Source organism: Cycloclasticus zancles 78-ME (assembly GCF_000442595.1).
Classification (GTDB): Bacteria; Pseudomonadota; Gammaproteobacteria; order Methylococcales; family Cycloclasticaceae; genus Cycloclasticus; species Cycloclasticus pugetii.
Genome location: NC_021917.1, coordinates 1,960,055 through 2,613,078, shown reverse-complemented (window position 1 = coordinate 2,613,078; position 653,024 = coordinate 1,960,055). Strand labels below are relative to the sequence as shown.

612 protein-coding genes, 7 tRNA genes, 3 rRNA genes, 1 other RNA gene, 3 pseudogenes and 1 CRISPR repeat array (1 of these 627 cut by a window edge) are annotated in these 653,024 nt (G+C 42.2%); of the genes and pseudogenes, 387 read left to right on the top strand and 239 right to left on the bottom strand.

All coding sequences use genetic code 11. The features are described 5' to 3' along the window. The first annotated feature begins 236 nt into the window (after positions 1 to 236). Genes rpmH through mnmE form a run of 5 tightly spaced genes read left to right on the top strand, consistent with a single transcriptional unit; the run spans position 237 to position 3,940 of the window. On the top strand, positions 237 to 371 hold the full coding sequence (gene rpmH / locus CYCME_RS12535) for a 50S ribosomal protein L34 (RefSeq protein WP_015007058.1): 135 nt from the start codon (positions 237 to 239) through the stop codon (positions 369 to 371). After that, a complete protein-coding gene (gene rnpA / locus CYCME_RS12530) occupies positions 362 to 727 on the top strand; it encodes a ribonuclease P protein component (RefSeq protein ID WP_330216881.1) in 366 nt (121 codons plus the stop codon). The genes rpmH and rnpA overlap by 10 nt, the downstream gene beginning before the upstream one ends. Continuing rightward, on the top strand, positions 720 to 950 hold the full coding sequence (gene yidD / locus CYCME_RS13010) for a membrane protein insertion efficiency factor YidD (RefSeq protein ID WP_073024183.1): 231 nt from the start codon (positions 720 to 722) through the stop codon (positions 948 to 950). Before rnpA ends, yidD begins: the two co-directional genes overlap by 8 nt. Beyond that, the gene (gene yidC / locus CYCME_RS12525) at positions 943 to 2,580 is read left to right on the top strand and encodes a membrane protein insertase YidC (RefSeq protein WP_020933233.1); all 1,638 of its coding nucleotides are present in this window, start codon (positions 943 to 945) and stop codon (positions 2,578 to 2,580) included. Before yidD ends, yidC begins: the two co-directional genes overlap by 8 nt. Positions 2,581 to 2,587: 7 nt before the next feature. Beyond that, entirely contained in the window at positions 2,588 to 3,940 is a 1,353-nt protein-coding gene (gene mnmE / locus CYCME_RS12520; protein ID WP_020933232.1) for a tRNA uridine-5-carboxymethylaminomethyl(34) synthesis GTPase MnmE, read from the top strand. Positions 3,941 to 4,015: 75 nt separating this feature from the next. Here mnmE and CYCME_RS12515 read toward each other — a convergent pair whose 3' ends face one another. Next, the gene (locus CYCME_RS12515; protein WP_041932977.1) at positions 4,016 to 5,263 is read right to left on the bottom strand and encodes an OmpP1/FadL family transporter; all 1,248 of its coding nucleotides are present in this window, start codon (positions 5,261 to 5,263) and stop codon (positions 4,016 to 4,018) included. A gap of 373 nt (positions 5,264 to 5,636) precedes the next feature. Here CYCME_RS12515 and CYCME_RS12510 point away from each other — a divergent pair, with 373 nt between their 5' ends. Further along, positions 5,637 to 6,293 carry a nitroreductase family protein gene (locus CYCME_RS12510; protein ID WP_015007051.1) on the top strand — a complete coding sequence of 219 codons (657 nt, stop codon included), beginning with the start codon at positions 5,637 to 5,639 and terminating at the stop codon, positions 6,291 to 6,293. Between the two features lie 132 nt (positions 6,294 to 6,425). Here CYCME_RS12510 and CYCME_RS12505 read toward each other — a convergent pair whose 3' ends face one another. The 3 genes from CYCME_RS12505 to CYCME_RS12495 form a co-directional block, all read right to left on the bottom strand. Continuing rightward, positions 6,426 to 8,360 (bottom strand): transglutaminase TgpA family protein, encoded by a 1,935-nt coding sequence (locus CYCME_RS12505; RefSeq protein WP_020933230.1) that lies wholly within the window; start codon positions 8,358 to 8,360, stop codon positions 6,426 to 6,428. Between the two features lie 6 nt (positions 8,361 to 8,366). Then, a complete protein-coding gene (locus tag CYCME_RS12500) occupies positions 8,367 to 9,362 on the bottom strand; it encodes a DUF58 domain-containing protein (RefSeq protein WP_020933229.1) in 996 nt (331 codons plus the stop codon). Positions 9,363 to 9,430: 68 nt separating this feature from the next. After that, positions 9,431 to 10,039 (bottom strand): glutathione S-transferase family protein, encoded by a 609-nt coding sequence (locus CYCME_RS12495; RefSeq protein ID WP_020933228.1) that lies wholly within the window; start codon positions 10,037 to 10,039, stop codon positions 9,431 to 9,433. A gap of 86 nt (positions 10,040 to 10,125) precedes the next feature. On the opposite strand from CYCME_RS12495, the gene CYCME_RS12490 reads away from it, so the two are divergent. From CYCME_RS12490 to CYCME_RS12475, 4 genes are all read left to right on the top strand, one after another. Beyond that, positions 10,126 to 10,908 carry a 1,6-dihydroxycyclohexa-2,4-diene-1-carboxylate dehydrogenase gene (locus CYCME_RS12490; protein ID WP_020933227.1) on the top strand — a complete coding sequence of 261 codons (783 nt, stop codon included), beginning with the start codon at positions 10,126 to 10,128 and terminating at the stop codon, positions 10,906 to 10,908. Positions 10,909 to 11,138: 230 nt separating this feature from the next. Then, positions 11,139 to 12,470, top strand: a complete 1,332-nt coding sequence (locus CYCME_RS12485) for an aromatic ring-hydroxylating oxygenase subunit alpha (RefSeq protein WP_020933226.1) — start codon at positions 11,139 to 11,141, stop codon at positions 12,468 to 12,470. Positions 12,471 to 12,482: 12 nt separating this feature from the next. Beyond that, positions 12,483 to 13,016 carry a 3-phenylpropionate/cinnamic acid dioxygenase subunit beta gene (locus CYCME_RS12480; RefSeq protein ID WP_020933225.1) on the top strand — a complete coding sequence of 178 codons (534 nt, stop codon included), beginning with the start codon at positions 12,483 to 12,485 and terminating at the stop codon, positions 13,014 to 13,016. A gap of 90 nt (positions 13,017 to 13,106) precedes the next feature. Next, positions 13,107 to 14,015 carry a DMT family transporter gene (locus tag CYCME_RS12475; protein WP_015007044.1) on the top strand — a complete coding sequence of 303 codons (909 nt, stop codon included), beginning with the start codon at positions 13,107 to 13,109 and terminating at the stop codon, positions 14,013 to 14,015. On the opposite strand, the gene CYCME_RS12470 is transcribed toward CYCME_RS12475, so the two are convergent. After that, positions 14,004 to 14,981, bottom strand: coding sequence for a quinone oxidoreductase family protein (locus CYCME_RS12470; RefSeq protein WP_020933224.1), 978 nt, complete (start codon positions 14,979 to 14,981; stop codon positions 14,004 to 14,006). The genes CYCME_RS12475 and CYCME_RS12470 overlap by 12 nt on opposite strands. 294 nt (positions 14,982 to 15,275) lie before the next feature. On the opposite strand from CYCME_RS12470, the gene CYCME_RS12465 reads away from it, so the two are divergent. From CYCME_RS12465 to hcaB, 6 genes are all read left to right on the top strand, one after another. Next, positions 15,276 to 16,547, top strand: coding sequence for a WD40/YVTN/BNR-like repeat-containing protein (locus CYCME_RS12465; protein WP_051184152.1), 1,272 nt, complete (start codon positions 15,276 to 15,278; stop codon positions 16,545 to 16,547). Further along, complete coding sequence (locus CYCME_RS12460; RefSeq protein ID WP_020933222.1) at positions 16,547 to 18,877, top strand: efflux RND transporter permease subunit; 2,331 nt, start codon at positions 16,547 to 16,549, stop codon at positions 18,875 to 18,877. The genes CYCME_RS12465 and CYCME_RS12460 overlap by 1 nt, the downstream gene beginning before the upstream one ends. 110 nt (positions 18,878 to 18,987) lie before the next feature. After that, positions 18,988 to 20,919 (top strand): hypothetical protein, encoded by a 1,932-nt coding sequence (locus CYCME_RS12455; protein WP_020933221.1) that lies wholly within the window; start codon positions 18,988 to 18,990, stop codon positions 20,917 to 20,919. 98 nt (positions 20,920 to 21,017) lie between these two features. After that, positions 21,018 to 22,448, top strand: a complete 1,431-nt coding sequence (locus CYCME_RS12450) for an outer membrane lipoprotein-sorting protein (RefSeq protein WP_020933220.1) — start codon at positions 21,018 to 21,020, stop codon at positions 22,446 to 22,448. Positions 22,449 to 22,596: 148 nt separating this feature from the next. Further along, positions 22,597 to 24,624, top strand: coding sequence for a PQQ-dependent dehydrogenase, methanol/ethanol family (locus CYCME_RS12445; protein WP_041932976.1), 2,028 nt, complete (start codon positions 22,597 to 22,599; stop codon positions 24,622 to 24,624). 339 nt (positions 24,625 to 24,963) lie between these two features. Then, on the top strand, positions 24,964 to 25,755 hold the full coding sequence (gene hcaB / locus CYCME_RS12440; protein ID WP_020933218.1) for a 3-(cis-5,6-dihydroxycyclohexa-1,3-dien-1-yl)propanoate dehydrogenase: 792 nt from the start codon (positions 24,964 to 24,966) through the stop codon (positions 25,753 to 25,755). A gap of 61 nt (positions 25,756 to 25,816) precedes the next feature. On the opposite strand, the gene CYCME_RS12435 is transcribed toward hcaB, so the two are convergent. The 6 genes from CYCME_RS12435 to CYCME_RS12410 all read right to left on the bottom strand — a co-directional run bounded on the left by CYCME_RS12435 (position 25,817) and on the right by CYCME_RS12410 (position 30,717). Beyond that, the gene (locus tag CYCME_RS12435; RefSeq protein WP_015007036.1) at positions 25,817 to 26,302 is read right to left on the bottom strand and encodes an aromatic-ring-hydroxylating dioxygenase subunit beta; all 486 of its coding nucleotides are present in this window, start codon (positions 26,300 to 26,302) and stop codon (positions 25,817 to 25,819) included. Beyond that, positions 26,299 to 27,489, bottom strand: coding sequence for an aromatic ring-hydroxylating oxygenase subunit alpha (locus CYCME_RS12430; RefSeq protein WP_020933217.1), 1,191 nt, complete (start codon positions 27,487 to 27,489; stop codon positions 26,299 to 26,301). The genes CYCME_RS12435 and CYCME_RS12430 overlap by 4 nt, the downstream gene beginning before the upstream one ends. Before the next feature lie 99 nt (positions 27,490 to 27,588). Beyond that, a complete protein-coding gene (locus CYCME_RS12425) occupies positions 27,589 to 28,305 on the bottom strand; it encodes a Crp/Fnr family transcriptional regulator (protein WP_041932975.1) in 717 nt (238 codons plus the stop codon). Between the two features lie 133 nt (positions 28,306 to 28,438). Continuing rightward, on the bottom strand, positions 28,439 to 29,692 hold the full coding sequence (locus tag CYCME_RS12420) for an aromatic ring-hydroxylating dioxygenase subunit alpha (protein ID WP_020933215.1): 1,254 nt from the start codon (positions 29,690 to 29,692) through the stop codon (positions 28,439 to 28,441). A gap of 11 nt (positions 29,693 to 29,703) precedes the next feature. Next, positions 29,704 to 30,189 carry an aromatic-ring-hydroxylating dioxygenase subunit beta gene (locus CYCME_RS12415; RefSeq protein ID WP_015007032.1) on the bottom strand — a complete coding sequence of 162 codons (486 nt, stop codon included), beginning with the start codon at positions 30,187 to 30,189 and terminating at the stop codon, positions 29,704 to 29,706. Between the two features lie 141 nt (positions 30,190 to 30,330). Next, positions 30,331 to 30,717 (bottom strand): hypothetical protein, encoded by a 387-nt coding sequence (locus tag CYCME_RS12410; RefSeq protein ID WP_020162776.1) that lies wholly within the window; start codon positions 30,715 to 30,717, stop codon positions 30,331 to 30,333. Between the two features lie 257 nt (positions 30,718 to 30,974). Here CYCME_RS12410 and CYCME_RS12405 point away from each other — a divergent pair, with 257 nt between their 5' ends. The 5 genes from CYCME_RS12405 (at position 30,975) to bphC (ending at position 36,245) form a co-directional block, all read left to right on the top strand. After that, positions 30,975 to 31,952, top strand: a complete 978-nt coding sequence (locus CYCME_RS12405; RefSeq protein ID WP_020933214.1) for a PdxA family dehydrogenase — start codon at positions 30,975 to 30,977, stop codon at positions 31,950 to 31,952. A 158-nt stretch (positions 31,953 to 32,110) separates the two neighbouring features. Then, entirely contained in the window at positions 32,111 to 33,364 is a 1,254-nt protein-coding gene (locus CYCME_RS12400) for an aromatic ring-hydroxylating dioxygenase subunit alpha (RefSeq protein ID WP_016391027.1), read from the top strand. A 21-nt stretch (positions 33,365 to 33,385) separates the two neighbouring features. Beyond that, positions 33,386 to 34,768 carry an SRPBCC family protein gene (locus CYCME_RS12395; protein WP_015007028.1) on the top strand — a complete coding sequence of 461 codons (1,383 nt, stop codon included), beginning with the start codon at positions 33,386 to 33,388 and terminating at the stop codon, positions 34,766 to 34,768. A 1-nt stretch (position 34,769) separates the two neighbouring features. Further along, a complete protein-coding gene (locus tag CYCME_RS12390) occupies positions 34,770 to 35,303 on the top strand; it encodes a 3-phenylpropionate/cinnamic acid dioxygenase subunit beta (RefSeq protein ID WP_020933213.1) in 534 nt (177 codons plus the stop codon). A gap of 45 nt (positions 35,304 to 35,348) precedes the next feature. Continuing rightward, entirely contained in the window at positions 35,349 to 36,245 is an 897-nt protein-coding gene (gene bphC, locus CYCME_RS12385) for a biphenyl-2,3-diol 1,2-dioxygenase (RefSeq protein WP_015007026.1), read from the top strand. Positions 36,246 to 36,342: 97 nt separating this feature from the next. Here bphC and CYCME_RS12380 read toward each other — a convergent pair whose 3' ends face one another. Beyond that, a complete protein-coding gene (locus CYCME_RS12380) occupies positions 36,343 to 36,750 on the bottom strand; it encodes a group II truncated hemoglobin (protein ID WP_020933212.1) in 408 nt (135 codons plus the stop codon). Between the two features lie 193 nt (positions 36,751 to 36,943). On the opposite strand from CYCME_RS12380, the gene trpB reads away from it, so the two are divergent. Continuing rightward, on the top strand, positions 36,944 to 38,122 hold the full coding sequence (gene trpB / locus CYCME_RS12375; RefSeq protein WP_020933211.1) for a tryptophan synthase subunit beta: 1,179 nt from the start codon (positions 36,944 to 36,946) through the stop codon (positions 38,120 to 38,122). A gap of 146 nt (positions 38,123 to 38,268) precedes the next feature. Here the strand turns inward: trpB and CYCME_RS12370 are convergent, their stop codons facing one another. Beyond that, positions 38,269 to 38,955, bottom strand: a complete 687-nt coding sequence (locus CYCME_RS12370; protein ID WP_015007023.1) for a DUF2461 domain-containing protein — start codon at positions 38,953 to 38,955, stop codon at positions 38,269 to 38,271. Positions 38,956 to 39,056: 101 nt separating this feature from the next. Between CYCME_RS12370 and CYCME_RS12365 the strand changes: the two genes are divergently transcribed. The 3 genes from CYCME_RS12365 (at position 39,057) to CYCME_RS12355 (ending at position 41,100) form a co-directional block, all read left to right on the top strand. Then, positions 39,057 to 40,079, top strand: coding sequence for a 2Fe-2S iron-sulfur cluster-binding protein (locus CYCME_RS12365; protein WP_015007022.1), 1,023 nt, complete (start codon positions 39,057 to 39,059; stop codon positions 40,077 to 40,079). Between the two features lie 95 nt (positions 40,080 to 40,174). Next, on the top strand, positions 40,175 to 40,489 hold the full coding sequence (locus tag CYCME_RS12360; RefSeq protein ID WP_015007021.1) for a non-heme iron oxygenase ferredoxin subunit: 315 nt from the start codon (positions 40,175 to 40,177) through the stop codon (positions 40,487 to 40,489). A 14-nt stretch (positions 40,490 to 40,503) separates the two neighbouring features. Then, the gene (locus CYCME_RS12355) at positions 40,504 to 41,100 is read left to right on the top strand and encodes a 2-hydroxychromene-2-carboxylate isomerase (protein ID WP_015007020.1); all 597 of its coding nucleotides are present in this window, start codon (positions 40,504 to 40,506) and stop codon (positions 41,098 to 41,100) included. On the opposite strand, the gene CYCME_RS12350 is transcribed toward CYCME_RS12355, so the two are convergent. Together CYCME_RS12350 and CYCME_RS12345 are read right to left on the bottom strand one after the other, a co-directional pair. Then, positions 41,097 to 41,516, bottom strand: coding sequence for a GNAT family N-acetyltransferase (locus CYCME_RS12350; protein ID WP_015007019.1), 420 nt, complete (start codon positions 41,514 to 41,516; stop codon positions 41,097 to 41,099). The genes CYCME_RS12355 and CYCME_RS12350 overlap by 4 nt on opposite strands. A gap of 8 nt (positions 41,517 to 41,524) precedes the next feature. Continuing rightward, positions 41,525 to 42,436: an AAA family ATPase gene (locus CYCME_RS12345; RefSeq protein ID WP_015007018.1), complete on the bottom strand. Its 912-nt coding sequence runs from the start codon at positions 42,434 to 42,436 to the stop codon at positions 41,525 to 41,527. A 136-nt stretch (positions 42,437 to 42,572) separates the two neighbouring features. Between CYCME_RS12345 and mnmG the strand changes: the two genes are divergently transcribed. The 17 genes from mnmG (at position 42,573) to CYCME_RS12260 (ending at position 58,859) form a co-directional block, all read left to right on the top strand. Continuing rightward, on the top strand, positions 42,573 to 44,447 hold the full coding sequence (gene mnmG / locus CYCME_RS12340) for a tRNA uridine-5-carboxymethylaminomethyl(34) synthesis enzyme MnmG (RefSeq protein WP_015007017.1): 1,875 nt from the start codon (positions 42,573 to 42,575) through the stop codon (positions 44,445 to 44,447). Between the two features lie 5 nt (positions 44,448 to 44,452). Continuing rightward, positions 44,453 to 45,076: a 16S rRNA (guanine(527)-N(7))-methyltransferase RsmG gene (rsmG, locus tag CYCME_RS12335; RefSeq protein ID WP_015007016.1), complete on the top strand. Its 624-nt coding sequence runs from the start codon at positions 44,453 to 44,455 to the stop codon at positions 45,074 to 45,076. 33 nt (positions 45,077 to 45,109) lie between these two features. After that, the gene (locus tag CYCME_RS12330; protein ID WP_015007015.1) at positions 45,110 to 45,874 is read left to right on the top strand and encodes a ParA family protein; all 765 of its coding nucleotides are present in this window, start codon (positions 45,110 to 45,112) and stop codon (positions 45,872 to 45,874) included. 9 nt (positions 45,875 to 45,883) lie between these two features. Then, complete coding sequence (locus CYCME_RS12325) at positions 45,884 to 46,732, top strand: ParB/RepB/Spo0J family partition protein (protein ID WP_015007014.1); 849 nt, start codon at positions 45,884 to 45,886, stop codon at positions 46,730 to 46,732. Between the two features lie 61 nt (positions 46,733 to 46,793). Next, on the top strand, positions 46,794 to 47,156 hold the full coding sequence (locus tag CYCME_RS12320) for an ATP synthase subunit I (RefSeq protein WP_015007013.1): 363 nt from the start codon (positions 46,794 to 46,796) through the stop codon (positions 47,154 to 47,156). Between the two features lie 10 nt (positions 47,157 to 47,166). Next, positions 47,167 to 47,991: a F0F1 ATP synthase subunit A gene (gene atpB / locus CYCME_RS12315; RefSeq protein ID WP_015007012.1), complete on the top strand. Its 825-nt coding sequence runs from the start codon at positions 47,167 to 47,169 to the stop codon at positions 47,989 to 47,991. Between the two features lie 38 nt (positions 47,992 to 48,029). Then, positions 48,030 to 48,266, top strand: a complete 237-nt coding sequence (gene atpE, locus CYCME_RS12310) for a F0F1 ATP synthase subunit C (RefSeq protein WP_015007011.1) — start codon at positions 48,030 to 48,032, stop codon at positions 48,264 to 48,266. A 36-nt stretch (positions 48,267 to 48,302) separates the two neighbouring features. After that, positions 48,303 to 48,782: a F0F1 ATP synthase subunit B gene (locus tag CYCME_RS12305; protein ID WP_015007010.1), complete on the top strand. Its 480-nt coding sequence runs from the start codon at positions 48,303 to 48,305 to the stop codon at positions 48,780 to 48,782. Beyond that, entirely contained in the window at positions 48,782 to 49,315 is a 534-nt protein-coding gene (locus CYCME_RS12300) for a F0F1 ATP synthase subunit delta (protein WP_020933210.1), read from the top strand. The genes CYCME_RS12305 and CYCME_RS12300 overlap by 1 nt, the downstream gene beginning before the upstream one ends. A 14-nt stretch (positions 49,316 to 49,329) precedes the next feature. Beyond that, positions 49,330 to 50,871 carry a F0F1 ATP synthase subunit alpha gene (atpA, locus tag CYCME_RS12295; protein WP_015007008.1) on the top strand — a complete coding sequence of 514 codons (1,542 nt, stop codon included), beginning with the start codon at positions 49,330 to 49,332 and terminating at the stop codon, positions 50,869 to 50,871. A gap of 12 nt (positions 50,872 to 50,883) precedes the next feature. Continuing rightward, on the top strand, positions 50,884 to 51,747 hold the full coding sequence (gene atpG, locus CYCME_RS12290; protein ID WP_015007007.1) for a F0F1 ATP synthase subunit gamma: 864 nt from the start codon (positions 50,884 to 50,886) through the stop codon (positions 51,745 to 51,747). Between the two features lie 33 nt (positions 51,748 to 51,780). Next, positions 51,781 to 53,163, top strand: coding sequence for a F0F1 ATP synthase subunit beta (atpD, locus tag CYCME_RS12285; RefSeq protein ID WP_015007006.1), 1,383 nt, complete (start codon positions 51,781 to 51,783; stop codon positions 53,161 to 53,163). A gap of 14 nt (positions 53,164 to 53,177) precedes the next feature. Continuing rightward, positions 53,178 to 53,594, top strand: a complete 417-nt coding sequence (locus tag CYCME_RS12280) for a F0F1 ATP synthase subunit epsilon (RefSeq protein WP_015007005.1) — start codon at positions 53,178 to 53,180, stop codon at positions 53,592 to 53,594. A 133-nt stretch (positions 53,595 to 53,727) separates the two neighbouring features. Further along, the gene (glmU, locus tag CYCME_RS12275) at positions 53,728 to 55,086 is read left to right on the top strand and encodes a bifunctional UDP-N-acetylglucosamine diphosphorylase/glucosamine-1-phosphate N-acetyltransferase GlmU (protein WP_020933209.1); all 1,359 of its coding nucleotides are present in this window, start codon (positions 53,728 to 53,730) and stop codon (positions 55,084 to 55,086) included. A 10-nt stretch (positions 55,087 to 55,096) separates the two neighbouring features. Beyond that, positions 55,097 to 56,926 (top strand): glutamine--fructose-6-phosphate transaminase (isomerizing), encoded by a 1,830-nt coding sequence (gene glmS, locus CYCME_RS12270; protein WP_020933208.1) that lies wholly within the window; start codon positions 55,097 to 55,099, stop codon positions 56,924 to 56,926. 209 nt (positions 56,927 to 57,135) lie between these two features. Then, positions 57,136 to 57,414 carry a hypothetical protein gene (locus tag CYCME_RS12265; protein WP_020931862.1) on the top strand — a complete coding sequence of 93 codons (279 nt, stop codon included), beginning with the start codon at positions 57,136 to 57,138 and terminating at the stop codon, positions 57,412 to 57,414. Positions 57,415 to 57,902: 488 nt separating this feature from the next. Further along, positions 57,903 to 58,859, top strand: coding sequence for an IS1595 family transposase (locus CYCME_RS12260; protein ID WP_020931863.1), 957 nt, complete (start codon positions 57,903 to 57,905; stop codon positions 58,857 to 58,859). A gap of 97 nt (positions 58,860 to 58,956) precedes the next feature. Here CYCME_RS12260 and CYCME_RS12255 read toward each other — a convergent pair whose 3' ends face one another. The 10 genes from CYCME_RS12255 to CYCME_RS12210 all read right to left on the bottom strand — a co-directional run bounded on the left by CYCME_RS12255 (position 58,957) and on the right by CYCME_RS12210 (position 65,703). After that, the gene (locus CYCME_RS12255; RefSeq protein WP_020931864.1) at positions 58,957 to 60,252 is read right to left on the bottom strand and encodes a Glu/Leu/Phe/Val family dehydrogenase; all 1,296 of its coding nucleotides are present in this window, start codon (positions 60,250 to 60,252) and stop codon (positions 58,957 to 58,959) included. Positions 60,253 to 60,290: 38 nt separating this feature from the next. Further along, on the bottom strand, positions 60,291 to 60,749 hold the full coding sequence (locus CYCME_RS12250) for a putative iron-sulfur cluster-binding metallochaperone (RefSeq protein WP_020931865.1): 459 nt from the start codon (positions 60,747 to 60,749) through the stop codon (positions 60,291 to 60,293). A gap of 132 nt (positions 60,750 to 60,881) precedes the next feature. Beyond that, complete coding sequence (locus tag CYCME_RS12245) at positions 60,882 to 61,361, bottom strand: MerR family transcriptional regulator (protein ID WP_020931866.1); 480 nt, start codon at positions 61,359 to 61,361, stop codon at positions 60,882 to 60,884. A gap of 279 nt (positions 61,362 to 61,640) precedes the next feature. After that, complete coding sequence (gene merB, locus CYCME_RS12240; RefSeq protein ID WP_020931868.1) at positions 61,641 to 62,267, bottom strand: organomercurial lyase MerB; 627 nt, start codon at positions 62,265 to 62,267, stop codon at positions 61,641 to 61,643. A 12-nt stretch (positions 62,268 to 62,279) separates the two neighbouring features. Then, positions 62,280 to 63,728 carry a mercury(II) reductase gene (gene merA / locus CYCME_RS12235; protein WP_020931869.1) on the bottom strand — a complete coding sequence of 483 codons (1,449 nt, stop codon included), beginning with the start codon at positions 63,726 to 63,728 and terminating at the stop codon, positions 62,280 to 62,282. Positions 63,729 to 63,779: 51 nt separating this feature from the next. After that, positions 63,780 to 64,199 (bottom strand): organomercurial transporter MerC, encoded by a 420-nt coding sequence (gene merC / locus CYCME_RS12230; protein WP_020931870.1) that lies wholly within the window; start codon positions 64,197 to 64,199, stop codon positions 63,780 to 63,782. Positions 64,200 to 64,209: 10 nt separating this feature from the next. Next, positions 64,210 to 64,482: a mercury resistance system periplasmic binding protein MerP gene (gene merP / locus CYCME_RS12225; protein WP_020931871.1), complete on the bottom strand. Its 273-nt coding sequence runs from the start codon at positions 64,480 to 64,482 to the stop codon at positions 64,210 to 64,212. 42 nt (positions 64,483 to 64,524) lie between these two features. Further along, positions 64,525 to 64,872 carry a mercuric transporter MerT family protein gene (locus tag CYCME_RS12220; protein ID WP_020931872.1) on the bottom strand — a complete coding sequence of 116 codons (348 nt, stop codon included), beginning with the start codon at positions 64,870 to 64,872 and terminating at the stop codon, positions 64,525 to 64,527. An 82-nt stretch (positions 64,873 to 64,954) separates the two neighbouring features. Next, positions 64,955 to 65,341 (bottom strand): Hg(II)-responsive transcriptional regulator, encoded by a 387-nt coding sequence (gene merR, locus CYCME_RS12215; RefSeq protein WP_020931873.1) that lies wholly within the window; start codon positions 65,339 to 65,341, stop codon positions 64,955 to 64,957. A gap of 35 nt (positions 65,342 to 65,376) precedes the next feature. Continuing rightward, on the bottom strand, positions 65,377 to 65,703 hold the full coding sequence (locus CYCME_RS12210; protein WP_020931874.1) for a YnfA family protein: 327 nt from the start codon (positions 65,701 to 65,703) through the stop codon (positions 65,377 to 65,379). Positions 65,704 to 65,732: 29 nt separating this feature from the next. On the opposite strand from CYCME_RS12210, the gene CYCME_RS12205 reads away from it, so the two are divergent. The 7 genes and pseudogenes from CYCME_RS12205 to CYCME_RS13005 form a co-directional block, all read left to right on the top strand. After that, the gene (locus CYCME_RS12205; RefSeq protein WP_020931875.1) at positions 65,733 to 66,131 is read left to right on the top strand and encodes a Transcriptional regulator with HTH domain and aminotransferase domain-containing protein (MocR family); all 399 of its coding nucleotides are present in this window, start codon (positions 65,733 to 65,735) and stop codon (positions 66,129 to 66,131) included. Positions 66,132 to 66,355: 224 nt separating this feature from the next. Beyond that, on the top strand, positions 66,356 to 67,180 hold the full coding sequence (locus tag CYCME_RS12200; protein WP_020931876.1) for a heteromeric transposase endonuclease subunit TnsA: 825 nt from the start codon (positions 66,356 to 66,358) through the stop codon (positions 67,178 to 67,180). Next, positions 67,167 to 69,239 carry a Mu transposase C-terminal domain-containing protein gene (locus tag CYCME_RS12195; protein ID WP_020931877.1) on the top strand — a complete coding sequence of 691 codons (2,073 nt, stop codon included), beginning with the start codon at positions 67,167 to 67,169 and terminating at the stop codon, positions 69,237 to 69,239. The genes CYCME_RS12200 and CYCME_RS12195 overlap by 14 nt, the downstream gene beginning before the upstream one ends. Further along, positions 69,239 to 70,897, top strand: a complete 1,659-nt coding sequence (locus CYCME_RS12190; RefSeq protein ID WP_020931878.1) for an AAA family ATPase — start codon at positions 69,239 to 69,241, stop codon at positions 70,895 to 70,897. The genes CYCME_RS12195 and CYCME_RS12190 overlap by 1 nt, the downstream gene beginning before the upstream one ends. Continuing rightward, positions 70,897 to 72,405, top strand: a complete 1,509-nt coding sequence (locus CYCME_RS12185; RefSeq protein WP_020931879.1) for a TnsD family Tn7-like transposition protein — start codon at positions 70,897 to 70,899, stop codon at positions 72,403 to 72,405. The genes CYCME_RS12190 and CYCME_RS12185 overlap by 1 nt, the downstream gene beginning before the upstream one ends. Beyond that, positions 72,392 to 73,990, top strand: coding sequence for a Tn7-like element transposition protein TnsE (locus CYCME_RS12180; RefSeq protein ID WP_020931880.1), 1,599 nt, complete (start codon positions 72,392 to 72,394; stop codon positions 73,988 to 73,990). Before CYCME_RS12185 ends, CYCME_RS12180 begins: the two co-directional genes overlap by 14 nt. A gap of 26 nt (positions 73,991 to 74,016) precedes the next feature. Then, positions 74,017 to 74,208: pseudogene (locus tag CYCME_RS13005) on the top strand (integrase core domain-containing protein); the annotation flags it as partial. A gap of 580 nt (positions 74,209 to 74,788) precedes the next feature. Here CYCME_RS13005 and ovoA read toward each other — a convergent pair. The 6 genes from ovoA to CYCME_RS12145 all read right to left on the bottom strand — a co-directional run bounded on the left by ovoA (position 74,789) and on the right by CYCME_RS12145 (position 81,238). Continuing rightward, entirely contained in the window at positions 74,789 to 76,933 is a 2,145-nt protein-coding gene (ovoA, locus tag CYCME_RS12175; protein ID WP_020933207.1) for a 5-histidylcysteine sulfoxide synthase, read from the bottom strand. Positions 76,934 to 77,027: 94 nt separating this feature from the next. Next, positions 77,028 to 78,404 (bottom strand): TRAP transporter large permease, encoded by a 1,377-nt coding sequence (locus CYCME_RS12170; protein WP_020161686.1) that lies wholly within the window; start codon positions 78,402 to 78,404, stop codon positions 77,028 to 77,030. Further along, the gene (locus tag CYCME_RS12165) at positions 78,394 to 78,816 is read right to left on the bottom strand and encodes a TRAP transporter small permease subunit (protein ID WP_223253198.1); all 423 of its coding nucleotides are present in this window, start codon (positions 78,814 to 78,816) and stop codon (positions 78,394 to 78,396) included. Before CYCME_RS12165 ends, CYCME_RS12170 begins: the two co-directional genes overlap by 11 nt. Before the next feature lie 354 nt (positions 78,817 to 79,170). Further along, positions 79,171 to 80,115, bottom strand: a complete 945-nt coding sequence (locus CYCME_RS12155; RefSeq protein ID WP_016390391.1) for a homoserine kinase — start codon at positions 80,113 to 80,115, stop codon at positions 79,171 to 79,173. Positions 80,116 to 80,137: 22 nt separating this feature from the next. Further along, the gene (locus CYCME_RS12150) at positions 80,138 to 80,479 is read right to left on the bottom strand and encodes a DUF2782 domain-containing protein (protein ID WP_015005009.1); all 342 of its coding nucleotides are present in this window, start codon (positions 80,477 to 80,479) and stop codon (positions 80,138 to 80,140) included. An 81-nt stretch (positions 80,480 to 80,560) separates the two neighbouring features. Beyond that, a complete protein-coding gene (locus CYCME_RS12145; RefSeq protein WP_016390392.1) occupies positions 80,561 to 81,238 on the bottom strand; it encodes a TIGR00730 family Rossman fold protein in 678 nt (225 codons plus the stop codon). Positions 81,239 to 81,383: 145 nt separating this feature from the next. Between CYCME_RS12145 and polA the strand changes: the two genes are divergently transcribed. Further along, positions 81,384 to 84,101 (top strand): DNA polymerase I, encoded by a 2,718-nt coding sequence (gene polA, locus CYCME_RS12140; RefSeq protein ID WP_020933205.1) that lies wholly within the window; start codon positions 81,384 to 81,386, stop codon positions 84,099 to 84,101. 228 nt (positions 84,102 to 84,329) lie between these two features. Here the strand turns inward: polA and yihA are convergent, their stop codons facing one another. Beyond that, positions 84,330 to 84,932, bottom strand: coding sequence for a ribosome biogenesis GTP-binding protein YihA/YsxC (gene yihA, locus CYCME_RS12135; protein WP_015005012.1), 603 nt, complete (start codon positions 84,930 to 84,932; stop codon positions 84,330 to 84,332). A gap of 157 nt (positions 84,933 to 85,089) precedes the next feature. Between yihA and CYCME_RS12130 the strand changes: the two genes are divergently transcribed. The 5 genes from CYCME_RS12130 to CYCME_RS12110 all read left to right on the top strand — a co-directional run bounded on the left by CYCME_RS12130 (position 85,090) and on the right by CYCME_RS12110 (position 89,935). Continuing rightward, positions 85,090 to 85,392 carry a c-type cytochrome gene (locus CYCME_RS12130; protein ID WP_015005013.1) on the top strand — a complete coding sequence of 101 codons (303 nt, stop codon included), beginning with the start codon at positions 85,090 to 85,092 and terminating at the stop codon, positions 85,390 to 85,392. A gap of 15 nt (positions 85,393 to 85,407) precedes the next feature. Beyond that, complete coding sequence (locus CYCME_RS12125; RefSeq protein ID WP_015005014.1) at positions 85,408 to 86,019, top strand: c-type cytochrome; 612 nt, start codon at positions 85,408 to 85,410, stop codon at positions 86,017 to 86,019. 88 nt (positions 86,020 to 86,107) lie between these two features. Next, positions 86,108 to 88,096: a cytochrome c biogenesis protein ResB gene (locus CYCME_RS12120; RefSeq protein ID WP_026362539.1), complete on the top strand. Its 1,989-nt coding sequence runs from the start codon at positions 86,108 to 86,110 to the stop codon at positions 88,094 to 88,096. 9 nt (positions 88,097 to 88,105) lie between these two features. Continuing rightward, entirely contained in the window at positions 88,106 to 89,281 is a 1,176-nt protein-coding gene (gene ccsB / locus CYCME_RS12115) for a c-type cytochrome biogenesis protein CcsB (protein WP_015005016.1), read from the top strand. Between the two features lie 24 nt (positions 89,282 to 89,305). Further along, positions 89,306 to 89,935, top strand: a complete 630-nt coding sequence (locus CYCME_RS12110) for a thiol:disulfide interchange protein DsbA/DsbL (RefSeq protein ID WP_015005017.1) — start codon at positions 89,306 to 89,308, stop codon at positions 89,933 to 89,935. A gap of 17 nt (positions 89,936 to 89,952) precedes the next feature. Here the strand turns inward: CYCME_RS12110 and CYCME_RS12105 are convergent, their stop codons facing one another. Further along, positions 89,953 to 90,402 carry a DUF4124 domain-containing protein gene (locus tag CYCME_RS12105; RefSeq protein ID WP_020933203.1) on the bottom strand — a complete coding sequence of 150 codons (450 nt, stop codon included), beginning with the start codon at positions 90,400 to 90,402 and terminating at the stop codon, positions 89,953 to 89,955. 178 nt (positions 90,403 to 90,580) lie between these two features. Here CYCME_RS12105 and CYCME_RS12100 point away from each other — a divergent pair, with 178 nt between their 5' ends. The 7 genes from CYCME_RS12100 (at position 90,581) to CYCME_RS12070 (ending at position 97,513) form a co-directional block, all read left to right on the top strand. Then, a complete protein-coding gene (locus tag CYCME_RS12100) occupies positions 90,581 to 92,311 on the top strand; it encodes an acetolactate synthase 3 large subunit (RefSeq protein ID WP_015005019.1) in 1,731 nt (576 codons plus the stop codon). Next, positions 92,308 to 92,802 carry an acetolactate synthase small subunit gene (ilvN, locus tag CYCME_RS12095; protein ID WP_016390397.1) on the top strand — a complete coding sequence of 165 codons (495 nt, stop codon included), beginning with the start codon at positions 92,308 to 92,310 and terminating at the stop codon, positions 92,800 to 92,802. Before CYCME_RS12100 ends, ilvN begins: the two co-directional genes overlap by 4 nt. A 63-nt stretch (positions 92,803 to 92,865) precedes the next feature. Next, the gene (gene ilvC / locus CYCME_RS12090) at positions 92,866 to 93,882 is read left to right on the top strand and encodes a ketol-acid reductoisomerase (protein WP_016390398.1); all 1,017 of its coding nucleotides are present in this window, start codon (positions 92,866 to 92,868) and stop codon (positions 93,880 to 93,882) included. Positions 93,883 to 93,993: 111 nt separating this feature from the next. Further along, positions 93,994 to 94,728, top strand: a complete 735-nt coding sequence (pssA, locus tag CYCME_RS12085) for a CDP-diacylglycerol--serine O-phosphatidyltransferase (protein WP_015005022.1) — start codon at positions 93,994 to 93,996, stop codon at positions 94,726 to 94,728. Next, positions 94,725 to 95,393 (top strand): uracil-DNA glycosylase, encoded by a 669-nt coding sequence (locus CYCME_RS12080; RefSeq protein ID WP_020933202.1) that lies wholly within the window; start codon positions 94,725 to 94,727, stop codon positions 95,391 to 95,393. Before pssA ends, CYCME_RS12080 begins: the two co-directional genes overlap by 4 nt. Beyond that, a complete protein-coding gene (gene rimI, locus CYCME_RS12075) occupies positions 95,393 to 95,893 on the top strand; it encodes a ribosomal protein S18-alanine N-acetyltransferase (RefSeq protein WP_051184146.1) in 501 nt (166 codons plus the stop codon). The genes CYCME_RS12080 and rimI overlap by 1 nt, the downstream gene beginning before the upstream one ends. A gap of 348 nt (positions 95,894 to 96,241) precedes the next feature. Further along, positions 96,242 to 97,513 carry a tyrosine-type recombinase/integrase gene (locus CYCME_RS12070; protein WP_020933200.1) on the top strand — a complete coding sequence of 424 codons (1,272 nt, stop codon included), beginning with the start codon at positions 96,242 to 96,244 and terminating at the stop codon, positions 97,511 to 97,513. A gap of 9 nt (positions 97,514 to 97,522) precedes the next feature. Here CYCME_RS12070 and CYCME_RS12065 read toward each other — a convergent pair whose 3' ends face one another. From CYCME_RS12065 to CYCME_RS12045, 5 genes are all read right to left on the bottom strand, one after another. Continuing rightward, complete coding sequence (locus CYCME_RS12065; RefSeq protein ID WP_020933199.1) at positions 97,523 to 98,026, bottom strand: DUF1643 domain-containing protein; 504 nt, start codon at positions 98,024 to 98,026, stop codon at positions 97,523 to 97,525. A gap of 110 nt (positions 98,027 to 98,136) precedes the next feature. Next, positions 98,137 to 98,388 carry a hypothetical protein gene (locus CYCME_RS12060; protein ID WP_020933198.1) on the bottom strand — a complete coding sequence of 84 codons (252 nt, stop codon included), beginning with the start codon at positions 98,386 to 98,388 and terminating at the stop codon, positions 98,137 to 98,139. 12 nt (positions 98,389 to 98,400) lie between these two features. Further along, a complete protein-coding gene (locus tag CYCME_RS12055) occupies positions 98,401 to 98,796 on the bottom strand; it encodes a hypothetical protein (protein WP_020933197.1) in 396 nt (131 codons plus the stop codon). Between the two features lie 4 nt (positions 98,797 to 98,800). Beyond that, on the bottom strand, positions 98,801 to 99,232 hold the full coding sequence (locus tag CYCME_RS12050; protein WP_020933196.1) for a hypothetical protein: 432 nt from the start codon (positions 99,230 to 99,232) through the stop codon (positions 98,801 to 98,803). Between the two features lie 182 nt (positions 99,233 to 99,414). Then, positions 99,415 to 101,100, bottom strand: coding sequence for a type IV secretory system conjugative DNA transfer family protein (locus CYCME_RS12045; RefSeq protein WP_020933195.1), 1,686 nt, complete (start codon positions 101,098 to 101,100; stop codon positions 99,415 to 99,417). 195 nt (positions 101,101 to 101,295) lie between these two features. Here CYCME_RS12045 and CYCME_RS12040 point away from each other — a divergent pair, with 195 nt between their 5' ends. Then, complete coding sequence (locus tag CYCME_RS12040; RefSeq protein ID WP_020933194.1) at positions 101,296 to 102,018, top strand: hypothetical protein; 723 nt, start codon at positions 101,296 to 101,298, stop codon at positions 102,016 to 102,018. 67 nt (positions 102,019 to 102,085) lie between these two features. Continuing rightward, entirely contained in the window at positions 102,086 to 102,541 is a 456-nt protein-coding gene (locus tag CYCME_RS12035) for a hypothetical protein (RefSeq protein ID WP_020933193.1), read from the top strand. A gap of 1 nt (position 102,542) precedes the next feature. Here the strand turns inward: CYCME_RS12035 and CYCME_RS12030 are convergent, their stop codons facing one another. Together CYCME_RS12030 and CYCME_RS12025 are read right to left on the bottom strand one after the other, a co-directional pair. After that, positions 102,543 to 103,832, bottom strand: coding sequence for a DUF6538 domain-containing protein (locus CYCME_RS12030; RefSeq protein ID WP_020933192.1), 1,290 nt, complete (start codon positions 103,830 to 103,832; stop codon positions 102,543 to 102,545). A 349-nt stretch (positions 103,833 to 104,181) separates the two neighbouring features. Beyond that, the gene (locus CYCME_RS12025) at positions 104,182 to 104,367 is read right to left on the bottom strand and encodes a hypothetical protein (protein ID WP_016390411.1); all 186 of its coding nucleotides are present in this window, start codon (positions 104,365 to 104,367) and stop codon (positions 104,182 to 104,184) included. A 643-nt stretch (positions 104,368 to 105,010) separates the two neighbouring features. Between CYCME_RS12025 and CYCME_RS12020 the strand changes: the two genes are divergently transcribed. The 11 genes from CYCME_RS12020 (at position 105,011) to CYCME_RS11970 (ending at position 120,906) form a co-directional block, all read left to right on the top strand. Continuing rightward, entirely contained in the window at positions 105,011 to 105,529 is a 519-nt protein-coding gene (locus tag CYCME_RS12020) for a plasmid mobilization protein (protein WP_020933191.1), read from the top strand. After that, a complete protein-coding gene (locus CYCME_RS12015) occupies positions 105,474 to 106,871 on the top strand; it encodes a relaxase/mobilization nuclease domain-containing protein (protein ID WP_144276115.1) in 1,398 nt (465 codons plus the stop codon). Before CYCME_RS12020 ends, CYCME_RS12015 begins: the two co-directional genes overlap by 56 nt. 122 nt (positions 106,872 to 106,993) lie before the next feature. Beyond that, complete coding sequence (gene mads1 / locus CYCME_RS12010) at positions 106,994 to 107,173, top strand: methylation-associated defense system helix-turn-helix domain-containing protein MAD1 (protein ID WP_020933189.1); 180 nt, start codon at positions 106,994 to 106,996, stop codon at positions 107,171 to 107,173. Further along, positions 107,173 to 109,596 (top strand): type I restriction-modification system subunit M, encoded by a 2,424-nt coding sequence (locus tag CYCME_RS12005; protein ID WP_020933188.1) that lies wholly within the window; start codon positions 107,173 to 107,175, stop codon positions 109,594 to 109,596. Before mads1 ends, CYCME_RS12005 begins: the two co-directional genes overlap by 1 nt. Next, positions 109,593 to 110,981: a restriction endonuclease subunit S gene (locus CYCME_RS12000; RefSeq protein WP_223253197.1), complete on the top strand. Its 1,389-nt coding sequence runs from the start codon at positions 109,593 to 109,595 to the stop codon at positions 110,979 to 110,981. The genes CYCME_RS12005 and CYCME_RS12000 overlap by 4 nt, the downstream gene beginning before the upstream one ends. Positions 110,982 to 110,993: 12 nt before the next feature. Then, positions 110,994 to 112,145, top strand: a complete 1,152-nt coding sequence (locus tag CYCME_RS11995; protein ID WP_020933186.1) for a DUF4268 domain-containing protein — start codon at positions 110,994 to 110,996, stop codon at positions 112,143 to 112,145. Between the two features lie 13 nt (positions 112,146 to 112,158). Beyond that, positions 112,159 to 113,154, top strand: a complete 996-nt coding sequence (gene rhuM / locus CYCME_RS11990; RefSeq protein ID WP_020933185.1) for a virulence protein RhuM/Fic/DOC family protein — start codon at positions 112,159 to 112,161, stop codon at positions 113,152 to 113,154. Between the two features lie 11 nt (positions 113,155 to 113,165). After that, the gene (locus CYCME_RS11985; RefSeq protein WP_020933184.1) at positions 113,166 to 116,192 is read left to right on the top strand and encodes a type I restriction endonuclease subunit R; all 3,027 of its coding nucleotides are present in this window, start codon (positions 113,166 to 113,168) and stop codon (positions 116,190 to 116,192) included. Between the two features lie 193 nt (positions 116,193 to 116,385). Continuing rightward, a complete protein-coding gene (locus CYCME_RS11980) occupies positions 116,386 to 117,810 on the top strand; it encodes a Shedu immune nuclease family protein (RefSeq protein WP_020933183.1) in 1,425 nt (474 codons plus the stop codon). Continuing rightward, entirely contained in the window at positions 117,794 to 119,500 is a 1,707-nt protein-coding gene (locus CYCME_RS11975; RefSeq protein WP_020933182.1) for an ATP-dependent nuclease, read from the top strand. Before CYCME_RS11980 ends, CYCME_RS11975 begins: the two co-directional genes overlap by 17 nt. Continuing rightward, entirely contained in the window at positions 119,500 to 120,906 is a 1,407-nt protein-coding gene (locus tag CYCME_RS11970; RefSeq protein ID WP_020933181.1) for a UvrD-helicase domain-containing protein, read from the top strand. The genes CYCME_RS11975 and CYCME_RS11970 overlap by 1 nt, the downstream gene beginning before the upstream one ends. Before the next feature lie 45 nt (positions 120,907 to 120,951). Here the strand turns inward: CYCME_RS11970 and CYCME_RS11965 are convergent, their stop codons facing one another. After that, positions 120,952 to 121,131: a hypothetical protein gene (locus tag CYCME_RS11965; RefSeq protein WP_020933180.1), complete on the bottom strand. Its 180-nt coding sequence runs from the start codon at positions 121,129 to 121,131 to the stop codon at positions 120,952 to 120,954. A 528-nt stretch (positions 121,132 to 121,659) separates the two neighbouring features. On the opposite strand from CYCME_RS11965, the gene CYCME_RS11960 reads away from it, so the two are divergent. The 6 genes from CYCME_RS11960 (at position 121,660) to CYCME_RS11935 (ending at position 126,950) form a co-directional block, all read left to right on the top strand. Then, on the top strand, positions 121,660 to 122,175 hold the full coding sequence (locus CYCME_RS11960) for an antirestriction protein ArdA (protein ID WP_020933179.1): 516 nt from the start codon (positions 121,660 to 121,662) through the stop codon (positions 122,173 to 122,175). A gap of 354 nt (positions 122,176 to 122,529) precedes the next feature. Then, entirely contained in the window at positions 122,530 to 123,369 is an 840-nt protein-coding gene (locus CYCME_RS11955) for a type IV toxin-antitoxin system AbiEi family antitoxin (RefSeq protein ID WP_020933177.1), read from the top strand. 2 nt (positions 123,370 to 123,371) lie between these two features. Continuing rightward, on the top strand, positions 123,372 to 124,286 hold the full coding sequence (locus CYCME_RS11950; RefSeq protein WP_020933176.1) for a nucleotidyl transferase AbiEii/AbiGii toxin family protein: 915 nt from the start codon (positions 123,372 to 123,374) through the stop codon (positions 124,284 to 124,286). 163 nt (positions 124,287 to 124,449) lie between these two features. After that, positions 124,450 to 126,036, top strand: coding sequence for a peptide chain release factor 3 (locus CYCME_RS11945; RefSeq protein WP_020933175.1), 1,587 nt, complete (start codon positions 124,450 to 124,452; stop codon positions 126,034 to 126,036). A 23-nt stretch (positions 126,037 to 126,059) separates the two neighbouring features. Continuing rightward, complete coding sequence (locus CYCME_RS11940) at positions 126,060 to 126,764, top strand: MBL fold metallo-hydrolase (RefSeq protein ID WP_020933174.1); 705 nt, start codon at positions 126,060 to 126,062, stop codon at positions 126,762 to 126,764. Beyond that, positions 126,765 to 126,950 (top strand): (2Fe-2S)-binding protein, encoded by a 186-nt coding sequence (locus tag CYCME_RS11935; RefSeq protein WP_015005034.1) that lies wholly within the window; start codon positions 126,765 to 126,767, stop codon positions 126,948 to 126,950. 4 nt (positions 126,951 to 126,954) lie between these two features. Here CYCME_RS11935 and CYCME_RS11930 read toward each other — a convergent pair whose 3' ends face one another. The 3 genes from CYCME_RS11930 to CYCME_RS11920 all read right to left on the bottom strand — a co-directional run bounded on the left by CYCME_RS11930 (position 126,955) and on the right by CYCME_RS11920 (position 130,376). Next, positions 126,955 to 127,611: a thiopurine S-methyltransferase gene (locus CYCME_RS11930; RefSeq protein ID WP_020933173.1), complete on the bottom strand. Its 657-nt coding sequence runs from the start codon at positions 127,609 to 127,611 to the stop codon at positions 126,955 to 126,957. Positions 127,612 to 127,621: 10 nt separating this feature from the next. Beyond that, positions 127,622 to 129,334 (bottom strand): proline--tRNA ligase, encoded by a 1,713-nt coding sequence (locus tag CYCME_RS11925; protein ID WP_020933172.1) that lies wholly within the window; start codon positions 129,332 to 129,334, stop codon positions 127,622 to 127,624. Positions 129,335 to 129,425: 91 nt separating this feature from the next. Continuing rightward, entirely contained in the window at positions 129,426 to 130,376 is a 951-nt protein-coding gene (locus CYCME_RS11920; RefSeq protein ID WP_020933171.1) for a sigma-54 interaction domain-containing protein, read from the bottom strand. Positions 130,377 to 130,583: 207 nt separating this feature from the next. Between CYCME_RS11920 and CYCME_RS11915 the strand changes: the two genes are divergently transcribed. Both CYCME_RS11915 and CYCME_RS11910 read left to right on the top strand, forming a co-directional pair. Continuing rightward, a complete protein-coding gene (locus CYCME_RS11915) occupies positions 130,584 to 131,942 on the top strand; it encodes an OprO/OprP family phosphate-selective porin (RefSeq protein WP_015005038.1) in 1,359 nt (452 codons plus the stop codon). 71 nt (positions 131,943 to 132,013) lie between these two features. Then, positions 132,014 to 132,826 (top strand): substrate-binding domain-containing protein, encoded by an 813-nt coding sequence (locus CYCME_RS11910; RefSeq protein WP_015005039.1) that lies wholly within the window; start codon positions 132,014 to 132,016, stop codon positions 132,824 to 132,826. A 68-nt stretch (positions 132,827 to 132,894) separates the two neighbouring features. Here the strand turns inward: CYCME_RS11910 and CYCME_RS11905 are convergent, their stop codons facing one another. Together CYCME_RS11905 and uvrA are read right to left on the bottom strand one after the other, a co-directional pair. Further along, positions 132,895 to 133,800: a bile acid:sodium symporter family protein gene (locus CYCME_RS11905; RefSeq protein ID WP_020933170.1), complete on the bottom strand. Its 906-nt coding sequence runs from the start codon at positions 133,798 to 133,800 to the stop codon at positions 132,895 to 132,897. A gap of 11 nt (positions 133,801 to 133,811) precedes the next feature. Then, a complete protein-coding gene (gene uvrA / locus CYCME_RS11900; RefSeq protein WP_020933169.1) occupies positions 133,812 to 136,652 on the bottom strand; it encodes an excinuclease ABC subunit UvrA in 2,841 nt (946 codons plus the stop codon). Positions 136,653 to 136,720: 68 nt separating this feature from the next. On the opposite strand from uvrA, the gene CYCME_RS11895 reads away from it, so the two are divergent. After that, positions 136,721 to 138,118 carry an MFS transporter gene (locus CYCME_RS11895; protein ID WP_015005042.1) on the top strand — a complete coding sequence of 466 codons (1,398 nt, stop codon included), beginning with the start codon at positions 136,721 to 136,723 and terminating at the stop codon, positions 138,116 to 138,118. A gap of 50 nt (positions 138,119 to 138,168) precedes the next feature. Next, entirely contained in the window at positions 138,169 to 138,633 is a 465-nt protein-coding gene (gene ssb, locus CYCME_RS11890; RefSeq protein ID WP_015005043.1) for a single-stranded DNA-binding protein, read from the top strand. Between the two features lie 191 nt (positions 138,634 to 138,824). Here the strand turns inward: ssb and CYCME_RS11885 are convergent, their stop codons facing one another. Both CYCME_RS11885 and CYCME_RS11880 read right to left on the bottom strand, forming a co-directional pair. After that, entirely contained in the window at positions 138,825 to 139,628 is an 804-nt protein-coding gene (locus tag CYCME_RS11885; RefSeq protein WP_015005044.1) for an SDR family oxidoreductase, read from the bottom strand. Positions 139,629 to 140,008: 380 nt separating this feature from the next. After that, positions 140,009 to 140,425 (bottom strand): hypothetical protein, encoded by a 417-nt coding sequence (locus CYCME_RS11880; RefSeq protein WP_015005045.1) that lies wholly within the window; start codon positions 140,423 to 140,425, stop codon positions 140,009 to 140,011. A 151-nt stretch (positions 140,426 to 140,576) separates the two neighbouring features. Between CYCME_RS11880 and CYCME_RS11875 the strand changes: the two genes are divergently transcribed. From CYCME_RS11875 to CYCME_RS11865, 3 genes are read left to right on the top strand one after another with little or no spacing between them, the layout of a single operon-like run. Beyond that, on the top strand, positions 140,577 to 141,065 hold the full coding sequence (locus tag CYCME_RS11875; RefSeq protein ID WP_015005046.1) for a hypothetical protein: 489 nt from the start codon (positions 140,577 to 140,579) through the stop codon (positions 141,063 to 141,065). Between the two features lie 10 nt (positions 141,066 to 141,075). Beyond that, entirely contained in the window at positions 141,076 to 141,663 is a 588-nt protein-coding gene (locus CYCME_RS11870; protein WP_016390437.1) for a lytic transglycosylase, read from the top strand. A gap of 50 nt (positions 141,664 to 141,713) precedes the next feature. Continuing rightward, on the top strand, positions 141,714 to 143,693 hold the full coding sequence (locus CYCME_RS11865; protein ID WP_020933168.1) for a LysM peptidoglycan-binding domain-containing protein: 1,980 nt from the start codon (positions 141,714 to 141,716) through the stop codon (positions 143,691 to 143,693). Positions 143,694 to 143,699: 6 nt separating this feature from the next. Here CYCME_RS11865 and rnd read toward each other — a convergent pair whose 3' ends face one another. Continuing rightward, positions 143,700 to 144,851 (bottom strand): ribonuclease D, encoded by a 1,152-nt coding sequence (gene rnd / locus CYCME_RS11860; RefSeq protein ID WP_020933167.1) that lies wholly within the window; start codon positions 144,849 to 144,851, stop codon positions 143,700 to 143,702. A 38-nt stretch (positions 144,852 to 144,889) separates the two neighbouring features. Here rnd and CYCME_RS11855 point away from each other — a divergent pair, with 38 nt between their 5' ends. The 4 genes from CYCME_RS11855 to CYCME_RS11840 all read left to right on the top strand — a co-directional run bounded on the left by CYCME_RS11855 (position 144,890) and on the right by CYCME_RS11840 (position 146,786). Next, a complete protein-coding gene (locus CYCME_RS11855; RefSeq protein ID WP_015005050.1) occupies positions 144,890 to 145,210 on the top strand; it encodes a DUF2007 domain-containing protein in 321 nt (106 codons plus the stop codon). Positions 145,211 to 145,222: 12 nt separating this feature from the next. Next, positions 145,223 to 145,408: a hypothetical protein gene (locus CYCME_RS11850; protein ID WP_015005051.1), complete on the top strand. Its 186-nt coding sequence runs from the start codon at positions 145,223 to 145,225 to the stop codon at positions 145,406 to 145,408. 215 nt (positions 145,409 to 145,623) lie between these two features. Beyond that, on the top strand, positions 145,624 to 146,130 hold the full coding sequence (yjgA, locus tag CYCME_RS11845; RefSeq protein WP_020933166.1) for a ribosome biogenesis factor YjgA: 507 nt from the start codon (positions 145,624 to 145,626) through the stop codon (positions 146,128 to 146,130). 59 nt (positions 146,131 to 146,189) lie between these two features. Then, positions 146,190 to 146,786 (top strand): hypothetical protein, encoded by a 597-nt coding sequence (locus CYCME_RS11840; RefSeq protein WP_020933165.1) that lies wholly within the window; start codon positions 146,190 to 146,192, stop codon positions 146,784 to 146,786. A 26-nt stretch (positions 146,787 to 146,812) separates the two neighbouring features. On the opposite strand, the gene CYCME_RS11835 is transcribed toward CYCME_RS11840, so the two are convergent. After that, complete coding sequence (locus CYCME_RS11835) at positions 146,813 to 148,591, bottom strand: SLC13 family permease (RefSeq protein ID WP_015005054.1); 1,779 nt, start codon at positions 148,589 to 148,591, stop codon at positions 146,813 to 146,815. Continuing rightward, positions 148,581 to 149,069: a DnaJ domain-containing protein gene (locus tag CYCME_RS11830; RefSeq protein WP_020933164.1), complete on the bottom strand. Its 489-nt coding sequence runs from the start codon at positions 149,067 to 149,069 to the stop codon at positions 148,581 to 148,583. The genes CYCME_RS11835 and CYCME_RS11830 overlap by 11 nt, the downstream gene beginning before the upstream one ends. Positions 149,070 to 149,144: 75 nt before the next feature. Between CYCME_RS11830 and CYCME_RS11825 the strand changes: the two genes are divergently transcribed. After that, positions 149,145 to 149,648, top strand: a complete 504-nt coding sequence (locus tag CYCME_RS11825) for a DUF5063 domain-containing protein (RefSeq protein WP_015005056.1) — start codon at positions 149,145 to 149,147, stop codon at positions 149,646 to 149,648. 41 nt (positions 149,649 to 149,689) lie between these two features. Here CYCME_RS11825 and CYCME_RS11820 read toward each other — a convergent pair whose 3' ends face one another. From CYCME_RS11820 to CYCME_RS11810, 3 genes are read right to left on the bottom strand one after another with little or no spacing between them, the layout of a single operon-like run. Continuing rightward, positions 149,690 to 150,457 carry a PepSY-associated TM helix domain-containing protein gene (locus tag CYCME_RS11820; RefSeq protein ID WP_020933163.1) on the bottom strand — a complete coding sequence of 256 codons (768 nt, stop codon included), beginning with the start codon at positions 150,455 to 150,457 and terminating at the stop codon, positions 149,690 to 149,692. A gap of 3 nt (positions 150,458 to 150,460) precedes the next feature. Further along, entirely contained in the window at positions 150,461 to 150,964 is a 504-nt protein-coding gene (locus CYCME_RS11815; protein ID WP_015005058.1) for an FMN-binding protein, read from the bottom strand. 19 nt (positions 150,965 to 150,983) lie between these two features. After that, positions 150,984 to 152,228, bottom strand: coding sequence for a porin (locus tag CYCME_RS11810; RefSeq protein ID WP_020933162.1), 1,245 nt, complete (start codon positions 152,226 to 152,228; stop codon positions 150,984 to 150,986). 165 nt (positions 152,229 to 152,393) lie between these two features. Here CYCME_RS11810 and CYCME_RS11805 point away from each other — a divergent pair, with 165 nt between their 5' ends. Continuing rightward, positions 152,394 to 152,783 (top strand): HesB/IscA family protein, encoded by a 390-nt coding sequence (locus tag CYCME_RS11805; protein ID WP_020933161.1) that lies wholly within the window; start codon positions 152,394 to 152,396, stop codon positions 152,781 to 152,783. 272 nt (positions 152,784 to 153,055) lie between these two features. On the opposite strand, the gene CYCME_RS11800 is transcribed toward CYCME_RS11805, so the two are convergent. From CYCME_RS11800 to CYCME_RS11785, 4 genes are read right to left on the bottom strand one after another with little or no spacing between them, the layout of a single operon-like run. Next, positions 153,056 to 153,349, bottom strand: a complete 294-nt coding sequence (locus CYCME_RS11800) for an oxidative damage protection protein (RefSeq protein ID WP_015005061.1) — start codon at positions 153,347 to 153,349, stop codon at positions 153,056 to 153,058. A 60-nt stretch (positions 153,350 to 153,409) separates the two neighbouring features. Beyond that, entirely contained in the window at positions 153,410 to 153,832 is a 423-nt protein-coding gene (hemJ, locus tag CYCME_RS11795) for a protoporphyrinogen oxidase HemJ (RefSeq protein ID WP_016390441.1), read from the bottom strand. Further along, entirely contained in the window at positions 153,832 to 154,338 is a 507-nt protein-coding gene (locus CYCME_RS11790) for a TlpA family protein disulfide reductase (protein WP_020933160.1), read from the bottom strand. The genes hemJ and CYCME_RS11790 overlap by 1 nt, the downstream gene beginning before the upstream one ends. After that, positions 154,325 to 155,617, bottom strand: a complete 1,293-nt coding sequence (locus tag CYCME_RS11785) for a chloride channel protein (protein ID WP_015005064.1) — start codon at positions 155,615 to 155,617, stop codon at positions 154,325 to 154,327. The genes CYCME_RS11790 and CYCME_RS11785 overlap by 14 nt, the downstream gene beginning before the upstream one ends. A 72-nt stretch (positions 155,618 to 155,689) precedes the next feature. Here CYCME_RS11785 and argC point away from each other — a divergent pair, with 72 nt between their 5' ends. The 4 genes from argC to erpA all read left to right on the top strand — a co-directional run bounded on the left by argC (position 155,690) and on the right by erpA (position 158,377). Continuing rightward, entirely contained in the window at positions 155,690 to 156,721 is a 1,032-nt protein-coding gene (argC, locus tag CYCME_RS11780; RefSeq protein ID WP_015005065.1) for an N-acetyl-gamma-glutamyl-phosphate reductase, read from the top strand. Between the two features lie 19 nt (positions 156,722 to 156,740). Further along, positions 156,741 to 157,460, top strand: coding sequence for a DUF6776 family protein (locus tag CYCME_RS11775; RefSeq protein ID WP_020933159.1), 720 nt, complete (start codon positions 156,741 to 156,743; stop codon positions 157,458 to 157,460). A gap of 80 nt (positions 157,461 to 157,540) precedes the next feature. Then, complete coding sequence (locus CYCME_RS11770) at positions 157,541 to 157,975, top strand: bactofilin family protein (RefSeq protein ID WP_020933158.1); 435 nt, start codon at positions 157,541 to 157,543, stop codon at positions 157,973 to 157,975. A 54-nt stretch (positions 157,976 to 158,029) separates the two neighbouring features. Then, on the top strand, positions 158,030 to 158,377 hold the full coding sequence (gene erpA / locus CYCME_RS11765; protein WP_015005068.1) for an iron-sulfur cluster insertion protein ErpA: 348 nt from the start codon (positions 158,030 to 158,032) through the stop codon (positions 158,375 to 158,377). 36 nt (positions 158,378 to 158,413) lie between these two features. On the opposite strand, the gene CYCME_RS11760 is transcribed toward erpA, so the two are convergent. Continuing rightward, positions 158,414 to 159,514: an anhydro-N-acetylmuramic acid kinase gene (locus CYCME_RS11760; RefSeq protein WP_081651254.1), complete on the bottom strand. Its 1,101-nt coding sequence runs from the start codon at positions 159,512 to 159,514 to the stop codon at positions 158,414 to 158,416. A gap of 6 nt (positions 159,515 to 159,520) precedes the next feature. After that, positions 159,521 to 160,939, bottom strand: a complete 1,419-nt coding sequence (locus tag CYCME_RS11755; RefSeq protein ID WP_015005070.1) for an OapA family protein — start codon at positions 160,937 to 160,939, stop codon at positions 159,521 to 159,523. Positions 160,940 to 161,184: 245 nt separating this feature from the next. On the opposite strand from CYCME_RS11755, the gene tyrS reads away from it, so the two are divergent. The 6 genes from tyrS (at position 161,185) to rrf (ending at position 167,842) form a co-directional block, all read left to right on the top strand. Continuing rightward, positions 161,185 to 162,387, top strand: a complete 1,203-nt coding sequence (gene tyrS, locus CYCME_RS11750; RefSeq protein ID WP_015005071.1) for a tyrosine--tRNA ligase — start codon at positions 161,185 to 161,187, stop codon at positions 162,385 to 162,387. 380 nt (positions 162,388 to 162,767) lie between these two features. Beyond that, positions 162,768 to 164,305 (top strand): 16S ribosomal RNA (locus CYCME_RS11745). Between the two features lie 58 nt (positions 164,306 to 164,363). Next, positions 164,364 to 164,440, top strand: a tRNA-Ile gene (locus tag CYCME_RS11740). Between the two features lie 17 nt (positions 164,441 to 164,457). Continuing rightward, a tRNA-Ala gene (locus tag CYCME_RS11735) sits at positions 164,458 to 164,533 on the top strand. 208 nt (positions 164,534 to 164,741) lie between these two features. After that, positions 164,742 to 167,631 (top strand): 23S ribosomal RNA (locus CYCME_RS11730). A 96-nt stretch (positions 167,632 to 167,727) separates the two neighbouring features. After that, positions 167,728 to 167,842, top strand: a 5S ribosomal RNA gene (gene rrf / locus CYCME_RS11725). Together the 16S, 23S and 5S rRNA genes with 2 tRNA genes alongside form the textbook arrangement of a ribosomal RNA operon. A gap of 464 nt (positions 167,843 to 168,306) precedes the next feature. On the opposite strand, the gene prpF is transcribed toward rrf, so the two are convergent. From prpF to CYCME_RS11695, 6 genes are all read right to left on the bottom strand, one after another. Next, complete coding sequence (gene prpF, locus CYCME_RS11720; RefSeq protein WP_020161706.1) at positions 168,307 to 169,485, bottom strand: 2-methylaconitate cis-trans isomerase PrpF; 1,179 nt, start codon at positions 169,483 to 169,485, stop codon at positions 168,307 to 168,309. Between the two features lie 13 nt (positions 169,486 to 169,498). Continuing rightward, positions 169,499 to 172,093, bottom strand: a complete 2,595-nt coding sequence (gene acnD / locus CYCME_RS11715) for a Fe/S-dependent 2-methylisocitrate dehydratase AcnD (protein ID WP_020933156.1) — start codon at positions 172,091 to 172,093, stop codon at positions 169,499 to 169,501. 75 nt (positions 172,094 to 172,168) lie between these two features. Next, a complete protein-coding gene (gene prpC / locus CYCME_RS11710; protein WP_015005074.1) occupies positions 172,169 to 173,296 on the bottom strand; it encodes a bifunctional 2-methylcitrate synthase/citrate synthase in 1,128 nt (375 codons plus the stop codon). After that, positions 173,296 to 174,180, bottom strand: a complete 885-nt coding sequence (gene prpB / locus CYCME_RS11705) for a methylisocitrate lyase (RefSeq protein WP_015005075.1) — start codon at positions 174,178 to 174,180, stop codon at positions 173,296 to 173,298. Before prpB ends, prpC begins: the two co-directional genes overlap by 1 nt. Before the next feature lie 30 nt (positions 174,181 to 174,210). Continuing rightward, positions 174,211 to 176,109, bottom strand: a complete 1,899-nt coding sequence (locus CYCME_RS11700; RefSeq protein WP_020933155.1) for a propionyl-CoA synthetase — start codon at positions 176,107 to 176,109, stop codon at positions 174,211 to 174,213. A gap of 78 nt (positions 176,110 to 176,187) precedes the next feature. Then, positions 176,188 to 177,129 carry an MBL fold metallo-hydrolase gene (locus tag CYCME_RS11695; RefSeq protein WP_020933154.1) on the bottom strand — a complete coding sequence of 314 codons (942 nt, stop codon included), beginning with the start codon at positions 177,127 to 177,129 and terminating at the stop codon, positions 176,188 to 176,190. A gap of 296 nt (positions 177,130 to 177,425) precedes the next feature. Between CYCME_RS11695 and CYCME_RS11690 the strand changes: the two genes are divergently transcribed. The 5 genes from CYCME_RS11690 to CYCME_RS11670 all read left to right on the top strand — a co-directional run bounded on the left by CYCME_RS11690 (position 177,426) and on the right by CYCME_RS11670 (position 183,020). Then, positions 177,426 to 179,195: an acyl-CoA dehydrogenase C-terminal domain-containing protein gene (locus CYCME_RS11690; protein ID WP_041933070.1), complete on the top strand. Its 1,770-nt coding sequence runs from the start codon at positions 177,426 to 177,428 to the stop codon at positions 179,193 to 179,195. A 111-nt stretch (positions 179,196 to 179,306) separates the two neighbouring features. Then, a complete protein-coding gene (locus CYCME_RS11685; protein ID WP_020933152.1) occupies positions 179,307 to 180,932 on the top strand; it encodes an acyl-CoA synthetase in 1,626 nt (541 codons plus the stop codon). Between the two features lie 109 nt (positions 180,933 to 181,041). Then, complete coding sequence (locus tag CYCME_RS11680; RefSeq protein WP_041932974.1) at positions 181,042 to 181,227, top strand: hypothetical protein; 186 nt, start codon at positions 181,042 to 181,044, stop codon at positions 181,225 to 181,227. Between the two features lie 84 nt (positions 181,228 to 181,311). Next, a complete protein-coding gene (locus CYCME_RS11675) occupies positions 181,312 to 182,076 on the top strand; it encodes an OmpA family protein (protein ID WP_020933151.1) in 765 nt (254 codons plus the stop codon). 188 nt (positions 182,077 to 182,264) lie between these two features. Then, positions 182,265 to 183,020: an OmpA family protein gene (locus tag CYCME_RS11670; protein ID WP_020933150.1), complete on the top strand. Its 756-nt coding sequence runs from the start codon at positions 182,265 to 182,267 to the stop codon at positions 183,018 to 183,020. Between the two features lie 308 nt (positions 183,021 to 183,328). On the opposite strand, the gene CYCME_RS11665 is transcribed toward CYCME_RS11670, so the two are convergent. The 5 genes from CYCME_RS11665 to CYCME_RS11645 are packed head-to-tail and all read right to left on the bottom strand — an operon-like array spanning position 183,329 to position 187,830. Then, positions 183,329 to 184,300 (bottom strand): WD40 repeat domain-containing protein, encoded by a 972-nt coding sequence (locus CYCME_RS11665; RefSeq protein ID WP_020933148.1) that lies wholly within the window; start codon positions 184,298 to 184,300, stop codon positions 183,329 to 183,331. Between the two features lie 19 nt (positions 184,301 to 184,319). After that, positions 184,320 to 185,219, bottom strand: a complete 900-nt coding sequence (locus CYCME_RS11660) for an alpha/beta fold hydrolase (protein ID WP_020933147.1) — start codon at positions 185,217 to 185,219, stop codon at positions 184,320 to 184,322. A 4-nt stretch (positions 185,220 to 185,223) separates the two neighbouring features. After that, a complete protein-coding gene (cysG, locus tag CYCME_RS11655) occupies positions 185,224 to 186,603 on the bottom strand; it encodes a siroheme synthase CysG (RefSeq protein WP_015005085.1) in 1,380 nt (459 codons plus the stop codon). Between the two features lie 3 nt (positions 186,604 to 186,606). Beyond that, positions 186,607 to 187,173: a DNA-3-methyladenine glycosylase I gene (locus tag CYCME_RS11650; RefSeq protein WP_015005086.1), complete on the bottom strand. Its 567-nt coding sequence runs from the start codon at positions 187,171 to 187,173 to the stop codon at positions 186,607 to 186,609. A gap of 3 nt (positions 187,174 to 187,176) precedes the next feature. Beyond that, on the bottom strand, positions 187,177 to 187,830 hold the full coding sequence (locus CYCME_RS11645) for an HAD family hydrolase (protein WP_015005087.1): 654 nt from the start codon (positions 187,828 to 187,830) through the stop codon (positions 187,177 to 187,179). A gap of 194 nt (positions 187,831 to 188,024) precedes the next feature. Here CYCME_RS11645 and CYCME_RS11640 point away from each other — a divergent pair, with 194 nt between their 5' ends. Further along, positions 188,025 to 188,525 carry an RNA pyrophosphohydrolase gene (locus tag CYCME_RS11640; protein ID WP_015005088.1) on the top strand — a complete coding sequence of 167 codons (501 nt, stop codon included), beginning with the start codon at positions 188,025 to 188,027 and terminating at the stop codon, positions 188,523 to 188,525. Here CYCME_RS11640 and CYCME_RS11635 read toward each other — a convergent pair whose 3' ends face one another. From CYCME_RS11635 to CYCME_RS11605, 7 genes are all read right to left on the bottom strand, one after another. Continuing rightward, complete coding sequence (locus CYCME_RS11635) at positions 188,526 to 189,284, bottom strand: metallophosphoesterase (RefSeq protein WP_015005089.1); 759 nt, start codon at positions 189,282 to 189,284, stop codon at positions 188,526 to 188,528. Positions 189,285 to 189,432: 148 nt separating this feature from the next. Then, positions 189,433 to 190,986, bottom strand: a complete 1,554-nt coding sequence (argA, locus tag CYCME_RS11630; RefSeq protein WP_020933145.1) for an amino-acid N-acetyltransferase — start codon at positions 190,984 to 190,986, stop codon at positions 189,433 to 189,435. A 62-nt stretch (positions 190,987 to 191,048) separates the two neighbouring features. Beyond that, positions 191,049 to 192,194: an acetylornithine deacetylase gene (argE, locus tag CYCME_RS11625; protein ID WP_020933144.1), complete on the bottom strand. Its 1,146-nt coding sequence runs from the start codon at positions 192,192 to 192,194 to the stop codon at positions 191,049 to 191,051. A gap of 59 nt (positions 192,195 to 192,253) precedes the next feature. After that, a complete protein-coding gene (gene ilvD, locus CYCME_RS11620; protein ID WP_015005092.1) occupies positions 192,254 to 193,948 on the bottom strand; it encodes a dihydroxy-acid dehydratase in 1,695 nt (564 codons plus the stop codon). Positions 193,949 to 193,973: 25 nt separating this feature from the next. After that, positions 193,974 to 194,639: a TIGR04211 family SH3 domain-containing protein gene (locus CYCME_RS11615; protein WP_223253196.1), complete on the bottom strand. Its 666-nt coding sequence runs from the start codon at positions 194,637 to 194,639 to the stop codon at positions 193,974 to 193,976. Between the two features lie 32 nt (positions 194,640 to 194,671). After that, positions 194,672 to 195,577: an ornithine carbamoyltransferase gene (gene argF / locus CYCME_RS11610; protein ID WP_015005094.1), complete on the bottom strand. Its 906-nt coding sequence runs from the start codon at positions 195,575 to 195,577 to the stop codon at positions 194,672 to 194,674. Between the two features lie 26 nt (positions 195,578 to 195,603). After that, positions 195,604 to 196,770, bottom strand: coding sequence for an aspartate aminotransferase family protein (locus tag CYCME_RS11605; RefSeq protein ID WP_015005095.1), 1,167 nt, complete (start codon positions 196,768 to 196,770; stop codon positions 195,604 to 195,606). Between the two features lie 115 nt (positions 196,771 to 196,885). Between CYCME_RS11605 and CYCME_RS11600 the strand changes: the two genes are divergently transcribed. After that, positions 196,886 to 198,415: a hydantoinase B/oxoprolinase family protein gene (locus CYCME_RS11600; RefSeq protein ID WP_020933142.1), complete on the top strand. Its 1,530-nt coding sequence runs from the start codon at positions 196,886 to 196,888 to the stop codon at positions 198,413 to 198,415. Positions 198,416 to 198,471: 56 nt separating this feature from the next. Then, positions 198,472 to 198,789 (top strand): Grx4 family monothiol glutaredoxin, encoded by a 318-nt coding sequence (gene grxD, locus CYCME_RS11595; RefSeq protein ID WP_015005097.1) that lies wholly within the window; start codon positions 198,472 to 198,474, stop codon positions 198,787 to 198,789. On the opposite strand, the gene rnt is transcribed toward grxD, so the two are convergent. Beyond that, the gene (gene rnt, locus CYCME_RS11590) at positions 198,776 to 199,399 is read right to left on the bottom strand and encodes a ribonuclease T (protein WP_015005098.1); all 624 of its coding nucleotides are present in this window, start codon (positions 199,397 to 199,399) and stop codon (positions 198,776 to 198,778) included. The two genes, grxD and rnt, sit on opposite strands and share 14 nt — an antisense overlap. Positions 199,400 to 199,500: 101 nt before the next feature. Here rnt and CYCME_RS11585 point away from each other — a divergent pair, with 101 nt between their 5' ends. Continuing rightward, a complete protein-coding gene (locus tag CYCME_RS11585) occupies positions 199,501 to 200,235 on the top strand; it encodes a VacJ family lipoprotein (RefSeq protein WP_020933141.1) in 735 nt (244 codons plus the stop codon). Between the two features lie 67 nt (positions 200,236 to 200,302). Here CYCME_RS11585 and pyrC read toward each other — a convergent pair whose 3' ends face one another. Beyond that, positions 200,303 to 201,334, bottom strand: coding sequence for a dihydroorotase (gene pyrC / locus CYCME_RS11580; RefSeq protein WP_020933140.1), 1,032 nt, complete (start codon positions 201,332 to 201,334; stop codon positions 200,303 to 200,305). 151 nt (positions 201,335 to 201,485) lie between these two features. Between pyrC and CYCME_RS11575 the strand changes: the two genes are divergently transcribed. From CYCME_RS11575 to nadA, 3 genes are all read left to right on the top strand, one after another. Then, positions 201,486 to 201,722, top strand: coding sequence for an FmdB family zinc ribbon protein (locus CYCME_RS11575; RefSeq protein ID WP_015005101.1), 237 nt, complete (start codon positions 201,486 to 201,488; stop codon positions 201,720 to 201,722). A gap of 82 nt (positions 201,723 to 201,804) precedes the next feature. Beyond that, the gene (aspS, locus tag CYCME_RS11570; protein ID WP_020933139.1) at positions 201,805 to 203,592 is read left to right on the top strand and encodes an aspartate--tRNA ligase; all 1,788 of its coding nucleotides are present in this window, start codon (positions 201,805 to 201,807) and stop codon (positions 203,590 to 203,592) included. Between the two features lie 9 nt (positions 203,593 to 203,601). Then, entirely contained in the window at positions 203,602 to 204,690 is a 1,089-nt protein-coding gene (gene nadA / locus CYCME_RS11565) for a quinolinate synthase NadA (protein WP_020933138.1), read from the top strand. A gap of 177 nt (positions 204,691 to 204,867) precedes the next feature. Here nadA and CYCME_RS11560 read toward each other — a convergent pair whose 3' ends face one another. The 4 genes from CYCME_RS11560 to CYCME_RS11545 form a co-directional block, all read right to left on the bottom strand. Then, the gene (locus CYCME_RS11560) at positions 204,868 to 206,799 is read right to left on the bottom strand and encodes a tetratricopeptide repeat protein (protein ID WP_020933137.1); all 1,932 of its coding nucleotides are present in this window, start codon (positions 206,797 to 206,799) and stop codon (positions 204,868 to 204,870) included. Between the two features lie 70 nt (positions 206,800 to 206,869). Next, complete coding sequence (locus CYCME_RS13275; protein ID WP_041933069.1) at positions 206,870 to 207,319, bottom strand: pilin; 450 nt, start codon at positions 207,317 to 207,319, stop codon at positions 206,870 to 206,872. Positions 207,320 to 207,528: 209 nt separating this feature from the next. Next, positions 207,529 to 208,899 (bottom strand): sigma-54-dependent transcriptional regulator, encoded by a 1,371-nt coding sequence (locus CYCME_RS11550; RefSeq protein WP_020933135.1) that lies wholly within the window; start codon positions 208,897 to 208,899, stop codon positions 207,529 to 207,531. A gap of 6 nt (positions 208,900 to 208,905) precedes the next feature. Then, the gene (locus tag CYCME_RS11545) at positions 208,906 to 210,537 is read right to left on the bottom strand and encodes a sensor histidine kinase (RefSeq protein WP_020933134.1); all 1,632 of its coding nucleotides are present in this window, start codon (positions 210,535 to 210,537) and stop codon (positions 208,906 to 208,908) included. A 95-nt stretch (positions 210,538 to 210,632) separates the two neighbouring features. On the opposite strand from CYCME_RS11545, the gene sucC reads away from it, so the two are divergent. The 3 genes from sucC (at position 210,633) to CYCME_RS11530 (ending at position 214,391) form a co-directional block, all read left to right on the top strand. After that, the gene (sucC, locus tag CYCME_RS11540; RefSeq protein WP_020933133.1) at positions 210,633 to 211,793 is read left to right on the top strand and encodes an ADP-forming succinate--CoA ligase subunit beta; all 1,161 of its coding nucleotides are present in this window, start codon (positions 210,633 to 210,635) and stop codon (positions 211,791 to 211,793) included. A gap of 14 nt (positions 211,794 to 211,807) precedes the next feature. After that, entirely contained in the window at positions 211,808 to 212,680 is an 873-nt protein-coding gene (gene sucD / locus CYCME_RS11535) for a succinate--CoA ligase subunit alpha (protein ID WP_020933132.1), read from the top strand. 88 nt (positions 212,681 to 212,768) lie between these two features. Next, a complete protein-coding gene (locus tag CYCME_RS11530; RefSeq protein WP_020933131.1) occupies positions 212,769 to 214,391 on the top strand; it encodes an NAD+ synthase in 1,623 nt (540 codons plus the stop codon). 24 nt (positions 214,392 to 214,415) lie between these two features. Here CYCME_RS11530 and CYCME_RS11525 read toward each other — a convergent pair whose 3' ends face one another. Continuing rightward, a complete protein-coding gene (locus CYCME_RS11525) occupies positions 214,416 to 215,192 on the bottom strand; it encodes an outer membrane protein assembly factor BamD (protein WP_041932973.1) in 777 nt (258 codons plus the stop codon). A gap of 116 nt (positions 215,193 to 215,308) precedes the next feature. Here CYCME_RS11525 and rluD point away from each other — a divergent pair, with 116 nt between their 5' ends. From rluD to clpB, 4 genes are all read left to right on the top strand, one after another. After that, positions 215,309 to 216,301 carry a 23S rRNA pseudouridine(1911/1915/1917) synthase RluD gene (rluD, locus tag CYCME_RS11520; RefSeq protein ID WP_015005112.1) on the top strand — a complete coding sequence of 331 codons (993 nt, stop codon included), beginning with the start codon at positions 215,309 to 215,311 and terminating at the stop codon, positions 216,299 to 216,301. A 9-nt stretch (positions 216,302 to 216,310) separates the two neighbouring features. Continuing rightward, on the top strand, positions 216,311 to 217,045 hold the full coding sequence (gene pgeF, locus CYCME_RS11515) for a peptidoglycan editing factor PgeF (RefSeq protein ID WP_020933129.1): 735 nt from the start codon (positions 216,311 to 216,313) through the stop codon (positions 217,043 to 217,045). Positions 217,046 to 217,055: 10 nt separating this feature from the next. Further along, a complete protein-coding gene (locus CYCME_RS11510) occupies positions 217,056 to 217,835 on the top strand; it encodes a ZIP family metal transporter (RefSeq protein WP_015005114.1) in 780 nt (259 codons plus the stop codon). Positions 217,836 to 217,925: 90 nt separating this feature from the next. Continuing rightward, positions 217,926 to 220,505, top strand: a complete 2,580-nt coding sequence (gene clpB / locus CYCME_RS11505; protein WP_020933128.1) for an ATP-dependent chaperone ClpB — start codon at positions 217,926 to 217,928, stop codon at positions 220,503 to 220,505. 165 nt (positions 220,506 to 220,670) lie between these two features. Here the strand turns inward: clpB and CYCME_RS11500 are convergent, their stop codons facing one another. Then, on the bottom strand, positions 220,671 to 222,458 hold the full coding sequence (locus tag CYCME_RS11500) for a GGDEF domain-containing protein (protein ID WP_020933127.1): 1,788 nt from the start codon (positions 222,456 to 222,458) through the stop codon (positions 220,671 to 220,673). A gap of 238 nt (positions 222,459 to 222,696) precedes the next feature. On the opposite strand from CYCME_RS11500, the gene phoB reads away from it, so the two are divergent. The 18 genes from phoB (at position 222,697) to CYCME_RS11410 (ending at position 238,639) form a co-directional block, all read left to right on the top strand. Beyond that, positions 222,697 to 223,392, top strand: a complete 696-nt coding sequence (phoB, locus tag CYCME_RS11495; protein ID WP_020933126.1) for a phosphate regulon transcriptional regulator PhoB — start codon at positions 222,697 to 222,699, stop codon at positions 223,390 to 223,392. After that, positions 223,389 to 224,693, top strand: coding sequence for a phosphate regulon sensor histidine kinase PhoR (phoR, locus tag CYCME_RS11490; protein WP_015005118.1), 1,305 nt, complete (start codon positions 223,389 to 223,391; stop codon positions 224,691 to 224,693). Before phoB ends, phoR begins: the two co-directional genes overlap by 4 nt. Before the next feature lie 113 nt (positions 224,694 to 224,806). Further along, the gene (pstS, locus tag CYCME_RS11485; RefSeq protein WP_015005119.1) at positions 224,807 to 225,805 is read left to right on the top strand and encodes a phosphate ABC transporter substrate-binding protein PstS; all 999 of its coding nucleotides are present in this window, start codon (positions 224,807 to 224,809) and stop codon (positions 225,803 to 225,805) included. An 80-nt stretch (positions 225,806 to 225,885) separates the two neighbouring features. Next, complete coding sequence (gene pstC / locus CYCME_RS11480; protein ID WP_015005120.1) at positions 225,886 to 226,884, top strand: phosphate ABC transporter permease subunit PstC; 999 nt, start codon at positions 225,886 to 225,888, stop codon at positions 226,882 to 226,884. Next, a complete protein-coding gene (pstA, locus tag CYCME_RS11475) occupies positions 226,884 to 227,696 on the top strand; it encodes a phosphate ABC transporter permease PstA (RefSeq protein ID WP_015005121.1) in 813 nt (270 codons plus the stop codon). Before pstC ends, pstA begins: the two co-directional genes overlap by 1 nt. Continuing rightward, entirely contained in the window at positions 227,696 to 228,481 is a 786-nt protein-coding gene (pstB, locus tag CYCME_RS11470) for a phosphate ABC transporter ATP-binding protein PstB (protein WP_015005122.1), read from the top strand. Before pstA ends, pstB begins: the two co-directional genes overlap by 1 nt. A 9-nt stretch (positions 228,482 to 228,490) precedes the next feature. Beyond that, positions 228,491 to 229,189, top strand: a complete 699-nt coding sequence (phoU, locus tag CYCME_RS11465; RefSeq protein ID WP_020933125.1) for a phosphate signaling complex protein PhoU — start codon at positions 228,491 to 228,493, stop codon at positions 229,187 to 229,189. Positions 229,190 to 229,357: 168 nt separating this feature from the next. Continuing rightward, positions 229,358 to 230,656: an OprO/OprP family phosphate-selective porin gene (locus tag CYCME_RS11460; protein ID WP_020933124.1), complete on the top strand. Its 1,299-nt coding sequence runs from the start codon at positions 229,358 to 229,360 to the stop codon at positions 230,654 to 230,656. Positions 230,657 to 230,845: 189 nt separating this feature from the next. Further along, positions 230,846 to 231,466 carry a putative porin gene (locus CYCME_RS13215; RefSeq protein ID WP_020933123.1) on the top strand — a complete coding sequence of 207 codons (621 nt, stop codon included), beginning with the start codon at positions 230,846 to 230,848 and terminating at the stop codon, positions 231,464 to 231,466. Positions 231,467 to 231,554: 88 nt separating this feature from the next. Further along, entirely contained in the window at positions 231,555 to 232,316 is a 762-nt protein-coding gene (locus CYCME_RS11450) for a TIGR00153 family protein (RefSeq protein ID WP_223253195.1), read from the top strand. Between the two features lie 12 nt (positions 232,317 to 232,328). Beyond that, positions 232,329 to 233,579, top strand: a complete 1,251-nt coding sequence (locus tag CYCME_RS11445; protein WP_020933121.1) for an inorganic phosphate transporter — start codon at positions 232,329 to 232,331, stop codon at positions 233,577 to 233,579. 202 nt (positions 233,580 to 233,781) lie between these two features. Continuing rightward, positions 233,782 to 234,555 (top strand): flagellar motor protein PomA, encoded by a 774-nt coding sequence (pomA, locus tag CYCME_RS11440; protein WP_015005127.1) that lies wholly within the window; start codon positions 233,782 to 233,784, stop codon positions 234,553 to 234,555. 21 nt (positions 234,556 to 234,576) lie between these two features. Beyond that, the gene (locus CYCME_RS11435) at positions 234,577 to 235,503 is read left to right on the top strand and encodes a MotB family protein (RefSeq protein ID WP_015005128.1); all 927 of its coding nucleotides are present in this window, start codon (positions 234,577 to 234,579) and stop codon (positions 235,501 to 235,503) included. After that, the gene (locus tag CYCME_RS11430) at positions 235,503 to 236,072 is read left to right on the top strand and encodes a PilZ domain-containing protein (RefSeq protein ID WP_020933120.1); all 570 of its coding nucleotides are present in this window, start codon (positions 235,503 to 235,505) and stop codon (positions 236,070 to 236,072) included. Before CYCME_RS11435 ends, CYCME_RS11430 begins: the two co-directional genes overlap by 1 nt. Positions 236,073 to 236,132: 60 nt before the next feature. After that, positions 236,133 to 237,125: a bifunctional biotin--[acetyl-CoA-carboxylase] ligase/biotin operon repressor BirA gene (birA, locus tag CYCME_RS11425; protein WP_041932972.1), complete on the top strand. Its 993-nt coding sequence runs from the start codon at positions 236,133 to 236,135 to the stop codon at positions 237,123 to 237,125. A 3-nt stretch (positions 237,126 to 237,128) separates the two neighbouring features. Beyond that, complete coding sequence (locus CYCME_RS11420) at positions 237,129 to 237,866, top strand: type III pantothenate kinase (RefSeq protein ID WP_020933118.1); 738 nt, start codon at positions 237,129 to 237,131, stop codon at positions 237,864 to 237,866. A gap of 59 nt (positions 237,867 to 237,925) precedes the next feature. Beyond that, complete coding sequence (locus CYCME_RS11415) at positions 237,926 to 238,519, top strand: hypothetical protein (protein ID WP_020933117.1); 594 nt, start codon at positions 237,926 to 237,928, stop codon at positions 238,517 to 238,519. 44 nt (positions 238,520 to 238,563) lie between these two features. Next, a tRNA-Thr gene (locus CYCME_RS11410) sits at positions 238,564 to 238,639 on the top strand. Positions 238,640 to 238,998: 359 nt separating this feature from the next. Here CYCME_RS11410 and CYCME_RS11405 read toward each other — a convergent pair. The 4 genes from CYCME_RS11405 to CYCME_RS11390 form a co-directional block, all read right to left on the bottom strand. Next, the gene (locus CYCME_RS11405; protein WP_020933116.1) at positions 238,999 to 239,988 is read right to left on the bottom strand and encodes a YeiH family protein; all 990 of its coding nucleotides are present in this window, start codon (positions 239,986 to 239,988) and stop codon (positions 238,999 to 239,001) included. Between the two features lie 148 nt (positions 239,989 to 240,136). Next, entirely contained in the window at positions 240,137 to 240,946 is an 810-nt protein-coding gene (locus CYCME_RS11400) for an alpha/beta fold hydrolase (protein ID WP_051184144.1), read from the bottom strand. A gap of 136 nt (positions 240,947 to 241,082) precedes the next feature. Next, positions 241,083 to 242,642, bottom strand: coding sequence for a class I adenylate-forming enzyme family protein (locus tag CYCME_RS11395; RefSeq protein ID WP_020933114.1), 1,560 nt, complete (start codon positions 242,640 to 242,642; stop codon positions 241,083 to 241,085). Between the two features lie 51 nt (positions 242,643 to 242,693). Further along, entirely contained in the window at positions 242,694 to 243,491 is a 798-nt protein-coding gene (locus CYCME_RS11390; protein ID WP_220386944.1) for an enoyl-CoA hydratase/isomerase family protein, read from the bottom strand. Between the two features lie 652 nt (positions 243,492 to 244,143). On the opposite strand from CYCME_RS11390, the gene CYCME_RS11380 reads away from it, so the two are divergent. From CYCME_RS11380 to CYCME_RS11350, 7 genes are all read left to right on the top strand, one after another. Continuing rightward, a complete protein-coding gene (locus tag CYCME_RS11380) occupies positions 244,144 to 245,109 on the top strand; it encodes a Phenylacetic acid catabolic protein (protein WP_020933111.1) in 966 nt (321 codons plus the stop codon). Continuing rightward, positions 245,103 to 245,417 (top strand): metal-sulfur cluster assembly factor, encoded by a 315-nt coding sequence (locus CYCME_RS11375; protein WP_041932970.1) that lies wholly within the window; start codon positions 245,103 to 245,105, stop codon positions 245,415 to 245,417. The genes CYCME_RS11380 and CYCME_RS11375 overlap by 7 nt, the downstream gene beginning before the upstream one ends. Before the next feature lie 19 nt (positions 245,418 to 245,436). Then, entirely contained in the window at positions 245,437 to 245,700 is a 264-nt protein-coding gene (locus tag CYCME_RS11370; protein ID WP_020933109.1) for a hypothetical protein, read from the top strand. Positions 245,701 to 245,702: 2 nt separating this feature from the next. Further along, a complete protein-coding gene (locus tag CYCME_RS11365; RefSeq protein ID WP_020933108.1) occupies positions 245,703 to 246,476 on the top strand; it encodes a Phenylacetic acid catabolic protein in 774 nt (257 codons plus the stop codon). After that, positions 246,477 to 246,695 carry a hypothetical protein gene (locus tag CYCME_RS13330; protein WP_020933107.1) on the top strand — a complete coding sequence of 73 codons (219 nt, stop codon included), beginning with the start codon at positions 246,477 to 246,479 and terminating at the stop codon, positions 246,693 to 246,695. A 94-nt stretch (positions 246,696 to 246,789) separates the two neighbouring features. Next, complete coding sequence (locus tag CYCME_RS11355; protein ID WP_020933106.1) at positions 246,790 to 248,412, top strand: class I adenylate-forming enzyme family protein; 1,623 nt, start codon at positions 246,790 to 246,792, stop codon at positions 248,410 to 248,412. 72 nt (positions 248,413 to 248,484) lie between these two features. After that, complete coding sequence (locus CYCME_RS11350) at positions 248,485 to 249,147, top strand: transglutaminase-like domain-containing protein (protein WP_020933105.1); 663 nt, start codon at positions 248,485 to 248,487, stop codon at positions 249,145 to 249,147. Between the two features lie 121 nt (positions 249,148 to 249,268). On the opposite strand, the gene CYCME_RS11345 is transcribed toward CYCME_RS11350, so the two are convergent. Continuing rightward, complete coding sequence (locus CYCME_RS11345; RefSeq protein WP_223253194.1) at positions 249,269 to 249,565, bottom strand: putative quinol monooxygenase; 297 nt, start codon at positions 249,563 to 249,565, stop codon at positions 249,269 to 249,271. A gap of 209 nt (positions 249,566 to 249,774) precedes the next feature. Then, on the bottom strand, positions 249,775 to 250,662 hold the full coding sequence (locus tag CYCME_RS11340; protein ID WP_020933103.1) for a LysR family transcriptional regulator: 888 nt from the start codon (positions 250,660 to 250,662) through the stop codon (positions 249,775 to 249,777). A 154-nt stretch (positions 250,663 to 250,816) separates the two neighbouring features. Between CYCME_RS11340 and CYCME_RS11335 the strand changes: the two genes are divergently transcribed. The 4 genes from CYCME_RS11335 (at position 250,817) to CYCME_RS11325 (ending at position 254,320) form a co-directional block, all read left to right on the top strand. Then, the gene (locus tag CYCME_RS11335) at positions 250,817 to 252,082 is read left to right on the top strand and encodes an OmpP1/FadL family transporter (RefSeq protein WP_020933102.1); all 1,266 of its coding nucleotides are present in this window, start codon (positions 250,817 to 250,819) and stop codon (positions 252,080 to 252,082) included. A gap of 69 nt (positions 252,083 to 252,151) precedes the next feature. Next, on the top strand, positions 252,152 to 252,472 hold the full coding sequence (locus CYCME_RS13210; protein WP_223253193.1) for a hypothetical protein: 321 nt from the start codon (positions 252,152 to 252,154) through the stop codon (positions 252,470 to 252,472). After that, a complete protein-coding gene (locus CYCME_RS11330) occupies positions 252,399 to 253,526 on the top strand; it encodes a porin (RefSeq protein ID WP_020933101.1) in 1,128 nt (375 codons plus the stop codon). Before CYCME_RS13210 ends, CYCME_RS11330 begins: the two co-directional genes overlap by 74 nt. 20 nt (positions 253,527 to 253,546) lie before the next feature. Beyond that, a complete protein-coding gene (locus CYCME_RS11325) occupies positions 253,547 to 254,320 on the top strand; it encodes an alpha/beta fold hydrolase (RefSeq protein WP_020933100.1) in 774 nt (257 codons plus the stop codon). Between the two features lie 333 nt (positions 254,321 to 254,653). Here CYCME_RS11325 and CYCME_RS11320 read toward each other — a convergent pair whose 3' ends face one another. Further along, positions 254,654 to 255,502: an alpha/beta fold hydrolase gene (locus CYCME_RS11320; protein WP_016390979.1), complete on the bottom strand. Its 849-nt coding sequence runs from the start codon at positions 255,500 to 255,502 to the stop codon at positions 254,654 to 254,656. Positions 255,503 to 255,840: 338 nt separating this feature from the next. Between CYCME_RS11320 and leuC the strand changes: the two genes are divergently transcribed. From leuC to CYCME_RS11305, 3 genes are read left to right on the top strand one after another with little or no spacing between them, the layout of a single operon-like run. Beyond that, positions 255,841 to 257,271 (top strand): 3-isopropylmalate dehydratase large subunit, encoded by a 1,431-nt coding sequence (leuC, locus tag CYCME_RS11315; protein WP_015005143.1) that lies wholly within the window; start codon positions 255,841 to 255,843, stop codon positions 257,269 to 257,271. Between the two features lie 4 nt (positions 257,272 to 257,275). Continuing rightward, positions 257,276 to 257,890 (top strand): 3-isopropylmalate dehydratase small subunit, encoded by a 615-nt coding sequence (gene leuD / locus CYCME_RS11310; protein ID WP_015005144.1) that lies wholly within the window; start codon positions 257,276 to 257,278, stop codon positions 257,888 to 257,890. 31 nt (positions 257,891 to 257,921) lie between these two features. Continuing rightward, positions 257,922 to 259,448 carry an alpha-isopropylmalate synthase regulatory domain-containing protein gene (locus CYCME_RS11305; protein WP_016390976.1) on the top strand — a complete coding sequence of 509 codons (1,527 nt, stop codon included), beginning with the start codon at positions 257,922 to 257,924 and terminating at the stop codon, positions 259,446 to 259,448. A gap of 69 nt (positions 259,449 to 259,517) precedes the next feature. Here CYCME_RS11305 and leuB read toward each other — a convergent pair whose 3' ends face one another. Beyond that, the gene (gene leuB / locus CYCME_RS11300) at positions 259,518 to 260,624 is read right to left on the bottom strand and encodes a 3-isopropylmalate dehydrogenase (RefSeq protein ID WP_016390975.1); all 1,107 of its coding nucleotides are present in this window, start codon (positions 260,622 to 260,624) and stop codon (positions 259,518 to 259,520) included. 145 nt (positions 260,625 to 260,769) lie between these two features. Here leuB and ychF point away from each other — a divergent pair, with 145 nt between their 5' ends. Together ychF and CYCME_RS11290 are read left to right on the top strand one after the other, a co-directional pair. Beyond that, positions 260,770 to 261,861: a redox-regulated ATPase YchF gene (gene ychF / locus CYCME_RS11295; protein WP_016390974.1), complete on the top strand. Its 1,092-nt coding sequence runs from the start codon at positions 260,770 to 260,772 to the stop codon at positions 261,859 to 261,861. A gap of 74 nt (positions 261,862 to 261,935) precedes the next feature. After that, positions 261,936 to 262,012, top strand: a tRNA-Met gene (locus CYCME_RS11290). A gap of 42 nt (positions 262,013 to 262,054) precedes the next feature. On the opposite strand, the gene CYCME_RS13105 is transcribed toward CYCME_RS11290, so the two are convergent. The 20 genes from CYCME_RS13105 to CYCME_RS11190 all read right to left on the bottom strand — a co-directional run bounded on the left by CYCME_RS13105 (position 262,055) and on the right by CYCME_RS11190 (position 277,241). Next, positions 262,055 to 262,198, bottom strand: coding sequence for a hypothetical protein (locus CYCME_RS13105; protein ID WP_020933099.1), 144 nt, complete (start codon positions 262,196 to 262,198; stop codon positions 262,055 to 262,057). A gap of 107 nt (positions 262,199 to 262,305) precedes the next feature. After that, complete coding sequence (locus CYCME_RS11280) at positions 262,306 to 263,082, bottom strand: NERD domain-containing protein (RefSeq protein WP_020933098.1); 777 nt, start codon at positions 263,080 to 263,082, stop codon at positions 262,306 to 262,308. A 279-nt stretch (positions 263,083 to 263,361) separates the two neighbouring features. Next, positions 263,362 to 263,574, bottom strand: a complete 213-nt coding sequence (locus CYCME_RS11275) for a phosphoribosylformylglycinamidine synthase subunit PurS (protein WP_144276114.1) — start codon at positions 263,572 to 263,574, stop codon at positions 263,362 to 263,364. A gap of 100 nt (positions 263,575 to 263,674) precedes the next feature. Then, a complete protein-coding gene (locus CYCME_RS11270) occupies positions 263,675 to 264,409 on the bottom strand; it encodes a hypothetical protein (protein WP_020933096.1) in 735 nt (244 codons plus the stop codon). Positions 264,410 to 264,795: 386 nt separating this feature from the next. Then, a complete protein-coding gene (locus CYCME_RS11265; protein ID WP_020933094.1) occupies positions 264,796 to 265,305 on the bottom strand; it encodes a hypothetical protein in 510 nt (169 codons plus the stop codon). An 84-nt stretch (positions 265,306 to 265,389) separates the two neighbouring features. Next, complete coding sequence (locus CYCME_RS11260) at positions 265,390 to 265,980, bottom strand: HupE/UreJ family protein (protein ID WP_020933093.1); 591 nt, start codon at positions 265,978 to 265,980, stop codon at positions 265,390 to 265,392. A gap of 118 nt (positions 265,981 to 266,098) precedes the next feature. Beyond that, entirely contained in the window at positions 266,099 to 266,440 is a 342-nt protein-coding gene (locus tag CYCME_RS11255) for a DUF4405 domain-containing protein (protein ID WP_020933092.1), read from the bottom strand. 102 nt (positions 266,441 to 266,542) lie between these two features. After that, complete coding sequence (locus CYCME_RS11250; RefSeq protein ID WP_020933091.1) at positions 266,543 to 267,847, bottom strand: DUF2130 domain-containing protein; 1,305 nt, start codon at positions 267,845 to 267,847, stop codon at positions 266,543 to 266,545. Positions 267,848 to 267,954: 107 nt separating this feature from the next. Next, positions 267,955 to 268,350: a VOC family protein gene (locus CYCME_RS11245; protein ID WP_020933090.1), complete on the bottom strand. Its 396-nt coding sequence runs from the start codon at positions 268,348 to 268,350 to the stop codon at positions 267,955 to 267,957. A gap of 68 nt (positions 268,351 to 268,418) precedes the next feature. Further along, positions 268,419 to 268,715, bottom strand: coding sequence for a 4a-hydroxytetrahydrobiopterin dehydratase (locus CYCME_RS11240; protein ID WP_020933089.1), 297 nt, complete (start codon positions 268,713 to 268,715; stop codon positions 268,419 to 268,421). A 182-nt stretch (positions 268,716 to 268,897) separates the two neighbouring features. After that, positions 268,898 to 269,086, bottom strand: a complete 189-nt coding sequence (locus CYCME_RS12990) for an SEC-C metal-binding domain-containing protein (RefSeq protein ID WP_081651252.1) — start codon at positions 269,084 to 269,086, stop codon at positions 268,898 to 268,900. A 143-nt stretch (positions 269,087 to 269,229) separates the two neighbouring features. Next, positions 269,230 to 269,862, bottom strand: coding sequence for a DUF1294 domain-containing protein (locus CYCME_RS11230; RefSeq protein ID WP_020933087.1), 633 nt, complete (start codon positions 269,860 to 269,862; stop codon positions 269,230 to 269,232). Positions 269,863 to 269,935: 73 nt separating this feature from the next. Then, a complete protein-coding gene (locus tag CYCME_RS11225; protein ID WP_015005155.1) occupies positions 269,936 to 270,334 on the bottom strand; it encodes a hypothetical protein in 399 nt (132 codons plus the stop codon). Positions 270,335 to 270,661: 327 nt separating this feature from the next. Beyond that, positions 270,662 to 271,342 carry a Fe2+-dependent dioxygenase gene (locus tag CYCME_RS11220; RefSeq protein ID WP_020161752.1) on the bottom strand — a complete coding sequence of 227 codons (681 nt, stop codon included), beginning with the start codon at positions 271,340 to 271,342 and terminating at the stop codon, positions 270,662 to 270,664. A gap of 20 nt (positions 271,343 to 271,362) precedes the next feature. Next, entirely contained in the window at positions 271,363 to 272,484 is a 1,122-nt protein-coding gene (locus CYCME_RS11215; protein WP_020933085.1) for an alpha-hydroxy acid oxidase, read from the bottom strand. Between the two features lie 94 nt (positions 272,485 to 272,578). Continuing rightward, positions 272,579 to 274,933: a TonB-dependent receptor gene (locus CYCME_RS11210; protein ID WP_020933084.1), complete on the bottom strand. Its 2,355-nt coding sequence runs from the start codon at positions 274,931 to 274,933 to the stop codon at positions 272,579 to 272,581. A 10-nt stretch (positions 274,934 to 274,943) separates the two neighbouring features. Further along, the gene (locus CYCME_RS11205) at positions 274,944 to 275,771 is read right to left on the bottom strand and encodes an energy transducer TonB (RefSeq protein ID WP_020933083.1); all 828 of its coding nucleotides are present in this window, start codon (positions 275,769 to 275,771) and stop codon (positions 274,944 to 274,946) included. Further along, positions 275,772 to 276,131 (bottom strand): ExbD/TolR family protein, encoded by a 360-nt coding sequence (locus tag CYCME_RS11200; RefSeq protein WP_223253192.1) that lies wholly within the window; start codon positions 276,129 to 276,131, stop codon positions 275,772 to 275,774. A gap of 46 nt (positions 276,132 to 276,177) precedes the next feature. After that, positions 276,178 to 276,591 carry an ExbD/TolR family protein gene (locus CYCME_RS11195; protein ID WP_015005161.1) on the bottom strand — a complete coding sequence of 138 codons (414 nt, stop codon included), beginning with the start codon at positions 276,589 to 276,591 and terminating at the stop codon, positions 276,178 to 276,180. Further along, positions 276,591 to 277,241 carry a MotA/TolQ/ExbB proton channel family protein gene (locus CYCME_RS11190; RefSeq protein ID WP_015005162.1) on the bottom strand — a complete coding sequence of 217 codons (651 nt, stop codon included), beginning with the start codon at positions 277,239 to 277,241 and terminating at the stop codon, positions 276,591 to 276,593. Before CYCME_RS11190 ends, CYCME_RS11195 begins: the two co-directional genes overlap by 1 nt. Positions 277,242 to 277,550: 309 nt before the next feature. Here CYCME_RS11190 and CYCME_RS11185 point away from each other — a divergent pair, with 309 nt between their 5' ends. The 3 genes from CYCME_RS11185 to CYCME_RS11175 are packed head-to-tail and all read left to right on the top strand — an operon-like array spanning position 277,551 to position 280,546. After that, a complete protein-coding gene (locus CYCME_RS11185; RefSeq protein ID WP_015005163.1) occupies positions 277,551 to 278,963 on the top strand; it encodes a cytochrome ubiquinol oxidase subunit I in 1,413 nt (470 codons plus the stop codon). Beyond that, positions 278,956 to 279,975, top strand: coding sequence for a cytochrome d ubiquinol oxidase subunit II (gene cydB, locus CYCME_RS11180; protein ID WP_015005164.1), 1,020 nt, complete (start codon positions 278,956 to 278,958; stop codon positions 279,973 to 279,975). The genes CYCME_RS11185 and cydB overlap by 8 nt, the downstream gene beginning before the upstream one ends. Next, positions 279,956 to 280,546 carry a Tll0287-like domain-containing protein gene (locus tag CYCME_RS11175; RefSeq protein WP_015005165.1) on the top strand — a complete coding sequence of 197 codons (591 nt, stop codon included), beginning with the start codon at positions 279,956 to 279,958 and terminating at the stop codon, positions 280,544 to 280,546. The genes cydB and CYCME_RS11175 overlap by 20 nt, the downstream gene beginning before the upstream one ends. 136 nt (positions 280,547 to 280,682) lie before the next feature. Here the strand turns inward: CYCME_RS11175 and CYCME_RS11170 are convergent, their stop codons facing one another. Beyond that, positions 280,683 to 281,900 carry a DUF711 family protein gene (locus tag CYCME_RS11170; RefSeq protein WP_015005167.1) on the bottom strand — a complete coding sequence of 406 codons (1,218 nt, stop codon included), beginning with the start codon at positions 281,898 to 281,900 and terminating at the stop codon, positions 280,683 to 280,685. 588 nt (positions 281,901 to 282,488) lie between these two features. On the opposite strand from CYCME_RS11170, the gene mraZ reads away from it, so the two are divergent. The 17 genes from mraZ (at position 282,489) to lpxC (ending at position 301,155) form a co-directional block, all read left to right on the top strand. After that, positions 282,489 to 282,944 carry a division/cell wall cluster transcriptional repressor MraZ gene (mraZ, locus tag CYCME_RS11165; RefSeq protein WP_015005168.1) on the top strand — a complete coding sequence of 152 codons (456 nt, stop codon included), beginning with the start codon at positions 282,489 to 282,491 and terminating at the stop codon, positions 282,942 to 282,944. Continuing rightward, positions 282,944 to 283,879 (top strand): 16S rRNA (cytosine(1402)-N(4))-methyltransferase RsmH, encoded by a 936-nt coding sequence (gene rsmH / locus CYCME_RS11160; protein ID WP_015005169.1) that lies wholly within the window; start codon positions 282,944 to 282,946, stop codon positions 283,877 to 283,879. Before mraZ ends, rsmH begins: the two co-directional genes overlap by 1 nt. Further along, positions 283,879 to 284,157 carry a cell division protein FtsL gene (gene ftsL, locus CYCME_RS11155; RefSeq protein ID WP_015005170.1) on the top strand — a complete coding sequence of 93 codons (279 nt, stop codon included), beginning with the start codon at positions 283,879 to 283,881 and terminating at the stop codon, positions 284,155 to 284,157. The genes rsmH and ftsL overlap by 1 nt, the downstream gene beginning before the upstream one ends. Further along, complete coding sequence (locus CYCME_RS11150) at positions 284,154 to 285,893, top strand: peptidoglycan D,D-transpeptidase FtsI family protein (protein WP_015005171.1); 1,740 nt, start codon at positions 284,154 to 284,156, stop codon at positions 285,891 to 285,893. The genes ftsL and CYCME_RS11150 overlap by 4 nt, the downstream gene beginning before the upstream one ends. Further along, a complete protein-coding gene (locus tag CYCME_RS11145) occupies positions 285,890 to 287,443 on the top strand; it encodes a UDP-N-acetylmuramoyl-L-alanyl-D-glutamate--2,6-diaminopimelate ligase (protein ID WP_020933079.1) in 1,554 nt (517 codons plus the stop codon). Before CYCME_RS11150 ends, CYCME_RS11145 begins: the two co-directional genes overlap by 4 nt. Next, positions 287,431 to 288,831 (top strand): UDP-N-acetylmuramoyl-tripeptide--D-alanyl-D-alanine ligase, encoded by a 1,401-nt coding sequence (locus tag CYCME_RS11140; RefSeq protein ID WP_020933078.1) that lies wholly within the window; start codon positions 287,431 to 287,433, stop codon positions 288,829 to 288,831. Before CYCME_RS11145 ends, CYCME_RS11140 begins: the two co-directional genes overlap by 13 nt. After that, positions 288,822 to 289,904 (top strand): phospho-N-acetylmuramoyl-pentapeptide-transferase, encoded by a 1,083-nt coding sequence (gene mraY, locus CYCME_RS11135; RefSeq protein ID WP_015005174.1) that lies wholly within the window; start codon positions 288,822 to 288,824, stop codon positions 289,902 to 289,904. Before CYCME_RS11140 ends, mraY begins: the two co-directional genes overlap by 10 nt. A gap of 11 nt (positions 289,905 to 289,915) precedes the next feature. Beyond that, a complete protein-coding gene (gene murD, locus CYCME_RS11130) occupies positions 289,916 to 291,301 on the top strand; it encodes a UDP-N-acetylmuramoyl-L-alanine--D-glutamate ligase (RefSeq protein ID WP_020933077.1) in 1,386 nt (461 codons plus the stop codon). Continuing rightward, on the top strand, positions 291,298 to 292,494 hold the full coding sequence (gene ftsW, locus CYCME_RS11125; protein ID WP_015005176.1) for a putative lipid II flippase FtsW: 1,197 nt from the start codon (positions 291,298 to 291,300) through the stop codon (positions 292,492 to 292,494). The genes murD and ftsW overlap by 4 nt, the downstream gene beginning before the upstream one ends. Next, the gene (gene murG / locus CYCME_RS11120; RefSeq protein ID WP_020933076.1) at positions 292,479 to 293,540 is read left to right on the top strand and encodes an undecaprenyldiphospho-muramoylpentapeptide beta-N-acetylglucosaminyltransferase; all 1,062 of its coding nucleotides are present in this window, start codon (positions 292,479 to 292,481) and stop codon (positions 293,538 to 293,540) included. Before ftsW ends, murG begins: the two co-directional genes overlap by 16 nt. After that, complete coding sequence (gene murC / locus CYCME_RS11115) at positions 293,537 to 294,991, top strand: UDP-N-acetylmuramate--L-alanine ligase (RefSeq protein ID WP_015005178.1); 1,455 nt, start codon at positions 293,537 to 293,539, stop codon at positions 294,989 to 294,991. The genes murG and murC overlap by 4 nt, the downstream gene beginning before the upstream one ends. A gap of 12 nt (positions 294,992 to 295,003) precedes the next feature. After that, positions 295,004 to 295,906, top strand: coding sequence for a UDP-N-acetylmuramate dehydrogenase (gene murB, locus CYCME_RS11110; RefSeq protein ID WP_015005179.1), 903 nt, complete (start codon positions 295,004 to 295,006; stop codon positions 295,904 to 295,906). Continuing rightward, positions 295,903 to 296,841 (top strand): D-alanine--D-alanine ligase, encoded by a 939-nt coding sequence (locus CYCME_RS11105; protein WP_015005180.1) that lies wholly within the window; start codon positions 295,903 to 295,905, stop codon positions 296,839 to 296,841. The genes murB and CYCME_RS11105 overlap by 4 nt, the downstream gene beginning before the upstream one ends. Next, positions 296,838 to 297,629 carry a cell division protein FtsQ/DivIB gene (locus CYCME_RS11100; RefSeq protein WP_015005181.1) on the top strand — a complete coding sequence of 264 codons (792 nt, stop codon included), beginning with the start codon at positions 296,838 to 296,840 and terminating at the stop codon, positions 297,627 to 297,629. Before CYCME_RS11105 ends, CYCME_RS11100 begins: the two co-directional genes overlap by 4 nt. 5 nt (positions 297,630 to 297,634) lie before the next feature. Continuing rightward, positions 297,635 to 298,864, top strand: a complete 1,230-nt coding sequence (gene ftsA / locus CYCME_RS11095; protein WP_020933074.1) for a cell division protein FtsA — start codon at positions 297,635 to 297,637, stop codon at positions 298,862 to 298,864. A 49-nt stretch (positions 298,865 to 298,913) separates the two neighbouring features. Continuing rightward, the gene (gene ftsZ, locus CYCME_RS11090; protein ID WP_015005183.1) at positions 298,914 to 300,080 is read left to right on the top strand and encodes a cell division protein FtsZ; all 1,167 of its coding nucleotides are present in this window, start codon (positions 298,914 to 298,916) and stop codon (positions 300,078 to 300,080) included. Between the two features lie 160 nt (positions 300,081 to 300,240). Then, positions 300,241 to 301,155 carry a UDP-3-O-acyl-N-acetylglucosamine deacetylase gene (lpxC, locus tag CYCME_RS11085; RefSeq protein ID WP_016390939.1) on the top strand — a complete coding sequence of 305 codons (915 nt, stop codon included), beginning with the start codon at positions 300,241 to 300,243 and terminating at the stop codon, positions 301,153 to 301,155. Position 301,156: 1 nt separating this feature from the next. Here the strand turns inward: lpxC and CYCME_RS11080 are convergent, their stop codons facing one another. After that, positions 301,157 to 301,561 carry a DciA family protein gene (locus CYCME_RS11080; protein ID WP_015005185.1) on the bottom strand — a complete coding sequence of 135 codons (405 nt, stop codon included), beginning with the start codon at positions 301,559 to 301,561 and terminating at the stop codon, positions 301,157 to 301,159. 63 nt (positions 301,562 to 301,624) lie between these two features. Between CYCME_RS11080 and CYCME_RS11075 the strand changes: the two genes are divergently transcribed. The 4 genes from CYCME_RS11075 to CYCME_RS11060 all read left to right on the top strand — a co-directional run bounded on the left by CYCME_RS11075 (position 301,625) and on the right by CYCME_RS11060 (position 307,607). Then, positions 301,625 to 302,536 carry a M23 family metallopeptidase gene (locus CYCME_RS11075; RefSeq protein WP_020933072.1) on the top strand — a complete coding sequence of 304 codons (912 nt, stop codon included), beginning with the start codon at positions 301,625 to 301,627 and terminating at the stop codon, positions 302,534 to 302,536. Positions 302,537 to 302,675: 139 nt separating this feature from the next. Continuing rightward, positions 302,676 to 305,330 carry a preprotein translocase subunit SecA gene (secA, locus tag CYCME_RS11070; RefSeq protein ID WP_020933071.1) on the top strand — a complete coding sequence of 885 codons (2,655 nt, stop codon included), beginning with the start codon at positions 302,676 to 302,678 and terminating at the stop codon, positions 305,328 to 305,330. 93 nt (positions 305,331 to 305,423) lie between these two features. Continuing rightward, positions 305,424 to 306,644: a bifunctional glutamate N-acetyltransferase/amino-acid acetyltransferase ArgJ gene (argJ, locus tag CYCME_RS11065; RefSeq protein ID WP_020161771.1), complete on the top strand. Its 1,221-nt coding sequence runs from the start codon at positions 305,424 to 305,426 to the stop codon at positions 306,642 to 306,644. Positions 306,645 to 306,671: 27 nt separating this feature from the next. Then, positions 306,672 to 307,607, top strand: a complete 936-nt coding sequence (locus tag CYCME_RS11060; RefSeq protein WP_020933070.1) for a Nudix family hydrolase — start codon at positions 306,672 to 306,674, stop codon at positions 307,605 to 307,607. A gap of 10 nt (positions 307,608 to 307,617) precedes the next feature. Here the strand turns inward: CYCME_RS11060 and yacG are convergent, their stop codons facing one another. From yacG to pilB, 6 genes are read right to left on the bottom strand one after another with little or no spacing between them, the layout of a single operon-like run. Continuing rightward, positions 307,618 to 307,806: a DNA gyrase inhibitor YacG gene (gene yacG / locus CYCME_RS11055; RefSeq protein ID WP_020933069.1), complete on the bottom strand. Its 189-nt coding sequence runs from the start codon at positions 307,804 to 307,806 to the stop codon at positions 307,618 to 307,620. A gap of 1 nt (position 307,807) precedes the next feature. Then, entirely contained in the window at positions 307,808 to 308,575 is a 768-nt protein-coding gene (zapD, locus tag CYCME_RS11050) for a cell division protein ZapD (RefSeq protein ID WP_020933068.1), read from the bottom strand. A 40-nt stretch (positions 308,576 to 308,615) separates the two neighbouring features. Then, positions 308,616 to 309,221: a dephospho-CoA kinase gene (coaE, locus tag CYCME_RS11045; RefSeq protein ID WP_020933067.1), complete on the bottom strand. Its 606-nt coding sequence runs from the start codon at positions 309,219 to 309,221 to the stop codon at positions 308,616 to 308,618. A gap of 6 nt (positions 309,222 to 309,227) precedes the next feature. Beyond that, on the bottom strand, positions 309,228 to 310,103 hold the full coding sequence (locus CYCME_RS11040; protein ID WP_020933066.1) for a prepilin peptidase: 876 nt from the start codon (positions 310,101 to 310,103) through the stop codon (positions 309,228 to 309,230). 29 nt (positions 310,104 to 310,132) lie between these two features. Beyond that, entirely contained in the window at positions 310,133 to 311,353 is a 1,221-nt protein-coding gene (locus CYCME_RS11035; RefSeq protein WP_015005194.1) for a type II secretion system F family protein, read from the bottom strand. A gap of 5 nt (positions 311,354 to 311,358) precedes the next feature. Beyond that, positions 311,359 to 313,068 carry a type IV-A pilus assembly ATPase PilB gene (gene pilB / locus CYCME_RS11030; RefSeq protein ID WP_020933065.1) on the bottom strand — a complete coding sequence of 570 codons (1,710 nt, stop codon included), beginning with the start codon at positions 313,066 to 313,068 and terminating at the stop codon, positions 311,359 to 311,361. A gap of 297 nt (positions 313,069 to 313,365) precedes the next feature. On the opposite strand from pilB, the gene CYCME_RS11025 reads away from it, so the two are divergent. The 11 genes from CYCME_RS11025 to CYCME_RS10975 are packed head-to-tail and all read left to right on the top strand — an operon-like array spanning position 313,366 to position 323,630. Beyond that, a complete protein-coding gene (locus tag CYCME_RS11025) occupies positions 313,366 to 314,139 on the top strand; it encodes a glycosyltransferase family 2 protein (protein WP_020933064.1) in 774 nt (257 codons plus the stop codon). Beyond that, positions 314,139 to 315,305 (top strand): nucleotide sugar dehydrogenase, encoded by a 1,167-nt coding sequence (locus CYCME_RS11020; RefSeq protein WP_020933063.1) that lies wholly within the window; start codon positions 314,139 to 314,141, stop codon positions 315,303 to 315,305. Before CYCME_RS11025 ends, CYCME_RS11020 begins: the two co-directional genes overlap by 1 nt. A gap of 20 nt (positions 315,306 to 315,325) precedes the next feature. Continuing rightward, entirely contained in the window at positions 315,326 to 316,657 is a 1,332-nt protein-coding gene (locus tag CYCME_RS11015; protein WP_020933062.1) for a flippase, read from the top strand. Positions 316,658 to 316,660: 3 nt separating this feature from the next. Continuing rightward, positions 316,661 to 316,897: a hypothetical protein gene (locus CYCME_RS11010; protein ID WP_020933061.1), complete on the top strand. Its 237-nt coding sequence runs from the start codon at positions 316,661 to 316,663 to the stop codon at positions 316,895 to 316,897. Then, on the top strand, positions 316,897 to 317,823 hold the full coding sequence (locus CYCME_RS11005; protein ID WP_020933060.1) for a glycosyltransferase: 927 nt from the start codon (positions 316,897 to 316,899) through the stop codon (positions 317,821 to 317,823). The genes CYCME_RS11010 and CYCME_RS11005 overlap by 1 nt, the downstream gene beginning before the upstream one ends. Then, complete coding sequence (locus CYCME_RS11000) at positions 317,823 to 318,641, top strand: class I SAM-dependent methyltransferase (RefSeq protein ID WP_020933059.1); 819 nt, start codon at positions 317,823 to 317,825, stop codon at positions 318,639 to 318,641. Before CYCME_RS11005 ends, CYCME_RS11000 begins: the two co-directional genes overlap by 1 nt. Beyond that, positions 318,638 to 319,888, top strand: a complete 1,251-nt coding sequence (locus tag CYCME_RS10995) for a glycosyltransferase family 4 protein (RefSeq protein WP_020933058.1) — start codon at positions 318,638 to 318,640, stop codon at positions 319,886 to 319,888. The genes CYCME_RS11000 and CYCME_RS10995 overlap by 4 nt, the downstream gene beginning before the upstream one ends. Then, positions 319,881 to 320,996, top strand: coding sequence for a GDP-mannose 4,6-dehydratase (gene gmd / locus CYCME_RS10990; RefSeq protein ID WP_020933057.1), 1,116 nt, complete (start codon positions 319,881 to 319,883; stop codon positions 320,994 to 320,996). Before CYCME_RS10995 ends, gmd begins: the two co-directional genes overlap by 8 nt. Positions 320,997 to 320,999: 3 nt before the next feature. Further along, positions 321,000 to 321,953: a GDP-L-fucose synthase family protein gene (locus CYCME_RS10985; protein ID WP_020933056.1), complete on the top strand. Its 954-nt coding sequence runs from the start codon at positions 321,000 to 321,002 to the stop codon at positions 321,951 to 321,953. Next, positions 321,954 to 322,916 (top strand): glycosyltransferase family 2 protein, encoded by a 963-nt coding sequence (locus CYCME_RS10980; protein WP_020933055.1) that lies wholly within the window; start codon positions 321,954 to 321,956, stop codon positions 322,914 to 322,916. It abuts the gene before it with no gap. 3 nt (positions 322,917 to 322,919) lie between these two features. Further along, positions 322,920 to 323,630, top strand: a complete 711-nt coding sequence (locus tag CYCME_RS10975; protein ID WP_020933054.1) for a class I SAM-dependent methyltransferase — start codon at positions 322,920 to 322,922, stop codon at positions 323,628 to 323,630. A 16-nt stretch (positions 323,631 to 323,646) separates the two neighbouring features. Here the strand turns inward: CYCME_RS10975 and CYCME_RS10970 are convergent, their stop codons facing one another. Together CYCME_RS10970 and CYCME_RS10965 are read right to left on the bottom strand one after the other, a co-directional pair. Further along, the gene (locus tag CYCME_RS10970; protein ID WP_020933053.1) at positions 323,647 to 324,720 is read right to left on the bottom strand and encodes a glycosyltransferase family 4 protein; all 1,074 of its coding nucleotides are present in this window, start codon (positions 324,718 to 324,720) and stop codon (positions 323,647 to 323,649) included. Between the two features lie 21 nt (positions 324,721 to 324,741). Next, positions 324,742 to 325,620, bottom strand: a complete 879-nt coding sequence (locus CYCME_RS10965) for a glycosyltransferase family 2 protein (protein ID WP_020933052.1) — start codon at positions 325,618 to 325,620, stop codon at positions 324,742 to 324,744. Between the two features lie 229 nt (positions 325,621 to 325,849). Between CYCME_RS10965 and CYCME_RS10960 the strand changes: the two genes are divergently transcribed. Then, the gene (locus CYCME_RS10960; RefSeq protein WP_020933051.1) at positions 325,850 to 326,056 is read left to right on the top strand and encodes a DUF2970 domain-containing protein; all 207 of its coding nucleotides are present in this window, start codon (positions 325,850 to 325,852) and stop codon (positions 326,054 to 326,056) included. A gap of 40 nt (positions 326,057 to 326,096) precedes the next feature. Here CYCME_RS10960 and CYCME_RS10955 read toward each other — a convergent pair whose 3' ends face one another. The 3 genes from CYCME_RS10955 to CYCME_RS10945 all read right to left on the bottom strand — a co-directional run bounded on the left by CYCME_RS10955 (position 326,097) and on the right by CYCME_RS10945 (position 331,401). Next, complete coding sequence (locus tag CYCME_RS10955; RefSeq protein ID WP_020933050.1) at positions 326,097 to 328,862, bottom strand: valine--tRNA ligase; 2,766 nt, start codon at positions 328,860 to 328,862, stop codon at positions 326,097 to 326,099. 613 nt (positions 328,863 to 329,475) lie between these two features. Then, positions 329,476 to 329,898 carry a DNA polymerase III subunit chi gene (locus CYCME_RS10950; RefSeq protein ID WP_020161792.1) on the bottom strand — a complete coding sequence of 141 codons (423 nt, stop codon included), beginning with the start codon at positions 329,896 to 329,898 and terminating at the stop codon, positions 329,476 to 329,478. Between the two features lie 15 nt (positions 329,899 to 329,913). Then, positions 329,914 to 331,401 carry a leucyl aminopeptidase gene (locus tag CYCME_RS10945; RefSeq protein WP_020933048.1) on the bottom strand — a complete coding sequence of 496 codons (1,488 nt, stop codon included), beginning with the start codon at positions 331,399 to 331,401 and terminating at the stop codon, positions 329,914 to 329,916. A 109-nt stretch (positions 331,402 to 331,510) separates the two neighbouring features. Here CYCME_RS10945 and lptF point away from each other — a divergent pair, with 109 nt between their 5' ends. Together lptF and lptG are read left to right on the top strand one after the other, a co-directional pair. Continuing rightward, positions 331,511 to 332,617, top strand: a complete 1,107-nt coding sequence (gene lptF, locus CYCME_RS10940) for an LPS export ABC transporter permease LptF (RefSeq protein ID WP_016390915.1) — start codon at positions 331,511 to 331,513, stop codon at positions 332,615 to 332,617. A gap of 29 nt (positions 332,618 to 332,646) precedes the next feature. Continuing rightward, a complete protein-coding gene (gene lptG, locus CYCME_RS10935) occupies positions 332,647 to 333,678 on the top strand; it encodes an LPS export ABC transporter permease LptG (RefSeq protein ID WP_020933047.1) in 1,032 nt (343 codons plus the stop codon). Here lptG and CYCME_RS10930 read toward each other — a convergent pair. After that, on the bottom strand, positions 333,649 to 334,104 hold the full coding sequence (locus CYCME_RS10930) for an RDD family protein (RefSeq protein ID WP_020933046.1): 456 nt from the start codon (positions 334,102 to 334,104) through the stop codon (positions 333,649 to 333,651). The two genes, lptG and CYCME_RS10930, sit on opposite strands and share 30 nt — an antisense overlap. A 19-nt stretch (positions 334,105 to 334,123) precedes the next feature. Beyond that, the gene (locus tag CYCME_RS10925; RefSeq protein WP_223253190.1) at positions 334,124 to 335,620 is read right to left on the bottom strand and encodes a M48 family metalloprotease; all 1,497 of its coding nucleotides are present in this window, start codon (positions 335,618 to 335,620) and stop codon (positions 334,124 to 334,126) included. A gap of 38 nt (positions 335,621 to 335,658) precedes the next feature. On the opposite strand from CYCME_RS10925, the gene tusD reads away from it, so the two are divergent. Genes tusD through CYCME_RS10905 form a run of 4 tightly spaced genes read left to right on the top strand, consistent with a single transcriptional unit; the run spans position 335,659 to position 337,016 of the window. Beyond that, positions 335,659 to 336,051: a sulfurtransferase complex subunit TusD gene (gene tusD / locus CYCME_RS10920; RefSeq protein WP_015005215.1), complete on the top strand. Its 393-nt coding sequence runs from the start codon at positions 335,659 to 335,661 to the stop codon at positions 336,049 to 336,051. A gap of 1 nt (position 336,052) precedes the next feature. After that, positions 336,053 to 336,409: a sulfurtransferase complex subunit TusC gene (tusC, locus tag CYCME_RS10915; RefSeq protein WP_223253189.1), complete on the top strand. Its 357-nt coding sequence runs from the start codon at positions 336,053 to 336,055 to the stop codon at positions 336,407 to 336,409. Next, positions 336,409 to 336,699 carry a sulfurtransferase complex subunit TusB gene (tusB, locus tag CYCME_RS10910; protein ID WP_015005217.1) on the top strand — a complete coding sequence of 97 codons (291 nt, stop codon included), beginning with the start codon at positions 336,409 to 336,411 and terminating at the stop codon, positions 336,697 to 336,699. The genes tusC and tusB overlap by 1 nt, the downstream gene beginning before the upstream one ends. Next, complete coding sequence (locus CYCME_RS10905; protein WP_015005218.1) at positions 336,699 to 337,016, top strand: TusE/DsrC/DsvC family sulfur relay protein; 318 nt, start codon at positions 336,699 to 336,701, stop codon at positions 337,014 to 337,016. The genes tusB and CYCME_RS10905 overlap by 1 nt, the downstream gene beginning before the upstream one ends. A 10-nt stretch (positions 337,017 to 337,026) precedes the next feature. Here CYCME_RS10905 and CYCME_RS10900 read toward each other — a convergent pair whose 3' ends face one another. Next, positions 337,027 to 337,419, bottom strand: a complete 393-nt coding sequence (locus CYCME_RS10900) for an RNA-binding S4 domain-containing protein (protein ID WP_020933045.1) — start codon at positions 337,417 to 337,419, stop codon at positions 337,027 to 337,029. Between the two features lie 7 nt (positions 337,420 to 337,426). Beyond that, on the bottom strand, positions 337,427 to 337,678 hold the full coding sequence (grxC, locus tag CYCME_RS10895; RefSeq protein WP_020933044.1) for a glutaredoxin 3: 252 nt from the start codon (positions 337,676 to 337,678) through the stop codon (positions 337,427 to 337,429). Positions 337,679 to 337,833: 155 nt separating this feature from the next. Here grxC and CYCME_RS10890 point away from each other — a divergent pair, with 155 nt between their 5' ends. The 7 genes from CYCME_RS10890 to CYCME_RS10860 all read left to right on the top strand — a co-directional run bounded on the left by CYCME_RS10890 (position 337,834) and on the right by CYCME_RS10860 (position 343,308). Next, entirely contained in the window at positions 337,834 to 338,151 is a 318-nt protein-coding gene (locus CYCME_RS10890; RefSeq protein ID WP_015005221.1) for a c-type cytochrome, read from the top strand. A 30-nt stretch (positions 338,152 to 338,181) separates the two neighbouring features. Then, positions 338,182 to 338,511 (top strand): c-type cytochrome, encoded by a 330-nt coding sequence (locus tag CYCME_RS10885; RefSeq protein WP_015005222.1) that lies wholly within the window; start codon positions 338,182 to 338,184, stop codon positions 338,509 to 338,511. Positions 338,512 to 338,591: 80 nt separating this feature from the next. Further along, the gene (locus tag CYCME_RS10880; protein WP_015005223.1) at positions 338,592 to 338,957 is read left to right on the top strand and encodes a toxin-antitoxin system YwqK family antitoxin; all 366 of its coding nucleotides are present in this window, start codon (positions 338,592 to 338,594) and stop codon (positions 338,955 to 338,957) included. A 93-nt stretch (positions 338,958 to 339,050) separates the two neighbouring features. Next, entirely contained in the window at positions 339,051 to 340,775 is a 1,725-nt protein-coding gene (locus tag CYCME_RS10875; protein WP_015005224.1) for a PHA/PHB synthase family protein, read from the top strand. 113 nt (positions 340,776 to 340,888) lie between these two features. Continuing rightward, positions 340,889 to 341,083, top strand: coding sequence for a DUF1289 domain-containing protein (locus tag CYCME_RS10870; protein ID WP_223253188.1), 195 nt, complete (start codon positions 340,889 to 340,891; stop codon positions 341,081 to 341,083). A 97-nt stretch (positions 341,084 to 341,180) separates the two neighbouring features. After that, a complete protein-coding gene (locus CYCME_RS10865; RefSeq protein WP_015005226.1) occupies positions 341,181 to 341,564 on the top strand; it encodes a DUF6394 family protein in 384 nt (127 codons plus the stop codon). 10 nt (positions 341,565 to 341,574) lie between these two features. Next, positions 341,575 to 343,308 (top strand): potassium channel family protein, encoded by a 1,734-nt coding sequence (locus tag CYCME_RS10860; RefSeq protein WP_020933042.1) that lies wholly within the window; start codon positions 341,575 to 341,577, stop codon positions 343,306 to 343,308. Positions 343,309 to 343,395: 87 nt separating this feature from the next. Here CYCME_RS10860 and CYCME_RS10855 read toward each other — a convergent pair whose 3' ends face one another. Continuing rightward, entirely contained in the window at positions 343,396 to 344,262 is an 867-nt protein-coding gene (locus CYCME_RS10855) for an alpha/beta fold hydrolase (RefSeq protein ID WP_020933041.1), read from the bottom strand. An 82-nt stretch (positions 344,263 to 344,344) separates the two neighbouring features. Between CYCME_RS10855 and bktB the strand changes: the two genes are divergently transcribed. Further along, positions 344,345 to 345,532, top strand: coding sequence for a beta-ketothiolase BktB (gene bktB / locus CYCME_RS10850; RefSeq protein ID WP_020933040.1), 1,188 nt, complete (start codon positions 344,345 to 344,347; stop codon positions 345,530 to 345,532). Between the two features lie 64 nt (positions 345,533 to 345,596). Here bktB and ispH read toward each other — a convergent pair whose 3' ends face one another. Genes ispH through rraA form a run of 3 tightly spaced genes read right to left on the bottom strand, consistent with a single transcriptional unit; the run spans position 345,597 to position 347,585 of the window. Then, positions 345,597 to 346,535, bottom strand: a complete 939-nt coding sequence (ispH, locus tag CYCME_RS10845; protein WP_020933039.1) for a 4-hydroxy-3-methylbut-2-enyl diphosphate reductase — start codon at positions 346,533 to 346,535, stop codon at positions 345,597 to 345,599. Next, positions 346,536 to 347,102: a cob(I)yrinic acid a,c-diamide adenosyltransferase gene (locus tag CYCME_RS10840; protein ID WP_020933038.1), complete on the bottom strand. Its 567-nt coding sequence runs from the start codon at positions 347,100 to 347,102 to the stop codon at positions 346,536 to 346,538. It lies immediately after the preceding gene. Between the two features lie 3 nt (positions 347,103 to 347,105). After that, the gene (gene rraA, locus CYCME_RS10835) at positions 347,106 to 347,585 is read right to left on the bottom strand and encodes a ribonuclease E activity regulator RraA (protein WP_020933037.1); all 480 of its coding nucleotides are present in this window, start codon (positions 347,583 to 347,585) and stop codon (positions 347,106 to 347,108) included. Positions 347,586 to 348,670: 1,085 nt separating this feature from the next. Between rraA and CYCME_RS10825 the strand changes: the two genes are divergently transcribed. Both CYCME_RS10825 and CYCME_RS10820 read left to right on the top strand, forming a co-directional pair. Continuing rightward, positions 348,671 to 349,432, top strand: a complete 762-nt coding sequence (locus CYCME_RS10825) for a hypothetical protein (RefSeq protein WP_020933035.1) — start codon at positions 348,671 to 348,673, stop codon at positions 349,430 to 349,432. Positions 349,433 to 349,504: 72 nt separating this feature from the next. Further along, on the top strand, positions 349,505 to 350,548 hold the full coding sequence (locus CYCME_RS10820) for an MBL fold metallo-hydrolase (protein ID WP_016389896.1): 1,044 nt from the start codon (positions 349,505 to 349,507) through the stop codon (positions 350,546 to 350,548). Between the two features lie 116 nt (positions 350,549 to 350,664). Here the strand turns inward: CYCME_RS10820 and panD are convergent, their stop codons facing one another. From panD to CYCME_RS10780, 8 genes are all read right to left on the bottom strand, one after another. Then, positions 350,665 to 351,045: an aspartate 1-decarboxylase gene (gene panD, locus CYCME_RS10815; RefSeq protein WP_015005236.1), complete on the bottom strand. Its 381-nt coding sequence runs from the start codon at positions 351,043 to 351,045 to the stop codon at positions 350,665 to 350,667. 123 nt (positions 351,046 to 351,168) lie between these two features. Beyond that, positions 351,169 to 352,917: a mechanosensitive ion channel family protein gene (locus tag CYCME_RS10810; protein WP_020933034.1), complete on the bottom strand. Its 1,749-nt coding sequence runs from the start codon at positions 352,915 to 352,917 to the stop codon at positions 351,169 to 351,171. Positions 352,918 to 352,929: 12 nt separating this feature from the next. After that, on the bottom strand, positions 352,930 to 353,781 hold the full coding sequence (gene panC, locus CYCME_RS10805) for a pantoate--beta-alanine ligase (protein ID WP_020933033.1): 852 nt from the start codon (positions 353,779 to 353,781) through the stop codon (positions 352,930 to 352,932). Positions 353,782 to 353,783: 2 nt separating this feature from the next. Further along, positions 353,784 to 354,596, bottom strand: coding sequence for a 3-methyl-2-oxobutanoate hydroxymethyltransferase (gene panB, locus CYCME_RS10800; RefSeq protein WP_041932966.1), 813 nt, complete (start codon positions 354,594 to 354,596; stop codon positions 353,784 to 353,786). 18 nt (positions 354,597 to 354,614) lie between these two features. Next, positions 354,615 to 355,280 carry a deoxynucleoside kinase gene (locus CYCME_RS10795; RefSeq protein ID WP_015005240.1) on the bottom strand — a complete coding sequence of 222 codons (666 nt, stop codon included), beginning with the start codon at positions 355,278 to 355,280 and terminating at the stop codon, positions 354,615 to 354,617. 70 nt (positions 355,281 to 355,350) lie between these two features. Further along, positions 355,351 to 355,854, bottom strand: coding sequence for a 2-amino-4-hydroxy-6-hydroxymethyldihydropteridine diphosphokinase (gene folK, locus CYCME_RS10790; RefSeq protein WP_020933031.1), 504 nt, complete (start codon positions 355,852 to 355,854; stop codon positions 355,351 to 355,353). A gap of 1 nt (position 355,855) precedes the next feature. Further along, positions 355,856 to 357,160 carry a polynucleotide adenylyltransferase PcnB gene (gene pcnB / locus CYCME_RS10785; protein ID WP_015005242.1) on the bottom strand — a complete coding sequence of 435 codons (1,305 nt, stop codon included), beginning with the start codon at positions 357,158 to 357,160 and terminating at the stop codon, positions 355,856 to 355,858. Positions 357,161 to 357,314: 154 nt separating this feature from the next. Then, on the bottom strand, positions 357,315 to 357,746 hold the full coding sequence (locus CYCME_RS10780; protein WP_020933030.1) for an acyl-CoA thioesterase: 432 nt from the start codon (positions 357,744 to 357,746) through the stop codon (positions 357,315 to 357,317). A gap of 85 nt (positions 357,747 to 357,831) precedes the next feature. Here CYCME_RS10780 and CYCME_RS10775 point away from each other — a divergent pair, with 85 nt between their 5' ends. Further along, the gene (locus CYCME_RS10775; RefSeq protein ID WP_015005244.1) at positions 357,832 to 358,716 is read left to right on the top strand and encodes a DMT family transporter; all 885 of its coding nucleotides are present in this window, start codon (positions 357,832 to 357,834) and stop codon (positions 358,714 to 358,716) included. 2 nt (positions 358,717 to 358,718) lie between these two features. On the opposite strand, the gene CYCME_RS10770 is transcribed toward CYCME_RS10775, so the two are convergent. Then, entirely contained in the window at positions 358,719 to 359,651 is a 933-nt protein-coding gene (locus CYCME_RS10770; RefSeq protein WP_020161810.1) for a cation diffusion facilitator family transporter, read from the bottom strand. Between the two features lie 330 nt (positions 359,652 to 359,981). Between CYCME_RS10770 and CYCME_RS10765 the strand changes: the two genes are divergently transcribed. Continuing rightward, the gene (locus CYCME_RS10765; RefSeq protein WP_015005246.1) at positions 359,982 to 361,052 is read left to right on the top strand and encodes an AI-2E family transporter; all 1,071 of its coding nucleotides are present in this window, start codon (positions 359,982 to 359,984) and stop codon (positions 361,050 to 361,052) included. Between the two features lie 22 nt (positions 361,053 to 361,074). Continuing rightward, complete coding sequence (locus CYCME_RS10760; RefSeq protein ID WP_015005247.1) at positions 361,075 to 361,773, top strand: BON domain-containing protein; 699 nt, start codon at positions 361,075 to 361,077, stop codon at positions 361,771 to 361,773. Here the strand turns inward: CYCME_RS10760 and CYCME_RS10755 are convergent. Then, positions 361,770 to 362,243 carry a peroxiredoxin gene (locus tag CYCME_RS10755; protein WP_015005248.1) on the bottom strand — a complete coding sequence of 158 codons (474 nt, stop codon included), beginning with the start codon at positions 362,241 to 362,243 and terminating at the stop codon, positions 361,770 to 361,772. The genes CYCME_RS10760 and CYCME_RS10755 overlap by 4 nt on opposite strands. Positions 362,244 to 362,403: 160 nt before the next feature. Between CYCME_RS10755 and dapA the strand changes: the two genes are divergently transcribed. Genes dapA through purL form a run of 4 tightly spaced genes read left to right on the top strand, consistent with a single transcriptional unit; the run spans position 362,404 to position 368,552 of the window. Further along, positions 362,404 to 363,273 (top strand): 4-hydroxy-tetrahydrodipicolinate synthase, encoded by an 870-nt coding sequence (dapA, locus tag CYCME_RS10750; protein ID WP_015005249.1) that lies wholly within the window; start codon positions 362,404 to 362,406, stop codon positions 363,271 to 363,273. Between the two features lie 35 nt (positions 363,274 to 363,308). Continuing rightward, positions 363,309 to 363,917: an outer membrane protein assembly factor BamC gene (gene bamC / locus CYCME_RS10745; RefSeq protein WP_020933026.1), complete on the top strand. Its 609-nt coding sequence runs from the start codon at positions 363,309 to 363,311 to the stop codon at positions 363,915 to 363,917. After that, the gene (locus tag CYCME_RS10740) at positions 363,914 to 364,702 is read left to right on the top strand and encodes an MBL fold metallo-hydrolase (RefSeq protein WP_081651250.1); all 789 of its coding nucleotides are present in this window, start codon (positions 363,914 to 363,916) and stop codon (positions 364,700 to 364,702) included. Before bamC ends, CYCME_RS10740 begins: the two co-directional genes overlap by 4 nt. Beyond that, a complete protein-coding gene (gene purL, locus CYCME_RS10735) occupies positions 364,695 to 368,552 on the top strand; it encodes a phosphoribosylformylglycinamidine synthase (RefSeq protein WP_020933024.1) in 3,858 nt (1,285 codons plus the stop codon). Before CYCME_RS10740 ends, purL begins: the two co-directional genes overlap by 8 nt. Positions 368,553 to 368,568: 16 nt before the next feature. Here the strand turns inward: purL and CYCME_RS10730 are convergent, their stop codons facing one another. The 4 genes from CYCME_RS10730 to greB all read right to left on the bottom strand — a co-directional run bounded on the left by CYCME_RS10730 (position 368,569) and on the right by greB (position 371,004). Then, positions 368,569 to 368,775, bottom strand: a complete 207-nt coding sequence (locus CYCME_RS10730) for an SHOCT domain-containing protein (protein ID WP_016389882.1) — start codon at positions 368,773 to 368,775, stop codon at positions 368,569 to 368,571. Positions 368,776 to 368,981: 206 nt separating this feature from the next. Beyond that, the gene (locus tag CYCME_RS10720; protein WP_020933023.1) at positions 368,982 to 369,965 is read right to left on the bottom strand and encodes a sensor domain-containing diguanylate cyclase; all 984 of its coding nucleotides are present in this window, start codon (positions 369,963 to 369,965) and stop codon (positions 368,982 to 368,984) included. A gap of 69 nt (positions 369,966 to 370,034) precedes the next feature. Continuing rightward, the gene (locus CYCME_RS10715) at positions 370,035 to 370,517 is read right to left on the bottom strand and encodes a YchJ family protein (RefSeq protein ID WP_016389880.1); all 483 of its coding nucleotides are present in this window, start codon (positions 370,515 to 370,517) and stop codon (positions 370,035 to 370,037) included. After that, positions 370,510 to 371,004, bottom strand: a complete 495-nt coding sequence (gene greB / locus CYCME_RS10710) for a transcription elongation factor GreB (protein WP_015005257.1) — start codon at positions 371,002 to 371,004, stop codon at positions 370,510 to 370,512. Before greB ends, CYCME_RS10715 begins: the two co-directional genes overlap by 8 nt. Positions 371,005 to 371,052: 48 nt before the next feature. On the opposite strand from greB, the gene CYCME_RS10705 reads away from it, so the two are divergent. From CYCME_RS10705 to CYCME_RS10675, 7 genes are all read left to right on the top strand, one after another. Continuing rightward, complete coding sequence (locus CYCME_RS10705; RefSeq protein ID WP_015005258.1) at positions 371,053 to 371,529, top strand: luciferase family protein; 477 nt, start codon at positions 371,053 to 371,055, stop codon at positions 371,527 to 371,529. Beyond that, on the top strand, positions 371,526 to 372,854 hold the full coding sequence (locus CYCME_RS10700) for an MFS transporter (protein WP_015005259.1): 1,329 nt from the start codon (positions 371,526 to 371,528) through the stop codon (positions 372,852 to 372,854). The genes CYCME_RS10705 and CYCME_RS10700 overlap by 4 nt, the downstream gene beginning before the upstream one ends. Positions 372,855 to 372,912: 58 nt before the next feature. Beyond that, the gene (locus tag CYCME_RS10695; protein WP_015005260.1) at positions 372,913 to 373,350 is read left to right on the top strand and encodes an Hsp20/alpha crystallin family protein; all 438 of its coding nucleotides are present in this window, start codon (positions 372,913 to 372,915) and stop codon (positions 373,348 to 373,350) included. 107 nt (positions 373,351 to 373,457) lie between these two features. After that, entirely contained in the window at positions 373,458 to 374,426 is a 969-nt protein-coding gene (gene msrP, locus CYCME_RS10690) for a protein-methionine-sulfoxide reductase catalytic subunit MsrP (RefSeq protein WP_020161817.1), read from the top strand. 16 nt (positions 374,427 to 374,442) lie between these two features. After that, on the top strand, positions 374,443 to 375,051 hold the full coding sequence (locus tag CYCME_RS10685; RefSeq protein ID WP_015005262.1) for a sulfite oxidase heme-binding subunit YedZ: 609 nt from the start codon (positions 374,443 to 374,445) through the stop codon (positions 375,049 to 375,051). Between the two features lie 474 nt (positions 375,052 to 375,525). After that, positions 375,526 to 378,285: an ATP-binding protein gene (locus CYCME_RS10680; protein ID WP_020933022.1), complete on the top strand. Its 2,760-nt coding sequence runs from the start codon at positions 375,526 to 375,528 to the stop codon at positions 378,283 to 378,285. Positions 378,286 to 378,671: 386 nt separating this feature from the next. Continuing rightward, positions 378,672 to 379,736 (top strand): HD domain-containing phosphohydrolase, encoded by a 1,065-nt coding sequence (locus CYCME_RS10675; protein ID WP_016389874.1) that lies wholly within the window; start codon positions 378,672 to 378,674, stop codon positions 379,734 to 379,736. 91 nt (positions 379,737 to 379,827) lie between these two features. On the opposite strand, the gene CYCME_RS10670 is transcribed toward CYCME_RS10675, so the two are convergent. The 3 genes from CYCME_RS10670 to CYCME_RS10660 all read right to left on the bottom strand — a co-directional run bounded on the left by CYCME_RS10670 (position 379,828) and on the right by CYCME_RS10660 (position 381,502). After that, positions 379,828 to 379,903, bottom strand: a tRNA-Thr gene (locus tag CYCME_RS10670). Positions 379,904 to 379,951: 48 nt separating this feature from the next. Then, positions 379,952 to 380,365 carry a Fur family transcriptional regulator gene (locus CYCME_RS10665; RefSeq protein WP_015005265.1) on the bottom strand — a complete coding sequence of 138 codons (414 nt, stop codon included), beginning with the start codon at positions 380,363 to 380,365 and terminating at the stop codon, positions 379,952 to 379,954. Between the two features lie 54 nt (positions 380,366 to 380,419). Further along, complete coding sequence (locus tag CYCME_RS10660; RefSeq protein WP_020933020.1) at positions 380,420 to 381,502, bottom strand: NAD(P)/FAD-dependent oxidoreductase; 1,083 nt, start codon at positions 381,500 to 381,502, stop codon at positions 380,420 to 380,422. Between the two features lie 91 nt (positions 381,503 to 381,593). Between CYCME_RS10660 and pip the strand changes: the two genes are divergently transcribed. Continuing rightward, a complete protein-coding gene (gene pip, locus CYCME_RS10655) occupies positions 381,594 to 382,541 on the top strand; it encodes a prolyl aminopeptidase (protein WP_081651249.1) in 948 nt (315 codons plus the stop codon). 22 nt (positions 382,542 to 382,563) lie between these two features. Here the strand turns inward: pip and CYCME_RS10650 are convergent, their stop codons facing one another. From CYCME_RS10650 to pqqB, 5 genes are read right to left on the bottom strand one after another with little or no spacing between them, the layout of a single operon-like run. Further along, entirely contained in the window at positions 382,564 to 383,673 is a 1,110-nt protein-coding gene (locus tag CYCME_RS10650) for an S-(hydroxymethyl)glutathione dehydrogenase/class III alcohol dehydrogenase (protein ID WP_015005268.1), read from the bottom strand. Positions 383,674 to 383,693: 20 nt separating this feature from the next. Then, complete coding sequence (gene pqqE / locus CYCME_RS10645) at positions 383,694 to 384,809, bottom strand: pyrroloquinoline quinone biosynthesis protein PqqE (RefSeq protein WP_020933018.1); 1,116 nt, start codon at positions 384,807 to 384,809, stop codon at positions 383,694 to 383,696. Further along, entirely contained in the window at positions 384,784 to 385,059 is a 276-nt protein-coding gene (pqqD, locus tag CYCME_RS10640) for a pyrroloquinoline quinone biosynthesis peptide chaperone PqqD (protein WP_015005270.1), read from the bottom strand. The genes pqqE and pqqD overlap by 26 nt, the downstream gene beginning before the upstream one ends. Then, complete coding sequence (gene pqqC, locus CYCME_RS10635; protein ID WP_020933017.1) at positions 385,056 to 385,781, bottom strand: pyrroloquinoline-quinone synthase PqqC; 726 nt, start codon at positions 385,779 to 385,781, stop codon at positions 385,056 to 385,058. The genes pqqD and pqqC overlap by 4 nt, the downstream gene beginning before the upstream one ends. A 1-nt stretch (position 385,782) precedes the next feature. Next, the gene (pqqB, locus tag CYCME_RS10630; RefSeq protein WP_020933016.1) at positions 385,783 to 386,691 is read right to left on the bottom strand and encodes a pyrroloquinoline quinone biosynthesis protein PqqB; all 909 of its coding nucleotides are present in this window, start codon (positions 386,689 to 386,691) and stop codon (positions 385,783 to 385,785) included. Between the two features lie 581 nt (positions 386,692 to 387,272). Here pqqB and CYCME_RS10625 point away from each other — a divergent pair. The 5 genes from CYCME_RS10625 to CYCME_RS10605 are packed head-to-tail and all read left to right on the top strand — an operon-like array spanning position 387,273 to position 393,329. Next, on the top strand, positions 387,273 to 388,169 hold the full coding sequence (locus tag CYCME_RS10625) for a hypothetical protein (protein ID WP_020933015.1): 897 nt from the start codon (positions 387,273 to 387,275) through the stop codon (positions 388,167 to 388,169). 18 nt (positions 388,170 to 388,187) lie between these two features. Further along, positions 388,188 to 390,683 (top strand): CsgG/HfaB family protein, encoded by a 2,496-nt coding sequence (locus CYCME_RS10620; RefSeq protein ID WP_020933014.1) that lies wholly within the window; start codon positions 388,188 to 388,190, stop codon positions 390,681 to 390,683. 23 nt (positions 390,684 to 390,706) lie between these two features. Further along, positions 390,707 to 392,290, top strand: coding sequence for a COG3014 family protein (locus CYCME_RS10615; RefSeq protein WP_020933013.1), 1,584 nt, complete (start codon positions 390,707 to 390,709; stop codon positions 392,288 to 392,290). Next, positions 392,287 to 392,745, top strand: a complete 459-nt coding sequence (locus CYCME_RS10610) for a YcfL family protein (protein ID WP_020933012.1) — start codon at positions 392,287 to 392,289, stop codon at positions 392,743 to 392,745. Before CYCME_RS10615 ends, CYCME_RS10610 begins: the two co-directional genes overlap by 4 nt. Positions 392,746 to 392,795: 50 nt before the next feature. Then, on the top strand, positions 392,796 to 393,329 hold the full coding sequence (locus tag CYCME_RS10605; protein WP_020933011.1) for a hypothetical protein: 534 nt from the start codon (positions 392,796 to 392,798) through the stop codon (positions 393,327 to 393,329). Positions 393,330 to 393,390: 61 nt separating this feature from the next. On the opposite strand, the gene pqqA is transcribed toward CYCME_RS10605, so the two are convergent. Both pqqA and CYCME_RS10600 read right to left on the bottom strand, forming a co-directional pair. After that, a complete protein-coding gene (gene pqqA / locus CYCME_RS12985) occupies positions 393,391 to 393,465 on the bottom strand; it encodes a pyrroloquinoline quinone precursor peptide PqqA (RefSeq protein WP_016389867.1) in 75 nt (24 codons plus the stop codon). A gap of 94 nt (positions 393,466 to 393,559) precedes the next feature. Beyond that, positions 393,560 to 394,276, bottom strand: coding sequence for a HesA/MoeB/ThiF family protein (locus tag CYCME_RS10600; RefSeq protein ID WP_236886358.1), 717 nt, complete (start codon positions 394,274 to 394,276; stop codon positions 393,560 to 393,562). 319 nt (positions 394,277 to 394,595) lie between these two features. Between CYCME_RS10600 and groES the strand changes: the two genes are divergently transcribed. Further along, a complete protein-coding gene (gene groES / locus CYCME_RS10595; RefSeq protein ID WP_015005275.1) occupies positions 394,596 to 394,883 on the top strand; it encodes a co-chaperone GroES in 288 nt (95 codons plus the stop codon). A gap of 32 nt (positions 394,884 to 394,915) precedes the next feature. Continuing rightward, a complete protein-coding gene (gene groL, locus CYCME_RS10590) occupies positions 394,916 to 396,568 on the top strand; it encodes a chaperonin GroEL (protein ID WP_020933009.1) in 1,653 nt (550 codons plus the stop codon). 216 nt (positions 396,569 to 396,784) lie between these two features. Here the strand turns inward: groL and CYCME_RS10585 are convergent, their stop codons facing one another. Then, positions 396,785 to 397,846 (bottom strand): alkene reductase, encoded by a 1,062-nt coding sequence (locus CYCME_RS10585; protein ID WP_015005277.1) that lies wholly within the window; start codon positions 397,844 to 397,846, stop codon positions 396,785 to 396,787. A gap of 354 nt (positions 397,847 to 398,200) precedes the next feature. On the opposite strand from CYCME_RS10585, the gene CYCME_RS10580 reads away from it, so the two are divergent. From CYCME_RS10580 to cas2e, 24 genes are all read left to right on the top strand, one after another. Then, positions 398,201 to 398,947 carry a YebC/PmpR family DNA-binding transcriptional regulator gene (locus CYCME_RS10580; protein ID WP_015005278.1) on the top strand — a complete coding sequence of 249 codons (747 nt, stop codon included), beginning with the start codon at positions 398,201 to 398,203 and terminating at the stop codon, positions 398,945 to 398,947. 10 nt (positions 398,948 to 398,957) lie between these two features. Beyond that, entirely contained in the window at positions 398,958 to 399,452 is a 495-nt protein-coding gene (gene ruvC, locus CYCME_RS10575; RefSeq protein ID WP_015005279.1) for a crossover junction endodeoxyribonuclease RuvC, read from the top strand. Beyond that, positions 399,449 to 400,048 (top strand): Holliday junction branch migration protein RuvA, encoded by a 600-nt coding sequence (gene ruvA / locus CYCME_RS10570; RefSeq protein WP_015005280.1) that lies wholly within the window; start codon positions 399,449 to 399,451, stop codon positions 400,046 to 400,048. The genes ruvC and ruvA overlap by 4 nt, the downstream gene beginning before the upstream one ends. An 11-nt stretch (positions 400,049 to 400,059) precedes the next feature. After that, the gene (ruvB, locus tag CYCME_RS10565; RefSeq protein ID WP_015005281.1) at positions 400,060 to 401,106 is read left to right on the top strand and encodes a Holliday junction branch migration DNA helicase RuvB; all 1,047 of its coding nucleotides are present in this window, start codon (positions 400,060 to 400,062) and stop codon (positions 401,104 to 401,106) included. Between the two features lie 24 nt (positions 401,107 to 401,130). Further along, positions 401,131 to 401,541 carry a tol-pal system-associated acyl-CoA thioesterase gene (gene ybgC / locus CYCME_RS10560; RefSeq protein WP_015005282.1) on the top strand — a complete coding sequence of 137 codons (411 nt, stop codon included), beginning with the start codon at positions 401,131 to 401,133 and terminating at the stop codon, positions 401,539 to 401,541. After that, positions 401,538 to 402,239 (top strand): protein TolQ, encoded by a 702-nt coding sequence (gene tolQ, locus CYCME_RS10555; RefSeq protein WP_015005283.1) that lies wholly within the window; start codon positions 401,538 to 401,540, stop codon positions 402,237 to 402,239. Before ybgC ends, tolQ begins: the two co-directional genes overlap by 4 nt. Beyond that, positions 402,217 to 402,648 (top strand): protein TolR, encoded by a 432-nt coding sequence (gene tolR / locus CYCME_RS10550; RefSeq protein ID WP_016389859.1) that lies wholly within the window; start codon positions 402,217 to 402,219, stop codon positions 402,646 to 402,648. Before tolQ ends, tolR begins: the two co-directional genes overlap by 23 nt. 11 nt (positions 402,649 to 402,659) lie before the next feature. Next, the gene (gene tolA / locus CYCME_RS10545; protein WP_223253187.1) at positions 402,660 to 403,661 is read left to right on the top strand and encodes a cell envelope integrity protein TolA; all 1,002 of its coding nucleotides are present in this window, start codon (positions 402,660 to 402,662) and stop codon (positions 403,659 to 403,661) included. 6 nt (positions 403,662 to 403,667) lie between these two features. Then, on the top strand, positions 403,668 to 404,966 hold the full coding sequence (gene tolB, locus CYCME_RS10540) for a Tol-Pal system beta propeller repeat protein TolB (RefSeq protein WP_020933007.1): 1,299 nt from the start codon (positions 403,668 to 403,670) through the stop codon (positions 404,964 to 404,966). A gap of 16 nt (positions 404,967 to 404,982) precedes the next feature. Continuing rightward, positions 404,983 to 405,516, top strand: a complete 534-nt coding sequence (locus CYCME_RS10535) for a peptidoglycan-associated lipoprotein (RefSeq protein WP_016389856.1) — start codon at positions 404,983 to 404,985, stop codon at positions 405,514 to 405,516. Further along, on the top strand, positions 405,513 to 406,307 hold the full coding sequence (ybgF, locus tag CYCME_RS10530) for a tol-pal system protein YbgF (RefSeq protein WP_020933006.1): 795 nt from the start codon (positions 405,513 to 405,515) through the stop codon (positions 406,305 to 406,307). The genes CYCME_RS10535 and ybgF overlap by 4 nt, the downstream gene beginning before the upstream one ends. A 30-nt stretch (positions 406,308 to 406,337) precedes the next feature. Beyond that, a complete protein-coding gene (queE, locus tag CYCME_RS10525; RefSeq protein WP_020933005.1) occupies positions 406,338 to 406,985 on the top strand; it encodes a 7-carboxy-7-deazaguanine synthase QueE in 648 nt (215 codons plus the stop codon). Positions 406,986 to 407,005: 20 nt separating this feature from the next. After that, the gene (gene queC / locus CYCME_RS10520; RefSeq protein WP_015005290.1) at positions 407,006 to 407,680 is read left to right on the top strand and encodes a 7-cyano-7-deazaguanine synthase QueC; all 675 of its coding nucleotides are present in this window, start codon (positions 407,006 to 407,008) and stop codon (positions 407,678 to 407,680) included. An 88-nt stretch (positions 407,681 to 407,768) separates the two neighbouring features. Next, a tRNA-Lys gene (locus CYCME_RS10515) sits at positions 407,769 to 407,844 on the top strand. A gap of 391 nt (positions 407,845 to 408,235) precedes the next feature. Further along, entirely contained in the window at positions 408,236 to 408,511 is a 276-nt protein-coding gene (locus tag CYCME_RS10510) for a helix-turn-helix transcriptional regulator (protein ID WP_020933004.1), read from the top strand. Then, the gene (locus CYCME_RS10505) at positions 408,508 to 409,761 is read left to right on the top strand and encodes a type II toxin-antitoxin system HipA family toxin (RefSeq protein WP_020933003.1); all 1,254 of its coding nucleotides are present in this window, start codon (positions 408,508 to 408,510) and stop codon (positions 409,759 to 409,761) included. Before CYCME_RS10510 ends, CYCME_RS10505 begins: the two co-directional genes overlap by 4 nt. A gap of 257 nt (positions 409,762 to 410,018) precedes the next feature. After that, the gene (gene cas3 / locus CYCME_RS10500; protein ID WP_020933002.1) at positions 410,019 to 412,742 is read left to right on the top strand and encodes a CRISPR-associated helicase/endonuclease Cas3; all 2,724 of its coding nucleotides are present in this window, start codon (positions 410,019 to 410,021) and stop codon (positions 412,740 to 412,742) included. Continuing rightward, positions 412,739 to 414,250, top strand: coding sequence for a type I-E CRISPR-associated protein Cse1/CasA (casA, locus tag CYCME_RS10495; protein ID WP_020933001.1), 1,512 nt, complete (start codon positions 412,739 to 412,741; stop codon positions 414,248 to 414,250). The genes cas3 and casA overlap by 4 nt, the downstream gene beginning before the upstream one ends. Further along, a complete protein-coding gene (gene casB / locus CYCME_RS10490; RefSeq protein WP_020933000.1) occupies positions 414,243 to 414,704 on the top strand; it encodes a type I-E CRISPR-associated protein Cse2/CasB in 462 nt (153 codons plus the stop codon). The genes casA and casB overlap by 8 nt, the downstream gene beginning before the upstream one ends. A 16-nt stretch (positions 414,705 to 414,720) precedes the next feature. After that, positions 414,721 to 415,818, top strand: a complete 1,098-nt coding sequence (gene cas7e / locus CYCME_RS10485; RefSeq protein WP_020932999.1) for a type I-E CRISPR-associated protein Cas7/Cse4/CasC — start codon at positions 414,721 to 414,723, stop codon at positions 415,816 to 415,818. A gap of 18 nt (positions 415,819 to 415,836) precedes the next feature. After that, on the top strand, positions 415,837 to 416,490 hold the full coding sequence (cas5e, locus tag CYCME_RS10480) for a type I-E CRISPR-associated protein Cas5/CasD (RefSeq protein ID WP_020932998.1): 654 nt from the start codon (positions 415,837 to 415,839) through the stop codon (positions 416,488 to 416,490). Next, the gene (cas6e, locus tag CYCME_RS10475) at positions 416,477 to 417,094 is read left to right on the top strand and encodes a type I-E CRISPR-associated protein Cas6/Cse3/CasE (protein WP_020932997.1); all 618 of its coding nucleotides are present in this window, start codon (positions 416,477 to 416,479) and stop codon (positions 417,092 to 417,094) included. The genes cas5e and cas6e overlap by 14 nt, the downstream gene beginning before the upstream one ends. Before the next feature lie 75 nt (positions 417,095 to 417,169). Further along, positions 417,170 to 418,057 (top strand): type I-E CRISPR-associated endonuclease Cas1e, encoded by an 888-nt coding sequence (gene cas1e, locus CYCME_RS10470; protein WP_020932996.1) that lies wholly within the window; start codon positions 417,170 to 417,172, stop codon positions 418,055 to 418,057. Positions 418,058 to 418,060: 3 nt separating this feature from the next. After that, the gene (gene cas2e, locus CYCME_RS10465; RefSeq protein ID WP_020932995.1) at positions 418,061 to 418,363 is read left to right on the top strand and encodes a type I-E CRISPR-associated endoribonuclease Cas2e; all 303 of its coding nucleotides are present in this window, start codon (positions 418,061 to 418,063) and stop codon (positions 418,361 to 418,363) included. Between the two features lie 84 nt (positions 418,364 to 418,447). Beyond that, positions 418,448 to 425,565: direct repeats of the CRISPR family, unit length 29 nt; unit sequence GTGTTCCCCACAAGCGTGGGGATGAACCG. Positions 425,566 to 425,724: 159 nt separating this feature from the next. Here the strand turns inward: cas2e and CYCME_RS10460 are convergent. Together CYCME_RS10460 and CYCME_RS10455 are read right to left on the bottom strand one after the other, a co-directional pair. Next, positions 425,725 to 426,348 carry a DUF47 domain-containing protein gene (locus CYCME_RS10460; RefSeq protein WP_020932994.1) on the bottom strand — a complete coding sequence of 208 codons (624 nt, stop codon included), beginning with the start codon at positions 426,346 to 426,348 and terminating at the stop codon, positions 425,725 to 425,727. Next, positions 426,349 to 427,344 carry an inorganic phosphate transporter gene (locus CYCME_RS10455; RefSeq protein WP_020932993.1) on the bottom strand — a complete coding sequence of 332 codons (996 nt, stop codon included), beginning with the start codon at positions 427,342 to 427,344 and terminating at the stop codon, positions 426,349 to 426,351. Positions 427,345 to 427,767: 423 nt separating this feature from the next. Between CYCME_RS10455 and CYCME_RS10450 the strand changes: the two genes are divergently transcribed. The 3 genes from CYCME_RS10450 (at position 427,768) to CYCME_RS10440 (ending at position 431,844) form a co-directional block, all read left to right on the top strand. After that, the gene (locus CYCME_RS10450) at positions 427,768 to 429,519 is read left to right on the top strand and encodes a PHA/PHB synthase family protein (protein ID WP_020932992.1); all 1,752 of its coding nucleotides are present in this window, start codon (positions 427,768 to 427,770) and stop codon (positions 429,517 to 429,519) included. 342 nt (positions 429,520 to 429,861) lie between these two features. Continuing rightward, the gene (locus CYCME_RS13325; RefSeq protein WP_016389851.1) at positions 429,862 to 430,149 is read left to right on the top strand and encodes a Na+/H+ antiporter NhaA; all 288 of its coding nucleotides are present in this window, start codon (positions 429,862 to 429,864) and stop codon (positions 430,147 to 430,149) included. A 12-nt stretch (positions 430,150 to 430,161) separates the two neighbouring features. Then, entirely contained in the window at positions 430,162 to 431,844 is a 1,683-nt protein-coding gene (locus CYCME_RS10440) for a monovalent cation:proton antiporter-2 (CPA2) family protein (RefSeq protein ID WP_020932991.1), read from the top strand. Between the two features lie 115 nt (positions 431,845 to 431,959). On the opposite strand, the gene CYCME_RS10435 is transcribed toward CYCME_RS10440, so the two are convergent. The 17 genes from CYCME_RS10435 to CYCME_RS10360 form a co-directional block, all read right to left on the bottom strand. After that, positions 431,960 to 432,922: a sensor domain-containing diguanylate cyclase gene (locus CYCME_RS10435; protein WP_020932990.1), complete on the bottom strand. Its 963-nt coding sequence runs from the start codon at positions 432,920 to 432,922 to the stop codon at positions 431,960 to 431,962. 49 nt (positions 432,923 to 432,971) lie between these two features. Then, complete coding sequence (locus tag CYCME_RS10430) at positions 432,972 to 436,007, bottom strand: EAL domain-containing protein (RefSeq protein ID WP_020932989.1); 3,036 nt, start codon at positions 436,005 to 436,007, stop codon at positions 432,972 to 432,974. Then, complete coding sequence (locus CYCME_RS10425; protein WP_015005294.1) at positions 436,001 to 436,369, bottom strand: response regulator; 369 nt, start codon at positions 436,367 to 436,369, stop codon at positions 436,001 to 436,003. Before CYCME_RS10425 ends, CYCME_RS10430 begins: the two co-directional genes overlap by 7 nt. After that, the gene (locus tag CYCME_RS10420) at positions 436,366 to 437,715 is read right to left on the bottom strand and encodes an ATP-binding protein (protein WP_015005295.1); all 1,350 of its coding nucleotides are present in this window, start codon (positions 437,713 to 437,715) and stop codon (positions 436,366 to 436,368) included. The genes CYCME_RS10425 and CYCME_RS10420 overlap by 4 nt, the downstream gene beginning before the upstream one ends. Positions 437,716 to 437,726: 11 nt before the next feature. Next, on the bottom strand, positions 437,727 to 438,110 hold the full coding sequence (locus tag CYCME_RS10415; protein WP_015005296.1) for a response regulator: 384 nt from the start codon (positions 438,108 to 438,110) through the stop codon (positions 437,727 to 437,729). Between the two features lie 25 nt (positions 438,111 to 438,135). Further along, positions 438,136 to 440,094 (bottom strand): response regulator, encoded by a 1,959-nt coding sequence (locus CYCME_RS10410; RefSeq protein ID WP_223253186.1) that lies wholly within the window; start codon positions 440,092 to 440,094, stop codon positions 438,136 to 438,138. Positions 440,095 to 440,101: 7 nt separating this feature from the next. After that, on the bottom strand, positions 440,102 to 440,530 hold the full coding sequence (locus CYCME_RS13205; protein ID WP_020932986.1) for a GAF domain-containing protein: 429 nt from the start codon (positions 440,528 to 440,530) through the stop codon (positions 440,102 to 440,104). Between the two features lie 147 nt (positions 440,531 to 440,677). Continuing rightward, positions 440,678 to 441,028, bottom strand: a complete 351-nt coding sequence (locus CYCME_RS10405; RefSeq protein ID WP_016389842.1) for a rhodanese-like domain-containing protein — start codon at positions 441,026 to 441,028, stop codon at positions 440,678 to 440,680. A 97-nt stretch (positions 441,029 to 441,125) separates the two neighbouring features. Then, the gene (locus CYCME_RS10400) at positions 441,126 to 442,571 is read right to left on the bottom strand and encodes an aldehyde dehydrogenase family protein (protein ID WP_020932985.1); all 1,446 of its coding nucleotides are present in this window, start codon (positions 442,569 to 442,571) and stop codon (positions 441,126 to 441,128) included. 58 nt (positions 442,572 to 442,629) lie between these two features. Further along, positions 442,630 to 444,075 (bottom strand): aldehyde dehydrogenase family protein, encoded by a 1,446-nt coding sequence (locus tag CYCME_RS10395; RefSeq protein WP_015005300.1) that lies wholly within the window; start codon positions 444,073 to 444,075, stop codon positions 442,630 to 442,632. Positions 444,076 to 444,216: 141 nt separating this feature from the next. Beyond that, a complete protein-coding gene (locus CYCME_RS10390; RefSeq protein ID WP_020932984.1) occupies positions 444,217 to 445,653 on the bottom strand; it encodes an FAD-binding oxidoreductase in 1,437 nt (478 codons plus the stop codon). Positions 445,654 to 445,663: 10 nt separating this feature from the next. After that, positions 445,664 to 445,897 carry a non-oxidative hydroxyarylic acid decarboxylases subunit D gene (locus CYCME_RS10385; protein WP_015005302.1) on the bottom strand — a complete coding sequence of 78 codons (234 nt, stop codon included), beginning with the start codon at positions 445,895 to 445,897 and terminating at the stop codon, positions 445,664 to 445,666. Continuing rightward, the gene (locus tag CYCME_RS10380; RefSeq protein ID WP_016389838.1) at positions 445,894 to 447,375 is read right to left on the bottom strand and encodes a non-oxidative hydroxyarylic acid decarboxylases subunit C; all 1,482 of its coding nucleotides are present in this window, start codon (positions 447,373 to 447,375) and stop codon (positions 445,894 to 445,896) included. Before CYCME_RS10380 ends, CYCME_RS10385 begins: the two co-directional genes overlap by 4 nt. After that, entirely contained in the window at positions 447,375 to 447,818 is a 444-nt protein-coding gene (locus CYCME_RS10375; protein WP_020161842.1) for a c-type cytochrome, read from the bottom strand. Before CYCME_RS10375 ends, CYCME_RS10380 begins: the two co-directional genes overlap by 1 nt. Further along, complete coding sequence (locus CYCME_RS10370; RefSeq protein WP_020932983.1) at positions 447,815 to 449,383, bottom strand: FAD-binding oxidoreductase; 1,569 nt, start codon at positions 449,381 to 449,383, stop codon at positions 447,815 to 447,817. Before CYCME_RS10370 ends, CYCME_RS10375 begins: the two co-directional genes overlap by 4 nt. A gap of 14 nt (positions 449,384 to 449,397) precedes the next feature. Continuing rightward, complete coding sequence (locus CYCME_RS10365; protein WP_020932982.1) at positions 449,398 to 449,982, bottom strand: hypothetical protein; 585 nt, start codon at positions 449,980 to 449,982, stop codon at positions 449,398 to 449,400. A gap of 41 nt (positions 449,983 to 450,023) precedes the next feature. Beyond that, positions 450,024 to 450,596 (bottom strand): UbiX family flavin prenyltransferase, encoded by a 573-nt coding sequence (locus tag CYCME_RS10360; RefSeq protein ID WP_020932981.1) that lies wholly within the window; start codon positions 450,594 to 450,596, stop codon positions 450,024 to 450,026. A gap of 73 nt (positions 450,597 to 450,669) precedes the next feature. Here CYCME_RS10360 and CYCME_RS10355 point away from each other — a divergent pair, with 73 nt between their 5' ends. Together CYCME_RS10355 and CYCME_RS10350 are read left to right on the top strand one after the other, a co-directional pair. Further along, positions 450,670 to 450,903, top strand: a complete 234-nt coding sequence (locus tag CYCME_RS10355) for a hypothetical protein (protein ID WP_020932980.1) — start codon at positions 450,670 to 450,672, stop codon at positions 450,901 to 450,903. Between the two features lie 100 nt (positions 450,904 to 451,003). Next, positions 451,004 to 452,668, top strand: a complete 1,665-nt coding sequence (locus tag CYCME_RS10350; protein WP_223253185.1) for a sigma-54-dependent Fis family transcriptional regulator — start codon at positions 451,004 to 451,006, stop codon at positions 452,666 to 452,668. Between the two features lie 6 nt (positions 452,669 to 452,674). Here CYCME_RS10350 and CYCME_RS10345 read toward each other — a convergent pair whose 3' ends face one another. Next, entirely contained in the window at positions 452,675 to 453,697 is a 1,023-nt protein-coding gene (locus tag CYCME_RS10345; protein ID WP_020932978.1) for an AraC family transcriptional regulator, read from the bottom strand. Between the two features lie 151 nt (positions 453,698 to 453,848). Between CYCME_RS10345 and CYCME_RS10340 the strand changes: the two genes are divergently transcribed. Continuing rightward, positions 453,849 to 454,760, top strand: coding sequence for a fatty acid desaturase (locus CYCME_RS10340; RefSeq protein ID WP_020932977.1), 912 nt, complete (start codon positions 453,849 to 453,851; stop codon positions 454,758 to 454,760). Positions 454,761 to 454,829: 69 nt separating this feature from the next. Here CYCME_RS10340 and CYCME_RS10335 read toward each other — a convergent pair whose 3' ends face one another. Next, entirely contained in the window at positions 454,830 to 455,891 is a 1,062-nt protein-coding gene (locus tag CYCME_RS10335) for an alcohol dehydrogenase (protein ID WP_020932976.1), read from the bottom strand. A gap of 279 nt (positions 455,892 to 456,170) precedes the next feature. On the opposite strand from CYCME_RS10335, the gene CYCME_RS10330 reads away from it, so the two are divergent. From CYCME_RS10330 to CYCME_RS10305, 6 genes are all read left to right on the top strand, one after another. Then, the gene (locus CYCME_RS10330) at positions 456,171 to 457,160 is read left to right on the top strand and encodes a WD40/YVTN/BNR-like repeat-containing protein (protein ID WP_041932964.1); all 990 of its coding nucleotides are present in this window, start codon (positions 456,171 to 456,173) and stop codon (positions 457,158 to 457,160) included. A 2-nt stretch (positions 457,161 to 457,162) separates the two neighbouring features. Then, on the top strand, positions 457,163 to 459,502 hold the full coding sequence (locus tag CYCME_RS10325; RefSeq protein ID WP_020932974.1) for an efflux RND transporter permease subunit: 2,340 nt from the start codon (positions 457,163 to 457,165) through the stop codon (positions 459,500 to 459,502). 162 nt (positions 459,503 to 459,664) lie between these two features. Beyond that, on the top strand, positions 459,665 to 461,632 hold the full coding sequence (locus CYCME_RS10320; protein ID WP_041932963.1) for a DUF1302 family protein: 1,968 nt from the start codon (positions 459,665 to 459,667) through the stop codon (positions 461,630 to 461,632). Positions 461,633 to 461,714: 82 nt separating this feature from the next. Then, a complete protein-coding gene (locus CYCME_RS10315) occupies positions 461,715 to 463,025 on the top strand; it encodes a DUF1329 domain-containing protein (protein WP_020932972.1) in 1,311 nt (436 codons plus the stop codon). Between the two features lie 283 nt (positions 463,026 to 463,308). After that, complete coding sequence (locus CYCME_RS10310) at positions 463,309 to 464,667, top strand: aromatic ring-hydroxylating oxygenase subunit alpha (protein WP_020932971.1); 1,359 nt, start codon at positions 463,309 to 463,311, stop codon at positions 464,665 to 464,667. Position 464,668: 1 nt separating this feature from the next. Beyond that, positions 464,669 to 465,160 carry an aromatic-ring-hydroxylating dioxygenase subunit beta gene (locus tag CYCME_RS10305; RefSeq protein ID WP_020932970.1) on the top strand — a complete coding sequence of 164 codons (492 nt, stop codon included), beginning with the start codon at positions 464,669 to 464,671 and terminating at the stop codon, positions 465,158 to 465,160. A 109-nt stretch (positions 465,161 to 465,269) separates the two neighbouring features. Here the strand turns inward: CYCME_RS10305 and CYCME_RS10300 are convergent, their stop codons facing one another. Beyond that, the gene (locus CYCME_RS10300; RefSeq protein ID WP_020932969.1) at positions 465,270 to 466,820 is read right to left on the bottom strand and encodes a 4-hydroxyphenylacetate 3-hydroxylase N-terminal domain-containing protein; all 1,551 of its coding nucleotides are present in this window, start codon (positions 466,818 to 466,820) and stop codon (positions 465,270 to 465,272) included. A 197-nt stretch (positions 466,821 to 467,017) separates the two neighbouring features. Between CYCME_RS10300 and CYCME_RS10295 the strand changes: the two genes are divergently transcribed. The 29 genes from CYCME_RS10295 (at position 467,018) to fabB (ending at position 492,304) form a co-directional block, all read left to right on the top strand. Continuing rightward, a complete protein-coding gene (locus tag CYCME_RS10295; RefSeq protein ID WP_020932968.1) occupies positions 467,018 to 468,187 on the top strand; it encodes an acyl-CoA dehydrogenase in 1,170 nt (389 codons plus the stop codon). Between the two features lie 83 nt (positions 468,188 to 468,270). Next, positions 468,271 to 468,990: an FAD-binding oxidoreductase gene (locus CYCME_RS10290; protein WP_020932967.1), complete on the top strand. Its 720-nt coding sequence runs from the start codon at positions 468,271 to 468,273 to the stop codon at positions 468,988 to 468,990. A 12-nt stretch (positions 468,991 to 469,002) separates the two neighbouring features. After that, complete coding sequence (locus CYCME_RS10285; RefSeq protein WP_041932962.1) at positions 469,003 to 469,368, top strand: 2Fe-2S iron-sulfur cluster-binding protein; 366 nt, start codon at positions 469,003 to 469,005, stop codon at positions 469,366 to 469,368. Positions 469,369 to 469,514: 146 nt separating this feature from the next. Beyond that, entirely contained in the window at positions 469,515 to 470,459 is a 945-nt protein-coding gene (locus tag CYCME_RS10280) for a catechol 2,3-dioxygenase (protein ID WP_020161849.1), read from the top strand. A gap of 242 nt (positions 470,460 to 470,701) precedes the next feature. Beyond that, the gene (locus tag CYCME_RS10275; protein ID WP_020932965.1) at positions 470,702 to 470,968 is read left to right on the top strand and encodes a Phenol hydrolase assembly protein; all 267 of its coding nucleotides are present in this window, start codon (positions 470,702 to 470,704) and stop codon (positions 470,966 to 470,968) included. A 71-nt stretch (positions 470,969 to 471,039) separates the two neighbouring features. Then, positions 471,040 to 472,038 (top strand): aromatic/alkene monooxygenase hydroxylase subunit beta, encoded by a 999-nt coding sequence (locus CYCME_RS10270; RefSeq protein WP_020932964.1) that lies wholly within the window; start codon positions 471,040 to 471,042, stop codon positions 472,036 to 472,038. Between the two features lie 16 nt (positions 472,039 to 472,054). Further along, on the top strand, positions 472,055 to 472,333 hold the full coding sequence (locus CYCME_RS10265; RefSeq protein ID WP_020932963.1) for an MmoB/DmpM family protein: 279 nt from the start codon (positions 472,055 to 472,057) through the stop codon (positions 472,331 to 472,333). Between the two features lie 25 nt (positions 472,334 to 472,358). Then, complete coding sequence (locus CYCME_RS10260) at positions 472,359 to 473,891, top strand: aromatic/alkene/methane monooxygenase hydroxylase/oxygenase subunit alpha (RefSeq protein ID WP_020932962.1); 1,533 nt, start codon at positions 472,359 to 472,361, stop codon at positions 473,889 to 473,891. A 19-nt stretch (positions 473,892 to 473,910) separates the two neighbouring features. Continuing rightward, positions 473,911 to 474,270, top strand: coding sequence for a phenol hydroxylase subunit P4 (locus CYCME_RS10255; protein ID WP_020932961.1), 360 nt, complete (start codon positions 473,911 to 473,913; stop codon positions 474,268 to 474,270). A 3-nt stretch (positions 474,271 to 474,273) separates the two neighbouring features. After that, positions 474,274 to 475,338 carry an NADH:ubiquinone reductase (Na(+)-transporting) subunit F gene (locus tag CYCME_RS10250; protein WP_020932960.1) on the top strand — a complete coding sequence of 355 codons (1,065 nt, stop codon included), beginning with the start codon at positions 474,274 to 474,276 and terminating at the stop codon, positions 475,336 to 475,338. A gap of 326 nt (positions 475,339 to 475,664) precedes the next feature. Beyond that, positions 475,665 to 476,585, top strand: coding sequence for a catechol 2,3-dioxygenase (locus CYCME_RS10245; protein WP_020932959.1), 921 nt, complete (start codon positions 475,665 to 475,667; stop codon positions 476,583 to 476,585). A 4-nt stretch (positions 476,586 to 476,589) separates the two neighbouring features. After that, the gene (locus tag CYCME_RS10240) at positions 476,590 to 477,021 is read left to right on the top strand and encodes a GlcG/HbpS family heme-binding protein (RefSeq protein WP_015005316.1); all 432 of its coding nucleotides are present in this window, start codon (positions 476,590 to 476,592) and stop codon (positions 477,019 to 477,021) included. 34 nt (positions 477,022 to 477,055) lie between these two features. Further along, entirely contained in the window at positions 477,056 to 478,507 is a 1,452-nt protein-coding gene (locus CYCME_RS10235; protein WP_016389827.1) for a 2-hydroxymuconic semialdehyde dehydrogenase, read from the top strand. Between the two features lie 9 nt (positions 478,508 to 478,516). After that, the gene (gene dmpE, locus CYCME_RS10230) at positions 478,517 to 479,302 is read left to right on the top strand and encodes a 2-oxopent-4-enoate hydratase (protein ID WP_015005318.1); all 786 of its coding nucleotides are present in this window, start codon (positions 478,517 to 478,519) and stop codon (positions 479,300 to 479,302) included. 25 nt (positions 479,303 to 479,327) lie between these two features. Further along, entirely contained in the window at positions 479,328 to 480,233 is a 906-nt protein-coding gene (locus CYCME_RS10225) for an acetaldehyde dehydrogenase (acetylating) (protein ID WP_016389826.1), read from the top strand. Positions 480,234 to 480,243: 10 nt separating this feature from the next. Further along, a complete protein-coding gene (gene dmpG, locus CYCME_RS10220) occupies positions 480,244 to 481,266 on the top strand; it encodes a 4-hydroxy-2-oxovalerate aldolase (RefSeq protein ID WP_016389825.1) in 1,023 nt (340 codons plus the stop codon). Positions 481,267 to 481,277: 11 nt separating this feature from the next. Then, a complete protein-coding gene (gene dmpH, locus CYCME_RS10215) occupies positions 481,278 to 482,069 on the top strand; it encodes a 2-oxo-3-hexenedioate decarboxylase (protein ID WP_015005321.1) in 792 nt (263 codons plus the stop codon). Between the two features lie 13 nt (positions 482,070 to 482,082). Then, positions 482,083 to 482,274 (top strand): 2-hydroxymuconate tautomerase, encoded by a 192-nt coding sequence (locus CYCME_RS10210; RefSeq protein WP_015005322.1) that lies wholly within the window; start codon positions 482,083 to 482,085, stop codon positions 482,272 to 482,274. A gap of 317 nt (positions 482,275 to 482,591) precedes the next feature. After that, the gene (locus CYCME_RS10205; protein WP_020932958.1) at positions 482,592 to 484,088 is read left to right on the top strand and encodes a YHS domain-containing protein; all 1,497 of its coding nucleotides are present in this window, start codon (positions 482,592 to 482,594) and stop codon (positions 484,086 to 484,088) included. Positions 484,089 to 484,191: 103 nt separating this feature from the next. Then, entirely contained in the window at positions 484,192 to 484,452 is a 261-nt protein-coding gene (locus CYCME_RS10200; RefSeq protein WP_041932961.1) for a toluene-4-monooxygenase system B family protein, read from the top strand. Positions 484,453 to 484,470: 18 nt separating this feature from the next. Beyond that, complete coding sequence (locus CYCME_RS10195) at positions 484,471 to 484,809, top strand: Rieske 2Fe-2S domain-containing protein (RefSeq protein ID WP_020932956.1); 339 nt, start codon at positions 484,471 to 484,473, stop codon at positions 484,807 to 484,809. A 44-nt stretch (positions 484,810 to 484,853) separates the two neighbouring features. Then, positions 484,854 to 485,162 (top strand): MmoB/DmpM family protein, encoded by a 309-nt coding sequence (locus CYCME_RS10190; protein ID WP_020932955.1) that lies wholly within the window; start codon positions 484,854 to 484,856, stop codon positions 485,160 to 485,162. Positions 485,163 to 485,180: 18 nt separating this feature from the next. Beyond that, a complete protein-coding gene (locus CYCME_RS10185; RefSeq protein WP_020932954.1) occupies positions 485,181 to 486,173 on the top strand; it encodes an aromatic/alkene monooxygenase hydroxylase subunit beta in 993 nt (330 codons plus the stop codon). Positions 486,174 to 486,306: 133 nt separating this feature from the next. After that, positions 486,307 to 487,338, top strand: a complete 1,032-nt coding sequence (locus tag CYCME_RS10180) for an LLM class flavin-dependent oxidoreductase (protein ID WP_016389824.1) — start codon at positions 486,307 to 486,309, stop codon at positions 487,336 to 487,338. Between the two features lie 9 nt (positions 487,339 to 487,347). Beyond that, the gene (locus tag CYCME_RS10175; protein WP_020161852.1) at positions 487,348 to 488,178 is read left to right on the top strand and encodes an alpha/beta fold hydrolase; all 831 of its coding nucleotides are present in this window, start codon (positions 487,348 to 487,350) and stop codon (positions 488,176 to 488,178) included. A gap of 19 nt (positions 488,179 to 488,197) precedes the next feature. Further along, a complete protein-coding gene (locus CYCME_RS10170) occupies positions 488,198 to 489,157 on the top strand; it encodes a ketopantoate reductase family protein (protein WP_020932953.1) in 960 nt (319 codons plus the stop codon). Positions 489,158 to 489,163: 6 nt separating this feature from the next. Further along, positions 489,164 to 490,465: a hypothetical protein gene (locus tag CYCME_RS10165; protein WP_020932952.1), complete on the top strand. Its 1,302-nt coding sequence runs from the start codon at positions 489,164 to 489,166 to the stop codon at positions 490,463 to 490,465. Between the two features lie 93 nt (positions 490,466 to 490,558). Continuing rightward, positions 490,559 to 491,074, top strand: a complete 516-nt coding sequence (gene fabA / locus CYCME_RS10160; protein WP_026362564.1) for a 3-hydroxyacyl-[acyl-carrier-protein] dehydratase FabA — start codon at positions 490,559 to 490,561, stop codon at positions 491,072 to 491,074. Between the two features lie 12 nt (positions 491,075 to 491,086). Beyond that, the gene (fabB, locus tag CYCME_RS10155; RefSeq protein ID WP_020932951.1) at positions 491,087 to 492,304 is read left to right on the top strand and encodes a beta-ketoacyl-ACP synthase I; all 1,218 of its coding nucleotides are present in this window, start codon (positions 491,087 to 491,089) and stop codon (positions 492,302 to 492,304) included. Positions 492,305 to 492,369: 65 nt separating this feature from the next. On the opposite strand, the gene CYCME_RS10150 is transcribed toward fabB, so the two are convergent. From CYCME_RS10150 to CYCME_RS10140, 3 genes are all read right to left on the bottom strand, one after another. Further along, positions 492,370 to 492,972 (bottom strand): FKBP-type peptidyl-prolyl cis-trans isomerase, encoded by a 603-nt coding sequence (locus tag CYCME_RS10150; RefSeq protein ID WP_020932950.1) that lies wholly within the window; start codon positions 492,970 to 492,972, stop codon positions 492,370 to 492,372. Positions 492,973 to 493,090: 118 nt separating this feature from the next. Continuing rightward, on the bottom strand, positions 493,091 to 493,330 hold the full coding sequence (locus CYCME_RS10145; RefSeq protein WP_015005331.1) for a hypothetical protein: 240 nt from the start codon (positions 493,328 to 493,330) through the stop codon (positions 493,091 to 493,093). A gap of 96 nt (positions 493,331 to 493,426) precedes the next feature. Beyond that, positions 493,427 to 495,694, bottom strand: a complete 2,268-nt coding sequence (locus CYCME_RS10140) for an NADP-dependent malic enzyme (RefSeq protein ID WP_020932949.1) — start codon at positions 495,692 to 495,694, stop codon at positions 493,427 to 493,429. 122 nt (positions 495,695 to 495,816) lie between these two features. Between CYCME_RS10140 and CYCME_RS10135 the strand changes: the two genes are divergently transcribed. From CYCME_RS10135 to CYCME_RS10075, 13 genes are all read left to right on the top strand, one after another. Then, positions 495,817 to 496,743 (top strand): ABC transporter ATP-binding protein, encoded by a 927-nt coding sequence (locus tag CYCME_RS10135; RefSeq protein WP_041933058.1) that lies wholly within the window; start codon positions 495,817 to 495,819, stop codon positions 496,741 to 496,743. Continuing rightward, positions 496,736 to 497,509 (top strand): ABC transporter permease, encoded by a 774-nt coding sequence (locus CYCME_RS10130; RefSeq protein ID WP_015005334.1) that lies wholly within the window; start codon positions 496,736 to 496,738, stop codon positions 497,507 to 497,509. Before CYCME_RS10135 ends, CYCME_RS10130 begins: the two co-directional genes overlap by 8 nt. A 166-nt stretch (positions 497,510 to 497,675) precedes the next feature. Next, the gene (locus tag CYCME_RS10125; protein WP_020932947.1) at positions 497,676 to 499,019 is read left to right on the top strand and encodes a Na(+)-translocating NADH-quinone reductase subunit A; all 1,344 of its coding nucleotides are present in this window, start codon (positions 497,676 to 497,678) and stop codon (positions 499,017 to 499,019) included. Continuing rightward, a complete protein-coding gene (locus CYCME_RS10120) occupies positions 499,019 to 500,224 on the top strand; it encodes an NADH:ubiquinone reductase (Na(+)-transporting) subunit B (RefSeq protein ID WP_015005336.1) in 1,206 nt (401 codons plus the stop codon). The genes CYCME_RS10125 and CYCME_RS10120 overlap by 1 nt, the downstream gene beginning before the upstream one ends. Beyond that, positions 500,217 to 501,038, top strand: a complete 822-nt coding sequence (locus tag CYCME_RS10115) for a Na(+)-translocating NADH-quinone reductase subunit C (RefSeq protein ID WP_015005337.1) — start codon at positions 500,217 to 500,219, stop codon at positions 501,036 to 501,038. The genes CYCME_RS10120 and CYCME_RS10115 overlap by 8 nt, the downstream gene beginning before the upstream one ends. A gap of 2 nt (positions 501,039 to 501,040) precedes the next feature. Beyond that, the gene (locus tag CYCME_RS10110) at positions 501,041 to 501,703 is read left to right on the top strand and encodes an NADH:ubiquinone reductase (Na(+)-transporting) subunit D (protein WP_015005338.1); all 663 of its coding nucleotides are present in this window, start codon (positions 501,041 to 501,043) and stop codon (positions 501,701 to 501,703) included. Beyond that, on the top strand, positions 501,703 to 502,311 hold the full coding sequence (gene nqrE, locus CYCME_RS10105) for an NADH:ubiquinone reductase (Na(+)-transporting) subunit E (protein ID WP_015005339.1): 609 nt from the start codon (positions 501,703 to 501,705) through the stop codon (positions 502,309 to 502,311). The genes CYCME_RS10110 and nqrE overlap by 1 nt, the downstream gene beginning before the upstream one ends. A 13-nt stretch (positions 502,312 to 502,324) precedes the next feature. Further along, complete coding sequence (gene nqrF / locus CYCME_RS10100) at positions 502,325 to 503,548, top strand: NADH:ubiquinone reductase (Na(+)-transporting) subunit F (RefSeq protein WP_015005340.1); 1,224 nt, start codon at positions 502,325 to 502,327, stop codon at positions 503,546 to 503,548. Then, positions 503,549 to 504,601: an FAD:protein FMN transferase gene (locus CYCME_RS10095; RefSeq protein ID WP_041932960.1), complete on the top strand. Its 1,053-nt coding sequence runs from the start codon at positions 503,549 to 503,551 to the stop codon at positions 504,599 to 504,601. Beyond that, positions 504,598 to 504,795 carry a (Na+)-NQR maturation NqrM gene (gene nqrM, locus CYCME_RS10090; protein WP_016389819.1) on the top strand — a complete coding sequence of 66 codons (198 nt, stop codon included), beginning with the start codon at positions 504,598 to 504,600 and terminating at the stop codon, positions 504,793 to 504,795. The genes CYCME_RS10095 and nqrM overlap by 4 nt, the downstream gene beginning before the upstream one ends. Before the next feature lie 39 nt (positions 504,796 to 504,834). Continuing rightward, positions 504,835 to 505,236 carry a CBS domain-containing protein gene (locus CYCME_RS10085; RefSeq protein ID WP_015005343.1) on the top strand — a complete coding sequence of 134 codons (402 nt, stop codon included), beginning with the start codon at positions 504,835 to 504,837 and terminating at the stop codon, positions 505,234 to 505,236. 3 nt (positions 505,237 to 505,239) lie between these two features. After that, positions 505,240 to 506,685 (top strand): exodeoxyribonuclease I, encoded by a 1,446-nt coding sequence (sbcB, locus tag CYCME_RS10080; RefSeq protein ID WP_020932945.1) that lies wholly within the window; start codon positions 505,240 to 505,242, stop codon positions 506,683 to 506,685. A 171-nt stretch (positions 506,686 to 506,856) separates the two neighbouring features. Further along, a complete protein-coding gene (locus CYCME_RS10075; protein WP_015005345.1) occupies positions 506,857 to 507,141 on the top strand; it encodes a hypothetical protein in 285 nt (94 codons plus the stop codon). Between the two features lie 158 nt (positions 507,142 to 507,299). On the opposite strand, the gene CYCME_RS10070 is transcribed toward CYCME_RS10075, so the two are convergent. After that, positions 507,300 to 509,045, bottom strand: a complete 1,746-nt coding sequence (locus tag CYCME_RS10070) for an ABC transporter ATP-binding protein (protein ID WP_051184141.1) — start codon at positions 509,043 to 509,045, stop codon at positions 507,300 to 507,302. A 257-nt stretch (positions 509,046 to 509,302) separates the two neighbouring features. Between CYCME_RS10070 and CYCME_RS10065 the strand changes: the two genes are divergently transcribed. From CYCME_RS10065 to trxC, 7 genes are all read left to right on the top strand, one after another. Then, the gene (locus CYCME_RS10065) at positions 509,303 to 509,821 is read left to right on the top strand and encodes a YhcB family protein (RefSeq protein WP_020932943.1); all 519 of its coding nucleotides are present in this window, start codon (positions 509,303 to 509,305) and stop codon (positions 509,819 to 509,821) included. Positions 509,822 to 509,899: 78 nt separating this feature from the next. Beyond that, positions 509,900 to 510,835 (top strand): DMT family transporter, encoded by a 936-nt coding sequence (locus tag CYCME_RS10060; protein ID WP_020932942.1) that lies wholly within the window; start codon positions 509,900 to 509,902, stop codon positions 510,833 to 510,835. Between the two features lie 153 nt (positions 510,836 to 510,988). Continuing rightward, positions 510,989 to 512,188, top strand: coding sequence for an enoyl-ACP reductase FabV (gene fabV / locus CYCME_RS10055; RefSeq protein WP_041933057.1), 1,200 nt, complete (start codon positions 510,989 to 510,991; stop codon positions 512,186 to 512,188). A gap of 39 nt (positions 512,189 to 512,227) precedes the next feature. Further along, a complete protein-coding gene (locus tag CYCME_RS10050) occupies positions 512,228 to 513,022 on the top strand; it encodes a division plane positioning ATPase MipZ (protein ID WP_020932940.1) in 795 nt (264 codons plus the stop codon). After that, on the top strand, positions 513,019 to 513,531 hold the full coding sequence (locus CYCME_RS10045) for a SprT-like domain-containing protein (protein ID WP_015005351.1): 513 nt from the start codon (positions 513,019 to 513,021) through the stop codon (positions 513,529 to 513,531). Before CYCME_RS10050 ends, CYCME_RS10045 begins: the two co-directional genes overlap by 4 nt. Then, positions 513,528 to 513,770, top strand: a complete 243-nt coding sequence (locus CYCME_RS10040; protein WP_020932939.1) for a GIY-YIG nuclease family protein — start codon at positions 513,528 to 513,530, stop codon at positions 513,768 to 513,770. Before CYCME_RS10045 ends, CYCME_RS10040 begins: the two co-directional genes overlap by 4 nt. Before the next feature lie 59 nt (positions 513,771 to 513,829). Continuing rightward, positions 513,830 to 514,267 (top strand): thioredoxin TrxC, encoded by a 438-nt coding sequence (trxC, locus tag CYCME_RS10035; protein WP_020932938.1) that lies wholly within the window; start codon positions 513,830 to 513,832, stop codon positions 514,265 to 514,267. Positions 514,268 to 514,356: 89 nt separating this feature from the next. On the opposite strand, the gene hslO is transcribed toward trxC, so the two are convergent. Beyond that, positions 514,357 to 515,229 (bottom strand): Hsp33 family molecular chaperone HslO, encoded by an 873-nt coding sequence (gene hslO / locus CYCME_RS10030; RefSeq protein WP_020932937.1) that lies wholly within the window; start codon positions 515,227 to 515,229, stop codon positions 514,357 to 514,359. 119 nt (positions 515,230 to 515,348) lie between these two features. Between hslO and msrA the strand changes: the two genes are divergently transcribed. Then, positions 515,349 to 515,975 (top strand): peptide-methionine (S)-S-oxide reductase MsrA, encoded by a 627-nt coding sequence (msrA, locus tag CYCME_RS10025; protein ID WP_015005355.1) that lies wholly within the window; start codon positions 515,349 to 515,351, stop codon positions 515,973 to 515,975. Positions 515,976 to 515,985: 10 nt separating this feature from the next. On the opposite strand, the gene CYCME_RS10020 is transcribed toward msrA, so the two are convergent. The 3 genes from CYCME_RS10020 to CYCME_RS10010 all read right to left on the bottom strand — a co-directional run bounded on the left by CYCME_RS10020 (position 515,986) and on the right by CYCME_RS10010 (position 519,188). Then, on the bottom strand, positions 515,986 to 517,323 hold the full coding sequence (locus CYCME_RS10020; RefSeq protein WP_020932936.1) for a sensor domain-containing diguanylate cyclase: 1,338 nt from the start codon (positions 517,321 to 517,323) through the stop codon (positions 515,986 to 515,988). Positions 517,324 to 517,441: 118 nt separating this feature from the next. Beyond that, complete coding sequence (ung, locus tag CYCME_RS10015; protein ID WP_015005357.1) at positions 517,442 to 518,137, bottom strand: uracil-DNA glycosylase; 696 nt, start codon at positions 518,135 to 518,137, stop codon at positions 517,442 to 517,444. A gap of 4 nt (positions 518,138 to 518,141) precedes the next feature. Further along, positions 518,142 to 519,188 carry an ADP-ribosylglycohydrolase family protein gene (locus CYCME_RS10010; protein WP_020932935.1) on the bottom strand — a complete coding sequence of 349 codons (1,047 nt, stop codon included), beginning with the start codon at positions 519,186 to 519,188 and terminating at the stop codon, positions 518,142 to 518,144. 96 nt (positions 519,189 to 519,284) lie between these two features. Here CYCME_RS10010 and ttcA point away from each other — a divergent pair, with 96 nt between their 5' ends. Together ttcA and plsB are read left to right on the top strand one after the other, a co-directional pair. Beyond that, complete coding sequence (gene ttcA / locus CYCME_RS10005) at positions 519,285 to 520,148, top strand: tRNA 2-thiocytidine(32) synthetase TtcA (protein WP_020932934.1); 864 nt, start codon at positions 519,285 to 519,287, stop codon at positions 520,146 to 520,148. Continuing rightward, positions 520,148 to 522,547: a glycerol-3-phosphate 1-O-acyltransferase PlsB gene (gene plsB / locus CYCME_RS10000; RefSeq protein WP_020932933.1), complete on the top strand. Its 2,400-nt coding sequence runs from the start codon at positions 520,148 to 520,150 to the stop codon at positions 522,545 to 522,547. Before ttcA ends, plsB begins: the two co-directional genes overlap by 1 nt. 6 nt (positions 522,548 to 522,553) lie before the next feature. On the opposite strand, the gene CYCME_RS09995 is transcribed toward plsB, so the two are convergent. The 3 genes from CYCME_RS09995 to CYCME_RS09985 are packed head-to-tail and all read right to left on the bottom strand — an operon-like array spanning position 522,554 to position 525,226. After that, positions 522,554 to 523,744, bottom strand: a complete 1,191-nt coding sequence (locus CYCME_RS09995) for a TraB/GumN family protein (RefSeq protein ID WP_020932932.1) — start codon at positions 523,742 to 523,744, stop codon at positions 522,554 to 522,556. Between the two features lie 23 nt (positions 523,745 to 523,767). Then, positions 523,768 to 524,709 (bottom strand): DUF1853 family protein, encoded by a 942-nt coding sequence (locus CYCME_RS09990; protein WP_020932931.1) that lies wholly within the window; start codon positions 524,707 to 524,709, stop codon positions 523,768 to 523,770. Positions 524,710 to 524,716: 7 nt separating this feature from the next. Further along, complete coding sequence (locus CYCME_RS09985) at positions 524,717 to 525,226, bottom strand: YecA family protein (RefSeq protein ID WP_020932930.1); 510 nt, start codon at positions 525,224 to 525,226, stop codon at positions 524,717 to 524,719. Between the two features lie 409 nt (positions 525,227 to 525,635). On the opposite strand from CYCME_RS09985, the gene CYCME_RS09980 reads away from it, so the two are divergent. After that, on the top strand, positions 525,636 to 526,967 hold the full coding sequence (locus CYCME_RS09980) for an alanine/glycine:cation symporter family protein (RefSeq protein ID WP_015005364.1): 1,332 nt from the start codon (positions 525,636 to 525,638) through the stop codon (positions 526,965 to 526,967). Between the two features lie 8 nt (positions 526,968 to 526,975). Here CYCME_RS09980 and CYCME_RS09975 read toward each other — a convergent pair whose 3' ends face one another. From CYCME_RS09975 to CYCME_RS09965, 3 genes are read right to left on the bottom strand one after another with little or no spacing between them, the layout of a single operon-like run. After that, positions 526,976 to 527,392, bottom strand: a complete 417-nt coding sequence (locus CYCME_RS09975; protein ID WP_015005365.1) for a DUF1249 domain-containing protein — start codon at positions 527,390 to 527,392, stop codon at positions 526,976 to 526,978. Continuing rightward, positions 527,392 to 527,796 carry a 6-carboxytetrahydropterin synthase QueD gene (queD, locus tag CYCME_RS09970; protein ID WP_015005366.1) on the bottom strand — a complete coding sequence of 135 codons (405 nt, stop codon included), beginning with the start codon at positions 527,794 to 527,796 and terminating at the stop codon, positions 527,392 to 527,394. The genes CYCME_RS09975 and queD overlap by 1 nt, the downstream gene beginning before the upstream one ends. A gap of 23 nt (positions 527,797 to 527,819) precedes the next feature. After that, entirely contained in the window at positions 527,820 to 528,119 is a 300-nt protein-coding gene (locus tag CYCME_RS09965; protein WP_016389797.1) for a PilZ domain-containing protein, read from the bottom strand. Between the two features lie 291 nt (positions 528,120 to 528,410). Between CYCME_RS09965 and phbB the strand changes: the two genes are divergently transcribed. Both phbB and acs read left to right on the top strand, forming a co-directional pair. After that, on the top strand, positions 528,411 to 529,148 hold the full coding sequence (phbB, locus tag CYCME_RS09960) for an acetoacetyl-CoA reductase (protein WP_015005368.1): 738 nt from the start codon (positions 528,411 to 528,413) through the stop codon (positions 529,146 to 529,148). Positions 529,149 to 529,215: 67 nt separating this feature from the next. After that, positions 529,216 to 531,156 carry an acetate--CoA ligase gene (acs, locus tag CYCME_RS09955; protein ID WP_020932928.1) on the top strand — a complete coding sequence of 647 codons (1,941 nt, stop codon included), beginning with the start codon at positions 529,216 to 529,218 and terminating at the stop codon, positions 531,154 to 531,156. A 73-nt stretch (positions 531,157 to 531,229) separates the two neighbouring features. Here acs and CYCME_RS09950 read toward each other — a convergent pair whose 3' ends face one another. Both CYCME_RS09950 and ispB read right to left on the bottom strand, forming a co-directional pair. Further along, the gene (locus CYCME_RS09950; protein WP_020932927.1) at positions 531,230 to 532,675 is read right to left on the bottom strand and encodes a glyceraldehyde-3-phosphate dehydrogenase; all 1,446 of its coding nucleotides are present in this window, start codon (positions 532,673 to 532,675) and stop codon (positions 531,230 to 531,232) included. 130 nt (positions 532,676 to 532,805) lie between these two features. After that, complete coding sequence (gene ispB, locus CYCME_RS09945) at positions 532,806 to 533,810, bottom strand: octaprenyl diphosphate synthase (RefSeq protein ID WP_020932926.1); 1,005 nt, start codon at positions 533,808 to 533,810, stop codon at positions 532,806 to 532,808. Between the two features lie 176 nt (positions 533,811 to 533,986). On the opposite strand from ispB, the gene rplU reads away from it, so the two are divergent. The 4 genes from rplU to proB all read left to right on the top strand — a co-directional run bounded on the left by rplU (position 533,987) and on the right by proB (position 536,895). After that, entirely contained in the window at positions 533,987 to 534,298 is a 312-nt protein-coding gene (gene rplU, locus CYCME_RS09940; protein ID WP_015005372.1) for a 50S ribosomal protein L21, read from the top strand. A 19-nt stretch (positions 534,299 to 534,317) separates the two neighbouring features. Then, positions 534,318 to 534,575, top strand: a complete 258-nt coding sequence (gene rpmA, locus CYCME_RS09935) for a 50S ribosomal protein L27 (protein WP_015005373.1) — start codon at positions 534,318 to 534,320, stop codon at positions 534,573 to 534,575. 130 nt (positions 534,576 to 534,705) lie between these two features. Continuing rightward, positions 534,706 to 535,761: an Obg family GTPase CgtA gene (cgtA, locus tag CYCME_RS09930; protein WP_015005374.1), complete on the top strand. Its 1,056-nt coding sequence runs from the start codon at positions 534,706 to 534,708 to the stop codon at positions 535,759 to 535,761. 9 nt (positions 535,762 to 535,770) lie between these two features. Beyond that, positions 535,771 to 536,895 carry a glutamate 5-kinase gene (proB, locus tag CYCME_RS09925; RefSeq protein WP_020932925.1) on the top strand — a complete coding sequence of 375 codons (1,125 nt, stop codon included), beginning with the start codon at positions 535,771 to 535,773 and terminating at the stop codon, positions 536,893 to 536,895. 69 nt (positions 536,896 to 536,964) lie between these two features. On the opposite strand, the gene rpsT is transcribed toward proB, so the two are convergent. Further along, a complete protein-coding gene (gene rpsT, locus CYCME_RS09920; RefSeq protein ID WP_020932924.1) occupies positions 536,965 to 537,234 on the bottom strand; it encodes a 30S ribosomal protein S20 in 270 nt (89 codons plus the stop codon). A gap of 138 nt (positions 537,235 to 537,372) precedes the next feature. Beyond that, complete coding sequence (locus CYCME_RS09915; protein WP_020932923.1) at positions 537,373 to 539,760, bottom strand: DUF748 domain-containing protein; 2,388 nt, start codon at positions 539,758 to 539,760, stop codon at positions 537,373 to 537,375. A 241-nt stretch (positions 539,761 to 540,001) separates the two neighbouring features. Between CYCME_RS09915 and murJ the strand changes: the two genes are divergently transcribed. The 4 genes from murJ to lspA are packed head-to-tail and all read left to right on the top strand — an operon-like array spanning position 540,002 to position 545,745. Further along, the gene (gene murJ, locus CYCME_RS09910; protein WP_041933055.1) at positions 540,002 to 541,498 is read left to right on the top strand and encodes a murein biosynthesis integral membrane protein MurJ; all 1,497 of its coding nucleotides are present in this window, start codon (positions 540,002 to 540,004) and stop codon (positions 541,496 to 541,498) included. Between the two features lie 3 nt (positions 541,499 to 541,501). Continuing rightward, on the top strand, positions 541,502 to 542,440 hold the full coding sequence (ribF, locus tag CYCME_RS09905) for a bifunctional riboflavin kinase/FAD synthetase (protein ID WP_020932921.1): 939 nt from the start codon (positions 541,502 to 541,504) through the stop codon (positions 542,438 to 542,440). A gap of 7 nt (positions 542,441 to 542,447) precedes the next feature. Further along, complete coding sequence (gene ileS / locus CYCME_RS09900; RefSeq protein WP_020932920.1) at positions 542,448 to 545,261, top strand: isoleucine--tRNA ligase; 2,814 nt, start codon at positions 542,448 to 542,450, stop codon at positions 545,259 to 545,261. 10 nt (positions 545,262 to 545,271) lie between these two features. After that, entirely contained in the window at positions 545,272 to 545,745 is a 474-nt protein-coding gene (gene lspA / locus CYCME_RS09895; protein ID WP_016389788.1) for a signal peptidase II, read from the top strand. On the opposite strand, the gene ampD is transcribed toward lspA, so the two are convergent. Further along, positions 545,728 to 546,291: a 1,6-anhydro-N-acetylmuramyl-L-alanine amidase AmpD gene (gene ampD, locus CYCME_RS09890; protein ID WP_015005381.1), complete on the bottom strand. Its 564-nt coding sequence runs from the start codon at positions 546,289 to 546,291 to the stop codon at positions 545,728 to 545,730. The two genes, lspA and ampD, sit on opposite strands and share 18 nt — an antisense overlap. Positions 546,292 to 546,450: 159 nt before the next feature. Between ampD and CYCME_RS09885 the strand changes: the two genes are divergently transcribed. After that, positions 546,451 to 548,700 carry a DUF1631 family protein gene (locus CYCME_RS09885; protein WP_020932919.1) on the top strand — a complete coding sequence of 750 codons (2,250 nt, stop codon included), beginning with the start codon at positions 546,451 to 546,453 and terminating at the stop codon, positions 548,698 to 548,700. Between the two features lie 83 nt (positions 548,701 to 548,783). Continuing rightward, the gene (gene nadC, locus CYCME_RS09880) at positions 548,784 to 549,620 is read left to right on the top strand and encodes a carboxylating nicotinate-nucleotide diphosphorylase (protein WP_020932918.1); all 837 of its coding nucleotides are present in this window, start codon (positions 548,784 to 548,786) and stop codon (positions 549,618 to 549,620) included. 1 nt (position 549,621) lies between these two features. On the opposite strand, the gene CYCME_RS09875 is transcribed toward nadC, so the two are convergent. The 6 genes from CYCME_RS09875 to CYCME_RS09850 all read right to left on the bottom strand — a co-directional run bounded on the left by CYCME_RS09875 (position 549,622) and on the right by CYCME_RS09850 (position 555,006). Beyond that, positions 549,622 to 550,068 (bottom strand): universal stress protein, encoded by a 447-nt coding sequence (locus CYCME_RS09875; protein WP_015005384.1) that lies wholly within the window; start codon positions 550,066 to 550,068, stop codon positions 549,622 to 549,624. A 68-nt stretch (positions 550,069 to 550,136) separates the two neighbouring features. Next, positions 550,137 to 551,519 (bottom strand): FAD-binding oxidoreductase, encoded by a 1,383-nt coding sequence (locus CYCME_RS09870; RefSeq protein WP_020932917.1) that lies wholly within the window; start codon positions 551,517 to 551,519, stop codon positions 550,137 to 550,139. Next, a complete protein-coding gene (locus tag CYCME_RS09865) occupies positions 551,519 to 552,106 on the bottom strand; it encodes a BON domain-containing protein (RefSeq protein WP_020161877.1) in 588 nt (195 codons plus the stop codon). The genes CYCME_RS09870 and CYCME_RS09865 overlap by 1 nt, the downstream gene beginning before the upstream one ends. Positions 552,107 to 552,111: 5 nt before the next feature. Further along, a complete protein-coding gene (locus CYCME_RS09860; protein WP_015005387.1) occupies positions 552,112 to 552,702 on the bottom strand; it encodes a phosphoheptose isomerase in 591 nt (196 codons plus the stop codon). Between the two features lies 1 nt (position 552,703). Further along, positions 552,704 to 553,063: a YraN family protein gene (locus CYCME_RS09855; protein WP_020932916.1), complete on the bottom strand. Its 360-nt coding sequence runs from the start codon at positions 553,061 to 553,063 to the stop codon at positions 552,704 to 552,706. Then, the gene (locus CYCME_RS09850; protein ID WP_020932915.1) at positions 553,063 to 555,006 is read right to left on the bottom strand and encodes a penicillin-binding protein activator; all 1,944 of its coding nucleotides are present in this window, start codon (positions 555,004 to 555,006) and stop codon (positions 553,063 to 553,065) included. Before CYCME_RS09850 ends, CYCME_RS09855 begins: the two co-directional genes overlap by 1 nt. A 70-nt stretch (positions 555,007 to 555,076) precedes the next feature. Between CYCME_RS09850 and rsmI the strand changes: the two genes are divergently transcribed. Then, positions 555,077 to 555,934 carry a 16S rRNA (cytidine(1402)-2'-O)-methyltransferase gene (gene rsmI / locus CYCME_RS09845; protein WP_020932914.1) on the top strand — a complete coding sequence of 286 codons (858 nt, stop codon included), beginning with the start codon at positions 555,077 to 555,079 and terminating at the stop codon, positions 555,932 to 555,934. 55 nt (positions 555,935 to 555,989) lie between these two features. Here rsmI and CYCME_RS09840 read toward each other — a convergent pair whose 3' ends face one another. After that, the gene (locus CYCME_RS09840; RefSeq protein WP_020932913.1) at positions 555,990 to 557,228 is read right to left on the bottom strand and encodes a DUF1329 domain-containing protein; all 1,239 of its coding nucleotides are present in this window, start codon (positions 557,226 to 557,228) and stop codon (positions 555,990 to 555,992) included. Between the two features lie 248 nt (positions 557,229 to 557,476). Here CYCME_RS09840 and rnpB point away from each other — a divergent pair. The 6 genes from rnpB to CYCME_RS09815 all read left to right on the top strand — a co-directional run bounded on the left by rnpB (position 557,477) and on the right by CYCME_RS09815 (position 564,675). After that, an RNA gene (rnpB, locus tag CYCME_RS12835) (RNase P RNA component class A) lies at positions 557,477 to 557,838 on the top strand. A gap of 141 nt (positions 557,839 to 557,979) precedes the next feature. Beyond that, entirely contained in the window at positions 557,980 to 558,612 is a 633-nt protein-coding gene (locus CYCME_RS09835) for a TetR/AcrR family transcriptional regulator (protein ID WP_015005392.1), read from the top strand. After that, complete coding sequence (locus CYCME_RS09830; protein WP_015005393.1) at positions 558,609 to 559,697, top strand: efflux RND transporter periplasmic adaptor subunit; 1,089 nt, start codon at positions 558,609 to 558,611, stop codon at positions 559,695 to 559,697. The genes CYCME_RS09835 and CYCME_RS09830 overlap by 4 nt, the downstream gene beginning before the upstream one ends. Beyond that, entirely contained in the window at positions 559,690 to 562,965 is a 3,276-nt protein-coding gene (locus CYCME_RS09825) for an efflux RND transporter permease subunit (protein ID WP_020932910.1), read from the top strand. Before CYCME_RS09830 ends, CYCME_RS09825 begins: the two co-directional genes overlap by 8 nt. Then, positions 562,965 to 564,254: a TolC family protein gene (locus tag CYCME_RS09820; protein WP_020932909.1), complete on the top strand. Its 1,290-nt coding sequence runs from the start codon at positions 562,965 to 562,967 to the stop codon at positions 564,252 to 564,254. The genes CYCME_RS09825 and CYCME_RS09820 overlap by 1 nt, the downstream gene beginning before the upstream one ends. Before the next feature lie 37 nt (positions 564,255 to 564,291). Beyond that, positions 564,292 to 564,675, top strand: a complete 384-nt coding sequence (locus tag CYCME_RS09815) for a DUF2721 domain-containing protein (protein ID WP_015005396.1) — start codon at positions 564,292 to 564,294, stop codon at positions 564,673 to 564,675. 29 nt (positions 564,676 to 564,704) lie between these two features. Here CYCME_RS09815 and can read toward each other — a convergent pair whose 3' ends face one another. Then, a complete protein-coding gene (gene can / locus CYCME_RS09810; protein ID WP_015005397.1) occupies positions 564,705 to 565,307 on the bottom strand; it encodes a carbonate dehydratase in 603 nt (200 codons plus the stop codon). A gap of 159 nt (positions 565,308 to 565,466) precedes the next feature. Here can and CYCME_RS09805 point away from each other — a divergent pair, with 159 nt between their 5' ends. From CYCME_RS09805 to CYCME_RS09790, 4 genes are read left to right on the top strand one after another with little or no spacing between them, the layout of a single operon-like run. After that, positions 565,467 to 565,676: a dodecin gene (locus CYCME_RS09805; protein WP_015005398.1), complete on the top strand. Its 210-nt coding sequence runs from the start codon at positions 565,467 to 565,469 to the stop codon at positions 565,674 to 565,676. A gap of 20 nt (positions 565,677 to 565,696) precedes the next feature. Then, positions 565,697 to 566,644 carry a DnaJ C-terminal domain-containing protein gene (locus tag CYCME_RS09800; protein ID WP_020932908.1) on the top strand — a complete coding sequence of 316 codons (948 nt, stop codon included), beginning with the start codon at positions 565,697 to 565,699 and terminating at the stop codon, positions 566,642 to 566,644. Positions 566,645 to 566,649: 5 nt separating this feature from the next. Next, positions 566,650 to 566,964: a chaperone modulator CbpM gene (locus CYCME_RS09795; protein ID WP_020932907.1), complete on the top strand. Its 315-nt coding sequence runs from the start codon at positions 566,650 to 566,652 to the stop codon at positions 566,962 to 566,964. Beyond that, on the top strand, positions 566,961 to 567,344 hold the full coding sequence (locus CYCME_RS09790; protein ID WP_020161885.1) for a thiol-disulfide oxidoreductase DCC family protein: 384 nt from the start codon (positions 566,961 to 566,963) through the stop codon (positions 567,342 to 567,344). Before CYCME_RS09795 ends, CYCME_RS09790 begins: the two co-directional genes overlap by 4 nt. Positions 567,345 to 567,409: 65 nt before the next feature. Here the strand turns inward: CYCME_RS09790 and CYCME_RS09785 are convergent, their stop codons facing one another. After that, positions 567,410 to 567,883, bottom strand: a complete 474-nt coding sequence (locus tag CYCME_RS09785; RefSeq protein WP_020932906.1) for an NYN domain-containing protein — start codon at positions 567,881 to 567,883, stop codon at positions 567,410 to 567,412. A 300-nt stretch (positions 567,884 to 568,183) separates the two neighbouring features. Between CYCME_RS09785 and CYCME_RS09780 the strand changes: the two genes are divergently transcribed. Further along, the gene (locus tag CYCME_RS09780) at positions 568,184 to 570,148 is read left to right on the top strand and encodes a DUF2075 domain-containing protein (protein WP_020932905.1); all 1,965 of its coding nucleotides are present in this window, start codon (positions 568,184 to 568,186) and stop codon (positions 570,146 to 570,148) included. Between the two features lie 53 nt (positions 570,149 to 570,201). On the opposite strand, the gene CYCME_RS09775 is transcribed toward CYCME_RS09780, so the two are convergent. The 3 genes from CYCME_RS09775 to CYCME_RS09765 form a co-directional block, all read right to left on the bottom strand. Further along, positions 570,202 to 570,795 (bottom strand): AAA family ATPase, encoded by a 594-nt coding sequence (locus CYCME_RS09775; RefSeq protein ID WP_081651247.1) that lies wholly within the window; start codon positions 570,793 to 570,795, stop codon positions 570,202 to 570,204. 2 nt (positions 570,796 to 570,797) lie between these two features. Next, a complete protein-coding gene (locus CYCME_RS09770) occupies positions 570,798 to 571,199 on the bottom strand; it encodes a TA system antitoxin ParD family protein (protein ID WP_016389762.1) in 402 nt (133 codons plus the stop codon). Between the two features lie 109 nt (positions 571,200 to 571,308). Beyond that, on the bottom strand, positions 571,309 to 571,917 hold the full coding sequence (locus CYCME_RS09765) for an arylesterase (RefSeq protein ID WP_026362573.1): 609 nt from the start codon (positions 571,915 to 571,917) through the stop codon (positions 571,309 to 571,311). Between CYCME_RS09765 and CYCME_RS09760 the strand changes: the two genes are divergently transcribed. From CYCME_RS09760 to CYCME_RS09745, 4 genes are read left to right on the top strand one after another with little or no spacing between them, the layout of a single operon-like run. Beyond that, on the top strand, positions 571,916 to 572,593 hold the full coding sequence (locus CYCME_RS09760; RefSeq protein ID WP_016389760.1) for an ABC transporter ATP-binding protein: 678 nt from the start codon (positions 571,916 to 571,918) through the stop codon (positions 572,591 to 572,593). The genes CYCME_RS09765 and CYCME_RS09760 overlap by 2 nt on opposite strands. Next, complete coding sequence (locus CYCME_RS09755; RefSeq protein ID WP_020932903.1) at positions 572,590 to 575,070, top strand: ABC transporter permease; 2,481 nt, start codon at positions 572,590 to 572,592, stop codon at positions 575,068 to 575,070. The genes CYCME_RS09760 and CYCME_RS09755 overlap by 4 nt, the downstream gene beginning before the upstream one ends. 46 nt (positions 575,071 to 575,116) lie before the next feature. Beyond that, positions 575,117 to 575,656 carry a DUF2058 domain-containing protein gene (locus CYCME_RS09750; RefSeq protein WP_015005406.1) on the top strand — a complete coding sequence of 180 codons (540 nt, stop codon included), beginning with the start codon at positions 575,117 to 575,119 and terminating at the stop codon, positions 575,654 to 575,656. Next, complete coding sequence (locus tag CYCME_RS09745) at positions 575,650 to 576,204, top strand: DUF1415 domain-containing protein (protein ID WP_041932958.1); 555 nt, start codon at positions 575,650 to 575,652, stop codon at positions 576,202 to 576,204. Before CYCME_RS09750 ends, CYCME_RS09745 begins: the two co-directional genes overlap by 7 nt. A 54-nt stretch (positions 576,205 to 576,258) precedes the next feature. On the opposite strand, the gene CYCME_RS09740 is transcribed toward CYCME_RS09745, so the two are convergent. Both CYCME_RS09740 and CYCME_RS09735 read right to left on the bottom strand, forming a co-directional pair. Continuing rightward, positions 576,259 to 577,869: an ABC-F family ATPase gene (locus tag CYCME_RS09740; protein ID WP_020932901.1), complete on the bottom strand. Its 1,611-nt coding sequence runs from the start codon at positions 577,867 to 577,869 to the stop codon at positions 576,259 to 576,261. A gap of 39 nt (positions 577,870 to 577,908) precedes the next feature. After that, positions 577,909 to 579,237 (bottom strand): DEAD/DEAH box helicase, encoded by a 1,329-nt coding sequence (locus tag CYCME_RS09735; RefSeq protein ID WP_020932900.1) that lies wholly within the window; start codon positions 579,235 to 579,237, stop codon positions 577,909 to 577,911. Between the two features lie 334 nt (positions 579,238 to 579,571). Here CYCME_RS09735 and cspE point away from each other — a divergent pair, with 334 nt between their 5' ends. Beyond that, positions 579,572 to 579,772 (top strand): cold-shock protein, encoded by a 201-nt coding sequence (gene cspE, locus CYCME_RS09730; RefSeq protein ID WP_015005410.1) that lies wholly within the window; start codon positions 579,572 to 579,574, stop codon positions 579,770 to 579,772. Positions 579,773 to 579,886: 114 nt separating this feature from the next. Further along, a complete protein-coding gene (locus CYCME_RS09725; RefSeq protein WP_020161889.1) occupies positions 579,887 to 580,837 on the top strand; it encodes an AEC family transporter in 951 nt (316 codons plus the stop codon). Here CYCME_RS09725 and tatB read toward each other — a convergent pair. Further along, on the bottom strand, positions 580,796 to 581,134 hold the full coding sequence (tatB, locus tag CYCME_RS09720) for a Sec-independent protein translocase protein TatB (protein WP_015005412.1): 339 nt from the start codon (positions 581,132 to 581,134) through the stop codon (positions 580,796 to 580,798). The two genes, CYCME_RS09725 and tatB, sit on opposite strands and share 42 nt — an antisense overlap. Before the next feature lie 290 nt (positions 581,135 to 581,424). On the opposite strand from tatB, the gene iscA reads away from it, so the two are divergent. The 8 genes from iscA (at position 581,425) to der (ending at position 588,840) form a co-directional block, all read left to right on the top strand. Further along, the gene (gene iscA, locus CYCME_RS09715) at positions 581,425 to 581,754 is read left to right on the top strand and encodes an iron-sulfur cluster assembly protein IscA (RefSeq protein WP_015005413.1); all 330 of its coding nucleotides are present in this window, start codon (positions 581,425 to 581,427) and stop codon (positions 581,752 to 581,754) included. Positions 581,755 to 581,931: 177 nt separating this feature from the next. Then, positions 581,932 to 582,363, top strand: a complete 432-nt coding sequence (gene ndk / locus CYCME_RS09710) for a nucleoside-diphosphate kinase (RefSeq protein WP_015005414.1) — start codon at positions 581,932 to 581,934, stop codon at positions 582,361 to 582,363. Positions 582,364 to 582,369: 6 nt separating this feature from the next. After that, positions 582,370 to 583,449, top strand: coding sequence for a 23S rRNA (adenine(2503)-C(2))-methyltransferase RlmN (rlmN, locus tag CYCME_RS09705; protein WP_016389751.1), 1,080 nt, complete (start codon positions 582,370 to 582,372; stop codon positions 583,447 to 583,449). Next, entirely contained in the window at positions 583,446 to 584,225 is a 780-nt protein-coding gene (pilW, locus tag CYCME_RS09700) for a type IV pilus biogenesis/stability protein PilW (RefSeq protein ID WP_041932957.1), read from the top strand. The genes rlmN and pilW overlap by 4 nt, the downstream gene beginning before the upstream one ends. A gap of 16 nt (positions 584,226 to 584,241) precedes the next feature. Beyond that, entirely contained in the window at positions 584,242 to 585,507 is a 1,266-nt protein-coding gene (gene hisS, locus CYCME_RS09695; protein WP_020932898.1) for a histidine--tRNA ligase, read from the top strand. A 10-nt stretch (positions 585,508 to 585,517) separates the two neighbouring features. Next, on the top strand, positions 585,518 to 586,207 hold the full coding sequence (locus CYCME_RS09690; RefSeq protein ID WP_223253184.1) for a YfgM family protein: 690 nt from the start codon (positions 585,518 to 585,520) through the stop codon (positions 586,205 to 586,207). Then, positions 586,204 to 587,430: an outer membrane protein assembly factor BamB gene (gene bamB, locus CYCME_RS09685; protein ID WP_015005419.1), complete on the top strand. Its 1,227-nt coding sequence runs from the start codon at positions 586,204 to 586,206 to the stop codon at positions 587,428 to 587,430. The genes CYCME_RS09690 and bamB overlap by 4 nt, the downstream gene beginning before the upstream one ends. 3 nt (positions 587,431 to 587,433) lie before the next feature. Continuing rightward, positions 587,434 to 588,840 carry a ribosome biogenesis GTPase Der gene (gene der, locus CYCME_RS09680; RefSeq protein WP_015005420.1) on the top strand — a complete coding sequence of 469 codons (1,407 nt, stop codon included), beginning with the start codon at positions 587,434 to 587,436 and terminating at the stop codon, positions 588,838 to 588,840. A gap of 280 nt (positions 588,841 to 589,120) precedes the next feature. On the opposite strand, the gene CYCME_RS09670 is transcribed toward der, so the two are convergent. Both CYCME_RS09670 and xseA read right to left on the bottom strand, forming a co-directional pair. After that, on the bottom strand, positions 589,121 to 589,963 hold the full coding sequence (locus tag CYCME_RS09670; RefSeq protein ID WP_020932896.1) for a peptidoglycan DD-metalloendopeptidase family protein: 843 nt from the start codon (positions 589,961 to 589,963) through the stop codon (positions 589,121 to 589,123). Continuing rightward, positions 589,950 to 591,296, bottom strand: a complete 1,347-nt coding sequence (gene xseA, locus CYCME_RS09665; protein WP_015005423.1) for an exodeoxyribonuclease VII large subunit — start codon at positions 591,294 to 591,296, stop codon at positions 589,950 to 589,952. The genes CYCME_RS09670 and xseA overlap by 14 nt, the downstream gene beginning before the upstream one ends. 85 nt (positions 591,297 to 591,381) lie before the next feature. On the opposite strand from xseA, the gene guaB reads away from it, so the two are divergent. The 8 genes from guaB (at position 591,382) to CYCME_RS09625 (ending at position 602,856) form a co-directional block, all read left to right on the top strand. Beyond that, complete coding sequence (gene guaB, locus CYCME_RS09660; protein ID WP_015005424.1) at positions 591,382 to 592,848, top strand: IMP dehydrogenase; 1,467 nt, start codon at positions 591,382 to 591,384, stop codon at positions 592,846 to 592,848. A gap of 14 nt (positions 592,849 to 592,862) precedes the next feature. Then, positions 592,863 to 594,452, top strand: coding sequence for a glutamine-hydrolyzing GMP synthase (guaA, locus tag CYCME_RS09655; RefSeq protein WP_020932895.1), 1,590 nt, complete (start codon positions 592,863 to 592,865; stop codon positions 594,450 to 594,452). A gap of 371 nt (positions 594,453 to 594,823) precedes the next feature. Then, entirely contained in the window at positions 594,824 to 595,927 is a 1,104-nt protein-coding gene (locus CYCME_RS09650; RefSeq protein ID WP_016389743.1) for an HlyD family secretion protein, read from the top strand. Next, on the top strand, positions 595,924 to 598,713 hold the full coding sequence (rbbA, locus tag CYCME_RS09645) for a ribosome-associated ATPase/putative transporter RbbA (RefSeq protein WP_020932894.1): 2,790 nt from the start codon (positions 595,924 to 595,926) through the stop codon (positions 598,711 to 598,713). Before CYCME_RS09650 ends, rbbA begins: the two co-directional genes overlap by 4 nt. Positions 598,714 to 598,716: 3 nt before the next feature. Beyond that, a complete protein-coding gene (locus CYCME_RS09640) occupies positions 598,717 to 599,838 on the top strand; it encodes an ABC transporter permease (RefSeq protein ID WP_020161895.1) in 1,122 nt (373 codons plus the stop codon). A gap of 111 nt (positions 599,839 to 599,949) precedes the next feature. Next, positions 599,950 to 601,461: a diguanylate cyclase domain-containing protein gene (locus CYCME_RS09635; RefSeq protein WP_020161896.1), complete on the top strand. Its 1,512-nt coding sequence runs from the start codon at positions 599,950 to 599,952 to the stop codon at positions 601,459 to 601,461. Between the two features lie 3 nt (positions 601,462 to 601,464). Then, complete coding sequence (gene tadA / locus CYCME_RS09630) at positions 601,465 to 601,920, top strand: tRNA adenosine(34) deaminase TadA (RefSeq protein ID WP_015005430.1); 456 nt, start codon at positions 601,465 to 601,467, stop codon at positions 601,918 to 601,920. A gap of 93 nt (positions 601,921 to 602,013) precedes the next feature. Further along, complete coding sequence (locus tag CYCME_RS09625; protein ID WP_020932892.1) at positions 602,014 to 602,856, top strand: alpha/beta hydrolase; 843 nt, start codon at positions 602,014 to 602,016, stop codon at positions 602,854 to 602,856. Here the strand turns inward: CYCME_RS09625 and mltF are convergent. The 5 genes from mltF to pyrF form a co-directional block, all read right to left on the bottom strand. Then, the gene (mltF, locus tag CYCME_RS09620; RefSeq protein ID WP_020932891.1) at positions 602,842 to 604,263 is read right to left on the bottom strand and encodes a membrane-bound lytic murein transglycosylase MltF; all 1,422 of its coding nucleotides are present in this window, start codon (positions 604,261 to 604,263) and stop codon (positions 602,842 to 602,844) included. The two genes, CYCME_RS09625 and mltF, sit on opposite strands and share 15 nt — an antisense overlap. 282 nt (positions 604,264 to 604,545) lie before the next feature. Then, positions 604,546 to 605,610, bottom strand: coding sequence for a class II fructose-bisphosphate aldolase (gene fba, locus CYCME_RS09615; RefSeq protein ID WP_015005433.1), 1,065 nt, complete (start codon positions 605,608 to 605,610; stop codon positions 604,546 to 604,548). Between the two features lie 166 nt (positions 605,611 to 605,776). Continuing rightward, positions 605,777 to 606,100: a phasin family protein gene (locus CYCME_RS09610; RefSeq protein WP_016389738.1), complete on the bottom strand. Its 324-nt coding sequence runs from the start codon at positions 606,098 to 606,100 to the stop codon at positions 605,777 to 605,779. Positions 606,101 to 606,264: 164 nt separating this feature from the next. Continuing rightward, positions 606,265 to 606,609, bottom strand: coding sequence for a phasin family protein (locus CYCME_RS09605; protein WP_015005434.1), 345 nt, complete (start codon positions 606,607 to 606,609; stop codon positions 606,265 to 606,267). After that, positions 606,602 to 607,348: an orotidine-5'-phosphate decarboxylase gene (pyrF, locus tag CYCME_RS09600; protein WP_020932890.1), complete on the bottom strand. Its 747-nt coding sequence runs from the start codon at positions 607,346 to 607,348 to the stop codon at positions 606,602 to 606,604. Before pyrF ends, CYCME_RS09605 begins: the two co-directional genes overlap by 8 nt. A gap of 213 nt (positions 607,349 to 607,561) precedes the next feature. On the opposite strand from pyrF, the gene CYCME_RS09595 reads away from it, so the two are divergent. From CYCME_RS09595 to CYCME_RS09570, 6 genes are all read left to right on the top strand, one after another. After that, entirely contained in the window at positions 607,562 to 611,989 is a 4,428-nt protein-coding gene (locus tag CYCME_RS09595; RefSeq protein ID WP_020932889.1) for an EAL domain-containing protein, read from the top strand. 22 nt (positions 611,990 to 612,011) lie between these two features. Then, complete coding sequence (locus CYCME_RS09590; RefSeq protein WP_041932956.1) at positions 612,012 to 612,641, top strand: YqiA/YcfP family alpha/beta fold hydrolase; 630 nt, start codon at positions 612,012 to 612,014, stop codon at positions 612,639 to 612,641. 84 nt (positions 612,642 to 612,725) lie between these two features. Then, positions 612,726 to 613,544: a DUF2797 domain-containing protein gene (locus CYCME_RS09585; RefSeq protein ID WP_015005438.1), complete on the top strand. Its 819-nt coding sequence runs from the start codon at positions 612,726 to 612,728 to the stop codon at positions 613,542 to 613,544. Further along, complete coding sequence (locus tag CYCME_RS09580; protein ID WP_020932887.1) at positions 613,537 to 614,748, top strand: competence/damage-inducible protein A; 1,212 nt, start codon at positions 613,537 to 613,539, stop codon at positions 614,746 to 614,748. The genes CYCME_RS09585 and CYCME_RS09580 overlap by 8 nt, the downstream gene beginning before the upstream one ends. A 1-nt stretch (position 614,749) precedes the next feature. Next, positions 614,750 to 616,621 carry an ATP-binding cassette domain-containing protein gene (locus CYCME_RS09575; protein ID WP_020161901.1) on the top strand — a complete coding sequence of 624 codons (1,872 nt, stop codon included), beginning with the start codon at positions 614,750 to 614,752 and terminating at the stop codon, positions 616,619 to 616,621. Between the two features lie 74 nt (positions 616,622 to 616,695). Next, positions 616,696 to 616,783 (top strand) — tRNA-Ser (locus CYCME_RS09570). A gap of 111 nt (positions 616,784 to 616,894) precedes the next feature. Here CYCME_RS09570 and CYCME_RS09565 read toward each other — a convergent pair. The 7 genes from CYCME_RS09565 to CYCME_RS09535 form a co-directional block, all read right to left on the bottom strand. Further along, positions 616,895 to 617,704: an HlyD family secretion protein gene (locus CYCME_RS09565; RefSeq protein ID WP_223253183.1), complete on the bottom strand. Its 810-nt coding sequence runs from the start codon at positions 617,702 to 617,704 to the stop codon at positions 616,895 to 616,897. 75 nt (positions 617,705 to 617,779) lie between these two features. Then, positions 617,780 to 617,989, bottom strand: coding sequence for a DUF1656 domain-containing protein (locus CYCME_RS09560; RefSeq protein ID WP_016389731.1), 210 nt, complete (start codon positions 617,987 to 617,989; stop codon positions 617,780 to 617,782). Continuing rightward, complete coding sequence (locus tag CYCME_RS09555; protein WP_020932886.1) at positions 617,986 to 619,962, bottom strand: FUSC family protein; 1,977 nt, start codon at positions 619,960 to 619,962, stop codon at positions 617,986 to 617,988. Before CYCME_RS09555 ends, CYCME_RS09560 begins: the two co-directional genes overlap by 4 nt. Next, positions 619,959 to 620,360 carry a MarR family winged helix-turn-helix transcriptional regulator gene (locus CYCME_RS09550; RefSeq protein ID WP_020161904.1) on the bottom strand — a complete coding sequence of 134 codons (402 nt, stop codon included), beginning with the start codon at positions 620,358 to 620,360 and terminating at the stop codon, positions 619,959 to 619,961. The genes CYCME_RS09555 and CYCME_RS09550 overlap by 4 nt, the downstream gene beginning before the upstream one ends. A 440-nt stretch (positions 620,361 to 620,800) precedes the next feature. Further along, complete coding sequence (locus tag CYCME_RS09545) at positions 620,801 to 623,410, bottom strand: M14 family metallopeptidase (protein WP_020161905.1); 2,610 nt, start codon at positions 623,408 to 623,410, stop codon at positions 620,801 to 620,803. A gap of 195 nt (positions 623,411 to 623,605) precedes the next feature. Beyond that, complete coding sequence (locus CYCME_RS09540) at positions 623,606 to 625,225, bottom strand: DUF1643 domain-containing protein (protein ID WP_020932885.1); 1,620 nt, start codon at positions 625,223 to 625,225, stop codon at positions 623,606 to 623,608. Continuing rightward, positions 625,222 to 626,136: an ATP-grasp domain-containing protein gene (locus tag CYCME_RS09535; RefSeq protein WP_020932884.1), complete on the bottom strand. Its 915-nt coding sequence runs from the start codon at positions 626,134 to 626,136 to the stop codon at positions 625,222 to 625,224. Before CYCME_RS09535 ends, CYCME_RS09540 begins: the two co-directional genes overlap by 4 nt. Positions 626,137 to 626,468: 332 nt before the next feature. Between CYCME_RS09535 and CYCME_RS09530 the strand changes: the two genes are divergently transcribed. The 3 genes from CYCME_RS09530 to CYCME_RS09515 all read left to right on the top strand — a co-directional run bounded on the left by CYCME_RS09530 (position 626,469) and on the right by CYCME_RS09515 (position 629,624). Further along, positions 626,469 to 627,569 carry a M20 family metallopeptidase gene (locus CYCME_RS09530; RefSeq protein WP_041933052.1) on the top strand — a complete coding sequence of 367 codons (1,101 nt, stop codon included), beginning with the start codon at positions 626,469 to 626,471 and terminating at the stop codon, positions 627,567 to 627,569. Positions 627,570 to 627,940: 371 nt separating this feature from the next. Then, positions 627,941 to 628,753, top strand: coding sequence for a hypothetical protein (locus tag CYCME_RS09520; RefSeq protein ID WP_020932882.1), 813 nt, complete (start codon positions 627,941 to 627,943; stop codon positions 628,751 to 628,753). 25 nt (positions 628,754 to 628,778) lie between these two features. Continuing rightward, positions 628,779 to 629,624 carry a mechanosensitive ion channel family protein gene (locus CYCME_RS09515; RefSeq protein WP_020932881.1) on the top strand — a complete coding sequence of 282 codons (846 nt, stop codon included), beginning with the start codon at positions 628,779 to 628,781 and terminating at the stop codon, positions 629,622 to 629,624. 101 nt (positions 629,625 to 629,725) lie between these two features. Here CYCME_RS09515 and CYCME_RS09510 read toward each other — a convergent pair whose 3' ends face one another. Beyond that, positions 629,726 to 630,166: a phosphate-starvation-inducible PsiE family protein gene (locus tag CYCME_RS09510; protein ID WP_020932880.1), complete on the bottom strand. Its 441-nt coding sequence runs from the start codon at positions 630,164 to 630,166 to the stop codon at positions 629,726 to 629,728. A 272-nt stretch (positions 630,167 to 630,438) separates the two neighbouring features. On the opposite strand from CYCME_RS09510, the gene mgtE reads away from it, so the two are divergent. The 5 genes from mgtE (at position 630,439) to CYCME_RS09485 (ending at position 641,045) form a co-directional block, all read left to right on the top strand. Beyond that, positions 630,439 to 631,776: a magnesium transporter gene (gene mgtE, locus CYCME_RS09505; RefSeq protein WP_020932879.1), complete on the top strand. Its 1,338-nt coding sequence runs from the start codon at positions 630,439 to 630,441 to the stop codon at positions 631,774 to 631,776. 151 nt (positions 631,777 to 631,927) lie between these two features. After that, entirely contained in the window at positions 631,928 to 633,622 is a 1,695-nt protein-coding gene (locus CYCME_RS09500) for an autotransporter assembly complex protein TamA (RefSeq protein ID WP_020932878.1), read from the top strand. After that, complete coding sequence (locus CYCME_RS09495) at positions 633,619 to 637,650, top strand: translocation/assembly module TamB domain-containing protein (protein ID WP_020932877.1); 4,032 nt, start codon at positions 633,619 to 633,621, stop codon at positions 637,648 to 637,650. The genes CYCME_RS09500 and CYCME_RS09495 overlap by 4 nt, the downstream gene beginning before the upstream one ends. Before the next feature lie 154 nt (positions 637,651 to 637,804). After that, positions 637,805 to 640,081, top strand: coding sequence for a mechanosensitive ion channel domain-containing protein (locus tag CYCME_RS09490; RefSeq protein WP_020932876.1), 2,277 nt, complete (start codon positions 637,805 to 637,807; stop codon positions 640,079 to 640,081). Then, the gene (locus CYCME_RS09485) at positions 640,071 to 641,045 is read left to right on the top strand and encodes a zinc transporter ZntB (protein WP_020932875.1); all 975 of its coding nucleotides are present in this window, start codon (positions 640,071 to 640,073) and stop codon (positions 641,043 to 641,045) included. Before CYCME_RS09490 ends, CYCME_RS09485 begins: the two co-directional genes overlap by 11 nt. Positions 641,046 to 641,270: 225 nt before the next feature. Here the strand turns inward: CYCME_RS09485 and rimK (CYCME_RS13200) are convergent, their stop codons facing one another. From rimK (CYCME_RS13200) to CYCME_RS09455, 8 genes and pseudogenes are all read right to left on the bottom strand, one after another. Further along, the gene (gene rimK, locus CYCME_RS13200; protein ID WP_232228647.1) at positions 641,271 to 642,143 is read right to left on the bottom strand and encodes a 30S ribosomal protein S6--L-glutamate ligase; all 873 of its coding nucleotides are present in this window, start codon (positions 642,141 to 642,143) and stop codon (positions 641,271 to 641,273) included. 177 nt (positions 642,144 to 642,320) lie between these two features. Then, positions 642,321 to 642,680: pseudogene (locus tag CYCME_RS13195) on the bottom strand (ATP-dependent zinc protease); the annotation flags it as partial. A 37-nt stretch (positions 642,681 to 642,717) separates the two neighbouring features. Continuing rightward, positions 642,718 to 643,779: a succinylglutamate desuccinylase/aspartoacylase family protein gene (locus CYCME_RS09475; RefSeq protein ID WP_015005459.1), complete on the bottom strand. Its 1,062-nt coding sequence runs from the start codon at positions 643,777 to 643,779 to the stop codon at positions 642,718 to 642,720. A gap of 82 nt (positions 643,780 to 643,861) precedes the next feature. Next, positions 643,862 to 644,095 (bottom strand): hypothetical protein, encoded by a 234-nt coding sequence (locus CYCME_RS13250; protein WP_232228648.1) that lies wholly within the window; start codon positions 644,093 to 644,095, stop codon positions 643,862 to 643,864. Positions 644,096 to 644,155: 60 nt separating this feature from the next. Beyond that, positions 644,156 to 645,079: pseudogene (gene rimK, locus CYCME_RS09470) on the bottom strand (30S ribosomal protein S6--L-glutamate ligase); the annotation flags it as partial. 117 nt (positions 645,080 to 645,196) lie between these two features. After that, entirely contained in the window at positions 645,197 to 645,700 is a 504-nt protein-coding gene (locus CYCME_RS09465) for a chalcone isomerase family protein (protein WP_020932874.1), read from the bottom strand. Positions 645,701 to 645,755: 55 nt separating this feature from the next. After that, on the bottom strand, positions 645,756 to 646,457 hold the full coding sequence (locus tag CYCME_RS09460; protein WP_020161915.1) for a ChrR family anti-sigma-E factor: 702 nt from the start codon (positions 646,455 to 646,457) through the stop codon (positions 645,756 to 645,758). Further along, positions 646,454 to 647,032, bottom strand: a complete 579-nt coding sequence (locus CYCME_RS09455) for an RNA polymerase sigma factor (protein ID WP_223253182.1) — start codon at positions 647,030 to 647,032, stop codon at positions 646,454 to 646,456. Before CYCME_RS09455 ends, CYCME_RS09460 begins: the two co-directional genes overlap by 4 nt. Before the next feature lie 229 nt (positions 647,033 to 647,261). Between CYCME_RS09455 and CYCME_RS09450 the strand changes: the two genes are divergently transcribed. The 7 genes in view from CYCME_RS09450 to CYCME_RS09420 are tightly spaced (at most 45 nt apart) and all read left to right on the top strand, a layout consistent with a single transcriptional unit that may run on beyond the window. Further along, positions 647,262 to 647,858 (top strand): DUF3833 domain-containing protein, encoded by a 597-nt coding sequence (locus CYCME_RS09450; RefSeq protein WP_020932872.1) that lies wholly within the window; start codon positions 647,262 to 647,264, stop codon positions 647,856 to 647,858. Continuing rightward, positions 647,859 to 648,791 (top strand): acyl-CoA desaturase, encoded by a 933-nt coding sequence (locus CYCME_RS09445; RefSeq protein ID WP_020932871.1) that lies wholly within the window; start codon positions 647,859 to 647,861, stop codon positions 648,789 to 648,791. It abuts the gene before it with no gap. Between the two features lie 2 nt (positions 648,792 to 648,793). Next, positions 648,794 to 649,210 (top strand): nuclear transport factor 2 family protein, encoded by a 417-nt coding sequence (locus CYCME_RS09440; protein ID WP_020932870.1) that lies wholly within the window; start codon positions 648,794 to 648,796, stop codon positions 649,208 to 649,210. Next, positions 649,210 to 649,974 carry an SDR family NAD(P)-dependent oxidoreductase gene (locus CYCME_RS09435; RefSeq protein WP_020932869.1) on the top strand — a complete coding sequence of 255 codons (765 nt, stop codon included), beginning with the start codon at positions 649,210 to 649,212 and terminating at the stop codon, positions 649,972 to 649,974. Before CYCME_RS09440 ends, CYCME_RS09435 begins: the two co-directional genes overlap by 1 nt. Continuing rightward, positions 649,974 to 651,230 carry an NAD(P)/FAD-dependent oxidoreductase gene (locus tag CYCME_RS09430; RefSeq protein ID WP_020932868.1) on the top strand — a complete coding sequence of 419 codons (1,257 nt, stop codon included), beginning with the start codon at positions 649,974 to 649,976 and terminating at the stop codon, positions 651,228 to 651,230. Before CYCME_RS09435 ends, CYCME_RS09430 begins: the two co-directional genes overlap by 1 nt. After that, positions 651,220 to 651,990, top strand: a complete 771-nt coding sequence (locus CYCME_RS09425; protein WP_015005469.1) for a DUF1365 domain-containing protein — start codon at positions 651,220 to 651,222, stop codon at positions 651,988 to 651,990. Before CYCME_RS09430 ends, CYCME_RS09425 begins: the two co-directional genes overlap by 11 nt. Positions 651,991 to 652,035: 45 nt before the next feature. Next, positions 652,036 to 653,024 carry the 5' portion of an SAM-dependent methyltransferase gene (locus CYCME_RS09420; protein ID WP_041932952.1) on the top strand. Its footprint extends 307 nt past the window's final position, so 989 of the gene's 1,296 nt are visible here — the first part of the coding sequence; the start codon lies at positions 652,036 to 652,038; the stop codon falls past the right edge of the window.

Genomic DNA, 653,024 nt, shown 5'->3' with positions numbered 1-653,024 from the left:
ATTAATCCTTGATAAAATTGAAACGAATGGCTTATAAGAATACCCCTTAAAGGGAAAGTTATCCACAGTAAAAAAGATTCATTAGAGAACGACACTACGGCGGGAATCTTTATTTAAACATTGACTTTTTAGAGAAATAAAACTAACCTTCCCAGTCTTTTTCTCGAAAGAAAATCAAGCTCCAAAAAGCTATCTTTCGTCATATTATTAATTAGTCATTCATAGGACATTTCAACATGAAAAGAACGTTTCAACCAAGCAACTTAAAAAGAGCGAGAACACACGGTTTTAGAGCAAGAATGGCAACTAAATCAGGCCGTAAAATTATCAATGCTAGACGTGCGAAAGGTCGAGCTCGTTTATCAGCGTAATAAAAGAAAAAAAGCACGCGTTTACAAAAACACACAAGCTGAACAGCCCGTCGGAATACGCTAACGTTTTTAAGGGAGCTGAAAGAAGCACGGATGACTTGCTGACTGTCTTAGCGCGAAAAAAAAACTTATCTGGAGCAAGGCTTGGCCTCGCAATCGCTAAGAAAAATGTTAAAAGAGCTGTAAAAAGAAACGCTATTAAACGAGTAGTTAGAGAGTCGTTTAGACAGCAAAAAGAACACTTATCTGGCTACGACTTTGTTATTTTATGTCGCCACAAGGCTGCTTCGGCAAGTAAAAAAGAATTGGCAACATCCATTAATAGACATTGGATTAGGTTTATGAAAAGTGAATAAACTCTTTATTTATTTGATTAAATTTTATCGATATTTTGTTAGCCCAGTGCTAGGTAGTCGTTGCCGTTTCTACCCTACATGCTCACAGTACGCGCTTGAAGCTTTTCAACAATACAGAACAATAAAAGCAATAAGCCTTACACTAAAAAGGCTTTTACGTTGCCAGCCTTTTTGTAAGGGTGGTGTAGACCCGTTACCAACGTCAGATAAAACTCATGGATAATCAAAGAACATTACTTTTTGCAGCGCTAGCATTTATAGCGGTGCTTATTTGGCAAGCTTGGCAAAAAGACTATGTCTTACCACAACAAATACAACAGCAAGTGCAAAGTGAGGGCGTTAATTCATCAGCGGATGTACCTAATGTTGCTAAAAGTGAGCCGTTACCAACCGGTGTTAATCAAGAGACAGAACCAAAGGATTTGGCACTTAAAGGCGGTGTTATAGAGGTTATTACAGACGTATATGAGCTGAAAATTGATAAAGTTGGTGGCAATATAGTTAACCTTTATTTAACTCAGTATCCGGATACGAAAGGTTTAGAAGAAACAGTTCAACTGTTAAATAACACACCGTCCAAAACATTCGTTGTTGAGTCTGGCTTAATTGTCCAAAATGGTGAAAGCCCTAATCATCACGCGCTTTGGAGTGCATCTGACAGTCAATATGTAATGACAGATGATGAGTTGCGGGTGCCGTTAACTTGGAAAAATGAAAGCGGTATAGAAGTTACTAAAACCTATGTGTTTAGCAAAGGTAGCTATAAAGTTGATGTTGAAACAAGTATAGAAAATAACGGCTCTAATAGCTGGTCTGCTAGAGAGTATTTGCAAATAAAGCGTAATGATTATGCTGATAAGAAAGCAAACTCAATGATCTATACGTATACTGGTGGTGTTTTGTATACAGATGAGGACAAGTATCAAAAAATTGATTTTGATGATATGGAGGATGAAAACCTTAGCCAAGAAGCCACAGGTGGCTGGGCAGGGATGATTCAACATTACTTCGGCGTTGCTTGGGTGCCGGAAAAAGAGAATAACTACACATACTATACAAAAGCATTAAGTGCTGGAAAGTATGTAATTGGCGCTTATTCACCGATGACTGTTGTCGAGCCAGGACAGAGAAAAACAATTAATTCGGTATTATTTGCAGGGCCAAAATTACAAGAGCAGCTTAAGGAAATTGCACCGGGCCTAGAGTTAATGGTTGATTACGGTAAGCTTACGATTATTGCAGAACCGATTTTTTGGCTGTTAAGTTTCTTCTATGATTTTGTAGGAAACTGGGGTGTTGCTATCATTATGGTAACGTTTACCATCAAAGCACTGTTCTTTAAGCTATCTGAAAAAAGCTATAAATCAATGGCGCATATGAAATTGGTGCAGCCAAGAATCGTTGCATTAAAAGAACGGTATGGGGACGATAAACAGCAGCTGAATAAAGCGATGATGGAGCTGTATAAAACAGAAAAAATAAACCCATTGAGTGGTTGTTTACCGATTCTGATTCAAATTCCTGTTTTTATCGCTTTGTATTGGACCTTACTAGAAAGTGTTGAGCTAAGACAGGCTCCTTTTGCACTGTGGATTGATAACTTATCTGCTGCCGACCCGTACTTTATTTTACCGGTTATTTATGGGATCACTATGTTCTTCCAGCAGCGTTTAAACCCTGCTCCGGTCGATCCTATGCAAAAGAAAGTGATGCAAATGCTACCGATTATGTTTACTGGTTTTTTTGCCTTTTTCCCAGCAGGCTTAGTGCTGTACTGGATTGTAAATAATCTACTAACGATTGCTCAACAGACAGTAATTATGAAACGTATAGAGTCAGGAAAAGAAAAGTAATTTATTGATGGCTAATAACGACACTATTGCTGCTGTTGCCACAGCCAGTGGTCGTGGTGGAATTGGCATTATTAGGATTAGCGGTACAAACACAAAACAAATTAGCCAGCAGCTACTGGGCAGTGAAATACCCGCCAGACAAGCTTGCTTCAAGTTATTTAAAGCAAACGATAATAGCACTATTGATAGTGGGCTTGCGTTGTACTTTAAGTCTCCAGCCTCTTATACAGGTGAAGATACTTTAGAGCTTCAAGGGCATGGTGGCCCAGTTGTTTTAGATATGCTTTTAAAAAGAGTGTTAGCCCTAGGTGCACGCCTTGCTGAACCGGGTGAATTCACCCAAAGGGCATTTTTAAATAATAAATTAGACCTAGCTCAAGCTGAGGCAGTTGCTGATATTATTGATGCAGGGACAGCGGCAGCAGCCTCATCAGCGCAACGATCGTTGCAAGGGGCTTTTTCAGAGCGAATTAATGATCTACAAAGGCAATTAACACACTTGCGTTTATATGTAGAGTCGGCGATTGACTTTAGTGATGAAGATATTGATTTTTTAGCTGGTGAAGAGCTACAAAAAATAATCTCAAACCTACAACAAGCCTTTAAAACGATTACAGAAACGGCAAAGCAAGGAAGTTTATTGCGTGATGGGATGACCGTGGTATTGGCTGGTAAACCGAATGCTGGTAAATCAAGTTTATTAAATGCACTTTCACAACGTGATACGGCGATTGTGACAGCAGTCGCTGGAACGACTCGTGACGTGCTCAAAGAGCAAATTCAATTAGATGGTATGCCAGTACATATTATTGATACGGCAGGTCTACGTGAAACCAGCGATATTATTGAACAAGAAGGCGTTAAAAGAGCAAAACATGCCATTTCACAAGCAGATCAAGTGTTGTTAGTGATGGATGATCAAGAATCAAGCGCTGATGATTATTTGTCTTTATTAAATGATATACCCGCCTCAGTTCCAGTAACGATAGTTTTTAATAAAGTGGATATTACCGGTACGCAGGTAGGTGAAACAACGTCGAAAGATGGGCGAACGATAATAAGGCTTTCAGCAAAACATAAAGATGGGTTAAATCTTTTAACTCAACACCTGAAAGAAAGAATGGGGTTTAATTCAGAAGAAAAAAATGTATTTTTAGCTCGTCGTAGGCATTTAGATGCATTGACTCGATCTCATGCTTTTTTAAATGATGGTATTGTCCAGTTACTTCATTATCAAGCTGGGGAGATGTTTGCAGAAGACTTGCGATTGGCACAAAATGCGTTATCTGAAATTACTGGAAAAATGACACCGGATGATCTTTTAGGGGAGATTTTCTCTTCATTCTGTATAGGAAAATAAAGAAATCTGGGTGAGTTAACTATCGACGTAGTTAGTCTACTTTATACGTTTTATTTAGGGGTAAATATAGACTCTTTAGAGCATACGCATAAAGCTAATACCAAAGTCATAACAACGGTGGTCAACACCATACCCAGTGCCGCCCCACATAGTACCCACTAAGACGTCGACTTTCCAGGTGTCGTATTGAAATCCCATCCCTACGTTAGCGATTTGTATATCACCTAGGGTAATGGTTGCAGGGTTCTCAAACTCAGAAGGAACACCTGAAGACTCATTGGTATAACCAGCTCGTAAAGTTATCTTGTTATTTAGAAGGTACTCGGTACCAACACTATAACCATGGGCACGATTCCAGCCAGGGTCACCATCAACATTTTGTAAGAATTTTCCGGGTTCATCAAAGGTAGCATTAGAGCCAGGCCAGTTGAAATCACTCCAGTCATTTTCTCGATAATCATAAGTAAAGGTAAGTTTTTTTGTAGGTTTATATGCAACACCTACACCCCATGAAGCACCGTATTCAAAATCAGTATGCCCATCACTTTTTTCATTGGTTTTAAATGGGTCAATGTTGCTGCCGCCTTTAAGCCTAATCTTTGTATCACCTTCTAGTTTTATGTCACTGCCAGTGCGATATATTGCGCCTACACTCCACTGCTCATTAAACTTATAAAGCACACCAATGTTTCCTTGAAAACCATAACCCCATTTACGTATTTTTGCATCGTAGTTATAGTTCCAGTCGGAGCCAGAGGCAGAGATATAATCTTTCTTAACATCGCCACGCCAAACATTAATAAGCATATCAACGCCAAAACCGACACTTAACTTCTGCGTTACTTGATAACCGATAGAGCCGTTGATACTCATCAAGCCAAGAACGGCAAAAACATCGGCTTCGATTTCTGCATCATTAGCAGGATCAAATATTTTATCGTTGTAACTTGAATATGCCCCGCCTACACCAAAGGCACCACCGGCCAGTGTATAGCGACCAAAATTTTTAAATATAAGAAACGATGGCATGGTAGCAGCACCTAACCAAAGCTCTTCATCATCATCAAAGTTAGTCGGTTCGGATGGGTAAAAGCCAGGAAATAAATCGCCCTTATTGGGGTCGTAATCACCACCAGGGAGTGAGTTATTTGAAACACCGTTTTTAGCATCAACGTCAGCTGTCATTGAGTACACGCCAAAAGTATAACCAGCACCTTTTAATTGACTTAAACCAGCAGGGTTCCAAAAGACAGCAGAAGCATCATCTGCCAAACCAATAAATGCGCTACCCATGCTCATGGCACGAATGCCTAGGCCTTCCATATTTACGCCACTAGCGTAAGTTTTTGTTGCTGGAACTGAGGACAGTGAGATTAATGCGAGGCTGAGAAAAATACTGCTAAACCAGGTTTTTTTTGAAAGAGGCTCTTCCGTTGAGAGAGTGAATTCATTATAGTAACCGTTTCCCTTAATTTTATTTTTTATAATCAACGCATTATATCAGAGAATATTAGTATTAGATGATATCGGTGAAACAAATGATATAACGCGAAGGCGTGAATGAAGGGCGTTTAAACAGGACTCTGTTTTAGATAAAACCAAATCAAAGGCACTTTGTTCATTCATACTTTGGTATATTGATGGTTTGCCCTAAAAGGGAAAAGAAATTTATTCTAATAATGGTATAAGTAAAAAGATGACCCACCCAATAATTGAAAGCCTGTTGTGGAGGCATACCACTAAAAAGTACGATGCTTCAAAAAAAATACCCGAAGAGGAATTAAAGGTGCTTTTTGAAGCAATGCGCTTATCACCCTCCTCTATTAATTCACAGCCTTGGCGGTTTGTTGTTATTGAGAGCGATGAAGCAAGACAACGTATGAGTCGGACATTTGCTCATAAATATCAGTTTAACCAAGCGCATGTTTTCGATAGCTCTCAAATTATTCTGTTTGCTCACAAACCACGTTACACTCGTGATGATTTTGCAAAAGTGGTTGATAGAGGGATTGCAGATAAACGTATAAAGCAAGAAGACCGTGACAAAGCCTTTGCTATTTTTGGATTTGCTGAAAGCAATACCGATGAAACAGGGGATACTAGCAACTGGACAAAAGCACAGACCTACCTTGCTTTAGGGAATACTTTACATACATTGGCCCGCCTTAAGATTGACTCTACGGCTTTGGAAGGTATTGATGCGGATTTGGTAAACGAAGAATTTAAAAAAGAGTTGGGCGACTACCGTTGTGAAGTGGCGCTAGCGATTGGTTACCATCACCCTGATGAAGACTATAATGCAAAACTTCCAAAATCACGACACAGCTTAAACAGTGTTTTAGTGCGCATATAAGATGATAAGTACAGGTTTAAAACAACATTAAACAGGCGAATTTTTAGTTTCTATTTTAAATAGTGTGTTGATCGATCTTTGCTTTTGGGGCATAACGAAATAATCAGTACGGTGATGAAAAGGCTGAGCAAGTTAAAAGTGAAAGTGTTTTACCTGTTGAATAAAAGAATGTTCGGCTTCTTTTCCATAACGAGTGTTTAGATACAGTGTTTTTAATGTCGTTAGGTCACCTGCCCTTTGTGGGTATTGTTTAATGGCCCGGTTAAAGTAGTCAGTTGTGGTTTCGTGTGGTTGGCGCTGCCCTATTCTTTTTGCTAATGACTTACACAGTACTAAATATGCGGTTTGAACGGCATCATGAGATTTTTTTTGCAGTAATAGCACAGCACCAATTGAGCCAATGAGCACTAGCCCGCTTAGCACCGCTAACCACTTCACCATGCCTCTCCAGTCAAAAATACCAAGATTAGAGAGAAAATTGAGTTGTTTTTCTGGACCATAGGCGAGAACAGCGTTTTGCCAATAATAATCTAAACTATTGAGAGCCCATTTAAGCTGTTGAGCCCATTGCTGGAAGCCCTCTGGGGGCGTTATAAGAAAATTAATATCGCTATTAGCTTGTTGTGATGAAGGATCAATGCTGTGTTCAATACGGTTAGGTGCGATGGCGGCAGTAGGGTCAATTCGAACCCAGCCCGCTTCTTCTAACCAAACCTCAACCCAAACATGGGCATCTGCTTGGCGGATGTTATAAAAGTCTCCAACTTTGTTATAAACGCCACCTTGATAACCGGCAACAAGCCGAGAAGGAATACCTGCTGCGCGCATTAAGGTGGCAAAACTGGTGGCAAAGTGGCCACAAAAACCGCGTTTAGTATCAAATAAAAACTCTGAAACAGGGTCTTGGCCTAATGAAGGCGGTTTAAGTGTGTAATAAAACTCTTTATTATAAAATTCAAGCGCTTGCTTAATAACGCCTTGATTATCTGCATTGGCTTTAAGCCATTTATTTGCCAAGTCGAAGACCCTCGGGTCTGTGTTATCGGGTATGTGGAGTGCTCGATTCAGGTCGTTGTCAGACGGCTTTGCCTGGATTTTTTGCGAGGTTGAACGGATATTGAACGAAATATTTCGACTGAGTTTTTTATTTAATATTAATTGGTGGTCATGCGTTAAGCGGGCGTTTTTTGGTGCTGCTGCAGGGATATCAAGTGCAAAAAGCCAATATTGATGATGAGGTTCCATCATCAAGGTGTATTGAATATCTAAACCTTCATTATTGATAGTTTTTGCACGTTTAAATGAGTCTGATTTAGGTGGCGTTAGTGTCCAAGAACGTCCATCGGTTTCCCAAAAAACAGGGCCACGCCAATATAAGTCTTTTTGTTTGGGTGCTGTACCATCAAAACGTACCCTAAAAGCTGTTTTATCAGAGAGGGCTAAGTTTGAAACATTGCCAGGGTTAATCGTGTCGCTTAAACCACTAATTGCAGACTGTTGATTTGGCATGGCCCAAAGAGGCCCAATCATACGAGGGAAAAAAATGAAAAATATAAGCATTAACGGAACGGATAAAAAAAGGATGGCAGCCGAGATGCGTAATAAGCCTGGGTTTTTTAAACGATGACATTGAGTATTGTTGATGGTCAGTGAAAATAAAAGCAAGAAAAATACACAGAAGGCATATGTAGCAATTTCAATGTATTGTTCGAATAAAAAAGGAGTAATGAGTATAAAAAAATTCAAATAAATCACTGCTTGCGTGTCCCTGCTAGAGCGGCTTTCGAGAAGTTTTAATCCCATCAGTATAATTAATAAAGAACTACTGGCATCGCGACCTAGAGACATGCCGTATGTTTTTAATACAAAAAAAGCTAGGCCGATTGAAAGCGGTAATAACAACCATTTACTCGGTAAAGTATTAGGAAACCAGAGAGTTAGTGCTCGCCACCCTAGCAGACTAAAACCGATCACTATAAAGGGGAGAGGAAGTTCACCAATATGTGGAATGATTAGCAGTACACCAATGCTGATGAGTAGTTTGATAATGGTGGGCTGAAGGGGCATGGTTATTTATGAATGTCCGTATAAGGCTAGCGCTTTTAAACATGTATGCAGGTGTGCATGGCCATGGTTTGGCGGCTGCTCAACACCGGGTAGGCGTAAACCATACTCAAGGCCTTGGGCTTCGCAGTCTAATAGCCAGAAGCACAGCTGAGATAGTTTTGCTTCGGTGTCTAATGGCTGGCAAAAATGCCAATCTAGCCAGACAGAAATGGACTCTTCAGCACTAAATTGATTACTGTAAAAACCCTTTTCAGCGGCAAAGGCTTTCCAGTTTACTTGTCGATAACTTTGCCCTTGTTGATAGGGTTTTAAGCCAATAAATTCATCGGTACCAACTTGGTTGCTGGCAGCTTTGTTTTGTTCGTCGCCGGGTTGGTTAATTTCTAGCGATAAGCCACTATCAATTGGTTGGGGGTAAACTAAGATGGCTTGGTTAAAAAGTAGTGGTGACCAAGCTCGAAAAAACCCAAAAGGGAAAGTAGTAGACAGTGTAATGGTATCGAGTGTGTGCCATCCGCGTTGCTTAAACTTGATCGGTAATGTAACTAATAAAGTTTGATTTTTTTGAACATCAAAAAAAGTTTGTTGGTGCAAATAAGAAGCTTTAATGGCCCAACGTTCAACCCCTTTTGTTTCCTTAATAAGCACTTTCATTTGGCCGCTAGAGCCAGCATAATAAGGGGGAGTTTTGCTCGGTGAAATAATCAACCCATATAGATTTTTAACGCTATAAAACGTAGACATTTGTGCACTAGCAGCCAATAGAAAGCTAAAGACAAATCCCATACTATTATTGTAATTAATGGAGGCGATCAGCATTAATAAAATAACGACGAGCAGTGATAAGCCGCCTTTATTCGGTAGGATGAAGATACGCCGGTAATTTAATTGAATAGAAGAGTGCTGAGGGGCTTCGCCTTTGGTGAAGCGTCTTAAAGACATGCGTTTTGAAAGAGTAAGGGCCATACGAAGTACGATGCTTAAGTCACTTAACTGTAACACGTGTTTGTGCTGTATAAAGATGAAAAAAGCCGCTATTGCGGCTTTTTATTGTTAGCTTAAAACGTGTCTTAAAGTGTAGGAGCGGATTCTTTTACGCTTGATTTTTCTTCCATGCGAGTCATCCATGCGCTTACTCCTGAGTAATCTGCTAATAAAGAGCCCTCAGGTATCATGCCAAAAAAAGCTAAAATAGGATAAAGAAAATAATCGGCTAAAGAAGCTTGAGAGCCGGTGAGGTAATTGTTGGTGGAAAGCGTTTTATCCAATAGAGCTAGATGTGCCTTCGCCTTAGGGATTGCAGCATCAAGAACGGACTGGTCTAAAGGAATAATTTCAAATCTAAATAAGGCAATTTCATGAATTAGTTCCTGAAAAACATAAGCGTTAATGTAACTAGTCCATTGGTTCATGATTGCGCGCTCTTTAGCATCAGCAGGTTGAAGTGCTGGGCCATCAAAGGCCTGATCAATGTATTTGGTGATCGCTAATGTTTCATATAAAACAAAGTCCTCGTGTTTAAAAGCAGGCACTTTGCCTGTCGGGTTAACAGCGATCATTTCTTCAGTATTGGGTTCAAAAGGTAATAGTTCATAAGCAACACCTTTCTCAGCTAAGGCAATGCGGGCTGTTCTTACGTATGTACTGATTGGAAAGCCATATAAAGTAATGTCGCTCATTTCATTTGTCCTATTATTTTGATTAAATGGAAAGTCAATAGTAAGTAATTGTCGTTAGACTGTAAATATCAATATAGGGGAGAAAAATGAGCCAACGCTTCGAAAATAAAGTTGTTGTGGTAACCGGTGCGGCCCAAGGTATAGGTAAAGCCTGTGCTTTACGGTTTGCACGTGAAGGTGGTCAGGTAATGATTGCCGACCGTGTGGAAGATCAAGCTTTGTTAGTGCAGCAACAAATACAACAGGAAGGGGGTATTGCTGAAATATGTATGGCAGACCTAGAGACCAGTGAAGGTGCCAAGCACGTTATGCAAACAACCATAGAAAAGTTTGGTCGTATTGATGTGTCTGTTCACAATGTTGGTGGCACTATTTGGGCAAAGCCATTTTGGGAGTACCCAGATGATCAAATTGAAAAAGAAATTAATCGATCACTATGGCCTACTCTATGGTGTTGCCGTGCGGTTATTCCTTTTATGATGGAGCAGCAGTCAGGCGCTATTGTTAATATTGGTTCTGTAGCAACGCGTGGGATTAACCGAGTACCCTACTCCGCAGCAAAAGGCGGTGTTCAAGCAGCGACCATTTGTATGGCAATGGAGTTGGCAGAGCACAACATTCGCGTTAATTGTGTAAACCCGGGTGGAATTGATCAAGGAGAGCGAGCTATTCCAAGAAATACCGATGCGCTAACCGAGTTAGATAAAGCCGGTATGCAAGGCGTTTATGATCAAACGATTAGAGACACCCCAATGAAGCGTTTTGGAACGCCCGAAGAAGAAGCAGCAGCGATTTGCTTTTTAGCGGCTGATGAGGCGTCGTATATAACAGGGGAAGTGATGAATGTAGCGGGCGGTGGAATTGGTTAGCAATTGACCCCAAAAGTAAATGTAAAAAAAACTTTTTCAATGTAATTTTGATTTAAATTAAATTTTAATTGCCATTGTATTGCTGTATCATTGTGATCTGATGAGTCAAAGACCATTTTGAATAAGGCGTTTTAATGGGGTTAGTTAGAGAAATAAAAGATGTGTAGCACCCTTTAGCTGGCCTTTAAATAACGATAAAAATGTGTGTAAGTTAGTGAGGAGATATAGGTATGAGCAATAGAAGACTTGAGAATGATTACAGCCGCTATATGGATTTAAAGGAAGGCTGGGTTGATCGTCGTATTTTTTGGGAGCAAGAGATTTATGAACAAGAGTTAGAGCAGATATTTGCTAAGGCTTGGCAGTTTATTGCGCATGACTCGATGATGCCGAATCCTAATGATTTTTATACCACCTATATGGGTGAAGATGGTGTTATTGCTGCCCGTCAAAAAGATGGAAGTGTGAAAGTGTTTCTTAACTCCTGTACACACAGAGGTAATAAAATTTGCTATGCCGATGATGGAAACACTCGAAACTTCACGTGTAATTATCATGGTTGGGCGTTTGGAACCGATGGTGAATTAAAAGGTCTATCAAATGAGCACGTGTACGATGAAGGTGACATCGATAAAAGTAAATGGGGCTTAAAACAAGCTCGGGTAGATAGCTACAAAGGTTTAATCTTTGCTACATTTGATGAAGAGGCTCCCTCACTTGAAGAGTTCTTAGGTGACTTTAGATGGTATTTGGATATCATGCTTGACCAAGATGACGGCGGTACAGAGTTTATCGGTGGTGGTATCAAAAACTATATTAATGCTAACTGGAAATTCGGTGTTGAGAATTTCGTAGGGGATGCCTATCACGCCCTATGGACGCATGACTCAGGCTTTAAGGCGATGAATAACAATGAAGGCTTTCCACCAGCTGATCCAACAGATAGCTACCACGCCAGTATGAATGGTCATGGTTGGGAATTTGGCACCGAAGGGCTGGCCGATATTGCGATTTTAGGTCAACCTAAAGTGCTTGAATATTATGAAAAAATGCGCCCAAAAATGGCAGAGCGCTTGGGTGAAATGAGATCAAAAATATTCGGTTCCTTGGCATCGGTATCGCTATTTCCTAACTGTTCATTTTTACCAGGTATTCAAACATTCCGTGTTTGGTTACCAAGAGGTCCACATAAATTTGAAATGCGGATGTGGACTATCGTGAATAAAAATATGCCAGATGAAATTAAACAAGCCATTAATATTGGTTGTATGCAAACGTTTAACCCAGCTGGTGTGCTGGAAATGGACGATGGTGAAAACTGGGAAGGTAATACATCCGTTAACAAAGGTGTAGTAACACGAAGAGGAAAGCTGCATTACGGTTGTGGAATAAACCGTAGAATTGAACATGAAGAACTGCCAGGTATTGTTTATGCTAGTCAATTTAATGATGCTAACCAACGTCAATTTTATGAGCGTTGGGCTGACTTGATGAACGCGAAAAGTTGGGATCAAGTGCCTACCCGCTACACGCCGCGCTATGCAGGCAAGAAAACAGTCTAGGGGGAGCTGAAGATGACAAACGAAACAACAAGTAATAATAAGGTCGCTTCTTTAGAGTTGATTAATGAAGTACAGCAGTTTTTGTACCGTGAAGCACGGCATCATGATAATGAAGAGTTCAGAGAATGGTTAACGATGTTAACCGAAGATATTCATTATTGGATGCCATATCGTTATCAACGTTATCGTAAAAATGAGAAAGAGCCGACGATTTACGACACGGCTTATTACAACGATGATATGGAATGTTTGGTAAAACGCATCATACGTACCGAAACAGGTACGTGTTGGTCCGAAGACCCAGCAACTCGAAGTGCCCATGTGGTAACGAATATCGAGGTTGAGCTAACCGATAATCCAAATGAGTTTAGGGTTTATTCTTTAGTGACTGTACATAGAAATATTAATGAAGACGAAGAACACACGATGTTAGGTCACCGGACTGATCTGATAAGGCGTGTGGACGGTGTGTTGAAGTTAGCTAAACGTAAAATTATTCTCGATCAAAATATCTTCAAAAATAAAAGTCTGAACGTTTACCTTTAAAATAAATAGATTAATAAAGCACCGTTAGTGCTCTATTAATACCGTATATTAGACCCTGCGAGAGCAGGGTTTTTTAATGGAGTTAAATCAGTGAAAAATGAAACACTTAAAGCCGTGGTGCTGTTAAATATTGCGGGGTTGCTATGGGGCGGGAATATGATTTTGGGTCGGTATTTGGCCGATTTTTTAGGCCCCTGGTCGATTGTTAGTACACGCTTGGTGATTGGGGGCTTTATTTTTATATTACTGCTGATACAAACAGGGGAGCTTAAAAAAATTAAGCATATTACAAACTGGTGGACGTTTATCGCGTTAGCAATTTTCGGCGTTATATTTTTTCAGTCCCTGCTCTACTATGGCTTAAGGCTGACAACTTCAACCAATGCCGGCTTGATTAACTCCTTAACACCACTGCTGACTGCATTTATGGCGGCGGCTTTCTTAAAAGAAAAATTAAATTATCATCATTGGGTTGCAGCGGCCGTCACTATTTTTGGCTTGTTGTTTATACTGGGCGAAGGGGATTTAACCAATTTATTGCTGCTTAATTTTAATGTTGGTGATTTATTAGTATTAGGTGCTGTTATCAGTTGGGTGATTTATAGTCTTATTGCTAAAAACGCGATGATAGGCATGTCTCCCCTACTCCTGACGGCTTTAGGTGTGCTGCTCTCTCTTGTTGTGGTGATCCCATTAGGAATATATGAGGCAAAGGTCATACAAACACCTCATTTAACAGTTAATGCATTCTGGGCCTTAATGTTTATTAGTGTAGGGCCAACGGTGTTGTCATTGTTATTTTGGAATAAGGGTATGAAGGTTATCGGCCCATCGCGGGCTTCATTGTTTTTAAATACGGTGCCTGTTTATATTATTATTATCAATGCCGTGTTTTTGGAAGAAATGCCTTATCAATACCAAATAATTGGGATGGTTTTAATTTTTATGGGCAGTTTTTATGCGGGTTTAAAAGCGCATAAACCAAAGCTAAGGGATTAACACAGGGCTGCCAATTCTATTGCGTTGAACTAGATAGTCGTGAGCCTTGGCCACATCAGACAAGGCAAAGCTCTCCCCTACTTGAATATTGATGTGGCCTTTTTCAAGCATTGCTAAATAGCGGGCCGCACTGTCAAGTATCTCTTGTCGGTTTCTAGTGTAATGATATAAAGTTGGGCGAGTTAAATAAAGCGAGCCTTTTTTTGAAAGCTCTAGGACATCAAATGGGTCGGGCTTACCTGATGCATTTCCAAAACTAACCATCAGTCCTCGCACACGCAAACAATCAAGTGATTGGGTAAAGGTGTCTTTACCGACGCCATCATAAACAACATCTACTTTTTGACCGTTGGTAATTTCATCCACAGCCTTAACGAAATTCTGTTCAGTATAATTAATAACAAAATCACAACCATTACGTTTCGCTATACGGGCTTTTTCAGCAGAACTAACAGTGCCAATAACGGTTGCTCCAACAGCTCGGGCCCATTGACAGGCAATTTGGCCAACACCGCCCGCGGCAGCATGAATGAGGATGACATCGCTCGGTTTTAATTCATGTAGTCTGCAAAATAAGTATTCAACCGTCATACCACGTAGCAAGCTGGTGGCGACCGATTTATCATCAATATTATCGGGGATAGGAACCAGTTCATTAATATCAATGACCCTATATTGTGTGTAGGCACCCTTAGCGGCAGAATAAGCCACACGTTGACCAACTGAAAACTCGGTAACGCCCTCTCCCACTTGTTCAATGACCCCAACGGCTTCATCGCCTAAGGTGGCGGGTAAATCAATTGGGTAGAGACCAGAGCGGAAATAGGTGTCTATATAATTAACGCCAATTGCAGTTTGTTTAAGCAGTACTTGCTGTGCTTTAGGCTCTTCGATAAGGCTCGTGTCGAGTTTGAAAACACTGGAATCACCAGTTTGATAAATATTGGCAGACAAGTTTGTATGCATATAAGTTCCAAGAGGTTAATGGTTTGCAGAAATTAGCAAAGTATAGTTTGCAAGTAAAATCGAAATTTAAAAACTTTGTTTAATGAAAAAAGTTGATGCAAACATGAGTAAAGCAACTATATACTGTATAGAAATAAGCGAAATATGGCTAATGTAAAAATTGGCGCGGCTTTTATTAGCCTAATTCTAGTTAAAAATCATTGACAAATATATCTGGATTATTATAGTTTTGAACGCTTGTTTGATTGGTAGTGAAGTTAAATAATTAATAGATTCAGCTGATGAGGGGACATAGTGAAATCGATAAATCTTAAAAGAATAAAAGGCGCACGCCTTTTGTGTGTGCTTGCCTTGGCATTTCTGGTGACAGGAATTGCAACGGCAGAAAACGGAACGTCAAGTGAACAAGGTGAGTTTCAACGATTTTGGCCGGATAACCTTTATGCGGTTGAGTTTGTAAACGAGAATATTGGTTTTATAGCGGGATATTCGGGTTCTGTCTTTAAAACAGAAGACGGTGGTGAAACATGGTCTGCTATTTATATCGGTGTCAATGAGTTAATTCGTCACTTATCTTTTGTAGATGCTAACAATGGATGGGCGGTAGGCCATCGAGGCTCCATTCTACACACAGCAGATGGTGGCTTTACATGGGTTGTTCAGAAACAAGACGAAGGAAATTATTTAAGAGATATTTCATTTGCAGACGTAAATAATGGCTGGGCTGTTGGACATGGCGCGGCTATTTGGCATACCTCAGATGGCGGTAAAAACTGGGAAAAGCAAACTTTAACAGGCTTTGATGGTAGAGACTTACCAAGGTTACATGGTGTTGTGGCTAAAGATGCAGATAGTGCCATTTTAGTTGGTGAGTTTGGCATGATTGCCCATACTGAAAATAAAGGTGAGCTATGGTTGGTTAGCTATAACCCAAGTAGAGCTACATTGCTTTCAGTAGCATCACATGGTGATGGGGCAATTGCAGTAGGTCTAGATGGGGGTGTGGTTAGTATTGCTTTGGCAACAGATGAACAATGGGCTGAAGTAGAAGCGATTGAGCAAGCGCTGCAAGCAAAAAAAGAAGAAAAAGCAAGAAAGAAAGCAGCCCGTAAAAAAAGAGAGTATGTACCTGAGCATGTAGAGCCATTACCAAAAGTGGATACCAACTACTACATAACAAAAATAGACAGTGGTCTTACCAATCATTTATATGATGTATCAGCAACAGCGAACAATGAAGTTGTTGTGGTAGGTGCTTCGGTTATGTTTAAAGTCTCAGAAGCTGAAAAGGAAATTGCAGCTGCAATAGAAAGCGATGATGCTACGGTAGAAGTCGTTACAGAGCCTACATATACAGTAACAAACTTGATGCCTGAAGAAGGCTTCCCACTGCCTTATACTTGGATTGGCGGTGTGGATGTGACTGAGTCGGGCACAATCTGGGCTGCGGGTTTACGTGGAATGATCGTAAAAGGTAATTTGAATGATATGTCCTTTGGACAAAAACTAAATATAGCTGAGTCAGAGAACGTAAAGCTGATATCTAGTCGTTGGGGAGAAAAATAATGATTAATAAGTTGTCTAGCTTTATCGCAAGAAGGCCGGTGCTAGTTGCATCAATATTGACGGTGCTAACTATTATTCCTGGCTATTATGCGTATAAGGGTTTGTCACTTAATGTGATCCTTGAAGAAATGCTACCCGCAAACTCTAATAATGTAGAATTATTTTTACGGTTTGGTGAACAGTTTGGTGGTGCAAATACAACCTTAATTGAAGTAAAAAATAAAAAAGGGAATATTTATAACCTAGATTATTTAACGAAGTACAAACAAATAGCCGAAGACGTTTATTACAATAAACATACTTACCGTCACTTAAGTCAGTCTTTAGTATTAAGGAAAACCAAAGCCATTTCTGGTGGTGGGGGTCGTGTGGGCGTGGATGCGCTTCTATGGCCAGACTTACCTAAAACTGAACAAGAAATGACGAGGATGCGTCAGTTTGTTAATAAGCAATATCGTGGCCTTCAAGTATCTAACGATGAGACTTCGGCGATAGTTATTGCAGACTTTAGAGACGAAGCTGATAAGTTAGAGATTTTGAACTTTTTCCTAGATTTGCGCGAGCAGTATGAAGGGGAAGACTTAGAAATCAACTTTGTTGGTCGTCCAATTCTTCTTGGGTATATTTATCAGTCACTTGACTCAGTTTTCAATATTTTGGCAGCATCACTATTGATTATTGCAGTAATTTTGTTCATGTATTTTAGAACGTGGGTTGGGGTGTTTATCCCAATGTTTACTGCAACAGTTGCTACCATCTGGGGATTAGGTGCAATGGGTGCGGTTTCTTATAATTTAGATCCGTTGCTTATCCTACTTCCAGCATTTATTTTCGCTATTGTATTGTCGCATGGGGTACAGTTTACAACGCGTATTTTAGACAATATTGCTGCTTGTGAAGAGCGTCCTTCACATTGTCGCGAGGTTACTAGAGACGGCTTGGCATTGTTATTGGTACCAAGTACCGCTGCGATTATTACAGATGCAGCTGGTTTTGGTGTGTTGGGCTTGGTAGCAATACCTAGTATTGAGTCGCTAGCGGTTATTTGTGGCCTTTGGTTACTTTCAGTTGTTCCAGCGCTGATATTCGCTGCTTCTGTGATGTGTTTGATTAAACCACCTAAATCACATAAAACAGGTTCAATTCTTCTCAATAAACTTTGGGGAGCGGTTATCAATATGGAAGACCATGCCTGGACGATGGTTGGTGCTACTGCTTTATTGTTAGTAATGGGTGGTTGGTACTCACAAAATCTAACTGTAGGTGATACAAAAGGTAGTGCAATTCTGTGGCCTGAAGCTCGTTTTAATAAAGATGTAGAGTCAATTAATACAAGGTTTTCCTTCTTAGGTACCGATATTATGCAGGTGTATGTAGAGGGTGAAAAAGACACCATGCTTGACCCATCTGTTTATCATCAAACAGAAGCGTTAGATCGTTATGTGTATGAGCATATGTCAGAAGTACGTCCTGCTATTAGCTTGGTACCAATCATTAAATTGATTAACTCTGTTCTTTTTGAAGGGGATCCTTCATACGCGATCATACCGGACACGGCAGAAGAAGTTGGTTTTGATATTTATATGTTCCGTTCAAGAGGTGAGCCTGGAGACTTTGCGGCCTATACAAATAAAGAGTGGGAAATAGGTAACATCTCCTTTTTCTTAGAAGACCATAGTCGTCCAACAATCCAAAAGCTAAGAGATAATCTGGATGCTTTCTTTGCTAATGAGAAAGAAGTTGTTAGTGATGCAAAGTTCCTTTATATGGGTGGACAAGTTGGTATTGTTGAGGCACTCAATGAAGAAATTGTTAATTCAAATGTGAAGACGATGGTTGCAATTGCATTTGTAATTTTCTTTTGTATTGTCTTGTACTATCGTTCTGTAACAACGGGTTTAATTCTATTGTTTAGTTTGGCTACTGCTAACTCATTGACATACGCTTTTATGGCTTGGAAAGAAGTGGGCTTAAACGTTAGTACATTACCACTTGCTGCACTCGGTGTAGGTTTAGGTGTGGACTACGGTATTTATATGATTGATAGAATTAAAGAAGAATATAAAAACCTAGGGATAAAAGATGTTCATGAAGCAATACATCAGGCTTTCTTAACATCGGGTAACGCGATATTTATTACAGCGGTTACCATGATTGCGCCATTAATTCCTTGGGCTGTTGCATCACCATTAAGGTTCCAGGCAGAAATGGGTATGTTGCTAGCACTTGTATTATTTATGAACATGTTAGGTTCGTTACTATTCGTACCCGCAGCCATTGCCGCTTTCCATCCTAAAGCATTGTTTAAAATAAAAGAAAATGCTGCGTAGCAATAAAACAACGTTGTTGTAAAAATGACAAAAAACGTTGTTTATCTGTGTGAAATGACGTATAAAATAAGTGTTAGAAATGTATTACTGTAAATAATAAAGGGGAAAAGATGAAGAAAATAACAAAAATAAGTCTAGCGGCTATACTGGGTGTCTCCATGGTGGCACCTGCTATGGCGATAGATACAGGCATTAAAGGCCTAACCCAAAGTGGTCGAATTAAGTTGGGAGCGTCTGTACTATACGATCTACCAGATCAAGGCAATAAAGCAGGGCCAGCAAACTGGATTATAGAATCTAAAACAACGTACCGCCCGAATAGACAGTGGAGTTTCATTGGGAATTTCTGGCTACGTGGTGATTTGTCTTCACAGTTCACCAGCTATGACTCACCAAATGGTGGTTTACCCGATCAAGTCAATGGTGCAATCGTGCCAGGTACTGGCGCTTTTACGCAAAATGCTAACTTCAATCTAAACTCAAGTAATTGCTCAGGCAACGCATATTGTGCTGAGATGGACGATGAATTAGAAGTATTAAAAGATTGGGAAGATATTGTTCGTGAATTATCCGTTAAGTACCGAGACAGAAAAGGCCGTTTTTCAGTAAAAGCAGGTCGTTTCCAACGTGGCTGGGGTCAATCAGATGGTTTACGATTAATGGATGTATTGCATGCTCAAGACTTGCGTCAACGTTTTGCATTTACAGACTCTGATGAGCTTCGCTTACCAGCTTTAATGGTGTCAGCTGATTTTAACTTCAGAAAGCTTGGTATAGACGGGCCGTTTAAAGCCATTGGTATGAAAAACCCATCTTTGGAAATTAACTTTGTACCAGAAGTTCAAACATCTAACTTTATCATTAACAACCCAACACCAGGCGATGAGACATCGGGCGGTATTTTTGGTTTAGATTGGGCTGATGTGAATGACACAACAGAAAATGGACCAGGCTTAGTTGGACTAGGTTTTAATTTATATGACAATAAACCAAATCGTCTCAGCTTAACGGATGCAGAATGGTCTATGCGCTTAAAGTTCGGAGCACTGGGTGGCTCAGCAACCATTAATGCGTTTTACGGACAACAAGACTTACCTGTTTCAAAACTGTTAGGGTCTACATTAATTATTGGCGATGGCACAAATAATCCAAATGCAGCAGGAGCAATTACACTTCCTACTTTTGACGCAGCAACAACTGAAGCAATTGTACATGGACAAGGTGGATATCTTGATTGGTTAAGATCTGCAGACAATACTGTTAAAACTGGAGCAGCACCTACTGTAGTAAGCCCATTGGCAGCATTTGGGTGTGCGGATCCTTTTAGCGGTATAGCCGGTGCGGCTTGTTCAATTAACGGTGAGGTTGAGTTAGATTATGACTATCGCCAGTTAATGTTAGGTTTTACTTTCGCACGTGATTTAAGTGACTTTATCAGAATTGGACGCAAAAGCTCTGCACCAACTGTACGTTTAGAAATGTCACATGAGTTTGATCGTCCATTTAATCGTTCTAGAGTTAATCCAGGCGCAACATTCGGACCATTTGATGGTAGTTTTGCGGGTGAAGTAACTGGTTCAGGTGTACTAGCTGTAGAAGCTAGCCGTAATATTGTGAAAGAAGATATTACTTCAACCATGATCGGCTTCGATTTCCCATTATGGGTACCGGGTTGGGAATCACAAGCTAAATCTATCTTCACTAGCTTACAATTATTTGATATCTACACTCATAATTCAGATCAAGGCCTATTGCAACAATCACCCTATGCCTTTACTGAAATACAAGATCATCAAAACTTTGTAACATTTGCTTGGAATGCACCATTAGATAACCAACGTTTAGTACTAGATGGTTTATATATACGTGATTTTCAAGGTTCAGGGGATTACTACCGTCAACGTATTGATTTTAACTACTTTGGCGATTCATGGCGTCCACGTGTAGAAATCGCTCATTTCTCTGGCAACAAAGAAAGCGCACCAATTGGTACTTTTAATAATTCAGATTATGTTGAAGTATCTTTAACGTACCAGTTCTAAGTAATTAGAATAACTACCTATCACTTATTGAAAAGTGGTAGGTAGTTATTAATAATGTAAGTGAATTAAATTAAGAAATAAGGGTAATGGAGATATAAATGAAAAATAAAAGATTACAAATAAAACTGGCAGCTGCCGGCATAGCGCTTGGGCTTGGCATGTCAACTGCACCTGCAATGGCAGAAACCAATCGTGCATTAGAAGCTTGGAAAGCTTTTGCATCAGAACAAAATAATGCTGATTATAATAAATGGGTTGAATTAATCTCAGACCCTAAAGCAATTAAACTAGCAAAAGAATGGAAAGACTTACGTGGTTATGATGCATATGACCTAATGGATAAAGAAACATTTCCAGAAGATTTAAAGCCAGGACTAGTAATTACAGGCGAAAATAAGGCTGATTACCCTTGGCTAGCTAAATACTTAACTAAAGAGCTTTATGATGCTATTGGCGGATCATGGGGCGGCATTAAGAAAATGAAAATCGTGCCAACAAATACCTATTATATGCATAATGGATATTTACAAAATACTAAAGCACTTAAAGAACAAAACATAAACATTAAATTTGATGAAGATGGTCAAATGGTTTATGACGATGGGTCTTATGCTTTATTGTCTGGCCCAGGTGCTTCAGCAATCCCATTTATTAATCCTAAAAATGGTTTAGAACTAAACTGGAATTTAGTTGCAAATTCTGTGGGTATTGAAACACTGGAGTTTAGTCCTGTTTATTTATATTCATGTACGGCTGAAGGTGAGCCTGATAGAGAATATAAGGCAGATCTTTGGTGGTGGCATTTTCATAACAGAACAGAAATCGAGCCTTTAGGAGACATTCCAGGTAAAGAAGAAATGGTTGAAGGTGGTGCTATATTTTTCTTTGAACCAAATGATGTACGTGGTTTAGCAGGTGTACGCCAACGTTATGCTTCAGGCAGTAAAGAAGATGACTTTAAAGTATTCATTCCTACCTTACGTAGAACTCGTTTGTTAACAGGTTCAGATTCAGAAGATCCATTAGCATCAGGTCTAGAATTATCTTGGGATGATTGGCGTTCATATTGGGTAAAAACTGATATTAAGAAATTTGACTATAACCTTATAGGTGAAGAATTTGTATTAACTCCAGTTTCGACTGTACATGTATACGATTCAATGGTTCTAACAGAAGATAAATGTGGCATTGAATACATGGAAGTTGAACTTCGTCCAACATGGAAACTTGAAATTATTGATAAGTCAGGTAAATATCAATACTCTAAGCGTCATGCGTGGATTGATAAAGAGTTTTACAACACACGTCGACACATCACATGGGATCCACGTGGCAATATATTCAAAAGTTATGATGAAAAACGTGACTGGAAACCTTCTACAGGAGAAGGCAACTGGGGCGGTATTATAATTAGAAATAATGTTACTCATCGTGTAACGACTATGAATATGACTGCAACATGGGAAGACCTAGATGTGGTTGTAGATGAGTCAATGTTTGATGTAGACCAATTAAGAGATTATCAGTAATAGAATCACTTAATATTAAGCATTAATAATCAAAGCAGTGGAACGAAAGTTTCACTGCTTTTTTTATGCCTTATGTCATTAAGACATGAAATATAACTAGGCGATAAGATACGAATTAAATAGTATATTTACAAAAAAAGGGAGAGGAATGAATACAATAATTAAAAATTTACTGTTCTGTTTTATGTTATTGATCTTAAGTGCTTGCGATGAACAAAATAAAAAGACCAATAAAGAAGAATTAGTACCAAAAAGCCCTATTGAACAAATAAACAGACAAATAAGTGAAGTACCAGAAGATGTCGGTGTTCACTATTATGGTCTTGAACAAAATTTACAGCGTTATTCACCTCTAACACAAATTAATGATGGCAATGTGCATCAATTGAAACCATCTTGGGTGTTATCCCTTGGTGATAATAGAGGGCAGCAAACACAACCGCTAGTTATTAATGGGGTTATGTATATTACAAGCCACAACGCGACATATGCAGTCGATGCAAGATCTGGTCGTCAAATATGGAAAAGCATCATTCAATACCCTGCAGAAACACTAACTTGCTGTGGTGTTACGAACAGAGGGGCAACTTGGTATAACGATGTGTTGTATCGCGCCACGCCGGATAATAGGTTGCTAGCCCTTAATCCAAAAAATGGAAAAACCATTTGGGAAAAACGAACAGCAGAGATTGAGTTTGGTTATTCAATGACCAGTGCCCCGCTTGTTGCCAATAACGTAGTGATTACTGGCGTGGCAGGAGGAGAATTTGGTGCTAGGGGGTTTTTAGATGGCTGGGATCCAAAAACAGGTGAACATTTATGGCGCTTCCATACTATACCCAAGCCGGGAGAAAAGGGGAGTGAGAGTTGGCAAGGTGATGAGTGGGAGCATGGTGGAGGGCCGACATGGTTGATAGGCTCGTATGATAAAGAACTAGACCTTGTGTATTGGGGAGTGGGTAATAAGTCGCCTTGGAATATGAGAGAAGGAGCAAAAGATAATTTATATACGCAAAGTATGTTGGCTATTAGACCTAAAACGGGTGAGTTGATCTGGCATTATCAATTTACCCCAAATGATGGCTTTGATTATGACGCTGTTAATGACCCAATACTTACCGAGATAGAGGTTGATGGAAAACAACGGAAGGTCTTGATACAAGCCAATAGGAATGGGTTCTTTTATGTGCTTGACCGTAGCAATGGTAAGTTATTAAGGGCGAATAAGTTTGTTGATAAAGTGACATGGGCTGATGGAATTGATATGGAGACAGGGCGACCAATCATATCTGAGCGCGTTAAAAACATGATTAAGACGGGAGAAACAACCGAAATATGGCCCTCGGCCTTTGGTGGTAAAAACTTAGCGCCGATGTCTTATAGCCCAACAACAGGGTTAGCATATGCTAATACCTTTAATATCGGCTGGAAATATACCCCCGTTGAGCAGCCCTATAAAAAAGGTGTTTTTTATATTGGAGCACGGTTTGAATGGGCTTTTCCAGAAGGGCCCAAGGGGTATTTAAGGGCGATTGATCCATTAACGGGTAAAGCAAAATGGCAATTCCCAACAGCCACTCCTATGAATGGTGGGACCTTAGTCACGGAAGGTAACCTTGTTTTTTCGGGTGCACAAACTGGAGAATTATATGCATTAAATGCACAGACTGGAGAAAAACTGTGGGAGTTCCGTACAGGGTCTGGGATTATCGCACCGCCAATTACTTATCAATTAGAAGGTAAGCAATATATTGCTATTGCCAGTGGTATTGGTGGTGTTTACAACAGCTTATCAAATGATATAAACCTAAAAAACATTAACCCAGGTGGATCTGTTTGGGTCTTTGAATTAGGAAATGGTGGGGATACGAGTACAGTCCATGCTGAAACGATTCAGCCACCCAAAGCCCCTGATGCACAGGCAGTAAGTAAAAAGCTAAAGTCATGGTCAAGCACGGTTAAAAAAGGCGCTGAGCTATACGAGCAAGCCTGCTCTCATTGTCATGGTGTGGAAATGAAAACGTCGGGAACGACATTTGACCTTCGTACATTTCCGAAGAATGATAAGGCAAGGTTTATTAATTCAGTGATTAATGGCAAGGGTTCTATGCCAGCCTGGGGCAATAAGCTATCAAAGGAAGAAATTGAGGCAATACACGAATATGTTATTAATTAATGTGAATATTGCATGAACTCAGTAGGATCTAAGAGTTAGGCCGCACAGTAAAAAACAATTGTTGGTTAAGATCTTAGGTGTATGTGTTGATATATTGCTAGTAAGATAGAAGTAGTCGGTCGACTATAAATAAGTATCGTTAAGGTTGGAGTGGGTTTAACCTCACAATTTGATTCCTTCTCGATTTTGTAGATAAAAGCATTTTACTGTTAGGTATAAAGTTATTTAGGTAAAATTAAAAAAGGCGATCGAGAGCTTGAGTGCTTAATGACGAACGGTAGTCGTGTTGTACTCGATGATAATATGAATTTCTTTAATTTTAATAAAAAGGTATAAGCAATGGGATGGTTAGATAATAAAGTAGTATTGATTACAGGGGGAGCCTCAGGCATAGGTTTGGCAATAGTTGAACGATTTGTTGAAGAAGGTGCAAAATTATGTGTGATGGATCGATCACAGGAAGGTATTGATGCACTAGAAAAAACATACGCTGGTTCTGTTGTGGGTATAGTCGGAGATGTCCGGTCATTAGCGTCAAACAAAGTAGCAGTTGAAAAAGCAGTTTCTACTTTCGGAAAATTGGATGTATTTGTTGGTAATGCAGGCATTTGGGATTATATGGTACCCCTAGAAGCACAACCTGAAGATAAGGTTGAAGAAATTGCCGATGAAATTTTTTCGGTTAACGTTAAGGGATATTTATTAGGTGCAAAAGCGGCGTTACCTGAGCTTAGAAAAACAAAAGGTAATATGATCTTTACAGCATCCACATCAAGCTATTATACCGGTGGTGGCGGACCAATCTATGTTGCCTCTAAACATGCTGTTATTGGCATGATAAAGCAACTTGCCTATGAAGTGGCACCAGATATTAGAGTTAATGGTGTTGCGCCAGGTGGTACGGTAACAAACTTAGGTGGTAGTAATGCAGCAGGTCAGGCAGAGAATAAGCTAAACGAAGTACCGGGCATTGATAAAATCATTGCTGATATGACGCCGATGGGTTTCATAGCTGAACCCGAGGATCATGTAGGGGCTTATTTATTATTAGCATCAGAGCAATCTAAATATATTACCGCAACGGTCATTAATTCTGATGGCGGTGTTGGTGTTGGGAAACGACCAGAGTAAAAAGCAGAAAAAAAAGCCTCAATATTTAAAATATTGAGGCTTTTTTTGTGCTCGTTATATTTTAGATAGGGTAAGGAACATAACGAGGTAATACGTTAGTATCAACAACGGCTTTACGTTGAATAAAGCTGGCGCCATTTTCAACTAATACGATATCTTCATATCGGCCAACACATAAAAGTTCACTTTTCTCAACAAGATTTTGGGTGTAGAAAATAGAAAAATTATAGTTAGCTTGGTAACGATTATTGCCTAAATCTTTAATAGAAGTCAGCTGAGTCATGTGTCTCATTTGATAATGTTCAGTTGAATCATTTTGAATGACCGTGACCTGTGTGACTCTGTCTTGCAGACGTTCATATTTATCATCGAGCATAAAGGCAATAGGAAAACCCTTAGATTCATTTTCATTTGAAATCAAAGTATAGCTGCCTTGTTTATTAAAACAGGCTAACCATTTTTCCATATCTAAATTGTCGAGCGCACAAATATAGTCTCTATTTAAGTTCTCAATACTAAAAATTACGTTAGGTTCAATCTCGCTCATGCTTCTGCCCTCTTAAAGCCCATTAATTTTCTATAGTGTTCCCAACGTGGTAGGTTTCCAGATTCATCATTTTGCCCAACCTGAAGTTCAAGTTGGTATTCGTCTTTAACACCTTTCTGGAATATTGCCATGCCAGGTGTTTTATTACCCTTATCAATGCGGGAAAAAACAGAGGCATCTTCCATGCTGATTAAACCACTAGGGCCAAGCAAGTTACTAGATTGGCGAATTCTATGCGCAATCATTTCATCGTCATCATCTTCATGAGTGAAATATGCGTAATGGACTTCAATGCCTTTAGGGCCTTTAGGAAAAGCATAACGAATATTTAGCATATCCATATGTTTGGAATAAACAGTAAGAGGGAATTGCATTTGTACAATGGAGCCTGTACTGGTTTCGGTGCCTTTAAAATCTAATATAGAGGCGTCTTTTAAGGCCGTAATGTCATCAGGGATTTTAAGTTCAGATTCAAAGGATAAATGACCATTTTCAGATACATTTTGAACACCTTTGCCACCTTGCCAGTTAAGCATTTTAAAAGCTAGGTGAAGGAGTGGAGCGTGATAACCATCGTTATCGCAGTATGCTTTCCAGTTACAGTCATAATGAACTTTTTGATAGCCAATGAACTTTAAACGCCCGTCACCACCAAGGATTCGACTAAGAGGTTCGTAGAAGTTTTCACCGAGATATTCCTTAAGAGGAGCAACTGTCTCGCTCATAGTAATAAAATATAAGCCACAGAATTCTTCTGTTCGGAAGGTGGGTAAACTAAAGTTTTTCTTGTCAAAATCGGGTGTAAATTCACGGCTATTTGGGCAACCGACTAACTCACCTTCAGGGCTGAATAGCCAACGATGGTAAGGGCATTCAAATTCTGTTTTGTTGCCTAAACTTTCGGTAACAAGGGTTGTGCCTCGATGAGTACAGGCGTTTTGAAAGATACGAATCTTATTGTCTTCACCGCGCACAGCGAAAACAGGGATTTCACCCAAATCAGCAGCCTTATAATCGCCGATATTTGGGATTTCACTTTGATGAACGATTGGGTGCCATTCGGCACCATAAAAGATATTTTCAAGTTCTTTTGGCCATAAATCAGCCCGTTCGAAAACCTCTTTAGGTACTTCATTATATTTAGCCGGCCATTCTAGTGTGGCACTGTTATTAGGTATTTGCGACATGTTCTCTCCTATTGGTTAATCGTAAAAAGAATATATATAGTTTTTTAAAAGTGACCTATTGTTTTTGTCTTTGAATTTGATATATGTCACTAAGGCCTCTTAGCGGGCAGATGAGTTTGCAAGTTGCTCCAATTTTTTAAGTTCTAAAATTTGAATTTTGCGTCCATCCTTATTAATGCAGCCGGTATCAATGAGTTTGGAAAAAGACCGGCTGACTGTCTCAACAGCCAGTCCAAGGTGGCTGGCAATATCTTGGCGAGTCATCGGTAGTTGAAATGAGGATGACTGTAAATTAGAAGATGAAATACGACTATGATATAAAATCAAAAAGGCTGCTAATCGAGACGAGGCGGACTGTAGGGATATGATATTTTGCACGCGACTCATAGAAGCTAATGCGGTGCTATACAGCTTCACTGAGAAGTCAGACAAGGTTGGAAACTCCTTACGCAACATACGCAGCGAGGGGTAGTCTATTTTACAAGCTAAACTGGCTGCAAGGGCATCAGCACTGTTTAGTGTCATTCCAAGCCCTACACTGTCCAGACCGATGACTTCACCGGGCAGAAAAAAGTTGTGTACATGTTCGGTGCCATGAGGTGAAATCATTTTTGTTTTAAATGAACCTGTCTTAACAACATATAAAAAGCTTGTTTCAGTGTGCTGTTGAAATAATGCCTCGCCCATTTTGTATGGGATATTAGTTTGGACTATATTTTCAAAGCGAAATAGCTTGTTGGCCGGCATTCCAGAAGGGACGCATTGTTTTGCGAGCACACATTCGACACAGTTGGAAGCGGCTTTGTTTTTTTGCATAGCAGGCAACGCCGTTTTTATTATAAGCCCTACTGTAAACTATAATTAGATAGATTCAAAACTTTTTAAAGCGATGAAAAAAAGCCCCTAATGCAAGGCACTAGAGGCTTTTGTTTTACTGCGAGAGTAGGGTTTAGAAGTCCATTATTTCTCGGTAACCTTTCCATAAGCCCCGGATCAAACCTTCAGTAACAAGGTGGTCGTCTCCCTTCGCTTCATCACCAGCCATACGGATAACGTTTGTAAACTCACCATCCCTGATAATGGCATTTTGGCACAATTCTGTTGACTCGCCATCTTCCATTGAGATAAGTCCAGCAGGTCCAATAAGGTTAAATTGCTTTAAACGAATATTTCTAAGCTCTTCGGTGTCGTCTTTATAACCAAAGTAAGTCCAAACTAACTCAAATTCATCCTTACCTTTCGGTAAGATCTGCCGAAAAGCGAGGGTATTTTGAATTTGCTGTACAACTAATGAAGGAAAAAGTGACAAGATAACTAACGTCACGCCATCTTCGAATTCTTGTTTGCCAGCTAATATAGAGGCATCTTTAAGCTCGTATTCGCCAGTTTGAAGCGTTCTAAGCTTATCTTTCTTCATGTCATCAAGAGCAGTTTCATCTTCCGTGCCACCACTTGCCCATAGGACCGAGTGATAGTCGTTGTTGGCGATGGACTCACCTTTTTGTGAAGATCTATATAGCCCAAAGGTTGCATGGAAGAGATGCAATAAACTTGCATGATAAGGGTCTTTGGTGTTTTCTGAGTAGAACTTCCAATTCCCTTTAATATATTGCCGAGTTGTACCGAGTATTTCTATCGGCTTATTTAGCAGTCGACGCATATGGTAGCTAACATCATCGCCCATATATTCTTCAATATCCGGCGTATCATCACTAAAGGTACCAAAAATCGCACCATGGTAATTAACCACACGGACCTTACGTAGACCGTGCTTTTTCTTATCAAAGTCTTTTGGCATGCCACCTTTGCCAGCGAGTCCACGCTGGAAGGGGACCCCATGAAGGTCACCCTTCGCATCATAAGCCCATTGGTGATATACACATGTGTAAGCACCATCTTCAGACTTACCGTGACGCTCTCGACAAATCTCAGCGCCACGGTGAGCACAACGGTTAACCCAAGCATAGATTTCATCATCTTGACCACGGGTAACGACAACAGGGGTATCACCAATATAGGTTGATTTGAAGCTACCTTTTTCTGGCAGTTCTGCATCAGCGGCTAAAAAATTCCACGTTGGGCCATTGTAGATTCTGGCTTGCTCCAGATCGTAGACTTCCTGATCATTAAAAACGGAATACGGTACTGAAGTGTGGCTTTCGTCAGCAGACCATTTTAAATGTGGAGGTGTTATTGCATTCATTTTTTTTCTCCTTAAACAGGGATGACCAATAGGGTAGTGATTCGATGAGTGTCGTAAATAGCGCTTCGTTTTTTAAATTTAAGAACGCCTTTATCGCGGACAATCTCATCAACATAACGGCCAACGTTATAAACAGTACTTTCTCCGTCATTACAGGTTTTGAATACTGCATAATTTGACTGTACGTGAAATGTTTCGCCGTCATCAGTTGTAATAACAGGGTTGCTAATAATATGGCGATACCATTGAACTTGATAGACATTAGCATGACGTAACGCGGTAATGCGGTCCTCTAGCATGCCGCGGCTATCACACCACATCACAGCAGTTGGTAAGCCTATTTCATGGTTTTCTCTTGGAATGATTTGATATAAGCACTGGTCAGTAAAAAAATTTGGCCAGTTTTCTAAATCATCATCATCGATGCATTGAACATAGCTGTTAAGTAGGTCTTCTATTTCGCTTTTTAGTTCAAGGGTTATAGCATTGTTTGGCATATGGCCTCCTCTTTTTGTTTTTTTTGGATAAATTTAACCGTTGAGTATACGGGGGTCTTTTTATAAGAAAATGACTATGATCAAAAAAAGCCTCTTTATCAACTAAAGAGGCTTTTTGGCATGATAATAGTTAATGAGTTTTTAGGAGTTATCTATTAAATTCATTTTAGCAATAAGTTTTTGGATATCGACGTTAACATCATTATCAATTAATGCAGCTACACGATTAATGGTGCAGACAACTGACCCTCGCATGCTATGTACATAATAAGAATCTAATGGGTAAACAACGGAAGGGTCGTGTGATGCGCGTAGGTGACTAAGTTGGCTAATGCCCATAATGGCAAGGCCAGCTGCTTCAGCGTGAGCCATAAGTCGTTCAGCGCGATCCTCGGTAATGTTGCCGATATACTCTGTTAAAAAAGGAGGAGTGACGGCGCCTTTCCCTGCAACAGTTTCACGCCAGCGCACAGCGCCAACAATGCCTTCAATATCTAATAGGGACTCAAAAGGAACGGGTGTAGACATAAAATTCTCCTAAGGTTTTTCTATATTGATTATCTGTATTTTTATAGTAATGTTGCTACAGAGGTTAGCGCAGGAGTTAGGAGAATGGCAACTTATTATTCTGTTTTTATTGCATAATTTATAATGGGGTTGAAATGGAATTGATGTAGATCAATAACAACATATGTTTTTTAAAAAATAATGTTATGCTAATATTTACTAAATTTTTTATAAAAATAATTATTAGCGTTAATGTTTTAACTAGGAGAGCCTAAATAATGAACAAAAAGCCAATTGTAGCAACAATGATAGGCGATCCAGCGGGTATAGGACCAGAGGTCGTTGCTAAGGCATGGGCCAGCGGTGAAATTCATCAATACTGTGAACCTGTTTTAGTGGGTAGTGCAGGCGTGATGCAAGATGTTGTTGATGAGAATCAATTGTCATTAACGATTAATATGATTCAATCGGTTGATGAGAAGACAAATGATCCTGCTGTTATAGATATTTTGGATTCAGGGAAATTTGACATGGGAAGTTACACCAAGGGGCAAGATAACGTGTCTTGTGGTCAAATTAGCGCTGATTGGCTTGAAGAAATGGATCAGCTAGCGTTGTCTGGAGCAGTAGATGCAACGGTTATGGCGCCAATTAGCTCAGTATCAATGAAAATGGCCAATGTGCTTGATAAGATTATTGAAATTGAGCCAGGACATAGTTATTTATTTCTAATTAGCGGCCCCTTAAGAGTGATGCATTTAACGGACCATATTCCTTTGCGTGATGTATGTGAACTGATTAGTAAAGACCTTGTGGCGGGTGCTATTGAAAAACTCAATGACTCGCTAATAGAGTGGGGTATTAGTGATCCGCGAATAGTTGTGGCAGGACTTAATCCGCATGCGAGTGGTGCAGAAGAAGACAATGAAATTAGACCAGGTGTTGAGCAAGCAAAAGCATTGGGTATCAACGTCGAAGGGCCGATGCCACCAGACTCCGTTTTCAGACAATGTATAGAAGATAAATATGATGTTGTGTTGGCAATGTTTCATGACCAAGGGCACATTGCAATTAAAACATGGGGGTTTTCAGGTAATTGCGCCTTGATCATGGGGCCTCCATACCTTCATATGTCTGTGGCACATGGTACGGCTTATGACCTCGTTGGAACAGGTAAGGCAGACCATACAATGATGCTAGAAGCGATTAAGTTGACGGGTAATTTAGCTGCAGGTAACGGCTTTTTTAGCGAATAAAGTTGTAGGGTTGCTGGAACAGTATGCTCTGTCTATTGTCTTATGTAGACATGCTCGATAGATAGGTATTTTAAAGCAACTAATCTTAAGGCTACTCCTAAATTGAAGGGTATATTCAATGGGAGGGCTTCTTGACTTAATAATAGGAGAACAGTTATATGAATGCGCAAGAAATAATCAATAAAATCGATGTTAATGGTAATCATTCCCCTTTCGCAACTTATTTAGATGAAGATGTCTTTAAGTTGGAACAAGAAAATTTATACCGTGGAAAGGTTTGGTCATATATAGGTCTAGATGTTGAGGTGCCTCAACCAGGCGATTACAAAACAACTTTTGTGGGCGATACACCCATCGTGTTGACGAGAGGCGAAGACGGTAGTCTTAATGCGTGGGTTAATCGTTGTGCGCATAAAGGTGCGGTTATTTGTCGTGAACGCCATGGGCATTCTGATGATGGTGCTTTTACCTGTGTTTATCATCAGTGGGCATATGATGCCAAAGGTGATTTAAAAGGTGTACCTTTTAGGCGGGGTATGAAAGGGCAAGGCGGTTATGCAAAAGACTTTGATATGAAAAATCATGGTCTAGAAACATTACGTGTTCAGACGGTAGCACAAATGATTTTTGCAACCTTTGACCCAGAAACACCTGATTTAGAAGAGTTTCTTGGCGAAAAAATGTGTGAAAACATTAGGCGTATTATGCATAAGCCGCTTAAGTTAATTGGGCATACTCGCCAGTTTATGAAAGGCAATTGGAAGGCCTATGCTGAAAACAGTCGAGACAGCTACCATGGTGCCTTATTGCATTTATTTTACCCAACATTTGGTATTTATCGTCAGGGGCAAATTAGTGAAGGGATAACCGATAAAGTGGGTTGTCATAACTATTTTAATGTTTCAGCGCCGCCTAAAGAGGATCTTGATTATAAAGATTATGCGGACGAGGCGAATAGAGAAATGCAAGGCCCACATCAGTTACAGGACACACGGGTTTTAAACTTTATTCCTGAGCGGGATGATAATGTTGCCTTAAGTATTCAGTCGCTTTTTCCAAGTGTCGTCCTGCAGCAAATTCAAAATACATTAGCAGCTCGTCAAGTGCTGCCTAAAAGTACAAATGAAACAGAACTAGTTTGGACATTTTTTGGTTATGAGGATGATGATGCGGCTATGGATGAGCATCGGTTGCGTAATATCAATCTAGTTGGGCCTGCTGGTTTAATATCAATGGAAGATGGCGAGGCTGTCGAATTGGTTCAAAACGGCGTCCACCGTGATGGAGAATTGCGTTCATTTATTGAAATGGGTGGTAATGATGTTGAAGATTACACCAGCCCAATGGGCATGGATGAAAATGCTGTGCGAGGGTTTTGGAAAGGTTATCGAGCAGTAATGGCTAGAGACTAAATTTAAGTAAGGGGGTATGAAATGGTAGATATTAATAAACTGGTTGATACGAAGGCATCGACACAGTCAAAAGAAGTTTTTTGGGATCAAGAGGTTTATGATCGGGAAATAAAAAATATTTTTGGGCGGAGTTGGTTGTTCCTAACGCATGAATGTATGCTGGAAAAGAAGGGTGACTTTATTACCACCAAAATGGCTGAAGATTCAGTGATCGTTACTCGCCATACTGATGGTTCATTAAAGGCATTTGTTAACTCATGTACGCATAGAGGTAATAGCATTTGTTCGGCAGACAGTGGTAATACCAAGTCATTTGTATGTAACTATCATGGCTGGGTGTTTTCGACCGATGGAAAGTTGGTGGATGTGCCATTAAGAGAAAAATGCTACCACGATGAGTTGGATAGAGAGTCGTTAAGCTTAAAAACCATCAGAGTTGAGAGCTATCGAGGTTTTGTTTTTGGCTGTTTTGATGAAACAGCACCTAGCTTAGAAGACTTTTTAGGCGACTGGGGTTGGTACTTAGATACATGGATGGTAGGTGCTGGCGAAGGGGCTGAATTGGTTGGTCCGCCGATGAAATCTATTCTCAAATGTAACTGGAAAGTACCAACTGAAAACTTTGTGGGTGATGGCTACCATGTTGGGTGGACACATGCATCTGCTCTACATGTATTGGGTGGAGAGTTGGGTGGACTAGCTGGAAACCAAGCTGAGATGCCATTTGATGAGTTAGGGATTCAAGTCACAACGCGCCATGGGCATGGTTTTGGTGTTATTGATAATGCAGCCATCGCTATTCATGCGAAAAGAGATGAGTATGCTAAATATATGGAAGAGACCATACCCAAGGTGGCAGAGAACCTTGGAGAGCCAAGAGCAAAGTTATTTAATGGCCATTGGAACTGCTCAACCTTCCCAAATTGTTCTTTTTTATATGGAACCAATATCTTTAAGGTATGGCACCCACGTGGGCCACATGAAATTGAAGTATGGTCTTGGGTCATTGTGCACAAAGATATGAGTGACGAAGGCAAAAGAGAAGTTGTTAAACAAGCAGTTAGAAGTTTCGGTACGGCGGGTACATTGGAAAGTGATGACGGTGATAATATGGTGCAATCAACGCACGTTAATAGAGGCAATTATACGCGTGAGGGTACGATGAACTCAACGATGGGGCAAGGGTATGAAGGTGAGCACCCAGATTACCCGGGTATTGTGGGTTCAAGTTTTATTGGAGAAACATCGTATCGAGGGTTTTATCGCTTTTATCAAGAAATGATGTCGGCTGATAGCTGGGATGATATACGTGCAAACGATGAGCATTGGGCTGATTGTTTCCCAAATAAAAATTATTGGAAAGACCGAATAGCGGCTAAGGCGGCAGAGGCAGAGGGCGAATAAGATGCATAATACTGAAGCGAAAGAACGTGTATCTTCAGAGCTACATTACGAGTTATCTCAACATTATTATCAAGAAGCGACGTTGCTTCAAAATGGAGAGTTTAATACATGGATTGAGACCTTTGTTGCCAAAGATTTGCATTACTGGATGCCAGTGACAGAGCGCCGTTACTCTAAAGATAAGCGCCCTGAACCTACGCCATATGACATGGCAATATATAATGACGATTATGATGAAGTAAAGGATCGAGTGGCGCGGTTGCTGACAGGGGCGGTGTGGATGGAAGATCCACGCTCAACGGTTCGTTATCTTATTACCAATATTGAGGCGTTTCATACTGATAAAGACGATGAGTTTGTTGTGCGCAGTAATTTTGTCGTGTATCGTCATAGAGGACAGTTAGAACACTCCGAGCATGTAGGCTGCCGTCAAGATTTAATACGAAAAGTGGGTAATGGCTTTCAGTTAGCACGGCGTAAGGTGTCTCTAGATGCTAGAGTAACGGAAGATAAAAATTTATATATATTCTTCTGATCGATAAGCGGTAAGTTTTAAAACTAAAATAAGAGGATTTAACAAATGGTAAAAGTAATAGAGTTAGGCTATATGGGGTTTAACGTCACAGATATGGACGCATGGCGTGAGTACGCAACGAAATGTGTTGGTTTGGAAATTGAAGAAGGTGATCGCGATGATCGCTTTTACCTAAGAATGGATGGTCAGCATCACCGCTTTACAGTTCATCAATCAGATGAAGACGATTTGGCATATGCAGGTTGGAGAGTAAAAGGCTTTGAAGAATTCAAAGCGATGCAGCAACACTTAACAGCTAATGGCGTTGATTTTCGTGTAGCGTCTGAAGAAGAATGTGAAGAGCGTTTCGTTTTAGGCCTGCTTAAATTAGAGGACCCATCAGGCAACCCGACAGAAATTTTTTACAGCCCTCAAATGGATGTAATGAAGCCTTTTCACCCGGGTCGACCAATGTATGGCAAGTTTCTAACTGGTAACCAAGGTATTGGGCATTTCATTATTCGTTCACTAGATGATGATGCCACATATGCGTTTTATTCAATGTTAGGCCTTGAAGGATCTGTTGAATATAAAATTAAGTTGCCTAATGGCATGATTGCAAAACCTGTTTTTATGCACTGTAACGATCGTCAGCACTCATTGGCATTTGGACTTGGCCCGATGGAAAAAAGAATCAATCATTTAATGTTAGAGTACACAGAGCTGGATGATTTGGGCATAGCCCACGATACAGCGCGTAGAGAAGGTATTGATGTGGCGATGCAGCTTGGAAAGCATTCGAATGACCAAGCCTATACGTTCTACTTTGCTACACCATCTGGATGGTTGTTAGAATTAGGCCATGGCGCACGTGAAGCAGTGAGAGAGCAAGAGCATTACACTGGTGATATTTTTGGTCACAAGCCAGAAGCTACCGGTTATGGAATGAATGTTGATATTTAAGTAATATTTAGTATCAAAAAAAGGGCGCCTTTGGCGCCCTTTTTATTGTGCAGATAGCAATCAATGACATGATTAGCTAGAGCAAGATGATTGAGTGTTAATGATGATTCATTAGGGTATCGCAAATGCGCTGAAAAGCAGGTGTTAACATGTCACGATATTTTTCATCAATATCAACATCTTTCATGGCTTGTTGCATGCAGTGCATCCAAGCATTGGATGCTTGCTGATCAATCTTAAAGGGCTTATGTTGTTTAGTAATGCAGGGGCTGCCATGTTTCGCAACATATAGCGGTGGGCCACCTAACCAACCAGAAAGGTACTCAAATAAACCATCTCGAATATTGGTTAAGTCATCTTTATGCATGGCTCGAATAGTTTTTGCCTCTTCGTCCGACTCCATAATGTCGTAAAACCGATTAACTAGCTTACGGACGCCTTCTTCGCCGCCAATCCAGTCATACATTGTTGTTTGTTGTTCGCTTGCTTGGTTTGCTTCGCTCATGGTCTATCCTGCATTAATTTTAGCGTAAATGTTTACTGTCGCATGATGCAGAAATATCAACCATGATCCAAATCAAATTACAGTAATTTTTCAAGTCCGCTGAGCGTATTGTCAAGTAAGGTGATTAATACTAAAGTAGCTTAGATATCAACCTTAATAAAAGGAACAGCGCTTGAAGCATAATACAATTCCCATGCCGGACGAGAAGGGTTACTTTGGTGAGTACGGTGGACAGGTTATACCGCCTGATCTTGTTGCCATCATGAATGACATTAACAGAGCTTACCAAGAAATTTCAAAGACACCGTCTTTTAAAGATGAGTTAAATGATTTGTACACCCATTATGTGGGACGTCCAAGTCCTATTTTTTATGCGAAACGATTAACGGAAAAGTTAGGTGGTGCTAAAATTTTTCTAAAAAGAGAGGATCTAAACCATACGGGTGCGCATAAGATAAATCATTGCCTTGGCGAGGCATTATTAGCACGACACATGGGTAAAACTAAGGTGATCGCTGAAACAGGAGCGGGTCAGCATGGGGTGGCGTTAGCAACGGCTTGTGCCTTAGTGGGTATCGATTGCGAAATTCACATGGGTGAGGTGGATATTGAAAAAGAACGCCCTAATGTGACGAAGATGAAAATATTGGGTTGTACTTTAGTACCGGTCAGTCGTGGGACGAGAACATTGAAGGACGCTGTAGATAGTGCGTTTGAAGAATACTTAAAAGACCCAGTTAATTTTATTTATGCGATTGGCTCGGTTGTTGGGCCGCACCCTTTCCCCATGATGGTAAGAGACTTCCAAAGCATTATAGGTAAAGAAGCGCGCGCGCAGTTTCTTGAGGAGCAGGGGCGTTTGCCTGATGTTATTACTGCATGTGTTGGTGGTGGTTCAAATGCAATAGGACTATTTACAGCTTTTTTGGACGACGAATTGGTTGATATTGTTGGGGTGGAGCCAGCAGGGAGAGGCTTAGAAACAGGTGAGCATGCGGCAACCATGAGTAAAGGGGTTAAAGGAGCTTTGCATGGATTTGAGTGCTACAACTTACAAGATCAATCAGGTGAGCCGCTACCTGTCTATTCGATTGCATCAGGGTTGGATTATCCAGGGGTTGGACCTCAGCACTGTTTGTTAAAAGATTTGGGTCGAGCGAAATATGTTGCTATAGATGATGAAGAGTGTATTGATGCCTTTATGACCTTATCAAGGGTAGAGGGCATTATCCCAGCACTAGAAAGCGCACATGCTGTGGCGTACGCGATGAAAATAGCAAAAAAAATGAGCTCAAATGAGACGATTTTAGTCAATCTATCTGGTCGTGGTGATAAGGATGCTTACTTTATAGCAGATAAGTTAGGGTTGTAGGCGGCCCGTTGTCTGGAGAAAAGCAGCGCAATTGTTAAGGCCTCGACGAGCTTAAACTAGTTAATCAACTTAGAGTCTTTGATGGGTTATTGAAAAGAAGATAATTGGCACGACCTTAGCAACAAAAAAGACTGGGCAGGTTAAATTTAGTAGGGCAGTTCCAGCGCATTGCACAGGTAGTCCATCAAATCGCTGGCGACTTTAAAGCGGTGATGGATTGTTTTAGTTACATTAGGGCTTAAAATTTCTTCATGAGTTAAAGGGTGGATAGCAATAAAGTCCTTACGTTTTAAATCATTAATCATAGGGTGATCTTTTGCGTAACCTCGCGGGTAGGTTTTTAATGAGTCACCTGACAATGTATAATATCGTTTGAAAGTATTGTGGCGTGTAATGTTTTTCCAAGCATTAGGGCTGTCACTAATCATCTCTCTAATATTGCTTAACGCTTTACTGTTGGGCCGCCAAATACCGGCACCAACAAAGCAAGTGTCAGGTGAGATATGTAGATAGAACCCAGGGGCGTGGACATCCTTGCCAGCAGTATGTCTAAACTGGATGCCTATATTTGTTTTATACGGTGTTTTATCGTTACTGAAACGCGCATCTCGATAAATGCGCATTAATGAGCCACCTGTTTTTTTGGCCACTGCAGTAAAATTAGGAGAGAGTGATTTTATACTAGGCTCCATGGCCTCAATAAAAGCTAAAGACGGTTCACGGACACTTTGTTCATAAAGCGATTTTCTTTCATTAAACCAAGGGCGATTATTGTTATTTGATAATTGTTGAAGGAAAGAAAGTGTTTGATGGTTGAAAAAGGAAGTATTCATTGGATTAGTCGATCTAAAGTTGATTTAAAACACGGCTTGTTTGTTTAGTGTGAATATAATATTCTTTATAGGTTAACAATGTTTGAATTAAGAGGAGAGGCATGACAAGTTATAACGTAAAAATCAGCGGACAGGAACTGGAGTTTGCTTGTGAGGAAGGAGATACTATTTTGCGTGCAGCACTACGCGCAGGTGTAGGCATGCCTTACGAATGTAATTCAGGTGGTTGTGGTGCCTGTAAAGTTGAAGTGTTAAACGGTGAAGTGGAGAATATTTGGGAAGATGCGCCGGGCCTGTCACCTCGTGATATTAAAAAAGGTCGCAAATTGAGCTGTCAATGTATTCCAACTGAAGACCTTGAGATTAAGGTTCGCTTAAACCCCGAAGCGATGCCGTTACATAAGCCAATTAAGGGTAAGGCCGTTTTATTTGAAATAAATAAACTAACAGAAGATATGGCAGAGTTTTGCTTTAAAACGGAGCATCCTGCTCATTTTAAAGCAGGGCAATTTGCCTTATTAGATTTCCCGGGCATTACAGGCTCACGTGGTTATTCAATGTGTAACCTGCCAAATGAGGAAGGTGAGTGGCGTTTTATTATTAAGAAAATGCCAGACGGTAGTGCCACCACAACTTTATTTGAAGATTATGAAGTGGGTGCGGAGATTGTAATCGACGGGCCTTATGGTTTGGCATATTTGAAACCAGAAATTCCAAGAGATATCGTTTGTGTGGGTGGTGGTTCAGGCTTGTCACCCGAGATGTCGATCATTAAGGCAGCTGCCAGAGATCCTCAGCTAAGTGATAGAAATATTTATTTGTTCTACGGAGGTCGTACACCAAGTGATATTTGTCCGCCTAAGCTTATTGAAGCAGATGATGATTTACGTGGCCGAGTGAAGAATTTCAATGCCGTATCAGACGTTGAAGCAGCCGAAGCAGCAGGGTGGAATGGTGATGTTGGGTTTATCCATGAGTTGTTAGGAAAAACATTGGGAGAAAAACTTCCAGAGCACGAATTTTATTTCTGTGGCCCTCCTCCTATGACAGATGCTTTAACACGTATGCTGATGACTGAATACAAAGTGCCATTTGATCAAATTCATTACGATCGTTTTTATTAAAATAATATTAAAGGGTCTGCGAATTTCTACTGGTATTCGGTATGATAGCCAGAAATTGTAAGAAAAACTAATAACACTAACAAAGAGCTAAAATTATGAGCAATATAGTATTATGTAAAACAGATGAGGTTAAAGACGAAGCGCCTGTTGCTGTAACGCCTGAAGGTTTTCCAGCATTAGCCGTCTATGTATTTGAAGGTGAATACTATGTTACGGACAATTTGTGTACGCATGGAATGGCGATGCTGACAGATGGTTATCAAGACGGTGATGAAGTTGAATGCCCATTCCATGGCGGCGCGTTCTCCATTAAGACAGGTGATCCAACTTCATTCCCTTGCCAGATACCGATTAAAACGTACCCTGTTACAGTTGAAGATGGCAATATTTGTATTCCAGCCGCTGAATAAGGTTAGCTAAGATTATGCAAGAATCAATAGACTTTTATTTTGACATGATGAGCCCATTTAGTTATTTGGCTCATACTCAGTTACCCGATTTGGCGAGAAAGTATGGTTTAACCGTTAAGTATTTGCCGATGAGTATCCCAGTAGCAAAAATTGCTGCGGGTAATTACGGGCCTTCAAATAGAGAGGTGCCTGCCAAAATTAAAGTGATGTTGCAAGACATTAAACGCTGGGCAGCACATTATGATGTGCCGTTTACGTTTCCTAAAAATCTTGAAATAGAGCCTTGGAATATTGGTGTTTTATATGCCAATGATAAAGATCAAGCAGAAGCCTATGTCAATGCAGCTTATGCAAAGATCTGGGCAGATGGTTGTGACCCAACAGACATGGCCGAGCTATCGCAAGTAGCAGATCAACTGGGTTGGAATGCGGATGAGTTTATTGCCTATGTGCAGTCAAATGAAGGGCAGACTCGTTTTCGTAAAGCTTGTGTAGAGGCACATAAAGAGGGTGTCTTTGGTGCCCCTATTATGATGTTAGATGACCAAGCCTGGTGGGGTAATGATCGCTTCATGTTTATGGAAGAGTATCTTAAAGATCGGAAAAATTAAGTTAAGCTCTTCAGCATTTTAATATGTGTGAACCTAGCTTCTTGAAATGGCTTCCCTGTAATATGGAAGCCATTTTTTTTATAAAAACCAACAGCGCTTTGTTGTGCGTGGCAAGTTAATTGTTGGAGTCCTTGAAGTCTTGCTTGCTTAGTGATCTGCTTTAGTAATTGATTGCCCAGTCCTTGTGTGCGGTAACTCTTTAGAACGGCCATTCTTCCAAACTGACCATTATCAGCAAGTCGAGCTGTGGCGATAGGTGTATTGTCGCCATTAAAAATAACAACATGTAAAAAGTGATTATCTTGTTTATCTAGTTCTAGTTGCTGGGGAATCCCTTGTTCTTCAACAAATACAGATAACCGAACAGTCCGACAATAGGGTTCTAAATCAGACCAAGAGCCTGTTCTAATAAGCATGCTCAATATTAAGGTATAGCTACTTCTGTGAGCAGTGCTGTAGAGGCGGCCTTGCTTGAGGTGCTGTTATCTTGAAGTGCTAGCCGATGCTCGATGATTGATGGTGTAATGGCTTGAATATCTTCGGGGTATACGTTATCGCGATTATCAATCAGCGCCCATGATTTTGCTGCTTGAATTAACGCGATGCCGGCCCTTGGGGATAGGCCTTGGCTAAACAAAGGAGAGGTTCGAGAAAAGGCCAATAAGGCTTGAACGTAAGCGATCAACGGTTCGGCAACATGGACGGTTTGGACCTGTTGTTGAAGCGCAATCAGCTGGTCAGCGCTAATAATAGGCTGACACGACTCGAGTTTTAAACGAGTGCTGGTGCCAGTGAGCAGCTGTTTTTCGGATGCTGAGTCCGGGTATCCAATAGATAGTCGCATTAAGAACCGGTCTAGCTGAGACTCAGGTAAAGCAAAGGTGCCAATTTGATGTCCAGGATTCTGAGTGGCAACTACAATAAAAGGGTTGCTCATTGGGTAAGTCTTTTTTTCAATAGTGATCTGGCGTTCTTCCATGGCCTCAAGCAGAGCGCTTTGTGTTTTTGGGGTAGCACGGTTAATTTCATCGGCCAAAATAAAGTTGGAAAAAATAGGCCCAGGGTGAAATTCAAAATTACTATTGTCACGGTCAAAAATACTTGAGCCAATAATATCGGCAGGTAATAAATCGCTGGTAAATTGAATACGTTGAAAATTTAATCCAAGTAAGATGGCAAAGCTATGAGCCAGGGTGGTTTTGCCAACGCCGGGAATATCTTCTATCAACAGATGCCCTTTTGCCAAAATACAGGCTAACGCTAATTTAATTGTTTTATCTTTACCTAAAATGATTGAATTTGTTTGCTCTAAAAAAGCTTGAATAAGTTGGTTCATAAGGCGTTGGCAAGGGTGCTGGTTAACGTTGTATAGGTTTATTCTAGCAAATAGAATCTTTATGTGTTTTTAACGAGACCACTAAATGAGTTGAATGATGTTAAAATCAACAGCTTATACCCACATAGTTAGAGTTATGTTACATCCAAATAGATTTGACGTTATCGTTATTGGCGGTGGTCACGCCGGCACAGAAGCAGCATTGGCAGCCGCACGTACAGGTGCAAAAACATTGTTGCTAACACAGAATATCGAGACTCTGGGGCAGATGAGTTGTAACCCAGCGATTGGTGGCATCGGTAAGGGGCACTTGGTTAAAGAAGTGGATGCGCTTGGCGGTGTGATGGCAAAAGCAACGGATAAAGCAGGGATTCAGTTTCGCACATTGAATTCAAGTAAAGGCCCTGCGGTACGCGCAACACGGGCACAAGCAGACCGTTTGTTATATAAAAATGCCGTTAGAGAGACCCTAGAAAATCAAGAAAACTTGAGCTTGTTTCAGCAAACGGTGTCGGACCTTATTGTTGAGAATGACCGTGTGCAAGGCGTTGTAACGCAAATGGGACTAAAATTTAAAGCGGCAACCGTGGTGTTAACGGCGGGTACATTTTTGGGTGGTAGAATTCATATTGGTTTAGAGAATTATGAAGGTGGTCGTGCTGGTGATGCGCCATCAAATGCGTTGTCCAAACGATTACGCGCCTTGCCCTTTAATGTTGATCGATTAAAAACAGGTACGCCACCAAGGATAGATGGCCGAAGTATTGATTTTAGTGTTATGCAGGAGCAGCCGGGTGATACACCATTGCCAGTCTTTTCATTTATGGGGTCGGTAAAAGATCACCCGAAACAAATATCTTGTTATATCACCAGGACGAATGAGAAAGGTCACGATATTATCCGTTCAGGACTGGACCGGTCACCGATGTACACAGGGGTAATTGAGGGTGTTGGGCCAAGGTATTGCCCTTCAATCGAAGATAAGGTGATGCGTTTTGCAGATAAAGATTCACACCAGATATTTGTTGAGCCGGAAGGTTTAACTACAACAGAAGTGTACCCTAATGGTATTTCAACTAGTTTGCCATTTGATATTCAAGAGGCATTTATTAAAACGATTGCAGGGTTTGAGAATGCGCATATTGTGCGCCCCGGGTATGCGATTGAATATGATTTTTTTGACCCAAGGGATCTTAAATCATCGCTTGAAACAAAGCATATGCCAGGCTTGTTTTTTGCGGGACAAATTAATGGTACAACGGGTTATGAAGAAGCGGCAGCTCAAGGGTTGATTGCTGGTTTAAACGCAGCGCGCCAAGCAAGAGGGTTGGCACCTTGGTGTCCTCGTCGAGATGAGGCTTATATCGGCGTGATGATTGATGATTTGGTCACCAATGGCACGCTTGAGCCTTATCGTATGTTTACTAGCCGAGCAGAATACAGGCTGTTGCTACGTGAGGATAATGCCGATTTAAGGCTAACCGAATTAGGTTATCAGATGGGCTTGGTTAGTGAGGCGCAGTGGCAGAAATTTAATGTTAAAAGAGAGGCAATTGAGTTGGAGCAGGCGCGTTTAAAGGCGACTTGGGTTCAGCCGAACACTGCGGCATCTAAAGATGCAAACGAATTCTTGAAAACGCCATTGCAACGCGAGGCTAACTTATTGGATTTGCTTCGTAGACCAGAGGTAAAGTATGAGAATATCGCTAATCTGCCGGATATCGAGAGCACTGTGGCTGATGACTCAGTTCGCAACCAAGTAGAAATACAAGCCAAGTACGCAGGTTATATAGACCGTCAGCAAACAGAAATTGCGCGGACGTTACGTTATGAGGAGCTTATTTTATCAGCGGAGGCTGACTATCGACAGGTTCCCGGGTTATCGTCTGAGGTCGTTGAAAAGCTCGATCGGCACAGGCCAGAGACATTGGGTCAAGCGAGTCGAATACAAGGGGTAACGCCGGCAGCTATTTCGTTGTTGTTGGTGCACTTGAAGAAGAAAAGTGGGTAACGTAGATGTTTAATGAAGCGCATAGGCTCCAATTAGAAAAAGGGCTTGCAGAAATGAAGATAGAGTTACCTTCGCAAAGCATTGCTAAAATGATTGATTTTCTCCGTATGATGGTGAAGTGGAATAAGGTATATAACCTATCTGCAATTAGAGAGCCCGAGCAAATGGTGAATATGCATTTATTGGATAGTTTAGCAGTGTTACCTTTCTTACACGGAAAACGTTGTATTGATGTAGGCACTGGGGCTGGATTACCTGGTATCCCGCTAGCGATTGCAAGGCCAGATATGCAGTTTGCACTACTTGATAGCAACTCAAAGAAAACGCGTTTTATTCAGCAAGCATGTATTGAGTTAGGGTTGGATCATGTGTCGGTTCTAAACGAGCGTATTGAAGAGTATCAGCCAGAACAAAAATTTGATACGGTAACCGCACGGGCATTTACCTCAATGCCAAATTTATTAGTAAAGACACGTCATCTATTAGCGCTAGGGGGTAGATTGCTAGCGATGAAATCAAAAGAAACGAAGGCGGTAGATAGTAAAGGGTTTCAGTTCAGTTGTGTAGAATCTCTAGTAATACCTGAACTCGAAGTGACGCGAAATCTTGTTATTTATACAGCTGTATAGTGGTATCAATATGATAAAGAAAGGTGTCTATTAGTGGCAAGAATAATAGCGGTTGCTAATCAAAAAGGTGGTGTGGGCAAAACAACGACAAGCATTAACTTGGCTGCATCTATGGCAGAACTTGGTCGGCGTGTTTTATTAGTTGATATGGATCCGCAAGGTAATGCGACTATGGGCAGTGGTGTTGATAAGCAAGATATCGAGCTGTCTTGTTATGATGTGCTATTGGAGGATTGCGATCCATTCCAAGCAGTAGTCAGTTCGCAAACAATTAAACATCAGGTGCTACCGAGCAATATGGACCTTGCAGGCGCCGAAGTTCATTTATTAGAGGCGGTTGACCGTGATCGCCGTTTAAAAAAAGCCATTGGTATATTAGCCGATAACTACGATTATATTTTTATTGACTGTCCTCCCTCGATGAACATGCTGACTATTAATGCGTTGGTTGCGGCTGATAGCGTATTGGTGCCTATGCAGTGTGAGTATTTTGCACTAGAAGGCTTGTCATCTTTAATGGATACATTAAAACAGGTGCAGGAAACCGTTAACAAAAATTTAAGTCTAGAAGGGCTTTTAAGGACGATGTTTGATGGGCGTAGCCGCCTGACTCGTGAAGTCAGTGAGCAGCTAACAGCGCACTTTTCAGATAGGTTATTTGAAACGATTGTGCCAAGAAATGTACGACTTGCCGAAGCGCCAAGTTTTGGCTTGCCCGCTATTCTTTACGATAAAAGTTCCCGCGGGGCGCAGGCTTATATGGATCTGGCGCGTGAACTAGACGAAAAACACTACTAGGATTTAAGAATGTCTACAAAGAAAAGAGGGTTGGGCCGCGGGTTAGATGCATTGTTGAGTCATCCAAAGGTAGGTGGTCATGCAAAGGAAACTAAAAAACTTCCAATAGATTTATTACAGCGTGGTAAATACCAACCAAGAACAGAGTTTGATCCGGTTCAACTGCAAGAGTTAGCCGATTCAATCAGTGCGCAAGGCATTATTCAGCCAATTGTTGTGCGGCCTATTAGTGGTAATAATTATGAAATTTTGGCCGGCGAACGACGCTGGCGTGCTGCGCAATTAGCCGGTCTGCAAGATGTTGAGGTAGTTATTAATGATGTAGATGATCGTGCTGCAATAGCCATTTCATTGATTGAAAATATTCAACGAGAAAATTTAAATATTCTGGATGAGTCAGAGGCTTTGCAGCGACTAATCAATGAGTTTGAGATGACGCATCAGCAGGCAGCGGATGCAGTAGGAAGATCAAGGGCAGCGGTCAGTAATTTATTGCGTTTATTAGAATTAGGCCAGGAGGCAAAAGAAAGCCTTCGAGCTGGAAAAATCGAAATGGGGCACGGAAGAGCGTTATTAGCATTAAATGAATCGCAACAATCAACCATGGTTAATAAAGTAGTGGTTGGTGGCTTGTCGGTGCGCGCAACAGAAGCAATGGTAAAGCGAGCGCTAAAAAGCGGCGAAGAAAAGAAAAATACTCTAGTGAAAGACCCTGACGTTGAAAGGCTGGAGCAAGATATATCAGAAAAACTAGGCGCTAAGGTGAAGATTAGTCACTCTAGTAAAGGGGATGGGAAGATAATAATTCAATTTTCATCATTGGATGAATTAGAGGGTGTGTTAGGTCATTTTAAATAAACTTGACTGTGAGGTGCAGCAAAAATTATAATGGGCGGCTGAATGCGATGGGCATTATAAAATGAAAGCTCAGTCTAAAATTGTTGTTTACCAGTTAGCTTTGATTTTCGTGGTTGCAATTACAGGGTATGCCTTGTATTCAGAACAGTTTGATTTAAAAGCAGTGTTGTACGGTGGATTTATATCGGTAACGGCATCTATAGTGATGGCGGTTAGGTTAAGTCAAGCAGTAAAAAGTGCGCAAAAAGGCAGTAAGCGCGGCGGATTTTATGTTTATTTAGGCGTGATAGAGCGATTATTGATTGCCATCGCGCTTTTTGGTGCGGGGCTTATGTGGTTTGAAATGAGTCCTGTTTATACAATGGTAGGGCTGGTTGTGGGTCAAGTAGGGTTTATACTTGGCGGATTTAGAGTGAAAGAATAAGAGAGAAACTATGGCAGGCGAAAACCTTACGTCATCAGAATATATTAAGCATCACTTAACCAATTTAACATATGGGCAGCACCCAGATGGGACTTGGGGTATAGCATCTGGACAAGAAGCAGCGAAAGAGATGGGCTTTTGGGCGGTCAATATAGATACGCTAGGTGTCTCTGTGATTTTAGGTTGTTTGTTTCTTTTTCTCTTTAGAAAAGCAGCTTCTGCACCAACAACAGGCGTGCCAACTGGCTGGCAAAACTTTGTTGAGATGGTATTAGAGTTTATTGATGGTAGCGTAAAAGATAGTTTTAACGGTAGAAATCCCGTTATTGCGCCACTTGCATTAACGATTTTTGTATGGATTGTGCTAATGAATACGATGGATCTAGTGCCTGTTGACTATATCCCACATTTAGGACAGCTTGTCGGTATTCCTTACCTTAAAGTGGTACCAACAACCGACCCGAATTTAACTTTCTCATTAGCGTTAGCTGTATTTTTTCTTACAATTTACTACAGCATCAAAGTTAAAGGCCCTGGTGGGTTCTTTGCTGAGTTGGCCTTCCACCCATTCCCTAAATATATGATGCCATTTAATTTGCTTTTAGAATTGATCGCATTGATTTCAAAGCCAATTTCACTAGCACTGCGTTTATTTGGAAATATGTATGCAGGTGAGATGATCTTTATTCTTATTGCTTTATTACCACTGGGTGTACAGTGGACGCTGTCATTGCCGTGGGCAATATTTCATATTTTAGTTGTTATATTACAAGCGTTTATATTTATGACGCTTACAATCGTGTACCTGAGTATGGCTCACGAAGAAAGTCATTAGTTTTTTATTAATTTTAGTAAACTCAATAGGAGAGAAAAATGGAAGATGTAGGTTTGATTTATTTAGCAGGTGCGTTATTAATGGGTATGGGTGCGATCGGCGCTGCAATTGGTATCAGCATGTTGGGTGGTCGTTTTATAGATGGTGCGGCTCGCCAACCTGAATTGATTCCTTTATTACGTACGCAGTTCTTTATTGTTGTAGGTCTAATTGATGCGGTTCCAATGATTGCTGTTGGTATTTCTATGTACATTCTGTTTGCGGTCGTTGGTTAAATTAAACGAAGATTAACCCTAAACTAAGGTTTAATAATGAATATTAATGCAACCCTAATAGGCCAAACGATAGCATTTTTTATGTTCGTTTGGTTCTGCATGAAATTTGTATGGCCGCCTTTAATGGCAGCTATGGAAGAGCGGAAAAGCAAAATTGCTGAAGGCCTAGCGGCGGGCGAACGTGGAAAAAAGGAACATGAATTAGCTGAAAAACGAGCTAAAGAAGTGTTGCAAGAAGCGCGCGCTGAAGCGTCAGATATCATTAATTTAGCAAATGTACGTGCTGGAGAAATGGTTGAAGAGGCAAAAAGCAAAGCAGTTGAAGAAGCCGTAAAAGTAAAAAAAGGCGCGGAAGCTGAGATTGAGCAAGAAATTGCTAGTGCACGTGAAGCACTTCGCCAGCAGGTATCTGTTTTAGCCGTATCAGCAGCAGAGAAAATTATTAAAAGCGAAATCGATGCGTCCAAGCACCAAGCTATCATTGACGATATCAGTGGCAAATTAGGTGCGGTTTAATGGCTGAGTTAGCAGCGCTTGCGAGACCTTATGCTGAAGCTGTGTTCTTAATGGCTGATGAAAAAGGTGAGCTTGACCAGTGGTCAAAAATGTTAGGTTTTTTAAATCTAGTCATGAGCGACGAACAAGTCAAGAAGCTAATAGATAACCCAAAATTATCCAAAAATGATCTAGAAAATGCCATGACGGGTATTTGTGAAGGTCAAATGGATGCTAGAGGGCTCAATTTCGTTAAGCTACTGACTAAAAACAATCGCTTGTCATTAACCAGCGAAATTACCAGCCAGTACGAAATTAAAAAAGCTGAAAAATGCGGAGAGCTTGGTGTAAAAGTAATATCAGCCTTTCCTATGACTGACGAAGATAAGGCTAAGTTAAGTGTGTCTTTATCGGACTCGTTCGGCAAAAAAGTAACGATTAACGTTGAAGAGGATTCAAGCTTAATAGGCGGCATGATAATTCGTGCTGGTGATAAAGTGATTGACGGCTCTTTAAATAGTCAGATTAAACAATTGGCTAATAAGCTAAAATAGCAAAGGTAAAAACGATGCAATTAAATCCATCCGAGATAAGTGATCTTATCAAGAAAAAAATCGAAAACTTCGATACAGACGTAGAAGCTAAAACAGAAGGCACAATCGTTTCTTTAACAGACGGCATTGCTCGAGTACATGGCTTATCAGATGCTATGCAAGGTGAGATGTTAGAGTTTCCTGGCAATACATTTGGTATGGCACTTAACCTTGAAAGAGACTCTGTAGGGGTTGTTATCATGGGCTCATACCTGCACCTTTCAGAGGGTGACAGTGTAAAATGTACTGGTCGAATTTTAGAAGTTCCAACTGGTGAGGCAATGCTAGGTCGTGTAGTTGATGCATTAGGTAGCCCAATTGACGGTAAAGGAGCCATTAATGCTGAGTCATCATCACCAGTAGAGCGAATTGCACCAGGTGTGATTGCACGTCAATCAGTGGACGAACCAGTGCAAACAGGTTTGAAATCAATTGATGCAATGATTCCATTAGGTCGTGGCCAACGTGAATTAATTATCGGCGACAGACAAACTGGAAAAACAGCCATCGCTATTGATGCAATTATCAATCAAAAAGGCACAGGTATTAAGTGTATCTATGTTGCGATTGGTCAAAAACAGTCTTCAATTGCAAATGTTGTTAGAAAACTTGAAGAGCATGGCGCGATGGATCACACAATTGTGGTCAATGCGGGTGCAGCTGATTCGCCAGCACTACAATTTATTGCACCATACGCTGGTTGTGCAATGGGCGAGTATTTCCGTGATAAGGGCGAAGATGCGTTAATCATTTATGATGATTTAACAAAACAAGCATGGGCGTATCGTCAAATTTCATTATTACTTCGTCGTCCACCAGGACGTGAAGCATACCCAGGAGATGTCTTTTATCTTCACTCTAGACTATTAGAGCGTGCAGCTAGAATTAATGTTGAAGAAGTTGAGAGACTAACAGATGGTAAAGTTAAAGGTAAAACAGGCTCATTAACCGCCTTACCTATTATTGAAACTCAAGCAGGTGACGTTTCTGCATTTGTTCCTACCAACGTTATTTCTATTACTGATGGTCAAATTTTCTTAGAAACAGATTTATTTAATGCGGGTATTAGACCAGCGGTTAATGCTGGCTTGTCTGTCTCTCGTGTGGGCGGCGCAGCGCAAACTAAATCAGTTAAGAAGCTAGGCGGTGGTACACGTCTTGATTTGGCTCAGTATCGTGAATTGGCAGCCTTTGCACAGTTTGCATCAGATCTTGATGCGGCGACTAAAGCGCAAATTGATCGTGGAATTCGTGTGACTGAATTGATGAAACAAAATCAGTATGCGCCATTAAGTGTGCCGCAAATGTCGATTTCATTGTTTGCAGCTAATGAAGGTTTTATTGACGCAGTTGATGTTGATAAAGTACTAGATTTTGAAGCAGCTCTTCATGGTTTTATGGAAAGAGAAAAGGCTGATCTTGTTGCAGCAATTGGTGATGAAGGTCACTATAACGATGAGATTATTGCTGACTTGAAGTCTTCTATCGAAGAGTTTGTAAACACACAAACCTGGTAAGCGAGAAAAGCGATGGCAGTTGGAAAAGAAATTAAGACCAAGATTGCGAGTGTTCAAAGTACACAAAAAATAACACGCGCAATGGAAATGGTCGCCGCAAGTAAAATGCGTAAAACACAAGAGCGTGTTTTTGCGGCTCGTCCATATGCTAAAAAAATAGGGCAGGTTATACGTCATTTGGCTCAGGCTAGAACCGAATATAAGCACCCTTATTTGGCAGATAGAGAATGTAAGCGCGTTGGCATCATATTAATCAGCAGTGATCGTGGATTATGTGGTGGTTTGAACTCAAATTTATTTCGTAAGTTTGTAGGTCAGCTGAAAACCTGGGATGAAGAAGGTGTTGATGTTGTTATGGCATCAATCGGCTCTAAAGGCGAAGGGTTTTTAGGCCGGTTAGGTGGTAACGTTCTTGGCTCTGTGACTCATATCGGTGAGACACCATCGTTAGAAGACATCATTGGTGTTGTTAAAAGCATGTTAGATGAATATGACGAAGGTAATATTGATCGTTTTTATATAGCGCATAATGACTATGTAAACACAATGACTCAAACACCAGAAATCACTCAGCTACTGCCTGTATACACAGAAGAGTTAGATGATGAACTTACACATCATTGGGACTATATCTATGAACCAGATGCAAAAGAAGTATTGGATCAATTATTGGTTAGATACATCGAATCGTTGGTATACCAAGGGCTATTAGAAAATAATGCTTGTGAACAAGCAGCTCGAATGGTTGCTATGAAAAGTGCATCCGACAACGCAGGTACATTAATTGATGAATTGCAGCTGATTTATAACAAAGCAAGGCAAGCAGCAATTACACAAGAACTATCGGAAATCGTTGCTGGTGCAGCAGCGGTATAGAAAATTTTAAATTAAGAATATTGAGGAACTGATATGAGCTCAGGTGTTATCGTTCAAATTATTGGCGCGGTTGTTGACGTGGAATTTCCACGTGATGCTATACCGAAAGTATATGACGCACTCCTTGTAAAGGAAGTGGGTTTAACACTAGAAGTACAACAGCAGATTGGCGACGGTGTTGTTCGTACCATTGCTATGGGTACAACAGACGGTGTTAAAAGGGGCTTAGATGTAACGAATACTGGTGAAGCAATTCAAGTACCAGTAGGAACTAAAACATTAGGTCGTATTATGAATGTTCTAGGTGAACCGATTGATGAAAAAGGACCAATTGGTGAAGAAGAACGCTGGGGTATTCACCGTACAGCGCCTTCTTATGAAGAACAGGCAGCATCAAATGATATTTTAGAAACAGGTATTAAAGTTATTGACTTAGTTTGCCCGTTTGCAAAAGGTGGTAAAGTTGGTTTGTTTGGTGGTGCTGGTGTTGGTAAAACCGTTAATATGATGGAGTTGATCCGTAACATCGCGATTGAACATAGCGGCTATTCAGTATTTGCTGGTGTGGGTGAACGTACTCGTGAAGGAAACGATTTCTATCATGAAATGACCGATTCAAACGTTATTGATAAAGTATCGTTAGTTTACGGACAGATGAATGAGCCCCCAGGAAACAGATTACGTGTTGCTTTAACAGGCTTAACGATGGCTGAGAAATTTCGTGCAGACGGCAGTGATGTTTTATTGTTTATTGATAACATTTATCGTTACACATTAGCTGGAACAGAAGTGTCTGCGCTATTGGGACGTATGCCTTCAGCGGTGGGTTATCAACCTAACCTTGCCGAAGAAATGGGTGTATTCCAAGAACGTATTACATCAACTCGTGAAGGTTCAATTACCTCCATTCAAGCGGTTTATGTTCCTGCGGATGATTTAACAGATCCATCACCTGCAACGACATTTGCTCACTTGGATGCGACTGTTGTGTTATCACGTCAAATTGCTGAACTAGGTATTTACCCTGCTATTGACCCATTAGATTCTACAAGTCGTCAGTTAGACCCACTAGTGATTGGTGAAGAGCATTATCAAGTGGCTCGTGATGTTCAAGGTACGCTGCAACGTTATAAAGAATTAAGAGATATTATTGCTATTCTGGGTATGGATGAATTATCAGAAGAAGATAAATTATCGGTTGCTCGTGCACGTAAAATTCAACGTTTCTTATCACAACCATTCTTTGTGGCTGAGGTGTTTACAGGTTCACCTGGTAAATACGTTTCACTTAAAGATACTATTGCAGGTTTTAAAGGTATTATTGCAGGTGATTACGATCATATTCCTGAGCAAGCATTCTATATGTCAGGAACGATTGACGAAGTGATTGAAAAACACGCTAAGCAGGCAGCTTAAATTAAGGGGCTAAAATGAGCATGACAATTCATGTCGACATTGTAAGTGCAGAAGCTTCCATTTTTTCTGGATTGGCTGAAATGGTTTTCGCTCCAGGTGAACTGGGTGAACTGGGTATTGCGCCACGGCATGCACCACTTGTTACTCGACTTAAACCGGGTGAGGTTCGTGTGAATACTGGTAAAGTTGAGTTGGATTTCTTTATTTCAGGTGGTATTCTCGAGATTCAACCTCATCTAGTGACGGTTCTTGCTGATACTGCTGTTAGAGCGGATGACTTAGATGAAGCAAAAGCGTTGGCAGCTAAGAAACAAGCTGAAGAGGTATTAGCAAATAAAACATCTGATATCGATTTTGCTAAGGCTCAAGCAGAGTTAGCTGAAGCTGCAGCGCAGTTACAGGCGATAAGCCGGTTAAGGAAAACACGTTAAGCTTGGTTTAAATGAGTTTCTAAGCGAAGTTGCCGTTTGTGTAATAGATCGTTGGATATAAAAATAAAACCCGTCCATAGGCGGGTTTTTTTATACCTGTTAAACTAGGGCTTGATCTGGAAATATTATTAACATGAATATAAAAACCATCGTATTAGCCGCGGGCAAAGGCACGCGGATGAAGTCGAATAAAGCAAAAGTGTTGCATCAAATTGGTGGAAAACCAATGTTACAGCACGTTATTGAATCAGCTAGACCATTGAGCAGTGAGGTTGTTGTTGTTTATGGTCATGATGGCGAAGAGGTTAAAAAGAAACATTCGCAGTTTGATATTAATTGGGTTGAACAAACCGAACAATTGGGAACAGGCCATGCAGTCAAGCAGGCATCAAATAACATAGCTGAAGACGATATTGTATTAATTTTATATGGTGATGTGCCATTAATTAACAGCTCTACACTGCATAAGTTGATTACACACGTTGATACTAAGTCTATGTCTTTATTAACGGTAACACTTGAAAACCCAATGGGTTACGGGCGAATCGTTAGAGAGGGTAATAAGGTTTGTAAGATAGTTGAGCAGAAAGATGCGACTGATATTCAATTACAAATTACTGAGGTCAACACCGGCATTATGGCGGTTCATGGGAAGCATTTAGTAAACTGGTTGGAGCAATTAAATAATAGTAATGCTCAGGGAGAATATTACTTAACAGATATTATTGAAATGGCGGTTAATGAAGAGGTTAGCGTTAATACGGTACATGCTGTGAATGAATTTGAAGTACAAGGTGTTAATTCAAAAATACAACTCAATGAACTTGAGAGATATTATCAACTGTATCAGGCAGAAGAGTTAATGAACTTAGGTGCTACACTTGCAGATAAGTCGAGGATCGATGTCCGAGGTGAGTTGGCGTTAACTGGTAATGACGTTTATATAGATATCAATAATGTATTTATAGGGGAGATTAGCTTAGGTAGTAATGTACATATTGGACCAAATTGCGTGATTGAAAATGCAATTATTGCTGATGGTGTTGTCATAAAAGCTAATTCTGTATTAGAAAATTGTGTTGTCGGTGAAAATAGTACAATCGGCCCCTTTGCTCGACTTCGTCCTGGTGCAGAGCTGGCAAAAGGTGTGCATATCGGCAACTTTGTTGAAGTGAAAAAAGCAACTATTGATGAGGGATCAAAGGTAAACCACTTAAGTTATATTGGTGATGCTGAAATTGGTAAATTCGTTAATGTTGGCGCCGGTACCATTACATGTAATTACGACGGAGTTAATAAACATAAAACCGCTATCAAAGATGGTGCATTTATTGGCTCTGGCACACAACTAGTTGCCCCGGTTACAGTAGAGGAAGGGGCTACGTTAGGTGCCGGGACAACTCTGTCAAAAGATGCTCCCGCTAATGCCCTAACAGTGACTCGTACAAAACAAATAACATTAAATGGCTGGAAGAAGCCGATGAAGGATTAAAAGGGCTTGTATGTGTGGAATAGTAGGTGCGGTATCACAACGAGATATCACAAATATTTTAGTAAAAGGCCTTCAAAGGCTGGAGTACCGTGGCTATGACTCGGCGGGCGTTTGTATCGTTACGGATAATGATGAACTCGAAAGGCGCCGCACCGTAGGCAAGGTAAAAAACCTTGAAAAGTTAATTGAGGCTCAGCCTTTATCGGGCTTTTGCGGTATTGCTCATACCCGCTGGGCAACGCATGGTGTTCCTTCAGAAACTAATGCACACCCGCATATGTGTGGTGACGTTGCACTGGTGCATAATGGCATTATTGAAAATTATGAAGTATTACGTAAGCAGCAATTAGAAACAGGCCACCAATTTGATTCAGACACTGATACAGAAGTGATTGTTCATGCTGTGTCTGATGCATATAAAAAAACCAATGATTTGCTGACTTCAGTTCAAAAAACAGTTGAGTCATTAGAGGGCGCCTATGCATTGGGCGTCGTTGAAAAAGGTAATAATGATCATTTAATAGCAGTAAGAAAAGGCAGTCCCTTGGTGATTGGTATTGGCAATAACGAACATCTTATTGCCTCTGATGTTTTTGCTTTGCTGGGAGAAGCAGAGCACTTTATTTATTTAGAAGATGGTGATGTGGCAGACATTACTCATAAGGGTGTGACGATATACGATGCCAAGGGCCGGCAGGTTAAGCGCAAAATTAATAAAACAAAATTACAAGTTAATGATGCTGGTATAGGGGAGTATGACCACTACATGCAAAAAGAAATTTTTGAGCAGGCAGCGGTACTTAAACAAACCCTTGAAGGACGTATCGCCAATGGGCGATTATTATCAGATTGTTTTGGCAAAGGTGCTGAGGAGGCGTTCAGAAGCATTGAAGAAGTCCAAATTGTGGCCTGTGGAACTAGTTTTCATGCAGGGCTGGTAGCAAAGTACTGGTTTGAATCAGTGGCTGGTCTACCTTGTCATATCGAAGTGGCGAGTGAGTTTAGATACAGGCCGCATATTGTTATTAGGAAAACATTGTTTGTCACGATTTCACAGTCAGGAGAAACAGCGGATACTCTGGCTGCTCTCCAAGCCTCCTCAGACATTGGTTATGCACATACATTAACGATTTGTAATGTTCCTGAAAGTTCATTAGTGAGAGAATCGGAATGGGCATTGATGACGAAAGCAGGGCCAGAAATAGGTGTGGCATCAACAAAAGCATTTACCACACAATTAACAGCCCTACTGCTGCTGGTGATTGCCTTAGGTAAGCACCATAAAATTGATGATAAAAAAGAGATAGAAATCGTCAGGCAATTAGAAGTATTACCAGAACAAGTGGCGGAAGTACTTCGTCTTGAGCCAGACATTATTGAGTTTGCAAAGCAGTTTAGTAATAAACACCATGCATTATTTTTGGGTCGTGGCGAGCAATACCCCGTTGCAATGGAAGGTGCCTTGAAGCTTAAAGAGATTTCTTATATCCATGCAGAAGCTTACCCAGCAGGTGAGTTAAAGCATGGGCCTTTAGCACTTGTTGATGACCAAATGCCGGTAGTTGCTGTGGCGCCAAACAATGATTTATTAGAAAAGCTGAAGTCCAACCTGCAAGAAGTGCAGGCTAGAGGGGGCGAGTTGTTTGTTTTTGCTGATACACATGCAATATTTGAAGAGGTAAAGGGGTTAAAAATTATTCGAGTATCAGAGATTAATGAAATAGTTGCTCCCATTATTTATACGGTACCGCTGCAATTATTGGCCTACCATGTCGCGGTTATTAAAGGAACCGATGTCGACCAACCGCGTAACCTTGCCAAATCAGTAACGGTTGAATAAGGAGTAAATAAAATCATGTAGTTGTTGGCGAACAATAAAGTTGTTAACTAGACAATAAAGTTGTTAACTGAACAATAATGTTGTTAATTTTGCCATTTGAGTATTTCCTTCGAATAAAGTCGTAGATTTGCTATCTAAATTTTGATTAGTATTTTGTTACAGGTTCAAAGATAAGTAATCTGAAACCTATAAAGTTGCGATAGCTGAACATGAATAAGTTAAAGCGTGAATGGAATAAAAAGCCTAATCGAATGAGCGCGCGAATAGAAAAAGAACGCAAACCAAATAAATGCCCTAACTGTAGTGCATCACCCGTAGCAAGCATTTTGTATGGTTACGTCGGCATGGATTCAGTACTCGAGCAAAAAATAGAAGAAGGACGAGTTTCGCTTGGAGGTTGCTGTGAAGGAATGGGCGGCCCTGTTTGGGAGTGTACTCACTGCGGACTCAAAATTTATCAGAAGTTGATTGTTAAGAAGCTATCATAACTAGAAGGTAGTTTAGGATAGAAAATATTAGGACTGTTAATCATTCATAATAGAACCCCCGTCACGGATACTAATTTTCATATTAAGCATACAAATCAATTGGCTCAAAGGCGCTGAAAACTCTTTAATTATTACTCCAAATAATCATGATTATTTGGAGCTTGTCATAGAATCATAGAGTGGCCAGCGATTGAAAACATATGTTAAATTTTCCATCGTAGAATTGCTCGCAATAGGTTCGGAAACCAAAATTTTGGCTCAACCCATAATGGAAATCCCTTTATTTTCTTCAGCTTAGGGAAGTCATATTGGCCTGCCAAAGGTGCTGTTAATCATTGGGTCACTGGTTCGAGTTCAGTCGGAGGAGCCATATATCAAAGCCTTAGCTACCCTTGCGGTGCTGGGGTTTTTTATGGCTATGTCCGATGAGCCTGCTGCAAAGCGACGACTCTAAATTAAATGAGTATGGTTATTGAGAGGTTACCGTCATGAATGAACATGATTTTAGTGGATTATTACAGCAGCTTCCCGAGCTATCTCCCAGTCAGCATCAACGTCTTCATCGATACTTAAAAGCACATGACATCACCGCTTTTGACTTATTGGCTACTCAAGCAGCACCTGAACATTGTCCTTATTGTTACACCGATCACTTCAATCCTTGGGGTTCAAGTCATGGGCTGCCCCGTTATCGTTGCACAGATTGTTCAAGAACATTTAACGCGCTCACCGGAACGCCGTTAGCCAAACTGCATAAGCGCGAGCACTGGGTGGCTTATCTTAATACGCTGATAGAAGGGCTTTCTCTCAGGGCCGCCGCTCAACAATGCGGGATCAACAAAGATACGGCCTTGTTGTGGCGACATCGCTTTCTTCATATGATCAGTCAGCATCAAGCCACGCATGAACACGGGATTGTCGAAGCGGATGAAACGTTCTTTTTAGAATCTTTTAAAGGCCAAAGGCAACTAGACAGGCCGTCTCGAAAACGAGGCGGTGTCGGTAAAACACGCGGTACGGGAGCTGATCAGGTACCCGTGCTGATTGTCAGAGACCGTCATAAAGCCACCGCCAACTTTATTCTGACGCGTGTCGATGCTGTCACCATTCGCCAAGCACTTCAACCGCTTATTGATAAAGAGGCCATGCTTTGTACAGACGGTGCGGCGGTGTATTCTGCCTTTGCTAAAAACACCGGAATAGCACATGAAGTTATCCATACCAAAGGCCCAAGAGCTCGAGGTGTATTTCATGTTCAAAATGTGAATGCCTACGGCAGTCGCCTTAAAACGTGGATGCGTCGCTTTCATGGTGTAGCGACCAAATATTTAGGGCATTATTTAGGATGGCGGTTGCTGCTGGAGCGTTATCAATCAGTGATTACACCTGAATTATGTTTGCTTGAAGCGGTTGGGAGAGTTCCACAACAGCTCTCTTGGACATAGCCCGAAAAAAGCTGCTAAAAATATGCTAGCGCTTTGTTCAAAAGAAATATTTAGCTTCGGTTATCTAATTGTAAGAAGCTCAACATCCTGTGAGCTATCAAGTTTCTGTGTGTTGCTGGAAATACTCGCGTGTACCGTGTTCGATCATGGCCCCTGAAATCCGCTCAATACCGTGCAGATAGGCAGCGGTGCGCAGGTTGATCTGCTTATCGTCTGCGAGTTCGAAGATGTAGCGGGCTTCGCGGTCCATGATCGTCTTCAATCGACCGTTCACCTCGTCTTCATCCCAGTAAAAACCAGCGCGGTTCTGTACCCACTCAAAGTAACTCACTGTCACACCGCCAGCATTCACCATTACATCGGGCAGCACCGGGATGCCGCGCTCGCTGAGTATTGCATCCGCACGCGAATCGACGGGGCCATTGGCAATCTCCAGCAGCTGACGGGCCTGGATTTGAGCTGCGTTTTGTTCGGTGATCTGGTTTTCCAGCGCCGCAAGCACCAGCACGTCCACATCCAGCTCCAGCAGGTCGGCATTTGAAAGGGTGTCATAACGGGCTTCCTCGCAAACCGAGCTATCGCAATACAGTATGGCCTTGAGTTCGCGACGTGTACGCTTGTGCTGCATGATCAGCTCCGGTTCCAGCCCGGCAGCTGAATAGATGCCGCCTTGAGAATCCGAAAGGGCGACGATACGGAATCCGGCTAAATGGGCCAGACGCGCAAAGTGGTAACCAGCGTTACCAAACCCCTGTACCGCGACAGTGGTCTGTCCTGGATCGAGTTGGTTACGGGCCACCCATTGTTGCAACGCATACAAGGCCCCTTGACCCGTGGCGGCCTCACGTCCCAGTGAGCCACCAAGATGGACGGGCTTACCGGTGATAACACCGGGTAATTGCTCACGCATGATCTGAGCATACTCATTGGCCATCCAGCCCATGATAGTGGCATTGGTGTAGACATCGGGCGCTGGAATATCCCGTTTCGGACCAATGACGTCGGCGATTGCCCGGATATAACCGCGCGACAGGCGCTCCAGTTCCAGACGCGAAAGTTCCTTTGGGTTGACCACAATACCGCCCTTGGCACCACCGAACGGTAATCCCATTACGGCACATTTGATCGTCATCCAGAAACTCAAAGAGGTGACTTCATCCAGAGTGACCGACGGGTGATAGCGAATACCGCCTTTAGTTGGCCCGCGTGTATCGTCGAACTGTACACGATAACCAGTAAAAACACGCAGATCGCCGTCGTCCATGCGCACCGGAATACTGACGGTAAGTGCCAGCTTGGGTTGTTGCATGCGCAGCAGGATATCATCGGATAAGTTGATGTGTTCCAGGACTTTAGTTAAGTGTGACAGGGCATCGTCAAAAAGTGATTTCATTTGTTGGTCTCCTTCCAAAAAAATACTGGGCCACTACTTCAAATGCCATTCTTCATCGCTTTTTTTAGCAGCAATGAGAAGTCTGCCAGACAGCATTGGCCCGAGGGGTTTTGTGTTTCACAAGCGCACAGTTTTGCTTTGGTTTGTGCTGTAACAAAAGATTTACTGGCACTGTGTCCGGTATGTTCCAGTTCATCCAAGACATGTCGTTCCGTCACATCAAAACAATAACAAATTGTCCGCTCAGTTGAGGTTTGTTTTTGCCCAATAGCCCCCCTGACTTGATCTTGGCGATAAAGGCAACCACAATCACTGAAATACACGGTCTCACAATCAGCGTTAGCGCAAAAATAAAAATGGCTTTCTGGAATAGATCGATTGACAGGACTGATAACATGGTGGAGGAGCGTCTGACGCGTGGTTGCTTTTTGCACTTGACGGCAATCAGGGCACTCAGCTTTACGAGGTGGTCTTTTTGAACTGCAACAATCACTCATGGAAAATCCTTCATATTACGTCTAATAGGTGTATGGGGTAAAATTAAAAACTCCGCAACATCATACGAAGTCAATTGGTTCTGTTTGTTGCTCATGATTTCCATGCCATCTTGGGATTACCATTCGAAGACATTAAACACTCCTTTTTTTCGTTAAGGGTTTGTCGAGTTGCTCCAAGTGACACAACTGTTTGTCTAGTGAGTGCAGATAGGTCTGCTTTTCTGCAATTTTTGTGCGCAAGAGTCGGACGGCCTCATCACAAGCCTTCCGGTCTTCAGCATTAATTGCTTGTAGTAGTGGTTTGATCTCAAGGATCAAGAGGCCAGCGGCTCGTGCGGCTCGAATTAAACGCAGTCGAGTTAACGCACATTGGTCGTATAGACCATACCCACTCTTAGTTTTCTCGCTACAGTTAAGTAGCCCCTCAGCGACATAATTTCTTACCGTATGAACAGTGGTTTGTGCCGTTTTAGCCAACTGCGAAATACTCAGTGGAAAGGTTAGTAATTGATCGTCAGTCTCTATGAACTTATAGAAGTCGGGGATGACATCAAAGTAACTGGGTTGTCTACGAACTTTAGCTTTGCTGGGTGAAATATTTGTTTTAGTCATTGGTAATTTCCTCATGCCTTGTGCTATCGCGTTTTCATCTAACCATAGCATTTCAGCCTGGTTGACTTTATTGGGTATGATCAATCAAAAGCCCGGTCATACATCACACCCCTACTGTTCAAGGAAGTGTTGCTGGTGTTATATTCCTACTCCTTCTCAGCACTATTCGCTCACATTCGCACTCACTGGTGAAAAGAAACACGCCCTCGCCTTCATCGTATGACGCGATTAAACGGGCGAAATGTCCGGTCCTTCGATACAGAGTCGCCCATCCTCCATCTAGTTGAACAAATTTTCTGCCAATGAAGCTCCCAACTCGTATGCTTCGGAGATTGGTAGAATCTTGGCGTTAGGATGTTGCGCTAACCAATTAGACGCACAACGATCGGATTGGAAAAAATGCACGTTACAGCAAAAGCTACTGCGAATATCGTTCTTGTTAGAAGAGGTAACAATAGATACAACAGCAGATGGTGGCTCTACTTTTTCTATACCATCCGGCGTGATAACAACCCTAACTGGCTGGTCAGTACCTTTACAAGGTGATTCAATCGTAGCCGTTTTCCCCAGTAACTTAGGGAACATCAGCGCATCCAAGGCGCACCAGGTATACAGCGTCTGCTCTTCAAGTTTAAAGCTGTGTGGAGTTGGTTTGAGCGTTAACCCCAGACCGACCAAATTTCCCGCATCGTCTAATTCCACATTTGGGAGTTTGGGCAATAACACGGCAATTTTTTCGCGAGGCCGCCCAGTGACTTCTGCAATTTCTTTCGGTGTTACAGGGCGACCATGCGCCAGTTGCGACAGAATCGGTTTAAATAGGTCGGCATACTGCTCTCCTCTTACAGACTCCTCACGGAAGGAACGAGAAAAATCTTGGGTAAGTTGATCCAGTATAGTAGTCATGAAAGCCTCCTTTTATCCAGCGCAGCAGGACAGTTCTTTCACATCCTTGTTGAAAGTTTGTGCACAGAGTTTCAAACCTTCCACCATGGTTAAGTAGGGAAACAGTTGATCGCCCAGGTCGATGACAGTCATGCGATTACGGATCGCTAAGACTGCGCTTTGAATGAGCTCACCGCCTTCGTGAGCCAAAATCTGCGCGCCGATCAAGCGTCCGGTTGCCATTTCAACGACGAGCTTGATAAAGCCGTCAGTTTCAAAGTTGGCCAGCGCTCGCGGCACGTTTTCCATATCCAATACGCGACTGTCGGTGTCAATACCCTGCGCGTTGGCCTGCTTTTCGGTCAGTCCGACTGTGGCCACCTGAGGATCCGTAAAGATCACCGCTGGCATGGTGGATAGATCCAGTTTGGCATCCCCTCCCGTCATATTGACCCCGGCACGACTACCCGCTGCTGCCGCGACATAGACAAATTGCGGCATATTAGAGCAATCACCCGCCGCATAAATACCGGGGACGCTGGTTTCCATGCGCTCATTGACGATGATCTCACCGTTTTTCTCGGTGTTGACACCGACCGTATCCAGATTCAGTTGGGCCGTATTGGCATGACGCCCGGTGCTGATCAACAATTGGTCACAAATCAAGGTGCCTGCGTTGGATTCAAGAGTGAACCGCTGACCGTCGTAGGAAACGCTGGACGCTCGAGTATCGCTGAGAATGCGCATCCCTTCTTTTTCAAAGCATTCAGCCAGTTTTTCACCGAGTAGCGGGTCTTCCCGATAGAGCAAGGTGTGACGTGCCAATACCGTCACTTCACTGCCCAAACGACGGTAAGCCTGGGCAATTTCCAGTGCGACAACAGACGAACCGATCACCATCAGGTGTTGTGGCAGGTTCTTGGCAAACAGCGCTTCGGTGGATGTCCAATAAGGAGTATCCACGAGACCATCAATCGGTGGAATAGTCGGTGTTGAACCGGTGGCAATCAAAATCTTATCAGCGTGAATATCTTGTTCAGAACCATCGGCCTTGCTGACGATTAAGGTATTTGCGTCTTTAAATTTCGCATAACCTTTGACCAAACTCAATGCCGGGTTAGAATCGAGAATATTTTGGTATTTGGCGGCCCGCAATTCTTCTACACGCGCCGTTTGTTGTTGCGCCAGCAGAGCACGACTTAATTCGGGCGTGTGATTTGCCAGACCGGCAAAGGGGTTATGGCGTTGTTGCTGCGCCAATTGCGCCGCCCGGATTAAAATTTTAGAAGGCACACAACCAACATTGACACAGCAGCCGCCAATCACGTCAGCCCCTTCGATGATGGTAACCTTGGCACCGCCTTCCGCTGCCTTGATGGCACAGGCAAACGCCCCAGAACCACTGCCAACAATGGCAACATGCAATGATTCCTTGTTGCCGGTACAACAGGATGATTGTTCGTTATTTTCTTGATTAGTCATTTTATCCTCTTAGAGAGTTCATCATCTTTTCCGTTGCCACCCTTGGGTTCTTCATGTGGCGCAGGTTTCATCGTCACAGCGTTTATTAGCCGGTGAAAAAATATCCCATAACGACACCACAACCATCAGGGCGAGCGCCAAATAGGTAACATAGCTACTCCAACCGTATTGGAAAAACGGGTAAAGAGATAACAGCAATAACACGGGGCCGAGCATCCCCAATAAACTGCGATGCCATTGCTTGTGGCTGAACCAGCCAAGCCCATTGATCACCAGAGCGACCCAAGCAAACAGCGGCAACAGCGTGTTGATAAACAGACCTTCCCACTGGCTGAGAAAGCCTAATCCAACGGCGGCCCCAAGGCTGGCAAGGGCCGGAAAACACATAGCGCAGCCCATCGCCGATACGAGCGCACCTAACGATCCGGCTTTATCGCCAATTCGGGTCAAGAGATTGAATAGGTTGGTCATGCTGTTTACCTCATTTGATGGTAGACGGATAGCCTACATTCTTGGTTGCTTCAGTCAGGGTGTTAACGGTGGTTTTTTCGTCGTCAAACGTCACCACGGCAAGCTTGGTCTCAAAGGTCACTTCGGCTTTACTGACGCCCTCGACGTTTTGTAAGGCTTTCTTCACGGTAAAGGGACACGTCACACAGTTCATGGTGGGTACTACCAGGGTCACGGTTTGCTGTTTCGCAAAGGCGGTCAGGCTTGTCAGTGCAAGTAATGTCAATAAAGCAATTTTTTTCATCATTTTCTCCAAAAGATTAAGGTGTATTTTTCAATTCGGCGATCAGGCAAACCAGACAATCCAGTAATTACTAGTGACTAAAACCAGTGCCGTAAGCGCGGTTAACCAAAAAACCACCTGCCGACGTTTGCGTACTTGAGATAGGACACATACCGTGCCTGACTCACAGTCCTCTATAGGGCGATAGACTTTCAATCCTGCAAAGCCAAATAAGGCTATAACCACGAGGATAAAAATGGGCCTGTACGGCTCTAACAGCGTCAGGTTACCAATCCAGGAACCGCTGACGCCAAGTAGCAATAGGACGAACGGCCCCGCACAACACAGGCCCGCGCCTACGGCGGCAATAATCCCACCAATAATGGGTAGATTGGAATCTTTCTCTGACACGCCTTACTCTCCTATATATTTAAGTGATGGGGAAAGTATAAATGCCGTACCCAGGTACGGAGTCAAGCGATTTTAAGGCTAGCTAAGGTTGCAGGGAATCAATGATAGGACAATGGCTATCATCCTCATTACTTTGACATTGGGCTAAGAGTGCGTTGAGCGCTTTTTCCAGGCGACGCAAATCCACCATTTTATCTTTGACGGCGGCGAGTTTGTGCTCGGCCAATTCCTGAACCTGGCCGCAGGGGCTATCATTCAGATTCAGTAAATTGGCTATCTCATTCAGGGTGAACCCCAACTCCTGGGAGCGCTTAATAAAGCGAATTCGGTTAATCGTATCATTGGGGTAATGACGGTACCCAACCTCCGGTTTTGCTGGCTGCTCTATTAATCCACGACGCTCATAGAAACGTATCGTCTCAACATTGATAGCCAGTGTTTTTGCCACTTTGCTGATAGTTTGTGCCATCGCTACTCCTCAGTGCATCCAGCTGGAATGCTTGTTTATGCCTTCAGCGTCTCGCTGAAAAAAATGAAAGCCGCACCCGCGAAACAGAATGCGACGCCTAGTATATCGTAGCCATTGGGTAGCTGTCTTTCCACAGCAGCCCCCCATAATAGTGACGCAGCAATATACACACCACCATAGGCCGCATAGGCACGACCAGCGTAAGAGGCTTCTACTTGTGCCAAAACCCAGGCGAAGGCCACCAGAGAAATGATTCCTGGAACAAGCCAAAGCGGGCTTTTATCCAGTTTCCACCATGCCCAAAAGGCATAGCAGCCAGCAATTTCAAAAAATGCCGCAAGAAAGAAGTACCCAAACGTCACACCATTAACCACCTAAGTTTTAAAACAGTGTGAACACACATAATGCGGGTAATGTTTCAGGGCTCACCCAAAATTCAGTCCTTACCTTTATGCAAGAAGGTCATTTTTCTAGGCACATTCAACGCATGAGGATGCTTTATACGGAACGTCGAAAATTAGTCGCTCAAGTATTCACTCAAGTCTTAGGCGACAAAGTTTCAATTGAGCACCAACTTGGCGGCATGCATATGATCGTAAAACTTAAAAACCAAAATGCCGATGATGTTGCACTATCGAACAGAATGATGAAATCAGGCCTCTACTCTCAAGCACTATCGGAATGGTCAACACGCCCTGTTCATCCAAGTTTAATTTTAAGTTTTACGAATATTCAGACAAAAGCAGAGTGTTACGAATTAGCCCACCGGTTAAAAGAACTAATGATTTGATATTGGGTCACTGGTTCGAGTCCAGTCGGAGGAGCGACCTATTCCAAAGACTGAAACTTCATATAAGGAAAGAGTTAACATAAAGTTTTTTACGAGATTATAAAGATGGATTATTTTGTGTTAAGTTTAAAACGTTCGTGGTTATTGACTATACTATTTACGACATTCTTCAGAAGAAATATTGAGCTACTTTAGAAATAAGTCAGTTCAGGTGGCAATTTACTATGGGCAAGAAGCAATATTGGAACTCAGAAGCCAAAAACCGGCGTTGGATCAAAGATGGTCGTGGTCAAGGCACAGGATCAAACTATAAACCTTGGTTAACTGTTCGAGATGTGGCTTCCGAAGGCCGTTCACATCGAGTCTTTGGGCACATAAGTCAGCGTACTCACCACCTACTCTCCGATCTCGAACTTGCAACATTTCTTCTGCTTCAATGGCGCTCCACTACCACAGATATTCGAGAACAATTCCCACTAGATCGTGAAGTGACGCGGGAGATAAGTGAACGATTAGGAATCGAACATCCAAATCATCACGGAGTTGACCAATACATGAGCAGTGACTTTGTTGTTGATTCTCGAGAAAAAGATAGGCCGCGATTTACTATTCAGGTCAAAACATCGGAAGCTTATAGTAACCCTAGGACAATAGAAAAACTTGAGATTGAACGCCTTTACTGGCGTGAGAAAGGAGTACCAATTTTTTGGGTCACTGAGAATCAGATATCGCCAATTGTATTTGAGAATATTAACCTTCTTTATAACCATATTGACGATGACACCGATCACGATGATCTCTTAGTTCAATTTGAAATTTTTAGTAAACATATACGAGCGAGTGAAAATCTGAGGGTTAAAGAATTATGTATGAAACTCGACGCTTCATATGATAACTCACCAGGTGAGGCTCTATACCAAGTTAAAAGATTGCTTGCGCAACGCTATTGTCATTTTGACATAACTAAACCGTTTACAGAGTTACGATGTTCCGACATTACAGTTGAAACTTTCGATGCTCTGCAGGAGAGTTGGTGTGTTTCAAGTTAATGAGGTGATCCAGTTAGAAGATAAGCTTTACAGAGTGCTTGTAACGACAAATATCCATGTTGTATGGATTTCTATCGATGACCAAAAAGCCTTTCCAGATATTATTGAGCTTTCACAACTCGAATCCCTCTTATTAGAAGAAAAGGTAATTCGCGTTGATGATCCATTTGGGTATGTAATAAACCTACTGCCTGAGCCAGGCTCCAAAGAATCAATGATTCGAGATAGAAACTATCAAATTATTAAGCCGCTAATCGAAGATGCTAATTTTTATATAAAAAAGATTCGAGCAAAACATGTCGTGAATATTCTCGATGCTGGTGACGTTTCAAGGCCATATGTCTATAAGTTGATTCGTCGTTATTGGCAAAGAGGACAGGTGCCAAATGCCTTGCTTCCTGATTACAAAAACTCAGGAGCGAAAGGTCAGAAACGGATTGCTAATGACAAAAAACTCGGCCGCCCAAGAAAAATCATGGAAGGAACAGGTGCGATAGTAGATGAGCAAACTGAAAAACTATTCCGAATAATTATTGATAAATACATTTTCAAGAAGCAATTCTCTATTGCACGAGCGCACCGTAAATTCAAAGGGCTTTATGACAACATATTCCCTGGTGTGCCTGAATCAGAAAAACCAACGAAGCGCCAACTAAGTTACTTCTTAGACCGCGAATATAAGAATGTGGATAAAATTAAGGCGGGTGTATCAGATATCATTTATAAAAAAGATGTCCGCCCGTTGCATAGTACCGCAACTATTCAAGCTTTAGGGCCTGGGTCGCGTTATGAGATAGATGCCACGATTGCCGACGTAATATTAGTATCAGACCATGACCGAAATCAGCCTGTCGGGCGACCTACTGTTTATATTGTAATAGATGTTTTTTCGAGACTAATTGTTGGCTGGTACATCGGTTTTGAAAACCCGTCTTATGTTGCGGCAATACAATCACTTCATTTGGCGTTAAACGACAAGAGCCAATTATTCAAAGATTTAGAGATTGAAACTGATAGTTTTTCTTGGCCTGATCCTGGTTTGCCAGAAGCAATACTTGCTGATCGAGGAGAGCTTATCGGTCATCAGATTGAAGGTTTAGAATCAAGTTATAGAGTTAGGATCGAAAATACACCCCCTTATCGAGGAGATGCGAAAGGAATCGTCGAACAAAGGTTTCGGACGCTCCAAGCAGAATTCAAGAAATTTACTCCAGGAGAAGTGGTTGGCCCAACCATAAGAAAGAGAGGCGGTAAAAACTATTGGCTTGACGGCAAATTAACTATCTCGGAGTTTACCGAAATCATAGTTTCATCAATCGTTATGAGGAATTTTGTAGATCCAATGACGAAGTATGACCGAGCGAAGGACATGCCTGCAGATTTACCATCAATACCAATTCATCTTTGGAATTGGGGGCTTCAAAATCGAACTGGTCGCCTACGTAAAGCTAATGCAAAATCGATCCGTATTGCGCTACTGCCGAGAGAGCAAGCTAGTGTATCAGCACAAGGTATATGTCTATTTGGTGTTTATTACTCTGCCTCAGAAATTGTCGAACTTGGCTGGATGCATCGCTCGGACAAATCAAATAGGCCTAAAAAAGTTGAGGTCGCTTTTGATCCAAATTTTGCCGATGAGATTTATTTATTTCATACCGGAGGAAGTCGAGCCCATTGGGTATGCCGCATTACTGATTTATCGAGGGAGTTTAGGGGTGTAACGTTTTGGGAAGTTTGGCGTAAACAGAGACAGATCAAAGTGCAAGGTGCGCAAGATAATCTGCAAGCTGATAAACTTCGCAAGCATCATGAAGATCGTGTTGAAGACATCATTTCGTCGGCAATTAAACAAACACCGAAGACAAGCGCTACAAATGTTGAGCGAATGAAAGGAGTCAGTCATGCACGGTCTGAACAGCTTGCGAAAGAACGGGGTCAGCGTCGACCAAAAAGGTCTGAGCGCGAGCAACTTGCAAAGGTAGTTCATCTAACTCCGCCTGAAGATAGTGATGACTACCCGGATTTTGAAGACGAATTGTTTGATGATGGAGACAATTAATGGAACAGCCTAATCATTTTGTTACAGCGTCTTACCAGTCAACAGGTATAAAACGTTACGATGGTAACCCCTTTATTGAAGCACTCCCTCCCATCTTGTCCGTTGCTCAAGCAGGCAAGAGCATCAAGGGGCAGGTAGGTTTTCATCCCTCTGATCGGCTGGCGGATCCTAAATCCAGAATGCACATGGTCGTTTCGCTGTTGGATGATTATTTTCAGCCTCTCTCGCAACATGTTCAGTTGCAAGAGAAAATCGACATGATGCTTCGCATGGGGTACGTCGGCAGAAACATCAGTGACGGTTCACTAAACAGAAAGCTGCAAGAAGGCTACGAGCTGATCAAGTCTGGAGGGGAAGTCACAGCAAATTTCGCTGTTGAAAAAACCACAGCGAGAAGCATGTCTTTAGTGGGTATCTCAGGAAGTGGCAAAACCAGCTCTTTAGAACGGGTGCTGGAAACTTATCCGCAAGTGATCTACCACGAGCAGCAAAATTTCTTTCAGGTGACTTACTTGAAGATCGAATGCCCGAGTAATGGCGACCTTGAAAGCCTGTGTCTTAACTTCTTTAGTGCTGTTGATAGCGTGCTGGGTTCGGATTACGAACGCCGTTATGCAAAACAACGCCTGTCTGTTCCAAAAATGCTGGCTTTGATGCGGCAAACGGCAAATAATCGCGCGATAGGAATTTTGGTCATCGACGAGATACAGCGATTAAGCCAGGTGCGTTCAGGTGGCAAGGAACAAATGTTAGAATTTTTTGTTGAACTCGTAAATACAGTAGGCATTCCGATCGTGTTAGTGGGTACGCCAAAGGCTCGCCCAATTTTTGAACTAGAATTACAATCTGGGAGACGAAGTGCCGGTCTTGGCTCCATTTATTGGGAGACTATTCCACAATATGTTTCTAAAGGCTACGGAAAGGAGTCAAACCTTAATTGGATTAGGTTGTCAGACAGCCTCTGGAAGTATCAGTGGCTGAAACACGGAGATGACCCTCTCACTGATGAGATTAGAGATTGTTGGTATGACTTATCCCAAGGTGTCCTAGATATTGTTGTAAAGTTGTTTGTATTAGCTCAGCTTCGTGCCATAGCAAATAAGAAAGAACGAATTACTGTGGGCATTCTACAGTCGGTATACAAGCAGGAGCTTAAGCCCGTTCACCCTATGCTGGATGCATTAAGGTCGGGTGATGCCGACAAAATTACAAAGTACTCAGATATGCGTGTCGTAGATCTAGATAAACGGATTATTCAGCTGGGCGCGGAAATCTTGAATGTCGTTCAAAAGCAAGAGGAAAGGTTGTTTGGTGGTAACCAGGACGCTCTGCGATTATACAATGTGATATTGCAGATCGAGGAAACCTTTGATGAGCAGGGCGTAGCCAAACTTGTTGAACGGGTTTTCAAAGAGCATCCAGACTATAGCCTTCATGAAATGATTCCCATTTTGGTGAGGTGGTACAAATCGAATGAAGGTCAAATAAGGGAAGTTAAGTCCATAACGAAAGTTAAGGAAAAAAATTGGCTTGATTTAGACGTCAAAGATCTAAGGTATCAATACGCTTATTGCAAAGAAGAAAAACTTTCACTGGTAGAGCAGCTTGAGCAAAACGGTCAGATGTTCGACCTAGATGGTTGGGCTGAAGGTTATTAATGCTCGGGTACCCGCCCCCTTATCCTGAGGAGCTGCTGTATAGTACGACAGCAAGAGCAGGTGTTCATGATGGCGAAACATCGCCTAAGCAGTTGTTGGATAAGGTATTCAATAATCGCAAAGTAGTTGCGACAGTGGATTTACCTAACCATGTATTGGCCCTAGCTGAGCAGTATCCTCTAGCACTCGGATTAGTTACTAAAACTCTAATATCTCGTCATACACTCTGGCCCATTTATGCATCATTCCTGCCACGCGAGCGAAATAAAAAGTTAAAAAAATGGATGAGTGGCAGCTCCCGAGGCGCTGTACATTTGGCCAGTGGTATAGCCGCCTCAAAAGTGAAAGCTAAACAACGACTTTTTGTTTGCTTAGAGTGCTTGAAAGTCCAGAAACAAAAATATGGGGAGTGCTTTTGGAATAGACTTTGGCAGGTTCCCCTACTAAAGGTATGCCCAGCGCACGGCCCATTGCATACCACAAGCGTTGAGCTTGACGGAGAGCATCGGCACTCATATCTGCCTGTTGAGGAGGCAGAAATATTGGAACCAGTTAAAGCTGCGGCTGTTGACAGCATTTTTTCCCATCAAACAGCTAACTTATTGCAGGTGCAAAATGAAGGAATTAGTTTTTCTCAATGGACGGCATTTTATAAGTGGTTCGCGTCGAGCCAAGGGTGTTTTTATGGGCGAAGGGTTGACCATAGTAAGATTCACGAAACTGTAATCCAATTCTGGGGCAAACGTTGGCTTGCAAACGCCGGTATTCTTCCATCAGAGACGGAAACTTCTTGGCTGAGGGGTCTGTTCAGAAAACATAGGAAAAGCTTTAGTTTTGCTGAGCATATTGTGGTTATATCTGCCCTTTCCAATGGCGCGATAAGTATTGGTGATGCCATTGATAAAGCATCAAGGATGGTAATAAACAGCGAAAAAGTCATCCAAGAAAAAGAGCCGGAGCTAATTACTGAAAACCAATTGAGCCAAGACCAAATCAAGTGGAAACAGCTCCTTGAACAAATGCCACCAAAGGCATCTCGTCAGCAAAATTCAGCACTCTATGCACGGCTTTATCGAAACCACTACGACTGGTTGATATACATCGACAGTGTATATCATGCAGATTATATAACAGTTAACAAACGTGTCGACTGGCCACAACGAGACAAACAAGTGACTAAAGAGCTGCGCCACGCTTATGAAAATCTATCTGAAGACTTAAGCGCTCCCCGACTAAGCAGAACATTCCTGATTCACCAGCTTGAACACCGAGCAACAGTCGAAAAAAACCTTCATCGTTTACCTCGTTCTTCAACATTGCTTTCCATTTACACAGAGAGTATCACTGAGTATCAGGCTCGAAGGCTTACCCGTGCTTATTTCTCGATGCAAGAGCGTGGGCAGGAAATTAAGCGCTGGTCTTTGCTTCGGCAAGCTGGTTTAAGTGATGAGCGAATGACAGCCATTGTTGCAGAGCTTTTAAAGGAGATGTTGAGTGAGTCTACATGAGGCAAGGTTTAAAAAGCTTAATGATGATTCCAGAGTACTAGGCATCGGTTCTCTTTTTCGTGGCAAAGATAGAAAAACTTGGGCGATCAACGTTGACTTTAATGGTGGGACTTCGCAGAGTATGCAATTCAGCAATATACCAGTACTTGCCAGAAAGCGTGTTTTAAACCCGACGATACAGCATGAATTTGCTGGCTTTCCAGTTGATTTCTTAATTGAAAATGCCCAGAAGTGGGAAGTGGCCAAGGCGTCTGATTGCCCTGCGTATCAGGCACATAGACATGGTAAAGACGGCAACCAACTTTGTTTTGTTGTGCAGGTTGGAAGCACTCGGGTGTTTATCCCGCAATTAGAGTTGGCTCGCGCGCTTTTTTATCATGACCCGTTTCTTGCTCGCCTAAGTCTTCAGCATAATGCTCTGGCTGAAGACTTCATCCTCGGCAAAAGAGATGACGGTCAGCCCATGATTATCGTTCGAGAAGGAGCTGAATATCCAGTATCTTACTTTAACCGAGATGATAACCGCCGTTTTCTCAGTTGGGTGCTGCTTGATCGCGCGGCCAGAGCCTCCTTTGAAAGTATCGGTATTCACCTAATAAAAAACCAGTACCAGCAAAAAAATTATCTGCATTGGAGCTTCCAGTTCACACCACCGCCCCTGTCGGACTTGGAACTTGGGGCTAGCGGATGGGGAGACAGAAACTCGAATAGCTTCTTTGTTTGGGAAGTAACCAAACTCTACAGCTTGCCCTCGGACATAAAAGGCGAGATTGATTTCTATCACCCAGGTTATGAGCGAAAAGTTGGTGGAAAACCAACCAAAGGCGATGGAAAGCAAGGGGAAGCTCCTGATCAGTACGAACTGGATGATGACGAGCTTTCGGATGTGGATAAGGCTACGATAGTGCTTATGTCAAAGCGAGTAGCTGTGTCGTTTAGAACGCCTCATATCACAAACAGAATCGCGAGTAAGACTAAAGCTGTAAACCATTTTATTGGCGATGGTGACAAAGAAGTTTTGGATAAATGCCTAAGTCAAAATGAAAAAGAAGAGTCCGGTAATCTACCTGGAGGCTCATGGAATAACCTAGATGATCAAACGGACGATGCCCATCTGTATATTGGAAAGTTTCAGTCATTCTTCAAAATGGTCGACAGTCTAGTTGCAAAACATGGCTGTATATTAGTCAGAAAAGAGATAACAAAACTTCCGAAGGTGGGTGACGGAAAGAAACATTGGTTAGCCGACATGCAAAATCCTCGTTGTATGGCTATTGTTGAGTTGGAGTTCAGCAACCAGTTTTATACTTTATTGGAAGTAGATACCTCGGATGGTGCAGCGAAACTATCGACCATACTGCTTACGTCTTCGCTAGGGTGGGCAAAAGCAAACGAGAAAGCGATTCTGTATCGAATTATGAAGAAGTCTCTGGGCTGGCCAAGTGACTACTTTAAAGAACGATTAGGCGAAAAGACATACAAAGGGATACCGCATCCGAAATCTAAGCATTCCACAGATCTTCCACCAGAGGTCATAGAGCCTTGGGCGCAGAGAGTTGTTCATTGGATTTTGCGTACGGTATAAATTACCTAGAGGTACTTAACTGAACGCCCACACAAAATGCCTATATCGAACGATTTAATCGTACTTATAGGAATGAGGTACTAGATTGTTATTTGTTTAATTCACTCAGTGAAGTGAGAGAAATAACCGATGACTGGGTGATTGATTACAATTTTGAACGACCGCATGAGTCGTTTAATGATTTACCACCAAAGGTGTATGAACAACAATTAGCTTGAGAATACTCTATTCAAATGTGTTCTAAATTTGGGAGGGTTACACCCTTATGGCGAACTCGCGCACGGTGAACAAGGCTTGGTCGATGATTACGGAGAAATGCTCGGCCTTACTGGAAAGCGAGCTGTTTTACGTGCCTTGCGAGCTCTTGGCAAACGTAAGAGGGAAGCTAATAAATTGCCTTGCCCATGCAGTTGTGGCCTGAGATTGGGGCGTTGTGATTATCGCTTTGCATTGAACGGATTTCAAAACATTGAGCGTCGGCGCTGGTTCAGGTGTCACCTTAGTGATTCTTTCACCCCTGTAGAGAAACCAAGGCGTAAAAATAAAAAGATCATAAGTTCCAAGTAAAAAAATTATTAAGGCTGTGCTACAGCTTTAATCTGAAAGCAAGCTCAAGCTCGATATTCGGCAGAGAAGCCAAAGAGCTCGAGCATAAGTTTAGAGTTTGTTAACAACTTTATTGGTGATACTTTTCTTTTTTGGAAATCACAGAACGTTGAAAGTTAACAACTTTATTTTTATTTACAAAATAACCACTATAATAAAGTCAATAGGTTAGGAGGTCATTTGTTAACAACTTTATTGTCCGCCAACAGTACGTTGCCAAATACTCAGCTGACTAAAGCTGTGCTGAAATTTTCGACTGGTATCGCGAATAACAAAGGGCACATCGGTGGGGTCGTTAACTAATTTAAAATGCTCACCTAAGTGATCTTTTAAGCCTTCTAAGGTGGAATATGGCTCGCCATCCTTACGAATGCCGCCTAACCAGTTTTCTTTAGGCGTGAACTCTTCCAGCCATGTGTAAGGTGAAGCAATGGCCAATAGGCCGCCGACGTTAATTCTGTGGCGAATATCATTTAGGAAAACGGCGGGTGTGCGTAAACGGTCAATAAGGTTAATGGCCAGTACTAAGTCATAATTGGTAAATTGTGGTTTTAGGTTGGTAGCATCACCTTGAAAAAACTCAATATTGTCGCGATTGTTGCTAAGGCCAATGTGCTCTAAAGTTTGTTCATGATAGGAGACTATTTCACCTTCTTCGATTAGCTCATAATGAATTTTGCCTTTTTGCTGCATTTGATGAGCAATGCGGATAAAGCGCGCAGAAAAGTCGATGCCAGTGACCGCATCAAAATGTTGTGCCAGTTCAAAAGAAGCCCTGCCAACGGCGCAACCTAAATCAAGTGCGCGAGTGGTGGGTTTATCTTGCAGTTGTTCCAAACATAATTGAACACAATGAGCAGAAAGGTCTTTTACATCAAAGTAAGTCGGGCCGTAATGAAAGTGGCAATACTGAGAGACAGCGGTATCGGTTTCGTACATAGCAGATGGTTTTTCCATAGGTTGTGTTGATTCTACATAGCGGAATCCCGCATGTTGATAAAAGTGGCGCCTAAAGGCATAGCGTGCGTGTTTGGTGGCCTCGTTGCCGGTTGAAATCCAACAGCCGCCTTTAATTAAATTATGTTGTGTGTCAAAGGTGGGGGTGGAAAAATCGTCATATAACGGGTGAACTTCAAAGCCATCAAAGCCACTGATGGGTGTTTCTGTCCATTGCCATGCGTTGCCGATTAAGTCGTGAAATTCGCCAAAGGCAAAGTGATCAACTGGGCAGGCAGATGCCCAATGTTCCAGATTAATGTTGCCGGGTGCTTGTTCCCACTCTGGTTGGTCAGGAATATTGTGAAGCTGGTGTAAGTGTTGCCATTGCTCCTCGGTGGGTAGGCGAATAGGTTTTCCTTTCTTTTCGCTAAGCCAGTTACAAAACGCTTTTGCTTCTAAGTAATTGACCTCTGCTGGCCAGTTCCAAGGCATTTCTTGCTCCTCTAATAAGGTGCGAAGAAGGTAGCGATCATCTTTTTGTATCCAAAAAAGCGGGTGTTCGGGTTTTTTATATTGCACCCAGTTCCAGCCTTCTTCGGTCCAAAATCTTTTTTGGTGATAGCCGTTGTCTTTTATGAAGCTGAGAAACTCAGCATTAGAAACAAGGTACTTACTGGCGGAAAACTCTTCAATATCGACAACTTTTTCACCGTATTCGTTATCCCAGCCATAGGTTTTGTGGTTTTTATCTTTACCAAGTTTAATGCGCCCACTTTCAACATTAAGCAGTTCATTACTAGGGGCTTCTCCTACATGAGGGCAAACATTCCAAGTGCTATGTTGCTGCAAATGTTCAAGCGGCATTTGGCGAATAATAGCGGAAGAGGTTTCAATATGGATACGTTGGTGCTCAATGCCCATAAGAATAGGCCAAAACGGGCTTTCCCAAGTAATCGGAAGTTCGAGCGGTAGGGTGCTTATAAGTGAATCAATCAGTGTTAAGACGGTTTGTCGGTACGTCTGTACCTCGCTGATGATAGGCCAATCGTAATTGGCCTCATTCAAGTCATCCCACGACATTTCATCCACACCGACGGCGAAGATTGATTCAAAGCGCGGGTTAACACGCCGTTGGATCAGCGAGGCAAGGCTGAGTTTATTGATGAAAAAAGTAGCAGTATGGCCGTAATAAAAAACAAGGGGGTGACGGAGAGATTCAGGCCTTAAATAAAAAGCCTCATCATGTTTTAGTGTGCTGTATAACTGTTCTTCTAGCTGAAATGTTTTGTGTAGGTAGTCGCGAATTTCTTCTCTTTTTTGTTCAACGGACCCTGTGTTCAGCAAAATTGTTTTAGTTATTTTTACGTCATGATTAATTTCTTCTGCTACGGATGACATGTTTCCCCTCGTTGGTTACATTCCTTTTAGTCTATTACTGGCTTTGAAAAAAGCAAAGGTATTACACATAAGATTTGTTAATAGGTGATTAAAGTCAATTATTGTAAATGATGCTGGGTAGCCAGGTCGTTAGCGCTGGCCAAACAGCCAATAAGGCTAATAGGACTAGTTGTATTAATATAAATGGTAGAACGCCTCGGTATATTTGACTGGTTTTAATAGCCGCCGGTGCAACACCGCGTAAGTAAAATAATGCAAATCCAAAAGGTGGTGTAAGGAACGAAGTTTGTAGGTTTAACGCAATCATAATACCCAGCCAAACTGGGTTGATATCCATTGCTAATAAAATAGGTGCAACAATGGGTACGACAACAAAGGTTATTTCAATAAAATCTAACACGAAGCCTAAAAAAAACATAACCAGCATGACCACCAGCATAGCGCCGAATACCCCACCTGGTAAGTCAGACAGTAATTCTTCTATCAGTTCATCTCCGCCAAAACCTCTAAAAACTAACGAAAATAGCGAAGCGCCAATCAATATAAAAAACACCATACTGGTAACCTGAGTGGTGTCCTGTGTTACAGCTTTTAATTGGGCAAGGCTAAGTTGTTTTTTTAAATAAGCGAGAAAAGTTGCGCCTACCGCGCCAACAGAAGCGGCCTCGGTTGGTGTTGCGATGCCGGCAATAATAGAACCCAAGACGGCGATAATTAAAACCAAGGGCGGCATTAGGCCGGTTATTAAGCCTAAATAAAGTGATTTATCGACCTGTTGGCGGGGTAAAGCCGGGCAGCTGGATGGTTTAAAAAAAGCCAGGCCAGCTAAGTATATTAAATACAAAGCCACTAATAAAATACCTGGAATTAGGGCGCCAGCAAACAGGTCACCAACGGAAACAGTGTCTGGCGAAAAAATGCCCATATCGAGTTGAGCTTGCTGATAGGCAGATGAAATAACATCGCCAAGTAGCACTAATACAATGGAAGGGGGGATAATTTGACCCAGTGTGCCAGAGGCACAAATGGTGCCGCAAGCCAGCGCCGGGTCATATTGACGTTTTAGCATGGTCGGTAAAGACAATAACCCCATGGTTACAACGGTGGCCCCGACAATACCGGTGCTTGCAGCCATTAACATACCAACTAATACAACCGAGAAACCTAAACCGCCCGGTAGGGTGCCAAATAGCTTAGACATGTTTTCAAGCAGGCTTTCGGCAATTTTAGCCTTTTCTAGCATCACGCCCATAAATACAAATAAGGGAACGGCAATTAATGTGTCGTTTTCTATAATGCCAAATAATCGATTCGGTAAGGCGGCTAAAAAAGCAGTGTCAAAGGTGCCAAAGTAATCACCGGCAAAGGCAAAAATTAAAGCGGTTCCTGCCAAACTAATGGCAACGGGGTAGCCCATTAGTAAAACAAGAAAGACAACGGCAAACATCCATAAGGCAATACTACCGTCCATGATTAGCCTCGCGTAAGGTGCAAATTGATTTAATGATTTCCGATAAGCCTTGCAAGAACAATAAAAAAGCCATCAGTGGAATTAACGATTTAAGTAAGAAGACGCCGTCTAGTCCACCTGCTTCTCTAGAGCCTTCAAAGTAAGCCCACGAAGTAGATACGTAGTCCCAGCTGGCATGTGCGATAAAGATACTTACGGGGAGCAATAAAAACACTGAGCCCAGCAAATTGACGATAGCGCGACCTTTCGGCCCTAGGCGTTGATAGAAAATATCTACACGTACATGACCATTTATTTTAAGTGTATGTGCAATGGCCAACATAAATACTAAGCCATGCAGGTAGGTTATGGACTCTTGTGCGGCGATCGAGCCGATGTTGAAGCCGTAACGTAAGGTCACAATGCCAAACATAACGACAACCATCAAAGCAACGAACCAAGAAACGGTATTAAAAATAACCCTGTTAATAGAGTCTATAAGACAGATCAGCGTATTGAACATGTGGTTTGAGTTTCATAACGAAGAGGCTATATTACAATGTGTTGTCAACTGAATACAGGCTTATGCGTTAAATTAGGTTGGACAATAAAGGATGAGGGTTTAGCGAGGCTTTTGCAGAAGACGGCCAAGCTGGATAAGTTTCTAGCAGGCTTAAAAAAGAAAAAATATGGTCATGTAGAGTTTGCAAAGAAACAAATGAGGAGTGTTAGGCCTTGTTCAAAAAATAAGGTTGCTTGTTTACTTAGCGTCAGGTCGGATTAATAATTATTCTAAACAGTAGTTGTTAGGAAGCTCCCGACGGGCTAATAAAATTTGTTTCATGGCATCAGGGTCCTTTAGGTGAGTCATTTCGCCTTCTTTTGGAAAGTGCACGTCTCTTAAGCGCGATAACCAAAATCTAAAAGCAGCTGCACGTATTACAATAGGCCAGTGTCTAACTTCGTCTTCTGTCAGCGGTCTAATAGCTTGGTAAGCAGACATAAAGGCTTTAAAGCGAGTGTTGTCTAAGGAGCCATTAGTGTTGATGCACCAGTCATTTACAGCAACGGCTATATCGTAAGTAAAATAGTCATTACAGGCATAATAAAAGTCAATAATGCCGGATAGCTGGTCGCCAGAAAATAAGGCGTTGTCTCTAAACAAATCGGCATGGATAACGCTTTTAGGTAGACCTAATGTGTCATAGGGGGCCTGAAAAGCCAATTCGCTGTTGATAAGTTCAGCGGAATCTTGGTCAACTAATGGTAACAGTAATTCTGCCGCTTGTTGTCGCCAGTGAGCGCCTCGACTATTGTCGCGATAAATGTCTAGTTCTAAGCTGGCTAAGTGTAAATTTGCCATTGCCTGACCAATAACGGCGCATTGAGTCGAATTGGGGCTGTCAACATCAGTGCCGGCTAACTTTTCTACCATGGCTGCCGGTTTACCATTTAAGGTAGATAGGTAATTGCCTGCTTTATTGAGGATCGGTTGTGCACTAGGGACATCCTTGGCTGAGACAAAAGCCATGATCGTTAAAAAGTAGGGTAACTCTTCTGCTTTTAATTCCTCAAACAGCGTTAATACATATTGGCCGCGGGTGGTTGTTACAAAATAGTTGGTGTTTTCAATACCGGAACTAATACCTTGAAAGCTAACAAGGTGGCCCAAATCGTAATGTTTTAAATGAGCGACCAGCTGGGCGCGCTCAACGACCGTATAGACAGACATAACTTAGAAAACCGCTTTGGAACTACCAGCTAAACAGTAACCATTGGGGAATGTTCATGCCTTTTTCTAAGTCTGAACGGCGCGTTTCCAAATTGCCATCACCGTCGGTATCCACCATATAATAAGCCGGTGCGTTTTTAGGTGAAATTTTTACCATGTAAACATTGCCGTTAACACTGTACTCAGTAATCGTTTCTTTCTCTTTACGGGTGATTGTAATGTCAGGTGACATATTCTCACCGCTGACAATTTGTGAAGGCAGTTCGGGCGGCTCAGGAACAACAGTCGGTCTTGCATCTTCTGCCGTAGCGTTTGATAAATACATCAGTAGTAGGGCTAGAATAATGGGTAAGCAGCGGCGCATGATTTTCCTTTGGAATAAAGTGTTTCTCCAATTATGACACTAACTGGTGAGTTTTTACAATTTGGCTTTGTTTTAGCGGTTTTAAAGCTCTAGCAGTATTTCTTCTTCTTCGGCAGAAGGCGCAAATCCACGCTGCTCGTAGAAGTCAAAAATAGCTGTTAGCACCTCCTCGGGTGTTTCACAAAGCTGAAATAGATCGAGGTCTTCTTTTTTAAGGGTTCCTGTTGCCACTAAGGTGTTTGAAAACCAATCAATTAGGCCGTTCCAGAATTCTTTATTAACGAGAATAATGGGTATCTTTCGAGTCTTGCCTGTTTGAACCAAGGTTAAAATTTCAGCCAGTTCGTCTAAGGTGCCGTAGCCACCCGGTAAGACAACGTAAGCGGTGGCGTATTTGACAAACATGACTTTACGGGCAAAAAAATGTCTGAAATTTAAGCTGACGTCTTGGTAAGGGTTGGACTGTTGTTCATGTGGTAACAGAATATTAAGCCCTATACTTGAAGACGGGCCTTTAAAGGCGCCTTTATTGGCAGCTTCCATAATGCCAGGGCCGCCACCGCTAATAACAGAAAAGCCGGCGTTGGATAAGGCAAGGGAAATGGCTTCGGCGCGTTGGTAATCAGGGTGATCTTCATTGAGCCGTGCAGAACCGTAGACACTGACGGCAGGCTTAATGTGTGAGAGCTGTTCAAAACCATCGACGAATTCGGCAATAATTTGAAAAATTTTCCATGCTTCGCGTTTTTGATCGCTCATCTGCTGCTCCTGTTTTTTATAACATGGTAATCGGTTTGCGCAGTATAAGGCTAAATTAAAGGATCGATGTTGCTTGAGTGAAACTTATGTTCTTTGCTCGATACCCTTGGGTATAATCTTGCGTATATAAATATTGGATAGGTTCATGGCTGAAAAAACATTGGTATTGGTAGATGGCTCTTCTTACTTATTTCGTGCCTATCATGCACTGCCATTATTAACAAACTCAAAAGGTGAATACACCAACGCCATTTTAGGCGTAACAAACATGCTTAAAAAACTGGTTGAGACGTACCCAGAGGCATATTTTGGAGTCATATTTGATGCCCCAGGAAAGACGTTTCGTAATGATATGTATCCTGAGTATAAAGCCAACAGGGCGTCAATGCCTGACGAGTTGCGAGAGCAAATTAAGCCATTACATCAGTTAATAAAAGCAATGGGGCTACCTTTAGTTATGGAGCCAGGTGTTGAGGCGGATGATGTGATTGGTACATTGGCTAAGCAGGCCGAAGAGGAAGATCTTAATGTTGTTATTTCAACAGGCGATAAAGACATTGCGCAGCTGGTCACCAATAAAACGTCATTAATTAACACAATGAATAACCAATGGCTGGACGAAGAAGGCGTGAAGGAAAAGTTTGGTGTGCCGCCTAACATGATTATTGATTATTTAGCCTTGATGGGCGATACCTCCGACAATATTCCGGGTGTGCCTAAAGTGGGACCAAAAACGGCTGCAAAGTGGCTCAATGCATACGGTTCACTGGATGAAATTATCGCAAGGGCTGATGAAGTAAAAGGCAAAGTGGGTGAGAGTTTGCGTGATCACCTTGATGCGATTCCGTTATCAAAAGAGCTCGTAACGATTAAATGTGATGTACCGTTAGATAAGGCTCCGGCGGATTTAATAAGAACGCAGCCGGATACAGAAACCTTAAAGGAGATGGTAAGCCATTATGAGTTTAATTCATGGTTAAAACAGTTGGGTGGAACAAAGGCGTCGACCGTTGCCAGCGAACAGGTGGATGAGAAACCGTTACCGGCAAAAACTGAATTAACCGTAGAAACGATTCTAGATGAAGCAACATTTAACCAATGGTTGGCAAAGCTGACAGAGGCAGAGTTGTTTGCCTTTGATACCGAAACAACACATTTAAACTATACAAAAGCGTTGGTCGTGGGTGTTTCATTTGCTATTGAAGCAGGTCATGCGGCCTATGTTCCGTTGGCTCATAGCTATCCCGGTGCGCCACAACAACTGTCTAGGCAATGGGTGTTGGATCAATTAAAACCCTTATTAGAGTCAGAAAGTGCTCGTAAGGTCGGTCAAAATCTTAAATATGATGCGAACGTGCTTGCTAATCACGGTATTAGCTTGGCGGGAATTTATCACGATACTATGCTTCAGTCTTACGTTTTAAATAGCACTGCATCGCGGCACAATATGGATGCTTTGGCTGAAAAATACTTGGGGCAAGAAACTATTCATTACGAAGATGTGGCGGGTAAAGGCGCAAAACAAATATGTTTTGATCAAGTGTCTATTGAGCTGGCAGCACCTTACGCAGCGGAAGATGCTGATATTACGTTACGTTTACATCAGCATATTTTTCCTCAGTTAAAGCAAATAGACAGTTTGGCAACGGTCTATGAAACGATAGAAATGCCACTGGTGCCTGTGTTAGCCAGAATGGAGCAAACAGGGGTGTTGGTTGATGAGCAAATGTTAAGTCAGCAAAGTGGCGAATTAACCGCCAGCATTAAAGCCTTGGAAACGCAGGCCCATGAGGCTGCGGGCCAACCATTTAATCTGGGGTCGCCAAAGCAAATCCAAGAGATTCTGTACGATAAATTAGGCTTGCCAGTCCTAAAGAAAACACCCAAGGGTCAACCTTCGACGGCAGAGAGCGTTTTGCAAGATTTAGCCGTTGACTTTCCCTTGCCGCGCTTGATTCTTGAGCACCGTAGTTTGAGTAAGTTACGCTCAACCTATACCGATAAATTACCAAAACAAATTAACCCAGTAACTGGGCGTGTGCATACTTCCTATCACCAAGCGGTTGCGGCAACGGGACGATTATCTTCATCTGATCCGAATTTACAGAATATTCCGGTACGCAGTGAAGAAGGTCGAAGGATTCGCCAAGCATTTATTGCAGAGGAAGGCTTTACTGTCATGGCAGCTGATTATTCACAAATTGAGTTGCGGATTATGGCGCATTTATCGCAGGACACGGGTCTTTTGCAAGCCTTTAAAGAGGGTTTAGATGTGCATAAGGCAACAGCAGCAGAAGTGTTTGGTGTGCCCGTTGATCAAGTTGAGACTCATCAGCGCCGTTCGGCTAAGGCGATTAATTTCGGCTTAATTTATGGCATGTCTGCGTTTGGTTTAGCGAAACAGTTAGATATTGATCGCGGCGCTGCTCAAGGCTATATCAATTTGTATTTTGAAAGGTATCCAGGCGTAAAACAATATATGGACGAAACACGTGAGCTGGCGCGTGAGCAAGGGTATATTGAAACGTTATTCGGTCGACGTTTATACCTGCCTGATATTCTGGCTAAGAATGGACAACGTAGGCAGTATGCCGAAAGAACAGCTATTAATGCGCCCATGCAAGGAACAGCGGCAGATATTATTAAGTTAGCCATGTTGTCGGTGGATAATTGGTTGCAAGTTGATAAACCTGCTGTGCGAATGGTGATGCAGGTGCATGATGAATTAGTGTTTGAAGTCGAAAACAGTTATTTAGATCAGGCCGCGAGCATTATTCAACAAAAAATGAGTGGGGCAGCATCTTTGGATGTGCCATTAGTCGTGGATGTTGGTATGGGTAAGAACTGGGATGAAGCGCATTGATCGGTGATATGTTTGCTGTAACTGAACAGAGTTTTGAAGGAGAGGCGCGTGTTGAAAAAATACTTAATGTTGAACTTTTTTTAAAACGCGCAGTCTATTCAGTTGTATCTGTAAAGATATACTTGCTCATAAACTTCCCCTCCCCTTGAGCAAGTTTCCGGTTAGCAATAACCGGGTTTTTATAAGGCTCTAGGCTATTTGTATGGTTCTAGAGCTTTTTTTTGCCTATTATTTTTGTACATTAAGGTGCTCATCCAACCAGTTATGTAGTTGTTCGACACCTTCTTTTTTTAGCGAAGAAAATAGCTCAACTTGTACATTTCCAGGTGAATCTTTAAGTTGTTTTTGAACGGCAAATAAAGTGTTTTTAGCGTTATTTCGATTAAGTTTGTCGGCCTTGGTTAGGGCTACAAAGACGTCCAAATTTAGATGAGTAGCATAGTCAATCATTTGCCTATCGTACTCACCTAAAGAGCGGCGGATATCGACGAGTAAAACCAGACCGTGCAGTGCCTGCCTTTTTTCTAGGTAGCGCTCAAGCTCAGTTTGCCACTGTTGCTGAATTTTAGGCGGGACTTTAGCGAAGCCATAGCCGGGTAAATCAACAAGACAGCGCTGATCATCAAGCTTAAAATAGACAAGTTGTTGAGTTCTGCCGGGCGTTTTGCTGGTTCTGGCGAGGCTTTTTTGGTTGGTCAATGTGTTGATGGCGCTGGATTTTCCAGCATTAGATCTACCAGCAAAGGCCACCTCATATTCAACCCCTTTAGGAGTTGTTTTGAGGTTGGGAGCGTTTAGTAAGTATTCTGCGCGGTGATAAAGAGGGTTCATGTTACAAGCCAAGCGATAAATTTGTTTATTGTACCGGAGCAAGCAATTTGCAGTGGGGATAACAACAAATCACTTAGAAAAATACTAAATTCAATTAAATTTATTGTAAAATTACGCGCTAGTCTAGCGTTAAGCTAAATATATTGGAGAAATAAAGATGAATAAGGTGTTACTGGCGATAGCCGTTTTACTGCTATCAATTACTGGTCAATCATGGGCGGGTGATGCGGCAGCAGGTAAAGCAAAATCAGCGCAATGTGCGGCTTGCCATGGTGTGGCTGGCATTAGTCCTATGGGTATTTACCCTAATTTAGCGGGTCAAAAAGAACAGTACTTGGTAAAGCAAATAAACAACTTTCGTTCAGGCGTGCGCAAAGACCCTTCAATGCAGGCGATGGTTAGTGCTTTAACTGACGATGACGTGGCGAATCTTGCGGCATATTATGCTGGAATTAAATAAATAAGTAGGCTTGGAATGATGATGAAATTGAACATATTATTGGTTTGTTTTTTTACTGCCTTAGTATCAACGAATGCTTTTGCCGTTGGTGATATTGAAGCCGGCAAGGCGAGTGCAGCAGTTTGCGCGGCTTGCCACGGTCAAAATGGCATCAGCTCCAATCCGATGTGGCCAAAGTTAGCGGGGCAGCATGCTTATTATATTGAAAAAGAACTGCACGACTTTCGAAGTAAAAAACGAAATGACCCAACAATGGCGCCAATGGTTGCCGGTTTGACAGATGTTGATATTGAAAATTTAGCGGCTTACTTTGCCAGCGTGCCGTCAACGGTTGAGGCGGCTAGCGCAGATAAAATTAAGCTGGGCGAAAAGATATACCGTGCTGGAAAGGTTGATAATGGTTTACCGGCTTGTATTGCATGTCATGGCCCTAATGGGGCAGGTAGTGCGCCAGCGCGTTTCCCACGTATTGGCGGTCAGCACGCAGCTTATTTATCTAAAGCGCTGAAGGATTTCAAAGCAGAAACACGAAATAACGATCATCAAGCAATGATGCGTGACATTGCTGGTCGGATGAACAATAAAGAAATTGAAGCAGTTTCATCATATATTTCTGGTTTGCACTAAACGAACGTTTTTTCTGCAAAAAGGGGCAGTTTGCTGCCCCTTTTTGCTATTAGCTTAGTGCTTGCGCAAGCGCGGCCTAAAATTTCTTATGAAAAATCCACAACCAGCGACAAGTACTTCGTCAGTTAGAACCTCAGCCTTGTTGTTGAAGTTTATGGGGTCGATGAACTTGGCGATAACCCTTTTAGTGGCGCTATCTATAGCGGCCATTATTGGGACGGTTTTACAGCAAAACCAGTCATACACAGACTATATAATAAAATTTGGACCCTTTTGGTTTGATGTGTTTAATCAACTTGGGCTCTATGATGTTTATTCATCCAGTTGGTTTTTATTTATTTTGCTTTTTCTGGTGCTCTCTACCAGTACTTGTATTTATAAAAACGCGCCAAATATGTTGCGCGAAATGCGTGAATATAGGCAAAATGTCCAACTTAAAACCTTGGAGAATTATTCAAACACCTATAGTTGGACGTTACCTCAACCGATGGCTGATGTGCAGCATGTTACGCAAAAGATATTCTCACATAATGGCTATAGTGCTCGGCTGAAAGAGGGTGAGTCTTATACCTTGATTGCTGGTATGAAAGGTGGGGCTAGCAGACTGGGCTATATTTTAACGCACGTAGCTATTGTGCTTATCTGTATTGGCGGCTTGATAGATGGTAATGCAGTCTTGAAAGCACGAGAAATGTTGGGTCAAATCATACCTGAAACTCAAAACATTGTAGCCAATGAGGTGCCTGAGGTCAGTCGCTTAGGTATTAATAATCAGTCTTTTAGAGGCAGTGTTTCGATACCAGAAGGTCGTCAAACAGATGTCTTGTTTCTTAACTATAAAGACGGTTACTTGGTGCAAGAGCTGCCTTTCACGGTGGAAGTTAAAGATTTTAGAATAGAGCATTATGAAAGCGGTCAGCCGAAATCATTTGAAAGTGATTTGGTGATTTATGACGAGCGCTTGGATCAACCCTTAGAGCAAACTATTTCCGTTAATCATCCGTTAATCTACGATGGGTATTCTATTTATCAGGCCAGTTTTTCTGATGGTGGCTCTAAACTAGAAATGCTTGCTTGGCCACTAAACGGCGAAAGTAATGTAGGTAAAAAGGTGGATACTAAGGTTGGTGCGGAAGTACCAATAAATTTATCTGGTGAGAGGTGGATTCTAGAACCATCTGATTTTCGATTATTTAATATCAATCCATCGGCTGAGGCGGATAAAAAGTTTGAAAATGCAGGCCCTAGCGTACAGTTTAAAATGCGTGACAAAACGGGCGAAGCGAAAGAGTATTTAAACTATATGGTGCCAGTAGAAAAAGAAGGTGCATATTATTATTTAAGTGGGGTGCGTAGTTCACCGGCTGAGGAGTTTAGGTATTTGTATATTCCCGCAGACGATAAAGGCAGTATAAAACGGTTTATGAATTATCTGCATGCGCTTGGTAATGAAGAGTTGTTGCGTAGAATAGTAACAGAGCAAAATTTTGCCGGTTCGACCTTACCGTCTACTGATGCTGCGCAATTAAACGAAGCGATGATTAAATTGGTAGGGCTATTTATTGAAAATGGAATGGATGGCGTGATCGATAATGTTGAGAAAAATGTACCAGCTGATAAACGTGAAGAAGTCACCAAACTTTACGTTAGGGTGCTTCAACAAATGTTGGGCGCAGTATATGTTGATGTATTGTTGAATGAAGGCGTAGATGTCAGCTTAGGTATAGATGAAAAAAAGGCTGAGTTTTTTGATGCTGCCTCGGCTGCAATGAGTGCAATTGGCCGTTATGGCTCACCAGTCTATTTTCAACTTGCTAGCTTTGTCCATTTGCAAGCGAGTGGCTTGCAAATTGCGAAGGCACCAGGGAAGAACTTAGTTTACCCGGGCTGTGCGATGCTGATATTAGGGGTGTTCTTAATGTTTTATGCCCCTCAGCAGCGGTTATGGGCACGACTGGAAGAAAAAGATGGCGGGCTAAGGTTTGTTTTGGCCGGTCATGCGATTAGAAATAAATTAGACTTTTCGAAACAATATAAACAGATCCAAGCACAGTTTGATCGTGTTTTAACAGGTTAAGGTAACGATATGAACAGTACACATGCAGCGTTGCAACAAGAATTAGATCAGCAATCTTTTTGGAAAGGGCTCGGTATAGTTGATTGGGTGTGGGCGATTATGGTGTTGCTTGGCAGCGGATATGCCTATGCGAGCTATGCCTCGTTAATGGATGTATATGAGCAGGTTATTTTATTTTCAACCGGTATCAGTTTAGTTGCCTTAGGTTGGCATTGGAAAGAAATTAGGGGGCTGTCACTGGCAGTTTTTTTACTCAGTATTTTTGGCATTAGTCGCTACACAAACGGGCTGACTGATGTGGAGACGGATTTCTTTTTGCGGTTTTTGGTATCAAGTCAATCAGCTATTATGTGGATGAGCGCACTGTATGTGCTTGCAACGGTTACTTACTTTATTGCGTTTTTTGCACGTTCAGACTTTATAGGGAAAGTTGCCAGCGCGATGACCTGGTCGGCAACAACAATGGGTTTGGTTGGGTTAATGGTTCGTTGGAGAGAGTCATACCTTATCGGCTTAGATGTTGGGCATATCCCAGTGAGCAATTTGTATGAAGTGTTTATTTTATTTTCAATTATTACGGCCTTGTTGTATTTGTTTTACGAGCGTCGTTATCAGACACGCATGTTAGGCGGGTTTGTACTGCTAATTATTAGTGCAGCGGTTGCCTTTTTGCTTTGGTATGCGTTTGATAGAGATGCCGCCGATATTCAACCATTAGTGCCGGCCTTACAGAGCTATTGGATGAAAATTCATGTGCCAGCCAACTTCGTTGGTTACGGTGCGTTTGCCTTAGCTGCTATGGTAGCAACTGCCTATTTAATTCGTGTCAGAGCGGAACGACTTAACTCGAATAGTATTGCAATGGCCTTGCCTGCGTTAGATATTCTTGATGACCTTATGTATAAATCCATTGCTCTAGGGTTTGCATTTTTTACCTTGGCGACCATTTTAGGCGCGTTATGGGCGGCTGAAGCATGGGGTGGTTATTGGTCTTGGGACCCTAAAGAAACTTGGGCCTTAATTGTTTGGTTGAATTATGCAGCTTGGTTACATATGAGGTTAACAAAAGGTTGGCGTGGAAAACCGATGGCTGCATGGGCCATTGTTGGTCTGTTTGTTACCTTGTTTGCCTTTTTGGGTGTCAATATGTTCTTGTCTGGTTTGCATTCATACGGCGAACTTTAGCGTTATCAATTTTAGGAGAGAATAATGAATAAACTATTGGTCTTATTGAGTATTTTTTTTATATCAGCAGGTTCTTCTTTTGCCGCAGACGTTGAGTTTAAAGAAGGTGTTGATTATCAGCTGATTAAACCTGCTCAACCCACAGATGATTCAAGCCGCCTCGAAGTATTGGAAATCTTTTGGTATGGCTGTCCGCATTGTTACCACTTTGAACCTACATTAGATCCTTGGGTAGCAAGCCTTCCTGCCGACGTAAATTTTGCTCGCTTGCCTGCGGTTTTCAATGAACAGTGGGAGCGACATGCACGAGCCTACTTCGCAGCCGATATCTTAGGCGTATTAGATGAGTCACATGGTGCGTTATTTCATGCTATGCATGCAGAAAAGGCAGTCATTAATACAGTCAATCAACTGGCTAACTTTTATACGAAGTATGGAATAGATGAGGCGTTATTTAAAAAGACCTACCATTCCTTTATTGTAAATACAAAAGTAGCAAGAGCGAAGGATATGGTTGACCGTTATGGCGTAACAGGCGTACCGGCTATAGTGGTTGAAGGTAAATACCTTATCACAGGGTCAATGGCGAAGAGTTACCAGAACATGTTGAAGATTATGGATTACCTGTTGGCTAAGGAAAGAAAAACAAAATAAATTCACAGTGCGGTGATTTAGCGACAGTTCTTGTTGATAAAGTCGTTAAGTTGTTCGCGCTGGTTGTTTCTATCTTCGTCAGTTAAGCGAGAATAGTTCCCCTCAGCGTCTTTGTATAGACGATTACCGCCGTAATCTAGCTCAGCAAGTTTCTTTTTACTGGCATCGCAGTTTTCATTACGGCGCCTGTTTTCATCAGCCTGTTGCTGTAGTTTGTCGCGGGCCGCTTTACGTTCAGCATTAGATTCAGCTATTTTGTTAGCACTGTCTTGAATTGATTGTTGTTGCTGAGTAGGGTCAACAGAACTGTTTGTTGATACAGCGATTTTTTGCACATTAATGGACTTATCCAGCGGGGGTTGTTGCCCGTAGTGCGTTTGGCCTTGGTGGTCAACCCAATAATAAATTGCAGTGTGGGCAAATTGGGTAAAAAGCAAGCAAAAACAAAACATCAAAGCGCGATACATAGGTAAGTCCTTATGATTATGTAGGATTAGTGTCTTTTGGTTAAGTATATAGCACTGTGTGACTAATGAAAGAGCTTGACCAAATGCACAAAAGTTAGTATTTTGTCCAGTTCGATTTCATGTTGTAATCGAATTTATTTTAGATCGAATCAAATCAGTTGAATTTTGGAGAATCATTGTGGAGCTAAGTGGCGGTGAAATCGTCATCCAATCCTTAAAAGATGAGGGTGTGGAATACGTGTTTGGGTACCCTGGTGGGTGCGTATTACATATATATGATGCTATTTTTAAGCAAGAAGATGTGAAACACGTGTTGGTCCGTCATGAGCAAGGTGCTACTCATGCGGCCGATGGTTATGCGCGCTCGTCAGGTAAGCCTGGTGTGGTACTTGTTACCTCTGGCCCCGGTGCGACAAATGCAGTAACCGGCATTGCTACAGCCTATATGGACTCAATTCCTCTGGTGGTGATCACTGGGCAAGTGCCTCGAGCAGTTATTGGTACCGATGCTTTTCAAGAAGTTGATACAGTCGGTATTACTCGCCCGTGCGTAAAACATAATTTCTTGGTAAAGGATGTTGCCGATATTGCTGAAACGATGAAAAAGGCGTTTTATTTGGCTATGTCAGGTCGCCCAGGCCCTGTTGTGGTTGATATCCCTAAAGATATAACAGACCCTGATATTAAGGTGCCTTACCAATATCCTGAAGAAGTAGTCATGCGTTCTTATAAACCAATAATTAGTGGCAATATTGGTCAAACAAGAAAAGCAATTGAACTGATTAAAGCAGCTAAACGCCCTGTAATATACAGTGGTGGTGGCGTTATTTTAGGTGAAGCTAGCGAAGAATTTAGACGGCTTTGTAAAACGTTGAATTTCCCTGTTACTCAGACCTTAATGGGCTTAGGGGCTTTTCCAGGCACAGACCCGCAGTCTATAGGAATGCTGGGTATGCATGGTACTTACGAAGCGAATATGGCAATGCATGATAGTGATTTAATTATTGCTATCGGCGCTCGGTTTGACGATCGGGTAACAGGTAAAATTGCCGAGTTTTGCCCAAATGCCAAAATCATTCATATTGATGTGGATCCGGCCTCTATTTCTAAAACCATTACGGTTGATGTGCCTATTGTTGGACAGGTAAAACCTGTTGTATTAGACATGCTTGCACAAATAGAGAGTTTAGGTGAAACCTTTGATCGTGAGCGTATTGCTGATTGGTGGCGACAAATAGACGAATGGCGTGCAGTAGATTGCATGGCATACGATAAGAACAGCGGCACTATCAAACCACAATATGTTATCGAGCAACTGTACAAGGTAACGAACGGTGAAGCCTTTGTAACATCGGACGTGGGCCAGCACCAAATGTTTGCCGCACAATTTTACCCGTTTGATAAACCTCGTCGTTGGATCAATTCTGGTGGCTTAGGAACAATGGGTTTTGGTTTGCCGGCGGCGATGGGTGTAAAGTTTGCTAACCCAGAGGCTGATGTTGCTTGTGTAACCGGCGAAGGAAGCATACAAATGTGCCTGCAAGAGTTATCGACTATGTTGCAATACGATACCCCCGTGAAAGTGATTAACTTAAACAATGGTTATCTAGGCATGGTGCGTCAATGGCAAGAGTTCACTTATAAAAGTCGTTATTCGCATTCTTACCTTGAGGCATTACCAGACTTTAAAAAGTTAGCAGAAGCGTATGGTCATGTGGGTATTCAAGTGACTAAAAAAGAAGATGTAGAGCCGGCGCTAAGGGAAGCCTTTGCGATGAAAGATCGTACGGTTTTTCTAGACTTTTTAACAGATACAGAAGAAAACGTATATCCAATGATTGAGGCAGGTAAAGCTCATAACGATATGGTAATGGCGCCAAACTCAAAGTATAAAAGGATATTGGCATGAGTCGTCAGCATATTATTTCAGTCTTATTGGAAAATGAAGCCGGTGCCTTGTCGCGTGTTTCAGGCTTGTTTTCTGCTAGAGCTTACAACATTGAGTCCTTAACGGTTGCACCGACTCAAGACCCTACCTTGTCTCGACTAACATTGGTAACCGTTGGCAATGATGAGACAATTGAGCAAATTAAAAAGCAACTGAATAAATTAATTGATGTGGTGAAGTTAATTGATTTATCAGAGTCCTTTTCATTAGAACGCGAGCTAGTTTTGCTGAAGGTGAAAAAGAATGATGCCATGTTGCAAAAAATTGACAGTTTAGGCACCGATTCATCAGCCCGTATTACCGATGAAACGGATGGCTATTTGATTGTTGAATTATCAGGCGAAAAAGCTTGGTTGGATGATTTCTTGTCTTCATTGGAAAATGAAGTTATTGATGTTGTTCGGACCGGTGTCATCGGTTTGTCTCGTGGTGAGAGATCGTTAACGCTGTAACAAGTTAAGTGCGGCGTCTTGCGCAGGCAGGACGGTTAAATTTTAATAAAATTAAGGAAAAAGATGAATATTTACTACGATAAAGACGCGGACCTTTCAATCATTAAAGGAATGACAGTAGCTGTTATTGGTTATGGTTCACAAGGCCATGCGCATGCAAATAACCTAAAAGATTCTGGCGTTAATGTTGTTGTTGGTTTAAGAGCTAGCTCAAGTTCAGTGGCTAAAGCACAAGAAGCTGGCTTAGCGGTTAAAGAAGTGGCTGAAGCGGTAGCATCTGCTGACTTAGTAATGATTTTGACTCCGGACGAATTTCAATCTCAGTTATATAAAGAAGAAATTGAGCCAAATATTAAGCAAGGTGCTGCATTAGCATTTGCACACGGTTTTGCTATTCATTATAACCAAGTGGTACCACGTGCTGACTTAGATGTGATTATGATTGCACCTAAAGCGCCTGGACATACCGTACGTAACGAATTTAAAAACGGTGGTGGTATTCCCGATTTGATTGCTGTTTTCCAAGATGCATCTGGCAAAGCTAAAAATATCGCCTTGTCATACGCATCAGCAATTGGCGGCGGTCGTACAGGTATTATCGAAACAACCTTTAAAGATGAAACAGAAACTGACCTATTCGGTGAGCAAGCTGTTTTATGTGGTGGTACGGTTGAACTTGTTAAAATGGGTTTTGAAACATTGGTTGAAGCCGGCTATGCACCAGAAATGGCGTACTTTGAATGTTTGCATGAGTTAAAACTTATTGTGGATTTAATGTACGAAGGTGGCATTGCAAACATGAACTACTCGATCTCAAACAATGCTGAGTATGGTGAGTATGTAACCGGTAAGAAAGTGATCAATGACGAATCTCGTGAAGCAATGCGTGAAACGTTAAGAAACATTCAAAATGGTGAGTATGCTAAACAGTTTATTGTTGAAGGGGCGACTAACTACCCATCAATGACAGCAAACCGCAGAAATAATGCGGCACACCAAATTGAGCAAGTTGGCGGAAAATTACGTGAAATGATGCCATGGATTACTGCCAATGCTTTAGTTGATAAAACTAAAAACTAGGTCGTTTTTTTAAAGACTACAAAAGCGGCCGTTTTAACGGCCGCTTTTTTTTGTCATTATATAGATGATGCTAGGCTATACTAAAAATACAACCAACGGAGTTAGTACTTGATGAAACAAACACCCCCTCCATCCAAAGGGCTGTATTTACTGCCAAACCTATTTACAACCAGCGCCTTGTTTGCTGGCTTTTATGCGATTACAGGCGCAGTTAATGGCCATTTTGAAATAGCTGTTATTGCTATTTTTATTGCCATGGTGCTGGATGGCCTTGATGGCCGTGTTGCACGCATGACCAATACTCAAAGCGAGTTTGGTGCACAATACGATAGCTTGGCTGACTTGGTTTCATTTGGTGTGGCACCTGCAGCAGTTGCTTATTCGTGGGGGCTGTCGTCCTTAGGCAAGTTTGGTTGGATGGTAGCCTTTGTATATGCAACGTGTGGTGCATTACGTTTAGCACGCTTTAATGTTCAGCATAACATTGCTGATAAACGCTACTTTCAAGGGTTAGCCAGCCCAGCTGCCGCTGCCCTAGTGGCCGGCTATGTGTGGTTAATGGAAGACTACCAATTAACAGGCACCGCGGCGACGGCAGGCTTACTAACAGTCACCTTATGTGCGGGTTTATTAATGGTTAGTAACATTCGTTACCATAGTTTCAAAGAGCTTAATTTTACGGGCAAGGTGCCTTTTGTCGTTGCCGTGATTGTTATGCTGGTTTTAGCCTTAATCTATGCTGCGCCTCCGTTAATATTATTTATTATGTGTTTAGTGTATGCCTTATCTGGACTAGTACTAACGATGCGCTTATTGCGCCGAACACAACGCGATAAAACTGAATGACAACATCCAATAGGCAGCTAGCCTACTTGGATCTGATGGGCGTTCAAGTTTGGCAAGAGAGGAGCAGGCAAGAACAAGTAATCGCCGAAGAAGTCAGTGACGACGTTACAGCAAACACCCTTCAAGAGCTTTACGAAATAGCGTCAAACTGCCAACGTTGTGAGGCTTCAGCTGTTAGGAACCAGCTAGTGTTTAGCGATGGCCCAATGCACGCCGACTGGCTCATCGTTGGTGACTTTCCAACACAACAAGATGATAGAGAAGGGCGGCCATTAACTGGTGACGTGGCTCACTTATTATCAGAAATGTTATTGGCGGTCGGGGTTAAAAAATCGACAGTTCATTTAACAAACAGTGTTAAGTGTCGTTCAGCTAATGTTGAAGCGGAAAAGGTCGAGTTATTATCGTGCCGAGCTTACTTGATTCGTCAAATAGAATTGGTAAAACCACAGCTTGTCTTTGTATTGGGTGAAAAGGCAGCACAAAGCTTACTAAAATCAAACGAATCGTTAAGCCACCTAACAGGAACAGTGCATAAGGTTGATGATGTGCCCACACCAATAGTGGTCAGTTGTCACCCACGCGATTTATTAAAAACACCTTCAGCCAAAAGGCAAGCTTGGGACGATATACAACTGGCAAGAACGCTGGTTAGCAAGGCTTGATGTTAACTAAATTAAAATCGTTGCTGAGTTTAACTGGCCCTCAAGTGGATTATTTACGCCCATTAAAAACACACGATATTCCCAAAGTTCTGACAATTGAGCGGCAAATGTATAGCTACCCTTGGAGTGAAGGCATCTTCAAAGACTGTTTAAAAATTGGCTATTCAAATTGGGCCTTTATTAAAGACGGTCAGTTCGTAGGCTATGTTATTTTATCAGTCGCAGTTGGCGAAGCGCATATCTTAAATATATGCTTGGACCCTGCCTACCAAGGCAAAGGATTAGGTCGACAATTTCTAAAAGAAGTGCTGATTATCGCGAAGAAAAAAAATGCAAACAGTGTTTTCTTAGAAGTAAGACCCTCCAATACAGCAGCCGTTCAACTCTATAAAACCGCCGGTTTTAAAAAAATTGGCAAACGTAAAAATTATTACCCAGCAGCCGATGGTAAAGAAGATGCTTTGGTCTTATCGTTGGATTTAACATCAGATTCTGCGTAAAAAGCTCCTTTGGCATTATTAGCTAACAATCGCTTGCCGTATAATGCCAAATCATTATTTTAAGTAGTTAATCAGCATGTCTAGCGAATTTAAAAAACGGCGAACGTTTGCCATTATCTCCCACCCGAATAAAGTTACCTAAGCCAAGTTAAGACAACAAAAGACATATTTTTCATTAAAAACAAAATGTTATAACGCGTCTTTGGTTGTCCTATCACCATCTCAAGACAGTCTGTGTCATCCTCAGTCAGAAGAAATTTGTACAAATTCTCGTACAAATTTCGTTGTACAAACCTTCCTTAAAAAATTTGTACAAACAGATCCGCAAAGCGGGCTAAGGACTGAAAGGTGGCACTGACTGAAACATGGCTAAAAGCCAACAATAGAAAACTGAGAGACAAAGCCGCAGAGAAAACAGATCGTGATGGTCTGAGCGCTAGGTTGTCTCCGAAAGGTAAAATTACCTATACGTTGCGTTACCAGTATTTTGGTAAAGCTGGCCGTGTAGATCTAGGCTCATACCCACTGATGAGTTTAAAGGAAGCGAGAACAGAAGCGCAGCGCCTTAAAAAACAGCTTGAGCAGGGACATGACCCCAAAGTGGTGCGCTTGCTTGAGAAGCAAGCCATTATCGCCGCTGAATCGCTCACAGGGCTTTTTGATTTATGGTATGAGGCATATTGCATTCATAACAAAAAAGGCCACACAGAAATCAAGCGCAGCTTTGAAATTCATGTGTTTCCAAAGCTCGGCAAATTGCCAGCCGAGAAAATCACATTACATGCATGGCTGGAAATCTTAGAAGCACTCGCTAAAACCAAACCTGCAATCTCTGAGCGTATTTTGGTGAATGCTAAACAGCTTTATAAATTCGCGATGAAACGCAAACTGGTGCCAATCAACCCGCTGTCTGACATCTACGCTAAAGAAGATTTACAAATCCAGAAACGCTCTACCGATCGTGTCCTGAATGATGATGAAATCAAAATGCTTTGGTTGGCGGTCAATAATTCCCGTATCACGCCAAAGAACAAACTATTTGTAAAGCTCTGCCTAATCTATGGTTGCCGCAATGGCGAACTGCGACAGGCCGAAAAACAGCATTTTGATTTTAAAGCGGGGATCTGGACGATCCCACCTGAAAATCACAAGCTCGGTATGAAAAGCGGCAAGCCGTTATTACGGCCAATTACGCCATCTATCGCAGTCTATTTAAAACAAGCTTTTGCACTGAGCCCTGATAGCCAATATGCCTTTACCAATGATGGTTCAGACGAGGTTATGGGCATTCGTGCGCCATTGGCGCTGCCATATAACATCATGCAGCACCTACGCCGTAATGAAAGCTATGAAATGGCACATTTCTCAATGCACGACCTGCGCCGCACTGCACGTTCACGCTTTTCGACGCTCACCAGCTTCCACGTGGCCGAAGTCATGCTCGGCCATGCTGTGGGTAGTCAGGTGGCGCGGGTTTATGATCATTATGATTATTTGGCAGAACAAGCCGAAGCTTATGAAGCGTGGTGTGAAAAGCTATTTGCGCTAGTGGATGATAGACCGCGAAGCCCTGTGTACGAGCCTGATAAGATTGTGGCGTTCAGGAAAAGAGCTTTTTAGTTTTTTATCTTAATACAGGTTTGGGTCAAAATTTTGGAAGCTCCATGAGTAGGACAATCGTGAAGGATGACGAGGATGGCCGCCTTTTAGGAGCTCTCCATAATTGACCCATGTCCCGTTTAACTCACGAACAAGAGCATCGATCTGATGGAAGGCCGCTGTCAGATATTCTCTTGTGACAATGTTTCCACCCCATGCTGCCCAGAATACGGGAGAGCTATCTAGACTTGCTTGTTTTCTAATTTCTTCAATATTTCTTTTAATCAGGCCTTTATCAACTGAAATAGGAAGGTTGCTTGGGTCTGTCGATCTATGAGGGTATAGATTTGCCATGACAAATCCATCAAAGCTATTTAGCTTTGCAACTTTCTCCACTTTTGCGACGGTTGTGTCTGATTTTTCTTTGTTTGCTGTACTCGGATTCAAGCCAATAACAAATAGCTTACGCTTACCTTCCTTGCCTAAAATAAAACGCGCAGTATCTTGATCATTTGATACATATAAATTGTACATGAAATACCCTTTTTCTCTTTAGAGTATCTAAATTCAATTAATTCATCATTAACTTTAAGGCCTAGTTAAAAAAACGGGTGCTGTAATTGCACCCGTTTTTTTGAGCTATTTTAATGCCAGCGTCGAACTGGCGTTGGTGGGCTGGCGTTAATGCCGCCCCAGCGGCTATTCTCGGATCGTTCTATTTCAAGCGCTTCCCATTCTGTCACAGCATCCGCGCACCATAGGTTAAAGCTGCCTGCTTGCCTGATAAGCGGTTGCGGGAATGGGTTTTCTTCGCGCGTCATGCGCCGAAAAATGGTGCGTGACGAACAGCGAAAGCGCTGGCATAGATCCTTAGTTGATAAATATTCTCTAACCATGATTATTCCCCTTTAGTCTTCAGGGCTGATCACATCAGCCCTGTCATTCGTTTTAAAAATAACCGTATCCAGCGCGTTTCTGGCTGCCGATAATGTCGGCATCCAGCCAATGGCCGCTAAGTCATTGGTGTAAGCTCTGGATGTCACATTTAAGGTCGCGATAAACCAGCCGATTAAAGGCAGCAATATAAAGCCAGCCATACAAAACCAGCGCTCATGCACATAGAGGTAGCTTTGAAAGTTACTGAGTAACGCAAAGCTACCAAGCGCTATGGGCAGTGAAAACCAAAGCAGAGGCCGCTTGATGGCGATTTTTTCAATATCGCTTATGCGATAGGTGCGGCGCGCTGTTTTAAACAGCGCTGTGCTCACAATAATGTCGTCTTTGCTATAAATTATTTTTTGCATGATGTTATTTCCCCGTTAGTAGTTTGCGCCAGAATTTAATTTTTTCAGTTACATTCTTAATAGTGTTGATTGCTTCAGCCTCGCTACGCTTTTTCTCTAGTGCTTTGCGTCTTGCGTAGCTCACGCCGCAGGTTTCATCCAAAGCTACATAGGCATTGGCTAAAACGTCTTGATATGGCTCTGCCAAATGTTTCAGGGTTGCGGTGTATAAAGCCGCTTCCATTAATCCAGTTTGCAATACTTGTCGCCCTAAACGTTCGCGCAAACAGTTGTTTACTTGGTTTGGCAGTGAACTGTCCTGCACGTAGAAACGTTTGCTATCAATAGTGATAATGCGCGGCGTTAATGCAAAATAGTGCACGCTATACCACACAAGGCAGCCGCCAATGATGGGTAGTAGCCAATCTGCACATTTTTCGAGTAATACGTTAAACATGGTTGTTCTCCTTTATGTCTGCTAAGTGCTGCACTGATACAGCAGGTAAATAAAAATGCTCGGTATAACGGTCACTCTGAGCGCCCATATCCAAAGCAGCAGCTTCAATATCGATCCCAAAAACCACGAGAGCGAAAATCGGTAGCGCTTTTTCTTACGAAAGCGCACAGTCAGTTTTTGCATTAGTGCACCTCCTTGTAGCGAATATTCATTTGCGTATTAGGGGGAAGCTTTCCACCTTCAAGCGGATTTTCATCAAGCGCGGCATGCCATGACTTCACTAGGTTGTATGGCAGCCGTTCTGCGTATATTGGCGCTACGCCACTGACCAAAATGATTTGATCGGTATTGGGCATGCGCAGCACTTCTTCTGGTCGCATTAAGGCGCGGGTCGTTTCAGCAATAGAGTCTTTTAGATCTGCATCAGGACTGGTTGCCGACGTACCAAAGCTATGGGTTTTAATAGTGTGGTTGCCCAGCATGTCTGATATTTCTTTTGCTTCTTCAAGCGATGAAACACCAAAAAATTGCTTGAGATCAGTTTGAGAATAAAAGGTCTGGGTCGCTTCCTTACCATAGATGCGTGACACTTCACTTTTTGCCTGACAGATAAACTGGCAGCGCAAGCCGTAGCCGCGTAAAGCGGTTAAGTCATTAGCAAGACCAGGCAATGGAATGTTCGTTGCTTCATCCAACAGGAAATGCACAGGCACATTGCCTTCAGTGCGGATCAATGACTTGATGGCCGCTTTAGTGACAAGGCCAATCCATGGCGCATAGGCTGCGCGGCGGTCATAGCGTGACATAATGTATACGCTGGTTTTTTCCTGTTTTAGCGCCTCAAAGGTAAAGTCACTTTTACTCACTGACTGCGCCAGCGGTGTAGAAGGGCTAAACGGCATAAGCACCTGCAATGCACCTGTTAGAAAATCAGCAAAGTAATCTTCTTCTGCATCCAGCAGGCCAGAGGCAAGCAACGCAATATCACCGGATAAAGCCGTTGAATTTGCAGCTTCTTCAAGCAGCTCTTTTAAACGCTTGGCGCTACTGACAATGCGAAACAATTCAGGCAAGGTACAGCACGCTGGATTTTCAGCCGCCAGAAACAGCATGGCGGTTAAAATCATATTGCGAGAACCGCTACGAAAGAACTTGTTCTTATCGCCTTCAGCAGGCTCAGGCAAAAGCTGATGCACTAACTCTTGCGCGTCTGCTAAGGCGTTTTGATTCATTGGCGGATACGCCATATCATCAATCACCATTTGCAGCGGGTTAAAGCAGCTATTAGGAAAGCCAAATAGCTGATCTGGATTGAGGTAAAACACTTTGTGTTTATGCTGCGCCTCACTCATTCGCGCAGTCATCGCGGCAATCTCACCTTTAATGTCAGTAACAACTACCGAGACCGCCTCGCTGTTGCCTTTCTCATCGCTTACACGATAACCGTGGAGCTTTGACGGCAAAGCAATTGAAATCGACTTGCCTGAGCCAGCAGGCGCTACGCATAAGGCATGGGTAAATTGGTAAAACATCGGTCGACCATTGAAGCAGCCAATAGGTACGCCATTATTCGGATCAAACAAACCAGCAGATTCGATGTCTTTTTCGCTAGCAAAGCCAGCTTTACCAAATTTTTCAGACGGTGTTTCCGCCGCTTTTAAAAGTAGATACTGATAATGGCCATGCAGCCATAAAGGCCATGATTCTGAAATGTTCTTCCAGCTACGATAGGCGCAAAATGCGGCTGTTAGTTCGGCAAGTATTGGCAGCTCAGCGCGGTGATAAACACAAGCGCTGGCTGATAAGCCCCAAAACACTGCCCAACTGACAGGTTTTAGGATTTTGGACAGATCTTCTCTACGGATCATATAAGCCTCCATGCCCCTGATGTCTCAGGAGCTAACTGGTTAAAATAATTTTTGAAGGCTTTGCAAAGCTAAGACGATAATAACCAAGCGGTGACAGCATGCCAGCGCTTCGCCGAAGCTTGCCAAGCAAATTGCCCCGCTTGTAAATTCAGGTATGATCTAGGGCTTTTTAAATAAAGTTTTGAGAGCGGGAATATGGTCAGGCGATATAAAAAGAAGCCGTTTTATGAAGCGTCAAAAATCCCGCAAGCGACGGTCTTTAAAGTGGTTGCCGGATACACAATGGGCATGAGTGCTCAAAAATGCGCTGATCAAGTTGGCATTTCACGCCAATCCGTACAAAAAATATTTACCGATATCGGTGAACGTGTTGTTTGGCTATTAGATGGCCACTTTCCAACCAGCAATAATAAAATGGGCGACTTCATCACCAAGTTCGGAGATGTCGCAGTGTTTAATCAAATGCTGGAATTGCTGAAAGAGAAATCAGGTGGAATATTAGGCCAGTATGGCTCAGAAATAACCTATGAAGATTTTAAGAATTACAGAGATACGGGGGCAATCACTGTAAATGGCCAGCAAGGTCAGGAAAAAACGGCAACCCATCATTTTTTTCGTTATCGTATTTTAAATTTACTGATCCGGTTGTCTGAGAAAAACTATGGTATTCGCGAAGCGCAATACCCAAGGCATTATGCGTTTTGTAAGCTTTATTATCTGGTGTTAACGGTGATGATGTCGCAGACGATTCATGAAAGTAATGCAACAGGCGTTACTCACGCACAAATGCATGAAAAAATGCTATCGCAAGTCGATGAAGATAAACGTAACAAGCTAGAGTCAATGATATTCGAAGCGAAGTGCAATATGGTGTTGTGTATGCTGCTTATTTTTTCACTGTATGAAGAAGCTATATAAGCGCTATTGAGTCTTTTTTCTGAGTCCCGTTATACTTTTAATTAAATAGGTTTTGTGGACTACAAAAATGAGAGCGATTTGTTCTGGGTGTGGTGAAAGTTTTTCTGACGAAAACTTAGATAACTGTGAATGTGGGCGCACTGCGTGTTATCGCTGCCTTGCCCTGCATAAGCAAGAAACAGGACATTCAAGCACCAGTGACTTAGGACGGTTCCGCGTCCAGCTTAATGAGCAATTTACCAGAGCGTTCTTGAAGGATCTTGAAAGTGAATTACTCACTTATCCTGAAGTTGACCGCTGTTTCAATCTAGCCTTGCCCCAAGTTGTTAGCACATCGGTCTGGTTGACGCATAAGGAACACGGTGAAAAGCATTTTGATTTTAAGATGACGCGAAAACAATACGAGCAGTTACTGAATACCTTCGATAACAATAGCCAGAATGTGCTTAACTTTTATGTTGATCGGGTGACAACATACCTCCAGTTGGTTATTGAAGAACTAAATAAGACATCTGTCGGCTGACCTAAGTTACTTCAAAAGCAATCCTCTCCAGCCATTCATGCTTTTTTTCTAACAGATGACCACGGCCATATTTCGGGCCACGGCTTTTATGCCCCATTAGTTCATCAATCACTTCTTCTGGCGCACCAATATCGCGCAAGCGGTCTTTGAAGGTGTGCCGCAGTGAATAAAGTGTTTGTTTCGGCGTTGGCCGTAATTCGTTCTCACGTAGATATTTGTTAATCGCTGTGGATGCAGTATCTGAGTTGCTATAGCGGTGAAAGCCATGTGGCTGCTTTTGGAACGCATGCAGAGATGCACCGACAAGCGGGATCTTGCGATCAGAATGTGGTGTTTTTAATGCATGGCCTTCATAAGGCTGAATCCAAATGAACGGAATTTCTCCAGTAAGGATAATATCCTCTTTGCGCAGCCCAATCAGCTCTGATTCGCGCGCGCCTGTGTCGCTCATCGCGAATATCAGCATTCTCGCTTCATCATTTAGCCCAGCAAGAGCATCGCCCTTAAGCAAAGTATTCTGAACATAGCTGGCCTCAAAAGGCTGACGCGAATTTTTATCCATTTTAAATTTAAGCTCCTCAAAGAGGCGACGAAAATTTATATCTATTTCATTATCTAGGGCAATAGTGGCGAGAATGTCTTTCACATAGCCAAGGTTCTTATTGGCCGTATTGGCCAATATTTCCCGCTTGGCAATGCGGTCTCTCAATGCCGTGTGGAATTTAAGAATGTCAGAACGCTGTAAGTCCTGTACCGCTTTATCTTTACCAAGTACATCAATAAAAAACATAAAACCAGCTTGTCTGGGATTGCGCCATTTTCTGATTTGATTAGAGGATTTGTTAACCAGCCGAATTTTTGTGATTTCCCAATACTGTTTTAAACAGTCTTTAAGCAAGATATTGGGTTTGTCGATGCCGCCAAGTACGGCTTTTACCGTGTCGGTGCTGTCTAATTCTTTGCTTATATGGGTAATGCGCTCAACGATGCGATCAATGGGCGCTTCGCTGATTTCAACAGCGCTTCGGTAGTTTAGGTTAAAGGTTCTTGCGCGTTTTACTGCAAGCTTATAGTCGATTTTAGGGCTGGGCTCGCCATGCTGAATAACGAGGCTGCGCCAGTATTCTTCAATAAAATCATTGTGAATCATTGCTTTGCGCATTGCCTCGCGGCGATCTCGCGTTTGAAGCGAGCTGCGCACAAATTTTCTAGGGTCAAAATGTGCCACATATTCTGGCACTCTGCGGCGGTAATAGTACACGCCATTTCTTTGCATCAAGTAATCGGTCATCGTCCATGTATCCCAATTTGTATCCCAAAATGTAACTCAAATCGGGGATGCAACAGACGGAGCACTGCTTAGTAAAAAGCAAAATCGTGCCTATACAATATGTTACCGGATAATTATTTAAAATATTGTTAAGGGAAATGGCGGACACGGTGTCTGCCTATGTGGCAAGTGTGAAATTGGTTTTATTAGCAATTTCAATGCCTTAGTGTTTAACCCTTAAGTGATACTTTAAAATGTATCCCGTTTTATGCCTGTTTTAGTATCCCAGCGATTTTGAGTTACAAGTAAAGATCATGACCGATTAAGTCAATGAAAAACCGTCAAGCGAGAAACTCGCCTTTGGGTAAGTTTAGATGCTCACATTTTCAGCAACGGCTTGCGCGCGTGCCAACGCTTTCTTAGTTTGCATTCTGGCTTCGTATTCACGCTCTAATCGTTCAAAAATAGGCAGGTAGGTTTCGCCATGAATAGCGACAACTTTAGCCGCAACCTCATAAGCTTTTTTCAGTTCTTCGTCAGAAACACGTTGTGACATGGTATTACTCCTTTTCTTGTTAGCCACTCGATTTAACCGCTTAAAGCTTTGTTAAATCTTCCTGTGATAGAGTAATAAATGAAGGTGTAATAAGGGGCATGTCAAGCCTGAAGCAGACATCCCCCTCGTGTTGCACCCCCGATTACTAAAAGCAGCCTGACTTGGGGTATAAACCCCTGTAAAGTCGGGCTACTGCAACATGTCTATTAGATCATATTTTGGTTAAAAAACGCTTAACTATAGGTTGTTCTGCATATTCTTATGCCGCAATCATTTGAAATTCATACAGCCTGAATACTTATTCTGAAAATTATTTTTAACGTACCGTCTGGGCTTGTCTTGGCCTGTCATTGCTGTTTAAAATTACTTGCTTCTCAGCTATTTACGCACCCCTTTATTACTTTATAGGATGTCCTTAACTTAATTTTGGGATGCAATTTTTACGGGTAGTTTTTACCTTTAAGTGCAGGGCTTAGTCTGTATAACCCGATTGGTTAGCGTTAACGGAATGGTAAGGAATTTGCCATAAACTTGAAGTTACCGATTACGCCAGATGTGTGTGGTAGTACCACACGGTCTGGGCAAGGGGTTGTATTACATAACCCCCGTTGCATCCCCATCGTAAATAGCGGAGGGGAAATCCATGAAAAACGAATTCAACAATTTAGGCGGCAATAGCAATTTTCCACCTGATAACTTGTCCGGCATTTTCAATGCGGCAAGTGATCCCAATCATCTCATTCTTGCAAAAAATGGCGAGGCACCAACTCCCAAGAAAAAGCGGCAGGCACCGTTTTCTTTGCGGCTCAGTTTTAACGAACGTCAAGAACTAGAGCAGCGTTCTGAAGATGCTGGCATCTCCATGGGGAGTTATTGCAAGTATGCCATTTTTGATATTCCTCCTCCGCGTCGCGCAAAGCGACCTGTGCGCGATAAGGCTGAGCTGGCGAAACTTCTGGGCTCTGTGGGTAAGATTGGTAACAACCTTAACCAAATCGCACGCCAGCTCAATGTACACGGCTCAATAGAAGTGCCAGAGCTCCAGCAGGCGCTGGAAGACCTGACACTGATCCGTGAGTCTGTCATGAAGGCGCTAGGATATGCAGATGATGACTCTACGCCGCTTTATCCTGACAGTGGAATGCAACGGAATGATCATTAAAGCCTCGCAACGTAGTGGTGCCAGAAATCTGGCTAACCACCTTGCGAACACTCAAGACAATGATCATGTCACGTTACATGAAATACGAGGGCTGGCTGGCCAGTCTTTAAATGCGGCCTTATTAGAGATCGATGCGGTCTCTAAGGGCACGCAATGCCAGCAGCCTTTGTTTTCTGTGTCCTTTAATCCACCGCAGGATGCGGATGTGAAACAAGGCCAGTTTGATGCCGCCTTTGCCAAGCTTGAACAAAAGCTTGGGCTCACGGATCAGCCACGTGTCGTGGTGTTCCATGAGAAAGAGGGACGGCGGCACTGCCATGTGGTTTGGTCACGCATAGATGTAGACAACATGCGTGCAATCAACATGTCGCATTTCAAAAATAAATGTACAGAAATAAGCCGCGAGCTTTATTTAGATAACGGCTGGGCAATGCCCCAAGGTTTACAAAACAAAGCTGAGCGCGATGCATTTCAGCTTGCCAACAGCGAATGGCAAAAGCTTAAACGTCACGGTATTGATCCCAAAGAGATTAAATCACTAATCCAGAAAGCGTGGCAAAGCTCAGATAATAGTGAAAGATTTAAACAGGCTTTGAAAGATTCTGGCTTGTTTCTCGCAAGGGGCGACAAGCGCGGCTTTGTGGTGATTGACCATACCGAGAAAGTCTATTCGCTTTCCCGCCATGGTGGTATTAAAGCCAAAGAACTTAAAACGCGCTTAGGTTCGCCCGACGATTTGCCATCTATCGCCCTCACAAATGTGCGTATTCGCAATATCTACACCAAAGAAATGCTGGGCAAGGTAAACTCACTGAAAAACCAGCACAAGGCGCAAATGCGACCTTATGAAGATCAGAAAGCTGCGTTAATAAAGAAGCAGCGCCAAGAGCGGCGCGAGCAGCAAGAACAGCATAACTTAAAGCGCAAAGCGACAATGCAAACAGTGCGTAGTCGTTTTAGAAAAGGCGTAATGGGCTTTTTCGACAAAGTAACAGGTAAAGCCGAGCGATTGCGCCTGATTGGCCGCAAAGAACTCAATGCCGTAAAAGCTGAGCATGCAGAATCTCGCCATAAAATGATATTCGAACACAACCGCGAACGCGCTGAGTTGCAAAAGCAAATGCGCCAGAACAAAGAACGCCAGCTCGAAGAACGCAGACAACTGGCTAAAACCATACAGCAAATTCGTGCAGAGCAACGCGCTGAGCAGAAACACGACAAATTACGCCAAGGCTTTGAGGATTCAACGCTTGATAAAGGCCAAGACAAGCCAAAACAAGATAAAGACGGGCAAGCTATCAATAGAGCCCGCAAGAACCGTAGAGAACGTGATCTGGATTGATCACGTTATATGTTTAGACGATTGCAATCTAGTGTATAAAACTAACCCTAAGTATCAGCTTTACCTTGCTCATTCCCCGATTTTCTCATATTCTCCCTTATAGTCTCATGGGTGGATAAACTATGAATGATGAAATTCTGACCTTGAAAGAGGTGGCTGACTATCTCAAGTTGGCAGAGAAAACCGCGTATCGACTAGCCGCAGAGGGTAAATTGCCCGGATTTAAGGTAGGTGGCAGTTGGCGGTTTAAGCGAGAAGATGTCCTTAAATGGATCGAAGAACAAAAAAACAAGGCTAAATAATGGATCATTCTGTACACAATAAACTCGTATCTTTCATTTGGAATATCGCGGACGACTGTCTTCGCGATGTTTATGTGCGTGGTAAATACCGTGATGTAATTTTGCCTATGGTGGTACTTCGTCGCTTGGATACATTGCTTGAGCCAAGCAAACAGGCCGTATTGGACGAAGTTAAGTTTCAGAAAGAAGATATGAATGCCACAGAACTTGATGATGAGCCGCTCAAGGCGGCATCAGGTCAGGTGTTTTACAATGTTTCTAAATGGACGTTAAAAAGCCTATTCAGCACAGCGACTAACAATCAGCAAATCTTGCTAGCTAACTTTGAGGAATACCTCAATGGCTTCAGTGATAACGTAAAAGAGATTATTGAGCGTTTTGAGCTGCTATCAAAAATTCGCCATATGGCAGGTAAAGATGTGCTGCTTGATGTGCTTGAGAAATTTGTTTCGCCGCATATCAACCTCACTCCTAACCAAGTAGAAGATCCAGACGGTAACAAGTTACCAGCCCTAACAAATTTGGGTATGGGTTATGTATTTGAAGAGCTTATTCGTAAATTCAACGAAGAAAATAACGAAGAAGCTGGTGAGCACTTTACGCCGCGTGAAGTAATCGAGTTAATGACGCATCTTGTTTTTGATCCTATCAAAGATGATTTACCGCTAACAATGTCTGTTTATGACCCTGCTTGCGGTAGCGGTGGGATGTTGACTGAATCTCAGAACTTCATTGAAGAGAAGTATCCAGCCAGCGCTTCATCTCAAGTGCAGCGTGATATTTACCTGTACGGTAAAGAAATCAACGATGAGACCTACGCTATCTGTAAGTCGGACATGATGATCAAGGGTAATAACCCTGAAAACATCAAAGTAGGCTCAACGCTCTCAACGGATGAATTTGCGTCTGACCGATTTGACTTCATGTTGTCAAACCCGCCATACGGAAAAAGCTGGGCTTCAGAGCAAAAGAATATCAAAGACGGCGGCGAAGTTATTGATCCGCGATTCAAGGTCGAACTAACGGACTATTGGGGCAATAAAGAAACCGCTGATGCAACACCGCGTTCTAGTGATGGGCAGCTTCTGTTTCTTATGGAGATGGTGAGCAAGATGAAATCACCATCCACAAGTCCAATGGGGACGCGAATAGCTTCAGTTCATAACGGCTCTAGCTTGTTTACAGGTGATGCTGGTGGTGGTGAAAGTAATATCCGCCGCTTTATCATCGAAAACGATATGCTCGATGCCATTGTGCAGCTACCTAATAACCTGTTTTACAACACAGGTATTACAACCTATATCTGGCTATTGAATAACAACAAGCCAGAAGCGCGTAGAGGCAAAATTCAGCTTATTGATGCTAGTTTGCTATTCCGAAAGCTACGCAAAAACCTAGGCAATAAGAACTGTGAATTTGCGCCAGAACATATTGCTGAAATTACACAAGCTTACCTTGATTGTGCTGATATAGAACGGACATTAGATGCTAATAACGATGCTGTTGGCATAGCCAGCCAAGTATTTAAGAACGAAGATTTCGGTTATCACAAAGTCAATATCGAACGCCCTGATCGCAGAAAAGCCAAGTTCACACCAGAAGCCATTGCGCCGCTACGCTTTGATAAGTCATTGTTAGAAGTGATGGAGCACTTGTTTGAAGAGCATGACGATAAAGTCTACGACCAAGGCTTTTTAAAAGGCATAAGCAAAGACATTTTAGAATGGTGCGAAGACAACGATATTAGTGTTAACGCCAAAGCCAAATCAAAACTACTGGATGAGAAATACTGGCAGAAGCTGCGTGCTATTCTTGAAGCCGCTAATCTGCTCATGCAAGAAATTGGCAGTGATGAATTTAAAGACTTTAATCTATTTAAAGTCAAAGTTGATGCTGTACTCAAAGAACAAAAAATCAAGCTGTCTGCACCAGAGAAAAATGCGATATTAAATGCTGTTAGTTGGTATGACGAGCATGCAGAAAAGGTCGTTAAGAAAGTCGTGAAGCTTTCAGACACCAAGTTGGAAGAGCTGTTAAACCATTTAGGATGTTCTCAAAATCAATTAGCAGACTTTGGTTATTACTCTACAAGCGCCTGCGGCGACGATAAAAATAGTGCAGGCGAATATATTATTTACGAGCCAAATTCAGATCTACGCGACTCAGAATCTGTTCCCCTCGCTCAAGAAATTCATGACTATTTCTTAGAAGAAGTGAAGCCGCATGTTGAAGAAGCGTGGATCAATTTAGATAGTACTAAGATTGGTTACGAGATCAGCTTTAATAAATACTTTTATCGCCATAAACCACTTCGAGAACTGAGTGAAGTGGCAAACGATATTATTGACTTAGAGCAGAAAGCCGAAGGCTTAATTGCGCAAATACTGGGTGTAGATGTTGCTGAAATTCAAGGAGAAGCATGATGACAAATTTGTCGGGAGCAAATTTGAACAACGGCTCAGCCGTTGGCTCGCAGAGTGAGGGCAGGGATAGCCCGAGTAATGCTTTAGCAGCAATACCAAAATATCAAGCATATAAAGATTCAGGTGTTGCGTGGCTTGGTGAGTTACCACGCCAGTGGGACGCTATTAAAATGAAGTATCTTTACCGAGATACATCAGTGAAAAATAAAGCTAGCGAAACTTTACTCTCCGTTACGCAAACTCAAGGAGTTGTTCCCAGAGAGTGGGTTGAAAACAGGATGGTAATGCCCTCAGGGAATCTGGCAAGTTTTAAATTTATTAAGAAGGGAGACTTTGCCATCAGTCTGAGGTCGTTTGAAGGTGGGCTTGAGTATTGCCACCATGATGGAATCATAAGTCCCGCTTATACGGTTTTAAAAGCTAAACACTCACTTTTATGCAGTGGTTATTATAAGTACTTGTTCAAAAGTCAGGCTTTCATTTCGGAGTTACAAACATCGGTCGTTGGTATACGAGAAGGGAAAAACATAAGCTATGAGGAGCTTAGATATTCTTTGCTGCCAATCCCGAAACCGCAAGAACAGTTTAGTATTGCCAATTTTCTAGACCAAAAGACAGCACAAATCGACGAAGCGATTGCTATCAAAGAAAAGCAAATCGCACTGCTTAAAGAGCGGAAGCAAATCATTATTCAAAAAGCTGTCACTCAAGGGCTTAATCCAAATGTGCCAATGAAAGGTTCAGGTGTGGATTGGATGGGGAAAGTCCCCAAGCACTGGAAGGTAAAAAAGCTAAGATATTTAGGTAATACTCAAAATGGTATAAGTGCCGGAGCCGAGTATTTTGGTGAAGGCTTTCCCTTTGTTAGCTATGGGGATGTATATAAAAATCGTGTATTACCTTCATATGTTAAGGGCTTGGCTAAATCCTCAAGTGGCGATCAGAAACTCTATTCTGTTCTGTCTGGAGACGTTTTTTTTACTAGAACTTCGGAAACGGTTGATGAAATAGGGTTTGCTTCTATTTGCTTCGAAGCGATAGACAGAGCAACCTTTGCAGGTTTTCTTATTCGATTTCGCACATTAAGTACTGAGTTAACCAAAGAATTTTCAAAGTATTATTTTAATGCTCCTATGATGAGGGAGTATTTTGTTACTGAGATGAATTTGGTTATTCGCGCTTCTTTAAGCCAAGAACTTTTGAAGAACCTATTGGTTGCGCTTCCTCCAGTGAAAGAGCAAATGAAAATATTCGAATACTTAGAGGATATATCAGAAAAGATTGATGCCTCGATTAGTCTTCAAATAGAGCAAATCGGAAAGCTTAAAGAGTATAAGTCCTCTCTGATTAACAGCGCAGTAACTGGCAAAATCAAAGTGGCTTAGCAAGGAAGTGAAATGTTTACAGTCAATTATCAAAGCAATCGTATAAAGGCAGTAAAAACCAAGACATTCAGTGAGCTTGGTTTTACTGAGCGCAAGCACCTTCAAGAATGGCTTGCATATGAGCCTTCTGCCTTGGGCGAAGAGCTGCTCATTATCCAAAAGGAATTTGATGGCTTTGATGATACCCGCGAACGCCTTGACCTTTTGGCGCTTGATAAAGACGGGAACTTGGTCATTATCGAGAACAAGCTCGATGACAGTGGCCGTGATGTGGTTTGGCAGTCGCTAAAATATGCGTCCTATTGCGCCAGCTTAACCAAACTGCAAATCGTTGAGATATTCCAGCAGTATCTCAACCGATACGACAAGCAGTCTTCTGACGAAGTTGTTACGGATGCTTCAACGCAAATCTGCGAATTCCTCGATGCGCCTGATCTTGATGAGGTAAAGCTCAATCTTGGTAATAGCCAACGCATCATGATGGTGGCTGCTAACTTCCGCAAAGAAGTGACCAGCACCGCACTGTGGCTATTAGGTCAAAGTATTAATATCCAATGTTTTAAAGTAACGCCGCATTCTCTTGGTGAGCAGCTCTTTATCAATATTGATCAAATTATTCCCACGCCTGAAGCGAAGGAGTTGATGATCGGTATTAACGCAAAAGAAGCAGAAGAGAAGAGCACTGAAATTGTTCGAAAGCATCGCCATACAGTAAGGCATGATTACTGGGAACTGTTACTGGAAGCGTTCCGAAATAGCTCATGCACTTTATACAATAGTGTCAGTCCAAGCAAAAAAGATCACTGGCTAAATGCTGGTTCGGGTGTAACTGGCTGCCCCTTTAGTTTGATTTTTAATCAAAAAGAAATACGTGTTGAATTATGGCTGAGTCGAGCCAATCAAGAGGACAACTCTTTTCTATTTGAGCAATTAAGCAAGCAGCGTGAAAAGATTGATGCTGCCTTTGGTGATCACTTAGAGTGGCTCCCACTAGAGAATAAAAAATCCTGCCGTATCCAGTATACAAAGCCTGCCGATGGATTTAATCGTGAATTATGGGGTGACTGGGTGCGGTGGCATCTTACCCACATGACCAAGCTGGAAAAGGCGTTAAAAACACCGCTACAGAAAGCCTCTGAAGTACTGAAACTCAATAAAAATTAGCAAGGAGGCTAGTATGACCAATCCAATAGAAATTTACACCAGTGATGACGGGCAAGTTCAGCTTGCTATCGAGTTACAGGAGGAGACACTCTGGTTAACCCAATTGCAAATGGGGGACTTATTCGACACCACGCCAGAGAACGTGCAGATGCACTTGAAAAATGTCTTTATTAACAAGGAGCTAGACGAGTCGGCAACTACCAAGGATTTCTTGGTAGTTCGCCAAGAGGGTAAACGGCAGGTAAAACGTAAGCTCAAGCACTACAACCTAGACGCCATTATATCGGTAGGCTACCGGGTTAGCTCTTCACGCGCCACCCAGTTCCGTATTTGGGCTACACGCACTTTAAAACAGCACTTGGTCGAAGGCTATACCCTAAATCAGCAGCGTTTGGCACAACGCGGTATTGAAATGGAGCAGGCGTTGAGCCTGTTATCGTCCACTTTGCAAAATCAGCAAATGATTAACGAATCGGGCGAAGCGGTATTGGCAGTGATTAGTGATTACGCCCGTAGTTGGAGTTTATTGCAAGCCTATGATGAGCAATCGCTCACTGATAGCCAGCAACAACAATCGAAAATGTATGCATTCAAATTGGAATCTGTGCTGAAAGCCGTTACTGAGTTAAAGAAGGGTTTAATAGCCAAAGGCGAAGCAACCGAGCTGTTTGGCCAGTTACGCGGTGAGGGCTTGGCCTCTGCCATTGCCACCATTGAGCAGGGTTTTGGCGACGAGCTGTTTTACCCCAATGTGGCCTGTCGTGCGGCAAATTTGTTGTATCTGGTGATTAAAAACCACCCCTTTGCCGATGGCAATAAACGCACGGGTTCCTTTTTGTTCCTGTGGTATTTGCGCTTGCATCAGCACTTATTGGCAAAGCCTGTAGAGCAAATAATTAACGATAACACCTTGGTGGCTCTGGCTTTATTGGTTGCAGAGAGCAAGCCAGAACATAAAGAATTGATGATTCGATTGGTCGAGCATTTTATTTTACTGAAACAAGATTAAGGAAATCGCGCATGGTTAGCCAAACAAACGAACAGGCGCTGGAGGCCGCAATCGAGACAGCCTTGGTGGGTAGCTGTTTGGAAGAGCGCAAAAACCAAGTAAAAGAAGTGATCCCCGACTATGGTAATAAATATTACCAGCCGGGTAGCCCTATCGACTTTAATAAGCAGTATGCGCTCGATGAGCGTTTCTTCTGGGCGTTTTTAGAAAAAACGCAGGAAGATGAGCTTGAAAAGATCAAACGCAATAACCCTAACGACTGGCAACGCAAAATATACGAGCGCTTTGACCGGCTCATCAAAAAACACGGTATTTTACATCTGCTCAAGAAAGGCTTGAGCGTTGACGATGCTCACTTCAATTTAATGTATCCAGCACCGCTGGCTAGCAGTAGTGAGAAGGTTAAACAGAACTTTTCTGAAAACCTGTTTAGCTGTACCCGCCAATTACGTTATTCGCAGGCTAATCCGCTGCAAGAAATTGATATGGTTTTGTTTATCAATGGTATTCCATTGATTACCCTAGAATTGAAGAACGCTTGGACAAATCAAACTGCCCGATACCACGGGCAAAAACAATACCGTGAAGATCGAGATACGAATCAACCACTTCTGAATTTTGGTCGCTGTCTGGTGCATATGGCGGTAGATACCGATGAAGTCTATATGACGACCAAGTTGGCAGGTAAGGCGACGTTCTTCTTGCCGTTCAACAAAGGGCATAACCTCGGTCAAGGCAATCCACCAAACCAAACAGGGCATAAAACGGCTTATTTATGGGAAGAGGTTTTCACCAAAGAAAGCTTAGCCAATATTATTCAGCACTTTGTAAGACTGGACGGTAGCAGCAAAGACCCACTTAACAAGCGCACTTTGTTTTTCCCGCGTTATCATCAAATGGATGTGGTACGAAAGTTGGTTAACGATGCTTCTGAGAATGGCGTTGGCCAAACATACTTAATTCAGCATTCGGCGGGTTCTGGTAAGTCTAATTCAATCACTTGGGCTGCGTATCAGCTTATTGAAACTTACCCTGCTAACGAGGGTGTTCAAGGTAGCCGAGGTTTAGATCAGCCATTATTTGATTCAGTGATTGTTGTGACTGACAGACGCTTACTCGATAAGCAGCTTCGCGATAACATCAAAGACTTCTCGGAAGTGAAGAACATTGTTGCGCCAGCCCATAAATCGTCGGAGCTTAAGTCTGCACTTGAGAATGGTAAGAAGATTATCATCACCACTATTCAGAAATTCCCATTCATTATTGATGGTATTGCCGATCTTAGCGATAAGCGCTTTGCTGTCATTATTGATGAGGCGCACAGTTCGCAGTCAGGTTCAGCCCACGACAACATGAACCGTGCAATGGGTAAATCTGAGGTGGAAGGGGCGGAAGACGCTCAAGACAAGATTCTACAGGCGATGAAATCACGCAAGATGCGTGGCAATGCCTCATATTTAGCGTTTACCGCTACACCTAAAAATACCACCCTAGAAAAGTTTGGACAACAACAGCCTGATGGCAGCTTTGAGCCATTCCATTTGTACACTATGAAGCAGGCGATTGAAGAAGGTTTCATTCTTGATGTGCTGGCTAATTACACGACTTACAAAAGCTATTACGAAATCGAAAAGTCGATTCAAGACAACCCTGAATTTGATACCAAGAAAGCGCAAAAAAAACTCAGGGCTTACGTTGAGAGCAGCCAACATACGATAGATACCAAAGCTGAGATTATGCTGGAGCATTTTGTGCCGCATGTCGTCAACGCCAAGAAGCTTAAAGGCAAAGGTAAAGGTATGGTAGTGACACAGAATATTGAAACGGCTATTCGCTATTACAAAGCCATAACACGATTCCTTGAGGAACAGGGCAACCCCTTTAAGGCCGTGATTGCTTTCTCGGGCGAGAAGGAAGTAGATGGTATCAAATACACTGAAGCTGAAATGAATGGCTTTGCTGAGAATGAAACCAAGGATAAATTCGATAAAGACGAATATCGCCTTCTCGTAGTGGCAAATAAGTATCTCACAGGCTTTGATCAACCTAAGCTCTGCGCGATGTATGTAGATAAGAAGCTGGCGAGTGTTTTGTGTGTGCAGGCGCTATCGCGTTTAAACAGGTCAGCTCCTAAGCTAGGCAAGAAAACGGAAGATCTTTTCGTGCTAGATTTTTTCAATTCTATTGAAGAAATTAAAACGGCATTTGATCCATTCTATACAGCAACCTCACTGTCTGAAGCGACTGATGTCAATGTACTCCATGAATTAAAAGATGAAATGGATGATGTAGGTGTTTATGAATGGACGGAAGTTGAAGAGTTTGTAAAACGGTATTTTGACAATGAAGATGCACAACGTCTAAGCCCCATAATCGATATTGCCGCAGCCCGATTCAATATTGAATTGGAGCTAGAAAATGAAGCCAAAATCGACTTCAAAATCAAAGCCAAGCAGTTTGTTAAAATCTACGGCCAGATGGCTTCAATTATGTCCTATGAAATAGCTGTATGGGAAAAACTATTCTGGTTCTTAAAGTTCCTGATCCCCAAGCTTAAAGTTCAAGATCCTGATGCTGAATTATTAGATGAATTATTGGATTCAGTTGATCTGAGCTCATACGGTCTTCAAAGAGTTAAGCTAAGCCACACTATTGGTTTGGACGGAGAAGAAACAGAGTTAGATCCACAAAACCCTAACCCAAGAGGGGCGCACGGTGGCGACAAAGAAACCAACCCATTGGATGACATCATATACACGTTCAATGAACGCTGGTTCCAAGGTTGGAGTGCAACACCCGAAGAGCAACGTATTAAGTTTGTAAACATAGCAGATAGCGTAAAAGCGCACCCAGATTATGAAGACAAATATAAAAACAACGCCGATCCACATAACCGTGAATTGGCATTCGAAAAAATATTAAAAGAAATAATGCTTCAGCGCCGCAAAGACGAGCTAGAGCTATACAAGTTGTTTGCTGGTGATGATGCCTTTAAGTCGTCTTGGAAGCAGAGTATTCAGCGCATTGTGGATATGTAGAAAAACTTGCTGCTAACGGTTTACTGGACGCTAATGAAATGTGCATTCCTCAATTATGAGTGGTTTTTTATGTAGTTAAAGGGATGTCGGTAGAGTAGCGTATATTATAGAAATGAGTGCTTTCGACCTAAAGCGAACATTGATTGTTCTCGTGAGTTAAATTATTAAAGAGTGAACTGTTGAAGGAGTGTTAATGGCAAATCCAATAATTCCAGATAAGCCCAGAGGAATTTTACTTGAGGATGAGCAGCATCCAGGGTTTTATAGTTTTAGCTTCGTTCCCCCTAAGGAAAAGTTAAGGGATGCTGGATTAAATGAAGATAACCCGATGTCTTACATCGTGCCTATACTCGACGTAAATGCGCAAGACAATTACATACAGATTTTTCCAATAAATACCTTTGCCACACACCCTGAATTCTTAAAATACAAGTACCCAAAACTGAAGAGCATAACCCTTTCAAACTTTGATTTTGGACTGGCTACAAATCAAGGGGAAGTTGAGGAAATGCTAGATATATTGCCATCTGGCTTTGTAAAGGATTTTAACTATGGGCTTGGGTTTTTAAAGGATTTTAAATTTATTGTAGATACACTCGAAGAACTAGATTTTGAGCATTTAGTAATTGATAAAGATGGTGAAACTTCATTAGATGAAGAGAATAAAATAATAACGCTAAAATATTCAGATTATGACGAGATAAGAAAGGGAATTAATCGGGTTTCATATGCAACGCAGAAGACTGCTAGAAAAGTTAAAAGAGCATCGACCTATAACACATTATGCTTTTTTATAGATGATAAAAAATTCCCGCAAAAACCACTAGACATAAAAGACACCTATATTGAGAGATCAATAGCAAAGGCTTCGGATATAAGAGATATAAACATCTCCGAAAGTGAAAGAAAACATATCATAAAAACGGTCTCTAAAAATGCCAGAAAAATATTAGGTGATGATAGCCATTCTCTCGTAAAACTAAAGAATGAAATTGAACTTGTATCTCTAGAAGACCTTATGTCAAATTTTTCGGAGATGATAGGAAAGAAGCTCGCTGAAGATAAATGGCAGGATTTGTTTCAAGAAAATCCATTCATACTAAACCTTCTATTTGGATACCCGATTATTAAAATTCAGGATCAGGCCTCTGTTGGTGGAAGAAAGCTTTCTGGAAAAGGCGATAAAATAACTGACTTTCTAAGCAAGAATGTTAAAACGAATAATACGGCTATCGTTGAAATTAAAAATCCACACGCAAAACTTCTAAATGCAAGGGAATATAGAGAAGGCGTGTTTTCACCCTCAGGTGAACTGTCAGGATCATTAAATCAAACACTTGATCAAAGATATAAGCTGCAAAAAGAAATAGCTACAATAAAAGAAAATACGAGAAATTATGATATTGAAACATTTTCGGTTCATTGCGTGCTCGTTATAGGCACGACACCTGAAGGGCATGATGAGAGAAAGTCTTTTGAAATATTTAGAAGAAATTCTAAGGATGTAGATGTAATTACATTCGATGAAGTACTTGAAAAATTGAAGCAGCTACACGAATTTTTAACCAGCGAAAACCTAGAAAACAAGGAAGACAGCTCTCATGAGCAAAATAATTGAAATAGATATCAAAAACTATCGTGGAATTAAGTCTTTCTCACAAAAGTTTTCTAGCAATGTTGTTTGTTTAATCGGGAGGGGGGACAGCAGTAAGACAACTGTACTGGAAGCAATCAAAGCAATCCTTTCTCCAAGGTGGAATCATGCATTCTACGATACTGACTTCTACCAATTAGATACATCTGATCCGATTGAAATTGTAATTTCGCTAACCGATATACCTGACGCTCTAAAAACTGAAGGAAAATTCGGCTTGTATCTTCGAGCTGTTGATGCAGAGGGAAATATAGCTGATGATCTTGGCGATGAAGATAGCGCGGTTTTAACGATTAAACTTACTGTTGATCATACTTTGGAACCAACATGGCACGTCATTACAGGACGAGACCAGGAGCCAAAAGAAATAAAACAAGGTGATCGTGGCAAATTAAATTGCTTTATGATTTCAGACTATCTGGATAGTCATTTTTCATGGGGACAAGGAAATCCTTTATATTCTCTTCTTAATACGGGCGAATTTGACGGAGAAAGAAATAAGCATGTTTTAGAGGCTATGAGAGAAGCCAAGGTTAAACTTGATGACGAGAGCTTCACATACCTTGCAATCATTACAGATAAGATCAAATCTCAAGCTGCGGGATTTGGGCTTGGATTGGATAATATAAATAGCACTATCGATTTTAAAGATATTTCTATTAGTGAAGGCAAAGTAAGCCTCCATGATGGCAAAGTACCATTCAGGCTCATGGGAAAGGGCTCGCGAAGAATAGCCTCTATAGCAATTCAGACTGCTGTCGCCGAAGGTGGTGGAATTGCACTGATTGATGAATTAGAGCAAGGCTTAGAGCCAGACCGTGTTAGACAGATTGTCAGAAACTTAAAAGATAACGGTTCAGGTCAAGTCATTATCACAACCCATTCGCGTGAAGTCATAACGGAATTAAGTAGCAAGGACTTGGTACTTTTGGTTGCAAATAAAGTATCTGGTGAAATCGTATCAAAGAATCTGAAAATACAGGACGATATATTGCAGGGAGTAATCAGGGCTTGTCCTGAGGCGTTTTTCGCGAAAAAGGTCATTGTATGTGAGGGCGCAACTGAAGTCGGAATATGCCGTGCGTTAGATAAATTCAGGCGCGAGATGGGAAATGACCAACTATCGCTTAAAGATTGTGCTTACGTTGATGGAGCTGGACATTCGTTTACAGAAAGAGCTAATAATATCAAAGATGCAGGGATAGATACCGCTGCATTCTGTGACTCTGATCGAGATGAGGAGCTAAACCCCTCAAAGGATGTTCTAAAGAATAATGCTATAGAAATCTATGATTGCGATGACAAAAATAAAATCGAACAACAAGTATTTAAAGACCTGCCCTGGGAGGCTGTTTTAGAGCTTATTGAATATGCCAAAGAGGCTCGTAATTTATCAGATGATCAATTAAGAGAATCTGTTAACGCTAAATACCTTAAGGGAACGCTCACGGTTGATTGGATTGATAATATTGGCGATACACCAGAATTAAGAGAGGCCTTGGCAGGTGCATCGTCTTTGAAAAAAAGGGAATGGTTTAAGAGGATTGATCATGGACAAAAATTAGGTCAGATCATTTTTAAATACTTTGATCAAATAGATGGAAAGAAATTGAGGCAAACACTCCAAGGAATTAGTGACTGGGTTGACAGCTAATGGACTATGAAGAGTTTCTGTCGCATCAAAAATCAAAAATAATTGCACCAGCAGGATACGGGAAAACACATTCGTTAGCCCAATGCGTTAAGCATGTGCAGGATAAAGCATTAATCCTTACCCACACCCATGCGGGCGTAGCTGCGATTAAAGACAAATTGAAGGCTCAATTAGTCGCGCCTGAAAAATATCATGTAGAAACAATAAGTAGCTTTTCTCAAAAATATACCAATTCATATTATATAGGTGGTGATATTCCTGAGCAGGATACCTCTAATGAATTCCATAGCTTTATGCTTGAGAAATCTAGAGAGATTTGCGCGACCAAAATTATTCAAGATGTTCTCAAAAATTCTTATGAAAGAATATTCGTAGATGAATATCAGGACTGTACACAAGAGCAACACGCTTTACTTCAAGAGTTATCAAAAGGTATCCCGATCCATATTTTTGGTGATCCGATGCAAGGTATATTTGGTTTTAGGGAACAACAATTAGTCGATTTCGATAACGACCTAGATGAATTTTATGAAGCACCATCGCTATCAATTCCCTTCAGATGGAACAATGCTGGGAGTAACGGGCTTGCTCAGGATTTACACAGTATGCGTATTGCCTTGGAGCAAGGGGAAGATTTAGATTTAAACAATTATTTGAACGTAGAAATCGTGCAGGCACAAGAGGCCGAGCAATACAGGCACGGAACTGATTATCAAAGAACGATTCATAATTTAAGAACGCTGGATAGCTTATTAGTAATCCACCCTGACCCGACAAGGAAGCAACAAAGGGTGGACTTTTCTAAAAGGTTTAGAGGTATCAATACAATAGAAAGTATAGATGACAAAGATTTTTATAGAATTGCAAAGCTTTGTGATAATGTTGACTTAACAAACAAGATATTATCAGTAAGAAATATCAGTTATGAACTATTTGATAAGACAGGTTTAGACATCTGGTTTAATAAAAACGGGTTGAAAAATAAACGAGTAGAGGCCGATAAAGAAATCTCTGGCTTAGTTTCAACAAACATTGATGCTATAACATCTGAATATGATCTAGCCCGTGCAATTGAACAAGTCAAAAATATGCCTGAGGTGCGCTGTACTCGTATAGAAATATATAAATCTATTATTTCAGCTATTACTATTGCTAGAGAAGATGGCTCGTCGATTTATGAAGCCATGAAGAAACAAAGAAACATCGTAAGAAGGCAAGGTCGGAAAATATATGGCAACCATATTGGCACTACACTTCTTACGAAAGGTCTAGAATTCGATACGGTACTAATTTTAGATGCCCACAAAATTAAATGCCCTAAAAATCTCTATGTGGCACTAACTAGGTGCTGTAGTCGACTTATCGTTATAACTGAAAACAGACAGCTCCATCCTTATCCAATGTGAGTCCTATTTGACTGATTGCGAATTTCCTTTGGCCATTAGGCGATTTCAAGGGTGTAAAACCCTTGATACAAGTTCATTTTCGATATTTTGCAGTGAAGCCAAAGCATTGGTGCGCTGTAGCGTACGTGCATTGCTTTTTATCAGCTCGATGAAAGCTTCTTTATGTAAGCCGTGAAGCTGATATGTGCTTTTGGCTGCTAATTCAAATTTTGTTACTAATCTCATTGTAACCTCCTATATTTGGAGGCCGTGACAACCACGGCCTTTGTAAAGCCGCGTGGTCGAGAATATGTGGTTGCCTGCACCTGTGGTCGCAATGCAATGGAGAAGCATTTTATGCTTGCAGGAATAAACCGCTATTCACGTTAATGTGGATGCTAAAAAGGCCGCGTGGGTTCACGCGTTTTCAAATTTGGTGGTAAAGATTGATTGGTTATTTGGATCAGCACTAAAGCGCTGCTGCTTTTGTTTATAAAGAGTTTCGCTGCGCTGAAAAAAGGCAGAACACGTTCGTGTTCGCATCTAGTGTTCTAGTTTCTCCTTTTGGGTAGACGTAAAAATATCACATAACTTGTCTTCATCAAGACATCCCCCAACCTTCCGCACCTTCTCAAGTTCAGGTTTGTGCAGGCTGGGTGGTTCCCCCTGTCTGGATTGCGCCAAAACATGTGATCTTCGCTCGCCAGCTCGCTTCTTTTTCTGGGGTTTTCAACCCCAAAAGGGGATGTGTTTTTAAGATTAAGGAGCAAAACAATGAGCGAAGAAATTAAAATTTATGTTGCAGACCTTGCCGCATACAACAACGGTAAGTTACACGGTGTTTGGATTGATGCCACGCAAGCGCTGGACGACATTCAAGAACAAATTAATGAGTTATTAGCCAACAGTCCAGAAGACGATGCCGAAGAATATGCTATTCATGACTATGAAGGCTTTGCAGGTTATTCAGTGTCTGAGTATGAAGGAATTGAGCGTGCGCACGAAGTAGCTTGTTTTATTGAGGAACATGGCGAGATTGCAGGCGAGTTATTATCTCACTTTGGCGATAGTATCGACGATGCGCAAAAAGCCATTGAAGATAATTATTGTGGTTGTTATGCCTCACTAGCTGATTATGCCGAAGAGCTGACCGAAGAAACCACACAGATCCCAGAACATTTAGCTTTTTATATCGACTATGAAAAAATGGGTCGTGATATGGAGCTAGGCGGCGATGTATTCACCATTGAAACGGGCTATCAAGAAGTACATATTTTCTGGAACCATTAAACAGGCGAGCTCTTGACCTTTCTTGTTGAAGGGGCGGGAGCTTACTTTTAGCCGCGCACTTTTGGGGCTCAGAGGCCTTGCAGCCTATATCGCTCATACTTCGCTTGTCTTGCCTCCGCTGTCGTCAAGCTGAGCCCCAAAAGTTTAAATAATGCTGGCTATCGGTATTATTAATATCGATAGCGCCTTTGTTTTAAACCGTTCCGGTTTATATTTTGTGTATTTCGCGGCGCTTACCGCCGTGAAACTTAATGGTGGTAAACCATGATTGATTATGTTAGTTTATAGATATTGTTTTTTACGGCGTTTATCGCCGCAAATAAAGCTAATGGTAAACTAAAAAGGGTTTTACGCTTGGTTAACAGCACTACTTCACATGATGATGTAGCAAAAGGGGCTTATAAACAGTCACTTAAAGCGCTTCTACCTTATGGTATGCTGGCGACTAAAAAGTGGCTGGCAGAACAAGGCTTAAGTGCCCATGCCATCGATAACGCAGTAAAAACAGAAACTTTGTTATTACTGGCTACTGGCGTATATAGCCAGTATTCCCGCTCATTGAGCTGGGAAGGGGTTGTTGCCTCTATGCAGCGTATGGATGTGAACAACTCGGATAATCTGCCTTCGGTCATCGTTGGCGGGTTGTCAGCATTGTCCTTGTCGGGATTGTCGCAGTATCTGTCGTTAGGCAGTACGCCACATATTCATTTATATGCACAAGGTAAGTTGCCATCATGGTTGGGGCGTTTGTCGCTGCCCGTTGAATGTGATGGGCATAGTACTAATACCTTATGGCCTGAATGGCTGATAAAAGACAAAAGCTTTATCAGGCAGCATGAATGGGAGGCGGATCTGCCCCCTGTGTATTTTTCATGTCCTGAAAAAGCGTTGTTGGAGTTACTGGTAGATTTGCCAGACGCGGTTAGCTTTGAGCATGCCGACGAGTTAATGCAAGGACTCGTGAATTTATCACCCAGAAAACTCGATACACTTTTAAAAGCCTGTAAAAGTGTGAAGGTGAAACGATTGTTTTTCTGGCTGGCTAAACGTCAAGCTTACCCTTGGTTTAACAAGCTGAATGTCGATGATTACGATTTAGGCTCTGGCAAGCGTGTTGTGGCTAAAGGCGGTAAATTGGATACGGATTATTTGATCACTGTGCCGTCACATATGGCAATGGAAAGCGAAAGTTAGCGATGGATAGAAACAGTATTTTTTACAAGCAAGTGCAGTTATTGATGCAGGTTTTGCCCTTTGTCGCCAAGCAAGAATGCTTTGCGCTTAAAGGTGGTACGGCGATCAATCTCTTTGTCAGAGAGTTTCCGCGCTTGTCGGTTGATATTGATTTAGTTTATCTGCCAATGAAAGGCCGTGATGCGGCATTGCAGGAAATCAGCGATGCATTAGATGCAATAAGCGCAGATTTAAAAGCCGCGTTTAAAGATGTTGAGCTAACCGAAGCATACAAGTCAAAGCGCGATGCGCTCAGACTAATCGTTGGCCGTAATGGCGTACAGATTAAAGTAGAGTTATCTCCCGTATTACGTGGCACGGTTTACGAGCCGAAGATGATGGAAGTATGCGCAGCTGTAGAAGATGAATTTGGTTATGCAGAAGTACCTGTGGTGGCCTTGGCCGATCTTTATGCTGGCAAAATATGCGCGGCATTAGATAGGCAGCACCCAAGAGACTTATTCGATGTGAAGTGGCTCTTGGAAAATGAAGGCCTAACGGATGAGATACGAAAAGCATTAATAATCTATCTCTCAAGTCACAATCGGCCTATGGCCGAATTGTTGAGGCCGCAATTTAAAGATATAGCGGCCATTTATGCAGGTGAATTTGCAAATATGGCCGAGACGGACGTACCGCTTGAAGAGCTGGTGGCCGTGAGAAAGCATTTGGTAGAGCTTATTCACCAAGGGCTGACCGATAGTGAGAAAAGCTTTTTACTGTCGTTTAAAAACCGTGAGCCGGATTGGGCTTTACTTGAGCTTGATGCTGTTAGTGAGCTTCCGGCCATTAAATGGAAACAGATTAATTTGGCAAAAATGCCAGATGACAAACATAAGCTGGCGTTAGACAAGCTAAAAGAAGTACTGAGTGTTTGATTTATAGTACTTAGTTATTTTGCTAGAATAGCGCTCAAATTTTTCAATGCTTTGATGGGAGGTTTTGCTGGCTGTAGGCCGTGGCAATCTGCTTGAAGATCAGGGCTTAGAGTTAACTTTATTTTTTTGTACAAATAGTTGTACAAAACGGGAATTTAGATACATGGCAAACGCCGATTTTCTTAATGAAATCAATAAGCGAAGAACTTTCGCTATCATCTCGCACCCCGATGCGGGTAAAACAACGCTGACCGAAAAACTGTTGTTGTTCGGGGGCGCGATTCAGGTTGCGGGGTCAGTTAAAGGGCGAAAAGCTTCACGACACGCAACATCTGACTGGATGGAAATGGAGCAAGAGCGGGGTATTTCGATTACTACCTCGGTGATGCAGTTTGAACATAATGAAAAATTATTGAACTTGCTCGATACCCCTGGGCATGAGGATTTTTCTGAAGATACCTATCGAACATTAACAGCGGTTGATTCTGCGTTGATGGTCATCGATTGTGCGAAAGGGGTGGAAGCCAGAACCATTAAATTAATGGAAGTGTGTCGTTTGCGTGATACGCCCATTATTAGTTTTATTAATAAGTTGGACAGGGAAGGCAGGGATCCTTTAGAGCTTATTGATGAAGTTGAATCGGTGTTGAAAATTCAATGTGCGCCAATGACATGGCCAATAGGCATGGGCAAGCGCTTTAAAGGTGTTTACCACATCTATAAAGATGAAGTGCATGTGTTTAGCCCAACGCATGGCGGTAAAATTGCCACTGGCGAAATATTTAAAGGGCTAGATAACCCTGGGCTCAAGGAGTTGATGGGCCATGATTTTGAAGACTTTTTTGAGGAGTTAGAACTGGTTCGAGAAGCCAGTACGCCTTTCGATATAGACGCTTATTTAGCGGGTAAACAAACGCCGGTATTTTTTGGCTCGGCGGTGAATAATTTTGGTGTGGGTGAATTGCTTGACGCGTTTGCAGAATATGCACCGGCCCCTCAACCACGACAAGCGGTTGAACGTGAAGTGCTGCCAGAAGAAGATAAGTTTTCGGGTTTTGTATTTAAGGTTCAAGCCAATATGGATCCAGCGCATCGTGATCGAATAGCCTTTATGCGTATTTGTTCCGGTGAGTATTCACAGGGTATGAAAATAAACCATGTGCGTATTAAGAAGAATATTCAGGTTGGTAATGCCATTACGTTTCAGGCGGATAGCCGGAAAAACGTAGAACAGGCTTTTGCAGGTGATATTATTGGGCTGCATAACCATGGCACCATTCAAGTGGGTGATACGTTTACACAAGGTGAGGCTTTAAAATTTGGTGGTATTCCTTATTTTGCCCCAGAGCTTTTTCGTAAAGCCGTTTTGAAAGACCCGCTACGTATGAAGGCTTTACAAAAAGGCCTGACGCAATTAACCGAAGAAGGTGCGACGCAGTTATTTAAACCGCTACGGAATAATGACTTAATTTTAGGTGCAGTGGGTGTGCTTCAGTTTGAAGTGACAGCGCAACGCCTTAAAAGTGAGTATAACGTAGAGTGTGTGTATGATAATGCACCTATTACAACGGCTCGTTGGGTGAGCTGTGATGACCCGAAAAAATTTGAAGAGTTTAAAAAGAAAGCGCACGATAGTTTGGCAGAAGATGGCGGTGGCTATTTGGTATATTTAGCGAAAAGCCGAGTTAACCTATCGTTAACACAAGAGCGCTGGCCAGAGATAACCTTTAGTGCGACACGCGAGCTGTAAAACATAAATGATAGGAGTGAGTGATGACTGAAAAAAACTATTCAATAGAAGCATTAGAACTAGGCCCTGCAGAAAACTTTATTTATCTGATTCACGATCACAAAACTAACCGAGCAGCGGTGGTAGATCCTGCTTGGGATGTGCCTAAGGTAATAGAGTTGGCTAAGCAAAAAGGAGTCGAGATTACCGATATCCTGCTAACGCATAGTCACCATGACCATATTAACGGTATTGGTGATGTGCTGGATAAGTACGATGCGCAGGTGCATTTGTTAAAGCAGGAAGCTGACTTTTGGGGTGATCACCCGGCCTCGCCAAGCATTCATTATGGTGGTGATGAAATTATGTTGGGCGAGAGCAGTATTAAAGTGTTACATACGCCGGGGCATACGCCCGGTTCAGCGTGTTATCAAATAGGCGATGATTTGTTAACGGGCGATACGATGTTTGTTTTTGGTTGTGGGCGTTGTGATTTCACAGGCGGCGACCCAGAAGTAATGTATAAAACCTTGAATAAAATTCGTACAGAATTACCAAGTTCTACGACGATTCTGCCGGGGCATAATTATGCGGTTAAAAAGACATCAACCATCGCAGAGCAAATAAAAGGTAACCCGTTTTTGCATCAGCATAGCCTGCAAGATTTTGTGCAATACCGAATGAATACGCCAAAACGCAAGAGCCCTTATGAGGCAGAGCCAGAATCGGGCTGTGGGCACGATCACTAAGTGGCGTATGAATTTAAAGATGATGATGTGATTTGCAGTTGCACGGGCGTCACCAAAAAGCACTTTTTAACAAGGATAAAGGCCGACAATATCGAGACACTTGAGCAGGCAAGGGAAAAAACACGCGTTAATGTTGCCTGCGGCATGTGTGTTTATATTGTGGAAAAACTGCTCGATGTAGACTAAAAGGTTATTTTTCTGTGAGCAAAAAAACGTGTTCAAGCATGCGCGATACGCCTTTGGCCTTGAAGCGTTTTGATTGCTCTAAAATATCCTCAGACGCTAAGCACTGAATCTCATAACGCGCAGAGAAATGTTGCTGTACTTCGTCAGGTGTTACCGAAAAGGGAGGGCCGCTCATTTCATGTTGGGGGTAGTCAACAGTAACGAGTAGGCGCTGCGTTTTATTAGGTAAAAGTTCATTTAGTTTTTCGACATAGCGGGCGCGCATATCCGCTGGAAAAGCAATCAAGGACGCACGATCGTAAACAAGCTGGTAAGCAGCTACGTCGTTGGCTGTTAGTTCGAATAAATCACCGCAAAAAATGGTCAGGTTTTCATAACGATAGGTTGAAAAACGCTCACCCTGAGTAATACTAGGCGTGAGTTTATTTTCTTTGAAAAAGTCCTCCACGGCTTTTTTGCTTAACTCAATGCCAATCACTTTTTCGGTATGTTCAGCTAACCAGATAAGGTCTTTGCTTTTGCCGCACAAAGGCACAAAAACAGCGGCGTTTGCTTTTGGTTTGAGTGCAGCAAAGTGCTCGATAAGATACGGGTTAACGTCATTTAAGTGAAAACCAATTTCACTTTTTGCCCAACGTTCATGCCAAAAGTTAGTGTCCATAATGTTTAGTTTATTGTTGAGTGACCGTTTTTAGGTGCGCGATAATTTGATCTAAGGGTATGTCTTGGTTGTCGCTGTCTGTTCTAGCACGATATTCAACCATGCCATTGTCTAAGCCTTTATCGCCCAGCACGATACGGTGAGGAATGCCAATAAGCTCCATATCTGAGAACATAAAGCCGGGGCGTACTTTTCTATCATCAAATAAAACATCAAACCCAGCTTCTTTTAGCTCTAGGTATAGTTTTTCAGTCGCTGCTTTTAAGCGTTCTGACTTGTGCATATTCATCGGTAATAAAGCAACTTGGAAAGGAGCTAATGCAGCGGGCCAAATAATACCTTTATTATCATGGTTTTGTTCAATAGCGGCAGCAATGACGCGGGTAATACCAATACCATAACAACCCATGGTCATCACTTGGTTTTTGCCGTTTTCGTTTAGCACAGACGCATTCATCGCTTCGCTGTATTTAGTGCCTAACTGAAAAATATGCCCAACCTCAATGCCGCGAGCAATAGTCAGGGTGCCTTGTCCATCTGGGCTAGCATCCCCTTCGACGACTTGACGAATATCTTCAATGCGAGTGGGTTCTGCTAAATCGCGGCCCCAGTTTACCCCTGTGTAGTGCATGTCATTTTCGTTAGCGCCACAAATGAAATTTGCCATAGTCGCTGCGCTACGATCAACAATCATGGGTACATTTAAATTGATGGGGCCGATATAGCCTGCATCACAGCCAGCAGCTTGTGAAATCTCAGCATCGCTAGCCATCGTTAGGGGTGATGCTACGCCGTCTAGCTTTTCGGCTTTAATATCGTTCAGTGAGTGGTGGCCGCATAATAAAAGCGCCACAACAGTATCGTCATCACCTTTTACCAATAAAGTTTTTAAACACTGTGCGCTGCTCACGTTTAAGAAACTGCTAATTTCTTCAATGCTGCGTTGGCCTGGGGTAGGTACTTTTTCTAACTGTTCAGTGGCCTCGGCGTGCGGCTCTGTGGGTGCTAATGCCTCGGCTTTTTCTACATTAGCGGCGTATTGGCTTTCAGTAGAAAAGGCAATCGCGTCTTCACCAGAATCAGCCAGTACGTGAAACTCATGCGAGGCGTTGCCACCAATAGAGCCGGTGTCTGCCAATACAGGGCGGAAATTTAGGCCAAGGCGTGTAAAAATATTATGGTAGGCCTTAAACATGCGGTCATAGGTTTCTTGCAAAGACTCGTCATCCATATGAAACGAGTAGGCATCTTTCATAATAAATTCGCGTGAACGCATAATGCCAAAACGAGGCCGAATCTCATCGCGAAATTTAGTTTGTATTTGGTAGTAATTAACCGGTAATTGCTTGTAACTCTTTATTTCGTTACGGGCCAGTTCGGTAATAATTTCTTCATGTGTTGGGCCTAAGCAAAATTCACGGCCATGTCGGTCATTTAAGCGAGCTAGTTCAGGGCCGTATTGTTCCCAACGCCCCGATTCTTGCCAAAGTTCAGACGGCTGTACAACCGGCATTAAGACTTCTAACGCACCAGCATTGTTCATTTCTTCGCGAACAATATGCTGTGCTTTTTGCAGAATGCGAACACCAAGGGGGAGCCAATTGTATAAACCAGCTGCTAGCTTGCGAACAAGCCCCGCGCGAATCATTAATTGATGACTGACGATTTCGGCATCTGAAGGGGTTTCTTTAACGGTATTGAGTGGGAATTGGCTAGTACGCATAGTTATTTTCTTCGGTTAATGAGGTTCACATGAAGCGAGACATTTTACGCTGAAAAAGGACCACTACCTAGTGGCGATAGAAAAGATATTGTTAGGCAGCTTTTTGATCCCAGCGTTTAAGTTTTCTATCAAGCGTGCGGCGAGAGATGCCTAGGCTTTTTGCGGCTTGAGATTTGTTGCCTTTACTCTCATTAATGGCTTTAAGAATATGCTCTTTTTCAAGTGATTTTAAGCAGTGCTTGTTTGTAGTCGCTGAGTTAGTGTCAGCCGCCGGTAATGTTTCATGTAATGGGATGCTTAGCAGTAACGAGCGTTCAATATGGTTGCGTAGCTCACGAATATTACCGGGCCAGTCATAAGCTTGTAAGGCATTGATTGACTCAGTTGAAATGTGAGGGCTGGTTAATTCGTGTTCTTCACACAATTGGCAAACAAAGGTGCTGGTGAGCGCTTCAATATCATCTGGGCGGTCACGCAGTGGCGGCGCAGTAAAAGGAACGACACTTAAACGGTAATATAAGTCAGCCCTAAATAAGCCTTGCTTAACCAGGTCTTTAAGGCGTTTATTTGTGGCGGCAACGATACGGACAGAGGTGTCATATTCTTTGTCGGAGCCAACGGGGCGAATGGTTTTTTCTTCTAAAAGGTGTAAAAGCTTGGGTTGCGAATCTAGCGGCAGCTCGCCAATTTCATCTAAAAATAATGTGCCATTTTGTGCAGTGGCGACCAGCCCTTTTCGTGCATCTTTGGCACCTGTAAAGGCGCCTTTTGCGTGACCAAATAGTTCGGTTTCTAACAAGTGTTGGCTAAAGGTTGCGCAGTTAATAGACACAAAGGGACCTTTGCGTTGGCTAAGGTCATGAATTTTTCTAGCTAATAGGCTTTTACCAGTACCCGTTTCGCCGTCCAATAAAATAGGTGTGTTTTTAGTGGCGACACGATCAATGTCGTCCAACAGTTTAACGACAAGTGGGTTATTACCAAAAAATGAGTGGCGGTCACGAATGGCTTTACGAAGTGCCGATGATTTGTGGGTAGTCATAGAAAATAGCGTCGTGAGACATTCTGTCAAAAGTCTCTTTATATTGAGACAAAGTGTCGCATAAGTCTAGTGCGTTGTTATGCTTGTTTCAGTGATAATTTTTAAAGTTATTTATTAATCAATGAGTTGATGGTATGCCAAACCCGCTGGCATTAGTTTTGCTTTATGCCATCGGGTATTTTGATAATCAATAATAAGGAAAAATCAATGAAAATAAATAAATTAGCGTTAGCTGCCGCTGTTTTTATGGGGGGCTCAGTATCGGCTCATGCAGGCTCTGAACTGACAACGCTACTTATGTTGCTGCATGAAAATGGCACGATATCAGATGCGCAATACCAACGCGTATTAGCTGAGGCGAAAGCAACAGAGCAAAAAACGATCGCGCAAACTGAAGATATTCAAGAAAGGCTCGATAAGGCAACCAATGTTGAAGTGAATGTTAATAAAGGTGGCTTAGCTGTTAAATCTCGTGATGGTAACTTCACAACGCAAATTGGTGGTCGCATGCAGTTAGACTCCGCTTGGTATGGAGAAGATGATTCGGCAGCGGGGAGTACATTAGGTGATGGCACAAAAGTACGTCGAGCAAGGCTATATATTAAAGGTACTGTAAATAAAGATTGGTTCTATAAGTTTGAGTATGACTTTGCGGGTACAGGTGATACACGAAAAGGGATTACGGATATTTGGGTTGGTTACAATGGGTTTGACTTTGAAGGGCTAAGCGTTAAGGCCGGCCATTTTAGAGACCCATTTATGTTGCAAGATCAAATCAGCGACAATAATACGCAGTTTACCGAAAGAGCCTCAATTGATGCCTTTACGGCGAGCAGACATATTGGCGTTATGGGTAGCATTGATCGTAAACATTGGACAACAGCGCTCGGTGTGTTTGGTGATAAAGCCAATACAAATGGTGGCTCAGACGATGAGGGATGGGGTTTAGGCGGGCGCTCTACTTGGATGCCAGTTAATGAAAAAGGTTCGTTGGTTCATTTAGGTTTGGCCGCAAATTACCGCAGCACACGAGGAGGCGAGGTTCAGTTCAAACAACAGCCTGAAACTAACATCTCAGGAGTGGACTTTGTGGATACAGGTAAGTTGCTAGATGTGGATAGCTATTTAACATTAGGTGCCGAAGTAGCTCTTGTTAAAAATAGGTTTTCTGGCCAAGCCGAATATATTCGTACTCAGCTTGAACGCGATACAACTAGTGACCTAACATTTGATGGTTGGTATGCACAAACAGGCTGGTTCCTTACACAAGATACACGCCCATATACGCATAAAGGTGCAAAATTCAAAGCAGTTAAGCCTAATAGCCCGTTTGGTAATGGTGGTATAGGTGCATGGGAGTTAGCGTTACGATATAGCACCATTGATTTAATGGATGGCGCTATAAACGGTGGTGAAATGGACAACGTGACTTTGGGCCTTAATTGGTTCCCAGTAGCGGGCTTACGTTTTTCTGCTAACTATATTAAAGTGCTAGAGGTAGAAGGTGGGGCGCACGATAATGAAGAAGCAGATATTATGCAGCTTCGTGGCCAATGGGCGTTTTAACGCGGTAGGCCATCAAAGGGGCGCATTTGTCGCCCCTTGTTTTTTATAACGGGATAAGTAACGGGTAAATAATGAAAAAAATTGTAAAAATACTTTGGCTGATGGGTGTTGGCGCGCTGATGATGTTTGCGTCAAACAGTTCGGCATTGGATGTTCTTAGAATGTCGACCACAACCAGCACAGAAAACTCGGGGCTTTTAGCGGTGCTAAACCCTGTCTTTGAAACCCAGCACAATGTTAAGCTTGAAGTGATTGCTGTAGGCACTGGTAAAGCATTGGCAATGGGGGCGCAAGGTGATGTTGATGTTGTGTTTGCTCATGCACCAGCGGCAGAATTGAACTACGTCAAGTCGGGTGATTTCATTGATCGCTCGGCGGTCATGCATAATGACTTTGTTATAGTAGGCCCGACCAGTGACCCTGCAAATATAGCAGCCTCTAAAACAATTGAAGAGGCCTTGCGTAGTATTGCTGAAATAGAAGCTAGCTTTATTTCCAGAGGTGATGACTCGGGCACACATAAGAAAGAAAAACTGTTGTGGAAGAAAGCCGGTGTTGCGCCCAGTGGGGACTGGTATGTCGATGTCGGCCAAGGCATGGGCGCGGTGCTTAATATAGCGAATGAAAAACTAGCTTACGCTTTAACAGACCGGGGTACGCAAATTGCTTTTGCCGATAAGATCTCCCTCAAGGTGTTGTTTGAAGGCGATGTTAATTTATTCAACCCATACCATGTGATGGCGGTTAATCCAAAAAAACACCCGGGCTCAAGGTATGACTTAGCGATTAAATATATTCAGTTTGTTACGAGTAAAAGAGGCCAAGAGATTATTGCAGATTTTCGTAAAGGTGGGCAGCAGCTATTTTATCCAGATGCTGAGTAAGTAACGACGACCATTAAAATCTCGATAAACGCCCTTTATAAAAATAGAGGGCGTTTTTTTATACCTGATTACTTAGCGCGAGACCAATAAGAGGCAAGTAGGGATCCAGTTAAATTATGCCATAAGGAAAACAGCGCGCCGGGCAGTGCCGCAAGCGGAGAAAAGTATTTAACAGCCAGCGCCGCTGCAAGACCGGAGTTTTGCATACCAACTTCAATGGCTAGGGTTTTGCAGGTTTGTCGATCCATACCAAGCGCTCGGGGTAGCCAGTAGCCGGTGAAGAGGCCCAGTGCGTTATGCAGAGCAACAGCGCCCACTAATAACAGCCCAATAGAGCCTAAACGAGGTTGGTTGAGTGCAACGATAATGGCGATAATAAGCACGATAGCAAAAACAGATATCAATGGGAAAACCTGCTTGGTTGAGCTTAAAAAACGACCAAAAAGTTGGTTGACTATGATGCCAGCTGTGACCGGTAAAATAATAATCTTTACAATATCCATAAGCATTTTCATGGCCGGTACATCAACCTGTTTACCAAGGTAGAGCAGGCTTAAGGCAGGCATTGCAATCACCGCCAGTAGGGTTGAAAAAGTGGTGATCGTGATCGATAGGGCAACATTTCCTTTTGCTAAGTAACAAATAACATTGGAGGCGGTGCCGCCTGGGCTTGCGCCGACCAGTATCATGCCGCTGGCAAGCGCTAAGGGTAATTGCAACCAAGTGGATATACCCCAAGCAAAAAAAGGCATGCAGAGAAACTGCAATAATAAGCCGAAGATAATAGGCTTAGGCGATTTAAGAATACGTAAAAAATCATGTGCTCTTAAGCTAATACCCATGCCAAACATTACCAAACCTAATAAGAAAAAGAGACTAGGTTTAAGGGGTATAAATAAGCTAGGGATTGCGTAGGCGACAATTGATAAAAGTATTGCCCAAACGGGGAAAAGCTTAGTGGCTTTGTTAATCAAGGTAATTCCTTCTAAGCCGATAGGCTATCGTTAGTCTTGTTTAGGAAATCTTTTAGGTAGTACCCTGTATGAGACTCATTACATTGAGTGACCGCTTCAGGTGTGCCTTGTGCAATCACTTGTCCGCCACCATCTCCCCCTTCAGGGCCGATATCAATAATCCAATCGGCTGTTTTTATAACATCTAGATTGTGTTCGATAACCACAAGGGTATTGCCGTGATCACGAAGCGTATGCAAAACGCTAAGTAACTGCTGTATATCAGCAAAGTGCAAACCGGTAGTCGGTTCGTCAAGAATGTAGAGAGTTTTTCCGGTATCACGTTTTGATAGTTCACGTGATAGTTTGACGCGTTGAGCCTCACCACCCGATAAAGTGACAGCGTTTTGCCCCAAGGTAATATAGCCAAGCCCGACATCCATCAACGTGCGGAGTTTTTTTGATACAACTGGAATCGCATCAAAAAAGGCGCAGGCATCTTCCACCGTCATTGAGAGCACCTCATGGATTGTTTTACCCTTGTAGCGTATTTCAAGCGTTTCTCGACCGTATCGCTGACCTTTACAGCTCTCACAATTGACGTAAACATCCGCAAGAAAGTGCATTTCTACTTTAATAACGCCATCGCCTTTGCAGGTCTCGCAGCGCCCACCTTTTACGTTAAAGCTAAATCGTCCAGGCGTATAGCCGCGTGACCGCGCCTCTGGGGTTGCTGCAAACAGTTCACGAATGGGGGTGAAGAGCCCAGTATAGGTAGCGGGGTTTGAACGTGGTGTTCGCCCTATAGGGCTTTGATCGATATCAACGACCTTATCAATATGTTCTAGGCCATCAACACCGTCATTAGCGGCGATAGGTAAGGATGATTTATTCAGTACTTTTGCAACCGTTGGGTACAAGGTTTCGTTAATAAGCGTTGACTTACCCGAACCAGATACGCCAGTAACACAGGTAAATAAACCGATGGGAATATCAACACTGATGTTTTTTAGGTTATTAGCGCGTGCATTATTAATGCGCAGTGTTTTACTGGCATCCACGGGGTGACGTTGTTGGGGCACAGCGATATATTGCGCGCCTGATAAATATTGTCCGGTGATGGAAAGAGGGTCGTTGATGATTTCCTCAGGCGTGCCTTGAGCGATAACGTTACCACCATGAATGCCTGCTTTAGGACCAATATCAACCACATGATCAGCTGCCAAAACGGCGTCTTCATCATGTTCAACTACAATCACGGTATTGCCTATATCACGCAAGTGAAACAGGGTGTTAATGAGACGTTGATTATCACGCTGGTGCAAACCAATGGATGGTTCGTCTAATACATACATAACGCCAACAAGCCCAGCACCAATTTGACTGGCTAGGCGTATTCGTTGGGCTTCACCACCCGATAAGGTGTCTGCGCTTCGGTCTAATGATAAGTAATCTAAACCGACATTAATTAAGAAATCGAGACGCGCCTTAATTTCTTTGACGATTTTTTTAGCAATTTCGCCACGGTGTCCAGCCAATTCTAAAGAGGAAAATAAGGCGCTAGATTGGCGAATAGACAGGTTTGTGATTGATGGTAAAGTGTGGGTGTCTACAAAAACATGGCGAGCGGCTTTATTTAAACGTTGGCCCTGACAGTCTGGGCAAGCCTTGCTTGATAAGTATTTGGCCAGTTCATCGCGTACGGTGTTTGAATCGGTTTCACGATAGCGTCGCTCCATACTATGAATGACCCCTTCGAAAGGGTGTGTGCGTTTAATGGATTCGCCTCGGCTGTTCAACGTTGTAAAGTTGATAGGCTCATCGCCACTGCCAAATAAAATGGCATGTTGGGTTTCTTCTGGGTATGAATTAAAGGGCTCTTCTGGATCAAATTGGTAATGCTTGGCTAGCGACATAACCATTTGATAGTAATACATATTGCGCTTGTCCCAGCCACGGATGGCGCCACCGGCAAGGCTAATATGAGGGCTATGTAACACTTGTTGAGCATCAATATATTGCGTAATACCTAAACCATCACAGCTTGAACAAGCCCCCTTTGGACTGTTAAAGGAAAAAGAGCGAGGCTCTAATTCACTAATGCTGTAGCCACAAGTTGGGCAGGCAAAACGCGATGAAAATAAAATTTCTTCATCGTCATCCATGCTGCTGATGACGGCGATACCTTCGGTGAGCTTTAACGCCGTTTCAAAAGATTCTGCCAATCTAACGGACAAATCATCGCGAATTTTAAAGCGGTCAATGATGACCTCAATGGTGTGCTTTTTCTTAAGCTCTAAAGGTGGGGCATCGTCTAATTCAACAATTTCACCATCAATTCTTGCGCGAATAAAACCTTGGTTACGTAGATCATTTAAGGTATTAAAGTGCTCACCCTTACGTTCCTGTACCACCGGTGCTAATAGCATCCAGCGTTTTTCTGGGTCTAAGGCGAGTACAGCATCGACCATTTGCGTGGTGGTTTGCGCTTCTAGTGATGTACCGTGATCGGGACATTGTGGAATACCTGTTCTAGCGAACAATAAGCGCAGGTAATCGTAAATTTCTGTAATGGTGCCGACTGTTGAACGTGGGTTGTGGGAGGTAGATTTTTGTTCAATAGAAATAGCTGGCGATAAGCCTTCAATATGGTCGACATCAGGTTTTTCCATTACCGATAAAAATTGTCGAGCATAAGCGGATAGCGATTCGACGTAACGACGTTGTCCCTCTGCATAAATCGTGTCAAAGGCTAAAGAAGACTTGCCAGAACCAGATAAACCTGTAATAACAATCAGCTTGTCTCGGGGCAGGTCGAGATCAATATCTTTTAAGTTGTGGGTTCTTGCGCCACGAATTTGAATGGTGTCCATTTACGTATCTAATTAAATTACCAAACCTGTTAATATACCCGTCTTTTTAAAGGCTAGGCAAAGTAATTATGGCTGATTCTTCAAGCCAACCATCAGTAATGAGTGAACAAGAGAAAAGAGCAAGCTTAGGATTGGCGGGCATTTTTTCAATGCGCATGCTCGGCTTGTTTATGATTTTACCTGTAATGTCCCTGTATACCGAGCACCTTAATGGAATAACACCGGTGCTATTGGGCTTGTCGATTAGTATTTATGGTTTAACGCAGGCGTTATTGCAAATTCCATTTGGCTTGATGTCTGACCGCTTTGGGCGTAAAAAAATTATTACGATTGGCTTATTACTGTTTGTAGCTGGTAGCGTTGTCGCTGCCTTATCAACAACGATATACGGCATTATTCTTGGCCGGGCTTTGCAGGGAAGTGGCGCTGTTGCTGCGGCAATTATGGCGTTGGCGGCCGATTTAACGTTGGAGCAAAATCGGACAAAAATAATGGCAACGATAGGCATCAGCATTGGTATCTCATTTGGTATTGCGATGGTACTGGGGCCATTGTTAGCATCGGTTGTTGGCTTGCAGGGTATTTTCTGGTTTACAGCGATTTTGGCCACGGTGGGTATATTTATCCTGCATAACGTTGTGCCAGACGCGAAAAAATTATCGGTGCATAAAGATGCAGAGCCTATTCCTGCTTTGATGGGTAAGGTGTTAAAAGATACGCAGCTATTACGTCTTGATTTTGGTATTTTTTGCTTACATTTAGTGATGACCGCTATGTTTGTTGTGCTTCCACTGGTTTTACGAGGGAAGCTGGGCATCGCTGCGGATCACCACTGGATGGTTTACTTGCCTGTGTTGGGGTTATCGGTAGTGGCAATGCTACCCTTTATTATCCTCGCAGAAAAAAAGCGTAAGATGAAAGTCGTTTTCGTTAGCGCTGTAGCGGCCTTGTCATTGGCTAGCCTCGGGTTGTATTTGTTCAGTGGTCATCTTTGGGGCATGCTGGGTTCTTTATTTGTATTTTTCACAGCATTTAATTTGTTAGAGGCGAGTTTGCCGTCATTGATTTCTAAAATAGCGTTTGCTGGCGGAAAAGGAACCGCGATGGGCGTTTATTCCAGCTCGCAATTTTTTGGCGCTTTTTGTGGTGGTTTAATGGGCGGGCTAGTATGGAATAATTATGGTTTAGCCTCCGTGTTTTTAGCCTGTGGCGGTATTTTATTTATTTGGTTTATAGTGGCGCTAAGCATGAAGGCCCCACGTCATATGAGTAGTTTGTTGAAACACGTGGAGATCGAAACGAGCGAGCAGGCACGGCAAATAACTGATAAGCTATTAGCGGTAAAAGGGGTGCTAGATGTTGGTATTTCAGTTGATGATTCAACGGCTTATTTAAAGGTCGATAATGAATTATTAGATGAGCTGGCACTAGAAGCAATCATCCCAACTAATCAAGCAACAGGCTGAGATTAAACTTTAAACCCGCCCCATTGAGGGCAAGAATAACGGAGCACAACATGGCAAGCAGAGGCGTAAATAAAGTAATTTTGGTGGGTAACTTGGGTAAAGACCCTGAGATTCGTTATATGCCGAGTGGTGGTGCGGTAGCCAATGTTACCGTGGCAACATCAGAATCATGGAAAGATAAAAATACAGGTGAACAAAAAGAACAAACAGAGTGGCATAGAGTAGTGTTTTTTAATCGTTTAGCTGAGGTGGTTGGTGAGTACCTTAAGAAGGGCTCAAAAATTTATGTAGAAGGTGCTTTGCAAACACGTAAATGGCAAGATCAAAGCGGACAAGACCGTTACACTACAGAAATTAAAGCCAGCACAATGCAAATGTTGGACAGCCGAGGCGGTGGTTCGGCTGAATTTTCGCCAGCAGGTGCAGCGCCGGCCTCGAAACCGAGTAATTTTGCATCAGCACCGGCACAACCTACAGCACCGATGGATGATTTTGATGATGACATTCCATTTTAGAGACCATCGAAGACTGCTTTGTACATAATAAATAAAAAAGCCCATAGTTAATGGGCTTTTTTATTGGGTGTTGTAAACAGCGGATTCGTTACTACAACATATACAATGGTTTTATGTTGTAGGTTTGAGCCTTGTCTGTTGTTACCGCGCTTTAGGTGAAAAATACCTAAAGCTAAGGGGAGCTGGAAAACTTAGCCCTTGTCGTTATCCGCTTGGGGTAAACAATCCATAATGGCTTGATGTTGCCCAGCAAGTGCCTTATCAATTAATCCAGGGAATAACCCATTCAAGCGGCCAAATAAGCGTTCTTGCCAACCCACAAAATGCCTAGCCTTACTGCTTTGTAGAAAGTCGGCAAACTCTGTTGCTACTTTTTCAGGTGTATCTATATTTGCCTTGATAGCCACATTAAGCGCTTGGGTGTTCTCGTCGTTGAACGGTGTATCAGTTCCGCGTGGTGCGAAATAGCGCACATCAACCGTGCCACCGTGAAGTTCTCGTCGGAGGGCTTCGGTAAAACCTTTTAGGCCGTATTTGCTGGCGCTGTATACAGTAAAGCCTGCAAAGGCCAAACTAGCAAAAGCAGAGCCGATATTAACAATTTGCGCAGACGGTTTAGCTTTTAATAACGGCAATAGCTGCTGTGTTAATAAAATAGTGCTGGTTAAGTTAATATGAATAACAGAAGAAATTTTTTCTTCGCTCATGGTTTCAAAGCCTGTAAATGCACTGATACCAGCATTATTAATCAGTATGTCAATACCACCTGCTCGTTGCTCACAATGTTCTTTAATGGCCTGTCGGCCTTCAGAAGATGAAATGTCAGCCGCCAAGACATCGTGTTGGCCTGATAGATTTTGTTTGACGGTTTCAAGCTTATCTTGATTTCGGCCTACTAAAATAAGTTGTGCGCCTAATTCGGATAATTCTTTGGCGATTGCTGCACCAATACCACTGCCAGCACCGGTTAATAAAATGACTTTATTGTTGTACACTTAGTTCTCCTTTTGTTCGGTTTTTAACGCAACGAAAAGATAATAAAAATTATTACGCCGTTAAGTAAGTATACCTTGATTTTTAAGGTGTGGTTGAACTGAGCAAGTCAAAATAGATAGACTTTGGAAGTAAGATGTCTGAGTGTTTTAAGTTGCTTTGTGCTATTTTGGAAATTAGCAATTATCGTGTGATAGAGGCGTTTTGCCGCTGATGCCAAAAACTCAGTAAGCGTAGACAGGGGGAAGTGTTAATTAAAAAGTGGAGTATTTGCTTGTTGTCTTTTATTTTCATAACAATAAAAAAGCCCCTATTAAGGGGCTTTTTTAATTAGCTAGGCCGTTATTAAGCCAGCTAATTTAGCTTTTCCAAGAAGGTTTGCTTATTCTTCAGCTGCGGCATCCGTCTTAGTTGCTTCATTTGCTTGAGACATTGCATCATTTGCCATTTCTTTAGCAGCGTCTACAGCATCAGTTGTTGTTTCTTTAACAGCATCAAGCATATCAGCGCCTGCTTCCTTCGTTGCATCCATTGCGTTTTCGGCACCTTCAGTTACATCAGTAGCTACTTCTTTTGCACTTTCCATTGCGCTAGATGTGGTCTCTTTAGTTGCATCAATGGCTGAGCCAGCGGCCTCTGATGTAGCATCTGCCGCATCTTTTGCCATATCACCTGCAGACTCAACGGCACTACTAGCGGCATCTTTTGCGCTGGAGGCGGCTTTTTCGGCTTCTTCACAACCGGTTAAGAATAAAAGGCTTGAAATCAGTGCGGCGATCAGTAAAGTTGAGTGTTTCATTGTTGTTCCTTCAGTTTGTTGAGGTAGTTAATGTCGTTCGACTAGATTATATAGTAACCAGTCAGTCATAATAAAGCTAGCAAGTGAGACAAACAGAGCGAAAAGCTTGTGTTTAAGAGCAGCAATAATTTAAAGGCGTTGAGTAAAGTATATGAATAAGAAACAGCCAGAGTGGCTAAGTCCAGAAGAGTATCAAATGATTGTCGGCCCCTCATTGAAGGTGGCGGCAGAGTTGGCAGCTAGTAGAGGCGATCCAACGCTTTTTAAAGATTTACCTTGTATGCTGGGTTTAATGCATTTGGTCAACCAGTTAAAAAATTACTATATAGATGAATGGGCTGTGTTGAGCGGGGTGTCGAGTGAAACGTCCTTGCAAAAGGCCCCAGAAGCTGCTTGTATGATGGTGTTAACAGAAGGCAATGTTGCAAAGGCTGAATTGAATATGATGATCAGCTCGCTTAATAGGGCGTACCAACAAGTGCTAGATGCGCAAATAATGGAGCAGGCAGATATGGATATAAAGCGGGCTTGGGAAGCGATAAAAACCAGTCAGCATGAGCAGTTTTTGGCCTTATTGGAACAAGCAGCAAAGAAATTTGTTATCGCACTAGATAGCTGGGAAAAAGTGAGGCGTGGTTAAACCGTTCTTAATGCTACTGCTGCCACTGGTGCTGTTTGGTTGTGCCTCTACACCACCTAAGAACCAAGCAAACCTGTGTGCTATTTTCTATGAAAAAGATGATTGGTACCCGGCAACCTTAGCGGCACAAAAAAAATGGGGCACACCAATAGCTGTGCAAATGGCGATTATTCATCAAGAGTCTCGCTTTCAATCGAATGTTAAGCCTCCAAGAGATTGGTTTTTGGGTGTTGTTCCTTTACCTCGTTCATCCAGTGCGTATGGTTATGGTCAGGCGCAGGATTCAACTTGGGAGTGGTATATGAAGTCGACAGATAGTTACGGTGCAGACCGTGACGACTTTGCCGATGTCGCCGATTTTATTGGCTGGTACACCAATGTGTCGCAACGAAAGTTGGGGATATCAAAATGGGATGCCGAAAAACAATACCTTGCTTACCATGAAGGTCACGGCGGATACAGTCGTGGCACATATTTAGCAAAGGGGTGGTTGCGACGTGTTGCGAAAAAAGTGGGTGCTCAGGCGAAACGTTATTCAGCACAGTTAAAAGGCTGTGAGTCGACATTAGATTCTGGTTGGTCAATATGGCCGTTTTAAACATATCGAAAAGCCAAAGGGTGCGTCGCCTACTCATAGTCGTATGTCTTATGGCGGCGATACTATCTAATACATCATTGGCAAGAGACCAAGAGGCATTTCCATTGCCGCATGTGCTAAAGCCAGATGTTAATTTTTGGTTAAAAGTTTACACAGAAGTGACGACTGACGAAGGCTTTATACATGATAATCAGCGGTTGAATATCATTTATGAACGCTTATCTTTTACACCGGGCACAAGCTATAAAGAACGTCAACAATCCATTAAACAAAAGAAAAAGTACTACCAAGACATTTTACTCTACCTTGCGGCTAACCCAAGTAAACGACTAGATCAGGCGCGATATAGGCATATTAAAGCCTTGTGGCCAACAGGTACTACCGGCGAAGAGTTTAAAGAAGCGGCAAACCGGTTACGCTTTCAACTCGGGCAAGCAGATCGGTTTAAGCAGGGGTTGGTGAGGGCAGGGCGTTGGCAGCCGTTTATTAAGGAAGAATTTCAAAAGCTTGATTTGCCGGATGAGTTGGCCGCTTTGCCGCATGTTGAGTCATCATTTCGTTCTGATGCTAGATCGCATGCTGGAGCTGCTGGTTTGTGGCAATTTACGCGTTCTACGGGGCGTCGGTTTATGCGTATTGATCACGTCGTTGATGAACGATTAGACCCCTTTCTGGCAACAAGGGCAGCGGGCTTGTTGTTAAAAGATAACCATAAAATTACGGGAACCTGGCCGCTAGCATTAACCGCTTATAACCACGGCGCTGCGGGTATGAGGCGCGCAGTGTCAGCGACGGGGGGAACTGATATTGCCAAAATAGTGCGTGAATATAAGGGCCGTACGTTTGGGTTTGCCTCACGAAATTTTTATAATGCGTTTGTCGCTGCACACGATATTGACCAGCAACCGTCAAAATATTTTGGGCAAGTGCAACGAGACCCCCCGATGGTGATTCAAGAGGTTAAGTTGCCATCCTATTACTCGGCGCAAGGCTTAATGACGGCATTTGGGATTAACAATAATATTTTTAAATCGTTGAACCCAGCGTTACAACCGACCGTTTGGTCAAACAATAAATATATTCCAAAGGGCTACAAGCTTCGGGTGCCGGTAGAGACGGGTGCTGCGTCGATTAAAGGGTTAATGGCCAGAATTCCTCCTGACGAGCAATCAATGAAACAAAAACCTGATGTTTCGTATCGGGTGAAACGAGGTGATTCGCTCTCTAAAATTGCTGAACGCTTTAAGGTAAAAACCAGTCAGTTAGTGGCGATAAACGGGCTAAAGAGTCAACATAAGATTCGTGTTGGTCAGCTACTAAAGTTACCTAATATAGTGAAAAACCAATTAAAGGGCGCACACCCAGTAGCGCAGGATGCTATTTTTTATACCGTCAGAAAGGGTGATCGTTTATCAGCTATTGCAAGTAGGGTAGGCGTGTCTGAGGCGAATATTGCGTCTTTAAATAAATTAAAAAATAAGCATTATTTATATGTAGGACAAAAACTGCGGATACGAGCAACCCCAGATGTATTGTCAGTCGCTGCGAGTGCAAAGGCCCTTAACCCTAAAAACAATGTAGAAGAAAACAGTTTAAAAGCGGACCCGAGTAATTATCGAGTGGCCGATGATGGGTCTGTCGAAGTTCAAAGTAATGAGACGCTTGGGCATTTTTCCGAATGGTTGTCGTTAAAAACGGCGGTCTTGAGAAAGCTTAATAAGATGAGTGCTCAATCTCGGCTAAGGATGGGCGATCGACTCAAGCTTGATTTCTCGCATGTAGACAGGCGTCAATTAGAAAGCAAGCGCTTGGCTTTTCATAAAAAAATACAGGATGATTTTTTTAAGCGGTTTAGCGTTGTTGAAACAGAAACATTACGGCTCAAAAATGGCAGTTCTATTTGGTTATTAGCGCAACAACAAAATGTGCCGTTATGGTTGTTAAGGCAATACAATACGAAGGTCGACCTTAATCGTGTTAGCACTGGGACACGATTAACCATTCCTAAGGTTAAGAAAAAGCCAAAATAGTAGACCTTATGTTGAAGGTGAAATAACGAGTTCACCTGAAGTGACACTAAAGTTGTTATCGCCTTCCAGCGTAGCAAGGAGATCTTGGCCAACCATCTCATTGCGCCAATCACTCAATAACTTAAGATCGCGTTGACCATGGATCAACTGTAATAATTCTTTACGATTGGTAAGAGATGTGGCGTTGACGTTCGCGGCGGCGGCTTTCAATCTTACTTGAGCCATTAATAGATCGGCTAAGGCTTCTTGTTTTTCGGTGACTTTCTTAGGTTTTTGTTGAGCCGCAGTAGAGGCTGGTTTTTTGTCAATGGCATTGGCAATAATGTCGATAATTGCGCGCCCAAATTTATCGGTGAATTTGTCTGAAATGCCGCGAATAGACGATAGAGTGTGGAGATTGGTTGGCTTGAGTTTGGCCACCTCTATTAAAATATCATCTTTAATTATCCAGCCACGAGGGATGTCTTTTTGTTGTGCAAGGCCTTCACGCCATTCGGCTAATTTTTGTAACGCAGATAAGGCGCCACCTTTTAAACGTTTGGCTGCTCGGATCCTTTTCCATGCAAGTTCTGGTGGGTTGGAATACAGTGAAGGTTTGCATAAATCGGCAAAGGCTGGAGCCAACCAATTAAGTCGGTCTTTTTCCTTTAGTTGGTTTTCTAATAACGGGTATAGCTTGGCTAGATAAATCACATCGTCAGCTGCATAGGTGATTTGTTCTTCGCTTAACGGTCTACGTAGCCAGTCTGTACGTGAATGAGCTTTGCTTAATTGCACACCCAAAATATCATCCACTAATCGTGCATAGCCGGCTTGTTCTGGGTGGCCTAAAATGGGCGCGGCAATTTGAGTATCAAAAACAGGCGCTAATGGCTTGCCGCGTAAATCGTAGAAAATTTCTTGATCTTGACGTGCGGCATGGAAGACTTTGAGTATATTTTGGTTGTATAAAATATCCAATAAGGGCTTGATGTCACAGGCTATTGGGTCGATGATAGCGACTATATCGGCAGTGGCAATTTGAATTAACGCCAGTATTGAACGGTAGGTTTTTTCCCGTTGAAACTCAGTATCTATCGCCAACCAAGGTTCGTTTTTTATCGTGTTACAAAACTCAGAAAGCTGTTCATTGGTGTCGATATAGTGAGGTTTCGTCATAACAGTAAAGCGTGTAAAAAGAAGAGGCAGTGTAAACGATGATTAAAGTTTTTACAGCGCAAAATTTTATCGAGGTTGCTTTTTGGAGAAACTACCTCGAACAACACGGGATTGCCTGCCAAATCAAAAATGAGTTTTTAGGGGCCGCTGCCGGAGAGTTACCACCGACAGAGTGTTGGCCAGAGCTTTGGATAAATGATGAACGTGACGAACAATTAGCGCAAAAGTATTTGGCCAGTGATCCACTGGGTGAGCAAGATTTACCTGCATGGAGATGTTCGTTTTGTGGAGAAGAAAGTGACGGACAGTTTTCACATTGTTGGAATTGTGAGAAAGAAAAACCTATCGAGACAAATTAAGGCGGTTAAAAGATGAATATGGCATTGTGGGAGCAATTAGCGTTGGGCGCGGTAGCGTTATTGGTTATTTTTTGGTTTAGACCGGGTATTAAAGCGGCGCTTAAACAAAGTGAAGAGGCGGAAAAGGACTGGGCTGGTATTTTGTTACCCATAGCGGCTGTTATTTTATTTGTTATTTTTTTAGTGCTGACCAGCTAAGGGTGAAAATGTTCGATGTTTGATCGAGTAGTTAGCCGTTATTAGGTCTGTTAAGGGACATGCAGATGGCTTTGTATATAACAAGGCATAAGTAGATGCCTCAAATAAGAATAGGTTTTTATGCTTGGCTTGAACACAATAAAACCGAGTGTATTAAACCAATAGACGGTTAATTTGTTAGCATGTCGTTATTATTAGATCAGGTTATATAGTTAATGAATCAAGAAGAAGCAAGAGCAGCAGAACTCATCAGTAAAACTCAAATTAAACGAGAAGCGGATGATTTGGTGGCGCTAGGGAAAAGGATTGCGGATTTGTCGCAAGATCAATTCGATGGCATGCCATTAACGGATGACTTAAGACAAGCCATTGTTGTGGCCAGAAAATTATCTAAAGGCGGGGCGATAAAACGGCAATTTAAGTATATTGGAAAATTGTTACGCAGTACTGATGTTGAAGGGATTAACCAAGCCATTGAACGACAGCTCGATAAAGACAGGGCAGCGACAGCTCGCTTACATATGATAGAGCAATGGCGAGATAAGTTAGTCGAGCAAGGAGATGCAGCATTGAGCGAATTCTTAGTGAATTACCCACAGGCGGATCGCCAACACATTAGGCAGCTTCAACGAAAAGCGAATCAAGAATTGGAAAAACAAAAGCCGCCAGCTGCTGCACGGAAAATATTTCAGTATATAAAGGAACTGTCGGTTAATGATTAAGAAGCTGTTCAGTTAAGTTCGCTTATAGTGTCCAGATGTTTATAAATAAGGAGAGGGTTATGTTAGCTAAAAGATCAACAATGGGTGTTTTGGTGTTGCTTTTTTTATTCTCGATTACAGCCGTGCATGCGGCTAAACCAGAGGGCGAGTTTGTAGGCAAGGCCGAACACAGTGAATCCTTTTGGGAGCGCTGGTTTGGTCGCTCTGAGAAGCTGGATAAAAAGGAGCTCGACGACACGCTAGGCAGTAAAAAAGAAAAACAGAAGCAAAATAAAGATAAAGAAAAAACGAAACATTATTTTACTGAGTCAGAACGTTCTTATATAAAAGATTATTATCGCCGTGATGGTGATGATAAAGCCGATAAAAAGTATAAAAAAAATAAGGACAAACAGGTACCTTATGGTTTGCAAAAGAAATTAGATCGTGGTGGTCAGTTGCCTCCAGGTTGGGAGGCAAAAGTAGCCCGCGGAGAAGTGTTGGATAGCGATATTTTACGATACTCAGAACGTATCCCGCATGAGTTGGCCAGACGACTGCCTACGATACGTGATGGTGAAGAAGTCCGTCGAGTAGGTAATAAAGTGGTACGGGTTTTAGAAGGAAACGGTACAGTTATTGACGTGATTGATCTAGCAGACGTTCTGCTTCGTTAATAAATATTTCTAGTGTCTGGTCGTTATTACAACGGCCAGACGATTAGAATAAGGGGGACAGAGATCAGCGTGATAATAATTTCCAAGGGTAGTCCCATTCGCCAATAATCCCCAAATTGATAACCGCCGGGCCCCATTACAAGTGTATTGGATTGATGCCCAATAGGTGTTAAAAAAGCGCAAGAGGCACCAATGGCAACGGCCATTAGAAAGGGGTCTATATTCACGCCAAGTTGATTTGCAATGCCAACAGAAATAGGGGCCATTACTAGCGCAGTGGCAGCATTGTTGATAATGTCGGATAAAAACATTGTGGTTACTAGAATCAGCGTTAAAACCATGTAGATGGGTAACCCTTCAGTGATACTAACGATGCTACTGGCAACCAGCTCGGTAGCGCCTGTGCTTTCTAAGGCGCGACCAACCGGAATCATGCCACCAAGTAAAATAATAATTGGCCAATCGACATCGCGATAAACGTCTTTGCCAGGCAAAAACCCCATGATGGAATATACAAGAATGGCTAAGATAAAGGCTCCTGCCATTGGCAAAATATTGATTGCACCGAGAATAATCGCGCCAATAAATATTGCCAAAGCTATCAAAACCCGGCGGTGTTGCCCAATTTGAATGCCACGTTCGGCGAGCGGTAATAGATTGAGCCCTGTGAGCATGTCGTTAATTAAACCTTTTTGGTATTGTAGCAATAGGACGTCACCGGCCTGAAAGGTATTGTTGCGTAGGCGTTTGCGAACCACAGATCCTTCTTGAGCAAGGCCGATAACAGCAACTGAATTAGCGGTTCGGCGACGTAAATAAGAAACATCTCGGCCAACCAGCGGAGAAGTGGCGGTAATAACACACTCGGTCAGTGCGAGGTCGCCCTCGGTTAAATTATCAAATGTTTTTCCGGTTGCTGTTTGAAATTCTAAGTGTGAATCAGCAAATTTGCTCTGCAAGGTTAACGGGTCGCCTCGAAGGATTAAGATATCGTTTTCTTTAAGCTTATAATTTGGGTTCGTATTAAGCGCAAAATAGTGACCACGAGCAACGCCAACAATGCCAATATCGTTAATTTGAAGGTCTTCAACTTCATTAACAGCAAGGCCAATTAAGGGGCTTTCTGGCATCACCTTCGCTTCGGTTAAGTAACTACTGACTTCAAATAGCTTTTCGGGCTGATTTTCTTCAAATCGTTTTTTTGGTATTAACCGCCAGCCAATTAAGGTAATAAAGGTGACGCCAATGACAGCGATAACGGAGCCAATCGGTGAGAAATCAAACATACTAAAAGCGGTTCCAGTAATGTCAGCACGATAATTTGCAATGATAATATTGGGTGGCGTACCAATCATCGTACTCATGCCGCCTAAAATACTACCAAACGCCAAGGGCATTAAAACCATCGCGGGTGATCGGCCGTGCTCTTTAGCGGTGGCAATGGCAACTGGTAGTAATAAAGCAAGCGCGCCAACATTATTCATAAAGGCAGAAAAAAAGGTGACAAGAGCCGTTAATAAGGCAATATGAATGATGGCGTTACCAGTGTGGGGTAATAAGTAGGAGGCCACAACATCAACAACGCCGGCATTCTTGAGTGCTTGGCTGATAATCAACACAGCGGCAACGGTAATAACAGCTGTGTGCCCAAAGCCTGCAAACGCCTCATTAGGGGTAACAAGGCCAAATAATAGAACAGCAGTCATGGCTGTTAACGCAACAATGTCATATCGCCATCGTCCCCAAGCGAATAAAGCAAGGGTTACCGTTAAGATGGCGAATATTATGCTTTGATCATGGTTCATATTCTTTTAAAAGTAAGTTTTTGGCTTGGTTGATTTGACTCGCTAAGGTTTCGGAACCGCCTTTGTCGGGGTGTACTTTCTGCATGAGTCGTTTATGTGCTGCAATAATGTCTTTTCTTGAAGCGCCGGGCTTTAAGCCCAGCATAGTGAGGGCTTGTTGTTGATTCATTGCTTGCGCTGAAGGCGGTGGGGTGTTGCCCTGAGCTTTGCTTTTAGTGGATTTTATTAATTTAGCCACACCAAGCAGGCGTAAAATATTGGGCAACTGCTTTGCAATAAGTGGAATGGCGGAGCCAATAAAGGCAAAGATAATATTTAGTTTGCCGGTGACAGCAAGAAAGATAAGCCCGAGACCTAACAACAACCAAAGTGATTTTCGAATAGTGGCAGCAACGGTTTCAGCGGGGGTGTTGAGGAACCATCGGACGAGATAGATGGCACCTAAAGCAACGGCAATAACTAAGAGCAGGCGAATCATACGAGCGGTAAATTTATTTGTAGCATTATTTTATTAATTCACGGTATTTCTTCTAATTTTGTCTAAGCTTACTGTGTGCGAAACGAAAATAGAAATAAAATCTCAAAACAAATCCAAGAACTGCCGGAGGATGCAAGACGGTTTTGTTTTCTAATTGAAAATATAGATGAGTTTGAGGCGCAGAACTGGCTGACTCAAATTAGTTTGGTTTTGCCAAGAATTCACGCCGTTATGGAAGTAATCGATCATGCAAATAATAGGGCGGAATGCTTTTTTGCATTATCTGATATTGATGAGCGCTTCGAGCTTTTCTGCCACCTTAAAAAATCATTAGGCGAGAAAGACGGTTATGAAGTAGGTGAGGAGTTAATCCATAACGAACTGTATGGAAGCCTGTCTGAAGATTTGGCCGACCTTTACTTCGAGATTAAACGGGGCTTAGATATTATTAATTGCGGCCAAGAGAACTTATCTGTTGCTTTGAACCTATGGCGTGATGGGTTCTTTCTTCATTGGGGGCAGCATTTGATCGATGCTGAGCGACATTTGTATCATTTACGCGTCCACCATCAAATATAAAGCTGTTGGATGGGTTAGTTGTAGTAAGTGCTTGCTTACTTTTAGTCACGTTGGCGGTGTTTGAGAGATTGTCGTATCCAAATAATAACCCCGGTAAAAGCTAAAAATATAAGAATAACTGCGATTAAATCAAACAATAAAACCCCGTAGGCTCCAAAAAAACGGCCACTATGTATGTCTAGCATAAAGGTTTCCAGTGAAATAATGTTTGATTTATAGCGTTGGTTGATGGCCTTAAGTGCAGTCTTTGATAAAGGTTCTTGGCTGGCCCAGTGTAGCTGTTCGTCAACGGTAGTTTTTTGAAAACTCAATGCCTCAGTGAGTCGATAAATTTGATCGTTTGCAAGCAAGTGTATTTGCTGATCACTAGTAGACCCTATGCGATTAATATTAGCGGGGACTCCGTTGAGAGTGCCCAATGTTTCAACGAGCTGGTTGTCTGCGTCAATCAGCAGTACCGTATTGGTTAATGCAATAAGTAAAAAATCATTAAATTCAATGGCACCAGCTAACATGCTGTCTATTGCCATAGCCTCATTCGAATTGATGAATAATAAATCATCGGCCTGTGTGACGGTATATTGCTTTGTTTTGAATTGTCGGGTCCAAGTAGGCGCTTGGATGTTGTAACTGTCTAATAGAAAATTAGAGCTAAGGTGTTTTTTTTTTAGCGCCAAATCATCGGTGTGGTTTAACGCAATACCGCTGAGGCTAATAAAGATGACAAACACAGCAGCTAAGAGCCCCGTGTAGCGATGCCAAAGGTATAAGGAACTAAATTTTTTTCGGCGATACCTTTTGTTGCCCATGATTTAAAGTTGTTGTTCGAGGTAAAGGGCTATTCTAGCGACTTTTTTTAGGGCTCGTACGGATAAAGTGGCACCAGAGATGCCATCGATATGTTTATCAAGTTGTTGATCTTGGTTGATGCCAACATTATCGAATTGGCGAGTAAAGAACGTGTGTTTAACTTCCCAGCCTCGTGATTCTCTAAAGGTTAATACTTTGAGTTGTTGTATTTTTCCACTCTCAATGACGACACCGATAGTAATGGGTTTTTCTTTGCCAACTTCGTCAAGTATCCACGCTGTTTTTTCGCCATCTTGCCAATATTTTACGCGGATAAACGAAGGCTTATGTTGCAAAAACTGAGTGATGACTTCTTTCTTATCTTTCGTTAGCCAAACCGATGATAAAGGGGGGGTGTTGCCTTCAAACACTTGATTGAGGAAAGCCTCAGGGGTCTGATAGACCCCTTTGGCGATGGCTGCTTGAAAGAAAAAAGCAGCGGCAAATAATAAGGCAATCCTTTTCATGGGTTTTTAAGTAGACCGATTAAAACTGATAGCCGATGCCGAGGTTAAGTCCATTTTGCTCTTTACCATCATCATTATTTTGGTATTGATAGTCGGCTTTAATGACAACATCTTCATGTGGCCAGTAGTTTATACCAACGTCCCATTGTTCCTTTTCAGTATCTTTAGCGGTGCCAGAGTTGCTACCTGCATAATTATCCCATTGGTTGAATCGAGCAAATATACCAAATTTTTCAGATAAACGGAGAGATGGCTCAACGTAGAAACCTTCTTGTTTGTCAGCGCCGACTGCTTCAACAGCGTAACCATCAATATCCCAAGCAGCATATAGAGCCTTGACAGTGAAGGGGCCAGTAGACCAAATAGCATGGGTTTCAATTAAGTTACCGCTTTCTAGGCCTGCTACTAAGCCTTGACCCATGTTTTGTTGGTGTTGAGCTGATACTGCAAGTTCAAGACCTGGGATGCCAGTGTACTTAATACGTGCGGTAGCAGCCGGATCATTCGCTTTTGCTTTGCTAACTTTTTGACGACCGCTGCGGATACTGAAACCATTATCAACATTAAGGCCAGAATGGATATAAGCGTCATAGCTAAAGCCTGCGCCTAGTTCACCATGAGCACCTGCACCTGCTGCCCACCAAGTTGCTGGGATAATGTTTTTTTCGATGGGGTTACGTTCTGTGCCGTAAAAAGTAGGTGGCTCATGAGTTTCGTTGATAATACCGACAGGTAGTAAAAATGAACCGGCACGTGCGGTGTGGTTATCATTGAGGTCGAAGTCTATATACGCTTGTTCTAGTTGAACTTGACCGTCTTTGCCGTCTCCTGAAAGGCTATATTCAAGCTCTAATTCTGAGAAAAAACGAATATCATCGGTAAACTCATGGCCAAAAAATAGAACAAAACGGTGGAAGTCAATTTCATCTTTATCACTAGCACCACCTTTGCCTGAAAGGTTGTTGTAATGTAATTCACCATAACCGCCAATGCTGGTTTTGTCTGCCCAATCAGCTAGTTTTTGGATACCACTGGCACTGTCAGCAATAGATTCTGTCGCGATAACAGCAGCTTCTACCTTGTCGTTGGTTGTGGCAACAGCATCTCGCAATTGGGAGTTTTCTTGTTCTAATTGTTTATTTTTTGCTTCCAGTGCATCGAGCCTCTTAGCAAGGTCTTCAAGCGTTAATGCCGATGCCTGTGGGGCAGCAAGAACCCCCAACAAAAGCGCTAAGCTACCTGACTTTTTAATACTGTTTTTCATGATAATCTTTTCTCTTAGAAAGTTAAAAATTAGGGTGAGAGGGAATCTTAATACGAATCATTCTCATTAGCAACCAAATAATTCTCTGCTTTAATAATTAACAGGCGGTTTGATGTCATTTCTCGTATAATGATGGGGTATAAATATATTTATAAGGAGTTAACGATGGGTGCAGCAGGTTCATTTAATTCAGTTTTATCGGCAGCGGATATCAATATTAGCGAGGCAGCTGGTGAAAAGCTTTCCGAGTTATTCGCAGAGGTGGGTGATGAAATGGATGCCATTCGTATTTTCGTATCAGGTGGTGGTTGTAGTGGCATGTCATATGGCATGACATTTTCTGATGAAAAAACACCTTATGATAGCGTATTAGATTCGGGTGATTATAAGGTGTATGTGGATTCAGTGGCCTTGAATTATATGCGTGGCGTTGAGATTGATTTTATTGATAAAGGCATGGGCGAAGCGAGTTTTGTTTTCAACAATGTGTTTGCGGCAACAGGCGGTTCAGGCGGCTGTGGTTCATGCGGCTCTTCTAGTGGCGGTTGCAGATAAAAAACAGTCGGTCGTTTAAAGCTTAGAGGTGCCGCTTAGTTTTTAACGTTGTATCTGTTTTTTTATAAAGCGGCGCTGATTCTTATTAAAAAACCTAAAGCTAGGCTTTAGGTTTTTTTTATGTTGGCTTCGAACTCGCTGCAACTTGTACGTTGGGCGGCTGGTTTTTACTGAGGGGTATCAAGGCTATAGGTTGTTTAATGCAGCCTATAGAAAGTTAGATAACGATATAAAAAATAGCCATTTCTCAGTCTCGGGGTTAAGAGTGAATCTTATGAGTTTTTAGGCGGTGTCGTAGCCTCATGAAAACCAGCTGGAACATGCCCCATTTCACCTTCATTGAAGAAAAAGCCTTTCATGTGTTTCTCAATCACTTGAATGCTTTCCACATCCGCGGTACTTAAACCATTTTCATTGATAATCATTGATAAGCGCTCGAGCCATAATGCCCAGCCTTCTTTGGATACGTTTGCCAGAATGCGTTCACCTAGCTCACCTGGATGGGGAGCACTGTCTAAGGCTTCGGATTCGGTTTTAAGGACGACACATTGAACGGTGTTAGTCATAAATAGGCTCTGGAGTTAATTTGAAAAAGATTATACAAGGCTTAATACGGAAGTGCAGGTCTAAAAAGGTTTAACTGTCGCCAAAATTACAATGCCAACCAAAAATAACACGGGTAATTCATTCATCCAACGAAAGTACACGTGGCCATGTTTATTACGATCGTGCTTAAAATCAAGTAGCCACTTGCCACAATAAACATGGTAAATACACAGTAATGCAATTAATGTTAATTTTACATGCAGCCAACCCGATTGGCCAAACGCAGCCCAGGCATAGTCTGTCAGCATTAAGATGCCAAAAAGGAGGGTAAGGACCAGCCCCGGTGTCATGATGCCAAAGTATAATTTTCGTTCCATCAGTTTGAAACGCTTGTTGCTGGTCTCATCATCGCTCATGGCGTGATAGACAAATAAGCGAGGCAGGTAGAATAGGCCAGCAAACCAGGTGACCATGAATATCATATGTAGCGCTTTGTACCACATTAGCTTTTAGCCAATAATTTATCGAGCTGTTTTCGCATCTTTTCCTCATCGAACAGCCCAAGCTTGTGTAAGGCGATAGTTGAATCGGGTGCGACTAAAAAGGTAGTCGGTGTTAAACGAACATTACCAAAAGCTTTCGCGACATCGCCTTTCGGGTCTAAAGCAATAGTGTATGGAAGAGACTTCGCCTGTGTCATCGCGATAACATGCTCTGGGCGATCATGCTTCATAGCAATAGCGATAATAGACACACCTTTATCAGCATAATCTGCATGGATCGCTTTTAAATGAGGTATTTCTTTAATACAGCTAGGGCAATCGGTGGCCCAAAACGTGATTAAAGCAGGTTTGCCATGGAGTGAGGTGGTGGCAATTTCTTCTCCGTTTATGGTGCTTATTGAAATGTCAGGAACCTGATTGATGGCGCCGCTATTGAAATACACCAAACCGGCAAAACCAATCAGTAACATGGCTAATATAAATTGGAAGGATTTATTTTTGTTCATTGGGTTTTGCACTAAGGTAGTTTTGAGTTAACCCTTGATATAAGGCTATAGGGCAAATTAGTTTAGATGTTCCGTTGGCAATAAAAGCTGTAGCCATCATTGGCAATAATAAATCATGTGAGTTAGTCATCTCCATAATAATGACAAAGGATGTTAACGGTGCTTGTAACATGCCTGAAAAATAACCTGTCATGCCTAAAAGAATGACAACTGAGACAGGGGCAATTGGCAGCCACTCAGCTAGGTTGGCTCCAATGCCTGCGCCAACCGAAAGGGATGGTACAAAAATACCAGCAGGAATGCCAATAAAAAAGGTGGCTATACTGGCGAGCATTCGCATCAAAGGGTATTCAGATGACATGCTTTGCGCATTGAATAGATAGTTTTTAGTTTCTTGGTAGCCCGTCCCTGCAGTTGCACCCTCAGACAGGTAGTTAAGAATAGAAATAATGATGCCGCAAATAAAGGCAATTTTAAGGGGTGATAAGTAGTTTATAGATTTTAAAAAAGGCCCGCCTTTAAGAAGGATTAAACTAAAAAGGCCGCCCATAAACCCAGTAGCAATACCGCAGACAGGAATGATGAGCCAAGCTTTTCCCCAAGGAAAGGATGTTGGATAGTTGTCCAAAAACACATATTGCCCATGGAGAATTAAGGCCGTAGCACCGGCAAAAATAACGGCAGTGATAATGAGCCCACTGGTTTTCTCCTCAAGTGAGCGCCCCATTTCTTCGATGGCAAATACAATGCCAGCCAATGGGACACTAAAAAGTGCTGCAAAACCGGCGGAGCTGCCAGCTAAAATGAGTCCGCGTTCTAAATAATGAGGTCCAAAGTTAGCAAACCGCCCAAAGTAAGTCATCAAGGCGGCGCCAATGTGTATAGCTGGCCCACCTAAACCAACAGAAGCGCCGGCAAAAATACCGCCAATACTAAGGAATAGTTTACCAACAAGGATTCGAAAGCTAAGTAGTGGTTTGTTAAGGCCGGCTTCTGAAGGTTCAAGCGCTGCTTTAACTTGCGGGACACCGCTACGTTCTGAGCCAGGAAAAAAAGTAAAGGTGACCCAAGCAAGAAAAGTAAGGAGGATAGGTGTAAATAAAAAGCTGTAGATCAAGTATTTTTGATGCAGCTCTCTAAATAATGTGCTGACCAATTCACTTCCGAAAGTTAAAGCGACCGATGACAAGCCTACAAAAATAGCGCCTAACCAGAAAACAAGGTGAGTTTTCCAAGCAGAGAAAAGCGTAAAAATTTGCTGAACGTTGGGGTTTGCCATTCGACTAAGTATATCAGACGATGCTAGTGTAAAATGTGCTGATAATAAGGATTAATATAAAGAGGCAGAAGTGTGATAAAAGCAGGTATTGTAGGTGGAACGGGTTATACCGGTGTGGAGTTGCTCCGGTTGCTAGCGATGCATCCACAGGTGGATGTCCAGGTAGTAACATCGCGGGCCGAAAAGGGTTTGCGTGTTGATGCTGTGTACCCAAATTTACGCGGGTTTAATGATTTATGCTTTGTTGCCCCGGTTGTTGAAAATTTAACAGCATGCGATGTTGTGTTTTTTGCAACACCTAATGCGACAGCTATGACGATGGCGAAAGAGTTATTGGCTGCTGATGTCAAACTAATAGATTTATCAGCTGATTTTAGGTTGAAAGATGTTACGGTTTGGGAAAAGTGGTATGGCGCTAAACATGCTTGCCCAGAACTACTTGAGCAGGCAGTGTATGGCTTGCCTGAAACAAATCGAGAGTTGATTAAACATGCAGATTTGGTAGCTAACCCTGGCTGCTATCCAACGGCTACGCAGTTAGGTTTTTTACCGCTTCTTAAGGCAAATGTTATTGAAAGCTCAATGTTGATTGCCGATGCGAAATCAGGCGTGAGTGGAGCTGGTCGTTCTGCCAGTGTTGTCGGTTTAATGAGTGAAAGTGGTGAAAGTTTTAAAGCATACGGTGTTCCGGGGCACCGACATTTACCTGAAATTTCTCAAGAATTGAGTCAGCTGTCTGCATCACCGGTTTCGCTAACATTTACACCTCATTTAGTGCCAATGATTCGAGGGATACATGCCACGTTGTATGCGCCGCTAAAAGAAACGGGGATTAACTTGCAAGATTTGTTTGAGACGTTTTATGCTGATGAGCCCTTTGTCGATGTATTACCTAGTGGTGCGCATCCGGATACAGGTGATGTCCGTGGCACAAACCGTTGTCAAATCGCTGTACATCAGCCTCAAGGTGGGCAGGTTGTTACCGTATTGTCGGTGATTGATAATTTAGTGAAAGGGGCTTCAGGGCAAGCTGTTCATAATATGAACATTATGTTTGGCTTGGATGAAAAAACGGGCCTAGATCAAGTAGGTTTATACCCCTAATATAGTATAGGTGCTTTTAATGGTTCGTCACCAATGTCCACACCCGTATCATCAAACGCAGCGCAGGCGGTTAATCGAAAAAACGGCGTTGTTTATTGTTATTGTGCTGCTGGTATTGTTTTTTGTTTTAGGGCGACTATCGGTTAAAGATGTTAAACAATATCAAGCCGATAATGCTCGATTAAAAGAATCTGTTGTTAAGTTAACGAAGGCAAACAAAGCTCTTGTGAAACGGCTCGACTTTATTGAAAGCTCGAAGGTAATCGATGCGCAGTCTCAAAAAGATGCAAGAAAATCATTGGTTAAGCTGCACGAAGAATTAAGCGATACAAAGGAGCAGTTGGCTTTTTATCAGCGGGTTGTCGCACCAGAAACGTTAATTAAGGGGCTATATATTGATAGTTTTGATATCAGGCCGCTCGATGAAAAAGGTGGTTATGACTATGAACTAGTGTTGGCCCAAGGCACGAGCCAGAAACAAGTGATTAAAGGCCAATATACGTTTTCAATAGTAGGTGACTGGCAGGGGGAAGAAAAGGAGTTCCTGCTAGAGGATTTGTCTATAGAAGGATTGAAGTCTGGTAATTTTTCTTTTAGGTATTATGAGTTGCTAACAGGTGAAATTAAGTTACCGATTGGATTTATACCTAAGACAGTAAGCATGATTATTAACCGCTCGAAAAAAGGCTCCAAGCCAATGCAGGAGCAGTGGCTTTGGCGAGAGGTCGTTAGTGGCTAAAGGTTGAGAATTAGGAGCTAACGCCTATCTGGGATAGACTAGTATGCTAAATTAAAGAAATAAAGTTAGAGGTTGAAAGAATGTTTTCTTCAAATACAAAAAAACTGAAAGAGATTAATACCACTAATGTATCCACTATTATTGGGGAGGGTACGGTTGTTCAAGGAGATATTATTTACACTGGTGGGCTGCATATTGATGGTCGCGTTGTCGGAAATGTATCGGCGGAAAACGGTTCAACTGCAACGCTTACGTTGAGTAAGCTGGGTGCTATACATGGGAATGTTAATGTTCCTATAGTCGTTCTTGATGGAGAGGTTCAAGGTGATGTGATAGCGTCCGAAAGGGTGCAAATGATTGCTAATTCTCGAGTGACAGGCAATGTTCAATATAACTTAATTGAAATGGAAGTAGGGGCAGAGGTGAATGGTCAACTCGTGCGCCAGCAAGATGCGGCTTCCAATATAACAGCTATCGGTTTGCAAGAAGAACCTGTGCAAGACGAACTTTCTTAATAGAAAGTGTACTAACCGTATAGTGAATAAATTTTAAATAAAGAGGCTCTAAATATGACAACATTTGTTGCAGAAGCGGATATTAATTTCACAGACAGTGCGGCACAAAAAGTGGCTGAGCTGATTAAAGAAGAAGGTAACCCCGAGTTGAAACTTCGGGTATATATTTCTGGTGGTGGTTGCTCGGGTTTTCAATACGGTTTCACCTTTGATGAAACCATGGCTGAAGATGACTTTGGCATAGAAAAAGATGGTGTCGTTGTAGTGATAGACCCAATGAGTTACCAGTACCTTGAAAAAGCAGAAGTTGATTATAAAGAAGACCTACAAGGTTCGCAGTTTGTTATTCGTAACCCAAATGCAACAACAACTTGTGGTTGCGGCTCATCATTTGCAGCATAGAAACCAGTTGCTTTATTAGTTACTAAGTTATTCAGTTTAAGCGGGGTAAATAGAGCCCAAAATAACGGCTTTATCGGCCCCGGTAACCGATGGCAGGTTACCAGTTTTCCCCTCAAGCGCCCGTTTAGCAAGCCATGCAAAGGCACTGGCCTCTACCCAATCAGGGTGAAGGCCGTGAGCCTCCGTTGAATCAATAGGTAGCTCAATTAAATGGCGAAGCCTTGTCATTAAATAGTCATTATGTACGCCGCCGCCGCAAACTAAGACGTTATCAACGCCTGGGAGTTGCGTTAGGCTTTTTGCAATACACTGGGCCGTTAATTCGCATAAGGACGTCAGCGTGTCGATCGTACTGCCGGGGTGTCGCTCTATGTGTGAAGCCAGCCAGTTAAGGTTGAAATATTCAGGCCCTGTGCTTTTAGGGTAAGGTCTTGCGAAGTATGGATCGTCCATCATGCTGTTGAGAAGGGGGGTATTAATACGCCCAGTTTTGGATAACTGTCCGCAATGGTCATAGGGTCTTTCAAAGTGCTGCTGACACCATTGGTTCATTAGTGTGTTTCCAGGGCCGCAATCAAATCCAATAATAATGTTAGTTTGGTCTTTATTAAGATAGCTGACGTTCGAAATACCACCAATATTGATAATCGCTTGATTATCGTGCGCTGATTGAAAAATAGCTTGGTGAAAAGTAGGCACTAGCGGAGCGCCCTGACCACCTGCTGCAATATCGCGTCGTCTAAAGTCTGCCACAACAGTAATTCCGGTTTCTTCAGCAATACGGTTGGCATCACCAATTTGCAGAGTAAAAGGCGGGGTGCTATTAGGGCTATGGTGTATCGTCTGTCCGTGTGAGCCAATAGCAACGATGTCGTGAGGGCTTAGGCTTGTATTGTGTAGCGTGTCTTGCACGCATTGAGCGTAGAATTTGCCAAGCTGGGCATCTAATGTCCCGAGTGCCTCATAAGAGATGTGAGTTTGCCCGCAGGCGGCTGTTATATCGGCTAATAATACAGCTGGGTATGGCTTATAGTAACTTGAGAAAAGACTTAGCTTGTCATTGCTAAAATCAACAATAGCAATGTCGACACCATCTAAACTGGTGCCTGACATGATGCCGATATACAGTTGTTTCACGCTGTTTTATTTAAGTGCTAACTGAGTCTTTTTTGCGAGCGCTAATTGCGCTAAAAGAGGAGATGTCTGATTTTTGAATTCAGCCAGCAAGTTTTTATTGATTGGTTCAGCCGCGGGGAATTTAGTAGTTAAAGGATTCCGGTGAACGCCATTAACTCTAAGCTCATAATGCAGGTGTGGTCCGGTTACTAACCCTGACATTCCAACATAACCGACGATTTGCCCTTGTTTGATGTGTGAGCCTTTTTTGTAACGACCATATTTAGACATATGTGCATAAAGTGAGCTGTATTTTTGTCCATGTTGAACGATTACGACGCGGCCATAACCGCCCTTTATACCACGGAAGATGATTTTGCCGTCCCCAGTAGAACGGATAGGTGTGCCTGTGGAGGCCGCGTAGTCAACACCCTTATGTGCGCGAATCCTATTCAAAACGGGGTGTTTTCTACGCAAATTGAAATGTGAGCTAACTCTTGCAAAATCGATAGGGTTGCGCAAAAAGGTTTTACGCATGCTCTTTCCGTCAGGAGAAAAATATTCAGTATTGCCGTCTTTATCAGTAAAGCGAACAGCTTGATATTTGTTACCGCGGTTTATAAATTCAGCGGCTAAGATAGGGCCATTTTCAATACGCTTCCCATTGATGGATTTGGATTCATACAGCAGGCTGAATGAATCCCCCTGTCTTAAGCCTTGAGTGAAATCAATGTCCCAGCCGAAAATATTAGCAAGCTCCATGATTGTTTTATCAGACACCCCAACTTGTTTGGCATCATAAAAAAGTGAGTTATTGATATCTGCGGATGCTACAGCGTGAGAAACTTCCACTGGTTTTTCAATAACCGTTGCAGCAAAGTCATTATCAATGGTTTCAATGCGAAGGGTTTTTATTTGGTCGAGGTCGTATTCCAAAGAAACGCACTCGCCATCTGCATTTTGTGCGAAACGTAGTGTTTGCCCCGGTCGAATCTTTTTTAAAGCCTGTGTTTGTTCGCCAAGCTGAATAATATTATGTAGAGTGGTGGCTGAGTAATTCAGGTGGTTAAATATTTTAGCCAAACTGTCGCCGGGCTTAATGGTGTACTCTTTCCATGAGATTTTTTCTGAAGAGCCTGTAATTTTGGCAGTGTTTGTTGGAGCAGTTAACGGCGCGGTTTTATGCTTAACAATTGATAAAGTAGGCGCAGAAAAATCGTCTGATGATCTCTCTGGTAAATCAATAGAGACTACATGTTGATTGTTAGTTGGCTTGGTAGATAAGCTGGCCTGATTGGGATCAGTAGCATTTTTGAAATAAAGCGCAATGCCCAGCATAACTATTGTAGTCAGCAGCATGGTGATAAGACGTGCTTTTTTGCTGTTATAGCGACGAGGGCTTATCGGTGTTTTAAAATCACGATTTATTAAGCTAGATTTCATCATAAAAAGGTTAGTGTTAAGGGTTATGTAAAAACAAAAAAAGCTATAAAAAGCGTAAGCTTAGACATTGTATAGCAAGTAAAGTGAAAAGTATAAAGCCCAATTGTGACACGAGTAACCCTTTCATTGAAAGTAATGAAATTGTGACCGGAAAGAACGTCCTACAGAGTCAGTCTGGGTGAGAAAAAGTTGATTTATATTTGATATGCAGTATCTTGCGCCTTTTATACTATATATAGGGAAGATGTGTGAGTGAAGCTATAAAATTGCAATTAGCGCAGCTAAAGCGCGGATCTGATGAAATATTGGTAGAGTCAGATTTTGATAAAAAAGTAGCCTCGGGCAAAAAGTTAAGAATAAAAGCTGGTTTTGACCCTACGGCCCCAGACCTGCATTTGGGCCACACGGTACTTATTAATAAGCTAAAACAGTTTCAAGATGCTGGGCATCATATATTGTTTCTTATTGGCGATTTTACTGGCATGATTGGCGACCCAACGGGGAAGTCAGCAACGCGGCCGCCGTTGACCAAAGAAGAAGTCATACAAAATGCGGCTTCCTATACCGAGCAAGTTTTCAAGATTCTAGATCCTGACAAAACCGAGGTAGTGTTTAACTCAACATGGATGTCAGAATTTAATGCAGTAGATTTAATTCAATTAGCAGCCAAGCATACTGTCGCGAGAATGCTAGAGCGAGATGATTTTAATAAACGCTATACCGGTGGTAAGCCTATTGCTATACACGAATTTATATACCCATTAATACAAGGGTATGACTCAGTAGCATTAAAATCGGATGTTGAACTCGGTGGAACAGACCAAAAATTTAACTTATTAGTGGGTCGCCAGCTGCAAGAAACATATGGTCAATCGCCACAAGTGGTGATGACAATGCCAATCTTAGAAGGATTGGACGGCGTACAAAAGATGTCAAAATCACTGGGTAACTATATAGGCATCAATGAGGCGCCGAACGATATGTTCGGCAAGATCATGTCCATTTCTGACAGTTTGATGTGGCGTTATTTCGAATTGCTTAGTTTTAGGGAGATGGATGAAATTAATGAATGGAAAGCCCAGTGCGAAGCGGGTAAAGAAAATCCAAAAAACATAAAAGTTAAATTGGCGTTAGAAATAGTTGAGCGTTTTAACGATGAATCATTAGCAAAAAGCGCACAACAAGAGTTTGAATCTCGATTTAAACATGGCCAGCTTCCAGAAGACATAGAAAGGATAACTATAACAAGTGCAGGCGAGCTATTATTGGCTAATGTTATGAAGGATGCAGGGCTAACAAAAAGCACATCGGAGTCCTACCGCATGATAAAGCAGGGGGCAGTAAGAGTTAACGAGCAGAAGATTAATGATAAAGGTACGATGCTTGGGTTGGGAGAGGAGCACTTAGTGCAGGTAGGGAAAAGGAAATTCGCAAAGATAACAATAGCTTAGTAAATAAAGTTGAAATAAGCGTTGACCAATGAAATTAGGTCCCTATAATACGCAGCTCTTCTAGCAAAGCAGCCGAATCATTAAGCTGAAAAGCAAAGAAGAACAGTAAAAAGATCCAGATATTTATTAACGAAAAAAGTTAACAAATAATTTGCAAAACGAAAGCAAATGGATATAATAGCTGGCCCGGTTCAGACCAAGTTTGAATCAGCTCTTTAAAAATTTATCAAGTAATTTGTGTGGACACTTGTGTTGATTGTTTAAGTTATTTAAAAAATAATCAATATAGGTTGAACACACTTAAGTTTTAAAATTTAAGTAATACGTTTAATTCTATATTGAGCAAGATCTAGACCTCCTTTTAAGAGGTCGAAAAATATAAACTGAAGAGTTTGATCATGGCTCAGATTGAACGCTGGCGGCATGCCTAACACATGCAAGTCGAACGGAAACGATGCTAGCTTGCTAGCAGGCGTCGAGTGGCGGACGGGTGAGTAATGCATAGGAATCTACCTAATAGTGGGGGACAACCTGGTGAAAACCAGGCTAATACCGCATAATCCCTACGGGGCAAAGCAGGGGACCTTCGGGCCTTGCGCTAATAGATGAGCCTATGTCGGATTAGCTAGTTGGTGAGGTAATGGCTCACCAAGGCAACGATCCGTAGCTGGTTTGAGAGGATGATCAGCCACACTGGGACTGAGACACGGCCCAGACTCCTACGGGAGGCAGCAGTGGGGAATATTGCACAATGGAGGAAACTCTGATGCAGCAATGCCGCGTGTGTGAAGAAGGCCTTAGGGTTGTAAAGCACTTTCAGTAGGGAGGAAAAGTTTAAGGTTAATAACCTTAGGCCCTGACGTTACCTACAGAAGAAGCACCGGCTAACTCCGTGCCAGCAGCCGCGGTAATACGGAGGGTGCAAGCGTTAATCGGAATTACTGGGCGTAAAGCGCGCGTAGGCGGTTAAACAAGTCAGATGTGAAAGCCCCGGGCTCAACCTGGGAACTGCATTTGAAACTGTTTAGCTAGAGTGTGGTAGAGGAGAGTGGAATTTCAGGTGTAGCGGTGAAATGCGTAGATATCTGAAGGAACACCAGTGGCGAAGGCGGCTCTCTGGACCAACACTGACGCTGAGGTGCGAAAGCGTGGGTAGCAAACGGGATTAGATACCCCGGTAGTCCACGCCGTAAACGATGTCAACTAACTGTTGGGCGGGTTTCCGCTTAGTGGTGCAGCTAACGCAATAAGTTGACCGCCTGGGGAGTACGGCCGCAAGGCTAAAACTCAAATGAATTGACGGGGGCCCGCACAAGCGGTGGAGCATGTGGTTTAATTCGATGCAACGCGAAGAACCTTACCTACCCTTGACATACAGAGAACTTTCTAGAGATAGATTGGTGCCTTCGGGAACTCTGATACAGGTGCTGCATGGCTGTCGTCAGCTCGTGTCGTGAGATGTTGGGTTAAGTCCCGTAACGAGCGCAACCCTTATCCTTAGTTGCTACCATTTAGTTGGGCACTCTAAGGAGACTGCCGGTGATAAACCGGAGGAAGGTGGGGACGACGTCAAGTCATCATGGCCCTTATGGGTAGGGCTACACACGTGCTACAATGGCCGGTACAGAGGGCCGCAAACTCGCGAGAGTAAGCTAATCCCTTAAAGCCGGTCCTAGTCCGGATTGCAGTCTGCAACTCGACTGCATGAAGCTGGAATCGCTAGTAATCGCGGATCAGAATGCCGCGGTGAATTCGTTCCCGGGCCTTGTACACACCGCCCGTCACACCATGGGAGTGGGTTGCAAAAGAAGTGGGTAGGCTAACCTTCGGGAGGCCGCTCACCACTTTGTGATTCATGACTGGGGTGAAGTCGTAACAAGGTAGCCCTAGGGGAACCTGGGGCTGGATCACCTCCTTTCTATAACATGAACGTTGCATAAGTGTTCACACAAATTACTTGATATACACCCGAGCTAGGGTCTGTAGCTCAGTTGGTTAGAGCGCACCCCTGATAAGGGTGAGGTCGGTGGTTCAAATCCACCCAGACCCACCACGCTCATAATACTATTTGGGGCCATAGCTCAGCTGGGAGAGCACCTGCTTTGCAAGCAGGGGGTCGACGGTTCGATCCCGTCTGGCTCCACCAATTCAATAAGCCTTCAAAGAGGGTTTATTGAATTGGCATTAGTGTTGATAGCTCTTTAACAATTTAGAAAGTTGTACATGTATTTTTTAGCCCCTAGTTGGCTAGAAAATATATAAGAAGTATAAAACGTGATATCGCATGTTTTATACTGCTTAAGTAATTCATAATGAACGTTATTTACAGATATATAGCCTTTTTGGGGTTATATGGTCAAGTGAATAAGTGCATACGGTGGATGCCTAGGCGACAAGAGGCGATGAAGGACGTTGTAGCTTGCGATAAGCTTCGGGGAGGTAGCAAACAACCTTTGATCCGAAGATTTCCGAATGGGGAAACCCGGCCATTTTTAATGGTCACCTTATACTGAATACATAGGTATAAGGAGCGAACCTGGGGAACTGAAACATCTAAGTACCCAGAGGAAAAGAAATCAACCGAGATTCCCTTAGTAGCGGCGAGCGAACGGGGACCAGCCCTTAAGCTCTATTTGTGTTAGTGGAACATACTGGAAAGTTTGGCCATAGTGGGTGATAGCCCCGTACACGAAAATGCATTTAGAGTGAAATCGAGTAGATCGGGACACGTGATATCCTGATTGAACATGGGGGGACCATCCTCCAAGGCTAAATACTACTTGTCGACCGATAGTGAACCAGTACCGTGAGGGAAAGGCGAAAAGAACCCCTGTTAGGGGAGTGAAATAGATCCTGAAACCGTATGCATACAAGCAGTGGGAGCACCTTCGTGGTGTGACTGCGTACCTTTTGTATAATGGGTCAGCGACTTACTTTCAGTGGCAAGCTTAACCGTTAGGGGAGGCGTAGGGAAACCGAGTCTTAATAGGGCGTCATAGTCGCTGGGAGTAGACCCGAAACCGGGCGATCTATCCATGGCCAGGGTGAAGGTGAGGTAAAACTTACTGGAGGCCCGAACCCACTTATGTTGAAAAATGAGGGGATGAGCTGTGGATCGGAGTGAAAGGCTAAACAAGCCCGGAGATAGCTGGTTCTCCTCGAAATCTATTTAGGTAGAGCCTCGCATATCACTGTTGGGGGTAGAGCACTGTTACGGCTAGGGGGTCATCCCGACTTACCAACCCGTTGCAAACTCCGAATACCAACAAGTGCAATTGCGGGAGACACACGGCGGGTGATAAGGTCCGTTGTGGAAAGGGAAACAGCCCAGACCGTCAGCTAAGGTCCCAAAATGATACTCAGTGGAAAACGATGTGAAAAGGCACAGACAGCCAGGAGGTTGGCTTAGAAGCAGCCATCCTTTAAAGAAAGCGTAATAGCTCACTGGTCAAGTCGGTTTGCGCGGAAGATTTATCGGGGCTTAAGTATCATACCGAAGCTACGGATGCGTGTTTACACGCATGGTAGAGGAGCGTTCTGTACGCCTGTGAAGGTGAATCGAGAGGTTTGCTGGAGGTATCAGAAGTGCGAATGCTGACATGAGTAACGATAATGGGGGTGAAAAACCCCCACGCCGAAAACCCAAGGTTTCCTGCGCAATGCTAATCAGCGCAGGGTTAGTCGGAACCTAAGGCGAGGCCGAAAGGCGTAGTCGATGGACAACAGGTTAATATTCCTGTACCGCGTATAACTGCGATGGGGAGACGGAGAAGGCTAGATCAGCATACTGTTGGATATGTATGTTTAAGCATGTAGGGCGAGTTCTTAGGTAAATCCGGGAACTCATTAAACCTGAGATGTGATGTCGAGGACTCTACGGAGTCCGGAGTGATTGATGCCATGCTTCCAAGAAAATCCTCTAAGCTTCAGGTTATAGGCGTCCGTACCCCAAACCGACACAGGTGGGTGGGATGAGAATTCTAAGGCGCTTGAGAGAACTCTGGTGAAGGAACTAGGCAAAATGGTACCGTAACTTCGGGAGAAGGTACGCCCTCTAGGTGACGCGACTTGCTCGTTGAGCTCAAGAGGGTTGCAATAAAATGGTGGCTGCGACTGTTTACTAAAAACATAGCACTCTGCAAACTCGTAAGAGGAAGTATAGGGTGTGACGCCTGCCCGGTGCCGGAAGGTTAATTGATGGGGTTATCTTCGGAGAAGCTCTTGATCGAAGCCCCGGTAAACGGCGGCCGTAACTATAACGGTCCTAAGGTAGCGAAATTCCTTGTCGGGTAAGTTCCGACCTGCACGAATGGCGTAACGACGGCCACACTGTCTCCACCAGAGACTCAGTGAAATTGAAATAGCTGTTAAGATGCAGTTTACCCGCGGCTAGACGGAAAGACCCCGTGAACCTTTACTATAGCTTTGCACTGAACTTTGAACCTATTTGTGTAGGATAGGTGGGAGACTTTGAAGCAGGAACGCCAGTTCTTGTGGAGTCATCCTTGAAATACCACCCTGGTATGTTTGGAGTTCTAACCCAGGTCCGTTATCCGGATCGGGGACAGTGTATGGTGGGTAGTTTGACTGGGGCGGTCTCCTCCCAAAGAGTAACGGAGGAGCACGAAGGTACCCTAAGGACGGTCGGAAATCGTCCGCTTAGTGCAATGGCATAAGGGTGCTTGACTGCGAGATAGACACATCGAGCAGGTACGAAAGTAGGTCATAGTGATCCGGTGGTTCTGTATGGAAGGGCCATCGCTCAACGGATAAAAGGTACTCCGGGGATAACAGGCTGATACCGCCCAAGAGTTCATATCGACGGCGGTGTTTGGCACCTCGATGTCGGCTCATCACATCCTGGGGCTGTAGCCGGTCCCAAGGGTATGGCTGTTCGCCATTTAAAGTGGTACGCGAGCTGGGTTTAGAACGTCGTGAGACAGTTCGGTCCCTATCTGCCGTGGGCGTTTGAGAATTGAGGAAAGCTGCTTCTAGTACGAGAGGACCGAAGTGGACGAACCTCTGGTGTTCCGGTTGTCACGCCAGTGGCATTGCCGGGTAGCTACGTTCGGACGGGATAAGCGCTGAAAGCATCTAAGCGCGAAGCCTCTTCCAAGATTAATTCTCACTGATTCTTTAAGAATCCTGAAGGGCCCTTGAAGACTACAAGGTTGATAGGCATGGTGTGGAAGCGCAGTAATGTGTGAAGCTAACATGTACTAATTGCCCGTGAGGCTTGACCATATAACACCCAAAAGGGTTGTTATTTAAATAACTAACATTATGAATTGATGTGCAACTTTCTAAATTATTGCAGAGAATATCTCTGATGCCGATTTGCCTGGTGGCAATAGCGAGCGTGTACCACCCGATCCCATTCCGACCTCGGAAGTGAAACCGCTTAGCGCCGATGATAGTGTGGCAGTAGCCATGTGAAAGTAGGGAACTGCCAGGCTTTTACACAAAAACCCGCCTCTTGGCGGGTTTTTTTTGCTCTATGGTTTTTGCTTTTTTCAGGGGGTAAATCTATACGTTGGCTCTAAAGATGTAGCTACTTATCAGTTTTGTACGTCAATATGCGGCACCCTAGTTAGCTAATGATGGATGAGTTAGCATTTGTGGTTTGGTGCCTTGTTTATTTGTTTGTTGGGCTTCTGTCGGACGCTATAGCTCTAACGAATACTGTTACAACGATACCTATTTTTAGCATTAGTACCGATAAGATTTGTATGTTTCAATTTTGTTTTGTTTGATTTCTGATCGTTAGTTTATAGAGTTGCTATTGACAGAAATACAGGCATAAAAAAAGCGGATAATTTATATCCGCTTTTTTTATAAACCGTATGTTATTAGTTACTTTGATTTAAACAATTGAGTGTTCAAAGCACTCCCTTTTTAGAGGTTACTATTTTGTTGTGGTTAAAAACAATCGCCAGGTATGCTAACGGTGCCTTCCATTAATACTCGTGCACTTCGGCTCATGGTTACTTTATTGACGCTCCACTGTCCATTGATATTACTTACTTCTGCACCAACCTTCAATGTACCTGAGGGGTGCCCAAAGGTAACAATGTTTTTTTCACCACCTCCTGCTGCAAGGTTGACTAATGTTCCGGGTATGGCAGATGCAGTGCCAATGGCAACCGCTGCTGTCCCCATCATCGCATGATGAAGTTTACCCATTGATAATGCACGTACATTTAGGTCTATACTTTGAGCATCAATATTTTTCCCACTTGAAGATACATAGGATTCTGGTTCGGAGACAAAGGCTACCTTTGGTGTGTGTTGGCGGGCAGCCGCTTCTGAAATATCGTTAATCAGGCCCATTTTAATAGCGCCGTACGCTCGTATCGTTTCAAAGCGCTCTAAGGCGTCAGCATTACTATTAATAGCTTCTTGTAACTCAGTGCCTGTATAACCTATATCTTTAGCATTTAAGAATACCGTTGGTATTCCCGCATTAATCATGCTGGCTTTGAAAGTGCCTATGCCAGGTACACTAAGGTCATCAACTACATTGCCTGTTGGAAACATTGCTTCTGAAGGATCGACAGGGCTGACAAAATCAACTTTAACTTCAGCAGCTGGGAAAGTGACCCCATCGAGTTCAAAGTTACCTGTTTCTTGTACTTGACCGTTTGTTATGGGGATATGTGCGATGATCGTCTTGTTGATATTTTTTTGCCAAATTCGTACTACAGCTATGCCATTATCTGGCACACGTTTTTTATCAACGAGGCCACATGTGATTGCAAATGAACCTACTGCTGCAGTTAAATTACCGCAGTTACCGCTCCAATCGACAAAAGGTTTATCAATAGCGACCTGTCCAAATAAATAATCGACGTCATGATCGGCTTGATCACTTTTGGCCAAAATAACTGTTTTGCTGGTGCTGGATGTTGCACCTCCCATTCCATCCGTTTGTTTGCCGTATGGGTCTGGGCTACCTATGACGCGTAATAATATGTTATCACGTGCCTCGCCGGCTACTTGGGCCTCTTTGGGCAGGTCAGTTAAGTTAAAGAACACACCTTTGCTTGTGCCGCCACGCATGTAGGTGGCGGGAATTTTTATTTGTGGCACGTATGTCATTCTAAATCCTGTATTAAGCAGCTGATGATGACTCTAAGAAGTCTTGGGCAAAGCGTTGTAATACACCGCCGGCTTCATAGACGAGAACTTCATCTGCGGTGTCTAGGCGACATGTTACGGGGACATCAATGGTCTCGCCGTTTTTACGTGTAATTGTCAATGTAAGGGTGGCACGTGGTGTTATATCGCCTGTTACCGTATATGTTTCTGTACCGTCTATGTTGTAAGTATGACGATTTTCACCGGCTTTAAATTCAACTGGTAATACACCCATGCCAACTAAGTTAGTACGGTGAATACGTTCAAAGCCTTCGGCTACGATTACTTCAACACCAGCAAGCCTTACGCCTTTTGCCGCCCAGTCACGTGATGATCCTTGGCCGTAATCGGCGCCCGCTATAATAATAAGTGGTTGTTTACGGTCCATGTATGTTTCGATTGCTTCCCACATGCGGCTGATGGTTCCTTCTGGCTCAATTCTAGCTAGCGAACCTTGTTTGACTTCGCCGTTTTCTTTAACCATTTCATTTAATAGTTTTGGGTTTGCAAATGTCGCACGCTGGGCCGTTAAATGGTCACCACGGTGTGTTGCATATGAATTGAAATCAACTTCAGGTAGGCCCATTTTATGCAGGTATGCGCCAGCAGCGCTATCTAACATAATCGCATTAGAGGGTGACAAGTGATCGGTTGTGATGTTATCACCTAGTACAGCTAGTGGACGTAAATTTTTAAGCGTACGTTCACCGGCTAAAGCACCTTCCCAATAAGGAGGGCGACGAATATACGTTGTTTGTGGACGCCAATCATATAGGGGGCTGACTTGTTCTTGTTGAATATCTGATTCAGGGAACATCGGGATGTAAATTTCGCGGAATTGTTCGGGCTTAACATACTGCTTAACAATTTCGTCAATCTCTTCATCGCTGGGCCAGATATCTTTTAAGGTGACTGGATTGCCTTCTTGATCATTACCTAGGATGTCTTTTTCAATATCAAAACGAATAGTACCTGCAATCGCATAAGCAACAACTAATGGTGGTGACGCCAAGAAAGCTTGTTTTGCATATGGGTGAATTCGTCCATCGAAGTTGCGGTTGCCAGATAATACAGCAGTGGTATATAGGTCTCGCTCAACCACTTCTTTCTGAATAACGGGATCCAGTGCGCCGCTCATCCCATTACAGGTTGTGCAAGCAAAGCCGACGATACCAAAACCCATTTCTTCGAGTTCAGGTAATAGGTTTGCTTCTTCTAAGTAAAGCTGTGCTACTTTTGAACCTGGTGCGAAGGATGATTTTACCCACGGTTTGCGGGTTAGGCCTAGTTCGTTAGCTTTCTTAGCGACAAGGCCAGCAGCAATAACATTACGTGGATTACTAGTGTTAGTACAGCTAGTGATGGCGGCAATGATAACTGCACCGTCGGGCATTAAGCCTTCTTCGTTTTCTACGGTGCCTGAAATACCACGTTCAGCTAATTCTGATGTTGGTACACGGCGGTGAGGGTTTGATGGGCCAGCAATATTACGTACGACGGTTGATAAGTCGAATGTTAATACGCGTTCGTATTCAGCTGTTTTAAGATCATCGGCCCATAGGCCTGTTTCTTTGGCGTAGTTTTCTACCAATTTAACTTGTTCGGCATCTCTGCCGGTTAGTTTTAGATATTCGATGGTTTGCTCATCAATAAAAAATAAGCCTGCGGACGCACCAAATTCAGGTGTCATATTTGAAATGGTGGCACGGTCACCGAGTGTTAACTCGGCAGCGCCTTCGCCAAAGAACTCAAGGTAGGAAGAGACAACTTTAGCATTACGCAGGAATTCGGTAATAGCCAGTACGATATCAGTGGCTGTAATACCAGGTTGTCGTTTGCCAGTGAGTTCAACACCAATGATATTAGGTAAGCGCATGTATGACGGGCGACCCAACATGACTGTTTCTGCTTCTAGGCCACCAACGCCAATTGCAATAACTCCTAAGGCATCAACATGTGGTGTATGGCTATCTGTTCCGACGAGTGTATCAGGGAATGCAACGCCGTCACGAGCATGTATAACCGGAGACATTTTTTCTAAGTTGATTTGATGCATGATGCCATTACCAGGCTGAATCACATCTACGTTTTTAAAGGCTTTTTTAGTCCAATTAATGAAGTGAAAGCGATCATCATTACGACGGTCTTCAATTTCACGGTTCTTTTCAAAAGCGTCTTTTTCAAAACCAGCATGTTCTACGGCCAGCGAGTGATCCACGATCAATTGTGTAGGGACAACTGGGTTTACTTTAGACGGGTCGCCACCTTTTTCTGCAATAGCATCACGTAAGCCAGCTAGGTCGACAAGTGCTGTTTGACCAAGAATGTCATGACATACAACACGTGCTGGGTACCATGGAAAGTCTAGGTCTTGTTTGCGTTCTATTAATTGTTTGAGAGAGTCAGTTAATGAAGCTGGATCACAGCGTCGAACTAAGTTTTCTGCGTGTACGCGAGAGGTGTACGGTAGCTTTGCATAAGCGCCTGGTTCTATTGCGTCAACAGCGGCACGTGTGTCGTAATAGTCTAAGTCAGTGCCTGGTAGTTTTTTGCGGTAATCTGTATTCATTTTTTTACTCATATATATTTAGATAAAAAAGCCAGCCGTGAAATGCAGGCTGGCTTATATGTTATCACGCTGTGTTTAGTCGCGATCTTCTATCGGTGGTACTGGACGTGGGTCTGGGCCTACGTAGTCCGCATTCGGTCTAATAATGCGGTTGTTTGAGCGTTGTTCCATAATATGCGCCGTCCAACCAGTGACCCGAGACATAACAAAGATCGGGGTAAATAACTTGGTTGGGATGCCCATGAAATGATAAGCAGAAGCATGGAAGAAATCAGCATTACAGAATAATTTCTTTTCACGCCACATGACTTCTTCACAGCGTACAGACACTGGGTAAAGTGTTGTGTCGCCAACATCAGCTGCTAACTTTTCAGACCATTTTTTAATGACAGCGTTACGCGGATCACTGACCGTATAGACAGCGTGTCCAAAGCCCATGATCTTTTCTTTGCGTTTTAGCATTTCCATCATTTTTTCTTCAGCTTCATCAGGTGATTTCCAATCTTGAATCATCTCCATTGCAGCTTCATTAGCGCCGCCGTGTAAGGGGCCACGTAATGTGCCAATTGCGCCGGTCACACATGAGTGGATGTCTGATAATGTAGAAGCACAAACACGTGCAGCAAATGTAGAGGCGTTGAACTCATGCTCTGCGTAAAGAATAAGAGAGGCGCTCATAACAGCAGTATGTACGTCGTTTGGTTTTTCGCCACGTAACATGTGTAAAAAGTGTCCGCCAACAGAATCATCATCGGTTGCTGTTTCAATGCGAACACCTTCATGACTGAATTTGTACCAGTAGCAAATGATGGATGGGAAGACAGCAACCATACGATCGATTTTATCTGTTTGTTCAGAGAAATCTTTCTCTTCTTCAAGGTTTCCCAGCATAGAGCAACCTGTGCGAATTACATCCATTGGATGAGCATCTGCAGGAATATTTTCCAGAACCGTTTTTAATGCGTCTGGTAAGCCTCGTAGAGACTTAATTTTAGCAATGTACTGATCTAGCTCTGCTTGGTTTGGTAGTTTGTTGTAAGCTAATAAATAGGCTACCTCTTCAAATTTTGCGTTTTCCGCAAGTTCGGTCATGTCATAACCGCGATAAGTTAAACCTGTGCCGGATTTACCAACGGTACATAAGGCGGTTTCGCCTGCTGATTGTCCGCGAAGCCCAGCTCCGCCTACTTTCTTTTCAGCCATTATTTTTTCTCCTTTGAAAATAGAGCATCTAATTTTTGTTCATATTCGTGGTAGCCCAATACATCGTATAGTTCCATACGTGTTTGCATGGTATCGATAACATTAACTTGAGTACCTTCTTTGCGAATGGTTTCGTAGACGTTCAATGCTGCATTGCTCATTGCACGAAATGCTGACAATGGGTAGAGCACCATGCTCGCACCAGCTTCGCCAAGTTCTGTGGTAGTGAAGTAGGGTGTTTTGCCGAACTCTGTAATATTTGCTAAAACAGGTACGTCTACTGCCGCAGTAAAGGCACGGTAATCGTCTAGTTCGTAAACAGCTTCTGCAAAAATCATGTCCGCGCCAGCTTCAACGTAGGCACATGCACGGTCGATAGCAGCTTGTTGGCCTTCGCTGTTATAGGCATCTGTACGTGCCATTAAGACAAAGTCAGGGTCTGTTTTTGCGTCAGCAGCGGCTTTAACGCGATCAACCATTTCTTCTTTGGTGACAAGTTCTTTGTTTGGGCGATGTCCGCAACGTTTTGCAGCCACCTGGTCTTCAATATGAACCGCAGCAACACCGGCACGTTCAAATTCTTTGATAGTACGTGCAATGCTAAACGCGCTGCCCCAGCCTGTGTCGATATCAACCAATAAAGGGACGTCGGTTGCTGCCGTAATTCGGCTGGCATCTGTTAGAACGTCATTTAAGGTGGTAACACCAAGGTCTGGAAGTCCAAATGATGTGTTGGCAACACCGCCACCTGAAAGATAAATAGCTTTATAGCCTGTTTTTTCGGCCAATAAAGCGGCATAAGCATTGATGGTGCCCATTATTTGTAATGGTTTTTCCTGTGCCATGGCTTCACGGAAGCGTCGGCCTGCTGATTGAATGGTCATCTAAAATAAATCTCCTTAACTAAGTGTTATTTAAACGCTTTTTGGATAACCAAGCGTTTTAAGGTTGTCGGCAATTTCGCCTAAAGATGCGGGGTCGTCAATGGTGGCTGGTACCTTATGTTCTTGGCCATCGGCCATGCTTCGCATAGTGCCGCGTAATATTTTACCAGAGCGTGTTTTTGGTAATCGTTTAACGATTGTAGCCATTTTAAATGCTGCGACAGGACCAATTTTTTCACGAATTAAGGCAATTAGCTCTTCTCTAACCTCTTCTTCGTTACGGTTGGCACCTGATTGTAAAACAGCAAAACCCATTGGCGATTGTCCTTTGATGTTATCAGCGACACCAATGACGGCGCATTCAGCCACGTCTGGGTGCGATGCAAGGACTTCTTCCATTGCGCCGGTTGATAAACGATGCCCTGCTACGTTTATGACATCATCGGTACGGCCCATGATGTAGACATAACCCTCTTCATCTTGATAGCCAGCATCGCCTGTTTCGTAATAGCCCGGGAAGGTTTCCAAATATGAGCTAAAGAATCGCTCTTCATTTTGCCATAGTGTTGTAAAGGTGCCTGGCGGTAGTGGTAGTTTAATGGCAATGGCGCCCATTTCACCGTTTGCAACAGCTTGCCCCGATTCATCTAAGAACTGGACATCATAGCCGGGGACGGGTTTGGTTGGTGATCCTGCTTTAACGGGAAATGCTTCAAGGCCTAAACAATTTGCAGCAATAGCCCAGCCTGTTTCTGTTTGCCACCAGTGGTCAATAACAGGGACGTGAATTTTATTTTCTGCCCATGTTAGTGTATCTGGGTCGCAACGTTCGCCAGCAAGAAATAAAGCCCGCATACATGAGATATTGTACTTTTTAAGGTAATCGCACTGAGGGTCTTCTTTTCTAATAGCCCGTAATGCAGTAGGAGCGGTAAATAATGACGCTACTTTGTATTCAGAAATAACACGCCAAAAAGCCCCCGGGTCAGGTGTGCCAATGGGTTTTCCTTCAAACATAACCGTGGTAGAGCCATTTAATAAAGGCCCATAACAAATATAAGAATGACCAACTACCCAACCAATATCTGAGGCTGCCCAGAAGACTTCGCCGGGTTTGATGTTATAAAGGTGCTCCATGGTCCACATCATGGCGACTGCGTGGCCTCCATTGTCGCGAACGACACCTTTCGGCTGGCCAGTGGTGCCAGAGGTGTAAAGAATATAAAGTGGGTCAGTTGCTTCTAGCGAAACACAATCGACAGGTGATGCACTATTAATAGCGCTGGCCCAATCAATATCTCGGCCTTCTTTCATAGAGGCAGTTGCTTGCGGGCGTTGTAAAATAACCGTGTTAGCAGGCTTGTGCTCGGATACGTTAATCGCTTCATCGAGCAACGGCTTATATTCAATAATGCGACTGCCTTCAATGCCACAAGATGTTGATAAAATAACGCTGGGTTTTGCGTCGTTAATACGCGTGGCGAGCTCGTTTGAGGCAAAGCCGCCAAACACAACGGAGTGAACTGCGCCGATCCTAGCGCAGGCTAGCATTGACATCACGCCTTCTGGAATCATCGGCATGTAGATCAGCACGCGGTCTCCTTTTGTGACACCAAGGTTGGTTAAAACGCCGGCTAACCTTGATACTTCATCAAGAAGCTCTTGGTAACTGTAAGTTTTTTTAGTGTTTGTAACGGGGCTGTCGTAAATTAGTGCGGCTTGTTTTGCAAGACCATTTGAGACATGGCGATCGAGAGCGTTGTAGCAGGTGTTTAACTTGGCGCCGGCAAACCATCGATAATAAGGGGCTTTTGAGTCATCCAGTACGCGATCCCATTTTTGGTCCCAATCAATCGTCTTCGCAGCGTTTGCCCAAAAAGCTTCGGGCTGTTCAAGGGATTGCCTATATTGATCTAAATACTGCCCCATCTTTTTCTCCAAGAAGTGAATGCTAGTGACTATTTTTTTATTTGTTACGCTTTATAGTTTGAACAGCCGGTCATAATACTATTTTGAGGTGTTTTTTTCAACCCAAACCCTTAAGCCTTGGATGATTAGACTTATATCTAACATTAGAATTTTAAACAGGTTTTCTTGGCTGATTTGGCAGCCTGTCGCACGAATTTCTTCCACAAAATAGTTTTTTATTTTATCACCCAAGTCCTTGTCAGATGTTGTCTGCAAGGCAAGGTCGGCAAATATTTTTATGCGTTGACGAAGTGATTCTGCGAGTGGGTTTAAGTTATCTACCATGCAAAAGTGCGTAAGGTAGGCACGATCACACTGGGTGTTCATAAGTTTATCAATAGATTCTAGCCAGTCAGCAGGGTCAAAATCTACCGGTGAAGATGGCGGGAATATAAACGGTTGACCGTTAACAGTCAGTTCTGGATAGGCGACACCAAAGGTATCTCCAGTAAACATGCCGTTGCTGGTTTTGTCGATAATACATACGTGGTGCTTTGCGTGGCCTGGTGTATCAATAAATTCAAGTAGCCTATTTTGAAAGTTTAACCTAAGCCCATCATTAGCTTCTGTGACGCGTAGTTGATCGATTGGGACCAAATTGCCGTATTGTTTTTTGAATTCTGCCTCACCATATACAGACGAAGCGCTTGCTTGGAGCCTGCTTGGGTCGATCATGTGTCGAGCGCCTCGTGGGTGAATAATAAGTTGAGCATTAGGGCATTGTTGCATGAGGCTGCCGGCACCACCTGCATGATCTAGGTGAACATGTGTGGGGATAATGAAATCAACATTATCAACAGGAATGTTTTTGATTTTAAGAAGTTCTAGTAATAGAGGGGTTGTGAAATTGGTGCCAGTATCAATAAACGCAGCATGATTGTTTTGCTCAATGAGGTAGCAACTGGCTAAACCAGGCCGAATATACTGCGTGTCGATGCAGCTAATGCCATGCCCTAACGATTTATAGGTTGGTTTTTCCATGTGTTTGCCTGTTGGGTTTGTTTTTAGTTAAGTAAGGGGCTGATATTTCAAACTAAAGACTACTGTATTGGAGCGTGTAAGCAAACTTTTTATATGAGGCTAGTGCCGAGAAAATACTAATGTTAAACGGTAGTTTGAACTGTTGGGTTAAGACGTTACGGCAGGGGGGGTATGTTTTGTAACAGTAAATATAGTGAGTTTATGTAAAAAGGCGAGGCCTTATTTCCCATGCTTAGAGGGAGTATAAAGTTTGATATACTGAATCTATAATTTTAATGAAAAATAAAGGAGCGAGCGTGGCAACGTATAAATCCCCAGTGCAAGATATGGAGTTTGTTTTAAATGAAATTATCAATGTTGGTTCTTTAACCGAGATTGAAAAGTTTGAAGATGCAACGGAAGACATCATTACGGGTGTACTTGATGAGGCCGCTAAGCAAATTGATAATACTATTGGCGTTCTAAACGAGTCTGGTGATGCCGAGGGTGCTTCGTTAAACAACGGTGAGGTAACCACCCCTGAGGGATTTAAAGAAGCCTATGCATCTTATGCAGAAAGTGGCTGGATTGGGCTAGATAAAGACATTGAATTCGATGGCCAAGGGCTACCTTATGTTCTAGCGACAGCGGTTACCGATATGCTATCAGGAGCGAACGCTGCATTTTCTTTATACCCAGGCCTAAGCAATGGGGCGTATGAGGCATTAAAAGCGCACGGAACACAAGCACAAAAAGAAACCTATATGAGCCATTTAAGCCTCGGTGATTGGAGTGGCACAATGTGTCTGACAGAGCCCGGTGCTGGTAGTGACCTTGGGCAAGTGCGAACAAAAGCTGTGCCACAAGAAGATGGCAGTTATTTGATTGAAGGTAATAAAATTTTTATTACAGCAGGTGAGCATGATCTAACCGACAATATTATTCACTTGGTATTAGCAAGAACACCCGATGCACCGGAAGGTATTCGTGGTATCAGTATGTTTGTTGTGCCTAAATTTTTGATTAATGAGGATGGCTCATTAGGTGAACGGAACGCAGCAGAGTGCGCCAATATTGAAGAGAAAATGGGTATTCATGGCTCCAGCACTTGTGTGATGAATTTTACTGATGCAAAAGGTTATTTAGTGGGTGAGCTCAATAAAGGCATTCAAAATATGTTTGTGATGATGAATGCAGCTCGCTTAATGGTCGGTTTGCAGGGGCTTGGCGTTGCTGAGCGTGCAACACAAAATGCGATAACGTATGCAAAAGAACGTAAACAAGGGCGTCCACTGACCCGTAAGGCCGAGTCTTCATTTGATAGTGATACTATTATTGTTCACCCGGATGTGCGCCGTATGTTGTTCACCATGAAAGCATTAACAGAAGGCTGCAGAATGATGGCGTACGACACCGCTAAACATGTTGATTTATCCGAAAACCACCCTGATGAGGCAGTACGAAATGCTTCAAAGGCTCGGGTAGATTTGATGACGCCGGTGTGTAAGGCGTTTATTACTGACGTGGGTGTGGAAGTGTCAGGCCTAGGTGTGCAAGTGTATGGTGGTCATGGTTATATCAAAGAACATGGTATGGAGCAGAATATGCGTGACAGTAAGATATTCTGTATTTATGAAGGGACGAATGGAATTCAAGCGATGGACTTGGTTGGCCGCAAGCTTTCAATGAATGATGGTCAGTTACCGATTGATTTTTTTGCTGAGGTAAAAAGCGAGCTCGCCTCGGCGAGTGCTGAGATGGCATTTGTTACGCAGCCATTAACATCTGCCCTAAGTGCCCTAGAAGAAGTGACGGCTTGGTTGATTAAATCGAAAGAAGAGGATCTAAATGATTCCGCGGCAGCGGCGGTAGATTATCTACAGATGTTTGGCTTAGTTTCATTAGGGTATTATTGGCTACGAGCCGCTAAGGTTGCCAGTGGAAAAGAAGGCGTGTTCTACCAAGGCAAGTTAGCGACAGCTAATTTCTTTGCAACAAAGCTTTTGCCGCGTGTTCATGGTTTGGCTCCTGTGGTTATGTCGGGAAGCCGCTGTGTTATGGAGCCAAGTGAAGAGTTGATCGTTTAGCTTTAAACGATTTAAATTAAAAAGATAAGGCCCAGCTGTCTTCACGGGGTTTGTTTTTTCGAAGACAGTTCACAGGTTATTATTTATAAATAAAAAAAACAGGTTTCTTGTATGAATCTTTTTGATATGTCGTTGGATAAAAATCCAGCCAATTATGTCTCACTTTCGCCACTTACTTTTTTAAAGAGGGCGGCAGATGTTTATCCAAATAAAATAGCATGTATCCATGGTGAGCAGAAAATAACTTGGGCTGAGACGTATCTTCGTTGCGTTAAGTTAGCCTCGGCGCTTGCGAGCAGAGGGGTAAAAAAAGGAGATACCGTTTCAGCGATGTTGCCAAATATTCCAGCGATGTTTGAATTACACTTTGCTGTGCCAATGTTGGGCGCAGTATTACACTCAATTAATACACGTTTAGATGTTAAATCAGTTGCTTTTCAGTTGGACCATGCTGAAAGCAAAGCGGTCTTTATTGATGCTGAGTTTGCTGATGTTATGGCGACGGCAGTAAAGGAAGCCGAGGTATCCCCGCTAGTAATTGATGTGGAAGATGCAACATTTGGCTCGAGGCAGGCCATTGGCGAGGTTGAATATGAAATGCTCGTTGCTGAAGGTAATGAGACATTTCAATGGAGTTTGCCAGAAGATGAGTGGCAGTCGATTACATTGAACTATACCTCTGGAACCACGGGTAATCCAAAGGGAATTGTTTATCATCATCGCGGGGCTTACCTAAACGCACTTAATAATATAGTGACCTGGGATATGGGCAATCACCCTATTTATCTTTGGACGCTTCCAATGTTTCATTGTAATGGCTGGTGTTTCCCTTGGAGTCTTGCTGCTTCTGCGGGCACAAATGTTTGTTTGCGTAGTGTGTTACCGAAAACGATTTTTAAGCTTATTAAGTCTGAAAAAATAGATCATTTTTGTGGTGCACCGACGGTTCTCACCATGCTGATCAATACGCCAGAGAAGCATCAAAAAGGCATTGAGCACGAAGTGAAAGTTATGACCGCTGGCGCTGCGCCGCCGGCAGCGGTTATTCAGAAAATGGAAGAAATGAGTTTTAGTGTGACACATGTTTATGGGTTAACTGAAACTTATGGCCCTTGTACAGTATGTGCTTGGCATGATGAATGGGATGAGTTGCCGTCTGATGAACAAGCAGCGCTTCGAGCTCGACAAGGGGTTAGGAGCGCAATGCTGGAAGATTTAATGGTGGCGGATCCAGAAACGCTCGAACCGATGCCTAAAGATGGCGTGAGTATGGGCGAGGTATTTATGCGTGGGAATAATGTGATGAAGGGATATTTAAAAAACCCGTCAGCATCTGACGAAGCATTTAAAGGCGGTTGGTTTCACTCGGGGGATTTAGCTGTGTGGCATGAAGATGGGTATATAGACATCAAAGACCGATCAAAAGACATCATTATTTCAGGGGGTGAAAACATATCCACATTAGAAGTTGAATCTGTTTTGTACCGTCATCCAGCTATTTTAGAGGCAGCTGTTGTTGCTAAATATGATGATGTATGGGGTGAGAAGCCATGTGCTTTTGTGACCTTGAAAGAAGGTGAAAACGTCACAGAAAAAGAAATCATATCGTTTTGTAGAAAAAACTTGGCGCATTATAAAGCGCCGAAATATGTTGTATTTGGTGGCTTGCCAAAAACATCGACTGGGAAAATTCAGAAATTCACATTAAGAAAACAGGCAAACGAGATAAAGCACTAATTCGCTACCATGTTTGGAGTAATGATCAATACCAGAGAGCCCTTTAGTCTTTGGGTGCTCAAGTAAGGTTGGTATGAAAATAACCTCGAGCGGCCAATAAATTACAACCATGGCGAAAATAATACCATTTAAGAAGAAAACGCTGTCTGAAAAGCATAAAGGGGGGACGCTATGTCGAAATGGCCATCATGCATGGGCGATCGATAAAGACCAGCAATTTGATGTTAAACAAGGTAAATTGATGACTTTATACCGTTGTCGGCGGTGTAAGGTAAGTAAACAAAAGCTGATTTAACGCAGTTCTATGCTCGTTTTTTTGTGCGGTATCTGGAAAATGGGCTACAATGGCTGTGAAGTATTTACTAATATGGAGTAAGAAATGAAGATATTCAAAAACTTAGCGGCTGTTTTGGTCGTCGCATTATTTGTATCGGGCTGTGCCTCAGTTAAGACTGACAAGTGGCAAAATTGTGCTATGGCAGGTGCTGCAATTGGTGGCGCAGCAGGCGGTTTAGGTGATGATCATGATAGGTCTGATTTAATCGTTAGTGCGATAGGTGGTGCTGTCATTGGTGGGACTATTTGTGCATTAATGGCAGAAGAAGTCGCGGCTCCGGCTCCAGAAAAAGACACTGATGGTGATGGTGTTGTGGATAGCTTGGACCAATGCCCTAATACGCCAGCGGGTGCAAAAGTAGACAGCAAAGGTTGCGCATTAGATAGTGATGGCGACGGTGTTCCTGATTATAAAGATGAATGTCCAGATTCAGCTCCAGGTGCTGTAGTTAATGAACTTGGTTGCGCTATACCTCTAGTGCTTAAAGGTGTTAACTTCCATTTTGATTCAGCCGTGTTGACGGACGAAGCAAAGCAGGTTTTAGTGCAAGTTGCTGATAACTATAAAGCATATCATTCACATGTGGCTTTGCTAATTGGTGGACATACTGATTCTAAAGGACCAGCAGAATATAACTTAAACTTGTCTCAACGTCGTGCTGAAGCAGTTCGTGCGTTTTTGATTGCTGAAGGTTGCGATGAAAGTAAATTAACAGCAGCAGGTTATGGGGAAGAAAAACCATTTGCTGATAATGCAACAAAAGAAGGACGTGCACTTAACCGCCGAGTTGAGTTAACAGTAAAGTAAAACAACTTTAAGGTTGTGATAAAAACGGGGCTTTTGCCCCGTTTTTTGTGCATAAGAATAAGTCATAGAGTAGAGTGCCGATTTGGGATGTTGATCTTTGCTTCGTTTAGGTTAGAATCAACGTCTTTCGTTTAGGTTAGAATCAACGTCTAGGGATAAATTAATTGTAAAATTAAATGGAGAGAATAATGGGAATTTACAAAAAACTGACAGCATTATTTGCATCAGTAGTGTTAGTCAGTGGCTGTGCAACTGTTGAAACAGAAAGTTGGCAGAATTGTGCCATAGGCGGAGCATTATTAGGCGGTGCGGCTGGCGCATTTGTTGAAGGTGCGACAGAGGTAGGCGTTGGGGCCGTAGTGGGTGGTTCCTTAGGTAGTTTAATTTGTGGGGACGAGGCTGAAGCCGTGCCAGATGCCGAGCCTGACACAGACGCTGATGGCGTCGTTGACAGTCGTGATGAATGCGTGGGTACGCCAGCAGGGGCAGCTGTTGATAGTAAAGGTTGTAGTACAGATAGTGATAATGATGGGGTTGCTGATTATAAAGATAAGTGCCCCAACTCTGCACCTGGTGCGAAAGTAAATGCATTAGGTTGTGTGGATGCTTTAGTTTTGGAAGGCGTTAACTTTCATACGGCCTCGGCTGAGTTGACTGATTCTGCGAAAGCTATTTTACTACCCATTGCAATGGCTCATCGTAAGCATTATGCGGATGTAAACTTGTTGATAGCTGGTCATACTGACTCACAAGGTACAGATGCGTATAACCAGGATTTATCTGAAAGGCGTGCAGCATCAGTTCGTGCTTTTATGATTACACATGGTTGTGATGAAAACATGCTCTCAACAATCGGATATGGTGAAAGCAAGCCTATTGGAGATAATGCTACCTCTGAAGGGCGTGCTAAGAATCGTCGTGTGGAGATGAGCGAAAAGGAATAGTTACTTAATAAATGAAAAAACGGGGCTTTTGCCCCGTTTTTTTGTAAAAAATAAATCAATTAGTAAGGCTAGGCGTAATCTTAAAACTCAAAGGTGGCGTTACTGCCAATGAGCTCTATGCCAACGAAGTTAGGTTTATGTGCTTTTCTATGAGCTTGTCTTTGACAGGCTGGGCAAGATTAGTGTTAGCAGATACACCAAATGAGTTTATTCTGGCGGGAGTCGCTGATATTTTTATTATTTTTTCCGGTTAGGGTTGGGATTGCTTGGCTAATAAAGAACTGCGAGCTGTATGGTCGACAGAAAAATTATTTATTCGTTATTTTCCATTTTTGCGCGATGCCGCTGGACGTTTCGTTATAAATATATTGCCCATCAGATGAGAAAGCCAAGGCAATAATAGCGGCGGCCTCATTGCCCCATATAACGTCTTTTTTTGGCATCCATGTGTTAAGCAGACTGCCTGTTTTAACATCCCATAAGTCAATTCGTTGATTGGGCCTACCTGTAAGTAGGTGCTGGGAGTCGGCTGAGAACTGGCTAGCGGAAACAGTCATATACCTCATAGGAAGCTGGCTTAGTTTATCGCCAGTTTCAGTATCCCATAGTTTGGTTTTTCCTAGGGAAGCATTACTCATCGCATAACGACCATCATCAGATAAAGCGACATTAAATATTTTAAAGTTTTGGCGCCATTGTTGGGTCAATTCTCCAGTTTTAAGGTCCCAGAGCTTTGCGTATTGATCATTAGCTCCTGTAATAGCGTAACGTCCGTTGTGTGATAGAGCGACAGTATTAACAAAACCATTGTGCTTGAAGCTGTAAATGATTTTTCCATAATAAAGATCGAAGTAATAGGCTTTGTTCGATTCCATACCGATAAGAGCATGTTGACCATTGCTTGAAATAGCGATATCTGTAATATTAGGAAAGTCCCAATAGCCAATAATTTTGCCACTTTTGACCTCCCATAAAGCAAGGGAGTTACTCTCAGCGGTAATAGCAAACTTATTATTAGCAGATATTGCAGTGGCGATAATGCCTTTATTGTTATCGGTATGTTGCCAGCGGTGTAGTACGGTGTTGGTAGCTACTTCAATGAGTTGTGCTACACCATTTGTTATAGAGACAAGAGCTAGTGAACCGTCTTTAGATAGGCTTGCATTGAGTAAGCCCGCTTTATCATGCACCCATTGTTGCTCGACATCGGTCTGATATTGACACGCTTGGAGAAAAAAAATAAGGCTAATAAGATAAATGTTTTTTAAAAAAGGACTCATCTTAATAAGGGGCGTCGGGTTATTTGAAAATACGTTTTAGTTTTAATTTTAATTGAGCGAACAAGCTGAGTGGTTTTTTGAAGGACTCCTCCGTTATCGGCTCAATCTTGTGGCCTTCCATAAAGGCTGTTAGTACCTTATTAAAAGCCTTTGGTTGTTCTAATTGTGGGCTATGACCAACGCCATGAAAGGTATGAAATCGGCAATTATCAATATGCTGTTGCATATTTTTTAGTGGTTGTAGGGGGATAACGCTATCTAAATCACCATGCATAATTAAAACAGGGAATTTAAAGTGCTTTAGTAAATGTGTGCCATTCCATTTTTTTAACGTGGACAAAAAACCATTAAATGCTTTTATATCCATTTTAAGAGCATCTTCAACGATCAGGTTGAGATAGAATTTATTGTAGTTGAGCCTCGGCATGGCTTTTTTAAAGGTGGTCATTAACAGTTTTCGTTTTAAACCAATAGTGCCTAGGAAGTGAAAGATATGTTCGGGTGAAAAAAAAGAGCTCTGGTTGGAAATATTTTTTAATGATGCCATGCCTTCAGCAGGGGCAGGAGCAACCAAGGTTAAGGTAATAATTCGATCAGCATTAGTGCCTGCTAACTGTTGGGCGACAGCACCGCCTAATGAATGACCAACAAGGTGAAATTTATCTAGCTTTAGTTGGTCGGCAAACTGCAGAATGTCTTCGCTGAGCGTTTCTATATCGTAGCCACTGCTAGTGACTTCACTGTCACCACAACCCCTGAAATCGGGTGCGTACCCTTGGAAGCCATTAGGCAACTGTTGTAAAAAAGGTTGCCAATAATGCCAACTGCCAAAATTGCCATGTAGCAGGATAATGGGTATATCGCCGTTTGATTGGTGCTCGTAATGGACGTTAAGGTGTTCAAGTTGAATAAAAGGCATAGTGTTAGTGAACCCAGTTCAATTTATTGTGTAAGGAAACAACGGAGCCAATAATAATTAAAGTAGGTGGTTTTGGTTTAAGCTGGTCCACTTTATCGGCGATATGTAATAAATCAGAAATGATGACGCGGTGATCTGCTGTTGTGCCTTTTTGAATGAGGGCGACAGGGGTGCTGCCTGATAATTGTCGTTCAATAAGTTTTTCACTAATTTGCCGAAGTCCAATTAGCCCCATATAAATCACAATAGTTTGGTTGGGTTTGGCCAGTTGGTCCCAGTCTAAATTGACCGTATTGTCTTTTAAATGCCCCGTGACAAACATGCATGATTGCGCGTGATCTCGATGAGTGAGTGGGATGCCTGAGTAACTGGCGCACCCAGATGCAGCTGTGATACCGGGAACCACTTCAAAAGCGATGCCTTCATCGATAAGCGTTTCAATTTCTTCACCACCGCGACCGAACATAAACGGGTCGCCACCCTTTAGTCGTACAACACGGTTGCCTTCTTTGGCCATTTTTATTAATAAGGCGTTTATGCCTTCTTGCGGCACACTATGTTTGCTGCGTTGTTTACCGACGTATATACGCTCAGCATCGCGACGGGATAAGTTTAGGACTTCGTTAGATACAAGACGGTCGTAGATAATGATATCTGCCAATTGAAGTAACCTTAACGCCTTTAATGTCAATAATTCAGGGTCGCCTGGGCCTCCGCCTACAAGATAAACCTTGCCGTTGGTAGCGACATCAGGTGCTTTATGTAGAGCCTGCAGCAAGCCTTTTTTAGCCTCTTCATGCTGCCCTTGGTAACTGAGTTCGGCGACAGGGCCATTGAAAATAGTTTCCCAGAAAATGCGTCGTTGCTTGATGTTGGAGAAATGATCTTTCACAGCCTGACGGCATTCGGCAGCAAGGCTTGCTAATTTCCCTAAAGATTGTGGGAGCAGCGTTTCAAGCTTTGCACGCATTAAGCGAGACAAGACAGGCGCAACACCGCCACTTGAGATGGCGATGGTCATCGGAGAGCGGTCAACAATGGCAGGAAAAATGAAGCTACATAATTGAGGTTGATCTACAACGTTAACGGGAATGTTGTTTGCCCATGCTTCAGAGGAGACTTGAGCATTTGTTTGTTCGTCATTGACGGCGCAGATAACTAGATGAAAGTCGAGGGTGTCAGTTGGTTTAAAAGCTCGGTTAATATGGTGTATTTGCTGATCAGTAGCCAACTGAGATAATTCGTCTGATAGCGTTGGAGCAATAACAGTGACATTGGCGCGAGCCTCTAATAACAGGCGAGCTTTTCGAGTAGCCACTGAGCCCCCGCCAACTAGTAGACAGTTTTGTTTATCAAGTTTATGAAAAAGCGGAAGGTAATCCATGGTCTATTTTAACTCTGAATGTCGAAAACAGGTAGTTAGGTGATCATTAACAAGGCCAGTAGCCTGCATGAGCGAGTAACAAATAGTTGGGCCAACAAAACTAAAGCCCCTTTTTTTTAAATCACGACTTAGTCGACTGGACATGTCTGTTTCGTTCGGCACTTGTTCGGGTCGCTCCCATTGGTTGATAAGTGGCTGATGGTTTACATACTGCCATAAGTAATTAGAAAAGCTACCAAACTCTTTTTGTGTCTTTATAAAAGCAATAGCATTTTTGACACTGGCTTTTATTTTAAGTTTATTACGTATGAGTCGTTCGTCTTGTAGTAGGTGATTTACTTTTTTGTCGCTATACTTCGCGACGATAGCTGGGTCAAAATGATCATACAGCTCACGGTAAGCTTCACGTCGTTGTAGCACTGTTGACCAACTAAGGCCTGCTTGAGCGCCTTCAAGAATCAGGTATTCAAATAATTTGTGTTCGTCTGTTAAGGGTACGCCCCATTCTTGATCGTGATACAGAATATCGAGTGGTTTTTGGGCCCAAGGGCAACGTGTCTTATCACCCATGGGTTATCGCAAGGTAATAATTGGCCAATCGTTTTTAATGGCGTGATGCTTCAGTTGTTCATCTGGGTCAACAGCCACGGGGTGGGTGACTTTTTCCAATAGGGGAATGTCATTATGTGAATCGCTGTAAAAAGTGCTATTACTGAGGTCGGCCTGATTATCAGCAAGCCATTGTGTTAACCGGGATACTTTCCCATCTTGATAGCAAGGAGTGTCAACATATTCTCCAGTATATCGACCATCAACGAACTCGGGCTCTGTTGCCAATACTGTTGGGATGCCGAAAAGCTTCACAATAGGTTCGGTAACAAAACGATTGGTGGCGGTAATTACCATTAAGGTATCGCCTTTATTACGGTGTTCTTCAACTAGGTCCTGCGCTGCGGTTAGTATCAAAGGGCGAATTTTTTCATCAATAAACTGCTCGCGCCACTGATGCAGCTTTTCAACGGGGTGATCGGCAAGAAATGATAATGCAAAACTCAGGTACTCATCGATATCCAGCTTACCTTGACAGTAATCGTTGTAGAACTGGGTGTTTGCTTTTGCGTAATCATCGCCATCGACGAGTTTTTTCTCAACAAGAAACTCGCCCCAAAGGTGGTCACTGTCGTCACTAATTAAGGTATTGTCGAGGTCAAAGATGGCAAGGCTCATGGGCGTATTATGTTTACAAGTAGGTTATGAGGGGTACATCAATGTTGCTAGAGGCGCTAGCCCCCATTAATGTGATTTAACTGTAAGTCTGACATAAATATTGGTGATTCCCAATCATTTTGTTATGGATGGTCGCACTGTGTCTAAACGTGGCTATAATAATCAATATTAAATTTTAGTTTAACAAATGAATCATGATTGATGACGATGGCTACCGACATAATGTTGGCATCATTTTATGTAGCCAACACAATAAATTGTTTTGGGCACGGCGTGCGAATCAAAGTGGTTGGCAATTTCCTCAAGGCGGCATGAATGAGGGTGAAACTCATGAAGAGGCGATGTATCGTGAGTTGTATGAGGAGATTGGTTTAAAACCCGAGCATGTTGAAGTTGTTGGAAAAACAAGAGAGTGGGTTTATTACGACTTACCTAAACGTTATGTTCGTAGGGATCGTTCACCAGTGTGTAGAGGTCAAAAGCAGATTTGGTTTATGTTAAGGCTGGTGGGTGAAGAAAAACATATTACATTTGATAAAACGGAGACACCAGAATTTGATAGCTGGCGCTGGGCTGATTATTGGGAGCCGGCTTTCGATGTTGTGTATTTCAAGCGTAATGTGTATTTAAGTGCATTAACCGAAATGTGGTCTTTTTTATTCCCGGGGATTACGCCTAATATTTTTAAAAAATAACTAATACCCAGCAGAGTTTTGATCGAGGTTATTGGGGGTGGTTGCTAGTCTGATAACATCCGTGTGTATCCCGCCACTGGTTGTTAAGCTCAGCCAACGATAACCAGGTGCTATATTGTCTATAGCAAACTCTTGGCTAAAAGGCTTAAATTGGAAGCAGGTCGATGGTGTTGAGTAGACGGGACTACCCGCAATGGTACTGCTGAACGATTGGTGGACGTGCCCATGAATAATGCCTTGCACGCTTGGGTTGTTCTCGATTAAATAAAGAAGAGACGCTGGGTTTGCAACGCACATACTATCTAGCCATTGGCTGCCGACAGGCTTTAATTGATGATGCAAACAGATGAGCACATGCTTAGCGGGATGAGCATCGATTTCTTGCTGGAGGTTGGCTACCTCCTGCTCGTCTAGAGTCCCGCCTTCTTCACCGGGTGTTTCAGAGTTGAGAAATGCAAAGAGCCATTGTTTATGATGTAAAAAAGGCTGGTACATCACGGGTGGTGTTGAAAACAGGCTGGTTAAGGTGCTGGAAGTGTCATGATTACCAGGAAGCACGTAACACGGGATGCCGAGCTTTTTTAAATGCTCAATCAGGCGTTGGTAAGACTGAATGGAGCCGTCTTGGCTTAGGTCGCCAGTGAGAAAAATAAGGTCGGGTGGCCAGCTTTGTTGTTGTGCTAGGCTTAAAATGGACAGAAAGCTCTCTTCAGTGTTAACTCCTACCAATTGATCATCAACAGACGCCATCAGGTGCATATCAGTCAGTTGGAGAACTTTTATGCTCGAAGGTTCGCAATGAGCAGGTGAGAAAACGTTAGCTTTTTTCAAGAATCTTTTGGAACAATTTAAAGTTTCTCTAAGTATAGCCGCTGATTTTAAAATTGCGCTGAGAAAGAATAGATCCTTAAGCGATTTTTTTAATCATCACCATTGAGCGGCGAGTTTGGTTGTAACGGAGGCGTTTCTCAGCTGGTAAATCATTCAGGGTGGCGGGAGAAAACCCTTTTTCTGCGAACCAATGGCTGCTTTGTGTTGTGAGAACAAACAAGTGGGTTAACCCATGGCTGCGAGCTTTATTCTCTATCATGCTCAATAAATATTCGCCCCGTTCCCCAGTGCGGTAATCGGGGTGAACAGCTACGCAAGCTAACTCGCCCATCAGCTCATCGGGGTATTCGTACAGGGCTGCGCAAGTTGTTATTAAGCCATCTTGTTCAATCACATGAAATTTATTAATATCCATTTCAATGGCTTCACTAGGGCGGTAGGCAAGAAGGCCTTTTTCTTCTAAGGGCCGAATAAGTTCGATAATGCCATGGAGGTCATTAATGGTAGCGGGGCGTGCGTCTTCAAAGGGCTGAATGCTGATCAGTGTGCCTGAGCCTTGCCGAGTAAACAGTTCTAATTGCAGCCCACCATTAATATTTCGGTCAATTAGGTGAATTCGCTTTACACCTAACTGGCTGGCGCGAATGGCTTCTTGCAAGTGCAAGTAAGCATCGTCTTGTTGATTGTCAGAAGACTTTAAGAGGGCTTGTGCTTGCTCGGTAGTTAATTGACGAATGAGTTTGTTTTTCTTGGTGAGAATCTCCGCTCGCTCGGTCATTATGATGAGTTTATCGGCCTTTATTTCGGTCGCTATTTCGGTTGCTATTTCTTCACTACGTAAATTAAAGACCTCACCAGCGGGTGAATACGCCAAGGGCGAAATAAGAACAATTTGGCCTGCATCCAGCGTTTTAGAAATGGTTTCGTTATTAACGCGGCGCACAGCCCCTGTAAACTGGTAGTCAACCCCATTAATAATACCGAGTGGTTTTGCAACGATAAAATTTCCAGAAGCAATATTAATGGTCGAGCCAGAAGAGGCGAGATTGGCTAGACGAGTTGATAGCTTAGCTTCAATATTAGTATGTGTTGTTCCTGCGGCCTCTTTTGCTAATTCAAGGGTTAGCTTATCTGTGACTCTAAGGTGTTGAAAAACACGGCTAGGGTGCTGGTGTTCATGTAGTTTCTTCTCTAGCTGGGTGCGGATACCGTGAACTAGGATAAGACGAATACCTAAGCTATGAAGCAACGCGATATCCTCCATTAGTGTTGAGAATAATGTGTCATCGATAGCATCACCGCTAAAGTTTATGACAAATGTTTTCCCCCGATGGGCATGAATATAAGGGGCCGTATTCCTAAACCAATTAATAAATTGATGAGGGGCTATCGGCTCACCTTTGCCAAACCGAGGGAGGGGATTATGTTTACCTTGCTCGAGGGGTATATTCAGTTCGTTGGCTGCGTCGATAATGCTCTTCATGGCAGAAGAGGGCACTCGCCCATCGGTACCATGCTTGCTTTTTGGGTAAGTCCAACGGTAAATAGTGGCGGGGTCTTTATTAATGGCCTTAGCTAGCTGCTTTACGCCCCCAAATTGCCGAATAATAAAATTTGCATCATCTTCCATGCGGGAATATTATATTTTTATTGCATTAATTGCAAAAATATTAATTTTTTGCAATTAAAAGCCTATTTTATGCAAATATTAGAGATTAATTTTTGCATAAAGTTGCAATAAGGCGTTATTTGATCCGCAGGAATGTATTCATTGGCTTGGTGAGCCTGGTCAATGTTCCCTGGTCCGACGACGAGGGTCTCAAGGCCAAGTCTATTAAGAAAAGGTGCTTCTGTGCCAAAGGCAACTGCTTCGGCTTTTTTGCCAGTCAGAGACTCGACCATTTGAGTCAGTTTTGCATTAGCGGCTGTTTCAAAGGCCGGTACGCCAGCAAAAATAGGGCGATGAGCTAGCGTCAGTTTACTGTCGATAGAAAGTATGTTGTTGAGACGTTTTTGCAGGTCGGCCCTTAACGTGTCGATATCCATGCCCGGTAGTGGTCTGATATCTATTTGAGTTTCGCAGTGCGAGCAAATTCTGTTGGGGTTGTCGCCACCATGTATAGATCCGATATTCATCGTTGGTGAGGTTATAGCAAAACTTGGGTTTTGGTGTTTGCGTTGTAAGTCATCACGCCATTTTAATAACTCGTTGATGACTTTATGCATCCCTTCGGTGGCGCTAGCGCCTAAATTAGGGTTGCTAGAGTGGCCAGCTTGCCCGGTAACAACAAGAGACTCCATCATCACACCTTTATGCATGCGAATGGGTGTTAACCCAGTGGGTTCGCCAATAATGGCATACTTAGCATGATGGAACTGTTTTTTGGTGAGTGCTTGAGCCCCAGTCATTGCGCTTTCTTCGTCTGCAGTGGCCAGTATTGTCAGTGGTCGTTTGAAATCCTTAAGATTAAAGCGCGAAGCAACATCGATAGCCAGCGCGAAAAAAGACTTCATGTCAGTACTGCCTAAGCCATAGAAATGGTTGTTTTTCTCGGTAAGTTTAAAGGGGTCTTGTTGCCAGTGATGTTCATCATAAGGCACTGTATCGGTATGCCCGGAAAGGACCAGGCCATCTGCGCCTTTGTGGCTAGGGCCGATGGTGGCGATGAGATTGGCTTTTCCGGGGTGGTTTGAAAGCGGTTCAACTGAGACAGTGAAGCCAAGGTTTTCTAACCAATCGGCCAGTAAGTGAATAACTGGAAGGTTGCTCTGGTCGAGCGACTGATTAGTGCTGCTGACTGATGGCGTGCCAATTAAGGCACGCATCATGTCAAGCATATTAAGTGGTGTGATCAAGGCTTATGAGTACAAGCCAAAAAGGAGTGGGATCATCCTAATTAGCTGGTTTTATCAGTCACAGCGCCTTCTGAAGCTGAACTGACCAATTTTGCATATTTGGAAAGAACGCCACGTGTGTAACGCGGTTTAGGTTGTTTCCAATTTGCAAGACGTTGTTGAATGACTTCATCGTCTAGGTGCAGACGTAACTCATTTTTTACGCTATCAATCGTAATCGTGTCGCCATCTTCAACAATAGCGATAGCCCCACCTTGAAACGCCTCGGGAGTGATATGGCCCACAACAAAACCATGTGTTCCACCAGAAAAACGGCCATCAGTGATAAAGGCAACTTTATCGCCCAGTCCTCTGCCCATAATGGCTGATGTTGGCGCTAACATTTCTCTCATGCCAGGGCCGCCTTTAGGCCCTTCGTAGCGAATAACCAAAACATCACCTTCCTTGATGGATCCACTAAGGATGCTGGCCATCGAATCTTCTTCAGAGTCGAAGACGCGAGCGGTTCCTGTAAAACCAAGACCTTCTTTGCCGGTAATTTTAGCGACAGCGCCTTCGGAGGCAAGGTTACCGTGAAGGACAACGAGGTGACTGTCTTTCTTGATGGCATTGTCTAGCGAATGAATAACATCTTGATCATCTGGGTAAGGCGCAACATCAGCTAAGTTTTCAGCTAGCGTTTTACCGGTAACGGTTAAACAATCACCATGCAATAAACCAGCATCTAAGAGTATTTTCATTAATGGTTGAATGCCACCAATTTCAATTAGTTCACCCATGGAATATTTTCCACTGGGTTTTAAGTCGGCGACCATTGGCACGCGTTTACCGATTTCGGTAAAGTCGTTTAATTTAAGGTCAACGTTGGCGCTATGTGCCATTGCTAATAGGTGAAGAACAGCATTGGTTGATCCGCCTAGGGCAATCACAACGGTAATAGCGTTTTCAAAGGCTTTACGGGTCATGATATCGCGAGGCTTGATGTCGAGCTCTAGTAATTTTAAAACAGCTTTACCGGCATCTTCACAATCTTTTTTCTTGTCCGTTGAAATAGCTGCTTGAGCAGAACTGTTCGGCAAGCTCATGCCCATCGCTTCAATAGCAGAGGCCATGGTGTTTGCGGTGTACATGCCTCCGCATGAGCCAGCACCAGGAATCGCTTTTGATTCGATGGCGTGCAATTCGTCGTCATCAATCAGGTTATTTGCACGAGCGCCTACGGCCTCAAAAACTGAGATGACATCTAATTTACGTTGTTTATGGCAGCCCGATAAAATAGTACCGCCGTAAACAAAAATAGCTGGGCGATTTAGACGCGCTAATGCAATCATGCAACCGGGCATGTTTTTATCACAACCACCAATAGCAACAACACCATCAAAACCTTGACAGCCAACTACAGTTTCAATCGAATCGGCGATCACTTCACGAGACGTCAGCGAGTACTTCATGCCTTCGGTGCCCATTGAAATACCATCAGAAATGGTGATGGTGTTAAAAATAACCCCTTTACCACCGGCTGCATTAACGCCTTTGGCTGCGTCATCGGCTAGGCCATTAATGTGCATATTACACGGGGTCACCATTGCCCATGTGGAGGCGACGCCGACTTGTGGTTTTTTGAAATCTTCATCATTAAAGCCAACCGCATGAAGCATTGCACGACTCGGTGCGCGTTCCATACCATCCACTACTTGGGAGGAAAATTTTCTGCTATCGTTCTTTTTGTCTGACATATTGTGCTCGTATAAGTTGGGTTAATTAGAATGAAGATTGCCAAGATGATTTTTTACGCCAACTAACTTTTGGAAGTATAAAACCAAGGATAATACCAAGTAGTAAGACGCCGGAGCCGACTAGGAACCAATCTAACGCGTCACTATTTATCAGCATATCATTTTCTCTTTTCAGGCTTTCTAGTTCGCGTTCAATCGTTACGACGCGTTGTTGAAGCTGGTTACGTTCTTCAAGAATTTGCACGGCATTACTGGAGGTTTCCTTTAATTGTGCTAATTCACGTGATAATGCAGTGTTGATTTCTTTTAACTCAGATGTTTCGGTATCTAGGCTGCCTTTTTCTGAGCTCAGCTGAGTCAATTGTTGGCTGGTATCGCTGAACTTGGTTTTAAGCGCTGCCAGCTCGGCTTCAGCCTTGGCTAAACGAGATTTGGCTGAAGGGGTTTTGTTTAATAACCGTGATAAAACCCAGCCTTCGCGCGAGTTACCTAGTTTGATTTTTGAATAACCGGATGGTCGGTCAGTCTCGATCACGTTGACCATTTTGCCGCTTTTTAGTGTGGCGATAATACGGTGCTTAGAGCTTTTGCCAGAGCGAACCATGATTTCGAGCTCATCTGAGACATAAGCGGGTTGCGCCATGATGGCAGTACTTGTTAAAAGAGTGAGGATCAATAGTATTTTTTTCACAAAACGACCTTTATAAGTAAGGATTGGATTCATTATTCCATTAAAAATTCTAGTAGTGCTTTTTGAGCATGCAAGCGATTTTCAGCTTCGTCCCAAACAACACTTTGTTTTCCGTCAAGCACTTCTGGGCTAACCTCTTCGCCACGGTGAGCAGGTAAACAATGCATAAATAAAGCATCAGGCTTGGCAACAGACATCAGTGCTGAATTAACTTGATACTCTTTGAAGGCTTGCTCGCGTACTTTTTGCTCTTCTTCTTGCCCCATGCTGGCCCAAACATCGGTGACAACAAGGTCAGCGTCACGGGCGGCTAGTTTAGCATCTTGAAAAAGTTCTACATGACTAGCCGTGGCGGAAAGTAAGGCTTGCTCTGGTTCGTAACCGACCGGGCAGGCAATAGTGAGTTGGAAGTCGAGTAATTTTGCCGCATTCATATATGATTGGCACATATTGTTTCCATCACCAACCCAGCACACACGTTTCCCTTTGATATCGCCACGTAATTCAAACCAGGTTTGTAAATCGGCCAATAACTGACAAGGGTGGAAACGATCGGTTAAGCCATTGATCACAGGCACTTTGGAGTTGCTTGCAAATGTAGTCACGGTTTCGTGGTTGTTGGTACGTAACATGATACCGTCTACCATGCGGGAAATTACACGCGCAGAATCTGCAATGGGTTCGCCTCGTCCTAGTTGCGTGTCGCGAGGGGACAAAAATAATGCGCTACCACCGAACTGCGTCATGCCGGTTTCAAATGAGATGCGAGTGCGGGTTGATGATTTTTCAAAAATCATCGCGAGAACTTTATTCTTTAAGGGCTCATGAATAATGCCATCAACACGCATTTTTTTTAATTCGATAGCGCGCTGGATGATTGAGCGTAACTCGTCGGCGCTTAAATCGTTCAGGGTAATAAAATGACGTGGTTTCACCATAATAGATACTTTACAGAAAGAATGGGTTAGTGGGCAATAATCAAGTCGCTAACCAATGTGGTTATTTGTGCGGCTTCATCATCGCTAATAGTGAGCGGCGGCAGTAATCGCACCGTATTGCCGGCGGCTACATTAATGAGTAACTTCTTTTCAAGCGCTTTATTGACCAAGTCCAAACAGGGGGTTGATAGCTCAATGCCAATCATTAGCCCTTTTTGCCTAATCTCTACAACGTGCTCGCAGTGTTTTAGGTTTAACTTAAATGCTTCAGCCATTTGAGTGCCTAGCTGGGTGGCGCGGCTGGCGAGTTGATCACGTTCTACAATTTCAATAACTTTTAAAGCAGCAGCGCAGGCGAGTGGGTTGCCACCAAATGTTGAGCCATGGCTGCCAGCAGTGAGCAAGCCGGTGGCTTTTTTAGACGTCAGGCACGCACCAATAGGTACGCCATTTCCTAAGGCCTTGGCCATTGTAACAACGTCGGCTTGGATGCCATTTTGTTGGCTGGCTAAGAAGCTGCCGGTGCGGCCAACACCAGTTTGCACTTCATCCAGCATAAGTAGCCAGTCATTCTTTTCGCACAAGTCACTTAATTTATTAAGGTAGTCTGCGCTAGGAATGTTAACCCCACTTTCACCTTGGATGGGTTCAACAAGCACAGCGACGATATTGGGCAACTGTTTTGAAAGCGTGTCGAGAGCGTTGATGTCGTTGTATGGGGCATGATAAAAGCCCTCTGGAAGCGGCGAGAAGCCCTCTTTTATTGCCAAATTACCAGTTGCTGTTAGGGTCGCTAATGTACGGCCGTGAAAGCTTTTATCCATAGTAACGATAATAGGGTTTTGGATATTTTTGCTGTGAGCAAAGCGACGGGCTATTTTAATAGCGGCTTCATTAGCTTCTGCACCTGAATTAGCAAAAAAAACATCATTCATGCCAGTGAGCTCGCAAAGCTTGTCAGCCAGTTTTTCTTGTTTATCAATATAATAAAGGTTCGAGGTGTGCATTAGCGTATGGGCTTGATCACTGATGGCACTAGCGACCTCTGGGTGAGCATGACCTAAACCACAAACAGCAATGCCTGATAGAGCATCAAGGTATTTATTGCCGTTTTCGTCCCACAGCCAAGCTCCTTCGCCTTTGAGAAAGCGAACCGGCATTGAAGCGTAAGTTGGCATAATATGGTGGTGCATAACGAACCTTATCAAGTTGTATTATGGTACAAAAACAAAGGCAGCCAAATCTGGCTGCCTATTTTGTTGATCTATCATTATAATTCTCTATATGAAAATCAGCAACTAATCAACTATGGATGCCATTGAGTTAAGTATCTTTTCAAGTCGAATTGAGTCTATTTGCGATGAAATGGGGGCCGTTTTACAGAGGGCAGCCTTTTCGCCAAACATAAAAGATCGTTTGGATTTTTCATGCGCTATTTTTGATGCGCAAGGTCAATTGTGTGCGCAAGCTGCCCATATTCCCGTTCATTTAGGCAGTATGGCGTACGCAATGCAAGATATTGTTGAGCAGGTAGATTGGCAACCTGGCGATATGCTGGCACTTAATGACCCTTACTTAGGTGGAACGCATTTGCCTGACGTGACGCTGGTATGCCCTGTATATATGAATGGGAGGCGAGTTGGTTTTGTTGCTAATCGTGCACATCATGCCGATATAGGTGCCGAGTCGCCAGGTTCTATGCCATTGGCAACGCATTTAGATGAAGAGGGGTTGGTTATTTCACCGACAAAGATCATGCGAGGTAACCAAGTATCTGCGGAGTTTGAACAAATAAAGCAGGCATTACGTCATACGATTGAATCCACTGGAGACTTTAATGCGCAAATCAGTGCAAACCAGCGAGGGGCGCAAAGATTATTGTCTGTTGTGGAGGACATGGGTGCTGAGAAATATGAGCGGGCATTAACACACCTTAATGAGTATGGTGATCGTTTGATGTTGCAATTATTACAGCGTATTCCAGTCGGAGTTTATCATTTTGAGGATGTCATGGATGATGATGGTCTAGGTGCTAAAGATATCAAGATCAAACTCAGTTTAACAATCAATAATAGCGAGGTTATTGCTAATTTTGCGGGTACGACCAGCCAGGTGGCAGGTAATATCAATTGCCCTTTATCAGTAGTGGCGGCGGCTGTTTACTACGTCTTCAGATGCTTAATGCCAGTTAATACTCCGGCGTGCTTTGGTGTTTATCGTCGAATTAAAATAATAGCGGAACACGGTTCGCTCATTAATGCGATAAAGCCTGCTGCCGTGGCAGCTGGGAATGTGGAAACCAGCACGCGATTGGTGGATGTGGTGATCGGCGCGTTAGCGCAGGCTGTTCCAGAAGAGCTTCCGGCCGCTAGCCACGGCAGCATGAATAATGTGGCAATGGGCGCTAAAACTGAGGGTGTTAGTTGGAATTACTATGAAACGATTGGTGGTGGAATGGGCGGGGGCGCCCTGTTTGATGGTTTGTCGGCGGTGCAAACACACATGACCAATACCCTAAACACGCCTATTGAGTCTTTAGAGATGCATTACCCTCTTAGGGTTAAGCGTTATCAGGTCCGCAGTGGGTCGGGTGGAGAAGGAAAAACTAAAGGCGGCGATGGGTTGATTAGAGAAATAGAGTTCTTGAAACCGGCGCATATTACTTTGTTAACAGAACGAAGGAGGCATAAACCATGGGGGGTATTAGGTGGGCAGGCAGGAAAGTGTGGTGAAAACTGGCTAAATGAAACGCGTTTAGCCGCAAAAGTTAGCGTGGATGTTAGTGTGGGTGACTGCTTGGCAATTAAAACACCGGGCGGTGGAGGCTATGGAGTTTAGACTTATTCTAAATATTCAGGGTATAATTCAAGAAATTGTTTTTAAAAGGTGTCGATATGTCTGTAAATGAACGAATAGAAGATCAACTAAAAAATCACGCCGTTTTATTGTATATGAAAGGCACGCCGTATTTCCCACAGTGTGGCTTTTCGAGTAAGGCGGTGCAAATTTTACAAGCATGTGAAGTCGAATTTGCTTACGTTAATATTTTTGATGATGACGAAATACGCGAAGGCCTGAAAGAATATTCAAGCTGGCCAACATTCCCTCAGCTTTATGTGAACGGCGAATTAGTCGGAGGTGCTGATATTATGATTGAAATGTTTGAAAGCGGAGAGCTGAAAACTATGCTGGATAAAATTAAGGCTGCTTAGCAAAGGCATCCCATTGATTAACGATCTTACAAAATAAAATAGCGGTTTGCTCGGCGTCATATAGCGCCGAGTGGGCTTGCTCACTATCCCAGTCCATGCCAGCGGCTTTGGCGGCCTTAGCTAATACCGTTTGGCCGTATGCGAGCCCACCTAAAGTAGCCGTATCAAATGTGCTAAAAGGGTGAAAAGGATTTCGTTTGATTTGTGTGCGTTCTACCGCGGCATTCATAAAACCAATATCAAAAGCAGGGTTGTGCCCAACCAAAATAGCACGGGTGCATTGTTGTGCTTTTACAGCTGCCCTTACGGGGGCAAATAACTTCCTAAGAGCTTCTTTTTCATCAATTGCTAGGCGGAAAGGGTGATACGGGTCAATACCGTTGAACTTTAATGCAGCAGGGTCAAGGTTAGCGCCTTCAAAGGGGATGATGTGCTCACGATGAGATGATTCAATAATAAGCTGCCCCGATTCGTCCATAGCGGGAATGACAACTGCCATTTCAAGCAAAGCATCTGTTGTGGCATTAAATCCGGCGGTTTCAAGGTCAACGATGACTGGTAGATAACTACGAAAACGATTGGCCATCGTGTTTACATCAGAATTTAGCATTTTCTCTAGACTAACAATTTAGGAATATTTCGCTATAATAAGTCAAGCAGCCTTTGGCGGCTTTATAAAGTTGCATTAAAAATTACTAAGAAAGAGTTCTCATGAGATTATCGGTGTGTTTTAGAAAAGGAATTGTGTGTATGTTTGTTGCCATGGCGGCTTTATTGTCCGGCTGTGCATCGCTAACCTCACAAGAAGAAAATGACCCTTTAGAGTTTGTGAATAGGGGGGTGTACAAGTTTAATCAAAAAGCAGATGAATATGTTCTTGAGCCTGTTGCAAAAGGTTACCAGTATGTAACACCTGATATTGTCGACCAAAGCATTACGAACTTCTTTAGTAATTTAGATGACGTGGTGGTATTTGTTAATGACATTCTACAGCTTAAGTTTAATCAAGCCTTGTCGGATGGTGGTCGTGTGCTAGTTAACACAACGGTGGGTGTGCTTGGTTTTGTTGATATGGCTACTGACATGGGGATGCCAAAAAACAATGAAGATTTTGGGCAAACATTAGGGGCTTACGGCGTAGGTACAGGGCCATATGTTGTGCTGCCTATTTTAGGGTCAAGTACGTTGCGTGACACGCTAGGTATTTATGCAGATACGTTTGTTGACCCTATTCAGCAAATTGATGATTCTGATGCAAGGTGGGCGACGATGGTGCTCAAAGGTGTAGATACCCGCGCTGATTTGATTAGAGCAAAGAAAATTGCAGACCAAGCTGCGTTAGACCCATATGAGTTTGAAAGGAGTGCGCACTTCCAGCGTCGTAATTATTTAATTTACGATGGAAATCCTCCGTTGGATGATGAAGATATTTTCGATGACGAATAATTAGAGTACACAAAAAAGCCCCGTTTAAACGGGGCTTTTTTTTATTGCTTTAGCTACAGCCTAAAGGTTATTTTATTTTCCACTGTAAAGGGGTTTCTTGACGAAAAGGCGTTAACGTTTGTGTGCCAAAAGAATAGCTAGGCGGTGCTTGCCAGCTTTCTTTGCTGAGTGTCAACGTCTGTTTGTTTCTTGGTAAGCGATAAAAATCGGGCCCATAAAAACTACTGAACCCCTCCAGCTTATTTAGAGCGCCTTCTTTCTCAAAGGCCTCTGCATAAAGCTCAATAGCGGCATAAGCAGTAAAGCAACCTGCGCAGCCGCACTGGTTTTCTTTAGCCGTTGTTGCGTGGGGGGCGCTGTCGGTGCCTAAAAAGAATTTCGGGTTGCCACTGGTGGCCGCTTTAATCAATGCTTGCCTATGTGTTTCACGTTTTAAGATGGGTAGGCAGTAATTGTGTGGACGGATGCCGCCCGCTAATAAGTCGTTACGGTTGAAAAGGAGGTGTTGTGGTGTCAACGTGGCGGCGGTGTAGTTGTTTTCAAGTACAAAATCAACGGACTGCTGCGTTGTGGCATGTTCTAAAACAATGCGTAGCTCAGGAAATGTCTTTCTGATAGAGGTAAGGTATTTATCGATAAAGGCTTTTTCCCGGTCAAAAATATCAATATCTGTATCGGTGACCTCTGCATGGACCAATAACGGGAGATCATGTTTTTGCATTTCTTCTAACACAGGAAAGAGTGCGGATACATCTGCGACACCGTTAGATGAGTTAGTGGTGGCGCCTGCGGGGTATAGTTTTGCTGCAAAAATATAGTCACTTTGGCTGGCCTGTTTGATGTCTTCGATCGAGGTGTCGTTGGTGAGGTAGATCGTCATCAATGGTTGAAAGCTGCTTTTTTCTGGTAAAGCGTCTAAAATTCGTTGTCGATAAGCACTGGCTCGTTCAGCATTAACAATAGGTTGTGCCAAATTAGGCATCACAATGGCACGTTGAAACTGCCGGGCACTAAAAGCAACCGTTGTGTTGAGGGCGGGGCCGTCGCGTAAATGTAAATGCCAATCGTCTGGTTTAGTAATGGTCAGTTGAGTCGTCATATTTGTATCAATCGCATGATGAAGCTATAAAAGTGCGTTTATTTTACATACATTGCTTGCTATAGACCTCGTAAATCATTGAAAATACCCAGTTGTGTTTAGTGCAAGCGTATAACAAGAACAACCGATCAGTATTTGGAGTGAAAGAAATATGCCTATATATGAATACCAATGCGATGCATGTAAGCATCGTTGTGAAGCATTGCGTAAAATAAGTGATGCGCCATTAACAAAGTGCCCTGAATGTGGGGAAGATGCATTGAGCAAGCTTATGTCAGCCTCAGGCTTTCGTTTAAAAGGCGACGGCTGGTATGAAACAGACTTTAAAAGTGGAAAAAAGAAGAATTTAGCAGAAGGCTCATCAAAAAAGTCGAGCGAGACTAAATAATTACAGGCCTTTTCTGAAAAAGGTATATCTAGCGTGATAACTGTCAGGCTACTCAAAAAAACATAACGGTAAGGAAATAAAGATGATGCGTAGTCATTATTGTGGTGACATTAACGAAAACCACTTAGGGCAGGAAGTTGAGATTTGTGGTTGGGTACATAGACGGCGCGACCATGGTGGCGTCATTTTTATCGATTTACGCGACCGTGAAGGTATTGTACAAGTGGTGTTTGATCCAGATCGCGCTGATTCTTTTGCCATTGCCGAAAGCGTGCGTGGTGAGTATGTATTAAAACTAAAAGGCCGTGTTCGCCCGCGACCAGAAGGTACTATTAACCCTAAAATGAAAACCGGTAAGGTTGAGTTATTAGGGTTAGAGCTAGAAATTCTTAATCGTTCAGAAACCACGCCAATTCAAGTTGATGGCGATATTGAAGTGAACGAAGAAACGCGTTTACGTTACCGTTATATAGATTTGCGTCGCCCAGAAATGCTAGAAAAAATTCGCTTGCGACGCGATGTAACGCTTAATTTACGTCGCTTTTTAGAAGATGAGGGTTTCTACGAAATTGAAACGCCTTTCTTAACAAAGGCAACGCCGGAAGGCGCGCGTGATTACTTGGTGCCGAGCCGTACGCATGAGAATAGTTTTTTTGCCCTGCCTCAATCGCCACAGTTGTTTAAACAGCTGCTTATGATTGCTGGTATGGATCGCTACTATCAAGTTGTACGTTGCTTTCGTGATGAAGACCTTAGAGCGGATCGACAGCCAGAATTTACCCAGCTAGATATCGAAACTTCTTTTATGGATGAAGGCGAGATAATGGGCTTAATGGAAGGCATGGTTAGGCGTTTATTTAACGAGGTTATCAATGTGAAATTGCCAGAGCAATTTCCGCAGATGACGTACGAAAAAGCTATGGATGTGTATGGCACTGACCGTCCTGACTTGCGTAACCCCTTAGTGTTAACAGATGTGGGTGATTTAATGGCAGCGGTTGAATTTAAAGTATTTTCTGGCCCGGCAAATAGTGATGATGGCCGTGTGGCGGCGCTTCGTGTGCCAGGAGCGAGTAGCCTGAGCCGTAAGGATATCGATGGTTACACTAAATTTGTTAGCATTTATGGCGCAAAGGGTTTGGCGTATATCAAAGTTAATGACCGTGCGGCTGGTATTGAAGGGCTGCAATCGCCTATTTTAAAATTCCTACCTGATGATGTAGTTGAAAATATCATGGACAGAACTGGCGCACAAACAGGGGACATTGTTTTCTTTGGAGCCGATAAAACTAAGGTTGTTAATGAAGCATTGGGCGCTTTACGTGACAAAATTGGTCAAGATCAAGGTCTATTGGAAGGTGATTGGAAACCTGTTTGGGTGGTTGATTTCCCAATGTTCGACTGGGATGAAAAATCAAGTCGTTGGAATGCTATTCATCACCCATTTACTGCACCTTCTTGTGATGCTGATGAGCTTAAAGCGAATACAGGTAAGGCCTTATCTAGAGCGTACGATTTAGTGCTTAACGGTACTGAAGTAGGTGGTGGTTCCATCCGTATTCATAAAACTGATATGCAGCAAGTGGTATTTGACTTGCTAGGAATGGATGCAGAAGAATCACAAGAAAAATTTGGCTTCTTATTAGATGCGTTGAAATACGGCTGTCCTCCACATGGTGGAATGGCGTTTGGCTTGGATCGCCTGGTTATGTTGATGTCAGGGGCTTCAACCATCCGTGATGTGATGGCATTCCCGAAAACACAAACAGCTGCCTGCCCATTAACGTCAGCACCTGCAATGGTTAGTGATGCGCAGTTAAAAGAACTCGGCATACGGTTAAGGAAACCACCCGTGCTTGAGGCAGAATAAGGAACGATTATGGCATTTGCGATACAAGATTATTCACTATTAAGCGATGAAGAATGCGATCAGCGTATTCAAGCGGCAAAAGAAAAACTGGCTGAGCGTTGTGTTATTTTAGGTCACCATTATCAGCGTAATGAAGTATTTAAACATGCAGATGTCAGTGGCGATTCGTTAAAGCTTTCTAGCTATGCAGCTAATTCTGAAGCCGAATATATTGTCTTTTGTGGTGTTCACTTTATGGCAGAAGTGTCAGATATTTTGTCACGTCCTGAACAAATAACCATTTTGCCGGATTTAGCAGCCGGTTGCTCAATGGCCGATATGGCTAACAGAGTTAATGTGGAGCGTAGCTGGAATGAACTTAACAGCATTATAAATGCGGATGAGCAAGTAACGCCCGTTACCTATATTAATTCAGCAGCTGATTTAAAGGCATTTTGTGGCCGCCATGATGGTATTGTGTGTACCTCATCGAATGCGAAACAAGTACTGGATTGGTGTTTTGAAAAACGTGAGAAGATCCTGTTTTTCCCTGATGAACACCTGGGTCGAAATACCGGTTATCGTATGGGAATCCCACTTGAAGAAATGGTTGTTTGGGATTTTAACCAACCGATGGGCGGCTTAACTAAAGAGCAAATTCAAAATGCAAAAATGATTCTGTGGAAAGGTTTTTGTTCGGTGCATCAGATGTTTCAATCAAAACAAATTGATGACTTTAAAAAGAAACACCCAGAAACGATTATTATCGCCCACCCAGAAGCTAACTTTGAAGTTTGTGAGCAAGCCGATTATGTAGGCTCAACCGAAATGATTTTAAAAACGGTAAGAGAAGCAAAACCGAATACGCGCTGGCTCGTTGCAACAGAGCTTAATTTGGTCAATCGCTTAAAAGAAGAAGTAAAAGGTCAGGGTAAGCAGGTTCATTTTATGTCGCCGACGGTTGCGATGTGTTCAACCATGTTTAGAACCGATCCGCAGCACTTAGCTTGGGTGTTGGAGAACTTGGTTGAAGGCACAGTCGTTAATCAAATACAGGTAAATGATGACGATAAGCAGATGGCTAAAAAAGCATTAGAGAATATGCTGTCACTTTTTTAGAGCCGTTTGTTAGCCCAGACTGGCAAGTTAATAAGTTGAAAGAAGGTTAGCGCTGAGTTTACAAAGCGTTACAGCATTAAAACTCCATTATGCCTGTTTTCTGTTAATGAAGTTTATAAGAAAACTATCGAATAAAGCGCATGGGGTTTATTTGAGTGGGCTGAAGCGCTAAAGGTATTACTGACTCTTTTCAATTTTTTGAATGGCTTCTTTCAGCTCTTGTATATGCAGGCTGTAATCGCGTTTTAGCCTTGGGTTTTTATTCGCCTGCTCAATCTGATTTAATACAATGCTTGCCGCTACCGGTTGCTTAAGCGCTAAGAAAATATTTCCCATTTCAAATAATGGATTTATAAACGCCTTATTTAAATTAAATGCTTGTTGGTGTGCGTTGATGGCGCCCAATGTGTTGCCTGTTGTCAAATAGGCTTTGGCTAAAAAGTAGTGATAAGTGGATGCTTGTTGAGTCGGACCTAGTTTTTTTAAGATAACCGTTAGCCACTCAATGAAATAAGGTTGCAATGGTTTGAAAGCCTCATTAGTTAAGTGGGTGCTAATATGTGCTAAAGCAATTTGTGTTGAGGCGGAAAAAGGATTGTCCTTTAGCTTACTTTTAATTTCATTGTTTAGCTCATCACTTAACGTTTTTTTTAATAAAGCTGCCAATACCATGCTGTTGATGGCATAAGAGCTTTCAGTAGGGGCTAGTTTTCGAGCGGTATTAATGGCGTCTTCTGCCACTTTATAATGTTGGGTTTTATAGGCGGTGTTACTTAGTAGAGCTTGTGTGGCAGGTGATATAGGGTGGTGGGAAGCTTCGTATTGGGCTAGGTGAAAATTATCCTTCCACTCATAACTACGAAGCGTTGTTGTTAGCGCAAATATAATAAAAAAACCTCCACAGACTAGAGCATATCTTTTTTTATTAAACGGCTGGCTATGAATAAGTAGCCCTGTTAACGCAATAATAATCCCGATTGAGGCAAAATGGTTGCGGTGTTCATGAGCGATTTCAAGGCCAAAAATGGTCGATTCCATTAAATGGGCGGTAAAAAAAAGTAATATACCAAAGGCAAATAAGGGTTTTTTCTCTCTTGCCTGAATGGCAACAATGATGAGGCTAGCGATAAAAATAAGCGCGACGAGGGTTGCCCAAGGGTCAATAATCGAGTTAGAAAGAACAATATCATCATGAAAAAGCCCAAGAGCATTAATGCGAGGTAAAACAATGAGCGAGATATAAAAGCACAGGACTCTGGCTTCTGTGAGTACTCGTTCAGTTAAAGTAAAGGCTCTATTGTCATAGCCATTGTTGGCATAATTTAAAACATAAAGCCCTAACGCAATGATTATTAGGCTTAGGCTTAAGCCAATGGCCCGTTTGTTTCGTTGGGATAAACTGTTAACCAATGTCCAAGGTGATTTTTGGTAAAAAAATACCCATTCAATTAGTAAGCAATAAAGCGGGATTAACAGAGCATTCTCTTTGCTGAAAATAGCGAGTAGAAAACTGATAAAGCTTGCTGAAAAAAAAATGATGTTTTTAAACGCGCCAGGTTGACTGTTGCACCGTGCTTTAAGATAAAAAATAAGTGTCGCTAAGGTGAATAAAGTGCTCAACGACGTCATTCTTTGCACGATATACAGCACGCTGGTTAGGTTAATGGGGTGGACGGCCCACAACAAAGCGATTGAAAAAGCAATAAAAGGCAGTGTTTGCTTTTTAATGGTGGTGCTTTTTTGAATGCTGGCTAGTTGAATGATTTGTAGGTAAAAAATAAAGAGTAGCCAGGCGCAAAAAACTTGAATAATAACGTTGGTTATTTTGAACGAAAAGTAATGATAGCCTTCAGCAAAATAATAGTTAAGCGCAAAGCTTAGCATTGCTATCGGTCGTTTTAAGGGCCCTGCTCTGCCCGACATGGCCGCTTCAACAAGGTTAGATGTATTGAGCTCGGTGACTCTTATTTGCGTGTTTTCTTGTATATTCCCATGGTCATCAAATATGAAAGCTCCAAACAAACCTTGTTGGTAAACAAGAACTGTTATTGCAGCTATTGTAAAAAAGAAAAAAACTAGGAGAGTTTTTGATGAAGGTGGAGAGGTCATGCTAATTATTTATAGTTAATAGGAATAAAAAAAGGCGGCCAGAAGGCCGCCTTAAATTTAGTAACTATCTTTATGATTTAGGTAGGTACTTTGGAGGGAACCCGCTTACTGGGTCAATTGTCCACTGCAAGGCAGAGCCATTTGAGGTTGGGGTCATTGTAAAAGCTTGGCCTGCTGCAGTACCAAGCCCTAGGCTGCTGCTGGTATCATTTCTAAACAGTACTGTGATCACGCCATTTGGACCCACTGTGACTGTTGATACATATTTAGCGCTATACTCATCAGGCTGCGAAATACTAAGTGTAGATGGGCCAGTTGCACCATTTAGTGTGCCTTTCTCACTAAAGTAAATATCAACGGCTGTTTTTGCTGCGCCTGACATTGCGGCACCTTCACTAACTCTTGATTTGATTGTATAGTCCGAATAAGCAGGAATCGCAATTGCCGCCAAAATGCCAATAATCGCCACTACGATCATCAGTTCAATTAGGGTAAAACCCTTTTGAGCACTATGTTTCATTGTTTGTAAGTTTTTCATTGTTTATTTCCTTATTAAAATATTGTTAGTTTTCTTGCACGGTATTTAAAGCATTAAGTGTGCCGAGTAGCCTCTTAATGCAATATTTTTTTAATGCATTGTTTTTTATAGATAAAATAAAATTTCATTTTGTTTCGTTAGTATGCTCAGGCAAAGAAAGGTCATAAAGTGACGCTATGGGTCACTTTATGTCAATCGTTCAGGCCTAATTTTTTTAAGCGATAACGCAACGCACGAAAGCTGATGCCAAGTTCTTTGGCGGCGGCTGTTTTATTCCAGCGTGTTTTTTCTAAGGCATTGGTAATGGCTTCTTTCTCTAAGCTGTCAAGATAGTCTTCTAGCGGTGCTTCTTGAGTTGGGAGGCTTGTTTTTTGTGTTGGGTTTTTAATACCGCTAGTCTGCGCGGCGGCGTCTTTAGTATTATTGGGCAGTTGTAAGTCTGTTTGATGAATAATACCGTTTTCACAAAGAGTGAAGGCGCGTTCCAGTATATTTTCTAATTCGCGCACATTACCGGGGAAAGTGTATTGAGCGAGTGCTTTTAACGCAGTGTCGGTGAGCTTGGTTGGGCTATTATTCTCGGCGTTTAGTTTTTGTAAAATGTGCTTGGCCAGCTGTGTAATATCTTCTGCACGCTCGCGTAGAGGAGGTAGCGGTAGTTCGATAACATTAATTCTATAATATAAGTCTTGCCGAAAATTGCCTTGCTCAACTAACTCAGGAAGGTTTTTATGGGTGGCGCTTAATATTCTTACGTCAATGGGTTGTTCTGTATCGCTGCCAATGGGGCGAATGCTTTTTTCTTGAATTGCACGTAATAATTTGACTTGCATATGCAGTGGTAAATCGGCAACTTCATCTAAAAATAAGGTGCCGCCACTGGCCGTTTGAAAAAGACCGGGTTTGTCGGCAATGGCACCGGTGAAACTGCCTTTTTTGTGACCAAAAAACTCACTCTCCATGAGTTCCTGCGGAATAGCGCCACAGTTTATTGGCACAAAAGGTTGATGCGATCGTGGGCCTTTTTCATGAATTAGCTTGGCGACCAACTCTTTACCGGTTCCAGACTCGCCGCTGATGTAGATCGGTGCTTGGCTGCGAGCCAGTTTGGCAATTTTTGCGCGTACGTTTGCCATCATAACGGAGTCGCCTAATAGTTGGTCACGACTACGCCTATCAACGGGTTCTGTGGTGTCGTTAATTTTAATAGCGGAGCTAACGAGGCTTTTTAAGCTTTTCAGGTCGACAGGCTTGGAAACGAAATCAAAAGCGCCAAGCTTTAGTGCTTTGACTGCAGTGTCCATACTACCAAAAGCGGTAATAACGGCAATGGGTAGATTGGGAGTGTTTTTTTGAATATGCTTAACAAGCTCAAGGCCATTTCCGTCAGGCAGCTGAAGATCGGTTAAGCAAATGTCAAAGTGGTGTGTTTTTAGTAATCTTTTTGCTTCGGCTAAGTCTTGCGCGGGTTTGCTCGAAATATTCATGCGAGACAGGGTGATATCAAGTAACTCGAGAATGTCAGGTTCGTCGTCAACAATAAGGGCAAGCGCTTGAGTCATAGTGAATTAAGTTTTATTGATTAATAAGGTGAATGTACTGCCGCCGCTGGCGTTTACTGAGTAGATTAATTTAGCATGATTTAGTTCGGCGAGTTGATTAGAAATATACAGACCTAATCCAGTGCCAGACTTTGAGGTGGTAAAGAAAGGCTCAAAAATTTGTAAAGCGACGCTCTCTTCGATACCAGCGCCCTTGTCAGTGATGTTAATAAAGTGACGCTGTGTAGTTTTATGTGTGCCGCAACGGATTTCAATAAAGGGTTGGGAGAGGTTGCGCTGCCCATACTTTAATGCATTGCTACAGAGGTTATCGATAATCTGTTTTAAGTGATTTTTATCAAATTGAATGTGGTTTATCTGATGGCTAATTTTAATCACTAAAGGAGATTCGGTTAAGCCAAACTGCTCCTTGAATTGCTCATCAAACTCCGTAAACCAATTTGATAGGTGGATGTTTTCTATATGGCTATCTTCTTGCTTTGAAAGCTGAAGAATGCTTTTTACAATACTATTAACACGACCTGTATGGTTATGAATAATGTCGAGTAGGCGTTGGTCTTCTTTTTCAATGGAGGGTGATTCGGATAATAGCTCACCTGCGTGACTTATCGCGCCGAGAGGGTTGCGAATTTCATGTGCAATGCTCGCGGTGAGTCGACCCAGCGAAGCGAGTTTTTCTTGTTGCACCTGTAGCTCAATGGTTGAAAGATCATCCAAAAAAATGATGTAGGCGTTGTCAGCAAGGTTGTGTAATTGGCTGAAGCGCAGCTTAGTTCGAGGTGAGTGGGCGCTTGCGGCAATATCGGCACTGCTTTGGTTAGGGTCTCTTAACCAGCGAGTAAATAATTGCCAACACTCAGGCGATATGTCTGACAAGGCTGCGCCAATAGTAATGGGGTGCTCAATGAGAGTCTTGGCAGCATCATTAGCAAGGCGTACTTTATTGTGGTGGTCAACAACGATGATGCCAGATTGAAGGTGTTTAATAATGTAATCATTTAAATGAATAAGTTCATCAATTTCTCGGCTTTGTAACTGGGCTATTTGCTCTGATTTTTCAACGCGCTTTGCAAGTACTAACGCAAGGATTGAAATAGTGAAAAAAGAGGCGCTTAGCACGCCGCCATAGGTATAAGCGGTTTTTGCAAAAATACCGGTGAGGTCAGCATACAATTGCTCGCCAAGCACAGCGAAAGTGGCCATCGCAGCAAAAACTAAGGTGCATTGCCCGCCAGCCAATAAACCGCCAGCGGCAACGCTGACGGCGAGCAGAACCCCTAAGCCACTGGTAATGCCGCCACTAGCATGCATCAGAAAGGTTAAGAAGATAATATCGGCAATAATTTTAAACTGTACCTGTCGCGTGTATGCAATATACGGTTTGCGAATAAAGACAGTGCTAAATAGGGTGAGTGCAAAATAAGTCAGGCTAACTGCTTGAAAGAGCCCCGGGTTGCTTTGGCCAAAAATCGAAGGCCCAGTGTGACTGGCAAATAAAGTAAAAAATGCACTAGACAATACTAATTGGTAGGCATGGAACACTTTAAGCGTTCGCCAGGCTTGTTCAGCAGGCAGGTAAAAACCGCTCCCAAATGGACATGTTTTGACGAATTCGCTTTGTTTCGGTGCAGAATGCATGGCGTAAATTTAAGTGTCTGGCTGAATTAAATTGTGAAATCTATTAGAATGGACTGGTTAAGTGACTAACAAAAATTAATCATAGAGGAATTTGAATGAATTTACATGAATACCAAGCAAAACAGGTGTTTGCTGAGTTTGGTGTACCCGTACCAGTTGGTAAGCCAGCACGTTCAGTTAAAGAAGCTGTCAATGTTGCAAAAGAGTTAGGCGGTGAGTGTTGGGTAGTAAAAGCCCAAGTTCACGCAGGTGGTCGTGGTAAAGCGGGTGGCGTTAAATTGTGTAAAGGGATAGACGAAGTAGAAGCGTTTAGCAAAAAACTATTGGGCTCTCGCTTGGTGACGCCGCAAACCGATGAAGAAGGTTTGCCTATCGAAATGCTTATTGTCGAGGAAGTTAAGCCTATCGATCGCGAGCTTTATATTAGCGCTGTGGTTGATCGTGGCACTAAACGAATTATGTTTATGGCGTCTGAAGCAGGCGGTATGGATATTGAAGAAGTGGCGGAAGAAACACCAGAGAAAATTTTATTAGCAGCCGTTGATCCTGTTGCTGGCTTACAGCCGTATCAAGCGCGCGATATAGCTTTTAAAATGGGGCTTAAAGGCAAACAAGTTGGGCAGCTGTTTAAAGTCATGTCTGGCATTTTAGCCGTTTTTTGGGCAAAAGATGCGAGCCAAGTTGAAATCAATCCACTGATTGTTAATGGTGATGGTGACTTAGTCGCACTAGATGCAAAAGTTAATTTAGATGATAACGCCGCTTATCGTAACGCCGATATGGTTGCCATGCGTGATCCGTCGCAAGAAGATGAAAAAGAGCATGCAGCACAACAACATGAGTTGAACTATATTACGTTGAACGGCAGCATTGGTTGCATGGTGAATGGTGCAGGTTTAGCGATGGCGACTATGGACTTAGTTAAATTGGAAGGTGGTTTCCCCGCTAACTTCTTAGATGTAGGTGGTGGCGCAACAGCTGAACGTGTGGCTGAAGCGTTTAAACTTATTTTGTCTGATGACAAAGTAAAAGTAGTGTTAGTGAATATTTTTGGCGGCATCGTTCGTTGTAACTTAATTGCTGAAGGTATTATTGAAGCGGTTAAAGAGGTAGGTGTTAGCGTACCGGTAGTGGTTCGTTTAGAAGGCACTAATGCCGATCAAGGCCGTCAAATTTTGAAAGATTCCGGCCTTGATATTATTGCAGCAGACGATTTAACCTTGGCTGCTAAAGCCGCTGTTAAAGCAGCATCTTAATTTAGAGGTATACGATGAGTATTTTAATTAATAAAGACACAAAAGTAATTTGCCAAGGTTTTACAGGTAAACAGGGGACATTCCACTCCGAGCAAGCAATTGCTTATGGAACAAAAGTTGTCGGTGGGGTTACGCCAGGTCGTGGTGGCGAAAAACATTTAAATTTACCTGTTTTTAACACCGTTGCTGATGCGGTTAAGGAAACCGGTGCAACTGCAACCATGATTTACGTGCCACCTCCGTTCGCTGCGGATGCTATTTTAGAAGCTGCAGCTGCAGGTATTGAAGTGATCGTGTGTATCACGGAAGGTATTCCTGTATTGGATATGTTGAAAGTGAAGGCATCGCTTGAGCAATATGAAAACGTAGTGCTAATTGGCCCTAACTGCCCAGGTGTTATTACTCCAGGTGAGTGTAAGATTGGCATTATGCCTGGCTTTATTCATCAAGCCGGTAGTATCGGTGTGGTGTCACGTTCAGGTACGCTTACTTATGAAGCCGTTCATCAAACAACCTCTGCTGGCTTAGGTCAAAGTACTTGTGTAGGTATTGGTGGTGACCCGATTCATGGGATGAACTTTATTGACGTTATTTCACGTTTCGAAGCCGATGAGAATACCAAGGGTATTATCATGGTGGGTGAAATTGGCGGAACGGCGGAAGAAGAAGCTGCAGAATACATCAAAAACAATGTAACGAAACCAGTTGTTGGTTATATTGCTGGTGTTACAGCGCCTCCGGGTAAACGCATGGGCCATGCTGGTGCGATTGTTTCTGGTGGTCAAGGTACCGCTGAAGCGAAGTTTGCGGCTTTAGAAGAAGCGGGTGTTCACATTGTGAAATCACCCACTGAGATGGGCGCAAAAATGAAGGAAATTTTAGGCTAACTGAGCGTTAAAATTTAAAGTAGTGCAAAAAGGGCTGTAAACTATACAGCCCTTTTTTATGCTAGTAAGAAACTAGGAATAAGCTGTTATGAAATTAGCCTTAGTACAATTTAACCCTATTGTTGGCGATTTAGTGGGCAATGCCAATCGTATCCTTGAATTTTGCCAGCAAGCGGTGAGCGAGCAGGCCCTTGCAATCGTTTTTCCTGAGTTAGCGATAACCGGTTATCCACCAGAAGACTTGCTGCTTCGAAATGACTTTCTTAACGGTGTTGAAAAACAGCTTGAACGGATATCGTCGGAGTGTCCTTTATTAACCATTGTTATTGGCTACCCAGAAAAAGGCGAAGGCGTATTATTTAACAGTGTTGCTGTTTTGCAAGCCGGTGAGTTAGTGGCCAATTACCGAAAGCAGCAATTGCCGAATTATGGTGTGTTTGACGAAAAACGTTATTTTCAGGCAGGGGCACAAGCATGTACATTTAAGTTAGGCTCAGAGGTAATTGGGCTTAGTGTGTGCGAGGACATCTGGTCATCAAGCGTCTGTGATCAGTTACGCCAGTCTGATGCAACGCTTATTCTTAATTTGAATGCGTCGCCTTTTGAGATTAATAAAGCTGAAAAACGTGAACGTACAGTATGTTCACGAGTGAAGGAAACCGGTTTGCCTATTATTTATCTGAACCAAGTGGGTGGGCAGGATGAGTTGGTGTTTGACGGTTCGTCTTTTGTAATGAATGCAGCAGGCAAGGTTGTGCAGCGCTCAGCAGCTTTTGTTGAGTCAATAAACTATATTGATTTGGACTCATTACGCAACTCAACTTTGGAGGCGAAGCAAGATGCGCAATTGCCTGAACTGGAATCCATTTATCAAGCGCTGGTTTTGGGTGTGCGTGATTACGTAACAAAAAATGGCTTTAAAGGAGCGGTATTGGGTCTGTCTGGCGGTATAGATTCTGCTTTAGTATTGGCTGTTGCGGCTGATGCATTAGGTGGTGATAGTGTCGAAGTGGTCCTCATGCCATCAAAATATACGGCCGATATGAGCAATGAAGATGCGATTAAACAAGCAGAAGCTTTGGGCGTTAAGCACCAAACTATTTCTATTGAACCTGCGGTCAACGCTTTTTCAGCAATGTTAGAACCGGCGTTTGAAGGCCTAAATTCTGACGTGACTGAAGAAAATATTCAGGCACGTAGCCGTGGTGTCGTGTTGATGGCGATTTCAAACAAGAAGCGAAAAATTCTGCTTACAACAGGCAATAAAAGCGAGATGAGTGTTGGTTATGCAACGCTTTACGGTGATATGGCCGGTGGTTTTGCGCCGATAAAGGATGTGCCCAAAATGATGGTATATGCCTTGGCTAAATATCGAAATGAACAATCGCCAGTAATTCCTGACAGAGTGATTGAGCGGCCACCCTCAGCTGAGTTGGCGCCGGATCAAAAAGATGAAGATAGCCTGCCACCTTACCCCGTGTTGGATGATATTCTTGAACGTTATGTTGAACGTGACCAGTCGAGGCGAGAGATATTGGATGCAGGTTATGAACCAGCAATTGTTGATAGAGTACTTCGGCTGGTAGAGCAAAATGAATATAAGCGGCGCCAAGCGCCGCCGGGTGTTAAAATCACCTCACGTGCATTTGGTCGCGAGCGCCGATTCCCAATGACCTCGGGCTTTAATAAGGTGCTTTTTTCTGACGATTAACGCACCTTCGGTTCAGTAGCCAGCTTATTTGTCTAACTCTAAAAACTCCCAGATTTTTTCAGAGGTTGTTTTTTCGTGCGCGTACTTAGGGTTTTCTAAAGGTGGAGTGCCGTTTGGATAGTTCAGGTCGTAAACACGTTGGGCATCAGCGGCTAGGTCGTTCATATTAATGTGCTGGTAGGCGTCGACCATTAATAATAAAGCACGAGGTACGGCTGTGGTGTTTTGGTATTGTTCAATGATATTTTTAGCGCGATTAATGGAGGCAACATAGGCTTTGCGCTTCATATAATAATTGGCGACATTTAATTCATGTAACGCTAGGTTTGATTTAAGTGCAATGATACGTTGCTTTGAATCTGCAACATATTGGCTATTGGGGAAGCGCCTAATCAATGTTGCAAAATCATCTAGCGACTCAATGGCTGCGCCAGGGTCACGTTGAGATTTATCAGTGGGTAAGTAGCGCTCTAGAAAACCGATACCTCGATTAAAATTAATTAGGCCTTTAAGGTAGTACAGGTAATCCACGTTTTTATGGCGAGGGTGAATGCGAATGAAACGGTTAGCTGTTGCAATCGCCGACTCTGGTTCGTCATTTTTGTAATAAGCGAAGGCTAAGTCAATTTGTGCTTGTTGGGCATATTGGCCAAAGGGGTAGCGAGACTCAAGCCCTTCATATAGCTCAATGGCGTTAATGTAGTTTTCATCATCCAAAGATTTTTTGGCTTCGTCATAAAAGTCCGCTGCGGACCAATTGGCCGTCTTATCGGGAGTATCTATAGGGGTAACAAGATCCATAGTGGAGCATGCGGACAAGGAGGCCAGCATAAGAATAAGGAAAGCTTTTTTAATCGATAGACGATTCATTAGAGTCATGAGTGAAATAACAAGTTATAAGGAGCTAAACGGTTATAATGCCGGAGCACATCAATTATTACAATCCTATTGGCTTGAAAACTGAACAACAAATAGAATTAATCGTCCCACCTGAAATGGCAGGGCTTCGGCTCGATCAGGCATTAGCTGAGTTATGCCCAGAGTATTCTCGCAGTCGCTTGAAAAGCTGGGTGAACAGCGGCAATATACTGATCGATAATAAAACACTGCGCCCTCGAGACAAGGTTAATGGTGGGGAGGCGGTTATTATTACGCCCATTGCCGATACGTCATTAAATATCAAAGCGGAACCGATCGCGCTTAATATTGTTTATGAGGATGAATCGATGCTGGTGGTAAATAAACCGGCCGGTTTAGTCGTGCATCCTGCAGCGGGTAACTGGGATGGCACATTACAAAATGCTCTATTACATCATGACCCTGCGCTAGAGGGTTTGCCACGAGCGGGCTTGGTGCATCGAATTGATAAAGAAACCAGCGGGTTGCTAATGGTAGCGCGCACCTTAACGGCACATAAGCTATTGGTCGACCAGTTGCAGGCACGTGCTTTTGAGCGTGAATACTTAACGGTGGTGAGGGGGTATATGACGGCCGGTGGCACAGTGGACGCACCCTTAGCGCGACACCCGACTGATCGTAAAAAGTATGCGGTTAGAGAGGGGGGCAAAGAGGCCATCACTCACTATCGAGTTGCGCAACGCTTTGCAAAACATACCTTATTAAAAGTGAACCTTGAAACAGGGCGTACTCACCAAATTCGAGTTCATATGAGTCATATAAACCACGCTATCGTTGGTGACCAAGTATATGGTGGACGTTTTAAACCCTTGGCTAATGCAAGTGAACTATTGAGTGATACTTTACGTGGGTTTAAGCGCCAAGCATTACATGCTGCCAGGTTAGGGGTGGTTCATCCGGTCACTGGTGAGCCGATTTCTTGGGAATGCGAGATGCCTGCGGATATGGCCCATTTGGTTGAAGTATTGGCGAAAGAAACCCCGGTTAAATAGGCAGTACACATGCGCTTTATTGAACCGAGTTGGCCAGCGCCAAAAAATGTCAGAGCGTTAACAACGTGTCGTTCTGGCGGCGTTAGCCAAACACCTTATTCAACATTTAATCTAGCCACTCATGTGGGTGATGATGCGCAAGCGGTGATTGATAATCGAGCCTTGTTAAGTGACGAGCTTAACTTGCAAGCTAAGCCTGTCTGGTTATCACAAGTGCATGGCACAACTATCGTCGAGTTGGATCAACTCCAAAAGGGACCTTGTATTGAAGCAGATGGTTCAATTTGTAGGAGTGATGCGTTTGTTTGCACGGTGATGACAGCGGATTGCCTGCCAGTCTTATTGTGTACGGAAGACGGCTCAGCCGTTGCAGCAGTACATGCTGGGTGGCGAGGCTTATTGGCCGGCATCATAGAGCAGGCAGTTGCGCAACTTGCAGCAGCAGAAAAAATAATGGCTTGGTTAGGTCCAGCCATTGGGCCGGCTTGTTTTGAAGTGGGTAGCGAGGTTAAAAACGCTTTCGTTAACAAAAGCTTGGTGATGCAGCAGGGGTTTAGGCAGCTGAATGCTGATCATCATCTTGCTGACTTATATGCTTTGGCAAGAATGAGCTTATTGCAATGTGGTGTAAAAAGAATTTATGGTGGTGAATATTGTACGTATAATCAGCCCGATAAATTTTTTTCATACCGGCGTGAGCCGACAACGGGCCGAATGGCTTCGTTAATTTGGCTTCAATATTAACTTATTACCCATGACTGTATTTACTTGGATTATTTTGTTTACCATTCTTGGCGGAATGCTAAGTGTGTTAGGTGCGTCGCTGGTTCTTTTTTTACCTAAAAAGATAATCACTAGAATGTTGCCATTTAGTGTGAGTTTTGCAACGGGTGCATTGTTGAGTGTCTCTTTTGTCGGCTTAATTCCACACGCCTTAGAAGAAGTGGGGCATGAAAATTTTCACACCCTATCGATTACCATTTTGGGCGGCCTGATGTTTTTTTTCGCGTTGGAAAAAATGGTGTTGTGGCGGCATTGTCACCATGATGATTGTGAAACGCACGTGGATGTTCATGCGCACGGTCATCAGTCAGCCGGCAGTTTGATTCTTGTAGGTGATAGTGTTCACAATTTTGTTGATGGGGTGTTGATTGCAGCGGCCTTTTTGACAGATATTCATTTAGGTGTTGTGACGGCATTAGCGGTAACGACTCATGAGATTCCACAAGAAATAGGTGATTTTGCTATTTTGCTACAAAGTGGCTTTACCCGTAAAAAAGCTATTTTGTACAATGTTATCTCTAGCTTCGCAACGCTAATAGGTGGCTTGCTGGCCTATTTCTGGCTAGCAGATTTTGAACACCTTTTACCATATGTTTTAGCGTTTGCTGCGGCTAGCTTTATCTATATCGCAGTGGCAGATTTGATTCCAACGCTGCATAAACGAATTAACCTAGCAGCAGGCGTAGAGCAAATTTTACTGATGCTGTTTGGTATTGGTTTAATTGGTTGGTTACACAGCTTTATTCACTAAAGCTAAGGCTGGCACTATTGGGCTAGCTTGAAAACACTCATTTCATCCCCCATTAATTAGTTATCAAATTAAATTAATGAGGGTTGAAATATGCGAATGGATAAACTCACCAGTCAGTTTCAAGTTGCGCTTTCTGACGCACAAAGTTTAGCACTGGGTAAGGATCATCAGTTTATAGAACCGGCACACGTCTTGGTCGCTATGCTGGACCAGCAAGGTGCTAGCGTGCGTCATTTACTACAACTGGCAGGCGTCAATGTAAATCAACTACGCTCATCTTTAGGTGAAACAATTGATCGGATAGCAACGGTTGAAGGTGCAGCCGGTGACATGCAAATGTCTAATGATCTAGGGCGTTTGCTTAATATTACCGATCAGTTGGCACAAAAACGTCAGGATGCCTACATTTCAAGTGAGTTATTTGTTTTAGCGGCACTTGAAGACAAAGGGCCAGCAGGCAAAGCGCTACAACAAGCGGGAGCGACTAAAAGTGTTTTAGAAAAAGCGATAGATGATATACGCGGTGGTGAAGCGGTGAATGATCAAAATGCAGAAGAGAACCGCCAGGCGCTGGAAAAATACAGTATTGACCTGACGGAACGTGCAGAGCAAGGAAAATTGGATCCTGTGATTGGCCGCGACGAAGAAATTCGACGCACTATTCAAGTGTTGCAACGTCGGACAAAAAATAACCCTGTGCTGATAGGTGAGCCAGGAGTAGGTAAAACCGCTATTGTAGAAGGGCTAGCGCAACGTATTGTTAATGGCGAGGTGCCTGAAAATTTGAAATCTAAGCGTTTGTTGTCGTTAGATATGGCCGCCCTTATCGCAGGTGCAAAATTCCGTGGTGAATTTGAAGAGCGTCTAAAAGCAGTGCTTAACGATGTGTCAAAACAAGAAGGGCAAGTGATCTTGTTTATCGATGAGTTGCATACGATGGTTGGTGCTGGGAAAGGTGACGGTGCGATGGATGCCGGGAATATGCTTAAACCAGCGTTAGCACGCGGTGATTTACATTGTGTAGGGGCGACAACTTTAGATGAATACCGTCAATATATTGAAAAAGATGCCGCATTAGAGCGACGGTTTCAAAAAGTATTGGTTGATGAGCCCAGTGTAGAAGATACCATCGCTATTTTGCGAGGTTTAAAAGAACGATATGAAGTACACCATAGCGTAGATATAACCGACCCAGCTATTGTTTCAGCGGCGGTATTGTCTCACCGTTATATAACTGATCGACAATTACCTGATAAGGCGATTGACCTAATTGATGAGTCAGCGAGTCGTATTCGTATGGAAATGGACTCCAAGCCTGAATCAATGGACCGGTTAGAGCGGCGTTTAATTCAGTTGAAAATTGAACGCGAAGCGTTAAAAAAAGAAACCGATGATGCATCTATAAAACGATTACAGTTACTTGAAACTGAAATTAACCAGTTGGATAAAGAGTATGCTGATTTGGAAGAAGTCTGGAAGTCTGAGAAGGCTGCTATGCAAGGCAGTGCCCAGCATAAAGAAGAGCTCGAAAAGGTAAAACTTGAAATGGAAACGGCTCGGCGTGCCGGTGATTTAACACGTATGTCAGAGTTGCAATATGGCGAAATTCCACGATTAGAAAAAGCAATTCAAGAGGCTGAGGAAGGCAGTGGTGAACAGGACTTTACCTTATTGAGAAACAAAGTCACCGAAGAAGAAATTGCTGAGGTTGTGTCTAAGTGGACGGGTATTCCCGTTTCCAAAATGCTTGAAGGCGAGCGTGAAAAACTATTGCAAATGGAAGTTGGTTTAAGTGATCGCGTTATTGGTCAAGAAGAAGCAGTTAAAGCAGTCAGCGATGCAATTCGTCGTTCACGAGCAGGCCTGTCAGACCCTAATCGCCCTAATGGTTCGTTTTTATTTTTAGGCCCAACAGGGGTTGGTAAAACAGAGTTATGCAAGGCATTAGCTGAGTTTTTATTTGATACTGAAGAAGCAATCGTACGAATTGATATGTCTGAATTTATGGAAAAACATTCGGTTGCAAGATTAATTGGTGCGCCTCCAGGGTATGTAGGTTATGAAGAAGGGGGCTATTTAACCGAAGCGGTTCGACGTAAACCCTACAGTGTTATCTTGATGGACGAAGTTGAAAAAGCACATGCGGATGTCTTTAATATTTTGTTACAAGTCTTGGATGATGGCCGTTTAACAGACGGGCAAGGCCGCACGGTTGATTTTCGAAATACAGTCATCGTGATGACCTCGAACTTAGGTTCAGATCGTATCCAAGAGCTAGCGGGTGAGGCTAATTATAATGAGATGAAAAGTGCGGTGATGGAAGTGGTCGGGCAGCACTTTAGACCGGAATTTATTAACCGTATTGATGAGTCTGTGGTGTTTCACCCCTTGGGTCGCACACAAATTCGTGCTATTACCACTCTTCAAGTAGATATTTTACGTCAGCGTTTACAAGATAGGGACATAGAGTTGGTTGTTTCAGAAGCTGCGTTGGATAAATTAGGTGAAGCCGGTTTTGACCCTGTTTATGGTGCTAGACCCTTAAAACGTGCGATACAACAACGCTTAGAAAATGAACTGGCACAAGATTTATTGGCGGGTAAGTTTGTGCCTGGTGATGAGGTTGATATAGATGTGCAAGACGATGCTTTGGTGTTTAAGAAACGCTAAGAGGTTTTGAGATGTTGTTTAGTGGTGGTTAAAAAGGCCACTAAATCATAGTCTAACTGGCGGCACCTGTTTGATCGGTGTTCGCCAGTTGGTCAACAGTTTCAAGATTGGGTGTTTTTGTCGCCAAGCATAATGTGGCTACCTGTCATAGAACATTTTCATGATTTAGGCGGACATGTTGCTTAATTGTTTTGAAGGCTTGATTTGATAAAGGCTATTGCCGGGTATCTTTTTAGCTGCAGATTTTGCGTTGCTAGCAATAGAGACGAGATCATTTTCTGACCTAAAAAAGCCGAAATCATGCGGCCTTAATGCTCCAATAGAGATTGATAAAAGTGGATAAAACACCGGCTCAGAATTTCTATCTAACGCAGAGATTCCTCCGTTAAGAAGGTGTTCTTGAGAGTAGAACTCTGACGTTAGGGCGCTAAAGTTATTTAAAGTGGTGTTGCATCGATGCTGCCAGTCGCTGCTTTGAAAAATGATGATGAAGTCATCGCCGCCAACATGCCCTACAAAGTCAATGTCTGTATCTGCAGAATCTGTCAGCAGCTTAGCAGTTTTTCGGAGCACTTTATCGCCCTCGCCAAACCCATAGGTATCGTTATACGGCTTAAAATTATCTAGGTCAAAATAACAAATAACGATATCTTGTTGAGTTTCAATGGAGTGATTAATTCGTTGGCTGATAGGAACATTGCCAGGTAGGTTGCTAAGAGGGTTCATGTGGCGGGCAAAGGTAATTTGCATCTCGGTTATTTCTTTCAATAAATGAAGCAGTTTACCCATGCCTTTGTAGCGGTTAGATGAGGTAATGATGAAATCATCATGTTGTGCGAGGTTGTTTTGACTGGTGATGTGCTGACTAATTTTATTGAGTGATAAAGTAATATCTACCTTTAGCGCCTTAATGTCTAAAAAAGATAAAGCATTTTTTTTACTGTTTAATTCTTTTCCATAGCGGCTAGCATAAATAGTTAAAAATTCAGTCCGCCATATGATGCCTGCGATAGAAGCGTCGTCATTTAGGACTGGAAGTGCTGTTAGCTCGGGCGAGGATTGAAAGCGCTCACCAATGTCGTAAAATTTAGTATGAACATATATGGGCTTAACATAAAAAAGTAATTTTGCAGCGGTATTGTTTTTCCGTTCTATATTAAATTTAGGTTTGAAGTTATTTTTTCTGCTTGAAAATAACGAGCAATCCAATAACTCAGTTGGTTTGGAATTGGGGCGGGCAAAGTAAAAACCTTGTGCATAATCAATATTCATCGTATTAGCCTGTAGGTACTCACCGCGTAGCTCGATACCTTCACCTATCACTTTACAGTCAACACCTTTTGCAATATCTACAATAGACTGTACAAATTTTTGCTTGTTGATATCGTTATGAATGTCATTTAAAAAGTGACGGTCAATTTTTACGAAGTCGGGTTTAATTTCAGACCAGGTTCTTAAGCCTGAATAGCCTGCACCTAAATCGTCGATGGCGATGGAAAACCCCATATCTTGATAGTATTTGGTTGCACTAGCCATCAGGTCATAATCTTCAATAGGGTATTGCTCAGTCAGTTCAATAACCACTTGGCTAGCATCTAAATTAGAGTCTTTTATATACTTTAATGTGTGGCCATGCTGATAATCTTTTTGTAAGAGAATTTCAGGAATGGTGTTAATAAATAATCGGGCATTTAAATTAAGTTCGCCAAACCGTTGAATGCTTACTTTTCGACAAAGTAAATCTAATTCGGCAAGCCGATCATATTTAGCCGCAGCGTTAAAAAGGTTGATGGGGGAGTGTAACGGACCATCAGAGGGGCCACGAATTAAGCCTTCGTAACCATAAATTTTATTGTCTTTCATCGAAATGATTGGCTGAAAGAGTGGAGTCAGTGAGTCTGTTGCTAATATATCTAAAAGCGATTGATAGTGTAGTTTTTCATCATGTGTCATAGGTGGGGAGTATCAATCAATAATATGACAGTTGTATGACGTTCATATAACGGGGCATTATAAAAAGTTTACTGGTCGAGAAACCGCAGGCGCCTTAAGGTGGTTCAGTGCGTTACTGTTATTTTTAATAATTAGAGACAGGGTTTTCTCCGAAGCAAGTTAGAAGTAGTTTGTAAATTGTCACCGTGTTGTCATAAATATTAGGTATTCTGTAAACACTTACTTAAATGGCTTTTTTATGGAAACAATGAATGTATTGATGGTTGAAGACGATGAGGATATTGGCGAAATGCTACAACTTTCTCTTCAAACGAATAATATTGAAGTAACGTGGTGTAAAGATGTAATGAGAGCGCAAGAGTCTTTGCGAGATACGACGCCCGATATTATCTTGTTAGATTGGATGTTACCCGGAATTAGTGGGCCAGATTGGATCAAGTTTTTAAAGAATCAAGAAGAAAACAAACGTATCCCGATTATCCTGTTGACGGCACGCAGCGCGGAAGAAGATAAAGTATCGGGCTTGGAAACAGGCGCAGACGATTATGTAACCAAGCCTTTTTCTGTGCAAGAGCTCATTGCCAGAATGAAAGCGGTCTTACGACGAAGCAGTACAGAAAATGAAACAGGGGTGATATCAATTGGTCCGTTGTTTATTGACCCATCGAGTCATCGAGTCACTATCAATAAGGTGGACCTGATGATGAGCCCGACAGAGTATAAATTGCTGTCTTTCTTTGCTACAAACCCCAATAAAGTGTTCTCTCGCAATCAGCTGCTTGATAATGTATGGGGCGATAATGTCTACGTAGAAGATCGTACCGTTGATGTACACATTAGGCGTTTAAGACGGATATTAGATGCTCAGGGTTGTGCAGACTTGGTTCAAACGGTAAGAGGGTTTGGTTATAAATTGGTGAACTTAAGCGCGTGAATATAAATCATAACTATGAGCGAAACACCTTTCTGTTGTGGTTTTTAACAGTCGGTGTTTTGGGTGTGTTAGTCGGTTACCCCGTCGAGGTGTTGGCACTTTTTTTATTGGCTTACATTGTCTTTCAATATCGTCGGTTACAACGTTTATATAGGTGGTCTAAGAAGTCTGGTGATCATGACCTGCCGTTTGAAGATGGCTTGTTTGGTCAAATTTCGGAAGACATCTATCAATCTAAGATGCAGGGGCTGGCACAAAAAGACAGTGTTAAATACCAACTGGAACGGTTTAAAAAGTTAATTTCTGTTTTTCCAGATGGTGTGGTTATTCTTTCATTGTCTAATGAGATTAAGTGGTTCAATAAGCAAGCCTCCCAGCTACTTATTTTAAAAAAAGAAGATACCGGGCAACTGATTAATCATTTAGTAAGGCATCCTCGGTTTACGCACTTTCTTAAAAATCTCAAGAGCGATGACGCCATTGTGATCGAGGCGCCTGTAATAGACACCAGCTGGTCGGCAGAAAAGATTGAAATAAGGGTATTGCCATATGGTGACGATGAACGTTTATTGTTGATACGAGATGTCACTAAGGTTGAGCGCACGAATCAAGTGCGAAAAGACTTTGTGTCGAATGCATCGCATGAGTTAAGAACGCCGCTAACGGTCATGAAGGGCTATGTTGAAATGTTGTTGGCTTCAACCGCTGAGGATAATGTGCAAGTGGGTGCTTCGCTACGTAAAGTTGATCAGCAAGTGATTAAAATGCAAACCATGATCGAAGAGCTATTAGCGCTAAGTCGGCTAGAAGAGGGTAAAGTCGAGGCAGCCAATAGCTTGGTTAATGTGCGCAGTGTATGTGAACAAATTAAGTCCGAATTTAAGTCAGCGGCAAATGAGCATCAGCAATCATTGGTGTTTGATGTTCCATCGAGTCTTAATTTAAAGGGCAGTAAAGGTTCCTTATTAACCGTGTTGAGAAACTTGGTTGGTAATGCCATCAATTACTCTGATGAAAATGGTGAGATTCGTGTTGGCTGGGCAATCAATGAGCAAGGTCAGGGGCAGCTTTTTGTTAAAGATACAGGTCAAGGAATAGGCGCCAGACACTTATCTCGATTAACAGAGCGTTTCTACCGGGTAGCTGAAAATAATATAAAAAATAAAACTGGGACAGGCCTAGGGTTAGCCATTGTAAAACATGAGTTAGAAAGGCATGAGGCGCATCTGGTTATCGATAGTCAAGAAGGGGAAGGCAGTTGTTTTCAGTGTGTATTTCCCGCTGAAAGAATAGACCCATAAGGCTGTCATCAAACTGTCACATTGCGTTCATTATAATGCCACATACCAAACCTAAAATGATGCACAGAGTAGAGCAAACGCTTTGCCAAATATTCAACTAAATTGGAAAAAATATGAAAATGAAAAAGATAGTGGCACTAGGACTGCTTAGCCTAACGATTGGGACAGCGGCTCACGCAGCTAAAATTGAAGGCACGGGCTCAAGTTTTGCTTACCCTGCGTATACAACGTGGAGTAAAGTTTATTACGGTGAAACAAAAAACCAAGTCAATTACACACCAACAGGCAGTGGTTCGGGTATTAAAGAAGTTAGTGCTCGTCACGTTGATTTTGGTGGCTCAGACAAGCCTTTAAAATCAAGTTCTTTAGCAAAAGCAAGTTTGATTCAATTCCCAACAGCTATTGGTGCGGTGACTTTTGCATATAATGTTGAGGGCGTCAGCGGTATGAAACTAAGCGAAGCCGCTATTTCTGGCATTATGTTAGGCAAAATTACAAAGTGGAATGATCCTATCATAGCGGCTGATAATTCAGGTATTGCTTTACCAAATGAAGATATTTTGTTTGTTCACCGTAGTGATAAATCAGGTACAACCTTTGCCTTTACCTACTACTTGAGCAAAATGAACCAAGAATGGCGCGAAACAATGGGTGCTAAGAAAGTAGTGTCATGGCCGACTAAAAACCGGATTGCTGGCAAAGGTAACTTTGGAGTTGCAACGGCGATTAAAAATAATGGGTTTTCTATCGGTTATGTGGATTACGCGGATGCTAAAAAGAATGGTTTAGATATGGCTATTATTGAAAATCGCGAAGGTATATTTGTTAAGCCAGAGCCAGCAACATTCGAAGCTGCGGCAGTGTATGCAGACTTAGATCCTAAAAAGGACTTTTATGCCAATATTGCATACCCACCAAAAGGCTATCCAGTCGTGACAGCAACGTTTGCATTAGTTCCTCAAAATGGTGAAAATGCAAAAGAAGTGATCAAGTTCTTTGATTATGCATTAACCAAAAAGAACAAGCTCATTGAGTCGGTCGGTTACGTTTCCCTTCCAGATGCAGTGATTAAAAAAATCCAAGGCTACTGGGTGGAAAAAGGCTTAAAATAAGCGCAATCTTTAACACAAGTTAACTTAAAAGCCTTCTCAAGAGGTTGTTGAGAAGGTTTTTGTTTGTCCCAGAGGGCGTAATGGAATTATTTTTTAGAAAAATTGCTCAATTAAGCGCTAGCTTAGTTTTTGTTATCTTAGCGGCTACAACGCTGGTTCTTTATTTATCAGCGAAACCGGCGATAGAAGAGTTTGGGGTTAAGTTTTTGTTTGAATCTCGTTGGGGCGAAGAAGAAAAGCTTGAGTTGTCGCCTGCCCAATTAGCCGAGTTAGAGTCATTAAAGGCGGACAAAGAGCAACCTTTAGAAGATGACTTTATTGAAGATGAAGAGGATTTTATCTTCGACGATGAAGATTTTATTACCGATGACGATATGGACTCTGAAGACAAGACCTCGAGAGAGGTTTATGGTGCATTAGTCCCTATTGTTGGTACGGTTTTCTCAACGCTTATCGCAATGTTGTTTTCAGTGCCTATAGCAATGGGCATTGCTGTTTTTCTATCTGAAATCGCGCCTGCTGCAGTCGCCAAGCCTGTTGGCATAGCGATTGAGTTGTTGGCTTCTATCCCCAGTATCATTTATGGCATGTGGGGGCTGTTCTACTTTGGCCCATTCATCGCGGCTCTGTTTGGTGGAAATACAGTGTCATTGTTGGTTGCGGGGCTGGTACTTGGAATTATGGTTATACCTTTTATGGCGGCTTTAAGTCGAGATGCGATAACGACCGTGCCTGATATGCTGAAAGAGTCAGCGTATGCGATGGGGGCGACTAAATTAGAGGTTATAAAAGATGTTGTTTTTCCTTATGCGCGGTCGGGCATTATAGGCTCCATAATATTGTCATTTGGCCGAGCGTTGGGCGAAACGATGGCAGTAGCCTTTGTTATTGGGGGCGTGTATCAATTTGCCAAAAAAGTAACCGACCCGACAAACTCAATCCCAGTGGTGCTGGCAAATAGCTTTGCAGAATCAAGTGGGTTGAGCTTATCTGTCTTATTTTATTTGGCGCTTATATTATTTGTCCTAAGCTTTATTGTGATAGCGAGCGCTAAATTTTACTTCTTGAGGAAAAAATAATGCGTTTAATGATGAATCGCGTGTTTATTGTCTTCTCCAGCTTGGCCGCAGTAGTAGGGTTACTTTTTTTAGGCTGGATTTTGTTCACCTTGTGCTCAAAAGGTTTGCAAGGACTCAGCTGGGATGTGTTTACAAAAGACCTGATTGAGGGAGGGTTACGTAATGTAATCGTCGGCCAAATAATGATGTCTGGTATAGCGACACTGATCGGTATTCCAGTGGGTATTCTCGCGGGTATTTACTTGCAAGAGTATGGTGGTAATTCAAAAAGTACAGAGTTTTTACGTGACCTCAGCGATGTCATGATGTCGGCGCCTTCGATTGTTGTGGGTACATTTGTTTATGCAATTGTTGTTGTGCCTACGGGGCATACCAGTGGTTGGGCCGGTGTTTTAGCGCTGTTTATCTTAATGGTACCTATTATTGTTAGGACAACAGACGATATGTTAAACCTTGTGCCGACAGAACTTCGCGAAGCAGGTATCGCCATTGGCGCATCTAAGTACCATGTGACGATGAACATTGTCGTGCGTTATGCCAAGGCCGGTATTTTAACGGGGATTTTGTTAGCTTTTGCTCGGGTAGTGGGGGAAACGGCGCCTTTGATTTATACCAGTGGTTCGAGTGAATTTTGGTCAACAGACTTAACGAGCACATTCCCGTCGTTAACAGTGTCTATCTATAACCTTGCAACAATGCCAGACGATAAAATGATTCAGTTAGGCTGGACAGGGGCCTTTTTGTTAACGGCAATGGTATTAATAATTAATTTGCTTGGCCGTTATGCTAGCAATAAAAAGAGAGCAAACTAATGAAGAATATGATGGAAGTTAAAGACTTAACGTTTACTTATAGTGGTGCAAGTGAACCATCGCTAAAAGCTATTTCGTTGCCAATTGAAAAGAATAAAGTAACCGCGTTAATCGGCCCTAGCGGCTGTGGCAAATCGACTTTGCTACGTGGTATGAACCGTATTCATGATTTATACCCTGGTCATCGCTATGACGGTGTTATTAACCTTTTGAATGGAGATAGCAAAACGTACACAAATATTTTAGACCTGAAAAAAGAAGCAGAATTGATTCGGTTACGCCAACGAGTCGGTATGATTTTTCAAAAACCAACACCGTTTCCAATGACGATTTTTGAGAATATTGCTTATGGTTTAAGACTTTCTGGCGTTAAAAAACGCGCCGAGCTTCAAGAGGTGGTGGAGCAGTCTTTACGTGATGCGGCCTTATGGGATGAGGCGAAAAACCGATTGGGCCATGATGCACGTGGTCTGAGTGGTGGTCAGCAGCAACGCTTATGTATTGCACGGGCGATTGCATTAAAACCAGAGGTTATTTTGTTTGATGAGCCCACCAGTGCGTTAGACCCTATTTCAACCTTAGCGATTGAGGAAATGATTTCTGTTCTTCGTGAGCAATATAGTATCTGCATCGTGACACATAATATGCAGCAGGCGGCGCGCATTTCAGATTACACAGGGTTTATGTATTTGGGTGAAATGATTGAGTACGATGAAACAAAAACCATTTTTATGAAACCATCACAAAAGCAAACTGAAGACTACATTAGTGGTCGATTTGGCTAAGGGGGCAATATGACTACAGGGGAACATATTTCACATAAGTTCGATGAAGACGTTGAAGAGGTGACGACCAGTGTGCTGAACATGGGTGGTTTAGTGGTTCAGCAAATTGAAAAGTCGGTTAAGGCGCTATTGGCGGGCGATAAAGAAATGGCGGAAGAGGTCATCGAGGATGACTTGAAGGTGAACACGTTTGATGTTGACATTGATGAAATGTGCAACAGTATTATCGTAATGAGGCAGCCTACGGCAACGGACTTGCGTTTGATAATGGCTATTATCAAAACAACCAGTGATCTAGAAAGAATGGGCGATGAGGCAAAGCGTATTGCTAGGCAAGCGATTGATATTTCTAAACGGGGCGCCTTCCCTGAACAGTTTGATAGCATCGAGCAGATGTCGACCCGTGTGATAGGCATGCTGAACAAGGCATTAGACGCGTTCGCACGTCGAGATGTTGATGAGTCGTTTAATGTCATTCAAGTCGATAAAAAAGTGGATAAGGATTATGAAAATTTGGTCCGCCAACAAATCACTTATATGATGGAAGATCCGAGAAAAATTCCGGTAGCAATTGATCTATTATGGTCATCACGAGCTCTAGAGCGCATTGGTGATCGTGCTTGTAATATTTGTGAATACGTTATTTACCTCGTAAAGGGGAAGGACGTAAGGCATGTTGAAATTAAAGAACTAAAAAAACACCTGTAATTATTGCTCTTCCAACTTGTCAGTAAAAAGCCCGCTTAGTTGCGGGTTTTTTGTTGCATAAAGCCAAAAAACAACAATTGTCATATAGCTGTCACATAACTGTCATTTTACCGATCTAAAATTCTCCTGTGTTAAGAACGTATTTATTTAAATAACAAAGGATGAAAGATGAAACAAACAAAATTATCAGTTGCCATTAAGGCAACATTATTAGGTACTGCTATAGCATCAGCACCAGCTGCTTTTGCATCTGAAAAAGACATCTTAGATACATTGAAGGCAAACGGCACTATTTCGCAAGCTCAATATGATGAGTTATATGAGAAGGCCTCTGATAGCGTAACTGTTAGCACTAAAGGTGGGCATTTAAAATTTAAGTCAGGTGATGCTAAGTTCCAATTAGGTGGGCGTCTAATGGCCGATTATGCCGCTATTTCTGATGATCGAAACCTTGATGGGGACGGATCTGAATTTCGCCGTGCACGTTTATTTGTAAAAGGTCAAATATTTAACGACTGGGGCTTTAAAGCGCAGTACGACTTTGCTGAAAATGACGTTGTCGCTAAAGACCTTTATATTGCCTACGATGGGTTTGATTCAACCTCTATTAAAGTGGGTAATCATTTTATGCCTAGTGGTTTAGAAGCTCAAACTAGCTCTAAATACATTACCTTCATGGAAAGGTCAACGATTCAAGACGTGTTTGCTGTTGGCCGTAAAAATGGTGTTTCAGTTGCTACTCACGGTGATAATTGGACTTTACATGGTGGCTTGCATATGCAAGATGTTAGCAATGATAATGATGGCCGAGATGAAGACTATGGTTATGGCGTTCGTGCGACCTTTGCACCCATAACAGGCAAAACACAGGCGGTGCATTTAGGGGCGTCTTATAGCCACCAAGAATTTGATGATAATGGCACTGAGCGTTTTAGAGCTCGCCCTGAAATTCATACTATTAACACCAGACCTTTTGATACAAAAATTGACGGCGTTGAATCAACCGATAACTATGGCCTTGAAGCGGCTGCAGTAATGGGACCATTCTCTTTACAGACAGAATACTTTGCTAAAGAAGTTGAAACAGCCAATGGCGATTTTGATTTAGATGGTTGGTATGCTTACGGTAGTTACTTTCTAACAGGTGAATCGCGTTCTTATAAAGGAAGTAAAGGCGTATTTGGCCGTGTAAAACCTAAAAGTGTTGTCGGTAAAGGCGGTATCGGTGCATGGGAGCTAGGCGTTCGCTACTCTAGTATTGACCTTTACGATGGTCTGGCTACAGTACCGGGCATAAATACTGCTGGTGAAGAAGGTGAGGTACTGACAATCGGCGTTAACTGGTATGCGACACCCACTATTCGTTTTATGGCGAACTACGTTCAAAGTACCGTTGAACACACCGGTACATTGCTGGCAGATGAAGATATTGATGCGTTCCAAGTACGCGCTCAAATCGACTTCTAAATATAAGAAATACGTCGCTTCGACGTAGTAAGAAGTAAAAAGCCCGATGTTGCATCGGGCTTTTTTTTGCGCCTCATTAATTAGCCAACAGTTCTAGGCTCTCTATTTAATGAGTTCTTCAAGTAACTGTAACAACACTGTCACCTAAGATTGAGATTATATGCTCAGTAATTATATGGAGACGTCTAGATGACTTTATGTTCAATAAATAGAAATACCGGTGAGTCAGTGTACCGTCAAATTTGCCGTATTTTAGAGCAGGAAATCAAATCGGCTTATGAGGCGGGGGATTACTTGCCAGTTGAGGTTGAGCTGGCGGCTCGTTTTTCTGTTAATCGCCATACCTTGCGGCGAGCTATAGATGAGTTGGTGTCGATGGGTTTGGTTGAGCGCCAGCATGGCCGAGGTAACCTTATTTTAGGTGAGGCGCTGGAGTATAAGGTGGGTGAAAAAACATTTGATTTAGGTTTGCCTATCAAGCTTTATGGCCATTATGCGACTAATAACGATGCAAATGGTGTCAATGATGGTGAAGATACCGCATGGTTGTTAGGTGTTGAAACTAAAATGGGTCGCTGGAAAGCCAGTTATGATTATCGTGAAACAGAGTTAAACGCTGTAAACGGCGCTTTTAATGATTCTAACTTCGCGGGTGGACGTACCGACTCTGAAGGTAATCGCTGGAAGTTATCGTACAAGATTGATAAAAATTTCAGTGTTGGAACAACCTATATAGACTCTGAAGTTGGCCAATTAAACGGTGATTTAGATTCAGATATATGGCAAATTGACCTAAAAGCTAAATTCTAGCGTTATGCTTTGATCAGCAGTGCCATAATGGCATTTGCGCAATAGTTTTATAAGCCCAGGCATTCATGTCTGGGCTTTTTTTTGTGATGTGGAAACAATAGTTTTGGCAATACTGGTCAGATTGATGCAAAATGCCGACATTCTTTCTAAATTAAATATTAATAAAAATATGGCTTCTAAAAACTATATTACCGGCCTGTTTGGTACTTCTCCAGTGGCGCCAATACAGGAACATATGGCACTTGTTGACGAATGTGTTTCTAAATTAGTCGATTTGTTTGAATTCATGAGCAAAGGGGATACAGAATCGGTAGAAAAAGTGTATCACCAAATTGCTGAGTTAGAGCAAGACGCCGATGATAAGAAGCACTTTCTTCGTGAGCATTTGCCGACGGGCTTATTTATGCCTATTGCACGTCAAGACTTGTTGGATGCATTGCGTGTGCAAGACTTATTAGCAAACCGTGCCAGAGATATAGCCGGTATTGTTGTTGGTCGCCAGCTTAAGTTTCCAGAGCAAGCAAGTAAACGCGCTATTGAGCTGGTGAGAGCGACAGTCGAAACGTGTCATCAAGCATTGAAAGTGGTCAATGAGCTAGATGAGTTGGTAGAAACGGGTTTTAGAGGCCACGCGGTGCATGTGGTTGAGGATATGTTGACCGAGTTAGATAATTTGGAGTCGGCTACGGATCGGATTCAGGTTGATTTGCGTGCTGATTTGTTTGCGGTCGAAAAAGAGTTATATGCGGTAGATGTTATGTTTATGTATCGGATTATAGAATCTATTGCCGATATTGCCGATGATGCTGAGCGTGTCGGTCGTCGCTTTCAATTGATGTTGGCTAAATAAGGGGAAGGGACAATGGATTACGGAACTACTTATTTGGTATTAGCGATTGTTTTCGGCCTATTTATGGCGTGGGGCATTGGTGCGAATGATGTGGCGAATGCGATGGCAACATCGGTTGGCTCTAAAGCGATTACTATTAAACAGGCTGTTATTATTGCAGCCATTTTTGAATTTTCAGGGGCTATTTTAGCGGGTGGGCAGGTTACCTCTACGATTCGAAAAGGAATTGTCGATGTTAGCGATTTGGGTGCGACCCCCGAGATTTTGATTTTTGGTATGCTCGCAGCGCTACTGGCAGCGGGAACTTGGTTACTGGTTGCTTCATTTAAAGGTTGGCCAGTTTCAACAACGCATTCGATTGTTGGCTCTATTGTCGGCTTTGCGATTGTAGGTATGAGTATGGATGCGGTGTACTGGGGTAAGCTCGGTACAATTGTGATGAGCTGGGTCACCTCTCCATTATTGGCGGGCGCTATTTCATATATGTTATTTAGGTCTGTTCAAACGATTATTCTAGATACAGAAAAACCGTTCGAAAACGCTAAGCGTTATGTTCCTTATTATGTCTTTTTGGTTGGCTTTATGCTCACATTGGTCACCATTATGAAGGGCTTAAAACATGTGGGACTAGATTTATCCATGACAGACTCGATTGCGGTAGCACTGGGTTTTGGTGTGCTAACAACGATATTAGGTAAGTATTTAGTGAGTCGTGTAAAGTTTGATGAGAGCGCGGACCGTGATTTCCATTATGCAAACGTCGAAAAAATATTCGGCTCCTTGATGGTTATTACCGCTTGTGCAATGGCCTTTGCACATGGCTCAAATGATGTGGCAAATGCTATCGGCCCATTAGCGGCAATTAATAGTATTATTGATACCGGTGAGTTATCACAGAAATCGGCCTTACCAATGTGGATACTCTTAGTCGGAGGTGTTGGTATTGTATTGGGTCTGGCAATGTATGGCCGTAAGGTTATTGAAACAGTTGGCTCGAAGATTACCGAATTAACACCAAGCCGTGGGTTTTGTTGTACTATCTCAGCGGCTTCAACAGTTGTGTTAGCCTCAGGTATGGGTTTGCCTATCTCAACAACACACACAATGGTGGGGGCGGTTTTAGGTGTTGGTATGGCGCGCGGTATTTCGTCACTTAATATGAGTGTCGTTCGTGGTATTTTTATGTCTTGGATTATTACCTTGCCGGTTGGCGGCGTGCTGGCAATTGTTTTCTTTTTCATACTCAAAGGGATTTTTGCTTAGGAGCTTGCTTTCTTTATGAAGGAGAAAAGTTTTAGCAGATAGGGCAAACAGGCACGGATGAATAGATAATAAGCGTGTTTTTGCGTAGAGCACGCTTGTTTTATGGGAGAGCTTCGCCATAAACGTATTTTATCTGCTAAAGTTTCATTGTTACCTTGCCGATTATTGACGGTATAAATGAGAATTAAATAAGGGAAGAGTTTTGGATTTAGCGACGTTAATAGGTTTTGTGGGTGGTTTGGGCATTATTATTGCCGCCATTGCAACAGGCGGAGATATCATGATGTTTGTTGATGTGCCGTCTGTTTTGATCGTAGTAGTTGGCACCTTCATGGTGACTTTGATGCAGTTGTCGATCTCGGAATTTTTGAGTTCGTTTAAAGTGGCTATTAAAGCCTTCATGAATAAAAATGATAACCCTGTTGATCTCATCAAGCAGGCAGTGGAGCTGTCTGATGTGGCCCGTAAAAATGGACTGTTGGCGTTAGAAGATCAAGAGGTGGATAACGAATTCCTCAAACGAGGCTTGAGTCTTTGTGTAGATGGTCATGACGCAGCGATGGTGCAAAAGTTATTAGGTCGAGATATGGACTTAGCGATTGGTCGCCATGAAGTTGGTCAGAATATGTGGAAGGCGGTCGGTGATATGGCGCCAGCGATGGGGATGATTGGAACCTTGGTTGGCTTGGTGCAAATGCTCGCAAACATGTCTGATCCAGCGGCAATTGGTCCGGCAATGGCCGTGGCCTTACTAACCACTTTGTATGGTGCGGTTATCGCTAATGCGTTTGCATTGCCGATGTCGGCTAAATTGGCGGGTATTAGCCATAATGAGCGACTCAATAAAGTATTAATTTTAGAAACCATTCAAAGTATTCAAGAAGGTATGAACCCACGTGTTTTAGAAACGTTGCTCAAAACGTATTTACCTGAAAGTCAACGATCGTCAGTGGGTGAGCCTGAAGAGGTCGAATAATAATGCAGACAGTGATTCAACATGAGTGATGATAATTGTCCAAAATGTGAAGAAGGGCTTCCAGCATGGATGGGGACCTTTGCCGACTTAATGTCATTATTGATGTGCTTTTTCGTATTGTTATTATCAATGGCAACCATGGATGCAAACCGCTTTAAGAAAATGGCAGACTCTTTAAATGATGCGTTTGGGGTGCAAAGACAGGTGGTTGCTTATGAAATAGTTAAAGGGACCAGTGTGGTTGCACAGCACTTTAGCCCGGCGGCGGGTGACCCAACCATTTTAGATGAGGTGCGGCAGCAAACTACCGACTCGGAAAGAGAGTTTTTAGGCAAAGACTCAGAGTCTGACTCAGACACAACGAAAAAAGAGGATGCTAAAAAACAAGAAGAGGTTGAGGCAAAAGCGAAAATCGTGACGGAGTATGTTGAAGCCACTGAGCAAAAAATTAAGGATGCTGAAAAATTAGCCGAAGAAATTAGAGAGTTTATGGTCGAAGAAATTGACCAAAATATGGTGAGTGTGGAAACCGACCTTGACCGGGTAGTTATTAGAATTCATGAAAATGGTTCGTTCTCCTCAGGTAGTGCGGAATTTAACCCAGAGTTTTTACCCATAATGGATAAAATTACAGCGGTTGTTAATGGTAGTGTTGGTACAGTGACTGTTGCAGGCCATACGGATAATATTCCCATTAAGGCGGGCTTGTATCGGTCTAATTGGGAACTGTCTGCGGCACGTGCCGTAACTGTCGCGCAAACACTACTAACCGATGGAACGGTGGATGAAAAAAGACTGATCATTGAAGGTCATGCAGATACAGTGCCGCTATCTGATAACGAGACCCCTGAGGGTAGAGCGCTAAATAGGCGTGTCGAAATTATTTTAATTCAAGGTGAAATGCCCCAAGATTTAAGTAATCCCATACTAGACGTGGTGAAACAATAATGAGCCAAGATGCCGGACAAGAGCGTAGACGTTTTTTTAGAATAGACGATGAAGTGGCGATAAGTTATCGCGTTATTTCTAACGACGAAATGACTAAAGCCGATGGTCTTAAAAGGAATGAGGTTGAGCCAGCCTCTTTAGCTAATGAATTGGAGAAAATGAATGAAATATCCCGGATACATTTTCGCCATGTAGAAAAAGAGTCGCCTGAAGTGGCGCGTTATTTTTCTTTTATAGAGTCTAAAATTGATTTATTAGCACACCATATAATTATGGGTACTGATGAGCTATTTGTAAAAACGATTCAGCCGGTTAATATCAGTGCCTCGGGTGTTTCTTTTTCGGTAAATAATGCGCTTAATGCTGGAGATACTGTTGAAATTAAATTTATTTTAACGCCCTCTTTAACCAGTATAAAAACGTTATCAAGGGTGATTTCTTGTGAACCAGAAGGTGACCAGTTCAAGGTTGCTGTTGAATATAGTCAGTTGAGCGATGAAGATAGAGATTTGTTAATTCGTCATATCGTTAAAAAGCAGATGAATGATATGCGTGAGCAAAGCGACTAACGTAGACTATATTTTTTAAATCTATCTTCAGTAAATTGCACGAAGCTGTAATCCTTTTTAATGGAACTACTTGAAATTCATAAAGCGATAATAAAACGCATGGCAGATGGTCAGTTTTTTTCTGGGCAGCAGCTAGCCGATGAGTTAAATGTTAGTCGTGCTTCCATTTGGAACTACCTTAAAACACTCGAAACAGCAGGTTTTGACTTCCATGCTGTCAAAGGAAAAGGCACGCGCTTAAAATTAGCAATAGAGTTGTTGGATAAACAACGTATTCTCACCTGCTTATCTAGTGAACACAGAGCCTTGTTGAAGCAGCTCGATGTATTAGATGTGTGCGCATCGACTAACCAAGCCATCGTTGAGAAACACCAACTAACGCCTTTACCCAATGGGTCAGTTTGTATGGCTGAAATGCAGACAATGGGCCGAGGGCGATTAGGTAGAACATGGGTGTCTCCATATGGGCAAAACCTATACATTTCTTTTTTGTGGAGCTTTAAGGGCGGGATATCGGCCTTATCGGGGCTGAGTTTGGCGTGCGGGGTTGCTGTTTGTCGTGCGCTCAAAAGCCTCGGTTTAAGTGGCCATGGCCTGAAATGGCCAAATGATATTCTATGGGAAGGTAAAAAACTGGGTGGAATTTTAGTAGAAATTCAAGGGGAAAGCCAAGGTGGTTATACTGCCATTATCGGCATCGGGCTCAATTATCAAATGAATGAATTGTCGTCTGGCGAAATTGGCCAGCCTTGGGTTGATGTGTGTCATGCGTATGGCGAGAAAATGGGGCGAAATAAATTGGCTGCCCATGTGCTGGCTGAGGTTTTAAGTATACTGCATGGCTACGAAGAGACTGGTTTACTGCCACATGTTGAGCAATGGAATAACTACGATTGTTATCGAGATAAAACGGTTCGAATTTTATCTGGTGAGCAATACGAGGAAGGCGTTGCGAGTGGTATCTCAAAGACAGGAGAGCTCTTATTGTTAACCCCCGATGGCCGAACGAAAAAAATCATGTCAGGTGAGGTTAGCCTGAGGTTAAGCGAGTAATTAATGTCTGAACTTTATATAGACCGTGGTAATACAGCGCTTAAATGGCAGTTGGTTGAAAGAGGGAGTTTGTTAAATCAAGGCGTGTTTAGTAACGAAATTACGTTGAGGGAAGGTTTTTCAACGTTAAAAGAGAGTCGCCTCGCAAATATTTATGTGTCTAGTGTGGCTGCTGAAGCATTTTGTCGTGACTTGCAGGTTTGGGCTAAAGAACGTCTTTACCCTACGCCTACGTTTGTAGAAAGTACCCGTAAAGCTTGCGGGGTTGTTAATGGCTATCAAGATGCCACGCAATTAGGTGTGGACCGTTGGCTAGCAATGATTGCGGCACACCATAAATATACCGGTATGCTATGTGTTGTAGATACAGGGACCGCACTGACCATGGACTTTCTATTAGAGAGCGGCCAACATTTGGGTGGTTTTATAGTTCCAGGCGCTGAATTAATGAGGAAAAGCCTGTTAAGCAACACACATAAAATCAATATAGATGATACGCCTTATTCTAGTCAGCTTGGAACAAACACAAGTGAAGCGGTTACGTATGGTGTTGAACAGATGTTGGTGCTGTTTGTACGAGAAAAAGTTGTTGATGTAGGGGAAAAGCATCAGCAACCGATAACAACTATTTTAACGGGTGGCCATGCAACTGTTTTAGCGGAAGGCTTAAGGCAGGACGTTCGATTGGAAAAAGACCTTGTGTTACAGGGTTTACAGCTAGTGACTAAATCATACCAGTGAAACGTTTATTATTATTGTTGGTTTTTTTAAATGTAGTTTACTTTTTCTGGGGAACCACCGTGGTGGAAACCAAACGGCTGGAGCAACACCAAGCACCCTTGTATAAAGAAAGTGAGCTTGAAACGCTGGTGTTGGTTAGAGATGAAGAAGTGGCTGCAATGCTTGAGAAACAAATTTTGTTGGATAATAGCGCGAAGCAGTCAGCCACGGAATGCTACTTAGTGGGTGACTTTGCTAATGAAGATGATGCGAAGAAGCTATCAAAAGTGTTAAGTCGTTATGTGTGGGATGTGCCCGTTATTGCATCAGAGGTTCTTAGGGATTTTTGGGTTGTTTATTCTTCTAATGGTGATTGGAATCAATCAGTGCGTAATATGGAGACATTAAGGGCTAAAGGCGTTAACGATTTATGGTTAGTGCCTAGTGGCTCTAGCAAAGGGGTTATCTCATTAGGCTTGTTTGCAACAGCCGACGGAGCCGAAAAGAGACTGAAGGCCTTGTCGGAAAAATCGATTGAAGCCGAACTTATTAGACGCAAAAAGTATCGTTATGGCGTAAAACTTATAAGAAGTGATGGTCTATCACCGATACCGGACAATTTAGATGGCTTTAAAGTAGGCGAAAACATTAGTATTCGTAAAATTGCATGTTAATCATTGCCCGACGTTTTTATTTGGATTAGAATACCGCCCCTAACGCTGGTGTAGCTCAGTCGGTAGAGCAGCTGATTTGTAATCAGCCGGTCGGTGGTTCGAATCCTCTCACCAGCTCCATTTTAGGTATTAAAGCTCCTTATATTTAAGGGGCTTTTTTATTGCTCGACGATTCTACCGACTTTATTCCGCTGCCAAGATCAGGCTGGCGGCTAATACTATCAAGCGATTGCATTGGGGTATCAGCATGCCTTGTTTGAATAATCAGATGATATTCGTAAATACTGTAAGTTGCTGATGAGCATTTTGACAAAGCCGTCAGATAAGCCAAAGCTATCCACTCGGTAGAGTCGTTAAAAAAGTACTTTCTTAGCGGTACAAGATGCACCTAAGGTCTGGACGATAGTAATTAGCAGGCCATCGTTTTCGACCTTAAAGGGCCGAGTTAATTGAATCTTAAAGGCTAATCTAGGACTTCATTATTTAAAGAAAATAAGGATTAAACTAGAGCTCATTATTATCTGAAACCCAAAAATAACACTTGCTATAAGCAATGCTTTTTTGCCATTTTTAATAATTCCATCAAAGGCAATTTTTAACCCAATGCCTGACATGGCGACAATAAGGGCGTAGTGGCTCATTGTGCTGACTAGCTCAACTTGTTCTTGTTTCAGTAAGCCAAAGGTTTGGATAACTGAGAAACCAAAAAAACCAACGACAAAGAGAGGAATTCTATAGGCGACTTTGAGGTCTTCATTCGTTTTCATGTTTACTCGAGAAAACATGAAGATCAGAATCAGGATTACTGGGGCAAGTAACAAAATTCTGACCATTTTAACGATGGTTGCCGCTTCCCCCGTTGCTTGACTTACTGAAAACCCGGCAGCTAAAACTTGCCCTACAGCTTGTAATGTGTTGCCGATCAATACACCTGCATTAAGCTCATATAAATTTAATAGGTAGTGGCTAATAAAAGGTAGGAGGAAAATGCCAAGGGTGCCTAAAAAATTCACAATGGCAATGGAGAGGCCAACTTGCTCTTCATTCGCACCGACTATATCCTTGGTCGCTGCAATTGCAGAACTGCCACAAATGCCATTCCCTAAACCAAGTAATAACGCACAGCGTTTATCAAACCCAAACCATTTTGCATATATCAACGATGAAAAAATAGTAACGCCCATCGTAAACACGATCATTAAAATGGTCGCATAGCCTAATTCACTTAGAATTGAAAAATTTAGCTGAACACCTAAAAGGGCAATAGCAATGGAGAGTAAATATTTCTCGCTATAGTTAATACCAGATTTGAATTGATCATTAATACGTAAACTGTTGCCAACAATAAGGCCAAGTATAATGGCTAAGGTAACAGCACCTACCGGAACATAGGCGGCTAACAATATTGCTAAGAAACCCATTCCGCAGCAAAGAGCAACGCCCGGTATAACATAAATAATTTTTTTCATGAGTCTTAATATCGTTGATTAGATTAAGTCATATTGACTAGGTGTTTTGTTGCAGTTAACCCATGCAAATAATCGTAACATGACGGTGCATTAAGCCTGTCTAATAGTTAAAACTTGGTCGAGGTAATCCGACAGGTCAGCGGTTTATTTATACAGCTAAACGTTTAAGGAAGTCTGTGCTTCGCTTGAGAACTATATCAGGCTGTTCAACATGTGGAACATGCCCGCAGTTTTCTATCATAACGGCTTCAAACTCACCTTTTATTTGTGTTTGAATCCGGTTGACTTGTTCGCTGGTGCCAAATTCGTCATTGTCACCTTGAAATAGCAAGGTTGGCACGTTAACGTTTTTTACATAGCCTTCAATATTCCAATTTTTTGCATAAACAGGGTTTAGCCAAGTATCTACAAAGCCATAAAAAGCGCAATCAAGGTTATCGCCATGATATTTTGATAATGCTTTCTTCAGATGGCTGTTCTGGTAATTTTTTGCCACCTGAGTGATTGAGTCGACGGTTTTTTTCTCTATAAAAACATGGGGAGCTTCAAGAATAATGGCTTGCACTGAAGAGTTTGGATGTGCCCCGGTATTAATTAATGCTATTGAACCGCCATCACTATGACCAAATAAAACGGACTTTTGTATTCCAAGCGCGCTTAATAGCTTAGGCAAAACATCTATGCCCTCATCTTGCATGTAGTTTTGATTGCGTGGTAACTGGATAGAGCTGGATAGCCCATAGCCAGCTCGACTATAAGTTAGGGCTGCGAGTCCTGTTTGTTGCGCCAGTTTCTTTGGGAAGCCTTTCCACATATCCTTACAACCAAGGCCTTCGTGTAAGAAGACGATAACGCCTTGGTCTTGCTTCGGTTCAATAACCCACTGATACTCAATGTTTTTTCCATCTATATTTAAATATTTAGTCTCATCGACTAAGTCAAAATCTTGCTTCATCATTTAATCTCTTATCTTTTATTGCACAAAAAACGCTACAACTCACCTCATCATTAGGTTTTGATAGGTAGCGAATTTGCTTGTAATAGTGCTAGGTAGATAGCCATTAGTTTTTACGTAAGGCCAACATAGGCAACGTTTATTTATCTAGCAGGTCTTTAATCTCTTTTTTCTGAACTTTTCCAAAAGAATTTTTGGGTAATTGCTCTACAAAATAAATTTCCCTTGGGTGTTTAAAATTAGCTAGGTTGTGACACTGTAGTAAAATACCCTGTTCGCTAATCAATGCGCCTTTTTTTCGAACGACGACAGCAACGACTTTTTCGCCCCATTTCTTGTCAGGCATTCCAACCACTGCTATTTCATTGACCTCTGGATGAGCAGCAATGGCAGATTCAACCTCAACACAGTAAATATTTTCACCCCCTGAAATAATCATATCTTTGCTACGGTCTAAAAGATGGACATAGCCTTCGGCATCACGAAAACCAATATCACCGGTTTGATACCAGAGCTTTCCATCGGCTTCAAATGTAACGTCTTCAAAGGCTTCTTGGTTATTTAAGTATGTTCTCAAGGTAGTGGGGCCATGAGTGACTAGTTCCCCTGGGGTATCATCGAGAATAAAACTTTTATCTGCTGTTATCACACGAACACTCATCCCCGGAGGGGGGAGGCCAACTCTAGTTGGGCTAGCTATCAGCGCATCGCCTAGGCACGTAGCATTTAAGAGTGACTCGGTTATTCCATAGCAATTAGTTAGAACCTGTGGTGCAAGTTTAAATACTTGCCTAATCTCGGATGCCAAATCTTCCCGTAATGGTGCTGATGCTGACATCCAGCACTGCAAGGAAGACAGGTCAAATTGATCTGCATTTGGAACATCCAACATCATCCTGGCCATTGTTGGAACGATAAATGCGTGAGTAATTTTATCTCGTTGGATTCTTTCTAACACATCAAGAGGGTTAAACTTATGAACCATATAATGAACACCCCCCGTTAATGTGACCGCAAGGTGCATATCTTCCATTGCACCTCGATGAAAAAGAGGTGCCGCAGAGAGTAATCGCGTTTTATTATTAATACCTAATGAAAGAGCCGTTGACGTGGCGCTCCAGACCGATGAGGCATGTTGAACAATCGCGCCTTTAGGTTTACCTGTAGTTCCTGATGTAAACCAGATCCCACTATCATCATCTTCGTTGATATCACTTTCAGCCCAAGTATTGTCAGGTAAAGGTTTTTCTATAATGTTTGTTATGGTTTCATTTGCTAGGTCATTAGTAACGTCGCCGTCTGAGCCGACAAAGTGTTCAAGTGTTGCGCAAAGCTCAGTCAATGTCCCTGCAATTTCTTTAAGGCTTTCATCGTAGAGCAAAATTTTTGAACGGGTTTCATCTATTTGGTATTGCATTTCAACAGGTGTTAACCGGTGATTAATAGCGACACCAATAGCCCCTATCCGAGTAATTGCATGATAGATAGCCAGCGTTTCCCATTGGTTGAAGAATAAGTATGCAACAGACTCTTTAGGCTTTATTCCTTGTTCAACTAAATAGGCAGAAAGCTTATCCACTCGGTCATCAAACTCCTGATAATTGATGATTTCGCCATCATGTACAATGGCCGGATTTTTAGGGTACGCATTTGCGGTTGCCCTCAGTAGCGCGCTGAGGGTTAGTGCTGTTTTAGACATAAATAACCCATTTCTCTGGATAGGGACCTTTTTTAGCTAGGCTTGACGTATTTATTTCTTAAACACGGGCTTGCGTCCTTCGTTAAATGCGGCGACGCCTTCACGGTGTTCATCACTTTGATTGGACAAACCTTCTAAGGAAATGGATGCGTCAATATTAGCGGAGACCAACTGGCGGAGTGTCGTATTGACAGCAACCTTAGTGCCTTGGATTGCTCTAATCGGGCCATTGGCTAGTCTATCTGCAAATGCGGCTACTCGTTCGTCAAGTTCATCATGTGGTACACAATGGTTGATGAGCCCCATTGTTGCAGCTTCCGCAGCAGGTATTAAATCCCCCGTCATTAAGTATTCTTTAGCCCGTGGGTAGCCAATAAGTTGTGGCCAAATTGCAGAACCGCCGTCACCCGCGACAAAACCAACGCATACATGTGGGTCTCCAATTTTTGCGCGATCGGATGCAAAAATAATGTCGCAATATAGTGCAATCGTGGCTCCAAGCCCTGCTGTTGCACCATTCAGTTTAGCTATAATGGGTTTTTCGCAATCAATGATGCCAAATACTATACGCTTCGCCTCTGTGACAGTGCGGCGCCAAAGGGACTGGTCATCAATCATGTTTTGTAGCCAAGGAAGGTCGCCTCCAGCGCTGAACGCTTTACCTTCACCAGTTAAAATCACTACGTCAACATCATCGTCGCTGCCCGCGTCATTAAAAATAGTTGATAGTTCCGTATGAAGGGCCAAATTGATAGCATTCGCCTTGTCAGGCCTATTCATCGTTACCGTTAATATGTTTTTATTTAATTCAACTTTAAGTTCTTTATAGTGTTGGTATTTAGACATCATTTTTCTCCTGATTTAATATTAAAATTGTTACAAAGGGCATTTCCTAAAACATGTGATAGGGCAAAATAAAAGTGGGTTGCTAATGTTCTAAATAGGGTGCCTATAGCGGTTATACGGGGTCGCAATTGGCGATTAACCAGAAGGTTTGCTAGCGTACAAATCCCTAGTGAAGAAAACGTGACACCTATCAGTTGATAGGTGGATAGAGTAAGAGCGCTTTGTTCTACTGTGCTTAACCATAAAGCAAATGAAGTAAAGACGGAAAGCGTAAGAAAAAAACGTAGATATAAGTGTGTTTCAGTTGACCAAGTTATCGCTATATCGTTGTGCGTATAGTCGGTGGGCGTATTAATATTCACAATAAGAAGCGCTATAAACGCAGTCAGTCCGAGCCAAGTATGGCTCTCACCCAGTATCAAACTTGCGATACACGATATACCAATTAATGATCCTAGGTAATATTTTAGATGGTTCATTACCACGCCTTTTTAGTAATAAGTCGCGACAGTATCTATAAAAAAATAAAGCTCGTCAACGCGACTAACTGTTCTAATATTGATAACAATACGTTCGTTTAAACAGTGTTGATTTATACCAAACAGCTGTTAGCATGTGGAATTAAAATTCGAATAAAAACACAGGTGACTACGTCATGAATACACTCGCAAATGCAGCCCCAAGCCAAGCAGCATCGTCAGATGAAGCTGAGTTGGCTTTACAAGTTCGCATAAAGGCCGGACATATTATTGAAGATCAATCTGAGATGACAACTCGGTATCGCAAAGTACTAGAAGAAACGATGCTGATAGCGGCCGACCTTGAATTGTCAACACTAGCGCTATATTACAAAGCCTTGCAAACGGCGCCCACTCTTGAGGATAAAATCTCTGTAGCGTCTGCCATGCAAGATGAGTTAGGCCATGCCCAAGTAATGTACCGATTGCTTAAAGGCTTTGGCTACGATACGGAAAAACTTGTTTTTGAAAGAGACCCGAGTGAGTTCAAGACATTTTATTTGGTTCAGCATCAGCCCCAAGACTATGTGGCCTGCGTAGTCTATATGTTATTGGGCGATAGAGCCGGTTACACAACAACTCGTGATCTTGAAGAATCGTGCTCATATGGACCGTATGCACGTTCCTTAAGAAAGGTTAACTTTGAGGAACAGTTCCATGTTGCACATGGCGAAAAATGGACACGTTTCTTCTGGGATATGTCGTCAGAAACAAGAGCTCGGGTACAAGAGGCGATTGATCATGCATTCCCTATGTCGGTCATGTGGTTTGGAACACCCGATCATATGAAAAAGCGAACAGACCAAATAGCCTATAGCATCCGTGGTCAGAGCAATGATGAGTTGCGCCAACGTTGGCTTAATGAAGTTGTGCCTTACTGTGAATCGGTTGGTATTAAGGTGCCTGCACACTTTGATAAAGAATTGGGTCAATACGTTTTACATTACGAAATGCCTATTTTGTTAGATGAGGAAACAGGTAAGTGGGATTACACGACTGTCTCATGGGAAGAAAAATTTGCTCAGTGGAAGAAAGGTGGACCAACCAAATTGAGTTGTTTCCAACGTATTCAAAATGATGTTTGGGGCAGCGATTTGTGGTAACAAAAGAAGATATATTTGAGGCCCTAGAGCAGGTAAACGACCCCCATGTCCCTGTTAGTCTTAATAGCATGGGTATGTTAAGAGATGCTGAAGTTAGCTCTGATGGAAAAGCAAAAATTCAACTGTGTATTCCCTGTTTAGGCTGCCCTGGAGTCACCATGCTACATGACAATATTAAAGCGGCCTTACTGCCACTGGATGGTATTAACGAGGTAATTATTGAAGATGGCTGGCATCTATCTTGGTCACGTGACTTAGTGAGTGATGATGTGAAAAATCTAATGCGTGAAAATGGAATACAAATTTAAATAACTAACGGTATAAAAAATGAGTATAACTGCAAAAAAAATAAATAGAGACGCTGAAGTTGGCAAAGGAGAGATGAAATACTATGAAGTTTTTGCTCGAAAAACATCAAAAGACCGGCTTGGCCATGTCGGTAGTATAGAAGCACCAAATGATGAGTTGGCTCAAGTTAGAGCGTGGTTTGTCTATGATGAACATTCATGGATAGAAATGTGTATTGCCCCCATCGACTCTATCATCTCAGTTACCGGTAAAGGTAAGCGCGCAGAAATTAAGGAGGCATAACAATGAATGACTTTTCTTTAGAATCCCTTGAGCCAAACGTCTTAGAAACATTAAAAAATGAGCTACTTGCTGTCGCTGACACAAAATTAGTGCTGGGCAATTGGTACGTGGAATGCACTCATAACGGTCGTTCTGTACCTGATTTTGCAGGTCTACTTGGCATGGCTACAACGACTTATGGGCAGGTACGTTCTCTTTACCTGTATCTAATGAACTTTGGTTGTAAATACGAAACCTTAGAGCGTGGTCGGCAAGCAGATGAGATTAGCTCAATGGATTTGTTGGATTCACCGCCCGAATCGTGGGAAGATTTTATCGCCACAAGTTTCTTAGCCGAACAGGCGACTTGGATGATGTTATCTGGCTTCCTTGATCACCCTGATCGAGCATTATCTGGTCTTGCAAATAAAATCGGGCAAGAAATATATTTTCACTTAAAGTTTTATAAAGGCTGGATGGATATTTTTGTAGAAAGTGGAAATCCTGCTTTTTTGGATTGCCTAAACGCTCGTTACCCTATTGCTTTGCGTTGGTTTGGCAATCAACTCAATCAAGACCTTCTGAGTGAAAATGGCCTTAGGAACGTCCCGCTAGCCGACATAAAAAATGCATTCACGGCTGAAGTCACTAAGGTATATGAGGCTTTTGATGCAAACAGCCTATCTGACGATGTGGATTATGCAGCGGGCTGGAATGAGACTAAACGCAGAACCGGGAATCTTCCGGATAGTTTGTATGAAATTATTCGATTTAAAGACCCATCCGGGGCGCACTAAATGAGCAAAGACAGGGATTTTGAAGGTGTTGTATGCCCTCATTGTCAAAGTGATAATAATGAGGTTCTCTCGCTTTTTGGAGGGAGTTCTTCAGAAGTTCTTTTTAAATGTAGTGACTGCGACACGTGCTTTAACTGGCTAAAGTGGCGCGGTGCTCTACCAACATCAGCTCTTGATTATGCCAAAGAGAATTCTGATGCTCAGGGCCCTACATCATGAAACCTGTTTCATAGATTACAGCTTTAACGAGTGTGAGTTTGCATAATATTTTAAACCTATAAATAGAGATACTAACGAGTAAACGAGACTGCTTATGCTAAATGACAACCCTGAGCGCCGCCTTGGCGGTTTGGACTTTATATTATCCAGATGTGCCGAAACGTATCCTAACCGTATCGCCTTAGATGACAGGCTGAATAAAATTGAACTGACATATGCTCAACTGCGTGAGCGGTCAATACGGTTGGCTAGAGCTTTAATGAGCCTTGGGGTCAAGAAAGGTGACCGAGTTGGTTATGCGTTTTATAACGAACACCCATCAATAGAAACTCTTTTTGCTTGTGCTACTTTAGGTGCTGTTGCGGTGCCTCTTAATAATCGCCTATCACCTGTTGAAACGGTACGGCACCTTGATGCGCAACAGTGCCATGTGTTTATTTCTCGTGAAGAGCTCACCTCACTTGGGGATGGCGCAAAAGTTGAACATCATATCGTGCGAGGAAAGCTGAATAACAGTGAAGCACTTGATTATGAAGCTTTACTAACTGAGCAATCAGGCACGCCTCTTTCGCCAGCAGCTCGATGGGAAGATCCCTACATGATTGCAATGACTGGGGGTACCACAGGTGGGTCTAAAGGTGCTGTTTGGACGCATGGGGGAGCCATTATGGATATCTTGGCCCTACTGGCGCCATTAGGTTTAAGGCGTGGGGATAATACTATTTGTTTTGCGCCTTTGTATCATGCGGCAGGGCTCGGTTATGGCTTCTTCCCTACATTTTGGTTGGGTGGTAAAGTCATTTTTCCTGATACGCCCTCGTTTTCACCACAGTTCTTACATAACGTAATCAAAAGTGAAACTATCCATTGCATGTTTATCGTGCCGGCTATGATAAACCCTATTTATAAAACATGGGATGGTGAGCCTATAACAAGCATGGTGTCCTTAAGTGTCGCCTCAGCTCCAACCCCAAAAGTTCTTCGACTAAAGCTCAAGGAGATGTTCCCTGAGACGCAACTTATGGTTGCGTATGGTATGACGGAAAGTATTTCTGGCTCAATGCAATTAGCGGACGATTTTCTTGTTCATGCTGATGGTGTGGGTGAGCCCTTATTGGGTTCTAGGATAAGGATAGTAGATGATGAAGGTCGTATTCTTCCTCATGGACAAGTTGGTCAGATTGTTATGCGGACATTGGCAATGGCTTTATATTACAACAATGAGCCAGAGAGTACGAAAAACACCTTTATGAAATGCCAAGATGATCCCGAAGGTTTGGAGTGGATTTATACAGGCGACATAGGCATGATGGATGAAGCTGGGCGAGTAACTATTCTTGATCGGAGTAAAGATATTATTATTACTGGGGGTGAAAATGTTGCCTCTGTAGAAGTTGAAAATATGATATTGCACCACCCCAATGTCTATGAATGTGCGGTCATCGGGCTTCCAGACGATCAGTGGGGTGAGCTTGTTTGCGGCATCATCGTTAAAGCAGATCAAAGCATATCCGACTTGCAAATGATTGAAGAAATTATAGCGTTGTGCAAAGAAAAGTTAGGTGCCTACAAGGTGCCGAAAAAATTTACTTTCACAGATGCTTTACCACGGACTCCGTTTGGAAAAGTGTTAAAACGAGAATTAAGAAATATGGACGTTACTAAGGCTATCAGTGCAACGGATGTAAACCAACTTGATAGTAAGTTGATTGTGTAGGCTTTATTCTCAATGTAATCTGGCTTTTGCTGTGTTGTAAGAGAAGTCTCCAAATAAAAACAAGGGCATCAAATGAAAGGAACAACCGATTTATCTGAATTTCTGACACCTACAAAATTTATTGATAGTGACTCAGATAGTATTAAAGCGTTTGCAAACCAAGCTATTGCTGGTGCCAAAACGGATAAAGAAAAGGCGATTAAGCTTTATTATGCAGTGCGTGATGCTATCCGCTACGATCCTTATAAGTTACAACCAGGAGAAGAGCATTTTATAGCTAGCAATATACTGGTTAGCGAATCGAATTATTGTATTCCAAAAGCCGTACTTCTAACAGCATGCGCTCGAAGTGTTGGCATTCCAGCTCAGCTTGGTTTCTCCGATGTAAGAAACCATTTAAGCACACAAAAATTATTGGATTTATTGGAAACTGATGTTTTTATGTGGCACGGATATAGTGTGCTTTACCTTGAGGGGAAGTGGGTTAAAGCAACGCCTGCTTTTAATATCGAAATGTGTACACGGTTTGGTGTTAAGCCATTGGAGTTCAATGGCGTAGATGATTCATTTATGCACGAATTTAATGAACAAGATAAAAAGCATATGGAATATCTTACCGATTATGGTTTTTTTGCTGACTTACCACATGAACGCATCATCACGTCATTAAAATCAAGCTACCCTAAGTTCTTTGCGCTTGTTGAAAATAATAAGTCTATAAAAGATAGCTTCTAGGGTGTCGGAAAATTAAATAGCGTATTTTTCGACTAAGGAAAGATTGCTACTACTTCGATGCGTCTTTCTTGCAAAAAGTATGGGGCTACTAAGTAGCCCCATACGGTGTATTAATAAGGACTTATATTGTTGTCGGTGTAAGGTATTTAGTCGTTGGTGGTGCGGTTAATAACGTACCTAGTTTTTCTAAATCTCCGCGCTCTGAGCGCCAAGCCATATAACTTTTGTGGTCTTCGCGCGAGTCCCATTTTTCTAACACCACAATATTTAAAGGGTCATCATCATTACTAGTAACGACAATCTCTTGGCAACCTTTAAAAGCGCGTGTATCCGGTAATATAGCCTCGAATGTATTTAATAGTTTTTCACGGTTTTCTGTACTAACTTGTAAATCTAATATTACATTTATAGACATCATTATTTCCTCTTTTAGTTTTCATTATTTTTTGGTTTTAATAACCAAAAATTAAAATCGCCTAGTATCACCTATCATGGGAAAAGTGATTCTAGACTTGTAAAGTGGCCTAAATATCCAGTCGCTCAGGCGTGTTTATGCCACTTTATAAATCAATTCAATATCGTATCCTTGGTGTGAGATATTGCTAACTATGCATTTCATTTTTATTATCAGTCCAATTTTAAATTTTTCTTAATAAAGTCATTAAATAACTGTATTTTTAACTGCTTATATTGCTTCTCTTGATACACTAAATAAATGCCTGCAGACCCTAAGTCATAATTAGGCAGCAACTCAACCAAGCGTCCTTCTCGTAAATCTTCAGCCACTATAAAGTGAGACAAGACAGATGCGCCCGCACCTTGTAACAGTAAAGCTTTAACAGCGCCTGCATTGTTAGTTTTTATAATGGCACCGACCGACACGGTTTCTTGTTGCTTTTTTTGGGTAAATGTCCATTTAGTCGGGTTAGGCAATAAGGAAAAAATGACGCAGGCATGTTTTTCAAGGTCTTTGGGTGTGACTATTGGCCCGTACTGCTTCAAATAGCTAGGGCTTGCTGTTAATACCAAGCGTGAATCAGCCACTTTTGTTGCGACAAGGTCAGAGTTTTGTAACCAGCCCACTCGAACACACACGTCTATATTTTCTTCAACCATGTCGATCACTTGGTCTTGTAGCATTAGTTCAATGTTTAATTTGGGGTATAAACGCATAAACTCGACAATTAACGGCGTAATATATTGAATCCCTAAGCTATTAGTTGTGGCAATTTTTAATGAGCCAACGGGTTGGTTTTGCAACACACTGATTTCATTTTGCATGTACTGCGTCTCTTCTACGATTTTCTTGCAGCTTTGAAAGTAGATTCGCCCAACCTCAGTTAGGTTTAGTTGACGAGTTGTTCGATTTAACAACCTTGCACCAACTTGTTTTTCCAAGAGGGTGACGTGTCGACTAACCGCCGATTTTGCCATTTTCAACACTTTAGCGGCCTCAGTAAAACTGCCCAAGTCAACGACATGGTAGAAAATCATCATTCGATTGAGGTTTTCCATAAGATAATTGTTCTTAAAAAGAGAATAGTCTAGTATATTATCGCCTGCACTATTTCATTATATGAAATTAATGGCGTGGTAACAATTCAATTAACCCGGCACTCCTAGGGGAATGTTATGACATACAAAGTTAAGATTTCAGTAGGGGGTTCTTTTGCTCTCCTTTAGCCATTTTGCATCTGCAATCAATGGCTATTTTGCGATTGCTTACGGTGCCAAAATGACGGGCATGGCCGGAGCCGCGATTGCCTTTCCTGAAGACACTTTAACAGGCGCTGTTAACCCTGCGGGCATGTCTCAAGTAGAAGGTTTAGATATTGGCGCTCGTTTTCTCTATTTACCCCGTGACGCCGAATTTGATTGCCGGGGTATTGGTGATTGTGATGAGCTAGTACGGGATGATAGTCAGCGCGATTATTGGATTGTTCCGAACTTTGGCTGGAATAAACGATTAAATGATAAAAGCACACTGGGTGTTACTGTTTACGGTAATGGTGGGATTAATACGGCATATAGAAAACGCTTGTTTACAGAAACAGCCGAACGTGTTTTAGGGGCTCCAAGCATAACGACAGACGGGCATCTAGGGGTGGATTTTGCGCAGCTTATTATCGCCACCACCTACACGTATGAAATGTCTCCAAATAACTATATTGGGGTATCTCCTTTATTTGGTATTCAGAAATTTAGTGCGCAAGGTTTAGACTTCTTTCAAGGCGTATCGTCAGACGCAGGCAGTCTAACGAACAGAGGGGACGAGGTGTCCTACGGACTGGGTATTAAATTAGGGTGGTTTTATAAATCTAACGATACTTACCAGTTTGGCGCCTACTATGCACCAAAAATGCAAATGACTAAGATGAAAAAATATTCTGGTCTGCTTGCTAACAATGGTGAGTTTGATATTCCTTCAAATTACGGTGTGGGCTTGGCCATTAATTTTTCAAAACAACTGTCTATTGCTTTTGATGTGACACGCATTAACTACAAAGACATTGAGGCGTTGTCAAACCCTGTGCCCACGGCTTCGGAGCTGAACCCTATGATCGGTTTCTCCGCAGATAGGCTACTCGGTGCAAAAAACAGCGTTGGGTTTGGTTGGAAAAGTATTACGGCGTATTCATTAGGTGTTCGTTACATTTTTGATGACAAAATAACGCTTCGGGCTGGTGCAAACGTGGGTGAAGAACAGATTCCTAGACGATCTGGGTTACTAAACCCCATTACCCCCGCCATGCCAGCTAAACATTTAACGGCTGGGTTTAGCTATAAAAACAGTGAGCATTCAGAATGGTCATTGGCTGTTATGCACGTCTTTCGTAATGAATTAACCGCCGAGAACACAGCATTTTTAGGGACGGATGTTAAGTTTGGCATTGCTGAGACGACCTTAGATATTAGCTACAGTTACAGTTACTAAAAGTCGTGTAACATACTACCTCGGTTTGGGTAAACCGATCACTCATAATAAGAAAAACTATAAACGATTATGTTAAAAAAATTATCAATCCTTTTGCTGGCGCTTGTTAGCCTTCCTGCTTTAGCTGATTCTTCTCATGCCTATGCAAATGCGGTTCTTGAAGCCCTTCAAAAAAAAGGCTTACTAAGCGAACATGATGTGGCGGACATTAAGCAACATGCTCAACAAGCCGCATTGCAAGCGAGTAAACCCTCCGTGGCTAAAAAAACCAGTGTTAAGTCGGCTGTTAATAATTTAGTCGTAGCGACTAAAAAAAATGTTAACAAGGCGAGTCCTAATATTAAATTTTTGGGGGTTAGCGCAGCCACGCTACACCTTTGTCCCCTCTAAAAATGGCCGTCAAGGAACAAATAGTTTTACATTAAGACGGGCGCGTCTAGGTTTTACGGGTTTTGCAAGTGACAATGTGGCTTTTCGCTTCCAGTATGATGCATCTAACGAAGTGGTAGGCTTATCAAACGCGCAAAAACTACTGGATGCTTGGGTGAGTCTGAAGCACTTTGATGACAGCCTTGGTAGTATCACAGTGGGGCAGCAATTTGCACTCGGTTATACAAGGCGACCACATAAATCGGCTAGCGTGGAACGCAAATTTACCGAGGTGTTATCACCCGGGGCTGTCGGTCGAGCGCGTGGGTTAACAATTAGAAAAGGCAATATGGGGCTGCCTGAAACTAACTCAAAGGGGTATTTTGGTAACCGTGTACATTATGCGCTTGGCTTATTTAATAGCCCTGACTTATCGCTAAATAATGATAATAACGATTTGTTGTTTTCAGCCGCCTTTGCGCTCCGTCCAAACGGTATTTCCCCCAGTGATGATGAATATCAATTTAAAGACAGGCCGCTAGCGTACAGCGTTGGTGCTGCCTACAGTACATCATTAGATTCTGTCACGTTGGATACAAAATTTCAGCCTAACGGGGTTGAGTTAGATAATGAGTGGCTTAGCGTATTTGCAGACGTTCAAGCGCACCATTGGTGGCTATGGGCGTCATGGGCAGAATTTAAATCTGATGCCACAGGTGGTTTAGCAGTTAATACACAAGGTGATAATACAAATGCGCTGAGTTCTAGTGCTTTAACTTTAGGCCTTAGCCGTGCCTATTTGCTGAACTCTGAAGACATGGGCTGGGCATGGGCATTACAGTATCAGCATGTCGATAATGAGCACCCCTCTAGAACAGCTTTCTTTAGACCGTTAACAGGGAAATCGACTGATGAAATAGCTCGCGGTATGAACCAAGGTAGTGTTTACCAAGCTATATTCACTTGGCAGTTTGATGAAAACTTAAGGCTTATTAATGAGCTGGCGTACTATGACCCCACAGACGGTAAATTTAATTATCCATCGTTTATTAGTCAATTACAGCTTTCCTTCTAATTCAATAAAACGTGTAGCCTATGAAACAAGAACACTTTATTCAAGCAGCTAACCGACGCCTTCGTGTGCAACAAATAGGTCATATACAGGCTAACGCACCTACATTAGTTTTTTTGCATGGTGGTATAGACTCTATTGAAATGTGGCGTGATTTCCCCGAACAAGTGCATCAAGCTACTGGTTTATGCGTTATTGTTTATGAACGCTGGGGGCACGGGCAGTCTGAGCCGCTAACTGAGTTTCGAGAGTATGACACGCGTGCAGAGGAGGCGGGTGAGCCGTTGCTTGATCTTTTTAAGCACTTTGGCTTAACTGACGTCATTCTAGTGGGGCATAGTTATGGCGGTGTTATATCTCTTGTTGCAGCAAGCCTGCACAAAGAGGTTGTATGTGCTGTCGTATCGATTGTTCCGCAAATGCTTATTCATGATCAATGTTTAGCCGGTGCACAAGAAGCTAAGGAAGCGTTTGAAAATGGCGACCTTCGAAAAAAGCTCTTTAAATTCCATGGCGAAGGGCTCGATATTTTGTTCTATGATTGGATAAATAGAGTGAATAGTGAGGCTTACCAAGCTGAGGATTGCACGCAGTATTTGCAACAAATAAGCTGTCCGGTCTTACAGATTTTTGGCAAAGAGGATGGTTTTGGGTATTTGCCAAACCTTGATCTGTCAAAAAAACATATACCCAGCCAGCTATCAGTCAAGGTTGTGCCCGATGCAGGGCATTATGTTCACTTAGATGCTAAAGAAACCGTCATTAATGAGGTAAAAGAGTTTTTCCTAACGCTGTAATGCCAAAGTGAGTGTGGTGCGCCTTAGCGCTTTATATTAAAAAGCTAGGGATGTTTTTTTATCTATAAGAGTAACAAGGTTTATCCCTAGTTCTGCGGGGCAATTATCAGCGTCTGTCTATTCCCAACTGTACTTGAGTTGCGAAAACGCTCATCGCTACTAGCAAAAGGCAGATCGGTTTGTTGTGTTGTCTGACCTGTCGAGTGGGGAATAGTCCTGCTTTATCCGATCGTTTTTCTTCTAGCGTATAGCATTGAACAGCACTAGCCTAATGCAGGTTTCAAGCTGGCGGTTGATCGCCTGCATTATGACTAGCGGTTCAATATTTCTGCTTTAGCGAGCTAAAAAATCTAATGTTAATGAGTTGAATTTTTCTGCATGTTCCCACTGCGCCCAATGGCCGCACTTGCTAAGGATGTGCAAGTCTGCATTAGGAATACCCCATAAAAATTTAAGTCCATGATCAAGAGGGCAGAATCGGTCATCACGACCCCAAATGATAAATGTTTCAGCTGCTATTTTGCCGAGGTTGGGTGTAAAGTCACTGACAATAATATTAGAACTGGCAAAGCTTTTCATAAAGTTTTCAAGGTGTTCAGGCTTTCTCATCATATTCTCAAAGCGGCCTTCAATTAGTTCGTCGCTCATTAATGAAGGATCGTAAACAAAAACTTCAATCATTCGTTTTAACGCTTCAAGGGATGGGTTTTGGTATAAAGCGACCAATAATTTAATACCCTCTAATGGCATTGGTGAGAACATGCTTTGGCCACCACCACCAGCACCCATCAATACCATTTTGTCTAGGCGCTCTGGAAACTCAAGAGAAAAGCTAAGTGCGCTGGCACCGCCCATTGAGTTGCCAATTAAGTGTGCTTTTTCAATACCTAACTCATCCATCAGGCCTTTAATAGCACGTGCGTTTAGTACATCGCGTGCTAGGTCTGTAATAACAGCGTCAGATTTATTAAAACCAGGGCAATCTAATAAAATAGTGCGATACTTTTCTGCAAAAGCATCAATATTTCGAGAAAAGTTACTCCAGCCTGCTGCACCAGGTCCACCACCGTGAAGCATGATGACGGTTTCGTCTCCATTGCCTGCTTCGTTATAGTGTAGGTTCATGTCGAGATTTTTAATGTGGATGTTTTTGCTGGTGTTTTGTTCTGTAAGAGTCGTCATGTATTTGCCTATAGTTTTTATTATGTTTGATTAAAGAAGGTCTTAACGTGTAAAGAGTTAACTCAATGCAATTCTTGTTGTTACATTCAATTAGATTTTACTGATGTAAGTAAGTGGTGACTAGAAAAAGTTGATAGGTTTGGTTGCCTATATGGTTTTATGGTAATAAAAAAGTGGCCCGAAGAGTATCTAAGTGCATTAAGTGGGGCTTGAAAACAAGGTATTTAGGTAAAAGTTTGTGCTATCTGCTTAATCCAATTGCAAAAAACCACTAAATTAGCGAAAATACACGGTTCATTTGGCGTGCTGCCTCTCATTTTCTTCTCGTTGTCGAATAGATGCTTGAAGAACTAGCCTTGGAAAGAATTATGAAAAAAACGATGTATGAAAAAATTTGGGAAAGCCACTTTGTTCACCAAGAACCAGGTCAGGCTCCTTTGTTATATGTAGACAGGCACTTAATGCACGAGGTTACTAGCCCTCAAGCATTTGAAGGCCTTCGCATGGCAAATAGGCCAGTGCGTAACCCACATAGCATTTTGGCGACAATGGATCATTGTGTGCCGACTAAAGATCGTGATCTTCCTATTGCTGACCCAATTGCTAAAAAGCAAATTGAAACGATGGCAGAGAACTGTGAAGAAAATGGCCTAAATTTGTACGATATGGAAAGCCCAGATAATGGTGTGATTCATGTTGTTGTGCCAGAGCATGGTTTTGTTCATCCTGGAATGGTCGTAGTGTGTGGTGATAGCCATACAGCAACGCATGGTGCGTTTGGCGCATTGGCGTTTGGTATTGGCACATCAGAAGTAGAACATGTGATGGCGACGCAAACCTTGCCACAGCAAAAATCTAAAACCATGTTGGTTCAAGTGGACGGTAAGTTGTCTAAACACTGTACTGCAAAAGATATTGCCTTAGCGATTATTGGCGTAACAGGCACAGCGGGTGGTACCGGTTACGTCATAGAATATGCCGGTGAAGCGATTGAAGCGCTAACGATGGAAGGCCGTATGACTGTTTGTAATATGGCTATTGAAGCAGGCGCCCGTGCAGGCATGGTGGCGCCGGATCAAAAAACATTTGATTTCTTAGAAGGTAAAGAGTTTGCACCTAAGGGAGAGCAGTGGGAGCAAGCATTAACGTATTGGAAATCACTGGTAACTGATGAAGGTGCAGAATATGACAAAGTTATCACCCTTAATGCATCAGATATCTCTCCTCAAGTCACTTGGGGTACATCGCCTGAACAAGTTATTGGCGTAAACGGTGCAGTACCGACGCCTGAAAGCTTTGATGATAAGGGCAAGCGTTTAGCCTGCGAAAGTGCACTTAAATATATGGGGTTGGCAGCAGAAACCAAAATGACCGATATCAACATTGATTACGTGTTTATTGGTTCATGTACTAATGGCCGTATCGAAGATTTTCGTGATGCCGCTGAAATGGCAAAAGGCACAACCGTGGCAGAGGGCGTAACAGCGATAGCCGTGCCAGGGTCTTTCCACGTGAAAGTACAAGCTGAAAAAGAAGGCATTGATAAAATATTTAAAGAGGCAGGTTGGGAATGGCGCGAGCCAGGCTGTTCAATGTGTTTGGCTATGAATGGCGATGAGCTTAAAGACGGCCAACGTTGTGCGTCAACATCAAATCGTAACTTTGAAGGGCGTCAAGGCAAAGGTGGACGTACTCACCTTGTGTCACCCGCAATGGCAGCGGCCGCAGCGGCCGCCGGTCACTTTGTCGATATCAGTAAATTAGGTTAAGGCTATGGAAAAATATACAAAACACGAAAGCGTTGCGGCATTAATGAACCGTAATAATGTTGATACCGATCAAATTATTCCAAAGCAGTTTCTAAAAAAAGTAGAGCGTAGCGGATTTGGCGTACATCTATTTCATGATTGGCGTTATTTGAATGATGGTGTAACACCTAACCCAGAATTTGAGCTCAATAAGCCTGAGTTTGAAGGGGCAAAGATACTAGTAACAGGCGATAACTTTGGTTGTGGTTCGTCACGTGAACATGCGCCATGGGCGATTGCAGATTATGGTTTTAATACCATTATCTCAACAAGCTATGCTGATATTTTTTACAATAACTGTTTTAAAAACGGCATCTTAGCGATTGTTGTGCAGCCTGATCAATTGGATGCGTTAATGGCAGAAATTAGCGCAAACGAAGGGGTTAGTTTTACTGTAGATTTAGAAAATCAAACCGTTACAACACCGGGTGGCAATGGGTTCTCGTTTGAGATTGATCCGTTTCGTAAAGAAAACATGTTAAGTGGCTTGGATGATATTGGGCTAACACTTAAGCATGTAGATAAAATCAGCGCCTTTGAAGAACAGCATAAGCAGCGTCTTCCTTGGCTTTGGGCGTAAAAGCTAATAAGCGGTTAAGTTAAGCGGAAAAATGAGCTCTCGGTATATTCAAATTATGGACACCACCTTGCGTGATGGTGAGCAAACGCAGGGGGTGTCCTTTTCGCCTGCTGAAAAAGTAAGCATTGCGAAGGCGTTATTAGAGTCGCTGCGGGTAGACCGCATCGAAGTTGCGTCTGCTGGTGTGTCCGAGGGCGAGCAAGAAGCAGTTCGTAATATTAATGAGTGGGCGCAAGCTGAAGGCTTTGATGGAAAAGTAGAAGTCTTGGGTTTTGCCGACCATAAGCGTAGTGTCGATTGGATTGTTAATGCCAATGGTAAGGTGATCAACCTTCTTACGAAGGGTAGCGAAAAGCATTGCCGAGAACAGTTAGGTAAAACCTTAGACGAGCACGTTGAACAAGTGCTTAATACGGTTAATTATGCCTTGCAGCAAGGCTTAAAAGTTAATGTGTACCTAGAAGACTGGTCAAACGGCTATGCAGACAGTCCGGAGTATGTGTTTGCATTTATGGAGGCCATAAAAGATGCAGGTATTGATCACTTTATGTTGCCTGACACGCTAGGTGTTATGTCACCTGATGAGGTGCGAACAGCGTTAACAGATATGTGTACACGATTTCCTGACGTGCAATTCGATTTTCACCCGCACAATGATTACGGCCTAGGCACAGCTAATATTATGGCCGCTGTAGAAGCAGGTGTAAGCGCCATACATTGCACAGTAAATTGCTTGGGTGAACGTGCAGGCAATGCATCTGTGTCAGAAGTTTCCGTTGTTTTGCGCGATAAAATGGGCATGGAGTTGTCCATCGATGAAAGTAACATCGTGCGTTTAAGCAATATGGTTGAAAACTTTTCAGGCAAGTGGGTAGCGGCTAATGCGCCTATTATTGGTGATGATGTGTTTACACAAACCGCCGGTATTCATGCTGATGGCGATAAGAAAGGCGGTTTGTATGAAAGCAAGCTAAGCCCTGAGCGCTTTTCTAGAATACGCAGCTATGCCTTAGGTAAAATGAGCGGTAAAGCATCACTCAGTAAGAACCTTGAGCGTTTGGGTATTGAGCTGTCGGAAGAAAACCAAAAGAAAGTGCTTGAACGTATTGTTCGTTTGGGGGATTCAAAACAGACGATCACCACTGAAGACCTTCCGTTTATTATTGCCGATGTATTAGAGAGTGAAAGCTACAAGCATATCCGTTTGCTCGACTGTTCTATCACCAGTCGTTTAGATCAATCGTCTATTGCCGATATCGCTGTGAATATAAAAGGTGCTGAATATCAATCAAGTGGCACAGGCAATGGTGGTTTTGATGCTTTTATTGATGCCATTAATAAGCTATTGGTTGAATACGATGCGGTATTGCCCGAGCTAGAAGATTACGAAGTAAGAATACCTAAGGGCGGGCATACTAACGCACTAACAGAGTGTGTTATTACGTGGGCGAATGAACGAAAAATGCGTAAAACAAGGGGTGTACATTCTAACCAAGTGTTTGCCTCGATTCTTGCGGCGCTTCGAATGATTAATATTCAGTTGCACGAAAAATCGTAAACGATTAATAATCGAGCAATAAAAAAGGCTTACATCTGTAAGCCTTTTTTATTGGGTGTTAAATAAGATTTAAACCGTTGGCATAGCCTTGAGTTTTTCAACCACTTTGTCACCGAATGCATCTGTGCTAATCATCTTAACGCCACTACCTGGCTTAGATAAGTCTGCCGTTGAGAAACCATCAGCAAAAACGCCTTGCATAGCAGCCCAAACATTTTTCGCTTCTTCTACCATGCCAAAACTATATTCAAGCATCATAGCAACAGAGCCAATCATAGAATACGGGTTGGCAATGTTTTTACCAGCAATATCCGGCGCAGAACCATGAGAAGGTTCGTAGTAAGCTTTCTCGTCTCCTAGGCAAGCAGAAGGCATTAGGCCTAATGAACCAAGAATACCACCACCTTGATCACTTAAAATGTCGCCAAACATGTTTTCCATTACCATCACATCAAACTGCGTTGGGTTTAAGCAAAGCAAAGTTGCGGCAGCATCAACTAAAATATTGATGACCTTAACATCTGGGTACTCTGTAGCAACTTCTTCCATCACCTCATTCCATAAAACGGATGATTTAAGAACATTACTTTTATGTATATTGTGAAGTACTTTTTTACGACCACTGGCTAATTTGAATGCGTGGTGCATAATTTGGCGAATTTGGTTTTCGTCGTACTCCAACGTTTCTTTAACATAACGTAAACCGTCATCATTAACGCCAACTTCCTTGTTACCAAAATATAAGCCGCCGACCAGTTCGCGAACCATGATGAGGTCAATGCCATCACCAATAATTTCAGGTTTTAGCGGAGAAAAGTGAGCCAAACTTTGTGGAAGAGAAACGGGGCGGTAATTTGCGTAAGTTTTGTAGCGACGACGCATAGGTAACAACGCACCACGTTCAGGTTGTTTGTCGATAGGGATTTTTTTTGATTCTTCGTGGCTTAAACCGATAGGGCCTTTAATAATGGCATCGGCTTGATCGCAAATGTCTTTGGTTTCTTGTGGGAAAGCATCACCTTTTTCAAAATATCCACAAGCACCAAATAAAGCGGGCATTAATTCAAATGTTACATCATTGCGTTCTTCAACGAGTTTTAAAACCTTAACGGCTTCTTGCATAATTTCTGGGCCAATACCGTCACCCGCCATAATGGCAATTTTGTAATTTTTCATGAGTTTACCTGTCGATTTAATAAATATAAGAGAGGGATTTTACGCGACTAGAGGCGTGTGTGCCATTATCACTTAGATTGTTTTTCAGTCTGTAGGCGCTTAACGTATAATAGCGGCCTGTATAGAACTTCAAAGAGATGACCTTATGGCTTTAAATTGTGGAATTGTTGGCTTACCAAATGTTGGTAAATCAACACTTTTTAATGCGTTGACGAAAGCAACCATTGCAGCAGAAAACTATCCATTTTGTACGATTGAGCCAAACACGGGTATCGTACCTGTGCCTGATTTGCGCTTGGATAAACTGGCACAAATCGTCAAGCCAGAGCGGGTAATACCGACAACATTCGAGTTTGTGGATATTGCTGGGCTAGTGGCTGGTGCCTCTAAAGGGGAAGGTTTGGGGAATCAGTTTTTAGCCAATATTCGTGAATCAGATGCTATAGCACATGTAGTGCGTTGTTTTGAAGACGATGACGTGATTCATGTGGCAGGAAAAATTGATCCTTTAGCCGATATTGAAGTGATACAAACTGAATTAGCCTTAGCAGATATGGCATCGTTAGACAAAGCGTTGACCAAAGCAACCAAGGCATCGAAGTCTGGCAACAAAGATGAATTAAAACGTAAGGCCTTAATTGAGCAAGCGCTGGCGCATTTGGATTCAGATATTACTTTAAGAACATTAGGCTTAAGTGAAGACGAGTTAAAGTCATTTTCAGACCTGCAATTGCTGACATTAAAACCCATGCTATATATAGCCAACGTTCAAGAAGATGGGTTTGTGAATAATCCACATTTGGATGCTGTGACAGCATTAGCGCAAAAACAAGGCGCCGAAATTGTTGCCGTTTGTGCAGCCATGGAAGCTGAAATTATTCAGTTAGATGAAGATGAGCGTGCAGAATTTTTAGAAGAGATGGGTCTAGAAGAGCCTGGGCTTAACCGAGTGATCAGAGCGGGTTATCACTTGCTGGGCTTGCAAACATACTTCACTGCCGGAGTAAAAGAAGTAAGAGCATGGACCATTAAACAAGGTGCAACTGCGCCACAAGCTGCGGGTGTTATTCATACCGATTTTGAAAAAGGCTTTATCCGTGCAGAAATTACCGCCTACGAAGATTTTGTTCAATACAATGGCGAGCAGGGCGCAAAAGAGGCGGGTAAATTGGGTGTTCAAGGTAAAGATTACATTATGCAAGACGGAGATGTAACGCACTTTAGGTTTAATGTGTAAAACTTCGCAGGTATCTGCCTGTTTGGCTTGACAAAATAAGCCGAAACTACGAAAATTCACAGCCTTCAAAGTATGGTCATGTAGCTCAGCTGGTTAGAGCACGGCATTCATAATGCCGGGGTCGGTGGTTCAAGTCCACCCATGACCACCATTTCAAGCCCTCTCATTTCAAATTACGCGACTTTTACGCGACTTATGCCACACGTAAAATACGGTGTTGTTTACGATCGGGAACAATCTTCTCAACTACTACTATTAAGTTATCAATTTCAGCCTTTGAGTAATGTGCCGTAATACGATGTGATTTATAACCTAATAAATCCTCACGGTCTTGCAAACTAATACCTGCCGCTCTAATTCTTTTGCCAAACGTATGAGGTGATTCGTGTGCTCGGCATTGAAATAGGTTGGCTTTCTTTCCAGCAGTCTTCCAAGCTGTTCCTGTTATGTAACATTTATAACACCCCTACATTTTGGAAACTTAGAACAACCCCAAAACTTATTACCCTTCTTTTGCCCTTTTTTTACTTCTCGTAAAATCATATCGCCACCACATTTGGGGCAATGATGAGCTTTTTCTTTTTCAGCTACAATTGATTGAACATGCTTCACATGTTCTCTGTTTGTTTTAAATGAAGGTGTTAGCCGACCTGCTTTTATTTTTTCAGTTACATCTTTCACTTCGCTATCGGATAAAACAGGTATCTTTTTTGATTTTATGAAGCGTATATAACCTTGGCCATAGGTTACATTTTCTGGCATATCTGTTTTAAATGTACTGTCGCCAACGAAAACAATAACTGAGAATAACTGGGTGTCAGTTAACCCTAATAAGGATTGCAGGATTTTGCTGTGTTTGTAGTTTTGGTGTAGGGGGTTTTGAAATTTGCTTGAATGCTTATAGATTTTTTGAGTCCATGTTTTTTGATTAGGGCTGCCAAAAATCCAACCTTTCATGTTTTTAGTTTCAACAACGAAGACACCAAACTTTGACACGATTATATGGTCAATTTGCGTGCTTCCATCTTCAGTTGGCAAAGTGACATTCTTAATAAGATGATATTCCTCTTTATTAAGAAAAATTTTGGCCCCAACATTAACTATAAACTCACCCGCAACGCCTTTAAACCAAGGTGTTTTTATTACCGATGTAAATATTGCGATGGGAATTAAGTACCAGAGCATACTGACCGCTTGATTAATGATGGGTGTGAAGTCCATTTTCCTACCTTTGATTTATTACATAATGCCGCCAGAAGTGGCCGGATGAAACGAAGTCCAACCCATGCGTATCTTTGCATAGGCGAGGCTGGCTGGCCTTGTTATGTGATTATTGCCCTTAAAGTTTGATTTCCCACCGAACTTAGTTGAAACCAAAATACCTTAAACGAGCTATCATGATGAATTTTTAATTACTTTCTGCTAATTATTGTAAACCTAATCTGCGTGAGTGTTTGAGAGCAAGTACACAGGCTGGCAGTAATGTGAATTATGGCTCCGCTAATCTAACACTTTGTATGTGGTGTTCCAGAAATCACAAATTTCTTGAACCTGATTAAGAGCTTGATTCTTAGAATCATGTTTTAACGTTAAGTATAAATATGTTCCTTTACCAACAACGCTATCATAACCAGGCAAAGAGTATAGGCGTGAAAAAAAGATATTTTCATCTTCTTCACATTTAAAAAAAGGGCCTGAAATTTCAATCTTCATTCGCATTTTCTATTGCACATAACGTTGGAAATAAGGGGCTAGGCGGGCTGTATCGCCTAGTCCCAGCCCACGCATTTTGTGGGCGAACCTGATTGATTTGTTAGGCATTTTCTTCAACTTCCTTTGCAATTTCATTACTCTTTTTAATTCTCTGTTTCCATAAACGTTCTATATTTGAGTGCTTGAATGCTACTCTTTCAATAAATTCATCTGATATATGTAATGCAGCCCACGCCTCATCCTGATGAACAACGGCAATAAGCCAAGGTTGTGTTTGGTCAAGGATGAAAGAGAAAGGAGTTAAATATGACTGAGCCTCAAATATTTTGCTTTCTTTTTTTAGTTTCTCCCAGTGCTGATTATCTGAGATAGCTAATTCACATTCACCAACTTTAAAAAGTAATTCTCTTAATTTTGCCCTCCAATCATGGAATGATTTTATATCCTCCCTGTTTTCTTTTATGAAATCGAATATGTAACCATCCTTACTCATGTCATGTACTTGAATCTTTGTGACAAGTAAAAACATGAAAGGTAGATATTCTAGCCATGCTTCACAAAATTGATAGATTAGACGTTTATGCTTCGCTTTTTTACTCGTATGAGTAATTAGCCATACGAGAAAAACCATAAGTATAAAGACTAAGGCTATATTGAACGGAGTTATAACAAGTGGAGTATTTCCTAACTTTAATAATTCAGTAGAGCTGAATTTTGAAATTAATAATGGTGGAGCGCCTATAACAAGAATAAAAAGCGTAAACCGAACCCATTTTGGCCAGTTTTTAAGCGCCTCAAATATTTCAGGAAAGAATGTTTTAGCTGGACTAAGCATAGGTTATATTTTTGCCTAACAGTGTTAATAAGCGGAAGTATTGTTCCACGTATTAAATGGATATAGGTGTATAGTACTTCCATGTACTTTAATATTAAGAGCTAAACATGGATAGGTTGTTGGCTAGTAATACATTTATTTATCACAGTTGAATATAGCATAACTTTTTAAGGCTGGCGTTACGCAGTTTTACGCGTTTAGTAATGGTTTGTTATGCTTGGTGAGGTGGCGCAAGTAAGTATTTAGTTTAAATTAAAAAAACAATACTTTACGATTAAAAAATGGGCTTTCATAATACCTATGATCAGCCTAATACCCTTGTAATAGCAGCGACTCCAAGGTTTTTATATATAAGATTAAGAGATAAAGAAACCTGCCCTGCCCATTTAGTTGTTTTTTGATTGTTGTTTAAGGTTCTGGTACTTAGCGCAGGAACTTTCTTTTTTCTTTTGGGTTTTAGAATTATGATTTCCCATTAACTCTGCAGTAGCGATATTGCATTCAGTCCTAGCTAATTGGAGAGGAGTTTTTACAGAGGCCCGTCGTATATTTGCTATTGTTGGTTTAAATGTCATGGAGGCATTGCAATACATATTCTTCATTTTTGTATATTTCCAATGTTCTTTTTCGCCTTTTTGTAAATATAAGCAAGTTTCATTAAATAGTGATTTAGCTGCCAATGTGCATCTAGAAAATTCCTCGATGTTCAGGTTGTATGTGTTACAAACAGATTTAGGCACAATACGCCATAATTGATATGAATAAGGGACTTGAATATTTTGGTGTTCTACAACAACGCTTTGGATTTCTGTACCTAATAAGTCGGTCATTTTATTGGTAACATTAAATGAAACTAGTTCGAGGTACGATGCGAAAATTACTGATATTGGATCCATTCCTTTACATCCTTATTTTGGTTTTAAACTTAACAGCTGAGACGGCACGCCTACCTTCATTCGGCAGAGCTTATAAGCGTGGTTTCAATAGAATGTCGCTTGGCTGGCTAAATACACCCCGCAAAGCGCTATTGTGCCGCCAGCAAACCGGCTAAAGAATTGTGCCTTTGTTTTTTTCATCAGTACGGCTAAGGCTATGCCGCTTAAATGCAGTACGGCGGTAGCCAGCGCAAAACCAAGTGCATACGATACAGCGCTCATTGAGGTGGGTATTTCTGAACCATGGGCATAGCCATGAAAAATAGCAAATACGCCAACCACTAAGCAGCTATACATCAGTGGGAGCTTAAAGGCGCCCGTAATTAAGATGCCTAAAACTAAAATAGAAAGCAAAATGCCTTCTTCAACAAATGGTAGTGGAATATTTGTAAGCCCCAGCAAGCCGCCTAAAAGCATAACAGCGACAAAGGTGCCAGTAACACGCCATAAGGCTTGGCCGCCTATTTGGGTAGCCCAAATTCCCACTGCTAGCATAGCCAATAGATGATCTGCCCCGCCGATGGGGTGCGCTAATCCGTATAGAAACCCCGCTGTTTGATCAATGCCCGTATGAGCGAAGGCAATACTGGGCAAAAAAAGGAATAAAACTAATAATGTGGGTAGTTTTTGTTGCATTGCGTTTCTCCTAGAGTAAATAAAAGGCGCGAACGTGAGTTGTTCAGTTCACGCTTTTAGATTTTTGCAGGGTCTTTTTCATTACTGTGTTAGCGCAGCGACCTGTGAGGCTACTTAATCACTCGTGTGACTCGGCTTCGGCGGCCAACTCGTCCATAGGTATTGCGATTTCTGGTGGCACTTCGTTATAAATAACTACGCCATATAACCCGATTAATAAAATAATCATGAAACCGCCAAACAGGGCTACTGATTTATTTTTGATGTAGTGGAGGATCGATTTAAAATTGAAACTTAGATGCGCTAGAACTGCCAGTATCATGATTAGGCCAAATAGTTTATGTACCGGATGCATTTGAATCGTGAAAGATGGCTTCTCAATAACAAACATCAAAAGCCCCGAGGTGGACATGGCGATAAACGAGACAAAAAGGGCTACGGCGACAATTTTCCTGAACATATTAACTCTCCAATTTTTAGTGTGTGACTGATCACGTTTGAACTGAGTTGACCATACTACAGCGTGCATCTAAACGAAACGATATAATGCGGGCCATGTTGGCTAATCCTTCCTAAGCGCTTCAAACTTAGCGGCCATTGTGGGATTCTTTTTTGTTAACTTTTTAACGGTTAGGTCGTCTGCTTTGTTGTTGGCTAAGCGCAGGTTGTTTTCTGAGCCAAGAAGGGCGTCCTTAGTTTTCTGAAGGTGGTCGATTGTTTTATCAATTTCGGTAATGGCGGTTTTAAACTTTTTAGATGCTAAATCGTAATTTCGCGCAAAGCCTGTTTTAAATGCATCAAGTTCTTCTTCAAAATGAGTAATATCAACATTTTGGGCTTTTACAATGGCCAGTTCTTGTTTGTATTTCAGTGAGTTTTGAGCCGCATTGCGTAGCAACGTTATTATTGGAATAAAGAACTGCGGCCTAATAACGTACATTTTTTTGTAGCGATGTGAGACATCAACAATGCCCGAGTTATACAGTTCACTATCGGGTTCTAAAAGGGACACAAGAACAGCGTACTCACAATTTTTTTCATGTCTGTCTTTATCGAGTTCTTTGAGAAAATCTTCGTTCTTTTTCTTAGTCGCCGTTTCGTCACTTTCATTCTTCATCTCAAACATGATGGAGACAGTTTCAATGTCATTCTCATCTTTATCGCGGAAAATATAGTCGCCTTTGCTGCCAGTGCGAGCATCATTGTCTTTTTCAAAGTAGGATTTTGGGAAAGCAGTCGGCCGGATACGGTTAAACTCTGTTTCACAATGTTGTTCAAGCGTTTCGCCAACCATTTTGGTAGACAGGCGGGCTTTCATGTCTTTAAGGCGTTCAATCGTGTCCTCAAGGTCATTAATACGTGTTTCGTATTTATCCTTTAAGGATATTTCTGACATTGTTTTTTCACTTTCTTTCGCGCTAAGTAAGGCTTTAAGGTGTTGAATCTCTTTGTCTTTCTCCGCAGATGTTTTTTGTAGCTGATTGGAGTGATTTGCCGCTGCCAGCTCTGACGCGGCTTTTTTTTCTAGCTCGGCTTGCCTTAATCTATTGGCTAAATCATCGCGTTCCTTTTCTACTGCTTTAACCGCCTCAGAAACAGCCAGCTGCTTTGACGTATCACCTGCCTCTAACCTTGCTTTCAGGTCTTGTATTTCTGCATCTTTGGCGGCCGATTTTTTTTGCGCATCGTTCGTTGCTTGTTGTTTAGCCAGCTCGACGGCATTAATTTTTTCTTTTTCAGCAATGTCTAAGCGCTCATTTAGCTGCTGTGTAAATTCGCTATCACGAACCTGCTTCACGATATCCGCGTACCCAGCTTCATCAATTTTGAATGCTTTTTTACATTCAGGGCAATGTATATCTTGCATGGTATTTGTTCCTTTGTTGGTGCCTTTTGGTAGTGGCTACTGTATTGTTCTGTCGCATTTTTAGCTTGATTTTAGCCCAGCTGATAACTGTTCAAAATAGCGATTTGTTAACGGTTTGACGGTTGATGAAACTCAATAACATTTTTATCAGGGTCTCTAATAAAAAAGAACTGTGCGTCTTCAAACTCAACTTCTTCAGTAATGGTAATGCCCAGTGCTTTTATAGTCTTTCGTGCAGATTCGATATTCGTTACCTGTAAGGCTACATGAGTGTAACCCGTATTTTTTGCGGTAATATCCATCAGTACATTTTCTGTGCAATCAGAATCTGCGTTGAGAATAAAGTTTATATTAATACCAGATGGGTGCTCCATAATGGCAACAGGTTCCGGCCCGATAGGGCCAGCGATAAATTCAAACCCCAGTTGATGGTAGAACTGTCTAGAGGCATTCAGGTTTTTAACTCGTAACCCAATATGATTAATTCGGGTAATTTCTTTCACCGTGTATTTTCCTTATTTATTTAGGTTTTTGTTTACCGCCTGCTTCAAGAATAATTTGGAGTGTTTTTTTATAGATTAGTGAGTAGTTTATTCATCTTTCCCGCTAGCTCAAAATCCAGTTCGCTTAAACCGCCAACATCATGGGGCGTCAGGCTGATATTAACTTTGTTATAAACGTTAAACCATTCAGGGTGGTGGTTCATTGCTTCAGCTGTTATTGCGGCAGAGGCCATAAAACCAAAAGCCAGAGAAAAATTAGGAAACGTACACTCTCGGTAAAGCTTGCCTTCTTTTAAGCCCCAGCCTTTTATTTCGCCATTTTTCAAACGAGATTCGGCTTCCGTTAATGAGATTAGTTTTTTCATGGGAATCACTACGTCTCTTAAGTTATCAATCGGTTTTGGTTAGTGGGGAACGGCTGCCTATTTTTCGGTGTTAAAAAATAAGCAGCACATCAATGCTTCCAACATATTGTAACCTAAGCCTTTCATCCCCCGGTTATGTTGCGCCTTGTTGTGCTGTTTGGTGTAACAAAAATTAAAATGATTTATGCGTTTTTACCGCAACACTTCTTATATTTACGGCCATTACCGCAAATGCAAGGGTCATTACGGCCAATTTTTGGTGTCGTTCTGGTTATAGGTGTTTGTGGTGGCGGGCAGCAACTGGTGTCATTGCAGCTAGATTCTTTTGGCGCTTCAGATGGGGTTGATAAATTATGGCTACTTTCATTCATATGGGTTATTCACTGTTTTCTGAAAATAAAATACGGACTGTAATTATAAACCTATAGCCAGCCTATACGGCGTGCGTCTATTTTGAAATGCTTGAGCACTTTATTGTCTATATTTCTCTAGAATATGCTGCCTTGCTTGCACATTAGCCATTAAATAGTGGATAAATCACATTGTTGATGACGTTTCTTCCTTTCTCCGTGTGGATCCAAAACAAACCACTTAAATTTAAAATAATAGTGACCCAATAAACACGTTTAAACTCTTTTTTGATCGACTTGTGGCGCAATTTCTTTTGAGCAAAAAAAGCACCCGGCCAGCCTCCAATGAGTGAAAGTAGATGCAGCGTGCTTTCTTGTATTCTCCAATGGTTTTTTTGAGCTGCAGATTTATCAATTGCGTATGTGGCAAAAGCAATAAGGCTCATCACAATATAAATGCTGGTGATAATTAGAGGTAGCTTGCCAAAATAAGTTGAGGTTAATAGCACAGCGCAAAAAAGCGCTATAAAGACCTCACCCAAATGACTGCCTTTTTTTGCGTGGCTTCTTTTCTTTAAATCTCTAGCATCACGAGCAAATTGAATATTTTCAGCTTTATAACGGTTATTATTGTCTTGAATTAATTCGTACAAAATAACTTCGCCATTAACAGGTCGACGTGAGCGAGGTTTAAAGGCTTTAATATGCACGAAAGCGCGTTTTCCTCCACCATTTGGCTCGACAAAACCAAAACCCTTCTCATCATTCCAGTTTAAAACTTTACCTTGAAATTTCATGTTCTTGCTTTAATTTGGCTAGCGTTTTATATAAGACGCGCGCACATTTTGCGCGTCGTGCTTGATATTTTTGTTAAGTATTAAAATATGCAGCAATTGAAAAACTTAACGCAATAATTGACAAAAAAAGGGGAATGGTAAAGCGTAAATAAGATTGTTCATGCTCTGCCAATACTGCTGATAGTAGAGGGAATTGTACGACATGGCGATCAGAACCTATTTGTTTCGCAAATAAAGCAATCAGAGTCCCATCCTCTTGTTTGTACCCATGTTTTTGGTTTAGGTGATAGTAAAGACGACCAAAGACAATTTCTGGGTCTAAATTTAAATTTCTCGCAATCAACTCGCAGTCAATCGGCACATATATTTTTGTATCACGAGATGGTTTCTCTTTGTCAAAGTTACAAAAATCTGAATAGTATATTTTGTACACCTCTTTGAGAATAACTCTGTCTGTTACATTCTTACTCATGCCTCTTCCTTGTTACTTAACACTGTTAATAAGCGGAAGCAAAGTTCTACGTATCAAGTAGACATAAGTGGTTAATACTTCCATGTATTTTTATATTAGCAGCTAAACGTAAATTAGCAGCTAAACGTAAATAGGTTGTTAGCGAGTAATATAGTGAGTTGTTATAGCTGAATATAACACAACTATTTTTATCGCCTAAGGCTACGTAGTTTTTAGGCCGTTGAATGAAGATCGGTTGGGGTTTATTTAGCTTGCGTACTAAGCATTTAATTTTAAATGATGAAGTATTTATACAAGTACAGGTGACCGTTTTGTCGCTAATAAAGGCTAGCTGCTTGCCCATAGGCGGATAAGGTTGTGATAGATGCCGGTTAAGTGGCGCACTTCGTTGTCGTCGGCTCCTCTTTCTATGGTTAGTGTTTGAATGCTTTGGTCAAGGGTGTACAACATTTCTCGCTGCTGATTGTCGCGTACCATGCTTTCTAACCAGAAAAAGGAACAGACTCTCGCTCCTTTAGTAACTTTTAGAACCTGATGTAAGCTGGTTGATGGGTATAAAATTAAATCTCCAGCCGCAAGTTTTACTTGTTGAGCGCCATAAGTTGTTTCAATAACCAGTTCACCCCCGTCGTACTCTTTGGGATCAGATAGGAATAAGGTGCAAGAAAGGTCTGTGCGCATTATTTGGTGGTCGGGCAGGTGCATAATGGCGTTGTCAACATGGGGCCCATAATGGTCGGCGTTGTTATAACGATTAAATTTGGGTGGGAAGATTTTTTTGGGTAACGCGGCGGATAAAAACTGTGGGTGTCGCCCTAAGACTTTTAAAATATGATTGCCTAATTCAATAGCAAGGTCTGACTGATCTTGAATTTGCTGATTAACCTTAACTTGTTTTGCTTGACCTCCGGCGGTTATTTTGCCATCTTCCCAGGTTGTTTTATCTAGGGCTGTGCGAAACTGTTCAACGGTTTTTTTATCTAGTACATTATTGATAGGAAGTAGCATAAAACTGTATGTTGTAAACGTTATTGAGGCTGGGTAAAGGTGCACTCTGTATTAATTTCTTGCAGAGTTGAACAGCCAGTTAAGGCCATTGTTACTTCTAGTTCTTCTCTTAACAAGCGCAACATATGGGCAACCCCTAAGGCCCCAGCAACCGCTAAGGCATACATTTGTGGGCGACCAATCAGTACGGCATTTGCGCCGTATGCAATGGCTTTAAAAATATCTGCTCCACGGCGCACACCACTGTCTAGCAAAATAGGAAACTCTGCGCCAACACGGTGGCGAATAAAGGGTAGGGCGGTGATGCTGGCGGGGACACCATCAAGCGCTCTGCCGCCATGATTAGAAACAACAAGCCCTGCAAATCCCATTTCTTTTACACGGGCTGCATCAGCCGGGTGCAAAATACCTTTGATAATAATGGGTAAGTTGGTTTGTTGTTGTAACCACTCTAAGTCTTGCCAAGTAGGTGCATCTTTCATTATGCCTTGGAAAATAATACTTTGTGTGCGGTTTAATTGTCGTTGCGTAGGGGAGGGTTTGCCCTCAAGGTTTGCTTCGCGGACCTCTTGCGGCAACGTGAAATTTGCCCGTTGTGCGCGGTTTCTTAAGCCATTGATTGGTACATCAAGGGTAACAACAAGGGCGCTATAGCCGGCTTTTTCAGCGCGTTTAATTAGCGAGAGGGTGAACGCTTTAGTGTCTTGAAAATACAGTTGAAACCACTTTCTATAACGCGTTGTGTTGGCAATTTGCTCTAGTGTGGTAGATGAAAGCGTGCTGGCTATAAAACCGGCTTCCATTGCCTCGGCAGCTGCTGCGCTGGCAAGTTCTCCATCTGGGTGAGCTAATTGTTGATGTGCCACCGGCGCTAAGAAAATAGGGTGGCGATACTGCTCGCCAAATAGCGTTAATTCGGTTGAACCTTGAGATACATCTTGTAAAACTCGGTTATAAAGGCCGATATCATCAAACGCTTTTTGATTGTTTTTTAAGGTAATTTCGTTAGCCGACCCACCAGCAATATATTCAAAATGTGGGTGAGATATAAAGTGCTTTGCTAGCTTTTCATAATCATTAACGGCTGCAATATCAGGCGGTATTTGTGTCAGTTTTTCTCGTCGGGTTGGTTTTTCTTTCATGGGGCGCCTAGCCGTTGGTGGTCAAAATATAATACTTGGGGCCTAAGTTGCCTTAGGCCCCAGCAACCAAATTATTACGCTTTAATTGTTATGTCTAAAACTCATACGCTAAGGTGAGTTGGGCATTACGAGCATCGCCAATATAGGTGAAGCCACCATTTCGATAACCGGCTAAATAGTAGTCTTCGTCTGTAATATTGCTTATGTTCAAGCTCGCTTTAAGTTTTTTGTTAATGTCATAACTGGCAAAAATGTCATACACAGTATAGCTCGGTATTTCATAATCATCAGCTGGGCTATCGGGTTGCCCAACAAACATATTGCTGGAATACGTTGCAATACTACCAAAGGCAAACTTAGGTGTTGCTTGGTAACGCAACTGCAAGTAAACGCTATCATCTGCAAAGTTACTCAAGGGCTTGTTCTTATAATCGACAAGGTCGCCACCTCGGCCTATGGCCGAAGATTTTAAAATTTCAGACTCCATCATGGTTGCGCCAAACTGCACACTTAATGCCTTGGTAATATTACCTACGGCTGAAACTTCAATGCCTTCCACTTGGTTTTTACCCGTGTTTAAGGTGCCTATAGATGAGTATGCGTCGCCAACACTTTCCATTACATCATCTTTTACAGTTCGGAAAATAGCGGCAGTTAACAAGAGCTTGTTATTTAAAACGTTCCATTTTGTGCCCAGTTCAACACTTTTTGTTTTTTCTGGTTTGCTGTTTTCAACTTGCAGGTTGTCACTTCCGCAAAGCCCGCCATAACCACAATTACCGCCTAGATCAGATTCGCCACCGTTAATATTGCTAGAGGTACTGTAGGTTAGGTAAACATTGCCTTGCTTATTGATATTGTAAACAGTGCCAATATGTCCATTCCACAGGGTATCGGAATAAGAAAATTTAGTTGGAACAGTCGCGCCATAGCTCAGTACCGAGTTATCGTAATCAAAGCGGTCGGCTCGTATACCTAAAAACAGCGACCAATGATCATTAAAAGTAATGGTATCCATTGCCGATAATGATATGGTTTTTATGGAGTAATCGGAGTCTTTAGCTGCTTTGGTGATGTCACGCTCCAGTAAGCCATTAAGGTTATTGATCTCTTTGCCATTACCGTCCAAGATGCAATAATTTGGAGAACCGCCTCCTTGGCTTGCGACGATACAATTGGTTGCGCCATTATTAGTAACGTTATAAGTTCCATTAATGACGCCAATATCAGAGTATTCCGCACCAAAAACAAATTGATGCTTATTGCCCGCCAGTTCCCTATCCACAAACAGGTTAAATTGGTTTGCAAAATAGGTGACATCTTGCCAACCTTGGTGCGCTCTGCTTTCAATAGTAATGGTGGCTGCGCCCGGGGCAACGGGGTCACTAATATCCCTTGTTGCGCCAAAAGCGCCTGTTGTTACATAACCATTTTCGGTCGTGCCGTAACGGGTTGAGTTTTCTATTCTTAAGGCATCGTTAATTTCATAATTAAGACGGAAGGTTCCCACGTTAACGGTTGATTCTAGAAAGTCTTCGTCTTGTACGTACGATGGAATGTTATTGGCCACTTTAGAGTCGGTAATGTGGTAACTACCTAGGTCGGGTGAGTCTTCTGCATTTAAGTAGTAATAATCAGCCGTCAGTTTTAATTTATCAGTGGCCTGGTGGCTACCGGATAAGGCAAGACCTGTGCGCTCTTGGTCTGCAGGGTCGCGATCTGGAACATCTTTTTCGCTATATAATAGGTTAAGCCTTACTGCCGTATCATCATTAATTTTATGGTTGCTATCTAAGGTCAGCTCTCCAAAATTGTCTGTCCCTAAACCAGCTGATATTTTATTGAAGTCGTACTCTGTGCTGGCCTGTTTGGTTACCCCATTAATGGCGCCGCCTGTTGAGCCTCGGCCTGCAAAGGTGGAGCTGGGTCCTTTGGTAATTTCAACTTGTTCTAAGGCAAAGCTTTCACGAGTTGTCATTCCTGGGTCACGTAAACCATCCACAAAAACATCACTACGCGCTTCATGTCCTCGAATAATATAACGGTCACCAAAGGCATTGCCATTTTCACCAGTTCCTAAGGTAATACCGGGCTGGGCAGCTAAAATATCCCGTAAACCTGTTTTCCCCGAGTCTTGAATGGCTGTTTGTGTAATCACGCTGATTGTTTGAGGCGTATCGGCCAACTCTTTTACATGCCGACTATCGGCTGAAATTTTTGCTTTATACGGTGCAGATTTTTCTGTGTAAGGGTTGGTATCAATTGTTCGCTCTTCAATTTGTAATGCATCTAAAACAATAGCATCGCTTTCTTGTGCAATGGCGTTGTTTGCTGTGGCACCTAGCAGTACCGTTTGTACACAAATTGCTAGCGCTGTTTTGCGAAATGGAAATGCCGTTTTATTTCGCAACTTGAGTTTGGCCGATCTACTGCTTGCGGGGGATGTCATTATTTGCTCCTTAATAAGTTGAGTTGGTAATAAGTGAATATTCAAGGGGAATGATCAGGGTTAATTGATCACGTGGTATTGAATTTGGGATGGCGGGCATTGGGCTTGCCTTGTCTAGGATGTCTAAGGCTGCTTTATCCAGTAAGGGGTAGCCAGAGCTTTTATGAACACTAGCGGATAACAGCTGACCTTTTTTATTTATAGTGAATTTCAGCGTGACGACGCCTTCTTGTTTTTTCTTTTTTAAGGCGGCAGGGTAATTTTTATATTGGTTTAGCCAAGCGATTAAGCTTGAGAAATAATCCTTTTTACCTAAGCGGTTCCCTGAGTTTGCTTCTGCCCCTTTTCCGCTTGCGCGAACCAGTGCTTCGGACTTTGATTGCTCCTTGGTATTGCTCCTTGGTATTGCTAGTTTGTTCTTCTGGTTTTCTGTTACTTCAGAGTCTTCTGGTTCTGCTGTCTGTTTCAGCTGGGCTGGCTTTTTTTGTTCAGAGTGCTGTACTAATACGGCATTCTTTGTTGGCTTTTTTGTGGTTACGGCAGCCACAGTAGGCGCCAGTTTTTTAACCGGCTTATTGGTTTTTTTTGGTGCTTTAGTGACCGGTTTGCTTATAACCTTTTTTTCTGGCTTAGTTTTTTTCTCGGGTTTTGGCTTTTTTTCCTTTTCAACTTGATCTATATAAGAGCCTTGCATGCCCAAGCCAATTTGAATGCCGTTTTCGCCTAAGTCGCTAGCTCCACTTGGTTCTGGGGCAGGGCTTAACATATAGCCAGCTGCCGCCGCTAGATGCAGGGCAATGGAAACAAAAAAGGCTAAAGACCATTCTGAAATACGCATTTATTTGGCCGAAGAAGCTTGCGCATAAAGGGTTATTTTAAAAATACCTTTTTTGCGCAAAATGCTAAGTGTTTTATCAAGGTCAACGGCTTGAACACGTCTATCAGCTTCAAGCGCTAACAGCGTATTGGCTTCTATGAGAGAGTCTAAATGTAGGTCTAGCTTTTCAAGAGAGGTTTTAACGCCATTAAGGTAAAGCTCATTTTTATCAGTGAGTTGTAGAGTCACCGTTTTCTCGACAGCTTGAGCACCGTTTTCTGAAACAGGCAATTCAATACCTTGGTCTTGGATATCCCGCATATGCCCTGCAATCATAAAAAACACGAGCAGTAGAAAAACCATATTGATCATAGGGATCATATTGCTATCACCCTGTTGGCTACTTTTAGCTGATATTAGGCGCTGGTTAACCATTTTTATTTGCCGTTTGCTTAAGTGACTGACCGAGGGATAATGTCTGGAAGCCCAGTCTATTGAGTCGCTCCATTGCCGAAACTATTGATTGAACCTGTGTTTTGGCGTTAGGTAAGATGACCGTTGGTTTGTGAATATTGAGTGATTCTAAGAGGGCGGAATCTGTTAGTTGGAACGTTGATTCTTTACCAAGCAATGTTAGTGAACCATCTTCATGCAGCTCAATTAATTGAGGCTTTTCCAACGTAGTCTCGTGACTTGCAACGGGTGATTGCAAATCAAAACCATTATTTTTACTAAAGGATGAAGTCAACATAAAGAAAAACAATAAAATGAAAACCACATCAACTAGCGCTGTCAAACTGACCTGTTTCTTTGGCCGCGGGTTAATTAATAAGGGGTTCATTAAGCTTGGGCCACTTCACGTAACGGTTTAACCGATTTTCTTTCGGCTTGGATTGTAAAAACCCTATCCAAATCATCCTGAATGAGTATCGCCTGAACTTCGATTTTGCGCTCAAACCAGCTATGAATAATTGAAGTCGGAATAGCAACGGCAACACCCATTGCGGTGGTCATTAGAGCCATCCAGATGCCGCCAGAAAGGATGGCTGGGTTAACTTGGCTTCCCGCCGCTTCCATTGCTTTAAATGCTTCAACCATGCCTAAAACAGTGCCTAGCAGCCCTAATAAGGGAGCCAGTGAGGCAATAACTTCTAGAACGCGGAGGTACTTAGCAAGGTCGGCCAATACAAAGCGAGCCTTTCTTAAAATTTCGTTTTTTGCTTCTTCTGTAGACAGGACGCCGCTATCTAATAATTGAAGTGCTTGGGCAACCAGCGCTGACCTTAAATGACGCTGGCCATTAACCAGCACAATTGCTTGGGCAACTTTATTTTGTTTAAAGTTTGAGAGCGCTTCCCCAATAGAAGATTTTGCAGTATCCCTCAATTGCCAAAACTGCCAAATTTTTAACAGGGTGACCGTTAGCGAGACAACAGAAAAGACAATAAGTAACCAAACAACGGGACCGCTAGTTATTAATAAATGAGACATGAAAACACCTTAACCATAATGAATTTAAGTAATGATAATGTTAATGATAATCATTCTCATTACTTATTGTCAATAAGTCTGACAACTAAGTGCTTAAATTTGAACGAGCTGATCTATAGCAGCCTTGTTGCTATATGAAAGGTGATACGATAAGGCCGCAAACGTAAACGCTCATAACAATGAGGTAGCCGCATAAAGTTTTTAATGGCAGTAGAATGGGAACGACGTTGAAAAGCTTGGGGGTATTCTATAAATGTTGTTCAGCGTTTATTGCAACTGGTGACCGTGGAAAAATAGAGGATAAATATTATGTTAGCACTTGAGCTTGACCCTGTATTACTGGCGCGTATTCAATTCGCCTTCACGATTAGTTTTCACATTGTTTTTCCGGCATTCACGATTGGCTTGGCAAGTTGGCTTGCTGTTGTTGAGGGGCTGTATCTGAAAACAGGCAAAAATGTTTATAGAGAAATCTACAAAATGTGGATTAAGATTTTTGCGGTGTGCTTTGGGATGGGTGTTGTCTCGGGTGTTGTGATGTCCTATCAGTTTGGTACTAACTGGTCTGTTTTTTCCGATAAAGTTGGCAATGTTATTGGGCCGCTTCTAGGCTACGAAGTGCTAACAGCGTTCTTTTTGGAAGCATCTTTTCTTGGCATTATGCTTTTTGGTTGGGGCCGTGTGAGCAAGAAAATGCATTTTGTTTCCACCTTAATTGTAGCTTTTGGCACGCTTGTTTCCGCGTTTTGGATTTTGTCAGCCAATAGTTGGATGCAAACCCCTCAGGGTTTTGAAGTAAGGGCCGATGGTTTGCTGTATGCCACAAATTGGATGGAAGTTATTTTTAACCCATCTTTCCCTGTGCGTTTTCTTCATATGGTAACAGCAGCCTATCTGACAACCGCTTTTGTTGTAGGCGGGGTTGGAGCCTATTATTTATGGCGAAAAATCCATGTTGAACACGCTAAAGTGATGTTTTCTATGGCGATGCTGATGGCGGTGTTTGTTGCGCCAACCCAGTTGCTTATAGGCCATGCACATGGTGAAAACACAATGGAATATCAGCCTATCAAGGTGGCTGCGATGGAGGGAAACTGGGAGCGTGGCAGCAATAAACCGCTGTACCTTTTTGGCATACCGAATGAAGAAACCGAAAGTACAGATTATGGTATTACTATTCCTAACGGCGCTAGTTTGATCCTAACAGGTTCTGCAGAGGGGGTTGTGCCTGGGTTGAAAGAGGTCGCAAAAGAAGATCGCCCTCCGGTGGCTATTGTGTTTTGGTCTTTCCGCGTTATGGTTGGCTTGGGTGTGGCAATGATACTAACGGGTATTTTGGCTGCCATTTTATATTTCAGAAAACGCTTGTTTGATGTTAAGTCCTTTCAATTATGGTGCATGGCAATGATGCCAAGCGGGTTTATAGCATTGTTAGCTGGTTGGTTTGTAACGGAGGTAGGACGCCAACCCTTTACCGTATATGGTGTTGTGAGAACGGCGGAGAGTATTTCTCCAGTTATCGCAGAACAACTGGCCTTGAGCTTAGGTATTTTTGTTGTGGCTTATACGCTGATTTTTGGCACGGGTAGTTATTATATTTTGAAATTAATTGGCAAGGGGCCCAACCAAGATAAGTCGGGTAATGGCTATTATGAACACGGGCAAGAGGCGGTTGCACCTAATCTAGCCAGCAACATTGGAAAGGAGGGTAAAAATGTTTGATTTATCACCATGGCTAGACCTACCTTTAATATGGGGCGCTTTAATCGCAACAGCTGTTTTTATATATGTCTTGTTGGATGGCTTTGATTTGGGCTGTGGCATATTATTTCCATTTGCGCCTAGCGATAAATGCCGTAGCAAAATAATGAATTCGATCGCGCCGTTTTGGGATGGTAACGAAACGTGGCTTGTTCTTGGTGGGGGCGGTCTTTTTGCGGCTTTTCCAGTTGCGTATGCGATAGTGATGCCGGCACTTTATTTACCCGTTATTTTAATGCTGATAGGGCTCATTTTTCGTGGTGTCGCCTTTGAATTTCGTTTTAAAACGGAGGGAAGAGACCGCAAACTATGGGATGTGTCTTTCCACGTTGGCTCGTTATTGGCTGCGTTTATGCAGGGCGTAATTTTGGGTAATTTTGTACAAGGCTTTGAGGTTGTTGAGCGAGGTTTTGCCGGCGGTCCGCTTGACTGGGCTAATGGGTTTGCAGTAATAACAGGTATTTCGCTAGTGTTTGGCTATGCGCTGATTGGCGCAACATGGCTCATATGGAAATGTGAGGATGATACCCAGCGCTGGGCACGTGCTGTGGCGCGATATGTTATCGGCTTTGTAGCATTGGCAATGGGCTTGGTTAGTTTGTGTATGCCTTTTATTGACGAGCGCATTCTGGAATTGTGGTTTTCTGTGCCGAATCTGTTTTTTCTGGCACCGATTCCTATTATTACGCTTTGTGCGTTTGTAATGCTTTGGAAAGACTTACATAGCGAGCGCGAGGTTCGTCCATTTTTGCTCACCATGCTTATTTTCTTACTCGGTTATGTGGGGCTAGGCATCAGCTTGTTTCCATGGATTGTTCCGTTTAGTTTTACCCTTTGGGATGCGGCCGCTGCCTCAACATCGCAATCATTCTTATTAGTTGGAACCGCGGTGTTTTTGCCCATTATTTTAGTGTATACGGGATATAGTTATTACATATTTAGGGGTAAAGCTGATGATAAAGCCATGTATTAAAAGCGGGCTAATTGTTGCGTGTTTATTGTGTTATGCAGTCAGTTTTGCACAAGAGCCTGTCTTTTCTTATGTTGAGGAAGCAAGAGGCATTACCCAGCAATTTCAACAAACATTAAAGCAGGAATTACAGGCGGCGATTAAAACAGGTGGTTTAAAAAAAGCCGTCGATGTGTGTAGTCTTCGCGCACCTGAAATTGCAGAAAAAATGGCAGGCGAAACAGGCTGGACAATAGGGCGTACCTCTTTAAAAACACGTCATCAAAACAATAGGCCCACAGCGCAAGAAAAGGCGGTTTTAGACGAGTTTGTAAGCAGGAAAAGTGCGGGTGAAGACCTTGCAGAAATGGAATGGTGGCAACAGCAGGGCACAAGCATAATGTATATGAAGGCAATTCCAATGCAGGGCTTGTGTTTAAGTTGCCATGGCATAACGGTAGAGACCTCACTTAAAAACCATATCAAGGAGCTCTACCCTCGCGATACCGCGATGGGCTTTAAAATAGGTGAGATTCGCGGAGCATTTAGCTTGCAAAAATATATAGAGTTAGCTAATGGACAAATTGTTAAGTAAATATTTATCGCCTAAACAAAAACAATGGGCATGGTTTGTGATTCTTTGGTGCTTTGGTTTGTTCTGCGTTGTGAGTATGGGCGCGGTGATCAAATTTATTATGAACATTTAGTGTTATTTCATAACTTCAACATGTTTATAGGTCAAAAATACGTGTTGAAGAAAAGTAATCAAAGTTGAACTGAGTCAATTCACCTGCTTGTTGCCCAGGCACGGGTAATAAACGGACGGTTAAAGGTTTATTTAAGGACAGAGACAACATCGCTGTGTCTCGCATTAATCCCTCAATTTTTTTCTGAGGTGTATTGCCACTAACAGGGATGACATCCAAGCCGGTACCGCCAACAGCTGCGCAAGCCAATAGCGTTGCGATATTAAAATTCTCACTGATAGCGTTTTGTGCGAGCACTGCATCTTCTAGTGGCAAAAGCATGACCGCACAGTAGCCGGCGCGATTAAAGTTAGCGGCATCCAAGCTTTGTTTGATTAAACCAATGGCTGCCATTGTGCCGGGGCCACCAAAAGGTTCGTTTGTGAGCAGTTCCACAATACGACCAAAAGAACGAGGAATGCTTGGGTAGGGTGATGGCGTCATATCAATGCCGCGGTAGGGTATATTAGTGAGCGCGGCAGCTTCGGTTCCCAGCTTATCAAGCGTTGCTCCGAGGCGGTTAAACGTGGCTGTTAAGGACGGCTCTGCTAACCAGCGCTGTTCAGTATTATCAAAGGTTTCTAATAAGTCGACAAGGATATCTGCGGATTCGATAGCCATTGAAAAGGCGGTTGAGCTGTTTCCATCGTGCCAAGCGGCAGGAAAAAACGGGCTAAATGCTGGCATATTGGCGACCATGCAATAGCGTAAATTACCAAAACCGTCTTCTTTGATGGTTGAGTTATCCACCACGACTTGCGCTGCAGGTGGCAGGCAGTCTGTTTTGAGTCCATTTGCCTGATCGGCCAATTGTACGGAGGTAAATACCCAATCAGTTGCCTCAATGATGGCAGGGATTCCAGCCATAAGTTGTTTGAGTAAGCTGTTTTCAGTGCTTGCCTCGTCAGTGCTTAAGCTTGCTCCAAGTGTCCCTAGGGCTACATGTTTAAAGCCTGCTTGATTGGCAACTTGTTCGTACTGGCTGGCAAACAAGGCTAAATGCTCAGCGCTGGCGCCTTCGGGGAAAATTTTTTCGAGTGGTTGGCTGGCTAGGCGTAAACTTTGCACGGCAAAACCTGCGTCAGTAAATAACTTTTTAACCTGCAAGGCTTGTTTGCCGAGAGGTGCAATTTGTTGCTCCATCTGTTGTTTGTCGGTATTGATTGGCAGTTCAGTGAAAAAGGTAAGGGCGCGAATTTCCATCTGGTCTCCTGAGTAAAGCGTTGTGCAGCGATTAAATGTGTATTGGGAATCTTAATAGGTTGATAGTTAATATATCAGAACCGGTGAGTGCCAGTGCATAGCTAAAAAGAAACCCCTTCAGATGGTTTAGCAAATTTGTGTGTTTGCTGGCTGTTTTTAAGAGCGATGGGCTTGCAACGTGATGGTATCAATGGGTTTTAAAATGAAGGGGCTTTTTTTGTGAATGAGAACATGCGTTTTTGAAATTAAAACCAAACAATAATGTCATTATTATTCAATAGGTTACGTTTTTATGGCACTGCTTGCCGATCATCTGCTTGTTCCGCAATATTTCTTTATCAGAAGGGTTTAACAAAAGAATTTCTAGTATTTTCTTTAATAAAGCGATGCAAGCCAATGATTTTTATTGCCTTTATTGTTTATTTAAATGTGTTTTCCAATGGCCTCTATAAACCCTAGCTAAGTGTTTGTTCGTAAAGAAAGTATTTATGGAATGGGAAACTTGACAGAGTGGTATTTTCATCCTTATAGTGCAAAAAAGTGGGGTAAAGTGGTAGAAAAGGGAATAAATCAAATAAGGGGCCGGTTTTGTTTAGAGGGGTTAATAACGTGACGTTGGATGCAAAGGGGCGATTGTCTATCCCTACGCGTTATCGTGCGCAGTTGAAAACCTCTTGTGATGGGCAAATGATGATGACGGTTGATCGTGAACATAGTCTCTTATTATATCCCTTGCCGGTTTGGGAGGATATAGAACGAAAATTGATTAAATTGCCTACCCTAAATAAGCAAGCCAGACGTTTGCAGCGTTTATTAATTGGGCACGCAACCGAATGCGAATTGGATGGGCAGGGCCGAGTGCTTGTGTCGCCACCCCTACGAGAATTTGCTGGACTGGATAAGAAAACAGTCATGATAGGACAGGGAAACAAGTTCGAAATTTGGAATGAGCAGACATGGGTCACTAAGCGTGACATATGGTTTGAAGAGGAGAGTGCAGAAGACGGTGAGCTTTCACCTGAACTGGGAACCTTGTCGCTTTGATGTCTACTGGTGAATTACATAAGCCGGTTTTATTGGATGAAGCGATAGAGGGGCTGATACGACAAACTGATGGGGTTTATATCGATGGAACCTTTGGTCGTGGTGGTCATAGCGGGTCAATATTGCAGGTCTTGTCGCCTCAGGGGCGCTTATTGGCCATTGATAAGGATATGGATGCTGTGAACTCCCCCCAAGCACAAGCCTTATTAAAAGACGAACGATTTGAATTAGCGCACAGTAGTTTTGCACAGATGGAGCAATTGGCACAAGAACGGCATTGGGATGGCGCGGTTGATGGTATTTTGCTAGACCTTGGTGTGTCGTCCCCCCAGTTAGATGTTGCAGAACGTGGCTTTAGCTTTATGAAAGATGGGCCTTTAGATATGAGAATGGATTCAACGCAGGGCGAGTCAGCAGCGCAATGGCTTTCTCATGTTGAAGAAGGCGAGCTGGTCAAAGTGCTAAGGGTGTATGGTGAGGAAAAGTTTGCTCGTAAAATTGCAGCAGAAATTGTTCTTCAGCGCAAGGAAACGGCGATTGAAACAACGGCTCAATTAGCGGCATTAATTGCAAATGTTGTGAAAAGGCGAGAACCCGGCAAACATCCTGCAACAAGAAGCTTTCAAGCCATTCGAATTAAAATTAACAAAGAACTCGATGACCTTGAGCAGGCCTTGGCAAGCTCATTGAGTATGTTGAAACAAGGCGGCCGCTTAGCCGTTATTAGCTTTCATTCGTTAGAAGACAGAATTGTGAAACGGTTTATACGTGAGCAGTCGCGTGGAGAGATCGTTCCTCGCCATCTTCCAATGCCGTTAGATGCTAAAAAGCCGGTGTTAAAAGTGGTGGGTAAGGCAATTAAAGCGTCTGCGAATGAAGTAGCGGGTAATGTTCGAAGTCGCAGCGCTGTATTACGTATTGCAGAGAAATTGTAATGGCAGATCAAAGTCTAGCAGGTATTACAGTTATTTTATTGGTGTTGGTGATGGTGTCGGCATTGGCCGTTGTGTACGTGAAATATGATGCGCGTTTAATGTTTAATCAGCTACAAAAAGAATTACGAGAACAGGATAGGTTGGGCGTTGAATGGAATCGTTTGCAGTTAGAGCAAAACACTTGGTCATCAAATAACCGAATAGAAAAACTAGCTCGTACAAAGTTAAATTTACAGGCGCCTACGTCGGCACAAATTGTTTACGTAAAAGTTAAATGAAGTATTCACATCAACAATCTAATAACACTGTGCAGAAGGTTATTGTGCCTGAGTTGGCGGGGCGTCGCCGATTTATTCTGGCGTGTTTTATGTTGATGATGTGCGTGCTGATTTATCGGGCAATTGATTTACAAGTATTAAATAATAGTTATTTGCAAAAGCGCGGAGAAGCGGTTCATTTGCGTGACATCAAATTACCTGCTTATCGTGGAAAAATTACAGATGTAGGTGGGCACGCGTTGGCCATTAGTGCACCAGTGAGTTCTGTTTGGGTGAACCCGCAAGAGTTGGAGCTGGGCACTAAAAAGAAAGAGTTTGCAAAGCTGCTTGGTTTGAAGGTTAGCGCACTTGATAAGAAGCTTAAAAAAGTAGCCTCGAGGCGGTTTGTGTATTTGCGTCGCCATATGGATCCACAGGTGACGGCAATGATTGATCAGTTGCAATTACCAGGGGTGTATTTACAAAAGGAATATAGGCGCTATTACCCTGATGGCGAGGTGGCAGCACATCTTGTTGGCTTTACAAATATTGATGATGAAGGGCAAGAGGGCCTTGAATTAGCCTGGGATGAATCATTAAAAGGCTCAGCAGGTGCCGAGCGTGTGCTTCGTGATGGCAAACGCAGAATGGTAAAGCATGTTGATAACATACGCGCGCCTATTCCCGGTCAAGATATTCGGCTAACGATAGACCGGCGTTTGCAATATTTAGCATACCGAGAGTTAAAGGCGGCCGTCGCGCAGCAAAAGGCCACGTCTGGTTCATTAGTGTTGCTGAATGCTGAAACTGGCCAGTTGTTAGCAGTGGCAAACCAGCCTGCCTTTAATCCAAACGATCGTTCTAAGATTAAAGCGAGTCATGTTCGTAACAGAGCCTTTGTTGATTTGTTCGAACCCGGTTCAACAATGAAGCCCTTTACCGTTGCGGCAGGCATGGAATCGGGTGTCTTTGATGCTTCTACCGTGATTGATACCAACCCCGGTTATATGCGAGTGGGACGTAGTCAAGTGCGGGATCACCGTAATTACGGTGAAATAGATTTAGCAACGCTACTACTTAAGTCAAGTAATGTGGCGTCAGCCAAAATTGCCTTGGGCATTCCTGGCGAAAAGTTATGGGGTATGTTGAATAGTTTAGGGTTTGGTCAGTCAGCAGGTCTTGGTTTTCCGGGAGAAGCTCGTGGCAAACTAGTTGGCTATGAGCAGTGGCGGCCGATTGAAACGGCGACCTTGTCATTTGGTTATGGTTTGTCTACCTCAGCATTGCAATTAGCACGTGCTTATTCGGTTATTGCGAATGAAGGTGTTTTAGAGCCGATTTCGTTAGTGGTTGATGAAGCGGCTGCTGAAAGTGTACGGGTGATGAGTCCAACAGTTGCTAACAGTGTGCGGAATATGATGCGCGGTGTGGTTACTAAAGCGGGTACAGCGCCCAGAGCAAAGGTGTACGGTTACTCGGTTGCCGGTAAAACAGGCACTGTAAAAAAAGCGATCGCCGGTGGCTACGCAGAAGATAAATACTTAGGTGTGTTTGCAGGCATGGCGCCAGCTAGCGACCCAAAATTAGTAATGGTTGTGGTGATAGATGAGCCAAAAGCAGGCGATTACTATGGTGGTTTAGTGGCCGCACCAGTATTTTCCAGAGTGATGTCTGGGGCGTTACGCTTAATGAATATTGCACCGGACAACCTCGATAAGGCAACCGTGTTTGCATCACTTGAAAGAGGTATTCAATGATGCCAGCTAAGCAAAATTCTTCGTTGCTGCCTTTGCAAACCGTGTTGGACGGCTTGTTGGAGGTTGACTCAGACTTACGTATTGCAAATTTGAGTGTAGATGCGCGCAATATTCAAAAAGATGACGTATTTATAGCAGTCGCTGGTTCACAACAGCATGGCCTTATGTACGCAGAACAAGCGATACAAGCTGGCGCAGTTGCGATTATTTATGACCCTGAAGCAGGGGGTGAATTTTTAGCCGAGAAAGTAAAAAAAGCACATAGCATTTCCCTCTTTAAGCTTGCCAACCTTGGTGAGCATATCAGCATCATGGCTGCGCGTTTATATCAATTTCCATCGAAGGAGTTATCTGTGGTCGGGATTACTGGCACCAATGGTAAAACCTCGGTGAGCCACTTTATTGCTCAGGCATTAAATGTACAGACAAATTCATCCGCTATCATCGGTACCTTAGGCTGGGGACAGGTTGATGATTTAAAGAAAACGATCAATACCACTCCAGATGCAGTGAGTGTTCAGCGGCAACTGGCGACTTTACGCGACGAAGGCATTGCAACCGTTGCGATGGAAGTTTCTTCGCATGGTTTAGATCAAGGGCGGGTTAAGGCGGTTGCGTTTAAGGGCGCTGTGTTCACAAATTTAACACATGACCATTTGGATTATCATCAAACCCTTGAGGCTTATGGTGATGCTAAATTAACCTTATTCAAATGTCCTTCATTAAGCTTTGTTGTTCTAAATCGGGATGATGCCTTTAGTGAGCGGATTAAAAACGCACTGTCATCAAGCGTTAAAGTGTATTCATTCTCAAGGTCGAGCTGCTATTCAACAGTTGAAAACTGTTTGTTTATCTCTAATGAACGATTGCTAGCAACGGGTTTATCATTCGAGTTGTCTTTTAATGGGTGTACTGTTCAAGTTCACTCTGAACTGTTTGGTGCTTTCAATATTGATAACCTTGTTGCAAGCACTGCTGTGTTAATAGCAATGGGTGATGAATTGAGTGTCGCCGTTGCTAAGGTTGAAAAGGTGAAGGCCGTTGAAGGGCGTATGCAACGGGTTTTAGTTGAAGGGGCTAAGCCCGAAGTGGTGGTTGATTATGCGCATACACCAGATGCCTTAAGGCTTGCTTTGCAAAGCTTGCGTCAGCACTGCAAAGGAACCTTAAGATTGGTTTTTGGCTGTGGCGGTAATCGGGATGAAGCAAAGCGTCCACTAATGGGGGCCATAGCGGATGAGTTAGCCGATAGTATTGTTATTACAAATGACAACCCACGTTTTGAATCAGCTGAAGCGATCGCTGAGCAGATTAAAGCAGGCATTAGTCATGTGGCTAAGCTGACCGTTACGCTTGATCGTGGGCAGGCAATACAGCAAACCATTGCAAGTGCCGCTAAAAACGACATTATTTTAGTGGCCGGTAAAGGGCACGAAGAATACCAACAGATACAGAATGAAAAAATAGCTTTTAGCGATGTTGCACAGGTAAAAGATGCATTAAATGCAAGCGTGTTGAGCGAAGAGGGAGGTCACGGATGCAAACCATGAGCCTTCAGCAAGCAGCGGTTATCACTAAAGGGCACCTTGTGGGTGAAAACGTGAGCTTTAATGCCATTAGTACAGACACAAGAAAGATCCAACAGGGTGATCTTTTTGTTGCCTTACAAGGTGAAAATTTTGACGCAAATGATTTTGTAGAACAGGCCAATAAGAACGGTGCAGTGGCGGCGATTGTTAGTGCTGAGATAAGTGTTGATATGCCATATGTGAGAGTAGATGACACTTTATTAGCTTTAACGCAGATCGCAAAAGAACAACGTAAGGCGCTGGATATCCCCTTGGTCGCTATTACGGGCAGTAATGGCAAAACCAGTGTAAAAGAAATGTTAGCAAGCATTTTAAGCGGTTCGAATAAAGTGCTAGCAACAGAAGGTAATCTGAATAATCAAATAGGCGTGCCGCTTACTTTATTAAGGCTAACCGACGAACATGATGTTGCAGTGATTGAAATGGGCGCAAGTCATTCAGGTGATATTGCGCATCTATGTGATATTGCAGCACCAACCGTGGCGATTTTAAATAATGTTGGCTCAGCGCACTTAGAGGGGTTTGGCAGTATTCAGGGTGTTGCCAACGCGAAAGGTGAAATTGTTTCAGGAGTTAGTGAAACAGGGACGGCGATTCTTAATCAAGAAGAGCCTTGGTTAGACCAATGGCTGGCGTTACTTGGAAATAGACGTGTTATTCGTTTCGGCTGGTCTGATAATGCCGATGTGTGGGCAGATATTGAATCGGTACAAACGGGTATTTTTAACGGTCAATTTAAAACGACTTTTGTTCTGCATTATCAGCAAGAACAGGTCGAAATTCAGCTGAACCTTATCGGTACGCATAATGTTCTAAATGCACTTGCGGCGGCCAGTGCAGCCATCAGTTTAGGCGAGTCGCTCACTGATATTAAAGAAGGGTTAGAACGACTGATGGTGGTAAAAGGTCGGATGCAATCATTAAAAGGCGTTAATAACAGTGTTGTTATTAATGATTGCTACAACGCAAACCCTAAGTCATTTGAAGCAGCCATGGCCTGTTTAAAAAATATACAGCAACCTGTGTGGTTAGTGCTGGGTGATTTTGCAGAGCTTGGGACTGAGAGTATGCAGATTCATCGGCAGTTAGGTGCAGACATTGAAACCAGTCATATAGAGCGTTTTTATGCTGTCGGCGAGCAGATGAAAGTGGCGGTGAATGAGTTTAATAAGCACAGTAAGTCGCCAAATCGGCAGGCGGTTCACTTTTCTACTAAAGACGCGTTGGCAGTGCACTTAGAGCATGAGCTGAGTGCGGATACAGTGATTTTGCTAAAAGGCTCTCGTTCACAGGGTTTAGAAACTATTGTTGAAAAAATAACACTTAAAGAGGACAGCGTATGTTGTTAATGATTGCAGACTGGCTGTCTGAATACCACAGTGGTTTTAGAGTGTTTCACTATCTGACGATGCGTTCGATTTTAGGCACGTTAACGGCGTTGTTTATCGCCTTTCTTGTTGGACCAACCATGATTCGTAGGTTGACGTTTCATAAGATAGGTCAGGCGGTACGTGATGATGGTCCGGAAACACATTTTAAAAAAGCGGGCACGCCAACAATGGGCGGGACGTTAATTTTAGTAGCCGTTGGTTTGAGTACCTTGTTGTGGGCTGATCTTTCCAATCGATATGTTTGGGTCGTGTTGCTGGTTACCCTGTTAACAGGGGTAATAGGCTTTATTGATGATTATAAAAAAGTAGCCTTGCAAGACCCCAAAGGCTTGTCGGCGGGTAAGAAATATTTAGGTCAGTCAGTGATTGCCTTATCGGCGGCGTTATTTTTGTATTACACAGCGGTATCGCCCATTGAAACGACACTGTTCGTACCATTTTTTAAAGATGTAAGCCTTCAACTAGGCTGGTTCTTTGTTCCGTTGACTTATTTTGTGATCGTTGGCACCAGTAATGCGGTTAATTTAACCGATGGTTTGGATGGCCTAGCGATCATGCCGACAGTCTTAGTCGCAGGTGCGTTGGGTATTTTTGCGTATTTATCTGGGAATGCACAATTTGCTCAATATTTGGCGATTCCTAGCTTACAAGGAACGGGTGAGCTGGTTGTGTTCTGTGGGGCGATAGTGGGTGCAGGTATGGGCTTCCTATGGTTTAACGCTTACCCCGCAATGGTTTTTATGGGAGATGTGGGTGCGCTGGCGTTAGGGGCTGCCTTGGGGGTTTTAGCTGTCTTAGTACGCCAAGAATTGGTGTTAATCATCATGGGCGGTGTGTTTGTGATGGAAACGGTTTCGGTCATCTTGCAAGTGGCCTCGTTTAAATTAACCGGTAAGCGCATTTTTAGAATGGCGCCTATCCATCATCATTTCGAGTTAAAAGGCTGGCCAGAGCCAAGAATTATTGTTCGTTTTTGGATTATCACCGTTATTTTGGTGTTAATCGGGTTGTCTACGTTAAAACTAAGATAATGGAAGCACTGATGCAAAATGATTTTCACTATCAACGTTTAGGTTTAGCCCGTTTGGGCTTGGATCAAGATGGCGTGCGTGTACTTGTTGTGGGTCTGGGCGTGACCGGTTTATCGGTGATTAGATTCCTGCAACAAAATCATATTGAAGTGGCTGTGGTTGATAGCCGTGAAACTCCGCCTGGTTTAGATGTGGTTGAAGAATCATTTCGAGATATTGCTGTGTTTACTGGCGGTTTTGATCATGATTTTTTTGAAGCAGCGACGCATATTATTGTGAGTCCTGGGGTGACGTTGGAGGAGCAAGAAATTCAAGCAGCATCAGAACGTGGTGTGCCTGTGTTTGGTGATATAGACCTTTTCGCGGTGTGTGTAGATGCGCCTGTTGTAGGTATTACTGGTTCAAATGGAAAAAGTACCGTGACAACCTTATTGGGCCAGATGGCTGAAAAAGCTCAATGGGATGTTCGAGTCGGTGGAAACCTAGGGACACCGGCTTTAGATTTGTTAACCGAGAAAACGGCCGACTTGTATGTTTTAGAACTATCTAGTTTTCAGCTTGAAAGAACCTCTCAGCTTAAAGCTGATGTGGCGGCGCTGCTGAACATTAGTGATGACCATATGGATCGTTATCGCAGCGTGGTTGCTTATTGTGATGCGAAACAACGAATCTTTTTTGGTGAGGGCGTAGCGGTTTTTAACCGTCAAGACGAGATGGTTAACGCATTGGCATTACCATCGGAACGTCAAGGTGTTTCATTTGGCTTGGATCAGCCTAATGGTGATCATTATGGTCTGCTATCGGTGGACGGCGGAGAATGGTTGTCAAAAGGTAGTGAGCCTATTTTGCAAGTTGCTGAGTTAAAAATTAAAGGCACACATAATATTCAAAATGCTCTAGCTGCGATGGCGATGGCCGATGCGCTAAAGATTCCAGTAGCGGCTCAACAAATAGCATTAAGAGAGTTTTCAGGCCTTAGTCATCGAACGCAATGGGTGACTGAGTTAAAGGGTGTTACATGGATAAATGATTCTAAAGCCACCAACCCAGGAGCCTGTTTAGCGGCGCTAAATGGTTTGCCTGCTCCAATTATTCTAATTGCTGGCGGTGATGGAAAAGGCGCTGACTTTAGTTTGTTGAAGCAGAGTATTCAGTCAAATGTTTCATTGGTTATATTGCTTGGGCGTGATGCTAAAAGGTTTCAGCAAGAAGCGGTTGGGTCAATACCTTGTGAATTGGTTGCTAATATCGAAAAAGCCGTTCAACTAGCCGCTGAGCATGCAGTATCTGGAGACACAGTATTATTGTCGCCTGCTTGTGCATCGCTGGACCAATTTGCAAGTTATCAGCAACGTGGTGAGCATTTTATGACGGCTGTGGAGGCGTTAGAACGATGAGTGCTGCGATGTTAAGCGTAGGAGATTCTTCACGAGTGGCAAGACGCGGCCGTTACTATTTAGATGGCTGGATGTTATTTGCGGCGATAAGTTTGCTTTGCATTGGTTATGTGATGGTGGTGTCGGCTTCATTACACATTGGCGAAAGAGTGTTCGACAATATTTGGCATTACCCTGCACGTCAGGCGGCACATATTGTTGTGGGTTTGATCTTGGCGTTTGTCATGGCTAATGTTCCATTATCGGCATGGGAGCAAAGTGGGCCTAACCTAATTTTGGTAGCGATCGCCCTACTGGTCTTGGTGTTTATTCCGGGTATCGGCGTGAAGGTAAATGGTAGTTACCGCTGGATTAATTTGGGCGTAGCTCGGCTTCAAGTCTCAGAAATTGTAAAGCTTGTTTGTATTGTTTATATGGCAGGTTTTTTAACGCGTCATGTTCATGTTGTCCGCGAGTCTATCAAAGGGGTAATACGCCCTATGCTACCGCTAGGTGTGGTGTTCGGTTTGTTGTTGGCTGAGCCTGATTTTGGTGCAACTTTTGTTATTGGCTTTAGTGTGATGTGCATGATGTTTTTAGGGGGTGCACGTCTTATAGAGTTTTTGACCCTTGTGTTGATGGGAGTTGTATTAGGTGTACTAGCGATTGCTTCTTCAACTTACAGAATGGAACGAGTGACAGCTTTCATGGATCCTTGGGCAGATCACCTAGGTTCGGGGTTTCAGCTGGTTCAATCGCTTATTGCAATGGGCCGTGGTGAATGGTTTGGGGTAGGGCTAGGTAGTAGTATCCAAAAGTTGTTTTATTTACCAGAAGCGCATACCGATTTTATTTTTGCGGTTCTCAGTGAAGAATTGGGTTTTATAGGGTCTAGTGTAGTGATTTTGTTATTTGGTTTATTGCTATGGCGTGCTTTTCAAATAGGTAAGGCCGCAGAGCGATTAAACCTAAGATTTTATTCATTATTAGCTTACGGTTTAGGTGTCTGGATTGGCCTGCAATCGTTTGTAAATATTGCTGTAAATATGGGTGTGTTACCGACGAAAGGGTTAACCTTGCCTTTAATGAGCTATGGTGGAAGTAGCATGATTGTAATGTGCATGGTCGTGGGTTTGTTGTGCCGTATTTACCATGAAACGCAACAACAGTACATGTCTCAATTGAAAGGAGGCGCGGCATGGCATTACGCATAATGATTATGGCGGGTGGCACAGGTGGGCACGTCTTTCCAGCCTTGGCTGTGGCAGATTACTTACAGAATGCTGGACACATGGTTAGCTGGTTAGGCACCAAAAAGGGCATTGAAGCAACAGTAGTGCCGGAAGCCGGTATTGAAATTGACTGGTTAAGCGTATCCGGTTTGCGAGGCAAAGGTCTGCTGAGCTTATTGCTAGCGCCAATAATGTTGTTAAAAGCCTGCTATCAGGCCGCTAACATCATTCGTCGTCGTCAACCCGATGTGATATTAGGGCTGGGTGGTTTTGCCTCAGGCCCTGGTGGTTTGATGGCTTGGTTACACAAAACGCCGCTGGTTATACATGAACAAAACCGGGTGCCAGGTACAACAAATCGTTTGTTAAAAAAGTTGGCTAAGCGGGTATTAGAAGCCTTTCCAAATAGTTTTGATGAACAGACAGGCGCTATCTTTACAGGTAACCCAGTTAGAAAAGAGTTGTTAGGCGGCTCGGTGGGTGAGCCAAAGAAAAACACAAATATTTTAGTCGTTGGTGGCAGCTTGGGTGCATCGGTATTGAATGAGGTGGTGCCTGAGGCATTACAAAGCCTACAGGCTAGTTTAAGCGTTAACGTTATTCATCAGGCAGGCAAAGCGACCATACAGATTGCTAGAGAAAAATATAGTGAGGCGGGTGTTGCAGCAGATATTCGAGAGTTTATTGCGGATATGAAGCAAGTATATCAATGGGCTGATATTGTGATTTGTAGGGCAGGAGCAATGACCATTTCTGAGTTAGCAATAATGGGCTTACCTTCCATTCTTGTGCCACTGCCGCATGCCATAGATGATCATCAAACTAAAAATGCAGCCTACTTAGCAGATGCAGAGGCGGCTGTGTTGATGCCGCAGGCGACACTGACATCACAGAACCTGTCAGAAACATTAAAGGCCTTGCTTACTAATGAAAATCAATTATCAGATATGCGTAAAAAAGCACGGTCGTTAGCAAAACCAGAGGCAACAGAATTAGTTGCTAATGCTTGTTTGGAGGTGGCTTTATGATGCCCAATACGCATAAACATTATTCAGCGCACTTAGGTTTTGGCAAACTTAAGCGTATTCATTTTATCGGCATTGGTGGTGCGGGAATGAGTGGCATAGCCGAAGTGTTGATCAACCTTGGCTATGAGGTATCAGGGTCAGATATTCGTAATAGTAAAGTAACTGAGCGATTAGCGAACCAAGGTGCGACCATTTACATCGGGCACATGGCCGAGAATGTAGACGATTGCGATGTAGTGGTAACCTCAACAGCGGTTCAAAAAGACAATGCAGAAGTTGTTGCTGCGAAAGAGCAACGTGTGCCGGTTATTCCGCGCGCTGAAATGCTTGCGGAATTGATGCGGTTTAGGTTTGGTATTGCAATTGCCGGTACGCATGGAAAAACCACAACAACTAGTCTATTGGCAGTGCTGATGACAGAGGGGCAACTGGACCCTACCTTTGTGATTGGTGGTTTGTTAAACAGTGCAGGGTCAAATGCAAAACTGGGTGAAAGCCATTACTTGGTTGCAGAAGCAGATGAAAGTGATGCGTCATTTTTACACCTTCAACCCATGATTGCAGTGGTCACCAATATTGATGAAGACCATATGAGTACATACGGTGGCGATTTTCAGCAAGTGAAAGATGCCTTTCAGTCGTTTTTACATCAATTGCCATTTTATGGTTTAGCGGTGATGTGTGTTGATGATGAGAATATACGCGAATTGGCGCCATCGATTGGCAAACCTATTTTGAGTTATGGCATTGATCAAGCGGCAGATTTTCAGGCGTTGAATGTAAAACAAGAAGGCTTTCGAACACATTTTAATTTAAAGCGTTTGGGTAATAAGGGGCAGTTACCGTTAACCTTGAATATGCCGGGTAAACATAATGTTTTAAATGCTCTGGCGGCAATTGCAGTGGCCAGTGAGTTGGGCGTATCTGATGAGGCGATTGCATCTGGCCTGAATCACTTTAAGGGTGTTGGACGACGCTTCCAAGTGAATGGCGAAATAAAGCGAGAAGGTGGTTCAGCTTTATTGGTTGATGACTATGGGCATCACCCTCGTGAAGTTATCGCCACCATTAAAGCTGTGCGTGAAGGCTGGTCAGACAAGCGCTTGGTTTTGGTTTTTCAACCACACCGTTACTCTAGAACACACGATATGTTTGAAGATTTTGTCGATGTGTTAAATGAGGTGGATGTATTGGTATTACTTGACGTGTTTGCTGCTGGTGAAAAACCAATTGCTGGTTCTGATGGGGCAGCCTTGAGTAAGGCCATTCGGCAACGAGGAAAAATTATTCCTGTATTCGTCAAGGATATTCAGCAACTCCCCGATGTTTTAGATGGCGTTTTATTAGCCAATGACATTGTGGTGACTTCTGGGGCCGGAGATATTGGTGCCGCATCTGCAAAGTTAGAAAAACAGTTAAATACTCTAAGCGACCTTGGGCAAACGACCTAGGGGCTTATGCATATGATGATGAAAAATACTCACCAATTAACAGGATGCTTGATGGAGAAGGAGCCCTTGGCTCGTTATACATCATGGCGTGTGGGTGGTATTGCAGATCGGTTATATAAACCAGCAGGTATAGAGGACGCACAACAATATTTGAAGTCGCTACCAGCTGGCGAGCCAGTACTTTGGTTGGGTTTGGGTAGTAATGTATTAATTCGTGATGGTGGCGTGCGCGGCTCAGTCATTTATACACGAGGTTGTTTAAAACAGATGGAACAATTGGCTGACGGAATGCTTAAAGTTGAAGCAGGTGTGCCGTGTGCTTTGGTGGCTAAACTAGCTGCAGAAAAAGGCTTGTCTGGGGCGGAGTTTTTAGCCGGTATTCCCGGCACAATGGGTGGTGCGTTAGCTATGAATGCTGGTGCATTTGGTGGTGAAACATGGGCGTTAGTTAGTAAGGTTGTTTTGTTGAATCGGCACGGGGATTTAATAGTACGCGATGCGGATGATTTTGACGTGGGCTATCGCTCAGTATCACTGGCTGATGATGAGTGGTTTGTAGCGTGTTATTTAGATATTCCTCAAGGTGGCAATAAAGAAAGTCGTGAAAAAATACGTCAGTTATTGGCTAAACGTTCACAAACACAACCTACAAATGTTCCTAGCGGTGGATCTGTTTTCAAAAACCCTGAAGGAGACCATGCGGCGCATTTAGTTGAAATAACAGGCTTGAAAGGTTATCGAATTGGCGGTGCGCAAGTATCAGAGAAACATTCGAACTTTATATTAAATACAGGTCATGCCACGGCTAAGGACATTGAACGTCTCATTGAATATGTCAAAGGTCAGGTGCATAAAAATCAGGGTGTTTTGCTTGAAACAGAAGTTCGTATTATCGGTGAGGAAAAGGCGCAATGAGCACTATTCAATCCGCTAAATCTTTTGGCAAGGTTGCTGTGGCAATGGGTGGGCATGCTGCTGAGCGTGACATTTCATTATTAAGTGGTGAGGCCGTTTTGTCGGCCCTTAAATCACAGGGGGTTGATGCGATTAAGTTTGATACGGCAGCCTCTGACATCATGGAGTTAAAAGAAAAAGGTATAGACCGTGTTTTTAATATTATGCACGGGCGTGGTGGAGAAGATGGCCAATTGCAAGGTGCTTTAGAACTAATTGGCATTCCCTACACAGGGAGTGGTGTATTGGGGTCTGCATTGGGCATGGATAAGTTAAGAACAAAAAACTGTTGGCTGGGTGCTGGGCTTCCAACACCAAAATGGATGGTGCTAGAAAAAGAATCCGATATAGATGCATGCGTAGTTGCGCTAGGTTTTCCAGTCATGGTTAAACCAGCGCTAGAAGGCTCTAGTTTGGGGATGGCAAAAGCAAATACCATAGAGCAGCTTCGTGAAGCGTATAAAAAAGCAATGAAATTTACCTGTGATGTTATGGCAGAGCAGTGGGTTGAAGGAGCAGAGTACACCGTGGCTGTACTAGCAGATAAAGCGTTGCCAGTGATTAGATTGGAAACCCCTAATGAGTTTTATGATTACGAAGCGAAATATCAGGCAGAAACAACTCAATACCATTGCCCCTGTGGGCTAACTGCTGAACAAGAACAAGCCTTACAACACTTATCGATTAAAGCCTTTAAGTTGTTGGCTGGTGAAGGTTGGGGGCGCGTTGATTTAATGTTAGATGCACAAGGTAAGCCGCAGTTATTAGAAATAAATACGGTACCTGGAATGACCGACCACAGCTTAGTCCCAATGGCCGCAAAACAGGCAGGTATTGATTTTAATACATTAGTTTGGCAGATATTGGAAACCAGCTTTGCGAAGGAGGGGGCATGAAGAGTGTGATGATTGATTTGCTTCAGCAAAATGAAGTGTTGGTTAAAAAGAGCGTTCTTTCTCTAATAGTAGCGATTGTTGTATGGCAGTTCGTTAGCTGGTTAATGCAACCAAGCACGATGCCCATTAAACAGGTGCGTATCGGTGGTGAATTAAATTATGTGACAGCTGAGGATATTTCAACATCGTTATCAGCATTAGTTGATACCGGGTATTTCGCGATGAATAGCAGTGAAATTGTTAAACACGCGACGGCCTTACCCTGGGTGAATAAAGCAACAATTAGGCGTGTGTGGCCAGATACTATTGTACTGACCTTGGTGGAACAAAAGCCTGCTGCGATTTGGAATAAAACGGCCTTGCTGAATACACAGGGCGAGGTATTTAAACCGGTATTTGATAAAAGCTTAGAAACATTGCCAAGTTTATCAGGCGTGGAGACGAGTAGTCAGGCGATACTTGAAGAATATAGAAAAGTTAATAACGCAATAAAAAGCACGGGTATTCAAGTCAGCAAATTGAGTTTAGCAGAGCACGGTAGTTGGTCGGCAGTAATGAGCAATGGCATAAAAGTAAGTGTGGGTCATCAGTCGCCTGAACAGGCAATTGGTAAATCATTAAGGTTATTGGCATCGCTGGAAGGCAGTTTGATAGATCAGCTTGCGAAGGTGGATTTGCGTTACCCAAATGGGGTGTCCGTACAGTGGAAAGACGGTTATAAATTTGCTGACCGGGTTGAGCAAATAGCCGCATTTAAATTGAAAAAGGATCAGCCAGTTAAAGGCTAAGAACAATGAAGAAAAACAGTGATAAGAATTTAATTGTTGGTTTAGATATAGGTACATCTAAAGTGGCGGCCATTGTGGGGGAAATAACCCCAGATGGAACGATTGATGTCATCGGTATCGGAACCAATAGTTCGCGAGGTTTGAAAAAAGGCGTGGTGGTTAACCTCGAGTCTACAGTACATTCAATTCAACGCGCTGTAGAAGAGGCTGAGTTGATGGCGGGGTGTCAAATTCACTCAGTATTTGTGGGGATAGCAGGCAGTCACATCAGTAGCTTGAACTCCAGTGGTGTGGTGGGTATTAAAGAAAGCGAAGTGATTCCATCAGACATAGAGAGAGTGATTGATGCGGCAAGGGCAGTGGTTATTCCTGCGGATCAAAAGATTCTTCACATCATGCCACAAGAATTCATTATCGATGGACAAGAGGGCATTAAAGAGCCTGTTGGAATGGCGGGCATCAGGCTGGAAGCAAAAGTACATATTGTGACCGGCGCAGTGAGTGCAGCGCAGAATATTATTAAATGTGTAAGGCGTTGTGGTTTAGAAGTAGGCGATATCATTTTAGAGCAGCTTGCATCGAGCAGTTCGGTGCTCACGGATGATGAAAAAGAACTGGGCGTTTGTTTGGTTGATATTGGTGGTGGCACGACGGATATTGCAGTTTTTTGTGATGGCTTTATTCGCCACACCGCGGTTATTCCAATTGCCGGAGACCAAGTTACTAATGATATCGCTGTTGCATTACGGACGCCTACCCAGCACGCCGATGAAATTAAGTTGAAATATGCATGTGCGCTGACTCAATTAGTTCAAGAGGACGAAATGATTGATGTGCCAAGCATAGGCGATCGGCCGGCACGAAAAATTTCACGTGGAAATTTGGCTGAAATTATTGAGCCTCGCTATGAGGAATTAATGATGCTTGTACAGGCTGAGCTGAGGCGTTCGGGCTACGAGGACATTGTTGCCGCAGGGATTGTGCTAACGGGCGGCAGTGCAAAGGTAGAGGGATTGGTTGAATTGGCAGAAGAAGTATTCCACATGCCCGTTCGCTTGGGTTATCCGCAGTATGTGTCTGGTTTAAGCGAGGTGGTTCGTAATCCGATATATGCAACCAGTGTTGGGTTGTTGTTGTTTGGGCAGCAAAATAGTGTGGCAAATGGTGGAGAGGTGAAAAATGGTTTTGAAGCTATGTGGGAAAAGATGAAGAGCTGGTTTCAAGGTAATTTTTAACGATAAATAGAGACTTTAGTATTTAGATTAACAAGATAGGGGAATTGATATGTTTGAATTAATGGATGCACATACACAAAATGCAGTAATTAAAGTCATTGGTGTTGGCGGTGGCGGTGGCAATGCCGTGAATCACATGGTTAATAGTGCAATAGATGGTGTGGAATTTATTTGCGCCAACACAGATGCGCAAGCACTAAAAGACACACCAGCTAAAACGGTATTGCAGTTAGGTAATAATAGTACAAAAGGCTTGGGTGCAGGCGCGAACCCTGAAGTGGGCCGTCAAGCAGCGATTGAGGATAGAGAGCGAATTCAAGAAGTAATCGTCGGTTCTGATATGGTCTTTATCACAGCAGGAATGGGTGGTGGAACAGGAACAGGTGCTGCGCCAATAGTGGCCGAAATAGCAAAAGAAATGGGTATCTTAACAGTAGCTGTAGTGACTAAGCCTTTCCCATTTGAAGGCAAAAAAAGAATGTTATTGGCAGAACAAGGGATAGAGGAATTAGCACTTCACGTTGATTCATTAATTACTATTCCGAATGAAAAGTTATTGCACGTACTGGGCAAAGAAATGAGTCTGCTAAATGCCTTTAAAGCGGCGAATGATGTTTTGCTAGGCGCGGTACAAGGGATTGCAGAATTAATAACCTGCCCTGGCTTGATTAATGTCGACTTTGCTGACGTTAGAACTGTTATGTCAGAAATGGGTGATGCGATGATGGGAACAGGTAATGCAAAAGGAGAATCTAGAGCACGCGAAGCTGCAGAAGCGGCCATTCACAGCCCCTTGTTAGAAGATATCAATGTACAAGGCGCTCGCGGTATTTTAGTGAATATCACGGCTGGGTTAGATATGTCTATAGGTGAATTTGAAGAGGTCGGTCAAGCGATTAGAGATTTTGCATCGGATGATGCGAATGTCGTTGTCGGTACGGTTATTGATCCTGATTTGTCAGACGAAATGCGAGTAACCGTTGTTGCAACTGGTTTAGGTGGCAAGGCAAAAGTGGCTGAAGAACCAACGCCGATTGTTCAAGTGAAAAGAGAAGCCATTAAAACGGCTGACCTGAAGGAAGAGGATTTTGATATTCCAACAATCATGCGTGATGGAAAAGCGGAAATGGCGGATCAAAAAACCAGTGGTATAGATAATACCTTAGACCCTGCTTATTTGGATATACCTGCGTTTTTAAGAAGGCAAGCCGATTAGTTGAGACCGTGAACCGCCCTTGGATATTGAAATGTGTTGAGGGCGGTAAAATAACTGAGTACGTGGCAATGCATGGCTTATTGTTAAATTGCAAAATGTGTTAATATCCCGCAATAATGACAATAAAAATAAATTGAATTTATCTGCTTGGGAGTTTTAAATGATTAAACAACGAACGCTGAAAAACGTGATTCGTGCTACGGGTGTTGGTTTACACAGTGGCGAAAAGGTTTATTTAACGTTGCGCCCTGCAGGCGTCAATGCCGGTATTGTTTTTCGCAGAATAGATTTTGACGAAGCAGTCGTTATTCCAGCAAAAGCAGAAAATGTAGGTGACACACAATTATCAACCACCTTGATACAAGGTGACGTACGAGTCTCTACTGTTGAACACTTGTTGTCGGCCATTGCTGGATTGGGTATTGATAATATTTACATTGATTTAAGTGCTGCTGAGGTGCCGATCATGGATGGCAGTGCAGGCCCGTTTGTCTTTTTACTACAATCGGCTGGTATAGAAGAACAAAACGCAGCGAAACGCTATATTCGCATCAAAAAAGAAGTCCGAGTAGAGGATGGCGATAAGTGGGCGAGCTTTGTCCCTTTTGAAGGCTTTAAGGTCGGGTTTAGTATTGAGTTTGATCACCCAGTATTTAAATCGCGTACACAAGAGGCGATTATTGATTTTTCTTCAACTTCATTCGTTAAAGAGATAAGCCGTGCACGTACCTTTGGTTTTATGAAGGATATTGAAATGTTACGTCAACGCAACTTAGCGTTGGGTGGAAGCATGGATAATGCCATTGTCGTCGATGATTTTAGAGTCTTAAATGAAGATGGCTTGCGTTACGAAGATGAATTTGTGAAACACAAAATTTTGGACGCTATCGGTGACCTATACTTACTAGGGCATAGCTTGATTGGTGAGTTTCATGGCCATAAATCGGGGCACGAGCTTAATAATAAGTTATTAAGAGAGTTGTTGGTTCAAGAGGATGCTTGGGAAGAAGTAACGTTTGAAGAAGATGACCAATTCCCTATTTCATATATAGAACCACTACCTGCGGGTGTTTAAACTAAGATAGCTTGTTTTTTTGTAGTGTCTTGATGAGTTTATTCATGGAATGGGTTAACGAGTCTGCCTGTTCTGAATCGTTGGCTTCTGTAAGACACTTCAATGTATGACTGGATGGCGATTTAGGCAAAAGCGGTGTTTTTGCTGTGTGCTTAGATAGCACTTTAACCTTTAAAGTACGAACCCGTTCACCAAAGTAATTTGATAAGGCGTTTAGAATAGGTTGGCGTAGATACAGTAGTTTTGAAGCCCAGACAGAAGAGTCGGTGAATAAGATTACCGTGTTTTTACTGGCGGTGACATGCAAACAATGAGCTGCCAAATCTTCAGTTATTGATCGTTGAACAAGACGCAGAAGTGTTTTTTGTTGATGCAAGCTTTGCTGAATATGCTGTAAACCATTCAAGGATGACCTGTTGTTTTTGAAAGGTTGTTTAAACATATGTTGTTAAGATAAAAAATAAATAATATGCAAATTATACTGTTAACAAAAGGTAAAAAGAAAACCATCAACTTTTCTGCGATCCAGCAAAAAGTTATCTATGGGTTACTTGGTAGCTTTGTTTTATTACTAGCAGTTTATTGGTATATGCCATCGGTGACCGAAGTTAGGTTAACCGAACAATCAGGGAAGGTATCTCAAGAGTTATTAACCCAGCGAATAGAGCTGGAAAGAGTGCGCGAGAAAACTCAAAATACGCTGGATAACCTTGCCTTACGAGTTGGGCAAATGCAAGCACAATTGACGAGGCTGAATGCGGTTGGTGAACACCTTGTTAAGAAGGCTAATTTAACGGCGTCAGAATTTAATTTTGACGAATTACCAGCCATCGGCAGTGCAGGTTTGCCGGACTCAGCAGAAAGTTTTACAGAAAACCAATTACTGCATGATATTCAAGTACTCGATAAACAGTTATCTTTACGCGAAAAACAATTAACGTTATTGGGTGTTTTTTCGGCAAATAAAGAGTTGTCTAAAGAGGTTCGCCCAGCAGGGTTACCAGTCGCAAAAGGATGGTTGTCATCGTATTACGGTTACCGAGCAGATCCATTTACTGGCAAGAAAAAATTTCACCATGGTGTCGATATTGCAGGCAAGACAGGGACCAGTGTTTTAGCCGCTGCATCTGGCTTGGTGACCTACGCGGGGAAAAAAGGCGGTTATGGTTATTTAATTGAAATTGACCATGGCTCAGGGTACGTCACCCGCTATGGGCATAATAAGGAAATAGTGGTCAAATTAGGCGATGTTGTTAAACAAAATGATGTTATCGCTAAAATGGGGTCAACGGGTCATTCTACCGGGCCACATGTTCACTTTGAAGTAATGCGCAACGGTAAGAAGGTGAATCCCCGTAAATACCTGTATTCTTCAAGCTAAGGCAGTACTTACTCCTACGTCCTTTTACATTCTAATTTAAAGCGTTATGAATAGGGCTTGAATGGGCCTAAAAAGCAGGTTTCAGTGAACCATATGCGGTATCATTTGGTTTTTCGTTTCACACTAAAGTTTATTTGTAATGATTTCAAATATCGTAAAGAAAGTTTTTGGTAGTCGTAATGATCGGTTGGTAAAAGCAAAACAAAAAACCGTTAAAAAAATTAATGAGATTGAAGCATCAATCAGTGCCTTAAGTGACACTGAGTTGAAAGCGAAAACGGATGAATTTCGTGCTCGACTTGAACAAGGTGAAACACTCGACTCATTAATCGTTGAAGCGTTTGCAGTGGTTAGAGAAGCTGGTGTTCGCGCCTTAGGCATGCGTCATTTTGATGTGCAGCTAATTGGCGGGATGGTGCTTCATGATGGACGCATCGCCGAAATGAAAACCGGTGAAGGTAAAACACTGGTTGCCACGTTATCAGCCTATTTGAATGCATTGCCCGGTAAGGGCGTTCATATGGTGACAGTGAATGATTACTTGGCTGAACGTGATTCACAATGGATGGGGCAGTTGTTCGCCTTCTTAGGCATGACAACGGGGGTGATCGTCAATTCGATGAGCCCTGAACAGCGACGCGAAGCCTATGCAGCAGATATTACATACGGGACTAATAATGAGTTTGGCTTTGATTACCTTCGAGACAATATGGCATTTGGTGTCGAAGACAAGGTTCAACGTGAGCTGCATTACGCGATCGTTGATGAGGTTGATTCAATCTTAATTGATGAAGCAAGAACACCATTGATTATTTCAGGCCCAACAGATGATAAAAGTGATTTATATATCAAGCTTAACGAGTTGGTAAAAGACCTTACAGAAGAGGTTGAGTCGCAAGAGGGTGGTGAGTACACCGTTGATGAGAAGTCGAAACAAGTCTTTTTGACAGAGTTAGGCCATGAAAAAATTGAAGAACTACTGACCAGTAGCGGCCTATTAAGTGAAAATGAAAGCCTATACGATGCCACTAATATTGGGTTGATGCATCATGTATATGCTGCATTACGAGCTAGTGCGCTGTATCACAAAGATGTCGATTACATTATTCAAAATGGTCAAGTGGTTATTGTTGATGAGTTTACTGGAAGAACAATGCCGGGCCGGCGCTGGGGCGAGGGGCTTCATCAAGCAGTAGAGGCAAAAGAAGGCGTTAAAATTCAAAGTGAAAACCAAACGATGGCGTCTATTACATTCCAAAATTATTTCAGGATGTATGACAAATTATCGGGAATGACCGGTACTGCAGACACCGAAGCATTTGAGTTTCAACAAATTTATGGTTTGGAAGTTATTGTTATTCCAACACACCGTGGGATGGCGCGTGAAGACGCCGGGGATCTTATTTATTTAACAGCGAAAGAAAAATACGAAGCGGTTATTGAGGATATCGAAGATTGCTACCAACGAAAGCAGCCAGTATTAGTGGGTACAACCTCTATTGAAGTTTCTGAATATATATCGTCCAGCCTAACCAAGAAGAAGGTGCCTCATGAGGTGCTTAATGCTAAACAGCATGAACGTGAAGCACAAATTATTGCCAATGCCGGTGCTTTAGGGGCGGTCACTATTGCGACTAATATGGCCGGACGGGGGACCGATATTGTTTTGGGTGGCAAGAGCGAAGACGAGTCATCTGAAGTATGGCAAAAAAAGCATCAGGCAGTACTAGATGCCGGTGGTCTCCGTGTGATTGGTACAGAAAGGCATGAATCGCGCCGGATAGATAATCAGCTAAGGGGCCGGTCAGGGCGTCAAGGTGACCCTGGTGCAAGTCGTTTTTACTTATCGTTAGAAGACAGCTTAATGCGAATTTTTGCCTCAGAACGTGTATCTGGTTTGATGCAAAAACTGGGTTTAGAAAAAGGTGAGTCGATTGAGCACCCTTGGGTGAGTAAAGCGATTGAAAATGCTCAACGTAAAGTAGAAGGGCATAACTTCGATATTCGTAAGCAACTTCTTCAATACGATGATGTGGCGAATGATCAACGTCGAGTGATTTATGATCAACGTAATGAAATTATGGAGGCATCAGATATTGCCGATACTATTGTTTCTATACGTGAAGATGTCGTTAACCAATTAATTGATGTGTATATTCCAGCACAATCAATCGAAGAGCAATGGGATATTGCAGGCTTACAGGCTGCTCTTGAGGATGAGTTCTCCTGCAAGCTTAATATTCAAGAGCTATTAGATACAGATGATAGCTTGCATGAAGACAGTCTGCGCGAGCTAATCCTAAAAACAATCAGCGATGACTATGCAAAAAAAGAAATATTAGCAGGTGCAGAGGTGCTTCGGCACTTTGAAAAATCGGTGATGCTGCAAACATTAGATTCGTTGTGGAGGGATCACTTAGGTGCGATGGAACATTTAAGACAGGGTATTCATCTACGTGGTTATGCACAAAAAGATCCGAAACAGGAATATAGACGCGAGGCCTTTGAGCTCTTCACATCGCTATTAGATACATTAAAAAGAGATGTTGTTCAGTTGGTAACAAAGGTCCAAGTTCGTGCAGAAGAAGATGTTCAAGCCGTTGATGAGCAACGTCGTATTCATCAAACCATGGAATACAAGCATGATGATGCAAATGCCTTAGGTGAAGAAAAGAACGATGAGCAAGCCGACAAGGCACAGCCTTTTAAACGTTCGGATAAAAAAATTGGCCGGAATGACCCTTGCCCATGCGGTTCTGGCAAGAAATTTAAACAGTGCCACGGCAAGCTGTGAGGCTACGTTAAGCGCTCGTTTGAGTAAGGTGGCTTTTTATAGTCTAAGGGCTACTTAACTTTATATCTATAACTGTTTATTAGGAGCTTAATCATGCCTGTAGGCGGAACTGTCCCTTTAGAATTAAAAGCAATATCAGGTGTTCGCATTGGCACCGCATCAGCGGGTATTTCACAAACTGTACGTGACGACCTAACGCTATTTGAACTGACTGCGCAAACACAGGTTGCGGCTGTTTTTACAAAAAATAAATTTTGTGCAGCGCCCGTTACAGTGGCTAAAAAACATTTAGCCGAAGACTCTCCACGTTATCTACTGATTAATTCAGGCAATGCAAATGCTGGTTTGGGCGGCGCAGGTTTGTTGACAGCGCAAACATGCTGTGCAGAACTTGCAAGCAAGGTGAATGCTAAAGAAACACAGGTATTACCGTTTTCAACAGGAGTGATTGGTGAACCGTTACCAGTAGACAAGCTTGTAGGTGGTTTGCAAACGGCAGTAGATACCTTAAGCGAACAGCATTGGCAAAAAGCGGCTGTAGCCATTATGACAACCGATACCTGTGAAAAAGGCTGCTCTCGTACATTGCAGTTGGATGGCACAGAGGTCACCATAACGGGCATTGCAAAAGGCTCAGGCATGATAAGGCCAGATATGGCGACGATGCTATCTTATGTTGCGACTGACATGCCGATTGGCAGAAAAATCCTCGAGGTTATGCTGAAGGAGGCTGTGGATGTGTCTTTTAACAGTATTTCGGTAGATGGTGATACGTCAACAAACGATGCTGTCGTATTAATGGCAACCGCAGCGGCTGATATAGAGCCGATTGAGACGCAAAGTGATAAACGGTACCCAGTGTTTTTAGCAGCATTAAAACAGCTGTGTAGTTATTTGGCCGAAGCAATTGTAAGAGATGGAGAGGGCGCTACAAAACTAATAAACGTTCAGGTTGAACAAGCTTATACAGCAAGTGATGCAAAGGAAGTGGCTTATACGGTTGCGCATTCACCATTAGTGAAAACCGCCTTTTTTGCCTCAGACCCTAATTGGGGGAGGATTCTAGCCGCCGTAGGTAGAGCGAACATAGCAACAATAAATGTCGATGCGGTTTCAATTTACTTAAATGATATTTGTATTGTTAAGGCCGGTAAGCGTTCAGCTGACTATACTGAAGAGCAGGGCCAAAAGGTTATGAATCAAGAAGAAATTTGTGTTCGTATTTGTCTGGCTCAAGGAGACTGTTCATCCCGTGTATTAACTTGCGATTTATCTTACGATTACGTCAAAATAAATGCTGAGTACCGCTCATAAAGTATTAGACATAGCATTGATATACAGATGTTAAAGGTAGCGGTCGGGGTTATAAAAAATCAATACAATGAGGTGCTTATTAGTAAGCGCTCTAAGAAGGCGCATCAAGGTGGCTTGTGGGAATTTCCGGGTGGTAAAGTCGAAGAAGGCGAAAAGACTGAAGACGCGTTAAAAAGGGAGCTACTAGAAGAGTTAAATATAGAGGTGTTAACGGCAGTTCCCTTTATACAGGTGAAGCACGATTATAACGATATAGGTGTGTTGCTTGAGGTGTACCTGGTTGAAAGCTTTCAAGGCAAGGCATGTGGAATGGAAGGTCAACCGATTAAATGGCTTGCGATCGATTCGTTAGAAAAAAGCTCATTTCCTGCAGCAAACAAGGCGATCATCGATGCGTTGAATTTACCTCGGTATTATCCAATTGTTGATGAGTCAATAGGCGCAGAAGAAGAGATGTTAAGGCATTTAAAGACCTTAATATCAGGCGGGTATACGATGATTCAATGGCGAGCAAAGTCGCTTAATAAGAGTGGCTTTAAACACTTAGCTGAGCAAGCGATGGCTCTTTGTAAACGTAACAATGTTCGTTTATTTATTAATAGCAGTATGACTGATGCATTAGAGATGAATGCTGAGGCGATACACTTAAGTGCTAACGAGGTGCTAGCTATGAAAAATAAAGCTAGTTCACTGGAAGGTGTTTTGCTGGCCGCCTCTTGCCATAATGAACAAGAACTAAAGGCAGCAAAGGAACTGGGCGTATTATTTGCCGTGTTATCACCTGTATGTGCAACACAAACGCATATAGGCATGAAGCCTTTAGGCTGGCCGCAGTTTAAGTCGTTAAGTGAGGCCGTGCCGCTACCTGTTTTTGCTCTAGGGGGCGTAGGGCCAGAAACGCTAGATAAAGCGCTGTCAAATGGTGCTTATGGTGTGGCTGGTATAAGAGCATTTGGCAGGTAACAGTCAAAGCTTAATGTTCGAACAGTTGGTCGTCCTCAGCTGGGTGTGCTTTTTCTCCAGCAATTGCATGTTTTTCTGAAGCCCATTCTCCTAGATCAATTAATTTACAGCGCTCACTGCAAAAAGGTTTAAAGGTTGAGGTTTCATTCCAAGGCACGGCTTTGCGGCAAGTAGGGCAGTTAACGGTTTGTGTTTTCATTTTAGAGTTGGCAGATACTTAATGTAAAACGAATGTCTTCATCTATTTGACTGGGTCTTTCTGTTTCAAGGGGCAACATAAAGCGGACTGTAAAGCGGTGCTTACCACCACTGATTTCAGCAAAATACTCAGAGGAAAGGTTTAAAGAAACCCGAAGTAAATGAACCGGATGGTTAGTATCTAAGCTTTGTTGGTAATAACCAGCACGTGCAATTTTTTCGGTCGGCATGGCGCTATAGCGAATAAATTGCAGTAATAGCGAGATGGATTGCCGAATTGGTGTGAGATGAGCGGTCCAGTTTTGTATCTGCTCGCGACGAACGCTTAATGGCTTATTAAGCCAAAAATGGTAAGCCGGCAGATCAAAATCGCAGGTACCACCAGGGATACTGTTGCGCTGTGATAAGCACTTTAATAAGTCAACCTGCCCTAGGACCTGATCAATTCTTCCGTTAGATGTTAAAAGCTGGCGGTTTAATGAATTGAGTTGGTCAATGCTTTGCTCTAGTTTTTCGCGGTCTACTTTTGGGTTTTTAGCAAAAATGACAAGGCACTTTGTGTGTCGTTCAATTTCTTTTGTAATTTCATTTCTTAGGTCTGTTCTGCTTGAGATGGCAAGAATATCAAGTAAACAACTCAGCTCAGCTCTGTTTTGCCATTCTCCGTCATGTTGAGAAAAGTGTAACATTTGCTCGAATAAATCCTCTAGCCGCAAAAAGGTGCGGATACGTTCACTAAGAGGTAGTTCGTAAGTGATCTGTTCAGACACAAGTAATAGATAAATCCTAAAACGGTTATTTTGCAGGATATTATTTGGTTTTTCCAGCGCTCATTTCTAAGTAGAAGTTATGTAGCTGCTCTACTTTTTTTTCTAAACTATTTAATGACCCAACATTGGTGATAATATCATCAGCCTGACTGAGGCGGAATGCGCGGGTACATTGAGCGTTCATAATTGAGCTAATCATAGAATCACTCAGTTGATCGCGTGCTTTAACGCGTTTAATTTGGGTGGCTTCTGGGCAATCAATGACCAAGATGCGGTCAATGTTTGATTGGTGCTTGGTTTCTAGTAGAAGAGGAATACTTAAAATACCATAAGGATAGTCAAAGCTAGCCAAGGTTTGGTACATGGTTTTGTAAATAATGGGGTGGAGTATGGACTCTAAGGTTTCTTTTTTGCTGGGGTTGTTAAAAATTAAATCACGTAAGTAGTCCCTATTTAGTGCACCACTCGGTAAAAGAATGGAATCCCCAAAGGCTTGTTGCAGCTGGAGGAGGGCGGGTTGTCCTGATTGTACAATGGTGTGGGAGATAATATCTGCATCCACCACGGGGACGTTTCTTTTTTCGAACAATTGGGTGACAGTCGATTTGCCACAGCCAATACCCCCCGTTAAACCAATGGTTAACATACGATCTTATAAGCCGAAAAACTGGAGGTAAGTTAGGTTAATTTTTTCGCCCCAGATCAACGCAATAAACGCGGCAATAGATAAATAGGGGCCAAATGGTATGGGTATGTTCTTATCTCGTCCGTGAATAATGATGAGTGTTATTCCAATGATTGCACCAGCTAAAGCAGATAACATAATGACCAGAGGTAACATTTTCCAGCCCAATAAAGCGCCAATAGCGGCAAGTAGCTTAAAGTCACCGTAGCCCATCCCTTCTTTACCGGTGATTAATTTAAATAACCAAAAAACTGACCAAAGGCTAAGGTAACCGGCAAGTGCGCCGATGAGTGCGGTTTTAGGTGTTATGAAAATTTCAAATAGGCTGATGGATAAGGCAAACCATAAAAGTGGAAGGGTGATAGAGTCGGGCAATAGTTGAGTGTCAAGGTCTATCAATGTTAGGGAAATTAATGCCCAGGTAAATAATAAAGCGACGCACATTTGTAACGACACGCCAAACTGTACGGCAATGAGAAGCGACAAAAGAGCAGTGATTAACTCGACGGCGGGGTATCTAATTGAGATAGCTTGTTGGCAGTTTTTACATCGCCCTTGTAGAAATAAGTAGCTCAAAACGGGAATGTTTTCGAGTGCGCTAATAGGGTGTTGGCAAGAAGGGCAGCGTGAACGCGGTTGCGATAAATTAAAGGCCGCTGGTGAAGGATTATTTGTATCTTCTTGCTCAAGAAAGGCGAGGCATTCTTGGCGCCAAGCATTTTGTAACATAATGGGTAGCCGATAGGCGACAACATTAAGAAAGCTACCAACCAGAAGCCCTAGTAAGCAAACGGTTAAATAGAATAAAAAGGGGCTTTGTTCAAGCGCTTGGATAATGCTCATGTAAGACGGTTAAGCCGTTGGGTGTATTATTAAAAAACAGACCCTAACATAAAGATAGGCAGGTACATGGCAACAATTAAACCACCCACTAAGATACCGAGAATAGCCATAATTAAGGGTTCAATAAGGCTAGATAAGGAATCCACAGCGTTGTCGACCTCTTCTTCATAAAAATCAGCCACTTTACCAAGCATGCTTTCGACCGAGCCTGCTTCTTCGCCAATAGCGACCATTTGCACAACCATATGAGGGAAAAGGCCTACATTTTTCATGGCTTGTTGTAATTGGATGCCGGTCGCCACTTGTTCTCTCATTTGTAAAACGGCTTCAGAGTAAACAATGTTTCCGGTTGCCCCTGAAACAGACTCTAGTGCTTCTACTAAGGGTACGCCAGCAGCAGACATGGTGGACAACGTTCTAGCATAACGAGCAATGGCTGCTTTGTTCATGATGTCGCCAATAATTGGCATTTTCAGTATCATTCTATCGAGCAGGTGGTTAAATTTACGTGAACGTTTTTTAACTTGCATTAGAACAAATACAACACCGCCTATTATGCCAAAGACAGCCCACCACCACTCTTGCATAAAACGAGACAGTTCGACGACCATTTGTGTAAACGCAGGTAAATCTGCACCAAAGCCGCTAAATAAGCTTTCAAACTGAGGCACAACAAAAATCAATAAGATTGCGGTAACAACAACGGCCACTACTAATACTGAAATAGGATAGGTAAGGGCTTTTTTGATTTTAGCTTTTAAGCTTTCTGTTTTTTCTTTATATTCAGCAATTTTGACTAGTAAATCTTCGAGAATACCGGCATGTTCGCCAGCTTCTACTAAATTACAAAATAGCTCATCGAATTGAAAAGGGTATTTTCCTAAACTTTCAGCGAGTGTTGACCCGCCCTCAATGTCTGATTTAATGTTGGCAAGCATATCTTGCATGGCAGGCTTTTCGTGTCCTTTGCCAATAATATCAAAAGATTGTACTAATGGAATGCCGGACGCCATCATGGTTGCTAATTGACGGCTGAAAACCGCGATATCTTTAGGAACAATTGGTTTTTGACCCATGCTACCAAAAAGTGCTTGAGGCTTTTTCTTAACCTTAAGAGGGCGAATCCCTTGACGCCTCAGTTCTGCTTTAACAAGGGCATCACTTCGGGCATTTATTTCCCCTTTGCTGCGGTTGCCTTTATTGTCGGTTCCTTCCCAAATATAGGTAATTTTTGATGCACTAGATGCCATAATGTTTAATCTTTAGTGATTCGGTTTATTTCTTCTATGCTGGTAATACCAGCGATGACCTTTTTAAAGCCAGACTCCCTGAGTGTTAAAACGCCCTCTTGTGCAGCTTGTTCTTCAAGTTCAGTTGTTAAACCACCTTTAATGATAAGGTTTTCCATGGCTTCAGAAACAGGCATTACCTGGAAAATGCCAATACGCCCTTTATAGCCGTTAGTGCAATGATCACAGCCTACAGCCTTGTAAGTTGTTAATCCTTCAGCTTCTTCAGGGCTAAAGCCTTCTTTGATTAATAACTCTGTTGGTAATGTCTCTTCTTTTTTACATTTATCGCATAGTTTTCTTGCTAAACGTTGCGCCATAATTAATAACACAGATGCCGCAATATTGTAGGGTGGAACGCCCATTTGGTTTAAACGGTTTAATGTTTGTGGGGCATCGTTTGTGTGTAATGTAGATAGAACAAGGTGACCGGTTTGTGCGGCTTTAACAGAAATTTCAGCGGTTTCAAGGTCTCGAATCTCACCGACCATGATTATATCCGGGTCTTGGCGTAAAAAAGCTCGAAGCGCTTCAGCAAAGGTTAAGCCAGTTTTTGGGTTTACGTTGACTTGGTTAATACCCGATACAGTAATTTCAACCGGGTCTTCAGCTGTTGAAATATTGATGTTTGGGTCGTTTAATAAGTTAAGCGCGGTATAAAGGCTAACGGTCTTACCACTACCGGTAGGTCCTGTCACCAAAATCATGCCGTATGGCTTTTTGATAGCGGTTAGGAAAGCTTCCTTTTGAGTTTCATCAAACCCAAGTTGCTCAATACCGACTTGTGCGCTGGTTGGGTCTAAAATACGCAGCACGATTTTTTCACCATATAGAGTTGGGCAAGTATTAACACGGAAGTCGATGGCTCTTTTTTTCGATAAAGCCATTTTAATACGACCGTCCTGTGGAATACGGCGTTCTGAAATATTCATCCGTGACATCACCTTAATGCGTGAGGTTAACTTATTTGAGATGTTCATCGGAGGGGAGGCTACTTCTTTTAAGATGCCATCTTGTCGTGTTCGGATCCTAAAGTTTTTCTCATACGGCTCAAAATGAATATCCGACGCACCTTTTTTAATAGCATCTAATAATATTTTGTTAACAAACCTTACAACGGGGGCATCATCAATTTCACTGTCAATATCATCGATGGGATCGGCATCAGGATCATCGAAATCGATATTATCTAGGTCGCCGTCTAATAAATCACTCATGGATGTGTCTTCATCATCCATCGCAGTGTCAATAACGCGAGCTAATTTATCTTCTTCAACAAGAATGGCTTCAGTGCTCATTCTCGTTTGAAATTTTATTTCATCGAGGGCTTGTAGATTGGTTGGGTCGGAAACAGCAACAAATAACTTATTACCACGTTTAAATATTGGTAATGCATGGTGTTTACGAATTAGCTTTTCGTCAACGACACCTTTGGGTATAACCTCTTTGCTGAGGGCGGTAATATCAAACAATGGAACGCCAAACTCCTCAGAAGCAGAGAGAGCTATGGTTTGGCTGTCTATAACTTTTTGATCTACAAGATAGCTTACGAAAGGCCTTTTCTTTTTAAAAGCCTCCTCAGAATATTTGAGTGCAACGTCTTCAGTAATTAGACCGTCTAAGACCAACCGTCTTGCTAAGCCACCTAAATAAAATTTTTCGTCGGATACAGCCATGTTAAATCGATTAATTTCCTATAGTTAGTACATAATAAACGATACTTTATCAATAATAGTAGAAAATATGGGTTTGTGTAGTAAATATAAAATGAACTCGTTTGGATTGTAAGACCTTCTTTGGCAGTTTTTAGCCATTGTTCTTTGTAAAACTTTTTGAATACTTACGAAGTACCAGCCTTTAAGTGTGCTTAGGGGGCGTGAGCTATTAATTTTAGTTGAATAAATATTGAGATTACCGTTTTTGAATAACTGCCCTATACTTAGCGCATTAATGAGTACTTAGATTGAGAGTTAATGCCAAAAATATCTATTATCACCGTTTGTTTCAATGCCGAAAAATATATAGAGCAAACCTTAAAAAGTGTTTTAGATCAGAAGAACGGTGATATCGAGTATATCGTTATAGATGGAGCGTCTACAGATAAAACATTAAATATTATTAGGCAATATGAACCTAAAATAACGAAATGGATTTCAGAGCCAGATAATGGAATTGCCGATGCTATGAATAAAGGCATTAAGTTAGCAACGGGGGAGTATTTGTTGTTCTTACATGCAGATGACTACTTGGCTGATTGTAACGTTATTTCTAATGTGCTTTGTTATATGGAAAGCGACGCTGATATTTATGCGTTTGATGTTATTTATCAAACAAAAGATGACAATATTAGGAAAGCAACCATACCCTTCGGAGTAAGAACTTACTTTAAAACGCCAGTGATGCATCAAGGTGCTTTTTGTAAAAAAGAACTTTTTGATCAATTAGGTGGGTTTAATGAAAGTTTTAAAATCGCTATGGATTATGACTTTTTTTTTAGAGCCTTCCAACAAAATGCGACGATGGAAATACAACATCAAGTCCTATCTGTAATGAGAGATACAGGCGTTAGCTCTCGGCAAGACTGGTTGAGCTTAAAACAACGCTTTGCAGAGGAGAAAATGGTGCATTTAGAAAACACTTCATCACCTTTTATGGGCGCACTTTATAGGGTTTATTGGACGTTATATTTGCCATATAGAAAAGTACGTTCGGGTGTGAAAGCTCTATTAACCAACGGTTATAAGTAATGAAAATAACAGTGGTGGGGGCAGGCTATGTAGGTTTATCAAATGCCATATTGCTGGCTCAGTATAACCGGGTCGTTTTATATGACATAGATGAGGAAAAGCTGAATTTAATAAGTCATAGGCAATCACCAATTGTTGATACGGAAATTACACATTTTTTACAAAATAAAACGCTTAAATTAAGTTGTACAAATGATAAAGACACCGCCTATGAGGGGGCAGACTTTATTATTATCGCAACCCCAACAGACTATGACCCTATTGAAAATTACTTTGATACTCAGTCTGTAGAAAGCGTAGCCAGTGAAGCTCTCAAAATAAGCCCAACTGCAACACTGGTTATAAGGTCTACCGTACCAGTAGGGTTTACTGAAGAGCTTAGCCAACGCTTGAAAAATGGAAATATTCTTTTTTCTCCAGAATTTTTAAGGGAAGGCTCAGCTTTGCACGATAACTTATACCCCTCGCGAATTATTGTGGGGGGTGAGCTAGAAAAAGCTGAGCAGTTCGCGAGTTTATTGGAAAAAGCCGCCTATAAAAAAAATATAAGCGTGTTGCACACAGAGCTAACTGAGGCAGAAGCCATTAAGTTATTTTCAAATACTTATCTTGCCATGCGTATTGCTTACTTTAATGAGCTTGATAGTTACGCCGAAACACACGCGCTAAATAGCCAAAAAATAATTGAAGGTGTGGGTTTAGACTCTCGTATAGGTGATCACTACAACAACCCGTCATTCGGTTATGGTGGCTATTGCTTACCTAAAGATACCAAGCAATTAAAAGCCAACTACCAAAATGTACCTAATAATTTGATAAGCGCTATAGTCGAAGCGAATAGCACGCGAAAAGACTTTATTGCGAATGCAATTCTAAAGCAAAAACCCAAAGTGGTCGGTATTTACCGGTTAGTGATGAAAAGTGGGTCTGATAACGTCCGCTCATCCGCCATCCAAGGCATCATGAAGCGGATAAAAGCCAAAGGTGTTGAAGTGATCGTGTACGAGCCGGTTCTGAAAGAACCTGAGTTTTTCCATTCAAAAGTGATTTATGATTTAGAAGACTTTAAGCAGCGAGCTGATGTCATTGTTGCTAACCGTTTGTCAGGTGAAATAAGTGATGTGCGGCGCAAGGTCTACACACGAGATTTATTTGCTAATGATTAAGCGCATGTCAAGAAGCGTTCATGTTTAATTTAAAAACCAAAATAGATCAACTGGCCAGCATGCAGGGATTTATGCGGTATTTTAAAAATACCTCATGGCTAATGGGTGAAAGAATCCTACGGATGGCCGTCGGTTTATTTGTAGGAATATGGGTGGCGCGTTATTTAGGGCCAGAGCAGTTCGGTTTATTTAGCTATGCGCAATCTTTTGTAGGGCTTTTTGTTGCCATTGCTGGTTTGGGGCTAGACAGTATTGTTATCCGTGAAATGGTGAAAGAGCCCTGTAAGCAGGCGGCCCTTTTAGGTACAGCTTTTAGGTTAAAGTTAGTCGGTGCAATTGTAGTGCTAACTATATTAGCCATAGCAGTTCAGTTAAGCCAGCAAGACGACCTTGTAAGACTAATGATTTTTATCATTGCTTCGTCAACGGTGTTTCAAAGTTTTAACGTGATTGATTTGTTTTTTCAAGCAAATGTACTTAGTAAGTATGTGGTTTATAGCAATATCATTAGTTTGCTTGTATCTAGTTTTATAAAAGTCATCTTGATAGTCAATGAAGCGCCTTTGATTGCATTTGCAATGGTTATCCTTTTTGACAGCCTTATTCTAATGACGGGGTTTGTTTATTTCTTTAACAGGCATTCAACATTAGTATTCAGTAAATTACCCTTTCAAAAAGAACTGGCTATTAACTTGTTAAAAGACAGTTGGCCTCTAATACTCAGCGGTTTGGTTATATCAATTTATATGAAAATTGATCAAATCATGATAAAGGAAATGTTGAATGCGGAAGCGGTAGGGCATTATGCAGCAGCAGTTAAGATTAGTGAGGCATGGTATTTTATTCCTATGGTAATAGCTTCATCATTATTTCCTGCGATTGTAGAAGCTAAAAAATATAGCAAAGAGTTGTACTATGGGCGGTTACAAAAGTTATATGACCTAATGGTTTGGTTGGCAATAGCAATAGCGCTGCCGATGACGTTCTTATCAGATTGGGTGGTGAGGTTATTATATGGAGAGCAATATAGTCAGTCTGGAAGCGTTTTAATGGTACATATTTGGGCTGGGGTGTTTGTGTTTTTAGGGGTAGCGTTTTCTAAATATTTAACGAATGAAAATTTAACGATAAAATCATTTTTTCGCACTTTCCTCGGAGCAATAATGAATGTAGCTTTAAATCTTCTCTTAATACCTGAATACGGAATTAAAGGAGCAGCTATTGCAACGCTGTGTAGTCAGTTTTCAGCTAATTATCTGTATGATTTTTTTGACAGAAATTTATATCGGCAATTAAAAATGAAAACAAAAAGCTTCTTACCAATTCATTATCTATTTAAAGCATCACCTTAAAAAATGGAAAAACGAATTTTAATTACAGGCGGTGCAGATTTTCTAGGTTCAAATTTTTGTGAACGTCTATTCAAAGAGTGTAACGATATTATTTCACAGGTGGTTTTTTTAAGAGCGTTAAAGATAATTTCTCAGACCTTATTGATACCTCCTAATTTGGGTTATGGTTATATAAATTATGGGTTGATAGTCGTAAACGTTTGTTTTATTTTGAATGTAGTAGATGGGGCAGTGATTTAATGCACAGCAATATTTGTTCTCCAATAGTTCTTTTCGTCTATAACCGCCCTTGGCACACGAAGCAAACAATTAAATCCTTACAAAGAAACGAATTAGCAAGTGAAAGTGAGCTATTTATTTATAGTGACGCAGCTAAAACCCATAAAGATGCGGCTAGTGTCAAAGAGGTTCGTGACTATATTCACGTTGTGACGGGTTTTAAAAGAATTCAAATTATAGAGCGCGATAAAAACTGGGGCCTTGCAGACTCAATCATTGATGGGGTGACACGTATTGTTAATGAGTACGGAAAAATTATTGTCTTGGAAGATGATTTGGTGACAAGCCCTTACTTTTTAAAATTCATGAATGATGCTTTAAATGTGTATGAAAATGAAGAACGAGTAATGCATATCAGTGGTTGGAACTATCCCCTACAACAAGAAGGGTATGATGAAACGCTATTTATTAGAGGAACTTCTTGCTGGGGCTGGGCAACATGGGCAGACTCATGGGCTTGTTTTGAGAAAAATACACAAAAACTTTTCGGCACGTTTTCAGCTAATGATAGGTATCGACTAGATTACGATGGAGTAGCCGATATGTGGAGGCAAGTAGAGCTGAACCACGTAAAAAAGATCAATACATGGGCTATTTTTTGGTATACGTCCGTATTTAAACGAAATGGGTTATGCTTACACCCCACAAAAACGCTTGTGTGTAATATTGGTCACGATGGCTCTGGTGAGCATTGTGGTGTCTCAAAGATGTATGAGTACGACTTATCAAATGAACAAGTACAGATTTTTTCAGATGAGATTGTTGAAAATAAAAATGCAATGCTTGAAATAAAAGGTTTTTTAAACAAAAATAAAAGAAGCTTTCCAGCTAAATGTTTTGCTATTTTGAAACGTGTTATTGGGAAATTTAGTGCCGAGAGACTATAGTGTGGGGTTATGAACTAAATTTTGACGATCTTAATGATGCTGAGGCCAATTATATTAATGGTTTGCCGCAGGCCGTGCCAGATGTTGAGTGGGTCTGGAGTGAAATGGATCGAATATGGGATGAGTTTGGTTTAGATAATAAGCGGCCACTTACAGGACAGCCAATAGCAGATTTCTATAAGCACCCCGTTTGGCTTATGAATGGAATTTTTACGGCCATTGACCCTGATTCAATAAGGCATAGATGTGCGATGGCTGAGTTTATAAAGAATCAATCAAGTGCATATGTAGCGGATTATGGCGGTGGGTCAGGAGAGTTGGCGATCAGAATAGCTGAAGGAATTAAGGTTACAGAAGTGGATATAATTGAGCCTTTCCCATCTGGGTTATCCGAGGACAAAGTACAAAGTGAAAAAAAAATTAACTTTGTTAACCTGCTTGGTAAGAATAAGTACGATGTGATTGTCGCCCAAGATGTTTTAGAGCATGTTGAAAACCCTATTGCCTTAGTTATTGGCATGACTAAAGCAGTGAAACCAGAAGGGCTTATTATTTTTGCTAATTGTTTTTACCCTGTAATTAAATGTCATCTACCAAAAACATTTCATTTAAGACATACTTTTACAATACTAATGAAAATTTTTGGTTTGCAGTTTATTTGTCAAATTCCAGGTGCTGAGCATGCGTTGGTATTTAAGAAAACAACAGGGCTGCACACGAAAAGGCTTAGGTTATTTGAAGGGATATCAAAGTTTATAGGGCCTAGTGTCAATATGCTCTTGCTATTACTAGTAAGACTGCGCCGAGTATTTAGGTGAGAGTTTTAACTGTTAACGCCTCGGACTATCAAGGAGGAGCAGCCCGTGCAGCGAATCGATTACATCAGGCCTTGTTAAGTTTAGGCATTGACTCACAGGTGCTAGTTGATAGCAAATTGAGTGATGATTATAGAGTAACAGGGCAAGCGTCCAATATTGTTAAAGGCGTTTCTTTAATACGCCGCATTTTAGATCGTCTACTTGTAAATAAATACAAGCACCGTTCGGCAACTTACTTTTCCCCAAGTGTAATACCCTTTTCCGGTTTAGTTAAACGAATTAATGCGCTTAACCCAGATATTGTTCATTTGCAATGGGTTAATAAAGCGATGCTGTCTATATCTGATATTGCGGCGATTAAAGCGCCTATTGTATGGAGTTTGCATGATATGTGGGCATTCACAGGTGGGTGTCATTATGATGAAGAATGTAGGGCCTTTGAAAAGGTTTGTGGGAAGTGCAAAGTACTGGGCTCAAATAAACCAGATGACTTAAGCCGCAAGGTTTTAAAGAAGAAGTTGGCTACTTATGCTAAACATAAAAACTTAACTGTGGTGGGTTTAAGTCGTTGGCTTGCTGGTTGCGCCTCTAAAAGCACATTATTTAAAAACTGTCAGGTAGTTTGCTTACCTAATCCAATTGATACATCTGTTTACTCACCGTTAGATAAGCGTGCTGCACGTGATTTATTAGGGTTGCCAATGGATAAGAAATTAATTTTATTTGGTGCGATGAATGCAACAACGGACCCTAGGAAAGGGTATCGTGAGCTCTGTGACGCGTTGTTGCAGTTAAAAGGTGGAGGAGTTGAGTTGGTTGTTTTTGGTAGTGGTAAACCTGAAATACAGCACGACTTTGAACTCAAGGCACATTATTTGGGGCAATTACGTGATGATGTAACATTAAGGGCGCTCTATAGTGCTGCTGATGTAATGGTCGTGCCTAGCTTGCAGGAGAATTTATCAAACGCGGTGATGGAAAGTTTAGCGTGTGGCACACCAGTTGTAAGCTTTGATATTGGAGGTAATGGCGATATGGTTGAGCATCAACGAAATGGTTATTTAGCGAAACCTTACGATACATCCGATTTAGCAACTGGTATTGAATGGATTTTGAATGCTAAAAATTATCAAGAGTTGTCGACTAATGCACGGGGAAAGGTATTGAGTGAATTTGACAGTGATGTTGTTGCAAAACAATATATACAGCTTTATGAGTCGGTGTTAGAAAAACAAGATTATGACTAAGAAAAAAGCACTAATCACCGGTATAACAGGCCAGGATGGTTCTTACCTTGCTGAGATATTATTAGATAAAGGTTATGAAGTACACGGGATTAAGCGGCGAGCTTCGTCTTTTAATACCGACAGGATTGATAGGTTGTATCAAGATCCTCACGTAGATAATAGGAATTTAATATTACATTATGGTGACTTAAGCGACAGCTCTAATTTAACCGGTATTTTGCAAGAGGTTCAGCCGGATGAAGTCTATAATCTAGCCGCGCAATCGCACGTGGCGGTTAGTTTTGAGTTACCTGAGTATACGGCAGATGTTGATGCGCTTGGAGCCCTTCGTTTGCTGGAGGCTATTCGTTTACTGGGCTTGGAAAAGACAACTCGGTTCTATCAGGCATCTACTTCTGAATTATATGGGCTGGTTCAAGAAACGCCCCAAACAGAAACTACGCCTTTTCACCCGCGTTCGCCCTACGCGGTTGCCAAAATGTATGCGTACTGGATAACAGTTAACTATCGTGAAGCATATGGTATGTATGCCTGCAACGGCATCTTGTTTAACCATGAGTCACCTAGGCGAGGCGAGACCTTTGTTACCCGTAAGATTACTCGGGGTTTAGCTAATATTTATGAAGGGCTGGATGATTGTCTTTATTTAGGTAATTTAGATGCTAAACGTGATTGGGGGCATGCTAAAGATTATGTAGAAATGCAATGGTTGATGTTGCAGCAAGACAATCCCGAAGATTATGTGATTGCAACAGGTAAACAATATTCGGTACGTGACTTTATAGAATGTGCGCTCGAAGAGCTGGGTTTGGGGATAAAGTGGCAAGGTAAGGGGTTAGATGAAATAGGTGTATTAGAATCAGTACCGAAAAATTGTAAGAGAAAAGTGGGTGATGTGATTATTCGTATTGATGCACGCTACTTTAGGCCGGCAGAGGTTGAAACTTTATTAGGCGATGCATCTAAAGCTAAAAAACAATTGGGCTGGTCGCCTAAAATTACCTTTAAAGAGCTTGTTTGTGAAATGGTACGCAGTGATCTTGAGCATGCACGGCGAGATACATTATTGATTAACACAGGCTTCGACGTTGTAACGACCCAAGAATAAGACATGGATAAGTCGGCAAAAATTTATGTTGCAGGTCACCGTGGAATGGTGGGTTCAGCCATTATTCGAGAGCTAAATAAAAAAGGTTTTCGAAATATTATTAAAAAAACACGTGGTGAGCTGGATTTGTTAAACCAGCAGGCAGTAGCCGAGTTTTTTGTGCAGGCAAAGCCTGATTACGTGGTGTTGGCAGCAGCCAAAGTAGGTGGGATTTTTGCCAATAATGAATACCCAGCAGATTTTATTTATGAAAACTTGATGGTGCAAACTAACGTGATTCATCAAGCGTATAAAACGCAGGTAAAGCAGTTGTTGTTTTTAGGAAGTTCATGCATTTATCCTAAATTAGCTGAACAGCCGATGCAGGAATCCGCATTGTTAACAGGTGAGCTTGAGCCGACGAATGAGCCGTATGCGATTGCTAAAATTGCTGGTATTAAACTATGTGAATCGTATAACCGTCAATATGGCACGGATTTTCGTGCAGTGATGCCGACGAATTTATATGGGCCAAACGATAATTATGATTTGCAAAACAGTCATGTTATTCCTGGGTTAATTAGGCGTATTCATCAGGCAAAGACGAATAACGATAAGGCGTTGAAAATATGGGGGACGGGGAGTGCGATGCGAGAGTTCTTATACGTTGATGATTTAGCTGAAGCGTGCGTTATGCTGATGAGTCTTGGAAAGATGGAGTATAAGCAGTCTTTACCAGCGCGAAATAGCCAAGTTAATATCGGTACTGGGTCTGATATTTCTATAAACGAGTTGGTAGCTATTTTAGTTGATATTATCGGTTATAAAGGCAAAATAAAATGGGATACGTCAAAGCCCGATGGAACACCGCGTAAGTTGTTGGATGTAAGTCGTATGACTTCATTAGGTTGGAATGCTTCAACAACACTGATTGATGGCCTTCGTTTAACATATCGACGTTACTTAGAAACCCGGTAGATGGCTATTGATTCAAAATGTAATCATTCAAAAAAAGTACTTGATATTGTGATACCTGTTTACAATGATAACCCGTATTTGTTAGGAACATTAACGTCAATTTTTAAGCAACAATTACCTAATGACTGGTGTTTTCATGTTTATATTGTTGATGATGGTTCAGAGGTACCGGTTAGTTTAGATATACCTAAAGAAAACACTTCGACTGTTAGTTTGGTCAGGCTTGAAAAAAATAGTGGCTGTAGTGTGGCGAGGAATCAAGGTGCCATTGCAGGTAATGGTGAAGTGATTTTGTTTTTAGATGCTGATTGTTCATTAGCGAAAGCAAGTGCTCTTGCCTTATTATTGAAAGAGTATGAGAAAGGTTACGATGTGTGCTTTGGACAAATTTATGCGCCGCAGGGTGATTTTTGGGCGAAGTATCAAAATGAAGTAGCGCGAGATCGAGCAGATAGATTTTATGAAGGTGAGCACTCAAGCATGACGACTCAAGTTTTTATGGTAAGAAGAAATAAGTTTAAATCGGTTGGTGGTTTTGATGAGAGCTACCACTTCGGCTTTGAAGATAGGGATTTATTTCTTTCGCTAATAAAGATCGGCGCTAAAATTTCTTTAGCAGAGAAGGTTGTGGTGAACCATAATGATCAACTTTCATTGTCATCTGTGGTGAAGAAGTTGTATGGAGCTGGTAAAAACTCTTCCACGCGATTTATTGAAAAATATCCGGATGAATACTCCAAGTTGGCTTACATAAAAGCCGATGTTAGATACTCTCCATATTTACTTAAATCGTTAGTGATATTAATTAAACCAATGTTGCCTGCATTGGTTGGTATGTTAGAGCGATGCATTACTAGAACTATACTTCCTTATTCAATATCTAAAGTGTTGGTTAAGTATGTTTCGGGTCTTTATTATCTTCAAGGCACTTATGAGACCAAAAAGGGTTTTAATAAAGGTTAAAAAATGAAGCAAAGACAAGAAGAACATGAGATTAAAGAGTTTTATGATAATGTTTATTACGAAAAAATAGAACATAGCGTTAAAACATCTCCTCACCAGTTGCGTCTTGCAAAAAAACTAGGAATTACTCCAAATGATAATGTGCTTGATATAGCTTGCGGTACAGGTGAGTTTTTGCGAGCTTGTAATACTTTTGGAGCTAAGGTTAGTGGTGTGGACCTGTCTGATAAAGCGGTTAATGCTTGTAAGACTATTTTGCCACAGGGAGAGTTTCACGCTTGTTCAGCGGAGAGGTTACCATTTGATAGTGATAGTTTTGATGTGGTTACTTGTCTAGGTTCACTTGAGCACTTTATAAATCCAGTTGACTCTTTAAAAGAGATGGTTCGTGTTGCAAAACCAACAGCAAAATTTGTTATTTTAGTTCCGAATAAAGATTTTCTAACCCGTAAGTTGAGGTTGTTTAGTGGTACGTATCAAGTAGATGCTAAAGAGGAGGTTAGGACGCTTGGTGAATGGAATGATTTGTTTAATTCAGCGGGGCTTGTTGTTAATCATCGTTGGAAGGATTTGCATGTGGTTACGTTTTCTTGGGTTTTGCTAAATGGTTGGAAGTATATGTTGCCTCGTTTTTTTCAGGCGTTAGCCCTATGTGTATGGCCTTTAAAATGGCAGTACCAAGTTTTTCACTTAGCATCTGTTAAGAAGTTTTAGGGTAAAACTAGGCTGCTTAACGAGTAGGGTTAATATTAGTAATTTTTTCTCTATAACGCATAGCAATTCGTGGCCACTCGAAATTTTCAAAGCAGTATTCAGCGACGCGATTGCTGATTATTTGTGGCTCTTTTTTTAGTAACGCTTTTTTTTCTAAAATATGGCTTATAAATGCTTCTGCATTTAATGGCTCAACTAACCAGCCATTTTTGTTTTCTTGTATTGCGTCTTTAATACCTTCTAAGTTAGATGATATGGAAGGTAAGCCGCAAAGACCGGCCTCTAATTGGGTGATGCCAAAGCCTTCAACATCGTTTTTTATTGGAATGTTTGCTTGTATAAATAAATCGCTGTGGGTGAAGAGGGTTTCTTTTAATTGATTATCGACTTCTCCCAATAAATAGACGTTGTTTTCTAAGTGTAATTTTTTTATTAAGGAGTTGATTTTATCTTTATTAGGTCCATCACCAGCAATAAGATAAATAATATCTTTTGGTAAGTGAACCATAACGTTCTTTATGAACCAGTGAACGCCTTTTCTTTCTACTAAACGACCTAATGAAAGTAATGTAAATTTATTGTCTAAATTTATTTGCAGGCGCTGTTGTAGTTTTCTTTTTGATAACGGAATGAGGGCAGACTTTTCTACACCATTAGGGATGACTGATATTTTTTCAGCAGGAATGCCCGCACTTATAGCGATATCTTTTGTGGAATGGCTGACAGCGATAAAATAATCTATTTTCTTGAAAAAAAAGCAGATCCAAAATTTTTGATAAACAGAGTTATTCCAAGTAATGTCTAGCCCATGCAAAATGCAACTGACTGGTTTATTAGAAAACGACTTAAGAAACCAACCCACAATAGCTGCGACACCGTCACCAAGCAAAACTTGATCTGCATTTTTAATTTTAATTAAGCCGGTAATGACGGCCCAAGGAATAAATAAAGGAAGCGCTTTTTTGCCGTGTCGATTAATAATCGTCTGACATCTTACCAAGCTAGAAAGGTGACGAACTAAGGCTTCGTTTTGGTTTTCAATACCACCAATGGTTGGTGGGTGAGCCCTAGATATAAATAGAACATTCATTACAAATAAATAGAAAGGCTATTAGCTATCTACGTTTTCAGAGTTTCTATAGTGTAATGATGATATTTGCTCAGACAATATTCCCATTAAGAAAATAAATACGGAAGCAACGTACAAAAATAAACTACCATTGCTGAATGTGCCTGAAGATAGATAGCTATCAATGTGATTGATGACACCGAAAAGAAAACAGACGACGCTTGCGGGTAAAAACAAACGCATGGGTGAGAAAAGCGCGCCAATTTTTAAGATAATAATAAAAAAGCGCAAGCCGTCTTTGAGTAATTTTATTTTGCTTTTGCCTTCACGCTTACCTGCCTTTATAGGAATGTAGGCAACTGGTAGGGCTGAACGAAAAAAAGCCATGGTGGAAGTGGTGGGGTATGAGAACCCATTTGGTAATAAATATAAGAACTTTTTAAAGTGTTGTGCTCTAACTGCCCTAAAACCAGAGGTAAGGTCTTCTATTTTCTGGCCTGTCATAAAAGAAGCCAACTTATTAAATATAGCATTGCCTAGCTTTCTTTTTGTTGAAGCGTGGGAGCTTGATTGTCTCGCTCCAACCACCATGTCGTACCCTTCAGCTAATTTATAAAGTAAGCGCTCAATATCATCAGGATCATGTTGCCCATCAGCGTCCATAAATACAATAATATCGCCAGTTGCGTTGCGTGCGCCTGTTTTAATTGATGCTCCGTTGCCTAATGAATGCGGGTGGGAGATAACTTTTATGCCATGCTGTTCGCAGATGGCTTTAGATGCATCTGTTGAGCCATCATCAATCACTAAAATGTCTGCGTTTGGTTGGGCTGAGATGAGTTGCGGAAGTAATGTTTTAAGATTCTCTGCTTCATTTAAGCAGGGCATAACAATGCTGAGGGAGGGTTTGTTTTTGGCCATGTTTGAACCACTGGACTTTAATTAATTAACTGTTGAATTAATTGTCTCATATTTTTTATTAGGACGTGCTTTGTCTAAATAGGCAGAAGATTTATGCTTGCTTAGCAAGAGTTCTATTTGACGCTAATTTAATGCCCCTATTCTGATGTCTTTAATCGTAAGGACTTTAGTAATAAGGTATTAGGGGGTGTTAAAATGTGTTTAATTTATTTGACCTTAGGAGTATAAAATGAAGCAAGATGATGGATTAGCACCTTCTTTTTGGCAAATGGTAGGCAGTACAATGTTGTCATTTTTGGGGGTTTCTAAAGAGTCACGAAGAAGGCGAGATTTTCAATATGGAAACCCTAAGGTGTTTATTGTGACTGGGTTTATCTTGGCCTTGTTGTTTATTTTTGCTGTGTTAGGCGTTGTTAGAATGGTATTGCCTAGCTAGACCGATGAAGAATGGCCGGCCTAGCTAGTTAATAAGACAGTTATAGGGTGGCGATTTTCTCTTTTTGATCGTTTAAATTGCTAAGTTTTGAGGTAATATCAAGCTGTTTTGCTCTTTCTTTTTCTATAACGGCAGCGGGTGCTTTGTCGATAAAAGAAGCGTTTGATAATTTACCGCTGATGCGTGATGCCTCTTTTTCAAACTTTTCAATTTCTTTATTTAAGCGTTCTAGCTCGGCATTTTTATCAATTAGCCCAGCCATTGGTATTAGCACTTGCATATCACCGACTAGAGCAATAGCAGATTGTGGTGCTTCATCTGCTGCGTTTAATGTGGTGATGGATTCTATACGTGCTAGTTTTTCCAATAATAAACGATTATCTGTAAGACGCTGTTGGTCTTGTTCTGAACAGTGGTTTAACAGTACAGGTAATGGCTTACTAGGGGGGATATTCATTTCACCGCGAATTTGACGAATGCCCATAACGAAATCCATTACCCATTGCATATCACTTTCAGCAGCGGCAGATATTTTGCTGTCATCGGGTGTTGGGTAGGCCTGTAGCATAATGGTATTGCCGGTTTTGCCTGCCAGTGGTGCTATTTGCTGCCAAATTTCTTCAGTAATAAAGGGCATCAGCGGGTGCAGCAAGCGCAGTACGGCTTCAAGTACGCGAATTAAGGTTTGGCGAGTTCCGCGTTTTTGTTCGGCTGAGCTATTGTCATCAAGCAAAATAGGTTTTGATAACTCTAAGTACCAATCACAGTATTCATTCCAAAGGAACTCATATAGCGACTGTGCGGCTAAGTCGAAGCGGTATTTTTCAATAGAGGTAATAACGCTGGCTTCGGTTTTTTGCAGGCGTGACACAATCCATTGATCGGGTAAGCTGTATACACATAACTCAGCACCAAGGCCTGTATCTTCGCCTTCGGTGTTCATCAGTACATAGCGGGTGGCGTTCCATAATTTGTTACAGAAATTACGATTGCCTTCAATTCTATTTAAGTCAAATCGAATGTCGCGCCCAGTTGAGGCGAGTGAGGCAAAGGTAAAACGTAGCGCATCGGTACCAAAAGAGGGGATGCCATCGGGGAAATGCTTACGCGTATCTTTCTCGATTTTAGCGGCCATTTTTGGCTGCATAAGCCCTTTTGTACGCTTTTCAAGCAAGTCATCTAGCGTAATGCCGTCGATTAAATCAATCGGGTCGAGTACGTTGCCTTTGGACTTGGACATTTTTTGTCCTTCTGCATCGCGCACTAAACCATGAATGTATATTTCTTTAAACGGTACATCATCCATAAATTTTAAGCCCATCATAATCATTCTGGCGACCCAGAAAAAGATGATGTCGAAACCGGTGACTAACACGCTAGTGGGGTAGAACGTATCCAGTTCGGGTGTTTTGTCAGGCCAGCCTAAGGTTGAAAAAGGCCATAATGCGGATGAGAACCAGGTGTCTAATACATCTTCATCTTGTGATAATGCAAGGCTATCGGCTAGATTATTTTGCTCACGGACTTCGGCCTCATTGCGGCCAACATAAATGTTGCCACTTTCATCGTACCAAGCGGGAATTCTATGGCCCCACCAAATTTGGCGAGAAATGCACCAGTCCTGAATATCGTTCATCCAGTTGTAATAGGTTTTATCCCAGTTTTCGGGTACAAACTTAATTTTGCCGCTTTTAACCGCTTCAATGGCGGGTTCTGCTAAGGGTTTGGCTTTTACAAACCACTGATCTGTTAATAAAGGTTCAATGATAACGCCTGATCGGTCACCACGTGGAATCATTAACCTATGGTCTTCAACTTTAACCAATAAATCCAAGTCATCTAAGTCTTGTACGACTTGCTTACGCGCAGTAACTCGGTCCATTCCACGGTATTTCTCAGGACAATCATCATTAAGGCAGGCATCAACGGTGAAAATATTAATAAGCGGCATATCGTGGCGCTGACCAACATCGTAATCATTAAAGTCGTGCGCGGGGGTAATTTTTACACAGCCCGTGCCAAACTCAGGATCGACGTAATCGTCGGCAATAATAGGGATTTCACGGTCACATAGGGGTAAATGGACGGTTCTACCAATTAAATGTTGATAACGTTCATCACTAGGATGAACCGCAACACAGGCGTCACCCAGCATGGTTTCTGGCCGTGTGGTGGCAACAATCATCTCACCACTGCCATCACTGAGAGGGTAGCGCATGTGCCACATATGGCCTTGTTCTTCTTGCGAAATAACTTCAAGGTCCGATACGGCAGTGTGTAACTTAGGGTCCCAGTTAACCAGGCGTTTGCCACGATAAATAAGCCCTTCTTCATGTAATTTCACAAACACTTCATTAACCGCTTTTGATAAGCCCTCATCCATGGTGAAGCGCTCACGAGACCAGTCTAAGGAAGTACCCATGCGGCGTAATTGTTTGGTAATGGTGTTGCCAGACAGCTCTTTCCAGTCCCAAATACGCTCTACAAATTCTTCGCGACCTAAATCGTGGCGAGTTTTGCCTTCGGCATTTAATTGGCGTTCAACCACCATTTGGGTGGCAATACCCGCGTGATCACTACCGGCTTGCCATAAGGTGTTATGGCCTTTCATTCGGTGGTAACGTGCGAGCGAATCCATGATGGTGTCTTGAAAAGCATGCCCCATGTGCAAACTACCGGTTACATTGGGTGGCGGAATCATAATGCAATAAGCACTGTCGCCTCCTTTAGGTTCAAAGTAACCTTGTTCTTCCCATTGGCGATACCAGCGAGATTCTATGTCATGCGGGGTGTATGTCTTATCCATCGTGTGTGTTCGGTGTTGATTTTTAAAGGCGGTATTATAACTTTGTTGGGGAGGGTAGGGTTATTGGTAAGCAAGTTTTTAGCTTAATGATATTTTACAAGAAGAAGGTTTGTTAGTTTTCCTTAATACGTAATGTTTATAGTTTTTCGCTGTCGCGAGGACGTTCATTTCTTTTGTTCACCCAAAAGTAACGAACCAAAGAAAAGGGTGCCCTAATATCAGTAAATTAACAGTTTTCGGGCTCGCAGGTAAACTCGCTACGCTCAGACAACCTGCTTACTTATCCGAAAACAGCTAATTTACTTGCGAGATAAAGGGACGGTAAATCTAGAGCCATATCTGAACCGGTCTTGATTTTAATATCCCCTTTTGCTCTCACTGAAAAACTAAGCATTAAAGTAGAGCGTTCTAATGTGGCTGTTTGAGCCTGTTTTGTAGGCGAGTTCCACAGTAGTTATTTTAGGGATTGGTTTTGAAGGAACCCTTCAGGGTGAAAGCATTTGGGTGGCATTTTTCTGGTTATTCTTTTGTTGCTACTGATAAAAGAGTAACTCGGCCTTCAGGGCGAAACCTTAACTAGAAATGAACACTCTAGCGACAGCGATAATAAGAATCAAATTTTATGCGTCTGCAGTCGATACCCTCTGCTCTTATAAAACTTAAACCGCTCCCGTCCTGCTTGTTTAATTGATTCATTTTGATTAACAAGCTCAGCAAATCGTTCAAACCGAGCAAAACAATCGGGTGTTTTCTCAGTAAGGTTAATTAGCACGTCGTGAATATCTAACGGGTCACCAGTGTGGTTAATGTACACTGGGTGGTTGGCGCACTTTGTTGGGTCCATAGTATGTGGTACAAAACTGGTGGGCGAGAAGGACCAAAGCAAGTCATCCACTGTCTTGGATTGTTGTTCTGAATCGGTATGAATATACACGCGATGACCCTGTTTGCTAGCTTTTTGAGCTAGCCGACAGGCAAAAAGGTGCTGTGCATCAGGGGTGTCATCTGGCAGTACATAAAAGTCGATTCTGGTCATTTTGTAATGGCTTGTTTAACAGCGATCCAATATAAATTGGCTTAGCATGTGAACAGGGCGACCAGTTGCGCCTTTATCCGTACCCGATTTCCAGGCAGTGCCGGCAATGTCTAAATGAGCCCATTTATAATCTTCGGTAAAGTGTGACAAGAAGCAGGCTGCGGTAATAGTGCCACCAGCAGGGCCACCAATATTAGCGAGATCGGCGAAGTTACTTTTTAGCTGGGGTTTGTATTCATCCCACAGTGGTAATTGCCATGCTTTGTCATTGGCTTTAATGCCAGCGTCTAGCAATTCGTTAGCCAATTTATCGTTATTGCCTAGTAAGCCGGTGGCATGTTTTCCTAACGCGACTACACAAGCGCCAGTTAAGGTAGCAATATCAATGACTACTTCAGGTTTAAATTTAGCAGAGTAGGTGAGTGCGTCACATAAAATTAAACGTCCTTCTGCATCAGTGTTTAAAATTTCAATGGTTAGACCGGCCATGCTGGTAACGATATCACCAGGTTTGTTGGCATCACCATCGGGCAGGTTTTCTGATGATGGAACAACGCCAACTACATTGATGGGTAAATTTAATTCGGCGCACATTTGAATCACGCCGAAGACACTTGCACCACCGCACATATCGTATTTCATTTCATCCATACCGGATGAGGGTTTTATGGAAATTCCACCGGCATCAAAAGTGAGGCCCTTACCAACCAGAACGATGGGTTTTTGAGAACTTGGGCCAGCTTTATGTTCCATAGTAATGAGCTTCGCCGGTTGGCGAGAACCCCTAGAAACAGATAATAATGAGCCCATTCCTAGTGCTTCCATTTTGGCTTCATCTAAAATGGTTACTTTGAGCGATGCGTGGTGTTTGCCAAGTTCTTTTGCTGTCTCAGCTAAGTAGCTTGGGGTGCAAATATTACCGGGTAAATTGGCTAATTTTTTTGCGCTGTCAATGCCATTAGCGATACTCGAGGCGGTGTCTGCAGCACTGTTGATCATTTTTGCAGTGTAATCATCGGTATGCCATAGTTGGCATTTTTCTAATATGTTGGCATCGGGCGCGGAGGTTGTGAGCGTATCGGTGTATTGGTAAAGTGCTTCACGAGACTTCAATACTAACTGACGAACTTTCCAGTCGATATCTTTACCGCTAACTTCAACAGCTAATAATGTAGAGCAAACAGCCTTAATCGGTAAGTTTTTAAGCGAGTTGATGCTTTCGCTGATGGCCTTTGTGTAATCTTCCGCTGAGGTGTTGCCTTGCTCGCCAAAACCGACAAGAAGCACACGCTTTATTTTGCTGCTGGCAGGCATTTGAAGTAACAGTGTATTGCCCGCTTTGCCAGAAGCGTCACCTTGTTTTAAAACGGCAGCTATTTGTCCATCATGGGCTTGGTCGAAGTGGGTGGTTATTTCAAGCTGTTTACCTTTACTGAAAACGGGCAAAAGAAGGCAAGGAGTTGAAAGTTTATCGATTGACCCTGTTTTTGAAACGAATTGCATGCGGATACCTCTGAATGATAAGTAATGTTTTTGTTTGGCTTTTCCGTTAGGATACGACACCATAACTCTATGGATTTATGAGCCTAACTATAAGCCAAATACACTGTTGATGTCTGCGTTTAAATTAAAAATTATTGATCGATTGCTAGTGACTCAAATTAGCAAAATGATGTTAGGGGTCATGACGGTGTTGACGGTTATCTTATTAAGTCAGCGATTGGTTCGTTTGTTTTCTAAGGTTACAGCCGGTGAGTTGTCCGCTGATGTTGTGTTGTCATTGGTTGGCTTTAACCTGTTGCTATTGATGATTAAAATTCTACCGGTGGCTTTGTTGTTGTCGATATTACTAGTGTTAGGCCGGATGTATCGAGACCATGAAATGACGGCACTGTTCTCGTCAGGTATAGGCTTAACTCAGATCTATCGTGGAATATTTATTTTTGTTGTCCCCTTATTCGCTTTAACGATATACCTCTCATTAGTAACAGCCCCAACATTAATGCAAGCGATTGAGCGAGTGAAGACAAGCGATCAAGCTAACCTAGATATTCGCGGCATTACGGATGGGCGCTTTAATGAATACAGCCGTGGCGACTTGGTTTTTTATGTTGAAAAAATAACCAGCGACGACAAGATGTTGAACGTATTTATACAAAATCGTCAGCATGGCAAGTTGGGGATTACCTCGTCGAAAAGTGGCGAAATAAAGGTGGACCCTGTCACAGGCGATCGTTTTATTATTCTAAAAGACGGTAACCGTTATGAAGGCGTGCCGGGCCAAGCAGATTATAAAATTACCAATTTTAAGGAATACGGTGTTGTAGTGGCGGAAAAGTCGTCAGCACAGGTGTCATTTGGTACCAAAGAAACCTCTACTATTCAGTTGATGGCGATGAAGTCGCCTAGAGCAATCAGTGAACTGCAAAAGCGTTGGTCTGTGCCGTTGGCCTTAATAACATTTGCCTTATTAGCAGTACCCATTAGCCGTGTATCGCCACGTGCAGGAATGTATGGGAATTTATTAACGGCTTTGCTGATCTATATTGTGTTTGAAAACTTCATGAGTTTATCGCACTCGTGGTTAGTAAAAGGGGTAACGGCACCTTGGTTTGGCATATGGTGGGTGCATCTACTGCTAATAGGTGTTACAGCAATTATGGTGGTTAATATGCACGGTGTTAGCTATGTTAAAAAGAAAGTGATGTTTAAAAGATGAAGGTCGTTAATAAATACATAGCCGTAGAAATGTTAAAAAGCACGGCGGTGGCGGTGCTTTTTTTGTTATCACTGGTATTGGTCATTACGTTTGCCGATGAGCTAGACGATATGGGCAAAGGTCAATATGGTTTAGTTGAGATTTTTAAGTACTTGGCATTAATTGCACCGCGTAATTTTTATGAATTACTGCCTTCGGCGGCTCTGTTGGGCGCTTTGATTACCTTAGGTGGAATGGCCAATAATTATGAATTAACCGCTATGCGAGCGGCAGGGATTAGTCGTTGGCAAATTATTTTTTCTGCATTGCGTGTCGGCATGATATTGATGGTAGTTTCTTTACTGGTTAGCGAAGGGGTGGCACCGGTATCTGAACAAGCGGCTCAAATGCTAAAGTTTACGGCTAAAAATGAACAAGTAGCGTTGAGAACGAAATATGGCTTTTGGACGCGAGATGGTGATACGTATTTAAATATCCGTGAAATTTTAAACTCAGCTGAACTCAAAGACGTCAGTATTTATGAAATGACGGATATGAACGAGCTAAAGTATGCAACGCATGCAAAGGCCGCTAGTTTTATTGATAATAAGTGGGAGTTAAGCGGCGTTGAGCAAACCACCATTAATGATGCCGGTGTAAAAGTTGCCTTGTCTGATTCGGCAAAATTAGACTCGTTATTAGACCCTGGTTTGCTTGATGTTATTGTTGTTAAACCAGAGCGTTTATCTATCATGGGCTTAGCCAGTTATATCAACTTTTTAGACAATAACGGGCAAGATGCTACGCATTTTATTGTTGCGATGACCAGTAAATTAATTCGGCCTTTTGTAATTCTGGTTATGCTCTTGATTGCCATCCCGATGGTGTTAGGGGTAAAGCGAGCAGGTAGTACTGGCACGCGAATTTTAATCGGTGCGTTAATTGGAATAGGGTTTAATTTGGTTGATAGACTGTTTGGAAATATTGGGGTGTTGTACGGTTTAAACCCAGTTATCGCTGCATCGCTGCCGTTTTTCTTGGCATTATGTATATCAGCCTTCACCATCCGGCGAATGGGCTGAAGGCTCCTTTTCTACCCAAATTAAACGACTATTTGAGGCGATGTCATGCCAGCTCAGCCGATCTTTATTGACGAGTATCCACAAAACACCAAGGCCAAGAACCCCCCAAGACAGAATGGCCATTGTGAAACGTATCAAGGCTTGTCGCCAGCTAATATTTTGGCCTTTGTTATTAGCTATTTTTAACTTCCAGGCGAGCAATCCCAGCGTTTGACCACTTTTAGTCCAAAACCAGCCATAAAATAAGAAGCTGACCGACAAGAGGTACAGCGAATATAGCCATGAGTTTGGTTGAAATAAATGACTATCTTGAAAGGGAAGCAATACTAATGTCGCTAAAAATAAGATGGCAATCAGTAATAGCGCATCATAAGTGATGATCGCTAACCGTCTTAGCAGACCAGGTGGCTTTGTTAAATCAGGCATGGGGTGTTATATAGATTGGTTACAGTAGTTTGGGGGCCCTAAGTTCGGCTTGAAGTTGATTAATACGGTTTTCAATTTGGCTGCTTAAGTAAAAATTATTATTAGCGGCTCGTAAGGCTTGTTCAAGCTGGATAATAGCGTCTTTGGTTAACCCAAGCGAGTAAAAGTACTCAGCCTTATATTGGAAACCTCGTACTGGGTTGTTAACCTGGCCGTATGCGATGGAAAGGAGGTCGTACACATTGGGTGTCGGTTCGTAATTTTGTAGGTCCTCATTGAGGTTCGTTAAGGCCTGTTGCGGTTTACCATTGTGTAATAGAACCATGGCATATAATAAATTAACCGCGCGGCTTTGAGGGAATCGTTGTTTGCCCTGATCAAGTAATGCCAAGGATTGCTGCGGCTTATTGTCACGGTATTCATTCAGAGCGAGGGCAGTTAAATAATGGAGTTGGGTGGGGTTTTGCTCTGTCAGCGTAGAGAGAATGTCGCGTGCTTTTTCAAATTGCCTATCCTTCATTAAGGCGAGTGCAAGTCCATAACGAGCCGCCTCTTTAATTTTTGTAATGCCTTGTGAGGATTCATCCTTTAAGGCGTTTATTAACTCGCCGGTTAAGTTTTGTGGGTGTTTGTTAACGCGAATTTTCATTCGAATTAAACGAAAATCTTGGGAGTCCTCAACTTGTTTATAAGGGAATTTTTCCGCACGTGCAGCGGTGTCCGAGATACGCGAAGCGGGCGCTGGGTGAGTGAGCAGAATTTCAGGAATTTTTTGACCGTATTGGGTGGTTGCCGTTTGAAGTCGACCAAAGAAAATCGGCATGCTTCTAGGGTCAAAGCCAGCAGCGGCAAGGTTTTGTACACCTACTCGGTCGGCTTCAGCTTCATGACTTCGCGTAAAATTAATTTGTTGTTGCACTTGCCCAGCTTGTACCGCCAAAACAGCGGCTGGGCCAACACCTGGAACAGTTACGCCTAAAACGACGGCGGCAAGCATAGCCGCTGCGCTGGGCATCGACATTTGACTGGCTGATTCAATAGCGCGTTGTAAATGCTGTTGGGTAACGTGGCCAATTTCATGAGCAACGACTGACGCTAATTCGCTTTCAGATTCAGCCGCTAAAATAAGTCCAGTGTTTAGTCCGATATTAGCATCGGGGCCTGCAAACGCATTGATTCGATCATCTTGCACGACAAAGAAATTAAATTGTCGGTCAGGTTGTTCGCTGAATTTAGCGACCCTGTCACCAAGTTGTTGTGCGTAGTCATTAATTTCTTGGTCGTTACTGAGTGGAACCCTTAGTCGAATGCTCCTAAGGAATGCTTTACCAAGTTTCTTTTCAAGTTCACCTGAAATGATGATATTTGATGTATTACCAATGTCGGGTAATTTAATTCGCTCATTAGCTTGGCTATTTTTAGACCAAACAAAGGCGCTACTCGCAATAATGCATGTAAAACTTGAGGCGATTAGTACGGTAAGAAAACGACGCATGATATTATGATATTTGTTCATAAGCCGTTTTAGTGTAATTGAGTTTAAATGCAAGTTAAATGAAAATCTCTATTCAGATCAATGCAAGCCCCTACCAATATCAAGCAGCGGATACGGCGTGGCACTTTATTGAAGCGGCGATTGCCAGTGGGCATGACATATACCGGGTGTTTTTTTACCATGATGGCATTTTTAATGCCTGCCGTGATTCACGCCCACCGGGTGATGAAAGGGATATTGTAAAAAGGTGGACGGCCTTACAAGCAGAAAAAGGTGTGGATTTAGTGGTGTGCGTTTCATCAGCGCAGCGAAGAGGTTTGCTTGAAAAAACTGTCGCTCACAAAGTATCGGGTTACGAAAATGCCTTGGCGGATGGGTTTCGAATCGCAGGGTTAGGTTTGTTAATGGAGGCGGTTATTGAGTCGGACCGTCATGTTACTTTTGGGGCTTGAAGTGAAAACGCTATTTTTTATTTTTAATAAAGGGTTTCATGGAAATGTGCGAGGTCATGAGTTTTTAGATATGGCATTAATGGCGGCGGCTTTTGACCAAAAGGTTGTTATCTTGTTTGAAGGTGAAGCTGTGAATGCCTTAGTTAAAAACCAGCAGCCTGAAAATATTGCCTTAAAAAACATGACACCTATATTAAAGGCCTTGCCGTTATATGATATTAATGACGTGTTTGTTGAAAAAGAGTCAATGGATCAATGGGGCTTAGTGAAGGAACAGCTGACCATTGAAACTACGTTGGTTTCTCGTCATGAGATGGTTGAACAACTTAATGCAGCACACCATGTATTCAGTATCTGATGTTATATATTGTTAATAAAAGAACCGAGGCCCTAGACAGTTGCATTGAAAGAGTGATGTCAAATGATGTTGTCTTATTAATTGAAGAAGCTGTTTTAGCTACGGTCATTACAAAGCCACCGTCCATTTTATCTAAACCTATCGATCAGGTTCAGATCTATGCGTTAAGCCCTGATATGAAAGCGAGAGGCATTGATGTTAACCGCTGCTATGAGCATATTCGGTATGTTGATTATGCAGGCTTTGTTGAGTTAGTAGAAAATAATAATCCTGTTAGGTCTTGCTGTTGATGTTAGTGCAGTTAAAACGCGATGAATATGGCTTTTTGCAGAATAGAAGCGACTGGAGCGAGGCCGTGGCTGAGGCAATGGCGAAAGAAGATGAGCTATTACTGACGCCATTGCATTGGGAAATTATTCATTTTGCGCAAGCATACTACGATGAATTTAATCACCAACCCAATGCGCGATTATTTGGCCAAGCGATCAAGAAGAGATTGGGCGCTGAAAAAGGGTCGTCTATTTATTTATATAAATTATTTCCAAACGGACCATTAAAATACGCCAATAAATATGCGGGGTTACCTATTCCACCTTCATGCATATAAAGACGCTGTATTAATCCGTTTGTTTAAATCGGTGAATTTGCCGTCGCTGTTTTTTATTAGGCCGTTCAGAGCGGGGCATAGAGGCGTTCATGTCTTTATTGAGTGCTTTCAGCGCGTGACGTTGTTGAAGGCTTTCATCGCTTTCTTTGTACAAAAGGACGGCTTCTTTGGCGGGGCGACGTTGAGGGTTTAAGCCGACAATCTTAACCGTCCATTGATAACCAGCCTTATGGATTTGCAGGCTATCATCAATGCGAACTTCTTTACTGGGTTTGCTTCGTTGACCGTTGAGGTGGATTTTTCCACCTGAAATCGCTTCGGTGGCGAGCCGTCGTGTCTTAAAAAAACGAGCAGCCCATAACCAAGTATCTAAACGCTGTTTTGTTAGAACGTTTTCAGTCACTAGATAATTAAGCGAGTAACTCGTCTAGTTTTCCGCGACTTTCTAAATCGTAAATTTCTGTGCAATCACCAACGTGTTTGTCACCATTAAAAATTTGCGGAACGGTAGAGCGCTGACTTTTTTGTATCATTTCAGCTCTTTTGTTTGGGTCATTTGCAATGGAAATTTCAGTAAATGGAATGTTTTTATTATTTAACAAACGTTTAGCCTGAGTGCAATAAGGACATAAAGAAGAAGTGTATATAGTGATCTTGGACATAGGAGGTCGATAGCGTTAAATTAATTTCAGTTAATTTTAACAGATTTGGAAGGGAAATCTGTTGGATTAACGGGTTTATGCTAGCGCTATGGGCCTGTTTTCAGTAGAATCACGGCATGTTGAAGAATTAATAAAATCATAGAGAGAAAGAGTCAATGAAGCGATTATTAGTAAGTTTATTGGTGTTGGGAATGGCGTTTTCTGTAACGGCAAACGCAGCGGGTGATGTTGCCGCTGGAACAATTAAAGGGCAAACCTGCCTTGGTTGTCACGGTGTGGAAAATTACAACAATGCGTATCCAACCTATCATGTGCCAAGATTGGGTGGTCAGCATGCTGGCTATCTGGTAACTGCCATGAAAGCCTATAAAAACGGTACACGCACCCATGCCACCATGCATGGTAATGTGGCTGATTTATCAGAGCAAGATATGCAAGATATTGCGGCATATTTTGAGCAAGACGGAAAATAAACGTTAATATTAAAGATCACGAGGAAGAAAATGAAACAATTAAATAAGATGATTTTTACCGTATTGCTTACTGTGGTATCTGTCAGTGCTATAGCAGCGGGTGATATTCAAGCAGGCAAAGAAAAGTCAACAGCCTGTGCAGCATGCCACGGTGTAAGTGGGGTGAGTGCTAGCCCGATGTTTCCTACTATTGCTGGGCAACATGCAGATTATATGGTTCATACGTTAAAAGGATATCAATCGGGGCTACGTAATGACCCTATTATGCGAGCTTCAGTTGCGGCGCTGACTGAAGAGGATATCGTTGATTTAGCAGCTTATTTTGCCAGTCAAGAAGGCTTGAAAACACTGAAAAAATAAGACTTAAATTTAAAATTAGTAGATACAAAAAACGCGCATTCTTGCGCGTTTTTTGTATCTATAAAATATAAGGATGGACAATGAGTCAAGACGTTAGCGTGAAACTTAAGCACAATAATGATGGGAAGCTCATAGAGGAGTGTGAATACCTCGGTGAGGTTATGCATGGAAAGCGAACAATTTGGCACCCCTCTGGCGTGAAAATTTCTGAAACAGATTTTATTCAAGGTGTTATGCAAGGCCATCATACATCATGGTATTTAACAGGGCATATTGCACTAACCGCAACTGTTGCACAGGGTAATTATCATGGCCTCTTTACTGCGTATTGGCCAAACGGCGAAATGCGTGAACAAGGTCATTTTGATAAGGGGGAGCGAACGGGTGTATTTAAATCTTGGTCTGATAATGGTGAACTATTAGCTGAAAAAAACTATGATCAATAAAATTCCGTTGTAGCCATTTTCTGGTAAAGGGCGAAAAAAAAGCATACAATGATGCAACGCAATAAAATGATTAATTAAATTGGAGGCGGGCAAATGGATGATAAATCCCCACAAGAAATATTTGAGAAAATGGCGGAAAAAGGCCATAACATGTTTAAAGATTTTTCAGCGGCGGAATCAAAAGAAATGTTGTCTCAGTTTGGGAATGCATGGAATACAATTGTTACACGTGCCATGGAGAGTCCTGAAGAGTGGGTGAAAACGATGTCTGGTTTTTACCAAGATCAATTTAACCTCTGGATTAATATGTTTAATCCAGCGAGTCAATCTACAGTTCATCCAGAGCGCGGCGACCGTCGTTTCTCAGGTGATGAATGGGAAGAAAGCCCCGTTCATAATTACTTGAAGCAGTCCTATTTATTATCGAGCCGTTGGCTAACAGGCTTGGTTGAAAACTCAACGCTGGATGAGAAAACTAAGCAAAAGTGCGATTTTTACACGCGCCAATTTATTGATGCGATGTCGCCATCTAATTTTGCCTTAACGAACCCAGAAGTGTTGAAAGAAACCATAGAGTCTAATGGTCAGAATTTGGTTGCAGGGCTTGAAAACCTAATGTCTGATATAGATAAAGGGCGTATCAGCATGACCGATGAGTCAAAGTTTACATTAGGTGAAAACTTGGCGACTACACCCGGCTCGGTGGTGTTTGAAAACAAGCTGATTCAATTGGTTCACTTTAAGCCGATGACTGAGAAAGTGAATGAGCGTCCTATTTTAATTATTCCGCCATGCATTAATAAATATTATATTCTTGATTTGTCTGAACATAATTCATATGTTCGTTACTGTTTAGAACAAGGCAATGATGTTTATATTATCTCTTGGAGAAACCCAGATGAGTCCTTGGGTGATGTTACTTGGGATGAATATATTTCTGTTGGGACAATACCTGCTATTGATGCAGTGAAAGAAATTTCTGGTGCGAAGAAAATCAATGCGGTTTCTTGGTGTATAGGTGGCACGATGTTAGCGACAACAATGTCTGTGTTGGCTTCAAAACGCAAAAAGCCAATAGCAACAGCAACATTTTTTACAACCTTATTAGATTTTTCTGACCCGGGCGAATTGGGTGTATTTATCGATGAGTCTCAGGTTCAACAACATGAACACAAACTAAAAGAAGGCGGTGTCATGCCGGGTAAGCAACTGGCATCAACCTTTGCAATGCTACGTGCGAATGACCTTGTATGGAGTTATGTTGTTAATAACTACCTAAAAGGGAAAACGCCACCTCCATTCGATATTTTATTTTGGAATGGTGATTCAACTAATATGACATCTGCGATGTACACATGGTATTTGCGCAATATGTATTTAGAAAATAATTTGGCAAAACCGGGTGGTGTTGAACTTTGTGGTGTTAAGGTTGATTTAGGGAAGATTGATTGTCCTGTGTATTTCTTGTCGGCTATTGAAGATCATATTGCTCCGTGGAAAACTACGTTTATTGGTACAGAGTTGGTTAAATCTGAGTCGATAGAATTTGTTTTGGCGGCAAGTGGTCATGTGGCGGGTGTTATTAACCCTGCGAGTAAAAACAAACGTCATTTCTGGAAAGACGGTGAGCTGGGTAAAGGGCCTGAGCATTGGTTAGAGTCAGCGGAGGAAGTGCCAGGAAGCTGGTGGCCACATTGGGATGCGTGGTTGAAAGCTAATGGTAATAAAACAGTAGATGCCCCCTCTCAATTAGGGACAGATAAATACCCAGAGTTAGAACCTGCACCGGGGTCATTTGTTATGGCGAAAGCCAGTTAGCGTTAAGTTTTATTGAAGCTTCACCTGACAACTTAGCTTAGCTATGTGATTATAGAAGCCACCGTTTATACGGTGGCTTTTTCATGTGTAAAAAAGAAACGGTTGGAGTGGTTATGAAATCCCCTTGTGTCAGGCAGTGTACGTTAAATGAAAACGACATGTGTCTTGGTTGTGGGCGAATGCTTGGTGAAATCACATCATGGGTATCTTTTTCGGAGCAAAAACGTGCTGAGGTTATGACGCAGTGTCAAAATCGTTTGCAGGCATTAAAAACATGGAAGCCAGGTTTAGTCGATCAAAAGAAGTGAGGTGGCTGGTAAATGAATTAACCCTCAATAGGCCCTTGATTACCTAAACCTTAGGGGTAAACTAATTGACTTATATAATATAGATTGGAGGGTTTGCATGAATGCCGAAAAAGTTGTTTTCAGTTTCTTTATTGTTTTAGCACTGACACTGAATTTTGGTTTTTTTCTGGGTAAGTTGGGCAACCCAACAGACCATAATATCTATGTGCTATTCGCTACAATTTTCGTTAACCTTGTTGCGATGGGCTTGAAACTGGGAGATCGTTCGCAAGTGGGTGCTGTTTTATTGTCGACAAGTATAGTCGCTAATTTACAATTACTTGCAGGGGCCTTCGTGTGGGGTTATGTAACACAAATTTCAGAGACTGGATTGACGGCAGACAATACCTCAGTGATTGTTTCATTATCAGGTGGTGCATTGGTTGCTAACATTGTTTCTGTGGTGATGTTAGTGTCAGAAACACTTATGTCACGACGTTAAAAGTACGACTATGTCAGGCTCATCACTGGGTAGAGTATCGTTCATCGTGCTGCGCCATATGCGCACACCGATTATTATTTTTATATCTGTGTATGCTTTGTGCATTTTAGGGATGGTGTTAGTGCCCGGTCTGCCGGATGCAAATGGTCAAACGACGTATATGTCGTTTTTCCATGCGTATTATTTCCTTGCGTATACCGCTACAACAACAGGGTTTGGGGAATTACCTAGGCCCTTTAGTGATGCACAAAGAATATGGGCAATTTGCTGCTTATATATTAGTGTCATTACTTGGCTGTATACGGTCGGGAAAATAATTTCTTTATTAAAGAATCCCTATTTATATTCGGCTTTTGCTGAAGAGAAGTTTATACGAGCGGTTAGAAAAAAAAGCAGAGATTATTATTTGGTGTGTGGCTTTGGAGATACAGGCAGTCTCTTATTGCGTGGTTTGACCAATGCAGGCTTTTCCGCGGTTGTTTTAGAGTTGGACAATGAACGTATTAAAGCGCTCGATTTGCGTAACTATAAATCCAAGGTATTGGGGCTTTGCGCAGACGCAACGGTACCGCGCTATTTGCTAGATGCTGGTATTGAAAGGGATAAGTGTATCGGTGTCTTAATTTTGTCCAATGATGAAGAAGCTAATCTAAAAGTAGCTGTGTCGGCGAGAATATTAAGGCCTGATATTAAAATTATTTGTCGTTCAACCTCAGCAGAAAATGAGAGTGAAATTTTAGCCATTGGTGGGGACACGCATGTTGTTGATCCATTTCGTGTTTTTGCAAGTTACCTCAGCTTAATCATTTATAACCCCACCGTACATACATTGAATGAATGGATGTCAGGAGAGCCAGGGGCAACATTGGATCGCAATATTTGCCCACTGAAAGCAGGTCGGTGGATTTTGTGTGGGCATGGTCGGATGGGACAAATTGTTTATAAGAAACTCTGTGAAAAAGGGATTGATCTGACGGTAGTTGAACCACTGGTTGAAAATGTTGAGGAGATTGCCGATCACGCTGTCTTAGGAAGAGCAAACTTAGAAAACTTAAATAAAGCAGGGTTGAAGGGCTGTGTGGGTTTAGTCGCCGGTACAGACAACGATACGTTCAACTTAAGCATGGTACATCAAGCGAATAGGGAAAACCCATCGCTGTTTTCTATCGTCAGGCAAAACAGACATGTTAACGAAGTGCTGTTTAAAAAAGCAGATGTAGACTATATTTTGCAACCCAGTTTAGTCATCGCTCGAATGGTTTTATTTATGCTGATGGCGCCATTATTGAAATCCTTTTTTGCACACCTTAGGTTATTGTATGAGAATGACCCCTCAAAACTTGCAGATATAACCAATAGACTCGCAATAGAGGTAGGCGGCAATTTTCCAGCCATCAGGACGTATATTCTTGACAAGAAAACAGCCCCTGCAGTGTGTGCCAAGCTATCAAATAATGGCGAGGTTAGTTTAGGCGATATTTACAAAAAACCATCGAACAGAGAAAACGCGTTAAAAATGGTTCCGTTAGTTCTTCGTCGGGGGAAGGTGATTAAAGTATTACCTGCCAATGATTTGCAGTTAAGAGTGAATGATGAAATATTATTTTGTATGCAGCCAAAAGAAAAAATATTTCTAGAGTCTAACTTGTCCAATAGATATACCCTAGAGTACTTGTTAACAGGGAAAGATCCAGCGCGAGGCCATTTGTTTAAATGGCTGGAAAGAAAAAACATAGTGAGTTAACCGTGTTTAGAGTATAAAGATAGTAGCCCTGCTCAAACGATAAAGCTGTTTGGTTCGGCTTTATACCCAAAGGGGCATAAGTCTCTCTCAAACGATAAAGCTGTTTGGTTCGGCTTTATCAAGCCATTGTTCAATTGAGTGAATATCAGCATTATTCATGAGTGCTGGAGAGTGGGCTGTATTCGGTATTTCTAAAAACTCAGCATTAGGGTGTTGTTCAAGCATTTGTTCAGTTGTTGAGCGTGCTAACAGGTCAGAGTTTTCGCCGCGAATAATCAAGGCTCGCTGCTGAATATTATTCCATATAGGCCATAAATCGATATCCTCAATGGGTTGATGGTTAAAGGCGAGAGAAATATTGGGGTCATAATTAAGCGTTATTTGCCCATTATCTAATTTCTTTTGCCCATAACGTAACAAATGTTTCCATTGTTCATCGCTTAGGTCTCCAAAGCCAGCGTAGGTGGTTCGCATATAGTTCTCAAGCTCTTGGGCTGTATCATAATAAGGTAGTTTGCCAACATAGTTAGCGATACGAATTAAGGCGGCCTTAGGGATAAACGGGCCAACATCATTGAGGATTAACGATTTAATGGGTGAGTTTTCCAACGAGGCGAGCATCATGCCTAATAGGCCACCCATTGAGGTGCCTAGCCAATCAATTTTGTTGGCACCTGTTCGAGCAATAATCATTAAAGCATCTACGATATATTGTTTGTAATCATAGGCTGATTTATCGTTTAACCAATCACTTTCACCACGGCCGGGTAAATCAAAACAGATGACTCTACGTTCAGTAGATAGTTTATTAGCCAGTGCATCAAAATCATGCTTGTTACGTGTTAAACCATGCGAACAAACAAGAATATTGGGGTTATCTTTGCTACCCCAATCGGTGTAAGCAAGGTGGTGTAAGCCTTCAGTGGAACAGCTAGTAAGGTATTGAGTTTTCATGTTATTTGATGATTTATTGCTGCGATGCATCTATAATCGAACTGTTGTTTTATAAAGCATAACCTAAAATTTGGAGAGAAGCATGAGTGAAGTAAGAGAGGTTGTCGTACTAAGCGCTGTCAGAACTGCGATTGGTGATTTTGGTGGAAGTTTAAAAACCGTAGAGCCGAGCACCTTAGCGGCCATTACGCTCAAGGAAAGTGTTGCCAGATCAGGTATTGAACCTGCAGAGGTTGGTATGGTGGTGATGGGTACGGTTGTTCCTGAAGAAGAGAGGGCGCCTTATACTGCTCGTATTGCACAAATTGAAGCGGGTATTCCTTGTGAAACATCTTGTGTTGCGGTCAACAGGCTCTGTGGCAGTGGTATGCAAGCTATTGTGGATGCTGCGCAAGGGATTATGCTAGGTGATTATGACGTTGCCATTGGTGCCGGTGTTGAATCAATGAGTAACTCCTTGTACGCCTTACCTGGCGCTCGTTGGGGGCAAAAAATGGGTGCTGGTCAAATGATTGATTTAATGATCTCCGCATTAACTGATCCATTTGGAACAGGTCATATGGGGATGACGGCTGAAAACTTAGCAGATAAATACAATATTTCTCGAGAAGACCAAGACGCATTAGCCGTAATGAGTCATCAAAATGCAGCGCGTGCACAAGCAGAAGGTCGTTTTGATAGTCAAATTGTTCCAGTAGAAATTAAAACGCGTAAGGGTGTGACGGTCTTTGATAAAGACGAGCATGTTCGTCCTGATATCAGCGTTGAGAAGTTATCTGGTATGCGCCCAGCCTTTAAGAAAGACGGTAGCATCACAGCGGGTAATGCATCGGGCATTAACGATGCGTCGTCTGCAATGGTATTGATGGCTAAAGAGGCAGCAGAAGCGCGTGGTTTAAAACCGATGGCAAAATTAGTGGCTTACTCCCATGCTGGTGTTGAACCAGAAATTATGGGGATTGGTCCTGTACCTGCTGTTGAGAAAATTTTATCGGCAACAGGTTTGACGATTGGCGATATTGATGTGTTTGAGGTGAATGAAGCGTTTGCTGCCCAGGCGTTAAGCGTTTGTCGAGAACTTGACCTTCCAATGGATAAGGTGAATGTTAACGGAAGTGGGATTTCATTAGGTCACCCAATTGGGGCATCTGCAAATATTATTGTTGTAAAAGCACTGCATGAATTAGAGCGTGTTCAAGGCAAATACGCATTGGCTACTTTGTGTATTGGTGGTGGGCAAGGTATTGCGACTCTTTGGGAACGCATGTAGTTTAATAGCGCTAGGCATAAAAAAACGGGCTCTAAGCCCGTTTTTTTATGCTCTAAAAAGAACATTATTTTTGTAGAGCTTTAGGTAAGGAAAACGTTACCTTTTCTTGAATACCAGGGGTTTCAAGAGCTGTTTCACCACCCCAGCATTTAAGTTGATCGATGACTCGTTGAACGAGTTCTTCAGGTGCGGAGGCTCCCGCTGTTACGCCGATACTGTGTACGCCTTCTAGCCAACGCTTATCAATATCCTCTGAGCCATCAATCAGGTAAGCAGGTTTGCCAAGTTTTTCAGCAATTTCGCGAAGCCTGTTTGAGTTTGAACTATTCGGTGAGCCAACGACTAATACTAAATCTGATTTTTCGGAGAGTTCTTTGACGGCATCTTGGCGGTTTTGTGTGGCATAACAAATATCGCTTTTTTTAGGACCAGTAATATGTGGGAATTTATCACGTAAAGCATCAATAATTGAACTGGTATCATCCATTGAAAGGGTTGTCTGTGTTACATAAGAAAGCCCTGCATCTGCTGGTATTTCTAATGACTCTACATCCTCAGGGGATTCTACGAGCATAATTCGAACATCTGGGTTTTGTTGTTCATAGCGCCCCATTGTGCCTTCTACTTCTGGATGGCCTTTGTGTCCAATGAGGATAACGCAACGGCCTTTTTTTGCATTACTAACAACTTCCATATGGACTTTAGTTACCAAAGGGCAGGTCGCATCAAAAACATTTAATTGACGGCGCTTTGCTTCGTCTTCTACTGCTTTAGAGACGCCGTGAGCGCTAAAGATAACAGTAGAGTGATTAGGGACTTCGTTGAGCTCATCAACAAAAATAGCACCTCTTTTCTTGAGGTTTTCTACCACAAAACGGTTATGTACGACTTCGTGTCGAACGTATATAGGTGAACCGAGTAATTCAAGTGCGCGTTCGACGATTTCAATGGCTCGATCAACACCGGCGCAGAAACCACGAGGGTTAGCTAAAAATATTTGCATTTATTTGTGACCTTCTGTCGGTTGGCGATTTTTATCCCAGAGGGTTTCTGATTGGCCATCTTGGCGGACCAATACTCGGGATAAAACGAATAATAAATCGGATAGTCTGTTGAGGTATTTTATAACGGGTGGATTGATTTTTTCTTCTCGCATTAGGCGCACAACAATTCGCTCAGATCGCCTGCATACGGTTCTTGCAATATGGCAGCTTGCTGCTGCGAGATTACCACCGGGTAAAATAAACTCTTTTAATGCGGGTAGTGTTGCATTGTGTTCGTCTAGAACTTTTTCGAGCAAATCCGTGTGGCTGTCGTTGATAGCGCTATAGCCTGGTACGCATAATTCACTGCCTAGGTCAAAAAGATCGTGTTGTATGTCCAGCAGTTGATCGGCTATCTTTTTTTCTATGCCGAAGGCAATCACTAGGCTAATTTGACTGTTCAATTCGTCAACAGTGCCATATGCCTCAACACGTAGTGAGTCTTTGTCTACCCGAGTACCATCTCCTAAGCCAGTGGTGCCAGCATCACCAGTTCGGGTGTAAATTTTAGAAAGCCGATGTCCCATAAATTAAAGTAGAGCCTTTTTTGAAAGAATAATGCCATCCTCGTCTGCATAAAGGTAGTGGCCAGGGTTAAAAGTGACGCCAGCAAAGGTGAGAGGAATGTTTTTATCTCCCCAGCCCTTTTTAATACTTTTTAGAGGGTTGGTTTGTAATGCACGTACTCCAATAGGCATTTTATTTATATCAACGGAATCTCGAATGCACCCATAGATAATGACACCACTCCAGCCATTTTGGTGCCCCATTTCAGCAAGCATGTCGCCAAGCAGAGCGCAACGTAAAGAACCTCCACCATCTACGACTAAAACATCGCCGTTTACTTTTTGGGATAGCATTTCACGAACGAATACATTGTCTTCGAAGACTTTTACCGTTTGAATAGTGCCATTAAAGGTTTTATGACCACCAAAAGACTGAAACATGGGGGTCGCAATCTGCAGGTTATCTGAATAGTCATCACATAGGTCTGCTGTTTTAAAAGTCATGATTTTTAACTCGTAGAGTACACTTTTATGCATTATAAACTAGTTTTTTTTGTAAACAGTGCCACTTTTCCCTAGTTGAGATAAATGAGAGCCTTTTGTTTTTAAAATATAAATCAGGTGTAGATGTGATGACATTTCTGTTATCTAGTATTTAGGTGCTGATGATAGAATCATATTGTCTTTTAGCGTTGATACGGGTATTTAAATTATAGAAGTAAAAAGATAATCATAAAATCAAAGCTATTAATATAGCTTTGATGATTCCTTAAGACGTTTCAATGCTGGAAAGTGGTTATTAATTTAAAGATTCCTGAGGTCAAAATATGCTTGATGATACATAAAGTATATTTTGAATGAAAAGAACGTTAACTCAAACGACCAGAAATTTACAAATGTTGTTTGGTGTACTAATGACGTTGTCATTTTTAATTTGTGAAGAAGTATAATCAGATGTTAAAGGGTTCTATTGTTATAAGCAGGAAGAGAAGTTAAATTGGTGTTTTTCAAAGCTTAAAAAACTTAACTGGGTAATTAACACATTTAGGCTGCTTTAAAATAAGCTTATCGTCTACGTTGTACCCAACCCCAGTTATTAGATCGACGGTCTATATTTGATCGTCGATCTGATATTTCTTCAAACCTGATCATGTTTCTTCGGTCAGTTTTTTTGCGTCGTTGATAAAGAAGCTTCCTCTTTTGGATTAAACCAACATGTTTGCAAGGGCACCTATTTTTTGAGCAATTGTCTAGTGGTAATTCGGGAACGCAATTAATAGGAAGTGGTTTTTTAAGAAGCTTTAGGGCGGCCTCACAACAGTTTATTTCAGTAGCACAATCAATATAAAAACCCCAGTATCGTTTAGAATTAATCATAGTTTGAATTCGTTGTTGCTGAAGTTTTATGGGGGAGTTGGATGCGCGAAGTTTTTTTTTATTTTTATAGTAAAAAAGTGCTGATGCTACTAATAAGAGAAGAATAAAAGCTATAAACATGAGAATGTCTCGCCAATCAGATAACTGTAATTATATGATCTTTAATGAATACCGCAAATTTAGTCAGTTTTTTAAATACTTTGCATAGTAATATGAAATTACTCAGGATTATATTGTTATTACTGATCCTTGTTTTTGTCGCTTTTTATAGCAAATTGCAACGTCTTGATACCATGGCTTGGATTAAACCATTAGAGGTATCTATTTACCCTATTAATGCTGGCGGGGACGTATTAACAGGTCAATATGTTAATGCCTTAACGGCTCAAGACTTTCTCAGTCTAAATCAGTTTTTCAAGGTGCAATGGGCGACATATAGGGAATTTGATGCGGACCCTATCGTTATTACACTAAAGCCAGAAATCATGCAGCAACCACCCTTTCCACCAACAGATGGTAATATATTAAATGTGATTTTCTGGAGTCTACGCTTACGGTTTTGGTCATACCAACAGGCTGTCGATAGTCATAGAAACACAGTGAATATTTTTGTGCGTTATCATCCAGTCAATGCTAATCAGCCGTTAGCACATTCGTTGGGTTTGCAAAAAGGTTTGATTGGCGTGGTCAATGCGTATGCTTCAGCTGAGTATGATGAGCAGAATAATTTGGTTATTGCACATGAGTTATTGCATACAGTGGGCGCGTCGGATAAATATAGTTTAACAACGGGGCAGCCGAGTTACCCAAGTGGTTTTGCATCACCTAATCTGCGCTATCGTCAGTCAAAGGCCGAGATAATGGCGGGTAAGATTCCAATCAATGAAGACGAGTCAATTATGCCAGAGTCGTTAAAACAATCTGTGATAGGTGTAGAAACAGCGAGAGAGATAGGATGGATTAACGCTAATTGATGAGATAAATCATGGATTGATATAAGTCATTAATATAAGGTAATAGACAATTAGAATAAAAGGGGTTGTATTATGTTTTTTCAAGAATTAAATAATATCAACTGTAAGACATATTTAATAGCGGACTTAGATGCTGGGCAGGCCGCTATCATTGACCCGGTTGATAGCTATATAGATCGCTACCTTGCGATATTAGCCTATCACCGCCTTACATTAAAATTTGTCGCAGATACGCATACGCATGCCGACCATCGTTCAGCCTGTACAGCCCTTAGGCGATTAACGAACTGCCTTGTGATGATGCATGAGCTATCACCACAACCAACAGTAGATAAGCGCTATATTGATGGTGATGAGTTAACGGTTGGTAATATACATATTAAAGTGCTGCATACCCCCGGGCATACTCCAGATAGCGTTAGTTTCTATGTTAATGATGACAGGGTTTTAACGGGCGATGTTATTTTGATCCAAGGCACAGGGCGGTCAGATTTTGCTGGTGGAAATGCTGGTGATCAATATGACTCTATTACGGATAAAATTTTTACTCTGCCTGATAAAACCTTGTTATTCCCTGCGCATGATTACCGTGGCAATACAGAAACAACGGTTGGTTTAGAGAAGGCAACAAATCCGCGAATAGCGGGGAAAACGCGCGAGGAATATATCGAGATTATGGATAATTTGAACCTGCCACTTCCTGAAAAAATTCAAGAAGTTTTACAGATCAACCAAAGCGAGGTCGATGATGACCTTATTAAATTTCCAATGATTGCAGAGTTAAATCAAGTATTACAAATGGAACCCGCCGCGGTAAAAAATCGACTCGAAGAAACCACCGATAACTGCGTAATTATTGATGTAAGAGAGGACTCTGAGTTCACTGGTGAGCTTGGGCATATAGCCGGTAGTCGTTTAATTCCAATGCGCTCATTACCTAAAGTAATAGAAGATTTGGAGCCACTTAAAAAGAAAGAAGTTATCCTAGTGTGTCGGTCAGGCGCTAGAAGTACGACTGCAGCCGCCATTTTAAAAGGGCTGGGGTTTCATAATGTTAAGAATATGAAAGGTGGCATGCTGGCGTGGAATAAGCTTGCGTTTCCAGTTGAGCGATAACCGTTAAAGAACCTATTAAAAAGCAAATTGGTCGCTTATAGGCTTAAGTACAAGTTGTTTATTAGGCATAAAAAAACCCGGTGAACTCTCACCGGGTTTTGATTAATATGTTTGAACTATGCTGCCTGCACAGGAATGGCGTTTTTTGTTTCTTTAACGCCATTATTATCGTCAAGGTATACCAGGCAAGGTTTAAAGGTAGCCAGTTCTGCTTCGCTGTATTCTGAATAAGCGCAAATAATTAAAATATCGCCTTCTGTTGCGCGACGTGCAGCCGCACCATTAACAGAAATAATACCGCTGTTATCTTCTGCTCTAATAGCATATGTAGTGAAGCGTTCGCCATTATTAACATTATAAATGTCAATTTGTTGGTACTCACGAATACCTGAAAGATCGAGTAGGCTTCCATCAATAGCACAGGATCCTTCATAATGAAGTTCGCTGTGAGTTACAGTAGCTCTATGTAACTTTGTTTGTAACATCGTAGAACGCATAAAAATAAGCTAGATTGACTAAATAGGAGGGGAATTATGCCTCATATGTCGTTTTTCATCAACAATAATGTGCATATGCAATAATTCTTTATAAATCATAGGGCTATAAAATTTAAATATTCGTTAGAACTTTACTGGCGGGGGTTTATTGTCTGGGTCTATCGATTGAGAAACAATGTCTTTTGCAGAGCGTTTGAATTGTTCTGACAGTGTATTTATAGAAGAGTCAGAAGGGACTGTCGTGCTTTCTTTGCTATTGTCAGCTACATCGTTTGGCGTTAATAAATGTAAGGTTTGTGTTGGGAATGCAATGTCAACATGCTGTGCTTTTGCCAGACGTAATATATCTAATAGAAAACGCTGACGCTCTCGTAATTCGGTACTCCAATCAGGTGTTTCCCAAAAGACATAAACAAGAACATCTAGCGAAGAGGCGCCCAGTGAATTGAGGTAAACATGAAAATAATCTTTTCTCATGTATGGGTGCAGTCTAATAATTTCTCTTACACCCTCGCAGAAGGCTTCAATTTTATCGGGAGGTGTATCGTACGTTAAAGCTACGTTACAGCTAAGTCGGCGATAGCGGCGCTGCCCCATATTGTCGACCTTTGCATTGATAAAAATAGCATTAGGCAACGTAATAAGGGAATCATAAAAGGTGCGTATTTTGGTGCTTCGTAACCCCACTTCTTCGACACTGCCCTCGATATCGTTAACGACGATCCAATCGCCATTATGGAAGGTTTGATCGAGAATAACCGTGATCGAGCCGAATAAGTTTTGTACGACGTCTTTTGCAGCCAGAGCAAATGCTAAACCGCCAAGGCCTAAACTGGCCAGTAGGCTTGAAACGTTCAAATTTAAATTAGAAGCAATAAAGGTAATGCCTATGACAGTGACGAAAACTTTTAAAGTTTTTCTAATAAGAGGAACAAGAACATCATCTACTTTATTGTCAGTTTTGCTGGCTTGGTAATGTAAATAGAGAGTGACGAAATCAACCAGTCTATAAGCACCCCAAACACCCGCAATGCCTGCGAGAACTTTAACGGCAACCAATAAAATAACCATTGCCTGTTCTGGCAGTGCAAGGAGGTTTAAACCAGCCCACCAAATAGCAGCCATGGCGAGCATCGCCAACGGCCTAAGCATATCTTCAGGTGCTTCTTTGAAGGCCGGCGTCTTAGTTTTTCTGCGGAAATTTAACACCATTAATTGCAGTGAGAAAGCGGCAACTTTGTCAGCGATAACGCCGAGCGCGATAGACAATAAAACCCCTAACCATTTCCAATTTTCAAGCAAGAAAGAGCGCGTTTTAAGGGTGTCGGGTAATTGCCGACGAAATTGAATATGCCAAGGAATAAACTGTGCGTTTTGATCCTCAACTTTTAGGGTTTTTTTAGACGCTAGTTGGTCAATAATGTTGGGGAGCGATGAAAGCGTTTCTTGGCTAAACAACCAACGATCATTGTATGATTTAACAATACTGATAGTGTCATTTTTGTATTGAGCAAAGACGTAGGGAGCGCCTGATTTATTATCTGGAATGTTCTCAAGCTTTACGATGCGGGTTTTATCAATGGCTTCAAGTAACATCCATGCTAGGTCACGGCCTTTTTCATCTCGAACCAGTGGGTTGATAGCTGATAAATCTAGTGTGCTGATGGCCTTATTAATTTTTTCTGGCTGACCACGTTTAATATCATTCATGCTGTGCAAGAATGTTGCAAAAGTATCCCTTGGCGAACTAAGGCCTAATGCTTCTGCGCTGACCACCTGATGGTCATTGTCATGCTCTGTAGAGTCAGCATTTTCTGCAAAGCAAAGGCTGGTGTTGAGAAGAAGTATAAGGGTCAGTAACGTATATTTCATGGTTAATAATGCTTATGAACGGTTAACGTATATGTTGTCGATTAGCCTTGTTGAACCCAGAAAAGCTGCTGCAAGAATAATAATTTCTTTATCGTTTTCAGTGGCGGGCCTAAGTTCGTTGCGCTGATAAATTTGTAGGTAGTCGGGTTTAAAACCAGCTTCGATTAAGTCTGTTATGGCATGACTTTCTAGGCTTTTTAAATCATGGTTTCCTTCAATAATTTCTTGTTTAATGGTCTGTAAAAGTTGATGAAGACGAGGGGCTATTCGTCGCTCTTTTTCAGATAAGTAACCATTACGAGAACTCATGGCTAATCCATCAGGTTCTCTAACGATTGGTTTTCCGATAATCTTGATGGGGATATTTAAGTCATTCACCATACGACGAATAACGGCCAATTGCTGATAATCTTTCTCACCAAATATAGCAATGTCAGCACGGGTAATGTTAAACAATTTGGACACAATGGTGGTCACCCCATCAAAATGCCCGGGTCGTGAAGCGCCACATAAAACTTGGGTCATATTGGGAACGTGTACGTGGGTTGTTTGATCGCCACCTAACGGGTACATTTCATCAATGTTGGGTGCAAAAAGAATGCTTGTATTGAGCGCATCAAGCTTGTCGCAGTCATCTTGAAAGGTACGCGGGTAGCTATCTAAGTCTTCGTTGGCACCAAATTGTGTAGGGTTAACGAATAAGGTTACCACAACGATATCAGCGTGTTGTTGAGCAGTTTTAACCAACGCAAGGTGCCCTTCGTGTAAGTTCCCCATGGTGGGTACGACAGCAATTTTTTTATTTGCTTGCCGGTGTTTATAGAGGGCGTTTTGTAATTCTTTAATGGTTGCTACAACAAGCATAGTTAAAACGAGTGTTCTTCTGCAGGGAATGTTTTATTTTTTACAGCTTCAACATAGGCGTTAACGGCGGCTGAAACATTACCTGCCTCAAGCATAAAATCTTTACTAAAGTTGGGGCGTTTACCAGCAGTAATATCCAACATATCATAGCTGACCAAGACTTGCCCGTCGCACTCAACACCTGCGCCAATACCGATAATAGGGATACTAACAGAGGCGGTAATTCTTTTAGCTAAGGATGAAGGAATGCACTCAACAACAATTGCACTGGCACCGGCTTGTTCAAGACACTTAGCGTCTTCAATCATTATGTTTGCCTGTGTGTCATCCTTACCTTGGACGCGATACCCGCCTAATTGGTTGACCGACTGTGGTAATAACCCAAGGTGTCCGCAGACGGGAATGCCCTGATCGACAATATGTTGAACACTGTCGAGAATTTTTTGGCCACCTTCAAGCTTAACCATATTGGCGTAGCCTTGCTGCATTAAAATAGCTGCATTATCAACCGCTGTATGAGGATCGGGGTAACTCATAAACGGTAGGTCAGTGACCAACAGAGCGCGTTCTAAGCCGCGTGAAACAATTTTTGAGTGATAAGCCATTTCTTCTACTGTAACAGGAACGGTGCTTGACTGGCCCTGGACAACCATGCCGAGTGAGTCTCCAACCAGTACCATTTCAACGCCCGTTTTATCAAGAATATGCGCAAAACTGGCATCATAAGCGGTAAGGCTGACAATTTTTTCGCCACGTTTTTTCATGGTGAGTAAGTCGGTATTGGTGATTTTTTTATGGCTTGAATGTTGGCTCATGTCGATCTCAAAAAGGGGTTATAAAATGGGTAAGGGGTTTAAATAGTGGCGACCTGCGCGTGTAGAGCAGATGTGTTTTAGCAGTTGCTCGTAGTCCTCATCGTTATCAACAGGGTTGATGTCGCTTGCGTTGACGATAAGTAAGGGCCCTGAATCATAATGATGGAAAAATTCAGTGTAAGCATTGGAGAGTTTTTGTAGGTACTCTCCGCTGATATTCTTTTCGTGCTTAATGCCGCGTTTTCTTATTCTAGATTGTAAAGTATTAACGGGGGCTTGTAAGTAGACGACCAAGTCGGCTTTTGTTGTTTGTATGGCAAGTGATTGATACATTTGATCATATAATTTGTACTCTTCATCCGTTAGGGTGAGCTTCGCAAATAAACGATCTTTTTCGAGCATAAAATCAGCCACAACACCTGTTGAGAAAAGCTCATTTTGGCTTAATTCGTTCCATTGTTTTGCTCGTTCCGTTAAAAAATGCAGTTGAACGGGTAATGCGGATTGGTTGGTGTGCGTATAGAAATGTTCTAAAAAGGGGTTTTCATCGGCTTTTTCCAGCGCGAGGTCGCACGAAAAACTTGCTGCAAGTTTTTTCGCTAAGCTGCTTTTGCCGACGCCAATAGGGCCTTCAACAGCAATGAACTTGGGTGGGTGAGCGGTTTCTAAAGTGTGATTATCCAAGGTTTAATGCTTTCTATGAGAGAGGAGAGAACTTTGCACGATACGACGATATGTTTCAAGCCATCATCGGTTAAATTTTGGCTGAATCGAGACGTGTGGGTGCGCTGTCATTCAACTTGTCTATTAAGGTTTGAACAGGGCCTAAGGTAGGGATGTTGAGATCTTTGTTTAGTTCAATTAATGGGTATAAAACAAAAGCTCTAGAAGCGATCCCAGGGTGAGGGAGTGTCAGTTCTGGGTCTTGAGAAACCAGTGCATCATAAAGCAATATATCTAAATCTAATGTTCTTGCGCCCCAACGCCCCGAGTCCCGTGTTCTACCGTGTTGATTTTCGATGGCTTGTAATGAATTTAATAGCTCATAGGGCGTAAGCGAGGTACTGATTTTAGCCACAGCATTAGTGTAGTCAGGCTGATCTTGAGGCCCCATCGGGGGCGTTTGGTACAAGCTGGAGACCAACTCAAGCGAGCAGTTTTTTAGTTGCTTAATGCGCTCAATAGCCGTTAGTACTTGCTGCGTAGGGTTTGATAAATTGCTACCCAATCCAATATAGGCGGAAACAGAGTGTTGCACGTTAAAGCTCAGTGTTGTTTGGTTTAGGGGGCTTCTTGCGTGATTTTCTTTTATGTTTGAACTGATTGGGCCGTGTCATTAGCTTTTGTTCAGTAGGGTCTAGTGTTTGGATATGAGTCCACCAATCGGCAATTTTTTCATCCACCTCTCCGTACTGCGCCCTTAATAGCATAAAATCATAAGCCGCACGAAAGCGCGGATGTTCTAAAAAGCGCAAACATCGCACGCCAATTTGCTTATGAAAGCGTGGTTGCAAAGCCCAAACCTCACGCATGGGTGTGGTCATCCGCTTTGGGATAGCTAGTCGGCTAACCTGGTGTGCAATGACTTCATTGGCTGCTGCATGAATGGCCTGCGTATCATTACTGAATGATGACCTGTTTTGTTCAATAAGCCGGCGGACAGGTTCCCAGAGCAAGGTGGCCAATAAAAAATAAGGGGTGACGTGTTGCTGATTCTTTAAGCGGGTTTCTGTGTTGCTCATGGCTTGTTTAAGAAGCCCAAGTGGTTTATCAGAAGTAGCTTTTTTAAGACATAAGTCGGTCTGCGGGAAAAGCGCTTCAAATAGACCATATTGACGGAGTGCGTCGAAAATTTGATTTGCGTCTGTATTGAGGAAAAGTTTGAGTGTTTCATCATACAAACGAGCAGAAGGAATATCTTTTAGCAACGGTGCCATTTCGAGCATAGGTGCGGCGGTGTCGTTTTCTATTTGAAAGTTTAACTTTGCTTGAAACCGAACAGCGCGAAGGAGCCTTACCGGGTCTTCTTTAAAGCGGGTGACAGGGTCGCCCATTAGCCGTAAGACTCTATTTTGATGGTCTTTAATGCCGCCAACGTAATCAATAACGGTCTTTTTCTTAGGGTCTAAATACAGCGCGTTAACGGTAAAATCACGGCGCCAAGCATCTTCTTCTAAGGTTCCATAAACATTATCACGCAATAGGCGGCCATCTCGATGAGCATGGCTGTCATTTTTATCGTGTTTAACGTGAGGCCCGCGAAAAGTCGCTACTTCAATAATATGGCGACCAAAATGAATATGTGCGAGCCGAAAACGGCGGCCAATTAATCGGCAGTTTTTGAATAGCGCTTGGACTTCTTCAGGTTCGGCATTGGTGGAAACATCGAAGTCTTTAGGGTGTAGTCCTAATAATAAGTCGCGAACACAACCGCCAACTAAATAAGCTTCAAAGCCTGCTTTAACCAAGCGGTCAGTAATTGAAACAGCGTGGCGGTCAAGTTTATCGGCAGATAAACCGAGTTCATGTAATGTGTAAGTGGTTGGTTTATGTTGAGTTAACAAATTAGTTTTTAATGTAGTCAGTAGTCAATGATTAGGTTCTTGATGAACAATTGTATTGTAACGTATATTAGCAATAGGGTTGTTTTGCGTTATTTTTGCCATTTCTAAGCGTTTTGGACGTGCTAAAGAATGCCTGTATAACGGGTATGTGTTTTTATAAGTCCGGGTCGATGAGCTGTTTAAACTCCTTAGGCATGGCGCTTATTTTTTTCTTATGGTAATCCATAAACAGTAAGCCTGTCTTCGCAGTGGCAATAATGGTTTCCCCGTTATTCTTACTGACTTGATAGAGCATATTGAAGCCGCAACGGCTTGGGTCTTCTATGGCAATGTTGATGTTTAGCTGGTCAGGGTGAAAAGCTTCAGCTTGGTAGCAGATAGATAAATCGGCCATGATGATGCCCAAGCCAGCAATGTTTGACTCTTGCATGCCAACGTGGATAAAAAATTGGGCGCGAGCTTCATGCAGCATTGAAATGAGCTTGTCGTGTGCTAGATGCTGGCCGTAATTAATATCGCCGATGCGAACAGGTAACGTACAACTGAATAAGGTGTGTTCTGGGTACGTGATAGATAATCTGGTCATGTCGCCCTCAATATTGATTGGTGATTCACATTATAGAGGAGCATTATGTAATGCTATATTGTATTTTTCTAAATGGGCCAAGAATGTGAATAAATTATTATCTTCTGCATGGGTTTTATTGATCTTAATAGTGATTATTTGGGGGGTAAATTGGCCGATTATAAAAATTGGTTTAAGGTCGATAGATCCCCTTTGGTTCGCGGCTGCACGATTGGGTATAGCGCTGGTTACTATTTCGGTTTTACTTTTATTCTTGGGACGTTTAAAACGGCCGCATCGGCAGGATGTTCCTATTGTTTTAGGTGTCGGGGTGATGCAGTTTGCTGTCTTTGTAACCTTAATAAATATGGGCTTAACTGAGGTGAATGCTGGAAGGGCCGCGTTACTGGCTTATACCACGCCATTGTGGGTGACGCCTGGCGCCTATTTTGTTTTAAAAGAACCGGTCTCGCGAATAAAGTTGGTCGGGGCAGCTGTTGGAATTTGCGGTCTATTAATTCTGTTTAACCCATTAGGTTTTGATTGGAATGATGCCTCGGTGGTTAAGGGCAATATATTATTGTTAGTGGCGGCGATGGTTTGGGCAATATCTATTTTGCATATTAGACAACATAAATGGAAAGGCAGTGTGCTGGAGTTAACGCCCTGGCAAATTATGGTGGCTTTACTGATCGTGGTGCCCTACGCTTGGTTTTCTAATACACAAGCTGTTGTTTGGAGTGCTGAGTTGGTGCTTATTTTGTTATATAACGGCATGCTGGCGACGGCGCTGGCTCAATGGGCATCCATAAGGGCAACGCAAATTTTACCGGCGATGACTGTTTCGCTAGGCTTGCTAATGGTGCCATTAATGGGGATATTATCGTCAACCATATGGCTTGGTGAGCCGTTTACCATGACTTTAGGGCTAGGAGCGGCGCTTATTGTCGGGGGGTTGCTGTTGCAAATTAATTTTAGGAAGCAGCGATAAACTTAACGCTGCGGGGTTTTGGTTACTGATGAGCTGATGGTGTGTGCTTCAATAAACACGCGTTTAACAGGCGGATATTTTTGTTTGATCTGCAAATCCATGTTGGCAATGGTTTGTTCTAGTTGGCCAGTTGATAGGTCGTCTTTAAAGTTGACGTTTAGCGTCGCTATAATGAAGTCTGGCCCCATATGCATGGTGAGTAATTCATGAATCGACTCAACAGTGTCATAATGACTAACAATACGTCGAATATCACTGACTAACTCTGGATTAGCACTTTCACCGATCAATAAACTTTTAGTTTCGTAAGCAAGCCAAATGGCAGTTCCTGCTAGAATTAAGCCAATAATGACAGAGGCGATACCATCGAATAATGGGTTGCCAGTGTAATAAGAGGCAGCTATGCCTAGAAAGGCAATCAACAGGCCGAGCATGGCAGCAGAGTCTTCAAATAATACAACAAACATAGACGGGTCTTTGCCACGCTGTACGGCTTCAAGGTATCCCCATTTGCCCTTGCTGCGAGTGAATTCATTTAAGGCAAAAAACCATGCGACACCTTCAAAAACGAAGGCTAGGCCTAAGACCCAAAAGCTTAGCGTTGGGTCGCCCATTGGTGTGGGGGCAATAATATGGTGAATACCTTCATATATAGAAACACCCGCGCCAACCGCAAAAATAAGGATGGCGACGACAAAGCTCCAAAAATATATTTCTTTGCCGTAACCGAAAGGGAATTGTTTGTCAGCAGGTTGTTTGGCCTTTTTTAAACCGTGTAACAGTAGCACTTGGTTGCCCGTGTCGACCAGCGAATGAATACCTTCAGAGAGCATAGCAGAGCTACCCGAGTAGAAAGCAGCAATAAATTTAGTAATGGAGATGAGGCTGTTGCCAATGAGCGCCGCGTAGATAACTTTCTTAGAAGATGAGGACATGGGCCAAATAAGGTGATAATAATGCAGCAAGTGTCACCATATTTTGTTTGCTTGTAAAGCCTTATGCAATTTGCAAGGACAGCAATAAAAGCGCTATTGGGTATAAGGAGAATAAAACAGAAAGAAAACTGCGTAAATAATCGTAACGGCGGTATCTTCTAGCATTTATGTGCTGCTGGCGATGAGATGGCTAAAAACAGGTTATGATATAAGGGGTCGGCATCAGTCGGTAGTCAACGAATAAATCCATTTGGTTTATGTTGATCAATTGTGTGGGATGATCAGTAGGATGTCTGGGGTTGTTGGGTGTAACTAAATTTTTGATGCGATATGGAAAATATAAAACAGTGGTTTAATCGAGTGCTGACAAATCCCGAAGCTTTGGCTTTGTTAGGAACTTTATTATTTGGGTTGTTAGCCATTCTCTGGGTGGGTGAATTGTTATCACCAGTGTTGGCCAGTATAGTGATAGCTTACCTACTGGAAGGGGTTGTTGCTAAATTCCAATTTTTGGGCTTGTCCAGAAAGCTAGCGGTTATCAGTTCGTTTAGCTTATTTATGGCGCTGTTGTCTTATATGATATTTGGGCTGATTCCTTTGTTATCCATACAAACAGTTCAATTGGCTCAACAGTTACCCAATATGTTAAATCAGGGGGTTCACTTATTTACGGCCTTGCCTGAAAAGTACCCAAACTTTATTACCGAAGCTCAGGTTAAATTAATTTTTGATCAAGTCAGTACAGAAGCGGTTAAATACGGGCAAAATTTATTGTCGTTTTCAGCCGCCTCGGTCTTAAATGTTGTGGCGTTAATTGTTTATCTGCTTTTAGTGCCGATGATGGTGTTCTTTTTCTTAATGGACAAGGCAGAAATTTCACAATGGTTTGCCAGCTTTTTGCCCACCAATCGACGTTTAACAATAGAAGTTTGGTCAACAGTGAATGAGCAAATTGCTAATTATGTTAGAGGCAAGGTTTGGGAAATTTTAATTGTTTGGGCGGTCTGTTTTATCGCGTTTAATTTAGTGGGCTTGCACTATGCAATGCTTCTAAGCTTTTTAGTCGGGTTATCTGTATTGGTGCCGTATGTCGGTGCTACCGTCGTGACGATCCCTGTGGTGCTAGTTGCGTATGTTCAATGGAAATGGGGAAATGAATTTATTTACCTGACAAGTATTTTTCTAATTATTCAAGCGCTAGACGGCTATGTTCTTGTGCCGCTGTTATTCTCCGAGGTTGTTAACCTTCACCCTGTTGCCATTATTGTGGCCATTTTATTTTTTGGTGGAATATGGGGCTTTTGGGGCGTTTTCTTTGCAATTCCGTTGGCTACATTAGTTCAAGCAGTTTTAGTGGCGTGGCCCACTCGTTATAATGTGCTTGATAGCCCAATCAAATAATTTAATTTTAAAAAGGATCCTCATGAAATTGCTCCAACTTACTTTTTGCACATTATTATTTGCTGCCACAACGGTGCATGCATTTGAATTATCAGATATTTCTGACCGTCTTTTTGAAGATAATGCGACAGGAATAGAGGGTCAATTAAAGGATGCTGCGTTTGAATTTAAAGTAGATTCGGCATTATTACGTAATAAAACTTTGCGTGAAGGAGCGCATATTGTTGTGTCACGTAATCGAAATTCGGTATTAATTGCCGGTCAAGCAGCGACAGAAGAAATAAAAAATAAGGTGTTGAGCGTGGTGTTGTCCGAGGCACATTTACAATGGACACAAGGCGATGTTAACCATGTGGAACCTTCGAATGCCCAAGTATGTGGCGAGAAAGCATCTAAAATGGCCGCGAACGATCGTCGTCGTTTTAATTTAAAAATGGCAGAAGAGTGTAGTACGGTGAATCGTTTCTATAATGAGGTGAGGGTGTCCACGCCAATTAGCGAAGTGGCTCGAAGTGACGATGATCTACTTCGCGCCAGCATTGTTAATAAGCTTTTGCATGCATCGATTATTGATAAAGCAGAAACAATTAAAGTGGTGGTGTCCGATGGCTATGTATACCTATTAGGTGACCAGTTAAGTCAATCAACCGCGCAGCAAGCAACGCGGTTTGTGAATGACATGGCTGGAGTAGAAAAAGTCGTTCCGTTGTTTCGGTTTTAAGTATTTAAAGCCTTCACAGCGGCTAAGACCTCGGTGACATGTTCTTTGACTTTAACTTTACGCCACTCGTGGGTGAGTACGCCGTCGGCATTAATGATGAACGTGCTGCGTTCGATACCCATGTGCTCTTTGCCGTATAATTTTTTTAGCTTAATTACGTCAAATAATTTGCATAAAGACTCATCAGGGTCGCTGATCAACTCGAATGGAAAATTGTGTTTTGTTTTAAAGCCGGTATGAACGCGAACGGAATCGCGTGAAACACCAAAAATTTCGGTGTTGGCCGCTTGAAACTCTTCGTAGTGATCACGAAAATCTTGCCCTTCTTGTGTGCAGCCAGGTGTGTTGTCTTTAGGGTAAAAATAAATGACGATGTTTTTACCTGCCAAGCTGCTCAACGTTAATGATTCGTCAGCTGTTGTGGTGCAAGAAAATTCAGGAACGGTTTGATTAAGTGTTACGGTGTCCATGATTAATAACCTTATAAAAATTTATTGAAATTGGAAGTATTTTAGCAGACTGTTTTTTAGTTGTAGCATTGATGTATGTATAATATCCTGCTGATCGAGACTATCTTAAAGAAAGGTCTTTAAGATAGTCGTTAAATTTCCGTTTAAATTGGATTCAACTATGTTTCAAGGCAGTATTGTTGCACTCGTCACCCCCATGCATGCAGATGGGTCGCTTGACGAAGAGAGTTTAAATAAATTGGTTGAATTTCACATCGAACAGGGTAGCGATGCCCTTGTGGCGATGGGTACAACCGGTGAATCAGCGACCTTGAATGAAAAAGAGCATTGTCACTTTATTCGTCAGGTTGTCCGTATTGCAGCCGGTCGTATTCCTGTTATTGCTGGCACCGGTGCAAATTCAACAACCGAAGCGATCGACTTGACACGTTGCGCCGCGCAGGCAGGGGCGGACGCCTGTTTATTAGTAACGCCTTATTATAATAAGCCAACACAAGAGGGCTTGGTGTTGCATTTTAAAGCGATTGCAGAAGCAGTAGATATTCCACAAATTTTATATAATGTACCGGGCAGAACTGCCTGTGATATGTTGCCTGAAACGGTGGCTAAATTAAAAAATATCCCCAATATAATAGGGGTTAAGGACGCTACGGGTGACATGGCCATTGGGCAAGCATTAATTGATTTAAGTGATGAAAATTTTGCAGTTTATTCTGGCGACGATGCGACCTCATGTGAGTTAATTTTAATGGGCGCAAAGGGTTCTATTACAGTTACAGGTAATGTCGCACCAGCAAAAAACCACCAAATGTGTATGAAAGCATTAGCCGGTGATGCCGAGGCTGCAAAAGCAATAGATGCCACGCTTCAACCCTTACATCGTGATTTATTTGTTCAGTCGAGCCCGATCCCAGTGAAGTGGGCTGTGAGTGAAATGGGCCTTATCAAAAAAGGTATCCGTTTGCCGATGACTTGGTTAAGTCCAGAATGTGAAGAGGTTGTTAAAAAAGCGATGCTGGCTGCTCAATAAACGTATTAAAAATTAAAATAATGAAGATAAACGTAATGGTTAAATTGATTTTAATAGCAATGTTAATGGCTGTTTTAAGTGCATGCGGCATGATGCCTTCAGTCGATGAAGTGTTTGTTGATCAACGAGAAGCGTATAAGCGAGCGCACGAACTGCCTTCGCTTGAAGTGCCGCCTGACTTATCGGGCAGCGTGATTAAGGATGAATATGATGGTGGTGTAAACAATAATAATGTTAGTCCCTCAGCGTATAGCAATGTTGTTCAAACAACGCCGCTAAACGAGAGTCAACCCAGCGCTGAATTAATACAAGATGGGGTGGATAGTCATTTACTTGTGCGCGATAGTTTACGAAATGCTTGGCGTAAAACGATCTCTGCGTTAGAAGAGAAAAACTACGACATAGAAGACAAGAATCGCCAAACGAGTTTGGTCTATTTGAATATTGCAAAAAATAGTGGTTCGAGCAGTATGTTGTCTAGTCTTTCTTTTTGGAAGAAAGCAGAGACTGATGTGTATGTGGTTGAGTTACAACGAGCCGAAAATGGCATCACAGTGCGTGTTTTAGATGAAGAAAAAAATCGTATTGATAACGCTACCTCTCAAACACTATTGACTGATTTATTAGCCCAGTTAGCACCGTGAGGTTTGCCTCCCTAGGCAGCGGCAGCCGAGGGAATTCAACGCTCGTCCAGTTTGACGAGACCTTGTTGATGATTGATAACGGGTTTTCTATCAAGGAAACTGATAAAAGGATGCAACGCTTAGGCGTTGCTGGTAGTGATGTTAGCGCTATTCTTGTAACGCATGAACACGGCGATCACGTGGGTGGTGTTGCTCGATACGCTCGTCGTTACAATATCCCTGTTTGGGCCAGTTATGGCACCGCGGCGATGATGAAAAATTTTGACTCAGTACAGTGCTTTAATAGTCATAAACCCTTTGAATTAGGGGATATTTCAGTCGAACCTATTTTAGTGCCGCACGATGCACGCGAGCCGACACAATTTGTTTTTAAATCGAATCATTTGAAACTCGGTGTTATGACCGATACGGGGTCGATAACCCAGCATATGGTTGATGTGTTGAATGACTGCGACGCCTTGATACTTGAATGTAATTATGACCGAGAGATGCTGTTGAATGGTGTCTACCCAGAGTCGCTAAAACAACGGGTGATGGGTGATTGGGGGCATTTGGATAATCAACAAGCGATTGAATTATTACAGCACCTGAATACAGCGACATTACAACATTTAGTACTGGCTCACGTCAGTGAAAAGAACAATAGCCATGATCTCGTTTTAGATAGCGTGAGCAAGGCGATACAATGCGACCGAGCTTGGTTAGAAGTGATTGATCAAGAGATGGGTATGGCTTGGCGCAACCTAACAACAAACATTAAAAGTAACGAGACTCTACATGCTTGAACTTATTGGCAGCACAGCACTATCTGCTTTTCGTAAACAACGACTCTTAACAAAAATCAGACAATCTGTTCCACACATCACTGATATTAGTGCGGAATTTATTCATTTTGTTGATATTGAACAGACACTATCGAATAGTGAGCTAGAAACGTTAACGCGTGTTTTAACATACGGACCCAAGAGTGACGGGGTTGAACACGTGGGTGAACGTTTATTAGTTGTGCCACGCGCGAATACGTTATCACCATGGTCTAGTAAGGCCACCGATATTGCACAACATTGTGGATTGGATCAAGTCAAGAGACTTGAGCGAGGTGTTGCGTATTATGTGCAAGGTGACCTTAACGAGCAGCAACTCGCTCAAGTCGCTGAGCAACTTCATGACAGGATGACAGAGCGGGTTTTAAAACAAGGGGAGCGGGCAGATGATATGTTTGCTCATGCAGAACCCGGCACCTTGGCATCGGTTGATATCTTGTCAGAAGGTAAGCAGGCCTTAGTAGCGGCTAACAAAACAATGGGGTTGGCTTTATCAAGCGATGAAATTGATTATTTGGTTGACAATTTCACGGCCCTAGGTCGAAACCCTAATGACATTGAATTGATGATGTTTGCTCAGGCAAACTCGGAGCACTGTCGACATAAAATTTTCAATGCAGATTGGACGATAGATGGTGATGAACAAGAAGAAACCTTGTTCGGTATGATAAAAAATACGGCCAAGCACAGCCCAAAAGGCATTATTTCTAAATACAGCGATAATGCTGCAGTAGCAGAGGGTAGTGACGCAGATGTGATGATTCGTGACCCTGAAAGTCGTTCATATCAGTTTGTTGAAGAGCATGTGCCGTATCTCATGAAAGTAGAAACGCATAATCACCCAACAGCCATTTCGCCTTACCCTGGTGCGGCAACAGGTTCTGGCGGTGAAATTCGTGACGAAGGGGCGACTGGGCGAGGCTCACGCACTAAAGCGGGTCTAACGGGTTTTACCGTATCACACCTAAATATTCCTGAGTTTTCACAACCATGGGAGCAAAGCATTGGCAAGCCAGAGAGGATTGCTTCAGCGCTTGATATTATGTTGGAAGGCCCACTCGGCGGGGCGGCGTTTAATAATGAATTTGGACGTCCAAATTTAACCGGTTATTTCCGTACCTTTGAACAAAATGTGCCAAATGAAAACAGCCTAAAAGCGCGTGGTTATCACAAACCAATTATGCTTGCAGGTGGTGTTGGTTCAGTCCGTCCGATGCATGCTTTAAAGCAAAAAATAGAACCGGGCTCACCGATTATAGTATTGGGTGGTCCATCGATGTTGATTGGTTTGGGAGGCGGTGCGGCGTCATCACAAACCTCCAGCGAAGGTTCTGAGGCCTTAGACTTTGCATCCGTGCAACGAGAAAACCCAGAAATGCAGCGCCGTTGCCAAGAGGTGATAGAAGCGTGTAATGCGATGGGCGAAAAAACCCCCATTATTTCTATTCATGATGTAGGTGCGGGCGGTTTATCTAACGCGGTACCAGAAATCATTCATGATTGTGATTTGGGTGGTCGCTTTGAATTGCGTGATATCTTATGTGCAGATAGCAGTTTATCGCCGATGCAAATTTGGTGTAATGAATCACAAGAACGTTATGTTATTGCGCTAAAGGCAGATCGGTTAGAAGAATTTAAAGCATTATGTGCACGAGAACGTTGTTTGTACGCGCACATTGGTGAAGCAACTCAAGAAGAGCAATTAGTTCTTAATGATCGCTTGTTTAATAACCGAGCAATTGATTTGCCGATGTCATTATTATTTGGCAAACCGCCCAAAATGGAACGCTCGGTTGAGCATATTCAATGTAATGTGCCGGCTTATGATGCAAGCACAATTGACCTAAAAACGGCGGCATATCAAGTTTTACGCTTTCCGGCGGTTGCTGATAAATCATTCCTTATTCATATTGGAGACCGTTCAGTAACGGGGCTGGTTGCGCGTGATCAAATGGTCGGGCCGTGGCAAATTCCAGTGGCTGATGTGGCGGTCACAACGAGTGGATTTAATCATTACACGGGCGAAGCTATGGCGTTAGGCGAACGAACTCCGTTGGCCGTTATCGATGGGCCTGCATCGGGGCGCATGGCCATTGGTGAAGCCTTAACTAACCTTGCAGCCTCAAATATTCGTGGTTTAGATGAAGTTTGTTTGTCAGCCAATTGGATGGCTGCTTGTGGTGAAGCAGGTGAAGATGCAGCATTATTTGATACGGTAAAAAGCGTTGGTATGGAACTGTGCCCAGCCTTGGGTTTAGCCATTCCAGTGGGTAAAGATTCAATGTCGATGAAAATGGCATGGAAAGAAGATGCGGCAGAAAAAGTCGTCAGCTCACCACTATCGTTAATTATTACGGCTTTTTCACCAGTAAACGATGTACGTAAAACACTGACCCCTGAGTTAAAAACAGATATTGATAACAGTTTAATTTTGATTGATTTGGGTGCAGGTAAAAACCGTATGGGTGGCTCGGTGTTAGCGCAAACCCAGCAGATGATGGGTGAATCGGTGCCCGATTTAGATGATGCTAAAGCATTTAAAGCCTTCTTCAATACGGTTCAGCAACTTAATGAAAAGGGTCAGCTGATGGCCTACCATGATCGTTCGGATGGTGGTGTATGGGCAACCTTATGTGAAATGACATTTGCTGGTCGCTGTGGGGCTATTATTGATATTGAAGGCGATCTACTTAGCAGCCTGTTTAATGAAGAGCTTGGCGCTGTTATTCAAGTATCCAAAACAGATGAAGCTTCAGTAATAGACGCCTTTAATAAACAAGGATTGGCAGATTGCGTCAGTGTTATTGGTACGGCGTATACATTTCAACGTATCATTGTTACGCAAAACGGGGAGACCGTTTTTGAAGAGTCGCGGGCGAAGTTGCAACAGGCATGGTCAGAAACATCCTATAAACTTCAGGCATTAAGGGATAACCCAAGCTGTGCTCAACAAGAGTTTGAGCGAATTGCCAATAATGCGGATAAGGGCTTATTTAGTGAATTAAGTTTTGATCCAAGAGAAAACATCGTTGCCGAGTTAACAGCAACTAAGGCTCGACCAAAAGTGGCTATACTACGAGAACAAGGCGTGAATGGTCATGTTGAAATGGCGGCTGCCTTTGATAAAGCTGGTTTTGAATCTGTTGATGTTCACATGAGTGAATTGATTTTGGGTCAACGTGACCTTGCAGAGTTTGTAGGGTTGGCAGCGTGTGGTGGGTTTTCTTATGGTGATGTTTTAGGTGCTGGGGAAGGCTGGGCTAAATCTATTTTATTTAACGAGCATGCACGTCAAACCTTCAGTGACTTCTTTAACCGTAGCGATACGTTTGGCTTAGGTGTGTGTAATGGCTGTCAAATGTTGTCGAATTTGCGTGAATTGATTCCCGGTGCGCAAGCATGGCCACATTTTGTTAGAAATGAGTCTGAGCAATTTGAAGCGCGAGTAGCGATGGTAGAAATTCAACCATCACCTTCTGTTTTATTATCGGGTATGGAAGGTTCACAAATGCCTGTAGCCGTGGCGCATGGTGAAGGTCGGGTAGAATATACTAAGGCTGATGAGCAAGGCCATGTGGCGTTGCGTTACATTGATCATGATGGTGACGTGACAGAGCAGTTCCCCTTTAACCCAAATGGGTCAGTGCAAGGCATTACCGGGCTAACAACAGATGATGGCCGTTTTACAATTATGATGCCGCATCCAGAACGTTGCTTTAGAACCGTACAAAATAGCTGGTCACCAGAAGAGTGGGGTGAGGATGGCGCGTGGTTAAGAATGTTTAGAAATGCGAGAAAGTGGGTAGGGTAAAAACCGCTTTAAACGCTCATAATTCATTGATTCGCCGTTGATGTTCTTCTGCAGTTATTTCACCTTCAGCTAGCCGCTTGTCGAGTGATTTAATCATCACATCACGTGGGGCGGGGCTTTTTTTGCCTTTCTTGCTGGCCCATTGAATAGCTAAAAATATACCGCCAATGGCGCTACCCCAAAAGGCCAGCATAGCCCATAAGCCAAAGTCGTCAGCATTCATTGTTAGTCAGTTTCATTATTAATGGGTTTAGGGGCGAGTGATAGTTAGTTGATAAAAGGGCTAAGCGTTTGGTGCTCAGAGAGTGCTGTATAACATAACGTTTAATTGCGGTTTCAGTTTTAAAGTTTTCTTTTGTTTGCGCTGTTTCAACATAGCATAAAACGATGTGTTTAATCATAGCGACGTAGAGTAATGAGGTGAGTTGCTTATTTGGCAATAACAACTTGATTTTTACCATTTTCTTTAGCTTGATACATAGCCTTGTCTGCTCGTTTAATAAAACTGTTAGCGCCCTCTTTTGTTAGGTAGGTAGCAACGCCTGCACTTACCGTGATGTTAACGGTTTTGCCCTCGTCAGTTACAAAGTTTTTCTGTGCTTGCTGAGCGCGAATTTTTTTAACGGCAATCGCTGCTTTATTTGAAATAACAAAGGGGAATAAAATAACAAACTCCTCACCACCATAACGAAAGGCTACATCGACGTGACGAATGTTTTCTTTGATGATGTCTGCAAAGCCTGTTAGCACAGTATTGCCAAACTGGTGACCATAGGTATCATTAACCTGTTTGAAGTCGTCTAAATCTAACATGCAGATGGATAAAACCTGTCGATACCTATCGCAACGACTGACCTCGCTGTTAAATTCTGAAAAGAAATGTCGTGCGTTATACAGTTGAGTTAAATCGTCCAGCGTGCTGAGTTCTCGGTATTTTTGTTGGTTATCGAAAAGTCTTTTTTCACTGTGTTTTTGCTCACTAATATTAATCAGTGTTTCAACGGCTCCAATAATATCGTGGTTGGCATTTAAGATGGGCGCCGCAGAAAAAAGTAACCATTCACCGGAGCCTATGGTTGGAAAAAAATCTTCAGCTTCAAAAGCATTGTCTAACACGTTAGACCGATGATATTTATTGGTATAGAAACGCTCAACGGACTCATCCTTTGCGCCTTCAATAATAAGGTCTGACAATGTTGGCCGAGGGTTTGGGTAAAACGGTTTCCATTGTTTTTTAGTGCCAATCATATCGACAGCTAGAAAGCCGGTGGCTTTCTCAAGTGCTTTATTCCAGTGTGTTATTTCGTGCTGGGTGTTAATGGCAAAAGTGGGAATAGTAATACTATCGAGCAGATGGAACGTAAATAAGTTCTCATGGCTCGTTGTTAAGCCTTTGTCAGGATGAGTACTCATTATTCATGGTAGTAAACATATATGCTGATTATGCGCTGATTGACTGAAGAATCAAGAGAAATGAATTTTTTATAATGCGTGACAGTGTTTAAATTTTTTGCCACTTTGACACCAACATAGATCATTTCTTTTTAGCTTAAGGTTGGTGCGGTAAATGTTGGGCTCTCCATCAAGGTAATACCACTGGTCTTGTTCTCTAATAAATCGTGACTTTTCGCGTAACTCAAAAAATTCATTGTTTTCGTTAAAAAAAGCAGAAAATTCAACTTGGCCCGTTTGGTGTTGCTTATCACCGTGTTTTACTTGATGGATGATTAACTTAATCCAATGGCTTGTTTCTTGGCTGTTTTGTAAGCTTGTTAATTCATTGGCTTCGCGTTGGCTTGGATGATGCGTATTGACTAAATATGGGTGTTCGTTGAAATAGAAAGCAGTAAACCTTGAACGCATCAATTGTTCAGCTGTTTCAGGCATTAATGATGCGGTTATAAAAAGTGCGCAGCACTGTGAGTACAATCGACCCGAACCGCAAGGGCATAAAGAATTATTCATAATCGATGCTAGTAATCATGTAGGTTATTTTGCCAGCAGGTGTGGTAACGGTCACTTCATCATCGAGTTGTTTCTTGAATAAAGCCTTGGCAACTGGGGAGTCCATACTGATGTAGTGGGGTTGGTGATCCAGTTCGTCTGGGCCTACAATGCGATAAGTTTTTTCTTCGCCATCAAGGTCTTCTAGGGTAACAATACTGGAAAAAAATACGCTGTCTAAGTTGCTTGGTTTTTCATGAATAACGTTAAGAATGGGCAGGCGTTTTTGTAAATATCGGATACGTCGGTCGATTTCACGCAGTTCTTTTTTGCGGTAAATATATTCAGCATTTTCAGAGCGATCACCCTCGGCGGCTGCGGCTGATAAAGCTGCGACAACGCTGCGACGCTTTAGCCACAAATCCTTTTCTTCGGCTTGTAAGCGTTCAAAGCCTTTTTTGGTAATATAGGCAGATTTCGGTGGTGAAGGAGGTCGATAACGACTCATATATTAGTGTAAGCTAGTTAGTTTTTGAATTAGATTATAAGGCAAAATATGTTGCAGATATCAACCCGTGAGGGCGAACGCCCTGAAACGACTAATACTAATCCGCATGAGCAATTAACGCAAAACCCAAGTGTTGAATGCCATCAATTATTTAAAGAGAAATTATTTCATTTTGATAAGGTGAGTCGTCGTCCGAGTATTATTTCTGTGCCCGGTGCTGAAGCGCTATGGCTAGAAGAAGGTGAGCCATGTAATTGTACGAATGGGTTTATGATCGAGCGAGAATTTGCACATATTCATCCGGCGTATGATGGTAGTCTACATATGGCGCTATCCGAAGAAGATTTTAAAACAGTGATTGATAAACAATGGGGTGAACGACACCCATTAGCAGGTAAGGGGCCTATTCCAGAAACCATAGCGCTCGTTTATGCGCCAAGAGATATAGAAGAAATAGATACCGTCATGAAGATCGTAAATGCGTCATTGAAGAACGCTAAAACAACAAAGGGGACAGCATTATGAATCAAAAACCATTAGATATGAGCGCTATTATCGAAGAAAACCCGCTAGGTAAATTTCAGCAATTAGTGATGCTTTTTTGTGCCTTGATCATTATTTTTGATGGTTTTGACGTGTTAGCCATCGCGTTTGCTGCGCCAGACCTTAGTAAGGCGTTAGAGATAGCTAACAGCGACTTGGGTTATGTCTTTGCGGCAGGGTTGTTTGGTATGATGTTGGGGGCATTAATATTAGGCCCGGTTGGTGATAAGTTTGGCCGTCGTAATGCGGTTATTTCCAGCGTTTGTATGTTTGGTTTGTGTACCTTGTTGACGGGTTTTATAGAAACCTATAACGAACTTGTATTGTTGCGTTTCCTCACCGGTCTTGGGCTTGGTGGTGCTTTGCCAAATGCTATGGCATTGATGACTGAATATGTATCAACACGGTATAGAAACATTGCCATAGCAGTGATATTTCTGGGTATGCCGATTGGTGGTATAAGCGGCGGAATAATTGCTTCAGAAATTATTCCGGCTTATGGTTGGGCGTCATTGTTCTACGTAGGTGGAGTTTTGCCCCTGCTATTGGTGCCCGTGTTAATTCTATATTTACCTGAGTCACCTCGGTTTTTAGTGGAGCATGATAACGATAATGATAAGTTGCTTTGTAAGATTGCCCAAAAAATAGAGAGTAGGCGAGAGGTTCCATCTAACAGCGTGTTTTATCATCACCCAGTGGAAAAGCACTTTCCTGTTAAGGCGTTATTTATGGAAAGAAGGCAGGCAGACACCTTGTTAATATGGGTGGTCTTTTTCTTTAATTTACTGGTGGCTTATTTCCTATATAGCTGGATTCCAACGCTACTGGTTGAGGCGGGCTATCAGCTAAGTGAAGCTACAAAAACAGTCATTGTTTTAAATATTGGCGGTGCCATCTCGCCTTTTATTTTAGCTAAATTTATATCTTACTGGGGCTCTAAGAGGGTCTTGGTGGTTTGTTTTGTATTGGCTGGGTTCAGTATGATGGCTGTAGGCCAATTTGGTTCATCGATTAATATGGTGATGATTTTGTCCTTCTTTGCTGGCTTTTTTGTTGTGGGTGGGCAGGTCAGTTTGAATGCACTGAGCAGCTATATGTACCCAACACATATTCGTTCTACTGGGGTAGGTTGGGCCTTAGGCATTGGACGGATCGGGTCTATTGTCGGTCCGTTATTAGCGGGTGCTTTAGTCGCCGCATCGTTTGGTTTAGATGTGAACTTTATTGTGTTTGGTTCGTTCTGTTTTGTCACGGCAACAGCACTTTTCTTTATTAAAAACCACGAAAAAGTGCAAGATAAGTCTTGAAAAAATGTTCATGCCTCCCTATTTAAATACTGTAAACAACTTAAATAGGAGAATTGATATGGCAATTGCAAGATATGAACCATGGAACCTTTTAGGGCGTTATGGAAACGATTTAAGTCGCAGGTTTTCAGATGATGAAGACAGTGTTTCTTCAACATCAACTTGGACACCAGCAGTAGATATTAAAGAAGAAGATGATCGCTTTGTTCTTCACGCTGATGTGCCGGGTGTAGACCCACACGAGATTGATGTGACAATGGAGGATGGCATTTTAACTGTACGAGGTGAACGTTCTAGTGAATCAAAAGAAGAGAAAGATGGCTATAAACGTGTAGAGCGTTTCAATGGTACTTTTTATCGACGCTTTGTATTACCCGATACAACCGATGAAAATAAAGTGAGCGCAAATTATGAAAAAGGTGTTCTTGAATTAATAATTCCAAAGAAGCCGGCGGTATTGCCAAAACGTATAAAGGTTAATGATAAAGATAATTAAATGACATAGTCTTATGTTAACAACGGGGCCTTGGCCCCGTTTTTTTGTCTGAAAGGTTTTACGGTACGATAGGGTCTATAGTGTTGAGGTATAAGAAAAGGACTCTCATGGGTATTAAAAAATTGACATCTCTTACCGATAATGATGTTACTCCGAAGGCTGATTTTGATAAAAGTCGTGCACTCATATCCGCTTCTCGACGACAATTTCTAACGCGTAGTTCAGGATTTATGGTAGCGGGTGCTTTAGCGCCTGATGCCTTATGGGCTGGTAATAAAATTGAAAATTATGTGACTAGCCAGTTTTCATTGAAAGAAAAACTAACACCCTATGAATATGTGACCGGCTACAATAATTTTTATGAATTTGGGACAGCAAAGAGCGACCCAGCATTAAGAGCACATCTATTGAAAACAAAACCTTGGAGCTTAACAATTGAAGGCGAGGTGGCTAAACCAGGAGTTTACAATTTAGAAGATATTCTTAAGCAGCAACAACTCGAAGAGCGTATTTATCGCCTACGATGTGTAGAGGCATGGTCAATGGTGGTGCCATGGATTGGCTTTTCATTAGCTGAATTGATTAGGCAGATGGAACCCACGTCAAAAGCGAAATATGTTGAATTTACAACGCTGTATGATCCTAAGCAAATGCCAGGGCAAAAAAGCCGTATTCTAAAATGGCCATATGTAGAAGGGTTACGAATGGACGAAGCAATGAACCCGCTTTCACTGATGGCCACCGGTTTGTATGGTGAAGAAATGCCCAATCAAAACGGTGCACCGTTGCGCTTAATAGTGCCTTGGAAATATGGTTTTAAGAGTATTAAATCGATCGTCAAAATTAAATTTACAGAACAGATGCCCAAAACATCATGGAATGAATCAGCAAAAAATGAATATGGCTTTTACGCTAATGTTAACCCGGATGTTCCTCATCCAAGATGGAGTCAACGTAGAGAAAGGGTGATTGGCGCGTCATTGTTTACGCCCAAGCGTGATACCGAACTATTCAATGGTTATGGTGAGCACGTGGCTTATTTGTATAAAGGGATGAACCTTCGCCAGTTTTTTTAAAAAAACTATAATTAAAATGCTAAGAAAGAAAGCTTCAAAACAGCAGATAAGGCTATTAAAAACGATAGTTTTTAATACCTGCTTAATTCCATTTTTATTGATTATATGGGATGGGTTTAATGATTTATTAGGCGCTGATCCAATCAAGACCTTGCATGTTAGAACAGGAGATTGGGCGTTAAGGTTTTTATTAATTACCTTGCTAATGTCACCACTACAACGGGCATTTAACGTTTCTTTGCCAATACGTTTTCGACGAATGTTTGGTTTATTTGCGTTCTTTTATGCCAGTTTGCACCTGGCTGTTTGGCTGGTTTTAGATCAATCATTAAGGGTTGAGCATATGCTAGAGGATATACCAGAAAGCCCGTACATTATGCTGGGCTTGTTGGCCTACTTAATGCTAATACCACTTGCGATAACCTCCACCAAAGGCATGATGCGTCGGTTGGGTAAGCGCTGGGTTGAGTTACATAGAAGCCTTTATTTGATAGCGGTAATGGGTGTTGTACATTTCTTTTGGTTAACAAAACTAGATGATACAGAACCATTTATTTACGCTGTCTTGTTAGCAGTCTTATTATTATTTCGTTACTTAACGAATAAAAAAATTAATAAGCTTTAAGCGGCAATAGCTTCGTAGAGATTACTGACTTTAGCATTAAGGTGCTTGGGTACTTTGTGGTATTAAAAACGTCGTTTATTTATTTTAGGCACTTTAATTTGTATAGAAGGTTGCAATATTTGTGGGCGTAACGCTTTATGCTTAGGTAATAAAAAGACATGTATTGATACGGTTTTCTGTCTATGATTTATCTGGAGGCGCCTCGATAATCAGTTTACGTAGAGCTAGATTAGCGTTATCTTGAAAATGGCCAATTCATCTAATCAAGTCGCTGGCGAGTATTCAAATTCATGGTTAAACAATAAATTTAAACGGTGTAATAAAACTAAAATATTTTTTTGATTAATTAGTATTCAAAATTCAGCATCGTTCAAGAAGGGGTCTCAAATTAAAAAAAAGAACTTGAAAAAACCAATCATCAAGTCGCTGAGCTTTAGTCTTAATGCGAAAGTCATGTTTAGTGTGGCGGCTTTGATGAGCCTTTCCTTGTTATTAATGGGGGGGAGTATTTATTTTAGTAGTATGCATTTAGCGGAAAAACAAGCCCTTGGTTTATTGTTGGAGCAACAAGAGGACTATTCAGATGAAATTACAAGCGTATTAAAAAATTCGAAATCAAATTTATTAACGTTTGCCGAAATACCTGCCGTTGAAGCTACTTTAAGAACAAATCAAGACGGTGGTATTGAACCTGTATCAACGGAAGGAGCAAAGGTTTGCGCGAGTGGGTTAAATCAAGTGGTTCGGGCTTTTCTTGCGAATTATCCTAATTACCTTAGTCTTACGTTGTTAAATGCTGAAGGGAAGGTGTTGGCGGGTGCGCTGCACTTAGCGGCTGATCAAGAAGTTATGAGGTTAGCTGATAAGGCTGTTTATTATTCAGATATTAAGCATCAACAGGCCGATGGCTTGCCTATATTAACGGTATCAACACCTATTTATATCAATGGGCAAGTGGAGGGTGTCGCCGTGGCAGAAATTTCAGCTTTGCCGTTGCTTAATTCTGCGATTGAAAAAAGAAAGGGAATTGATACTTATATTATTGATAATAAAGGTAAGTTTTGGGTTGGGCCTAATGAAATTACTGATTTTAGTGCTTACTTTTTAGCCAATGAACGACAACAAAACGAGTATGTTCTCATCAACGATAAAAGGAACAGTGTCTTAGCTGTCCACAAAATTTTATTTGATGAACAAAATCCTCAACGCTATTGGGGGGTCATTCATGAATTGCCTAAAAGTGTTGTTTTTAAGCATCTAGATCAAGCACGCGACTCGATGATTATTACCGGCTTAATGATTGTATTGCTGGCCGTTTTTTTTGCATCAATGCTTGTATCAAGAATTATTATTAATCCTATTGTTCGATTGGTAGAGGGCTGTCGTGCCGTAGGCGATAGGAACTTTTCAGTTCGGCTTGATGAAACAAGTGTTGATGATGAGTTTAAGGAATTATTTCAGGCATTTAATGAATATACCGAGCAGTCTGAGGTAATACTAAAAGAAATGAAGAAACAGGCCGATTCCAGCGCCAAGTCGTTAGAAAATGTTGTTGTTCATATGGAAGACGCGTTAATAATGATGGATGAGTTTGGAACGATTAAGTCTTGTAACCCAGCGGTGATTGATTTGTTTGGCTATGACGAAAAGGAGATGGTCGGTAACAATATCAATCTGTTGATACCAGAGCTGTTTAAGGAAGAGCATGAGAAATCTGATGCTGATTATAAGGGCACAGGCGCGTCAAAAGGAATAGAACATAATGGGGAAGTGGTTGGCCGACGAAAAAGTGGTTCAGTTTTCCCGATGGGCTTATCTATAAACGAGTATAGGGTTAATGAAGAACAGCATTTTATAGGTATCTTTCGTGACATAACGGTTAGGAAAGCGATGGAGCTGGAAATTCAGCAGACCGATGAACGTTTAAAGAAGCAATACAATAGCTATTTATCACTCAGTGATTTTGTTAGAAGGGCTTCGACCAATTTTGAGGAAGCATGTAATAAAATTTTACAAGAGTGTGCTGAAGTACTTCAGGCAGACTGGGTGGGACTTTGGTTATTTAATAATAAGAGGGATGCGCTGTTATGTCAGAATTATTACAGCGGCAGAGAAAAATCGTATTTTACATTACCCTCATTGTTGGTGTCAGAGCATGAATATTATTTTTCTGAACTCTTAATGGAAGGCGGGTTGCTGTCTAATGAGACAACACCCTTATTATCTCATTTTCCTGAGCAAGCTCATTCTCCAGTATCTACCCTCCAGCTCCCTGTTACAAAATATAAAAGCATCGCAGGGGTGTTTAATGTTGTGAACCAAGATGAAGCACGAGTATTAAGGTCTGATGAAGCGCAATATGTTAAGTCACTATCAATGTTAGTGGAGGTCTTGCTTGAAGAAGAGAGTAGAAGGCGTGTTCAAGAGCAATTAAAAGAGACAAATAAAGAACTAGCATTGGCGAGTCAGATGAAATCGCAATTTTTGTCAAATATGAGCCATGAGCTAAGAACACCTTTGAATGCTATTATCGGTTTTTCAGAGCTCTTAAAAGGTGGTGTGCTTGGCCCATTAACGGAGGAACAGAGCCAATATTCAAAAGAAATATTTGATAGTGGTTCGCACCTATTGGACTTAATAAACGGTATTTTAGATTTATCAAAAATAGAAGCTGGGAAAGAGCAATTGGCATTAGATGAAGTCTCTATTCAGTCATTATTGCAGAGCACTGTTTATATGCTCAGGGATAAAGCGAATGCGCGTGGTATTAGTATTACAGAGGAAGTAGAGGAAAAAGTGACGGTTTGTTTGTTGGACGAGCGGAAAACAAAGCAAATTGTAATTAATCTTTTGTCCAATGCCGTTAAGTTTACTCCAAAAGGTGGCTCCATTGTTATATCGGCAACAATAGATAAGGTGCTTCATCCTGATTTTAGATTAGACGATAGCGAGTTGGCTCAGTGCGAAACTCCTTATTTAAAGTTATCTGTTAGTGATACAGGAATTGGTATATCTGAAGAGAATATTGGTAAGTTATTTCGCCGGTTCGAACAGATTGATGGCTCCTTAGCAAGGGAGTTTGAGGGAACGGGGCTAGGACTAAGTTTGGTCAAAGCAATGACTGAGCTTCATGGTGGTTTTGCCACGGTTGTATCAACACTTGGCGAAGGTTCTACCTTTAGCGTTTATTTACCATACAAAAAAGTAGACTTAGAGACTGATTATTTAGTTTAGATTGTCGGTTATTTGTTGATGTTACTGAACTTAGTTAACGCGTTTTTGAGTGATGGACGTATTGATAAAAATTGATTTGCAAGAGCTATTTAGCAATTGAGAGCTACTTCACACATATGACCACCCGCATTAAAAAAGCTTAGTTGTAACAGATAATATGGTTAGCATGCCTTTAGTAATAGTTTTTAATTACTAAAGGTGGGTGGTTGAAGAGAGGTAACCACGCTGAGGTTTAAAACGCTTAACAATCATCATCTTTATTTTAACTACAAACACTATGGGGCGGAGCTAGCGGCTGCTTGTAATGGTTCCATGATAAAACTAATAAGCCCTAAAGTGTTTATAGAAAAGATTGATGAGCTGTTAAAAATGATTCGTGAGACGTGATGATTGATACAAAAGGTTCCAAAATACTCATCGTAGATGATGAAAAAAGAAACAGGGTGTTACTCAGGAAACTGATGGAAGAAGAAGGGTATCAGGTTGAAGAAGCCTCTAGTGGCAGCTTGGCGTTAGCGCAAACCAGTATGTTTTCGCCAGATTTGGTTTTATTAGATGCCATGATGCCAGAAATGGATGGTTTCGAAGTTGCGACGCAACTTAAAAGTAATGATAAAACAGAGGGTATTCCGGTGATTATGGTCACCGCTCTTGATGATCAGGCCTCTCGTGAGAAAGGGCTTTCAAGAGGGATTGAAGAGTTTATTACCAAGCCAATTAAAGCCAATGAAATTCAAATTAGAGTTCGCAATCTGCTAAGGCTGAAAATTGCGAATGATATTTTGAAGAACCATAATCATCTTCTGGACGAGAAAGTAAAAGCACGCACTCAACGGCTAAAGGCGTCATTTGAAGAGAGCATATTTTTATTAATGCGTGCCTCAGAATATAGAGATGATGAAACCGGTGCGCATGTTAAACGCATTAGTCACTATTGTAGGCGTTTAGCGGAAATGCTTGGAATGAATAAAATTTTTTGTGACACCTTGTTTTTAGCCAGTTCGATGCATGATATTGGAAAAATAGGTATACCCGATAGTGTTCTTTTAAAACCGGGCGGGTTTGAGCCTGGTGAATGGGAAATAATGAAAAGTCATACCACCATTGGCGCTGAGATTTTGAAAACAAGTGAGCATAGTTCGAGCTATATCAAAATGGGTAAAAAAGTGGCCTTATGTCATCATGAGAAGTGGGATGGAAGTGGTTACCCAAATGGTTTAAAAGGTAAGGAGATTCCACTGTCTGCTCGTATTATGGGCCTGTGTGATGTATATGATGCGTTACGAAGTGAACGGCCTTATAAAAAGGCGTTTGATCATAAAAAAGCGGTAGGTATTATAGAACATGGCGATGAGAAAATTAAGTCAGGCCATTTCGATCCGGCAGTTAAAGAAAAATTTGTGGCTAATCACGAAGTATTTAATGAAATATTCGAAACCTATAAAAGCTAAGACGAAAGCGGTTTACTTTATATTGCTGGGCCAAGGCCTAGTATTTTTGAATATTCCCTAATGGGCAGGTTACTTTAAAAAGTCATTAAAATGGAGCCAATGAGCGGATTCGAACCGCTGACCTACTCATTACGAATGAGCCGCTCTACCACCTGAGCTACATCGGCTTTATGGGCGAGAAAGTATAGGGAATTGTTGAAGGTGAGACAAGACGTTTACTGGTTGTTAACTTTAATAATAACTTCAACAGAGTGAAAATCAGTACCTTTGGGTAATGCGGGAAGGTTTTGAATGGTGATCTCGCCATCGTTAACATCAGTGAGTGTGTTGGTGTCTGTATTGTAGAAATGGTGATGGTGTTTGGTATTAGTATCGTAGAAGACTTTGTTAGGGTCAATAATCACCTCACGTAATAAGCCTTTATTAGCAAACAAGCCGAGGGTGTTGTAAACGGTTGCTTTTGAAACGGGTTGTTGCCCTTGATTAATGGTTGATAAAATTTGGTCGGCGCTCACGTGCTGTTGTTTCTTAAACAGAAAATTAGCGATTTTAATGCGTTGTTGAGTGGGCGTAATGCCATGCGCATTAAGTAAGTATTTAACGTGTTGTTCGCCTGTTTTTTCAGCCATTATCATCACCTTGATCTCTTGGTCTCAGTATAGCACAAGGTTTTTAGTGGGTAGTTAACGCTGTAATTGGTAGGGTGTTGGGTCTATTTTACAGCGTCTATTTAACAAAATATCGCTCATTAATTCGGCACTTGCCGGTGCTGTAACAATACCATTTCGATAATGCCCAGCATTGAGACTTAGGTTGCTGAGAGGGGCAACTCTACAAATATAAGGGATGCTGTTGGGTGAAGCAGGTCGAAGCCCAGCCCAGTGTGCATCAGGTTCAATGCTTGCTAAATCGGGGTATAACTGTTGGGCAAAATGCTTAAGTTCGTCGAAAGCGGCCTGTGTGGTACTGGCATCGAATTGAGTGTATTCGCGTGTGCTGCCAACGACAATTCGCTTATCTTTCCTAGGAATAATATAACGGTTGTCATCCATGACCATGCATAGGTTGGTGATATCTGTTGGTGGGAAACAGATCATTTGACCTTTAACAGGCTTGATATCTGGTTGCGGGCAAAGCTTGGGTACTAATTGTGTACTCCAAGCGCCGCCACAAAGGATGTATTCATTAGCGCTAAGAGTAGTTTTTCCAATCTCGGCACCTGTAACGGCATAATCTGTATGCTGTAATTTTGTTACTTCTTGGTCGTTATAAAATGAGACACCGTTAAGCGTTAAATACTGGGTTAACGCAGCTGACAGTTTGTGGGGCCGGATGGTGGCAACGTCTGGCCGGTAAATGGCAGATTCTGTAAAGGGCGCTAAGTGCTCGAATTGGCTGTTGAGCTCTTCGACAGATAACACTTCAACGGGTGAATTATTTTGTTCGCACCATTGGATAGCCTGAGGCAGTTCATTATCCTCAAGTACTAACATGCCAGATAATAACCATTCTGGATCTATTCCTGTTTGATCACGAAGCTCGATGGAAAGTTGCTGATAGACCGACTGGCTAAGTGAGCTGATTGCATTAACAGGTTCGGAATATAACCAAGGCCGCATCGGGGATAAAATGCCACCGGCTGCCCAAGTAGCTTGTTGGCCGCGACTGTTTTTATCAACCACCGCAACCTTTGCCCCCGCTTGCTGTAGTTCCTTAGCTGTTAATAAACCAAGTAGGCCGCCGCCAATAATAAGAAAATCGAACATAATGAAGTGGGGTTTTAAAAAGCCGTAGTATAGCGTAGTCTAACTCGATATTTGCTGAGCCTGATCAGCTTTTAAGTGATGAAAACGAAGGATGTTAATATTGAAAACGTTGTACCCTGAGATTGAACCCTTTGCCCATGAGTGGCTTGATATGGGGGATGGGCATGAAGTGTATCTTGAGCAAGTAGGTAACCCTAAAGGGGTGCCGGTTATTTTTTTGCACGGTGGGCCGGGTTCAAGTTGTAAGGCGCATCATCGCTGCTTTTTTAACCCTGATAAATACCATATTATTTTGATGGATCAGCGCGGTGCTGGCCGTTCGAGACCCTTGGGGCGGTTGAAAAACAATACAACGAATCATTTATTACAAGATATGGAGTTGATTCGTAAAAAACTGGCCATTGAAAAATGGTTGCTGTTTGGTGGCTCTTGGGGCGCAACATTAAGCTTGTTGTATGCCCAACAATATGCAAATAATGTATTGGGGTTGGTTTTACGAGGTACATTTTTAGCACGTTCTAAAGATGCAGATTGGTTTCTTAAAGAGGGTGTAAACAGGTTATACCCTGAAGCGTGGCAGCGTTTTACGGGCCATATTTCAAGCAATGAACGTAAAGATGTGTTGAAGGCATATTATCATCGTTTAAGTATTGATGATGAGCAGGTCCTTCAAGAAACAACCCGTGAGTGGGATGCATGGGGTGGTGCGGTGGTGTTAGGTGATGATTTTAAGGCAGAAGCGTTGGATGGAGCGGTGCCTGAAAAAGCCATCGCGCAAGCACGTATCGAAACGCACTACGCGATGAATAACTACTATATTCGAGAAAATCAAATTTTGGATAATGCTATTCGCATACAAGAGATACCCTGCACTATTATCCACGGCCAAAAAGATTTTATGTGTCCGATTGAGTCGTCATTTTCGTTGGCGCAAGCACTTCCTCTTGCACAGTTTATCCGTTTGCCAAATTCAACGCATTTAGCGCATGGTGATGAAATGATTGATGCGTTGGTGTCGGCAACTGATCAATTTGTATGATCCTGTCAGACAAAACTGCGTATTAATAGATAATCACCGAGCGAATACTTTTTCCTTGATGCATTAAATCAAAGGCACGGTTAATGTCGTTTAAGGGCATGGTATAGGTGACCATTTCATCTATTTTAATTTCCCCGCGAAGGTATTTTTCAACATAATCGGGTAGTTCGCTGCGACCTTTAACGCCTCCAAAAGCCGTACCGCGCCAAACCCTGCCTGTGACCAGCTGGAATGGGCGAGTGGATATTTCTTGTCCTGCACCCGCTACGCCAACAATAACAGACTCACCCCAGCCTTTATGGCAACACTCTAGCGCAGAGCGCATGGTGTTAACATTGCCGATACATTCAAATGAGTAATCAACACCGCCATCGGTCATGTCGACAAGAACATCTTGAATAGGCTGATCAAAATGCTTCGGGTTAATACAATCTGTTGCACCGAGTTGTTTGGCAAATTCGAACTTATCTTCATTGATATCAATAGCGATAATCCGTTCAGCATTCGCAATAACAGCACCTTGAATAGCACTTAGACCAATACCACCTAAGCCAAAAATAGCGACAGTACTACCCGGTTCTACTTTGGCGGTGTTGAGCACAGCGCCGATACCCGTAGTGACACCGCAACCTAATAAACAAACCTTGTCTAACGGCGCTGCTTTGTTTATTTTAGCGAGTGATATTTCTGGTAAAACCGTGTATTCGGCAAAAGAGGAGGTGCCCATGTAATGGTATATTGCTTGTCCATTTTTGGAAAAGCGAGAGGTGCCATCAGGCATTAATCCTTTGCCCTGAGTGACTCGAATGGCTTGGCACAAATTGGTTTTGCCCGATAAGCAAAATTTGCATTGCCCACATTCTGGTGTGTACAACGGAATAACGTGGTCACCTACTTGTACTGAGGTGACGCCTGGGCCAATTTCTTCAACGATGGCGCCAGCCTCATGGCCTAATACGGCAGGGAAAATGCCCTCAGGGTCATCGCCGGATAAGGTAAACGCATCGGTATGACAAACACCCGCGGCGACGTTTCGAATTAACACTTCTCCATGTTTTGGTCCGTCTAAGTTAATGTCTTCTATGGATAATGGTTGACCTGCTTTCCAGGCAACAGCAGCGGTTACTTTCATGGGTGTTCCTTGGGTAGGGGTTAGTGATTAAATTGTTTAGAGTTTTTGCTGTTTCTAAATAATAGTGGCTGCTCAGTTAGTTGAGTAGCTTGTTTAATAGCATCGGTTACTAGGTAGTGTTGTGTTGATAAATCACAAACAGGGTCTGCGTTTGTTGCATCACCGGTTAATAATAAGGCTTGGCAATGACAGCCGCCAAAGTCTTTATCTTTTTCAGAACAACTTCTACACGGTTCTTTCATCCAGTCATCGCCACGAAAGTAGTTGAAGGCTACAGAGTGATTCCAAATGTCACTTATTGAGAAGTCTTTAACATTTGGGCAATCAAAGTTAGGCAGTTGACGAGCAGAATGACAAGGTAATGCCGCACCATCTGGCGCAATGGTTAAAAAGGTGGTTCCCCAGCCGTTCATGCAAGCTTTTGGGCGGTTTTCGTAGTAATCAGGTATGACGTAATAAATTTTCATCTTGCCTTGTTGAGAGCGTTGGTATTCGTTAGCAATTTTTTCAGCGTCTTGAAGTTGTTCTTGCGTTGGCATTAGTTGATCGCGGTTGTGATGCGCCCAACCATAATACTGTGTGTTTGCTAGTTCTACAAAGTCGGCGCCCAAGTCAATCGCCATCTCTAGAATATCCCTCATTTGATGAATGTTTTCGCGGTGTAATACAACGCATAACACCATTGGGTAACCATGTTTCTTAACTAATTTAGCCACGGATTTTTTATCGTCAAAGCTTTCTGTGCCAGCAATAAAGTCATTTAATTCTTTTGAGCTGGCTTGAATGCTGATTTGAATGTGGTCTAAACCAGCGTCTTTTAACTCGGTAATTTTAGCCTCATCCATCTTGTAGCCGGAGGTGATGAGGTTGGTGTAATAACCGAGTTGGTGTGAATAGTTAACCAGTTCTGCTAGGTCTTTCCTAACCAGCGGCTCGCCGCCTGAAAAGCCCAGCTGTACGGCACCCATTTCGCGAGACTGCTTCAGCACACGTTTCCATTCATTGGTCGATAATTCAGCTGAGAAATTTTTGTAATCCAAGGGGTTAGAACAGTATGGACACTGTAATGGGCAAGCGTAAGTTAGCTCTGCAAGCAACCAGCGAGGTGGGCTAGGTGTTTTGGGTAATCCAGCCATTATTGAGCGCGGTAGTTAAGAAATGGGTAATATCGTTTTTAATACCCGTTGTTGAAAATTTTACTTCAAGTACTGAAACAATATCGTCAAGTGTGTGCTGGCCATCGCAGAGGCTTAAAATTTCAGCAGAGCTTTGGTTTAGCTCAATAAGCCCTTCAGGGTAGAGCAACACAAACATATTTTGTGCTTCTTCCCATTGCAAGCGGTAGCTTGTTAACAACTGAAAGGGCTCAGTGAGTTGCAGGCTCATGATTCAACAGTAAAGTAAGGTGGCATTTCATGAACATAAGCCATGTGCATTGCATCAGCCATGGTCCATAGAATATCCAGTTTGAATTTTAAAATACGAATCATTTTTTCTTGTTGTTCACGGGTTTTATACCAGCTTAGGGTGATGCGTAGGCCATGCTCAACATCACGGCGGGCTTCGCTTAAACGTTTTTGAAAGTAGCTCAGCCCTTTTGGGTCAATCCAAGGGTAATGCGCTGGCCAATTATCTAACCGTTGTTGGTGAATTTTGGGTGCAAAAAGTTCGGTTAACGATGAGCTAGCCGCTTCGTGCCAATCGGCCCGACGAGCAAAGTTAACGTAGGCATCTACGGCAAAGCGAACGCCGGGAAGCACATGTTCTTCAGATAGCACTTCTTCACGCGTTAAACCCACCGCTTCGCCCAGCTGTAACCATGCCTCAATGCCACCCGTTTCACCCGGTGCGCCATCGTGGTCAATAATACGTTGGATCCACTGAGCACGGGTGTCCCTATTGGGGCAATTCGCCATAATGGCAGCATCTTTTAACGGAATATTAATCTGGTAATAAAAGCGGTTAGCCACCCAGCCGCGTATTTGCTCTTTGTTAAGTGTGCCTTCGTGCATCATCACGTGATACGGGTGGTTAATATGATAAAAACGCTCCATATCGCGGATGCGTGTTTCAAATTCTTGCAGTGACCAAGGCGTTTTTTCTGTCATCTTAGAGCTCGATATTCATATTGTCATACGACACCTCAATGCCGTGTTGGGTCAGTATATCGCGTTCTTCAGATTCCTCATCTAGAATTGGGTTGGTATTGTTGATATGAATCAAAATTTTGCGCGGTTTATCGAGCGTGTCTAAAAACTCAATCATTCCGCCTTCTCCGAATTGCGGTAAATGCCCAATTTTTCTTGCAAGTAACGGTCGCCCTACAGAAGCGAGTTCGTCATCCGTCCAAAAGGTGCCATCTACTAACACGCAATCAGCCTCTGTCATTGCTTGTTCAACGTGTGGCTCAATCACGCCTAGGCCCGGTGCGTAGAAAGTTGTTTTGCCGGTGGATATTTGGTGAATAATCATGCCAATGTTATCACCTTCGTGCGGATCGTTGCGGTGGGGTGAATACGGTGGCGCTTTGCTTTTTAACGGTAAAGCAGTGAACTCCAAATCATCAATGTTAGGAATTGTAAACGCATCGCCGTTCAATGGGATTGGATGGTCTTCAACGCCACAGAAATGCTCCAAAATATTAAAAATAGGGAAGCCCGCGGTTAAATCTTGTTTCACCATGTCCGTGCAATAGATGGTGAGTGGATCGCCTTCACGCAAAATCAGCAAACCCGTCGCGTGATCAATTTGGGAATCAAATATCACAATGGCTTCAATGCCCGTGCCGCGTACTTTGTTTTTAGGGTGAATCTCGGGAAAGTTTTCTAGTTGCGCACGTACGTCAGGCGATGCGTTAAATAATGCCCAATGTTCACCGTCGGACGACACAGCAATGGATGATTGGTTGCGGGTGGAGGCTTTAATGGTTCCTGCTCGTACAGCTTTGCAATTTGGGCAGCTACAATTCCACTGAGGGAAGCCACCACCAGCACCTGAGCCTAAAACACGAATTTGCATAAAAGCGACCTGATTATTTGATAAATTTCGTGTCATTTTAATGCAGATACTGATAGCTAAGTGATTATATTTTAATATTAAAGTCAAGAAACCAATGAGTTAAAAAAGCTTATGGAGATAGGGCTATCAGTCAGAATATAAAGAAAGCAAGGTTTAAAGTAATAAGTGAGACTTTAAATGTTTTATTGGTGACGGTATTACTTAAGCGCAAATGTAAACTAAGCTTTTGTTGACAACATTGGCATGACGATGGCAATGAATATCTTGTATAAACGGGGTTTTTATTCTTCAAAAAAATAAATTTATTTTATTTAGCTTCATTTTAAAAAAAATGGCTCTAGGTCACTATAAATCCTCTATTTGTTGTAAATTTCGTTCTGTCATTGTAGAGAGTTGACAGTGCTTTTTTTTGTGGTATCTTTTACACCTCATGGATGAAAATTATAGCTCTTTGAATTTGGTATCAGAGCGCTTTAAATGCAGCGTTAAGCCCCATTTTTACTAGGGTAAGACGCAATTAATCTTTGGCTATTCGTCCATTATTTTGTTATTTATAACTCTAATGTTGTGGGGATAGTTCGTTGATTAAAAAAGCGTGTTCGTCATCTGTTGTTTGTCTAGCCTTAGTGGCGGTTCTTTTTACACAAAACCTTTGGGCAGCGGAACAACCTGCTGTGGCGATTAAAGAGCCTAAAGTGGGTGAGAAAGTCAGTAAATATTCTCGAAAACACCTGAACCTAGAATTGCTCTGGGCAGAGTTGGAAAGCTCGTTTCGTAATACCCGTAAATTTCGAGTTGTGAGTCGCAATAAAGAAGTTATCGCTGATATTAGAGAAGAGCAGCAGTTTGCCGAATCTGACTTAGCCAAAGGCGATGCAGCGGCAACAGGAGTAATGTCTAATGCACACTATCTTATTTTGCCGAAGGTGCAAAACTTCAAGTTTTATCGTTCTCATAAAGCACTGCCAAATTTTGATGATAAGTACAAACGACAAGACTCTGGTTTAATTCACCTGACAGCTCAGATGGTCGATACGGCATCGGGACAGGTGGTATCAACTTTCGACCTTAAAAGTTCTTTTGCGACAAAATCCGCGATTGTGAATGGCAAGGGTGGGGTGCCTAATAATACGAACTTTACAAAAATGGCAAAAGAGGTGTCGGCGAATCTAGCCGATCAATTTGTTGATGCTGTTTACCCCATGAAAGTCGTCAAGCGAACACGTAAAAATCAAATCATTATTAATCGCGGTAAAGATGGTGGCCTGAAAAAGGGTCAAAAATATAAGGTGTTTTTTGCGGGTGAAGAATTATTTGATCCTGATACAGGCGAGTCTCTTGGTTCTGGCGAGGAGTTAGTTGGAACAATAGAAATTGTTCGAATTAACCCTAAAGCAAGCTATGGCAAGATTCTTTCTGAGGAAGACCCTGAATATGGCCCTATCGGGGTCGGCGACATTGTTCGTAAACCGCAATAGCTTAATAAGGGAATAGTTATGAATGGATTCAATAAAAGCATATTTTTTTCAATATCAATGTTGGCCATATTGTTAGTTAGTCAGCTGTCATTGGCAGCACCTGCTACCTTAAAGCAACAGAAAAACAAGGTGAAAATTGCTGTTATGGGGCAAGGAGACTTTCACCCTGATCGTACAGTTCAAGGCAATATTCGTACTTTGCCCGATGGTTTAGCAGCGCGTTTAATTGAGCAGTTATCAGCAACTAAACGTTTTGATGTGGTGGAACGTAGTGCGTTGCGCCACGTTATTCGTGAGCAACAATTTGGTGCAGATATAAAAGAAACGGACTTAGATAAGGTCATTGAGGAAACTGTAGACGATTTAGCTGATGTGAATGGCTGGACAGTGGCGGCTGCAAGTTCTGCTGCAGATCATAATGATCGTCTAAAAGAATTTAAGAATTTGGGGACGGCTATTGGTGCAGACTATATTGTTTATGCTGTACTAGAAAAACAAAGAGGGTCACAAAAAAAGACAGCGGTCCCTTTTAGTGATAGTCAGCGCGTGATGGTTAAAAACCAAGTGGATGCGCGTTTGCGGTTACGGGTAATTGATGCTGTTACAGGCCGTATTATTGGCGCAGATAGTCTTCGTACTAAAATTTCTGACACTGCGTTTACGGGTAAAGAGGCTACGCAGGATGAGTATTCAATGTTTGATCACTTGGGCTTGCAAGCAGCGATCAGTGTTTTGGATATGATTTTCCCTGCACAAGTAATCAGCGCTGATCCTTGGGTTGTGAACCGAGGTAGCAATGAGCAAGTCTCTGTTGGTGATCTCTATGAGATTTCTCGTGAGGGAAAAGATATTAAAGATGCTTCAGGCATTTCAATTGGCAAGTTACGTAAAGATATTGGCCTAGCTAAAGTAAACCAAGTTCAGAAAACGTTCTCGGTTCTTTCCGTTATTGAAGGTAATTTAAAGATCAATGATCTTGCCATCGCTCAGAAAAAAGAAAGTGGTTTATCAGTTGGAAAAACAGCGCCTTCGTTACATAAAAGCTCAGATATAGGCGGCCAACCCGCTCAACGACCTCGTTTAGCAGTTGGGCTTGTGAAAGCTCATTCAACAGCGACGACGGGTATTGATGCTAATTTGCATATTCCAGCTTTTACCGACACCTTAATTTCTCGTTTAGCACAAACCAAACGTTTTCAATTAATTGATCGTCAGGAAACCGATCAACTGATTGATGAGCAGTTGGCGCAGGCGATGGCAGAGAACCGAGATATGGTGTCGGCGATGGGCCAGTTAAAAGGTGCAGATTATGTTGCTATTGGCAGTGTTGCTAGTTTTACGATAGAAGAGCGAACAGTGCGTTTACCGGGTTCTTCTCGTACCTTTGTCTCGCAGGCAGGGCATATTGAAGGCAATATGCGTATTGTTAATGCACGCACCGGCGATATTATGGAGTCACGTAAGATTTCTGTGAGTCAATCGGTAGAAAAAACGGGTTCTGAGACTAGGATTATTTCTGAACTTGCAGATGCATTTGCTGATCAGGTTACCGTTAACTTAATGAATGCCATTTACCCTATCAAGGTGGCGGCTATTGTGTCAGGTGTTGCTTACATCAATAGAGGTTCCGATGGTGGTTTATCTGTTGGTGAAAAGCTCCGTGCCGTTCGTCCAGGCGAAGCGATCATTGATCCAGATACAGGTGTTCAATTGGGTGTGGCAGAAGAGGAGCTGGGCACTGTTGAATTAAATGAGGTGGAGGATGCTCGTTCAAAAGCAGCGACAAATGGAGTCGCGTTGTTAACGGGTGATATTTTAAAGCGACTGGATCATTCTAAAGGGCGGCTTAGTCAGCAAGGGTTGGCGTCAATAACTCCAAAACGTACAGGTGGTGATGCGACAAAAAATGACGGAAAGGTGCTGACGCTAGCGGTAGGAAAAATTAAAATAAATCCACGTGGAAATAACCAGCAATTAGTGGGGATTAATGATGCGCGTATCACCAATGATTTGATGATTAAATTATCACAATTTCCAGAGTTCGACATTATGGAGCGTAAGGAGATTGACCAGATATTGGATGAAAAAGCGTTTACTTCGATTGCAGCGGGTTCAGCACCTGACACTACGCTAAGTGAGTTGAAGGGAGCTGACTACCTTATTCATGCTGCTATAGATGATTTTAGCGTTCGTGCAGAGAGAAAAAAAGTGCCTTACACCAATGAGATTCAAATACGTTATTTTGGTACGGTCGAGGCTGGCGTTCGATTAATTGATGTCCATTCTGGCCGTTTAACCAGCGCTATCAAGGTGAGGGTTAATGAAAGAATTAAGCAAGTAGAGAGTCAGGCGCTTGCAGTTAATGATTTGTTGGATCTATTAACAACTGAAATAGCGACTCAAATCAGCGATGATTTATCGGCCCGTCAAAAAGGTGAGCTAGTCCCCATAGGGCGTCGAGCTAAGCAAGCTGAAAGTAAGCCTGCTCCCGCCGTTAGACGGCCAAACTTTTAATTTTAGAGAGCAAGCAAATCGTTATGAATTCTAATAAATTAATAATTTGTATTTCTATTATCTGCTTGGCTTGCTTATCTACAAGCTTGTTCGCTTTTGATGCGTTATCGTCATTTTCAAAAGCGGTGAGTGCAGTAGGTGGCGCTGCGGTTAAAAATACAGCAGAAAAAACTGTTGCGACAAAACCCGCTTCATTGAAGGCAGGGGTAAGCTCCAATAGAAAGGTTGTTTACGAAGGCTATACAAAAGATATGTTAGCCATTAAAAAAATGATTTCATCTGGAGAGGTGGGGCAAGCGATTAAGTTACGCCAAAAAGGTATTACGGATCCAAATAAACTTGATTTATTGGCTAATTTAGAATTAGGGCTGATGGCGCTGGATGCGGAAGATGTGACATTGGCCCAAGCCAGTTTTTCCAGTGCAGAAAGATCTCAAGTGGCTAAAAAAGAGAGAGGTACCGTTTCAAGCTTCTTATCAGGTTTAGGATCTGCGGGTGTCTCAACAATTAGTGGTAATGAAGAGCTGGGTGAGTATCCAGGTGTTGGGTTTGAGCGTGTTTTGATGCTGAATTATAAATCGATAGCCTATCTGCTAGAAGGTGACCGTAATGCCTATAACGTGACAAGGCGAGCGATTGATTTACAAAACATGGAGAAAGAAGCATTTGATGAGAGAATTCGTGAAGCGAAAAAAGAAATAGCCAAAGAAGAAAAAGAGCAAAAAGAAAAAGGAGCCGAGCTGGCAAATGTTGGCTTTGGTTCAATAATAAAAAACCAGTACAAAGGCTCTAATAAGGAAGCATCTAAAGTAGCCAGCGCATTTGTTAACCCATTCGGTTTTTATGTTGCAGGTGTAGTACAAGAGCTCGATAGCTATGAAGATAGATCACTTAGAGATAATGCTCGTATATCCTATAAAAAGGCGCTTGAGCTTAACCCTAAAAGTGATGTTATCAAACAAGCTATTAAAGACATTAAAAAGCCCGCGCCTACGGGGCGTCGTTTGGTTCATGTTATCGCAGGCGATGGTTTTGCTCCCGAGAAAAAACTTCTGAAATTTGATCTAAGTTTAGGGTTTGGGCCGCCAACACTTATTGAGTTACCTATTTATGAGGCAGTAGACTCACAGGTTTACCGTATTGAAGCACAAACATCGACAGGTAAACGCTGGGCAAGGCTTTCTGAAGTGGCCGATATTACGGCTTTAGCATTGCGTCATCAAAAAGAAGCGGGGCCTTTAGAGCAACTACGTATGATGACGACGGTTATACGTAATGTTATCGAAGGGCATGCCTGGAATCAAGCTGCGCAAAGTGCTGGGGTTTTTGGTTCGTTGGTTAATTCGGTTAAATCTGAGCGAGATAAAATGGTTCACCCTGATACACGTTCGTGGACAACGTTACCATCAAAATTAATGGCAGCACGCTTTTACGTTCCAAAGTCTGTTTCGCAAATTAAAATCAGCACTTATAACCGACAGGGTAAAAGGCTGAATAGCAAGCTCGTGAAAATTGATAAGGGGAGTCATAATATCGTTTATGCAAGATCGCTAAACAAAACGTTATATACGGCTAGTAGTGACAAAATGTGGGTGAAAATGAGATGAAAACTTTATATATATTAATGGCCTGTGTTTCCTTAACGGCATGTAATACGGTGAATAGCATAGGGCAGCAACCGACGGTTAGGAATCACCAGCAAAATACAGTGAGTACCGCGCATGCGCGTGCTCGATTAATTGCTGGCTCAAAAAATTTGGTTGGAAAGATAGATCTAGTTGATGTTCGTTTTGGTTCAGTGGGCCAACTTCAGCGCGCAGAAGTGTCGGTACAAAATTTATCTAATAAACGTTACTCATTGGAATACATGTATTCTTGGGAGGATCAACAAGGGTTCAAAATAAATCAAAATACAGTTTGGAAGCGTTTTAGCTTAGGCCCTAGGGAAATCAAAAGCTTTCAAACACTTGGAGTGACACCTCAGGCATACAACTTAACGATGACTGTTAGATTGCCTGATGACTTCTTTATTCACCAAGAAAAAAGCAACCCTGATCGATAAAGTGATGCTTAATTTTGACCAAAACTTCACACTAAATAAATAGGATATTTATGAAAACTCTAAAAATTTCAACCTTATTAGCGGTAGCGGCTGTTCTGTCTGCTTGTCAGACAAATCCCCTTATTACTGGTGGGCAGTCAAATGTGTCTATCGTGGGGTCAGGTGAAAGAGGGCATCTATCTGCTGAACTAACTATGGCTGATTATACTGAGCTGGCAGAAACGGTCACTAATAAAATGTTATCTTCAGGCTTAGTACAAACATGGGGCAATAAAAGGCCTCGACTGATTTTGGCTAAACTAAGAAATAATACAGATAATGAAAGTATAAGGATGCAAGATATTTATGATCGTATTACTGAAACATTACTGAACTCTGGTTTATTAAGGTTGGTTGATACATCGGCGACAAGTTTCGACTATGTTGTGCGTTCTGAATTATCGTCTAATCGCCAATTTGGTTCTAATGGACAACAGCTTGTAGGTTATAAATTAGAATTAAAAATGATGACCTTAGATGGTGAAATGAAGGGGCAGTGGTCTGGTTTGCTGACGTTGGCAAAGGGTAAAAGGAGCTTTCTATAACTGAGAACAGCTGGATTTAATATAAAAAAAGGTTCCAATAGGAACCTTTTTTTATATTAAATTATCGGTTGTAGATATACATTGTTACTTCAAAGCCGAAACGTAAGTCTTTATATGTTGGTGTTTCCCATTTCATCTCTCTTCTCCTCGATATTCTTTTGTTTTTTCCGTTCGACATTAATTCTAACATAAGTTAGAGCGAATGTTTTTCAATAACGAGATCAAGTGCTTTATTCAGTAGTTGTGTTTGAGCAGGTTGGGCAATTAGGGTTTCGCGGTAGCTTCATGCTTTGCCAATCCATTGAAAGGCCATCGAGTAATAGCACGCGACCTTGTAGAGATTTACCGGCGCCGGTGAGAACTTTAATTGCTTCGAGTGCTTGCATGCTACCGATGATGCCGGTGATAGGTGCTATCACGCCATTGTCTGAACAGCTTTGATCTACTGCTCCGTCGCGTGGGTAGAGGCAGTTATAGCAAGGGCAGGTGTTATCGCGTGAGTCAAACACAGAAATTTGTCCCTCAAAGCGAATGGCCGCGCCAGAGACTAAAGGCGTTTTAGCGGCGACACAGGCATCGTTAATGGCAAAGCGGGTTTCAAAATTGTCACAGCAATCGACAACAATATCAGCGAGTTTAACTTGTGCTAATAACTCATCGCCTTCTAACTTTTTATTGATGGCGGTGATTTCAATCATGGGATTGATTTGGTGAAAGGACTGTTTTGCTGACTCAACCTTTGGTTGACCAATGTGCTTAGTAGTGTGGGCGATTTGGCGTTGTAAATTAGATAGGTCTACTTCGTCAAAGTCACTAATGACCATGTGACCGATGCCAGCGGCAGCAAGGTAAAGCCCAACTGGGCTACCGAGACCGCCCATGCCGATGATAAGGACTCGTGCATCCAATAAAGCTTGTTGCCCTTCAATATCAATTGAAGGCAGCATGATTTGTCGGCTGTATCTAAGAAGTTGTTCGTCATTCATGGTCAGTTGTGTAGGTTATTGTTGCCAATAATTATGGTAACTGAGTTTTATGATTATTAAGCATAAGTTTCGTAGAAGATAAGCAAAAGACGCTTATTTGTTGGTTCAGCAGGTAGGCTGAGGCGACAGTAGTTAAGCATTTTTATGCTGCAGTCTTCAAACTTTTAAAAAAGCCATAAAATTTTTCATATTATGGGGTTGATTTAGTTGAACATCACCCCATATCTATGGGGCTAGCCATAATGGCTATATCAATATTAAACAATAGGAGATTCAATAAATGAACTTACGTCCATTAGGTGATCGCGTCATTATTAAACGCGTTGAAGAAGAAGCGGTTAGTGCAGGCGGTATCGTGCTTCCAGATTCGGCAAAAGAAAAACCAAGTCAAGGCAACATTGTTGCTGTGGGTAATGGTGCTATCAATAGTAAAGGTGATGTTCAGCCGATGTCTGTAAAGGTTGGCGATAACGTGATGTTTGGCAAATATTCCGGTACTGAAGTTGAAGTAGGCGGTGAAGAATTATTGGTGATGAGCGAAGGCGACATCATTGCAGTTGTTGAATAATTTAAAGTTTATTTAGAGAAAGGAAAAGAAACATGGCAAAGCAAGTTAAATTTGGTGATGATGCACGCAGCCTAATGGTTGAAGGTGTAAACACACTAGCAAAAGCAGTTAAAGTAACATTAGGACCTAAAGGCCGTAATGTTGTGTTAGACAAAGGCTTCGGCGGCCCAACTATCACTAAAGATGGTGTGTCAGTTGCAAAAGAAATCGAATTAAAAGACAAGTTCCAAAACATGGGCGCGCAAATGGTAAAAGATGTTGCCGCTAAAACATCTGATGTTGCCGGTGATGGAACAACAACTGCAACAGTGTTGGCTCAAGCTATTCTTACTGAAGGCTTGAAATCTGTCGCAGCGGGTATGAACCCAATGGATTTAAAGCGTGGTATTGATAAGGCGGTTGTTGCTGCAGTTAATGCAATTAAAGACTTATCAGTGCCTTGTGCTGATACCAAAGCAATTGCTCAAGTAGGCACAATTTCTGCTAACTCTGATGAGTCCGTCGGTAAAATCATTGCTGAAGCAATGGACAAAGTGGGTAAAGAAGGCGTTATTACTGTCGAAGAAGGGTCTGGTTTAGAAAACGAATTAGACGTCGTTGAAGGTATGGAATTTGATCGTGGTTACTTGTCACCTTACTTCATCAACAATCAAGAAAGCATGAGTGTTGATATGGAAGACCCTTTCATTTTATTACACGATAAAAAAATCTCAAATATCCGTGATTTGCTTCCAACTCTAGAGGCCGTTGCAAAAGCAGGTCGTCCATTATTAATTATCGCAGAAGACATTGAAGGCGAAGCATTAGCAACCTTAGTTGTTAATAATATGCGCGGTATCGTAAAAGTAGCGGCTGTTAAAGCACCTGGCTTTGGCGATCGTCGTAAAGCAATGTTAGAAGACATTGCGATTTTAACAGGCGGTACTGTTATTGCTGAAGAAGTTGGTTTAACACTTGAAAAAGCAACGTTAGAAGACTTGGGTTCTGCAAAACGTGTAACGATTACTAAAGACAGTACAGTTGTTGTTGACGGTGCAGGTCAAGCGGCAGACATTGAAGCACGTGTAGCACAAATTCGCTCACAAGCTGAAGAAGCAAGTTCTGATTATGACAAAGAAAAACTTCAAGAGCGTATGGCTAAACTAGCTGGTGGTGTTGCTGTTATTAAAGTAGGCGCAACAACAGAAGTTGAAATGAAAGAGAAAAAAGCGCGTGTAGAAGACGCATTACATTCAACACGTGCTGCGGTTGAAGAAGGTGTTGTACCGGGTGGTGGTACTGCATTAATTCGTGTTTTAGAGGCTGCAAGCAAAGCTGAAGGTCTGAACCATGATCAAGATATCGGTATTAAAATTGCGTTACGCGCAATGGAAGCACCATTACGTCAAATTGTAACCAATGCTGGTGAAGAAGCATCCGTTGTACTTCAAGCGGTTAAGCAAGGCACTGGAAACGAAGGATACAATGCGGCCACTGGTGAATATGGCGATATGATTGAAATGGGTATTCTTGACCCTGCAAAAGTAACGAGAACAGCGCTTCAAAATGCTGCGTCTATTGCGGGCTTGATGATTACGACAGAAGCTATGATTACCGATGAGCCTGAAGAAGCCGGTGCTGGCGCAGGTGCAATGCCAGATATGGGCGGCATGGGCGGCATGGGTGGAATGGGCGGCATGATGTAAATCATCCGCATATTTCGCTAATACTGGTTCGTAGCGTTTTTAAAAGCCTGAAAGTGGTTCACTTTCAGGCTTTTTTTATGCTTAAGCGGTTAAAAAAGTGCTGTGAGTAGACGTAGAAGCCTTTAGAGCCTAGGTCTAAAGCTTTTTAAAATTGTCTGGCTCTTCCTGCTTTAATTTTTTCTTGATTCTTCAGTTTACCGAAAACAAGCCTGTGTTTTAGCTTACCTGTGAAACCAACGGATAATCGGTATAACCTTTGCTGCTTGAGGCATAAAAGGTTGTTGGGTCAGGTGTGTTGAGAGGTGCATTGTCTCGAAACCTTTCTACCAGATCTGGGTTCGCAATATAGAGTTGGCCAAAGGCGACTGCATCTGCTTGATTTGAGTTTAATACAGCACTGGCGCTTTCTTTTGTGAACCCTTGGTTGGCAATGTAAACGCCGCCAAAAGCTTTTTTTAATGTAGGGCCGAACCAATCATCACTGTAGGCCTCGCGCGAGCAGATAAAGGCAATTTTTCGTTTACCCAGCTCTTTTGCAACATAGCTAAAGGTGCCTAGTAAGTTGGAATCGCCCATGTCGTGTGCATCCCCTTTTGGAGCCAAGTGCATCCCCACTTTGTCTGCACCCCAGACGGAAATAACAGCATCGGTCACGTCCAACATAAATCGAGCACGATTTTCTATACTGCCACCGTATATATCTGTTCTATGGTTGGTGCTGTCCTGAAGAAACTGGTCCAGTAGGTAACCATTCGCACCATGAATTTCTACGCCATCAAAGCCTGCCTTTTTAGCGTTTTCAGCCCCAGTGCGAAACTGCTCTACGATGTCTTGGATCTCATTTAGTTCCAACGCATGTGGTGTGACAAAAGGTTTTTCTGGGCGAATTAAACTAACGTGGCCTTTGGGTTGAATGGCGCTAGGGGCCAGCGGTAATTGACCATCGAGGAACATCGGGTCAGAGATTCGCCCAACATGCCATAATTGCATAATGATTCTTCCACCTGCTGAATGTACCGAGTCGGTAACTTTTTTCCAAGCTTCAACCTGTTCATCGGACCAAATGCCGGGTGTGTCTGCGTAGCCAACGCCCATGGGTGAGACGGCTGTCGCTTCGCTGATAATTAAACCAGCTGAGCTGCGTTGTACATAATACTCAATCATCAATTCGTTAGGAATACGGCTGCTTCCTGAACGTGAGCGGGTAAGGGGGGACATGATAATACGGTTTGGTAGCTCAAGCGCACCAACCTTTATGGGGTCAAATAAATCAGCCATCTGTTTCTCCTGATAAGGTGAGTAATCGGTTTTAAAAGATTTTAGCATAGTTCAAAGCGATTAAATAAAACTTACAGCACGCTTTGCTAGATTGTTTGTTAGCATTAATGCTGTTTTTGAGGGCTACCAAGGTTGATTTAACAGTCGGTTATTTAAATCGACAAGGCGTTATTTTCAATGAAAAAATGAGGAGCGGCAATTTCTTGTAGAAAGCAGTTCTCAAAGATATCAGGCTTTCGTTGATTCAGGCCATACTGCTTTATAGGTCAAGCTAATAGAGAGTGGTTTCGCTTAAGCAAAACCCAAGGGAGTGATACACTTCGCTTGTTGAATATTACTTGGAGAGGTAGATGTATGGCGGGTCATAGTAAGTGGGCGAATATTCGTTTTCGTAAAGGCGCACAAGATGCGAAACGAGGCAAATTATTTACTAAGCTTATTCGTGAAATCACCGTTGCAACCAAAGCAGCAGGCCCTGACCCAGATAATAACCCTCGATTAAGAGCCGCTGTAGACAAAGGCCTATCTAATAATATGAAGCGGGACACTATCGAGACGGCGATTAAAAAAGGCAGTGGTACAACTGATTCAGAGAATTTCGATGAGATCCGTTATGAAGGGTATGGTCCTGCAGGAATAGCGATTATCGTCGATTGTTTAACCGATAATAAGAATAGAACGGTTGCTGAAGTGCGTCACGCCTTTAGTAAAGCAGGTGGTAACTTAGGGACCAGTGGATCGGTTGATTACATGTTTCAAAAACTTGGCGCGATTAGCTTGTCGAGTCAGTTAGATGAAGATCGTTTGATGGATGCCGCTATAGAGGCGGGTGCGGATGACGTTATTACACATGATGACGGATCGTTTGAGGTGTTGACGCCAGCAGAAGATTTTATGATGGTTCGTGATGCCTTGGTTGAATCGGGTTTTCCGTATGAGCATGCCGAGGTAACGTTGCGGGCAGATAATTTATCGCCGGTGAATGAAAAAGATGCCGAAAAGGTATTACGATTGTTAGATGTGTTGGAAGATTTGGACGATGTGCAAAACGTTTATTCAAATGCAGATTATCCAGATGAAATAATGAACAGCGCTGAGTAAGTATAGTTAGATGCGAATACTAGGTATTGATCCGGGCTCTAGAACCACAGGTTATGGTGTTATAGATGTGTCTGGGCGAGAAGTTAAATACGTCGATAGTGGGTGTATACGAACCGGTGGTGGTGCGCTACCTGACAGGTTAAAAAAAATATACCTTGGTGTTCGTGAAATAATGCAGCATTATCAACCCCAAGAAATGGCGGTAGAGCAAGTTTTTATGGGGCGTAATGCCGATTCGGCGTTGAAGTTAGGGCAAGCTAGAGCCTCAGCAATTTGTGCGGTATTTGATCATGATATTAAAGTGTTTGAATACGCAGCACGTCAGATCAAACAAGCACTGGTTGGTAAAGGCAGTGCCGATAAAACACAGGTTCAACACATGGTTAAAATTTTATTAAAGCTACAAGGCGACCCGCAAATGGATGCCAGTGATGCGTTAGCAGTGGCGTTGTGTCATTTCCATACGGATCAAACAAATCAAGCAACTTCGAAGGTGTTTGCATGATTGGTTTTTTACGTGGCACGGTAGACGAAAAGCAAGCGCCACATGTTGTGATAGATGTAAATGGGGTGGGTTACGATGTTGAAACACCTATGTCGAGCTTTTTTAACCTACCAGCATTAGGCGAGACAGTATCTCTCCGGACTCATCTTGTCGTTCGAGAGGATGCCCATGTATTGTATGGTTTTTTAACGGAGCAAGAACGGGCGTTATTTAGAAGCCTGATTAAAGTAAATGGAGTGGGTCCTAAAGTTGCCTTGGGTATTTTATCAGGCGTGAGCGTTAGTGATTTTTGTTTGTGGGTGAGTGATAGCAATGTAGCCGCTCTAGTGCGTTTGCCCGGCATAGGCAAAAAAACGGCGGAACGATTAGTGATTGATATGCGTGATCGTTTACCAGAGGGAACAGTTACGACCACGCCACCACCGTTGGGCGTGTTGACGCAAAAAACATCAGCTGTTGAAGAAGCGATTAGCGCTTTAGTGGCGTTAGGCTATAAACCGCAAGATGCTGAAAAGCGTGCACGAGCCGTAGCCAGTGATGATGCTAGCAGTGAACAAATTATTCGTTCTGCCTTACAATCAGCCGCAAAGAAATAAAAGTAACCGACATGATAGAAAGCGATCGACTCATTAGTTCTGACAACTTGCTGGATGATGAAGCAATAGACCGAGCTATTAGACCTAAAACCTTAACGGATTATATTGGTCAGCCGGCAATCCGTGAGCAGATGGAAATTTTCATGTCAGCTGCTAGGTCACGTTCAGAAGCGCTAGACCATGTACTGATTTTTGGCCCACCGGGCTTAGGTAAAACCACCTTGTCACACATCATCGCCAATGAAATGGGGGTGAATTTACGTCAAACATCTGGCCCCGTGTTGGAAAAGGCCGGTGATTTGGCTGCGCTACTAACTAATCTTGAAGAAGGCGATGTATTATTTATTGATGAAATTCATCGCCTAAGCCCTGTGGTAGAAGAAATCTTGTACCCAGCGATGGAAGATTATCAGCTAGATATTATGATAGGTGAAGGTCCAGCAGCGCGTTCAATTAAGCTGGATTTGCCTCAGTTTACGCTAGTGGGAGCGACTACTAGAGCTGGATTGTTAACCTCACCATTACGTGATCGGTTTGGTATTACGCAGCGTTTAGAGTTTTATAATGATGCCGATTTATCACACATTGTTCAGCGTTCAATGGATATATTGGCCTTGCGGTCAGACGCTGAGGGGGCTAGAGAAATTGCCGTAAGATCACGAGGAACACCGCGCATTGCAAACCGCCTGTTAAGACGTGTTAGGGACTATGCGGATGTCAAAGGTGATGGTGTGATTACGGCGGATATAGCAAATAAAGCGTTGTCGATGTTAGAGGTGGATAAAAGCGGATTTGATAAATTAGATCGCCGCTTATTAAATACCTTAGTGGATACGTTTGATGGTGGTCCAGTGGGTGTAGATAGTTTGGCCGCTGCATTAAGTGAAGAACGAGGCACGGTTGAAGATGTGTTAGAGCCCTACCTTATTCAAAAAGGTTATATTATGCGAACGCCTCGTGGTCGAATGGCAACACGTCATGCCTATGAACACTTGGGCTTAAAGGCACCGAATAAATTGAACATAGATGAAGACGATACAGTGTCTGAGGCAGAGTAGGGTCAGCTGATCCAATAGCAATATATGATGCACGATAATCATCAATGGCCAATACGTATTTATTACGAAGATACGGATATGCAAGGGATTGTGTATTACGCTAATTACTTGAAATACTTGGAACGAGCACGAACGGAGTTTTTGCGTAGCAATGGCGTTGAACAAGATGTATTGATAAGCGAACAAAATGTCGCATTTGCAGTAAGGGCGGTTCAAATGGATTACTTGAAGCCAGCAAAGTTTAATGATAATTTGCTGGTGCTTACACAAATAGCAACATTAAAACGTGCCTCATTAGTTTTTCAGCAAGCAATTGTGCGGGCAGACAATAACCGTGAAATAATAAACAAAGCCGTTATAAAGGTGGCTTGCCTTGATGCGCAAAGTATGAAAGTCAAAGCCATTCCACAACAAATGATTGAGCAATTAACATGACAAATGATTTATCCATCGTTCACCTGATAACACAAGCGGGGCCCATCGTAAAACTGGTGATGTTGATGTTAGTTGTGGCCTCCATTATTTCGTGGACCTTTATTTTTGCAAAATACAAAGAATTTCAATCTGCATTTAAGGTAACCAATACATTTGAAAAGCGGTTTTGGTCTGGGATTGATCTTAATGAATTATCACGCCAAATAGGTTCGGCTCACCATAGCCGATGTGGTATGGAGAGCATTTTTCATATGGGCTTTCAAGAGTATAAGCGTCTGAAAGAACAATCTGGCATGGAGCCGATGCATGTTGTTGAAGGTGCACGCCGTGCAATGCAGGCTCAGTACACACGAGAAATGGATGTGCTAGATAACCATCTACCTTTTTTAGCGACAGTCGGTTCAACAAGTCCATACGTTGGTTTGTTTGGTACGGTATGGGGCATTATGAGCTCATTTCAAGCATTAGGTAATATGAAGCAAGCAACATTGGCTTTAGTGGCACCAGGTATTTCAGAAGCACTGGTGGCGACGGCAATGGGTTTGTTTGCGGCCATTCCAGCGGTTGTTGCATATAATCGGTTTTCAAACAATGCTGACCGCTTGGCCACACGTTACGAAACATTTATGGACGATTTTACAACCGTGTTGCAACGCCAGGCACATGTCAGCATGAATGAGAAAAGCAGTGGCTCGTAGCACAAAACGTCGGCCGATGGCTGAAATTAATGTGGTGCCTTATATCGACGTTATGTTGGTATTACTGATTATTTTTATGATTACCGCGCCACTTATTCAACAAGGTGTAGAAATTGATTTGCCGCAAGCCGATGCTGAGCAGGTTGACGATGATAATATTCAACCATTAGTCGTAACAGTAGATCAGCAAGGGCAATATTATTTAGACGTAGGTGAAAAGACGGATGAGCCAATTTCAACAGACACCTTACAAATTAAAGTAGCAGCTGTCTTACGTAATAAACCTAAAACGCCGGTGATGATACGGGGTGATAAAGGCGTGCTATATGGTGAAGTGGTACGAGCAATGACTAGCTTGCAAGCTGCAGGTGTACCAAGCATTGGTCTGCTAACGGACCCAAATCAATAACAACAATAACGATGATGGATTTATTTAAAAAATATCCAGTTGCGGTCATATTGTCTGTTGTTTTTCATTTGCTGCTAGTGGCATTCTTTATGTTTAGTGCTGACATTTTTAGTGAGAAAAAAATTAATCCAAAACCAACAGTTAATGTTGTAAAAGCAACCGTTATTGATGAGTCTAAGATTAAAGCCGAGGCGGAAAAGCTTAAAAATATAGAAAACAAAAAGCGTTTACAAGAGCAGGCACGTTTAAATGAGATTAAAAAGAAAAGGTTAGCGGAAGAAAAAAGAATAGCTGATTTGAAAAAACAGCAAGAACTACAAAAACAGAAGCTCGCTAAACAAAAAGCCGACGAAGCCGCCAGACAAGCGAAGTTGAAAGAGAAAAACCTATTAGCAAAGAAAAAAGCTGAAGCCGCAGAAAAAAAGAAACAGGCGGATGAAAAAAAGAAGAGAGAGCGTCTGGCTCGTGAAAAAGCCGAAAAATTAAAAGCAGCAAAAGAGAAAGCAGCAAAAGAGAAAGCAGCAAAAGAGAAAGCAGCAAAAGAGAAAGCGGCAAAAGAGAAAGCAGCAAAAGAGAAAGCAGCAAAAGAGAAAGCAGCAAAAGAGCAGGCTCAAAGAGAGCAGGCTCAAAGAGAGCAGGCTCAAAGAGAGCAGGCTCAAAGAGAGCAGGCTCAAAGAGAGCAAGCATTGCGCGAGTTGGCAGCTCTAGAAGAGCAGGAGATTAGAGCGCAAGAAGCCGTTGCGAGCTATACTGATTTGATTAGGCAGAAAGTAGAACGAAACTGGATTCAACCGCCTGGAGATATTACCGGCTTAGATTGCGTGGTTCGTGTTCGCTTAATTCCAGGTGGGGATGTGATTGATGCGCAGGTGATAAAATCCAGTGGTAACGCACTTTTTGATCGTTCGGTTGAGCGAGCAACAAGAAAAGCCGCGCCTTTACCATTGCCCAATGACCCTAAGATGTTCAATTTTTTTAGAACGCTTGAGTTTTACTTTAGGCCAGGAGATTAATAAAGAATGCAAAAAATGATTAAAACGGTTTTATTTTTAAGTGCTTTTGTAACTTTTTCAGCGATGAGCGAAGCCTTAAGAATTGAAATAACGCAAGGTGTTTCATCTGCCCAGCCGATTGTGATTGTGCCTTTTTCAAGTGAACAAGTCATCGGAGGTTTGCCGGTTGATATTGCTCAAATAGTTAGTGATGATTTAGCGCGCAGCGGTCGATTTAAACCCCTGCCTCGGACAGATATGTTGAATAAACCATCATCAGCAGAGCAGGTTAATTTTCGTAATTGGCAATCGCTGGGGCAAGACAATTTAGTAATTGGTAGGGTGACACCTACCGCAAATGGCATGTTGACGGTGCAGTTTCAGCTATTTGACGTATATAAAGGCGAGCAATTAACGGGGTTTAGTATTCCTGCTAACACAGCTAATTTACGTGGTGTCGCGCACCGTATCAGTGATTTGATTTACGAAAATTTAACTGGTCAACAAGGTGCCTTTAGTACACGTATGGCATATGTCACATCAATGATGGGGGCTAATGGAAAGCAGGAGTATAAAATTCAAGTCGCGGATGCAGACGGATACGGTGCAAAGACCATTGTTACTTCAACTGAACCGTTAATGTCGCCTTCTTGGTCACCAAGAGGAGATAAAATTTCTTATGTGTCGTATGAGGGACTGCGGTCCTCTATTTATACGCAAACATTACGAACCGGTCAGCGTGAAAAACTGCGCTCGTTCAAAGGGATTAATGGCGCCCCTTCTTGGTCGCCAGACGGCAGCCAATTAGCGTTAACTCTTTCGAAAGATGGCAGCGCTGATATTTATATTTATAATGTGATTACTCGCTCATTTCGTCGTTTAACCAGAAGTTATGCAATTGATACTGAGCCTGATTGGTCACCTGATGGGCGGCACATTATTTTTACCTCTGACCGAGGTGGGAAGCCGCAAATTTATCGCATATCGGCTAGTGGTGGCCAAGCCGCTCGCGTAACATTCGAGGGGTCGTATAATGCTAGAGCCAGTTATTCGCCAGATGGAAAATATATCGTCATGGTACATCGGGTTAATGGCCAGTACCGCATAGCAACGCTGGATTTAAAATCAGGTTTTACCAATATTCTTACTAATGGAAGCTTAGATGAATCACCCAGTTATGCGCCTAATGGTAGTATGATTCTATATTCAACGAATGATGGCTTGAAATCGATATTGGCTGCGGTATCATCTGACGGTAAAGTACGACAAAAACTTCGCCTGCAAGAGGGTGAAGTTAGAGAGCCAGCCTGGTCACCTTTTAAATAGTAAATTGAGGAATAAAATGAAAATGTATAAAAATGTAGTAATGGGTCTTTTGCTTTCAACAGCGTTGGCAGGATGTAGCATGTTTGGTGGCGATGATGTTGCTACGGGAACTAGCGATGGAGTTAATGGTGTATCAACTGGCGGTGCAAGTACTTCGGGCGTAAGTGATGGAAGTAGCTTTTCAGGCCATCCGCTTGATAACCCAGCAAGTCCTTTGTCAACAAAGGTTATTTATTTCGCATTCGATAGCAGTGCAGTAGAACCACAATATGAAGCTGTTTTGGCCGCTCATGGTGCTTATTTAGCCGCTAATGCAGGCGTGTCAGTGATTGTTGAAGGACATGCTGATGAGCGTGGTACACGCGAATACAATGTTGCGCTTAGTGAAAAACGTGCAAAAACAGTACAAAACTTATTGTCACTCCAAGGTGCTGGCGAAAACCAAACAGAAGCAGTAGCACTTGGAGAAGAAAAACCAGTTGCTATCGGGCATGATGAATCGGCTTGGCGTTTAAATCGTCGCGTTGAACTTATTTACCCAGCGCATTGATCAGTAAAAAAACATTAGGGCAGTTTGCTGCTCTTCTAGTTGTCAGTGGGGCTGCTTCGGCAGCCCTACCGCCAGTTGTTGATGGAAGTGGTCGCGTAATAGCATCTCCTGCACAGCAAGCATCCGCTTCAAGTATGCTGGGAATGTATAACCGATTGGAACAATTGCAACGTGAAGTTCAGCAAATGCGTGGTCAGATTGAAGAACAAAATTACCTGATCGAAACATTAAAGAAGCGACAGCGTGATTTATATTTGGATATAGATGGTCGAATCGCACAATTAGAATCGGGTAATTCATCAGCCTCAATCAAAGCATCATTGGGTTCGCTAGCACAGGCAGCAAATAGTGGTATATCGGCTCAAAGCAGCCCTTCAGCACCTTCGCAAACGAAAGTAAGCGGTGGGCAAGATAAGGTTGCATACGACGAAGCGTTTTCAAGTTTGAAATCAGGCGATTATCAGCAATCAATTGCTGATTTTTCTCAGTTTGTTACCACGTTTCCAACCAGTGTTTATATACCCAATGCTTTGTATTGGTTGGGTGAAGCTAGCTACGTTAGCCGAAACTTTAAGCGCGCACTAGACGAGTTTACTAAAGTTGTTTCGCAATACCCAGCTCACTCAAAAGCTAAAGACGCGATGTTAAAAATAGGCTTTATTCAATATGAGAATAAACAGTGGCAGCAAGCCCGTGAAACACTAGGAAAGGTCATCGCTTCTTATCCTGATACAACGGTTTCAAGCCTTGCACAGAAAAGACTTGAACGTATGCGTCAAGAAAAGCATTAAACAACTTCTTAATTTCTAGTTTTAATCGCTATGCCCAAAGATACTCTTCGGATTACTGAAATTTTCTACTCACTTCAAGGCGAAGGGAAAACAGTAGGCCTGCCGACAACCTTTATTCGTTTAACAGGTTGTCCCTTACGGTGTGGCTATTGTGATACAGAGTATGCTTTTTATGGTGGGGAAACGCGGAGTATTGATGAGATTGTGCAACAAGTGAAGGAACTGGGTGCGCACTATATTAATGTTACTGGTGGCGAACCGTTGGCTCAGAAAAGGGTACATGAGCTGATGAAAACGCTGTGCGATGCTGGTTATCATGTTTCGCTGGAAACCAGCGGTGCCTTAGATGTGTCCGGCGTTGATCCGCGGGTTATTAAAGTGTTAGATGTGAAAACACCGGCATCTGGTGAAATGGCTAAAAATCGCCATGAAAATTACGATTGTTTAACAAAACAAGATCAAGTGAAATATGCCATTTGTGATAGAGACGATTTTCAATGGTCGAAACAACACCTGCAAGAATATGCCTTAAGTGATAAATGTGAGGTACTGTTTTCACCGGTGCAGGGTGAGCTGAAAGCAAGCGACCTTGCTAACTGGGTATTAACTGATAAATTACCAGTCAGATTTCAAATTCAATTACATAAATACCTATGGGGCGATGAGCCCGGTAAGTAGACAGTTATATACGGTTCAGAATGTTAAAAAAAGCAGTTATATTAGTGTCAGGAGGTCTTGATTCGGCTACTGTATTGGCTATTGCCAAGTCGCAAGGCTATGAGTGTTATGCGCTTAGTTTTGACTATGGGCAACGCCATGACTCAGAATTAGAAGCGGCTAGTCGACTCGCCAAAATTTATGATGTGCAAGAGCATAAAATCATTGAATTAGGGATGGGAGAGTTTGGTGGTTCTGCGTTAACAGACGATGAAATAAACGTTCCAACCGAAAAAGCAACGGGAATTCCTGTCACTTACGTGCCAGCTAGAAACACTGTATTTTTGTCAATTGCACTAGGGTGGGCCGAAGTTCTTTCGGCATGGGATATTTTTATAGGTGTTAATGCGGTGGATTATTCAGGTTACCCCGATTGTCGACAGGAGTTTATTAACGCATTTGAAAACTTAGCCAATTTAGCGACTAAGGCAGGTGTGGAAGAAGGTGGCTTTAAAATACATACACCGCTCATTAACCTTAGCAAAGCACAAATAATCCAAAAGGGTGAAGCCTTAAACGTTGATTACAGTGAAACAGTCTCATGTTATCAGGCTAATACTAAAGGTGAAGCATGCGGAGAATGTGAGTCTTGCCGCTTACGTCAACAAGGCTTTGAAAAAGCAAAAGTACAAGACCCGACACGATATCAGCACTAAATATTAATATTAGTCTTAAAAGTAACATTTAAACTCTACATTCGACTTGCCTTTTTGCGTCAATCCGGTATCATTCTCGCCTCTTGGAGGGTCGTTAGCTCAGCCGGTAGAGCACCGCACTTTTAATGCGATGGTCGCGCGTTCGAATCGCGCACGACCCACCATCCCAATCAAAAAAAGCCGACAGTTATGTCGGCTTTTTTGTGCCCGTAGATTGGGCTATGTCGCTTAAACACAACACTCCAACCAGACACAGTGCGCTCCAGCACTCTTTTACTGAACCTCCTAAATTTTAGATGCAATACGAGGTTTTTACGAAACCAAAAAATGCCGCTGGCCGCCAATAGCGCAACCATACAAGTTGATAAATGGTTGCCGGGGGAAAAAGAGTTGAATATATAATCATTTAAGAAAATCAATAGCTCAGCATCACGTTTAAAACAATAAAAGTATTAGATTGAATATTCCCTAACGGGAGTATTAGTGTTGTATCCGGCCCGCTTGTTATGTATATTTCCCGAACGGGAGTATTTATTGGCAAGGGGCATATAAAAAATGACAACATTACCGAGCGGGAAAATATTAAGCGCGCAAGCATTGGGTGATATCGTGCGACAGCAACGGAAGCGACAGGGTGCAACACAAGTTGAATTAGCGTCGTTATGTGGTGTGGGAGTGCGATTTATATCTGATTTGGAAAATGGGAAACAAACAATTGAACTGGGTAAGGTCTTACAAGTGCTGAATAGCTTAGGCCTAGAGTTGGCAATTCAGCCTAGAGGCTGGACACACTCAAGCTTCACGGTTGATGCGCCAGGTGGGCCATCATGAGCCAAGTGCTTGACGTGTACCTATCAGCAGAACGTGTAGGCAAATTACACTTAGATGATGAACGACGCTTTGTATTTGAATACTATCCTGAGTGGGTTGAAAATCATGAGTCACAGCCAATTTCGCTAAGCTTACCGGTACGAACTGAACCTTATCATCATGCACGTGCCCAACCGTTTTTCTCTAATTTACTACCTGAAGCAGAAATAAGGTATTTAGTCGCAAAAAGTTTGGGCTTATCTGAAAACAATGATTTTTCCCTATTAGAAGCCATTGGGGGAGAGTGTGCCGGTGCTGTGAGCTTGATCCCGGAAGGAACAGGCATCCCAATACAAGGTGATTATAAAAAACTTAATGATAATGCGTTAAATCAATTAATCGCAAAGTTGCCAACACAGCCGATGCTGACCGGTGAACAGGATATTAGATTATCGCTAGCTGGCGCACAAAACAAGCTACCCGTTTTTTATAATGGTAAAGAAATAAGCATACCAAGGGGAGCAGCGGCGAGTAGCCATATTTTAAAACTGCCCATAAAGGATTACCCTAATACCGTTGAAAATGAATATTTCTGTATGCAGTTGGCTAAAAGGATAGGCCTAAACGTTCCCGAAACAAAAATTCTTCATAAAGTAGCCCCGCTATATCTCATCACACGTTATGATCGTATTCTTAATGAGCAAGGTGAGTTAATACGGTTGCCTCAAGAAGATTTTTGCCAGGCAATGGCCATTCCCCCTATTAACAAGTATGAAAAAGAAGGTGGCCCAAGCCTAAAGTCATGTTTTGACTTAGTACGCAACCATGGTATTCAGCCAGTCAAAGATTTAAACGAACTTCTCAATTGGGTGATTTTCAATGTATTAATTGGCAATGCCGATGCTCACGGCAAAAATATTTCGCTTATGCTAACCTCGGCAGGGCCGCTATTAGCCCCCTTTTATGACCTGATGAGCACAGCCATCTACCCTAATTTAGCTCAAAAAATGGCCATGAAAATAGGTGGGGAAGACAGGCCCGATTGGATTATTGAGAGGCGTTGGGAACAGTTCTCAAAAGACACCGGTATCAAATTTAAGCTCGTTAGGAAAAGGTGTATAGACATGGCGAATACACTATCGACAATATCAGTTGAATTGGCAGCTGAGTGCCAGCAACAACATGGCGAGAATGTTCAAATTAAAAAAATAGTCGCGTTAATTGAGCAGCGTAAAAGCAAGATAAATGCAATTTTCAGCTCAATTAATTAATGCGTGAATTTTGGGTCAAGTAAATCAAAACTTATGGGTGCTGAAAGAGACGAAACGCAATACAAAGAGATGGCATATTCATGTGAAAAGTAGGAGAAAGTACTGATTACGAGTATTTGGTATATTACTTAGAGTTACTACTGCCTAAGTAAAGAGCATTAAATCTTGGGTACTTATGAAAAAAATACCCCAACACTCATAATTTGAGATATAACAGGGGCACTAAGTTAGACCATTGCAAACAAGGACTGTTAAAAATGAGAGGCCAAAGGGCTCTTTATTATCAATATTGGGGTAAGGCAAAAGTAAATGATAGCGGGGAGGTAGCCTATCACTTGTTGCCATATCATTGTTTGGATGTGGTGGCCGTGGCGGATATTTGGTGGCAAAGCAGCCCCAGCATTAGACATAGTTTTAAAGTATCAACACGCCTACCCGAAGAGCAGGCGCGCGGATGGTTGATGTTTTTTATTGCCTTACATGACTATGGAAAGTTTGACTTTCGTTTTCAATGCAAAGCACCGGAAGCTTGGAGGCAAGTGAATTCTGAGTTAAGCAGTGTAAATAGATTGCTTAGTATCGACCAGGTAAGAAATTATTATCATGGTTCAGCAGGGCTTTACTGGTTTTATCAGGATAACAATGAGCGATTTGGTCAGGATGACGATGATTTTTGTTTTGATGATAATGATGAATGGGAATCTTGGTTAAGTTGGCTAGCTCCTGTCGCGGGACATCACGGCGTTATTCCTGATGACTATGAAAAAGGTAGCGAAGACTACCTGCTGCCTCGTGCGGTATCAGAGCCTCTACGCGAACAACTCAAACAGGCACGTTTACAATGGCTAAAGTGTTTGGCTGATTTGTTTTTAAGTCCTGCTGGTCTTTGCTTAGATCATTCACCCCCTCTTTTTGACACAACAAAAAACGGACAAAGTGCAGCAACGATGCTGGCGGGATTTTGTTCGGTTTGTGACTGGCTGGGTTCATCAGATTTTTTTAATTACGATAATCAGCCTTGCGCAAATTTAGAAAAACTCAAACTATGGTATCAGCAGCGATTATTGATTGCTGAAACTGCCTTAAAAGCAGCGGGCGTTATTGGAGAAATTAAGCCTTATCAAAATATTGATATTTTATTAAAAAAAGGAAACTCTCCGCGCCAAGTACAGTGTTTAGTTAATAATTTACATCAAGGGCAAAATTTAACTTTAATTGAAGCTTCGACGGGTTCAGGAAAAACAGAAGCGGCACTGGCTTATGCTTGGCAGTTATTGGCATTAGGGCAAGCGGAAAGTATTGTTTTTGCACTGCCGACACAGGCAACGGCTAATGCCATGTTAAAACGACTGGAAGAAGCTGCCCCTTTATTATTTGCTCAAGAAATGAATGTGGTTTTGGCACATGGTCGAGCTGGTTATCAACAGACGTTTATTGATTTAAAACAAGCTTGTGAATCTAAACCCGCTCAAGGTAAGGAAGAGGCATGGGTGCAATGTGGCTTATGGTTATCGCAAAGCCGTAAACGGGTGTTTTTAGGGCAGATAGGCGTTTGTACAGTAGATCAAGTGCTGGTTTCAGTGCTGCCTGTTAAACATAAATTTGTCCGTGGTTTTGGTATCGGTCGTAGTGTGTTAATTATTGATGAAGTTCATGCCTATGATAGTTATATGTATGGTTTATTAGAGGCGGTATTAACACAACAACGCTTGGCTGGCGGCAGTGCGATTTTATTATCCGCGACCTTACCCTTTCATCAAAAACAGCAACTGGCTAGAGCCTGGGGGAATTCTTTAGATGATGATAACACAGCCTATCCATTAATCACCCAATGCCATGCAAATGAGGCGGAATATTTTGATTTAAATAAATCACCTGAGCAACAGCCTACAAAATTAGAAATTCAGCTAGACTTATTAAAACTGCCTCATTTATTACCCGACCACATTCTTTTAAAGCGTTTATTGCAAGCTGTCGTAGACGGCGCTCAAGTCTGCCTTGTTTGCAATCTTGTGGCTGATGCACAAGCTATTTATCAAACATTATTAGAGCAGGTGCAAAGCGCTGAGAATTTAACGGCAGATCAAATACTACTATTTCATTCACGTTTTACCTTTAAGGATAGACAGCAAAAAGAACAAGCGGTACTGAATTTATTTGGCGCAGAACCTCAGCCTAAAGAGGTCAGAAACAAAGGACATTTGTTAGTGGCGACACAAGTAGTCGAGCAATCATTGGATTTAGATTTTGACTGGCTAGTGACTCAGCTTTGTCCGGTTGATTTATTGTTTCAGCGTATGGGACGCTTGCATCGACATAAACGCAATCGCCCAAACCGTTATCAAAGCCCTTGCTGTACGGTGTTACTACCAAAATCCGATGATTACGAACTGCATGAGTTAATTTACGGCAATAGCCGAGTGTTATGGCGAACACAGCAGCTTTTACAAAAGGCAAAAAATATTGTTTGTTTTCCTAAAGCGTATCGAGATTGGATAGAACCTGTTTATAAAATTGAAGAATGGCAAGATGAGCCAGAAACCATTATTAAAAGTTTTGAAAAGTTTGAACAAGAAAGTGAAGCCAGTCGTTATAACGCATTACGAATTGTCAGAGATAACCCAGGGCTAGATGATAGTGATGGCAATGTAATGGCACTGACCCGGGATGGTGAAATGAGCTTGAGCATATTACCTTGTTATCGCAATCAACAAGGTTATAAATGCTTATTAAATGAAGATGTTATAGAAACACTAGAAGAAGCCAAATATTTTGAAACACTGAATCTTAATAGTGTTGCTGTGCCTGCGAGTTGGGGGAAATACGAGCGATTAGACAAGCCTGATAAAGAGGGTGTTATTTGGCTGGAAATGGAGCAAATAGCAATAGAACACTTCCTAGGGGTTGTTGGCGATTATGAGTTTACTTATCAGCCAGAGACTGGCTTGAGTCGAAGAGAAATATCAGAGGAAAATGTATGAATTTATTAACAGCTGCCTGGGTACCCATTCAGGATAAAGGCCTTTATGAAAAAATCACCGTGCAACAACTGCTTTGTGGGGAAAAGGAGAGGGATATTTGTTTGCCCCGTGATGATATGGAGTTAGCTTGTTTGCAGTTATTAAGCGCAATCACGCAAACCTTATTTACCCCCGAAAATAAAAAATCCTTGGGAAAATATGTCACCCAGCCTTTAACGCCAGAAGTTTATCTGGCGGCTATTCAGGATAAACTGAACTGGTTCGATCTTGATCACCCTGATACGCCGTTTATGCAGTTTCGCGGTGTGAAGTCCACCAGTGCAACCCCGATGAATAAGCTGATGGCTGGAGTGGCTGATGGCACCAATAAAACCTTTGTTAATCCACAAGGTTTAATCGAAGGTTTATGTCATGGCTGTGTGGCGATTGCCCTTTTTAATGCGGCAAACAACTGTCCCAGTATGGGCGGTGGCTTTAAAGGTAGTTTGCGGGGCAGTACACCCATTACCTTATTGATTAAAGGAAAAACGGTCAGAGAAACTATTTGGCTGAATGTTCTAACAGAAGAAACAATCAATCAAATGATGCCTTGGTATGAAGCAACCAAAGATCAAGTACCCAATTATTTAACCCCGATTAATAAGGGGGGCACTATACAATCTTCAGCCATAGGGTTATTAAGAGGTTTGTTGTGGCAACCTGCGCATTTTGAATTATTGCCTGCCACTTCCGAGCAACAAATATGCAGTTGTTGTGGTTGCAATGAACAGGTTTATACCGGTTTTAATAAAGAAAAATTTAGCTACACTATTGAAGGCGTATGGCCGCATCCTTTATCGTCCCGCATCTTTACCATTAAAGCTGGTAATAAAAAAGAAAAATTCCCTTCCTTCACTACAAGAGCACCGACCTGGACGCATATGAGCCGATTGGTAGTCGATCAGCAAACCGAGAAAGGTGGTCAGCAAGCTGCCCCTGTGATACAGCAGGCGAGACAATTTATTGCTTCAGAAAAAATGCAATTAATCGTCGGTGGTTATCGGAATAATCAGGCAACCATTCTGGAACGCCGTCATGATTTATTTAGTCTGAAGCAAGGCTGGACTGAACATGGTGAAGTGATTCACAGGTTGATTGAAACAGGATTAAGTTATAAACAATGTCTCATAAACTCATTAATTGCGTTCAAAAACGGAAGAAAAAAGTCTAAGCAATATGAGGAAATAAAAGGTGCTGGTATTAATTTAGTTCAAAATGCTGAGGAAAATTATTACCAGCAAACTGAGAACTTAATGCAGCAAGGTCTGGCACAGGTGCACTTTGAAGCGCCTGAAGATGATCTTGACGCATTACAGCAACAACTAAAAAGCATTGTTAAAGATTTATTTAACCAAGCCACAGCCCCATATCGACAAGAGCCCAAAATGCTAAAAGCCCTAGCGATGGCTAGACGTTCGCTACATAAATATTTAAAAAACTTAGAGCCACAAGGAGAAAAAAATGAGTGATGGAGAAAACAAACTGCCGGATTTTCTGGCGATTTATCAACGTTATCAAAACCTAAAGCCTGGCCCTAAAGCCGAGTTAAAAAGAGCGGTTAAGCCTAGTGATTTAATTGAAATACCTGCTTTCTATCATACTTTGCAAGGTGAAAAGGGCAATCAACAGCTACAACGCTTGTTATTTTGTTTGCCCATGATTAGCCATACAGAAAATGGCGACTCTTTAGGCAAAGCCCTAGCGAAAGCCAATATTAATGAAAAACGCCTGTTTATGGTAATTCGTTCTGAAGAACCTAATGATCTTATTCAATTACGACGATTACTAAAGCAGGTAAATCCTACTGTCGATTGGCTGAACACGGCTAAAATGCTGTATTACTGGAACGATGTAGCTAAACGCAATCTGCTAGAAGATTTTTTCTACTACCAAACGAACGCTAAACCCAAAGCAACCGCCTAAACAAGGAATAATAACCATGAACGAGAACTTTATTAATTTTCACATCTTAATTTCACACAGCCCCTCATGTTTAAATCGTGATGATATGAATATGCAGAAATCAGCAGTTTTTGGGGGAAAACGCCGCGTTAGAGTATCTAGTCAAAGTTTAAAGCGGACGATGAGACATAGTGATTATTATCGTCAGCATCTGGGTCAGCCCAGTATTCGCACTAAACATTTAGCGGACTTTCAAAATCATGTGCTGGCAGCGTTAGCTGATCGTTATGATGAGGCACTGATTAAACAAGCGATTGAATACGTTTCAGGCAAAGACAATATTGTAGAAGATGCGCAAAGTGATGCTGTTGCGCCTTGGGTTACAGAAGAAATTGCTTACTTTTGTGAGCAAATTAAAGCCTTAGAAGCTGATGGCGTTGATAAGAAAAAATTACAGAAACAAGTGGAAAAAGACAGCATTGCATTTCGACAAGCTTTAGCAAGTGGATTAGATATTGCTTTATCAGGGCGTATGGCAACTTCTGGCTTGATGAGTGAAATAGGTCAAATTGATGGCGCATTAGCTGTGGCTCATGCCATTACTACACATGCTGTTGATGCCGATATAGACTGGTTTACCGCTGTAGATGATTTACAAGAGCTTGGCTCAGGGCATTTAGACACGCAAGAATTTTCTTCGGGCGTGTTTTACCGTTACGCCAGTTTGAATCTCAGACAATTACAACAAAATTTAGGAGATGCTACGCGTGAACAAGCGTTAGATATTGCCGCCCATGTTTTGCATATGTTGGCAACGGAAGTCCCCAGTGCAAAACAACAAAGTTTTGCCGCGCATAATTTAGCGGATGTTGCATTAGTCAGTTTTTCAGACCAGCCTATTTCTTTGGCAAATGCCTTTGAAAAACCAATAAAAGTAGATCGTAGCGGTGGTTTTCGTGATCCCTCGGCTAAAGAATTAAATGCTTATTGGGATAAAGTACATCGTGGATATGGTTTGACTGAACGTTGTGCAGAATTTTCTTTGGAAGCTATTAATTTGCCAGAGGATATAAAACAACAACCCTCTTTACCAGAGTTAGAAAGCTGGATACGTGCTAATGGTCAAAATACTTAAATGTAGCGAGGAAATATCATGCGTGAATTTCTAATATTAAAGCTACAAGGTCCGCTGCAGGCATGGGGGAAAGAAACCTTTGAAGGCTTACGGCCTTCTGAGTTATTTCCCGGACGCAGTGCCTTATTGGGCTTGTTGGGCGCTTGTTTGGGCGTAGACCGAACAGATAAGGCAGGGCTGCAAGCCTTGGCAAGTAGTGTGGCATTTGCGGTGCGAGTTGATCGGCAAGGTCAAAAAATGACCGATTACCATACGGTTAAAAATGCGCGGGTTTATTATCAGGGTTTAAAAAGTCATGAGACCATTCAAACATGGCGCGAATATTGGCAAGATGCTTGTTATACAGTAGCTATTTGGTCGCAGAAAGAAGCTGTTATTTCATTATCAGATATTGAACGCGCTATAAAACAACCTGTTTATACGCCTTTTTTAGGTAGACGAAGTTGCCCTATTACTCGCCCGTTATTTGAAAAAAAAATACAGGCTCAAACCGCTTTGATGGCTCTCGCCCACAATAACGAAAAAATAATGACTATTTATAGTGAAGAAGACAGCGATGGCGCAATAGAGTTGAAAAAACGCGATGTACCGATTATTCACCAGCCACGGCAGTTTGCCAGCCGTAAAGTGTTTATGACGGCAACAAAAGGAGAGGCCAATGCATCTGAGTAAAATTCATATTCCTTGGACGCTGGCTAAAAACAGCTATGAACTGCATCAAGCCTTATGGCGCTTATTTCCGGAGCGTAACCATGAAAATAGGGACTTTCTGTTTCGTGTGGAAAGTTTAGAAAAAGGCGTAGGTTCTAAAATATTATTGCAATCTGCAACAAAGCCACATTTATCTGAGAACAGTCCGATTATTCTGGATATGAGAGACTATTGTCCCGCTTTCTCAAAAGGTCAGAGATTACGTTTTCGACTACGGACTAATCCAATAAAAACGATTAAAGATAGTACTAAAGGGACAGTAGAAAAAAAGGGTAAGGTATACACTAAAACAGTTCGTGTTCCTTTATTGCATGAAGAGCAGAAACAGGAATGGTTGGAGCGTAAATTAAAGGGTCTTGCAGAACTTGAAACTTTGATCATCCAACCAGAACCTGCTCTATATTTTCGTAAAGTGAAAGAAAAGCGTAGCGGTAAAATCCAACCGGTTTTATTTGAGGGGGTATTAACGATTTCAGAGCCTGAGTTATTCTTTGAGTTATTGCAGAAAGGAATCGGCCCTGCGAAAGCATTTGGCTGCGGGCTGTTGTCGATTGCAAGTATTTAGGAAAAGCTTGAAAGTAAATGCTTAGGGGAGTCTAAAAAAAATACTATGACCTACACCCCATTAAAACCAATACCTATGAAAGATCGCATATCAATGATATTTCTTCAATACGGCCAGGTGGATGTGAAAGATGGTGCGTTTGTTTTAATTGATAAAACAGGCGTTCGAACCCATATTCCAGTAGGTAGTATCGCCTGCATTATGCTTGAGCCAGGCACAAGGGTCTCTCATGCAGCAGTTAGGTTAGCTGCACAAGTTGGCACTCTTTTGGTATGGGTTGGCGAGGCGGGTGTTCGTTTATATGCCTCAGGTCAACCGGGTGGCGCGAGGTCTGATCGACTATTATATCAAGCCAAACTAGCCTTGGACGATAGTTTAAGATTGAAAGTAGTTCGTAAAATGTATGCGTTACGATTTGGAGAGGAACCACCACAACGTAGAAGTGTAGATCAGCTGCGTGGTATTGAAGGGGCTCGTGTGCGCAGCACTTATAAAATATTAGCTAAGCAATATGGTGTGCATTGGCATGGTAGGCGTTATGACCCGAAAGATTGGGAGGCTGGGGATGTGATTAATCAATGCATCAGTGCAGCTACATCATGTCTTTATGGCATAACTGAAGCAGCGGTGTTGGCTGCAGGTTACGCGCCTGCTGTTGGGTTTATACACACCGGAAAACCACTGTCATTTGTCTATGATATAGCGGATATTTACAAATTTGATTCCGTTATTCCATTAGCCTTTCAAATAGCATCAAAAAATCCTTATGCAGCGGATAAGCAAGTAAGGCTTGCTTGTCGTGATGTGTTTCGAGAGCAAAAAATACTAAAAAAAATTATCCCGCTGATTGAAGAAGTTCTTTCAGCAGGTGAAATATCCCCGCCCAAACCACCTAAAGAATCTGTGCCGCCAGCAATTCCATTAGCTGAAAGTATTGCTGATGCGGGGCATCGAAGTGATTAAATTATGGCCATGACGGTTGTAGTGACAGAAGCAATACCACCTAGATTGAGAGGCCGACTTGCGATTTGGCTGTTACAAATTCGAGCGGGTGTTTATGTCGGTGACTTATCGCAGCGAGTGAGAGAAATGATCTGGCAGCAATGTCAGCAGCAACAAGAAGACGGGAATATTGTCATGGCATGGGCAACCAATACAGAGTCAGGTTTTGACTTTCAAACATTAGGTGAAAATAGACGAATTCCTGTCGATTTGGATGGTTTAAGAATGGTTTCGTTCATACCGATAGATGATGAAAGTGATCTTTAACAAAATAGTATAAATTTACCCTTATTGCTTGGTAGCAAGTAACAGTTTGAAAATTACTTGGTAAATCAATTATGTATAATAAGAGTGTTCCCCACAAGCGTGGGGATGAACCGTATTGCTGGGTGTGGGATAAGAAGAAAGCGGGGGTGTTCCCCACAAGCGTGGGGATGAACCGCGATTTAATGCTTTCAGATTCGGCCAGCAATGGTGTTCCCCACAAGCGTGGGGATGAACCGTTTTATTTCTTCGCTTATTGCGCTGTTATGCCGTGTTCCCCACAAGCGTGGGGATGAACCGGGATAGTGAATGGGTCCCTAACGACTGGACAAGTGTTCCCCACAAGCGTGGGGATGAACCAGTAGACTTTGTAGTATTGTCTTATTTATCATTTGTGTTCCCCACAAGCGTGGGGATGAACCGGCTAATTGGGCCGGTAGAGTGTATGTCGAGATGTGTTCCCCACAAGCGTGGGGATGAACCGCCGTCATAGTTAGCACTTGCGTCACGTTCACCGTGTTCCCCACAAGCGTGGGGATGAACCGGTTAATATTATGGAAATGCTAAAAATAACACAGTGTTCCCCACAAGCGTGGGGATGAACCGGCCTATTGCCAGTTTCAATATCATCAATATGAGTGTTCCCCACAAGCGTGGGGATGAACCGGTGACGCTTTCGGCATGACGGTCTTAATGAAAGTGTTCCCCACAAGCGTGGGGATGAACCGCAAGCAGCATTACCACCTCCAACGCATGATGTGTGTTCCCCACAAGCGTGGGGATGAACCGACAATTCACCAACCATCACGACAGGACATCAGGTGTTCCCCACAAGCGTGGGGATGAACCGACCATTTATGCGTGATGCTTTTTAAATGCCAGGTGTTCCCCACAAGCGTGGGGATGAACCGATATTCAACGAGGCTGCTAGCAGAATCCCAATGTGTTCCCCACAAGCGTGGGGATGAACCGAGCTGTGTCATTGTTGTTTTTCTCGCTTACGTGTGTTCCCCACAAGCGTGGGGATGAACCGTCTTGCTTTTAGTAGCTGATCGTTTAATGATTGTGTTCCCCACAAGCGTGGGGATGAACCGTATTAAAAGCAACCGCTACATTAGGTCTAACGGTGTTCCCCACAAGCGTGGGGATGAACCGGCCTTGCTGATGCAAAAAAACAGCAGGTTGATGTGTTCCCCACAAGCGTGGGGATGAACCGGTTAATTCATCACTACTATCGTAACTCCAAAAGTGTTCCCCACAAGCGTGGGGATGAACCGCGCACCAGCATAGTAACCGTTACGCGCACAGGGTGTTCCCCACAAGCGTGGGGATGAACCGGTTTTACCGGAGCTGATGTTTACGGGGCATGGGTGTTCCCCACAAGCGTGGGGATGAACCGGAATCAGCATAGAGCCACAACCGCGTGGCAAAGTGTTCCCCACAAGCGTGGGGATGAACCGTGGAGCGTCCGCTATCGTCCAGCTAGTATCTGGTGTTCCCCACAAGCGTGGGGATGAACCGTGGGCTAGTAATACTTAGCTGCTTAATACATAGTGTTCCCCACAAGCGTGGGGATGAACCGTCAGCTATCGGTATTGCTATTGGTCTTGATATGTGTTCCCCACAAGCGTGGGGATGAACCGGAAACTGGCGGACTAAAACGAATATGTGTATGGTGTTCCCCACAAGCGTGGGGATGAACCGTCAACAGAGGTTGTTGTGGATAGTTGCGAGCTGTGTTCCCCACAAGCGTGGGGATGAACCGATAATAATGATTCATAGATAGTAGGGTACAAGGTGTTCCCCACAAGCGTGGGGATGAACCGACGGGTGTATTTAATCACAGCGCCAAGAGTGAGTGTTCCCCACAAGCGTGGGGATGAACCGTTAGCAATTTGCTAATTGAGCGGCGCGACACAGTGTTCCCCACAAGCGTGGGGATGAACCGCCTTTGGATTGGGGCGAAACAAAACACAGGTAGTGTTCCCCACAAGCGTGGGGATGAACCGGCTCGGTCATTGTCAACCCCACGTTTCAAGTGGTGTTCCCCACAAGCGTGGGGATGAACCGCCTACACTCAACACTGGACGGCTACGCTAATAGTGTTCCCCACAAGCGTGGGGATGAACCGCGGAATGCCCGATGCGGCGATTTGCACTGCGTGTGTTCCCCACAAGCGTGGGGATGAACCGCCGCTGCAATGTATCACCACGATAGTTAACATCGTGTTCCCCACAAGCGTGGGGATGAACCGAATCAGAACTGGTTGCAGCCCGTATTGCAGCCGTGTTCCCCACAAGCGTGGGGATGAACCGGCTTTAGGGACTCAATGGTACGCATGTTAGCCGTGTTCCCCACAAGCGTGGGGATGAACCGCCCGCTAATTCAGCGGGTTTTTTAATGGAGCGGTGTTCCCCACAAGCGTGGGGATGAACCGTCCAATGGATGAATATAAACCTGTCTCATCTAGTGTTCCCCACAAGCGTGGGGATGAACCGGCAATGTAACCATTGATGAAGCGGCCTTTCATGTGTTCCCCACAAGCGTGGGGATGAACCGCGTCTGTTGTGTCGTTTGGCGATGGTAAAGCGGTGTTCCCCACAAGCGTGGGGATGAACCGCCCTACCGAAGCAGGGCTTTTTAGTGACGTCTGTGTTCCCCACAAGCGTGGGGATGAACCGTAGGAACGGTCGACAGCAACAGACCATCCGCAGTGTTCCCCACAAGCGTGGGGATGAACCGAGCCGAGACGTCGTTTAACTGTTATCAACCAAGTGTTCCCCACAAGCGTGGGGATGAACCGCATTATTACTATCGTTAACCACTGCATTAACAGTGTTCCCCACAAGCGTGGGGATGAACCGACAACCTAGAGATGATGCTGTACGGCACTCAAGTGTTCCCCACAAGCGTGGGGATGAACCGCTCACTGAAGGCTATGACGTTTGATGGTAGTAGTGTTCCCCACAAGCGTGGGGATGAACCGCGCAGACTTAATAGCACAGCGTATGCAGTAGGGTGTTCCCCACAAGCGTGGGGATGAACCGGGCGTTAATAATGACTTGGTTAACTCGGCCCCGTGTTCCCCACAAGCGTGGGGATGAACCGGCATGTCCAAAATGTGGCGAGCCAGCACCAAAGTGTTCCCCACAAGCGTGGGGATGAACCGCATGGGCGCATCGGCAATAAATGTGCCAGTACGTGTTCCCCACAAGCGTGGGGATGAACCGGCCGTTCCACGTTTCAACTTGTTTCAGCGCGGCGTGTTCCCCACAAGCGTGGGGATGAACCGATGCGCTAGATAGCGCCGCCGATGGCTACTTAGTGTTCCCCACAAGCGTGGGGATGAACCGGTTAGCTCGTATTGTTTGGCGCTATTGGTTAGGTGTTCCCCACAAGCGTGGGGATGAACCGCGTAAGCAAGCGAGAGAAGTACGTCGAGCAATGTGTTCCCCACAAGCGTGGGGATGAACCGGCTAATGCTTGGCTAGTGTGCTCGTCGTGATTGTGTTCCCCACAAGCGTGGGGATGAACCGGTCACCATCGCCCAGGGCATTAATAAACGCATGTGTTCCCCACAAGCGTGGGGATGAACCGAAAACCGCCAACGACCCAATCCTCATCGAACACGTGTTCCCCACAAGCGTGGGGATGAACCGGCAGCGTGTCATAAATACATTAGAGAGCGAGAGTGTTCCCCACAAGCGTGGGGATGAACCGTTTCTAGCGGAGTTGATGTGCGTGATGACACGGTGTTCCCCACAAGCGTGGGGATGAACCGAACGAGGCGAGCGGTAATGCAATTGATTTAGGGTGTTCCCCACAAGCGTGGGGATGAACCGCGCTAATCAGCAAACTAGCAGTAATGACAGGGCGTGTTCCCCACAAGCGTGGGGATGAACCGTCTGCGCAGTTAGGGGCGCTTTCCGGTGTGGGGTGTTCCCCACAAGCGTGGGGATGAACCGATGATGAATTTAGACGTGTTTGCATAGAGCAAGTGTTCCCCACAAGCGTGGGGATGAACCGGGCGCTGAGTCATTAGAAGAGCTAGCTGTGATGTGTTCCCCACAAGCGTGGGGATGAACCGGCTGGAACTTTCACAGGCAACCGGGAGGAGTTGTGTTCCCCACAAGCGTGGGGATGAACCGCAGCCAACGGCAAACCATGGGCCTATTGAATAGTGTTCCCCACAAGCGTGGGGATGAACCGTTAATTTCTTGTATGTTGTCAACTGGTGTAGGGGTGTTCCCCACAAGCGTGGGGATGAACCGTCGCCTAGATTAAGTATGATTGCAGTATGTGAGTGTTCCCCACAAGCGTGGGGATGAACCGCGTGTTATTCCTGTGCGCTGGCATGTAACGCCGTGTTCCCCACAAGCGTGGGGATGAACCGACTCGACCAGTATCAGGGTCCCCGTCGTTAGTGTGTTCCCCACAAGCGTGGGGATGAACCGATATGCTTAGAACTCAAGGCGCGAGCTTCGGTGTGTTCCCCACAAGCGTGGGGATGAACCGTAAGCATCGGCGCTGCGTTGAATTTCGTTACAGTGTTCCCCACAAGCGTGGGGATGAACCGTTATTGATAATCTAAACCCAGCGTTGCATTTAGTGTTCCCCACAAGCGTGGGGATGAACCGCCTTCTTTTTCGCCATCGGGTATGGTTTTATTGTGTTCCCCACAAGCGTGGGGATGAACCGGGACTGTCTGAATTACCGTAAGTCACCCCTCCAGTGTTCCCCACAAGCGTGGGGATGAACCGAGCAGAAACAGATAAAAGACTGGTCACTGGGTGTGTTCCCCACAAGCGTGGGGATGAACCGCCGATTGATGTTTAACGCAGACCCAATCCTCAGTGTTCCCCACAAGCGTGGGGATGAACCGGCTTCGGATAATTTAAACCCTGTTAATGCAGTGTGTTCCCCACAAGCGTGGGGATGAACCGCGTGTCCTGTGTTGGCGAGTTATCTCTAAATGGTGTTCCCCACAAGCGTGGGGATGAACCGCGCGTATTCAATTGGCACGCTGGCTAGAGTAAGTGTTCCCCACAAGCGTGGGGATGAACCGATTCGTGTAATCAATGCAGGGCCAGATGCTTCGTGTTCCCCACAAGCGTGGGGATGAACCGGCTGGTTTGGTGGTGAAATCGGTATTCCTGATGTGTTCCCCACAAGCGTGGGGATGAACCGGCCATTAAATGCGCTTAGGTCATCATTAATAAGTGTTCCCCACAAGCGTGGGGATGAACCGCGAGTTAGCTAACTATCCTTACACTCACGCTAGTGTTCCCCACAAGCGTGGGGATGAACCGGATTCCTCGCCGCTAGATGCTACGTTAACCGAGTGTTCCCCACAAGCGTGGGGATGAACCGGGAAACATCAGCTGATGTTTTACAAAAGTTAGCGTGTTCCCCACAAGCGTGGGGATGAACCGGTGAGCTGGTTAGCACACTGGATGACTATAATGTGTTCCCCACAAGCGTGGGGATGAACCGCGGTATTAAAGCGCATGACAATCTCTAATGTAGTGTTCCCCACAAGCGTGGGGATGAACCGCGGGGCCCCCACTATGGGATTGTCGTCAGGGCGTGTTCCCCACAAGCGTGGGGATGAACCAGCAGGGTCTATTACATTGATAATTCGTGTGCCGTGTGTTCCCCACAAGCGTGGGGATGAACCGGCCATCAAACACGGTATTAGCACAGGTTGGGCAGTGTTCCCCACAAGCGTGGGGATGAACCGGATCATCAAATGACTACGGAGATCGTGAAATAGTGTTCCCCACAAGCGTGGGGATGAACCGTCTAATCTGTGCGTTGGTGGCTCTAACCCTCCGTGTTCCCCACAAGCGTGGGGATGAACCGCAATGGCAACAAGCAAGGCGGGTGGTCGATCAGTGTTCCCCACAAGCGTGGGGATGAACCGCAGGTGGCACGACTACAGACGGTGGCGTAACAGTGTTCCCCACAAGCGTGGGGATGAACCGTTGGCGATACTGTTCCCTTTCTTGGTGATGTTGTGTTCCCCACAAGCGTGGGGATGAACCGCGTTATATGGCCTTTCGCAATCTTCTAAGTAAGTGTTCCCCACAAGCGTGGGGATGAACCGCACGCCTTTGATTACTTCTACACAATTAAACAGTGTTCCCCACAAGCGTGGGGATGAACCGAAACTGTGAAGAACGCGACAATCGCAAAATAAGTGTTCCCCACAAGCGTGGGGATGAACCGAATATCAAAACGAATAGAGCGCGACGAACCCGTGTGTTCCCCACAAGCGTGGGGATGAACCGACAGTATTTGCATTTTCTTTTGTTAGCCAATTGTGTTCCCCACAAGCGTGGGGATGAACCGCATCGTGAATTAGCCGAGAAGCTGGATAAATAGTGTTCCCCACAAGCGTGGGGATGAACCGCTTTCGAGGCTGAGGGTGCAGGGCTGGTCAATGTGTTCCCCACAAGCGTGGGGATGAACCGCATCTGTTCTCTGCTTTGCTTGATCTACTATGGTGTTCCCCACAAGCGTGGGGATGAACCGTCTTTAATGTCTGGTATATCTTCTTTCTTAGCGTGTTCCCCACAAGCGTGGGGATGAACCGCTACCGATTTTTACGTACGTGCAAGTGAATTAGTGTTCCCCACAAGCGTGGGGATGAACCGTACGCGAAACGCTTAATAGGGGGTGTGAAGCAGTGTTCCCCACAAGCGTGGGGATGAACCGGTCTATTGCCAGTTTCAATATCATCAATATGAGTGTTCCCCACAAGCGTGGGGATGAACCGCATCTTGAAATGAATTAAGAACGCTTGTTAATGTGTTCCCCACAAGCGTGGGGATGAACCGATTCGTTTGCCGAGTTTTTGTTTGACCCGTTTGTGTTCCCCACAAGCGTGGGGATGAACCGATTTAGAGCTTATTTTGAGAGGGCCGGGCTTGGTGTTCCCCACAAGCGTGGGGATGAACCGGGCTGTATTTAAACGGTTCAATAACTGATGGTGTGTTCCCCACAAGCGTGGGGATGAACCGAATTTTGCTAGTTCTTTATCTTTTTTGAATCCGTGTTCCCCACAAGCGTGGGGATGAACCGAAACCTGTTATTTCTAATGCTTGCTCTATATCGTGTTCCCCACAAGCGTGGGGATGAACCGCGCGTTATTCTCGCGTAGTGGCTAACGTTGGCGTGTTCCCCACAAGCGTGGGGATGAACCGCCCAGTGAGAGGAACAGATAATGTATTTACCTGTAATGAAGTAAGGGTGTAGTATGTCTACGTCGTTGTTTTTCTATAATGGATCGGTTTGTTTGGTTAAGTACGACTAGTGCATCGTCACCATTTTGGTATCTTCGGAAAGCCCTACCTCGGATTGAACTAAACAACCTTAATAGCCATGTCTTCTAATGTATTGGCTACGACATGTATTCTCTTAGCAATCTCTTTAAGTTGCAAAATAACATCCTTACCGCGAATGATTGTAACCAAATCATTGTGTTGTAGTAATTCGGCGCTTGCTTTTGCACACGTAGAGATTACCTGGTCATATAGCTCAACTATTTGATCAATATTACTGTTAATTAAAGTTAGATTTTGTGCCGGCAGTTGGCCGATGCCATTTTCCAGTAGGTTAGACATGTCTAATAATTTTTCGGCAATAGTTTGGTAGTCTTCAAGTGATTGAAGTTTGTATTCAACTATTTCTAGATGAAAGTGCTTAACACTAAGTGCTATCCAGTCCAGTTGGGTGATGATTCTAAAAATGGACTCCTTATCGTAGGGTGTAATAAGTACATCAAGCAATTGTTTCATGTTTTGAGTCTTTAGCTCGCGTGCGAATGCTACCTCTTCGGTAATAAGGTCTAAAGTTGAAATGTCATTTTTAGAACAAGCTTTTTGGATATATGAAACGATTTTTCTGGTAACGCTTGCTTGCTTCAAAATCACGGCATTAAAATCAACCTCTTTTGGAAGAATATATTTATGTATAAAGTTAATCATTTAGCTCCAAAGTAAATTGAAAAGAAAACAAAATAACCACCCTAATATAATCGTGGTGGGAATATTAACCCACCAGCCTGAAAGAATCCCCAGCGCAGTTTGCCATTTAACATGTAGCGGTTTTTTTGCCGCACCGTTACCGAGTAATGTGGCTGTTACAACTTGAGTTGTAGACGTGGGCGCACCAAGGCTTGTCGCTAGGGTGTTAACAAGTGCGGCGCCAATTTGGTTGGCGACCGAGTGTGCGGGGGTGACTCTGAAAAGCCTGTAACCCAAGGTTTTTATTATTCTCCAGCCACCAAACAGTGTGCCTAAAGTAATGGCAGATGCACACCAAAAAATAGCCCATATGGGGATGTTGAATAGCTGATTATTTCCAGAGGCTAGCAACATCATACCGATAATAGCCATGCCTTTCTGTGCGTCATTTGCACCATGTGAGAAGCCGAGCCAAGCAATGCTGAGATATTGTGAGTACTTTAGCCAAGTGTTTGCTTTAATGGTTAAACGCTTCAGTAGCCTCATGACTACTTTCATAACAAAAAAAACAATCACAAAGCCCATAATTGGGGAGGCAAATAAACCAACGACGACCTTCATTAAACCGTCTAAATGGCCACCGCTCAGTGCGTCAATACCCCAATTTATTTTTTCGGCGCCGACAGCATAGAGCCCTGCATCAACAAGCCCACCAGCCAGAGAATTAGAGGATGACGATGGATAACCCAGCCACCAAGTGGCTAGGTTAAAACAGATAGCCGCCAACAAAGCACCAATAACAACACTTTGAGCAGTATGCTGAGAAGTACCTCGAATATTAATAAAAGTTCCCACGGTGTCGGCAACAGTTAAACCAACAACAAAGGGCGCAATAAAGGTAAAAATGCTGACAATGGATATTGCCATAGCTGGGCTCATTAAGTGTGATGCAATAGCCGTTGCGACCATATCTGCGGCATCATGGAAGCCATTGGTAAAGTCAAAGAGCCCCACCATTAAAATAACAAGGAGGATTTAGAGATTTAATGTATCCATTTAAAAAGGGCTGTTAATATTAAGGCGCTACTTAACTGGGAACCTCCTACGTCATGATATATTATTTAAAAAATCAAGTGCAGCTAAGATGAGAAAAAAAGTTATTACTGGCGTTTCTTTATTGCTATTACTGATGATTGTCGTAGAAAGCCCCTCATTGTGCGCATCAAACTGTTGAATGACTTACTCGCGATTTAGTTTCTCAGACATAACGTGTTCCATTGCTGAAAGTTTTTGAAAACGACACGACATTTTCCTATTAATTAATTGTTACGCTAAAGGCTAGTGATGAATTTATTCAATATACCATTATCAAATGGTTATATTATCTTTACATTAGTGTGGAAATGGATATTTAATTGATTATAAAGGCAAGGAGTCATTATGGAACATAGAGACCCTAGTAAAAGTGTTAACACGTTAGACCGTATTATTCACGCTGCTGAAGGAAAAATAACGGCGGGGATTTCACCAACATCAATGATGTTAGCTTATATCGATTGGGCTATACATTTGGCTAATTCGCCTGGGAAACAAGGCGAGCTGATTAAAAAAGCGATGAAAAAAAATAGCCGCTTTTTGAGTTATGTTGTTAAGTGTTTGACTCACCTTGGAAATGATGTGGACAACCAGCGTTGTATAGAGCCGTTGCCACAAGATAAGCGCTTTGAATCAGATGCATGGAAGAGATTACCGTTTTCACTTTATGCTCAGTCATTTTTATTGACTCAGCAGTGGTGGCACAACGCGATAACGGGTGTTAATGGTGTTTCTAAGCATCATGAGAATGTTGTTTCGTTTACGACACGCCAGTTGCTGGATGTGATCTCTCCCTCAAATTTTTTGCTGACAAACCCGGATTTATTAAAGGTCACCGAACAAGAAGGGGGGCAAAACTTAGTAAGGGGAATGCAAAACCTCTTGGAAGATTGGGGACGAAGTAGCAGGGGTGAAGGCCCTGTCGGTATTGAAGCATTCAAAATAGGGGAAAACCTAGCCACAACGCCAGGGAAGGTTGTGTATAGCAATCACTTGATTGAATTGATTCAATATAGCCCGACGACTGACAAGGTTTATGCGGAGCCGATTCTTTTTGTGCCAGCTTGGATTATGAAGTACTACATCATGGATTTATCTGAACATAATTCAATGGTTAAGTTCTTGGTCGATAATGGGTATACGGTTTTTATGATTTCTTGGAAGAACCCAACAGAGGAAGATCGTGATTTAACACTAGAAAATTATATAGACTTGGGTGTAGGGCATGCATTAGAGCAAGTTTCATCAGTGATACCGAATAAAAAAATTCATACAGTTGGTTATTGTTTAGGAGGGACCTTATTAACATTGGTTGCCGCAGCATTGGCTAAAGAAGATAACAGCATTATTGGTTCAATTACGTTATTTGCTGCACAGACTGATTTCTCTGAGGCTGGAGAGTTAATGCTTTTTATTGACCACAGTCAGGTTGCTTACTTAGAGGATATGATGTGGGAACAAGGTTACCTAGATACAAAACAGATGAAGGGAGCATTCCAGTTATTGCGCTCCAATGATTTAATCTGGTCAAGGGTATTACATGATTATTTGTTGGGGCAACGCGCACCAATGAATGACTTAATGGCTTGGAATAGCGATGCAACAAGAATGCCTTACAAAATGCACTCTGAGTATCTTGAACAGCTTTTCATGAATAATGATTTTTCAGAACATCGTTACAAGGTCCATGGTAAACCTGTTTCTTTAGGGGATATTGATTGTCCGCTCTTTGTTGTAGGAGCGGAGAAGGACCATGTGGCACCATGGAAATCAGTCTACAAAATCAAACACTTAACGCGTACAGAAGTGACCTTTTTACTGACTAGTGGTGGACATAATGCAGGGATCATTAGTCAGCCTGGTCACCCAAACCGTCATTACCGTGTTTCATTAAAGAAAAGAAGTGATAAGTACCTTTCACCTGATAAATGGTTGGAGTCAACAGGTGTTAAAGAAGGTTCATGGTGGTTGGAATGGGAGCGCTGGTTGGTCAGTAAAAATGAGGCGGAAAAGGTCGCACCACCAAAAATGGGTATAAAGGGTAGCGTGGCTAAAAGCTTGATAGATGCCCCAGGACATTATGTTTTAGAACATTAAGTGTTTGATCAGATCAAATAAAAATACTCACTAGGCTTGAAGAGAACTTAAGGTCAAACAAAGATTGTTATGTAGATGGGCTGGCTATTAACACGGAGGTGTTGGAAGCAGAGAACTTGCGGATACTAAGTGTATATCATCATTTAAGTGAAGCTAAAACAATATTAAAAGCCGATGTTAGTAAAGTTAATGTAGCTTTATATACGATAACTGCCAAAGAGGTGGTTTCGAGGTTATTGGCGCGGTTGGTGGGGTGGTTTTTCTCATCTTACCTTTATTTGCATTTTTTAATGCGGGTGATATATCTCTAAACCAAAGGCTGGCTCAGTAACTGTTGGCATCATGCTGGGTTTGTTTTTAGGTAAGCAATTAGTTTTTTTTGGTTTTAGTTGGTTAGCCATTAAGTTAAAATTAGAGGCACTATCTAGTGGAAGTAATTGGATGCAATTATATGGAGTCTCTATTCTGACTGGTATAGGTTTCATGATGAGCTTGTTTATTGTCTCTCTAACCTCCACCGATGCCAGCTTGTTTCAATATACTGATAAACTAGCTATCTTGTTGGGTTCTTTTGCATCGGGAGTTTTTGGTTACTGGATCCTTAATTGTTGCAGAAAACAGTCTACTTAGAAGGGTAGAGATATGTCATCGGGTTATCTTGAAGATTTAATTATTCTACTGGTGGCTGCCGTAGCGGTGGTGCCGATATGCCAAACGTTAAAACTGGGTGCTGTTCCTGGCTTTTTGATTGCAGGTTTAGCTGTTGGTCCATCCGGCCTAGGGCTCATTCATAATCTATCTGAAATCCGTCACTTTGCTGAAATAGGCATAGCCTTTCTTTTATTTGTGATTGGGATTGAGCTTAAGCCGTCGCGACTCTGGCAGATGAAACGAATGGTTTTTGGTTTAGGTACGCTCCAAGTGCTGATAACAGGCTTGGTCCTTGTTGCAGTGAGTTACTATGTTTTTGAAGTTCCATTACAAGCAGCAGCTATTATTGGTCCGGCATTAGCGCTGTCATCAACAGCTTTTGTTTTGCAACTTTTAAGTGAGCAACGTTTGTTGAAATCAACATACGGTAGAACATCATTTTCGATTCTCCTTCTTCAGGATTTGGCCGTTGTGCCGTTACTGGCATTGGTCAGTCTTTTAGGCGCGTCAGAAATAAGTATGGGGGATGATATTGGTTTAGCGCTGGCAGAATCTGTATTTACTCTGGTGATGGTGATTTTATTTGGACGTTATTTTTTACACCCTGTTCTTCATCGGATTGCGTTAACAAAAATTCCAGAAGTGTTTACGGCGTCAGCTATATTAGTTGTTCTTGGTGTGTCGTTGATTGCCGAGAAGGTTGGCTTATCAATGGCGATGGGCGCGTTTATAGTTGGTATGCTGATGTCTGATTCCTCCTATAAACATCAGGTTATTTCTGAAATTAAACCGTTTAGAGGGCTGCTATTGGGGTTGTTTTTTATGACAATGGGGATGTCATTAAACCTTGGCTTGCTGATTGATCAGCCGTTGCTTTCAATGGGGCTAGTTGCGTTATTGATTGGTATTAAAATACTGATTTTATTCCCATTAACTTATATGTTTGGTTTAAGTAAGGGGAAAAGCTTAGCGGTTTCATTGGTTTTGGCTCAAAGTGGTGAATTTGCATTGGTGCTGTTTTCCTTATCACTAGACTCAGGCATTTTAGCGCCGGCCCTTCATCAACAACTGTTATTAGTGATCTTAATTAGTTTATTAGTCACGCCAATATTGGCCGAATGTGCAAGAAAGGTGGTGACGAAGAAGAAATTGATAGGAATAAACCCTTCCGAAGTGCCTAAATCATCGCCAATAATACTAGCGGGTTTTGGTCGTGTTGGGCATCGGATAGGAGATATTCTAAAGTTAGCGGGAAAGCCCTTTGTTGCTATTGATATCGACCCTAATATTGTTCGAAAATCTCAAGCGAATAATCTTCCTGTCTATTATGGAGATGTTTGTAATAAAGGATTGCTTGATTCAGTTGGTGTCGGAGATTCGCGCATAGTCATTGTGACGGTTAATGATATGGAAACATCAAAATTAATTGTTGGGTCTTTACGGCAAACTTACCCAGATTTAGCGATTTACGTTAGGGGTGGCAATTCATTAGAGTGTACCCAGTTATTAGAAGTAGGGGCCTCAGCAGCTGTATCAGACACCATAGAAGCGAGCATTGAATTGGCTGGGATGGGGTTAACTTCCTTAAAGGTAGCGGAAAAAGAAAAGAAAAGTATTCTGACCAACTACGCTAAACATTATTATGAGCAAATAAAACTAGCGAAGAAAAACTAGCTTGGTTTGTTTAGATTGAACAGCGCTATCAATCACCTAAAATAAAACTTTTGTGAGAATAAAAAAGTTTTATTTTCAGTAGCGGTACTTCTATGGTTTATTTTTTTTAGTTTAGTTATTTACGGGACGTATTTTTTTGTTGGTACATTAATGAGTCGGCTTGGTTTAATAAAGACTCTATTGATGGGGTTTGTTCTAGATCAATGGGGATAATACCTTCACTGAATTCAATGTTATAACCACGATTGGCTGTTTTATTGTATAGCCTTAGAGCACGACGAAAACGGGCCATTGTTTTTTCGGCAGGTTGAGCGAGGGTGTCAGTTAATAAAATAGCGAATTCATCACCTCCTATCCGTGCAAACACGTCAGACTTCCTGAATGATTTTTTCATTAATTCAGCAAAGGCAATTAGCGCAGTGTCTCCTTCAGCATGTCCAAATGTATCATTAATGGGTTTAAAACTATTGAGGTCTAGAAAAGCAATCGAAACAGGAATATTTTGGCGGGTGCATATTGTTAGACTATGTTCAGCTAATTTAATAAAGCCTCTTCGGTTAGATATTTTTGTGAGTTCATCAAGCGTTGCTAGTTCGATAGCCATCAGTTCGCGTGATGCAAGGTCAGCAAGATCATTCAAGATATCTAAGTCTTCTTGACTAATATCCCTGGGCTCTTGATCAATAATACATAACGTGCCCAACATACTGCCGTCTAAGTGCCTTAGTGGGCAACCAGCATAGAAACGAATGAACGGGTCATTTAGCACGAGTGGGTTATCTGCAAAACGTGGGTCAACCAGTGTGTCAGGGACGATGAAAATGTCATTACCCAAAATAGTATGCCCACAAAACGAAATATCTCGGGGTGTTTCACAGACACTAAGGCCAACACAAGATTTGAACCATTGACGGTTTTCATCTACAAGGCTGACCAGAGCAATGGGAACATTAAACATGCGTTTAGCTAGGCGTGTTAAACGGTCAAACCGCTCTTCTGGCGGCGTGTCTAAGACATTGAGTGAATGAAGTGCTTTGAGACGGCTTTGCTCATTATCCGGAATGATTGGTTTTTCCATTAAACCCTCTTTAGTTTAAGGTATCTTTAAAGAGTATAGGTGTTAGTGTCTAATTTACTAGACCATTTTTTAGGATTTGTTCAAACTTTTTAACGGGCACAGGTTTAGAGTAAAGGTAGCCTTGACCATAGTCACAGCCCATTTCACTTAATAAGTCTTGTTGTGCTAATGTTTCAATACCTTCTGCGACAACTTCTATACCGAGGGCGTGAGCCATAACAATAATGGCATTACATAACTCACGTTTGTCACTGTTTTCAACAATTTCTTGGGTAAAGGATTTGTCTATTTTTAAGAAGTCAAAGCCAAACTTATTTAAATAGGACAGTGATGAGTAACCGGTTCCAAAGTCATCTAGGGACAGTTTTACGCCGTTATGCTGCATTTGTTTAAATTGCAACATTATGTTTGGGTCTTCTTGGAGTAATAGACTTTCGGTGATTTCAACGACTAAGCCAGGTTCTGGGTAGTTTGATTCTCGACTTAGGGTGTCCATCCAATCGGCGTGTTGACTGAGTGATTTAAACTGCACAGGCGATTTGTTAATACTCACTTGGAAGTCAGCTTGAAAATGTTGACGCCAATGCTTTAGTTGGGCTAACGCCTGTTGAAACACCCAATCGCCAATATCTATGATTAGGCCAGACTCTTCTGCAATAGGGATAAACTGTAGCGGACTAATAATGTCTCTTTGTGGGTGATTCCAGCGTAATAAGGCTTCTGCTTTTATAACAGTGTTAGTTCTTAGCGAGATAATGGGCTGATAATAGAGTTCTAACTGATTTGACGGTAATGCGGTACGTAGGTCATTTAAAATAGAGGCCCGATAATTTGCATTTTCTTGCATGGTTTTGGTGAAGTAACAAAAACGACCTTTCCCCTGAGCTTTTGCGTAATACATTGCTTGGTCTGCATGCCTTAATAAATCAACGATGCTGTCTCCATCATCAGGGTAAAAGGCAATGCCTATGCTAGCGGACACATAAGCAATTTCTGTATCGAGCTTAAACGGCCGGCTTAATGATTCAATAATAGCATTAGCGACGCGCTCTACACTGTGCGGGTTGTTTAAGTCCGTCATAACGATGGTAAACTCATCGCCGCCTAGTCTAGCGAGCAAGTCGGTTTCGCGGACACACTCAGAAATACGTTTTGCCGCGTCAATCAATAATAAATCACCGAGATCATGTCCTAATGAGTCATTAACTTCTTTAAAATGATCTAAATCTGCAAAAAGTACGGCAAACGGAATTTTAGTTCGATGATATTTGGTTATTTCTTCACTAATGCGTGTTTTTAACAGATTGCGGTTTGGCAATTTTGTTAGGCTGTCATGATTGGCCTGTTTAATAAGCAGCTCATCCATTTTTTTCTTTTCGGTAATGTCTGAAAATAATGCCGCACGCTGAAGTACCTCGCCGTTATCATCGTAAATAGTTGTTATTGTTAGCCATTCTGTGTAATGTTCGCCATTTTTCCGTTTATGCCAGACTTCCCCTTGCCATTGGCCAGTATCAGCCAATGATTTCCACATCTTGTCGTAAAATTTTTCATCGTGCCGACCTGATCTTAAAATATGAGGGGTTTTACCAATTACTTCTTCAACAGAGTATCCCGTCACGGTAGTAAAAGAGGGGTTAGCGGTAATAATTTTATAGTCTTTATCAATTAACAACATGGCTTCAACAGAATGTTGGAAAATGGCATTGGCTAGGTTTAGTTGTTTATTAGCTTCGTATCGTTGAATAGCGATTTCAATTAATTTGACATAAAAAGAAAATAACTCAATATTTTGAGTCGTCATAGGCATTGCTTTGTCGCGAAAATGTATAGCAATAACGCAAGTGTCGTCTGATGAGAGGTCGATGGGTTCTAACCAGCAGGCATTAAACCCTGTTTCGGACATTATTTTATAGTCAGTTGGCTGCTGGCTACTGGTGGGAGTACGCTCTATGATTTTTCGGCCTTGCTGTATTGCTTGCTTATATAAGCAGTTGCTGGACTCTGTAAAGCTTTGGCTAATAGCTTGTTGGTAACTATCTGGCATTGAAGGGGCCGCTATTAGAGATAATTGGTTCTGAGCGTCAGCTAATAAAATGCTACATCGGGTATGCGGTATTTCATGTTCTAATCCGGTAGCAATTTTTTCTAGTACGGTAGCTAGGTTACGAGAGTCTAATAATTGCCTAAGCACTTCTTTGTGGAGCTGCTCTTGTTGCTCTTTTCGTTTACGCTGGCTTATGTCATGAACGGTAGCCTGGATCAGTAACTGGTTATCTATTACCATCGAGCTGAGTTCTACGGATGCAGGAAATAGCTCGCCATTAAGTTTTTTTAAGTTCCATTCGAAAGACTGTTTTTGTTCCCTAAGAGCCAAAGTAATATATCGTGCGGCAGTTAAGGTTGATTTAGAGCCGTTTGGTTGAGTGGTGGCAGACCAATCGGTTATCTTGGTACCAATAAATTGGTCTCGATGATGGCAGCCAAGCAGTTTTAAACAAGTTGTATTGCAATCAATGAGTTTTTCACTATCACAGATGATGATTGCGGATTGAGCTGTTTCAAATAAAGCTTTGTATTTAATCTCAGACGCTTTAAGGTCTATGGCCTGAATTGCAAGCTTGGTTGAGAGACTTTGGTTGTATTGCTTCGTTAAATTAGTTTCATTTGTATGTGAAACAGGGGCATCTATTGGAGTTTTTTTCTCAACGGGCGAAAGTATATTTTTAATTTGAATGATAAATTGCTCAGGGTCTGTTGGTTTGGCGATGAATAAATCGGCGCCAACTTCTTTTGCTAAAGCTTCATCAACATCTTCAGTAAAGGTTGCTGAATAAAAAACAAAAGGAATCTTTTGATAGCGTTCATCAGACTTAGTAGACAGGCAAAAGCGGTACCCGTCCATTTCTGGCATTAAGATATCGCTGATAATCAGGTCAAATTTTTGTTTAGCCAATTTATCCATCGCATCTTGACCATTTTCTGCACCAACGGTTTTGTAGCCATGCCCTTTTAAAAGGGTCATCAGCATCAACCGATCATCTTCGATATCTTCTGCAATTAAAATGGTGTTTATAGCTAACATGACGCTAATGCTTGGTGGATTTGATCGATGATAGTGTCTGGGTTAATGGGTTTTTCGATATAACCAGAACACCCTGCTTTGAGGGCTTTATCCTTATCGCCATCTAGAGCATAAGACGTTAATGCAACGACGGGAATGTGGCGATGGGGTGTGGATTGTTTAATTTGTTGTGTCGCTTCTAAACCACTCATATCAGGTAGCTGTATATCCATTAAGATTAAGTCAGGTTGCTCATCCAGCGCTTTGTTAACCGCCTGTGTACCATTAACAGCTTCAATGGTTAGAAAGGCATTGTTTTTTAGGATGTAGGTAATAAGGTAACGGTTATCAGGATTATCATCGACAATTAAAATAGTTTTCATTTGCTGGCTCCTCCAATGGGTAGTGTTAAAGAGAAGTTGCTACCTTTATTAGGTTCGCTGGTCATGGTTATTTGTCCACCAAGTTTGTTAGCTAATCGTTGTGAAAGATAAAGCCCTAAGCCAGTGCCTTTACCTCGTGGATTGTTGGCTTGAGTTGGGTTGAGTTTGCTAAACGGTAAAAAAAGTTTGTTGGCATCATCGTCGCTGATTCCGATACCAGTGTCAGAGAAAGTCACGGTAAAAAACGATTCTCTTTGAGTGAGTGAGATGATGATTTCTCCCTCATTGGAGAATTTAATGGCGTTATCCAGTAGGTTAATTAGGATTTGTTTAATACGGCGCTTATCACTAAAACAAGAAAAGCTTTCAGGTAGGTTTGATCGAATAGTTAACTGCTTGTCTAAACAGGCTTTTGAGAGTATTTGGATAACGTCTTTTATTAACTCGATTAGATCAAAATTATGGTTAGTAATTGACACAACACCTGACTCTATTTTACTGACATCTATCACATCATTAATCAGGGTTAATAAGTGAGACGCGCTCTTTTTGACAATGCCGAGTTGTTTAGCTTGTTCATCGGTGATCTCGCCGCTCATGCCTTGCAACATAATGCCGGTGAAACCAATGATTGAGTTTAAGGGGGTTCTTAGCTCATGACTCATAGAGGCAATGAACATGCTTTTTATTTGGTCCATTTCCAGTAGTTTTTGATTGGCGCTGAGCAGGTCTTTGGTTCGTGATGCAACACGGCGTTCTAAATCAGCGTTCAGTAATTCAATATGCTGTTTAAGTTGTAATTGCTTGGCCATTTCTTCTTCTAAATCGGTGTTTTTTTGTTCGAGTTCAAGCAGTTTATCTTCTAGTTTATGGACTAATCGGCTGCTGTATTGCCGTAAATACTGCTGTTCAGATTCTATCAGCGGGCTTTTAGCATCGGGTGTGATGTTGTTCTTTTCAACTTTAAACGGTTTGGCTAACTCTTCTTTGATGATGTTTAATAAGTCTTGTGTTTTTTGAGGTTTGATGAGAAAGCGATTTGCGCCAAGTTTTAATCCAAACTCTTTATCTTTTTCATCGGTATACGTGGCCGTATAGAAAATGAAGGGGATGGAGCAAAAACGGTCATTTTGCTGAACTTGTCTGCAAAACTCGTAACCGTCCATAATGGGCATTAAAATATCGCTGATAATTAAATCAATATGGTTAGACGTAGTGAGTTGTGCTAAGGCATCTTCACCATTGACAGCGCTGAGGACCTTATACCCCTCTCGTTGTAAAATGCGTGACAATAACTCCAAGTTTTCTGAAAGATCATCGACGACTAGAATAGTTTGCATGGTCATACTCTTAAGCCTTATGGCTGAGTTTCATCACAACTTTTCTCAGCGTTTTTTGATTGATACATGGCATGTAAAAGCTCTATTTTTTCAATCAGTTGGTCTAAGTTAATGGGTTTGGGTTCATAGTGGTCGCAACCCGCATTAATGGCTTTTTCTTGATCTGATGTCATAGCATGAGAGGTGACGGCGATAATAGGCGTATGCTTGCCTAGCGGCTTTTCATGTTTACGAATGGTTTTAGTTGCCTGCCAACCATCAATGATCGGTAAATTCATATCCATTAAAATGACATCAGGCGATACTGACAGGGCTAACTCAATGCCTTGTTGACCATCTTCAGCAAGGATCATGTGGTAGCCTTTTCTATATAAGCGTCTACTTAACATATCACGGTTCATTTCATTATCCTCCACCAGTAAAATTTTAAGTGTCATAGGCTTTTAGAGCACTAGTTTGGATGCGGTTAATAATTTGCAGAATGACATCATCGGTATTCATGAGTAGTGATGTTTTGGTAATGATTTGTTGAGTCGAGGTCTTTAAGAGGTCTTTTTCAACGGGGGATAGGTCTTTGGCTGTCATAACGATGATGGGAATTTCTTTGGTATTGGGTAGTTGGTGTAGTTTTTCTAAGAATGTAAAGCCATCCATTTCAGGCATCATCAGGTCTAACAGAATCAAGTCGGGGAAGTGGTTTCTTATTTTATTAACGCCTTCTTTACTGTTGAGTGCTTTTGTTATGGTGCAACCAAAATTTTCGAGGGCTTGTTCCAGTTTAGCTATGGTGCTTACTTCATCTTCGATAATTAATATCTCAGGCATTTTGTTGTTGCTAATAGCTTTACTGACGACACGTAATAAATTGTTTTTATTAACAGGTTTGTTAAGGTAGTCAATTGCGCCCAATTCAAAAGCTTTTTTCTTTTCATCTAAAAAGGTGCTCATGACAACAGGGATATGTGCGGTACGTTGATCAGATTTTAAAATTTGTAAAACTGTCCAGCCGTTCATTTCGGGCATCATGATGTCTAATATGATGACTGAGGGGGCGTGCTCACGGGCTTTTTTAACACCAGCTTTGCCATCTTGAGCGGTAATGATCTTAAATGGCATTTTATTAAGGTGTCGGCTCAATAATGTGTGTACTTGGGGGTCATCATCAATGATTAAGATGGAGCCTTTAGGGCTACTTTCAGGCGAAGTGTTTTCTTTTGGTTGTTCTGCTAAATAGGTTTTTATTTTAACGAGGGTTGATATATCAATGGGTAACGTTACCGTAAATGTTGATCCGCTCCCTTTGGCGCTATTGACCTTAATTTCACCACCCATTAGTTGGCAGATTTCCTCGCTTATCGGTAGACCTAGCCCAGTACCACCATATTGTCGAGTCGTACCACTATCTGCTTGAACAAAGGGGATGAAAACTTTATCTAATTGGCCGGGTGTCATACCAATACCGGTATCTTCTACGCTAAAAATGAGTTGTGAGTTTTCCTTTTGTACAGACAATGTTACTTGCCCCTGTTCTGTGAATTTGCTTGCGTTTGACAATAAATTAAGGAGAACTTGGCATACCTTTACAGTGTCAGTAATGCAATCACCAAGATCGTCTGGGCATATAACATTGAAGGTGTTTCCATTTTCTTCAATTTGCTTTTGTGCGACTGTCACGACCTGATTAATAAGTCTTGAAATAGCAATTTTTTCTGGCATCAATTCAACTCGGCCAGCTTCAATTTTAGCTAAATCGAGCACATCGTTGATTAGGCTCAGTAGGTGATTGCCTGCCGTGTGAATTTTTTCTAAGTCTGCTACTTGTTGTGTAAGACCAACGTCTTGGGCATCTTCAGTTAATAATTCGCTATAACCAATAATAGCGTTTAACGGTGTTCGTAGTTCATGTGACATATTGGCAAGAAACTCAGACTTCATTTGGTTAGCTACCTCTGCGGACTGTTTCGCTAATAAGAGTTCTTTCTCGATCGCTTGACGCTCGGTAATGTCACGCATAATACCGGTATAAAAATGCCGGTCAGCAACAACAGTTTCGCTGACAGAGAGGTCCATTGGGAAGGTGCTGCCATCTTTACGAAGGCCTGTTACTTCACGACCAGTGCCGATATGCTCATTGTGATATAGCTCAGGTATTAATATAGTGATGTTTTTGCCAATGACTTCTTCTGGCTGGTATTGGAAAATACGTGTGGCGGCGGCATTGAAGCTTTCAAGTGTGCCTTTGGAGTCTAAGGTGATAATGCCATCTACCACGGTGTTTAAAATGGCATTTAAACGTGCTTCACTTTCTCGAATAATAGTGCTGGCCGCCATGGCTTCGTTATGAGCCAGTTCATCTTGCACCCAGTTTGCTAAATCGTTTAGCACTTTTTTTTCAGTGGATGAGAGTTTTTTTGGGTTGTGAATCAATCAAGCATAATGTGCCGATAGCATAACCACTATTTGTTTGGAGGGGAGTGCCTGCATAAAACCGAATATTAGGTGCTGCAGTGACTAAAGGGTTGTCTTTAAATCGTGGATCTAAGAGGGTGTCTTGAACTTCAAATACATCGGATTGTAAAATAGTGTGGCCGCAGAAAGAAATTTCTCGGGATGTTTCACACACAGAAAGGCCTTGTTTGGATTTAAACCACTGGCGATCTTCATCCACTAAGCTAATTAACGCAATGGGCACGTTAAAAAACTGCTGAGCAATGTTTGTTATGCGGTCAAAGCGCTCTTCATCAGGTGTGTCAAGAATGTTGAGCTTTTTTAGAGCCTCAAGACGTTGAGTTTCATTGCTGGGTTGTTTGGGAGCATCCATCCATGAGTCCTATTCAGCATACCTATGAATTAACTGTAACTCGATAGTATTATTTTGTACATATATTTCCCCCTCACTTTTAAGATGTTTGAAATAAAATAAAGTCTTCAAATTAGGTTGATTAGTGTTTTATTTGTGTTGCCCTAGTTAGTCAAAAACTTTTTTGATATCGGTAAATTTTTCGGTAATGGCATGGACATTACGATAGCCCATTTCATGTAGTCTGGCTGCGGCTAAAGATGCACGGCCACCACCTGCGCAATGGATAAGAATCAGAGTATCAGGGTCGGTGCAATGGTTTTGTACTTTCATTTCTAATAGGCCGCGAGGAATGTTGATGGCCTGTTCAAGCTTTGATTCGGTGGTCTCATGTGGTTCTCGAACATCCAAAATAATCAGGTTATTTGACTGCCCGGCAAGTTCTTTAGCTGCAACGGCATCAAGGCAATTGCATATTTTTTGGGCTTCTTTAATAAAATCACTGGCGGGTTTGATCATGAGATTATCCTTTTGAGTAGAAGTTTAATAATAAATTTTTGACACAAAAAAAGCAGCCGGGAAGGGCTGCTTTTTAATGTTACTTAAACATAAATTCTTAGTGTCCAGCGCTTGCGTCAGGGAGTTGAATGGTAATCCATTTCCACTCCGTTAGTGCATCAACGTCGACCTCGATTCCTTCTCTGCCAAAGCCACTGTCGCCTGTACCGCCAAAAGGTACGTGAGGTTCGTCATACAAAGTAGGGGCATTGATATGAACCATGCCAGAGTCAATGTTCTCGGCAAAATCTAAGGCCTTATTTAAGTCGTTAGTAATAATAGCCGAGCTGAGTCCATAGGGCGTATCATTTGCCATCTCGAGAGCGGCCTCATAATTTTTAACCGAATAGACCGAGGTTACAGGACCAAAAGTTTCTTCGTAGCAAACATCCATCTCTTCTGTGATTCCGGTTAGGATCGTTGGCTCACATTTATTACCCTGCCAGTTACCGCCGGTTTCGATGGTAGCACCTTTTTCTACTGCATTGTCTATATGGCGGCGTACACGGTCACGCTGGCGTTGAGAGATAATAGGGCCAAGGATGGTGGACATTTCACGTAAGTCGCCCATAGACAGTTGGCTTGCCGCTTGTTTATAGGCTGCGATGAATTGATCATAAATACCTTCTTCAACAATGATTCTGCTGGAGGCCATACAGGCTTGGCCTTGGTATAAGAACATACCAAAAATAGCCGTTTTGACTGCTAATCCAAGGTCAGCATCTGCCAAGATAACGAGTGGGCTTTTTCCGCCAAGCTCAAGCACGGCGTGTTTCATTTGTTTACCGCAAATTTCACCAATATGTTTACCTACTCGGCTAGAACCAGTAAACATCACTGTTTTAACCAGTGGGTGGCTGTTTAAGGTATCACCTACGTCAACACCAAAGCCAGAGACAACATTAACAGAACCCGCAGGGAAGCCGGCTTCATGCAGTAGTTGAGCAAAACGGAAAGACAGTGTTGGTGCTTCTTCTGAGGACAGTAGTACAACGGTGTTGCCCGTTGCCAAAGGTGAGGCGACTAACTTTGCTGCTTTAATCAACGGTACGTTAAACGGTGTGATGGCAGCAACAACGCCTAAAGGTTTACGTACGCTCATGCTGAGCCGGCCCGGTGTGTCAGATGGCATGGTTTGCCCGGTAACACGGCGAGCAACGCCTGCAGCAGCACGTAAATGAGTAATAGCATAGGCAATTTCAAAATTGGCTTTGTTTATTGGTGAGCCGATTTCGTCAATTAGAATGTCCGTAAACTCAGCACGATCTCTTTCCATTAAATCAGCTGCTTTACATAGCATTGCTTCGATATCTTTTGCTAATGTTTTGCTATAAGTTTGAAAGCAATGATGTGCTGCTTCTACTGCTTTGTTAATGTCTGCATCATTTGACTCAGCGGCTTGGCAGTAGAGTGAATCGTCTAACGGGTTTAGAACGTCAAAATATTTTCCACTGTCAGGTTGGGTGTGCTCACCGTTTATCCATAGTTCATGTTTGGTAGTCATGTTTGTCCTTTAATATTTAAAGTCTTTAAGTTAATGTTTTAATTGGAAAAGCTTGGTATTAGTGGGCTTGATCGTAGCCAGGCATTTGAATCGTAATCCATTTCCATTGTGTTAACGCATCAATATCAACATCAACACCTTCACGACCGAAGCCACTGTCGCCAATACCGCCAAAAGGTACATGTGGTTCATCGTAAACACTTGGCGCATTGATATGTATCATGCCTGTTTCTACTTCATGTGCTAACGATAGCGCTTTGTTAAGGTCGTTGGTGTGAATAGCACCGCTGAGCCCATAATGTGTATCATTTGCGAGTGCTAATGCCTCTTCGGCATTGTCAACAGAGTAAATGGAGGTCACCGGGCCAAACGTTTCTTGGCGACAGACAATCATGTCCTCGGTGACATTGGTAAGAATAGTCGGCTGACAACGGTTGCCTTCCCACTCACCACCAGTAATAAGAGTGGCTCCTTTTGATACGGCATCTTCAATATGTGTGCGTACTCGGTTGCGTTGGCGTGGTGAAATAATGGGCCCCAAGATGGTCGACATCTCATGTAAGTCTCCCATTGATAATTGCTTGGCCGCAGCGCTATACATTTCAACAAATTGATCGTACACAGCTGCTTCTACAATAATACGGCTGGATGCAATGCAAGCTTGGCCTTGATAAAAGAACATACCGATAATGGCATTTTGTACCGCTAATCCAAGGTCGGCATCAGCTAAAACAATATAGGGGCTTTTACCACCGAGTTCTAGAACACAGGGTTTCATGTTACGGCCACAAATTTCGCTGATGTGTTTACCGACTACACTGGAACCGGTGAACATAACGGCTTTTACTAGAGGGTGGTCGGTCAAAAAGTCACCAACATCCACACCGAAACCAGATACGACATTTAAGCTGCCGGCAGGAAAGCCTGCTTCTTCTATCAGTTTGGCAAAACGGAAAGAGACCGCAGGTGCTTCTTCGGAGGTTAATAATACAACAGTATTACCAGTCGCTAACGGCGAGGCGACTAATTTTGCAGCTTTTAATAAGGGAACATTAAACGGAGTAATAGCAGCAACAACGCCCAATGGCTTACGCACACTCATGCTTAAACGGCCCGGTGTGTCAGACGGCATGGTTTGACCTGTGATACGACGTGCGCTACCGGCAGCAGCGCGGAGTTGGCCAATTGTTTGAGTGACTTCAAATTGTGCTTTGTTGATTGGAGAGCCGACTTCATCAATTAGGATTTCAAGGAATTCTTCACGGTCTCTTTCGAGCAGGTCAGCGGCTTTTGTAAGCATTGCTTCACGGTCTTTAGCTAAGCATTTTCGATAGCTGGAGAAGCAAGCATGAGCAGCATCTACTGCTTTGTTGATATCTGTTTGATTAGACTCGGCGGCTTTGCAATAAAGGCTGTCATCTAGCGGGTTAAGGACATCAAAATATTTTCCAGAAGCTGGTTTTGTGTGCTCTCCATTAATCCAAAGGTCATAGGTTTTAATCATAATAAGTATCTACTGTTAGTAAGGTTTGAAGAATAAGTTAATTAAAATAACTCGGCGTATTGTTACAACTCAATTATGCTGAGTCGTGCATTAAATAAAATGCTTAGTGACACGACTCAGCAATAATAATATGGAGTAGTTTTAACCAAAAACAGACTGCGGATCGAGTGCTTTTTTAACACGGTTTTTAAGTGTTTTGAGTCCATCTAGACTGACGGCATCAACGGCTTCTTGCATGTCCGCATCCACTAGGCAAGTAGGGTATCCTTGAGCTGAAAAGTCGTCAATAAGCTGCTTAGTGAGTTGACGTGCTTGTGCTAGTTTTTCAGCATCACCTGTAGGGTAGAGCACTTGAAGCTGCGTCATCATGGTACGCCATGTCAGCGCAAACTGACCGATGATGTTAAGCTCCGCTGGGTTGCTAACGCTTTCTAGCAGCGTTTGCATCTTAACTGCATCGTCACCATCAATTGGGCTAGCAAAGTGTACATTGATGGATGAGTAGCCTGATAAGTTTGGATTAATTGTATTGAATTTTCCATCCATCTTCATTTCACGCTGAGCCCAGATAGGGTTATTGGCTGTTTCCTCAGGCATTAAAAATTTAGCCCCTTCAATTTGGCTGAAGGCGCCATTAATAGCTTGCCATAAGAAATCAACGTTGGCTGGCATGTTATACAAAGCACCGTACATGTTCCAAGAACCCAATTGGTGTTTTGTCGCCGCTTCATCGTTGTTGCCAATGTCTTCCAGCGCTTCAGTAGAGAATTGCAAGGCGTCAGACTTTGCGGAAGCGACAGTTACCGTATTTGGAACCAGCATATTAATTTTCATGTCGCGCATAATCTCAACGGCTTGATTCATGGCTGCTTCGTTTGGCAGTTGAATGGCAAACGGTCTATAAGCTGGTGCCTTGGGCATTAGCCAGATACCTACTTTGGTAATAATGCCTAAGCTTGATTGGGTAAAGGTGCCGTCAATATAGGGACCAAAACCATATTTAAATAATTGCCACGAGTCGCTGTTTGGCATCGCCCCCATACCTGTACGTATTAAACGACCATTCGCAAGCATCACTTCCATACCACATTGCATCATGAGGTGGTCACCATACGGCGTGTAGCCATAACTTCTATTGCTGATCCCACCTGAAACCGATTGAGTTGAGTTTTTATCAAAATCAACGATAAAAGGAATGTTATTGGTTTCTAAGTATTCATTGAGTTGAGCATAGCTAACGCCAGGCTCGATCAGTGCATAAGCAGCTTGAGTGTTAACTTCGATAATACTATTAAGCTTTTTAAGATCAATAACTACGATGGCACCTTTTGCGGGAATAGGCGCGGTGTTTATTTCTCCAGGGCTTAATAGATTGAACAAGGAATAGCTTTCATCTGTGGAAGAGACCAGTAGATTTTTTAATTCATCTAGATTGCTAGGCGTTACCACGGCGATGACTTCACGCTCAGCATTATTGATGCGGTCTGTTAGAAATTGATATTCTGTAGGTTGATCTGAAGCGCTAATGACGTTGTCAGCACCTAATAAGCCGTTAAGGTTTTCTATAATATTTTTCATGCTGATAAACCTATTTATATTGAGCCGGAGGCATAATTATTGGATATGGTTTTTCAGGATCAACCCTGAAAAATGCTTCCCGTTCCTCGTAATCTATGGAAGTAGCAGGCTCACTATCTCGCCATGTAAACTCACAGGCGCTACAATGAAAGATTGTCCAAACGAGTTCACCTTGAGCATTGAGACCTTTATGCTCAACTCGGATTTTTTCTTCGGCGGCTTGGCAGCGTGGGCATAAACTCATGATTGACCTCCATTTTGTAATGATTGAATAACCTTAGCTAATTCATCAATATTTGCCCCCGATGGTGGGGTAACAATTTTTGAGTCGGAACCCAATTTATCGGGTGGCATAAAGCTTGTTGCATCAATAATTAAGCGATGACCTTTGCCCGCAACTTCTGCTGCCGGATCAATCGGAATCAATGGCATATTGGGGATAACAATCGTGTCATCAGCCCGGGTACGTGTTGATAAGGCCCACATCACTTCGTTTAGGTCGAAAGGGTCAACATCATCATCAACCATGATTAAGTTTTTAAGGTACATGGTGCCATGTGGCGTGCCAAGTGCTCGCATGGCCACTGATTTTGCGAAGCCAGCAAACCGATTCTTAACCGATATTACGCCGGTAAGGCCATGCTGATACAAGGCGTTAACAGCAACAACTTCAGGAAAGTCTTTTTTAAGTTGTGCGTAGATTGGTGCTGATGTGTTTAGGCCAATTAAGGTGTCGTGCTCTGTCCAGCCGCGACCAATGTAAATATTTTCAAAAATAGGGTCGTTGCGGTGTGAAATAGCCGTTACTTTAAAGCGAGGTATTTTTCTAACGCCACTATAACTGCCAGGGAACTCACCAAAAGGTCCTTCAAAGCTACGTACACCATTCATTAGTTCTGCTTCGATAACCATTTCTGAATCAGCCAAAATATCCATGCCGTTGCCTGATTTTGTTAGTCGTAGCGGACTACCCATCATTTGAGATGCATAAGCAAACTCAGACTCTTCATAACCAACAGGTGTTGCTGCAAACATACACATAGCTGGGTGGTTGCCGAGCATGACGGATATTTTTAATGGTACATTTTCTTGTTCAGCAGCGACAATGTGACGACCCATATCATGTGCAGGAACTGACAGCAGGGTAAACTCACCCGGTGCTTGCACTTGAATACGGTAAATCCCGACGTTTTGTTTACCAAAGTTTTCGGGGTCTCGTGGGTCACGGCTGACAACGTTGGCTTTACCTATATAAAAGCCACCGTCATATTCATTAATACGATAAAGCGGTAATAAATCATAAAGGTTGAAGTTGTCAGTCAGGCGATTTTCGTTGACTGGAGCAGCTTCTGGTTCAATAAAATCGAGTAGTGGTTTATCGTCACCCCAACGAGAAATAATGTCGTAAAACAATTCTTTTATAGTGGTGCCTTTAGGGTGCCCCAACAATAGTGCTAGATTGGTGAAACTACCATGTACGCCTAGGACGAGTTTTTTGCCTGGGTAGCCAGCGATATTATTAAATATAACAGCTGGGCCATTCATTGAATCACGACCAGCAGCAACAGCTATATTGCGAATATCTGGTTCAGGCATGACTTCATCAGTCCAAGTAATACATTGGCCATTTTCTTCTAAAAATTCTAGAAAATCACGTAAGCTGCCAATACGTTCGCCAACAGCTTTGGCTTCAGCGGATAACGGTTTTTTGTCGGTACTCATTATTTGCTTTCCTTATTTGCGTGTGCTTTAGCACTGTCAACGATATATGCTGCTAAGTTATCTAGTTCCTTATCATTAATGTCTGTTGGGCGGAAAGGAGGCATCTCTAGCAGCCCGTCTCTAACAATATATTTAATATAGTCAGGAACTAAGTCTGTACGTTCTCTAATAACGGCTAGATCCTTGCCACGAACTAGAGCAAGTTGTTTGGTGGCCGCATACGCATTACCAGAATCGTGACAACCAGCGCAGTGTAGGTCAAAAATTACCTTTCCTGAGCGGTTGCTAGGCTCATAGTTTGAAGTAGGCTCTGCCACAGTTTCAGGAATTACGGCAGTTTCTTTTTGAGTGCTTGGTTCTGGGTTTGTTGCAGAATCTGTTGTTTGTTGATCGCAAGCAGTCAAAAACAGAAGACTTGTAATAATTAAAAAATATTTACTCATGACTCACCCCTTAAATTTTTTGGCCAAATCCCCTGTTTTCCTGGAGAAAGGATTCCATTTGGGTCTAATTCATCTTTTAGGGCGTGATGGGTGTCCCAAAGTGCGTTGTCGTTCCATGAAAATGTGCCAGCGATTTGGTCCATAAAGGATAAGTGAGTACGGTATTCGCCGTATCCTAAGGCGGCTGCCTCATCAACTAAAATGGCGAATAGATCGTGAGCGCGCTTTTTCTCTTCTGGGCTCATGCGGTTAAACATCAGCATAAAGATATGGTGTTGATCTCGCCAGCCAATTAAGAATTCGCCAATGTAGTCAAAGCCGTATTCGTGTGCACGTTTTTCAATCATCTTGTATTGATTCATAGATGATTTGCCATCAGCGGCTGAAATAGGCGAAAAGTTAATATGACCACCGCCACCAACCCAATTCAGTAGGCTGAACTCAGTCATATTAGGAACACCTTTCATTAGTTTGACTCGGTAATCCCAACCGGGGTCACCTTTTCTGGTGTCGTCATAATGAAATTTTGCGCCTGGAATACTACCAAATGTATCTCTGATAACATCCATATTGTTTTTCATCATCGGGCCTGGGCCGTATACAGCACCGTAGTAATTCCAGATACCCAAATCGAGGTCCTTAGCCATTTTTTTACGATGACTGTCTGGCATTGGGCCTTTGCCCGTATAGTATTGACTACGGCTAACAGACATGGCTGCTTCCCATAGTAAATCAACAGTCATTGGTGCATTATGAATGACTTGATTAACCCGAAGTGGTAACGAGAGGTCGGTTACTGTTTCAAGGTCATGCTCATTTTCCAGAGTAATCATAAAAGGTGTATAGCCCGGAGGTTCTGGCATTAACCAGATGCCCATACGGGTAATGACACCAAAGTTTGATTGGGTGAATAATCCATCAATCGCAGCGCCTTGACCGTACTTGTAGAGGCCGCCTGTTTTACTGTTTGCAGTAGTATCCATGCCGGTTTCAACGACAGTACCATCAGCAAGCACGACTTGCATACCACATTGCATTAATAGATGATCGCCATAAGGTGTGTAGCCAGCGCCGTGCTCAGAGGTGTTACCGACAATTCCGCCCCAGGCGGGTGCGGCACAATCAATCCAAAGCTTTGAGCCTCTTTCTTGAAGGTAGTTATATAAGTCATAATAGCTCACACCAGGCTCAACGATTGCGTAACCATGTTTCTCGTTAACCTCAAGAATTCTATTCATGAGCTTTAAATCCAGAACAATATAGCCGGGCTTACGAGGAGCGGGGCCACCGTAGGCAAAGTTTTTACCGGTGGAAATTGTCCAAACAGGTATTTTGTAATTATTAACGATGGCAAGAATTTTTTGGATTTGCTCAACATTATGAGGTGCAACAGCAGCGGATGGAGCAAAGTCAGCATCATTGGTGGTGTTATAAGGGTCGCGATAGCTGCGAAGTTCTTTTATGTCATCCAAGTAAACATATTCTTTGCCGACGACTTTTTCGATCTCGGCAATCGCCGCATTAAGCTGGCCTAAAGTGATGCCTTGTGGGAGTGGTTTAGTCATGGTTGTTCCAATTGTTATTTGTTTTTATTTGGGCTTAAAGACCAAGAGACTAAGAAGTCATGTTGATCGGTATTGGCTAGGCTGATCTGTGTTTTTTGCGTCACGAGCTGGGCATTTCCTCTCGGTAAAACTCGCATATGATTTGCAAGCCATTGCGGCCATTGTTCTTTTGCGTTTTTTAGTGATGAGGTAATCAGTTCAGCAGAGTCTTTCGAACTAGAGACTTCGTGCGTCAACATGTTTCCGGAATAATGATGTGTGGCTGAATATTGGGTGTAAAAACCAAAGTCCTTTGCGATTTGTTCAAGGGCAAAAAAATCGGAATCTCTGGTTAAGCCTGAAATTTGGCCCATAGGGGACTCTTTGCAAAACTCTCTGAGCAGGTCAAAGTGTTGGCCAATATCTAAATCGATATTAGACTTGCGCTCGGCAACATTGGAGATAAAATGTTTTGAGTGAGCTGAGTGCTCATCTGCAAAGACCAGTAATGGGATTTCTTCAGAGCCGGTTAAAACCTGTTGAAGCGCTTGAGATGGCCTGGCTAATAAGGCGACATTAGTGGCCAGTGCGGATTTAATAAAAGTGCGTCTGCTTAACATAAGCTCCTCTTCGAGTGTAATTATTTAAAGGTGGATGATTATTATTTTGAAAGACCTTGCCACCGGGCTACATAATCTACATTAGAAATGTCTAATGTGTCTAGTATTCTTCCAACTGAATGATTAACTATGTCGTCGATAGACTTTGGCTGAATATAAAAGGCCGGTACGGGCGGTGCAATGACGGCGCCCATCTCGGAGAGGGTCGTCATGTTTCTTAAGTGAACAAGGTTTAAGGGCGTTTCACGAACCATTAAAATAAGTTTTCGGCGTTCTTTTAGTATCACGTCTGCAGCTCTAGAGACTAGGTTATCAGCTATACCATTGGCAATGGAGCCGAGTGTTTTCATAGAGCATGGCGCAATAACCATACCGTCGGTGATAAATGAGCCGCTTGAAATTGATGCGCCAATATCTTTTGGGTGATGCGTTACGTCGGCCAGCGACATAAGCTCTTGTTTATCCATATTTAATTCATATTGAGCAGTTAGTGCACCCGCATTGGAAAGAATTAAATGTGTTTCAACGTCATCGACAGTTTGCAGAATTTCAAGTAAACGGGTACCGTAAATAGACCCGGTAGCCCCAGTTATAGCGATAATTATTTTTCTCATGGAATCTTTTTGTTGTTAGATTAAATGACTCTATCGCCTAACAAAAGCAGCGTCAATATTAAGTGAGAATAAAATGAGCCAAAAACCTCTTCCGTTAGATATTCAAAAAAAAATTGTTATTGATTTTCTTAAACAGTGTAATGATTACAGTGAATTGATGCTTAACAAGTATCAACAGCAACTGTCAGATCAAAATTTAAAGGATTCCGCCAGTCAAAAAATCCATGACTGGAATACCTATAAAGATTTTAATGAGTACGCTATTAATGAACTTGATGGTGATGAATTAGATGACTGGTTTAAATAACCCCTGGGTTAAATGACTTCATGGGCTCTATGCTAAGCTGTCGGTCCAACTTTATTCTTAACCCGTTTTGACTATGGTACATGTAAAGGATGATAGATTAATGCCAAGTGATGATTTGAAGGACCGCATACGGTTTTCCTTTGAGTCAGGGCATATTTGGTTAGGCGAACAACGCATGTTGTTGATGCATAGTGCAGCATCTGGGTCTATGCGTAAGGAGTTAGTGGAAACTCTGGGTGTCGAACATGCTAAAGGCATTATGATGCGTACTGGGTTTCAAGCAGGTGTGGCAGACGCAAGGCTAGCAAAAAAGTTACGACCAGAGGCATCTGAGCTAGACCAATTTATGGTAGGCCCCGAACTTCATCAGTTAGAAGGTTTGGTAAGCGTTAAAGTCAACCAAATTGAAATTGATGTGCTGAAAAAACGATTTTATATGGAGCTTGTCTGGAAAGACTCCTATGAAAGTGAGGCACATAAAAAAGCATATGGCATTGCCACAGACCCTGTTTGTTGGATGGAGGTTGGTTATGCCAGTGGTTATAGTTCGGAGTTTACTGGGCAATCTATTTTATTTGTTGAGCAAGCTTGCAATGGGTGTGGTGCTGATGATTGTGTAGTGATTGGAAAGCCAGTTGACGAGTGGGAAAATTCAGAAGAGTGGACGAAATATTATGAGTCAGAAAGTATTGTCGATAAAATTCTTAATCTACGTGATGAGGTGGTCAATTTAAGATCTTCAATAAAAAATATTAATAATGAACAGCAAGACATCGTTGGCGAGTCTAAATCATTTCATAGTGCCCTTGCTTTATTACAAAAAGCAACACAAGGGCCTGTTACGGTTCTCTTGTTAGGTGAAACAGGGGTTGGAAAGGAGTTGTTTGCTCGTTCACTTCATCGAAAGAGCGCTAGGAGCGAAAAAAATTTCATCGCTATAAATTGTGCGGCGATTCCAGAAGATTTATTAGAATCTGAATTATTTGGTGTTGAGAAGGGGGCTTACACAGGAGCACATGAGTCGCGCAAAGGCCGTTTTGAACGTGCAGATGGTGGAACGTTATTCCTAGATGAAATAGGAGATCTAACTTATTCAGCGCAGGCAAAACTTCTGCGAGTATTACAAGAAGGTGAGTTAGAGCGAATTGGTGGCACCAAAGTTATTTCTGTCGACGTACGTGTTGTGGCGGCTACACATACTAATCTAATGGACAAGGTTGAAGCAGGTGATTTTAGGCGTGATTTGTTTTACCGCTTAAATGTCTACCCTATCGTTATCCCACCTCTTAGGGAGCGGCGTGGTGATATTGCTATGTTGGTTGAGAATTTTGTTGACCAATATAAAGTGAAATACGAAAAAGATATCAAAGGCGTTACAGAACACGCATTGCTTCAACTGGAACGATACGAATGGCCAGGTAATATCCGTGAGCTTGAAAACGTAATTGAGCGTGGGGTTTTACTCTGTGAAAATGGTGGATTTATTGAACTAGAACACCTCTTTGCAATGATCGGTGTTGATGAGAAATCTGATGGAATAATCAATGAAAATGGTAAGTTGAAAACATTAAAAAAGGGAGAACATAATCAGTTTGTTGAGATGTTTTTTGACGCTAAAAACAACTTATTTGACATTGAAGAGGCGATCTTAAAAGAAGCGGTTAAAAGATCTAATGGTAACTTATCAGGTGCTGCTAGGCAGTTAGGTATGTCTCGGCCACAGCTGGCATATAGGCTTGGAAAAATAGAAGAAGGTAATCAATAGTTGTACCTAGTGTCGTTTCAAAATTTCAGTTTGTTGTTCACGGTACTGTTGGGGGCTCATACCAAACCATCGTTTAAAGCTACGTCTAAAGTTTGCAGGATCAGTGTAGCCAAAAATAACAGACAAAGTGTCTATAGCTATAACGCTTCTCCGTAAATAGCCGCTGGCCTGAAATGCGTAAACTTCATCTTTTATTTTTTGGAAAGAGGTTTGTTGGTCTTTAAGCCGCCTGATGAGAGTGCGAGGTGTAAGGCCAAAATGTATGGCGGTATACTCAAGTGTTGGAGAGCAACTTAAATTTGCAGATATATAGTCGTATATTTCGGTGCTGATATTTATATCGCGCCGCAGCTGGTGATGGGCTTCTTGGCACTGTTCCAGCGCAATTTGGTACATGTGTTTATCGGCATTAGGGTTTGCTGTGTTCTTCATAGCAATGGGAAGGCGAATTTCGAGGTGGCCAGAATTAAAATGAACGGGACAATGAAAATATTGTCCATAGCTATCAGCGTAACTTGGTTTGAAGCTATTCATGTATAAGTTAGCCTCAGTCATGGGTCTACCAAGAATAAACTCAATAATATGCTGTAATAACATGAGCATGGCCTCAATAAAAATAAGGTGGGCGGCTTTTAGGCTATCTGTCAGCGTTAAGCGAATGATGTAATCTTCACCATGGGTGAGCGTTGTATATAAAATAAAAGGTGTTCGAATTTGGCTGTACCGCTGAAAAATATTGATGGCATCCGATAACGTAGGACTATTGATGGCTGCCCAGCCAACAGGGCCGTGAGTTGAAGGGTGTAGGAACGAACCCAGTAATAGACCAATAGCTGGATTGTTACTTAGTTTCCTTGTATTAAGGATAACCTTAATAAATTGATCTAATGTGACATAACCATCTTTTTGTATGGAATGACAGGACAATTTAGTGCCTTCAAAGATTTGCTCAGGGGTAATACCCTTGTTTGACAATTCTCGAATAGCTATTTGTATGTAGCTAACGGGGAGTATAATTGACTGAGCCATAAGTTCCTCTATGAAAGCAAGGGTTACCAAGCGTTGTCGTGTAATTGTCACAAAATGACATGCTGGTGTCAAATAAAGACACTTATAAAGTTTTGTAACTTTTGTTAGTATGATCAGTCTAAGAAGTATAAGTTAATTTGAAGGAGACATTATGAGTACACAAGACACATCTGCAAGTGATGCATATTTTGAATCACTTAGAAAAGCACCCACACTAGCAATTCCTACTGTATTGTTATTTATAGGCATTATGGCTGGCTTGGGACTAGTTTGGTACTACGCGTTAGAGGGATCTCTACCCATGTGGCAAGGAGCCATTATCAACGGTCTTTTAACGTATGGCTTATTTAGTGTGATTCATGATGCATCACATCACTCCCTATCGAGTATTAAACCTGTCAATGAAACAATAGGTGCGATTGGGTTATTTTTCTTATTTCCATATGCACCCATGGTGGCCTTAAGATGGGTGCACAATCAACATCATATCTATACCAATGGGCCAAAAGATCCCGACCTTTTCGAGCACGAATCTCCCTGGTGGCAGGTGCCGTTTAGATGGTCATTTTTTGATGCGTGGTATATTTACTATTTCTTAAAACATGGGGGTAAAGTAATTCAACGCCATATGGTACAGTTGATTACTTATTATTCATCATTGGCGCTACTATTTGTTGCTGCGTTGTATTTTGGATTTGGTTACGAGTTGTTTATGTTGTGGTTTATCCCTTCGCGTATTACCTTGCTATTGATCGCGATTGTATTTGTTATATTGCCTCATTACCCTGCAACGGTTAGTCAAACAGAAGACAAATACATGGCGACAACCATGCGTATGGGGTGGGAATGGTTGTTGACACCCTTATTGGTTTATCAAAACTATCATTTAATCCATCATTTGTGGCCAGAAATACCATTTTATAAAATGCATAAAGCATGGTACATAAAATATGATGAGTTAAATACACAAAACTTAAGTAAGCAAACAGCATTTGGTTTAGTGCCTGAAAATATTGAATCTCATAAAAACTTTGATCATTCAAAGTATGAGCCTCAAGTGTAGAGTTAGACGTTAATTATAAAAAAGCCCCTTTTGAAGGGGCTTTTTTTATGTGTGTTTAAGTGTGCTTAGTTAAGGTTTAATAAGCATTTTAAGTGCATGGTCTGATTTTTCATAAAACGTGCTGAACGCCTGATCGATATGGTCGAGTGTATAGGTGTGAGAAAAATATTCAGATGGGTTAATGACACCTCGTTCCATTAAACGTATGCCTTCCCACATGTAAGGTTGCACATTAGCAAAACCATTCATGTGCAGGCTTATATCTCGTAAAAACACATCAGCCAATACTAAATTAAACTCTTGATCGCAGAAAACTCCAATAGCCGCAATGGTCCCGCCTGGTCGAATGATATCCAGGCACATTTGAAGTGTTTCCGGGTAACCGACTACCTCAATAACCTTATCAAACCCCCGGCTATTTGTTAGAGATAGAGCTTCATCTTTCCAGCCTTGTTTTGTTGAATTGATAGTTGTTGCGCCTTTTTTTGCAGCTATGGCAAGGCGATAATCGAGTTGATCAATACAAACAACTTGCCCAGCAGATTTGCCCAAGGCAATATCCATAGTTAATAGCCCCGTTGGGCCACAACCAATAATAGCAACGTTCTCCCCGGGCTGAATATCGGCCAGTTTGTTGGCAATAATGGCAGAAGGTAGGTTGCATGACAATGTGAGTGCGGAGGCATCATCAATAGCATCGGGTACTTTTATAACATGCCCTTCAGCATGCGGTAAAATAAGAGCCTCAGTATGCGTGCCGTTTAAGTCGCCAAATGGAATACCAAAACCATAAACCGCTTTTTCGGTGGTTTCACAATGCGCTGTTTGCCCAACTTCACACATATAGCATTCGCCACATGAGCATGAGTAAGCCATGGTTACGCGATCACCAACTTTGAATTTACTAACATTACTGCCTACTTCGCTAACACGAGCTATTAATTCGTGACCTATTTGTGAATGCCCGCGTTCCATCATCGAATCAATCTCGCCGCGATACAAATGTAAGTCTGAACCGCAGATAGAGGTCGCGCTTACTTCCACTAGAATCTGATGAGGCTGATCAATTTTAGGGTCGTTTTTTTCACCACATCGAATATCTTGAGGACCGTAATAGATGGAAGTTTTCATAATATTTTCCTGTTTTTGTAAATGTAAATTTAAATATAGTGCCTCTTAAGTAGTGATATGAATCACTATTTGGTTAAATAATCGTTTAATGATTTACTAAATAATCATTTAATAAACTGCGTTCGTTTCGCTTAATCAGGTCGGTAAGGTCCGGGCATGATTAATTAATGCGGTACGGATGTAAATAGCAGAGAAAGCATTTACTGTACCAACCTGGAAGTTTTAGGTTGGCACGGCAAATGCTTTCTGAATTAGAATTATTTTTAACCGAGGATGGACATGAGGTGTAAAGTATTACTAGGAGTGTTGACCTACCTAACGATAGCTGGTTGTGAGGCACCGTTAGTGTTGGATGATGTTGAGCAAGCTAGGAAGCAAGCTATTCATAGGACAGATCGGATTCAAGCAGCAGCAAGCTTGGGTGATAAAGTTCTATTGGCAGGTATTGGCTTTATTTTAAATTCTAATGATAGGGCTAGTACTTGGAAAAGAACGCAACCAGTACAGATGCCATCTTTTATCGGTGCGGCTATCTGCCCAAATGGTCTTCAAGCGGCCGTATCTGCAGAAAAACAAGTGTGGATTTCAATTGATAATGGTGAGGCATGGCAGATTAATGACTTGAATACTGATGAAGCGCCGCAGTTTATCAGCTGTGGGCCAAATAATAAGTTATGGGTAGCGGCTAGTTTTAGTACGTTGTTCAGTAGTGAAGACGGCGGGAAAAAATGGAAGGAAAAGACGTTTGATGAAGATTTGATTTTTACTTATATAAAGTTTTTTGATCAACAAAATGGCGTTATTGTCGGCGAGTTTGGTAGTGTTTATACGACGGAAGATGGCGGTGAGACGTGGATGCTAAAAGAGCAACGCGTCCCTAATGAGTTTTTTCCATTAGCGGTTAGCTATTTAGATCGACAACACGGATGGATAGGTGGTTCGAACGGTGTGATTTTTCATACAGATGATGGTGGCAACACTTGGGAGAAAGAACAAACGGGGAGTATGGCGCCAATTTACGGATTATCAGCCAGCGCCTTGGGTGTTTATGCGGTTGGTGATTTTGGGACATTTCTAGAAAGACGTTCGGTAAATAATGAGGTTGCAAAATGGGGCCGTTCAACATTATTTGAAACACGTTCTTATTTAAGGGCACTTGCTCCTTTAGGTAATGATGGGATTGTTTTAGCTGGTGGTGCAGGTACGCTTCAAGTATTAAGGAAGGATAGTTCAGGGAAGTTAGTCGTTGTTAATAAGGGAGAGAAGTGATTATGGCTACGATTAAAAATCAACTAAAAAAAATTGATCGCGTGGTATTTGCTCATCCAAAAATTACGGCATTTATCATTCTAGCTATTAGTGCTTTTTTTGCAATGCAAGTTCCTGGGGTCAAAATGGTCTCAAACTTCGCCGATTTATTACCGCAAGGGCACGAGTATATCCAAACGCATAATAAGTTGACCGAAACATTTGGTGGTGCGAATACGGTAATTGTATCCATTAAGGTTGATAAGGGTACTATTTTCACTAATGACACATTAGCTAGAATCAAGCGATTAACAGACAAAGTAGATGCATTGCCTGCCGTCAATCATAACTTGGTTAATAGTTTAACGCACAGGAATACGCGCCGGGTGTGGCTAAATGAATATGGCTCGATGAAGTCCGCTCCATATTACGACCCACTTAAGGAGCATTACTCTGAGGAAGAGTTAAACACAATGCAAAACCAAGTGGCTTCAAATCCACGTGTTTATGGCTTGTTAGTGTCGCCTGACTTAAAGTCAGCCTTAATTAAGGGCACACTGAATGAAGGAGACTTGGATTACGAACAGGTTTTTGATGCAGTTGAAAAACTTCGTGACGAAGAGAAAGCGGAGGGTGTGACCATTTATGCCACAGGGCAGCCGGTTTTGGTTGGTTGGGTTACGTCTTATGTTAGCGAAGTTATTCAAATTTTTGGTTATACACTGGCAATTTTGTTAATTTTATTGGTTGCTTACTTTCGTAAATTTTACGGATTATTATTACCGCTGATTGGGATTGCTCTAACCACAACATGGGGGTTGGGCATGTTGTCCTTATTGGGTTATAACTTAGATCCCCTGATGCTCGTCGTACCATTTCTTGTATCGGCAAGAGCGATGTCACACGGTGTGCAAATTGTAGAGCGCTTCTATGCCGAATTAGGCGCATGTGGAAATAAACAGGAGGCGGCAAGAAATACGTTTGAAGGTTTATTTAGGCCGGGTTCTTTAGGCGTTATTTCTGATGCAATTGGTTTGTTGCTTATTTCATTAGGGTCGGTCCCTATTAACGATAAATTAGCTATTTATGCTTCATTGTGGGCGGGTAGCGTGATTGTTACGGTATTGATTTTTTTACCTGTCATGTTGGAGATTCTTCCGAAAAGAGGAGCAAAATCCACACCGCATCCATTGTTAGAAAAGCTGTTTCCAGTCGTGTCAAAAATTTCTTGTACACGCCAAGGGGCTTTATACACGCTATTTGTTTCACTGGGCTTGGTAATTGCTGGGGGCTATTTAAGTTCAAAAGTGCAAATTGGCCAATCTGAATCGGGTTCACCCTTATTGTATGAAGACCATGATTATAATATTTCGTCCAAAGCGATTAATGAAGCATTTCCGGGTTCTGAAGAAATGTTTGTTTTGGCGCATTCAACTAAGCCTCATGGTTTAAAAGACCCTAAGGCAGTAAAGGCTCTGGCTGATTTTCAAAATCATATGATGACGGATCCAAGTTTAGGTGGCACGAAAGGTTTGCCGGACTTAGTGACACAGGCTAGTCGAATTATACGTAATGATGATCCACGTTGGTTGGTCTTTCCAAAAGATGAAATGGAAATGGGTGGGTTGATGTTCGCCTATATGATGTCGAGTCCTATTCCTGGGGCATTGCTTGAGTTTATTGACCCCGATGAACAAAACGCGAATATTGTTTTTTACTATAAAGACCATAAAGGAGAGACCATTCGACGAGCTATTTATATGGCTAAAGAATGGAGCAAAAGTGCTTCGGCTCAAATTGAGGGCTTAGAGCTGCATTTGGCCGGTGGTCTTATTGGTGTAACAGCAGCTGTTAATGAGGCTTCATACCAAACTAATATAGTTGTTATTCCACTGGTATTTCTTTTGATACTTGCTTTTGTGACTGCATTTTATTGGTCTGTTCATGCAGGCTGGCTCATGTTATTGGCAATGGGGTTTGCTACAACCTTAACGTACGCTTATATGGGTATTGTTGGTTTAGGTATTAATGTGAATACGGTGCCTATTTTGGCAGCAGGTATTGGTATTGGGGTGGATTACTCAATTTACATCATGGACAGAATTAAAGAAGAGTACGGCAAAATGGGTAGTTTTGAAGCAGCAATTAAACAAGCCATTAATACTACCGGTGTGGCCATTGGTTTTACCGCATTCTCGTTAATTGCGGGGGTCATTATGTGGGTTTTATTATCGACTATGCGTTTCCAAGCAGATGCGGCAATGTTATTGATTGTTATGTTGTTACTGAATGCATTAGCGGCAATGTTCTTAGTTCCCGCGTGGGTGATGACATTTAAACCAAAATTTATTCAGGAAAAATGAAAAACTGATGCAAGAAAGTTAAGCAATTTAGGCCTTCATTTTAGGGAGGTAAAATTTGCCTGAAATCTGTTGCTAGTTTCCGGCAGAGTAGTAAGAAAGCAACATTAGATAAGCTTATGTAAATTTAAAGGATATAAAAAATAAAATAAAGGGTAGGGGGAAATGATGAATAATAAATGGAATATCAAGCCATTAGCTGTCGCTTTTGCACTCACTGGGTTGGTTGGTCTGTCGATACCACAACAAGCTGCTGCAGCAATTGATACAGGTGATGATACGCTTGAAATTAGTGGTTTTGTTGAAAATGCGACTTACTTTCGTAACAAAGTGGGTTTGTCAAAATTTCGTAATACGCTTCAGTTAGAAGGTACGAAATTACTGGGTAATTTAGGAGCATTTAGTGAGGTCAGTATTAATGGGACATTTCGTGCTACTTACGATGGTGTATATGATCTAAATTCTGATGAATATGGAGATGGAGCAGGGGGGGCGATTGCTTTGACGCCAGTTATACCAGCGACCCCAGCTGGATTTAACGTGCCGCCCGGTGGTGGTATTCCATTAGGTAACTTAACGGCTCGTGGACTAGATAACTCTGGCTTGGAAGTTCTTGGGCAAAGACGCCATACGGTTAAAGGGCATGGTGTTGAACTAGCTGTGCCTGTACGTCCGTGTGATAAGGATTCACGTGGTTGCATAGGTGGTTATATGGATGATAGTTTGAACGAGTTGCGTTATTCGGATTTTAATGACCGGTGGGATTTTATCCGTGAGCTATATGCAAATGCGACTATTGATATGGAGAGCGGCACCACATTTAACTTAAGTGTAGGTAAAAAACAAGAAGTGTGGGGCCGTACTGATTTGTTTCGAGTATTAGATATAATTAATCCGATTGATTATTCTAGAAATAATATTTACGACGAATTTGAAGATACACGAATCCCATTATGGATGGCAACGGCTGAATGGCAGTTTGGTGCGAACAATTTGTTAGATGATATGAATCTTCAATTTGTTTGGGTGTTTGATAAATTTCGTCCCAATAAGTTAGGCCAATCTGGTACCCCAAATCAAATATTGGGTGCGGGAGAGCTTTTTCGTTCATTAAACCTTTGTTGGGAAGAAGGGTGTACAACCTCCGTGTTTGCAGGTGCTGGGCCTGACGATGCTTCAATAGCAACAAACTTTGGCCCTGGGGTGTTGGGGATCCGCGAAGCTCATATGCCAGAATGGTCACTTGCAAATTCACAGTTGGGTGTCAAATTTGAGGGTGTTTATAAGGATGTAGGTTTCTCATTGAATGCTTTTTATACGCGCTCACAACTGCCTTCTTTAAGGGCTGGGATTCCTTCGGATAACCCATTTACGGGGTCTGTATTAACGGGCGGAACGTATGGTGACAATATTGAATCTCAATACTATAGTCACTTGATTTCATTTGATATTCATTTCCCACGTGTATTCTTAGTGGGTGGGTCATTGGACTACTATTCAGAAGCGTTAGATACAGCGATCAGAGTCGAGGGAGCGTGGACTAAAGGTGAAGAATTTGCCGACTCAACGCAAGAACGATTGTTTTCTGAGTCTGAGGTAGCACGTTGGGTTATTGGTGCGGATCGCAACTTCTTTATTCGCTCAATCAATAAGAATAAAGCGTTCTTATTGTCTTTCCAAACATTTGGGCAACATATTCTTCAGCATAATCGCGTACAACGTGCATTTGGTGAGGCGGGTATGCCTGATAGAGAAAATAACTACATTTCAACGTTATTGCTACAAGGTTGGTGGAAGCAAGATCGTTTAAGTTTTAAGGTCATTCAAGCTTATGACTGGGGTGCGGAAGCTTATGTGGTTTCACCTTCTATGGATTGGTTGATTGATGATAATTGGCGCTTCCAGTTGGGTGCAAACATTAAGTTTGATAGAGGCCCAGCTGAGTGGGCTGACTGCACTAAATGTAACCCATTTGACCCATTTACTGCTAGCACTGCGCCAATTCATGCAGGTGGCGCATCAGGTGAAGCTGGTTTAGGAGGTATCGAGCCACTAGGTCGTTTTATTGATGGGCCAATTGGTACAGCACGAAATGAAGACGAAATTCAAATGACCATTCGTTATCGCTTCTAGGAGTGTTGACAAGGGCGCTAAGTTGGGCGCCCTTGTTTATTCCTAAATACATAGATTAAAAGTTTTAAGGAGATTTAAAAAAATGAAAAAAATTACAAAAACGTTACTTGGAGCTGCTTTATTAAGTATTGCTGCAAGCGCGTCAGCCGTTACTGATGCAGACATTGAGAACACGTTTCACCCTTATAAAAATGGTTTTCCATCTGTGGATGGGGTTAACCCAGGCGATGTGATTACTAAAGACAACGTGGATCAATATGCCAGTGTATTAGATGAGGGCATGATTAAACATATTAAGGATGGTTGGGTAGAAATTACGGTTGGTGAGCCATTAGATTTTGTGCTAAACCAAGGTTATATAGACGCGACTAAAGCAGGTGCTAAAAATGTATCATTGGGCGAAAAAGTTGGGCAAATAGAAGGTTATGTTGCTGGACGTGCATTTCCACAGGAGCCTAGTTTAGATGATCCGCGTGCAGGTGAAAAATTAGCATGGAACTACCAGTATGGTTATAACTGGGGTGATGGTGCAGCTATTTCTCCGTTCTATTGGAAATACCGTAATATGAATACGGGAAAAATAGAACGGACCATGAAATTCAATTTTTATTTCTTAAATTTCGCTCACCGTGTGAATCATGAACCTTTGCCAGAAATCACGCCCAATCCAAGCAAACTATTTCGTGCTATTTACTTAAATGTAGAAGAACCGTTTGATGTTAAAAATACACAATTATTGATCCACCGTTCACAGAACGATTTGAAGCGTGATAATACGTGGTTATACCTTGGGTTCCAACGCCGTGTTCGTCGCTTAGCAACAGGTCAAACAACTGACTCCTTCTTAGGTGCTGATATAATGATTGAAGACTTTGAGGGTTACAATGGTCGTATTTCTGATATGAAATGGACTTACAAAGGCACTAAAACGATGTTATTGCCAATGTATGATTCTTCAAAACAGCAACGTACGGATGAGTTTAAAGAGTCTGATGGCTATACCTATACGACGTACCATGGGCAAGGCAATTGTTTTCCTAACGTAACGTATTCTTTAAGGGATGTGTATGTTGTTGAATCGCAACCTGTAGACCCAAATCATCCGGTAGGCAAACGCATACACTATATGGATAAGCAAACCTTCACGCTACCGCGTACAGTGGTTCATGACCGCCAAGGAAAGTACTGGAAATCTTGGATGATTGGTCAGGCGCACCCTGATAGTCATTTGCCTATCAATAAAGGAACAGGTGTTTCAATTGATGATGCGTTTGGCATGATGGATGTGCAAGCCATGCATTGTACAACTGGCCAATTTAAAGGTATTGTTGATCCGAAACTGGTTAAGAAAAAACAATTTAGTGTTCAGTATATGCGCTCATTTGGTAAGTGATTTTTATTTTAAGATTATTTGAGCAAAGACCAGCTTTTAAGCTGGTCTTTTTTTGAAGAAGGATATAAAAAAACCAGGGTTTTGGTGAGGAATATAAACGCCAAGGCTAAAGGCTTTAAAAATGATTAAAGGGTAATATTTGGAAATTTATCAAGGAAGTGATGTAAGTCATGGCTGGAAAAGTTTATATTGATATAGTCCACTTACTCATGCAATATAGTTAGTTGAGAATAACATTAATGATGCAGCCGAGTTAACAGGCTGAGAAAAGGAGAATAATAGAATGGGTAAACAAAATAATATCGATTTTGCAAGCTATCTAATGGACGATAAAGAGAAAGGTATTTATCGAGCAGATAGAAAGATTTTCACAGATCCAGAGCTTTATGAATTAGAAATGAAGAGTATCTTTGAAAAAAACTGGATGTATTTATGCCATGAAAGCCAGATAAAAGAAAACGGTGACTTCTTTACGACTTATATGGGGCGTCAACCGGTCATCATTACTCGGGATAGAAAGGGTGAAATTCACGGCTTTATTAATGCTTGTACTCACCGAGGCGCACAACTGGTAAATACGGCTGGTGGTAATAAAAGAGCCTTCACATGCCCTTTCCATATGTGGTCTTTTAATTTGGACGGTACCTTAATGGATTGCGGTGAAAGTAAAGGTAATGTGGGTTACAGCGATGATTTCAGTAAAGACGATCTAGGTCTTCAGAAAATTGGAAATATTGAAAGCTACCGTGGTTTTGTGTTTGGTGTGTTAGACGATAATGCCTGTACATTGGCAGAATATTTACGTGATGCTAAGCAGATGATTGATCTATTAGTTGACCAGTCAGAAGAAGGCTTAGAAATTTTACCGGGCGCAACAACTTATACTTATGACGGTAACTGGAAATTACAAGCTGAGAATGGCGTGGACGGTTACCATCTTGAAGCTATTCATGGTAACTATGTAATGACCATTGCGAACCGTGCAAAGTTAAAAGGGGATGCTGATAAAGTAAAGCCTGTCGCAGTGGGTGATTTAGCAGGTGGAACGACAGAAATGCCAGCAGGGTATTTCGCCTATGGGAACGGTCATGTAACGCTATTTGGAGAATTGCCTAACCCTCAAGACAGGCCACTTCATGTCGGGGGTAGAATGTCTGAGATTATTGAGAAGTTCGGTAAAGATAGGGGCAGCTTTATGGGCAGTTATTTGCGTAATACATGTCTCTATCCAAATGTCTTTATTATGGATCAGATGAGTACCCAAATCCGTCACTTCCGCCCAATTTCAGTGGATAAAACAGAAGTAACGACTTACTGTATTGCACCTATTGGTGAGAGCGATGTGGCGCGTGAGCGTCGTATTCGTCAGTACGAAGATTTCTTTAACGCGACAGGTATGGCAACGCCTGATGACTTAACGGCTTTTAAGAATAGCCAATTAGGTTTTATGGGTGAAAAAGCTAAGTGGAGCGATATGTCGCGTGGTGCTAAAAATGTTGTTGAGGGTGCCAGTGACTTTGCTAAAAAGGTTGGCGTTAATCCAGACGAGTGTGGCATTAACCTTGAAGATGAAGGCTTAATGATTGCGCAGCACAGACAATGGGCCGAAATGATGACAAAAGCACAAGCGGAGGAGAAATAAAATGGATGCTTCTACAAAAGAACAAGCAATCGATGTCATTATCAATGAAGCGGCTGCTCTAGATCATAGACAGTGGGATGAATGGATTAACTTATACACAGAAGATGCAACCTACTGGATGCCAGCATGGATCGATGAGCATAATTTAACGAATGATCCAGCACGTGAAATTTCACTGATCTATTACAGTGATCGTTCAGGTCTTGAGGATAGAATTTTTAGAATTCGTACGGAATTATCTTTTGCGACAACGCCTTTACCAAGAACGTGTCACATTAATACAAATTTTAGAGTGTCAGAAAATGATGCTGGTGAAATTGTTGTTCATTCTTCATGGGTTACGCATTGTTATAGCTTAAAAACATCGAGAGAGGCTTTTGGTGTTCAAGAGCATCGTTTACGCAAAACAGACGATGGTCTGAAAATTTGTTATAGAAAAATTACTTTGCATAATGACATGGTTGATACGGTATTGGACGTATATAATCTGTAGGGCTGAAGGAAGTAAAAATACCGGACAAAATAAACCCCGCAAATGCGGGGTTTATTTTGTCCGGTATTTTTACGTTACCTTATTATGTGTTATTTTTAATACACTTTGTTTAGTGTTTATTTTTCAAAATACTAATATCATCTGAGTTAATTAAATCAGGAGCTGTCCAACCATTCAGGTCGTATTCCCCTAAACATTTGTCTGCAAAGCCTGTTAATTGCTCGGCTAAGCCAGACATTTTTGCACCACCTAATAGTTGTAAACGAATATCTTCATGGTTGCCCGCGTAGTTGCGCTCGTATAATTCATGGCGTCCACCAAATTCACTGCCAATTGAATCCCATAGTAGTTTTAAAACTTTTACTCGTTCTTCAGCGCTAATGCCATTTGAACCTCGAACAAAACGGTCTAAGAAAGGTTTGATTTCAGGGTTTTTAAAGTCGGCTGCATGAGATGGTAAATATATAAGCGCTGCTCCTAAGTCTTTTTGAATCAAATCTTTAATCATCGGGTATGCCATCGGGGCAAATACTCGATAAGCGCTAGCTGCTTCAGTATTAACTTGCAGAGCCCCATTCTCACCCCAGGGTGAAGGGTTTCTCGCCATCGCATCGGTTAGGCTCCAAAATAAATTTCGCCAAGCGAGGACTTCCCCAATTCGACCTTGAACACCTCTGAATTGATCGGCACCGGTTGTTTCAACAGCTTTCATTAGTAGGCCGGTTATAAAATCGAGTTTAACCGCAAGGCGAGTGCAACCATGGAACAATGCACGCATCATAAACCCAGACCCAAATATAAAGCGGTTAACCACCTCAATATCACGATAAGCAAAGACGTTTTCCCAAGGGACTAATACTTTGTCTAACACAAGAATCGAATCGTTTTCATCCATGCGGCTAGATAATGGGTAGTCGTAAGGAGATCCCATTGCACCAGCAGCATATTCATATGAGGTTCGGCATATGATTTTTAACCCGGGAGAGTTCATGGGTAAGGTGAAAATTACTGCGTAATTGGGGTCTTTAACCGGCACACCGTATAAACCAACAAAATTTTGATGAGTTAAGGCAGAGTTAGTAGCGACTACTTTTGCACCTGAAACAATAATACCTTCGTCGGTTTCTTTTTCTACATGGATGCAGACATCTTCAATTTCAGCGGCACCCTTGTGACGATCGATTGGTGGGTTAACGATAGCGTGGTTCCAGTAAAGCAAATTTTCTTGAGTTTCTTTATACCAGCGACGCGCATTACCTTCGTATTCACCAAAAAACTCTGGCATGGCGCCCATAGAAGCAATAAAACTAGCTTTGTAATCAGGAGCGCGTCCCATCCAGCCGTAACCAATACGTTGCCATTCGGCAATCGCATCGCGTGAAGCGACTAAGTCATCAACAGACTTTGGTGCTTTGAAGAATGGTTGTGTATAGCCACCGCTACCAGTATCGGTGGGTGTTCTTAAAACGCTAGCTTTAGATTCATCGTGCATAGCGTCGTACATACGAGCTGTCATTCTTGCAGAGTTTCTAAAGGCGGGGTGTGTCGTTACATTTTTAACACGTTCTCCAAAGATATAAACCTCCCTACCATCATTTAGGCTTTCGAGGTATTCATCCCCAGTCATGGGTTTTTTTACAGATTTTTTTTGCTTGTTCAACGTCTTCTCCTCTGATTAAATTTTTTTTTTAATACGTTATAAAGCTTGGAATACTATAGCTATAGTAATATAGTTTTATGTCATTAATTAAAGTTATTTGGGTGTCAAGCATTGAGAGTGCTGGTGCTTTTTAAAGCACCAGCTTAAAGAGTATTGTTTGTTATCATCAATAAAAATAAAAAGAGAGGGGAGGAGCGATGGCTGTTGTTTCGCATGATGAATGGATTAGAAGGGCTACCTTAATTGGCAAAAAAGCTGAACCGATGGTGGCAGAGGCTGAAAAAACGGGCTGTTTTTCGCAAGAGTTAAGAAACTATGTGCATCAGAACGAAATGCATAAAGTGCTACGGCCATTGCAATATGGTGGCTCAGGCATGGGTGCCTTTACGTTCTCAGAAATTGTAAGAACGGTTGCTAATTACAATGCATCAGCTGCATGGCTTGTGTACTTTGTTATTTTGCATGAGCAATGGGTTGCCTACTTAGATGAAAAAGGGCGTCAAGAGGTGTATGACAGCAACGGTCTAGTGGGGGATATTTTTATGCCATTAGGTCAAGTTGAATACGTGGATGGCGGTGTGCGTTTAACTGGCCAGTGGTCATTTGGTAGTGGTGTTTTATGGGATGAATGGATGGGTTTGGGTGCTATTGTTGAAGTGCCTGGCGAGGACCCTCAACCCTGTTTGGTGAATGTTAACAAGAAAGATTTTCAGGTAATTGAAGATTGGAACCCGCTGGGTCTTCGTGGTACGGGTAGCCATAGTGTAAAAGTGGACGATGTGTTTGTACCTTGGCATCACGTGTTGCCAGTGTTAAAAGTGAAAAATAAGGCGGAACCAGTAGGTGGGCATTATTCAAACGAGCCGATTTTTAAAGCGCCTTTTATGGCCTTCTTTTGCCTAGGTTTTCCGGCTATATCAACGGGTATTGCACAACGCGTAACTAAAGATTTAAAAACACGCATGAAGGCAAGGCAACGTATTCTGTATAATATGAAAGAGTCTGAATCACCAATTGCACAACGTAATCTTGCTGAAGTGATGGTTAAGCTGGATGCGATTGAAGCGATGAATAAAAAGTATATTGATCAGCTAGAAGAATGGATAGCTGCGGGTACACCTTTGGTTAATGAGGAAGAAAAGAATAAAATGGGGGCATGGCGTTCGCATATAGGAAAAGAGGCCTCAGAGTTAGCCTTCCATGCTATTAATTTATTGGGCGCTTCTGCAACGGGAAGTGGTGACCCTCTTGAAACGGCGGCTCGAGATGCGTTTATGGTGTATATCCACCTAGGGCAAATCTATGAGGATAATATGATGGCTTATGGTCGCACTCAATTTGGTTTGTCAGGGCATCCACTACTGTAGTTAATAATTTTTTTACATTATTGGATGTATAGACCTCACAAACACCGTATTCGATGTTTTAATTATTAAAAAGAGAGTTTTGGATGGAAGTAACGCATAAGGGACAAGTCGTTTATTCTGGCTTTGTCAGCAAGGGTATTATTTTACTTAGAATTGAACTGCTTGAACCTAAGTCGCTCGAATTTAAAGCCGGTCAATATTTGGCGGTCTTATTACCAAATTTGGATAAGGCGTCATATTATTCAATTGCCTCTTCACCGAATAAAAAAGGTGAGGTGGAGCTGTTAGTGAAAGAAGATAAGTTGGGAACAGGTGCAGCTTATTTATATTCACTAAAAGCCGGTGATGTTGTTCAATTACACATGCCAATGGGTGACGCTTATTTACGAGAAGACAGTAAGCGGAATTTGATCTTTGTGGCGGGGGCATCTGGTGCAAGCTATATTCGTTCGATGATTCATTATTTGGATGAAACCGATCAATTAGCTAATCGTGAAGTGCATTATTTTCTAGGTTGTCGTGAAGAGAGTGAATTACTAGAGTCTGATTTTATGCATGCTTTAGCAAAGAAATATAGCGGCTTCCATTATCACCCGGCTTTATCGCACCAAGAAGATTGGGAGGGGCATACGGGCTTAATTACAGAGGTGGTTGATCGACTAACGCCTAATGATTTGTCTGAGTGGCAAGCCTATAGTGCTGGTTCACCTGCAATGGTGAAAGCAGTGGCAGACGAACTGATTGCAAATAAGAATTTAAAGCCGTCAGCATTCTTTTCAGACTTATATACTCCAGAAGTTTAACGACTTGTATTAATGCTTATGACTGATGCAGTGCGTGATGAAGCTCAAAATTTTGTTATCACAATAGAAAACACAGGGGAAAGCTTTAAGTGCCAACCAGATCGACATCTTTTATCTGCAATGTCGAGAATGGGTAAAAAAGGTATCCCGTCGGGTTGTCAGGGAGGGGGTTGTGGTGTTTGTAAAATACAAATAAATTCTGGAGTGTATGACACTAAAAAAATGAGCAGGGCGCATGTATCTGCCGATGAGGAAGCATCTGGCAGTGTCTTGGCGTGTAGAGTGTTCCCCCGCAGCGACCTGAGTTTGAGCGTTATTGGTAAGTTACAAAAAAACATTGTAAAGAAAAGTACTAAAACACCCTGGTCCACATCTTAATGACCTAAAACCGCAATAAATAACCTTGTATAGAAAAGCCCTTATAGATAAGGGCTTTTCTGATTTAAATCAATGCAATATGAGGTATATCTTGCCACCATCAGGTCGGTAATTATTTGCGATTTAAATCAAGAAGAGGAGATATTATGGGTGTCATGAGAATAAGCCATATCAATATCCGTGTTTTGGATATGGAGGCGTCTGTAAAACATTACGTAAATGTAATTGGTATGAAAGTAGTACATACAGATACGGCAGGCAATGTTTATTTGAAATGTTGGGATGAGTGGGATAAATATTCCGTGATTTTGACCGAGGCTGATATAGCAGGAGTGATAAACCTGGGCTATAAAGTAGAAAGCAATGCGGATTTGGATGAGTTTAAAAGGCGCATTACTCAGTACGGTGTTGTGGTAGAGGATATTGCGGAAGGGGGGCTGCCATTTGTTGGCCGCGTATTGAAATTTAATATACCTAGTGGGCATGAAATGTATCTATATGCCGAGAAAGAATATGTTGGTACTGAGGTAGGTGCGGTTAACCCAGAACCCTGGCCGGATGGTTTGCAAGGAGCCGGCGTACATTGGCTAGATCACGCCTTGCTAATGAGTGAGTTCGACCTTGGTAACGGGGTTAATAAGGTTGAAGAAAATACGAGATTCATGATCGATGTTTTAGATTTTTATCTGGTAGAGCAAATCTTGGTTGGGCCTGAAGGCAATGAGCAATTGGCAACATGGTTATCGGTTAGTAATACACCGCATGATATTGCCTTTGTTGGTGGGCCTATTAATGGTTTACATCATCTCGCCTTCTATATGGATAGTTGGGATGATGTGTTAAAGGCCGCCGATGTTATGGGTAAGAATAAAGTGAAAATTGATGTGACGCCACAACGGCATGGGGTAACAAGAGGCTACACAATTTATTTCTTTGATCCATCAGGAAATAGAAACGAAACCTTCGGAGGCTTAGGCTACTTGGCGCAACGCGATAGACCAGTGACGACTTGGACCGAAGACCAGATCGGCAGTGGTATTTTCTACCATACGGGTGTTTTGAATGAAACCTTCACAACAGTATATACATAAGCAAAAACGATATGTGAATCGTTGATTTGTTATATATCTAAAAAAGCCATGCAAGTATCTTGCGTGGCTTTTTTTTATCAATTGAGTAAGTAAAAGTATCATAAATTAAGTGGATGAGAATTCATCATTTGATAAAAAATTCAGCTAATGATGATTAAAAGCAATGCCTAATTTTGCCAAAAAAGTGAAGAAACGTTGTATTTAAGTAGCTGGCATAAAGCTTGCTCTAACAAGATATTAAGGTGATAAAAAAAATAAACAATATATCTGGAATAGAAGGTCAACGATACGTTCGCGTGACTAAAGTGGTTAATGAGAAGTACGTTGAGTTTGAGTTTGCTATTGATGATCCAACGATCAACGTTGAGCTGGTTTTACCGTTCGAGCATTTTAAAACGTTTTGTGAAATGAATGCAGCGACTCATCTTACGCCTGAGCAAGAGGCGGCAGTCGAATACGATAAGCTCAAATGGCGATTTGGCGTGCCGGGGTTTGAGGATGGCATATGAGAAGAGAACGGTCAGCAGAATGTTTTTCTGCTTGAGTCAATAAGGTAAATATAAATTTAGGAGGCGCATGAATGAGTATTGAAATATCAGCAAAATCCATACAGCCTATACGGCTGGCTTATGGGAATTTGCAAGAACGGTTTGGTAATAAAAAACCAGCTTCACGTTATCAAGAAGCAGTTTATGACGTTCAGCCAACGACCAATTTTCAATTCCGTCCTCTTTGGGATAAGAACCACAATATCTATGATAAAAATCGTACGGCTATTGTTATGGAAGATTGGTATAGCTTTGCTGATCCGCGCCAATATTATTACGGTACATATACTATAACTCGGGCTAAACAACAAGAAGTAGCAGAGCATAACTTTGCGTTTGTTGACAAGCGTGATTTGTTTGATTCAGTACCAGAAGCGATTAAGCAACAAGTGCGCGATATTTTAATACCGCTTCGTCATGTTGAATGGGCTGCAAACATGAACAATTGTCAAATTACGGATGAATGTTTTGGTTCTAATTTCAGTTCTGTGGCTATGTTTAACGCGATGGATCGTTTGGGAATGGCGCAATATGTCACCCGCATCGGGCTGTTAATAGATAAAAATGAAGAGACCAGTATTGATACAGCAAAAGTTGCGTGGATGGAGGCGCCTCAATGGCAAGGGTTGCGTCACGCGATAGAAGATATGTTTGTTTTAGATGATTGGTTTGAATTAATGGTTGCGCAAAACGTTGTATTGGATGGCTTGGTTTTCCCGCTTATTTACAATCGTTTTGAGAAAAAAATAACCAGTGAAGGTGGCGCAACTGTTGCGATGCTAACTGAATTTATGGACGATTGGTACGCTGAAACCGTACGTTGGACGAATGTGCTAGCTAAGATAACGGTTAAAGAATCAGATGCTAATAAAGCCCTAATTTCTAAATGGGTTGATAAATGGGCAACACGATTAACAACGGCTATTGAACCTATTGCTATAGAGGCTTTTGGTGCTGAGGGAGTTAGCGAATTATCAGAGGTTAAGCAAGAACTATTAACACGGCTTGGTAAACAAGGCGTGATGGTCTAAGTGGGAGATGATGGAGATGTCAGATAAAAAAAACACAGTGTTTTTAATTCTTCAAGATAATGAAGATGCGCGCCCAATTATTGAGGCGGTCGAATTAGATAACCCTAAGGCGAATATCCAGCATCAACCAGGTATGGTTCGAATGGAAGGTGCTGGGAAACTCGTTGTTAATCGAGAGACAGTTGAGGAGCAAATAGGGCGTGACTGGGATGTTCAAGAGCTACATTTAAACCTTGTTTCATTAGCAGGCAATGTTGATGAAGATGAGGATAAATTTGAATTGAGCTGGCACTAATCGCCAATTAAAAGAGGAGGCTAATATGCCGTCAAAAAAACTAAATTTGCGCAAACGTTACGAATTATTAACACGAGGTATGGGGTGGGAAACAACGCATCAAAAAATGGATGACGTGTTTCCGTATGACACGTTTGAGGGGATTAAAATTACTGATTGGGATAAGTGGGAAGACCCCTTCCGTTTAACGATGGATGCATACTGGAAATTTCAAGCGGAAAAAGAAAAAAAACTTTATGCCGTCATTGATAGTTTTGCACAAAATAATGGTCAAACTAATTTAGCCGATGCCAGTTATTTAAGCGCGATTAAATTATTTATTACTGGTGTGACGCCGATAGAGTATGCAGCGCATAGAGGGTTTGCTCACTTAGGCCGTCATTTCCGTGGTGATGGTGCGCGTATTGCCTGTCAGATGCAGGCGATTGATGAATTACGGCATCAGCAAACACAAGTGCATACCATCAGTCATTATAATAAGCATTTTGATGGGTTACACGACCCGTTTCACCAATTTGATAGAGTGTGGTATTTATCTGTACCTAAGGCTTTTTCAGAAGACGCGTTAAGTGCTGGGCCTTTTGAATTTATTACGTCGATTTCCTTCGCATTTGAATACGTATTGACCAACTTGTTATTCGTGCCATTTATGTCCGGTGCTGCCTATAACGGAGATATGGCGACAGTGACATTTGGTTTTTCAGCGCAGTCAGATGAATCTCGTCATATGACGCTTGGATTAGAAATTATTAAATTTATGCTTGAGCAGCATGAAGATAACTTGCCGATTGTTCAACGATGGATGGATAAGCATTTTTGGCGCGCATATCGCTTATTAGCGCTGGTGGCAGCTATGCAAGACTATATGTTAACGAATAGCCCGATGTCTTGGAAAGAAGCGTGGGATGTGTATTTTGTTGAAAATGGTGGCGCTTTATTTGAAGATTTATCGCGTTATGGATTAAGAATGCCTAAATACCATGAGTTGGCTACGGCAGAAGCAGAGCATATTAGCCATCAAGTATGGTCAGTCTTTTGTTCGTTAGGTAATGCAACAGGTTTTCATACTTTTTTACCAACTGCAGAGAAGATGGCTTGGTTATCTGAAAAGTACCCCGATACGTTTGATAAATATTATCGACCACGATTTGAATACTGGGCTAAACAACAAGCTGAAGGTACATTTGAGTTTCAAAAAGGCTTGCCGCAGTTATGCCAAGTATGCCAAGTGCCTATGGTTTTTACCGAGGTTCAAACAGACCCTATGCAAATTAGTTATCGTGTTACCGAACATGGTGGCGATAAATATCATTTCTGCTCAGATGGCTGTAAAGATATTTTTGAGTATGAACCTGAGAAATATGTGCAAGCTTGGTTACCAGTACATCAAATTTATCAAGGCAATTGCGGTGGAGCAACAATTCCTGAAGTATTGCAGTGGTATAAGTTTACACCAGAAGATGTGGGGAACTATATTGGTTCAAGGGATCATGCGCGTTGGCAAGAATGGAAGGGTGGGAGCGAGGCTATGGTAAATAAAACTGGGTCTGGCGCTTAAAAAAAATTGGGAGAGTAAAATGGCTGTATTAGCAAAAGACGGTTATGTCGATATAGTAAGAGATAAAATTGAGAACTTTCATGGCAACCAGTTAGTGTATGTTGGTTGGGATGACCATTTGCTGTTTTCAGCAGCTCAAGCTTTTTCAGTACCCCCTGAACTGACTTTCAACGCGTTAATGTCTGAAGTGATGTTATCAGTATTTAATGATCACCCAGACTTTGAAAAAATTGATTGGTCAACTGTTAAGTGGGTGTTAGATGGAGCCGTTTTTATACCGAATATTGAAAAATCCTTGAAAGAAAACGGCGTGGGCCATAAGTCTTTGATTAGGTTTAAAACACCAGGGCTGATGGGTGTCAATGGAACAAGGTTATAAACGATGACTTACGAAGTGACCATTGAGCCTTTAGGCGTTACGGTTGAGGTTGATGAGGATCAGACTATTTTAGACGCGGCGCTTAGGCAAGGTGTTTATTTGCCTCATGCTTGTGGTCATGGTTTATGCGGCACGTGTAAAGTGGATGTGTTGGAAGGTGACGTTGAGATTGGGGATGAGGCATCACCATTCGCATTGATGGATTTTGAACGCGATGATAAGTGTCTAACGTGCTGTTCAAGGCCAGAATCAGATTTGGTGATAGAGGCCGATGTAGAAGAAGAGCCGGATGCGGCTAATATTCCGGTTCGTGACTTTGCTGGTAAGGTTGTCAAACTTGAAAAATTGACGCCAAGAATTATGGGTGTTTTTATAGAAATTGAAGACGATGAGCTGGTGTTCCAATCAGGTCAATATGCAAATTTGTATATTCCGGGTTTGAATACGCCTCGACCGTTTTCTATGGCGCAATCACCCAACGAAAAAACAATACTAGAATTTGATGTGGCTTTAATTCCTGGTGGAGAAGGTACAACGTGGATACATAATGAAATGCAGGTGGGCGACACATTGAGATTGTCTGCTCCGTATGGGCACTTCTTCTTAAGGAAGTCTGATGACAAACCAACGGTGTTTTTTGGTGGAGGCTCTGGTTTAGCGAGTCCAAAATCAATGGTGCTTGATTTGTTGGAGTCTGGGGATACACGTAAAATTATCTTATATCAAGGGGCCAGAAACCTTGAGGAATTATATTATAAAGGTTTGTTTGAGGAGCTCGATACTAAACATGATAATTTTACCTATGTTCCAGGCTTGTCAGGGCCGGGTATTGAACCTGAGTGGGATGGCCCAACCGGTTTTATTCATGAGGTTGCTAGAGAACATATGGGAGGGAAGTTTGAAGGGTATCGTGCTTATATGTGTGGCCCCCCGTTGATGATTGATGCATGTATTACCATGTTAATGCGTGCTCGTTTGTTTGAAAAAGATATGTTTATGGAAAAATTCTATAACGCGGCAGATGCTGGTGCCGATAACAAAAAAAGCCCCTTGTTCAAGAACATTTAAGTAAAAATATAAGTACCTTTATTTGCTAAGGTACGCCACCGAGGTTTGATCTAGTAGTTAAGTCAGTTGTATTTGCTGAAAGGTGTGCTTAGGGGAAAGCTCATAACAAGCTGGGGATGCAAATTCTGAGAATCAAGAGAGCAGTTCTTTTGCACAATAACGGGTAGCTAGCCATGTGCAGATAGTATTAGAAGTTTTCAACAATATTATATTAAATGTAATTGGGCTTTTACAAAAAAATTGTATCGCGTTAAAGTGTGCCAATAGCATTTATAGTATAGTGCAACGCAATTTTTAAAAATTAAATATAGAAAGGAGAGCTAACCATGGCAATGACCGGTATTTTACGTCCAGGACATACCCAGCTAAGAGTGTTGGATATGGAAGAATCACTAAACCATTATTGTGAAAATATTGGTTTGATAGAAACTGACCGAGATGATCAGGGTCGTGTCTATCTTAAATGTTGGGATGAGCAAGATAAGTTTTCGCTAGTATTGGAGCCTTCAGATCGCTCAGGTATGGACCACATGGCGTTTAAAGTCGCAACAGAGCAAGATTTGTGGCGTTATGAGTCTAATGTTAAAAGCTTTGGTATTGAAACAAAAAGAATTCCTGCTGGCGAATTAAAGGGCTGTGGTGAACGGGTTCGCTTTGTCGCGCCTGCTGGTCATACCTTTGATTTATATGCTGAAAAAGAACAAGTGGGTAACGGTCTTCCAACCACTAACCCTGCTCCTTGGCCAAGAGGTTTGAAAGGAATGGAGCCCATTCGTTTTGATCATTGTTTATTGTATGGTAATAATTTTGAAGAAAACTTTAAATTTTTTACCGAAGCATTAGATTTTCAATTAACCGAGCAAATAGTTGATGGTGAAACTCAACTGGCAGCATTTTTAACGTGTAGCACTAAGGCGCATGATGTTGCCTTTATCCGTTCTGAAAAATCAGGTCAATTACATCATGCTTCATTTTTACTAAGTTCTTGGGAAGGCGTATTAAAAGCAGGTGATATTATTTCGATGGAAGATATTCCATTGGAAACTGGCCCAACACGACATGGTTTAACTCGAGGACAAACGATCTATTTCTTTGATCCATCGGGTAACCGTAACGAAGTATTCGCTGAAGATAGCTACGTGTATCCCGATAGCCCTGTCTTAACATGGACAGCAGATAATATTGGTCAGGCTATTTTCTATCACTCTCGTCAATTGGTTGAGAGTTTTATGGGCGTTACGTCTTAGTGTTATGTCTAGCAGTATTGTAACTAAAAATATTTCCACCGAAGCAGCTTTTACTGCGGTGCAAGCTGCAGTCGAAAAAGCAAAAGAAATTGGCATTAACATTTGTGTGTCGGTTGTGGATCGCGGGGCGTCAGAAATGGCATTTTTGCGTATGAATAAGTCGTTTCTACCCTCCATGACAATTGCTAAGGATAAAGCGTACACAGCTGCAGGCTTTGGGTTTCCTACAATGCAGTGGGGTGAAGTGCTTCAAGGTAAGACCCAGTTGCAAGCGGGCATAGCTGGGCGACCGAATGTAGTGACTTTTGGTGGCGGTTTGCCAATTTTTGAAGGTGAAGACGTTATAGGTGCGATTGGTGTCTCAGGTGGTTCAGAAGAAGAAGATATTCTTTGCGCGCAAGCTGGCGTAGATGCGATTGATTATGTCTTGGTTTAATTACATTATTATTTAGTAAAGGTTCTAAAAAAATATGAGAGAAATAAAAGGGTTTATTAATGGTGAGTTTGTTGGTTCTGGTGGTTTTGGTGAAATATATTCACCAGCAACAGGAGAACTGGTCTGCCAATATCACAAAACTAGCATAGAGCAAGTTGGCGAAGCAGTAGATGCTGCCCGCATAGCATTAAAAGGGCCTTGGGCTGGTTACTCTATCCAAGATCGTGTGGATATTTTATATAAAATTGCCGACGGTATTAATGCGCGCTTTGATGAATTTTTAGAGGCTGAGTGTTTAGATACGGGTAAGCCTTATTCCTTAGCGAGTCATATTGATATTCCCCGAGGCGCTGCTAATTTTAAAATTTTTGCAGATACGATTAAAAATGTTGGGGATGAAGCTTTTCACATGCCGACACCAGACGGTACAGGCGCGCTAAACTATACAGTTCATAAGCCTAAAGGTGTGATTGGTGTTATTGGTCCTTGGAACTTACCTTTGTTATTGATGACATGGAAAATTGCTCCCGCGTTAGCATGTGGTAATACAGTCATTGTAAAGCCTTCTGAAGAAACACAATTAACATCCACTTTATTGGGTGAGGTAATGAACGAGGCAGGGGTGCCAAAAGGCGTTTATAACGTTATTCTAGGCAAAGGTCGTGAAGTGGGTGAAGCCTTGATTACGAACCCAGGCCTAGATGCGATTACTTTCACAGGCTCAACAGCAACGGGTGAGCGCATTGCGGCTGCGGCTTCGGTAGGTGTTCGCGATTCATCGCTAGAACTCGGTGGAAAAAATGCGGGCATTGTTTTTGCTGACTGTGACATGGATAAAGCGATTGAAGGAACGTTACGCTCGGCATTTGCTAACTGTGGGCAGGTTTGCCTCGGAACAGAGCGAGTATATGTTGAACGACCAATTTTTGACGAGTTTGTACAACGTTTAAAAGAAGGCGCTGAAGCGCTTAAATTAGGTCGACCTGAAGACCCCGAAACCAATATGGGGCCATTAATTAGTAAATCACACCGTGAAAAAGTATTGAGCTACTATCAAGCGGCAGTGGATGAAGGCGCAACAGTCGTAACAGGTGGTGGTATTCCTGACATGCCTGAAGACTTAGCTGGTGGTTATTGGATAGAGCCAACTATCTGGACAGGGTTGCCAGAAACAGCTAAGGTTGTGCAAGAAGAAATCTTCGGCCCGTGCACACACATCACACCATTTGATACAGAAGCAGAAGCCATCGAGTTAGCAAACGATACTCCTTATGGTCTAGCTTCATCTGTTTGGACAGAAAATGTTACTCGCGCACACCGAGTTGCCGCTCAAATGGAAACGGGTATTTGCTGGGTTAATAGCTGGTTCCTAAGAGATTTACGTACACCTTTCGGTGGTGCAAAGCAATCTGGAACAGGCCGTGAAGGTGGTCATTATTCATTGGAGTTCTATTCAGAGCTGACCAATATTTGTGTAAAACTATAAGGAATAAAAATGGATCAAGATAAAATAATTCAATACGGCGATGAGCTGTATGAGGCGCTTATTACGCAACAAACAATTGCGCCGATTACCGAGCGTTCACCAGAGGTGACGATTGAAGATGCCTATAAAATTCAACATCAAATGATTCAACGTCGTCTTGACGCGGGTGAAAAAGTTGTCGGTAAAAAAGTAGGTTGTACCAGCAAAGTTGTGATGGATATGCTTGGTGTAAACCAGCCTGATTTTGGTTACCTATTGAGTGACATGGTGATGTCAGAAGGACAGGATATTCCTATCTCTGAAAAAATGATTCAACCGAAAGCAGAAGGCGAGATAGCGTTCGTTCTAAAAAAAGACTTGTGTGGACCAGGCTTAACCAATGCAGATATTTTGGCGGCGACAGAAGCAGTAATGCCTTGTTTCGAAATTGTTGACTCACGAATCACGGATTGGAAAATTAAAATTCAAGATACAGTAGCTGACAATGCATCATGTGGTTATCTTGTATTAGGTGGAACGGCCGTTGACCCACGCAAAGTAGATTTAAGCGTATGTGGTTTAACACTCGAAAAAAATGGCGAATTAATGCACACAGGTGCAGGAGCAGCAGCACTTGGTTCACCTGTTAATGCAATGACTTGGTTAGCTAATACGATGGGTGCCTTAGGCGTAACATTAAAAGCCGGTGAAGTTATTTTATCAGGCGCATTATGCATGATGGTTGATGCTAAAGCAGGCGATTCTATGCGAGTTAGTGTAGGCGGCATTGGTTCAGCATCTGTTCGCTTTGTTTAAGCGTAAAATTTTAGGAGATTAGTAAATGGCAATAAATTGCGCAATGATTGGTTCCGGTAATATCGGCACCGACCTAATGGCTAAGCTACAACGTAGTCCAAATTTAAACCCGCTGTGGATGGTAGGTATTGATCCTGACTCAGAGGGCTTATTAAAAGCTCGAGAAGCAGGCCTAAAAACCACGCATGAAGGTGTAGATGGCTTAATTCCACATATTGAAGAAGATAATATACAAATTGCATTTGATGCAACGTCTGCATATGTGCATGGAGAAAATAACCGTAAATTGCAAGAAAAAGGCGTGTTAGTGATTGATTTAACGCCGGCAGCTATTGGCCCATTTTGTGTTCCACCTGTTAACTTGAAAGAGCACGTGGGTGAGCAAGAAATGAACGTTAATATGGTGACCTGTGGTGGCCAAGCAACGATACCGATGGTGGCTGCTGTGAGTCAAGTTCAGGCAGTAGAGTACGGTGAGATTGTTGCAACAGTTGCATCAAAATCAGCAGGCCCGGGCACACGGAAAAATATTGATGAATTCACAAGGACGACAGCCCGAGCCGTTGAAGAAATTGGTGGTGCTAAGAAAGGCAAAGCGATTATTATTTTAAACCCTGCAGAGCCACCTTTAATTATGAGGGATACTGTTCATTGCTTAACTGAAGAAGAACCAGATCAAAAAGCAATTACAGAATCAGTTCACGCAATGATTAAAGAAGTGCAAAAATATGTGCCAGGCTATAAGTTAAAAAATGGACCAATTTTTGATGGACATAGAGTTAGTATATTTCTAGAGGTTGAAGGGCTAGGAGATTACCTTCCAAAGTATGCCGGTAATTTGGATATTATGACGGCTGCTGGGACAAGAACAGCAGAAATGTTTGCCGAAGAGATTGAAAACGGCACACTGACATTAACCAAATTAGCTTAGGGGGTTGGTGATGAATTTAAAAGGTAAAAAAATTAAGTTACACGATAATGCGTTACGTGATGGTATGCACTCAGTCAGCCATCAGTTCTCATTAGACGATATGGTTAGGATGGCTGTTGCGTTGGATGAAGCTGGAATGCCATTAATCGAAGTAACACATGGAGATGGCTTAGGCGGCTCTTCAGTAAACTACGGTTTTGGAAAACATTCGAACCGTGAATATCTTGAAGCAGTTGTACCAAAAATGAAGAATGCCAAAATATCAGCATTGTTACTGCCTGGTTTAGGTACGGTCGATGATCTTGCGATGGCAGCTGACTGTGGTATTTCAACAATCCGTGTGGCCACACACTGTACAGAAGCTGATGTTTCTGAGCAGCACATCCAAAAAGGACGTGAATATGGCTTAGATACGGTTGGTTTTTTGATGATGGCGCATATGACATCACCTGAGGCATTGTTAGAGCAAGCTAAAAAAATGGTTGATTACGGTGCAAATTGCATTTATGCAACCGACTCAGCGGGTTACCTGTTGCCAGATGATGTAACCGATCGAATTGCCGCATTAAGAGCGGAATTTAGCGATGATATCGAAATCGGTTTTCATGGTCATCACAACATGGCAATGGGTATTTCAAACTCACTAGCGGCAATTGAAGCAGGGGCTACTCGTATTGATGGTTCTGTTGCAGGCTTTGGAGCAGGTGCAGGTAATACACCACTTGAAGTGATGGTCGCGGTTTGTAATCGAATGGGCATTGAAACTGGTGTTGATGTCGATAAGCTTATGGACGTCGCTGAAGATATTGCGCTTCCGTTAATGCCAACACCAACTCGTATTGACAGAGACTCTTTAACGTTAGGCTATGCAGGCGTCTATTCATCATTTTTGCTTCATGCAAAAAGAGCAGAGAAAAACCATGGCGTGCCAGCACGAGAAATCTTAATGGCATTAGGTGAAATGGGTGCAGTAGGCGGTCAAGAAGACATGATCGAAGATGTTGCCTTAGAGATTAAAAAGAAATCAGCGTAAGAGGAACTATTATGGCTTTAGATAAAGCAACAATTGAACAGTTAGCAGAGCACCTAGAAAATGCTGAGCTTAACTGCACAGAAGTAACAAAAATAACAAATGATTATCCAGAAATCACCTGGGATGAAGCACTCGATGTACAGTGGGAGATTCGTCGTCGAAAAGAAGCACGAGGTAACAAGATTGTTGGTCTAAAAATGGGCTTAACATCGATGGCAAAAATGCGCCAGATGGGAGTAGAAACACCCTGTTATGGTTTTTTGGCTGATTATTTTAGTATTCCTGATGGTGGTGAAGTTAAGATCTCTGAGTTAATTCACCCAAAAGTAGAAGCAGAAGTTGCGTTTGTAACAAAAAAAGAATTAAGTGGACCAGGTTGTCACATTGGTGATGTTTTGTCAGCAACAGATTTTATTGTTCCAGCTGTGGAAATTATTGACTCACGTTATAAAGACTTTAAATTTGACCTTAAGAGTGTGATTGCTGATAACTCTTCTTCATCACGCTTTGTAACAGGGGGTCGTATGCTACCGGTTGAAGATTTGGATCTTAAAACAATCGGTGTGGTCATGGAGATCAATGGTGAAGTAGTAGAGTTAGGTGCTGGTGCAGCTATTCTAGGTCACCCTGCAGCAAGTGTTGCAATGCTGGCTAATCTGTTGGCGGAACGTGGAGAGGTTATTCCTGCTGGTACGTTTATTATGGCTGGGGCTATTACCCCTGCTATTGCAGTTAAAGCAGGTGATAATGTTTCAGTGCGCTATCAAGATCTAGGTACTGTGACAATGCGATTTGTTGATTAACGGGAGAAAGTAAATGCCAATAGCACATATTCATATGATGGAAGGTCGAACTGATGAGCAAAAAGCTGCGGTTATTGAAAAGGTAACCGATGCGCTTTGTGAAGCAGTCGATGCGCCACGTCAAAACGTTCGCGTATTAATTCAAGAAGTACCTAATACACAGTTTGGAATTGGTGGTAAAACTGCAAAATCGTTAGGTCGTTAAGCGACGACACGTTTTAAGTTATCGGTTTTATTGAAAACATTTAAAAGCCCTAGCAATGAAGATTGCTAGGGCTTTTTTTTGCCCATTTAATAATAAATATTATGTAGCGATGAATAGAATGAGTATTTAATCAAATCATAAAATGAGTATTTTTTTTTGATCAATAAATAAGGGGTTAAATGGATAAAGCGTTTTTCTTACTAGGTTTTTTTTGGCATGTAATATGCTTTATTCTTATGTAATAAAACGTTTACTAGCGAAATAATAAAAAATATGAGTGTTTAATCGAAGCGCTCATAATGAAATAGGAGAATAGGATGTATCAAATACCTAGAGCTGAGTGGTACGACTTAACACGTGCTACTAACTGGACCTATAGTTATGTAACTGAAGATGAAGTGTTTCCAGAAGAAATGAGTGGTGCTAGTGGTATCTCAATTGAAGCTTGGGAAACGTATGATGAACCTTATAAAGTGTCGTATCCTGAGTATGTTGCTATTCAACGAGAAAAGGATGCGGGTGCTTATTCAGTCAAAGCAGCGTTGGAACGTGATGCATATGTAGACCGTGCGGACCCCGGCTGGATCTCGACTATGATTGCACATTACGGCGCGATTGCTGTTAACGAATATGCCGCGAGCTTAGCAGAAGCTCGTATGGCACGTTTTTCTAAAGCACCAGGTAATCGTAATATGGCAACTTTTGGGATGCTCGATGAAAATCGTCATGGGCAAATTCAATTGTATTTCCCACATGCAAATATAAAACGTAACCACCAGTGGAATTGGGCGCATAAAGCGATGCATACTAACGAATGGGCATCAATCGCCGCTAGATCGTTTTTTGATGACATTATGTTATGCCGTGATGCTATTGCTGTTTCAATTATGCTGACATTTGGGTTTGAAACAGGGTTTACAAATATGCAGTTCTTAGGGTTAGCAGCCGATGCCTCAGAAGCCGGCGATCATACGTTTGCTAGCTTAATATCAAGTGTTCAAACTGATGAGGCGCGTCATGCGCAACAAGGTGGGCCATCGTTAAAAATATTAATCGAAAATGGGCATAAAGAAAAAGCTCAGCAACTTGTAGATATTTCTATATGGCGTGCATGGAAGCTTTTTTCTGTGTTAACTGGACCTATTATGGATTATTACACACCGTTAGAGCATAGAAGCCAATCCTTTAAAGAATTCATGGTGGAGTGGATTATCATTCAATTTGAACGTCAGTTAGCTGATTTAGGCTTAGACGCTCCATGGTTCTGGGAAAATTTAACAAAAGATTTAGATGTTACACACCATGGTATGCATTTAGGTGTTTGGTATTGGCGCCCTACTGTATGGTGGAACCCAGCTGCAGGTGCGTCAGTCAAAGATCGTGAATGGCTAGAAGAAAAATACCCTGGTTGGAACAGCACATGGGGTAAATGTTGGGATGTTATTACCGATAACCTAAATAATGGCCGTGAGAGTTTAACATTCCCTGAAACACTTCCATATGTTTGTAATATGTGTCAATTACCAATTGTTGGTACGCCAGGTGATGGGTGGGATGTTAAAGACTTTTCACTTGAATACGAGGGGCGTTTATATCACTTTGGTTCAGAAGCTGACCGTTGGTGCTTTGAACAAGACCCAGAGCGTTATAAAGAACATAAAAATATTATTGACCGCTTTTTAGCAGGAGATATACAACCGGCAGATATCCCAGGTGCATTGATGTATATGAATTTAGGTCCCAGTGAAATGGGTAAGGATGCACATGATTATGCATGGGCAGCAGCGTTTAAAAAACAGGCTGATGTGGCTTGAAAATAGTTAAGTTGTAGGGTTTAAGGCCATTTCAAATGGTCTTTAACCCCTACTTTGTTAAAAACTTTCCCTATATATCATGGGGGGCAATAAAGGAGAAAAAATGGCAGCATTTCCTATTAGTTCAAATTTTGAGGGGGACTTTGTATTGCAGTTAGTCTCGGTTGATACTAAAGATACGATGGATCAGGTCGCTGAAAAGTGTGCTTACCACTCTGTAGGTCGACGTGTTACACCGCAACCCGATAAGGTTATGCGAGTAAGGTTGCATCAATCGACTGAATGTTTTCCTAGGGAAATGAGGGTATCAGAAGCCGGTTGGAGACCAACCGAAACGCTAGACATTATTTTTGCGGATCAATAAGGATATAGGGGAGCGGGAATGGCATTTGAGAAGGTTTGTACATTAGATGATGTGTGGGAAGGGGATATGGATTCTTTCGACACTGTAAACGGGGTATCAGTTTTAGTATTAGGTTTAGAAGGTGGGAATTTGAAAGCATTTCAAGCGATTTGCCCACATCAGGAAATTGAATTGGTAGATGGTGAATTTGATGGCAAAGTGCTGACTTGTAAAGCACATTTATGGCAGTTTGACCTTAACAGTGGTAAAGGGTTGAACCCTACTGATTGCCAAATTGCAGAATACCCACTGAAGGTTGAAGGCGAAGATGTTTTAGTGGATATAGAAGGTGTCGAGCCGTTTACTGCTCATTCGTAACCAAAGGTTTAGACGCTTCAGAATAAATTATAAAGAGAGTTGCTATGACAAACTTAAAAGATGCATTTAAACAAAATAAGGTAGGGCCAATTTTTAATGGTGGAGATGTTGCTCAAGCGGCAATAGAAGCGGCTGAATGGGATAACCCAGACAAAGAGGTTACAGTTGACGATAAAGGTGCATATATTCGTATTTCAGCTGAACAAGAGCTTGTCATCACGCGTGAGTCAATGGAAGAAGCTTTGGGTCGTGAGTTTCAAATGAATGAAATTGAAATTCATTTAGGTTCAATGGCGGGCCAAATTGAAGTAACACCTGAGCAAATTCGGTTTTTCTTTGAAAAAAAACTATAACGTTAAAAGGGAAAAGCAATGAGCGATTCAACGCAAACAATAAAACCGTTAAAAACGTGGTCACACCTTTCTAAGCAAAGAAAAAGACCTAGTGAATATGAAATTGTTACAACCAATTTACATTTTCATACTAACAATAAAGAAAGACCATTTGAAGTAGGGCAAGATGCAAAAATGAACGATTGGTACTTAACGTACCGAAATAATAGTCCTTTGAAACATGATGATTGGGATGCCTTTAGAGATCCTGAACAGCTTGTTTATAGAACCTATAACATTCTTCAAGAAGGTCAAGAAGCTTATGTGACGGGTTTGCTTAACCAATTTAGTGAACGTGGCAACGATCAAATGATTACAAAACAGTGGGCTACAGACTTGGCACGCTTATATACACCATCACGTTACTTGTACCATGCGTTACAAATGTTGGCATCTTATCTACATCAAATGTCTCCTGCGAGTACTATTTCCAATCTGGCGACTTATCAATCGGCAGATCATTTGCGCTGGTTAACGCATAGTGCATACCGGACCTGTGAGCTGGCAAAAACATGGGATAATATTGGATTGGGTGATAAAGAACGTGAATATTGGGAAAAGGATCCTGCTTGGCAAGGTTTTAGGGAGCTCGCTGAAAAAGCTCTTGTAACTTGGGATTGGGCAGAGGCCACTGTCGTTTTAGACGTAGTATTGAAACCTGCAGTGTCTGCTGCAGTACAAAAACAATTAGGTTTAGCCGGTGCTGAAAATGGTGACACTTTATTATCATTGCTTAATGATGCTCAAATGCGAGATGCAGAGAGACATCAGCGTCAAACACAGTCTTTAATGGAGTTTGCCATGGGCAATGAAGATAATGCAGGTATTATTCAAGGTTGGGTTGATAAGTGGCAGCCGTTAGCTGATAGAGCAATAGAAGCTTATTGCGCAGAGTTAACCGACTTGCCCGATGCTATTGAAAATGCGAAAGCATATGTTACTTCTGCACGCAAATCATTTGGATTGAAATAGAAAGCTGAATAATATATTTTTAGCCGCATGATCATATTATTGTGCGGTTTTTTTATGTTTTTTGATAACTGTCATCGACGAGAGAATACAAATCCATTTAATATAAATGCCTTTTTAAATTTCCCCTTAAATAATGAAAAACATAAAACTAAGCGTTCTTGATCAATCTCCTGTCCATGATAATCAGCCAGAATCTAGCGGATTATTTTCTACCATTGAATTGGCAAAAGCATGCGATGAGGTAGGTTATCACCGGTATTGGGTCGCAGAGCATCATGCAACCCCGGGTTATGCAAGCCCTTGTCCTGAAATGATGGTGAATAATGTCGCTCATGCTACAAAACGCATTAGAGTGGGCAGCGGTGGAGTCATGTTGCCGCATTACAGTGCGTTTAAGGTGGCTGAAACATTTAAAATGTTGGAGGCATTTCATCCGGGCCGTATTGATTTAGGAGTAGGGCGTGCGCCAGGTGGACACCCAATTTCATCGGCTGCTATTTCAGCGCCAAGGCAAACGGTTCCCTCCGAATACTACCCTAGTCAAACGCAAGATTTGATAGGGTATTTAAGTAACAATCTGCCTGAGGATCATCCTTATAGTCAAGCCGTTGTGGTACCAACCGATGTGGGCGCACCACCAGTTTGGATGTTAGGTTCGAGTGATGGCAGTGCTGAGATGGCGGGTGTGTTAGGCGCAGGTTTTGTGTTGGCGCTATTTATTGGAACACATGATAGACCCCCAGAGATCATACAACGCTATCGCAAGGCATTTAAACAAGGTGGTAGTCTAGACAAAGCAGAAGCAATTATTGCAGTCGCGTCTATTTGTGCAGACTCTAAAGAAGAGGCGGAGCTCATTGCAAGTAGCCATACATATTGGAAAGTTCAGGCCTTTCGTCATGGCAAGATTGACAGTTTTTTCTCGCCTGAAGAGGTGATGGATAAAAAGAAACAGTTATCCCTCTCTGATCAAGCGTACTACGATGAAACATTAGCAACGATGGTTACCGGAACACCTGAGCAATGTCAGTCACGTTTAGAGCAAATTGCAGAGTTATACGATGTTGAAGAATTAATGATTGTTAATGTGACTCATTCCTTTAAACCTCGCATAGCCTCCTATAAAATGTTGGCTCAACAATTCGGTTTATTAAATAACATCTAGGAGACAATCATGAGTTCCAATCCAGAAATTGCCAACAGCATTCAAACGGGTGCCTTTAAAACTAATTACCACGATGAAGGTGAAGGGTATCCAGTATTTATGATTCATGGATCTGGACCTGGTGTAACGGCTTGGGCTAATTGGCGTTTAGTTATTCCTGTATTGGCTGAGCACTATCGTGTGATTGCCCCTGATATGGCGGGTTTTGGTTTTACCGAACGTTTAGAAAACTATGAATATACAATGGATAATTGGGTTCAACATGCTGTTGACCTAATGGATGCATTGGGTATTGAGAAAGCACATTTAGTTGGTAATTCATTTGGCGGCGGCCTAGCGATAGCACTTGCAATTAAGCACCCTGAGCGAGTTAATCGTCTTGTTTTAATGGGCGCGGCCGGCGTTGAATTTGAATTAACAGCAGGCTTGGATGAGGTTTGGGGTTATGAGCCATCAGTGGCAAATATGCGTAAAATGATGGATTTATTTGCTTATGATCGAAGCTTAGTGACCGATGAGTTAGCTGAACTTCGTTATAAGGCAAGCATTCAGCCAGGGTTCCAAGAGTCATTTAGTAAAATGTTCCCTGCACCTCGTCAACGTTGGGTTGAGGCGCTTGCTAGTGACCCTGAAGATATTAAGAAGATTCAACACGAAACATTGATGGTTCATGGGCGTGAAGATGTTGTGGTTCCACCTATTACATCAAAGACCTTTTTTGAATTATTGCCAAACTCGCAACTGCATATGTTTGGAAAATGTGGACATTGGACTCAAATAGAACAAAATGCACGGTTTAACAAGTTGGTATTAGATTTCTTTGCAGAAGCGGATCAATAGACCTAGGTAAGAAAATTAAGTGAACTTTGCAATTATAGGTGCTGGCGGTATAGGTTGTTACTATGCCGCCAGGCTAATTCAGGCTGGTGAGAGTGTTACGTTGGTCGCTCGAGGCGCTCACCTACAGGCTATGCAAGGGCAGGGTCTAGAAGTTAAACACGCCGAGTTAGTGTTTAACCAACAGGTTAGTGCCGTTAGTCTTGATAAATGGTTTGAAACAACACGACCAGAACAGCTTGATGTTATTGTTGTGTGCTTGAAAAGTATGCAAACAGCGGGCTTTGCGCGTCAACTTGATGCTTGGTTAAAGAAGCATCCAAAAAGTGAATTGCCCTATGTTTTATCTTTGCAAAATGGTGTCGATAATGAACAGCAGCTTAGTTCAGTATTGCCAGCTGGTTTGGTTTTGGGTGGTATTGCTCGCCGGATAGGTGCGCATATTGTTAAACCAGGTGTGGTTGAGTCAATTGGCCCTGCGCAGGTCATTTTAGGTTTGTGGCCCAATCATCAAAAAATCAGTACTAAAACCGAGCAAAGAATAAACGAGATAGCTCGTTGCTTTAACTCTGCAGAAATTCCAACAGAGGTCTCTAAAGATATTAATAAAGAACTATGGCGTAAGTTAATTATTAATAATGGTCTTAACCCAATATGTACCTTGTTAGAAAAAGAGACCGGGCAGGTAACACCTGATGTGCGTCTATTACCACTCATACGTGGTGCAATGGAAGAATCAGTGCTGGCAGCAAAAGCTAACGGGGTTGAGTTATCTCAAGAAGATCTCGAGGATATGCTTGAATTGATTTCAACGTTTGATTCTATAAAGCCTTCCATGCTGGTTGACCGTGAAAAGGGTCGCCCGTTAGAAATTGAAGAGATTTGTGGCGTTGTCATTAAAGGCTGTGAAAGGATGGGAAAAGATGCGCCATATAACCGAACTATCGCCACGTTATTACGCCTTGCTGTAGAAACTTCTTAGACTTTAATGTCTTATCTTATAAAGGCTGCAGGGCCGTTATTAATACTTAGTTTTGTGTTAACAGTTTTTAATGCTTGGGTTCCAAATAATATTGAAGGACTTCAGGGCGTGTTTACATGGCTTGCCGGCATTATTTTATTTTTTGATTTGGCGGTTAAGCAAAAAAAGATCATCCTGACCATTGCGACTTTTGCCATCATGAGCTGGTTGGTGGCATGGCAAACTGGTGAAATAGCTCATATTGATAAAGCATTTTCAGCAAATCAGTTAATGATTGTAATGCTGATTGGGGTGCAGTTTTTACAATTAGTGGCCTTGCCCGTTGATAAGAAAGCAAAGGCTTTACCGACAGGCGTCAAAGCCTTTGTTAGAACTTACCTAGGTGTTCACTTCTTTGGCTCGGTCATCAATCTATCAGCGGTATTATTGGTGGCAGATAGAATGGTAAAAGAGGCGCAGCTATCAATGAATCAACTGAAGTTGTTGACGAGAGCGTTTACATCGGGCGCCCATTGGTCGCCATTTTTTGCTGCTTTTGCAGCGGCGTTAGTTTTTACGCCCGAAGCTTCGCTGCCCATAGTGATGGGTGTTGGTTTTGGATTGGCCGTGCTTGCATTTTTGATTACATTTTTCGAAGCTAAGGCAAATAAACAGGAGGGTATCGAAGAGTTTATTGGTTACCCAGTACGGTTTGAAGCATTGTGGCTGCCAGTTGGCTTGGTTATATTAGTAGCATTGGCTCATTATGCTTTTCCTGCGGTTAGTGTGCTTATATTAATAGCAATGTGTTCCTTGCTATTAAGCCTGGTGGTTGTGCTGTTAAGGCAGGGGTTAAGCAAAGGGGGTATGGGTTTCATTCATTATGGAGTGAACAGGCTTCCGCAAATGAAAAATGAGCTGCTTCTATTTCTTATTGCAGGTGTGTTTGGCTCAGGATTGGCGGCAGCCCTTGATGGCTTGTCGATAGCTATTCCGTTTCAGCACTTCGATGGTTTTGTGGCATCCGTTATTTTGCTATGGATGTTTGTATTAGCTATTTTGGGCGTTCATCCGGTTATCAGTATCGCTGTTATTGGGCATTGGATTATAAGTATTGAGCCAAATCAAACGTTACTGGCGATTACGTTTTTAATGGCTTGGGCGATTGGGGTGTCGGCAAGCCCAATATCTGGAATTAATCTTGCGCTACATGGGCGCTACGGTGCGTCAGGGCAGCAAATTTTCAAATGGAATATAGCGTATGCGTCAAAGTTATATTTATTTGATTGCGTTATTTTAATGGCGGCTGGTTACTTACTTGGTGTTTAAGATGCTCGCTCAATTGCTTGATAACAAGTATCATATAACATTGTAAATCCATCATGGGCCATAACACTTTAAGGAAGCAGTATTTTGACAGAGATTAAGAAACAGAATTCATTTAATAAAGAAGAATTATTGAGCTGTGGAAGAGGGGAGCTATTTGGCCCTGGGAATGCACAGCTTCCTATGCCAAATATGTTAATGGTCGATAGAGTTATATCCATTACAGAAGATGGCGGTTCAAATGGTAAAGGGCAAATTATTGCGGAGTTAGATATTACTCCCGACCTGTGGTTTTTTGAATGCCACTTTCCGGGTGACCCCGTCATGCCTGGTTGCCTTGGCTTAGATGCAATGTGGCAATTAGTTGGCTTTTATTTAGGCTGGAAAGGTGGCTTAGGACGAGGACGAGCGTTAGGAGTGGGTGAGTTAAAATTTACGGGGCAAGTACTACCAACGGCCAAGAAAGTGACTTATAAAATTGATTTAAAACGAGTTATTATGCGTAAATTAGTGATGGGTATTGCTGATGCGGTGATGGAAGTGGACGGAAAAGTAATTTATGAAGCAAAGGATTTGCGTGTAGGGTTATTTACTTCAACTGAAAATTTCTAAAAAAGGTTAAATATGAGACGGGTTGTTATTACAGGCATGGGTATTGTTTCATCACTAGGTAGTGATGTAGATACTGTTGCAGATTCGCTTAAAACTGGGAAATCAGGTATTAGCTATAGGGAAGCGTACAAAGAAAAAGGTTTTCGAAGCCATGTCGCTGGTGTGCCAGATATAAATCTAGACGAATTAATAGACCGTAAGGCTCGACGCTTTATGGGAGACGCTGCTGCTTATGCCTATGTGTCAATGCAGCAAGCGATTGATGATGCAGGTTTGACAGAAGAGGAAGTATCAAACCCTAAAACTGGGCTTATCATGGGCTCTGGTGGAGCGTCTACAAAGAATGTTGATGAAGCTATTAACTTATTGAATACGAAAGGTATTCGTCGAGTTGGGCCTTATATGGTACCAAGAACGATGAGCAGCACAGTATCAGCAGGACTGTCTACACCCTACAAGATTAAAGGCGTTAACTATTCGATAACTTCTGCTTGCGCGACCAGTTCACATTGTATTGGTAATGCTATGGAGCTTATTCAATTAGGTAAACAAGATCGTGTTTTTGCTGGTGGCGGCGAAGAGGAGCATTGGTCATTAACAATGATGTTTGATGCGATGGGCGCCTTATCAACAAAAAGAAATGATACTCCCGACACTGCTTCACGAGCCTATGATGCAGACCGTGATGGTTTTGTAATAGCTGGTGGTGGTGGTGTAGTAGTGGTAGAAGCTCTGGATGTTGCGTTGGCTAGAGGTGCGAAAATATATGCTGAATTAGTTGGTTACGGCGCTACTTCAGATGGTTACGATATGGTGGCTCCGTCGGGTGAGGGTGCAACGCGTTGTATGCAAATGGCCTTAGAGAATGTCGATACACCTGTCGATTATATTAATGCGCATGGCACCAGTACACCGGTAGGTGACATGGCTGAGCTTAAAGCAGTAAAAGCCGCTTTTGGTGATAAGGTGCCACCGATCAGTTCTACGAAGTCATTATCGGGTCATTCTTTAGGAGCAGCGGGTGTGCAAGAGGCCATCTACTGTTTATTGATGATGAAGGATAACTTTATAACAGCCTCAGCAAATATTGATCAATTAGATGAGGCAGCTGAAGCGGCTAATATTGTTATGGAAACTCAGACAGGTGTTGAGTTGAGTACAGTAATGTCAAACAGCTTTGGTTTTGGTGGAACAAATGCGACCCTAGTGCTAAAGCGTTACGAAGACTAACATTAAGGTTATAAAAGCAAAAAAAACCGGTCAATGACCGGTTTTTTTTGCTTTGAAACTTAGTGTTATTTAATCGCTAACAATTCCATTTCAAAAATCAGTGTTTCATTTGGTCCAATCGCACCACCTGCACCTTGTTCACCGTAAGCCAATTCAGAAGGAATAAACACTTTCCATTTTGTGCCAACTTCCATCAGTTGTAGTGCTTCTTGCCAACCCTGGATAACGCCATTTACTGGGAATGTAGCTGGCTCGCCACGCTTAATAGAGCTGTCAAACACAGTGCCATTGATAAGGGTGCCTTCATAATGCACTTCAACAGTATCTGTTGCTTGAGGTTTTTCGCCTGTGCCTTGATTGATAACAATGTATTGCAGGCCGCTTTCTAGAACTTGTACCCCTTCAGTTGCAAGGTTGTCTTTTAAGAACTGAATGCTTTTATCAGCGTTGTTGTTTTTTGCTTCGTTAGCTTTTTCCTGCATTTCTTTTTGGAATGCTTCAATAACTGCTTGCATTTCTGCAGGGTTTAAAAGGCTAGGGTCGCCATTTAAGCTGTGTGTAAGACCTAAAACGAGGGATTCGGTTTCAACATCTAGTTTATCTTGACGGATACCGCCACCAATTTGTTGGCCCATTGTGTAGCTAAGCTTTTGCTTTTCTGTTTCCAAAATACAGTCCTATTAAGTAAAGTTAAACGACCATTCTACAATAAATAGACGCAAAACTATAGCAGATGGGAATTCACCTTAATTAATGCTGAGCTTTAGTTGTGTTTTGAAGGGAGGGTTAGGCTCTAATATCTATTATGCTGCCAATAACATCGCCAGCTGTTTGTGCGACTCGGGTTGATACTTGAACTTGCTGTTGTGCTTGTTGTAACGCGAGGAGCTCTTTGGCTGTCTCTTGACTAGATTGCTCGCCGCTTAACTGCTCATTACTGGCCAGTTTCTGGCTTGCATTGCTTGCCTGATTAAGACCGTTGTTAATGCCTAAGAGGGCGTTTTGGTTGATAGAGCTAACGTTCATATCAGTATTTTAGAGTAATTTACGTAATAATTATAGTTAACAAACCAGCACCCGTAATGTGAAAGAAATCACATTACGGGTATTTTATCGCTTAAATTAGCTAACCTCACCTTGTTCTGCAGAGCATAAAGCGGTCATGTTCAGGATTCGCCTGACAGAGGCAAAAGGCTTTAGAACGTGTACGGGTTTTTCTAAGCCCAATAAAATAGGGCCAATGGTTACCCCGTCACTTAAGATGCGAACCATGTTAAATGAAATGTTGGCGGCGTCTAAATTAGGGAAGATAAATAAATTAGCTTCACCGTTAAGTTTGGAGTCGTTTATCACGCCTTTTCTTAAATTTTCAAGCAACGCAGCATCGGCTTGAATTTCGCCTTCAACTTCAAGTTGAGGATGTTTTTCATGAAGAATGCTAACAGCGTTGGACATTTTTTTTGCATCATCATCATTAGCGCTGCCAAAATTAGAATGTGATAGTAAGGCGGCTTTAGGGGTGATGCCAAATCGTTTAACATGGTTAGCAGACTGCAATGTCATGGCAACTAGCTCATCAGTAGTTGGGTTGTTGTTTACCATTGTGTCGCAAAAGAAGAAAACGCCTTTTTGTAATGAAATGGCGCTCAGTGCCGCTACATTTTTTACCCCGTCTGCTTTATCTAAAATATCGGTAATATGACCAAGGTGTCGGTGATAATTGCCAACCATGCCGCAAATCATAGCGTCAGCTTTGCCAAGCTTGACAAGTAAGGAGGCTAAGACGGTTGTTTTTGTCCGCACATAATTTTGCGCTAAGGTTAATGAAACACCTTTTCGCCCTTTTGCTTTATGGTATTCGGCAACACATTCGCGAAAGTAAGGGTTGTTGTCTGGTTCAATAATTTCAACTTGATCTAGTATTGATGTTTCAAGGCCTAATCGATCAAGTTGTTCAATAATGACCTTTTTACGACCTATAAGAATGGGCGAGGCTAACTGCGAGTTAACGATCTCTTGTACGGCGCGGAGTACTCTTCCATTCTCCCCTTCGGCATAAACGACACGCTTTGGTGTGAGTTTGGCTTGCTCGAAAATAGGCTTCATGACCATACCTGAACGATAAACGTAGCGTTCAAGCGAGGCTCTGTAATGATTAAAGTCTTTAATTGGTTTGGTAGCAACACCACTTTCCATAGCGGCTTTGGCAACAGCTAATGGTATTTCAATAATAAGATTAGGATCGAAAGGACGAGGAATTAAGTATTCGGGTCCAAAAACAGGGGTCTTTCCAACATAACTATCACTGTCGTCATTTACTGCTTTTTGTGCCAACTTGGATAGTGCGCGGATACACGCAAGTTTCATTTCTTCGTTAATGGTAGTTGCGCCAACATCAAGTGCGCCCCTAAAGATATAAGGGAAACATAGCACATTATTCACTTGATTTGGATAGTCAGAGCGACCAGTTGCAATAATAGCGTCATCCCTTACTTCTTTAATCTCTTCGGGTAGTATTTCGGGTGTGGGGTTAGCAAGTGCGAAGATGATAGGTGATTTGGCCATTTGTTTGACCATGTCTTTAGTCATCATGCCGGCCCGTGATACGCCTAGGAAAATATCTGCTCCGACAGTGGCTTCGTCTAAGGTTCTGATGTCAGTTTTAGTCGCGTAGCGTTGTTTGCGATCATCCATTCCTTCAGTTCTGCCGTCATGGATAATCCCTTTACTGTCGCTGACGAGAATGTTTTCTCGTTTGAGGCCCATTTCAACAAGCATATCTAGGCATGCAATACCGGCCGCACCTGCTCCAGATGCAACAAGTCGAACCGTTGAAATGTCTTTATTGGCTACTTTTAAGCCGTTAAGGATAGCAGCGGCTGTGATAATGGCGGTGCCATGTTGGTCATCGTGGAAAACAGGGATGTCAATTTTTTCACGAAGCTTTTTTTCGATGAAGAAACATTCGGGTGCTTTAATATCTTCAAGGTTAATGCCGCCAAAGGTGGGTGCTAGGCTGGCCACAATATCAACAAATTTATCGGGGTCTTTTTCATTGATTTCAATGTCAAAGACATCTACGCCGCCAAACTTCTTAAACAGGACGCCTTTGCCTTCCATAACTGGTTTTGAGGCCAGTGGGCCTATATCCCCTAAGCCAAGGACGGCAGTACCATTGGTAATTACCGCCACTAGGTTGCTTCGAGCCGTATAAAGTGCGGCAGAAGAGGGGTCTTTGGCTATTTCTAAACAGGGTTCTGCCACGCCGGGGCTGTAGGCCAAAGCAAGGTCGGTTTGGTTACTCAGTGCTTTAGTTGGTGTAACTTCAATCTTTCCAGGCTTCGGATGTTGGTGATAATACAGCGCGTTCTTTATAGGCTTGTCAGACATAATTTAAGTAATAGTTTGGTTGATGTCGAAATAATAGTGTCATTATACGTTAAACTAGGCGGTTAATTGCTAACTTGGCTTACGAGTTAGATGTTTTATTTTTACAAATACAAGTTTTAAATATGAATGCACTTGAAATAAATCAGCTATACAAGCGTTACGATAACGACTTTCTTGCGGTTAAAGGTATAAATTTAGAGGTCAAGCAGGGAGATTTTTTTGCACTATTAGGTGCAAATGGCGCAGGTAAGTCCACCACAATAGGCATTGTGGCCTCGTTGGTTAATAAGACATCAGGTACTGTTAAAGTCTACGGGCATGATTTGGATACTGACCCGGAAGGGGTGAAGCGCTGTCTTGGTTTGGTGCCACAAGAGTTTAATTTTAATCAGTTTGAAAATGTCTTTGATATCGTCGTGTCTCAGGCCGGCTATTACGGTATTCCTCGAAAAAAAGCGCTGGAAAGAGCTGAGATTTGTCTAAAACAGCTAGAGCTTTGGGGTAAGCGTAATGAGGCAGCAAGGGAGCTGTCAGGCGGTATGAAACGGCGGTTGATGATTGCGCGAGCATTGGTGCATGAGCCGAAATTACTAATACTCGACGAACCTACAGCTGGTGTTGATATTGAAATACGTCGGTCAATGTGGCGCTTTTTTAAGGAAATAAATGCTGCTGGAACGACGATAATTCTAACCACCCATTATCTAGAGGAAGCAGAAAGCCTGTGTAAGCATATTGCCATTATCAATAAAGGTAATGTGATTGAGAATATGGATATGAAGGGTTTGCTGGAAAAAGCAGATGAAGAAGTTTTTGTATTGAGCCTTGAGCGACCGGAAAAAGAGCTGCCAGTAATAACGGGTTGTAGAATAGAGCGTTTGGATGAAACGACATGGCAGGTTAGCGTGCGCAAGGAGTCGGGAATACACGCCTTATTTGATGAGTTAACTCAATTGGGTATAAAAGTATCGGGTATTCGTAATGAATCAAACAGGCTAGAACAGCTGTTTCTTAAGTTATTAGTAAAGAAGGGTAAGGATAATGTTTAATAAAGAATACTGTGTTGCGCTAGAAACAATAACGTATAAGGAAGTTAGACGTTTTCTACGTATTTGGGTGCAAACTTTATTGCCATCGGTGATTACCACAACGCTTTATTTTCTTATTTTTGGCACTTTAATTGGCTCAAGAATTGGGACGATGAATGGCTATGATTATATGGACTTTATTGTCCCTGGGCTTATTTTAATGGCGGTTATTAGTAATGCCTATTCAAATGTAGTTTCTTCTTTCTACAGTTCAAAATTCCAGCATAATATTGAAGAAATGTTGGTTGCACCTATTCCCGGTTGGATCATTTTGACAGGGTATATTTCTGGTGGGGTGCTGAGAGGGCTGATCGTGGGGGTTTTGGTGACGATTGTGTCCTTGTTTTTTACAGACTTAAATATTGCGCACCCGGTGATGATGGTGGTTGTATTCTTGTTAACAGGGGTGTTGTTTTCAGCGGCGGGCTTTATTAATGCAGCCTATGCAAAAAGCTTTGATGATATTTCAATTGTGCCAACGTTTGTTTTGACGCCTTTGATATATTTGGGAGGGGTGTTTTATTCGATTGACTTATTGCCAGAGTTTTGGCAAAACGTATCATTACTCAATCCAGTACTTTACATGATCGATGTATTTCGGTTTAGTATATTAGGGGAGTCTGATATACCGCTGTTATACGGCTTTATCGTTATTGCGACATTTATTGTTTTTATGTTGGGGGTCAGTTTAAGGCTGCTTTCTAAGGGAATTGGGATAAGGAATTAGTTAACGAGATTGAATGATGCGGTGCGATAGGATAGAATTCGAAAAGTTTTATAAGTAATTTTTCTAGAAGTATTGACGGCAGGTCAGCGGGTTATAGTCGCTACTCGACATTAAACGTGCAGTCTGCTTAAACAAACAAACTTAAATCAATTAAGAAGCCTAATCAATGAACTACTTTAAGATCAAAGAAGGCTTGGACCTGCCAATTAAAGGCGCGCCAAGTCAAGTTATTTCAGAGGGTAATCAGGTTTCCAGTGTTGCCGTTTTTGGCGAAGACTACATAGATATGAAGCCTACCATGCTGGTTAAAGAAGGTGATCGTGTCAAGCTGGGGCAGATTTTATTTACCGATAAAAAAACCGAAGGTGTTAGTTTTACATCGCCTGGTTGCGGGGTTGTCAAAAGCATTAACCGAGGTGCGAAACGTGTGTTACGCACGGTTGTTATTGAATTAGACGGTGACGATCAGGTTGAGTTTACCAAATACTCGTCTGAAAAATTAGCGAGCCTTGATGCGGTAGATGTTGTTAAGAACCTAACAGAATCAGGTTTATGGACAGCTTTTAGAACGCGTCCATTCAGTAAAGTACCTGCGCCAGCTACTCGACCTGTAGCGATTCATGTGTCCGTTATGGATACTAATCCATTAGCGGCAGATCCAAGTGTTGTTATTGCCGAAGATGCAGATGCATTTAAAGATGGTTTAACAGTGATCTCTCGCCTGACAGAAGGAAAGGTGTATGTGAGTAAGGCTGTCGACGCAGACATAGCAGTTCCCGGCATGGTCGAAGTCGCTGAGTTTTCTGGACCACATCCAGCAGGTCTTTCTGGTACGCATATACATTTTATTGACCCTGTTCATTCGAAAAAAATTGCGTGGACCATTGGCTATCAAGATGTGATTGCCATTGGTAAATTATTTACATCGGGTCTTTTAAACGTTGAACGGGTCATTTCGTTAGCCGGCCCCAAAGTTCTTAAGCCGCGTCTTATTAAAACTAGACTGGGTGCAAATACAGAAGAGTTGGTTAGAAAAGAAATTGAGACGGGTAATGTGCGAATTATTTCGGGCTCTGTTTTGTCAGGTAGAAAAGCGAATAACTGGGCATCTTATTTAGGTCGTTACCATGTTCAGTTGTCAGTACTTCAAGAAGGAAGAGAGCGTCAGCTGCTAGGGTGGCTAAACCCGGCAGGCGAGAAATTCTCTTTTACAAATGCTCTGCTATCTAGTTTTAACCGTAAGAAAAAAATGGCAATGGATACATCAGCACACGGTAGCCCACGTGCCATGGTTCCTATTGGGGTATATGAAGGCGTGATGCCGTTGGATATTTTGCCAACACAATTACTTCGAGCCTTAGTTGTTATGGATGTTGATGCAGCTGAATCACTCGGTGCATTAGAACTAGACGAAGAAGATTTAGCGTTATGCTCATTTGTAGATTCAGGAAAGCATGATTTTGGTAAGGCGCTACGCGCTAATTTGGCACACATTGAGAAGGAGGGTTAATGTCTCGTTTAAGGAATTATTTAGATTCAATACACCCGAAGTTCGCTAAAGGCGGATCACTAGAGAAGTATTATGCGATTTATGAAATGGTGGATACCTTTTTATATACGCCTAAAGATGTTACCGCAGGCACAACGCATGTAAGAGATGCTATTGATTTAAAGCGTATCATGACGTATGTATTCATCGCGGCGTTACCTTGTGTGTTGATGGCAATGTGGAATACCGGCCATATGGCGAACATGGCGATGGCTGAGTTAAACATGACATCGCTAGATTCATGGCGTGGTTTTGTAACAAATGCGGTCGGCTATAACCCAGACAGTCTTGTGGCAAATATGGTACATGGTGCCATGTACTATATACCCATTTATGTTGTTACCGTATTAGTAGGCGGTATTTGGGAAGTCTTATTTGCAATTGTGCGAGGGCATGAGGTTAACGAAGGGTTTTTCGTTACATCAATGCTGTTTTCGCTGATTTTGCCGGCCACAATTCCTCTTTGGCAGGTAGCTATTGGTATTTCATTTGGTGTTGTTGTTGGTAAGGAAGTGTTTGGTGGTACAGGTAAAAACTTCTTGAACCCCGCGTTAACAGCACGTGCGTTTTTGTTTTTTGCTTATCCAGCTCAAATGTCAGGTGATGCTATTTGGACGGCTGTTGATGGGTTTAGCGGTGCGACGGCTTTAGGCATGGCTGCTGCGGGTGGTATTACAGCAGTAACGACATCAGGAATTACTTGGATGGATGCGTTCTTAGGAACGGTGCAAGGCTCAATGGGTGAAACCTCAACACTTGCGTGTTTAATTGGGGCGAGCTTTTTGTTATATACCCGAATTGCTTCGTATCGCATTATGTTAGGCGTCTTAGCTGGCATGATAGTCACCAGTACTATGCTTAATTTAATTGGTAGTGACACAAACCCTATGTTTGCAACACCTTGGTACTGGCATGCTGTATTAGGTGGTTTTGCATTTGGTGCCATCTATATGGCAACGGACCCTGTGAGTGCGGCGATGACAAACACGGGTCGATGGGTGTATGGTCTATTAATTGGTCTGATGGTGGTTTTAATTCGTGTGGTAAACCCTGCTTTCCCAGAGGGAATGATGTTGGCCATATTGTTTGCCAATATGTTTGCACCATTGATTGATTATTTTGTTGTTCAGTCAAACATCAAAAGAAGGGAGAAAAGAAATGCCTAATGAAAATGAAGCGAAGCCAGTAGGCAAAATGAACTTCCTCGCGTTATCAAACGATAGTACGCTTAAAACGTTCATCATGGCGACTTTAGTGTGCCTAGTATGTGCAGTTTTTGTGTCAATTTCAGCTGTTGCACTTAAACCACTACAAGAACTTAATAAAGAGCTAGATAAGAAGAAAAATATTCTTCAAGTAGCGGGTTTGTATGAGCAAGGCGATGATATCGAAGCGGCTTTTTCAAAAATTGATATTAAGCTTGTTGATTTATCAACGGGTGAGTATGTCACCGATATGGATCCGGCAACATACGATGTAAGACGAGCAGCTAAAGACCCAAACTTGAATGTAACAATACCTAAGTCAGATGACCTTGCTAATATCAGGATGCGACCGAAATATATGCCGGTTTATCAAGTGAAAGAAGGTGATGCTGTGAAGCAGCTAATTCTTCCAATCAATGGTTATGGTTTATGGTCAACCTTGTACGGTTTCCTTGCGGTAGAAAATGATGGCCAGACCATTGTTGGTTTAAGCTACTACGAACACGCAGAAACCCCAGGTTTAGGTGGGGAAGTAGATAACCCAAAATGGAAAAAAATATGGGATGGAAAGAAAATCTACGGACCAGAGGGTGATGTTGCAATTAAAGTCATTAAGGGAACGGTTGTTCCGAGTGCACCTAAAGCGGAATATCAAGTTGATGGTTTAGCAGGAGCAACATTAACAAGTCGTGGTGTGAGTAATATGCTGAAATATTGGATGGGCGCTGAAGGGTATCAACAATACCTGAATAAAGTTCAAGAGAATGGAGCGTAACGATGAATAAAGAAACTCAAAAAATTATATTAGACCCATTAGTTGATAATAACCCTATCGGCTTACAGGTTTTAGGGGTTTGTTCAGCGCTAGCTGTAACAACAAACCTGGGGACGGCACTCGTTATGTCATTAGCCCTGACATCAGTGACAGCGTTTTCGAATCTATCAATTAGTATGATTCGTAATCATGTTCCTAGTGCAATCCGTATTATTGTTCAAATGACGATTATTGCATCGCTGGTTATTGTTGTTGACCAAGTGTTGAAAGCCTATGTTTATGATTTAAGTAAGCAGCTGTCTGTATTTGTTGGGTTGATTATTACTAACTGTATTGTGATGGGACGTGCAGAAGCATTTGCAATGAAAAACCCACCAGGACTTAGTTTTTTAGATGGTATAGGAAATGGCCTGGGTTATTCGCTTGTTCTAATGTTTGTAGGTACATTTCGTGAGCTCTTGGGCTCAGGAAAATTGTTTGGTATAGAAATCCTATCAACTGTAAATGATGGGGGTTGGTACGTACCTAATGGTTTAATGTTATTACCACCGAGTGCATTTTTTATCATAGGTTTAATGATCTGGGGTGTTCGCTCATTACGTCCTGCACAAGTTGAAAAGGCAGAATTTAAAATCAAAGAAGTTAACGGAACGGAGGTTGCGTAATGGAAGCTTATATAAGTTTATTTGTTAAAGCGGTTTTCGTAGAAAACTTAGCGTTATCTTTCTTCCTTGGGATGTGTACGTTCTTAGCTGTTTCTAAGAAGGTTTCTACCGCCATGGGTTTAGGTGTTGCCGTAATTTTGGTGCAAACGTTAACAATGCCACTGAATAACATTTTATACCAAGGTTTACTTAAAGAAGGTGCGCTTGAGTGGTTAGGGCTACCAGAAGTTGATTTAAACTTTTTAGGATTAATTGTTTATATTGGCGTTATTGCGGCGGTCGTTCAAATTCTTGAAATGGCGATGGATAAGTTTGCACCAGCACTCTATAACGCACTGGGTGTGTTTTTGCCGTTAATTACCGTGAACTGTGCGATTCTAGGTGGTTCATTGTTTATGGTAGAGCGAGATTATAATTTAGGCGAAAGTTTAGTCTTTGGCTTTGGCAGTGGCTTAGGCTGGGCACTAGCGATTACAGCCATTGCAGGAATAAGAGAAAAGCTAAAATATTCAGATGTACCTGATGGCTTACGTGGATTAGGGATTACCTTTATCACAGCAGGCTTAATGGCGATGGGCTTTATGGCATTCTCTGGTATTCAACTGTAATTAGGAACTCAGTATGTTAGAAATTGGTTTAGGTATAACGTTTTTTACCGGTATTGTCTTAATCCTGGTGATGATTATTTTGGCGGCAAAGTCAAAATTAGTAGCGCATGGTAATGTCAAAATATTAATTAACGGTGAAAAAGAAGTAGAGGCACCTGTGGGTGGCAAATTGCTAGGCGCATTAGCAGATGCTCAATTATTCGTTCCTTCAGCGTGTGGAGGCGGGGGCACTTGTGGCCAATGTAAGGTGCGTGTTCAAGAAGGTGGTGGCTCAATGTTACCAACCGAAGGTGCTCACATTAATAAAGGTCAGCAACGTGATGGTGAGCGCTTATCGTGTCAGTTAACGGTTAAACATGACATGAAAATTACAGTGCCAGAAGAAGTGTTTGGTGTTAAGAAGTGGAAATGTAAAGTTAAATCAAACCATAACGTAGCGACATTCATTAAAGAACTGGTTCTTGAATTGCCTGAAGGTGAAGATGTTGGCTTCCGTGCGGGTGGTTATATTCAAATTGAATGTCCACCGCATGTTGTAGATTATAAAGACTTTGACGTTGAAGAAGAATATAGAGCTGATTGGGATCACTTTAATATTTGGCGTTATAAATCTGAAGTTGATGAAGAAGTATTAAGAGCATATTCAATGGCTAATTATCCTGAAGAAGAAGGGATAATAATGTTAAATGTTCGTATCGCTTCACCAGCACCTAATGCGCCAGAAGGCACCCCACCTGGGAAAATGTCTTCTTATATCTTTAACCTTAAACCGGGCGATGAAGTTACGATATCTGGCCCTTATGGTGAGTTTTTCGCCAAAGAGACAAAGTCTGAAATGGTCTTCATAGGTGGTGGTGCAGGTATGGCGCCGATGAGGTCGCATATTTTTGATCAACTACGTCGGATTAAAACAGATCGAAAAATATCATTCTGGTATGGTTCTCGAAGCCTAAAAGAAATGTTCTATGTGGAAGATTTCGATATGCTGGCGAAAGAAAACGATAATTTTGAGTGGCACGTTGCTTTATCAGATCCACAGCCTGAAGATAATTGGGATGGTTTGACAGGTTTTATTCATGAAGTTTTATTTGAAGAATACTTAAAAAATCATCCAGCACCTGAAGATTGTGAGTTTTACATGTGTGGGCCACCAATGATGAACGCAGCGGTGATTAAAATGCTTCAAGACCTTGGTGTTGAAGATGAAAATATCATGCTCGATGACTTTGGTGGATAATTGAGTTTACTTAAGCACCCCGCTAAAAATGTAATATTTTTAGCGGGTTTTTTAATATTTCTCAGCTTACTTAATGGTTGCGATTCGCAGCATAAATCAGCGTTTACATTAAGTGGCGAAACGATGGGTACGACCTATCACATAACTATTGCAGCAGATCAATTAAATGAAACGCAAGAGTCATTAAAAAAAACAATAGACTTACGCTTAGTTGAAATTAATCAGTCATTCTCGACGTATATTGGTTCCTCGGAAGTGTCTGTCTTTAACGACTCTAAGGACCAGCAGTGGCACAAAAAATCTAAAGAGTTTATAAATGTTTTAGCACACGCTCAAAATATAAGTGATATTACTGAGGGTGCATATGATATTACTGTCGGACCTTTAGTGAACCTATGGGGGTTTGGCCCGACATTTAATGTCGATGAGATGCCAACTGAAGTTCAGATCAAGGAAGTCCTAGCTAGTGTGGGCTATCAAAATATTGCTTATAACCTAGACACGCTCGAGATTAAAAAGTTAAACGATAAGGTGTATATCGACTTTTCGTCTATTGCTAAAGGCTATGCTGTCGATGAAATTGCAGAACTTATTGAGTCAAGAGGCTATAGCAACTATATGGTCGAGATTGGCGGAGAAATGCGATTACGCGGTAAAAACGCACAAAATACCTTATGGCGTATAGCAATTGAAAAGCCAGACTCAAAAAATCGTTCAATCCATCGCGTACTTAAGGTAAGCGATACGGCTATTGCTACCTCAGGTGATTATAGGAATTTTTTCGAGAAAGATGGTGTTCGTTTTTCTCACACTATTAATCCCACAAATGGCCAACCCGTTCAGCATAAATTGGCCTCAGTTACTGTGCTGGCAGAAAATAGTATGAAAGCAGATGCTTGGGCAACAGCTTTTATGGTATTGGGTCATAAAAAGGGGTACGATTTGGCTGTGTACAATAGATTAGCTGTATTATTTCTGGTGAAGGATGGTGATAGCATTAGAGAAATAGCAACACCAGAATTTACCTTAATGACCCAGGGGTTATCATCATGAATATATTTTTAGTAACGTTTTTAGTTTTCATGCTAGTAGTGATATTCATGTCTGTTGGTGTGATCTTTAGCAATCGCAAAATCAAAGGCAGTTGTGGTGGTCTTAATAACATTGATGGGCTAGAAGGTGATTGCGCTCTTTGTAGTAAAAAAACCTGTGATAAAAAGAAAAAGATGGAAAAGTTAAACGCTTAGTCATTCTTACAATAAGTTTATAGGATATAAGGGGAGTAGATGTTTAAGTCAGTATTAATAAAAGACTACATGGCCACTAATTTAACGACCTTCACGCCAGGACTGGAAATTTCCCAGGCGATTAAGTATTTAAATACGCATAAAATATCTGGCGCACCGGTGGTGGATGAGCGTGGCACACTAGTAGGAATGTTGTCCGAAAAGGACTGTCTTCAAGTGGCATTACAGTCAACCTACTATGAAGACTGGGTGGGTGGTGTCGTGTCAGAATATATGACTGAAGAATTAGAGACAGTGCCAGATACGGCCAGTATTGTAGACGTTGCTGAGAAATTTTTAAAATCATCATTTAAACGTTACCCAGTACTCGATGAAGACGGCGAATTGGTTGGTCAAATTAGCCGGAGTGATGTACTTAGAGCACTGGATGAACTTTGGTAAGCTTTGTCTGAAACATACTACTGGTACGATTACGAAACAACGGGCATTGATCCTGCTAGAGATCGTGTGGTCCAGTTTGCGGGTATACGTACGGATTTAAACTTTAATCCAGTTGCAAACCCCGATGTTTTTTATTGCAAATTGCATGATGATATCTTGCCTCACCCAGAAGCGTGCCTAATTACTGGAATTACACCACAACATGCAATCAGCGAAGGTTTATTAGAAAGCGAATTTATTAAGCGAGTGCACTGTGAGTTTAGTACGCCTCAAACATGTGTCGTTGGATACAACAGTATTCGATTTGATGATGAATTTACAAGGCACCTTTTATATAGAAATTTTTTCGACCCTTATGCCCGTGAATGGAAGTCTGGCAACTCACGTTGGGATTTAATAGACCTAGTTCGATTGACACATGCTCTTAGACCAGATGGAATTAATTGGCCACAACGTGAAGATGGCGCGGCTAGTTTTAAATTAGAAGAGCTGACTAAAGCGAATGGTATCTTGCATGAGGCTGCACATGATGCCTTATCAGATGTATATGCCACTATTGAATTAGCAAAGCTTATTAAGCAACAACAACCTAGAATTTATAGTTGGGGCTTATCACTGCGAAATAAGAAAAAAGCCGCGGAAAACCTTGACCTGATACACAATACCGCTGTTATACATGTGTCGAGTAAATACCCTGCCGCACAAGATTGTTTAGCAGTCGTTGTCCCCATTGCTGCTCACCCAGTGAATAAAAATGGAGTGCTGGTTTTTGATCTATCTGCTGACCCAACAGAGCTTATTGACTTAACAGCTGAAGAAATCCACCAGCGATTATACACACCTACGGCTGAATTAAATGAAGGACAGAAGCGCCTGCCTCTTAAGACCGTTCATATTAATAAATCACCAATGTTGGCACCCTTAAGTACCCTGACTACAGAGGTCAAAAATAAATTAAATATTGATTTACTGCGGTGCGAAGAAAATAGGCAAAAAATACTCGGTGCGGGTATTGAAAAAAAACTAGCAGAAGTTTTCTCTATTAATACATTCGAAAGTGCTACAGACCCTGATTTAATGCTATATAGTGGCGGTTTTTTTAGCCCTATAGATGTGCAAAATATGACGCAAATACGTGCTTGTCCAATAGATAAATTGGCAGAGTTATCGTTGCCATTTGAGGATGAGCGTTTAGAAGAAATGTTGTTTCGTTATAGAGCAAGAAATTACCCGGAAACTCTTAACGAGGTGGAAAAAACGCAATGGCAAGCATATCGCCACGACTGTTTTATTAAAGAACATAATGATGGACGTTTAACCTTAAAAGCATATTTTGAAAGGCTTGATGAGTTAGTGGTTGAGGGTGATTGGAGTGAGGAACAGCAAGTGCTACTAGAAGAATTAATTGATTACGGTGAAGCAGTTGCCGACAGTTTGGTATCAGACTAAATTTTTATTCATTGGCTTTAATCGCTAACAAACCTGGCCGGACTGCAAACAACTTGAAGGTATCATGAAAAAAGATTAAAGGTGTTGGTAGAATGTCTCCGATAAACCTTATCCCAAGCGTTAAATCATAATTGGTTTAGCGTTAACGATTAACAAAGCGCAGGAAATAGCATGGCAGAAACAGTAGAAGAGCTAACCGTTAGTTATACAGATGGCGGTATTGAAACAGTAAAAGAACTTGATAAAGTCGTTCTTTCAAAGGGTGCATGGGCGACCGTTATATACAAGCATCAAGATTGGAATCGTACAAAAGAAGAGTATGGCCCTGATAAATATACCATTCGTCGTTATCAAAAGCGTAATGGTGAGTACCAGCAGAAATCAAAGTTCAATATATCGAGTGCTGCCCAAGCGGAAGGTATTATTGCGGCATTACAAGGTTGGATAAAAGAATAAGCAAGTCCTGTTAGTAGCAAGGGGATTTGAAAGCTTGTTAATAATCAAAGCCAGATAAATACCATTGAGTGCTTATCTGGCTTTTTTGTTATATCACACTGTATTGTTTTTCATGTTTAAAGAAAAATAGGACGAGCAAATACTTAGTGAGAGTTAGTTTAATGCTGCTTTTCACCGTAAAGCTTAGCGTATAAGCCCTGTTGTTCAATAAGTTTGTTGTGATGGCCTTGTTCGCTAATAATGCCGTCTTCAAAAACATACACATGTTGGGCCTGTTTTATGGCACTTAAGCGATGGGCAATAATGATTGTGGTGCGGTCCTTTAAGAAAGACCGCATTGATTTATGTAATTGAAACTCAGTTTCGCTATCCAGCGCTGAGGTTGCTTCATCCAGAATAACGACCTTAGGTTGGCTAAGGATCATTCGAGCAATGGCTAGCCGCTGACGCTGTCCACCGGATAAACGTACGCCTTGTTGACCGATCAATGTGTCCAGTTGCTGAGGTAATTGTTGTATGGTTTGTTGGAGTTGTGCAATAGACAGTGCGTGCCACAGCTCATTATCATTTAAAGAACGCCCCATTGTTAAGTTGTCACGTATAGAAGCATTAAATAATACGGGGTGCTGAAGTACGGTTGATACATTGTCACGAATGGTATCAAAACCTATCTGAGTGACCGGAATATTATCAAAATAAATCATCCCGTCACTGATAGGGTATAAACCAAGTAGAGCCTGCACTAATGTAGATTTGCCGCCACCGCTAGCGCCAACCAAAGCAATTTGATCGCCTGACTTAATATCCAGTGTGATGCCATTGAGAATGTTTTTGTGACGACCATACGAAAAATGAATGTTTTTCATTTGAATAGACACAGAGTGTTTATTTTTAAAGGGGTTAACTTTATGTGGATAACGAGGCTCATCTTTTAAAGTAATGAGGGAGTTTATCCGCTCGAGGGCGGCGTTTGCGGAGAAGAAACTTAATTGAACGTGCAGTATTTCTTGGACTGGACCCATCATAAACCACAGGTAGCCAAAAACGGCGAGCATCTGGCCAATACTTAGGTCGGCGTAGACGACCATGAACATTGCAAGAGCTCGAAAGATATCAAAACCGAATAAAAACACCATAAAACCTAGTCGGTTTGCAGTGTCACTCTTCCAAGAATAACTACTGGCGCGAGTTCTAATAGTGTTAGCTTTACCAATCAATAGGGTTGTGTAATGTTTGCTTCGGTTATGAGCGCGAATTTCTCTTATCGCATTTAAGGTTTCAATAAGGGATTGTTGGAAGTCTTCAAAAGCCAAGTTTTCGTTAGCTTTTAAATGTTTAACCCGTTTGGCAAAAATGGTGGTGAAATAGATGACTGCAGGGTTGAGAAAAAGAATAAAGAGGGCAAGCTGCCAGTGCATCCAAAGCAGAACAATCGAGGTTCCAAGAACAGTAAGAATGGCCACTAACAGCTTACTTGTTGTACTGCCAATAAACTGGTCAACGGTTTCAATGTCAGTAATAAAATGACTGCTAATGGTTCCACTTCCAACGGTTTCAAACTCGGTCATTGAGATAAAAGGTAAACGTTGTAATAAATGCCGACGAATTTGAAAAGTGATTTCTTTAGCGGTCAGAGTAAATAGACGGCTTTGTAAAACGTTAAAAAAAAGTGAGATAGCCCTTAATAAAAGTGTTAATAGTAATAAGGCGAGAATATATAAGACAGGCCCGTGCCAAACAGTAGGTGTTATTTGTTGGATTGTTTGTACGGCAACACCGGGCTGTTTAAGTAAAACCTCATCGACTAATAATGGCATTAGAAGGGGCACAGGAACACTCGCTAAAACAGCGATCATGGCCATAATATTTGCTTTTATTAAAGAGGCTCGATGCTTTTTTGCCATGCTCAGCAAAGTTTGCCATCGGTAAGTATTATGGAAATGAAAATCTTCGTTTAGGTTAGTCAAAGTGAGCCTTATATCAAAGTATTTAACGGTTAAATGAATATTCTAATGGATAGGCCAATTGATGTTGAGCCAATTGCTTAGTCGTTAAATAAGCGCTTAAGTTATTAGCCCACCTATAGGCGTTGTGAGATAGAATAAAAATTGTAATGAAGGTCTTTTAAGTGAAGTGGAATATTTGCCAGGAGTTAAGTTAAATGAGTATTGAGTTATTGTTGGGCGTTGTAATAGGTACAGTTTTTGGTTTTTTCTTATCCTTGCTATTTAAAAAAGGAAAAGATGGCAGTTCAAAAATTAAAGCGCTAGAAGCTGAACACGAAGCATATCGTAAACAAGTCGATAATCATTTTGTTAATACAGCTGTCTTGTTTAAAGGCTTAACAGACCAATATCGAGATGTTTATCGACATATAGCGAACGGAGCAGGTGAGTTATGTTCTGATGAAGCAAAAGCACTTCAGGTCGATCTAGAAGAAACAGCTTTGCTTGCTATCCCAAATGAAGAGCTTGAAGTAGCACAGAAAGAAGGGCCGGTTATATCAAAAACAACGACGAGAAAAGAAGAGCCTCTTGAAGAAGACAGTGAGAAAGTAACTGAGATGGATGCACCTGAAAGTAACCCAACAGATGAGGATGATATTCCGCTGGCTAGCGAGGTGGAAATGTCTGCTGACATTGTTGAAGAAATTAAAAATCAGGCCAATAAAAAAAGCTAATGATGCCTGTCTTGTTGGTGCTGTAGCTCACCTAGATGTTAATCGGTTGTTAAGGGTGAAAGAAAAAGGTTATTTGCTTTGTCCAATGCTATAAAAGCCGACATTTTGTTGGTGCTGGTAACAATATTAGCGGCTATCAGTTGGATTTTTTCAAAAGAGGCCGTTTTGTTAATGCCTCCTCTTTTATTTATATGTTCGCGCTTTTTATTAGCTGGTTTGTTATTGCTGATAGTGGGTTTTAAGCAATTGAGTGTCTTAAGTTGGAATCAGTACCGACAAGCTATTATCGTCGGGTTTATCTTTGCTTTAGGAATGTGTTTTTGGGTATTGGGGCTTCATTCAGGTGTTAGTTTGAGCGTAGCGAGCTTTATCACAAGTTCGGCGGTTATTTTTTCACCTATTATTTCAAAAATATTTTTTGCTGAGAAAGTGCCTTCTACTACATGGTATGCAATCCCCTTTGCCTTAGTGGGCCTAGCTTTCTTGTCCCTATCTGGAGAATTTGAGATACAAAAAGGGCAATTACTCTTTATTGTATCGGCGCTTTTTGTGGCCCTGTTTTTTGTATTGAATTCTCGAGCAGCTAATCATCGTGAAATAGTTGTATTAGGTGAGGTCACCCGGGTTAGTAAAAGAGTCCCAGCATTGCCATTAACGGCGATAGCCTTGGTAACTGTTGGTGTGTTAGTGGGTATGCTGTCCTTTATCACGGAGGGTTGGCTAGAGGCGGCAGAAGGGTTTTCAAGCACATTGCTGGCTTGGGTATTGGCAAGCGCATTTATTGGCACGGCGCTACGTTTTTTTATGCAGACCCATGCGCAAAGCCTGTCAAGCAACAGTCATGGCGTGGTTATCATGATTGTGGAACCAATTTGGACAGCGCTTATGGCAGCCGCTTGGTTTGGAGAAAGCCTGTCAGAAAAAGAGTTGATCGGTTGTGTATTAGTTTTTATCTCCATCATTATTATTCGTTGGACATTGATACAGAGATTGTTGAAACGTGCGTCAGCGTGAATAAGCTAGGTTCTGTTTCTGCTAAGCCGTTCTTTAGTCGTAGAAGGAATATAAAGTAGCTGATAGCAATATGAAGATGATTCATTGAGAGCTATAAAATATTACGTTATCCCTTTAAAATAGCGGCTTTATTTTAATTAAATGGACAAGGGTATGATCATTAAACCAAAAACTCGTGGCTTTATCTGTACAACAGCACACCCTGTTGGTTGCGCTGAGAATGTCAACGCGCAAATTAAGCTGACACAACAACAAGGTCCGGTCAAAGATGGGCCTAAAAAAGTGCTGGTTATCGGGTCTTCAAGTGGTTATGGTCTGGCCTCTAGAATTACGGCAGCTTTTGGCTCGGGTGCTGCAACTATCGGTGTTTTTTTTGAAAAACCCGGTAGTGAGAAAAAGCCCGGCTCTGCAGGCTGGTATAACACGGCTGCATTTGATGTTGAAGCAAAAAAAGCAGGTTTGTATGCGAAGCATATTAATGGCGATGCTTTTTCAAATGAAGCGAAGCAAAAAACCATTGAGCTGATTAAAGAAGATTTAGGTGAGATAGACTTAGTTGTTTATTCACTGGCTTCTCCTGTCCGTAAAGTTCCGGGTGCCGACCAGCTGACGCGGTCATGCTTAAAACCCATTGGTGAAACATATCGGTCAACCGCGATTGATACAAATAAAGATACTATCATTGAGGCAGAAGTTGAGCCTGCAACTGAGCAAGAAATCAAAGACACTGTGACTGTCATGGGTGGGGAAGACTGGGAGCTGTGGATGGATGCGCTGAGTCAAGCTGGCGTGCTAGCAAAAGGCTGTCAGTCGGTTGCTTATAGCTATATTGGGACTGCCATTACGTGGCCCATTTATTGGGACGGAGCATTAGGTAAAGCTAAAATGGATTTGGACCGTGCAGCAAAAGCAATTGATGAGAAACTTAAACAGCTTAATGGTAGTGCGCATGTCGCCGTATTGAAATCGGTGGTAACGCAAGCCAGTTCTGCTATTCCAGTGATGCCGTTGTATATTTCAATGGTGTTTAAGGTGATGAAGGAAGCAGGTATTCATGAAGGTTGTATCGAACAAATAAACCGCCTTTTTAGAACGCAACTGTTTAATTCCGGAGCAGAAAAGAATTTAGATGATGCTAATCGCTTACGTTTAGATGATTGGGAGCTACGTGACGACATTCAACAACAATGTGTTGATATTTGGCCAACGGTAACAACAGAAAATTTATTTGAATTAACAGATTATGCGAGTTACAAAAAAGAATTTCTTAATCTATTTGGTTTTGAATTAGCAGCAGTTAATTACGATGAAGATGTCAATCCGCTAGTAGAGTTTGAATTAGAAACACTCTAGTTGTTGTCTTACAGGATGCTTTGATTAGGCAAAAATTTTATGGATAAAAAAGACGCGCACATCATTGTAGTCGGTAATGAAAAAGGGGGGACAGGTAAGTCCACCCTTGCCATGCACATCATTGTTGGTTTACTCGATAAGGCTAAAAAAGTAGCGGTTATCGATTTAGATGCACGGCAAAAAAGTGTAGCGAGATATTTGCAAAACAGGCAAACGTTTATGGCAAATGGTGGAACCAAAGTTGCTATGCCAGCGTTTAAAGTAGTTGGTCAATCGACGGCTAGTTTAGTTAAAGACAGGGAAGTCGAAGATCAACAGAGTTTGCAAGAGGGGCTTGATGAATTCAAACGTGATGTCGATTTTATTGTTATTGATTGCCCAGGAAATGACACCTACTTGTCACGTTTGGCGCATGCCTTGGCAGACACCTTAGTTACGCCTTTGAATGATAGCTTTATAGACTTGGATTTATTGGGTGAGGTATCGGCGGATTCCTTTCAAGTTAAAAAACTTAGTTTTTATACGGAAATGGTTTGGGATAGCCGAAAGTTTCGCTCAGCGAGTGGTAAACCGCCGATGGATTGGGTGGTGGTTCGAACGAGACTGGCATCGCTAGATTCAAGAAATAACAAACGTGTACACAGTGCCTTGGAATCATTACAAAAGCGAATTATGTTTCGTTATGTGCCCGGTTTATATGAACGCGTTATTTATAAGGAACTGTTTCCAAGTGGTCTGACGGTATTGGATCTCGAAAAGGTTAATAGTTTATCTCATGTCGCGGCAAGGCAAGAAGTTCGTTCGTTAGTTGATAGTCTTAACGTGGTGGAATGATCGCTCAGCTGACTGCAGAACAGGAGCAGCTGGTTATTGATGAAACCGCTCGATATATACAATTGGCGAACAGCTTATTGAGTACGGATTATCAAGTTATTCCAGTTAAATTTGATCTGACTGGTCACACGATTGGCATGTATAAAAGATCTCGTGAGCAAATATTAATCCGTTATAACGCGCTTATATTTTCAAAATATTTCAAACAAAATCTTCAGCAAACTGTGCCACATGAGGTTGCGCACTATATTATTGATAAACAGTTTAGTAAGAAAAAAGTGTTACCACATGGGCCAGAGTGGCGAGCTATGATGCAACAGTTTGGCGCTAAAGCGAGCCGAACAGCGCAATATGATTTGAGTGATATCCCTAAGCGACGATATTCAACAGTCCCTTATCGCTGCGATTGCCAAACGCATCAATTAGGTGTTCGTCGGCATAATAAAGTTGTTCAGCGCAAAACCAACTATTTTTGTCGTCAGTGTGGCGAGCTTCTTAAGGCTGTATGAGCTGGTTTGTCTACATTATTGAAGCCAGTGATAGTAGCTTGTATACAGGAATAACAACGGATTTAGACCGTCGTTTTCAGCAGCATGCGAAGGGGCAAGGTGCGAAATATTTTAAAGGTCGCCGACCTGTTAAATTTGTCTATAGCGAGAAGGTGGATAATAGAAGCAGGGCTAGTATTCGAGAGGCAAGCATTAAAAAATTAACGAGGCTGCAAAAACTGCAATTAATCAGGCCTTGAATGATGCTGAGTTTGGCCCCATATTTTATTCTATTAAAAACTTTATTAACGCTTAGCCTATGACTGATTCAATAAAAGTAGTTTGCACATCCTGTGATGTGGTTAATAAGCTGCCGAGTGATAAATTAACTGCTGGTGGGCGTTGTGGTCAGTGTAAGAAAAAGTTATTTGCTGGCAAATATGTCACCCTAAAAGCTTCCAATGCGCAACGCCATTTTGAACAAAATGATCTTCCAGTTGTAGTAGATTGCTGGGCAGGGTGGTGTGGCCCATGTCGGTCTTTTGCGCCGACATTTGATCAGGCAATAAAAAAGCTAGAACCCAAAGCGAGATTTGCTAAGTTGGATACAGAGCATGAGCAACGGTTAGCCGCTCGTTTTAATATTCGAAGTATTCCGACCTTATTAGTGATGAAAAATGGAAAAGAGCTTGCTAGGCAAGCAGGCGTCATGAATTTATCACAATTTGAGCAGTGGCTGAAACCTTATATTTCTTAGCGCGAGACTGGTAATTTATAGGGCGATTGAGCTCTTTTAGGGGGGGGGCTTTGTTTGCTGTATTAGTTTAGCTCAGCTGAGTGCCAATGTTAATGGAGCACCGTTGGCCCACTGGTTTTGCCGGTGGAAAATAGCTGTTCGATATCAATGGCGTCAAAATGATAATGCTGATTGCAAAAATCACAGTGTGTGTCGACAGCACCTTTTTCTTCAAGTAATGAGACTAACTCTGCATGCCCGACAGTTAATAAGCCCGCTTCAATCTTTTCTCTAGAGCAACTGCATTTAAACTGTATCGCTTGTGGCTCGTAAAGTGTGACGCTTTCTTCGTGGAAAAGGCGGTGAATAATGTCCTCAGCTGTTAACTCAAGCAACTCATTGCTTGTGATGGTGTCTGCTAACATTTCTACGCGCTCCCAATCAACTTGTTCGCCGTTATGTGCGGGCAACTCTTGTAGCAAAAAGCCAACGGCTTTGTCGCCATTTACGGCAAACCATAGGCGTGTTTTAAGCTGCTCAGATTGCTTAAAGTAAGACTCTAGTGCATCGGATAGGGCGTTGCCTTCCAAATTAACAATTCCCTGATAAGGTTTGCCCATAGTTGGTTTAAGCGTAAGAACTAGTCGAGCATCAGCAAATAAGTCTGCCAGGTTTCCGGGCTTCACATCGCCATCCCAATGGGCTAAGCCGCGCACGTTTTGACGGTCACTTGCTTGAGCCACCAGCATGCTAATCGGTCCGTTCCCTTGAATCTGCAGAATTAATGAACCATCAAATTTCAATGTAGCAGATAAGAGCAGCGAGGCGGCAAGCGCTTGCCCTAATTGTTCAGCAACACTGGTAGGGTAGTTGTGTAAGGCTAATGCAGCTTGGAAACTGGTATCTAACGAGACAATTTCACCCCGTACGCCTAGTTCTTTAAAAAGAAATCGAAAGAGTTGGTCTTTATTTTCGTTTGACATAGTAGAGCTGCTCGCCTGTGCTGTTTTATCTAAAAATAGAGCCAACATTATATGACGGAATGCCCAATAACAGCGGCCAAGGCGTTATTTTCTTTATTGTATGAGGTAAGATATAAAACATGTTTGATAAAAAACTTATATTGCCTACAAAAGATCAAGCCTTGCCGGGTCGTACCGAATCGATGCCTGTGCCAAGGGAGCATTTTGTTTATTCTGGTCATGTTTTGGTCCCGCCTTTCCCTGATGGCCATAAAACAGCCTTGTTTGGTTTAGGCTGCTTTTGGGGCGCAGAACGTAAATTCTGGCAATTGGAGGGGGTATATTCAACAGCAGTCGGTTATGCAGGGGGCTACACCGCTAACCCAACATATGAAGAAGTATGTTCTGGGCAAACCGGCCATAATGAAGTTGTGTTAGTTGTGTATGACCCAACAGTTATTTCCTATGACAGTTTGCTAAAAGTATTTTGGCAGTCGCATGATCCGACGCAGGGGATGCGTCAAGGAAACGATAGAGGTACGCAATACCGCTCAGGTATTTATTATGCGACAAACGCAGAAGCGACATTGGCCAAGCAATCTAAAGAGTTATTTGAGCAGAAACTTAAAGCTGCTGGGTTAGGTGATATTACAACGGAAATTTTGCCAGAGCCTAGCTTTTATTATGCTGAGCATTATCATCAACAATATTTAGCGAAGAACCCGGGCGGTTACTGTGGCTTAGGTGGAACAGGCGTTACATTTTAAAATACATGCCTTAATAAATTCGATTTCTGCCTTGTTCCTTTGCTTTGTATACAGATTCGTCCGCCATTTTAATGAGGGTGTCGACTGTTTGCCCTGTGCTGGGAATGCAAGTACCTATGCCGATGCTAATGGTGACATAATCAGCGGCAGTGTTACCAGAATGCTCCCAATGTAAATCAAAAACGGCTTTGCGAACACGTTCGGCTATGACTTGAGCACCATTTTTGTCAGTGTTGGGCAAAATGATGGTGAATTCTTCACCGCCATAACGAGCAGATAGGTCAGAAGGGCGAAAACATTGGCCAGAAATAACCGAAGCGACGGCTTTTAAACAATTGTCTCCTGTTTGGTGACCATAGATATCATTAAATTGCTTGAAGCAGTCAATGTCTATAAACAATAGTGATATAGGTGTTTGATTTCGTTCTGCTAAATTCCAATCGCCTTGAAGCCTTTGATCAAATGATCGTCTATTGGCGAGCCCTGTTAGTCCATCATATTGAGCAAGGCGTTCGAGCTTTTCTTGTGCTAATTTTGCTTCTGTCATATTTCGAAGTGATTCAACGACAGCGACTAAATCGCCAGCCTCGTTGTATATTGGCGCTGCATCAATTGCTAGATAAAAATGCCCAGGGACTTTGGGTATCTGACACCAATTTTCAACTCTAAGCCGGTGTTCGTTAACCGCATCGTCGATTTGTAGAGAATAAAGCTCCGCGATTTTATCTGTATCATTCTTTAATAATAAGTCGGCTAAGCAATCTCGTTTTTCATCATAAAAAGCCTGCCAATGATTCTTTGTGCCGATCATGTTTTCAGCCTTACAATTAGTGAGTTGTTCGCAGGCTCTATTCCAAATTAAAACCTCTCCATCTGCATCTAAGGCAAAAGTAGGGGTGACATGATCTTGCATGAGTCGATTAAGGTTTTCTTGCGCAAGCTTTTGTTCGGTGATGTCTCTGATGGTCTCAACAACAGCAATCAGTTTGCCTTTTTCATTATAGATAGCGCCAGCATCAACGGCTAAATAGAAGTGGCCAGGAACATTAGGTATTTGACACCAATTCTGAGCATGGACGCCGAAGTGGTTGTTGTCTGAGTGATAAGAGTATAGGGCTTTGAGTTTATCGACGTTACCGTTGACCAGCAAGTCAGCTAAACAGTCTCTTTTATGATCATAAAAAGCTTGCCAATGGCGGTTAGTGCCGAGCACTTGGTCGGCTTTAACATTGGTTAAACGTTCACAGGCTTTATTCCATATCAGCACTTTGCCATTAGCGTCGAGTACAAACGCGGGGGTTACCAATTGACTCATCAGTGGTTCAAGTAGCTGATCTTTGTTTAACATTTTTAATGCCTTATTGTTTTTCTTGAAAGTTAGAGAAGCATTAGCATTTTAAAAAATAAATACGCTTTTATAAATGCTAGCAGATAATGTTTTTTTGTTGATGGTTTGTGGATTGGTATTAACTAACAGGTGCCGCTAGTTTTGGCAATTCCCAATGAATAGGGGGGATATTATGTTGTTGGAGGTAATGGTTGGTTTGACTAAAGTGCCGACAACCTAAAAAACCACGGTGGGCTGATAATGGTGACGGGTGTGGGGCTTTTAAAACAAGGTGCTGCTGCTCATCGATGAAAGCCCCTTTTTTTTGTGCGTAATTGCCCCAAAGTAGAAACACAACGTGTTCGTTTTGTTCAGCAACCGTATGAATGATTTTGTCTGTAAATGTTTCCCAGCCTTTTCCTTGGTGAGCGTTAGGCTTGTCGTACTCAACGGTGAGGACACTATTTAGTAATAAAACACCTTGTTTTGCCCAGCTCTCTAAACAGCCATGTAAGGCATAAGGAATACCTAAGTCGGCGTGTAATTCCTTATAAATATTTAACAGTGACGGTGGTATTTTGACGTCTGGCTGAACCGAAAAGCACAGACCGTGCGCTTGGTGCGGCTGATGATAGGGGTCTTGGCCCAAGATAACAACTTTTACGTCGTTTAAAGGGCAGGCCTCCAATGCGTGAAACCAGTTGGCAGAATGAGGGTAGATAGTTTTGCCATCGTTTTTTTCTATGCGCAGAAACTCCTTAAGGACTAGCATATACGGTTGGTTTAGCTCGTCATCTAAAAAAGGTTTCCAGCTGGGTGCATTAGTAAGTGCCATCGGTTTAGTGTATTAGGGCCGCTAATTTTTCTGCTCTATTAAGCAATTTGTTTGAGTCTTCCAGCCCATCAATAAAGCGTTTTGGAATGTTTTGAATGCCTACCTGTGCCCCAACAAGGGCACCGGTTAACATGGCTCGCGCCATATTTTGCCCACCACCGTTTATGGCGTGTAAGACGGCATTTTCAAAATCATCTGAATAACGCGCAGCTAAGTAATAACAGGCTGGGAATTGATGGTAAACAGCACATGGCATACCATAGACAATAGAGACTTTCCATGCAGGTTGAATTAGGTTTTCGTGCGCAGCGCGAGCAATACTCGATGGGGTTAGTAAAGCATCTGGCGATGCAAACGTGCCAGCCCCCGACGGTTTGCTCCCCGGTATGCTCATCGCGTGAAAGGGAAGCTGGTGATCGGCAACTAATTGCATTAATTTACTAGATAAATTTTCATCTAGTGGGTGCCCTTGGACTAACATACCAAGGACAGCAGAATAAGCAACGGTCATGGCATTAATGGTTTCGTCACACTGGGTGAGCAGTGTATTGCTTGATACGTTACGAGCTAATTCTTGTGGTTTTGTTGCATAACGTACCGCTAAGGCCAAGACCCTTTCAGCGGCTTCAGTGTTATCGGTGAAGCCAGCTACTTCACCCCAAGGCTTATTATGTTGCGTGCGCAATACCCAAGCTTCACGGATGGATTGGCTAGTAAAACCACCGGGGCCGACATTGGCGGTTCCATCAAGTTGCGGAAACAATTCAGTATCTAGGCGTCGACAAAAATCTTCTTCGTTGTACCCTCCATTAGTGAGTATAGAGTCAATCTGCATATTCAAGATCAGCCCCGACTGTGATTGCTGGCCAGCTTTCATGCCGGCGTGATAACGGTCTGGTTGAGGATCTGTGTAGTCGTTGATCCAGTCGCCATAGAGTCGATATTGCTCATTAAGATCATAAAACCAATGCGGACCTAGACCTAAGGCATCGCCGATATATGCGCCCATAATGGCGCCCATCGCACGATCTTGAAGATTAATAGTAGACATATATAAGACCTGTTGTTGTTTTTTATTGTTATAGCACTTTGCAAGCAGACATGCATCTACTTAAAGCGTGTGGATATTCTCTGTTAAAATGCGCAAATGAGCACACTAGATAAAACTAAAACACGCTATAACAAACTTCAAAAACGTTTGAGACGCGAAATGGGGCAAGCGATTGCCGATTATAATATGGTGGAAGACGGTGACCGGATTATGGTCTGTTTGTCCGGCGGTAAAGACTCTTATACGATGCTGGATATTCTGCTTAATTTGCGTAATAGTGCACCCATTAATTTTGAAATTTTGGCGGTTAATCTAGATCAAAAACAACCCGGTTTCCCCGAGCATGTTTTGCCTGAGTATTTACAATCGATAGGCGTGCCATACCATGTGATTGAACAAGATACGTATAGCGTTGTAACCCGTGTTATTCCCGAAGGTAAAACGACTTGTGGCTTATGTTCAAGAATGCGTAGAGGGGCCTTGTATGCGTACGCGGAAGATAATGGTTTTAATAAAATTGCCTTGGGACATCACCGTGATGACATTATTGAAACGTTTTTTCTGAATATGTTTTATGGTGGTCAATTAAAGGCAATGCCCGCAAAACTTAAAAGTGATAATGCTAAGCATATTGTTATTCGCCCCTTAGCTTACTCAAGAGAGAAGGATATCGCTGAGTTTGCCGGGCTTAAGGGCTACCCGATTATTCCGTGTAACTTATGTGGTTCACAAGAAAATTTACAGCGCGTACAAATGAAGAATATGTTGACTCAATGGGATAAAGATTTTCCTGGTAGAGTGGAAACTATTTTCAATAGTATGAAAAATATAAAGCCTTCACAACTGCTGGATAGGCAGTTGTTTGACTTTGAAACCTTGTCGCAAACCACAGAAGCTAAAGTAACAAATGAGTTTCAACCGGTTATTTTCCCAGCCATGTCAGCAAGTAAACAATCGTGATGGGTCCTTTTTTGCTGCGTTGGTTGTTATCTTTTTGGGTTAAAGCAACAGTATTGCCGAAAGGTGAAAAATGGCTGGCATCACTTAAAAATCAAAAGGTTTGTTATGTCACCTTCAGTGATGCTTGTTCAAAACAAATTGTGCTGGAACAAACTTGTAAGAATCTGGGCCTGCCGCTGCCTTCCAATGGCATAGAAGTAGAGTCAGCGGTCGAGTCTGAGGCGCTATTTTCATTAGAAAGCCTAAAAGAACGTAAAGCAGATCCTGCACCAGCACGCTTGGCTAGATTAATCGATGTAGCACAATCCTCCAATGACGATATTTTAATCGTTCCGGTTTCCATTTTTTGGGGCCGTGGTCCTCGAAAATCAGATGGTTTTTGGAGCAGTTTATTTACCGATGAGGGGGTTAAATCTAATCTTCTTTCACGAGCGCTTTCAATATTATTCAATGGGCGTACTACGCTATTACGGTTTGGCGACCCGGTTTCGTTAAAGCAGCTTAATGCGGGGAAACCAAGTGTACCCTATACCACTAGAAAACTAACACGTGTGTTGCGGGTGCACTTTGCTAGAACGCGTCTAATCACGATTGGCCCTGACCAACTATCACCCAAGAAAATAGCGGAAGATTTACTGAAAACCCAAATTGTTCAGCAAGCTATACAGCGGGAAATAAAGCGCAAGAAGTTATCGAAAAATGAGGCAGAAAAACAAGCGAAAGCGTATGCCATTGAAATTGCTGCGGTGATTAATATTCGGGCGGCTATGGTGCTTGAAAAGGTACTAGGTTGGCTGTGGAATAAACTGTACGATGGTATTGTTTTGCACCATTTTGCCCGTGTTGAGCGATTGTCACGTAAACATCAGATCATTTACGTACCAAGCCATCAAAGTCATATGGATTATTTGGTCTTATCTTATACCTTGTATACCCGTGGTTTGGCCGTACCACATGTCGCGGCAGGTATTAACTTGAATATACCAATTGCTGGGCCATGGATTAGGCGTTGTGGTGCTTTTTTCTTGCGTAGAACGTTCAAAGGAAATGTTTTATATGGCTCGGTATTTGAGGCGTATATGGGGTATTTAGCTAACCGTGGTACGGCGGTTGAGTATTTTGTCGAAGGGGGACGCAGCCGAACGGGGCGTAAACTCAAAGCAAAACCAGGCTTGTTAGCGATGAGTGTTCGAAGTTACCTTAGAGATCATAAACGGTCGGTTGTCTTTATTCCGGTTAATTTTGCGTATGAAAAACTGGTTGAAGGTGAAACATATGTTAATGAATTAAGCGGCAAGCCGAAAAAGTCTGAATCAGTTATGGGGGTATTACGTTCATTTAAAGCCTTAAAAGATCACTTTGGCCAAGTACATGTAAATTTTGGTTCGCCTATTTATTTAGATAAATTAATTGAAGCGGAACGGCCGCAGTGGCGTCGAGAGGATTGTGCTGATAATAAAGAACTGGTTAATGCAGTTGTCAGTAAATTAGGTACACAGATTATGTCTGGTATTAATGAAGCAACGCATGTTAATTGCGTAGGCTTATTGGCGATGGCCTTGTTAAACACGCCAGAGCAGTCGATGAGTGAAGCGGACTTAATGACACAATTGGATTTATACTTGGCTTTACTTGACGCAGCGCCCTATTCAAAAGACGTCACACGTATTGAATTAAACGCCAAAGAAATTATTGCCTATGGTGAAGAGTTTGGCATTGTTAAAAGAGGTGTTGGCGAGTCAGGTGAACGCTTGTATGTAGAAGGTAGCGATGCTGTTTTGATGACATATTTTAGAAACAATATCGTGCACTTATTTGTTCTACCTTCCTTTGTTGCTTGTTGCTTCTTAAGCCATCAGTCGTTAAAAAAGAAACAAGTTGTTCATTGGTTTAGGTTGGTGTATCCCTTCTTGAAAGATGAGCTTTCTATGCATTGGACTAATAGACAAATTACGTACACAGCAAATAAGGTGATTGCTTGTTTGGTTGACCAAGGCTTAATCAACCAATCGGCGGACACATTTTCGGTGAATAAAAGTCATCACCAAACAATCGGCTTTTTATCACGTGGGGTGCTATTGAGTTTGGAGCGTTTCTATTTAACGGTGTTATTGTTGAAGAAGAATGGGGTAGGCCACTTTACGCGTTTTGAGCTTGAAAAAACCTGTGGCGAAACAGCACAAAGGCTTTCTGAACTTAATGGCCTAAATTCCCCAGAGTTTTTCGATAAAGTGTTATTTAAAGGCTTTATTGAAATGCTTTATAACCAAGGTATTATTTGGCTGAACGATAACCGAAAGTTAATGTACGGTGAGGTGCTTGACTCAATTGTTGACGATGCCGGTTTGGTAATGAGTCAGCAAGTGCGTAAAAATGTTCACGGTTTAGTCGAAGCATAATTTAACTTAACTGAGCTGCTCGAAAATTCTGAACCCCGCAATATAGGTGCCCGCTGCAGAGCCAATGGTGCTGAATAAAAACACTAGCAGGGTACGAGAAACACGGTTTTTCCACCAACCACGAATAGTCACTGTATCTGACTTTAGCGTAGAGAAATCTCCAACACGAGGTTTTCTTAGCCAGGCTTCGGTGGCAGCCGTTACCATGCCAGCCCCAACGGTCGGATTAAGTGATGTGAGTGGCGCCGCCAAAAAAGCGGTGATAATAGTGATAGGGTGTGCACCCGCTAATATGACTCCAAGGGCGGACAAGCCACCATTAATAACAACCCATTCGATAACTAGTTGCCAACCAAGCTCGGGTGCTCGATTAAAGCCGATACCAAAACCAATAAAAATTAAAGCAACAATTAGCCAAGGAATCAACTTAGGCCAGCGGCTAGTAGCAGGAATACTTTCAAGCTCTTCAATGTTTTTGGTGTTTTGGAGTTGAGACTCAAGGTAGCCTTTGATGCCCTTTAAATGCCCAGCACCAATAACGGCGAGAATAGTTTTATATTGACCAGAATGGGCATCATTGAATAAACGATGGGCCATGTATTGGTCACGTTCATTAACCAGTGGCATATAAATTTCGTTTGATGATTCGGCAAATTGTGAAAAGGTTGCCTCTAAAACATCCCCTTCTTTCAATTTTTCTATGTCTTCCTCGCTGACTTTTTCTGAAAACATAAGGCTTGCAAAGAGACCAGAAAACAGCTCCATGCGTTTCCACCAAGGGACATTTCGATAGACGCGTTTTAAGGTGATGCCAACGTCACGATCAATTAGTAAAACAGGTTTGTGTGATTGTTGTGCCAGTTCAGCGGCCATTTTCATTTCAGCACCAGGTTCAATACCCATCTCATCAGCCATTTTTTGCTGGAAAGCACCTAATGCCAAGCTGGCAGCGACCATTGCAGCTTTACCACTTTTGATCACATTAAATAAATCCATCTGAGCCAGGTTGTCAGGGTCAATCAGCGCATTGTAGCGACTAGGGCAAAGCTCTATTGCAACAGCCTCATAATGGTCTGATGAAAGTAGGCTGTGTACTGCGTCAGCACTGGCTTTAGATACATGAGCGGTGCCGAGCAACGTGACTTCACAGCCGTTAATATTAATTGTTTCTATCGGTTGGTCTGAGAGGTTATTCAAAGAAAGTCTCTGTTGATTTAAAGTTAATAAGAATTTGTATTATCGTTGAAATTGGATTCTTTCGCCCAGTCTTTTGCGACTAAAAAAATACGTTTAATTTCATGCCCTTTTGATGTCTCGGGTAAAAAACCAGCCAAGCATAATGGTGATGCTTGTGAGCGATCTAAAAAATACTGAGCGATGCTGTCCGTGTCGAGGTAGCTATTATCAGGGCAGTACAATTGAGAGGCCATCCATTGGTCTTTCTTTAAGACTTGCCATTGATATCTAGATGATTGGAAGTGCTTTACAAAGTGCTCTAAACGTGCCCATTGTGCGTGTTGATGGTCGCTTGCAACAAGTGAAGGGGGTGCGGGCTCAGTAGATTGTATGGGGTGAAACAAGCGTCCCTTCATTAGGCCAATATGTTCGTCTATGGTAAGGCCTAGTTGCTGAAGTTGTTGCTTTGCTGCGGGATGTTCAGATAATTTGCTTTGTCGTGATTGCATGGAGTCGTACTTGAGGTCTAAACGGTCTTTTAACATAGGCCCCACCCATGATTGAGTAAAAGCGGTATCGTTTATACCCAGGTAAAATTTACACGCGACTTCCCAGTGTTGGACTTTATCTCTTGCATGATCCTTGATTATGAAATCAAACTCGCCAATGGTTTTGTTGGTATCTTGTATTTGAAGGTTCTGGGCTAATATTTCGTAGCGATGGCTATGATTAAACCAGTAAGTCAACAATGTTTCAAAACGGTGGCCTAATCGATAGTCCTTTTGCTTGGCTAATAACTCAACCAGTTCGGCGGGGTTTGCATCCAATTGTTTAAGCGGGGCTTTAAAGGCCTGATAGGCTTGCTGCCAATCGCTTGACTCGGTCCAATACTGGTGCTGCTTGAGTCCTTGAATAATAGGCGGATTGACGATGACCCAAGCGAGGTCTCTTACCAGTGCATGTTGTAAAAAAGTATCAGTGTGCAAAGTCGCGTTATGTACCTTCTGGGCTATTAAATAAAAGGTATAAATCAATCACACAATCAGGGATTTTTTCAGCCATATCGTCGAGTAGGTCGTCATTTTGGGTGATCTCATCTATTTCATCATCGAGTAACTCAGAGCACGCTAGAATCGGTAGCGTGAGTTCGGCAACGTCTTCTGGCTGAGAGTTAAACCACAGATCTTCATGCATAAAGACACCCTGCATAAAACCAGACGACCATAGGGTGAGAAAGTCTTCATCAGGTTCTTCAGACTCGCCAATCATCGTTGGGAACTCACCATTTAATAAGGCTTGTTCAATATTTTGTTGTAAATCAAAAATGGCTTTTTCAATAGAGGCGTCGGCGTCATTATCTGCCAATATTTCGGATAGAATTTGTTGCTGTGACAAGCTGCCAGGTTGTACAACTAGGCTGGTTAAAAAACCATGCATTTCAAAGAAGTACATGGCTTCGTCACTCAGTTTTTCAGAGTTAAAGAATGTGTTTAAAAGGTCCATAGCGACTAATAATGATAATTTGAGAAAATTCTATTTTTTTATAATGTGCCAGCACAGAGGTGTATCTCGTAGAGCTGTCAACAGCCGCAAATAACGAGAGGCTAGTTTTTCTGTTTTGCAAATTTAAGACGTATACTAGCGGTTTTCTGTGTTAACGATCACATTATGCTACATATTGAGTGCTAGCGCATGGGCAGATATGAGTATCTTCATTCTGTAGAGCGTTGACTAAGTGAAGGGCGTTTGAAAGGGTGCAAGGCCATTAAGATAAGTTGAGCTGAATAAATGAGGCTGACCGAGCTTTAATACGCACTGGCTACTTTAAATGCAGTTAAACTTAAGCTAGTCGAGTGTTTATACTTAATTGGCTGTTAGTTCAAATAACACAACTAATTCTAAAATAAAACGTATGGAAACATTAACGCAGTTACTGAGCTCAATGAGTAGTTTTGTCTGGGGACCGGTGATTTTAGCTTTATTGCTAGGAACGGGGCTTTATTTAATGCTGGGCTTGCTCTTTTTGCCGATTCGCCAATTGCCGGCTGCTTTTTCATTACTGTGGCGAGGCCGTGTTAGTAATCAGTCTGAAGCAGGAGAGATCAGCCCGTTTAATGCCTTGATGACCTCATTAGCGGCCACTATTGGAACTGGAAATATTGCTGGGGTGGCAACAGCGATTTTTTTAGGTGGTCCAGGCGCAGTTTTTTGGATGTGGTTAACAGCTTTGGTAGGAATGGCGACTAAATACGCTGAAGCTGTACTTGCGGTTAAATACCGGGAAGTGGATGAGCGCGGTGCCTATGTTGGTGGTCCGATGTATTACATCAAGAATGGTTTGGCTGAACAATGGCACTGGTTAGGCTTTCTGTTCTCTTTATTGGGTGCCGTGGCTGCGTTTGGCATTGGTAATACTATTCAAGCAAACTCAGTAGCCGATGCATTAAGTAGTACATTAGGGGTGCCGGCTTGGCAAACTGGTTTGGTGATGGGGGTTGTTGTTTATATTGTTTTGGTTGGCGGCATTAAACGTATTGGTCATGTGGCCTCTAAACTGGTGCCGATGATGGGCATCGCTTATCTAACGGCTGCGGGTATTATTATTATTCAACACCTTGACGCAGTGCCAAAAGCACTTCAGTTGATCGTTAATGATGCTTTTACAGGCACGGCAGCCGTGGGTGGCTTTGCAGGTGCGGGGCTAATGGCAGCTATTAGGTTTGGTGTTGCAAGGGGTGTTTTTTCCAATGAAGCTGGCCTTGGAACAGCACCTATTGCTCATGCGGCAGCACAAACTAATAACCCGGTACGGCAAGGCAAAATTGCTATGCTGGGTACCTTTATTGATACCATTATTATTTGCACAATGACCGCCCTAGTGATTATTTTAACGGGTAGTTGGAGTAGTGGTGAAACCGGCGCATCGTTGTCTGCCTATGCATTTAAAATGGGGCTTCCCGGCTATGGAGAGTATGTTGTGAGTTTTGGTTTAGCCGTTTTTGCTCTGACAACCCTGTTAGGGTGGAGCTATTACGGTGAACGATGTGCGGAATATATTTTAGGTGTGGCTGTTATTCCTTGGTATAGAATTGCATGGGTGTTGGCGATACCACTTGGTGCAGTAATGGAGTTAGATTTTCTTTGGTTGCTGGCCGATGTGTTAAACGGCTTGATGGCTATTCCAAACTTAATAGCTTTATTGCTGTTGAGCCCGGTTGTATTTAAGCTTAGCAGGAAACCCTAGCGGTTTGTTTACGCGTTAATGGTTTGTTGGCGGGAGTGTTCGTCAGCAAAGGATAATAAAAACGTTAGCCATTTTTCAAAGAAATAATTTATAGCCCATTTGTTATTTAATATCTCTTTTGGTGACAGGTTTTGTTGTTGACCAGAGCTTACGTGTTCATCGATATGAATGACTTCGACTGATTTTGTGTCTAAATAAACACGGCATTTAAACCGCGATTTAGTTGCTTCCTTACTTGTGTGGGCATGCTGAAAATACACAGTATAAGTAAAGGGGCCGGTTGCGATCACCTGTGAATCAACAGCGATACTGTTGAAATCACCTTCGGTTATTTTGGGTATTAAGCGTGATAATCGGGTGTAATTTTCTTCACAAAGGACTTGTAAACAAAAAGACTTATTAATCGGCCGAACAAGGTTTAGCATTAAGCTGGTGAGTAGCTGGCACTGGAACTATCGGTTTCCCAAACAGATACCTTGGTGACTGGAAATCCGCCTTTAGAAACGTAGTTATAGATAAGTTTTGCAAGAAACTCTGCTGTAGGGTGCTCATCTACTACCATTAATCTTTCTCCTGCTTCTTGAAGAAGAGGCAGAACAGGGTCATTTTTATGCAAAAGCATATTGTGATCCAGCGTTTCATTAATCCATTGGCCGGCGAATTGTTTGATGTCGGCGAAATCACAAACCATGCCTTGCTCATTGAGCTGTTCTGACTCGAGTGTAATCTCTACACGCGCAGAGTGACCATGTAAGTGGCGACACTTGCCTGGGTGGTTCATCAATCGATGGCCATAACAGAAACTTAAATTTTTGGTAATACGGTACACATTTAATCCTGTGGAGTTGACTATTAAACGCCTTTAATGCCTTCGATGGTGGCCGCTATCTCATAGAGGTTATCCTCAATCGGCGTAACACGATTGATTTCAACGATAGCATTTAATGGGGGGGTGTTTGGGTTAACAGATTGGACCGAAATCTCAAGGGAGCAACCTTGGGTTAACTTTTCATGGGTTTTAAACAGAATGCCGGCAGCACTTAAGTTGAGACTGATGGCAGTGCCCTTAGCTCCGGTGCTGGGGTGAGTAAATACCATATTGCACTCGGTGGTTGAGCGGCTGAATTTTCGATGATCAGTTGATTCGGGCATATATAAAATGTCTGTCGAATGAGCAAAAGCTATTTGATCAATTCTAGCTTAAAAATTAAAGAATTATTAGTGAATTGATGAAAACAAGGTTCATTTTACATGGCTTTGAAAATGCATGGGAACTAGCGCTTCCTCAGGGGCTATTTCTCTTGTAAATAAACGATTATTTTGGCAGTATCAAGTAAGCTATATTTAAATGGCTAGGGCATCAAGGCTCAATAAAGGGCTTCATGGAGTAGGGTTACGTTATTTTATTTAAAATTCAACATACAATCTCAAAGAGGAAATCAAATGAGTCAACGAGTTGCATTGGTTACAGGCGGTACAGGAGGTATTGGTGAAGCAGTATGTCAACGGTTTGTAAAAGATGGTTATAAGGTGGTGGCAGCGTACAATAACAGGGAAAAAGCACAGGCTTGGCAGTTGGCTCAAAAAGAAGCCGGCTTTGATATTGAAATTGTTCATTGTCCCGTGACTGATTTTGAAGCATGTGGTGACGCCATCCAATGGGTTGAAAATAATGTCGGCCCTATTGATATTTTAGTTAATAATGCCGGCATTACTAAGGATGGCATGTTTAAAAAAATGCCTAGAGAAAACTGGGATGCAGTGATTGATACTGATTTGAATAGTGTATTCAATATGACACGTCAAGTTTTTGAAGGGATGGTCGAACGTGGTTTTGGTCGTATAATTAATGTGTCCTCGGTAAATGGTCAGTTGGGTCAAATAGGCCAAGTGAATTACTCAGCGGCTAAGGCTGGGGTGCATGGCTTCACTAAAGCGTTAGCACGTGAAACAGCGCGTAAAGGCGTTACTGTTAATACTATTTCACCAGGGTATGTGGCAACGCCAATGGTGATGGCCATTGATGAGGAAGTACGTAAGATGATTGAGAGTAATATCCCGACTGGCCGTTTATGTCAGCCGGAAGAGGTCGCACATGGAGTCTCCTTTTTGGCCAGTGACTTAGCGGCTTATACAACAGGTTCAGACTTGAGCATGAATGGTGGTTTATTTATGCATTAAACGATTAGATAAAGTCACTTTTAGATGGCTTTTATTTATTTAGATTAGACAAATTAGAGGAGAAGGAATGTCGGACGTTCATATACACAAAGTACCCAAAGCGGTAGCTGATCATGCGCATATTAATAAGGAAGTATATGAAGCAGAGTATCAACGCTCAATTGAAAATACTAAGGGTTTTTGGGATGAAAAAGCAAGAGAGTTTTTAACTTGGTCAAAGCCATGGGATGTAACAGTAGAGCATGATTTTCCAAAAGGTGAGGTTAAATGGTTTACTGGAGGCAAGCTCAATGTAAGTGTGAATTGCTTGGATCGGCATCTTGAAACGCGTGGCGATCAGCCAGCTATTATTTGGGAAAGTGATGATCCGGCAGTCGACAAAACATATACTTATAAAGAGCTTCATGCGGAGGTGTGTCGCTTTGCTAATGGTTTAAAAGCCGAGGGTGTAAAAAAAGGTGACCGTGTTTGTATTTATATGCCAATGGTTGCTGAAGCTGCCATTGCAATGCTTGCGTGCGCAAGAATTGGTGCGGTTCATCTAGTTGTTTTTGGTGGTTTTTCCCCTGATGCGTTAAAAGATAGGCTTCTTGATTCAGAAGCGGCGGTAATTATTGTCGCCGATGAAAGTGTTCGTGGAGGTAAAGCAGTACCGTTAAAGGCTAATGCGGATCAAGCCTTAAAAAGTTGCCCTTCAGTAAAATCAGTGGTGGTGGTTCAACGTACAGGTGGCAGTATAGATTGGACAGATGGTCGAGATGTTTGGTATCACGATTTACTTGAGAATGCGTCAGATGATTGCCCAGCTGAAGAAATGGACTCTGAAGATCCCTTGTTTATCCTTTATACATCGGGCTCAACAGGCAAACCAAAAGGTGTTTTACATACGACGGGTGGCTATTTGCTACATGCTGCGGTGTCGCACAAATATGTTTTTGACTATCACGATGGGGATGTTTACTGGTGTACAGCGGATGTAGGCTGGGTAACGGGGCATACATACATTGTTTATGGGCCATTAGCGAATGGTGCGCAAACGTTGATGTTTGAAGGCGTGCCAACTTATCCTGATGCTTCGCGCTTTTGGAAAGTGGTGGAAAAGCATAAAGTTAATATTTTTTACACGGCACCTACGGCTATTCGTGCCTTGATGGCTAAAGGTGATGATTATGTAAAGACTTGCGACTTAAGTAGTCTAAGAGTTCTGGGTAGTGTGGGTGAGCCGATTAACCCAGAAGCTTGGGAGTGGTATCACAAGGTGATTGGCGGTGGTCGTTGCCCGATTGTGGATACTTGGTGGCAAACAGAAACGGGCGGGATTTTAATGACACCCCTTCCGGGAGCGACTGACCTGAAAGCTGGTTCGGCGATGCAGCCTTTCTTTGGTATAGAGTTTGGTTTGGTAGATAACGAAGGTAATGAAGTAACGGGAAATCCTGCCGAAGGGATTTTAGTGATTAAAAAACCATGGCCTGGGATGTTTAGAACATTGTTTGGTGATCATCAGCGTTATATTGATGCTTATTTTGCGAATTATCCTGGGATGTATTTTCCTGGTGATGGTGCACGACGAGATAAAGATGGAGATTATTGGATTACCGGTAGGGTTGATGATGTGATTAATGTGTCTGGTCACAGGATGGGTACCGCAGAAGTTGAGAGCGCCTTAGTGCTTCATCCAGCAGTGGCTGAGGCGGCGGTTATTGGTTATCCACATGATATAAAGGGGCAAGGTATTTATACTTTTGTGACCTTGATGGATGGGGTTGAAGCAACGGATGAATTACGTCAAGAGTTAGTGAACCATGTGCGTAAAGAGATAGGGCCAATAGCCTCACCTGATGTTATTCAATGGGCGCCAGGCTTACCTAAAACACGCTCAGGTAAAATTATGCGTAGAATTTTACGTAAAATTTCTGAAAACTTAATTGATGAATTAGGCGATACATCGACCTTGGCTGATCCATCAGTCGTCGATGATCTTATCGCGAATCGCCCTAGTCAATAATCAGTATTTCTAGGTATAAAAAAGCCCGCTAAAATGCGGGCTTTTTTATACGATATGGTTAAAAGCGACTTACTTAGTGTGGCAATGATGGAAAGTCTAAGCCAACCATTTTTTGCATAATGCGAACCACTTGGCAGCTATAACCAAACTCATTGTCATACCAAAGGTAAAGAACGCAGGAATCACCTGTGGCAATGGTTGCTTTTGAGTCAATGGTGCAGGCTTTTCGAGCGCCCACTAAATCAGTTGAAACGACTTCAGTAGACGTAGTGAAATCAATTTGCTCGCGCATAGGCGAGTGAAGAGCCGTTTCACGTAGGAAGTTATTTAGTGTCCGTTTATCGGTTTCCTTTTCTAAATTAAGATTCAAAATAGCCATAGAAACGTTGGGTGTTGGGACACGAATCGCATTACCGGTTAATTTGCCTTCAAGTTCAGGCAATGCTTTTGAAACAGCCTTGGCGGCACCTGTTTCAGTTAACACCATATTTAAGGCGGCAGCACGCCCACGTCTTTCACCTTTATGATAATTGTCGATTAAATTTTGATCGTTGGTGTACGAATGAACCGTTTCAACGTGGCCTTTAATAATGCCAAGCTCATCATTTATTGCCTTCAAGGTAGGTGTGATAGCATTAGTGGTACAACTAGCAGCAGAAATAATTTTGTCTTCTGGCTTGATGTCCGTTGTATTGACTCCAAAAACAATGTTCTTAACGTCTTTACCGGGCGCGGTTAATAGCACTTTACTAGCGCCTTTTGATAAGAAGTGTTCACTCAGTTCTGCTTCATCGCGACGAATGCCAGTGTTGTCGACAATCAAAGCATCATTGATGCCATATTGAGCGTAATCGATTTCTTTTGGGTGGCTCGCGTAGATGACTTGAATTAAATTACCATTGGCCATGATGGTGTTGTTTTTTTCATTGACTTTAATGGTGCCTTTAAACGAACCATGTACAGAATCACGGCGCAGCAAACTGGCGCGTTTTTGTAAATCATTGTCGCCGCCTTTGCGAACAACAATGGCACGTAGGCGCATTTTATTTCCAGAGCCGGTGCGTTCTATAAGTAGGCGTGCTAACAAGCGACCGATGCGACCGAAGCCGTACAAAACCACGTCTCTTGGTTCAGAGGTGGATTGTTCGTGGACCTGACGGATGCCTTCACCTAGTTTATCAGCAAGGAAGTCCTCAATGCCTAAGCCGCTAGTGTCATTCTTAAATTGAACCGCTAACAGTCCTAGGTCAATACGGACAGGTCCTAATTTCATTTTTTCTAATGCGGTTAGTACTTTGAAGCTATCGTGGATGGAGAGCTCCACTTTTTCAAATTGACGAACATAACGGTGCAATTTAAGTAGGGTGACCGGTGAAGCGTTAATGAGCGTTCTTCCGTAAATTTTAAGAACGACGCCATTGGCACGGTACATCTTACCGATGATAGGGATCATGCTTTCAGCAATTTCTTGGCGGCTTTCCCACTCAGCTAAATATTGATCGTGTTGCTCTACACTCATATAAAAGATACCTGTATTTTTTTTAGGGTTGAAAGGAAATTATATCAAATATTAATGGCTAATAGTGCGGTGCAACTGGCGTTGCGATATTTTAAATTGTCGTTTTAAATTAACGTCAGCGCGTCTACTGCTAGTGGGAGCGTTGAATAGAAAATAGGGCCAGTTGCTCCATCGCGAGTTTGTAGTCGTTATCAACAATATCGCGTAATGCATCAATAGCTTTTTGTGCCTCTTTGTCTGCGAACTCGGCAGTGTAGGCTAACGATCCTGTAGATTTTATAATCGAGAGGATATCCATATGAGCGGTGCGATTACCTTCTTTAATTGTTTTTTTAATAAAGTCGGCTTGTTCTTTTGTTCCTGTCGCCATGGCATGGATTAACGGTAATGTTGGTTTGCCTTCGGCTAAATCATCACCCAGGTTTTTACCCAGTTTCTCTGCGTCGGCAGTGTAATCGAGCATGTCATCCATAATTTGAAAAGCGTTGCCCAAATGAAGGCCATATGCCGATAACGCTTTTTCAGTGTCCTCACCTTTGTTTGCAAGTACAGCACCTAGTTGAGTACTGGCTTGAAAAAGTTTGGCGGTTTTTCTTCTAATAACTTCAAGGTATTGAAGCTCATTTGTATCGGGGTTGTTAATATTAAGTAATTGTAAAACTTCACCTTCGGCAATGGCATTGGTGGCGTGAGATAAAATATCCATAACGCGCATGTTACTGACACTGACCATCATTTCGAATGAGCGTGAATGTAAAAAATCACCAACTAGAACACTGGCTGCATTACCCCAAATAGCATTGGCGGTATCGTCACCACGGCGTTTATCCGATTCATCAACGACATCGTCATGCAAGAGGGTGGCGGTGTGAATAAACTCAATAACGGCGGCCAGTATAATATGATCTTTCCCTTCGTAACCTAACGCACAAGCTGATAGTGCAACGAGCATGGGTCTTAAACGTTTGCCGCCACTATTAACAATATGAAAACCAATTTGATTGATCAGAACAACATCCGAGTTTAGTTCTTGCAAAATTTGCTTGTCGACTTGATTCATGGCTGGGGCCATGAGCTGTTGAATTGCTTTAAAGTCTATTTTAGGCGTTGCTGAGGATGCGTTTGTGCTGCTCATTTTTGAGAATTAAGGTAAGGTAATTTAAATCAATAGCGTATAATACCAAGTATTGACGCTTAAAAGCAGATAAGAAAATGCTTTTCCTTGTTTATTTGGGATTGACCAACCGCCCACTAAAGGATAAAATTCGCCTCTTTTTAAAACCACCCACAACACTAGGGAGTCTCTAGACAATGTACGCGGTAATTCAAACAGGCGGTAAACAATATAAAGTCGCCGAGGGTGATTTCCTTAAGATCGAAAAGTTAGACGTTGAAGAAGGTAACGAAGTTACGTTCGATTCAGTTTTATTAGTAAATGGTGAAGCAGGCCTGAAAATTGGCACACCAAATATTGATGGCGCAACGGTGACGGCAACAGTCAAATCTCAAGGTCGTCACAAAAAAGTGAATATTATTAAATTCAAACGTAGAAAACACCATATGAAAAAGATGGGTCATCGTCAGTATTACACTGAAGTACTCATTACTGGTATTTCGGCTTAATTAAACAAAGGACAGATTCATGGCACATAAGAAAGCAGGCGGTAGTACTAGAAACGGTCGCGATTCGGAGTCGAAACGACTTGGCGTTAAGCGATATGGTGGTCAAAGTGTTCTGGCGGGAAATATTTTAGTTCGTCAAAGAGGAACACGTTTTCATGCAGGTGAAAATGTAGGCATGGGCAAAGATCACACATTATTTGCGACAGAAGAAGGTAAAGTTGTATTTGAAGTTAAAGGCCCAAAGCGTAAAAAATATATTCGTATCGAAACTGTTTAGTATAAACAGTGCGCTGCGGTTATAGCGGCAGGTACGTATTAAAAAACCCTGTCTAAGACAGGGTTTTTTATTGCGTTAAAAGATTAAGTCAAAACAAGTGGCAAATAGATAAAACATTGAGACATAAACCATGAAATTCGTAGACGAAGCGACCGTTAGAGTTGAAGCAGGTAATGGCGGTAAAGGCCATGTCAGTTTTCGACGTGAAAAATATATCCCATTTGGCGGCCCAGATGGCGGTGATGGCGGTGATGGTGGAAGTGTTTACTTGCAAGGTACCGAGGCACTCAATACGCTAATCGATATGCGCTTTAATCGCTTAATTAGGGCGGAACATGGTGAGCGAGGTCAAAGTCGTAACTGTACTGGTAAGGGTGGCGAAGACTTAATAGTGCCGGTTCCACTGGGGACTATTGTTTACGACGATGGCACAGACGAGCTAATTGGGGATGTCACCGAAGAAGGTCAAAAATTGCTTGTTGCATCGGGTGGTTTTCATGGGCTTGGGAATACGCGTTATAAAAGTAGTACAAACAGAGCTCCTCGACAGTTTTCAAATGGGACAGAAGGTGAGCAACGTGTTTTACGGCTTGAGTTAAAAGTATTGGCAGATGTTGGAACACTCGGTTTGCCAAATGCAGGTAAGTCGAGCCTAATTCGGGCAATTTCATCGGCGCAGCCTAAGGTAGCCAATTACCCTTTTACTACATTGCACCCAAGCTTAGGTGTAGTGCGAGCAGATGAGCTACGAAGTTTTGTGATTGCAGATATTCCAGGCATTATCGAAGGGGCGGCTGAAGGAGCGGGGTTAGGTAATTTATTTTTACGCCATTTAGCGCGAAATAATTTATTGTTGCACGTGGTAGATGTTGAGCCATACGAATCAGATATTGACCCAGTAAAGGCAGCAAAAGCGGCGATAGAGGAAATTGAAAAGTGGGGTGGTGATTTAGCAAAGAAACCACGTTGGCTTGTCTTGAATAAAATTGATTTGTTACCAGAAGATGAAGTGGATAACTATTGCCAAATGATTGTTAATGAATTGAAGTGGGAGGGACCTGTCTTCAATGTTTCTGCCATTAGAAAGCAAGGTACAAACCAGTTGGTTCATGCCATTATGGATTACCTAGAAGAGCAAAAAAGGCTTGAAGTTGAGCAAGCAGACAAGCCAAAGGACGATAGTTAATTTATTCAAATGAAATCAAGAGTCGATTTAAAACGGGCTAAATGCTGCGTTATAAAAATTGGTAGCGCCGTTTTAACAAATAATGGTCAAGGTTTAAATCGTTCGGCTATTAATCATTGGGTCGCACAAATTAGCCAATTAAAAGCACGCGGAATTGATGTAATTATTGTTTCATCAGGTTCAGTGGCAGAAGGAATGGTGAGATTAGGTTGGTCCGCTCGCCCGCATGCGCTTCAGGAGCTTCAAGCGGCTGCTTCAGTTGGTCAAATGGGGCTTATTCAGGCATATGAACAAAGCTTTCAAGCAGAAGGCTATAAAACGGCGCAGGTTTTGCTAACACATGATGATCTGGCAAATAGAACGCGGTATTTAAATGCCAGAGCAACCATTAAGACCTTGTTAGATTTCTCGGTCGTACCAATTATTAATGAAAATGATGTGGTTGCAAATGAGGAATTACGTGTTGGTGATAACGATACGCTGGCGGCTATTATTGCTAATTTAATGAGTGCAGATTTGTTGATGATTCTCACAGACCAAGATGGTTTTTTCGATAGCGATCCAAGAGTCAATTCGGCTGCAGCCTTATTAAATGAAGTAGGTGTTGATGAAGAGTTTCTAGATCAAGCGGCTAGCGGTGGTTCTGGAACTTTGGGGCGAGGCGGTATGCAAACAAAGTTAACAGCAGCGCGAATCGCATCTCGTTCTGGAACGGCAACTATTATTGCTCCAGGGTTAAGGCAAAATGTTATTTTAAGTCTTATTGATGGTCAGGCGATAGGGACCTTGCTAATACCTAATGAAGCCCCTGTTTCGGCGCGTAAACGGTGGTTAACAGCGCATTTAGATGTCAAAGGTCGGGTTGTACTAGATGTTGGAGCTGCGCAAGCAATAAAAAGGTCTGGGGTGAGTTTGCTGCCAATTGGTGTTGTTGCCGTTAATGGTGAGTTTGCTAGGGGCGAATTAGTTGTTTGTGTTAATGAAAGTAGTGAAGAATTGGCCCGTGGCTTAGTGAATTACAGCTCAACTGATATAGATAAAATTAAGCAAAACAATAGTTCTGAAATTGAACGGTTACTTGGTTATGTTGGTGAGTCAGAAGTTATTCATCGCGATAATTTGGTCTTGCTATAGGCCGGCAATTTATGGGCAATAAAAAAGCCGACCATATGGTCGGCTTTTTTTATAAAACTTAATAACTACTTATGCTTGCTTAAGTTTAACAATGCGAGCATTAAGGCGGCTCTTTAGGCGAGCAGCTTTGTTTTTATGGATAATGCCTTTAGTGACAGCGCCATCAATGTAAGGAACAGCTTCATGATAAGCGGCTTCTGTTACCTCAGCATTACCTTCTTCCGCACTATACACAACACGCTTAATTTTTGTGCGTAATCGTGTACGCGCAGCCATGTTAAGTTGGCGATTTTGTTCTGATTGTTTGGCGCGTTTTAACGCTTGTGCACTGTTAGCCAAGGTAAATCCTCTAGTGATATTAAAAAAGATTGCGCATTTTGATGAAATAATCGGGCTTTGTCAAGCCCGAGGTGCAATAGGGCATTAATAAAAGCGAGTCTTTGATGGGATTTTCATGGGTTAAATAGGTAGGTGACGTTAAATTAATAGCTCTACTCTTGGCTTTGCTGTCGTTTCGTTATTAAGGTCTTTTTCAACACGGGGTTTGCAAGTAAATAAACGAGTTGCTTTTAAATGATAGTTGTTAACGAGGTGGGTTTTTACAGCAACTTGGCGTTCGCTTGCTAGTTTTAGTAAAGGTTCTTGCAGGGGTTTTTCATTGGGGGCTGTTGACGTTGAGGTGTCGGCGCTGTCACTGTTAGCTAAGTTTTGTAAAAACATGTGGTCATGTTGGGTAGCAAAACCACAGATGTGGATGCTTAACTGTGGTCTTTTTTGCATTAATTCGCCGATTTTATTTATCTGATTTATTGAGTTTTCTGCTAGCACGCTATCTCCAGGAGGGAAAATCAATGGTTCTAATTTGATAGAGGTTGCGATGCCATACGCTTTTTCTGCCGCCATAAACATCACGCCGTATGGCTGCAGTGCATATTTCAAAACATTTTTTACGGTACCTTGTAAGGCATTTCCTAGAGCGGTATTAATCACATCACTGATATTGAAATCTGGTGAGGCGAGATCTCCTTTAACAGGGATGTTGAGTTTAATATTGTTGTTATCATCACGTAGCATGGATAAAGCAGATTCCAGTGGCATTGATAGTTGTTGAGTGATTTTTTTCGCCGTACTTTCATTAGCTGGTTCTAGTGCTAATTGGTTTATTTCTAAGCTGGTTTTCCCGTCAAGGATATTGTCTTTTATATCAATATCCAGGTCTGCATTTAGTTGCCCGTTTTCGATGGTGTAACCGAGTTCATTTTTAAAAATGGGTGAAAAATCATGCAGTTCAAAAGCGGATAGCTGAGTTTGAATAGAGGTGTTTATTTTTTCACTAAGAGGGGCGACCTGGCCTTTTATGGACAGTTTAGAAAATTGATCTATTGTCGCTTGAATATTAATCGGTGTTGGTTTCTTTGGTGTGAGTGAATTAATATTACCAATGTTGAGCTGATCTATCATGATCTTCTTCTCAACGCGTTCCAGCTCAGTTTCTTTTGAAAATTTAATTTGACTGTTTTTTGAAATATCTATGTTAGCCACTTGAAATTGAAAAGGCTTAGCAGCGTTATTTGTCTCGCTGGTCTTTTTTTCATCTGCTGCGGGTAGGCTCTTGGTTAGTGTGTTGAGTAAAGGAATGTCACCTTGTTTATTGATATCGAGAACCGCATTCAAGCCATCAATGTTGATTTTTTTAATATCGATATTATTAAGATCATGCAATTGGAGTTTGTCGATAATCAGCTTTTTGCTCTCTAGGAGCGAATTGTTTGATGCTGTTTTGCCAATCGATAGATCGCCTACCTCTACAGATGAGATCGCTATGTTATTAAGTTTTTTAATGCTTAATTGTTTTACCGTTAATGTCTGAGTATTAGCTAAAACCAACTGGGTGAGTTGATTTGTACTCGAGAGCTCGCTTAGAGTTAGTTGGCCTTCAGCGTTGATGCTTGGTTTCTCGGGGCTTGTTATTACTTGTACCGAGCCACTCCAATCACCAGATCCCAATGTGTGCTGTACAGAGGCGCTCGTTATCACAGCTTGTTTGATTGATAATGAGCCCGTTTGGCTATAATCAATACTGTTTTTACCTAATAACAATGAAAACTTGATATCAGTATCGAGTAGCCCTTTTAACTCCTCAATGTTTTCTCCTGCTAATGCCTTAAAGGCATTAAGATTTAGGTTTTTAACGTTGAGCTGACCCTTAACAGAGGGCTGTTCAGAAAACAGAGAAGCACGAATGTGGCCGTTGATTGGTGATGTATTAAGCTGTGTATTAAAAGAGAGGGTGGACAGGTTATTTGGGTCCCAACTAAAAGCTTCATTAATGGTTAACTGGCTGATGGTGAAGTCGTCTGAGAAAGCGTCAGATTGAAAGGTAAAAGAATTGTTTATTATATTAAGTTTATTTAAGCCTAATTCCCAACTTGTTGATGCCTCTTCATTCGTGTCACGGCTTGCGCCGTTCAAAGGAATTTTAATGCTGCCAATATAGAGAGTTTGGGAGTCTTTTTGCTGAATTTTTATATGTGCGTCTTGAATTGTAAGAGAGTTGATGAGCAACCGTTTATTAAATAGGGGTAGCCAATCAATTTGCAGGTTAACAGAGGATATCGAGAGGTCGGCTTGTTGAGGTTCTTGCGTCCGTAAATGGCTAATGGCTAGTTTGCCAGTAAAAGGATTGAAGTCGACATCATCAATAATGACCGTTTTGCTTGCTGCATTGTTAAGCCCTTTGATAAGGCCAAACTGGATGGCGTAAGGCAGTGCAATAAGTAATACGACGAATAACAATGAGCTAATGATTAAGCGTTTTAGCCAAACAATACGAGAGGTTTTTTTATGATCTGAAGCCAATTTCATTATCCGTTTTTTGCCTGATTTGATTCTAAGTGTATTGTGGCGGCTGTTCAACGATAACTTATAATCGAAGGTGTGTTGATTGCCGTCAGCCCTTATAATAAAAGCCTGATAAGTTTGAACATAACTAGAATCAACTCGATACTAATAAAGCTTGCCTCTGAAGAAGGTAAGGGCTATTTAATAAACAGAGGTTAAGGCGCTGAGTAAAACGTTAATAAAATCGACTGCTATTGTGGGCAGCATGACGATGATTTCGCGTGTTCTGGGGTTTGTTCGTGACATTGTTATCGCGCGTTTTTTTGGTGCGAGCGAAGGTACCGATGCATTTTTTGTGGCCTTTAAAATTCCAAATTTTATGCGGCGCTTATTTGCAGAAGGTGCATTTTCACAGGCCTTTGTACCTGTTTTGTCAGAATATAAAGAGACTCAGTCAACCGAAGCACTAAAAGAATTGCTGGCTAAAACGGCTGGTACGCTGGCAACAGTATTATTTTTTATAACGTTACTGGGTGTTATTGGAGCGCCAGTTTTAATTTATATGTTTGCCCCGGGTTTTGACTCAACAGGCTCACGCTACGAGTTGGCCGTTGATATGTTGAGGATAACATTTCCTTATCTATTTTTTATTTCACTGACAGCCATGGCCGGTGGTGTCTTAAACACCTACGGTAAGTTTGCAATTCCTGCGGTAACGCCAGTGTTATTGAATTTATCATTTTTAGCGGCAATATGCTGGTTGTCTCCCTTGCTTGAAAGGCCAATTATGGCGTTAGCGTGGGCTGTTTTGTTGGCAGGAATCGCTCAACTTGCCTTTCAATTTCCTTACTTAAAACAGTTGGGTTTATTGCCTAGAATGTCATTTGATCGTGGACATGCAGGCGTTAAGAAAATTATGAAGTTAATGTTACCAGCCTTATTTGGTGTGTCGGTAACGCAAATTAACTTGTTGGTAGATACTTTGCTGGCATCATTTTTAGTGGCTGGCAGTGTTTCATGGCTTTATTTTTCTGATCGCTTAGTGGAATTTCCGCTCGGTATATTTGGTATTGCCTTGGCAACTGTCATTTTACCTAATTTATCTAAAAGCCACGCGGCAGGTAAGACTAAAGACTTTTCTGCAAGCCTGGACACAGGCTTACGTTGGGTGGTGTTTCTTGGTTTGCCAGCAGCAGCAGGTTTGTTTTTTCTAGCTCAGCCAATGTTAGCAACACTGTTTCAGTACGATGCGTTTACAAGTACTGATGTCGATAATGCATCGTTAAGTCTTATGGCTTACTCAATAGGCCTGCCTGCCTTTATCCTTGTTAAGGTATTGGTGCCGGGTTTTACCGCGAGGCAAGATATGAAAACGCCCGTTAAAATTGGTATTATTGCCGTGGTTTCAAATATGTTAATGAGTGTTGTCTTAGTATTCTTTTTTCAACATGCAGGCCTGGCTTTGGCAACATCGTTAGCGGCTTTTGTTAATGCCGGTTTGTTATTTACTATTTTGATAAAATCTGAAGCGTTCAAACCTCAACAAGGGTGGGTGAGTTTTGTTATAAAAGTGTTGATTGCCAACCTGGTTGTCGGTGTCATCTATGCCTATGATTATTCGCCAGTTCAGTGGTATGAATGGGGTGCGTTTGACCGAGTTTTGCATTTAACGTTGGAAATACTCATGGTGGTTTTGTTGTATGTTACGACCGCGTTCTTAGTGGGTGTGCGTCCTCGGCATTTGTTACTTAAGGGCAAATAATTTATGAGATTAATTAGGTACTTGCCAGATGGGCAGGCTTTTCCAAATGGTAGCGTGTTAACTATCGGCAATTTTGATGGTGTTCATGTTGGACACCGGATGGTGTTGAGCGCCTTAATTGAACAGGCGAAAAGCTTAGGCTTGCAAGCAGTTGTTATGTGTTTTGAGCCACAACCTATTGAATATTTTCGGGCTGAGGCAGCCCCTGCACGTGTGTCGACTGCGAGAGATAAAATAGAGCAGTTGTCGGAAACCGGCGTTGATGCGCTTTATCTTGTGCGTTTTAATGACTTGTTGGCGAATATGTCTGCAGGGCAGTTTGTAGAAATGTTGGTACAACGGCTTAATGTTCAATTATTGATCGTGGGTGATGATTTTTGTTTTGGCAAAAATCGCCAAGGTAATTTTGAGTATTTAAAAGTCGCGGGAGAAAAATATGGTTTTTCCGTACAGCGCTCCCATTCTTTTAAAATTGAAAATGAGCGTGTTAGTAGTACATTAGTTCGACGTGCGTTGGAAAATGGGCGCCTAGATAAAGTGGCGGTTTATTTAAATAGGCGCTTTAGTATGTCGGGTCGTGTTATGCATGGGCACAAACGAGGGCGAGAGTTGGGTTTTCCTACGGCTAACATCCGGGTGAAAAATAGAAAAACTCCGCTTAAAGGTGTTTTTGCCGTTACAATAACACTCGAATCGGGCGTGGTATATAAAGGGGTTGCGAACGTTGGAACGCGGCCTTCCATTGAAGAAGCAACAGCGGTTTTATTAGAAGCACACCTATTTGAATTTTCTGGTGACTTATATGGTCAACGCGTTGTCGTTGCGTTTGCAAAAAAATTACGCGAAGAGAAAAAATTTGAAAATTTAGAACAGTTAACGCAGCAAATTTTAATTGATTCTGAACAAGCTAAAACATACTTTAATCAGACATTAACATCCTAAGAGCATCATGGATTACAAAACAACACTGAACTTGCCAAAAACCAGCTTTCCGATGAAGGCTAACCTTGCTAACCGTGAACCCAATGCGTTGAAACGTTGGCAGGAAATGGGGTTGTACCAGAAAATACGTGAAAAATTTGCTGGTCGTCCTCAATTTGTCCTACATGATGGACCGCCATATGCAAATGGCCCTATTCATATTGGTCATGCGGTGAATAAAGTACTTAAGGATATGATTATAAAGAGTAAAACCCTGCAAGGTTTTGACTCGCCTTATGTGCCAGGTTGGGATTGTCATGGCCTGCCTATTGAATTGATGGTGGAAAAGAAAATCGGCAAAGCAGGCGTGAAGGTGTCAGCAGCTGAGTTTCGTAAAGCCTGTAGAGCCTATGCGACCAAACAAGTAGCTATGCAGAAAGAAGAGTTTGTGCGTCTGGGTGTTTTTGGTGATTGGGAGCGTCCTTATCTGAGTATGGGTTTTCAATTTGAGGCGGATATTGTTCGCTCACTAGGCCGTATTATTGAAAAAGGTCATTTGCATAAGGGATCAAAGCCTGTGCATTGGTGTACCGATTGTGGCTCTGCGTTAGCAGAAGCAGAAGTGGAATACGAAGATAAACGTTCACCAGCCATTGATGTGCGTTTTACGGTCAATGATGAGTCAAGGTTTTTACAACAACTCCACAGCAGTGATAATGCACCTGGGCAGGGCCCTATCTCCGTCGTTATTTGGACGACTACACCGTGGACTTTACCGGCGAACCAAGCGGTTTCATTAAATCCTGAGTTTGATTATGTGTTGGTTCAAAGCGGTGATGAGCGCCTTGTTTTGGCGGAAAAGTTATTAAAAGATGCAATGTTACGTTATGGCATTGAAGATTACCGTGTGCTTGGGTATTGCAAAGGTAAAGATTTGGAACATATGACGCTGAGTCACCCGTTTTATGATCGTGTTGTTCCTATTATTGTCGGTCATCATGTAACGGCTGAGGCAGGCACAGGTGCAGTGCACACTGCGCCGGGCCATGGGCAGGACGATTATATTATTGGTCAGCAATATAAGTTACCAGTGGACAACCCTGTTGGCGATAATGGCGTGTTTTTAGTCAGTACTCCTTTGTTTGCTGGTAAACATGTTTTCAATGCGAATGATGAGGTGATTGACGTTTTAAAAGAACGTGGTGCGCTCGTGCATTCAGAAGTGTTAAATCACAGCTATCCACATTGCTGGCGACATAAAACGCCTATTATCTTTAGGGCGACGCCACAGTGGTTTATCTCAATGGATAAAAATAACCTACGTGAGAAGGCCTTAGCAGAAATTAAACGGGTTAACTGGGTGCCTGAGTGGGGTGAAGCGCGTATTAATAGCATGGTTGAGGGGCGGCCAGATTGGTGTATTTCTCGTCAGCGCAACTGGGGCGTGCCGATTGCTTTGTTTGTGCATAAAGAAACGGGTGAATTACACCCCAATACGGCTGGCTTGATTGAGCAAGTGGCGGTTCTTATAGAAGAGTCGGGTATTGAAGCCTGGTTTGATTTAGATGCTTCGACATTGCTAGGTGATGAAGCGGATGAGTACAGTAAAATTAATGATATTTTAGATGTATGGTTTGATTCTGGTGTAACGCATGCCTGTGTTTTAGAGCGGCGTGAAGCATTAACGTTTCCAGCGGATATGTATCTTGAAGGGTCAGACCAACATCGAGGTTGGTTTCAGTCATCTTTGCTGACATCGGTTGCCATGAATGATCAAGCACCTTATAAGGCTGTTTTGACACATGGTTTTACCGTCGATGCGAAAGGTATGAAAATGTCTAAGTCAAAAGGCAATGTCATTGCGCCTCAAAAGGTGATTAACTCCCTTGGAGCGGATGTTTTACGCCTTTGGGTTTCAGCTAATGATTACAGTGGCGAAATGACTGTCTCGGATGAAATTTTAAAACGAGCATCTGATGTTTATCGTCGATTGAGAAATACCGCACGTTATTTGTTATCAAATTTAAATGACTTTGATCCAGCAAAAGATATGGTAGCGTTTGCTGATATGTTGCCCTTAGATCGTTGGGCGGTTGAAAAAACCCGTGATGTTCAAAAAGACGTATTGAAACACTATGATCAATACCAGTTTTTACAAGTTCACCAAGGTATCCACCACTTTTGTTCTGTTGAAATGGGCAGCTTTTACTTAGATGTCATTAAAGACCGCCAATACACATTACAACAAAATAGCTTAGCAAGGCGTTCATCGCAAACGGCAATGTTCCATATTGCCGAAGCATTAGTGCGTTGGGTAGCACCAATACTCAGTTATACAGCCGAGGAAATTTGGTCAGCAATGCCAGGTGAACGTGAAGAGTCAGTGTTTTTGGCCACTGCTTATGACGGTTTCCCGATTGAGGATACTGAAGTAAGTAATGAGTTGGCGTTTTGGAAGCCGGTGATAGAGATGCGTGAATTGGTTAGTAAAGAGCTGGAACGCGTCAGAGAAGAAGGTCTAATTGGTTCTGGCTTAGATGCAAGCGTCATCTTGTATTGTGAGGGTGAATTATATGAAACACTGGCTAAGATGAACGATGAACTACGTTTTATCTTTATTACCTCATATGCCGAAGTAAAACCTCTTGCAGACAAACCCGAGCAGGCAAAGGCAACGGATAATGCTCAGTTATTCATCACCGTTACTGCCAGTGAGCATGAAAAATGTATTCGTTGTTGGCATCACCGTCACGATGTGGGTGAATCTGAAACGCACCCTGAACTATGTGGGCGTTGCGTAGAAAATATAGAAGGCAGCGGTGAGCAAAGACTGTTCGCTTAGAGTAAGCCGTATGTTTAAGTGGTTAGGATTGTCACTGCTGGTTATAGTTCTGGATCAGGTCAGTAAACTTTGGGTGGTTGCATCTTTTAGCTTATACGAGTCTATTGATGTTATGCCGTTCGTGAATTTAACGTATGTGCATAATAAAGGCGCGGCGTTTAGTTTTTTAAGTACCGCCGGTGGTTGGCAACGTTGGTTCTTTGTCGCAATCGCATCGATTGCAACACTGATTTTGGTGATTTGGTTAAGCCGTTTGAAGCCGAAAGAAAAATGGATGGCCGTGAGCCTGTCATTGATTTTGGGTGGTGCAATAGGTAATCTATATGATCGGGTTGCCTATGGTTATGTTATTGATTTTATAGACGTTTATTATAATTCTTACCACTGGCCCGTATTTAATATTGCTGATTCAGCCATTTCAATTGGCGTTGTAATGATGTTGATAGATATGTTCCGAGGCGAAGACTCAACGGCCAGTCAGTAGCGTCCTAAATTTTTGCCAATCGAAGCTTTCGCCAGGGTCAGTTTTTCGGCCCGGAGAAACGTCACAATGACCAACGATGGTTTCTGTAGAAAGCTCAGGATAATGTTGTATCAAAGTTTGGCAGCAGCAACTAAGTGCTTGGTATTGTTTCTCTGTATAAGGGATATGGTCCGCACCTTCTAATTCTATGCCGATAGAAAAATCATTACAGTTGTCCTCGCCGGCATACTGTGAAACACCAGCATGCCATGCACGTTCTTGAAACGGAACATATTGCGTCACGCTACCATCACGACGGATTAATAAATGTGAAGACACTTTAAGAGTGCAAATCTCTTGAAAATACGGGTGTTGTTTAGGGTCTAATTGATTAAGAAAAAAATCATCAATCCAACCCGCTCCAAATTGATCAGGGGGCAGGCTGATTCCATGCACAATAATTAACCGAATATCAAAAGGGTTTGGACGCTCGTTTTTATTCGGCGAAGCTTTAAATTCAGCAGTTTCTAGTAGACCTAGGCGAATATTTGTTGGTGTGTCAGGCATATAAAATGAGGGTATCTAAATATGTGCTCTAGCGCACAACTTTATACATAAGCTGACTATACTCTATGTATATTAAAGTAACTTCTTAACGTTATGAAGAATGTAAAAAATATAGAGACTCCTGCTCGTCAAAGTAATAACCAGCCTCCGAGGAGTACTATGGAATCAAATAAACGAAACTTAATTAATGCGTCAGTTGGTTTATTAAAAGGTTTTTTACAAAAAAAGTTGGAGAATGAGTTTGAGCAAAGCTTAAACGACCAGTTAGAGCAAATCAAGTTGCAAATATTTGATGGTAAAGGCAGTAAAAAATTGGATGATGCACTCACTGACATCAAAGTCTTTCAGAAGAAGTCGCAGCAAGTTTCGTCACGTTACATCGAAGAGGTCGTTAAAAATATATCAGGTTTTTCAAATGGAGGTAATGTAAATGTTCCTCGTGGGTTGATAGCAACGATTGAAGTGAAAGATTGGTCTAGTTTGCAATTAGTTGAAACAGATGACATTGAAAACCAATTATTACTTGATGAATATATATCTACTTGTACAAGTGATTTATCTGATGTCTTGTATGCTTTGAGGCACAGGGTTGGGTTTTTGATGAGCGTAAAAGAGCTTAAGGCAAGCGAAAACCCTTTTGGACCAGCTGTTTTACTAAATACGTTTACAGATTTAATGAGTACTGAGCTGTTTTCAAAAAAAGGCTTTGAGATCATTAATAGATCATTTTCACAAGCGGTCTTAAGTAATTTAGGTGATGTGCTTAAAGAGGTGAATGAGCTTTTTATTAAGGCTAATATTATGCCTAAGCTCCCTAAGCATAAGATTGCAAATCATGGCTCATTGAACATAAAAGATACACAGTCATTGACCCATGCAGATACGAAATCTTCAATGATAGGGCAAACTCAAATGCCAGAAATTCAAGGAGGGCACGTTGGAGTCGCCTCTTTAACATCAATGGGGATCGATCCAGTTATATATGCTGACTTAATAAAGATGGCGCAGTTACATCGGTCTCTACAGGGTGAAAATTTTGTGTCCGATGGTTTAACTGTATCTGGAAGTCAGTTGCCAACAACAAAGCTTATTGAGGTATTAACGAGCCTACAAAAAGAAGGTGCAAGGGAGGAAGTTGATTTATCTGAAAGTGTTCGATTACAAGTGGGTGAAAAAATCCAAGTTGACGGACAACGTCAACCGTATGCTGAACAAGATGACACGTTAATTGACGTTGTTGCAATGTTTTTTGATGTGATATTACAAGATCGGCAGTTGCCTGATACAGTTCGAGCGATGATTGCACAATTACAAATACCAATTTTAAAAGTTGCGATGATAGATAAGGACTTTTTTGCAAAAAAAAGCCATCCTGCTAGACAGTTTTTAAATGCGATGTCACAGGCAGGCCTAGGCGTCAGCGGAAATAACCAACAAATTAAAAGTTCGATCTTTGAGAAAATGGAAGAGTTGGTGATGCGGGTTTTGATGGAGTTCGATAATGATGTAGGTATATTTGTGGGGCTTTGCGATGAGCTTGGCGTTTTTATGGAGCAGCAGCAGCGCCAGGTTGATTTGTTAGAGGAGCGTTCTCGTAAAGCAACAAAAAGCTCTGAACAACTAGAGTTAACAAAACGTCAAGCCGCCTATGAAATTGCTTTGCGGATAAATGGTAAATCTATCCCTGAATTTGTTCAAATTTTCTTGGATGAGACATGGAAGGATGTGCTTGTGCTAGCTTTGTTAAGAAAAGAAAGGGAGCCGCAAGAAAGTCAACAATGTATTGATGTGATTGATAGGCTTGTGGTCAGTGTCGTTGAGCCAGTAGACTATGAAGCTAAAGAGTTGATTATTAATAGTTTGGCCAGATTACTGAAAGATATTAAAGTTGGACTGGAAAATATTTCATGTGACTTTCATCAATCAGCTACATTTTTTAAAGAATTAGAATCTTGGCATAAGCAACTTTTGGCGATGGGGCAGGGGGAGCCAAGCGATGTTGCTAGTGTCGAAAAGGTTGTAATGGTTGAGCTAAACGAGGAAATGTATGCCAGCCTAGAAGAGGACTTATTACAAGAGCTTGAAAGCAAAAAAGCACAAATGCCAAACGATAAATTCAGCAAGTTGGCATCTAAAATAGATGTTGGTGATTGGGTTGAGTATACGGGGGAAGATGGTGGTGTTTTACGTGCCAAATTGTCTTGGAAAAGTTCGGTTACTATGCAATGTCTTTTTGTGAATGATTGCGGCGTTAAAGCAATGGATATTAGTCTGGATGATTTAGCAGAAGCGTTTAGGCAAAAACGAATGACTATTATTGGTCAAGAAAGGGCGCCGCTAGTAGACAGGGTGTTAGCGGGAATGAAGAGCCTAATGACATCAAAAAGTGCTGAACCTGGCTTGGCATGAGATTCTTATTAGCATTAAATTATGTGATAATAAAGAGCCTCTAACAAAGAGGCTTTTTTTATTTTTCAGGTGAATGGATTTTTATGCTCGACCCCAAAATAATAGACGAAGATGTTTGTCGGTTTTTAGCAGAAGATGTTGGTAGTGGTGATTTAACCGCACTGGTCATTCCAGAAGATAAATTAGCTAAAGCAACTATTCTAACGCGTGAAGCCATGTTGGTATGTGGCCAAGCATGGGTGAATGCGGTTTTTAAAAAGCTGGATGAAAAGGTTGTCATCGATTGGCAGTTTAAAGAAGGCGAGCAGGCATATGCTGGTGATACCTTGTGTTACCTATCAGGCTCTGCACGGGCTTTATTAACAGGAGAACGCGCAGCGTTAAATATGTTGCAGACCTTATCGGCAACAGCGTCACTTGCTAAGCAATTTGCGAAAGCAGTTGAAGGTACGTCAGCGACCGTATTAGATACGCGTAAAACAATCCCTGGCTTACGGTTGGCGCAAAAGTATGCAGTTCGCTGTGGCGGAGCGTCTAATCATAGGGTTGGCTTGTACGATGGTATGTTGATAAAGGAAAATCATATTATGGCGGCTGGTTCAATTGCAAAAGCGGTCGCTGCTGCTCGTCTAAGCAGCTCGCTGGTTGATGTTGAGGTAGAGGTTGAAAACTTAGACGAGGTGAAACAAGCACTTGAAGCGAAAGCGGACATCTTGTTATTAGACAACTTCACTTTAGAGCAATTGCGTGAAGCGGTTGAGCTTAATAAAGGCGTTGCGAAACTAGAGGCGTCGGGTAATGTTAATTTATCGACTATCCGAGATATTGCTAAAACAGGTGTGGATTTTATTTCGGTAGGCGCGTTAACAAAAAATATTCAAGCTGTCGACTTATCAATGCGCGTGGACTTAGAAGCCTAAGCTAGTCATTAACCCTAGCGGCTAATACATCACAGGTTGCACCGTGTAGGACTGCATTAGCGGTAGAGCCGAGTAATAAACTAAGTCCACGTCGTCCATGACTTCCCACCACAATAAGGTCGCATGGCAGGTCTTTGCTGAGCTGATGAATCGTATCAGCGGGGCGGCCAATTTGGATTAATTGGTTTTCTTCTGCTAGGTCGATGGAAGCGGCGAGTTTACTGAGTTTCTTTTTTGCTGACGCTTCAATCTCATCTTGAACCGGTAATAAATCAGTTGAGATAGTCCCATCAAATGCCAAATGTGAGGACTCTACAAGGGGTTCAATAACATGAATAGCTGATAATTTGGCGTGGTTTTGTTGAGCAAGCTCGTGCGCTTTTTTTAAAACAAATAAGGAATGTTCGCTGAGGTCTAGGGCTACTAAAATATGTTGGTAAGTCGTCATGGTAATTCCTTACTGTTTGCTTCCTTACTGTAAGAATAAGGGTTAGTCATCTGGTTTGGCAAGCCATTTTATGCGTCTATTGGAAATACCTTATCCGGATTTAATAGATTTTTGGGGTCAAATTGAGCCTTAATTTTTTTCATAATGCCGATAGCTGTGGCTTCTAGTTCTAAATTAATATAATCACGTTTTTCAAGCCCGATACCGTGCTCGCCAGATAGGCTGCCATTAAGTTGTATGACTAATTCAAATACCTCGGCTAAACATTCTTTTGCTCTATCTAGCTGCTCAAGCTGAACGAGAAGATTAACATGAATGTTTCCATTTCCTGCATGACCAAAATTAACAATAGGGATTTGATAACGTTTAGATAGTGCCTGAAGGCCATTAATTAACTTAGGAATATGGCTAACGGGAACAACCACGTCTTCATTTATTTTTTTTGGAGCGACTTTTCGAAGTGATGGAGAAAGGGCTTTTCTAGCAGACCAAAGCTGTTTAACTTGTTCAGCTGTATGGGCAATATGAATGTCGATGAGGCCATCGACCGATGCACTCGCTGCGACTTTATCTGCAATGGCATCCAGCCCAAATTGATCACCATCAACCTCTATCATTAGTAAGGCTTGTGCATTATCAGGTAAATCTAATTGGGCGTCTTCTTTAACCAGTGAAATTGCGGTTCCATCCATAAACTCCAAGGCGCAAGGGGTGATTGGTTGTGCCATGATGCGTGCAATGGCATTAGCCGCGGCTTGAATAGAATCGTAAGTAGCTTGAAGTGTGCGTTTGCTTTCAGCCAAAGGTGTTAGTTTTAGGGTTGCTTGGCTAATAATGGCTAAGGTACCTTCAGAGCCAATAATGAGTCGAGTTAAGTCGTAGCCGACGACGCTTTTTGTGGTGTTTGCGCCGGTTTTTAAGGTTTCTCCACTGCCGGTAATACAGGTTAACCCTAATGTGTTCTCGCGTGGTGTGCCGTATTTCACAGCCCGTGGGCCAGCTGAGTTATAAGCAAGGTTTCCACCAACGGTGCAAATGCTTGCGCTGGTTGGGTCGGGAGGCCAAAAGAAACCATGTTCTGCCGCCGCTTGTTGAATGGCCTGATTAGTTACACCGGGTTCAACAATCATCATGCGGTTATCAGGGTCTATGCTGATGATATTATCCATTTTCTCGGTGGATAAGATAATGGCACCATTCGATGGTACGCTAGCACCTGTTGTGCCGGTTCCGCTGCCACGTGCAGTGATGGCTATATTATGAGTGTTACATAATAGGACGGTATCAATTATTTGTTGATGAGAGCTAGGGAAAACAACAGCAAGGGGTTCTTTGTGTCGTCGGCTGTTATCATAGCCGTAACTCCAACAGTCAGCGGGGTCTAAGAAAAGTGATTTTTCGTGATAAAGCCCGGTTAACTGCTGTAAAAAGTCGTCATTTTTTTTTCTCATTAGTCAGTAATTTCAAACAACTTCACTACACGTTGAACACCGCCTACCCGCCGAACTGTTTCAATGACAGGGGTTACTTCGTGCTGTTTTAGAATACCTAATAAATAAACGACACCGTTTTCAGAAACAATTTTGACGCGAGTGGGATCAAACCCTTTTATTTTATTAAGGCTAAATAAAGCAACTTTAGCTTTGCTGGTAATCAGGCCGTCACTGCTACGAGAGACTAAGGAACTTGGCGCAGCGATTAGAATTTCATTATGTACTTTTCGGACTTTTGGTATTTTGCGCAATCTATTTGCAATATCGTTGCGCAGGCTTTCTGTTGGTGCTTCACCGGTTAGCAATAAGATACCGTTATAGCAAGTAGCATTAACGTGTGTGTTTATACGAATATTATCTACGCCATATAAGACACCCAACGCTTTAAGTTCAATGGTTTGATCATCAATGACGGTGCCAGTGGTGCGTCTGTCATGAACAACGGCAGCGCCTGTGGTGGCGGTTCCAACAGCAACAGCTGCACAGCCTGATAATAAAACGATGGACAGTAAAGCGGGTACTATAAAAGCTTTTTTAAAAAACATGTTGTTTATCCGAATAATTGAAAGTCGATCAGGTCACAAAGACAATGGGTGATTAAAAGATGGACTTCTTGAATACGGGCCGTTGAGTTAGACGGTACCCTTAATTCAATGTCGCTATCTTGTAATAAATCATTAGCGGCTATCGTGCCGCCATCTTTACCAGTAATGACGATCACCAACATTTCTCGGTCATGCGCAGCACTGATGGCTGATACGATGTTCTTGGAGTTTCCGCTTGTTGTGTAGGCTAATAAAATATCGCCCGCTTGCCCCAGTGCACGTATTTGCTTAGAAAACACCTCGTCGTACGAATAATCGTTTGCAATGGAGGTTAGCGTTGAGGTGTCTGTGCTAAGTGCAATAGCTGGTAGGCTAGGGCGCTCACGTTCAAAACGATTAAGCATTTCAGAAGAAAAATGTTGCGCGTCCCCTGCCGACCCACCGTTACCGCAGGTTAGAACTTTGCCATTGTTAAGTAAGCTCTGGACAATAGCTTGGCCGGCTAATTCAATGGAGTTGGGAAGCGACTCTAAAGCGTCGTGTTTTGTTTGAATGCTATCGGTAAAGTGTTGATAGATTCTTTCTTGTAAACTCATGTTAGAACTCATCAAATGCGTTGGTAACCCATTGTATCTCATGCTGGCTAGAGGAGGGTGAAATTGCGATTACATCAAATCGAAAGTTTTGCTGGCCTGATGTGTTGGCAATGTAGTGTTGAGCACACTTTATAAGTTTAGCTTGTTTGCGTCGATCGACAGACAGTAAAGCGCCGCCAAATTTCGTTGAGGAACGGTAACGAACCTCAATAAAAACGGTGTAGTCATTGTCTTTCATAATTAAGTCAATTTCACCCAAGCGAGTACGATAGTTTCTTTGTATAAGAACAAGACCTTTTTGACGTAAAAATGTAAGTGCTAAGTTCTCGTTTTGTTGACCAAGAGCATTAGATGAGTCCATTAAAGGGGGGCAGTATTAACTTGTTCGGTGTGTTGAGGAGAAGGCACTACTGATTGCATATTCATCGTGCGCTCAAGGTGAGGTGCCAGGCCTAGTGATTTGACTTGACCGCGCTGGAATTGGCCGCAACTCAATTGCCTGTTAATGACGTTATTATTCATTGAAAGAATACCGGTTTTGCCATCAAGGCGAGCAAAATGGTTGGATTTCAAGTGTTCTAAATGTGGAATAAGTTGATACGCATCGTAACCAAAGGCAGTTAATCGACGGTGTAACCCACGAGTATTGGGCCATTGTTTTAGTGCCTGGTTGAGAGAGCTATTTTGTTGCTTATTAGGTTCGATAAGCCAGGGCATGTCACAGAAAAAAACGTCATCTAAATCACGGTTTGCCCCTTTGTTTTGCTCACCCTCGTAAATTTTGGAAGTACTAAAAACAGCAATGTCGGCAGCGCGGTGGAAACGTAATTGTGGCTTGATTAAGCGGCCTTCACGAGGGCTTGCCAATAAAAAGATAAAGTCTGCATCGTGACGACGTCTTTCTTCGAATTTGATGTTCAGGTTAAGGCGCTGACGAAGTTGTTTAAAGCGGTAAACACTGTCGTCAATTTGTAACAGGCTTTTAATGGCAGTGGAGTAGTCTGCTTGATTAGCTTCGTATGTTTGTACATCTAGAACTTGTCCACCAAGTTTTTGCCAAAGCGATGAAAAATGACCGGCTAATCGTTCGCCACTGTTTGATTGAGGCGTTAAAATTAATGCTTTTTGGTGCCCTTTTAGCCAAGCAAAACTAAGTATTTGCGTAATATCTTCTTCGGGTGACAACGAGAACTCAACGTAATGAGGGCTATGATGACTACCATTTTTATTGAGCCCAATAACAGGGATGGGTAAATCAGGTAATAAGGCTATTTTACTAAGGTTTATTTTGTCCAGTGGGCCAATAATGATGTTAACGCCATCGCTTATGGCTTGTTGATAAAGCGTTTCAACAGGTGTAGATGAGGTGTCGTAAAAATGAATATTCAGCGGCCATTTGTTGGCCATGGAGTATGCAGCAGCGGTGATACCTTTACGAACACTAAAAGCAGCCTGTGAGAAAGGGCCTTGGCTTGGAAGGAAAACGCCTACTTTATTGGGCGCTATGAAGTTTTCTTGGGACTGTTTGGCCATGGTTAGAAGAAATGAACCATTCGCGGCGTGTGTGGGGTATTGCTGTTTCCACGATTCAACATCAGAACTGTTTGGAATAAAGGTGACTTGTTGTTTTTTTATAATGGCAAGGTCTACCCAGCCAGCCATATTGTTGTCAGCTGTTGGTAATAAAGCACGTAGAGCGTGCTCGGACAATAAAGATAAAACATTCACTAAGTCCAATTGGTTATTGAGCTTGCTAGTAGGCTCATTTATGAGTGCATCTAATATAATGCGTTCGCGGGCACTTTCAATTAAATTACCAGCTTGGAAGAAAGCAGAGCTAGTCAGTGTGTGAAGATCAATGCGTTGTTCGTTGTTTAAATTAAGCTCACTTACGCTCATTAATACGCTAATAGCGTCTTCGGCTTTACCTTGCTCAAGTAAGAGTGTTGCGAGGGATAATTTATTATCACTGGTAAGCTGTGATGAACGTGTCAGTAAAGAGTCAATGAGCGAGTCAGCATTCGCTAGGTCGCCAGCATTAAAATAGGCCTCAATAGCAGATATTAGATATTGGTTTTTAAGAGGGGGCTGACTGTTTTTTGCCAGTTGTTTGAACAGCATTGCCGCACGAGAAAATTGTTGTTGAGACAAAGCTTCTTGGGCTTGAATTGCCAATGGGTTAGACTGTTCGACCGTGGGCGTTTCTATCGGTTCAAGAGCGCTACAATTTGCTAAAAGCAGTACGATAAACGCTATAACTACTAGTTTGAAAGGCGTAATTAAACTCTTTTTGTATGGACTCATAAACGAACGACTTAAACCGCAAAATTAAAAATGATCAAACCAGTGCTTAGTATCTTTTTCAGGGTCAACGATGTCAAACGATAAAGGCATACTTTATATTGTAGCCACACCTATTGGGAATTTATCCGATATCAGTTTACGTGCATTAGAAGTGCTTAAGACGGTTGATGTGATTGCCGCCGAGGACACGCGTAATAGCAAAGTCTTGTTGAATCACTACTCGATAAACACAGCGATGACGGCCTACCATGAGCATAACGAAAACAATAAGCGTCAGTTTTTATTAGAAAAGTTGAGCGCTGGCGAATCAATCGCGTTGATATCGGATGCGGGCACACCACTTATTAATGACCCGGGTTATTTCTTAGTTGAAGGGGTCAAGCAGGCTGGTTTTGAGGTGGTGCCAGTTCCCGGTGCTTGTGCGTTAATTGCGGCGCTTAGCTCATCTGGATTAGCAACAGATAGGTTTAGTTTCGAAGGCTTCTTGCCGCGAACATCGGCTGCGCGAAAAGCAATTTTTGAGATATATAAGGGTCGTCAAGGTACGCTCGTATTTTATGAATCGAGCCATCGCATTATTAAATGCATGGACGATATATTCGCTACGTATGACCCAACGCATAAGATATCGATTGCCCGTGAATTGACTAAAACATATGAAACAATTGCAACAGGGTCGGTTGCAGATATTTATCAATTACTTCAAGCAGATAGTAATATGCAGCGTGGTGAGTTTGTCGTATTGATAGAAGGCGTCAACAAAAAGCAGCATAAAAAGGATGAGCTGTCCGATGAAGACGTTAAGACCCTAGAAACTTTATTGCAAGAGTGTTCACTAAAAACGGCTGTTAAATTGGCAGTTCAATTGACCGGTCAGCCAAAGAAAGCGCTGTATAAAAGAGCACTTGAAATACAAGCTGATGATTAAAAAAAGGGCAAAAACCAGGGTGTGGTTATCCAGTTTTTGCTCAGGTTTAAAAAATTTATTTCCCTCGGCTGCGTAAAGACTGAACGGTGAAGTCCTTTAGTTTGACAGACGGGTCGTTGATTTTAGTTTTCATTTTGAGTGTCGTGCAGTGTTTAGCAGTAATATCAATCATTGAAATTAGTGTTGGAATGGCTACCCCTGAACCTTTGTTTTGCTCAAGGTGCTCGTCAGGGTGAGAAAAGGCACTAATACCTATACGCCAAATTTGACTGTTTCTATCATAATGGCGCCCGGCAATTGGAATATGTGTTTGAGCATCTATATAAAAGATACGTTTAGATAACGGATGATCGGTGAGTTTAGGCTCCGCCTGAAGAATATGAAGCTCTCTTAGTTGCCAAGGTACATTTGGGAAGCAGCCACCTTCTCCATGAAAGGTGCCAAATGTATAGTCATTCGAGCTTTCTGATTCAACATTTTTTATCAACGTACTGTGTTTATATATTGGAGCTAATAATTGCTGAGTTCCTAAGTAGCGCCATGTCATATCATTTATTCGGCCGTTGTAACCGAGAAAATCTTCTATCATGATATCGCTGCCTAAAAAAGCATCGGTTGTTTGTCCGGCAGGTAGTCGGCGAACACGCCGCTGAACGGAAAAGTACAGCCATGTTCTTTCACGTGCACTATCATCTTCTAATCGATGAACCAGTAATTGAGTGTTTTTTATATCAAAAGGTTCTTTTGCGAGAAGATAAATACCGTTAAAAATGTCAGCAGGGTTTTTAGGAAGGTTCGGTTTGGGCGGCATCAAAAGTCGGTGTTTATAGCGCATCGTTTTACCGATAAATGAAATACTTCTTTCAACTTTACCAGTTTTCATATTGATATAGTCCCAAATAAAAGGGTCAACAACTGAAGTATCACCACCATAAGAATAACGCATGTTCCACGCAAGTTTTAGTCCGGCCATAGGGTCATCAGTTGTTGGTTGTTCTGGAAAAGGTAAGCCCCCCTGATAGTTAATCATTTGACCTGTTTTTGAGTCGATTGAGACAGTTCCTTTATTTGCCTCAGTCAACGCTAAAAAAGAGGGGTTCGGGGACATATCAAACTGTTTGCCAATAGTTATTGAGAATGTGCCTTGTGTTATTAAATCTACAATAGGTTTATCTAAGTAAGGTGTAAACTTTTCAACATTTTGCTGATTAATGAGGTTCCCAGCAATTAGTGACGAATCGGCTTGGGCTGAAATAATGACACTGCTAAGTAATAAGGTTAATAATTGTTTCATTTGAAAGATTCTTCCCTAAATACGGTTACAAATTTTTGAGTGATAAGTTATGTAGTAATGTTATCTGCCGGTAAAGATAATTTAATGCATTAAAAATATTAGCTAATTCTAATAATTGAATCAATGTAAACTATCAAGAACCTTAATAATAGGTGTTTAAAATGATTTGGTGCATTCTTATTGCTTAACAAGGCTAAATAATAATTAATAAAATTGATCGAAGAGGTATTAGTTTGTACACTGCATGCGGAGTTGGCCAGGCAGTCGCTCTGCGCAAGCAGGGAGGAAAGTCCGGGCTTCATAGGGTAAAGTGCCAGGTAACGCCTGGGGGGCGTGAGCCTACGGATAGTGCAGCAGAAAGGAAACCGCCTAAGTCTACTGGTAGACCGGTAAGGGTGAAACGGTGCGGTAAGAGCGCACCGCGTGTACGGTAACGTATCACGGCGATGGTAAACCCCACTTGAAGCAAGACCAAATAGAGAAGTAGCAACGTAAGTTGCAACGTGTGGCCCACACGGCTTCTGGGTAGGTCGCTCGAGGTGCATAGTGATATGCATCCCAGATGAATGACTGTCCTCGACAGAACCCGGCTTATCGGCCAACTCCACTTACTTTTATAACGATTCTAACGCCTAAAAACAGCTCGCTTAAGTGCTAAAGGCATTGTTTTTTCATTGTTTGGCCTATGTTGCGTCGCGGTATTTTATGTAGTAAAATTCGCCTTAACGAACGTTAAGTAACCAGTTGGTAGATGAACGCACAAAGCAAAGAAATAAATACACGCATTAACATACTGGATAAGGCCACACCGTTATTTGCCGCTAAAGGCTATAACGGCGTTTCTATGCGTGAATTATCTAAATTGGTTGGCTTGAGTACCGCCGCAATTTACCATCACTTTCCCGATAAACACGCGCTATATTTTGAAGTGCTGAAACACTCATTTGTTGATAAGGCGACTGCCATAGCAGGCTCTGTTTCAAACACAGGGGCACCGCTAGAGCGACTTGAAAGTTTTATCGAGCGCTTTGCCTTGATGGTTAATGACGATCAAAACGTTAGGGCGTTAGTCATGTGGGAGTTGCTGGATGGGGATGAGGCGAGGTTGAAGTTAGTGGCTGAAGAAGTGCTATTAGAGCCCTTTAAAATGGTTCTAGCCTTGGTTCAGGATATTGCCCCTGAGGCTGACCATTACATGTTAACCGTCTCCAGTATTTGGTTGGTGCTATCGCACTCAGCTACCAGACCTATGTGTCAATACTTACCGGGATGGAAGACATCTTATAGTGACCCAAGTGTTATTTCGTCACACGTTATACAACTATTGAAAAACAATATTAATACCATCAATACAGTGGCCGATGAGAGGGGCCCTAATACATGAGTTTTTTGAAAAAGCAATTAACACTTATGCTGTCAATAGGTTTGCTGGTTAACCTATTAGGGTGTTCTGAGCAGCCTAAGGCTGAAAAAGCAGTGAAAGAACCTTGGGCACTGCAAACAGCACAGGTGCAAGTTGAGAGTCTACCAATAGTTTATCGAACAACAGGCTCTATTGTTTCAGATCATCGTGTTGATGTTGCCTCTAGAAGCACGGGCTATATTAAGAAAATCTTGGTGCGTGAAGGTGATTCGGTGACGACCGGACAAACATTAGTGGTATTGGATGGTGCGGATGTTGAAGGTGCTATTCGGCAAGTCACCGCGTTGGTGGATAAAGCAAAATCGGCATTAAAAGATGCGCAAACCGATCTGGAAAGCTTCCAAGCATTATTTGAGCGTGGCAGCGTGTCTGAAAACAAACTCAGAAAAGTACGATTGCAGCGGGATATCGCGCAAGACACATTACGCGAAGCTAAAGCAGCGCTACAAACAACTCAGGCGCAGCGTCAATATACTCAAATTACAAGTCCAGTTAGTGGTGTGGTAGTGGGGCGGCATAAACGTGAAGGAGATTTGGCAGCACCTGCTATACCTTTACTAACAGTTGAGTCAGCTGACGGTTTGTTATTTGAAACGTATATTGGCGAGGGACAGTTAAAAAATATCAGTCGAGGAGAAACTGTTGAGCTGGTTATTGATGCGCTTGATGAATCGCTTCATGGCGTTATTGCTCGAGTTGTTCCATCGGCTGATCCGTTAACGCGTAAATCACAAGTAAAAGTCTCGTTACCGGATAACAGTAAGCTACGGCCAGGGATGTTTGGGCGAGCTCATTTTAAAGTAGGCGTCAAGTCCTCGCCGGTTATTCGTGTTGAGTCCTTGATAAGCAGGGCGGGCTTAACCGGGGTATATATAGTTGACGAACAACAGCGCATTCATTTTCGCTGGCTACGCTTAGGGAAAACAACCCGCGGAAAAATTGAAGTATTAGTCGGTTTAACGGGTGGCGAGCAAATTGTATCAGCCCCGACTGAGCGGTTACGAGAGGGTGACTCTATTCAAGCAAGGGATGTAGTGGGTGAATAATAAGCGATTAAATCCGGCGGGATGGGTTGCCCATGCTTTCGTTACCTCCAAGTTAACCGTGTTATTTATGCTCAGCTGTGTATTGCTGGGTATTATCGCTATTTTGTTAACGCCTCGTGAGGAAAACCCGCAAATTGTGGTGCCGGGCGCCGAAATTTTTGTCAGCATGCCGGGTGCAACACCAAGCGAAATAGAAGAACTGGTGATCAATCCATTAGAAGGCATTATTCGAGAAATACCTGGTGTTGATCATACCTATGCAACCGCACTGAACTCTATGGGTGTGGTGAGTGTTCAGTTTAAAGTAGGGCTTGATAAGGAAGAATCGCTCGTGAAGCTTTACGACCGAGTTCTAGGAAAACAAGACCAATTACCTGCTGATGCTTCAGTTCCTTTAATTAGAAGTGTTGATGTTGATGATGTGCCAATTCTAACGGTTACCCTAGCCTCAGAAAAATATGATGATTATGCTTTAAAACGCCTAGCAGACCATATGGTAGACCGTTTACGTAGTTTAAATGAAGTGTCGGTTGCCTACGTTAAAGGAGGGCGAGACAGAGAGGTTCGGGTCGAACTTGATCCTGAAAGGTTGTTGGGTTTTGGTATTACGCTAGACCAAATGCAGGCAGCATTGCAAGCTGGTAATGTATCGGCCCCGGTTGGCACACAAGCAATTCAAGGAAAGGTTAGTAACCTCTACTTAGATGGGTTTTTAACGTCTGCTGAACAAGTCAAAAAACTAATAATAGGTAGCTTTAATCAACAAGCTATTTACATGGAAGATGTTGCAGACATCATTGATGGTCCTCGAGAAGAACGAGACAAACTTTCACGATTTGCTTATGGCCCAGCAGACCCAAGATTTGGTTCCACCGCTGCGGTAGAGATTCCCGCGGTTTCTATTGCCGTTGCAAAAAAAACCGGGACCAATGCGGTCTTCGTAGCGGATGATGTGCTAGATAGAATCGAGCGGATGAAAAACAGTTTTATTCCCGCCGGAGTAGAGGTCATTATTACGCGTAATGATGGCAAAAAGGCTGATGATGCGGTTAATAATTTAATTGAGCATCTGGGTATCGCTATCATTTCTGTTTTTGTTGTTATTGTGCTTTTTCTTGGGTTTAAAGAAGCGCTCATCGTTGGGATTAGTGTGCCTTTTATTTTGGCTTTAACACTGGGTTCTGACTATATATTTGGAATCACCATCAATAGAGTCACTTTGTTCGGTTTAATTCTCTCTTTAGGGTTATTAGTGGATTCTTCAATTGTGGTGATTGAGAATATTCATAGGCATTATAAAAGCTTATGGTTAAAGGATAAGGTGGATGTCACCGTTGAGGCCACTAACGAAATTGGGAACCCAACCAATTTAGCGACGTTTGCCGTTATGTTGGTGTTTGGTTCGTTGGTGGTGGTGACAGACATGGCAGGGCAATATTTTTTCCCCATCGCATTTAATGTGCCAATGGCTATGTTTGCGTCATTATTAGTGGCTTATATTGTTACACCTTGGGCTGCTAACCGTTGGCTCAAACCGGGTGAAGGGGAAGATTTAGAAACGCCTCATGACAATGATAAATTACATCAGTTTTACTACAACATTATTACGCCCTTATTAGCTCGTCGGCGTTATCGCTACATTACAATAGGCGTTATTGTCTTAGCTATTGTGTTATCCATGTTGCAACCAGCTTGGCAATTTATTCGCCCTGCGGGTGTGGGTGGCCCAGTGTCAGCGGGCGGTATTCCTTTAGTCTTTTTGCCGAAGGATAATAAAAACACCTTTAACATTACGATCGACATGCCTGAATTCACGCCGATAGAAGTGACCGATCAGATCACTCGCGAAGTGGGTGCTCTATTGCGTGAGCGTGATAACGTGCTTAATTATCAAAGTTGGGTTGGGCAAACGGGCGTTATTGATTTTAATGGCTTGTTAAAGGGAGCGGGTAATAAAAAAGGTCCATTTGTTGCTGAAGTGAGAGTGAATTTAACGGATAAAAAAACGCGAGATATGAGTTCTATTGATTTAGTTGCTCAGCTGCGTCCTGCAATGGAAAAAATTCAGCAACGTTACCCTGGCAGTGTTATTCAATTAGCAGAAGACTTACCCGGCCCGCCTTTACGGGCGACGGTTTTAGCTGAAATTTATGGTAAAGATCCTGAAAAGCTTCGTGAAATATCAGCCAAGGTGAGCAGGGTGTTTAAAGAGACTTACGGCGTTGTTGAGGTGCATGATTCTGAAGTGGCTGATGTGCCACAGTTTAGAGTGATTGTAGATAAAGAAAAAGCCGCTTTATCGGGTGTTTCAGTAGCGCAGGTTGTACAAGCATTAAGGCAAATGGTCAGTGGGACTGAGATGGGCCGTTTACATATTGCATCAGAAAAAAAGATTGTGCCAATACGCTTACATATTCCTTATCAATACCAGATAGACCCAACGCTTTTATCGAGTATTTATTTAACGAACAGACAAGGGCAAAGAATACCGCTATCTGAATTGACTCGAGTGGTTAACGATATTCAAGACCGGCCAATTTTGCATAAGGATTATGAGCGCGTGACATTTGTAGGTGCAGAACTGAGCGATACCACACCGGTGTATGCAGTGATGGATATAGATAAACGATTAGACAATCTGTCATTGGGTGAAGGAGAGGTGTTAACAACGGGTAATTTACAATTACAATCGGTTACCCCTGACACGATTGATGGATACCAATTGCTATGGGATGGCGAGATTCGTTTAACCTTAGATGTTTTTCGCGACATGTTAGGTGCGCTTGGTATTGCATTGGTTTTTATCTATCTTTTATTGGTCGGTTATTATGCCTCGTTTAAAATACCACTGATAGCCATGTCGGCTATTCCACTTGGGCTTATTGGCGTGTTTCCTGGGCACTGGATAGTTGGTGAACCTTTCACCTCAACGTCGATGATTGGAGTAATAGCATTAGCGGGTGTGGTGGTTCGTAACTCATTGTTAATTATTGATTTTGTAGTGGACTATATGAAAAAAGGTATGTCTGCACATGAAGCGGTTAGAGAGGCAGGGGCTGTTCGGTTACGGCCAATTTTATTGACAGCATTGGCGATTGTTTTGGGCTCTGCGGTGATGTTATCTGACCCTGTTTTTGGTGGGCTGGCGATCTCATTAATCTTCGGTACGATTGTGTCAACGGCGTTGACACTGGTTGTGGTGCCGATGTTGCTGTATTCAATGTTAACACGTCAGTCGCTTCATACTGGTTCAACAGGAGAAGACTAATGTTGTTTAAAAAGAACCAACTTTTTGCTCTTGTACTTTTGTTTGGCTGCGTGCTTCCCATGGCTTTAGAAGCAGAAACACTCGAGCAGGCATGGGATATTGCCATCAAGTATGACCATAGTCTTCAAGCGGTGCGTGAAAATACACAAGCTAGTCAATACCAGCTAGAGGCAGCAAAGGCAGCCCGTTTGCCTAATGTCACTGTTGGGGCAGGGTATAGCATGATGGAGAATGACCCAGAAGCAAAAGTAGATTTTGCGGGTGTATCAACACAATTCGCATTGGCTGAACGAGAAAGTTATTCGTACAAAGCGATGACGGTATTACCTATTTACACCGGTGGAAAAATTAGTCGTGGTATCGATGCGGCAACTTCTTCGTTAGAAGCTTCAAAAAAGTTTGAGGCGGGTAAAGTGCTAGACTTGAAGCTGAAAGTGGCTGAAGCCTACATCGCGGTGTTGCGATTAAGTAAAGCACTTGAGGTGGCAAATAGTCATGTGGTCAGCCTATCCTCGCATAAGGCAGATGTTGAAAACCTATATCAGCAGGGGATGGTATCAAGAAATGATTTATTAGCCGCGAAAGTTGCTTTGGCCGATGCAGTGCAGTCATCTATGCAGGTTGAAAATAGGCTTGATATTAGTCAATCTGCCTACAATCGTTTACTGGGGCGAGATTTTCAAACAGCAGTCTTATTGAAAGAATTAGAGCCGCAAAGAGTAGACCTTTCGTTGGATATGTTATTGGCTCAAGCGATTAAGCAACGTTACGAATTGCGTGTTTTAAAAGAACAAGCCGACGCACTTAAATCCAAAGCAAAGGCTGTTCGAGCAGGTAATGCGCCACAAGTTGCTTTAACGGGCGGTTATGATTTTCAAGAAAACGAGTATCAGGCACATGAGGGTCAATGGTTAGTAGGTGTCGGTGTGAAATGGACGTTGTTCGATGCAGGCCTAATTCGTCATCAATCGTCAGCAATGGCTCGTCAAGCGCGTTCACTTGAAAAACAATATTATGAAGTATTAAGCCTTGTTAAACTGCAAGTAAGGCAATATTGGCTAGACGTACAAGAAACACGTAAACGTCTTGGCGTAACCGAGCAATCTATTGATCAGGCAGAAGAAAACCTAAAGGTTAATCGTGATCGGTATGAGCATGGCTTATCAACCAATACCGATGTGCTTAGTGCCGAAGCACTACGGAAAAACAGCCAGAATAACCATGCAAATGCTGTTTATGATGCGGTCTTAGCAAGCATTAGGTTAAAAAGGGCTATCAGTGATTTATAAGCGCTCTATCAACTTACATAAAGAATTTTAATCAAGTATGGAACTATCGACCCCCGCCTTATTATTTCCCGCTATTTCATTGTTACTACTTGCCTATACGAATCGCTTTTTGGGCTTGGCAAACGTTATCCGCGGTTTACATCAGCAAATTAATGAGACGAATAAGCAGCTTATTGCACGTCAGATTATCAGTTTGCAGTTGCGTATAAAGTTAATCATCTGGATGCAAATTTTGGGGGTACTAAGCATTAGTTTTTGCGTAGCTGCGATGTTCCTATTATTTTTAGCGGCTGGTGATTTCGGTCAATGGGCTTTTACTATCAGTTTAGTACTCATGATGCTGTCGCTGGTTGTTTCACTATACGAGCTGATTATTTCAGGCCATGCACTTAATATAGAACTTGAAGATATCGATTGTTAGCCAATAAATGGTAGTCAGTAATACGACTGTTACCCGTGAGTGATAGGCGTATTAGTAATATCTTTTAGAATACCGTTCTTAATATTGTAAACCCAGCCGTGTACCGATAAGTCAGCACCACTTTTCCAAGCATTCTTGACGATAGTGGTGTCACAAACATTAGCTACTTGCTCAATCACGTTTAATTCACATAAACGGTGTTCCATTTCTTCCTGATCAGTAATTGCATTTAACTCAGTTGCGTGAAGGCGATGTACATCTTTAATGTGCCCAAGCCAATTATCAATAAGCCCATGGTCAACGTCCTCCAGTGAGGCTTTGATACCGCCGCAACCATAATGGCCGCAAACGATAATATGCTTAACTTTAAGTACTTCAATGGCAAACTGCATAACCGACAAGCAGTTTAGATCACTGTGGATAACCATATTAGCAATGTTACGATGAACAAAGACCTCACCTGGGGCAAGATTCAGTAGCTGATTGGACGGTACTCGGCTATCAGAGCAGCCAATCCAAAGGTACTCGGGTGATTGCAGTTTAGATAAATTTTTAAAAAAGTTTGGGTCTTCGTCTGTAATGGACTGAGCCCACTCTTTATTTTGTTTAAAAAGATGTTCCAGCTTTTTCATATTCATTTGCCACGATGATTTTTAATGGTGATTAAATTTTACATGAATTTGGGTCACTATCTCACCGATCTTTAGGCCAAATGAATCGATTGCTAAATAATTGTCGGTTCCGACTTAAAGGTATATGCTAAAAGTATCAACAAATGATAGGAGGATAAGATGAGTCATCATACCTATAAATATATTGAGCTAACGGGTAGTTCAGAAGTCAGCTCGGACGATGCAATAAAAAATGCCATTGAAGCTGCGGCTAAAACAACCCGTAATATGGATTGGTTTGAAGTGATAGAAACGCGCGGTCACCTAGCCCAAGGGCAAATTAAACATTGGCAAGTAACCGTTAAAATAGGCTTCCGGTTAGAAGACTAAGGAGTAAAGCGGGGTAGCAGATGGATTATAAAGATTATTACACCATTATGGGTGTTGAGCGCGATGCGAAACAAGATGAGATAAAACGCGCGTATAAGAAGTTAGCACGTAAATACCACCCTGATGTAAACAAAGCCGAGGATGCAGAAGCCCGTTTTAAAGAGCTTGGTGAAGCCTACGATGTACTAAAAGACCCAGAAAAGCGTGCGGCCTACGATCAGTTGGGTGCTAATTGGAAAGCTGGTCAAGACTTTAACCCACCACCAAATTGGGACGAGGGTTATGAATTTAGTGGTGGTTACAGCGATGGCGATGGTGCGGACTATAGTGACTTTTTCGAGTCTTTATTTGGCCAGCAGTTTAACCAAGGGCAAGCAGGTCGTCAGCAAGCCGGTTTTAACGCACGAGGGCAAGATCATCATGCCAAAGTAAGCATAGAACTCATGGATGCCTACTATGGTGCAATACATAGTATTACCCTAAACGCCGCTGAATTGGACGCTAACGGGCAAGTAGTCACTAAACAGCGAACCTTAAAGGTAAAAATCCCTAAAGGGGTTAAAAAAGGCCAGCGGATTCGTTTGGCGGGTCAAGGGTCGGCCGGTATAGGCCAAGGCGGCAAAGGTGATTTATACCTAGAAATTGATTTTAAAGCACACCCTTTTTACCGTGTCGATGGGCATGATGTGTACCTGGATTTACCTATTACTCCATGGGAGGCAGCCTTAGGCGCGAGCATTAAAGTACCAACGCCCGATGGGCCGGTCGATATGAAAATACCAGCGGGCACAAAAGGTGGCGGAAAAATGCGATTAAAAGGGCGGGGTATACCTAGCATACCACCGGGTGATTTATACGTAGTGCCACAAATTACCTTGCCAGCAGCGGATACTGAAGAGGCAAAAGCGTTGTACCAGCAAATGGAACAAACTTTAGGTTATAACCCACGTAGTAAATTGGGAGTGTAATGACGATGAACGATAAAATACTTAAAGGGCTCCTGCTAGATGAAGCAACGGTACTGTCTTTAGATGACTTATGCCAAGCGTGTTCAAGCAGTAATGAATGGGTAATTGAATTGGTGCAGGAGGGTATATTGGAACCTCAGGGGCAGCGGCAAACGCAGTGGCAGTTTAGTGCTCGTTGTCTGCAAAAAGCACACGCCGCCATGCGCTTGCAGCGTGACCTAGATATCAATCTATCCGGTATTGCCTTGGCGTTGGATTTACTCGATGAAATTGACAGCCTAAAATCACGCCTATTGCAGTTAGAGCAAGCGGCAAAATGACTAAAGCATCGGTTGTTGATCGCGCTCAAATCACCGTTTTTTATGATCAATCCTGTCCCAGCTGCGTTAAAGATCGTGCGTTATTTGAGCGGCTAGCCGGTCAGCGGTCGGCTTTATTTAGTTGGTTTGATATCACCAGTCAAGACCAAGCCTTGAGGCAACGTGGGATAGACCCGTTCAAAGCCTTGCGTGAATTACACATAGAAGATGCTCATGGGGTTATCCATTCAGAAATGGATGCCTACAGCATTATGATGAAGCAAGTGCCACTATTAATGCCACTGGGTGTGCTTATCTGCTTGCCGGGTATCAAACCCGTACTCAGTTATTTTTACCGACGCATGGTTGATAAGCGTTTGGCTTGCGAAGGCCGCTTATAAGTTGGGTAACCATTTGCAAACAAGTTGAGCCGCTTTGTATTGGTGCTAGGTTAATGGTGAACTCGCTACAGCAACAAATCCTCATCAATCGGGTGAAAAACGCTAGCCGCATCAATCAGAGACTTTGCCGTTAACGCCGGTACACCATAAACTTCCGTTCTTACGCCATACTGCAGGTTTATTTTCTCCAGCAATAGATCAAAATCTCCATCACCCGACAGTAAAATTACACGATCCACCTCTTTGGCTGCGTCTAGCACGTCAATTGTAATGCCTACGTCCCAGTCGCCTTTAGCGCTGCCATCAATACGTTGAATAAATGGCTTCAGCTTAACGCTAAAGCCCATGTGTTTAAGTGCCGATTGAAACTTATGCTGGCCATCGTCATCACGCTGGGTGGCATACGCAGTAGCCTGGGTAATCGTGCACTGCTGACTAATAATTTGCCATAATTTACGGTAATTAAACTGGCGACCATATGCCTGTCGGGTGGTGTAGTAGATGTTTTGTACATCAACAAAAAGAGCGGTTTTATTCATAAGGCAGTTGAAGCAGGGCTGATAGTTGGGTGTGAAAAGTAGTGCGTTAGGCTAGCATACACAGTGGTTAAATCGTGTCATGGGTTGAAGAAAAGACTGAGTAACGTGTTTTAAACGCAGTTGCAATAAGAGGATCTTTTTTTGGGTAAAAGGCCCCAAAGTGAAGTATAAGGAGAGGGCATTTTTGTTGTCATCTCTACCGTGTTGGGTATGATCAATAAGTATTTCATTGAAGCTAAAATTTAAGGAGATGATATTGTTTGAGTTTACGGATATGAAAGCTGTTTTTGGTGCAATTAAATGAAGCGTGCATATTACTCATCGACTATTTCAGCTTTCTGTAATCAAGAGCCCAATGAAATTTTAGGGCAAATGACTCGGGCTCATTCCTTTGATTTAACTGCTTTCCAAACAGCTGCATGGGTTGAGCAAACAATCTTATTAAGAGAGTGCTTGCTTGAGCATAAAGGGAAAATATACTTCGAGTTTTCAATACCAAGAATGGGTAGACGAATTGATGCTGTTGTTGTCACAGAGTCTGTTATTTTTGTCATTGAGTTCAAAGTAGGAGCTAGCACATATGAAAGTGCGGACTTAGAGCAAGTCATGGATTATGCGCTAGATTTGCACAATTTTCATGAAGGCAGTCACAACATAAAAATAGTGCCTATTCTAGTGGCAACTAAGGCGCCAGCAATTGAAATCATGCTAGAGGATGACGAGCTACTTTCTCCTATTTGCTGTAACAACAAAAATTTAGGTAGCACTATAAACAGAGCTTTAACTACATATTTTAAGCACTTAATTGACTGTAATGAATGGGAAGCGAGTAGCTACAAACCAACACCAACAATTATTGAAGCAACGTTAGCTCTATACAACGGTCACTCTGTTAGTGCGATTTCACGCAGTGATGCAAGTACGTTAAACCTGTCGGAAACATCTAAGACGGTTGCAGATATTATTACTCGTTCAAAGGCAGACTCTCAAAAATCGATAATATTTGTGACAGGTGTGCCTGGCGCTGGAAAAACGTTAGTGGGGTTAGATGTTGCAACAGCTCATGTTGACCCCGATGATGAGCTTTATAGTGTGTTTCTTTCAGGTAACGGGCCGTTAGTTAAAATATTGCAAGAAGCCTTAGCGCGTGACAAAGTAACTAGGGAACAGGCAGTTGGCAAAAAAGTGCGTAAAGGTGATGCATTGAGCGAAGTGAAGGCATTCATTCAAAATGTTCATCATTTTCGTGACGAAGGTTTGTTGGATTTGTTGAAGCCACCTGTTGAGCACGTAGCATTATTTGATGAAGCTCAAAGAGCATGGACGAAAGCGCAAACTGTTAAATTTATGCGCGAGAAAAAGAACAGCCCGGATTTTAACCAGTCTGAGCCTGAGTTCTTAATTTCTTGTATGGATAGGCATAATGACTGGGCAGTAGTCGTGTGTTTAGTTGGTGGTGGGCAAGAAATTAATACGGGTGAGGCCGGTATTAGTGAATGGTTTGAGGCAATCGAAACGTCTTTTCCTCATTGGAAAATATATCTTTCCGATCATTTGACTGACAGTGAGTATGCGGCTGGAAAAATCGTTAGTCAAGCTAGAAAGAATTCGATGGTTACTTTCAAACCTGAATTACATTTACGTACATCGGTTCGTTCTTTTCGAAGCGAAAAAGTATCGCTTTTTGTGAAACAATTACTAGACCTTGATGAAGATGCTGCTCGTGAAAATTTATCACTAATCCATGATAAATACCCTATCGTACTGACAAGGGATCTTTCTGTTGCTAAAAAATGGGTAAAAAAACAAGCTAGAGGTTCTGAGCGTTATGGAATGGTTGTATCTTCACAAGCAGAAAGATTGAAACCCCATGCTATTGATGTCCGTGTAAAAGCGAACCCTGTGCATTGGTTTTTGAATGATAAAAAAGATGTGCGCTCATCGTATTACCTTGAAGATGTCGCCACTGAATTTGATGTTCAAGGACTTGAGTTAGATTGGGTATGCGTGGCTTGGGATGCAGATTTTCGATATGACAAAATTCATTGGAAGAATTGGTCGTTTCGTGGCTCTAAGTGGCAACGAATCCATAAGTCAGAACGACAGATTTATCAAAAGAACGCTTATCGTGTTTTATTAACTAGAGCAAGGCAAGGCATGGTTATATTCGTACCAGAAGGTGATGATGGCGACCATACTAGGCCAAGAGAATATTATGATGGGACATATCATTATTTAAAAAGACTAGGCATAAGATCTCTTTGATATTCTTATAGACAGGCTCTATCCGCTAAGATATTTTTTAACCTAAATCCCCATTATCTAAAATAGTTAGCTAATAATTCCACAGCCCATGTCGGCACAGGCTCTTTAATAAGGTTTATTTGCCCATTACGTATTACAGCAACTTGTTGAAAAGGGTTATCTAAGCGAGAGTTATCTAAGAGATAGCTGAAATCACACAAGGGGAGCACTTGTTTAATATTTTTCATTACCCTTGGGAGTCTGCTGATTACCTTGTCACTGGGTACGTGGTGAGCACCTTCGCTGACCCGTTGTGATACGCGTGCTTGGTTAAGAGCGGCTGTTTCTAAGTGAATATATACTAAGACTATTTCGTAACCTAATGCTTTTGCTTTGGCGATAAAGTCTATTTTTGAGGGGTGTGAAAAAACGGTTTCAAAACAAAAGCTGCGACCTTCTTTAAGTAGTTCTAAACGTATGTTTTCTGCTATTTTTGCTGCCTCGTAACTGCGCTGTTCCGCTTCATTTGGGTAGAGCTGTTGGGCTAAAATATCGGCGTTAATAAAGGCCATACCTAGCGGTTCTAGGCGGGTTCTGTAAAAGGTACTTTTACCTGCGCCGTTTCCCCCAGCCAGTAGCCAAAGCTGTTTTTTATTGTGGGTATTCAAGCTTATTTGGCGATGAACTGCCCATTCTCAAATGTGCCTACGGTGATGTTGCCATTAGCCTCTATTTGCTCCAGATAACCGGGGTGGTTTGTTGACGCTTGATAGCGGATGGTGCTTTCAGTCACATGCTTGCTTAAGGTGTTGTCTGTTCTTTCGCGTTCTAGTGCATCAAACACATCGTTGGGATTAATGTTTGGGCTATACACTGGTTCGGTTTTAATTTTAGTTAACCCAGAAACCACGGATAACAAAACGTCTGGGTCAAGTGTGGATGATACTGAACGGCCTAGCTCGGCCCAATATTCAATTTGTTCTGCGGCACTGCGATGAAAACGCTTGGCGGTTAAGCTAGCGGCTTGCATTAAGTCATCTTGCAGACGAATGGGAGATGATGCTTTTGCCATGTGAGCCTCGTGATTTCGAAAACTGGCTAAAATTGTAGCATAATGCTACAAAGTAAACAAAGGCAATGTGATGGTGGCCCTTGTTCTTCATCGCCTAATGTAGAGCGACCTAATTGGTTTGTAAAATGGGTTCCAAGTGGTCCCAAATCTTTTGTGCAATAATTGGCTGGGCTTTTTCATTGGGGTGTAATTGGTCTGCTTGCATCATGTCGGGTTCGAGTGCGACATCCTCTAAAATAAACGGTACAAAAGGAACGTCCATTTCTTCGGCCAACTCTGGGTAGTTGTTGTAGAACATTTCGGTGTAGCGTTGCCCATAATTTGAAGGAATACGCATGCTAAGCAAGAGGGTTTGCGCACCGTTGGCTTTGATCCGTTTGACGAGTTCTCGTAAATTTTTCTTGATTAAGGTGGGAGGCATTCCACGCAAGCCATCATTTGCACCTAATTCTAATAGAACTATTTCGGGTGTATGTTGTTCTAAGGCTTGGTCAATTCGGGCAAGCCCGCCTGCGGTGGTGTCACCACTAATACTTTTATTTATAAGTGTGTAGGGCTTGTTTTGTTCGTTAAGTGTTTGTTGTAATAGGTTAACCCAGCCTTTTTCTATAGGCATTCCGTAGCCTGCACTTATACTATCGCCCAGGACCACGATGGTCTTAGCGAAAGGTGCGGACGAAAACAATGCAAAAACTAACAGTAAATATATTCTAATCATGTTGAAAACCAGTAATCCTATTATTGAAACAAAAAATCTAAATAAAACTGTACCTGTTGCCGATGGTGACTTGACTATTTTATCAGCCGTAAACTTAACTGTTGATGAAGGAGAAAGTATAGCGATTGTAGGAGCATCTGGCTCAGGTAAATCGACGCTGTTGGGGTTGCTGGCAGGTTTAGATAGCCCAACTGGCGGTACTGTCATACTAAATGGCGAAGAATTAACGGCGTTAGACGAGGATGGTCGAGCGGGTATACGAAATAAGTTGGTGGGATTTGTTTTTCAGTCGTTTCAATTGATGCCGCGTTTGAGTGCCTTAGAAAACGTCATGCTGCCTTTGGAATTACGTGGCGATAAACAAGCAAAAAAAACTGCAACGGCTTTATTGAAACGAGTTGGGTTAGGTCATCGTTTAGAGCATACGCCAATGAAACTATCAGGCGGAGAGCAGCAACGAGTGGCGTTGGCACGTGCTTTTGTGACGAGGCCGGCAATTTTATTTGCTGATGAGCCTACGGGCAATTTAGACAGTAAAACGGGCGATCAGATTATTGAGCTGTTGTTTGAATTAAATCAAGAGCAAAAGACAACGCTGGTGCTAGTGACTCATGATATGGCGTTGGCTTCTCGATGTCAGCGTAGTGTGCATATTGAAGCGGGGCAAGTTATATGAACCGATTGAGTTTAGCCCTTCGTTTGTTAAGCCGAGATTTTCGTAGTGGTGAATTAACATTATTAGCGTTGGCTTTGGTGATTGCTGTGACAAGCTCTACGGCCATTAGTTTATTTGCTGATCGCTTACATCGTACGATGAATTCACAAGCAGCAGAATTTTTGGCGGCTGATTTGGTGGTCAGTAGCTCTGATATCATCTCCAATACATGGCTAGATGAAGCAAAGCGGCTAGGATTAAAGCAAGCAAGAACGACTGAGTTTTCGACGGTCGTCATCGAAAATGATGAGTTGCTGTTGGTGGGGGTAAAGGCGGTTAGTAACGCCTATCCGTTACGAGGGCACTTAAAAACAAGGGCAATGCTTGATGCGGTAGAAACCGTTCATAAGCAAGGGCCAGAGGCTGGTAATGTTTGGGTTGATAGCCGTGTTTTGTCTACCTTAAAACTACAAGTGGGTGATGTTTTAACCGTTGGGGATCAGTCTTTGACGGTCAGTCATGTGCTTAGTTATGAGCCCGATAAGCGGGGTGATATTTATAGTTTATCACCAAGGGTTATGATGAATCAGTTAGACCTACAGGCCACCAATGTTATACAGCCGGGTAGTCGTGTCCATTATTTCTTTCAGTTTAGTGGAGAAGCTAATGCGATTAAACGCTTTAATGCGTGGGTAAAGCCTTTGTTATCGGCTTCACAAAGATTAATGGACGTGCAAGATGACCGGCCCGAACTAGGAAATGCGTTGTCTCGAGCTGAGCGTTATTTGGGGCTCTCGAGTATTTTGGTTATTTTAATTGCTGGTGTTGCTATTGCCATGTCTAGTCGCCGATATAGTGAGCGACATTTTAATTCTACCGCGGTGCTGCGTTGCTTGGGGTGTAAGCAGAATGATATTTTGTTGATATTCCTATATCAGTTTTTTTTAATAGGTGCCGTGGCTTGTTCGGCTGGACTATTATTTGGCTGGTTGACACAAGAAGCACTGTTTCATCTATTGCGTAATTTATTACCCGCTATGGTGTCAGATCCAAGCCTTATTGCTGTGATGTTTGGTTTTATGACGGGGTTTGCCATTTTGATTGGTTTTGCCTTGCCACCTTTGCTAAGGCTCAAACGGGTTTCGCCCTTACGGGTTTTACGCCGAGAGCTCGAACCGTTGAATAGTAGCGCCTGGTTGGTTTATGGTTTAGCGCTTACTTTGATTAGTGGGCTTATTTATCGATACACCGATGATTTAATGCTGTTGTTTTCAATAATGGGTGGCGGCTTATTGGCGGTAATTTTTTCAGCAGGCTTGGTGTACGTGCTTTTATTGCAAGGTCGCAAGTTATTACCGCATGTTGGCTTAGCTGGACGCTTGGGTTTGCAAGGCGTGTTAAGAGACCCCAAGGCCAGTGTGACCCAAGTCTTAGCGTTTAGCATCACGATTTTGGCTATGTTACTGAGTTTTACGGTGAGGAATGATTTGTTAACCGATTGGCAACAGCAAATACCTGATGAGGCACCGAATTATTTTGCGATTAATATTTTTCCTGACCAAGTGGCTAACTTCGATAATATATTGAGTCGCCAGGGTGTTCCCGCTGCTAGTTTTCACCCAGTTGTACGTGGACGTTTAGTGGCTATTAATGGAACGCCGGTGCAAAAAATTGTTAGCAAAGACTCCCAAGGAGAGCGTGCAACACATCGTGATTTAAGCCTGACATGGAATAAGGAGCTGCCGCTAGATAATAAAACTCTAGCTGGACAGTGGAGCGGGACGAAAAAAGGCGAAGTGTCTATTGAAAGTAAGTTAGCTGAAAGTTTGCAGGTGAAGCTAGGCGATCAGCTGACCTTTAGTATTGGTAGTGAGCAAATTAACGCCAAAATAACGCACCTGCGGAGCGTGCAATGGGACACGATGAAACCGAATTTTTACATGGTGTTTTCTGAAGAAACCTTGGCTAACTTTCCAACCACATACATCACGAGTTTTTATTTATCAGAAAATAATAAAACGCTCTTAAATGATCTGGTCAGGCAATTTCCAGCGATGACCTTGTTGGAAGTGGATGCCATGTTGAAACAAATAAAACTGATTTTATCGCAACTCACTAGTGCGATTAATTACTTATTATATTTTGCTTTGTTAGCTGGTTTTACCGTACTGCTGTCGTCGATATATTCAACATTGGATACTCGAATTTCAGAAGGTGCTTTGATGCGAACATTGGGTGCTCATCGCAGGCTATTACGCAATGCCCATTTAATTGAGTTTGCTGCAATTGGGGTCATGTCGGGGTTAGTTGCGGTGTTTATTTTCAACTGGGTGTTGTTTGGTTTATATCGCTATGTGCTTCACTTGGATTTTTATTTTAATTGGGTATTGTGTCTTGTAGTACCCATTATTAGTGCTGGCTGCGTTGTCTTGGCTGGTTTCTGGGGTGTTAAAGATGTGGTTAATAAGTCACCTGTGCATATGCTTCGAGGGACGTAAGCAACGTGTATTATTTGTATGAACGATAGAGGTTAAAATATATATTATGAAAAATATTTCCCTACAAGACCAATTGCTAAAGGCTGGCTTGACCAGTAAGTCGAAAGCGCATAAAGCTAAAACGCAAAAGCATAAACAAATTAAACAGAAACAAAAAAATAAAATTCAGGTGGTTGATCAAGCGGCCGTGTTGGCTGAGGAAGCTAAGCTAAAACAGCAAGAAAAGGATCGTTTGCTTAATGAGAAACGCAATCAACAAGCTGAGCAGAAACAAATTGCCGGACAAATTAACCAACTTATCTCGCTTAATAAATTAGATAAAGACGAAGAGGGTGCCCCGTTTAATTTTACTCACGATAATAAAGTAAAAGCCATTTATATAGATGAAGCTTTGCGACAACGTATTGTTGCAGGCACGGCGGTGATTGTTCAGCTAGGTAAAACCTACGAAGTCGTGCCTATTGGGGTTGCTGAAAAAATTGCACAGCGCGATAAAGAGCGTGTGATTTATTTAGAAGATGTTTCACCTATTTCATCGGATGATGCCTATGCTGATTACGCTGTGCCGGATGATTTGATGTGGTAAGGGCAGCTGACGAAAGGGTCATAGAGAGTTGTCGCCAATGGGTTGAGACAGTAATTATTGCGTTGAATTTTTGCCCGTTTGCAAAACCTGTTGTTAATGCGGGGCGCGTTGACTACAAGGTGATTAATGAGCGCGGTGTTGAGCAAGCTTTAATGGCGCTTAGTGATCAGCTCAGTTACCTTGTAAACAACGATCATGTCGAAACGAGCTTATTGATTTACCCACAGGGCTTAGAATCATTCGATGACTATCTTGATTTTGCTGCGATAGCCGATGATTTATTGCTTGAGGAGGGGTATGAAGGTGTATTTCAAATAGCTACGTTTCACCCAGACTATTGTTTTGAAGGCCAGCAGCAAGATGATGCATCTAATTATACAAATCGTTCGCCATATCCAATATTACATATTTTACGAGAAGCAAGCATAGAAGCAGCGTTAGAGAGTGTATCAAGCCCCGATAAAATACCAAGCAGAAATATTGAGTTGGCCAGAGCAAAAGGTTTGGAAGGCATGCAAGCGTTGCTGACGGCGTGCCAATCAACATAAAAAAGCCCGCTTTAGTATTCAAGCGGGCTTTTTTGTAACGATATGACTGTGTCTTTAACGGGTGCCCGTTTTGAGGTTTTCAATATCTTGGCTTTTAAGGTATTCATCATAGGTGCCATGGAAATCAACAATGCCATTAGGTGTTATTTCAACAATGCGGTTGGCAAGTGAAGAGACGAATTCGCGGTCATGACTTACAAAAATTAATGTGCCATCATAATTATCCAAAGCTAAGTTTAAGGCTTCGATAGACTCCATATCTAAATGGTTTGTTGGTTCGTCCATTAACATGACATTGGTTTCGCCCAAGGTTAGTTTGCCAAACAGTAGACGGTTTTTCTCACCACCGGAACACACAGCAACTTTTTTATTAAAATCATCGGATGAAAAGAGCAAACGCCCCAAGGTCATGCGGACTACTTGGTCATTATGACTTGGTTTTCGCCACTGACTCATCCAGTCGAATAAGGTCATGTCGACATTAAAATCGTCGCTAGCATCTTGCGGGCAATAGCCAAGAGTGGCATTTTCTGCCCATTGAATAGTACCCTTGTTAGGACTTATTTCATTCATGAGGCAACGCAAGAAAGTCGTTTTACCGGCACCATTTTCGCCAATAACAGCTAAGCGTGTACCGGCTTGTAAAATCATGCTGGTGTTTGTAAATAAAGTTTCATCAAAACCATGCTCAAGGTTTTCAATGGTGACGGCTTCACGATGAAGTTTTTTAATTTGATTGAAGCGGATAAATGGGCTCACACGTGATGAGGGTTTAATATCGGCCAGTTCAATTTTTTCTAATTTCTTAGCTCGTGATGTTGCTTGTTTGGCTTTAGACGCATTGGCAGAAAAGCGACTAACAAATTGTTGCAGTTCAGCCATTTGAGTTTTCTTCTTGGCATTCTCTGATTGTAGTAACTCGCGCGCTTGGGTTGATGCGATCATGAAATCATCGTAGTTGCCCGGGTATATACGCAGTTCGCCGTAGTCAATATCTGCCATGTGCGTGCAAACGGCATTTAAGAAATGTCGATCATGCGAGATGATGATCATGGTGCTTTTTGACTGATTGATAATCCCTTCAAGCCAGCGAATCGTATTAATGTCCAAGTTGTTGGTGGGCTCATCGAGAAGTAATACGTCAGGCTCTGAAAAGAGTGCTTGGGCTAATAAAACACGCAGTTTCCAGCCCGGAGCAACGTTACTCATTAGGCCGTAATGGAATTCTTGTTCAATCCCCGCACTCATGAGTAGTTCTTCTGCACGACTTTCAGCGCTGTAGCCATCCATTTCAGCAAACTCAACTTCTAATTCGGCAACCCGCATGCCTTCTTCTTCGGTCATTTCAGCTAATGAATAGATACGTTCACGTTCTTGTTTTACCTTCCAGAGTTCATCGTGTCCCATGATGACGGTATCAACAACGGTGTGTTCTTCAAAGGCAAATTGGTCTTGGCCTAATTTACCGATACGTTCTCCTGGGTCTTTTGATACGTTGCCGGATGTAGGCTCTAAATCGCCTCCTAATATTTTCATATAGGTTGATTTGCCACAACCGTTTGCGCCGATAAGCCCGTAACGGTTGCCGTTGCCAAACTTGGCTGAAACGTTTTCAAAAAGTGGCTTAGAGCCAAACTGCATGGTGATGTTTGCGCTAATTAACATAGTGATTGCTCGTTATAAATGTGTTGTTTAAAAGTGTGGTTACCGATTTCCAAAATTATCAGGTCGGTTGGTAGGTTTATTTTGAGTATTGCGTTTTTTTGCACGAGTGGAGCCATTCGGTTTAGCACCGGTGTTTGTTTTAGGTTTGGCAGGTGAATGGTTTTTGGGTGTTGATTTTCTAGGGCGTTGATTATTATGGCCATTTTGAATCGGTTCTGGTTTGATGCTTAGATCAGGTTCATAACCTTCAAAAGTAACTTTTTTGATATCGGTTTTAATCAGGCGCTCAATACCTTTTAGTAGTTTTAATTCATCAACACAAACTAGAGACATGGCTTCACCTTCGCTGCCTGCTCGGCCAGTACGACCGATGCGGTGTACATAATCTTCAGGCACATTAGGCAGTTCAAAATTAACCACATGGGGAAGCTGGTCAATGTCTAGGCCACGAGCGGCGATGTCTGTGGCGACCAATACACGAATATCGTTGGATTTAAAGTTTGCTAATGCTTTAGTGCGAGCCCCTTGGCTTTTATTACCATGAATAGCGGCTGCAGTAATACCATCTTTATTGAGTTGCTCGGATAATTTGTTGGCGCCATGTTTAGTGCGTGTAAACACCAGGACTTGTTTCCAGTCATTTGAGCCAATAAGAAAAGATAATAATTCACGTTTGCGTTTTTTATCAACAGGGTGAACGACTTGGGAGATCAGCTCCGATGCAGAATTCTCTTTGGCGACTTCTACTAACGCAGGGTTATGTAACAGGCTGCTCGTTAGTTTCTTAATTTCGTTTGAGAAGGTGGCTGAAAACAGTAGTGTTTGTTTTTGCTGAGGTAGTAAAGCTAAAACCTTTCTAATGTCTCGAATAAAGCCCATATCAAGCATACGATCGGCCTCATCGAGTACGAGGATTTCGACGGATGATAGGTCAACAGTATTTTGGCTGACATGATCGAGAAGACGGCCTGGCGTTGCGACTAAAATATCAACACCCTTACGCAATTTTTGCTTTTGTGGATTAATGTTTACGCCACCAAATATAACAAACGATGATAAGGGTAAATGTTGACCATAATCTCTGACGCTCTCAGCAACTTGTGCCGCTAGTTCGCGCGTTGGTGTTAATACTAAGGCGCGAACTTTGCCCGCCTTTGGTTTCGCGTCGCCAGATTCCATAAGGCGTTGTAAAACAGGTAACGTGAAACTGGCTGTTTTTCCGGTGCCAGTTTGTGCGCCGCCCATTAGGTCTCGTCCTTCTAGGATGAGTGGAATGGATTGGGCTTGGATTGAGGTGGGTTCGGTGTAGCCTTTTTTAGATACAGCGGTGATTAATTCAGCTCTGAGGCCGAGTGAGTCGAACGACATATAGTTTTCTCCGTGAGTCCATCCGCCATTTAATAAATGGCACGGTCGAGGTGGAAGCAATGTTTAGTTACGGCGGGCAGTATTTTAATATTGCCACGTTTTGAGGTGGGTGCAGACCGATCAGCACAACCATTTTGAGGGGCTTATTGTACCTGATCGCTAAAGAATATAGTGATATATGTCAGTAAAGGTTGAGAAAAAGCTGTTTTTCTAAAGAAAGTACGTTAGAATTAATCTCGCTACATTCTCTACTGGTTTTTGTAAGATCTGCTCTTGTTAATTTCCTTGTAAGATTTGTAACATTTTTTAATTTTAATTTTATTGAGGTATTATCATGGCAACAGGAACAGTTAAGTGGTTCAACGAATCTAAAGGCTTCGGCTTTATTACTCCAGAAGATGGCAGCAAAGATGTATTCGTACATTTCTCAGCTATCGCTAGCGAAGGTTTTCGTACATTAAACGAAGGTCAGCAAGTGAACTTCGACGTAGAGAATGGCCCTAAAGGCCCACAAGCTGTAAACGTAACAGCTTAAGTTTCTATTCGTATGAAAAAGCCTCGCTTAATGCGGGGCTTTTTTTTGTCTACACACTATGTAGGTGTTTTTTAAGGTATGATTGATTTGAGGTATATTTAAGGGTTAGAGGTAATGGCTGAGATATTTGATCAAGTTAATGCGGCACTGCTACCAAGTGCATTTATTATATTAATGGGTGTTTTGCTGAGGTATTGGGAGCCTGCGGGTCTTACATTACATGAAACTCGGCGTGTCATCAGTACCTTGGTGATTAATCTGTTTTACCCGGCACTTATTTTTTCTGTTATTCCTAATGTGACCCTATCGGGAGACATTTTTAGTGCTCCGATGGTATCAAATGTAGGTATTGTTGTTGGCATGCTTGCGTGTTGGGTTTTCTACCCTTGGTTAAAACGTCAAGGTTTGGGTAAACCTGAACTGGGCGCGTTAATGTTGGTTTGTGGTTTAGGGAATATTATTTCTCTGGGAGTGCCGTTACTACAGGCGATGCAAGGTGACGAGGCCGCAAGGTTCGCTATTTATGTCGATATTATGGCCATTACACCAATGTTGTGGATTGTTGGTTTGTGGATAGCGATAGAATGGGGTGATAATAACGAGCAAAAGCAAACTCCGTTAAGGTTTATTAAATCATTATTAAGCCTGCCGCCCATATGGGCCTTTGTTGTTGCAATTTTGATGAATATTTATGACATTAGTTTGCCGCTGTTTCTTCAAAAGGGCACCACGATGCTGGGAAATATTACGATGTCGGGTATGTTGTTGGTCGTGGGGATGTCGCTCTCATTTGGTAGCCTAAGGAAGCACAAAGGCATTGCTATTTTGGCGTCAGCAGTAAAGCTACTTGTCGTCCCAGCGGTCGTTTACTTTACAGCAAATGCAACCATGACAGATGTTAAAACAATACATGCGACGGTCTTGGTAGCAGCTACGCCGTCGATGATGGCAACAATGATTTTAAGCGAGCGTTATGGTTTGAATACGGAGCTATTGTCTACTGTATTAGTGGCAAGTACGGCATTATTTTTTATTACTTTGCCGATTTGGTTGGTGGTGCTGTAGGTTTTTTTCGCTAGGGTCTTTGAGTTGATTTTGTAATTCATCCAGAGATGATTCAACCTCTTTAATGGGGGCGGAAATACTGTTATCGAGGGTGTTTTTAGCACGTTCCACGGATTGTTTTAATTCTTCGACACGAATTTGTTCGTCAATTTCATATTTAACTGTTTTTACCATACCGCGTGCCTTACCGAGCCATAAGCCTGTGGTACGTGCTACACGTGGAAGCTTCTCTGGGCCTATGACCAGTAGTGCGATAATACCAATGAGGCAGATTTCAAAAAAACCGATATCAAACATGCTTTTTAGTGTTAAGAGTGGCTGTTTATTAGAAGAGTTATAGGGGCAGTATAAGATAAACAACAGAGGTTAACCAAGAGTCATCAATCTTAGGTGATAGATTTCCCTTAAAAAAATGATCATGTAGAATGCTGTCTAATGAAAGAATTAGCTTTAATGGGCTTATTGATAGGTTGCTATATAGTGTAAGCCGTATCGTTGAATGCCTTATTATGAGTTGTCGGTAAAGGAACCTATTTGTAGTTATAAACTCAAAGGGGTGGTAAGTATTTATTAATATTGAGGAAAATATGTCTGTTACATTAACTGAAAACGCTGCAATGCAAGTGCAGGATCAATTGAATAAACGGGGTAAAGGGTTGGGCTTACGATTGGGTGTTCGTGAGTCTGGTTGCTCGGGTTACTCTTATGTCATTGATTTTGCAGATGAAGTTGAGTCTAAGGATACTGTTTTCGAAATGCATGGTGTTAAAGTCATCATCAATGAAGACTCGTTGAGTTTTTTAGATGGGATGGAGTTGGATTTTGCAAGGGAAGGTATTAATTCTGCCTTCAAGTTCAATAACCCAAATGTGAAAGATGCGTGTGGCTGCGGTGAAAGTTTTACCGTTGAGCCATAATTTTTTTCCTGTGCATAATTTAGTCTTCGTGATAGTTTTTACGGCTTATTAGCTGATTGCTAGAAAGGGCCGTAATCTGTAGACTACACACATTGTGACAGTTCGCTGTCAGATAACCTAATACCGTGAATTTACACGGGTTTTTCTAAAATTAATTTTTATTGTTGGAGTGATACTATGGCGCTTGAGCGTACTTTTTCTATTGTAAAACCGGATGCAGTTGCAAAAAATGTAATTGGACAAATTTATGCTCGCTTTGAAGAAGCGGGATTAAAAATTGTAGCGTCTAAAATGTTGCAACTTTCTCGTGAGCAAGCAGAAGGCTTCTATGCTGTGCATAAAGAGCGTCCTTTTTATAATGACTTGGTTTCATTTATGATCTCTGGCCCTGTCATGGTTCAAGTGCTTGAGGGTGAAAATGCTATTTTGAAAAACCGTGAAGTGATGGGTGCAACAAACCCAGCTGAAGCCGAAGCAGGTACTATTCGTAAAGACTTTGCAGATAGCATTGATGAAAATGCAGTTCATGGCTCAGATGCGCCTGAAACAGCGGCTGAAGAAATTAAGTTCTTCTTTAATGATGATGAACTGTGCGAACGTCTTCGTTAAACACTGATGAACTCAAAACAAAACTTGTTGAATTTAGATCGTAAGGGTCTGGAAACATTTTTTACTGAAATAGGTGAAAAACCATTTCGTGCGAAACAAGTTTTGAAATGGATTCATCAAGAAGGCATTTCTGATTTTGAGTTAATGACGAATATCAGCAAGGGGTTGCGAACACGCCTTGCTGATATTGCTGAGGTACGCGTACCTGAGATAGTCTTCGAACAAAAATCTGATGATGGAACCTATAAATGGGTGCTTGAGTTAGATGGGCAAAACCGTATCGAAACAGTTTTTATTCCTGAAGAAGGTCGCGGTACCTTATGCGTGTCATCGCAAGTAGGTTGTGCGCTTGAGTGCACTTTTTGTTCTACGGCGACACAAGGTTTCAATCGTAACTTATCTGTTGCTGAAATTATTGGGCAGGTATGGGTGGCGGTTAAGGCGCTAAAAGGTAAAGCCAATCTAACAAATGTTGTGATGATGGGAATGGGCGAGCCGCTACTTAACTTCAACAATACCGTTACGGCCTTAAACTTAATGATGGACGATTTTGCATACGGCTTAGCCAAACGTCGTGTCACAGTCAGTACCTCTGGTGTTGTGCCAGCGATGTATCGTTTGGCCGAAGTGAGTGATGCGAGCCTGGCAGTTTCCCTTCATGCGCCGAACGACGAATTAAGAAACGAATTAGTACCAATTAATAAAAAATATCCAATTGCTGAGTTGTTAGAAGCCTGTAAGCATTATATTAAAGGCGAAAAACGCCGAAAAATAACCTTTGAATACGTGATGTTAAGCGGCGTAAATGATTCGGTTGAGCAAGCGCATGAATTAAAGCGCTTATTGGCTGATGTGCCGTCCAAAGTGAATTTGATTCCTTTTAACCCCTTTCCTAATACACACTACAAACGCTCTAGTAATAATGCGATCCACCGGTTTACCAATGTCTTGAAAGAGGCTGGACTGATAACAACAACACGTAAAACACGTGGAGACGATATTGATGCTGCTTGTGGGCAATTGGTTGGCAAGGTGAAAGATAAAACAAAACGACAGCTTAAGAACCAGAGGGTAACCGCGGTATGAATAAATGGATTATTCAAATAATAATGCTGTGTTTTTTGGCTACCCTTGTAGCTTGCCAGCCGCAACAAGTTAAAGAAAATAGCGCCTCATCTATCCAAGGCACAGAAAAAAGCCCTGCTGATGTTTATGTATCCCTTGGTGTGGAATATATGAAAAGAGGGATGAATGAAGTGGCGTTAGAAAAACTAAAGAAGGCAATAGATGTTGACCCTTTTTCCAGTAACGCACATAACGTTCTAGCCGTACTCTACGACCGTTTAGGCGAAAAATCATTAGCCGGTGAACATTATAAAAAAGCAGTGACTCTAAGCCCAAGGAACTCAAGTGCACAAAATAATTATGCACGCTATCTATGTAGCATGAATGAATTTGAGTTGGCAGATCAACACTTTAATATAGCAGTTAAAAATCCATTGTATCGGTCTGCGGTGGCGGCGTTAACGAACGCAGGAACGTGTGCATGGAAAGCGGGGCAATTAGATAAAGCAGAAAGCTATTATCGTACGGCCTTACAGCGAAATAACCGTTCGGCTGTGACATTATTACAAATGGCCAAATTAAAATTTGAAATGCAGAACTACTTATCCGTACGGGCTTATCTGCAGCGCTTTAAAGAAGTAAGCAAGCATACACCAGCCTCTTTATGGTTAGGTATTCAAGCAGAAGATAAGCTGGGCGATAGCGATAGTGTTGCCAGTTATATTCTTCAATTAAAACGACTTTATCCAGACTCGCACGAAATGGGCTTGTTAGAAAAAAGTAAGTTCAACCGTTAACAATAACACAAGGCCAATGAGTAAAAAGTTACAAGCCATTCGTGGTATGCATGATATTTTGCCCGATAAAACACCATTGTGGCAGCGATTAGAAAAAGCGATGTCAACAGTGTGTCAACAATACGGTTATTCAGAAATACGCATGCCGTTAGTTGAAAGTACGGATTTGTTTTGTCGCTCGATCGGTGAAGTGACCGATATCGTTGAAAAAGAAATGTACACATTCGATGATCGCAATGGAGACTCACTGAGCTTGCGGCCAGAAGGAACAGCAAGTTGCGTAAGAGCTGGTTTAGAGCATGGTTTGTTTTATAACCAAGTTCAACGTTTATGGTATCAAGGCCCTATGTTTCGTCATGAACGTCCGCAAAAAGGGCGTTATCGACAGTTTCATCAAATTGGTATTGAATGTTTTGGTATGTCGGGCGCAGAGATTGAAGCTGAAGTCATTCTTATGTCGTATAGACTCTGGAAAAACCTTGGTTTAGCAAGCGAATTAATCTTAGAGATTAATACATTGGGTACGCTCGAAGAGCGGACAGCCTATAAAGATATTTTGGTGGCGTACTTTAAGCAACATTTAGAACAATTAGATGAAGATAGCACACGTCGATTAGCCACGAACCCACTGCGCATATTGGACAGCAAAAACCCAGCCATGCAAACATTAATCGAATCAGCGCCACAATTAATAGATTCTTTAGGTGAGCAGTCCACGCAACATTTTGAAACGTTGCAAGGCTATTTGATGGATGCAGGTATTCGATTTAAACATAACCCACGGTTGGTTCGAGGTTTAGATTATTATTCACACACGGTGTTTGAATGGACCACTACATCACTAGGTGCACAAGGAACTGTTTGTGCTGGTGGTCGTTACGACGGTTTGATCGACCAACTGGGTGGTAAGCAAACCCCTGCTGTTGGTTTGGCAATGGGCGTTGAACGTTTGGTACTGCTGTTGGAGCAGCGTGAATGGCCTGAAGCAACACCCTTGGCTTATATCGTTTATCAAGGTGAGCCGGCTAGAAAAGAAGCGATACAATTGGCTGAACGTTTACGGGATCAATTGCCGGAAGAAGGCATTGTTCTTCATTGTGGCAGTGGTAGCTTAAAAAGTCAGTTTAAAAAGGCAGACAAGGTTGGTGCCAAGTTCGCGCTCATTCTAGGTGAAGCAGAAATTGAAGAAAATAAAGTGAGTATTAAGTTTTTACGTGACAGACAAGAACAACAACAAGTGCCGAATAATCAAATAGACGCATTTTTAAAAAATAACAGTTAAAACGGAAAAGATGATGGACACTTATCAAACAGAAGAAGAACAAGTTGAACGGATCAAAAAATGGTGGGCAGATAACTCTCGTTCACTTATTGCTGGAGTCGTGTTGGGTTTAATAGGTCTTTTTGGTTGGCAAAGTTGGCAGGGCCAGCAGCAAAACCATGCGCTGGAAGCTTCAGATGCCTACCAGCAATTGGCCCAATCAATGGAAAGCTCAACGTTTGAAGCGGCAATTGTCTTGGCTGAAGAAATTGATAAAACCTATAGCGATACACCTTATGCAGCGTTGGCTGGCTTGCAAAAAGCCAAAGCACAACTTGAAACTGGTGATCGTAAAGCGGCAGTTGAATCACTAGAAAAAGTGGCTGATTTGGATGGCAATAAAGCCCTTCAACATATTGCGCGTATACGTGCGTTTAGAATTAGACTGGCTGATGGTGATGCGAATGGCGTTGTTAGTGATCTTGAATCAGTGATTTCGGGAGAAAACGGGATTAACCCAGGACAATTTATTGGCCAATACGAGGCATTAAAAGGTGATGCATATCGCCAGTTGGGTAATGTAGAAAAAGCTAGATCTGGCTATATGGCAGCATTGAGAGACGCAACATTAGATAGCCAGTTGATCCAGTTAAAACTGGATGACCTAGGACCGCCAACTATTGTTGACAGTACAGAAGCTGTACAAGAGATAGAAAAATGAGTCGGTTAAGCCTAGTTATTTTGCTGCTTTTTTTAGCAGGTTGTGCGGGAATCGTAGAAAAAACCAAATCGGCCGGTAAGAGTTTGGAAAGTGGCATTATCGATATGATGAGCACATCCGAAGAAGATGAGTCTGCACCCCCACGTGAATTGGCTGAAATTGTTGAGGAAGTTAGCCTTACACCTGTCTGGCAGCAAAAAGCAAGTGAAGGCAAAGGCTCTAAATACCTGAAGCTTGAAATGGTCGTGTCAGATGGCAAGCTTTTCGTAGCGGATTTAAAAGGCAAGGTCCTTGCAATAGATCAAATGACGGGTGAACTAATATGGGAAGTCAAAACTGAACTTCCGATCTCAGGTGGCTTAGAGGTGGGTTATGAACATGTCTTCTTTGGCACCACAGATGCTGATGTTGTTGCACTAAAATTAAATGATGGTGATACAGCATGGACTTCACAAGTCTCTAGTGAAGTATTGTCAACACCGAGGTTTTCAGATGGGCTTCTTGTGGTTCGTAGTGTTGATGGCGCAGTGAATACACTGGATGCTGCAAACGGTGAAGAGCGTTGGTCGTATATTCGCGATGTACCAGCATTAAGTTTACGTGGTACCAGTTCTCCGGTTGTTAAAAGTGGAGGTGTTATCTGTGGCTATGCTAATGGTAAATTGGTGGTGTTGCGATTAAAAGATGGTCTGCAGATCTGGGAAACAAGTGTTGCCGTAGCGAGAGGCCGTGGTGCACTATCACGGATGGTAGATGTGGATTCAGATCCATTAGCAGGAGAGCGTTATATTTATGCAGCCACCTTCAATGGCGGGGTTGTAGCCGTTGATGTAAGGTCTGGCCAAATTGTGTGGCGTCGCTCAGAAATGTCGTCATATAAGAAAATGATTGCAGACTGGGTGTCCATTTATGTTGTTGATGTGAATAACCACCTATGGTCTGCTGACCAAAATGATGGCAGCATTAATTGGCTACAGGATAGTTTAGAGCACCGCCAATTAACACCCCTTACTCAAGCTGGAGATTATTTGTTAACGGCTGATTACGAAGGCTATCTTCATGTGATAAATAGCACGGATGGCGCGTTGGTTGGACGTTTAAGAGTGAGTGATGTCGCGATTTCTACAGCGCCTATTATTGATGATGGCTTGATTTATGTGCAAGACATAGAAGGTGTTATAACGGCCTTACGAATGGACACTCTGTCGGTCACGGAAGAGTAAACGATGCTACCTGTTATTGCCTTAGTTGGCCGACCTAATGTCGGTAAATCAACATTATTTAATTACTTAACGCGTACACGTGATGCATTAGTTGCTGATTACCCAGGGCTTACCCGTGATCGACAATATGGGTTAGTAAAACGTGCAGATATCAAATCTCTAGTGGTTGATACGGGTGGAATTACGGCAACTGCAGACGGCATTGATGGCGTTGCTGTAGAGCAGGTCGAGCGAGCACTTGAAGAAGCTGATGTGGTTTTATTTTTGGTTGATACGCGCCATGGTATTCACCCTATTGATGAAGAAATAGGGCAAAATTTACGAAAACTTGGCAAACAAATCGTACTTGTTGCAAATAAAACTGATGGTTTAGATGCTAATACACATATCGCAGAATTTCATAAAATGGGCTTCGATAAACCATGGCCGATTGCAGCAACACATGGGCGAGGTGTGGTTGAGCTCTTAAGGCATGTATCAAACATTTTGCCGAAAATAGAGTCATTTGATGACACATTGGCAGGAGAAGGAATCAGGGTTGCTGTCATTGGGCGACCTAATGTAGGCAAATCGACACTGATTAATCGCTTGCTGGGTGAGGAGCGGGTCGTCGTTTTTGATCAGCCCGGCACTACGCGTGATAGTGTTTTTATCCCTTTTGAACGTGATGGCAAACAATATACATTGATTGATACGGCTGGTGTTCGTCGTCGTTCAAAAGTATCAGAAGCCGTTGAGAAATTTAGCATTGTGCAAACACTACGTGCAATTGATGACACGCACGTGGTCATTTACATGATTGATGCGAGTGAAGGGGTGACCGATCAGGATGCGAGTTTGCTCGGAATGGTACTGGAATCAGGACGAGCATTGGTTATTGGTTTAAATAAATGGGATGGCTTGTCGGAAGATCAACGAGAAAAAGTGAAGCGTCAAATTGATGTGAAATTAAGTTTTCTTGAGTATGCGGAACGTTACTTTATTTCTGCGTTGCATGGCAGTGGTGTCGGTAAGTTATTTGAATCAATTGGGGCGTTATATCGATCTGCGATGATTGATATGTCAACACCACGGTTAACCGAAATTCTTGAAAATGCGATCAAAGCTCACCAACCCCCATTGGTAGGTGGTCGTCGGATTAAACTGAAATTTGCACACCAAGGTGGGCAAAACCCACCTGTCATCATCATTCATGGTAACCAAACGGTGTCGGTTCCTGGTAGTTATAAGCGATATTTAATGAATGCCTTTAGAGAAAAGCTAGGGTTAGTGGGAACACCGGTAAGGATAGAGTTTAAATCGCCGGATAATCCTTATGCTAAAAAAACAAGGAAGTCGGCGACAAATATCGAAAAAGGCAAAGTCAGTAAATTAAAAGAGAAAAGAAAAAGCAAACCTAAACATCGATAACTAAACCCTTCTTAGGCCGTAGGGTCACTCGCTTTTTCCTGAATTTTAATACCCTGGCCTTCGTGTTTGAGGTTTAAAAGCTCAGGATATTTTTTAGTACGTTTCTTTAAGCTGTGCCGAATTGAACGAATGAGGTACCTGGTGTTAGTGTCCCAAGGTAAGTCAAATTCATTTTTACAGTGTGTGCAGGTAAAAGTGGCTGTTTCACCATCATGGATAATAGTGGTGATTGTCCAATGGTCGCATTTAGTGCAAAGGTCTTTGATATGCATAGTGATGATTACTTGTTTTTGCTAAGTTTGTGTATATGGTCGCTAATAAAAAATGCAGGGTCAACCTTGCTTTTATTAAGATAAATATTCCAATGCAAGTGGGCACCTGTTACTCGACCGGTGGTGCCAATTTCGGCTATTTTTTGCCCTTGTTTAACAGTGTCTCCTGTGCTGACAAAGGTTTTGTTTAAATGGAAGTAGCCGCTAATCAACCCCTGTCCATGATCAACCAATACTGTGTTGCCGTTAAAAAAATAATCCCCGACGTCTAGAATAGTGCCTGCAGCTGGTGAGGTAACAGGGGTGCCCGTAGGCGCTGCGATATCTAAGCCGCTATGTGGTTTTCTCGGTTGATTATTAAAAAAACGTTTTAAGCCAAACGGACTGCTGAGTCGGCCATGCGTTGGTAAGCTAAACTCAACTTGTGGGGGCGTGTCAGACCAAGTAGATAAGGCTTTAGAGAGCGTTTTTTTCTCGCGATTGATACGCTCCATATCCATTTTATTTGGGTTGATCATGCGTTTATTTTTGGGCGTTTTTTTTAAAGTAATGTATTGAGCTGGGTAGGTTTTATCGCTAACTTCAAATGTCGTGACTTGAGCCGTTTGTTGATCTAGCAATTTATGAGTGCCAGGTTTTGCTGACAAGGGAATTCCAACAATAGCCACCCATTGATTATTTTTAAGTAGGGTTAACACTTTATTATTTTGATAATAGAGGGCCGGCTGTGTTTGAGACTTCAGTGGAATAACGGCAATACCACCGGGTACGGGATGATGTTGAGGGAAAGCGTGCGCCGTTTGCATAAACAAAAGGCTAATAGCGAGTACATAAGCGTTAAGTGTTTTCATGGATACTTTCTATATTGGTTTTCAATACCCCATTCGTTAATTGAATATTGATTTTTTCACCTAAAACAACCTGATGAATATTTTTCACGATTGTACCATCAGCCTCACGCTTGCTGATGCTATAGCCTCGCGCTAAAGTAGCTAAGGGGCTGAGTGTCTCAAGCCCTTTGTTACAGTCGGTAAAACGTAAGCGTGCTTGTTGTAAGTTCAGTTGTATTGGTTTAGGTAAGCGTTGTTGAAGACGTATTAGCCGTTGTTCTAAAGCGTGTGCCTGATGACTAGGGTTATTGTTTAAGAGGCGGGCGCGTAGTTCGGATAGGCGGAGTTTTCGCTGTTGTAAAACACGTTGAGGTGTTTGCATTAAACGAGCATGGTAATCATCTAAGCGCTGGGCATGAGCTTGCAATTGTGCGCCTGGGTGGGAACGCTTTAATCGGTGGTGGAGGTGATTTAAGGTTTGTTTTTTATCTGATAAATGACTCGATAATGTATTTGTTAACTGCTTAGCTAAATAATTAAAATGACTCAGCCATTGGTGTTGGTCAGGGCTGACCCGTTCGGCTGCTGCGGAGGGTGTGGCGGCGCGATGATCCGCAACAAAGTCAGCGATGGTAAAGTCTACTTCATGACCAATGGCGCTAATAATCGGTATAGATGAGTGATAAATTGCTCGTGCAACAATTTCTTCATTAAAGGCCCATAAATCCTCTAATGAACCACCGCCACGAGCGAGAATAAGAACGTCACAATCTTTACGCTCATTAGCCAACTTGATGGCACTTACAATTTCGTTTTTAGCACCATCGCCTTGCACGGTAACGGGGTAAATCAGCACAGGTAAGGCGGGGAAACGGTTATTTAATACGGTTAAAATATCATGAATAGCCGCCCCGCTGGATGAGGTGATAACGCCGACTTTTTTGGCTAATTCAGGCAGTGGTTTTTTATGTTGCTCATCATAAAGCCCTTCGAGTGACAGTTTGTTTTTTAACATCTCAAACTGTTGTCGAAGAGCGCCTTCGCCAGCAGCTTCCATGTGTTCAGCAATTAACTGGAAATTTCCACGAGCCTCATAAAGGCTAACCCGAGCTTTTAAGGTAATGCGCATGCCATTGTCTGGTTTGAAACCTACTTTGCGAAGTTGGGCGCGAAACATGGCACATTGCACTTGGGCTTTATCGTCTTTTAAGGTGAAGTAAATATGCCCGGACACAGGACGAGATAAGTTAGATATTTCACCTTCGATGCAGAGTGTTAAAAATGTTCCCTCAAGCAAAATTCGTGTTTCCCGACACAACTCGGAGACGGTATAAATGTGTGTATTGTCGCGCATAATGTCGGAAAGCTATCTATTAGATGATTATTAACGGAGCATACCTTATAATGAGCTGCTTTTTCTACGACAAGCCCGAGATAATATGCGATTCGAACAAGAAGCTTTAACATTTGATGATGTTTTGTTGGTGCCAGCTCATTCTACGGTACTTCCTCGTGATGTCAGCCTGACAACACAGCTTACACGTGGCATTTCTCTAAATATTCCTATTCTATCTGCCGCGATGGATACAGTAACTGAGGCTCGTTTAGCCATTGCGTTGGCTCAAGAAGGCGGCATCGGCATTATTCATAAAAACATGACGGTTAAGCAGCAAGCGCTAGAGGTAATGAAGGTGAAGCGTTTTGAAAGTGGTGTTGTTAAAGACCCGATTACTGTTACGTCCGATACGACCATTCGAGATGTTATTGCAATAACCCGTCAACACAATATTTCAGGTGTTCCAGTTGTTAATGGCACAGACCTTGTGGGTATTGTAACCAGCCGTGATTTACGTTTTGAAACGCACCTAGATGGCTTAATTGAATCAGCGATGACGCCTAAAGAAAAGCTGGTTACTGTTCAAGAAGGGGCGAGTAAAGAAGAGGTCATTGGTCTGTTGCATAAACACCGTATTGAAAAAGTGTTGGTGGTGAATAAAAACTTCAAACTTTGCGGCATGATTACCGTTAAGGATATTCAAAAAGCTAAGGACTATCCGAAAGCATGTAAGGATAACCAAGAACGTCTTCGCGTTGGGGCAGCCGTTGGAACGGGGCATGGAACAGAAGAACGCATTGAAGCTCTAGTTGATGCTGGGGTTGATGTGGTTATTGTTGATACTGCCCATGGGCATTCTCAGGGCGTTTTAGATCGTGTTTCGTGGGTAAAAAAGAATTACCCCGATTTGCAAGTTATTGGTGGCAACATTGCTACCGCTGATGCAGCCTTAGCATTGGCAGATGCGGGTGCCGATGCGGTTAAAGTAGGTATTGGTCCAGGGTCTATTTGTACCACACGTATCGTTGCCGGTGTTGGTGTGCCACAAATTACAGCAGTTGATAATGCTGTTCAGGCATTGAAAGGAATGGGTATTCCCGTTATATCTGATGGAGGCGTACGCTACTCTGGCGATGTGGCAAAAATTATTGCTGCTGGCGCCAGCTCGGTAATGTTAGGTAGCCTACTTGCAGGTACAGAAGAAGCACCGGGCGAAGTGGAGTTATTTCAAGGCCGTTCCTACAAAAGCTATCGCGGTATGGGCTCATTAGGAGCGATGTCTCAACAAGAAGGGTCAAGTGATCGTTATTTCCAAGAAAGTAGTGATACTGAAAAGCTAGTGCCAGAAGGTATTGAAGGTCGCGTGGCTTATAAAGGCAGCATGGTCAGTATTGTACATCAGCTTATTGGCGGCTTACGCTCTAGTATGGGGTATACCGGCTGTGAAAGCATTGAAGAGATGCGGCATAAAGCAAAATTTGTTCGAGTTACCAGTGCTGGCATGCGTGAAAGCCATGTCCACGATGTGACGATTACCAAAGAAGCACCAAATTATCGTGTTGAACGATAATAAAGAGGTTTAGTTTGAATACACAGCAACACGAAGATATCCATTCTCATAAAATTCTAATTTTAGATTTTGGTTCGCAATACACACAATTAATTGCTCGACGCATACGCGAAATAGGTGTGTATTGTGAAATTTATCCATACGATGTTGAATCGCAATCGATTCGCGATTTTAAGGCGAATGGCATCATTTTGTCAGGTGGCCCCGAAACTGTTACAAATGGTGATGCGCCCCAAGCGCCCAGCATTGTTTTTGAATTATCTGTGCCTGTCTTAGGTATTTGTTATGGCATGCAGACAATGGCGGCTCAAATGGGTGGTCGTGTTGAGGCATCTGAGGTTAAAGAATTCGGTTATGCCAGTATTCGAGCACGTGGACATACAGAGTTATTAAGAGATATTGAAGATCATACCACGCCAGAGGGTTATGGCATGTTGGATGTGTGGATGAGCCACGGCGACAAAGTGGTTGAGCTGCCTGAAGGTTTCAAATTGATGGCAAGCACCGAAAGCGCTCCTATCGCAGGTATGGCTGATGAGGATAAACATTTTTACGGCCTACAGTTTCACCCGGAAGTAACGCATACAAAACAAGGAGGGCGAATTTTAAGTCGCTTTGTTTTGGATATTTGTCAGTGTGAGGCATTGTGGACGTCAAAAAACATTATTGACAGTAGTATTGAATCTGTTCGCGAACAAGTTGGTAACGAACAAGTGGTGTTAGGTTTATCGGGTGGTGTTGACTCTTCTGTTGTTGCTGCGTTATTGCATAAGGCGATTGGTCAACAGCTGATCTGTGTATTTGTTGATACGGGTTTGCTTCGTTTAAACGAAGGGGATCAAGTAATGGCCATGTTTGCTGAACACATGGGGGTTAATGTTATACGTGTTAATGCCGAACAACGCTACCTTGATAAATTAAAAGGTGTTTCTGACCCTGAAGAGAAAAGAATTATTATTGGTAATCTATTTGTTGAAATTTTTGATGAAGAATCAGCAAAGTTAACCAATGCAAAATGGTTGGCCCAAGGCACCATTTACCCGGATGTTATTGAGTCAGCAGGGGCTAAAACAGGTAAGGCGCATCTTATCAAGTCACACCATAATGTAGGTGGCTTACCAAAAGACATGAAGTTAAAGCTGGTTGAACCTTTACGTGAGCTTTTTAAAGATGAAGTTCGGCAAATTGGGGTGGAGCTTGGCTTACCATCGGATATGGTCTATCGTCACCCGTTTCCCGGTCCAGGCCTTGGCGTAAGAATATTAGGTGAAGTAAAAAAAGAATACGCAGATTTATTGCGTCTGGCCGATGACATCTTTATTAGCGAATTATATAAACACGACTTGTATCATAAAACTAGTCAGGCATTTGCGGTGTTTTTACCGGTTAAATCAGTGGGTGTTACTGGTGATGGTCGGCGCTATGAATATGTTATTGCATTACGTGCAGTTGAAACGATCGACTTTATGACAGCGCGTTGGGCGCAGCTTCCTTATGACTTTTTAGGACATGTGTCGAACCGTATTATTAATGAAATATCAGGTATTTCCCGTGTTACCTACGATATTTCAGGAAAGCCACCTGCCACGATAGAGTGGGAATAACTCCAGAAAACAGGTAACAGGCTGAATGAGTTTAAAATATTCAGCTTGTTACCTTTACTTCTTGTGCTATTAAGCTGTGTTAGGCAAATTCTTTCAACACTATAATTCGTGATACTCTTGCCCTTAAGTTAGGGGGTGAATAATGCCTATGCCGTGTCAAAAGTGCTATGTAGGGCACAAAAAATCGACAACTCCCTAATATTATTTAAAGCGTGTGGCAAAAAAATGCTATTTTGACCATAGCTACACCCTCATTGTATTGAACAGCACTACATAAGCGAGGGTTGGCAGAAAGCTTTATATATGCAGGCCTTTATGGAAGCTATGTGAAGTAACGCCAACATGCCACAAGATCAGCAGGAGTTTTAAAGATGAGTAATAAGTCCAGCCATAAACCAAGCTTGAAATGGCCCGTAAGAGTAAGAATTTTGCAGGCCCTCGTTGTTACGGTTGTTATTGGCCTAGCTGCTTGGCTGTGGTGGCTTGCACAAGCAAAGGGTTTGCCAGAAGGTTTTGCTGCAGGTAATGGGCGGATCGAAGCGGTAGAGATAGACGTTGCGGCTAAGACCGCAGGTCGGGTCAAGGATATTTTGGCTAACGAAGGTGATTTTGTCCAAGCTGGGCAGCAACTGGCAAGGATGGATGTGGCGGTTCTAGAGGCGCAACTGCGCGAGGAAGAAGCGCAACTGAGACGTGCACTTATCGGCATTGAAACCGCACAAAGCCATGTAACCCAGCGTGAAGCTGAGAAGCGGGCAAACGAAGCATTGATTGCTCAGAGGAAGGCTGAGCTTGATGCCGCGAAGAAACGCCTTATCCGTTCGCAAGAGTTAGTATTGAAAGGGGCTGGGCCTGTATCACAGCAAGATGATGACCGCGCCGCTTTTCAGGCCGCGAAGGCCGCCGTAAGTGCTGCTGAGGCTCAGGCGGCTGCCGCACAAGCTGCTATAGGGCGAGCTAAATCTGATGTTATTGGAGCAGAAGCTTCTGTGGAAGCGGTACGAGCGGGCATCCAGCGCATTCAAGCAGATATCGAAGACAGCGTCCTGAAGTCGCCGCGTGATGGCCGTATCCAATACCGTGTTGCACAGCCGGGCGAGGTGCTTTCTCCGGGGGGCGTGGTGCTGAACATGGTCGATCTAGCAGATGTTTATATGACTTTCTTTTTACCGACCGAGCAAGCTGGACGTGTCGCTTTAGGTGCCGAGGCTAGGCTCGTACTAGATGCAGCTTTGCAATATGTTGTCCCAGCCAAGATTTCCTTTGTTGCCGATGTGGCGCAGTTCACTCCCAAGGCAGTAGAAACGGAAGAAGAGCGTCAGAAGCTAATGTTCAGAATTAAGGCGCAGATTGACCCGCAACTGCTCAGGAAACATCTTTACCAAGTCAAAACCGGCCTTCCCGGTATGGCTTATGTACGGCTCGATTCGCAGGCAGGCTGGCCCCCTGAGCTGCAAGTCAAGCTGCCAAAATGAATCAAAATAACAGCGAAAAGACGAATAAGCACGATCAGTTAGCTATACCGGTTGCCCGCTTGCAAGCCGTCACCTTACGATACAAGAAGGCGCATGCGCTTGACGGCATTAACCTTGATATTCCAGCCGGTTGTATGGCTGGGTTGATTGGCCCAGATGGAGTTGGTAAATCGAGCTTGTTGGCGCTGATTGCCGGCGCTCGCGCAGTTCAAGATGGTAAGGTCGAGGTACTTAGCGGTGATATGGCGAATGCGCGCCACCGACGAAGCGTGGGGCCGCGGGTTGCTTATATGCCACAGGGCCTGGGGCGCAACCTCTATGCGACACTGTCAGTACGTGAGAACCTCGACTTCTTTGGTCGTCTGTTTGGGCATGACGGTGACGAAAGGGCGCGTCGAATCGAGGCGTTAACCGAAGCCACAGGGTTAAAGTCGTTTCTCGATAGAGCGGCAGGTAAACTTTCAGGTGGAATGAAGCAGAAGTTAGGCCTTTGTTGTGCATTGATTCACGACCCGGATCTCCTGATTCTTGACGAGCCGACTACCGGTGTCGATCCGCTCTCACGACGCCAGTTCTGGGAGTTGATTGACAGAATCCGTTTCTCTCGCCCCGGCATGAGTGTGCTAGTGGCAACCGCCTATATGGAGGAGGCAGCTCGCTTCGACTGGTTAGCCGCGATGTATGGTGGCCAGGTATTGGCTTGTGATAGCCCCGAAGGCTTGTTACAGGGTCAAGGAGTGGATTCGTTAGAGGCGGCATTTATCCAGTTGTTGCCAGAAGACAAACGACGAAACTATCGTGCTGTGGACATACCACCGCGACTGAAAGATGGTGCGGATACTGCGATTGAGGCGCAAGATTTGACCATGCGATTTGGTGACTTTACTGCGGTAGACCATGTCAACCTGCGTGTCCCACGAGGTGAGATTTTCGGCTTCCTAGGTTCGAATGGTTGCGGCAAGACCACGACCATGAAGATGTTGACAGGTCTTTTACCGCCGAGCGAAGGCCGGGCTTGGCTGTTTGGACAAGAGGTGGACCCACACGATCTTGCAACGCGCCGCCGCGTTGGTTATATGTCACAGTTCTTTTCGCTGTACACGGAGCTGACGGTACGACAGAACTTAGCGCTGCATGCCCGGCTGTTTCATGTGCCCGCCGCTGATATTTCGCGACGTGTGGAAGACATGATTGAGCGTTTTGACCTAGCCACCGTAGTGGATAGTTTGCCGGGTGGATTGCCTGTTGGTCTTAGGCAACGTTTATCGCTAGCGGTGGCGATGATCCACAAGCCAGAAATGTTAATCCTCGATGAGCCGACTTCGGGCGTCGACCCAGTTGCGCGCGATGCTTTTTGGCGTATGTTGGTTGAGCTGTCGCGTGATGATGGTGTGACTATTTTTATTTCTACCCATTTTATGAACGAAGCTGAACGTTGTGACCGTATTTCGCTGATGCATGCGGGTCAGGTGCTGGTAACTGACACGCCTGATGCTTTGATCAGGCAGCGGGGAGTGGAGACATTGGAAGAGGCGTTTGTGGCGCATTTAGAAGAAGCATCGGAGACAGAAACTGCTGAAAAACAAGCAGATGAGAGAGCATCGCTCGATTCAATAAATGCCTCGACAGCTCACGTTGAGTCGAAGGGTTGGCGGCGCTGGTTCGACTCTCGACGGATGATCAGTTATGCCCGACGAGAAGGGTTGGAGCTGCGCCGTGATCCGATACGGCTGACCTTAGCATTGGTCGGTAGCGTGATATTAATGTTCGTGATGGGCTACGGCATCAGCCTAGACGTGGAGGACCTTACGTTTGCGGTGCTAGATCGAGATCAGACGGCGATGAGTCGCGACTATACACTTAATCTTGCTGGCTCACGCTACTTCATTGAGCAAGCACCGATTACCAATGTTGCCGATTTGGATCGGCGAATGCGCGAAGGCGATATCAGTTTGGCCATTGAAATTCCGCAGGGCTTCGCGCGCGACATCGCCAGGGGGCGACAGGTCGAGATTGGTGCCTGGATTGATGGCGCGATGCCATCACGAGGTGAGACTACTCGAGGTTATGTGCAAGGGATTCATGCCCAGTGGCTCGCGACCAAGGCGCGTGAAGCCGGCTACGCTGAGGCTTTGGCAGGTCTCGTTAATATTGAGACTCGGTTCCGTTATAACCCAGATGTTAAAAGCCTAGTTGCTATGGTGCCGGCTGTTATTCCGCTTTTGTTGATGTTGATTCCGGCGATGCTCGCGGCGCTCAGCGTGGTCCGGGAGAAGGAGCTTGGCTCGATTACCAATTTTTATGTTACCCCAACAACGCGGCTCGAATTTCTGCTGGGTAAGCAGCTGCCTTATGTGATGCTATCTTTTTTGAGTTTTTTATTGCTGACACTGCTTGCGGTGACTGTTTTCGGTGTGCCGCTGAAGGGTAGCTTTCTGACCTTAGCAATAGGGGCACTGCTTTATGTTGGTTGTGCAACTGCGGTGGGTTTGCTGATCTCTACTTTCATGCGCAGCCAGATTGCGGCAATCTTCGGTACTGCAGTATTGACCATCCTGCCAGCAGCCAATTTTTCGGGCATGATTGATCCAGTGTCATCTTTAGAAGGAATGGGGCGGATGATTGGTGAGGTTTACCCAACGACTCATTTTTTAACAATCGCACGGGGTACTTTCTCAAAGGCGTTGAACTTTTCCGACCTGCATGCGTCTTTCCTTCCGTTGGTATTGGCTGTGCCGGTGTTGATCGGCTTGTCTGCCGTAATGCTTAAGAAGCAGGAGCGATAGTCCATGCGTCTTGCTAATATTTTCCACATTGGTGTTAAGGAGTTGCGCAGTGTCGTGCGTGATCCGATTATGCTTGTGTTGATCGTTTATGCCTTTACCGTTTCAGTTTACACGGCCGCTACGGCCATGCCGGAGAGTCTCAACAAGGCGCCGATTGCGGTTGTAAACGAGGATCGCTCTCCGCTGTCATGGCGTATTGTTAGTGCTTTTTACCCACCGTATTTTGTTCCGCCTGACGTGATTGATCAAGCACAGATGGATGCTCGCATGGATGCTGGCCTTGACACCTTTGCACTGGATATTCCGCCGAACTTTCAACGTGATGTGCTAGCGGGGCGGCGGCCAACGATTCAGCTTAATGTTGATGCCACGCGGATGAGCCAAGCCTTTACCGGTAGCCGATATATACAAACTATCGTTGCTGACGAAGTGCAGACCTTTGCGCAGCGCTACCGTGAGGTGCCTGAGTTGCCGGTCGACTTGGCGCTACGGGCGCGATTCAATCCCCAGCTTAATAAGTCGTGGTTTGGTGCGATTATGCAGGTCATCAACAACGTGACGATGTTGTCTATTGTTCTTACTGGCGCGGCGCTGATTCGCGAACGCGAGCACGGCACCGTCGAGCACCTGCTGGTAATGCCGGTTACGCCTTTTGAGATTATGACCAGCAAGGTCTGGGCAATGGGGCTGGTTGTACTTGTTGCTACCGCCTTTGCATTAACCGCGGTTGTGCAAGGCTGGCTGTCGGTGCCGATTCAAGGCTCACTGGGGTTATTCCTAGTTGGCGCGGCATTGCATTTGTTTGCGACTACCTCAATGGGTATTTTCCTCGGCACTGTCGCCCGTTCGATGCCACAGTTTGCTCTGCTACTGATGTTGGTGTTACTGCCGTTGCAGATGCTCTCCGGTGGCTCGACGCCGCGCGAGAGCATGCCGGAGCTAGTTCAATTGGTCATGTTTGCTGCACCGAATACACACTTTGTGATGCTTGCTCAGGCGATTCTCTATCGTGGCGCTGGTTTTGCCGCTGTCTGGCCGCAATTTCTTGCCATTACGGCGATCGGAGTCGTGCTGTTTTCACTTTCGCTATCACGCTTTCGGCGTACTATTAGTAGCATGGCATAAGAAGATTCTCTGGGCGATGAGTGAATGAGAGTAACGGCCTAACTGCTCGATTTACATAAAACTGGTAGCATTTATAGTGGTTATGTTAGTGATGTGGTAGGTTAGTTACATATGAATCAAACGCTCCTAAAGTACAAGTTAGTGTTGCTTCCATTAGTGTTGGTCATGCTTTTAGATTTTGCGTTGTTGGCGATTAACTACTATGTTACTGCTCAAATTGAAGTATCTGCTAAGAACATCAATATCGCGGGTCGACAGCGGATGTTATCGCAGAAAATTATAAAGTTAGCGTCTCTTATTCATAATTCATCGCAGCATCAGACAGTTCCTCTGGGTGATATGGATAAACTGGCTAAAGCAGTTGCCTTATTTGATGAAACATTAAATGCTTTTAGTGAAGGTGGTACGGCTACAGCGGCTTCAGGTGAGGTCATATTTATTGACAAGCTGGTTGATGAAGATGCTAGAGAACGCTTATTTGACGCTCAGTATATTTGGCGACCATTGCATGAGGAATTAAGCTATTTTCTATCATCTCAAGCAGTTTCAGCATCATTTTCCCACCAGATGATGAAGGACTTGGCTAAGCATGATGAAGAACTATTGAGCTTGATGAATGAACTAACCATTAGTTTAGAAGAAGAGGCTAAGGCTGAGACATTTTTTTTAAGAAGTATTCAAACAGCGACAGTTTTACTTATTTTTGTTTGCTTTTGTATTGCTACAATAAGACTTATTCGTAGAGAAGACTATTACGATAATCTGATGGAAAAAACGACAGATATTGTGATTGGGGTTGATGTTAAAACAGCGCTGACCACTTTTGTTAGTGGGTCTGTGGTTGAATTACTTGGCTTCAACCAACAACATTACCTTTTAAAGCCAGCGAGTTTGTTTTTTGTAAAAGAATCGAAAGCTGTTTTTTCGGAAATATTGGAGGCAGTTGATAAGACAGGCCGTTTACCTACTAGTCGGTGTGAGGTGCGATTGCTAAAAAGTGATGATAGTATTTTAGTCGCAGACATTGTGATGCAAACCGCGTTGAGTGAGAACGGCAAAAATGTAGAAGTTACGGCTGCCATTAGAGATATATCGGAAAGGAAAGCAGCTGAAGCCATTCTTATTGAGCAAGCACATAAAGACGAGTTAACGGGATTGCCCAATCGTATTGTGTTTTATGAGTTGGCGGAACATGCGCTTAGTATTGCGCAAAGAAATAAAACGAGACTGGCGATACTGTATATCGATTTAGATCAATTTAAACCTATTAACGATACCTATGGGCACGGTGTTGGCGATACGGTGTTGCAAACAACGGCGAATCGAATTGCTGCTTGCATTAGGAAATCTGACAGTGTTTTTCGTATTGGTGGCGATGAATTTATTGTGTTACTTGAAGGGCAAGTGGATGATGAGGGGGTAAGGAGTCTTGCCGAGAATATTATTCAATCAGTTTCTAACAGCATAATGGTCAACGGTGATAGTTGTCAGATTGGTGCCAGTATTGGCGTTGCATTTTATCCAGACGATGGCGCAGATATTGATGTGTTAACACAAAAGGCAGATAAAGCGATGTATACAGTGAAACATTCAGGACGAAACAATGTGGCCTTTGCTGAATAAATAATGCTTATGAATGATGAGGCTTGGATGCGCAGAGCGATCAATTTAGCGCATAAAGCAGAAGAAGTTGGTGAAGTACCTGTCGGTGCAATTATCGTCAAAGATAATGAGTGTATTTCTGAAGGTTATAACCTGCCTATAAAGAATAATGACCCAACTGCACATGCTGAAATAGTGGCTATTCGTGACGCTGGTCTGCAACTTGATAATTACCGCCTTGTTGATACAACCCTTTTTGTCACTCTTGAACCTTGCGTGATGTGTTTGGGGGCTATTCAACATGCGCGAATTAAACGCATTGTGTTTGGTGCGTTAGATGAAAAAAGGGGGGCTGTTTGTAGTGCGCTATCACTCACTAAAGCTAGTTATGCAAACCATCATGTTGAATGGACAGGGGGCGTGCTGGCAAAGGAGTGTTCTGAGTTATTAAGCGCTTTTTTTAAAAAAAGGCGTAAATGAAAGGGCTATAGGAAATGTTAAGGCAGTTATCAGCTTAATCACGATGGCTTACTATGTTATTTCAACTGTGTTGATTATAGCGCAAGGAAAATAATGGCAAAATACAGTGAAAAGAGGTGGCTTGCTAACGATGGAATGCCTATGCATGCCGTTAGGTGGCAGCCTGATGTTGAGCCGATAATGACGGTGTGTTTAATTCATGGTTTGGGCGAGCATAGTGGTCGCTACAAAGACATGGTTGAATACTATACATCCTGTGGTGTTGAGATTGTTTCGTTTGATTTGCGAGGGCATGGAAAGTCTGGTGGTCAACGTGGTCATAGTGCTGATTTTCAACAAATGATACGGGATATTAAGTGTTTTATAGATGAAGTATCAAATATTGACGTTGCCAAGCCCTGGTTTATCTACGGTCACAGCTTGGGTGCAACACTGACCATTCAATATGCGCTGTCACATCCAATTGGTTTCAAAGGCGTCGTGTTGAGTTCACCCTTGTTTAAACCTGCATTTGAGCCAGCTAAATGGAAATTACTATTGGGTCGACTTGTGCAAACAGGGTGGCCAACTTTATCGTTATCGAACGAGATAAACGAAGTCGCCTTATGTCGGGATAAAGAGATATTGAAAAGCCGAGCGGAAGATTCTTTAATTCATCACCGGATTTCAGCTCGATTAGGCATTCAAATGCTAAGTGAGGGCGAGCAACTGTTACGAAAAGCCTCAGAAGTGGACTTTCCAGTCTTGTTGATGCACGGTGATGCTGATGCGATCACAAGTCATACAGCGAGTACCATATTTTCTGAGCGCGTCGGTCAGCAATGCCGTTTGAAGATCTGGCAAGGTTTTTATCATGAACTTCATCATGAACCAGAGAAAGAAAAGGTTTTTGAGTACGGTTTAAATTGGATGAAAAGAGAGTTACAGCGCTTGTAACTCGATATTTAGTGTGGCGTCGGTATCAATTTTGTTTTGTTCATCACTTAATGAGTTAGGCTCAAGTTTTTTAAGCATTTTGATATATTGGCGAACATTATCAATATAGGTGACGGGTTCTTTACCACGTGCGTAGCCGTATTTTGTTTTTTGATACCACTCCTTTTCAGCAAGTAGTGGTAGTCGCTGTTTTACATCAATCCATTTGTCTGGGTCGCCGCCTTGTTGTTGGGTCAATATGCGCGCATCTTCTAAGTGGCCAAAACCAATATTATAAGCGGCCAAGGCCATCCATGTTCTGTCGGGTTCTTCGATCCGTTTAGGGATTTTTTTTATTCGAGTTGATAAATAATGTGCGCCGCCTTCAATGCTTTGCTCGGGGTCTAATCGATTAGTTACGTTCATTTGTTTGGCAGTGGCTTTAGTCAGCATCATAATGCCGCGAACACCCGTTGGCGAAACAGCGTGTTTGTTCCAGTGAGACTCTTGATAGGCAACAGCCGCTAGTAATTTCCAGTCAAGATTATATTTTTTTGCAGCTAAATGAAAAGACTTAATGAGCTTAGGGAGCCGAGTGTCAGCATGGTGCCAGAAGGTACAAATTCCAACGTAATCTAATTGTTTAGAATAGCCGAAGTGCTTGTCTTGTAGCTGCTCTAAGACACCGGTGGATTTAAGTTCTGCGAGAAATTTAACCGCTTCATTATATAAGCTGTGGTCTTCACCAAGAGGAAAAGCCCACGCTATTTTTTCAGGTTTTGAAATATCAAAAGCAACGTTTAAGTTGGGAAATTGACCGCGAATGAGTTGAAATTGATTGGAGTCGACGACGGTGTAGTCAAGTATATGATCGTTCACTAGAGAAACTAACTCTAGAACAGTTGAATCGGTGCTTTCTATCCAAGACAGGTTTTTATGTGTTTTTTGAATGCTACGTAAGTTTTCGGCATGACTGGTGTTGGCAATAACTTCTAAAAAAGAACCGCTCAGTTTCGCCACGGACTTAGGGCGACGCGTTCGATAATGATATACAAGCTGTTGCGTGACTTCGTAATAAGGCGGCGTGAAATGTAAGCGTTTTTTTCTGTCTGGGGTGATACTTAGTCCAGCAGCTACAAAATCAGCCTCATCCTCAGTTGATAATTGCACCAATTGTTGAAATTCTTTTGCAATAATGAAGCGTATATTAACACCGAGCTTTTCCGCAAACAGTGATGTTAATTCATACTCAAAACCATGGGTTCCGGCTTCGTCAATGATATACGTTGATGGATCTATTCGCGTCAGAACAACAAGCTCTCCACGGTTAAGTACTTTTTCTAATGATGAAGGCGCTGGTGTGCAGCCTGAAAGTACAGACACAGCAAGAAAAATAAAAACGTATTTTATGCGTGAGGGGCTAAGCATAACCGATAGGCTAAAGGGGGTTGTACATAAACGTAATGAATAAATTCTGATAAAGTTTTAGTGTTAGGTAGCTAGATATTAGCAAAAGCAGGGTATTTTACATAACCTAATTGAAAGTAGGGGCGCTCTGAATGAATGCTATAACTGGGTTATTGGTGAGTAATAATTAAAAAAGTTACGACAACCAGATTAGCAAACACTGCCGTGGTGCTAACCTGGTTGTTTAATAAGCCGACGTGAAACTTATAATTAGAGCCTGCCTCCTGAGTTGAAAGGCTTTAATTACTTAACTACTTGGTTGAGTTCGCCAGAGTCGTAACGAAGTACCATTTCTTCTAGGTTAATGGGTTTAATACTGCTTGCCTGTCCAGATGTTCCAAACGCGTCCATACGATCTTCGCATATACGTTGCATTGCGTCGGTTGATACAGCTAGGAACTTTCTAGGGTCAAAGTTTTTGGGGTTTTCTGCTAAGTGCCGCCTGATAGAACCAGTACTAGCTAAGCGTAAATCGGTGTCGATATTCACTTTTCGTACACCATACTTGATGCCCTGTTGGATTTCATTAACTGGTACGCCATAGGTTTCACCAAGGTCGCCGCCAAAATCATTGACAATTTTTAGCCAATCTTGAGGAACCGATGAAGAACCATGCATTACAAGGTGAGTATTAGGCAGTCTTGCGTGGATCTCTTTTATGCGTTGAATAGCTAAAGTATCGCCAGTTGGGGGTTTGGTAAACTTATAGGCACCATGACTGGTGCCAATGGCGATAGCCAATGCATCAACCCCCGTTTTTTTAACAAAATCAGCAGCTTCCTCAGGGTCGGTTAGCATTTGTTCGTGTGTTAAAACGCCAGAGGCGCCAACTCCATCTTCTTCACCTGCTTCACCAGTTTCAAGAGAGCCGAGACAACCGAGCTCACCTTCAACAGACACACCACAAGCGTGCGACATTTCAACTGTTTTCCTAGTAACCTCAACATTATATTCATAACTACTGGGTGTTTTGCCGTCAGCTTCTAAAGAACCATCCATCATGACAGAGGTAAAACCTAACTGAATAGACCGTTGGCAGATGGCAGGACTGGTGCCGTGATCTTGGTGAAAAACCACAGGAATGTGTGGGTACTGTTCAACCGCAGCGAGAATTAGGTGTTTTAGAAATGCTGAACCAGCATATTTTCTTGCCCCGGCAGAACCTTGAATAATAACAGGACTATTAGTTGCGTCTGCTGCTTGCATAACAGCATGAACCTGTTCCATGTTATTGGCATTAAAAGCTGGTACGCCGTAGTTGTTTTCAGCAGCGTGGTCGAGTAGTTGGCGTAGAGAAATTAAAGCCATTTGAAATCCCCTTATAGAATTAAGTTGTTTGGTGACGAATGAGTGTTATTCGTTGATAAGGCTAGTTTAACTTTTATGGCAGCGTGTTTCTATTTTAATAATGTTTCAACTATAAAAAAACCACTACCGAGTGGTAGTGGTTTCCAACATAGACTTAATTTGATGTTTATTTTTTTGGTGTTAGAGCCGCTGCGCTTTCTTTAACAATGTTAAGTACTTGCTCGTTATAAGCTTTCGTGTCTTCGAATAAAGATTTGCTATCAGCAACAAATTTTTCAAGGCTTGATTGAGCGAGTTCGACTTGCTCTTTGGCAAAAGCATTAAGTGCCTCAGGATTATTAATGTTAGTTGCTGCTTTGATGCGGGCTTCAGCTAATTCGGCATAGTTTTTAGCAGCTTCTTGTTGTGCCGCGGCCATTTTTTTAAAATGAGTTTTGTTTAATTCAATTAATTTAGTAATAGGGGCTGCAAAAGCATTAAAGTCGTTCATGAAATTTCTCCAAATAAGGTTGAGTAAATCTAATTTAAAACAAAGGTTAGAAAGGCCAGTTTAAAGTAAAATTTATTGCGTCGCAACATTTGTTTTGTGAGGTGCTTCAACCCTAATAAAAGGTAGCTAACAATAGTTAATTAAAGAAACAAAAAATAATCAGGCTATTTTTTTGTTTCTTTATCAATTTCTTTTTTTAGCTGAACGGTGCTTTCCTGAAAAAGTTTAATTACTTCAGCGTTATAGCCTGTCATGGTTTCAAACATAACACGGCTGTTATCTACCATTTTTTCATAGTTACTTTGGGCGAGTGCCATTTGATCGGTGACAAAACTAGCTAATGCAATAGGGTCTTTAATTTTTGTTGCAGTTTGCATGCGTTGCTGAACAAGTTTTTTATAATCTTCGGCTGCTTTTTTTTGAGCGTCCATGAGGGTGTCGAAGTGATGAGTATTTAATTCAACAAGTTTTGATATAGGTTGAGTGAAACTGTTTAAGTCCTTAATCATTATGATCTCCTGATAAATTTTCACTAAATACATGACGAATACTTTTTTGTATATCTAAGGCAGCCTGCTTGGGATCTCGAGCATCACGAATAGGTCGCCCAACTACAATATGGTCGGCTCCATTATAAAAGGCTTGTTCAACGCTGACGACTCGTTTTTGGTCGTCATCTGGCTTATTATCGACGGGTCGAATACCAGGCGAAACAACCAAGAAGTTTGGACCTAATGAGTCCCGTAGTCCTGGGGCCTCTAGTCCAGAAGAAATAACACCATCACAACCCAGTTCAATAGCTCGTTTGGCGCGTGAGGTGACGAGTTCTTCAACATCGCATTTAAACCCTAAGTCATCTAGGTCGCCCCTATCTAAACTGGTTAAGACGGTAACAGCAAGAACTTTCAGCTGGCCTTTTTGCTCGGCGGCAGCCTGCATAATGGCGTTGTTGCCGTGTATGGTGACAAAATCAACTTTCTTATCGCTAAGCTGTTTAACAGCACGACCAACTGTTGCAGGCACATCAAAAAATTTGAGATCAACAAAGATGCGTTTATTTTGTTCATTGAGCCAGTCGATTAGCTCAAAATAATCACCAGACATGAATAACTCAAGTCCAATTTTGTAGAAAATAACGCTGTCGCCTAATAGCGTGACTAACGCTTTAGCCTGTGGAATATCAGGGACATCCAAAGCAACGATGAGTCGTTCATTAACAGAAATAGGTTTGTTAGAAAGCCATGACATGAGGCGCCGCTCCATAGTGTTTAAAGTATGGTGGATATTATAACGCCCTGTCGCCCGCTTGCCGATGGAAATTTGTCATGGCATGGGTTAAGCAAATATTCAGCTTTTTGGTTATGATGTACGTTATTAATGATAAGACAATAGCTAGCATGGCGAAGTATTTAAACTAACATTATAGCTAGATAAGGAAGCCGTTAAATTAGGGTTTGGATTATGGGCATAAAAAAACATAAAAAGGGTTTAGGCCAGCAATTAAACCTTGCTTTGTTGATAGGAGCTATTTTTTTATCCGTCATCTCATCAGCTTTAATTTCATATAAAGCCTATGAGCAAGAGCGGGCCGATTATGTTCAACACGGTAAGAGAGTAGCTGAAGCTTTAATCGATCAGCTTTCAACTCCTTTTTCTGGCGGTATTGAAGAACTATTAGGCTATTTAGCGACCCCTTTTTTTAAACTTGAGGGTGTGCAAAGCATCATTATTTTTGATGCAGATTTCAAAGAAATATCATCAGTCAAAAAGAACACAGAGTATGAGTTAATAAGCGGCTGGCAAGATGTTGACTTGGAGGGAACGAGGCTAGAGCGTGAGACGGAACAAGCCTTTTACTTTACCGCTCGGCTCAATAATAATGGGGAAATACCTGCTGCTTACTTAATGCTGATACTTGATAAGCCGTCCTTAATTCAGTATGCCCAGACACTATTTGTCGCCAACGTAGGCATTATTATTGCGGTTGCGTTGGTTTTATTAGTACTGATGAGCTTGCTAGTTCGGCGTTTAACAAGGCCGTTAAAAGACTTTTCATCGATCATGATTCAAGCAGCATCAGGTGAGATCGGGCTTAGAGCCGAACATGAGGTTGCTGCGGAACTTGGCCATATGTCTGAAGCGTTCAACCAGATGATGAAGGTGCTGGAAACGCGAAGTAGTGAACTTGAACAGTCGAGGGATCAAGCCGTACAAACAGCTAAAATTAAATCAGATTTTGCAGCGAACCTAAACCATGAAATTAGAACGCCTCTTAATGGCATTTTGGGCATGGTTAATTTGCTCAAAGAAATGGGCTTGCCACAGCATCAGCATGAATACCTTGAGGTAGCCAGTAAATCAGGTGACTCCTTATTGCAAATGATCAATGATGTGTTGGACTTTAGTAAAATGGAATCGGGGAATTTTCAGCTGGCACTGGAGGATATTGATTTAAGGTTGTTGCTTGAACAGCTAGCGTTGTTATATGCAGAGAAAATACAAGTTAAAGATTTAGAGCTTTGTTTGGATTTGCCCACCGACAATGTAATGTTTGTTCGAGGTGATGCGGTAAGGATTCGACAAGTCATCAGTAATTTATTAAATAACGCGGTCAAATTCACAAGCCAGGGGCATATTACTTTATCAGCAAAAATTGTGTCATCCTCAAAGGGGCGTTCTTTGATTGAGATAGCAGTGACTGATACGGGTATTGGAATACCGGAAGGCGCATTAAGTGAAATTTTTAGGCCTTTTGGTCAGGTCAGTGCAGAAACAACCAATCAATATGGTGGAACCGGACTTGGATTGACGATCGTTAATCAAATGACAAAGTTAATGGGGGGCTCTGTATCGGTTACTAGTGAAGTCAATGAAGGGTCAAGCTTCAGAGTATTACTTCCAATGCAAACGCATAATATTTCCTTCGAAGAACCTGCCGATGAGGTTGAATTATTGAGTGGAAAACGGGTGATGTTAATTGAACCGTTTGAAGAAACTCAACATTATCTTGAAGGGATGTTCGATGCGTGGGGGGTTGAATGTCAAATAGTTAACAGTTTAGATGAGGCCATTTTCATCTTAAAGGACGAGTTAAAATCGGGCAGAGGGTTGGATAGCTGCCTGTTTAATGTTGATTATAGTTTGGGGGATATGACTGCGTTTTTAGCGAGTTTTAAGGCGAATGAAGAATTTTCTGGTACAAAGTTAATTCCGATGGTCCGGTTTGGTAGCAAAATTAGCTCTGCAGACGAAAGCTTGCCGTTATTTATAGGATCAATTGACCGCCCTGTACGGTATGAGAAGTTACGGATGACATTAATAGATGTATTCTCTGAAGGTAAGGGGAGCACGTCAGCGGAGATTGGGAAAAAACCCAAGATCAAGACATCAGATGTTTTGCAAAGTATAAAGGCCCTAGTTGTCGATGATAATGTGACTAACCAACTGGTAGCCGAGGCAACACTAAAGGAAATAGGTATATCGTCTGATGTGGCCAATGATGGTCTTGAAGCACTGAATGCTTTTAAAGAAAAAAACTATGATCTGATTTTGATGGATTGCAATATGCCAGTGATGGATGGGTATGAAGCAACTAAAGCAATCCGGGCGTTAGACCTTAAGTACCGGCAGCCGATTATTATTGCTTTAACGGCGAAAGATCAACCAGGCGACTTTGAACACTGTATTAATAGCGGGATGGATGACTATTTATTAAAGCCGTTTCAATTGTCAGCGTTATTGGCCAAGCTTGAAAAACTATTCGGTTTCCCTCTAATAGACGATGAATCATCAGGTATAGAGCTTGAAGTGTCAGAAGGCTCAGTAATTGTTGAATCGGCATTCAAGGAGCTCGTTGCTAATACTGGCAGTGGTATTCAACAAATTGTTCAATCCTATCTACTCGATACACCTATCTATATTGTTACCTTAATTGCCGCAATGGAGGCTGGTGATACAACAAAGTGTTTGGATGTGGCGCATAAAATTAAGGGCAGTTCACGTAACTTGGGGGCGGAAGATTTTGTATCTGTTTGTGTTGAAATAGAGGAAGCCTGGTCTCGTAACACTGTTGATGAGTCGATAATTGCGCCATTAGCTGAGCGGTTAGAAACAGAGTTCACCTTGGTTGAAGCATCTTTGAACAGCAAGTTAGCGACGTTAGAACTTTCAGATACAGAACAAACAAAGCGAACGAAAGAAGTGGTGTTAATTGTTGATGATGATCAAAGTACGCGAATGACGGTAGCAAGTGTTTTGGAACGCGAAGGGTATCAAGTTGAACTGGGTGCTAATGGTCGTGATGCAGTGAGGTTGTTTGAAGTGTTAAGGCCTAATGTGATTATCATGGATGCAATGATGCCCATTAAAGATGGTTTTGAGGCCTGTCGAGAAATCAAGGCAATGCAGGGTGGTTCGGATGTTCCAGTGCTTATAACCACAGCCCTAGAAAGTGAAAAATCTGTGGACTTAGCCTATGAAAGTGGCGCTGCTGATTTTGTACCCAAGCCGATAAACTTGTCAGTTTTAAGACAGCGAGTGAGACGTTTGTTAGACAAGCAGTTTGCTGATCAACATGTACATAAATTAGCTTATAAAGACGCATTAACGGGTCTACCCAATAGAACTGCTTTTGTTGAACAGTTTCAGCAAGAACTTGAACATGCCAAGAGGAAAAATTCAAAAGTGGCGGTTTTCTTTATTGATCTAGATCGGTTTAAAGATGTTAATGACAGCATGGGCCATGAAGCTGGTGATATTCTGTTGAAAGCGCTATCTGGGCGGCTAAAAAACTGTATCCGCTCAGGAGATATGTTGGCACGAATCGGTGGTGATGAATTTGTGGTTGTATTAAGTGATATGACCGGTAAAACAGCACCTGACCAGGTTGCTAAGGCCATGTTAAATGCGCTAAAAGAACCATTTAGCCTCGCCGGGAACGAGGTTTTTGCAGGGGTTAGTATTGGTTTGGCAATATACCCGGATGATGGTCTATCAAAAGAGACGTTGTTGAAAAATGCAGATACGGCGATGTATAGAGCAAAAGCCGCTGGGAGAAATACTTACCGTGCTTATACGCAGGAAATGAGTGAGGTATTAGAGCAAAGAATGCGTATTGAAACTGAGCTACGGAAAGTGTTGGCGGATAATGAGTTATCGCTGTACTTCCAACCGAAACAAGACACATCAACAGCGGAAGTGATAGGCTCAGAAGCATTAGTTAGGTGGGAGCACCGGTTAAGAGGAATGGTATCACCAGCTGAGTTTATACCTGTTGCCGAAGAAATGGGGCTGATTAAAGAAATTGGTTTGTGGGTGCTAGACACCGCGTGCGCAACAGCAAAAAAGTGGCAATTAGAATATGACTACTATGGCACTGTTGCAGTTAATGTATCCGCGGTACAGATGGCAGAGGAAAATTTTGTATCATTGGTTGGTATGTGTTTGGCTAAACATGAATTAGAACCAAAATACATAGAATTAGAAGTAACTGAAAGTATGGTGTTGGACAATATTGATGCGATGTTGGAAAAATTAAACGATATTGCAGCAATGGGCGTGAGTATTTCTATTGATGACTTTGGTACAGGGTATTCATCATTTAATTATCTTAAGCAGTTACCAGCGAACACCTTAAAATTGGACATGGAGTTCATCAAAGAGATACCAGAAAATGAAGCTGATATGGCTGTTGTTGATGGAATGATAGTGTTGGCACATAATTTAGGTATGAAGGTTGTGGCTGAAGGGGTTGAAGCACAAGATCAATATGATTTCCTAGCAGAGCATAGTTGTGACCTAGTTCAGGGCTATTTAATTAATAAGCCACTGTCGGAAGACGAATTTATCGCAGAGTATGCCCGTTCAGCTAAAGAAGTAGGTCGCGTTTAAGAAGAGTAACAACTGATCGTTAATGATGGCAGGCCTGCAACGGGTCGGTTATCCTAATGGTTTATTTTTAATAATAGAGTTTTTCGTGCATATTATTTACTTACATGGTTTTTGCAGTTCTGTAGATTCCTTTAAAGCGCAGTTAGTTAAAAGCTATATTGAGCGAAACAATGTTCATACCTTGTTTTTAAAAGATTTACCCCCTTCTCCAGCTCAAGCGATGTCCTTGGTTGAGGCGCACATAGCCTCGTTAGATGATCAATATTGGGGTGTTGTTGGTAGTTCTTTAGGGGGCTTTTATGCAACGTATTTAAGTCAAAAGTATGCCAAGAAAGCAGTGTTAATTAACCCCGCTGTTGATGCGCATTTGATACTTGAAAAAGCCTTGGGGAAGAATACTAATTATCATACCGGAGAGAGCTTTGATTTTACTCAAACGCATCTCCAGGAGTTGCAGCAGTTACACTTACCAAAGCTTCAGCAAGCGCAAAACTTACTGTTACTCACCAAAGTGGGTGATGAGGTGTTGGATTTTCAAAAAGGGGTTGATTACTACCAAGGTAGCGAGCAAGTGGTGCTTGAGGGCGGTGATCACGGCTTTGCTGATTACGAAAATTATTTAGAGAAAACATTCGACTTCTTAACTTCATAAAAGGTTAAGTTTCATCATAAATCGGTTGTTATACAGCCACCATGTTTCAAATCGGCATGGATTAATTGAATTAGGATAGAGAACATGATTGAAGGCCATTTAAAGAAAATGCTCAGCACCTTGAGTAACCCTGTTGAATATGTATTGCCCATCGGTGATGAGCGTATTGGCTTGAACCAATATTTGGGTAAAACCATCGCGTTAACCTATGAAGGTGAGATCAACTGTCTAAATTGTGGAAAACGAACAAAGAAAAGCTATAGCCAAGGCTTTTGTTATTATTGTATGACTAAGCTGGCTCAGTGTGATTTATGCATTATGAAACCTGAAACGTGTCACTATCACTTAGGTACGTGTCGAGAACCTCAATGGGGCGAAGAGTTTTGTTTTCAAGACCACTTTGTTTATTTAGCAAATTCATCTGGCTTAAAGGTTGGCATTACTCGCCATACACAGGTGCCAACGCGTTGGATTGACCAAGGAGCAACACAGGCCTTGCCCATTTTTAAGGTGCGAACACGTCTACAGTCTGGTCAAGTTGAGATGGCTTTAAAACAACACGTGTCGGATAAAACTGATTGGCGGAAGATGTTAAAAGGCCAAGCGGACCATAAAAACCTATATGAACATAGAGACCGCCTTATTGAGGCTGCAGCCTCTGAGTTAAGCAATATTCAGGCGGCTAATAAAGACGGGGATATAGAGTTAATAAAAGATGCTAAGCAGGTAGAGATTAATTACCCCGTTGTTGAATATCCTCAAAAGGTTACCTCCTTTAATTTTGATAAAACAGCTAGGGTCGAAGGCCGCTTAATGGGCATAAAAGGACAATATCTAATATTAGATAGCGGGGTCTTAAATATAAGAAAGTTCACCAGTTACAAGGTTCAATTTGATGCATAAAACAGACAAGGCGCCTAGCGTCATTATTTTTTCACAAGGCGATGAAGTGATTACAGGTGCTTTGGTAGACACCAATGCTGCTTTTTTGGCTGATCAGTGTCGCCTGTTAGGCTTCGATGTTATTAGGCATATTACTGTTTCGGATGACTTGGCAGACTTGGTTCAGGTGCTTAAAGAAGTAGATGCGATGGCTGATGTTTGTTTGTGTACTGGTGGTTTAGGGCCAACACAAGATGATTTAACCGCCGAGGCCTTTGCTCAAGCCTTTCAAGTAGAGCTTGAAATGGATAGTGAGGCTTTAGTGATGATTGCTGAGTTTTTCGCGCAATTAAAAATGCCTATGGCCGATGTAAATAAGAAGCAAGCACTGTTGCCCACAAATTCGACACGAATTGATAATCGTTGGGGAACGGCGCCTGGGTTTAGTGCCGTCGGTCAGCAGTGCCGGTTTTACTTTATGCCAGGTGTACCGTATGAAATGAAACAGATGATGGAGACGTTTGTGTTGGCCGATTTACAGCGCCAATTTAAGCTGGAACAGCCCCGTTTGATTACATTTCGAAGCATGGGCATGGGAGAGTCTGATATCCAGCAAGCCGTTAATAGCTTAGAGATTGACAATGATATTCGCGTGAGTTTTAGAGCGGGCATGCCAGAGAATGAATTAAAGCTACTCTTTCCACAAAGCCATACCAAAGAGCAGGTTCAATATTGGGTTGATAACGTTAGTGATGCATTGGGTGCTAGCCTTTTTGCCATTGATGGCTGGGGTCAATCAGTCAGTAATTTACCGGATTGTGTCGATCAGTTAATGACCGAAAAAAAGTTGACACTGAGTCTTATTGAAACCTTATCGCAGGGTGATATCGCCCGCCAGTGCCAAGCAGATTGGCTATTAACTTCAGCTGTTTATCCAAAAGTTTCAGGCATACAAACTGCGTTTAGCACGGTGCAGCAACCCATTGGTGAAGCGTTGGCGCTTGAGATAGCAAAGGAAAATCGTGCTCGGCATAAAACAGCGTTAAGCCTTGTGCAACTACATAAGAAAGTAAATGATACAACAGTGGCTGTTTTTACCGCAGTAGCAGATGCTCACGGCCACATTTCAAGCACAAAGGAAGTGTGGGGGAGAGCGCTACGTCAACAAACAGTAGCGTCAGCACTTGCGTTCAATTTAATTAGAAAATTTATTCAAAATCAATAATATGCCATTACTTAAGCTAGATAATGTTAGTGTAGCGTTCGGTTTAAAACCAGTGCTAGATAATGCCGACCTGCAAATCGATGAACAAGAGCGAGTGGGCTTAATTGGCCGCAATGGCGAAGGAAAGTCGACCTTGTTAAAAGTATTGGCTGGGCAAGTGTTGGCCGACTCAGGTCAGGTCTGGCGGCAAGCGGGCATTACCATAGCAACACTTGAGCAGTCACCGTTACTGCCTGATGCCTCCACCGTTTATGATGCTGTTGCTGATAGTTTGGGTGAGGTGGGTCACTTAATTGCTCGTTATCACGACATGTTGCTTGACCCTGATGTTGACTTAGAAGCGCTGGGCAAATTACAACATCAATTTGAAGCATTAGATGGCTGGTCATTACAACAACGTGTTGACTCAGTGTTAAGTCGTTTAAATTTACCCGCCGATAAAAAAATAAATGAAATGTCAGGTGGTTGGAAACGACGTGTAGGGCTAGCCCGTGCCTTGGTAGTCGAGCCTGATGTTTTACTGTTAGATGAGCCAACTAACCATCTAGATATGGAAACAATTGTTTGGTTAGAAAAACAACTTGCAACCTTTCGCGGTGCCGTGGTTTGCATTACACATGACCGAGTTTTTTTACAAAATATAGCGAAACGTATTATAGAGATAGATAGAGGACAGCTAACCAGTTGGTCGTGTAGCTATGAGCAATACCTTGAAAGAAAAGCGGCCGCATTAGAGTCCGAAGCAAAAACAAATGCAGAATTTGATAAAAAGCTAGCGCGTGAAGAAGTCTGGATTAGACAAGGCATTAAAGCGAGAAGAACACGAAATGAAGGTCGTGTGAGGGCTTTACAACAGTTACGACGGGAACGTGCAGAGCGAAGAAACCTAGCCGGCCCTGCGAAACTAGAGGTTGAATCAGGTGAAAAGTCTGGCAAGTTGGTGATAGAGGCGGAGGATATTTCTATTGCCTATGGCGGGCGTAAAATGGTTGATCAGTTTTCATGTCGGTTAATGCGAGGTGACCGCATAGGATTGGTAGGACCAAATGGTATTGGCAAAAGTACGCTCATTAAAGCGTTGCTAAAAGAAATTGAATTAGATTCCGGTGCTGTAAAACACGGAACCAAACTAAAAGTCGCCTATTTTGATCAGCACAGAGATGTTCTGGATCTAGAGAAAACGGTTATTGACCTAGTCTCCGACGGACGAGAGAGCATTACCATTAATGGGCGTGACAGGCATATTATCAGCTACTTAGGTGATTTTTTGTTTGCCCCTGAACGAGCACGATCACCAGCAAAAGTATTATCTGGTGGCGAACGTAATCGAATTTTACTGGCGAAGTTATTTAGTCAGCCGGCTAACTTTATCGTGATGGATGAACCGACTAATGATTTAGATGTTGAAACATTAGAGTTACTAGAAGAGTTACTGGTTGACTATGAAGGTACCTTAATACTGGTGAGTCACGACCGTAAGTTCTTAGAAAACGTAGTTACTAATTTTTGGTTTTTTGAAGGGGATGGTGTCATTACTGATTATGTAGGCGAGTTGCCTAATTGGAGTCAAATTATTAAAGACAGTAGTCAGGCCGAGCAACCGAGTAAAACGGTTAGTGAAAAAAAACAGCCTAAAACCGTTAAAAAACCGAAATTAAGTTTCAAAGTTAAAAAAGAATTAGATGACTTACCAAAGCAGATCGAGGTGCTTGAAGAAACGTTAGCGAAGCTACAGCAATTAACGAGTACGGCGGAGTTTCATGCAGGAGACCGAGAAGAGATAAAAAGCAAAATGGCTGAATTAACGTCTATCGATGAACAATTACAAGAAAAGTATCAACGTTGGGATGAGTTAGAGTCTCAACTACAATAAATACAAAAGGTTTAAGTTTGCTGATATAATTCAGCGCCCTAAAACGCAAGCACAGTGCGTTTTATAAGTTTTATGGAGAGATGTCAGAGTGGCCGAATGAGCACGCTTGGAAAGCGTGTGTACCGCAAGGTACCGAGGGTTCGAATCCCTCTCTCTCCACCATTAACTGCAAACGAAGCGCCATCTGCCGCAGATGGCATAGCCAAAAAATCAGTGCTGCATCAATATTGAAGGCTTCTACAACTAGCCCTATTGAACGGTAAAAAGTAATAATCAACCTTCATGATTATTGATAGTAATGCTGGCTGTTCGCCCTGATATAAGTGCTATGTTATCAGGAATTTCATCAATCGCTATGCGGACTGGTACACGTTGTGCCAACCTTATCCAGTTAAAAGTTGGATTGACATTGGCGATCAGTGTATTAGAGGATGTTGCACGTTCACGGTCTTCAATCGCGGATGAAATCCCGACGACATGTCCGCTGATAGCTTGGTCTTCTCCCATAATATGAACTGTTGCAGGCATGCCAGTGCGAATATGGCTTAGTTTTGTTTCTTCAAAATACCCAGCGACATAAAAGCTATCAATATCGACCAACGCCATTACCGGTTGTCCGGCGGTTGCATAGGTTCCTGGGCGCAGTGAAAAATTGGTTACGATTCCATTGATCGGGGACTTCACTTGCGAGCGCTCTAGATTAAGGCGGGCGAGTTTCAGGTCTGCCAATGCTTGTTCATATTTCGCCTGGGCCTGCTCAGCTACAGAGATACGGTTATCACGTTCTTGTTCTGAGACAATGGTGTTTTTTAGGGTTTTATATCGTTTTTCCTCCCTGTTTGCTGCAGCAAGTGTTGCCCTAGCATTGCTTAAAGCAGCTTCGTTTTGCGCTACAGTATTTTCCAAGCGATCGGTGTCGATAGAAAATAATACATCGCCCTTTTGAACCTGCTGGTTGTCCTGAACAAAGACGGCCTCTACTTGGCCGGATACATCGGAAGATAAGGCAACAATGTCGGCCTTGATCTTGCCATCGCGTGTTTGCGGAGTGTAAGTATAGTAGGAATAGATATGCCAGAGCACAAACGCTGCAAGAACGGTCAGCGTGCATGTCATCATGACTTTTAGGATGTGAATTGTTTTTTCTTTTTGCATATTTTAACCGGTTATAAGGTAAAAAGTTTTAAGTGAAATCCCCAGTAATATAAAAAATAGGGACATATCGAATAAGGGGCGATGCCAGACAACTTTGTAGATGTTTGCTTTTTCAAAAAGAGTTGAAATCATGACTCTTCCAATAAATGCACTTAGCAAGCATAAGAGTAACGGCGAGATAAATATTCCAGCTATATCAATTTCTCCGATCATGGGGCATACCTCCAAGCAGGTGCATATTCAAACAACGCAAGACGAAGGCCAATGAGCCCCCTTAAGAGTGGATGTTTGGCCGATTTCAACTCATGCTTCCAGGCGGTTGAAAGGGCGTTGTCTATTATTGCCAAAAGCTTGTCTGACGGTTCTTTATGGTTAATGTCTTGGCGGATTGTGGTGAATAGGTCTTCCAGCACGCGACGAGTTTCTTCATTCAGGTAAGCACTGGTATGTCGTAGCTCGGCAATACTTGCAGCTGCACGCAAACGACTTAAAACACGAGAGCTAGTATTTATTTGACCGGTTTGTTCAAGCCTACTTGCAAGGGAACCAATTTTATCTAAAGACCGATTGAGGAAAGCATCTCTATCGCGGGGTGTGGCGCGGTAAGTTAGGTTTAATACTTCTTCGCGACCCTCACGAATAAGTCGTTCCATGGTGTGTTTGGCGCCCAACGTGCGCACTAAGCCTAGCGAACAAAAGGCAATAAAAATGCCTAAAAGGTTGGCGATACAAATTTCAAGAAAGACACCAAAATCATAGGGTTGGTAGCTGCTTTGAAAATTAATGCTGCTAAAAGCCATAGCCAATAGCAGTATCGCCATCGGGTTTTTCGTTGCCCAAGCGCCTATTGGTAAGATAAATATCGCCATTATGATCAGAAACATGGGGTAATCATTGGCAAGCGGAAGCAGGCCATAGCTTAATATACTTGCGGCGAATAAGGCGATAATTGTAAACCGACCAAATAAGGTAATGGCGCGACCACCTTCGTCTGAACCACCAAAGAAGGCGAGAGCAGCAACCCCCATTAAAACTGCAGCGGGAGCATGATGCCAGCCTGTTGCATACCATAATACACAGAGCAGGCTGTAGGAGATAAGGCTGCCAATAAATATTTTTTTGGCAATATAGGTATCCGGATAAAGCTTAAATGAACGTGTATTGCTGACTTCTTTTTCAAGAATAGGCGGTAACGGCGAATCTTGTTCTAGTGACTGTTGGCATTGGCGTATTTCAGACCAGTTATGCAGTATAGCTTTTAGTAATTCGGCCATGTTTTCTTGAACTAAATGGCGCCACTCAGACATGGAATCCATACTATGAGCCGTTTGGGTTATTTGTGTAAGTAGGGCTTCGTCCGCTGGCTCGCCATTTTTTGCATGGGCGGCCGCTGTTTTTAAAGAGGCCGCTAACTTGTTGCGTATATCGGGTTCGGCATCGGCAATGCGAGATGAAATGGCTGATAGCAACGGCACTAAACGCAATAAACGCAATTGTATGGAAAATATAAGTTGGCTTTCCCGTCGCGTAACAAGCGGGTCATAACGCAATTGAGCGGCCAGAGCAGATAAGGAGCTGATATCAGAGAGGGCTTTTAAGCGGTCATGTACTGCTTCGTCGTCGGTAATATGGCCTTCAAAGGCATCATCAATCCATTTCTCCATATCAGCCAGCCAACCTTGCAATTTAAACTGCACGCCAGGTTTTAAAGAACGTGGAGCAATAATGCTGTCGACCATGGTGCAGCATATGATCCCCAGACCAATTTCGCAGATACGAAATATGGCTATGTCAAACAGTGTGGCTGGGTGTTCTATATAGGGTATTGCGACGATCATTAAGGTCAGACCAAAGAGTTGAAAACCGTAGCTTCGCGGTGTGCGATCTAGTAAAGAACATCCAAATGCTACTGCACCAATTAGCCCTATAAAGGCAATCATTAAGATCGGTGTGTTTGCAAAAAAACTTACTAAAATCAACGAGACAAGCCCGCCACAAAATGTACCGGTAAATCGATAAACGGCTTTAGATCTTACGGCACCGCTCATGGGATTCATAACCACGCAGCAGGTAACAATGGTCCAATATGTTTCGGGGAGGCCAATATGCGCGGAGATTGTAAACGCCATCATCGCTGCTAGGTACAGCTTGAATGCGAATAGCCACTGGTCAGGTTTAAGAATCATTTTTGATCAGTTTTGCCATTTAGTAAATAGGCTTGGCATCGCTCTTCCAACAGACGCATTACGCGCGTTGTTGTCTCAATATCTTCTTCTGGTACATCACCCATCAGCTTAAAACGAAGGTCCTTAAGTGTAGCTTCCATTTTGCTAGCGTGGCGCTTTCCCTTCGGTAGCAGCTTAATAGCTTTGCTTCTACGATCATTGGGAACATCACAACGAACGAGTAGCCCGGCCTCTTCGCCTTGATCAAGTATACGAACCAGCGCGGCTGCATCAATACCAGCTTCAATAGCCAGCGTTTTTTGTTGAACATGAGGCCCGAAACGCGATGCTAGTAAGACGATAATGGCTAATGATGTGGAAATACCATGATCAAAAGGAAGAGTGCTAACAGTTTGCATCCAAACTCTCCGTGAAGGCTGAATAACATTAGTAAGGTCAAAGAGATGTTGGTCTAGAGAGCGTTTTTTAGTAGACATTTTGTATAGTTCAAATGTAAGTTTTTATATATATTATAAATCAATAGTTGATTTGTCAACTAGTTAAAAGTATCGACAAGCATCTAACATGGTTATGCTCAGTGTGCTGTATGAGGCTTATCAAACAGCATGTTTAAATATTTCAGGAGAGGGTGAGGTGACTAGCGTTATATCCGCAGCCACTGTTAGGACCAGTCAGAACTTGGCGCTGACGAGAAAGTAAGTTATTAGGCTTTTATGACACGCTGGCCAGCTTTCAACTGGCTCAGTAGGCGACAAAAAACAAAGCGTTATACGCTTTTCAAATTGCCGGCGAGATTAACGATAAACCAAGCGTTTATCGGCTATTCATTCATATAAAACTAGTTAGATGGCTTTTCTGCAGTGCTTTGATGAGCTTCATAATGTATTACTTGAGGCTCAGAGTAGTTCGGAACATCATCATAACTAAAGGCAGCATAATATTTTGAGATTTTGCTAGAGCCAAAGCTGTCGTATGTGTAATTATCCGAACCAGCATAGAGCTTTACACCATCATAGGGTGAACGAGGTGGGCGGAACCTATTGCGTACGACATAAGTGCCAACAAATGCTTTGGTAGGTGGGTTCGCCCATGTTAATTTCATTCGACCATTTTCATTGCTTGCTTTTAATTCAGTAACCGCTGCCGTTGGTTTTTTGCGACGCTTGATATATTTAACGACTAATTTCACTTCATTTTTATGGCCAGCCTCATGCCAGTCAATCAATTTTGCATAAGATTCTGACTCAGAGGTGGCCCGTATTACAAAAGCAGCTGCCTCATTAGATTCGTGTTTTTCTTCTAATGTTAATTGACTATATTTGTCGAAAATGAAGTACTGCTTTTGCTTGCGAACAAGGTCTTGCGTGGTTGCTTCATAACCGACATACTCGATATTAGTTCGATTTCTGATATCAGAATAGCTGATGGCATTCATGTCGACAAACTCAAGATTAAAGCAGATATCACGATCACTGGGGGGGGTGTTTTTATTTTGTAAGCAAATAAAGGCTTCGGTAATAACCGTTTCTTCTGGGTTCGGTAAACTGTACAGATTAAACTCAATATAGCCGTATGTTTTACCATCATTTTCGCTAAAACCAGACAGTAGCTCGTTTTCAACAACCCCTTTTTTTGACAGACTACAAAGGCGCGTGGGTGATAAGACCACTTCTGTTTCAGGGACGGTATAAATGACCTCAAGGTGTGGGCGATAATGAATCCCGCCACCAAATTTTCCATAGCCAATGTCGAATTGCATCATTTGTGAATCACGCCCAAGAGGCAGTGTTTTGGGGCCATCTATGCGAAATAATACCGAGCGTTTTGCTAGGTTTGATTCTAGAATTCGACATTCATGAGCACTAAAGGTCCAATGACTCCAGATACCTTGTGTTAGGGCGTCTGATGGAACTGTTTGGCCTAATGTTTCAATGCTTTCGGCCTGCTCTATATCTTCAAAGTTTGTTATATCGGCTACGTTATCTTGCTCTAAAAATGAAATCGACCAATCTCCAAACTGCTCAATTTTTGCGGCGACACGATTCATTGGGTAGAGTGAAGCCCTGGCAAACTTAATAACAGCATTTTCAGGGATGTTATCGAGGCTAAACTCAAGAACACCGGTACAGATACCTTTGGATTGGTTGATGCCAATAAAGAGTGAATTGTGACCAAAATGTTGGCGATTTTGCTCGCCAGTGTATTGACCAACATAACCGACATTGGATTTACCGGGGAATAGCACCCTAGAAAATTCATTATGATCTAGTAATGTTTTTAATCTAATTTTTGTAGCAAAAGGCGATTTAATATTACTCAAGCGATGAACCGCACGAATATAGTAAAAATACATGGTGCCACTATCGAGTTCTATATCTGTAAACTCTTGTGCATGGGTAATGCCAACTAAATTACTTTCGGTGCAGGCTTGTTTGTTTTTTGTATTGCGATAGATTTCAAAATAAATATCCTCATCTTCTTCATACGTCCACGTTAACGTGGCAGATTTACTTTCAATCTTAAGGATATTAAGTTCAGTAACGCGTTTTGGAGCGTGTGTGGAATAATTAATTGCCTCACCTAATGCATATTGTACCGCCGGTATATTTTCATTAATCGACTGGGTCATGTTTTGCATATAGTCGGGAATATTACGGGTACCGACTTCGACAACAGTGGCAAGAATGCCTCGGCTATAATAGTATTCTCGTCCGCTTCCACCGATCAAGTTTGTAGGCGGTTTACCACGATGAATACCGTATTTACGCCCTGTTACTTTGTAGATTTTTCTGGCCATATTGGCGCATAGCATATTCAGGTCTGTGCCTTCATGTTCGGCTTCATGATTAAACTTGTGGGCAGGGAAAAAAACATTTCCCTGAGAGTGGTAATCTAAAGCAATCGTAATGTTTTGATGACTGTCCACAAATTGTTTGATGGCCTGAGTTTCTGGCTCACTAAAGGGCTGTGGCCCACTATAGACGTTTGATGAAGTGTTTTTTGAGCCTGGGAAACCGACACTAAAGTTACGATTAAGGTCAACACCATAGGTACCATCGTGATTGAGACGACGGTTCTTTCGCCAAAATGAGAAATGCTTCATTGAGTATTCGAAGCCATCCGGATTTAAACAAGGCACCATATAAAGCGTGTTACGGCTTAAGATGTTGATAAGCTCAGGGTTGTACTCATGGTTATCGACGATATATTCAATAAACTTAACAGCCAGCTCGTTACCAATCCATTCTCTGGCATGAATGGTGCCTGTATACAAAAGAGCGGGTTTAGACTCTGCCTTTTCTACATCGAAAGAAGCGGTGATTAGCATAATCTCACGTTGTTCGTGAGTGCTGCCGATACTCTGAAGTTTAAATAAATTGGGGTGCTGAGAAACAACATGTTGTAAATACTGTTCTGTTTCTTGGTATGTTTTATATTGTTTTTTCACTGCAGTCGATTCTTCTTAAAGTAAGGGGCGTTAGATTAAGGGGGCTTATTGGGGGCGTATAAAGCCAGCTAATGCTTATTTGGACGATGCTAACACGTTGATCACATTAAGTTAACACCGATGCCTAGTTGCTAATGCTGCGTTGTTTGCGGCATTAGCGCATTGCTTATAAGTATCAAGGCTTAACGTCCCTATTTAGAGTAAAACGGGTGTCATGTCATTTGCCAAACCTTTAATACTACGTGGTTGTTTTTTTACCGTTAGTTGAAAACATAATAAATTCGGTAGTAATGCTTTAACTTCATCGGCTCTTCCTTTGAATGTGCCATCATTACCCCATATCGCAATCGTTTTTTCAGCGCGTTGATGATTTTCTAATAAGCTGACATCATTATATGTGCCGATTGGGTCGCAGGCCTTTTTAAGGCCTGAAATGTTCTTCGCTCGGTACGCAAAAAGACTGCCAATAATAATGCTGCCATAGTCATGTTGTTTCGCATAAGTGCTACATTTTTTTATTAAAGCATCATCATAATGGTCTTCTTCGCAAGTTGGGTGTAAAGCAATAAAAAATAAGCTCGGTTTTTTAATATCCCATGTTCGGCTCAGTGAATAACGGTATGTCTCATCGGTGGGTGGTATGACAAACGCATTGTCGGCATTTGAGCTAATGGACTCAGCTGTTTTAGCAGAATTTTTTGATGTGGCTGGAGCCGGTTTTGAATCGGATTGTTTTTGACGACCTAAATTATCTTGAAAATTCCAAATATCACTGGGCCACTCTTCTTGACTAAGGTCTTTTACTGAGAGCTCGTTAGTGCTTGTTTTGGCAAGTGGTGTAAAGCAGTCGGCATCTGAGCTAGGGGTATATTGACCAAAGGTGATTTGGCGCATGGTTCTTAATAAGTAGGGCGATATCTTACCAAGCTCCTCCCAGTTATTAATGGGGAAATGGGGCTTTTTAAATTGACCGTTACCAAATAACCACATCAAATATTGGCCTATCCAGTCCCTAATATAAGGGAAGGCCGCAAAGGCCGTTGCGCACTCTAATATGCGGTACTTGCCATCTTTTCCAACAGCGATGTCACAGGCCCAGTATTCTGCTTTTGCGGCTTTAGAAACACGTACAGCTAAATCAAGCACTTCCTTTGGCACGTTTTGGTAATCAATGCTGCCACCCTGACTGGTATTGGTTAACCACTCACCTTCTGGTGGACGGCGCCAAAAGGCACACACCGGTTCGTGACCGATTAACATGACGCGAATATCAGCTGACATGGGGATAAAATCTTGAACGTAAATGGGGTTGTATTTTTTGCTTTCTAGTAGTTGTTTGGCTTCATCAAAAGTATCGACCTTATGAACAAAATAGCCACCATAATTTGACGGCCCATAGGATTTTTTAATGATTTTTGGGTAACGAGTTTTTTCAAGAAACTGGTAGCCTTTTTTACGGTCGTAAAAAATATGTGTTGGCGGAATAGGGATGTCATATTTTTTACAAAAGCGTGTAACGTTTTCTTTGGATTTATTAGAAAACTGTGTGTCTAGTGAGGGGACAAAGCGGACGTTAGGCAGTGCTTTGGAGATTTCACGAAACGTTTCATACGCTGTTGCCGGAATATTACCAATTAAAACATCAATTTTTTTGTTTTTAATGTCGTTAATAAGGCGTTGCTGGTCATTTTTCCAATGATAAGTGACGGTTTCAATTTTATCCGGCCAACCTTTAAAGTTAGATGGGTGAAAAAATTGCAGTACAAAGTCCATGTACAGTAAACCTAATGTTGGGCGTTTTTGACTGCTATTCATTTGTTTTTCTCGTTTAGTTTTTTTTCAATTAAGTTGACGATGGCGTTAATTTTTTTAGTATTAAAATCTAAGCCTAGTTGTTCTTGTTCTGGTGTGGCAAAAGCAGGGATGCCGTTGACTTCTAAAACCACATATTGTTCACGTTCTTGATCATAAATCATATCGACGCCAGCAATATCCAGGCCGGTTAATTTGGCGGCCTTTTTAGCTAAAGCGACCAGCTCATCAGTTGGTTCACGTAGTAACAATTTGCCGCCACTGGTAATATTGGTTTTCCAGTCGCCAGCAGGGGCTTGACGGCCATAGCAACTGATGTATTCACCGTCGACAATATCAACCCTGAAGTCAGTGTTATCGTAATCAATAAAGCGTTCAACGTAAAAATGCCGAAGATCGGTATGTTTTATAAAGGGTATCAGCATATCAAGGGCCGCGTCGTTTTCAATTTTAACAAGCCCCATGCCTCCCCAGCCCTCAGTAGGTTTGTATATAATCTTGCCACCCCATTCTTTTAAGATTCTGCGTAGTGTATGAACATCATTACGATGGCATAACTCATATTCTGGCGTGATGATGCCATTACGTTGTAATAAATGAGCTGTTTTGAATTTATCTTCGGTTAGGCTAAAGGCCGTATAGTTATTAATGATCGGTATATATCGATCCAGCGCCTCATAAAGATATAGTTGGTACTGTGTTTGTTGGCCAGCGTTGTAGCTAAAGAACAAATCTAACTCTTCCATTCTAATACCATCACAATAAATAGCGCCATTTGTGGCTGTTGCATTTCTTAAATTTAGCTCGGTAATTGCAGAAATGTCGCGTTCTTGTAATTGGGCAATGATCGAATTTTGAATAACATCACCACCACCATTTTGATAGATCCATAACCCAATTTCATAGGTAGACATGTTTTTTTATCCTCAGATGAAGCGCTCTATAAGATTACAGCAATATTAGTACCAAGCCTGTAAGTCTTTGTTTAGAGCTTGCTTAAAGCTATTTTAGGTGCAAATAGACGCACCATATCAGCGCTTTTTGCTTTTATATGGTGCGTTGCAAAAAATAAATGCTAGTTTTTTTATTCGTTGTTCAAAACTGCGATATATTTCTAAGTATGGGGTGAATAATAGTGTTTAGATCCTGGGACTAGGTGAGCAAAGTTATGGTTATGTTGTTTGTATTTGCCCTGAATTTGGTTAGGCCTTTTTTTGACTGTTAATAAAGTATGGTGAAGGGTGAAATGGATTTTTCTGAATTAGCAGAATTAATTAATATTAATTCTTATACGAAGAATAAGCAGGGTGTCGATAAGAGTGGCGCTTTGTTTCGGCAGTGGATGGAAGAGATTGGCTTCGTGACCTATGTTTACCAGCGAGAAATGATAGGGAATCATTTATTGTTTACCTCAACTCAATCAACAGGTAAAAAATTACTGCTGTTGGGCCATTTAGATACCGTTTTCCCGCCTTTGAGTTTTGAAACCTTTAGTGAAGATGAGCAGTGGATATATGGTCCGGGTGCTTGCGATATTAAAGGCGGTAACTATGTTGCTCTTTGTGCCTTGAGAGCTGTTAAAGCTGCCTGTGGTCAAATTGGCAATATAGATATGTTATTGGTCAGTGACGAGGAGACCGGCAGTGATGATTCCAAACTGATTAGCCAACAATTAGCTGAACAATATGATTATGTGTTGGTGTTTGAGGCTGCAGGAAAGAATAATGAATTGGTGACTGGGCGAAAAGGCGTGGGCACATTCTTTATTGATATTAAAGGTAAGGCCGCACATGCTGGAAACCATTATTCCGAAGGAGTTAATGCTAATTTAGAGGCGGCGCATAAATGTATTCAATTAACTGAATTGACCGACTTAGAAAGAGGGACCACAGTGAATGTTGGTAAGTTGGAGGGCGGTATTGGTGCCAATACTATTTCTCCGCATGCTCGTTTAATTGTTGAAATGCGTTATACCAATATGAAAGAAAGAGATCGAGTGCTTGAGGCGATACACGTGATTACCCACACGCATGAAGTTGAGGGAACTGATGCCAGCTTATCTGGGGATATTCAGCGAGATGTCATGGAGCCTAATGAAAAACAACAGCGGTTTTTAAGACAATTAGAATCCATCACCGGTGATCGATTGTTAACAGAACAACGGGGTGGTGTTAGTGATGCAAATATTTTTGCTGCGAAGGGTTGTATTACCTTGGATGGGTTTGGCCCCTTTGGAGATGGGGACCATACTATTCATGAACGAGCGAATAAACAAAGTTTTATAACGCGTATTGAGCAAGTTAGAAAAATCTTGATGCATTATAACCAAGGTTTGGAGAAGGGTTAACGCGTCTACTCAGTGCAATGAAGTTGATAAAAACCATGTGTGATCAAGTCGTTCGCTCGCAAGGCTAAGCAAATATCTTATTTTGGACGAATAAAAAGTCTACTTATCTTAAGTGGCCAGTAGGATAAACTGCATTTTGCAGCCGTGGCTACATCATTATTAAGCCTTGCTTGGTATCAAATTTTTCATCGCTATTCGTAAAACCAGTAGACGCCTAGCTGTTGTTTTTTTAGGCCGTTATAAAGCCCTTTGTGTTTACTTAATGGGGTATCATCATGATAGTAAAGTTGTTAAAAATTTAATGAATCAGTGGCTTAGCCCGCCCTCTGGCATTCATTGGTATAAGCAAGTTGTCAACGATCGGGGTTTATATGGGTCAACAAGATTTAAAACAAGAATCTAGGTGCTGGGGGGTGTTTGATTTGACACCCAACACAAGGTTGCAATTTAACTGTGGGGACCTTTTGCTGGATATTGCGTCTGGCGAGAAAGATTGGCTTATGCAGTATGAATTGAAAACAAGCGACACAGTGCACAACCCGTGTATACAACTGATGGGTACGGATGAGGAGGGCTGGAGCCTGGCGAACAAGCAACGTATTGTGTCAAACAATATACCGCAAAAGCTTTCCTTGACTCCTGTTATGTCTGACAGGGCTATTGTCTGTCGTGCGACCACGACTGTTGTCTTGTTGCCAAAAGAACAAATATCGCTCTATGTTGCTGTTCCATTGTGGTTGCAACTGAGTATAAGGGGCGGGGAAAAACCATTGTTAGATGTCTCAACAGAGCGTATTTCAGATACATGGTTTGGCTTAAATTCACGAGAAGGTGTGATGAGTTATGCTTTGCGTATGAGCGAGCAATTAGATATACAACCTTCAACCAACCACGGAATGCGGGTGACGATTGAGATTAGAATTAAAAATGAATCCAATGAACAACTAAATTTAGATAAAGTAAGTGTGCCAGCACCACATCTTGCGCTTTATGTAGATGAAGTTGGTCACTTTTGGACACGCCGTATTACTATGGTTCGTGAACAAGATGAACAGGCGACCCTGACCATAGATAAAGTAATGAGTACAGGTTTAGCCCATCAAAACTTGACCCTAGTGAGTGCAGCAAGAGACGACCTGGGGCAACATAAAATAACAAAGGCCTTATCAGCTTTGTTTGGTTAGCCAATAATACCCCAGGACATAACAGATGGATAATGTATTCGCCAACATAAATACCGAGTTAACAATGGCCGTTGTACGTGCGCTGATTTTTTTTATAGTCGGTATTATTTTATCTCGAGCAGCTAATAATGTGGTGACCCGCTGGTCAATGCATAAGCTGGATGCGCATAAACAGTTATTGGTCGCAAGAGTGGCCAGTTACCTTGTGCTGCTGATGTTCTTTTTTATGGGTTTAAAAGCACTCGGGTTTGATTTAGGGGTGTTGATAGGCGCAGCTGGAATTATATCGGTTGCGATTGGTTTCGCCTCGCAAACCTCTGCCTCAAACATCATTAGTGGGTTGTTTTTAGTGTCTGAACGGCCCTTTTCGATTGGTGACATGATTCGTGTAGGTTCAACCATTGGCGAGGTTATTTCTATTGATTTATTATCGGTCAAACTAAGAACCTTTGATAATTTATTTGTACGAATCCCCAATGAAACATTGATCAAGTCAGAAGTCACCACATTGACGCGTTTTCCAATTAGGCGAATTGATTTGGCGATAGGTGTTGCCTATAAAGAAAGCATTAAGCATGTGCGCAAAGTGATGGAGCGGGTCGCCGATGCTAATCCGATCTGTTTGGATGAGCCTAAACCGACTTTTATTTTTAAAGGGTTTGGCGATTCCTCGTTGGATATGCAGTTTTCGGTTTGGGTAAAGCGAGAAAATTTTAGCGAACTAAAAAATGCTATTTATGAAGAAATTAAAGAAGCCTTTGATGCCGAAGGGATAGAAATACCCTTTCCGCATCAATCCATCTATACGGGTAGTGTTACCGAGCCGTTCCCTATACGCGTGGTAACAGAGGAAAATGAGGCTGGACGTTAATTCGTAGTGAATAACGTTACTTAGAGAGCTTTATCAACTGGGCCTAGCCGCAAAAACTAATGTTTGAAGCTGACTGATTGGGCTTTATGATATCTGCGCTTTTAGTCATGGCTTTCATCGGCAATTACTTTTTCTCGTTGGTATAAAATAATGGCGGCGGTTCGTAGTGCGCCTAGTACAAACAAAAAAGCAGAAAGGGCATAAAGCATACTGGGATCAATTTTATGCTTGAATAAGGCAATTAAAATTTCACGAATAATGAAAACAATCGCTGCGTCAATAATTAAAGAAATTTTTAGTTTGTGAGAAATAAAGTAGTCGGTTATCGAACGCGATAATTCAATTAATACATAGAGGGTGAGCACATCAGTAATAATGTTAATATACTGACCGGTTACCCCTTCTAATTTAAGCAAATCCCAAACAGAGAAAACGAGTTGGCCTGCCCCAATAGCAATGCCAATTATTATCAGTGCGAGAATCACCCCAAATACAATATCAATGGTCTGACGATATAATTTTTTGAAAAACGTACTGAACATTATTTGCTCCTAAGCACGTCATTCGACGTGTGCTATTAACGATAAAATAGACAATAACACGAATTGCTTTGAGTCCTTATTTAATAATATAGAAAGCGCTAAATCAGACTGTCATAAACCGTTACTATGTCTTATGTTAAAAGAAACGAAAGGGCTAACAGTTGATTAAAAGATCCGATGGCTGGTAGAGGTGGCGAGTGTATTTCATAAGAAGGGTTTGGCTGATTTTTACACATAAACAATGTATTTAAACATTAAGAAAGGGGAATAGAATGACCGATGAAGTAAGCCAGTTAGTCGAACGGCTCAATGATGCTCATCATGATGAACAAAGGATTGTCTTTGAAGATGCTGTAGATCAACTCGAAGGCACTGAGCTGGCTTTATTACTCGAGTCATTGCCTGTGGCGGAGCGGTTAGAGCGATGGGAACAAGTGCCAGATGAAGAGCGTATTAATGTGTTGGTCACAATGCACTCGGAATCACGCCAGGCCATTTTTGACAGTATTGATGAGGAGAAATTACACGCTCTATTGAATAATGTTCATGCTGAAGACCTTGTTCAATTAGCCGATACGTTGCCTGAGTCAGTGGTTGATGAAGCCTTGCAAAATATGGCTGAAATGCAACGTGAACATTATCAGCAATCGGTTCAATATGAAACTGATCAAATTGGGCGTTATGTCGATCACGGGCTATATATTTTGCCCAGAACAGCACGTGTTCGTGATGCCTTACGGGGGCTTAAAAAATCGTCTTTTGAGTGTGCAGATTGCCTTTATTTAATTAAAAGAAATGGTGATTTTGCAGGGACCGTATTAATTCAAACATTATTTTCTGCTCCGCCAGAGCAATCATTGCAGGCATTAAGTATTGACGAGCCAATGACCGTGCCTGCTGAAATGAGTCGTTCTACAGCCTCCGATAAAGTTGAACATTCGGGTTTGATGGCGCTGCCTGTGATTGATGCGAATAACAAACTATCTGGGCGTATTACTTTGCGCCAAGCCCTTGAAATAACGCGTGAAAATTATGAAAGCCAATTAATGGCAACAGCGGGTTTAAATGAAGATGAAGACCTTTTTGCGCCTGTATTACGCAGTTCTAAACGAAGGGCAACTTGGTTGGGCATTAATTTGTTAACCGCATTTTTCGCATCTTGGGCGATTGGCCTTTTTGAAGCGACATTGCAACAAGTTGTTGCGCTGGCTGTTTTAATGCCTATTGTCGCCTCTATGGGCGGGATTGCCGGCAGTCAAACATTAACCTTAATTATTAGAGGACTTGCATTGGGGCAAATTGCAAAAGGTAATATCCCACCCTTGTTAATCAAAGAGGTCAGTGTCGGTGCGCTTAATGGTGTGTTATGGGCTATTGTAATTGGCGTTATTGCCTCTTTCTGGTTTGCTAGTATCAACATTGGTTTAGTCATAGCAGCAGCGATTGTATTAAACATTATTGCGGCAGCTTTTTCAGGCGTGGTGATTCCAATTATTCTTGATCGATTGACTATTGACCCAGCCTTATCGGGTTCAGTTATCTTGACAACAGTAACTGATGTGGTAGGCTTTGTTGCATTTTTAGGTTTGGGAACCTTATTTCTGCTTTAATGCGGTATTGACGTTACTTTTACTCTTTCGCAAGGTTTAGTGGCGTGGTTATAAGGTGATGGTGCAAATTTAAAAATTATTTAGAGGTTATGCTTTGTTTACAGTGTTATTAAGGGGGAGCCTATTCGCTGTATTGTTGTCATTATTTTTTATGGCGGGCCTTGTGCAGGCGGAAGATCTGATCATTTCGGTGCAATTAGATGGCGCGCCTGAAGGCAAAAAGGACACCTTGTTAAGTGGTCTGAGTATTGTTAAACATCAAAAAAATCAATTGTTATCGTCTAAACGTATTCATCGCTTACATGAACAAGCAGTTGATGAGCTTTCCGAAATGCTGCCCGTGTATGGTTATTACAAGGCCAAAGTTACTAGCAAATTAGAAAAAAAAGACAATATCTGGTTGGCGAGTTATCAGTTAAATTTAGCTGAGCCTGTCACTATTCAAGCGGTCAACGTGACAATCGAAGGTGAAGGCTTGCACGATGAGAGTTTTCAGCGGTTATTAGAAAATTTTCCATTAAAGGAAGGGGAGGTGCTTAATCATGAGCAGTATGAATCAGCCAAGAAAAACCTACGACGATTAGCTGCTGAACGAGGTTATTTTGATGGTGAGCTGACTGAGCATCGGGTTGAAGTGAGTTTAGCTAACAACAAAGCGACTATTTATTTAGTGTATCAATCCGGTGTGCGGTATGTCTTTTCGAAGACTGTCTTTCCTAAAACGGTTATTAACAATGAACTATTGTTAAAACTATCGCCGATCAAGCAAGGCGCGCCTTATTTAGCCTCTAAGGTCTTGGCGCTGAGAAGTAATCTAAATAATAGTGGTTATTTTAATTCCGTGTCAGTGACGACGCTGATTGATGAACGTCAAAATGGCGTAGTCCCCTTAGCTATTTCCTTGGAACCGGAAACGCAGTATCGCTATTCTGCGGGGTTGGGGTTTGGAACCGATAGTGGTGCGAGGGCTTCACTCGGCTGGGAAAATAGATATGTTAATAATCGCGGGCATCGCTTTAGTGCGGGCACTAAATTTTCACAAATTGGTAATAGCTTGTCGGCGGACTACCAGATGCCCTTTTGGAGCCCTAAGATTTCTGATGTTGGTTTTAATGCCGAATTTAAAAACAAAGATACAGATAGCAGCGAAAGTCGTTCATTTGCAGTCGGCAGTTATTATAAAACTGATCGATGGGGCTGGAATGAAACCGGCTCAATAAAATTTCTAAATGAAAATTTTGACGTGTCAGAAGATGATAATACCTCGACCTTGGTGATTCCTAGTATTGCTTGGTCAAAAACATGGGCAGATAACAGTATCTATACCCGACAAGGTGGTCGGTTATCCTTGTCATTGTCGGGTGCCAGTGAAGCGGTATTATCGGATACGACGTTTGCGCAAATGGTTTTAAGAGGGAAATATATTCAATCGATTGGCGAAAAAGGTCGGTTTATTACCCGTGGTGCTTTAGGGGCGACAGACGTGAGCGATTTTACAAAACTGCCTAGCTCATTGCGGTTTTTTGCCGGTGGCGACAGCAGTATCCGTGGTTTTGATTTTGAATCACTAGGGTCTGAAGGTGACGATGGTGAGGTCACTGGTGGACGTTATTTATTGGTTGGAAGTGTGGAATACGAACGCATGCTGGTGGGCAACTGGGGAGTTGCCGTGTTCAGCGATTTTGGTAATGCCGTTAACAGTTTGCATGATCCCCTAGAATACAGTGCAGGCCTTGGTATTCGCTGGAAATCGCCCATTGGCCTTATTCGATTTGATATAGCTAAAGGGTTATCAGATTCAGCTGATTCAATCGGCTTCCATGTGGTCATTGGGCCTGACTTATGATGTATCGCGCTGGTCTACGTGTATTGTTAGCCACGTTTCTTTTGATAAGTGTGCTGTTGGCTTGGCTTGCGTTGACCGAATCTGGTCTTTCGGCGGTGCTATCGCTCAGTCAAAAATTGGTACCCGAATTAACGGTAAAAAAAGTGTCTGGCCGCTTGCTTGATGGCGCTGTATTTGAACAAATAAACTATCAAGTTGACGAGCATAACCGAGTGTCTATTAATAATTTAACGTTAAGTTGGCAGGCCGCTCAGTTAATAAGAGGGCGGTTAACAATTAACGAGTTGCTGATTGATGATGTGTTGATGACACAGCAGGGAAATGGGGCACAGACCTCAACGCCTATCAGTTTGCCTGCTATTTCATCGCCGTTAGTATTATCGCTGAAGAAGGTTCGTGTTAATACGCTAACAGTGCAGCAAGGGCAGGCTATGACGCAGCCGATCAGAAACCTTCAGGCGGCATTGAGTCTTTGGGGAGACATCCTAACGATTGATGCTTTATCCCTCGACAGTACAGGTAAAGCAGGTTTAAAACTGAATGGATCGATACAGTTAAGCGGTGATTACCCTACAACTTTAGCGTATGAGTGGTTTGCAAAGGATCCGACGTTGAAAGGACTGGCTGGGAAAGGCGATATTAAAGGTAATGCAAGCGAATTACGAGTTGAGCAGCGAGTTATTAAACCGATGCAGTCGACCAGCGTCCTGACGATAAAAAATTTACTCGGTAAACTGAGTTGGCAAATGAATGCGCGCATTGCACAGCTTAATCTGGCTGATTATGTAGACGGCCAAACAGGGCATTTGAATAGCATTCAATTAACAGCCCAAGGCGATATAAATCAAGCGGATATTAAGTTTGATGCAGGCTATCAACAAGAAGGCTGGCCCGTGTTGGCGTGGAGCGCTCAGCTGCTTAGTAAAGACCTTGATAGCTGGACGCTGAACAGCATTTTAGCCAATGAAAACGGACTAAGGTTGTCCCTGTACGGCGCTGTTAATAACGTGATGACGTTACCAATACTTGAGCTAACTGGGCAGTGGCAACAGTTAGCTTGGCCGATGTCTAACGGAGCTAGCGGTATAGCAAGTCGAAGCGGCGAATTGACTATTCAAGGCGGGCTTGATGAGTATAAGCTTGCAATAAATGGGGTGCTGGAAGCGCAGCAACAGGCCTTCAATTTTAAAGGGGTGATGGAGGGCAGCTCGAATAAGCTAAACATCACACAGTTACAACTGAACGGTTTAGACGGCCAGGCTTCTTTAGTGGGCTGGTTAGATTGGCAGAACCAAATACCTAGTTTTCAGGCTAATGTCACAATAGAAAACATTGACTTGCCAAACATTTTGAGTGAGACGGCCTTATTAATTAAAGAAGGGCAGGTATCGTTTGCCGGTACGGTTGCCGATGCTACGGCTAAAATCGACGGCGATTTATCAATCAATTCGCTACCCGTGTCAGTACAAGCACAGGCAAAAATTAGCCAGCAAGGTGCGAAAGATTTAAATATGAAGCTGGCTGTTGAGTCCGGCCAAATGAGCTTTATTGGCGAAGCGCAATGGCAAGATATGTTCGCGCTTAAAGGCTCAGTGAGGCTCAATAAAGTTAACCCCGCATTTATTTCGTCACAATGGCCGGGGCAATTATCTGGTGGTTGGCAACTGGTGGCCGAAAACCTTAATACTAAGGCCGTGGGTGTATCAATAAAGGGGCTGGATATTAGCGGTACCTTAAGGCAACGACCGGTGCATTTTAGCAGCGATTTTTCATACCTTGCACAGCAGCTGACGGTCAAGAAATTCCAACTACAGTCCGGCCAATCAGTTATCACAGCGTCGGGGCAAATAAATGAAGGGAAAACGCTAAATTGGGTTGTTAATTCGTCTAATTTAGCAGATTTTCATCCCGAGCTAACGGGAGCATTAACGGCGTTAGGAACAGTCAGTGGGAACCTTGCTACAGCGCAAATATTTGCCGATATTGATGGAAACAAACTAGCCTATTCTAACGTTGTGAGCATTAATCAATGGAAAAGTAAGCTTAGCCTAGATATGAGTCAACAGGGCGTTATGAGTGGTAAAGGCTCGCTTGTCGGCTTAAGTGTTGAAAATTCAGCGCCACTTGATGTCACGGTGGATCTTAACGGTACGACAGATAAGCATCAAGTTTCTGTTGATGTGGATAACAGGGAGTTAAAGGTATCGGCTCAACTGGCCGGTGGCTTGTCTGGGACAAATTGGCAGGGTGAGTTTTCACAACTGACGCTAGAACATGTTCTAGCAGGGCAGTGGCGCCTTAGCGAGCAAGGTGCAATACGTATCGCCAGTACGCATGGTTCATTTGATAAGCATTGCCTACAATCAGCCACTGGCTCAGTCTGTATACAGGCAAATAATTCAACCCGTGGCGATTGGAATATTCAAGGTGAGTTGGCTACCATTCCGCTAACGCTTTTACAGAGCTTTTCCAGTTCACTGGACCCATTAGAAGGGAATTTAAAAGGTCGGTTTGAACTGGCTGGCAGAAATCAATATCCAATAAGTGGCCAAGGTGTTTTCAGTTTGACTGATGGTCGGGTTTTGCTAGAAAAAGATTTAACGCTTGAAAATACAGTGATCGCCTTACGCAATGCCAATATCGATTTTCAGCTTGCCGAGAAAGGGGTGGTTGCGAATGTGTTGATTGAGCCTGATTTAACTGGTGTTTCAGCGTTAACAGGCCAAGTTAGTGTGCCTTCCCTGAAAACGGTTATTGATACGCCACAGCAAGCAGGGTTGTCAGGCTATTTCAGCTTGTCGGTAAAAGATTTATCGGTTTTTGATACGTTGTACTCTGAGTATGAACACTTACAAGGCCAGTTGAATGTTGATATCAAATTAACTGGTACGGTGGCGAACCCTGCTGTTACAGGAAACGTATTGCTTGCTAACGCGGGAGTAGAGTTGACCAGTTCTGGAACAGTGTTATCAGCAATTAATGCGAGTTTAGAAGGTGGGGTGGATAGAGGTATTCACTTAAAATATAAGGCGACCTCTGGTGAAGGTGATTTTTATGGTGATGGTCAGGTTGTTTTTGCTGATAAAGGCTGGCATGCCTCGTCTACACTGGTAGGCGAGAATGTTGAGGTTTTGAATTTACCCGAAGCGTATGTAATCGCATCGCCGAATTTATTATTTAATATGACGGCTGACTCAGCATACCTTGAAGGAAGCATTAATATACCGACCGCAGACTTAGCACCGATAGAGTTTAATATTCCTGTGTCTGCTAGTAAAGATGTGGTTGTTATTGATAAGACGTTAGCAAAAGAAACAAAACCTATTTCAACCCGGGTCAAATTAAACGTTAATTTGGGTGATAACGTACAGGTTAAAGGGCTGGGTTTTGAGGGAGCACTAACTGGCGGATTATTAGTTAGCGGTGAGACAGATAAACTGCTTCTTGGAACTGGCGATATCGTTATTAATAAAGGTACCTATAGGGCATATGGCCAACAACTAGCGGTTGATAATGGCAAAATACAATACTCCGGAGGCGCGCTGGATAACCCAAATTTGGATATAAAGGCGGTAAGAAAAGAGAAAAAATTTACAGCGGGCCTGCACTTGTTAGGCCCGGTCGATAACCTTCAAACCTCGTTATTTTCTATACCGTCGATGAGTGATGACGAGGTGCTGGCTCATTTGTTATTGGGTCGCTCTTTGTCGAACGCGAGTGCATCGGATGCTGCTTTGTTAGCCTCTGCTGCCAGTGGTTTAGGCATTAAAGGCGGTAATATGATTGGTGAACAAATAGCCAATGCGTTTGGGTTGGATGCTGTTACATTTGATGGTAATGGTGGGGATGATACGGCTTTGCATGTTGGTAAGTATTTGCTGCCAAATTTATATTTAAGTTACGGCATTGGGATTTTTGATTCGGTGAGTACGGTTAACCTGAGGTACGAATTGAGTAAGCTGTGGTCATTAAAAGCAGAATCGGGTGTAGATACGGGGGTGGATTTACTATACGTTCGTGAACAATAAACCTAATAGCTATCAGTGGTTTAGTAGATAAGCGGTTATAGTAATGGGGTAAATGAAGGGTTAGTTTTAACATATGTTCACATGCTAGGTGAGCATTGTACAGTCGATATATGATGCGAAGCGTCTAGGGTGTTTATAGTGTGGGGAATAAAATATGAAGTTATTGCGGTGTTTTAGTTATCTTTGTTTGGTTGTTTTTAGTGTTCACAGCTCGGCTGTTGCTGCGCAGGAACTGATAAACCAAGAAGCGACTAAGTTATGGCTTAAAGAAAAACAAGAGACGATAGAACTTATTTCTCAACAGCTAGCTGACAATACGATAGATAAAGCTCGTTTGTTGGAATTGCGTCAAACGCTTCGCTCAGCGCGAACAGAATTACAATATAAGGTAGACGTTATTAAACCGGTTAATAATAGCGTGCAAGCAGATTTGGCCGACCTTGGCGCTGCCCCCGATGAAGATGCGCCACCAGAGCCCGATAATATTCAAAAGTTGCGCGCTGAGTTAACGAATGAGTCGTTAATTATTGAAGGTTTGCTGACACAAGCCGAAGCGCTGACGTCTAAATCATCGCGGTTGTTAGAAAAAATCACTTCGTTAAGACGCACATTATTTTTAGATGGGCTTTTTGAGCGGCAAATGGCAGTATTTAATACTACTTTATGGAAAACAGCAGAAGAGCCTTTTTATGCTCAATTTTCAAATTACAAAGGTATTTTTTACGATAAAACTCTGCGGTCGTTGAGTGTCATATCGGGCTGTATTCTTTTGGTCGTTTTCCTTTTCGCCACGTTAGTATCAAAAAAAAGGTTAACTATAAAATTACAAAATGCTGGGCGGGAACATGTGTTTCGATTGGTTTCAGCGTCGTTAGTTTTGCCATTTTTAGCGATAGGGCTAGGGCTGCTTTTCATTTATCAACTATTTATTAGCCAAGGCATTGTTACCGAGGCTAATCACTTATTAATACAAAAGGTATTAATGCTTACGGGGTTTTTGTTCGCTGTGTATTTGATGACAGGGCGGTTTTTGAAAGCGGCTCTTATTCGTTCACATTTGCGTTATTTAATCTGTGTGGTGGCACTGCTGTTTGCTGTCGATACATTGCTTCTTGAAAGTGGAAAAATTATAGGGGTGCTCATAGAGCTGGCAGTTGTCCAAAGTTATATTGTGAGCTTAACTTTTGCGTTTATATTAGGCCTGTTTTCTTTGTTTGTATTGATAGGGCCAAAAGAGACTAAAGACTACTTTTTCCCACGCAAGATATTTGTTGTTTTTCTAATGATTAGCCTCTCCATCATTATATTTAATGTATTTGGCTATGCAGCTCTTAGCCGTTATATCTTCGAAGGTTTTGTTCTTATTTTTTCATTATTAGCGTCTATTCTCGTTATAAGAGCGGTTATTCGTCCATACTTTTATCGCTTAGATAAACGCTTTTCTCAAGACAACATAGGGGAAGACTCAGAGCAGGTTATTTACTTCTGGTTATGCCTCTCATTGGATCTTATTTTGTTCTTTATCTGTTTACCTTTTGTTGCCGGTATTTTTGGCACCGAATGGCAATATATTCAAGAGACGATAAAGCAGGCATTTTTTGGCTTTAAAGTTGGCAATATGACCATCTCAATTTCAAATATTGGGGTTGGTTTACTTGTCTTTCTAACCTTGCTGTTCATCACACGCGTTATTCAGCGTATTTTGGATCAAAAGATTTTGCCTAAAACGAACATGGATACGAGTGTTCGTCAGTCAATAACACAGGTGTTAGGTTATGTTGGGCTGATTATTGCGCTAATGGCGAGTATATCAGCGGTTGGATTTGATCTAACGAATTTGGCGTTGATAGCTGGTGCGCTGTCTGTTGGCATTGGTTTTGGTTTGCAAAGTATCGTGAGTAACTTTGTTTCAGGCCTTATTTTGCTGTTTGAACGGCCCATAAAAGTAGGGGATTGGCTGATTACCAATTCAGGTGAAGGGATTGTAAAGAAAATCAGCGTGCGTGCCACAGTTGTTGAAACCTTTGACCGAACATCGATTATTGTGCCAAATGCTGAGCTCATTTCATCGTCTGTTAAAAATTGGACGCATGCAGATAGAGTAGGTCGTGTGATTGTGAATGTTGGCGTGTCATACTCCTCGGACCCACAACAAGTTCGAGATCTTCTAATGGACATGATTACGGAAAATAAAGACGTCTTAAAAACCCCAAAACCAACAGTTCTTTTTAAGGACTTTGCGGATAGCGCATTGATATTTGAAATACGTTTCTTTATTAGTAATATCCAAGAAATTTTTTCAATTTCAAGCCAAGTGCGCTTTGATATTTGGGAAGTATTTAAAGAGGCAGGGGTGGAAATTTCTTTCCCACAAAGAGACTTACACATTCGTACAGCACCTGGATTAGAGGGAGTGTTTGATGGAAAATAGTCATATTCTTTACGCTTGTAAGTTGAATGGCGACGGCTCGAGTACCTTACTCGAAGAGTCACAGATACAACAAACTATTAGTAGTGAATCCAAGGTTTGGATTCATTTAGAAGCAGAGCACCCAGAAAGCCGCCGTTTGCTTGAAAAAGAGTTTCCGCATTTAGATCACTTAGTTGTTGATGCCTTATGTGCAGATGAAACAAGACCTAGAATTCTTGAATTTGACTATGGCGCGCTGCTTATTTTACGCGGGGTAAATTTAAACCCTGGCGCTGAGCCGAATGATATGGTGTCGATACGTTTATGGGTTGATAAAGATAATATTATCAGCCTACGGCGTCGAAAACTAAGAGCTGCCATCGATATTCAAGGGAAACTAAAAGCGGGGAAAGGGCCAAAAAATAGTGGCGATTTTGTGACCACGCTAATCGCCGGTTTATTTGAGCGAATGGAACCTATTTTTTCTGAAATAGATGAGAAGTTAGACGAGGTTGAAGAAAGTGTTATGGAAAATCCTGACACAAATGAGCGACAGGAAATCACCTCTATTCGTAAAGACGCCATTATGTTTAAACGTTATATTGCCCCTCAAAGAGACGTGATTTCAAGCCTTCGTGTCTCTGATCAGTCGTGGTTGGACCAAATGCATAAACGCCGCTTGCAAGAGTCATTAGACCGCGTAATAAGGTATGTTGAAGATTTGGATACGATTCGTGAGAGGGCTCAAATTGTTAAAGATGAGCTGGTCACCGGTCTTTCTGATCGGCTGAATAAAAATATGTATATGCTCTCGGTTGTTGCGGCTATATTTTTGCCCCTAGGTTTCTTGACCGGGCTGTTAGGGATTAATGTTGGCGGTATACCAGGGGCAGATAATGAAGCTGCTTTTTGGATCTTTATGGGCATATTGGCGCTAATTATCTTAGCTCAGGTCTGGTTGTTTAAAAAATTAAAATGGTTTTAATAAGCGGTTTTTAAAGGTATACGGTAGTGAGTATCGGCCAAGCGTTTAGCGGATAGTTTGCTGGCCTTAACTGAACCAGCAAACCATTCATGGCGTCTTATAAGAGAGGGGGTAAGGGACTAAAACCGCTGAGTGTTTATAAAAATAATCTCTGCATACCGTTAGACAGGGGGAGCGCATTCAATGGCTAAATTTTGCCCTTTTTAGTTAATAGCGCGTAGGTGGTTAAAGTGTTTCCAAAACGCTAGAACTAACGGGTCTTTCCCACTTAAGCCTCTTTTCAATAGACGCAATAATATGCCCAGCTATGTCCTTACCGGTGGCAGACTCAATACCTTCTAAACCTGGAGATGAATTAACTTCTAAAAGCAGTGGACCTTTACTCGAACGTATAATATCAACGCCAGCAACTTTAAGCCCTAATACTTTTGCCGAAAGCGTTGCTAAACGACGTTCTTCGGGTGTTATTTTAACCACAGAAGCGCTACCACCTTGATGAATGTTGGCTCTAAATTCGCCAGGAGCAGCAGTTCGTTGAATTGAGGCAACTACTTTGCCATCAATGACAAAACAGCGTAAATCTTTCCCGTCTGCTTCTTTAATAAATTCTTGAACTAGCAAGTTTGCATGCAGTGCTTTGAAGGCATTGATAACACTTTCGGCGGCTTTTTTAGTTTCAGCTAATACAACACCTCGGCCTTGAGTGCCTTCTAATAGTTTTACAATCAATGGCGCTCCGCCAACCATTTCTATCAAGTCGCTGGTATCCATTGGCGAGTGTGCAAAACCTGTTGTGGGGATACCAATGCCACTTTTTAACATCAGTTGAAGCGAAAATAACTTATCTCTTGATTGGCTAATAGCGGATGATGAATTGACGGTATAAATGCCCATGCTTTCAAATTGGCGAGCCAAGGCGCAGCCATAAAAGGTCATGCTAGGTCTTATACGTGTGACAACGGCATCTAAGTCATTGAGGATTTTACCGCCTCGATAATGGACTTCAGGTGCTTGTTCATCGACTTTCATATAGCAATATTTGATGTTTAAAAACACCATTTCGTGGCCTCGTTCCTCAGCGGCTTCCATAAGGCGCATGTTGCTATAAAGGTCGGGGTTACTGGCAAGTAAGCCTATTTTTAGCCCACTTTTGTTTTTTTGAGGCTGGCCATACCAATCGTAAAGCTGTTCTTTTGACGGCTCGTTGAGGCATAGGCTTAGCTCAGGGTCTACCAAGATTCGTCCTTTCATCGCTTCACGACCTAACAACATACGATAGCCCATTGAATCACGGTTTGCTAAGGTGAGTTCTACTTCCCATGTTTCGCTTTCCACCTTAATTAAGGTGGAAATTACGTAGCGTGTTTCAGAAATTCCAGACGAGCTTTTGACGGAACGTTTGTCAACCACAGGGCGTTCACAGCGCAACACAGTGCGGCGATCCTTTTGTAGTGGGTGTACTTCAAAGCTAACCCATAAAAGGCCTTCGCGTCTAAAGGTTTGAATGTTAAAGGCATGAATAGAGGATGTTTTAGCACCTGAGTCTACACGCGCTTTGATAGCAGGAATGCCTAGGGCAGGGAAGGAACACCATTCTTCACTACCTACAATGATTTTATTATTGCTAGAAGTCATTTATTAGTCCAAATTAAAGGGTAAAAGGGGTACAAAACTAGATGATTGGAAGGTCTTCAGGGGGGGCTTCATCACTAGCAGGATCAAGGTCCAGCTGAAAAGCCTCCAAATTATCTACAACATCCTTAGGTCGTGTGAAACGCGCAATATGAAATAAGGCTTCACCTTCACTAACGAGAGGCAGATTGGTTCTGCCGATAATAATGCCTGAAATGGGTGAAATAATATCGGTTTCTTTGCCATCCTCACCGTAGGGTGTGGCAACAGCACCGAGTAAGTCACCCTCAAAAACATGTTTTCCCATTGAAACAGTCATCCGGAAAATACCACTTTGAGGTGCGCGAACCCAAAGAGTAGAGCGTGCAACAAAAGGTTCTGGAGCTTTCTTTTTGGTTTTACGTTTAGGGGGTGTCAGCATGCCAATCGATTGCATCACCGATAGAATGCCTTTGACCCCTGCGCGGATCGAAAACTCATCGAAGCGGAGTGCTTCCCCTGCTTCGTAAACAATGATTGGTAAGTTTTTTTCTGTACTACAGGCATACCGTAAAGAGCCTTCTATTAGGCCAGAATTAACCACCACAGGCGCATTAAAGGCTAAGGCCATCTGTTCGGTCACCTGGTTGCTTAAGTCGGCGCGTATTTGCGGCAAGTTGTCTCTATGAATGGCTGCTGTATGCAAATCAATGCCATGTGTACATTGCTGCACCACTTCGGTCATAAATAATTTAGCTAAGCGTGCAGCTAAGGAGCCTTTTACCGAGCCTGGGAAACAGCGGTTTAAATCTCTGCGGTCGGGTAAGTAACGGCTTTGGTTGAGAAAACCATAAACATTAACAATAGGCACAGTAATCAACGTGCCTTTCATTCGTGAGAGTGATTTGCTTTTTACCAGTCGACGAATAATTTCAACGCCATTAATTTCATCACCATGAACGGCCGCAGAAACAAAGAGAATGGGGCCTTCTTGCTTTCCTCGAATGACCTGTACCGGCATTGATAAAGAAGAATGTGTATATAAATCTGGCAGGGGAACATCAATGATAGTGTTTGTTCCTGGTAAGACTTCTTGACCTGCAAGTATAAAGGGTTCTGACATTTTAATTATCCACTTGTATGTAGCTTAAATAGAGACCTTATCAGTCGGTTTTATTAATTAGCTAGAGATTAAACCGATCTGCTTATTGGTCTGCGTCGTCTTCATGAGGTTGGTTTAATTCATCTGATTGTAAATCCTGAACTTTTGGCCTTCGGCGAGCCTTTGTTTTCTTTGGAATCATGCCACGTAAAGAGTCTAATTTTCCAAAGCATAATAGCCTATCATCAGCTTCGAGTTCGCGTGCAGCACGTGGGTTAGGGATTGCCTTGGCCCCTCGATACAAGGTGAGCACGTTAATGTCTTTTTCTTCATCCATCACTTCTTGGATGGTCTTCCCAAGAAACTCTGATCCTTCAGGAATATATATTTCACTGACGCCATACCCTTTGCTAATGGTTAATCGTTGGCGTATATCAATTTCAGGAAAATCAACTTGAGCAGATACATAGTCAATCACAGCGCCGGCAATATCTAAACCGGTGGCCGTTTCAATACCTTCAAGTCCTGGCGAAGAATTGACCTCCATTATTTGAGGGCCGTTTTTACCTTCCAACATATCAACGCCAGCTACTTCTAGGCCTAAAATCTGAGTTGCTCGTACGGCTGTTTCTCTATACCGTTCATCAAGTTCTACCGGTTCAGCAATGCCGCCTCGGTGTACATTGCTACGAAATTCTTGTCCTTGGGCGACGCGGCGCATTGCGGCAACAACACGATCGCCAACGACAAAAGCGCGAATATCCTTTCCTTTGCTTTCTGCCACAAACTTTTGAATGAGCACATTTTGTTTTTGGCTTTGTAGTAGTTCAATAATCGACTCAGCCGCTTTCATTGATTCAGCCAATAGCACACCAATGCCCTGGGTGCCTTCAATCAATTTAATAACGACAGGTGCACCACCAACTCGTTCGATCGCAGGAATCACATCCTTTCGGTCTCGGACAAAGGTAGTTCTAGGAATACCAATATGATGACGACTTAAGATTTGCAGGCTACGTAACTTATCTCGCGAGTTAGAAATGCCATGTGCAGTATTAGCACAAAAAACGCCCATTTCTTGAAATTGACGGACAACAGCCGTGCCATAGTAAGTAATTGATGCACCAATTCTCGGTAATACAGCATCATAGCTACTTAAAACTTTTTGCCGGTAGTAGAGGTCGGGGATGCCTTGTTGTAAATCGATAGCAAACTTAAGGGTGTTTAAGACTTTTACATCATGCCCTCTTTGAAGGGCCGCTTCTTTTAAACGTCGTGTGCTGTAGGCATTAGGTCCACAGGATAAAATAGCAAGTTTCATAAGAGCACCCTTAGGTTTTATCGTTAAGAAGTGATTGTATAGTCTTAATAATTGAAGCTACAGCTTTATATCGCTAAAGGTTAAATCGGTTAGCTCAAATTTGTTCTCGTTTTGTTTTTAATAAGTTGAGCCAATTAATTTTTTTGTCATTGCAGGGTAGAGGCCATTTAGACTTAGCCAGATGGAAGGAAATGTATCTGAAAAACCAGCTTCATTTATTTTTCCTATAAATTGTCCATTAAAATAAAAGTAAGTGATTTTTTCATTATCAATGTAAACCGTAATGGTATCGTTGGGTTTAACACTCGGCCATATTTTTAATAATTGTTTTGCCCAGTTTTTTTTCTGCTCTTCGCTAATATTGAAACGTTTCAATTGGGTTAGTGTTTCATCTACAAGCTCAACATTAGAGATGACTCTTTTGTAAGTTAGCTCTAGAGATAGCGGCCTTTTTCCTTCTTCGTACGTTCCGCTTGGAGTTTTTAACTCAATATCATAAATATCCCAAAACCAAACGCTGAAGTTTGAACGACCGACAAGGTTTAGATCATCTAAATGCAATTTATTAGCACTTGTATTAGCTGTATGTAGCAACAAAAGTAAGATGAATATTTTCTTCATAAAATCTAAAAGTCGTAAGCGGTTTATTAAAAATAAAGTATTTCTAATATGCTACTTAATAACTGGCGTACCGATTTAAAAGCGGACCTAGGATACCTGTAAATTTTAAAGGCGCTTCTGTTATTGCTAAACAAACACAGCCAGTATCACCAGCGACAGGGCTGTGTTCATCAGAACCATCACAGGCAATAAAATCACCAGCGGTATGTGTTCCCTTGTGATCTTTAAAGTCTCCTTCAATCACAAACGTAAATTCTTTACCTAAATGCGTGTGTTTGGGGATTTTAGTTTTCGCTGAAAAACGTAATAAATTAACCTTAAAACTAACGTCGTATAATTCAAGCTCAACGGTTGAAATGTTTGATGTTAGTTTTTGCCATTCAAACCCATCCTGATTGAAGTTTAATAATTGCTTTAGTAAGGGCCTATTGATTTCAGCAACGGCATAATCATCAACAAAACCGATGCCGCCATTATTTTCTCTATCATGGTTTGTCAATACTTGAGGCACTGCCTTGTTAGTGTCAGCCGTTGTCAACTTCGCTATATCTGTAATTAAACGATCAAAGCCAGCACCTTCGTTATGACTACTTTCAGATAATTCAAGGTTTTCACCATAATGTGACTCTAAATCCTTAATTTTTTGTCGACATGTTGGACAGTGTTTTTGGTGGAGAGCAATGGCCAAACTCAAAGCAGGTTCCACACTGCCCTCTACATAATTTAATAATAATTCAGTATCAATATGATTATTCATTCGTTTTGATTTCCTAGATGGTGGCGCAAAACCTTCAATGAACTTCTAATTCTAGATTTAATAACACCCAATGTTAAACCCAGCTCTTGAGCTGCCAATTGGTGGCTTTTATCTTCGTAATAGACTTTTAATATTACCCGTTTTTGCTCCTCACTTAAGTGCTTGAGATTATTGCTTACTTGTATTTTTTCAGAAGTGCTAACAAGCCCTTTATGAAGGTTATCTTCAGCTATTTGCAGCTGAGAGTGTGAGTCATCAAGGCTAACTTCAGCAATTCTCTTTTGCCTTAGTACATCAATTTTTAAATTTCTAGCGATGGTGAAAATCCATGTTGAAACGTTCGCCTTTTCTGCTTGGTATGTTTTGGCTTTTTGCCAAACACGCATGAACACTTCATGGGTCATTTCTTCAGCATCACTGGTACTAGCGTGTTGCTTGAAGAATGTTTTGACCTTAGGAGCAAAGTAAAGATACAGGTTTTTGTATGCATTCTTGTCTTGCTTAACGGCAATAGCCTGCATGTATTGTTTACACAGCTTTGCTTGTTCCGTCTTGCTGATGAGGGGCTCGTTCATAGAGTAATAAACTGGTTGCAGAAGCGTGCTTTGAGCTGACCAATATACTAAGTTTTCGGTTATTTGTCTTTGCGCCTGCCCATTCATATTTTTTAAACTCTAAGTGTTATAAACATCGATAAATAGAACAGCGATACACCGCCCTATTTACTGTTTTACGAAAAATATGCTTTTTTGGATCAAAAAAATAAATTTAATCTAATTGGCCATTTTCTACGTACAAGTAAATATGTCCCAGGAATTTGAGGTATCGATGAAAGTACTGTGTTTGATCTTTAGTGTTTTTTTAATCAATGGTTGCGCAATAGATGCCGAGCGTTACCGCGATAAAACACCTGGTTTTAAGTTTGAATCTTTTTTTCAAGGAAATCTCTGCGCAAAAGGCTTAGTGAAATCAAGAAATGGTCAAATTAATCGAAAATTTGCAGCAGATATTGTTGCCTCTCATTCTGCCAATCAAGTTATCTTAGAAGAAGTTTTTCTATTTGATGATGGAGAACGCCAAGAACGTAACTGGGTGTTTGATAAAACAGCTGAAGGTTGGTCCGGTACGGCCGGTGATGTCATTGGTATTGCAAACGGTGAAGTATTTGGCGATAGCCTACATTTAAGGTATCAGTTGAAAATTAACATTGATAACTCTGAATATATTGTCGCAATGGATGATTGGTTAACGTTAGTTGATGATTCGACGCTTATGGGCTCTACAGAAATAACTAAATGGGGTGTTAATTTGGGCCGAATTGATATCGTTATTCAAAAAACCGAGAGGCTTCAGCAGAATGCAAGTAAGCTAGAAAACTGTATTGAGGCTGGAGTGTTATAAATGCGTTTGCTAAACCGCTTAAAACCGATGCTTGTATGGTTCGATACCCAATCCGGTTTGGATTCAGTTGCCACTAAAGACTCGAATAAATTGGGCTGGGCTCAAGTCACCCCATTCGTTTTTATGCATTTAATGGTATTCGCTGTCGTGTGGGTCGGGTTCAGTTGGGTAGCTCTTTGGGGCGCAATCTTTCTATATTTAGTCAGAATGTTTGCTATTACTGGTTTTTACCACCGATATTTTTCACACAAACTTTTTAAAACATCACGTTTTATACAATTCTTTTTTGCTTTTATGGGCGCCAGTTCAGCGCAAAGAGGCCCATTGTGGTGGGCGTCACATCATAGAGTTCATCATCAGACTTCCGATAAAGAAGGTGACCTCCACTCACCCCGATTACAAGGCTTTATTTGGAGTCATTGCCTTTGGTTCTTAGCACCCAAAAACTTGCAAACAAAAACTGATAAGGTGAAAGACTTTAATAAGTTCCCAGAACTTAGATGGCTTGATCGATTCGATATAACGGCACCTTTGGCACTAATAGTTGCCCTGTATTGCGCCGGCTTTCTGATGGAAATCTATTACCCTCAGCTGGAAACAACAGGCGCACAAATGGTGATATGGGGCTTCTTTATATCAACAGTTGCCTTATATCACGGCACTTACACGATAAATTCATTGGCACATTGTTTCGGTAGCCGACGTTTCGATACGCCTGATGACAGCCGTAATAACGCACTTTTAGCAATTATTACACTCGGCGAAGGCTGGCATAACAACCATCACTTTTACCCGGGAAGTGCCCGTCAGGGCTTCCTATGGTGGGAATTTGATATGACGTTCTATCTGCTAAAAGTAATGAGTTGGTGCGGCTTAGTGTGGGATTTAAAACCCATTCCGATTGAGGTTCAAAAAGAAATTAAAAGAAAATAGTGATGATAATTGAAGACTTTACTCAAATTTACCAACGGCTCAATAAAGATAATCTTGAGTTATTAACAGACCTTTATAGTGCAGATATTACCTTTATCGACCCCTTACATAGAATTGAAGGGATCGATAATTTAACGGTTTATTTTGCAGGTTTATATGACAATGTTTCCTCCATCTCTTTTGATTTCGAAGAAGTTACATCGGATAAAAACAGTCATTTCATAACCTGGGATATGACCCTAGCTCATTCAAAAATGAACGGAGGGGAACCCTATGTTGTAACGGGTGTTACACACTTAAAAACCGACGGAGAAGAGAAAATAAGCTATCACCGAGATTACTATGATGTCGGTCAGATGCTTTACGAACAAATACCACTGATTGGCAACATCATCAGCCTGATTAAACGGAGGCTCTAATGTCCTACGATTTTAACGGTAAAAAAGTCTGGGTTACCGGTGCTTCCAGCGGAATTGGTCAGTGTTTAGCTGATAAACTGTACGAAAAAGGTGCACATGTATTTGTCAGCGCAAGAAATGCCGAAAAACTAAGCGAAAACTTTTCCGGCAAGGAAAGAATAACCATTTTGCCCGGCGATTTAACATCTGCAGATGTTAATAAAAACATCGTGGCTGACATTAAAGCATCAGCGGGAGGGTTAGACTGCGTTATTTTTAATGCAGGGACGGCTGAATATGTTGATGCTTATCATTTCTCAGCAGCCCCGTTTGAACGAATGATAGAGGCCAACTATTTCACTATGATAAGGGGAATTGAAGCGGCCTTACCGCTATTGAAAGAATCTGAAAATGCGTATTTGGTAGGTATGAGTTCTAGCGTTGGGTGGCAAGGTCTGCCTTCAGGGCAAGCATATTCAGCGAGTAAAGCGGCTATTAGAAACTTATTTCAAGGCTTAAAAATAGAGTTGGCTCCAAAAAACATAGCGGTCAGCTGGATCTGCCCTGGCTTTGTTAAAACACCCTTAACCGATAAAAACACCTTCGATATGCCATTTAGGGTAAGCACCGATGAAGCCGCACATACAATTGTTAAACAGTTAATGAAACAAACGACGGAAATCCATTTTCCTAAACGGTTTACCTATTTCTTGAAATTTGTATCGTGCCTGCCCGCAGGCTTGGCAGCAAAAATATTAAGTAAAACCGTGCCGGAGTCAAGCTGATGAAAATTGCTGTTGTCGGTACAGGTATATCGGGTAATTTGGCGGCATACCACTTAAACAAAAAACATGATATTACTGTTTTTGAAGCTGAAAACTATGCCGGTGGGCATACACATACACACACGGTTGAGCTAGGTGGTGAAAAGCAAATCATTGATACGGGCTTTATCGTCTTTAATAAAAAAACCTACCCTAATTTTATTAACTTACTAAAAGAATTAGATGTCCCCTATCAATCAAGCAAGATGAGTTTTAGCGTTCAAAATCAGCGTACAGGTCTTGAATATAATGGGACTAACCTGAACGCTCTATTCGCGCAACGTAGGAATCTATTTAGACCCCGTTTTTATCGGATGATAAAACAAATATTACGTTTTAATAAAGAAAGCCTTAGCCTGCTAGCAGACGATACAGACTCAATATCGCTAGGTGATTATTTATATAATAATCAATACGGTAAGGAGTTTATACATGACTATATTATACCTATGGGAGCTGCAATTTGGTCAACCGACCACGATAGTATGTTTGCCTTTCCAGCACGTTTTTTTGTGCAGTTTTTTCATAACCATGGCATGTTATCGGTCGATGTTCGTCCCGAATGGTTTGTTATTAAGGGCGGCTCTTCGGAATATTTAAAACCCCTTATCGCTGGACATAAAGACAAGATCCGCTTGTCAGCACCTGTTGAAAATGTACGCAGGACAGCAGGTGGTGTATTTGTAAAAGCCGCTGGCTATGAAGAAGAGCGTTTCGATTATGTTTTTATAGCCTCACATAGTGACCAAGCGTTAAGTTCGTTAGCAGAACCAACCCCATTAGAAAACGAGGTGTTGGGTGCTATTCCTTACATCAATAATGAAGTTGTTTTACATTATGACCAAAGCCTATTACCAAAACGTAAATTAGCTTGGGGCGCTTGGAATTATCACTTATTGAAAGAGAAAAAAGAGCGCGTCGCATTGACCTACAATATGAATATTTTGCAGTCACTTAAAAGTGATTACACCTTTAATGTAACGCTTAATAATACTGCAGCTATTGACCCCAAAAAAATCATTAAAGTACTTCAATACACGCACCCATTTTTTAGTGTAGACGGTGTAAAAGCACAACAAAAACACAGCGAATTAAACGGCCAAAATCGTACCTATTATTGTGGTGCTTATTGGCGATATGGGTTTCATGAAGATGGCGTTGTTAGTGCCTTGCAAGCACTTAAAGACTTCAATAGAGATGTGCTCGGTGAACAGTAAAATATTTACTGGCCGAGTGAGACATCGGCGGTTTAAGCCGAAAGAAAACGAATTTCAATACACTATATTTATGTTGTATTTAGACCTTGATGAATTACCGACGTTGTTTGATCGATTTTGGCTCTGGTCCTTAAATAAACCAAATGTCGCTAGCTTCCAGACTCAACAATATTTAGCGGATGAAAACGGCTGTATAAAAACGGCGGTTAAAAATGAAGTTAAAGCACAGTTAGGCGTTGTTCCGAAAGGGCCCATAAGGTTACTGACACATCTGTCTTATTTTGGATATTGCTTTAACCCAGTTTCTTTTTATTATTGCTTTAACGAAGATGGTGAAACGCTTGATTTTATAGTCGCACAAATTAATAACACGCCGTGGAATGAAAGGCACTGTTATGTTTTAGATAATAGACCCTCCGACGCAAGCAATAGCCCCTCTAAAGTGGTTAGAAGTGAGTTTGAAAAAACATTTCATGTATCGCCATTTTTGCCGATGGATATGCGCTATTTTTGGCGTTTTAATACGCCGAGTGAAAAATTAGCTGTTTATATGAAAAACACGCAGGATGACGAGACGTGTTTTGATGTTAATTTGTCATTAAAGCGCAAAGAAATTAATTCGTTAAATTTATGCGCTGCTCTCGTAACGTTCCCCTTGATGACGTGGCAAGTAATAGTTGGTATTTACTGGCAATCATTAAAGTTATGGTTAAGAAAAACACCTTTCTATGATCACCCCAAAACGCATAACACTAAGTAATAAATAGACTCGATAGTAACCTAACAATGATAATTTGAGGATGGTATGAGCAAATCAGCATCAGTAAGAAAACTAACTCAACACTTAGAAAATAAAGCATCTCATCGCAGAGGCACTTTGTTTAGCAAGGCGTTGAAAAAAGCTGTATTAAAACAGCTAAATCACCTTCAGTATGGACAACTAACGTTGACCGACAGTGGGGAAACACACCATTTTATGGGTAATAAACGTAGCGATTTAGTCGTAGAAATAAACATTTTAAATAACGAATTTTATTGGTATATCGCTTTAGGCGGTAGCATAGGGGCTGCCGAATCTTATATAAATGATTATTGGCGCACACCTGATCTAACCAAGGTTATTCAGCTGTTTGCGTTAAACCAATCCGTTATGGACTCAATGGAGACTGGTTTGGCGAGCTTTACAAGCCCCATTAAAAAAGCATTTCACTGGTTAAACAAGAATACGCATAAGGGAAGTAAAAGTAATATCGTTGCGCACTACGACCTCGGTAATGATTTCTTTAAGCTATTTCTGGATCCAACGATGATGTATTCATCGGGTATTTTTTACCAACCAGATGACACAATGGAACAAGCCTCGACCAATAAATTAGAAAGGATTTGTACTCGTTTAAAGTTAAGGCCAGAAGATCAAGTGATTGAAATTGGCACAGGCTGGGGTGGTTTTGCGATGTACGCGGCTAAACACTATGGCTGCCATGTCACCACAACTACAATTTCTGAAGAACAATACGCCTATGCACAACAACAAATTGACAATGCAGGTTTAAGCAACAAGATTACGCTGTTAAAACAAGACTATCGTGAGCTGACAGGGCAGTATGATAAGTTAGTGTCAATAGAAATGATCGAAGCGGTAGGTCATCAATACTTTGACACCTTCTTTTCAAAATGTAGTGCGCTTTTAAAAGACGATGGTGAGATGCTTATTCAAGCCATTACTATTAGTGACCAGCGATTTAATAGCGCAAAAAAAGATGTCGACTTTATAAAGCGCTATGTTTTTCCTGG

Excerpts from the sequence above, each read along its gene's own strand:
- atpB (WP_015007012.1), top strand. The coding sequence starts at position 47,167 with ATGGCAGGCGAAAACCTTACGTCATCAGAATATATTAAGCATCACTTA.
- cspE (WP_015005410.1), top strand. The coding sequence starts at position 579,572 with ATGGCAACAGGAACAGTTAAGTGGTTCAACGAATCTAAAGGCTTCGGC.
- rnt (WP_015005098.1), bottom strand. The coding sequence starts at position 199,399 with ATGCTAAATTCTGATGTAAACACGATGGCCAATCGTTTTCGTAGTTAT.
- atpD (WP_015007006.1), top strand. The coding sequence starts at position 51,781 with ATGAGCTCAGGTGTTATCGTTCAAATTATTGGCGCGGTTGTTGACGTG.
- CYCME_RS12485 (WP_020933226.1), top strand. The coding sequence starts at position 11,139 with ATGAGCAATAGAAGACTTGAGAATGATTACAGCCGCTATATGGATTTA.
- ribF (WP_020932921.1), top strand. The coding sequence starts at position 541,502 with ATGAGATTAATTAGGTACTTGCCAGATGGGCAGGCTTTTCCAAATGGT.
- hslO (WP_020932937.1), bottom strand. The coding sequence starts at position 515,229 with ATGTCAAACGAAAATAAAGACCAACTCTTTCGATTTCTTTTTAAAGAA.
- iscA (WP_015005413.1), top strand. The coding sequence starts at position 581,425 with ATGTCTGTTACATTAACTGAAAACGCTGCAATGCAAGTGCAGGATCAA.
- cas1e (WP_020932996.1), top strand. The coding sequence starts at position 417,170 with ATGAAAGATCGCATATCAATGATATTTCTTCAATACGGCCAGGTGGAT.
- CYCME_RS10980 (WP_020933055.1), top strand. The coding sequence starts at position 321,954 with ATGGCTATTGATTCAAAATGTAATCATTCAAAAAAAGTACTTGATATT.
- CYCME_RS09610 (WP_016389738.1), bottom strand. The coding sequence starts at position 606,100 with ATGAACGACTTTAATGCTTTTGCAGCCCCTATTACTAAATTAATTGAA.
- dmpG (WP_016389825.1), top strand. The coding sequence starts at position 480,244 with ATGAATTTAAAAGGTAAAAAAATTAAGTTACACGATAATGCGTTACGT.
- rlmN (WP_016389751.1), top strand. The coding sequence starts at position 582,370 with ATGAACTCAAAACAAAACTTGTTGAATTTAGATCGTAAGGGTCTGGAA.
- ndk (WP_015005414.1), top strand. The coding sequence starts at position 581,932 with ATGGCGCTTGAGCGTACTTTTTCTATTGTAAAACCGGATGCAGTTGCA.
- CYCME_RS09815 (WP_015005396.1), top strand. The coding sequence starts at position 564,292 with ATGGAACTATCGACCCCCGCCTTATTATTTCCCGCTATTTCATTGTTA.
- CYCME_RS12130 (WP_015005013.1), top strand. The coding sequence starts at position 85,090 with ATGAATAAGGTGTTACTGGCGATAGCCGTTTTACTGCTATCAATTACT.
- CYCME_RS09460 (WP_020161915.1), bottom strand. The coding sequence starts at position 646,457 with ATGAATAATCATATTGATACTGAATTATTATTAAATTATGTAGAGGGC.
- can (WP_015005397.1), bottom strand. The coding sequence starts at position 565,307 with ATGAAAAAGCTGGAACATCTTTTTAAACAAAATAAAGAGTGGGCTCAG.
- CYCME_RS09760 (WP_016389760.1), top strand. The coding sequence starts at position 571,916 with ATGTTGAAAACCAGTAATCCTATTATTGAAACAAAAAATCTAAATAAA.
- CYCME_RS10135 (WP_041933058.1), top strand. The coding sequence starts at position 495,817 with ATGAATGCACTTGAAATAAATCAGCTATACAAGCGTTACGATAACGAC.
- CYCME_RS13205 (WP_020932986.1), bottom strand. The coding sequence starts at position 440,530 with ATGGATGCTCCCAAACAACCCAGCAATGAAACTCAACGTCTTGAGGCT.
- CYCME_RS09690 (WP_223253184.1), top strand. The coding sequence starts at position 585,518 with ATGATGGACACTTATCAAACAGAAGAAGAACAAGTTGAACGGATCAAA.
- rraA (WP_020933037.1), bottom strand. The coding sequence starts at position 347,585 with ATGACTTTTAAAACAGCAGACCTATGTGATGACTATTCAGATAACCTG.
- CYCME_RS10975 (WP_020933054.1), top strand. The coding sequence starts at position 322,920 with ATGAAGCAAAGACAAGAAGAACATGAGATTAAAGAGTTTTATGATAAT.
- CYCME_RS12030 (WP_020933192.1), bottom strand. The coding sequence starts at position 103,832 with ATGACCGATTACTTGATGCAAAGAAATGGCGTGTACTATTACCGCCGC.
- CYCME_RS12435 (WP_015007036.1), bottom strand. The coding sequence starts at position 26,302 with ATGAGCGAGATTGAACCTAACGTAATTTTTAGTATTGAGAACTTAAAT.
- CYCME_RS10665 (WP_015005265.1), bottom strand. The coding sequence starts at position 380,365 with ATGGCTGAAAAAACAGGCGAACAACACGTTAAATACTTACTTAATGCG.
- CYCME_RS11985 (WP_020933184.1), top strand. The coding sequence starts at position 113,166 with ATGGTTAGCCAAACAAACGAACAGGCGCTGGAGGCCGCAATCGAGACA.
- CYCME_RS11675 (WP_020933151.1), top strand. The coding sequence starts at position 181,312 with ATGAAGATATTCAAAAACTTAGCGGCTGTTTTGGTCGTCGCATTATTT.
- cysG (WP_015005085.1), bottom strand. The coding sequence starts at position 186,603 with ATGGATTACCTTCCGCTTTTTCATAAACTTGATAAACAAAACTGTCTA.
- CYCME_RS11040 (WP_020933066.1), bottom strand. The coding sequence starts at position 310,103 with ATGAGCATTATCCAAGCGCTTGAACAAAGCCCCTTTTTATTCTATTTA.
- CYCME_RS10270 (WP_020932964.1), top strand. The coding sequence starts at position 471,040 with ATGAGTATTGAAATATCAGCAAAATCCATACAGCCTATACGGCTGGCT.
- CYCME_RS11380 (WP_020933111.1), top strand. The coding sequence starts at position 244,144 with ATGAATACACTCGCAAATGCAGCCCCAAGCCAAGCAGCATCGTCAGAT.
- CYCME_RS09795 (WP_020932907.1), top strand. The coding sequence starts at position 566,650 with ATGAACGATAAAATACTTAAAGGGCTCCTGCTAGATGAAGCAACGGTA.
- CYCME_RS12045 (WP_020933195.1), bottom strand. The coding sequence starts at position 101,100 with ATGATCCGTAGAGAAGATCTGTCCAAAATCCTAAAACCTGTCAGTTGG.
- CYCME_RS09790 (WP_020161885.1), top strand. The coding sequence starts at position 566,961 with ATGACTAAAGCATCGGTTGTTGATCGCGCTCAAATCACCGTTTTTTAT.
- CYCME_RS11950 (WP_020933176.1), top strand. The coding sequence starts at position 123,372 with ATGGATAGAAACAGTATTTTTTACAAGCAAGTGCAGTTATTGATGCAG.
- CYCME_RS10210 (WP_015005322.1), top strand. The coding sequence starts at position 482,083 with ATGCCAATAGCACATATTCATATGATGGAAGGTCGAACTGATGAGCAA.
- CYCME_RS11190 (WP_015005162.1), bottom strand. The coding sequence starts at position 277,241 with ATGTCTCATTTATTAATAACTAGCGGTCCCGTTGTTTGGTTACTTATT.
- CYCME_RS12320 (WP_015007013.1), top strand. The coding sequence starts at position 46,794 with ATGAAAGCTCAGTCTAAAATTGTTGTTTACCAGTTAGCTTTGATTTTC.
- CYCME_RS10190 (WP_020932955.1), top strand. The coding sequence starts at position 484,854 with ATGACAAACTTAAAAGATGCATTTAAACAAAATAAGGTAGGGCCAATT.
- CYCME_RS10620 (WP_020933014.1), top strand. The coding sequence starts at position 388,188 with ATGAATGGATTCAATAAAAGCATATTTTTTTCAATATCAATGTTGGCC.
- CYCME_RS11500 (WP_020933127.1), bottom strand. The coding sequence starts at position 222,458 with ATGACACATGATGAAAAACTACACTATCAATCGCTTTTAGATATATTA.
- tatB (WP_015005412.1), bottom strand. The coding sequence starts at position 581,134 with ATGTTTGATATCGGTTTTTTTGAAATCTGCCTCATTGGTATTATCGCA.
- ftsA (WP_020933074.1), top strand. The coding sequence starts at position 297,635 with ATGAAGAAAAACAGTGATAAGAATTTAATTGTTGGTTTAGATATAGGT.
- CYCME_RS10260 (WP_020932962.1), top strand. The coding sequence starts at position 472,359 with ATGCCGTCAAAAAAACTAAATTTGCGCAAACGTTACGAATTATTAACA.
- tolB (WP_020933007.1), top strand. The coding sequence starts at position 403,668 with ATGCAAAAAATGATTAAAACGGTTTTATTTTTAAGTGCTTTTGTAACT.
- rhuM (WP_020933185.1), top strand. The coding sequence starts at position 112,159 with ATGACCAATCCAATAGAAATTTACACCAGTGATGACGGGCAAGTTCAG.
- CYCME_RS09650 (WP_016389743.1), top strand. The coding sequence starts at position 594,824 with ATGAGTAATAAGTCCAGCCATAAACCAAGCTTGAAATGGCCCGTAAGA.
- CYCME_RS09450 (WP_020932872.1), top strand. The coding sequence starts at position 647,262 with ATGTCCCAGGAATTTGAGGTATCGATGAAAGTACTGTGTTTGATCTTT.
- CYCME_RS11640 (WP_015005088.1), top strand. The coding sequence starts at position 188,025 with ATGATTGATGACGATGGCTACCGACATAATGTTGGCATCATTTTATGT.
- rsmG (WP_015007016.1), top strand. The coding sequence starts at position 44,453 with ATGTTTAATGAAGCGCATAGGCTCCAATTAGAAAAAGGGCTTGCAGAA.
- CYCME_RS11695 (WP_020933154.1), bottom strand. The coding sequence starts at position 177,129 with ATGGAAAAACCAACCTATAAATCGTTAGGGCATGGCATTAGCTGCATC.
- ovoA (WP_020933207.1), bottom strand. The coding sequence starts at position 76,933 with ATGTCATCCGTAGCAGAAGAAATTAATCATGACGTAAAAATAACTAAA.
- fabV (WP_041933057.1), top strand. The coding sequence starts at position 510,989 with ATGATCATTAAACCAAAAACTCGTGGCTTTATCTGTACAACAGCACAC.
- rsmI (WP_020932914.1), top strand. The coding sequence starts at position 555,077 with ATGTCAAACGATAAAGGCATACTTTATATTGTAGCCACACCTATTGGG.
- CYCME_RS11435 (WP_015005128.1), top strand. The coding sequence starts at position 234,577 with ATGAGTGATGATAATTGTCCAAAATGTGAAGAAGGGCTTCCAGCATGG.
- CYCME_RS09430 (WP_020932868.1), top strand. The coding sequence starts at position 649,974 with ATGAAAATTGCTGTTGTCGGTACAGGTATATCGGGTAATTTGGCGGCA.
- CYCME_RS11015 (WP_020933062.1), top strand. The coding sequence starts at position 315,326 with ATGTTTAATTTAAAAACCAAAATAGATCAACTGGCCAGCATGCAGGGA.
- CYCME_RS12455 (WP_020933221.1), top strand. The coding sequence starts at position 18,988 with ATGAAGAAAATAACAAAAATAAGTCTAGCGGCTATACTGGGTGTCTCC.
- CYCME_RS09765 (WP_026362573.1), bottom strand. The coding sequence starts at position 571,917 with ATGATTAGAATATATTTACTGTTAGTTTTTGCATTGTTTTCGTCCGCA.
- CYCME_RS09980 (WP_015005364.1), top strand. The coding sequence starts at position 525,636 with ATGGAAACATTAACGCAGTTACTGAGCTCAATGAGTAGTTTTGTCTGG.
- CYCME_RS10235 (WP_016389827.1), top strand. The coding sequence starts at position 477,056 with ATGAGAGAAATAAAAGGGTTTATTAATGGTGAGTTTGTTGGTTCTGGT.
- rplU (WP_015005372.1), top strand. The coding sequence starts at position 533,987 with ATGTACGCGGTAATTCAAACAGGCGGTAAACAATATAAAGTCGCCGAG.
- CYCME_RS09975 (WP_015005365.1), bottom strand. The coding sequence starts at position 527,392 with ATGCTAAACCTTGTTCGGCCGATTAATAAGTCTTTTTGTTTACAAGTC.
- CYCME_RS12345 (WP_015007018.1), bottom strand. The coding sequence starts at position 42,436 with ATGAACCAACTTATTCAAGCTTTTTTAGAGCAAACAAATTCAATCATT.
- lpxC (WP_016390939.1), top strand. The coding sequence starts at position 300,241 with ATGATTAAACAACGAACGCTGAAAAACGTGATTCGTGCTACGGGTGTT.
- CYCME_RS12415 (WP_015007032.1), bottom strand. The coding sequence starts at position 30,189 with ATGCCAAACAATGCTATAACCCTTGAACTAAAAAGCGAAATAGAAGAC.
- CYCME_RS09535 (WP_020932884.1), bottom strand. The coding sequence starts at position 626,136 with ATGTCTACCTATGAAATTGGGTTATGGATCTATCAAAATGGTGGTGGT.
- tolR (WP_016389859.1), top strand. The coding sequence starts at position 402,217 with ATGAGAAAAGCAGTGGCTCGTAGCACAAAACGTCGGCCGATGGCTGAA.
- CYCME_RS11575 (WP_015005101.1), top strand. The coding sequence starts at position 201,486 with ATGCCTATATATGAATACCAATGCGATGCATGTAAGCATCGTTGTGAA.
- ybgC (WP_015005282.1), top strand. The coding sequence starts at position 401,131 with ATGATGCACGATAATCATCAATGGCCAATACGTATTTATTACGAAGAT.
- CYCME_RS12425 (WP_041932975.1), bottom strand. The coding sequence starts at position 28,305 with ATGCAAAAAAACAAAGCCGCTTCCAACTGTGTCGAATGTGTGCTCGCA.
- CYCME_RS09510 (WP_020932880.1), bottom strand. The coding sequence starts at position 630,166 with ATGTTCAGTACGTTTTTCAAAAAATTATATCGTCAGACCATTGATATT.
- CYCME_RS10660 (WP_020933020.1), bottom strand. The coding sequence starts at position 381,502 with ATGTTCGATTTTCTTATTATTGGCGGCGGCCTACTTGGTTTATTAACA.
- CYCME_RS09440 (WP_020932870.1), top strand. The coding sequence starts at position 648,794 with ATGATAATTGAAGACTTTACTCAAATTTACCAACGGCTCAATAAAGAT.
- CYCME_RS12190 (WP_020931878.1), top strand. The coding sequence starts at position 69,239 with ATGGAACAGCCTAATCATTTTGTTACAGCGTCTTACCAGTCAACAGGT.
- casA (WP_020933001.1), top strand. The coding sequence starts at position 412,739 with ATGAATTTATTAACAGCTGCCTGGGTACCCATTCAGGATAAAGGCCTT.
- CYCME_RS12350 (WP_015007019.1), bottom strand. The coding sequence starts at position 41,516 with ATGCTTATTAGAACAGGCTCTTGGTCTGATTTAGAACCCTATTGTCGG.
- rpmA (WP_015005373.1), top strand. The coding sequence starts at position 534,318 with ATGGCACATAAGAAAGCAGGCGGTAGTACTAGAAACGGTCGCGATTCG.
- CYCME_RS12265 (WP_020931862.1), top strand. The coding sequence starts at position 57,136 with ATGAATAAGTTAAAGCGTGAATGGAATAAAAAGCCTAATCGAATGAGC.
- queC (WP_015005290.1), top strand. The coding sequence starts at position 407,006 with ATGTTAAAAAAAGCAGTTATATTAGTGTCAGGAGGTCTTGATTCGGCT.
- CYCME_RS10130 (WP_015005334.1), top strand. The coding sequence starts at position 496,736 with ATGTTTAATAAAGAATACTGTGTTGCGCTAGAAACAATAACGTATAAG.
- CYCME_RS09770 (WP_016389762.1), bottom strand. The coding sequence starts at position 571,199 with ATGGCAAAAGCATCATCTCCCATTCGTCTGCAAGATGACTTAATGCAA.
- CYCME_RS11930 (WP_020933173.1), bottom strand. The coding sequence starts at position 127,611 with ATGGACACTAACTTTTGGCATGAACGTTGGGCAAAAAGTGAAATTGGT.
- CYCME_RS11150 (WP_015005171.1), top strand. The coding sequence starts at position 284,154 with ATGAAGTATTCACATCAACAATCTAATAACACTGTGCAGAAGGTTATT.
- hisS (WP_020932898.1), top strand. The coding sequence starts at position 584,242 with ATGAGTAAAAAGTTACAAGCCATTCGTGGTATGCATGATATTTTGCCC.
- lptF (WP_016390915.1), top strand. The coding sequence starts at position 331,511 with ATGTCTGCGTTTAAATTAAAAATTATTGATCGATTGCTAGTGACTCAA.
- CYCME_RS10385 (WP_015005302.1), bottom strand. The coding sequence starts at position 445,897 with ATGAGTTTATGCCCACGCTGCCAAGCCGCCGAAGAAAAAATCCGAGTT.
- ccsB (WP_015005016.1), top strand. The coding sequence starts at position 88,106 with ATGAACAGTACACATGCAGCGTTGCAACAAGAATTAGATCAGCAATCT.
- CYCME_RS12155 (WP_016390391.1), bottom strand. The coding sequence starts at position 80,115 with ATGTCTGTCTATACGGTCGTTGAGCGCGCCCAGCTGGTCGCTCATTTA.
- CYCME_RS12395 (WP_015007028.1), top strand. The coding sequence starts at position 33,386 with ATGGTAGATATTAATAAACTGGTTGATACGAAGGCATCGACACAGTCA.
- CYCME_RS11275 (WP_144276114.1), bottom strand. The coding sequence starts at position 263,574 with ATGAAGATTGAAATTTCAGGCCCTTTTTTTAAATGTGAAGAAGATGAA.
- CYCME_RS10675 (WP_016389874.1), top strand. The coding sequence starts at position 378,672 with ATGATTGATACAAAAGGTTCCAAAATACTCATCGTAGATGATGAAAAA.
- acnD (WP_020933156.1), bottom strand. The coding sequence starts at position 172,093 with ATGAATACAGATTACCGCAAAAAACTACCAGGCACTGACTTAGACTAT.
- CYCME_RS10760 (WP_015005247.1), top strand. The coding sequence starts at position 361,075 with ATGAAATTGCTCCAACTTACTTTTTGCACATTATTATTTGCTGCCACA.
- CYCME_RS10765 (WP_015005246.1), top strand. The coding sequence starts at position 359,982 with ATGGAAAATATAAAACAGTGGTTTAATCGAGTGCTGACAAATCCCGAA.
- merA (WP_020931869.1), bottom strand. The coding sequence starts at position 63,728 with ATGACTAATCAAGAAAATAACGAACAATCATCCTGTTGTACCGGCAAC.
- panB (WP_041932966.1), bottom strand. The coding sequence starts at position 354,596 with ATGAGCCAACATTCAAGCCATAAAAAAATCACCAATACCGACTTACTC.
- CYCME_RS09835 (WP_015005392.1), top strand. The coding sequence starts at position 557,980 with ATGAACGCACAAAGCAAAGAAATAAATACACGCATTAACATACTGGAT.
- CYCME_RS11140 (WP_020933078.1), top strand. The coding sequence starts at position 287,431 with ATGCAAACCATGAGCCTTCAGCAAGCAGCGGTTATCACTAAAGGGCAC.
- fabB (WP_020932951.1), top strand. The coding sequence starts at position 491,087 with ATGAGACGGGTTGTTATTACAGGCATGGGTATTGTTTCATCACTAGGT.
- CYCME_RS11530 (WP_020933131.1), top strand. The coding sequence starts at position 212,769 with ATGAAATTAGCCTTAGTACAATTTAACCCTATTGTTGGCGATTTAGTG.
- CYCME_RS11670 (WP_020933150.1), top strand. The coding sequence starts at position 182,265 with ATGGGAATTTACAAAAAACTGACAGCATTATTTGCATCAGTAGTGTTA.
- CYCME_RS11350 (WP_020933105.1), top strand. The coding sequence starts at position 248,485 with ATGAAAGGAACAACCGATTTATCTGAATTTCTGACACCTACAAAATTT.
- CYCME_RS11975 (WP_020933182.1), top strand. The coding sequence starts at position 117,794 with ATGAGCAAAATAATTGAAATAGATATCAAAAACTATCGTGGAATTAAG.
- lptG (WP_020933047.1), top strand. The coding sequence starts at position 332,647 with ATGTTAAAAAGCACGGCGGTGGCGGTGCTTTTTTTGTTATCACTGGTA.
- CYCME_RS11770 (WP_020933158.1), top strand. The coding sequence starts at position 157,541 with ATGTTTTCTTCAAATACAAAAAAACTGAAAGAGATTAATACCACTAAT.
- pstA (WP_015005121.1), top strand. The coding sequence starts at position 226,884 with ATGCGTTTAATGATGAATCGCGTGTTTATTGTCTTCTCCAGCTTGGCC.
- CYCME_RS12185 (WP_020931879.1), top strand. The coding sequence starts at position 70,897 with ATGCTCGGGTACCCGCCCCCTTATCCTGAGGAGCTGCTGTATAGTACG.
- CYCME_RS09780 (WP_020932905.1), top strand. The coding sequence starts at position 568,184 with ATGAAGCGTGCATATTACTCATCGACTATTTCAGCTTTCTGTAATCAA.
- pip (WP_081651249.1), top strand. The coding sequence starts at position 381,594 with ATGTTAATATTGAAAACGTTGTACCCTGAGATTGAACCCTTTGCCCAT.
- cas2e (WP_020932995.1), top strand. The coding sequence starts at position 418,061 with ATGGCCATGACGGTTGTAGTGACAGAAGCAATACCACCTAGATTGAGA.
- CYCME_RS10070 (WP_051184141.1), bottom strand. The coding sequence starts at position 509,045 with ATGGCAAAAAAGCATCGAGCCTCTTTAATAAAAGCAAATATTATGGCC.
- CYCME_RS10680 (WP_020933022.1), top strand. The coding sequence starts at position 375,526 with ATGAGCCTTTCCTTGTTATTAATGGGGGGGAGTATTTATTTTAGTAGT.
- atpG (WP_015007007.1), top strand. The coding sequence starts at position 50,884 with ATGGCAGTTGGAAAAGAAATTAAGACCAAGATTGCGAGTGTTCAAAGT.
- ychF (WP_016390974.1), top strand. The coding sequence starts at position 260,770 with ATGGCTTTAAATTGTGGAATTGTTGGCTTACCAAATGTTGGTAAATCA.
- msrP (WP_020161817.1), top strand. The coding sequence starts at position 373,458 with ATGGGTATTAAAAAATTGACATCTCTTACCGATAATGATGTTACTCCG.
- CYCME_RS12245 (WP_020931866.1), bottom strand. The coding sequence starts at position 61,361 with ATGACTAAAACAAATATTTCACCCAGCAAAGCTAAAGTTCGTAGACAA.
- CYCME_RS09575 (WP_020161901.1), top strand. The coding sequence starts at position 614,750 with ATGCCATTACTTAAGCTAGATAATGTTAGTGTAGCGTTCGGTTTAAAA.
- CYCME_RS10320 (WP_041932963.1), top strand. The coding sequence starts at position 459,665 with ATGATGAATAATAAATGGAATATCAAGCCATTAGCTGTCGCTTTTGCA.
- CYCME_RS12110 (WP_015005017.1), top strand. The coding sequence starts at position 89,306 with ATGAATAAACTATTGGTCTTATTGAGTATTTTTTTTATATCAGCAGGT.
- atpE (WP_015007011.1), top strand. The coding sequence starts at position 48,030 with ATGGAAGATGTAGGTTTGATTTATTTAGCAGGTGCGTTATTAATGGGT.
- CYCME_RS11355 (WP_020933106.1), top strand. The coding sequence starts at position 246,790 with ATGCTAAATGACAACCCTGAGCGCCGCCTTGGCGGTTTGGACTTTATA.
- CYCME_RS12505 (WP_020933230.1), bottom strand. The coding sequence starts at position 8,360 with ATGCCCCTTCAGCCCACCATTATCAAACTACTCATCAGCATTGGTGTA.
- ileS (WP_020932920.1), top strand. The coding sequence starts at position 542,448 with ATGGATTACAAAACAACACTGAACTTGCCAAAAACCAGCTTTCCGATG.
- ftsW (WP_015005176.1), top strand. The coding sequence starts at position 291,298 with ATGAGTGCTGCGATGTTAAGCGTAGGAGATTCTTCACGAGTGGCAAGA.
- CYCME_RS10755 (WP_015005248.1), bottom strand. The coding sequence starts at position 362,243 with ATGGACACCGTAACACTTAATCAAACCGTTCCTGAATTTTCTTGCACC.
- CYCME_RS10580 (WP_015005278.1), top strand. The coding sequence starts at position 398,201 with ATGGCGGGTCATAGTAAGTGGGCGAATATTCGTTTTCGTAAAGGCGCA.
- CYCME_RS12450 (WP_020933220.1), top strand. The coding sequence starts at position 21,018 with ATGAAAAATAAAAGATTACAAATAAAACTGGCAGCTGCCGGCATAGCG.
- mnmE (WP_020933232.1), top strand. The coding sequence starts at position 2,588 with ATGGCTAATAACGACACTATTGCTGCTGTTGCCACAGCCAGTGGTCGT.
- rimK (WP_232228647.1), bottom strand. The coding sequence starts at position 642,143 with ATGCGCCTTATGGAAGCCGCTGAGGAACGAGGCCACGAAATGGTGTTT.
- CYCME_RS10115 (WP_015005337.1), top strand. The coding sequence starts at position 500,217 with ATGCCTAATGAAAATGAAGCGAAGCCAGTAGGCAAAATGAACTTCCTC.
- CYCME_RS09735 (WP_020932900.1), bottom strand. The coding sequence starts at position 579,237 with ATGTCGTTCGACTCACTCGGCCTCAGAGCTGAATTAATCACCGCTGTA.
- CYCME_RS10020 (WP_020932936.1), bottom strand. The coding sequence starts at position 517,323 with ATGTTAAACAAAGATCAGCTACTTGAACCACTGATGAGTCAATTGGTA.
- CYCME_RS10195 (WP_020932956.1), top strand. The coding sequence starts at position 484,471 with ATGGCATTTGAGAAGGTTTGTACATTAGATGATGTGTGGGAAGGGGAT.
- CYCME_RS10615 (WP_020933013.1), top strand. The coding sequence starts at position 390,707 with ATGAATTCTAATAAATTAATAATTTGTATTTCTATTATCTGCTTGGCT.
- cas3 (WP_020933002.1), top strand. The coding sequence starts at position 410,019 with ATGAGAGGCCAAAGGGCTCTTTATTATCAATATTGGGGTAAGGCAAAA.
- pyrF (WP_020932890.1), bottom strand. The coding sequence starts at position 607,348 with ATGTCATGGCTTTCTAACAAACCTATTTCTGTTAATGAACGACTCATC.
- CYCME_RS11805 (WP_020933161.1), top strand. The coding sequence starts at position 152,394 with ATGGGTGCAGCAGGTTCATTTAATTCAGTTTTATCGGCAGCGGATATC.
- CYCME_RS11965 (WP_020933180.1), bottom strand. The coding sequence starts at position 121,131 with ATGAGATTAGTAACAAAATTTGAATTAGCAGCCAAAAGCACATATCAG.
- CYCME_RS11850 (WP_015005051.1), top strand. The coding sequence starts at position 145,223 with ATGAATATGGCATTGTGGGAGCAATTAGCGTTGGGCGCGGTAGCGTTA.
- pqqC (WP_020933017.1), bottom strand. The coding sequence starts at position 385,781 with ATGACAGAAAAAACGCCTTGGTCACTGCAAGAATTTGAAACACGCATC.
- CYCME_RS11680 (WP_041932974.1), top strand. The coding sequence starts at position 181,042 with ATGGCGAAAATAATACCATTTAAGAAGAAAACGCTGTCTGAAAAGCAT.
- CYCME_RS10285 (WP_041932962.1), top strand. The coding sequence starts at position 469,003 with ATGCTTATGACTGATGCAGTGCGTGATGAAGCTCAAAATTTTGTTATC.
- CYCME_RS09670 (WP_020932896.1), bottom strand. The coding sequence starts at position 589,963 with ATGAAAACACTTAACGCTTATGTACTCGCTATTAGCCTTTTGTTTATG.
- sucD (WP_020933132.1), top strand. The coding sequence starts at position 211,808 with ATGAGTATTTTAATTAATAAAGACACAAAAGTAATTTGCCAAGGTTTT.
- CYCME_RS12200 (WP_020931876.1), top strand. The coding sequence starts at position 66,356 with ATGGGCAAGAAGCAATATTGGAACTCAGAAGCCAAAAACCGGCGTTGG.
- CYCME_RS12355 (WP_015007020.1), top strand. The coding sequence starts at position 40,504 with ATGCAAGAATCAATAGACTTTTATTTTGACATGATGAGCCCATTTAGT.
- CYCME_RS12280 (WP_015007005.1), top strand. The coding sequence starts at position 53,178 with ATGAGCATGACAATTCATGTCGACATTGTAAGTGCAGAAGCTTCCATT.
- CYCME_RS09965 (WP_016389797.1), bottom strand. The coding sequence starts at position 528,119 with ATGCCCGAATCAACTGATCATCGAAAATTCAGCCGCTCAACCACCGAG.
- rsmH (WP_015005169.1), top strand. The coding sequence starts at position 282,944 with ATGTCTACTGGTGAATTACATAAGCCGGTTTTATTGGATGAAGCGATA.
- rpmH (WP_015007058.1), top strand. The coding sequence starts at position 237 with ATGAAAAGAACGTTTCAACCAAGCAACTTAAAAAGAGCGAGAACACAC.
- tadA (WP_015005430.1), top strand. The coding sequence starts at position 601,465 with ATGCTTATGAATGATGAGGCTTGGATGCGCAGAGCGATCAATTTAGCG.
- CYCME_RS10605 (WP_020933011.1), top strand. The coding sequence starts at position 392,796 with ATGAAAACTCTAAAAATTTCAACCTTATTAGCGGTAGCGGCTGTTCTG.
- CYCME_RS09540 (WP_020932885.1), bottom strand. The coding sequence starts at position 625,225 with ATGAATAGCAGTCAAAAACGCCCAACATTAGGTTTACTGTACATGGAC.
- CYCME_RS10905 (WP_015005218.1), top strand. The coding sequence starts at position 336,699 with ATGTTAGTGCAGTTAAAACGCGATGAATATGGCTTTTTGCAGAATAGA.
- murD (WP_020933077.1), top strand. The coding sequence starts at position 289,916 with ATGCAAAATGATTTTCACTATCAACGTTTAGGTTTAGCCCGTTTGGGC.
- CYCME_RS10585 (WP_015005277.1), bottom strand. The coding sequence starts at position 397,846 with ATGGCTGATTTATTTGACCCCATAAAGGTTGGTGCGCTTGAGCTACCA.
- mltF (WP_020932891.1), bottom strand. The coding sequence starts at position 604,263 with ATGCTTAGCCCCTCACGCATAAAATACGTTTTTATTTTTCTTGCTGTG.
- CYCME_RS11420 (WP_020933118.1), top strand. The coding sequence starts at position 237,129 with ATGTCTGAACTTTATATAGACCGTGGTAATACAGCGCTTAAATGGCAG.
- pstB (WP_015005122.1), top strand. The coding sequence starts at position 227,696 with ATGAAGAATATGATGGAAGTTAAAGACTTAACGTTTACTTATAGTGGT.
- CYCME_RS09475 (WP_015005459.1), bottom strand. The coding sequence starts at position 643,779 with ATGTCAGAACCCTTTATACTTGCAGGTCAAGAAGTCTTACCAGGAACA.
- CYCME_RS12480 (WP_020933225.1), top strand. The coding sequence starts at position 12,483 with ATGACAAACGAAACAACAAGTAATAATAAGGTCGCTTCTTTAGAGTTG.
- purL (WP_020933024.1), top strand. The coding sequence starts at position 364,695 with ATGCTTGAACTTATTGGCAGCACAGCACTATCTGCTTTTCGTAAACAA.
- CYCME_RS10110 (WP_015005338.1), top strand. The coding sequence starts at position 501,041 with ATGAATAAAGAAACTCAAAAAATTATATTAGACCCATTAGTTGATAAT.
- pqqB (WP_020933016.1), bottom strand. The coding sequence starts at position 386,691 with ATGCAAATTCGTGTTTTAGGCTCAGGTGCTGGTGGTGGCTTCCCTCAG.
- CYCME_RS09530 (WP_041933052.1), top strand. The coding sequence starts at position 626,469 with ATGGATTTTTCTGAATTAGCAGAATTAATTAATATTAATTCTTATACG.
- CYCME_RS11200 (WP_223253192.1), bottom strand. The coding sequence starts at position 276,131 with ATGATCCCTATGATCAATATGGTTTTTCTACTGCTCGTGTTTTTTATG.
- CYCME_RS11980 (WP_020933183.1), top strand. The coding sequence starts at position 116,386 with ATGGCAAATCCAATAATTCCAGATAAGCCCAGAGGAATTTTACTTGAG.
- CYCME_RS10460 (WP_020932994.1), bottom strand. The coding sequence starts at position 426,348 with ATGATTAACTTTATACATAAATATATTCTTCCAAAAGAGGTTGATTTT.
- CYCME_RS11325 (WP_020933100.1), top strand. The coding sequence starts at position 253,547 with ATGAAACAAGAACACTTTATTCAAGCAGCTAACCGACGCCTTCGTGTG.
- CYCME_RS10175 (WP_020161852.1), top strand. The coding sequence starts at position 487,348 with ATGAGTTCCAATCCAGAAATTGCCAACAGCATTCAAACGGGTGCCTTT.
- hemJ (WP_016390441.1), bottom strand. The coding sequence starts at position 153,832 with ATGTGGTACAAAGCGCTACATATGATATTCATGGTCACCTGGTTTGCT.
- ruvB (WP_015005281.1), top strand. The coding sequence starts at position 400,060 with ATGATAGAAAGCGATCGACTCATTAGTTCTGACAACTTGCTGGATGAT.
- CYCME_RS10880 (WP_015005223.1), top strand. The coding sequence starts at position 338,592 with ATGAGTCAAGACGTTAGCGTGAAACTTAAGCACAATAATGATGGGAAG.
- CYCME_RS10945 (WP_020933048.1), bottom strand. The coding sequence starts at position 331,401 with ATGCAATTCGTTTCAAAAACAGGGTCAATCGATAAACTTTCAACTCCT.
- CYCME_RS09870 (WP_020932917.1), bottom strand. The coding sequence starts at position 551,519 with ATGAGAAAAAAAAATGACGACTTTTTACAGCAGTTAACCGGGCTTTAT.
- CYCME_RS09445 (WP_020932871.1), top strand. The coding sequence starts at position 647,859 with ATGCGTTTGCTAAACCGCTTAAAACCGATGCTTGTATGGTTCGATACC.
- CYCME_RS11390 (WP_220386944.1), bottom strand. The coding sequence starts at position 243,491 with ATGATGTCTAAATACCAACACTATAAAGAACTTAAAGTTGAATTAAAT.
- CYCME_RS11005 (WP_020933060.1), top strand. The coding sequence starts at position 316,897 with ATGCACAGCAATATTTGTTCTCCAATAGTTCTTTTCGTCTATAACCGC.
- CYCME_RS12015 (WP_144276115.1), top strand. The coding sequence starts at position 105,474 with ATGATGACTCTACGCCGCTTTATCCTGACAGTGGAATGCAACGGAATG.
- CYCME_RS11510 (WP_015005114.1), top strand. The coding sequence starts at position 217,056 with ATGACTGTATTTACTTGGATTATTTTGTTTACCATTCTTGGCGGAATG.
- CYCME_RS11345 (WP_223253194.1), bottom strand. The coding sequence starts at position 249,565 with ATGATGTCTATAAATGTAATATTAGATTTACAAGTTAGTACAGAAAAC.
- CYCME_RS09865 (WP_020161877.1), bottom strand. The coding sequence starts at position 552,106 with ATGTTTTTTAAAAAAGCTTTTATAGTACCCGCTTTACTGTCCATCGTT.
- CYCME_RS09640 (WP_020161895.1), top strand. The coding sequence starts at position 598,717 with ATGCGTCTTGCTAATATTTTCCACATTGGTGTTAAGGAGTTGCGCAGT.
- CYCME_RS10125 (WP_020932947.1), top strand. The coding sequence starts at position 497,676 with ATGAACTACTTTAAGATCAAAGAAGGCTTGGACCTGCCAATTAAAGGC.
- rbbA (WP_020932894.1), top strand. The coding sequence starts at position 595,924 with ATGAATCAAAATAACAGCGAAAAGACGAATAAGCACGATCAGTTAGCT.
- CYCME_RS10705 (WP_015005258.1), top strand. The coding sequence starts at position 371,053 with ATGTTGCAGATATCAACCCGTGAGGGCGAACGCCCTGAAACGACTAAT.
- CYCME_RS11035 (WP_015005194.1), bottom strand. The coding sequence starts at position 311,353 with ATGGCATCTAGTGCATCAAAAATTACCTATATTTGGGAAGGAACCGAC.
- pqqD (WP_015005270.1), bottom strand. The coding sequence starts at position 385,059 with ATGAGCCTGCAACTCACTGAGCCCTTTCAGTTGTTAACAAGCTACCGC.
- CYCME_RS10345 (WP_020932978.1), bottom strand. The coding sequence starts at position 453,697 with ATGGCTCAGTCAATTATACTCCCCGTTAGCTACATACAAATAGCTATT.
- CYCME_RS09495 (WP_020932877.1), top strand. The coding sequence starts at position 633,619 with ATGATGTATCGCGCTGGTCTACGTGTATTGTTAGCCACGTTTCTTTTG.
- ruvC (WP_015005279.1), top strand. The coding sequence starts at position 398,958 with ATGCGAATACTAGGTATTGATCCGGGCTCTAGAACCACAGGTTATGGT.
- CYCME_RS10965 (WP_020933052.1), bottom strand. The coding sequence starts at position 325,620 with ATGGCCAAAAACAAACCCTCCCTCAGCATTGTTATGCCCTGCTTAAAT.
- CYCME_RS09855 (WP_020932916.1), bottom strand. The coding sequence starts at position 553,063 with ATGGACTCATCTAATGCTCTTGGTCAACAAAACGAGAACTTAGCACTT.
- CYCME_RS10865 (WP_015005226.1), top strand. The coding sequence starts at position 341,181 with ATGAATGCCGAAAAAGTTGTTTTCAGTTTCTTTATTGTTTTAGCACTG.
- CYCME_RS11460 (WP_020933124.1), top strand. The coding sequence starts at position 229,358 with ATGAAACAAACAAAATTATCAGTTGCCATTAAGGCAACATTATTAGGT.
- nadC (WP_020932918.1), top strand. The coding sequence starts at position 548,784 with ATGCTCGACCCCAAAATAATAGACGAAGATGTTTGTCGGTTTTTAGCA.
- CYCME_RS12300 (WP_020933210.1), top strand. The coding sequence starts at position 48,782 with ATGGCTGAGTTAGCAGCGCTTGCGAGACCTTATGCTGAAGCTGTGTTC.
- murC (WP_015005178.1), top strand. The coding sequence starts at position 293,537 with ATGATGCCCAATACGCATAAACATTATTCAGCGCACTTAGGTTTTGGC.
- CYCME_RS11560 (WP_020933137.1), bottom strand. The coding sequence starts at position 206,799 with ATGACCTCTCCACCTTCATCAAAAACTCTCCTAGTTTTTTTCTTTTTT.
- groL (WP_020933009.1), top strand. The coding sequence starts at position 394,916 with ATGGCAAAGCAAGTTAAATTTGGTGATGATGCACGCAGCCTAATGGTT.
- CYCME_RS09465 (WP_020932874.1), bottom strand. The coding sequence starts at position 645,700 with ATGAAGAAAATATTCATCTTACTTTTGTTGCTACATACAGCTAATACA.
- CYCME_RS12165 (WP_223253198.1), bottom strand. The coding sequence starts at position 78,816 with ATGTTTGGCATTGTGACCTTACGTTACGGCTTCAACATCGGCTCGATC.
- pilW (WP_041932957.1), top strand. The coding sequence starts at position 583,446 with ATGAATAAATGGATTATTCAAATAATAATGCTGTGTTTTTTGGCTACC.
- CYCME_RS10400 (WP_020932985.1), bottom strand. The coding sequence starts at position 442,571 with ATGACTACCAAACATGAACTATGGATAAACGGTGAGCACACCCAACCT.
- CYCME_RS10435 (WP_020932990.1), bottom strand. The coding sequence starts at position 432,922 with ATGGAAAAACCAATCATTCCGGATAATGAGCAAAGCCGTCTCAAAGCA.
- CYCME_RS11365 (WP_020933108.1), top strand. The coding sequence starts at position 245,703 with ATGAATGACTTTTCTTTAGAATCCCTTGAGCCAAACGTCTTAGAAACA.
- CYCME_RS09885 (WP_020932919.1), top strand. The coding sequence starts at position 546,451 with ATGGAATCAAATAAACGAAACTTAATTAATGCGTCAGTTGGTTTATTA.
- CYCME_RS12060 (WP_020933198.1), bottom strand. The coding sequence starts at position 98,388 with ATGGTTAGAGAATATTTATCAACTAAGGATCTATGCCAGCGCTTTCGC.
- CYCME_RS09435 (WP_020932869.1), top strand. The coding sequence starts at position 649,210 with ATGTCCTACGATTTTAACGGTAAAAAAGTCTGGGTTACCGGTGCTTCC.
- secA (WP_020933071.1), top strand. The coding sequence starts at position 302,676 with ATGATTTCAAATATCGTAAAGAAAGTTTTTGGTAGTCGTAATGATCGG.
- bphC (WP_015007026.1), top strand. The coding sequence starts at position 35,349 with ATGGTAAAAGTAATAGAGTTAGGCTATATGGGGTTTAACGTCACAGAT.
- glmU (WP_020933209.1), top strand. The coding sequence starts at position 53,728 with ATGAATATAAAAACCATCGTATTAGCCGCGGGCAAAGGCACGCGGATG.
- CYCME_RS13325 (WP_016389851.1), top strand. The coding sequence starts at position 429,862 with ATGCTGGGTTTGTTTTTAGGTAAGCAATTAGTTTTTTTTGGTTTTAGT.
- CYCME_RS09830 (WP_015005393.1), top strand. The coding sequence starts at position 558,609 with ATGAGTTTTTTGAAAAAGCAATTAACACTTATGCTGTCAATAGGTTTG.
- CYCME_RS10290 (WP_020932967.1), top strand. The coding sequence starts at position 468,271 with ATGGAAGTAACGCATAAGGGACAAGTCGTTTATTCTGGCTTTGTCAGC.
- CYCME_RS11880 (WP_015005045.1), bottom strand. The coding sequence starts at position 140,425 with ATGAAACACTCAACTTTACTGATCGCCGCACTGATTTCAAGCCTTTTA.
- grxD (WP_015005097.1), top strand. The coding sequence starts at position 198,472 with ATGTCTGTAAATGAACGAATAGAAGATCAACTAAAAAATCACGCCGTT.
- CYCME_RS11650 (WP_015005086.1), bottom strand. The coding sequence starts at position 187,173 with ATGGGTGATAAGACACGTTGCCCTTGGGCCCAAAAACCACTCGATATT.
- CYCME_RS11525 (WP_041932973.1), bottom strand. The coding sequence starts at position 215,192 with ATGGATCTTGTTACCCCTATAGATACTCCCGATAAGACGGCCAATTGG.
- tusB (WP_015005217.1), top strand. The coding sequence starts at position 336,409 with ATGTTATATATTGTTAATAAAAGAACCGAGGCCCTAGACAGTTGCATT.
- CYCME_RS12255 (WP_020931864.1), bottom strand. The coding sequence starts at position 60,252 with ATGAAATCACTTTTTGACGATGCCCTGTCACACTTAACTAAAGTCCTG.
- CYCME_RS11250 (WP_020933091.1), bottom strand. The coding sequence starts at position 267,847 with ATGCAAGATATACATTGCCCTGAATGTAAAAAAGCATTCAAAATTGAT.
- CYCME_RS12365 (WP_015007022.1), top strand. The coding sequence starts at position 39,057 with ATGACAAGTTATAACGTAAAAATCAGCGGACAGGAACTGGAGTTTGCT.
- ung (WP_015005357.1), bottom strand. The coding sequence starts at position 518,137 with ATGGCACTTACTAATGCACCCAGCTGGAAACCTTTTTTAGATGACGAG.
- CYCME_RS10360 (WP_020932981.1), bottom strand. The coding sequence starts at position 450,596 with ATGAGAAAAATAATTATCGCTATAACTGGGGCTACCGGGTCTATTTAC.
- CYCME_RS11260 (WP_020933093.1), bottom strand. The coding sequence starts at position 265,980 with ATGCAACAAAAACTACCCACATTATTAGTTTTATTCCTTTTTTTGCCC.
- CYCME_RS11305 (WP_016390976.1), top strand. The coding sequence starts at position 257,922 with ATGAGCTCTCGGTATATTCAAATTATGGACACCACCTTGCGTGATGGT.
- lspA (WP_016389788.1), top strand. The coding sequence starts at position 545,272 with ATGTTTAAGTGGTTAGGATTGTCACTGCTGGTTATAGTTCTGGATCAG.
- CYCME_RS10930 (WP_020933046.1), bottom strand. The coding sequence starts at position 334,104 with ATGCCTGATTTAACAAAGCCACCTGGTCTGCTAAGACGGTTAGCGATC.
- yihA (WP_015005012.1), bottom strand. The coding sequence starts at position 84,932 with ATGAACCCTCTTTATCACCGCGCAGAATACTTACTAAACGCTCCCAAC.
- ilvD (WP_015005092.1), bottom strand. The coding sequence starts at position 193,948 with ATGTCAGACAAAAAGAACGATAGCAGAAAATTTTCCTCCCAAGTAGTG.
- CYCME_RS11105 (WP_015005180.1), top strand. The coding sequence starts at position 295,903 with ATGAGCACTATTCAATCCGCTAAATCTTTTGGCAAGGTTGCTGTGGCA.
- dmpH (WP_015005321.1), top strand. The coding sequence starts at position 481,278 with ATGGCTTTAGATAAAGCAACAATTGAACAGTTAGCAGAGCACCTAGAA.
- CYCME_RS10185 (WP_020932954.1), top strand. The coding sequence starts at position 485,181 with ATGAGCGATTCAACGCAAACAATAAAACCGTTAAAAACGTGGTCACAC.
- uvrA (WP_020933169.1), bottom strand. The coding sequence starts at position 136,652 with ATGGACACCATTCAAATTCGTGGCGCAAGAACCCACAACTTAAAAGAT.
- argE (WP_020933144.1), bottom strand. The coding sequence starts at position 192,194 with ATGCTTGACATGATGCGTGCCTTAATTGGCACGCCATCAGTCAGCAGC.
- CYCME_RS10860 (WP_020933042.1), top strand. The coding sequence starts at position 341,575 with ATGTCAGGCTCATCACTGGGTAGAGTATCGTTCATCGTGCTGCGCCAT.
- CYCME_RS11210 (WP_020933084.1), bottom strand. The coding sequence starts at position 274,933 with ATGACATCCCCCGCAAGCAGTAGATCGGCCAAACTCAAGTTGCGAAAT.
- CYCME_RS09590 (WP_041932956.1), top strand. The coding sequence starts at position 612,012 with ATGATGGCAGGCCTGCAACGGGTCGGTTATCCTAATGGTTTATTTTTA.
- CYCME_RS11215 (WP_020933085.1), bottom strand. The coding sequence starts at position 272,484 with ATGAAAGAAAAACCAACCCGACGAGAAAAACTGACACAAATACCGCCT.
- dmpE (WP_015005318.1), top strand. The coding sequence starts at position 478,517 with ATGGATCAAGATAAAATAATTCAATACGGCGATGAGCTGTATGAGGCG.
- gmd (WP_020933057.1), top strand. The coding sequence starts at position 319,881 with ATGACTAAGAAAAAAGCACTAATCACCGGTATAACAGGCCAGGATGGT.
- CYCME_RS09860 (WP_015005387.1), bottom strand. The coding sequence starts at position 552,702 with ATGAGTTTACAAGAAAGAATCTATCAACACTTTACCGATAGCATTCAA.
- CYCME_RS11685 (WP_020933152.1), top strand. The coding sequence starts at position 179,307 with ATGAATCTTTTTGATATGTCGTTGGATAAAAATCCAGCCAATTATGTC.
- CYCME_RS10310 (WP_020932971.1), top strand. The coding sequence starts at position 463,309 with ATGGGTAAACAAAATAATATCGATTTTGCAAGCTATCTAATGGACGAT.
- CYCME_RS10395 (WP_015005300.1), bottom strand. The coding sequence starts at position 444,075 with ATGATTAAAACCTATGACCTTTGGATTAATGGAGAGCACACAAAACCA.
- CYCME_RS13250 (WP_232228648.1), bottom strand. The coding sequence starts at position 644,095 with ATGGATGAAGAAAAAGACATTAACGTGCTCACCTTGTATCGAGGGGCC.
- phoB (WP_020933126.1), top strand. The coding sequence starts at position 222,697 with ATGGAAACAATGAATGTATTGATGGTTGAAGACGATGAGGATATTGGC.
- CYCME_RS10405 (WP_016389842.1), bottom strand. The coding sequence starts at position 441,028 with ATGATCAAACCCGCCAGTGATTTTATTAAAGAAGCCCAAAAAATATGC.
- CYCME_RS09750 (WP_015005406.1), top strand. The coding sequence starts at position 575,117 with ATGAAAAATATTTCCCTACAAGACCAATTGCTAAAGGCTGGCTTGACC.
- aspS (WP_020933139.1), top strand. The coding sequence starts at position 201,805 with ATGATGCGTAGTCATTATTGTGGTGACATTAACGAAAACCACTTAGGG.
- CYCME_RS11600 (WP_020933142.1), top strand. The coding sequence starts at position 196,886 with ATGGATGCCATTGAGTTAAGTATCTTTTCAAGTCGAATTGAGTCTATT.
- CYCME_RS12025 (WP_016390411.1), bottom strand. The coding sequence starts at position 104,367 with ATGTCACAACGTGTTTCTGACGAAGAACTGAAAAAAGCTTATGAGGTT.
- yidC (WP_020933233.1), top strand. The coding sequence starts at position 943 with ATGGATAATCAAAGAACATTACTTTTTGCAGCGCTAGCATTTATAGCG.
- cas7e (WP_020932999.1), top strand. The coding sequence starts at position 414,721 with ATGAACGAGAACTTTATTAATTTTCACATCTTAATTTCACACAGCCCC.
- ftsZ (WP_015005183.1), top strand. The coding sequence starts at position 298,914 with ATGTTTGAATTAATGGATGCACATACACAAAATGCAGTAATTAAAGTC.
- rluD (WP_015005112.1), top strand. The coding sequence starts at position 215,309 with ATGCCGGAGCACATCAATTATTACAATCCTATTGGCTTGAAAACTGAA.
- queE (WP_020933005.1), top strand. The coding sequence starts at position 406,338 with ATGCCCAAAGATACTCTTCGGATTACTGAAATTTTCTACTCACTTCAA.
- cgtA (WP_015005374.1), top strand. The coding sequence starts at position 534,706 with ATGAAATTCGTAGACGAAGCGACCGTTAGAGTTGAAGCAGGTAATGGC.
- CYCME_RS10885 (WP_015005222.1), top strand. The coding sequence starts at position 338,182 with ATGAAACAATTAAATAAGATGATTTTTACCGTATTGCTTACTGTGGTA.
- CYCME_RS11270 (WP_020933096.1), bottom strand. The coding sequence starts at position 264,409 with ATGCTTAGTCCAGCTAAAACATTCTTTCCTGAAATATTTGAGGCGCTT.
- CYCME_RS11865 (WP_020933168.1), top strand. The coding sequence starts at position 141,714 with ATGGCGGCGATACTATCTAATACATCATTGGCAAGAGACCAAGAGGCA.
- CYCME_RS09595 (WP_020932889.1), top strand. The coding sequence starts at position 607,562 with ATGGGCATAAAAAAACATAAAAAGGGTTTAGGCCAGCAATTAAACCTT.
- proB (WP_020932925.1), top strand. The coding sequence starts at position 535,771 with ATGAAATCAAGAGTCGATTTAAAACGGGCTAAATGCTGCGTTATAAAA.
- CYCME_RS12005 (WP_020933188.1), top strand. The coding sequence starts at position 107,173 with ATGGATCATTCTGTACACAATAAACTCGTATCTTTCATTTGGAATATC.
- CYCME_RS12020 (WP_020933191.1), top strand. The coding sequence starts at position 105,011 with ATGAAAAACGAATTCAACAATTTAGGCGGCAATAGCAATTTTCCACCT.
- clpB (WP_020933128.1), top strand. The coding sequence starts at position 217,926 with ATGCGAATGGATAAACTCACCAGTCAGTTTCAAGTTGCGCTTTCTGAC.
- CYCME_RS11340 (WP_020933103.1), bottom strand. The coding sequence starts at position 250,662 with ATGGAAAACCTCAATCGAATGATGATTTTCTACCATGTCGTTGACTTG.
- CYCME_RS10855 (WP_020933041.1), bottom strand. The coding sequence starts at position 344,262 with ATGAAAACTCAATACCTTACTAGCTGTTCCACTGAAGGCTTACACCAC.
- panC (WP_020933033.1), bottom strand. The coding sequence starts at position 353,781 with ATGCTTGTTGTAGCAACCATTAAAGAATTACAAAACGCCCTCTATAAA.
- CYCME_RS09755 (WP_020932903.1), top strand. The coding sequence starts at position 572,590 with ATGAACCGATTGAGTTTAGCCCTTCGTTTGTTAAGCCGAGATTTTCGT.
- CYCME_RS12250 (WP_020931865.1), bottom strand. The coding sequence starts at position 60,749 with ATGAGTGATTGTTGCAGTTCAAAAAGACCACCTCGTAAAGCTGAGTGC.
- pyrC (WP_020933140.1), bottom strand. The coding sequence starts at position 201,334 with ATGACGACTCAACTGACCATTACTAAACCAGACGATTGGCATTTACAT.
- ispB (WP_020932926.1), bottom strand. The coding sequence starts at position 533,810 with ATGAGCAGCACAAACGCATCCTCAGCAACGCCTAAAATAGACTTTAAA.
- CYCME_RS12470 (WP_020933224.1), bottom strand. The coding sequence starts at position 14,981 with ATGCATACAAACTTGTCTGCCAATATTTATCAAACTGGTGATTCCAGT.
- CYCME_RS11445 (WP_020933121.1), top strand. The coding sequence starts at position 232,329 with ATGGATTACGGAACTACTTATTTGGTATTAGCGATTGTTTTCGGCCTA.
- CYCME_RS09800 (WP_020932908.1), top strand. The coding sequence starts at position 565,697 with ATGGATTATAAAGATTATTACACCATTATGGGTGTTGAGCGCGATGCG.
- coaE (WP_020933067.1), bottom strand. The coding sequence starts at position 309,221 with ATGTTAACCATTGGTTTAACGGGGGGTATTGGCTGTGGCAAATCGACT.
- CYCME_RS12055 (WP_020933197.1), bottom strand. The coding sequence starts at position 98,796 with ATGCAAAAAATAATTTATAGCAAAGACGACATTATTGTGAGCACAGCG.
- CYCME_RS11145 (WP_020933079.1), top strand. The coding sequence starts at position 285,890 with ATGATGCCAGCTAAGCAAAATTCTTCGTTGCTGCCTTTGCAAACCGTG.
- CYCME_RS09580 (WP_020932887.1), top strand. The coding sequence starts at position 613,537 with ATGCATAAAACAGACAAGGCGCCTAGCGTCATTATTTTTTCACAAGGC.
- nqrF (WP_015005340.1), top strand. The coding sequence starts at position 502,325 with ATGTTAGAAATTGGTTTAGGTATAACGTTTTTTACCGGTATTGTCTTA.
- CYCME_RS12495 (WP_020933228.1), bottom strand. The coding sequence starts at position 10,039 with ATGAGCGACATTACTTTATATGGCTTTCCAATCAGTACATACGTAAGA.
- cydB (WP_015005164.1), top strand. The coding sequence starts at position 278,956 with ATGTTTGATTTATCACCATGGCTAGACCTACCTTTAATATGGGGCGCT.
- CYCME_RS09875 (WP_015005384.1), bottom strand. The coding sequence starts at position 550,068 with ATGACGACTTACCAACATATTTTAGTAGCCCTAGACCTCAGCGAACAT.
- CYCME_RS11205 (WP_020933083.1), bottom strand. The coding sequence starts at position 275,771 with ATGCGTATTTCAGAATGGTCTTTAGCCTTTTTTGTTTCCATTGCCCTG.
- CYCME_RS12430 (WP_020933217.1), bottom strand. The coding sequence starts at position 27,489 with ATGTCGCAAATACCTAATAACAGTGCCACACTAGAATGGCCGGCTAAA.
- CYCME_RS11815 (WP_015005058.1), bottom strand. The coding sequence starts at position 150,964 with ATGAAAAGGATTGCCTTATTATTTGCCGCTGCTTTTTTCTTTCAAGCA.
- CYCME_RS09820 (WP_020932909.1), top strand. The coding sequence starts at position 562,965 with ATGTTGTTTAAAAAGAACCAACTTTTTGCTCTTGTACTTTTGTTTGGC.
- tusD (WP_015005215.1), top strand. The coding sequence starts at position 335,659 with ATGAAAATCTCTATTCAGATCAATGCAAGCCCCTACCAATATCAAGCA.
- CYCME_RS13210 (WP_223253193.1), top strand. The coding sequence starts at position 252,152 with ATGTTAAAAAAATTATCAATCCTTTTGCTGGCGCTTGTTAGCCTTCCT.
- CYCME_RS11810 (WP_020933162.1), bottom strand. The coding sequence starts at position 152,228 with ATGAAAAACAGTATTAAAAAGTCAGGTAGCTTAGCGCTTTTGTTGGGG.
- CYCME_RS10255 (WP_020932961.1), top strand. The coding sequence starts at position 473,911 with ATGGCTGTATTAGCAAAAGACGGTTATGTCGATATAGTAAGAGATAAA.
- CYCME_RS12105 (WP_020933203.1), bottom strand. The coding sequence starts at position 90,402 with ATGTATCGCGCTTTGATGTTTTGTTTTTGCTTGCTTTTTACCCAATTT.
- CYCME_RS11265 (WP_020933094.1), bottom strand. The coding sequence starts at position 265,305 with ATGGATCCAATATCAGTAATTTTCGCATCGTACCTCGAACTAGTTTCA.
- trxC (WP_020932938.1), top strand. The coding sequence starts at position 513,830 with ATGACTGATTCAATAAAAGTAGTTTGCACATCCTGTGATGTGGTTAAT.
- leuB (WP_016390975.1), bottom strand. The coding sequence starts at position 260,624 with ATGAAAAATTACAAAATTGCCATTATGGCGGGTGACGGTATTGGCCCA.
- casB (WP_020933000.1), top strand. The coding sequence starts at position 414,243 with ATGAGTGATGGAGAAAACAAACTGCCGGATTTTCTGGCGATTTATCAA.
- CYCME_RS11995 (WP_020933186.1), top strand. The coding sequence starts at position 110,994 with ATGTTTACAGTCAATTATCAAAGCAATCGTATAAAGGCAGTAAAAACC.
- argF (WP_015005094.1), bottom strand. The coding sequence starts at position 195,577 with ATGGTGAAACCACGTCATTTTATTACCCTGAACGATTTAAGCGCCGAC.
- CYCME_RS10510 (WP_020933004.1), top strand. The coding sequence starts at position 408,236 with ATGACAACATTACCGAGCGGGAAAATATTAAGCGCGCAAGCATTGGGT.
- CYCME_RS09625 (WP_020932892.1), top strand. The coding sequence starts at position 602,014 with ATGGCAAAATACAGTGAAAAGAGGTGGCTTGCTAACGATGGAATGCCT.
- CYCME_RS11775 (WP_020933159.1), top strand. The coding sequence starts at position 156,741 with ATGGTTCGTCACCAATGTCCACACCCGTATCATCAAACGCAGCGCAGG.
- ftsL (WP_015005170.1), top strand. The coding sequence starts at position 283,879 with ATGGCAGATCAAAGTCTAGCAGGTATTACAGTTATTTTATTGGTGTTG.
- CYCME_RS09740 (WP_020932901.1), bottom strand. The coding sequence starts at position 577,869 with ATGTTAATTAGCGCAAACATCACCATGCAGTTTGGCTCTAAGCCACTT.
- CYCME_RS10280 (WP_020161849.1), top strand. The coding sequence starts at position 469,515 with ATGGGTGTCATGAGAATAAGCCATATCAATATCCGTGTTTTGGATATG.
- CYCME_RS10295 (WP_020932968.1), top strand. The coding sequence starts at position 467,018 with ATGGCTGTTGTTTCGCATGATGAATGGATTAGAAGGGCTACCTTAATT.
- merB (WP_020931868.1), bottom strand. The coding sequence starts at position 62,267 with ATGACTACTATACTGGATCAACTTACCCAAGATTTTTCTCGTTCCTTC.
- CYCME_RS11700 (WP_020933155.1), bottom strand. The coding sequence starts at position 176,109 with ATGGGGCAGTATTTAGATCAATATAGGCAATCCCTTGAACAGCCCGAA.
- CYCME_RS12445 (WP_041932976.1), top strand. The coding sequence starts at position 22,597 with ATGAATACAATAATTAAAAATTTACTGTTCTGTTTTATGTTATTGATC.
- CYCME_RS12510 (WP_015007051.1), top strand. The coding sequence starts at position 5,637 with ATGACCCACCCAATAATTGAAAGCCTGTTGTGGAGGCATACCACTAAA.
- nadA (WP_020933138.1), top strand. The coding sequence starts at position 203,602 with ATGGCATTTGCGATACAAGATTATTCACTATTAAGCGATGAAGAATGC.
- CYCME_RS10610 (WP_020933012.1), top strand. The coding sequence starts at position 392,287 with ATGAAAACTTTATATATATTAATGGCCTGTGTTTCCTTAACGGCATGT.
- CYCME_RS09500 (WP_020932878.1), top strand. The coding sequence starts at position 631,928 with ATGGCGGGCCTTGTGCAGGCGGAAGATCTGATCATTTCGGTGCAATTA.
- CYCME_RS11255 (WP_020933092.1), bottom strand. The coding sequence starts at position 266,440 with ATGTTCAGGAAAATTGTCGCCGTAGCCCTTTTTGTCTCGTTTATCGCC.
- argA (WP_020933145.1), bottom strand. The coding sequence starts at position 190,986 with ATGGAAGATGATGCAAATTTTATTATTCGGCAATTTGGGGGCGTAAAG.
- trpB (WP_020933211.1), top strand. The coding sequence starts at position 36,944 with ATGCCGGACGAGAAGGGTTACTTTGGTGAGTACGGTGGACAGGTTATA.
- CYCME_RS10145 (WP_015005331.1), bottom strand. The coding sequence starts at position 493,330 with ATGAACGTTAGCTCTATCAACCAAAACGCCCTCTTAGGCATTAACAAC.
- CYCME_RS09840 (WP_020932913.1), bottom strand. The coding sequence starts at position 557,228 with ATGAAACAATTATTAACCTTATTACTTAGCAGTGTCATTATTTCAGCC.
- CYCME_RS11875 (WP_015005046.1), top strand. The coding sequence starts at position 140,577 with ATGAATAAGAAACAGCCAGAGTGGCTAAGTCCAGAAGAGTATCAAATG.
- ssb (WP_015005043.1), top strand. The coding sequence starts at position 138,169 with ATGGCAAGCAGAGGCGTAAATAAAGTAATTTTGGTGGGTAACTTGGGT.
- CYCME_RS10505 (WP_020933003.1), top strand. The coding sequence starts at position 408,508 with ATGAGCCAAGTGCTTGACGTGTACCTATCAGCAGAACGTGTAGGCAAA.
- CYCME_RS11010 (WP_020933061.1), top strand. The coding sequence starts at position 316,661 with ATGGAAAAACGAATTTTAATTACAGGCGGTGCAGATTTTCTAGGTTCA.
- CYCME_RS09950 (WP_020932927.1), bottom strand. The coding sequence starts at position 532,675 with ATGAGTGTAGAGCAACACGATCAATATTTAGCTGAGTGGGAAAGCCGC.
- mads1 (WP_020933189.1), top strand. The coding sequence starts at position 106,994 with ATGAATGATGAAATTCTGACCTTGAAAGAGGTGGCTGACTATCTCAAG.
- CYCME_RS11585 (WP_020933141.1), top strand. The coding sequence starts at position 199,501 with ATGAGATTATCGGTGTGTTTTAGAAAAGGAATTGTGTGTATGTTTGTT.
- ampD (WP_015005381.1), bottom strand. The coding sequence starts at position 546,291 with ATGCCTGACACACCAACAAATATTCGCCTAGGTCTACTAGAAACTGCT.
- CYCME_RS09520 (WP_020932882.1), top strand. The coding sequence starts at position 627,941 with ATGGGTCAACAAGATTTAAAACAAGAATCTAGGTGCTGGGGGGTGTTT.
- fba (WP_015005433.1), bottom strand. The coding sequence starts at position 605,610 with ATGGCTTTAATTTCTCTACGCCAACTACTCGACCACGCTGCTGAAAAC.
- CYCME_RS10450 (WP_020932992.1), top strand. The coding sequence starts at position 427,768 with ATGGAACATAGAGACCCTAGTAAAAGTGTTAACACGTTAGACCGTATT.
- CYCME_RS13215 (WP_020933123.1), top strand. The coding sequence starts at position 230,846 with ATGACTTTATGTTCAATAAATAGAAATACCGGTGAGTCAGTGTACCGT.
- CYCME_RS10365 (WP_020932982.1), bottom strand. The coding sequence starts at position 449,982 with ATGTTAAGCAGACGCACTTTTATTAAATCCGCACTGGCCACTAATGTC.
- tolQ (WP_015005283.1), top strand. The coding sequence starts at position 401,538 with ATGACAAATGATTTATCCATCGTTCACCTGATAACACAAGCGGGGCCC.
- CYCME_RS09550 (WP_020161904.1), bottom strand. The coding sequence starts at position 620,360 with ATGCAAACTGTTAGCACTCTTCCTTTTGATCATGGTATTTCCACATCA.
- CYCME_RS12125 (WP_015005014.1), top strand. The coding sequence starts at position 85,408 with ATGATGATGAAATTGAACATATTATTGGTTTGTTTTTTTACTGCCTTA.
- CYCME_RS12400 (WP_016391027.1), top strand. The coding sequence starts at position 32,111 with ATGAATGCGCAAGAAATAATCAATAAAATCGATGTTAATGGTAATCAT.
- CYCME_RS11945 (WP_020933175.1), top strand. The coding sequence starts at position 124,450 with ATGGCAAACGCCGATTTTCTTAATGAAATCAATAAGCGAAGAACTTTC.
- plsB (WP_020932933.1), top strand. The coding sequence starts at position 520,148 with ATGGGTCCTTTTTTGCTGCGTTGGTTGTTATCTTTTTGGGTTAAAGCA.
- CYCME_RS10245 (WP_020932959.1), top strand. The coding sequence starts at position 475,665 with ATGGCAATGACCGGTATTTTACGTCCAGGACATACCCAGCTAAGAGTG.
- CYCME_RS10225 (WP_016389826.1), top strand. The coding sequence starts at position 479,328 with ATGGCAATAAATTGCGCAATGATTGGTTCCGGTAATATCGGCACCGAC.
- CYCME_RS10720 (WP_020933023.1), bottom strand. The coding sequence starts at position 369,965 with ATGAGTACTCATCCTGACAAAGGCTTAACAACGAGCCATGAGAACTTA.
- CYCME_RS12170 (WP_020161686.1), bottom strand. The coding sequence starts at position 78,404 with ATGGACGGTAGTATTGCCTTATGGATGTTTGCCGTTGTCTTTCTTGTT.
- CYCME_RS11550 (WP_020933135.1), bottom strand. The coding sequence starts at position 208,899 with ATGACTCAAGCGCTTGCCCTTATTGTTGACGACGAACCTGACATTCTC.
- CYCME_RS12080 (WP_020933202.1), top strand. The coding sequence starts at position 94,725 with ATGACAACATCCAATAGGCAGCTAGCCTACTTGGATCTGATGGGCGTT.
- grxC (WP_020933044.1), bottom strand. The coding sequence starts at position 337,678 with ATGTCCAAGATCACTATATACACTTCTTCTTTATGTCCTTATTGCACT.
- CYCME_RS09490 (WP_020932876.1), top strand. The coding sequence starts at position 637,805 with ATGAAGTTATTGCGGTGTTTTAGTTATCTTTGTTTGGTTGTTTTTAGT.
- CYCME_RS11895 (WP_015005042.1), top strand. The coding sequence starts at position 136,721 with ATGGCTGATTCTTCAAGCCAACCATCAGTAATGAGTGAACAAGAGAAA.
- CYCME_RS11970 (WP_020933181.1), top strand. The coding sequence starts at position 119,500 with ATGGACTATGAAGAGTTTCTGTCGCATCAAAAATCAAAAATAATTGCA.
- CYCME_RS09805 (WP_015005398.1), top strand. The coding sequence starts at position 565,467 with ATGAGTCATCATACCTATAAATATATTGAGCTAACGGGTAGTTCAGAA.
- CYCME_RS11330 (WP_020933101.1), top strand. The coding sequence starts at position 252,399 with ATGTTAACAAGGCGAGTCCTAATATTAAATTTTTGGGGGTTAGCGCAG.
- CYCME_RS09635 (WP_020161896.1), top strand. The coding sequence starts at position 599,950 with ATGAATCAAACGCTCCTAAAGTACAAGTTAGTGTTGCTTCCATTAGTG.
- CYCME_RS10535 (WP_016389856.1), top strand. The coding sequence starts at position 404,983 with ATGAAAATGTATAAAAATGTAGTAATGGGTCTTTTGCTTTCAACAGCG.
- cas5e (WP_020932998.1), top strand. The coding sequence starts at position 415,837 with ATGCGTGAATTTCTAATATTAAAGCTACAAGGTCCGCTGCAGGCATGG.
- CYCME_RS10325 (WP_020932974.1), top strand. The coding sequence starts at position 457,163 with ATGGCTACGATTAAAAATCAACTAAAAAAAATTGATCGCGTGGTATTT.
- CYCME_RS12420 (WP_020933215.1), bottom strand. The coding sequence starts at position 29,692 with ATGAATGCAATAACACCTCCACATTTAAAATGGTCTGCTGACGAAAGC.
- murJ (WP_041933055.1), top strand. The coding sequence starts at position 540,002 with ATGACGATGATTTCGCGTGTTCTGGGGTTTGTTCGTGACATTGTTATC.
- CYCME_RS11635 (WP_015005089.1), bottom strand. The coding sequence starts at position 189,284 with ATGCACCTGATGGCGTCTGTTGATGATCAATTGGTAGGAGTTAACACT.
- CYCME_RS10355 (WP_020932980.1), top strand. The coding sequence starts at position 450,670 with ATGAGCCAAAAACCTCTTCCGTTAGATATTCAAAAAAAAATTGTTATT.
- CYCME_RS11920 (WP_020933171.1), bottom strand. The coding sequence starts at position 130,376 with ATGACTACCCACAAATCATCGGCACTTCGTAAAGCCATTCGTGACCGC.
- CYCME_RS11230 (WP_020933087.1), bottom strand. The coding sequence starts at position 269,862 with ATGAAATTTCAAGGTAAAGTTTTAAACTGGAATGATGAGAAGGGTTTT.
- CYCME_RS10165 (WP_020932952.1), top strand. The coding sequence starts at position 489,164 with ATGTCTTATCTTATAAAGGCTGCAGGGCCGTTATTAATACTTAGTTTT.
- CYCME_RS10950 (WP_020161792.1), bottom strand. The coding sequence starts at position 329,898 with ATGACCAGAATCGACTTTTATGTACTGCCAGATGACACCCCTGATGCA.
- glmS (WP_020933208.1), top strand. The coding sequence starts at position 55,097 with ATGTGTGGAATAGTAGGTGCGGTATCACAACGAGATATCACAAATATT.
- CYCME_RS12260 (WP_020931863.1), top strand. The coding sequence starts at position 57,903 with ATGAATGAACATGATTTTAGTGGATTATTACAGCAGCTTCCCGAGCTA.
- CYCME_RS12050 (WP_020933196.1), bottom strand. The coding sequence starts at position 99,232 with ATGTTTAACGTATTACTCGAAAAATGTGCAGATTGGCTACTACCCATC.
- cas6e (WP_020932997.1), top strand. The coding sequence starts at position 416,477 with ATGCATCTGAGTAAAATTCATATTCCTTGGACGCTGGCTAAAAACAGC.
- CYCME_RS12490 (WP_020933227.1), top strand. The coding sequence starts at position 10,126 with ATGAGCCAACGCTTCGAAAATAAAGTTGTTGTGGTAACCGGTGCGGCC.
- CYCME_RS10870 (WP_223253188.1), top strand. The coding sequence starts at position 340,889 with ATGAAATCCCCTTGTGTCAGGCAGTGTACGTTAAATGAAAACGACATG.
- CYCME_RS10685 (WP_015005262.1), top strand. The coding sequence starts at position 374,443 with ATGCTAAGAAAGAAAGCTTCAAAACAGCAGATAAGGCTATTAAAAACG.
- pstC (WP_015005120.1), top strand. The coding sequence starts at position 225,886 with ATGGAATTATTTTTTAGAAAAATTGCTCAATTAAGCGCTAGCTTAGTT.
- CYCME_RS10315 (WP_020932972.1), top strand. The coding sequence starts at position 461,715 with ATGAAAAAAATTACAAAAACGTTACTTGGAGCTGCTTTATTAAGTATT.
- CYCME_RS10925 (WP_223253190.1), bottom strand. The coding sequence starts at position 335,620 with ATGAACAAATATCATAATATCATGCGTCGTTTTCTTACCGTACTAATC.
- pgeF (WP_020933129.1), top strand. The coding sequence starts at position 216,311 with ATGCGCTTTATTGAACCGAGTTGGCCAGCGCCAAAAAATGTCAGAGCG.
- yacG (WP_020933069.1), bottom strand. The coding sequence starts at position 307,806 with ATGAAAACACAAACCGTTAACTGCCCTACTTGCCGCAAAGCCGTGCCT.
- CYCME_RS10140 (WP_020932949.1), bottom strand. The coding sequence starts at position 495,694 with ATGTCTGACAAGCCTATAAAGAACGCGCTGTATTATCACCAACATCCG.
- CYCME_RS10040 (WP_020932939.1), top strand. The coding sequence starts at position 513,528 with ATGAGCTGGTTTGTCTACATTATTGAAGCCAGTGATAGTAGCTTGTAT.
- CYCME_RS10420 (WP_015005295.1), bottom strand. The coding sequence starts at position 437,715 with ATGACCATGCAAACTATTCTAGTCGTCGATGATCTTTCAGAAAACTTG.
- CYCME_RS10890 (WP_015005221.1), top strand. The coding sequence starts at position 337,834 with ATGAAGCGATTATTAGTAAGTTTATTGGTGTTGGGAATGGCGTTTTCT.
- CYCME_RS11800 (WP_015005061.1), bottom strand. The coding sequence starts at position 153,349 with ATGACTAACACCGTTCAATGTGTCGTCCTTAAAACCGAATCCGAAGCC.
- rnd (WP_020933167.1), bottom strand. The coding sequence starts at position 144,851 with ATGACGAAACCTCACTATATCGACACCAATGAACAGCTTTCTGAGTTT.
- CYCME_RS10265 (WP_020932963.1), top strand. The coding sequence starts at position 472,055 with ATGTCAGATAAAAAAAACACAGTGTTTTTAATTCTTCAAGATAATGAA.
- phbB (WP_015005368.1), top strand. The coding sequence starts at position 528,411 with ATGAGTCAACGAGTTGCATTGGTTACAGGCGGTACAGGAGGTATTGGT.
- yjgA (WP_020933166.1), top strand. The coding sequence starts at position 145,624 with ATGAATCAAGAAGAAGCAAGAGCAGCAGAACTCATCAGTAAAACTCAA.
- CYCME_RS09725 (WP_020161889.1), top strand. The coding sequence starts at position 579,887 with ATGGCTGAGATATTTGATCAAGTTAATGCGGCACTGCTACCAAGTGCA.
- birA (WP_041932972.1), top strand. The coding sequence starts at position 236,133 with ATGGAACTACTTGAAATTCATAAAGCGATAATAAAACGCATGGCAGAT.
- CYCME_RS11835 (WP_015005054.1), bottom strand. The coding sequence starts at position 148,591 with ATGAACCATGATCAAAGCATAATATTCGCCATCTTAACGGTAACCCTT.
- ttcA (WP_020932934.1), top strand. The coding sequence starts at position 519,285 with ATGAGCACACTAGATAAAACTAAAACACGCTATAACAAACTTCAAAAA.
- CYCME_RS11785 (WP_015005064.1), bottom strand. The coding sequence starts at position 155,617 with ATGGCAAACCCCAACGTTCAGCAAATTTTTACGCTTTTCTCTGCTTGG.
- CYCME_RS10700 (WP_015005259.1), top strand. The coding sequence starts at position 371,526 with ATGAATCAAAAACCATTAGATATGAGCGCTATTATCGAAGAAAACCCG.
- dapA (WP_015005249.1), top strand. The coding sequence starts at position 362,404 with ATGTTTCAAGGCAGTATTGTTGCACTCGTCACCCCCATGCATGCAGAT.
- CYCME_RS12065 (WP_020933199.1), bottom strand. The coding sequence starts at position 98,026 with ATGTACAATTTATATGTATCAAATGATCAAGATACTGCGCGTTTTATT.
- greB (WP_015005257.1), bottom strand. The coding sequence starts at position 371,004 with ATGAGTCGTTATCGACCTCCTTCACCACCGAAATCTGCCTATATTACC.
- CYCME_RS11660 (WP_020933147.1), bottom strand. The coding sequence starts at position 185,219 with ATGCCTTTTATTCAACTTGAACACCTTAACGTCCATTACGAGCACCAA.
- tolA (WP_223253187.1), top strand. The coding sequence starts at position 402,660 with ATGATGGATTTATTTAAAAAATATCCAGTTGCGGTCATATTGTCTGTT.
- phoU (WP_020933125.1), top strand. The coding sequence starts at position 228,491 with ATGACTACAGGGGAACATATTTCACATAAGTTCGATGAAGACGTTGAA.
- CYCME_RS10425 (WP_015005294.1), bottom strand. The coding sequence starts at position 436,369 with ATGAAAACTATTTTAATTGTCGATGATAATCCTGATAACCGTTACCTT.
- CYCME_RS11405 (WP_020933116.1), bottom strand. The coding sequence starts at position 239,988 with ATGAAAAAAATTATTTATGTTATACCGGGCGTTGCTCTTTGCTGCGGA.
- CYCME_RS11960 (WP_020933179.1), top strand. The coding sequence starts at position 121,660 with ATGAGCGAAGAAATTAAAATTTATGTTGCAGACCTTGCCGCATACAAC.
- pilB (WP_020933065.1), bottom strand. The coding sequence starts at position 313,068 with ATGGCTGTATCCGACGAAAAATTTTATTTAGGTGGCTTAGCAAGACGG.
- CYCME_RS10455 (WP_020932993.1), bottom strand. The coding sequence starts at position 427,344 with ATGGTGGGGCTCTTTGACTTTACCAATGGCTTCCATGATGCCGCAGAT.
- prpF (WP_020161706.1), bottom strand. The coding sequence starts at position 169,485 with ATGACATACGTGCCACAAATAAAAATTCCCGCCACCTACATGCGTGGC.
- CYCME_RS10840 (WP_020933038.1), bottom strand. The coding sequence starts at position 347,102 with ATGGGACATCGGCTTTCTAAAATTTACACCCGAACTGGTGATGCTGGC.
- rimI (WP_051184146.1), top strand. The coding sequence starts at position 95,393 with ATGTTAACTAAATTAAAATCGTTGCTGAGTTTAACTGGCCCTCAAGTG.
- CYCME_RS11820 (WP_020933163.1), bottom strand. The coding sequence starts at position 150,457 with ATGGGCAACAAAAGGTATCGCCGAAAAAAATTTAGTTCCTTATACCTT.
- CYCME_RS11665 (WP_020933148.1), bottom strand. The coding sequence starts at position 184,300 with ATGAGTCCTTTTTTAAAAAACATTTATCTTATTAGCCTTATTTTTTTT.
- CYCME_RS10380 (WP_016389838.1), bottom strand. The coding sequence starts at position 447,375 with ATGAGTACCGACAAAAAACCGTTATCCGCTGAAGCCAAAGCTGTTGGC.
- CYCME_RS10430 (WP_020932989.1), bottom strand. The coding sequence starts at position 436,007 with ATGTTAGCTATAAACACCATTTTAATTGCAGAAGATATCGAAGATGAT.
- CYCME_RS09560 (WP_016389731.1), bottom strand. The coding sequence starts at position 617,989 with ATGATCGGAGAAATTGATATAGCTGGAATATTTATCTCGCCGTTACTC.
- mgtE (WP_020932879.1), top strand. The coding sequence starts at position 630,439 with ATGACCGATGAAGTAAGCCAGTTAGTCGAACGGCTCAATGATGCTCAT.
- CYCME_RS10350 (WP_223253185.1), top strand. The coding sequence starts at position 451,004 with ATGCCAAGTGATGATTTGAAGGACCGCATACGGTTTTCCTTTGAGTCA.
- CYCME_RS10415 (WP_015005296.1), bottom strand. The coding sequence starts at position 438,110 with ATGAACCGTGATATGTTAAGTAGACGCTTATATAGAAAAGGCTACCAC.
- CYCME_RS10305 (WP_020932970.1), top strand. The coding sequence starts at position 464,669 with ATGGATGCTTCTACAAAAGAACAAGCAATCGATGTCATTATCAATGAA.
- ruvA (WP_015005280.1), top strand. The coding sequence starts at position 399,449 with ATGATTGGTTTTTTACGTGGCACGGTAGACGAAAAGCAAGCGCCACAT.
- CYCME_RS10335 (WP_020932976.1), bottom strand. The coding sequence starts at position 455,891 with ATGAAAACTTCCATCTATTACGGTCCTCAAGATATTCGATGTGGTGAA.
- CYCME_RS10340 (WP_020932977.1), top strand. The coding sequence starts at position 453,849 with ATGAGTACACAAGACACATCTGCAAGTGATGCATATTTTGAATCACTT.
- CYCME_RS09485 (WP_020932875.1), top strand. The coding sequence starts at position 640,071 with ATGGAAAATAGTCATATTCTTTACGCTTGTAAGTTGAATGGCGACGGC.
- pssA (WP_015005022.1), top strand. The coding sequence starts at position 93,994 with ATGAAACAAACACCCCCTCCATCCAAAGGGCTGTATTTACTGCCAAAC.
- CYCME_RS09850 (WP_020932915.1), bottom strand. The coding sequence starts at position 555,006 with ATGAGTCCATACAAAAAGAGTTTAATTACGCCTTTCAAACTAGTAGTT.
- CYCME_RS10045 (WP_015005351.1), top strand. The coding sequence starts at position 513,019 with ATGATCGCTCAGCTGACTGCAGAACAGGAGCAGCTGGTTATTGATGAA.
- CYCME_RS09785 (WP_020932906.1), bottom strand. The coding sequence starts at position 567,883 with ATGAATAAAACCGCTCTTTTTGTTGATGTACAAAACATCTACTACACC.
- CYCME_RS13330 (WP_020933107.1), top strand. The coding sequence starts at position 246,477 with ATGAGCAAAGACAGGGATTTTGAAGGTGTTGTATGCCCTCATTGTCAA.
- CYCME_RS11915 (WP_015005038.1), top strand. The coding sequence starts at position 130,584 with ATGAAAATAAATAAATTAGCGTTAGCTGCCGCTGTTTTTATGGGGGGC.
- CYCME_RS10715 (WP_016389880.1), bottom strand. The coding sequence starts at position 370,517 with ATGAATAATTCTTTATGCCCTTGCGGTTCGGGTCGATTGTACTCACAG.
- bktB (WP_020933040.1), top strand. The coding sequence starts at position 344,345 with ATGAGTGAAGTAAGAGAGGTTGTCGTACTAAGCGCTGTCAGAACTGCG.
- CYCME_RS11280 (WP_020933098.1), bottom strand. The coding sequence starts at position 263,082 with ATGGACTTCACACCCATCATTAATCAAGCGGTCAGTATGCTCTGGTAC.
- CYCME_RS10650 (WP_015005268.1), bottom strand. The coding sequence starts at position 383,673 with ATGAAAGTAACCGCTGCTGTTGCCTGGAAAGCAGGTCAACCATTATCC.
- murG (WP_020933076.1), top strand. The coding sequence starts at position 292,479 with ATGGCATTACGCATAATGATTATGGCGGGTGGCACAGGTGGGCACGTC.
- CYCME_RS11755 (WP_015005070.1), bottom strand. The coding sequence starts at position 160,939 with ATGATGAAATCTAGCTTAATAAATCGTGATTTTAAAACACCGATAAGC.
- CYCME_RS09555 (WP_020932886.1), bottom strand. The coding sequence starts at position 619,962 with ATGATTCTTAAACCTGACCAGTGGCTATTCGCATTCAAGCTGTACCTA.
- CYCME_RS09585 (WP_015005438.1), top strand. The coding sequence starts at position 612,726 with ATGATTGAAGGCCATTTAAAGAAAATGCTCAGCACCTTGAGTAACCCT.
- panD (WP_015005236.1), bottom strand. The coding sequence starts at position 351,045 with ATGCGTTCTACGATGTTACAAACAAAGTTACATAGAGCTACTGTAACT.
- CYCME_RS10180 (WP_016389824.1), top strand. The coding sequence starts at position 486,307 with ATGAAAAACATAAAACTAAGCGTTCTTGATCAATCTCCTGTCCATGAT.
- ispH (WP_020933039.1), bottom strand. The coding sequence starts at position 346,535 with ATGCAAATATTTTTAGCTAACCCTCGTGGTTTCTGCGCCGGTGTTGAT.
- CYCME_RS11870 (WP_016390437.1), top strand. The coding sequence starts at position 141,076 with ATGCTACTGCTGCCACTGGTGCTGTTTGGTTGTGCCTCTACACCACCT.
- CYCME_RS12380 (WP_020933212.1), bottom strand. The coding sequence starts at position 36,750 with ATGAGCGAAGCAAACCAAGCAAGCGAACAACAAACAACAATGTATGAC.
- CYCME_RS10375 (WP_020161842.1), bottom strand. The coding sequence starts at position 447,818 with ATGAGTAAATATTTTTTAATTATTACAAGTCTTCTGTTTTTGACTGCT.
- CYCME_RS13275 (WP_041933069.1), bottom strand. The coding sequence starts at position 207,319 with ATGAAACATAGTGCTCAAAAGGGTTTTACCCTAATTGAACTGATGATC.
- CYCME_RS11060 (WP_020933070.1), top strand. The coding sequence starts at position 306,672 with ATGTTAAAGGTAGCGGTCGGGGTTATAAAAAATCAATACAATGAGGTG.
- CYCME_RS11430 (WP_020933120.1), top strand. The coding sequence starts at position 235,503 with ATGAGCCAAGATGCCGGACAAGAGCGTAGACGTTTTTTTAGAATAGAC.
- CYCME_RS11220 (WP_020161752.1), bottom strand. The coding sequence starts at position 271,342 with ATGCTACTTCCTATCAATAATGTACTAGATAAAAAAACCGTTGAACAG.
- argJ (WP_020161771.1), top strand. The coding sequence starts at position 305,424 with ATGCCTGTAGGCGGAACTGTCCCTTTAGAATTAAAAGCAATATCAGGT.
- CYCME_RS12990 (WP_081651252.1), bottom strand. The coding sequence starts at position 269,086 with ATGAATGAAAGTAGCCATAATTTATCAACCCCATCTGAAGCGCCAAAA.
- CYCME_RS10820 (WP_016389896.1), top strand. The coding sequence starts at position 349,505 with ATGTTTTTTCAAGAATTAAATAATATCAACTGTAAGACATATTTAATA.
- CYCME_RS11940 (WP_020933174.1), top strand. The coding sequence starts at position 126,060 with ATGACTGAAAAAAACTATTCAATAGAAGCATTAGAACTAGGCCCTGCA.
- CYCME_RS11830 (WP_020933164.1), bottom strand. The coding sequence starts at position 149,069 with ATGATTCGCCTGCTCTTAGTTATTGCCGTTGCTTTAGGTGCCATCTAT.
- guaB (WP_015005424.1), top strand. The coding sequence starts at position 591,382 with ATGCGATTCGAACAAGAAGCTTTAACATTTGATGATGTTTTGTTGGTG.
- CYCME_RS11645 (WP_015005087.1), bottom strand. The coding sequence starts at position 187,830 with ATGAGCCTTGCCATCTTTGACCTCGACAATACCTTAATTAGTGACGAC.
- murB (WP_015005179.1), top strand. The coding sequence starts at position 295,004 with ATGATGATGAAAAATACTCACCAATTAACAGGATGCTTGATGGAGAAG.
- CYCME_RS12410 (WP_020162776.1), bottom strand. The coding sequence starts at position 30,717 with ATGTCTACACCCGTTCCTTTTGAGTCCCTATTAGATATTGAAGGCATT.
- CYCME_RS10810 (WP_020933034.1), bottom strand. The coding sequence starts at position 352,917 with ATGAAATATACGTTACTGACCCTTATACTTCTTCTCAACACCAGCCTT.
- CYCME_RS12460 (WP_020933222.1), top strand. The coding sequence starts at position 16,547 with ATGATTAATAAGTTGTCTAGCTTTATCGCAAGAAGGCCGGTGCTAGTT.
- CYCME_RS10440 (WP_020932991.1), top strand. The coding sequence starts at position 430,162 with ATGTCATCGGGTTATCTTGAAGATTTAATTATTCTACTGGTGGCTGCC.
- groES (WP_015005275.1), top strand. The coding sequence starts at position 394,596 with ATGAACTTACGTCCATTAGGTGATCGCGTCATTATTAAACGCGTTGAA.
- CYCME_RS09605 (WP_015005434.1), bottom strand. The coding sequence starts at position 606,609 with ATGATTAAGGACTTAAACAGTTTCACTCAACCTATATCAAAACTTGTT.
- xseA (WP_015005423.1), bottom strand. The coding sequence starts at position 591,296 with ATGCGCGACAATACACACATTTATACCGTCTCCGAGTTGTGTCGGGAA.
- bamC (WP_020933026.1), top strand. The coding sequence starts at position 363,309 with ATGGTTAAATTGATTTTAATAGCAATGTTAATGGCTGTTTTAAGTGCA.
- CYCME_RS10825 (WP_020933035.1), top strand. The coding sequence starts at position 348,671 with ATGAAATTACTCAGGATTATATTGTTATTACTGATCCTTGTTTTTGTC.
- CYCME_RS12145 (WP_016390392.1), bottom strand. The coding sequence starts at position 81,238 with ATGAGCGATCAAAAACGCGAAGCATGGAAAATTTTTCAAATTATTGCC.
- CYCME_RS11225 (WP_015005155.1), bottom strand. The coding sequence starts at position 270,334 with ATGAGTAAGAATGTAACAGACAGAGTTATTCTCAAAGAGGTGTACAAA.
- acs (WP_020932928.1), top strand. The coding sequence starts at position 529,216 with ATGTCGGACGTTCATATACACAAAGTACCCAAAGCGGTAGCTGATCAT.
- CYCME_RS10010 (WP_020932935.1), bottom strand. The coding sequence starts at position 519,188 with ATGTCTACTATTAATCTTCAAGATCGTGCGATGGGCGCCATTATGGGC.
- CYCME_RS12390 (WP_020933213.1), top strand. The coding sequence starts at position 34,770 with ATGCATAATACTGAAGCGAAAGAACGTGTATCTTCAGAGCTACATTAC.
- CYCME_RS09455 (WP_223253182.1), bottom strand. The coding sequence starts at position 647,032 with ATGAACGAGCCCCTCATCAGCAAGACGGAACAAGCAAAGCTGTGTAAA.
- CYCME_RS10240 (WP_015005316.1), top strand. The coding sequence starts at position 476,590 with ATGTCTAGCAGTATTGTAACTAAAAATATTTCCACCGAAGCAGCTTTT.
- CYCME_RS09985 (WP_020932930.1), bottom strand. The coding sequence starts at position 525,226 with ATGGACCTTTTAAACACATTCTTTAACTCTGAAAAACTGAGTGACGAA.
- prpB (WP_015005075.1), bottom strand. The coding sequence starts at position 174,180 with ATGACCATTCAATCAGCAGGCCGACGCTTCCGTGAAGCCATGGCACAG.
- CYCME_RS11185 (WP_015005163.1), top strand. The coding sequence starts at position 277,551 with ATGTTAGCACTTGAGCTTGACCCTGTATTACTGGCGCGTATTCAATTC.
- CYCME_RS12515 (WP_041932977.1), bottom strand. The coding sequence starts at position 5,263 with ATGGAAGGCCTAGGCATTCGTGCCATGAGCATGGGTAGCGCATTTATT.
- CYCME_RS10200 (WP_041932961.1), top strand. The coding sequence starts at position 484,192 with ATGGCAGCATTTCCTATTAGTTCAAATTTTGAGGGGGACTTTGTATTG.
- CYCME_RS11545 (WP_020933134.1), bottom strand. The coding sequence starts at position 210,537 with ATGCATTCTGCACCGAAACAAAGCGAATTCGTCAAAACATGTCCATTT.
- CYCME_RS11790 (WP_020933160.1), bottom strand. The coding sequence starts at position 154,338 with ATGAACAAAAATAAATCCTTCCAATTTATATTAGCCATGTTACTGATT.
- CYCME_RS11605 (WP_015005095.1), bottom strand. The coding sequence starts at position 196,770 with ATGCACCACCATATTATGCCAACTTACGCTTCAATGCCGGTTCGCTTT.
- CYCME_RS11925 (WP_020933172.1), bottom strand. The coding sequence starts at position 129,334 with ATGCGTACTAGCCAATTCCCACTCAATACCGTTAAAGAAACCCCTTCA.
- ilvC (WP_016390398.1), top strand. The coding sequence starts at position 92,866 with ATGAATATTTACTACGATAAAGACGCGGACCTTTCAATCATTAAAGGA.
- CYCME_RS11320 (WP_016390979.1), bottom strand. The coding sequence starts at position 255,502 with ATGACGACTCTTACAGAACAAAACACCAGCAAAAACATCCACATTAAA.
- CYCME_RS11075 (WP_020933072.1), top strand. The coding sequence starts at position 301,625 with ATGCAAATTATACTGTTAACAAAAGGTAAAAAGAAAACCATCAACTTT.
- CYCME_RS10960 (WP_020933051.1), top strand. The coding sequence starts at position 325,850 with ATGAAGCAAGATGATGGATTAGCACCTTCTTTTTGGCAAATGGTAGGC.
- CYCME_RS10250 (WP_020932960.1), top strand. The coding sequence starts at position 474,274 with ATGACTTACGAAGTGACCATTGAGCCTTTAGGCGTTACGGTTGAGGTT.
- CYCME_RS09515 (WP_020932881.1), top strand. The coding sequence starts at position 628,779 with ATGGATAATGTATTCGCCAACATAAATACCGAGTTAACAATGGCCGTT.
- CYCME_RS12040 (WP_020933194.1), top strand. The coding sequence starts at position 101,296 with ATGGTCAGGCGATATAAAAAGAAGCCGTTTTATGAAGCGTCAAAAATC.
- CYCME_RS10075 (WP_015005345.1), top strand. The coding sequence starts at position 506,857 with ATGGCAGAAACAGTAGAAGAGCTAACCGTTAGTTATACAGATGGCGGT.
- CYCME_RS10955 (WP_020933050.1), bottom strand. The coding sequence starts at position 328,862 with ATGGATAAGACATACACCCCGCATGACATAGAATCTCGCTGGTATCGC.
- CYCME_RS10205 (WP_020932958.1), top strand. The coding sequence starts at position 482,592 with ATGTATCAAATACCTAGAGCTGAGTGGTACGACTTAACACGTGCTACT.
- CYCME_RS10695 (WP_015005260.1), top strand. The coding sequence starts at position 372,913 with ATGGCAATTGCAAGATATGAACCATGGAACCTTTTAGGGCGTTATGGA.
- CYCME_RS11025 (WP_020933064.1), top strand. The coding sequence starts at position 313,366 with ATGCCAAAAATATCTATTATCACCGTTTGTTTCAATGCCGAAAAATAT.
- leuC (WP_015005143.1), top strand. The coding sequence starts at position 255,841 with ATGCTTGAAGAACTAGCCTTGGAAAGAATTATGAAAAAAACGATGTAT.
- CYCME_RS12120 (WP_026362539.1), top strand. The coding sequence starts at position 86,108 with ATGAAAAATCCACAACCAGCGACAAGTACTTCGTCAGTTAGAACCTCA.
- CYCME_RS11840 (WP_020933165.1), top strand. The coding sequence starts at position 146,190 with ATGTTAGCTAAAAGATCAACAATGGGTGTTTTGGTGTTGCTTTTTTTA.
- CYCME_RS10330 (WP_041932964.1), top strand. The coding sequence starts at position 456,171 with ATGAGGTGTAAAGTATTACTAGGAGTGTTGACCTACCTAACGATAGCT.
- CYCME_RS12325 (WP_015007014.1), top strand. The coding sequence starts at position 45,884 with ATGTCTACAAAGAAAAGAGGGTTGGGCCGCGGGTTAGATGCATTGTTG.
- nqrM (WP_016389819.1), top strand. The coding sequence starts at position 504,598 with ATGAATATATTTTTAGTAACGTTTTTAGTTTTCATGCTAGTAGTGATA.
- polA (WP_020933205.1), top strand. The coding sequence starts at position 81,384 with ATGGCTGAAAAAACATTGGTATTGGTAGATGGCTCTTCTTACTTATTT.
- CYCME_RS10875 (WP_015005224.1), top strand. The coding sequence starts at position 339,051 with ATGGATGATAAATCCCCACAAGAAATATTTGAGAAAATGGCGGAAAAA.
- der (WP_015005420.1), top strand. The coding sequence starts at position 587,434 with ATGCTACCTGTTATTGCCTTAGTTGGCCGACCTAATGTCGGTAAATCA.
- CYCME_RS11400 (WP_051184144.1), bottom strand. The coding sequence starts at position 240,946 with ATGATGAAGCAAGATTTTGACTTAGTCGATGAGACTAAATATTTAAAT.
- atpA (WP_015007008.1), top strand. The coding sequence starts at position 49,330 with ATGCAATTAAATCCATCCGAGATAAGTGATCTTATCAAGAAAAAAATC.
- CYCME_RS11370 (WP_020933109.1), top strand. The coding sequence starts at position 245,437 with ATGAGTATAACTGCAAAAAAAATAAATAGAGACGCTGAAGTTGGCAAA.
- prpC (WP_015005074.1), bottom strand. The coding sequence starts at position 173,296 with ATGGCTGAAAAGAAAGTAGGCGGAGCTGGGCTTCGCGGACAATCAGCA.
- mnmG (WP_015007017.1), top strand. The coding sequence starts at position 42,573 with ATGTTACATCCAAATAGATTTGACGTTATCGTTATTGGCGGTGGTCAC.
- CYCME_RS10050 (WP_020932940.1), top strand. The coding sequence starts at position 512,228 with ATGGATAAAAAAGACGCGCACATCATTGTAGTCGGTAATGAAAAAGGG.
- CYCME_RS10065 (WP_020932943.1), top strand. The coding sequence starts at position 509,303 with ATGAGTATTGAGTTATTGTTGGGCGTTGTAATAGGTACAGTTTTTGGT.
- CYCME_RS12035 (WP_020933193.1), top strand. The coding sequence starts at position 102,086 with ATGAGAGCGATTTGTTCTGGGTGTGGTGAAAGTTTTTCTGACGAAAAC.
- CYCME_RS11175 (WP_015005165.1), top strand. The coding sequence starts at position 279,956 with ATGATAAAGCCATGTATTAAAAGCGGGCTAATTGTTGCGTGTTTATTG.
- bamB (WP_015005419.1), top strand. The coding sequence starts at position 586,204 with ATGAGTCGGTTAAGCCTAGTTATTTTGCTGCTTTTTTTAGCAGGTTGT.
- CYCME_RS11395 (WP_020933114.1), bottom strand. The coding sequence starts at position 242,642 with ATGTCTAAAACAGCACTAACCCTCAGCGCGCTACTGAGGGCAACCGCA.
- pstS (WP_015005119.1), top strand. The coding sequence starts at position 224,807 with ATGAAAATGAAAAAGATAGTGGCACTAGGACTGCTTAGCCTAACGATT.
- CYCME_RS11855 (WP_015005050.1), top strand. The coding sequence starts at position 144,890 with ATGATTAAAGTTTTTACAGCGCAAAATTTTATCGAGGTTGCTTTTTGG.
- CYCME_RS11100 (WP_015005181.1), top strand. The coding sequence starts at position 296,838 with ATGAAGAGTGTGATGATTGATTTGCTTCAGCAAAATGAAGTGTTGGTT.
- merR (WP_020931873.1), bottom strand. The coding sequence starts at position 65,341 with ATGGCACAAACTATCAGCAAAGTGGCAAAAACACTGGCTATCAATGTT.
- CYCME_RS10600 (WP_236886358.1), bottom strand. The coding sequence starts at position 394,276 with ATGCTGCCTTCAATTGATATTGAAGGGCAACAAGCTTTATTGGATGCA.
- CYCME_RS10390 (WP_020932984.1), bottom strand. The coding sequence starts at position 445,653 with ATGAAAAATATTATAGAAAACCTTAACGGCTTATTAGGTGCTGACAAC.
- CYCME_RS10985 (WP_020933056.1), top strand. The coding sequence starts at position 321,000 with ATGGATAAGTCGGCAAAAATTTATGTTGCAGGTCACCGTGGAATGGTG.
- nqrE (WP_015005339.1), top strand. The coding sequence starts at position 501,703 with ATGGAAGCTTATATAAGTTTATTTGTTAAAGCGGTTTTCGTAGAAAAC.
- msrA (WP_015005355.1), top strand. The coding sequence starts at position 515,349 with ATGTTTGATAAAAAACTTATATTGCCTACAAAAGATCAAGCCTTGCCG.
- CYCME_RS11020 (WP_020933063.1), top strand. The coding sequence starts at position 314,139 with ATGAAAATAACAGTGGTGGGGGCAGGCTATGTAGGTTTATCAAATGCC.
- CYCME_RS11195 (WP_015005161.1), bottom strand. The coding sequence starts at position 276,591 with ATGAACCCCTTATTAATTAACCCGCGGCCAAAGAAACAGGTCAGTTTG.
- CYCME_RS12360 (WP_015007021.1), top strand. The coding sequence starts at position 40,175 with ATGAGCAATATAGTATTATGTAAAACAGATGAGGTTAAAGACGAAGCG.
- CYCME_RS10370 (WP_020932983.1), bottom strand. The coding sequence starts at position 449,383 with ATGACTAAACCACTCCCACAAGGCATCACTTTAGGCCAGCTTAATGCG.
- CYCME_RS11170 (WP_015005167.1), bottom strand. The coding sequence starts at position 281,900 with ATGGAAATTCGCGCCCTTACCTTTTTCACTGAACTGCCAATCAATACC.
- CYCME_RS09915 (WP_020932923.1), bottom strand. The coding sequence starts at position 539,760 with ATGAAATTGGCTTCAGATCATAAAAAAACCTCTCGTATTGTTTGGCTA.
- CYCME_RS12405 (WP_020933214.1), top strand. The coding sequence starts at position 30,975 with ATGAACAAAAAGCCAATTGTAGCAACAATGATAGGCGATCCAGCGGGT.
- merC (WP_020931870.1), bottom strand. The coding sequence starts at position 64,199 with ATGACCAACCTATTCAATCTCTTGACCCGAATTGGCGATAAAGCCGGA.
- CYCME_RS11240 (WP_020933089.1), bottom strand. The coding sequence starts at position 268,715 with ATGAAAAAACTAATCTCATTAACGGAAGCCGAATCTCGTTTGAAAAAT.
- CYCME_RS10780 (WP_020933030.1), bottom strand. The coding sequence starts at position 357,746 with ATGACCAGATTATCTATCACGTACCCAGAACACACCTTATTCAGTTGT.
- CYCME_RS12150 (WP_015005009.1), bottom strand. The coding sequence starts at position 80,479 with ATGCGCCGCTGCTTACCCATTATTCTAGCCCTACTACTGATGTATTTA.
- CYCME_RS10120 (WP_015005336.1), top strand. The coding sequence starts at position 499,019 with ATGTCTCGTTTAAGGAATTATTTAGATTCAATACACCCGAAGTTCGCT.
- CYCME_RS12000 (WP_223253197.1), top strand. The coding sequence starts at position 109,593 with ATGATGACAAATTTGTCGGGAGCAAATTTGAACAACGGCTCAGCCGTT.
- merP (WP_020931871.1), bottom strand. The coding sequence starts at position 64,482 with ATGAAAAAAATTGCTTTATTGACATTACTTGCACTGACAAGCCTGACC.
- pqqE (WP_020933018.1), bottom strand. The coding sequence starts at position 384,809 with ATGGCTGGATTACCCAAAACACCTAGCCCACCTCGCTGGTTGCTTGCA.
- mraY (WP_015005174.1), top strand. The coding sequence starts at position 288,822 with ATGTTGTTAATGATTGCAGACTGGCTGTCTGAATACCACAGTGGTTTT.
- CYCME_RS10970 (WP_020933053.1), bottom strand. The coding sequence starts at position 324,720 with ATGAATGTTCTATTTATATCTAGGGCTCACCCACCAACCATTGGTGGT.
- CYCME_RS12305 (WP_015007010.1), top strand. The coding sequence starts at position 48,303 with ATGAATATTAATGCAACCCTAATAGGCCAAACGATAGCATTTTTTATG.
- sucC (WP_020933133.1), top strand. The coding sequence starts at position 210,633 with ATGAATTTACATGAATACCAAGCAAAACAGGTGTTTGCTGAGTTTGGT.
- hcaB (WP_020933218.1), top strand. The coding sequence starts at position 24,964 with ATGGGATGGTTAGATAATAAAGTAGTATTGATTACAGGGGGAGCCTCA.
- leuD (WP_015005144.1), top strand. The coding sequence starts at position 257,276 with ATGGAAAAATATACAAAACACGAAAGCGTTGCGGCATTAATGAACCGT.
- CYCME_RS10770 (WP_020161810.1), bottom strand. The coding sequence starts at position 359,651 with ATGTCCTCATCTTCTAAGAAAGTTATCTACGCGGCGCTCATTGGCAAC.
- CYCME_RS11910 (WP_015005039.1), top strand. The coding sequence starts at position 132,014 with ATGAAAAAAATTGTAAAAATACTTTGGCTGATGGGTGTTGGCGCGCTG.
- CYCME_RS12370 (WP_015007023.1), bottom strand. The coding sequence starts at position 38,955 with ATGAATACTTCCTTTTTCAACCATCAAACACTTTCTTTCCTTCAACAA.
- CYCME_RS10085 (WP_015005343.1), top strand. The coding sequence starts at position 504,835 with ATGTTTAAGTCAGTATTAATAAAAGACTACATGGCCACTAATTTAACG.
- CYCME_RS10730 (WP_016389882.1), bottom strand. The coding sequence starts at position 368,775 with ATGAATGCTGACGACTTTGGCTTATGGGCTATGCTGGCCTTTTGGGGT.
- ilvN (WP_016390397.1), top strand. The coding sequence starts at position 92,308 with ATGAGTCGTCAGCATATTATTTCAGTCTTATTGGAAAATGAAGCCGGT.
- erpA (WP_015005068.1), top strand. The coding sequence starts at position 158,030 with ATGACAACATTTGTTGCAGAAGCGGATATTAATTTCACAGACAGTGCG.